General features: G+C 51.5%; 620 protein-coding genes, 9 tRNA genes, 2 other RNA genes, 3 pseudogenes and 3 riboswitches. Of the genes and pseudogenes, 277 read left to right on the top strand and 357 right to left on the bottom strand.

Annotated features, from left to right (window positions below; genetic code table 11):
• Positions 1–1,073: 1,073 nt before the first annotated feature.
• Positions 1,074–1,343 carry a hypothetical protein gene (locus DHN43_RS09525; protein ID WP_063289404.1) on the bottom strand — a complete coding sequence of 90 codons (270 nt, stop codon included), beginning with the start codon at positions 1,341–1,343 and terminating at the stop codon, positions 1,074–1,076.
• Between the two features lie 305 nt (positions 1,344–1,648).
• The gene (locus tag DHN43_RS27395; protein ID WP_244306687.1) at positions 1,649–1,816 is read right to left on the bottom strand and encodes a hypothetical protein; all 168 of its coding nucleotides are present in this window, start codon (positions 1,814–1,816) and stop codon (positions 1,649–1,651) included.
• On the opposite strand from DHN43_RS27395, the gene DHN43_RS09520 reads away from it, so the two are divergent.
• The 3 genes from DHN43_RS09520 (at position 1,752) to DHN43_RS09510 (ending at position 3,546) form a co-directional block, all read left to right on the top strand.
• A complete protein-coding gene (locus DHN43_RS09520) occupies positions 1,752–2,111 on the top strand; it encodes a DUF2147 domain-containing protein (protein WP_244306685.1) in 360 nt (119 codons plus the stop codon). The two genes, DHN43_RS27395 and DHN43_RS09520, sit on opposite strands and share 65 nt — an antisense overlap.
• 100 nt (positions 2,112–2,211) lie before the next feature.
• Entirely contained in the window at positions 2,212–2,652 is a 441-nt protein-coding gene (locus tag DHN43_RS09515; protein ID WP_108818407.1) for a DUF2147 domain-containing protein, read from the top strand.
• A 258-nt stretch (positions 2,653–2,910) separates the two neighbouring features.
• Positions 2,911–3,546 carry a TetR/AcrR family transcriptional regulator gene (locus DHN43_RS09510; protein ID WP_208995091.1) on the top strand — a complete coding sequence of 212 codons (636 nt, stop codon included), beginning with the start codon at positions 2,911–2,913 and terminating at the stop codon, positions 3,544–3,546.
• An 86-nt stretch (positions 3,547–3,632) separates the two neighbouring features.
• On the opposite strand, the gene DHN43_RS09505 is transcribed toward DHN43_RS09510, so the two are convergent.
• From DHN43_RS09505 to DHN43_RS09475, 7 genes are all read right to left on the bottom strand, one after another.
• Entirely contained in the window at positions 3,633–4,175 is a 543-nt protein-coding gene (locus DHN43_RS09505) for a TlpA family protein disulfide reductase (protein WP_208980809.1), read from the bottom strand.
• A gap of 206 nt (positions 4,176–4,381) precedes the next feature.
• The gene (locus DHN43_RS09500; RefSeq protein WP_108818406.1) at positions 4,382–5,095 is read right to left on the bottom strand and encodes a glutathione S-transferase N-terminal domain-containing protein; all 714 of its coding nucleotides are present in this window, start codon (positions 5,093–5,095) and stop codon (positions 4,382–4,384) included.
• A gap of 125 nt (positions 5,096–5,220) precedes the next feature.
• Positions 5,221–5,673, bottom strand: coding sequence for a GNAT family N-acetyltransferase (locus DHN43_RS09495; protein ID WP_108818405.1), 453 nt, complete (start codon positions 5,671–5,673; stop codon positions 5,221–5,223).
• Positions 5,674–5,691: 18 nt separating this feature from the next.
• On the bottom strand, positions 5,692–7,251 hold the full coding sequence (locus tag DHN43_RS09490; RefSeq protein ID WP_108818465.1) for an ArnT family glycosyltransferase: 1,560 nt from the start codon (positions 7,249–7,251) through the stop codon (positions 5,692–5,694).
• Positions 7,252–7,375: 124 nt separating this feature from the next.
• Complete coding sequence (gene mdoH / locus DHN43_RS09485) at positions 7,376–9,127, bottom strand: glucans biosynthesis glucosyltransferase MdoH (protein WP_108818404.1); 1,752 nt, start codon at positions 9,125–9,127, stop codon at positions 7,376–7,378.
• A gap of 3 nt (positions 9,128–9,130) precedes the next feature.
• The gene (locus DHN43_RS09480; RefSeq protein WP_057463442.1) at positions 9,131–9,334 is read right to left on the bottom strand and encodes a hypothetical protein; all 204 of its coding nucleotides are present in this window, start codon (positions 9,332–9,334) and stop codon (positions 9,131–9,133) included.
• 5 nt (positions 9,335–9,339) lie between these two features.
• Positions 9,340–10,947: a glucan biosynthesis protein gene (locus DHN43_RS09475; RefSeq protein WP_108818403.1), complete on the bottom strand. Its 1,608-nt coding sequence runs from the start codon at positions 10,945–10,947 to the stop codon at positions 9,340–9,342.
• A 533-nt stretch (positions 10,948–11,480) separates the two neighbouring features.
• On the opposite strand from DHN43_RS09475, the gene DHN43_RS09470 reads away from it, so the two are divergent.
• Positions 11,481–12,596, top strand: a complete 1,116-nt coding sequence (locus DHN43_RS09470) for a Gfo/Idh/MocA family protein (RefSeq protein ID WP_108818402.1) — start codon at positions 11,481–11,483, stop codon at positions 12,594–12,596.
• 167 nt (positions 12,597–12,763) lie between these two features.
• On the opposite strand, the gene gatB is transcribed toward DHN43_RS09470, so the two are convergent.
• Positions 12,764–14,251: an Asp-tRNA(Asn)/Glu-tRNA(Gln) amidotransferase subunit GatB gene (gene gatB / locus DHN43_RS09465; protein ID WP_063300673.1), complete on the bottom strand. Its 1,488-nt coding sequence runs from the start codon at positions 14,249–14,251 to the stop codon at positions 12,764–12,766.
• 233 nt (positions 14,252–14,484) lie between these two features.
• Positions 14,485–14,781: a hypothetical protein gene (locus tag DHN43_RS09460; RefSeq protein ID WP_057463341.1), complete on the bottom strand. Its 297-nt coding sequence runs from the start codon at positions 14,779–14,781 to the stop codon at positions 14,485–14,487.
• Between the two features lie 385 nt (positions 14,782–15,166).
• On the opposite strand from DHN43_RS09460, the gene DHN43_RS09455 reads away from it, so the two are divergent.
• Positions 15,167–15,424 (top strand): YjhX family toxin, encoded by a 258-nt coding sequence (locus DHN43_RS09455; protein ID WP_054667435.1) that lies wholly within the window; start codon positions 15,167–15,169, stop codon positions 15,422–15,424.
• 60 nt (positions 15,425–15,484) lie between these two features.
• Here the strand turns inward: DHN43_RS09455 and DHN43_RS09450 are convergent, their stop codons facing one another.
• The gene (locus DHN43_RS09450; protein WP_108818401.1) at positions 15,485–16,303 is read right to left on the bottom strand and encodes an alpha/beta fold hydrolase; all 819 of its coding nucleotides are present in this window, start codon (positions 16,301–16,303) and stop codon (positions 15,485–15,487) included.
• Between the two features lie 177 nt (positions 16,304–16,480).
• Here DHN43_RS09450 and DHN43_RS27625 point away from each other — a divergent pair, with 177 nt between their 5' ends.
• Positions 16,481–16,663 (top strand): ArsR/SmtB family transcription factor, encoded by a 183-nt coding sequence (locus DHN43_RS27625; RefSeq protein WP_342585919.1) that lies wholly within the window; start codon positions 16,481–16,483, stop codon positions 16,661–16,663.
• Between the two features lie 102 nt (positions 16,664–16,765).
• Here the strand turns inward: DHN43_RS27625 and DHN43_RS27040 are convergent, their stop codons facing one another.
• The 4 genes from DHN43_RS27040 to DHN43_RS09430 all read right to left on the bottom strand — a co-directional run bounded on the left by DHN43_RS27040 (position 16,766) and on the right by DHN43_RS09430 (position 21,115).
• Positions 16,766–17,161 (bottom strand): hypothetical protein, encoded by a 396-nt coding sequence (locus tag DHN43_RS27040; protein ID WP_159096810.1) that lies wholly within the window; start codon positions 17,159–17,161, stop codon positions 16,766–16,768.
• 122 nt (positions 17,162–17,283) lie between these two features.
• The gene (locus DHN43_RS09440) at positions 17,284–18,804 is read right to left on the bottom strand and encodes a multicopper oxidase family protein (RefSeq protein WP_108818400.1); all 1,521 of its coding nucleotides are present in this window, start codon (positions 18,802–18,804) and stop codon (positions 17,284–17,286) included.
• Between the two features lie 91 nt (positions 18,805–18,895).
• Positions 18,896–20,110, bottom strand: coding sequence for an NAD(P)/FAD-dependent oxidoreductase (locus tag DHN43_RS09435; RefSeq protein ID WP_057463346.1), 1,215 nt, complete (start codon positions 20,108–20,110; stop codon positions 18,896–18,898).
• A gap of 327 nt (positions 20,111–20,437) precedes the next feature.
• Positions 20,438–21,115 (bottom strand): cysteine hydrolase family protein, encoded by a 678-nt coding sequence (locus DHN43_RS09430; protein ID WP_108818399.1) that lies wholly within the window; start codon positions 21,113–21,115, stop codon positions 20,438–20,440.
• Positions 21,116–21,453: 338 nt separating this feature from the next.
• Here DHN43_RS09430 and DHN43_RS09425 point away from each other — a divergent pair, with 338 nt between their 5' ends.
• The 3 genes from DHN43_RS09425 to DHN43_RS09415 are packed head-to-tail and all read left to right on the top strand — an operon-like array spanning position 21,454 to position 24,076.
• Positions 21,454–22,758, top strand: a complete 1,305-nt coding sequence (locus tag DHN43_RS09425) for an SDR family oxidoreductase (protein WP_108818464.1) — start codon at positions 21,454–21,456, stop codon at positions 22,756–22,758.
• Entirely contained in the window at positions 22,755–23,243 is a 489-nt protein-coding gene (locus tag DHN43_RS09420) for a DUF2269 family protein (RefSeq protein ID WP_108818398.1), read from the top strand. Before DHN43_RS09425 ends, DHN43_RS09420 begins: the two co-directional genes overlap by 4 nt.
• 35 nt (positions 23,244–23,278) lie before the next feature.
• Positions 23,279–24,076, top strand: coding sequence for a hypothetical protein (locus tag DHN43_RS09415; protein ID WP_199914792.1), 798 nt, complete (start codon positions 23,279–23,281; stop codon positions 24,074–24,076).
• 90 nt (positions 24,077–24,166) lie between these two features.
• On the opposite strand, the gene gatA is transcribed toward DHN43_RS09415, so the two are convergent.
• From gatA to DHN43_RS09400, 3 genes are all read right to left on the bottom strand, one after another.
• Positions 24,167–25,648 carry an Asp-tRNA(Asn)/Glu-tRNA(Gln) amidotransferase subunit GatA gene (gene gatA, locus DHN43_RS09410; protein WP_108818462.1) on the bottom strand — a complete coding sequence of 494 codons (1,482 nt, stop codon included), beginning with the start codon at positions 25,646–25,648 and terminating at the stop codon, positions 24,167–24,169.
• 27 nt (positions 25,649–25,675) lie between these two features.
• Positions 25,676–25,963, bottom strand: a complete 288-nt coding sequence (gatC, locus tag DHN43_RS09405) for an Asp-tRNA(Asn)/Glu-tRNA(Gln) amidotransferase subunit GatC (protein WP_057463353.1) — start codon at positions 25,961–25,963, stop codon at positions 25,676–25,678.
• 147 nt (positions 25,964–26,110) lie between these two features.
• The gene (locus DHN43_RS09400) at positions 26,111–27,328 is read right to left on the bottom strand and encodes an MFS transporter (protein ID WP_108818397.1); all 1,218 of its coding nucleotides are present in this window, start codon (positions 27,326–27,328) and stop codon (positions 26,111–26,113) included.
• An 81-nt stretch (positions 27,329–27,409) separates the two neighbouring features.
• Here DHN43_RS09400 and DHN43_RS09395 point away from each other — a divergent pair, with 81 nt between their 5' ends.
• The 4 genes from DHN43_RS09395 to DHN43_RS09380 all read left to right on the top strand — a co-directional run bounded on the left by DHN43_RS09395 (position 27,410) and on the right by DHN43_RS09380 (position 30,455).
• The gene (locus tag DHN43_RS09395) at positions 27,410–28,375 is read left to right on the top strand and encodes a GlxA family transcriptional regulator (RefSeq protein WP_108818396.1); all 966 of its coding nucleotides are present in this window, start codon (positions 27,410–27,412) and stop codon (positions 28,373–28,375) included.
• Positions 28,375–28,926, top strand: a complete 552-nt coding sequence (locus DHN43_RS09390; RefSeq protein ID WP_063291708.1) for a TetR/AcrR family transcriptional regulator — start codon at positions 28,375–28,377, stop codon at positions 28,924–28,926. The genes DHN43_RS09395 and DHN43_RS09390 overlap by 1 nt, the downstream gene beginning before the upstream one ends.
• Before the next feature lie 189 nt (positions 28,927–29,115).
• Positions 29,116–29,589 carry a YHS domain-containing (seleno)protein gene (locus tag DHN43_RS09385; RefSeq protein ID WP_057463357.1) on the top strand — a complete coding sequence of 158 codons (474 nt, stop codon included), beginning with the start codon at positions 29,116–29,118 and terminating at the stop codon, positions 29,587–29,589.
• Positions 29,590–29,981: 392 nt separating this feature from the next.
• On the top strand, positions 29,982–30,455 hold the full coding sequence (locus tag DHN43_RS09380) for a YHS domain-containing (seleno)protein (protein WP_057463358.1): 474 nt from the start codon (positions 29,982–29,984) through the stop codon (positions 30,453–30,455).
• A 168-nt stretch (positions 30,456–30,623) separates the two neighbouring features.
• Here the strand turns inward: DHN43_RS09380 and DHN43_RS09375 are convergent, their stop codons facing one another.
• Both DHN43_RS09375 and ung read right to left on the bottom strand, forming a co-directional pair.
• Entirely contained in the window at positions 30,624–31,361 is a 738-nt protein-coding gene (locus DHN43_RS09375; RefSeq protein ID WP_108818395.1) for a metal-dependent hydrolase, read from the bottom strand.
• Positions 31,362–31,493: 132 nt separating this feature from the next.
• The gene (ung, locus tag DHN43_RS09370; RefSeq protein ID WP_208995155.1) at positions 31,494–32,177 is read right to left on the bottom strand and encodes a uracil-DNA glycosylase; all 684 of its coding nucleotides are present in this window, start codon (positions 32,175–32,177) and stop codon (positions 31,494–31,496) included.
• Between the two features lie 137 nt (positions 32,178–32,314).
• Between ung and ruvX the strand changes: the two genes are divergently transcribed.
• On the top strand, positions 32,315–32,812 hold the full coding sequence (gene ruvX / locus DHN43_RS09365; protein ID WP_063289427.1) for a Holliday junction resolvase RuvX: 498 nt from the start codon (positions 32,315–32,317) through the stop codon (positions 32,810–32,812).
• A 168-nt stretch (positions 32,813–32,980) separates the two neighbouring features.
• Positions 32,981–33,919: an AEC family transporter gene (locus DHN43_RS09360; RefSeq protein ID WP_108818393.1), complete on the top strand. Its 939-nt coding sequence runs from the start codon at positions 32,981–32,983 to the stop codon at positions 33,917–33,919.
• On the opposite strand, the gene DHN43_RS09355 is transcribed toward DHN43_RS09360, so the two are convergent.
• The gene (locus tag DHN43_RS09355) at positions 33,904–35,559 is read right to left on the bottom strand and encodes an acyl-CoA dehydrogenase family protein (RefSeq protein WP_082596874.1); all 1,656 of its coding nucleotides are present in this window, start codon (positions 35,557–35,559) and stop codon (positions 33,904–33,906) included. The two genes, DHN43_RS09360 and DHN43_RS09355, sit on opposite strands and share 16 nt — an antisense overlap.
• Before the next feature lie 134 nt (positions 35,560–35,693).
• Between DHN43_RS09355 and DHN43_RS09350 the strand changes: the two genes are divergently transcribed.
• From DHN43_RS09350 to dprA, 4 genes are all read left to right on the top strand, one after another.
• On the top strand, positions 35,694–36,653 hold the full coding sequence (locus DHN43_RS09350) for an aspartate carbamoyltransferase catalytic subunit (RefSeq protein WP_082596876.1): 960 nt from the start codon (positions 35,694–35,696) through the stop codon (positions 36,651–36,653).
• A gap of 11 nt (positions 36,654–36,664) precedes the next feature.
• Positions 36,665–37,969, top strand: coding sequence for a dihydroorotase (locus DHN43_RS09345; RefSeq protein WP_108818392.1), 1,305 nt, complete (start codon positions 36,665–36,667; stop codon positions 37,967–37,969).
• Between the two features lie 126 nt (positions 37,970–38,095).
• Positions 38,096–38,713, top strand: coding sequence for a glycerol-3-phosphate 1-O-acyltransferase PlsY (gene plsY, locus DHN43_RS09340; RefSeq protein WP_108818391.1), 618 nt, complete (start codon positions 38,096–38,098; stop codon positions 38,711–38,713).
• Between the two features lie 5 nt (positions 38,714–38,718).
• Entirely contained in the window at positions 38,719–39,912 is a 1,194-nt protein-coding gene (gene dprA / locus DHN43_RS09335; RefSeq protein ID WP_108818390.1) for a DNA-processing protein DprA, read from the top strand.
• A 12-nt stretch (positions 39,913–39,924) separates the two neighbouring features.
• On the opposite strand, the gene DHN43_RS27035 is transcribed toward dprA, so the two are convergent.
• On the bottom strand, positions 39,925–40,062 hold the full coding sequence (locus DHN43_RS27035) for a hypothetical protein (protein WP_159096808.1): 138 nt from the start codon (positions 40,060–40,062) through the stop codon (positions 39,925–39,927).
• 385 nt (positions 40,063–40,447) lie between these two features.
• On the opposite strand from DHN43_RS27035, the gene topA reads away from it, so the two are divergent.
• From topA to rpmG, 6 genes are all read left to right on the top strand, one after another.
• Positions 40,448–43,243, top strand: coding sequence for a type I DNA topoisomerase (gene topA, locus DHN43_RS09330; RefSeq protein WP_108818389.1), 2,796 nt, complete (start codon positions 40,448–40,450; stop codon positions 43,241–43,243).
• Positions 43,244–43,384: 141 nt separating this feature from the next.
• Positions 43,385–45,652, top strand: coding sequence for a ribonuclease R (rnr, locus tag DHN43_RS09325; RefSeq protein WP_063307812.1), 2,268 nt, complete (start codon positions 43,385–43,387; stop codon positions 45,650–45,652).
• A gap of 49 nt (positions 45,653–45,701) precedes the next feature.
• Positions 45,702–46,118, top strand: coding sequence for a DUF983 domain-containing protein (locus tag DHN43_RS09320; RefSeq protein WP_057463365.1), 417 nt, complete (start codon positions 45,702–45,704; stop codon positions 46,116–46,118).
• Positions 46,119–46,121: 3 nt separating this feature from the next.
• A complete protein-coding gene (locus DHN43_RS09315; RefSeq protein WP_063291716.1) occupies positions 46,122–46,883 on the top strand; it encodes an NUDIX hydrolase in 762 nt (253 codons plus the stop codon).
• Positions 46,884–47,107: 224 nt separating this feature from the next.
• Positions 47,108–48,289, top strand: a complete 1,182-nt coding sequence (locus tag DHN43_RS09310; protein ID WP_108818388.1) for an MFS transporter — start codon at positions 47,108–47,110, stop codon at positions 48,287–48,289.
• A gap of 163 nt (positions 48,290–48,452) precedes the next feature.
• Positions 48,453–48,620: a 50S ribosomal protein L33 gene (rpmG, locus tag DHN43_RS09305; protein WP_008552972.1), complete on the top strand. Its 168-nt coding sequence runs from the start codon at positions 48,453–48,455 to the stop codon at positions 48,618–48,620.
• A 994-nt stretch (positions 48,621–49,614) separates the two neighbouring features.
• Here the strand turns inward: rpmG and DHN43_RS09300 are convergent.
• Positions 49,615–49,986: a response regulator gene (locus tag DHN43_RS09300; RefSeq protein WP_057463368.1), complete on the bottom strand. Its 372-nt coding sequence runs from the start codon at positions 49,984–49,986 to the stop codon at positions 49,615–49,617.
• A 153-nt stretch (positions 49,987–50,139) separates the two neighbouring features.
• On the opposite strand from DHN43_RS09300, the gene DHN43_RS09295 reads away from it, so the two are divergent.
• The 4 genes from DHN43_RS09295 to DHN43_RS09280 are packed head-to-tail and all read left to right on the top strand — an operon-like array spanning position 50,140 to position 52,932.
• The gene (locus DHN43_RS09295; RefSeq protein ID WP_057463369.1) at positions 50,140–50,445 is read left to right on the top strand and encodes a DUF3572 domain-containing protein; all 306 of its coding nucleotides are present in this window, start codon (positions 50,140–50,142) and stop codon (positions 50,443–50,445) included.
• Positions 50,432–51,112: a hypothetical protein gene (locus tag DHN43_RS09290; protein ID WP_108818387.1), complete on the top strand. Its 681-nt coding sequence runs from the start codon at positions 50,432–50,434 to the stop codon at positions 51,110–51,112. Before DHN43_RS09295 ends, DHN43_RS09290 begins: the two co-directional genes overlap by 14 nt.
• 46 nt (positions 51,113–51,158) lie before the next feature.
• Positions 51,159–51,578: a hypothetical protein gene (locus DHN43_RS09285; RefSeq protein ID WP_108818386.1), complete on the top strand. Its 420-nt coding sequence runs from the start codon at positions 51,159–51,161 to the stop codon at positions 51,576–51,578.
• Between the two features lie 55 nt (positions 51,579–51,633).
• Positions 51,634–52,932: a DNA polymerase IV gene (locus DHN43_RS09280; RefSeq protein WP_108818385.1), complete on the top strand. Its 1,299-nt coding sequence runs from the start codon at positions 51,634–51,636 to the stop codon at positions 52,930–52,932.
• 1 nt (position 52,933) lies between these two features.
• On the opposite strand, the gene DHN43_RS09275 is transcribed toward DHN43_RS09280, so the two are convergent.
• Positions 52,934–53,863 (bottom strand): EipB family protein, encoded by a 930-nt coding sequence (locus tag DHN43_RS09275; protein ID WP_159096806.1) that lies wholly within the window; start codon positions 53,861–53,863, stop codon positions 52,934–52,936.
• A gap of 306 nt (positions 53,864–54,169) precedes the next feature.
• On the opposite strand from DHN43_RS09275, the gene DHN43_RS09270 reads away from it, so the two are divergent.
• The 4 genes from DHN43_RS09270 to DHN43_RS09255 all read left to right on the top strand — a co-directional run bounded on the left by DHN43_RS09270 (position 54,170) and on the right by DHN43_RS09255 (position 57,367).
• Entirely contained in the window at positions 54,170–54,637 is a 468-nt protein-coding gene (locus DHN43_RS09270) for a RidA family protein (protein WP_063291721.1), read from the top strand.
• Positions 54,638–54,696: 59 nt separating this feature from the next.
• Positions 54,697–55,464 (top strand): glycerophosphodiester phosphodiesterase family protein, encoded by a 768-nt coding sequence (locus DHN43_RS09265; RefSeq protein WP_108818384.1) that lies wholly within the window; start codon positions 54,697–54,699, stop codon positions 55,462–55,464.
• An 11-nt stretch (positions 55,465–55,475) separates the two neighbouring features.
• Positions 55,476–56,738: a GNAT family N-acetyltransferase gene (locus DHN43_RS09260; RefSeq protein ID WP_208995071.1), complete on the top strand. Its 1,263-nt coding sequence runs from the start codon at positions 55,476–55,478 to the stop codon at positions 56,736–56,738.
• Positions 56,739–56,929: 191 nt separating this feature from the next.
• A complete protein-coding gene (locus DHN43_RS09255; RefSeq protein WP_057463375.1) occupies positions 56,930–57,367 on the top strand; it encodes an HIT family protein in 438 nt (145 codons plus the stop codon).
• 171 nt (positions 57,368–57,538) lie between these two features.
• On the opposite strand, the gene DHN43_RS09250 is transcribed toward DHN43_RS09255, so the two are convergent.
• From DHN43_RS09250 to DHN43_RS09225, 6 genes are all read right to left on the bottom strand, one after another.
• Positions 57,539–58,333, bottom strand: coding sequence for an N-acetyltransferase (locus DHN43_RS09250; protein WP_108818383.1), 795 nt, complete (start codon positions 58,331–58,333; stop codon positions 57,539–57,541).
• A gap of 81 nt (positions 58,334–58,414) precedes the next feature.
• Positions 58,415–58,762, bottom strand: coding sequence for an AzlD domain-containing protein (locus tag DHN43_RS09245; protein WP_063300649.1), 348 nt, complete (start codon positions 58,760–58,762; stop codon positions 58,415–58,417).
• Positions 58,759–59,523, bottom strand: a complete 765-nt coding sequence (locus tag DHN43_RS09240; protein ID WP_108818382.1) for an AzlC family ABC transporter permease — start codon at positions 59,521–59,523, stop codon at positions 58,759–58,761. Before DHN43_RS09240 ends, DHN43_RS09245 begins: the two co-directional genes overlap by 4 nt.
• A 155-nt stretch (positions 59,524–59,678) precedes the next feature.
• Positions 59,679–62,129, bottom strand: coding sequence for an ATP-dependent Clp protease ATP-binding subunit ClpA (clpA, locus tag DHN43_RS09235; RefSeq protein ID WP_108818381.1), 2,451 nt, complete (start codon positions 62,127–62,129; stop codon positions 59,679–59,681).
• 12 nt (positions 62,130–62,141) lie between these two features.
• A complete protein-coding gene (clpS, locus tag DHN43_RS09230; RefSeq protein ID WP_057463448.1) occupies positions 62,142–62,471 on the bottom strand; it encodes an ATP-dependent Clp protease adapter ClpS in 330 nt (109 codons plus the stop codon).
• A 674-nt stretch (positions 62,472–63,145) separates the two neighbouring features.
• A complete protein-coding gene (locus tag DHN43_RS09225) occupies positions 63,146–63,478 on the bottom strand; it encodes a phasin family protein (RefSeq protein ID WP_057463379.1) in 333 nt (110 codons plus the stop codon).
• Positions 63,479–63,872: 394 nt separating this feature from the next.
• Between DHN43_RS09225 and DHN43_RS09220 the strand changes: the two genes are divergently transcribed.
• Complete coding sequence (locus DHN43_RS09220) at positions 63,873–65,330, top strand: D-alanyl-D-alanine carboxypeptidase (RefSeq protein ID WP_108818380.1); 1,458 nt, start codon at positions 63,873–63,875, stop codon at positions 65,328–65,330.
• 21 nt (positions 65,331–65,351) lie between these two features.
• Here DHN43_RS09220 and DHN43_RS09215 read toward each other — a convergent pair whose 3' ends face one another.
• Together DHN43_RS09215 and DHN43_RS09210 are read right to left on the bottom strand one after the other, a co-directional pair.
• Positions 65,352–66,083, bottom strand: a complete 732-nt coding sequence (locus tag DHN43_RS09215) for a J domain-containing protein (protein WP_063311837.1) — start codon at positions 66,081–66,083, stop codon at positions 65,352–65,354.
• A 109-nt stretch (positions 66,084–66,192) separates the two neighbouring features.
• On the bottom strand, positions 66,193–66,915 hold the full coding sequence (locus DHN43_RS09210) for a hypothetical protein (RefSeq protein WP_108818379.1): 723 nt from the start codon (positions 66,913–66,915) through the stop codon (positions 66,193–66,195).
• Positions 66,916–67,186: 271 nt separating this feature from the next.
• On the opposite strand from DHN43_RS09210, the gene panC reads away from it, so the two are divergent.
• Positions 67,187–68,029 carry a pantoate--beta-alanine ligase gene (gene panC, locus DHN43_RS09205; RefSeq protein ID WP_108818460.1) on the top strand — a complete coding sequence of 281 codons (843 nt, stop codon included), beginning with the start codon at positions 67,187–67,189 and terminating at the stop codon, positions 68,027–68,029.
• Between the two features lie 80 nt (positions 68,030–68,109).
• On the opposite strand, the gene DHN43_RS09200 is transcribed toward panC, so the two are convergent.
• Entirely contained in the window at positions 68,110–68,481 is a 372-nt protein-coding gene (locus DHN43_RS09200; protein ID WP_159096804.1) for a hypothetical protein, read from the bottom strand.
• An 84-nt stretch (positions 68,482–68,565) separates the two neighbouring features.
• Positions 68,566–69,012, bottom strand: a complete 447-nt coding sequence (locus DHN43_RS09195) for a DUF1489 family protein (RefSeq protein ID WP_057463384.1) — start codon at positions 69,010–69,012, stop codon at positions 68,566–68,568.
• 146 nt (positions 69,013–69,158) lie between these two features.
• On the opposite strand from DHN43_RS09195, the gene DHN43_RS09190 reads away from it, so the two are divergent.
• The 3 genes from DHN43_RS09190 (at position 69,159) to DHN43_RS09175 (ending at position 72,224) form a co-directional block, all read left to right on the top strand.
• Positions 69,159–69,683 (top strand): TetR/AcrR family transcriptional regulator, encoded by a 525-nt coding sequence (locus DHN43_RS09190; RefSeq protein WP_108818377.1) that lies wholly within the window; start codon positions 69,159–69,161, stop codon positions 69,681–69,683.
• Positions 69,683–70,771, top strand: coding sequence for an alcohol dehydrogenase family protein (locus tag DHN43_RS09185; protein WP_108818459.1), 1,089 nt, complete (start codon positions 69,683–69,685; stop codon positions 70,769–70,771). Before DHN43_RS09190 ends, DHN43_RS09185 begins: the two co-directional genes overlap by 1 nt.
• A gap of 736 nt (positions 70,772–71,507) precedes the next feature.
• Positions 71,508–72,224 carry a DUF599 domain-containing protein gene (locus tag DHN43_RS09175; protein WP_057463387.1) on the top strand — a complete coding sequence of 239 codons (717 nt, stop codon included), beginning with the start codon at positions 71,508–71,510 and terminating at the stop codon, positions 72,222–72,224.
• Here DHN43_RS09175 and DHN43_RS09170 read toward each other — a convergent pair.
• A complete protein-coding gene (locus tag DHN43_RS09170; RefSeq protein WP_159096802.1) occupies positions 72,149–73,327 on the bottom strand; it encodes an adenylate/guanylate cyclase domain-containing protein in 1,179 nt (392 codons plus the stop codon). The two genes, DHN43_RS09175 and DHN43_RS09170, sit on opposite strands and share 76 nt — an antisense overlap.
• A gap of 379 nt (positions 73,328–73,706) precedes the next feature.
• Here DHN43_RS09170 and DHN43_RS09165 point away from each other — a divergent pair, with 379 nt between their 5' ends.
• Positions 73,707–74,309, top strand: coding sequence for a thiamine phosphate synthase (locus DHN43_RS09165; RefSeq protein ID WP_108818374.1), 603 nt, complete (start codon positions 73,707–73,709; stop codon positions 74,307–74,309).
• A 59-nt stretch (positions 74,310–74,368) separates the two neighbouring features.
• Here DHN43_RS09165 and DHN43_RS09160 read toward each other — a convergent pair whose 3' ends face one another.
• Positions 74,369–75,373: a hypothetical protein gene (locus DHN43_RS09160; RefSeq protein ID WP_108818373.1), complete on the bottom strand. Its 1,005-nt coding sequence runs from the start codon at positions 75,371–75,373 to the stop codon at positions 74,369–74,371.
• Between the two features lie 199 nt (positions 75,374–75,572).
• Complete coding sequence (locus tag DHN43_RS09155) at positions 75,573–76,187, bottom strand: ATP-dependent Clp protease proteolytic subunit (protein ID WP_057463390.1); 615 nt, start codon at positions 76,185–76,187, stop codon at positions 75,573–75,575.
• Positions 76,188–76,553: 366 nt separating this feature from the next.
• On the opposite strand from DHN43_RS09155, the gene DHN43_RS09150 reads away from it, so the two are divergent.
• A complete protein-coding gene (locus DHN43_RS09150; RefSeq protein WP_208995069.1) occupies positions 76,554–78,635 on the top strand; it encodes a putative bifunctional diguanylate cyclase/phosphodiesterase in 2,082 nt (693 codons plus the stop codon).
• Here DHN43_RS09150 and DHN43_RS09145 read toward each other — a convergent pair.
• The 6 genes from DHN43_RS09145 to DHN43_RS09120 all read right to left on the bottom strand — a co-directional run bounded on the left by DHN43_RS09145 (position 78,627) and on the right by DHN43_RS09120 (position 82,871).
• Entirely contained in the window at positions 78,627–79,052 is a 426-nt protein-coding gene (locus tag DHN43_RS09145; RefSeq protein WP_108818370.1) for an ACT domain-containing protein, read from the bottom strand. The genes DHN43_RS09150 and DHN43_RS09145 overlap by 9 nt on opposite strands.
• Positions 79,053–79,182: 130 nt before the next feature.
• Entirely contained in the window at positions 79,183–79,902 is a 720-nt protein-coding gene (locus tag DHN43_RS09140; protein WP_108818369.1) for a hypothetical protein, read from the bottom strand.
• A gap of 87 nt (positions 79,903–79,989) precedes the next feature.
• The gene (locus DHN43_RS09135; RefSeq protein WP_108818368.1) at positions 79,990–80,415 is read right to left on the bottom strand and encodes a VOC family protein; all 426 of its coding nucleotides are present in this window, start codon (positions 80,413–80,415) and stop codon (positions 79,990–79,992) included.
• Positions 80,416–80,433: 18 nt separating this feature from the next.
• Positions 80,434–81,849: a magnesium transporter gene (gene mgtE, locus DHN43_RS09130; protein ID WP_108818458.1), complete on the bottom strand. Its 1,416-nt coding sequence runs from the start codon at positions 81,847–81,849 to the stop codon at positions 80,434–80,436.
• A 488-nt stretch (positions 81,850–82,337) separates the two neighbouring features.
• Positions 82,338–82,424 (bottom strand) — tRNA-Leu (locus DHN43_RS09125).
• 180 nt (positions 82,425–82,604) lie between these two features.
• On the bottom strand, positions 82,605–82,871 hold the full coding sequence (locus tag DHN43_RS09120; protein WP_063289457.1) for a FliM/FliN family flagellar motor switch protein: 267 nt from the start codon (positions 82,869–82,871) through the stop codon (positions 82,605–82,607).
• A gap of 143 nt (positions 82,872–83,014) precedes the next feature.
• Between DHN43_RS09120 and lipB the strand changes: the two genes are divergently transcribed.
• Complete coding sequence (gene lipB / locus DHN43_RS09115) at positions 83,015–83,752, top strand: lipoyl(octanoyl) transferase LipB (protein ID WP_108818367.1); 738 nt, start codon at positions 83,015–83,017, stop codon at positions 83,750–83,752.
• Here the strand turns inward: lipB and DHN43_RS09110 are convergent, their stop codons facing one another.
• Entirely contained in the window at positions 83,753–84,022 is a 270-nt protein-coding gene (locus DHN43_RS09110) for an acylphosphatase (protein ID WP_057463397.1), read from the bottom strand.
• A 161-nt stretch (positions 84,023–84,183) separates the two neighbouring features.
• Between DHN43_RS09110 and DHN43_RS09105 the strand changes: the two genes are divergently transcribed.
• The gene (locus tag DHN43_RS09105; RefSeq protein WP_108818366.1) at positions 84,184–85,449 is read left to right on the top strand and encodes a hypothetical protein; all 1,266 of its coding nucleotides are present in this window, start codon (positions 84,184–84,186) and stop codon (positions 85,447–85,449) included.
• A 45-nt stretch (positions 85,450–85,494) separates the two neighbouring features.
• On the opposite strand, the gene DHN43_RS09100 is transcribed toward DHN43_RS09105, so the two are convergent.
• From DHN43_RS09100 to DHN43_RS09085, 4 genes are all read right to left on the bottom strand, one after another.
• Positions 85,495–86,394, bottom strand: a complete 900-nt coding sequence (locus DHN43_RS09100) for a DMT family transporter (protein WP_108818365.1) — start codon at positions 86,392–86,394, stop codon at positions 85,495–85,497.
• A 133-nt stretch (positions 86,395–86,527) separates the two neighbouring features.
• A riboswitch (FMN riboswitch) is annotated at positions 86,528–86,677 on the bottom strand.
• Between the two features lie 133 nt (positions 86,678–86,810).
• Complete coding sequence (locus tag DHN43_RS09095; RefSeq protein ID WP_108818364.1) at positions 86,811–87,233, bottom strand: gamma-glutamylcyclotransferase family protein; 423 nt, start codon at positions 87,231–87,233, stop codon at positions 86,811–86,813.
• 24 nt (positions 87,234–87,257) lie between these two features.
• Entirely contained in the window at positions 87,258–87,914 is a 657-nt protein-coding gene (locus DHN43_RS09090) for an HAD hydrolase-like protein (protein ID WP_057463401.1), read from the bottom strand.
• 41 nt (positions 87,915–87,955) lie between these two features.
• The gene (locus tag DHN43_RS09085; protein WP_108818457.1) at positions 87,956–89,968 is read right to left on the bottom strand and encodes an acetyl-CoA carboxylase biotin carboxylase subunit; all 2,013 of its coding nucleotides are present in this window, start codon (positions 89,966–89,968) and stop codon (positions 87,956–87,958) included.
• Between the two features lie 248 nt (positions 89,969–90,216).
• On the opposite strand from DHN43_RS09085, the gene folB reads away from it, so the two are divergent.
• The 6 genes from folB (at position 90,217) to DHN43_RS09055 (ending at position 93,042) form a co-directional block, all read left to right on the top strand.
• Positions 90,217–90,597 carry a dihydroneopterin aldolase gene (gene folB, locus DHN43_RS09080; RefSeq protein WP_063289462.1) on the top strand — a complete coding sequence of 127 codons (381 nt, stop codon included), beginning with the start codon at positions 90,217–90,219 and terminating at the stop codon, positions 90,595–90,597.
• A gap of 137 nt (positions 90,598–90,734) precedes the next feature.
• Positions 90,735–91,037, top strand: a complete 303-nt coding sequence (locus tag DHN43_RS09075) for a hypothetical protein (protein WP_108818456.1) — start codon at positions 90,735–90,737, stop codon at positions 91,035–91,037.
• A gap of 14 nt (positions 91,038–91,051) precedes the next feature.
• On the top strand, positions 91,052–91,372 hold the full coding sequence (locus DHN43_RS09070; RefSeq protein WP_063289463.1) for a hypothetical protein: 321 nt from the start codon (positions 91,052–91,054) through the stop codon (positions 91,370–91,372).
• A gap of 551 nt (positions 91,373–91,923) precedes the next feature.
• Positions 91,924–92,214, top strand: a complete 291-nt coding sequence (locus tag DHN43_RS09065) for a hypothetical protein (protein WP_057463404.1) — start codon at positions 91,924–91,926, stop codon at positions 92,212–92,214.
• Positions 92,215–92,330: 116 nt separating this feature from the next.
• Positions 92,331–92,621: a hypothetical protein gene (locus DHN43_RS09060; protein ID WP_057463405.1), complete on the top strand. Its 291-nt coding sequence runs from the start codon at positions 92,331–92,333 to the stop codon at positions 92,619–92,621.
• 121 nt (positions 92,622–92,742) lie between these two features.
• Positions 92,743–93,042, top strand: coding sequence for a hypothetical protein (locus DHN43_RS09055; protein WP_057463406.1), 300 nt, complete (start codon positions 92,743–92,745; stop codon positions 93,040–93,042).
• 99 nt (positions 93,043–93,141) lie between these two features.
• Here DHN43_RS09055 and DHN43_RS09050 read toward each other — a convergent pair whose 3' ends face one another.
• The 41 genes from DHN43_RS09050 to DHN43_RS08850 form a co-directional block, all read right to left on the bottom strand.
• Entirely contained in the window at positions 93,142–94,674 is a 1,533-nt protein-coding gene (locus tag DHN43_RS09050) for an acyl-CoA carboxylase subunit beta (protein WP_057463407.1), read from the bottom strand.
• 174 nt (positions 94,675–94,848) lie between these two features.
• Positions 94,849–95,334, bottom strand: coding sequence for a bacterioferritin (gene bfr / locus DHN43_RS09045; RefSeq protein ID WP_063297922.1), 486 nt, complete (start codon positions 95,332–95,334; stop codon positions 94,849–94,851).
• A gap of 235 nt (positions 95,335–95,569) precedes the next feature.
• Positions 95,570–96,055, bottom strand: coding sequence for a bacterioferritin (gene bfr / locus DHN43_RS09040; protein WP_057463409.1), 486 nt, complete (start codon positions 96,053–96,055; stop codon positions 95,570–95,572).
• Between the two features lie 252 nt (positions 96,056–96,307).
• Positions 96,308–97,102 (bottom strand): ATP12 family chaperone protein, encoded by a 795-nt coding sequence (locus tag DHN43_RS09035; protein WP_063292668.1) that lies wholly within the window; start codon positions 97,100–97,102, stop codon positions 96,308–96,310.
• Complete coding sequence (locus DHN43_RS09030) at positions 97,102–97,782, bottom strand: HAD-IA family hydrolase (protein ID WP_057463411.1); 681 nt, start codon at positions 97,780–97,782, stop codon at positions 97,102–97,104. Before DHN43_RS09030 ends, DHN43_RS09035 begins: the two co-directional genes overlap by 1 nt.
• A 28-nt stretch (positions 97,783–97,810) precedes the next feature.
• Complete coding sequence (locus DHN43_RS09025; RefSeq protein WP_108818363.1) at positions 97,811–98,860, bottom strand: RluA family pseudouridine synthase; 1,050 nt, start codon at positions 98,858–98,860, stop codon at positions 97,811–97,813.
• A gap of 180 nt (positions 98,861–99,040) precedes the next feature.
• Positions 99,041–99,421 carry a fluoride efflux transporter CrcB gene (gene crcB, locus DHN43_RS09020; RefSeq protein WP_063289470.1) on the bottom strand — a complete coding sequence of 127 codons (381 nt, stop codon included), beginning with the start codon at positions 99,419–99,421 and terminating at the stop codon, positions 99,041–99,043.
• A gap of 53 nt (positions 99,422–99,474) precedes the next feature.
• Positions 99,475–101,871, bottom strand: coding sequence for a patatin-like protein (locus DHN43_RS09015; protein WP_108818362.1), 2,397 nt, complete (start codon positions 101,869–101,871; stop codon positions 99,475–99,477).
• A gap of 233 nt (positions 101,872–102,104) precedes the next feature.
• Positions 102,105–103,415, bottom strand: a complete 1,311-nt coding sequence (locus DHN43_RS09010) for a replication-associated recombination protein A (RefSeq protein ID WP_057463415.1) — start codon at positions 103,413–103,415, stop codon at positions 102,105–102,107.
• A gap of 55 nt (positions 103,416–103,470) precedes the next feature.
• Entirely contained in the window at positions 103,471–104,916 is a 1,446-nt protein-coding gene (locus DHN43_RS09005) for a DegQ family serine endoprotease (RefSeq protein ID WP_108818361.1), read from the bottom strand.
• A 265-nt stretch (positions 104,917–105,181) separates the two neighbouring features.
• A complete protein-coding gene (locus DHN43_RS09000; RefSeq protein WP_063292672.1) occupies positions 105,182–107,380 on the bottom strand; it encodes a methyl-accepting chemotaxis protein in 2,199 nt (732 codons plus the stop codon).
• A 336-nt stretch (positions 107,381–107,716) separates the two neighbouring features.
• Positions 107,717–108,151: a 50S ribosomal protein L17 gene (gene rplQ, locus DHN43_RS08995; RefSeq protein ID WP_057463418.1), complete on the bottom strand. Its 435-nt coding sequence runs from the start codon at positions 108,149–108,151 to the stop codon at positions 107,717–107,719.
• Positions 108,152–108,233: 82 nt separating this feature from the next.
• Complete coding sequence (locus DHN43_RS08990; protein ID WP_057463419.1) at positions 108,234–109,262, bottom strand: DNA-directed RNA polymerase subunit alpha; 1,029 nt, start codon at positions 109,260–109,262, stop codon at positions 108,234–108,236.
• A gap of 74 nt (positions 109,263–109,336) precedes the next feature.
• The gene (gene rpsK, locus DHN43_RS08985) at positions 109,337–109,726 is read right to left on the bottom strand and encodes a 30S ribosomal protein S11 (RefSeq protein ID WP_054664941.1); all 390 of its coding nucleotides are present in this window, start codon (positions 109,724–109,726) and stop codon (positions 109,337–109,339) included.
• A 65-nt stretch (positions 109,727–109,791) separates the two neighbouring features.
• Positions 109,792–110,160, bottom strand: a complete 369-nt coding sequence (gene rpsM / locus DHN43_RS08980; protein WP_063289475.1) for a 30S ribosomal protein S13 — start codon at positions 110,158–110,160, stop codon at positions 109,792–109,794.
• A gap of 221 nt (positions 110,161–110,381) precedes the next feature.
• The gene (locus DHN43_RS08975; protein WP_057463420.1) at positions 110,382–110,954 is read right to left on the bottom strand and encodes an adenylate kinase; all 573 of its coding nucleotides are present in this window, start codon (positions 110,952–110,954) and stop codon (positions 110,382–110,384) included.
• Complete coding sequence (gene secY / locus DHN43_RS08970) at positions 110,951–112,291, bottom strand: preprotein translocase subunit SecY (RefSeq protein ID WP_063292673.1); 1,341 nt, start codon at positions 112,289–112,291, stop codon at positions 110,951–110,953. Before secY ends, DHN43_RS08975 begins: the two co-directional genes overlap by 4 nt.
• Before the next feature lie 48 nt (positions 112,292–112,339).
• The gene (rplO, locus tag DHN43_RS08965; RefSeq protein ID WP_057463422.1) at positions 112,340–112,807 is read right to left on the bottom strand and encodes a 50S ribosomal protein L15; all 468 of its coding nucleotides are present in this window, start codon (positions 112,805–112,807) and stop codon (positions 112,340–112,342) included.
• A gap of 19 nt (positions 112,808–112,826) precedes the next feature.
• On the bottom strand, positions 112,827–113,021 hold the full coding sequence (rpmD, locus tag DHN43_RS08960; protein WP_057463423.1) for a 50S ribosomal protein L30: 195 nt from the start codon (positions 113,019–113,021) through the stop codon (positions 112,827–112,829).
• 37 nt (positions 113,022–113,058) lie between these two features.
• Positions 113,059–113,622 (bottom strand): 30S ribosomal protein S5, encoded by a 564-nt coding sequence (gene rpsE, locus DHN43_RS08955; protein WP_063292674.1) that lies wholly within the window; start codon positions 113,620–113,622, stop codon positions 113,059–113,061.
• Between the two features lie 41 nt (positions 113,623–113,663).
• Positions 113,664–114,017 (bottom strand): 50S ribosomal protein L18, encoded by a 354-nt coding sequence (gene rplR / locus DHN43_RS08950; protein WP_057463424.1) that lies wholly within the window; start codon positions 114,015–114,017, stop codon positions 113,664–113,666.
• Positions 114,018–114,028: 11 nt separating this feature from the next.
• Positions 114,029–114,562 carry a 50S ribosomal protein L6 gene (gene rplF, locus DHN43_RS08945; protein ID WP_063289478.1) on the bottom strand — a complete coding sequence of 178 codons (534 nt, stop codon included), beginning with the start codon at positions 114,560–114,562 and terminating at the stop codon, positions 114,029–114,031.
• Between the two features lie 44 nt (positions 114,563–114,606).
• Positions 114,607–115,005, bottom strand: coding sequence for a 30S ribosomal protein S8 (gene rpsH / locus DHN43_RS08940; protein WP_057463426.1), 399 nt, complete (start codon positions 115,003–115,005; stop codon positions 114,607–114,609).
• Positions 115,006–115,017: 12 nt separating this feature from the next.
• Positions 115,018–115,323, bottom strand: a complete 306-nt coding sequence (gene rpsN, locus DHN43_RS08935; protein ID WP_057463427.1) for a 30S ribosomal protein S14 — start codon at positions 115,321–115,323, stop codon at positions 115,018–115,020.
• Between the two features lie 33 nt (positions 115,324–115,356).
• A complete protein-coding gene (gene rplE / locus DHN43_RS08930) occupies positions 115,357–115,914 on the bottom strand; it encodes a 50S ribosomal protein L5 (RefSeq protein WP_057463428.1) in 558 nt (185 codons plus the stop codon).
• The gene (gene rplX, locus DHN43_RS08925; protein WP_057463429.1) at positions 115,907–116,224 is read right to left on the bottom strand and encodes a 50S ribosomal protein L24; all 318 of its coding nucleotides are present in this window, start codon (positions 116,222–116,224) and stop codon (positions 115,907–115,909) included. The genes rplE and rplX overlap by 8 nt, the downstream gene beginning before the upstream one ends.
• Entirely contained in the window at positions 116,224–116,592 is a 369-nt protein-coding gene (rplN, locus tag DHN43_RS08920) for a 50S ribosomal protein L14 (protein WP_057463430.1), read from the bottom strand. Before rplN ends, rplX begins: the two co-directional genes overlap by 1 nt.
• A 58-nt stretch (positions 116,593–116,650) precedes the next feature.
• Positions 116,651–116,893, bottom strand: coding sequence for a 30S ribosomal protein S17 (rpsQ, locus tag DHN43_RS08915; RefSeq protein ID WP_057463454.1), 243 nt, complete (start codon positions 116,891–116,893; stop codon positions 116,651–116,653).
• 10 nt (positions 116,894–116,903) lie between these two features.
• Positions 116,904–117,104 (bottom strand): 50S ribosomal protein L29, encoded by a 201-nt coding sequence (gene rpmC, locus DHN43_RS08910; protein WP_063289479.1) that lies wholly within the window; start codon positions 117,102–117,104, stop codon positions 116,904–116,906.
• Positions 117,105–117,127: 23 nt separating this feature from the next.
• On the bottom strand, positions 117,128–117,541 hold the full coding sequence (gene rplP / locus DHN43_RS08905; RefSeq protein ID WP_057463432.1) for a 50S ribosomal protein L16: 414 nt from the start codon (positions 117,539–117,541) through the stop codon (positions 117,128–117,130).
• 43 nt (positions 117,542–117,584) lie between these two features.
• Positions 117,585–118,301, bottom strand: a complete 717-nt coding sequence (rpsC, locus tag DHN43_RS08900) for a 30S ribosomal protein S3 (RefSeq protein ID WP_057463433.1) — start codon at positions 118,299–118,301, stop codon at positions 117,585–117,587.
• Positions 118,301–118,681, bottom strand: a complete 381-nt coding sequence (rplV, locus tag DHN43_RS08895) for a 50S ribosomal protein L22 (protein WP_057463434.1) — start codon at positions 118,679–118,681, stop codon at positions 118,301–118,303. Before rplV ends, rpsC begins: the two co-directional genes overlap by 1 nt.
• A 2-nt stretch (positions 118,682–118,683) precedes the next feature.
• Positions 118,684–118,962, bottom strand: coding sequence for a 30S ribosomal protein S19 (rpsS, locus tag DHN43_RS08890; RefSeq protein WP_057463435.1), 279 nt, complete (start codon positions 118,960–118,962; stop codon positions 118,684–118,686).
• Between the two features lie 12 nt (positions 118,963–118,974).
• Positions 118,975–119,808 carry a 50S ribosomal protein L2 gene (gene rplB, locus DHN43_RS08885; RefSeq protein WP_057463436.1) on the bottom strand — a complete coding sequence of 278 codons (834 nt, stop codon included), beginning with the start codon at positions 119,806–119,808 and terminating at the stop codon, positions 118,975–118,977.
• A gap of 13 nt (positions 119,809–119,821) precedes the next feature.
• Positions 119,822–120,115 (bottom strand): 50S ribosomal protein L23, encoded by a 294-nt coding sequence (locus DHN43_RS08880; RefSeq protein WP_057463437.1) that lies wholly within the window; start codon positions 120,113–120,115, stop codon positions 119,822–119,824.
• Positions 120,115–120,732, bottom strand: a complete 618-nt coding sequence (gene rplD, locus DHN43_RS08875; RefSeq protein ID WP_057463438.1) for a 50S ribosomal protein L4 — start codon at positions 120,730–120,732, stop codon at positions 120,115–120,117. The genes DHN43_RS08880 and rplD overlap by 1 nt, the downstream gene beginning before the upstream one ends.
• Positions 120,732–121,448 (bottom strand): 50S ribosomal protein L3, encoded by a 717-nt coding sequence (rplC, locus tag DHN43_RS08870; protein WP_057463439.1) that lies wholly within the window; start codon positions 121,446–121,448, stop codon positions 120,732–120,734. The genes rplD and rplC overlap by 1 nt, the downstream gene beginning before the upstream one ends.
• A gap of 21 nt (positions 121,449–121,469) precedes the next feature.
• Positions 121,470–121,778 carry a 30S ribosomal protein S10 gene (rpsJ, locus tag DHN43_RS08865; protein ID WP_008547405.1) on the bottom strand — a complete coding sequence of 103 codons (309 nt, stop codon included), beginning with the start codon at positions 121,776–121,778 and terminating at the stop codon, positions 121,470–121,472.
• A gap of 69 nt (positions 121,779–121,847) precedes the next feature.
• Positions 121,848–123,023, bottom strand: a complete 1,176-nt coding sequence (tuf, locus tag DHN43_RS08860) for an elongation factor Tu (RefSeq protein WP_108818360.1) — start codon at positions 123,021–123,023, stop codon at positions 121,848–121,850.
• A 106-nt stretch (positions 123,024–123,129) separates the two neighbouring features.
• Positions 123,130–123,203 (bottom strand) — tRNA-Gly (locus tag DHN43_RS08855).
• Between the two features lie 19 nt (positions 123,204–123,222).
• Positions 123,223–123,307, bottom strand: a tRNA-Tyr gene (locus DHN43_RS08850).
• A gap of 422 nt (positions 123,308–123,729) precedes the next feature.
• Between DHN43_RS08850 and DHN43_RS08845 the strand changes: the two genes are divergently transcribed.
• Positions 123,730–124,608: a TrmH family RNA methyltransferase gene (locus DHN43_RS08845; RefSeq protein WP_063304104.1), complete on the top strand. Its 879-nt coding sequence runs from the start codon at positions 123,730–123,732 to the stop codon at positions 124,606–124,608.
• A gap of 218 nt (positions 124,609–124,826) precedes the next feature.
• Here the strand turns inward: DHN43_RS08845 and DHN43_RS08840 are convergent, their stop codons facing one another.
• From DHN43_RS08840 to DHN43_RS27570, 3 genes are all read right to left on the bottom strand, one after another.
• A complete protein-coding gene (locus DHN43_RS08840) occupies positions 124,827–125,408 on the bottom strand; it encodes a hypothetical protein (protein ID WP_108818359.1) in 582 nt (193 codons plus the stop codon).
• A gap of 277 nt (positions 125,409–125,685) precedes the next feature.
• Positions 125,686–125,817: a hypothetical protein gene (locus DHN43_RS27620; RefSeq protein WP_159096800.1), complete on the bottom strand. Its 132-nt coding sequence runs from the start codon at positions 125,815–125,817 to the stop codon at positions 125,686–125,688.
• Positions 125,818–125,837: 20 nt separating this feature from the next.
• Positions 125,838–126,248, bottom strand: coding sequence for a response regulator transcription factor (locus DHN43_RS27570; protein ID WP_108818357.1), 411 nt, complete (start codon positions 126,246–126,248; stop codon positions 125,838–125,840).
• 1,119 nt (positions 126,249–127,367) lie between these two features.
• Between DHN43_RS27570 and DHN43_RS08820 the strand changes: the two genes are divergently transcribed.
• Positions 127,368–127,443: transfer RNA gene (locus tag DHN43_RS08820), tRNA-Thr, on the top strand.
• A 688-nt stretch (positions 127,444–128,131) separates the two neighbouring features.
• On the opposite strand, the gene DHN43_RS08815 is transcribed toward DHN43_RS08820, so the two are convergent.
• The 13 genes from DHN43_RS08815 to DHN43_RS08755 all read right to left on the bottom strand — a co-directional run bounded on the left by DHN43_RS08815 (position 128,132) and on the right by DHN43_RS08755 (position 141,506).
• Positions 128,132–129,487 (bottom strand): hypothetical protein, encoded by a 1,356-nt coding sequence (locus DHN43_RS08815; protein ID WP_159096799.1) that lies wholly within the window; start codon positions 129,485–129,487, stop codon positions 128,132–128,134.
• 212 nt (positions 129,488–129,699) lie between these two features.
• The gene (locus DHN43_RS08810; RefSeq protein WP_014286557.1) at positions 129,700–129,963 is read right to left on the bottom strand and encodes a hypothetical protein; all 264 of its coding nucleotides are present in this window, start codon (positions 129,961–129,963) and stop codon (positions 129,700–129,702) included.
• A 463-nt stretch (positions 129,964–130,426) separates the two neighbouring features.
• Positions 130,427–132,559, bottom strand: coding sequence for a DUF6371 domain-containing protein (locus DHN43_RS08805; protein WP_108818354.1), 2,133 nt, complete (start codon positions 132,557–132,559; stop codon positions 130,427–130,429).
• A complete protein-coding gene (locus tag DHN43_RS08800; protein ID WP_108818353.1) occupies positions 132,552–132,875 on the bottom strand; it encodes a hypothetical protein in 324 nt (107 codons plus the stop codon). The genes DHN43_RS08805 and DHN43_RS08800 overlap by 8 nt, the downstream gene beginning before the upstream one ends.
• On the bottom strand, positions 132,872–133,096 hold the full coding sequence (locus DHN43_RS08795) for a helix-turn-helix transcriptional regulator (protein ID WP_199914789.1): 225 nt from the start codon (positions 133,094–133,096) through the stop codon (positions 132,872–132,874). Before DHN43_RS08795 ends, DHN43_RS08800 begins: the two co-directional genes overlap by 4 nt.
• A gap of 94 nt (positions 133,097–133,190) precedes the next feature.
• Entirely contained in the window at positions 133,191–133,496 is a 306-nt protein-coding gene (locus DHN43_RS08790) for a hypothetical protein (RefSeq protein ID WP_159096797.1), read from the bottom strand.
• Between the two features lie 144 nt (positions 133,497–133,640).
• Positions 133,641–133,985, bottom strand: coding sequence for a hypothetical protein (locus tag DHN43_RS08785; protein ID WP_108818351.1), 345 nt, complete (start codon positions 133,983–133,985; stop codon positions 133,641–133,643).
• A gap of 586 nt (positions 133,986–134,571) precedes the next feature.
• A complete protein-coding gene (locus tag DHN43_RS08780) occupies positions 134,572–134,928 on the bottom strand; it encodes a RidA family protein (protein ID WP_057462235.1) in 357 nt (118 codons plus the stop codon).
• Between the two features lie 94 nt (positions 134,929–135,022).
• Positions 135,023–135,670, bottom strand: a complete 648-nt coding sequence (locus DHN43_RS08775; protein ID WP_108818350.1) for a DUF3726 domain-containing protein — start codon at positions 135,668–135,670, stop codon at positions 135,023–135,025.
• A complete protein-coding gene (locus tag DHN43_RS08770) occupies positions 135,671–137,365 on the bottom strand; it encodes a hypothetical protein (RefSeq protein WP_244306671.1) in 1,695 nt (564 codons plus the stop codon).
• A gap of 76 nt (positions 137,366–137,441) precedes the next feature.
• Complete coding sequence (locus DHN43_RS08765) at positions 137,442–138,986, bottom strand: BCCT family transporter (RefSeq protein ID WP_108818348.1); 1,545 nt, start codon at positions 138,984–138,986, stop codon at positions 137,442–137,444.
• 37 nt (positions 138,987–139,023) lie between these two features.
• Positions 139,024–140,055, bottom strand: coding sequence for a membrane dipeptidase (locus tag DHN43_RS08760; protein WP_108818347.1), 1,032 nt, complete (start codon positions 140,053–140,055; stop codon positions 139,024–139,026).
• Positions 140,055–141,506 (bottom strand): aldehyde dehydrogenase family protein, encoded by a 1,452-nt coding sequence (locus tag DHN43_RS08755; RefSeq protein ID WP_108818346.1) that lies wholly within the window; start codon positions 141,504–141,506, stop codon positions 140,055–140,057. The genes DHN43_RS08760 and DHN43_RS08755 overlap by 1 nt, the downstream gene beginning before the upstream one ends.
• A 105-nt stretch (positions 141,507–141,611) precedes the next feature.
• Here DHN43_RS08755 and DHN43_RS08750 point away from each other — a divergent pair, with 105 nt between their 5' ends.
• Entirely contained in the window at positions 141,612–142,493 is an 882-nt protein-coding gene (locus tag DHN43_RS08750) for a LysR family transcriptional regulator (RefSeq protein ID WP_108818345.1), read from the top strand.
• A gap of 298 nt (positions 142,494–142,791) precedes the next feature.
• Here DHN43_RS08750 and DHN43_RS08745 read toward each other — a convergent pair.
• Positions 142,792–142,986 (bottom strand): annotated as a pseudogene (locus tag DHN43_RS08745) (IS110 family transposase); the annotation flags it as partial.
• Positions 142,987–143,140: 154 nt separating this feature from the next.
• On the opposite strand from DHN43_RS08745, the gene DHN43_RS08740 reads away from it, so the two are divergent.
• Together DHN43_RS08740 and DHN43_RS08735 are read left to right on the top strand one after the other, a co-directional pair.
• Complete coding sequence (locus DHN43_RS08740) at positions 143,141–143,746, top strand: glutathione S-transferase family protein (RefSeq protein WP_108818344.1); 606 nt, start codon at positions 143,141–143,143, stop codon at positions 143,744–143,746.
• A gap of 264 nt (positions 143,747–144,010) precedes the next feature.
• Positions 144,011–144,433, top strand: a complete 423-nt coding sequence (locus tag DHN43_RS08735) for a hypothetical protein (protein ID WP_108818343.1) — start codon at positions 144,011–144,013, stop codon at positions 144,431–144,433.
• A gap of 397 nt (positions 144,434–144,830) precedes the next feature.
• Here DHN43_RS08735 and DHN43_RS27030 read toward each other — a convergent pair whose 3' ends face one another.
• Positions 144,831–145,094, bottom strand: a complete 264-nt coding sequence (locus DHN43_RS27030) for a hypothetical protein (protein ID WP_159096790.1) — start codon at positions 145,092–145,094, stop codon at positions 144,831–144,833.
• A gap of 12 nt (positions 145,095–145,106) precedes the next feature.
• Positions 145,107–145,358 (bottom strand): hypothetical protein, encoded by a 252-nt coding sequence (locus DHN43_RS08725; RefSeq protein WP_108818341.1) that lies wholly within the window; start codon positions 145,356–145,358, stop codon positions 145,107–145,109.
• Between the two features lie 363 nt (positions 145,359–145,721).
• On the opposite strand from DHN43_RS08725, the gene DHN43_RS08720 reads away from it, so the two are divergent.
• Positions 145,722–146,333 carry a tyrosine-type recombinase/integrase gene (locus tag DHN43_RS08720; RefSeq protein WP_208995151.1) on the top strand — a complete coding sequence of 204 codons (612 nt, stop codon included), beginning with the start codon at positions 145,722–145,724 and terminating at the stop codon, positions 146,331–146,333.
• 209 nt (positions 146,334–146,542) lie between these two features.
• Here the strand turns inward: DHN43_RS08720 and DHN43_RS08715 are convergent, their stop codons facing one another.
• From DHN43_RS08715 to DHN43_RS08680, 8 genes are all read right to left on the bottom strand, one after another.
• Positions 146,543–147,571 (bottom strand): hypothetical protein, encoded by a 1,029-nt coding sequence (locus DHN43_RS08715; RefSeq protein ID WP_108818339.1) that lies wholly within the window; start codon positions 147,569–147,571, stop codon positions 146,543–146,545.
• A gap of 14 nt (positions 147,572–147,585) precedes the next feature.
• Positions 147,586–149,160: a PAAR-like domain-containing protein gene (locus DHN43_RS08710; protein WP_108818338.1), complete on the bottom strand. Its 1,575-nt coding sequence runs from the start codon at positions 149,158–149,160 to the stop codon at positions 147,586–147,588.
• Positions 149,157–150,227 carry a DUF2169 family type VI secretion system accessory protein gene (locus tag DHN43_RS08705; RefSeq protein ID WP_108818337.1) on the bottom strand — a complete coding sequence of 357 codons (1,071 nt, stop codon included), beginning with the start codon at positions 150,225–150,227 and terminating at the stop codon, positions 149,157–149,159. Before DHN43_RS08705 ends, DHN43_RS08710 begins: the two co-directional genes overlap by 4 nt.
• Before the next feature lie 8 nt (positions 150,228–150,235).
• Entirely contained in the window at positions 150,236–152,446 is a 2,211-nt protein-coding gene (locus DHN43_RS08700; protein WP_108818336.1) for a type VI secretion system Vgr family protein, read from the bottom strand.
• A 66-nt stretch (positions 152,447–152,512) separates the two neighbouring features.
• Positions 152,513–153,022 carry a hypothetical protein gene (locus DHN43_RS08695; RefSeq protein WP_159096789.1) on the bottom strand — a complete coding sequence of 170 codons (510 nt, stop codon included), beginning with the start codon at positions 153,020–153,022 and terminating at the stop codon, positions 152,513–152,515.
• Positions 153,023–153,024: 2 nt separating this feature from the next.
• Positions 153,025–153,921, bottom strand: coding sequence for a hypothetical protein (locus DHN43_RS08690; protein WP_108818334.1), 897 nt, complete (start codon positions 153,919–153,921; stop codon positions 153,025–153,027).
• Positions 153,921–154,217 carry a hypothetical protein gene (locus tag DHN43_RS08685; RefSeq protein ID WP_108818333.1) on the bottom strand — a complete coding sequence of 99 codons (297 nt, stop codon included), beginning with the start codon at positions 154,215–154,217 and terminating at the stop codon, positions 153,921–153,923. Before DHN43_RS08685 ends, DHN43_RS08690 begins: the two co-directional genes overlap by 1 nt.
• A 118-nt stretch (positions 154,218–154,335) precedes the next feature.
• A complete protein-coding gene (locus DHN43_RS08680) occupies positions 154,336–154,851 on the bottom strand; it encodes an Hcp family type VI secretion system effector (RefSeq protein WP_057465969.1) in 516 nt (171 codons plus the stop codon).
• Between the two features lie 642 nt (positions 154,852–155,493).
• Here DHN43_RS08680 and DHN43_RS08675 point away from each other — a divergent pair.
• Positions 155,494–157,545 (top strand): DUF4132 domain-containing protein, encoded by a 2,052-nt coding sequence (locus tag DHN43_RS08675; RefSeq protein WP_108818332.1) that lies wholly within the window; start codon positions 155,494–155,496, stop codon positions 157,543–157,545.
• Between the two features lie 378 nt (positions 157,546–157,923).
• Here DHN43_RS08675 and DHN43_RS08670 read toward each other — a convergent pair whose 3' ends face one another.
• Entirely contained in the window at positions 157,924–158,925 is a 1,002-nt protein-coding gene (locus tag DHN43_RS08670; RefSeq protein ID WP_057462699.1) for a hypothetical protein, read from the bottom strand.
• A 55-nt stretch (positions 158,926–158,980) separates the two neighbouring features.
• Complete coding sequence (locus DHN43_RS08665) at positions 158,981–160,339, bottom strand: class I SAM-dependent methyltransferase (RefSeq protein WP_208995067.1); 1,359 nt, start codon at positions 160,337–160,339, stop codon at positions 158,981–158,983.
• Between the two features lie 175 nt (positions 160,340–160,514).
• Here DHN43_RS08665 and DHN43_RS08660 point away from each other — a divergent pair, with 175 nt between their 5' ends.
• From DHN43_RS08660 to DHN43_RS08640, 5 genes are read left to right on the top strand one after another with little or no spacing between them, the layout of a single operon-like run.
• Positions 160,515–161,708, top strand: a complete 1,194-nt coding sequence (locus DHN43_RS08660; protein WP_063300824.1) for an NAD-dependent epimerase/dehydratase family protein — start codon at positions 160,515–160,517, stop codon at positions 161,706–161,708.
• Positions 161,709–161,729: 21 nt separating this feature from the next.
• Positions 161,730–162,707: an SDR family NAD(P)-dependent oxidoreductase gene (locus DHN43_RS08655; protein ID WP_108818331.1), complete on the top strand. Its 978-nt coding sequence runs from the start codon at positions 161,730–161,732 to the stop codon at positions 162,705–162,707.
• A complete protein-coding gene (locus DHN43_RS08650; RefSeq protein ID WP_108818330.1) occupies positions 162,697–165,759 on the top strand; it encodes a glycosyltransferase family 4 protein in 3,063 nt (1,020 codons plus the stop codon). The genes DHN43_RS08655 and DHN43_RS08650 overlap by 11 nt, the downstream gene beginning before the upstream one ends.
• Positions 165,760–165,772: 13 nt before the next feature.
• Positions 165,773–167,881, top strand: a complete 2,109-nt coding sequence (locus DHN43_RS08645) for a glycosyltransferase (protein WP_063286990.1) — start codon at positions 165,773–165,775, stop codon at positions 167,879–167,881.
• A complete protein-coding gene (locus DHN43_RS08640; protein WP_208981893.1) occupies positions 167,878–169,107 on the top strand; it encodes a glycosyltransferase family 2 protein in 1,230 nt (409 codons plus the stop codon). The genes DHN43_RS08645 and DHN43_RS08640 overlap by 4 nt, the downstream gene beginning before the upstream one ends.
• A 383-nt stretch (positions 169,108–169,490) precedes the next feature.
• Here DHN43_RS08640 and DHN43_RS08635 read toward each other — a convergent pair whose 3' ends face one another.
• On the bottom strand, positions 169,491–170,741 hold the full coding sequence (locus DHN43_RS08635; RefSeq protein WP_108818329.1) for a tyrosine-type recombinase/integrase: 1,251 nt from the start codon (positions 170,739–170,741) through the stop codon (positions 169,491–169,493).
• A gap of 453 nt (positions 170,742–171,194) precedes the next feature.
• Positions 171,195–171,836: a hypothetical protein gene (locus tag DHN43_RS08630; protein WP_108818328.1), complete on the bottom strand. Its 642-nt coding sequence runs from the start codon at positions 171,834–171,836 to the stop codon at positions 171,195–171,197.
• 296 nt (positions 171,837–172,132) lie between these two features.
• On the opposite strand from DHN43_RS08630, the gene DHN43_RS08625 reads away from it, so the two are divergent.
• Both DHN43_RS08625 and DHN43_RS08620 read left to right on the top strand, forming a co-directional pair.
• A complete protein-coding gene (locus DHN43_RS08625) occupies positions 172,133–172,471 on the top strand; it encodes a hypothetical protein (RefSeq protein WP_108818327.1) in 339 nt (112 codons plus the stop codon).
• Positions 172,472–172,601: 130 nt separating this feature from the next.
• Complete coding sequence (locus DHN43_RS08620; RefSeq protein ID WP_108818326.1) at positions 172,602–174,992, top strand: ATP-binding protein; 2,391 nt, start codon at positions 172,602–172,604, stop codon at positions 174,990–174,992.
• A gap of 6 nt (positions 174,993–174,998) precedes the next feature.
• On the opposite strand, the gene DHN43_RS08615 is transcribed toward DHN43_RS08620, so the two are convergent.
• Positions 174,999–175,706 carry a response regulator gene (locus tag DHN43_RS08615; protein WP_108818325.1) on the bottom strand — a complete coding sequence of 236 codons (708 nt, stop codon included), beginning with the start codon at positions 175,704–175,706 and terminating at the stop codon, positions 174,999–175,001.
• A 147-nt stretch (positions 175,707–175,853) separates the two neighbouring features.
• Here DHN43_RS08615 and DHN43_RS08610 point away from each other — a divergent pair, with 147 nt between their 5' ends.
• From DHN43_RS08610 to torA, 3 genes are all read left to right on the top strand, one after another.
• Positions 175,854–177,026, top strand: a complete 1,173-nt coding sequence (locus DHN43_RS08610; protein WP_108818324.1) for a NapC/NirT family cytochrome c — start codon at positions 175,854–175,856, stop codon at positions 177,024–177,026.
• A complete protein-coding gene (gene torD, locus DHN43_RS08605; protein ID WP_108818323.1) occupies positions 177,019–177,702 on the top strand; it encodes a molecular chaperone TorD in 684 nt (227 codons plus the stop codon). Before DHN43_RS08610 ends, torD begins: the two co-directional genes overlap by 8 nt.
• Before the next feature lie 167 nt (positions 177,703–177,869).
• Positions 177,870–180,305 (top strand): trimethylamine-N-oxide reductase TorA, encoded by a 2,436-nt coding sequence (gene torA, locus DHN43_RS08600; protein ID WP_108818322.1) that lies wholly within the window; start codon positions 177,870–177,872, stop codon positions 180,303–180,305.
• A 208-nt stretch (positions 180,306–180,513) separates the two neighbouring features.
• Here torA and DHN43_RS27210 read toward each other — a convergent pair whose 3' ends face one another.
• From DHN43_RS27210 to DHN43_RS08570, 6 genes are all read right to left on the bottom strand, one after another.
• On the bottom strand, positions 180,514–180,765 hold the full coding sequence (locus tag DHN43_RS27210) for a hypothetical protein (protein WP_199914788.1): 252 nt from the start codon (positions 180,763–180,765) through the stop codon (positions 180,514–180,516).
• Positions 180,766–180,849: 84 nt separating this feature from the next.
• A complete protein-coding gene (locus tag DHN43_RS08590) occupies positions 180,850–182,184 on the bottom strand; it encodes a sodium-dependent transporter (protein WP_057462493.1) in 1,335 nt (444 codons plus the stop codon).
• A 728-nt stretch (positions 182,185–182,912) separates the two neighbouring features.
• The gene (locus DHN43_RS08585) at positions 182,913–184,247 is read right to left on the bottom strand and encodes a sodium-dependent transporter (protein WP_108818321.1); all 1,335 of its coding nucleotides are present in this window, start codon (positions 184,245–184,247) and stop codon (positions 182,913–182,915) included.
• 266 nt (positions 184,248–184,513) lie between these two features.
• Positions 184,514–184,891 (bottom strand): hypothetical protein, encoded by a 378-nt coding sequence (locus tag DHN43_RS08580; protein WP_063307898.1) that lies wholly within the window; start codon positions 184,889–184,891, stop codon positions 184,514–184,516.
• A 178-nt stretch (positions 184,892–185,069) separates the two neighbouring features.
• Positions 185,070–186,059: an NAD(P)H-dependent flavin oxidoreductase gene (locus DHN43_RS08575; RefSeq protein WP_199914787.1), complete on the bottom strand. Its 990-nt coding sequence runs from the start codon at positions 186,057–186,059 to the stop codon at positions 185,070–185,072.
• A gap of 50 nt (positions 186,060–186,109) precedes the next feature.
• Complete coding sequence (locus DHN43_RS08570) at positions 186,110–186,622, bottom strand: winged helix-turn-helix transcriptional regulator (RefSeq protein WP_057462497.1); 513 nt, start codon at positions 186,620–186,622, stop codon at positions 186,110–186,112.
• A 337-nt stretch (positions 186,623–186,959) separates the two neighbouring features.
• Here DHN43_RS08570 and DHN43_RS08560 point away from each other — a divergent pair, with 337 nt between their 5' ends.
• The 6 genes from DHN43_RS08560 (at position 186,960) to DHN43_RS08535 (ending at position 194,553) form a co-directional block, all read left to right on the top strand.
• Positions 186,960–188,117: a substrate-binding domain-containing protein gene (locus DHN43_RS08560; protein ID WP_208989062.1), complete on the top strand. Its 1,158-nt coding sequence runs from the start codon at positions 186,960–186,962 to the stop codon at positions 188,115–188,117.
• 11 nt (positions 188,118–188,128) lie between these two features.
• Positions 188,129–189,478, top strand: a complete 1,350-nt coding sequence (locus DHN43_RS08555; RefSeq protein WP_108818453.1) for an ABC transporter substrate-binding protein — start codon at positions 188,129–188,131, stop codon at positions 189,476–189,478.
• A gap of 88 nt (positions 189,479–189,566) precedes the next feature.
• Entirely contained in the window at positions 189,567–190,898 is a 1,332-nt protein-coding gene (locus tag DHN43_RS08550) for a carbohydrate ABC transporter permease (RefSeq protein ID WP_108818318.1), read from the top strand.
• Entirely contained in the window at positions 190,895–192,124 is a 1,230-nt protein-coding gene (locus DHN43_RS08545; protein ID WP_108818317.1) for a carbohydrate ABC transporter permease, read from the top strand. The genes DHN43_RS08550 and DHN43_RS08545 overlap by 4 nt, the downstream gene beginning before the upstream one ends.
• Positions 192,125–192,163: 39 nt before the next feature.
• Entirely contained in the window at positions 192,164–193,450 is a 1,287-nt protein-coding gene (locus tag DHN43_RS08540) for an MGH1-like glycoside hydrolase domain-containing protein (protein ID WP_108818316.1), read from the top strand.
• A gap of 14 nt (positions 193,451–193,464) precedes the next feature.
• Positions 193,465–194,553: an ABC transporter ATP-binding protein gene (locus tag DHN43_RS08535; protein ID WP_108818315.1), complete on the top strand. Its 1,089-nt coding sequence runs from the start codon at positions 193,465–193,467 to the stop codon at positions 194,551–194,553.
• A 76-nt stretch (positions 194,554–194,629) separates the two neighbouring features.
• On the opposite strand, the gene DHN43_RS08530 is transcribed toward DHN43_RS08535, so the two are convergent.
• A complete protein-coding gene (locus tag DHN43_RS08530; RefSeq protein ID WP_108818314.1) occupies positions 194,630–195,307 on the bottom strand; it encodes an OmpW/AlkL family protein in 678 nt (225 codons plus the stop codon).
• Between the two features lie 465 nt (positions 195,308–195,772).
• Here DHN43_RS08530 and DHN43_RS08525 point away from each other — a divergent pair, with 465 nt between their 5' ends.
• From DHN43_RS08525 to DHN43_RS08515, 3 genes are all read left to right on the top strand, one after another.
• Positions 195,773–196,915 carry an anhydro-N-acetylmuramic acid kinase gene (locus tag DHN43_RS08525; protein ID WP_108818313.1) on the top strand — a complete coding sequence of 381 codons (1,143 nt, stop codon included), beginning with the start codon at positions 195,773–195,775 and terminating at the stop codon, positions 196,913–196,915.
• Positions 196,916–197,368: 453 nt separating this feature from the next.
• Complete coding sequence (locus DHN43_RS08520) at positions 197,369–198,145, top strand: NAD kinase (protein WP_063289517.1); 777 nt, start codon at positions 197,369–197,371, stop codon at positions 198,143–198,145.
• Between the two features lie 149 nt (positions 198,146–198,294).
• The gene (locus DHN43_RS08515; RefSeq protein WP_208995066.1) at positions 198,295–198,810 is read left to right on the top strand and encodes an Hpt domain-containing protein; all 516 of its coding nucleotides are present in this window, start codon (positions 198,295–198,297) and stop codon (positions 198,808–198,810) included.
• A 21-nt stretch (positions 198,811–198,831) separates the two neighbouring features.
• On the opposite strand, the gene DHN43_RS08510 is transcribed toward DHN43_RS08515, so the two are convergent.
• Both DHN43_RS08510 and DHN43_RS08505 read right to left on the bottom strand, forming a co-directional pair.
• Positions 198,832–199,971: a DUF2336 domain-containing protein gene (locus DHN43_RS08510; protein ID WP_108818311.1), complete on the bottom strand. Its 1,140-nt coding sequence runs from the start codon at positions 199,969–199,971 to the stop codon at positions 198,832–198,834.
• 145 nt (positions 199,972–200,116) lie between these two features.
• On the bottom strand, positions 200,117–201,079 hold the full coding sequence (locus DHN43_RS08505; protein ID WP_108818310.1) for a transglycosylase SLT domain-containing protein: 963 nt from the start codon (positions 201,077–201,079) through the stop codon (positions 200,117–200,119).
• Positions 201,080–201,263: 184 nt separating this feature from the next.
• On the opposite strand from DHN43_RS08505, the gene DHN43_RS08500 reads away from it, so the two are divergent.
• Positions 201,264–201,950 (top strand): citrate lyase subunit beta, encoded by a 687-nt coding sequence (locus DHN43_RS08500; RefSeq protein WP_108818309.1) that lies wholly within the window; start codon positions 201,264–201,266, stop codon positions 201,948–201,950.
• Positions 201,951–201,976: 26 nt separating this feature from the next.
• Here DHN43_RS08500 and DHN43_RS08495 read toward each other — a convergent pair whose 3' ends face one another.
• Both DHN43_RS08495 and DHN43_RS08490 read right to left on the bottom strand, forming a co-directional pair.
• Positions 201,977–202,588 (bottom strand): flavin reductase family protein, encoded by a 612-nt coding sequence (locus tag DHN43_RS08495; protein WP_108818308.1) that lies wholly within the window; start codon positions 202,586–202,588, stop codon positions 201,977–201,979.
• A gap of 16 nt (positions 202,589–202,604) precedes the next feature.
• On the bottom strand, positions 202,605–203,210 hold the full coding sequence (locus DHN43_RS08490; protein ID WP_108818307.1) for a nitroreductase family protein: 606 nt from the start codon (positions 203,208–203,210) through the stop codon (positions 202,605–202,607).
• A gap of 259 nt (positions 203,211–203,469) precedes the next feature.
• On the opposite strand from DHN43_RS08490, the gene DHN43_RS08485 reads away from it, so the two are divergent.
• The gene (locus DHN43_RS08485; protein WP_057462510.1) at positions 203,470–204,555 is read left to right on the top strand and encodes a hypothetical protein; all 1,086 of its coding nucleotides are present in this window, start codon (positions 203,470–203,472) and stop codon (positions 204,553–204,555) included.
• 79 nt (positions 204,556–204,634) lie between these two features.
• Here the strand turns inward: DHN43_RS08485 and DHN43_RS08480 are convergent, their stop codons facing one another.
• Entirely contained in the window at positions 204,635–205,486 is an 852-nt protein-coding gene (locus DHN43_RS08480) for a 1-acyl-sn-glycerol-3-phosphate acyltransferase (RefSeq protein WP_108818306.1), read from the bottom strand.
• A 154-nt stretch (positions 205,487–205,640) separates the two neighbouring features.
• A complete protein-coding gene (thrS, locus tag DHN43_RS08475) occupies positions 205,641–207,587 on the bottom strand; it encodes a threonine--tRNA ligase (protein WP_108818305.1) in 1,947 nt (648 codons plus the stop codon).
• 299 nt (positions 207,588–207,886) lie between these two features.
• On the opposite strand from thrS, the gene DHN43_RS08470 reads away from it, so the two are divergent.
• On the top strand, positions 207,887–209,227 hold the full coding sequence (locus DHN43_RS08470) for a glycosyltransferase family 4 protein (protein WP_208995051.1): 1,341 nt from the start codon (positions 207,887–207,889) through the stop codon (positions 209,225–209,227).
• On the opposite strand, the gene DHN43_RS08465 is transcribed toward DHN43_RS08470, so the two are convergent.
• Entirely contained in the window at positions 209,224–209,646 is a 423-nt protein-coding gene (locus DHN43_RS08465; protein ID WP_057462515.1) for an ASCH domain-containing protein, read from the bottom strand. The two genes, DHN43_RS08470 and DHN43_RS08465, sit on opposite strands and share 4 nt — an antisense overlap.
• 39 nt (positions 209,647–209,685) lie before the next feature.
• A tRNA-Tyr gene (locus DHN43_RS08460) sits at positions 209,686–209,770 on the bottom strand.
• A 350-nt stretch (positions 209,771–210,120) separates the two neighbouring features.
• Here DHN43_RS08460 and DHN43_RS08455 point away from each other — a divergent pair.
• Positions 210,121–210,420 (top strand): hypothetical protein, encoded by a 300-nt coding sequence (locus tag DHN43_RS08455; RefSeq protein WP_108818303.1) that lies wholly within the window; start codon positions 210,121–210,123, stop codon positions 210,418–210,420.
• A 48-nt stretch (positions 210,421–210,468) separates the two neighbouring features.
• On the top strand, positions 210,469–211,023 hold the full coding sequence (locus DHN43_RS08450) for a hypothetical protein (protein WP_108818302.1): 555 nt from the start codon (positions 210,469–210,471) through the stop codon (positions 211,021–211,023).
• Positions 211,024–211,038: 15 nt separating this feature from the next.
• Here DHN43_RS08450 and yidD read toward each other — a convergent pair whose 3' ends face one another.
• A complete protein-coding gene (yidD, locus tag DHN43_RS08445) occupies positions 211,039–211,392 on the bottom strand; it encodes a membrane protein insertion efficiency factor YidD (RefSeq protein WP_108818301.1) in 354 nt (117 codons plus the stop codon).
• Positions 211,393–211,403: 11 nt separating this feature from the next.
• Positions 211,404–211,838: an iron-sulfur cluster assembly scaffold protein gene (locus DHN43_RS08440; RefSeq protein ID WP_108818300.1), complete on the bottom strand. Its 435-nt coding sequence runs from the start codon at positions 211,836–211,838 to the stop codon at positions 211,404–211,406.
• 415 nt (positions 211,839–212,253) lie between these two features.
• On the opposite strand from DHN43_RS08440, the gene folE reads away from it, so the two are divergent.
• The 3 genes from folE (at position 212,254) to DHN43_RS08425 (ending at position 214,503) form a co-directional block, all read left to right on the top strand.
• On the top strand, positions 212,254–212,886 hold the full coding sequence (folE, locus tag DHN43_RS08435; RefSeq protein WP_057462520.1) for a GTP cyclohydrolase I FolE: 633 nt from the start codon (positions 212,254–212,256) through the stop codon (positions 212,884–212,886).
• 34 nt (positions 212,887–212,920) lie between these two features.
• Complete coding sequence (hisI, locus tag DHN43_RS08430; protein WP_063289530.1) at positions 212,921–213,391, top strand: phosphoribosyl-AMP cyclohydrolase; 471 nt, start codon at positions 212,921–212,923, stop codon at positions 213,389–213,391.
• A gap of 98 nt (positions 213,392–213,489) precedes the next feature.
• A complete protein-coding gene (locus DHN43_RS08425) occupies positions 213,490–214,503 on the top strand; it encodes a patatin-like phospholipase family protein (RefSeq protein WP_108818299.1) in 1,014 nt (337 codons plus the stop codon).
• 86 nt (positions 214,504–214,589) lie between these two features.
• Here DHN43_RS08425 and DHN43_RS08420 read toward each other — a convergent pair whose 3' ends face one another.
• Positions 214,590–215,021 carry a CBS domain-containing protein gene (locus tag DHN43_RS08420; protein ID WP_057462523.1) on the bottom strand — a complete coding sequence of 144 codons (432 nt, stop codon included), beginning with the start codon at positions 215,019–215,021 and terminating at the stop codon, positions 214,590–214,592.
• Positions 215,022–215,185: 164 nt separating this feature from the next.
• The gene (locus DHN43_RS08415; protein WP_057462524.1) at positions 215,186–215,956 is read right to left on the bottom strand and encodes a rhomboid family intramembrane serine protease; all 771 of its coding nucleotides are present in this window, start codon (positions 215,954–215,956) and stop codon (positions 215,186–215,188) included.
• A 466-nt stretch (positions 215,957–216,422) separates the two neighbouring features.
• Between DHN43_RS08415 and DHN43_RS08410 the strand changes: the two genes are divergently transcribed.
• From DHN43_RS08410 to DHN43_RS08400, 3 genes are all read left to right on the top strand, one after another.
• Positions 216,423–217,112 carry a PAS domain-containing protein gene (locus DHN43_RS08410; RefSeq protein WP_057462525.1) on the top strand — a complete coding sequence of 230 codons (690 nt, stop codon included), beginning with the start codon at positions 216,423–216,425 and terminating at the stop codon, positions 217,110–217,112.
• Positions 217,113–217,216: 104 nt separating this feature from the next.
• Entirely contained in the window at positions 217,217–217,852 is a 636-nt protein-coding gene (locus DHN43_RS08405) for a PilZ domain-containing protein (RefSeq protein WP_057462526.1), read from the top strand.
• Between the two features lie 367 nt (positions 217,853–218,219).
• Positions 218,220–218,840, top strand: a complete 621-nt coding sequence (locus tag DHN43_RS08400) for a transglutaminase-like cysteine peptidase (protein ID WP_108818298.1) — start codon at positions 218,220–218,222, stop codon at positions 218,838–218,840.
• 77 nt (positions 218,841–218,917) lie between these two features.
• Here DHN43_RS08400 and DHN43_RS08395 read toward each other — a convergent pair whose 3' ends face one another.
• From DHN43_RS08395 to DHN43_RS08370, 6 genes are all read right to left on the bottom strand, one after another.
• Positions 218,918–219,445 carry a gamma carbonic anhydrase family protein gene (locus tag DHN43_RS08395; RefSeq protein ID WP_063289533.1) on the bottom strand — a complete coding sequence of 176 codons (528 nt, stop codon included), beginning with the start codon at positions 219,443–219,445 and terminating at the stop codon, positions 218,918–218,920.
• A gap of 55 nt (positions 219,446–219,500) precedes the next feature.
• A complete protein-coding gene (locus tag DHN43_RS08390) occupies positions 219,501–219,815 on the bottom strand; it encodes a DUF6949 family protein (protein ID WP_063289534.1) in 315 nt (104 codons plus the stop codon).
• Between the two features lie 260 nt (positions 219,816–220,075).
• Positions 220,076–220,291 carry a DUF3126 family protein gene (locus tag DHN43_RS08385; protein ID WP_108818297.1) on the bottom strand — a complete coding sequence of 72 codons (216 nt, stop codon included), beginning with the start codon at positions 220,289–220,291 and terminating at the stop codon, positions 220,076–220,078.
• An 82-nt stretch (positions 220,292–220,373) separates the two neighbouring features.
• Complete coding sequence (cysE, locus tag DHN43_RS08380; protein WP_063289536.1) at positions 220,374–221,222, bottom strand: serine O-acetyltransferase; 849 nt, start codon at positions 221,220–221,222, stop codon at positions 220,374–220,376.
• 205 nt (positions 221,223–221,427) lie between these two features.
• Positions 221,428–222,300: an alpha/beta fold hydrolase gene (locus DHN43_RS08375; RefSeq protein WP_108818296.1), complete on the bottom strand. Its 873-nt coding sequence runs from the start codon at positions 222,298–222,300 to the stop codon at positions 221,428–221,430.
• Positions 222,297–223,049 (bottom strand): alpha/beta fold hydrolase, encoded by a 753-nt coding sequence (locus tag DHN43_RS08370; RefSeq protein WP_108818295.1) that lies wholly within the window; start codon positions 223,047–223,049, stop codon positions 222,297–222,299. Before DHN43_RS08370 ends, DHN43_RS08375 begins: the two co-directional genes overlap by 4 nt.
• A gap of 290 nt (positions 223,050–223,339) precedes the next feature.
• On the opposite strand from DHN43_RS08370, the gene DHN43_RS08365 reads away from it, so the two are divergent.
• The 4 genes from DHN43_RS08365 to gpt all read left to right on the top strand — a co-directional run bounded on the left by DHN43_RS08365 (position 223,340) and on the right by gpt (position 226,286).
• Positions 223,340–223,585: a zinc-finger domain-containing protein gene (locus tag DHN43_RS08365; protein WP_108818452.1), complete on the top strand. Its 246-nt coding sequence runs from the start codon at positions 223,340–223,342 to the stop codon at positions 223,583–223,585.
• 98 nt (positions 223,586–223,683) lie between these two features.
• Positions 223,684–224,883, top strand: coding sequence for an FAD-dependent oxidoreductase (locus DHN43_RS08360; RefSeq protein ID WP_108818294.1), 1,200 nt, complete (start codon positions 223,684–223,686; stop codon positions 224,881–224,883).
• A 148-nt stretch (positions 224,884–225,031) separates the two neighbouring features.
• The gene (locus DHN43_RS08355; protein WP_108818293.1) at positions 225,032–225,772 is read left to right on the top strand and encodes a competence/damage-inducible protein A; all 741 of its coding nucleotides are present in this window, start codon (positions 225,032–225,034) and stop codon (positions 225,770–225,772) included.
• Positions 225,773–225,782: 10 nt separating this feature from the next.
• Positions 225,783–226,286: a xanthine phosphoribosyltransferase gene (gpt, locus tag DHN43_RS08350; RefSeq protein ID WP_057462537.1), complete on the top strand. Its 504-nt coding sequence runs from the start codon at positions 225,783–225,785 to the stop codon at positions 226,284–226,286.
• Positions 226,287–226,959: 673 nt separating this feature from the next.
• Here gpt and DHN43_RS27025 read toward each other — a convergent pair.
• The 4 genes from DHN43_RS27025 to DHN43_RS08330 all read right to left on the bottom strand — a co-directional run bounded on the left by DHN43_RS27025 (position 226,960) and on the right by DHN43_RS08330 (position 231,361).
• Positions 226,960–227,430, bottom strand: a complete 471-nt coding sequence (locus DHN43_RS27025; RefSeq protein WP_159096788.1) for a hypothetical protein — start codon at positions 227,428–227,430, stop codon at positions 226,960–226,962.
• A gap of 39 nt (positions 227,431–227,469) precedes the next feature.
• Positions 227,470–228,174, bottom strand: coding sequence for a DNA/RNA nuclease SfsA (gene sfsA, locus DHN43_RS08340; RefSeq protein WP_108818292.1), 705 nt, complete (start codon positions 228,172–228,174; stop codon positions 227,470–227,472).
• Positions 228,175–228,259: 85 nt separating this feature from the next.
• Positions 228,260–229,711, bottom strand: a complete 1,452-nt coding sequence (locus tag DHN43_RS08335) for a TrkH family potassium uptake protein (RefSeq protein ID WP_063307918.1) — start codon at positions 229,709–229,711, stop codon at positions 228,260–228,262.
• A 234-nt stretch (positions 229,712–229,945) separates the two neighbouring features.
• Positions 229,946–231,361, bottom strand: coding sequence for a TrkH family potassium uptake protein (locus DHN43_RS08330; RefSeq protein ID WP_082830723.1), 1,416 nt, complete (start codon positions 231,359–231,361; stop codon positions 229,946–229,948).
• A 1,027-nt stretch (positions 231,362–232,388) separates the two neighbouring features.
• Between DHN43_RS08330 and DHN43_RS08325 the strand changes: the two genes are divergently transcribed.
• Both DHN43_RS08325 and DHN43_RS08320 read left to right on the top strand, forming a co-directional pair.
• Complete coding sequence (locus DHN43_RS08325; RefSeq protein WP_208980702.1) at positions 232,389–233,906, top strand: DUF3360 family protein; 1,518 nt, start codon at positions 232,389–232,391, stop codon at positions 233,904–233,906.
• 492 nt (positions 233,907–234,398) lie between these two features.
• Entirely contained in the window at positions 234,399–236,177 is a 1,779-nt protein-coding gene (locus tag DHN43_RS08320) for an OFA family MFS transporter (RefSeq protein WP_108818291.1), read from the top strand.
• Between the two features lie 122 nt (positions 236,178–236,299).
• On the opposite strand, the gene DHN43_RS08315 is transcribed toward DHN43_RS08320, so the two are convergent.
• Positions 236,300–237,202 carry a LysR family transcriptional regulator gene (locus tag DHN43_RS08315; RefSeq protein ID WP_108818290.1) on the bottom strand — a complete coding sequence of 301 codons (903 nt, stop codon included), beginning with the start codon at positions 237,200–237,202 and terminating at the stop codon, positions 236,300–236,302.
• 248 nt (positions 237,203–237,450) lie between these two features.
• Between DHN43_RS08315 and DHN43_RS08310 the strand changes: the two genes are divergently transcribed.
• Positions 237,451–238,194 carry a L,D-transpeptidase family protein gene (locus DHN43_RS08310; protein WP_108818289.1) on the top strand — a complete coding sequence of 248 codons (744 nt, stop codon included), beginning with the start codon at positions 237,451–237,453 and terminating at the stop codon, positions 238,192–238,194.
• A 65-nt stretch (positions 238,195–238,259) separates the two neighbouring features.
• Here DHN43_RS08310 and DHN43_RS08305 read toward each other — a convergent pair whose 3' ends face one another.
• Together DHN43_RS08305 and DHN43_RS08300 are read right to left on the bottom strand one after the other, a co-directional pair.
• Positions 238,260–238,367: a YHYH domain-containing protein gene (locus DHN43_RS08305; protein WP_244306683.1), complete on the bottom strand. Its 108-nt coding sequence runs from the start codon at positions 238,365–238,367 to the stop codon at positions 238,260–238,262.
• A gap of 287 nt (positions 238,368–238,654) precedes the next feature.
• Positions 238,655–238,739: transfer RNA gene (locus DHN43_RS08300), tRNA-Leu, on the bottom strand.
• A 378-nt stretch (positions 238,740–239,117) separates the two neighbouring features.
• Here DHN43_RS08300 and map point away from each other — a divergent pair.
• The 3 genes from map (at position 239,118) to DHN43_RS08285 (ending at position 243,295) form a co-directional block, all read left to right on the top strand.
• Positions 239,118–239,963, top strand: a complete 846-nt coding sequence (map, locus tag DHN43_RS08295) for a type I methionyl aminopeptidase (protein ID WP_108818288.1) — start codon at positions 239,118–239,120, stop codon at positions 239,961–239,963.
• A gap of 22 nt (positions 239,964–239,985) precedes the next feature.
• Complete coding sequence (radC, locus tag DHN43_RS08290; protein ID WP_063292732.1) at positions 239,986–240,813, top strand: RadC family protein; 828 nt, start codon at positions 239,986–239,988, stop codon at positions 240,811–240,813.
• A gap of 193 nt (positions 240,814–241,006) precedes the next feature.
• Positions 241,007–243,295: a bifunctional diguanylate cyclase/phosphodiesterase gene (locus tag DHN43_RS08285; protein WP_208981975.1), complete on the top strand. Its 2,289-nt coding sequence runs from the start codon at positions 241,007–241,009 to the stop codon at positions 243,293–243,295.
• Positions 243,296–243,328: 33 nt separating this feature from the next.
• On the opposite strand, the gene DHN43_RS08280 is transcribed toward DHN43_RS08285, so the two are convergent.
• A complete protein-coding gene (locus DHN43_RS08280) occupies positions 243,329–244,258 on the bottom strand; it encodes an ArgK/MeaB family GTPase (RefSeq protein WP_108818450.1) in 930 nt (309 codons plus the stop codon).
• Positions 244,259–244,317: 59 nt separating this feature from the next.
• Positions 244,318–246,990, bottom strand: coding sequence for a pyruvate, phosphate dikinase (ppdK, locus tag DHN43_RS08275; RefSeq protein WP_108818287.1), 2,673 nt, complete (start codon positions 246,988–246,990; stop codon positions 244,318–244,320).
• A gap of 326 nt (positions 246,991–247,316) precedes the next feature.
• Here ppdK and DHN43_RS08270 point away from each other — a divergent pair, with 326 nt between their 5' ends.
• The 4 genes from DHN43_RS08270 to DHN43_RS08255 all read left to right on the top strand — a co-directional run bounded on the left by DHN43_RS08270 (position 247,317) and on the right by DHN43_RS08255 (position 252,329).
• The gene (locus DHN43_RS08270; RefSeq protein ID WP_108818286.1) at positions 247,317–249,134 is read left to right on the top strand and encodes a tetratricopeptide repeat protein; all 1,818 of its coding nucleotides are present in this window, start codon (positions 247,317–247,319) and stop codon (positions 249,132–249,134) included.
• A 22-nt stretch (positions 249,135–249,156) separates the two neighbouring features.
• The gene (locus tag DHN43_RS08265; protein WP_108818449.1) at positions 249,157–250,038 is read left to right on the top strand and encodes a 4-(cytidine 5'-diphospho)-2-C-methyl-D-erythritol kinase; all 882 of its coding nucleotides are present in this window, start codon (positions 249,157–249,159) and stop codon (positions 250,036–250,038) included.
• 405 nt (positions 250,039–250,443) lie between these two features.
• Positions 250,444–251,904 (top strand): catalase, encoded by a 1,461-nt coding sequence (locus tag DHN43_RS08260; RefSeq protein ID WP_108818285.1) that lies wholly within the window; start codon positions 250,444–250,446, stop codon positions 251,902–251,904.
• 104 nt (positions 251,905–252,008) lie between these two features.
• A complete protein-coding gene (locus DHN43_RS08255; RefSeq protein WP_208995045.1) occupies positions 252,009–252,329 on the top strand; it encodes a hypothetical protein in 321 nt (106 codons plus the stop codon).
• Positions 252,330–252,427: 98 nt separating this feature from the next.
• On the opposite strand, the gene DHN43_RS08250 is transcribed toward DHN43_RS08255, so the two are convergent.
• Positions 252,428–252,625: a hypothetical protein gene (locus tag DHN43_RS08250; protein WP_063289552.1), complete on the bottom strand. Its 198-nt coding sequence runs from the start codon at positions 252,623–252,625 to the stop codon at positions 252,428–252,430.
• A 123-nt stretch (positions 252,626–252,748) separates the two neighbouring features.
• On the bottom strand, positions 252,749–253,762 hold the full coding sequence (locus tag DHN43_RS08245; protein ID WP_108818284.1) for a polyprenyl synthetase family protein: 1,014 nt from the start codon (positions 253,760–253,762) through the stop codon (positions 252,749–252,751).
• 195 nt (positions 253,763–253,957) lie between these two features.
• Between DHN43_RS08245 and DHN43_RS08240 the strand changes: the two genes are divergently transcribed.
• The 5 genes from DHN43_RS08240 to DHN43_RS08220 all read left to right on the top strand — a co-directional run bounded on the left by DHN43_RS08240 (position 253,958) and on the right by DHN43_RS08220 (position 257,806).
• Positions 253,958–254,182, top strand: a complete 225-nt coding sequence (locus tag DHN43_RS08240) for a putative signal transducing protein (RefSeq protein WP_057462549.1) — start codon at positions 253,958–253,960, stop codon at positions 254,180–254,182.
• Positions 254,183–254,273: 91 nt separating this feature from the next.
• Positions 254,274–255,077 carry a tRNA1(Val) (adenine(37)-N6)-methyltransferase gene (locus tag DHN43_RS08235; RefSeq protein WP_108818283.1) on the top strand — a complete coding sequence of 268 codons (804 nt, stop codon included), beginning with the start codon at positions 254,274–254,276 and terminating at the stop codon, positions 255,075–255,077.
• 115 nt (positions 255,078–255,192) lie between these two features.
• On the top strand, positions 255,193–256,152 hold the full coding sequence (locus DHN43_RS08230) for an AAA family ATPase (RefSeq protein ID WP_108818282.1): 960 nt from the start codon (positions 255,193–255,195) through the stop codon (positions 256,150–256,152).
• A 9-nt stretch (positions 256,153–256,161) separates the two neighbouring features.
• A complete protein-coding gene (locus tag DHN43_RS08225) occupies positions 256,162–257,403 on the top strand; it encodes a vWA domain-containing protein (RefSeq protein ID WP_108818281.1) in 1,242 nt (413 codons plus the stop codon).
• A 73-nt stretch (positions 257,404–257,476) separates the two neighbouring features.
• Positions 257,477–257,806, top strand: coding sequence for a hypothetical protein (locus tag DHN43_RS08220; protein WP_057462552.1), 330 nt, complete (start codon positions 257,477–257,479; stop codon positions 257,804–257,806).
• 78 nt (positions 257,807–257,884) lie between these two features.
• Here the strand turns inward: DHN43_RS08220 and DHN43_RS08215 are convergent, their stop codons facing one another.
• Positions 257,885–258,265 carry a tautomerase family protein gene (locus DHN43_RS08215; protein ID WP_063292741.1) on the bottom strand — a complete coding sequence of 127 codons (381 nt, stop codon included), beginning with the start codon at positions 258,263–258,265 and terminating at the stop codon, positions 257,885–257,887.
• A gap of 95 nt (positions 258,266–258,360) precedes the next feature.
• Here DHN43_RS08215 and DHN43_RS08210 point away from each other — a divergent pair, with 95 nt between their 5' ends.
• Entirely contained in the window at positions 258,361–259,218 is an 858-nt protein-coding gene (locus DHN43_RS08210) for a LysR family transcriptional regulator (protein ID WP_208995043.1), read from the top strand.
• Between the two features lie 11 nt (positions 259,219–259,229).
• Here DHN43_RS08210 and DHN43_RS08205 read toward each other — a convergent pair whose 3' ends face one another.
• The 11 genes from DHN43_RS08205 to DHN43_RS08155 form a co-directional block, all read right to left on the bottom strand.
• Positions 259,230–259,835 carry an AprI/Inh family metalloprotease inhibitor gene (locus DHN43_RS08205; protein ID WP_108818280.1) on the bottom strand — a complete coding sequence of 202 codons (606 nt, stop codon included), beginning with the start codon at positions 259,833–259,835 and terminating at the stop codon, positions 259,230–259,232.
• A 50-nt stretch (positions 259,836–259,885) separates the two neighbouring features.
• Entirely contained in the window at positions 259,886–260,329 is a 444-nt protein-coding gene (locus tag DHN43_RS08200; RefSeq protein WP_108818279.1) for an AprI/Inh family metalloprotease inhibitor, read from the bottom strand.
• Positions 260,330–260,641: 312 nt separating this feature from the next.
• Entirely contained in the window at positions 260,642–261,112 is a 471-nt protein-coding gene (locus DHN43_RS08195; RefSeq protein ID WP_208986844.1) for an SRPBCC family protein, read from the bottom strand.
• Between the two features lie 156 nt (positions 261,113–261,268).
• Positions 261,269–261,823 carry a hypothetical protein gene (locus DHN43_RS08190; RefSeq protein WP_108818278.1) on the bottom strand — a complete coding sequence of 185 codons (555 nt, stop codon included), beginning with the start codon at positions 261,821–261,823 and terminating at the stop codon, positions 261,269–261,271.
• Between the two features lie 6 nt (positions 261,824–261,829).
• A complete protein-coding gene (locus DHN43_RS08185) occupies positions 261,830–262,315 on the bottom strand; it encodes a lysozyme inhibitor LprI family protein (protein ID WP_108818277.1) in 486 nt (161 codons plus the stop codon).
• A gap of 185 nt (positions 262,316–262,500) precedes the next feature.
• The gene (locus DHN43_RS08180) at positions 262,501–263,601 is read right to left on the bottom strand and encodes a branched-chain amino acid ABC transporter substrate-binding protein (protein ID WP_057462558.1); all 1,101 of its coding nucleotides are present in this window, start codon (positions 263,599–263,601) and stop codon (positions 262,501–262,503) included.
• A gap of 205 nt (positions 263,602–263,806) precedes the next feature.
• Complete coding sequence (locus DHN43_RS08175; protein WP_057462559.1) at positions 263,807–264,166, bottom strand: DUF6867 family protein; 360 nt, start codon at positions 264,164–264,166, stop codon at positions 263,807–263,809.
• 12 nt (positions 264,167–264,178) lie between these two features.
• The gene (locus DHN43_RS08170; RefSeq protein WP_057462560.1) at positions 264,179–264,910 is read right to left on the bottom strand and encodes an ABC transporter ATP-binding protein; all 732 of its coding nucleotides are present in this window, start codon (positions 264,908–264,910) and stop codon (positions 264,179–264,181) included.
• Positions 264,907–265,755: an ABC transporter ATP-binding protein gene (locus DHN43_RS08165; protein WP_057462561.1), complete on the bottom strand. Its 849-nt coding sequence runs from the start codon at positions 265,753–265,755 to the stop codon at positions 264,907–264,909. Before DHN43_RS08165 ends, DHN43_RS08170 begins: the two co-directional genes overlap by 4 nt.
• Positions 265,752–267,086 (bottom strand): high-affinity branched-chain amino acid ABC transporter permease LivM, encoded by a 1,335-nt coding sequence (gene livM, locus DHN43_RS08160; protein WP_108818276.1) that lies wholly within the window; start codon positions 267,084–267,086, stop codon positions 265,752–265,754. Before livM ends, DHN43_RS08165 begins: the two co-directional genes overlap by 4 nt.
• Complete coding sequence (locus DHN43_RS08155) at positions 267,086–268,021, bottom strand: ABC transporter permease subunit (RefSeq protein WP_057462563.1); 936 nt, start codon at positions 268,019–268,021, stop codon at positions 267,086–267,088. The genes livM and DHN43_RS08155 overlap by 1 nt, the downstream gene beginning before the upstream one ends.
• A gap of 715 nt (positions 268,022–268,736) precedes the next feature.
• On the opposite strand from DHN43_RS08155, the gene DHN43_RS08150 reads away from it, so the two are divergent.
• Both DHN43_RS08150 and DHN43_RS08145 read left to right on the top strand, forming a co-directional pair.
• A complete protein-coding gene (locus DHN43_RS08150; protein WP_244271768.1) occupies positions 268,737–269,186 on the top strand; it encodes a flavin reductase in 450 nt (149 codons plus the stop codon).
• A 189-nt stretch (positions 269,187–269,375) separates the two neighbouring features.
• Positions 269,376–270,398: a P1 family peptidase gene (locus DHN43_RS08145; RefSeq protein WP_108818275.1), complete on the top strand. Its 1,023-nt coding sequence runs from the start codon at positions 269,376–269,378 to the stop codon at positions 270,396–270,398.
• Between the two features lie 284 nt (positions 270,399–270,682).
• On the opposite strand, the gene DHN43_RS08140 is transcribed toward DHN43_RS08145, so the two are convergent.
• The 4 genes from DHN43_RS08140 to DHN43_RS08125 all read right to left on the bottom strand — a co-directional run bounded on the left by DHN43_RS08140 (position 270,683) and on the right by DHN43_RS08125 (position 279,251).
• The gene (locus DHN43_RS08140; protein ID WP_108818274.1) at positions 270,683–273,820 is read right to left on the bottom strand and encodes an efflux RND transporter permease subunit; all 3,138 of its coding nucleotides are present in this window, start codon (positions 273,818–273,820) and stop codon (positions 270,683–270,685) included.
• A gap of 24 nt (positions 273,821–273,844) precedes the next feature.
• On the bottom strand, positions 273,845–274,900 hold the full coding sequence (locus DHN43_RS08135; protein ID WP_208995041.1) for an efflux RND transporter periplasmic adaptor subunit: 1,056 nt from the start codon (positions 274,898–274,900) through the stop codon (positions 273,845–273,847).
• A 42-nt stretch (positions 274,901–274,942) separates the two neighbouring features.
• Entirely contained in the window at positions 274,943–275,512 is a 570-nt protein-coding gene (locus tag DHN43_RS08130) for a TetR/AcrR family transcriptional regulator (protein WP_057462566.1), read from the bottom strand.
• A 253-nt stretch (positions 275,513–275,765) separates the two neighbouring features.
• Positions 275,766–279,251 carry an indolepyruvate ferredoxin oxidoreductase family protein gene (locus DHN43_RS08125; protein WP_108818272.1) on the bottom strand — a complete coding sequence of 1,162 codons (3,486 nt, stop codon included), beginning with the start codon at positions 279,249–279,251 and terminating at the stop codon, positions 275,766–275,768.
• Between the two features lie 155 nt (positions 279,252–279,406).
• Between DHN43_RS08125 and DHN43_RS08120 the strand changes: the two genes are divergently transcribed.
• From DHN43_RS08120 to rpe, 3 genes are all read left to right on the top strand, one after another.
• Positions 279,407–279,892, top strand: coding sequence for an Lrp/AsnC family transcriptional regulator (locus DHN43_RS08120; RefSeq protein WP_063289568.1), 486 nt, complete (start codon positions 279,407–279,409; stop codon positions 279,890–279,892).
• A 130-nt stretch (positions 279,893–280,022) separates the two neighbouring features.
• Positions 280,023–281,012, top strand: a complete 990-nt coding sequence (locus DHN43_RS08115; protein WP_108818271.1) for a symporter — start codon at positions 280,023–280,025, stop codon at positions 281,010–281,012.
• A gap of 98 nt (positions 281,013–281,110) precedes the next feature.
• Positions 281,111–281,779: a ribulose-phosphate 3-epimerase gene (gene rpe / locus DHN43_RS08110; RefSeq protein ID WP_108818270.1), complete on the top strand. Its 669-nt coding sequence runs from the start codon at positions 281,111–281,113 to the stop codon at positions 281,777–281,779.
• Between the two features lie 61 nt (positions 281,780–281,840).
• On the opposite strand, the gene DHN43_RS08105 is transcribed toward rpe, so the two are convergent.
• On the bottom strand, positions 281,841–282,608 hold the full coding sequence (locus tag DHN43_RS08105; protein ID WP_108818269.1) for an HpcH/HpaI aldolase family protein: 768 nt from the start codon (positions 282,606–282,608) through the stop codon (positions 281,841–281,843).
• Between the two features lie 167 nt (positions 282,609–282,775).
• On the bottom strand, positions 282,776–283,099 hold the full coding sequence (locus tag DHN43_RS08100) for a DUF1476 domain-containing protein (protein WP_063292757.1): 324 nt from the start codon (positions 283,097–283,099) through the stop codon (positions 282,776–282,778).
• Positions 283,100–283,455: 356 nt separating this feature from the next.
• Here DHN43_RS08100 and purC point away from each other — a divergent pair, with 356 nt between their 5' ends.
• The 4 genes from purC (at position 283,456) to purQ (ending at position 285,586) form a co-directional block, all read left to right on the top strand.
• On the top strand, positions 283,456–284,220 hold the full coding sequence (gene purC / locus DHN43_RS08095) for a phosphoribosylaminoimidazolesuccinocarboxamide synthase (RefSeq protein ID WP_008548091.1): 765 nt from the start codon (positions 283,456–283,458) through the stop codon (positions 284,218–284,220).
• 210 nt (positions 284,221–284,430) lie between these two features.
• A complete protein-coding gene (purS, locus tag DHN43_RS08090; RefSeq protein ID WP_057462573.1) occupies positions 284,431–284,670 on the top strand; it encodes a phosphoribosylformylglycinamidine synthase subunit PurS in 240 nt (79 codons plus the stop codon).
• Between the two features lie 91 nt (positions 284,671–284,761).
• Positions 284,762–284,869: a phosphoribosylformylglycinamidine synthase-associated small membrane protein gene (locus DHN43_RS27390; RefSeq protein ID WP_193757775.1), complete on the top strand. Its 108-nt coding sequence runs from the start codon at positions 284,762–284,764 to the stop codon at positions 284,867–284,869.
• Between the two features lie 45 nt (positions 284,870–284,914).
• Complete coding sequence (gene purQ / locus DHN43_RS08085) at positions 284,915–285,586, top strand: phosphoribosylformylglycinamidine synthase subunit PurQ (RefSeq protein ID WP_108818268.1); 672 nt, start codon at positions 284,915–284,917, stop codon at positions 285,584–285,586.
• Between the two features lie 67 nt (positions 285,587–285,653).
• On the opposite strand, the gene chrA is transcribed toward purQ, so the two are convergent.
• On the bottom strand, positions 285,654–286,880 hold the full coding sequence (gene chrA / locus DHN43_RS08080) for a chromate efflux transporter (protein ID WP_063292759.1): 1,227 nt from the start codon (positions 286,878–286,880) through the stop codon (positions 285,654–285,656).
• 89 nt (positions 286,881–286,969) lie between these two features.
• Positions 286,970–287,782 carry an AraC family transcriptional regulator gene (locus DHN43_RS08075; protein WP_108818267.1) on the bottom strand — a complete coding sequence of 271 codons (813 nt, stop codon included), beginning with the start codon at positions 287,780–287,782 and terminating at the stop codon, positions 286,970–286,972.
• Between the two features lie 147 nt (positions 287,783–287,929).
• On the opposite strand from DHN43_RS08075, the gene DHN43_RS08070 reads away from it, so the two are divergent.
• Entirely contained in the window at positions 287,930–288,466 is a 537-nt protein-coding gene (locus DHN43_RS08070; protein ID WP_063289574.1) for a peroxiredoxin-like family protein, read from the top strand.
• Between the two features lie 63 nt (positions 288,467–288,529).
• Here DHN43_RS08070 and DHN43_RS08065 read toward each other — a convergent pair whose 3' ends face one another.
• A complete protein-coding gene (locus tag DHN43_RS08065) occupies positions 288,530–289,594 on the bottom strand; it encodes an FUSC family protein (protein ID WP_063303485.1) in 1,065 nt (354 codons plus the stop codon).
• A gap of 23 nt (positions 289,595–289,617) precedes the next feature.
• Positions 289,618–290,601, bottom strand: a complete 984-nt coding sequence (locus tag DHN43_RS08060; protein WP_199914786.1) for an HlyD family secretion protein — start codon at positions 290,599–290,601, stop codon at positions 289,618–289,620.
• 359 nt (positions 290,602–290,960) lie between these two features.
• On the opposite strand from DHN43_RS08060, the gene DHN43_RS08055 reads away from it, so the two are divergent.
• The 7 genes from DHN43_RS08055 (at position 290,961) to DHN43_RS08025 (ending at position 296,842) form a co-directional block, all read left to right on the top strand.
• On the top strand, positions 290,961–291,473 hold the full coding sequence (locus DHN43_RS08055; protein WP_063289576.1) for a hypothetical protein: 513 nt from the start codon (positions 290,961–290,963) through the stop codon (positions 291,471–291,473).
• Between the two features lie 224 nt (positions 291,474–291,697).
• Positions 291,698–293,902 (top strand): phosphoribosylformylglycinamidine synthase subunit PurL, encoded by a 2,205-nt coding sequence (gene purL / locus DHN43_RS08050; protein WP_108818445.1) that lies wholly within the window; start codon positions 291,698–291,700, stop codon positions 293,900–293,902.
• 113 nt (positions 293,903–294,015) lie between these two features.
• Positions 294,016–294,249: a BolA family protein gene (locus DHN43_RS08045; protein WP_057462580.1), complete on the top strand. Its 234-nt coding sequence runs from the start codon at positions 294,016–294,018 to the stop codon at positions 294,247–294,249.
• A gap of 130 nt (positions 294,250–294,379) precedes the next feature.
• The gene (gene grxD / locus DHN43_RS08040; RefSeq protein WP_063289577.1) at positions 294,380–294,715 is read left to right on the top strand and encodes a Grx4 family monothiol glutaredoxin; all 336 of its coding nucleotides are present in this window, start codon (positions 294,380–294,382) and stop codon (positions 294,713–294,715) included.
• Positions 294,716–294,868: 153 nt separating this feature from the next.
• On the top strand, positions 294,869–295,747 hold the full coding sequence (locus DHN43_RS08035; protein WP_108818266.1) for a hypothetical protein: 879 nt from the start codon (positions 294,869–294,871) through the stop codon (positions 295,745–295,747).
• A gap of 147 nt (positions 295,748–295,894) precedes the next feature.
• Positions 295,895–296,557 carry an HAD family hydrolase gene (locus DHN43_RS08030; RefSeq protein WP_108818265.1) on the top strand — a complete coding sequence of 221 codons (663 nt, stop codon included), beginning with the start codon at positions 295,895–295,897 and terminating at the stop codon, positions 296,555–296,557.
• A 93-nt stretch (positions 296,558–296,650) separates the two neighbouring features.
• Positions 296,651–296,842: a hypothetical protein gene (locus DHN43_RS08025; RefSeq protein WP_063300883.1), complete on the top strand. Its 192-nt coding sequence runs from the start codon at positions 296,651–296,653 to the stop codon at positions 296,840–296,842.
• Between the two features lie 553 nt (positions 296,843–297,395).
• On the opposite strand, the gene DHN43_RS08020 is transcribed toward DHN43_RS08025, so the two are convergent.
• From DHN43_RS08020 to DHN43_RS07995, 6 genes are all read right to left on the bottom strand, one after another.
• A complete protein-coding gene (locus DHN43_RS08020) occupies positions 297,396–297,893 on the bottom strand; it encodes a hypothetical protein (RefSeq protein WP_108818264.1) in 498 nt (165 codons plus the stop codon).
• 99 nt (positions 297,894–297,992) lie between these two features.
• Positions 297,993–298,958 carry a tRNA 2-thiocytidine(32) synthetase TtcA gene (ttcA, locus tag DHN43_RS08015; protein ID WP_108818263.1) on the bottom strand — a complete coding sequence of 322 codons (966 nt, stop codon included), beginning with the start codon at positions 298,956–298,958 and terminating at the stop codon, positions 297,993–297,995.
• 132 nt (positions 298,959–299,090) lie between these two features.
• Positions 299,091–299,708 carry a 30S ribosomal protein S4 gene (gene rpsD / locus DHN43_RS08010; protein ID WP_057462588.1) on the bottom strand — a complete coding sequence of 206 codons (618 nt, stop codon included), beginning with the start codon at positions 299,706–299,708 and terminating at the stop codon, positions 299,091–299,093.
• 238 nt (positions 299,709–299,946) lie between these two features.
• The gene (locus tag DHN43_RS08005) at positions 299,947–301,392 is read right to left on the bottom strand and encodes an alanine/glycine:cation symporter family protein (protein ID WP_193757778.1); all 1,446 of its coding nucleotides are present in this window, start codon (positions 301,390–301,392) and stop codon (positions 299,947–299,949) included.
• Positions 301,393–301,544: 152 nt separating this feature from the next.
• On the bottom strand, positions 301,545–302,282 hold the full coding sequence (murI, locus tag DHN43_RS08000) for a glutamate racemase (RefSeq protein ID WP_373456186.1): 738 nt from the start codon (positions 302,280–302,282) through the stop codon (positions 301,545–301,547).
• Positions 302,283–302,317: 35 nt separating this feature from the next.
• A complete protein-coding gene (locus DHN43_RS07995; protein ID WP_063292767.1) occupies positions 302,318–303,088 on the bottom strand; it encodes an RNA methyltransferase in 771 nt (256 codons plus the stop codon).
• A 294-nt stretch (positions 303,089–303,382) separates the two neighbouring features.
• On the opposite strand from DHN43_RS07995, the gene DHN43_RS07990 reads away from it, so the two are divergent.
• Positions 303,383–303,967: an HdeD family acid-resistance protein gene (locus DHN43_RS07990; RefSeq protein WP_057462592.1), complete on the top strand. Its 585-nt coding sequence runs from the start codon at positions 303,383–303,385 to the stop codon at positions 303,965–303,967.
• Positions 303,968–304,057: 90 nt separating this feature from the next.
• Here the strand turns inward: DHN43_RS07990 and DHN43_RS07985 are convergent, their stop codons facing one another.
• The gene (locus DHN43_RS07985) at positions 304,058–304,648 is read right to left on the bottom strand and encodes a DUF2585 domain-containing protein (protein WP_063292768.1); all 591 of its coding nucleotides are present in this window, start codon (positions 304,646–304,648) and stop codon (positions 304,058–304,060) included.
• A 226-nt stretch (positions 304,649–304,874) separates the two neighbouring features.
• A complete protein-coding gene (gene fabF, locus DHN43_RS07980; protein ID WP_063303478.1) occupies positions 304,875–306,137 on the bottom strand; it encodes a beta-ketoacyl-ACP synthase II in 1,263 nt (420 codons plus the stop codon).
• A 459-nt stretch (positions 306,138–306,596) separates the two neighbouring features.
• On the opposite strand from fabF, the gene DHN43_RS07975 reads away from it, so the two are divergent.
• The 3 genes from DHN43_RS07975 (at position 306,597) to DHN43_RS07965 (ending at position 310,315) form a co-directional block, all read left to right on the top strand.
• Positions 306,597–307,814, top strand: coding sequence for an NADP-dependent isocitrate dehydrogenase (locus DHN43_RS07975; protein WP_063303477.1), 1,218 nt, complete (start codon positions 306,597–306,599; stop codon positions 307,812–307,814).
• 185 nt (positions 307,815–307,999) lie between these two features.
• A complete protein-coding gene (locus DHN43_RS07970; RefSeq protein ID WP_108818261.1) occupies positions 308,000–309,121 on the top strand; it encodes a hypothetical protein in 1,122 nt (373 codons plus the stop codon).
• 213 nt (positions 309,122–309,334) lie between these two features.
• Positions 309,335–310,315 (top strand): glycerophosphodiester phosphodiesterase family protein, encoded by a 981-nt coding sequence (locus DHN43_RS07965; RefSeq protein ID WP_108818260.1) that lies wholly within the window; start codon positions 309,335–309,337, stop codon positions 310,313–310,315.
• Here the strand turns inward: DHN43_RS07965 and DHN43_RS07960 are convergent.
• The 3 genes from DHN43_RS07960 to recA all read right to left on the bottom strand — a co-directional run bounded on the left by DHN43_RS07960 (position 310,305) and on the right by recA (position 315,585).
• Positions 310,305–311,480, bottom strand: coding sequence for a cyclic nucleotide-gated ion channel (locus DHN43_RS07960; protein ID WP_108818259.1), 1,176 nt, complete (start codon positions 311,478–311,480; stop codon positions 310,305–310,307). The genes DHN43_RS07965 and DHN43_RS07960 overlap by 11 nt on opposite strands.
• Before the next feature lie 189 nt (positions 311,481–311,669).
• Positions 311,670–314,330 (bottom strand): alanine--tRNA ligase, encoded by a 2,661-nt coding sequence (alaS, locus tag DHN43_RS07955; protein ID WP_108818258.1) that lies wholly within the window; start codon positions 314,328–314,330, stop codon positions 311,670–311,672.
• 190 nt (positions 314,331–314,520) lie between these two features.
• Positions 314,521–315,585, bottom strand: coding sequence for a recombinase RecA (recA, locus tag DHN43_RS07950; protein ID WP_057462600.1), 1,065 nt, complete (start codon positions 315,583–315,585; stop codon positions 314,521–314,523).
• Between the two features lie 301 nt (positions 315,586–315,886).
• On the opposite strand from recA, the gene DHN43_RS07945 reads away from it, so the two are divergent.
• The 3 genes from DHN43_RS07945 (at position 315,887) to DHN43_RS07935 (ending at position 318,618) form a co-directional block, all read left to right on the top strand.
• Positions 315,887–316,810, top strand: coding sequence for a carbohydrate kinase family protein (locus DHN43_RS07945; protein WP_108818257.1), 924 nt, complete (start codon positions 315,887–315,889; stop codon positions 316,808–316,810).
• Between the two features lie 32 nt (positions 316,811–316,842).
• A complete protein-coding gene (locus DHN43_RS07940) occupies positions 316,843–317,757 on the top strand; it encodes a pseudouridine-5'-phosphate glycosidase (RefSeq protein WP_063319378.1) in 915 nt (304 codons plus the stop codon).
• 393 nt (positions 317,758–318,150) lie between these two features.
• Positions 318,151–318,618, top strand: a complete 468-nt coding sequence (locus DHN43_RS07935; RefSeq protein ID WP_063292832.1) for a hypothetical protein — start codon at positions 318,151–318,153, stop codon at positions 318,616–318,618.
• 171 nt (positions 318,619–318,789) lie between these two features.
• On the opposite strand, the gene cckA is transcribed toward DHN43_RS07935, so the two are convergent.
• From cckA to flgB, 7 genes are all read right to left on the bottom strand, one after another.
• Positions 318,790–321,354, bottom strand: coding sequence for a cell cycle histidine kinase CckA (gene cckA / locus DHN43_RS07930; RefSeq protein WP_063303470.1), 2,565 nt, complete (start codon positions 321,352–321,354; stop codon positions 318,790–318,792).
• Between the two features lie 95 nt (positions 321,355–321,449).
• On the bottom strand, positions 321,450–322,526 hold the full coding sequence (gene flhB / locus DHN43_RS07925; RefSeq protein ID WP_057462611.1) for a flagellar biosynthesis protein FlhB: 1,077 nt from the start codon (positions 322,524–322,526) through the stop codon (positions 321,450–321,452).
• Between the two features lie 11 nt (positions 322,527–322,537).
• A complete protein-coding gene (gene fliR, locus DHN43_RS07920) occupies positions 322,538–323,311 on the bottom strand; it encodes a flagellar biosynthetic protein FliR (protein ID WP_063289596.1) in 774 nt (257 codons plus the stop codon).
• 43 nt (positions 323,312–323,354) lie between these two features.
• Positions 323,355–323,621: a flagellar biosynthesis protein FliQ gene (gene fliQ, locus DHN43_RS07915; RefSeq protein ID WP_057462613.1), complete on the bottom strand. Its 267-nt coding sequence runs from the start codon at positions 323,619–323,621 to the stop codon at positions 323,355–323,357.
• 57 nt (positions 323,622–323,678) lie between these two features.
• Positions 323,679–323,987: a flagellar hook-basal body complex protein FliE gene (locus tag DHN43_RS07910; protein WP_208995039.1), complete on the bottom strand. Its 309-nt coding sequence runs from the start codon at positions 323,985–323,987 to the stop codon at positions 323,679–323,681.
• 35 nt (positions 323,988–324,022) lie between these two features.
• A complete protein-coding gene (gene flgC / locus DHN43_RS07905) occupies positions 324,023–324,448 on the bottom strand; it encodes a flagellar basal body rod protein FlgC (RefSeq protein ID WP_057462615.1) in 426 nt (141 codons plus the stop codon).
• Positions 324,449–324,487: 39 nt separating this feature from the next.
• Entirely contained in the window at positions 324,488–324,895 is a 408-nt protein-coding gene (gene flgB, locus DHN43_RS07900) for a flagellar basal body rod protein FlgB (protein WP_108818254.1), read from the bottom strand.
• Between the two features lie 445 nt (positions 324,896–325,340).
• Here flgB and DHN43_RS07895 point away from each other — a divergent pair, with 445 nt between their 5' ends.
• Positions 325,341–326,795 carry a flagellar biosynthetic protein FliO gene (locus tag DHN43_RS07895; RefSeq protein ID WP_108818253.1) on the top strand — a complete coding sequence of 485 codons (1,455 nt, stop codon included), beginning with the start codon at positions 325,341–325,343 and terminating at the stop codon, positions 326,793–326,795.
• 46 nt (positions 326,796–326,841) lie between these two features.
• Positions 326,842–327,567: a flagellar type III secretion system pore protein FliP gene (gene fliP / locus DHN43_RS07890; RefSeq protein ID WP_063289700.1), complete on the top strand. Its 726-nt coding sequence runs from the start codon at positions 326,842–326,844 to the stop codon at positions 327,565–327,567.
• An 84-nt stretch (positions 327,568–327,651) separates the two neighbouring features.
• Here fliP and DHN43_RS07885 read toward each other — a convergent pair whose 3' ends face one another.
• The 5 genes from DHN43_RS07885 to DHN43_RS07865 form a co-directional block, all read right to left on the bottom strand.
• Positions 327,652–331,656, bottom strand: coding sequence for a hypothetical protein (locus DHN43_RS07885; RefSeq protein ID WP_208995037.1), 4,005 nt, complete (start codon positions 331,654–331,656; stop codon positions 327,652–327,654).
• 105 nt (positions 331,657–331,761) lie between these two features.
• Positions 331,762–332,460, bottom strand: a complete 699-nt coding sequence (locus tag DHN43_RS07880) for a MotE family protein (protein WP_063307941.1) — start codon at positions 332,458–332,460, stop codon at positions 331,762–331,764.
• Positions 332,457–333,023, bottom strand: coding sequence for a DUF6468 domain-containing protein (locus DHN43_RS07875; protein ID WP_108818252.1), 567 nt, complete (start codon positions 333,021–333,023; stop codon positions 332,457–332,459). The genes DHN43_RS07880 and DHN43_RS07875 overlap by 4 nt, the downstream gene beginning before the upstream one ends.
• Positions 333,024–334,247 carry a flagellar motor switch protein FliM gene (gene fliM, locus DHN43_RS07870; protein ID WP_063289603.1) on the bottom strand — a complete coding sequence of 408 codons (1,224 nt, stop codon included), beginning with the start codon at positions 334,245–334,247 and terminating at the stop codon, positions 333,024–333,026.
• Between the two features lie 11 nt (positions 334,248–334,258).
• On the bottom strand, positions 334,259–334,756 hold the full coding sequence (locus DHN43_RS07865; protein ID WP_057462619.1) for a flagellar basal body-associated FliL family protein: 498 nt from the start codon (positions 334,754–334,756) through the stop codon (positions 334,259–334,261).
• Between the two features lie 279 nt (positions 334,757–335,035).
• On the opposite strand from DHN43_RS07865, the gene flgF reads away from it, so the two are divergent.
• From flgF to flgH, 4 genes are read left to right on the top strand one after another with little or no spacing between them, the layout of a single operon-like run.
• The gene (flgF, locus tag DHN43_RS07860; RefSeq protein WP_063292781.1) at positions 335,036–335,776 is read left to right on the top strand and encodes a flagellar basal-body rod protein FlgF; all 741 of its coding nucleotides are present in this window, start codon (positions 335,036–335,038) and stop codon (positions 335,774–335,776) included.
• An 11-nt stretch (positions 335,777–335,787) separates the two neighbouring features.
• Positions 335,788–336,570, top strand: coding sequence for a flagellar basal-body rod protein FlgG (gene flgG / locus DHN43_RS07855; RefSeq protein ID WP_057462621.1), 783 nt, complete (start codon positions 335,788–335,790; stop codon positions 336,568–336,570).
• Positions 336,571–336,582: 12 nt separating this feature from the next.
• A complete protein-coding gene (flgA, locus tag DHN43_RS07850) occupies positions 336,583–337,551 on the top strand; it encodes a flagellar basal body P-ring formation chaperone FlgA (RefSeq protein ID WP_108818251.1) in 969 nt (322 codons plus the stop codon).
• Positions 337,551–338,312, top strand: coding sequence for a flagellar basal body L-ring protein FlgH (gene flgH / locus DHN43_RS07845; protein ID WP_108818250.1), 762 nt, complete (start codon positions 337,551–337,553; stop codon positions 338,310–338,312). Before flgA ends, flgH begins: the two co-directional genes overlap by 1 nt.
• 359 nt (positions 338,313–338,671) lie before the next feature.
• Here the strand turns inward: flgH and dksA are convergent, their stop codons facing one another.
• Together dksA and DHN43_RS07835 are read right to left on the bottom strand one after the other, a co-directional pair.
• Positions 338,672–339,088: an RNA polymerase-binding protein DksA gene (gene dksA, locus DHN43_RS07840; protein WP_057462624.1), complete on the bottom strand. Its 417-nt coding sequence runs from the start codon at positions 339,086–339,088 to the stop codon at positions 338,672–338,674.
• Between the two features lie 158 nt (positions 339,089–339,246).
• A complete protein-coding gene (locus DHN43_RS07835; protein ID WP_057462625.1) occupies positions 339,247–339,684 on the bottom strand; it encodes a flagellar assembly protein FliX in 438 nt (145 codons plus the stop codon).
• A 249-nt stretch (positions 339,685–339,933) separates the two neighbouring features.
• On the opposite strand from DHN43_RS07835, the gene DHN43_RS07830 reads away from it, so the two are divergent.
• The 4 genes from DHN43_RS07830 to DHN43_RS07815 all read left to right on the top strand — a co-directional run bounded on the left by DHN43_RS07830 (position 339,934) and on the right by DHN43_RS07815 (position 342,535).
• A complete protein-coding gene (locus tag DHN43_RS07830) occupies positions 339,934–341,052 on the top strand; it encodes a flagellar basal body P-ring protein FlgI (RefSeq protein ID WP_057462689.1) in 1,119 nt (372 codons plus the stop codon).
• Positions 341,052–341,381: a rod-binding protein gene (locus DHN43_RS07825; protein ID WP_057462626.1), complete on the top strand. Its 330-nt coding sequence runs from the start codon at positions 341,052–341,054 to the stop codon at positions 341,379–341,381. Before DHN43_RS07830 ends, DHN43_RS07825 begins: the two co-directional genes overlap by 1 nt.
• Positions 341,378–341,878 carry a hypothetical protein gene (locus DHN43_RS07820; RefSeq protein WP_063289606.1) on the top strand — a complete coding sequence of 167 codons (501 nt, stop codon included), beginning with the start codon at positions 341,378–341,380 and terminating at the stop codon, positions 341,876–341,878. Before DHN43_RS07825 ends, DHN43_RS07820 begins: the two co-directional genes overlap by 4 nt.
• 192 nt (positions 341,879–342,070) lie before the next feature.
• Complete coding sequence (locus DHN43_RS07815) at positions 342,071–342,535, top strand: hypothetical protein (RefSeq protein ID WP_108818249.1); 465 nt, start codon at positions 342,071–342,073, stop codon at positions 342,533–342,535.
• 231 nt (positions 342,536–342,766) lie between these two features.
• Here the strand turns inward: DHN43_RS07815 and DHN43_RS07810 are convergent, their stop codons facing one another.
• Entirely contained in the window at positions 342,767–343,948 is a 1,182-nt protein-coding gene (locus tag DHN43_RS07810) for a flagellin N-terminal helical domain-containing protein (protein WP_108818248.1), read from the bottom strand.
• Between the two features lie 447 nt (positions 343,949–344,395).
• On the opposite strand from DHN43_RS07810, the gene DHN43_RS07805 reads away from it, so the two are divergent.
• Both DHN43_RS07805 and DHN43_RS07800 read left to right on the top strand, forming a co-directional pair.
• A complete protein-coding gene (locus tag DHN43_RS07805) occupies positions 344,396–344,851 on the top strand; it encodes a flagellar biosynthesis repressor FlbT (RefSeq protein ID WP_063289608.1) in 456 nt (151 codons plus the stop codon).
• Positions 344,772–345,158, top strand: coding sequence for a flagellar biosynthesis regulator FlaF (locus DHN43_RS07800; RefSeq protein ID WP_082827035.1), 387 nt, complete (start codon positions 344,772–344,774; stop codon positions 345,156–345,158). The genes DHN43_RS07805 and DHN43_RS07800 overlap by 80 nt, the downstream gene beginning before the upstream one ends.
• A gap of 34 nt (positions 345,159–345,192) precedes the next feature.
• Here DHN43_RS07800 and DHN43_RS07795 read toward each other — a convergent pair whose 3' ends face one another.
• The 3 genes from DHN43_RS07795 to DHN43_RS07785 all read right to left on the bottom strand — a co-directional run bounded on the left by DHN43_RS07795 (position 345,193) and on the right by DHN43_RS07785 (position 350,369).
• Entirely contained in the window at positions 345,193–346,701 is a 1,509-nt protein-coding gene (locus DHN43_RS07795) for a hypothetical protein (RefSeq protein ID WP_208995035.1), read from the bottom strand.
• 78 nt (positions 346,702–346,779) lie between these two features.
• Complete coding sequence (gene flgK / locus DHN43_RS07790; RefSeq protein WP_108818246.1) at positions 346,780–348,624, bottom strand: flagellar hook-associated protein FlgK; 1,845 nt, start codon at positions 348,622–348,624, stop codon at positions 346,780–346,782.
• A gap of 53 nt (positions 348,625–348,677) precedes the next feature.
• A complete protein-coding gene (locus DHN43_RS07785) occupies positions 348,678–350,369 on the bottom strand; it encodes a flagellar hook protein FlgE (RefSeq protein ID WP_108818245.1) in 1,692 nt (563 codons plus the stop codon).
• Positions 350,370–350,694: 325 nt separating this feature from the next.
• On the opposite strand from DHN43_RS07785, the gene DHN43_RS07780 reads away from it, so the two are divergent.
• The 8 genes from DHN43_RS07780 to DHN43_RS07745 all read left to right on the top strand — a co-directional run bounded on the left by DHN43_RS07780 (position 350,695) and on the right by DHN43_RS07745 (position 359,544).
• Entirely contained in the window at positions 350,695–351,531 is an 837-nt protein-coding gene (locus DHN43_RS07780; RefSeq protein ID WP_108818244.1) for an AAA family ATPase, read from the top strand.
• 23 nt (positions 351,532–351,554) lie between these two features.
• Positions 351,555–352,172, top strand: a complete 618-nt coding sequence (locus DHN43_RS07775) for a hypothetical protein (protein ID WP_208995033.1) — start codon at positions 351,555–351,557, stop codon at positions 352,170–352,172.
• Between the two features lie 401 nt (positions 352,173–352,573).
• On the top strand, positions 352,574–353,104 hold the full coding sequence (locus DHN43_RS07770) for a SixA phosphatase family protein (protein WP_057462636.1): 531 nt from the start codon (positions 352,574–352,576) through the stop codon (positions 353,102–353,104).
• Between the two features lie 93 nt (positions 353,105–353,197).
• A complete protein-coding gene (locus tag DHN43_RS07765) occupies positions 353,198–354,694 on the top strand; it encodes a YcjX family protein (RefSeq protein WP_108818243.1) in 1,497 nt (498 codons plus the stop codon).
• Complete coding sequence (locus DHN43_RS07760; RefSeq protein WP_108818242.1) at positions 354,691–355,752, top strand: YcjF family protein; 1,062 nt, start codon at positions 354,691–354,693, stop codon at positions 355,750–355,752. Before DHN43_RS07765 ends, DHN43_RS07760 begins: the two co-directional genes overlap by 4 nt.
• Positions 355,753–355,836: 84 nt before the next feature.
• Positions 355,837–356,361, top strand: coding sequence for a GrpB family protein (locus tag DHN43_RS07755; RefSeq protein ID WP_108818241.1), 525 nt, complete (start codon positions 355,837–355,839; stop codon positions 356,359–356,361).
• A gap of 71 nt (positions 356,362–356,432) precedes the next feature.
• The gene (locus tag DHN43_RS07750) at positions 356,433–357,608 is read left to right on the top strand and encodes a vWA domain-containing protein (protein ID WP_108818240.1); all 1,176 of its coding nucleotides are present in this window, start codon (positions 356,433–356,435) and stop codon (positions 357,606–357,608) included.
• Positions 357,609–357,840: 232 nt separating this feature from the next.
• A complete protein-coding gene (locus DHN43_RS07745; RefSeq protein ID WP_208995031.1) occupies positions 357,841–359,544 on the top strand; it encodes a DUF3011 domain-containing protein in 1,704 nt (567 codons plus the stop codon).
• A gap of 6 nt (positions 359,545–359,550) precedes the next feature.
• On the opposite strand, the gene DHN43_RS07740 is transcribed toward DHN43_RS07745, so the two are convergent.
• Positions 359,551–360,336, bottom strand: coding sequence for an AraC family transcriptional regulator (locus tag DHN43_RS07740; protein WP_108818239.1), 786 nt, complete (start codon positions 360,334–360,336; stop codon positions 359,551–359,553).
• A 108-nt stretch (positions 360,337–360,444) separates the two neighbouring features.
• Here DHN43_RS07740 and DHN43_RS07735 point away from each other — a divergent pair, with 108 nt between their 5' ends.
• Positions 360,445–361,662, top strand: coding sequence for an MFS transporter (locus DHN43_RS07735; RefSeq protein ID WP_108818238.1), 1,218 nt, complete (start codon positions 360,445–360,447; stop codon positions 361,660–361,662).
• Between the two features lie 71 nt (positions 361,663–361,733).
• Here DHN43_RS07735 and DHN43_RS07730 read toward each other — a convergent pair whose 3' ends face one another.
• From DHN43_RS07730 to DHN43_RS27280, 3 genes are all read right to left on the bottom strand, one after another.
• The gene (locus DHN43_RS07730) at positions 361,734–362,054 is read right to left on the bottom strand and encodes a 2Fe-2S iron-sulfur cluster-binding protein (protein WP_008547474.1); all 321 of its coding nucleotides are present in this window, start codon (positions 362,052–362,054) and stop codon (positions 361,734–361,736) included.
• Positions 362,055–362,175: 121 nt separating this feature from the next.
• On the bottom strand, positions 362,176–362,460 hold the full coding sequence (locus DHN43_RS07725) for an Hpt domain-containing protein (protein WP_063289620.1): 285 nt from the start codon (positions 362,458–362,460) through the stop codon (positions 362,176–362,178).
• A gap of 333 nt (positions 362,461–362,793) precedes the next feature.
• Positions 362,794–363,090 (bottom strand): hypothetical protein, encoded by a 297-nt coding sequence (locus DHN43_RS27280; protein ID WP_063289621.1) that lies wholly within the window; start codon positions 363,088–363,090, stop codon positions 362,794–362,796.
• Between the two features lie 386 nt (positions 363,091–363,476).
• Between DHN43_RS27280 and DHN43_RS07715 the strand changes: the two genes are divergently transcribed.
• Entirely contained in the window at positions 363,477–370,745 is a 7,269-nt protein-coding gene (locus tag DHN43_RS07715; RefSeq protein ID WP_108818237.1) for a hypothetical protein, read from the top strand.
• Between the two features lie 240 nt (positions 370,746–370,985).
• Positions 370,986–372,290: an SAM-dependent methyltransferase gene (locus DHN43_RS07710; RefSeq protein WP_108818236.1), complete on the top strand. Its 1,305-nt coding sequence runs from the start codon at positions 370,986–370,988 to the stop codon at positions 372,288–372,290.
• 42 nt (positions 372,291–372,332) lie between these two features.
• On the opposite strand, the gene DHN43_RS07705 is transcribed toward DHN43_RS07710, so the two are convergent.
• A complete protein-coding gene (locus DHN43_RS07705) occupies positions 372,333–372,938 on the bottom strand; it encodes a LysE/ArgO family amino acid transporter (protein WP_108818235.1) in 606 nt (201 codons plus the stop codon).
• 102 nt (positions 372,939–373,040) lie between these two features.
• Between DHN43_RS07705 and DHN43_RS07700 the strand changes: the two genes are divergently transcribed.
• From DHN43_RS07700 to DHN43_RS07690, 3 genes are all read left to right on the top strand, one after another.
• A complete protein-coding gene (locus DHN43_RS07700) occupies positions 373,041–373,925 on the top strand; it encodes a LysR family transcriptional regulator ArgP (protein WP_108818234.1) in 885 nt (294 codons plus the stop codon).
• A gap of 191 nt (positions 373,926–374,116) precedes the next feature.
• Positions 374,117–375,058, top strand: a complete 942-nt coding sequence (locus DHN43_RS07695; RefSeq protein WP_108818233.1) for a 3-hydroxyacyl-CoA dehydrogenase family protein — start codon at positions 374,117–374,119, stop codon at positions 375,056–375,058.
• A gap of 92 nt (positions 375,059–375,150) precedes the next feature.
• Positions 375,151–375,459 carry a cupin domain-containing protein gene (locus DHN43_RS07690; RefSeq protein WP_063319403.1) on the top strand — a complete coding sequence of 103 codons (309 nt, stop codon included), beginning with the start codon at positions 375,151–375,153 and terminating at the stop codon, positions 375,457–375,459.
• A gap of 20 nt (positions 375,460–375,479) precedes the next feature.
• On the opposite strand, the gene DHN43_RS07685 is transcribed toward DHN43_RS07690, so the two are convergent.
• The 4 genes from DHN43_RS07685 to DHN43_RS07670 are packed head-to-tail and all read right to left on the bottom strand — an operon-like array spanning position 375,480 to position 380,198.
• Positions 375,480–376,271 (bottom strand): ABC-type transport auxiliary lipoprotein family protein, encoded by a 792-nt coding sequence (locus tag DHN43_RS07685; protein WP_208995029.1) that lies wholly within the window; start codon positions 376,269–376,271, stop codon positions 375,480–375,482.
• A gap of 10 nt (positions 376,272–376,281) precedes the next feature.
• Entirely contained in the window at positions 376,282–378,219 is a 1,938-nt protein-coding gene (locus tag DHN43_RS07680) for an MlaD family protein (protein WP_108818231.1), read from the bottom strand.
• Between the two features lie 9 nt (positions 378,220–378,228).
• Positions 378,229–379,044, bottom strand: coding sequence for an ABC transporter ATP-binding protein (locus DHN43_RS07675; RefSeq protein WP_063303447.1), 816 nt, complete (start codon positions 379,042–379,044; stop codon positions 378,229–378,231).
• Positions 379,045–379,049: 5 nt separating this feature from the next.
• Positions 379,050–380,198: an MlaE family ABC transporter permease gene (locus DHN43_RS07670; protein WP_108818230.1), complete on the bottom strand. Its 1,149-nt coding sequence runs from the start codon at positions 380,196–380,198 to the stop codon at positions 379,050–379,052.
• 108 nt (positions 380,199–380,306) lie between these two features.
• Here DHN43_RS07670 and dgcN point away from each other — a divergent pair, with 108 nt between their 5' ends.
• A complete protein-coding gene (dgcN, locus tag DHN43_RS07665; protein WP_108818229.1) occupies positions 380,307–381,320 on the top strand; it encodes an N-acetyltransferase DgcN in 1,014 nt (337 codons plus the stop codon).
• On the top strand, positions 381,317–382,300 hold the full coding sequence (dgcA, locus tag DHN43_RS07660) for an N-acetyl-D-Glu racemase DgcA (protein WP_108818228.1): 984 nt from the start codon (positions 381,317–381,319) through the stop codon (positions 382,298–382,300). Before dgcN ends, dgcA begins: the two co-directional genes overlap by 4 nt.
• A 47-nt stretch (positions 382,301–382,347) precedes the next feature.
• On the opposite strand, the gene DHN43_RS07655 is transcribed toward dgcA, so the two are convergent.
• Positions 382,348–383,520: an MFS transporter gene (locus DHN43_RS07655; protein WP_244306681.1), complete on the bottom strand. Its 1,173-nt coding sequence runs from the start codon at positions 383,518–383,520 to the stop codon at positions 382,348–382,350.
• Between the two features lie 178 nt (positions 383,521–383,698).
• Between DHN43_RS07655 and DHN43_RS07650 the strand changes: the two genes are divergently transcribed.
• Positions 383,699–384,808, top strand: coding sequence for a protein phosphatase CheZ (locus DHN43_RS07650; RefSeq protein WP_208995025.1), 1,110 nt, complete (start codon positions 383,699–383,701; stop codon positions 384,806–384,808).
• 64 nt (positions 384,809–384,872) lie between these two features.
• On the opposite strand, the gene DHN43_RS07645 is transcribed toward DHN43_RS07650, so the two are convergent.
• The 3 genes from DHN43_RS07645 to DHN43_RS07635 form a co-directional block, all read right to left on the bottom strand.
• Positions 384,873–385,892 carry a threonine ammonia-lyase gene (locus DHN43_RS07645; protein WP_108818226.1) on the bottom strand — a complete coding sequence of 340 codons (1,020 nt, stop codon included), beginning with the start codon at positions 385,890–385,892 and terminating at the stop codon, positions 384,873–384,875.
• Between the two features lie 91 nt (positions 385,893–385,983).
• Positions 385,984–387,063 (bottom strand): glycosyltransferase family 4 protein, encoded by a 1,080-nt coding sequence (locus DHN43_RS07640; protein WP_108818225.1) that lies wholly within the window; start codon positions 387,061–387,063, stop codon positions 385,984–385,986.
• Positions 387,060–387,830, bottom strand: a complete 771-nt coding sequence (locus DHN43_RS07635; RefSeq protein ID WP_208995125.1) for a UDP-2,3-diacylglucosamine diphosphatase — start codon at positions 387,828–387,830, stop codon at positions 387,060–387,062. The genes DHN43_RS07640 and DHN43_RS07635 overlap by 4 nt, the downstream gene beginning before the upstream one ends.
• A 302-nt stretch (positions 387,831–388,132) precedes the next feature.
• On the opposite strand from DHN43_RS07635, the gene DHN43_RS07630 reads away from it, so the two are divergent.
• Positions 388,133–388,912: an SDR family oxidoreductase gene (locus DHN43_RS07630; protein WP_108818223.1), complete on the top strand. Its 780-nt coding sequence runs from the start codon at positions 388,133–388,135 to the stop codon at positions 388,910–388,912.
• A 163-nt stretch (positions 388,913–389,075) separates the two neighbouring features.
• On the opposite strand, the gene DHN43_RS07625 is transcribed toward DHN43_RS07630, so the two are convergent.
• From DHN43_RS07625 to DHN43_RS07610, 4 genes are all read right to left on the bottom strand, one after another.
• Complete coding sequence (locus tag DHN43_RS07625) at positions 389,076–390,344, bottom strand: OmpP1/FadL family transporter (RefSeq protein ID WP_057462662.1); 1,269 nt, start codon at positions 390,342–390,344, stop codon at positions 389,076–389,078.
• 293 nt (positions 390,345–390,637) lie between these two features.
• Complete coding sequence (locus DHN43_RS07620) at positions 390,638–391,741, bottom strand: TRAP transporter substrate-binding protein (protein WP_063289640.1); 1,104 nt, start codon at positions 391,739–391,741, stop codon at positions 390,638–390,640.
• Between the two features lie 12 nt (positions 391,742–391,753).
• The gene (thiD, locus tag DHN43_RS07615; RefSeq protein ID WP_108818222.1) at positions 391,754–392,557 is read right to left on the bottom strand and encodes a bifunctional hydroxymethylpyrimidine kinase/phosphomethylpyrimidine kinase; all 804 of its coding nucleotides are present in this window, start codon (positions 392,555–392,557) and stop codon (positions 391,754–391,756) included.
• Positions 392,557–393,312, bottom strand: a complete 756-nt coding sequence (locus DHN43_RS07610) for a hydroxyethylthiazole kinase (RefSeq protein WP_063319411.1) — start codon at positions 393,310–393,312, stop codon at positions 392,557–392,559. Before DHN43_RS07610 ends, thiD begins: the two co-directional genes overlap by 1 nt.
• A 41-nt stretch (positions 393,313–393,353) precedes the next feature.
• Positions 393,354–393,462: riboswitch (TPP riboswitch) on the bottom strand.
• Between the two features lie 210 nt (positions 393,463–393,672).
• Between DHN43_RS07610 and DHN43_RS07605 the strand changes: the two genes are divergently transcribed.
• A complete protein-coding gene (locus tag DHN43_RS07605) occupies positions 393,673–393,909 on the top strand; it encodes an Lrp/AsnC ligand binding domain-containing protein (protein ID WP_057462693.1) in 237 nt (78 codons plus the stop codon).
• Between the two features lie 70 nt (positions 393,910–393,979).
• On the opposite strand, the gene DHN43_RS07600 is transcribed toward DHN43_RS07605, so the two are convergent.
• Positions 393,980–396,283, bottom strand: coding sequence for a xanthine dehydrogenase family protein molybdopterin-binding subunit (locus tag DHN43_RS07600; RefSeq protein ID WP_108818440.1), 2,304 nt, complete (start codon positions 396,281–396,283; stop codon positions 393,980–393,982).
• A gap of 402 nt (positions 396,284–396,685) precedes the next feature.
• Between DHN43_RS07600 and DHN43_RS07595 the strand changes: the two genes are divergently transcribed.
• Positions 396,686–397,660, top strand: coding sequence for a DMT family transporter (locus DHN43_RS07595; RefSeq protein WP_108818221.1), 975 nt, complete (start codon positions 396,686–396,688; stop codon positions 397,658–397,660).
• Between the two features lie 68 nt (positions 397,661–397,728).
• Here the strand turns inward: DHN43_RS07595 and DHN43_RS07590 are convergent, their stop codons facing one another.
• Both DHN43_RS07590 and ade read right to left on the bottom strand, forming a co-directional pair.
• Positions 397,729–399,396: a long-chain-fatty-acid--CoA ligase gene (locus DHN43_RS07590; RefSeq protein ID WP_063300935.1), complete on the bottom strand. Its 1,668-nt coding sequence runs from the start codon at positions 399,394–399,396 to the stop codon at positions 397,729–397,731.
• Positions 399,397–399,637: 241 nt separating this feature from the next.
• Complete coding sequence (gene ade, locus DHN43_RS07585) at positions 399,638–401,353, bottom strand: adenine deaminase (protein WP_108818439.1); 1,716 nt, start codon at positions 401,351–401,353, stop codon at positions 399,638–399,640.
• A 481-nt stretch (positions 401,354–401,834) separates the two neighbouring features.
• Between ade and zwf the strand changes: the two genes are divergently transcribed.
• From zwf to DHN43_RS07555, 6 genes are all read left to right on the top strand, one after another.
• Positions 401,835–403,307, top strand: a complete 1,473-nt coding sequence (gene zwf, locus DHN43_RS07580) for a glucose-6-phosphate dehydrogenase (RefSeq protein WP_108818220.1) — start codon at positions 401,835–401,837, stop codon at positions 403,305–403,307.
• Positions 403,308–403,545: 238 nt separating this feature from the next.
• Positions 403,546–405,420, top strand: coding sequence for a phosphogluconate dehydratase (gene edd / locus DHN43_RS07575; protein ID WP_108818219.1), 1,875 nt, complete (start codon positions 403,546–403,548; stop codon positions 405,418–405,420).
• Positions 405,420–406,061, top strand: coding sequence for a bifunctional 4-hydroxy-2-oxoglutarate aldolase/2-dehydro-3-deoxy-phosphogluconate aldolase (gene eda / locus DHN43_RS07570; protein ID WP_108818218.1), 642 nt, complete (start codon positions 405,420–405,422; stop codon positions 406,059–406,061). Before edd ends, eda begins: the two co-directional genes overlap by 1 nt.
• A 232-nt stretch (positions 406,062–406,293) precedes the next feature.
• Positions 406,294–407,937: a glucose-6-phosphate isomerase gene (gene pgi / locus DHN43_RS07565; RefSeq protein ID WP_108818438.1), complete on the top strand. Its 1,644-nt coding sequence runs from the start codon at positions 406,294–406,296 to the stop codon at positions 407,935–407,937.
• Between the two features lie 117 nt (positions 407,938–408,054).
• Positions 408,055–408,330 (top strand): glycine zipper domain-containing protein, encoded by a 276-nt coding sequence (locus DHN43_RS07560; protein WP_108818217.1) that lies wholly within the window; start codon positions 408,055–408,057, stop codon positions 408,328–408,330.
• 195 nt (positions 408,331–408,525) lie between these two features.
• Positions 408,526–408,789: a glycine zipper domain-containing protein gene (locus tag DHN43_RS07555; protein WP_108818437.1), complete on the top strand. Its 264-nt coding sequence runs from the start codon at positions 408,526–408,528 to the stop codon at positions 408,787–408,789.
• 12 nt (positions 408,790–408,801) lie between these two features.
• On the opposite strand, the gene DHN43_RS07550 is transcribed toward DHN43_RS07555, so the two are convergent.
• Both DHN43_RS07550 and ald read right to left on the bottom strand, forming a co-directional pair.
• Positions 408,802–409,749 carry a transcriptional regulator gene (locus DHN43_RS07550; protein ID WP_108818216.1) on the bottom strand — a complete coding sequence of 316 codons (948 nt, stop codon included), beginning with the start codon at positions 409,747–409,749 and terminating at the stop codon, positions 408,802–408,804.
• A gap of 169 nt (positions 409,750–409,918) precedes the next feature.
• Positions 409,919–411,052 (bottom strand): alanine dehydrogenase, encoded by a 1,134-nt coding sequence (ald, locus tag DHN43_RS07545; RefSeq protein ID WP_057460912.1) that lies wholly within the window; start codon positions 411,050–411,052, stop codon positions 409,919–409,921.
• A 156-nt stretch (positions 411,053–411,208) separates the two neighbouring features.
• On the opposite strand from ald, the gene DHN43_RS07540 reads away from it, so the two are divergent.
• Both DHN43_RS07540 and DHN43_RS07535 read left to right on the top strand, forming a co-directional pair.
• Complete coding sequence (locus tag DHN43_RS07540; RefSeq protein WP_057460911.1) at positions 411,209–411,676, top strand: Lrp/AsnC family transcriptional regulator; 468 nt, start codon at positions 411,209–411,211, stop codon at positions 411,674–411,676.
• Positions 411,677–411,801: 125 nt separating this feature from the next.
• Positions 411,802–412,677, top strand: coding sequence for an SMP-30/gluconolactonase/LRE family protein (locus DHN43_RS07535; RefSeq protein ID WP_108818215.1), 876 nt, complete (start codon positions 411,802–411,804; stop codon positions 412,675–412,677).
• 543 nt (positions 412,678–413,220) lie between these two features.
• On the opposite strand, the gene trhO is transcribed toward DHN43_RS07535, so the two are convergent.
• The 13 genes from trhO to DHN43_RS07470 form a co-directional block, all read right to left on the bottom strand.
• Entirely contained in the window at positions 413,221–414,039 is an 819-nt protein-coding gene (gene trhO / locus DHN43_RS07530; RefSeq protein WP_063292811.1) for an oxygen-dependent tRNA uridine(34) hydroxylase TrhO, read from the bottom strand.
• 151 nt (positions 414,040–414,190) lie between these two features.
• Complete coding sequence (locus DHN43_RS07525; RefSeq protein ID WP_057460908.1) at positions 414,191–414,514, bottom strand: RebB family R body protein; 324 nt, start codon at positions 414,512–414,514, stop codon at positions 414,191–414,193.
• A 237-nt stretch (positions 414,515–414,751) separates the two neighbouring features.
• Positions 414,752–415,072 (bottom strand): RebB family R body protein, encoded by a 321-nt coding sequence (locus DHN43_RS07520; protein ID WP_057460907.1) that lies wholly within the window; start codon positions 415,070–415,072, stop codon positions 414,752–414,754.
• Positions 415,073–415,231: 159 nt separating this feature from the next.
• Entirely contained in the window at positions 415,232–415,528 is a 297-nt protein-coding gene (locus DHN43_RS07515; RefSeq protein WP_063298110.1) for a RebB family R body protein, read from the bottom strand.
• Between the two features lie 203 nt (positions 415,529–415,731).
• Positions 415,732–416,073, bottom strand: coding sequence for a RebB family R body protein (locus DHN43_RS07510; RefSeq protein ID WP_063292812.1), 342 nt, complete (start codon positions 416,071–416,073; stop codon positions 415,732–415,734).
• 118 nt (positions 416,074–416,191) lie between these two features.
• Positions 416,192–416,851: a hypothetical protein gene (locus tag DHN43_RS07505; protein WP_108818214.1), complete on the bottom strand. Its 660-nt coding sequence runs from the start codon at positions 416,849–416,851 to the stop codon at positions 416,192–416,194.
• Positions 416,852–416,874: 23 nt separating this feature from the next.
• Positions 416,875–417,291 carry a hypothetical protein gene (locus DHN43_RS07500; protein ID WP_057460905.1) on the bottom strand — a complete coding sequence of 139 codons (417 nt, stop codon included), beginning with the start codon at positions 417,289–417,291 and terminating at the stop codon, positions 416,875–416,877.
• 137 nt (positions 417,292–417,428) lie between these two features.
• Positions 417,429–418,148 carry a hypothetical protein gene (locus tag DHN43_RS07495; RefSeq protein WP_108818213.1) on the bottom strand — a complete coding sequence of 240 codons (720 nt, stop codon included), beginning with the start codon at positions 418,146–418,148 and terminating at the stop codon, positions 417,429–417,431.
• 14 nt (positions 418,149–418,162) lie between these two features.
• Complete coding sequence (locus DHN43_RS07490; RefSeq protein WP_054663306.1) at positions 418,163–418,423, bottom strand: RebB family R body protein; 261 nt, start codon at positions 418,421–418,423, stop codon at positions 418,163–418,165.
• 78 nt (positions 418,424–418,501) lie between these two features.
• On the bottom strand, positions 418,502–419,083 hold the full coding sequence (locus DHN43_RS07485; RefSeq protein ID WP_108818212.1) for an RNA polymerase sigma factor: 582 nt from the start codon (positions 419,081–419,083) through the stop codon (positions 418,502–418,504).
• 456 nt (positions 419,084–419,539) lie between these two features.
• The gene (locus tag DHN43_RS07480; protein WP_208995021.1) at positions 419,540–420,085 is read right to left on the bottom strand and encodes an AAA family ATPase; all 546 of its coding nucleotides are present in this window, start codon (positions 420,083–420,085) and stop codon (positions 419,540–419,542) included.
• Between the two features lie 181 nt (positions 420,086–420,266).
• Positions 420,267–420,342: transfer RNA gene (locus DHN43_RS07475), tRNA-Lys, on the bottom strand.
• Positions 420,343–420,362: 20 nt separating this feature from the next.
• Positions 420,363–420,438 (bottom strand) — tRNA-Lys (locus DHN43_RS07470).
• Positions 420,439–421,299: 861 nt separating this feature from the next.
• On the opposite strand from DHN43_RS07470, the gene DHN43_RS07465 reads away from it, so the two are divergent.
• The 3 genes from DHN43_RS07465 (at position 421,300) to DHN43_RS07455 (ending at position 424,644) form a co-directional block, all read left to right on the top strand.
• The gene (locus DHN43_RS07465) at positions 421,300–423,072 is read left to right on the top strand and encodes an acetolactate synthase 3 large subunit (RefSeq protein WP_063290139.1); all 1,773 of its coding nucleotides are present in this window, start codon (positions 421,300–421,302) and stop codon (positions 423,070–423,072) included.
• A 19-nt stretch (positions 423,073–423,091) separates the two neighbouring features.
• Positions 423,092–423,685, top strand: coding sequence for an acetolactate synthase small subunit (gene ilvN / locus DHN43_RS07460; RefSeq protein ID WP_057465780.1), 594 nt, complete (start codon positions 423,092–423,094; stop codon positions 423,683–423,685).
• 200 nt (positions 423,686–423,885) lie between these two features.
• Positions 423,886–424,644, top strand: coding sequence for a pyridoxine 5'-phosphate synthase (locus DHN43_RS07455; RefSeq protein WP_063303428.1), 759 nt, complete (start codon positions 423,886–423,888; stop codon positions 424,642–424,644).
• Between the two features lie 72 nt (positions 424,645–424,716).
• Here the strand turns inward: DHN43_RS07455 and DHN43_RS07450 are convergent, their stop codons facing one another.
• The gene (locus tag DHN43_RS07450) at positions 424,717–426,123 is read right to left on the bottom strand and encodes a glutamine synthetase family protein (protein ID WP_108818211.1); all 1,407 of its coding nucleotides are present in this window, start codon (positions 426,121–426,123) and stop codon (positions 424,717–424,719) included.
• A gap of 376 nt (positions 426,124–426,499) precedes the next feature.
• Between DHN43_RS07450 and DHN43_RS07445 the strand changes: the two genes are divergently transcribed.
• The 3 genes from DHN43_RS07445 to DHN43_RS07435 all read left to right on the top strand — a co-directional run bounded on the left by DHN43_RS07445 (position 426,500) and on the right by DHN43_RS07435 (position 428,464).
• Complete coding sequence (locus tag DHN43_RS07445) at positions 426,500–427,375, top strand: hypothetical protein (protein ID WP_208981999.1); 876 nt, start codon at positions 426,500–426,502, stop codon at positions 427,373–427,375.
• A 98-nt stretch (positions 427,376–427,473) separates the two neighbouring features.
• Positions 427,474–428,055, top strand: a complete 582-nt coding sequence (locus tag DHN43_RS07440; RefSeq protein WP_108818210.1) for a DJ-1/PfpI family protein — start codon at positions 427,474–427,476, stop codon at positions 428,053–428,055.
• A 31-nt stretch (positions 428,056–428,086) separates the two neighbouring features.
• Positions 428,087–428,464 carry a ribbon-helix-helix domain-containing protein gene (locus DHN43_RS07435; RefSeq protein ID WP_108818209.1) on the top strand — a complete coding sequence of 126 codons (378 nt, stop codon included), beginning with the start codon at positions 428,087–428,089 and terminating at the stop codon, positions 428,462–428,464.
• Positions 428,465–428,504: 40 nt separating this feature from the next.
• On the opposite strand, the gene DHN43_RS07430 is transcribed toward DHN43_RS07435, so the two are convergent.
• Positions 428,505–430,037 (bottom strand): hypothetical protein, encoded by a 1,533-nt coding sequence (locus DHN43_RS07430; RefSeq protein WP_208995014.1) that lies wholly within the window; start codon positions 430,035–430,037, stop codon positions 428,505–428,507.
• A gap of 302 nt (positions 430,038–430,339) precedes the next feature.
• On the opposite strand from DHN43_RS07430, the gene DHN43_RS07425 reads away from it, so the two are divergent.
• The 4 genes from DHN43_RS07425 (at position 430,340) to ilvC (ending at position 433,483) form a co-directional block, all read left to right on the top strand.
• On the top strand, positions 430,340–430,861 hold the full coding sequence (locus DHN43_RS07425; RefSeq protein ID WP_108818207.1) for a YeeE/YedE thiosulfate transporter family protein: 522 nt from the start codon (positions 430,340–430,342) through the stop codon (positions 430,859–430,861).
• A gap of 11 nt (positions 430,862–430,872) precedes the next feature.
• Positions 430,873–431,475, top strand: coding sequence for a YeeE/YedE thiosulfate transporter family protein (locus tag DHN43_RS07420; RefSeq protein ID WP_108818206.1), 603 nt, complete (start codon positions 430,873–430,875; stop codon positions 431,473–431,475).
• 255 nt (positions 431,476–431,730) lie between these two features.
• Positions 431,731–432,360, top strand: a complete 630-nt coding sequence (locus tag DHN43_RS07415; RefSeq protein ID WP_057465771.1) for a TetR/AcrR family transcriptional regulator — start codon at positions 431,731–431,733, stop codon at positions 432,358–432,360.
• A 103-nt stretch (positions 432,361–432,463) separates the two neighbouring features.
• The gene (ilvC, locus tag DHN43_RS07410; RefSeq protein WP_057465770.1) at positions 432,464–433,483 is read left to right on the top strand and encodes a ketol-acid reductoisomerase; all 1,020 of its coding nucleotides are present in this window, start codon (positions 432,464–432,466) and stop codon (positions 433,481–433,483) included.
• Between the two features lie 120 nt (positions 433,484–433,603).
• On the opposite strand, the gene DHN43_RS07405 is transcribed toward ilvC, so the two are convergent.
• Positions 433,604–434,083, bottom strand: a complete 480-nt coding sequence (locus DHN43_RS07405; protein ID WP_108818205.1) for a carboxypeptidase-like regulatory domain-containing protein — start codon at positions 434,081–434,083, stop codon at positions 433,604–433,606.
• A gap of 12 nt (positions 434,084–434,095) precedes the next feature.
• Positions 434,096–434,593 (bottom strand): hypothetical protein, encoded by a 498-nt coding sequence (locus DHN43_RS07400; protein ID WP_108818204.1) that lies wholly within the window; start codon positions 434,591–434,593, stop codon positions 434,096–434,098.
• 307 nt (positions 434,594–434,900) lie between these two features.
• Between DHN43_RS07400 and DHN43_RS07395 the strand changes: the two genes are divergently transcribed.
• The 5 genes from DHN43_RS07395 (at position 434,901) to DHN43_RS07375 (ending at position 440,685) form a co-directional block, all read left to right on the top strand.
• Positions 434,901–436,106, top strand: coding sequence for an MFS transporter (locus DHN43_RS07395; RefSeq protein ID WP_208995010.1), 1,206 nt, complete (start codon positions 434,901–434,903; stop codon positions 436,104–436,106).
• Positions 436,107–436,241: 135 nt separating this feature from the next.
• Complete coding sequence (locus DHN43_RS07390) at positions 436,242–437,444, top strand: MFS transporter (protein ID WP_063303420.1); 1,203 nt, start codon at positions 436,242–436,244, stop codon at positions 437,442–437,444.
• 23 nt (positions 437,445–437,467) lie between these two features.
• Positions 437,468–437,908 (top strand): GNAT family N-acetyltransferase, encoded by a 441-nt coding sequence (locus DHN43_RS07385; protein ID WP_108818202.1) that lies wholly within the window; start codon positions 437,468–437,470, stop codon positions 437,906–437,908.
• A gap of 182 nt (positions 437,909–438,090) precedes the next feature.
• The gene (locus DHN43_RS07380; protein WP_108818201.1) at positions 438,091–438,516 is read left to right on the top strand and encodes a GNAT family N-acetyltransferase; all 426 of its coding nucleotides are present in this window, start codon (positions 438,091–438,093) and stop codon (positions 438,514–438,516) included.
• A 123-nt stretch (positions 438,517–438,639) separates the two neighbouring features.
• On the top strand, positions 438,640–440,685 hold the full coding sequence (locus DHN43_RS07375; protein ID WP_108818200.1) for an alkyl/aryl-sulfatase: 2,046 nt from the start codon (positions 438,640–438,642) through the stop codon (positions 440,683–440,685).
• A gap of 156 nt (positions 440,686–440,841) precedes the next feature.
• Here the strand turns inward: DHN43_RS07375 and DHN43_RS07370 are convergent, their stop codons facing one another.
• Positions 440,842–442,320, bottom strand: coding sequence for a tetratricopeptide repeat protein (locus DHN43_RS07370; protein ID WP_108818199.1), 1,479 nt, complete (start codon positions 442,318–442,320; stop codon positions 440,842–440,844).
• 301 nt (positions 442,321–442,621) lie between these two features.
• On the opposite strand from DHN43_RS07370, the gene DHN43_RS07365 reads away from it, so the two are divergent.
• The 3 genes from DHN43_RS07365 to DHN43_RS07355 all read left to right on the top strand — a co-directional run bounded on the left by DHN43_RS07365 (position 442,622) and on the right by DHN43_RS07355 (position 446,917).
• Complete coding sequence (locus tag DHN43_RS07365) at positions 442,622–443,776, top strand: GNAT family N-acetyltransferase (protein WP_208995000.1); 1,155 nt, start codon at positions 442,622–442,624, stop codon at positions 443,774–443,776.
• Between the two features lie 138 nt (positions 443,777–443,914).
• Positions 443,915–444,829, top strand: coding sequence for a PhzF family phenazine biosynthesis protein (locus DHN43_RS07360; RefSeq protein ID WP_108818198.1), 915 nt, complete (start codon positions 443,915–443,917; stop codon positions 444,827–444,829).
• Positions 444,830–445,360: 531 nt separating this feature from the next.
• On the top strand, positions 445,361–446,917 hold the full coding sequence (locus DHN43_RS07355; protein ID WP_108818197.1) for a 2-isopropylmalate synthase: 1,557 nt from the start codon (positions 445,361–445,363) through the stop codon (positions 446,915–446,917).
• A gap of 61 nt (positions 446,918–446,978) precedes the next feature.
• Here the strand turns inward: DHN43_RS07355 and DHN43_RS07350 are convergent, their stop codons facing one another.
• The gene (locus DHN43_RS07350; RefSeq protein WP_208980682.1) at positions 446,979–447,515 is read right to left on the bottom strand and encodes a GNAT family N-acetyltransferase; all 537 of its coding nucleotides are present in this window, start codon (positions 447,513–447,515) and stop codon (positions 446,979–446,981) included.
• 609 nt (positions 447,516–448,124) lie between these two features.
• Positions 448,125–449,117, bottom strand: a complete 993-nt coding sequence (gene miaA, locus DHN43_RS07345) for a tRNA (adenosine(37)-N6)-dimethylallyltransferase MiaA (RefSeq protein ID WP_306418669.1) — start codon at positions 449,115–449,117, stop codon at positions 448,125–448,127.
• On the opposite strand from miaA, the gene serB reads away from it, so the two are divergent.
• The gene (serB, locus tag DHN43_RS07340; protein ID WP_108818433.1) at positions 449,101–449,994 is read left to right on the top strand and encodes a phosphoserine phosphatase SerB; all 894 of its coding nucleotides are present in this window, start codon (positions 449,101–449,103) and stop codon (positions 449,992–449,994) included. The genes miaA and serB overlap by 17 nt on opposite strands.
• Before the next feature lie 72 nt (positions 449,995–450,066).
• Here serB and DHN43_RS07335 read toward each other — a convergent pair whose 3' ends face one another.
• From DHN43_RS07335 to DHN43_RS07315, 5 genes are all read right to left on the bottom strand, one after another.
• Entirely contained in the window at positions 450,067–451,551 is a 1,485-nt protein-coding gene (locus tag DHN43_RS07335) for a Do family serine endopeptidase (protein ID WP_063293875.1), read from the bottom strand.
• Between the two features lie 164 nt (positions 451,552–451,715).
• Positions 451,716–451,910, bottom strand: a complete 195-nt coding sequence (locus DHN43_RS07330; RefSeq protein WP_108818196.1) for a DUF2065 domain-containing protein — start codon at positions 451,908–451,910, stop codon at positions 451,716–451,718.
• Positions 451,910–452,797 (bottom strand): protease modulator HflC, encoded by an 888-nt coding sequence (gene hflC / locus DHN43_RS07325; RefSeq protein ID WP_108818195.1) that lies wholly within the window; start codon positions 452,795–452,797, stop codon positions 451,910–451,912. Before hflC ends, DHN43_RS07330 begins: the two co-directional genes overlap by 1 nt.
• Positions 452,797–453,966, bottom strand: coding sequence for an FtsH protease activity modulator HflK (gene hflK, locus DHN43_RS07320; protein ID WP_057465755.1), 1,170 nt, complete (start codon positions 453,964–453,966; stop codon positions 452,797–452,799). The genes hflC and hflK overlap by 1 nt, the downstream gene beginning before the upstream one ends.
• Positions 453,967–454,315: 349 nt before the next feature.
• Positions 454,316–454,780, bottom strand: coding sequence for a GNAT family N-acetyltransferase (locus DHN43_RS07315; protein ID WP_108818194.1), 465 nt, complete (start codon positions 454,778–454,780; stop codon positions 454,316–454,318).
• A 199-nt stretch (positions 454,781–454,979) separates the two neighbouring features.
• Between DHN43_RS07315 and DHN43_RS07310 the strand changes: the two genes are divergently transcribed.
• Positions 454,980–455,900, top strand: a complete 921-nt coding sequence (locus DHN43_RS07310) for a phytanoyl-CoA dioxygenase family protein (RefSeq protein WP_208982003.1) — start codon at positions 454,980–454,982, stop codon at positions 455,898–455,900.
• A 10-nt stretch (positions 455,901–455,910) separates the two neighbouring features.
• Here DHN43_RS07310 and DHN43_RS07305 read toward each other — a convergent pair whose 3' ends face one another.
• The 4 genes from DHN43_RS07305 to DHN43_RS07290 all read right to left on the bottom strand — a co-directional run bounded on the left by DHN43_RS07305 (position 455,911) and on the right by DHN43_RS07290 (position 458,778).
• Entirely contained in the window at positions 455,911–456,432 is a 522-nt protein-coding gene (locus tag DHN43_RS07305; protein WP_057465752.1) for a dihydrofolate reductase, read from the bottom strand.
• Between the two features lie 89 nt (positions 456,433–456,521).
• The gene (locus DHN43_RS07300) at positions 456,522–457,133 is read right to left on the bottom strand and encodes a histidine phosphatase family protein (protein WP_063307988.1); all 612 of its coding nucleotides are present in this window, start codon (positions 457,131–457,133) and stop codon (positions 456,522–456,524) included.
• The gene (locus DHN43_RS07295) at positions 457,130–457,954 is read right to left on the bottom strand and encodes a 3-deoxy-manno-octulosonate cytidylyltransferase (RefSeq protein WP_108818193.1); all 825 of its coding nucleotides are present in this window, start codon (positions 457,952–457,954) and stop codon (positions 457,130–457,132) included. The genes DHN43_RS07300 and DHN43_RS07295 overlap by 4 nt, the downstream gene beginning before the upstream one ends.
• Before the next feature lie 29 nt (positions 457,955–457,983).
• Positions 457,984–458,778, bottom strand: coding sequence for a thymidylate synthase (locus tag DHN43_RS07290; RefSeq protein ID WP_108818192.1), 795 nt, complete (start codon positions 458,776–458,778; stop codon positions 457,984–457,986).
• A gap of 272 nt (positions 458,779–459,050) precedes the next feature.
• On the opposite strand from DHN43_RS07290, the gene ssrA reads away from it, so the two are divergent.
• From ssrA to DHN43_RS07270, 4 genes are all read left to right on the top strand, one after another.
• Positions 459,051–459,406: a transfer-messenger RNA gene (gene ssrA / locus DHN43_RS07285) on the top strand.
• 127 nt (positions 459,407–459,533) lie between these two features.
• Positions 459,534–460,145, top strand: coding sequence for an SspB family protein (locus DHN43_RS07280; RefSeq protein WP_063307991.1), 612 nt, complete (start codon positions 459,534–459,536; stop codon positions 460,143–460,145).
• A 57-nt stretch (positions 460,146–460,202) separates the two neighbouring features.
• Entirely contained in the window at positions 460,203–460,412 is a 210-nt protein-coding gene (locus DHN43_RS07275) for a DUF4169 family protein (protein ID WP_063290143.1), read from the top strand.
• Between the two features lie 9 nt (positions 460,413–460,421).
• Positions 460,422–460,643, top strand: coding sequence for a ribbon-helix-helix domain-containing protein (locus DHN43_RS07270; protein ID WP_063289922.1), 222 nt, complete (start codon positions 460,422–460,424; stop codon positions 460,641–460,643).
• Here the strand turns inward: DHN43_RS07270 and DHN43_RS07265 are convergent.
• The gene (locus DHN43_RS07265; RefSeq protein WP_108818191.1) at positions 460,636–464,700 is read right to left on the bottom strand and encodes an AsmA family protein; all 4,065 of its coding nucleotides are present in this window, start codon (positions 464,698–464,700) and stop codon (positions 460,636–460,638) included. The genes DHN43_RS07270 and DHN43_RS07265 overlap by 8 nt on opposite strands.
• A 172-nt stretch (positions 464,701–464,872) precedes the next feature.
• Positions 464,873–466,294 carry an FAD-binding oxidoreductase gene (locus DHN43_RS07260; protein ID WP_108818190.1) on the bottom strand — a complete coding sequence of 474 codons (1,422 nt, stop codon included), beginning with the start codon at positions 466,292–466,294 and terminating at the stop codon, positions 464,873–464,875.
• 309 nt (positions 466,295–466,603) lie between these two features.
• On the opposite strand from DHN43_RS07260, the gene DHN43_RS07250 reads away from it, so the two are divergent.
• The 4 genes from DHN43_RS07250 (at position 466,604) to DHN43_RS07235 (ending at position 470,463) form a co-directional block, all read left to right on the top strand.
• Complete coding sequence (locus DHN43_RS07250) at positions 466,604–468,244, top strand: chloride channel protein (RefSeq protein ID WP_057465743.1); 1,641 nt, start codon at positions 466,604–466,606, stop codon at positions 468,242–468,244.
• Between the two features lie 89 nt (positions 468,245–468,333).
• Positions 468,334–469,203, top strand: a complete 870-nt coding sequence (locus DHN43_RS07245) for an AraC family transcriptional regulator (RefSeq protein WP_057465742.1) — start codon at positions 468,334–468,336, stop codon at positions 469,201–469,203.
• Positions 469,204–469,393: 190 nt separating this feature from the next.
• Positions 469,394–470,143: an AzlC family ABC transporter permease gene (locus tag DHN43_RS07240; RefSeq protein WP_063293887.1), complete on the top strand. Its 750-nt coding sequence runs from the start codon at positions 469,394–469,396 to the stop codon at positions 470,141–470,143.
• Positions 470,140–470,463: an AzlD family protein gene (locus DHN43_RS07235; RefSeq protein WP_057465740.1), complete on the top strand. Its 324-nt coding sequence runs from the start codon at positions 470,140–470,142 to the stop codon at positions 470,461–470,463. Before DHN43_RS07240 ends, DHN43_RS07235 begins: the two co-directional genes overlap by 4 nt.
• A 59-nt stretch (positions 470,464–470,522) precedes the next feature.
• Here the strand turns inward: DHN43_RS07235 and DHN43_RS07230 are convergent, their stop codons facing one another.
• The 4 genes from DHN43_RS07230 to DHN43_RS07215 form a co-directional block, all read right to left on the bottom strand.
• Complete coding sequence (locus DHN43_RS07230; RefSeq protein ID WP_108818189.1) at positions 470,523–472,343, bottom strand: aminopeptidase P family protein; 1,821 nt, start codon at positions 472,341–472,343, stop codon at positions 470,523–470,525.
• A 676-nt stretch (positions 472,344–473,019) separates the two neighbouring features.
• Entirely contained in the window at positions 473,020–473,922 is a 903-nt protein-coding gene (locus DHN43_RS07225) for a 50S ribosomal protein L11 methyltransferase (RefSeq protein WP_063293890.1), read from the bottom strand.
• Positions 473,923–474,011: 89 nt separating this feature from the next.
• Positions 474,012–475,829 carry a cation:proton antiporter gene (locus DHN43_RS07220; RefSeq protein WP_108818188.1) on the bottom strand — a complete coding sequence of 606 codons (1,818 nt, stop codon included), beginning with the start codon at positions 475,827–475,829 and terminating at the stop codon, positions 474,012–474,014.
• Positions 475,830–475,903: 74 nt separating this feature from the next.
• Positions 475,904–478,342, bottom strand: a complete 2,439-nt coding sequence (locus DHN43_RS07215) for an ATP-dependent helicase (protein WP_108818187.1) — start codon at positions 478,340–478,342, stop codon at positions 475,904–475,906.
• A 371-nt stretch (positions 478,343–478,713) separates the two neighbouring features.
• On the opposite strand from DHN43_RS07215, the gene DHN43_RS07210 reads away from it, so the two are divergent.
• The gene (locus DHN43_RS07210; protein ID WP_208994998.1) at positions 478,714–479,211 is read left to right on the top strand and encodes a DUF4142 domain-containing protein; all 498 of its coding nucleotides are present in this window, start codon (positions 478,714–478,716) and stop codon (positions 479,209–479,211) included.
• Between the two features lie 216 nt (positions 479,212–479,427).
• Entirely contained in the window at positions 479,428–480,039 is a 612-nt protein-coding gene (locus tag DHN43_RS07205; protein WP_057465734.1) for a hypothetical protein, read from the top strand.
• Positions 480,040–480,097: 58 nt separating this feature from the next.
• Here DHN43_RS07205 and ligA read toward each other — a convergent pair whose 3' ends face one another.
• Together ligA and DHN43_RS07195 are read right to left on the bottom strand one after the other, a co-directional pair.
• The gene (ligA, locus tag DHN43_RS07200; RefSeq protein ID WP_208994997.1) at positions 480,098–482,290 is read right to left on the bottom strand and encodes an NAD-dependent DNA ligase LigA; all 2,193 of its coding nucleotides are present in this window, start codon (positions 482,288–482,290) and stop codon (positions 480,098–480,100) included.
• A 193-nt stretch (positions 482,291–482,483) separates the two neighbouring features.
• Positions 482,484–483,743, bottom strand: a complete 1,260-nt coding sequence (locus DHN43_RS07195; RefSeq protein ID WP_063293893.1) for a glycosyltransferase family 87 protein — start codon at positions 483,741–483,743, stop codon at positions 482,484–482,486.
• A gap of 335 nt (positions 483,744–484,078) precedes the next feature.
• Between DHN43_RS07195 and DHN43_RS07190 the strand changes: the two genes are divergently transcribed.
• The 3 genes from DHN43_RS07190 to DHN43_RS07180 all read left to right on the top strand — a co-directional run bounded on the left by DHN43_RS07190 (position 484,079) and on the right by DHN43_RS07180 (position 486,157).
• The gene (locus DHN43_RS07190; protein WP_108818185.1) at positions 484,079–484,528 is read left to right on the top strand and encodes a translation initiation factor 2; all 450 of its coding nucleotides are present in this window, start codon (positions 484,079–484,081) and stop codon (positions 484,526–484,528) included.
• Positions 484,529–484,718: 190 nt separating this feature from the next.
• On the top strand, positions 484,719–485,402 hold the full coding sequence (locus DHN43_RS07185) for an ATP-binding cassette domain-containing protein (protein ID WP_108818184.1): 684 nt from the start codon (positions 484,719–484,721) through the stop codon (positions 485,400–485,402).
• Positions 485,399–486,157, top strand: coding sequence for an ABC transporter permease (locus tag DHN43_RS07180; RefSeq protein ID WP_108818183.1), 759 nt, complete (start codon positions 485,399–485,401; stop codon positions 486,155–486,157). Before DHN43_RS07185 ends, DHN43_RS07180 begins: the two co-directional genes overlap by 4 nt.
• A gap of 242 nt (positions 486,158–486,399) precedes the next feature.
• On the opposite strand, the gene recN is transcribed toward DHN43_RS07180, so the two are convergent.
• From recN to DHN43_RS07080, 21 genes and pseudogenes are all read right to left on the bottom strand, one after another.
• A complete protein-coding gene (recN, locus tag DHN43_RS07175) occupies positions 486,400–488,073 on the bottom strand; it encodes a DNA repair protein RecN (protein WP_108818182.1) in 1,674 nt (557 codons plus the stop codon).
• A gap of 33 nt (positions 488,074–488,106) precedes the next feature.
• Positions 488,107–488,973: an outer membrane protein assembly factor BamD gene (locus tag DHN43_RS07170; RefSeq protein ID WP_057465730.1), complete on the bottom strand. Its 867-nt coding sequence runs from the start codon at positions 488,971–488,973 to the stop codon at positions 488,107–488,109.
• Positions 488,974–489,126: 153 nt separating this feature from the next.
• A complete protein-coding gene (gene lpxC, locus DHN43_RS07165) occupies positions 489,127–490,089 on the bottom strand; it encodes a UDP-3-O-acyl-N-acetylglucosamine deacetylase (RefSeq protein ID WP_057465827.1) in 963 nt (320 codons plus the stop codon).
• A gap of 247 nt (positions 490,090–490,336) precedes the next feature.
• Entirely contained in the window at positions 490,337–492,100 is a 1,764-nt protein-coding gene (gene ftsZ / locus DHN43_RS07160) for a cell division protein FtsZ (protein ID WP_063303397.1), read from the bottom strand.
• A 110-nt stretch (positions 492,101–492,210) separates the two neighbouring features.
• Complete coding sequence (ftsA, locus tag DHN43_RS07155; protein ID WP_063289938.1) at positions 492,211–493,533, bottom strand: cell division protein FtsA; 1,323 nt, start codon at positions 493,531–493,533, stop codon at positions 492,211–492,213.
• On the bottom strand, positions 493,530–494,444 hold the full coding sequence (locus tag DHN43_RS07150) for a cell division protein FtsQ/DivIB (RefSeq protein ID WP_208986869.1): 915 nt from the start codon (positions 494,442–494,444) through the stop codon (positions 493,530–493,532). Before DHN43_RS07150 ends, ftsA begins: the two co-directional genes overlap by 4 nt.
• Entirely contained in the window at positions 494,432–495,358 is a 927-nt protein-coding gene (locus tag DHN43_RS07145) for a D-alanine--D-alanine ligase (protein WP_208980677.1), read from the bottom strand. Before DHN43_RS07145 ends, DHN43_RS07150 begins: the two co-directional genes overlap by 13 nt.
• A gap of 46 nt (positions 495,359–495,404) precedes the next feature.
• Positions 495,405–496,379: a UDP-N-acetylmuramate dehydrogenase gene (gene murB, locus DHN43_RS07140; RefSeq protein ID WP_108818181.1), complete on the bottom strand. Its 975-nt coding sequence runs from the start codon at positions 496,377–496,379 to the stop codon at positions 495,405–495,407.
• Positions 496,376–497,797 carry a UDP-N-acetylmuramate--L-alanine ligase gene (gene murC / locus DHN43_RS07135; RefSeq protein ID WP_108818180.1) on the bottom strand — a complete coding sequence of 474 codons (1,422 nt, stop codon included), beginning with the start codon at positions 497,795–497,797 and terminating at the stop codon, positions 496,376–496,378. Before murC ends, murB begins: the two co-directional genes overlap by 4 nt.
• Complete coding sequence (gene murG / locus DHN43_RS07130; RefSeq protein WP_063303394.1) at positions 497,794–498,918, bottom strand: undecaprenyldiphospho-muramoylpentapeptide beta-N-acetylglucosaminyltransferase; 1,125 nt, start codon at positions 498,916–498,918, stop codon at positions 497,794–497,796. Before murG ends, murC begins: the two co-directional genes overlap by 4 nt.
• A 28-nt stretch (positions 498,919–498,946) precedes the next feature.
• Positions 498,947–500,104: an FtsW/RodA/SpoVE family cell cycle protein gene (locus DHN43_RS07125; RefSeq protein ID WP_108818179.1), complete on the bottom strand. Its 1,158-nt coding sequence runs from the start codon at positions 500,102–500,104 to the stop codon at positions 498,947–498,949.
• Positions 500,104–501,504 (bottom strand): UDP-N-acetylmuramoyl-L-alanine--D-glutamate ligase, encoded by a 1,401-nt coding sequence (murD, locus tag DHN43_RS07120; protein ID WP_108818178.1) that lies wholly within the window; start codon positions 501,502–501,504, stop codon positions 500,104–500,106. The genes DHN43_RS07125 and murD overlap by 1 nt, the downstream gene beginning before the upstream one ends.
• A gap of 12 nt (positions 501,505–501,516) precedes the next feature.
• The gene (gene mraY / locus DHN43_RS07115; RefSeq protein ID WP_063289943.1) at positions 501,517–502,611 is read right to left on the bottom strand and encodes a phospho-N-acetylmuramoyl-pentapeptide-transferase; all 1,095 of its coding nucleotides are present in this window, start codon (positions 502,609–502,611) and stop codon (positions 501,517–501,519) included.
• Between the two features lie 10 nt (positions 502,612–502,621).
• Positions 502,622–504,034, bottom strand: a pseudogene (locus tag DHN43_RS27615) (UDP-N-acetylmuramoylalanyl-D-glutamyl-2,6-diaminopimelate--D-alanyl-D-alanine ligase); the annotation flags it as partial.
• Positions 504,035–504,859: 825 nt separating this feature from the next.
• Positions 504,860–506,341: pseudogene (locus DHN43_RS27610) on the bottom strand (UDP-N-acetylmuramoyl-L-alanyl-D-glutamate--2,6-diaminopimelate ligase); the annotation flags it as partial.
• A 112-nt stretch (positions 506,342–506,453) separates the two neighbouring features.
• Positions 506,454–508,178 carry a peptidoglycan D,D-transpeptidase FtsI family protein gene (locus DHN43_RS07105; RefSeq protein WP_063319479.1) on the bottom strand — a complete coding sequence of 575 codons (1,725 nt, stop codon included), beginning with the start codon at positions 508,176–508,178 and terminating at the stop codon, positions 506,454–506,456.
• An 11-nt stretch (positions 508,179–508,189) separates the two neighbouring features.
• The gene (ftsL, locus tag DHN43_RS07100; RefSeq protein ID WP_057465722.1) at positions 508,190–508,543 is read right to left on the bottom strand and encodes a cell division protein FtsL; all 354 of its coding nucleotides are present in this window, start codon (positions 508,541–508,543) and stop codon (positions 508,190–508,192) included.
• A 3-nt stretch (positions 508,544–508,546) separates the two neighbouring features.
• A complete protein-coding gene (gene rsmH, locus DHN43_RS07095) occupies positions 508,547–509,584 on the bottom strand; it encodes a 16S rRNA (cytosine(1402)-N(4))-methyltransferase RsmH (protein ID WP_208995123.1) in 1,038 nt (345 codons plus the stop codon).
• The gene (locus DHN43_RS07090) at positions 509,584–510,054 is read right to left on the bottom strand and encodes a division/cell wall cluster transcriptional repressor MraZ (protein ID WP_108818175.1); all 471 of its coding nucleotides are present in this window, start codon (positions 510,052–510,054) and stop codon (positions 509,584–509,586) included. The genes rsmH and DHN43_RS07090 overlap by 1 nt, the downstream gene beginning before the upstream one ends.
• A gap of 618 nt (positions 510,055–510,672) precedes the next feature.
• A complete protein-coding gene (locus DHN43_RS07085; RefSeq protein WP_108818174.1) occupies positions 510,673–511,491 on the bottom strand; it encodes a sugar phosphate isomerase/epimerase family protein in 819 nt (272 codons plus the stop codon).
• Between the two features lie 286 nt (positions 511,492–511,777).
• Positions 511,778–513,010, bottom strand: coding sequence for an MFS transporter (locus DHN43_RS07080; protein ID WP_108818173.1), 1,233 nt, complete (start codon positions 513,008–513,010; stop codon positions 511,778–511,780).
• 69 nt (positions 513,011–513,079) lie between these two features.
• On the opposite strand from DHN43_RS07080, the gene DHN43_RS07075 reads away from it, so the two are divergent.
• Positions 513,080–513,502, top strand: a complete 423-nt coding sequence (locus tag DHN43_RS07075) for a helix-turn-helix domain-containing protein (RefSeq protein WP_108818172.1) — start codon at positions 513,080–513,082, stop codon at positions 513,500–513,502.
• Between the two features lie 42 nt (positions 513,503–513,544).
• Here DHN43_RS07075 and pepT read toward each other — a convergent pair whose 3' ends face one another.
• From pepT to DHN43_RS07060, 3 genes are all read right to left on the bottom strand, one after another.
• Positions 513,545–514,786, bottom strand: a complete 1,242-nt coding sequence (gene pepT / locus DHN43_RS07070) for a peptidase T (protein ID WP_108818171.1) — start codon at positions 514,784–514,786, stop codon at positions 513,545–513,547.
• Positions 514,787–514,877: 91 nt separating this feature from the next.
• Positions 514,878–515,498: a LysE family translocator gene (locus DHN43_RS07065; RefSeq protein WP_208994995.1), complete on the bottom strand. Its 621-nt coding sequence runs from the start codon at positions 515,496–515,498 to the stop codon at positions 514,878–514,880.
• Positions 515,499–515,617: 119 nt separating this feature from the next.
• On the bottom strand, positions 515,618–516,301 hold the full coding sequence (locus DHN43_RS07060) for a formylglycine-generating enzyme family protein (RefSeq protein ID WP_199914784.1): 684 nt from the start codon (positions 516,299–516,301) through the stop codon (positions 515,618–515,620).
• Between the two features lie 160 nt (positions 516,302–516,461).
• Between DHN43_RS07060 and DHN43_RS07055 the strand changes: the two genes are divergently transcribed.
• Both DHN43_RS07055 and DHN43_RS07050 read left to right on the top strand, forming a co-directional pair.
• Positions 516,462–517,184 (top strand): SDR family oxidoreductase, encoded by a 723-nt coding sequence (locus tag DHN43_RS07055; RefSeq protein WP_108818168.1) that lies wholly within the window; start codon positions 516,462–516,464, stop codon positions 517,182–517,184.
• Between the two features lie 173 nt (positions 517,185–517,357).
• Positions 517,358–517,990: a LysE family translocator gene (locus tag DHN43_RS07050; RefSeq protein ID WP_108818167.1), complete on the top strand. Its 633-nt coding sequence runs from the start codon at positions 517,358–517,360 to the stop codon at positions 517,988–517,990.
• A gap of 5 nt (positions 517,991–517,995) precedes the next feature.
• Here the strand turns inward: DHN43_RS07050 and rnpB are convergent.
• Positions 517,996–518,391, bottom strand: an RNA gene (gene rnpB, locus DHN43_RS07045) — RNase P RNA component class A.
• Positions 518,392–518,435: 44 nt separating this feature from the next.
• The gene (pdxR, locus tag DHN43_RS07040; RefSeq protein WP_208994993.1) at positions 518,436–519,869 is read right to left on the bottom strand and encodes a MocR-like pyridoxine biosynthesis transcription factor PdxR; all 1,434 of its coding nucleotides are present in this window, start codon (positions 519,867–519,869) and stop codon (positions 518,436–518,438) included.
• Between the two features lie 222 nt (positions 519,870–520,091).
• Between pdxR and DHN43_RS07035 the strand changes: the two genes are divergently transcribed.
• Positions 520,092–520,790, top strand: coding sequence for a pyridoxamine 5'-phosphate oxidase family protein (locus DHN43_RS07035; RefSeq protein ID WP_108818166.1), 699 nt, complete (start codon positions 520,092–520,094; stop codon positions 520,788–520,790).
• A gap of 169 nt (positions 520,791–520,959) precedes the next feature.
• On the opposite strand, the gene DHN43_RS07030 is transcribed toward DHN43_RS07035, so the two are convergent.
• The 3 genes from DHN43_RS07030 to DHN43_RS07020 all read right to left on the bottom strand — a co-directional run bounded on the left by DHN43_RS07030 (position 520,960) and on the right by DHN43_RS07020 (position 523,174).
• The gene (locus DHN43_RS07030; RefSeq protein ID WP_057465711.1) at positions 520,960–521,457 is read right to left on the bottom strand and encodes a lytic transglycosylase domain-containing protein; all 498 of its coding nucleotides are present in this window, start codon (positions 521,455–521,457) and stop codon (positions 520,960–520,962) included.
• Between the two features lie 269 nt (positions 521,458–521,726).
• Complete coding sequence (locus DHN43_RS07025) at positions 521,727–522,485, bottom strand: peptidoglycan recognition protein family protein (protein WP_108818165.1); 759 nt, start codon at positions 522,483–522,485, stop codon at positions 521,727–521,729.
• The gene (locus DHN43_RS07020) at positions 522,482–523,174 is read right to left on the bottom strand and encodes a J domain-containing protein (RefSeq protein ID WP_063303388.1); all 693 of its coding nucleotides are present in this window, start codon (positions 523,172–523,174) and stop codon (positions 522,482–522,484) included. The genes DHN43_RS07025 and DHN43_RS07020 overlap by 4 nt, the downstream gene beginning before the upstream one ends.
• Positions 523,175–523,525: 351 nt before the next feature.
• Here DHN43_RS07020 and DHN43_RS07015 point away from each other — a divergent pair, with 351 nt between their 5' ends.
• Both DHN43_RS07015 and DHN43_RS07010 read left to right on the top strand, forming a co-directional pair.
• Positions 523,526–525,604 carry a putative bifunctional diguanylate cyclase/phosphodiesterase gene (locus DHN43_RS07015; RefSeq protein ID WP_208994991.1) on the top strand — a complete coding sequence of 693 codons (2,079 nt, stop codon included), beginning with the start codon at positions 523,526–523,528 and terminating at the stop codon, positions 525,602–525,604.
• A gap of 103 nt (positions 525,605–525,707) precedes the next feature.
• On the top strand, positions 525,708–526,613 hold the full coding sequence (locus DHN43_RS07010; protein WP_108818164.1) for a DoxX family protein: 906 nt from the start codon (positions 525,708–525,710) through the stop codon (positions 526,611–526,613).
• A 32-nt stretch (positions 526,614–526,645) separates the two neighbouring features.
• Here the strand turns inward: DHN43_RS07010 and DHN43_RS07005 are convergent, their stop codons facing one another.
• Positions 526,646–527,188: a winged helix DNA-binding protein gene (locus tag DHN43_RS07005; RefSeq protein WP_057465707.1), complete on the bottom strand. Its 543-nt coding sequence runs from the start codon at positions 527,186–527,188 to the stop codon at positions 526,646–526,648.
• 235 nt (positions 527,189–527,423) lie between these two features.
• Here DHN43_RS07005 and DHN43_RS07000 point away from each other — a divergent pair, with 235 nt between their 5' ends.
• On the top strand, positions 527,424–531,020 hold the full coding sequence (locus DHN43_RS07000) for a hydantoinase B/oxoprolinase family protein (protein ID WP_108818163.1): 3,597 nt from the start codon (positions 527,424–527,426) through the stop codon (positions 531,018–531,020).
• A gap of 337 nt (positions 531,021–531,357) precedes the next feature.
• On the opposite strand, the gene DHN43_RS06995 is transcribed toward DHN43_RS07000, so the two are convergent.
• From DHN43_RS06995 to DHN43_RS06975, 5 genes are all read right to left on the bottom strand, one after another.
• On the bottom strand, positions 531,358–531,990 hold the full coding sequence (locus tag DHN43_RS06995) for a hypothetical protein (RefSeq protein ID WP_152986558.1): 633 nt from the start codon (positions 531,988–531,990) through the stop codon (positions 531,358–531,360).
• A gap of 223 nt (positions 531,991–532,213) precedes the next feature.
• On the bottom strand, positions 532,214–532,423 hold the full coding sequence (locus DHN43_RS06990) for a type II toxin-antitoxin system Phd/YefM family antitoxin (RefSeq protein WP_108818162.1): 210 nt from the start codon (positions 532,421–532,423) through the stop codon (positions 532,214–532,216).
• 605 nt (positions 532,424–533,028) lie between these two features.
• Complete coding sequence (locus DHN43_RS06985) at positions 533,029–534,006, bottom strand: calcium/sodium antiporter (protein WP_108818161.1); 978 nt, start codon at positions 534,004–534,006, stop codon at positions 533,029–533,031.
• Positions 534,007–534,100: 94 nt separating this feature from the next.
• Positions 534,101–534,901 (bottom strand): sulfite exporter TauE/SafE family protein, encoded by an 801-nt coding sequence (locus tag DHN43_RS06980; RefSeq protein ID WP_057465702.1) that lies wholly within the window; start codon positions 534,899–534,901, stop codon positions 534,101–534,103.
• Between the two features lie 97 nt (positions 534,902–534,998).
• The gene (locus DHN43_RS06975) at positions 534,999–535,781 is read right to left on the bottom strand and encodes a sulfite exporter TauE/SafE family protein (RefSeq protein WP_108818160.1); all 783 of its coding nucleotides are present in this window, start codon (positions 535,779–535,781) and stop codon (positions 534,999–535,001) included.
• Between the two features lie 97 nt (positions 535,782–535,878).
• Here DHN43_RS06975 and DHN43_RS06970 point away from each other — a divergent pair, with 97 nt between their 5' ends.
• A complete protein-coding gene (locus tag DHN43_RS06970) occupies positions 535,879–536,517 on the top strand; it encodes a thioesterase family protein (protein ID WP_208989672.1) in 639 nt (212 codons plus the stop codon).
• Complete coding sequence (locus DHN43_RS06965; RefSeq protein WP_108818159.1) at positions 536,510–537,193, top strand: glutathione S-transferase; 684 nt, start codon at positions 536,510–536,512, stop codon at positions 537,191–537,193. Before DHN43_RS06970 ends, DHN43_RS06965 begins: the two co-directional genes overlap by 8 nt.
• Here the strand turns inward: DHN43_RS06965 and DHN43_RS06960 are convergent.
• Together DHN43_RS06960 and DHN43_RS06955 are read right to left on the bottom strand one after the other, a co-directional pair.
• Entirely contained in the window at positions 537,177–537,833 is a 657-nt protein-coding gene (locus DHN43_RS06960) for a class I SAM-dependent methyltransferase (RefSeq protein WP_108818158.1), read from the bottom strand. The genes DHN43_RS06965 and DHN43_RS06960 overlap by 17 nt on opposite strands.
• A gap of 83 nt (positions 537,834–537,916) precedes the next feature.
• On the bottom strand, positions 537,917–538,663 hold the full coding sequence (locus DHN43_RS06955; protein ID WP_108818427.1) for a HugZ family pyridoxamine 5'-phosphate oxidase: 747 nt from the start codon (positions 538,661–538,663) through the stop codon (positions 537,917–537,919).
• A 326-nt stretch (positions 538,664–538,989) separates the two neighbouring features.
• Here DHN43_RS06955 and DHN43_RS06950 point away from each other — a divergent pair, with 326 nt between their 5' ends.
• Positions 538,990–539,478 carry a BA14K family protein gene (locus DHN43_RS06950; RefSeq protein ID WP_057465821.1) on the top strand — a complete coding sequence of 163 codons (489 nt, stop codon included), beginning with the start codon at positions 538,990–538,992 and terminating at the stop codon, positions 539,476–539,478.
• 106 nt (positions 539,479–539,584) lie between these two features.
• Here DHN43_RS06950 and DHN43_RS06945 read toward each other — a convergent pair whose 3' ends face one another.
• From DHN43_RS06945 to DHN43_RS06915, 7 genes are all read right to left on the bottom strand, one after another.
• Positions 539,585–540,394 carry an extensin-like domain-containing protein gene (locus tag DHN43_RS06945; protein ID WP_108818157.1) on the bottom strand — a complete coding sequence of 270 codons (810 nt, stop codon included), beginning with the start codon at positions 540,392–540,394 and terminating at the stop codon, positions 539,585–539,587.
• Positions 540,395–541,000: 606 nt separating this feature from the next.
• Positions 541,001–541,597 carry an FMN-dependent NADH-azoreductase gene (locus DHN43_RS06940; RefSeq protein ID WP_108818156.1) on the bottom strand — a complete coding sequence of 199 codons (597 nt, stop codon included), beginning with the start codon at positions 541,595–541,597 and terminating at the stop codon, positions 541,001–541,003.
• A 181-nt stretch (positions 541,598–541,778) separates the two neighbouring features.
• Entirely contained in the window at positions 541,779–545,525 is a 3,747-nt protein-coding gene (metH, locus tag DHN43_RS06935) for a methionine synthase (protein WP_108818155.1), read from the bottom strand.
• Positions 545,526–545,614: 89 nt separating this feature from the next.
• Positions 545,615–546,535: a methylenetetrahydrofolate reductase [NAD(P)H] gene (metF, locus tag DHN43_RS06930; protein ID WP_063289971.1), complete on the bottom strand. Its 921-nt coding sequence runs from the start codon at positions 546,533–546,535 to the stop codon at positions 545,615–545,617.
• A gap of 2 nt (positions 546,536–546,537) precedes the next feature.
• Positions 546,538–547,554, bottom strand: a complete 1,017-nt coding sequence (locus DHN43_RS06925; RefSeq protein ID WP_208994987.1) for an ArsR/SmtB family transcription factor — start codon at positions 547,552–547,554, stop codon at positions 546,538–546,540.
• A gap of 217 nt (positions 547,555–547,771) precedes the next feature.
• Entirely contained in the window at positions 547,772–550,114 is a 2,343-nt protein-coding gene (locus DHN43_RS06920; protein WP_108818154.1) for a mechanosensitive ion channel family protein, read from the bottom strand.
• Between the two features lie 155 nt (positions 550,115–550,269).
• The gene (locus DHN43_RS06915) at positions 550,270–551,355 is read right to left on the bottom strand and encodes a DUF2336 domain-containing protein (RefSeq protein ID WP_063293928.1); all 1,086 of its coding nucleotides are present in this window, start codon (positions 551,353–551,355) and stop codon (positions 550,270–550,272) included.
• Positions 551,356–551,880: 525 nt separating this feature from the next.
• On the opposite strand from DHN43_RS06915, the gene DHN43_RS06910 reads away from it, so the two are divergent.
• Both DHN43_RS06910 and DHN43_RS06905 read left to right on the top strand, forming a co-directional pair.
• Positions 551,881–552,768: a LysR substrate-binding domain-containing protein gene (locus DHN43_RS06910; RefSeq protein ID WP_063289973.1), complete on the top strand. Its 888-nt coding sequence runs from the start codon at positions 551,881–551,883 to the stop codon at positions 552,766–552,768.
• A gap of 204 nt (positions 552,769–552,972) precedes the next feature.
• Positions 552,973–553,575, top strand: a complete 603-nt coding sequence (locus DHN43_RS06905; RefSeq protein WP_063293929.1) for a helix-turn-helix transcriptional regulator — start codon at positions 552,973–552,975, stop codon at positions 553,573–553,575.
• Positions 553,576–553,599: 24 nt separating this feature from the next.
• Here the strand turns inward: DHN43_RS06905 and DHN43_RS06900 are convergent, their stop codons facing one another.
• The gene (locus tag DHN43_RS06900) at positions 553,600–554,226 is read right to left on the bottom strand and encodes a helix-turn-helix transcriptional regulator (protein ID WP_057465690.1); all 627 of its coding nucleotides are present in this window, start codon (positions 554,224–554,226) and stop codon (positions 553,600–553,602) included.
• 392 nt (positions 554,227–554,618) lie between these two features.
• Here DHN43_RS06900 and DHN43_RS06895 point away from each other — a divergent pair, with 392 nt between their 5' ends.
• Both DHN43_RS06895 and DHN43_RS06890 read left to right on the top strand, forming a co-directional pair.
• Complete coding sequence (locus DHN43_RS06895; RefSeq protein WP_208994985.1) at positions 554,619–556,643, top strand: diguanylate cyclase domain-containing protein; 2,025 nt, start codon at positions 554,619–554,621, stop codon at positions 556,641–556,643.
• 29 nt (positions 556,644–556,672) lie between these two features.
• Positions 556,673–557,008 carry a DUF2293 domain-containing protein gene (locus DHN43_RS06890; protein ID WP_108818152.1) on the top strand — a complete coding sequence of 112 codons (336 nt, stop codon included), beginning with the start codon at positions 556,673–556,675 and terminating at the stop codon, positions 557,006–557,008.
• 7 nt (positions 557,009–557,015) lie between these two features.
• On the opposite strand, the gene DHN43_RS06885 is transcribed toward DHN43_RS06890, so the two are convergent.
• A complete protein-coding gene (locus tag DHN43_RS06885) occupies positions 557,016–557,279 on the bottom strand; it encodes a hypothetical protein (RefSeq protein WP_063293931.1) in 264 nt (87 codons plus the stop codon).
• A gap of 260 nt (positions 557,280–557,539) precedes the next feature.
• Here DHN43_RS06885 and DHN43_RS06880 point away from each other — a divergent pair, with 260 nt between their 5' ends.
• Positions 557,540–558,439, top strand: coding sequence for a glycosyl hydrolase family 18 protein (locus DHN43_RS06880; RefSeq protein WP_108818151.1), 900 nt, complete (start codon positions 557,540–557,542; stop codon positions 558,437–558,439).
• A 243-nt stretch (positions 558,440–558,682) separates the two neighbouring features.
• Complete coding sequence (locus tag DHN43_RS06875) at positions 558,683–559,420, top strand: type III effector phosphothreonine lyase (RefSeq protein ID WP_108818150.1); 738 nt, start codon at positions 558,683–558,685, stop codon at positions 559,418–559,420.
• Positions 559,421–559,478: 58 nt separating this feature from the next.
• On the opposite strand, the gene ettA is transcribed toward DHN43_RS06875, so the two are convergent.
• The 3 genes from ettA to DHN43_RS06860 all read right to left on the bottom strand — a co-directional run bounded on the left by ettA (position 559,479) and on the right by DHN43_RS06860 (position 563,277).
• Complete coding sequence (ettA, locus tag DHN43_RS06870; protein WP_063289978.1) at positions 559,479–561,128, bottom strand: energy-dependent translational throttle protein EttA; 1,650 nt, start codon at positions 561,126–561,128, stop codon at positions 559,479–559,481.
• Positions 561,129–561,351: 223 nt separating this feature from the next.
• On the bottom strand, positions 561,352–562,017 hold the full coding sequence (locus DHN43_RS06865; protein WP_108818149.1) for an energy-coupling factor ABC transporter permease: 666 nt from the start codon (positions 562,015–562,017) through the stop codon (positions 561,352–561,354).
• Positions 562,018–562,053: 36 nt separating this feature from the next.
• Positions 562,054–562,264: riboswitch (cobalamin riboswitch) on the bottom strand.
• Positions 562,265–562,620: 356 nt separating this feature from the next.
• Positions 562,621–563,277, bottom strand: coding sequence for a hypothetical protein (locus DHN43_RS06860; protein WP_208994975.1), 657 nt, complete (start codon positions 563,275–563,277; stop codon positions 562,621–562,623).
• 585 nt (positions 563,278–563,862) lie between these two features.
• On the opposite strand from DHN43_RS06860, the gene DHN43_RS06855 reads away from it, so the two are divergent.
• Positions 563,863–567,072, top strand: a complete 3,210-nt coding sequence (locus DHN43_RS06855) for an EAL domain-containing protein (RefSeq protein WP_108818148.1) — start codon at positions 563,863–563,865, stop codon at positions 567,070–567,072.
• Positions 567,073–567,116: 44 nt separating this feature from the next.
• On the opposite strand, the gene DHN43_RS06850 is transcribed toward DHN43_RS06855, so the two are convergent.
• Both DHN43_RS06850 and sbcD read right to left on the bottom strand, forming a co-directional pair.
• Positions 567,117–570,866, bottom strand: a complete 3,750-nt coding sequence (locus tag DHN43_RS06850) for an AAA family ATPase (RefSeq protein WP_108818147.1) — start codon at positions 570,864–570,866, stop codon at positions 567,117–567,119.
• Positions 570,866–572,113: an exonuclease subunit SbcD gene (gene sbcD, locus DHN43_RS06845; RefSeq protein WP_108818146.1), complete on the bottom strand. Its 1,248-nt coding sequence runs from the start codon at positions 572,111–572,113 to the stop codon at positions 570,866–570,868. Before sbcD ends, DHN43_RS06850 begins: the two co-directional genes overlap by 1 nt.
• A gap of 379 nt (positions 572,114–572,492) precedes the next feature.
• Between sbcD and DHN43_RS06840 the strand changes: the two genes are divergently transcribed.
• The 5 genes from DHN43_RS06840 (at position 572,493) to DHN43_RS06820 (ending at position 576,040) form a co-directional block, all read left to right on the top strand.
• Positions 572,493–573,224 carry a pirin family protein gene (locus DHN43_RS06840; RefSeq protein WP_108818145.1) on the top strand — a complete coding sequence of 244 codons (732 nt, stop codon included), beginning with the start codon at positions 572,493–572,495 and terminating at the stop codon, positions 573,222–573,224.
• Between the two features lie 157 nt (positions 573,225–573,381).
• Complete coding sequence (locus DHN43_RS06835) at positions 573,382–573,744, top strand: ArsR/SmtB family transcription factor (RefSeq protein WP_108818144.1); 363 nt, start codon at positions 573,382–573,384, stop codon at positions 573,742–573,744.
• A 22-nt stretch (positions 573,745–573,766) separates the two neighbouring features.
• Positions 573,767–574,177, top strand: a complete 411-nt coding sequence (gene arsC / locus DHN43_RS06830) for an arsenate reductase (glutaredoxin) (protein ID WP_108818143.1) — start codon at positions 573,767–573,769, stop codon at positions 574,175–574,177.
• A gap of 12 nt (positions 574,178–574,189) precedes the next feature.
• Positions 574,190–574,897, top strand: a complete 708-nt coding sequence (arsH, locus tag DHN43_RS06825) for an arsenical resistance protein ArsH (RefSeq protein WP_063293941.1) — start codon at positions 574,190–574,192, stop codon at positions 574,895–574,897.
• Positions 574,898–575,170: 273 nt separating this feature from the next.
• A complete protein-coding gene (locus DHN43_RS06820; protein WP_063289987.1) occupies positions 575,171–576,040 on the top strand; it encodes a BadF/BadG/BcrA/BcrD ATPase family protein in 870 nt (289 codons plus the stop codon).
• Between the two features lie 29 nt (positions 576,041–576,069).
• Here DHN43_RS06820 and DHN43_RS06815 read toward each other — a convergent pair whose 3' ends face one another.
• The 6 genes from DHN43_RS06815 to DHN43_RS06790 all read right to left on the bottom strand — a co-directional run bounded on the left by DHN43_RS06815 (position 576,070) and on the right by DHN43_RS06790 (position 581,020).
• Positions 576,070–576,672, bottom strand: a complete 603-nt coding sequence (locus DHN43_RS06815; protein ID WP_108818142.1) for a curlin — start codon at positions 576,670–576,672, stop codon at positions 576,070–576,072.
• Between the two features lie 41 nt (positions 576,673–576,713).
• The gene (locus DHN43_RS06810) at positions 576,714–577,238 is read right to left on the bottom strand and encodes a curlin repeat-containing protein (RefSeq protein WP_108818141.1); all 525 of its coding nucleotides are present in this window, start codon (positions 577,236–577,238) and stop codon (positions 576,714–576,716) included.
• Between the two features lie 117 nt (positions 577,239–577,355).
• A complete protein-coding gene (locus tag DHN43_RS06805; RefSeq protein ID WP_108818140.1) occupies positions 577,356–578,915 on the bottom strand; it encodes a curlin in 1,560 nt (519 codons plus the stop codon).
• Between the two features lie 250 nt (positions 578,916–579,165).
• Positions 579,166–580,116, bottom strand: coding sequence for a CsgG/HfaB family protein (locus tag DHN43_RS06800; protein WP_063302580.1), 951 nt, complete (start codon positions 580,114–580,116; stop codon positions 579,166–579,168).
• A 15-nt stretch (positions 580,117–580,131) separates the two neighbouring features.
• On the bottom strand, positions 580,132–580,599 hold the full coding sequence (locus DHN43_RS06795; RefSeq protein WP_208860170.1) for a curli assembly protein CsgF: 468 nt from the start codon (positions 580,597–580,599) through the stop codon (positions 580,132–580,134).
• Between the two features lie 344 nt (positions 580,600–580,943).
• Positions 580,944–581,020, bottom strand: a tRNA-Ile gene (locus DHN43_RS06790).
• Between the two features lie 206 nt (positions 581,021–581,226).
• On the opposite strand from DHN43_RS06790, the gene DHN43_RS06785 reads away from it, so the two are divergent.
• The 3 genes from DHN43_RS06785 to DHN43_RS06775 all read left to right on the top strand — a co-directional run bounded on the left by DHN43_RS06785 (position 581,227) and on the right by DHN43_RS06775 (position 585,129).
• The gene (locus DHN43_RS06785; RefSeq protein ID WP_057461156.1) at positions 581,227–582,309 is read left to right on the top strand and encodes an AI-2E family transporter; all 1,083 of its coding nucleotides are present in this window, start codon (positions 581,227–581,229) and stop codon (positions 582,307–582,309) included.
• Between the two features lie 125 nt (positions 582,310–582,434).
• Entirely contained in the window at positions 582,435–583,190 is a 756-nt protein-coding gene (locus DHN43_RS06780) for an SIMPL domain-containing protein (protein ID WP_063289991.1), read from the top strand.
• A gap of 499 nt (positions 583,191–583,689) precedes the next feature.
• Positions 583,690–585,129 (top strand): MFS transporter, encoded by a 1,440-nt coding sequence (locus DHN43_RS06775; protein ID WP_208994973.1) that lies wholly within the window; start codon positions 583,690–583,692, stop codon positions 585,127–585,129.
• Positions 585,130–585,277: 148 nt separating this feature from the next.
• Here the strand turns inward: DHN43_RS06775 and DHN43_RS06770 are convergent, their stop codons facing one another.
• Entirely contained in the window at positions 585,278–585,535 is a 258-nt protein-coding gene (locus DHN43_RS06770) for a hypothetical protein (RefSeq protein ID WP_063290151.1), read from the bottom strand.
• Between the two features lie 602 nt (positions 585,536–586,137).
• Between DHN43_RS06770 and DHN43_RS27565 the strand changes: the two genes are divergently transcribed.
• Positions 586,138–589,077 (top strand): M10 family metallopeptidase C-terminal domain-containing protein, encoded by a 2,940-nt coding sequence (locus tag DHN43_RS27565; protein ID WP_108818138.1) that lies wholly within the window; start codon positions 586,138–586,140, stop codon positions 589,075–589,077.
• A gap of 76 nt (positions 589,078–589,153) precedes the next feature.
• On the opposite strand, the gene DHN43_RS06760 is transcribed toward DHN43_RS27565, so the two are convergent.
• Positions 589,154–589,501, bottom strand: a complete 348-nt coding sequence (locus tag DHN43_RS06760; protein ID WP_093518121.1) for a winged helix-turn-helix transcriptional regulator — start codon at positions 589,499–589,501, stop codon at positions 589,154–589,156.
• Between the two features lie 91 nt (positions 589,502–589,592).
• On the opposite strand from DHN43_RS06760, the gene DHN43_RS06755 reads away from it, so the two are divergent.
• On the top strand, positions 589,593–590,333 hold the full coding sequence (locus DHN43_RS06755; RefSeq protein WP_108818137.1) for a hypothetical protein: 741 nt from the start codon (positions 589,593–589,595) through the stop codon (positions 590,331–590,333).
• A 115-nt stretch (positions 590,334–590,448) separates the two neighbouring features.
• Here DHN43_RS06755 and rpoD read toward each other — a convergent pair whose 3' ends face one another.
• The 3 genes from rpoD to DHN43_RS06740 all read right to left on the bottom strand — a co-directional run bounded on the left by rpoD (position 590,449) and on the right by DHN43_RS06740 (position 595,911).
• On the bottom strand, positions 590,449–592,569 hold the full coding sequence (rpoD, locus tag DHN43_RS06750; protein WP_108818136.1) for an RNA polymerase sigma factor RpoD: 2,121 nt from the start codon (positions 592,567–592,569) through the stop codon (positions 590,449–590,451).
• Between the two features lie 538 nt (positions 592,570–593,107).
• The gene (gene dnaG / locus DHN43_RS06745; RefSeq protein ID WP_108818135.1) at positions 593,108–595,084 is read right to left on the bottom strand and encodes a DNA primase; all 1,977 of its coding nucleotides are present in this window, start codon (positions 595,082–595,084) and stop codon (positions 593,108–593,110) included.
• Between the two features lie 182 nt (positions 595,085–595,266).
• Entirely contained in the window at positions 595,267–595,911 is a 645-nt protein-coding gene (locus DHN43_RS06740) for a GatB/YqeY domain-containing protein (RefSeq protein WP_306418668.1), read from the bottom strand.
• A 67-nt stretch (positions 595,912–595,978) separates the two neighbouring features.
• On the opposite strand from DHN43_RS06740, the gene carA reads away from it, so the two are divergent.
• Positions 595,979–597,169, top strand: coding sequence for a glutamine-hydrolyzing carbamoyl-phosphate synthase small subunit (gene carA, locus DHN43_RS06735; RefSeq protein ID WP_108818134.1), 1,191 nt, complete (start codon positions 595,979–595,981; stop codon positions 597,167–597,169).
• Positions 597,170–597,346: 177 nt separating this feature from the next.
• On the opposite strand, the gene DHN43_RS06730 is transcribed toward carA, so the two are convergent.
• Positions 597,347–597,796, bottom strand: coding sequence for a MerR family transcriptional regulator (locus DHN43_RS06730; RefSeq protein WP_208860172.1), 450 nt, complete (start codon positions 597,794–597,796; stop codon positions 597,347–597,349).
• A gap of 1,284 nt (positions 597,797–599,080) precedes the next feature.
• On the opposite strand from DHN43_RS06730, the gene DHN43_RS06725 reads away from it, so the two are divergent.
• The 5 genes from DHN43_RS06725 to DHN43_RS06705 all read left to right on the top strand — a co-directional run bounded on the left by DHN43_RS06725 (position 599,081) and on the right by DHN43_RS06705 (position 606,634).
• A complete protein-coding gene (locus tag DHN43_RS06725) occupies positions 599,081–599,314 on the top strand; it encodes a helix-turn-helix domain-containing protein (protein ID WP_057461122.1) in 234 nt (77 codons plus the stop codon).
• Between the two features lie 179 nt (positions 599,315–599,493).
• Positions 599,494–602,856, top strand: a complete 3,363-nt coding sequence (gene carB, locus DHN43_RS06720; protein ID WP_108818133.1) for a carbamoyl-phosphate synthase large subunit — start codon at positions 599,494–599,496, stop codon at positions 602,854–602,856.
• Positions 602,857–602,951: 95 nt separating this feature from the next.
• Entirely contained in the window at positions 602,952–603,425 is a 474-nt protein-coding gene (greA, locus tag DHN43_RS06715; RefSeq protein ID WP_057461124.1) for a transcription elongation factor GreA, read from the top strand.
• A gap of 389 nt (positions 603,426–603,814) precedes the next feature.
• A complete protein-coding gene (locus tag DHN43_RS06710; RefSeq protein WP_063302587.1) occupies positions 603,815–605,155 on the top strand; it encodes a globin-coupled sensor protein in 1,341 nt (446 codons plus the stop codon).
• A 144-nt stretch (positions 605,156–605,299) separates the two neighbouring features.
• Complete coding sequence (locus tag DHN43_RS06705) at positions 605,300–606,634, top strand: hypothetical protein (protein WP_108818132.1); 1,335 nt, start codon at positions 605,300–605,302, stop codon at positions 606,632–606,634.
• A gap of 66 nt (positions 606,635–606,700) precedes the next feature.
• On the opposite strand, the gene DHN43_RS06700 is transcribed toward DHN43_RS06705, so the two are convergent.
• Positions 606,701–607,183, bottom strand: coding sequence for an Lrp/AsnC family transcriptional regulator (locus DHN43_RS06700; protein WP_057461126.1), 483 nt, complete (start codon positions 607,181–607,183; stop codon positions 606,701–606,703).
• 161 nt (positions 607,184–607,344) lie between these two features.
• Between DHN43_RS06700 and DHN43_RS06695 the strand changes: the two genes are divergently transcribed.
• The 3 genes from DHN43_RS06695 (at position 607,345) to DHN43_RS06685 (ending at position 610,269) form a co-directional block, all read left to right on the top strand.
• Positions 607,345–608,304 carry a mitochondrial fission ELM1 family protein gene (locus tag DHN43_RS06695; protein ID WP_063302589.1) on the top strand — a complete coding sequence of 320 codons (960 nt, stop codon included), beginning with the start codon at positions 607,345–607,347 and terminating at the stop codon, positions 608,302–608,304.
• A gap of 63 nt (positions 608,305–608,367) precedes the next feature.
• Entirely contained in the window at positions 608,368–609,330 is a 963-nt protein-coding gene (gene trxB, locus DHN43_RS06690; RefSeq protein WP_108818131.1) for a thioredoxin-disulfide reductase, read from the top strand.
• Positions 609,331–609,357: 27 nt separating this feature from the next.
• Positions 609,358–610,269, top strand: a complete 912-nt coding sequence (locus DHN43_RS06685; RefSeq protein WP_057461129.1) for a LysR family transcriptional regulator — start codon at positions 609,358–609,360, stop codon at positions 610,267–610,269.
• Positions 610,270–611,593: 1,324 nt separating this feature from the next.
• Here DHN43_RS06685 and msrP read toward each other — a convergent pair.
• On the bottom strand, positions 611,594–612,568 hold the full coding sequence (gene msrP / locus DHN43_RS06680) for a protein-methionine-sulfoxide reductase catalytic subunit MsrP (RefSeq protein WP_108818130.1): 975 nt from the start codon (positions 612,566–612,568) through the stop codon (positions 611,594–611,596).
• A gap of 286 nt (positions 612,569–612,854) precedes the next feature.
• Here msrP and DHN43_RS06675 point away from each other — a divergent pair, with 286 nt between their 5' ends.
• Positions 612,855–613,742: an NAD(P)-dependent oxidoreductase gene (locus DHN43_RS06675; RefSeq protein ID WP_108818129.1), complete on the top strand. Its 888-nt coding sequence runs from the start codon at positions 612,855–612,857 to the stop codon at positions 613,740–613,742.
• A gap of 130 nt (positions 613,743–613,872) precedes the next feature.
• Here DHN43_RS06675 and DHN43_RS06670 read toward each other — a convergent pair whose 3' ends face one another.
• Both DHN43_RS06670 and DHN43_RS06665 read right to left on the bottom strand, forming a co-directional pair.
• Positions 613,873–615,933, bottom strand: coding sequence for an elongation factor G (locus tag DHN43_RS06670; RefSeq protein WP_063293954.1), 2,061 nt, complete (start codon positions 615,931–615,933; stop codon positions 613,873–613,875).
• Between the two features lie 246 nt (positions 615,934–616,179).
• Positions 616,180–616,689: a DUF992 domain-containing protein gene (locus DHN43_RS06665; RefSeq protein ID WP_057461132.1), complete on the bottom strand. Its 510-nt coding sequence runs from the start codon at positions 616,687–616,689 to the stop codon at positions 616,180–616,182.
• A gap of 447 nt (positions 616,690–617,136) precedes the next feature.
• Between DHN43_RS06665 and DHN43_RS06660 the strand changes: the two genes are divergently transcribed.
• Positions 617,137–617,850, top strand: coding sequence for a hypothetical protein (locus tag DHN43_RS06660; protein ID WP_057461134.1), 714 nt, complete (start codon positions 617,137–617,139; stop codon positions 617,848–617,850).
• 189 nt (positions 617,851–618,039) lie between these two features.
• Here DHN43_RS06660 and DHN43_RS06655 read toward each other — a convergent pair whose 3' ends face one another.
• Positions 618,040–619,239: a pyridoxal phosphate-dependent aminotransferase gene (locus tag DHN43_RS06655; protein ID WP_108818128.1), complete on the bottom strand. Its 1,200-nt coding sequence runs from the start codon at positions 619,237–619,239 to the stop codon at positions 618,040–618,042.
• A 274-nt stretch (positions 619,240–619,513) separates the two neighbouring features.
• On the opposite strand from DHN43_RS06655, the gene DHN43_RS06650 reads away from it, so the two are divergent.
• The 4 genes from DHN43_RS06650 to DHN43_RS06635 all read left to right on the top strand — a co-directional run bounded on the left by DHN43_RS06650 (position 619,514) and on the right by DHN43_RS06635 (position 622,124).
• Positions 619,514–619,912 (top strand): GtrA family protein, encoded by a 399-nt coding sequence (locus tag DHN43_RS06650; RefSeq protein WP_108818127.1) that lies wholly within the window; start codon positions 619,514–619,516, stop codon positions 619,910–619,912.
• A gap of 443 nt (positions 619,913–620,355) precedes the next feature.
• Positions 620,356–620,766 (top strand): DUF3775 domain-containing protein, encoded by a 411-nt coding sequence (locus tag DHN43_RS06645; protein ID WP_063293957.1) that lies wholly within the window; start codon positions 620,356–620,358, stop codon positions 620,764–620,766.
• A 168-nt stretch (positions 620,767–620,934) separates the two neighbouring features.
• On the top strand, positions 620,935–621,063 hold the full coding sequence (locus tag DHN43_RS27525; protein WP_256387170.1) for a hypothetical protein: 129 nt from the start codon (positions 620,935–620,937) through the stop codon (positions 621,061–621,063).
• Positions 621,064–621,224: 161 nt separating this feature from the next.
• Positions 621,225–622,124, top strand: a complete 900-nt coding sequence (locus DHN43_RS06635; RefSeq protein WP_082596468.1) for a DMT family transporter — start codon at positions 621,225–621,227, stop codon at positions 622,122–622,124.
• Between the two features lie 86 nt (positions 622,125–622,210).
• On the opposite strand, the gene DHN43_RS06630 is transcribed toward DHN43_RS06635, so the two are convergent.
• Positions 622,211–622,675 (bottom strand): plastocyanin/azurin family copper-binding protein, encoded by a 465-nt coding sequence (locus tag DHN43_RS06630; RefSeq protein WP_208860173.1) that lies wholly within the window; start codon positions 622,673–622,675, stop codon positions 622,211–622,213.
• A gap of 290 nt (positions 622,676–622,965) precedes the next feature.
• Here DHN43_RS06630 and DHN43_RS06625 point away from each other — a divergent pair, with 290 nt between their 5' ends.
• The gene (locus tag DHN43_RS06625; RefSeq protein WP_108818126.1) at positions 622,966–624,882 is read left to right on the top strand and encodes a S9 family peptidase; all 1,917 of its coding nucleotides are present in this window, start codon (positions 622,966–622,968) and stop codon (positions 624,880–624,882) included.
• Positions 624,883–624,899: 17 nt separating this feature from the next.
• Here DHN43_RS06625 and DHN43_RS06620 read toward each other — a convergent pair whose 3' ends face one another.
• Together DHN43_RS06620 and uvrB are read right to left on the bottom strand one after the other, a co-directional pair.
• On the bottom strand, positions 624,900–625,541 hold the full coding sequence (locus tag DHN43_RS06620) for an HAD family hydrolase (RefSeq protein WP_063308043.1): 642 nt from the start codon (positions 625,539–625,541) through the stop codon (positions 624,900–624,902).
• Positions 625,542–625,742: 201 nt separating this feature from the next.
• The gene (gene uvrB / locus DHN43_RS06615; protein ID WP_108818424.1) at positions 625,743–628,583 is read right to left on the bottom strand and encodes an excinuclease ABC subunit UvrB; all 2,841 of its coding nucleotides are present in this window, start codon (positions 628,581–628,583) and stop codon (positions 625,743–625,745) included.
• Positions 628,584–628,917: 334 nt separating this feature from the next.
• On the opposite strand from uvrB, the gene DHN43_RS06610 reads away from it, so the two are divergent.
• Positions 628,918–629,403: a hypothetical protein gene (locus DHN43_RS06610; RefSeq protein WP_057461141.1), complete on the top strand. Its 486-nt coding sequence runs from the start codon at positions 628,918–628,920 to the stop codon at positions 629,401–629,403.
• Between the two features lie 5 nt (positions 629,404–629,408).
• Positions 629,409–629,909 carry a hypothetical protein gene (locus DHN43_RS06605; protein WP_108818125.1) on the top strand — a complete coding sequence of 167 codons (501 nt, stop codon included), beginning with the start codon at positions 629,409–629,411 and terminating at the stop codon, positions 629,907–629,909.
• A gap of 54 nt (positions 629,910–629,963) precedes the next feature.
• On the opposite strand, the gene DHN43_RS06600 is transcribed toward DHN43_RS06605, so the two are convergent.
• The 3 genes from DHN43_RS06600 to DHN43_RS06590 all read right to left on the bottom strand — a co-directional run bounded on the left by DHN43_RS06600 (position 629,964) and on the right by DHN43_RS06590 (position 634,538).
• Positions 629,964–631,166: an OmpP1/FadL family transporter gene (locus tag DHN43_RS06600; RefSeq protein ID WP_108818124.1), complete on the bottom strand. Its 1,203-nt coding sequence runs from the start codon at positions 631,164–631,166 to the stop codon at positions 629,964–629,966.
• Between the two features lie 613 nt (positions 631,167–631,779).
• A complete protein-coding gene (locus DHN43_RS06595) occupies positions 631,780–632,946 on the bottom strand; it encodes an OmpP1/FadL family transporter (protein WP_108818123.1) in 1,167 nt (388 codons plus the stop codon).
• A gap of 638 nt (positions 632,947–633,584) precedes the next feature.
• Positions 633,585–634,538 (bottom strand): heparan-alpha-glucosaminide N-acetyltransferase, encoded by a 954-nt coding sequence (locus tag DHN43_RS06590; protein WP_063302598.1) that lies wholly within the window; start codon positions 634,536–634,538, stop codon positions 633,585–633,587.
• A 244-nt stretch (positions 634,539–634,782) separates the two neighbouring features.
• Here DHN43_RS06590 and DHN43_RS06585 point away from each other — a divergent pair, with 244 nt between their 5' ends.
• Both DHN43_RS06585 and DHN43_RS06580 read left to right on the top strand, forming a co-directional pair.
• Complete coding sequence (locus DHN43_RS06585; protein ID WP_244272115.1) at positions 634,783–635,154, top strand: septal ring lytic transglycosylase RlpA family protein; 372 nt, start codon at positions 634,783–634,785, stop codon at positions 635,152–635,154.
• Positions 635,155–635,269: 115 nt separating this feature from the next.
• Complete coding sequence (locus DHN43_RS06580) at positions 635,270–636,247, top strand: DUF1402 family protein (RefSeq protein ID WP_108818121.1); 978 nt, start codon at positions 635,270–635,272, stop codon at positions 636,245–636,247.
• A gap of 46 nt (positions 636,248–636,293) precedes the next feature.
• On the opposite strand, the gene DHN43_RS06575 is transcribed toward DHN43_RS06580, so the two are convergent.
• Positions 636,294–636,959, bottom strand: a complete 666-nt coding sequence (locus DHN43_RS06575; protein WP_057461148.1) for an MBL fold metallo-hydrolase — start codon at positions 636,957–636,959, stop codon at positions 636,294–636,296.
• 547 nt (positions 636,960–637,506) lie between these two features.
• Between DHN43_RS06575 and DHN43_RS27560 the strand changes: the two genes are divergently transcribed.
• The 6 genes from DHN43_RS27560 (at position 637,507) to DHN43_RS06545 (ending at position 641,950) form a co-directional block, all read left to right on the top strand.
• Positions 637,507–638,157, top strand: coding sequence for a cold-shock protein (locus DHN43_RS27560; RefSeq protein WP_057461149.1), 651 nt, complete (start codon positions 637,507–637,509; stop codon positions 638,155–638,157).
• Between the two features lie 197 nt (positions 638,158–638,354).
• Positions 638,355–639,209, top strand: coding sequence for a 23S rRNA (adenine(2030)-N(6))-methyltransferase RlmJ (locus DHN43_RS06565; protein WP_108818120.1), 855 nt, complete (start codon positions 638,355–638,357; stop codon positions 639,207–639,209).
• A 178-nt stretch (positions 639,210–639,387) separates the two neighbouring features.
• The gene (locus DHN43_RS27275; protein WP_208980535.1) at positions 639,388–639,912 is read left to right on the top strand and encodes a hypothetical protein; all 525 of its coding nucleotides are present in this window, start codon (positions 639,388–639,390) and stop codon (positions 639,910–639,912) included.
• Positions 639,913–640,001: 89 nt separating this feature from the next.
• A complete protein-coding gene (gene hemG / locus DHN43_RS06555; RefSeq protein WP_108818119.1) occupies positions 640,002–640,529 on the top strand; it encodes a menaquinone-dependent protoporphyrinogen IX dehydrogenase in 528 nt (175 codons plus the stop codon).
• Between the two features lie 165 nt (positions 640,530–640,694).
• A complete protein-coding gene (locus DHN43_RS06550) occupies positions 640,695–641,312 on the top strand; it encodes a glutathione S-transferase family protein (RefSeq protein ID WP_108818423.1) in 618 nt (205 codons plus the stop codon).
• Between the two features lie 5 nt (positions 641,313–641,317).
• A complete protein-coding gene (locus DHN43_RS06545) occupies positions 641,318–641,950 on the top strand; it encodes a glutathione S-transferase family protein (protein WP_108818118.1) in 633 nt (210 codons plus the stop codon).
• A 56-nt stretch (positions 641,951–642,006) separates the two neighbouring features.
• Here DHN43_RS06545 and DHN43_RS06540 read toward each other — a convergent pair whose 3' ends face one another.
• A complete protein-coding gene (locus DHN43_RS06540) occupies positions 642,007–642,672 on the bottom strand; it encodes an outer membrane protein (protein WP_057461154.1) in 666 nt (221 codons plus the stop codon).
• A 394-nt stretch (positions 642,673–643,066) separates the two neighbouring features.
• Between DHN43_RS06540 and DHN43_RS06535 the strand changes: the two genes are divergently transcribed.
• The 10 genes from DHN43_RS06535 to DHN43_RS06490 all read left to right on the top strand — a co-directional run bounded on the left by DHN43_RS06535 (position 643,067) and on the right by DHN43_RS06490 (position 652,049).
• On the top strand, positions 643,067–644,053 hold the full coding sequence (locus DHN43_RS06535) for a calcium/sodium antiporter (RefSeq protein ID WP_108818117.1): 987 nt from the start codon (positions 643,067–643,069) through the stop codon (positions 644,051–644,053).
• Positions 644,054–644,154: 101 nt separating this feature from the next.
• The gene (gene uvrC / locus DHN43_RS06530) at positions 644,155–646,188 is read left to right on the top strand and encodes an excinuclease ABC subunit UvrC (RefSeq protein WP_108818116.1); all 2,034 of its coding nucleotides are present in this window, start codon (positions 644,155–644,157) and stop codon (positions 646,186–646,188) included.
• A gap of 209 nt (positions 646,189–646,397) precedes the next feature.
• A complete protein-coding gene (locus DHN43_RS06525) occupies positions 646,398–647,303 on the top strand; it encodes an endonuclease/exonuclease/phosphatase family protein (RefSeq protein ID WP_208994969.1) in 906 nt (301 codons plus the stop codon).
• 49 nt (positions 647,304–647,352) lie between these two features.
• Positions 647,353–648,042 carry an HAD family hydrolase gene (locus DHN43_RS06520; protein WP_108818114.1) on the top strand — a complete coding sequence of 230 codons (690 nt, stop codon included), beginning with the start codon at positions 647,353–647,355 and terminating at the stop codon, positions 648,040–648,042.
• A 117-nt stretch (positions 648,043–648,159) separates the two neighbouring features.
• Positions 648,160–648,798: a thymidine kinase gene (locus DHN43_RS06515; protein ID WP_063293973.1), complete on the top strand. Its 639-nt coding sequence runs from the start codon at positions 648,160–648,162 to the stop codon at positions 648,796–648,798.
• Positions 648,799–648,825: 27 nt separating this feature from the next.
• The gene (locus DHN43_RS06510) at positions 648,826–649,107 is read left to right on the top strand and encodes an HlyU family transcriptional regulator (protein ID WP_108818113.1); all 282 of its coding nucleotides are present in this window, start codon (positions 648,826–648,828) and stop codon (positions 649,105–649,107) included.
• A 117-nt stretch (positions 649,108–649,224) separates the two neighbouring features.
• Entirely contained in the window at positions 649,225–649,797 is a 573-nt protein-coding gene (gene pgsA, locus DHN43_RS06505) for a CDP-diacylglycerol--glycerol-3-phosphate 3-phosphatidyltransferase (protein ID WP_057463579.1), read from the top strand.
• A 60-nt stretch (positions 649,798–649,857) separates the two neighbouring features.
• Positions 649,858–650,109 (top strand): molybdopterin converting factor subunit 1, encoded by a 252-nt coding sequence (gene moaD, locus DHN43_RS06500; protein WP_063290026.1) that lies wholly within the window; start codon positions 649,858–649,860, stop codon positions 650,107–650,109.
• Between the two features lie 42 nt (positions 650,110–650,151).
• Positions 650,152–650,640 (top strand): molybdenum cofactor biosynthesis protein MoaE, encoded by a 489-nt coding sequence (locus tag DHN43_RS06495; protein ID WP_108818112.1) that lies wholly within the window; start codon positions 650,152–650,154, stop codon positions 650,638–650,640.
• A 152-nt stretch (positions 650,641–650,792) separates the two neighbouring features.
• Entirely contained in the window at positions 650,793–652,049 is a 1,257-nt protein-coding gene (locus DHN43_RS06490) for a multidrug effflux MFS transporter (RefSeq protein ID WP_108818111.1), read from the top strand.
• Between the two features lie 61 nt (positions 652,050–652,110).
• On the opposite strand, the gene DHN43_RS06485 is transcribed toward DHN43_RS06490, so the two are convergent.
• Positions 652,111–653,010: a branched-chain amino acid aminotransferase gene (locus DHN43_RS06485; RefSeq protein ID WP_108818110.1), complete on the bottom strand. Its 900-nt coding sequence runs from the start codon at positions 653,008–653,010 to the stop codon at positions 652,111–652,113.
• 319 nt (positions 653,011–653,329) lie between these two features.
• On the opposite strand from DHN43_RS06485, the gene DHN43_RS06480 reads away from it, so the two are divergent.
• Genes DHN43_RS06480 through DHN43_RS06470 form a run of 3 tightly spaced genes read left to right on the top strand, consistent with a single transcriptional unit; the run spans position 653,330 to position 655,944 of the window.
• Positions 653,330–653,806 carry a MarR family winged helix-turn-helix transcriptional regulator gene (locus tag DHN43_RS06480; protein ID WP_057463584.1) on the top strand — a complete coding sequence of 159 codons (477 nt, stop codon included), beginning with the start codon at positions 653,330–653,332 and terminating at the stop codon, positions 653,804–653,806.
• A 9-nt stretch (positions 653,807–653,815) separates the two neighbouring features.
• On the top strand, positions 653,816–654,517 hold the full coding sequence (locus DHN43_RS06475; protein ID WP_063293978.1) for a response regulator: 702 nt from the start codon (positions 653,816–653,818) through the stop codon (positions 654,515–654,517).
• Positions 654,518–654,561: 44 nt separating this feature from the next.
• Positions 654,562–655,944 (top strand): ATP-binding protein, encoded by a 1,383-nt coding sequence (locus DHN43_RS06470; RefSeq protein ID WP_057463586.1) that lies wholly within the window; start codon positions 654,562–654,564, stop codon positions 655,942–655,944.
• A gap of 569 nt (positions 655,945–656,513) precedes the next feature.
• On the opposite strand, the gene DHN43_RS06465 is transcribed toward DHN43_RS06470, so the two are convergent.
• From DHN43_RS06465 to DHN43_RS06445, 5 genes are all read right to left on the bottom strand, one after another.
• On the bottom strand, positions 656,514–656,870 hold the full coding sequence (locus tag DHN43_RS06465) for a tRNA-binding protein (protein ID WP_108818109.1): 357 nt from the start codon (positions 656,868–656,870) through the stop codon (positions 656,514–656,516).
• Positions 656,871–656,991: 121 nt separating this feature from the next.
• Positions 656,992–657,684: a TetR family transcriptional regulator gene (locus tag DHN43_RS06460; RefSeq protein ID WP_108818422.1), complete on the bottom strand. Its 693-nt coding sequence runs from the start codon at positions 657,682–657,684 to the stop codon at positions 656,992–656,994.
• 341 nt (positions 657,685–658,025) lie between these two features.
• Positions 658,026–658,847 carry a pyrroline-5-carboxylate reductase gene (proC, locus tag DHN43_RS06455; protein WP_063290032.1) on the bottom strand — a complete coding sequence of 274 codons (822 nt, stop codon included), beginning with the start codon at positions 658,845–658,847 and terminating at the stop codon, positions 658,026–658,028.
• Positions 658,844–659,344: a YbjN domain-containing protein gene (locus tag DHN43_RS06450; protein WP_014286739.1), complete on the bottom strand. Its 501-nt coding sequence runs from the start codon at positions 659,342–659,344 to the stop codon at positions 658,844–658,846. The genes proC and DHN43_RS06450 overlap by 4 nt, the downstream gene beginning before the upstream one ends.
• Positions 659,345–659,625: 281 nt before the next feature.
• The gene (locus tag DHN43_RS06445) at positions 659,626–659,910 is read right to left on the bottom strand and encodes an accessory factor UbiK family protein (RefSeq protein WP_108818421.1); all 285 of its coding nucleotides are present in this window, start codon (positions 659,908–659,910) and stop codon (positions 659,626–659,628) included.
• 307 nt (positions 659,911–660,217) lie between these two features.
• Here DHN43_RS06445 and lgt point away from each other — a divergent pair, with 307 nt between their 5' ends.
• From lgt to ychF, 9 genes are all read left to right on the top strand, one after another.
• Entirely contained in the window at positions 660,218–661,051 is an 834-nt protein-coding gene (gene lgt / locus DHN43_RS06440; protein ID WP_108818108.1) for a prolipoprotein diacylglyceryl transferase, read from the top strand.
• Entirely contained in the window at positions 661,048–662,139 is a 1,092-nt protein-coding gene (locus DHN43_RS06435; RefSeq protein ID WP_108818107.1) for a class I SAM-dependent methyltransferase, read from the top strand. Before lgt ends, DHN43_RS06435 begins: the two co-directional genes overlap by 4 nt.
• A gap of 24 nt (positions 662,140–662,163) precedes the next feature.
• Complete coding sequence (gene pgeF / locus DHN43_RS06430; protein ID WP_108818106.1) at positions 662,164–662,931, top strand: peptidoglycan editing factor PgeF; 768 nt, start codon at positions 662,164–662,166, stop codon at positions 662,929–662,931.
• Between the two features lie 71 nt (positions 662,932–663,002).
• A complete protein-coding gene (locus tag DHN43_RS06425; protein ID WP_193757761.1) occupies positions 663,003–664,163 on the top strand; it encodes a M24 family metallopeptidase in 1,161 nt (386 codons plus the stop codon).
• A gap of 76 nt (positions 664,164–664,239) precedes the next feature.
• Positions 664,240–664,743 carry a hypothetical protein gene (locus DHN43_RS06420; protein WP_057463593.1) on the top strand — a complete coding sequence of 168 codons (504 nt, stop codon included), beginning with the start codon at positions 664,240–664,242 and terminating at the stop codon, positions 664,741–664,743.
• A 234-nt stretch (positions 664,744–664,977) separates the two neighbouring features.
• On the top strand, positions 664,978–665,913 hold the full coding sequence (locus tag DHN43_RS06415; protein ID WP_057463594.1) for a ribose-phosphate pyrophosphokinase: 936 nt from the start codon (positions 664,978–664,980) through the stop codon (positions 665,911–665,913).
• 214 nt (positions 665,914–666,127) lie between these two features.
• On the top strand, positions 666,128–666,739 hold the full coding sequence (locus DHN43_RS06410) for a 50S ribosomal protein L25/general stress protein Ctc (protein ID WP_057463595.1): 612 nt from the start codon (positions 666,128–666,130) through the stop codon (positions 666,737–666,739).
• Between the two features lie 29 nt (positions 666,740–666,768).
• Positions 666,769–667,533 (top strand): aminoacyl-tRNA hydrolase, encoded by a 765-nt coding sequence (gene pth / locus DHN43_RS06405; protein ID WP_108818105.1) that lies wholly within the window; start codon positions 666,769–666,771, stop codon positions 667,531–667,533.
• On the top strand, positions 667,534–668,634 hold the full coding sequence (ychF, locus tag DHN43_RS06400; RefSeq protein WP_108818104.1) for a redox-regulated ATPase YchF: 1,101 nt from the start codon (positions 667,534–667,536) through the stop codon (positions 668,632–668,634).
• A 77-nt stretch (positions 668,635–668,711) separates the two neighbouring features.
• On the opposite strand, the gene DHN43_RS06395 is transcribed toward ychF, so the two are convergent.
• The 7 genes from DHN43_RS06395 to DHN43_RS06365 form a co-directional block, all read right to left on the bottom strand.
• Positions 668,712–669,521, bottom strand: coding sequence for a DeoR/GlpR family DNA-binding transcription regulator (locus DHN43_RS06395; RefSeq protein WP_208980629.1), 810 nt, complete (start codon positions 669,519–669,521; stop codon positions 668,712–668,714).
• A 75-nt stretch (positions 669,522–669,596) separates the two neighbouring features.
• Complete coding sequence (locus DHN43_RS06390; protein ID WP_057463598.1) at positions 669,597–670,391, bottom strand: DeoR/GlpR family DNA-binding transcription regulator; 795 nt, start codon at positions 670,389–670,391, stop codon at positions 669,597–669,599.
• A gap of 69 nt (positions 670,392–670,460) precedes the next feature.
• Complete coding sequence (locus DHN43_RS06385) at positions 670,461–670,955, bottom strand: GNAT family N-acetyltransferase (protein WP_063290040.1); 495 nt, start codon at positions 670,953–670,955, stop codon at positions 670,461–670,463.
• The gene (gene bluB, locus DHN43_RS06380; RefSeq protein WP_108818103.1) at positions 670,940–671,650 is read right to left on the bottom strand and encodes a 5,6-dimethylbenzimidazole synthase; all 711 of its coding nucleotides are present in this window, start codon (positions 671,648–671,650) and stop codon (positions 670,940–670,942) included. Before bluB ends, DHN43_RS06385 begins: the two co-directional genes overlap by 16 nt.
• Positions 671,647–672,201, bottom strand: a complete 555-nt coding sequence (locus DHN43_RS06375) for an adenine phosphoribosyltransferase (RefSeq protein WP_108818420.1) — start codon at positions 672,199–672,201, stop codon at positions 671,647–671,649. The genes bluB and DHN43_RS06375 overlap by 4 nt, the downstream gene beginning before the upstream one ends.
• Positions 672,202–672,278: 77 nt before the next feature.
• Positions 672,279–673,151, bottom strand: coding sequence for an S-methyl-5'-thioadenosine phosphorylase (locus DHN43_RS06370; protein WP_063303210.1), 873 nt, complete (start codon positions 673,149–673,151; stop codon positions 672,279–672,281).
• A gap of 144 nt (positions 673,152–673,295) precedes the next feature.
• Positions 673,296–674,138, bottom strand: a complete 843-nt coding sequence (locus DHN43_RS06365) for a cytochrome c1 (protein WP_057463602.1) — start codon at positions 674,136–674,138, stop codon at positions 673,296–673,298.
• Positions 674,139–674,141: the final 3 nt, after the last annotated feature.

The raw sequence follows: 674,141 nt of genomic DNA, 5'->3' as shown, positions 1-674,141 counted from the left end.
GTGTTACAACCGTGAGCCGTGAGCCGTGAGCCGTGAGCCGTGAGCCGTGAGCCGTGAGCCGTGAGCCGTGAGCCGTGAGCCGTGAGCCGTGAGCCGTGAGCCCAAAAGCCAAACCAACACACAAAGCGCAACAACAAAAAACCACAACACCAGATTTGAGACGTTTTGCGTTTTTTTGCGTTCAAACCCGCAATGTTACGTTGCTATGTAAAACCAGCAGGTCAAACGGCGAAGCAAGGCTACAAAAGACCTCGCACCTAGTCAGTCCAAAGAAGCAACTAAGAGCAAGGTTCAGCAGCAAACTTATTCCCCATCTGCTAACATCTATTCCCGCTCCAGAAAAACATATCCCCGTACTCAGTACGACAACATCGGCATCGGCATCGGCATCGGCATCGGCATCGGCATCGGCATCGGACAAACCGTAAAGCCGTCACCTTAAATCAAGTCAGCAAACATTTAACTCAGCACACCCAGACCCAAGAGAACGCTCAATTCAACCCGGCACCGCACCCATCACAACAAGAAGGTTCCGTTTTAGCCCGATACTGTACGCACCACGACAAAAGCGCGTTCGCATCAGCCCTGCACTTCACCGCAAATACTCCTGTCCAACATGCGACAAGCACAAACGACATTAGCACCCGAAGCAAACGGCCAAACTCAAACCACCTCAAGCCTTCAAATCAAACCAACTCCAAATATCAACCCAATCTCGGCAACCAAATCACCGCCAACAAAGACTCAAGGGGAACATTACAGGAATGGACCAAGATCAAAACAAGCCTCACTATCAAAACCAACACAGACAACCCGACTATCGGTAAAATCCGAGTTCTTTGATAATCGAATAATGAATTTGTTAAGCGCCTTGTGCACCGCTGCGAACATCGCAAAACCAACGCGGAAAGCGGGTTCTTGACTTTAGATGTGGGAGACGCTCAAACGTTGTCTTTTCAAAAAAACAGCTCTCGCTCAAACGAGTCTCCCCGGCTCTATCTTGGGAGAAGGTTCCCAAAGCCTCGGATCATAAGCTTGCCGCATACCAATCGCGACAAGCTGTAGAATTCATATCAGTGTACAGAAAGCCAGTCTCTAGCCGCGCGTTGTGCCTCAGCAATCTCCATATTCGACATTTCCTGAGATACCTCACGACGATATCTTACTGCCTGCGTACTACCTCGCATCGCTGCAAGGTTAAACCACTTATGGGCTTCGATCAGATCGCAAGCACCGGCTTTTCCAGATGCCGCATCCAGACCACGCCGTAACAGAGACTCTACTTCGCATAGGTTTTGCTTCACATGCCGATGAATTACGCCATCAAACTGCAACACAGTCATTAAATCTCTCTCCTAAAACACAGTGAACTCGTGTGGATTTGCTCGTAATTTTTCATGAGATAAGAGGAAGCCAACGCCTCCCCGAAATCTAATTGACGTCGCGTACTATTAGATTTTGACACTCTAAAAAGGCGGTTAAAAACCATGATTGAAACGAAAAAAGCTGCTCTAAAATCAAAAATTACGCAGTTCTGACACGCTGTAAACCAAGGGATATCGCACTGATTGAATTGATAGGTTGTGCGAATCGAATTCAAAGAGAGCTTGTCCAGTCCTCTGATTGATTGCCTTGCACATTCCCAGCTTTACGATAAGGTAAAGCCATTATTAGCAAGCTTCAGTGTTTTGGGAGGAACCATGAAAGCACCCTTATTGAAATCATCCTTGGCAGCGATACTTTCAATTGGCTTGGCCACATCAGCCCTTGCCTCTGATGCAACCGGCACCTGGCTGAGGGCAAACGGAACCGCCAAGATTAAGATCTCCCAGTGCGGGGGGAATCTTTGCGGCAACATTGTTTGGTTAAAAAAACCACGTAAGGATACTGAGAACCCGGATCCCAAGCTCCGCGATCGGTCCTTAATTGGCTCAAGAACCATTCTGGGTATGAAACCCAGCGGAAAAAACAGCTGGAAGGGCAAGGTTTACAATGCGGAAGATGGCAAAACATACTCCGGCAAAATGGAACTGGTTTCCAGCGACAAGTTGAAACTTGAGGGTTGCGTACTGATCTTCTGTAAAGGCGACACCTGGACCCGTACAAAGTAAATTTACCTTAAGCCCAGAGGCAACAAGCCGAAACTGGCCTGTTATGATAGCTAATCACCTGCTCCTGAGATTGAGCAGGTGATCAAGCAAGCAGGTTGGAATGATCCGTTCTGGTTTCATCTTTGGCTTTATTTTTCTCTCAACTTCATTGGGGACAGCAGCCAAAGGTTCTGATCTGCACGGTTTGTGGCAGACAACCAAGGGTGCAATTATCAGTATCTCACAATGTGGTTCGACCATGTGTGGGCAGCTTCAGTCCTTCAAACCACCCGACGGTAAACGTCAGCAAGATATTCTGGACCTCCGAAATCACTATACGACCAAACGAAAGCGCAAAGTCTTTGGATTAAAGGTGCTCTGGAATATAAAGGCAGCTGGAGAAAATAAATGGCACGCAGAAGGTTATGATCCTCGGCGTGGATACGAAATTGCTATCAATATTCACTTGTTGCCCAGTGGCCTTCTAAAAATGACAGGCTGCAAAAAGATCTTCCTGAGTTTTTGTGAAAATGTGATCTGGCAACGCCCTAAACTCAAATAATAAAATCAATCCTGCTGCTTGCCGCCCCTTGCGATGAAACATCTTAAAGAGCTGCCTATTAGGACACCCCCAACAAATTGAAACATATCTCGCTGCATTCTTTTCCGGATCATTTTCGGCTTTATGCTAAGGACAACAGCTCAGGCACTCTGAATACTCGCTTCGAAGGCCAAATTGAACTCGAAGACACTCAGGAAGACGCACAACAATTACCGCAGTTTGCTAAGGTTGAAATGCTAAGGATGAGTCTGTGGTTTTATGATCAGCAACAAAAATCCCGACGACTTAATTCCGCCTCTCAGGTTGGAACAGGTGTTCAAAGTAGCTTTCCAGCTTCTTTTGGAAAAAGGTCGACAAGCTGCAAGCATCGACGCAGTTGCTGAAGCAGCACAGATTGCCCCTGACTTATTGCGCCAAAGATTTGAGGGGGAACGGGATCTCATCGCCCCGGCTATGCGCTGGTACTTCATGCGATTTAGCCAGCAAGTTAGCTCAAGCTCCGCGATGTACGCTGATATTTATTCCTGCATGTACCTGATGCTGACTGATTTTGCAGAGCTATGCGAGGAGCAAAACCGTACCGAAGGTAGCCTTTACTGGTCCACCATTGGAGAGATTGGTCGGCTTGATCCGGAGCTGGGTCAAGAGTACCTCGCATTGCGTTTCCAATGGGCAGCCGAGATCCGGCGGCGCCTGGTAAAGTTTGAAAGCGATCTGCAAGCACCAGAGGACATAGACCATCTGGTGCATTATTTTATGATGGCTTTTGAAGGGATCATCCAGATGGTCAAGTTCGAAACTCCACTGGATCAAATTTTCCCCGCAATCGACATCATCATGGAAGCTCTTTCAACTCGTATGAAAAAGAGCCCAAACTTGCCCGGGCTTAAGTAGTCCGGCAAGAGGGCTCTTATGTATCAAAGGATAATCAATTTTCCCTGGGTTCCAAGTTCTAAACTGCAGAAACCCGGAAAATAGACTTAGTTACCAGAGGCGATCGTACCTTTGCCTTGAAGGTGACCAATAAAGGTCTCTTTGATCTGTGGGGCATCCCACTCAAGAGATCCCGGAATTCCGCCAAGCACATCCCCGTTTTCATCGATAAAGAGCGTGTAAGGCATCGCCGCAACCTGAAATGCGGTTCCAACTGCTTGCATGTCAACGGCTTGATAGCTGGTAAAGCGCTCCAGTTCCAAACGATCTTGAAGGAAACTTTGGATGCGGCCATACGGAACATCTTCCAATGCTACAACAACAAATTGACCATCCAGACCTTGCGCCTTCAACTCATCTTCAAACCGTTCCATTGCTGGAAGTTCAACACGGCAGTTCGGGCACCATGTTGCCCAGAAGTGCAAAATAGCAGGTCCTTTGGTGAAAGCATCGCGCAGTGTTTTAGTACCTGCCTCGTCTTTCACTTCAAGACTATACTTAGGGTCTTCAAAAGAAGCGGCTGAGACAGGCGAGGCAAACGCCCAAACAGCCAGAATAAGAGAGGTCAGGAAGAATTTATGAGCCCGCATAGTTCCAAGGTCCATTCGCAAGTGATTTCAATTTATCATTCTGCGTGAGCCTAGGTTTGAGAGACCTCCGGTTCAAATCAACTTAAAGTGCCGGTGACGTGATGAATAAATGGCCTAAAAAGGGATCGAAGGCGGAAATCTCCTCTGCAGATACCCCTAAGGCATATACGTCGAACAGCTCTGGAAGAGACTGCTATGTCGTCAGGCTATGATCCACGTTGATTAAACAGCACTGATTGTGCCTGCTTGTCCTCTGCAATATTTGAGGGTTTAGCTTCTGTGTCACCCACATTTAACCCTCTGACAACTGCAGAGCGAGCCAACAAACGTTCGCGCCAAGCCTTTACATGCGGAAACTCTTCCAAATCCATTCCCTGCCGTTCCCAGCGATGAGACCAGCCGAATATTGCCATATCTGCGATCGTATATTCCCCGGCAGCAACATAAGCCCGATCAGCAAGCCGTTTATTAAGCACACCATACAGCCGATGTGTCTCGTTAAAATAACGGGTCATGGCATACTCAATTTTTTCGGGTGCATAGACGCGGAAATGATGGTTCTGCCCAAGCATGGGGCCAAACCCGCCCATTTGCCACATCAACCATTCTTCCGTTTCAACACGAGCACGTTCTTCTGATGGATAAAACTGCTCAAACTTCCGCCCTAGATACTGCATGATAGCACCTGACTCAAAAATCGAAATCGGCTCACCACCCGGTCCTTCAGGATCAACAATCGCAGGCATCCGATTGTTTGGCGCTATTTTGAGAAAGTCTGGCTCAAACTGCTCACCACGCCCAATGTTCACCAGCTTCAAGTCGTAGGGAACATCAAGTTCCTCAAGCATGATGGAAATCTTCCAACCATTCGGTGTTGGCCAATAATAAAGCTCAATGGGTTTGGTCTGCGATACGGCCATTTGATCACCTGTAAGAAAACACTTGAAATGGGCGGATAAAGGAAAGTTTCATCCCCCCGGTTCGGGGATGCAGATATTTCGAGAAGCTTGCGGCGAAAACATCCGGCTTTCATGCCAGTTAACGCTTAGAAAATAAGCTTGAAGCCTTCATGCGTCGGCACAAATCCGTTGCTGGTATAAAAGCGATGGGCGCCACTGCGTTCTTTATTTGAGGTCAACTGCACCATACAGCAGCCTTTATCACGTGCCAACTTGACCGCGTGGGCAAGCATCTCCTGCCCGATCCCCTGGCCACGCATGTCAGCGCGAGTATGCATACTCTCAATTTGACCACGCGGTTTGCCGTTGAAGGCAAGACCCTTCACGTAAGTCAGCTGAAAAGTCGCAACCGCCTCACCCGTATCTGTCTCACCCACATAGATATCGGTATTAAGGCATTGCTGGATCGCGTGAAACGCTGGCTTATATGTGTCGGTCTCCCCGTTTTCCAGATGAACACGCTGGGAGGAAGCTCCTCCATTCATCATCTGCACTACAGCCTCAATGTCTTCGTCTTTGGCAACACGTATCTTCAGCATCAAAACACCCAATATGAGTTAGCGGCAAATTTCAGAATCGCGATCAATCTTCGCGACGCCGAATGTGGTTTTACGGAAGTTATCCTTCTTCCACAAATGAGGCCAACTCACATCTATCTGATTTGAATGTAAAGTATTTCGGTTTGCGGGTGCTTTGCCAGGTGCGAAACCACTGCTGGTCAAGGCTGCCTGCATGCCGCGTTGTGCGCCGTTGTCTCCCATATCCCAGACAACGAAGCAGTCTTGTCGTTGCTGGGTGCTCGGTTGGAAACTTTGGATGATGTGCCGGGCATCTGGCAGGGTAACGCGCAGGTTTCCCCCGGTGTATTCATCCAGTGAGACAATCGTCGCTTGCGCAGCTTCCGGGAATTGCGCCTTGAGCTGCTCCCCTAGCTCCTCGTAGGGCTTCATATGCCGGCAGTAGCCACCGCACATCTTCTTGTCTGGAGCGAGGAAGCCGGAGATGCGGATGCCAAGCACCACAAGAACAAGCAGGGCCAGCACGCTGCTGTAGATCTTCACCGACCTTGGCGAGTAGCGCCTCTGGGAAATGAGGGTAAACATCACGATGGGCAGCAAGAGCAGCACTGGATGCATGTGCCGTTCCTTGATGTATTGCGCCCCACTGGCCAACACGCCCACAAACGCCAGAGCCAGAGAAACAAGCAATGCCCGTTGAAGCAACCTGCCAACCTGCTGCACATCTGGATCAGTCCCCCCTGCTTTTGCGCCGCGAAACAGCGCCGGGAAAAACAGCAGCAGCACCAGTGGTAAAAACGGGACGGAGAACCCGAGCACACTCACCAGCAGTCGCAGCTCACCTGTCACAACGCGGGCAAAACCCGCCCCCTGCTCTCCCTCACGCATTACAGTCAACGCGGAACCAACAAGGGCCTGTTCGCCAGTCATGACCCAGTACAGATAGGGCGAATACACCGCAGCCGCGATCACACCAGCAACGACCAACATCGGAAGCCGCACCTGCTTGCGCCAATGCCCATCACTGAGCGCTGCCAGAAAAACAGCAGCCGGCACCAGCACGTAAGAGTGCTTGGAAAGCATTCCAAACCCAACTGCGAGCCCCAAACACACAGCCGCAGTCACCGTCTTCTCCCTCAAAAGCCAGAGGAAGCAGTAAACCGTTGCCGCAGAAGCCGCCATCAGCACAGCAGTATGCGTCACCCCCTCATGCAGGTTGAAGCCAATCTGATAGAGCGCCACATAGGAAAACACGGCAAGCGCCGCCAGCTTTGCATTGGGAATGGCCTGCCGCGCAACGCCATAAAGAAACAGCGCAAAACACAGCACCAGCGCATACTTGAGAACCAGAAAGCTCCAGATCGTCGGCCCAAAGACCTTCTGAACCCCATAAAGCATCCACTCATAAAGCGGAGGCTGACGCACTTGGTAGCCAAGCTTCAACTCCTGCACAAACACGTTCTCAAACATGTCATCCGTGCTGAGTGTGGGGGAGAAATAGCCACGTAGAACCAGATGCAGCAGCAAATACCCTGCAACCAGAACAAAGACGCCTGCGGGACGCCACCAAAATCGGGTTGAAACTGTCTCTTCCGGCATCACTGCATCCCCATCAGAGGCTTGGACCGAAAGCTTAAGTCGGAGAGACACCAGCAGATATAAGAAGGGCCACATCCCAGCGGTTCAGCTGGTGGATGTGGCCCTCAAAGCACAAATTAGCCGTCTATACCCTGAGATCTGCGGAGTATTTTTCCACATGAGCGAGCAATTGCGCAGCCCCCTCCTGGTCAGAGGAAAGCACAAAACCCAAACGTTCAGCAGCCCGGCTGCCCACATTGTAAGAGCTTGCCCAGATGATGAACGGCGCCAGCAACATCGGCAGAGCAACCGGCATCACCCAAAGCCAGAGAGAGGCTTCGCCAATCCAGCTCAGCCCTATGGCCATCGCACCAATCACACTCACCCACCAGACAGATTTGAGGCAGTCCAGCAAAGGCAAGCGGCCCGCATCGCGGTGCGCATTGGTCCAGCCGCTGTCCCGGCCCATCAGAACCTCAAAGACAGAGCGGCACTGAAACACCATCAAAACCGGTGCGAACACCGCAGAGCTGATGAGCTCCACAAAACCGCCCAGTATGCCTTTGCGAGAGGTGTTCTCTACGCCCAAAAACACTTCTTTCAAAACAACGAGTGTTTTCGGCAACACCAGCAAGGCAACCACACCAAAGAGCAAAGCTGCCCCTTCATAAGCCGCACTCATCGGAATGTGGCCAAGAACCGGAAGGTGGTTCTGGAAGGTGTAGGCCTGCAGCACAGGAAGATCCAAAGGCGCAAACAAACTTGCCAGAAGAAACGCAGCCCAGACCGGCGAACTCAGGTAAGACATAATGCCAAGTATCAGAGAGAACCGGCCCCAGGGCTTCAGAGCACGAGCCCCAACCACGCGGGAATGCTGCAAGTTGCCCTGACACCAACGCCGATCACGCGCGGCATAGCCCAGAATATTCTCAGGTGCGGCTTCATAGGAGCCAGTAATCCGTGGATCACACTCCACCTGCCAGCCCGCACGCGCCAACAGCACAGATTCAACACTGTCGTGGCTCAATATGTGCCCGCCAAATGCCGCGGTGTCATCCAACTCCGGCAAACCACAACTAGAAGCAAACGCACGTGTGCGAATAATCGCGTTGTGCCCCCAAAATGGTCCGCATTCGCCCTGCATCGCTGCAAGGCCAAAAGCAAAGGACCGGCCAAACATGCCAGAGGCAAACATGATGCTGCGGCCAAAATAACTTTTCAGGCCAACAAGCATTGGTACGGTTTGCAACAGCCCAAGATTGGGCTCGGCTTCCATGCGTCCAACCATGTGCACCAACGTGTCGGCACGCATCAAGCTGTCAGCATCCAGCACCACCATATAACGATAGGCACCACCACACCGCTGCACAAACTCAGCAACATTGCCCGCTTTGCGGCCATGGTTGTCAGCCCGGCGACGATAAAAGATCTTCTGTTCAGGATAGCGGGCAACCAGCTGACGCACCACTTGCTCTTCCACTGCCGCAATCTCTTCATCACGGCTGTCAGAAAGCACATGCCAGTGAAACAAGTGTGTTGCATTGTTAGCGCGCAGATCATCCATCATCGCAGCAAGACGAGCGGCAACTTCCGGTGCATCTTCATGGTAGATTGGCATGAGGATCGCGGTGCCAGCAGCAGGCAAAGATCGCGGATCTGTTTCAAGAGGTTGAACAGAGCGACTATAAAGCAAACCCAGCAGAACGGTTGCTCCGCCCCAGGAAAGCCAGAGGGTGCTGACAAACAGCAGCACAATCCGAACAACCTCATAGATATTAAGATAGTCAGCACTCAAAGCTGCATAAAACAGCCCTGTAAAGCTGAGGGACAACGCCAGGCAGAAGACGAAAGCCGCAGCCCGGCGGTGTCCTACCCCGTCGCGAAACGGCTTATCCATGGATTACCGCTCCGAAAAGGTAGAGATGGCTTTTTGCAAGCGCGTCCGTTTGGAAGGAAGCGCAGAATAGCTGCGCCCAAACCGCATGCGACGCCAGATCAGAACAAGCCAGCTATCATCTGCAGAAAGGTCCTGCACTGGCATGGCAAGCGGTGCAACTGGACCACTGCTCAAGTCAACTTGTGTCGAAAATAGATTAGATGTCATAGGCCTCATGAGCTCCACCCCCACTGGTAAAGCCATTCTTCGGAAACTGCTTTTTCGCCATCAGTCAGCTGAAGGCGCAACTCAACCGGGACTTCAAGGTCATCGCGGGAAACATCCAGAAACACACGATAAACACCCAGCTCTTCAATGTAGCGAACATCAGCAAAGTTTACTGTGCCGTTTAAAGCAGCGTTTTCAATAAATGGTTTTGCGCGTACAAGCTGCTCCCCATCCAATCCGCTCTCAGCAAACAACTCAGCATCAAAGTCCACCACAAACTTACGGGTCAGCGAGCTTTCTTCAGAAGCCGAATGTCCGGCTTTGCCAGAACGGGTCTGGACCACAGGCATCAGCATCTGCTCACTACGGCCAACCTCATCACCCCAATACATCTTGTAGTGGAATGAGAGTTCGTCACCCGCTTTCACCGCTTCATTCGGAGACCAGAAGGCAACAACATTGTCGTTGATTTCCTGATCTGTTGGAATTTCTGCCAGCATAACAGCACCAGAACCCCAATCACCAAGAGGCTCAATCCAAAGGCTTGGACGCTTGTCGTAGCGAGCTTCAAGGTCCTGATAATTCTCAAAATCTTTGTCACGCTGCATCAGGCCAAACCCAACTGGACTTCTGGCACCAATAAAGGAAAGCTGCAGATTATCCGGGTTGGAAAGTGGCCGCCACGCGGTCTTGCCATTGGCAAAGCGCAGCTTCAGCCCATCACTGTCATGCACTTCTGGTCTGAAATCATCAAACCCGACACGGTCATTCTCACCGTAAAGATACATGGAAGTCAGTGGTGCAATACCAAGCCGCTCCACATCACTGCGGAAGAACAGATGTGCAGTCACATCAACTTCTGTTTGCTGGCCTGGCTTAAAAACAAACTGATAGGCTCCGGTCACACTTGGGCTATCAAGCTCAGCCCAAACCGTCACCTTGTCAGAGCCATCTACTGGCTTGCCAAGATAAAACGCAGTGAAGTTCGGAAACTCCTCCGGCTTACCGCTGGCTGTATCAATGGCAAGCGCACGTGCGGACAAGCCATAAACATTGCCCGCGCCCAAAGCACGGAAATAGCTGGCGCCCAGAAACGCCACCAATTCATCCATCCGCCCTTCCACATTGAGTGGATTTAGCAAGCGGAATCCGGCAACACCGGGAAAAGAAACATCGCTCAGCGATGCGGTCAGCTCCGCATCCTGATAGTCAAAGTCAGCAGCCTCAAACACGAATGGTTGAGCAGCGCCCTCGCTTACCTCATGAATTTTCAGAGGATTTTTAAACAACCAGCCCGGATGAAAGGCATGAACCCGAAAGTTCTCGGTGTCCTTCCACTTGCTACGGTCACGTTTATAGCCAATTTTCCGATAGCCATCGTACTTCAAGGCCGCCAGTGCTTCCGGCAGTTCGCTGGTTGGTTCAACATAGGCGTCTTGCGCCTGTGCCTTCATCTTTGCCACGAGTGCACCAAAGGTGAATGGCACCTGAGATTGAGAGCTTTCGCTTGCAGCAGCCACTGAAGAAGAAGCAAAAGCCCCAAGTCCAACACTGGAGCAAATGACGCCTAATACAGCGATATTGGAAAGAAAACTACTTCGTTGATTAAGCAACGAGACGCCCCCAAGGTTTCAAATACAACAAAGTGCAGTGTTCGCATACACTGCGCAACTATAAGTTCTAGCAGAGCTTAGACCCCAGACCAGACAAGTCTCCATAACGCCCGATCACCTGAAGTTTATCGTAGCGTAATAAGGCGGAGATATGGTCGTGGCTAGGCAGAGCGATGATGATTCACAGCGAAAATTAACCCTGTGAAACATCTATAAGCCATTAGAATTACTGAGATATTAGGGGTCACTCATTCAAGAGACACGTTTTCACCACGCTCTAACCCCAAACCCACCAAAAGCAATCGCCTCTGTTCGTCAACTTCTTTACACGCACCCGCAGAACCAATCTGAACCCAGCTGGGGACGCGCACTCAAAATGAGATGATATCCAGTCAACTTTTCTTGGGGTCGATGCCTCTCCCTAGTCCCTTTGAAGGGATCAAGCAACCGAACATTTCCAATTCTTATCGGTTTCCCTGATTAGTTTTTAAGCCCCCCCGACATACCCTCCCTTATCTATAAAAGGACGCCCTATGGAAATTGGCATTAGCCTGATCGGTGCAGGGTATATGGGAAAACTGCACGCCGTCGCACTCAACGCAGCCCCCGCAGTGTTCAACACCAAACTCCGTGCCCGACTTGAGATGATCTGCACCACCACAGAAAACGGCGCTCAGGAGAAGGCCGAACAATTCGGCTTTGCCAGATCCACCAGTGACTGGAGCACATTGGTCAACGATCCGCGGGTTGAAGCCATAGTCATTGCCAGCCCACAAGCCACTCATAGAGAAATCGCTCTGGAAGCTTTCAAACTGGGAAAGCCCGTGCTCTGCGAAAAGCCATTGGGCGCAAGCCTTGCAGACGCAACCGAAATGGCACAGGCAGCGCAAGCCTCAGAGCAAGTCAATCTGGTGGGCTTCAACTACATCCGCACCCCCGCAACACAACTTGCCCATCAGCTCATCAAAGAAGGTGTAATCGGAGACATCACTTTCTTTCGCGGAGAACATACCGAGGATTTTTTCGCAAACCCCAATGCCCCTGCCACATGGCGCTCCAGCGGAGACTCCAACGGCACCATGGGAGACCTCGCCCCTCACATGATCAACTGCGCCCATGTTCTGGTTGGCCCAATCAGGAAAGTCAGTGCACAGATTGAGACCGTTTTCAAAACACGCCCGTCAGAATGCGCGCCAAACATCGTCGAGCAAGTCACCAATGATGATGTGGCTCAGTTTATGTGCACTTTTGAAAACGGAGCGACGGGTCACCTCCTCTTCAGCCGTGTCGCACTGGGCAAGAAGATGGGCATTATCTATGAGATCACCGGCACCAAAGGCGCCCTGCGGTTTGATCAGGAAGACCAGAACGCCCTCTGGCTTTACAAAATAGAGGATGAACCAGAGCAATCCGGCTTCAGAAAGATCCTCACCAATCCTCACCATCCGGATTATGCAGCCTTCTGCCTCGGTCCCGGTCACGGAACCGGCTATCAGGATCAGCTAATCATCGAGGCTCGTGACTTTCTGGAGGCCATTGCGACAGGAACCACGGATTGGCCAGTATTCAAAGACGGCCTCGAAGTTGCAAAAGTTGTCGATGCCGCCCGCCGCTCTCACAAATCAGGAGAGTGGATTGAGGTGACCTAAAGCAGTTCGCATTTAAGTTGAAACACCTGAACTGCTTTAGTCTTTGTTTTTGCGTATCTTTATCCGAAAACCAGTTTCCACTTTTCGGAGATACGCTGTAGCCTCACCAAGAAAAAAGGCCCACCAAACTGGCGGGCCTTCGAATTCTATAAAGCTGCTAGAGCGTCTTATTCCAGACCGATCTTCGCTTTCAGCATGTCAGAGACTGCCTGTGGGTTTGCTTTACCCTTGGAGGCTTTCATCACCTGACCAACGAACCAGCCAAGCATGCCCGGCTTTTCTTTCGCCTGCTCTGCTTTGTCGGTGTTGTTTGCGAGGATCTCGTCCACGATGCCTTCAATCGCACCAAGGTCAGTCACCTGCTTCATGCCACGATCTTCTACGATCTGAGCTGGATCACCACCCTCAGTCCAGACAATCTCGAAGAGGTCTTTCGCGATCTTACCAGAAATGGTGCCTGCTTTGATCAGGTCGATGATCTTGCCCAGCTGCTCAGAAGAGATCGGGCTGGAGGTCACATCCAGACCTTCTTTATTCAAGCGGCCAAAGGTGTCGTTAATCACCCAGTTCGCAGCCAGCTTTGCATCACGGCCCTTGGCAACTTCCTCAAAGAAGTCACAGGAGACACGCTCAGCGACAAGAATGTCAGCGTCATACGGGGTCAGACCGAAGTCTTTAATATAACGCGCCTTCTTCTCATCCGGCAGTTCCGGAAGATCCGCAGCCATCTCATCAACCAGCGCCTGAGTGAACTCAAGCGGCAGCAGATCTGGATCCGGGAAGTAACGGTAATCATGCGCTTCTTCTTTAGAACGCATGGAACGGGTCTCACCCTTCACGCTGTCAAACAGGCGTGTTTCCTGATCGATCTCGCCGCCATCTTCCAAGATGCCGATCTGACGACGCGCTTCATATTCAATCGCCTGACCAACAAAACGGATGGAGTTGACGTTCTTGATCTCACAGCGCGTACCAAACTCACCACCCGGCTTGCGAACAGAAACGTTCACGTCCGCACGCATGGAACCCTGGTCCATGTTGCCGTCACAGGTGCCCAGGTAGCGCAAAATGGTGCGCAGCTTGGTCAGGTAAGCTTTGGCTTCATCAGCACAGCGAATGTCTGGCTTGGAAACGATTTCCATCAGCGCCACGCCGGAACGGTTCAGGTCAACAAATGACATGGTCGGGTGCTGGTCATGCAGGGATTTACCCGCATCCTGCTCAAGATGCAGACGCTCAACGCCCACTTCAACCTGCTCGCCGCTCTTCATATCAAGGTGAATGATACCTTCACCAACGATCGGCTGTTTAAACTGGGAGATCTGATAGCCCTGCGGCAGATCAGGGTAGAAGTAGTTTTTGCGGTCAAAAACGGACTTCAGGTTGATCTCGGCCTTCAGACCCAAACCGGTCTTAATAGCCTGACGAACACATTCTTCGTTGATCACTGGCAGCATGCCCGGCATCGCCGCATCAACCAAGCTCACATTATTATTCGGATCGCTGCCAAAGCTGGTAGAAGCGCCCGAGAATAGCTTGGCTTCAGAGGTCACCTGAGCGTGAACCTCCATGCCGATTACGATTTCCCAGTCGCCAGTTGCGCCCTTGATGAATTTCTTCGGATCCGGAGTGCGCGTATCGACAAGCAGCGTCATGCGATCAATATCCTGTGTTCGTATAAGTCTTCACGGAAGTCCGGCCACGCGATGCACAGCCACGAAGACCACCTAATTTCTCAATGGTGTTGGGTAGGCCATCAACCCCGCAATGGCAAGTGAATCTTCGGGGGTTTTTGAACCAGAGTGCCTAAATTTCGGGGAGAAGCTTGTAGAAAGTCGCGCAGAAGCATCTGGAGCTTGACCCACGCTGAACAACAATCCCTCAGCACTCACTTTGCGCGGCGACGACTTGCCCCGATTTTCATAGCAATAGCACTTACAATCAGCCCCGTCGCAAAGCGGAACGGGAACAACGCCAGCGGCCCCACTTCAGGGTTCCACGGCAAAGGTATCCCGACAAGCTTGATAAGCCCCTCAAGAAACAGGCTGAGCGCAGCGGCAGCAAATCCTGCAATGAAGATCTTCCCCCGCTGATTGGCGTAGTAGCCCATATAGGCGGCGATCAATATGGCAAACGGATTCAAAAGCCCCGGCCACAGCAGGATTACAGAGATATCGTCGGTCATTAAAGTCTCATTCAGATCAATTAGGAAAGCACCTGCACAGCGCTACGTAGTTCCCCTAGCACATTATTGGAGTGACTGCGAAACAGACTTGGAGCACATCCCCGAAAAGTACGTTGCAGAGAATAATAGGGAGAGACGTCCAACACTTCCAGCAAATCTGCAACACCTGCTTGTTTTCGCAGTCCAGCAAGAAATGACACGCTTGCGACACTCAGATGGGTTGCCTATAAGGCAGCCATCAATCAATGGAGTTTTGATGCGAGCTCGACAAGAGTCCCGGTAAAGCCCTGTCGAAGATAGACAGGGCATGCACAATCCAAACAATCTCACTGACCGCATGAGCGGGCAGACGAGACAAGTGCATCTTTAAAACTCAAAGACATCCATGGATATTTCGAAAGCTGAACAGCGCATTTTGCATGTGCTGGCACAAGGCGGCTGCATTGAATTGCGCCGTGACGATGATGGCACTCTGGAAGAAATGAACTGCGTCACCCGAGACGGCTGGTATTATGCCGGTCTTTCCGAGCACATCTTCAGAAAACTGAAGTACAGACGCCTGATCTCCTCAAAAGGGGGTCGCCCCTATCGCATCACCAAACTGGGCCTGACCCGCGTCCGCAGCCAGCTCGACAATCGCTGACCAACACCACCCTGCAGCACCATGCTGCAGGGTGGTTTTCAATCAAGCAAAGCTTGGGTGTCATCTACCCAAAATCTGCTTCAAAACCGCAGCTACAATAGCCTCGGGGCAATCTTCCTGAACCAAATGACCTGCTTGAGGAACTGGAATACAATCTTCCCCGGAAATCAGACCAGCCAAAACCTCTCCTTTCTCATAGGGGATCCACTCATCACACGCCCCCCAAAGTACCGAGACCGGGCAATCCAGCGCCCCATAAAGCCGCTGAACCTCATCAGTATATTTCTGGTCCATCTGCGCAATCTGACGATAAAATGCTGGTTGCCCAACGGGTCCAATCCACGGAGCGGCATAAATCTCCAAAGCCTCCTCCAACAGCTCGTTATGAGCAGCCGTCTGCAAATAAGCCCGTAACATCGCTTTATGCATATACTCCGGCATCCCAGCAAAGGCCTCAGCATGTTCGTGCACATGCTGCACCAACGGCGATCCCCATGGAGCCAAAGCAACCGCATCAAATATCGTCAAAGAACCGTAACGCAGACCATTCAGATAATAAGCCCGCAGAGCTGTCGCGCCTCCAAAATCATGAGCCAAAACATCAGGTCGATCTAACTCCCATTCCTGAAACAACGCAGCCAGCACCTCATTTTGAACCCCAAGGGAAACATCCTGCCCTTCGCGTTTTTCAGAGTAACCGTAACCCACCAGATCAAAGTAATAGACCCTCCTGTGATCGAAGAAATGCGGCACAATCCTGCGCCAGACCTGCGAAGAAAAAGGTGTGCCGTGGATGGCAACCAGTGGCGGTCCATCCCCCATTGCCCCCCAGCGAACAGCGTTTCCGTTAATGACCGAGGTGTTTGGAAGTTCCAGCATAGCACGACTCACATTGACATTTAGCTAAATGACTATATGAATATTTACATGGATAGAGCAATACAAATTAAAGCCATCTCCAGTGAGCCTCGTTTAATGGTCCTGCGCCTTCTGAGAGACCCACAAAAACACTTCAGCCATCAGCAATCAGCTGATCCTTCTGAGTTTGGAGTTTGCATGACTTTGATTGCAGAGGCGCTTGGCGTTGCCCAACCCACTGCCAGCAGGCATCTGGATATTTTAAAACAAGCTGGCTTTATAACTGCACAGAAGCATTTGAAATGGTCCTACTGCAAACGCAACGAACCTGAAATCAAAGAGTTTTTGCATTGGCTCAACATGGAAATCTCGCCAAACTAAATCATCTGATGCTCAAATCTCACATTTACTCAATACTGGGAAAAAACGCACAGCATCACGAGACCTCGCAGCAGCGTTCTGCGAGGTCAATTAGCACGAGCATTAGTTACAGGTCGTGTAAAAGAACCTTCGATCCCGGTCCTCGCTATATGAATAGACATGACAGGTCGTTTGATATCGCCCTCGATCCCATAATTCGACAGTCACATGGGTAGCCGGAGGGCGTCCGCCACGATGCCAAACACCACTCTCATCACGCAGGAGCAAGTACAGACCATCAGTCCCTGCCGGATTCTGGTAAGCACGCTGGATATCGCGATCAGATGATTCACTCAGCACCTGCCGAACAGTTGGCCCTGTAAAACTTGAGCGTGAGTCCAAAGTTCTATTACCTACAAGGGTATCAGGCTCATCTGCCCAATAAACGTCAGCCTGAGCACTCGGCAGACCAACACTCAACGCCAGCGCACAGACAACTATAAACTTTCCAATTTTCATTTATTCTTCCTTTCCCCGAAACTTCGGGCAAAAGGAAGACGCAGCAGCCCCCTTTCTACGCAGCTAAATCCGGCAACAGCGTAAACACATCAAGAGCAGCCCCCCCAACAGAAATTACGGAGCTACCGCAGCATCTCACGCTCACCAACAACGTAGCGCACGGGCTGCATCATCCCGACAGCCAAGTGCCAGATATTGTGACAGTGATAGGCCCACATGCCGGGGTTGTTGGCCAGAAATTCGATGGTCACCGTCTGCTTCTTAGGCACCCAAACCGTATCCATCACTGGCGCATAGTCGTCATCAGGGCCACCAAGTACGCGGAATGTATGGCCGTGAAGGTGCATGGGATGAGACATGGGAGACCGATTGATCATCCGCAACTGAACCACCTCACCCTGTTTCACATCCAGATACGTCTTTTGCGGATCAGGCCCCGCATAGGGCTCAGGCCAGTAGTGATTGTTCATCATCCACTCATAGGCCTTCATATCTCCGGAAAGCAGCACATCATAAACACGATCCACTTTTCGGCCAAACCCTGATGCCTCAAGCGACTTCAGGCTTCTGAAGTCAACCGTCACCCCGTCAAAGGAAGGCCGCTTGTCATTCACACTGGCCTTCACATCATCAGTATGAATAACCCCAAGACATTGCTTACTATCACCAAGCGCGGCAGCATGGATTGTGTAACTACCACTGTCCGGCACATCCACCAGCACATCATAGCGGGCTGATGTCGGGACAATCACGTTCTGCCCTTCAACAGGCTGCATACGGTTGCCATCAACTTCAATGACTGAGAACTTCAGTCCATCAATGGAAATTCTGAAGAAAGTGCTGCCGGACGAGTTGATCAACCGCAGCCGCAAACGCGCTCCTTTTTTGACCGTCAACGTCCACGGTTTGGAGTTGGGCTGCCCATTCAAGGTGTAACCAGCATTCACAACATCAATATCAAAGTCTTTGGAATTGGGAGGCTCATAAGCATCTTTGATCTCGGGCCGATGCCTGCCACTTCGTAAGCCTTTGATGATCTCTCCACCTTCGGCTGGTGGAATGTCGCTAAACATCAGCACTTCATCATGATCATAGGAGTATGGATTGTCTTTAGGATCAATAATGAGAGCTCCCAGAAGACCATACTGCTCCTGCAATCCAAGATGGGAGTGGTAATAATAGCTCCCCTGTTGAACCAGCGGAAACTCGTAATACTGAGAGGTTCCCGCTTCAATGGGCAACTGCGCAATTTCGGGGACACCGTCCTGTAAAGACGGCAAAAGGATTCCATGCCAGTGAATGCAGGTGGGCTGTTTCATCCGGTTATTGATGAGCACCCGGAACATTTCCCCTTCCGTATATCGGATAGGAGTACCTGGCCATGTGCCACCAACAAGCATGCCTTTGAGATCGACACCATACTGAGAGTAAGGTTTCTCATCCACATCCAGCGTAAAATCCGGCTTAGCAACACCTGCACCAAGGAGTGATTGTGCGCAAGCAGTTTCCTGTGGGACAGAAGCAGGAGGCAAAACAGGTTGAGATTGCTGTGCGCCAGCACTGCCGGAAATGAATGTAGCTGCACCTGCGGCAAGCCCGCCGCTTGCGCTGGTTTTCACAAAGTCTCGACGGTTCAGCTTCATAAGCGCACCTGCTCTTCCAGACGAAAAGAGCAGCTTAGGCAGGGAAACCCTACATTTCCCTAGCATTATCGAGAGGATTATAAGGAATAGGTTACGCGCCGATCAAACGATCAGCGCCCATGGAGCCCAGCGCAAGAGAGCTGGTCAGGCCCGGGCTTTCAATACCCATATAAGTCAACAGCCCCGGAATGCCGTGCGTTTCCTCACCCCAAATTGCAAAATCGGCCGCTTCAGCACCCGCGGGAACCAGCTTAGGACGAATACCAGAATAGTCCGCTTGCAAGCTGCCATCGGCCAGATCGGGATAATATTTACGGATCTGCGAATAAAACCGTTCGCCGTGCGCTTCATTCACTTCGTAGTCGATCTCGTCGATCCACTCCACATCAGGACCAAAGCGTGCCTGATTGCCCATATCCAGCGTGAGGTGAACACCAAGCCCACCCGGCTCTGGCACAGGATAAATCAAATGCGAGAACGGGGCATCTCCGGCAAGGCTGAAATAGTTGCCTTTCGCATAGTAAAGCTTCGGCACTTTACATGACATGTGCCCGGCCAGCTTGGAGAGCATCTTATTGGAATGAAGACCCGCAGCAATCACAAGCTCATGACAAGTGATCGCGTAGCCATCCTTCATGACAACGGTAAAGCCGTCGCCTTTGAAGTTCTTGGCAGCAAACTCTTCATGCTCGTCATCATCAAAGTGATGATCAGCCGCTTCCAGATCCTCTTCCACCAGAATGTCAGCGCCCATCAACTCACTTGGGCGCATGCCGGTTTCAATCTCGGTGACTTCTGTCCCAACAACAACAAGCCCGCCATGCGCCTCTAATCCACCTTGCAGCGCCATCATATACGCATGACTATCCACAATGCCTGTGGAAGGAGAAAACAGAGCGCCCTTACACGCCAGATGCGGTTCAAAGCCCCGCGCCTGTGCTTCATTGAGCATCAAAAGATCATCAACACCATTGGCAGCAGCACGTGCGCGGATGCCATCCAGCATGGCAACCTGGCTTTCATCAGTCGCTACAATCAGCTTACCAACGCGCTTGTACGGCACGCTAAATTCCTCACAAAAGGAATACAGCATCTCCTTACCTTGCACGCAAGCTTTTGATTTCAATGAATCTTTTGCGTAGTAAATTCCGGCATGGACAACTTCGGAATTACGAGCACTGATTTCGGAGCCGATGATTTCGTGCTGTTCAAGCACAATAACTTCACGTCCCCTGCGCGCCAGTTCATAAGCCGCGCTCAAGCCCACAACTCCTGCACCGATTACGATGCACTCAACGTCTGCCATGCTATTCCTGTTTGCTCTTTTATTGTTGGGAGACAGACCCATAGCACATTACGCAGCAATCTAAACAATATACCCACAGCCTTTCCCGCATTAATCCCCAAGGCAAATGTGTAGATTTTGAGGCAGTATGTCTTGAAACGGCAAAACACCCAACATCTAGTAGGCAGCTTAATATACCAGGGTTCAGCTCATTCAATTTGATCCACAGCCAGATGTATCGCGCAGATACACAAGCAAAAAGCCTGCGTCAGACGCAGACTTTTCCCATGCCCATGTAGGGTGCATGTTGATAATGTGCAACCGGCACAATGCAGGTGAGATCAGAACCTACTGAGCCACAGCCAGCTCTGCCGATTTCACCAGCTGCACGCCCCTGCTCACCAACTCTGCCCGACAGTCCGTCCAGCCTTTCGGATCAATGGAAAGCACAGCATCCTCTGCCAGCTCCACCGCATATCCACGCCCAAGCGCACCAAGCGCCGTACTCTTCACACAGTAACATCCATCAAGCCCGGCAATCCTAAGCCGCCCAACACCGTGTGTCTTCAGGAAAGCCTCCAGCTCGTCGCTGGCAAATGCATCCCCCACACTCTTCACAAGATCCATGTCCGGCTGAAACCCGAGCCGCTTATCCAACTCAAGCCCGTCAGAGCCCTTTGTCCCAAGCCCTTCGCCAAGCAATCCAATCAGGAAGTTCGTATAGCCTCCGTCATAGATCAACCGTGTAGTAATCACGGGCTCCCCGCGCGCCTGCGCCTCTGCAGCCAACGCGTTAATCCGCGCAATCCGCTCTTCCACAAAGGCAGCAGGCCACTGTCGTGCCTTGGTATCCTTTGTAAAGTCCTCCTGCACATCCAGCACCAGCAACGCAGACTGACCGCGGCTTGCCTTATCAATCACGTCTCCCTGCGTTGGCCCCTGCAACCGCATCAAACGCTGCGCGGTGTATCCAGCACCAATCAGAAGCACCAGAACCACAAGACCAACAACACTCCACATACTCATCAATGCCTCCAAGTTACGACTGTGTCAGTGAGGAAAAACAACCAAGCACCGCCCGCGGCACTTTCAGGTGCACCTGCACCTCATCAGCACTCAGGCACTGCAAAAGCCCTTCAGGAATAGACCGTACTGCGCCAAAGGCTGTGCGATCTGTATCCCCTCAAAAAGCGGATCCGCCAGTTTAGAATCTCTCTGCACGTCCCGCTCTTCCATTCCCGCACAAAACCACTGCACGACTTACTTGTCAACTAAGTTGACAAATAAGATACATTCAACTGAACGCCCTCGTGTTAGATTGAGGCATTAAAGTGAGTCTGGTCTTTGTTTTTAAAGTTCAATTTATGAGTAACCGCAAATCAGCAATTGTCCTCGGCGCTTATGGCTTCATCGGCGCAGCCTGCGTCAAACATCTCCAACACTCAGGATTTCATGTCACGGGGGTTGGGCGTTCCCAATCAGCTGCCCGGCAATGCTTTCCTGAATTACAGTGGCGCTTTCTGGATATCGCCACAGCAACCACTGAGGATTGGAGCAAAATCTTTGAAGCAGCAGATGTTGTCATAAACGCATCCGGCGCCCTGAAAGACTCTGCCAAAGACAATCTGGAAGCAATCCATGTGCAAGCCGTCGAACATATGTGCGAGGCATTGACCAACACAGATAAGCTGTTCATCCAAATCTCAGCTGCAGGCGTCGCGCTTGATGCAACCACCAACTTCTTCCGCACCAAAGCAAAAGGCGATGCAATCATTAAGCAACAGCTTGAGCACGCAATTATTCTGCGCCCTGCCCTTGTTATTGGGCCACAAGCCTATGGCGGAACAGCACTTCTACGAGCAGCCAGCGCGATGCCACTCATCGGCTTTAAGGTTTTCCCCAAAAGCCAAATTCAAACCATTGCATTAGACGACCTGGCACAAGCAGTCACACACTGCGCGCTTGGCAAAATACCGATAGGGACAACGGCAGACCTCGCAGAAGAAACACCTCAATCCCTCTGGCAACTCACAAAAGCAATAAGAGCATGGCAAGGCTTCCCGCAATGGCGCTATGCCGTCACAACACCAAGCTGGCTTCTAACAGCAACAAGCAAACTGGCGGATGCTCTTGGTGCGTTTGGATGGCGCTCTCCCCTGCGCTCCACATCCATCGAAACCCTGCAAAACGGCATCACCGCGGATACGTCCACATGGCAAAAGGCAGGTGGGTTACCTTGCAAATCACTGGATGAAACACTGAGGTATCTGCCAAGCTCAACGCAGGAGCGTTGGTTTGCCAGACTTTATCTTCTGTTGCCCCTCACCATCGCCTGCCTTTCTCTCTTCTGGCTTGCCTCTGGCATCATCGGAGCAATCCAGTTTAGCGATGCACTGAGAGTTCTGACCGAGCGCGGCATGGATCAAACACTCAGCTTACTCTTTGTGTTTGCAGGCAGCATCGCCGACGTCACACTTGGCAGCCTCATCCTCTTTAGAAGACACACCCGCCTCGCTTGCCTTGGCATAATCGCGGTGACACTTGGCTACTTAGGTGCCGGCACGTTGTGGGCGACGGATCTCTGGGCAGATCCGCTTGGCCCATATGTCAAAACAATCCCCGCCATGATCCTTGCCCTCTTTCCCTTTCTGCTGCTGGAGGAAAGATGACCTACGAGTCCCTCAAGTTCCTGCACATCATCGGCGCCTGCGTCCTCATCGGAACAGGCGCAGGCATAGCTTTTTTCATGGTGATCGCTTCCAGAACCTTAGATGCAGCTGCAATCGCTCACACTGCCGGAACAGTTGTCATTGCAGACACCCTTTTCACAGCCACTGCGGTGATCATTCAGCCAATCACCGGATATCTGCTGGCAAGAGAAGTCGGTTGGTCTCTGACCGAAGGATGGATCGTGCTCTCACTCGCACTTTACATGCTTATTGGCGCATTCTGGCTCCCAGTGGTCTGGATACAAATCCAACTCAGAAACCTCGCCGCATCAGCCGCCCAAACATGCACGCCATTACCACCCCGCTACCACACCCTCTACCGCATCTGGTTCGCCTTCGGCTTCCCCGCTTTCATTGCAATACTTGGGATTGTTTGGCTGATGATTGTGAGGCCGGAAATTGCAATTAACTCAATACACCTATAGGTTGCAATGCAAGCAAACTCTTGCAAGGCACCAGAATGAACAAGCAGCCCGCAATCACAAAACTAAATGAAAAAATAGACACCGCTCGTAAACTAACCAAGTCATATCAAGATGATAAATTTGAAGCATGGCAACATACGACCAAGGTGCTCATTAAGAACGTGTTTCCTAGTTCCGATAGTCATATAAGGCGGTTCGAGAGCATTAGTTACTCTCCAATGGTGATAACAACTAGCTCCCCCTCATCTATTTGGGCGGAGGCGAGGAATGATGGGTTGAGCCAAGCCATTAACACCTTGGCGGCATTCGTTGATGAAATTGTGGAGTTTTGGGAAGATATCGAACCTCAAAGCTCAACTGCAATACCTATCCAAGCTTCACAAGATCCAATTGAGATGCTGATCGACGGCTTCCACAAATTCGCTCGTCAATTAAGGCGTCGGCACAACAATCGCGCAACAATCAAAATCAATGACGAATATGATGTGCAAGATGCGTTACACGCGCTCCTAAAGCTTTTTTACAAAGACATTAGAAATGAAGAATGGACTCCCAGTTATGCAGGTGGCTCCGCAAGAATGGATTTTCTTCTCAAGGACGAAAAGATCGTCATTGAAGTTAAAAAGACAAGAGACACATTGAAAGATAAAAAAATCGGAGAGGAGCTACTGATTGACATCGCTAGATACAAAGCTCACCACGATTGCAATCACCTCATTTGCTTTGTTTATGACCCTGAAGAATTGATTACAAATCCAACAGGGTTAGAGAGCGACCTATCAGGTGTAAAAGACGGATTAAAAGTGAGTGTCTTTATCAGACCGCGTCACTAAATTAGCATCGAAAACTATCGCTCTAACAATATTAAAAAGGCCCCGGATCTCTCCGAGGCCTTCGTCATTTTTAGCAGCAAGCGCTGAGGCTTACTTGCTCCACCAGTTGGCGGAAGGCTCAAAGCGGCCAGCGGCCTGTTCGATAACTTCACCAACCTGGAACAGAGTGCCTTCATCGAATGGCTTGCCGATCAGCTGCAGGCCCAGTGGCAGGCCGTCTTTGTTGAGTCCAGCTGGGATGGACATGCCCGGAACGCCAGCCATGTTGGCTGTCACAGTAAACACGTCATTCATGTACATGGTCACTGGATCAGTGATCTCGCCCGGCGCAAAGGCAGCATCAGGAGTGGTCGGTGTCAGGATTGCATCCACACCGTCAGCCCATGCATTGTCAAAGTCCTGCTTGATCAGGGTACGAACCTTCTGCGCTTTCAGGTAGTACGCATCGTAATAACCTGCAGACAGAACGTAGGTGCCGATCATCACGCGGCGCTTCACTTCGTCACCGAAGCCAGCTGCGCGAGTGTTCTCATACATCTCTACAATGTCGTTGCCCGGCACACGCAGACCGTAACGAACACCATCATAACGCGCCAGGTTGGAAGATGCTTCCGCTGGTGCCACAATGTAATAAGCAGGCAAAGCGTATTTGGTGTGCGGCAGAGAAATCTCGACAATCTCAGCGCCAGCTTCCTTCAGCCATGCAATACCTTGCTGCCAGAGTGCTTCAATCTCCTCTGGAATACCGTCCATGTGGTACTCTTTAGGAATACCGATCTTCATGCCCTTGATGGACTTGCCGATGAAATCTTCATAGTTCGGCACAGGCGCATCAACAGAAGTGGTGTCTTTCGCATCAACAGAAGCCATGGACTTCAGCAGGATCGCGTTGTCACGCACTGTACGGCCAATCGGGCCAGCCTGATCCAATGAAGACGCAAACGCAACCATACCCCAACGAGAACAACGGCCATATGTTGGTTTGATGCCAACAGTACCGGTCAGCGCTGCAGGCTGGCGGATGGAACCACCGGTATCAGACGCTGTCGCCGCAGCACAAAGATGAGCAGCAACGGCAGAAGCGGAACCACCGGAAGACCCACCAGGAACCAGTGCAGTCTCAGTGCCATTGCGGCGCCAAGGGTTCACAACGTCACCATAAAAGGAAGTCTCGTTGGAAGAGCCCATCGCGAACTCATCCATGTTCAACTTACCCAGCATCACAGCACCATCATCAAACAGGTTCTGTGTGACAGTGGATTCATACTCTGGCTTAAAGCCATCGAGGATGTGAGAACACGCCTGAGTGTGAACACCCTTCGTCGCGTAAAGGTCTTTGATGCCGAGAGGAATACCTTCCAGCGGGCGCGCTTCGCCAGCAGCGATTTTTGCGTCAGACGCTTTGGCCTGCTCACGTGCAATATCGCCCGTCACAGCAATATAAGCGTTCAGCGCCTCATTACCGGACTCGATGGCACCGAGGTAGCTCTCAGTCAGTTCAGTTGCAGTAAAATCGCGGGCAGCAAGCTTGTCGCGCGCCTCTGCGATCGTCAGTTTGGTAAGATCAGTCACAGTCATTATCCTTGTGAAATCGGACGCTTATTCAACAACTTTAGGCACGGTGAAGAAGTTGTCTTCATGCACTGGCGCGTTGGAAACAATCTTGTCCGCATAACCGCCATCGCTCTGGCCGTCAGCGCGCTTCTTCATGGTGGTTTCAACCACAGAGGTCATTGGCTCAACGCCGTCAACATTCACCTCATCCAGCTGCTCAACAAAACCAAGGATCGTGTTCAGCTCACCAGTCATTTTCTCCGCCTGCGCGTCATCAACCTTGATGCGCGCCAGACCGGCAACACGTTTTACGGTGTTTAGATCAACCGACATGTTTCACTCCGAAATTACGGGGGCAAAAGACTGCCCGCCTCGAATTCATGGCAAAGAGCTATAAACACAAAAAAACAGCAGAACAATCACTGCCCTGCTGTTCATCCCTCATATTCTCAACATTACGGAACCACTCAGTACCGATTACTAAGAAGCATATTCCAGAGATCTGCTACGAACACCCGACACCACCAACCACAACGCCAGACCCAGCAATAGGGGAAGTGCCGAGAGTGAAAGCCCTGCCCAACCAACAGTGCTAAACAAAATGCCCGTTGAAAGCGCACAGATTGCCGAAACCAACGCCACGACTGAATCATTGGCTCCTTGGGCAAGCGGCGCATCTTCAGGTGCAACAACCTCAACCAAGCGAGACGTCGCGCCGATAAAACCAAAGTTCCAGCCAACACCCAGCAGGATCAAAGCCACATAGAAGGCCCAAATCTCAACACTCAGCGCACCAATCACACCAGCCCCAGCAAGCATCAACAAACCCAGCACCATAACCGAGGTCGTGCCAATCCGGCGGATGATAAAGCCAGTAACAAAGCTCGGACCAAACATGGCAACCAAATGCCAGCGGATTACATCGCTGGATTGACCGACAGAGAACCCACAATAGTCCATCGCAAGCGGTGTCGGAGACATCTGCATAGTCATGAAGCCAAAGGAAAGCCCGGCACAAGCCGTTGCGCTCCAGACCGTAGGTCGGCGCAGCACCTTCAAGGACGCAACAAACCCTTTGGTAGTCTGATCTTTCTTCAAAGCAGGTGGCAGGCTCAAACCAAGCACAGGCAATGCGCCCACAACAGCAACACCTGCCAACGCCAGATAACTGCCCACAAACGGAATGACTCCGCCGAAATCTTTCACCACACCAACAAGGCTTGGGCCAAGCAGCGCAGAGAGCAACCCCATAGACATGCTTAGCGAGATCGCCATGGACTTCCACTTTTCGCTGGCGCTATCAGACGCAGCAAACCGCATAAAGGTGTAGGCCGCCGTAGCAATGCCTAAAAGAACATGTCCAACAAGCAACACGACAAACTGATTGGAATAAAGCGCATAAACGCAGAGCAACGAACCGATAATGCTCAGGACTACACCCAGCAAGATCCCGTTCCGACGCCCATACCGCCCCATAAACAGCGAGATTGGTGTAGCAAACAGAAAGTTACCAAACATCTGCAAGGCAAGCGGCACAGTTGCCATGGTGGGATGGGGCGCCAGATAAGACCCTGCCAGAGCACTGATCGCAATCAGAATAGGCATCTTCATAGAGAGGATTGCTGTTGCAATCAAAATGAGCGGAAAATTGCGCGCCCTATAGGCAGTCCCCGGCTCCGCTACCTTTGAAAATTCCATTATAATTCCTCGAAGAAACTTTGACCTCCTTGAGATTACCCCCTACAACAACTGGCAGTTAGGACATTCAAGCTTCAAATCATGCCAAACACACAACTCGAGCATTACCGTCATATAGATGCATTCGTGTATCACGGGATCAACCTTCTGGATCTGGCAGGCCCGATGCAGGCTTTCTGGACGGCAGACAGTTATCATCCCAAGTATAAGCTCAGAATTCTCTCTGTTGATGGTCAGCCGGTAGAAACCCAGCCAGGGATCAAAATCGCCGTTGATGGCAAGATATCCGACTGGAACCCAGCCGCTGATCTTCTAATCCCTGGAGGGCGTGTCGATAAAGAGCTGGGCAGCAGTACCCTTCGCTCGCTTCTTCAAAAAGCTGCAGCAAGGGCAAACGGAGAGCGCATCATCTCCATCTGCTCCGGCGCACTTATTCTGGCCGACGCTGGCATTTTAGATGGCAAGCAAGCCAGCACCCATTGGAGCCGCGCTTCCACCGCTCAAACAGATTTTCCCGATGTGAACTGGCAGCTCAACCAGCTCTTCGTCAATTCAGGCAATATCTACACGTCCGCAGGTGTCACAGCAGGCATCGATCTGACCTTGCACCTCATCGAGCAAGATTTGGGGGCAGCAATCTCACTGAAGACCGCGCAGGAGCTGGTCGTCTACCTGCGCCGCAATGGGGGACAAGCCCAGTTCTCCTCCGCCCTTTCCCTGCAAGCCGCCGGTCAATCCAACATCGCCAAACTCTCGGAGATCATTTTGTCAGAGCCGGAAGCAGACTGGACCATCGAGAACATGGCAAAATCAGCTGGTGTCTCCACGCGCACCCTGCACCGCCGCCTGAAAGAAGATATTGGCGCAACCCCAGCTCAGTTCGTAGAGCGTCTTCGGTTGGATCTTGCCAGAACAGCCCTTCTCAAACGCAGCTCCATCAAACAGGCAGCTCACTTGTCCGGTTTCGGGCATATCCAAAATCTACGCCGTGCCTTCCAGCGAAACTTTGGCATCACACCCTCTGAGTATGCGGAGAGGTTTTCCTGATGCCTGAGCCGACCACACCAAGAGGCCGCCCACAAAACAACGAACTCACCCGTCTGATCCTGACCACAACGCTCAAAGCGCTGGCAACGGATGGCTATCACGGCACCTCAACCCAGCAAATAGCGCAGACAGCAGGCACGTCCAAACAAGCGCTGTATCGCCGCTGGCCAAACAAAGCAGGTCTGGCTCTCGAAGCCCTGCGCTACGGGTTCCGCCAGGTTCCCCCCATCTACCCCGGCATGTCTTCTTTTCATAATGACTTGCAGGACGCCACCTCAGGCATCCTCAACGCCCTGCACGACACTCCGTTAGGCACTGCTTGGCTCGCCCTGCTCTCAGAGCCTTCGTTAGTGGAGGAACTTTCCCTCATTGAAGGCGAACAGCGCACGCACTTCAGACAGGTTTTCGTTTACTGGAATACCACTGCAACCATGGAGACAAGCATCGACCAACTTCTCGGTTTTGTGTTTTTCACCAGCCTCGTTCGTAGGAGAAAACCGGCACTACGGGAAATTACCGAGTTAATTCAGAGCATTACAAGCCGATCATAAAAAATCAAAGCCGCTCTCCTCTTGGTGAAGACACTTGATTGGCACTTGTACACCCTCTTGGGGCAAGAAGATTGGGCCTCGCAAGAACGGGCAATTTCCGCGGGCCGAGGTTGTCGAACAAACAAAGCATTCTTCCTGACCTGGCTTTGTTTGTCTGGCGAAGTTCATTGTTTCATTGAGGGTAATATAATGAAAATCAAATCTATCGCTGTTGCAGCAGCCATTGCAGGTGCTGCCCTGTCCGCAAGCACATTCGGCGCTTTCGCTGATGAAATCTCGACCTACACCTCTGGTGGTTATGCGATTGGTGGTACCGATCCTGTTGCATACTTCACACAAAACAAGCCTGTTCAGGGTAAAGCTGAATTTACCGCTCAGTACGACGGCGTAACTTGGAAATTCTCCAGCGCTGAAAACCGTGACAAGTTCGTTGCAGAACCAGCAAAGTTCGCTCCGCAGTACGGTGGCTGGTGTGCAGTTGGTGCATCCTTCGGCAGCAAGCTGGAAACCAAGCCTGAGCTTTGGGACATCGTCGACGGCAAGCTCTACCTCAATGCCCACGATGGTGCAGTAAAGCGCATGCAGTCCCGCACAATCGAAACGATCACCAACGCAGACACAAACTGGGTTGAGATCCGCGACGTACCAGCAGACAAACTCTAAGTTTCCTTCAGTGCATATGCTGCAATAGGCGATGCCTAGCGCCTATTCCGACATCTCCCCAAATCTCATGGTGGCATATGCATTGAGCCCTAGAGAAAGCCGCAGATCTCTGCGGCTTTCTTTCGTTTATGGCCCCATTAGCTCAAAGCACACATAAACGAAACTAACGCTGCATCTACAACGAGTTGCACATCTTCAAATGCACTTTGCAGCGAGTAAACCGTCCCCTCACAACCAGTTCTCAAAACGGTGATGAAGCGTTATTGGCCTTCAGATAGGTATTCACGCATAGTGTTTTCAGAACATAGATAAAAACCAGTGGTTCCCCATAATCAACTGGTAAACGAAACAAGCCAGACTTGGCTTCAAAGATCAGTCCGAAGGAGTTGCCCATGCCGATCAAATCTTCAGTTCTTGCAGTTGGACTAGCACTGTCAGCACTTGTAACTGTTCCGATGACGGCAATGGCCGATGACGTAACCAACTTCGTTGAAGAAGGCTACGCAATCAAAGGAACTGATCCAGTCGCTTACTTCACACAAGGCAAGCCAGTTCCAGGCAAAAAAGAGTATTCCACGCAGTATCAGGATGTGACGTGGCTGTTCTCTTCCGCTGAAAATCTCGACAAGTTCAAAAAGGATCCAACCAAGTACGCGCCTCAGTATGGCGGTTGGTGTGCAACTGGTGTGAGCTTCGGAGTAAAAATTCCGATCCAGCCAGAACAATGGAAGATCGTTGACGGCAAACTTTACCTGAATGCCCATGCAGGAGCCCAGCGTCACTTCCTGAAAGACCCGAACGCTTCCATCGCCCGGGCAAATGAAAACTGGCCAACAATCATACACACGCCAGAAGCAGACCTTTAAGCGAACCCCACCCAAGCTCCCTTGAAGACCACTCAAGCTACGCGTGCCCCAACTAAGCGTAGCTCCCGCGGTGAAAGCAAAAAAACGCGGAATGTGTCCCTTTCAAACTTAAAAGGCCTCAGTTCATGCTGAGGCCTTTTCTTGTTTCAGTTACAAAAATCGATCCGGCTATGAAGTTGCAACACTATTATTGACTGTCACCGTCTCCCCTGGCTTCAGCTTTGCCACCCGAAATGCATCATCCTCCATGCATTCGGTAAACTGATCAGCGCTTTGGTCCAAAATCGGGAAGGTACCGTAGTGACACGGAATGATGGTCTGGAACTCAAAGAACCTTTGACACGCCATTGATGCGGTGCGAGCGCCCATGGTGAACCGATCCCCGATCGGCACAATCCCAATCTGAGGCCGATAAATCTCATTGATCAGCTCCATATCAGAGAAGATATCCGTATCACCCATATGTAACAGTGTTGGCTCATCCTCAGCCATCACCACAACGCCAGCTGGGTTACCCAGATACACGTCCGCAACGCTGCCTTCACTATCAAACGAACAGGCTGAACTGTGCACCGCATTGGTCAGCGCCACACCAAACGCCCCCATGTTCACGCAGCCGCCATGGTTCATAGGATTGATCTTCTCAATACCTTTGTCCTGCGCCCACATACAGATTTCCCAGTTCGCCGTAAGCGTTGCACCAGTCGCTTTCAAAATATCGATGGTATCGCCCACATGATCGTCGTGGCCGTGGGTCAGCAGAACATGATCAACACCTTCACTCACCTGCTCCACACTCATCTCTGCCGGAAAGCTCGGATTGCCAGACAAGAACGGGTCAATCAGAAGCGTTGCCCCGGGAATGTAAACCTTAAAAGCAGAATGGCCCAGAAACTGTAAATCCATACTACCAATCCCCCAATGCGGAGCGCCGAAACACGGCACATCCGTGATATCTAAAATATTATCTAAACTAGTAGGAATTTGGTTACACAACCCTTAAATGTAACCGGACACTGGCAAAACTCCGGTAATGCCCTAAGAGATCTTCCAGTCAATCTCTGCAATACCATGTTCTTTCAGATAGGTATTGGTTTTGGAAAATGGAGCCGACCCGATAAAACCGCGCCGTGCCGACAACGGCGATGGATGGGCACTCATCAAAACCAGATGCTTACTCTCATCAATCAGATCCAGCTTCTTCTGTGCATGCGCGCCCCACAGGATAAACACCAGATGCTCTCGTGCTTCGGACAAGCCCTTGATCGCAGCATCTGTAAACGGCGCCCACCCCTTCTTGGCATGAGACCCGGCCTTGGCTTCCTCCACACTCAAAGACGTATTGAGCAACAAAACACCCTGCTCCGCCCAATGCGTTAAACACCCATGAGCTGCTGGTGCTAAACCAAGGTCGCTCTCCAACTCCTTGTAGATATTGCGAAGCGACGGCGGCAGTTTCACGCCTTTGCGAACTGAGAAGGAAAGTCCATGTGCCTGCCCTTCCCCGTGGTAGGGATCTTGCCCAAGAATGACGACACGCACATCACTCAGAGCAGCTGCATTAAAGGCAGCGTAGCAGTCAGCTGTGGGAGGATAAATGGTCTTTCCTTCCGCTTCCTCAGCATCCAGAAAGGCCTGGAGTTTCTGAAAGTAGGGTTTATCCATTTCAGGAGCCAGAATGCCCTGCCATCCCTCTTCAAACTGCACTTGCGTCACGCCTATATCCACCTGCTCAATCGACTTGCACCCTTACCTTTACCAGAACAGCCATCACACAGTTCAGCAGGAAACAGCATGTCCCCGAGAAAAATTTAGATTACCTGCTTGGCGTTGCTCTCAAGCCGTGCTAACCCGCCGCCATGGCAAATGATCCCTCACTTTCTCTCGAAGATTTCTGCGACGCGCTTTATGATGATGACCGCTTGATTGGTATCGATCTTGGCAGCAAGACCATTGGTTTGGCACTGACTGATTCAGGTCGGCAGATTGCATCTCCGCTGGAGACCATCAAGCGCAAGAAGTTTACGCAGGATGTCGAACGTCTGCTGGATCTTTGTAAGGAACACAGCGTCTTTGGCCTCGTGATTGGCCTGCCGCTCAACATGGATGGCACCGAGGGCCCGCGCTGTCAGGCGACCCGCGCGTTTGTGCGCAACCTTGCCCAGAAAACGGAAATCCCGATCACCTACTGGGACGAGCGTCTCTCCACCGCTGCCGTCACACGCACACTTATCGAAGCAGACCGCTCCCGCGCCCGCCGAGCCGAGCTGGTCGACAAGATGGCTGCCTCCTACATCCTGCAGGGCTTCCTGGACCGCATCAACTATGGCGGCACCTCTCTCTTTGAGGACGAGTAGGTCCAGCTCTCAAGCAACAACACTTGAGAAAATTTAAGCCGCCCTGCGCTTTACCACTCTGCTTTTTTCAGGCTACGTGAATAGACGGATACGTGCCTCAATGCGCTATTTGTCCATCCACTTGCAAAGACACTTTCCTGTCTATGCAACAGCCTGAAAAGCACAAGCATGTTCTCTGCCCTGTCAGCCATCATCTCTGTCTTGCTCCTCACAGCCACAGGATGGTTCCTCCGTCACCGCAATCTCATCCCAAGAGAGCGCTGGAGCGGTATGGAAGATCTGGCCTATTGGGTATTGTTCCCTGCGATCATCCTGATCAACGTGGGCACCTCAGATTTCTCGGCAATGCCAGTCATGGAAATCACCATATCCGTACTGGGAACCTTCTCGCTTCTGGCCATTCTCTGCCTCGTCCTGCAACCCTTTCTAAAACAGAAATTCGCAATCGAAGGTCCGCGCTTCACTTCCATTTTTCAAGGTGTTGTGCGCTGGAATGGTTTTGTCGCCATGGCAATCGCAGCCAATAGTTTTGGAGAGGAAGGTGTGGCGCTGGTGGCGGTCATCATGGCAATCATGATCCCGGCAGCAAACCTGCTCTGCGTGATTGTTCTGTCGATCTATGCAGGAGGGTCTGTCCCCTCGCCAAAGACGCTTGCAAAAGAGCTGATCAAGAACCCTTTCATCATCAGCGTTGTAGCAGGAGGCCTCATCAACACCTCCGGTGGCTATATCCCAGAAGTTATTGCAAACTATCTGACATTTTTGGGGAGTGCAGCCCTACCAATTGCAGTTCTGTGCGTCGGTGCAGCTTTGGATTTGGGAGCACTGCGTCGCCCGGGCCCAGCGCTTACATCAGCTCTGCTTTTGCGCAACGTACTTGCACCGGGCATTGCCTTGAGTTTCGCGCTCGCACTTGGGCTTGACGAAATCTCGGCAACCATCGTCACACTGGTGTTCTCTGTTCCGGCAGCAGGGGCAAGTTTTGTTCTGGCGAGGAAAATGGGCGGCGACGCCAAGTTGATGGCCGAAATTCTGACCCTTCAGACAGTCGCCGCCGCAATCACTATTCCGACGTGGTTATTGGTCGTGGCCTACTTGATAGGGTAAAGCCACTCAAGGATCCCCTTGGCGTCATAGCGTGCATCCAGCATGCCATAGCTTGAACGCCACTGACCTGCCATACGGGTCTCAATAAACGCATTGGCAATCGCTGGAGGAGCAACTTCCTTCAGCGCTGCAGCTGCAGCTGTGATCGCCAGCTGTTCAGTCAGCAACCGGGCACCACCCTCATCTTCCAGACACGTCCGTGCTGCAGCTTGCAACACTTCAACAGACACCTTGCCGGCAGGGCCAAGATCAGCTTCCAGCATGCCAAGCACATTCATGAAGCTGTCTGGAGTGCGGTGCATAGCCCGCAGCAAGTCCAGCGCCATGATGTTGCCTGAGCCTTCCCAGATGCTGTTGACTGGGGCTTCACGGTAGATACGAGCCATGTCGTGATCTTCCACATACCCGTTACCACCCAGACACTCCATCGCCTCAGCTGCAACGTTCTCTGCACTCTTACAAATCCAGTATTTTGCAGCAGGTGTGATGATCCGCAGGAAGTCAGCGGCCTGGCTGTCTTCACCTTCCAGATCCATGCAATGCGAAAGTTTCAGCGCCAGTGCCTCACTTGCAGCCATATCCAGAGACATATCCGCAAGAACCCGTTGCATCAGTGGCTTCTCAATAAGACGAGCGCCAAATGCACTGCGGTTGGAGGTGTGATGAACCGCTCTGGAAATCGCAGCCCGCATCAGGGCAGAAGACCCAATACAACAGTCCACACGGGTAGGTGTCACCATTTTCAAAATGGTCTTGATGCCCTTACCCACTTCCCCGACAAGAAAGCCAACAGCGTTGTTAAACTCAACCTCGGAAGAGGCATTGGACTTGTTACCCAGCTTATTTTTCAGGCGCTGGAAGTCCAGTCCATTCACTTCGCCAGATTCCAAAATACGCGGCACAAGGAAACAGGTTGGCCCCTCTTCCAGCTTCGCCAGCACAAGGAACGCATCACACATCGGCGCAGAGAAGAACCACTTATGTCCATTGATCACATAAGTGTCGTCAGAAACCTTTTCGGCGCGAGTGATGATCTGACGCAAGTCGGACCCACCCTGCTTCTCCGTCATGCCCATGCCAAGGCTCGCACCCATCTTCTGGCTGGCAGGGCGGAAACGCTGATCATACTTGCGGCTCAGGATGCGCTCATTCCACACCTTGGCAAGTTCAGGGGCCTGAGTAAGAGCCATGGCAGACGCGTTGGTCATGGTCACCGGGCAAAGGTGCCCACCTTCCACCTGACTCATCACGAAATACTTGCGCGCACGATTATAAAACGCACGCTCACCACCCGGCTCCATGGACTCAACAGACGCACTGTGCAGGCCAGCTTCAAACGAGCGGCGCATCAGCGCATGATAGGACGGGTGAAATTCGACAACATCCAGACGGCGACCATACGGATCGTGTGTTTTCAGCACCGGCTCATTAACATTTGCCAGTCTCCCCAGATCCAGTGCATCTGCGGCTCCACACTGCTCACCAAACTTGATAAGCTCCTCCCGTGCAGAATCGTTGGAGCCCGTGCCACCCAGATCAGCAAGGAGAATTGGATCACTCTCGGCAAGGTTATACCCACAATATGGCGGGGCCTGATTAATTACCCCTGTCGTCATAGTGGCTTGTGAAACTTTATCCATTTTTCCTCCCGCGAGTTGCCCCAGCGATTTTGATAGGTTAGCGCGCACGTTGCAACTGCGATTTGCACAATAAAAACTATACATCTGTTGAGCTCTTTACGAACTCGGTGTTTCTGCCTATAGAAGGGTCTTCGATGAGCAAGAAAACCACACATCGATCCTCAGCGTTCCCGCATCGCCATCTCCTCGGTATCGAGGGATTGCAGCCTCCCCACATTAATTACCTTTTGGACCTTGCCGACGAAGCCGTCGAAGTCTCCAGACAGGTAGAAAAGCAGAAAGCTGTTCTGCGTGGGCGAACGCAAATCAACCTCTTCTTTGAGGCTTCCACCCGCACCCAATCTTCCTTTGAGCTTGCAGGCAAGCGACTGGGCGCGGATGTTATGAACATGTCGGTCTCCACCTCTTCGGTGAAAAAGGGTGAAACCCTGATCGACACCGCAGCAACCCTGAACGCCATGCGCCCTGATTTGCTGGTTGTTCGCCACCACGCCGCTGGAGCAGTCCACCTGCTGGCCCGCAAAGTCGGCTGCGCGGTCGTCAACGCCGGCGACGGCCCTCACGAGCACCCAACTCAGGCTCTGCTGGATGCCTTGACCATCCGCCGCCACAAAGGAACCCTCGGCGGCCTGACAGTAGCCATCTGCGGCGACATCCGCCACTCCCGCGTCGCCCGATCCAACATCATCCTTCTCTCCAATATGGGAGCCCGCGTGCGTGTCATAGCTCCCTCTACACTACTGCCCTCTGGTATTCATAGTATGGGCGTCGAAGTATTCACAGACATGCGCGAAGGACTAAAAGGCTGCGACATCGTCATGATGCTGCGTTTGCAACGCGAACGTATGAGCGGTGCCTTTGTACCATCTGTTCGTGAGTATTTCCGTTATCACGGTCTAGACTCCGAAAAACTCTCCTACGCCAAACCTGATGCTCTGGTCATGCACCCCGGCCCTATGAACCGTGGTGTCGAGATCTCGGCAGAAGTTGCAGATGGTCCACAAAGTCTTATCCGCGAGCAAGTGGAGATGGGCGTCGCCATACGCATGGCAGTGCTTGAAGCTCTTGCTCAAAACCTTCCTGACAACAACTAGAGGACACGCGCATGTACAAGAATGTAAACCCGCTGGTCCTGACAAACGCCCGCATCATCGACCCAGCAAACAATGTTGATGAAGCAGGTGCAGTGATTGTGCAGGACGGCACCATCCTCGCCGCCGGCGCAGAAGCTCTCAATCAGGGCGCTCCCGATGGCGCGAAAACCGTTGATTGCCACGGTGCCGTCGTTGCGCCCGGTCTCATCGACATGGGCGTCAGCGTAGGCGAACCCGGCGCAGAACACCGCGAAACGCTGGAGAGCGCCAGCCGTGCAGCAGCCGTAGGCGGTGTAACCACCATCCTCACCAGCCCCAACACGGACCCGGTGATTGATGATCCTGCACTGGTGGACTTCATGCTCCGTCGCGCCCGCGACACAGCGATCGTCAACGTCCATCCAATGGCTGCTCTCACAAAGGGGCTGGCCGGCAAGGACATGAGCGAGATCGGTTTGCTCAAGGAAGCAGGCGCCGTCGCCTTTTCCAATGACAGACTTCCAATCACCAACTCCTCCGTTCTGGTCCGTCTACTGACTTACGCTCGTGACTTCGATGCGCTGGTGGTTCATCAGGCACAGGATAAGGATCTGGCAGGCTCCGGCGTCATGAACGCAGGTCTACGCGCTTCATGGCTGGGTCTGGGCGGCATCCCACGTGAGGCTGAGTTCGTCGCAATCGAACGCGATATGCGCCTCGTTGCCATGGCGAAAGGCAAATATCACGCACGCCTGATCTCCTGCCCGCAAAGCGCTGAAGCCATCCAGAAAGCGAAGAACGACGGCCTCAATGTCACCGCAGGCATCTCCATCAATCATCTCACGCTCAACGAAAACGACATCGGCCCCTACCGGACCTTCCATAAGATGTCGCCACCGCTGCGCACGGAAGATGATCGTCAGGCCATGGTGAAAGCACTGGCAGATGGCACAATCGACATCATTATGTCCGATCACAACCCACAAGATGTGGAAACTAAGCGTCACCCCTTTGCAGAAGCCGAATATGGTGCTTTAGGGCTTGAAACAATGCTTGGAGCTGGAATGCGCCTCGTTCTGAATGAGGACATCTCACTTTCCAAACTGCTTGCAACAATGACCTGCAATCCAGCGGACCGTCTTGGTCTTCCTGCTGGCCGCCTCTCAAAAGGCGCTCCAGCAGACCTGATCGTGTTCGACCCGCAAAAACCATGGATCGTAGAAAAAGACAAAATCCGCTCCCGCTCAAAGAACACCCCTTTTGAGGACGAAACTTTGACAGGCCGGGTTTTGACAACCATCGTTGCAGGCGGCATCCTTGATCACGACGCAATTTAACGTGTAGCTCTGAACCGGCCCACAAGGCTTTGGCACAATGCACGCGATACGATAAAGTTTTAAAGCAGTATGCTCATCCGCGAGGACAGGCATACTGCTTTAATATTCAACTACTGGAGAACACCCGTGCCTGATCCAATCAGCTGGTCCCTTGATTTACCCTACTATCTGGCTGCATTGGCCTTTGGCTACCTATTAGGCTCCATTCCGTTTGGCCTGCTCTTTACAAAAATGGCAGGTCACGGCGATATCCGAAACATCGGATCCGGCAACATTGGCACCACCAACGTCCTGCGCACTGGCAGCAAGAAACTCGCAGCCCTCACTCTGCTGTGTGACGCGCTCAAAGGCACTGCTGCTGTCGTACTTGTGTCTCTTTACATGGGCGGTGAAGCAGCATTGATCGCAGGTCTCGGCGCGTTCCTTGGCCACCTTTTCCCGGTCTGGCTCAAGTTCAAAGGCGGCAAAGGTGTTGCTACTTACATCGGCATCCTGCTCGGCATCTTCTGGCCAGTAGGCGTCATCTTCATCGCCATCTGGATTGCAACGGCCTACATCACCAAGTTCTCATCCCTGTCAGCACTGGTCGCAAGTCTTGTCACTCCCTTTATTCTGCTGGCTTTCGATCAGTGGCAAATTGCGCAAATGATGGGATTACTCAGCATATTGCTATGGGCAAAACATCACGAGAACATTGCCCGCCTGCTGAAAGGCAAGGAAAGCAAGATCGGTTCCAAGGGATGATGTAAATGAAGACAGCCACCAAAAGCCGGGCGCCACACCTAAGTGACACCCAGCGGCTTGCGTGGCTTCGCCTTATCCGCTCTGAGAATGTCGGGCCAAGAACATTCCGGGAGCTTTTCAACCATTTTGGCTCAGCACAAGCGGCACTTGATGCCCTACCAGAGTTATCCCGAAGAGGCGGTAAGAAAACTTATCGCCTTTTTTCTATGGACAAAGCCGAAGCCGAACTGGCTTCCCTCTATAAAATGGGCGCACGCCTCGTCGCCATGGGCGAGCCCGCCTATCCTCCCCTTCTCAGACACATTGATGCACCGCCACCCCTGCTCGCAGTTCGAGCCAGAGAGCCGTTGCAACAAGAGCTCACCGGCGCGCAAAAGACGCTTGCGATCATCGGCGCCCGCAATTGCTCAGTCGCCGGAGCAAAGTTTGCAACAAAACTGGCTGGAGACCTTTCAGCAGAAGGCTTCACCATCATCTCAGGTCTGGCACGGGGCATCGACAGCGCAGCACATCAGGCCGCTCTCACATCTGGCACCATCGCCGCTTTTGCCGGAGGCATAGACACCATCTACCCCAAAGAGAATACGGAACTTTTTGCAAAGATGATCGCAGCCAACGGAGCAGCCATCAGCGAAATGCCCATGGGCTGGAACCCGAGAGCTCGGGATTTCCCCCGCCGCAACCGCCTAATCTCGGGAATGTCATTGGGTGTTATTTTAATTGAAGCCGCAGAAAAATCAGGATCTCTGCACACCGCCCGATACGCACTGGAACAGAACCGAGAGATATTGGCAGTCCCTGGGTCTCCATTGGATCCTCGGTCAGTCGGCGCCAACAAACTTATCCAGCAAGGCGCTGCGCTCATTCAATCGACTGACGATATTCTGGAGATCATGGAACCCAAAATCTCTATGTCCCTGCCACTTCATCAGGGGATTGATGATCCTGCTATGAGCTGGCCAGCATTGGAGCAGGCAGATGCAGACGAGACCTCAAACCCACTCAATGCCAAAGAACAGGACAGACAGGCCGTCATCGATGCACTGAGTGAGACACCCATAGATCAGGATGAGCTCCTGCGATTTACCGGTGTCACCTTACAGACACTTCAACTCATCCTGCTGGAGATCGAACTGGCCGGACGCTTGGAGCGGCACAAACCCAACAAGCTTTCTTTGATACATTCTGACAGAGCGTGACAATTTTGCGTCTTAGTCGATTTCGTTGTTTTCCAGATCCAAGTCCTCAACCTCAACAGGGTCTGGTAATCCACCGGATTGAGCTTCCGCTTCTTTTTGAGCCAGAAGCAATAAGTACCTCAGCAGGTCGAGCCTCTGCGATCTCGCCATGTCACTCAATTCACGACACATTTTGGCGCAATACTCTGCTACGTCACGTGTTTCGATTGTTCTGTCATTTTTCGGCAACGGGTAATTACGCAAGCTTTTTAACCTTCTTATGCAACCATGACACAAGCCTCAGATGGTAAAAAGCGCTTTGCAATCTGAGGGTTACAGCAAGTAAAGCCATTACCTTAGGTTGCGTAAATTAGCAAGCGCAACCAAAATATGACCCAAGGAAAATTAAGGGAGTGGCTTTTCCGCTCTTGACCAATTGATCTGAAAAGGCCATTTGACAGCCGCGAAGTCATCCGAGATTGTGTCGGTTCGACTCATAAAACGGTTTTTGATTTATCAATTCCAAGACGAGATTTACGCGAAAGCCAGGAAATCAATGAACGTAGTCATTGTGGAATCACCGGCGAAAGCCAAGACCATCAATAAATATCTGGGCAAGGACTATATAGTTCTGGCGTCCTACGGCCATGTGCGCGATCTGCCTCCAAAGGACGGCTCCGTGCTGCCGGACGACGACTTTGCCATGTCTTGGTCTGTCGATTCCAAATCTCAAAAGCGCCTGTCGGATATCGCCAACGCGGTGAAGGAGGCTGACCGCCTTATTCTCGCAACTGACCCCGACCGCGAAGGAGAGGCCATTTCTTGGCACGTCTTGGAAGTTTTGAAAAAGAAACGCGTCCTGAAGGATAAGAAGGTCGAGCGCGTGGTATTCAACGCGATCACCAAGAATTCCATTCTGGAAGCAATGAAAAATCCGCGCGAACTGGATGTGCCGCTTGTCGACGCCTATCTAGCTCGTCGCGCACTCGACTACCTCGTGGGCTTTACGCTCTCTCCGGTTCTGTGGCGCAAATTGCCAGGTGCCCGCTCTGCAGGCCGCGTGCAATCCGTTGCCCTGCGCCTTGTGTGTCAGCGCGAGAACGAGATCGAGACGTTCCTCTCTCAGGAATACTGGTCCATTCTAGCAAACCTGAACACACCGGAAAACGCGCCGGTTCAGGCACGCATCACCAATTTTGACGGTCAGAAGATTACGCGCCTCGACATTAAGAACGAGCAGGAAGCCACAGCAATCAAGCAGATGCTTGAAGGTGCGAGCTTCTCTGTCAGCAATGTTGAGAGCAAGCCACAACGGCGCAATCCATATGCGCCCTTCACCACCTCTACCCTTCAGCAGGAAGCTTCCCGTAAGCTCGGCTTTGCAGCAGCACGCACCATGCAGGTTGCGCAAAAGCTTTATGAAGGCGCTAACATCGGCGGTGAAACCACTGGTTTGATCACCTATATGCGTACCGATGGTGTGCAGATCGCTCCGGAAGCAATTCAAAGCGCGCGCGCCGTCATCGGCTCCCGTTATGGGGACGAGTACGTTCCTGAAAAGCCACGGGTATATACATCCAAAGCCAAAAACGCTCAGGAAGCGCACGAAGCGATCCGCCCGACTGACTTGTCCCGTCACCCACGGGACATGGCAAAGTTCCTCGACGAGGACGGCGCACGCCTTTACGAGCTGGTCTGGAAGCGTACCATCGCCTCGCAGATGGAATCTGCTGTCCTGGAGCGCACAACTGTTGACATCGAAGCTGTAAACGGTGCCAAGAAAGCTGCCCTGCGCGCATCTGGCTCTGTTGTCCGTTTCGATGGCTTCCTCACTCTTTATCAGGAAGGTAAAGATGATGAGGAAGACGAGGAAAGCAAACGCCTGCCGCCAATGACGAAGGGCGACAGCCTCGGTCGTAAAGGCATTGAAGCCAACCAACACTTCACAGAACCTCCACCACGCTTCACCGAAGCAACACTGGTGAAGAAGATGGAAGAGCTGGGGATTGGTCGCCCGTCCACCTACGCCGCAACGCTGCAAACTCTGCGCGATCGCGAATACGTAGATCTGGACAAGAAACGCCTGATCCCACAGGACAAAGGTCGTCTAGTAATTGCATTCCTTGAAGACTTCTTCAATCGCTACGTGGAGTATGACTTCACTGCAAGCCTTGAAGACCAGCTCGACAAGATCTCAGCTGGAGATCTGGAATGGAAGGCCGTCTTGCGTGACTTCTGGAACCCGTTCCACGAAATTTGTGATGAGGTGATTAAGCGCTCCAACACGGAAGTGTTGGATGCCCTGAACGAAACCCTCAAAGCACACGTTTTCCCAGACAAGGAAGATGGCTCTGATCCACGCAAGTGCCCGAAATGTGAAACCGGTCGCTTGTCACTGAAAGTCTCCAAATTCGGCGCGTTTGTTGGTTGTTCCAACTACAACAAAAACAAGAAAGACGGCAAAGAACCAAACGAAAATCCGCCACATTGTGATTATACACGTCAGCTCACCTCTGGTGGCACATCTGATGCGGGTGCAGCAGCAGACGGACCTCAGGTTTTGGGCATTGATCCGGAAACCGGTTTGGAAGTCTCCTTGCGCACAGGCCGTTTCGGCCCATATGTACAGTTGGGTGAAGAAGCTAAACCAAAGCGCTCATCCCTGCCACGTGGCTGGAGCACTGCCGATCTGGATCTGGAGAAAGCCCTTCAGTTGCTTTCCTTGCCACGCGAAGTTGGCACCCATCCAGAAGATGGCAAGACCATTTCCGCAGGCCTGGGCCGTTTTGGACCGTTCGTGCTACATGATGGCACCTATGCCAATCTGGACAGCCCGGACGAAGTCTTCTCCGTCGGCATCAACCGCGCCGTAACCCTTTTGGCAGAAAAGCGTGCCAAGGGCGGAGGCCGCGGAGCTGCCGCAAAACCACTCAAAGAACTTGGTGACCACCCCGATGGCGGCGCCATCAACGTATACAGCGGTCGTTATGGCCCCTACGTGAAGTGGGAAAAGATCAACGCAACCCTTCCAAAGGACGTTGCACCAGAAGCTGTCACGCTGGAACAGGCAACAGAGCTTGTAAACGCCAAGGCAGCAACAAAAGGTAAGAAGAAAGCGCCTGCCAAAAAGGCAGCTGCAAAGAAAACAACGGCCAAGAAAGCAGCCCCCAAAGGGGCACTGAAAGAACTTGGCGATCATCCGGATGGTGGAGCGATGGAGCTGCGCGACAGTGGCCGCCTCGGCGTTCGGATCAAATGGGGCAAGGAGTTCACCTCCCTGCCAAAAGGAACAGACCCGGAGACGGTAACCCGCGAACAGGCAATCGAGCTGATCAACGCGAAGAAGGATTAAGATCCCCGTTACTCTCCGGACAACGAAACATAAGGGCTTCCGTTTATCGGGAGCCCCTTTTCGCGGCATAAAAGCCGCACTGGATGAGATACATTGAGCCGAAAAAAGGCCACTGAAAAAAGACACAAGGGACCGGCAGAAATGCCATCCCGCGAAGACATTCTGAAGTTTATTGCCGACAATCCCGGCAAAGCTGGTAAACGCGAAATCGCCCGCCATTTTGGTATCGTCGGCGCCGCGCGCATCCCCCTCAAACGAATGCTGAGAGATTTGACCGAGGCCGGTCATCTCGAAAAACGCCGGAAACGCATGTTGCGTCCAGGCGATCTTCCTCCTGTCTTTGTTGTAAAAATCACAAGCAGAACTGCTGACGGTGAGCTCCTCGGCATCCCGATGAACTGGGATGAAGAGCATGGAGAGCCACCGAACGTCCTCGTTTTGTCGCAAAAGAACAAAAACAAATTCAACCCCGTCCCAGGCATCGGCGACCGCGCCCTTGTGAAACTGCTAGACGATCAGGATGGATCGCCCGAAGCCAAACACGTCGTGCGCGTGATGAAGCGTCTGGAGAACCAGGACACCGACGTCCTTGGCATCCTGCGCATCAACAAGGCAACCAAAGCGGCAACTCTGGAACCAGTTGACCGCAAGCAGCGCGCTGTCGATCTGGATCCGCGCGAGCTGATGGAATCTGAAGACGGTGACCTCGTAAAGATCGAAGTCCACAAAGTCGGACGATACGGCACACCGCGTGGCCGCATCGTCAAACGCTTTGGATCCACAACCTCAGAAATGGCTGTCTCCGAAATCGCATTGCACACACAGGGTATTCGTAATGAGTTCCCAGGAGCTGTCATTGCTGAATCGGAAAACATCAAGCCTGTTGGCCACAAGGGCCGTGAAGATTGGCGTGACATCCCGCTCCTCACCATCGACCCTGCGACAGCAAAAGACCACGATGACGCGGTCTATGCTCAGCTGGACAACAGCCCGGAGAACGAAGGCGGCTGCATCGTTTACGTCGCAATTGCAGACGTCGCAGCCTATGTCACACCGGGCTCCCCGATGGATAAGGAAGCACTGCTGCGCGGCAACTCGGTCTATTTCCCTGACCGCGTGATCCCAATGCTGCCTGAGCGCATCTCTAACAATCTATGCTCCTTGCGCGAGAACGAAGACCGCCCATCCATCGCAACTCGGATGGTCTTTGACAAGAACGGCAAGAAAACATCCCACTCGTTCCATCGCGTCATCATGCGCAGCGCGGCTAAGCTCTCCTATCAACAGGCCCAAAAAGCCATTGAAGGCGTGACAGACGACAAAACCGGCCCACTGCTGGAACCGGTTCTTGAGCCATTGTGGGCTGCCTATGAGATCCTGAAGCGTGGCCGAGACAAACGCCAGCCGTTGGAACTCGACATCCCGGAGCGTCGTATTCTGCTCAAAGAAGACGGCACCGTTGATCAGATCGTCGTCCCTGACCGTCTGGATGCGCACAAACTCATCGAAGAGTGCATGATCCAGGCGAACGTCGCAGCCGCAGAAGAGCTTGAGAAACGCAACTCTGCCCTGCTCTATCGTGTGCACGATGCGTCGACACCGGAAAAGCTGGAGAATCTGAGAGATTTCCTCTCCACGCTGGACGTCAAACTGCCTCACATTGGCGGCCTGCGTCCTTCTGTGTTCAACAACATTCTCGACAAGTTCAAAGACACCGCAAGCGCAACCATGGTGTCAGAGGTCGTGCTGCGTTCGCAGGCACAAGCGGAGTACAACGCCGAGAACATCGGACACTTCGGCTTGAACCTCCGACGTTATGCACACTTCACATCCCCTATTCGCCGCTATGCAGATTTGATAGTGCACCGCGCACTCATTCGTGCACTCGGCCTCGGGGATGATGGCTTGCCATACGGCATCGAAGAGAAGCTACCTGCCATCGCAGCAGAGATTTCTGCGGCAGAACGACGGGCGATGCTGGCTGAACGCGAAACCATTGACCGACTGATTGCCCTGTACCTCTGCGAAAGAATTGGGGCTGAATTTTCGGGACGAATTGCCGGAGTGACCAAATCTGGCCTGTTCGTCAAACTGCTACAAAATGGCGCAGACGGCTTCATTCCTGCATCTACCATTGGTATGGATTACTACGAATATGTAGAATCGGCTCATGCCCTTCTGGGCAGAGCAACTGGTGAAACCTACCAACTTGGTGACGCAGTGCAGGTCAAACTGGTGGAAGCCGCCCCATTTGCGGGCTCTTTACGGTTTGAAATGCTCACAAAAGGCAAATCCAAGGGCGAAGCAGCGGGACGGGTTGCTAAGCACAAGGGTTGGCAAGCAAGAAACAACAGCAAGCCAAAAGGTTTACGCCGGTCAAAAAACGGAAATAAGCGGAAGCGCACATAAAAAGAACGTGTGCTCCCCTGCATTTACGGGACGGAAAAGGCAGGTATAAATGAATACCCATCAAGATCGGAATACCGGAGAAGCGGTGCTGCGTGGCATGCGCTGCAAATGCCCTTCCTGTGGCATTGGCTCTGTCTTCGACGGTTACTTGAGCGTGAAACAGTCCTGCGACAACTGTGGTGAAGAACTTCACCACCACCGCGCAGATGATGCTCCGCCCTATTTCACAATCTTTATCGTTGGTCACGTCGTCGTTGCGCTGGCCATGTGGGTAGAGATGGCCTACGTGCCGCCTATGTGGCTCCACATGGCCGTCTGGCTGCCTTTAACCATCATCATGTCTCTGTCTCTCCTGCGCCCAATCAAGGGCGCCTTGGTTGGTTTGCAATGGGCACTACGTATGGATGGCTTTGCAACTGCCGGCAAAGCACCTAGTTTTGGCCCAACACGCGCCAATCAGAGGTAAGGAATGTCCACGGAAGACCTGACGAAAGAAGTCAAAGTTGAGCGAGCGGAAGAAAACAACAACCCGGCCGCTCAGCCTTTGAGGCCAAAAGACGCCTCCACACTGCTTATTCTGGATCGTAAGGACGATGGCTCCCTGCATCTGCTGATGGGCAAGCGCCACATGGCGCACAAATTCATGCCTGGCAAATTCGTGTTCCCGGGTGGCCGTGTCGATTCTGAAGACAGCCGCGTCAGATATGTACGCGACTATCATCCGGATGTTCTCGCCAAGCTCAACTACGACAAAAAGCAGATCAAGACAGAAAGCCGCCTGCGTGCATTGGCAATTGCTGCCATTCGCGAAACCTACGAGGAAGCAGGCCTGTTTGTTGGCCGCAAAACCGAAGGCCCAAGCGAACCAGCAGGTCCAGGCTTTGAAGCTTTTGACGAACTGGGCATCCTGCCGGATCTTGAGCCACTTCGCTACGTTGCCCGTGCAATCACCCCGCCAGGCAGGACCCGTCGCTTTGATGCGCGTTTCTTCGCTGTATGGGCGGACCAGATTGCGCACAAGCTGGAAACCGGCATTGGACCAACAGAAGAGCTGGAAGAGCTCCAGTGGCTGCCAATTGAGCAGTGCAAAGAGCTGGACCTGCCACGCATCACTCTGGCTGTCCTGACAGATCTTGAAAATCGCCTTGCCAAAGACCCGGATCTTTCTCCAGATGGCCCTGTGCCATACTACTACTGGAAGAATGACGGCTTCGCGCGCGAAGAAATTTAATTCTGATTATCCAAGGCGCAACAAACATATATCGCCACGATACTATGTGTTGCGCCTTGCACTTTTCCTGATAGAAGCATTTAGAGCGTATCCCCGAAAGCAGATCTGTTTTTCGGACAAGAACACGCATGAAACACGGCTTTAGAACATGACGCGTGAATGTATATAAGCGTAATATGGACGAAAGCACCTGCTCGTAACGAGCTTGAAACGCAGTTGTGTAAATGCTTCAGACATCGGGCACTTTAGCCAATTCCCTCTCACAGAAACAGATTCGCGGCATCATTGCAGCCATCGCAGCGATCACAGCTGTTGGCCTTTCTCTGTCCGCAAGCCTGCCTCTGCTTGCGCTCACGCTTGAGTATCGCGGTGTCAGCGACACATGGATCGGCATCAACACCGCATTCTCCGGCGTTGCCTCCATTGTTGCGACACCGGTCGGCCCCTACCTTGCACGCAAACTGGGCACACCTCAGGCGCTCCTGATCAGCCTGTTGGTCGCAGGCTTCTCCCTGCCCTTCTTTTTTGTGTTTGAAAACTTCTGGGCATGGTTTCCACTCCGTCTGCTGTTCCACGGCGCAACAACCTCTGCCTTCATCCTCTCCGAGTTCTGGATCAACGCACTGGCACCTTCAAAGCACAGAGGCTTCCTCATGGGCGTTTACGCCACTGTGCTGGCCCTTGGCTTTGCCTCAGGGCCTCTGGTACTTGCATTTGCGGGCACAACAGGCGCACTCCCATTCTTGCTGGCAAGCGCAGGCATCATTATTGCAGCCTTACCTGTGTTGATCGGCTTCAACGCTGCGCCGAGAATCGAAAGTGAAGCAACCTCAAAGCTCTATGCATTTTTGTGGATAGCTCCAGCTGCCACATTCGCCGGATTTGTCTTCGGAGCTGTGGAACAATCAGGCATATCACTGCTTCCTTTGTTCGGCCTCAAGATTGGCCTGACAGCGCAAACTGCGACCCTGCTTGTCTCTGCAATGGCTGCCGGCAATATGGTACTCCAGATCCCGCTGGGAATGCTCTCTGATCGCATGAACCGCCGTCATCTGCTGGTCTATTGCGGAGCTTTTGGTGTGATCGGCGCACTGCTTATGATCCCGCTCTCCGGCAGTTTTTATGGCATTTGCGCTCTTCTCTTTGTCTGGGGCGGCGTCGTGGCCGGGCTCTACACAGTTGGCCTCACACACCTTGGTGCACGCTTTGATGGGGCTAACCTGGCCTCCGCCAACGCAGCCTTCGTTCTCATGTATTCTATTGGCCAGTTGGTAGGCCCTGCCAGCACCGGACTTGCTCTTTCCGCGTGGGGTGCAGACGGACTACCACTGGTATTTGCAGGATTCTTGGGCGCATATGTAATTATATGCCTGATAAGGGGGACAAGACTCGGCTCAGCGCCCTAATGCATCTTGACTTTAGCCCTGTGATTAGTAATGTGCGCGCTGAATTCCCAAAGTTTCCCCGGAAGCGCACCCTACCCGAAGCGAAGGTGTGAGGGTGCCACCGGGACAAACAAAACAACCGGCCACTTCTTAAAAAGGCCGAAAACAGACAGGATCCTTAGCGATGGCCAAGGCGACCACCATTAAGATCAAGCTGCAGTCCACAGCGGACACCGGCTACTTCTACGTGACCAAAAAGAACTCCCGCACCATGACCGAAAAAATGGTGAAGCGTAAATACGACCCAGTCGTAAAGAAGCACGTTGAGTTCAAGGAAACCAAGATCAAGTAAGTCTTGGATTCATCTGAATTTTCAAAAAAGGCGTTTGCAGTCTGCAAGCGCCTTTTTTGTATGCGCTCTCAAGAGCGCGTTCTCACGACAGCCCCTCCAGCACTCAAGCGCAAGCAAGAATCGCTAACTGAGCACTCCTCAACCAACACGCTTGCACGCTCGAACCACTCAATTGTCAGGGGTGGACAACATTTCCTCACACAAGAGGAATTGGACTGAGTATAGTCCGGTCAATACGGTCAATTCCGCTTCAAATTCAATGAGAATTGGCCACCACGATCACTTTGACACATAAGAAAATCGCCCTGACTGAATGACCGATCACACCAGCCTCACGCCTCCTGCAAGCCCTCCACGCACCAACTCTGGCATAGACGCGCAGAATCCAGCGCAAACAGCACCAGATGCACAGGCCCATGCCTGTGAGCGTCAATCCTCTACTATTGGAAAGAAGTGGTGGCCGGCGAGAACCGGATGACACGAGGAGGCCACTCAGAACCCGCTTACTCGCCGGCCAACCCCACGGACCCAGGAGATGCGGCGGACCTGAGCGCTCCGTAGGGAAACTATGAAGCAGTATTGCCGGGACTTATTCAATCAACCAAAGGCCAATACTGCAATTTTGCAGTCAATAAATTCATGAAGCTGATGATTTCGTATATCACCATCGCAACATTTACGACTTTAGTAAAGCTTTAAGGTAATTGCGCTCCTGAAAATGGAGGGGATTCTTCACCTATACACAACAAAAGGAAAGAAACCGCCGATTATCAAGAGGCATACGCACAGAAACCCAATAGTCCCCGCAAGACTCACTCGGTGATTTCATCTAGTTTCAAAGACCTACGACTTTTGATGAGAGTCTTTCACTCAATGAAAACTGGTAAGATCAAACAGGTTACTAAAGCTTTGCTTTCTGAGGATCGGTAAACCCACAACTTCTAGCTGAGCACAATTTACCAATTAACCACAATCACAACTAATCACGGTTGTATTAGGTGTCCTTCAGGAACCCTGAGACTGTCTCCAGGAAGTTGCCAACAGAGATTGGCTTGGAAATGTAGGCCTCACATCCGCCCTGGCGAATGCGCTCCTCATCCCCCTTCATGGCAAAAGCAGTCACCGCAATCACAGGAATGATCTTTAAGTCATCATCCTCTTTGATCCATTTGGTCACTTCAAGCCCTGAAACTTCAGGCAGCTGGATATCCATCAGGATCAGATCCGGCTTATGTGCACGAGCAAGCTCAAGCGCTTCCATGCCATTGCGAGACTGCAAGGTCGCGTATCCATGAGCTTCAAGCAGATCGTTAAACAGCTTCATGTTGAGTTCGTTGTCTTCAACAATCAGCACGGTCTTTTGCATCAGTTCAGTCCTGCACAGAATGCCGCCCCAAAAATGGTTTAGCCATAAATAAAGGTGTGATGCAGCCGCGTTGCGACTGGCATTGGGACAAGTCCCACACTAAATTTCCTGCTACATAGTTAATTCGGATTCGTTTCAGAAAGGCAAACACCAATGAATTTAGGCAAAACCGGCAGTTTGACCGAAGATACTGCACAGGAAATTGCAATTGGTGCCCTTACATTTCTTGGCAGCGAGCCCGAACAGCTCGGTCGCTTCCTGTCTTTAGCCGGGATTGGGCCTCAAGAGATTCGCGATGCGGCAGCCGAGCCGGGCTTCCTGGCAGGCGTCCTTGAATTCCTGATGCAGGACGAGCAACTACTGCTCGCCTACACAGAAAGTGTCGGCGTTCGCCCGACCATGATTGCCGCAGCTCATCTTAAACTTGCTGGAGGCGTAGATTTCCTTGCCCAACATTGAGACCGCAAACGCCAGCGCATTGCAGCAAATCAAAGAGATCGAAAAACGCGCCCATCCGCTCCTCATCTGCGACGTGGACGAAGTTTTGCTGCAATTCATCCCGCACCTTGAGCGTTTCATGAAAGGTCAAGGCGTCGCCTTCAAGGAAACCGCCTACCGCCTCAAGGCAAACATGGTCTACACGCAGACTGGCGAGAACCTGACAGACGATGCCTGCATGGCAGTCATTCATGATTTCTTCGAAAGCGAAGTCGGCAAGCAGGAAGCTGTTCCACATGCAGCTGAACAGCTTGAGCGCCTGTCAAAGCTCTGCGACATCGTCATCCTGACCAACTTGCCCGGGAGCCACAACAAATCCGCCCGTGAAAACCTGCTCGCGCGTCTTGGCATGGACTACCCGCTCGTCACCAACGAAGGCCCGAAAGGCGGAGCCGTTGCGGCTTTATGCGCTAAACGGGGCCATCACCCGGTTATTTTCATTGACGACAGCCCAACCAACATTATCTCCGTCGGCAAAAGTACCCCTCACGTACAGCTCGTACATTTCATTGCTGACTCACGCTTCTTCGCAACCGCTGGAGATCTGCCAAACGTTGCTCTGAAGAGCAATTGCTGGAAAGAAACAGGCGATTTTATTGAAAATCTGCTGGTCGCTGCGGTAAGGTAAGCTCACAGCTGTAAGTGAACCTTTCACAAAACCAGAGAATCCAAGCGTGGAACAACTTTCAAGCACGACCCTTCAGTATTTTCTGGAGCGTTTTGGACATTTAAACGGGGCGATATTGCAAAGCGCCCTGTTCACCTCCGGTGTATCCGGCGGCCCCGGCTCCATACTTCTGGAGTTTGCCGCACATGACTGCCAGCGCCCCGCAACATCGCCACAAGGGGCCATCAGTACGCTGAAGATCAGGGTCGAAGAGAGTCTTGAGTTCAAACTCCACGAACCGGGCGGTGGCGCTTACACCACGATCAAACACCCTATTGTCGGCATGTTTTTGCAAGACAAGTTTTTCCTGAACTTTGATTCCGTCAACTCAAAAGACTGGACGATTGAGGAATGGGACAAAGACCAGATGCGCAATTCCGTGTTTTATGTGGGCGGCGCACGAATTTCCTGGGAGATTGAGGACTAGGTCATGCTACAGACCCTGCACCTGAACTCCAAAAGCAATCTAAGGTCTGGCTTCCATGGCACCTGAGGCCACCACTCCCCTCAAAGCACTCTGCAGGGACTGTACACGCAGGTTTCGGGCAGACCTGACGCGCTGCCCCAAATGCGGCAGCCCACGCATCCTTGCCCATGCAGAACTGGATACACTCGAGATCGCTCACATCGACTGCGACGCCTTTTATGCCTCCGTCGAAAAGCGCGAGAACCCAGAGCTGGCAGACCGCCCCGTCATTGTTGGTGGAGGCCAGCGGGGCGTTGTCTCCGCAGCGTGTTACATCGCCCGCATTTACGGCGTGCGCTCTGCCATGCCCATGTTCAAGGCACTCGATGCCTGCCCGGACGCCGTCGTGATCAAACCGCGCATGGAACTGTACTCTCAGGTTGGCCGCCAAATTCGCGAAGAGATGGAAAAACTTACCCCGCTTGTCGAACCCCTATCCATTGACGAAGCCTTCCTCGACCTTTCCGGCACGCAGAAACTTCATGGCGCGACACCAGCAGAACTGCTCGTCCAGTTCGTGAACAAGATCCAAACAGAACTCGGGCTCTCAGTCTCCGTCGGCCTCGCGCCCAACAAATTTCTCGCCAAAATCGCCTCAGACCTGGACAAACCCCGCGGTTTTTCGGTCATTGGCGATGCAGAGAAGAAAGAGTTCCTCGCCAAACAGCCAACCAGCGTCATCTGGGGCGTTGGCAAGGTGTTTCAGGCCAAGCTGGAACGGGACGGCATCAAAACCATCGGCCAGCTGCAGCTCAAGGACCCGACAGACCTCGCACGCAAGTACGGCGCCATGGGCTTGCGCCTTGCAAAGTTGTGTCAGGGGGAAGATGACCGGCACGTCTCCTCAAACAGAGGCGCAAAAAGCATCAGCGGCGAAACCACATTCAACACGGATGTCTCTGACGTCACTCAGCTTTCAAAAAGCCTTTGGGCGCTGACTGAAAAAGTCTCCTACCGTACCAAGAAGGCAGAAAAGTCTGGCAGGTCCGTCACGCTGAAACTCAAGACAGCCGACTTCAAAACCATCACCCGTTCGCGCATGCTGCATGATCCCACCCAACTGGCCGACAAGATTTTCCGCACAGCAGACGATCTGCTGCACAATGTGGCCGACGGCAAAATGCGATTTCGCCTCATTGGTGTAGGGATTGGAGATTTAGGCCCGGCAGATCAGGCCGATCCGGAAGACTTACTGGACGAACAAGCAGAAAAACGCGCCAAAGCAGAACGGGCAATGGATGCCTTGCGCGGGAAATTCAAAGACAGCTCAGTCGTCTCTCTTGGCCGCTCCATAAAATCACCGAGCAAACGCTGAGCTACCGCAGCTGCTCTTTCTTGATCGCCCCAGCAAACGGTGCGCTCACTTCTTCTTCCAGCGCCACTGAGCTTCCACATGTACTGACATGCACAATAGGCTTCAGATCCAACTCAACCAAAGCACCTTCCAGCTCAAATACACCGTAATTCAGGTTCATGCTTCTTGTGACACCGTTTTCATGAAGCACTGTCCGTAACTGGTAGTCCGGTGTCCGCTCACCGCGCGCACCATCGCTTAAGTTGAAATAAGCGATAGAAACCGGCCAGGCATCTGCATGTCCCAGAGCATTCGGCAGGGAAAGCTGATCAGAACGCTGCGCCAAAGGATCAGCCAGCTTGCGGCCAACAACAGTGGTGGCCTCAAACAACTGCTCACCAGTAACACTGCCATCATACAGCTTGGAAACCATAAAGTGCTGCCCACCAGCGGCTCCATCAATCACGCTGTGCAGATGCTGCAGCGGAAACATGATGGAACCATCAAAGCTCAGCGTCTTCTCATCTGGTCCGCTCAAATCCACGTCCACCTTAGAGCTTTGATGCTCCGCTGTACCTTGTGCCTGCTCGGCTAAAAAATCATCGATGAAGGTTTTGTAGGCAAACGAAAGCTGAGAATTGTCCGGAGCTTCAAAGTAAGTGCTGCGCAGATCAGTGATAGTCTCCTGCCCCTCGTCATCAACACTCATCACCACAAACCGCAGGTCCACAGTAAATCCATCACAGGCAGAACCGGAAAGCTCATAGACCATGCGCCCGTTCACATCAGAAATGTCCGCGCCATTTTGGGCGCTCGACAATCGCATGTCATAAACGGCTTTGTGAGGCTGAAGATCGGCAGCACTGCCTAACGAGGGAAACAGCAGAAAACTCATAGAGAGGGAAGAACCTGCAATCCCGCGAAGACCATGTCTCAAGCGTAGTTTCAGCATAAAACCTCCGATCATGTCGGAACAAAAGACACGTGGGCATGCCTCTCTTCCAGCCTCAAAGAGTGCATAAACGCCACCGCCAACGCAAACATTCCACCAAGGAAATCAGTGCTAGGGTAAATCTTTCAAATTAGATACACGTTTCCCACGTAGACAACGCCCCCTGCACTCTTGCAACCATAGTGATTCTAATGTGAGTCTGCGCCTCACCTTGCAGACCACGGCTTCGTGAAGAGATAAACTCTTGAGTTTTCGTGGATTTGCATCACTTATTGCAAAACAACATTCCGACCGGAGGGAAAACGAATGTCTGATACAATCCAGCAAAACCTCGCAAAGCTTGGTGTCACACTGCCGGAAGCTGCTGCTCCTGCTGCCAATTACGTGCCTTTCGTAAAAACCGGAAACCAGCTTTTCATCTCCGGCCAGCTGCCAATGCAGGACGGCAAGATCGCAAAAACCGGCAAGGTTGGCGCTGACTTGAGCATCGAAGATGGTGTGGAAGCAGCACGTCTTTGCGCAATCAATCTGCTGGCACAGGCAAAAGCTGCCACCGGTGACCTCTCCAAAATCGTACGCCTCGTCAAGATCGTTGGCTTCGTCAACTCCAATGGCGACTTCGGCGACCAGCCAAAAGTCATCAACGGCGCATCTGACTTCATGGTTGCCGCTATGGGTGATGCAGGCCGTCACGCACGCTCTGCTGTAAGCGCTGGCTCACTCCCGTTCAACGCAGCAGTTGAGATCGAAGCAATTTTCGAAGTTGCTGATTAATTGTGTTCTGATCACACAAAACACCTCCCATTTATTGAAGAAGCAAGTTCGAATATTCCATGCAAGATCTCTCCTGGCTCACCGCCCGCCCGATCGCTCACCGCGGCTTCCATAATAAAGAAGCAGGCATTCTTGAAAACACCCCGTCTGCTGTCAAAGCCGCTATTGAGAGCAACTTCGCCATTGAAGTCGACCTTCAGGAAACCAAAGACGGTCAGGTCATCGTATTTCACGACCCGAACCTTGAGCGCCTGACACACGGCGAAGGCAAGGTCATCGACTTCGATTTGGCTGACCTGCGCAAGCTCTCCATGCACGGCTCCACTGATCCAATGTGGACCCTGCAAGAACTGCTCGACCTGGTCGATGGCAAGGTGCCGCTGGTTATTGAAATCAAAACCCTAAACCTTTCAGAAGGTCAGGATGAGTTCATTAAAACCATCGCCAAAATCCTCAGCGATTATAAAGGTCCGGCAGCAATAAAATCCTTTGACCCGAAGATGCTTCGGACCATGAAGGATGTCGCACCGCAAATTCCACGTGGCTGCATCTCCATGACCACGCTGAGCGAGAACGATCATCTGCACCTCACAGAACACGAGATCGAGAAAATCTCCTGGATGGTGCACATGGCAGGCACAGACCCACACTTCGTCTCATTCTTCGTGAAAGATCTGCCAGCAGATGGTCCAAGTTTCCTGCGTGAGTTCTACGGCCTGCCAACCATGACATGGACTGTCAGAACCAAAGAAGATCGTCTCAACGCGGCAAAACACGCTGACCAGATTGTCTTCGAAGGTTTCAATCCAGACGAAGATCCACTTTAGGACCAATTGATTTGCCAGTACCACCATCACCCGTTCTGAAAGTTCTCTCATCATTAGATGAGATACCCAGCACCGACTGGGACGCACTGGCAAATCCCGGTACACCGCCGATCCTTTACGATCAACAGGATTGGATCGATTCACCTGAAACGATCCAATCCGCACAAAACTCGCAAACTGAATCAACTTCTCAAGTTTGCGAGTTTAACCCAATGCTTTCACACGCTTTTTTACAGGCGCTAGAAGAAAGCGGATGCGTCGGATGGGACGCGGGCTGGATCCCGCAACACATCTGGTGGGAAGAAAATGGCAAACCACTCGCTGCTATCCCAACCTATGCCAAAAGCCACAGTCAGGGCGAGTACGTTTTCGATTATCCATGGGCTGAAGCATTTCAGCGCGCAGGCGGAAACTATTACCCCAAACTGCAATGCTCCATTCCCTTCACACCAGTACCGGGACGCCGCCTGCTGATCTCACCGCAGGCCAACCGACCAGAAACGATCAAGATCCTCACCACAGGCCTAAAAGAGCTGGCAACACGCATCGAAGGCTCATCAGCTCATCTCACCTTCCTCACTGAGCAAGAGTGGAAGGAACTGGGCGACGAAGGCTTCCTGTTACGCACAGACCAGCAGTTCCATTGGGAGAACAACGGCTACAGCGACTTCTCCGAGTTTCTGGAGGTCCTGTCCTCCCGCAAGCGCAAAAGCATCCGTAAGGAGCGTAAGACCGCGCTGGACCACGATATTGAGGTGGAATGGATCACCGGCCCGGATTTACAGGAAAGCCACTGGGATGCGTTCTATGAGTTTTATGTAGACACTGGCAATCGCAAATGGGGTTCGCCTTACCTCAACCGGGAATTCTTCTCACTCCTCAGCGAAAGACTGGCTGACCACACCTTGCTCATCATGGCAAAGCGCAATGGCCGCTACATCGCCGGAGCCCTCAACATGATCGGCGGCAACACCCTGTATGGTCGCAACTGGGGCTGTATCGAGAACCACCCCTGCCTGCATTTCGAGATCTGCTATTACCAAGCCATTGAGTTTGCATTGTCGCGTGGTCTGCAACGTGTTGAGGCTGGCGCGCAGGGAAGCCACAAACTCGCCCGTGGCTACATGCCCAACCTCACCTACTCCGCTCACTGGATTGCACACCCTTCGTTAAGGAATGCAGTCGCACACTATCTGGATCAGGAGCGCCAAGCCGTTCTGCATGAACAGAAAATCCTGTCGGAACATGGACCGTTTCGCCAACAGGATACCTAGAACCTACATTAAGACACCCCCACAAGATTCTGAAGAGACTCACAAATCTCGCCAAACTTGAATCAGTTTCTTAAGTCCACTCAGGTTCTCAACACCTACCAGATCACAACACATATTTCTTATTGGGATTTCCGCAGTGAATCGCGATATGAATGGGGCCAAACATTATTGAGACCATTGAGGACCCCACAATGACCAGCTCCGCATATGATGAACAAAACATCTTCGCCAAAATTTTACGCGGCGAACTGCCTTCCGAGAAGGTCTTTGAGGACGAAAATACCATTGTAATCATGGACATCATGCCACGCGCAGATGGTCATGTGCTGGTTCTGCCTAAAAACGGCTCCCGAAACATCCTCGACATTGAAGAAGCTGACCTTGCCGCTGTCGCAAAGACAGCCCAGAAGATGGCTCGTATCCTCAAGCAGGCATTTGCTGCGGACGGTATCACCATCCACCAGTTCAACGAAGGCGCTGGCGGACAGATGGTGTTCCATACCCATTTTCACGTCATTCCGCGCACTGAAGGCGTTTCCCTGCGCCCACACACAGGCGAGATGGAAGACGGCGACAAGCTCAAAGCAAACGCAGAGAAGATCCGCGCAGCTGTTGCAGCTCACTCCTGATCATTTCAAATGAAACAACCTCGCGCACTCACGCCAGATTGCGCGGGGAAATTCGATTCACTTGAAACGACCACCACACCGACCTGCAATTTTGATTCTGAAATCAACGCACTAACCCACACACTTGAATCAGATCCTCAAGGGTTCAAAATTTCGATTCACCTGAAATGATCAAACCAGCTCGATAGACACTTTCTCATTCAATGCCTTTTGCATGATCTTATCGAAGCGTGAATCCATGCAAACACTCAGGTCTGTCGTCACAAACTTCCCGCTCCAGTACAGCGAGAAAATCGTAGCGGCCGTCGGCGCTGACTGTGCTTTTTCCAGCGTATCAAGATGAACGATTTTGAGCGGCAACCCACGCTTTTGAGCAGTCTCTTTCAGGTTCTGCATCACATGATGATCCGTGAACGGACAGCGATTGGAGTAGTACGCAACCAGCCCCTCCCCCTTTGGCTCAGCTCCTTTTTGAACCGCCTCAGAGAAGCTCGCGGAACCAGCCTGTCCATCAACGCCAAGCCGCAACAGCTCAAGACCATCCGGCGAGGTATCGCAGACCTCAAAGCCTTGCCGCTTGAACCATTTACCATCTGAGAGAAAAGGCATTTTCTTAGCGCCAGCAATCGTCACAAGACCCGTTGAACCAGTCTGACGCGCCGCTTCCACAACCCTGGCCAACAACGCCTTGCCATGGCCCTGCCCTTTGTACTTGCCTGAAACCCAGAAGCAGTTGATGAGCAGATGTCCGGGAGCAACCACAGGCGCCCAGCCAGCTTCCGCTGGACCAAACTCAATGAACACCTTCGCACGCTCATCCAACCGTATGAACTGATAGTCCGAGGAGAATTGCTGGCTCAGCCAGTCCTTCTTCAACTGGTAGCCCTGCGCACATTTTTTGTCCGAGATTGCACAGCAGATATGCTCGTCACAAATCGTCTGCTCACTCAATGCAATATAAGTCATCGTCAGCTCCCCAGTCGCTAACTTACGTTAGAGCGAGAAACAATGATCAGCAATGCGTGCGATCAAGCTTAGCAAGATCCGTTAAATCAAAAAGGCCCAGCCACCAATCAGCACAAACTCAGCTGAGATAATCCCGGCCATCAGCCGGTCGTTAAGAAGCTTGTATCCAACAACGCCACTAGCCACCGCAGCAAGACGCAACCATACAGGTACGTCGCCCAGCACGCCTTCGGGAAACAAAACCAATCGCGCGATGATGCCAGCAATCAACGCCGTCGCAACAGCCCGCACCCATGCGAACAAAAGACTGTCCTCGCGCAGCTTGCCGGAGGCAAACACACCAATCCAGCGCCAGCACTCTGTCGCCAGAAAGCCAGCAACAAGGATCATCACATAAGGCCACCACCAGCTGCCATAAACTTCACTCACAGCTCGGCCCTCCGTGTTGCAAACAACCAGCCCACAAAGGCAACTGTGCCACCCACAAATCCGGTCAGCAGCAAATCAGCACCCGGAAAAAAGTGATAGAAGACAGGCCCGAGAATGAGCCCCAAAATGAGCGCGGCCTTATCACCGCTCGTACGAGAAGCCTGATACATGGAAAACATGAAGTAGATCGGTGTCAGCAAAACCAGACCAGCCGCAATCGGACCTTCTACCGCTGGAAGCATCATGTAAGACAACGCGGTCGAACACAGCACCACAAAATGCACTGTGGACCCAAACCCGGCAAAGAAGGGCAAACGTGCCGCCCTTGGCATGCTTGGCAGGTTGCGCATGGCAAACACCCACGCCGTCACAGCCACAAAGTGGGACACAATCAGCATGTGCCACGTTTTAGTTCGCTTCCCATCGCGCAGAACAGGCATCAACGCCACGGTCATTGGCATCAAGCGCACAGCGGAAAGAGCAACCGCAATCGCAGCGGAGATCAATCCAGCCCCGGCACTCATAGCACCCGTCAAAACAACAATGCTTGGCAACGCCCACATAAACAGGCTCATCAAGAGCACTTCAGTAAGCGTGAGCCCAACTTCGCGGGCCAGCGAAGTAAACCCCACAAAAGCCATCATCAAAATAAGTGTCGGGAGGCAAAACGCGCCCTTAGCTCCTTGGCGGAACCAATAGGCACCTCCCTCAAATTCCGAAGGATCCTCTCCTTCGTCAATATCCATGTCTGAACTGGTCATTTAAGAACTCGGAGGCTCACGAGAAAGAAGAGCCTTTGGGGAAGAAGAAACGCAATCTATTGAAGCTGCATAAACAAACCTACACAAGACTACGTAGCTCCACCATACAAAAAAGCCGGAGCAGATGCTCCGGCTTTTTCTCAACTATCAGTGCTTTAATCCGCAATCGGAATACCTGGAACATCACCACGCTTGGTGGCATCAGCGCCCCGGCCCGTTTTCGGAACAACAGACTTACCCTTGCCTTTGGCAACCGGCTTTTTCTTGGCAGCCTTCGCCTTAGGTGTCGGACGTTCCTCAACGCTTTCAAGAAGCAGACCTTCAAGATCCTCAGAAACGGAGACCTTAACAGTACCACCCTTCTGAAGCTTGCCAAACAGAACCTCATCAGCCAGCGGCTTCTTGATGTGCTCCTGAATGACACGGCCCAGCGGACGGGCCCCCATCAGACGGTCGTAGCCTTTCTCAGAAAGCCAGGCCACAGCTTCAGGTGTCAGTTCAAAGGTCACGTTACGCTCAGCAAGCTGAGCTTCCAGCTGCATAACGAACTTCTCAACCACACGATGAATAACGTCACTATCCAGATTTGCGAACGGAATGATCGCATCAAGACGGTTCCGGAACTCCGGAGTGAACATCTTGTTGATCGCATCCATATCATCGCCATCACGGTCAATGCGATTGAAGCCCATAGGAGCTTTCGCCAGATCAGCCGCACCAGCGTTGGTGGTCATGATCAGGATAACATTGCGGAAATCGACAGACTTACCATTGTGGTCCGTCAGCTTACCGTGATCCATAACTTGCAACAAAATGTTGAACAGATCAGGATGAGCCTTCTCGATTTCATCCAGAAGCAGCACACAATGCGGATGCTGATCAACAGCGTCCGTCAGCAAGCCACCCTGATCAAAGCCCACGTAACCTGGAGGTGCACCAATCAGGCGGGAAACCGTATGGCGCTCCATGTACTCGGACATATCAAATCGGGTCAGTTCAACACCTAGTGTTGATGCCAGTTGGCGCGCAACTTCCGTCTTACCAACACCAGTCGGACCGGAGAACAGATAAGAACCAATTGGCTTATCCGGTTCACGCAGACCAGCACGGGCCAGTTTGATGGACGCAGACAACGCTTCAATCGCTGGGTCCTGACCATAAACAACGCGCTTCAGGCTATCCTTAAGGTTGGACAGAACCGCTGCATCATCTTTGGAAACAGACTTCGGCGGTATCCGCGCCATGGTCGCAATGGTTGCTTCAATTTCCTTCAGGCCGATTGTCTTGCGACGTTTGCCCTCTGGCAGCAACATTTGCGACGCACCAGACTCATCAATCACATCAATCGCTTTATCCGGAAGCTTCCGGTCAGCAAGGTAGCGAGAGGACAACTCAACTGCTGCCTTGATCGCATCATTGGTGTACTTGATGTTATGGAAGTCCTCAAAGTAAGGCTTCAGCCCTTTCAGGATTTCGATCGCATCTGGAATGGTTGGCTCGTTCACATCCACTTTCTGGAAGCGACGCACCAGCGCACGGTCCTTTTCAAAGAACTGGCGATACTCTTTATATGTGGTGGAACCGATACAACGGATCGTACCGGATGCCAGCGCAGGCTTCAGCAGATTAGATGCATCCATAGCACCACCTGACGTCGCACCCGCACCAATCACGGTGTGGATCTCGTCAATAAACATGATCGCACCCGGATAATCTTCGATTTCCTTGACGACCTGCTTCAGACGTTCCTCAAAATCACCGCGATAACGAGTACCTGCAAGCAGAGACCCCATATCCAGCGCAAAAATCGTCGCGTTCTTCAGCACCTCAGGCACATCACCAACAACGATGCGGCGCGCAAGCCCTTCAGCGATCGCTGTTTTACCAACACCCGGATCACCCACATAAAGCGGATTGTTCTTGGCACGGCGACACAGGATCTGAATGGTGCGCGAAATTTCTTTCTCACGCCCGATAAGCGGATCAATTTTACCGGAAAACGCTTTGTCATTGAGATTCTGACAATAAGCCTCAAGAGCTTCTGTTTTCCGCTTTGTTTGGTCAGAAGAACCACCAGATGGAGGTTGCGGCATGCTCACATTAGGGTCAGCGCCACTATCGGATTCTTCTTCAGCACCACGTACCCGACGTGGTTCAGACAAGCCAGCCCGTTTTGCAATACCATGGGAGATATAATTGACAGCGTCATACCGTGTCATTTCCTGCTCTTGCAGGAAGTAAGCAGCATGGCTTTCACGCTCGGCAAAAATGGCGACAAGAACGTTGGCACCAGTCACTTCTTCACGCCCGGATGATTGAACATGAATGACAGCGCGTTGAATGACACGCTGGAAACCGGCGGTTGGTTTTGAATCATCATCCCCGTCAACAACGAGGTTCTCTAGTTCAGTATCAATATATTCGACAATGCTTTTTCGCAGTTGATCGAGGTCCACATTGCATGCACGCATCACCGCAGCAGCATCCTGATCATCAATCAATGAAAGCAGCAGATGCTCCAGGGTCGCATATTCCTGATGGCGTTCATTAGCAAACGCCAAAGCTTGATGGAGAGCTTTCTCCAGACTGCGAGAAAATGACGGCACAGGCGCCCCCTATTACTTTTTCTCCATTACACATTGCAATGGATGTTGGTGTTTTCGGGCGAAATCCATAACTTGTGTGACCTTTGTCTCGGCCACTTCATAGGTGAAGACTCCACACTCCCCTACGCCATGATGATGGACATGGAGCATAATCTGCGTCGCATCTTCACGATCCTTATGAAAGAACCGCTCCACAACGTGGATCACGAACTCCATCGGCGTAAAATCATCATTGAGCAACAACACGCGATACAAACTGGGCCTTTTTGTTTTTGGCTTAGGTTTGGTAACGGTTATCGTCCCGCCATCATCGTCATTATCCAGGTCGAAATCGCTGCTCATTTGTTCTCTTTGTCCCTCCATGTATAACGCAGAGGACTTTATAGTATTTAAACGTACCCCCTGCGAATTCAAGGGATATGCATTTTCATAGGGCACACCAACAACTCCAGAAAAATCAAACAGCGTTTCATTTTCTGTTTCATTATACACCGTAAGCATAAGATTATCTCCCCTGAGAACACTCATTGCCTGTCGCTGGTCTCTCATTCACACTCTCGCTACAGCATCTGCGCTGTCTTTTCGCTCTGGTTTACAGACTTGCTGGCGCCAACGCCCCGCACCCGGCGGCATCAGCAGCCTCCTAAATGTACCTGCCAGATCAATCAATTGCAGACATTCAGGACACGCGAAGCCTTCTCTTTCATTGTTAGTACTGATTATTCCCCAAGCAAACTGGAAAATGCAAACCAATAAGAAGAGAAAACACTCAGACTATCCGAAGGGTTAAACCCTGCTCCCAACGTAAGATGAGCATATTCGGGCCATTCTGCGGACCCAAACACGCCCGCCAGAATTCAGGATACTGAATCACAATGTTTTGAGAGGGCCTTGAAGAAGAGAGATAGGTTGTCTGAAAATGGAAACAACCAGGGCAATCTATTTAAAACACGCAAAACCAAAAAGCCCGAAGCGCTAACGCACCTCGGGCTTTCAATCTCAATTATGCCAGTAGATTACTTGGCAGCTTTAGACAGCATACCCTCATAGGGCTTATAAGCGTCCTTAGCGATCTCAGCGTACATTTCGCCGATTTTAGTTGCCTGACCGACCATGCTTTCGTAGCTCACTTTGGCAAAATCTGCCTGAGCTTCCATAGCCTTATCAAGAGACTTCGCGCCAACAACTTTCTCCATTGCTGCGCTGCTCTCTTCCATTGACTTCTTAGAGTAGTCCGCAACCTCAGCAGAGATCGCCTGCATGCCCTTGGAAAACGCGCCGAAGCTTTGCATAGCTACGTCCATGTTATCTTTTCCAAGCTTCTGCATATTCTCAAATCCTGTGACCATGAAAATTACCTCATCAATTGGGCGGCGCCGGTATTTCGATGATTAGGTTTTTGTCTCTTGGGGAGCAAACGCCACATTTCTAAACTTACGCAGCGATATTATGCGCTGCACAAATTTTGTCAACTTTTATTTTGCGCTGCAATATCATGAAAAGACAGGGGCGTAGCCACAAACAAAAAACGGATAAAAACAATATTTTTGCAATCTGCCTTATCGTATTTACAGAATTGTAACCGTAATCGCATCATTCTGGGTATGACGCGAACGGGGGGGAGTCACCTGCGCCGCATTTTTAGCGGCTGAGGCTTTCTGAACACACCTCCGCTAGCAATGAGAGAATTTATTTAGTACAGAGCGCGTAAACCGCCATTATTGCTCACGGGGCGAAAAGAACATGGGTCTGCGTAATTTTGGGCCATTTGGGCGCCTAAAAAAGGCATTGGGACAAGCTGTCGGCATTCTTGCTGTATCCTTAGCAATCGCTACAGCTCCGACTGTTGCCCAGGCAAATTCCAAATATGCTGGTATTGTCGTTGATGCAAAAACCGGGAAGGTTTTGTACGCCAACAACGCCAATGCACGACGCTACCCTGCGTCCACCACAAAGATCATGACACTTTATGTGCTCTTTGAGGAACTGGAAGCTGGCCGCGCGACACTAAACACTAAAATGAAGGTCTCCCGCTACGCAGCAGGTCGCCCACCGACAAAGCTTGGCTTGAAGGTTGGCAGCTCTTTGCGCGTTAAGGATGCCATCTATGCGCTCGTCACCAAGTCCGCAAACGATGCGTCGACTGTGATTGCAGAGCATATCTCCGGTTCTGAAACAGCCTTTGCGCGCCGCATGACGCAGACTGCCCGTGCAATTGGTATGCGCAACACCACATTCAGAAACCCGCATGGCTTGCCAAATTCTAAGCAAGTGACCACCGCAGCAGACCTCGCTCTGCTGGGCCGTGCGATTCAGGATCGGTTCCCGAACTATTATAAGTACTTCAACACCCGCTCTTACACATATGCTGGCCGCCGCATGGGCAACCACAACAAGTTGCTCGGTCGTGTCCGTGGTGTTGATGGAATCAAAACCGGTTACACCAACGCCTCCGGTTTCAACCTTGTGACCAACGTTAAACGTGACAATCGCCAGATTGTTGCTGTGGTTCTGGGTGGCCGCACCGGCAAAAGCCGTGATGCGCAGATGGTCAAGCTGATCAGCCAGTACCTGCCAAAAGCATCCCGTGGTCGTCGCACCACGCCAATGCTCTACGCAGGAACAACAAAACGCTATCAGTTCCCAAAAGTTGCTCCGGCTATTCCAGTTGCCAAAGCAGGCACACCAGCTGCAAAGCAGTCGACACTGCTGGCTTATGCCAACGCGACCGGCACAAAACCGAATTCAAAACCATCTGATCCAATCGCAAAAATGCTGGAACATCAGGCCACAGCCCCTGCTCCGGCACCGCGTAAGGACCTTGTTGCCAATTCACTGGCTGCCCCTGCTGTTTCTGCCTCGGCAAAACTGCAGCAGCCAGCGAAAACAGCTGCACCATCTTCCGCTCCAATTCAGCAGAAGATTGCAAGCTTGAAGCCAGAGGACATCGACACCTCCGGCTGGCACATTCAGATTTCTGCGACCGACAGCCAGGATAAAGCAATCAAGATCCTGGAAAATGCGCGCGCTGCGACAGGGGCCACCCTGCGTAACAAACGCATTTACACAGAGCCGGTCAAATCTAAGAGACAAACCCTGTACCGCGCGCGGTTCATCGGGTTTGAAACCAAAACAGCAGCCTGGGATGCTTGTGCCAAACTCAAGAAGGCCAAGTACTCCTGCTATGCCGTCTATCAGTAACTCGTATCAGTCACGGTGAGTCTAATGTCTGTTGAGAAGCCGATCCTTCGCCTCGTTGAGTTTGGAAGCCAGGAAAGCAGAACCCCCACTATCGGGGTGCAATCGTTTAATCAGTCTGCGGTGAGCAGCACGGATGTCTTCCACGGAGGCTCCCGGCGCAAGTCCAAGAACCTCGTAGGCCTCCTTCTCAGTCAGAGCGCTCGAGCTAGACGTGTCTCTCTGCCCCGCTGTGGAATCCGCGTGGAAGTCTACACGCCAGTTGGAGAGCCTGCTATCGAGGTAAGCTTCGAGTAGGGCAACGCTGTCGCCGTCCGGCTGCACGTCGCGCCAAAGCTGTTTGAGCTCTGCAACCTGCAAAGAACTCAGCGCGCGGCCAGCAAAGGAACCGGCAAGCACTTTGCCCTCCAGCTTCTTGCTATCATGATCCAGCTCCATATGGAGAAATCTGGAGGAGATATTGGAAGTCTGACCGGCACTCTTGGAGGCACCACCCAGTCCTCCGAAAGGGAATCCACCGGGAAACTTGAAACTCTGCGCAGACCCCCAACCCAAAAGGGACAGCGCAAAGGCCGCAAGTGGCAGCGCAATAACGTATCTGCCGGTGACGGCAAGAAAAGCGCAGAATGCCAGCAGCAGTCCGCCAATCAGCATTTTCAAAACTTCTTTAAGTTTTGCCGGATTTGACTGCGTCAGCCACTTTGCGAAGAAATAGAGGATGGCAAGCGCCAATCCTCCCATGACCAAATAGCCCATTTAGTACCTGACATGTATTAGGCGCATTCCCCAAAAGTGGTTCCGGTTTCCGGATCAGAATACGCACAAAATTAGAGAGCGCGAGCTTGATACGTGAATGCAGCGTGCTCTAACTTAGGTGTTCAATCAAGAATTGAGCACCTTTATGCCCCGATTGCTCAAGGCGCTCAAGGGCCTGTCTGCCACCTGCAGAAAATGTTGCAATCGCAGCCAGCAATCCGCGCAGACTCGCAGCAGATCCATCATCAAAGTTCAGATAGACCCCGTTGCTCAACCGGGCGATCTCGCGATACGCTCGCTCTGCCAGGATGTCCTTGCCTTCCTGAAACACAAAAACCGGCACGCCCAACAATCCGAGCTCCCCTGCCTTATCACAGACCAGATCAGGGTTCTCCTCCATACAGTCACCAATATAGACAACCGCCTGCACCCGCTTTTTCCGCGTCTCGGCCAAGGCGTGATCCAGCACCTTGCGAATCTGTGTGCGACCGGCCTGCACGCGAATCTTGCGCATCATTCCGCCCAGCTCTTTGGAATTGCTGACCCAGCGCGAGGATTTACACTCGCCATACCCGCGAAAGAACACCAGCTGCACATCAAGCGACCCGACCCGGCCCGCTTCGATGAACATCTCTTCCTGTAGGTGACAAGCCTGATCCCACGTGGGCTGTCGACTCATTGTGGCATCCAGCGCAAAGATCAAACGGCCCCGCTCATCCCCGGCAGGCGCTGCAACCGCGTCTTTGGCAGCCTCCAGAAAGTTGGAAAGATCACTCTTGCTGTCTGCAGGACTGTTTAAAGATCCGGATCTTTTGGAGAGCTTGTCTGACATGGGCGTACCTGTATTCACGTCACAAAGGATTACGAAGGCATTTTATTCCAACAACTTAACAATTATTGGGACAGATTGGTTATTTCGCTCGCTAAAGACCAATACCCACTATTGGTGCAATGAGAATAATCACAAAATCTGCTAAAATCAGTTATATCAGTTTCTGCTTGCAATTGGGTTCAACAGTTTCTGGGCAAACCCATTACCAACAACAGATAAAAACGCTGCAAAGCAAAGAAATTAAGGGATGAGGTCCCACATGGAGACGCCTATGAGAAATCTCCCAGACGTATACCGTGGTGTAGACGACCTGCGGGCTGCACTATTACCTCTGAGACGAGAAGGCAAAACAATCGCTCTGGTTCCAACCATGGGGGCACTGCACGCAGGCCACCTGTCTCTGGTCGAAAAGGCCCGGGAACATGCGGACATCGTGATTGTTTCAATCTTTGTGAATCCAAAGCAGTTCGCACCGGGCGAAGATTTCGAGAGCTACCCAAGAACGGAAGAGACCGACCTGCAAAAGCTGGCGGGCTACGACATGTTTGGCGTCTTTGCTCCAAATGCACGGGAAATGTACCCGAACGGCTTTGCCACATCTATTCAGATCGAAGGCCCGGCCCTTGGTCTGGAAACAGATCACAGACCGCACTTCTTCAACGGCGTGGCCACAGTGGTGGCGAAACTGTTGCTGGCCGTTTTGCCAGATGTCGCTGTGTTCGGTGAAAAAGATTACCAGCAGCTGCGCGTCATCAAGCAACTGGCCAGAGACCTGCACCTGCCAACCAAAGTCATCGGCGCTCCAACCGTGCGTGAAGAGGATGGCCTCGCCATGTCTTCCCGCAATGAGTATCTGGATGATAAGGAACGCACGACAGCCAGAACAATTTCTGAAACGCTACAGACTGCGCGCAATGCACTCCATAACGGTGAAAACTGGATTGAAGTGCGCAAGAAAGCCCTTGTTGTCCTCAAGCTCTCAGGATTTGCGACAGACTACTTCGAACTGCGCCACGGCAAGCATCTGGGCACACCCATCGACGCCAAAGGCGCCCGTATTCTGGTCGCCGCCAAAGTCGGCGAAACCCGTCTGATCGACAATATCGAAGTATAAAACGAATCTCCGGGCAGATGAACGCATTTGCCCGGAACCCTGCTGTGCCTCAGGATTTCACACTGCTCGGCATATGTCCTCTAAAAATACCCGACATAGCTCAGATAAGCACCTACTGCGGTAAAAGCGGTGCCTGTGGCCAAAATTCCCCTCTTCCCCATTTGCTGTGACTTTGTCATGTAATCCGGAATGACAATAAGACTTGCCCCCTTCAACACAACAGCTGCCCCAACCAGTGTTACGAGAGCGCCGGCCATGCTGGACACTTTGAAATGGTTGGCAAGCACAACCATACCAACCACAAAATGCACAGCACCAGACAGATTGAGCAAGATCGGATTCGCATCTGATTGGGCAGCAATCATCCGCTGGTAAAAACTGCTGGAAATAAAGAATCCAAGGCCTGTCACGAAAAGATACGGCCCGGCAATCGATGCGATAAGCTCGGTCACAGCATGGTTCTCCCGAACAGACAGCCACATGCCACGTTTATCTCATCCAGCTTACACAGATGCAATCCGCAAAAGAGAGACCGCTTAAATCAGGCAAAGCTCCTGCAACTCACGGCGCATACCCTCTGGCATTTCGGCAAGTTGATCCCCATCCAGCATTGGCCCGCTCACATCCGGCGGTGCATCTGACACTTTCAGATACCGCCAGCCTTGAAAGGCACGGCGCGGCTGCAGTTGCGTCTGGTGGAGGAAAGGCTCCATCACAAGGTCACAGCGCTTCTTGCCGGAATCATCCTTGTGCACGCGGATATCAATCAGTTTCTGGCGAACCTGAACATTGCCTTTGATCACCCAGTACAGCGAACCACCATCCAGCAGCTCGTCAATGCGAGTCGGCACCATACGAGTGGTATGGATCTGCTCGTCACTCAAACCGTGTGACAGCGCCAGAATCTGTCGCTGTTCAATGTAATTCCGCAGCTGGTCAACGCTTTCCACGCCAACACAGAGTTTCACCAAATGTAACGTCATAGCGCTCAAATAGCAGGAAGCTTTGGCTTTTGCCAGTCATAGCAGCCTCCATAGCTAACGCATTGCACAAACATATCGGTGATCGCACAACCGCGCTCTCCATTTTTCAATTTGACTCGGTAGAATGATCACTCTACCAATTAATCATGACTGATCTTGAACACTCCATCTGTACAGGCCTGGAAGGCGTCTTCGCAGCACGCGGCTTCACCGCCCCGGGCGTTGCAGAGCTCAAGCGCGGCGCCAATGTAAGCCTGCGCACGCTCTACAAGTACTTCCCCTCCAAAGAACATATGATCATCGGCGCGCTGGAGGTCCGCAATCAGCGCTACCTGTCCTTCCTGAGTGAGGCAGCAACCCAGTCCCCTGATGATCCTCTGGAGGGCATTCTCCACACCATCGAACATTGGATGGCAAACAACGCACCACACGGCTGCATGGATCAGGCGGCCCTTGCGGCCTATCCCGACAGCGCACTCGTCAGAGAATGCGTCACACGCCACAAGCAGCAAACCAAAGACCAGCTGGCAGCCCTTCTCAGCCTTGAGAACAATGCTGGAGAGCTCTTCATGATCCACGAAGGCGTTGTCTCAACCTACCCCCTTCACGGATCCACGGTCTTCACTTGGGCCAAGTCCGCAATTCAATCACTCACTCAGAAAGCAACATGATGAGCAACCTCCCCACCACAATGACTGCAGTAACGCTCACCGGGCACGGTGGACCGGACATGTTGGAGCTGCACACCGACCTGCCCTTGCCTGCCATCGGCCCTGAGGATGTGCTGATTGAAGTTCTGGCGGCAGGCGTCAACAACACAGACATCAACACACGAAAAGCATGGTACTCACGCCACGACAATCAGGCAGAGGATGCCACATGGTCCGGCCAGCCGCTCCAGTTCCCCCGCATTCAGGGCATAGACGTGTGCGGACGGGTCGTCGCGGCAGGCGCTAAGGTCGATCAGGCCCTTCTGGGCAAGCGCGTACTGGTAGAGCCATGCCTGCAATATGCCAATGGCAAAAAACTGGCGTCACCGTGGTTCATGGGCTCAGAATGCGATGGCGGCTTTGCTGAATTTGCTTCAATCGATCACCGCCACGTCTACCCGATCCAAAGCCAACTGAGTGATCTGGAGCTGGCATCCTTCCCCTGCTCCTACTCAACCGCTGAGAACATGCTGACCCGCGCCAACCTGAAAGCCGGAGAAACAGTTCTGGTGACAGGGGCCTCAGGAGGTGTTGGCTCAGCGGCCCTCCAGCTGGCACGCGCACGCGGCGCAAACGTCATCGCCATCTCCTCCACCTCAAAGGCTCAGATGCTTCAGGAGCTCGGAGCAAGCCGTGTGCTGGATCGCAGTGATGATCTGGTTGAGAGCCTTGGCCCCAACAGCATTGATGTGGTGGTTGATCTGGTCGCCGGTCCGCAATGGCCAGACCTTCTCGCCATTCTCAAGCCTGGGGGACGCTATGCAGTCGCAGGAGCGATGGCTGGCCCTATCGTGGAACTTGATGTGCGTACACTCTACTTGAAAGACCTGAGCTTCTTTGGCTGTACCGTGTTGGAACCCGAAGTCTTCGGGAACCTTGTTGCTCACATTGAATCAGGCAGCATACAGCCACTGGTCGCGCGAACCTTCCCGCTTGCTGAAATTGGCAAAGCGCAAGAAGTTTTTGAGCAAAAGAAGCATCTGGGAAAGATTGTGCTGGCAGTCGCAGACAATTGCTCTGGCGAGAAAACCGCACGCAATCTGCCCTAGCGTCCATCGCGTGACAAAAAGCACATTATCGATTTTGAAGATACGCTAGAACCAGCTCAAAGAAAAAGGGATGCAGACGTCACATCTGCATCCCTACCAAAATCCGCGTTTAAGCAGTTATCTTGGGATTAACTGCCGGCACCTGCAAATACATAAAGCAGCGCCATAACGCCGCCGAGGGTTGCGACAGTCCACACAGTGAACCCCCAGCAGGACTTCTGAATTTCGTGATCCATAAAACACCGTTTAATGGTTGATACACGTGCGCCGAGGAAACCCCGTCAGCACAGGGCGCACGGAATATCCCTTCCGTGATCAAAGCGCAACAGCAAAACGGCAAAATTTGGCTTGGCAGACTGCCGCACCTCACTACGTACAAATCACTACTCATTCATCAGTCAGATATACCTACCCCATAAAAACTCATGGCTCCAAAGAGTTAGGGTTCTTTAGAATTGATAAAATTATCGATAACCATAAAAAAATTCACTGAAAATATTTATGCAAAAATTCGTTCAAAACTCGACTTAATTGAGAATTGGCTACCCTATAGGACAACTCAAACTCCATTTTTTGACCATTCTGAGTCTGTTTTCTCGCAATTTTGCCGGGCTCACACAGCCGCATATCATGCGCGCCCTCTAGCCCCTCTCCGCAAATCATGCCAAACATATGACTGCCCGTTTCCATCAAGACGGGCTCATGTCCGGACTCAGGCTTAAAAACAGAAAGACCAATGCTTCAGATCCCGTTTTCCAACTTCATTGCCATCCTCGTCTTCGTCTCCTCATGGGGCTTGTACAGCTGGTTGGCCTATCGAAGCCCCTGGTCCAAAAACACGCTCTCTCACGCCATGGATGCGCACCGTTACCGCTGGATGCGCGCGATGCTCAAAAGAGAAGTCCGCATTGCTGACACCAACATCGCGTCCGGCCTGCAGCAAGGTACCGCATTTTTCGCCTCAGCCTCCCTTCTGGCCATCGGCGGCACAGTCACTCTGCTCAGCGCTATGGATGAGGTCACCGCCCTCGCCCGCACGCTCGATCTGCCATTTTTGGATGATCCAATACAAAATGAAGCCAAGACCTTCGGTTTGATGATCATTCTGGCGTACGCGTTTTTTAAATTCGGCTGGGCTTACCGCTTGTTCAACTACACAACCATCGTCATGGGCTCTATCCCGGATGATTGCCATGAAGACAATGAAGAGGCTGTTGAAGCATCCCTGCGCGCAGCACGGCTGGCAACCCTTGCGGGCCGCCATTTCAGCAGCGGCCAGCAAGCGCTCTTCTTCGCAGTAGGTTATCTGGGATGGTATGCAGGGCCGTTCGTGTTCATCGGAACGACCCTGATGGTGACATTGGTGCTGCTGCGCCGTCAGTTCTTCTCAAAAGCGAGAAAAGCCGTATTGCCGGGTCCAAACACACAAGACCTCGTCAATTCCGGCGCTTGATAAACCTTCACCGGTGTGGGGAAACCCTTGAGTGGGTATGTCCCCACATAGGTATCCTCACAACAGCTGAGAACTTCTGCAACTGACTGCGAAATCAGCATTTCCTGATTGAGGCGTTTTGAAAGGTCAGCAATCCGTGCGGCCTCATTCACCACAGGTCCAACAACCGTAAAGTCCAGTCGCCGCTGCCCACCAACATTGCCAAAAAACACACGCCCTGAATGCACGCCCATACCAACATGAATGGCAGGCAAATCAGGAAACCCGCGCGCATTCGCAATCGTCAGGTCCGCCATGCTTTCGCGCAGTGCCGACATGGCTTCAAACGCCGCTATTCTGGCACTTTGATCATCCGTATAGGGAAACACCGCCAGAACTTCATCACCGATAAACTTCAGGATCTCGCCGCCATGTTGCTCAACCCGCGACGTAACAATGCCAAAATACTCGTTAAGCAGCTGCAACAAGGCTTTATCTGGCAGGTAATTTGAAAACCCGGTGAAGTTGCGAATATCGCAAAACGCCACAATCGCGTTGATATGCTCTCCATCTCCCCGACGGATCTCACCATTCATCACCCGCCGTCCGGCACGTGTTCCAAGATAGGTATTGAGAATGTTCTCAGAGGCCTGCCGGGAATTAAACAGCTCACAAATCAGCGCGAGGGGAGCAGTGATCTGCTCAAACACACTGATATACTCATCCTTGAAACCATCAGCCGCCCGCGAAGCAAAAGCCAGCCCATGGACCTCACCATCCGAGAACACCATGGGGAGGGCAACGTAATCCGTGTACCCTTGCTCTTTAAGCTCCTGAATGACCTTGAGCCGGTCATACTCATCATGATGTCCAAACTTATGCCGGATCATATGCCCGGCTTCAGTGGACCGTTTCCAGAGGCTTTGATTGTAGGACTCACTCATCTCAGGTGTGTGCTGGAAATATCGCACACGCGGCCCAACGCCTCGCTCCCAGATAAGCCCCTCACCATGATAGTTCGGATCCAGAATAGAGATACCCGTAGAGATCCGGTCCACCTCCACGCCAATATTCTGCAAGTGTTCGCCCAATGCCGCGAAGATGCGACAGGGACGCCCCAACATTTTTGCGTCCTTGGACAGCCATTCCATTAAATCGCAGAGGGAAAAAGACTCACTACTAGACATTTACACCCCAGAGACGAGCGGAGAAGAAGACCACGTAAAATCACCACACTCGCAAGCAAACACGGCAAAAGTTCCAATATTTCTTATCATTTACTTTTCAACTCAGACATTTACAGGAATCCCTTCAAGAAACTCTCGCCTTTTTTGCTAGACTTTCTCCACAATTCAACACACGCACAACGTGTAAATGCTTCAAATTTTAGAAATTTGTAGCCAACAACCTGATCAACTCCTATTTTTGCCCAAAAATATGAACACAGCACGCATCTGGTGATTGTCCGTCCAATCACAGCGCCCTTAACCGAGAAACCCAGCAATGTTAGATCGCTTTTATCTGATCATCGATGGCACCCAGTGGCTGCCACGTATCCTTCCTCTTGGCGTCAAATGTCTCCAGCTCCGCATCAAAAATAAATCAGAGGATGAAATCCGATCGCAGGTCCGGGAAGCAAAACAGCTTTGCGACAAAGCCGGCGCAGTGCTTATCGTCAACGATCACTGGCAAGCCGCCTACGACGCAAACGTGGGCTATGTGCATTTAGGACAGGAAGACCTGAAAACCGCCGATTTCCGCGCACTCCGTTCCGCAGGAACCTACTACGGTGTTTCCACCCATGATGAAGCCGAGCTGGACACAGCTCTGGCACTAGATCCTGAATATGTGGCCCTTGGTCCAATTTACAATAGCGCAACAAAAGAAATGCACTGGCAACCTAAGGGTCTCGAAACACTCAAAAGATGGCGGACACGCACAAGTAAACATCTGGTCGCCATCGGCGGCATCACACTGGACCGCGCTGCCGAAGTCTTCGAAAGCGGCGCCGATTCCATCGCCACCATCTCCGACGTCATCAACGCCCCCGACCCGGAACACCGCACCACCCAATGGCTCCAGGCCTCCCAAAACTGGCGGCAGTAGAAGCAAAAAAGCCGCCTCGACAATCTCTGTGGGCGGCTTTCTCATTTCAGGTATGAGCTCTAAAATCGGATCGAGGCACCTGCGCTAAATCCATAAAACAGCAAGGTGTCATCCCCCTCCAGCACATCATAGTCTGGCAAGCCAACGCGGTGATACTCTTCTGTCCCATCGGAAACACCATTCAACAACATCGCATAGCCTCCCAGATTGAAGGCCAGACGCTCTGAGTACTGATAGGTCAGCTTTGGCGCAATTTCCGCATATGCAGCAAAGTGGTTCAGGTTTTCTTTCTTGCGAATATCTACAGTGTTGTCGTTGTCACTCGTCAGACGGCTGCTGAAGTCAATCCGGTTCAAACCAGCCCCTACCGTTGCACGGCCACCCAGATAAACCTTCTCAAAAATCTCATAGGCACCTTCAACACCGAATTGCGCGCCAAAGATGTGATTGTTGGTCGTTAGTTTGACACGATCAGTTTGATCATCTGTACCTTGATACTCTTCAATCTCGTCAAAAGTCGCAGCATTAAGCTTATTGCGCTGGCCGATATAACGAAGTCCACCAAGAACTGTCAGACCATAAAAATTCGTTTGGCGTTGCACATTGACTTCGCCACCCCACAGCTCGCGCTGATAGTCAAAAGACGAGGCATAAGCAGCATCGGAGTTGCGAAAATCTGGGTTTCTTGGACCAGAGACATGATCGTAATCACTATCATAAGCGGCTGACAACTCTTCATCTGCATCGATGACATCACGTTCCGCTTTAATTCGACCAGAATACAAGCCGGAGAATTGCAGGCTATAATCTGTCCATTCGCCTTGACCTGGTACAACAACACTCAGCCGACCGCCCGGTGCCAACCGAAATCGATCCAGAATGTCAGCGTGGAACACTTCCTCAGTGTCATAATTCAATACAAGTGCGCCTTTGCCAGTTCCTGAGCTTGAAAGAAACAGGCCTTCCAGATCAACTTGAACACCAGAATTTTCAGCAAAGGAAGCGCTTGCAGTACAAAGCATAAGTGATGAAAGTAGTGTCAGAGCACCGAGTTTCTTGTTCATTTTTAACCACCCCTTTTGGCTTTATCGATAAAACCGTATTACCTAGGGGAACACTCGAACACAAAAAAGAATACGGCATTTTACATAATATGTATTCTCCCTGCGTCATTTAAGAAACAGTGACGCAAACGGCAACTTCAACTCACAAAAAAAGCGCTCCGAAGAGCGCCTTTTCTATTACGTGCTAAAGAGCAAGGTATTAACCAAGCTCGGAGACGTTGTTGATGACTTTGCCAACAAGACCGTACTCGATGCCCTCTTCCGGGCTCATCCAGTAATCACGGTCAGTGTCTTTTTCAATGCGCTCAATCGGCTGACCAGTTGCATCTGCAAAGATCTGGTTTAAACGATCACGCATCTTCAAAATTTCTTTGGCCTGAATTTCGATGTCAGTTGCCATACCGCCGGCACCACCAGATGGTTGGTGAAGCAGGAAGCGTGTGTTCTGAGTGCAGGAACGACGTTCTTTAGGCACTGACACATAAATCAGAGCGCCAGCGCTCGCGACCCAACCCATACCAAGAATACGAACTTCCGGCTGAATGAACCTGATCATGTCATGGATCATATCACCGGACTCAACGTGTCCACCCGGAGAAGAAACAATAACGGTAATCGGGTCACTGCTAACCTGGGAAAGCGCAAGCAGACGGGAACAGACTTCCTGAGCCATCTCTTGAGTCACAGGTCCTGTAATCAGCACTGTACGCGCATCAAAAAGATGCTTGTCCACCGGGATGGACTTGTCAGGATTCTTTGGCGCGTCTTCATCACCTTCGAGGCGAACTGACGTCGAAGCACAAATGTCCGTCATGCGAATGACATGCTCCCTTATATTAGCTACCGCCCCACGCGGCAGACTGTGATCAAACATAACTAAAAGATACTGCGGCAGACCGCAAACACGCAAAGTCATAGCCTAACAGAAATTCCCTAGGAAAAAGAGGGCGTTCTCCCCTCACTTTTGATAGGCTTTTCGGAAAGCCGCCGTTTCTCCACTTAAAATCAATGCATTATGCACATTTTCAGTTCCTTTGTTCCAACTTAAAGGCAAAGGAATAACGTTTTAATAACCTTGCAACTCACATAATCGGTAAAAATAACGATCTACCTATAGCTGATATAGACATGCAGGGGATGGTGTCTAGTCCTTGGACACAGCACAAAGGGATTTTCGGGTTTGACTGGTTATACTGAAACGCTGGATTCCAACGTCCAATATCATTCGCCTGTCCCGGCGGAAGACCAACGGGCTTTTGCGCGCGTGGACGTTCCCATGTACATTGTTGATGTCAGCCAGACCAAGCTTGTCTGGGCAAATTCTGCGGGCCTGTCCTTCCTGGGCCTCAGCCTGCGCGATTGTATAGACGCCTCCGGAACCTTCCGAATGGACCTGCCTGCGCCGTTCGATGACCTCTCCTATCAGCGCCAGCTTCATTCCTATCTGAGCCGGGTTACAGAAGAAGGCCGCATTACCGAGTGCATCACCGTAATTCCCAACTCCCAGCCGGTCTCTGTGTATTGCTCCATCTCCCCACAGCCATTAATCACAGGAAACCCCGCGCTTTTGGTGCAGGTCATTTCAGAGGTTGGCAACGAGCCTGAGCAAGTCCGCAGCGCACAGGTGCTGCTTTACACCACGTCCATGATCAGCATGTTTGATGAGAACGGCAAACTCATCTTTGAAAACCCCGCAAGCCGCCTCAACCGCCCAGATGGCTGTGAAGACCTGATCAACCGCATGTGCAACCGCCGCGATTTTGATGCGCTGCTGGATGAACTGCGCAAAACAGGTCGCGCGAATCTCGTCGCTCTCATGCACTCCTCTCAGGGAGAACGCTGGTTCGACCTCAACGCCCGCAGTGGATACGATCCTTATTCCGGCTCCCGGGCCATCCTGCTCAGTGCAACAGATGTCACCAAACGCCTGAAAGCAGAACATGAAGTCCGCTATCTGGCCCACCACGACACCCTGACAGGATTGGCCAACAGATCCTTTCTTGAGATCGAAGCAGAACGCTATCTGGATGAAACCCGCATCACCGGCAATCCGGGTGCACTCATCTTCATTGATCTTGACCGCTTTAAAACAATCAACGACACCCTCGGCCATCTGGTCGGCGACGACCTGCTCGTCGTCATCGCCAAGCGCCTCAAAGAGGTTGTCGAAGGCATAGGCTTTGTGGCGCGTCTCGGAGGGGATGAGTTCGTGGTCCTCATTGCCAACTTCGCAGATTACGACCTGCTCGACGACATCAGCCGCGAAATCAGAACCGCCCTGTCCAAGCCCTGCAAAGTGCGCGGACATATGCTACAGGTGACCCCATCCATTGGCGTGTGCACCTATCCCGAACACGGCGTCGATCTGGACACCCTCATGCGTAAAGCCGACCTTGCCATGTATAAGGCAAAGGATCTGGGCCGCGACCGCATCTGCTTCTTTGATGTATCCATGTCCCGCGAAGCCGAAGAGCGGGTCAGTCTGGAAACTGCCCTGCGTCAGGCTCTGCGCAATCACGAGCTCGCCGTCCATTATCAGCCGCGCGTTTGCATTTCGACCAACCGCATTGTTGGAGCAGAAGGCCTGCTGCGCTGGCATCATCCAACACGCGGCCTCGTCTCTGCTGCAAGTTTCATTGAGATCGCTGAAGAAGCAGGCATGATTGATGAGATCGGAGACTGGGTCGCCCGCGAAGCCATGCTCCAGCAAAAACAATGGGCGCTGGCTGGTCACAACATCGCCATCTCAATCAATCTGTCTCCGGCTCAGTTCCGGCGCGGACGCATATCCCAGCGCCTGCACCGCATACTTCTTGAGACGGGCGCCTCAGCCAGTTCAATTCGCCTTGAGATCACCGAAAGCGCTCTTCTCAGTGATGCCAATGAAACGCTGAAAGAACTCAACGCACTCCGTGATCTGGGCTTTACGCTGGAAATTGATGATTTTGGAACCGGTTACTCAAACCTGGGCTATCTCCAGCGGTATCCAGTCACAGCGCTCAAGATCGACCGATCCTTCATCGCCGACACCAAACGCTGGCCAATTGTGCAAATGATTGTGCAGATGGGTCGCCTGTTGAACCTGACACTGGTGGCAGAAGGCATTGAGACACGAGAGCAGCTTCGCCAAATCCAGAAACTGCAGTGCCATGAGTATCAGGGATACCTGTATTCTCCTGCCGTCTCCCCTCACACCTTTGAGTGTCTGCTCAAAGGACAGCACACCGTCACCTCCCCGCCAACAGTTGGCGCCTTAGCGTAGCGCAGCTTTTGCAGAGCGACTTAGCTCCATCAAAGCGGCCAGTGCCTCCTCGGCCTTTTCTTCCGGTACAAAGATGTGATCGTGATAATACGCGGCCACAACATTGGCAGAAATGCCCACATCTGCCAGCGCGTTGGAAAGAGCTGCCGTAAGTCCCACAGCCTCCAGCGAACTGTGAACCGCAAGCGAAATCCGCCGGAAGCACGGCTCAGTATCAACACCAGCCTTGCCTGCATTTTCAATAGATAGAATGGCTGTCAGGCCCTCGTTCTCCCAGAACAACCCGAGCGGTGAGTGCTCAGCCAAACCCTCAACACTGCCATTGGGAAAGCAGCAAAACACAAAGCTCTCTTCAGAGAGAGAAGCTTCCATGGAAGCGAGAAGTTCTTGCAAATCCAGTCCGCCGCGCGATGTCATACCCAATGGCTCCCTCTCTCAACACTCAAAATATCTCTCAATAAGGCCTAGCATATCCCAGTGAACATATAGGGGATTAAGAAAGCACATTCCCTAAAAAGCGGCTCCAGTTCCCGGACAACAATACGCCCTATTCTCCCGGAGAGAACGTGTCATCAGCATTGTAGTCAACAACAACGATTTGCGGCCCGTCAATAGCAAACTCAATCAGCACAGGCGCAGAACCAGCGAGATTGTAAGGCACAATCTCACCCTCATCGTAGGATCCGGTACTCAGCCAAAAAGCAAACAGCGGCGCGCAATCAATCTGAGTGTCAGCAACAGGCTGTACAAAGCTGGAAAGCACCACCCGCCCATCCGAATGCTGAATGGCATTCCCGCAGCAAACCCCAAGCAAATCATCATCAGACACAGATGGGATCGTTATCCTGAAACTGCGGATGGTCACGCCAGCCTCATTGGCAGAGGGGGATAAACCCAGCGACTTTGCGGTTAAATGAGTGCAGTTGAGGGAAACACGATCAGCGGAACTTTGTGTCCCCACCACACGCTGCGAGACGAACTCCAAGGCATCTGTCTCATCTTGCGCTGTCACAGATACATATCGGCAACTGCCAGAAGCTGGCCTTTTCTCACGCACAGCACCAGCCAAAACATGTTCACGAAACGCGAACTCAAGCTGAGGTCCCGAAGCGTTGTAAGGCGCGATATTTCCAGAACAAACACAGCAGGACTGCACAACGGGAGGCACACCACCTTGAACCACATAGGAGGGCTGCAACTGAAAGAGATAGAAACCACAGGCCTGATCTGACCGGTTTCTGATTATGATCTTGCACTCCTGAACCATAACTCCCGCCTTTCGACAAAAAGTCATCTGCCAATCCTAAGACTGGAACTGCAAAAGGAGATTACACCGCAAAACGCGAGACGCGTTCTAATCCTGATAGTTGGGCCACAGTCCCGGTGTTGCCAGTTCCACCACATTGCCAAACGGGTCATGGAAAAACAGACTCACACCGCCTTGAGGCCAACGCACCTCACTGCTGAGCGCAACTTTTTTCTCTTCAAGATATTCACGCCACTCGATCAGCGCACTTCTGGAGATCGCAAATGCAAAATGAGACGGTCCGTCAGTGCTGTGCCCCGGTACCATGCCATAGGGGCTTTCAACATCCTCACGGCACACACCGCGCCTGAAGACCAGAAGCATCTGATTGGGGCCAACGTCATACCCGTGCATGCGCTCGCCTTCAACAACCCGCCTCAACCCCAAAAGTTCACCATAAAAATCATGCGCAGCGGCAAAATCATCAACGTAAACGGCAGTTTCGACAATTCCATTAATACCTGGGGCGTCCATTCCTAACCTCCTGATTGGCTAGTATGGCAGACCGAACCACCACGCAGCCAGGAACAAAAATGTAAAGAAGCCAACAACGTCCGTTATGGTGGTCACAAAAACTGAAGAAGCAATGGCAGGATCCACTCCAATTTTCTCTAAGCCCATAGGAACCAGCAATCCAAACAGACCAGCGCAGATTGAGTTAATCAGAATTGCGCTACCAATAACCACCCCAAGTTCTGGGTTGAGGAACCATCCCCCCGCGATAACACCAATCAGGAATCCGAGGCCGACACCGTTGATGAGGCCCACCAGCAACTCACGTCGCAAAACGCGCAGAATGTTACGCCGGTTCAATTCCTGGGTCGCAATTGCGCGCACCGTCACCGCCATGGTCTGCGTACCGGAGTTTCCGCCCATAGACGCCACAATCGGCATCAACACAGCCAGAGCCACCATGCGCTCAATCGTGGCAGAGAACAGCGAAATAACAAAAGCGGCAAAGATTGCGGTAAACACATTCACCGACAACCAGGAGAAACGGGACTTGGCAATCTCAAGCACACTGTCTGAGATCTCCTCATCCCCCACACCAGCCATCGCCAGCATGTCTTCCTCGGCCTCTTCCTGAATGACATCAACAATGTCATCAACAGTCACAATACCGACCAGGCGCTCGGAGACGTCAGTCACCGCGACAGAAACAAGGTTATAGCGCTCAAACAAACGCGCCACATCTTCCTGATCATCCGTGACCAGAACAGAATGACGGGTCTCCTCCATGATTTTGGAGATCTTTTTAGATCGCTTCGTGCGCAACAACCGGTCCAGCGCCACAGCACCCAAAAGATGGAAGCCGGGGTCAACCACATAAAGCTCATAGAAGCTGTCCGGCAGATCTTGGGAGCTGCGCAGATGGTCAATCACCTGCCCTACAGTCCAGAACGGCGGCACGGCAATAAAATCAGTCTGAACAATACGTCCAGCAGTATCTTCAGGAAACTCCAGCGCACGTTTAATCTGAACCTGATCCACATTGGGCAACTGAGCAAGGATCTTCTCCTGCTCTTCCTGCTCCATGTCCTCAAGCAGATAAACCGCGTCATCGGATTCAAGCTCGCCAATCCCCTCAGCAACATCCCCATCTGGCAATGCATCCAGAACCTGCGCACGCACAGACTCTTCAGTTTCGGTCAAAGCGGCAAAGTCGAATTCTTCACCCAGCAGCTGAATCAGGAGAACGCGATCATCCTCGCGCAGCATCTCCAGCAGGTCACCCATATCCGCATCATGCAGATTACCCGCCAGCTCACGCACAACAGCCGCATCCCGCGTATCAAGGGCTGCTTCAACGTGTGCAACAAAGTCGGTATCAAGGTGTCCGCTTGCATCTCTGACATGTGGTGGAGGGGGCGCGGCATGAAGCGCACCGGGATTTTCCGATTGGGTCATGTGACCTCCACACGTTAGAGCGCGTTCCGTTTGATTGGATTTAATCAAACGACAAGAATTTGCTCCACCAAAGATGCTAGAATGCGGTGCGTGAATGTAAATGACCGCGACGCGTTCCAGAGTCAAATGCTTGGCGTGAGCATCGTCCTTCGAGATTGCTGAAAATTGAAATGCACGTGGAACCATCATCCCTATGCACAGTTTTGTGTTTATAGCGACCTGCGCAGACCGTGCAATCCTTTTACGAAGAATTCACGATTTACATCAAAACGCATTCTGTTTGAGCAACCGCACTCAAGATGAGAACGCACGCTCAACCAACGAACGCATCAAAAACGTGAATAACGCAAATTCGCGCAAAAAATCACAAAGCAACGCAAAACAGCGACACTCCCCTTTTCAGGGAATGGCGTATGCAAATTTTATGCTGAGAAAAAACAGAGGCTTAGATAGCAAAAAACCCCGGCTCATAAAGAGCTCGGGGCTTTTGGTGCGGCCGAGAAGACTCGAACTTCCACGGGTGTTACCCCACAGCGACCTCAACGCTGCGCGTCTACCAATTCCGCCACGGCCGCAAAACCTTGGCTTGCCTCCGGTTTGTTTGGCTCGCTGGCCTCGCCCCGTCGGCTGGTGAGCGGTGATATAGCCAACCCCTCGAACCTGCGCAAGTACCCTTTTTCAAAAATTCACAGCGCAGAGGAAAAAAATCGAAAAAACCTCTTTTAGACGGGCACTTATCCACTGCACGAGATATTTCAGATGCGATCTTCCATGTTTACAGGTCGCATATCCACAGCACGCTGCAATACCTTTGTGATGACAATGCCAACTTTATCGCCAACCACAGTCACCTGCCCTTCAGCAACTGGTGTACTGTTTGCCAAAATCGTAACATCATCAGCTTCATGGGTGTCCAGCTCAATCACCGCACCTCGTCCCATGCGCAACAACTGGTGCACTGGCATTTCAGATTTGCCCAGCACCACTGATATGTCGACGGAGATATCATCAAACCTGTTCATCTCTGTCTGCCTCCATCTGAGGGAATAAAATGCACCTGTCTCGTCTCTGTGAGTTGGTGCCCTGTTATTTTTAGTGTAGACGCTTACATCTCATTAGGGCAAACCAACTAACCGAAATCCGCAGATCATTTTGGGATAACAACATGGCCGATCGTCAAACCCTTAAAACAGACTTCTTCCCCTTAGAGGGATCTCCCCCTGTTGAGTGGGTGATCGACGATGATCTTGTACCTTACGAAGTTGCCCAGAAGGAAATGGAAGACCGCGTTGCCGCAATCGCAGCTTGCGAAGCGAATGAACGCGTCTGGCTTTTGGAACACCCGCCCCTCTACACAGCAGGCACAAGCGCTGATCCAGTCGACCTGATCGCCAAAGACCGCTTCCCGGTTTATGAAACAGGCCGCGGAGGGCAGTATACTTATCACGGTCCGGGACAACGTGTTGCTTATGTTATGCTCGATTTGAAGCGCCGCCAGCAAGACGTCCGCGCCTTCGTCGCAGCGCTGGAAAAATGGCTCATCGACACCCTGTGGCAACATCACGTCCGCGGAGAACGACGGGAAGATCGTGTTGGCGTCTGGGTTCAGCGTCCCGAAAAAGGCAAAGACGTCGAGGATAAGATCGCCGCTATCGGCATTCGCCTGCGCAAGTGGGTAACCTTCCACGGCATCTCTCTTAATGTAGACCCGGACCTGGAGCACTTCACCGGCATTGTCCCCTGCGGCGTGCAAAAACATGGTGTCACCAGCTTTGTGGATCTTGGCCTTCCACTCACCATGCCAGAGGTGGATATCATCCTGCGCGAGCAATTCGAAGAGATCTTCGGAGCCACAGAAACCTTTGGCCCGTCCGGCCTCGTTCAAAAGCCTGAGAGTGAATAACTAGTATTCAATGCGGAAAGACCCCTTCTCGTCAGGGGCATCCGCCAGCAGTGTCACCGCTTCAACTTGTGCCCCGACTGGCCCCTGCTGAACAGCCATCAACAGGGCATCCACTTTTTCCGGATCACCGGTGACAACTGCCTCTACCGATCCATCAGCATTGTTCTTGCACCAGCCGGAAACACCGAGCATTCCGGCTTTTTTATAAAGCCACGCACGATATCCAACACCCTGCACCAATCCCGTAATGGAAAAGTGTTTGGTTTTCATTGGTATCTCCCGGTGCGCTTAAAAGCTTCACAGATAAAGCTTTTCTCGATTCAATGGACGAAATTGGCAACACAGCTCAGCCTCGCCACAGCCTTAGATTGCAAGCCATAAAAAAAACATCAACTCCTATATCTAATAGGTAGCCCTTTAGGAGAGACTTTATGAATTTTCTCAAATCCCGCCTGACTGCTCTCTCATTCTCTGCAGTCATGATTTTTCTACCAGCTCAAGCCTTTGCTCAGACTGATTTCACCAGTCAGTTCAACGAGGTCATAGAAACGGCTGATTATGAAACCGGCATCGCATCTTTTGTAAGCAACACTAAGCAGAACCCGGAAAACAATCAGGCAAAGCTCGCATTGGGCGCCCTGCAGTTTCTCAATGCCCTCCAAGGCATTCAACAGGACCTATACAAATATGGCGCCGGAAACACATCCCCAAACAGAAGCCTGAGGTCGATCCTCCCCGCCTTCAGAATCCCGGTTGCCCCAAACCCAACGCCAGAACCCGTTACCTACAACAAGACAAGGGAAATGCTGGAGAACTTCGTGTCTCAGCTGGAACAGGCAAATGAAACTTTGAACGGGATATCAGAGCAACCAGTAAAGCTCACGGTAGACCTTTTGAAGATCAACTTAGATGCAGACAACAGCGGAACCGTGGAACCCTACGAAAACCTCGCCACAATTCTCTCAGGCCTTTCCAGAAGAAGCCCGTTTCAGCTTAAGGATGATACAACAACGTTTCCTATAACTTTCGATCGGGCGGACGCAAAGTGGCTACAGGGGTACTCCAACCTACTCCTGTCGACGGGCAATTTCCTACTCGCCTTTGACTATGAGAACACCTACGGCCTCACCTTCCATAGTGTCTTCGGTGCATCAGCAACCACCTACGGTCAGCAGTTAGAGGACATGGGAAAAGCAGACAACGGGCGCGGTTTTGGTTCCTTCGCCACTCCAATCAACTTCCTACATTCCATCAACTGGACTGTGCAGAACCCTGATCGCCTAAAAGCAACGCGCCAGAACCTTTTGAAGGTGATGCAGCTGAACTACGAGACATGGGATCTCGTTCAAAAAGAAACGGATAATGACAACGAATGGTTGCCAAATCCCAATCAGACCAGCCCCTTTCAAGCCCTCCCTGTCACGCAAGAGACCATCGACAGCTGGCTGGAAGCCGTCAAAGCCTCCGAACAGGTGTTGAATGGCAAGCTTCTGATTCCATCCATGGTGTTTGAAGGCGGGATCAACATGAAGACCTTCTTCGAGACCGCAAAGACCTTCGACCTTGTGCTCTTCATCACCGGACCAAACTCCGTTGACTATGTGGAACAAGGCCCTGTTTGGGAAGGAGATTTCATGCGCACCATAACGCGCCCAATGGGCCGAAACTTCGGTTCATTTGCGGTCTGGTTCAACTAACTATTCCCTAAAGAAAAAGCCCGGCAATTAGACCGGGCTTTTCAATTAGTTCTGTTTGCGCTCCACATGCACAGTATAGAGCGATGCACCAATGATCAGCGCAGCCCCAAGCCACAAGTTGCCCGGTGGTACCCAGCCGAAAATAAGAAATCCACAAAGCACATTGAGAGGCAGCTTGAGATGATCAAACGGCTGCAGATAAGCTGCATCAACCTTCTCATAGGCCATAGCCAGTGAGCCTTGCGCAATCGCGCCCAAAAGCCCTGCCAGAATAATCAGCCACCACATGTTCATGCCAACCGGCATTGCCAAACCACCTGGAGCCAGGAAAGCCAGGACGAAATTAACTGGTGTCAGCAGCAGAAGAAGATAGAGCGTAACAGATTGCGGGCTCTCACGCTCTTCCAGCTTCTTCATACAAAGAATAGAAGAACCCCACAGCAGAGCGGCAATAATCGGTAGAAAAGCAACCAGTTGAAAGGCATCATCCCAAGGACTCAGGATAATCATGCCGCCCACAAAGCCAACCGCTGTCGCTGCCCAGCGCTGCCTGCTTGCAGTCTCACGCAAGAACAACGCCGCTCCAATGGTCACGAAGAATGGAGACGTCATCAAAAGCGCAATCGCCTGCCAGATTGGCACACCATTCGCCAAACCAGCCACCCAGAACTGAACGCCCAGCGCTGCCAGAAAGACGCGGAAGATATGCAGCGCCAATTGTTCTGTGTGCAATCCGTCAACACCAATGCGCCAGATCACTGGCAGCATCGCAACAAGCGAGATCAGGTATTGCCAGAAGGTTGCACTGGTAGAACTCACCCCCTGCACCATCGTCAGATACTGCATGGCAGAGTTGGTGATAGCAAAAGCCGCACCAGCAAAAACCATCCAGCTTGCGCCCACAACAGCTGCGGACGAGCGAGTAGAACTGCGTGATGAACTCATACACGCACCTCAAATTCACGAGATAAAAACGGAATAAACATAAGAAATCTTTCTGATCCAAAGGGCCAACAACAGCCACGTTTCATTGAATCAGGACGCGCAAGCAAACAGTGCGGTTCAAAACACCCCTCACCCACATTCTCTTTCATCCGGACTATAACCGTCGGTTCCGGGTTCTCACCGGATCTGCTGACCCTTCCTGAATATGGAAGGCGCTCGCGGACTTATGGCTCGAAGGCCCATCACCACCGGTAGGGAATTACACCCCGCCCTGAGAATTATCTCCCATCATAGGGAGACCTGATTTCTAACAGATTCTCAGGAAATTGCGAGTTGTCTTTCAGTCTAACTGAAAACGCGTTTGTGAACGGACTGTCACCCCAATACTGCCTCACAACTTGATGCCAGGAGAGCTGCTATCGCAGATCCCACTGGCGCAGTTCCTCACGGTATGGCTCGGGGAAATCCCAGTGTTCTGCAGCTTCTAAAACACCTTCCCACGCTTTTACGTGAGGCTTCCCCGTCCGCACAGTGCGGCTCATATACATAATGGCAGACTTATTCTGCCCACCGCTTCGAACCGGAAGAAAGACCTTGTCCAGCCCCTTGCGGAAAAGCGCCTCTGCGCCATCCACAATTGTAACTTCCCCGATGCGGCAATCCCACAGAACACCGTGAACACGCTTCCCCGGCGCTTTCACCATGGAAGGAACGCCTTCGGACGTCACGATAAAGCGATAGCCATCCATGGAAGCTGGCCCCAGCGCTTTGGCTTGCGGGCAACGGCTTGCCATGGTCTTCGGGTTCATCAAGCGGCCATAAGCGAAATAAATCGGCATCAATTCAACTCATTACAAAGAAGGTCAGACGACAAGACTGTCAGCAAGGTGAGCGGCAAGCTCTTCACGCGAAGCAACCACGGTATCAGCTCCGCAATCTGCAAGCTCACTTTCAGAGCCGTAGCCCCAGAGCACACCAACGGATCGGACACCATTTTCTTTCGCTGCAATAATATCGTGTTTGCGATCGCCAATCATGAGACACTGAGACGCTTCCAGACCTTCCTGCTCCAACAGATAAGCCAGAAGATCCACCTTATTACCGCGGGTCATGTCCAACTCGCAGCCATAGGTTTTCTCAAAAAAACCATCCATCTCAAAATGCGCGACAATCTTTTCCGCATAAACCCAAGGCTTGGACGTACACACGAACAACCGGTCCCCACGCTCCTTAGCAGCCTGCAGCAGCTCAATGATCCCATCGTAACGCACGTTTTCATAAAGCCCAACAGTGGTGAAGCGCTCGCGATAAAGGCGAATCCCCTCAAGGATCAGCTCTTCATCTTCCGTATTGAGAAGCTGGCGATAGGTTTCTGTGAGAGGCGGCCCGATGACAAAGGCAAGATCTTCAGCAGGAGGAACGTCGCGGCCAAGCTTTTCAAGCGCGTATTGAACGCTCGTTACAATGCCGACAAAAGGGTCTGTCAGCGTTCCATCCAGATCAAAAAGCAGAGTGCGCAAAGCCAAATCCTCAACATAGGAATTGGCTTCGCACCAACTCCTTATTCAAATTCCATGATAACAGCATCAACTGCCAGACTGTCACCCGGTGCAGCCTTGATAGCGCTTACCACACAATCACGTTCGGCCCGAAGCACATTTTCCATTTTCATGGCTTCAACAATGGCCAGCTGCTCTCCAGCTTTCACTTCCTGCCCCTCTTCTACATGAAGAGAAACAACAAGGCCTGGCATTGGGCAAAGCAACAGGTTGGATGTATCCGGCGCAACCTTCTCAGGCATCAGTGCTGCAAGCTCAGCATTGCGAGGCGTCATCACCTTGGCAACAACAGAATAGCCTTGCCAGTCCAGCTGGTAGCCATTCTCAACAGACCGCACTTGGGCACTTACAGCACGATCACCAACGTGACCTTTCCAAAGCATATCGCCCGGAACCCAGGAGGAGGCAACGCGTTCGCGAGCACCACCTTCAACACACACATCAATATCAAGTGGTGTTGCCGCCATGCCTTCAATCAACTCAGCATCCAACTTCTCACCATTGATGAGAACGCCCCACTCACGGCGCACACCGCCATGATGCGGACGCAGGCGACCCGGCAAGTGATCCAGACGCTCACGCTCAATCAGGTGCATGGAAAGTGCAACAGATGCCAGCACATTACGAGCCCCAGCATCAGGTGTAGCTGGTTCAAACCCATCTGGATACTCATCGGCAATAAAGCCAGTTGCCAACTGACCAGACCGCCAGCGCGGATGCTTCATGAGAGATGCAAGAAACGGCACATTGTGCTGGATGCCATCCACCTGAAACTCATCAAGTGCAGTGCTCATGCCTTCAATCGCTTCAGCTCGTGTCGGCGCATAGGTCACCAATTTTGCGATCATCGGATCGTAGAACATGGAGATTTCAGAGCCTTCCACCACGCCAGTATCATTACGCACCACATAAGTACCGTGATCACCTTCTGCAGGTGGACGATAGCGCGTCAGGCGGCCAATGGACGGCAGGAAGTTGCGGTACGGATCCTCAGCATAGATACGACTTTCAACAGACCAGCCATTCAGCTTGACCTCTTCCTGCTTCAAAGAAAGCTCTTCACCAGCTGCAACACGGATCATCTGCTCAACCAGATCCACACCAGTGATCAGTTCAGTCACCGGATGTTCCACCTGAAGGCGGGTGTTCATCTCAAGAAAGAAGAAGCTCTTGTCCTGTCCAGCAACAAACTCAACAGTACCCGCGCTGTCATAGTCAACAGCCTTGGCAAGCGCGACTGCCTGCTCACCCATCTTGCGGCGAGTTTCTTCGTCCAGCAAAGGAGACGGCGCTTCTTCAATCACCTTCTGGTTACGACGCTGAATGGAACACTCGCGCTCACCCAGATAAACCGCATTGCCGTGTTTATCGCCCAGCACCTGAATTTCAATATGGCGCGGGTTCTCAATAAACTTCTCGATGAAGATACGATCATCGCCAAAGGAGCTGATAGCTTCAGACTTTGCGCGCTCGAAGCCATCCATGGCCTCTTCATCATTCCAGGCAATACGCATGCCTTTACCGCCGCCACCGGCGGAGGCTTTAATCATCACCGGGTAACCAACCTCAGAGGCAATCCGCTTGGCATCTTCAGGGCTTTCAATCAGCCCCATATATCCAGGTACAGTGGAAACATCAGCTTCAGCCGCAAATCGCTTGGAGGTGATCTTATCTCCCATCACCTCAATCGCTTTTGGATTGGGGCCGATAAAGACAATGCCTTCCTGCTTCAAACGCTCACAGAATTCTGCGCGTTCAGAAAGAAAGCCATAACCTGGATGAACAGCCTCAGCACCGGTCTGCTTACATGCTTCAATAATCTTGTCGATCACAAGGTATGATTTCGCTGCAGCCGGTTCACCAATGTGAACGGCCTCATCAGCCATCTCCACATGAAGCGCATCTCGGTCCGCATCGGAGTAAACAGCAACCGTTTTGATCCCCATCGTTTTTGCCGTTTTGATAACACGGCAGGCGATTTCCCCACGGTTTGCGATCAGAATCTTTGAAAACATGCCCATCCCACATACACACCTTCTTTATTTACAGTGCAGGGTTGTAGGCATCTCTACGCACTTCCGCAACCTCACAATTGGGCGAAGAACCATCGCACTTTCGTAGGGGCAATGGATGCGCAAAGCATCAAAGTTTTGACGGGGTTTCACCCAAATACAGAGCATTATCTCTTAAAATGCGTTGAGTTTCTCTCTCACCTCTGGCAACACAGTTTTCCAACAGTCGGAAAGTCCTCAGGAGCCAAACAATGAATGAAAACAAGATTTTTCTGGAAGGCCTGTCTTTCTATGCATTCCATGGTCTCCATGATGAAGAAGCTAAATTGGGCCAACGCTTTATCATTGATCTGACCTGTTGGGCCGATTTTGAAAAGGCAACTGTTTCAGATGACTACGAAGACACCATCTGCTACGGCACCCTTGCAAAAACTGTCGAGGATGTTGTGACCAACTCCCGCTTCAATCTGCTGGAACGTCTTGCCGGAGCAATTTGTGAGGCCGTTTTCGCGATGGATCAGCGAATCTCCAAGATCACTGTGAAAGTGAATAAACCCTCTGCCCCGGTGCCGGTTCATACAGGCGGGTTTGGCGTAGAAGTCACACGTGCACGCCCTGCTGCAAAAAGTTAAATCACCGGCATCTTCTTTAGAACCGGCTAACCACCGCTCACCTTGATACTCGCACTTTTGGGCTATTGCCTTCAAAACATATGGAACTGCGGCGTTCACGCCAGCACCAACATCTGCTTTGTAAGGCAACTGATCCCATGCGTAATGCCTCCTCCACCATTATTGCCGGTAGTCTCATAACTCTATTGTGGGTAGCCTCAGCCAATGCTCAGGCACGGCCGGATGCAAGGGCCCTGACATGCGAGCAGGCAAAGCAACTGGTCAACAGCCGTGGAGGCGTTGTCCTGACCACAGGCCCGCGAACCTATGAGCGCTTTGTGAGCAACATCAGGTATTGCCTGCACAATGAAGTGCTTCGCAGAGAGTGGACCCAGACCAAAGACAACAACTCCTGCCAGATCGGTTATCGCTGCTCACCACGCACACGGCAGAACCAGTAATAAGGGAGGAGACTATGCGGATATCAACACTGCTCGTTCTTTCGAGCACTCTGGCTCTCATGGTTTCCACCACAGCGCACGCACGCCCTGATACACGGCAAATGTCCTGTCTTGAAGCCCGCTCTGTCGTACAGCGTGCTGGCGGCATTGTATTAAGCACTGGCGTTCGTACCTACGACCGTTTCGTCGCAGGTCTCCAGTTCTGTCAGCCTTACGAACGCTTGATGAGCCGCTGGGTCCCCACAAAAGACCAGAAGCGCTGCTTCATCGGCTATTCATGTGAGCCGGGTTACAACAGCGGCGAAGGACCATTCGGCTCCGATATCTTCGACTGAGCCCTTTGAAGATCCACATTTCACGCAAATACACTGCAGTTGCACCATAAAACGCAGCTACAGTTACCCACATTCGAATCCTTCATCCACATCCTGCGAAACTCACCTTGCCCGTTCGGCATGACCAACAGGCGGTTGAGAACTCCTTTCTGCACCACCATCAAGCAAAAGTGTGAGCTTGATCACAGACAGGCAAGTAATCCCCAAGAACACGAAGACACGAGTTCGTTACCGGCTTAAATTCAAAGTTGCGAAAAGAAAATTTTGTGTTCCAAAACACATCTTACTCAAAAATTTCCAGTAAACATACAATCATCAACGAACAACAACAAACCACAAACATCAAAAAACAAAGCATACAACAAAAATAAGCTTGAAGAAAAACAAGATAACTACAAAACACAAGATATAAGGCGGCACGGAGTTGCCTTGTATCAGTCTAAATTGAAAAGACACGCCGAAGTAACAACCAACATCGGCAAAACCCCATCAGAAAGACTGCTCCTCCCGGTCTTTCGCTCTGAAAATGACTAGAACTGAAAGTAAAACAAATGAAAAAGATCGCTCTGACCCTATCCGTACTTGGCCTCGTATCTGCTGCTTCCATCGCTCAGGCTGCTCTGGTGAACACCGGTGACCTGACTGCCTCCCAGGCAAAATCACTCGTACAGGACAAAGGCGCAATCGTCCTCGCAACCGGCCCAGGTCTTTACGACCGCTACGTTGCAAACGCTTCTTACTGTGCTTCACACGAAGAAACTCAGCGCGCTTACGTCGTAACCAAAGACTCCAACAGCTCCCTCATCGGTTACACCTGCGTCGTCGAAAACAGAGATAACTAAGCCTCTAACTCGCCTCAAGTTAGAGAGCCTCTCCCATCAGCCCCTTAGGGAAAGACTGTTCCTCCCCAGTCTTTCCCTCCCCAAATGACACAAATTAAAAATTGAAAGTAAGACCAATGAAAAAGATCGCTCTGACCCTATCCGTACTCGGCCTCGTATCTGCTGCTTCCATCGCTCAGGCTGCTCTGGTGAACACCGGTGACCTGACTGCCTCCCAGGCAAAATCACTCGTACAGGACAAAGGTGCAATCGTTCTCGCAACCGGCCCGGGCCTTTACGACCGCTACGTTGCAAACGCCTCCTACTGCGCAACACATGAAGAAACAGAGCGCGCCTATGTCGTAACCAAAGACTCCAACCATTCCCTCATTGGTTACACCTGCGTGGTTGACAACAAAAATAACTAAAATCTAACTCGCCCCAAGTTAGACGCACGTCCCCCATCATCACGTCCCAGGGAAAGGCTCTGCCTCCTAGTCTTTCCCTCCCCCATTTCCCAAAAGAATTAAGAAACCGAAAGCTAAACAAATGAAAAAGATCGCTCTAACCCTTTCCGTCCTCAGCCTTGTCTCTGTTGCTTCTGTTGCTCAGGCTATGAACGCTCCACGCACCAATACAACTGACCTCACAGGATCTCAGGTAAAGTCTCTGGTGCAAGAAAAAGGTGCGATCGTTCTCTCCACAGGTCCTGACCTTTATGACCGTTACGTAGCAAATGGCTCTTACTGTAGCCCAAGCGAAGAAACACAGCGCGCCTACGTTGTGACAAAAGACTCCAACCACTCCCTCATTGGTTACACCTGCGTGGTCGAAAACGACGAAAGATAAGACCTAACTCGCCTCAAGTTAGTCCCCCTTCCCATCAAAAAACCCGGCCTTCGTGTGAAGGCCGGGTTTTTTGATGTTTCGTTCGATTAGACACCAATTTTAGAGCGGAATGTTGTCGTGTTTGCGCCAAGGCATCTGCTGGTTCTTGGTCCGCAACATCGCAAGTGCTCTCGAAATGCGCATCCGTGTAGACTGCGGCATGATCACCTCATCAATGTAGCCACGCTCCGCAGCAACAAACGGGTTCGCAAATCGGTCTTCATAATCCTTGGTGCGCTCAGCAATCTTCTCGGAATCACCCAGCTCATTGCGATAGAGGATTTCAACGGCACCCTTTGCACCCATCACAGCAATCTCAGCAGATGGCCACGCATAATTCATATCACCACGAATGTGTTTGGAGCTCATCACATCATACGCGCCGCCATAAGCTTTACGCGTAATCACTGTGATTTTCGGAACAGTCGCTTCACCATAAGCAAACAGCAGCTTTGCGCCATGCTTGATCAACCCGCCATATTCCTGCGCAGTCCCTGGCAAGAAGCCCGGAACATCCACGAAGGTTACCAGCGGAATGTTGAAGCAGTCACAGAAACGAACAAAACGCGCAGCCTTCCGGCTCGCATCACTGTCCAGAACACCCGCAAGAACCATTGGCTGGTTGGCGACAATACCAACTGTGCGTCCTTCGACGCGGCCAAAGCCAGTGATAATGTTTCCGGCAAAGCTTTCCTGAATCTCAAAGAAGTCCTGCTCATCGACAGTCTTCAGGATCAGTTCTCGCATATCATACGGCTTGTTCGGATTATCTGGAACCAGCGTATTAAGGCTCTCATCCAAACGAGATGGATCATCATAAACGGAAAGTTCAGGCAGCGGAGCCTGATTGTTCATCGGCAGGTAATCCACCAAACGACGAATCTGCAGCAACGCTTCCACATCATTGTCAAACGCACCATCGGCGATGGAAGATTTAGTCGTGTGAATGCTCGCGCCGCCCAGTTCCTCAGCCGTCACAGTCTCATTGGTCACTGTTTTCACAACATCAGGACCAGTTACGAACATGTAGGAGGTATCGCGCACCATAAAAATGAAATCGGTCATGGCAGGTGAATACACATCACCACCAGCACATGGACCCATAATCACAGAAATCTGCGGAATAACACCAGATGCCTGAATGTTACGCCAGAACACTTCACCGTATCCACCGAGCGCAGCAACACCTTCCTGAATACGAGCACCACCTGCATCAAAGATCCCGATGATCGGTGCACGATTCTGCAGCGCCATATCCTGGATCTTCATGATCTTCTCGGCGTGTGTCTCTGACAGAGATCCGCCAAACACAGTAAAGTCTTTCGAGAAGAGGTAAACGGTACGGCCGTTGATGGTTCCCCAACCAGCAACAACACCATCCCCCGGAAAGTGCGTTTCCTCCATACCAAACTCGGTACAGCGGTGCTGCTTGAACATATCGAATTCTTCGAAGGAACCTTCATCTAGCAGAATTTCAATGCGCTCTCGTGCGGTGAGTTTTCCGCGTTTGTGCTGCGCATCAATTCGGCGCTGTCCCCCACCAAGCCGCGCTTCATCACGTCTTTTTTCTAATTCAGCTAGAACTTCCTTCATCAGATATCTCAGCTCCCAATCTAACTGAGTTATCTCCTAGCACGCCCCTACGCACAAAAACTAGTAAGCCGTTGGATTGAGAAGCCTCATGCAATGCAACTGATTACTGCCTCAACCCAACAACCAATAACCCTTGGGAAACCTAGCATTTTTTGATGCTTTGACAGCTAAAACTCACTCTGCCTCATCAGCACTGCCAGCATTGAGCAATCCATATTTTTCTTCGCCTATTTTCTCAAGAAGCTCCAATTGAGTCTCAAGGAAATCACAGTGGCCTTCTTCATCTGCCAGTAAACTGTCAAAGAGAGCCATTGTCACGAAGTCACCTTGCTGCTCACAAAACACACGAGATTCGCTGTAGTACACAATCGCTTCACGCTCCCCTGCCAGATCAGCTTCCAGCACTTCCTTCACTGAGGAACCGATGCGTAAGGGCGCGATATGCTGCAGGTTTGGGTGCCCTTCCAAAAAGACAACTCTTTCCACCAACCGATCCGCATGATGCATTTCTTCAATCGATTCAGCCCGCTCTTTCTTTGCGAGTTTGGTGTAACCCCAATCTTCAAGAAGTCTGAAATGCACCCAGTATTGATTGACAGCTCCAAGTTCCATGGAAATGGCTTTGTTCAAACGTTCAATGACACCGTCTTTTGCTCTCATGAGTTCTCAGTGCAAGCACTGCTCCTTAGGGAATGCAGGTGAAACACAACTCGTTTTGAACCGACCCTAAAACGAGCTTTGATCCAGTAAACATAGATCAGCCTAACCCGCCGCCAACCCAAATCCCCTATCGTTCCTAATGAAGCGCTAGTCTGAAACAAACAACTTTAACCCAACAAAAAAGAGCCGCCCAACAGGACAGCTCTTTCTAATCAAAACAAACGGTTAGGCGAACTTATTCGCCAGTATCAGCCGAGTTTGCATTCAACGCGCCGTAGTGCTGTTCACCAATCTTCTCAAGGAGATCCAGCTGAGTTTCAAGGAAGTCAATGTGACCTTCTTCATCAGCCAGTAGATCATCAAACAGCTTCATGGTGACGTAATCACCCTCAGCATCACAAATCTCACGGCTCTTCTTATAAGAGGTGCGAGCTTCGTGTTCACCAGCAAGATCCGCTTCCAAAACTTCCTTAAGATTGGTGCCGATCTTCAAAGCGCCAACAGTCTGCAAGTTTGGATGACCACCAAGGAAGAGAATGCGCTCAATCAGCTTGTCAGCATGTTGCATCTCTTCAACGGATTCTTCGCGCTCTTTCTGCGCCAACTTTCCAAAACCCCAATCATCCAGCAGGCGGTAATGCAGCCAGTACTGGTTGACGGCACCAAGCTCCAGTTTCAGAGCTTCGTTAAGCCGCTCAATAACTTTCTCATTATGTTTCATCGGCGGAATTCCTCAATATTCTTGATTAGGGCAGTATTTGGCGATGTTTTCGTTATTACGAAAGCCCTGAACTCATATGTGCAGCAAGAGTGCATAGTTCAACAGATTCGATGGTAACACGGCAAATGAAATTCACTTGCCCACATACTACAAACTATTGATTTCTTTCTACGATATCAGGAGAAGCCACAACACCAACAAAAAAGCGCAGCCAAAAGCCGCGCCTTAAGACAACTTCGCAAAGAATAAGCCTTAGCTTTCTTCTGGTGCTCCAACGAGAATAAGCACTGCTGCGTTGAACTCGTCGTTTTTGAAACGACGAATACGAGCAGCCTCTTCATCCTGCCCCCACTGCTCAATGTTCCAATCTTCATCAACATGAGCTGCAGACCAGACAACATCCGCCTCAAAAGCTTTTTCAGCCAGCGCTAGCGCCAGCAAAGCAGAACCGCTAATGGACGTCACTGTATGGATCGCAGTTAACTGAAGCGCATCATATTTGCCCAGTTGCGCACGATAGGCTGTTGTCACCGCCTCATCTTGCGCGACATGCATAATCCCTTCAACGAGCTTGAAGCGACCAGCAAACAACTTCTCCGCCCAATCCAAGACTGGGTCCCACTGATTTTTCTGGCGAGTGACCAATTCTGCAGGGGAAGCTGCGCGGTAACACAAATGATCATTTCCGGCATACCGTGTGATCTCGTCTGCAACTTCCGCAAACTTGTCTTCAACGGCATCAATCGCAGAATGGGCAATGCGCGTCAGCGGCATCGTCGCAGGATCAATCTCTTCTTCCTGCAGCTCCCATTCGGCAGCCACGCCTTCAGCAATCACTTCATCCTTAAACACCAGTGCATTGCGACCGGGTGTTTTAATGGAGCGTCCATCCAACAGAACAGCGAAGACGTCATCTTTCAGCTCAACGCTCACACGCTCATAAAAGCGTTTCGGCAAGTTCCGTTTGGTGTGTTCACGCGCAGCCTGAACAGCATCAACAGGTCCTTTTGCAATGTCATCTGCAATCTGCTCAAAAATGTCACGCATTATGCAACTTCCTTATTCCATTTGAAGTGCTCACTAAGCACCGGAATGAGTTCCTTAAACTGATTGATAACATAGGTGGCTCCAGCGCTCTTCACATCTTCAGCGCTGTGATAACCCCATGTAACTCCGACAGATTTCACACCCGCATTACGCGCCATGTGCATATCAAAAGTCGTATCACCAATCATGATCGTGTTTTCCAGATCAACACCAGTTTCGCTCATAGCCTGAAAAATCATGCCTGGATTCGGCTTGGAGGGCGCAACATCTGCTGTCTGCATGGTGGTAAAAAGCCCTTCCAGCTCATGCAAGCTGATCAGGTGTTTCATACCGCGGGAATGCTTGCCTGTTGCGATACCAAGAAGCACATCCTCCCGGCTATCCAACTCTCGCAAAGCATCAATCGCCCCCTCATAAAGAGGATCATAATCACGCCCCTTGGAACGCATTTCCCAGACGATCTGCTGGTATCCCTTGACCATCTGCTCAATCAAGTCCGGGTCATTTCGCCCCAGCAATTGCTCAAACGCCACATCCAGTGTCAGACCAACCGTTGCAAGAATTTCATCTCGCGATGGCATAGGCAGATCGACAAACCGATACGCTGCAGTAAAACCAATCATGATATTGTCTTGGCTATCCGCAAGCGTGCCGTCGCAATCAAACACAATGAGATACATGAAGATCAGCCCGTAACTTTGCTATTACTTATTCTGGTTCATTGATGTCCGGATCATAGTCCTTCACATCCATACCAAGCAAGTTCCAGGTTTGCTGCATATGTGATGGCAGCGGAGCAGAAACATCAATCACACCATTACCTGACGGATGCGGGATCATAATCCGGCGCGCCAGCAGGTGCAGCTTGTTCTGGATGCCACCGGGCAGCTCCCAGTTTTTGATATTGAAGTATTTTGGATCACCGACGATAGGGCAACCAATATGCGCAGCATGGGCACGCAGCTGGTGCGTACGGCCAGTTACAGGCTTCAGTGATACCCAGGAAAGCTTCTGACCGGACTGTTCAACCACATTGTAAAGGCTGACTGCGTGCTGTGCTTCATCATCACCATGACGGGCAACACGCATGCGCTCTTCACCCTCATCACGCGCCAGATAGGTCGAGATACGACCCTGACGCGGCTTCGGCACGCCAGCAACCATCGCCCAGTAGATTTTACGCGTGTTGCGATGACGAAATGCCTTTGTCAGCTCCTGAGCTGCACGGCGGGTCTTCGCAACCAGCAAAATACCGGAGGTCTCACGGTCAAGACGGTGCACCAGACGCGGCTTATCGCCCTTCTGGTTGGTGAAGGCGTCAAGCATACCATCCACGTGACGCGTCAAACCTGAGCCACCCTGCACAGCAAGGCCAACAGGCTTATTCAGTACCATCACATGCGCATCTTCAAAGAGCATCATCTGCTCAATGGCTTCACGGTCACTGTCAACCAACTTGCGCGGACGAGGTCTGGCATTCTTGCGGTCATCAGCAGCCAGCTCAACACCGAGCGGTGGAATGCGGACTTCTTGCCCCTTTTCCAATCGGGTGGAGCTTTCGGCACGTTTACCATCTACGCGAACCTGCTTGGTGCGCAGCAGTTTCTGCAAACGGCCAAAGCCAAGTTCCGGGAAGTTTTCTTTAAACCAGCGATCAAGACGCATGCCTGCTTCGTCGGCATCAACGCGGCGCATCTCAATTTTAACTGGGCTGCCACCGTTGTTTTGCGGCGCTGCTTTGTTCTGGGAGCCACTCATGGGTGAAGGTCCTGACTTCTAACGCGGCGGCAGCACGAAGGGTGCGCCAGCCGTTCCTAATAAATCCGTTGGCGCTCATTTGGCAGCTGAAGGCAAAACATGCAAGTCTTTCACGCAGATTCAGCCCCTAAAAACGAAAAACCATCAAGTTTCTATGAGTTTTTGCGGGCAACTTGCAAATTAGGCGAGAACCTGCCGTGTTAGATAAAGACCTGCAAACAAGGCTGAAACGGAAAGAACAAGCGAGACCAACACATAAGCAGCGGTCGCAATAGGTTCTCCGCGTTCCCACAACACAGCGACATCCAGCGAGAAGGTTGAGAAGGTAGTGAAACCGCCAAGGAAACCCGTCGCGATCAGATAACGCAGCTCGGAAGAAGCGTTCAGTCGCTGAGCAAGAACCTCAACAAAGATCCCCATCAGCAATGAACCAAGAATGTTTACGGTGACAGTGCCCCACGGAAATGAAGGGCCTAGAAGACGAAGTCCGGCCATTGAAACCAGATGCCGACAAACCGCTCCTGCCCCGCCACCAAGTGCTATCAGGATGAGATTTTTCATGCATTCTCCCTATCGGATTTTGAATGGCATGTCTTGCACAAATTGCACAGTAACTAACATCCCTTAGAGAAGACCTCATCAACCTTCTCACGGCAAGCTTCCACCAGCTCTTCATGATCTTCCAGATGCTCTTCTTCCTCATCCAGAATATCAAGGAATATCGCGCGCAGGTTCATATCATCACCAGGAGCAATCCGCTGAGCTGACCCGTGGCACTGATGATAAACATCCCGCAGTAACCGCACCAGCCGCTCTGCAGCGTTGAGCCGTCCCCACAGATAATCATGCTCGCGCCATCCGCGGTTGAAGAAGGCACCAAACATCTGCAATTGCGCGCCTTTTAGATCAACGCCCCCAGGGCAAAGCAATTGCGCATCCTTTGGACTGATGCGCCCCACCTCAATCTTACGAAGTTCAAAAGCATCGAGCGCCTGCTGAACCGGAAACATACTGGTGTCGAAGAACGGAAAACCGATATAGCCTTCAAGAATACCTTGCGCCGCCTTCAGATCACCCAGTTTCCCAACTCCCTCAAACACAATGGAATCTGTCAGTTTATCAAGATCGGCAAGGCCCATGCGAAGGCTGAGAACCCCGAGCACTTTGCGCACTGTCTCCAATTGCGGCGATACTTCCTTCAGCAGCGTCGCAAGGTAGATGGTCTCTGTGCCATAAAACTCCTCGGACCAACGGCTCCGCAAGTTGGCAATCTGCCCATAAAGTTCACGCTTAAACACATCCAGATGGCGCGCAAACTCAACAGACCCAGCAATCTCTTCATGGTGATAGAACTTGTTGATCTGCTCGATCAAAAACCGCAGCTGACGAATGCGATAGTCAACATCAAGGCTCTTCAGTTCACGAAGAATCTTAGCCTGATCCCGCTGCGCTTCCCCCTCCTCTTCTTTGGAGAAGGTCAACGCATTCACGACCACTTCTTCCACGCTTTCCCAGGACCAGAGAGCCACCTCCTCGCCTTTTTCAACGCACCCCTCTTGCTGTGTGCCGGAAAGCTCTGAAATCAACGAGACAACCCGGTGGGCGAGATGCCCCAAACGAAGCTGAAGATAACCGGCATTGGCAAAACCAGATTGCTCCATCGCCGCCAGCTCAGCCCCTTGCCGCACAACTGAGAAGTCACCCTCGGTCTCCGGCAGACTGCCATGCTTTTCAAGCAACAGCTGCACTTCATGGCGGACCATCGGTAATGCAGCTTCAGCCACTTCCTGAATCCGCCGCACCTTCATGTTGATTTGCTCAATCTCCTGCAGTTCATCACCAATCGGTTCATTACGCGGAATATGAGCTAACGATGCAAAGATGCTCTTGAAGAAACCGGGAGGCTCTGGCTCAGCTGGCACATCACGGTGCGAGAAGGGCAACGGATCCAGATAAAGCAGACGACGCACCACTTCGCGAGCAGCAGGTCGTTGGGCAATGGAACCAATAAGCGGTTCGAAGGGCTTGTTCATCACCAACGACCCATCAATGAAGATACGCTCCCCTTCTGCATCACAATTGGCATGAAGCACGTTGGTTAGGAACGCTTCACGCCCGCTCCACTCAAGACCCTGACGCTCAAGAACGCCATCCATCTCCTCAGCACTCATAGGTGGAAAGGCTCCAGGGAAACTTGAGGTCGCTCTGGCAGCAAAGACCAGATCAGGAATACACTCCGCACTCATCTGGCTATGCAAACCGCTGGAAACACGATGAATGGCATTGAACTTTACAATACGTCGATGATCCAACTCCTCAATAAACTCAGGATCATGCAACGCAATACGCCGCAACACACCGTGAAAATCGGTGAGTGTCACGAACAGCTCCAACCGCTGTCCGTAAGGGATCAGCGTCTCCCCGCGATCCTCTTCATCCATCGCGCGGCAAGCATCCACCAGCCATCCTGAGTAGCGCTCACCTGAGAATGGCGGCGTAAACCATCGTGAACTGATAAAGTCTCGCAGCTTGGTGCGCGTTTCCTTGTTTTGGGGAACGTCAGTCCCAAGGAAAACCAGCAGCTTATCCAGAATGGGCGCCAGCACCCGCTTGGCATGTTTGCTGACCCCGGATGTTTCATTGGCCAGCTTGTCAACATCAGCAAGCGACAGCCATAAATCGCTATGGTGCTTGAGCGGCAGATCATGCGCCAGTGCCCGCGCAAGCATGATCGCATTCACACCTCCGGCAGATGCGCCAGAGATTGCATCAATCACAACCCGCAGGTCCAGCTGTGGCCCAAAACTTTCAAGAAGATCAAAGTAAGATTTTGCGGAGCCTTCAAGAGCAACATCGCTCTCAACACCCCGTTCACGGTCCCGCCGCAACTGATGCAACGCATGGGAGGCACGCTGAAGATTTAGGAGTTCACGGGTGACACCGTGCATGTAGATGGCGAGTGAAACCCCGCCATACAGCACCAGTCCCAATCTCAGCTCAAGTTGCCTCATACATGCACCAGAATTCGCTTAAATAAAGAAGTCAGAGTATGATGCGCAGATATAAATGAACGCAACAAGCTCATATGTCAGTGTGCGAATTAGGATGCCCGAATGCAATCGGGAAACCCAAACAAAGTTACGTGTAGTTTATGTGTAGTCTTGAAAAGTGACCGCCAGTTTTCAGAAAAGGCGATACAACGAACTCTGTCGCAACGTTCCAACGAGAACCCAGACAGACAGCCCTAAGCAGTGCCACGCTCTTTTCTCAAGCGATCCCAATAGCTCAGACGTTTTTGAACATCGCGCTCAAAGCCACGGGCATTCGGTTCATAATATTTTTGCCGGCCCATCTTCTCAGGGAAGTAATCCTGACCAGAAAACGCATCTGGCTCATCATGATCGTAACGATAACTCTCACCATACCCCATCTTCTTCATAAGCGTGGTCGGTGCATTCAGGATGTGCTTTGGCGGTACAAGTGATCCATGTTCCCGCGCATCCATACGAGCAGCCTTGTAAGCCAGATAGGACGCATTGGACTTGGGAGCTGTGGCCAGATAGACCGCAGCCTGAGCCAGTGCATACTCCCCTTCTGGTGAACCAACCAGCTGAAACGCATGACGTGCAGCATTCACCTGCACCAGCGCATTGGGATCAGCCATGCCAATATCTTCAGAGGCCATCACCGTCAGACGGCGAATGATGTAAAGCGGGTCTTCTCCGCCCTCCAGCATCCGGCACATCCAGTAGAGCGCTGCATCAGGGTCCGACCCACGAATGGACTTATGAAGCGCAGAGATGAGATTGTAATGCCCGTCCTTGGTCTTGTCGTAGATCGGCGCACGTCGCTGCACCACTTCCGCCAGGCGTTCCGTGTCGAAAATCTCGTCATCGCCAGCCGTACGCCAAACGTCTTCCGCCAAAGTCAATGCTGACCGGCCATCACCATCTGCCATACGCACGAGAGATAGACGCGCATCCTCATCCAGCGGCAAGTCACGCCCCATCACCTCTTCCGCGCGTTTGAGCAAATCAATCAGCGCATCTTCATCGAGTGAATGGAACGTCAACACATGCGAACGGGACAGCAGCGCCGCATTCAGCTCAAAGCTCGGGTTCTCAGTCGTCGCACCTACCAGAGTGATGGTGCCATCTTCCATCACAGGCAAAAAACTATCCAGCTGAGCACGGTTGAAGCGATGGATCTCGTCAACAAACAGCAAAGTCCGTTTGCCGGAAATCTGACGTCCTCTAGCACGCTCAAAACACTTTTTGAGATCAGCAACACCGGAGAAAATCGCAGAGATCTGCTCAAATTCCAGTTCCGTAGCATCTGCAAGCAAACGGGCAACCGTGGTCTTACCGGTACCCGGAGGCCCCCAGAAGATGAGAGACCCCAGAGAGCCGGACCGCAGCATGCGGCTTAAAATACCAGCATCACCCAAAAGGTGGCCTTGTCCGACAACATCCTCCAGAACACGAGGCCGCATGCGGTCTGCAAGCGGCCTGTCTTCCAGCTGATCCATCCCATTGGCGGAAAATAGATCACTCATGGTCTCTCAACATTCCTCTAGACTGTTCTGGAGAGTAAAACTCTCAAAAACAGCATTATCGCAAACTTACCTGCCGTAGCTGACCATCACGTTTAAAAGTGATGTTCCAGGTGCGCTGCTTCTTGCCGGTCAGCTTGGAAAGGTCTTTGGTGCTTTGAACTTCAGCGCCATTAATCTCAACCACGATATCACCGGGTTTAAAGCCGACATAGGCAGCAGTACTACGAGCTTTAATATCAGCAATTACAACGCCTGAAAACTCGTTGTACATGCGCAACTCTTCAGCCACAGCAGGAGAAAGATTCATAACCCGTACACCAGTAAATGGCGAGTTCCCTTTGATCTCTCTTTCATCTCTAGCCACAGTTTCCGGTGCACGCTCAAGACTGATCTCAACAGCAAAAGCTTCGCCACCACGCAACATCTCAAAACGCGTGACACCGCCAACTTTCTTCGTAGCCAAACGGTAACCATAAGCATCTGGATCATCCACCTGAGTGCCACCAACAGACATGATCAGGTCGCCGACACGAATACCAGCACGGTCAGCTGGGCTTCCTTCCTGAATACGTGTCACCAGAACCCCACTAGGACGCTCCAATCCAAGGCTGGCAGCAATATCAGAGCTGACTGGCTGCACACTGGTACCAACCCACGGGCGGCGCACGATACCGCCGTCATCGGCAGCTGAAGCAACCACTTCCACCATATTGGCAGGGATTGCAAAACCAATACCGTTGGAACCACCCGAACGCGAGAAGATCGCAGTGTTCACACCAACAAGATGCCCGTTTAGATCAACCAGCGCCCCACCCGAGTTACCTGGATTAATGGCGGCATCTGTCTGAATGAAGAACTGATAGTCCGAGACACCGACCTGATTTCGCGCAACAGCGGAGACAATACCCTGCGTCACGGTCTGTCCAACACCAAACGGGTTCCCAATCGCCAGCACCAGATCACCCACCTCAAGTTCATCAGAGTTGGCAAACGGCACAACAGGGAACGCCCCTTCTGCGTTGCGCACCTTCAAAACGGCAAGATCTGTGCGCTCATCCATCAAGATGATATCGGCATCAAACTCACGTCGATCAGAAAGTGCCACACGCACCTCATCAGCGCCCGCGATAACGTGATGGTTGGTAATAATCGTGCCATCAGCAGAAACGATCACACCAGAGCCCAGGGAGCTTTGAACACGGCTGCGCGAACGAGGTGCAAACCGATCAGATTGCTCACCAAAGAAACGACGGAAGAACGGATCATCAAAGAATGGAGAAACTCTGCGGCGCTCTTGCACGGTACGACTTGCGTACACATTCACCACCGCTGGTGCGACCTTCTTCACAATAGGAGCGAAGGAAAGTGAAATCTCGGCTTGAGATGTTGGAACAGTCTTTTCACTGGCCAGTGCACCAGTGCTTTGCGTTGCAACAACGCCAGTAGTCCCAAGAACTGCACAAAAAAGCAGGTGAGCAGCTGACTTCCTGATTTGACCCATTCTTAAATCCCTTCGGCAAGAGCCCCCAGTTCACAATGATTTTCTTTCAAAAAATTTGGGAGCAGCAGGTTACAGATAAGTCTGCAATATGGAAATGAAAAGGCCAATCTGTCGGTTTTAAGCAGCGAGCTCGTATCCCCGAAAACTGCATGTGGATTTCAAACTAGTAACAGTTTGAGTGCACTAAAAAAGATCTCACCTGCTCAAAACGTAAAACGCCGGGTCTCCCCGGCGCCTCACTCGTCTCGATAAAACCTGACAGAATTTAGGCTGCCCGGATGTTCTCAAGGTATTGTTCAACCATGTTCTTCAGCTCTTCTGACTGGTGTGTCAGCTGGTTTGCAGCGCCAAGAACATTCTCTGCTTCATGACCAGCGTCACTTGCGATCATGCTCACACGGGTAATGGCCTGAGCAACCTCAGAGCTACCAGAAGTCACCTGCTGAATATTACTGGAGATATCTGTTGCGGTTACGGCCTGTTCCTGAACAGCACCTGCAATCGCAGTCGCCGCTTCATTCACGTCACCAATAACCGTGCTGATTTCCTTGATAGCCGCAACAGCCTTCTCGGTCTCAGCCTGAACAGACTGAATCTGAACACTGATCTCGCCAGTTGCCTGACCAGTCTGGTTCGCAAGGCCTTTAACTTCGGATGCAACAACCGCAAAGCCTTTACCAGCTTCGCCAGCACGAGCAGCCTCAATCGTCGCATTCAGCGCCAACAAGTTGGTCTGATCAGCAATATCATTGATGAGAGATACAACTTCACCAATGCGCTGTGCAGCTTCCATAAGACCGTTTACAGACACCTCAGCCGCAGCAGCCTTCTCAGCCGCTTGCTTCGAAACATCAGCAGAACGACGAACCTCACGGTCAATCTCACCAACAGTCGCAGAAAGTTCTTCAGCAGCACCCGCAACAGCCTGAAGGTTCATCAAGGACTGTTCAGAAGCAGAAGACACCGTCTGCGCTTCAGTGTTGGTCTGCTCAGAGATGCTTGCCATACTCTTCGCGGTGGTTTCCAGATTACCGCCAGCATCAGTCACAGTGGTCAGGATGTCTCGAACGCCAACATCAAAGTTCTCGTTCAAAGCATCCACGCGCTTCACACGCTCTTCCTGCTCATGTTGCTCACGTACCTGTTTCTCATCCAGCTCTCTTGCACGGACAAGACCAACCTGGAAAGACTGAACAGCTCGGCCAATATCGCCAATCTCATCCTTACGCTGAGCAGAGATAATCTCCACATCCAGATTGCCGTTCGCAATCTTATTAAGATTGGCTGACAGTCGATTAAGCGGAGTAGACAGACTACGTGCCATGAAGATGCCAATTGCAGCAACAACTGCCAACACGATTAATCCGCTAATGATGATCTCTTTAGCGAGGGCATGAACCACAGCCAGCGCTTCGCTTACATCAGTCTTTGCAACGATAACGGTTGGGAGTTTTTCAAAACCAAGTGGCAGGGCCAGAACAAACTGTTCCTTCACTTCAGCAAAACCAACATTGCTTTCCAGGTTCGCCTGCAGGTCTTCGACAACTTTGGCAACAACCTCTGGGTCATCTTTCTTCACCAGAGCTGTCGGCACATCAGACAGAACCTGATTTGAAAGGATGGTGCCATCAATGCGTGCCAGATAGGTCTGACCAGTCTCACCCATATTCTCACGATTTTGCAAAACACTATCGAAGAACTCAGAGCCGAGACGAATGGAGATAACACCCTTAAACGTGACCTGGTTGAAGTCTTCAACAAACACAGGAGCCGAAATCAAAAGGGATGCAGAATTTCCATCAGGCGCATATTGAGCGATCTCAGAATAGACAACGTCGCCTTCAGTGGCTTTCGCCGCCTTATTGAATTCCTGACTAAGCAATGTACCGGATAGCTTGCCATCCTTCACGCTCTCAAGAAATTCAGAGGACTTGGTCGCAGAGTAAATCACCAGACCGTTTGCATCCATGATCAGGATGTCCGCATAACCTCCACCGGTTACACTCGCCACAAAGTCTGGATGAACAACAGCATGACGCCAGGAATAAAGCGTCTTGTTACCATTCCCAGTCAGCTGCAGACGATCAGCAACAGAAGAGCCACTCTTTTGGAAGTAGCTAAGGATGTCATCCTTATCTGCACTCAGAGAATCCATGGAGGCCAGCAAGTCGGTCATGGTAACGCGCATAGCGCTACTCTTGACCAGACGCTTGATATCGCTATCAACGCGCTCCAGCTTTTCATCGAGAGTATCCCGACGAGCCTGTGCCACGAGTACGAGCTGTGTCTTGCTCGCTTCAGTCAGCGCGCTCTCAGCACGCGTATACCCAAGGAATGCCACAACGGCACTCGCAATAATTGCAAGCCCAACCATAATGAATGGAAGACGAACAGCAATACGATTAAAATAATTTTTGACTCTAGGTGAGGATACAGAGCCGCTCTCATCAGATTTAGAACGCATATTTGCCCCCGAGTAATACGTTGGGAGCATAGTCGGGCTATAGTGTTAATCTCCGCTTAAAACAAATATTTAAAATGCTTTTCAAATCGAAGAAAAATTGAAATACCGATATGATTTAGCTGTGTTTTCTCACAAAACTGGAAGCACGCTGTACTATCATAAGTTGCAGTACCAACCTGACCCGAACAATCCAGTTCCACCTGTTAAAACTCACGTTACGCAAACTATTTCATCAGATTCGTTCTGAAATAATTGAGAGCCCTTGAGTGAATTTCATTCAGGCAACAAAAAAGGGCACCCGAAGGCACCCTTTTTCAAATCGCTTATGCGAAAAGCTTATGCAGCAGCTTCAGCTGTCTCAGCAGCTTCTTCAGCAGCAGCGCGTGCACGATCTGCAGCGCCTTTAGCTTCTACGTCGCGCTCAACCAGCTCGATAACAGCCATTGGTGCATTATCACCATGACGGAAACCAGCTTTCAGCACGCGAGAATAACCACCCTGACGGTCCGCATAACGCTCTGCGAGGGTATCAAACAGTTTTGCTACCATTGCAGTGTCGCGGATCTGGGAAATTGCTTGACGACGTGCATGCAGGTCGCCGCGCTTGCCCAGAGTGATGAGCTTCTCGATGATTGGACGCATCTCTTTTGCTTTCGGAAGCGTCGTAACAATCTGCTCATGCTGGATGAGCGAAGCTGCCATGTTAGCGAACATCGCTTTACGGTGGCTTGACGTCCGATTGAGCTTGCGGCCGGAATTACCGTGGCGCATGGCCCTCTCCTTTGTTAAGTCAATTACGATCTAGTACATCAGATCGCCGGAACCTCACGCAGCGCGCTCAGTTCCTGTTCCTTTAATATTGGTGGTCTTCGTAGCGCTTAGCGAGCTCATCGATATTTTCAGGCGGCCAGTTTGCCACTTCCATACCGAGATGCAGGCCCATTTGCGCCAGAACTTCTTTGATCTCGTTGAGAGACTTACGACCGAAGTTCGGTGTACGAAGCATTTCTGCTTCTGTCTTCTGAATGAGATCGCCAATATATACGATATTGTCGTTCTTCAGGCAGTTTGCCGAACGTACAGACAACTCAAGCTCATCAACCTTCTTCAGCAGTGCTGGGTTGAACGCAAGTTCCGCGACTGTGTCTTCCTGAACTTCACGCTGTGGCTCTTCGAAGTTCACGAAGATAGACAGCTGATCCTGCAGGATACGAGCAGCAAATGCTACTGCATCTTCAGGGATCACAGATCCGTCAGTTTCAACAGTCAAAGTCAACTTATCATAATCAAGAACCTGACCTTCACGGGTGTTCTCAACCTTATAAGAAACCTTCTTAACCGGAGAATACAGGCTGTCAACCGGAATCAGACCAATTGGAGCGTCTTCTGGGCGGTTAGCGGCAGCTGGAACATAACCCTTGCCGGTGTTTACAGTGAATTCAATGCGAACTTCCGCACCTTCATCAAGGTTACACAGCAGCAGACCTGGGTTAAGAACCTCAACGTCACCTACAGTTTCAATATCGCCAGCGTAGACCGCACCAGGACCCTGCTTACGCAGAACCATACGCTTTGGTCCCTCGCCTTCCATGCGAAGCGCGATTTCCTTGATGTTCAGGATGATGTCAGTCACATCTTCACGAACGCCAGGAATAGACGAGAACTCATGGAGAACGCCATCAATCTGAACCGCAGTCACTGCAGCACCCTGAAGGGAGCTAAGCAGAACGCGGCGCAGTGCGTTACCAAGAGTCAGGCCGTAGCCACGCTCAAGAGGTTCTGCAATCACAGAAGCCTTAAAGCGTGCATCATCGCCAGCACGAATGTCGAGTTTAGTTGGCTTGATAAGCTCTTGCCAATTTTTTTGAATAGTCACGTTCATAAACCCTCTGGCTTTCCCGTTGACCTAAAAGTCAACTAATCCTTGCCTGGGTGGAAAACTAGCCTAACGAACTGTTAGACGCGGCGACGCTTGCGTGGGCGGCAACCATTGTGCGGGATCGGAGTTACATCACGGATAGATGTAATAACGAAACCTGCAGCCTGAAGCGCACGCAGAGCGGATTCACGTCCAGAACCTGGACCACGTACTTCTACTTCGAGAGTACGCATGCCGTGTTCAGCAGCCTTACGACCAGCGTCTTCGGCAGCGACCTGTGCAGCATAAGGGGTAGACTTACGAGAACCCTTAAAGCCAAGCGCGCCGGCAGACGACCAAGAGATCGCATTGCCCTGAGCATCGGTGATGGTGATCATGGTGTTGTTGAACGTAGAGTTCACATGCGCGACACCTGAAGAAATGTTCTTCCGTTCGCGACGACGCACGCGCGTCGATTCTTTAGCCATTATATTTCCTAACTTCGATATCTACACCGCCGTATAGCCGGCGGCTCCACCGGATAACCGGCTAGTTATTTCTTCTTACCAGCGATCGCTTTAGCAGGGCCCTTACGGGTGCGAGCGTTGGTATGAGTGCGCTGACCACGGACAGGCAGACCACGACGGTGGCGCAGGCCACGGTAACAGCCAAGGTCCATGAGACGCTTAATGTTCATTGCAGTTTCACGACGAAGATCACCTTCAACGGTGTATTCAGCGTCGATTGCTTCACGGACTTTCAGAACTTCTGCATCAGAAAGTTCGTTGACGCGACGCTCTGCAGCAATACCGACTTTCTCGGTGATTTCCTGCGCGAACTTCGCACCAATGCCATGAATGTACTGCAGCGCGATAACTACGCGCTTATTCGTCGGAAGGTTGACGCCAGCAATACGTGCCACGTTTGTTTTCTCCAATTACGAGGGTACGTTTGTTCCCTCTCCCATTTTTTTGCCGATAACACACCTACAACCAGGCAGGTTGAGGGCGCACCATCACACAGCAAAAAGATCAGCCTCGGTTTCCCAAGGAAAACCGGCGCCAATCGATTATGGTGTCGATGTGCGCCGGCTATACTTTATTATAAAGGCAAGCGCAAGCGCCTGCCTTCAAAAAGCACGGATTAAACCGTGCTCAAAATCGTATCGATCTCTGAAGCAACCTCGTCAACGGACTTCATGCCATCAACGCTCATCAGCATGTTCCGCTCACCATAGTACTTGATAAGCGGGGCTGTCTGCTCGTTGTAAACTGCAAGACGCTTCTTCAAAGACTCTGCATTGTCATCGGATCGAGCTTCCGCGCTTTCACGAGCACGTGTTTCGATACGCTCAAGAAGGATACCTTCATCAACCTTCAGCTGCACAACAGCATCAAGTCTCTGGTCCTTCTTCTCAAGCAGTTCGCCAAGAGCGTCTGCCTGAGCAATGGTGCGTGGGAAACCGTCCAGAATGAACCCTTTTGCACAATCAGCCTGATCAATACGATCAGAAATGATGGAACAAATCAGGTCATCAGAAACCAGGTCACCACGTGTCAGAACATCTTTAACCTTCAAGCCGACTTCGGTTTCAGCTGCAACAGCTGCACGAAGCATGTCACCAGTAGAAAGCTGGACAATACCATGCACCGCAACAAGTCGACCTGCCTGAGTGCCTTTACCAGCACCAGGAGGGCCAAGAAGAATCAATCTCATCTACGTTTCCCCCTCAACTTCGTTTTCTTCACCAAGCCCTCGTACTGATGAGCAAGAAGGTGTCCCTGGATCTGAGAAACGGTATCCATGGTGACGCTAACAACAATGAGCAGAGACGTACCACCGAAGTAGAACGGCACACCCGTTGCTGAGATCAGGAACTCTGGCAACAAACAAATGAGAGTAATGTATATTGCACCAACAACCGTAATGCGAGTTAGCACATGGTCAATGTACTGCGCAGTACGTTCGCCTGGACGAATTCCTGGAATGAAGCCACCATGCTTCTTGAGGTTGTCTGCTGTCTCCGACGGATTGAAAACAATCGCGGTGTAGAAGAAGCAGAAAAAGATGATTAATGCTGCATAAAGAGCCATGTAGGCTGGTTGACCGTGTCCCAGCAGCGCAGTGATTGTTGTCAACCACGCCATCGAACCAGTGGAATCACCGGTTTGGAAACTGGCTACAGTCGCTGGTACCAGCAACAAGGAGCTCGCAAAAATCGGTGGAATAACACCAGCCGTATTGAGTTTGAGTGGCAGGAACGATGTGTTCCCCTCAAACATCTTATTGCCCTGTTGACGACGTGGATACTGAATCAGCAACCGTCGCTGTGCACGTTCCATGAAGACGATAACGCCGATAACCACCACAGACAGTATGATGACTGCCAGAATGATTGGAGTTGCTAGCGCGCCCTGACGACCAAGTTCCAAAGTGGAAGCAATCGCAGAAGGAAGCCCGGCAACAATACCGGAGAAAATGATCAAAGAAATGCCGTTACCAATGCCGCGAGAGGTGATTTGCTCACCCAGCCACATCAGGAACATAGTACCACCAACAAGGGTAAGAACTGTTGCAATACGGAAGAACCAGCCCGGATCGATAACAATGTTCGCGCCAGCCTCAAGACCAACGGAAATACCGTAGGCCTGGAAGGTTGCCAGAATCACTGTACCAAAACGTGTGTACTGGTTAATTTTTTTCCGGCCTTGCTCACCCTCTTTCTTCAGCTGTTCCAAAGCAGGAACAACAGAAGTCATAAGCTGGATGATAATCGACGCAGAAATGTAAGGCATGATGCCGAGGGCAAAAATAGCCATACGCTCGACAGCACCACCGGAGAACATGTTAAACAGGCCAACAATGCCAGTTTGTACGTTTCCGAAGGCCTGTGCGAGCGCGTCAGGATTAATTCCAGGCAGAGGGATATAGGTTCCGAATCGATAAACCAAAAGCGCGCCTAGCGTGAACCAGATCCGCTTCTTCAGTTCCTCGGCTTTAGCAAAGGCAGAAAAGTTAAGGTTTGAAGCAAGTTGCTCGGCAGCAGAAGCCATTCCGCGCTCCGGTCAGTTTGGATACACCCCGAAAAAAAGACAAGGCTGTTAAGCCTTGCCTTCCTTGATTACGACCTTGCCGCCTGCTTTTTCAACTGCTGCAACAGCAGTTTTGGAAGCACCAGCAATTTCGAAAGTTACAGCTGTTTTCAGCTCACCGTCGGACAGAAGGCGTACGCCATCTAGAACGCGGCGAACAACGCCTGCTGCAACAAGTGCTTCAACAGTCACCGTCGCGGAAGCGTCAAGCTTACCAGCGTCGATTGCTGTCTGAACACGACCCAAGGACACAATGTTCAGGTCCTTAGCAAAGATATTGGTGAAGCCGCGCTTTGGAAGACGACGATGCAATGGCATCTGCCCGCCTTCAAAGCCCTTGATAGCAACACCCGAACGGGACTTCTGACCTTTGACACCACGGCCGCCAGTCTTGCCCTTACCGGAACCGATACCGCGTCCTACGCGGGTTCGGTCCGAAACAGCACCCGGGTTATCCCGGAGTTCGTTGAGCTTCATGATAGTTCTCCCGGTCCGCTTATGCTTCGTCTAAAACGCGAACCAGATGCTGAACCTTACGGATCATGCCGCGTACTTCTGGAGTATCCTTCAGAGTACGACGACGGTGCATCTTGTTCAAGCCCAGACCAATCAACGTAGCACGTTGACTAGCAGGACGGCGAAGCGGGCTACCGATCTGTTCGACTGTTACAGTCTTTTCAGTATTAGCCATGACACTAACCCTTGTTCTCAGTCAGCAAAAGCGAGGCTTATGCCTCAGCCTTTACTGGCGCCGCATCATCGTTGTCACGACGACGAGCCTGCAAGGAAGATACCTTGAGACCACGACGTGCTGCAACAGAACGCGGGCTGTCTTCTTTTTTCAGTGCATCGAAAGTCGCACGAACCATGTTGTACGGGTTGGAAGTACCAAGGGACTTCGCAACAACGTCCTGGACACCAAGTGTCTCAAACACAGCACGCATTGGACCACCAGCGATGATACCGGTACCGGCAGGTGCTGCACGAAGTACAACTTTACCTGCGCCGTGACGGCCTTCAACATCGTGGTGAAGAGTACGACCTTCACGAAGTGGCACACGAACCATAGTACGCTTAGCAGCTTCTGTTGCTTTGCGGATGGCCTCTGGCACTTCACGAGCCTTACCGTGACCAAAGCCAACGCGGCCTTTCTGATCACCAACTACTACAAGAGCGGCGAAGCCGAAACGACGACCACCCTTTACAACTTTAGCGACGCGGTTGATGTGAACGAGCTTATCGACAAATTCGCTGTCGCGCTCGTCACGATCCCGGTTATCCTGTCTCGCCATAATAATGTTTCCCGTTCTCTAGGAGCACCAAAAGGCGCTGATCAGAAGCTCAGACCGCTATCACGTGCTGCATCTGCCAAGGCCTGAACACGGCCATGATAGATATAACCACCACGATCAAACACGACTTCTTTGATACCAGCAGCAATAGCGCGTTCAGCAATAAGCTTGCCTACAGCAGCAGCAGCATCTTTATTGCCGCCGTTTTCTACTTTTACGTCTTTCTCAATGGTAGACGCGGACGCAAGGGTTACACCCTTGGTATCGTCGATGATCTGAGCGTAAATCTGCTTGGATGAGCGGAAAACGGACAGCCGAGGACGACCATTCGCTACCTTTTTGATCGAACGGCGCACACGGGCGCGACGACGTTCGAAAGAATTTCCATTCGCCATGGTCCGTACCGTTACTTCTTCTTGCCTTCTTTACGAACGATGAACTCGTCCGCATAACGAATACCCTTGCCTTTGTATGGCTCAGGTGGGCGATATTCACGAATGTTCGCGGCAACCTGCCCTATCTGCTGCTTGTCAATGCCGTTGATGACAATTTCTGTCGGCTTCGGACATTTGATTTCTACACCCTCAGGAATGTCGAACTTGACATCATGAGAGAAACCAAGAGCAAGATTAAGGGTCTTACCTTGAACCTGTGCACGGTAACCAACACCGGTAATCGCCAGCTGCTTTTCGAAGCCGGAAGTCACACCTGTGATAAGGTTAGCGACCATGGTGCGGGACATACCCCACATAGAACGCGCAGTCTTTGACTGGTTGCGCGGATCAAGACGGATACCATCATCCGCCATATCGACCGAAACGAGATCGTTGACCACGAAGGAGAGTTCCCCCTTCGGGCCTTTAACGATAACATTCTGGCCGTTGATCGTTGCCGTTACCCCGCTTGGCACGGGGACTGGCTTCTTGCCAATTCGAGACATAAGATCAACCTGTCTGTTATTTTAGTTAATCGTGCAATGCCGCGTCAGAAGACGCGACAAAGTACTTCACCACCCACATTTTTCTCACGTGCATCGTGGTCTGCCATTACGCCCTGAGGAGTAGACAGAATAGATACACCCAAGCCGTTTGCAACGTGTGGGATGTTCTTGACCGAAGAATATACGCGACGACCAGGCTTAGATACGCGCTCAATCGTGCGAATCACTGGTTCACCGTCGAAATACTTCAACTCAATTTCAAGCTCAGACTTGCCTGCACCGAAGTCAACAGCGGTATAACCGCGGATGTAACCTTCAGAAATCAGAACGTCCAAGATGTGTGCGCGCAACTTAGAAGCAGGTGTGCTTACTTTAGATTTGCGACGCATCTGCGCATTACGGATGCGCGTGATCATATCCCCGACTGGATCGGAAATCGACATAGCAGTAACTCCTTACCAGCTCGACTTCACGAGACCCGGGATCTTGCCCAGGGAACCCAACTCACGAAGCGCAATACGCGACATCTTAAGTTTGCGGTAGTAACCGCGTGGGCGACCTGTGACTTCACACCGGTTGCGTACCCGTGTAGGCGCGGAATTGCGCGGCAGCTTTGAAAGCTTCAGCCGTGCATTGAAACGCTCCTCCAGGGACAAGCTCTCGTCCTTGGCCATGGCCTTCAGGGCAGCACGCTTGTCAGCATATTTACTAACAAGAGCTACGCGCCGCTTGTTTTTCTCGACCGCGCTTTTCTTCGCCATCGTCTGTCCTCGTTCCTTTCCCGTATACCGCTTTTATTTGCGGAACGGGAAGTTGAACGCGCGCAGCAGTTCACGCGCTTCGTCATCGGTTTTAGCATTGGTACAAACAACAATGTCCATACCCCACATTTGATCTACTTTATCGTAGTCAATTTCAGGGAAAACAATGTGTTCTTTAAGTCCCATAGCGTAGTTGCCACGTCCGTCGAAGCTTTTCGGATTCAAGCCACGAAAGTCACGTACACGCGGAAGCGCGATTGTGATCAAACGATCCATGAATTCGAACATCTGGTTACGACGAAGTGTAACTTTAGTACCCAGCGGCATATCTTCACGAACCTTGAAGGTCGCGATAGATTTTCTAGCACGGGTAATAACCGCCTTTTGACCAGCAATCAAGCTAAGATCTTCAGCAGCGATACGAGCCTTCTTGCTGTCACCAACAGCTTCACCAACACCCATGTTCAAAACGATCTTTTCGACCGAAGGGATCATCATTGGGTTGGTGTAGTTAAACTTCTCCTGAAGCTCACCACGCACTACATCATTGTAGTGCGCCTTGAGCCGTGGAGTGTAAGTAGCGTCAGCCATCAATCACGTCTCCTGAACGCTTAGCGACACGAACAGTGGCGCCTGCATCATTAGTCGTGAAACCGACGCGGGTCGGCTTGCCATCCTTAGGATCAGCAATGGCAATATTGGAAAGCTGAATAGGAGCTTCCTTTGTGATGATACCACCTTCGCTCTGTTGGGTCTGGCGCTGGTGACGTTTCACCAAGTTAACGCCACGCACGACAGCGCGGTTGTCAGATGGAATCATCTGGAGAACTTCCCCAGTCTTTCCTTTGTCACGACCGGCAATTACGACGACTTTGTCGCCCTTTTTGATCTTCGCGGGCATCAGAGCACCTCCGGCGCAAGCGAAATGATCTTCATGTGATTCTTGCCACGCAGTTCACGAGGAACTGGGCCAAAAATACGTGTTCCGATCGGTTCTTTGTTGTTGTTGATCAGGACGGCAGCATTGCTGTCGAACCGGATCACACTGCCGTCAGCACGACGGATGTCTTTAGCCGTGCGTACGACGACCGCTTTCATCACGTCGCCCTTCTTTACACGACCCCGAGGAATTGCTTCTTTGACGGAGACAACAATGATGTCGCCAACGCCAGCATACTTCCGTTTGGAGCCGCCGAGCACTTTGATGCACATGACACGACGTGCGCCGGAATTATCGGCTACGTCGAGGTTAGTTTGCATCTGAATCATGACTCGTCGCCTTGTTCTTTCTCAGCACTCTAAAAGTTAGAAATGCTGGATGCGTTCACTAGCTCGCTGCTTCCGTAGAAACAACGGTCCATTTCTTATTCTTAGAGATTGGAGCACACTCTTCAATTTGAACGGTGTCGCCAACCTTGTAAGAATTATTTTCGTCATGTGCACGATACTTCTTCGTACGGCGCACAACTTTTTTCAGCAAAGGGTGGGTAAAGCGACGCTCTACCTTCACCGTTACTGTCTTTTCGTTCGCATCGCTAACAACGACACCCTGCAAAATACGCTTTGGCATCATTAGCTCCTTATGCGTTGTCAGACACGCGCTTGTCGCGCAAGACTGTCTGGATCCGCGCAATGTCCCGGCGAACCTGACGGACACGAGCGGTGTTTTCGAGCTGACCAGTTGCTCTCTGGAAACGCAGGTTGAACTGTTCTTTTTTCAGTTCTTCCAGGTTTGCCTTGAGCTCATCTGAGGTCTTAGCTCTTACGTCGCTAGCCTTCATGGCCTTTTCCTTTCGATGTCCGATTACTCACCAATGCGCTGGACGAACCGGCACTTGATTGGGAGTTTAGCAGCGGCCAGACGCATTGCTTCACGAGCAATATCTTCAGACACACCGTCCATTTCGAACATGATGCGACCAGGTTTCACCCGGCACGCCCAGTACTCAGGAGAACCTTTACCCTTACCCATGCGGACTTCAGCCGGCTTAGAGGACACAGGAACGTCCGGGAAGATTCTGATCCACACGCGACCCGCACGCTTCATGTAACGGGTCATTGCACGACGGGCAGCCTCAATCTGACGAGCGGTGATCCGCTCTGGTTCCATGGCTTTCAGGCCAAAGGCACCAAAATTGAGGTCCGTACCACCCTTGGCATTACCATGGATGCGGCCCTTGTGCTGCTTGCGGAACTTAGTACGCTTTGGTTGCAGCATCGTTTTCTCTCGCTTTAATAGTTAAGCCGTGTGAAGGCGCTGCTTACGCAGCGCGCTCACGCCGACCGCCACCTTGGCGTTCGCTCTTGCCACCACCTTCAGTCGCACGACGCTCAGAAGCCATTGGGTCATGCTCAAGGATTTCGCCCTTGAAGATCCAGACTTTAACGCCACACGCGCCGTAAGCGGTGTGTGCTGTAGCAGTGCCGTAGTCGATGTCTGCACGAAGAGTGTGCAGAGGCACGCGACCTTCACGGTACCATTCGATACGTGCGATTTCCGCACCACCAAGACGACCACCGCAGTTAATACGGATGCCCTGGGCGCCAAGACGCATTGCAGACTGAACTGCACGCTTCATGGCACGGCGGAAAGCAACACGACGCTCGAGCTGCTGAGCGATAGATGCTGCAACAAGCGCTGCATCGGTCTCCGGCTTGCGCACTTCAACGATGTTGAGGTGCACTTCCGAATTTGTCATCTCGGACAGCTTCTTGCGAAGGCGCTCGATGTCTGCACCTTTTTTACCGATAACAACACCTGGACGACCAGAGTGAATAGTTACACGGCACTTTTTGTGCGGACGTTCAATGACGACCTTGGATACAGCAGCCTGCTTAAGTTCTTTAAGCAGATATTCGCGGATGCGAAAATCTTCATGAAGAAGATCGCCGTATTCGTTCTTGCTAGCAAACCAGCGAGAGTCCCAGGTACGGTTGATGCCAAGACGAAAACCGATTGGATTAATCTTCTGACCCATCAGGCAGTCTCCTCAACTTCCCGAACCACGATAGTCAGGTTGGAAAACGGCTTTAGGATCCGTCCAACACGACCACGAGCTCGCGGCTGGAAACGCTTCATGACAAGCGCTTTGCCAACATAAGCCTCGGCGACGACAAGATTGTCGACGTCGAGATCATGGTTGTTTTCCGCATTAGCAATAGCAGACATCAAGGTCTTCTTGACGTCGCCTGAAATGCGCTTACGGGAGAAAGTCAGATCAGCAAGTGCTGTACCAACCTTCTTACCGCGAATGGATGCAGCAACGAGGTTCAACTTCTGCGGGGAAACCCGCAGCATGCGGCAAACCGCCTTTGCCTCGTTGTCTGGGAGCATCCGCTCATGCTTCTGCTTGCCCATCGCTACTTCCTCTTTGACTTTTTGTCAGCGCCATGGCCGTAGTAGGTACGAGAAGGAGCGAATTCGCCCAACTTGTGCCCAACCATGTCTTCACTGATCAAAACAGGAATGTGCTTTTGACCGTTATAGACGCCAAAAGTCAACCCCACAAAGTGCGGCAGAACGGTAGAACGTCGGCTCCAGGTCTTAATGACCTCATTCCGGCCGGATTCACGAACCTTATCCGCTTTCTTCAGGAGGTAACCGTCAATAAACGGCCCTTTCCAGATCGAACGTGCCACGATCCGTTCCTCTTACTTCTTACGCGCGTGACGAGACCGAACGATAAACTTATCGCTGGACTTGTTACTGCGTGTGCGCTTGCCTTTGGTCGGCTTGCCCCAAGGGGTAACCGGATGACGTCCACCGGAGGTGCGACCTTCACCACCACCATGTGGGTGATCGACAGGGTTCATCGCAACACCACGAACGTGTGGGCGACGACCCAGCCAACGGGAACGACCAGCCTTACCAAGGTTGATGTTCGCGTGGTCCTGGTTGGATACCGCACCAACGGTAGCCATACAGGTGCCAAGAACGCGACGCTGTTCACCGGAAAGCAGACGGATGACTGTGTAACCAGCATCACGACCAACGATCTGAGCGTAAGCACCAGCTGAGCGAGCAATCTGCGCGCCTTTGCCTGGCTTCATCTCGATGTTGTGGATGATGGTACCCACTGGAATAGAAGCCAGAGGCATAGCGTTGCCTGGCTTAATATCCACAGCTTCACCAGCTACAACCTTATCGCCAGCAGCAAGACGCTGTGGTGCAAGGATGTATGCCTGCTCGCCATCATCATAAGTGATGAGAGCGATGAAAGCGGTGCGGTTTGGATCGTATTCCAGACGCTCAACAGTACCGACAACGTCGAATTTACGACGCTTGAAGTCGATCAGGCGGTAGGTACGTTTGTGACCACCACCAATGTTGTTCGCAGTCTTACGACCGTGGTTGTTACGACCACCGGACTTGGACAGACCTTCAGTCAATTTCTTGACTGGCTTGCCTTTCCAAAGATCAGAACGGTCTACCTGGACCAGCTGACGACGGCCAGGAGATGTCGGATTAAATGTCTTAAGTGCCATTTTGTCCTACCCCTTACAGACCGGTCGTCACGTCGATGGACTGACCATCTTCCAGAGTGACCACAGCTTTTTTGAAGTCGTTCTGTTTGCCGACAACACCTTTGAAGCGCTTGGTTTTACCCTTGCGAACCAAAGTGTTGACTGCTTTGACTTTTACGCCAAACAGAGCTTCAACAGCTGCTTTGATTTCCGGTTTTGTTGCAGTGAGAGCAACCTTGAAAACAACCTTATTCTCTTCAGAGGCAAAAGTAGCTTTCTCGGTGATCACCGGAGATACGATTTTGTCGTAGTGAACGAGCTTGCTCATTAGAAGCGCTCCTCCAAAGCTGCAACTGCCGCTTTGGTCAGGACCAGCGTATCACGACGAAGAATGTCGTAAACGTTGATACCTTGTACCGGCAGTACATCTACGAGTGGAATGTTACGAGTAGCCAAACCGAAGTTTGCATCTACTTCAGAACCGTCCACGAACAACGCACTGTTCAATCCGAGAGAACCGAGCTGGTCCTTCAGAGCCTTGGTTTTGGCTTCTGCTGATTTCGCATCTTCAACAACAACAAGGTTGCCAGAAGCTGCTTTTGCAGACAGAGCATGCTTCAGACCCAGAACACGAACTTTTTTAGGAAGCTCATGAGCGTGCTCACGCACAACTGGACCAAATGCCCTACCACCACCACGGAACTGAGGTGCTTTACGGTTACCGTGACGTGCGCCGCCAGAACCTTTCTGGCGTACGAATTTTTTGGTGGTACCATTAACTTCGGAACGACCCAAAGTTTTATGAGTACCAGCCTGGCGCTTTGCAAGCTGCCAGCGAACAACACGCTGGATTAGGTCGATACGTGGCTCGAGACCAAAGATCTCGTCAGACACTGTGATCGAACCCGCTGCGTTACCGCCGAGGGTTTTAACCTCGAGTTCCATCACTCACCTTCCTTCCCGGCTTCAGCCGCTGCAATAGCAGAGTTCTGACGGAATGCACCTGGTACAGGAACGTTCTCTGGCAGAGCCTTCTTAATTGCATCACGAACCAGGATCCAACCGCCTTTAGAGCCAGGTACAGAACCTTCAACCATGATCAGACCACGTTCTACGTCAGTACGTACAACTTTCAGGTTCTGAGTGGTTACGCGTTCAGCACCGAGGTGTCCGGCCATTTTCTTGCCTTTAAACACCTTACCTGGATCCTGACACTGACCGGTAGAACCGTGCGCACGGTGTGAAACAGACACACCATGAGAAGCGCGACCACCACCGAAGTTGTGACGCTTCATCGCACCAGCAAAGCCCTTACCGATAGAGGTGCCGGTTACATCCACGAACTGACCGTTAAGGAAGTGGTCAGCTGTAAGCTCAGCACCAACTTCGATCAAGTTCTCTTCAGAAACACGGAACTCAGCGAGTTTGCGCTTAGGCTCAACTTTTGCAACTGCAAAGTGGCCACGCATCGCGCGGTTCGTGTTCTTAACTTTTGCCGCACCTACGCCCAACTGAAGCGCAGTGTAGCCGTTCTTGTCTGCCGTCCGGTGAGCAACAACTTGACAGTTGTCTAGACGCAGTACTGTAACGGGCACGTGTTCGCCTGCCGCGTTATAGATACGGGTCATACCCACCTTCTGTGCGATCACTCCAGAACGCATTACTGTGTCCCCTTGCCGCACTTAGAGCTTGATCTCGACATCAACGCCAGCAGCCAGGTCGAGCTTCATCAAAGCATCTACTGTCTGTGGTGTTGGGTCGACGATGTCCAAAAGACGCTTATGAGTGCGCATTTCGAACTGATCACGGCTCTTTTTATCAACATGCGGTCCGCGAAGTACTGTGTACTTCTCAATCCGCGTCGGCAACGGAACTGGTCCACGCACTTGTGCGCCGGTCCGTTTCGCCGTGTTCACGATTTCCTTAGTGGAAGCGTCAAGAACACGGTGATCAAACGCCTTCAGGCGGATCCGTATATTCTGACCGTTCATGACTAATCCTTAACTGAGCAAGGCAACTGCGGTTTAACACAAGATCAAACCGCAGTTCGAACTCAATTCTTATTCGATGATTTCAGCTACAACACCAGCGCCGACGGTACGACCGCCTTCACGGATAGCGAAGCGCAGACCATCTTCCATAGCGATTGGTACGATAAGTTCAACTGAAACAGCAACGTTATCACCAGGCATCACCATTTCTGTGCCTTCTGGCAGAGAAACAACACCAGTCACGTCAGTCGTACGGAAGTAGAACTGCGGACGGTAGTTGGTGAAGAATGGAGTGTGACGTCCACCCTCTTCCTTGGTGAGGATGTATGCCTCAGCYTTRAACTTRGTGTGAGGAGTAACGGAACCTGGTTTACAAAGAACCTGGCCACGCTCAACATCTTCACGACCAACACAACGGATCAATGCACCGATGTTGTCGCCAGCTTCGCCCTGGTCGAGCAGACTGCGGAAAATTTCAACACCAGTAACAGTGGTCTTAGATGTGTCTTTAACGCCAACGATCTCAACTTCGTCACCAACGTGAACGATGCCACGCTCTACACGACCGGTTACAACAGTACCACGGCCAGAGATAGAGAACACGTCTTCGATCGGCATCAGGAATGGCAGATCGCGTGGACGGTCAGGAGTTGGGATATAGTCGTCAACTGCAGCCATCAGCTCTACAATTTTGTCTTTACCGATCGCGTCATCGCGGTCTTCAAGAGCAGCAAGTGCAGAACCAGCAATGATTGGAATATCATCGCCTGGGAATTCGTAGGAAGAAAGAAGTTCACGAACTTCCATTTCTACGAGTTCAAGCAGCTCTTCGTCGTCAACCTGGTCAACTTTGTTCATGAAGACAACCAGAGCAGGCACACCAACCTGACGAGCGAGCAGGATGTGCTCACGGGTCTGAGGCATTGGGCCGTCTGCAGCGTTAACAACGAGGATCGCGCCGTCCATCTGCGCAGCACCAGTAATCATGTTTTTCACATAATCAGCGTGGCCTGGGCAGTCAACGTGTGCGTAGTGACGATTTTCGGTCTCATACTCAACGTGCGCAGTGGAGATAGTGATACCACGTGCGCGCTCTTCAGGAGCACCGTCAATTTCGTCGTATGCTTTAAAATCACCAAAAGATTTAGTAATCGCAGCAGTCAGCGTAGTTTTGCCGTGATCAACGTGGCCGATTGTGCCGATGTTGACGTGCGGCTTATTACGTTCAAATTTTTCCTTCGCCATGGGCGTAGCTCTCTATTTAATCGTAGTTCCGTCGATCAAGGCTTGAAGCCAATAAAAGACCCCAAGGATTCTGTTAGGACACCTCCAGCAAAGAGCGAGAAGAGATTGGAGCGGGTGAAGGGAATCGAACCCTCGTATTCAGCTTGGAAGGCTGCTGCTCTACCATTGAGCTACACCCGCATTACCAATTTCAAGTCGATGGTGGAGGAGGTTGGATTCGAACCAACGTAGGCATAGCCAGCGGATTTACAGTCCGCCCCCTTTAGCCACTCGGGCACTCCTCCGAGATCGACCAAAATCCTCTAAAAGAGAACTTTTTGAAACTCGTTTTGCCAAACACGCCGCTTAACCGCTAAGCAGTTGCGCCGCGTCCTGTGGCGCGGTTTATGCCGCTGAGAACGCCATCTGTCAACGCCTCTTTTGCATGTGCCTGTGCAAAATCAACAAGGCAGTTAGTTTTCCCCCTTTTTTGTCGGAGAACTAACCGACGGAATCTACGTATGACCTTGCTAAATCACAGCTCTTCACACCAAACCCGGCAATTTTGGTGCAAATTCTTTTTTTGGGAAAGTGAAAAGATTCCACACATGAACACCCTCTCAAATTCACTGGACCTGCTCTTTTTATATAAGCAGCAAAAAAGGAATGTTTAGTCTCCCCTCTTTATTCCCTTGAAGCGAAAACATCACCGGAGTATCGAGAGGCTATGAGCAACTTTAAAAAACAAAAGAGCGCAGGCGGCAACCGCTGGAGCCCTGAGCAAAGCCCAGAGCGAGGCAATGATCGCCCCCATAAGAAAAGCCGGCCCGATGGAAAACCGTCTGGTGGATTTTCAAAGGGCAAGCCCTGGCTGAAGAAATCAGCTGCTGAAGACGGTCCTTTCTATATATATGGACTTCACACCATTGAAGCCGCCTTTAGAAACCCGGAACGCACTCGCCACAAACTCCTCATAACGCAAAACGCATTACGGCGGCTGGAAGAGCGTAATCTGAAGATTGATGTTCCGGTTGAAGAAGCCAGCCCCCGCGACATCGACAAGCTGGTTGGCAAAGATGCCGTCCATCAGGGCGCTGCACTGCTGGTAGATGCCCTTCCTGAATATGGACCGGAAGAACTCCAGGACGGTCAACTCGTTCTGGCACTCGATCAGGTCACCGATCCGCACAATGTCGGCGCAATCCTCCGCTCCGCTGTCGCTTTGAGTGCTGACGCTGTTGTCACCACCCGCCGTCACGCACCTGAAGAAGGCCCGGTCCTTGCCAAAACAGCAAGTGGCGCGCTGGATATGATCAAACACGTCCGCGTCCCGAACATGTCTCGTTTTGTCGATGAAATGAGAGATAAAGGCTATCAGGCAATCGCATTGGACAGCGAAGGCCCGAACTCCGTCGAAAATACAACATTCACGGATAAGACCCTGCTGGTCCTCGGCTCGGAAGGAAAAGGTGTCCGCGAAGGCGTCCGCAAAAACTGCGACGCCCTCGCCCGCTTGGACATGCCGGGAGAGATCAAATCCCTCAACGTCTCCAACGCAGCGATCCTGTCCCTCTACGTCGCCCGCATGAAAATGGGGCTGTCCTAACCGACAGCCTCCGGGTCTGCACCTACAGCGTATCCCTAAAAGGGGAAACTGGTTTCAGATAAAGTCACGCAAAAACAAAAACTAAGCAGTTCATGCGTTTCAGCTAAAAGCGAACAGCTTTAAACTCAAACAAGTGTCGCGTCTCAAGTAGCAACCACAAACCGCATGAAGCAAAAATTCTATAGCGGGTTATGTACCCATCTTTGTTGGGATCCACCTTATATAGACAGCTTGGACGCAGGCGTAAATTTGAAGCTATAGCCCCCATCCAGCCAGCGTTGAAAACGATTCTGAGTATAGTGATCACTCACTTCGTAATGCGTAACGCAGCCAACCTTAGGAACGTCTGGGGCATCACCGAGCAAAGCCATATCTAGTGTCATGCAATTAGCATGGTAGATATGAACACTGCCGCCATCCTCTTTTTGCAGATAGGCAGTGTGTACGACCGCACCGACCTGATCATCGATGAAGTTGATGATGCCTGACCCGGTTATCTTTGTATGGTCAAAATATTTCTGCGTGTTTGAAGCAGTGATGCCCATTTTATCAGAGAAGCCAAGCGGGTAACCACCTACTTTTGCTCCGCTCATGATTTCCTGCTTCAAATGGTTTGGGATTTTTCCTTCAAGCACGCCCACTTTCAGAGCAAAATTATAGCAAATCTGAGGATGCCAGCCTTCTGGCTTCTTAGCAAAGTCAGAGGCAATCTTTTTTTGAAGCTGCGCACTCGTGACAGGATTACTTACTCCCTGGTGAGTTTCGTGCGGTTTGAACAACCTACCAAAACTAATACGCATATTTCACTAACCTTATAAACAAAGCCTATGGCACGAAGCCGATGCGGAGATAGCTTTCCAATACGCTACTGTTCTCGCATCGGGCTGACCATGAGGCTGAAATTTTGCCAGTTAGTTGAGTTTATCTGAGTAGCGCCACCTCCATGATGCGCGGTGTGATAGTCAGATCTTCAAGTATGCGTCTTACACAAATAACACCAATGCAGAGCCTTCTTACTCCGCTTCATCTTCCCAATCATTGCCGAAAAACAGCCAGCAGTATCGACGAGCGAACACATCAAAGGCAGGTCTGGCTCATTGAGCGCTCACGTTTGAACTTGCGCCGAAGATTGTGAACATGGGCCGGTATAGTGTTGGACACAGAAATCTCCAGCCCATAGATTTTGCTCAAGAGATCGTCTTTGGTCACAACGTGCCCACGGTTGCTGATCAGCCCTCAAGAACCAGCAATTCATGCCTTGGCAAGGGCAAGGCCACCGCGTTGACCGTGGTTGTTCGAGATTTAAAGTTATAGGAAAGACTGCCGACCGTTTCAGTTTTACCAAACACGGAGCCTGGCCGGCGCAACAAAGCTCGCATTCTTGCAACAAGCCCAGACATCGCAAAGCGCTTGATCAGATAATCATCCGCTCCAGCCTCCAACCCATCAATACGATCTTCAATCGCATCTCCATCCGGCAACATTCGATCAGCAATTAACACGTCAAACATCTCAGAGTTCATGAGCATTCGCGCATCTTCAACACATCCACGCTGATCTACCGAAAACGCAGCAGCCACTAAGGCCTTTTCAATTTGCTGAGCGATACCTCTTTCATCTTCCAGCACCACAATCCGCATTCAACTCTCTTGTTGAACAAGAACCTTACAAACATATGCGCATGGCACATCTCAAGCTGAAGCCAAAGTTAAGTCTCAAAACCTTGCATCCTGTGCAAAGCCTTGCTCACCCCTCAACGATAGCCAAACCAGTATTCTTAGCCCGCAGATAGGAATTGTAATGTGTAGGCAGCAACCGTTGCTCCCCTTTCATGCTGCAGGCACAGCTCACTTGTCCTGCTAGCTAAGCAGCAACCGGATCAGCTCACAAAAGACAGCATTTTATATTGCGGCTGTTTCTTGATGCTCCAGTTCAACATAGGACAGGATCCACCTAGAGGGCATCACTGATAGCTCGCATCACGACACTCAGCTTGTCACGCCAACAAACAGCAAGACTATTCCAGCCAGCATGAGCCACAGGTAACCCAGAAAGCAGTTATGGTCGGTACCTATCCTGTTGCATCTGCAAAGTCCTGAACTTCACTGGAACACCCTTCGGCTCCCCAACAGGACACCTTTCGCGCCAAGCGAAGTCTCCTCACCCAACAACCAAAGCTTCCACATTCTGGCAGACGCCCCGACTACCGAACAAAGAACGCTGCTCAAAAGACCTGTAACCCAAAACGCCCACTCATACGAACAACCTCATCACAAGCCCGCAAGCAGCACCAAAAGCAACAGCTGCCAGGACCCCAACAAAAGCAAAACTGACACTCAGTGAATATGTATGCTTCTCACTTTCGAAATTCACCGAAGCGGAAACTCATCGGCTCCACTCCCCTTCCATCATCCAGCTGTCGCCAAGGGGAATAAAGAAGCACAACTCACACCCAAACCGACAAAGCCAACGCTCCTTTAATCCGCCAGTGTTTTCCGGCCACCACCCCATAGGAACGCAGAAATTCCCAATACCTTTCAAACGAACGCACAAAACAACGCAGACGCGCAAACCAAGAAATTTTCTATCAATATCAATAGGCTGCATCCTCCGCATGTGGAAAAGAAACCCCAAAACAACCAGATCAACCCCGAATTCACCCAAAAAATTCGTTCCCCTGTGAATTCTTCCAAATTTTTGCATTTTCGGTATTTACAAACCCCGCCAGCGCCCGTAAATACCCCTCCAACGAAGACGACGCCGGTATAGCTCAGATGGTAGAGCACCTGACTTGTAATCAGGGGGTCGCGGGTTCGATCCCTGCTGCCGGCACCACTCTTCTCCTTGATTTATCAAGGAAATTCCAAAGCCTCCCTCGGGAGGCTTTTTGCTTTTCCGGCTTTTGTCAGCAAATGGTAAGCAAATGGGCGTTTTGGTAAGCAGGATTTCGCCCCTCCTACCCCCTCCAAATACTCTTTCAACTTAATACTGGAAAAGCTGTGAATGCCGTCACTAGCCGTCAGACGCTAGGCATTCTGCGAGGTTTTAACTCTCAAGAGTTGTCAGCAAATCGTCATTAGTTGTTTCAAACTTCCCCCCTCACATACTCAGCCATTCTCCAAACCTGATTGATTTTTGCTATTGGATAATTCGGGGAGCCTCACTTGGAGTTCCTTTGCAGCTTTCAATGAGGTTGCAGACATTCGCGAGCGCTGCATGTCGCGAGGTGACCATACCTGCCGATCAACCTGAAAAGGGAGCAAGCACGACTTGTAGAAATTAGAATCTTTAGGTTATAGCTTCTGACATACTTCTGCTCACAGAAAGCTACAATCCACTGAGATGGAACTGATTGGGGTTATTGCAACGACTTACTTTTGTAAGCTCATTCCGCCCACCACGAAAACCGATCTTGAATGGGCTTGATAATAGCAAACTACCGCGATTATGATGATTTGCGTTGTGGCTCAGATCTTGTGTTTCATTATCAAAGATCTACATCGCGGATTGCAATTCATAAAACTTACCAGATCAGCGCCCCAATCAACGATCCGATAAACGCCGCGACGAGAAACCAGATTGCATCATGACCACGTCGCATCTCAAACGCTTTGACCAAATCAGAGATCGACTGTTCTAGTTGATCAATACGATTCTGCCCCTCTTCCTCTTTCTCTTCTTCATACTCAAATAAATCCTGCTCTTCTTCGTTCTTGAACCACTCTGGGTTCGTCTTGCGGTACTCCTCCATACGGTGGGAGAGGGAGAAGTAAATAAGCCAGTCGGGATCCCGACCAGACTCAGCATTATCCCTTAAAGCATCCTGCAACTTATCGCGCCCTCTTGGAGATCGCCAAATCTTGATATTGCTCAGGAGAGCGACATTACAAAAATCGTCACGTTCCAGCCATTCCAACCAGTCAACATCAACCCAGGCGGCATTACCGTAATAGCTGATCTCAGGATCGAAAGTGCAATAGAAGGCGTCGCGTATCGCTGGATCATCACTGTTCAGAGTAACAATAGACGGCTCTACGAATTTCGCGGCGATTTCTTTTCGAATGCTTTCGTACCAATATCTCCCAATTTTACTGTCACCGCTTGGACGCCATCGTCTCAAGACAGACTCTACATCGTCATAAGTATGCCCCGCACGAGGCAGGCGAGTGTAAAGTTTCGATAAGGCATGTGCCCAATTGACATCAGTCGGAATGAGCTCCGCGAGGTCCCAACACTTATAGAATACGCTTTCGTAAGCATATTCGACACCCGGAACATCACTGGCGAAATTCTCGTTATCCTCGCACGGTGTCGTGATGCGCCGGTTTGCACTCAGAAACAACAGGACATGTTGGAAACGGTCATCCGGTAAGCGATACTCAGGAGCAACCTCTGGGTTTCCTTTACCACCCCACAAACTGACGAGTCGACAGTAGAAAGCATCCTCTAAGTGAGGGTTCTCACAAATAGCCCGCAGTTCGCCAAGCGAACCATTCCTGATGATCTTCCAAATCAGAGTGTCGTCGTCGTATATATCTGACCAGCATTCACTCACCGACTCGCCCTCAAACAGTGAAGGGTTTCCGCAGGCGACTATCCGAGTGGATGCATCTGCTCGTTGGTAGACGCGGACAAGCACTGTTCTTGATCTTCCAAATTGGGCAAGGGCGAGGTCGATCAGAGGCAAGTTGCGTCGGAAAAGGATAGTTTCGAGAGCTAAGCTCTCAGGTGGTGTCAATGGGTTTCCGAAGGGTGACGGATCGTTGATGGTACGGCTTTTGAGCCAATCAAGCGCGTCTTCCTCACGACACTTAGACAGAAAGGCAGCATCACGATAGACGCTAAAATGACTTGGTCGTTTCCGTGAAAAGGAAGTCAATTTGTTTACCCTTTGCAATTTGGTGTCTGATGAGATTATATCGCGGATCGTACTATGAGACAGGAGTGTTGCAGAGATTGTCCTTCATCCGGATCTATCTGAAAGAGCATTTATATATTTATGAACAGGCAAACAAAAAAGGCCTGAGAAGCTTCACGCTTCCCAAGCCAGAATATTCCATGAGAGGCAAAGCCTCTCTTCATTCCGTATTTTTAGTCTTTGGAGACTTCCAGCGCGCAAGGTTCGAGCAGCTCGGAAATCTTCTCGCTACTTCCCTGCACATCTTCAATGTGATTGCGCACAGTATCAAACAGCGTCAGCAACGCTTCATATTCCTGCGTGTGCTCCATGCGTTCACTCAGAACCACACTCATGGAATAAACTAGATTTTTGAGGTGGTTGGCTGTGAGGTGAAGCTGATCCACTTCATTGCGAAGGGACGTATGGGCACATTTCTCTTTTCCAGTATCAGTCATCTAAAAACCCTCTAAGCAAGTAGTTGAAGAACCACTCAGCAGAAGGCTTCTGATGGCCCACTGGCGAGCGGGAGGTTCAGAACCTGGCTTAGACAGGCGGGTTTATTCCCCCGCAAAGGGTATTGTATTCACCGCCCTCCCGCCCATAAGCGAGAGTTTGCGCTTGAAGACATACCCCCAAACACAAATAGACCGCGAAGTAACGACTGCGGTGACCGCTAAGCAAACAAGGTTCTGACGCCTCAAGCTGACCATGCGATGAACAACGCAAGGTGTCAATGCAAGGAAACTGAATTCCTCCACAAATCCATGGGATTAGCGGGGCTAAAAAGGGAGAACAACAACAAGAACCTCAACACCAAGCCCTCGCGAAAACCACATAGGCGCTTGTGCCGTGGTCTCGAACTACCCGTAGGCAGGCAAAAGCCTGAGAAGGACCCGCGATGCTTGAAAGAGGAAGGCGCTATATCACATCTAGATAGATCAACCGCTTTGACCCAGTTGCCTTCTTAGTCACTTGTATCCGCTTCGACCTCAGCAGAGGCGCAGCCCGATCTACCGCATTGCCAAACGCATTCACCTTTTGTGGCCAGAAGCGCGACGACCTGATTTGATCACTCACGAGATTAATGAGCTCACCATAAAGCTCAGTAGCTGTCCCCATCCAGTTTTCACCACCATGTTGCCCCATCACAAACTCATGAATCGCGACGGCTACAGGATCACCTTCAAACACGGCTTCTATCGTTCCACGCCGGTTGTTTTCATAAGCCTCCAGAAACTCCATATCTTCCCAGCCAAGTCCAGAAGATGCAGCCACCATGAGCCGTGCAAAGTCCGCCATACGTGGATGGCGCTCCAAATGCACCTGATCAATGTTGCGGATTGCAGTACTCAAGCCATCCAACAAGGCTCCCAACATTCCCGGCTTAAGATGCTCCCACTCTTGCCAGAACAGATCCTCCGGCTGACGACCTGCCTCATCAATCCTCTTGAGGCGAACAGAAAGGGCGCGCTCAGCTAAGTCAGCTCGTTCTGTAAGCGTGGGAATGCCATTCAAGAGAACAGGCCGTGAGCCATGGAACCAGTAGGCATCCCCATCCGTGTGCAGCTTGCGAGAGATAAACCCGCTTCCCGTCGCCATCCGGCAGATCGCATCCGAAAGCCAGTTTTCCATTTTGGAGACATTATCGAAGTTCAGCACATGTCCGTTCTGCGCCATCACCATCAGGTCCCGCTCATCCTTAGGCAAGGACGATGCTGCCACCGCACAAGGATCACTCAGAGAACGCAGCAACCGCGCCATAGTGCTCTTACCACTGCCCTGTTCTCCTCCAAGTGCCAGAACCGGATAGCTGTTGCTCCGCCCCCACAGCGAAGCAATCAACCAGGCAATGATAAGCTTGTAATCTTCATCCTCTGAATTGATGAGATGCCGCATCTCTTCAATCATCTGCCCTTTGCACGGTTCCGGAAGAGCGGTCATGGTTGGTTTGCGAATGAACTTCACTGGCGGATTATCAACCACCTCCCAACCATCTCGCGTGATACGAACTGCCCGCCAGCTTTCATCGCCTAAATCCAGCCAGCTCACATCTTGCGTCCAACCGGTCCGCAAGAAGGGCTCATAACAAGCCCCCTGCTCTATAGCGCGGACTTCAAACACCCGCAGCGCATCACTGAGCACTTGAGAAGAAACAGCAGCACCGGTTTCCTCATAGTATCGCCCAACAAGCCAATGCTTGAAGCGCGTACTACCAACAGCCCAATGCTCTTGGTGGCCGTTGATATTCAGCGTGGCAAAAGCTTCCTTCTGCGGTGAATGCCAAAGCTCAATCCTGTCCGCAACAGCAAGCAAGCTTGAACGAGATGCAGGCCGTTTTGGTTCTGCCTCCTCTTGATCTTCACCATCTGAAGGTTTGGCCCCACTCACGGAGCAAACAAAGGTATCAGCTTGCTCACAGGTCCAGCCATCACTCAAAGCATCAGCAGCATCCCAACCTTTGGGAACACCCTCCGGCACATCCAGCACCACAACAGATCCAACGCCCACATCTTCAAGGCAGGCCTTCACTTCTCCAGCAAACCTTCCACCTGCTTCATCAGCATCCGGCCAGATGACTACATCTCGCCCATAAAGGGCTGACCAATCCACCTTTTTAGCTGCATTGGAACCACCAGATGAGCTGATACAAACATGTTGCAGTAGCAATTGCCGCGCAGCATCTGCAGCCTTCTCCCCTTCTACAATGACGACAGGTGCATCTGGAGCGTTCGCCAGGAGGTCCAAACCATAAAGTGGCCTCGGTTGCGGCCAGGTCTCCCACCGCCACCGAAGCTTCTTCTCAACTCGAAACAGACACAAAGGCCGAAAGTTTTTGCCCTCACCTTCAATATCAAACCGGCAGATATAACCAAGCACTGCACCGCTCACGTCTCGGTAAGTCCATCGATATGACGGCACTCCAAGCTTAGGATGAAAGGCAGGCGGCTCCGGTGCCTCATCTGGCACCGGATTAACAATCACCTTGCCCGGTTGCGTTCGGTTGGATTTGGTTGCTTGATCTGTTTTGATTGGAGCAAACGGATCACTCATAAGCATCCACTCCAATCATATCCGCCAGATTACAGGCTACTTGCTTTTGAGAGAGTGAGAACAGATAGGCCCCAAGGCTGATAAAGTCTCGACCACCCTCGCCGGTGGCGAAGTCACACCACAGTCCGGTATCAATGTTGATCTTGAAAGAACCAGCCCGCCGATCCATGCGACGCGGATTCTTGACCGTATACTCAGAGCCTGAGAGCTTACCACCTGGCAACCACCGCCGACAGATCGTATCCCCATGCAGCAAAGCAGATCTGGCAACACGCTGAAAGGCAATCCGAGGTTTTGGCTTAAAGCGTCGTCTCATAACCGTACCTCCGCTTCACTCGTGGAGCTGGTCAAATGAGCTTCAATCCAGACCTGAATATCGGAAGGCCGATACCTCACCGCCTTGCCAAGCTTGACGTAGTTTGGCCCACCGCCACGTACCCGCCAAGCCTGAATGGTTCGAATAGAAATCCCGAGATAGTCCGCTGCAGCCGCTTCCGTAATCAAAGCGTTCTCAGCGCTGTTTAGTTCCGTCCTCATAACCATCATCTCCTCTCATTTGCGACGAGGAAATGCTGGTTGGATTCCACCGACAAAAATAGGCGACACGATTATTCAGTGCGGGTGATCTGATTTAGCGATTTGAAGAGCGCGCGGATCTTGGCCCCGGTTTCGTGCGGTCTTTAGGAGCGTGTAAAGCCCAAAGTCTCTCAAAATGTCGACCACTTAATCCTGGAAAAAGCTGTAATGCTTCCTTCTCGATGCTGTCTCTTCTTTGCCAAGGTCGATCTGCAAGAGATTGCAGAAAACGTATGACTTCACCCTCAACAAAACGGCCTTTGCTATCAGGTCTAGACTTGCGCTTTCTCTTGGTGTTTTGAGCCACAAATATCGTCAGATCTTCGGCCAGCACCTGTCTCTCATCACCGTCAATACGCAAGAGTTCATTTCGCCGCAGCGAGACATAGGAGAACTCAGAAGACCAGAGAGAGGCAGGCACATCAACCGCTTCAGCTAGGCACTCTCACGTCCTTTCGCTATGAGTTCACCACTCTGCAGTGCTGATATCAGAGTTAGATACGTTTCAAAAATTAGCTGAATTGCTAGCTTTTTCCTCAGCTCTCCGGGGAGCCTTGCCGCTCTCAAGGATTTCCATCAACCCATGATCATCCAGCCACTCTGGAAGAACTGTTTTCTTATGGTGCTGAGTTAAAGTTCGAAGGTCAGTTGTTACAGGCCAACAACTAGGCGAGAGATTGGAAAAATAAGAACAGATGCCCTCGAGTGTCCAATCATAAACTGATGCAACCACGCTTGCGTCATAGATTGCTTCACTCACTTCATCTCGATCAAACAGTAATCCTCCGAAAGCATCTTTGAAGAAATGCCCTTCGACAAGCGTCAGATCATACGCTGCAATCTCCCCCATTGGATCTCCTAACCTAACAATCACGGACACCACTGTAGACTAGCGCAAACTGAGGAATGACTTTGCTGAAACAAGTTCACTTAGTAACGACTAGAACGAAAGGAATCCTGCTCTCAAAAAGCAGCCCAAAAGCCGACTTTTAGCTAGCTCGATCACAGGTTAAGACACGCTTACGCGATGCCTTCAGCGGTAGTTTTTGCGACGATATGCGATTACTGACCATTAGCCGCCATTCGCATTATCTCAGGGTAACCAAGGACATAGCGAAATTTCAACTCTAAGTCGCTTTGAACAAATGCTCCGTTCATGTCTCACAAAAACGGACCGTTGCTTACTAAAAGGGTGAGGTGCTTACCTTCAATGGTAACTGAGATCTGATAGCAGTGGCAGCATTACGTCGGGCTCATATCCATTAAACCAAATTTCACCATCAACATTTTGCTATTTTGAATATGTGATACCCACTTACGCAATGTAGAACTCATCTTTTAGTTGATGATGGCAAATCTACAAGGTGCACGTAATAAGCCTATTGATATAATTGATCAGTAGGCCTGACTGTCTACTGATCAACCTTGCAAGTCAGTTAAAGCGCTGCGAGCACCAGAACCTCGATTTTGTAGTGAGGTTTTGCCATGCGGGCCTCGACACAAACTCGTGTTGGGGCTGCGTTGAGATCAGCGACCCACTCATCCCAGACGTTATTCATCCCATCATATTCACGCATGTCTGCCAGCCAGATCTGGACGGAAAATACGTTTTCACGAGTTGTCCCTGCCTCAGCAAGCAAGCTGTCAACTTTTGCAAAAACATCTTTTGACTGTTCGGTGATGTCACCCTCAACCAGCTGAGACACCTGACCTGCCAAGTGAACAACATCATTGTGAATTGCTATGGCAGAAAAGCGCTTTGAACCGCCTAGTTTTTTGAGTTCTGAGCTCATTTTTACTCCAGTTTTCATCAGTCAGCGTGTTCATGCAAACACCTGACCTCTTCCATCGGTTTTCTTAATCTTGAGATTGAAGAGCGGCTGCTGATCAGTCGTTGTCTGTCAGGCCAGCACCAGCGCCACGCAGGCGGGATGCTTCTGTCGCCGGGGCGAAAGTTCGCTGTGCAAATACCCCAAGCCGGGCCCAACATGCATCCCCAACAACCGCTCTATGGATAGGTTTGCTTTGCGAGAGCATTTGTGCCGGAGCAGAACATTCAACCCGTTTGGCATGGGAGGATAAAATCGCCTCCGAGTTGCCCTGAACACAGAGTTCCTTGCCATTGGTGACCATGCGCGTGCCTTCCCATTCCACAGCAACTGGCTGGCCAAGACGCAAGGCTGCACCAGATGCAAAAGGGACGACCAGCAATGGGTAATCAACTTCCAGCATTGTTATGATGTTGCCCAGCTCCATTTTGATCGCACAATCGCTCATCGCGGCGCCCGCAATGAGCGGGCTTAGCCTGCCTGCCGGAGCGCGCCAAATACCCTGAAGTGCCACCGGTGACAGGTCAACTGCTGGTAATCTGTCGTTCAGCTCTAAGAGTGAGACAAGCAAGTCTGGCCCAGGAAATCCAAAAGAGGCAAGCCAGCGCGTTCCTTTGGCAGCCTCCTCACATAAGCCCCATGGCAACCCTGCACCACGAGAAGCACACTTGCACATCGCTTCGATTTCATTGAGAGAATAACTCATCTAGTTGCCTTTACGCAGTGCTGGATAGACCCAGAAATCATCAGATTGTAACGCCAACTCCTCCGGATAAGGCGCGTTTGCATACATGTTGATGCGTACCCAACGATCAGAGCGCGGATCGAATTGCACTGCGCCGAAAAAGGCGAGTTTACATCTCAGCATATCGATCGGCAGAACATCGCTTGCAATCGTATTGTCGCGGATTTCAGCATAGGGTGCCTGATTGACAATCTGAGCGCGGCGAACGATGTGACGGTATTCAGGATGCCTCAACAGAAACTGAGCGATGTTTTTGTCTTCTGGCCAGTGGCCCAGAGCATGATAAAGCGCAGCTGCATCTCGTCCGGGCGCTAAAGGTTGCTCGTATTCTTCAATCGGCTCTTCAAAGCGTTCACCCAGACGTGGCTCCAGCTTCTCCTCTGAGACATACCAGGCCTTTGCTTTGTTCTGCTGATCACTCCAATCAATTTCCAATGCCCAACCATAGACCCGTTCAAGGACTTCCCGTAGATCCTGAAGTGTCATCGCTCCAGCAATGCGGAATGTTGGCGTGTTGTCGGCGGCCATGGTGTTTGCGAGATCATCAACAAGTGCGCCATAAGGCTCCAGCATCAAGGAAGTCAGGCACTCCTGCCCTTCCAGAGACAGTTCCTTTTCTGCCCAGGTATTTAGCTGGTTCCAAGGGTGATCACTTGCATCAGAGATGTTTTCGGCCTGCTGCTGCAACGATACAAGGTCACGCTTGAGCCCATCAGTCTTTTCAGATTGGATCTGATGGTCCGTTGTCCAGGACGCAGTCAATAAAATGCTGCGCGCCAACAACTCACGAAAGAGTTCAATCTCTTGTTCACTTGCCTGAGGGAGTGCACGTACGCGTGCAGCCGCTTGTTCCCGCGCGGCAATCCAGTTGTTAAACAGTACAGGGTGATTGAGCAGAAATGGCGCCATTCCGAGGCCAGTTGAATTTCCGATGCCCATAGAACGGGCGATAGCAGGATCCAACTTTACAGCTTTTTCTCCCCCCTTCATTCGCGCCATATACTCGACAAGGTCGCGCACAAAAGCACGTGTCAGAAAGACGGAAAGCATCTCCACCTGGAACGGACTTTGAAACTCAAGACGGTCCGCGATCATTTCGCGATCCGCCGCCCCAAACTTGCCTGACCCATAAACGGCTGTGGTACGCATGAGATAGCCGACGGCTTCGATCTTTTGGAGATCCGGCTGCTCTCCCTTTGCCAGAGCCGTTACAATGTGCTCCCACAATCGCGCCGAACGGTTGGCGCGTGACAGTGATAGTTCTGTCTCACAAATGCGCCCAGCCTCTTGCAAAGGTACGTTGCGAGAAAGACGTTCAATATCCTCAGAGGTTGGAATACCGTCAAAAAGAGTGAACGTTGCGTCCCAGGCATCCGCGATCACGCGATCTGATCGTTTCTCAGCTGGAAGATCATGCGAAAAGGCAACAAGAGAGTAGGTTCGGTCCGGACCATGAGCGCAATAGACAGCGTGTCCAACACCGCATTCATCCATTTCAAAGACAGGTCGGTCAAATCGCCAATTTTCATTCTGCATGCGTCTTAGAAGAATACGCATGAAGGATAGGCGCGATTGATGGATTGAACCGAGACGGCTCAACTTCATCACCTTATCAGGTGAACGCAGTTGGATTGCATCGGTTTCGCAAACACTCATAATCATCTCATCCTCTGGACAATCCGAAGCTTAAATTGCCCAAGCTATATTGGAAATATGTGCTCGGGCAATTTGCTTAGCTGTCTCTTCCTTTCGCTATTGTGATGCGCAATGCATCCCAAAGTGACGGAATGAGTAGCAAGGATACTGGTACTGCGGTGATGACGATAAAGCTTTGCAACTTTGAGACGCCGCCAGACCCTACTGAAATCAGGATTATTGCCATCATACCCATTGCAATGCCCCAGAACACACGAACTGCCATAGATGGTGTTCCGCTCTTGGACATGGTGACAGAGATGACGTAGGTCATGGAGTCACCTGTTGTCGCTACGAAAATCGTTGTCAAAACCAAGAAGAGGATTGAGACAAAGAAGCCAAGCGGCAACTGCTGTGTGATCGCCAAGAGTGCAGCTGGAAGGTTGAAACCTTCAAAAGCAGTCGCGATTGACCCAGCCTGCTGAAGTTCAAATGCAATCCCAGAACCGCCAACAATAGTGAACCAGAAGTTTGTGACAATTGGCGCGACAATGGACAGCATGATCACGATAGAGCGAATGGATCTGCCACGAGAGACACGCGCGATGAACATTGCCATCAACGGGCCGTATCCCATGAACCAGCCCCAGAAGAACACAGTCCACCAGCCAAGCCAACCCGGCTCACCAAAGACACCAGCTTCGCCGCGGTAAAGCGCCATGCCGAAGAAGTTGCCAAGATATGTTGCAAAGCCTGAGAAGAAGCTGTTGAAGATGAAGGCTGTTGGGCCAGCGAGCAAGACGAAAAGCAGCAGACCGGCAGCCAGAATGACATTCAGGCGGCTCAGAAGCTGGATACCTCTGGAAAGACCGGAGATGGCTGAAATCGTATAGAGCGCGACCAGGCCAGCGATCACAACAGCTTGTGTTGTAAACCCATCTGGAATGCCAAACAGATCACTCAGACCGTAACTGACTTGCAACCCGAGGAAGCCAATCGGACCCACGGTTCCAGCAACCACAGCAATGATACTTGACGCATCCGCTATGAGACCAATTGGACCGTTGATCGCTTTGTCGCCAAACACTGGGTAAAGCAAGGTCCGCGGTGCGAGTGGCAATCCTTTTTCATAGTGATAATGCATCAGCATCACGGTACTCAAAGAGCCAAGAATCGCCCAGGCCAAAAAGCCCCAATGCATAAAGCTTTGGGCCATGGCTGCATCCACGGCAGCATCCGTGCCGGCTTCTGCGCCAAACAGTGGAGGCGATGACAGGAAGTGCGCCATTGGCTCACCCGCAGCCCAGAAGACACCGCCACCTGCTAGCAGGGTGCACATGATCATTGCGCCCCACTGGAAGACCGTAAACTCTGGCTTTGCCAGGTTGCCCATAATTGCCTTGCCGCCCGGCAATACACAAAGGATCAAGCCCAATAGAAACGTTGACAGAAGCAGCATCTGCCAAAACAAGCCAAAGTATGTTGCTGAAATATTGAAGCCCCAATCAACAAATGCCGATAATACATCGAGATTGATGAGTGCGACTAAGCAGAAGAGCACGATAAAGCCACCTGTAATCGCAAGCAGCGGCAAATTGGTATCGTTCGTTTCCTCTACAGATTGCTTGGTAATGTCCGTCATGTTTCCCTCCCTGGTGACGGCAATGCAGCATGTTCAGTTAGGCTGAACAGTTCTTCTTCAACTCCAATGGGGGTGAGTTAAGCAGCCTCTTTTCGGCTGGTGCTGCGTGAAAACTGCTTTCATAAAAGCAGTACCAATTTCGGCCCATGATCCCCGCAGTTTCCTCCTCATTGAAACCGACAGTTCGCAAACCACTTTCAAGGTTGCCAAAATCTTTGTTGCTCTCGAACCATGTAGGCATTGGCGGAAAACCCGGTGCACTCGCCGAGCCCTCACCGTAATCCGTCTCTTTTGTCCAACGCCCCATGCGCATCCATTCCACGATGCTATCTGGCTGGTCCTGGCAAAGGTCAGAGCCTATGCCTAAATGCTGTGCACCAAACTTCTCTGCAGTCCGCGCAATCATCGTGCAGAAGCTTTCAAGCGTGCACGCCGATTTGTCTTTGAGGTGATGCGGGTAAAGCGAGAAGCCCAGCATTCCGCCATTTTGCACAACGGCCTGAATAACATCATCTTTCTTGTTACGCAGCGCAGGTGCCCAATCAAACGGATTGGCATGCGTGATTGCGATTGGCCTTTCAGAGTAATCCGCAGCCTCAATCGTCGACCGATCAGCAGAATGGCTCATATCCACGACAAGCCCGACCCGGTTCATCTCCCTCACAACCTGTTTGCCCATCCGGGTAAGGCCGGTATCTTCAGCTTCATAGCAACCTGTGGCAAGCAACGACTGGTTGTTGTATGTCAGCTGCATAAATCGTGCACCAAGGCGGTGCACAATCTCAACGAGGCCGATATCATCTTCAATCGGGCTTGGGTTTTGGAAACCAAAGAGGATTGCTGTGCGGTTGGTTTCGCGTGCAACATCAATATCAGCGGCCACATAAGCGGGCATAATGAGGTCAGAGTATTGCTCAAACCAGCGGTTCCACTGCTCAAAATTGAGAACTGTCTCGCGAAAATTCTCATGATACGCGATCGTTACATGAACAGCGTCTAATCCCCCTGCCCGCATTTGCCGAAAGATTTTCTCAGACCAGTTGGCATATTGAAGATTGTCGATCCACATCACACAGGAACTCCGGATGAGATGTAGGAGGTTTTGACGATGGTGTAGAAATCCTTCGCGTGGGAGCCCTGCTCTCGTGGGCCATACGAGCTGTCTCCACGACCACCAAATGGAACGTGATAGTCAGTACCAGCTGTCGGCAGATTAACCATCACACACCCAGTACGCGCGTTTCTGCGGAAATGGGTTGCCCTTGCAAGGTTTTGCGTCACGATGCCTGATGTCAGTCCGAAATTGGTGTCATTGACGGTCGCGAGCGCTTCATCATAACTGCCAACCTTGATGACTGCCGCCAATGGTGCAAACATCTCTTCACGGTTGATTTTCATGGAATTATTCGAGTTCAGGAAGACACCGGGAGACATATAGAAACCCTGTGTCGGCATCTCCAGACGCTGCCCACCACATGCGAGCTCAGCACCTTCGGACTTACCAAGCTCAACATAAGCCAGATTTTCGTTGAGTTGTTGTTCAGAAACGACCGGACCAATCTGAGTTCCCCTCTGCAATGCATGGCCAACCTTCATGGCTTTTGTGCCAGCAATGAGCTTCTCAACAAACGCATCATGAATGGCTTCGTGGACAACCAGACGGGAAGAAGCGGTGCACTTCTGCCCGGTTCCGCCAAACGCCCCTCCGATTGCTAAAGATACAGCCAGATCAAGGTCGGCATCATCCATGACTGCAAGAGCATTTTTGGAGCCCATTTCCATCTGAACACGTGTGAAATTCTGAACAGCTGCTGATGCAATGCCGCGGCCAACCGGAACAGAACCCGTGAAGGAAATCGCATCGACCTTTGGGCTTTCAACCAAACGTTGACCAATGTCGCGACCAGAGCCCATGACCAGTGAGAAGAGGCCTTTGGGTATGTCTTGCCGCTCAATAATCTCTGCCAGAGCGACAGCAGAAGCAGGCGTCAAATTTGCCGGTTTCCAGACAACAGCATTTCCAAATGCAAGAGCTGGAGCAATCTTCCAGGAAGCCGTTGCTGTTGGGAAGTTCCACGGAGAGATGATCGCAACAACGCCAACAGCTTCCCGACGGACATCAACCTCGATACCATCCCGCACTGAATCTGCGTTTTCACCGATCTGACGCAGTGTTTCAGCGGCATAGTAGGTAAAGAACTGGCCCGCACGGTAGACTTCGCCCTTACCTTCTGCGAGAGGTTTACCTTCTTCACGAGAAAGCAGAGTGCCAAGTTCCTCGGCACGCGCCATCATCTCAGTTCCAATCGCATTCAGCACGTTGTATTTACGCTCAATGCCATAAGCAGCCCATTCCGCCTGAGCAATGCGTGCCTGGTCCAAGGTCGCTTCCAGCTGATCAGCAGATGCCTGCGCAAATAGACCAACAAGATCACTCAGATCCGATGGGTTCCGGTTCTCAACTTCGCTTGTGCCAGCGGTCCAGTTTCCTGCAATGAGATTCAGTTTTGTGTCGACCATGTGATCTGCTGCCTATTCGCCCGTAGAATTACTGAGCAGACTATGGACACATGATGCAATTTCAGTCAAAATCAAATTTCTGTAACTTGTTTCAGGAAAATTGAAATGCAGATCAAGATTGAGATGCTTCGTTGCTTCGTCGCTGTTGCACGAACCGGCAACCTTAGTGATGCAGCCGAGGTTCTTGGGCGCACACCTTCAGCACTCTCCATGATGCTAAAACAACTGGAAGAAAATCTGGGACAATCATTGTTTGAGACTGATCGTAAGAACCGGCTCTCAGCGCTTGGATCTTTCGTTCTGGAGCAGGCAGAGCGGGAACTTTATCAATTTGACGGCATGGTTCAGGACATTGTGAACTTCGCAAAAGCAAAAAGCGGAAAAGTGCGGTTGGCCGCCGTTCCATCTGTTGCAAACACAATCATGCCGGAAGTCATTGCACGGTTCCTTTCTATGCGCCCTGATGTTCACATCGAACTCCGCGACATGGATTCTGCTTCCATCCTACGCGAGCTAGCAAAAGACCGTATTGATCTGGGCATTGCCTCCACACAGGGCCACGCCACTTCATTTCACACTCAAACTCTCTTCTCTGACCGCTTTGGTATTCTGTGTCACAAATCCAGCAGTTTGCTTCTAAAAGATCAAGACTTGAGTTGGGAAGACTTGAAAGGGGAACGCTTGATTGCAAACAATCTGTCTCAGTCGATTCAGGTTTCAGCTTGTCAGAGGCTACACGCTGAATCTGGTCTAAAAGTCCATAACATAACATCATTGATAGCAATGATCCGTAATAAGGTCGGCATTACTATTCTACCTGAGACAAGTGCTCAGATACTCAACACAGACGAGATCAGTTTTGTTCCGCTTCCAGGAGCAGGCCTCCAACGAGAAATTGAACTTATCAGAAAATCAGAAACACCCGCTTCCCCAGCAGCAGGAGAGCTGGAGCGGACAATTCTGACATTCATTCAAGATAGAAAGTAAGTTCTTTCAAAATACGAAAGAAACAACAGTGCCTTCTATGCAGGCAGCCTCAACTCTTGATGGAAACACTTGAATGGCAGGTAATGGCCCTGATTACAGGCATGTTGCTGAGTGACCATACCTGACGTTCGACCTGAGACCGGACAGCCCCAGCCAGAGCGAGATCTAAACCTAGGATGGCCTTGTTGCACGGGTCGTGAATAGCTTAAAGCACGCCCAAACCCGTAAATTCAGGTCATGGGATTGCTTCGAACGCGGGCCTGCCGAGTTTGGTTATTGTGTTGAGAATGCTGACGCCAATCTCACGGCCCCAATAATGGGAACTCGCACAAGCCTCCATTGCAACAATACAGGGAGGCTGCTTGCCCAAAAACGGTAGCAACTGCTTGCGTGATAATTTCTTACGGAACGCAACTGACCCGTCACCTCGGGCCCCATGGAGTTGAAAAACACGCTTTGCAAGATCAATCCCAATGATGCTAACTTCTTCCATGGATGCTGCTCCCTTTGTTAGTAAGACCAAGTCTAACTATAATGGCACATTGCGATGCCGTCGGGGTGGGGCATCCAACCCATCAAGGTCGCTCACATGGAGAAGGCTCTGTCGCGGAATCTCCTATGACAAACTAAAAAGGACCTAGATTGACATGAAACTCTACAACTCTATGTCTGGAAACACCAAGCGTGTCCGCATTTTCATATCCGAAAAAGACATCAGTATTCCACGTGTCGAGCTTGAGCTTGGCAGCGGCACACGCACTCCTGAATATCGCAAGATAAATTCCCTGGGAGAGGTTCCTGCTCTTGAGCTGGATGATGGCCGTGTCATCACGGAAAGCCGGGCGATATGTCGGTTTCTTGATATTAAATTCCCCAAGATTCCGCTGATGGGTGTCAGCGCATTTGATCAAGGCAATATCGCGATGTGGAGCGAGCGCATCCACAGCCATATCTTCATGGCCTACGGCCTGATGGTTCGGCATGCGATGGCTCTCTTCGCCGAGGTAGTAGATCAAGTGCCTGAATTTGCTGAGACCCAGCGTCAATCTATTCCCGCAAAGTGGATCTGGTTGAACGACGAGATGTCTGACCGACGGCCTTTTATTGCCGGCGATACCTTTAGCTTCGCCGATGTCGAAGGTATGACTGCGCTGATGCTCGCAGACGCTTTTAACATACCTATTCCCGGCGATTGCTCTCATGTATTGAGATGGGCTGACACCATGCGCAACAGACCGAGTTGGGAGGCTTGATAGATGGGGACCACCAAAAAGTGGCCTGGTTTGAGAAAAATGGAGGGACTTCGGGTTAGCGTGTCTCAACCCATGATAGAACTGCCCGAGTGTCCGCTTCTGGCCCGACTGATCTCGAAGTAGCCATGCCCATAAGATAGCTCACCCAACGAGCAAACTTCGAAAATAATGCGTCAAATATCACCATCAATTCCATGAAGTTTTCAAGATTGCACTAATCAGACACTTTGAAGGCGATGGATACCAACACTTAAGGAACTGGTGATGATTTGGAAATGGGCTGAGCGGAAGCGCCAGAAACTACTCGATAACGCAGTCAAAGAGCAACAGATTCAGGTTGCTGGTTGGGTTGAGTGTACTCAGGAGATGACTGATGAAACTATTGATACACTCTATCGGATGATGGAAAAGAGCGACAAGAGCCTTGAGCAGGTTGCCGCCAGCGAAGAGGGGCGCAAACTCCTCTTTCAATTTCTATTGCACCGCCAGTGGGTCGCTTACAACGTTGAACTCTTGCGCCAGGTTTCTGCAAAAGCAAAGAAAGCGCGCTTTTCCCATTACACAGAGCAGATCGAAAACCGTGTTGCAGTATCTGAAATGCAGATCCTCTACCGTCAGCTGATCGACGAGTTTTTGCCCTTTGCTGGCCGAGAAATTAAAAAGATCCAAGACTACTACAACCAATAGATTTGCGCAGAGTGTCCGTCCTTAAAGCAAGCTGGACATACAGAAGCATCTAAATCCTGTTCGCGCTGATCTATGAACCACCTTGCATTTCGATGAAATAGATCTGCGCCGGATGCAAAGCACTCATATACATAGCTTAAACTCTCGTTGAGTACCTGTTCTGGAGTACTCTTTGCGTTATAGCGCTCTTGCGCATGCGGGTGTCCAGGTTCAGAGAGCACCATTACCAGCTCCACATCTTCAGGTGTGCCTGTTGCACCTAGGAAACCTCTTGGGACATGGCCGAAATTCGGGCCAAACTGAGCTTCTCGACAAATGCCAAAGTGCGCGCAGGGAGCATAGGCGGGTAACACCAATTCTTGAAGCTTTTTACAGGGAAGCGGCATAGAGCGACTCCTTAGTTGGATGATCCCTTAAATCTACCTTCTTCGCACCAGAATGTTGTTTTGATGCCGTCTTGATCGTTAAACAGTCGTGCCGTTAACCAGCAATTTCCCGAATTATATTCAATTCCGTCAGATGCATCAAAAGTGGCAATGTGGATTCTCATGCTGGGATCCAAAACAGAATTTCGGTATAAAGTATAGATGTGAGTTTGGCTGAAAACAGAAGACGGCAAGGCAATTGATAAAACAATGATTATAAGAAGCAAGCCGCGCATATCTTCTCCTTTTTAGGATTTGTCATTGATTTGTTTTATGTGGGAGCAGATCTCGAAAAGGACGCCAAAGATAATGGCAATACCAATATAATATGTGCCTTTGTCGATGGCTTCTCCAGTATCTGCAGAACCCAAAACGTGTCGTGCGAAGGCGATACGATCTTCAGGTGGAAATGATGCCCCAAATAAACCCATAACGACTTTGAATGCACCAAGAACCAGAGCCAAGTAGGCAGCAATACGGCATAATTTTGCAAAAAACATAGTCAAACCCCCAGATGGACTGATATTTATAAAATCTAGAATAGTACACTGAGACGCTGATTAAATTTACTGACTTTCTTGGGGCCACTACTCAGACCGCTACAATTGTTGATTGAAAAGTGCGGATGTCAGCTGTTGAGCCCACCGCCCGATATCATTACGATTTCAGTCATCAATCAACTTTGCCAAAAATTATGCTGCACATATTCTGGTCTTCTGAGCAACGCTTGGCAAATAAGCCAGTAGTTCCTTGTTTCTTACCAACTTAGACCTCAATACCGTCTTCTGTACGCTGTAAGATTAACTAGATGTAGTGGTTGAGGGCGGTACGGAGGAGCTGTTATGATCATATCAAACCTTCCTATGATCCGACCAGTAAAACCAGACTGGAATCGCTGCAGGATTGTCGGGCAAAAGCGCCCTTTACTACCAAAACACGTTTGGGCCGTTCGTGTTCTCCTTGAACTCGCAGACAAAATACGTGAGCTAGCTTTGTTCAATACAGCGATCAACAGCAAACTCAGAGGGTGTAACCTTGTACGTCTTAAGGTTGTCGTTGTTTTTACTTCAGGGCGAGTGAAAGAGCGCACTTCAATAATACAGAGTAAGACCGGTAAGCCTGTGCAGTGTGAACTCATGGAGGGAAACAGATCAGCCTTGTCAAAATGGATAGACAGTCCAGAAATGATCGGGTCAGAGTACTTGTGGCCAGGCCGGTTTCATGACAGGCCGCATATTTCGACACGACAATATGGCCGAATGCTGAAAGAGTGGGTTCTATCAATCGGGCTAGAACCAAGCTCTTACGGTACACACTCAATGCGCAGAACTAAGGTCGCGCAAATCAACAAGAAGACAGGTAATCTTCGAGCCGTGCAGCTTCTTCTTGGCCACACAAAGATGGACAGCCCTGTCAGATACCTAGGTATCGATCTTGAAGATGCACTTTCGTTGTCAGAGAAAATCGACATTTAGCAACCAAGGAGCTGGTAGGGAGCAGCTCCGCACTCTTGAGTTTTCCGCCTGACCAATTGCGGGCATTCGGTCGAAATTTAGCCGCCTACAGCCAATACGTGACTCCAACCATAGGTCGACTTTGACTAGCTCGTTGCTGAGTGACTACACAAGACCTTCGTACAGGCATGGTTCGTCTCTGGTTAAAGCGCTTCTGCTACATATCGTTGTTAAAGACCAATGTTGTCCGGATGTTCGTGGACATGAAAATCTATCCCATCGAAGCGGTAAGCGTGACGAGCACAAGCAAGCCAGAGGATGTTGTCGCTCACGCTATCCAGAATACGCACTTGTTTTCCTGGATATTCGTCAACCTTAACTATGCGATCTCCTTGCAACTGGAACAATCCGTCATCGTTGCCGACATAAACCTTGTCTTGGAACTTGCGAATGAACAGGAAGTTTAAATAAGAAGACAGCGGGTCAACGATGGAGCGAAACCCCTCCTTTGCGTTTCCTTTTAAAAGAGTGCCTTCAAAACCTGTGATGTAGATTTCATCTTTTGAAATTGGATGAATATCAGATAGAGAGGCTTCAGTATCGCTGAGGACCCGTTCCCATTCTGTGCCATCGAAATGATAAATTGTATTGCGAGAGCCTGTAACATAGATATCATCCTCCGCAATACCGTTAATGAAAATGAAGTATGGAATCTGATCCATTATATCAGATATCTCATCACTGCGTGTTGAATACTCCCCTGCCTTAATTATTGCAGACCTTCGCTCTAGTAGGGTCGTTACTTTTTCTCCCATTTTGCCGCCAATACTATGCCACCTCCCTTCATCGCGCTTGTAAACTTGCGCATTAATTCCACAAGCAAATAGTTTCTTGCCTATACGCCGCATGCAAGTTAGTTCGCCACGGCCATCATCTGCAATTAGTCCGGCTCCTGGTATTTGCTCTATTTCAGTTCCGTAAGAATTATGAATCTTTACCAAACCATGATTTGAAAGTTCGCAACCTGCCGGCATTCCGGCGGGACCATTTTTAATGTCACATGTCGACACTACCGACGCATCAAGCCAGTCTTGATGTGCCCATTCTTTAGGGGCCGCTGGATTTAAGTTCAGATAGAAAACCCTAGTAAAGTCATATTCCTCAACATTTAGCTTATCGGGAACAGCATGCAACATCAAAGCCGTATCCGAAATAGCATGACCGCCGGAAATCAAAGCGGGTTCAAGCTGTATAGTCATATTTGAGAAAACTCCTAGAAAACATTGTCTGATGGTAGACCTGTTCCACCCCCGGTGCCAACACTATTGGGATCAACAGCTAACCGCCCGGTGGGATCAGCTCTCCATCTTGTATTTGGTCCCAAGCCGCGGGCCTGATGGTAGGTGCGAAGCTGCGCTTTCATTACAGTCTCATCACACCCCGTTTCTTGAGCAGCTGCTTTTGCGCCATTGCCTTCCAAATCTACAAGAGTAGCTGTGCCAACTGGCTCTCCCTGTTGTCCCAACGCTTTCTCACCCTCGTTCTGCCGAAGATGAACTCGCCCGTGCATGTTGCTTCCAGGTTCATGCATCTTCGGCGTCGCGCCTTCAACACAGATACACAAGCCTTCTGCATGGGGTACGCCGCCATCATATACAGCTCCTCCCTTGCCTGGAGCTCTGAATGACCGGTCTGCGACCACATGGTGCGGAGTCGATCTGCCCGGCACATCGCCACATCCTGCCTTGTAAGGTCTTAGCCGGCACCGATCATCGTCATCATCGTCATTGTCCCGACCTGAGACGCGCGTAGTTTCAGTTGAAAGGCCCGTACCTGGTGGCGTGTCAATACTTTCGTTTGGTTCAACTTGGCTTTGAATTTGGCGTTGCTGTTCTGTTGCAGGCGAAGAAGGGTCCACCCAAGATGGGTCAACTTGCGGATTTGGTTGCAAATCTGGAGCTGGTGATAGCTGATCCCCAATAGGTTGCCTTAAAAACGGTGTGCCAGGAGCGATTTCTCCAGTCAGTGGATTGTATCCGTCAGAAAGATTCTTCGCACGTTCAACACCAACTGCTCCAATCCCTGCTGCCGCTGCTCCAAGCGGTAATGTAGCCGCAGCTTGAGGATTACGTGCTAGCTGAAGCAGTACTCGAGACCACCAGCGGTTTTTCTTTGATTTGAGCTTGTTGTCGTTGTTTGCTGTCGGCGGAACTTTTTTTGAATTTGGGTTGTAAGGTGGTGCTTCTGGAGGTGTTGCCTGCTGTGCTGGCGGTGGCGATAACACCGTACTGGTAGCCGTGGTTGCAGAAGCATATTGAGCGCCAGCAATAATAGGATCAGGTGAAGCATCGCTCATCACTTGAGGTGGCTGGTCGGAAGATCCTGATGCTGAGGTATCTGCACCATCATCTGCTTGCTGATCAGCAAAGTAAATCGGCGGTGTCAGCTGATCAATATCAGTCCGCTTCACATAATTAAGTTTCCCTTGTGTATTCTTGTTATTCATGTACCAGACATCATTCTGTCTGATCACGAAATGACCGCAGGCCCGAACACGGGAAGAGTGTTCCTTAGGGTGGCAAACGCTTTCAATCGTGCCAGATTTAACACCTTTGCCTGTGCCGGCTGCATCACCAGAACACTTGGTGATGATTGAGCCCATTGTATGGACCCGCTTTTTAGTTGCGCGGACTGTCGGGCAGGTATTGGCATCATCAGACTGCTTTGCAACGATTGTATAGGGAATGGGCACATAGCTGGACCCAACAGGAGTGAGGCAGACATCTGGGTAAATTGAAATCAGATAACCTTCACTTGTATCTCGGCTAAACTCGCGAGGTATACTCATGCCGTTTCCTCCTCGCTGAACCCAAATAAACCGGATGAAGGAACCGCTCTTGCTTCCTCATCATCAAACCCGCTTAGGCTCAGGTCTATTTTAAAGAATGCAGGACAGATGGGCAGCCAACCTCGCCAGGTCAGATCAACGGTGCCTGGGGATGTACTGGTGTTGATGTGAACACCGTCCAGGTTCAGGCGCAACATTGCTTCGCGACCATCAATCCAATGATACTGAGCAATAAAGAGAAGCATCGGCAAGTTGAATGCCAAATTACTGCCATCTGGCTGAACTCCGGCAAGCTCTATTCGTTCATTGCCTTGCAAATATCCATTTTGAATAAGCTTAGGATTGGCACATTGGTAAAACCGGTAATCAAAATCCTCTGGAAGTTGCGGGTGTCGGTTTTCTTTCCATGCCTTATCATAGGTGCCAGCATACTGCTGGCGACACCGCCAAAATGAGGGAATAGGCCCAAACCCGTTAAGAGAGAAATGGTCATCAAGCTTGGTCTGGCTATTTAACGATCTGATTAAGGGGATGGGATATTCTTTGTCTTTATGGAGGTACTCCTCCTTCAAAGCAGGCATACCCAAAGGGTTCTGCGGCACATCCTCGTTAACAGGCCCCTCAGCAATCTGATCACTTACCGCAAGCCTGTAATCTAGATGGGCAAAGCCTATGGGCCGAGGCTGTGAATACTTCCAGCTCTCTTTTTGAAAACTCCAATTAGATGGTCCCTGCACCTCTAATATGTATTCATGGGCACCAGTCTTTACGCCACAATGCCATCTGTCTGCCTTACCATCACCCGGCGGGTAAGTGTTTACTAAGGCAGTAACATCACTGTTGGGCTTAAAGGGCACCAGATCTGAGCAAGCGAGCATAGGTGTTTTATGCGGATCCGCTTCGTAAACATCTTCCAGTACAAGCTCTTGCGTACTGCTAACTGCTAGGCGCCCACCTTCTTCAATCTCGAAACGCCCCCGAACTGCAACAACACCCATGGGGGTTCCGTCACGATGGATCTGTTCAAATCCCAGAGCTGCAAAACCTGTTGTGTTTTTATCCAGCATAGCAGCCTCTAATTGATATCAACGACTTTGCCGTTGATCTGAACGTGACCAGAGGCTGTGAAATTGAACTTAGCACCAGAGATTGTCACGTTGCCGTCTTTGTCCATAATCAATTTAGACTTACCGACTTTGATGATTAACTCTTCGCCCACATTAATTGTCTGAGTGTGGCCTACCGACGTGTTTTTGTAAGCACCAACCTGTTCAGTTTTACCTATTCCAACCGTATTGCTTTCAAACTTTTCGACGATCGTGTTGTGAACTCCACTGATCGGCATGATCTGAGAGAGCATGCCCCCGATTGCAGCTGCTGTTCCTTGTTGGTCCCTGCCTGCCTCGAGGAAATGATTTTTTGATGAATTGAAGCCAGCATTTCCTCCCAACGACGCCCCTTCTGCTAATGCCCCCGCAGCTGCAACACCGGACATGAAGGTGCCTACTGCAGAGTTACCAGTAGCTTCAGCTCCAATTGCACTATCTTTGCCCCCAGCAGCAAGTACTGCACCAAGTGTTCCCATGAGTGCCCCCCCAGATCCTCCACCAATGGAGACATTCATCGACCCACCAATTTTCTCCTGATGGTTGCCGCCAATCTCAATGCTCTTGTTGGAGCCGACGCTTTCAATCTGGTTATTCTCAATGCGCTTGGCCCGGTTATTGAGAACTTTGATCGTCTGATCTTTCTGGGCATGGGTGAAGATATTCTGTTTGCCAGCTTCATCCTCAAATGAGATCTCGTTGTAGCCATCTTCTTTATGGCTGTCGGATCGGATAACCATCTTGGTTTTGTGGTCCGGCAGTTGGTAAGGTGACTTGTTATTGTTGTGGTACGTCCGCCCCGTGATGATTGGCTGGTCTGGGTCGCCTTCGAGGAAGTCTACGATGACTTCGTGGCCGATGCGGGGGATGGCGATGTGGCCCCAGCTGGCGCCGGCCCAGTTGGAGGACACGCGGATCCAGCAGGAGGAAGTGTCGTTCTTCTTGCCGTGACGGTCCCACGGGAACCAGACTTTCACCCGGCCATGTTCATCGCAGTAAATCTCTTCACCTTCCGGTCCGGTGACATGGGCGATCTGTGGGCCGTCCACCAAGGGCTTTTTGAGCAGTTTGGGCCGGTATGGCAGACGGGCGGGCATGACCTCAAACCCGGCACTGTAAGTGGTGGTGCCGCTGCCAGCTTCCTCAGCCACGGCTTGCGGCTGGCTGCCCTGATGCGAGACGGTGAGCAAATGATACTTGATGTTGTAATCGCTGTTCGGGTGGTCCGTGAGGGCAAACTGATGACCTGCCATCAGGTGAATAGCATTGGTCGCCCCGTGGCCTGTGGTGGCCTCAACGCGTGCTGCCTCCAGCCGGTGTTTTGTGAACGGCTTGCCGACACCATCGGCCTTGTAGCGCCCTGGATACTCATAGAGTGCATAGTCTCCCGCAGAGCCGTTGTCTTCACCGCGCTGATGAGCGTGTTGTTGGTTGTAAGGCGGGTTCTTGAACGAGTAATCGCGCTGCATGAAGCTGGTGGCGCGCAGCTGCTCGCGCAGGACAAAGCTGTTGCAATAGACGCCTTTGACAGCCCCGCCAACCATGGCGTTGTATTCCAGCCTTGGCTGGTCCGGCAGCTGCGAGACGATCTGCGGGTTATCAATGAACTGCAGCGTATGCTGGCCATTGGCACCATAGGTGAAGTAGTACCAGATGCCTTCTTCTGCCGTGATGCGATCTAAAAAGCTTAAGTGACTTTCCCGGTACTGCACGCAGTATTCGCGGGCCTCATGAGGTTCGGTCAGATCCCACTTCACATCCTCGACGCCGTGTTCCTTGAGCAGGATCTTGACGATCTCGGGCACGCTTTTCTTTTGAAAGATCCGGCAGTCAGAGCCATGGGCGAGCCGGTGCAGGTTGGGCAGCAGCGTGAGTGAGTAACTGGTGCGGTGATGGCCTTCATTGCCCCGGGCAATCTCGGCGATCACTCCGGAGAGATGGCGCAGGCCCTCGTATTTATGATGAATGGTCAGCGTGGCGGGCGTGTCGAGCAGGCTATGCAAGTCGAGAGCGTTGTCGGGGCTGGCAAGCTCAATCTGGATCTGCGTGAGCCCATTGAGACGCTCTGTTGCCGAGAACCCGGTGACCAACAACTCCGCGTTGGGCTGCGCAGGAGCTGCAAAGGTGAAGGCCAGATCTTGTTCCTGGAAGAGCTGCGGGATTTGGACAATAGCATTCATAACAAACTCACTGGCAAAAGAAAAAACAAAGGACGTACAAGTATTGAGAGTGGTCTGGAGGGCTCGTTAGGGCCTCACCGCTGGCGGTGGATAGGGTTTGGAATGCCATTCATCAGCGGGACATAAAGTGCCCGGGCGCACATAGGTATGGAAGGCCTTTGCCGGTGCGAAGAACTCGTTCTGGCAGAGTAAGTACCCTTCGTCCTGCGCTCTTTGCCCAATTGATTGCGACCATAGATTGCCAGAAATAGCAAAGACCAGGAGCGATCCGAAAATGAGAATGAGGTATGTCTTTACGGACCATTGCAGCCGTTGATGCCCCCAGGGCGTGAAGACAAAATGGGTGATGGGGATCGCAACAGATCCAAGAGCTAAAGCCTGGATGCCATGAGCAATTTCAAAGTTGTCTTGTCCAAGCTCAATGACCTGCTGCGCATACAGAAAGTCAGAGATCGTACTCCACACCAAGAACACCATCAAAAGATCAAGCACAGCAGCGAACCCGTGTGCTCTGCGCGGATCCCGGCCAATCCACTGCCCAAATTGAACGGTCTTATTGATGTACCAGTTGATCATCATCACCGCCTGTAGATCTGGTTGTAAAGATCAGGCCCACCCAAATGCCAGATGGTCTCGCGTTCCAGATCATAGAAAAACCGATTGCTGCGGCGTTCAAGCTCTTCCACCTTCTGGCGCATGGAAACTTGTGCTTCACGAATAACTTGACCGGTTTTCTGAAGGCCGCGCGCAACCGCCTCACCAGTCCAGCGCAAGGCTGCAGACAGTTTTTCTCGCAAGCCAAACATCTTGTCCAGTTGTCCAAGCGCCATACCAACAGCCATACCAACAACAATGGCACCAGCCGTAATGGCAAGGGCAGGAATAGCAACTGTCGTGATAGCACCGGCCAGAAGCGCGCCAGCAGCTGCAGCGGCCATGCCAGCCCCAATGGCAACAGCCCCGATCGCCACATCGACAATGATGTTGGCAAACAGTTCGCTGTAAAGCTGCGTATCGCTCATGATGAACTGCATGATATCCAGGGCCACATAGCAGGTGATCATGATCACCGCATTCGCCCGGCCACCTGCCCGAATGGCTTCAGGTCCAATTCCAAAAGCAACAACCTTTGGAGAGGACGACAGATACCGTGTCCCCTTAAGAACCTCGCGCACTGCAGGATAGCCCTTGAAGATGACGTAGGTCTTCCCATTGGCTATCTTGGTGTAATAACGCCCCTTAATACCGATCTCTTTCAAAAGCTGATGTCCTGACCGGCTGTCCAGCAACGTGCCGGGCAAGGTGGCTAAATCTAAAGCTCCACCAGTCATAAGCGCCATGCTCTGATGGGCATCTACGATCGCCTGAGCAAACGCCTCAAGAGAAACCGCGATTGCCTCATCCTGAACCGGATTTACATCATGAGCTGCACTATGTTGCTGCGCCAGTCTCTGTTCCGCCAGCGGATAGACCATCAGAATATCTCCTTGTGCGGCTGATCCCCGGGCTTGACCATCAAGCGGTGGCCGGGAAACTGATCCAGAAAGCCCCGGATCTCCAGCTCTTCCGACAGATCTTCGTGCAGCGCATCTGACGAGCGCTCAGGCCGGTCACGACCTTGCAGAACCACATGAGCGGTACCTGCCGGATCGCACTCTTTGGGTGCAGCTTCAGCTACCGCCTCCACCTTGCGCCGTCGCCACAGCAAGCTGCGAAAGAAGCTGCGCAAATAGCCGCGCTTTGCTGAGGCTTTGCCAGAGACAAACTGCATATTCCAACTCCGCAGATCAGGCCTAAATCAAAGACGGCACATGATGAACTCACCCAGAGACAGTGTCCGGGCCAAAGCTGGCCCGGATCTGACTTCCATCCTCAATGAGGATAGAGACTTAAGCTGCAGGCGCGCGCCAGTCATCAGCACCGGACGTGCCGGAGACTGTATGCTCCCACATGATTTTGCGGTAAGACAGTTCAATGGTGATCAACTGAGTGAAGTCAGCGTTCTTCGGATCCTGACAATGTGGCAGGCCACACTCGATGTTGGTGATCAGCGCATCTTCAAAGGAGGTGGTGAAGAAATGCTCCTGCTTGCCGGAAGAATTGGTGCGGTACCATTTGACTTCACACTTCGGCAGCATCTCACCGGAAACCAGCGCATTATACAGCAGCGGGATGGACTTGTTCATGGAGCAGGTGAACTTGAACGGAGTGTGCACGCGCTGACCAGCTGGCTGGCCGGACTGGATATCACGAGGAATGATGACAGTGTGATCAATGGCCTGCACCATGATCTCGTCTTCATGGCCTTCCTGCCACACGTTACCGACGGAATCTTCAGTAAACGCGCCTTGAGTGATTGGACCCTGAGTTGACCCTTCAATGGTGATATAAGCGGGTGTTGGCATAGTATGCTCCTGGTGAGCGCCCTCCGTGTGCGGACAGACGCAGCAAAACAAATAAATGAACCCCATTTGATGAGAATGGGCCACAGCCCCAGACCCCAGTCTGCAGCTGCGTACCAACACAACAGCAACTTGCATGCCAGAGTGAGAGAAATAGAAGAAGAGAGCACACCAGAACTCGCTTACTTGTTGAAATAACTAGAGAATAAAATCTAATAAGATTCAGATCTGACCTAAATCCAGATCGTAGAGGGGAGTAATAATGGGCCAGAATTGGCCCGGAGACCTGCATCAAGCCCACGAATTTGGCGCAACACCTTGAAAATACTAGGAAAAGAAGCAGGCCAAAAATGGCCTGACCTAAGCCAAAAATGGCTTCCCCTTGTAATATAAGGGAAAATTCAAACAGAACCTCAGAGCCGAGATGCTTTCAAAGTCCCGAACTTCCCCCAGAACAACCTATTTTCATGAAGTACGGTAAACATTACAAACAGCAACCTGCTCACCGAAAGGATTGAGAGTGCCCAATAAGAACCAAGTAGAAGGTATATATCGCTACTAAGGGAGCTATTGGAAGCTCAACATGCAGACGGCATAATCAAGTGAGTCTAGCGATATATGTTGACCTTCTAACTCGGTTACCCAATGACAACGAATTCAGCGAGAGCATTTGTCCTTTCACAACTGCGACAACCAGAGGCTCAACGGGACTTTGGTGTGTTGAACTCATATGTTCAAGCCTTAAGCCCATTCGACCGTGGCGCTATCCTTGCTACAATGTGGGAAAAGGGAGACTTTCAACAAACTGCTGGCACTTCAATATCTGGGATACTCCGAGATATTGAAGAAGGAGGGCTGCACGAAACTGTCTACCTATTCTTCACACCCGAAGAAGCAGCTATCGCATTAAGTGGTTTAGCTCGAACAGAAATTATATCAGGTGGCTCTCACGAGAAAGACGTATGTTATCGTTATGTCGCCAGAATTCTATTGGGAACGATTGGAACTCTCCCAGAAGAGGCCCTGAAAACGCTCCGGAAATTACATCCACGCATTAGCAAGGGCTCTGCTGATGTTGCCTTAATTGCGGCACATGCAATTGGAGATGACTTACTCCTGGATGCTGCACTCGTAAACATTGCCGCGAGAAACGATGGCCCGATCTCATTTGAAGAGTTCGAGGCTGTTGCAGGAGTGTCTGATCTGCGCACCTTGGCAAATGCAATATGCGAAATCAGCCCAGAGTTGTCGCATAGTATCCCRGCACACGATTCTGTTCTTGCTGATATTTCGGAATGGCGATTGTTTGCTGAACATGCTGTTGAAGAAGTGTTGAGAAGATCCCGCAGGATAGTTGCAGGTACTGTCAAATATCAATCAGATAAGCTGACCAGTGTTGCAGAAGCTTCAGCCGTTGCGAGAGCAGTAAAACTTGCTTTGACAGAACGTCTGGATTGGGGACTGAAAACACTCGATGAACTTTGGGTTGGAGCTGCCCTTGCTCCTGATCACAAAGCCAAATCGATGCCTTCTCAATCGTTAAGTATTCAGCTTGGAAAGGTTGTCCGAGATGAACCTCAGCCCGAAGCTGTGTTGATTGCACAAAAAGTCACTCGAGAAGTACGCCATGCTGGCGTTAAGAAGAAGCTACAACGAACCACCAAAGAAGCTATACGAAACCTTTCTCTTCACCCAGAGCGCGTTCTTGATCTGCTTACAACAAGTCACATTCCAGATGAGTTTACTAAGCTTATAAAACCTGCATTGGAAGGTATGTTGCTGCGCTTGTGGTGGTTGGATGTTTCCGTGTGGGCCAGACAAATGACAGACAAGTCCTTATGGCCGATGACCAGCAAGCTAATCTGGGAAGTTGAAGACGAAGGGGATAGGTTTGCTGCAGTCCTCAAAGGAGGATCGAATGAAGGATTATGGCTCCTTGTGGATGGTTCTACCCGCTTGAGAGCGGAATGGCAGCGGGTTCGGCTCTGGCATCCCGTAGAGAGTTCAGAAGAAGAGCGTCAAGAATGGCAATTTTTCGTTRCCAAAGAGGGTATCAAACAACCCTTCCCGCAGGCTTTTCGGGAAATCTATCCAGTGATGGAAAATGAACTCGGCACAAACACATCCAGAATGTTTGCCGGTCACACAGTCAGTCAGGTCCCTCTATTCGGATTGTCACAACAAATGGGATGGAGACCAAGCGATTATGAGACTCTAGCAATCACTCTTGCTGGTAGAAGGTTTAATTTTGAAACCGGCATACGTACCTTTCCAGGGTGCACGGGAGAAGGAACAACAGGCAACTTCTCTTTAAAAGGGCCAGAAAAGAAGTTTGGTGATGTACCTCAGCGTGTCTTGTCAGAGGCCTTTCGGCAAACTGATCTGCTTGTAGCAACAGGTGCTGCAGGCGTAGAAGATATCTTGCTAGAAGATGCATGGGATAAGACCAAAAGCTATCCAGGCCAGCAAAGCGTAAAGATGCGCAAGATTATGCTCCAGCTCACTCACCCCACTGCCCACGTAGAGGGGCGATGGCTCATGCTTGCTGACGGATATCGAGTAAACTTAAGTACTGGACGTATTGTCTATAACGGCGCACCAATTGAGTTAATCAAAACAGATAAGCGGCAGCGAGGAACTGATCGAGTGATGGATAAACTCTGGTCCGCGATCTCAGTCTTCGGGCTTGCAGGTTGAACTTATCGAACTAATCATACGAATCTGTACTCATAGCCCATTGTTTTGAGATTGAATTATGTACTTCAAGGGCCAACACCGGACATTAGAGCGTTTCTATCAAGAGTTGATGCTATCTACATGGAAGGCATTCTCAGTAGCTTAGCGGGAAGCCCTTCATAGCTCTATGCGATTACCTGAGTAAGACGGTCAGATCGGTTTGCGAGCCCTTTGCTGACGCTCGACACTGCGTCTAACAGAGGGAGAGTTCGCAGGTGCAACATGTAGCTTTGCCATTACGAACATTCGCTTGGTTAGGGAATAGCCCTATACAACGCTAACATCCAACTTGCCATTTAATGCAGACAATGCTCATTCATTTGAAATAATATCAAGCAACTAAACAACTTCTCTCTCAATCTGCCTAAATGCTCTTTTAAACCTAAAATTGTTGCCTCGGTCATTTGTAGCCTCATCATCCAGAATATGGCTGAACTCTTCTTCGACATATTTTAAGTAATCAAGTGCATGTGCAGTTTTACCTTTCATCGCAATCAAATATGACCTCGAAAGCCCCATTCTAAATTTATCAGCATCTTTTAGGTGGGCGCTCGCATGTATATCGTGGAATCTAAGACACTCATCCAAGCTTGCTTCCGTGAAGGGATCAAACTCTGCAACTTCTTTTGGTATCTTTTTCTTGCTTCGGTAAATCGAGCTGGTGAACACTTGTCCATACCATTCAAAATAGTCGTGAAGGTAACCCATTGTAACTTTGATCCAAGGAAGTCGGTCAAAGAAAAAATCCTGGTTCACAAAGAAGGAGGCATCTTCGATAAGATTTGGTAAGAATTGGCTAGATACGTGTCTGTTTAGATTAGGCGTTTTACAAAGATCAACGAAGCAGAGTTCGATAGGTGTGCCGCTCCATTCAAAATCACAAAAGTCGCCTGCGTATAGTTCGATAAGCTCTTCATAGGGTGCAATACTTTCTTTGAGAATTCCAAGGAATGAATCCCCAAAACGATATTCGACATCTCCAAACTTTCTCACAATGTCGGAGCCATTTCGCGGTTTTGGTAGATAACCGAGTTCGTAGCTGCTAATTGGTTTTGTGTTAAAGCCCAAGGGCGACAAAAACTGCTGAGATTTAGGATTATCGCGAAGGCCTTGAGCAAGAGAAACCACGGATGATCCCATAAAGCTCCCGGCGTCAATGACCGCCCCATGCGCTGAGTAGCTTTTTAATGCTAAATTATAGAGCATTTTCCGCTCAGCAACAGAGAGCATGCCAGATGCTGTGAGCACATTCTCAGGCAAACCTAATCCAAGAAATGAGATACTTGGATGGAGATAACACCCATGAGAAACTACAGCATTTTTGATCGCAAAGTCGATCATGATGTTAACCCCTGACATTAATATGGCGGAGTTTTTGCACTTCCGCTTGGATCAACTAACGCGCTCCAGCAACACAAAAAACCGCATTGGTTTCCAGTTCATTCGTCGTAATATCGGGTAAAATACCCTCTACTTTCTTAGTAATTTCAGGAGTCATGCGCTGCAACACACTATCTGGAGAGGGGCGATGGTCCCAAATTTTTATATCGAAAAACTCCTGAGTTAATTCTCGCAGTTCTGAAATGCGAATGCGGTTAAGGTTGGTATATAGATAATGATCTTCTGGTAACTCCTTGAGGATGCTGATGTGATTCCAGTCAAAGAATTTTTTATGCTCGGGGTTACTGGTATCTAATACAGAGGGGTTATGAGGTGCCATGTGATGTCCACTCCATCCATAAAAATTATGATGAAGAAAGATGAGCTTACCATTCTTATTTACTAATTTGGATATATCAGCAAATACGCTTCTTATATCTGTCAGGTGCTCCGTGACATTATGCAGGCAGACAATATCGTAGGTGTTTTGGCCAACTAAATCACTTGTTGATGTTTGAAGTAATTCAATGTCTTCAATAGCATTCGCGATTTCTTTTGCGGTTTTTGGAACTTCTACCCATTGCCGTATGCGCTTGTTGCGCATTCGTTTTTCCTCAAGCAACATTGCAGGATCGATCCCAGTATAGCTCCGAGCGCCAGCACACAGATAACCAAACGCATACCCGCCAAAACCACAACCGACATCTAAGATGTTCTTGCCTTTAACATAGTTCTGGATTTTCTTAGGCCAAGTGCAATACCCAAGTTCAACAGCCTTCTCGATTAACTCTGGGTCGAAATTCCTGAGGGCTCGCCGCATGTCACCACTATTATGAAAAAAAGCTATTTTAGCCTGTAGTTCGTGATTATCCCAATCATCGGCTGGCGTGATTTTTTTTAATTGCCGACCTGCTTTGAGCCACGAAAGTTTGGAGAGGTGTTTCGAATCGAGAACTTCAAGAGCATCACGAGCTTCTCCTTGCTTTCGCAACCATCCCACCTGTTGGCGCACTTTCAGAGCCCGATTATGCTTGGGGTTGGTGTTCAACGCAATTTTTAATTCATTTTCTGCTTGATTGAGGTCTCCTTTTGCAATCTGAAGCAACGCTGAAATCGTCCGCATGCCTGCATGCTGAGGATGCTTAGCTAGAAAAGTCAGACAATATTTCTCACAGTTATTGAGTATGCCTTTTTTCGACTCGATCTGGCATAGAAAGAAAGCAGCCGGGTGATATGGAGCGGCTTCAGCTAAAGGATGCAGATACTCTCTGGCTTTATCTAGGTCGCCATCAAGAGCAGCTTGTTTCCCTAACTCAAATTTATCTAAGCGGGTGGGCACTTTGACTGACATTAATGTCCTCGTGATATCAAGCATATCACCAACCTAATATTTCTTTTATTAAAGCACTAGGTAAATGAGATATTGCGATTAGTTAGACACGTCTTTTAGAACGTGAATATCATGTGTATTGTATAATGAATGCAACCATTATAATTAAGTACATGAAATGCTAAGTCGTTTTAAAGATCACCCATTGGAGACTTGAATAGTGAAGATACTTTTGTTGGGAGGAGATGGCTTTTGCGGTTGGCCTACAGCCCTTCATCTAAGTAACCTTGGGCATAATGTTATAATCATAGACAATTTATCTCGCAGGCGTATCGATATTGAATTAAACGTTGGATCCCTTACCCCAATTCGTACCATCAATGAACGAGTCCATGCCTGGTTTGAGCTTACCGGACACATCATTCAGTTCATAGAAATTGATATTGCTCATGAATTTGACAAGCTAATAAGCTTGTTAAGAAATGAAAAGCCCGACAGTATTGTGCATTTCGCTGAGCAACGCGCAGCGCCTTACTCAATGAAAAACTGCTACTCAAAAAACTACACAATCACCAACAATATATGTGGCACTCACAATATTTTGAATGCAATTGTAGAGGTCCAGCAGGATATCCACTTGGTGCACTTAGGTACCATGGGGGTCTATGGATATGGCCACGACGAACCAATTCCAATTCCCGAGGGATATCTTGATGTTCAGATCAATACATCTGACAACCGCCAAATAACGGACTCTATTGTCTATCCACCAAATCCCGGCTCTGTGTACCATATGACTAAAACTATGGATGCTCAGATGTTTCAGTATTATGCAAAAAATGACAAGCTGCGCATCACCGACCTTCATCAGGGAATTGTTTGGGGTACTCAAACTCAACATACCAGTTTAGATGAACGGCTGATTAATAGGTTCGATTATGACGGCGACTATGGAACGGTTCTAAATCGTTTTCTAATGCAAGCGGCAGTTGGTCTACCGCTCACTATTCATGGAACTGGGGGGCAAACAAGAGCGTTTATTCACATCTCAGATACATGTAAGTGCATTGAATATGCGCTTTTGGCACCTCCGCCTCTTGGCAGCCGTCCGGCTATCCTGAATCAAATGTCTGAAACCTGTAGCCTTTCAGAGCTAGCAAAGTGCATCCAGTCAATCACGGGATGTGAAATCAGTTATGTGCAAAATCCTCGAAATGAGGCGGAAAAGAATGATCTAGTGGTTAAGAACGACCATCTGCAATCATTAGGTTGGCAACCGACTCTCATGGAGGATAGCCTGTTTCGAGAGGTCACAGAAATCACTGAACGCTACCGAGAGAGAGCCGATCATTCAAAAATTCGCTGTGTCTCCTATTGGAGCAAGAAAACTAAGCAACCCATAACCACCTCCTAGTTTTAACGAGTTTTTAGAGACATGTTTAATCGTATCCTCATCACTGGCGGTTGTGGCTTTATCGGCTCGAACCTGGTCAGAACACTCGCATCTGAGGTGGCAGCTCACGAAATCTTGGTTTTGGACAGTGAAGTCACAGGAAACGCAAGCTCGTTAGGTGGCGTACCTCATTATTTTATCCATGGGGACATTAGGGATCAATCAGTTCTTGAGGATGCGATAAAAGGCGTCGACGCGGTCATACATTTAGCTGCTGATACGCGTGTAATAGATTCCATTGAAGATCCTACCTATAACTTTGACGTCAATGTAAAAGGTACATTGAACCTTTTGGAAGCTATGCGAAAACAAGGTGTTAGAAGCCTTGTTAATGCGTCAACTGGTGGCGCAATTATTGGAGATGGCCCCCAACCAGTCCACGAAAGCATGCCAGCATACCCAGCTTCAGCCTATGGTGCATCAAAAGCTGCTGCTGAGGCTTATTGTGCAGCTTATTCACAGAGTTACGGAATGGATATCACGTCGCTACGCTTTTCAAATGTCTATGGGCCTCGTTCTATCCATAAGGGCAGCGCAATCGCGATGTTTGTTAGATCAATTCTTATGGGTGAGCCATGTCAAGTGTATGGTGATGGTAGCCAAACCAGAGATTTCGTGTTCGTTGAAGATCTTTGTCAGGGCATCCTTCAGTCACTGAAATCTAAACATAATGGGGTTTTTCAGCTTGGCAGCGGAAAGCCAACTTCGATCAACGAAATTATTGGCATTTTAAAAATAGTTTCGGGCCAAAATGATGCGCTAAGAATTGCCTATCATGGTTTTAGGGCAGGCGAAATTCTCCATAACTTCGCTGATATTAGAAAAGCTCGGAGAGACTTGGGCTTTATGCCTCAGACTGACTTAATTACTGGTATCCAGAGAACATGGGACTATTTTCAGAATAAGTTGAGCGCTTTGCCAACCAGTGATGAGCGTGGAGTGCCCCAGCATGCAGATTGACACATTTGCGATCGAAGCTTTCCCCAATCTAGATAGCTACGCGAGCCATACATCAGGCAACAAACTTCGCGTATGCATTGCTACAGAAGAGATCCTTGGGCCAGTCAGAAATGGTGGCATTGCTTCCACTTACTACCATCTAGCCAAAGGGCTAGCTGCTCGTGATCATGAAGTTCATATTCTCTACCTTAAAGGGGAAAGTGTTGAGAACGAAACACCTCAGCATTGGGTTAAGCATTTTGCTGAATTTGGCGTCGCTCTACACTACTTACAACATACAACCGAGACTATCGTAGGTCCGTCTCAAAATTGGCAAGGGCGATACAACGCGGCTTATCGCTGGCTAAAAGAACAACAAAAATTTGATGTAGTTCACTCTTCAGAATGGCGAGGAGGCCTAATTTACGCTTTGATGGCTAAAAAGCTCGGCCTTGCGTTTCAAGAGACCCTTTTTATCATTAAAACTTCTTCTCCACATCTATGGAACCGCCATTACCAGATGCAACCCATTGCTAAACGCGACCTTTTGCCAGCGAGTTTTGCTGAACAGAAGTGCGTTGAACTTGGTGATATTGTCATTGGCGGTAGTGCACATTTGCTGTGTTTTATGAAGCATGTTGGTTATCAGCTGCCTGCAGCTACTTATGTGCAACCAAATATTCTAGATTTTTCAGAAATTGATGTTATCGATCAGAGGCCTCCTCGAAAAACTGGGGATAGGATTCATGCTCAAGAACTAACGTTTTTCGGCCGTTTGGAGATGCGCAAAGGGATTGAGTTATTCTGTACAGCTCTGGATCTTTTAGAACGGGAAGGTACCCCCCCTAAGACAGTGAATTTTCTCGGTAAATACGGCGAAGCACTTTCAAACCAGAATAATGAAAAAGTAGTTGATTTTATTAACAGAAAAGCCGAAAGCTGGAGCTTTGAGGTCAACTGTGTAACTCACCTGAACCAACCAGAAGCTCTTTCATTTCTGTGCTCGAGAGACATGATTGCAGTTATGCCTTCGCTTATCGAAAATTCTACAATGGCTGTTTATGAAGCGCTTGAACATAACATTCCATTTATAGCAACAGATGTTGGTGGGACACCTGAACTGATCGCAAAAGAAGATCATTCTGCTTGCCTGATACCACCGAACGCATACGAGCTGGCCGGCCGTTTGAAATCCGCACTCATGGAAGGCCATCCCATCGCGGGTGCCAGTTTCAGTAATCAAGACAACTTAAAAACCTGGTACGGCTTTCACGCCTACCTAGGAGATTTATACGCTAGGAACTCAGGTAAGGAAGCAACAGTAACGCTTAACAAGCTAGCAGTATTGAATGCGAAAGAGAGGCAAGAAACAGTCGCTGGAACCTTAGAGATAGTTGTTTTGCTGCGTGAAAGCGGTACTGCAATGGCATTTGCAAAAGCTTTGCTGAGCGAGCTCCCAGATAAAGTAAGCATTCTGGTTACGTTACCGGAGCTTGAAGAGACAGCTCGGGGCATTGTCGAATATTTGCAACGTAATGGCATAAGCTCTAGATTATGCCCGTTTATTGGTTTCCCGGCAGGACAAGCGTTCAATCGAATAATGGATGAATGTTCTGCTGATGCCTGCATTTTATGCGATGGTACGGCCGTTCATTTTGCTTCAGGTTTTTGTAACGATATTCGCGTTGCGATTCAGCACCAAAAGAATGCCATCATTTCAAGCTTTGTTAAGCTGCCAGACAACAAAATTGTTATGCCGATGGGAAGCGATATTGTCTCAGAAGTCGTATTCGGAAATTCGGTTGGAGCAAGTGTAGTCTGTATTCCTAAGAAACTCATAGCCCAATTGAGTGGACTGCAACCGTATGACCTTCGCTTTGGGCTTTTACAAGAGTATGTGCTCCGAGCGAAAAACGAACACAATACTGACCTTATGGTGATCCCTGAATGCCGCTTGGCCTGCGCATTTGAGCTAGGAGAACTAACAGAGCAACAAAACAACTCAAACGCGTCATATTTGCGCTCAATGCCATTGATCGAAAATGATAACATCGCATATCGTAAATTAGCTCTTTTGCCCCACACAGGTCACGGAAGTCTCAAACTCCAACCAAAGCTATATCGGGATAAAAAACGACAAGATGATGAACCGGTTTGGCTTGTGCACGCAGACAGATCTCGCAAACTAAGAAATAGATGGTCCAAAGTTGCGATTGGACTGGATGAGAGTGCATCGCGAATACTTTGTGTTGCGATTGGTTCAGGAGAACGTTCTTTATTTGCTAATGGAACAAAGCAACAAATCTCACTCATAAATCAAACGGGCGAAACAACGCTGCATGCCTTTGACATTCCAAAGGATTGGCCGGAAGGTGACCGATACAATATTAAGTTTCATTTAGCGAACAAAGACAGGACGCGCTCGCAGTTCATCCGAGTTATCAAGCTCTCCAGAAATGTTTTTGTAGCTGTATCGGGCAGTGTGATCTTAAACCGAGATGCAGCCGAAAGGATGTTTAGCCAGCATGATACTCTTTTCAAAATTCCAAGCATTGCCGCAAAAAAAAAGCAACCAGAATCAATTTCGGAGTTGAAGGAAGCAACTAAGCGAACGCTGAAACAGGATAAGCTAACAGCGTACTCTGGAGAAAAGAGGAAGCTATTTCTTACAGCTGATAGCCTTATTTCTTTGCATAGGCCTAAGAGAAAACTCCTTCGCTTGTTCCGTGGTTACTCAGGTTCTCCGATTAAAGCATCTATACCGCCAAAGGAGCTTTTTGCCTTAAACCCCACTCACATTGAAGGATGGGCATGGGATAGAAGAGATACTTCAAAAAAGTTGACAGTTATTCTGGAAGTTAATGGTGTTGCCATGACTGAAGCCAAAGCTGATCGATACATTGCTAGATTTGGCAGCAGAAACCAGAAGCTTGCTCAGCATGGCTTTATACTGTTGGTCCCCAAGGAAGCAAGAGATGTGAATGCCGAAGTCACGGTAAAGGTTAAAGAGGACGGCAGCATAGTTCGTAACGGCAAGCTAAGATACCTTGCCGAGATGTTGGTTGCGCAGTGAGGAAATCGTTTGAATGATCGAACTACAGCAGGACATAAATGCGATTGCCCCGATGCTTAGCAAACGCATATGCATTATTACTGCTGATATCTTCGGGCCTATAAAAAATGGTGGTATTGGTACTGCTTATTTTCATTTGGCAGTGTTTTTAAAACGTACCGGGCATCATGTAACCATTTGCTTTGTAAATGGGCATGCCAAAAACCAACAAAAAATGCGGATCACTCGCGATTTTTATTCTGAACATGGTATTGAATTTTCTGCTGTTGCTCCTCAGGTACTTGCAAAAACTGAGATGGCTCAGACAATGGCACCTCCATATGCAGCCTATGAATGGTTGCGAGAGCACGAAAGTCATTTTGATATGGTGCACGTGTCAGAGTGGCGTGGTTTGGGGTATGTTGCTTTATTAGCCAAGAAACTGGGTATTGCATTTCTAAATTTACAATTTGTTGTCAAAGGTTCCTCTCCAACACTCTGGGCTGCGGAGGGAAATTCGCAGTTCCTGGAAGAATACCGTCAACTTGGTTGGGTTTTTATGGAGCGACAGAGCGTGGAAATGGCTGATACGCTCATCTGCGGCAGTCAGCATCTTTTGAACTGGATGCTTCGTAATTGCTATAAACTTCCTGCAAAAAGTTTTTACTGGCCCAACGTGTTCCTAGAAGACCTTAGCAGCGTTACTCCAAAACGATGCTCTCTCGTGGGGGAATGGGTGTTTTTTGGCCGATTGGAACCTCGGAAAGGTATCTTGTTATTTGTTAATGCTCTCAATGCGCTAGCTGCAAAAGGCATTTCAATTCCCCCAATCACTTTTCTCGGAGGTTATTCTCATCGGTTTGATGCTCAGAAGTTCATTATGCAAAACAGCAAGAAGTGGCAAACCAAAGTCACATTTAAAGTCAATTGCAATGCTTTTCAAGCAATCGAATACCTTAGTGTCGAAGGCCGGTTAGCAGTGATCCCATCCTTACTGGAAAACTCTCCATTGGCTGTTTATGAATGCTTAGCTGCACAGGTTCCGTTTATTGCTGCAAATACCGGTGGGACGTATGAACTGATTGATGAAGACGGACGAGAAGGAGTCTTATTTGAACCTCATCATCTGGCACTAGCAGGCCGGCTTGAGCATTATACCAAACGACTCCCAGCCCCTGCAGTGAGACATGATAGATTGAAGAGATCACTGACAGTCTGGGAGAACTGGCACCGCCAAAACCAATCAATGTCAAAGGCAGCCAGACCAAAGAAAGACAATCATCCGCTAGTCAGTATCTGTCTTACTCATTTTGAACGCCCCCATCTTCTAACCCAAGCTTTAAAGAGCATTGAACGCCAGACCTATCGAAATTTTGAGGTGATAGTCGTTGATGATGGTAGTCGTTCGCCGCTTGCACGTGCAACGCTTAAGGCCCTTGCTCAAAGGTACAAAGATAAGTCATGGCGCATCCTCTATCAGGAAAATAGATATGTAGGGGCAGCAAGAAACAAGGCCGCTCAAGTTGCCAAAGGTGAGTTTCTGCTTTTCTTTGATGACGACAATTTCATGATGCCTGAAATGGTCGACAAGCTTGTGAGCGCAGCAACTTTTGCAGGGCTTGATTGTTTAACTTGCAGTTCATTACGTTTCAGTGGTGAAGGAGAACCTTATTCGTCCAATAGTGTACTCGGAACGCAGATACGCTTTGTAGGCCCTGCAAAAGCATGGGCGACAAAGGTAAATGTGGTTGGCGATGCAACCTGCCTTGTAAAAAAGACAGCCTTTTCAGCTTCTGGGGGGTATTCTGAAGGATATCGAGTTGGAAAAGATGATATTGAATTTTACAATCGCCTAATATTAGATAATCGAAAAATATCTTACTATCCTGATCCATTATATTACTATCGACAAAGTACAGATAGTATGAAGCTGAAAAATCAGATTAAAGAAGAGGCTGATTTCAAGCAGGTATTACCGTTTCTGGACAATATGGATGCTGAAGATAAAAGCCTTTTCTTACTACGCCCTGATGCGTCTCAGCTTATCAGTAACCAACGCGATGCTGAAAAAGCAAGTTTCCGACCAGGGAAAGTGAGTTCGGCTATACGAAAAGCGCAGAATTTTATTAGGGTAAAAATTTGAGACCTAGTAAACACTCCAATAAGTCCAGACAAACAGATTATCCATTAATCTGCATATTACGGGACGAAGCTGACATTTTACCAGCGTTCCTGCATCATTATCGCTCAATTGGAGTTACTTGTTTTTACATTGTTGATACCGGTAGTTCAGATGGCTCTCGTGAGTTTTTGCTTCAGCAAAATGATGTTCAGCTCTTTGAAAAAAATGGGGGTTACCCGCAAGCAAATGCCGGAATTGATTGGGTCAATGAAATTGGCAGTAAGTATTGCAAAGACAAATGGACAACAGTTGTTGATGCGGACGAGTTTCTACAGCCTCCCCAACTATCAATACACGGGACGGCAGATGCCTTACAAAGCGAGCTAGCCTTTGCACTTTATACTCCTCTAATAGATTTTTTCTGTGATGATCTTACCAGCGCGCCCAAATGTGCGGTGGATCTAGATGAGCTCATTACCAACACACCCAACTATGTCCCCTTTTCTAAATTTCATACAGAACGTACCCAAGCTTTTCCTTTTTTTGAACTTCGCTCTTCTGCTCGAGCGGATATGTCTGGCAGGAGGAATTATCTTGTAAGATCTTACAAAATACCGCTTGTGTACTGGCAAGCAGACTTCCAGTACCTTCGCTCAACACACTTGTGTACTCCTGTTCCGTTGGGAGATACATGCGGTCATCTGCTTCACTTTAAGTATCGTTCAGGGTTCGAGAAACGTCTATTGAAGGAGTTGGAAAACCCAGATCGCATGAATGCAGATGTTTATCGTATCTCAAAAGCAATCATACGTAATCAGAAATTGCTTCACCAGAACACGGTGGCTTTACGTAACAAAGACGCATTCAAGGAGAGTGATTGGCTGTCAAACGCGGGTTTCTCGGAGAGATGGAAGGAAGTAAATCGCTCTAAAGCTTATTACTTCAAAATTCTTACAGGTAAGAAAACAACAACAGACAGTACACTAGAGGAAAACCTGACACGCATAACTACCTCTTTAAGTTGGAGAGTGACCAAGTCCTTACGGGCATTTCTCTTCAACCGAGGATTGTTGCGACATGAACATTTTCCAGAGCGTATTAATAGCAATCAAGCAGCTGCTGAGCAAATCATTGCCATATATGAGTCATTCTGGTGGATGCTAACCAGTATTATCAGACTACCGGTTGCATTTTACCGTGCAGTACTCTGGTACAAACTCAAACAGCGCAGCAGAAAGACAAGATGACTTAATTTAGCTTCCTCTCATAAATGAGTATTCAAAACTAGAGGTAGCCAATTTCGCTTTCTCTCCGTTTGTGAACAGTAGTAATCTGTGATTGAAATGGCTAAATTTTACAGTTGGCCCTCGACGCTAGCTGCGACTTTTCATTTACCTAAGTTCTCGCAGTGCAGCGAATGGCAGCTTAATCCGCACTGGGTCCATCGCTCAAACTTAAGTACGCTGCCATTCCCACCTCTGGATTGTTCAAAACGCACACAATCAGAAATAGCAAGAACGTAAAACAGGGATATCTCTGCATTAAGGCGAATGTCCACAAATGGTCACACTACGACATACGGTGTTCGCGAATATTCAAACAAATACCTCCATATTCATGCCGTCAGTWCTTACCCCCCTCCTTTCAACCCCGCCTCAATCCTCTCCCCGACCGTTTCTGAGAGCACCCGTATCGGATGAGCATCATGGTTCACATAGCGGTTGGTGATGGTCACGTTGCGGTGGCGCAGAAGATGACTGATGAGGAAAGCGTTGCTACCTGATTGCGCAGCAAATGTACCAACCGTATGGCGTAGATCATGAATGCGCACATCTGGGATGTCAGCATGATGGCGCACCCGCTGCCATGCGTTTTCCACTAGCTCCTTGGTAATATGCCGTGTGGGATCGTTGATGCGGGCAAGTACATAGGGAGAGCCATCCAAGCGCGGTATATCGGAGAGGATATCCAGCACATTCCCACTCACCGGATGAGGTTTGCGGCCATCCCCTTTCTTTGAAGGCAAGGCAATTGCCCCTTCATCAAAGTCTACATGCTTCCATTCAAGAGAAGCGATCTCCATCAGCCGCGCACCTGTATAGAGGAGTAGCTTAAGGCAGTAGAGCGCCATCGGGTTCACGGGTGTCCGCCGTTTCTCAATATCGTTGCGCAGATGCTTTGTGTGTTCCGGCTTGGCCTTGATGATCCACGGGAGTCCCTCCTTCTCTGCAAGTTCAAGCGCCTTCCCCAAACGCTGTAGTTCCTCACCAGATAAGAATCGGTCGCGCTCGTTCTCCTTGTAACGCTTCACCAACCGCACCGGATTGCTGTGCTCAGGCCTCAAGCCCCACACCTCCGCCAGATTGAACGCTTTAGAGATGATCGCCAACACATGGTTTGCTTGTCGCGGTGTCCGCCTCATGGAGCGATGCAGCTTGGAGATATCCTGCCGTGTAACAGAGGCAAGTTTCGCCTTGCCCAAAGGCTTCCTCACACACCGTTCTAGAATACGCCGTATCTCGATAAGAGACTTTGGCTTGTTGTGCACCTCAACATGTTCGCTTAGATACATATCCAGCAAATCATCAACTGTTGGTGCATTGCGAATGATCTTGCGATTGACGGTCGGGTCTTCCCCATTACGTACCTTGGCCAGAACATCGACCGCATGTCCCCTCGCCTGATCCGGTGTCAGCTCCCCGTATTTGCCGAGGGTCATCCGGCGAGAGCGTCCTTCTAGTGTGCGATACTGGACAATGAAGGTTTTGCGCCCGGTTGGCGCCACCTGCAGCCCAAATCCCGAGAGCTTACCATCCCATACGAAGTACTTCTTCGCTGTTGGCTTGGCTGCATCGACCGTCCGTTTCGTAACATTGGGCATCAGACAAAACTCTCCCGCTGACGGCCCGTGACAAGAACCGCCCCACATGCGAAAATAGAAGTTAAATTTAGTCCCGAATTGCTGCTGTTTCTGACGGCCTGACAGCTTGTGACGACCTTTTGGGCTTCTCTAATAGCCCTGTACAAAACACGGCCTCATCCCCTTATAGATCGCTTGCGCTATGCCTGCCGATTTTGGTCAGCATATTGTAAGCAAATGTACGAGTTTCACAGCGAAATGCAAGGTAGGCAGAAGCAAATAATTTTCTACAACTCATTGATTCATAGTACTGAATCGCAGTAGAGTGTAAGTGGGCGTGAGTTGCAAATTGCAACTTGTAATCAGGGGGTCGCAGGTTCAATTCCTGCTGCTAGCACCTTCGTTTCTCTCTTGATTTATCAAGAGAATTCCAAAGCCTCCCGGAGGAGGTTTTTTTGCTTTTCTGAAATGAGCTCACCCATCTAAATCAATCGGATCACTGTCAAACGACAGGCTAGGTACAAGAACGACAGAACCATCCTTGTCTTTCTTTGCTGCCAGTGACAGATACAAGGTTCCCATGGATCCCACATTCATAATGGCGAAAAGGTAGGGGATGTCGGGAGTTCCCATTCCGGTTGGATGGTCCAGGCGACCTGTTGCGAGGCCAACGAGTGCGGCTCCCCATGCTTTTAGAGTTTTGCGATCGCTGGCAACTTTTTGGACCCATTTCTCGATGGTCTCCGGCACATCACCACCATTCGTAATCAGCGAGAGCCAGTCTATTGCTGGCACTTCGCCCAAATCACCAACATGGCCACCAAATCCGATAGCTGGAAAAAGAAGCGGATTCCATTTACTGAATTCCTCGGCAGCATTTTCAGCCTTATCACTGCTGCCTTTCTTCAAGGCCTGTAATGCATCTTTTAGGCAACCGTTGAGATCTTTGCTGACGGTTTTTAGCTGCTTACGCAATTGAGCCACTGGGTCTTTCAACCAATCTTTGTTGAGCTTGTATTCTACAGGATCTTCCCCCTTGGGAAGAAGCAGTCCCACCAGAAGTCCAAACTCCAGAGTTGCAGCATCCAGCTCATCGGCTCCTATTGTTTTTTTCATACCAAACTCCTCACGGTATCTGCGTTAAAACACTCGTGAGGAATGACGAGAGCCTGGCGACTGCGTGAATATCTGGACTTGTAGAACTCAGCAGATGGTTAAGGATTGAGAAACCCATCAGCAAGTTGGCCCCTGATGCAGCCGTTAAAATTCTCATAGAACTTTCGGGCACGGTTTAGGCATCGGCTTACCTCAACTCCAACGGACAACGCTCAATACCTCATTTTATGGCTAGATAATAATTACATATCGCCATAGGCACGACCGCATGCTCCCCCAGAACGAGGAGACCTGTAATGAGCTTAGAAAACCCAAACACTGGTGAAGATGTAAATGCGCTTGAAGGGATTATGAGCACCTATCACTCAGAAATCGCAGACAACACAATCTTGCTGGCAGAACTGGCCAGGCTGAAAGATTTTCTGGAACACAGTGGCCAACATTCTCTCAAAGAACGCGTACAGGTCTTTGACCATATTCTGGAAGAACTTCAGGAAAACTCCGGCGATCACCTTCGTATGACGGAAGAGAGCCCTCAACTGGATCACCACGAAATAGAAGCCAACCGGCATCTGGATGAACAGGAAACCTTAAGAGACGCGCTGAACAGGTTCGGTTCTCGCTACCTGAACTGACTTCAGCGCAAAGCACTTAAAAGCATCACCGACTATGGAGTGCTGCGTACACCCCAACACGTAGCACGGCAGTTTTAATTTGACCGTCCCTTCCCTTCGTATCATGCCTGAAAGCAAGACGGAGGCAATCATGCATGTGTTGCGAAATCTGATTTTACAAAATGAAAACACCCTCATAGATCGCATATTCTTTTATGCCAAAAGTCAGGGTTACACGCAGTACACAGCCACACTGCGGGAGGCATGGCGCATATCAGTTGAAGGCCTCTCAAAATCCATTATCAAAGCGATGGAGTCTTATGACACACCGCCTGAAATTGATGTCAGCTCCGATTTCTCCAGCCACCCCTTCGCTGCATTTGGCGTAGAGCAAGCCAAGAGCCATCGATCCAGAGGTGTAACACTGGGCTACTTCTTGGGTCTGACAAAGTACTACCGCAGCGCCTATCTGGACCTGCTGGAAACACAAGGGTTTTCAGAGGTAGATTGTGCCAGATATCGCGCCTACTTACTGCGCTATTTCGATTTCATGGAACTTGGGTTTTCGACGGAATGGAGTGGCGTTGCAGAAGATAAAAAACTGCACGAGGCTTATGAAGAAAACCGCCGTATCACCAATGAGAAGAACAAGTATCTTACCATCCTGGAAAGCCTGAGCGACCCAATCGTATTGATGGACGAAAGTGGTCAGGTCAATGACCTCAACTATGCTGCTCAGGCTGTTTTTTGCGGGTTGCAAAACACCAAGATCAAGTACGTCAATGCAGCCACACGTGAGCTGCTGACAAACCAACTACTGCCTTATCTGCCGCAGAAGCTGGAAAGCTGCTATACAGACATCACGCTGGACACCGCGATAGGACCACGCGTTTTTGATATCCGCGCCCAACATATCGTCGACTTCAGCCGCAAGTTTCCCGGGATGATCCTCATCCTCAATGATGTCACCGACCATAAAAAAGCCAAGGAAGAAGCTGAAGCCGCGAATAGCGCCAAGTCCACCTTTCTTGCTTCCATGAGCCACGAAATCAGAACACCTCTGAACGGAGTGCTGGGACTAGCCGACCTCCTCAAGGACACGAGCCTCAAGCCAGAACAGCACCGCTATCTGGATGGCATCATCTCCTCCGGCGAAATGCTGCGATCAATCCTCAATGATGTACTGGATTACTCCAAGGTGGAAGCAGGCTCGCTGGAGCTGGAGGCTGTTGATTTCAAGATCAGGCAAGTCATCAAACAAGTTGTTGACCTCACCCAACAAGACGCTGAAACCAAAGGACTACAGCTTCACATAGAGGTACATCCGCAGGTCCCAGAGATACTGCGGGCTGATCCCACCAAGATCAGGCAGATCCTGTTGAATTTCGTCAGCAATGCCATCAAGTTTACCAGTAAAGGTTCCATCACCATCGGCGTGCATATTCCTGAAAGCAAGATCCGACAGGCAAGATGTCTTCAGATCATGGTGACGGATACTGGAGTGGGTCTGCCCACCGGAGATCACAGCTACCTGTTTGAACCATTTGTACAGCAAAACGCCGCAATCAATCGCTTGTTTGGAGGAACTGGTCTCGGTCTTGCAATCTCAAAACGCCTGGTCAACGCGATGGGTGGTGAAATCGGTTGTCGATCTAATCAAACTCAGGGCGCTAGCTTCCACTTCACCATTCCGTTTTACGAAGCGGACCAAACTGTCAGCGTCATTGAAGATAAGCAGGAAACCTGGAAGCCAAAGAAGTTGAAAATCTTGCTTGTTGAAGACAACAAGGTCAATCAGTTGGTCACTGAAGGCTTCCTAGAAAAGGCAGGGCATGAATGTAGCACAGTCGGCAGCGGTGAAGACGCATTGACCCAGTTGCACGAACACCGTTTCGATTTGGTGTTCATGGATAACCGTATGCCTGGTTTGAGCGGCACAGATACAATCGCCCGCATCCGAGCCTCTCATTACCACCACATTTCCAACATTCCCGTTATCGTACAAAGCGCCTGCATCTTCCTGGCTGATATCGAGAAGAGCTTCACTGCTGGTGCCGATGGGTTCCTTGGCAAGCCGTATTCCCAAGAGGACCTTGAGGATGCCATCGCCTCCTGCCTCTCCGACAGAGCCATGTTTGCACGTAAATCCAGACAGACATTGCAGGAACAACCCACAGAACTCATTGATATAACAGTGTTACGTGGTCATTTCGAGATGTTGGGAGAAGTCCGCGCTAAACGCATTGTCGATGCATATATGCAAACATCGCGCTTCATCATTCCAGAGCTACGAAACCACATCGCAACCCAAAACTTCTCCAAGATCAGAGACAAAGCGCACAGTATGAAAGGCGCCTCACATAATGTGGGTCTCATTCACACCGCCGATCTCGCAGAGCAGTTGGAACACGCAGCTCAAAACGAGGAGAAACACAAAACTATGGAGATCTTCAGCGCTCTGGAGGTGACCTATACAGCCTCAAAGCACAAGTTGAACGAAACCTGGCTCAGTTGCCTGACGAAAACGTCGGCAAGCCCATAAGCGCCTTCAGTACGCGCCAGTAAACACGTAGCCCACACCATGCACGGTCATGATCAAAGTCGGGTCTTTGGGGTTCGTTTCAATTTTACGGCGCAACCGGCCAATCAGCACGTCAACAGTACGGTCACTTGGATCCCATTCCCGGTGGTTCAGGTGATCCAGCAGATTATCACGGGTGAGTACACGGCCTTTGTTCTCAACCAGCGCAGAGAGCAACTCAAACTCGCCGCGCGTCAAACGAACATCCTCCCCCTCGGGAGACTGAAGCCCGCGCTTATCCAAGTCCAGAACCCAGCCTGAGAAACTCAACACGCGCTCATCAACAGCGACAGGCACCCGCCCTGCCCTCACCCGGCGCAGCAAATTTTTGGAACGTGCCAACAGTTCACGCGGGTTGAACGGCTTGATCACATAGTCGTCTGCTTCCATTTCAAGCGCAACAATCCGGTCCACATCGTCCGTCCGGCCTGTCACCATGATGATCCCGACGTCAGACTTCTTTCGCACGTCCTTCAAAAGCGTTAGGCCATCATCATCTGGCAGACGAATATCAAGCATAATCAGGTCCACATCACCACCAGCAAAAACCGAGCGCATTTGCGCGCCGTCTTCTGCCTCAGAAACACGGTATCCTTCGGTCTCAAAATATCCGGAAAGTGCCACGCGGCTGGTCAGGTCATCATCAACGACCAGTATATGTGCCTTATTTGTCATATGCTTGTTGTCGGCTTGTGTGTTTACATCATGTTTACACCATTCTACACCCCGTTCATATTTCCTCCAAACGCTATTTACAACCTTAGTCTAATTCTCTGAGCATTGAACGGACCGACTTGTCCGAGAGTGCAAAAGAGATAGAAGATGAATATCTGGCGACTCCTGCGGACGAAAACCGCAATATTTCCAATAAGCTTATTACTGTTCGGCACATTTGCAGGTGGCGTCGTGTTCTGGGGCGGCTTCCATACCGCAATGGACTACACCAACACTCTGGAGTTTTGCGTCTCGTGTCATGAAATGCGCAGCACGGTCTACGAGGAGTACAAGAAATCTCCGCACTTCTCGAATGCATCCGGTGTTCAGGCAGTCTGTTCAGATTGCCACGTACCCAAAGAAACTTACCCAAAGATCATTCGCAAGATCGAAGCTGCCAAAGAGGTCTACTCCAAGCTCACTGGTAAGATCGATACCAAGGAGAAATTTGAAGCCCATCGCCTGACCATGGCCAAGAGTGTCTGGGCAGAGATGGAAGCCAACGACTCCCAGCAGTGCCGCAACTGCCACAAGCAAGCTTCCATGGACTTCGCCAAGCAGCATCCCAAAGCCTCTGAAACCATGCAGAAGGGTTTCAAGGACGGCGAGACCTGCATCTCCTGTCACAAAGGCATTGCCCACAAACTGCCAGACATGTCTCAGGGCTACAAAGTTTTGTATGACGAGCTCAAAGCCCTGTCAGTAAGCGAAGGTGCAAGCGCAGATCATCTGTACGCCATCACCAGCAAACCTTTCTTCGTTGAACAGTCAAAAGCGGAAAGCAACGGCAAAAGTGATGGCCGTGTTCTGGGCGGAACTGACGTCACTGTTCTGGAACGTAGCGGTGATCTTCTCAAAGTGCGCATCGCCGGTTGGCAGCAAGATCAGGTGGACCGCGTGATCTATGCCCTCCGAGGCCAGCGCATCTTCTCTGCCACTGTCGGTAAAAAGGTCATCGATAAAATCAAACGCCTAAAAACCGAGGTGGATCCAGACACTGAACTCACCTGGCATCAGGTACAGATCGACACTTGGGTCTCAAAGGAAAATCTAATTTCAAACGGAGATCAGCTCTGGACCTACACCAGGGAAATGTACAGTGCCGCCTGCTCAACATGCCATGGCCTGCGCGATCCAGAACATTTCCTTGCCAACCAGTGGATCGGTTCTCTCAAAGCCATGAAGCGCTTCATATCACTGGACAAAGAACAATACCGCATTCTGCAGAAGTACCTGCAACTCAACGCAAAAGACACGGGTGGGAGTGAAACTCATGGGTAAGCACGAAACCATCACTCTTTCCAACAGCGACAGATCTCTGGTCTACCGCTGGCTGGCAAGTTTCTTCACCAGTGAAGTGAAAATCGAAACTCTGGAGAGCTACAGCTCTCCAGAAGGACGGGCGCTTCTGGATGTCTTCTCACAAGCACCGGCACTCACATCATTTACGGGTGAGCTTACCAAGCTGACAGAGCTTCCCGTTGAGAGTTATCAAAGCAAGGTGCTCGATCTGGCAACTGCATATTCTCGTCTGTTTCTGGGTGTTGGCGGTCAACACTCTGCCCCTCCTTACGAGTCCGCCTATTACAACGAAAAAGGCACGCTCTTCCAAAAACCAACAGCAGACATGAACAAGATCCTTCAGGATCTGGGTATCTCCATTGAGAATTCAATGAAAGAACCCGCCGATCACCTCGGCGTTCAACTCAACGTACTGGCAGAGTACATCGACCGCGAAGCTCTGGCAGAAGCCAATGGCGATCATGAGACCGCATACACCTCACATCATAACCAGATCCGGTTCCTCTCGAACCATCTTCTGAACTGGGTGCCCTCTTTTTGCGAGAGCTGTAAGCGCTTTGACAAGTCAGATTTTTACAAAGAACTGGCCAATACCCTCAGCGCCTGGCTTGCCATGGATCTTGCTCGCTTGAATGAGGCAAAGACCACCACCTGACCAACTCCATTTACAACCTGTTTACTCGATTTTACATCCCGTTCAATCAACGCGCGAACCACGTTTACACGCAGTGACTACGGTGAATCTCAAGAGAAAACAGGCTGTTTTCATCGAGCAACTCGCTCAACTCATCGATTGTCTGCCAAAATAAAAGGACAGCAGAGATGTCGAAAATCATTGCAAACTATACGTCTCGCCGTAGTTTCCTGAAAGGCGCATCCGCACTGGGCGCTCTGGGTGTATTGGCTCCATCCATCTTCTCACCACGCTTTGCACAAGCAGCCGTCAACGGAGAAGTTCTCTCCGGTTGTCACTGGGGTGCATTCCGTGCAGTGGTCAAAGATGGACGCTGGACCGAAGTTAAGCCTTGGGAGCAGGATCCGCATCCTAGTCATCAGCTGGCTGGTGTCATGGACTCCGTCTACTCACCATCCCGCATCAAATATCCAATGGTCCGCCGTGCCTACCTTGAAAAAGGCCGTGGTGCAGACGTTGAAGACCGTGGCAGCAACGATTTTGTGCGCGTCAGCTGGGACAAAGCGCTCGACCTTGTTGCACAAGAACTCAAATACGCCAAAGCAACTCACGGCCCACGTAGCGTCTTCACCGGCACTTATGGCTGGAAGAGCGCTGGCAAAATCCATAACAGCCGCAGCCTGTTGCGCCGTCTGATCAACCGCGGCCTGCAAATGCCAAACGTGACTCACACAGGCGACTACTCAACCGGCGCCTCTCAGGTGATCATGCCGCATGTTATGGGCACGCTGGAAGTCTACGAACAGCAGACAGTCTGGCCTGTTGTTGTCGACAACACAGAAGTACTGGTCGTTTGGGGTGCAGACCCAATCAAGACCAACCAGATCGACTGGCTGATCGCAGACCATGACAGCTACACCTACCTTGAAGAGTTCAAAAAGACCGGCAAGAAAGTCATTTGTATCGACCCACTGAAATCCAAAACCGCAGAGTTCATGGATGCAGAATGGGTGCAGGTCAAACCACAAACCGATGTGGCTTTGATGCTCGGCATGGCACACACACTCTTTGTTGAAGAGCTGTACGATGTCGACTTCATGGACGAGTACACCGCAGGTTTCGAAAAGTTCCTGCCATATCTGACTGGTGAGACAGATCAGACACCAAAATCTGCTGAATGGGCCTCAGAAATCTGCGGTGTCCCGACAGATAAGATCAAGGAACTGGCACGCCTGTTCATGGGCAACCGCACTATGCTCACCAGCGGCTGGTCCCTGCAACGTCAGCACCACGGCGAACAACCACATTGGATGCTGGTCACACTGGCTTCCATGCTGGGTCAGATCGGCCTGCCAGGCGGCGGCTTCGGTCTCTCCTATCACTACTCCAACGGCGGCACACCAACCTCCGACGGCCCTGCCCTGTCTGGCATGAACGATGGCGGCGCAATGGAAGGCTCTGTCTCCATTCCTGTGGCACGCGTTGTTGAAATGCTGGAGCGTCCGGGCGAGGAATACGACTTCAACGGCACCCGCTATACCTTCCCGGATATCAAGATTGCTTACTGGGCTGGTGGCAACCCATTCCATCACCATCAAGACCGTAACCGCATGATCAAGGCCTGGCAGAAACTGGAAACAGTGATCGTTCAGGACTACCAGTGGACAGCAACAGCACGCTTCGCAGACATCGTTCTTCCGGCAGCTTCTGCCTATGAGCGCAATGACATCGAAGCAATGGGCTCTTATTCCAACAAAGCAACTGTAGCGATGAAGAAGATCGTTGATCCGGTCTTTGAAGCACGCAGTGAATACGACATCTTTGTTGATCTGGCAGACCGCCTTGGCAACAAAGATGCCTACACAGATGGTCGTGACGAAATGGACTGGGTCCGTCACTACTACGAACAGGCTCAAAAACAGGCAGCAAGCAAGAACCTTGAAATGCCTGAGTTCGAGAAGTTCTGGGAAGACGGCATCGTCGTTCATCCCGTCTCACAGGCAGCGAAGGAATATGTCCGCTACGCCGACTTCCGCGAAGATCCTCTTCTGGAACCGCTGGGCACTCCAACTGGCAAGATCGAGATTTACTCCAAAAACATCGAGAAAATGGGTTACGACGACTGTCCTCCACACCCAATGTGGATGGAACCGCTCGAACGCCTCGATGGACCGGATGCTAAGTTCCCGGTTCACGTCAACACAGGCCATCCAAACGATCGCTTGCACTCTCAGCTCTGCGGAACAGTCCTTCGTGAAGGCTATGCAGTTGCAGACCGCGAGCCATGCATGATCAACCCAAAAGACGCAGAAGCTCGTGGCATCAAGTCCGGTGACGTCATCCGCATCTTCAATGATCGTGGCCAGACACTGGCTGGCGCAATCGTCAGCGAAGACATCATGCCAAGCGTCATTCGCCTTTACGAAGGTGCTTGGTACGATCCTGTCGAAGGCGGCAAAGTCGGCAGTCTCTGCGCCTATGGTGACGTTAACACCCTTACACCAGACCTTGGCACCTCCAAGCTGGCACAGGGCAACTGCGGTCACACCGTCATCGCGGACTTTGAGAAATTTGAGGGTGAACTGCCAGAAGTCAAAGTCTTCACCGCTCCAAAAAACGGATAGATCAGGAACCAACTAAACACCGAAAGGGCTGCCACACGCAGCCCTTTTTTTTTGGCACAACCCCTGCATTTTAGTCGATGTTTAGAGCCGTCTATCAGCCTTCAATAACTGCCATCACATAGCATTCAGGCTAGAAAACACCAGTATGCTAGAACCATCTATGAATTAGTCTTGCGGGGAAATGATGACAGAAAAACAACAGAATACATCAGCCCACACCAAGGAAAAAATGGCGCGGCGCTATGACGACGATCATGAGCACAAGCATGATAAAGATCGGCAAGAATATGAGCGCGGCCAGAAAAGCCATCCGGAAACCCAGCATGGTGGTGATCCGGAGGGCCACAAACACCCACACAAGCACCGCCCAGGCAAAAGTCATTCGGACGATGGCCACCACCACGCAAAAATGCATGATCACAAAGAGCACACCAGAGAGCACCACAAAAAAGACGAGCATTGATCTCTAACTGGAAGCTCCTACGCAAACACCCCGACCATTTCTGATCGGGGTGTTTTTTTGTTTTCAAAAATGTCAGCTGTATCAGCTGCCCAGCAAACCGCTCAGCATCACCCAGACAACAGCCAGTGGAGCCACAATCCGCATGATCCATGTGAAGGCGCCCATCCACTTGAAGGTCAAAGATCCGTCGTTGCTCAACTCTTTGCCCATCTTCTCAAGCACAACCCAACCAGCAAACAGCGAGGTCAGAATACCACCGATTGGCAGGGTGTAGTTGTCAACCGCATAGACCATCAGGTCAAAAAAGTTCATGCCAAACAGCTTGTACTCACCCCAGACACCCAGAGCCAGTGAACATGGCACGCCGATCAGGAAGATCACAATGCCCACCACAATAGCAGACCATTTGCGCTCAATGCCGTATTCCTCTGCAAAGTAAGCCACCGGAATAGCCAACAAAGAGATGGAAGAGGTCAGAGCAGCAATCAGCAACATGGCGAAGAAGATGATCTGGAACAGATAGCCACCAATCATCTCACCAAACACAGCTGGCAGAGTGATGAAGGTGAGGCCCGGACCAGCACCTGGATCCATGCCGAAGGCAAACACAGCTGGCAGAACCAGCAGGCCGCCCAGCACACCAACCAGCGCTGCTAAGAATACCACCCAGCAAGACGCATTCGGAATGTCTGCATCCTTATCCAGATAAGAACCGTAGGTGATCATCGCGCCCATACCCAGCGACAGGCTGAAGAACGCCTGACCAAGAGCTGCACGCAACATCTCGCCATTCACCTGCGACCAGTCAGGAACGAGGAAGAACTCAATACCTTCCCAGGCACCCGGCAGGGTCACACTGCGCACCACAAGAACCATCAGGAGGATGAACAGCAATGGCATCAGGACTTTAACGGAACGCTCGATACCTTGAGCAACACCTGCAATCACGATCCCCATGGTCAACACCATGAACACACCGTGATAGAAGATTGGCTCCCATACAGCAGAGACCAACCCGCCAAACTGGGCTTCCAGAAGCTCAGGCTGTGCAGATTCAATGGTCCCAGCGATACTCTTCACCAGATACGCGATCGTCCAGCCGCCAACAACGGAGTAGAAGGATAGGATCAGGAACCCCGTGATCACTCCAATCACACCCGTAACTGACCACAAGCGGCCACCCAGCGCGCGGAACGCACCAACAGGGTTCATCTTCGCTGAACGACCAATGGCAATCTCTGCCATGATCAGCGCTGCGCCGATGGTCGCCATGATGACAAGATAGACCACCAGAAAGGCGCCACCGCCCTGTGTGCCTGCCAGGTATGGGAATTTCCAGATGTTACCAAGACCGACCGCAGACCCTGCAGCAGCCATAATGAAGCCGAAGCGGCTTCCCCATTGCTCACGTTTCATTTTTTGTTATTGCCAATCAACATGTGATGGTTTGTTTCAATCAAGCGCAAAAGCTTGAAATGAATTCGTTGTTCCAGCTCTTTTGATGAAATCTTTAGCCTTGTTGACCTGACAGATTGTCGCAGGTAATTTCCCTTACCTCAAAAAATATGCGTTTTTGACAGTTGCACTTAATGGGCGAATTCAAAATATAGTCACATACGCCCATATCTCGCCACCAAACAGAAAAAATCACCATAAAATACACAAATATTGGCTGATCATACCATTTATTACGTTAACCACGCGACAGTAACGCAACTTCCTGCCACCACATGCAGCCCACAAGTTTTTTCGTCGCAGGCTCTGCTCACGCACCGCACCAACACAGTTCAGACACAAAAAAGCACCGCTCAAACGGTGCTTCTTTCTCTCGTTGGGACGGTGATAAGGCCTTATTCCTGAGGCCAACGTCCCCTTACACTGCGATACCTGGCCTGCTTTTCCTCGTCCAGACATACCATCTCACGCGGCAATCTGGCATTCATGGAATGCACCCAATAGCGCTTCAGCTGCCTCAACATAACCCTGTTCCTTATCAAGACCATCTCGGGTGAAGGGACTATGCCCAACAGGCACATTCTCCTCCCTCTTCCGGCCCAGATTAAGTCAAACTACGGATGACCATAAAACAGCATTAAAAAAGGCCACCAAAACTGGCGGCCTTTTCATTATCTTTGAGTGAAGCTTTATGCTCCGAAGATGGAATGGACCATCACCCAGATGATCGCAAGCGGTGCAACCACACGGCACATCCACTTCCATGCTGTCAGATAGGCAAACGGACGTTCACCGTTATTGGTCACTTCGGCAGCAAACTTGTCATAGCTCACCCAACCAGCAACCAGACAGGTCGCAATCGCGCCAAGTGGCAAGAAGTAGTTGTCAGTGAGGTAGCCAAGGAAGTCAAAGATGTTCAGTTCGAAGAACGTGATATCGCCCCACACGCCCAGCGCCAGAGAACTTGGAACACCAAACAGGAAGATCACAATGCCAACCCAGATGGTGGCCGCCTTACGACCAACATTGAACTCTTCGCAGATGAACGCAACCACGACCTGCAGCAAGGAAATCGCTGAGGTGATCGCAGCCACAAACAGCAATACGAAGAAGCAAAGCTGAATGAACATACCGAACGGCAGCTCAGCAAAGATCGCTGGCAATGTGATGAAGGTCAGTCCTGGGCCTGCAGCCGGATCCATGTTGAACGCAAACACCGCTGGAAGAATAAGGAAGCCAGCCAGAACAGCGACCAGAAGATCAAGACCAACAACCCAAAGGGCTGCGTTTGGAATGCTCTCTTTATTACCCAGATAAGAACCATAGGTGATCAAAGCACCCATACCCAGAGACAGCGTGAAGAACGCCTGCCCCAGAGCTGCGGCAACCATGTCCGCATTCAGGTGAGACCAGTCAGGAACGAGGAAGTACTCAACACCTGCCATTGCCCCATCAAGGGTCAGAGACCGGATAACCAGCAAAGCCAGCAGAACAAACAAAAGAGGCATCATGATCTTCGATGCCTTTTCAATGCCGCCGGTAATACCGTTGATCACGATCAGCACGCCAATCGCCATAAAGGCAGCGTGATAAATGATCGGCTCAACTGCATCTGTCACCAGCGCACCAAAGTGTCCCTCAAATTCCGCACCGGAATAGCCAGAGAAGCCGCCAGTGATTGTCTTAACCACGTAGGCGATGGTCCAGCCACCAACAACGGAATAAAACGAGAGAATAAGAAACGCGGTCAAAACCGCCATGAGACCAAAAATTGACCAGCCTGCGCCACCAACACGTCTGAACGCGCTGAACGGATTGGCCTGAGCCTGACGGCCCAGCGCAATCTCCGCGATCATCACGCATACGCCGATCGCGATCAAAAACGCAACATAGACAACGAGGAACGCCCCGCCGCCTTCCGCGCCAACCAAATATGGAAATTTCCAGATATTACCTAGTCCAACCGCTGAACCTGCAGCAGCCAGAATGAAGCCGATACGACTTCCCCAATGCTCTCGTTGCATGTGACCTGAGCCATTCTTGTTGATTTTGCTTAAGTGTATTTTTGAAATCAACTTTCACAAGTTGCCCGATTCTAGCAATATAACGCTAGAGATACACCCCTTTTATGCAACAGAGTTTCTCATATATGACCATCAGGTGTCACGATACCTATAAAAGTGTAATACTGATTACTACGCGGCATTTGGTGAGATTAACTCAACAAGATAAGTAGTATTGATTACTTTAGGCATGCAGCAACCAATACTACTAGTGATATATCTTATACTCAATTACACTTAGCACAAGAGTTCGGCCACAGTGTCGTATTGCAAAGAGACTGGATGTTGCTGACAATTGCATCCGCACCAACAGCTTTTGCACTCTGACAAGCACCGTTTGCATTGCCCACGGACAACTTGCCATTAGAGACCACAGACAGCGGAAAACTCATGTTGGTGCGTTGATAAACCAGCGAGTTCTGACCGCACTTGATCATCGGCATTGGGCCATCTGCACTGCTTCCATCCGCATACAGCACATCACCGCGATTACAGTACTGTGTCATGGGCGGAGTAACCTGGTTGGAACTCCCCTGAGCATAGCCTTCAGAGGCAACCATGAAAGGAACGGCCAATAGAAGGCCGAGACACAAAAAGTTACGCATTTTTCTTCCTTCTTGTTTGGTCCCACCCCAACAAAATCATGGCAGGACACTGATAAGGACGAAACATCCGCACAGATGTGAAAGAAAAGGCTGCTGAGCCAAACCCAGCAGCCTTGTAATATGTATCAATATCGAACTGGCTTGTGAGCTAACACGCAACCTAATACGCAAGACCAGCTTACTCAGCAGGCTCCAGTGTAGAAGCTTGCGCCGTCACCGCTTTGCGAGCCGCATCATACTCTGACGACAACCGAGCAACCAGATCACCAGTGCTGCCAATGGTTTTCACCGCGCCAATGCCCTGGCCGCAGCCCCAGATCTCTTTCCAGCTCTTCGGCTTACCCTTGTCAGCACTGTGAAAGTCCATGGTCTTCAGATCGCCTTCTGGCAGATTACTAGGATCCATGCCTGCTTGCTTGATGGATGGCTTCAGATAGTTGCCATGCACACCGGTAAACAGATTGGAATACACGATATCCTCTGCACCGCTATCAACGATCATCTGCTTATAGGCCTGCTGAGCATTCGCTTCCTCAGTCGCAATAAAGGCGGACCCGATGTAAGCCAGATCAGCACCCATCACCTGTGATGCAAGAATAGACTTGCCAGTACTGATACTGCCTGAAAGCAGAAGTGGGCCATCATACCACTCACGGATTTCCTGAATAAGCGCAAACGGCGATGTTGTACCTGCATGGCCACCAGCACCAGCGGCAACAGCAATCAGACCATCAGCACCCTTCTCAACCGCCTTATGCGCATGGGTGTTGGTAATGATGTCATGCAGCACGATACCGCCGTAAGAATGAACCGCATCAAACACCTCTGGGCGCGCACCAAGAGAGGTAATCACGATTGGCACCTTGTACTTCACGCAAAGCTCAACATCATGCTGCAGACGATCATTGGAGCGATGCACAATCTGGTTCACAGCAAACGGAGCTGACGGTTTGTCAGGATTAGCCGCATCATAAGCTGCCAGCTCTTCCGTAATCTGGATCAGCCACTCTTCCAGCTTTTCCTGCGGGCGAGCATTAAGCGCCGGGAAGGAACCAACAATCCCTGCCTTACACTGTGCAATCACAAGGTCTGGATTGCTGATGATAAACAAAGGACTGCCAACAACTGGCAGGCGCAACTTATTCTTCAAAATATCCGGCAAAGCCATTTCAAACACACTCCCTTACAATTCAATCTGCTGCCTGTTTGATCTCAAAATCAGGCAGCATCACCTCTCCGGCGCTTCAATCTCTCCTGAATGTCCTGCATCATCTCGCCACTCTGGTCATCAACCAGTGCCAGAACATCCCGGGCACTCAATTCTCTGTAGTCTTGCGAAAGCACACGGACATCACGCACGGGCTCTCCGCTTTGCTTGTCCAGCAGTTCCAGCCTCGGCCCACCTTCACGGGCTTCCCAGCGCTCACTCCATTGGTGCAGCGCAATCATCACCGGGTAAAAGTCCATGCCCTTCTCGGTGAGCAGATAGACCGTTCCGCGCTTGTCCTGCTGGTCTTGCTCCTTGCGCAGCAAACCCGCTTGCACCAGACGCCGCAAACGATCTGTCAGTACACTGGTGGAGATCTGCAAATGCCCCTGAAAGTCATCAAAGCGCTTGATGCCCTGAAACTGACACCTCAGGATAAGCAGGATCCAGGGATCCCCCATCTGCTCGATCGCTTGAGCAACCGCACAGTCAACACCTGCAAAGCTTCGTCGCGCTCCACTCATTCCCGGCTCCGGCACTTTCAATTTAACTTCGTTTAAAGAAGCTATTTCCAGTTTACCTATTGGGCAACCTAGCTCTTTGGCCTAGTCTTCAACCGAACCACTGAGTCCTTTTCAAAACCTCTGCACAACACCAAAATCACTCTGGCTTGCCGCATCCAGCCGGTCCGCATCAAGTTGTCCCCAGCCCTGCCAAACTTTTTTCTGGCTAAGTTTCGCTCACCGAAACCACCCGAAACCCTCTTTCCAAAAAACCTTGTGTTTCGGTTTCCAAAACCGATTTCGGACTTAACAAAACCGATTTTGTTGACTTCCAAAATCGGTTTTGTAAGCATCATAGATGAAATCAGATCATGAATGGGAGCGATCTGATGACAACCTATTGGGTGGGAATTCTGTGAGCATCACTGACCAGAATGTGCAACAGAGAAAATCTGTGACCATTGGAGACGTGGCACGCCATGTAGGCGTTGCAAAGGGCACCGTGTCCCGCGTCCTGAACAACTACACGGACATTTCCAAAGCAACTCGCGAGCGCGTCCTCAAAGCAGTCGAAGAGCTGGGCTATCGCCCCTCCTCCACAGCACGCAATCTTAAGCGTGGCCGTGTCGACACCTTCGGCATCGTACTGCCGCTCATGCCTGGCAAAGGGGCAGACCCGTTCCTAGCCGAGTTTCTGGACGGCATGACCCGCGCACTCAATGCAGTCGATAAAGACCTGCTGGTGACGACGGCGAGCTCCATGGATGATGCTGTGCTGGCAATCCGCCGCCTCATCTCCTCGCAAAAGGTCGATGGCTTCGTTCTTACCAGAACAGCCACCAACGACCCACGCGTGGACTATCTATTGGATCGGGGTTTTCCGTTTGTCAGCCATGGCCGTACAGCCCGCGAAGGCGAACACCCATGGTTCGACATCGACAACCACGCCGCGTTCTATTCCGCAGCCAGAAAGGTCATTGCGCAAGGCCACACCCGCATCGCGCTGGTGATGTCCAATCCGCAAATGAACTTCAGCCGCCTGCGTATTGAAGGGTTCCAACAAGGCCTGGAAGAAGCCGGCCTGTCTTTTGAAGAGCAGTTGATCGTCGAAACATCCTTGGATGAACCGGGCGGGGAGCAGGCAGCGCTTCAACTGCTGCATCAGGACCGTCCGCCAACAGCTATCATCTGCATGACCGATGCCATCGCCATCGGCGTCACCAAGATCATTCGTCGCCATGGTTTGACGATTGGTGAGGACGTCACAGTCATTGGTTACGACGGCCTGCCTGTGTGCGAGCATTTCGACCCGCCTCTTACCAGCTTCGCTCAGGAACCAGTCCTTGCAGGCAGCACACTGGCAGAACTTCTCACAAAAGCAATCAGCGGCCAGCCAGCACGGGAGCTACAGGTACTGGCCGAAGCAAGACTTATTCAGCGTGGCTCTGATGGTCCGCCACGCAAAACACCTGAGGAGCTGAAAGCTCACCTCAGCGCATACTTCGCAACCGCATAATGGAGGAAATTATGTTCGGGAGGAACATTCTAAGAACGACAGCCCTTGTTGGCACGCTTGCATTTGCAATGAGTGCTGCACAGGCTGAAGCGCTGCGCTTCTGGACCACAGAAGAACAGCCTGCACGTCTTGCCAAGCAGGAAGCAATGGCAAAGGCGTTTACCGAGAAGACCGGCATTGAAGTCAATGTCATTCCGGTAACCGAAAAAGACATGGGCACCCGCGCAACAGCAGCTTATGCAGCCGGCGATCTGCCTGACGTCATCTATCATCCGCTGATCCACGTTCTGCCGTGGGCAGAAGCTGGCATCATCGACACCGATGCAGCAACCGAAGTCATCGAAGATCTGGAAGAAAGCACCTTCGCATCCGGCGCTCTGAACATGGCAGCCCTGCCTGACGGCTACGCAGCTGTTCCGGTGGATGGCTGGACTCAGATGATCGTCTACCGCAAGGACCTGTTTGATGCTGCCGGTCTGGAAGCACCAAACACCTACGCTTCCATCCTCACAGCCCTTGAAAAACTGCACAATCCACCAGAGCAGTTCGGCTTTGTGGCTGCGACAAAGATCGACGAAAGCTTCATGAGCCAGCTGCTGGAACATGTGCTTCTGGCAAACGGTGCAACTCCGGTTGACAAGAACGGCTTCAAAGGCTTTGACGAGAAGAAACTTGCAGAAGCTCTGACTTTCTACAAAGCACTGGCAAAAGCCTCCCCTCCAGGCGATCTGTACTGGAAACAGTCCCGCGAGTTGTACTTCTCTGGCAAGGCAGCCATGATCATCTGGTCTCCGTTCATTCTGGACGAGCTGGCAGGCCTGCGTGACAGTGCTCCGCCAACCATCAACGGTGACCCAACCTCCAAGGAACTGGCAGGTAAGACCGGCGTTGTAACCACTCTGTCAGGCCCATCCAACAAGGCTGGCGCAGCATGGGGTGACATCCGTTACTTCTCCATCACCAACGATGCTGACACCGAAGCTGCACAGCAGTTCGTGGAATACTCCATGAACGATGGCTATCTGGCGACCCTGTCCATCGCGCCAGAAGGCAAATTCCCTGTTCGCCGCGGCAATGCTGAGGACAAAGAAGCCTTCATCAAAGGCTGGGCAACCCTGCCAGTGGGTGTGGACCGCAAAGCACCGCTTACAGAGCTCTATCCGGCTGAGACAATCACCCAGATTGTGGAAGGTCTGGATACGGCCAGCCGTTGGGGAGTGAAGGAAGGCCAGCTCAGCCTTGCCTCCAAGATCCTGAACTCCATGGCCATCAACCGCTACACCCGCGAGTTCATTGATGACGAACTCTCTGCAGAAGAAGCGGTCACCAAGATCAATCAGGAACTTGCCAAGATCAAGTAAGGCCTGATGCCACGATCTCAGCCCGCAGGCCTCGTGTCTGCGGGCTCTCAATCCACCAAAACCACCGTGATATCAGGAGCACAGCGCAATGAGCGCCATAGCCGATCAGGCCGGAAAATCTGTTAGCACAGCAGGTGAAAGCGTGAGCCAGCCGCCCAAAGGCGCAGGCCCTATGCAAAAGCGGGAAGCACGCCTTGCCTACACCATGCTGGCACCCACGTTTCTGATCATCCTCGCAATTGTTCTCGGACCTCTGGTCGCCAACTTCTGGATCAGCTTCAAGCCCGTGGAGCTGGGCGATCTGCGCGCTCCGAAAGTCCTCATCAACGAACGCGTCAAAGGCAAACCAAAGCAGGCAGGCGATCCGGCAACGCTGGAGTACCGCGTCAGAAACTCCTCCCAGAAAAACTCCATCGCAGACGCAGGCTTTACCGACATCCTCCCACCCGGTTTCACCGCGCTAAAGCTGCCGAATGCCTGCTCTCTCAATGGGATCAACATACAGTGCGACCTTGGCACGCTTGAGGGCAAAGCCCGCGAAAAACTGGTCATTTCAGGCACAGTCTCTAACGAATACCTTGCTTTGAGAAAGCCGGAGAAAGCCAGCAAGCCTGTTTCCTACGGCGATGCTGACAGTGTGCTCACCAACGGCACCTTCACGCTCGATAACTTCCGCCGTGTGTTTGACAGTGACGAGTTCTGGAGCGTTCTGCGTGTCACGTTCTACTACACCATCTTCGGCACAGTTGGCGCACTGGTCCTCGGCCTGTTTGCAGCACAGCTCCTCAACACCTCCTTCAAGGGCAGAGGCATTCTGCGTGGGCTGTTCCTGTTCCCCTACGTATCTCCAGTGATTGCCGTTGCTTTCACCTGGGTCGTCTTGCTGGATCCATTCTCCGGAACCCTGAATGCCCTGCTCACCAAGATGGGTGTTCTCGCTGAACCGGTAAACTTCTTCGGTCAGCGCGCGGTAGATCTGCACCTGTTCGGAACCTCCTTCGAGTTTCCACTGGCGCTCTCAACTGTCATCGCGTTTGAGGCATGGCGTTACTTCCCGCTGTCTTTCCTGTTCATTCTGGCTCGCATGCAATCCGTTTCAACGGACATCTATGAGGCAGCAGAAATGGATGGCGCAACCCCAATGCAGCAATTCTGGTACATTTCCCTGCCACAGCTCATGGGCATCCTGTCCGTACTCTTCCTGCTGCGCTTCATCTGGACCTTCAACAAGTTCGACGACATCTTCCTGCTCACTGGTGGTAACGCCGGAACCCGCACACTGACTGTGGATGTGTACGAGCAAGGCTTTGCCCTTTCCAATCTGGGTGCAGGCGCTGCCGTTGCCGTGGTCGTCTTTGTTGTTCTCGTCACCTTCGCCACCTTGTTCATCCGCTTTTCCACCAAGGAGGAAGGGCTATGAGATTGCTCAGTAGCTACGTTCTTGCCGGCCTAAGCGGCGGCGTCTGGGGCTTCCTCTCCATGATCGTGATTGGTGTCACCCTGACACTCATCACCGGAGAGCTCGCCATCCCACAAGTGGGCGCCGCCGTCCTCGCCTCCGCGCTGGGCGCTCTCTTCACCCATCTGTGGGAGAGTAAAACCGCCAGCACCGGTCAAAAATACGCCCCTGCCGCCATCATCCTGCTGGCGCTGCTCGCAGCAACTCTCGGCGCTCCGTTTGCCTTGCCACTTTCCGTAGAACCGCTCTGGCAGCTCATCGCACTGGTCTCTTTTGTAGCCATAACGTATTGGGCCAATCGACAGACACTGGCAGGCACGCCAAAGGGCAACCTCACACGATATGAGAAGGAAGTCGTCTTCCTGCGTGTTGCAAAAGGCTTTGGCTTCGTCATCTTCACGGTGATGGTTGCCCTGCCATTCTACGTCATGGTCATGACCAGCCTGAAAAGCCAACAACAACTGCTCGGCAACCCGCTGGATCTGTCCATTGATCTGTCAGGCGGCATCTCCGGCATGTTCCGCTCGTACGTAGAGCTGTTCACCCAGTTCAACTTCGGCACCTACCTGACGGTCTCTGCCATTGTTTCAGTAGCAACTGTCATCCTAACCCTGCTGTTCTCAGTCCCGGGCGCTTACGCGGTCTCCCGCCTGAACTTCCCGGGTCGCTCCTGGATGTCCCGCTCCGTGCTGCTCATCTACATGGTACCAGCGATTGTTCTGGTCATACCGCTTTACGCCGTCTTCTCTCAGCTGGGTCTGCGAAACTCTTTGACTGGCCTGCTCATCGTCTATCCGGCAACCACCATTCCGGTCGCCCTGTACATGCTGCAAGGTTACTTCAAAGGCCTGCCTGCAGAGCTGGAAGAAGCAGGCCTCATGGATGGTCTCAGCCGTCTGGGTGTGATCCTCAAAATCACCCTGCCGCTGTCCTTGCCTGCGCTGGCATCCGTATCCCTTTACGTCTTCATGATCGCGTGGAACGAATTCCTCTTCGCCTTCATGTTCCTGGATGATCCGGACATCTTCACCCTTTCGCGCGGTGTCGTGTCCCTCAATTCTTCAGAAGTCCCCCGTCAACACCTGATGGCCGGTGCGGTCATCGCAACAGTCCCTGTTCTTGGCATCTTCCTGTGGTTCGAACGCTTTCTCGTTCAGGGCCTGACAGCAGGCAGCGTCAAAGGCTAAGCGGCACTGTCAAAAAGAAAAAACATCGGAGTATCTACTATGTCCGCACAACTCGACAATCAGGCCATTTCCATCCTCAAGGAAAATGATCTGGGCGGCTACACCATTCCAACCAAAGGCCTCTACCCATACCAGTGGAACTGGGACAGCGCTTTCGTCGCCCTCGGCTTTGCTACGTTCAACATGGACCGCGCATGGGAAGAGATTGAACTGCTCTTTGAAGGCCAGTGGGATGACGGCATGGTCCCACACATCATCTTCCGCAAGGATGACCCGAGCTACTTCCCTGGCCCATCCGTCTGGGGCACCACAAACCCGAAGATCCCAACCTCCGGCCACTCCCAGCCACCAGTGGCAGCAACCGTTGTTCGCCGCTTGTTTGAGCAGGACACCTCAGAAGCTGGCATCGAGAAAATCAAAACCCTCTTCCCGAAGCTGCTGGCATGGCATCGCTGGTATCACACCTACCGTGACCCGGAAGGTTACGGCGTCATCGCTATCATGCATCCATGGGAATCTGGCCGCGACAACCTTCCGGACTGGGACAACGCCGCAAGCCACGTCGATATCTCAGAGATTGGCGAGTACACCCGCAAGGACACATCTCACGTAAACCCTGAGATGCGCCCGAAGAAGATCGACTACGACCGCTATCTGGCAATCGTGAAGTTTGGCCGCGACAACAACTGGGATCCAAAGATCGTTGCAGATCAGTGCCCGTTCTTTGTAGCTGACCCGGGCAACACCTTCATCCTGTTGCGCGCAGACCGTGACCTGCTGGCCATGGCCGAAGCTCTGGGCGAAACAGACGCAGCAGAAGAACTGAAGGGCTGGATTGCGTTGACGGAAAAAGGCGTGGCCAAGCTCTGGAATGAAGAAAAGCAAGCCTTCTGCACTTACGATCTGCGCAATGACGTTCTGGGCGATGGCATCTCCAGCGCCTCCTTCCTCGCACCATATGCAGGCATTCGCGAAGAAAAGTACATCAACCCAACACGCAAGCATTTCGATCGTATCGCAGCAAAGGTCAACTACACCATGCCAAGCTACGATCCAGATCATCCACTGTTTGAAAGCATGCGCTACTGGCGTGGTCCGGTCTGGGGCATCATCAACTACCTCATAGCAACAGGGTTTGCAGATATGGGCGATACAGCCCGTGCTGAGCGCCTGCGCACAGACACCGTTGCACTGATCGAAAAGAGTGATTTTGCGGAATACTTTGATCCAATCACGGGTGAAGGTGCTGGCGGCAACTCCTTCTCATGGACATCCGCTATCTGGCTCACATGGGCCACACCAAGCCTGACCGCTAAAGCAGCCTGAGGAGGAACGGAAGAATGGGAGCTATTCGCCTTGAGGGTGTCGAAAAATGGTTTGGTGATCTTCAGGTCATCAAAGGGATTGATCTTGAGATCAATCCCGGTGAGTTCGTCATCTTTGTTGGTCCCTCTGGCTGCGGCAAGTCCACCCTCTTGCGGGTGATCTCCGGTCTGGAAGAAGCCAGCCGCGGCAGTGTACACATTGACGGCAAGGACGTCACTGCTCTGCCACCGTCAGGGCGCGGGCTCTCCATGGTGTTCCAAAGCTATGCACTCTACCCACACATGAGCGTGCGGGAAAACATGGGCTTTGCACTGAAAACTGCTGGCGCGCCAAAGTCCGAGATAGAAGCCAAGGTCAACAAGGCAGCCGCGGTCCTTCAGCTAGAGGAGTATCTCGATCGCCGCCCAAAAGCCTTGTCTGGTGGTCAGCGACAACGCGTTGCCATTGGCCGGTCCATCGTCCGTGATCCAGCTGCCTTCTTGTTTGACGAGCCGCTCTCCAACCTCGATGCAGCCCTGCGTGTTGAAATGCGTTTCGAGATTGCAAAACTACACCGCAATCTGGATGCCACCATGATCTATGTGACCCATGATCAGGTGGAAGCCATGACACTGGCTGATAAAATTGTGGTTCTGCAGTCTGGTCGTATCGAACAGGTCGGCTCTCCGCGAGAACTCTATGAGCACCCGGACAACCTGTTCGTGGCTCAGTTCATCGGCTCACCAAAGATGAACATCCTGCCCGTTGAGTTTGGCAAGGACACGTTCTCGTTGGCCGGACACTCTGAACAACCGTCCCCCTTCACACAAAACGAAGGCACTCCTATAAAGTTGGGCATCCGCCCAGAACATATCAGCGTGGTGTCTTCTGCTGACGCCGCAATGACCGGAACGGTGGAACACGTCGAATACCTTGGCGCGGACCTATTCATCTACGTTGCCGCTGAGAACTTGGGAACCGTCCTTGTGAGACTGTCAGGTCTGGAACACTACAAAGCGGGCGACACAGTCGGCCTCGCCTTTGACCCTGCCCTCACCCACTTCTTCGATGCAGAAGGTCAGGCGGTGCGGGTGAACACCGAAAAGGCGCTGGAAACCGCCTAAGAGCTTGGCATCACGCAAAACAAAAGGCTTGGGTGCTCACACATCCAAGCCTTACTTTTTAAGCAGCTATGAAGCCTTAGAAACGGTAAGTAATACCAGCGCCAACCAGCCAAGGATTCAGCTCAGCAGTGCCTTTCAGCTTGTCACTGCCGACTTTCACGTCAAAGTCAGGCTCAAGGAACAGCTTCTTAACGTCCAAGTTTACACCCCAATTGTCATCGATCATGTAATCGAAACCAACTTGAAGCGCTGCCCCAAATGTATTTTCAATATCAAGATCATCAACGTCATTGGCATCTTGATTATAGAAAATCGTATAGTTCACACCTGCACCAATATAAGGCTTGAAAGCGCCAAAGTTGGTGAAGTGATACTGCAAAGTCAGAGTTGGCGGCAGGATCCATGTATCCCCCACATCGGTACCCGCAAGAGCGCCATCACCATCTACATTCGCCCATGTCGTTCCCAAAACCAGCTCGGCAGCAATATTTTCGGTAAAGTAGTAGGTGATATCCAGCTCAGGCACCACGGTATTCGAATAGGACAGGTCTGAGCCAGGAACGCCACTCACTGAACCGCTATCTTCAGTAATCACACCAAGAGCGCGCACACGGATCTGCCAAGGGCTCTTTTCAGATGCAGCCGCAGCCATGATATCTTCCTGTGGCACAGGCATATCCGCTGCCAAAACCTGCCCGGCAGGCACCACCATCGCAGCAGTGACCATCAGGCCCATCACCCTTTTCAAACTCATCTCCACCTCCAGTTGAATAAGAGAATTTTACACTTATTCCAATTATTGAGAGTGGGGCACGTGAGCATTGAGGTGCATCAAACCAGCATTGATAATATAAGTACTATTTATAATAGTAATTTTGCCGGATAAAGAACCTGAAATGTTGATTTCAAATAGACATTTTATGCATAAAAACTAACATATTCGTTGGAGCGCAACAAGCCAAGTACGTTTTCATCGCCTCAATTCATCACTCAGCTTGATGTGTAGAACGCTTGGCGATATCTCCGATGACCACAATCTCCAGCTAAAAACACACAATCCTCCATCGTTCCAGCGTTTGTCACCACGACCAGAAGCAGCTATGAAGTTATGACTTCGCGCAGGCCGATCCACAAGGCACACACCCTTCCTTGCAACATCAGGTTCCAACCGAAGTCTCTTCAGGTTTAAGTCTACCGGGTTTTGTGAGTGGGGGAATAAATGGCGGCTCAATGGTGCATCGGTCTGATGACCGGAACGGTAATGGACGGCAACGTCGACATCGCCATGCTGAAAACCGATGGACAAACCATCGAAGAGTTCGGCCCTTATACACTGGCAAGTTATCCCCCTGAGACCAACCAGCTGATCGCGGAAGCAATGGCTGCCGCTCAGGAGTGGAACTTTGCCTCCGAAGAACCAGAAATCTTCGCCCGGGCAGAAAAGGCATTGAGCGAAGGTCAGGCCCGTGCGATTTCACATTTCCTTTCAAAAAACTCCATTTCAACGCAAAATATTGCGTTGATCGGTTTTCACGGCCAAACCGTCTTGCACCGAGCACCGAAAGCTGGCCAGAAAGGTGCAACCCGTCAGCTCGGTGACGGTCAGATCATCGCTGATATGCTCGACATTCCAGTGATTTACGACTTCAGGACGCAGGACATAAAAGCAGGTGGACAAGGCGCACCCCTCGCAGCCATCTACCATCAGGCCCTCTTGAGAAGCGCTGGTCTGTCCGACAATCCAACGGACACAGCAATTCTGAACCTTGGCGGCGTCGGCAACATCTCGTGGTGGGACGGGCATAACACTCTGATCGCGTTCGACACAGGCCCAGCCAACGCGCCTATAAACGACTGGATCAGCTCCCATAATCGCGGCGACATGGACCGCGACGGCCTCATCGCAGCCAGCGGACAAGTGGACGAAGACCGCCTCAAAACGCTTCTCGAACATCCGTATCTCACCGAAGCCTTCCCCAAATCCCTCGACCGCAACAGCTTCACAAAAAACATGGCAACCGATCTTTCTCTGCAAGACGGCGCAGCAACGCTCACTGCATTTTCAGCAAGCGCAGTCGGCAAAGGGCTGGACATGCTACCAAAGCACCCGGCTCGCTTGGTAGCCTGCGGTGGCGGACGAAAAAACCCGCAGCTTCTGAAAGAGATCGAAGCGCGGGCAAACGTAAAAATCATTCAGGCAGAAGAACTTGGCTGGCGTGGGGATGCCGTGGAGGCCGAATGCTTCGCCTTCCTCGCAGCCAGATGCGATCGCAATTTGCCGATCAGCTTTCCGGGAACCACAGGCGTTCCAACAGCTATGTCAGGTGGTACCAAGGCGCTTCCACACCAACACACCAGCTAAACAGCCGTACCAGAAGTAAAAAGGTGGGAGCCCTTGCCGCCGCGCAAGAGCTCCCACCGACCTCTTGTTTAAAGCTCAAAAGGTCTCAACTTCAAATATCTATAAGAAAAGGTAGGCAGTATATTCAGGTCGCAACATTGTAGATAATTGATATCTTGAAAGAATTTCAACTATCTGCAACACAATCAACATACTCGAAAGTTATTTCAACAAAAACCCCTCCAAACAACCAAAACAACAACTGTTGCAATTCAGTACCTTGATGTTTATTCGAACACAAACAAGTAGCATTGCACAAATACACAACACAATACTTATAGGATCTATGTATTTTTTACAGTAAAAACTGGCAAGGCATGTGCTAATCCATTGGCAATCCCACGAGAAGCGACATAAAGGCAGTTTGAATTTTCCCAAAGTCATGCTACCTCCTTTTTAAGGGAGGAGCCGTCTTTGAAGAGAAGAACTATCAACCGCATTGCCTTTGTTTCCAGCGATACGCCAGAAGCACTTGCTGCACGCCAAGCTCTTGAAAAGATGTACGGATCTGCCTCGCAAGACGATGCGGACGTCATTGTCGCTCTTGGCGGCGACGGAGTTATGCTCTCTTATCTACATAAGTTTATGAACAAAGGCATGCCGATCTACGGCATGAATCGCGGTTCAGTCGGCTTTCTCATGAATGAGTACAAGACTGAAGGCCTGATCGAACGCCTTGAAAAAGCAGAGATAACACCTCTCCATCCACTCAACATTGAAGCTGTCGACAAAGACGGAAACGAGTTCACCGCTCGTGCAATCAATGAAGTCTCTTTCCTGCGCAAATCCCATCAAGCTGCGAAACTGCGCATCTCCGTAGATGGCCGCGTCCGCATGGAAGAGCTGGCATGCGATGGTATCATTATCTCTACTCCCCAGGGCAGCACAGCTTATAACCTGTCAGCCCATGGTCCGATCCTGCCGATTGACTCTCCCCTGATGGCACTTACACCCATCAGTGCCTTCCGTCCAAGACGCTGGCGCGGTGCTCTGCTCTCAACACAGAACACCGTTAAGATTGAAGTACTTGAAGCAGACAAACGACCAGTCAACGCAGCCGCTGATCACCGTGAGTTCCGCAATGTCATCAGCACGACCATCTATCAGGACGCGACTGCTCAAAGCTGCATCATGTTCGATAATGAACACAGCTGGGACGAACGTATCCTCTCTGAGATGTTTAAGTACTAAGACACAACCAGTTGATGCTATGATCACAACCAAATATGCTAGAAGAAACAACTTCGGGTTGGAATTGCTCGTAAAATAGTTAGATATTATTTCGAATTCGAAATATAATCACGCCTACAGCAATGCAGGCTCAGGAATTACGCAGGACAATGGCTTCTTTAACTGGTTCAGATAAATCTTCTCAGGAACACATCCGCGTTCCAAACGACCTTTCCAAAAAAGTCCGGAAGATGTCGACCATTGAAGCTGCCAAGTTCGACCCGGTCAAAGCAGCTGAAGAAGCCATAGAAAAGCTCTCTGACAAGTTTGAAAGCTGGATGGGGTCGGAAGTCGATTGCCTGAAAGAGACCAATCAGGCAGCACAGAATGCTGATTTTACAGGGGAAACCTACGACGCACTGTTCCGTTGCGCCCACGATATCAAAGGCCAGGCGGAAACTCTGGGCTTCCCACTGGTTGGCCGCGTTGCAAACAATCTGACACTCTTGCTGGTCGCCGCCAAGACACAAGAGAGCTTCCCGAAAGAGCTCATCGCTCAACACGTAAGCGCAATCAATGCAATGATTTCTGAAGATGCCCGCGATGAAACCAATCGGCTTGGTGTCGCGCTTGTGACAAGACTGGAAGAAGCGAGCGCTCCGCTCACAGAACTCGTCGACAGCTAATCAGGCAATAAGCTGAATACCTTAAGCCACGTCGCTCAGCATTTCAGCAACACGAGTACGTGCACTTTCGCGCGCCGCCTCATTGGAGAGGCGATGCAACAAGTCTTGCAGATCTCCCAGATCCTCAATACCAAGCTCATCTTCCAGCGCAATCAGATCACCAGCCACAATACGTGACTTGGACCAATGGTCGATCTGCATGTTTTCGACCCGCTGCCAGCTGGCAATGCACTCCTGGAAAAGCGCATGCGTGCGATCAGGCAAGCCAGCAGCTGACAAGACACGGCGCAGCGAAGCACCAAATGGCGTCGCCAATGCGTCAAACACCTGATCCTCCTCATAATCAGACAAACGAGCCAACGAGCTTGTAAGCAAGTTAAAGCAACCGGTTACTGCTGAACGAAGCAAAAGAACGCTTGTCATCTGAGCGGAAACAACCAGATGTTCAACAAGCCCGTGCAGCTCTTTGTCAGAAGCACTCCAGGCCAGTGAAATCGTGGAGCGATCCTGTGCATCAGCGACCAGTTGCTCAGGAGCACGCATATTTCTTGCACCAAGCACCTGCGGATGATCCCCAAGACCTTCAGTGTAACGCCGCAGCATCATATGTCTGATTTGCAAGGGAACATCATCACGAGACATCAGAGCATCTTTCACGTCCCGGCTTTCGCCAAACCGCGCAACAACACGTTCCATGCTGTTGGGTGTAATCTCTGCCTTTTCATTTGCAAGCAAAGCAACACAGGCCTCTTCACAAGCAACTTCGCAGATAGCAGCAGACAAACCCACCGTAATTTCAGGCCGGCTGGCAACTGCAACACAACGCTGAGTGGAGCCTGTCGCAACAAGATCCACCAGTTCACCTTCTGGAATAGTCGTCGCACCAGAAAGCAAAGGCAGCGCAACTTCATCTTCGTCCACGAGCAAAGCAGAAATGATATGAGAAGGAACAATCTTTGCAGCGCCAAAAGCTTCTGCAAGGGCGATCCGAACTGCAACATCACGATCATCAAGCAGGAAGGTCAATGCTGCCTCTGCTTCGCTGTACTCAGAGCTTTCAAGTTCAGAGTACAGCGAAGCACGCACCAAAGCACCAGCCGCCTGTGCGCGACTTCCACTTGGCGCATACTGCACCCAATTCAGAAAACTCTTGATAATCATGGCACTCAGAAACCTGTATCCACCAACTATGGGTAGAAATAATTAATCATAATTATTAAGGCTTCGTTCACCGCACCCGCAGTTTCTCGTAAAACTTGTTTTTTGAAAGATTAGAGCAGCAAGAAACGCCTGTAAGTCACAGGTTCTAGACCTTCTTACTTAAGGACTTTCCATTTGCTTGGGACGGTGCAAGAAATTTGGTCAGGTCCAAAGGTGCACCAGATGGTCTCGCGATTGGCTTTGGCGCAACAAACTGTTGGCTGATTGATTCCTGAACCTCAACACCGGATCGCTTCGTCTCACTCACAGCTTTGGACGCAGTTAATGCTGCCGCTTCATCAGTCCGAAACAGGGACTGAAAAGGAGCCTCATCTTTATCAACCGTCGTCGCACGCCATGCTGTCAGAATGCGACTTTCAACGCGGTGGCTGTCAATCGGCTTAGTGATAGGCCCCCTACGCACACCAACTGCCGGACGATCTGAACCAGCAATCGTATCATTAAAGCGACCAACCAGGCGGTCATGCACATCGCTGACGGTCCGCGCCTGCCCATCCTTGTTGTAAAATACAGCCTTATTGGACCGCGCTTGTAGCGGAAACAGGTCCGCAGCCGGGTGCTCTGGTCGGTCCTGAGCAGCATTCAAAAGCCGTAGACTACCATTCACCCCAAGAAAATGCGCAAGATACAGCTCACCAGCGGACGGGTCCCGCCCCAGATTTGAAGAAAGTCCAGAGGCGTTGTCTTTTGCCAAAGCACCGGCAACAAGCGAAGAGATATCAGGGTCATAACGCAGATCCAGAAGCTGTTGCTTCAGGTGCTTGTTGTCGACGCGGTACTTACCATTTGCATCAACACGAATGTGCTGCGCATAGTCTTGCAAGCCCAATTCCTCGCCATTTTTCTTGAGCGTCTCAAGCCAGGTGGACTCGATGAATTGAAAAAGCCCCGAGGCAGAGGAGGTTTTAGCTTTGGCGTTTGGGTCAAAGGAAGATTCACGGGCAGCCGCTTGCAGCAGAAAGTCAAAAGACGTACCTGTTTTGGAACTGGCCTTTTGAAAAGCCGATTCAATACGCCCTGCAATGGAAGGATCGCCTGCAACCTTCACGAGAATCTGCCCCCTATAATACCACTAGTTAATATCTCTTAATATTAGTTAATAAATAGTTAAATTTTAATTTTACCCTACTGAAATCACTGAGTTATTTGAGTTAAAACAGATTTTTCGCCTATCCTGTTCTCTACGAATTATGCATTACAATTCAATTTCTGATTGGATTCGGAGAAAAGCAATGAACTGCCTGCTGAGCGTGATGGCCTCAACATTCGAAAACACAGAAGAGCTGAAAGCTCTGAGGAATGTATCACTCGCCATCTTGCCAGAAAAGCCCGTCAGCGAGTTCGAGCCTTATGGCTCGCCAAACACTCTGGCAGAGCTGGGCAAACACCACGGCCTTTATCTCACACTGAACGAACCATCAGAGAACACGATCCTCTCAACGCTCAAGCCCTATGCTCATGTGAAGCCAAGAGGCGTCGTTCCAACCTTCATCAAATCGCGCGCTGATATTGAACGTTTGCACGCGATACTTTCTGTCCTTGAAGCCAAACACGCATTGCAAGACTGCACAGTGAAGATCATTCCTGAACTTGGCAGATATCCCGCAGCGTTTCACAACCTCATGAACCTCTCCAACACCAGCCCACGCCTAACCACACTGGCATGGAATGAAGAGGCGTTGAAAGAGGCACTGGATGCAAAACAGTCCAGAGATGAAAACGGTGATTTGTTGCCGCCGTTTCAATATGCACAAACACAATGCCTGTTTGCTGCAAAATCGGCTCACCTGATTGCTCTGGATACAGCACCAACGGCAGCACCTGAGGATCTGGAAAAATCAGTAGCACTCGGCTTTACCGGCATGAACGCAAACACGCCTGAAGACGCGCATCAGATACAACAGGTATTTTCGAGATAAGAAAAGGGGCGCCTGAGCGCCCGCCATCATGCTTTTTCTGGAAGAGCTGGCCGGTCCATCTGAAATACAGAATCAACCACCGAGTAATCCATGTAACCCAACCGGGCCAAAGGCTTCATTTTCGCCACATTGAGCAAGCCGTTATCAAGCACACTCTCGTCGATATGCACACCAACAACCTGACCCAGTATAAGCCAGCTGTTGGTCTCATTTCCGTCAATATCGATCAGACGCTGCACATTAACCAGCTTACATTCCAACGCAGTTTTTGCCTCTAAAACGCGCGGAGCCTTGATCAATTTGGATGGCTCCGCCGTTAATCCGGAAAGCTCGAACTCATCAACATCAGTACCAACCATTGCAGAGGACAGGTTCATCGCATCTGCAAGGTCCAATGTGGCCTGGTTGCAGACAAACTCGCCAGTTTCTTCGATGTTGCGGACAGAGTCTTTGTAACCGCTGGAACCAATCACAACCATCGGCGGTGTATCACACACTGCATTGAAAAAACTGTAAGGAGCCAAATTGCGCACACCGTCTTTAGAGACGGTAGAAACCCAACCAATCGGACGAGGTGCAACAACAGCCTTGAATGGATTGTGAGGTAATCCATGCGGCTTATTCGCTTCATAAAACATATACTTGCCTCAACTCCTACGCATCAACACCGGAAAGAGAACTTTCAAAATATTCAGTCAATCGGGCAACATCAGGCCGAGGACGCTCACTCGGAACAATGCTAGCGCTTCCGATATGAATGAAGCCTGCAAACCGCTCCCCATCACGAGCACCAAGATAGGCAGCTGCCTCATCATCAAAAGCATACCACTCAGAGAGCCACTGGCCTGCAAAACCCATTGAAAAGCAGGCATTAAGGAGCGAGACACAAACCGCCCCAACAGCAAGCTCCTGCTCCCAGACCGGAACTTTATGTTCCCGGTTTGGAGAAGACAGAACGCCAATAACCAACGGCGCACGCTTGAAACGCTCCAGCTCCATTGCCTTGGTGTTCTCACCAAGCGAGCCCTGACGTTTTTCTGCAATTTCAGCAAGCTTTAGACCGATAGGGTCAGCCTGTGAATTGTCATAGATAATAAACCGCCAAGGAGAAATTTTTCCGTGATCTGGAACACGGCAGGCTATCTCAAGAAGCTCTGAAATTTGTGCTTGATTGGGACCAGGGTGCACGAGTGTTGCAGCGAGATGGGAGCGACGAGTTTTGAGAAAACTCTTCAGTTCTGGAAGGTCTTTAGTTTCCACGGTCTCGATTCTTTTCAGGATTTCAACGATTAAAGCTACGCAATAGTCCTATACAGAATATCAACTGTGTCAATTAAAGGATGGTCTTGCCCCATTCTTGCCACATTGACTACCAATCCCCAACCCACTTAGTAAAAATTTATAAAACACTTCCAAATCACAGTTTGTCACTGTAATCTGATTTCACTCGATCGGGTGTCGGTTTTGTATTTACTGTCGCACACGGGTAACACTTTCTGAAGTAGTAGCGAGAGCACACGTGAAGTTAGAGCGGATATCGACGTTCAGCAAAGCGCTACAACGCGCAGCAACCGCCACAGCATTTTGTGCTGGATTGGCCTTGCTTGGAAACGCCGCTCAGGCTGCAGGTCCTATTCCTGTTTCCAAACCTGCTTTGCCATTCTCTAAAGAAGTGCTGGACTTGGGCGCAAAGCCAGACAAGACCATCGCACCTCCTATCAGCTATGACCCGCTCAGCGGTTATCAGGGACAATCCCTTGCACCAACAATGGGTACGAGCTTCTTACCGTACGCTCCCCCATCTGTAGGCGCAGAGCAGGCACCTGTCGGCGCACAGCCTGTCCTTTATCTGGTAGCAAAGCTGGCTGAGGGAACACCAAACCTCACACGCGGCCTGAAATGGCGCGTCTACTCTTCAAAAGAAAATGATGATGGATCTTTGACCATGGTCGCGTCCTCTCAAGATCAGGACGCAGAATTCCGCCTCGATCCGGGTACTTACCTCGTTCACACCTCTTTTGGCAAAGTCACTGCAACCACGCGCTATGAACTTAAAAGCGGTGTGAAGACAGGAACAATCATCCTGAACGCAGGTGGTATTCGTCTGGACGCTGCTCTGGGCAACGATCAGCAGATGCCACGCAAAGATGTGCGCTTTAACATCTACGATATGACTTACGACACCACAGGTAACCGCGGTCTCATTGCATCTGGCATCAAGCCGGGCGAGCTGGTTCCAGTGAGCGCAGGCACCTACCATGTTGAAAGCCGCTACGGCGATGTCAACGCTGTCGTACGCGCAGATATTCACGTCCAGGCAGGCAAGCTGACCGAAGCAACCCTTTACCATCAGGCGGGCAACATCACGCTGAAGCTGGTAAGCGCTAAAAACAAGACATCTTTGGCCAACACGTCTTGGACGATCCTCTCTCCAGGCGGCGACACAGTTGCAAGCGGCAATGGTGCGTTCCTTGATCTCACCCTAGCAGCCGGAACCTATACGGTTATGGCGCGCAACAACGGTGAGATGTATCGCGAAGAGTTCACGGTCAATCCAAGCGTAAACAACGTGGAAGTGGAAGTACTCGCAGAAAACCCTCTGTAAGGCTTGCACAAGATCAAGAATGACCAAGGCGCCTCACTCGGCGCCTTTTTTGGCTCACGCCGGCTCTAAGGAGGAGGCCCTACGGGAGAAAAAAGGTTTCCCCCTTTGGCGCCTCAACGCCATCCCGCAAGTTCATAACAGTTGCCTGAAGCTCATCCATCATTTCTCTCTGGCTCTCGCATCCCTCTAAAACCTCAAAGGCAATAGGAGAGCCAATCCGCGCGAGAATGGTTTGCCCCAGAATGCTCTTGAACTCGCTTATCAGAAGCGACAATCGTAAACTCAGGGAAATGCGACTGACCATGTGGAACAACGCCGAGTTCTGGCCCTCAAAATAAACCGGCAACACCGTTGCTCGCGCACTTCGAATGAGCTTGGCACTGAACGTCTTCCAAGGCAGCTCTTCTGCCCTGCCAAATGGCTTAGCAGCTGTCGCAACACCACCACCGGGAAAGATCACGATCGTCACCCCTTCCCGCAGCAATCTCAGCGCTTCCTGCCGTGTTTTCAAATTGGTGCGCAAAGCCTCTTCGGTTTCTTCAAAGTCTACTGGCAAAGCGAAAGGCCTGATTTCAGGCACCTTCAACAGCTCATTATTGATCAGCACGCGGTAAGGACGATTGAGCTGCTCAGCAAGCGAAAGAATCGCGATTCCATCTGCAATGCCATAGGGATGGTTCGCAATCAGCACCAGCGGCTTCCCATCCAGATCAGCGGGCGGCCAGTCGTTTCCGGTACATTCCACACGTAGGTCAATCTGATCCAGCAGATCACGCCAGAGCGCCTGATCAGAAACGCAAAAACCAGCCCGCCACTCCTCATAGAGGCCCAACAGCGCTCGCTTACCAGAGAGCCCTTCGATGCTGCGAATAAGCCATCGCTTCAATATGGGATGAGTACTATTGGCGTAGCTTAAATCCGCGTGGTTCACGACATCCTCACTTCACATAACTCATTTCATCTGAGCCGGTTTTGTAAGCTTTCGCAAACTTACGTGAAGTTTAGGCGACAGTGAGGCCAAAAAGAAAAAGGCTGGCAACAGAAACCTGCGGCCAGCCTTCAAAATTTCACTCAGTCTATAAAGATCAGGAAGCCTGCTCTTTCAGATCTGGTGCTGTTGCTTCATCAGTAAGGCTTGCCACCGCCTCATCCAATGTCATTGATGTTTGGTTGCGCGAACCAAGACGACGGATACTCACTGTCTTCTCTTCTGCTTCACGCTTACCAACCGCAATAATCACAGGGATCTTGGCATGAGAATGCTCGCGAACCTTGTAGTTGATCTTCTCGTTACGAAGATCCAGCTCACCGCGCAAACCAGCTTTTTTCAGCGCTGCATGCACTTCTTTCGCATAATCATCTGCATCAGAAGTGATTGCTGCCACAACGAAGTGCTGAGGTGTCAGCCACAATGGGAAGTGACCAGCAAAGTTCTCGATGAGGATGCCGAGGAAACGTTCCAGAGAACCACAGATCGCGCGGTGGATCATCACCGGCTGCTTCTTCTCGCCATCGCTGTCGACATAGAACGCACCAAAGCGCTCTGGCAAGGTAAAGTCTACCTGAGTGGTACCGCACTGCCATTCACGACCAATCGCATCGCGCAGAGTGTACTCAAACTTAGGACCGTAGAACGCACCCTCGCCCTCAAGAATACCTGTCTTGATCTTGCCGCCAGAGTTCGCTTCGATCTCCTTCAGCACTTCCCCCATCACTGCTTCAGCGTGATCCCAGACTTCATCAGAACCAACACGCTTTTCAGGACGGGTTGAAAGCTTCACAACAATCTCTTCAAACCCGAAGTCCTTGTAGACGGACATAATCAGGTCGTTGATCTTGTGGCATTCCGCAGCCATCTGTTCTTCAGTACAGAACACATGCGCATCATCCTGCGTAAACGCGCGAACGCGCATCAGGCCATGCAACGCACCAGATGGCTCATAGCGGGAAACAGCACCGAACTCAGCCATACGCAGAGGCAGATCACGATAGGATTTCAGGCCGTGCTTGAAGATCTGGACGTGACCAGGACAGTTCATCGGCTTAATCGCAAAGACACGGTGGTCTTCGGTCTCAGTCGCAAACATGTTCTCGCGGTACCATTCCCAGTGACCGGAGGTTTCCCAGAGCGACTTATCCAGAATCTGAGGTGCATTCACTTCCTGATAGTCATCAGCAAGACGACGACGCATGTAGTTGGTCAGGTTCTGGAACAACTGCCAGCCCTTGTGATGCCAGAAGACAACACCCGGACCTTCCTCCTGGAAGTGGTACAGATCCATTTCACGGCCAAGCTTACGGTGGTCGCGCTTCTCAGCTTCCTCAAGCATATGGAGGTAAGCTTTCAGATCTTTCTCATTGGACCATGCAGTACCGTAGATACGGGTCAGCATTTCATTGTTAGAATCGCCGCGCCAGTAAGCACCAGCAACAGTCATCAACTTGAATGCCTGACCAACCTGGCCAGTGGATGCCATATGCGGACCACGGCAGAGATCCAGCCAATCACCCTGCTTATAGATCTTAACGGTTTGATCTTCAGGAATCGCATCAACAAGCTCAACCTTGTAATCTTCGCCCTTGGAAGCAAAGTGTTCCTTCGCTTCATCGCGGCTCCAGGTTTCCTTGGTGAACTTCGCGTTGCGCTGAATGATCTGCTGCATCTTCTTTTCGATTTTTGGCAGATCTTCAGGTGTGAACGGCGTTTCACGCTTAAAGTCGTAATAAAAACCGTTCTCGATAACAGGGCCAATTGTAACCTGTGTATCAGGCCACAGCTCCTGCACAGCTTCTGCCATCACGTGCGCCGCATCGTGGCGGATCAATTCCAGCGCACGAGGGTCATCGCGAGTAACAAATTCAATCGCAGCACTTGCTGGAATAGGATCAGAAAGATCGCGCAGCTCACCGTCAATCGCGACGGCAACAGCTTTCTTCAAGAGAGATTTAGAAATGCTCCCCGCAACGTCAGCTCCGGTGGAACCAACGTCATATTCGCGAACGGAATTGTCAGGGAAAGTCAATTGCAGCATATCAAGTCTCCGGCTCACTCCTGCAAACAAGGCAGGTAAGCGGTTTGGTGTTAATCATGGATTGCCTGAATAAACAATTCTTGAAGACGCGTCCAGATGATTTTAAGCACGCCCAACTCTGTTTTCCTCGGGAGAGATCACCTAATCGACAGGTTACACACCTTGAATTACCACTGGTTAGCAAGGGTTTAGCTAGCCTTCCCCCTCCCCACTCCGCATACTGTTTGCAACAACAGGATTCGCAAACTCCATTACAAGGAATGCATGACGCACACTCTACCAGCAACCAGGAGCTGAGCATGACGACGCCAAAGCCAAAGCTCTACTTTGATTTGACCACCTTGAGGCAGAACCGCTCTACCTCATTACAGGCGAATGGCGTCACCAGAACACTCTATGAAACAGCCAGACGCTTTTATAAGGATGACCTTGAAGTCACCTTCATCTGTCATGACGCCCGAACAAACGAATATGTGAGTGTGCAAGCCGATCCTCTATTTAAGGATGATGACCTTAACCCTGCATATCTGCCCGACTTGCTGGGCGCTCCTGTAAAAACATTCCATCTTGAAAAATACAGGAACCGCAAGATCAAAGGACTATTTCACAAGTTGCGGCATACATTACGCTCACACGCGGATGAAACCATCGGAGCTTATGATGGAGAAGCGCTTGGAGATCCACTCTCCGACATTGACGCTCCCTTTCTTTCATTGGGAAATCTGGAAGAAGCCCGGCGTCTAACTGAGTATGTGAAGAGCCGCGCGCCATATGTACCAGTTTACGTCATGATCCATGACATCTCTCCTTTGCGTCTCAACGACCCTGAAGAAGACCTCGGCGCAAAACTTTGGCTGGAACATTTAAGGCGAACTGTCACCACAAGACCGCACGTTTTGGCAAACTCTGAGTATACGAGAAGCGATCTGCTGAAATTCCTAGCAGAGCAGAAACTCCCATCCCCTCAGAGCACAAGCGTTATACATTTGGCTCATGAATTTCAGGAAACAGAGCCGATCTACCCCCTCAGACAACGCCCGGAGAATGGGTTCTTTTTGCTGTTAGGTGACATTAGATACCGCAAAAATGCAAAACTGGTTTTTGACGCTTACTTGCACATTTTGAAGCACAATGAGGATACACCTCTGCCACAGCTCATATGCGCAGGCGCAATTCCAAATGGCGCCTTCGCAAGCCTCAACAAAGATCAGCAGTATACGGCTATTGGCAAGTACGTGACGATTGTCCAATCGCCTTCGCAAGCCGAGCTCACCGCCCTTTACAAAGAAGCAATTGCCCTGGTGTATCCGAGCTTGTTTGAAGGATACGGCTTGCCCGTCGGCGAAGCTCTTTGGATGGGGACACCTGTGCTTGCCTCAAAGGCGACTTCTATTCCAGAAGTTGGCGGTGATCATTGCCGATATTTCGACCCGCACAACGCTGAGGAACTGGCCGCCCTGATCCAATCAACATTAAAAACCAAGGACGCCTTACGCGCAGAACTACCTTTGAGGGCTGAGCTCCGGCAATGGCAGAATGTTAAAGAGGATATCTGGCAGGCTATTCAAAGCCACAGCACATCACCGGACAAGCGATCATCCGGCTCAGAGAGCATTTCACAAAAACTGGAAGAGACTTAATTCGGCTTAGCTTGATCGCGTTCGAAGATCTTTACCAGCTGGAAATACTCACAAACCAACTTCATATCTTGAGCAAAGACACCGTTCCGCTCAAAATATTCACGATGCGCGTCCTGCCAAAATTCAAGGCTAAGATCGCCTTCACCTTCCAGAACAGCCCAAATTTCATCAATCTCGTCGAACTGGCGCACATCAACCGTAACCATCTCAATGACGCAAGCGGCTTGCCCCTTACCATCAAGAATAACGAACTGATCACCCGGCTGAGGAAGCGGCTCCCCTTCTTTCTCATAGGAAAGCAGATCGCCACAGGTAGCCGTCTTTGTTCCATTCAGAACAAGATCAAGCAAGCTGTCAGCAAGGTCAGGGCTGTCGCCAAAAGCATAACTTGGGAGGTCTTCAAAACCTTCAATAGACATGCATCTCTACCGTAACAAACTGATTTTATGAAAGGAAAATGGTGGAGGAGGTTGGATTCGAACCAACGTAGGCATAGCCAGCGGATTTACAGTCCGCCCCCTTTAGCCACTCGGGCACTCCTCCGTCGCATTGGCCAAGTTGGCCGCGCCGTGTGAGGACGGGTTATCTTCATTTGAGCCCCTCTTGTCAACGCTCCTTTGAAATTTGGGTTGGGAAAACATAGGAAAAAACGTTTTTGGCCCTCAATCTGTGAACAACACGCCTCTAGGCAGCTCCCACATAGGCAAAATCACGTATTTCGCGCACAAAAATTTCATGAATTTCAACACCGGCAGATAGCTTTTCATTAAGCCAAGAACCCGGAACCACTGCAAGTTGCTGGACGCAACTCTACATTAAGCCATTATCTTCAAACGAAATTATGAGTTTCTGTATTGGAGTGCACACCACACTGATCATCCAAAGGTATTCAAATGAGCAGGCACTGGCTTTTCACATATCTTGTCGTCATAGGGTTTGCGCTCACCACTGGAGCGCGTCCTGCTCACGCTCAGATATCTATTGAACCCTCTCTTGGAACCTCTGGAATTGTCGAACCAGAACCAGATAATGCAGAAGAAGACCCATCCATGATGAGCGGTATGCCGGAATACCAAATGAGCAATCCGCACGACATGCCGGTACCATCCGAACCGACGACTGATCCAACCGCTACTGACAATGAGCAAAGCGAGAATGACAAAGGAAGTTTTTGGTCGCAGTTCTTTCAGTAGTCTTTGAACTCAATCAAACAGCGGCAAGAATGAAAACAGGATAACCCAATGAAACCCTTAGCAATCCTGAGCGCAAGCGCAGTCTTGTTCATTCATTCATCTGGTCTGGTCGCAGTTGCACAGGTTACGGGAGATGGCCCGCCCGTCCCAACCAGCAAAAGCCTCCAAAGCGACATCCATACACTCGCAGAAACTGGAAGTGGCGCATCCGCTGTAAAGGCCGCCGAGCAATGGTTAGGGAAATCATTGAATTTCGCCTGGACTATTACAAAGGAAGACGCAGAGGCAATTGAAGAGAAGTTCACGACCTTCATTTGCAACAGTGAAGCACTCGCCTGGAACACCACCTCCAAACTTGGCAAGAGCAAAGGATCTGCAACCTACACCGTACAGCAGATTACGCCGGAAATTACTCAAATCTCCTGGAAGGATAATCCGCAGGAATCCAATCTCGGATGGGTTTGGACATTAGATGCTGCCAGCGGAAAAGCATACGGCGTTGTTATCAACTCACAGCCCTATGAAAACCTCTCCATTGAAGGAGAGTTCGCGGTTTTGCCAGTCCTCACTGAAGAAGAGAAAAACGAGTTCACCTGTCCTTAGCAACAGGAACGGTTTCTAGTCCGGCAGATCAAAGCGCGTCTTGGGGTCAATATGGTGTCCAGTCCAGTGCCCGTAGCGCCAGGGCAGATACCATCTGGAATGCTCGGGCAGACTTGCAGGCACAGGATCATACCCGCTGGCTCCATATGGGTTACAACGGATGATCCGTGATAGCCCAATCCAACCGCCACGCCAAAAGCCGAAACGCACCATCGCTTCAGCTGTATAATGTGAGCAGGAAGGCTGATAACGGCACGCACGCCCGAGTATCAACGACAAACTGTGTTGGTAAATCCAAATAAGCCCGATCCCAACCCACGCCATCAGGCTGGCAGGCCTCACTTTGGGCAGCGGTTCGGGCTTACACATTTCAGTTGGCCTTAAGCAACGGTAGCTTCAACATCATCAAGCGCTTTCACCAGGGCTTCAAACGCAAGCATGGTGGACGCATGACGCGCTTTATAATCGCGCACCGGTTCAAGGAAGGACAGATCAGTGAAACGACCATTCGGCGGTGGTCCACTTTCCTTCAACATCGCATGGAGCTGCGCATAAGCCTCCCGAATTTCAGAGGGTGAAGCCCCAATAACATCTTGGCCTAAAATAGAGGCTGAGGCTTGCCCAAGCGCGCACGCTTTCACGTCCTGCGCAAATGAGGTTATTAGACCATCGGCTACACAAACCTCAACGCTCACCGTCGAACCACAAAGCCGCGAGTGTGCTTTTGCCTGAGCTTGCGGGGCATCGAGATGTCCCAGTAAAGGGATATTCCCTGCAAACTCAAGGATCTTAGTATTGTAAATGTCGTCCAACATGCAAAACTCTGGCTACTATTCTGACACTCGCTTTATAACTTAAAGCGACCTTGGATCACTCAGTAGTAAGGGAAGACCCTTTCCTAACCAAGACATCTATCTTATATAGGTGGTGCTGCCGAGACCTTGCTAGAGGTCAAAAGCGGAATATCGCAATCTAGCACACATTACCTAGAAGAAACCATAGGTGCCAATTTATTGGCTGTCTAAACGGGTTGTCGTAGTTTATACCCTGCGCCATACTCGCATCTCCTTAGGTAAGCTATAGATTTGCGTATGACAATGGGAAGAGCCTGACTGAAAACAGGCCGACAAAAATAGTTGTTGCGCAGGAACCTATGGCGGGTTCAGTGTTTTTTTAAGAGAAGTATGTCTTAAATTACACTCATCGACTGCGTATTGTTGGAGACATAATATGGACGCTGTTTTGAGACCGGTTACAGAGACCGATCCCACGGCTACAGAAGACAACAAGCTCCCCAACCGCCCTAGCCGGGCTGAAGCTGAGGCTGCTGCACGCGTACTTCTTCAATGGATCGGAGATGACACCGAACGTGAAGGACTGCTGGACACACCAAAACGCGTGGTAAAAGCCTACGAAGATCTCTTCTCTGGATACAAAGAAGATCCTCGCGAGCACTTGGAACGAACCTTCGAAGAAGTCGGCGGCTACAATGATATTGTGCTGCTGAAGGATATCTCTTTCACTTCTTTCTGTGAGCATCATGTGCTGCCGTTTACCGGAAAAGCACATATCGCTTATTATCCGGATCATGCTGTGGTCGGCCTGTCCAAGATTGCACGTGTTGTAGAAATTTACGCACGTCGCCTTCAGACACAGGAACATCTGACCGTTCAGATCGCAACGGCATTGGAAGAGTATCTGGCTCCACGTGGCGTCGCCGTCATGATTGAGGCAGAACACCAGTGCATGTCTATGCGTGGCATTCAAAAGCAGGGTGTATCAACACTCACCAACCGGTTCTCTGGTGTTTTTGAAGACAACGCATCTGAACAGGTACGCTTTATGACAATGGTCCGTTCGTAAGCTCGGACCATTCATCACAAAATTCGAGCATTTCATGTCGACGAATATTAAAGCCGACGGCTTCGCGCCGCGTGCTGACAAAAAAGCAATTGAGCTGGGTGATGAACTCTGCCCAAAATTTGACGATAACGGTCTGATCGCAGCTGCAGTTACGGATTTCGAAAGCGGTGAGCTACTCATGGTGGGCTATATGAACACCGAGAGCCTGCGTCGTACAATTGAAACCGGCGAAGCTTGGTACTGGAGCCGCTCCAGACAGGAATACTGGAAAAAGGGCGGTACTTCCGGCCAGGTGCAGGAAGTCATTGAAATCCGGACCGATTGCGATCAGGACGCCATATGGCTGCGCGTCAAAGTGCACGGCAACGGCGCAACCTGTCACGTCGGTTACCGCTCCTGCTTCTTCCGAAAAGTGGACAGCAACGACACAGGCGACGTTTGGCTGGAGAAGACGGAAGTCGCTCCGGTATATGACCCCCAAGAAGTTTACGGGAAAAAACAGTAGGTTTCGCTGTGCCCCGATTCAGTCTTTTTATAGGTTTAAATAGCATAGTTACCCCAAGGTAATTTTGATTATTCAACCGTTGAAAGACAGTCGGGGAGATAGCAGTGCTGCAAAATCTACCTCTGTGGCCAAACAGCAAACAGCCTGTAGAAGAAGAGTCTGAGACACCACCCACCACACCTGAGCCAGAGATCACACCAGGTATCGGATTGGCTCTAGGCGGTGGTGCGGCTCGTGGTTGGGCGCATATTGGCGTACTTAAAGCCCTTTCAGAAGCAGGCATTCAGCCGGACTTTATAGCTGGCACGTCTATTGGCGCTGTTGTCGGTGGTTGTTATCTCTGCGGCAAGCTTGATCAACTCGAAGAGTGGGTTGTGTCACTTTCTCGCCGCCGGGTCTTCAGCATGGTCGACCTTTCCTTCGGTGGCTCTGGCCTCATCTCAGGCAAAAAAGTCCTCGCATTGTTCGAAGACCACTTCGGCGGGATCATGATCGAGGATCTTGATCGACCTTTTGCAGCAGTTGCAACAGAGCTTGGAACGGGACACGAAATCTGGTTGAAGAAGGGTCCACTCACGCAGGCGATGCGGTGTTCCACCTCCCTCCCCGGCGTGTTCGAGCCGGTCGCATATGGTGGTCGCTGGCTGGTGGACGGTGCGTTGGTCAATCCAATCCCAGTCTCAGTATGCCGCGCGATGGGTGCACGAGCTGTGATCGCAGTCAACCTCAACTCCGACACATTCGGCCGAGGCTCTACAGTTGTCCATGAACTGCCCCCAATCCCGAAAGACATGATCCCAGAGATCGATAGCAAGCTGCAAAAAGATCCGGGCGGCGCAATCAAGCGCGTCCTGCGACGTCAAATATTCGGTGGGAAGCCAAAAGGATTGCCGGGCATCTCCGGTGTAATGATGGACAGCTACAATATCATTCAGGACAGGATTGGACGCTCGCGACTTGCAGGAGATCCACCAGACAACATTTTGACACTGCGCCTCTCACATCTGGGTCTGTTCGACTTCCATCGTGGTGAAGAAGCAATTCGCGTTGGATATGAAACCACATGCCGTGCGCTTCCAGAACTCCATCAACTGGCAGAGATGCAGCCTTGATGCAGTGCATTGACCAACAATGTATTGATAAGAAATAGACTGGATGGAACTGCTGTGCCTTAGAAGCACAGCAGTTTAGGCACAGATCATACGGCCTGAATGTAACTCCGCAGATCCTCTGCTTCACGCTCAACTTGAGCAATGCGGAACTTTACGATATCACCGATCGAGACCAGCCCGATGAGCTTTCCGTCTTCCACAACTGGCATATGACGGAACCGCCCATCAGTCATACGCGCCATAACACCGTTCACGGAATCGGTTTCGTTACAGACGGCAACTTCTTTAGTCATGTAGTCACTGACGGGTTGTGCAAGTGCATCAGTTCCTTCCATGGAAATTGCCTTAACCACATCACGCTCCGACACGATCCCAACAATCACACCCGGCTGATCACACAACACAATCGCACCTATGCGGCGGCCTCCAAGGCTTGCGCATATCTCGCTTAAACTACGTGTGCTCGGTTCCGTAAAAACGTCCCGCCCTTTGCCGTTCAATATGGCAGCAACTGTCATGGCGACCTCCTCGTTTGTTTATGTCATCCTTCTTTCTCAGAGAAAAAAGAGGAAGAGAACAAATCTAACCCTACGGCATCATGACACAAAAAAACAATGCTTGCCTAGCCACCAACTTAGGTGCTGTTAACATATGTAGTTAGCTAACTATTAAACGCTCCACTTCAACGCGGTTTAATCGGATCCAATAATGGGAATAGGATCAAGCCAGCGATAAATCCACCTACGTGAGCTTGCCAGGCAATACTAACGCCCTCACCCGCAATTGGCGCGGACCACATGCCAAATAGGAAGTTCAAGCCAAACCATACCAGAATAAAGGTAAGGACACGACGATCGCTCAACGCCTCCATCAAAGGGCGGGCAGGAATAGAATAGGCTGCATTATCATAGCGCCGAAACGAACTCATCGGACCACCAGCTTCAAAGATGAAGCGTAAGGAAGCTGCCATCTGCCCTGAGACTGCCGCCGATGCACCAATCACCGGGATACTCTGCCCCCAGTTTGTAGCAAGATGAGCCCCCGCGCCAGCAACAGCGCAAACAGCCGAGAGCAGCAGAAAACGGGTCGCACCAAAACGTCGTGCAACAGCACTCCCGAACACTGCCATCCAAAGCACATTGAAACCTACATGCTGCACGCTACCATGCAAAAATCCGTAGGTCAGAAAACTCCAGATCGCCGAAACGGTTTCTCCTGGCCAGGAATATTCAGCCATAAATCCACTAAGATATCGGACAGGCCAGAACGCAAATAAAAGCAGCGTCTGCAAATCCGCGTTGGGCGTCAACACATAGGCACGAACCAGATGTATCCCAATAAAGATCAGAGACAGTCCAACAACCACGGTTGGCAGATTGAACATCGGCTCCCGCGCTGGTCTCTGAAGGTTGGGGCCGTGAGGTGCCAGATGGTCTTCATTGGATTGGTTCATTTTATTACAGATCCAAAATTATTGTCCCATTTTGAACTAAGACAACTTGGCACGCTTCGCAAGGCTTGCCGCAAAATGTAAGGATCAAATGAAAACAATAAACCGCCAGCACTCCCCCAAGCGCTGACGGTTTATCGGAGCTTCTCCCCGTTAGGCGTTTGATTTCCCGACTTTTTATCAGTACACGAAATGCTGAAAACCTAGGTTTACCGCCAACAATAGCTCAATTCTTAGGGCCTCAAGGGTTCAGGTGAGGCAACTGCAACCAAGATTATACAAGCCACCCAACAGCACAACTTAAACCCTTTGTTAAGGTTAATATTTTATTAAATTTTTATGATATTTCTAACTTGGCACGCTCCATGCTTATTCCCCACCATAGACCAGCGGATAGTTAAAGTTGTCCATAAAAAGGACACTGACCCCAATGGGAAAACCCAATAAGCGGACTGGGGAAGGCGGGAATATGAAACACGGTGCATCACGGATACTCTTCGAATACTGGGACGAAATTCGGGCTGAACGACCAGCTCCCGAACGTGGCGATATTCAACCTTCCGCAATCAAAAGTGTTTTGGGCGATACGTTTATTCTGGAACTGGCACAGCAGAACAATTTCAGGTTCCGTCTCGCAGGGACACGATTGTGTTCCCTGTTCTGTCGTGAACTGAAAGGCCGCAGTTTCCTTGATGGCTGGGATGAGAAAGACCAGCAAGCCGTCACAGCCATGCTTTCTGCCATAACACAGGATGGCGCTGCAGCTGTGATCAGCTTCACGGGCACAACTGAAATGGGTCAGTCAGTAGATCTGGAGCTCCTGCTCCTGCCAATCCGCGTTCAGGGGGAAGGTTGTACGCGTATTCTTGGCTGTATGGCCCCGCTCAAGCGTCCATTCTGGCTCGGTGTTCAGGCGATTTCCAAGCAAAAAGTCAACAGCCTGAGGTTGATCTGGCCAGATGAAGACGCACCTCTCTTCAGTGACGAAAATGACTGCGTCCCACATTTTGGAACTCCAACGCATCGCGCTGTTAGTTCAATGGAACCAAGAGTTAGCCGCGGAAGTCACTTGCAACGGTCAGCAGTACCAAAGGCCGTCGAAATCCCAAACAGCCGACAGGTAGGACACCTTAGAGTTGTTGATGGGGGCAAAATATAAACCTGTACTCCGCACCACAGTTACCATTCTGTTAACCTTGTTTTCCTAGGGTGTGACCCAAGTTTCTACTAGTCAATAATCGCGTAGTCGGGATTCCTAGGAAAATGGCAGGGCGCACAGCGACCAACAGAATTGCTGCACTAGCAGCAAAAGCACCTGACAGACGCCGTTTTTCTCGCGTTGAAATCAACGTGCTGGGCCGTTTCATGCTGGAAAACCGACGTGAGTACCCTTGCCAGGTCGTCAACATGTCACCTGGTGGCGCCGCCTTTATCTCTCCGGTAATGGGCGAAGTTGGCGAGCGCGTTGTCGCTTATCTTGATCACATTGGTCGTGTTGAAGGAAAGATCGTCCGCGAGATCGATGGCGGCTTTGCAATGACGCTCAATGCCAGCGCACGCAAGCGCGACAAGCTGGCTTCCGTCCTGACTTGGCTGGCCAACAAAGACGAGCTTAATCTGCCAGAAGATCGCAGATTTGACCGCTTCACTCCAAAGAATCCGATTACGAAGATCATTTTGCCAGACGGCAGAGAATACGCCTGCCGCATTGTGGATGTCTCCCTCTCTGGCGCCGCACTCAAGACGGATGTACGTCCGGCACTTGGAACACCAATCACGCTTGGTAAGATGCGTGCGCGGATCGTTCGCCACTTTGAAGAAGGCGTCGCAGTCGAATTCGCCACCGTCCAGAATAAGGAACTGCTGGAGCACCATATCTCCAACGCTGAAAAGCGCTAAGCCAGCCAGACCGATTCCTGTCTTATCAACGGTTAAGCCTCAGCTTTTCGATAAATTTATAAAAAAATATTTGCAGTGAGAATTACATGCAACTGACACAGCTTCACATGCCAACTCTCTAATTAACTGTAACTAAACCATAAAACTCTCGTTAGGTCTCATCAGAAACTCCAGTTTCCTGCGGAGTCTTAGTATAATTACAATTTGAATTAATATTGACTCTTATTTTCAGAAATATTGATTTAACTGATATTCAATCTTGATTTAAATACTGCTCAATTTTGATTAAATACTGACTTTAAAGATTATAACCAAATAAAAATGCGCGAAGGAAAGTAGAGCCTGCCATGATTGGAGGGCGCTACTTGTGTTTGAGTGTAAGCTGTTCGCGAAAAGTGTTTTGGGGGTCGCATTGGGTGGGCTAATCAGCCTGTCTTACGCTCATGCTGAGCAAGTTCCAGGACGCTTTATGCCAATTATCGGACAAGCCACTGCTCCCGTTGGCCATATTGAATTCTGTCAAAACTACCCACAACAGTGCCGCTATGGTACCAATACGCCGTTGGTTGTCCGCTTGACCAAAGAGCGCTGGCAGGAATTGCTGGATGTAAACGCCTCAATCAACACACAAGTTCGCCCACTAACAGACGAGCAACTGTTCGGAGTGCCTGAATACTGGACATACCCGCAAGGTGCTGGTGATTGCGAAGAGTACGTTCTGGAAAAACAGCGGCAACTCATTGCCTTGGGCTGGCCGCCAAGCTCCCTGCTCATAACGGTCGTGAAAGACCTGAGTAACGGCGGACACGCTGTCTTAAGCGTGCGCACTGATCAGGGAGATCTTATTCTCGACAATCAGATCTCTTCAATCTTGCCTTGGTATTCAACCCCATACCGCTACGTGAAACGCCAGTCCGCTCGCCATGCTTCTGCTTGGTCCGCTATTTCGGATAAACGCGTCACCACCGTTGCAAGTATTCCAGAATAAAGCTGCTAAGGTCTTGGCAAACAACAAAGCCGCGGAAAATGCCGCGGCTTGTTTTGTTTTCAAAAATCGTGATGGCTTCAGAGTTCAACCAGCTGCTCTTTAAAGCGCTGTGCATTCATCACGTAGCCATCTGCTGAGCGGATAAGCATCGCCTGTGCTTCATCATCCAACTCACGAACTACCTTCCCCGGCATTCCCACAACCAGAGAACCATCTGGAATAACCTTGCCTTCAGGAACCAGTGCATTTGCGCCGATGATACAGCCCTTACCAATCTTTGCGCCGTTCAGGATTGTCGCGCCCATTCCAATAAGCGAGCCTTCCCCCACAGTGCATCCATGCAAAATCGCCTTGTGACCAACCGTACAGTTTGCGCCAACAACCAGCGGATACCCCAAATCTGTATGAAGAACCGATCCGTCCTGAATGTTGGACCGCGCACCAATATGGATAAGCTCATTGTCACCGCGCAAAACAGCGCCAAACCAAATATTCGCTTCCTCATCCAACTGCACATGCCCAATCAGACTCGCACATGGCGCGACCCAGTAGTTTCCATTTTCAGGAACATTAGGGCTTCTGTCTCCAAGCTTATAAAAAGGCACAAGGTTCTCCTAGATTGCACAAATCAAATCCCGCGCAATCTAGCATATGGCTTGTTCAAAGTGCCAAGAGAAAACTCAAAACAAACGTACCGGAAAGAATGCTCCACATAGCGGTGAGCCCTCCCGCGGCGGCCAGCATCTTGGGGCTAAATGACTCTCGGTAATAACCCTGGATCGCATTGCGCATAAATATAAAAGGACCAGCAACAAGCCATAACCCAACGACAATAAGCCAGGACAGAGGCCCTTTCATCTCAGCAAAAAATCGCGGTGGCTCCCCAGTCACCAAGTGATAGAAGCTACCCAGAATTCCCGCAGTCACAAAACCAGAAGCCGCTATAAACGCGGCCAACAACAAATCGCCCAGCATGCACTTCCCCCATTCTCAGCTGGCTCAATCCAGCTCAAACGCGTTACTGTGCAGTTGAAAGCAATTCCTATGCCGCGTGCTATCCTCGAGTTAACCTCCTGTTAATATTTACATATGAAATCCGCATAGGAAATTCAGGCAGGCGAACAAACTCCATCCCGTTTCAATTCAGGACGCCCACAGCCTTCAAGAGTCTCATTTTGATGCAAAAAGGGCCCCAAAACGGAGCCCTTCAAATCAATCAGATTTTGCATGAAGCCTTAGAGGCCTTCCACGTCAATATCAAGGATAGCCATCTGGAAGTTCCAGCTCAGTTCGCCATCTTCCTCGTCGCGGAAGATAACGCCAAGAAACTCATTATTGATATAAACTTCCGCGGAATCATCTTTACGAGGACGCGCACGCACTTCAAGTTCTGGCGACTTGAAAGTATTGCGCATGTAGGTTTGCACCTTACGAATTTCATCAGGCTTCACAGCCGTCTCCTTACCAATTTCACTTCAAACTTGGGGCACAAACTATACAAGTTTATCGTCCTGCCAACCCTAGGAAACTAGCTTATCCTTGTTTGTTTTGCGAGGAAAGTCCTTGACCTTGACCGATCATTTGATCCATGGCACGAGCCGGCTGGTCGCAACCAGCTTCACCCACAACCTTGGCAGGAACACCCGCCACAGTCGTGCACGGATCAACGTCTTTAAGAACCACAGATCCTGCTGCAACACGTGAGCAATGGCCAATTTCCAGATTGCCTAGAACTTTGGCACCCGCACCAATCAGCACGCCCTGACGGATCTTCGGATGACGGTCGCCAGAGACCTTGCCCGTACCACCAAGTGTCACACCTTGCAAAATAGAGACATCGTCTTCAATAACAGCAGTGCCGCCAACCACAATGCCGGTACCATGGTCAAAGAAAACGCCCCGCCCGATAGGAACCTGAGGATGAATATCCATCTGGAACACTTCAGAGCAACGGCTTTGCAGGTAAAGCGCGAAATCCTCTCGCCCCTGCTTCCACAACCAGTTCGCTAACCGGTGTGTCTGCAGCGCATGGAACCCTTTGAAATAAAGCAGAGGCTCCAGGAATCGGTCACAGGCAGGATCACGATCAAAAACAGCACCCAGATCAACACGGAAGGCCTGAACAATATCAGGAGCCTGATCCAGAACATCCAGATAAGTCTGGCGGATAAGAGAAGAAGAGACAACCACATGGCCTAACCGGTCAGCCACACGATGCACAATCGCTTCCTCTAGAGAAGAGTGGTTCAGCACCGTCTCGTAAACAAAAGACGCAAGTGCTGGCTCAGAGCTGGCCATCGCCTGGGCTTCGGCTTTCACGCGATCCCAAACAGGATCATGCGATGCGAACTCCTTGGGGCTACTTGAAGAAAATTGCACCATGAAAGAGCGTTCCTTTATGGATAGGACCTATTCAACCTTACATAGGTGCAGACTGTCTCGATCCAAGCCCCACCCACTCACTATGAATTATCCGCCTATAGTACATCACGCAGTATTGCCATTAGAGAAAGCGCGTACCAAACCTGCATAGGCAATTAGAAAGTGAACCTACATTTCCTTCAAAAACCAGAAACTGGTTCTAATTTTAAGCTGCCGCTTGGTACTCTTTTAAAAATGGCATGATCGCAGCAGTGAAAATATCATTCACATCGCCTGCCACCATATGACCAGCTTCTTTCACATCTGTGAATTGTGCATGGGGAACCAATGCGAGAAATTCATCTACATGGCTCTGCTTCACAAGTTCTGATGCCGCTCCACGAACAAGCATACTCGGCACTTTGAGATTAGCCGCTGCCGCCAACAGCTCACTCTGCACCTTGTCTTTCATATCAGCACGATCAGCGTGATGCGTGATAAAGCGAGGGTCCCAGTGCCAGCGATAGCGCCCATCTTCCCGTAAACGCAGGTTTTTCGAAAGGCCATCTAATGTCTTAGGGCGCTTTCGATGCGGAAGATAAGAGGCAATCATATCCGCCGCTTCTTCAACGCTGCCAAACCCGTCCTCGACCTTTTCAGCCATAAACGACAGGATCTTACTCACTCCGCCTTCATCTAGGCGCGGGGTCACGTCAACCAGAATAACGCCAGCCAGCACACCTGGGCGCAAAGCACCCTCAGCCAGAATAGACGCAAGACCACCTAATGAGGCACCGATCGCAATTGGCTTGAAACCGGTTTCCTCATAGATTTGCGTGGCAGCTGCAGCAACATCTGCACCGAAGTCAGAAAAGAAGTACTTCTCCCCTTCAACCCACGCACTGTCCCCGTGCCCACGCATATCAAGACAGAACGCCTGCATACCTGCATTGGCAATCATCTCAGCAGTCTTGCCCCACGAATGTCTCGTCTGCCCGCCACCATGCATCATCATCACCGGCTGACCTTTTGAGCCAAACCGGTCTGCAACAATGCGGTTGCCATCGGCTCCGATAAATTCGTGGGTGCCTCTATTCATGAAAATTGCTCCAAAAACTCTAATGTGCCTTTTTTGAAAATCTTGTCGCCAACAGCGGTCATATGGTCCCGGTTGGTAATCTCCAGATAACTGGCATTCGGCATAAGATCAGCAAGCGCCTTTGGATCACCGGCCACGTCATCATTTGTACCAACAGCAACAAGTGTCGGCGCCGTAACCTTAGAGACCATATCTTCAGAAATAGGCTTCCGGGCTGACTGCATACACGCAGCAAGCGCCCGCCGGTCTGATTTGGTCTGCTCGGCAAAGGCTCTGAAGGCACGACCCGTCCGGTCTTTCACATCAGAGATCTTGTCAGCCAACAACCCTTCAATGATTGGCTCTGGATTACCAACACCAGAAATCAAACCATACCCCATCCCGCCAAGGGACAGCGAGCGCACCCGGTCCGGTGCTTGCAGCGCACAAAACGCAGAAATGCGGGTGCCCATGGAATAGCCAAGCAAATCCGCTTTATCGATATAGAGATGATCCAGCAGTTTCAGCGCATCTTCAGCCATAACCGGAGCGCCATAATCCTCTGCATTGTAGTACTTGTAGCTTTCACCATGACCACGATTATCAATCGCAATCACACGGCGGCCATCCTTCACCAACAAATCAACCCAGCCGGGATACACCCAGTTGACGAACTTGTTGGATGCGAATCCGTGGATCAGCAGGATCGGATCGCCCTCCCCTTCATCAAGATAAGCGATAGGGTGATCATTATTATTGAATATTGGCATATTACCTAACGTTTACGTAAAGGAAAACTATGGGGTCATGGGAGGGTAAATGTAAGGGTGGAGAAAGAAAAGGCCAAAGAACTATCAATTTGGACTAGTCCATCAACTATTCACAGAGGCTGAGACAACACCAGTTCCGCGGTAAAACCTCGGTCCTAGGTGAAAAAACGCAGTACAGTTGTGGACCGCATCGATCTCGAGGCAATCAATCAGCGAGAAAAACTGTCTTTTTAACCAGAACCAATTTAATGTCGGCGGCAAATTTTTGTTCCATGGAGCTTGGCGAAAAAATGGCCGGTAAAGTCGTACCCCACTTTCACAACACCAATGGCGTTGACGCCATTAAAATCGGCGCCAAAGAATTTATGTGCATTGGCGCACGCCCCCCACAGGACCACCCACACGTATTCCTCGACATGGGTGCTGATGACAACATAATCTGCCCATACTGCTCAACGCTTTACCACTACGATGCTGCACTCGCTTCCGCAGAATCTAATCCAGCTGACTGCGCCTGGGCACCTGATGTGGCCTAACAACCTCATCATCTGATCGATAAAACGAATAAACCGTAATCACATTGCTTTGCCTGATCCCGATAACCTCAGGCAAAGCACGGCAGGCAAGCTGCGTAATGATACCAAAAAATATTGCTATCGCAGGAGCCGGGATCGCCGGACTTACAGCTGCGTTATACCTTGCCCGTAAGGGCCACAGTGTTTTCCTGTTCGACGCTGCCCCAGAGCTTTCCGAAGTCGGCGCTGGAATTCAGCTATCTCCCAATGCAATGAGATGCTTGCAGGCTCTTGGCTTAGGCCCTGCACTCATGTCCAGAGCCGTCTCTCCGGCCAGCGTCAATATACGCTCCGGTCAGGATGGCTCTCAACTTGCCACCGTTCCGCTTGGCCGCATTGCTGAAGACCGCTATGGCGCGCCATATTATGTGATCCACCGAGCAGATCTGCAACAGCTGTTATTGGAAGCTGTCCAGAACACACCGGAAGTCACTCTGCGGCTGGATACCAAGGTAGCATCCGCCGAAATCAACGGTGACACTATCACGCTCAAGGGAGCGGCTTTCTCAGAAGCTCTTGCAGGTATACCGGATCAGTTTGACTTGCTCATCGGCGCCGACGGTGTCCGTTCGAGCATTCGCCAGACCACATTGGGTGGCGCACCTGCCAAACACACCGGTTTCGTAGCCTACAGAGCAACAGCAGAACCACCCTTCAATCTGGAACCTCTCCTGAGCACCTCAGGCCTGTGGCTCGCTCGCGACGCTCATCTGGTCCAGTATCCAGTAAAGAATGGCAAGCTGCTCAACATCGTCGCCATCACGAAGGAAGACTGGGAAGAAGACAGCTGGTCCCATCCGGTTGGCAGTGATCATGTCCGCAAGCACTTTCGCAACTGGGCTCCAGAGGCCTTGCGTCTGGTCTACCTGCCGGAAACATGGACCCGTTGGTCATTGTGCGAGGTCGACACCCGCCCTGCATGGACCCAGGGCCCTGTGACACTTATTGGTGACGCCGCTCACGCGATCCTACCGTTTTCAGCTCAAGGCGCTGCAATGGCAATCGAAGATGCAGCAGTCCTGTCCAAAATGGTCGATAAACACGGCGCAACACCGCAGGCCCTGCAAGCCTATGAGACTGCTCGCCGTCCACGCATTGAGAAAATGAGCAAGCTCGTTAAGTGGAATGACTGGGTCTACCATATGGGCTTCCCTCTTCGTATTGCACGAGATCTCGTCATGCGGTCCAACACCCCAAGTCAGCTTCTTGATCGGTTTAACTGGATCTATGAATGGACGCCGGAAGACCATACCGACTAAAAACTGATACATGTTCCCGAAAAGTGGGTCCGGTTTTCGGGTAAGAATGCGCATAAGAATAAGCAGCTATAGCTTGGCGCGTGAATGCAGATGAACGCGACACGCTCTGGCCGTTAAAGCCACCCATATTTCAGGAATACAGAAAGCCATGACCAATAAGATCATCACAGCGGGATATGTCGTTATTGGCGATGAAATCCTGTCTGGCCGCACCAAAGATAAAAACATCGGCTTTCTGGCAAGCTATCTCACGGATATCGGCATCGACCTGTCTGAAGTGCGTGTCGTGCCTGACGTAGAAGAAAAGATCGTCGAAGCCGTCAACGCTCTACGCGCAGAATACACCTACGTGTTCACATCCGGCGGAATCGGCCCGACACATGATGACATCACAGCAGATGCCATCGCGAAAGCTTTCGGTGTCTCAATTGATCTGGACCCACGCGCTTACAAGCTTCTGGAAGATCACTACGGCGCTGAGAACTTTACCCCTGCCCGCAAGCGCATGGCCCGCCTGCCTGATGGCGCCGACCTGATTGAAAACAAGGTGTCCATCGCACCCGGCTTCAGAATGGAAAACGTGCACGTCATGGCAGGTGTACCGGCCATCATGCAATCCATGGTCGATGCCATCGCACCAACACTGGAAACCAGTCAAAAGATGCTGTCAGTGACTATTGAGGCCACTCTTCCTGAGAGTCGCATTGCCGCAGACCTAGGGGAAATCCAGAAAAACTTCCCCGAAACCTCAATTGGCTCCTATCCGCAGTCAAAAGATGGAGTATTTTCCACACAGGTTGTTGTGCGATCTAGGTCAAATGATGTACTGGAACAGGCCAGTGAAGCCGTCCGAGCAGCCGTAGAAGCTGCAAAGACAAAATTTCTTTGAAAGAAGACACATGGATAATCAGCAGCAATCCAAAGCATTCCCGGTCTCTTGGGACCAATTCCACCGCGATTGCCGTGCCCTCTCTTGGCGCCTCGCCGACAAAGGCGAATTTACAGCGATTGTAGCCATCACACGTGGTGGTCTTGTTCCAGCTGGCATTATTGCGCGCGAATTGGGTGTTCGCACCATCGAAACAGTTTGCATTGCATCTTACCACGACTATGACGATCAGGGCGAGTTGAAGGTCATCAAGCCAATCGACCCGAAAGTGGTCGGCTCTGAAGGCGGTGAAGGCATTCTCATCATCGACGATCTGGTCGACACCGGTAAGACTGCAAAAGTTGTTCGCGAAATGCTGCCAAAAGCACACTTTGCAACCGTCTACGCCAAGCCAATGGGTCGCGATCTGGCTGATACCATTGTGACTGAAGTTTCTCAGGATACCTGGGTGTACTTCCCATGGGATCTGGGCATGCAGTTCCAGCCGCCAATCTCTAAAGATACCGCAGGCTAATCAGCCCACCGGAATTCTGCATAAGAGTTTCAAAAGCCTCGGCCTCACCGCCGGGGCTTTTTCCGTTCATAAGCCGGTAATGATCCAACCTTCACGAATGCATTTTGGCAGCACGAGACGAAGCGATGAATAACATCGAACTAGCGGCTATCTTAGACAAACTTATCCCCCTTGCTCAAATGTGCCTCCATACTAACTTCATGCCCACGTGACGGGCAGCTGGCGGACCGTCCGTCAGCGTGTCGTGGGCTGGGTGGGGCTTTTGAGAGAGGTAACGCATCTTTCAAAGGTCCGGTGGAACCGATTTTCAGACGTGACTGCATGGTCTGAGAGGAAGGGCCCAAGCTTGAGGGGCATCACGCAGTGACATTTACTGGCCAGAGCAATAAATGTCAGGGACAGAGGACCTGTTTAGGCCGGGAAACTTGCCAAAGCAAAGCCGTTGTCTTTCCAGGAAACTGGCTATCGTGTCTTTCAGGATAAGAGGCGATGTTGTCCATATCAAAATGCCCGGGCAAGGTGCGTAGCCAATGCCAAAGACTCATTTCTAACAAGTAGCGCAGGCGTTGCCTGCCGCCTTGCTCATCCCGACTTCCGGGAACTTCAGTTCAACGCTGCATGGGGTGCCATGCGGTGCTTTCAGTGCTTGCACGCACTAATCTCGAGCGATTGCTTAGATCCAAGGAAAGCTTTTGATTGCTTTGAAGCTTGCTGCCCATGAAGGCCATCGATTACCGACAAATATTGAAACCTTCTGAGTGACCCAGAACACAAACATAAAAGCTGGAGAAAAAACAAGAACACCGAAAACACTGAACACGAACATGCCGACAAGAGACCTGACATGACTTGCAAAGTGCAAAGATAGGCCCTCCTGCCTAATTGCAGGATCATTTACTATGGTGAGCGCCCAAAACAACAACACAGCTAAAACAAAAGATCCGATCGAGCCTCTAAAGGCTCGCCACCAACCAACCGTCCCGCTACTGCCCCAAAATGAAAGGAATGGTATCGAGGCTAGAATAAATATAAAACCATACGCCCAAAGCCAGCTATCTTGGAGACCACTCATCCAAACGCAAAAGATAATGACCCATACGAAAATTGATACCAAAGCTGCGAAGCTTCTTGGATAAAATGACATATTCTCACCAGAAGTAATCGAACTCTATGAGCTACTCCCTCAACACCGCACCTCGATGACCCGATCAGCTATGATCTCATCAGTATCCAGCCGGCACCCAATCGCGTAGACTTCAACACCTGCCTTTACAGCTGCATCAAAAGCCTCACCATATTTCGGGTCAATATCACGTGCCAGAACAAGCGCATCGCAATCATCACGCTGGATCAGAAACACCATAGCAGAACGATGGCCTTCCCGGACCATATCAGCAAGCTCATCCAGATGCTTTGCCCCACGCACGGTAACAGCATCAGGAAACTCTGCGACACCATTTTCGCGGGCCAGCGTAACGTTCTTCACCTCAACATAGGTGCGCTTGTCGCCCTCACCTTCCAGCAGAATATCGATACGAGAGTTCTTGCCGTACTTCACTTCACGGCGCAGCTTCTCATAACCGACAAGCTCAGGAATACGCCCTGCTTCAATCGCCTCTTCGACCAGGCCATTCGGACGGCTGGTATTGATGCCCACCATCGCACCGTCAATCTCGAGCATTTCCCAGGAGTATTTCAACTTGCGCTTTGGATCATCATTAGGCGTCAGCCAGACCTTAATGCCCGGATCTTTCAAACCCATCATGGAGCCCGAGTTGGCGCAGTGCGCTGTGATTTCAGCACCGCCATCATCGAGGGCCACATCAGCCAGAAACCGTTTGTAACGCTTAATCAGCCGGCCAGTGACCAGCGGCACATCAAATCGCATAGCGACCTTCCAAATTATTCAGCGTATTCCCGAAAAGTGGCTCCGGTTTTCGGACAAGAATACGCGCCAAAATGAAGACTGAAGATTATTTGGACCAGAAATCAGGATCCAGAAGAATAAGAACCGTGAACAGTTCCAGACGCCCCAGCAACATCGCGGCGCACAAGATCCATTTCACCGGATCAGGCAGCGCCGCAAAGTTGCCAGATGGCCCGATCATGGTGCCAAGGCCCGGGCCAACGTTACCAACGGATGTCGCAGCCGCAGACACAGCAGTCACCAGATCCAGATGGAACAGAGAAAGGATCAGCGTCAGAATGCCAACAGTACCGATGTAGACCACAAGGAACGCAAGAACGGAGAACGTCAGTTCTGGTGTCAGGTGCGTGTTACCATAGCTCACAGAGATCACGCGGTTAGGCCGCACCATCCGCCGCATATGCGCAATCACGGTTCCGAAGAACACAAGAAACCGGAAGACCTTGATGCCGCCCGTTGTCGAGCCTGTACAGCCACCAACAAACTTGAGCAGAAACGCAAGTCCAATCACCGGAGCGCCCCAGGAGGTGTAATCCCCCATGGCGTAGCCAGTGCCCGTCACCACAGAAATCACGTTAAACGCAGACTGCAGGATCGCACTGCCAAAACTATCAGCATTGCCAGAAGTACCGAGATAAATCGTCAGAGCAAGAGAGATCAGACCAACCAGCCACAAAAATGCCCGTACCTGCGGATCACGCCAAAGCAACAACGGCTGCCCGCGCAACGCCTGAATGATAAGCACAAATGGCAGCGCTCCCACAATCATGAAGACGACCGCAATCCAGCCCGTCACCGGATTGGTAAAATACCCGAAGGAATTATCATGCGTGGAATAACCACCTGTCGCAATTGTCGTGAGACCATGGTTGAACGCATCAAACATCGTCATGCCAGAGAACCAGTAAAGCACGATGCAAAGGCTGGTCAGAAACAGGTACGTCAAACTGATCAGGCGGATCAACTCGATGGAACGGCTAACAATCTTCTCGCTCTGGTCGGAGCTTTCTGTCTGAAACAGCTGCATTCCACCAATGCGCAGGAACGGCAAAAGCACGATCGCCATAACGACGATCCCAACACCGCCCATCCATTGCATCAGCGAACGCCAAACAAGCAGCCCCGGCGGAAGTGAATCAAGACCCGTCAGCACAGTAGAGCCGGTGGTGGTGAATCCCGACACGGCCTCAAACGCAGCATCAACATACGCAATACCCAGCCACAAAAACGGCAGAGCCCCAAATGCAGGCAACGAGACCCAGCATAGAGTTGTCAGGATAAAGGTCTGGCGTGTGTCCAGCCCATCACGCAGCGCACCACCCATGGCCACGATTAGCAACATGCCAACCAGACCGGTAATTAACGATGAAATAATAAAGGCTTGCCAGTCAGCATTACGCGACACAACATCCACAAATGCAGGGACAAGCATGGCAGCAGCGAGGCCGACATAAAGGTACCCAAGCACACTTAAAACCGGTCGTATGGAAACCAACATCAATCCGCCGATATAAAATCCAATTTAACCCGCCCGCTAGTCACATGTTGTCCCTTAACGGACGAGATTGGAACGGTATGCTCTCAAACATTTATGAAGCATTGGTTTTAGGCCACTTAGTGATATCTGGCAATTGAATTAATCGGGCAACTACCTATTCACACAACAAGAATGAAACCGGATAGCCCAAACATGCTCAATGCACGGAATCCCTAGTCTTTCAGGGACGTAGCGTCAACGCCAGAATTGAGGATTAAACAGCACCAGCACCGTAAAGAGTTCCAATCTCCCCAGCAACATTGCCGCAGAAAGTACAATTTTCGCACTGTTGGGGATGTCAGCAAAGTTTCCAACGGGGCCAACCACATCACCAAGTCCCGGACCGACATTAGAAACCGCAGTCGTAGCTGCACTCATAGCCGTCACCAGATCCAGTCCCAGTCCACCAAGAATGACGGTAATCAACCCCACAGTGGCCATATAGACCACTAAAAACGCAAGAACCGAGAACGCCAGTTCAGGCGTGATCTTTGTATCGCCATACCGGACAGGAACCACCTGATCAGGCCGGATCATCTTATTCATGTACGCACGAACAGTGCCAAAGAACACGATAAACCGGAAAATCTTGATGCCACCACTGGTCGAACCTGTACAGCCACCAATAAACGTCAGCATCAGGAAGAAGCCCATCATCGGCGGGCCCCACGCCGTGTAATCACCAAGTCCATAGCCCGTTGTGGTGATGATTGAAATCACCACAAACAGCGCTTCAACCACGGCACGGCCAAACGTGAACTTATTTTCAATGCCAAGATACAGAGCAGTCAAACTGGAGAGGACAATGATAACAAAAATAAAGACTCGTGCCTGAGGATCCTGCAGAAGTGCTTTCGGATTCTTGGTCAAGGATTTGATTAACACAACAAACGGCAGTCCTGAGGCCAGCATAAAGACCACAGCCACCCATTCCGCAGCAGTGCTCTCAAAATATGCAAAGGACGCATCGTGAGTAGAAAAACCGCCAGAGGATAACGTCGTCATTGCATGGTTCACCGCATCAAACAACGTCATGCCAGAAAACACATAAAGGATTGTGCAGGTCAGCGTCAGCATGATGTAGACGCCACCAATCAGGCGCGTCAGATCAGTCGCACGGGCAACAATCTTCTCTCCGCGGTCAGAACTTTCTGTCCGAAACAGCTGCATCCCGCCAATACGCAGCAAAGGCATGAGCAAGATCGCCATAACGATGATGCCAACACCGCCGATCCACTGGGTCAAGGAACGCCAGAACAACAAACCAGGAGGCATACCATCCAGACCAATCAGGACCGTGGATCCAGTTGTCGTAAACCCCGAGACGCTCTCAAAAAAAGCGTTCTCAAAGCCGATCCCAAGGCTGAGAAAGGGCAGAGCGCCGCAGACTGGCATCACAATCCACGATGCTGTGGTCAGCAAAAACGCCTGTCGAATGGTGAGATGCTCAAGTTTGTAATTGGCCGTAGAAACAGCAAGCAGCAGGCCAAGTAAGCCAACAAACAGAGAAGAGAGTGCAAATGCAATCCAGTCTGGATTGCTGAAGTAAATGTCCAGCAATGCAGGTGCCAGCATCAAAATAGCCAGCCCAACCAGAAAATATCCAAGCACCCGTAATACGGGACCCACCAGTGCCATAATATCTCTCATTTCAAGATGGGCTTCGCCTCGGGCGAGCGCACCAACACGCTTTAATCTCAAATCCTACAGAAACTCGGTTAAACTTCTCAGCAAACAGACACAACAAATCGGTTCGATGATTTTTGAGGTTACTGGGAAGTGAAAATTTGAAGGCTCATAACGAGCCCGTAGATAAGTCCGACAGGATGGATCGCCTATCTACGCCAAAAGTAGGGGGCAGCCAAGTTTTTTCTTATCCGGAATGCTCTCACCCCGGCAAAGTGCATAGCCATCGAGGTACAATTTTACCGGGCGTGGAGCCAACTTGGTGTCAGCAAAGTCCAATTTAAACTCGGAAAAACACTTGTATTACAAGTTCCCACAGCGCTGCGACAATACTACCTATAAGTCATTCTACCGCGACAGGATGTAATCTTCAGATCACGTTTTTCATTAGCCTTAACACCCGCTCAAAGTGAATTAATTTCACTATACTGTTGTTTTAAATAAGATATTGCAGCCTGAAATTTCACAGCACCTAAAAACAAGGCAATTCAACAAAATCAATTAGATAGCTCATATTGTCGCAGTTTTTCGTCTTATAGATTTCATCAATGACGCGATAGACTCATACGATTTTATTTAAGCTGCATCCTTCTGCAAGTTCTCGCTGAACACCGTAAGCTTCCCTACGTCATTTCAGGTAGGGGCCTTTCGGAACTGAAGAACAGGGGAAGGGTATTCATGGTCTGAATTTGTGGTTTGCACGGTCTCTTGAAAAGACCCTGGAACCCGGAAGGAAAGGTACAGCGAGTTTGAAGCCGCTGACGCAGTTGCACTTTAACACCTCCCATTAAGCTGCAACTCAAAACCCGAAAATCCTGACGGTTCCAACTCCTCCCAGCAAACCAGAAATCAAGGCCATGACGTGAGATGCCTTCATCAGCTTCGCTCACAAAGCAAGCACCGTGAAGCCACACTCTCCTTTCCTCCGTCAGTTTTATGGAGAATGGCTGTTATGCTTCAGCAGACAGACAAACACGAAGAATCCTATAGCGAGGCACACAAGCCTGCGAGCGAGTTCGAACAACGGTCTGATTATCTGGACCACGAACTCCAGATCATGAAACCACGCCGTTGGGGTCTCAACCTGCCGGGCCGCGACTTCCGTTTTGAAATGGAAGATTTTGTTCCCGCAATTGCAGGCACAATCGGCATCTCCGTGATGTACTCTGCGGTTATGACAGCATGGGCAACCGGCCTCACAGCAAAATGGCCACACGTCAATCTTGGTGCTGAGTGGATCATTGAGGTAGTCCGCGTTGAGATGCTCATCCCGGCCCTGCTCTTCTGCATCATCGGCTCTGGTTTCCTCAACCCACGTGCAAACCTTGCAGGCAACCACGGTCCAATGATCCCACTCATTGGCTCCATCGCTCTTGCAGGCGCGCACCCTCTGGCACTGGCAGCACTCGTCTGTGCCTTCGGCCTCCTCCTCAGTTACTTTAAAGGCGGCTCTCGTTTGGTGAACCTAACCAGTCAGGGTGTTGCTGGCGGTTTGCTCGTGTTCCTTGGCTTCATGGGGGCAAAGGGGCAAATCACATCCCTCTTCAGCTGGGCTGGCGGCCTGCAGGCGAAGCATGACCTTGCTTACAGCCTCTCTTACGTCGCTCTGGCGATCTTTGCCGTCAACATCGTGCTCTACGCCTTCCTCGCAAAGGTCGGTAAGCGTTGGCTCGCAATTCCAGCTTGCTCCGTCATCGCGGTTGTTCTGGCGCTCGCACTCGGCGCAGGTGTTGACCTTCAGTTCACCACAGCTCCTGGCCTGCCAAACATGAACCCATGGTACTGGTGGGGATCTACCGAGACCGGCTGGCAGCTTGGCATCCCTAGCTTCAACCACTTCGTTGCATCTCTGCCTTGGGCAATTCTGGCAGTCGCAATGTGGTCACCGGACTTCCTCGGTCACCGGATCTTCCAGGAACTCAACTACCCTAAGAACACAGATAAAGTTCTGATGGACGTTGATGACACCATGACCTGCTGCTCCCTGCGTCAGTTCACCGGCACATTCTTCGGCGGTGGTAACATCACCTCCTCCTGGGGCACCTACATGATCCCGGCAGCAATCGCGAAGCGTCCTATCCCTGCAGGCGCAATCCTGCTCGGCGCACTATGCATCGTTATCGCAACCATCGGCTACCCAATGGACGTAGCAGTATGGCAGCCAGTGATGTCCTGTGCTCTTCTGGTTGGTGTGTTCCTTCCACTTCTGGAAGCAGGCCTGCAGATGGTGAAATCCAGCAACGACACCAACTCCGCTGGTATCTGTATCTTCGCAGCAATCGTAACCAACCCAGTTCTGGCATGGGCAATCACCATGTTCCTCGACAACAATGGTCTCATTGGCGACAAGGAACGCGCAGAACGTCTGAGCTTTGCAGACCGCATCATCATCCCAGCAGGTGCAGTGATCATCTGTACTCTGGCAATGGCTGCAGTTGGCATGCTCCCAGGTATTCCAGCTCTCCTGTAAGCTGAACCAAACCAAATCTTAAAAGCGCATCGCCCAGCGGTGCGCTTTTTTCGTTTCCTTAGGCACTGCGACAATACGCACCTGCGTAAAACCTGGCGTCAGTAACGCACAGTACGGATGACAACCTCACCTTCATCTGGCATATTCATAGGCACCAAGCAGCCCTACTCCTCTGATATTTCAAAATAAATCAGAGCGTGCAAAATTTTTCACCGCACCACTTTCTGCTTTCGGCTTTGCTCTATCCTCCACAAACTCACACTGTAATAGATTACATCTATAACGTGATAGACTCTGGCGATTTCAACTAACCATGTGTTAGATGCAGACTCAACGTATGGATGCAGGCTTCCTCCCTCTCGCCTGCCTCCTAGGCGCATTCCCGAAATGGGGCTCGATTTTCGGAAAACAGGATGTAGTCGCAACAAAAGATCAAGGCGGTTTGCCGGGCGAGACAATGCAAACTGCTTTGATTGCTCTAGGGGTTTGCTGATGTTTAAAATACCAAGCTTTATGCTGAAAGACGCGATCGTAGCCAAGCCGGGCTTCAATCGTTGGCTCGTTCCACCGGCTTCCATTGCAATTCACCTGTGCATCGGTTCTGCCTATGCATGGAGTATCTACAATCCAGCACTTGTCAGAGAAATCGGCGGCATAGCACCAGCAGCTGAAGATTGGTCTCTCAGCTCTGTGGTCTGGATCTTCTCAGTCGCAATTCTATTTCTTGGCCTGTCTGCCGCTGTTGCAGGCAAATGGCTTGAGAAAGTTGGCCCACGCTGCGTTGGCACTACAGCCGCCTTCTGCTGGGGTGGTGGTTATATCATCGGCTCAATTGGCATCATGACCCACCAGCTCTGGCTACTGTATCTGGGGTATGGCGTCATCGGCGGCTGTGGCTTGGGCCTTGGGTATGTTTCACCCGTCTCCACCCTGATCCGCTGGTATCCTGACCGCCGCGGTCTGGCAACCGGCATGGCCATCATGGGCTTTGGCGGCGGCGCAATCATCGCAGTTCCGCTGAAAAGCTGGCTTCTGGGCCTCTATGCCAAAGCACCTGACTATCTCGGCCCTCTCGCAGACGTACAAACAACCGTAGAAAACGGTGTACGCTACGTGCAGGTTGCAGGCCAGAAGCTGGAAGCCATTGTCGTCAGTGCATCACAAGCAGAAGCAGCCTTTGACGGTGCCCAAGCAGGCGTATATCTCGCTGGCACAGGCAACACTGGCGCAGCATCTACCTTCCTCACATTGGGTATTGTCTACTTCTTCGTGATGATCCTCGCTTCCTTCGCCTACCGCATTCCTGCACCAGGCTGGAAACCGGAAGGTTGGGAGCCACCACAGGAAGACCCTGCAAAACAAGGTCTTATCACTCGCAACCATGTGCATATTGATACAGCACTGCGGACACCACAGTTTTACCAGCTTTGGATCGTGCTCTGCTTTAACGTGACAGCTGGGATTGGCGTGATCTCCGTTTCCAAAACCATGATCTATGAGATCTTCGGCAACGGCATGCCAACCATCGTAGACGGAGCCTTCACCGCAACCTACGTTTTGATGATCTCCGTCTTCAACGCTATGGGTCGCCTCGGTTGGTCTACTCTTTCTGACTATATTGGCCGCAAGAACACCTACACCGTCTTCTTCGTGCTGGGCTCTTTCCTATACCTCTCCATTCCGCTCATCGCAGCTGAAGCAGGTGCTAGCCCCTCCGTGATGTGGCTGGTGATGTTCTACGCAGCCACCATGACCATCTTCACCATGTATGGCGGTGGCTTCGCTACAATCCCCGCCTATCTGGCAGATATCTTCGGCACAAAGTTCGTCGGCGGTATCCATGGTCGCCTGCTCACCGCATGGTCTGCAGCAGGTGTAGCTGGTCCGTTCCTCATCACATTCCTGCGCGAACGGTCTGTAAACACCAAAATCCATGAGCTTGCAGAAAAGGTTGATCCAGCCGTATTCCTCCAGACTTTCGGTGAAGGCAAAGAGAAACTGGCCGAGCTCATCGCAGCAAAGTCCATCTCTGTCTCAAGACTGATGGAAGTGGCTCCGGAAGGTACAGTTGATCCAACTCCGAGCCTCTACAACACCACAATGTATGTGATGGCTGGTTTGCTCGTCGCGGCACTCGTCTCCAACCTTCTCATGAAGCCAGTCCACCCCAAGTATCACATGGCTGAGGACGCACTGGGCGAAGGGGAAGCAGTAACAACAAAACCGGAGGCATCTGGCAAACAAACATCTGCACCAATGCCAGCTGAATAAAACGCAAACCCAAACAACTAAGCCCGCGATCATCGCGGGCTTTTTTTATGAGCAGCTCTAGAGCGAATTCTTGTCGTGTGAATGTAAATGAACACAACGGGCTCTAAAGCAATGCTACTTTGCTAATCAGCCTGCTCTGGTATCAGCGGCTTCTTATACTGAGCGGCGCAATCTGCCAGGGATGTGATAATCGCAGGCTCCAACTCACGCTTTGTCATCACCATACCAATGCTGTGCGAAACAACTGGCTTAATCAGGGGTACGGAAACAATCCCTGCCCCAAGCGACAAAGCAGAAAACTCCGGCAAGATCGCGCAATACCCCGCACGGATAAACCCGCCAAGCGATGGGATCGTTTCAGCCTCTATCTCAGGGTCCAACTCAACACCTAAAAACCGTAGCGTGCTGTCTACCATCAACCGATTTTGCAGGTTCGGCGAAAGCGCCACCATCGCCCCGGCATTCACAGCTGTCTCCCATTCCACTGCGTCGACCCCTTGCAGGCGATGCCCTGCTGGCATGAATAGACGATAGTCTTCCTCATACAGCGTGAAACTGCTGTGTTTCTTTGCATCGCTGAATTGAGTGTATGTAATGCCCGCATCGATCTGATAATCCTCAAGAGCCTTATGGATTTCATCATGGCTCATCAGTTGGATCGTCGCATGTGCATGCGGATGGCTCTTCTTCAAATCCAGAACAAGGGAGGCTGTCGCAACATCGGCAGACGGAATAACGCCAATATTGACCTTGCCGAACACCTCAGCACTTTTACCCGCAACCTCGTTTCGCAAACTGTTGCAGTCCGCAAGCACCTTCTTCGCCCAAACGAGAATGCGCTCACCTTCTGCCGTCAGTCCATGAAACTTCTTGCCGCGCTCAATAATGGGAACGCCCAGCTCAATCTCCAACTGACGAATTCGGCCTGACAACGTTGGCTGCGTCACATTACAAGCCGCAGCGGCACGCGTAAAATGCCGCTCTTGAGCCAGAGTAACGAGGTATTGTAACTGCCGAATATCCAAGGAAGATCACCCTTCACACAACGCTTGATAGAAACGCTCTATAGCACAATAGAGCAATCAGATCAGGATGGGCCCGGACACTAGCATCTGTTTTCTCAAAGAAAAGCAAAACAAATGCGCTGCGTACTTACGCCACAGGAATATCAGAGTGACCTTTTCACAGAGTTTCCAGTGCGAACCATGACTTGGCCACATTGCCTCTCTTATCTGCCACTCTCAGTTTCCAGTGATTTGCAATCGGACCTTCCATGGCAAAAATCATTTCACGTCCACTCCTTTGGGCAGTCGGCACAGCCTTTTTCGTAATGCTGGCAGTCTTCGCCACTTACTTACTCTTGCCCTATGATCTGCCCGGCTCCGCAAACCTCACAAAAGTTAAAGATGAGCGCCTGCCAGCCCTGCGCGCGGACCTGACCTTCAAAGGAATGACCTTGGGAAACCCCGTTTTCTTGCGTGTCTTTAAAGAAGAAAGCCGGCTGGAAGCATGGATCCGGTCTGGCAAAACCTATCAGCCCTACAAGTCATGGGAGATTTGCAAATACTCTGGTGATCTGGGGCCAAAGCTGAATGAAGGCGACGGTCAGTCTCCTGAGGGCTTTTACAATGTGTCAGCTAGACAATTGAACCCGAACAGCAGATATCACCTCTCCTTCAATCTCGGTTTCCCGAACGCCTTTGATCAGTCACTGGACCGCACAGGCTCTTACTTGATGGTCCACGGTAACTGCCTCTCCATCGGCTGCTACGCCATGACCAACCAGCATATCGAGGAAATCTATCTGCTCGTGGAAGCTGCCCTTCAGAACGGACAAGGCGCAGTCCCAGTTCATATCTTCCCCTTTGAGATGACAGAGGAAAACCTCAGCAAGCACGCCAACTCAAGCTGGCTGAACTTCTGGCGCAACCTCAAACAGGGCTACGACCTCTTCGAAGAAAACCGCATACCACCAGCAGTCTCGGCAGAAGGAAAACGTTACAGATTTGATGTTTAACCTACACCCTGAAAGCAGGTAGCTAGAGCAATGCTCCAACTACCCTCATTGATTACTCATCAAGCCTAGTGGCAGTGATAGGTCCCACGTTTGCGATCATTATGGCATCCATCACTATTCGTCCCACCGCTATGCGCCGCAGCTACCCCAACTCCTAAAGATACTGCAAACATTGCTAGGAATACACCAGCAAGAACTTTCCGCATTTTCCGCTCCATTAGTTCTCTTACGACAATGCGGAAATTACATTTTTCTTAAAATCAGCATATTCGGTAAAACAACAACATGCAGAGAACAGGTGAAAATATATAACTCATTGCATTGCCGAATCTTCTTTTGAGGACAACACAAGCAAATTGCTTCGAACCGCACTGAAAAACCATCACGCATTCTTGGCGAAAAAACTGTGCAACAGTCTCACTATTGCAAGTTTACAATATAATTTTTTGGGAGAGTAATTTGGTGCGGACGGCGGGACTCGAACCCGCAAGCCCAGGGGCGGCAGATTTTAAGTCTGCTGTGTATACCAATTCCACCACGACCGCTTGCAGGCACTTGAGTACACGAGCAAACCACTTTCGTGCAAGTGCCTCTTTTCCGTTATCCAAGAAGTTCCTATGGCTTATCCCGGATTAAGCCCCTCAAAAAATCGATAGAATCCCAACAGGAACCACGGAATATAACGGGCTTCATAAAATGCGTGCGCAGTTAAGGATCTGACCTTCTTTTTTCGCTACACCTTTCAAAAATACCCGATATAAGTGGGGAAACACCAGATTACTCCCTAGAATGCCCCTAAAAAAATAGGAGAAGCTTCTACGGAGAAGCAGGGCTTGCGAGCAAGCATAACGGCATTTTACAGTTCCTCATGATGTAATCTGCGTTCGTCCCTGCGCGAAACGGAACAAGGAAAAAACGGGAAAATGATTGACTACGTAGACGCTGCCAACGCGCCCCTGAAAAATACCGGCCAGATCAAGATCTACAGCCAGGAAGATTTTGAAGGTATGCGCAAAGCAAGCCAGATGACTGCACAGTGCCTCGACGCACTTGTGCCGCTGGTGCAACCAGGCGTCACAACGCAGGAAATTGATGACTTCGTTTTCAAGTTTGGCAAGGAGCGCGGCGGCGTTCCGGCAACACTGAATTATCGTGGCTTCAGCAAATCCTGCTGTACCTCCATCAACCGCGTCATCTGCCACGGCATCCCTGACTCGAAGAAGAAGCTGAAAGAAGGCGACATCGTCAACATCGACGTCACCTACATCGTTGATGGCTGGCACGGCGACAGCTCCCGCATGTATCCCGTTGGCAAACTCAAGCCAGCAGCCAAGCGCCTGATTGAAGTCACCCACGAATCTCTGATGCGTGCTTTGGAAGCTGCTAAGCCGGGCAACACCACAGGTGATATTGGCCATGCGATCCAGGAATACGTAGAATCAGAGCGCTGTTCCGTTGTCCGCGATTTCTGCGGTCACGGCGTAGGCAAACTGTTCCACGACATGCCGAACATTTTGCACTACGGCCAGAAAGGTTCTGGCATCGAGCTCAAGCCGGGCATGATTTTCACAATTGAACCAATGGTAAATCTGGGACGACCAGATGTGAAAGTGCTGAAGGACGGCTGGACGGCTGAAACCAAAGACAAATCCCTGTCTGCTCAGTTTGAGCATTCCATCGGCATCACCTCAACAGGGTGCGATATCTTCACAACATCACCAGCAGGCCTGTTCAACCCAATGGAACCGGAAGCCGGAGCCGCTGCTTAGCCGCACCAAGTAAGGAGGGGGAATGAAACAAACCAGTTTCGGGTTTCATGAGGTAACTCCCTCTCCTCAGGAGCAGGCACCCACCGTGCCTGCACTCCAGAGCCATATCCCTCTGGACGAACCGGCAACTCTCCCGGTTCCGCCCTCTGCTAAACAGAGTAAATCCCCTAAGCCAGCCGCCAAACACTATCACGGTCATCGTGCACGCTTGCGCGAACGGTTTGAGGAAACAGGCCTGGACGGCCTCCAATCCTACGAGTTGCTGGAGATGCTCCTCTTCTCCTCCATCAAACAGGGCGACACCAAACCACTGGCAAAAGCGCTGCTGGCTCAGTTCGGCTCCTTCGCGCAAGTTCTTGCAGCTCCAAAACAACGGCTGGAAGAGGTTCCCGGTTGTGGGCCACGCACAGCAAGTTTTATCAAAGAAATGCAGGCCGCATCCATTCTCTACGCTAAAGCACAGGTTGTAGAGCGCGACCCCCTCTCCTCCTGGAGCAAAGTTCTGGAATACGTTCGCGCAGCTATGGCGCACAACGACAAAGAAGAATTCCGCATCCTGTTTCTGGACAAAAAGAACCGCCTCATCGCAGATGAAGTCCAGCAAACCGGAACAGTTGACCACACGCCCGTTTATCCGCGCGAAGTTACAAAACGAGCATTGGAGTTATCAGCCTGCGCGGTCATTCTGGTCCACAACCACCCTTCAGGCGACCCAACACCATCCCGACAAGACATTGAAATGACGACGAAAATCTCAAACACACTGGAACCACTAGGGATAGTGCTGCACGATCACATCATCATAGCCGGCTCAGGTCACGTCAGTTTCAGAGGCCTTCAACTCATCTAAGCTATCCCCAGCAGCAGAACTCCATTCACATAAATTTCCCAAGTGATCGATAAAACACGTCGGTTGTACAGGCTCACTCAAGCAAAATCTCCGAACATAAGCATGGGCAAGTGCGTTTTCGCATACAATCAAGAGTTTTAAAGGCAGCATGAGTAAATTGCCGATGGCGGGACAACCGAGTTCGAAAACTCCCATGACTTCAGCAGTGTTGGGCAGTACTTTCGGCAATACGATTACACGAGGCAAAAAAATCGGAGCCCGCATGATGGCTCTGTTGATCCTGTGTGTTGTAGCTGCAGCTTTGGCTGTTGGGTATCTGGCGTTCTACTGGTCAACCCAGCGTGCGCTCGACTTCGAGGTCGATAAAGAAGTTCGCCTCGTACAGAGCAACCTCAAAGTGTTCCGTAACGGGCTCGCAAATGAAGCAGAGCGCATCGCCATCTCAAACAAGGCATACGCTTCAGTCCTTTCAGAAGAAACCAACATCTTGCTGGATGAGGATCTGACACCAACCCCAAGCACTCGTGGTGATCGGGATATCTTCGTCATCCTCAACAAGGATATGAAGCCGCTATACACCTACCGTCGCGATCTGCCATGGCACAGTGAAGTCTTTGAAGATCAGCTCCGCGGCCAGCTTGATGCCACACTGTCTGAGCTGGAAACACGGGCTAACACGAAGCAAACGCAGTTCCGTGTACCTGAACCACTGCGCAGCCACGCCCCTCTGGCATTGAGCTTGCGCGATGTTGTTCTGGTTGATGGCGCAATCGGCCTCGCCACAGTTGCAGCAATCACTCCGTCAACAGCACCGCCAAAAGGTATGCCGACAGTTGCTGGTTATCTGCTTTGGGTACGATCACTGGACATCCGGTCCATCAGATCCTTTGAGGAATCAACGGGCTTGTCGGAAATGTTCATCACCACGAACAAGCCAAAAGCCGATTTCCAGCGTGTATCCCTGCCTTTGCTCCGCCGCAACGGCGAGATCATCGCCAACCTGAGCTGGAAAACCACCGCAGCCTCTGGCGCGATCTACACCAACTCATCACCGTATTTTCTGGGAACCATCATCGCTATCTTGCTGATGACGATTCTCATTCTGCTCCGCTACATCAAGATGACAGACCGCATCTTGCAAAATGAAGCAGATGCGACCCATGCAGCACTCCATGACGCCTTGTGTGGACTGCCCAACAGAACATGGTTCGAGATTTTTGCAGCAGACGTGCTGCGACGCGACCGACAAAAACAGCGTATTACTGGCATTGTATTTCTGGATCTGGACCATTTCAAACAGATCAACGACAGTTTGGGCCACTCCATCGGCGATGAAGTCATCAAACTCGTCGCCGAGCGCCTGAAAGTGTCGATCAACATGGAAGACCGGGTCGCGCGTGTCAGTGGAGATGAGTTCCTCATCGTACTGGCGCACCGCACCAACATGGACGAGATCATCGAAACCTGTATGTACATCGAGAAAATGCTCTCTGATGCCTTTAAGGTTGAGAAACACAAAATCCTGACCACGGCCAGCATGGGCGTTTCACTCTCCCCGTCGCATGGTCATGACCTGACTGAACTTTTGCGCAGAGCAGACATTGCGCTCTATCAGGCAAAGAAACTTGGCCGTGGCCGTTATGTGCTCTTTGAAAAGGAGATGGAGGACACCCTTCAGATCTCCCGCGAAATCGAAGAGGATATCAAACGCGCGCTCAATGCCAACGAATTCCAGAACTACTACCAGCCGATCATGGACAACACCGGCAAGAACATTCTGGCAGCCGAGGCCCTCATTCGCTGGAACCATCCGAAAAAAGGTCTTTTGCCACCAGCTGCATTTTTGCCGGTAGCTGAAGAATCCATGCTCATCAATCGCATCGGTGAATGGGTACTGGAGAACGCGATCAAGGATGGCTCCACCCTGAATGATGTCACCATGTGCGTGAACGTCTCTCCAACCCAGTTACGTCATCCGGAATTCCCTGAGCTGGTCAACACATTGCTGGAAAAATACCAGCTGGAACCTAACCGCCTGGAACTGGAAGTTACTGAAGACGTTCTCATCAACTACTCAGAAACAGTGGTTGAAGTCATCGAGCGCCTTCGTAATCTCGGCGTAAAAATTGCGCTGGATGATTTTGGAACTGGCTTCTCATCTCTCAGCTACCTGCGCCGCGATCTGTTCGACAAAATCAAGATCGATCGTTCCTTCATCAATGGTGCGGTGACTGATGCCAAAGCCAGAGAAATTCTGGCAAGCTCAATCACGCTGGGGCTTCGTCTTGGCATGGATGTGTGTGTTGAAGGCGTGGAAGAAGAAGAGCAAAAAGAACTGCTGCTCACCATGGATTGCCCAATGATGCAGGGTTATCTGTTCTCCCGCCCAATCCCACTTGGCAAGTTCCGTCTATGGCGTGATGACAGGGATGAAGAAGTGGAACAGAAGCCACGCAAAATCAGAGTGGGCGCAGCAGAATAATCTGCGCCCTTCGCGATCGGCTATCATCTCAAACTAGTTTTCAGAAAAACTCTTCCAGAACGCAGCAAATGTCTCGCTGGTTTCCTGCTTGAAAGCAAAAGGCCGCTTGGCCGCTTCCTCCCAGCGCACACCGGAATTTTTCAGCACAGCAACACCCTGTTGCCCAAACTGCATCTTAAGCTGGTCAACAAGCCAGGCCTTCACCTGATCACGGCGTTGAACCGCAAGACCACCATTATCGTGCAGCACAGAGTGATGTCTGTCGCTGGCCTCAATCAGCTCACTAAGGCCTCTGTTGTCCATTGCACTCAGCATCAACACAGGAACCTTCCAGTCCCCTCGCTTCGCACTCAAGCTCATAGCCCCTTCCACATCCGCACGGGCACGGCTGGCAACGTCCCCCATATCAGCCTTGGTCACGCAGATAATGTCCGGCAACTCCATGATGCCCGCCTTCATGAATTGAAGACTGTCACCAGATCCCGGCTGAATACAAAGCACGCAGGTATCAGCCACAAGAGCCACATCTGCCTCAGATTGGCCAATACCAACACTCTCCACGATCACACGGTCCATCACAGCCCGCATCAGGATCACCGCAGCAATTGCATGCTCGGAGAGCCCGCCAAGCCGGTCTCGCGCCGCCATGGAACGCACAAAAATCTTCTGATCTTCCGGATCTGTTGAAAGTCGTGTCCGGTCACCCAGCAACGATCCACCAGTCACCTGAGAAGAGGGATCAACCGCAATCACACCAACGCTTTTATCCACGCTGCGGTATTCCGAAATCATTGCATTTGTCAGGGTGGATTTCCCAACGCCGGGAGGTCCGGTCAGCGCGATCACATGCGCGATTGGGTTTTGCAACGCCTCATCCAGCAAAGAGATCAACTGAGGATGCCCCTCATAACTCTCAATAGCGCTGAGCAAACGTGCAAGAGCTGGCTTGCCGCCAGCTCTCAGGTCTTCCAGATTGGCAGGAGCCGACCGAGGCCAGCTCCTCCCCTTTTTCACAAAGCCACTCACCCCTTGTTCCGCTGTGCCAGCACTGCCTGAGCAGCAGCAAGACGCGCAACAGGAACACGGAATGGAGAACAGGACACGTAATTCAAACCAACAGTTTCGCAGAAGGCGATAGAGGCTGGATCACCCCCATGTTCCCCGCAAATACCAAGTTTGATATCAGCTTTCGTCTTACGGCCATTCGTGGCTGCAAGCTTCACCAACTGGCCAACGCCGTCCACATCCAATGAGACGAACGGATCTTTCTCCATCACCTTCCGTTCCTGGTACTTGCCCAGGAAGGACGCGGCATCATCACGAGAGATACCAAAGGTGGTTTGCGTCAGATCGTTGGTGCCAAAAGAGAAGAACTCGGCAGACGCGGCAATCTCTTCAGAAAGCAGCGCGGCCCGTGGCAACTCAATCATGGTGCCAACAGAGTACTCAGGCTTTTCGCCCAGCTCCTTGGCCACAACTGCAGCTGTACCGTCAATGCTCTCGCGAACAATATCCAGCTCGCTCTTCAAGCCAACCAGCGGCACCATAATTTCAGGTGCCACCTTGCGACCATGACGCTTGGAAACGTCAAGAGCGGCTTCAAAGATAGCCCGCGCCTGCATCTCTGCAATTTCCGGATAGGAAATCAGCAAACGGCAACCACGATTGCCGAGCATCGGATTAAACTCTTCCAGCTCTTCCGCACGCTCACGCAGCTCTTCCGGATCAATGTCCATCTGCTTGGCAACTTCAGCAATGTCCTCTTCCGTCTTAGGAAGGAATTCATGCAGTGGCGGATCAAGCAAACGAATGGTGACCGGACGATCAACCATCAGCTCAAAAATATCGATAAAGTCCTGACGCTGGATCGGAAGCAGCTTCGCAAGCGCAGCTTTGCGTTCTTTCACCGTGTCAGACAAGATCATTTCACGCACCGCAAGGATACGTTCGCCTTCAAAGAACATGTGCTCGGTACGGCACAGGCCAATACCTTCAGCTCCAAAAGAAAGCGCAACCTTCACATCAGCAGGTGTTTCTGCATTGGTGCGAATGTTCATGCGGCGAATGTTATCAGCCCATTCCATCAGCTTTTTGAAGTCACCGGAAAGCTCAGGTTCCTGCATTTGGACCTTGCCAGCAAGCACCTGGCCATTGCCGCCATCAATGGTGATTGTATCACCCTTGCCAAAGCTGCGACCGTCAACCGTCATGGTCTCATTACGGGCATCAACACGAATGGTTCCAGCGCCAGCAACACAAGGCTTACCCATACCGCGCGCAACAACAGCCGCGTGACTGGTCATTCCGCCACGTGTTGTCAAAATGCCTTCCGCAGCATGCATGCCGTGAATGTCTTCAGGGCTGGTCTCTGTACGAACCAGAATAACAGAGCGGCCATTGGCCTTTTCTGTTTCAGCATCGTCAGAGTTGAACACGATCGCACCGCAGGCAGCACCCGGTGAAGCTGGCAGACCAACAGTCAGCTCATCCCGTTCGCTGGCAGGGTCAATGGTCGGGTGCAGCAGCTGGTCCAGAGAAGACGGCGCAATACTCGCAACGGCTTCTTCTTTGGTGATCAGGCCGCTCTCAGCCATATCAACCGCAATCTTCAACGCAGCTTTCAGCGTCCGCTTGCCGTTACGGGTCTGAAGCATCCAAAGCTTGCCGTGCTCAACGGTAAACTCCAGATCCTGCATATCGCGGTAATGGGTCTCCAACCTGTCACAAACAGCCTGGAACTCCGCAAACACCTCAGGCATGGTCGCTTCAAGAGATGGTTTTTCAGAATGCGCCTCAATGCGGGCTTTCTCGGTGATGTCCTGCGGCGTACGAATACCCGCAACAACATCTTCACCCTGCGCGTTGATGAGGAACTCACCATAAAGCGCGTTTTCACCAGTGGACGGGTTACGGGTAAAGGCAACACCAGTCGCAGAGTTTTCGCCTGTGTTACCAAACACCATCGCCTGCACGTTCACTGCAGTGCCCCAGTCCTCTGGGATTTCATGCAGGGCGCGGTAAGTCTTGGCCCGTGGGATCATCCAGCTCTTGAACACGGCACCAACGGCACCCCAAAGCTGCTCTTCAGGATCCTCAGGGAAAGGACGACCAAGCTCTTCTTCAACCTTGTCCTTATAAGCCGCGACGATCTGTTTCCAGTCGTCACCGGTCAGGTCAGTATCAAGGGAGTAGTCGTGCTCGTCCTTAAAATCCTCCAGAATTTCTTCGAAGTGATCGTGGTCTACGTCCAACACCACATCAGAGTACATCTGGATGAAACGACGATAGCTGTCATAAGCAAACCGGTCATCGTTTGCATCTTTGGCCAGCGCTTCAACAGTCCGGTCATTGAGACCCAGATTCAGAACCGTATCCATCATACCCGGCATGGAAACACGGGCACCGGAACGCACAGACAACAGCAGCGGTTTGGTCGTGCTGTTGAACTTACGCTCTGTCAGCTCTTCAACAGCTGCAATAGCAGCATGAACCTGCTCTTTGAGCTCGGAAGGATACTGCTGACCTTCATCATAATAGTGCGTGCAAACTTGCGTTGTAATGGTAAAGCCGGGAGGGACAGGCAATCCTAGTCTGCTCATCTCGGCAAGGTTTGCACCCTTACCGCCCAGCAGCTCCTTCATAGAAGCATCGCCCTCGGTTTTGTTTTCTCCAAAGATGTAGACCCACTTGGTCATAACACCCCCCTTTATTGAGTGAGACGACAACCAATCTCACTTGGAATTGCACCACTGCCCACTATCTGCAATGAACAGGGTCATTATAGCAAGAGACTCAGACCTCGACCTTAGTGTTATTGCGTAAATACTTCTGAATTCTTGAGAAATATCAATATACTTACTTATCCGCAGATACTTGAAAAAATGTAGGTTCAATTGAAAGAATGTTCGGATACACTTAACAACATGCGGTGAGTTATCCGGCTGCTATAAAAACGCCATTCTTCGCTACTAACAGATTGATGTAATATTGAGTCGCAATCGGCTCTCAATGAGAGACATATATGACCCTGACAAGCTATTTTGCGCTGTTCCGCTCCAATTCTGCTTCTGCTCAGAACAATGGCCGTATGACCTATCATTCTGTTAATAAAAACAGATTCTCAAAAAGGGCCTTAATGGCCTCAGCGCTGGCGCTTGTTATGGTGAGCTCACCACTTGTTCCCGCTCAAAGCGCGAAGGCAAATTCCCAGTCCTTGCCGGCTGCAAGCTCCCTGTCAGGAAGTTACCTGTCAGGCAGAAGCGCCCTTCTCGCTCAGGATCTGGCCGCCGCGTCCAACTATTTCACCTCAGCTCTGCAAGGTGACCCGGATAATTTTTATATTCTCGACCGCGCATTTGTCACATCACTGGCAAACGGCAATGTCGAAAAAGCGCTCCCTCTGGCAAACCGCATTCTGGAAGAAGACAACGAGCACTTCCTTGCACAGCTGGCCGTTGCCGCGCAGCGCATTCATGAAGGTGACTTCACCACCGAACTGCCAGATGCCGTCACGCAAAACGTCAACCCGCTGTCCCGTCTGAGCTTTGCTCTTGTTTCAGCCTGGGTCAAAGCAGGTCAGGGTAAGACAGATGAAGCCATCGCAGATCTGACAAGCACCACCGGTGCCAAGTGGTTTGACCTCTTCATCAATTTCAACGCGGGCCTGCTGGCTGAATACAACAACAACCCGCATCAGGCCGCCGAGTTTTATAAGGCAGCCTACGAGATTGACCGCGGTGCCCTGCGCAACGCCATTTCCTACACCCGTATGCTCGCCGCCTCCGGCAGACAGCAAGAAGCGCTGGACATCGTTGCCGAATATGAGCAACTCATTCCAGAACATCCGCTTCTTGTCACTCTGAGAGAGAAGATTGAGAGCGGCGAGGTTATTGAATCCGTCGCTAAATCACCAGCTGAAGGACTGGCGGAAGCCTTGCACGGTCTCGGCATCGCAGTCAGCAAAGAAGGCGAAGAGCTCTCCGCAAATTACCTGCAACTCGCCGCCTACCTCAATCCGAAGAATGATTCAGCCCTGATTGGTCTGGCCTCATTGTTTGAGCAGCTTGGCGACAACGAGCGCGCCATTGAGTACCTGTCAGCGGTATCAGACGGCTCCCCAATGAAACGCGAAGCTGAAATCCAGATTGCGCTTCATTACAACATTCTGGATAATCTGGAAGAAGCCCGCGCCCATCTTGAAAAGCTGGTGGAATCCGATCCGACTGACATAGAGGCCATCACCTCTTTGGGCAACGTGCTGCGCGGCCATTCTCTCTTTGAGGAAGCAGAAACCTCCTACAATCAGGGCTTGGATACCCTCAGCGAAATTCAGGCAAATCACTGGACGATCCTGTATTTCCGCGGCATCACCCGCGAGCGTCAGGACAAATGGGACGCTGCTGAAGAAGACTTCCGCGAAGCTTTGACCCTCAAGCCTGAACAGCCAATGATCCTCAACTACCTCGGCTACTCCCTGGTAGATCGCGGTCTGAAGCTGGATGAAGCGCAGAAGATGATTGAGCGCGCTGTTCGCCTGCGTCCAACTGATGGATACATCGTCGACAGCCTCGGCTGGGTTTACTATCGCCTGGGTCGTTATGAAGAAGCCGCTGAAAAGCTGGAACGCGCTGTCGCTCTGCGTCCGCATGATCCAATCATCAACGATCACTTGGGCGATGCATACTGGCAAGTTGGTCGCAAACTAGAAGCCCGCTACAAGTGGAACCACGCCCGCGACCTTGAGCCGGAACCAGAAGACCTGAAGCGCATTCTCGATAAGATCGAAAATGGCATGGAAGACGCCGTTCCGGTCGTCGCAAGCTCTGCAGACAACAAATAGCTCATAACACGATCATATTATGATGACTTTGGAAGATACAAAGGCAGCACGGGTTGAGGAATTAGCCCGTGCCAAGGTGAACCTTGCCCTCCACATCACCGGTCAACGGGAAGATGGCTACCACATGCTCGACAGCCTTGTGGTGTTCCCTGAAATCGGTGACCAGATCTCGGTTGAACCAGCCCCCGACCTTTCACTCCAGATCACTGGAGAGTTCTCTGCGAAGATACAGGACGATCCTGCTGACAATCTGGTCATCAAAGCCGCAAACATGCTTGCAGAACACCTGCCCTCTGCATCAGGAGTTCAGATAGAGCTCGAGAAATCGCTCCCCGTTGCAGCAGGCATCGGCGGCGGGTCCGCGGATGCAGCCGCAACTCTGCGCGCGCTCACTAGAAGCTGGGGCGTGTCTCCGTCTCCAACAGACCTTGCCAAACTTGCCCTAAGTCTCGGCGCTGATGTGCCTATGTGTCTGGAAGAAAAGCCTGCCCGCATTCGTGGCATTGGGGAGATCATCGAACCGCTGACAGATCTCCCATCCGGAGCGATCGTTCTGGTCAATCCATTGATTGAGGTCTCCACTCCAGCCATTTTCCACACGCTGGAAAAGAAAAGTAACGCCCCGCTGCCGGAAATGCCAGAAGAGTTCGAGAGCATGAAAGCCCTCGCCAACTGGCTCAAATCCTGCCGCAACGACCTGCAAAAACCTGCTATCTCACAAGCGCCAGAAATCTCTGAGGTCCTCGACCTGCTGGCCTCCCAGCCAGATACCCTCCTCGCCCGCATGTCCGGCTCCGGCGCCACCTGCTTTGCCCTTGTTGAAACCTTAGAAGCCGCCCAAGCCATAGCCTCCCACTTGCAGGAAGCTAAAGGAAACTGGTGGATCAAGGCGGCACGGGTTTAGGCTGAGCGTGGAAACCAAACTTATGTGCATCCAGGCTTTGCCATAAGTCTCTTTTTAAAAGCCGTCTATGCTGCCAAGCGGTTTCGTGATGGGGGCTAACCTCCCCATCTTTTCACCCGGAGCAGACACGCCTTTACCCTTCACAGATTACCCCGATCATTCAGAAGCCGAGGAAAGTCTGCTGTGATCCGGTTTGCCTCGCAATTTTACCTTCAATCCAAAGTTGTCCTCACATACACGCCACAACAACTAGCTAAATTCCCAAAGGTAAACTCCTGATCTACCGTATCTTTTCAGCCGATGTTACAACATCATCAAGACAAGTTATGACTCAATAAGTTTATTTGATTTTGATTTTCTCCGCTCTGAAATCATCCTTCAGGCATAATAATATGCGGAGAGAATATGACTAATCAGCCCAAGTTGACCACTGCTTTTGGTTCCCCCGTCCCCGACAATCAGAACATTCAAACTGCAGGCCCCCGCGGTCCAGCTCTGCTGCAGGATGTTTGGTTCCTCGAAAAAATGGCCCACTTTGATCGTGAGGTTATTCCTGAGCGCAGAATGCATGCCAAAGGTTCTGGCGCTTATGGAACGTTCACTACAACCAATGACATCACCAAGTTCACTCGCGCTAAGATATTCTCTGAAGTTGGCAAAAAATCTGACTTGTTCATGCGTTTCTCGACAGTGGCAGGAGAACGTGGCGCTGCTGATGCAGAACGGGACATTCGCGGCTTCGCCATAAAGTTCTACACTGAGGAAGGCAATTGGGATCTGGTGGGCAACAACACACCAGTCTTCTTTCTCCGCGATCCGCTAAAATTTCCAGATCTGAACCATGCAGTGAAACGTGACCCGCGCACCAACATGCGCAGTGCCGATAACAACTGGGATTTCTGGACGAACCTGCCTGAAGCTCTGCATCAGGTCACAATCGTCATGTCAGACCGCGGCATTCCGGCGACTTATCGCCATATGCATGGATTTGGCAGCCATACCTATAGTTTCATCAACGCGGACAACGAGCGTTATTGGGTTAAGTTTCACTTTGAAACCCAACAAGGTATCAAAAACCTGACAGATGAAGAAGCCGCTCAAATCGTTGCAAATGATCGCGAAAGTCACCAGCGAGATCTATATGACAGCATCGAGAATGGCGAATTTCCGAAATGGACACTGTCAGTCCAGATTATGCCAGAAAAAGAGGCTGGTAATTATCACATTAATCCGTTTGATCTAACCAAAGTCTGGCCCAAGTCCGACTATCCGCTGATCGAAGTTGGCGTGCTTGAACTGAACCGAAATCCTGAGAACTACTACGCTGAAGTTGAGCAGGCTTCATTTGCGCCGTCCACAATTGTGCCCGGCGTCAGTTTCTCTCCCGACAAAATGCTTCAGGGCCGCCTGTTCTCTTATGGTGATGCTGCGCGGTATCGTCTTGGAGTTAATCACTCGCAAATCCCGGTCAATGCACCGCGCTGCCCATTCCATTCCTATCACCGCGACGGAGCCATGAGAGTTGATGGCAACAACGGTTCACGCATCGGATATGAGCCGAACATGTTTGGCGAATGGCAACAGCAACCAGATTTCTCCGAGCCACCACTTTCAATAGAAGGAGCTGCGGGTCATTGGGACCATCGGGAGGATGAAGATTACTACTCTCAGCCTGGCGCTCTTTTCCGCTCAATGAATGCAGATCAGAAAGAAGCTCTGTTTGCAAACACAGCCCGCTCGCTTAGCCCCGCACGTATCGAAATCCAACACCGTCATGTCCGCAACTGTTACCGCGCGGACCCTGCTTACGGCACAGGTGTTGCAGCTGCGCTCAACATCAGTATCGCAGATGTAAAAGACATCTAAATTACATTGATAACCAAAGATCAGGGGCTTTGCCCAAGCCGACCAACCAACCAATAAAGGCCCCTGATCCACAATTGCCGAAGTACATTCTAAGGGGAAATTCAATGGATTTCAAAGGTAACGATACCCGTATCAATCGACGCACGCTTATAACACGCGGTTCCACGATGGCTGTCGCCACAGGAGCATCTGTCGTTGCGAGCAATGCCTGGAGCGCGAGTCAAAATGAGGAAGACTTAAGCGCCAAAATCCTTCAGGTCATATCGGAGCTTGAAGCAGAAACAAATTCTGAGCTCGCAGCTATTACCTGGTCCAGACAACATATCGCGAACAGATTGCGAGCATCACTTAATTTGCCTATTGAACAGGAAGAGTACAACAAGAATTATCGGGATTATTACGACCACAAGCTGCAAAAGGTATGATTTAAAGTAGCTTTTTCAATGCACTGCTGCACTTTAACTTAAAACAGGCAGCAGTGCCAACCGCTATATAATTTAGATTTTTTGCTCAAAACACTTTTTCAACATCCGCCATCAAAACCAGTATGTGCTTTGCTGCGTATCATTTCTTTGGGATCATTACCTGTACCCGGAGTATGCGGGCCATGAACCTTAGGCTGCACAGTCTTCTTTGCACTCCTTACTTTCAAAAAGATGGCAAGTGCGAGCACAAAAATCACCACAGGAACTATAGTCAGCACAATCTGATTTGCAGTCATGTCGTCTCTCCATGCTCTATCAGTTGATCCTTGGTACACAAGTCACACTCCCAGTACAGCCAACAAAAAAGCGCCGGGCATTTCTGCTGCGGCGCTTTTCAATTTCTTCGAACTGCTCTCTGATCAGCTCACACGGGCAATACAGAAGTCGACGGCTTCTTTCAGCGCCTGCTTGGCAGGACCGTCTGGCAGGCTGGCCAGAGCGTCAATTGCAGATGCACCATAATCACGCGCTTTTTGAACCGTATCAGCCAGAGCACCAGTATCGTTCAGCAGCTTGATGGCATGATCCAGATCGCCGTCTTTGATGTCTCCATCTTCCAGACAACGTTTCCAGAACGCCTTGTCCTCATCGCTGCCACGCTCCATCGCGTAGATGACAGGCAGTGTGATCTTGCCTTCGTGGAAGTCGTCACCAACGTCCTTGCCAAGATCAACAGTCGCCCCGCCATAATCCAGCGCATCATCAACAAGCTGGAAGGCATAACCAAGCTCAAGGCCGAACTTGCGCGCCGCAGCACGCATCTCGTCACCTTTATCGGCAATCTCTGGGCTCACTTCGCACGCAGCTGCAAACAGAGCAGCTGTTTTAGCCTCAATCACCCGCAGGTACATCTCAAAGGTCGTGGTGGTATCCTGAGCGGCGCCCAGCTGAAGCACTTCACCTTCAGCAATGATCGCGGAGGCCTCAGACAGAATGCGCAGCGCTTCCAGAGAGTGCACATCAACCATCATCTTGAAAGCCTGACCAAGCAGATAGTCACCCACCAACACGCTGGCCTGGTTGCCCCAAAGCTTGCGAGCAGCCAGCTTACCGCGGCGCATATCGCTTTCATCGACAACATCATCATGCAGCAGAGTTGCCGTATGCATAAACTCTACAGATGCTGCAAGGATGACATGTCCCTCGCCTTCGTAGCCAAACATCTGTGCAAACGCCAGTGTCAGCATCGGGCGCAAACGCTTCCCACCTGAATCGATCAGATGGCGCGCAATTTCCGGGATCAGCTCAACATTAGAACCGGCTTTGGAGAGGATCAGCTCGTTCACCTTCTCCATGTCACCTGAAACGAGCTCTACGAGCCCCTGAATTCCAGCTGGTTTGGCTGTCTGAGATTGAAGACCAACAACGCCCACGGGATACCTCTATTTTGATTCCAACGGGACAATAGGTTGGTAGATAGTCTCGGGCAAGCTTTAGTAAGAATTTGCTGCCAATAAAGTAGTGTCGAAGGGATAATTTACCAATCACAATTAGTTTTTTTCACAATACCAACCCTAACCTGCATACTTTCTGGCAAAATAGGCAACTCTCTTCAAGAGGACATCATCGTGGAAGAACTCATCAGAACAACAGATCCCGTCCTCATCTCGCATCTTGAAGCCCTGCTGGGAGATGCCGAGATCATCTACTTTGTCGCCGACACCAACATGAGCATACTGGACGGCTCCCTTGGCTTTTTGCCGCGCAGGATCATGGTGGAAGCAGACCGTATGGATGAAGCTTGTCAACTTATGCGTGATGCTGACCTGGGACACTACCTAAAAGACGCGTGAAAACTTCTCTTTAGATAAACAATAGGGATTGCATGAAAACCGGCAGCCTGTATCAGTGCGTTATTGCGACTTTTCTTGATCCGGCGCCGCCATGACCAACCCTGAAACACCTCATTCTCAGCAGCAAACCACCAGGGACAAGTTCCTCGGCGGCAAAGTCATGGTTGAGCAACCTGCAAAAGGCCGTCATAGAGCCGGGCTTGATGCCGTCTATCTGGCCGCATCCCTGCCGCAAAGCACCACAGGCACGCTTTATGATCTGGGCACTGGCGTCGGCACTGCAGCTTTTTGCGCCGCCCACCGCCTGCCAAACATAACAGCCGTCGGTGTGGAGGTTGATCCCGTCACCGCAGCGCTGGCCCGCAAAGGCCTGTCCCTGCCGGAAAACGAAAGTTTTGCGGATCGCGTCTCCATTCTGGAATCCAACCTCACCGCAAAGGGAAGCATTCGCCACCAAAGCGGCCTTGGCTCTTCCATCGCGGATCATGTGATCATGAACCCGCCTTACTACGACAGCGCCCGCTTTCGCGTCACACCAAAGTCAGACCGTGCCCCAGCCCATGCGCTGGACGAACGTGGCATTGAGCCGTGGATCAAAACCGCGAAAGATCTGCTGAAGGACGGTGGAACGCTCTCCATCATCTTCAGAGCAGATGGCTTGCAAGATCTCCTCGACCCCATGCAACGCCGTTTCGGTGCCATCGATATCATCCCGATCCGCCCGACTGCAGACGCACCAGCCACCCGCATCATTGTCCGCGCGGTGGCAGCCAGCAAAGCTCCGCTCCAGATTCTGCCGGGCTTCACCCTGCATGAAGAAGCAGGCGGCACCTTCACACAGCAAGCCACCACCGTCATGCGCGATGGCATGGGCCTTGGCCTCACAAACCGTTGAGCAACACGGCTAACCTGCCGATAACAATCCGCTTTCAATATACGTTTTTCTCCCTATTATGATCGCAAGGCGCAAATCAAAGCGCAGCAGATGACAGGGCGGGAGCGGACTATTTATGAGCAGCAAGGTTGATCTACCAAACTCCATTGAGGAAACCCTCACGCTCTTAAGTTCTGGCGGGTATCTGGCAGATCGCGCACTCGCAACCGTGCTGCATCTGTCCCTGCGCATGAAACGTCCCCTCTTCCTTGAAGGCGAGGCAGGCGTCGGTAAAACCGAGATCGCCAAAGTCCTCTCAGCCACGCTCAACCGCCCGCTGGTCCGCTTACAGTGTTATGAAGGGCTGGACGTGTCCTCCGCCGTCTACGAATGGAACTATGCCGCCCAGATGGTCGAAATCCGCATGGCGGAAGCCTCCGGCAGCGTGAACCGTGAGAACCTCAATACAGCGCTCTACAGCCCTCGCTTCCTGATCAAACGCCCTGTCCTACAGGCGCTGGAAACTACAGAACGCGGCGCGCCTATCTTCCTGATCGACGAACTGGACCGCACCGACGAAGCCTTTGAGGCCTTCCTGCTGGAAGTGCTGGCAGACAGTCAGGTGACAATCCCGGAGTTGGGCACCATCACTTCTGATGAACCACCGATCACCATCATCACCACCAACCGCACCCGCGAGATTCATGACGCTCTGAAGCGCCGCTGTCTCTACCACTGGGTGGATTACCCGACAGCAGAGCGCGAGCTGCAGATCGTACAGACCAAACTGCCAACAGCCGCCGCAGCCCTTTCCGCTCAGGTCGTCGCCTTCGTGCAAAAGCTGCGGGAGGATGACGCCCTCTTCAAAAAGCCAGGCGTCGCCGAAACGCTGGATTGGGCCACGGCCCTCACCGAGCTGCAAGAGGTCGCGCTCGATCCGGAAATGGTGTCAGACACACTCGGCGTCCTGCTTAAGTATCAGGAGGACATCGACCGCATCAAAGGCTCCAGAACCCGTGCGATCCTCGATGAAATCCGCATGGAAGCCAATTCACAGGCCACCATTGCTGGCAGCATGCCTGCCCCAACAGCATAGCCTTGCCTGATGCAGGACACGCTCACCCCCGCTCCATCTCCGCGCCCACCCCACGGGCGCATCACCGAAAACATCGTCCACTTTGCCAGAACCCTGCGCAAAGCGGGCCTACCTGCTGGCCCGTCTTCTGTGGTGGATGCGGTGAGCGCGGTCACCATCAACGGGATTGAAAACAAGCAGGACCTCTATTGGACCCTGCATTCCGTCTTCGTCCACAAACGCGACCAGCAACCCGTCTTCGATGAAGCCTTCCGCCTTTACTGGCAAAGCAAAGGCCTCGTTGAAAAGATGCTGGCGCTACTGTCTCCGGTCGCCCCTGCCGGACAACGCGAGCCTGAAAAGCCACGCACCGCACAATCCCGCGTCGCCAATGCCTTTGAGGCCAACAAGCAGCGCGAGGCCAAAGAAACCAAACCACTGGTGGAAGTCGACGCCCGCTTCACGGTCTCGGAGAAGGAAGTCCTGCAAAAGAAGGACTTCGCCCAGATGACAGCTGAGGAGATCGCGGAAGCACGCAGATCCCTCGCCCGCCTCACCATGCCAGCAGATCAGGTCCGTTCCCGTCGCTTCAAACCCGTCCATTCGCACACTCTGGGCAAACAGGTGGATGCCAGAAGAACCATGCGCGCCACACTCAAGGCTGGTGGCTCCATCATCGATCTCAAGCACAAAGCGCCCGCGCAGGTTCATCCACCCGTGGTCGCCCTCTGCGATATATCGGGCAGTATGAGCCAGTATTCACGCATCATGCTGCACTTCCTGCATGCTCTGTCAGAAAAGCGCAAAACCCACACCTTCCTGTTTGGCACACGGCTCACCAACATCACCCGCGCCCTGCGTATGAAAGACCCTGATGAGGCCCTCGCTGCCTGTACGGATGAAGTGGAGGACTGGTCCGGCGGCACCCGCATTGCCAGCTCGCTGCAAACCTTCAACCGCACCTGGCTCAGACGTGTCTGCCACGGCGGACCAATCGTCCTGCTCATCACTGATGGGCTGGAACGGGAAGCTTATGATGAATTGTCCGTTGAGATGGACCGTCTCCACAGATCATGCAGGCGACTCATCTGGCTCAATCCGCTGCTGCGCTACGACAAGTTTGAGGCCAAAGCACGCGGAATTCAGGCAATACTGCCACATACCGATGAGTTTCGGGCAATCCATTCATTGGATGCGGTCAAAGATCTTTGTCTGGCGCTGAATGACAAGCGCATAAATAGTTCATATGATGCCACCAAGAGATTCCTCTAGCGCACATTCCCGGCAAACCTTCGGCTCGCCTGCGTGAGACCACGCAGAAAGCCCAACCTTTCTGTCAGATCCGATGACATTCAAAGTACTTCTGCACATTGTAAAAACAGTATCAGCAATCTACGCCAAACGGTTCAACATCAACCGTGATGAGATCTGGTATCTTGCGAAACTTCAGGAAGAGCTCGGAGAGCTGACGGCAGCCCATTTGAAGGCCACCCGCCGCGGACGTTCCGGTTCAGCAACTCCAAAAGAGCTGCATATGCAAAAGGAAGATGAAGCAGCAGACCTGCTAGCCCACCTTCTGCTTTATGCAGACCGCAATGATCTCGATCTGGAAAAGGCAATCCGCCGCAAATGGATGGCCCACCTTCCAGCCGAAATCATGGACAAGCAGGTCTGATACACCCACGTATCAAACCCCTCTCAGCGTTGTCACCTCCTTCATTGGCTTTCAAATGCGCCATGAAAGGCAATGGTGTCACGCGTATTGAGCAATGCCGTTGCCAAGCGACCAGTTCTCCTTTTCCACCTCAATCAAATTTATAAAGACATCCTCTGACCGGATTTGAGGTTTCTCTCCAAGCAGCTCGACAATGCGTTGAAACAGAGCCTTCTTCTGCGCGGAGCTGCGGGTGTTGTTGAGCGTAATCTGGATAAAAACCAGATCCTCACTACGGGCAATATCAAGATATGAGCCGCCAAACCGAAAATTGGCACTGGTATGCTCTGTAATCGCCATAAACTGGTTGTCCTCTGGCGTCTCAAGCGCATCACGCATGGCATGATAAACACCATCAAAAATCGCCTGCCGGTAAACATCAGATTTTCCTGACCGCAATGAGATATGAACAAGTGGCATCAGCGTTTCCTCCTCTGGTTCGCTGAGGCAACTCTAGACGCGACTTTAATATTTGAATATACAATCACTAACTATATCAGAAATTGAAATTCTAAATGATTGATCGCCCGCTTGACCTCGACGCAGTGCGCACATTTGTTAAAATTGCAGAACTTGGCAGCTTCACTCAGGCTGCTGAGGCCATGCAGACGACCCAATCAACTGCAAGCCTGAAGCTAAAACGGCTGGAGAAACGGTTAGGCAGTCAGCTCATAGATCGAACCCCTCGGTACGTGCAGCTGTCTGCACAAGGCGTGACGTTTCTGGAACATGCGCGGGAACTATTAAAACAACACGACCATGCACTGGCCTCCCTCACCAATGCCCGTCAGCGATTGACCATCGGCATCAGTGATCATGTTGCAGGGCCAGAACTTCCAATGCTGATCGCCCGCATGAACGCGCAGGATCCAGAACTCCTGATTGAAATACGGATTGGCTCCTCAGGCGACCTGCTGAAAAGCTTTGACCGGCAGGAACTCAACACAGTGATTGTGCGCCAGCACGAAAGCAGAGAAGATGGCAAGCTGATCGCAAATGAGAAGTTCGGCTGGTTTGCCTCGCAAGACTGGCAGCCTCGGGCCAACGAGCCCCTACCCGTTGCCACCATGCCGGAACCCTGCGGCGTGCGCATCATGGCTGGACACCTGCTCGATCAGGCCGATATTCCATGGAGGGAGGTCTTCGTTGGCGGCGGCGTCACTGCTGTATCAGCCGCCGTGATGGCTGGGTTGGGCGTAGCAGCTCTCGCTCGCCGTATGCTGCCAATTGGCGCAATTGATGTGGGAGAAAAGCTCGGCCTGCCTGATCTGCCCACCTTGCCAATCATGCTGCATACAAGAGTTCGCAGCGGAAAACCCAGTGAAGCGGTCACCGCACTCACCACTGCCCTCAAAAGCGCAATGCCAGACTAAGCCTCGCTCATCTATCGCGCGATGGTGATTGGTTTGCTGTTGCTTGCCAGTTGACCCTCCCAGCGGTTCCATTCTGTCATGCGCATGCTGCCTTTGGCGCGGGAGAAGTTGTCAAACAAAACAAGCTCTTGCCCTTTCATGCGCCAGTTGGACACAAAGAACAGATCCCCATCCATGCAGTGATTGAACTTGGCAGAGTAGCCATTATCCTTAGGTTCTGTACCGAGTGTCAGTTCACAGACACGCTCATCAGAGGTCAGATAAACGGTCCAGCCGCCAACCATATCCTTCACCTGCACAATAGGCTGCGAACTGCGTTCCTCTTTCTTTCCAAGAGCTGCAGCTGCAACCACACCAGCCAGAAACGCCGTCGCAGTACCTGGATCAACAGTCGCCTGAGCTGAACTGCTTGTCGTCTTTGTGACAACAGTGCCATCTGCCTTAGTTTCCATATTACTTTGTGTGGTCTGCTCCTGTGCGACAACACTCTGGTTGGAAGCAGCATTGGCAGGCGGTTGCGCAGCAGGTGTAGGCGCAGCATAGGGTCCAGCACCTCCCCCGGCACTTTCGCAACCTGCAAGCGCCAACAAGCTCCCGACAACAATAAACCTCTTCATTTCATTCCCCCCAAAGAATTCACCCCAAATCTCTGTAATCTATCGTCTTGTCAGTTTCCCAGGCGAACAAGACCAAGCGCAGGGGCCCCACCCTCTTGCGCTTCCTCCCAGCGGCCATTCCCGCTTTCATGAAAGGACCCGATCACTTCATTTCTGTGATCGAACAGAACCAGAGCGTCCTGCCTCACATTCCACGCCCATACATTTGGCGTACCGGAACACACAGAACTTGCTGCATAATTTCCACCAAACTGTGCTGTTTTCAGTTGGAGTGCGCACGGGTTTTGCCCCTCACCGCGCATCACAGACCATTTGCCTGCAAGCACAACAACAGTTGCCAGCTCTTCAGCCGTTTTCTGAGCACTCACAACGGTTGGTTTTGCGTTAGAATTTTTAGCCGCCGCCTCGGTGAGATCAGGAGTTTCGCCGACATAGTTCGGCACACAGCCTGCCACTGCAAAACCTATTGAAATAATGAAGGTTTTGAACCGCATGAATACCCCTGATCATGCACAGACAAGCACTCAAACACCCCACACTTGCTGCCTGCACCCACTCCACCAATTTTCCCAATATAGAAAAATTGAATTAAATTGATAATTTAACCTAGTAAATCTGAAAGTGATTTGAACAGGGCAAACTCTGAAGTATTCACTATTAAAGTGAGTTCCTCATACGCATCACAGCAGTCAACACTATGAATACATACTGCATTTCAGACAATTACAAAGAGGGTGCACCATAATACTGCGAACGGGATATCACCCTTCTTTGACAGGGCCACAGAAAGCATCTTCCTGAGGCAATCACGCCTCCGAGTTCTCGCGCTTTGAGCTCTCCAGATACCCTGCCAGCTGAGCCAGAGAAGCCTGCCAGCCTCCGCGCGTTGCTTCAATCATGTCCGCGCCGACCATCGACGTCACCTGTATGGTCACGCGAAGCTCGGTAGCACCTCCTTGTTCTTCCATGACAACAGCGATCAAAGAGACGCTCAACAGCATATCACTGGTTGAAACCAGCTCTGTAAACAGTAAGCAATCCGGAGCTCTGATATCATGATAGCGTGTCTCAACGCGAAACCGTAAATCGCCCTTTTGACCGCACTGATGAATATCTAGGCCACCAACGCGAAAATCATTTTCAAGAAACTCAATGGCTTCGTCATCGGAAGGCACTCCCCACACCATTCGGGCCTTCGGCTCTTCCCATGCTGAGAACACATCCGCAGCAGATGCCTCCAGCACAGCACTGATCTCTATCGTGTCATGGGTAATCATCTGGCTCACAGTCCCTTTATGCCCTCGCGTAAGAGATAACCAATCCTACTCGCTTTTCTCAAAAGGGAAACCCGGTTCACGAGTAAAAATAGGCGAAAATGGGCTTCGATAAACGCAAGTACGCTTTAGGGAAGTTGCACAGGACTGAAAGGCGGATCACCCTTCCTGGACAGGGCGACAAAAGGATCCGGATTCCTGGATTGCCTCAAGAGGGACCAGATTCAGCATGTACTGGTCGGCTTCCACACCTGAGTGACCAAGCGCAACAAATTGATAGACACCATCCAGCCAGCATCCATCCTGCACAAACTCAGGCAGCTCGTAAAAGTCCAGAGAGCGCACTGCATCCTGCGGGCCATTGTCATCAACCAGCCATTCGATAACCAGTGGTGTAGACTGCCCGGTACTGGTCTTGATCTGGGTAAGTTCCTCGCGCAAAGCAGAACAATACTGTTCATCCAGATTGCCCAGCTTCACCCTTAAATGCCCCATCAGACCATGATAGGCAGGAGGTGGAGCGGTGACACTGTAAGCAAACGGCCTCGCCTCTTCGCCGGCAGGCACGTCAACAGGTATTGCAGTCACCTCCCAACGCGGGACAGGCGTCTTGCCATCCCCTGCTTTACAAAGTGGCAGGTCAACCTGCTGGGCCGCCTCTACGGAGCCAACCCCAAAAACTGAAAAGACAATCACACATACCCATAATCTCATATGGTCCTAGTTCCCTAATGGTGTCGCAAATTCAGAAAGCTGTAGCGCCCAAAGCGCCGTTAAACGGTTGTAGCATTCCATGCCCAGAACGGGAGCAAGCGTTCCCTTTGGGTTCATGGCATACGGAATATTGCAGGTGTTGTTGCGAAAAGCCTTCCAGTTCCGACCAGCTTCAACAAGCGCGGTCTTGGTGGGCTTGTTCTCATTCCGCCTCAACTCCTTCTCAGAACTCAAAATCATCTTTTCCCAAAGTGCTGTTTCGCGCGAATAGCATTCCCGCATACCCATGCTGGTCTGGTCCTGCAACTTCATGGCGCAATGTTCAAAGACCTTTCCAATGCACTGAACTCTGTCGTTGAACACAAGCCCCCCTTTTCGCAGGCACTCATGAAACTCCTTGATTTCTTCAGGTCGCGGCGTGTTAGGCCCTTGCGCGGCAGCAACGCCGGAAGAACAAAGAAATGCAATCAACACCAAATATCGAATGATCATTGGGCACCTTCAATAAACAAGGCGTCAGTGTACGCGCGGAACCTTAAGCCAGAAGTAGCCAATAAGAACAGAGCGCATTCAACCTTAACGACGCTCTTCCAACCTCCCTAAACTCCAACAAAAAAGGGTCCCGGAGCATCGCCCCGGAACCCTCACAAAACCTGAATGAACTCAGGCTTTAAATCTTAGCGGTAACCGTAGGAACCGTCTTTCCACTCGTACCAAACGTAACCTGGCAGAGACACATCGCCCTTCTCGTTGAAGGACAGCTCACCAAGAACGGTGTCGAACTTGCCAGCATTCAGCTTCTCTACAACTGCATCATAGTCGGTAGAACCAGCTTCAGCCGCAGCTTTCGCCCATGTCTGGATCGCAGCATAGGTGTAAAGAGCGTAACCTTCAGTGGTTTTGCCAGCAGCTTCAAGAGCAGCTACAACAGCAGCAGCTTCAGCGTTGTTACGTGGGTCCGGCGGGAAGGTCATCAGTGTGCCTTCACCAGCTGGGCCAGTGATGGACCAATACTCGTCAGTCACAAGAGCATCACCGGAAACCAGAATGGTGTCCATGCCCTGATCAACCATCTGACGCTTCATCAGACCAGCTTCAGTGTGGTAACCACCAACGTAAAGAACGTCGACTTTTTCAGACTTCAGCTTGGAAACCAGCGCGGTGTAATCTTTTTCACCAGCGGTATAAGCTTCATAAAGCGCTTCCTGCTTACCAGCAGCGTTCATCACAGCCTTAGTCGCGTCAGCAAGACCTTTACCGTAAGCAGTCTTGTCGTGGATCACAGCAATGTTCTGACCGCCGAACTCAGTCGCAAGCGTCGTACCGGCAACTCTGCCCTGCTGGTCATCACGACCACACACACGGTAAGTACCAGGTCCTGGACGCTCGTCAGTGTACTTCGGGTTGGTGGATGCTGGAGTGATCTGGATGATACCCTCTTCAGCATATACCTGAGAAGCTGGGATGGAAGAACCGGAGCAGAAGTGACCAGCCATGAAGGCTACGTTCTTACCAACCATCTGGTTGGCAACAGCAACAGCCTGCTTAGGATCACATGCATCATCGCCAACTTCCAAAACAAGCATCTCGCCGTTCACACCGCCAGCAGCATTGATGTCAGCAACAGCCTGTTCAGCACCAGCTTTCATCTGCGCACCAAACGATGCGTACTGACCAGTCATTGGGCCTGCAGTAGCAATAGTGATTTCAGCCATAGCTGCGCCAGAGATTGCCATAGCAGCAACACCGGCAACGCTTGCCAAAAGATACTTTTTCATAAAAAACTCCCCGAGTCAGGTGCATTTCTCAATTGAAATTGAGCGGGAAACGCAATCGTCTCCCACCAGAGCAGGCAAACCCCTCGCCTGCTCAATGCTTCCGACAATGAGACCTCTCCGTACTCATCATCTGGATGCCTAGCCAGTCACCAGTGTGACCCAGAACTGACCGAATGCGCAACAATTATCTAAGTAATTTTGCGAATTAGTAATTATCTTGCTGGCCCGGCTTCAGCTTCCAGCCAAAGGGACCTGTTTTGTCATAAAGCCAGCTGTACTGCGTCACCATCTGCTTAGTCCGTGTCATGCGATAACTCGCCAACGCAATGCCGATGAGAATGGCGTAATCCACCACCAGGTACTGAATGGAAAGCAGAGGCTCTTCAAACAGCGCAAACGACAAGAATCGCATGGCCAATGACAACAGGAAGATGAACCAGAACAGGATCGGTAACGGCCGCCACGTGGTCGCAATAGAGCGCCCCGTCGCAGCAGCAGCCAGACCGCCTAACACAACAACCAGCATGATAAAGGCAGGCATCGAGCTGCCGTAAAGAATACCCATCTCTTCGCCTCCTTAGTGCGCGCCGCCTTCAAGATAAGCTGCCTTCACCTCTTCACGAGACAAAAGCTCCTTACCAGTGCCGGTCATGGTGATTGTGCCGTTGACCATCACGTAGCCCCGATGAGCCAGCTTGAGTGCGTGATACGCATTCTGCTCAACAAGGAACACGGTCAGACCATCGGCCCGGTTCAGCTCACGGATCGCATCAAAAATCTGCGACACGATGATCGGAGCCAACCCCAGAGACGGTTCATCCAGCAACAAAAGACGCGGACGGCTCATCAAGGCACGGGCAATCGCCAGCATCTGCTGTTCACCGCCCGACAAAGTCCCACCGCGCTGCTGCTGACGTTCTTTCAAACGCGGAAACAGCTCAAACGCACGGCGCAGGTCTTCCTCAAAATGCTCATTCCCGGCAACCATACCGCCCATCATCAGGTTCTCTAAAACCGTCATGCGTGGGAAGATACGGCGACCTTCTGGTGACTGAGCAATACCAGTGCGCATAATCTCGTAGGTTGGCTTGTAGGTGATGTCCTCACCGCAATACGTCACAGACCCGTTACGAGCCTGCGGCGTGCCGCAAACGGTCATCATCAGGGTAGATTTCCCTGCACCGTTCGCACCAATCAGCGTCACGATCTCACCTTCATACACATCAAGATCAACACCATGCAGTGCCTGAATCTTGCCGTAGAAGGTTTTAACTCCGCGAATGCTCAGGAGTGGTTGTTGAGCGTTCATGCTATGCCCACCTCCTCTTCAACCTGATCGACTTCATCATCCTCAACCCCCAGATACGCCGCGATCACATGCGGATCGTTTTTGACGAACTCAGGAGAGCCATCAGAAATCTTCACGCCGTAATCCAGCACCACAACATGGTCGGAGATTTCCATAACAACAGACATGTCGTGCTCAATGAGAACAACCGAAGTGTCATGCTCTTTGCGGATGTATTGAAGCAGATTGTTCAGCTCCAGACTTTCTTTCGGGTTCAAACCAGCAGCTGGTTCGTCCAGACAAAGAAGTTCAGGGCCGGTACACATGGCACGGGCAATCTCCAACCGGCGCTGATCGCCGTAGGAAAGATCAGCCGCAGGCGCATCTGCACGATCAATCAGATCAATGCGCTCCAGCCAGTACTTGGCAGTTTCAATCGCGTCCACATTGGACTTTTTGTAACCACCAAGCCCAAGCAGACCACCAATGGTCCAGTTGGAAGCAACCATCAGCGGATTGTGCTGTGCCACCATCAGGTTTTCCAGAATAGTCATACCGCCAAACAGACGGATGTTCTGGAACGTGCGGGCAACTTTCGCGTCCGCCGTAATTTTGAAGTCTGCCATCCGTTCCAAAAGGTGCTTTTCACCATTGGAGCGGTTCATGACAAGACGGCCTTCAGTCGGCTTATAAAAACCGGTGATGCAGTTAAACACTGTGGTTTTACCCGCACCGTTCGGCCCGATCAGCGCAGTGATGTCACCACGCCCAATGTTGAAGCTCAGGTCGTTGATCGCCGTCAATCCGCCGAAGCGCATGGTCAGGTGCTCAACCTTCAGAACAGGGTTGTTGTCCCAGGTGCTCATCCGTGGCCCTCCTGAACGAGATCGGCAGAGATGCCCTTAGCGTTTCTGGAAAGCGCCACACTTGGCGTTCTGCTTGAGATCAATCCACGCGGTTTCCAAACCATGATAACCACCATGATCATACCGAAGACAAGCATGCGGTATTCTTCAAACTCGCGGAAGAATTCAAAGCCACCAATCATCACAATCGCTGCAATCACCACGCCAATCTGTGAGCCAAGACCACCCAAAACCACAATCGCAAGAATGATCGCAGATTCAAGGAAGGTGAAACTCTCAGGAGAGATGAAGCCCTGACGCGTTGCAAAGAAGGACCCTGCAAAGCCAGCGAACATCGCACCAAGAGCAAAGGCTGTCAGTTTGGTATTCGTTGTGTTGATACCAAGAGCCCGGCAGGCAATCTCATCTTCACGCAAAGCTTCCCATGCACGACCAATCGGCATCCGGCGCAAGCGCATGGTCACGAAGTTCGTGAACAAGGCCATCGCAAAGATGAGGTAGTACAGGAAGATGATACGGTGAATACTGCTGTAATCCAGACCAAAGAAGCTCGCAAAGCCGCCTTCACCACGGGTGAATTCCAACCCGAAGAAGCTTGGGCGTGGAATGCCGGAAAGACCATCTGGTCCGCCTGTAAACTGATACCAGTTCAGCAGCACAACACGAATGATCTCACCAAACGCAAGCGTCACAATGGCAAGATAATCTCCTCGAAGCCTCAAAACCGGGAAACCGAGAATGATACCCCAGAACGCTGCCAGAATACCGGCGAGCGGCAGACAGAGCCAGAAGGAGAAACCGAAGTAATGCGCGAGCAATGCATAGGAGTAAGCTCCAACCGCATAAAACGCCACATAGCCCAGATCCAGCAATCCAGCCAGACCAACCACAATGTTCAGGCCCCAGCCCAACATCACATAGGTCAGCACCAAAATAGCAAGGTCGATATATTGACGGGACCCACGGGCACCAAGCCAGAACATCAACACAAACGGAAGCACAACAGCCAAACCGAGCAGGCCGTATTTGATTATATTAGAGGAGCCAGCTCCCAATCCACCCTTTGGCATGAGACCAGAGAGGTTAAGAGATGGCGGGTCTTCCCGTTTCCAGAAGAAGATGTTCATGGCGAGACGGCCAGCGAACACAACGAGTACTGCCACTGCAACCGCTAACCAGCGATGTTCCAGAAACAGCTCCGCACCGCGGCCTGACGCCACATCAACGCGCAGACCAATCATGACACAGGCAAGCGCGAACGTAATAACCGCAGCACCCAAACTGTCTTTTACACTTGCAACAAGCAAGCTGTCTTTTTGTCTTGCTTGCATCAAACCTTCTCCACCTCAGGTTGGCCGAGAAGTCCTTCCGGCATAAAGATCAGAACAATCGCCAGGATCGAAAACGCAGCAACATCTTTGTACTCAACGGAGAAGTAGCCAGACCAGAACGTCTCGATAAGCCCGATCAGCAATCCACCCAGCATTGCACCCGGCAGCGATCCGATTCCTCCCAGAACCGCAGCGGTAAAGGCTTTCACACCAGCCAGGAAGCCGATGTAAAAATCTACCACACCGTAATACAGCAGGAACATCAGACCTGCGACCGAAGCCAGAGACGCACCCATCACAAAGGTAAGAGAGATTGTGCGGTCAACATTCACACCCAGCAAGGACGCCATCTTCCGGTCCTGCTCACAAGCACGCTGAGAGCGGCCCAGATTGGTGTTGTTGATGAGATAAGTGAAGCCACCCATCAAAATGACCGTCGTCACAACAATCAAGATCTGGATGTAAGACAGGTTTACGATAAAGCCAGAACCATCTGCACCACCATCAGTCAGCTGAAAGCTGCCGGAAAAGAGAGGTTGCAATGGCTTATTCTTGGCGCCTTGAGAAACCTGCACGAAGTTCTGAAGAGCAATTGATGCACCAATTGCAGTAATCAGCGGTGCAAGACGGAATGATCCGCGCAAAGGCCGATAGGCAATGCGCTCTACTGTCCACCCCCAAACAGCAGTCAAAGCCATGGCCACAACAAGAACGAGGGCCAGAGCCAAAATCAAAAGAAGCACCGGTGTAGCGGCTGTAATGCCAAGTGCAACAATTAGAATGAGTGCAACGAAAGATCCGACCATGAAGATATCGCCATGGGCGAAGTTAATCATGCCGATAATGCCATAGACCATTGTATAGCCAATGGCGATGAGACCATAAATGGACCCCAGCGTCACACCATTGATAAGTTGTTGGAGAAAGTAATCCATGTTTTATTTTGTTCCCCGCATGAGATCAGCTTTTAGTTGCTGTCCAGTCTGAATGCCTCCGAATTCAGACCCCAAATATTTTATGGTAAGCCGACCTGTAAGTATATTACCCATACTTATAAGTCCGTATTTTGGAATTTTCCTATTCTTTATACGCGTCAGGCGCATTTTTATTTCATACAATCCAAAATCTGGACTTATTCCTACTCCCGACAATCCACTAGGACAGTCTCTGAGACCAGAGCACCACAACCCATACGTGAATTTTCCTCATCCGTAGAAAGCCTCTTCCCTATTCTGTAATATATCACAGCTGTTGTATACTGACCATATCCGGACAAAAACTGCAAGATGGTACCCAGGATTTTTTGAAGATTTCCAATTTGCCCGTGCGTGAAGACCTTGTTGGGCCTTCAATTTTCAATGAAAATTCCGGAACAGCAAAATGTGCGCCTAAAACTAGAATATAGCCTCTGGTATATTAATCAGTTTTTCGCAGTAGAACTAGCTTTTCTCAGCAAATGGCTATAACTACTCTATTTCGAATACCTGTCGTTTTTGGGCGACTGAAAAGTACTAATGAATATTGTACAGTGTGAAACACAGATCATACCTGTGGGAATATCTTGGAACGAACTGGATGACGACAGCTTTAACCATGGCGCCAACTGAAAATACGAATAAAAGTCTCGCCTCGCATGAATTTAGAGAGGCAATGAGTCGGTTAGGCGCTTCTGTTCATTTGCTGGCCAGTGCTGGCCCTGCAGGGCGCATTGGCGCAACCGTTTCATCTGTGTGTTCTGTCTCTGACGATCCCGCCACCTTGCTTGTCTGCCTCAACCGCAGCGCAAAGGTGAATCAGATCGTCAAGGACAACGGCGTGTTCTGTATCAACACACTCATTCATGATCATACAGACTTGTCGAACGTCTTCGCTGGCCAGGGCGACCTGCCAATGGAAGAGCGCTTCGCAAAAGGAAGCTGGGGCACTCTGGCAACAGGAAGTCCTGTTCTGGAAAGTGCACGTGTCAGTTTCGATTGTCATATCAAAGAAGTAACAGAAGTCGGCACCCATTCAGTTCTATTTGGTGAAGTGGTCGCTGCACGTCTGGGTGAATTTGCACCCGCTCTGATCTACCTCGACCGAAATTACCATTCAGTCTAAGGGTGTTCCCTATTCCAGTTTTCGGAATAGATTTATCTTGAAACAGGGACTTCGGACATATCTTTGCCCGAAAGGGCCTACAGATTTTCAAACCAAGATATGCATAAAGACAATTAGTTAGAGTGCCCTGCGTTTTTTTCATCGCTAAGGCGCTTCCTGTACGTTTTAATAATAAATTAGGGAAACACCATGTCCCCAACACCGCGCAACCTGATCACCGATGTTCCGGGATTGAAGGTCGGCAACGCTCATTGCGAAAAGACCAAATCAGGTGTCACCGTTCTCATTCCCGACGAGCAAGCCGTTGCCTCAGTCGCCATCATGGGCGGAGCCCCCGGCACACGTGACGTTGCCTTGCTGGAGCCGGAGCAAACCGTCAATGCCATTGACGCGCTCGTCTTGTCAGGCGGCTCTGCATTCGGACTGGATGCAGGCAGCGGCGCACAGGTTCGGCTGGCAGAGCTCGGCAAAGGTTTCAGTGTTGGCAGTGCTGTCATTCCAATAACCCCCACAGCCATTCTATTCGACCTTCTCAACGGAGGGGATAAATCGTGGGGCAGAAATCCAATCTATCGTGAATTGGGCATCGAGGCCGTCGACAATGCAGCCGACGAATTCGAACTCGGCACTGCGGGCGCAGGCTTCGGAGCAACCACCGCTGATCTGAAAGGCGGATTGGGCTCAGCCTCCCTCGCACTCCCCCGCGGCGGCACCGTCGGCGCGCTAATCGCCGTCAACGCACTGGGCCGCACCACCATTGGCGACACGCCCTACTTCTGGGCAGCCCCAAGCGAACAGAACGAAGAATTCGGCGGATTGGGCTGGCCAACCGAAATGCCTGGCATGGACCGCACCGTGCAAACCAAGTTCACCCTCGGCACAATCGACCTATCCCCGAACACAAACACCACCATCGGTGTTGTCGCAACTGACCTGATCTTGACCAAGTCAGAAGCCAAACGCATTGCCACAGCCGCCCACGACGGCTACGCCCGCGCCCTCTGGCCAGCACACACACCAATGGACGGCGACCTGCTCTTCGTGATTTCTACCGGCAAACGAAAAATGCAGGAACCAATGGTCGAACTGCTGGAACTGGGTGCATACGCAGCTCAGACAGTCTCCCGTGCCATCGCCCGCGGAGTCTACTCAGCCTCAAAGTACCCGGGTGACACTGTACCAACTTGGAAGTGTCAACACGGATCACGGTAGATTTGAATTCCGTATTCCGCTATTTCCGTTAAGGTAAAGATCCACATAGCAACGCGAACCAACGCACAAAAACGCTAAATTGCGCAAAACAACGCAAATTCGCGCAAAGTGCCTGATCAAGTTGTTGTGGGGAGTGCCGAGAAGGCAAAAAAGATGCGCCGCCTCTGGTGTTGGGGGCAGAGGCGACGCGGGGGAGCAAAGGACGGAGTGTGCGGTAAATATACGCCGCCCCTTGCTTATCTCATGGGCCTTCCCGGTTTTAGGTAACCGGGAAGGCCTTTTTCTTAAGCCGGTTCCGGCTCAGCCTTCTGATCAATGGAAGGTTTTTCTTCCAGCTCTTTCAAAGACTTCTCTGCCTTACCTTTCCCTGCACCCTCACCTGGATGGATGCGGTAGAAGATGATGAACAGCAGCGGAACAGCCAGTAATGTCAGCAGCGTCGCAAACGTCAGACCACCCATAATGGTCACAGACATACTCGCGAACATCGGATCAACAATCAGCGGAGCCATACCAAGGATCGTCGTGATCGCTGCCATAGACACCGGACGCAGACGAGAAACACTGGCATTAACAACAGCTTCAAACCGGTCCCCACCAAGCTCCAGCTGCAAGTCGATCTCTTCCAGAAGCACGATCGCATTCTTGATCAACATACCTGACAGCGACAACACACCAAGGATAGCCATGAAGTCGAGCGGCATACCTGTCCCAAGCAAACCAATCACAACACCGTTGATAGACATCGGTACGATCAGCCAGATGATGAGTGGTTCCCGCACCTTAGAGAACAACAGGATGGAGATAACAATCATCACGAGGAAGGTAACAGGCACCTTACTACCCAGCGACGCATTCGCATCCTGAGAGTTCTCGTACTCACCACCCCACTCCATGGAATACCCATCAGGAAGCGGAACACTCTCAATCGCACCCCGAATTCGAGCATGAGCAACCGACGCCAACTCATCCGGAGCACTCGCCCCAAGCACACTCAACGTCTTCACACGATCCCGACGACGGATCAAAGTATCCTCAGCTTCAGTAGAGATGCCGGAAGTCACCTGATCAATCGGCACATACTTGCGCTGCTGAGAGCTCCAAACCAGTGTGTTTATAAGGGCTTCTGATGCAGTCTCACCTTCAGCACGCTTACGTTTCACGATGATCGGAATGTCTTCATCCAGATCACGATAGTCGCCTGCACGGATACCATCAGAGGTAAACTGAACCGCAGTAGAAAGGTCCTGTCTCGTGATGCCAGCAATACGAGCCCGCTGCTCATCAAACTTCGGATGCATCACCAGCTCACGTTCACGCCAATCGGTACGAACATCACTCAAGCGATACTGAGGATCCTTGAAGATTTGGATCATCTCTTCAGAGATAGCACGCAAAACATCAGCATCTGGACCAGTGATACGAGCCTGAACATCAGCACCAGATGGCGGACCGAACACCAGACGCTCGGTATACACCTGTCCCTGAGGCAACTCAGCAACACCGAAGGCACGGATCTTCAGTGCAAGATCATTAATGATATCAGTGTTTTCAGTCCGAACAATCACCTGACCATAGTTGGAGCTACCGTCTTGAGCTGAGTAAGTCAGCATAAAGCGGGTCGCACCCTGCCCAATGAAGGAGTTGGTCGAAACGACACCTGGCAAAGACAGGATCTCGTTTTCCAGCTTCTCCATATCACGAGCAGTCGCGTGAATGTCGGTACCATGCGGCAACCAGTAGTTCACGTAGAACAGCGGAGTTGAAGAGTTCGGGAAGAAAGAGTTTGCAACAAACTGGAAAGACCAGAAGCAAACCACAGTCACACCGATCAGAGCTGCCAAAGACAACCAACGCAGTTTCAGCGTCAGCACCAGGATCTTACGGAACATGGTGTACATGAAGCCGCGGTAAGGATCATGCTCATCACCGGAGATGGCAGCCATCTTGAAGAAGTACTTACCAAACAACGGCGTAACAAGGATCGCAAACAACCAGGACATCAAGAGGGAGATGCCAACCACAGCGAACAGCGAGAACATGAACTCACCAGTACTGTCACTGGAAAGACCAATACCAGAGAACGCCATAATGCCGATAACGGTTGCACCCAAAAGCGGCCATTTGGTCTGCTCAACAACGGTCGACGCAGCTTTGATCGGCCGCATACCGCGTTGCATGTTGATCATCATCCCTTCGGCAACAACAATCGCATTGTCCACCAACATACCCATGGCGATAACAAGCGCACCAAGCGAAATACGCTCAAGCTCAATACTGCCCAGCTTCATCAGCAAGATCGTAGAAAGAACGGTCAGCAACAGAACCGAGCCAACCACCACAGCAGCACGCCAGCCCATGAAGATGCCGAGCACCACAATCACGATGGAAACAGACATCACAAGGTTCCAAACAAAGGAACCAACGGCCTGATCAACCACTTTGTGCTGTTCGTAGATAGGGATGACTTCCATGCCAATAGGCAGGTTCGCACGCAGGTCATTCAGATGCGCTTCAACGTCTTGCCCAACGGCCACAACGTTTGTGTCTTCAACAGCAGCAACACCAAGGGTAACCGCGCGCTGGCCATTATGACGAACCAGAACCTTCGGATTTTCAGGCTCTTGCACAGAAAGCGTTGCCACATCAGACAAACGAACCATCGCTGTAGAACCCGGATTACCGATCACGAGATCCTGAATGCTACGATAGCTGTCAAAGGCAGAAACTGTCGAGATACGAATGCGCAGATCACCGGAAACAGTCGTACCGTTCGCCTGAATAGCGTTTTCTGCATTCAGCACATTCTGTACGTCCGCAATGGTAATTCCCAGCTGTGCCAGACGGTCCTGATCCATCGCAATGATGATCTCGTCCTCAGGCTCACCAAGAATAGAAACCTTAGCAACATTGTCGACAGTCAGCAGCTCACGACGCAACTCTTTCACGGTCTTACGGATATCCCGGTTGGAGTATCCATCAGCCGTCAGAGCATAGTACATGCCGAACACATCACCGAAGCTGTCATAAACAACCGGAGTGCGGACACCATTTGGCAGGTTTGGCACTTCGTCGATCACTTTACGACGCAGCTCATCCCACACCTGAGGCAGCTCAGTGCCATCATAGGTGTCTTTCATTTCCACCTGAATACGGGAGAGACCCGGTTCAGAGGTACTACGAACCTCTTTCAGCTGAGGCATTTGCTGAATGGCACTTTCCAGCCGTTCAGTAACTTCTTCCTCAACTTCCGCAGCGCTGGCACCCGGATAGGAGGTGATCACCTGCGCTTCTTTAATGGTAAATGCCGGATCTTCCAGTCGTCCAATGCCGCCCAGAGCCCAAATGCCCCCAAGCAAAGCAATCAGAACAACCATCCAGACATTGACCGGCTTCTCGATCGAGTAGCGTGCAATATCCATATCAATAACTCCTAGACGCTACTCTTACAGCTTAGGCACGATCAGCTGATTTTCGCTCAGGTGGCTCACACCAGCCGTTACGATCATCTCGCCGTCTTTCAAGCCGGAAAGCACCGGAATGAAGCTGCCAAGCACAGTTCCAAGCAAAACTTTACGACGACCAACACGCTTTTCGCTTTCATCAACAACCCACACATATGAGCTCTTGTCAGGAGAAGAGCCAACTGCAGATGTCGGCACGAAGAAGGCGGTGGTCTGAGACTTATCAAGACCATTGAGCTTAACTTTTACGCTCGCAGTCATGCCAGGAATGATGTTGTAACCATCATCGTTATTCATAGCCAAGGTCACACGATAGGTCTGAGCAACCTTGTCTGCTTCCGTGCTGTGCTCACGATATTCCAATGGGAATACCTTACCCGGATGGGAAGGGAACTCAGCAGTCATCTTTAAAACAGAAGATTCAGTCGCCTGAGCAAACAGCGTTTCAGGCACGTTGATATCGATGCGAACTTCACTCACATCCTGCAACCGGGCAATGCTGGTACCAGCACTGATGATCGCATAATTATCAAGCGAACGAGAGGTCACGATTGCATCGTAAGGCGCAACGATCTTTGTATAACCAAGGTTTTGCTTAGCTTTATCAAGGGTTACTTCAGCAAGATCAAATGCAGTCTTTGCATTGTCGTACTGACCTTCAGAGATAACCTGCTTGTCTTTCAGCGTTTCAAAGCGCTTCAGGTCTTTCTTCTTTTGTTCAAAGTTGACCTGAGCTTCACGAACAGTGTTTTCGTAGTCAGTTGGGTCAAGCGCCGCAATCAAATCGCCTTTTGCAATACGCTGCCCTTCAATGATTGGCATTTCAACAAGCTGACCAGACACACGAAACGCCAGATCGACGGTCTGAACCGCATCGACACGACCTGTGAAGTTACGCGTAAAGAGATCATCAATCTCAGAAACGACCATGACACGAGCAGGACGAGGAGCAACCGTTTTCGGCGCTTCAACAACTTCCTGCTCCTGACAACTTGCAAGCAGCAGAGCAAGTGCCCCAACAAAAACAGGAGCACTCAAGCGTCCTATTCTACTTTTTCCGCTTATTTTCTGCATTTTACCTTAGTTTCCAGCTTCAGCGTTCAGTTCGGCGTACCGGTTATTCTGGGAGGTGATTTCCAACACGCGATCAATAAGTTCATCAATTTCACCAGTGCTGTTTTGTTCAATACCCAGCGCTTGGCGATAATAAAGCCCGTCTATTATGAGCAAACACATATGCCCCGTAACCGGGTCACTAACCTCACAGTTGATTGCTCTTCCAAATTCAGCACTCATCTCCTGAAATTCAGCAATCAACTCAGGTTCTTGAGCAGCAAGAGCAAACAATGCTTTCGGAGCGGTCTTCTCTCTGTACTCTTTGTAGATCTGGAAGCTGGCCCGCAAAATGGGACAGGCCACTCCCTGCTCTGTCAACTTGTCGCTCAGCGTGTAAGTCCGTTCACGAACCTCAGAAACAACTCTGCGGATCACACCCAGCAACAGCTCATGCTTGCTTCGGAAATTGTAAAGCACCCCGCCTTTGGACATGCCGGCCTCAGCCGCCACGGCATCAATGGTCAGCTTACGAGTTCCTTCAATGCAAACCAGACGCTCGACTGCATCCAGAATATGTTCAGCTGTTGTTTCCACGCTGGTATCCCTCTCCTCTAACCGGAGCCTGTACCGTCTGGTCGGTTTCTGTACCGTCCAGTCGGTTTTTGTACCGTCCGGTCGGTTTTAGAGGAAGACCTAAAAAAAGACAAGTTCGAATTTTGAGAAAATTGAGATAGCTGCCCGTAGGAGAACGCATATCAAGAATGAAATCACGTAACTGTGATTTGAAACACAAAATGCCGACCCTAATCAGGGCCGGCATCCTTTGTTTTCCGCCAATAACGAAGGCTTATTCAGCAGCTTCTTTAAAGGTGACCGTTGTCGGGTCTTCCTCAAGTCTGCCAAGCAGCTCCTCACGCCTAAGCTGTGCAAGCTTCAGGTTCTCGTCCTTGATCGGACCATACCCACGAATAGAATCAGGCAAGTTGAGAAACTCACGAAGCAATCCATAGTTCGCTGTACCGAGTTTTCCGCCAACCAATGAAAGATCATCCCGGTACTGCTTCACCAAAGCCCGCTCCTCTTTACGCTCCCGCGCATATCCAAACGGATCGAGAGCAGTGCCACGCAAACCGCGAAGAGACACAAGCATCTCAAAAGCCTTAAAGATCCAGGGACCAAACGCCCGTTTTTGCGGACGACCCGTCTTTGGATCCGGCTTGCCGGGCAGGAATGGAGGAGCCAGCATCAACTGCAACTCACCTGGGTCTGCAAACTGAGCCTCAAGATTCTTGCGGAACTCTGGCTCACTATAAAGGCGCGCAACTTCGTACTCGTCTTTATAAGCCATCACCTTGTAAAGCATCTCAACCGCAGTGTGCGTCACCTCAAGAGAGCCCGGACCAAACTCTTCATCCCGCGCTCTGATCTCGGAGATCTTGTCGAGATACTTATTGGCGTAGGACTTATTCTGGTAAGTGGTAAGCTCTTTTGCGAAGAAAGCGATCTTCTCATCCAGCGTCATCACCTTCACAGCTTCCTGACGTGGAAGAGCTGCAAAAATAGCATCAGGATTGGAGTAAAGAACACGCCCAGCATGGAATGCATTGATGTTCTTCTCAACCGCTGCGCCATTCAATGAGATCGCATTCTCAATGGCTTGTGCTGAGATCGGCAGAGTACCAGCCTGATAAGACAATCCGATGAGCATCATGTTGGTGTAAATCGCATCACCCAACAGCTTCTCAGCAATGTTCGCCAGATCATGAGCTCTCAGATCAAGCGTCCCCTGCTCCAGCGTCCGCTTCATCTTATGTTCATCAAAGGAAAGCTGCTGCTTCATCACAAACTCAGAAGTCGGCGTGACGTTTGTATTCACAAAGCCATGCGTTCTGCTCTTATGATAGAGAGAAAGCTGCTCAGCCTTACTTGCAACCAGCATATCACTTGCAATCAGCACATCCAGCTGTGCAGGCGGCACACGTGGTCCTTCAATTGTGTCACTCGCCGCAGCAAAGCGCACGTGAGAAGTCACAGGTCCACCCTTCTGAGCAAGGCCAGTCATGTCGAGCGTCGATGCTTTGATCCCGTCAATATGAGCCGCCATCGCGATAATCGCAGAAATGGTCGTAACGCCCATACCGCCAATACCAGCCACCAGCAGGTTGCGAGTGTTCTTAAGAGAGGGCAACTGAACGTCTGGCAGCTGTTTTACAAACTCATCAAGAGCAAAATCAGCAGGTTTCGCCTGACGCAGTTTCGAACCCTTCACATAAACAAAGGATGGGCAGAACCCCTTTACGCAAGAGAAGTCCTTGTTACAGGAAGACTGGTTGATCCGACGCTTTTCACCAAACACCGTCTCAACAGGCTCAACAGAAAGGCAGTTGGACTGCACAGAACAATCACCGCACCCTTCACAGACACGGTCATTGATGAACAAACGCAGATCCGGATCAGGATACAAACCTCTCTTCCGGCGACGGCGTTTTTCAGCAGCACATGTCTGATCAAACACGATTGCAGAAACACCTTTGAACTCTTTGAGCTCGTTCTGAACGCTCATCAGATCATCACGGTGATGAACCGGCTCGGTAACGGCAAGATCCTGACGGCCAGAGTAGTCCTCCGGGGTCTCGCTGAGCAGAACAACCTTCTCAACCCCCTCAGCATGAAGCTGGTTGAGGAGCTGTGGCACAGTCAAAGATCCATCAATCTCCTGACCACCCGTCATCGCAACAGCGTCATTGTAAAGGATCTTGAAGGTGATCGGCACACGAGCAGCAACAGCTTGGCGGATCGACAGAATACCGGAGTGGAAATAAGTTCCATCTCCCATATTGGCAAACACATGCTCATCACGCGCAAAGTTCGCCTGACCTACCCATAAAGAACCTTCACCACCCATGGCAATCTGACCATCAGTGGTCCGGCCATTAATCTCGGTCATGGCATGACAGCCAATACCCGGCATCGAGCGAGACCCTTCAGGCACCACGGTCGACGTATTGTGCGGACAACCAGAGCAGAAGTAAGGGGAACGCGCTGCAAGTTCACCATTTCCCTGAGCCCACATCTGCTGACGCATCATGGAATCAGCAACAAAACGCATCTCGTCATTGACGTATTCCTGAGGCAGGAAATTCATGATCACACGGATCATCTCATCAATGGAAAGCTCCAGAACATCAGAGAGCAGAGGCTCTCCCTGCGCATCTTTCTTACCCAGAATCTTCGGCTGCTGATCACTCGGCCAGTTATAGGCAATTTCTTTGATTTGTGGCTCGATAAACGCACGCTTGTGCTCCACAACCAGAATCTTTTCAACACCACGCGCAAAGCTTGAAAATGCTGTTGGCTCAAGCGGATAAGGCATACCAACCTTATACACCGCCAGCCCGATCTCCTTGGCCCGTTGATCTGTGATTCCCATCAGACGAAGAGCCTGACACAAATCACGGAATGCTTTGCCTGTCGCAATCATACCGATACGCGGCTTTTGCGCACCATAGGCAACATGGTCGAGACGATTCGCCTTTGCATACGCCAGAACCGCCGGCATGCGGATGTCACGCAATAGACGCTCTGTCTCCAACCGATTACCGAGCAAGAGCACACGATTCAGCTCAGCATTCTTGCGCGGATCAAACGCAGCAGGGCGTGAGAATGACATACGCCTTGGATCAACAGAAACAACACCAGATGCATCCATCGTATCTGCAAGGCAAATCAATGCGCTCCACAGACCGGTGTAACGGGACATCTCAAACCCATGTAAGCCGAAATCCAGAACTTCCTGAATATCAGCCGGGTTGAGAACCGGAATTTCTGCATGCTGGAAAAAAAACTCGCTTTGAGCGGGCAAAATGGAAGATTTTGCCAGATGGTCATCGCCCGCAAGTGCCACAACTCCGCCATTTGGGTCGGTTCCAGAAGCACTTGCCTGATGCAGCACATCACCTGCTCTATCAACACCTGGCGCCTTCCCGTACCAGATACCGTAGACGCCATCAAAGGCTGAGCCCTTGCCGTGCTGTCTGACTTTTTGCGATCCCCACACTGCTGTGGCGCCCAGTTCTTCATTCACTCCCGGCTGAAACTGAATATCCAGCGGATCGAGATATTGACGTGATCTTTGAAGCTCCGTGTCGTAACCAGCGATTGGAGACCCACGGTATCCTGAGATAAAACCGCCTGTTTTCAATCCCTTAGCACGATCTAATCGACCGCGATCCAACGCCAGTCGTACCAGTGCCTGAATACCATTTAGGTAAACATTGCCTGTTTCAGCTGTGTATTTGTCGTGTAAGCTGATCGGTGGCACACTTACGTTCATTCAATGAGCTCCTCTCCCATCATGGCTGTGGACGGTCCCCCCCGCCAAAACCAATTCTTTCGTCCTAGCCCATAGTGATCCTTTTTTTGCGTGCTTTCTGTGCTATCCTACCGACAAATACGTACTCAGTCGAAAAATTATTCCTAAGAGGGCACATGAGCGAAAATTCCTTATTGGACCCATCCGACATCCGAGTTCTGCGGATTCTGCAAAAAGATGCATCCCAATCCATCGCAGATATCGCCAAAGAAGCCGGTATGAGCCAAACTCCATGTTGGAGGCGAATTAAGAAACTCAAGGAGTCTGGTGTCATCAAACAGACAGCTGCGCTGGTTGATCGCGAAGCCGTCGGTCTTGGCTTTCTCGCATATGCCTTTGTTAAGCTCACTGTACCCAGCCGCGAGAACATGGAAACATTCGACAGGCTAATTGGAGTATGGCCCGAAGTTGTTACATGCGAACGCATCACCGGCGCAGTGGACTATCTCATCAAAGTAGTTGCCACAGATATAAAGTCTTATGACGATTTCCTTCGTTTGAAACTTCTGGACAACGCTCTTGTCTCAGATGTTCAGTCACGCATTGTAGTTTCGACAATTAAGGAAACAGTTGCGTTACCTCTTAAAGAGTTTGCCAGCTAACGTTTCCAGACCAGCCTAATCGCAGTTAGTTTACGCTTAGTCGCTGAAACACTGAAATGTTTGCTCAAACTCGACTGATATGGTTTAGTCGCGCGATCTCTTGCACTTAAGTTTTCGCGTGGACTAAACATTGCTCTCCCCCAAATTCGTTTTAAGCGGCCTGAAGCCGATCAATACACTCCTGCGTTTTTTGGGGCGAAATGGCACCAATGCAGTCGCGATCTCTGTCTTTCTAGGCCTTTTGCTGCCTGGCATTGCTGAAGCGCTGCGCATTCTCTTAACACCCGCAATCTTTATTCTGCTGACATTGAGCTTCATTCGCGTAGACAACGCAGCCATTGCCAATCAGCTCAGACGTCCATTGCCGGCATTTGCGGCGATGCTCTGGCAAATGCTCATTCTCCCTCTACTCGCAACAGTGACCTGCCTGATCATCGGGTTGGATCAGATCGACTTGGGAGTACTGACAGCCTTGTTCATGGTGTCTGCCGCACCGCCCGTTATGTCCACGCCAATCTTTATCTGGATGTTTGGTCTCAACGGAGCCCTTGCGCTCACCATTTCAACCCTGTCATTGATCATCGCGCCTCTCAGCACGGCTTTGTTCGCCTACCTTTTGCTACCAGAAACCCTTCAGGTCTCCCCTTTGTCTCTGGCAACCAATCTGGCCATGTTCCTGATAGGCTCCGCGGGATTGGGACGACTGCTTTATTATTTACTTGGCGCAAAACGGATCAACGAGGCAACAGACCACATCAACGGCCTAAACTGTATTGTGCTGTTTATCTTTGCCGTCGCAGCGATGGATGGTGTGACTGGGTTTGCAATAACCGCACCTCTCAAAGCGACCGCCTTGTTTGTAGGGGTCTTTGCAATTGCAGCACTTCAATTACTCGTAACCTTCCTGATCTTTTACCCTGCAGGACGGCAAACTGCCTTCATCGCCGCCTACGGCACCGGAAGCCGCAATCTGGGCCTGATGGTTGCTGCATTGGGAGGTACAATTCCAGAGCTCGCATGGCTGTTCTTTGCCTTTGCCCAGTTCCCGATCTACCTGCTTCCATGGATCCTTAAGCCCGCTGCGATACACATCCGTGAAGCAGAAGCAACAATCCCCTAAGCGCCGCATGGGAAGCTGCGCTGTTCGCACCACTTGCTTCTCATGTGTGTCCATGTTAGCCGCACAGCAAATTGGGCACATCTAGGAGAATCCCTGTTATGGCACAGCCGCTCGTTATCGCCCCTTCCGTCCTTGCATCCGACTTTTCTAAGCTGGGGCAAGAAGTTCGTGATGTTGTTGAAGCTGGAGCCGACTGGATCCATCTGGATGTCATGGATGGCCACTTCGTTCCAAACATCACCTTTGGCCCGGACGTCATTGCAAAACTCCGCCCTCACACCGATAAAGTCTTCGACGCTCACTTGATGATCGAGCCATGTGATCCGTACCTTGAAGCCTTCGCAAAAGCTGGCTCGGACTACATCACAGTTCACGCAGAAGCGACCACTCACCTGCACCGCTCTTTGCAGGCAATCCGCAATCTGGGTAAAAAGGCAGGCGTTTCTCTAAACCCTGGCACACACGAAAGCTGCCTTGAGTACGTTTTGGACAGCGTTGACCTGATCCTGGTCATGACCGTGAACCCTGGCTTCGGTGGGCAGAAATTTATCCACTCTCAAATCGAGAAGGTCGCCCGCATCAAAAGCATGATCGGTGATCGCCCGATCCGCATCCAGATTGATGGCGGTGTCACTCCTGAAACCGCTCCATTAGTCACCAAGGCTGGCGCTGACACACTGGTCGCAGGCTCAGCAGTCTTCAAGGGCGGCACAGTAGAGAGCTACCGCAAAAACATCGCAGCAATCCGCGCAGCTACTCAGGCCTAAAATCTGATCCTGAAATGCAAAAGGCCGCCCCTGTGGCGGCCTTTTTTGTAGATGTGGTGGCTTAATCAAGTGAACTTGCAGCTTCCGCAGCTGCATTGATAAACAAAGTCAAATCCGTCCCAAACGTCATAAACTGATAACCAGCAGCCTTTGAGTGCTGAAGATGCCCTTTGGAAACACAATAGATCCCTGCAATCTTCCCAGCCGTACGGGTTTTCTCCGCAATGTCTTTCTGCATCTCCAGAGAAGCGTCAGAAACAGGTTCCACGCGTTTCCCGCCAGAAACAGTCAATGACAGGTCAGCAGGCCCGACAAAAATGCCATCCAAACCATCAACAGCCAAAATGTCTTCAAGCGCTTCATAGGCCTCTGGCGTCTCAATCATGGCAATTGCGAGCGTCTTTTCATCAGCCGAAGCGAAGTAATCATCCATGGAAACACCAGTTGCCATGGTTGCGCCAACAGCACCATAGCTACGTGCACCCAACGGCGGGTACTTGCAGAACTCCACCAGCTTCTTTGCATCGTCCACTGAGTTGATCATCGGCGCGATTATCACTTCAGCGCCCACATCCAACAACCAGCTGGCATTTTTAAAGTCATCGACACAGATTCGTGCAACAGCATGCCCGCCACCATTAATGATCTCTTTGATAGAATCACGCGCTTCAGCGGTGGTCAGCAAACCATGTTGCAAATCCAGCGTGATTGCTTTGTAGCCGCCTCTTAAAAACAGATCAGAAAATATTGGAGAAGGCAGGCTTGCCCACGCGCTCACAATGGTTTGCCCTGCTCTCAACTTTTCTGCCAGACACTTATTCTCAGTCATTCAATGCCTCATCTGATCAAGCACAGGCACCATCAACCACGCAGCACCAGCTCTAAAACAAAACTATCATTCAAACAAAAAAGCCGTCTCCCTGAAAATAATCAAGGGAAGACGGCAAATTCTCTAGTTTAAGGGCTCTCTTGGTGAGCCTGCTTAAGGAGTGCAGCTTATGCTTCCTCAGCAACTTCCTTTTTCGCAACAGCCATCAGCTCTTCCATAGTGCGGCGAATCTGATGTTCAGACTGCTCAACACTTGCATCTGCAAAATCTTTGGAAATACGAGCAAAAATGTCTTCGTCGCCTGGTTCTTTAAGATCCGTTTGGACGATCTTTTTGGCGTAATCTTCTGCGATGTCTCCGGCCAAACCAAGCTTCTCAGCAGCCCACTGGCCCAGCAGCTTATCGCGCCGTGCAGTAGCCTTGAAAGCAAGCTCAGAACCCATTGCGAAACTGCCTTCAAACGCATCAGCTCGTTTGTCAAACGTGCTCATCTATTCCCTCCTAGCTCAGACAATGTAAAAAGGTCCCTCCCCTCTTACAAGCCACGCTATAACTTACGTAAATCATTGTACGCAACTTCTATTTGCAGGTCAAAAGCCATTAGTTGTAGTCAGCAGCATTTCAGAGAGCGTTGACGCCATTCGAATTACCCATTTGTGCTTTATCAAAAAGTCGGTTAAGTTCCGCGCCGCATAGCGGGATCGCGATTTTCGCAATGACGAAAGATGCGAAAACCAGTGCTGGAGGGTCATTCGCAGCATTTTTGCTCGAATGTTTTGCAAGGCAAGTGGTTTAAGCCTCGACGTCACCCGTACGACTTGTTCTACAAACGCAATGGTAAGTGCCTATGAACCGCCGTCGGCGAATTTACGAAGGCAAGGCCAAGATTCTCTATGAGGGTCCTGAGCCGGGAACGCTGATTCAGCACTTCAAAGATGATGCTACAGCCTTCAACAACGAAAAGCATGAAGTCGTTGATGGAAAGGGTGTCCTGAACAACCGGATTTCTGAGTACATTTTCAACAATCTGAATAACATGGGCATTCCAACCCATTTTATTCGCCGGTTGAACATGCGCGAGCAGCTGATCCGTCAGGTCGAAATCATTCCGATCGAAGTCGTTATCCGCAACGTTGCTGCAGGTTCTCTGTGCAAACGCCTGGGATTGGAAGAAGGCACTCAGCTTCCACGCTCCATTATCGAGTTCTACTACAAGAACGACGAACTTGGAGATCCGCTGGTTTCTGAAGAACACATCACCGCTTTTGGTTGGGCCGCTCCTCAGGAGCTTGATGACATCATGGCACTCGCCATCCGCATCAACGACTTCCTGTCCGGTCTGTTCATGAGCGTCGGTATTCGCCTCGTTGACTTCAAGATCGAACTTGGACGTCAGATCGAAGGCGACATGATGCGTATCGTCCTCGCGGACGAGATCTCTCCAGACAGCTGTCGCCTGTGGGACACTTCCACAAACGACAAGATGGATAAGGACCGGTTCCGCCAGAACATGGGCGGTATGGTTGAAGCCTATCAGGAAGTAGCCCGCAGGCTTGGTATCCTGATCGACAACGACCGCCCGGGACATTCTGGACCAGTGCTAGTCAAGTAATCAATGAACGGGCCCCTGCGGCCCGTTTTGCATTTTTGGGGCAAGCAAACTACCGCACGGGTATTGAACTATCTCACTACCTGCGCTCATTTTCACTTCCCCAGTATAGATTCCCGCGTTATGAACGCGCGCAAAGAACGGATTTTCGCGGCAGGCGCAATGCAAACCGCTTGAATCTCTCATTTTGGTAAGGAAGGACCAGTTAGAACCATGAAGGCACGTGTGACCGTCACTCTTAAGAACGGTGTTCTCGATCCCCAGGGCAAAGCAATCGAAGGCTCCCTTGGTTCTCTTGGTTTTGAAGGCGTTGAAGGCATCCGCCAGGGTAAAGTGTTTGACCTTGAATTGGCAGATCGCACCGATGCTCAGGCAAAAGCTGACATTGAAGCCATGTGCGAACAGCTACTGGCAAACACCGTCATCGAAAATTACTCGATCGAGCTTCTCTAGAGCGCGTTCCATGTGATTGAACTCAATCACATGACAAGAATTCGCTCAAAAGTAAGTTGTAACCGATAGCAGAATCTGCGAGGGCATAAACGTGCAAGACGATACAGGCCGGATCATCCGGTTCATGGTTATCAAAGCAATCATCTTTATTGGCTTGCCCGCTGCCCTCTCTGTTCTTGCGGTGTTTTTACTTCTGTAAAATCTCGTCTGTAACAAGCGGCCCTCCATCCAAGAGGAAACATTCATGAAATCCGCAGTGATCCTATTCCCCGGTTCCAACCGGGATCGCGATATGATCAAAGCGCTGGAGCAGATCTCCGGCCAGTCTGTTGCCACAGTATGGCATACTGAAACTGAACTGCCAGAAGCAGACCTTTATGTCCTGCCAGGCGGCTTCTCTTACGGCGATTACCTGCGCTCAGGTGCGATTGCAGCACGCTCCCACATCATGCCAGCTCTCAAAACTGCAGCAGATCAGGGACGTCACGTTCTCGGCGTATGTAACGGTTTCCAGATGCTGACTGAGGCAGGCCTGTTGCCAGGTGCGCTGATGCGCAATGCATCCCTCCACTTCGTGTGTAAGGAAGTTATGCTGGAAACCACCAGCACCAACAGCGCCTTCACATCGCACATGGAAAAAGGCAAAGTTTGGCGCTGTCCGGTGGCACACCATGACGGCAACTACTTTACTGATGCTGAAACCCTGAAAGAACTTGAAGGCGAAGGCCGCGTCGCATTCCGCTATGCTGACGGTACCAATCCAAATGGTTCTCTCAACGACATTGCAGGCATCACCAGTGCCAAAGGCAACGTTCTCGGCATGATGCCTCACCCGGAAAATCTTATCGAAGATCTTCATGGTGGCCTCGAAGGCCGTGCTCTGTTTGAAAGCGTAATGCAAAACCTCGCTGCTTAATCAGTAAAGCAAACAAGTTTTAGAACCCGGAATGCTCAGCACTCCGGGTTTTTATTGTCTGAAGTCCTTAAATGAACGCAAAGCCAATCCCGGTCAGGCCAAGCAGCACCACAACCACCCATGGCGGCGATTTGAAAGAAACCAGCAGAACAAATCCGCAAAGCGCAGCTGCAAAGTCTTTCGCCTCTAAGATCGCACTAGTCCAGACAGGCGCATATAAGGCCGCACCAAGAACACCAACAACAGCCGCATTTGCACCAGCCATGATGCCACGTGCAGAAGGTGTCTGACGCAGAACAGCCCAGTAAGGCAGACCGGCAATCAAAAGCAACGCTCCTGGCAGGAAGATGCCCAGCAACGCTATGCTTGCTCCAATCCACGCTGCATAGCCCGTCTGCATTTCAGCGCCCAGATATCCAGCAAATGTAAACAAAGGCCCCGGCACGGCTTGCGTCGCGCCGTACCCGGCAAGGAAAGAGCTCTCACTCACCAGCCCTTTGCCAACCACCTCGGCTTCCAGCAGTGGCAACACCACATGCCCTCCACCAAACACAAGCGAACCGGAATGGTAGAAGCTGGCAAACACACCCAGCAACGGATCAACAATAACATCACTCAGAACGGGCAGACCAAAAAGCAGCACAGCAAATAAAATGACAGAAAGCAGCCCAACCCGACGTCTAGGAGCAAATAGAACCTCATGCACCACGGCTTTGGGCTCCGAGCGGCAAAACAAAAAACCTCCCAGACCACCAGCCACAATCGCTGCAATTTGCCCACCGGCACCACCGAAGGCAACAACAAGAACCACGGCCAGAACAGCAAGTCCGGCTCTGAGCTGATCCGCACAAAAGTTTCGTGCCATCCCCCAGACAGCCTGAGCAACAACAGCAACCGCCACCAGCTTGAGGCCATGGATCAGCCCCATGCCAACAGGCCCTTCAAAAGCGCTCGCCCAATAGGCAAATCCGAAGAGCAGCAAGGCTGAAGGAGCAGTAAAGGCGAAGAAGGCAGCCAAAGCTCCCAGCGGCCCTGCCCGCATAAGTCCAAGCCCAAACCCAACCTGACTGCTGGCCGGTCCCGGTAGGAACTGACACAACGCAACCAAATCACCATAGGCTTCTTCGGAAAGCCACTTCCGGCGCTTCACGATCTCTTCGCGAAAATAACCCAGATGAGCAATCGGTCCACCAAACGACGTCAAACCCAGCTTTAGAAAGGTAACAAAAACCTCCAGCGCATGACCTTTGGCATGCACTTCAGGAAGGTTGGTCGGGCGTTCTGTAAAACTCATGCACAGCTCAATTGTATTCTGAAACGAAAGCGGAGCAGCATATAAAGCAGAGATGTGACATTAGGACAAACACGCAGAACGCATCTGTTTTAAGCAGCCACACCTGTTTTCAATGCAACATTACGAGGAAGCTCATTGTAACGCCGTTGATAGGCCCGCGACAATGCCGTTGGTGAAGCAAATCCAACCCGTGCAGCAACGCTTTTCAAAGGGCGCCCAGCTTCCAGATCCAATTTAGCCAAAGCCAGCCGCCAGTTGCTCAAATACGACCCCGGCGTCTCCCCCATGACTTCCTTGAAGTGCACAGCAAACTGTGTGCGCGACATACCAGCAACTTCTGCAAGACTTTCCAGACGCCACTGCTTGGAAGGGGCTTCATGAATGGCAACAAGCGCTTGCGCTAGATTAGGATGAGCCAATCCGGCAATCAGACCGCTGCAGGCAACACCAGACCGCACCGCATGACGCAGCAACCGGATCACCACCACTTCACACAAGCGATTGATCACAGCAGCACTTCCGCACCGAGGCGAAAGCACTTCTTCCACCACCAATGCAGCAAGGCTCTCCAGCTCTGGTGCATCCTTGAGATAGATCTCCACGTAATCTGGCAAAGCAGTGCTCAGCTGAGATCCCGGCCCGCCAAACTCAACTCGAGCTCCGGCAAGAACAACAGTATCCTGGCATATACGCTTAACTTCAGTGGGGTTATTGGGACTGGCAGGAAGAAACACAAGCTTCCGGAAACCTTGCATACACCGAAGAATAAAAAAGTTGCCCTGAAGCACCTCATCCTCAGTGTTTTTAAGAATATGTGCCTCCACTTTAAAGCGTTCAATAAGCGAAGAAAGGCGATCGTATCGCAGCTCTCTCGGTTTCACCTCAGCAAGTGCAGTGGCCATATCCGAACTCTCAGTCAGTTATTTCGAACAAAAAGCAATTAAACGTTCAATATCATATCAAATAGAAATCGACCACTGCTAATTGCCCTTTCAAAAAATCGAATTGAGCAAAGCTACAAAAAGAAAATTTAGCTCAGGAGAATAATAATGCTTATCCCTCGCAAGCCAGTCCCAAGCTTATCTGTGAACCTTCTTGGTGGTGGTACATTCGATCTGTCAGCCGATGCTTCTGACTTTGCCACTCTGGTCGTTTTTTACCGTGGTCTGCACTGTCCCATTTGTGCGACCTACCTGAAAGAACTGGAACGCCTGACACCAGAGTTTGAGGAACGTGGTGTGAAAACCATCGCCCTCTCAACCGATACAGAGGACCGTGCCCAAACATTTTCCAATGCGATTAAAGCAGACAAACTGCGCGTTGGTTATGGCGTTACTCTGACAAAAGCACGTGAATGGGGTCTGTTCATTTCAGCAGGCCGCGGAAAAACGTCTATCGGTATCGAAGAACCAGGCCTCTTTGCTGAACCAGGCCTGTTCTTTGTAAAGCCTGACGGCACTCTCTACTTCGGGAATGTGCAGACTATGCCATTTGCACGCCCTGACTTTAAACCAATGCTCGGTGCTCTCGACTTCTGCATCAAGAATGATTATCCCGCTCGCGGTGAATACACCGGGGCTCTTTAATCAATTGTACCACAAACACTTTTCTTGATGCACGGAGAGGCTGTGATTTCACAGCCTCTCTTTTTATTGGTCTCCATCTGGTTCTTGCTTGGTCTTTTCTTTTGCAAGGTGATCAATATGGCTCAGGTCTGCACCCTGCCAGACACGCACCACAAATAGCGCAGCCCCACCAATAATTGCCCCAAGAACAACTCCTACAAGTCGATCCAACACCAATTGGATGTCACTAATTGGTCCTGATGACGCTAATGCTGCAATAACAAATGCATAACCAGCCTGAGTGCCAGCATATGCCCAATAACTGTTACCATGATGGACCGAGGTCAGAATCCATAGGCCTGCCCACATCGCGATAAGCCACCAGAAAAATTCCTGAAAAGCTATGGCTGCAAGCGCAAGCCCCATTACGCCGCCGACAAAACATCCAACGGCTCGATTAAGTGCAACTTTCTTAACTGACTCGACTGGCCCACAAAGAACAACCATAGATGTGATCGCAATTTGCACCGTTCCAGTAAGGTCGTGGCGGTCATAAATAATGGGTGCGGTAACAGCCACAACTGCACCGCTGACGCACAATGCAACGACCCAATCCTTATCTAGATTCTCAATGGTGGGTTTCCCGAATGGTGCAATTCCAAGAGAAAATCCATCATTTTTAATGAAAACATGAGTGACAGCAGCAGCAACGGCCACACCGAGCGCCAGGTTCAATGCCCGATCAAAAAGTAAAGGAAACAACTGCCCAAGTTCTGCGATAGATATATAGATCGCCAACAAAGCTGTCACGGCTCCCAACAACCACGCATAACCAAAATTCGGACTGGCCAACCGCTTATAGATAGCCAATATCGCTAAACCCGCCACAGCAATCATCTGCAAAGGTTGTTCTTCTACGAATAAAATCACAAATATATAGCCTACAACTGCACCAATGATCGTTCCCAGAACTCGTTGGGCTCCCTTGCGCCAAACATTGGTCCAGTCAGAATTCGCAACTGTCAGAGCTGATAAACCAGCCAACCAGGGAGCATCAGCATCAACAATAAGTGCAGCAACAGCAGCAAGTGTCACAATCAAGCTGGTCCGGAAACCATATTTGAAATCAAAAAAGACTTGCTGTTCCACGTAACTCTACTCCAATATGCGACTTAGTGAATGAGGAGTATGCGGGCATCGCCGCCATGCATTGGTTGATAACCTTCTAGAAACTCTCCCATATCAATTTCGACAGGAAACCTTTGGGACAATCGGATCCAAGCTGTCGTCAGAGGTATAAACGGTAGAACACGAGGATCAGTTATCGCACGCGAAACACCTCGCCCTATCGAACGGACTGTACCTTTGTGAACACGATAGGGGTCACTGGAGACCTGAAACCAAACTGTTTGTCCCGGCTTTAATCGCGATGCATGCCGTTCCACCAAATTGGCTATAATTCTCCAGTTTGTATTCGTGATCAAAGCCAGTTGAGGAATCCCTTCCAGCACATAATTACCCGGGTTAACCGTGTATTCGCTGACCACACCATCGACAGGCGATAAAAGAGACGATTTACGAAGATTGTATTGCGCAAGAGCCGTAGCTGATTGAGCCGCCTCATAAGTGGAGCGCATCACCTCAACCGAATGCGTGGCCGCTCTCAAGGTATCACGTGCAGAATCCGTTTCTGCGTTAGCCTCTTCCAACGAGAGCGTAATGTTATCGAGGCGCTGCTGTGTCACAAACCCATTATCGGTCAATTCTTCAAAGCGTTGCTGCTGCGCAGACAGATTAGCAACCTTGGCAACGGCAGCAGTCACAGAAGCTTCGGCAACCTGAACTTCCGCCTCAGACCGGCGGAGACTGGCCAGTGCCTTTGCTTCTTCTGCTCGTGCTTCCTGAACAGCTAATGCAAAGGGTTCAGGATCAATTTGCAGGAGGAGTTCTCCAGCCCCAATTTTCGTGTTTCGGGCAACTGGTACTTCGGTAACAAACCCGGAAATTTCTGGAGCAACGCGCACAACATCAGCGGAAACATAAGCATCAGCAGTGTAAGTGATGTAATAATCCTGTACCACATAAGCGCCGATCAAGGCGCATGCGCCTAAGATCACCTTGATCGGACCACTTATATGATAAATGCCTCCAGGCACCCTTTATCTCCGCTCACCTGACACTACGCAAAACATAAGTATCGGCGAATTCTTGTTAGACAAACCAGCGTCAAAAACTGGCAAAAGGCGCCTATTTGGAGGCACGAGAAAGCATCGCAAATGAGGGTTTTAAAATCGTGAAAACCATCCCTCTAAATTCAAAGTAGGTAGTAAATACAGTAAGTTAACGAAGATTTCTGAAATGTGAAGTTTTTACACGTGCTCGTTGCAGAACGCGAAACAAAAACCTAACCAGTTCAAAAGGTCGTCGTTGAAACGAGATCAGCAGGTGTGGTTGCATCGCGAAAACGCATAGGCTTGGCCCAGTTGTCAGGCAAACCTGCAAAGGACTATCTGTGATGCCCCCCCTCGCGAAAAGAATTGCCGTCCTCGGAACCGTTTTCGCCACCACGTTTGCAGCGACAACGCTCAACGTCAATGCAGCACAGGTTAATGCTCGAGCCGCAAGCTTCTCCCACACAGGCCAGTTGGCCACCTTTGGCCTCTACAACAACGCAATCGTGACGGATCAGCTCAATCTTAAGCGCATCAACGCTGATTATATCTTCTTAAGCGATAACCCAGAGGACCCTTTTGACTTTGTATCAGGCAGTTGCTTCGGAGGTGCTGTCGTCAAAAACATGCAGGTCCAAGGCGGTGGCGTCTGCAGTTTGAAAGATAAGAATGGGACACCCTTTGCTCTCAGTTATGAAATCACGACAGTTAAGAGTGGAACCTACTCCGGCAACTGGGCAATCCTTGGTGGTGATCAAAAATGGGACACAGCCAAAGGCAGCGGCACATGGAGCAGAATGGCTCTTCCCAATAAGTCCATGTCCGTCACCACAATTCAGGGCGAAATAACCTTCTGACAACCCCCAAATCGCCAATCAGAGGTGAAAATTTTTTCAGTCAATTCAAGAAATTACAGCCTACTTACTTTCCAACAAAGCGACTTGACGTTAAGCTGCAAAAAACCATGCCTTGGCAGCAAAAAAACCAAAAAAACGGTGTCGACAGTTTCCATTTTCCTATGAATCCTGTTAAGCAGCCCGTGACATTTGGCCCCGGCGCACTGCGCCCAAATTTTCTGAGTGTGATGATCCAAAATAGCGTCAAGATCACCCCCGAACTCATTGAGGCCCACGGTCTTAAGGAAGATGAATATGCTCGCATCCTGGAGCTGATTGGCAGAGAGCCAACCTTCACCGAGCTCGGAATTTTCTCCGCAATGTGGAACGAGCATTGCTCTTACAAATCCTCCAAGAAATGGTTGAAGACACTCCCAACCACCGGACCTCGTGTTATTCAGGGACCGGGCGAGAATGCAGGCGTTGTCGACATCGATGACGGGCAGGCAGTCGTCTTTAAGATGGAAAGCCACAACCATCCGTCTTACATCGAACCATATCAGGGCGCAGCAACTGGCGTTGGTGGTATTCTGCGCGACGTGTTCACCATGGGGGCACGTCCGGTCGCAGCCATGAACGCTCTGCGCTTCGGTGAGCCAGATCATCCGCGCACCCGCCACCTCGTATCCGGCGTTGTTTCTGGTGTGGGTGGATACGGCAACTCCTTCGGTGTCCCGACAGTGGGCGGCGAAGTTGAGTTCCACAAATCCTACAACGGAAACTGCCTGGTCAACGCATTTGCAGCGGGCCTTGCCGATTCCGACAAGATCTTCCTGTCCGAAGCAAAAGGGGTTGGCCTACCGGTCGTATACCTTGGTGCCAAAACAGGCCGCGACGGCGTGGGCGGCGCCACAATGGCATCCGCTGAGTTTGATGATTCCATTGAAGAGAAACGTCCAACTGTTCAGGTTGGTGATCCATTCACTGAAAAGTGCCTGATGGAAGCCTGCCTTGAACTGATGAAGACCGGCGCAGTCATCGCCATTCAGGACATGGGCGCAGCTGGCCTCACCTGTTCAGCCGTTGAAATGGGCGCAAAGGGTAACCTCGGCATCGATCTGGATCTCGACAAAGTCCCAGCCCGCGAAGAGAACATGAGTGCCTATGAGATGATGCTCTCTGAAAGCCAGGAGCGTATGCTCATGGTTCTAGAGCCATCCAAGGAAAAAGAAGCCGAAGCCATCTTCACCAAGTGGGGACTGGACTTCGCAATCTGCGGTGTAACCACAGATACCCTGCGCTTTGTTGTGAAGCAGCACGGCGAAATCATGGCCGATCTGCCAATCAAGGAACTCGGCGACGAAGCTCCTGAGTATGATCGTCCTTGGACACAATGGGCTGAGCCGGAAGAAATTGCAGCAGCCAATGTTGAAGAGCCAGCAGACTACAAAGAAGCTCTGCTGAAGCTTATAGGTGGCGCTAACGGATCCTCCCGTCGCTGGGTCTATGAGCAATACGACACCCTCATTCAGGGCAACTCCGCAGCAACTCCGGGCGGTGATGCTGGCGTCATCCGCGTGGACGGAACAGACAAGGGTCTGGCATTCTCCGTAGACGTCAACCCGCGCTATTGCTACGCAAACCCATATGAAGGCGGCAAGCAGGCAGTTGCAGAAACCTACCGCAACCTGTCCGCAGTTGGGTCCCTTCCGCTGGCGATCACCGACAACCTGAACTTCGGCAATCCCGAAAAGCCTGAGATCATGGGCCAGTTCGTTGGCTGCTTGAAAGGCATCGGTGAAGCATGCGAAGTGCTGGAAACTCCGATCGTCTCCGGTAACGTGTCTTTGTACAACGAAACCTACGGCGAGGGCATTCTGCCAACACCTGCAATCGGCGGCGTTGGCCTGCTCAAAGACGTGACCAAGCGCGTTGGCAGTGCATTCGTTAGCACTGGTGAAACCATCATTGTGCTGGGCGGCAAAGGCAAGCACCTCGGTTCATCTCAGTACCTGCAGGAAGTTCTGGGCAGCGATGAAGGTGCCCCTCCTTCAGTGGACTTGGAAGCTGAAAAGCTCACCGGAACGTTCGTACGTGAAGCTATCACCGCGGGCCGTATCACAGCAGCTCATGACATCTCGTCTGGCGGTCTGGCTGTTGCTCTTGCGGAAATGGCCATCAAAGGCAAGCTCGGTGCTACGGTAAAAATCACCGGCGAACATCCTCATGCCATTCTGTTTGGCGAAGATCAAAGTCGCTATGTTGTGACTGTGGCAGAGGAAAAGCTCGCTGCCTTCTTGGAAGATGCGATCGACGCTGGTATCAGCACGGAAGAAATCGGTAAGACTGGAGGTGATACTCTCGTTCTTGGTGATAAAATCAGTGCATCAGTTGAAGAGCTGAACAATGCTTTCGAGGGATGGTTCCCGCATTTTATGCAGGCGAGCTGATACTCGTCCACCGAACTGCTAAACTGAGTTCTAAATAAGATTCGCTTCCCTCCTCATTTGGGTGAGGGAAGCAGCCAAACAGAAGTAACCCAGTCGGGCAAGGAGGCATACCCATGGCCATGGACGCAGGCGAACTACAAAACCTTATCAAAGAGGCTTTGCCAGACGCACACGTGGAAATCAGAGATCTGGCAGGTGACGGCGACCATTATGCCGCTGTCGTTATCTCAGAGAGTTTCCGCGGCAAATCCCGCGTACAGCAGCACCAGTTGGTGTATCAGGCTCTTAAGGGTAAAATGGGCGACGATTTGCACGCATTGGCGTTGCAGACCTCTGCTCCGGAATAACAAAACTAAGGCAGTGCGACCTTTCTCTTGCATTATCCCTGCAAGTTCCCATATGAGTGCCGCACTACGAACAATATACAATCACGGTCACCGGGCTTTGACCCCGGTCGAGCGAAAGGAACTCGATGACATGAGCGATATCCAAAGCTGGATCAAACACGAAGTAGAAAACAACGATGTAGTGCTCTTCATGAAAGGCACTCCAAACTTCCCACAGTGTGGCTTCTCCGGCCAGTCTGTGCAGATTTTGGACTACATTGGCGTAAAATACGTCGGTCATAACGTTCTGGAAGACGATAGCCTCCGTCAGGGCATCAAAGACTACAGCCAGTGGCCAACAATTCCACAGCTCTACGTCAAAGGCGAGTTCGTTGGTGGCTGTGATATTATCCGTGAGATGTTCCAGTCTCAGGAACTCCAGGCACTTCTGTCAGAAAAAGGCATCGAGATCGCACCAGCTGCATAAATCTCTGCTGACCATAAAGTTTATAAAACGGGCCTTCACACGGAGGTCCGTTTTTTCGTTTTCGCTCACGAACCCTTACTCCATCCCATTTGTGAGGTTTAGGTGCCCATCTCACTGTGCTAGCTCTAGTTATTATTCTTTTCGGAGCGCACTATGACCGAGCCAACCATTAAATTTCTTCCCGAAGACTTACGCAACACACATTCAACTTGGTTGCAAAAATACAAAAAAAATATCGTCACCAAATATGGCGAAGATGGCATCATCGATAAGATTTTTGATGTTATTGGAGTGGAAAACAAAGTTTTATGCGACGTGGGTGCAGCCGATGGAAAACATCACAGCAACACATATAACCTGTTAAAGAATAAAGGTTGGAGAGGCGTCTTATTTGAGCCAACAAAACAACGTTATAAATTGCTCAAAGAATTATACAAAGAAAACGAACAAGTACTCCCCCTATTTGAGTACATAGGCCTAGATAAACACACTGATCTGGATTTTCATCTCGACCAACTTCGCGAGAAGATCCCAAGAAATTTTGATTTTTTGTCAATCGATATTGACGGCTGTGACGTCCACATCTGGGCAGATGTAAAGCGATATCGTCCGCGTGTTGTCTGCATTGAGTTTAATCCCTGCATATCTTTGGACATTTATTTCCTGCAAGCGCGAGATCTTTCAGTGAATCAAGGAAATTCCTTACTCGCTATCTGCGAAGAAGCAAAAGATATGGGCTATGAACTAGTTGCAACAACTCAACTAAATGCATTCTTTGTTGATCGCAATGATTTTGATAAATTTGAGATTTTAGACAATTCTCCGAAAGCAATGCATTTCTTGGAGGATAAAACCACTCATATTCTTATGACTTATGATGGTCATCTTTTCTTAGCTGGAAGAACCCATCATCCGTGGAAGCATTACGAAATAAAAGACGACAATATACAAGTATTGCCACCGGAATATCGAAAATGGAAGGCGGATGGGCGCTTTGCATTCGCAACACAGGATAAAGAAAAAGCGCCTTAAAATCCTCTCATCTGAGTATCGGCTTGATAAAGTATTTTCCTACAAAGCCCTTTAAAACGGGCCTTCACACGGAGGCCCGTTTTTTGTTGTCAGGCACTCGAAAACCATTAGGTTATTCTGCAAGCATTCCTCCAAAGCAGGCAGCATATGTTTAAGACTATTGTTTTCGATTTGGATGGCACTATTTGCCACCACAAAGCATCCTACTCCAAAATGTTCTTTGAAATTTTTGGTGAGCAGTTCAACAAGCACAGCGACACTTGGCTACGCCACATACTGCACAATGGCGAGCACACCGGGTTGGAGGCTGTGCAGTCCTGTTTCCCAGACATGCGGGCTGACGAACAGGAGCATGCACTGGCAACGTTCACCCAGAGGTGGGCGGAGGCACAAACTCCTTTCTCTGGCATTTTTGAAGCAATCGCACTTTTGAAGGCAAACTTTGACTGCCAGATTGGTGTCATGACAAATGGCCCTTCAAATTTCCAATGGGCTGTCATGAACAAACTTGGAATTCTGGATCACGTCGACTTTGCGTACGCCAGTGGTGATACATTCCCAGCAGAGTGCAAACCAAGCGTGTCCCTTCTTCGCAAGCTTGAGAACAAACACGACTTTATCGCGGAAACAGCTCTGTTTATTGGCGATAATCTGGAAAAAGACATCAAGCCCGCCCGCGAAGCAGGTTGGAGTGCACTCCATGTTGCTCCCCACGATCAAAAAGCAGATGCCCTACCCCTCAAAAACTTCACAGAAGCAATAGCGCAGGCAGAGAGCTTAGAGGTTAACTGGAGTAGCCTGACCGCTTAACCTTCCTGAACGCTGAATGAACACACCTCTCAGAGCTCTCTCACATTCCCCTTGCTAAAACAGTCTCATCAACAGTTCATCGGGGGATGAGAGATGCAAGTTTATCTGAGAGTTTTGCTCCTTGGCATAATCACAGGCACCACGATGGGTGCAGTCGCCGCAGCTATTACGCCAACCACGAAGGAAGGGTTGGCTCGCTACGAGTGCAACCACATAACCGTTTTCCAAAAGCCGTCTCTACTGAACGGCCCTGACGCCTGTAAGTACTATGGGGGGATGAAGTGAGAACTCAACTGCACTCATACTGCTGCTTCACCACGGTGATAACACCGTCTCGTAAGTTGAAGCGTTCAGTCAGCTTGCTACAGCTATCACACAGCGGAACGATCTGAGCCCGACTTCCGCTCAGCCATCTCAGGTGTGATCCTTGGGTGGGTTTTTTATGACAATCTGCATTGCTGCAGGTAGATGGCCAGTCACGTTTTGAATGCCTGATCCAGTGCAACTTCCAGGAACCGCACCGACAGGATTGATCAGCAGTATCTCTCTGCTTCTTCCATCCAATACCGTTCAAGCCATCAATGACCATATTCATAGTTACCTCCAATGCCTTTCGTGGAAAATTCACATCGAGAAACTAAAAAAAAATCACCACGTTAAACCGTGGCTTGATCGCTGAAATTCTGTCTTAATTCGACTTTAGTTACAGGATCTGGATACAATCTTTATTGAATAGGTAAAATCGCGTAGTTTCTGCAATTAATTCTCGCCGTTTACGTATTTTTATTACCTAACAAGAATTTAAAATACAGCAGGGAATCTCCGGCAACACTGAAAATCAAACACCATTGAGACGGCGAAACTGGTTGATTTGCTCAGACATTTCTTCTGGAGATTGCTTGTAGGTGCCTGGCAACACCCCATCAACGCCCAATCCACGCACGGCTTGAGCATAGGGAAATTTTCGTTTCCCCTTCAAATCCAGCACAACGCGTTTGGCCAGCTTAAACCCCATAAAGCTGAGTTGCTTTACATCCACACTCTCAATCTCATTCCAGGCCAATCTGCGCTTAATGAGAGCACGGTGATAAACAATTCCGTCTTTTCCAATCTCGGTATAATTGAGCGAAGGAAGATGAAAGATGCAGGCAGTGCCAAGTGCAATGGTAATGCCAATCAGAAAGAACGTGGTGATGCTTATGCCAAACACCTCTTCAAGCAACGGAGAGAGATCTGCAAATCCTCGCAACTGTGAGAACACCACAAACATCAGTGCGGTAAAGACGTTCTGCAGAACCAAAGCCGTGTTGCGTGCCCGAAATCGAAGTGGTGTCATGTCTCTATCCAATCCAACCGATCAATCTATCGGAAAAAAGCAAAAACCGCTCCATCAAAGGATGCAGCGGTTTAGAATTACAGCAGTTAAGCCAAATGACTAAAACTCATTGCCAAACAGTTTCTCAGTCATCGCAGCAGCAGCGGAGCAAGGTTCCTGATCACTCTCTCCCTGCTCACCTGTATTAGGACGCAGGCCAACAAAATCAAACGCCTGTGCATCATGTAAATGAGATGGACGCACATGCGCCAAAGCCCGAGCCATAATGCCCAGCCGACCCGGCGTCTCCTTCTCCCACTGCTGTAACATCTTCTTCACCTGAACACGCTGCAAGCCATCCTGTGAGCCACACAGGTTACAAGGAATGATTGGGAAATCCATTGCCTTGGAAAACTTCTCGATATCCACTTCAGAGGAGTTCATCAGCGGACGCAGCACCATCAGGTCCCCTTCATCATTCACCAGCTTTGGCGGCATCGACGCCATGCGGCCACCAAAGAACATGTTCATCATAAAGGTTTCCAAAGCATCGTCCCGGTGATGACCCAGCACAATTGCCTCACAACCCAGCTCACGCGCAGTACGATATAAAATACCGCGGCGCAGGCGAGAGCACAGGGAGCAATAAGTAGACGTTTCAGGCAGCTTGTCGGTCACAATACCGTAGGTGTTCTCGCGCACAATCTTGTTCGGGATCTGGTAGCGCTCAAAGAACTCGGGCAGGATGTGTTGCGGGAAATCCGGCTGGGACTGGTCAAGATTGCAGGCGATCAGATCAACAGGAAGAAGACCGCGCCACTTCAAATCCATCAGAACAGCAAGCAGAGTGTAGCTGTCTTTACCGCCAGAAAGGCAGATCAGCCATTTGGTTTTCTCCGGGCTCGCCCCATCCGGAACCATCTTATAGTCAGAAATTGCCTGACGAGTTTCACGCAGCAACCGTTTACGCAGTTTTTTGAACTCAACCGAACTTGGCACCTCACGGAAAAGTGGATGACACTGTGAATCGAAACTCTTGTCCTCAGCGGCTGTATCAGTGGCGTGTTCTGCGCTTAACTGGCTCATGGCGTTATCTTATCTTCACTCGTTCTCAATCAAACAAAGGCGAATGCAATATGCTGCGGGAGGAATAGCACCACCAAAAGAAAAGGGCCACCCAAAGGGCAGCCCAAATCAAATCCTTCAGGATCAAACCTATTAGCGGGAATAGAATTCCACAACCAGGTTTGGTTCCATCTGAACTGGGTAAGGCACGTCGCCAAAAGCAGGAACACGAGCAAATGTCGCGGTCAGCTTGTTGGTGTCAACGTCAAGGTAGTCAGGAACGTCGCGCTCAGCGGACTGTACTGCTTCCAGTACGATTGCCAGCTGCTTGGACTTTTCACGAACTTCAATAACGTCACCAGGCTTACACATGTAAGAACCGATGTTTACGCGGCGACCGTTTACGTTCACATGACCGTGGTTGATGAACTGACGAGCAGCAAACACAGTGAGAACGAATTTTGCGCGGTAAACAACTGCGTCAAGACGGCACTCGAGAAGACCGATAAGGTTTTCAGAAGTATCACCGCGCTGACGGGAAGCTTCATCATAAGTCTTACGGAACTGTTTCTCAGAGATGTTGCCGTAGTAGCCTTTCAGCTTCTGCTTAGCGCGCAGCTGCACACCAAAGTCAGAAAGCTTACCCTTACGACGCTGACCGTGCTGGCCTGGGCCATATTCACGACGGTTCGCAGGGCTTTTAGGACGACCCCAGATGTTTTCACCCATCCGACGGTCTAGTTTATACTTGGCGCTCTGGCGCTTAGACATCGCAGTTTCCTTAGCGTTTATCTGTAATTTTAAAGGAAACGCGCCCTCCTTTTCCTTCACAAACCCAAAGGCTCATAAAGATTGACAGCGGTCCTGGCAAATAGCGCATGCCGAACCACACGGGTGCGTAAAATCAAAGCGGCTCCATAGGAACCGCCATGAACAGCGCATTCCTATTGAAATTACACGCAAGAGTCAACGGAATATGACAGCAAGCACCTGAGAAATAAGAGCACTATCAATAGCGCCTTTGCGCTTCTTCACCGCGCTCTTTGCTCCAGATCGTAGCATCAACACCATCTGCAAGTTCAGGATGTTCGGCAATATCAAACATAGGCTCCTTCCCTTCCTTAAGCTGCTTAATGTAATCCTTGGTAATCAAGGACACCTTTGGCGCCAGAAGCACAATCGCAATCAGGTTGATTGTCGCCATCACAGCCATAGCGGCATCCGCTGCGTTGAATACAGTATCGACTGTCTGCAAAGTACCCCAAAACACCATTGCCAGCGAAAGAACACGAAGGATTGTGAGCCCCGGCTTCCAGCCATGCTCCAGATAAATCATGGCATTTTCCGCATACGAGTAATTCGCCACAATCGAGGTGAATGCAAAGAATAGGATCGCAACAGCGATGAAGTAGACACCAAAGTCGCCCACATGCGCCTCTGCCGCAGATTGTGTCAGCGATATACCCGTCACACCAGTTGTTGGATCATAGATACCGGAGAGCAGGATAATCAATGCGGTCGCAGTACAGATCACGATCGTATCAATGAAAACGCCCAGCGCCTGCACAAAGCCCTGAGAAGCTGGATGATGCGGATCAGGAACAGCTGACGCAGCAATGTTTGGCGCAGACCCCATGCCAGCTTCGTTGGAGTAAAGACCACGGCGGACACCGTTCAGCAGCGCTGCCATCACACCACCAGATATCCCGCCAACCGCTTCTTCAAGGCCAAAGGCATGCGCGACAATACTCCACAGAACGCCTGGCACTTCTTCATAATTCGCAGCCAGAATACCAAACGCGATCACCACATAAGCAATCGCCATAAACGGAACGACGACCTCAGCAAAGTGCGCGATCTTGCGCAGGCCACCAAAGATGACCAGCCCAGCGGCTAAAACGAGCACAACACCAGTGACGATTTCCGGCATATCAAATGCACTGTTCATAGCATCTGCAATGGAGTTGGACTGCACGGCGGAAAACACGATGCCAAAAGCAAAAATCAAAGCGATTGCAAAGATATGACCAAGCAATTTGCTTTTAAGACCAGCTGCCATGTAAACCGCCGGACCACCGCGAAACTGGCCGTCGTCATCTTCAACCTTATAAAGCTGGGCCAACGCGCTTTCTGCATAAGCTGTCGCCATACCAACCAAAGCAACCATCCACATCCAGAAGATCGCCCCCGGCCCGCCCAGCGTCAGCGCAACTGCAACCCCTGCGATGTTGCCGGTGCCAACACGGGACGCCAGACTGGTACATAAAGCCTGAAACGGGCTGATCCCGTTGCGATCTTCATGCCTCGATTTGAGAAGAACGCTGAAACACTGCCCAAAATAACGAAACTGGATAAAGCCTAATCGGAACGTGAAAAACACACCAACGGCAAGCAAGCCATAAAGCAGAACATAATTCCAGAGGATGGTATTGGTGTAATCGACAACAGTATTGATGATATCCAAGGCTTCGACTCCAGCAAATCCGCAGGTGCCGACTGGGTATCAAAACAAATTCAAGATCCGCCTAGAACAACCAATTAAATAAGAGAGGATTTGAGCCAAGGCAGGCAACACTCCAGCAACCTATACGCTTACAAGAGAGAACCTCAGTTGGTCAGGAAAAACAGATCGTCGCACCCCGTCGCCACAGATTTCGGCTCTACGACCTGAACCAGCCGTCTGGCGATCGCAGGTGCAGGGTCAATCCACGTTACCGGCCAAGGAGCCACTTGCTCCATTTCTTCCTGCAAAAAAGGATAGTGCGTGCATCCAAGCACAACGCAGTCGGTGCGTTGGCCGTCTTTCTCGACAAAGCAAGGAGCAATTTCCTGCCGCAAGCGATCAAGGTCAACTGCGCGGCCTGCCAGCTTGTCTTCTGCAAGTGCAGCAAGACCAGTTGCCCCAACAAGTGCAATATGGTGCTCAGCCGCAAACTCGATGATCAGATCCTGCGTGTAGTCGCGCTTCACAGTCCCCGGCGTTGCAAGCACTGCAAAAACGCCGCTTCGTGTTTGCTCAGCAGCCGGCTTTATAGCAGGAACAGTCCCAACCACAGGAACGCTCAGAATCTCTCGTAAGCTCTTGAGCACAAGCGTCGAGGCCGTATTGCAAGCCACCACAACCGCGCTCGGTTGCCACGCCTCACTGACAGTCTGCACCAATGCGCAGATGTGCTCACGCAGTGCCGCCGCATCCCAGTCGCCATAAGGGAAAGCAGCACGATCCGCCAGATACAGCAGTGCAGCATCAGGAAGCATTCGCTTGATCTCACGCTGCACCGACAGCCCCCCGACACCACTATCCAACACCAACACACGACCAGACATATCCGCCTGCATATGCATTTGCTGAAATGGAACTACTGGGGAGCCGGTCAGCATCAATCTTTGTCCTTCACACCATACTTCTCAAAGCAGGAAATCACACCACGCATGATACGCACTTCATTTTCGGTGAGATCTGCTTTCTGAAAGATGTTGCGCAGCCTACGAATTGTTACTGGCTTCTTTTCAATAGGACGGAAGAACCCACGAGAATCCAACCCTGCTTCCAGATGTTCAAACATCCGTTGAATAGACTCTTGTGTTGCCAGTTCACCATCATAATCATCCAAGGAGAAAGGCAGTGCACCAGCTGTCGCTACGCGGCGCCATTCATAGGCACATACCAAAACAGCCTGGGCAATATTCAAGGATGCATAAGTCGGATCAACCGGAAGGGTCACAATCTTATTTGCAAGCGCCACTTCGTCATTGTTCAGGCCCCAGCGTTCACGGCCAAACATGTAACCGGACGGGATCCCCCGCACGCCCTGAGCAACACTCTCAGTCGCGGCCTCATCAGGTCCTACAACAGGTTTTGGAATATCACGGCTACGTGCGGTCGTTGCAAAAACGAGTTTCAGATCGGCAACAGCTTCTTCAACACTGTCGAAAACCCGTGCTGCATCAATAACATGATGTGCCCGGCTGGAAGCTGAGCGTGCTTTTTCACTCGGCCAACCGTCGCGTGGGTTGATCAGGCGCAGGTCGTGCAGACCAAAATTGGCCATAGCACGAGCAACCATACCGATGTTTTCGCCAAGTTGAGGTTCACAAAGAACGACAACAGGAGGAATGGCATTGTTTGTTTCAGGAGTGCTTTCAGACATGCGGATCCTCTAGCCGATCACACCGGAAATTACCAGAGCCGTTTTGCCTCCCAGCAGTCTCAGCAAACGCATATTCCTATCAGAATAAGCCTGCTGTTTTCCCTCGGCGACAACTCACCACCTGCACCTCAGTCACATGATATGGCGTAGGAACTCTGACCAATCACGTAAAGAGGGTAAAATTCGGCGAATTCAATCAAGAGTAAAGCTGTGTTTTGCTGTTACCTAGAGTGTTAGCCATTTCAATGCAGCCTCTGAATGGCATGACCCTCTACGAAGGAGACCCCGACGACAATGTCTGGACAAGAACCCAACGCAGGTGGCACCCCGCCTCCAAATGTCCCGGACCTCACGCAGTTAGTGCGTGACAACTGGTTGAAGTTTCTGGTGCTCGGAGTACTGATGGTGATTGGTGGTACGATTGTGTTGGTCATACCATACGCGTCCTCCATCGCAGTAGCACTGGTAATTGGATTGGTTCTGATAGTCGTCGGGGTTCTTCAACTTTGGCACGCCATGCAGGTAAAAGAATGGGGAGGCTTCCTCGGGCAATCACTGGTCGGCATCATCGCGCTGGTTGGTGGGGTAGCAATCTATTATAACCCTGTCGCCGGCACAGAAGCGCTGACACTCGTGCTCTCCGCTGTTTTCATAGCGCAAGGCATTGCACAGGCGCTGTTCTCATTCCGTTTGCGACCTCACACCAGTTGGGGCTGGATTCTGGCCTCTGGTGTCATAGCAATCGCAGCTGGCTTGATGATCCTGCTCGACTTCCCTGCTTCAACCGGTTGGGCTCTGGGCCTTGTGGCCGGCATTTCCATCATGTTCAACGGTTGGAGTTATGTGGCCATAGCACTCGCCGCGCATAAGAAAGCATAATGCGCTTCAAATGAAAGCTTGACCGGAAGAGTGAATTCGGAAAGACAGCGTGCCGCGCAATCTAAAAGTGAGCGCGGCACAATTTTGTAATCAATAGGCCTGCATCTGCCATTCTTTGATGGCATCCAACGGATAAACCAGCATGATCACATTGAGTGTGAGGTTATCCCTGATAATCGCCCCAACAATCAGTTCCATGGCAAGAATGAGCACAACAGTCAGCCAGACCGGCAACCGTGCAGCAAGCCAGAACCCGAACATCATCCAGATAATATCAAAAACGGAATTCAGAACACTGTCGCCAAAGTAATCGAGGGCGATGGTCGCTTCGCGGTAACGATTGATAATGTAGCTGGAGTTCTCGACAAGCTCCCATGTCGCCTCAACAATAACCGACAGAACCAGCCGAAAGCCCATTGGCCAGCCTGCCCCACCCGTAAAGAGACGGCCCATCCACCAGAACAAAGCATAAAACAGCATGCCGTGGATGATGTGTGACGGCGTGTACCAATCAGATATATGCTGGCTGCTATCAGCACTGTTGGCATTGCCCGCCCAAAGTTTGATCACCCCACATTTGCAGATTGGTTCCCGCCCCATAGCAAGAAGGATAGCGGCAGTCGCGATCAGCAACAAAACGGTGATCAAAGCATAGTGCTTGTTGTTCAAACGGTTGAGCATCAATCAAACTTTCAAAATGAGCAGGAACTAAAATCTTATCCGCGAAGGATGAACAGGACCTTCAAACAAGCCTGCGTATATAAGCAACGCCTAAATCAATCAACGAAAACTACAAGAAACGTGAGTTGAATTAAGTCAGTAAGGTGCAGCTAAAAGAACAATGTGGCAAAAAGAAAAGGCTCAGAGAACCCCTGAGCCTTTTCCAGAACTATGTTGTCGCCAGCTGTCAGCTCGGCTTTCCAAAGATCACAGAGGCATTCACCCCGCCAAAACCAAAGCCATTGGACATGACATATTTCAGGTCTTTCTCTTTGGACGCATTCGCAACCAGATCAAACTGGGAAGCCTCATCATCAGGCTCTTCCAGATTCAGTGTCGGAGGAAGCACACCTTCCCGCAGTGCCATAATAGAAGCGATTGCCTCAAGAGCACCGGCAGCCCCCAAAAGGTGCCCCGTCGCCGACTTGGTTGATGAAACAGCCAGATCCTTCCCACGATCTCCAAAGACAGCCTGAATGCCTGCAATCTCTGCAGCGTCCCCAACTGGTGTGGATGTACTGTGGGCATTGATATAATCAATGTCGTCAGGATTAATCCCTGCCTGCTTCAAGGCTTTACGCATCGCAGCTTGCCCACCTGCACCATCCGGAGGAGAAGCCGTCACATGGTGGGCATCAGCTGACGTGCCATACCCCAGGATCTCAGCAAGCGGCGTCGCACCGCGAGCCAGGGCATGTTCAAGCGTCTCAATCACCAACATCGCAGCCCCCTCACCCATGACAAATCCATCACGGTTTTTATCAAAGGGACGAGAGGCTTTGCTAGGCTCATCATTAAACCCGCTCGACAGCGCACGGGCAGCAGAAAAGCCGGCAAACGAGACAGCGTCAATGCAAGCCTCAGCACCGCCAGCAAGGGCGACGTTTGCTTCACCGCTCTTGATCATGCGTACCGCATCACCAATGGCCTGCACACTTGCAGCACATGCGGTCACAGGCGTTCCCAACGGGCCCTTAAACCCATTGGCAATCGAAACCTGACCCGCTGCAAGGTTTGCCAGAAAGCTTGGCACAATAAACGGTGACAAACGCCGCGGACCTTTGGTCTCCACGGTGCGTGTAGCTCCGGTCATCGCTGGAAAGCCACCAACTCCGGATGCAATGATCGTCGCGGTGCTCTCCTTCTCTTCGTCCGTTTCAGGACGCCAGCCAGCCTGTTCAACGGCTTCTTTGGCTGCAACCAGAGCATAATGGATAAACAAATCCATCTTCTTCTGATCTTTAAAAGGAATAGCAACACTGGCATCAAAGCCAAATTCATCTTCGTCGATGGTTGGAACCTGTCCTGCCACCTGACAAGCATGCTCGCTTCCATCAAATCTGGTAAGAGCGCGAATACCACTTTCAGAAGCTACCAGTCTCTTCCAAAACGGGTTGATCCCAACACCTAGGGGCGAAACAACCCCCATACCGGTTACAACAATCCGCATCTTCCCTTACTCCTAAGTCAAAGAACGCAGCAACCGACTCCTGCGCGCTCTACAAAATGCTCGCGTCCCAATTATGACGCCATCAGGTCGCCAGAGTAATTGGATATGTTTTGAGAGTTAAGAACAAACTGCACAATTGCAACTCATAGTGGATAACATCTTGGGATTGCGGAGTAATCAGTTTTTGCGCCCTAAGCAGAATGATCGACAATCCACTCGGAAAGGAGAAAGGTACAGCAAGATTATAGACAGCATCTCACACCATGCATGAGAGCAAATACAGTTGAAATTGCAGTTTGTTAGCAAACACCACTTCTGTGCAGCATACGAATTTGGTATTACAAGCCAACCGAGCTAGCATTTCCACTGGCATTAAATTGCGCACATGTGTATACACATGGCAATTCGAGCCGCTTCAGGCTCCATTTTCATGTACCTAAAAACACGAGGTCTACTAATATGGCGAAGATCAAGGTAGCAAATCCAGTCGTCGAGCTCGACGGCGATGAGATGACTCGCATCATTTGGCAGTTCATCAAGGACAAGCTGATCCATCCTTACCTGGACATCGATCTGAAGTACTACGACCTCGGCATTGAGTCCCGCGACGCAACAGACGATCAGATCACGGTTGATGCTGCAAACGCAATCAAAGAACACGGCGTTGGCGTTAAGTGTGCAACCATCACTCCAGATGAAGCACGCGTTGAAGAATTCGACCTGAAGCGCATGTACCGCTCTCCAAACGGCACCATCCGTAACATCCTGGGTGGCGTTATCTTCCGCGAACCAATCATCATGTCCAACGTTCCACGTCTGGTTCCAGGTTGGACTCAGCCAATCATCGTTGGCCGTCACGCATTTGGTGATCAGTACCGCGCGACTGACTTCAAATTCCCTGGCAAAGGCAAGCTGTCCATCAAATTCGTTGGTGACGACGGCGCTGAGATTGAACACGAAGTATTCGATGCTCCTTCAGCGGGTATCGCAATGGCGATGTACAACCTGGATGATTCCATCCGTGACTTCGCCCGTGCTTCCATGAACTACGCTCTTGGTCGTAAGGTACCTTGTTACCTGTCCACCAAGAACACCATCCTCAAAGTATACGATGGTCGCTTCAAAGATATCTTCCAGGAAATCTATGACGCTGAGTTCAAAGAGAAGTACGAAGCAGAAAAAATCTGGTACGAGCACCGTCTCATCGATGACATGGTTGCTGCATCCATGAAGTGGTCCGGTGGTTACGTTTGGGCTTGTAAGAACTACGACGGCGACGTTCAGTCCGACACCGTTGCACAGGGCTTCGGTTCCCTTGGCCTGATGACTTCCGTTCTCATGTCACCAGACGGCAAAACCGTTGAAGCAGAAGCTGCACACGGCACAGTGACCCGTCACTTCCGTCAGCATGAAAAAGGTGAAGACACTTCCACAAACTCCATCGCATCTATCTTTGCATGGACCCGTGGCCTGGCGCACCGCGCGAAACTCGACGACAACGCTGAGCTGAAGAAGTTTGCTGAAACTCTTGAGCAGGTATGTATCGATACAGTTGAAAGCGGTCACATGACCAAAGATCTGGCTCTTCTCGTAGGTCCAGAACAGAAGTGGCTCACCACAACTGGCTTCCTCGACAAAGTCGACGAAAACCTTCAGAAAGCTATGGCTGCTGCATAAGTACTGTCAAAGCGCTGATTTATGAAAAGGGTGCCTCCGGGCACCCTTTTTTTGTGGGCGAAACAATTGCGTAGGCCAGTCAGCCAACCCGATTGAAATTCCAGTGATCCCTTTAAATCAAGGGAGTACCGAACAATGCATCCTTCACGAATACGGCCCTACCGTAATCAAAAAGGATCCAGTCGATGAAACCACAACTCTTACTGCTACTGCTCGGCACGGGATTGGCAGACTTTTCTCAAGCTCAGGATAATGACGCCATAACCGCCAAGAAAATTGGGTCGTACTTCCAGCTGGAAATACAAACCACAACCCTGTCTGGTGAAGAAAAGAACTCGATCTTTGTCATGGATACAGGGTCAACTGGCATCGTTGGCTCCGCTGGCTTTTTTATTCCCACAGCTGAAGAACAAGCCAGCTCCACCTGCTCAACCCTGTCCTACTCCAGCTCAGGGAACACTTATGCTGGATACATAATCAATCGCGATCTCTCGTTTGGAACGCCCGGCAAGCCCCCTACAAAACACCTCAAAAACTTTCCGGTCTTTGCCGCCGTACAGCATTGCCCAAACAGTAAGAACAAGCCCACCTGCTCAAAGACACCCGCTCCCGCCTGTAACCACGATCCTAAGGTTTTCATGATGGGTGTTGGTTTTGACAGTCCCCATGGCATTTCCCAGGTGGATGCAGATCAAGCCAATCCCACAAACCCATTCCTAAATCTGGTAGACGACAATGGCGTCCCTTTCGAGAACCAGAATTACGCCCTCACAAGCACGCACTCAAACAGCAGCAGTATTGATGTCTATCTGGCATCCACTGAAAACCCGCTCCCCAATCTGGGCAACACGCTTACGCTTCCATTATCGGCCTCACCAACAAATCCAACGGCTTTGGTGGCACCTGTCCTCCCCTTTGCAATCACAAGCAAGTCCAACGGCGAGGTTGTTTATCCGCCAACCGGTCCCCAACCAGCCCGCGTTCTCCCCGATACTGGTATTTCATATGGAATAGTCTCAGTAGCTGAGACCACGCCTCCGTGTTGCACTACCAGCCCTACCAGCAGACAGATTGAAACGTCAGACTATGAGATGCAGCTTTACGTAAATAAGCAAAACAAAGAACCGCTGGTGACACTAAGCTATGGGAACGATCAGGCTCTTGGCCAATCCGCCAGATGGTCCTTAGGGCATAAGGAAGTTAGTCCGATGCTATTTAACAGCGGTCAACTGTTTTTCGAACACTGCAACTACTTCTACTCCCCCGCGGATAAGCAAGTGACCCTAAGCTGCGCTTCAGACCAATAAGGCTCACAGGGAGCGGAACAGTTACTCTGGCGTTCCCTGACGAACAGACCCGCCAGATCTCAACATGCATCTGCCTGATTGCCGCAAAGCTCTCCATGACTTCACCGGCCCCTCGATGCCGAAATCTTGAGTACGCCAAAACAACGCCTAAGTGAGAACACATTACGCTTTCAACCTAGGCGGACGGTCACTGTTTCCAATCCGGCGCCTCTTATGTTTAAAAAGATTGTTCTGCTGCTCCTCCTCGCATTTGCTGGGGTCTATCTCTACAACGCTTCATGGCTTTCAGGCCAAACTCCATCCGGCAAACCCAGATTCATTGCTCATCGTGGGGTCCATCAGACCTATCATCGCAACGAGTTGACCAACCAGACGTGCACAGCAGAGCGCATTAACACGCCTACCCATTCCTTTCTGGAAAATACGATTGCCTCCATGCGGGCTGCATTCGAAGCTGGCGCAGATATTGTCGAGCTGGATGTACATCCAACCGCAGATAACAAACTTACCGTCTTTCATGACTGGACACTGGATTGCCGCACCAATGGACTGGGCATCACCAGATCTCATTCACTTGCAAAACTCAAAGCACTGGACATCGCCTATGGCTACACCGCAGATGGCGGAGAAACCTACCCTCTAAGAGGAACCGGCATAGGTGCAATGCCAGAACTTGAAGAGGTTTTCCGTGCTCTTCCCGGCAAGAAATTCCTGATCAACTTCAAAGAGAAAGAACTGCTCTCGGCAGAACTCCTGCAGGAGAAGCTTGACAAGCACCCTGAGTGGAAAGCGCAAGTCTGGGGCGTCTATGGGGCATCCGTACCCACCTGGAGTATTGCAGACAGCGCGGAGGAAATCGTAGGCTTCGACAAACGCCAAACCAAAGCCTGCTTAAAAGCATACATTGCTCTCGGCTGGAGTGGTTACGTCCCGCAAGAGTGTAGAGGCACCGTCATCGGCGTTCCCTCAAATTACACATGGGCTATTTGGGGCTGGCCGCATAAGTTCCAGCAAAGGCTCAAGGAATATGGCAGCGAGGTCATCGCATCCGGCCCATTCACATTACAGGGTGTCGGTGGCGGCATAGACACACCGGAACAACTTGCTGCGGTGCCAGATAACTTCGACGGATACATCTGGACGGACAAAATCGAAGTGCTCGCACCGTACATCCAAGGCCAGATTACGAAGTGAACTCCACATCCGTATGACGGCTCTTCCGCTCATCAATGGCTTCATCAATGATCTTCTTTGCTATAGCCGGTTTACGGTCCATGAAGCGGCGCAGGTCTTCCATCTTGAGGACCATGAGCTGAACGGGTGTTCGCGCAACAGCGCTGGCCGTTCGCTTACGGTGAGCAAACAACGATGCCTCGCCAAAATGCTCACCCTCACCATGTAAAATACGGTGGTCAGAAAACACTTCTTCCACTTCACCAGATGCAATCAGGTAAAGGCTGTCTCCATCCTCGCCCTTCTCACAAATGGTTTGTCCAGCAGGTACACTGTGCGAATGTAAAAGCTCCGTCACTGCAGCGATCTCAATCGCAGACAGGCGCTCAAACAGCGGTATGGTGGCCACCATACCCCAGGTGATCACAAAATCTCTGCTATGGATCTCACGCGCAAACGCAGTGCCAACAATTCCAACTGGCAGCGCAAACAGGCAGTACCCCATCAACATCACCAGACTGGCAATGGTTTTACCCATCGCTGTGACAGGCACAACATCACCATAACCAACCGTAGTGAGAGTTGAAAACGCCCACCACAACGCACTCGGAATAGTACCAAAATGCTCCGGCTGCGCGGCATGTTCAACGCTGTAAAGCAGCGTTGCAGACACGAGAGCAACGCCGAAAATCAGCACAAGACTGCCAACAATCGCCCTCTGCTCAGCAACAACTGCAGAAATAAGAGAGCGTACAGCAGGTGAGTATCGCGCGATCTTCAAGAATCGCAACAGACGCAAAATAACAAGCGATTTCCAACTGATACTGGTGAAGAACAACGAAAGCCAGAAGGGCAGAACAGCCACAAAATCAACCAGCGAGAGCGGCTGCATCGCATAAACAGCACGTGCTTTGAGCGGACCATATTTCCTTAAAGGAGGATGCAGGTCTGAAACCCAAAGCCGCAACAGGTATTCAACGGCAAAGATTGAGCCTGCAATAAAGTCCAGCAGAAAGATCTGCCAGACATACACCTCTCCGATGCTTGGCTCCGTCTCAAGGACTGCAAGTCCCACATTCACAACAATAAAAATGATGAGAATCGCATCAATCTGCTTGGCAAGCCGGTTACCGGCACTGCTGCGCTCCAGCAGATTATAAACTTTCAACTTGATGGAGTGTGCCACCAACGCCCCCAATAAAATTCCCGGGCACTTGAAGAAACAGATAAAGCAATCCCAACAGCAACAAACCTCCCTTCACCATTTTGCAGGCCCACGCAAACCGCAAAAAGAGGCACCCTGCGAAAGTAACTGGCAAAAAATAAAGGGGAGATTAAATCCCCCCTTTGCAACTCTTAGATCTTTGGTTCGGTATTAAAGCGTTTCAAGGTGAGCCTTGATCGCAGCAATCGCCTCATCAGCCTTGCTTGCATCCGGGCCACCAGCCTGCGCCATGTCCGGACGACCACCGCCGCCACGCCCGCCAAGAGCAGCAGAACCAATGCGAACAAGCTCAACCGCACTGGCTGTCTCACTCACATCCTTGGTCGAGCCAACAACGATCGCAGCTTTTCCATCTTCCGCTTTGCTGATCAGCACAACAACACCGGAACCAATCGCAGTCTTGCCTTCATCGGCAACAGACTTGAGATCCTTCGGATTGATGCCTTCAAGAACACGAGCCATAAGCTTGAACTTACCCGCTTCAGTAACACCGGCATCCCCATCGGAGCTGCCACCGCCCATCGCAAGTTTCTTCTTCGCATCCGTCAGTTCACGCTCAAGCTTCTTGCGCTCATCCAGCAAGCTTGCAATGCGAGCAGGAACGTCAGCTGCAGCAACCTTAAGCAAACCAGCACTCTCACGCATCAGCGCATCCTGCTCTGCCAGATACTTACGTGCTTCATCACCAGTAAGCGCTTCGATACGGCGAACACCAGCAGCAACAGCACCTTCAGAAACAACGGTCACAAGACCAATGTCGCCAGTGCGTTTCACATGCGTACCACCGCAAAGTTCCACGGAGTAAGACTTTCCAGCTTTCTCGCCAGTGGTTGCCGTACCCATGGAAACCACACGAACTTCATCGCCATACTTCTCACCGAAGAGAGCCATCGCACCAGCTTCGATCGCCTCATCAACTTCCATCAAAGAAGTCTCAACGACACCGTTTTGCAGCACGATCTCGTTGGCTAGAGCCTCAACCCGTACCGTTTCTTCAGCGCTGACAGGCTTTGGATGCGAAAAGTCAAAACGCAGACGTTCTGGCGTAACCAGAGAGCCCTTCTGAGCAACGTGAGTACCAAGCACTTCACGCAAAGCTTCGTGAACCAGGTGCGTTGCGGAGTGGTTGGAACGAATAGCACTGCGGCGAGAATGGTCAACAACCAACTCAAGCGCATCGTCCACCTTAACTTCACCGCTCTCAACACGAACAAAATGGACGAACAGGCCGTCAGCTTTCTTCTGCGTGTTGGTGACAGCAAGGGAAACACCATCTGCAACCATGGTACCACAGTCGCCAACCTGACCACCGGATTCGCCGTAGAACGGTGTCTGGTTAAGGATCAAAGACCCCTCTTCACCTTGCTTCAGAGAAGTAACTTCTTCGCCATCCTTCACAAGGTTCAAAACAACGCCTTCTGCCTTCTCAGTCTCATAACCGAGGAACTCAGTCGCGCCTGCTTTCTCCTTGATGGAGAACCAGATGGCATCAGTTGCAGCATCGCCAGAACCTGACCACGCCGCACGCGCTTCAGCACGCTGGCGTTCCATGGCGGTGTTAAATCCATCGGTATCAACCGCAATCTCACGGCTGCGCAATGCATCCTGTGTCAGATCGAGCGGGAAGCCGAAGGTGTCATACAGCTTAAACGCTGTTTCACCATCAAGCTGATCACCGGAGCCCAAAGAACTGGTTGCATCTTCCAGCAAGCCAAGGCCGCGCTCAAGAGTTTTGATGAAACGCTTTTCTTCCAGCTGAACTGTCTCTTCAATGAGCTTTTCAGCACGTGGAAGTTCAGGGAACGCCTGACCCATTTCACGAACCAGAGTAGGCAGCATCTTGAAGATGACCGGCTCTTGTGCACCCAAAAGGTTTGCATGGCGCATCGCGCGGCGCATGATGCGGCGCAATACGTAACCACGGCCTTCATTGGACGGCAGAACACCATCAGCAATCAGGAAGGCCATGGACCGCAAGTGATCTGCAATCACCCGGTGGCTCGCCTGCGCTTTGCCAACAGCTTCAACACCAGTGAGATGCTCAGAGCTCGCAATCAACGCCTTGAAGAGGTCGATCTCATAGTTGTTATGCACGCCCTGCATAATCGCAGCAAAACGCTCAAGTCCCATGCCCGTATCGATGGACGGACGAGGCAGATCAATGCGCTTTTCTGGCAGCTGCTCGTACTGCATGAACACGAGATTCCAAATCTCGATAAAGCGGTCACCATCTTCTTCAGGAGATCCTGGAGGGCCACCCCAGATATGTTCGCCGTGATCGTAGAAGATCTCGGAGCATGGGCCACAAGGACCTGTATCACCCATAGCCCAGAAGTTATCTGAGGTTGGAATGCGGATGATCTTCTCATCAGCAAATCCGGTCAGCTTCTTCCAGATCCTGAAGGCTTCATCATCCTCGGAATAAACGGTGATCAGCAGCTTGTCAGCCGGCAGCCCGTATTCTTTGGTGATCAGATTCCATGCCAGCTCAATAGCGTTTTCCTTGAAGTAATCTCCAAAGGAAAAGTTGCCCAGCATTTCAAAGAAGGTGTGATGGCGCGCAGTGTAGCCAACATTGTCCAGATCGTTGTGCTTACCGCCAGCGCGGACACATTTTTGCGAAGATGTTGCACGCACGTAATCCCGTTTTTCCAAACCGGTGAATACGTTCTTGAATGGCACCATACCCGCATTTGTAAACATCAATGTCGGATCATTGCGTGGCACCAGTGGACTGGAAGGAACAACTTCGTGTCCGTTCTTTGCAAAGTAGTCGAGAAAAGCCGACCGAATTTCGTTGACGCCACTCATAGGTATTGATGTCCGTCTCGTTTTCTAGTGGGCAGCTACTTCAACAATCACAGCCGCCAAATTGCAGGGTATGCGCATCAAAAACGATGCAACAAAAAATTAGTATCTGCCGCGTTTTAGCCATATGCAGCAAATCTGTCCATAAAACCCTACAAAAAAAGAGGCTGGATAAATCCAGCCCCTCTAAACTCTATTGGTTTTCCGCAGCTTTTTCCGGATCATCAATCGCTTCAGCGATCAAACCTGCATTCTGTCGGATAGCAAGTTCAATCTCATCCGCCAGTTCAGGATTCTCTTTCAGGAAGGTTTTCGAGTTCTCTCGCCCCTGCCCCAGCCGCTGGCTGTTGTAGGAGAACCACGCACCTGACTTCTCAACAATGCCGCCTTTCACACCAAGATCCAGCAATTCTCCCATTTTGGAGATGCCTTCACCGTAGATGATGTCAAACTCAACCTGCTTGAATGGAGGCGCCAGCTTATTTTTCACCACTTTCACGCGGGTCTGGTTACCAACAATTTCGTCACGATCTTTAATCGCACCGATACGGCGGATATCCAAACGCACAGAAGCATAGAACTTGAGCGCGTTACCACCAGTTGTCGTCTCAGGCGAACCAAACATCACACCGATCTTCATGCGGATCTGGTTGATGAAGATCACCATGGTGTTGGATTTGGAAATGGAAGCGGTCAGCTTGCGCAGTGCCTGACTCATCAAACGAGCCTGCAGGCCAGGGAGCGAATCGCCCATCTCACCTTCAAGTTCAGCTTTTGGCGTCAGCGCAGCAACGGAATCGATCACCAGCACATCAATCGCACCAGAGCGAACCAGCGTATCAGCGATCTCAAGCGCTTGTTCACCAGCATCCGGTTGAGAGATGAGCAGGTCATCAATATTCACACCGAGCTTGCGTGCATAAATCGGGTCCAGCGCATGTTCAGCATCAATAAAGGCGCAAATTCCGCCTCCTTGCTGCGCACAGGCAACTGTGTGCAAAGCCAGCGTGGTTTTACCGGAGCTTTCAGGTCCATAGATCTCAACGATACGCCCTTTTGGCAGTCCGCCGATTCCAAGACCGATATCAAGACTGAGAGAACCAGTCGAGACGCTCTGGATTTCTACGGCCTGCCCCTGGCCCATGCGCATAATGGAGCCTTTACCAAAGGCTCGTTCAATTTGGGAAAGCGCTGCATCCAGTGCTTTATTCTTGTCCATCTGATTGCCCTCAACAAGGCGAAGTGAAGTTTGTGCCATACGTTCTCATCCCTTATTCCACGATGGACGCGTAGTTTCAAAGTCAGTTATTTGTACTCATTTTGTTCCAACTTCGCAATACCTGATAACTAACTAATAAAAATAGATTAATTTCAATGCGTTCTCCTATTGTTCAACATGTAGATAACTTTTCCCGACACCTGATTGGAGGACCGCTTCTGGAATCAAACAGCAAAATGCACTTTTGATACATCACCCACAGTCTGTATTTGCTCGTAGCTTGCTTTGGCCAACCACATTGCATATCAACTGTCTTTCGATGTCGGGAGGAGAATTGGTTATGTCCACTAAAAAGGTCGGAGTAATCGGAGCAATCCATCTGGACAGGATTGCCCATGCAGATCGACCATTCAAGCCGGACACCTCAACACCCGGGAAAATTATGTCCCGTGCTGGAGGTGTTGGAGCAAACATTGCACGCGCAATGGCCCGGCTGGGCATGCAACCAACAATGCATGGATGTCTGGGGGACGATGCAGACGGAGCATTCCTCGCAAAAAGCCTGACAGACTGCGGGATTGATACTTCCAGTATCACCACTGTCGCAGACGGTCGAACAGGATCCTATCTGGCGCTTCACAATCCGGATGGCACATTGTTCTCCGCTATTTCGGACAGTGAGATCACAGCAAAGGTAAGTTTCTCACAAGCAAATCCAATCCCGCAGGCTCTGCTGGACTGCGATATCTGGCTCTGTGAAACCAATCTGGAAGAAGCAACGCTTTTCTCACTTGCCAATGCCAAGGAGCATCGCCTTCTCGCAGCAGACACTGTCTCGATTGCGAAAGCGCCAAAACTGCGTCCCCTCCTCTCAAAAATCGACATTCTTTTTACCAACACAGATGAAGCCACAGCTCTTTTGGAGTGCAAACCAGGAGAATTCTCAGCAGAAGAACTAGCTCAAAAGCTGGCAACTGCGGGCATTCCAATTGTTCTGGTCAGCAATTCCAACAAGCCACTGGCTCTTCACTGTGCAGGCAGCACAAGCTCGCACACTCCATTTTCTGTTGTTCCCGTAGATGTCACCGGTGCCGGTGATGCCTTCATTGCAGGCTTTCTTTATGCAAGTTGCCTCAATGAAGCCCCGGTTTCAGCAGTACAAAGCGGTCTTGCCTCTGCATCAATTACAGTGGAAGCGACCGGCGCTGCGCCAGAAACGCTTTCACCCCAATCGCTTAAAGCTCGTTTATTAGAACATGCCTAAGCACCAACAACATACGAAAGACTGGGAAAACCATGGGAAGTTCAATTAAAATCCATCATTCAAAAGAAGTTGCAGATGCTCTGAGCAATGGCGCCCCTATTGTTGCGCTGGAGTCCACCATCATTACCCATGGCATGCCGTACCCACAAAACGTTGAAACTGCCCGCGAAGTAGAACAGATCATCCGTGACGGTGGCGCAGTCCCTGCGACAATCGCTGTGTTGAACGGCGAGCTTCACGTGGGTCTGGAAGACAGCACTCTGGAAGAACTGGCAAACGCCAAAGACGTCATGAAGTGCTCCCGCGCAGACCTTTCCTTCGCTATGGCACTGGGTAAAAACGGCTCCACAACCGTAGCTGCAACCATGATGGCAGCACACGCAGCTGGCATCCGCGTGTTCGCAACCGGCGGCATCGGCGGTGTCCATAAAGGCGCAGAAACCAGCTTCGATATCTCAGCTGATCTGGATGAACTGTCCCGCACTCCAGTTTGTGTTGTTTCCGCAGGTGCAAAAGCCCTGCTCGACATTCCAAAGACACTGGAAGTTCTGGAAACACGCGGCGTGCCGGTCATTGGTTTCAATTGTGAAAACGTGCCTGCTTTCTGGTCCCGCGATTCAAAGATCAAAGCGCCTTACAGCCTGGACGATGCTTCAGACATCTCCAAGCTCATCAAGTTCCGCGAAACATTTGGCGACCACGGCGGCATGCTCGTCACCAACCCGGTACCTGTTGAAGATGAAATCCCGTCTGACGAAATGCAGGTGTTCATTGATGCCTCCATTCAGGCAGCAGAAGAGCAGAACATCACCGGCAAGGAAGTCACCCCATTCGTGCTGCAAGACATTTTCGAGCGCACCAAGGGCCGCAGCCTCGCAACCAACATTGCGCTTGTTAAAAACAACGCAAAGCTTGCTACGAAAATCGCTTGCGGTTTGACTGCGTAAGCAGCTTTCAAATTAAGTAATGATGCAAATCCGGGCTGGTCCTTCCAGCCCGGATTTTTTATGTACGATCAGCACCATTTTTCAAAAGCACCCCGACACGTTTAGTCAACTCAAATCATGCAGAGACTTTCACATCTCTTTGATCGAAAGATTCCGTTGTTTTTCGGTCCCGATTATTTTAGGTGTTCTAAAGCTATAGAATTTTACATCTCTGTGTTTCTATTGGCGCATCTGCATCTTGTGGTCATATAGTGCTCATCAAAACGCCATCAGGCGGGCATATGCGAGAAAGGCCGATCCCATTTAATGGGTGGCTCCATTGAAATCACGCCAAACAGAATTGCGCGGTTGGCGGCAGCTGCTTCTGTTTTTGTCACCCGCAGGATTTACGCTATGAAGAAACTCATTTTTATCGGATTAACTGCAGCTCTCGCGGCTTGCCAAAGCGGCCCATCCAATCGCAGTGGTCAGCCAACTATTCGCGCAGACGCAGATTCTCAAACCATTCAGATCAACGCGTCTCCTGAAACTGTTCGCAAAACACTGGTCGATAGCGCAAGCGCACGCGGCACCATCGTGCAGCAGAACGAACCAAACATGGTGGTGATGGAAAGCTATGTGCGCGGCGAAAACGCTGTTTTAGATAACGAGTTCGGCGCCTCTGACTCCGGTGAGCGCGCCTACCGCATTCGTGTGCGTTTCTCTGGCGCACAGTGCCGTACAAATGTTGTTCAGGACCTTGCACTGGTCAACAACATCTACACCCCGCAAGAACAGTCTTTCCAACTTCCAGGAAATCCAGGATCCATGCAGAGTCTTCAACGCTTGAAGTCCAATGCGGAATCATCTGCGGGCTGCTAAGCATCCAAAATTCAAAAAAAGGCCGGAAAGCTTCACAGCTCTCCGGCCTTTTGCATTAAAGAGTAAGAAACTACAGCGTATCTCCGAAAAGTGGAAACCGGCTTTCGGATAAAGATACGCAAAAACAAAGGCTAAAGCAGTTCAGGTGTTTCAACTTAAATGCGAACTGCTTTAGGCGCGTTCTTGCGTCTTAGCTTCCAGAGTTTCTTTCACGGTTGTTGCAAGCTGCTTGAGTGTGAACGGCTTCGGCAAGAAGGTGAAACTCTCCTCAGCAGGTAAGTTCTTCTCAAACGCATCCTCAGCATAGCCAGAGATAAAGATGATCTTCAGGTCTGGACGCGTCTTGCGCAGCTCAATAAGCAGGCTTGGCCCATCCATTTCCGGCATCACCACGTCAGAAACCACAAGGTCAATCGCCCCGCCTGTTTCTTCCATCACTTCCAATGCCTCAGTGCCGGAACCTGCTTCATAAACCTCATAACCGCGGCCACCTAATGCACGCGCAGCAAAGGCTCGCACAGCCTCCTCATCCTCAACAAGAAGAATGGTTGCAGAACCAGTCAGGTCAGCCTCTGTTACTTCCTGTTCCGGCTTAACCTCAACCACCTCTTCCTTCTCAGTGGAGATGTGACGCGGCAGGAAGATGCGGAACGTGGTACCCACACCAACTTCACTGGTGCAGAACACATAGCCACCAGTCTGCTTCACAATGCCATAAACAGTGGAAAGCCCAAGACCCGTTCCTTTACCAACATCTTTGGTCGAGAAGAACGGCTCAAAGATCTTGTCCATCACGTCCTGCGACATGCCATGGCCATTATCGGCAACTTCAATGAGCACATACTCACCCGGTGGCATACCGCGCGTATTCTCATAGGTTTTGGAAACAGCCTCTTCCACGTTGAGCGTACGAATGGAGACTTCGCCTCCACCTTCCATCGCATCACGGGCGTTCACAGCAAGGTTGACAATCACCTGCTCAAGCTGGTTCACATCCGCCATCACAGGCCATAGCTCCCGGCCATGTACCAACTTCAGCTCAATCTTCTCGCCAAGCAGACGGTCCAGAAGAATAGAAACATCAGCAAGCACATCAGCAAGTGCGAGCTCCTGCGGGCGCAAGGTCTGACGGCGGGAGAACGCGAGCAACTGACGCACAAGACCGGCGGCCCTGTTCGCGTTCTGCTTGATGTTCATGATGTCCTGGAACGCCGGATCTGTTGGACGGTGACTTGCCAGCAACAGATCAGAGAACCCGATAATCGCGGTCAGAACGTTGTTGAAGTCATGCGCAACACCGCCAGCCAGCTGACCAATCGCCTGCATCTTCTGGCTCTGGGCAAACTGCGCTTCAAGAGCACGCTGCTGCGTGGTTTCCAGAACATAAATCACCGCAGCATCTTCACCGGCCTGACTGTCCTGCACTGCAGAAACGTAGAAGGTCGCGGAGCGCGGATCACCATTGCCTTTAAGCGAGACATCAAGCGGCGCAATCTCACTCTTGCCCAGCGCCGCTTCTTCCAGCGCACTTTGCAAAGCAACGCGATCAGTTTCAACGACAAACTCGGTGAGCTTCACATCTTTGCCAAGGCCCTCACCTTGCTCGAACAAACGCATGAACGGGCCGTTGGTACGTTCAACAAGACCGTTCTTGTCAATGGAGGCAATCGCGACAGGTGTGTTGTTGAAGAAGCGTGAGAAGCGCACTTCTGCAGCCCGCAGCGCTTCTTCATCATCATTGCCTGCAGAGCGATTGATCACAAGCGTACGGCTGTCGCCAGCAAGCCCATCAGCTCCAAACGGCACACGGTGTACAAGGCGCACAGGCAGACCGGTGCCATTGCGGGTCACCAGATCAATATCAAAGCTCTCGGTCTTAACTTCACCCTCAGAGCCCAGCAGCGCCTCAACAAGAGCCGCCCCTTCTCCGCGCACGATGTCTTTCAAAGACAGTTCGCCGGAGATGAATTGGGTCAGATCATAGCCAAGCCAGTCAGCAAGTGTCGCATTCAGGTAGACCAGCTTGCCAGTGCTGTCAGAGGAAAAGAACCCGCAGGGCGCATGGTCAAGGAAGTTGATAACTCTCTGCAGCTCCTGGAAGGAGTTTTCCTGTTCGGTTCGGTCACGGGTGATATCGGATACCTGCCAGATGGTAATGCCGCTTTCAACGCCAACCGCTGCATCCTGATCCAGTGGCCGAACACTGATGCGATACCAACGCGCTCCGCTGGCAACCTCACCAACCGCATTCGGCAGACGCACTTCTTCTGTTGCATATCGTCCACTCCGCACCGCTTGCGACAGCCGGAATATGGCATCAGCAGCATCCGGGTCTGACGAAAACACCCGCTCCACCGTGCGCACATCCGCAGGTCCACGCGCACCCGTCAACTCAGCATAGGACTGGTTGGCATAGATGATACGGCCATTATGATCAGCCAGCAGAACACCATCATCCAGCGAATTCATGAAGGATTCAGCAAGTGGATTGCGATGGGTTTTGGAGATGAACCGTAAAAGGCCAATGGCCATGGCGAATAAAGAGAACACCCCGACAACGGCCAGAACACCCAGGAGCCCCAAAATATAGGGCTCTGCCTGTTCCTTGCGCATCAACGCAAAGGCGGCTGTCGCTGCGACAAGGCCTAATGCAAGCAGCATCAAGGCCCCAAGGCTGCCGCCCTTGTCTGTCCTGTCTATCACCGGCTCAGGTCGCCGCGCTTCGGTCTTCGTCATCTTACCCTCTCTACGGCTGCCCCGCAGACGATTTGACTCCATCGCGCCATGAGAATAGTCCGCTCCAAAGCCGACACTCCGACACGTAAATGCCGTTAAGACCGCCAGCTCTTCTTTTTACGCAGTTGCATGACATAACCAATCACCTTAGCAACCGCGGCGTAGTGCTCCTCAGGCACATAATCATTCAATTCTATCGTTGCATACAACGCACGTGCCAATGGTGGGTTCTCCACGATCGGCACATCAGATTCCTTAGCAACCTCTCGTATGCGGAGCGCCAGTTCATCCACCCCAAGCGCAACACATTGCGGTGCTCCCATGCCCTCTTCATAACTCAGGGCAACCGCGTAGTGGGTCGGGTTTGTAATAACAACCGTCGCATCCGGCACACTTGCCATCATTCTGTTGCGTGAACGCTGAAGGCGCAACTCTCGAATTTTGGCTTTAATCTTGGGATCACCCTCAGATTGCTTGTATTCCTCTTTCACTTCCTGCTGGGTCATCTTTTGCTTTTCGAACCATTTTTTCCGTTGCCACACCAAATCGGCTCCGGCAACAACAGTCATAAGCGCAAGAATTGCTCCAATCACCATAATAGCAAGTTCGCGGACCTCCTCCAGCACAAGGCCCGTTTCTCTGAACACCACTGTATCCAGACGGTCTCTTTCCGGCCACAGCACCAGAAAGACAACCACAGCAACCGCAATGATCTTTACGAGCCCTTTCAGAAAGTTCGCAAGGCTGTCTTTAGAGAACAACCTCTTCATTCCTGAAAGCGGCGAGATCTTGTTCAACTTCGGCTTCAACCGTTCAGCTGTCCAAAGTGGTTTGTGTTGAACCACATTGCCAACAACGGCGAGCACCAGAAGTGTGAGCAACGGCAGTGCCACCACACCAAGTATTTCAGGCCCAGTTATTTCTAAAAGGAAAACAAGAGCACCCGGATCAACAGCAATCGTGTCTGCGTGGGCAAAAAAGCCCTTTAAAATGGTAGAAATGCCCCCAACCATCGCAGGCGCGAGGAAAGAAATCACCAAAGCGGTCCCCAACAACGAGAACCAGGCACTCACTTCCTGCGATTTCGGTATGTCCCCTTTCTCGAATGCATCATCGAGCCGTTTTTGGGTGGGGTCCTCGGTTTTCTCCGAATCGTCGGTATCTTCAGCCATCACATCCCTCGTTAATTCAGCAGGAACGGCTGAAGCGCATTTCGGAACTCCGTCAGGTAAAAACCCATCAGCGTTGAAAGCAGCAATAGGAAGATACCAAACCCGATCAGAATATTGACCGGCATGGCGATGAAGAAGATTTGCATCTGTGGCATCAGCTTATTCAGCAGGCCCAGACTGAAGTAAAACACGATCCCGACAACAATGAACGGCGCCCCCATACGAAGGGCGACAGAGAACATGTGCGACACCGTCGCGATTGCCTGCGCTGAGAGGTCCCCAACCGGCAACGGATTACCGGGAGGAAACAGCGTGAAACTGTCCTGCATGGCCGCAATCATCACGTAATGCAGGTTGGTCACAAACACCATGCAGATGCCAAGCACGTTCAGGAAGTTGCCCATCAACGCGCCCTGTTGACCAGAGTTCGTCGCATCGCCGCCCATCGCAAAGGCAAGGCCGGATTGGTTGGCCATGATCGTACCAGCAGTAGAAAGGGCGTAGGAAATCAGCTTCATCGACAGACCGATGAAGAACCCCACCAAAAGCTCCCCGCCCAGCAACCCCAGCAGGCGCGGCAGACTGCTCATGGCATCTGGTGGATAAAGATCAGCATTGATGGGCGCCAGCACGTAGGTCATCAAAAGCGCGATGGTCAAACGGACTCGGACTGGAATGAAGGATTCGCCAAAGGCAGGCACGAGCATAAACATTGTGCCGATGCGCGCAAACATCAGCAGGAAACCCATAACGATCACCGGTAGAAAATCCAGATTGACCGTCACAAATTTGCCCCCAGAATGCGCGCCACCCTGCGCTGTATCTCGCTCAATATCCGGAGATAATCAACCCGGCAATGCGGTTTGTAAAAGAATTCATCAACTCCCCCATGAAAGGAAGTGTCACGAGCAACGCAATAAAGATACTCAGGATCTTAGGAACAAACACCAGCGTCTGTTCCTGAATTTGTGTCAGCGCCTGAAACAGCGCCACAATCACACCAACCAGAAGCCCGATAAGCATCACAGGAGACGACACCAGAATAAGCGTCCATATGCCCTCGCTGGCAATATCCAGCACTTCTGCTCCGCTCATCCTGCTTTAACCACCCTCTCGCTCATCACCTTGGCACTGACACATATAGCCAAGCTGTTAGATTGGCATCCGCATAATTTCTTCATACGCAGAAATAACGCGGTCACGAACCGAAACAACGGTCTCCAGAGCAAGCTCAGTCTCGGCAACCGCTGTCACCACATCCACCACATTGGCTTTGCCCTGCAACAGGTTAAGGGACTGCACGTCAGCAACCTGACCGCCCTCGTTGATCTCGCTGATCGCAGACTGCACCATATTGCCAAAAGCACCGCTTTTGTCACCGGCCTCACTGGCAGCTTCAAGTGGATTACTCAGTTTTGCTGTGTTTGCATAAGCACTTGCAGCAATAGAAGCATTAGACATGATTGTATCTCCTTCCGGTGTCAGCCAACCGGTCATCAACCTCTAAGAATATCGAGTGTTTTCTGCATCATGGAACGTGAAGACTTCACCACATTCAGGTTCGCTTCATAAGAGCGGGTCGCTTCCTGCATATCCGCCATCTCAACCAGCGTACTCACATTCGGCATCTTCACGTAGCCTTTGTCATTCGCAGCCGGGTGGTCCGGTTCATACCGAAGCTTGAACTCGCTCTGGTCTTCACGCACCTTGCCAAGCTTCACCAGCTCAGCTTCCACCTTGCTGTCAAAACTGTTTGTGAATGTGGGAACCTTACGGCGATACGGATCCTCACCCGGTGTCTGGCCGGTGGAATCAGCGTTGGCAATGTTCTCCGCGATCACCCGCATGCGACCTGTCTGAGCCTTCAGCCCGGACGCCGCGATAAACATCGACTTAATAAAATCCATGGGTTCCTCCCACATTAACCTCAGTGCTCATCACACCAAGGCAACTGCTCTCACTCATCGTCTCAGCGCGGTCTTGAACATGCCAAGGCTGCGCGTATAAAGGCTTGTTGCTGTCTGATAGTCGATCTGGTTCTCGGCAACCTTCATCATCTGCTCTTCAAGAACCACACTGTTGCCGTCTGGAGTTCTTTCAAAGCTGGAAGCCTTGCTTACTTTCGTCCCGACACCAGCGCTGATCCCGCCAGTTGTAATGTGCCCGGCATTTGTCGCTACAGGACGCAACGCACCGGATCCAGCCTCGGCCTGGACCATGTCACCAAAGCTCAGATCCTTCAGGTCCTTGCTGCGGTAACCAGGCGTATCTGCATTGGCAACATTTTCAGCCAGTACACCCTGACGTTGTTGGTGCCATTGCATCTTTTGGCGCAACGCCTGAAACATCGGAAGATCAGTTAAGGCCATCTGACAGCACAACCTATGAGAACAGATTTGGTAAATTAAACTAGGTAGAAAGTGCCTAGGCAATGGTTAACAAAAAGTTAACATTAAGGTTCTATTAATATTTACGCACCGAAGAATCCTTAAAAAGCAGAGCACTACCGAAATTCCGAGCACATCAGAGCACTGAAAAGAATCATGGGCTTTAGCACCTATTAAGAATTGTGGCCTGAGAAGTGGAAAATTTTGCCGAGCCAGCAAAATTCACCCGTCCAAAAGTGCAATTTCGTGATTTTCGCGTAAAAACACGGGTAACGCCACCAACTTCATCCCTGTGAACTGTTCATTCTACATAAACTATAGGTTACAAATGCGCGCATGAGTTAATGCGGGGATTCGTACCCCAATTCCGGGCTGTTTTATCAAAAGAGCAGTCCGCTGAATGCTGAATACGAGTTGAGGAACATTCATGCCTGACTGGCTGGCCCAAACCACTGGTATGTCGCAGGGAAGCGCACAGCTTCTTGCTGTCGTACTGGCGATGTTGATTATCGCGGTTCTCATCGCGGTCTGCATTCCGCTTTTGAAGCGCTTAGCAAGAACCAGTTACAAGGGGTCGCGAAGTCGCCAACCTCGTCTTGCAATCATGGATGCGACCGATATCGATGCGCGGCGCAGATTACTGCTTGTCCGCCGAGACAATGTTGAGCACCTCATCATGATTGGGGGCGCTAATGACGTTGTTGTTGAGCAAGGCATCATTCGTGGCATGCCGGTCTCGGCCCCGCCTCGCGGACAGATGTTTACAGGCAATGGGCAAGTCGGCACCACACCGGCAACACCAGAACAAACGCCCTCTTCAGAAGAACCAACAGCACGCCTGAACTGGGGTGAAGACACCGCACCAGTAACGGCAGAGGTCAAACCTGCACCTGCAAGTCGCCCTGCTCCAAAGCAGCAGCCTGAAGTAAAGGCACCTGTACAATCTCTCGCGACAGCACCTGCCCCGGCGCCAGCAGCAATCAAAGAAAAAATTGCTACTGTGCCTCAGGCAGCGCCAATCCCACAAGCTGCAGCAGCAGGGCACATGGCATCTGCGCGCCCAGTAAGACCAGCTGCCCCAGCAGCAGCACCAGCATCAGCAGCGACGCCAGCAGGTAGACCAGCTGCTTTGCAGACGCCAACCATTGGCGGCGCACGTGGTGTTCAAAAAGTAGCGGCACGCCCAATAACAGCACGGCCGTCTCCAGCGCGTCCGGCCTCGCCACGCTCACTCAGCCCGTCACAGCCAAGCCCAGCTGTGAAGCAGGCAGAGCCGATCGCGCCAGTACCAGAGAAAACTGCAGAAAAGCCTGCACCTAAACCGGAAACGCCACAGCCAGAAGCACCGGCAGCATCCAAGCCTATTCCAAAAGCGGCAATGAAACCGCCTTTGAACGGTCCGGCAGCAAATGCAGCAAGTGCTTTCATGCGCCCTCGGGTAACTGAGACGCCAGCCAAAGTGCAGGACGAAAAGAAAGACGCGCCAAAACCTGAGGCTGCTGCCGAAAAACCTGAAGCTGCCGCTGAAAAGCCCGCGCTGAAGCAAGAAGAGACAAAAGCTGACGCAGCACCAGCAGCTATTCCAGCTGAAAAAGCAGAGGCCGCGCCAACTCCTGCTGCAGAGAAGAAGCCTGAGCCAGCCAAGGCAAAGGAAAAAGCCGCCAGCAAAGCAAAAGCCAAGAAGCCAGCTAAGCCGGAAAAGGCACCTGAAGCTGAGAAACCAGCAAAGCAGGAAGAGAAGGCAGAAAAGCCGGTAGCTTCCGAAACTGCTCCTAAAAAAGCAGAGAAAACATCACCTAAAGATGATCCCAGCGAAGCTGTAGATGGCATCGCAAAGGAAATGGCAGACCTGCTAGATGACATTGAGGCCAACACAAAATAATTTAGCAGGAATGGTGAAAGCAAAGCTGAGCGAAAACAAAGGCCGATTGGGGCTTTTGGGTTTCGCTCTCTTGCTTTTCTGGTTCGGTCCTGCTGCTGCTCAAAGCATTTCAATTGATTTTGGAGGCGGAGAAGGCAACTCGGTAACAGAGCGTGCTGTTCAGTTGGTCATGCTGCTCACGGTGCTCTCACTGGCGCCGAGCATCCTGATTATGGTGACAAGCTTCACACGTATCGTTGTGGTTCTTTCACTGCTCCGCTCTGCAATCGGGCTTCAGACTGCACCACCAAACGCGGTCATGCTATCCCTTGCCATGTTCCTGACAGCCTTCGTCATGGCCCCAGCCTTTGAAACGGCGTGGGATCTGGGCGCAAAGCCCATGATTGAAGGCACCATCGACCCGCAAGAAGCATTCAATCGGGCATCCGAACCCTTTCACGAGTTCATGCGTCAACAAGTACGCGAAACTGATCTCCTGCTCTTTCAGGAACTCGCAAAGGCCCCTGCCCCGGAAACTCCTGAAGAGCTGAGCCTGCGCGTTCTCGTGCCAGCCTTCATGATCAGCGAGTTGCGCCGCGCCTTTGAAATCGGCTTCCTGCTCTACCTGCCGTTCCTCATCATCGATCTCGTGATTGCATCAGTCCTGATGTCCATGGGTATGATGATGCTGCCACCAATCGTGATCTCGCTGCCATTCAAGCTCATCTTCTTTGTGCTCGTAGACGGCTGGCAACTGATCGCAGGCAGCCTGGTCCGAAGTTTCGGCGGTTAGCCACTTCCCCGATCAGTCAGACACCAAACAAAAACACCGCATGAAAGATCATGCGGTGTTAAAACTGCTTCACGACGAGGCTGCTTAAGCAGCTCCCTCTTTGGCATCTTCGGGATAGAGGAAAGCTTCCTCAGTCGGAATAATCGGCGTTGCTGAGAGATATTGACGTCTGTACTCCTCAAGGAAGGACACCAGACTATCCCCGCCACCAATCGATTTGGCGACATTCAGGAACTCAACGCCGCGGTCATCAATAGGCCGCGTCACAATCTCAAATGTTTCAGCCTGAGGAGACTCGCTCATTTTCTGCGAGTATTTCTGCCGCAGCCGCTCAAGACCTAAGCTATCTTCAGCCAGCGTATAGGCAATCGCCGCGCGGATGACATCAACACGCTCATGGTCAGCAAGCGGCACTTCATCAGACCAGCGACTGCCGTTCATCTGTTCCAGCTGCTCACCAGCCTTCCGCCAGGATCGTGCCGACCAAAGCGTATCAGCCCGCAAACGATCCACGTCAGAGCCAGACATGTTACGCACCAGCTCCAGAGCAAGATCAGGACGCCCGCTCTCACTCAAAGCACGCGCCTCAACAATATTTCGCTGACGCTGCAAAGCAGCCGGCAACTGCCCCTGACGCGTTTGCGAAAGCACCCGCAGCGCTTCTTCAGGCTTCCGGTTCAGCAGATAAACAACAGCCAGATCAGCAGCGATCTGCGCCCGCGCAGCACCTTTCAGACGCTTGTCGATCTGATGTCGCAAAACAGAAGCAGCCTGATCCAGCAGGTCCATATCAATCAGACGACTGGCCAGCATCCGCGCCATCTCATCACCTTGACGACCAGCAGGCACCAACTCACGGAAATCATAAAACAGCGCAAGCGCCTTCACAGGCTCCAGAGCTTGCGCCCTGCCTTCAAGGAACAGGGTTGCAAAGACAGATCCCATTTCCTGCTGAATGTTCGAAGTGATTTCCGCGCCTGCATCAGATTGCACAGCCTGAGACATCGCCTCAAAGGCCCGGCGGTAATTGCCTTCCTGCGCATGCAGCTGAGCCATCAGCCGCAGTGTCTTCAGCTCAGTTTCATCACCGCGCCACGACGCAGCAAGTCCCTCCAGTTCGGAGAGAGCTTCATCCGCATCAATCAAACCATCCCGGTACCGCAGCTTCACACTCAGGAACTTGGCTTCTGCAGCCTCCGGCCCATCACTGGAGCGTACCACCAGATCATACACATCCAGCGCTTCCTGTGAGCGGCCAGAAGCATCGGCAATCCGTCCGCGCAGCAAGTCATACTGAATGGCCTGCTCTTCATTCACATCAGAAGGCTCAATCTGCGACAAAGCCCCCAGCGCCCGACCATAGTTGCCAAGAGCCAAATGCGTCTTGGCAGCCGCAAGGTTGAAATACACCTGCAACATCACCGGATAATTGGCCATAACAGCCAGCCCGCGCCCAAGATTTGCATGAGCGCCCTGCCAGTCCCCTAAAGAGGAATGCGCAAAGGTCCGCCACACCGCAGCATCAGGGCTGCTGGCAAGTTCGGGAGCAGCAAGATACTCAAGCGCTTCACCCGGTCGCGACGCTAACATCTGCGCAGCACCCATCATTACGTTGAAGGTGGCATCTTTCTCGATGAGAGGATCATCTTCTTCCATGATGCGCAAGGTGCCAATAGCTTCCTGCGCAAACCCACTGGAGAGAAAAAACCGCGCCATATCCAGACGTGGACCACTCAACTGCTCCGGATCAGCCTTCGCAATCGCATCCTCATGCGCCCGAAGGCCTTGCATGTAATCCTCAGGCTTTTGCTGGTCCAGCTGCGCAAATTCAATCAGGCCCGGCTGTGTCGGGTCCTTAACATGAGCGCCAATCGTCGTACCTTTGGAAAGACCACGATTCGAAATCTTCAATCCGTCAGGTCTGGAGATCACAAGATCTTCGCCCGATAACTCAACATCAATACCATCTGCACTCGGAACCACCGCAAGTCCCTGAGAGCTGCGCAGAATCTGAACCTGAGGGAACCGGTGCGATTTCAAAATGCCACGAACAGGCGCAGGACCACTGACCACATAAATCCGGTCGCCAACGCTTTTGTCAGTTAGCACATGCAATCGTCCACTTGCACCAAACGGCAAACGCAGAACATTCGAGCCATCACCCTGCACATTCCGCTCAACATCAACCGGATCAGTCTTTGTCGAGATCGACGGCCCCAAAGTAATCGCCCAGGCGTCATCCTGATACTCGATGGAGATCAACGTGGTCCGCTTCAGGTCAAACCGCAGCACCTGCGCACCGTCAACTTCATCAAGCTCCACCTTGCGCGCAAGATCACTCAAAACGGCCGGAATACCGCGCCCGTCCAGATGCTCCTCACTGTCGAACACCGCCCAGACTTTTTCATCACGGCGGAAAACAGCAGCACCAACCTCGTTCTCAAACGGAAACACCAGACGAACGGTATCACCAATGCGATACGTCTCAACGCCAACAACACGCGCTGCAGCGTCGTTCTCTTCCTGAATAATTGTTTCAGCAGAAGCACGACGCGCAATCGGCAACTCCTCGTCTGCATCAGCAACAACCGCTGCAGCAGCCGGAACACCATCAGCGCCCGCGCCTTGTTCAGATGCAAGCGTCACTGGTATCGAGGTCTGCCCACCTGCATTCACAACCTCGGCAATGAGATCGGTTTCCGGAATGATCTCAGCAACAGGTGCCACATCAGTTTCAGGCGCAGGCTCAGGTTTCACACGGCGAACAGGTTGCGCCTTTACAACAACAGCTTCAACGGGCTCTGGCTCTTTGCCAACCTCAGCCTGCAAGTCTTCTTCCGAAGGCTTGGATTGAGGAATGTCAGCTGGAGCAGGCCGGTCAACCGGATCACCAATGCGTTCCAACTCCGGCTTCGCAACTGGCAACGGCATCTGCGGAAAATCAAGGCCATCATTCACACTGGTTTGAGCGGTCTGAACAGGTTGAGGCGTCGGAAACAGACTGCCCGGAGCAGCAACCCGAGCCTGATCAACAGCAGCAGACACGGCAGGTGCAATTGCAGCGGGTGCCGCATCTTTATTACCAAGCGTGTTTATGACATTCGAAGCGCCTTGTGGCACATCTCCATCGCCAAAAAGCTCATCGCGAACTTCAGAAACCCGAGGATCCAACTGGCCGATGTCTTCAGGCGTGACATCAACAATAAGCTGCTTCCCCTCCTGAAAAGATCGCACATCAACACTCGGATCAACAATCATGTTGAAGATCAGATCATTGTCACGGGTTTGCGAGCCAACATCCAGCACAGTACCCGGTAGACTTGCTTTAAACTGAGACAAATCCAGATCAGCAGCCTGATCAAACTTGACGCGAATATTGTTTCCGTTGCGCTCAAACGCACTGCCAACCTTCACATTCCAATCGAAGATCAGGCGCGTAAATGTTGGATGCGTACCAATCCGCAGCTTGACCTTGATCTCCTGATCTTCAAGCGCATTCGCTTCTTCCAACACACGAATACGCTCAAGCGCCTCCGCAGCCCGTCGGGCGAGCTCATCAACCACATCCTGAGGCAAGGACGGAGGCCGGCCCTCGTAATTGGCAGGAAGCAGGTCGATAAAGAGCTTCTCGCCAGCTTCCATACTGTTGATGTTAACCGGCTGCCGCAATGCAAAACGCAGCGCAGCACCATCAGGATCAGCACGGGCAATGGAGATGTAGTCCATCAAAGCTTCCGGCACATCATCAACATCCGCTGCAATGCCATCAGGAAAGGAGATGCGCAGGACACTGGTGGAAATGGAAGCTTCATAGGGTGGCAACAACGAGCGATCCGGGAACGTGATTACCATGCGGGCAAAGTTGCCGGTGTCTTCAACCTCAAGAACAGCAGAAGCTGGCTCGGCCCAGGCACTTAAAACACTGCCCCCTAAGGCAGTTGTGGCGAGCATGAAGGAGACAAGCCAAGCCTTACCCTTTACCCTCACAATGCGTGCTCCATGCAATGCACGGCGCGGCACAAAAGGTAAAGTGGCGCGCAGAACGGAACGCTTCTGCTTATCTTTAAGGTCGCCCCCAAAATCGCCCATGCCCGATTCTTACTCCTAAAATTAATTAGGTATCTGTAACAATTGGCTATTAACGCAAGCTTACAGACTCCTGAGCCAAGAGCGAAAAACCGCCAATTTGCTCAGTTAATTCCCCTGAATCTTCGGAAGAATTGTGGAAGTCGTCTTCACATTGCGGCTCTCACCTGCTGCCAGTGCAATTGTCAGCTGCTCTGCCATTTCCGGATCCATCTCAGAAAGCACATCCGCCATCTTCCGCGGCTGCATCTCCTTCACCACCTTCAACATGATATCCAGGTCCAGACGGTTGAAGATCCGTGCTGCATTCTTGGCCTTCATGCTTTCATAGATCTTCACCAGATCCAGGATCTCTTCTGCAGCCTGTTTTTCTTTGCGCTCAACTTCAGAATTGATCTTCGCTTCAAGCGCCTTAAGTTCCTGAAAACGCTTATTAAAACGCGCCTCAGCAGCTGCAAGAACCTGCTCGCGGAGCTCCAGATCACTTTCACGCTGGTTCAGCACATCGCGGCGATTGCCAAGACTATTGAGAACGGCAAGTTCAGAAACGGAGTTCGTTGGAACACCACTTTCTTTCACACCACTTGTATTTTGAGCGACCTGGATCTTCCGTGCGCCAGATGGATTGGGAAGAACGTTTGGAGTAGCAGGTGCCTCTTCCTCAGCCTTCGCCACTTCCGACTGCTGCGCATCAGCAACCCGAACAGCACCAATTGGATAAGTATCACCCAGAAACAAACCAAGCAGCTTCAAAACCAGAAGGGCGCTACCAGCAAATACGACAATCGGAAGGAGCCTTAGTTTCATGCTACGCGGTCCTGCGCTTGTCTACGGAAGCGCTCAAGGCGCGCAGCTGATTCATTTGCAGCTTCACGAATGTCACGGGTCACGGAGCGGGTCGCAGCTTTAGGGGCTGGAGCGCTACGTGTTTCAGCCGGATGCATCGTTTCCTGTTCCGCAATGATCCCGGCAGCAAGTCCCTCCGCTGCGGTTTCATAAGTGCGGGATACCGGAGCTGCTGGCGCGGCCACACGGGTGTCACGATCAGCAAGTGCACGATCTGCAACACCGCCAATGCGGTCCAGCACATCTTCACCGGCACCCAACTGATTGGTCAGTTTGCGGGAAACCGCCTCAGCTTCGCCCAGACGCACACCAAGAGTACGGTCTGCATTTCCGCAGGTCGACTTGAGACCCATGATCGCACGCTCTGCAATTTCAGTCGCTGTAATCAGCTCAGAAATAGTTGCACGCAAGGACTCTTCGTCAGAGCGGAGACGACTTAAGCGACGGTTAAGTGTCCAGCAATACCCAATGGTAATCACAAGAAGAACCGCAACGATGCATTCAATAATAAGACCTAGGGACATCTAGTTTGTCTCCAGTTCGCTTTGCAGGGACTTTTCAAAAGCGGCGAGCGTCATTTTCGGTTGCTTCAGCTTCTTTGAAATTTCGATGGAAATTCGGTCATCAACATGGCCCATAAGGCCCTCTGTCAAAGCCACTCCCCCGCATTTCACCTGAACAGGATCACGCGGGCCGGTATCAAACAGCAAGGTTTGACCAACTTCCAGATTCAACACCCGCTGGAGCGGGATGGTGTTTTCATAAAGGACAGCATCAACCTGCACTTCTGAGGAATAAACCTCAGTGGCAAGGTGCTCTTCCCAAATAGGATCACGCCCGAACTTCTCACCCATGAACATCTGCAGAAGCAGTTCACGGATTGGTTCAAGGGTCGCGTAAGGCAGCACAATCTCAACTTTACCGCCGCGATCTTCCATATCGATGCGCAGCTCAACCATGATGGCAGCATTCGCAGGACGAGAAATCGCGGCAAAGCGTGGATTCGTCTCAAGGCGCTCAAGCGGGAAGCTCACCGGAGACAGCGGGCCAAAAGCCTGCTCAGCATCCAGCAGAATAATCTCGATCATCCGGCGCACCAGATTGCTCTCAATCGTGGTATATGGCCGCCCTTCAACGCGTGTAGGCGAAGACCCACGGCCACCACCAAGCAACACATCAATGATGGAATAGATCAGAGAGCTCTCAACGGTAACAAGTCCAAAGCCATCCCATTCCTTAGCCTTGAACACACCAAGGATCGCTGGAAGTGGAATTGAGTTCAGGTAGTCACCAAAACGCACATTGGTCATGGAGTCCAAGGAGACTTCAACATTGTCCGATGTGAAATTACGCAGAGATGTCGTTGTGAGACGTACGAGACGGTCAAACACGATCTCCAGCATCGGCAGGCGCTCATAAGACACCATTGCCGAATTGATCAGCGCACGAATACCGCCTTCATCACCAGCCAGAGACCCATCCAGCGTAAAGCCCAGAAGGTTGTCGATCTCTTCCTGATTCAGAATACGGTCAGCACCACGAGACGCGCTCTCTACATCCGGCTCGCTGTCGTCGATCATCGCAGCCCATTGAGCTGCGGCCTCTTCACCGCCTTCTACGCCTTGCTCCTGAAGCGCAGCGCCCCACGCCGCGGCAAGATCCTCATCGCTGTCACCACCCTCAGCTTCAGAAAGAGCGGTGTCCCAGGCATCATCCATATTTTCAGGGAGAGTATCGGTATCTGACATATGCCGCTCCCCTACTGGATCAGGATCTCTTTAAAGAGAACCCCTTCAACCTTGGCTGGATAGATTGCAGAGTTGATGCGGCGCAGAAGTTGCTCCTTCAAGCGGAACAGTCCAGCAGATCCTTCCAGATCAGCAGGGCGCAACTCACGCAGATAAATCTGGAAAGCATCAAGAATGCGCGGAAGATAAGGCTCCACCTGAGAAACCATGCTGTCGCTCTCAACTTCAAGAGCGATGCGGACTTTCAGGTAGGTCGTGCGGCCTTGGGTAGAAAGGTTCACCGTCATTTCTGGCAGATCGTAAAAAACGACAGGCTTGGTTTGGATCTGCTCAACAGTGCCATCCGCCCGCTTGACGGTGGCTGTGTCGCCCAGATTGATCCAGTCCATTACATATGCACCGCCCACACCAAGGGTTAACAGCAAGACGCCAGCAATCGCTCCGATAACGATCTTGCGTTTGCCGGACTTACCGTCATCCTCAGTATTTTGCAGTTCCGCATCTGCCATTTTTGCGCCCCGGTGAATCGCAATTAAAAGTTTAGTAACTATTAATGCAACCTAGTTGGTTAACACTGATTACCGAATGGTTAATACCGTCATTACTAAGCAATTTTTGCCCACCAGGAAATTAAAGTAGGCATATTTTATCAAATACTTAACAGATAATTTGCGCTTCCCTCCGTCAAAACAGCAGAATTCAGCCAAAGTTTCAAACTGGCACAACTCCTGCAAGAACCTTGGCGCTGCGGGTCTGGGGAGACCTGTTGCAATGCTGGGGAGCATAAAATGGAAAACGCACAGCTGATCGGCTTATCACGCCAAAGTGCCCTTCGTCGGAACTTGGATGTGGTGGCCAACAATCTGGCTAACATCAATACGACTGGCTACAAGGCTCAAAGGCTTATCTTTGAAGAGTTCTTGATGCCAACCGCGCAGGCGACTGAATTTCAGCGCCCGGACCGCCCTTTGTCCTTTACGCAGGATGTAGGGACAGCAACAGTTCTGACACAGGGCTCGATCCAACTGACAGGCAATCCGCTCGACGTCGCAATCGAAGGTGACGGCTATCTGGCTGTGACTGGCGCAGGCGGTGAGCAGCTTTACACTCGCTCAGGCAGCCTTGCCATTGATCCTGAGGGCACGCTCGTAACAGACGCAGGCCTGCCAGTTCTCGCTGACGGCGCTCCAATCCAAATTAATCCAGAAGATGGTGAAATCACCATCACCAAAGAAGGCGTGATCTCCACCCCACAGGCTCAACTTGGCCGATTGGATGTTTACACCTTCGACAACCGCCAAGAGCTTTTGCACGTTGGCACAAACCTGTTTTCCGGCTTGAACCCAATCCCAGCAAATAACCCGACTGTCGTCCAGGGCGCCCTTGAAGGCTCCAACGTGGAAGGCATTCAGGAAATCTCCCGCATGATTGAAATCACCCGTCAATACAAAAGCGTGTCCAAGATGATGTCGCAGCGCAACGAACTTCGTCAGCGCTCCATCCGCGAACTTGGATCGGTTGAAGCTTAAGGAACAGCCCAATGAAAGCCCTTCACATCGCCGCAACCGGCATGAAAGCTCAGGAACTGAACGTCGAAGTTATTTCGAACAACGTGGCCAACATGCGCACCACTGGCTACAAGCGCCAGCGCGCAGACTTTCAGGATCTGCTCTACGAAAACCAGCGCCGCATGGGCACCGAAACATCCGATGCAGGCACAATCGTTCCAAACGGCGTGCAAATCGGCTCCGGTGTACGCACAGCAGCAACCACGCGCATCATGTCACCGGGCTCCGTGACCCAAACGGGCAACGAGTACGACATAACAATTCGCGGTGAAGGTTTCTTCCAGATCCAGCGTCCGGACGGCACAACCGGCTTCACCCGTGACGGCTCTTTCGCCCGCTCCCAGACCGGCCAACTCGTCACCAAAGACGGCTATACAGTTCAGCCTGGAATCACAATTCCGGACAACGCCCGCGATCTGACAATCAACGTACAAGGCCTCGTGCAGGCCATGGACGACAACGATCAGGTTCTGAACCTCGGGCAGCTCGAAATCGCCCGTTTCACAAACAAAGCTGGCCTTGAGGCAATCGGCGACAACCTCTTCCTGGAAACTCCGGCAAGCGGCCCGCCACAGACCGACAACCCGGGTAACGCAGGCTTCGGCAACATCCTTCAGCGCCATCTTGAATCATCCAACGTCGATGCCGTGACAGAGCTTTCCAATCTGATTTCAGCTCAGCGTGCTTATGAGATGAACTCCAAGATCATCAAAGCAGCCGATGAGATGTACTCCACCACAACGAATCTTCGCTAAGGAGTTGAGTTGATGAGAAAGTTGGCAACCACACTCATTGCAGGACTACTGGCCCTGACAGCCAGCAGCGCATTTGCGGCCTCAATCCTGCGCCCAACGGTCAATGTAACCGGACCAGTTGTCACCATTGGGGACTTCTACACCGAAGCGGGAGAACTGGCTCAAACACCAATCTTTCGCAGCCCGGACCTTGGCACCACTGGCAACGTTTCTGCATTGATCATCGCACAGCAGGCACAAGCCGCTGGCTTTATTCAGGCCGACACCAACGGCCTGACAACTGTGAGTGTGCACCGCCTTTCCATCCCGGTAGATGAAACACTCATCTCTGACATCCTGCGCAATGCATTTGCAGAGCGCGCAAGCGTGCAGCCGGACGAGATTGAAATCTCCTACCATTCACCACTTCCGGTGAACATGCAGGCAGACGCCAACTCCATTTCTCCGCTAACCATCGGGCACATCAACTGGTCACCGCGCACCGCACGCTTCAAAGCCATCCTCAATGTGGTGCAGGAAGGCCAAAGCAAGCCAATCTCTGTCATTGGCAACGCCTCTCAGATGGTGTCCATCACCACTCTGGCACGCAATCTGGAACGCGGCACCGTCATCACAGCCAAGGACATTCGCGAGGAGCGCAAGCCAGCCTCCCGCTATGCCGGACGTGAGTTTCTTGCAGCTGCTGATCTTGTTGGAATGGAAGTGCGCCGTAACATGCGCTCTGGCTCAACCATCACCCCAAGGGATGTAAGCGCACCGATCCTCGTCAAGCGCGGCGCTAAAGTGACTGTGATCTACAAGATCCCCGGCATGAACATCACAACTCAGGGCAAAGCCAAGTCTGAAGGCGGCAAAAATGACCTGATTGAGATTGTGAACCCAATTTCAAAGAAAACGATCCTCGCTGAAGTCATCGGCAGAGACATCGCCATCGTGACCACCGCAAAAACGCAGGTCGCAGCCATATTGGAGAACCGCTGATGCCGAGAATATCTTCAGCAACCAAAATCAAGCAATATGCTGCGCTCACGATTGGCCTGCTTGCACTCGTTGGCTGCGAGACAGCCGACAAACTTTCCAAGGTTGGCCAAGAACCTGTTCTGACCGCGATTCAGGACCCACGCACGCAGCCAGGCTATCGCCCGGTACAAATGCCAATGCCAATTAAGGAAGTGGAGCGCTACAACGCGAACTCTCTTTGGCGCACCGGCAACAGAGCCTTCTTTCAGGACCAGCGCGCAAAACGTGTTGGCGACATCGTAACGGTAAACGTCACTATTTCCGACAAAGCAGCTTTTGAGAACACCTCGAAGAGCTCGCGCAGTGATGCTAAGAATTCCGGAGCTGGTGGCGCTCTCGGCGGCGCGATCAACACACTGGCACTTCCTGCCAGCGCTTCAGCTGACGCTCTGGCATCAATCAACAGCTCCGACAACTTTCAGGGCACCGGCTCTATTGACCGCACAGAAAGCCTGAAGACCACCGTTGCAGCTGTCGTGACACAGGTACTGCCCAACTCCAACCTCGTCATCGAGGGCCGTCAGGAAGTGCGTGTGAACCACGAAGTTCGCGAGCTGATCGTAGCGGGCGTCGTACGTCCGCAGGACATTGCATCCGACAACACAGTTGAGAGCACCAAGATCGCAGAGGCGCGCATCGGCTATGGCGGACGCGGCCAGATCTCCGTTGCCCAACAACCTAAATACGGCAGTCAGGTACTGGACATCGTGCTTCCGTTTTAGAGCGTGTTCCGTTTGATTGGTTTCAATCAAACGACAAGAATTCGCTCCAACAAAGATGTTAGAGCGCGATGCGTGACTGTAAATGAACGCGGCGTGCTCAAAAAGAAATCAAAGAACCCAAAACCGCTTAATAAGCTCCCCAGCTTGAGCGGTACATAAAGCGAGCTCGGCAACATGCTCCCCAGCATGCCGGGCTCGTTTTCTTTCGTGCACCAGAACATCACCCACCGACGTCCGGCCAAAACAAAACAAGGGAAGCACAGCTAAGCCGTGCTTCCCTCGTAAAGTCATACTTCAAGTACTAGAGCCTAAAAACTTAGGACCACAGCTTGAAAGGCGATATCCTGTCTCCCTGAGGATCAGTCATCCCGATAGATTTTCTCGCGCCGCTCATGAGCCTCTTGGGCTTCAATAGAAAGCGTTGCGATAGGTCGTGCATCCAAACGACGAACAGAGATTGGCTCGCCAGTCTCTTCGCAGTAGCCGTAGGATTTGTCTTCAATGCGAGCAAGAGCAGCGTCGATTTTGGAAATCAACTTTCTCTGCCGGTCACGCGCACGTAATTCAATCGACCGATCGGTTTCAGAAGAAGCACGGTCAGCCAGATCTGGGTGATTAGTGCTTTCTTCTTGAAGCGCAGCAAGGGTCTCCTTGCTCTCTTTCAGAATATCTTCCTTCCACGCAAGAAGCTTTCTACGAAAGTACTCGCGCTGTTGGTCGTTCATGAATGGTTCATCCTGTGTTGGACGATAATCAATTGCGACATCAACTGCCATCTGAAACTCCGCCTATTTATATGGGCGGCTGGAATATAGCGAGAGGAACCTGAAACAACAATCTACTAAAAAGATGAAATTGTCTAAGAACACAATTATTCAGTGTATTCAGCAACTTATACGGTTGGAAACCTTTGATACTATCGTAAATGGATAGGCTATTCTACGTAATGACCCAGCTTTGCGAGCTCGATTCTTGCACGCAATTCAATATCTTCGACCACTCTGTCGAGACCGGGGTTACCACTTTTGACCTGCATGGACAGGTTACCAACAAGCCGCTCAAGGCGCTCTGGCTGCACTTTGCCTTGCAGCAAATCGATCCGCAGCGCATCTAGTTGATCCAGAAGTTTATTTCCATGCTGCACAGCGCGCTGCTTGTCATCGACCTGAACTTCCATCTGCTGAAGGGCCAGCAAAGAATCCACACCCTGCAGCGACGGTGTTGGAACACCAGCCTGCGACTGCGCAACGCTGGTGGTCTCCTCCTCAACAGCAAACGCACCCGCCTGCTCGCCTTCGGAACCTTTGCGACGTTTCGTACCCACTTTACTCGTGGAGTTCAAACCAGAAACTGGAGTGCTGCGTACAAGCAAGACCTTACCCTCAGAGCTATGGAACTGGACAAAAGCTTAAACCCGAATGCATTTGCCGAGCTGATCACGTAAAACTTTACCAAGCAGGCAACAATTGCCGCATTAAAATTTGCAGTGCTTTAACTTTTATCCACCCTCTACTAAAAATACCCAGTAAATTCAGCAGGTTAAAAATTAGCAAACGCAACACTGAAACTGGCACAAAATTCGCATATTTCCGGCATGTGTGAACTGAACAGCCGGGTACCAATGCGCTCTTTCGCAAACTTACGTAGAATCGCCGCAGCGGCACTGATCGTCCTTATGGGCGCGACCCTTCAGGGAAACGCAGCCTCAAGGATCAAAGACATCACTGACTTTGAAGGCATCCGGGACAACCAGCTCATTGGTTACGGTCTCGTCGTCGGCCTTCAGGGCACTGGTGACTCTCTCAATGCCTCACCATTCACCCGGCAATCTTTGCAGGCAATGTTGGAACGCCTTGGCGTCAACACCAACGAAGCAGACCTGAACACAAAAAACACCGCCGCCGTGATGGTGACTGCCAACCTGCCAGCGTTCTCAACACAAGGCACCCGCATCGACGTAACCGTGAGTGCACTTGGCGATGCAAAGAACCTTCAGGGCGGCACACTGCTGGTGACCCCACTGATGGGCGCAGACGGAGAAGCCTACGCCATTGCGCAAGGCCCGGTGGCAATCGCAGGCTTTGCAGCACAGGGCGACGCAGCTTCCGTTGTACGCGGCGTCCCAACATCTGGCCGCATTCCAAACGGTGCTCTTGTGGAGCGGGAGGTTGAGTTCAAACTCTCTTCTCTCAGCACCATTCGTCTGGCCCTGCGCAATCCGGACCTGACCACATCCCGTCGTATTGCTGTGGCAATTAACGAGCTGATTGGCCTGCCAACTGCAGAACCACTCGACCCATCCACCGTTCGCCTCACACTTCCAAAACAGTTCGATGGCAACATTGTCGATCTGATCACTGACATCGAGCAGCTGATCGTAGAGCCTGACTTACCGGCCAAGATCGTGATTGACGAAAGCTCCGGCATCATCGTCATGGGTCAGCAGGTAAAAGTCTCCACCGTCGCAGTCGCCCAGGGCAATCTCACAGTCACCATCGCAGAATCACCAGAGGTGGTTCAGCCGCTGCCATTCGCACAGGGCCAAACCGCTGCTGTGCCTCGCACAGACGTGCAGGTGACTGAAGACAATAGCCAGCTGGCACTCGTCAACGAAACAATCACACTGCAGCAGCTTGTTGACGGATTAAACGCTCTGGGCATTGGCCCAAGAGACCTGATCTCCATCTTACAGGCTATCAAAGCCGCTGGCGCCCTTCAGGCAGAAATTGAGGTCCTCTAATGCTCCAACAAGCACAACTGCCCTCACCTGCCCTGACAAGCTCAGCAGACCTGATCGCGGGCGCCAATCAGGCAGGCAAACCACCAGCCGCCAAAGATCCGCTGATGGAAAAGGCCAAGGAATTTGAAACCGTATTCCTCAATGAAATGTTGCAAAACATGTTCACCGGCCTTGATGAAGGCGGGACCTATGGCAACGGCGAAGGCTCAGAAGCGTGGAAATCCATGCTGATCAACGAGTACGCCAACACAATGTCTCAATCTGGCGGCATTGGTATTGCAGCTTCAGTTCACTCGCAATTATTACAACTTCAAGAGAACGCAGTATGACCAACCAGTACGACGCTGAAACTGTTCCAAGTACAGTATCGTTTGAAGAAGAACCTATCCAGACACGGATGCAAGCCGAGGTCTTCTGCGAAAATTTTGAGACGGCAATGGACAACCTCGTAGATATCATCGAGGCCGAAACAGAGCTGCTACGCGAGGGGCAAATTTCTGAGCTGCCAACCGTTGCCCCCAAAAAACATGCAGCCATCGAGTCATATCTCTCTGGCATCCGTGTGGCGAGTGCAAACGCCATCGCGCTTGGAAACCTCGCTCCGCTGTCCATTCAACGTATGCGCGAACGTCACGGTAATCTGCGGCCAATTCTTCAAACCAACCTGCAAGTGGTCTCTACGGCACGTTCAGTAACAGACAACGTCATCGAGACCGTTGCCAAGGCCGTTGGTTCTCAAATGAAGACAAGAGGTTACGGCGCAAACGGCATGATGAGTTCGCCCCAGAGATCCGCTCAGGGCATCGCCGTTAACCAAACCCTCTGAACAGCGCGATATTAAGCGTGCATATTAACGAAATAGCCTGAAGACCGCCCGGAGCCTCCCTGAGAAATAGGGGTATTTGGCGGTTTTCAGTCGCATTTCTCTAAATATTTAATAAATTCCGAGCGTTAAGATTAATTTTATTTAAGAACATTCCCCATAAAGTTGTCCGAGATTGAACACGTGGGGGACATTATGGAAATAGTCACACAAAGACCAACGCTCTTACATCAGGCACTGACAACACAGGCAGCACCGGTAAAATCGGAGACCGAACAGGTCAAAACCGAACTCTCCGGCGCCCGGGCCGTAACTGCATCCTCTGAGTCAGAGGATAACTCAACCGCCACCGAAAAGTCATACCTCTCAGACTCCCGTCTCGGCGTCATTCCTAGCAAACCTAAGGACGACCAGAGCCGCATTGAGCGCGGTTACATTTATGATGAAGAGTCAGATGAGCTCATCTATTCGATGACGCAAGAGCCAGAAGGCGACGTCATCTACGAACTGCCCTCCAAGACAGCTCGCCGCATTCGTGCATTCCTGGATGAAGTCCTTCAGGCACAAGAAAAGCGCAGCCTGGGCGGTGAGGCAAAAGAGATTGATCCTGCGATCTACGAAGCAAAGCAGGTCGAGCCAACGCAAGCAAAGCAGGCCTAAGCCACACAGGCTTTATCCTCCCTGCAAACCAGACTTATCCCCCTTGAGCTATGCCGCCCCCGCAGCATGGCTCTTTTTTTGTCTGTCCAGTGACCACCACATAACAACGCGCCCACCACCACAAAAACGCAAAGCAACGCACATATCAACGCAAACGGTGCCCCAACCCAGACAAAAGAAAAACGCGCCCCAAAAGAGCGCGTTCTCCAAAATCTAAATCTGAAACAAAGCTTATCGGATAAGCTGCAGCACAGACTGGCTAGCCTGCGTTGCCAGGCTAAGAGTTGTCGTCGCGATAGAGTTCTGAGTGTTCAGAGCCGCCAAGTTCGCACCCTCAAGGTTGGTGTCTGCCAAAGTCAACTTACCAGCACCAGTCTCAAGCGTATTGACCAGGTCAGCGGTGAAGTCTTGGCGATTGGTCACAACAGAGAGGTTTGTACCAAAAGTAGATGCCTGCGCACGCAGGTTAAGCTGCGCATCGCGGATTTCATCAAGCGAGTCTTCAATCGCTGAATCACTTGCCCAAGTCCCAACATCACTTTTAGCAACTGTCACACCCTCTACTGGAGCACCAGTTTCACTGGCAGCGGTCGCTGTGTAGGTTAATGTAGTTTCATGAGCAGCATATGATTTAAGTTCTCCATCTTCAAATGTTGAACCACCACCACTTGCAGTATCTAAAGCAGCACGCAAATCATCAACTGTTGTGTCAGCAGTAATAGCGAAGGTAGTATCATCTGTCGCAGTAGTGGAATCATCATCGCCATCTACTGCAATCTCAAGACTACCACCATCGGCAAATCCTGCTAGGCTTGCTAACTTAGTACTACCTTTAACATCAGAACCAAAATCTAACTCGGTAAAGCTGTACGATCCCTCTTCCAACTTAGCAATCGTCAGATCGTTGTCTGTATTCCCAAGATCAGTGTAATCTACTGATTTAACATCAAGGTTAGAGGAACCATCTTCGTTGAACTTCACGTTTAGATCGTTACCGTCACCGCCAAGAAGGTTCTTGCCTTTATAGCCAGAATCCTTAGCCAGATCTTCGATCTGTGTCCGAAGTTCGTTATATTGCTGCTCGTAAGTAGCGCGTTCTTTAACATCTTCAGTTTGAAGAGCCTGGTTTGCTTTACCTTTTGCAGCATCTACAAGCTTCGAAATCGCTGAGATACCCTTATCAGCGGCTTCAATGGTAGATACAGACTGACCAATATCATCCTGAAGGTTGCTAAGATCAGATGCGCGTGAGTTTAGAGACTCAGATGTGAAGAAAGAATTTGGGTTATCGAGAGCAGAGTTAACTTTCTTACCGGTAGAAAGACGCTCTTGAGTCTGAGAAATCAGATTAGCTGTATTCTGCAGAGTACCAAGGTTTGAGCGAACCGCAGCGGTGAGTGTAATATCAGCCATTTTATATGTCCCTTCTAGGATAATGAATGACCCTTCCTGGGTCACAAACGCAGCAAATAATTACTGAGTTTTAATTGGGTACAATTACCCGTCCTGCGAGTAAAGGGGGAACGTGTTAACAAGCGCTTAATAAATCAGGGATTGCGGCAGCCACACTCATCAGCTCACGAATAAATTCAATTTTATATAATTAAGTCAAAAACTTACTCAACAACGGTAGCTAGACAGCTACGCAATATTGTCTGTGCATATTTCCACCGACCTGTAATTTCAAAGCCCAACCAATGGCTTAAGCTGCCAAGCATTAACTGGCGACTCTACGTACTCAATTCAGAAGCACTCTAAACTTAAGAAAAATTAGAAATAAATCGCTGAATAACTTGTAAGAATTAACTAGATTAACCTTTTGGTTGCCATCATAGTTAAGAGTGCTTTGAAGGAGGCTGCATGGCACTGAAGGTCGAATTAAAACCCGGAGAAAAATTGATTGTTGGTGAGACACTTATCACTAACGATAAGCAACGTGCACGATTTTTCATTCAGGGAGATGCACCTATTCTCCGAGAGAAGGATATCCTTCTGCCGGAAGACGCCAGCACCATGGCACAGCAGGTCTACCTTGCAGTGCAGGTCATGTATTTAAAGCAGGATATCACGGTCACTCAGAAAGAGTATTTCGATGTGATCGGAAAGATCCTGCAGGCCGCACCAAGCACACGCGACCTTATCAGCGAGATTAGCACCGCAATTTTGCGAGAAGAGCTCTATCGCGCCCTGAAGCTCGCCAAGAAATTGATTGAATATGAAAGGACTTTGATAAGTCATGTATCAACAAGCAACTCAGGCATATCAGCAGTCCGCAAACACCTCGGCCTCAGCGGATCCGAGGGCTCTGGAAGCTGAAGCTCTGATGAAAGCTGCAGCGCGCCTTTCTGTGCTGCAACGTGAGTGGGATACAGTTTCACGCGAAGAACGGAATGAAACACTCATATTCAATCGCACGCTCTGGACAATTTTTGTAACTGAGGCCACCGCAGAATACAGCGAGCTGCCTCTGGAGCTTCAAAATAACATCGCAAATCTGGCCCTGTTTATGTTCAACAGAACCATGGAAATGATGGGCGGTGCGGAACCAGAAGCACTAGAGACAATGATCAACATCAACAAGTCTCTAGCATCTGGATTAAGAGGCCAAAAGGCAAACGTATAATAACAAAAAGCCTCCGATTTACGGAGGCTTTTTGTTATCTTAAGAAGTCAGTAATTGTTAGATTTAACAGTATAGACGTTGCCTGAAACGACGCGTCTAAATCCGTCTTTAGCACGGCTATCTCAGTTCCAACTTCAGTCTTGTCAACGTTCTCGAGCCCGGTCAACGTATTATGATAGGTCAGAGACGCTTGCTTTTGCCTCTCAGCAGTACGTTTCACAGTTGTGTTCACCACAGACATCTCTGAGGCTACGCTTTGGATGCCAGAATTCCGGTCTCCCGCGAAAGAGAGTGCGTCATCGCTCTTATCTGCCAACGAAGCATAGTAGGATTTTGCGACCCCCTCACTCTCAGCATCATCTGGAGTTTCTGCTGTAAAGTCTGCCGCCACAAACACAGCAAGGTTTTGCAACTGCTCGGAAAACGCTGACTCATTCGCGCGCGCGCCATACTCCACGCGCACATTGTCATCAATCTGAACAACCTTGTCTGAGCGCGGATCATCAGAGTTCTCGGTACCGGTATACCAGTCAACCAGAAGATCTGATGCGGTCTCATAACCAGAACCATCCGCTTTTGGTACCTTCGGCGCCGGATCGGTCCGCCCGTGATTACCAAAAAACTCCTCACCAGCCTGCACATCAGCAACCGCTCGAAGCTCAGTTTTTGCAATATCGCCTATTGCCTTATCAAAAGCTGCCTGAGCATTCTGAGCGCTCTCCAGAGCAGGATTAGCACCCGTCCCAATCAGGAAGGTTCCCTCTCCTGCATCAGGGTCATCGGTTGCTGAGAGCTTAACAACTGATTTGCTCCCGTCAGGAAGTTCCAGCTCAACCTCAATCGTATCACCAACACTCGGAGTGTCATTGAACGCGAAGGTCCCCTTTTTGCCTTCAGGATTAAGCGGATCAGTCAGGTCTTCAGGAGTAACCGCTGTTGCAACATCAGCAGAGGACGCAGAAACGGAAGTGATCTCAAAGCCAAATCCCTCAACATTGTCCTGTTGAAGTGTCAGAGTAGGAACACCAAGCGGATTTGTCACACTGGATTCGATGCGACCATTTTCAGAGGCACCAACATGAGCATTCTCATAACGCTTCATGAGCTCCTTGAGCCCAAGCTTTCCGCCTTGCCCATCCATTATGGCATCAAGCGAGGCAACCGGTGGCTCAATCGCATCCTTACCACCGAACAGATAATACCCGTTCACTTCAGAGTTCAGCTGCGAGATCGTCTCATTCAGCATAATCTCAGTCGCTTGCTGACTGGTCGTCTGGCCATCTGTGGTCAGCGTATAGTTGTTCTCATCAATCGCACTCACACTCTCAGAGCGCATTTTCTCCATATGCTCAAGAGACTTGCCCATAAGGTCAAGCTGAATGCTGGCAATCGCGTTAGAGTCTTCATAAACCTCAATATTTGAGATCTCGCGGCGCAACTCCAGTGCCATGCGAGAATCTGAACTGATGCCACCATAGGTTTGAGACTTCAGCCCGGAAGTCAGCTGAATAGACTTGTTCTCCAGCTGCGTCTTTTGCTGCATAAGGAGATCAAGCATATAGCTATGAGATTTAGAATAACCGATTGTATTCATTTGAATAACTCAATTCCTAAAGCAGCATCATGCGATTCTAAAAAGTGTATCATACATTTCGTCGATAGCCGATAAGACACGAGCATTCGCAGCATAAGCATTCTGCAATTCAGTCAGCTTCACCAGCTCTTCGTCTACATCAACCTTATAGCTGTTTTCATAAGCATTCTTAGCAATACTGGTAACAGCCTTTGAGTTGCTCGCAGCTGATGTCGCCGCGCTGGCAATCTGACTTTGCTTGACCACAGTCTCAATGCCAAAATCAGAAATCGTCCCGACATATGGAGCATTCTTTGCTCCGATCCCCGAGCTTGGCGCATACGTATATTCGGTCTCAGTCAGGCGGCTTTTCAGGAGGTTTGCACGCTCGGAGCTCTGCTTATCTGGCTCACCTGCTAAAAGACTTGGATCATCAACAATAGCTTTATTGACAGTCATCCGTTGCGCAAAGCCGGTCTTCTGGCCACCATCTTCTAGCGCCCCAGTATAAGGTCCGCCGTCCCCTTTTGTGTCTACAAAGAGCGGGATCTCGGCACCATCAGCAGCGGTAACAGTCCGCGTATTTTTCGCTGTAAGACCAGTAATCTCAATAGTACCCGGGCTGATCGGAGATAAAACTTTCAACTCACCAGCAGCATCAACGGAAACATCAAACCCAGAACCCAGAGCACTGGAAATCTGACTTTCCAGCGAAGTCGAAGTCGCTGGAATTACAATACCATGCACGATATCATTGGAGTCAGCAGTTACATCCGAAGAAAGCGGCAGCAAACTTGGGTCGGTCACTGCAACAAATGTAACCTTACGACTTTCTCCGTTAACATCAAACTCAAGCTCAATTGTATCGCCAGAAGATTGCAGTTTGGACGTATCAACACTGAAGCCCGTTGCCGCAGATGGCGCTCCACCATCATCAGCCGCAACACCTTCAGACGTTTGCTGAGACAAAGACAGTGCCATCTGACTTGCAAGCTCATCCAGGCGCGCCTGCGACTCTGGAAGGGTATTATCCCGCAACTCCACGAGCGCACCCATGCTACCGCTCTTCAGGTCAAATGATGAAAGCTCCATAACAGCGCCAGACTGCGACTTTACTTCAATCGGATTACCTTCAACACCGACACCAAGCGTAGGGCGCGGAGTAAACTGTAACTCTGATGCGCGATCATTGTATAACGTGGTTCCAGATTTAGTTGATATCCGTAGCAAGCCATCGTTGTCTTGCTTGATTTCAACATCCATCTTCTCAGTCAAAGCTTCCAGTTGCCGGTCCATCTGGTCATGCAAGTGAGCCGTTTCCCGGCCTGCAGAACGCTCAACAACAATGGTGTCTTCCAGACTCTCAATTTCTTTGAGAATGGAATTGACCTGCGTTACTTCATCAGCAATTCCAGCATCAGCATCGCGGCGCATTTCCTGCACTTGCTTGGCTGAATTATTGATGCTTCTGGAAAGCTCTTCAGCAGCATTTACAGCCACTTCCTGCGCACTTTGAGAACTGGGATCTGTCGCTAAAGACGTCAGCGCATTGGTGAAGTTATTCATCAAACTCGGAATAGAGCTTGGGTCTCCAACCTTCCCAAACATCTGATCAAGCTGCGCGATGTATTCGTTGTATTGAGTAGCATAAGCCGTATCACTCAGACTTTCCCAATAAGCAGACTGGAGTTGGGTATTAACTTGCCGTTGAACTTGATTAGTCAGAACGGAGGATGAAGACGTCGACGTATTGTGAACTTCCGTGCCCACGATTGTCTTAAGCGTATAACCGTCAACGTTCGCATTGGCGACATTCCTCGATGTAACCGCAAGCTGCGCCTTCGTAAGCGACAATCCCGACATAGCCGCATTCAAAGCTGCTCCGAGACCCATACCCTATACTCCCTAAGGCAACGAGGCAGGCAATAGCCTACCCCAACACCACTTTATCGAACGATATTAAGAACTGAATCCAGCATTTGGTTTGCTGTCGACAAGACTTTCGAGTTCGCCGAGTAGGCCTGTTGAGTGATGATCAACTTCGAGAACTCCTTGGCGATATCAGCATTAGAGCTCTCTAGCGCTTTCGCACGGATCGTACCTCCATTCCTGAAATCTGGCTCACCAGAAGTGGAGGTCTCGGAAAAAGCAGCGCCGTCAACACGCTGAAGCTCTTGCTCCGCAGCAAAAGTCGCAACTGGAATCTTAAAGAGCTTCTGGGACTTATCGTTGGAGTACTTCCCAATCACATTACCTTCAGCATCAATGGAAACATCCTGAAGTTTTCCGGAAGGGAAACCGTCCTGTGAAGTGCCAATATTGGATGCACCACCAATTACATCTTCATATTGGGTTAAGTCGTCAAGACCAAACTTGAAGGTAATGTCGCCCATACCGACGCCATTCACCTCAAGATCAGGAATATCAACTAAGCCTGAAGCAGGTGACGTTAAACGACCAGCTGCGTCGAATGACATGTCACTGACTTTTTTCCACGCAACTTCATCACCAGACGCATTAGTGTTCGTATTGTAGAAAAGTGACCACTTATTCTCTGCATTCAGCGCCCAGCGTAGTTCAACGTTAACTGGTGTCCCATTCTCGTCGTAAACAGTTTCCTGCCCACCAGCGACAGAGGACTTAATGAAATCATCAGCTTTATCACCCGTGACAACGTCAGGATTATAGGTACCAGTTGAGGGTAAAGGCTGAGGAGCAAAGTCCATATCGAGTACGCTACCTGAAGAAGGTACACTTCCCGCCTGATCGATTGTTAATGTCTCGAAGGATGAGATCTCAATCTCGCCAAGTGCATTGATCTGAGCTGTTACTCCATGCATCCCATTCAGCTTATCAAGCAGATCCTGAACAGTAGTATTGGCATCAATATCCAACACTTCAGGGTCATGCTGCCCCACCTTCAATGTCAACACACTATCAGCTTCAAACTGGTTTGACGGCAACAACTTGCTCTCTGCTGTAAGCAATGTTGCAGGTGCACCGTCATCATTCAAAGCGAGTGTTGATTGTTCGTCTGGATCGGAAAACACGCTCAAATCAACATACTGCGAGTTCGCCGCACCATCTGCTTTTTGATAGTTCGCAGTCGTTGGCTTGGATGGCAAATTCGCCTGATAATTGATTTGCGTCGATGGTTGCGCTGGCATCGGGGCATCAGACACCTGAATTGGCACTGCACGATCACTCACAGCACCCGTTGCAGGGTTAATCGGGTACCCCTGCAGAAAATAGCCCGCGGAGTTGACCAGGTTTCTCTCAGTATCCAGTTCAAAGTCACCAGCACGCGTATAGTAACTCTCAGGCGTCTCCTGATTTAAACCATCCCTATTGGTGACCAGAAAATACCCAGGACCATTGATCGCCATATAGGTGTTGCGATCAGCGGATGTGACATCGCCAGACAAGTAGTTAGTGGCACGAGAAGTCGCAATTACAGTACCGGACACCTGTTCAGCCTGCCGACTACCTGTACTGGAAACAAGGTCGGAGAAGCTTGTATCAAGGCGTTTATAGCCAGTGGTCGAAGAGTTCGCCACGTTACCGGAAATATTCTCCAACGCCTTGGACTGTGCGTCCAAACCGGTCGTTGCAGCGTTGATAGCACCATAAATACTCATCGAGCCCACCTAGAATTCAAATTCGCTCATGCTTACGCAGATCTTTGAACACTGAATGCAACTTACGTGCCAAACTAAAAAATTCAATTTATTCAGCCATTTCAATAATTTACAATTTTAACCTATTGTTAAACATAAGAATTCCTGCCTAAACCCGGCAAATAGCTCGCCCTACCCGGCACATAATTCCCAGAGCAGCAAAAGAAACCGAGCAAAGATCGAAACCACTAGATAAGCCCAATGGCGCAACCCTGCAGGGATTGCCCATTGTCTAACGAGAGATTACTGTTTTCGCCAAATCACGATACTCAAGCAGGATTTAGCGATGAAATTTCAAGGGACCTCCCAATACGTTGCCACAGAAGATCTCCGGATCGCAGTCAACGCAGCTATTACCCTTGAGCGTCCCCTGCTTGTAAAAGGCGAACCTGGAACCGGCAAAACTGTCCTAGCTCAGGAAATCGCCCAAAGCTTAGGCGTCCCCTTCCTTGAGTGGAACGTCAAATCGACCACAAAGGCTCAGCAAGGCCTTTACGAATATGACGCGGTTTCCCGTCTCCGCGACAGCCAGCTTGGCGATGAGCGCGTAAAAGACATTCGCAATTACATTCGCAAAGGCAAACTTTGGACTGCTTTTGAAATGAATGAACGCCCGGTTCTTCTGATTGATGAGATTGATAAGGCTGACATTGAGTTCCCAAACGATCTGCTTCAGGAGCTGGATCGTATGGAGTTCTTTGTTTACGAGACTGGCGACACGATCAAAGCAAAACAGCGTCCAATCGTGATCATCACCTCAAACAATGAGAAAGATCTTCCAGACGCATTCTTGCGCCGCTGCTTCTTCCATTTCATCAAGTTCCCAGATGCAGAAACAATGACAGAGATCGTCGATGTGCATTTCGGCGAAATCAAAGACCGCTTACTTAAGGAAGCACTCAACGCATTCTATAACCTCAGAGATCTGCCGGGCTTGAAGAAAAAGCCATCAACCTCTGAGCTTCTGGATTGGATTAAACTGCTTCTGAACGAAGACATCGACCCGGAAACACTCCGCGAAACCGAAAGCCGGAAAGTTATCCCGCCATTGCACGGCGCACTCCTCAAGAACGAACAGGACGTTCATCTGTTCGAGCGCCTCGCCTTTATGAATCGTCGCTAGTATCTGCATTGCCTGGCTTGAAAATGAAGCAAAACAATAAAACCAGTTTTTTGAGCCAGCACATACTTTCCAGTGCATCAAAAGCAATTCTCGCAAGCTGCCTGCTTCTTACAGGCAGCTTACTCGCACAAGCAAACAGCACCATCTCGGAAAGCCTCCTCTACCAGCCGCATACACTGCACAACGGCTGGCGCAAAGATGTGGACGCACTAACGCACTTCACCGGCATGTTTTGCCCGGACTATATCAGCAAACTTTCCCGATCAGCTCTCGTTCCCGATCTGAAGGAACTCGGTATCGGATGCATTTACGAAACCGAGAACGGCGAGATCAAAGTCATCTTCCGCCGGCACAAAAAAGACACGGCGACAACTCTCATAAACAACTTCAAAAGCGGATACCGTCAAAGCCACTTCAAACCACTGGATCTGAAGACACCGCAAAATGAGGTTGCGTTCCGAACCGAAACAACAATGCAGATGGGCCGCGTCGAGAGTTTCACCGCCTACACAGCTCCAAGCGCTGACTACACGGTCTGGGCATCCATTTCAGATGATCTCCCTGTCAGCGAGCTTGAGAAGATCCGCACGCTTTTCAAAAAGCTCACCCTTCGCGTCGAGCAGGAGCAGCGCCGTAACTAACGCAGCGCGGCTAAATTGGCGGATCGCCCAGCACACCTACATCAGTGCAGCCCTCATATTACAACACACCGCATCGTAAGCGACCAGTACAGTTGCCTAAACCATTCTGCCAACTAAATATCTAATAAGCACGACTGAAAAGAACTCAGTACGAATGCATGCATCACTTATAAATATTTCAGTAATTATGAGACAAAAACCCCATACTATTAGGGGAATACTATCACCTTCCAAATTCAATCGAAAACATGTAGGTTTCAAACAGAGACAAAGCAAGTAATAAACAAACAAGTCCATCCAATTATGCTGCATCGCAATATCGCATAGCAGCACAAATACAACTTAGAATGTTTCTACCTCTTAGGAACATAAAGTAATAAAATATATCTGGAGGATAACATATGCTTCGCCTGATGCTGTTACGTCATGCAAAATCCGACTGGAGTGATGAGGGTGCTCACGATCATGATCGCTCCCTTAACACCAGCGGTTGGAAAGCCGCAGCAAGGGTTGGAGCCCACATCCACCAACATCATATGCATCCAAAGCTGATTTTATGCTCTACAGCTCTGCGGACACGGCAAACACTCATGGAAGTAATGCCATACTTGCGCAGTGATACGCGCATTCAACTGCTCAGGGATCTCTACAATTCGAGCGAAGGTGACTACATAGATGCAATCCGCGCCTATGGCGGCGGCTTCGACACTATCCTCATTGTCGGCCACAACACAGCTATTCAGGACACAGCTCTTGAACTCACTGGCAAAGGCAACCCTGAGTACATACACCAGATGCAATCTAAGTACCCAACCGGAGCTCTCGCTGTAATAGACTTTGAAGAGCACCGCTGGTCAGAAATTGACTGCAAGAAAGGAAGGATCGTCTCATTCTTCCAGCCTCGGCACCTGCAAGCTGTTTCAGGCTCCTGACTAGGAAAATTTTGCGCAATTCAACATTTATTGGCGCATTTGCGATTGCATTCCTCCAAAGAACGCACCACATCGTTCCTTGGAGGATGATCTGTGAGCCCACTGAATTCATTATTTAAAAACGCCAAGCTGGCCCTGACCGATGCACAAACAGCATTGGACAATCTAACGGGATCAGCGATTGACCTAACGGTCCCCACTGTCCGTCTGGGTGTCACTGGATTGGCACGTTCCGGTAAGACCGTCTTTATCTCAGCTCTCGTTCACAATCTCATTGCCGGAGGCCGCCTGCCTCTGCTGGATGCCGCGGGCACAGGACGGCTCGCGCGTGCATATCTTCAGCCTCAGCCCGATGACAATGTTCCACGGTTCAACTATGAGCAGCATGTCGAAACGCTGACAAAGGATCGCCTTTGGCCGGAGTCCACACATCAAATCTCCGAATTTCGCCTGACCATTGAATACGAGTCAGCCACATTCCTGAACCGCCAGTTAGGCGGCGGCAAGCTGCACCTCGACATCGTGGATTACCCTGGTGAATGGCTCCTAGACCTTGTTTTGCTACGACAGGATTTCCGGCAATTTTCAGAGGAAGCCCTGAAACGCGCTAAAGCAAGGCCAGATTTGTCTGAGGAGTTTCTGTCAACACTCGCGCGCTATCAAGATAAGCTGCACGATGAGTTTTCAGAGGACATCGCAAAAGATCTGGCAAGCACCTTCACCACGTATTTGAGCCGCTGCCGGGATGATGAGAACGCACTATCCATGTTGCCTCCTGGTCGCTTCCTCATGCCCGGCGATATGAAGGGCACACCAGCCCTCACCTTCGCCCCGCTCAATCTGGGCGATACGCAGGTCAAACCCAAAGCAGGCACGCTCCTCGCCATTATGGAGCGCCGCTACGAAGCCTATCGCAAGCATGTGGTGAGACCGTTCTTTAAAAACCACTTTGCCAAACTGGATAGACAGATTGTGCTCGTGGACGCACTCACAGCAATCAACGCCGGACCCGAGGCTCTGGATGATTTGAGCGGTGCCCTCACTGAGATTATGGGTGCATTCAGACCGGGCAAAGCAAGCTGGCTATTCTCAATAGTCTCTCGCAAGATTGACCGGATTCTGTTTGCGGCCACAAAGGCAGACCATCTGCGACGCGAGGATCATGATCATTTGGAGTTGCTCCTCAAACAGCTGGTTGAACGCGCAATCAATCGCGCAGAATTCTCTGGAGCTTCAGTTGAAACACTCGCCCTTGCATCCGTAAGAGCCACTCGTCAGGCAACCGTCCACCACGATGGCGCAGAAACCCCTGCGCTCCTCGGCACGCCAATGCCAGAAGAAACCATCGGTGAGATGAGGTTTGACGGTGAAGAAGAAGCCGCTATTTTTCCCGGAGACCTTCCTGACGATCTGGGTGATCTGTTCTCCACCGAGCAAAACCATGACGCACCGGAAGACCAGACCGCATTGAAGTATGTGCGCTTCCGCCCTCCAAAGCTGGAACGGACAGCAGAGGGATTAACCTTATCCCTCCCTCACATCCGCCTGGACAGTGCAATGGAGTTCTTGCTGGGAGACAAACTCGCATGACCATCAAGAAGACACAGCAACATAAGCCTCAGGCACGTCGTGCACCGAAAGCATTCAAACTGGATGACAGTTCCGTCCGGTTGGAGGGAGAGTGTGCGCAGGAACCACTTTCTTCTGAAGCCGTTGTATCAGAAGAAGACGAAAACGCGTTGGCCCTGCCACAAAACAATGTGGCGCCAGAGCCGAAGCCTGTAAAGAGTCGCTGGAGCAAGATCATTGCCATTGGCGGTGGTGGCCTCGTCTCGCTTGCCGTTGGTCTGGCAGTAGATAGCCTGATCAGAGATCTCTTTACCCGCTATGACTGGTTGGGCTGGACAGCTGTTGGCCTCACCGCTCTCGGCTTTCTCGGACTGATCGGTTTGTTCTTCAAAGAATGGCGAGCACTTTCGAGACTGGAGCAAATCGACCATATACGCGATGACCTCCAAACCGCAGCAGACAACGATAGCGATAAGGAAGCCCGTGCAGCTCTACAAAAGCTAATGGCGCTCTACGCAGACCGTCCGGAAACAGCTCATGGCCGCGCTCAACTCAAAGGTCATATGCAGGAAATCATTGATGGGAGAGACCTCGTCAAGCTGGCAGAACGTGAGCTGATGGCCCCGATGGATGCCCGCGCGCGCTTAATCGTCATGGAAAGCGCAAAGCGTGTTTCTGTAGTTACCGCACTATCACCCCGTGCACTCGTTGATATCCTGATTGTTCTTTACGAGAACCTGCGCATTGTCCGCCGCATCTCTCGTCTCTACGGTGCTCGTCCCGGCGCGCTCGGTTTCTGGCGCTTGTCACGAGATGTAGCAGCTCATCTGGCCGTCACAGGTGGCATGGCAGCAGGAGATAGCCTGCTGGAACAGTTCATTGGTCAGGGATTAGCGGCAAAACTTTCCGCCCGCCTTGGCGAAGGATTGGTCAACGGTTTCCTCACGGCACGCATTGGCGTTGCAGCAATTCAGACCTGCCGCCCCGCACCATTCATCGCCACAAAAGGCCCGTCGCTAACAGAACTCATGAGCGAGATCACGAAATCTGCCCCAGATGAGATTGCGGACCAGGATTAACGAATATCTCACGCCAGCCCTGTGCTTCCCCCAATCTCTTGGTATGTTCAAAGGACTAGTGAAACAAAGGCGGCAGACACAGCTATGATCACACGCAAAGTCAAAGTGGTAGATGCACAAGACAACTGGGCCGAAGAGTTCCGGCTGGAGCAAGAAATTTTACGTGAGCTGCTCGAAGATATTGTCGAAGACATTCACCACATTGGCAGCACTTCCGTACCAGCCCTTGCTGCCAAACCAATTATCGACATCCTGCTGGAAGTCTCCAGCATCCCAGCACTCGATGCTCAATCTGCAAAGCTGATCAATCTCGGCTATGTTGCCAAAGGCGAGAACGGTATTGAAGTCCGCCGCTACTTCGAAAAAGGCGGAGATGACCGCACCCACCACCTCCATGCGTTCAAATCAGGAGATCCACACGTCTACCGGCATCTGGCCTTTCGTGATTACCTGAAAGCACATCCTGACATTCGCGAGAAATACGCCCACTTGAAGAAGAAAACGGCACAGGAGGTCAACGGAGATGTCGAAGCCTATCGTGAAGGCAAGAATGATTTCGTTGAACTACATCTAGACAAAGCAATTGACTGGGCAAGAGGCTCCTATTGATCCCTATGCTTTTGCCTAAGGTGTCAATTGCACTCTCGACACTACACCGCTCAATCGCATAATGTGACCCCATGTTTATTCAGTTTTTCGAAGAGCTAAAATCCGCAGGCCTGCCCGTATCCGTACGCGAGTATCTTACGCTTATGGAAGCACTGGACGTTGATCTGGCCGGCAAGCGCGTAGAGGATTTTTACTTCCTCGCCCGCGCAACATTGGTCAAAGATGAATCCAACCTGGATAAGTTTGATCGCGTCTTTGGCCACACGTTCAACGGATTGGACCTGATGAGCGAAGTGGCAACCACAGACATTCCAGAGGAGTGGCTGCGCAAGCTCACAGAAAAACACCTTTCTGAAGAAGAGAAGAAGCTTATCGAATTCATGGGCGGCTTTGAAAAGCTCATGGAAACACTTCAAAAGCGGTTGGAAGAACAGAAAGAGCGCCATCAGGGCGGCAACAAATGGATCGGGACAGGCGGTACATCCCCATTCGGCGCGTATGGCTACAACCCTGAAGGCATTCGGATTGGACAGGACGGTAGTCGCCATCGCCGTGCCGTCAAGGTTTGGGACAAGCGTGAGTTCAAGGATCTGGATGACACGGTTGAACTGGGCACCCGCAACATCAAGGTTGCCCTAAAGCGCCTGCGTAAATTCGCCAGAACCGGAGCAGCTGATGAGTTGGATCTGGACAACACCATCAAATCCACCGCCCACAAAGGCCTGCTCGACATCCAAATGCGCCCGGAACGGCGCAACTCGGTCAAAGTGCTTCTATTCTTCGACATCGGCGGCTCAATGGATGATCACATCCGCGTCTGCGAAGAACTGTTCTCTGCTGCCAAAACCGAATTCAAGGTGATGGAATACTTCTACTTCCACAACTGCCTCTATGAGTTCGTCTGGAAAAACAATCACCGCCGCCACACAGAGCGCATCAACACGATGGACGTACTCCATAAATATCCAAGCGATTACAAAGTGATCTTCATTGGCGACGCTTCAATGAGCCCCTATGAGATCACTTATCCCGGCGGTTCAGTCGAACATTGGAACGAAGAAGCAGGCAACGTCTGGGTAAAACGCGTGACAGACCTTTATCAAAAAGCAGTCTGGCTCAATCCGGTACGGGAAAAGCATTGGGATTACACCCATTCCATCGGCATGATGAAAGAGTTGTTTGACCAGCGCATGTACCCTCTCACTCTGGAAGGTATGGATTCCGCCATGAAGGAACTTGTGCGCTAGAGCGTGTTCCGCTTGATTGGATTCAATCAAACGACACAGCGCATTTAACCTCCCCTTTTTGTAATTTTACAACTAGACTGCAAGTAGCATTGAGATCTAGACAGCAACCGCGCTTGGCAAAAAGCATGCTTCACACCTGTTTTGGAGTAGAAGCTGCAACACGCTTTCAGCTGGGCGCAAGCTGATTGCGTTAGGCAACAAGTGCACCAGAAGGGCTAAGAGAGGCTATGCTGTGAGCAAATCTATTTTGTGGCAACTGTTTACAAGGACATCGGCAGGCACCATCGCCTTCATTGCACCGTTCCTTGCTGCCAATGCCAACGCGACAACAATTCCGCCCATTAACTCGCTTATTCCAGCGCTCATAATTGAAAGCTGTCTCGACAAAACCGATGCAGCTTTGGACAGCCCGGAATTCATCGATTGCCTGACCAACACCCTCACCAGAAAACCTGAGGGCGATAACATACATAGCAGCGACCCGACGCACAGGCCTTCAACAGCAAACCATATCGCCAACACGCCAGATCGTCTTGATGGCACCAACGTGGTTGTTTGTGCTTCTGAGAATGCTGGCTACACCAAATGCAAGATCTCGAACGCCAACCGCAATTACGTCCAGTTGCTGCGCCAGACCTCCTCAGCGCTCTGCAAACTCAATGAAAGCTGGGGCGTCGTCCCATCACATCTTTGGACGGATAAGGGGTGCTCTGGCATCTTCTATGTTGGCAACAAACCGTACGCTCGCAAAACCGTAAATACGGTAAGTGCCAGTTCGTCTTCGCTAAAGAAACAGATCAAGTCCGCCAGCTCAGGTGGTGTGATCACCCCCATTCCGCAACTTCCTGAATTTACGAAGGACGGATGGCGTAAATGTGCCCTTGAATTTCAAGTCTGTGAGTTGCCTTACGCGACAACAGTTCGCTTCGGCAGGCCCGGCGCGTTTTATGAAAAGACCGCGAAAGGTGATGTTCATTGCCGGACTGACTTCTTCGGAGACCCAGATCCCGCTGCAAGAAAAGCATGTTATTACAAGCTGAAGCGGGATAGCACATCTCCACAGGCAGCACCTCCAACGCAGGTTGTGACACAAGACTTACCGCCATTGAAAAACAGCCAGATCGCACCGGAAGATGATCTGGTAATCAATGTAGCCGAACCACTCTGGAAGGCCCGCCGCGCTTGCTCCACACTGGGCAGTAAGATCATTGCGACCAAGAACTCCCTATCAGAACTGCCGCCTGTCTATCTGGGCCTCGGCACCTTCACCAATCAGCAGATGAACCAGAAACCGGTATTGGTACGAACAGGAGACAAACTCGCGGGCCGCGGTGTCTACCAAAGTCAGGGCATGTATGTGCCCTTCAACTTTTCCTGCGCCCTCAACAGCAACGGAAGAGCGGCTCAACACTTTGTTTTCCACGAGCAAAACACAGACCTCATAACACAAGACCTTCTGCCAAATCCCGACAAGTTCCTTCAGGAGAAAGCTCCCTTGAATGGCTATGACGGTCCTTATGTCTGGGTGTCAGGCCTTCCAACAGGTGCAGGCAACAAGAGTGCTGTTCTGGTCCATGGCGTACCAGAAACAGACGACACAGACTTTTATGCCCGCTGCCTAGCTGGAAGCGGTGATATCGAGATCATGTTTCAGTCAACCGTCCCTGCTCTTAAGGAAGGCGACAGTATCCTGATCTCTTTGAGCACGAGACGGTTCAAGGAAAGTTATGTTGGCGTCGGCAGTTCGTTGAATCAGGAGGCCGGTGTTTCCCTGCCACTCCTCACTTTGAGTAATGGCTCCTCACTCTGGAACCGAATGGCACGAGACAACGAGCTGAAGATCAATCTCGGCGGCTATGCAATCTACAATGTGAGCCTCAAAGGCAGCGCCAAGCACGTTCGCGACTTCATCCGCGCATGCGGCGCCAGCAAGTAAACAGCGCTACGCAGTCTTGAAGTATTTACCAGGCGTCGTGCCAAATGCTTTGCGGAACTGAGAGATGAATGGGCTTGGCCCTTCATAGCCAAGTTTGAAAGCCACATCACCCACACTCCGGCCTGCAGAGAGCAACTCCAAAGCCCGAAACAGTTTGGCCTGCCCACACCACTTGCGATAGCTCCAACCCGTCTCATCAAAGAACCGCCGCTCAAACGTGCGTTGAGACATAAGCGTTCGCTCCGCAGCATCTGCAAGGCTTGGCAAGTGCGCAGGACATGACAGGATAGACTGACAAAGCTCTTTCAAAAGCGCATGATTGACTGGCATAGGCAATTGCAGCGGCGCATCTGGCAAGCTCTTCAACTGGTCAACAATCACCTGCGCAATCCGCGCAGTAGACCCATCAAGCGCATAGTCCCGGGGCGCTGCCATAATCTCCTGTATCAACTCACGCAAGAGCGGCGTCACCTGCACCACAACAGGTCTATCAGAAAGCCGCGCAGACCAATCCTCTCGCAGATACAGGCTCCGAAACTGCGTTTTGATCGGATAGACAGTGCGATGCATCATCCCACCTGGAACCCAGACCGCACGCTCTGGTGGCACAACAAATGTTCCCTCCTCGGTAAACACCGTTGTGGAGCCCTGCATGATATGAACCAGCTGTCCGCGTGAGTGTGCGTGCGGCTCCCCTTGTCCGCCAATGGGCATATCTACCGCATAAGCAACAATGGGTTGCGGACGATCCACCTCATGTGGGTCTGCAAAAACATCAGCATGAATAGGCATCAAACACCTCTTGGCGACTTCAAGATATTTTTTGGCAAACTAGTGCTATCACGTAAACAAACTTTTCGCTTACTTAATTGCAAAACTCATTTCTAAGAACGAAGCACCATGTTGAATATCATTAAAGACATCAGAGCCGACTGGCGCTCACCCTTTGTATTTTTGTTGGTCCTCACCGTCGCCTCACAGCTTTCGTTTTCTGTGTGGTGGAACCTCATCAATAACTTTGCAGTCAACACGCTCGATTTCACGGGGCAGGAAATTGGCATTCAGCAGTCCATCCGCGAGATCCCCGGTCTGCTGGCATTCACTGTCATTTTCATGCTGTTGATCTTCAAAGAACAAACGTTCACGTTGATCTCTTTGGGTCTGATGGGCTTCGGCATTGCAATCACCGGATACTTCCCATCCGCGATCGGCTTTTACGCCACCACCCTCATCATGTCTTTCGGCTTCCACTACTACGAGACACTCAAGCAGTCTCTATCCCTGCAGTGGTTACCCAAGAAAGACGCCCCGGCACTGCTCGGACAAATTATTGCGGTCTCGTCACTGGTTTCACTGTGTATCTACGGCTCGATCATGATCGGCTGGAAGACGTTTGATCTATCCTATGAGCAAGTGTTCCTGTGGGCAGGCATTGCAGGCATGGCCCTGACCATCTTTGCAGCCTTTGCCTTCCCAAAGTACAAAGCACACGTAGAACAGCACAAAAAGCTGATCCTGCGCAAACGCTATTGGCTCTACTATGCGCTCACCTTCATGAGTGGCGCCCGCCGTCAGATCTTTACAGTCTTCGCTGGATTCCTGATGGTCGAACGCTTTGGTTACGAAGTGCACGAAGTTGCAGCGCTGTTTCTGCTGAATGGCGCAATTAACATGTTCCTCGCTCCAAAGATCGGTGCGTTCATCGGTCGGGTTGGTGAGCGGACCGCATTGACTTGCGAGTATGTCGGTTTGATCATCGTCTTCCTGTCCTATGCCTTCGTCACCAACGTGTACGTGGCTGGCACTCTTTACGTGATCGATCATGCTTTCTTCGCCATGGCCATTGCAATGAAGACCTACTTCCAGAAGATTGCAGACCCGGCAGACATTGCACCAACCTCCGCTGTTGACTTCACCATCAACCACATCGCAGCTGTGGTGATTCCGGTGGTCTTCGGCACGATCTGGCTTTTCTCCCCTGCACTGGTGTTCATCGCAGGCGCATCCATGGCTGCCATCAGCCTAATCCTGAGCCGCATGATTCCGCGCAATCCGGAGCCTGGTATGGAAACTGTGTGGGTCCCGGCCCGTCAGCCACAAGCCGTCGGCGCTGAGTAAGCATCCCATTACCCAACAAAAAAGGCTGGCCCAATCGGACCAGCCTTTTTTCATTCAAGCTCTGCAGCTGCTTAGCTCTGGCTCTCTGGAATGTGAACCACAAGACCATCCATTTCGTCAGTCACACGGATCTGACAGGAAAGGCGAGACGTGTCACGAACGTCCTGAGCAAAGTCGAGCATATCTTCTTCCATAGGCTCTGGTTCACCAGTTTTGTCATTCCACGCTGGGTCCACGTACACGTGACAGGTCGCGCAAGCGCAGGCGCCACCACATTCTGCTTCAATTCCAGGAACCATGTTCTTAATCGCGTTCTCCATAACGGTAGAACCGGCAGCAGCATCCACCTCATGGCTTTCACCTGATGAGGTGATGAAAGTAATCTTTGGCATATTTAAAGTCGTCCCGACCCTGATTGGCTTATTCTGTTGTCTTCAGATACATGCAGGCGCCCAGCTATTCAAGAACTTCTGGGCCAGACCTTATGGTCAAACCCGCGCAGCCAATCTCGCATTACAAATTCCGCAGCTTTGAAAGATCCGCAGACACCTCCGTAAGGCAAGTCTCAACAGTCACCAGCAATGGCACAACTCCGCTCGCAGCTTCCTGCTCAGCTTGCTCCAGCGCCTCCCCAAGCGCAAACGCACCAACACCGCGCGCAGAACCTTTAAAGCGATGCAGCAAGGCACGAAGGGCTTCTGTTCCCATTGTCTCGCACAATCCCCGACGGAACTCTTCTATCTGGTGAGCAAACATCTCCAGGATCTGACCTTGCAAATCCGGGTCATCAAACGTCACAGAAGAGAAGTGATCCCTACATATAGCACTTGTAGTTTTATGTAGTTCCATAGCCAAGTTTACGTTAGGCCTCCAAACACAGCCAAGTGACTCAAAGTTATCGCGATATTCGGAAAGTTGATTCGCTTGAGTGACTCAAACCCTGCCACCACCAAGACTCTGCAGTGACTCTACCCCTCATTTCCCATAGGCAACGGAATCTAGTCCCCAAAAGAAAACACAGGTTTTTATTTCATGGTTAACAAGATCCTACCGCCCAGATTCAAATCTAGACTCGTGACCCCGTCACCGGCTCTCACTGCCATTACACGTTAAAATTGACAAGACGCTCTGTTAAAGATGGTTAACAAGATTTTTCGAATTACCATCACGCTCCAGCATCGCACGTCCCGTATCGGTCAGCTTACAAACGAGCCAATCCGGCTTCAACGGGTTGGAAAACCAAGGCTCCGCCCACCCTGCTGCAATACACGCCCGCACAGTTGCAGCTGGCACTTGTCGACCGCTCTCATCGAACAGCGGTAACTTTCCACCTGCTTCGTTAAGACCTCGCCTTAACCATTTGAGTTGTGTGGGACTCGGACGATTGGAACCTTTAGAACTGACTGGAGAATTTTCGCGATTAGCCATAGTGAGTTCCCCCCAAAATTGCTGCCTGTGACTTATCGTAGGGCACCTAAAAATCCCGGCAACTTCTGTTGTACAGTCCACCGGATTGTGCCATTAGGTTAAGGGTAGCTGCAAGGTGGGGAAATCTAAATCTTAAGGTACCGTTAACATTAACGGTCCGCTTTGATTCTGAAAACTCCCTGTTTTTGGCCCTAGAAGTTCGACGGTGCTCTCAATTCAGAGCTGTTGGATTGCATGGGGCCAAACCTATTGTTGTCTGAAATGCGTTCTTGTTTGGGAGGAATGTATTTCGCGTAGGACGGACACCTTGTGGTGACGGCGCCGGCACAAAAGGCGAAAAATGTGCTGACGACCGGCAAGTAGAGAGTACGGACGCGAGGCGAGAAATGGCGAACACCCCGAAGGCGAAAGCTCCATCGGAAGTGGCTCTGTCAGCGGTAGAAGAAGCCCTTCAGGCTGATTTTGGCGCTCCACAAGAGTCTATTTTATCCAGTGAACAGGAGAGCACCACTGCGGAACCCCCGCAAATGTCTGCTAGTCCTGCAACGGAGTCTGTAACAACAGCTCCTTCCTCTGATAAAAAACTGGCTCAGCTTGTAGAAGAAAATCAAGCTCCGAGACAGGTTCGCAAACGTGGCCGTGGTGGCCGCCCGCCCACAGCAAGCAATGATGACCGCCAGTCCATTGGCTCACTGATGTTTGCTCTGCAGCGCAAGCCGTCTGCAGCTCCGTTCTGGTTCGCATTTGCAGTCTCCGTTGTCTGGGCCAGCCTTGGCTTGGCAATGTCCTGGGGCTCATTCGCTGCTCAGCTTGAAAAATCATCCTCCTTCTCAGGCGTATTTGAAAACCCGACGCTGGTTCTCATTTCCGTCTTTATTGTTGTTCCAATTGCATTTGTCTGGGTTATGGCTCTCCTGTTCTGGCGAGCACAGGAAATGCGCAACGTCGCACGCGGCATGACGGAAGTTGCTCTTCGTCTTGCTGAGCCTGAAGATGTTGCAAAAGAAAGCATCCTGAACGTTGGTCAGGCAATCCGCCGCGAAGCTGCCGCCATGGGCGACGGCATTGAACGCGCGATTGCACGTGCCAGCGAGCTGGAAGTTCTCATTCATAAGGAAGTCTCTTCCCTTGAGAACTCTTATAATGACAACGAACTGAAAATTCGCCGTCTGGTGGAAGAACTTGTCAGCCAGCGTGAAGCCATTCAGGCAAACGCAGAGCTGGTTCGTGAAACCATCTCCGGCTCCCATGAAAATCTTGCATCACAGCTCGCGAACACATCAGAGGAATTCGCCTCCTCTGTTGATCGTGCCCGGGAACGCCTAACCGGTTCGATCGACGCTACGCTTGAGCAGATGACAAGCAAGATCGAAAATCGCGTTACAGAAGCAACCGACAGCTTCACTGAAGCTGGTAGCGAAATGGTCTCCTCGCTGACCGTTCGCTCCGATGATTATGTCGAGCGCCTCACTTCTACCGGCTCTGAGCTGGTTGAAACACTCTCCGACACCGGCTCCAAGCTCTCCGAAACACTTCACGAGCGCGGATCTTCTATCAATGAAGAGTTCTCCTCTACTGCAAACTCCTTCATCGATAACCTGACCGAGCGCGGCACAGACCTCAACACCCGTCTTTCTGAAACCTCAGAGGCGCTCGTTGACAACCTGGCAAGCCGCAGTGATGAAATCACTGCATCCCTGTCCTCCACCGGAACTGAAATTGTTGAGGGTCTTTCCACTCGCGGCAATGAAATCAGCGACCTGTTGGCAGAACGCGGCGACGCTTTGAACGCAACACTCGGCGCTGCTGGCGCAGAACTGTCTGCAACCATCACAGACCAGACAGAAGCCATGAAAGGCGTTCTGCAGGCGCAGGGTACTGAGCTGACTGCCTCTATCGAAGAGACCGTCTCTTCTGTAACGGCACAGTTTGTTGGAGCAAGCTCTGACCTGACACAAACTCTGGTAACCACATCCGGTGAAGTTGTTGGCCAGATCAGTGCAGCAAACACAGAACTCAACTCCACACTGACCAACGGTCTGTCCGAGTTTACATCCAGCGTTTCGCAAACCAGCGGCGAGCTGGCACAGACACTGGTGATCACCACATCCACCGTTACCGAGCAGCTAACCGAAGCAAATGCGTCCCTCACCGATACGCTCAATGTTTCCGTTCAGTCCATCAGCTCTGCTGCTGAGGGTGCAAGCTCGCAGATTGGTGCTGTTCTTTCAAACGGCGTTACAGAGTTGAGCACAAGCGTCACAAGCGCGAGCTCCGAACTCTCACAAGCTCTGGCAACAACAACCTCCACTGTTACCGATCAGATCAACAGTGCGAACGACACCCTGACAGAAACAATGAACCTTGGCGTTGTTTCCATTAATCAGAGCGTCGAAACAGCAGGTTCTGAGCTGACAACGACACTTCTCACCGCTTCCAGCGAAGTCACTGAGAAGATCACCACAGCAAACGACAACCTGACCGAGACCCTGAAGGGTGGCATCGATACCATCACCCGCACAGTTGATGGCGTCAGCGGCGAACTCTCCCAGTCTCTGGACAGCGGTGTTGAGCTTCTGTCTCAAACGGTTAGCAACACAACCTCTGTTATGGCAGAGACAATGGAAAGCGGCGTAGCTAATCTCAACGAGAGTGTTTACGGCGTATCCGCACAGCTGACAGAAACACTGGACACCAGCGCATCCAACTTCACAGCATCTGTATCCGGCGCGACCGCCAACATCACAGAAGCTCTGGAAGATGGCGTCTCCAGTCTCAGCACCACTGTTTCTGGTGCAAAAGAGCATATCTCCGAGGCTTTGGAAGGCGGCGTTGTCACACTCAGCGAAACCGTCAATGCTGCAGGTTCCCAGATCTCAACGATCATGGACAGCGGTGTGGGCAGCCTGACCGACTCGGTCAAAACTGCAAACACAATCATTTCCGAAACGCTGGACACAGGCGTCGGCAGCCTCAGCGAAACCGTCAATGCAGCAAGCTCCCAGATCTCAACGATCATGGACAGCGGTGTGGGCAGCCTGACCGACTCGGTCAAAACTGCAAACATGATCATTTCCGAAACGCTGGATACAGGCGTCGGCAGCCTCAACGAAACCGTCAATTCCGCAAGCACACAAATCTCAACGCTTATGGAAACCGGTGTTGGCAGCTTGAACGAGACCGTAAATACGGCCAATACTCAGCTGACAGATACGCTGAACCTGACAGTCACAACAGTTTCCGATCAGTTCGGCAGTGCAAACGCGCAGCTGCATGAAACGCTCGAAACCTCTATCTCTGGCATCACCAATCACTTCACCTCCGCAAGCACACGTCTTTCCGACGAGATCCTTACCCGTGGTGAAGAAATCAACGCCAACCTGTCTCTTACAAGTGGCCGCCTGATCGATACGATCACAGGCCGCACCGAAGAGATGATGGGTGTTGTTGATGAGCGTGTGACCAATCTGGACACTGCCCTTCGCTCAACTGGCGAACAGGCAGCAGAAGGCATTGCAAACCGTGGTCGCGAGATCAACGAAGCAATCGCCGTTCAGTGCACCGACTTCATCGACACACTGTCCCACCGCTCCACTGAGGTTTCCGAAGTGTTGCGCGGCGCTGGTGAAAGCATCATTGCGGATCTGTCTCTGCGTGGCGGCGACATTGCGACCCGTCTGGATGACACGGCAAACACACTCGGCACAACCATCACAGTTAGCGGCGGCGAGCTGGCTGACCGTCTTGGCAACGTCAGCACTCAGATCTATGAGAGCATCACCATCAACGGTGCTGAGCTGGATCAGCGTCTGGCAGAGCGCGGTGCAGAAGTTGCTGACACCATCAGCAAACAGACATCCGCCTTCAAGACCGCTCTTGAAAGCACAACAACTGACATCACCGGCGCACTTGGCCTGCGCACTGAGGAACTGGCTGACAAACTGGCTGACACCGGTACACAGCTGGCATACCTCATCGGCTCTCGTGGTGAGCGCGTAACAGCTGATCTGACCGAAATCGGCGATCGCATTACCGAAACCCTCGACATCCGTGGCCGTGCTTTGAACGATGGCCTGGCCAGCAAACTGGCAGAACTGGAACAGGTTGTTACCGAAAGCGGTTCCGATCTTGTTCAGTCCCTCGATTTGCGCAGTCAGAACATCGGCGAATCCTTCGACAACCGCATCGAGACACTCGACGCGAAACTCGAAGAACGCACCAGCACCTTCGAGCAGAGCTTCGATACACGCGCAGCAGCCCTCACCGAGACCATCGAAAGCCGCACCACCAAGCTGGCAGACGCGGTCGAACAGGGCACTGGCATCATCGCAAGCACTCTGGAAGAGAAAACCCAATCCATCTCCAGGATCCTCGAAGATCGTACCGACATCATTGCGGTCAATCTCTCCGAGCGTGTGGAACAGGTTGGCGTCTCACTCTCCAATCGTGCAGAGAAGATTGGCGAAATCCTCGCTCAGCGTTCCGAAGCTATCGAAGAGACAATCTCTACAAGCCTGTCCACCTTCGATCAGGCAGTCGGCGACAAAGTCGAAGCAGCTGCAACTGTTATCTCTGACCGTGCAGAACACCTTGCAGACTCTCTGTCCACCGGCACAGAGCGCATCGATCAGGCTCTGGACGCACGCGCCAAGCAGATCTCTGAAACTCTGGTCAGCCGCACCCGCGAGATTGCCAAGGCATTCCACGACGGTCAGACCGAGATCAACGAAGCGCTCGACAGTCGTCTGGAAGAAGCTGGCAGCATCATCGTTCAGCAGTCCAAGAACCTCACCGACGCTCTGTCCGAGCAGGTCGCAGAGATCAACGTTTCTCTTGGCTCCAAAGTGTTCGAAGTTGCAGAAACACTCGACACCCGCTCCAAAGCTCTCGAAACGATCCTCAACGATCGCCTCGAAGCAATCTCCTCCACCATGGGAGACGAGAGCGAGAAGGCAGCAACCACGCTTACAAGCGCAATGGCAGAGGCAACCTCTTCCCTTGGCTCCGAAAGCACCCGTGTTCGCGACCTTATCCTCGAAGTCGTTGGTCAGGCATCCGATCGTCTTGCTCAGGAACGTGACCTCACAACCGAGAAGGTTGTCAGCAGCGTAGAGCAGCTTTCCGGCACACTGAGCAAAGAAGGCGAGCGTCTGCAGGAAATCGTTTCCAACTCCATCGGCGAAGCCCGTAACTCTCTGGAAGGCGAAGGCGAGAAAGCAGCAGCAGCTGTTTCCGATGCCATGGCAACCGTCCGCGGTACGCTCACCAAGGAAGGTGACGAAGTCGCACAGCGCGTCCTCAGCACTGTGGCTCAGGCAGCTAACGCTCTGGCCGTGGAAAGCGAAAACGCCCGCGCCATGTACACCGCAACTCTGGCAGAAATGTCTGGCGCCCTCACCGGCGAAAGCGACAAGGTTCGTGGTGATCTGTCCCAGACCATCGAGCTGGTAACTGGCCGCCTCTCCGCAGAAAGCGAGCGCTCCAAGACGATCCTCGCAGAATCTGCAGAAGACGTCCGCAAGCTTCTGGCTGGCGAAACCGACGAAGTTCGTGCTCGCGTCTTCACCACCATCGAAGAAGCAGCAGGCACTCTGTCCACCCGCGTCAAGTCCGTGGCAGACGAGCTGCTGGTTAAAGCCGAGAACCTCAACGATGCCTTCGGCAGCCGCTCTGCTGAGCTTTCAGAGATCATCGGCAAGGACGGCAGCGAGTTGATCACTGCCATCGAAAACCGCGCTCATGACCTCACCACACGCGTCAACGAAGTCCAGAACGCAATTCTGGATGCAGTGGCCGTGAAGGGCCGTGAAGTCTCTGACCGCTTTGCACAGAACGGTCTGCAGGCAACACGCGATTTGGTTGAAGCAGGCGACAAGATCGTGACTGCAATCGATGAGCGCAGCAACATCGCAACAACCCGTCTGGACGACAGCCGCGAGCGTATGCAGGCCGACATGAACGTCCTGCTCAACGCAGTCTCCACAAAGGGTCAGGAAGTTGCAGAGACCGTCACCCGTCAGGGTGCAGTCGCAACCGATGCTCTGACACAGACGATCGACGGCATCGGCAACACCATCGAAGATCGCACCCGGATGGCTGTGAACGTGATGACAGGCACCAAAGAGCGTCTGGAAACAGATGTCTCTGAAATCCTGACACGCCTCAACGCATCCAACGGAAGCCTTCGTCAGATCCTTGCATCCGCAAGTGAGAACCTGTCTGAAGTTGAAACCAACCTCGCAAACCGTGCAGGTGAGTTCAGAACCGCGATCGACCGTGCTGTTACCGAGACTGAAGCAGCAAACGCAACCATCGAGAACCAGGTCGGCCAGCTCCGCAACACAACACATACTGTGCTTGCAGACGCTGCGAAGATCGCGGGCCGCATGGAAGACCAGAACCAGCTTCTCGGTCAGGCCATCGCGGATCTGGAAGCAACCAACACCCATGTTGACAGTCGCTTCACAGACCGCCGCATGGCAATCGAAATGGTTGCAGACACGCTGATCAAGAAAACCTCTGATGTTGAAGTGCTCATGGCGAACTACACCAACACCCTTGGTGACACGCTAGAAGTTGCTGACGACAAGGCCCGCGAAGTTTCCGGCATGCTCCGTGCTGCTGCAGAAGCTGCGACCAAGTCTGTGACTGAGCAGTTCGAAAGCATGCGCATGACCGCTGGTATGGAAGGTCAGAAGGCACGTGACGCAGTTAAAGCTGCCCACGATGATATCCTTCATGACATGAAGTCCACCGTCACTGAGGCATCCGAGCGCTTTACTGATGCAACATCCCGCATGCGTGAAGTTGCCCGTTCAGTACACCATGAGCTGGAAGCAACCCGCTCTGAATTGAATGCAGGTATTCTGGCTCTGCCAGATGAAGCAGAAGCATCTACCTCTGCACTGCGTCGCATCGTGAGCGAACAGGTGAAGGCACTGGAAGAACTCTCCACAATCGTGTCCCGCCAGTCCTCTCAGTTCGATGTGTCTACGCCAGCAGAACCAGCCCGCGCAGTCAATGCAGCTCCGGCAGCCGTGGCAGCGACCAGCCAGTACGCAGCAGCTGAAGCACCAACACTGCAGCAAGTTGCAGCCACCGGCGCAAAGCCTGCCCGTATGGCCCCGTCCCCTCGCCGCATGGAAGCACCAGCTCCACGCGCAAAGCGTCCTCAGCCAACACCAGCGGCTGCACCGCAGGGAAACGGCACATCCAAAGGCTGGATCAGCGACCTGCTCCGCCGCGCTTCAGACGATGAAGACACAATGGGCGGACATCCGCGTGACACAGCAAACGCACGCACCCCGCAGCACATGGTTGAATCCCTCAACTCCCTGAGTATGGACATTGCTCGTGCAGTTGATCATGAAACCTTTGTGGATCTGTGGGAGCGCTACAAGCGCGGCGAACGTGATGTCTTCACCCGTCGCCTGTACACCCTGCAAGGTCAGCAGACCTTCGACGAGATCCGCCAGAAGTACGGTCGCGATCCTGAATTCCGCAGCGCAGTTGAGCGTTACATTCAGGACTTCGAACAACTCCTGTCTCAGGTCTCCAGAAGCGACAGCGACAATCAGCTCGGTCAGACCTACCTGACCTCTGATACCGGCAAGGTCTACACCATGCTTGCTCACGCAAGTGGCCGCTTCGACTAAGCGCGACAAACAATCAAACCCAAAAAAGGCTCCTGAGATTTTCAGGAGCCTTTTTTGTTGGGCCGACACAATAACACCGGTCTCCGTACTCGCTGCCCTTGTCTCCCGCCCCTCAAACCTCTCAGATCCTATGGTCTCCGACCCTAAAACTCTCTCAATCGCATCCTACAACTCGGGGATGTTTGATCCTCAGAGGAAGCGATAGGGTGTGCTTCACAAGAGCAAAGGCGGATAAGAGCGATGCAGGCAACGTGGCGGCGAAATTCCTTAAAAAGCGCATTGGAACACATCCACTCAACAATGCAGCTGAAGTTCGGGTTCCGGTTGTGGGATGGCACGCATGTTCCTGCCAATCCGCCTCAAGCAATTATTGCAATCAATGATCCCGGCGTGATCTCAGCCCTTTTGCGACGCCCCAGGATTGAGACACTCGTTGATGCATGGGTACAAAAGCGGGTCGATATCGAAGGGGTAAACCTCTTTGAGATGGCAGAATTGCGCCCACCCGGAAAAGCAAGCAAGCTCGCCAAAAACCTGAACCGCCTCCTACTCGCAAAAGCAGTCCTGCCCTTTCTGTTCGCTCCCTCAAAGCGGCGTGCTAGCTCAGATGTAAAAGGAGAAGGTGCCCGCGACGGCAGCGAGACCTCAAACAAACGCAACATCGCCCACCACTATGATGTCTCGAATGAGTTCTACGCGTTATTCCTTGATGAGCAAATGCTCTACACCTGCGCCTATTTCACGAAGGCCGAAAACACACTGGATCAGGCACAGCGCGACAAGCTGGATATGATCTGCCGGAAATTGCAGTTGGAACCGGGAGACCGCCTGTTGGACATCGGGTGTGGTTGGGGCGCTCTCATTTGCCATGCAGCAGAACACTACGGCGTCACCGCCAAAGGCGTGACACTCTCTGAGCAACAAGTCCTGCTGGGCCGCAAAACCATTGCGGAACGAGGCTTGGAAGACCGTGTCTCAATCGAACTGCAGGACTTCTCCAAGCTCTCTGGCACTTTCACGAAAATCTCGTCCATCGGTATGTTTGAGCATGTCGGCCTTGCCAATCACGAAGGATACTTCCAAGCTGTAAAGCGTCTGCTGGAGCCACGCGGGATCTACCTGCACCATGCCATAACAAGGCCGGGCAAGCGCACAGAGAAGAAGTTCAGGAAGAAGCCCGCCGAATACAAAGCACTGATCCGCTACATATTTCCCGGTGGAGAGCTCGACCACATCGGCATGAGCCTCCGCAACCTCGAAGCCACAGGCTTTGAAGTGCACGATGTGGAAGGCTGGCGGGAACATTACGCTTACACCACGTCCCACTGGGCAACACGGCTTATGTCACGCAAGGAGGAGGCGATCGCTCTGGTGGGAGAAGAAACCTTCAGAATGTGGGCGCTGTATCTGGCAGGCGTCTCACTGGCATTTGAACGCGGTTCCGCACAAATATTCCAGACCGTCGCAACCCGAAAAACAAAAAGCTTCTCCGGGATGCCTCTGACACGAGCCTCCCTGTACAAACGAGAGAATGAGACCTGTTAGCGATCAGATGCCCTATGAACTCGTCAGAAGCGGTTGCGGCAATCAGCTCACCAGAGCAAACGCAATGGCCCACATGACAACAGCGATGACGCCATCAAGAACTCGCCAGGAGGTGGGATTTGCAAATATTGGCCGAAGCAAACGGGCGCCATATCCCAGGGAGAAGAAGAACACGAAGGACGCCACGACAGCACCTATGCCAAAAATGTACTCAGCTCCTTCATGGCGACTGGCAACAGACCCGACAAGCAGCACCGTATCCAGATAGACATGTGGGTTCAAAAACGTAAGCGACAACACCACAATAAGTGTACCGACAATCCCTGCCGTTTTGCCCTCATCCGGACTGAGAGCCGCCCCTCCTCTGATTGCGGACAAAGCACTGCGAGCACCGTAGAGAGCCAGAAAACCAGCCCCGCCATACCGTAAAAATGGCTCCAACTCGGGGATTGTTGCGGATATTGCCGCGAGACTGGATATTCCAACCGTAATCAGAAAGGCATCACTAACAGCACATGTGATGCAGGTCAGGAAAACATGCTCTCCTCGCAAGCCCTGCCTCAGCACAAAAGCGTTTTGCGAGCCAATTGCGAAGATCAAACTAAGGCCAAGAGAAAAGCCGGAAAAGGCAACTGATAAGACTGACATTGGGTTTCCTAAGAGGGGAACTGAGAACTCATTGCCAACTTGACTACCTCGCCCTTCACCATTAGTGAAATTCAAATACCTTCTTCTACATTAGAGATTCTAATGGATTTTGACCGAGCACAACTGGCCGCATTCGCATCAATCCTCACCACTGGTACATTTGAGAGAGCCGCACAACACCTCGGCATCACGCAATCCGCAGTATCTCAGCGCCTGAAGGCCCTTGAAGAGAAGCTTGGTTGCGTCCTCATAATACGAGGTACACCATGTGTCGCCACCACTCAGGGAGAAGTGCTGCTTCGACACGCTAACGAAGTTGCTTTGCTGGAGAAACAGGTCAAAGAGGAAATTGGCTTTTCGAGCGAGGCCAGCAACCTGACCAGCCTCCAGATAGCAGTCAACGCAGACAGCCTTGCCACGTGGTTCATAGATGCACTCGCACAGGTGGATGGTTTTCTGTTCGACCTGAAGATTGACGATCAAGACCACAGCGCAAACTGGTTGCGACGCGGGGAAGTTCAGGCCGCTGTCAGCGCGGAACCTACCCCCATACGCGGATGTGATTGCTTTCCTTTGGGCGCTCTGCGTTACCGGGCAACAGCAAGCCCAGCATTCGTCAAACGATGGTTTCCGAAAGGCGTCACCCTTGATGCACTGAAGCTCGCACCTGCGCTCACCTACAACATCAAAGATACGCTACAGACAGAATGGTTGCGCGCAGTCTTTGGAGAGAGCATTTTCCCAAACACCCATTGGCTCCCAAGCCCTCAGGCGTTTATCGACGCCACAGTCAATCACATCGGTTGGGGCATGAACCCGAGCATTCTGGTCGATCCACTCATTCAGCAAGGGAAACTGGTTGAGCTGATCCCGGACACGCCATTCGAAACAAAACTCTTCTGGCATACAAGCCGGGCAACAGCCCACACAATAGCTCCCCTCACAACAGCCATACGCCAAGCGGCAAGATCAGCACTGGCAGACTAAGGCCAGATGTGAGTAGCCTGAACAAGCATCTCTGTTTTCCAGAGCACGATACATACGCCTTGGTACAAATTGCTAAATTGACCTAGAAATCAACATCATAGTAGTTCTCCTTACCTGCACCAGTATATCGGGCACACCTCCGCATCGAACTGAGCAGCTCCTTCTCATCGGGCAACCCAAGGAATGTTGACATGAACTACCCAAACATCGCAATTCTCGGGGCCGGAACAATCGGCATGAGTTGGACAGCGCTGTTTGCAGCTACAGGTCGGCAGGTCACTGTTTATGATCCCTCACCGGAGACAGAAGATCGGGTGACCGCTCTGGTAAAAAAAACCGCAGAAACGCTTGCTGCACTTGGATGGCAACATGCCGGTGACACTTCAAAATTACGGTTTACAAACGACCCTGTGGCAGCAGTTTCAGATGCCGACTTCATTCAGGAGAGCGTGCCTGAGCGGCTAGAGATCAAACACGGGCTCTACCAGCAGATCGAACCACACCTGAAACCAGAAGTCATCATTGGCAGCTCAACCTCCGGCTTGAAACTCTCGGAGATGCAGGCAGGATTTAACAATCCAAGTCGCTTCATTCTGGCTCACCCGTTCAATCCACCACACCTCATCCCATTGGTAGAGTTGATGGACAATGAGAAAACGGATGCAGGCGTACTCCAATCAGCAAAAGACTTCTATGAGAGCATCGGTAAAGTCTGCGTACGCCTCAACAAAGAAGTTCCCGGGCACATTGCAAACCGGCTGCAGGCTGCAATCTGGCGCGAGACCATTCACCTGGCGATGGAAGGTGTCGCCAGCGTCGAGGATATAGACAAAGCCGTTACTTACGGCCCCGGCCTCCGTTGGGCCGCTATGGGTCCAAACACACTCTTGCATCTGGGCGGCGGTGAAGGCGGCATCCGTTCGTTCTGTGATCACCTCGGTGGTCCTTTCCAAAGCTGGTGGGACGATCTTGGCACCCCAAGGATCACACCAGAGGTGGTGGATACACTCGAAGACGGTGTGAAGACCTCATTGGAAAACACATCCATGCAGGAACTGGCAAAGCGCCGAGATGACCTTGTTCTGCAATATGTATTGTCAGGGCGAACCAAGAAAGAGAAAAGCCCGGCCTAAACTGAGCTGACACCCAGCTCACCAAGCGCTGGTCCTATGTTCTTTTCCAACCCATCCCTACCATGAGCACATGCACAACAAAGGAGAGTGTCATGTGCTCATCAACGGGCTCCGCAAAACCGACAGTTCTGATCGAGAATGACCGCGTAAAAGTCACCGAATGGCGGTTCAAACAACGTGGAGATAACACGGGCTGGCATCGCCACGCCTACGACTACATCGTTGTCCCGCTCTTTGATGGCGCTCTGGAAATCAATTTAGGCAATGGGGAAACAATGGAAGCCGCTATGCAAAACGGTGTTCCATACTTCAAAGAGATTGGCGTAGAGCACGATGTCATCAACGCCAACAACTTCGAATGCGCATTCGTCGAAATTGAACTGCTTGAAGCGCGTCGATAAACACCGGATTTGAACCCGCCTTACTTCACCGTCCCTGCAACCTCAATCGCAGCTGGTGCAACAGCAGCGACCTGTCGTTTGCCTGCATCCTGCTGGCTGTTCAGTGCGGCGCGTTTGGCAGCGGCCTTTGCGCGAGGAATGCGACCGACAGTATTGATAGACCAGCTGGTGATCTGGGCGAGCACATTGTCTGAGGCAGCATTAAGTGCCGGAATTGCATCAGTGACCGTATCACCAGTTGTTGGCACACTCGCCGCGAACACGCGCATGCCGATGGAGCGGCCATCCCGGTCATCCACGATACGTGCAGCCACTTCCACATAGGCTTTGTCACCACCGTCCACCTGCAGCTCAAAAGCCCGCAAAGTGGTTTGCAACTGGTAGTCGATCAACAACCCCTGCCCCGGTTGCGAAACACCACGCAGCTTGCCGGTGTTCTCCAGTGTCTCAACAAGCTTCGCCTGAAACACTCGTGGCAGCGTGTCTGTCCATGCCACCTTCGGAAAGTAGGAGTAAATTGGGCCGCCGCCCTGTGTCACTGCGATATTGCTCGTATCCAACGCCTGAAGAGCAACAGGTGTCGCCACAAGCATTTGATAATCAGAAGCACGGACTTTGACGGGAACATCGCGCGGTGCGGTCAAGCCATACAAAGCTTCAGGGCCACTTGCCCCACACCCTGCAAGACCACCCAGCAGAACGGCACCAACAACGATTTTTTTAAGTGTCGAACCGAACACGCCGAGCTCCAGCCTACTGCCATTAGCCACTCGCACGTTTTCGAGTCGCTTATCTACATTTTTGTCAAACATTTCAAAAAACTCAACGCCGCTGCGCACCATTAAAGACAGGTGTGTCCGATCCGCCGAAAATCACACGATTTGGGTTACGGTCAAAATTGCTCACAGCACGCCGAATTTCAATAAGTGTCTGGTTTAACTGTTGCATTGCTGCAGTAAAGTCCTGTCCGCCTTGCTGACTCAGTTTCAACAGGGCAGCAGAGATTGGCTCCGCCCGCAAGGCAAACGCATCTGCAACCTTGCGGATGGAGGCCGCAGCCTCAGTCGCTTCCTTGATAAAGCCCTGCCCATCAGCTGAAACCATACCGTCTACTTTTTCCAAAATCGTGTTCACACGAACGGAGGCGGCATTCAGATTGGTTGCAATGCTCTTCGCCTGATCAATCACTTTGTCGACGTCCGGCACCTTCTTCTTCAGTTCCATGGTCATGTCATTGACGGACTTTGCAGCATTCTGGATTTCATCAATTGCTTTAGCAAGATCAGGCGTCTTCTCAGCAAGAGTAGTCGCCACCTTGTCAGCCGAAGCAACAATATTGGAGACTTTCGCAGGGTCGATGGCTTCCACAATACCGTTGGTGTTGGAGATCAGAGAGTTCGCATTGTCCATGGTTTCGCTCAGCTGATCGGAGGCAGCGCTCAGGTTCGTTCCAACTTCACGGGCAGAAACGATCACACTGTCGATCTCCTTATTGCGACCAGCAATGGTATTGCTTACTTCACGAATATTCGCTGTGGCAGCACCTGCATCATCAATAACTTTTGCAATCACCTGATTTTTGTCAGAAAGCGTTTTGGTCACCGTCTCAACCGAGGTCACGATATTACCGACCTGTTCGGACTTCACCATACTCAGGATACGGTTTGCATTCTTCGTGGTCAGCACAATCTCGTTGGAGGCCGTCTCAGCATTCTTCACAATACGGTCGATGGCGTCTTTATTCTTGGTCAGTTCAACAGTCAGCTGCCGCGCGTTTTCAGCAACAACAGAAGCAGAGGAAAGCATGGTGTTGATATCGCCGCGACGCTCAGTCAGCACACCACCAAGATCAGACGCACCCTTCAAAATGCGCTCAACTTCCTCAGGCTTGACGGCTCCAATCACAGCTTCAATCTGATCAAGTTCATCGGAAAGCTCTGTCGTAAAGTTCACCAGCTGATCAGAGGCCAGCTTACCGTTGGCAATGATATCACCAACACCGTCTGCTGAGGCAGACAGTTTCTTGGTCATGACCTCAACATTGGTGACGATCTCACCCAGTTTGTCCGGGGGGACATTCGCCAGCAGGTCTTCACCACGATCAACCAGTTTGCCAATCCGGCCCGAGAGCCCCGTCAGCGCTTTACTTGTCTCAGTTACACCAGCAAGAAAATCATCAACGCCCTTGGCATTGTTTGCCAGCGCTTGGGTAAAGACCTCTACGTTCTTTATGGTCTTTTCCACTTCAGGCCGCGCAGTCATCACCAGCTCATCAATATGCGCCAGCGTGGAATCCGCCTTACGCATGATGTCTTTGGCACCTTCCAGCAAATCCTCAAACTGAGACCTGCGCGCATACATAACCGGAACAGTATCAGCTGCTTTGGAGAACAACGCCGGACTGTCAGAGGACCCCCCAGACAGATCCACATAAGCCACGCCCGTCAGCCCGGTAAACCCAAGAGATGCAACGGTGTCACGGCGCAACGGAGCATTGGCATCAACGCGCACAATCGCAACAACAAGCTTAGGGTTTTCAGGATCGTACGTCAGTGCACTCACATCACCGATCTTGATGCCGTTAAACAGCACCTGACCGCCAATCGGCAGACCCGTCACAGCACCGGGGAAAATGATTTTGATATCACGCCGGCTTGAGCGGTCACCCGCACTCAGCAGCCAGAACGTAAACAGGAAGGCGATGCCAACAACAGTTAGAACGAATGCACCAATAGCGATATTATTTGCGCGGGTTTCCATGCATCCTCCTCACACCCGTTTGAGGGCACGTGCCCCACGGAAATAGGACTTAACCCAAGGGTGCTCCACCTGCATCATTTCCTCAATGGTTCCTTCAACCAGAACCCTGCGTTCGCCCAAAACGGCAATACGATCACAAATACTATGCAGACTATCCAGATCATGGGTCACCATGTAAACCGTAAGCCCCAGAGTTTCTTTCAGTTTTACAATAAGATCATCAAAATCAGCCGCTCCGATCGGATCAAGACCGGAAGTGGGCTCATCCAGGAACAATAAGTCAGGGTCCAGCGACAAGGACCGGGCCAGAGCAGCCCTTTTTATCATGCCGCCAGAAAGCTCGGAGGGCAGCTTATCAGCCGCATCCAATGGCAGGCCGACCATCTCAATCTTCAGCAAAGCCAGCTCATCCCGCAATCGCGGCGACAGCTTCAGGTGCTCACGCATCGGCACCTGAATATTCTGCTTCACAGTGAGAGAGGAGAACAACGCTCCCTGCTGAAACAGCACCCCCCAGCGCTGCTCAATCTCACGGCGCATGGCATCTGTTGCTTCGTCAAAATCCTGCCCGAACACCTCAATGGAACCGGACCGTCGCGGCGTCAACCCCAGCACAGCACGCATGAGCACGGATTTGCCCATACCAGACGCACCAACAAAGCCAAGCACTTCACCGCGGTAAACGTCCATGTTCAGGTTCTCAAGAACCAGTTTGCTTCCAAAGCCGACCGTAACATCGCGCACCCGAAGCAAAATCTCCCGATCATCAGCCGCGCGATGACCTGAGCCCAATCCGTTCACCGGTCCCGATTGTCCTTGTCCCATACTGGTTAAAACCCGATAGACGCGAAGAACACAGCAAAAACTCCATCCACCACGATGACCATAAATATAGCTTTCACAACAGAAACAGTCGTATGACGTCCAAGGGACTCTGAAGAGCCCTCAACTTTCATACCTTCCATACACGCGATAAGCCCGATGATCAGGGCCATAAACGGCGCTTTGACAATACCAACCATCAATGTGTCAACAGTAACAGCCGCCTGCAGTTGTGCAATGAAGGAATGAGGCACAATGCCAAGATACCACCAACAGGTCAGCCCCGCCCCGAACAACGCCGCGATGTTCGCCAGAAACACGAGGATCGGAAGCGCAATCATCAGCGCTACCAAACGCGGCAAGATCAGCACTTCGGTCACCCGCAGACCGGTCACCTGAAGCGCATCAATCTCTTCCTGCATCTTCATGGACCCAAGCTCTGCCGTGTAAGCAGAACCGGATCGTCCAGCCACCATAATGGCTGTCAGAATAACGCCAATCTCGCGCAGAACCAGAATGCCGGAGAGATCCACCACAAAGATCTCAGCGCCAAACTGCTTCAGATAAAACCCGCCCTGCTGCGCGATAATTCCGCCAATCAGAAAGCTCATCAGGCACACAATCGGAACCGCCCCCATGCAGGAGCGCTGAAACTGAACGCCGATGGAAATAGGCCTCAACCGGCTTGGATGCGTCGCAGCGGCGGTGATTGTCGCGGTCAGGCCACCCAGCATGGCCAGAATATCGCGCGTATCACGGCCCAGCTGGCGTGTCGCCTCGCCCACGGCTTCCAAATAATTGACGAAAGAGTTACCAGAGTGTTCTTCGGTGGGATTGTCGACGTCTTGCCGGTCAACTTCCTTCAGCAGGATGTCAAAACGTTCATCCTCATAGATGAACTTAACCTCTCGCCCCTGTTCGGCTTGCTCCATTTGGAACCGTTGCAGCAACCAGGCACCAGCCGTATCGAGAAAACTAACCGCCTTTAAATCCACGCGAATTACGGAATGGCGCAGTCTGGACGCGGCTTGATTGATGAGTTTTTCGCAAGTAGATCCCTGCCGGATACCCCAGGCACCGGAAGCCGTAAGCAAAAGTAACGCCCCGTCTTCAGCAGTTACCAGGTCTGGCGCATCCATTTTATCAGTCAGCTTCATCACGGGACCCTGCGCCCTATAATCCAAAAATCCTATTGATCCTATACAGGTTTCTGTAGTGTGTCGTCTAGTAATCCTCATTCAGCCACAAGTACAACGGAAAAAATTATGTCTATTTCTAAGCCATATCTATTATTTCTTGGGGACGTAAAAGACGAGCTGGCAGCAAAAACTGCCCATGGCGTACTTGATTGGCGACCAGAGTGGTGCCTTGGCCAAATTACACTCCCGGGCTGCAAAGCCCACACGACCCTGTCAGAAATGAGTCTTGCTGATGCCACCGAGGCAGGTGCAAAGACTATGGTCATCGGCTGCGTAAATGCCGGTGGCGTCCTGCCAGATCACTGGATTGCAACCATTGTCGACGCTCTCAACCATGGCCTCGACATCGCAGCAGGCCTGCATATCGAGCTGGCAAGCATCCCAGCCATTGCCAAGGCTGCAGCTAAGAACAAGCGCAAGCTTCACGACCTGCGCTTTACGGACCTCACGTTCCCAACTGGCAAAGGCGAAAAGCGCTCCGGCAAGCGTTTGCTGACCGTTGGCACCGACTGCTCCGTTGGCAAGAAATACAGCGCACTCGCTCTGCAAAAAGGACTGGCTGACCGCAACATCAGCTCTGACTTTTGTGCAACCGGCCAGACAGGCATCCTCATTGCCGAACGCGGAGTTGCCATCGACTCTGTCGTCTCGGACTTCATCTCAGGTGCGGCAGAACACATCAGCCCGGCCACCAAAGACAACCACTGGGATGTGATTGAAGGTCAGGGAGCCCTGCATCACCCGTCTTTCGCCGGGGTTTCGCTCGGCCTGCTCCATGGCTCACAACCAGACGCTTTTGTAGTCTGCCATGAGCCAACCCGCTCCACCATGCGCGGTGTGTCAGCACCCATTCCATCCATTCAAGACGTCATTGACCTGACAATACAACTGGGCAGCCTTACCAATCTGGACATCCGCTGTGTCGGCTTAGCCATCAACACCATGATGCTTTCTGAAAATCATGCAAAAAGCTTGATTGAAGAGCTGGGGGAAGCGCATAAACTGCCCGCAACTGATCCTGTCCGCTTTGGGACCGATCCAATCATTGATCATATTTGCGCGGAGTTTAAACTGGTTTGACCTGTCGCCTGTCTATTGAAGCTGAAACATTCCCAATTGCGGGAAGCTTTACCATTGCCCGCGGTTCACGCACGGAAGTAAACGTCCTCACCGCCACACTCACACAGGACGGTCACACAGGCCGCGGTGAGTGTGTTCCTTACCCGCGTTACGGCGAAAGCGTCGAGAGCGTCACCGCTCAAATCGAAGCGGTGCGTGGAGCTATTGAAGCCGGTATTTCCATCGAAGAGCTGCAAAGCCTTATGCCCGCAGGTGCAGCCCGCAACGCGGTGGACTGCGCCCTTTGGGACCTGACGGCCAAACGCCAGAGCTCCACTGTAGCTGAACTGGTGGGCATCAAGTCCCAGCGCATTCTGGAAACCGCCTACACCATCTCCGTCGGTACACCGGAGAAGATGGCGACAGACGCTGCAAAAGCGGCCAGCCGCCCTCTCCTCAAAGTCAAACTGGCAGGCGATGGCGATGTTGAACGCATCGCTGCCGTCAGACAGGCAGCCCCAAACAGCAAGCTCATTGTAGATGCCAACGAAGGCTGGTCAGAAGATAATCTGGAAGCCAACATCAAAGCTTGTCAGCAGGCAGGTGTTGGGCTGGTGGAACAACCTTTGCCAGCGGGCAAAGATGGTATTCTGGCGGAAGTAGAGCACCTCATCCCGATTTGTGCAGATGAAAGCCTCCACACCTCTGCAGATCTGGAAAGCCTGCGCAATCGCTACTCAGCCATCAACATCAAGATCGATAAAACCGGCGGTCTCACTGAAGGGCTGAAGCTGCTGCGCAAAGCAGAAGAGATGGACTATGTCATTATGGTTGGCTGCATGCTCGCCACATCTCTCGCCATGGCCCCTGCCATGCTGCTGGCGCAAAACGCAGAGTTTGTTGATCTGGACGGACCACTGCTGCTTGCTAAGGATCGCGAGCACGCAATCCAGTTTGAAGGCAGCCTGATGCACCCGCCGTCCCCGCAACTTTGGGGCTAATCACAAGCATAAAAAAGGCGGCTCTCAAATCGAGGCCGCCTTGTTTTTTAAACGCGTTTGGTCACCAGCATAAGCGTCAGCACACCGACACAGCAGATCCCCGCCATCAGATAGAAGGCATAGGCTTGTTCAATCGCATAGAGCCAGCCGCTGGCAATACCGCTCACGCCCATCACCACACCAAAAGCTGTTTGTGTCAGCCCCTGAGCCGTGCCAAGGCGTTTGCTTGATACCAGTTTGGACGTGTAGGCAACCATGCCCAGAAACACCATGCCAAAGCTACCGGCATGCAACAGCTGCAGCAAAACAGCGGACCACGTTTCTGTTGCATAGGGGAACAGCATCCAGCGGATGATACTCGCAACACCGCCGGTGACCATCAACCCCCAGGCTCCCAGGTGACGCATGAAGAAGGAGCCCCAAACAAAAATCCCAATTTCTGCCAGAGTACCGATCGCCCACAATCCGCCAACCATCGCATCGCTAATACCCACAGACAGCCAGAAGATGCTGGCGAACGCATAAAGCGCAGAGAAGCTACCCAGCAGCAAACCACCAGACAAAACCACAAGCAGGAACTGCGGATCGCGCAATTCTTCGGCGGCCCAAACACTTTCTTTGCTTGAGCTTCGACTTTCTGAAGGCATGCCCGGCAGCAGCACAGCAAGCAGCGCCAGCAAACCCAGACTACCCACAGTCAGGAAAAGCAGTTCAGCAGGCTCACCAAATGTCAGATACCAACCACCAATCAGCGTCGCGACCACAAACGCAATCGATCCCCATGATCGCATCGGCCCGTAATTCAGGCCAAGAGTGCTCACAGTTTCATAGGCATATGCATCCTGCAGCGGCTGAATAGGCGTGTAAAAAATGGAGAGGAAAACAACCAGTCCAATGACAGTCCAATAGTCACTGGAGTAGATCAGAACCCAAAAGGAGATCAGCGCAATAACACTGAACAGCGCCATGGAATGACGCCTGCGCCCTGCACGATCCGAAATGCTCGTCATCAACGGAGTTGCAAAGATGCGGACGATATTTGGCAAGGCAATCACCAATGCGATCTGCACAGGTGTAAAGCTAATATCCTCCAAAAAAAGCGGAAAGTACGCAAGAAAGAAAGCGTTTGCGAAATTAAACGCTGCAAACAAACCACTCACGCCTGTTGCAATCCAGAATAGGTTACTGGCTTTCCCTAATGAGGAAGTTCTTCTGGGCATAGTCATTGGAAAACACTACAAATGGGGGTGGAGAGTACCCGAGGAAGTGGATGGGAAGGGATACTCCTATCACTTGTGCTAATAGGGACTATCCAAATCAATGTAAACCAATTATTAGCCGTAGAATCTGTTATATAAACTTGTAGTATTATCTTAGTTAGTTATGAAGGAGCCACTTATGGCTGGCAACAACCGAAAGGTCCTTTTGAGCCCCGAGGAATTTGATGCCATCAAAAGCGCACTCTCTGAGACTGATAGAGGCCGTGCTTTCCTTCATGATCACCTCACACTAAACAGATCCGCCGAAACAGCAGACCTTCTGGAAGCTGTTCGACGACTTGAAAAAACATTGGTTGAGCGCGAACTGCCATCTGAGATGGAAACATATCGCCTGCACACCTATGAAATGTATGAGGCAATTGAGCGAACGAAGGACGAAATCTCAAAGATCAAGCTGGAAAATGCCGACAATAATCGCTTTTCAGCCGCTTCTGACGAGCTAGATGCAATCGTCACATCCACAGAAAGCGCAACACAGGTCATTTTGGAGTCCTCCGAAGCTATTCAGGATTTGGTGGACAAGCTCCGTGCGTCCGGCGCAGAAGATGCCCCATGTGATGCCATTGAAGAAATGGCCATGGAAATTCTGATGGCGTGTTCCTTCCAGGATCTGACAGGGCAGCGCATCAACAAAGTGGTAAAGGCCCTTCATTACCTTGAAGGCCGCATCTCCAAGATGATCCGCATCTGGGGTGTAAACTTGGCTGATGAAGATCGCCCGGAAATCAATTTAGATGAGCCACGTGATGAAGATGATCGTCACATCGACAAGCGCCCGGACGCCCACTTGCTCAACGGCCCGCAAATGGATGGTGCAGGCGTTGATCAGGCAGACATCGATGCAATGTTTGACACAACACCTGCCTCGACCGAAGAAGCACTGAACGAAAACGTCGTTCAGTTTGCTGCTGAAACACGAGCAGAAGCAGCCCCTCAGGAAGAGGACAAAGCAGAAGAGCCTGCCGAGGAACCTGCTGAAATCTTTGAGCTTGATGATGTGGAAGACGAGCTGAACGCTGTTGAAACGCCTCAGGTCGCGTTGATCGAGGACGACGACCTCATCGTCACAAACGACGATACGCCAGTCGAGACGGACACCGCGACAGAGCAGGACGATGCACCAATCGAAATCGAGGGGCAGTCTCCTCCGCTCACCTCCCCAAGAGGCAGCAATTCCGACCCGCTCCATCACCTCTCAACAGGTGAGCGCCTCGCACTCTTCTCGTGATTGAGACAGAAAACCAGAATTTCGAAAGCCGTTTGCCTCCTTTTCAGCGCAAACGGCTTTTTTCTTATGCAGGTGTTTTCTCTGCAGAGTACTGCTTCAATGCCTTCTCGAAGACAGCAGGATCCACATTGCCACCGGAGATCGTGATCACTGCCGTCTTCCCGGAAATGTCAATCTTGCCAGACAACACAGAAGCCAAAGCAACAGCTGCACCCGGTTCAACAACCAGCTTCAGTTCAAAATAAGCAAAGGCAACCGCTTTCATCGCCTCGTCATCTGTGACACGCAGACCTTTTGCCTGACGCCTGCTCAATACTGAAAAGCCTTTGTCCCCCGGCATCTCAGTCAGCACCGCATCGCACACAGAACCACCCAGAGCAGCATTGCGAACACGTGTCCCAGCTTCAAGTGAGCGCGCATAATCATCAAAACCAGCAGGCTCTGCCGTGTAAATCTGACACTCAGGCAGACTCGTTTCCAGCGCCAGTGCAATACCGCTGGTCAGACCACCGCCACCTGTACAGCTGATCAACACATCAGGCGTGACACCCAGAACCTCACATTGCTCTGCAATTTCAAGCCCGGTCGTACCCTGTCCCACAATCACACCACTGTCATTGTAAGGATGAATGAACGTCGCACCGCGCTCCTCACAAAGACCACGGGCAATCGCCTCACGGTCCTCGCTCTCACGATCGTAAAGCACAACCTCCGCCCCCAGCGCTTTCGTCCGCTGGATCTTCAGCTGAGGCGCATCCTCAGGCATCACAATCACCGCCGGAAAACCAAGGATCTTCGCAGCAGCTGCAACGCCCTGCGCATGGTTGCCGGAAGAACACGCAACCACACCAGCGGGTCGCTGTTCCTGCGAGATCAGAGAAAGGCGATTGAACGCGCCTCGAAACTTGAAAGACCCGGTGCGCTGCAGATTTTCGGCTTTAATAAAGACACGGCCATTCACCTGCTCATCCAACACCGGAAAGTTCAGAAGCGGTGTCAGGCTGGCATAGCCTTGTAGCCTTGTTCTTGCTTTTTCAATTTCGGAAAAAGTGAGTTCGACTGGACTGGAAACATCTAAAACCATAAGAACCTCGGCAACAGCAATATGCCGCCCTGTATAGCACGCAAATCTACGAGGGTTTCAGATATTCTGATCACAGCTCAAGGAGATCCACTCAACCATTCAGGTGATTTCCAACAGAGCCTTTGCCCGCATACAGGTCCTGCCGGAATCCTGCAGTAAATGCAGGATCATAGGCATATTCAGCATTAGCCAGAAACTGCTCGGCACTTGCCCGCCACGTAAATCGCAGGGCAACATCCCGGCAATGATCCCGCGAAACCTCCAGCGCTTCCAGTGCTGCCGCCTGAAGATCATTCTTCAGTACACCTGCCCCACTGTTGCCAATCACATCAATCGGCCCCATCACAGGAAAGGCCGCCACCGGCGTCCCGCAAGCAAGGGCTTCCAGCAGCACATTGCCAAATGTGTCGGTCTGGCTCGGAAACACAAATACATCCGAGTTTGCATAATACTCAATCAGCTCATCACCGACGACAGGCCCGGTAAACAACACCTCCGGATAAGCAACCTTGAGCTCTTCCAACTGCGGACCACCACCAACAACCACCTTGGTTCCCGGCAAGTTAAGCTGCAAAAATGCCTCGATGTTCTTCTCAACCGCCACACGTCCCACATATAAAAACCGCGGCCCCGGCAGATGATCCAGCAGGCTGGTCCGCATTGGCCGGAACCGCTGATGATCCACCCCGCGCGACCATCGCAGCAGATTGTCAAACCCACGCACACGCAAGTCAGCTTCCAATGTACTCGTCGCAACCATGCACCCCTGCCCGCTGTTATGAAAACGGCGCAGCCAGGAATAGCTGAAGGACAGCGGAACCGGATAACGTGCTTGCAAATACTCAGGAAAGCGCGTGTGATAGCTGGTGGTGAAGACATGCCCGTCTCGCTTTGCCACCTGCCTTGCCATAAGGCCCAACGGTCCTTCGGTCGCGATATGCAGATGATCGCAGTCGTACTTCTCAATAAACCCACGCACGATATGTGGAAGTGTCAGGCTCAGCCGGATCTCGCCATAAGACGGCATCGGAATGCTATGGAACGATTGCGGTGTCAGAAACTCAACCCGAATACCCATAGAGCGCAGTTCAACTGAAAGTCGCTCCAGCGTCCGCACAACGCCGTTGATCTGAGGCTTCCACGCATCGGTGACAATCAGGATCGAGCTCATGCCGCCACCCGTCCGTCAGAACTCTCGCTGGTAGGCTCACTCTCGCCTCGTTTGCCATCGCCCCAATGAATAACCTCAAACGTTCCATCAAAGTTCTCGGCAACGGCAGTGCAACTCTCCACCCAATCACCAGTATTGATGTAATGGATGCCGTTGGTCTCATGATCAGCCGCATGATGGATATGACCGCAGATCACCCCATCCACCTTCTGACGCTGCGCTTCTGAGACCAGTGTTTCCTCAAACTTGCCAATGAAGTTGACGGCGTTCTTTACCTTCAGCTTCGCCCACGCAGAAAGGCTCCAGTAGGTCAGCCCCAGCTTACGGCGGCAATAATTCAGCACTGTATTGAGATTGAGCGCACTCACATAAGCCCAGTCACCAAAGAAGGCCAACCACTTTGCATGGCGCACCACCACATCAAACTGGTCACCGTGAATGACAAGATACCTCTTGCCATTGGCCCCTTCATGAATGACTTGATCAACAACCTCGACACCCCCAAAGTGGATGCCGAAGAAATCCCGCAGGAACTCATCATGATTGCCGGGAATGTAAACGATCCGTGCCCCTTTGCGGCCTTTGCGCAAGAGCTTCTGCACCACATCATTATGCAGTTGAGGCCAATACCAGGACCGTTTCAGCCGCCAGCCATCAATAATGTCGCCGACAAGATAAACCGTGTCAGCGTCGTTTTGCTTCAAAAAGTCCAGTAAGAGATCAGCCTGACATCCGCGTGTGCCCAGATGCACATCAGACAAAAACAAGCTTCTGTATTTTTTACTAGTAGAATCCCCGGTCACCACAAAGCCTCCGGAATAAGAAAACCTTCTTTCCTTTAAATTGATTCACAAGAAACAAATATGACAGGATGCATATACTCAAACCTGTCAGCTTCTTGCTTGAACCTCAAGTAACATTACTCCCCGTTTATTAGGGGAGAGAAAATCAAGTGCCTGCAATTCAAGTGAATATTCTATTTGCTTGCTAAGCTTGATCCTGACTGGCTCAAACCTTTCTGAGAATGTAGGCTGCCCTTCACAATTCACCGATTCATTAGGATGTTGAAATGCACTTGGGTATTGAGGGGCGCAAAGCCATTGTCTGCGCATCCAGCCGCGGGCTGGGTTTGGGAACAGCAAAAGCACTGGCAGAGGCTGGATGTGATCTCGTAATCAACGGACGCAACGAGCAACGACTAGACCAAATCGCGAGCGAACTGGCAGCACAACACAACATCTCAGTCATTCCCGTGGCAGCAGATATCTCCTCACCAGAAGGCCAGCAAGCCGTTCTCAAAGCGTGCCCAAACCCGGACATTCTCGTCAACAACAACGGCGGCCCGCCACGCAAAGACTTCAAAGAGCTGGATCGTCAGGCGATTCAGGACGGTGTCATCCAGAACATGATCACCCCGATCGAACTGATCAAAGCAGTCATTGATGGCATGGCAGAGCGCCGTTTTGGCCGCATCGTCAACATAACCTCCATGTCTGTGAAGATGCCAATTGAAGGGCTGGACCTGTCCAGTGGTGCCCGTGCAGGTCTTACTGCATTCCTGGCAGGCGTCTGCCGCCAATACGCCCAGCACAATGTCACCATCAACAATGTACTGCCCGGCAAGTTCGACACCGACCGCCTGAAAGGTGGCTTCGAGCGTCAGGCAGAGCAGACCGGCATCACCATTGAAGAAGCCAAACGCCTGTCTTCAGAAGAGATCCCTGCAAGGCGCCTCGGCAATCCGGAAGAATTCGGCAAAGCCTGCGCCTTCATGTGCTCAGCCCATGCTGGATACATCACAGGCCAGAACCTCTTGCTCGACGGCGGCCTCTACCCAAGCGCTTTTTAAAAACGACAAGCCTCCCCGCAGTCGCTCTGCAGGGAGGCAAATCAATTTAGCTTTTGCAGTGTCCTACAGCGTATCTCCGAAAAGTGGAAACCGGTTTTCGGATAAAGATACGCAAAACAAAGGCTAAAGCAGTTCAGGTAATTCAGCTTAAATGCGAACTGCTTTAGAACTTCAAACGTGCACCAAAGCTGATGATGTCAACATTGGTGTCATTGACCGGCCCTTGAATGGTAATGCCCTCATAGAACGGGTGGTCCGGATTGATGTTGATGTTTGAGCTTTCTGGAAAAATATGCGAGTAGCCAAAATCAACTTCCAGCCAGTCCTCGTAGAAGTAACTCACCCCGGCACTCAGCCAGAACCGGTTTGAATCAGGCAGTCGCGGTGTCCGGTTCGCTTCGTCAATTGGAGACCACTCATAAGCCAGCCCAAATCGACCAGTGATGTTCTGAGTGAAATCATACTCCGTACCAAGCGAGATGAAGTAGCCGTCGTTGTATTGGAACGGTAACTCGGAAACCACCTGATCCTGCAGATTGAACACCGGGAAGGTGCTAAACCGTGACCAATGCGTCCATTCAAACGTACCCATCCCGCGCCAGCGCTCATTCAATACCTGCTGGAAGGAAACTGTCACAGTCTCTGGCATAATGATGTTGGAACGAATTGGAGTTGGCGTGCCACCACCGACCACAAGCCGCCCCTTAAGGTTGTGCTCAATGGGCGAGCGATACCCAATACCAAGCTGAGTGCCTTCCCACGGCTTAAAAAGAGCTCCAAGGGTTGCCCCAAATCCGAGATTGTAGTCTTCGCCGCGCAGTTCCGCAGTTGGTGAATTCGCAGCAATTGGCGGAACACCCGTCGCAGACTTCAGCCTCACTTGCAAATATTGAAGCTGCCACCCAACCCCAACAGAGAATTTTTCGGTGACTTCATAAGCCGCCATCGGCGTAACATTGACAGAAAGCACACGGGAAGACCGCGCATAGACCTGCCCCGCCCATTCAATTTGAGGTTTGGTTTCAAAGCCATAAGGTGCATTGGAACTGACGCCAAGAGTAAGGCGGTCATTAATCTTCCAAGTGCCATATCCTGCTGGCACCCAGGCATCCACGCCAATGTCACCTGAGGAATATGGCACGCCGGTTACAGGAATGCTCAGCGCATCAATCGTCGCCGTATCCAGATCAATCGTTGCACGTGGGAACACAAATGTCTGCGAAGTTTCCACCTGCACCCCATCATGACCAGTCATGGTCGCCGGGTTCCAGTACATACTGGAGAGGCTTTTAGAGACAGTTGCATTTCCCGCAAAGGAGAGCCCCTGATACCACGCAGATTGCTCACGAACAGCAAAAGCACCGGCAAATGCATCAGACGCAATCAGCAAGGAAGAAAGGCTAGCGATCGTAATGGGTAAATATCTGGACATGCACGGTACTTTCTGTTCTCAAGAAAACATTCAAGCAGTGCCATGATCAACCTACGAGTTACTTATTGATTCGGCTCTCTTCCTCATGATTGAAAATATTAAAGAGTAATTGCACTGGCATATTTAAAGGTATGAGGCGTCGACTTCATAAAACAACAATGCCCAGCTCACTTACAATCACTTGGTTATTCGCATTTCAGGCAGGTACACTGAAACATTTTCTGTGACAAAACGTCCGCATAACAAAAGGCCCTCCAAATGGAGGGCCCTTCAAACGCGATTTGATCTGCCAGTTAACTTCTTGCAGAGATGTTTTTGCCCAGTGAAAGAGCGCTCCACCCCGCCAGAAGCTCCTGCGCTTCTATGTAACTCTCATAAATCTTACGAGCTGTTTTGTCTTTCTGGGTATAGATATCCAGCACCTCAACACTGGTTTCCTTCAATGCTGCAAGAACCTCTTCCGGGAATTCGCGAATCTCTACCCCATGCTCTTCCTGCAGCACCTTAAGGCTCGCTGCATTCTGCGCATTGGCCTCAGAAAGCGCCAAGTCAGCTTCTACACGGCAGGCCTCTTCAACCACCGCCTGAAGCTCAGCTGGCAAACCTTCCAAAGCAACCGCATTCACAATTGCCTCGCCGGTGCCGTTTGGCTTATTAAAGCCCGGACCGTAGTAGTATTTGACCAGTTTATGGAAGCCCAGCGCACTGTCCGTCCATGGACCGAGAAACTCTACACCATCCACCACACGCGTTTGCAGACTGGTGAAAATCTCGGAGGCTGGAATGTTGACCGGAGTAACACCAAGCTTGCGCATGATTTCACCACCAAGACCTACCATGCGCAGTTTGCGCCCTTTCAGGTCATCCAGCGTCTCAACAGGCTCACGATACCAGCCCGCCATGGTTGGGCCAGCATTACCAGCCATAAACGGCTTCACACCAAACGGCGCATAAAGCTCATCCCAAAGTTCCTGTCCACCCATCTGGTCCACCCAGGCAGTGTGCTCCTGAGGCAGCAGACCGAAAGGAACAGTCGTAAAAAACACCGAACCCGGCATCTTGCCAGCCCAGTACAAAGCAACTGAATGGCCCATCTGTGCAGTGCCGCTTGAAACAGCGTCAAACACCTCAAAAGCCGGAACCAGCTCACCTGCAGCAAACAGGCGCACACGCATCCGACCATTACTCATAATGTTGATGCGATCACAAATGCGTTGCGCAGACATGCCTGGGCCCGGCAGGTTCTTGGGCCAGCTGGTCACCATGCGCCATTCGATCACCGGATCAGCATCCTGAGCCAGTGCAGGTGCAGCAAGTGCAGCGCTACCGGCAACCGCCCCAGCAGTTAGCCCCAGCGCCTGACGGCGGGTCAGATTGTTTTCTTTGTTCTTGGTCATTATCTCCGCCTTTTATTCAGACCAGAATTCATGGAAATGGTGCACAGGCCCATGTCCCTCGCCTACGTCAAGCGTATCCGCAGCTTTGATCGCCTGACTAATATATTCTTTCGCTTCGCCAATGGCATCTTGCAGCGCCAACCCCTTGGCCAGTTCCGCCGCAATCGCAGAGGACAGGGTACAGCCAGTCCCATGTGTGTTCTGCGTTTTATGTCTTGGCGCCGTATACCACCTCTCCACATCGCGGGAGAGGAAGAGATCATCACAGGTATCATCAGATCCGTGTCCGCCTTTCAGCAGGACCCCGTTAGCACCCATGTCCAGCAGCAGTAACGCTTGTCTGTGCATGTCTTCACGGGTTTCGGCTACCGGCTGGTCCAGCAAAAAGGCCGCTTCCTGCATATTCGGCGTAATCAACGCCGCCATGGGAAACAGCTTCTGCTTCAGGACCGAAACGGCGGAGTTTTGCAACAAAACATCACCAGAAGTTGCAACCATCACCGGATCAAGGATGACGCGCTTAACATTATATTCCGCCAGCTTTGTGGCAATAACAGCGATAATCTCTGGCTGTGAAAGCATGCCGATTTTCACGGCATCCACCTTCAGGTCAGAAAAAACAGCATCCATCTGCTCCGCCACAAATGCTGGCGGCACATCATGAATACCTGTCACACCTTTGGTATTTTGGGCCGTCAGTGCAGTGATGACACTAGCCCCATAGACCCCACGAGCCGAAAAGGCCTTCAGGTCTGCTTGAATTCCGGCACCACCACCGGAATCCGACCCTGCAATTGTGACTGCAATCGCACTCATTAGGCCAATACCCCACCTTTATTATTCATTGTTTCGAGCTTGAGACGCTCGTTGAACTGGTCAGCCTTCAAGCCATAAAGGGTATCGATGAAAGCTGGAGTGAAGCTTCCCGGTCCGTTCGCCTGCTCTGCGGCAATCTCGCCGCATACACCATAGACAGCAAGCGCAGCAAGCACGGCAAGTTCCTTATCTGGCTCGGTAGCGGCGAAACCAGCCAGCACACCGCCCAGCGCACAGCCAATGCCAGTCACCTTGTCCATATAAGCATGTCCATTGCCCACGGTGTAGGTTGTCTCCCGGCCAAACACAGCGTCTTCAATACCAGTGCGCACAATCAGTGTGTTCTCGGTGACAGCTCCACTCAGCCCAGCGCTCTCAGTCATGTTTGCTTTAAGGATCGAAACATTCTCTTTCAGAATATCTTTCGCAAACTCCATGCGAATGTCTGAGCGATCTACTTTAACCGGGTCCAGCACCACGGGCATAGATTTTTTGGCAGCCCCTTCAAGCCCAAGCCGAATACCATGCCGCCGTTTTCCATCCAGCGTACCAAGATTGAGGAGCAACCCGTCAACACTCTCGATGAATGCAGGAATTTCATCATGGGCTGCTGTCATAGACGGCACGATGTTACAAGCCAACATGATGTTCGCGGTAAGGCTCTGCGCAACAGAGTTCGTCAGGCAATGAACCCGAACCCCACGCTCACGCACGCTCTCAAAGACTTCCCAGAGATTTTCACTTGTGTAGGACATTTGTTTTCGCTCCCCTATAGATTACGGCGGGAACGATTACCTTGGTACTCATCCCAATTCCCTCCGCCGGCACAATCCGGATCAGGTTCTAGGAGTTGGCTTTGCGCCTCTCAGCCCGTCAGTCACTTCCGAGCACCCCCATTGGTTAGAATTTTTTGCTAGCAAACAAGAGAGCGAACTGCAAGCGGAAACGAGAGGCAGCGACAAAAGGCAACTGGGGGTAGATTTCGCTTAAAAAACGCAAAAGCTTGCAAAAAAACGCAGCTTCAACGCAAAATGCTCACAAAACAACGCAAACTCAAATTTGAGCGCATCCCTGAAAGACAAATCAGCCTTTCGGGACAGAAGGATAGCAGATTTATGATTCCGTTCTTTGTACAGATCAAATGCCAGCTCGGAAAAACCTATCAGGTTGCCAACGCCATCGCAGACGCAGAAGTCGCCTCCGAGATCTACTCCACCTCCGGGGATTTCGACCTGCTGGCCAAGTTCTACATCGATGATAACGAAGACATCGGACACTTCGTTGCAAACAAGGTTCAGGTCTTCGAAGGCATCCAGGACACCAGAACCATCATCACCTTCAAAGCGTTCTGATACCTACGAAAACAGGCGGGACACCAGCCCGCCTGCACGATCTCTTTTCAAGCTTTACGATCTTGATAGCTTAATTCTGAGCGTCCTGAATAGCGCTCCAGACAGCAACCGGCGTCGCGGGCATATCTATATGCTCAACACCTGCATTCTTACGCAGCGCATACTGCACAGCATTCATCACCGCCGGCGCCGCTCCAATAGAACCAGCCTCACCAGCCCCTTTGATGCCCATCGCATTTGTCGTGGAAGGAACGTTGCTCGTCGAGAAGTCGAAATTTGGCAAATCATCAGCACGTGCAACATGATAGTCCATGAAGGATGCTGACAGCAGCTGCCCGGTTTCATCATAAACCGTGTTCTCACAAAGCGCCTGCGAGATCGCCTGCCCCGCACCACCATGCACCTGACCAGCCAAAAGCATCGGATTCACCGTCACGCCAAAATCATCCACGATCACATAACTGACCACGTCTGTCTTGCCCGTTTCCGGATCAATCTCCACCTCACACACATGCGTGCCATTGGGATAAGTACATTCATCCTGCATGACTTTTTCCGCTGCACTCAAGGTCTCCGGTTGCGAACCAGCCACATCAACAAGGCTGACTTGTTGGTCGGTACCAACCACGCGCACCTGCCCGTCTTCCAACGTCAGATCCCTAACACCAACCTCAAGCTTCTCACTGGCAATCTCTTTGATCTTCTTAACCAGCGTTTCAGAAGCCGCTTTCACAGATGGCATTCCAATCGGAATGGACCGCGATCCACCGGTACCACCACCAGTCGCAACACGGTCCGTATCTCCCTGCACAATCTCAACCTGATCAAGCTGCAAACCAAGATGCTCTGCAATGACTTGGCCATATGCAGTGGCGTGACCCTGACCGTTGCTCTGCGTTCCAATCAGCAAAGTAACGCTGCCGTTTGTGTTAAGCTCAAGCTTGGCTTCCTCACCGCCGGCAAAGGCACACGCCTCCACATAGGTCGATAGCCCAACACCCCGATACAAACCTTTTGCCTTGCTCTCCGCTTCACGCTCCGCAAACGTCGAATAATGAATCTCGTCCAGCGCCTTGGTCAGGTGAGCCCCAAAGGAACCCGTATCATACATGCGGCCAAGCGCTGTCGTATAAGGCAAAGCAGCGTCGGGGATAAAGCTCTGACGGCGGAACTCAGCCGGATCCATACCCATCTCATGCGCAGCTTTGTCTGCCAGCCGTTCCATCAGATAAAGCGCTTCCGGACGCCCTGCCCCTCGGAACGCATCCACCGGCACTGTATTGGTATAAACGCCTGTCGCTTCCACCCATGTTGCGGGGATATCGTAAAGACCGGGGGTCATGGTGATGCCGATCTGAGGAATACCTGGGCCAAATTCGTGCAGGTAAGCCCCCATATTTGCAAGCACATGCACCTTGAGGCCGATCATCTTGCCGTTTTCATCAAGCGCAAGCTCAGCCGTGGATACATTATCCCGGCCATGCGCATCAGACATGAAGTGCTCAGTACGCTCCTGAAGCCATTTCACGGGATGGCCAAGACGTTTTGCGGCAATCAGGCAAAGCGGGTATTCAAGATAGGTGAACATCTTGGTTCCAAAACCACCACCCACATCAGGTGTCACAACGCGGATATCTTTAGGGTCGACGTTGAGTATGTTCTTGGCAATCAGATCACGCATCCCATGACCGCCCTGCGTTCCAGTGGTCAGCGTATACCTGCCGCTCTCACCATCAAACTCGCCAATACAAGCCCGAGGCTCAATCGCGTTGGACACCAGACGGTTGTTGATCACCTTGATCTTGGTAACATGATGCGCCTTCTGGAAGGCCTCTTCCATCGCCTCCTTGTTACCCATACCAATGTGAAAGGCCTCATTAGACCCATGCTCAGGCCACACAAGCGGAGCGCCGTCTTCTAAAGCTGCTTCAGTTCCGATTGCCGGATCAACATCCTCGTAGTCAACCTCAATCGCCTCCATCGCAGCCCGCGCTTGCTCCACCGTATCGGCAACAACAAACGCAAGAGCATCACCAACAAACCGGGCTGTATCAGAGCAAAGAACTTCACGATGAGGCACCCAGTGCTTCGTCCCATCCAGCTGCCGAAGCACGGCTTTACATGGGATAGAGTTCGTTCCTTCAATATCTGCAGCAGTCAAAATAAGCTGCACACCATCCATAGCCCGTGCTTCATCCACTCCTTCTAAAGTGAACTTCGCGAACGCGAGAGGAGACCGCAAAACAACGGCATGTGCTGCACCAGCCACCTTCAGGTCATCCGTGTAACGACCCTTGCCAGAAATAAAGGCAGCATCTTCTTTTCGGCGAACGGGAGCACCAATTCCAAACTTCGGTGTAGCAACCTGATTCATGAAAACCTCAAAAATCTGGAGAGCGACCCAACACCGCACCTCCCAATACAGCTTTTTACGTATCAGCAGAGAACGTACAGTGCTTTTCTCAGGCTGCAAGTGTTTTCTGGTTCACCACAGAGGTGTATTTTCCAGAGTGACTTAAGGTCATTATCGCATTATTTAGAGCAAATTACGGAAGGGTACTTGGAGCTCTAAGTTGTCGGCAGCTTCGTGCTTACTGTCGAAACTCTCAAGCTAAAATTTGTTTTAGAATTTGACCAAACCGCAAACATTAGGTTATCTAAGCCATACACCCATCTGATCTTTGTTACGTTGTCCGCCCCCTGGCGCACACCATTTTGCACCAGACATCGGGTCTGGTCGTTTTGATCGTATCAAGGCAGCTTCGAAAGCAGTTACATGCCTGTTCCTTCAGCAGAGCCTGAAGGCAGCTCATCATCTGCTGCGTTAAAAACAAGGTTTTCCGCAAAATGGCAAAGCCTGTCCAATAACACACGCGGCATCTGCTGGGCCCTTCTGGCAACATTCCTTATGGCCGTCATGAGCACCATCATCAAGCTGCTCGGCGACCGCTTACACGTTACTCAAATCCTTATGCTGCGCCAGTTTTTCATGCTGGTGATCTCAGCTCCAATCATTATCAAAGGATTTCCGGGTTCGCTCAAAACACAGGCTCCACTGCTTCACCTGGGCCGCATCCTGCTTGCGTCCTCTGCAATGTATTTCGGCTTCACCGCAGTCATTCACCTGCCGCTTGCTGAAAGCACAGTGATTGGTTTTGCGCGCACGTTTTTCATCACGATCTTTGCAGTTTTCTTCCTGAAAGAAGTTATCGGTATTCACCGAATTTCGGCAACTATCCTTGGCTTCATCGGTGTGATGGTCATCGTCCAGCCTGGCACCGGCGCGGAAATGAGCATCTACAGCTTCATGGCGATCCTGGCCTCAGCCTGTGCCGCACTCGTAGGCATCATCCTGCGCAAGGTCACTCAGGTTGATCAGCCCATCACGATCTTGACCTTTCAAGCAACATTTGTGGGTCTGATCATGGCCCCCTTCGGCATCTATTATTGGGTATCAATCAACCTAAATGATGCGATCCTGCTGCTCTTGCTGGCAGGTGTGAGCTGGAGTGCTCAGATGAGCAACATTCAGGCCCTCAAGTTTGGTGAGGCCTCTGTGATTGCACCGTTTGATTATATCCGCCTTGTCTACGCGGCAGTCATTTCTGTCGTAATCTTCGGCATCTGGCCGCTCTGGACCACTTATCTCGGCGGCGCAATTATCGTCGCAGCTTCCCTTTACACTCTGCACCGCGAGACTGTGCTGGGCAAGAAAGTGGCAACTGGAACAGCGCCCACGAAAACGCACTAGAGAAAACGCTAAGCTCAAGCAAAAAGCCCTCGCAAATGCGAGGGCTTTTCTTTGTCACAAAGTAGCTATCAGCTGGCGTTTTCAGTGCTACGTGTCTTGGCAGCCTCTTCCTCAACCAGCTCTTTCTTGGAGAGTTTACCAACCATAGTTTTTGGCAGCTCCTCCCGGAACTCAATCGCCTTCGGCATCTCAATCTTGGAGATGTGCCCCTTCAGGAAGTCTTTCAACTCTTCTGCAGTCGCGCTCTGACCATCCTTCAGCTTCACAAACGCCTTCGGTGCCTGCCCGCGATACCCGTCTGGAATAGCAATCACGATAACCTCAGCAACGGACGGATGCTGATAAAGCGCCTCCTCGATCACACGCGGATACACGTTGTAACCAGAGCAGATGATGAGGTCCTTGATGCGATCAACAAGGAAAATGAAACCCTCATCATCCATGTAACCCACATCACCAGTGTGCAAGACACGGCCACCTTCCAAAGTCTTGGCGGTCTCATCAGGACGGTTCCAGTAACCCTTCATGACCTGCGGGCCGATGATGCAAAGCTCACCTTTTTCGCCTTGTGCAACGATCTTCTCAGGCTCATCCAGATCACGAAACTCAACAGTCGTTCCCGGCATCACAACACCGATAGAACCGTCTTTGCCAGTTCCGTCCATCGGGTTAGCAGAGGCAACCGGAGAGCTCTCTGTCAGACCGTAGCCTTCCACCAGAACGCAGCCTGTCAGGGCTTCAAACTTTTGCTTCACTTCAACAGGCAGCGGCGCTCCACCAGACATACAATAGCGGATTGATGTCAGGTCATAGTTCTTCGTCAACTCACTGTTGTTGATCGCGGTGTAAAGCGTTGGCACAGCAGCAAACAAGGTTGGCTTCTTCTTCGCAGCCAGATCAAGCAGTTCTTTCAGATCAAACCGCGGCATAAGCAGCATCTCAGCAGCGCCTAGAATGGAAAGGTTCTGCAGAACAGTCATCGCAAACACATGGAAGAATGGCAGCACACAAAGTGTCTTCTCGTAGCCGCGCTTCAAGCCACCGTAATGGCTTTCCAGCATCTCCATGTTTGACGTGATGTTGTAATGCGTCAGCATCGCACCCTTAGGCACACCAGTCGTACCACCGGTATACTGCAGGATCGCCACATCTTCCTTCGGCTCAATCTCAACCGGAGTAATGCCTTTAGACTTTGCAAGAAAATCTTTGAAGCGGATGTGAGCTTTATCAGCTGGAATGTTGGAAACATCCTTCCGCTTAAACAGCTGGAACAACAGCTTCTTAGGCTGAGGCAGAATGTCAGCCATCGGACATACAATGATGTTGTCCAGAGCACCTTCCTGACGAACAGCTTCCACACGATCATAGATCACAGAAAGATCCATGGTCACCATGATGCGTGCGCCAGAATCCCGCGCCTGGAACGCGATTTCGCGCTCAACATAAAGCGGGTTGAAGTTGACGACGACACCGCCAATTTTCATGATCGCAAAATAGAAAATGGTGTAGTACGGCGTGTTAGGTAGACAAAGGCCGATCTTGTCGCCCTTCTTCACACCCATCGCCTGCAGGGCACCTGCAGCACGCTCAACGAAATCTCCCAATTCGCCGTAGCTTGTTGATTTGCCCATGAAGTAGATAGCCGGACGGTGCGCATAATTTTTGACCGTATCATCCAGATAGCTATCGATAGTACGAATTGGAAATTCCACTTGTCCCTCACGACCTGTCGCCATGCGCAGATCTCCTCCCCGAATTATTATAGTTCTTCAGACGAAGTTGACAGGAAACCGAAGCTGAGCGCCAAGGTTCATGTGCGCAACATATCAGAAAAACCTTATATCATCATGCTTTGCGTGGAATTTGCGGCAGGTTTACCATTGCGTCAACCCAGACATACGGTTGACCTTCAATGCGACACATTACTCAATTCCACTGATTTTTTCTCGAGAACCCAAGAGATATCAAAGCTCTGCTCTATTGAATGAGCTGAAAACTCGACACGTCAAAAAGCCCAAAATCAGTAATTTTAAGGTGGGGAATAACCGGAAGAGGCAAGAATGCGACCTGCAAAAACGGCTCTGGTAAAACACAATTGAGAGATTTTGCAGCTTTGCGCAGCACTTCCAAACGCTCTTTGACCACCTCAAATCGCTCCAAACTCATCAATCCGGCAAGTGGCAGTTCCATCTCAGCCAGCACTTCTTCACCTTCAGCAACCACAAATCCACCGCGCAACGCAATGCATCGGTTCACAGCAATTGCCATGGCCTCTTCATCAGCGCCAACCACACAGATGTTGTGACTGTCATGTCCAACAGAGGAGGCAATCGCACCCGATGTCATTCCAAACCCGTTTACGAACCCTGTCGCAATATTCCCTGTCTTTCCATGACGCTCCACAACAGCCACCTTGATAGCATCCTGCCCCAAATCGATCTGGGAATAATTATGCTCAACGGGCAAATCCCTCTTCAGATGCTCGGTGATAATCAGCCCCGGTTTCACACCAATCACTGATGTTTCGCGCTGCGCAGGCACACGGAAGCTCTCTGCATGCACTGGTTCGGCATGGCAACTGTCCAGCAATCCTTCCGGCTCAATCAACTTGCGGCTGGCAAACAACTCATCCGAAACCACACGCCCAGCACTGATCACCTGATCCACATCACAGCTTTCTAAGTCATTGAGCAGCACAATATCTGCACGCCAACCCGGCGCAATCAATCCGCGATCTCGCAGACCAAACGCAGTGGCTGCTGACCAGCTTGCCGCACGGTAGACATCACGAGGTGCACATCCATGAGCAATCAGGCGCTTGATGAGACAATCAAGATGTCCCTCCTCCGCAATATCAAGAGGGTTCCGATCATCCGTACAAAGCGCAACAAAACTGGCCCGTTCAGGCGTCAGGACAGGCGCTAAAGCATCCAGATCTTTAGAGACAGATCCTTCACGGATCAGGATCGTCATGCCCTTAGAGATCTTCTCCAATGCTTCTTCTGCGGTGGTTGCTTCATGATCAGTCCGAATGCCCGCAGCAAGGTAACCATTCAAGGCTTTGCCACGCACCAAAGGCGCATGACCATCAATATGCTCCCCTTCAAACTCGGCAATCTTAGCCAAAGCATCCGGGTCACCAGCCAACACACCAGGGAAGTTCATAAACTCCGCCAAACCAATAACGCTTGGATGATCCTTGAATGGCAAAAGGTCATCAATCTCCAATTGAGCACCAGCTGTCTCAAATTTGGTGGCAGGCACACAGGAAGACAGGTTCACCCGTAAATCCAGAATGGTCTCAACAGAGCTGTCGAGGAAGTACTTGATGCCAGCAGCGCCAGTCACATTGGCAATCTCATGCGGATCACAAATCGCAGTCGTCACACCATGAGGCAACACACAACGATCGAACTCAAACGGTGTCACCAACGATGATTCCACGTGAAGATGGGTATCGATAAAGCCCGGCACGGCAGTCTTGCCGCTGCAGTCGATCTCGTTCACACCGCTGTAGTTGTCATAAGTCCCAACAATCTTCTCGCCGGAGATCGCAATGTCGGTCTTCGTCAGACTGCCGTCGATCACATTGAACAGCTCAACATTCTTCAACACCAGATCGGCAGGCACATTGCCCTGCCCCTGATCGATGAGTGTTTTTAAACCGGCAACCTTTTGCTGACGAGATCCCATGCCATTTCCTCCCAGAGGAAGCATAGGGCATGCCTCCTCATTTATATTTCCCTTGGGGCAAGCCTAGCAAAAGATCGCAAGCTCCCCAATGCCGCCATTACAAATGCTTGTTGGAATTGTACAAATCATGACAGTCAGAAAACAAAACCCACAGAAACTGCATTTTTTGGATGGCGACTTCCCCTTTCAGCACGCCGAACTGCCTAGTTTCTAGGCACATTCGTATTTTTGCTTGCATTTTGATGAAACCCGCATCAAACAGAGGTGCAATTTCATAAATGCAACCTTTGTATGAGTTTTGATGCAGATAAGAGCAGTCTAACTGCCAAGCTTGCGGCTCACGTCCGCGCCTCTCACAACTCTACAATCAAATTTAATTCAGTTGGCCTGTTGGCTTGCTCCTGCAAATTCTCCAACTGATACCGCATGCCAAGCAATTGAAGCCGGATATCCGATACCGGCTCACGACTAAGGGAACTCCATGGCGAACCGTCCAGCTCAATCTGACCCATTTGATCTCGTTGTATTTGGAGGCACCGGCGATCTTGCACACCGCAAGCTGCTCCCAGCTCTCTATCATCGCGAACCAGTCGGTCATCTGGGCGAAGACGCGCGCATTATCGCAGTTTCCCGCCGCGAGCTCAGCGATACAGAGTACCGCGACTGGGCCCGTACTGCCATTTGTGAGCACGTCGCTGAAGTCAATCAGGAAGCTCTCGAACGCTTCCTCGCTCGTATCCAATATGTGTCCGTTGACGTTGCTCAGAACACCGGTTGGGAAGCTCTGGAGCAAAAACTGGCAGGCCGCGAAGACGTTGTCCGCGCTTTCTATCTCTCTGTTTCTCCGGACTTCTTCGGCCCAATCTGTTCCGCCCTTGGCGAACACAACCTGGTAACAGAAACGTCCCGCGTGACCATCGAAAAGCCGATCGGCAAGAACGGCAGATCGGCTCACGAAGTTAACGAAACCATCGGTTCCGTGTTCAAAGAACACCAGATTTTCCGTATCGATCACTACCTCGGCAAAGAAACCGTTCAGAACCTTATGGCTCTGCGCTTTGCCAACGTACTGTTTGAACCACTCTGGAACGCGGCTCACATCGACCACGTACAGATCACCGTGGCAGAAACACTCGGCGTTGAAAGCCGCGCTGGCTACTACGACACCGCAGGCGCTCTGCGCGACATGGTCCAAAACCACCTGCTTCAGCTGCTTTGCCTCGTTGCTATGGAACCACCTGAATCCATGGCACCAGACAGTGTGCGCGACGAGAAACTGAAGGTGCTCAAAGCCCTCCGTCCAATGAGCACCGAAATGGTCGAGCGCAACACAGTTCGCGGTCAGTACCGTGCTGGCGCATCTGCTGGCGGTGCTGTGAAGGGTTATCTGGAAGAGCTGGGTCGCAACGATTCCAACACTGAAACCTTCGTAGCTGCCAAAGTAGACATCGAGAACTGGCGTTGGGCCAACGTTCCGTTCTACCTGCGCACTGGCAAACGCCTTGCCGCTCGTGTATCTGAAATCACCATCCAATTCAAAGACTTGCCTCACTCCATCTTCCTGCCAGATGCTGGACGGATTGCTGCAAACAAGCTGGTCATCCGCCTGCAGCCAGATGAAGGCGTGAAAATGCAGGTGATGATTAAGGACCCGGGCCCAGGCTCCATGCGGCTGCGTGAAGTTCCGCTGGACATGACCTTTGCTGAAGCCTTCAGCTCCCGTCATCCGGATGCTTATGAGCGCCTCATCATGGATATGATCCGTGGCAACCAGACCCTGTTCATGCGCCGTGACGAAGTCGAAGCGGCATGGACATGGATCGATCCGATCCTTGAACAATGGTCCCAAATTAAAGAAGCTCCAAAGCCTTATACCTCAGGCACGTGGGGTCCATCTGCTTCCATCGCACTTATCGAGCGTGATGGCCGTACATGGCATGATGAAACATATTGATTAAACACCAGGTGCCGGTCCGCTGGCACCTGGTCTCCCTTGCAAGTATTTCTCCCACTTGCGCCCATCCCCGAAAAAATCAAAATTGCCTACGGGCAGAGTTGTCAGAATAAAAATTAGGCTCAGAATTTAAATCGATTAAAACGACCAAAAACAGGGATTTCCTCCTCCCAATCCCGCATCTGGTCATTCGGTTTGACTGATGAAAAGTCAAAGAACAAAAGGCAGAGCACAAGACATGGTTCACCCTCGCCTCAAAGAGATTACAGATCGCATAATCGAGCGCAGCGCCACGAGCAGACAAGACTATCTTCGTCGCATGAAAGCGCAGCACACAAACGCACCACAACGCACAAACCTCGGCTGCACTAACCTGGCACATGGCTTCGCAGCCTGTCCGGTAGCTGATAAACAGCACCTCGCCACAGACAAGCAGCCAAACCTCGGCATCGTCACTGCCTACAACGACATGCTCTCCGCACACCAGCCATACGAGAGCTACCCGGAAATCATCCGCGAAACAGTCCGCAAAATTCAGGCGACAGCCCAGGTTGCTGGCGGCGTACCAGCTATGTGTGATGGCGTCACACAAGGTCTGCCAGCGATGGACCTGTCACTGTTCTCCCGTGACCTGATCGCCATGTCCGTTGCCGTTGGTCTGTCACATGGCATGTTTGACGCGGCAGTGTTCCTCGGTGTTTGCGATAAGATTGTCCCGGGCCTGCTCATCGGTGCCTTGTCCTTCGGTCATCTACCGGCAATTTTCCTACCTGCTGGCCCAATGACCTCCGGCATTGCCAACGACGAGAAAGCCCGCATTCGCCAGCTGTTTGCAGAAGGCAAAGCAACCCGCGAAGAACTGCTTGCTTCTGAAAGCGCATCCTATCACTCACCTGGCACCTGTACTTTCTACGGCACCGCAAACTCCAATCAGATGCTGATGGAGATCATGGGCCTGCACATGCCGGGCAGCTCCTTCATCAACCCGCTCACACCACTGCGCAAAGCATTGGTTGAAGAGGCAGTCACACAAGTTGTCGAACTCACCGCGCAGCGCAGCACACCTACGCCGCTCTTTGAGATCATCGACGAACGCGCAATCGTAAACGGTGTCGTCGGCCTGCACGCAACAGGCGGCTCCACCAACCACACCATGCACCTCGTCGCAATAGCCGCCGCCGCTGGCATTCAGCTCACATGGCAGGACATTTCTGACCTGTCCGAGCTCGTCCCGCTGCTCGCTCGCGTTTATCCAAACGGTAAAAGCGATGTAAACCATTTTGAAGCAGCAGGCGGAATGGGTTTCCTCATTCGCGAACTGCTGGATGCAGGCTTGCTGCACAAAGACGTAAAAACAGTCAACGGTACTGGCTTGGAGGGTTACACCGTCAACGTTTTCCTTGATGACAAGGGCGGCGTCCTCCGCAAGCCGGCCCCAACTAAGGCATTGGATGAAACCAACCTTGCGCCGATGTCCGTTCCGTTCAACAAAGACGGTGGCCTAAAAGTCCTCACAGGCAACCTCGGCTCCGCGATCATCAAAACCTCTGCTGTCGCACCTGATCGCCATGTCATCGAAGCGCCAGCTCAGGTTTTCCATACGCAAGAAGATGTTGAAGCAGCCTTCAAAGCTGGCGAACTCAACAAAGATGTGATTGTTGTGCTCCGTTACGTCGGCCCGCAAGCCTGCGGCATGCCAGAAGCCCATAAACTGACGCCACCTCTTAGCGTTGTGCAGAACCGGGGGTATAAAGTCGCACTTGTAACAGATGGCCGGATGTCCGGCGCCAGTGGCAAGATCCCAGCTGCAATTCATGTTACTCCCGAGGCGATGGATGGTGGACCAATTGCAAAGGTAAGGGACGGTGACTTGCTGCGTCTTGATGCAGTAAGCGGTACGCTGGAGCTGCTTGTTCCTGCAGATGAGTTTGCGCAAAGAACTGCCGCACCTGCAGACCTGCAAGCTTACCAGAGTGGAACCGGAAGAGAATTATTCGCAAGTTTCAGAGCAAACGTGAGCTCAGCCGATACCGGCGCTCGCCTCTTCAATCTGGAACAGACAAACAAAACCCAACGGAATGCTGACACAATCAGCGCAATGGAGACAGTGTAATGGCTCAAAATATCGAGCGAGTAGAAGCAATCATGACCGCCGCCCCGGTCCTCGCAGTTCTCATTGTCGATGACCCCAAAAAAGCAGTTCCAATGGCACAGGCCCTCGTGGATGGCGGCATCCCGGGCATCGAGATCACACTGCGCACTCCAAACGCTCTGGACTGCATTAAGGCAGTCGCTGACAACGTCGAAGGCGCTCTGGTTGGTGCCGGTACCGTTCTCACCCATCAGCAGTACGAAGCCTCCGTCAAAGCAGGGTCAACATTCGTCGTTTCTCCGGGCGCAACAGACAATCTGATCGCAGCTGCTGAAGATTTCCAGCAAACTCCTTTACTTCCGGGCACGTGCACTCCGTCTGAAGTGATGAAGCTGCTGGAAGCAGGCTATGAGCGTCTCAAGTTCTTCCCAGCTGTTCCAGCCGGCGGCACTCCGATGTTGAAAGGTTTGTCTTCTCCTCTGGCTGCGGCTAAATTCTGCCCAACTGGTGGTATCAACCTTGGCAACGCACGTGATTTCCTTGCTCTGCCTAACGTCCTTTGCGTTGGTGGGTCCTGGATCGCAGACGCAAAAGCAATTGAATCTGAAGACTGGGCAGGCATTGAAAAGCGGGCTCGCGAAGCAGCTGCATTGACTGTTTAATCGCAAACCATCACGATTGATTGCATTGAATTTCTTACCCGGGGCCTTACATCAAGGACCTGTCATGCTCCTAAAAAGCATGAACATGTTTCCGGGTAAGAAGACGCATAAAAACAAAACTTTAGAGCAGTTTGCACGTCCCGAAAAACGAGCAAGCTGCTTTACGGTAAATTGGCAAGGCGCGACACTCGCTGCCAGCCAGAAGCTATTACAAGAATAAATGGAGGCCTTGATGCCGACAGCTAATCCAAAAGATATCTTTAAACACCTTGATGAACACGCTCAGGCCATTCATTCCACTAAGATTACCGATCTCTTCGCTGCAGATCCTTCTCGTTTTGATAAGTTTTCCCGCTCTTCTGACGACCTGCTCTACGATTTCTCCAAGAACAAGCTGACTGAAGAAACCCTGGAGCTCCTGCTCGAACTCGCACGCGCTGCCAATGTTGAAGCAAAACGCGATGCCATGTTCGCAGGTGAGCACATCAACACCACTGAAGACCGCGCTGTGCTGCACACCGCCCTGCGCAACCAGTCCGAGAACCCGGTATTGGTGGACGGCAAAGACGTCATGCCTGACATCAACGAAGTTCTCGTCAACATGGGCGACTTCGCAGAAGGCATCCGCTCTGGCGAAATCACAGGCCATTCCGGCGAGAAGATCACAGACGTGGTCAACATCGGCATTGGTGGCTCTGATCTTGGTCCGGTGATGACAACTCTGGCTCTGGCCCCATATCATGATGGTCCGAACCTGCATTACGTCTCCAACGTAGACGGCGCACACATTGCCGACACTTTGGAAAACCTGAATCCGGCGAAGACCCTCTTCATCATCGCCAGCAAGACCTTCACCACTATTGAGACCATGACCAACGCGGCGACAGCCCGCCGTTGGATTGCCAAACACAACGGCGAAGAAGCTGTCGGAGCACACTTTGCAGCTGTCTCCACCGCACTGGAAAAGGTCGCGGCCTTTGGCATCTCGCAAGAGCGTGTCTTTGGCTTCTGGGACTGGGTCGGCGGACGTTACTCCATCTGGTCTGCAATCGGCCTCCCGCTCATGATCGCTATTGGTCCGGATGCATTCTCCGATTTCCTCGGCGGCGCCCATGCAATGGACAATCACTTCCGCGCCACCCCGATTGAAGACAACATCCCGTTCCTGATGGGCCTCGTCGGTGTCTGGCATCGCAACGTGTTGGGTTACGACACCCGCGCAGTTCTGCCATATGATCAGCGCCTCGCCCGCTTCCCTGCCTATCTGCAGCAGCTGGATATGGAATCCAACGGCAAGAGCGTCACCAAAGATGGCACAGCGGTTGAAACCCAGACCGGCCCAATCGTCTGGGGTGAGCCTGGCACCAATGGCCAGCATGCGTTCTACCAGCTCATCCATCAGGGCACGAGCATCATTCCTTGTGAGTTTCTGGTTGCTGCCAACAGCCACGAAGAAGACCTGCAAACCCATCACAATCTCCTTCTGGCAAACTGCCTTGCCCAGAGTGAAGCCCTGCTCCGTGGCCGTTCTCTGGAAGAGGTTGAAGACAAGTTTCGTAAAGATGGAAAATCTGAAGAAGAGATTGCCAAACTAGCTCCACAAAAGGTCTTCCCGGGTAACCGGCCTTCAACCACCCTCCTCTATGATCGTCTCGATCCATTCACGCTGGGTAGGCTGATCGCGTCTTATGAACATCGCGTCTTTGTTGAAGGAGCGATTTGGAACATCAACTCCTACGACCAGTGGGGTGTTGAACTTGGAAAAGAACTCGCGACACAGCTGTTGCCAATGGTTGAAGGCAGCCAATCCGCAGCAAACAAAGACAGTTCGACCCAAGGCTTGTTAAAATATCTAAAGAAGGCGAGGAGCCTCTAATTTTTAACAAACTTTAACCATGTTCTTTTTGTTAGCTCGACCTCACAAAGTTAGAGCTGCCAGGAGGTATCGGGGTCCGGTCAAATTGGGATTGGCAGCAAAAGGAGACTGGAAAAAATGAAAAAAATTGCTCTTGCTGGTGTAAGTGTTGCATTGCTTGCCCTCGCTGGCTGTAACACATCCTCAAGCACAGACCGTACCCTCGTCGGCGGTGGCCTTGGTGCTGCAACTGGTGCAGCCATCGGTGCTGCGACAGGCGGCGGCGTCGGAGATGCTCTGGCAGGCGCAGCTATCGGTGGTGTCGCTGGCGGTATCATCGGTAATGTGACAACTCCGAAGAACTGCACAGCCTACGATCAGTATGGCCGCCCATACCGCGTGAAGTGCCCATAAGCTTCGCAAAAAGATTTGGTTACACCATTCCAAAGGCCCTGCAACCGCGGGGCCTTTTTGCGTTACATACCTACAACTCTCAAAAGGCAAACAGCTTCAATTTAACCACCTTGCCATCTCGTAAGCTGCATTCACTCATCTGCAACAGATCAGGTACTACCGTGGGTTTCAAACAATCAGACGATGGGTAGGATCGTGAGAAAAGCATTAATCATAACAGCCACCCTGCTCACACTCGGTGCTTGCAGTGAGTATAACCGAACAGACCGCGTCCTCGTTGGCGGTGGTCTTGGTGCAGCCACCGGCGCTGCGATTGGAGCAGCAACCGGAGATGTTGGCGCCGCCTTTGCCGGTGCTGGTATCGGTGCCGTTGCAGGCGGGTTGATTGGTGCAGCCACCACTCCGCGCCGCTGTGTCGGCTACGACACCTATGGCCGCCCATACTACTACCGCTGCTGACAACAATCGTCTCTACAGATCAGCCATAAACTCCGGCGCTGCCATGTCCAGCTTAAAGCTGCGCGGGCTTTTGGCACCCGAACTTTGCTGCACTATCTTCTTGTAGATGATCTTATGTGCAGCCGCCAAAGCCATCTTGGCGTATTTCATCGTACCAACGCTATGCCGGTTGCCAGAGATACCTGCTCTACGTAGCAAACCATTGGCATAGATGATCGCATAAAAATCCCTGATCTCAGTGGTGAAGTGCTCAGTGGTCACCGAGATGTTCACCTCATCATGGTTCTCAACCCGATGTGGGTTGTTGAGCGGCCAGTGCGCCATCTCACCCGGGCTCAGCGTCACCTTTGTAGCGAACTCATCATACCAGGGCTCAAAGCGGATCTCTTCTTCGGTCGTCCCAAGGAAGATACCTTCCAACTGCTCATCAGAAAGAAACGGCGCGGTATTCTCATAAATATAAACGTCCTTATGGCCCTTCACCTGCCATAAGGATTGTCCGGGTACATCTACATGATAGTACACTTGGGCACCGGGGGAAGAAATCAACATCCCGGTCTTGTGCTTGAAGGTCTCAAAGCCTGGAACCTTCACCTCTAGCTCATCAAATATCTTCGCAGTAACCTGCTTGAAACCTTCATCCCAGTCCTGAAGTGCACGAAGAGAAAGCCAGAAACGCCCTTCTTCTACAGCACGAAGCACATCCTCGCCTTTGGCACCTTCAATGCTGCCCTGTAGCCACTGGGACTTCTTGGTGCCAATCGCACCGGGACGAACAAAATCATAGTGCTCAGAGGGAGTGGTCTCAATCAACCGCGCTAGGTTTTCTGGCAGAAACACAGGCAGCTCATGCAGGCGGTTATTCAGCAGGAGCGTGTGCTTGCCGAACACCTCTTTGTAGTGCTCTTTCCATTCAACAATCAAATCATGCTGAAGAACCAATTCCAAATCATGATACATGACGCCGCCTAACCCGAAAAATACTAGTAAATTTTGACCAGTATATCGAAACCGCACCTGCAAACTCATTAACGCCGCAGCAAACCGGTGACAGGGTAAACAGAACCTTTACCAACGCAAAACGGGAGCCAGTGGCTCCCGCTTCTAATCTCTAAGTCCGCTTAGACTTTCAGGCTGCTTCAGTTTCCTGAACCAGAGCAGCTTCTGGAGCTACGTAAGTATAGCCCAGGTTTTCAGCAACTTCAGCAACAGTGACCTGACCTTTATAAACGTTCAGACCCGGCAAGAAGCCTGGGATGTCGCGAAGAGCAGCTGCATATCCTTTGTCAGCCAGCGCCAGAACGTAAGGCAAGGTCGCGTTGTTCAGCGCATAAGTGGAGGTGCGAGCCACAGCGCCCGGCATGTTTGCCACGCAGTAGTGAACCACTTCATCCACGATATAGGTTGGATCCTGGTGAGTTGTTGCACGGGAGGTTTCAAAACAACCACCCTGGTCGATAGCAACGTCAACCACAACAGAACCCGGCTTCATCGCCTTGATGTGCTCTTTGGTCACCAGTTTCGGTGCAGCTGCACCAGCCACCAGAACAGCACCAACAACCAGATCAGCAGCCAGAACTTCTTTCTCAAGCGCGGCACGGTTGGAGAACACTGTCTTCAAACGGGAACCGAAGCGAGCAGAAAGGGCGTCGAGAACATCAACGTTTCTGTCCAGAACGGTAACATCGGAGCCAAGGCCGATTGCCATTTCAATTGCGTGAGCGCCAACAACACCGCCGCCAATCACAACGGTTTTCGCAGGAGCAACACCCGGTACGCCGCCGAGCAGAACGCCAGCGCCGCCATTGGCTTTCTGCAGTGCAGTTGCACCAGCCTGAATGGAAAGACGACCAGCAACCTGAGACATTGGCGCCAGCAGAGGAAGGCGACCTTTCTCATCCGTTACGGTTTCATAAGCGATGCAAACCGCGCCGGAGGCGACAAGGTCAGCAGTCTGCTCTGGGTCCGGAGCCAGGTGCAGGTAGGTGAACAGCAGGTGGTCAGGACGGAGCATCTTGCGCTCAACAGCCTGAGGTTCTTTCACCTTCACAATCATTTCTGCTTTCGCGAAGACGTCTGCAGCAGTCGGCAGGATGGATGCGCCAGCTGCAATATAGTCAGCATCGCTCGCGCCAATGCCAACACCGGCATTGGTTTCAACAACCACGTCGTGGCCATGAGCAACAACTTCACGCACGCTGTCTGGTGTCAGACCAACGCGATATTCGTGATTTTTTATTTCCTTAGGAACACCAACAAGCATCACAATCTCCCAATCAGCTTCGGCTTTGTGTTTCTACATAGCTTATGGAAATCTCAGCTGCAGATGCTTGCAATGTGCGCACGACACGATACATTTTAGCAAACATCTACGAATAAACATCGTTCAGACACAATAATCTGCGAAAACGGCAAAGCTATGAAACTCGACAAGCTTGATAAAAAGATCCTCCGTGCGCTGCAGGACAATGGCCGTATCTCCAATTCTGATCTTGCAGATCATGTGGGTCTGTCCGCCTCTGCCTGCTTGCGTCGTGTCCGGACGCTGGAGGGTGAAGGCGTCATCGAGAAGTACGTCGCACTGCTCAATCCGAAAAAGCTAGGCAAGCGTATGAGTGTCTTTGTCGAGATCTCGCTCGGGTCTCAGTCAGAGGAAGCCCTTTCAACATTCGAGAAAGCCGTTGATCGCTCCACCGAAATTATGGAGTGCCACCTCATGGGCGGCGATGCGGATTACATCCTGCGAGTGATGGCAGATGATCCGGTTGATTTTGAGCGCATCCACCGTGACCACCTCACCCGCCTTCCCGGCGTTGTGCGCATGCGTTCCTCCTTCGCGATCCGCTCCACCAAACAAGGCAGCGCTCTGCCAATTTCAGAGAGCTAATTCACCTCGAAAACCTTGCGGTTTTCTCACAGGCATACTCGACGCTTCTGCCAAACCTCTCTATAACAACGCTCAATTGTATATTGCTGCAGCTCTCCCGGGCTGCATGAGTATGGAGCACGACTTTGACCCCAATTATCACTTGCTTGCTGGATGGTCGCTACGAGCTGGCCGAAGGTCTCCTCTGGGATGAGCTGACAAAACACCTGTTCTTCTGTGACATCCTCGGAAAACAGATCCACGCAATGCATTGGGATAGCAAAGAAGTCACCACATGGGGCTTCCCGAAAGTCGTTGGCTCCTTCGGCCTTTGTAAAGACGGTCGCCTCATCGTGGCGATGAAAGACGAAATCATCCTGTTCGATACAGGAACCAAAATGTACGAGGTCATCGCAAAGATTGAGCCGGATAATCCACGCACCCGTCTGAACGACGGTAAGGTCGGACCTGACGGCGCATTCTGGGTGGGTACCATGGATGACATCAGTCCAAGAACACCTATCGCCAGCCTCTATCGCGTCACGCCAGACGGCAACGTCACGCAGATCGCCACGGAAATCAGAACCTCCAACGGCTTGGCATGGTCTCCGGACAACAAGACCATGTACCACTCTGACACCGGCTCCGGTGAAGTCTTCGCCTATGATTTCGACCGCGACTTCGGCGCAGTCACCAACCAGCGCAAATTCCTGCAGCTGGACAACACAGTGGGCAGACCCGACGGCGCAACAACAGACACCGATGGCAACTACTGGTCCGCAGGCGTCTCTGCGGGCAACGTCAACTGCTTTGATCCGGATGGACAGCTGCTGCAATCCATCGCCATGCCGGTCCCACGCCCGACAATCCCGTGCTTTGCAGGTCCAAACCTGGGCACACTGGTCGTGGCAAGCCTGCGCCCACATGGAGATGAGGAGCTTCTCAAAGAGTTCCCGAAATCAGGCGGTCTCTTCGCAATGGATGTGGAGCACAAAGGTCTGCCAGCCTGCCGCTTTGGCTAAGCTCTGCCCTGCATCCTGAAAAACAAACAGATTTAGCACCGCTGGCTCATGTCCGGCGGTGTTGTCGTTTGGGCCCCAGGTACGGGGTGAGCAAGGCGAGCAGGCGATGCCTGCGCATGATGAGTAAGTTAGTTTCTTCGGCATTGGCTGCTCGCCTCGCCCGGGCGTTTTTGTATGAAACAAGGTCTCCACCGAAAGGCATTGGGAGCAGGCACCATCAGCAACAAGCACATCAGCCAGAGGCAAATGTGAGTGTCGGTGATAGCTAAACGCCTGCCAGTGTAGACGCCCATCGGGTGACCAGCTTCCGCTTGGTCCCTGCACTAAAGACTTTCAAGGGGTGTTTCAACGGACCCGCCGGAGGATGCGTTATGTCTCCCGGTAGCCCCGCCCAGCTCACGCTGCACTGACGGTCGCTCCGCCAGCTGCCCGTTTACGTGAACATGAGATCAACAATAAGCTAGCCTGAGCAAACGGGGATAAGATTTTCCGGATCCAAGCAAAAATAAGGGGCAGTCAAACCGCCCCTCAATCAACTCTGCTTCAGCTTTCACCAGCCTCAGAAGGCTTGTCGTCAATCTGGTAGGGCGCGAGAACCTTCTTGGTTTTCTCCGGCAGGTTCTTCCCCCAGCCAGCATCAAGCTTGTGGTCAACAGACACGCGGTCATCAAACACAAAGCACTCGCCTTTCCAGAGGCTCTCGTCCTCTGGCACATTTTCCAGATAATTCAGAATACCGCCCTCAAGGTGGTAAACCTCATCATAACCCTGCTCCAGCATCAAGCCGGTAGCCCGCTCACAGCGGATACCGCCGGTGCAGAACATGGCAACCTTCTTCTTGGCACGCAGAGCATTGTCATTGCGTTTGACCCACTCAGGAAACTCATTAAAGGTCTCCGTGTCAGGGTCCAACGCACCTTCAAACGTGCCAAGAGCAAACTCATAGTCATTGCGCGTATCAATCACGACCGTATCCGGGTCAGAGATCAGCGCATTCCAGTCCTCTGGCTTCACATAGGTGCCGACAAGATCATTCGGATCGATATGGTTCACGCCCATATTCACGATCGCTTGCTTCAAACGCACCTTCATGCGCTTGAATGGAACTTGCTTCGCCCAGCTTTCCTTGACGGTGATATCATGAAAACGCGGGTCTTTGCGCAAGTAGGCAATCACGTCCCGCATCTGCGGTTCTTCACCAGCAATAGTGCCGTTAATGCCCTCACGAGCAATAAGAAGACTGCCGCGAATACCACGGCTTTTGCAGTAGTCAAGCAGAGGTTCGCGCATGTCTTCAAAGTCCGCAAACTCAACAAACTTGTAGAGCGCACAGACCAAAATGGGGGTTAGCGTATGTGTCATTCTTTGCCTTTGTGGGCTTATTCGTAGCAGTACCTATACCCATTTCCATCGGGTCTGTCAGCAAAAGAGACCATACCAAAACTGCAAACCTCCCCTGCCGAAGCAGGGAAGGTTGAAATGTAACTCGCACGAGAGGTCGTCACAGGTTCATTTACCGGCCCGGACGGAAGGTTTCCATAATGGTAAGAAGCGTCTGAAGCTGATCCGGCGTTCCAGACTGAGCAACCTTTTCCGTAGCACCAGCAGCTGCCATAGTATCCATGGAGTAGATCTGCATAACGCCCTGGTTGGTTGCAGCCTGAGCCAGAATGTTCTGCTGCTGAGAAGCAGCAACGTTATTCTCAAAGAGAATACCGGTTGAGTGCGCCATCGTCTGGAAAAGCGAACCCATAGCCATGGCGGGTGCTTCACCAACAACCTTCACATTGGTTTGTGTGACGGCATCAGTAATCATTGGATTTACCGTATCCGGCATAGTCGTCATCCTTAAAAATGCAGCATATCTTTCGAAGAGACGAAACCGCCTTTCGAATACCGATACGCGGGAGACAGAAACAAAAGCAGCTCAGCAGAATATGAACTGCCATGAATTAGAAAAGTCGTGTCCGGTGATTTCACAGAGAACCACCAGGGGCATGCCCACCTGAAAACCAACCGGACACCATTAACTGCAAGTTGAACCAACGCCGCCGGAGGGCGACGCCTAAACCCGTTAGGTTGGGTTGAAAACGCGCATGATTGTCAGCAGCGTGTTCAACTGGTCTGGTGTGCCGCTCTGAGCAACTTTTTCGGTAGCACCAGCACCAGCCATCGTATCCATGGAGTAAATCTGCATAACTCCCTGGTTAGCTGCTGCCTGAGAAAGAATGTTCTGCTGCTGAGCGGCAGAAACATAGTTCTCAAAGAGAATTCCGGTGGAATGAGCCATTGTCTGAAAGACACTGCCCATTGCCATCGCAGGGGCTTCACCCACGACCTTTACGTTGGACTGGGTAACCGCGTCAGTGATCATAGGGCTAACAGTTGTTGGCATTCTAATAGTCCTCTTTCATACAGTTCTGGTCAAAATCCGGTTCTGCATTTCCTTGAACTGGCTCCAAAGGAGTACGCGCTACTACAACTTAAAGGATGCATCAGAACCATTCTCATCGCTCTGGCCTTTGCACCAGAAAGCGAAGCTCGAAAGTTCCGGTTATGGGTTGAAACTACGCAAGGTAGTCAGCAGCGTGCTGAGTTGGTCAGCTGTCCCAGCCTGAGCAACTTTTTCTGTGGCCGATGCCCCGGCCGTTGTATTCGCGGAATAGATTTGCATGACGCCCATGTTGGTCGTCGCCTGTGCAAGAGTGGTAGATTGAGACGCGGATGCGACTGAGTTCTGCAACAAAATGCCCGTTGAATGTGCAAGAGATGCATAGAGGTTTCCCATCGCAATTGCAGGCGCTTGCCCAAGCACCGTTACATTGGATTGCGTGACAGCATCCGTCACCATGCCGCCCTCTGGTATTACGGGGCCAATCCCCGGTAGATCCGCCATAAATCACTCCCACCTGATCAACCGAACTCATGAGCAGTTCGGTAAAAACGCAGCCCTGCTTCACCTCTGATCAAGCGCAAGCACTGCACTGACCAGAGGCAAACTCTCAATTATTTAGAAAACTCAATGGCCGTTGCAGACCGACCAAACACCGCGACTTAACGCGAAAAGTACCGACACAATGTTCCGAGCAAACTCTCGTTCACCTGCTCGGCTTCCTTCGGGTCCATATGTGAAATGCTGTTTGCAGCAGCCATGGAACCAACAGAATAAGTATGCAAAATTCCCTGATTCAAAGCGGTCTGCGCAATGATGTTCTGGCGCTGTGCATTCGAGACGGAATTCTCAAAAAGCACCCCTGTCGATTGCGCCGCTGTCAGGAAGGTCAGCGCCAGCGCGAACGCAGGAGCCACCCCAAGAATTGCAATCACGTCAGCATCAACAGTTCCGCCATCGGAGGGTTTTGTTGCGCCACATTGTTCCTCAATAGTCTTTGGCATTTTTTCTCCAATATGCTTGTTATTATTGCCATTTACAGACTATTGACGCCGCTCCTCTCTATTTGTGAACTCTTTCCTAAGAGCCAGTGCCCTTCGTAAGAATTGGTTCACACATCACTCATCTATCGCGAGTTCTCTGTTGCAGATAACTAATCAAAAGCTCGGAGAGCTTCTCATTGAGCGGTGCAATCTGCCTTGAAAGCTCCGACTTAATTTCCTTCTTCAGAAAATCCCGCATGGCTTCAGCAGCCTGTACCGCCATAGCTTCCTGATTGGGCACCCCGCCCTGACCGGGCAGGCCAGAGCCCGGAAACTGCGCCATGCCGGGACCAGCTTGCGGCCCACTTTGCCCAGGCACCATTTGCGGCTGCGGCTGCGCGGGCGGCGGTGCTGGTGGTGATTGCGGCTCCTCCTCCTCATCCCCCGTACCAATCACGCTCTTAATCGTCGTAATCTCTTCATCAATGGAGGTGCACAGCTTGGCAGCCGCCTGCTCCACCTCAGACACGATCGTCTGCGCAGAGGATGTCGCATCATCACAAGCCCGATTGATCTGCGCCTGCTGCTGACGGATTTCAGCAACCACCTCATTGTAGTTTGGAATGCCCTGCCTCAGCTGTGCAAATTCACTGGCGGCCTGATCCACATTCTGCTTCACCTTGGTCAGCTGCACGACAGCATCATCCAGCGCAGAATTGAATTCCGGGCCCGGTGTCACCGTGACCTTTTGAGGACCAGCATCTGCGGCCCCTGACGTTCCGTTCGCGGCTGTACTCATCGCCTCACTCCTCAAGTCCAGTCTTACCAGTTGTGATCTGAATTCCGCTCGGAACTGCGGTCCTCTCCCCGCGCGTCAAACTCAATGTCACCAGTGGAGGTAAACCGCGCAAGAAGCTCCTCTTCCACCCCATCTTGGATCAACCGATCCTCATCCTCGCGGTCCTCATATCGGTCGGCCTCTTCCTGCAATCGCTCATCGCGAAACCCGAGAACCACATCCGCTGCAGTAATGCCATCTTCACACACCAGCATCCCTTCCGCCTTCACCAGCGCATCCCGCGCCAGACTCAGGTGACACAAAAGCCCTGGCAGCGTTTCAACACCAGACCGCGACAGCGTAAGCGTCTCTTCCTGCTCGATAACCCCTTCCCAGCGCCGCAACTGATTGAGGATCACCTCCTCCAATTCCTCTCGAATGTATGTAACGTCCCGTTCCATATCTCACCTTTAGAGCTGACCGGGGATCTGCCTATCGCGTCAGAGCCCGAAGAAAAGTCGCAAGCAAAATGTAATCCTATTGAAACAACAGCGTAATTTCCTGAAACAGATCCATCAGCTGACCCGCTTCCGGCAGATCACTCACTCACATCCTGAAACGCTGAGATGGCATTGGTCACCATGACATTCAGCTCCGTCAGCGCAGGTGTCGCTGCCAGCGCCGGATCCTGTGCGATCTTCGCGGCCACAATCGCCTGTGCAGCCATAGAGATTTGCATGACACCGTTCATGTAGGTCTCTGCATTCTGCGACGCATGCCCGCTGGACTGCTTGGTCATCACATCATCAGGAATGGAGATCATCGACTCCAATCCTTGGTAATTTTGAAAATTGGTAAACTGCACGGCCTGAGTAATCTGTTCGTTTAAAGCAGAAGTTGAAGGCGCAGAGGTTGGCAATGGTGGATAGGATGGCCCGGAGGACTGCTCCTTCCCGGTATCCGTGGATGTGCCCTGCGACTGCCCACCCGTCCCGTCAGAACCGGTAGTATCCTCAAAGTCTGCACCGCCAGCAGATCCCTTTTCACTATCCATCACCATGGTTTGTTGCGCTCCGGATTGACTGTTGCTCTCACTTGCTGTGTTGACGGTTTCCGTTGCCGCCTGTGAGGACATTTTGACCGCTGGAGAAGATCGCTGAGCACCCTGTGTTCTGGATGCCTCAGCACCGGACTGAGTTGAGGAACGCGAACTATTATCGCTCAAAGGTCCGTGGAGTAGAGAGATCAGGCGCCGCCGACGCGTAATCGCATTCTCATACTCTTGAGAAGCTGAACTCTCACCTCTCTCCCTCACCATCAAATTCCCTCAAATTAGCCACCTGAAGGTTTAGACTCCGCTCCAGAGGTCGGGCCTATTTCCATAATCAGCTGAACGCCCTTGGACACCACAGCCGTCGATATCTGGTTCATGGATTGCTGCGCATGGGTCGCATTTTGAACCGACAGTCCCGTCGCATTGCTTACCACCTGATACAGATTGGCAATTGCCTGAGAAGGCGCTTCACCCACCACCTTCACATTTGTCTGAGTAACGGCATCCGTCACCTGAGCATTTACAGTATCTTCCGCCATGCTTTCGCCCTCGCAGTCTAAATTCGTTAACTATTCGGAGAGACGCACTCCCAACCCTCCTGTGAACATTCAATCTGCTCAATTGAGCCGCTTACGCTTCTTGGAGCGGGCATCTCTCAGCTTCTCACGCAAAAACTGCACCCGCTTGCGGGCCAAAGCCTGAGAAATATTCAGCTCCTCCGAAATCTCGCTGTAACTGCGATCCTCGGCAAACTTCATGGAAAAAATCTGCTGATAGATAAGAGGAAGCCGGTCAAGCGTCTTGCTGATCAGCATCAGCTCTTCCTTCTGTGCCAGCAACACTTCCTGCGGTGCGCTTTCAATCTCTGTATTGGCCAGATGTTCGTCATAAACATCCTTATCGCCATCACGAAACTGATATTCATAACGCTTCTTCCGGTACTGGCTGATGAACTCGTTTTTGAGCGCATACATAAAAAAGGCGATTGGCTCCCTCATATTCAAGGGACGCTGTTCAAAGTGCGATGCAACCTTAATGATCGTTGCTGACATCAACTCTTCAGCCGCATCCATGTCACCACCCGTAAGATGAAACGCTCTTCCGAATATCTTTTTTCTATGCTCGTTCCAGTATTCCCAAACAGGCGTCAAATCCTGACGCCCATCAAGATGTTCTAGTCGTGTATTCTTGTAATACATCCGCCACACCTCAATGTATTACAGACTAAATCCCTGAACACCACAAAGAGACATCACGAAACACACACCAACACTGGCATGGAGAACAGATATCAACTTTATTTCTAGAGAATTCGTCCGCTTCGATAGAGATGAAGCTACGGATATTCTTGTTTACGGAAAACCAACGCAATTTTATGGGTTGTATAAATTCACGCCTACAACCCTTGGTAATACAACGTGAACCAGATTAGAAATTTTAAGAGGTTCCAGTCACTTAACGACCTTCGAGTAATCAACCTTGCAGAATTACAACACAACCAGAAACACGACGACGACCTGTTAACAACCTATAAGATGTATAATTGAGATTGATACAACCCGAAAAATACATAAGCCCAATCTCATAGAGCACCATCCACCCTGCCCTTAATAGACAGCCCGCCCGACGTTTTGTGACATAAGCGATTCTACAAATTAAAGGAGAGATTGTTTTTCCAGGTGCTCAATCACAAACCGCGCACGCTCTTCAACGCACACTTGCGGCACGTCAACCAACTCATATCCATAAGCACGATAGACCGAAACATTCGCGGCATAATCCTGGCGTGCAAAGTCAAAGCCATGCGTTCGCTCCGCATCATGTTCAAAGATCTCTCTCCACGGCGCACACACAAACACAGGCGACGCCAACCGTCTCAGTTGCGCAGCACGCACCATGCTCTCAGGAACAGAAGCCCCAATAATTGCACTATACGCAATCGCTTCCAGAAAACTGCGATCATGGAACACAGTCTCACCTGACCGCCCCCCTCCCCGATCAAACGCCGCAATAGAACGCTCAAACAACAAATCCCGAAAAGCAACGCAGTCCTTGTCAGGCAGAGCACAACCACCAACCGCACGCTGCTCCCGCACCAACTGCCGCCCAACCTCCTCCCGGCACGCATACCCAAAAGACTTGAGATAAGCCAGCAAAGTAGATTTCCCAGCACCAGACGCGCCAGTAATGACAAAGTCCATCACGAAACCTTTCAAAGAAAGAGCGGAACAAACGATATATTTGGGAGAGAGTTCGAAAACCAGAATGCAAGGAATGCAAGGAATGCAAAAAGGGGTGCGATCACTTTGAAGCAAAGCACACACAAACACCACCAAGGCATAAATGCCTTTGTAAAACAGTCACCGATTTTCTGAAAGAAAATGGTGAGCCCGCACGGGTTCGAACCGTGGACCTACTGATTAAAAGTCAGTTGCTCTACCAGCTGAGCTACGGGCTCACTAAATACGAGACGTTTGTTGGTGGGTGCATAGGGATTCGAACCCTAGACCGGCTGATTAAGAGTCAGCTGCTCTACCAACTGAGCTATACACCCAAAACGTTTCCCGCCGAAGCGATGGCGGGTGTATATAAAGCCTTTAGCAAGAGCGCAAGGCCCAAGGTGCAACTTTTCAAAAATGTCTTGTGTAAAGTAAACTTATCCCAGACTAACCTATGCAAATCTACGAATTTTCGCAGCACAAACACAATTCAGAAGTGCGAAACGCGAAAAAACACCGCAAATTTCACAAGACTGCCCTCTTATCAATTAGTCCAACGCAAAGTTTTTCAGCAAACAACCAACTACGGGCCACCCCAGCTCTCCTTAGCAGTCAGAGGCGTGCACTGCAGCTAAAGTAGCCCCGCCAGCATCGCACTGCAAAATCCCGTATTTCTGCGGGTTCGCTCAAGTGCAACAATTGCGCCTGGAAAAGCCAATACAAACAGAGCGAGCAGGACTTTCCGCCACGCAACTTCTGCAAAGCACGCTGACTATTGCAGATAACTCAAGGAAACGAGAGGTCTTTGCGGCGCAACATTAAGAAGAAGCCACTTGACGCTTTTACGTATCTAAGCCTAATCTCACCCCGAATTTCAGAGTTTACCTGAGCGATTCAATGGTGAAGCGCGGTAATCTCTTACACGGTTGGAATTATGTTAAGGGAGAGTGGAGCCCTGAGGCTCCCAATACCAGAATGCAAACTTCAATTCTTCTTATCGTGGTGGGACGCGCGTCGCCGGAGTGAGCTAGCTCACTCGGAACGGTTAGACGCGCACAAGGAGCCAAACGGCTCCTTTTTTTATGGCTAATTCGCAGTGATGTTTAAAAGAGCACCCCTGCAAAACAAACAGTCGGATTGATTGCACATCCTTCAATCAGGCAAAACGAGCAGATACAGGCAACAAGGACTTGATGATGCAACGGGAGATGACAGGCGCTGAAATGGTTCTCCAGGCGCTGAAGGACAACGGGGTGGAACATGTATTTGGATACCCTGGTGGTGCAGTTCTACCCATTTATGATGAGCTGATCCAGCAGGATGCGATCCAGCACATCCTTGTCCGTCACGAGCAAGGCGCAGGCCATGCTGCTGAAGGCTATGCACGCTCTACCGGAAAAGCCGGCATTGCTCTGGTGACCTCTGGTCCGGGCGCAACCAACATGGTGACTGCCCTGACAGACGCCATGCTCGACTCTATCCCTATGGTCTGCATCACCGGTCAGGTCCCAACCAACCTTGTTGGGTCTGATGCGTTCCAGGAATGTGACACCGTTGGCATCACCCGCCCGTGCACCAAGCACAACTGGCTGGTGAAGGACGTTGATGATCTGCCTCGTATTCTCCATGAAGCATTTTATGTTGCACAATCTGGTCGTCCAGGCCCTGTTGTTGTCGATATTCCAAAGGATGTGCAGTTTGCCACCGGCACCTATGAAGGCCCGCAGGCAAACCCGAGCAACCACAAAAGCTATCGCCCGCAGCTGAAAGGCGACATGACTGCCATTCGCGCAGCTGTTGAGCTGATGTCGAAAGCCAAACGCCCTGTGTTCTATACAGGCGGCGGCGTCATCAACTCCGGCGCAGCTGCAAGCCAGCTGCTGCGTGAACTGGTGGACCAGACAGGCTTCCCGATTACATCCACCCTGATGGGTCTGGGCGCGTATCCGGCTTCTGGCGAACAGTGGCTCGGTATGCTGGGCATGCACGGCACCTATGAAGCCAACATGGCTATGCACGATTGTGATCTGATGATCTGTATCGGTGCACGCTTTGATGACCGCATCACGGGCCGTCTGGACGCCTTCTCACCGAACTCTACCAAGATCCACGTGGACATCGATCCATCCTCCATCAACAAGATCGTTCATGTTGACCTGCCGATTGTTGGCGATGTGGCTCACGTTCTGGAAGACATGGTTCGCATCTGGCGCGCCTCCAGCTTCCGCTCTCAGCCAGAGCTGAAGGAATGGCAGACACAGATCGCCAAGTGGCGCGCACGCGATTGCTTGTCTTACCGCCACAGCGATGATGTCATCATGCCTCAGTACGCATTGCAGCGTCTGAACGCAGCCATCAAAGGCCGCAAGGATGTTTACATCTCCACCGAGGTTGGACAGCACCAGATGTGGGCGGCGCAGTACCTTGGCTTTGAATCTCCAAACCACTGGCTGACTTCAGGTGGCTTCGGCACAATGGGGTATGGCCTGCCAGCAGCTATTGGCGCACAGGTTGCTCATCCAGACGGGCTGTGCATCAACGTTGCAGGCGATGCTTCCATCCTGATGAACATTCAGGAAATGTCGACAGCCGTTCAGCATGGTCTGGCGCCTAAAACGTTCATCCTGAACAACTCCTACATGGGTATGGTTCGCCAGTGGCAGCAGCTGCTGCATGGCAACCGTCTCTCCCACTCCTACACGGACAGCCTGCCTGACTTCGTAAAACTGGCAGAAGCTTACGGCGGCAAAGGCATTCGTGTCACCAAACCAGGTGAACTGGATGACGCCATTCAGGAAATGATTGAAACACCTGGCCCGGTTCTGTTTGATTGCTGCGTCGCTCAGCTGACCAACTGCTTCCCAATGATCCCATCAGGCAAAGCCCACAACGAAATGTTGTTGCCAGATGAAGCAACTGATGAAGCCGTTGCAAACGCCATCGACACCGCTGGCAAGTCATTGGTATAGGTAAGCTGGGAGAACCATTATGAACGCACAGAAAACAGACGCTCTATCGGCCTATTTCCTAGCCGAAACCAGCGATGTCCTCGAAACACATACCCTATCTATCATTGTAGACAATGAACCGGGTGTTCTTGCCCGCGTGATTGGCCTGTACTCTGGCCGTGGCTACAACATTGACAGTCTCAGTGTTTCTGAAACGGAGCACGAGAAGCACGTTTCCCGTATCACGATTGTGACCACAGGTACTCCTCAGATCATCGAGCAGATCCGTCACCAGCTGGATCGTCTCGTACCGGTGCATATCGTCCGGGATCTGACCGTTGCAGCACGCAACTCCAATCAGGAAAAGCCGCTTGAGCGAGAGCTGGCACTGATCAAGGTGCGTGGTGAAGGAGAAAAACGTCTGGAGGCCTTGCGGCTGTCAGAAGCTTTCAGGGCAACTGTCATTGATGCAACCATTGATCACTTCGTTTTCGAGATCACAGGCCGCACCAATAAAATCGATCAGTTCATCGAAATCCTGACACCACTGGGTCTTGTTGAGGTTTCACGTACGGGCGTTGCCGCACTTTCACGTGGGTCCCAAGGTCTTAAAGACTTGCAGGATGAAATTTAACAGTTAGGGGACAATTTTGTCCTATTGATATTGAGCGGCGTCTTTTGCAAGTCTGCGAAGACGCCGTTTTATTTTGGTGATCTAGAGCGTGTCCCCCAGAATGTGGGAATCGGTTATCGGATAAGGATACGCGAAGAACAAGAAAATTAGAGCACGGCGCGTAATTGCGACATGCTTTAACTCAATAAAGGGTATGCCCCATGAAGACGCCTAGCCGCTTATCTGTCAACGTAAACGCTGTAGCAGTTCTGCGAAATCGCCGCGACGTTCCGTGGCCAAGCGTGACGCATCTGGCAGCACTTGCCCTCAATGCAGGCGCCAAAGGCATCACCGTGCACCCACGCCCGGATGAGCGCCATATTCGCCGCACAGATGTTGAAGACATCTCCAAAATGCTGCGCGAAGAGCTGCATGGCAAAGAGCTGTGCCTCGAAGGTTATCCAGATGAGCGCTTCATGGAGTTGGTGGAACAAACCCGTCCGACGCAGGTTCTGTTTGTACCGGACGACCCATCCCAGCAGACCTCTGACCATGGCTGGGACTTTTCAGAGAACATGGATCTCCTGAAAGAAGCCATCAGTACTGCGAAGTCCTGGGGTGTGCGCACATCACTCTTCGTGGATCCAGAACCAAGCCAGCCAGCTCTTGCAGCTGAAGCAGGCGCTGAGCGTATCGAGATCTACACCGGCCCTTATGGGGCCTGTCATTCTGACAAGGAAGCCGAGAAGGTCGAGCTGGAGAAAGTCGTTGCCACCGCTGAAGCGGCAAGAGCAGCAGGCCTTCTGGTCAATGCAGGCCACGATCTCACCGTTGAGAACCTGCCAGCTCTGATTGAGCGCGTGCCATATATCTCAGAGGTCTCCATCGGCCACGGCTTCACTGCCGACGCTCTGGAACATGGTTTCACCCAAAGCGTTCGCCGTTTCCGCCACGCCCTTGGTGAGCCGACAGAACTCTAAGAATTATCCCGTTTCAAAGAAGAGCCTGCTGTGATCCGTTACAGCAGGCTCTTTTGTGTTTCCCGGCTGAGTTCAAACCCCTTCAAAATACCGCAGAAACTCAAAGCTGGTGATGTCTTTCTCAATCCATGCTTTGAACGCCTTCAGCTCATTCTCTCGGCTACGCGCATACTGATCTGCCAGCGACGACCCCAATGCCTCCTTCGCAAATTCACTCTCCTGGAAGAGCTCCAATGACGCTTCCAAGGATCGCGGCAACTTCTCCAAAGTTTCGTCCTTGCCCGGATCACCAATCAGCATTGCCGGTGGCTCCTCCCCCTTGCGAAGACCTTGCAGCCCAGCGGCAGCAATCAAAGGCACGATGATATACGGATGGGTGTCAGCCCCCGGACACCGATGCTCCAAGCGGACCGCTTGCGGGTCAGGACTGGAAATCACGCGCACCGCACTCACGCGGTGCTCATCTCCCCAACACACTTCTTCAGGACAACCAGTAAATCGGGAAAGCCGGCGGTAAGAATTGATCGTTGGCCGAAACGCCAGATGAGACGACTGCATCTGCGCCAGAAGTCCGGCCACAAAGAACCTCCCCCGCTCACTCAGCACCGCCTCCCGATCATAAAATACATTGTGCCCCATCTCGTCATAGAGGCTGATGTGCACGTGGGTTCCGCACGCAGAATCCTGCCCCATTGGCTGATAACGCGCCATGAAGGTCGCAATCAGATCATGCTCCCGGCACAGCTCTTTCAGGTGATGACGTGCTCGTACTGCATTGTCAGCAGCCTGCAGTGGTGAAGTCGGCGACAAGGCAATCTCATACATGCCCCAACCAATCTCACTCTCCATTGAGGAAACCCCAATGCCAAGCGAGTCCATACGCGCACGAAACGCTTCCATCAGGTCCATGTAGTCCGGATCACGGTTGACTGAGTCATATTGCAAGGAATGACCAAACGGCTTGAGCTTGTGGTGGTGCCCCGCTTCAACCAATGCCCGGTCAAAATGAAAGATCCCTAGCTCAAACTCCATTCCAATCTTCATGGTGAGTTTCAGCTCGGCAAGCTTTTCTTCCAGCATCTCCAATGGACGCCGCAAGTCCAATGAAAAGCGCGCACCATCCCGCTCATAACAATTCAGCATAACCTCCGAGACCTCAGATCGCCACCCCAGCTGAAACAGCGTGTTGCCATCCGCCAGACTGTGCAAATTGCCAAAGCCGGTGTGATACCAGACGTGCGGAGACTCGTAGATCTGCTCACCAGCAGGCTGCCCGTCTCCGTGAGGAATAAGATAGAGCGAGGAGTTGGTGGAACACCCCTTCTCCAACCCATCCAGAGGCTGAAGCCGGCACCGCAAAAGCCCGTTCATATCTGGCACCTGCGTGATAACCGAATGTACGCCCCGCTGCCTCAACTGCGCGATTTGCTTGGCCAACCCTTCCTTTGAGGCGGCTTGCTGTTCCCAAAATGTCGTCATGCCTGATCCACTCCAAGATGTACAAAGCACCTTAAAGTCAACGCTGATTGCAAAACATGGAAGAATTTGGCGACCTTTAAACTAAATCTCGCATCCGCATAAGTTGCAAGTAAATCCTCAAGACTACCTAAGCAGTGTAATTGGTACACAGCCGCCTCGACACGAATTATCGACAAAAACCACATCAAGCCTATGAAATAATGAAAATAAGTGCCCCCATACCCACCGTGCAGATCAGCAACACTCGTAGAGATAACTAATAGTTTATTGCCAGAAAATTGTAAGTATACGGATTTCTGCTAGGTTGGACATTCCCTAAGGACACCCCATCAAGAATAATAGAAACATGCGCTCTTTATACCTCCTGGCTATCCCCATGGCTCTTGCTGCACATCCCCTAAGTGCACAAGAAGCCAACCACCAAACAGAAGCTCCACGAGAGCTTAACGCAGGCGGTTTTGTCGGCGTCAACGTTGGTCGCTCTTTCTTTGAGGCTGATCAGATCGACACGAAAGATCAGGAACCAAACACCCTTGGCTTCTATGGATCTTACGCTCTGCCACTCTTCCAGCAGTTCAGCCTGCAGGTAGATGGAGATCTCGAATACTACCAGTTCGACACCAAGGACGGTGACAACACCCTCCGCGACGGTCTGGGAGCAGTCCACTTCGCTTACAAAGACCCACAGCAAGGCCTGTTCGGTGTCTTTGGCGGCGGGGGTGTAACCGTTGACGGCGGAGACGACACCTCCACCAAAACCTTCCAGTTCATCGGCGTTGAAGGCCAGTATTACCTTCAGGACATCACCCTGTTCAGTCAGGCTGGCTTCCTTGATGGTGATGACGACCAGAACGAGACCATCGACAACGGCCTGTTTGCCCGTGGTGGCGCAAGCTACTACTTCACACCAAACACCAAGTTGACCGGCTCTCTGTCTTACGTCAGTGGTGATCGCTACAATCGTCCAAACCCGGGTGATGCGCGCGATGGTGAAGTGAACATCTTCAGCTGGGGTGCGGAGTTCAAACAAAGCTTCACCGCTCTGCCAGTTGGTCTCAGTGCTTCCTACAGCGGCCATGACTTCCAGATCAAAGGTGATGAATCCGACGAACCGGTCATTCATGAGTTCCGTTTTGGCGCATTCTTCCAGTTCGGCACCACAACATTGCAGGAAAACGACCGCACAGCAGCAGGCTCTGATCTGCCACAGCTGAAACGTTGGATTTCCCTCTCAACCAACGAAGTCGACTAAGCATTCGAGATAAGGCTGGGCTATGTAGTAATACGCTATTACCCGCTCAGCCTCTTCTCTTGCTAGGTTTCCCTCGCAGTCACATCTGGGAGGGAAACATGTCTGCCAAAAAAGTGCTTATGATCACCGGTGACTTCACCGAGGATTACGAAACCATGGTGCCGTTTCAAACCTTAGGCGCCGTTGGTCATGATGTTCACGCCGTTTGTCCGGATAAAAAGGCAGGCGATACCGTCGCAACATCCATCCATGACTTTGAAGGTGACCAGACCTACACCGAAAAACGCGGTCACAATTTCACACTCAACGCCAGCTTTGACGCCATCAACCCAGCAGATTATGACGCACTCGTCATTCCCGGTGGCCGTGCACCAGAATATCTGCGCCTGAACCCAGCCGTTCTGGACATGGTGCGTCACTTCTTCAAAGAGAACAAACCGGTCGCAGCCATCTGCCACGGTGCTCAGCTTCTCTCTGCTACTGGCGTGTTAGAGGGCAGAACCTGCTCTGCCTATCCGGCCTGCGCACCAGAGGTCACCATGTCCGGCGGCAAATTCGCTGACATCGACGTGGCTGAGGCAGTCACTGATGGCAACCTTGTGACAGCACCAGCATGGCCTGCTCATCCAGCATGGCTCAAGCAGTTCCTTGCTCTGCTGAACCAGCCTGCTTATGCTTAAGAAGCAGCACTAGACAATTGCGGAGGGGACCATGTGTGAGCTTTTCATCAAAGCAGATACTGACCTGTGGGAGAGTACAACACGCTCCCTTCGCATTGACCGTATGGTCACCAGCGTGCGGTTGGAAACTTACTTCTGGACCATCCTTGAAGAGATCGCTAAGCGTGACGACATGTCCGTTGGCCAGCTTCTGACACGTCTGCACAATGAATCCATCGAAGCAGGACATGACCTGGGCAACTTCACCAGCTTCCTGCGTGTATGTTGCCTCCGCTATCTCTCGTTACAGGTGACAGAGGATATCCCAAAGGACAAATCCGTCCCGATCAGCACTCTCAATGCCCCTCAGTTGCTGAAGAACGAACGCGCCTATCGGGCACAAACACGCGCCATAGAAAACGTAAGTTAGGCTCCCCTCACCTTCTTCAGCGAGAGAAGCCAATCAACTGCTACGCAAAGACAAAGTCTTCAGCGCTCAGGCTATGAGTGAACAACCACCCCGTATCCACCTCCAGCACATCATTGCCGTAGGATATGGTGATCCATCCTCCCAGCACAGTCTCATCGATATCCAGCTCTGAAAAAGAGCTCACACCAGCTGCGGAAAGATCAATGGTGTCCTCGCCAACGTCGAAGTCATCAATCACATCCTTCACACCATCATCCGCAAAGCAAAACGTGTCGGCACCATCTCCCCCAACAAGGAAGTCACGGCCCGCACCATCCCGCAGAACATCGTTACCATCTCCACCTTCCAGAATGTCATCACCGGAACCACCAAGCAGCCGGTCATTGCCATCTTCCCCGCGCAGATGATCATCACCCGCAAACCCTTCCAACGCATCATCACCATCATTCCCGCGCAGCAGGTCATTGGAGGTTGATCCGAGGATGTAGGCATCCTGTCCATGGTGACCAGTTGGGTCCAGCAGAATTGGAATATCCTCAACCCACGTATCATCACGCTTCTGATCAGAAAGCCCGGAGATAATCACCACACTGTCCCGGTTCATCTCGCTATAGAACGCGGAGGCGTTGATGGCATTGAATGCCGTGCTGTAGTTGAAAGGCAGATGCGCCGACCAGCTCGGCAGGTTGAGCAAACCGCCCCCATCCCAAAACAGCGGCGTATCATACCAATCATTGAAAATGACGATATTGCTGGTGTCGTAGCCGTAGTCCGTATCGTTACCAGTCAAATCCAGACCATCAGAGGAGATCGTCGAGGGCACCGGATCGTTTTCCAGATCAAAGCTGAAAAGCTCAGCTCCGCTGTCCAGAACAGCAGCGCCATCCTCCGGCGTATAATGGCTGGCAAACGCCATGTAGTTGGCATCCACAAAGAAGCCATCCAACCAGTCATTGCTGCGCTCTGCCATGTTGGCAACAGCACCGCCACCCAGCGAATGGCCTGTCACAACCAGATCACTACCATTCAGACTATGCCCAACCATAAAATCCTTCAGCGCAGCAAGCAGCCCGCCGAACGCCTCTTCCACGTAATGCGGTTCATCCTTGAAGAACTCAAGATAGTCGATCACATCCCCAATCGTGTCGGTAACAATGTTGTCCAATGTCCCCGTCGTTCCACGAAACGCCAGCGCAACCTGCGTGATGTTGCCTTGATCATCATACTTGGCCAGCACGTCTGCCTGAGCATCTTTGAACTTGAACGTCTCTCCCTGAAACGTCCCGTTGTGATCAACGATTGCACCATCATAGCCAAGATCAGCAGCAGAAAGGACCGTCCATCCCTTCTCCTCAATCCTGTCACGTGCCGCTTGTTCACTCTCCCCGCTCAACAATCCGGCCTGATCTTCAGTTCCCCAAAGCGTTCCGACCAGTGTTCCCAGTGAAAATCCATTGGCTTGATACGCACTCCCAAGCGCATCATCCAGCCCGTGATAACTATAAAGCATCAAGTCCAAAGCATCAGACATGAGCTGTTGCGCGTCATTCCCTTTATACTCAAATAAAGACATCATCCCTCCCGAATGCAAAGCAACTACATCCTGAAGGAAAACGCTGGTCTCACAATAACCAATAGTGGGACTATGAATTCCATATTTCATATATTTGAAATGCAGATAGATGTTCATCCAGCAAACAACAGATAACCTAACCAACGCTGATGAAACTATTGCGTTATATCTGGATGATCTTGCTGGAAGAACAAATTCATTCAGCTCATCTAAATCACGCTTCCCTTACAAATCCCTCTTGTATATTAGTTTATTAGCATATATTAATTTACTAAATTAAGGAGAGATCGGAGGGCAATCAATTGGATCTTCTCAGGCAAAACGTTTGGTCCCCCTACCTGGCGGGCATGATTATTGGGCTCCTGCAAATCCCGGCATTTCTGCTGGTTGATACTGCGCTGGGGGCATCATCCTCTTTCGTCACCGGCACCGGCTTCATCTTCTCGCTGTTTGATTCCAGCATCACGGAGATCAAGTACTTCGCCAAGTACATGTCCAAGGACAAATACTTCTGGCAAAGCGCATTGGTGATCGGAATCGCCCTGGGCGCTCTGATCTCCTACAAAGCAAGTGGCCGTAAAGCCAGCTTCTCCTCTGCCAGCTGGAAGACCATCGGTGCAAGTTCAGCCCCGGTTGTTCGTCTCCTGCAAGGCTTCATCGGTGGCTTCGTTCTGCTGGTTGGCGCCCGCATCGCAGGCGGCTGCACATCAGGCCACGGCATCTCCGGCCTTGCACAGCTCAGCGTCGGCTCCAGCGTCGCTGTTGCGGCCATGTTCGCAGGTGGCATCGTCACTGCCAATCTTCTTTACAAACGCGCATCCTAAGGAGAGGTCATATGGAAATTTTCTGGCTTGTTATCCTCGGCCTCACCATGGGCATCATCTTCGGTGTCGCGCTGGAGAAGTCTCGCGTCATGGAACCCGGCGTTCTCATCGGTCAGTTCCTCTTCAAAGACTACACCATGCTTAAAATGTTCCTTGCAGCAACAGCAACTGGTCTGGTCGTTCTCTCTGGCCTAACCGCACTCGGCCTTGCTGAGCTGCACCCGAAAAGCTTTGTTGTTGGCAACATCATCGTCGGCGGCACCATCCTCGGCGCTGGCATCGCCATTGCTGGCGCGTGCCCGGGCACAGTCTTCGCCCAGATTGGCCGCGGCTACAAAGACGCATGGCTCACTGTCATCGGCGGCATCATGGGCGCAGCGTTTTACGGCTACAACAAATCCCTCATCGACGGCGTGCTGGACATGGGCAGCCTTGGCAAGATCACCTACGCGGATCTTTTCCCATCCCTGCCCTTCTGGATGCTCGGAATCATCACCGCAGCTGCCCTCGTCGTCGTCATGATCGCACTGGAAATGTATCGCCCATGGAAAGTGGATCGTGGCATGGATCAGAACAACGATGCATCTGCCAGCTCAAATACGGCACATGCATAATTTAAGAGCCCCCAACTGAACTGACTTTGGTTCAGATCAGTAATGCCCCGGAGGAGCACAGACCTTCGGGGCATTTTTTTGCGTGAATGAGAAAGGATCAAATCAAACTCACCTTAAGACACCTAATTTTATTGCGCCCACGCTGTATTTTCCCTCACTTTCCTGTTGCATCCATTTCGATTCTACGGCATAACCGAACCGTACCGTACGGTACAGAAAAACAAACAAGCCAAACCGCTGGAATTAGAACCGCATATGTCCACTGAGCCAGAACAACCAGACTTTACAGACCGCCAGCGTGCGGTACTGGACAAAGCGCTGGAGCTGCTGGTGGAAGGCGGCGAAAAAGCGCTGACAACAGCCGCCATCGCTCGCGCTGCGGGGTGCTCAAAAGAGAGCCTCTACAAGTGGTTTGGAGATCGCGATGGATTGCTGGCTGCAATCGTGACCCGTCAGGCCTCCAAGGTTATTCCGGGTGCTGATCCAGCCGCAAACATGAGCGAAGACGGCCTGCGCGCCGCATTAGAAGAATTTGCCAGAAACCTGCTGGAAACCATCTCCGGCGACGTTTCTCTGGCCCTGAACAGACTTGCCATCGGGCAAGCCAGCAAATCTGAAACCGGCCTTGGCGCCATCCTCGAAAAGAGTGGCCGCGCCCGCATTGGCAGACAGACCACAGCATTGCTGGAAAAAGGATGCACACTTGGCTACCTGCACTGCGAAGACCCGCAGGAAGCCTACAGCACACTTTACGGGCTGGTCGTTCGCGATCAGCACATCCGCATGCTTTTGGGCGGCACCGCACAGGCATCGGCAAAAGACTTGGAACTGGCTGCCCAAACAGCAGTCAAACAGTTCATACAGCTCTACGGAGCACAGAATTAAAGCGCCTCTCTGGAAAGTGGAAACAGATTTTCAGGGAAACGCAAACCAAAAACTAGACCATACGTGCTTTGGGAAAGGCACGGGCGAAACAAAGGGTAGTACCATGCGCGTATATTATGACCGCGATTGCGATTTGAACCTGCTCAAGGGCAAGAACATCACCATCATTGGCTACGGTTCTCAGGGCCGTGCACATGCAATGAACCTCAAAGACAGCGGCGTTGCAGGCATCACCATCGCTCTGCGCGAAGGTTCCACAACACGCCTGAAAGCTGAAGCAGACGGCTTCACTTGTAAGACTGTTGCAGAAGCTGCAAAAGACGCAGACCTGATGATGATGGCAACTCCTGATGAGCTGCAGGCAGACATCTGGAAAGAAGATATCGCAGGCAACATCCGTGACGGCGCAGCAATCGCTTTCGCACACGGCCTGAACGTTCACTTCGGCCTGATCGAGCCTAAGTCCACCATCGACGTTCTCATGGTTGCACCAAAAGGCCCAGGCCACACCGTTCGCGGCGAATACCAGAAAGGCGGCGGTGTACCTTGCCTGATCGCTGTTCACCAGGACGCAACAGGCAACGCAAAAGACCTCGGTCTGGCATACGCATCTGGTGTTGGTGGCGGCCGTTCCGGCATCATCGAAACCTCCTTCCGCGAAGAGTGTGAGACCGATCTGTTCGGTGAGCAGGCAGTTCTCTGCGGTGGTCTGGTTGAACTGATCCGCGCTGGCTTTGAAACCCTGACCGAAGCTGGTTACGCACCAGAAATGGCATACTTCGAGTGTCTGCATGAAGTGAAGCTCATCGTAGACCTGATCTACGAAGGTGGCATCGCGAACATGAACTACTCCATCTCCAACACTGCTGAGTGGGGTGAGTACCAGACTGGTCCGCGCATCGTGACCTCCGAGACCAAAGCAGAAATGAAGCGCGTACTGGAAGAAATCCAGAACGGCACCTTCACCTCTGAGTGGATCCAGGAATACAAGGCTGGTGGCGCTAAGTTCAAAGCAACACGCCGCCTGAACGACGAGCACCCAATTGAAGAAGTTGGCGCAAAGCTGCGCGAAATGATGCCTTGGATCTCCGCTGGCCAGCTGGTCGACAAAGCGAAGAACTAATCTGATCCTCATCGCAGGATACGCATAAAACAAAATCAGAGCGGCAGTTGAATTTAACCTCAACTGCTGCTCTGATTGTTTTTATAAAGATCAATGCACTGAAGACCTAATCATCCAGTTTTATCTCTGCAGGCTCGGTTCAACCTCAAGCTGAATTTTTCCGGCATCAACGGCCTCAGGCTGCAAACTGAGCATGTTCTGAAAGAAGCTCTTTTCTTTAATCTCTATGGTTTTCTTGTCTCGTCTGCTTGCAACACTGCTGGCAGGCAAAGCTTCATCAGAGGGAGCGACAGAAAACTCTTTTGCTAAACCCTCTGGCAGCTCAATTGAATATTCTCCGCTATCAAGATTATAGGCTCTGAAAAAACCCTGATCATCCGTGAACACAGTAATGGCCTTATCGCTATCCTTGCTTTTCAGCAGCAATGGTACATTTGCAATGGGCTCATTTTGATCATCAACCGCCTGCCCGCACACGGAGGCTGCTGGTGCACCCGTTCCGGCATCACTCCCCTCGCATCCCCCCATTGAGAACGCTGACACACTGGCCAAAACCAAGGCGCAAAACATCACAAAACGAGCGAAATGCCGGATCATCATCTACGCTCCTCCTTAGCGGTTTTTTCTCAAAACAACGGTCGGTGTAAACTTCTCGCCTGCATTAAAAAATCGGGGAGCAACATCCGGATCACCCAGCGGGACCAGATACCCATTGTAAGACTTCCAGTTGCTGGGAACGGTCAACTTGATCTCAAGCTCCTCCTCGCTCCCCCAGCTCTCCACGGAATCCCATTCATCGCTAACAACGGCCAGCGCAACCATGTTGACGGAATGCGGTTGTTCAATTCTGACCGTAGCAACCAGCTCAGTCAGGTTGGGAGAATTGCCAAATTGCTGCAGGCAAAAGGCAATCAATCCTCCACCAATGAACGTCACAGCAATCGGCGCCGCGTTTGTTTTCAGCTTGCCAAAAAATGGAAGTTCAAGCTCAACAACACGCCCTTCATTGTCAACAAATCGCTTTTCTTTAATCAGCGCATAGACTGACAAGATGGCGATAAGGCCACCGAATAAAATGCCCGTAAGAGCAAGAATAAAGGCAAAGAGCATGCAGACCTCCCACCAACCACTCCAAAAATATCCCAGCCAATTCAAAAAAACCAACCGTCAATATTCGAGAAGCAAAGCAGCGCTGCTCAAACAGAATAAATCCAGCTCACCTTTATCCGATCAACAATAATCAATAATCTCCCAAAGGCTTAGAGATGCATGACATCCAGAAAAACCCGGGCCTTCACTGTGTTTTTCTGTGCTTAAAATTGCTCACTTTACACGACACCCTCATCAGGTAATTTACGTAGTATTAGAGCGATTGGCCCGAAACCATCTTTTGCAAGGTTAGGGCGTGGAGTTTTTCTTGAATCCTATTAGCAGTCCATTACAAAGACTTGATAAGTTCCCAATTTTATTCTTCGCAGTGATGTTTTTCGGCGCATTTTCGATTGCCTTCGTAATCCCATTATTGAGCACCTACATCATCGAGGAATTGCAGGAACCAGCGTTTAATCTTGCGCTCGTCATCGGCGGTTTTTCAGTCGTATCTCTTGCCACCAACCGTATTTTTGGTGGTCTCATTGATGGTGGCAACCGCGTCAAGCCATTGCTTCTCATCAACATTTGCGCTTTCACTGTTCATGCTCTCATCCAATTGACGGCTCCCTCCTACCTGTCTCTCATCATTTTCGGCATTCCGTTGATCGGCATCAGTGCTGGTGCTCTGTCCACCATGTATTCCACGGGCCGGTTGATTGCAGAGCAGACCGGACGCGATCCGGGCACCTTCAACCTTCACATGCGCATTTGCCTGTCGCTTGGGTGGGTCTTTGGTCCACCTGCCGCCTTCCTGCTTTATGGCACCTATGGGTTTCAGGAAATCCATCTTGCAGCAGCCATTTCAGCCTTCATTTGGCTCACCCTTTGCCTGCTGTTCATCCCCGCAACGCTGAAAACTCACATCAAGAAGCACGCTCAGGAAAGCAGCACTGCAGATACAGTTCCCGTGATGTTGCTGATCGCATGCGTTCCCGTGTTCGCCTTGTCTGCTGCAAACAGCGTGTTCTTCTCAGCAGGCCCCGTTTACTTCATCAAGGAGATGGGCCTCTCGGTCTCCGTCCCCGGCTGGGCTTTTGCAACCAAAAGCCTCTTTGAAGTCATCATCATCTATTTTGCAATCAAGCCGACACAGCGGATTGGCGAACGGAATATGATGTTGCTCTCCGGTCTGGGTGCCATGCTCTTCTTTGCAACAATCACAAGCGCGAATTCCGTTGAGCAAGTGCTCATGCTCTGCATCATTGAGGGCATGTACTATGGCATCTGTGCCAGTGTGGGCATCACGTTCATTCAGAACTATGCCCGCCACAAGCCCGGCATCGCGACCTCTTACTTCGTCAATGCCATCTTCGTTGGCGGTCTGGCAGGCAATGTCCTCACTGGGCTTGTCGCATCCTACACCACTTTCCAAAACACAATCCTGAGCAGCGTCGTCCTTGCAGCTCTGGCCACCTTGATCCTGTTGGTCATCAAGCCCCCCCAACACCAGCAGCTCGCACAAACATCCTGAGCATTTGCGCTGGCTGGATCAGCGCGCATAAAAGCGCGACAACATCTCCTGCTTGCATTTCATTCAAGGAGATGTATCAATACGTACATTCCCGCGAGACTCCATAAGTCTTTCCCCACCACCTTTGGATTCCCCATGCGCTCTATTCCTGCGGCTCTGGCAATGCTGGATCGTTTCCCAATACTGATTCACGTCTACATGCTCATTGGCTCTCTGGCGATTGCCTGCCTCATCCCGCTCTACAGCTCTTATGTTGTCACAGAGCTTGGCGAGCCAGCATGGAAACTCGCGGTCTACATCGTCGGCTCAACCGCCATCACTTTGTTTTCAAACCGCTATTTCGGTGCGCGCATTGATGCTGGCGCACGGCTGAAGCCTATCTTGATATTCTGCTCCACGCTTTACATGCTCAACATGGGCCTTCAATCAACAGTACCGGCCTACTGGATGCTTCTGATGGGCGTGCCGCTCATGGGTGTCTCAGGTGGCGTGCTCTCCACCATGTTCTCTTTTGGACGCCTGTTCGCAGAGCAAACCAATAGGGAACCTGCCAAGTTCAACTCACACCTGCGCATTGCCATGTCGTTAGGCTGGATGGTCGGCACACCGCTGGCCTTCACGCTCTACGGCATGTTCGGCGTTAGCTCCATTTTCCCGACAGCCGGCGTCATCAGCATCTGCTGGCTGGCGATGGGCATTTGGATCGTTCCCAAAAGCTTCACCACCCATCATCCAATAAAGACCAGCGAGAATGGCAGGATTGAGCCCGTTCCGTTCGCCCTCATCCTCGCCTGCCTGCCCATATTTGCGCTCACCTCGGCCAACGTCATCTTTGTATCCGCAGGTCCCGTCTTCTTCATTGAGGAGATGGGCTTCCCGACAGCAACACCGGGCCTTGCCTTCTCAGTCAAATGCTTCGTCGAAGTCTTAGTCATCTTTGTTGTCGTTAAACCTGCTCAAAAGCTGGGCCAGAAGAACGCGATGCTGTTCTCCGCTCTGCTTGGAACACTCTTCTTCCTTCTGATCGTACGGGTAACAGAGCCCTCACAAATCTACCTGCTCTGCGCACTGGAAGGTCTGTACTACGGTATCAACGTCGGACTTGGCCTCACATTTATCCAGGCATACGCACCGCATCGACCGGGGATCGCCACCGCATCCTACACAAACGCCATTTTTGCTGGCGCCTTGGTTGGCAACATGATGACCGGCACAGTGGCAAGCATCACCACATTCGGAAACACCATCCAGTTTTCCGCTCTGCTCACTCTGCTCTCCGCCGCAATTTTGCTGGTCGTCCGGGCTCCAAAGCCTGAAACCAGCCTCCAAACCTCCTAAACGACAGACCTAAGCAGCTCAAAATGACCCAAACTCTGGAAATCGAAATCTCAACCGACAAAGACAAACTTCAGCGCGACAAGATCTATCAGTTCCTCTCAGAAGTTTCTTATTGGAGCAAAGGTTTGCCACGGGATGTCTTTGACAGATCAATAGAAAACTCCCTGTGCTTCGGGCTGTATCTGCCAAATGGAGAGCAAGTTGCGTTCGCCCGCGTCATCACAGACAAAGCCACCTTTGCTTATCTGGGCGATGTCTTTGTAACGCCCGCTCATCGGGGCAAAGGCCTCTCCAAACAGCTCATGAAAGCAATCGACGCCCATCCCGAACTGCAAGGCCTCCGACGCGTCCTATTGGCAACAGCAGATGCGCACGACCTCTACAAACAATTCGGCTTCACCCCACTTGGAGCCCCCGACCGCATGATGGAACGGCACAACAAGACGGCCTATCAGAAAGCTTAGGAGGGCGGACCACAACACACTCCTCCTACAATTTGTTCATATGATATTCGCAAGGCGCTAACCAACAAACCCAGCGCCTTGCATGTTTAAGAGATCACTTAACCGCCAAGAAATAAACTGCGCAAGAAAGCACCTTCCCTCAATCAAGCGAGGTGTGTTCACACTGAAGCAGAGGCGAACCAATGATCACGTTCAGCACCGATATCTCGAAAATTGAAAAGGAACGTGTCTACCAGTTCCTTTCTGAGGTGTCCGGTCGTTTGGAAGGATTACCACCACAAGCACTCGATACCGTTCTGAGCAATTCCATCTGTTTTGGCGCTTACTTACCCAGTGGAGAACAGGTCGCCTTTGCTCGCGTGATCACGGATAAACTCACGTTTGCCTATCTGTGTGACTTATTCGTTTTTGAAGAACATCGTGGCAAAGGACTATCCAAACACCTGCTAGAGGAAGTTCTTTCACATCCAGACGTCAAAGAGGTTCAAAGTATCGGCCTTGCAACCCCCGATGCTCACGACCTGTACAGCCAATACGGCTTTGTCCGAGTGGATCCTTCAGAACGCCTCATGGTGCGCTTCAACAAACACATATCCTCAACGCATTAACCCGTGGTTGCAGCGCTTCATTAGGCCTTCAGCAACCAAAAACCTCATTTCAAACAGCGGTTGAGCTGAGGCCTTAACCGCACGCCTATAAGGAGAAGGGCAACTCTACTCTGGAGGTCGGGAATGACGCTCAAAAAAAACAAGAAATCCCTTGCCCGCCAAATCTTGTGCGCAACTGCCACCATAAGCATCGCATGGTCTCTCTCGCTCACCGCGACCACCGCAGAGACCATCACTAAACCGGCGACACGCTTCACCGGAGATCTTTATGAAAACATCCTGAAGCAACTGCATTTCTCCGATGAGCAAGACTTCAAGGATGCGCAGGCAGGTTATCTCGCTCCACTGCCAGACGGCGGCGTGGTCAAAAACGCCAAGGGCGATATCGTCTACGATCTCTCCAAGTTTGACTTCATCATGCAGGGCTCCATTGCCCCGGAGACCGTCAACCCAAGCCTCTGGCGTCAGTCCCAGCTCATTTTGCTGAGCGGCTTCTTCCAGGTGTCAGAACGCATTTTCCAGGTGCGCGCGGCAGACCTCTCCAACATCACCTTCATTGAGGGCGACGAAGGCATCATCATCGTAGATCCGCTGATCTCCGAGGAAACCGCTCGCTACGCTCTGGAGCTTTACTACGCCCAGCGCGGCAAGAAGCCGGTCAAAGCCATCATCTACACCCACAGCCATGTAGACCACTTCGGAGGTGTCCGCGGCGTGGTGGATGAAGCCGATGTCGCCAGCGGCAAAGTCAAAATCTATGCCCCCGAAGGCTTCATGGAACATGCCGTCTCAGAAAACGTAATGGCCGGCAACGCCATGAGCAGACGTGCCTCTTACATGTATGGCAACCTGCTACCGCACTCTCCGGAAGGACAGGTCGGCGCAGGCCTCGGCCCAACCACATCAAGCGGCACGGTCACGCTCATTCCGCCAACCGATATCATCAGGGACAACGGCGAAACCCATAAGATCGATGGCCTCACCTTCGATTTCTGGATGGCTCAGGACTCAGAGGCTCCCTCAGAGTTCTTCTTCTACATTCAGGAGTTCAAAGCTCTCTGCACTGCAGAAGATGCCACCCACACAATGCACAACACATACTCATTGCGTGGCGCGAAACTCAGAGATCCACTGGGTTGGTCCAAGTACATCAACGAGGCCATCTACAAGTACGGTAAGGACGTTGAAGTCCTCTTCGCTCCGCACCACTGGCATCTGTCTGGCAATGACACCATCGTGAAACACCTGCGCAACCAGCGCGATCTGTACCGCTACATCAACGATCAGCCATTGCGACTGGCCAACCATGGCTTCCGCATGACTGAGATTGCCGAGATGTTGGAAGTGCCGGAAACATTGCAAAACGACTGGAGCACCCGCGGATACTACGGCTCATTCAACCACAACGTAAAATCCACTTACGTGCGGTATCTGGGCTGGTTCAACGGCAACCCTGCCACACTGCATGAGTATCCAGAACGCCTGTCTGGCCCCAAATACGTCGAGTTCATGGGCGGCTCGGTGATATTGCTCCAAAAAGCGCAGGAGTCCTTTGACAAGGGTGATTACCGCTGGGTAGCAGAAGTGCTCAACCATTTGGTCTTTGCAGAGCCAGACAATGAAGATGCCGCACAATTACAGGCAGACGCGTTAGAACAGCTCGGCTATCAGGCAGAATCCGGTCCATGGCGCAACTTCTACCTCTCCGGCGCTAAAGAACTTCGGTCCGGCATTCAGGAACTGCCTGCCGTTGATACGGCCAGCCCGGATATCATCCGCTCTATGGATGTGGATCTGCTCTTTGATTACGCGGCCATGCGTTTGAACAACACAAAGGCGGGCGATCAGCAAATCAAGCTGAACTGGATTTTCCCGGATACAGACCAGAAATATGCAATGGAACTGCAGAACGCAGCGCTCAGCCATATTGAAGGATACCAGCTGGAGAATGCAGACGTCACGGTGACACTGGACAGAAGCACACTCGACAACATCATGCTGGGCATAGAAACCTTTGATGAGGCCATCAAATCCGGCATGATCACAGTGGATGGAGAAGCCTCCAAGCTCACCGATCTGCTGGCAATGCTGGACAGCTTTGATTTCTGGTTCAACATCGTGCGCCCCGTGCCGCTGGACAAGGCCAACCAGAGTACACCAAGCAAATAGCAGGCTTGCACAAATGCCTGAAAGAGCCGGCTCAACACCGGCTCTTATTGCATCTAGAGCGTGTTCCCGAAAAGTGGTTCCGGTTTTCGGATAAGAATACGCGCAAAATTAAAGAGTTAGAGCTTGGTGCGTGAATGCATATGAGCGCAACATGCTCTAATTGTTGCTCTGGGTTCTCAAGCGCCATTCAAGCTGGCGCAGTGCCCTCTCGGCTTCACGATATCCTTGATCAGCAGCCATCTTGTAAAAGTCCCGAGCCTTCACAAGATTGCGGCCCAGACACCGCCCGCTTTCATGACAGTATCCAAGCAGATAAAACGCTTCCGGCACGCCTTTGGACGCGGCAAGCAGAAACATCCGCGCCGCCTCACCTGGGTTCGGCTCTTCATTGAAGCCCTGCAAATAGACTTTGCCTAGCAACACGTCTCCCACAGGCTCTCCTCTTTCGGAGGCCTGCTGAAACAGCTTTTTCGCCAGGTCCACATCCTGCCGCACACCGCGTCCGTTCAGGTAAAGCAGTCCGGCATTGGTCAAAGCAAACGGAAAGCGGGCTGAGGACGCCGTATAAAACTCCAGCGCCAACTCATAGGACTGTGGGACACCGCGCCCGTTCTCATAAAGCACACCCAGATCATTCAAAGCCTGTGCATTGCCCTGTTTGGCCGCCGCTTTGTAAAGCCGGATCGCCTTTTCCAGGTTTGGTTCCGTTCCCTGCCCAAGCAGATAAAACCGCCCCAGTGCAAACTGCGATCGCGCCAACCCGCGCCGCGCGGCCCGCTCATAATGAAAGAAAGCCAGTTCAAGATCTCGTTTGACCCCGACCCCATCTTCATAAAGCGTGCCAAGATAATGGTTGCCCAGCAAATGTCCCTCCCCAGCCGCAACACGGTAATGCCGAATTGCAGCAGCAAGGTCCGCCTCGCCGCCATCCCCATTCTCCAGCAGCTCACCAAGAGGCACATGCGCGTCTATGGAGCCCAGGGAAATAGCTTTGCGATAAAGCACACGAGAACGCGAGGTATCCCGCTCAACACCAACACCATCACGATACAGGCCAGCAAGGTTTTCAATGCCCTGCATCAACCCCGCCATGGCAGCACCTTTCACCCAATAAAAGGCCAGTTTCGGATTCCGCCCCACACCAATGCCATGCAAATAGAGAAGGCCAAGATTATTCTGCGCCCAGGCATCCCCCCAGTCTGCAGCAATTTGGTAAAGCTCACGCGCTTTCTCCGCATCAGGCGCACCATGCTTGCCCTGCCGGTAGATCTCTCCCAGATTGTTGTAGGCAGCCGCAAGCCCCATCTCGCCAGCTTTTTCATAAAGCTCCATGGCAACGGGCAGATCCCGCGGCACGCCGTGCCCCATCTCATGCGCCACGGCCAGCCCGAAGACGGCCTCCGCATTACCAGCAAGCGCTTCTGCATTCAGGGAAGTTATCACCGCACTCTTGGATATCTCCGCCCGTGTGGAACGGTGGATCTTCCCTGCCCGGTTATGAAGAAGCGTCAGCCCGCCAACACCCTTGGACAGCAGAAGTTCCTTTTCACTCCCACTTGCTTGCCAACTCACGGCATGAGCGGGCAGGCCATTGGCAACCGCAAGCAAGCAAAGGAGTGGCAAAAAAATGCGCATGAGTACCTTCTCAACTGTGATTGTCACGGGTCAGAAAGAGCGCCATGCGAGAGGACAAACACGTCATGCTTGCCCGGAAAGCTCTTGTCAGCCTACGAACCTCATGCAAATAGTTAATCGTTAATCTTTTCGGGTTGGATATCCTTCAAATCACATTGGTCACTTGAAACCATTTCCTCTTTTGGGCCACTATTGGCTGGTTGTTTCAACTAGACCGAAAAGAAGACTGGCAAATCTTTGGCCTCAACTTCCTCGGGCTTAAGCACAAACGGTGCTGGTTGAATTTGGAGAATTAAGAAGAATGCATTGCCAGATGCGGCTCGCCGCAAAAAGCCAAGCCATTGCCCTTACAGATATTATGCACGCTGCCAAAGGTCACTGGGGATACGATCCGCAGGACATGCAGGAGTTTCGGGACCATTGGAAAATCACCGCGGAAATGATCGAGGCAGATCCAATCCTTGTCATCACCGATCACGAACGACCACTTGGTTTTGCGCGCATCACCAGGGAAAATGCAGAGACCGCCCTGCTGGATTGTCTGTTTGTGTTGCCCGAAGCACACGGCAAAGGCCATGGAGCCTGGTTGCTGGAAGGGGCTGAAGAAGCAGCCAAACGCATGCAATGCACCCGCATGCGCCTTGAATCAGATGCAAACGCAGCTCCCTTTTATCAGCACCACGGTTATCACAGCACAAGCAACAGACCGAGTGCCTTCAAAGGGGCTGGCCCGATCGAGCACATGCAAAAAGATCTCACCCCGCAAATCCATGAGATCGCAGATGTCAGTTTGAACCTTAACACCTCCGACTGCTGGGATTTCGCCACCAATAACAGTGAGGCTATCAAGGAAAACTGGCAGACATTGATTTCCGATAACCCGGATCTTTGGGATGGTAAGGTTCTTTCATTGTATCAATACTCCTTGGACCAGAAGCAATTTTCCGGTGATCTGGTAGAAATCAACTACTCCGAATTCCTCGCATGGCGCGACTGGGGCTTTCCTGACAGAAGCGCCAAAAACCTGTTTGGCTGCGCAGTCCTCCGTTCCAGCCAGGGCCATCTCGTATTTGGCAAAATGGCGGGAAACACCGCAACAGCAGGTCAGGTTTACCCACCCGGCGGCAATCTTGATCTCAACGATATCACGCCCTCCGGGAAGGTGGATATCTTCGGCTCCATCGCCCGCGAGCTGGAAGAAGAAACAGGCCTCACATTGGATCAGGGAGAGTTGGGGGACGTCTTCGCAATCGAAGATGGGCCACGCCTCGCAATCGCGCGTATTTTAACATTGCAACTCACCTCAGACGAAATCCTTTCAAAAATTGCACATTTCAACGCAAACCAGAAAAAACCTGAATTGGAAGAAGCAGTTATCGTAAAATCCCGTGAGGATCTTAAGGACTACAGCGTCCCCCCATATGCCTTGGCGCTCACCGCACATCTGTTAAATTAACGAGCTATCTTCATTTGCAGACTTGTAATTGGCGCCAAAACAATCTTGAGTGGCGCTCAAGCAAATCTTTTTCGTAAGTTGAGCCCGTGATGCAAGACCACGAGCTCAACACCAAACTGAGATAATTGGACTTTTAAAATGGCCAGACCTTATGCCCTGCTAGACGTTTTCACTGATAAAGCGCTGGCAGGTAATCCGCTTGCAGTTGTGCTGGATGCAAAGGGATTGTCAGACGCTCAGATGCAGCAGATCGCCTGCGAATTTAACCTCTCCGAGACCGTCTTCGTTCTGCCACCAGACAATATCGCTCATAATGCTTCCATCCGCATCTTCACCCCGTCCATGGAACTGCCATTTGCAGGTCATCCAACCGTGGGCACCGCTGTTTTGATGGCCGAAAACCGTTTCGGCGCGCCGGATAACGATATGGATGCATTGGTGCTGTTGGAAGAAAAAGTCGGGTTGGTGCGCTGCGCAGTTGCCCTGCAAAAAGACAAGGCCACCTCCGCCGAGTTTGATGTACCAAGACTGCCGAAGCCAGCTCAAGAGCTTGGCGAAAAAGATGTGATTGCTGCAGCTCTGTCTCTGGAACCAAATGAAATCACATTCGAAAACCACAAGCCCAAAGCTTGGGAAGCCGGCCTGCCATTTGCGTTTGTTCCAGTCGCAGATATGGACGCCATCAACCGCATCCAACCAGTTCATAAATACTGGGAAGAAGCGTTCGGCACCATCACGCACAACAATGCCTTTGCATACTGCCGCCAGACCATCCATGTAGACAGCGCTTTCCACGCTCGCATGGTCTATCTGGAAAACGGCCTGCCACGCGAAGATGCAGCAACAGGGTCAGCAGTCGCCGCCTTTGCAGGGTCCATTGCAGAGTTCGACCAGCCATTGGACGGCACACACAAATATCTCATTGAGCAAGGCTTCAAGATGGGACGCCCCTCCTCCATCTCACTGGAAATGGAGATGCGGTCTGGCGCCATTCACGCTCACCGCATTGGCGGACAGGCAGTTATCCTCGCTCGCGGCGAACTACTCCTCTGATCGATAATACCGGAGGAGAGCACTCCGCCTCCTCCACTTCTCCCGCATATTGGGACTGCTCTGTGAGCCAATTGAGATTATCTCAGCGTGAGCTGCATATACTTTTGAGTAATCAGAGCCCTGTTTTGAGTAAAATTCTTGCGTTTAATCCGCATATCCGCTAGGAAAATTACAGATTAGGCAAAAACGAGACTTACTCGGTAACGCTACAAGAAGATTTGGCTTGTAACTTCAAACAAGTATCCGACACGTAAGTAGTTGGAAAACTTTGATTCCAAGCCATAGCGACGAAAAGGCAGCTGACAGATAATGATCGCGAACCGCGACAATCTGAATGAAAACAGCACCATGCGCCAGCATGGCGGCCTCTTCCTACGCGCGCTCCTTCTACTTAGATGCCCCTAGGCGTCGGCGGCCCCGTATCTGGGCGGGCACTTAGGGGATCACTCTTAAATATCTGAGAATGAAGAAAAATCCCCAGGCGCTATTCAGGACACACAAGGTGTCGGGGCAAAGTTGAAGGCATCACCAATGACCGCATCCGCTAAAGACCAAGTAGTTATTTTCGACACCACTCTGCGCGACGGAGAACAATCTCCCGGCGCGTCCATGACCTTGGAAGAAAAGCTGCAAGTCGCTGAATTACTTGACACAATGGGCGTCAACATCATTGAAGCAGGCTTTCCAATTGCCTCTCAGGGTGACTTTGAAGCGGTCAGCGAAATCGCCAAACGCTCAAAAAACTCCGTAATCGCAGGCCTGGCCCGTGCAATCCCGGCGGATATTGACCGCGCTGGCGAAGCAATTAAGCAGGCAAATCAAGGCCGTATCCATACATTCGTCTCCACCTCTCCAATTCATCTGCAATTCCAGATGAACAAAACAGAAGAGCAGGTTCTGGAGATCATCACTAAAACGGTGAAACAAGCACGCAACCTGATCGATGACATCGAGTGGTCCGCAATGGACGCCACCCGAACATCCATCGAGTACCTGAGCCGCTGTGTTGAAGCCGCCATCAACGCTGGTGCAACAACCATCAACCTGCCGGATACTGTTGGCTACGCAACGCCTGCTGAATATCAAGCCATGTTCGAGCAGGTCATCGCGAATGTGCCGAACTCTGATAAGGCAGTATTCTCAGCACATTGTCACAACGACTTGGGCTTGGCAGCAGCAAACTCTCTGGCTGGTGTCGCAGGCGGAGCACGTCAAATTGAGTGTACCATCAACGGTCTGGGCGAGCGCGCTGGCAACGCCGCACTGGAAGAAATCGTCATGGCCCTGCGTACACGCGGCGACGTACTGCCATATGAATGCACCATCGATCCAGCCTATCTGACCCGCGCATCTAAGCTGGTCTCTGCAGTGTCCTCCTTCCCCGTCCAGTACAACAAAGCAATCGTCGGCAAAAACGCATTTGCCCACGAAAGCGGCATTCACCAGGACGGTATGTTAAAGCACGCAGAAACCTACGAAATCATGCGTCCGGAAGATGTTGGAGTTCGTGCAACCTCTTTGGTTATGGGCAAACACTCTGGCCGTCATGCCTTCAAAGACAAGCTGTCTGAGCTGGGTTATGAGTTGGGCGACAACGCGTTGCAGGAAGCCTTCCGTCGCTTTAAAGACTTGGCAGACCGCAAGAAAAACGTTTACGACGAAGACATTGAAGCGCTGGTGGAAGACCAGATCACAATCGAAAGCGAGAACGTCAAGGTTATCGCTCTGACAGTGATTGCTGGTACTGGTGGACCTCAGAAAGCCATCCTGACCATGGACGTCAACGGCAAGCACGAAACTCGTGAAGCTACAGGCGACGGCCCGGTTGATGCCACCTTCAACGCGATCAAGGCAATTTGGCCGCATGACGCAAACATGTCCCTCTATCAGGTACATGCAGTGACAGAAGGCACGGATGCGCAAGCTGAAGTTTCCGTTCGTCTGGAAGACAACGGCAAAATCGCAACTGGTAAGGGTGCAGACACAGATACTCTGGTCGCCTCTGCCCGCGCCTACGTCTCTGCACTGAACAAACTGACAATCCGACGTCAGCGTCAGGTCAACGTGGAAGACGCGATCACCGTTTAAGTCATTCAATTTTCATGGAAAGAGCGCGGGTCGAAAGCCCCGCGCTTTTTTTTGTGCCAGTTCAGGCTGGAACAGCAAGCTTTTGACAGCTTGGGCTAAGCACCTGATAAAATTCGCAGGGCAACCCATCAACCAGTCGCGTCTCACGAAACTCAAAGCCTGCACGCTTCATGACTTTCTTGGAAGCATGATTTTCTGGATGAGCGAAGGCCAAAAGGTGAGAGTAATAGGTGTTCTCGAAGAACCACTCCACCAGCGCCTGTGCAATCTCACTGCCAAAACGTTTGTTCCAGAAGTGCTCTAATAAAGTGTAGTCCATCTCGACTTCGGCGGTTTTCTCGTAAAGAGAGAAACCAGCACGGCCAACGAACTCACCCTCATGCGTCGACAGATGCCATTGGCTGAAACCCATCAGTTCCTGAGTCTCAATAAAGCTTGCCAACCGTTTTTTCACGATCGAAACATCCCAGGCCACATTAGTGGGCTGTAAGTAACGATTGACCTCTGGATTGCTATGAAGGCTTACAAGATCTGCCAGATCATCAGAGGTAAAAGGTCGTGCCCGCAGCCGTTTCGTTTCCAGGATTGGGAGTGTCACGCTTGCTTCCTCCATTATAATCACACGCCAGCCAGCCAGAAAAACCAGCCACGTAAGACCAACAGCCTCAGGTCACATCTGGAGAGTTCTCCCTCAGATTACAACCGCCTTAATGCATGCAATATGCTTTTAAATACCATCAAAATTCAAAGCCGAATGCTTGATGGCACTTCATTATGTCTAAAAAGCGTCAGAAGTCCTGCTACATGCAATCCTTTGAAATTCAGTAGGATTTTCTCGAAGAAAGTATGCAGATAACATTTAATAAGGCAAAATTACGATCTTTAGATACCACAGATTTGCCGGATAACGCCAATTATGCGAGCCGCACAATGACTTAAGGTAAACCTAGTCTTATACAACTCATCACAATCACTTAAAATTAGTACTGGTCGGCGGAGTATACTCACACCGACCAGAGCTCTAAGGAGCCTCAGCTCCGCCGCAAATTAAATTTCTCGGAATATAGTATGGCTTGTTTGGCGGCCTCTGCCAAACGTGCGCTTCTCTTTAAAGAAACCGTAGAAAGATGTCACTCAGAAATTCATCAGTAAAACTATCTATCTGCCAATTTTAACAGGGATTTTTGCCAATCAATAAAAGCCAGCATTAAGATCCATGGGAGAACGCAGTCTTCACAGTTTCAACAAAAGCTTCAGTTTCGCTGGTCTTGAGCGGGTCAATATTCTGCCAGGTCGAAAGTTGTCCCCTGAAGAACGTGGATTGTCGCTTTGCATAGCGGCGCGTTTCAGTCTTAGCTTTCTCAACTGCCCAGTCCATGCTGGTGAGCCCCTGAGCGGCTTCAGCAAGCTGCTTCACGCCAATCGCCTTCATCACTTGCAGGTTTGGATCAAGGCCCTTGGCCCAAAGCGCGCACGCTTCCTCAACCGCTCCCTGCTCCACCATCAAATCAAACCGGCGATGAATCCGATCATGCAGGGCTTTGCGATCTGGCGACAACACCACTCTCACAGATTCATCGGTACTCAGCAAAGGAGTGCTACGCTCATTCTGCCAGACTGATAGAGACTTACCCGTCCCCTCAATAACCTCCAGAGCGCGTACAATGCGCTGCGTGTCTGATGGATGCAAACGGTCAGCCATAATCTGATCCCGCTCTCCCAGAGCGTTATGAAGCGCCCCTGCAACTGCATCCTGTGAGAACACCCGCCAATGCTGTCGCACATCCTCTGGGATGTCGGGCATCAGGGATAGTCCCTCCAGCGCGGACCTGAAGTAAAGACCAGTTCCACCAACAACAACCATCGGGCGACCCGCCAGCCGCGCGTCAGACAACAGTTCTTCAAACTCCGTCAGCCAGTTCATCACGCTGTAAGGTTGGTCACTGGGCACATGGCCGAACAAGTAGTGCGGTGCCTGCGATTCTTCTTCCACGCTTGGACGCGCGCTCAAAATGTGCAGATCAGAATAGATTTGCATGGAATCTGCATTAACAACCCACGCATTCAGCTCTTTTGCCAGTTGAATGGAAAGAGCTGTCTTGCCGCTGGCCGTCGGTCCGGCTATCAACACCGCAACAGGCCTTTTACCAGCGCCATTCACTTGCCCAGTCCGAGAGCTGCTTATGTCGTTTGTTGTCACGCTCATTTCCAATCCAGCCAAACCCGCTGTCACTGAGGATATCGTTGAGAAGGTCAGTGCCCTTCTTCCCGCGGCACCTCAGGTTAAGGTACTCAACCCTCACATCGCTGTAGACCTGACGATTGAGGGTCACGCAGAACCTGAAGAACTCGAAAGCTCTATTCGCACAAACCTTGCAAATGCACCAGTTGATGTTTTCATTCAACCCCAGAATGGCCGCAGAAAGAAACTCCTGATCGCAGATATGGATTCCACCATGATCCAGCAGGAGTGCATTGATGAGCTTGCAGCGGAACTGGGTTTGAAAGAGAGAATCTCCGAGATCACCGAGAGCGCCATGCGCGGCGAAATTGAGTTTGAACCAGCTCTGCGACAGCGTGTTGCCCTGCTTAAAGGCCTGGGCACAGAAGTCATCGGCAAGACCATCAAAAACCGCATTACGTTGACACCTGGCGGACGAGAACTCGTGCAGACCATGAAAGCCAATGGCGGATATGCCGCACTGGTATCCGGTGGTTTCACCTCGTTCACGCAGAAGATTGCCGAGGTCATCGGCTTCGATGAAAACAAGGCCAATATCCTTCTGGAAGCGGAATCTAAGCTCTCAGGTGAAGTTGCTGAACCGATCCTTGGCAAACAGGCGAAACTAGACCGCCTCAACGAGCTTACTGAGGAGAAGAACATCGCACTGGAAGACGTCATCGCAGTGGGTGATGGCGCCAATGATCTGGCCATGATCTGCGCTGCTGGTCTGGGCGTTGCCTTCCACGCAAAGCCGAAAGTGGCTGCGGAAGCTCGCGCTAAGATCAACTACGGCGACCTGACAGCCCTGCTCTACATTCAAGGTTACAGCCACGACGAATTTGCAAAGACCTAAGTTTCCTTGCCTTCAAATAAAAAAGCCGCCTCCAATCTGGAAGCGGCTTTTTTCATGTCTGATAAAAACGAGCTAGTCTTCGATACGAACTGCAACAAACCGCAGTTCGCCAGAACCGTTGGAAAGCAACAGCAACGCAGAGCGACGTTTATCAGCCTTAAGAGCTTCGATCATAGCAACCACATCTTTTGGTGCTGCAACAGGCTCCTGAGCCACTTCAACGATCACATCACCAGCGCGAACCCGTTTGTCTTCAGCAGAACTGCCTTCAGCAACGCGGGTAATCACAACGCCTTCGATTTCGTCTGACAGGGCAAAACGTTCACGCAAAGGTTCATCGATTTTGGCCAGAGACAATCCAAGCACAACGGTTTCATCTGCTTTGCTCTTTGGACTTTCCTGCTCTTCCTCAACCTTCTCAATTTCAGCCACCTCATCAAGACGTCCGAGGGTGACCTCAAGCTCGACTTCTTCACCACGGCGCAAAACCATGAGCGGAACAGTACTACCAATCGTTGTCGTAGCAACCATGCGCGGCAGATCGCGCATTTCAGGGACACTCCGACCATCAAAGCTCAGCACAACATCACCTGGCATGATGTCAGCTTCCTGTGCAGGTCCACCCTCAGTTACACCAGCAATCAAAGCACCACGCGCACTGTCCATACCCAGGCTTTCAGCAATCTCTTCAGTGACATGCTGAATACGCACACCAAGCCAGCCGCGACGGGTTTCACCAAACTCACGCAGCTGCGCAATCACACGGGTTGCAGTCTCTGCCGGAATGGCAAAACCAATGCCTATAGATCCACCTGAAGGTGAGAAAATAACAGTGTTAATCCCGACAACTTCACCATCCATGTTGAACAGTGGACCACCCGAGTTGCCTCGGTTGATGGCAGCATCAGTCTGAATAAAATTATCATAAGGACCGGAGTTGATATCGCGGTTTCGTGCAGAAACGATACCTGCTGTAACTGTACCGCCAAGACCGAACGGGTTACCGATCGCCATCACCCAGTCACCAACACGCAGCACTTCAGAACTGCCGAACTTCACTGAATCCAAGGTTGACTGAGGCTCAACCTTCAAAACAGCAAGGTCCGTCTTCTCATCAGATCCAAGCAGCTGTGCTGACAGTTTGGTACCATCATTGAAGTTAACGGTAATCTCGTCCGCACCTTCAATCACATGGTTGTTGGTAACAATGATGCCCTTTTCACCGTCAATAACAAAGCCAGAACCGAGCGATTGAACACGCTGCGGGCTTTCACCTTCAGGTTCTTGCCCGTTGAAGAATTCTTCGAAAAATTCCTGAAAAGGAGATCCCTCAGGGACATCTGGCAGTTGAAGAGACCGTTTGGCTTTCACTCTTTGCGCAGTCGAAATGTTGACCACGGCATCACCAAGCTCTTCAGCAAGGTCTGCCAGAGATTCTGGGCCGCTTGCGCGAGCACTGTCGAAGCTGCCGGTCACCGCCGCAACTCCAAGTACACTCGCAAAAACAATTGCCTTGATCGATCGTCCAAGCTCAAGGCGAGGGAAAACACCGGCCATAAGCCATCTCCTCAGATTATCAGGTGAACACAAACACTTCACCAGAACGCATACTGAAAACAAATATGCCCGCGCTTGGTTAATAAAGCGCGGGCAAAACTAACATTTATTTCTTAACTGCGTCAGGCTGAATTCTCGCAGTTGTATCATTGGCAAATCTGCGTCTATCCACTGAGGGAACGCACCAACCATACAATCAACACACCCAGCCCCATCGCAGCAACACCACCAAGACGGAGAGACTGATCAGGAATCTCCTGAGCTTTCCGCATGAATTCCTTCAAATGGCTTGGGGCTAGAGCATAAACAACTCCCTCAACAACGAGGACAAGTCCCAGAGCCACAATAAAATCATTCATTACTGTGGTGCACCAACCGCCGGAGCACTCCGCGTTCCTGCCGGATCGTTGAAGTAGCGGAAGAAGTCAGAGTCAGGAGACAGCACCAGAGACGTATCGCCACCTTCCAAAGCATTGGAATATGCCTGCATGGAACGATAGAACTCGAAGAAGCTTGGGTCTTTGCCATAAGCTTCTGCAAAAATCTGGTTGGCAGCCGCATCACCATCACCACGGATGATATCAGCATCACGCTGTGCTTCTGCAACAAGAACGGTTGCATCACGATCAGCACGAGACTTAATACGGCGAGACTGCTCTTCACCCTGTGCGCGGATTTCGGTCGCTTCACGCTGACGCTCTGTCTGCATACGACGGAAAATCGCCTGAGAGTTAGCTTCCGGCAGATCCGCACGACGGATCTTCACGTCAATCACATCAATGCCGATCGCAGCAGCGCTCTTATCAACGTCCTGACGGATCTTTTCCATCAGATCGGAACGATCATCACGCACCACTTGTACGAAGGTCGCTTTTGCCAGTTCAGAACGCAGTGAAGACTGCAGGAACGTCGCAAGACGGCGTGCACCTTCATTTACGTTGTTCACAGACTGGTAGAAGCGCACTGGGTTGGTGATACGGTAACGAGCAAACGCATCAACAGTCAGACGTTTTTTGTCAGCAACAATTGCTTCCAGAGGAGGCATATTGAGATCAAGGATACGCTTATCCAGAACGATAACGTTCTGCCAAGGCAACTTGAATTTCAAACCCGGCTCAGTTTCCTGTGCTTTCACCTCACCAAACTGCAGAACAAGCGCCTGCTCAGTTGGGGTAATGATGTAAGCCGACCAGTAAAGAACCAGAGCGATAGCAGCTATAACAATGCCAAGAAGACCGCTTTTCATTAGTTGTTTCCTCCAGCACGTTTGTTCAGCTGGTCAAGCGGCAGATAAGGCACAACACCATTTTGCTGACCATTTCCGTCGATGATAATTTTCGGATTTTTGCTCAAGACATTTTCCATGGTCTCAAGATAGAGGCGCTGGCGAATAATATTAGGAGACTTCGCGTATTCCTCATAAATCTTGCTGAAGCGCTGTGCCTGACCGTTTGCATTCGCAATAGTCTTGTCACGATACGCTTGTGCAGCTTCAGAAACGCGAGCCGCATTACCACGAGCTTCAGGGACGATCTTGTTAGCGTAAGCTTGTGCTTCGTTCTGGATACGCTCTTGGTCAGCACGAGCTGCCTGAACATCACGGAACGCTTCAATAACCTGCGCAGGAGGATCAACCTTCTGCATCTGAACCTGAGTAACCTCGATACCAGCTTTGTAGTTATCGAGAGTTTCCTGCATCAGTTTTTGCACTGCAATCTGAATTGGGGCACGGTTTTCAGTCAGAATTGAATCAATGCGGGAGCTGCCAACAACTTCACGCATCGCGCTTTCAGCCACTGCTTTCACAGTGCCTTCTGGGTTCTGAATGTTAAACAGGTATTCCTGAACACCAGTAGGAGTATTCTGAATGCGCCACTGAACTTTGAAGTCTACGTCAACGATGTTTTCATCGCCGGTCAACATCAGGCTCTCTTCAGGCACATCACGCTGGTTGATAGAGCTGCCACGAACGAACTCTTCCATACCAACAGTCAATTCGCGAACACGCAGCACTTCTGGAGTGCGCACTTCGCCAACCGGATATGGCCAGTTGTAGTTCAGACCTGGATCGGTTTGTCCAACGACCTTACCGAATACCAGTTCCACACCAACTTCACTTGGTTCAACGCGGTAGATACCGGTAGCAAGCCAGATAACAACGGCAACGAGAATAGCGAACAAAATGCCTTTAAAACCAAGGCCGCCGCCATCACCAGGAAGAACGGATTTCAGCTGATCCTGACCCCGTTTGAGGATTTCCTCAAAATCAGGTGGATTACCGCCGCCACCGTTTCCGCCGCCACGCTGTGGGCCACCGCCGCCACCCCAAGGGCCACCACCGCCCTTGTTGCCGCCGGAGTTCCCCCAAGGGCCGCCGTTATTGCCGCCACCTCCGCTTTGATTGCTCCAAGGCATAGAGAGATCCCTTTACTAGGTATGCTGCCGGACAAACCGACAAATAGATGAGAGTTAGACTAAGCCAACTATTACTTGATTAGGGTTATAGGCAAGTTACCAGCGCCTTTCAACGAATGCAGATACGCCAAAAGGCTGCACTTTATGGAAAAACACCAAAACCCCACAGAAACCGGACATTATTGAAGAAGATAAGCCTTCTTTCGCACGTTTCAACCGACGTACAAGAGCCTACCTGTAAATTTCAGCTGTAAGAATTAGAGGCACAATCAGGCAAATTCTTGCTGTTTTGCTCAACAAAACGTAAACCAAGCCAACACACAGCGGAAACGTGCAGAGTTTTAAGCCCTCAGCTTTCAGGCGGCACCCTTAAACGCATATCAATATGCGGAATACCATCGTCCAGATAGGTCTCCGAAGTGGCGTAGAAGCCAAGCCCGCCATAGAAGTCCTTCAGATAGTCCTGTGCCTGCAGCTCCACGCGCGCATCATCATTGGTCGCTGCACAATAAGAAAGCGCAGCATTCATCAACTTACCGGCAATACCCTGCCCACGCGCATCCTTTGAGACCAACACACGGCTAATCTTGAACACATCGCCATCGTCGTATTTTTGAAAGATTCGCAGCGCCCCAAGAATATGCCCGGCATCATTCATCACGAGAATGTGTTTACTGACAGGATCGAGCCCATCGATATCTGGATATGCGCACTGCTGTTCAACAATAAACACATCGCAACGTAACTTTAGCAAAGCATAGAGCTGTTCAACGCTGAACTCGTTGAAGTCTTTAAGCTCAAGAAACTGGGACATTCCACCTCAAAAATTCCGCGGCTCACTCCCGAAAAGCAAGCCTTAAACCCTTATTTATCTTGGTGGTCAGCGTTCAAATTGCAAGTCAATTACTGCCAGAAACTAATCTTTAGGCAGATTTCACAAGCAGAAACAGAAGGAAAGACCCAAAGCACCGATCCCCTTAACCTCTCGTTAATGAAGAGCGGCGGGGATGCAAATGCGGGCAATAAAGCCAAAACACCTCATGAACAGCTTGCAGCGCAGGTTCCTGCCTTCGTCCTCCTATCAATCGGAGTGGGACGAAGAAACGATACCCAATTGGTTTCATAGCGAGCTGACCGATCTTCATAGCCAGAAGATTGAAAAGCAGGCAAAATTGTATTCAACCCTGCCTCTCTCTTGCGCTCAGGCTTTGCAAACCCACGGCATCTGGATCAAACATGATGTGTTGCCGCGGGAGTTTTTTCGGAGGCTCAAATTTGAAGCCTTTGACTATTTTGTCGGCCAGAGAGATCGGAATAAGCGGCTTCTCTCCAACTGGCATAACGCACAAAGCTTCACACTGCCGTTGAACTATACGCACCTTCTCAGGCAGCCCTTTTTGCAATCTGCCATCACAGACGAGCTTATTCCGCCACCGCTACAGTTCGCAGCAGGCAGAAAAGCCAAGCCTGCGTACCATATCGAGGCAATGGCACAATGCACGCCGTCCTTCCGCTTTGAAACGGAAGGCAGCAACACACCACCTTTTGAAATTGAGCACGATGCATTCTCGCCCGGCGCAATTGCATTGCTTTTTCTGGAAAAAATCACACCAGAAGACGGCGCAATGTTTTACATCCCCGGCTCACATCGTATGACAGAACAACGTATTTTCTGGGAGTACCAGCGCCATCTTGACTATACAGAGATGGAAGAAGAGGCCGATGAGCCCATCACAGGGCTGAGTGATCTGCAAGAACTGGATCTGCCACCTCTCCTACCTTTAAAGGTAGAGGCAAACACACTGCTGATTATGGACCGCTCAGGTTTCCATGGCCGTTTGCCAAGCACCAACAACGCGCACAATGCCCATACAGCTCACCGCCTTGCTTTGCGCGCAGACCTCACAACAAAGTCATCAACGCGCAACAACTAATCAGCCTGCATCAAAGCTTGCGGCGATAAATTTCCAGAGAGGAATCAGCTGAGTCTTTTTCTCCACGATCAAACGGCGTGCGTTCAGCAAGCTCCCATTCTCCCTCATAGATATCCGGGAATTTCGTGTCACCGTCTGGCTGCGCATGAATACGGGTAATATAGAGAGTAGAAGCCTTAGGCATCGCTTCTTTATAGATCTGCCCCCCACCCACAATCATGATCTCATCGACGCCATCATTCTCAGCAATGTCATTTGCGAGCGTGAGTGCATCACCAAGACTGCTGACCACTTCAACACCTTCATAAGCGTAGTTCGGATCACGTGTGATAACGACATTTTTGCGGTTTGGAAGAGGCTTGCCAAGCGTCGTGCAAATACTCTCAAAGGTCCGACGCCCCATGATCACGGGCTTACCTGTTGTCGTCTTGCGAAAGAACTTCAGATCGGTAGAAACAGACCATGGCATGTCATTGTTTGCGCCAATCACACCATTTTCAGCCACAGCTGAGATCATCGAAATTTGCTTCATCCTATCCTCAATCGGCAAGAGACAAGTCGTACTCAGTTGATGAGAGCATCAAGCTCCCATCTAAACCAGTTCAGGCAGCAGGAAAGAACCTACGGCCTCACATTCCAACTAAGCATTAACGGCAGGCCTTCGTCTGTAACATCGAACACACCATAGGCCGCTGTCTTCAGTTTCAAATCAGCACCAGCACCTTGATCAGCCAGTGCTTTCAATGCAAAGCGTGCAATCCCGTTACTGGTCACTACAAGAAGGGTCTTACCTGGGAACTTCTTGGGAGCAGATGCAAAGAACTCCTGCCAGCGTCCAATCACAGCGTGCGGGTCAATGTGCCAGCCATTCGGCGGCACACCTTCTTCTTCCCATGCACGAAGAGCCTCGTCACCAATCCGGGCCAGAACCTCTTCCTCGGGTTTATTTTCATCCGGGCCGTAATCGATCTCCACCAAAAACGGCAGAACCTTCAAATCAACCTCTTCAGCCTGCGTTTTCAGTGCAATCTGCGCTGTTTGCTTCGTTCTCTGCAGCGGAGAGCAAAACGCCATATCAAAGCTCACACCCTGATCAGCAAAGTGCTCAGAGAGCTTCTCAGCCTGACCCAGACCAGAAACACTGAGAGGCAAGTCTGTACGGCCACCAACACGAGTGACAACATCGCCCTTATCAAAAGTGTTGCCGTGTCTAAGAATGTAAACGCGCGTCAAAGGCCAGTCTCCAAATGATCAAACGGGTCGCCAAATTTAGCAATCAATTGTGCAGCAAGCTCCGCATCGCTTGGCGTATCCACACCAGACATGGAAAGTTTAGGCGGCTGCACTTCTTCCGCATGAACAACCATACCGTTTTCCAGAAAACGAAGCTGTTCAAGCCCTTCCATCTGCTCGTAGTACCCAAGCCCAAGCTCGTTGAAGCGCTCAAGAGCGTCAACGCGGTAGCCATAAAGCCCGATATGGCGGAAGACAGGAGAAAGCTTGTCGCTCTCCCGCAGTTTCTCTTCTTTACGAATGGCCGGAAGAATATTCTTGGAGAACCACAGAGCCGTTCCCTCATCCCTGCGCACACAAGTTGTGCCGGAAAACGGATGAGCCTTCTTGTGCTCACGGAGCTCGTCCAACCCGTTCCAGTCCAGCCGAATAACAGGCGTGAACACATCCGCATCAGGACGCATTGCAGCAGCCTGAATCAACGCAGAAACATGCTCAGGCGGTGTAAACGGCGCATCACCCTGCAGGTTTAAAACGAACTCAGGATGCGTGCCATGCACTCTGGAAGCAGCAAGCGCCCGGTCCGTACCCGATGGATGCTCCGGATCAGTCATCACAAAGGGCGCACCGATATGGCGGCAATGCTCGGCAACCTCTTCATGGTCCACCGCGACCACATAGTCAGAACCAGTTTGCTTCGCCGCAACACGAGCAACCTGCACAACACGCTCCAGCAAGCTGCGGCCACTGATTGGGTGCAGCGGCTTGCGCGGAAAACGAGTTGATCCAATACGCGCCGGAACGCAAATAAGGGTTCGCATGGGAACTCCTTTTAAAAAACCAAAGACAACTAGACCGCAACAACACCTTTGATGTGTGGATGCGGGTCATAACCTTCCAAAGCAAAGTCCTCGTAGCAGAACCCGAAGATATCCTTCACTTCTGGATTGATATGCATAACAGGCAAGGCGCGCAGCTCTCTGGAAAGCTGAAGCTCAGCCTGCTCCATATGATTTGAATAAAGATGCGCATCACCAAGCGTATGAACAAAATCACCAGGTTCCAGATCGCAAACCTGTGCAATCATCATGGTCAGCAATGCATAAGAAGCGATGTTGAACGGAACACCCAGGAACACATCTGCAGAACGTTGGTAAAGCTGACAGGAAAGCTTGCCGTTTGCCACGTAAAACTGGAACAGCGAATGACAAGGCGGCAACGCCATATCGTCAACAAGTGCAGGATTCCAGGCAGAAACAATCAACCGGCGGCTATCCGGGTTCGTTTTGATCTGCTGCACCACATTGGCAATCTGGTCGATAGAGCCACCGTCAGGCTTGGGCCAGGAGCGCCACTGATAACCATAGACTGGCCCCAGGTCACCATTCTCATCTGCCCACTCATCCCAAATGCGCACCTTATTGTCTTTAAGGTACTTGATGTTGGTATCACCCGCCAAAAACCAGAGCAGCTCATAAATGATAGATCTCAGGTGCAATTTCTTGGTCGTAACAACCGGAAAGCCCTTGGACAGATCAAACCGCATCTGATGACCAAAGACAGACTTGGTGCCTGTCCCAGTGCGATCTTCCTTGACCACACCTTCATCCATGATACGGCGCATCAGCTCTAGATATTGCTGCACGAAGGATCATCTCCTGTTTTACGATTCGAGTCGCGCACAGTATAGCCAATCTACCGAAAATCGCCTCTGTGCCATCTTGCATACGGGGTCTTACCCCAAGCTTCCGTCGATAAAAAGACCGGGAAAATAGCTTGAGTGCTTCCGCCTTAGGCAAATCCCCGCAAAAGCGTCATTTACAAATCTTCAACACCACCACTTGTTCAAATTGGCCTGTGAATATGCCGCTTTGTCAACAGGTTCTCTTAGCCTTGCAACAGTAACCGATAGCTTTTGCCCTTCCATTTGCCAGTGCGTGCACCTATATTCCCCCTGCCAGTTCGCTGGCTACGGCAATAAATTGCGAGCGCAATAAACCATTCGGACCCGGGGGCGGTACCCGGCGCCTCCACCAAAGCCCGTTGTACTCCAGCGGTCTTCGGGGGGGCGAAACAGGATCGACGAGGGCGTAAAGGCTTTGTTTTTGCTCGGCATGGTACCACCGTTATCGGACCAAAATGATAGTTGCAAATGACAACTACGCTATGGACAACGCTGTAGCTGCGTAATGCAGTTCCGGTAGTCCACTAAGTCCCGTTGGTTAGCACCTTCAGGCGGGGTTCGGAGGCACCTGGCAACAGAAGCCTCCACTTTAGTGTTAAAAGGCTCTTTCCTTATTCTATGCCTATTCAAGGTATAGAAATAAAAGACAGGCCTTTTTGTCGCCTCTACGCTATAGTTAGGCCGAATAAGAACGCAAAGGATGAGCGGTGCCGGACATGGCTGAAGATTTAATCCGCTATGACATCATCATTCAGGACGCGTTGAGAAACGCAGTCCGAAAGATATTGGTTGAGGTCAACCGGGCAGGACTTCCCGGAGAGCACCATTTTTACATTGCCTTTGAAACCACGGCCCCTGGCGTCAAGATTTCAAACCGCTTAAGGGAACGTTACCCGAAAGAAATGACGATCGTGCTGCAGCACCAGTTCTGGGACCTGCAGATCACTGAGCACGCTTTCGAGGTTGGTTTGTCCTTTGGTGGTGTTCCGGAGCATTTGTATGTTCCGTTCTCTGCAATCAAGGGTTTCTTCGACCCGTCTGTCCAGTTTGCTCTTGAGTTTGAGCCTGGCAAGACCGGTGAAGAACTGCCTGCAGAATTCCGCATTGCGGAACGTGATCTGGACTCTGTAGAAGAGTTCCATGCACGTCTGGAATCGGCTGTCGAACAGGACGAAAAAGAAGAAGCTAACGCAGCTGCTTCCGAAACAGAAGAGACAGCTTCAGACTCTGAGGACGAGAAAGAGAAAACTGACTCTGACGAGACTTCCAAAGATGATAACGGAAGTGCGCAGGTTGTTTCTCTGGATGCTTTCCGTAAGAAGAGCTGATCCGTCCGATCAAGATAAGAGCGGTCGGCTCATCAACGTCATGTAATGGGTGATTGTATGAGCGCGACCGTTGTTAACCTGCGTCAGGCCCGCAAACAAAAGGCCAGAGACAGCAAAGCCCAGTCCGCAGCGGAAAACCGCCGGAAGTTCGGGCGTTCAAAAGCCGAAAAATCTCAGGAAAATGCAGAAGCAGACCTGCAGACAAAGCGCTTTGAAGGTCATAAGTTGGCCTCCGTCTCTTCTTCATCACCAGCAGATAAAGAGTGAGGCATCCTTATGAGCCTCAAGAAACGCTCGATCACCCTACACGGACATAGAACCAGCATCACGCTGGAGCCGGAGTTCTGGTCTGGGCTGGAAGACTTTGCGCGAAGTCAGGGTAAAAATATTACCGCGACCATCGCCTCAATTGATGATGAGCGAAACCCGGAAAACAATCTCTCAAGCTGCATCCGCGTCGCCGTGCTCAAACACTTTCAGACCCAACTGGTCAGTTAACCTGCAGCAGGCGACCACCTGGCAGCTCAATGAATTTAGGCGCTCCCCGCTCATCAGTCTGCAAATCAGGCAGAGGTCCACGCAAAACCTGATTGTCATTGCCGGCCTCAAGCACGCCAAGATTTTTCGGAGCACCTGACTGGATGATAGGCCCAAGCAGGTCAACCTCTCCCGCTGGCACCGTCGCCTCGTTCACGCCACCAATGGTCACCGGAGCTTCCAATGCAGGTAGGCTGGATTTCGCGCGCGGTTTCGGCGGGTCAACGATTGCAACAGAGGGGCTAACGGGCTTTTTTGCAGTGGCGTCTCCGTCAAGAACAGACCGAATACGCGCACTAAAGTCCTGTACAGTGCTCTTGTTGCTCTCAACATCGGCCTTAGCTTGCGCTTCAGCCGCAGCTTTGGCTTTCGCATCTATCGCTTTCTGAGCTTCCTCAGCCCGCTTCACAGCCTCAACAGCTTTCGCCTTGCGCGCTTCTTCCTCAGCTGCCAGGCGGGCGGCACGGGCTTTCGCCTTTTTGTCTGCCTGCGCCTGTTGCCTACGTTCAGCGGCGGTGGCAGCTTCAGCTTGCCGAGCCTTTTCCGCGTCCTCAGCAGCCTTCGCTTTTTGGGCGGCTTCCTCTTCCCGCTTTTTCTTCAGCTCATCAAGCATGCGCTCTTGCTCAGCAATCTTGCGCTGCTCTTCCTCAATGCGTTTCACATTCAGTTCAATCGCACGAAGATTGAGATAGGAGAGCAAAGGCCCCGTATCCAGCTTGCGCACTGGGTTTTCCAGCGGACCAGAATACAAGATAGCGACCTGAGGCTCAGCACCCGCAACCTTTTGCGCTTCATCACGGGTCTTCATGGAAACATCGCCCGTCAGCGCCCACTTCTCCAGATCAACAAGCGCAGAGCCAAACAGCGTGGTCCCGGCAGTATCAACGGAGATGTTACGCGCCCGGATCCGCCCACTGGCAATGCCCAGGGACCCGTCAACCCGGTTGAACGATATAGAGCCCGCATCCAGATGGTCCGCAAAGGTGTTTTGAATAGCAGCCTCATCCAGCTCAAGACCTGCATCCGCAGCCTTGATCACGAGGTCAAAGGCCGCTGGGTTGATCCGGCGAATTACACCATCAGTAACGCTGAAAGTACCACCACCTGAAAGACCAGCCACAAGACCGGAAATTGTGCGTCCGCTTCCTTCAAACTCAGCAATCGCCTGCAGCTTACCTGTTGCTAAAGCGCGACCTTCATCAGTCCAGGCTAACTCTGCAAAATCAACATCATCCAGCCGGAACCTGCCAGAAAGGCTCGCCTGTCCCTGATCCCGCCGCAAATCAAAGGCACCAGAGAACTCGCCTCCTGCAAACCGGCCAGTCCCTTCATTGATAGACAGCTGATCCGAACGTAACCGAAGCTGACCACTTGCGGCGTCCAGTCGGAACTCATCACTGAACAAAGCGCGGTCGCTCTTCACATCAAGTGTCAGATCCACACCATCAGCAAGGCCTTGCCCCAGCGCCTGCGAGGACCACACAGAATCTTCCTGAAGCACACCGGCCCAAACATTGGCTCCCAGCAGCAGTTCACTCAAACTGCGCATATCAAGCTCGGACAATTTCAGCTTGCCGGATGCTTCTAAAGGTCCACCCTTCTTCAAAGTACCTTCAAGATCACCAGACAGATCCATATTAGCCAGCTGGCCTTTCAGATCTGAGAGTTTGAAGTCCCGCCCGCGGCCTTCAAACTGACCACTCAGGTTCGCTTTGAGAGGACCGGAGTAAATTGGATAAATCTTGCCAAATGCCAGTCCATAATCCGCCAGATCATCAGACTGCAACGCAACCTTGGCAGACCAGACAGCAGCAGATCGGTTCGGAACCCGTACGGTCCCATCGGAGAGGATCTTCAACCCAACAAGGTCACTTGAAAAACCAAAGGCCAGTTGATCGCGCGGACTGCCAGACAAGGAAAGACGAACCTCTCCCGGTTGCAGTTGCGTGATTGGGATAGCCTCAAACCCAAGCTGTCGAAGCACTTTGACGCCATCTTTGCCACCAAGCGTCATTTCCGCATAAAGGTCACCTTCTGCAAAGTCATCAATGCGGCCTTCAAAGGTGCCATTCAAATCCAGATCACTGACGCCAACCTCACCAAAAAGGTTCAAAGACATATCCGTCCGCCCCTTCTCAGCATAGGCAGAAAGCTCAGCTTTAAGGCTGGCAGGTGCAAGATCCGGAGCAGCTGTTTTCAGGCGCTCAATCAACGGATGGTCAGGTGCATATTCTTCCAAAACAGCAACCGCTCCAGTCAGAGACGATGCTGTCAGCGTGCCTTTGATATTCCCCTGCGGCGTCGTGCTTAGGTCATCAATGCGGCCCTTCATATCAATGTAAGCACCAGCAAAATCACGAATTTTCAGCTGCTCGATTGAAAGCGCATCCCGGCTCAGGCTCGCACTCACCGCCATGCTTTTTGCTTTCACGCCACTGGCAACAAGCTCATCGGCGTAAAGCCGTATGGACATATCAACCGCACTGGGCTTGATCTTCTTACCCGTAAACGCTTCCACATAACGCTGGATTTCATCCAGATTGACCCGGTCACTATCCATATCAACAGTGATCAACGGGCTGCGATCAAGCGGATGCTCAAATGAAATCAAGCCAACACTGCGCACATCTCCAGCATCTATCCGCAAATCAGGCAGTCGCAGAGCACCGGAACCAGCTTCAACACGGCCTCTCAACGCAACAGGAGACAGACGTTTGGAAGCATCCTTCCGCTCTCCCAACCACCAATGCGCCAGCTGATGTGGCTGACGAGAAGAAATCTCCCAGTCACCCTGATAGCCAGCAGAGCCACGCAGCTCCAGGTAACCACTGGTCTTGAAGAGGCTACGACCCGGCAACTCACCAGAGAGCTCATCAATCTTCCAGCCAGTGCCTGTCGATTCAAGTAAGGCACTCAGATTGGAAACAACAGAACCGCCGGCCACCACAACAGGCACGGTCAGATCCATATTGCCTTTCACATCCAGCAAGGGCAGAGACTGCAAGCCGCCAGCCAGTCGCGTAAGAACGGCATCAGTTGGAACCAGCGGACGCTGTGGCCCACCACCAATCATCCGGTCCAGATCAACCTGTTTAAACTGAGCAACAGCCTGAAATTCTGGCTCTGGACCAAAACGATAAATACCGCCACCTTCAGCGGTAATCGGGCGATCTTCTGAGCCAAGACGCAAAGTACTCTCAGTCAGTTCCAGCCGCTCACCGTCCAGATTAAACTTACTCTTCCCGGCCCATTCCAGCGCATCAGAGCCTTCACTAACAACAGATTGAACCTCGGCATCTCCGTAATAGGAGACCACACCGTTCTGGTGTGTCAGGAAACCATCCGTTGAGAATTGAGCTGCAACATTTGCAGGAGACACCTGCGTCTTAACCCTGATCTGACCATTGCGCTCAACACGGCCACTACCAATTTTCAGCGTGTAAGGCACACCTTCATAAAGCATCGCACCTTCCGCTTTGAAAGGCCCCTGCAAACCGCCAGCATAAAGCTCAAGGTTCGCATTGCCTGCGCGGCGTACTTCTCCCGTCCGTGCATCAGTCAGCACGACAGATCCATTTTGAACGCTCACGCCTTCCAGAATAAGCGAGGTCGGGTCAATTTCAGAAATAACGGAACGGCGGGAGTTGGTTTGCAAAACATCAAGACGGCCATCCTCATCAAGAGAAAGGTTAAGCTCCGGCTCGTTGAGTTTCATCTCAGTAACGTGCACTTCTCCGCGCAAAAGCGAAGGCAATTCAATACGGCCTTCAAATCCTTTGATCGTCATCAACGGATCTTCGACAGCACCAACACGAACGTCAGAGAGCTTCACGTAGGGAGCAGGCAGCAGCTGGACATCGGTCTCACCGAGGATCGTCACCTGATGCCCCAGAACTTTCTCACCATAGCTTTCAAACAGGGAACGATAAGCTGACCAATCGATGACCAAAGGGCCAACAAGCGCGATGACCAGCGCCAAGATCAAAGTCCCACCGACGGTGATGTAAACCGAATTCAACGTTAAGCTCCTTTACCCACTTCGAACCTCACGCCTTGCCGCGCTGTCCGCCTATGAGCTGCATGCAAACACTTGTTTGTCTATGTGAATTACAGCAGGAACAAGACGACAGCAACGACTTAAGGCAATGTTTCCGAACGGATCGAAGCAAGTGCGTATTTATGGCACTTCTTTACTCGGTATCTAAGGCAACAATCTTACCGGGGTTCATAATATTCAGCGGGTCAAGACTACGTTTGATGGCGGCCATCACAGCCACCCCTGCACCATGTTCCTTAGGCAGATATTTCATCTTGCCCTGCCCCACACCATGCTCACCAGTACAGGTTCCGCCCAGCTCAATCGCACGATAGTTCAGCCGTTCAACAAACGCCTCAGACTTGGCAATGTCCTCAGGGTCAGTCAGGTCCGTCAAAACAAGAACATGAAAGTTGCCGTCACCAACATGGCCAACTATCGGACCAATCAGACCATTTTCTTCGATGTCATCGTGTGTAGCCGTCACACAGTCGGCCAGACGAGAGATCGGCACACAGACATCTGTCGACAGTCCGGTTCGCTCAGGTGCCAGACCAAGGCCAGCCCAATAAGCGTCATGCCGCGCGGCCCAAAGCTTGTTGCGCTCTTCGGGATCGGTCGCCCATTCAAATTTTTTCAAAGAGTTTTCAGCCGCAATCTCACCAAACCGCTCAGCCTGTTCTCTCACACCAGCCTCAGAGCCGTGGAATTCCACAAGCAGCAACGGTGATTCTGGCAAATCCAGCTTTGAATAGGCGTTAACGGATTGGACGGTCAGTGTGTCTAACAGCTCCATACGGGCAACGGGTATGCCATACTGCACCGCCTCAATAACCGTGTTGCAGCAATCCGCAATGCTATCGAACGAGGCAATTCCACCTGAAATTGCTTCAGGTATACCCTTCAGCTTCAACGTAATCTCAGTGATCACCCCAAGCGTACCTTCCGAGCCAACCATCAAGCGCGTCAGGTCATATCCCGCAGACGATTTCTTGGCACGGCTTCCAGTCTTCACAATGGTCCCGTCAGGCATGACAACCGTCAGCGCCAGAACCATATCCTTCATCGTCCCATAAAGCACCGCATTGGTGCCAGAAGCCCGCGTCGCCGTCATGCCACCAATAGTGGCATCAGCGCCCGGATCAATCGGGAAAAACAAGCCAGTATCACGCAAGTAAGCATTGAGCTGCTTGCGCGTCACACCCGGCTGAACCACACAGTCCAAATCCTCGGCATGCACTGAGACAACTTCATTCATCTGAGAGAGGTCCAGCGAGATACCGCCCCCCGGTGCATTCAGATGCCCTTCCAAAGAAGAACCACTGCCAAACGGAATGATCGGCACACGCAGGTCAGCACAAAGCTTTACGATTTCAGAGACTTCCTCGGTCGACTGTACAAAGACAACAGCATCCGGCGGCTGGTTTGGTAGCCATGATGTCGTATGCCCATGCTGCTCCCGCAAGCTCATGGATGTCTGGCAACGGTCGCCAAACTTCTCATTCAAGAGCGCAATCGCTTTGTCGATCCCCTCGGCATTGCGTGTAACATTCAGCTGCATCCCCGTCAGAGACATGACAGACCTCCCTTATATTCCAGATACTTCCCCCCGGAAGCACACCTCCAAGCATATAGTCGAAACTTCGAGACACGACTCGGCATTTATTGGAATTATAGTATTCTGCGTGGTCAGCATTATTGAGCTTTTAGCAAGACGATTGCCACACAAGCCAACTGACCTGAAGAAGCTCCTTAAGTGTTTCTCAGTGCTTATCGAAAATAATGATCCAAAATCAGATGATCAGAGCATATCCTGATTGGCGTTTGCCGGGGAATCTCGTTAAAGACAATGCCAATCATTCATTGTCGTATCGCTTAATCTATTATGCCTAACCAAGCTAACCCGCTGAAAATCGCAATGCGCATAGCCTATAAATGGGTCGAACCTAACTTACGTTTGTTCATGTCATCGCGGCTCCCGCTTGTCTGGCTCCTTGCGTTGATCATTGGGGCAGCGGTGGGCGGATCTGCGATCCTGTTTCGCATTGGCATTGGGCTGGTTCAATGGTTATCGCTCGGTACCGTCTCCGAACGCATGATCAGCGCGGCAAACGCTCAACCATGGTATGTCATTGTTCTAGCACCTGTGATAGGCGGCGCAATTGTCGGCCTCCTGCTGCAAACGATCCAGAAGAAGCAACGTGCCGGTGGCGTAGCAGACGTGATTGAAGCACGGGCTCATGGTGGAACCGGCCTGCCCTTTTGGCCCGGCCTCAGCTCCGCACTCATCACAGTCATTTCACTTGGCAGTGGCGCCAGTGCTGGTCGTGAAGGCCCTATGGTTCATCTGGGCGCCACACTCGGCACATCCGTCTTCTCCAAACTGAAACTCCCGGATTCAACAATGCGTATCCTGCTCGCCGCAGGTGTCGCAAGTGCAGTCTCCGCAAGCTTTAACGCACCAATCGCAGGCGTACTGTTCGCACATGAGGTCATCCTCGGCCACTACGCAATGTCCGCCTTCGTTCCAATCGTGCTCTCATCAGCTATGGGAACGCTCGTGTCTCGCCTCTATTTTGGCGAAGCCGTGGCCTTCATCCTGCCCCACTACCAGATCAACACATACTGGGAATTCCCGGCTTTTGTGCTGCTCGGCATCATCTGCGCGATTGTTGCCATCTCGTTCCAGTTTGCATTGATCGGCTCAGACTGGCTTGCCAGAAACATCAAAATGCCAATCTGGCTCCGCCCGATCATCGGCGGCGCATTGGTTGGCTCAATCGCTGTCTTCTATCCGGAAATCATTGGCGTTGGCTACGAGGCAACAGATGGAGCGCTCAACTCAGAACTACCGCTCACATTGATGCTCTCGCTGCTCGTCGTGAAAACAGTAGCAACAGCCATCACGCTCGCCTCTCGCTTCGGCGGCGGCATCTTCTCACCCTCGCTGTATCTGGGGGCGATGACTGGTGGCGCCTTTGGTCTGATCGCGGCAAATCACCTGCCCGAAATGGCTTCCAGCCACGGCCTCTACGCTATTTTAGGCATGGGAGCGGTCGCCTCAGCCGTCCTTGGCGCACCAATTTCAACCACCATGATCGTGTTCGAGCTGACAGGTGGTTACGAGTTGTCCATTGCACTGCTGATCGCTGTCTCCGTTTCAACAGGCCTCAATCAGGCAATCCATGGCCGTTCCTACTTCCATTGGCAGCTGGAAATGCGCGGTGTCATGTTGCAAGATGGTGCCCACAAATGGCTCGTCCGCATCGTTCATGTTGAAGATTTCGCAGATCCGCCAAGGCCGGACTCCGATACCACCTTCGACCCAGAGTCAGAAGAACCGTTCCTTGCACCGCTCGACACGCTCGAAAAAGCGCTCAGGACCTTCGATGATGCAGGCAAATCTACCCTGCCCGTCATAGACCCCAAGAACCCAGCGGAAGTTATTGGTTACGCAAGTCACGTGAAGGCTCTGCGTTACTTCAATTCAGCTCTCATTCAGGCGAATGTTGAGGAGCACCGCTAGCCAAACCCCAGATAATCTCCATTGACCCATCCGTAAAAAACAGCAATCTCATTCAAGACATCCTTGTCTTCGCTGGATAAATTGGGTCTATGAAGCCGGTTACTCAAAAAATTGCCTTAGAAGCAACTCCGCTCAATTCGGGAGAGAACGCACAATTCTGGTGTGCGCCTCGCTTTGATGGGTTGGAATGTCTTGCGGCAAGTTTCAGAACCCATGTTTACGAACCTCACACCCACGACACGTTCGTTGTTGGTGGCATTCTCTCTGGCTGTCAGTGCTACTGGCAACGCGGACAGCAGATATTCGCAGGTCCCGGAGATCTGGTCTTCGTCAATCCATTCGAGCTTCACGACGGTATACCGGAGGGCTACGGCTACACCTACCGGATGACCTACCCCAGCATCTCTCTGTTGCAGAAGATCGCTGAGGATCTGACGGACAAACCACAAAGCGGAACACCGTTTTTCCCGGAGGCCTGTGTCCATGACCCGGAGCTCTGTCAGGAATTCGTTGAAGCGCACAAGTCCATACAGAACCGTTCCATTGATCTGGAAGCCGAAGAACCGCTCTATATGATCTTCGCCAAGATGCTCGCAAAGCACGGCAGCTTCACTGACAACATCACAGGATCAAAAGATCCCGTAGCAATCAAACGAGCGCGAGAGTATCTGGAAGAAAGTTTCATGGGCAGCGTTCACCTGGATGATCTGGTGAACATCTCGGGCCGGTCAAAGTACCACCTCATCCGCTCCTTTAAAAAAGCGACAGGACAAACACCGCACGCCTACCTGACCGATGTGCGGGTACGAAATGCCAGACGCCTGCTCGTGCGTGGAACCTCTCCAAGCGAGACGGCATCACTCTGCGGCTTTGCGGATCAGGCCCACCTCACGCGGCAGTTCAAATCCCGCGTAGGCACCACGCCAGCAGCTTTCCAGCGATCTGTGATTTCCATTTAATCACAGCGGCATACAAGAAGCGCAATTTCATTCAAGACGACATCGGCCTCTCTGACTTAAAAGCACTCCATGCTCTGGAGCGCGTTCCGTTTAATTGAATTCAATCAAACGACAAGAATTCGCTGAAAGTAAAGAAATTAGAGCGTGAGGCGTGAATGCAAATGAGCGCAACAGGCTCTAGGAGGGTTTTGTGAAAAGCAATCAGAACAAATCAGCGATCAACGCTGGTCCCAATGAATTTTTCCTCGGTGTAACAACATTCTTCCCGTTGATTTTCGCCGCGACACCCATCGGCCTGTTGTTTGGCGCGCTCGCAGCACAAAAGGGCATGTCTCCTTTAGAAGTCCTGCTGATGGGCTCCTTCGTATTTGCAGGCGGCTCTCAGTTCCTCGCCCTGGATTTATGGGCCGATCCGCTCCCGTGGCTCACCATTGCCTTCTCCACTTTCCTAATCAACCTGCGTCATGTGCTTATGAGCGCATCTCTTGCCCCCAAACTCGGCCATTGGACACCCCTGCAAAAGTACCTTGGCTTCTTCATATTGGCCGACGAGGTCTGGGCTCTGTCTGAACAGCGCGCTATCAAGCATCACACCACTTTCAGCTTCTATCTAGGTGTTGGCCTGACCCTGTTCATCACCTGGCAAGTCGCAACAGTGGTCGGAAGCCTGATAGGCGCAGTCATGGGCGACCCATCCCGCTACGGTCTGGACTTTGCGTTCACCGCCCTCTTCATCTGTCTGGTCATGGGCTTCTGGCAAGGCCGCAAAACTGGCGTAGTCCTCGCAGCGAGCGGTTTAGCAGCAGTTCTCACTCACAAGTTCGTTCCAGGTGCCTGGTACATAATCGCTGGCGCAATCGCAGGCGTCATCGCCGCAGCAGTCCAGTATGACGAAAAAACCAACGGGCTCCAGAAACCTGCGGAGGCACTTCAGTCATGATGTCAGAAGTCTTCGCAGTTGATCCGCTTGTCCTCTTCACCATTGTGGCAATGGCTGCAGGAACTTACCTGACCCGCATCGCAGGGTTGGTGCTGACAAAATTCGTCACTTTCTCAGGCAGAACTGAGGCAGCCTTGCAAGCCGTTCCGCCAGCAATCCTTATGTCGGTCGTCGCCCCAACAGCCTTCGCAACCGGCATCGCCGAGACCGCAGCAACAGCCATCACCGCGATTGCAGCCCTGCGCTTGCCAATGCTCGCAGCCATGACACTGGGTGTTGTCAGTGTTGTCGTGCTCAGAATGGCGCTCACTGTCATCTAAACAAAAACCCCGCTCCATGAAGCGGGGTTTTCTTTAACCTAATGAGAAGCAGGAGCGGCTCAGGAAACCGGACGGGTCGCCTCTTCCAGCCAAGCTTTGGTCTCACCATCAAGCAGTGGCCCAACCAATTCCCTCACACGAGCATGGTAAGCATTCAGCCAGTTCAGCTCAAACGCGGAGAGAAGCTTGGTATCCACCATACGCAGGTCAATCGGTGCCAGTGTAAGCGGCTCAAAACCGAGCATTTTCTGATCACCACCCTCAATGGCAGCAGCAGGCGTCACCAGCTCAAGGTTCTCAATCCGGATGCCGTACTCATCAGCCCGGTAATAACCCGGCTCATTGGAAAGGATCATACCCGGCTTCAGCGCGATGCTGTTTGGAGCTTTGGAGATCCGCTGCGGACCTTCATGCACACCCAGATAAGAGCCGACACCGTGGCCAGTGCCATGGTCAAAGTCGAGACCCTGCTTCCAAAGATCGATACGAGCCAGAGTATCCAGTTGTGACCCGGTCGTCCCAACAGGAAAACGCGCGGTCGCAATCGCAATATGGCCCTTCAGAACAAGCGTAAAGTGCTTGCACTGCTCAGCAGTCACAGCTCCAACAGCAAGCGTACGTGTGATGTCTGTTGTGCCATCCTCGTACTGCGCACCGGAATCGATCAGATACACACTGTTCAGCTCAATCGGCAGATTGCTATCGTTGCTCACACGGTAGTGACAGATCGCACCGTGAGGACCTGCCGCTGAAATAGTGTCAAAAGAAATGTCCTTCAAAGCACCCGTCTCACGGCGGAACTCCTCAAGCTTTTCAGCAACAACAACTTCAGTCAGGCCACCAAGAGGCGCCGTCTTCTCAAACCATGCAAGGAAGCCAGCATAGGCAACACCGTCACGTAGATGCGCAGCTTTTGTGCCCTCAATCTCAGCCTGATTTTTAACAGCCTTAGGCAGCAGAGTTGGCTCCTGCCCTTCCACAACATGGCCGCCATTGTCAGCAACCGCATCATAAAGAGCCTGACCCGCAAGACCGGTATCAATGAGCACCCGTTTGCCTTCAGCACCCAATGCTTTCAATGTAGGTGCAAGTTCTGTCGGTCCTGCAATATCAGCAAGAGCGCTCAACTCATCACGCACTTCATTGGAAAGCTTGCGCCCATCAATAAACAGCGATGGCTTGCCGTTGGTCGGTACCAAAGCAAAAGACAGTGGCAGCGGCGTATGCATCACATCGCTACCGCGAATGTTCAACAGCCACGCAATGGAGTCTGGCTGTGTCAGAAGCGCTGTATCCGCCTCTTTTCCAGCAATCAACTCACCAATACGCTTGATCTTGTCTGCAGCACTTTCACCAGCAAACTGCATCCCGTGCATTTTCACGGCACCAAGCGGCGCTTCCGGGCGATCACTCCAAACGGCATCAACAGGATTGCTTTCAATAGCAACCAGCTGTGCACCAGCCTTTTCACAGGCAGCTTTCAGGGAGCGCACCTGACGAACAGGATGCAACATCGGATCGTACCCGATCTTCTGGCCTTCTGCCGCATTCTCACGAAGCCAGCCCGTCAGCGGCTCATCAATCAGATGACGATAGGCAAACGCCTCTTCGTCTACCTGATCCCGCACCTGAATGGTGTAGCGGCCATCAATAAAAACAGCTGCCTTGTCACTGAGAACACCAGCAATACCAGCAGAGCCGGTGAAACCTGTCAGCCACTCAAGGCGGCAGTCACTATCAGGAACGTACTCACCTTGGTGAGCATCTGCCCGCGGCACCAAAAAGCCATCAAGCCCACGCGAGGCCAGCTCGTCTCGCAGAGCGGCCAACCGAACCGGCCCACGAGATTTATCATTTACTGTGTCAAAGCTTTGAAACATGCCGGAAGGCTAATGCCGATCGTCACGCAACTCAACCACACAAACACGGCTCCTAAGAGGAATTTATGCTCTCAATTCAGACGATGGGGATACAGAAGTACACAATCCATGCGTTATACGCAGATCTGCTATGTTCTCCATGCAATTTCAGATCATGACAATACAGAGACATGCAAAAAACGCATAAGTGTCATGCGAAACTATCTCTTTTTTTACAAACTAAAATAATAGATAACTCCTCTTGTCGACGGGGCGCTTCCCTCCCAAAGCAAACCGGTGGATCACACCTCCTCCCAAAGTGATCTGCACGACAAAAATGGCCGGCATCCATCAGCTGCTGATAAAGCGCTAGAAATGCCACTCATACAGCTGGATACCTCCTCCCAGTATCTGGCAAGCTAAGCAAATTCCTCCCAGTTGCTTGGCACACAAAAAAACCTTTGCTTCCCCGGCAATTTCCTCCCAATTTGCCGGATCAGGAAGCAAAGGTTTTTTGTTTTTTTGCATTTCAATCAGACATCAAAAAACCCTCACTGCATCAGCAATGAGGGTTCAGAATTATTGCAGCGTATCTCCAAAAAGTGGAAACCGGTTTTCGGAGATACGCAAAAACAAAGGCTAAAGCAGTTCATGCGTTTCCATTTAAATGCGAACTGCTTTAGCAAGCTGCCAGACCTTACGAGTCCCAATTGCCTTTGGCAAAGGTCAGCGTCAGCCATCCTTCAATCTCGCGGCGATGCACAAGCTTCAATCCCTGCTGTCCATACGCCGAGATGATCCGTGGACCATGCTCAATCCGCAAGCCGGACAGAACCAGCGTAGACTTATGCGCAAGGTGAGCGCACAGTTTAGCGGACATCTGCATCAACGGTCTTGCAAGAATATTGGCAACAACCAGATCAAACGGGCCAAACTCATTAAAGCGGCGGTCATCTACACCAGCACCGGTGAAGGCTTTGAAGTGAGGCCCCACATTGTTCTTGCGCGCATTATCAATCGCAGCTTCCACTGCAATAGGATCGATGTCGGTCGCCAGAACTTCAGAGCTGGTCAGCTTAGCAAGTGCAATGCCCAGAACACCCGTTCCGGTGCCTAAATCAAGCATACGGTGGTATTTGTGCCGCTTCAACAAGCGCTGAAGCTCCAAAAGGCAACCTTCAGTCGTACCATGGTGACCGGTACCAAAAGCCTGCGCTGCTTCAATCTCGATACCAATGTCAGACTGGCCGACAGCATCACGATCATGCGCACCATGAACGATAACCCGATCCGCACGAACCGGCTTCAAACCTTCAAGGGATTTGGCAACCCAGTTGATGTCAGGCAGCGCCTCAACTTCAGCAAAGCTTGGAATAACGCCGCCTTCAAACTGATCAAACAAACGCATTTCAACCAGATTGATTGCGTCATCAACCGTAGATTCCAGAACCAGCACTTCTGCGGTCCAAGTTTTTCCGTCCTTGGAGCTTTCAAAGACGGCAACTGGGAACCCGTCATCTTCAAAGCGCGCCTCCATAATATCGGAGAGTGCTTTTGCTTCAGCCTCAGGTGCCGGAATGCGAACCCGGATCGTGTCCATGCAAAATCCCTTAGTTACGATGAGCCATCAAAACTCAGTGAAAACCTTTGCCTAGGCGTATAGAAGGTGCAGCACCGAAAAGCCAGTACTCACGAGGTTTTCTCGCGCTCTGCTGCATATTCGCAGGGAACAAGGCTAAGTATTGTTGAACCAGCAATCGGCATCGCAGCCTTGGTGCCATTCAGCGGGCGAAGCTTCTTGGTCGGGTCTATCAACATCAGCACAATAGCCGTCTCCGGCAAAGCCTCCTGAAACTCGGTCCAGCCATAAGTATCTGTCAACTCACTGGCTTTGATGAACCAGCCTTCACGGATCTTCGTTTCAAGGTCATTATAACTGTGCTCTGGTGTCAGAAAGGGACGACCGCCAAGCGTCACAACACGGCGAAACTTTTCCTTCTCGCTTTGCTCTTCTGAGGGTGCAAACTGATACACCTCCCCTCGCCCCATAAGCGGTCCAAAGTTTGTGGTCACCAGCGCGTTGTAATCGTCATTGTCAGTCACAGCGAGCAAAACGCTGTAATTCTCAAGCGGAAGCTCATTCTCAACTTCCTCAGAAAGAACCTCGCCATAATGGTTCGTAAGCCCGGCATTGCGCGAAAGCCGCAGCTTACCCCAGTTACGGTCAACGGTAAGGCTCGGAACATCCAGCGTTTTCAGCTTGGTCGCAAGTGCTACGCTAAACCGGCTCGCTCCCACAATCAGCAATCCCGGCCCCGTATGGCTGGAAAGCCCCAGCCATCGTGCAAACGGCCCAAGCGAAAACCCGTGCGCAAACACTGTGGCAACCACAACGGCAAACGACAAAACCGCCAACCGCTCTCCATCAGGAGCCCCATGCTCAACAAGCGACCTTGCAAACAAGCCGGAAACCGCAACGGCCACAATACCGCGTGGCGCAATCCACCCAACCAGCAAACGTTCTTTCCAGCTCAAGTGAGCACCAATGGTTCCAACCCAAACCGAAATAGGCCGGATCACGAACAACAGCACCAGAATAAATGCCAAATCCTCCAACCCAAACTCCGCAAGACTGCCAAGCTGAACCGAAGCCGTCAAAACAATGAATACTGAAGACACCAGAATGATCGTGACGGCTTCCTTAAACCGTTTCAGCTCTTCAAGACTGGCAAGACGAGAGTTACCAAGCACCAGCCCAAGAACCGTCACTGTCAGCAGACCGGATTCTTCCAATACCAAATCAGAAAGCGCATAAGCGCCCATCACGCTCACAAAAATCAGCGGAACTTTGAGAAATTCAGGAACGCGACCACCAACAAACAGCCAGATCAATCCACGCCCCAGCACCCAGCCACCAACACCGCCAATCAGCAGCCCAGCCACAGCCCGAATCGCCAGCACCCAAAAACCATGGTCGCCGTGATAAACCAGATACCCTTCAAACATAAACACCGCGAGCAGCGCACCAAGCGGATCAGCAAGGATTGCTTCCCAGCGCAGCAGCGAACTCACCCGTCGTTCCAACCGCGCCTGACGCAGAAGGGGAATAATAACAGTAGGACCGGTAACAATCAGAATTGCAGCAAACACCAGCGCCGAAGGCCAGCTCAGCTCTGCGATATAGTGGGCATTCAATGCGCCCAACAAAAACGCGATAAAAGCGCCCAAAAGAACGAGCCGCCAAACCGCCTTCTCAACACCGCCAATACGTTGAAAGTTAAGAGAAAGACCGCCTTCAAACAGAATAACGGCAACACCAAGCGCAACAGTTGGACGCAATAAATCACCGAACAACGCAGTTGGGCTGAGAACACCCGTGGCAGGACCAATGAGAAAGCCAGCAACAAGCAGAAGAACGATCGCAGGCAAAGACCATCGCCAGGCAAGCCATTGTGCACCAACGCCCGCCACACCAATCATCGCAAGCGCGAGAACCACCTCATTCATTGCCATCTCCCAACACAACTTAGAAGAGAGATAGCACAATCTACCCTAAAGGTAATTAACGCTTGCGTTGCAGCTTATGCCCGCTCAACAAAGCTATCGAGCACTTTCTTTTGGCCAGCTTTTTCAAAATCGACGGTAAGCTTGTTCCCCTCGATATCGCCGATCAATCCATAACCGAACTTCATATGGAAGATCCGCTCACCAATCGCAAAATCGCTTCCTGCCTCAGTAACGCTCTTGGCAACCAGCTCGCCTTCAATGGTCATCGGACCAGCCTTCTTGGCACGGCGGCTCTGGTTCCCACCATGCATTTTGCCATACTGCTGACCAGACGCCTGCGCCTTACGCGCCCGCTGCCAACCCGGCGTAGAGTACTTGCTTTGGAAGGGATCACTGTTGTCAAACCGGCTGGCGCCATAACCACCACCAGCACTATTCAGACCATACCCACCGTAAGAGCTGGAGGCCTCAACAACCTCAACACTGTCTGCAGGCAGCTCATCCAGAAACCGCGAAGGAATGCAGGACTGCCAGGACCCATGAATGCGGCGGTTAGAGGTAAACCACACTTTCACACGCTTGCGGCCACGGGTAAGACCCACATAGGCAAGGCGCCGTTCCTCTTCCAGACCAGCTTGTCCGGTTTCATCCAATGCCCGCTGGTTCGGGAACACGCCCTCTTCCCAACCGGGAAGGAAAACACTATCAAACTCAAGGCCTTTTGCAGAATGGAGCGTCATAATCGAGACCGCATCCTCTTCCGCATCGCTGTCCTTATCCATCACAAGCGAGATGTGCTCAAGGAACCCAGCCATGCTCTCAAACTCTTCCATGGAGCGGATAAGTTCTTTCAGGTTGTCCAAACGTCCCGGCGCTTCAGCCGACCGATCCTGACGCCACATCTGGGTGTAACCACTCTCATCAAGAATGATCTCCGCCAGCTCCGTATGGCCCATGGTCTCAACCTGATTACGCCAGTTCTCTAACATGCCAAGAACATCCGCCAGCGCAGCACGAGCTTTCGGACGCAGCTCATTGGTCTGAACCAGCTCTTCCGCAGCGATCATCAGCGGAATAGCGCGTTCTCGCGCATAAGCATGCACAATCTTCAGCGTCGCTTCACCAAGCCCACGCTTCGGCGTATTCACGATACGCTCAAAAGCCAGATCGTCTGACGTCTGCATCACACAACGGAAATAAGCCAATGCATCGCGGATCTCCATACGCTCATAAAAGCGCGGACCACCGATCACGCGGTAGTTCAATCCAAGCGTGACAAACCGGTCTTCAAACTCGCGCATCTGGAAGGACGCACGCACCAGAATGGCCATTTCATTAAGGGAATGCCCATGGTTTTGAAGAGCTTCAATCTCATCACCAATGGAGCGGGCTTCCTCTTGAGAATCCCAGGCCGAGGTAACCTGCACTTTCTCTTCTTCCTCAGATCCCATCTGATCAGTGAAAAGGGTTTTACCAAGACGGCCCTGATTGTGCGCAATCAGATGAGAAGCTGCGGACAGGATGTGGCTGGTCGAGCGATAGTTCCGCTCAAGACGAACCACAACAGCACCCGGGAAATCCTGCTCAAATCTCAGGATGTTATCGACCTCAGCACCACGCCAGCCATAAATGGACTGGTCATCATCGCCAACACAGGCCACGTTCGGATTACCCTGCGCCAACAAGCGCAACCACATGTACTGCGCGATGTTGGTATCTTGATACTCATCCACCAGCATGTAACGGAAGCGATGCTGGAAGCTCTTCAAAACATCATCATGCTCTTTGAAGATCGTAATACAATGCAGCAGCAAATCACCAAAATCACAGGCATTCAGGATCTTAAGCCGTTCCTGATAGGTCTCATAAAGCTTGCGCCCCAAGCCATTAGCAAAAGCCTGTGCGTCACCAGCTGAAATCTGTGAGGGTGTAAGCCCCCGGTTCTTCCAGCTGTCCAGTAGTCCGGCAAAAGTCTTTGCCGTCCAACGCTTTTCATCCAGACCTTCCGCCTGAATGATCTGCTTGATCAAACGAACCTGATCGTCCGTATCCAGAATGGAGAACGAGGACTTCAACTCAACAAGCTCAGCATGGCGGCGCAAAATCTTCACGCAGATGGCGTGGAACGTGCCGAGCCACGCCATGCCTTCAACACCATCACCAATGTAAGCGCCAATGCGCGTCTTCATCTCGCGGGCAGCTTTGTTGGTGAAGGTCACAGAAAGGATCTGACCCGGAGTGGCATGACCCGTTGCCAGAATATGTGCAATACGCGTTGTCAGAACACGTGTCTTACCAGTGCCAGCACCTGCAAGAACGAGCACCGGTCCGTTGATCGTTTCAACAGCAAGTCGTTGTTCTGCATTCAATCCTTCCATGTAGGCTGGGGCGTTGGTTTGCCGTGCAGCCATGGCCCTCGCTGCGATACCACCTGCCTTGGGCTGTGGTGCAGCCAGAGGATCAGCAGGGTGAGCAGGTATTCCGCGATGAAGTGGGCCAGAAGAGTTTGCCATTGAGCTCGTTAGATCCTTTGAACGCATACCCCTCTCAAATCAGAGGGAGAATCTCCAATACTTAACGAGGAACAATATAGCAACAACATTGAAGAAGCGAGGCATCAGCAAAGAGATACACATCGTTTTGTAAGGCAAGGCATCTTCACTCAGTAACTCTTGCCTCATGCCAGCTTTGCTCTGTGATGTTTTATCAAGCTTGTTCTGAGTTACTTGAAATCCGGGAGGCCCTTTAGTGTTTTAAAGAGGAAGTATGCGTATACCTGCCAACGAGAATAACTCAGCTTAGCAACGGGAATACCTTCACTTCCGAAAGACAAACAACACTGTAACAACCTGAAAGAAAAACTATGAATACTGGTAAGTTACACATGACACGCCGAAACGCCCTCATTGGCATCTCCGGTTCTTTACTGGCAGCACCTGCTTTGGTTTCCTCCGCCCTTGCCGATAACCACGACTCAACGGTGTACACCGACGGGACGCTCATAATCAGCCAGCTCTCTCTCGCCATCAGCAAGATGGCGATCACGAAGACCAAAAACCCGCTAGTGCGCCAGTTTGCTGTGCTCGAGAGTGAAGAGCAAACCGCCGTCTCTTATGTTATTGAATCAACTGGCGTAAAACCTCCTCCACGTCCAGATGACCTGGAAAAAGACTATCAGGCACTGCTTGCTGCCGAAGGTGAAGAGTTCGACAGGCAGTATATTCAAGCCGAAATCCATGGACATGAAAAGCTTTTGACATATCAGGAGCCAGAATCCGGTAAAAAGCCCGTGAACGTGGATGTGGCGACCGCACAAATTCTGGTCGCTTTCATTCATACCCATCTGACCATGCTGGCAGAGATCCGCAAGCAAATCGGCTAGGCAACTCCTTCAAACATCTCAGAAAACACCAGTGGTGCGCTCCGGCCCCACTGGTGTTTTCCTGTCAAATTCAGCCAACCCAACGATCACATCTTCAAATTTGGCTCAAGTATCGCTGTCTCCCGAGAGATCTTGCTAAGATTTCCTGCCCACTCTCTTAGCCAAGGATGTTGCTTCTGGAGAACATCTAACCGCAACTGGAATGGAGCTTGAGATATGCCGAAGGTCATTTGCAGATATAAAAACTACGATGATTTCTATAAAAATCGCACAAGCATCTGGGCTGAAATCAGACGTCGGATGAACATCCATGCGACGGACACTGCAAGCTTCGACAAACTCATTTTCCAGGGCAAGGCAGCCATCCGACTGACCTACGACAATCATGTTGAAGACGCGCCGGATATGAAGAAAGCCAGAACGAACATTGCCGCACTTGAAAAAGAGAAAGCAAGAACCTTCCGCTTTGTTCAGGCCTCAAAGTCACTGGAAGAGGATATCTCAACAAAACACAAAATGCTCAAAGTGCTCGAAAGCCAGCTGAAGCAGCAGGAAAAAGACCCCAAAACTGATCCCAACTATCGCGATACGGCGAAAGAGCTCAAAAAGCTGCTCAAGCTCCAACCTGCAGTCAAAAAGAAGATCCAGGAATACGACAGTGCTCTGAAAGCACTTGAAAAAGCTGAAGCAGACTACGACCCGCTGAAAAAGCAGATCGAGAAAACCATCCCCATGAGCGTGCAGACAGATGGCAAAAACATGATGCTCTATATCGGCGGACGCGCCGAAGCATCTGTCCGCCTAAGAGCAACACTGGCGCAGAAGTAGGCTCGCCGCAAGTCTACCAATGCAGCGAGAGGAGCCTAGCAGCTCCCTCGCTCTCTTCTTATTGATCGCCGACCAGCTCGAACCAGTCATCCTCTGAAATGACCTGAACACCAAGGCTTTGCGCTTTGGTGAGTTTGGACCCGGCTTTAGGGCCCGCGATCACCAGATCAGTTTTCTTGGAAACAGAACCAGACACTTTCGCACCCAGACTTTCCGCACGTGCCTTCGCCTCATCCCGGCTCATGCGCTCCAAACTACCTGTAAACACAAGTGTTTTTCCAGCAACGGGACTGTCAGAGCTATCAGCAACAACCACATCAAGCGGGGTGATCTGGTCAATCAGCGCAGTAAGCGCGTCACGGTTATGTTCCTCTGCAAAGAATTCGACCAGAGCATTGGCAACCGTACCGCCAATTCCGTCAATGTCATTGAGTTCACGGTAAGCTTCTGAAGTTGCATCAGTTGCTGCAATCATGGCATCAGAAAAAGCACTCCAGGAAGAGTACGCCCGAGCCAGCAGCTTGGCATTTCCCTCTCCAACATGACGAATACCAAGCCCGAAAATCAAACGGTTCAGTTCAATTTGCCGTTTGCTATCAATAGCTTCAAACAGCTTGCGCGCAGAAACAGCACCAAACCCCTCACGAGACCGCAGTTTGTTGAGCGAGCTCTTGTCCCGTTCCGCTAACGTGAAGATGTCCGCTGGTGTGCGGATCCCACCTTTATCCATGTCATATTCGTAAAACGCTTCCACCTGCTTCTCGCCCAACCCTTCAATATCGAAGGCATTACGGGAAACGAAATGCTTAAGCTTCTCAATCGCTTGCGCTGGACAAATCAAACCACCTGTACAACGGCGAATAGCATCAACCTTGCCAGAATTCGGATTGACTTCGCGAACAGCATGAGAACCACAGGCCGGACAGTTCACGGGATACTCGAACGGAGCCGAATCCTCAGCCCGCTTACCCAAGTCCACATCCACGATTTGTGGGATAACGTCACCAGCACGCTGGATAATCACCGTATCACCAACACGGATGTCCTTGCCATCTCGGATGGGTTCACCATCCTGACCAATGCCTTTGATGTAGTCTTCATTGTGAAGAGAGGCATTAGAGACCACAACACCGCCAACCGTGACAGGTTCCAGCTTCGCAACCGGAGCCAGAGCACCCGTTCGTCCCACCTGAATTTCAATGGCATTGAGCGTTGTAAACGCGCGTTCTGCCGGAAATTTATGTGCAATCGCCCAACGCGGTGAGCGCGATACAAAGCCAAGGCGCCCCTGCAGATCCAGCCGATCCACCTTGTAAACCACGCCGTCAATATCATAACCAAGACCGGAGCGATCCTCCTCGATCCCATGATAGACTTTCAGGAGTTCCTCAGCGCTCTCACAGCGCTTCATCAGCGGGTTGATCTGGAAACCCCACAGTCCGAACAGTTCCACCATGCCCATCTGTGTCTCAGCAGGAACCTCACTCATATCCCCCCAGGCATAGGCGAAGAACTTAAGCGGACGTGTCTTGGTGATCTCGGAATTCAGCTGACGCAAAGACCCTGCCGCCGCATTACGCGGGTTTGCAAACACCTTGCCGCCATTGGCTTCCATACGCGCATTCAGTGCCGCAAAGTCCGCATGGCTCATGTAAACTTCGCCGCGCACTTCAACCACATCCGGCACACCCGCAGGCAACACCTGCGGAATATCCTTAATGGTCAGCGCATTAGCTGTCACATTCTCACCAGTGGTGCCATCACCACGGGTTGCGGCATAAACCAGTTTGCCGCTCTCATAGCGCAAGGAAAGGGAAAGGCCATCAATCTTCGGCTCAGCTGTCACCGCAAGTGCGCCCATCAACGGATCATACTTTAAGAAGCGCCGCACTTTGCCAATGAAGTCCTGCACATCCTCGTCAGAAAACGCATTGTCCAACGAGAGCATCGGTACGGCGTGAGTGACCTTGCCAAAGCCTTCCGCAACAGCACCACCAACCCGGTTGCTTGGGCTGTCTGCACGCACCAGTTCCGGATGAGCAGCTTCCAAAGCCTCGTTCCGGCGGCGCAGCGCATCATAGGTCGCATCATCAACAATCGGCGCATCTTTGGTGTGATAGGCTGCATCATACTCAGCTATCAGCCCCGCCAGCCGCTCCAGCTCCAGCGCAGCTTCATCCGCGTTCAGGGCTTCAATTTCTTTTTGAGAGGTATCAGCAAGGCTCACCGGTTTACTCACCTGTTTAATCATCAACTGGGCATTAGTCTTATCGCCACCGGGAATAACACACCAGCCAGAACAGTTAGGATTTAGACAGGAATTACTCTGGACCCAAGAAAAGTTGGCCCATGACTTTGCGCAGTTTGCGTTGCTTTGTGTGATTTTGCGTTGATCTGCGTTTTTTAAGTGAAACCTGCGTTCCTATGTAACGGACGGCCAAGGCTCAGGTTGTCCCGAGCCCTTCATCCTTTTCACGCTCATCAGAAAGGGAGTTATCCCCCTCCTCTGGTTCATCCCCTACACTAACTTGCATCTGATCAATACCAACCATCCGGGTCAACACAGCAGCCAACGCCAGCGCAGTGAAGATTGGCCCCACCGGGAAGCCATGAGCCGCCAGCGCAATATTGACGATTGGCAGAAGATAAACCGCAAACAAAAGGAGCGGCGCCACAAACGGGGAATTCGCGTCATCATCAAACAAACCAGTGCGTGTTGCATAAAGGTAGAGCGCCGGAGAAAGCACTGCATAGTCCCAGAGGAACAGGAAAGGCGTTGCCAGCAAAACACACAGCGTCACCGCAAGATTACGGGCAATCGGTTCACGCTCACGCATAAACAGCCAGAACACCACCACGAACGCCAAAACAGTGAAAGGCAATTGCACCAGATATCCAGCCGTCGCAGAAAACCCGAGCGCCCTCATCGCCCCAAACGCAGATGGGATCAGATAAAGGAAGCTGCCCTCACCCTGGTCCATGACTGTTGCCAGTAAGGACGGAACCGTATCCAGATAGATCCACCAAAGACCGGACCCAAAGAACACAGCCGAGGCATCAACAAGAAACGCCACTGTCGCAACACACGCACACAGCGCGATGATACTGCGATGGGCAATCAATATGATCGGGATCAGCATGAACAACTCAGGCTTGATGGAAACACAGCCAAGCAACACACCCGCCCATGCCGGATGCCGGTCCAGCAAACGCAGCCCGCCATAAAGAAACCCGCCCGCCAGCATACCAAACTGACCGTAAAACAGGTTCACCAGTGTTGCAGGAGCAAAAATGAAAAAGGTGAACGCACGAATAGGCGCTTTACGGCTAAAGGCGACAGACAACGAGAGCAAAGCTCCCATCCCCATCCAAAGGCTATAAGCCTGCAGGTAGGTCAACCCAGACAGCGGGACCAGAAAGACCAGCAGACTTGGCGGATGCACCCACGCGTAAAAGCCGGAGCCACCAGCCACATTGCGCTGTACTTCATCATAAAACCAGCCAAAGTCATAAAGCTGCGCAGCTTGCCCCGCCACAGCCATGCGAGAGGCAAGCAGGAACTGGTAGAAGTCGCCCCCCACCCTGCGCAGATCGAATCCGTCAAGGCCCATCACCGATCCAAACAGATACAGCGGATAGACCACCACAATCAGCAGCAGCGCGATGACAAAATAGATCTGTAAGCGGGCGAACGAGATAAACATCTACCGGCCTCCATCTATGCATATCCCCGTAAGTGGTTCCGGTTTTCGGATGAGAATATGCGCAAGTATAAAGTCTTGGTTGCCGGAGAGTTTAGAAGATACCAAGTTAATTATTTGAATACGCTACGTAATTTAAGATTCTTTTAGGGAAATGAAACAGTGTTCACGAGAAAAGGATGAGAAATTCTACTCATTTCAGAGTCTCCTAAAAATTTAACAGAGTATAAACATGCAACCTATCGGTAAAGATATCACCAGAAAAATTCATTAAGGAATTTGACTGAATTGTGACATCTGCCTAATTAGCCTCAACGTAAATTTGGGGTAGTTGGGAAATGAAATCCTATTTTGTAGCTGGCGTCGTAGCATCCAGCATTCTCTTGGCCGGTTGCGGCACAGTTGTTCGCGGCACATCTGAAGACATCAAAATCGATGTAAAGCCAGCGAACGCGAAAATCACATCAACAACAGCGCATACTTGCGTTGGACCTTGCGTGATCAACGTACCACGTAAAAAAGAATTCACTCTGACTGCATCTGCACCGGGCTACCAGTCTCAGGTTATCGATGTTCAGACCCGCGTCAGCGGCAAGGGTGCAGCAGGCATGGCTGGCAACATTATCCTTGGTGGTGTTATTGGTGTTGGTGTTGATGCAGCGACTGGCGCAACTCTGGATCACTATCCAAACCCGGTTACTTTCAATCTCAAGCGCGGCAAAGGCTCTCGTAAGCTGACCCCTGCTGAGATCAAACTGATGAACAAGGCGAAAACCCCGACTTCTTAATCGGGCAACGTCAGTGAGGGGCATTGGATCAGACCATGCCCCTTACATTCAACAGCTCGCTGAGAGCACAAGCAGCACATGACCTTGGCTCACCCAAATAAGGTCCTCTCCCAAAATGCCCTGCCCACCACTCCCTCCTTGATTTTCAGCAGCAACTAGAGGACTCTCCCTCCTGCAATCAGGAGTTCCAATGGCCGCCCCTCAGGACGCAGAGCGTGTGCCTCTTATCGAGGCCCGAAATATCTCAGTCACCAAGCAAGGGCGCCAGCTCTTTCACGCCTATTGTTTCAAGCTGTATGAAGGCGATAAACTGTGCCTCCGTGCCCCTTCCGGTCGTGGCAAAACGGTTCTCCTGCGCATTCTCGCAGGACTGGATAAACCAGAGGCAGGCGAGCTGCTCTTCAACGGCGTCTCATACACAGCAGGCGGACGAACGCAGCTCCACAAACAGCTCAACTGGCTCCCTCAACGCGTGAGCCCTCTGGCAGACCATATCCACGAGGCATTGCTGGCACCGTTTGAGCTGCAAGCCAATCACAAACGCAAGCCATCAGATGCTCAGATGCTTCAGGCTCTCACAGCAGCGGGCCTGCCCAACACGGCACTTGATCAGGCGACCAGCAGCCTTTCCGGCGGCGAACGTCAACGCCTCGCGCTTGCCCGCGCGTTGCTTCTGCAACGCCCTTTATGGATTGCAGACGAACCCACAGCAGCCCTCGACAAAGCCCATGCCCTCGCCTGTGGTGACCTGCTGATGGAAAGTACCGGGACACTGCTGGCTGTCACCCACGACTCCCACCTTCAAAGCAAGATTGATCAGGTAATTGAACTGCCCGAACCAGCACAGCCAGGTTCACAGGAGCGCGCGCAATGACCTCAAATGTCGCGTGGAGTGATCTGGCTCTCTTTTATCTCATAGCAATCATCCCACTGTCCCTGCTCTGGACCATGGGCCTCAAAGACCTCTCCCGGGATCTGGCAATATCCATTGCCCGTATGAGCATTCAGCTGCTGGTCATCGGGTTCTATCTGCAAACCGTCTTCGATCTGGACAATCTGGCCCTCAACCTGCTCTGGCTGGTCGCCATGGCAACAATCGCCGCAATCACCTCCGCTGGCCGCGCACAAATGCCCCGCCTCAAATCAACAGCCCCGCTCACGGCAGCTATCCTGATTGCCATGCTGCCAGTGCTGCTGATGTTCATCGTAATCTTCAGCCGTCCTGTGCCGTGGTACTCTGCGCAGGTCACCATCCCAATCGCCGGCATGCTGCTCGGCAACGCTCTGGGGTCACTGGTCATCGCCCTGCGCCGGTTCAACTTGAGAACACCGGAAGATAAGGAACACATCGAGCTGCTCACCACCATGGGAGCGACCAAACTGGAAGCCCGGCGAACACTCGTCAAAGCCTCCCTACGCGCAGCAGCCTCCCCCGTTATCGCCAGCATGGCAACACTGGGGCTGGTCTCGCTGCCCGGAATGATGACAGGTCAGATTCTCGGTGGCTTCAACCCAATCGAGGCCGTCCAGTACCAGATCGCCATCATGCTCGGTATCTCCGCCACCCAAACCCTCGCCATCATCCTCGCCCTCCGCTTCACCATCTATATGGAGCCAGAGTACGAGTGATCAGAGACAAAGAGTCTTTCACCAGCAATTCTTGGGTATCAGCAATTTTGCGGGAGGGCGTAAGCTTTTTCGGTTTCATGGAATGAGCCAACATACAGGCAATTTCTTTGTGACAATCTACCTGTGTATCGTCGGAGGCGCGATTCCGGGTACCTGAGGCTATAAGTAAGTCAATAACTTACCACAGGAGGGGATCAAGTTTACCCTTATGTGTTGCAGGAACTCCGATCAAAATAGGAGGCTTAAATCAGCTCTTCTTGGCCCATAAGACGCTTGGCTGCGGCACGGGCCTCTTCGGTGATAGTGGAACCAGCGAGCATCCGGGCAATCTCTTCATGACGGTCGCTCTCAGCGATCTCAGTGACACGGGTCGCAACACGGTCTTTCTCCACCTCATCCTTGCGGATCAGGAAGTGACCATTGGCACGCGCTGCCACTTGCGGTGCGTGCGTTACCGTCAGCACCTGAACACTGTTCGCAAGGCGGGCAAGACGCACGCCAATCGCCTCAGCCACTGCACCACCCACACCGGTATCAATCTCATCAAACACCAGTGTCGGAGAAGACCCTTTGTCTGCCAGCGACACCTTCAACGCTAATAGGAAGCGGGAGAGTTCACCACCAGAAGCAACTTTAAACATCGGCCCCGGACGGGTCCCTGGGTTGGTCTGCGCCCAAAACTCGACAGTATCGATACCAGACGGTCCGCGCTGCTCAACATCACTCTCAATATTGATGATAAACCGCGCCCGTTCCAGCTTCAGGGCTGGAAGCTCAGCATGAACAGCAGTCTCAAGTCCCTTAGCAGCCTTCTGGCGCTTCTTTGAGAGCGCAGCCGCCAACTTGTCATAGGTTTGCTTAGCGGCCTCCACAGCGCTTTCCAGCGCTTGCAGTTTCTCTTCACCAGCATCCAGATCGGAAAGATCACCTTCCATCTGCGCCCGCAGTTTAGCAAGGTCATCCGGCTGCACAGAATATTTACGAGCCGCAGCCCGCAATGCGAACAAACGCTCTTCCGTCTGCTCCAGCTCTTGCGGGTCAAAATCGGTATCACGCAGCGCCTGTTCCAAACCACCGCGCGCTTCCTCCAGCTGATCCAGAGAACCGCCGATAGCTTCAACCACACTTGTCAGATAGTTCGGCGCCAGATCAACCTTACGCTCAAGACGGCGCAATAAACTGGAAAGCTCAGGGATTGGAGAGGCTGGTCCGTCAAGTGCCTCATAGCCCTCGCGCAGATCGCCTGCAATCTTCTCCACCTGCATCATATCCTGACGCCGCAGAGCAAGCTCGTTCTCTTCTTCGTCACGAGGATCAAGCGCGCTCAATTCATCAGCACTGGAGCGCAGATAATCCGCCTCACGGCGGGCTTCTTCAATGCGCGCAACATGATCTTTCAGGGCCTTCTCGGCAGTGCGAACCGCTTTCGCGCTCTGCCCCACCTTCGCAGCATCACCTTCCAGCCCGCCAAAGCTGTCCAGCAGCTGACGATGGCTCTCAGGATCAATCAGGGCGCGGTCGTCATGCTGCCCATGAACCTCAACCAGCAACTCTCCAATCTGCCGCAGCAGACCAGCACTCACTGGCGAGTCATTCACAAACGCACGGGTACGACCATCCGATGCCTGAACACGGCGCAAGATGATGTCGCTGTCGTGCTCTAATTCATTTTCCTGAAGAAGGGTGCGCAGAGGATGCGCCATGGGAACGTCGAAAACCGCGCTCACCTGACCGCGGTCCTGACCATGCCGAACCAGTCCGGCGTCTCCCCGCCCACCAAGGGCGAGGCTTAAACTGTCGAGAAGAATAGACTTACCTGCACCGGTTTCACCCGTCAGAACACTCATGCCGTCGCTGAAATGCAAATCCAGCTTATCAATGAGAACGATATCCCGAATAGAAAGCGATGCCAGCATGGTAGTCTAGGAAACTCCGATTCCTTGAAAGGCTTAAAGGAGTTTCATATCCCCAAATGCCCTGCTAAGCCAGCTGCCTTTGTTCTCATGTGGCTCCAGACCGCCCTTTTTCAAAAGAGAAAACGCATCTTTGTACCACTGGCTCTGCGGGAAGTTGTGTCCCAGCACCGCTGCAGCTGTCTGTGCTTCGTTCGTCACACCAAGTGCGTAATAGCTCTCGGTCAGACGATAGAGCGCTTCTTCAACGTGACGGGTGGTCTGATAATTGCTCACCACAGTCTTGAAGCGGTTGATAGAGGCAAGGTAGTTACGGCGTGCCAGATAGTAGCGGCCAACTTCCATTTCCTTACCAGCCAGCTGATCTTCTGTCGCGCGGATACGCTGACGAGCCTGCTTGGTGTATTCAGAATCTGGGTAACGCTGAACAACTTCACGCATTGCATCCAATGCTTTGGCGGTCACAGCCTGGTCACGACCCACATCTGGGATCTGACGGAAGTAGGACTCACCAATAATGAAGAGCGCGTAGGCGGAATCATCGTTACCAGGATAAAGCGAGGTAAAGCGCTCAGCAGCAGAAATCGCTTCAGGATACTTACCCATTTTGAAGTTCAGGTAAGCAATGTTGATCAGCGATTTACGTGCGAATTCGGAGTAAGGATAGATGCGGTCAAGCTCGTAGAACTTTTTCGCAGACGCTTGCACGTCGCCAGATGCACGAAGAGCCAAAGCCTCATTGAACATCACTTCCGCAGGAGTTTCATCCAGCGCAAGATCATCAACATCATCCTTGGTTGCACAGCCCGCAATAACGAGTGCCATCGCCAAAGAGGTATATCTAATCGCTCTTTTGAGGCGATTAGCCCCCAAAGCAGTCCCGGCAGCATCTGAACGCAGCAATGTTTCCGACTCCTATCGTGTTGGGATTCGGGTAAAATCCCTCCCAGTTCACGCTTCTATCTCAATGTTTGGATAACGTCACGTAGTACCACAGCATTTGCCTCGAATTTATGTCGGAATAGAGGCAAAAACCGTTGAATAACTATTTTAGCCTCAGGAGACGTTAGGGCCAAATGCTGCAGCCTGCAGTCCGCCAATCAACTCGGCATGACCTTTTTCGCGTGCATGACGATCTACCAGAGCAACATCAGCTTCGACAATTTCAAAAGCATCTGGGTTCTTGAAAAGCTCCACAAGGATGCAGTGATTCATACGGTGACCGCCTTTGTAAGAGCGGTACTCGCCCAAAATAGGCAGACCAGCAAGAGCAAGATCACCGATCGCATCAAGGCTTTTGTGACGTACGAATTCGTTTGCCCAACGTGTTCCTTCAGGGTTCAGAACGCGATCACCGTCAAGAGCAACGGAGTTCTCTAGGGAAGAGCCCATGGCAAAGCCAAGCTTCCAGAGCTTCTCAACATCCTGCACGCTGCCAAAGGTACGGGCACGGGAAATCTCATCACGGAAGTAATCAGGTGTCAGGTCAAACTTGAGCTGCTGACAACCAATTTTCTCGTGATCGAAATCGATGGTGATGTCAAAACGGGTGCCGTCAAACGGGTTGAGTTCACACCACTGATCACCGGAAACGTAACGAACTTTTTCTTTGATACGGATAAAGCGACGCTTTGTGCCGAGCGTTTTCAGGCCAACGCGGTCGATAGCTTCAACGAAAGCTTCGGAGCTACCATCCATGATTGGCATCTCAGGTCCGTCAATGTAAGCGGTCACATTGTCAACGCCCATACCGCGCAGAGCAGCCATCAGGTGCTCAACGGTAGAGATGCCGCTGTCATGAGGATCACCAAGTACGGTGCACAAAGATGTTGCAGTGACTTCCTTCCAGTTTGCTTCCGTCTGCACGTAGCCACCCTTGGTGCTACGATGGAAAACAATGCCGGAGTTCGCGTCTGCTGGGTGAAGTGTAATGGAAGCTGGACCGCCAGAGTGAACCCCAATACCATTCAAGGTTACACTGTCCGCAAGCGTTGTCTGTTTTTCGACACGCATTCCCATATTGTTCCAGCCTTTATCATTCCGCTCCAGGTACATACTGAACCTCACGAGCCACTACTTTCGAATACCCTCTGCGGGTTGGCTGGAACATAGCTCTTGGAGCTTACCAAATAAAATAAAGCTTTATTACGGTTTGTAACGTCCTGAAAATTTTAGGTACATTTACCGACAATTCCATTTAAAAACGCAAAGCAGCAACCCGGAAAAATCCGGATTGCTGCTCGAGAGGCGCGAGTTCTGTTGATAATCAGGTGGCTTGGCGGCGCAGGAACGCCGGGATTTCCAACTGATCATCTTCGATCATTTGTGAGCGTGCAGGCGCAGGGCGTCCACCAGCGTCCAGAGTCCCGGCTGCACCGTGATTCTGAGGCTCGGTTGGACGAGGCGCTGCTGGCTGGCGTGGAGCCTCAGCAAACGCATCTGCCTGTACTGGCTCATGGTGCTCCATGTGCTCGTCTTCACGGCGGCCAAGACCACCAGTCAAACGGCGCAGAAGACCCATTGGGCGACGCTCTTCTTCCAAATGATGCTCATCATGCTCTTCAACCTGCTGGGCCATAGTGGCTGGTGCTGGCTGAGGAGTTGCAGATGCCGGCTGTGGTGCAGGCGCTGCAGCAGGAGCATCCGTGCGCGCACGAATTTCACGCTGTGCAATTGGCGGAAAGTCTTCAACACGTGGCATACGTGTCTGAGGCTCTACCTTTTGTGCAACAGGTGGAATAAATGGCTCAGGAATATTGGTAGGCTCATCAAAAGCCTGTGTTGGTTCCTCAAGTGCATCATATTCCTGCACAGGCTCATAACGACGAGACTGATAAGGAGAAATTTCCACTTCCGGGTCAGTTGCAACAGCAACCGGCTCAGAGTGCATAAGTGTTTCGGCTGCTGCGGAGCCCATCGCGCGCATCGCACGAACTGGGGTGGGTGCAGGAGCTACTTCTACCGGCGCAGCTACCGCTGGACTGGGCGTAGGCGTAGTAGCGCTCTGCAGACGCTCTGTGAGTTCAGCCATACGAACCTCTGCAGGAGAGATATCTTCACGCAGCTCTTTGTCGATGCCGGTGGCAACAACAGAAACGCGGATAATACCGTCCAGAGATTCATCGAAGGTTGCACCAAGAATGATGTTCGCTTCTGGGTCTACTTCCTCGCGGATACGAGTTGCAGCTTCATCAACTTCAAACAGCGTCAGGTCGTTACCACCAGTGATGGAGATAAGCAGACCGCGCGCGCCCTTCATGGAAGTCTCGTCAAGCAGCGGGTTCGCAATCGCAGCTTCAGCCGCCTGGATGGCACGCTGTTCGCCGGATGCTTCACCGGTACCCATCATCGCTTTACCCATGCCACGCATTATGGAGCGTACATCAGCAAAGTCGAGGTTGATGAGACCTTCTTTGACCATCAAGTCAGTGACGTTCGCTACACCAGAATACAGCACCTGGTCAGCCATGGAGAAGGCATCGGCAAAGGTGGTCTGTGCATTCGCAATGCGGAACAGATTCTGGTTTGGAATAACAATAAGAGTATCAACATTACGCTGTAACTCTTCGATGCCGGCTTCGGCAACACGCATACGTCTGGACCCTTCAAACTGGAAGGGTTTGGTAACCACACCGACGGTCAGTATACCTTGTTCACGCGCAGCTCGAGCAACAACTGGCGCAGCACCGGTACCGGTGCCACCACCCATACCCGCGGTGATAAACACCATATGCGAGCCGGACAGGTGATCGTTGATCTCGTCAATAACTTCTTCTGCAGCAGCTGCACCAACTTCAGGCTGGGAACCAGCGCCCAAGCCTTCCGTAACAGCAACGCCCATCTGGATAACACGCTCAGCCTGGCAAAGTGCCAATGCTTGCGCATCCGTGTTTGCAACAACAAAGTCACAGCCCTGAAGACCGCTCGTTACCATGTTATTTACGGCGTTTCCGCCACCGCCACCAACACCGAATACGGTGATCCTGGGCTTCAATTCCTGAATATCAGGCATTTTCAGGTTGATTGTCATATTAACCTCGCGACCCTAATAACATGCCCGAAGTCGGGCACGTCGTTCTTCCTCTCGTGCGTCCGCCGCATCTGGCGAAACTCGTGATAGTGGGGGTTATGCGATCCCCACTAGAAACTTTCTCTAATCCACTGACCAACCCGAGCCAGATAGCTCCCGCGCCCTTTAAGGCCACGGCGTTGGTGCCGGGGTTCGAATTGCTCAATCTGTGCCACCTGCGGATAAATCAGCAGGCCCACAGCTGCCGAGAACGCCGGACCCTTGGCTTCCTCTGGCAAACCGGAGATACCCAACGGACGCCCCAGACGCACACTGCGTCCAAGAATGCGTCGTGCCGTTTCAGAAAGGCCAGTCAACTGACTGCCCCCACCTGTCAGCACAACACGTTTGCCCACTCGGCCTGCAAAACCAGAAGCGACAATCCGGTCTCGCACCATCTCCAATATTTCTTCAACGCGCGGGCGAATAACCCGCGTCAGCATCGCCCGGGGGATCTGCGTTGGCAGATCGCCATCCGTATCCACGGGCGGCACCTGAATAAAATCACGGTCGTCCACCACACTTGGCAGCGCAGACCCATGTAAAACTTTCAAACGTTCAGCAGCTTCCATCCGTGTGGAGAGCGCGCGCGCCACGTCCATGGTGACGTGATTACCGCCAACAGCCAGCGCATCCAGATGCACCATCTGCCCATCAACAAAAATCGAAAGCGTGGTTGTGCCACCACCCATATCAATACAGGCAACACCCAGCTCAATCTCGTCTTCTACCAGCGTGGAAAGGCCTGCTGCGTAAGGCGTCGCAACCAGAGACTCCACTTGCAGGTGTCCACGTTCGATACAAAGCTCCAGATTACGCACTGGCGGCACTTCTGCAGAAACCACCTGCATGTCCACGCCCAGCTTGCGGCCCATCATGCCACGCGGATCACGAATGCCGCGGTTGCCATCCAGCCCGTAGGAGATCGGCAGCGCATGCATCACCGCCCGTCCCTCGGTCGCCGTATGGGTAGAACCCGCCGCCAGCACACGCTGAATATCGGCCTCAGTCACACCTTCAGTTCCAAGCGGCACAGTGGCGGAGAAGATCTCGCTCTGCAGACGGCCACAGCTGACAGTCACCAGCAGCGTTTCCACCATCACACCGGCCATACGCTCGGCCTGATCAACCGCGCGGCGGATCGCCTGCTCAGCCTGATCCATGTCCACAACAACGCCGGACTTCATGCCAGCAGACGCCTGATACCCGTATCCCAGCACCTCAATGCCATGCGAACGGCCCGGCATCAGGTCTTCCTCGTCGCCAGGCACCAATTTCGCGATAATACAGCACACTTTCGTGGAGCCGACGTCCAGCACAGAAACCACAACAGATCTGCGGCTCGGCAAAGGCCGCATCCGCGGCAGAAAAATCACGTTCTTATTCGAGCTCATGTGTCCCTCCCGGAGTTGGAGGGCGTACCTCGTTGCTCGATGGTGGTTTTGCGGCGAATGGCGGCGTCATCCGAAAGACGCACCACAACGCGATCCTGCAAACGCAGGTCCACCGCGACGATATCGCGGGAGAGCAAACCACCTTGATCATCCAGCTTCTTAAGTTCCGCCAGTGCATCGCCAACATCAAATTCTGGCAGACGCACTGTAATTCCGTTTTCCAGGGCAAGATCCCAGCGTCGTTCGGAGCGCAGCTTTGCAGCGCGCACCCGGGCACGGATACCTGGGAAATTGTCCAGCTCGCTCATAATCTCACCAGCACGCAGCTGCGCACCGTGATTGACCACGCGAAGCAAGTTCGCATAACGGCCATCCACCTCATCGGTGATGACCTCGCCTTTTTTGGTGATGACAGACGTAATGTCCCCACGCTGCCAGAGCGCATAAGGCTCTTGCTCTTTGATCATCACACGCAGCGTACCGGGGTAGAACTTCTGGATTGCCGCATTCCGGATCCAGGCAATACCTTCCAGACGCTCTTTCGCGTCAGCCGCATCAAACAACATCAAAGAAGGACGTTCGTGAAGTTCAAGCGCTTCCAGCACCTGAAACTCGGTAACACGCTGCAAACCTTCCATTTTGATCTCATTCACCGCGAAACCGACGGAGGATGTAACTGATTCGCTTACATTACGGGCGTGTCCACCCAGCGTAATGCCATAAGCAGCGGACAATGCAAGGAAGCCAAAAGCGCCCGCAGTTGGTGCCCAGGATGGGATAAGTGCAAAAAATCCAGTGACCCCCCAAGCGGGTCTCTGGTGCAAACGCGATACGCCACGACTTCTGAAGCGATAGCTCCAGATGCCTGTGCGTTCCCGCAATGCATCAAATTTTGCCTTTATCTTCCGCAACTTGCGTCCTCCACGATCCAACTCACCAATTCTTGAAAATCATGTCCGGCGTGTGCCGCGATTTCCGGGAGCAGTGATGTTGGCGTCATGCCGGGTTGAGTGTTCACCTCAAGACAAATCAGTTCTCCTAGGCCACCGGGTCCTTCGTTAAAACGGAAGTCGGCGCGTGTAACGCCGCGACACCCCAGAGCCTGATGTGCCTTGAGACTTGATTTTTGTATTTCTTGGTAAACAGATGGTAAAATTTCCGCAGGAAGTATGTGTTGTGAACCGCCTGGGACGTATTTTGCATCATAATCGTAATAAGTGTGACCCAGCGGTACAATTTCTAGTACCCCTAACGCCACATCACCCATCACCGCGCACGTCAATTCACGGCCTGGGATGTAACGCTCGACCATGAGCAAATCACCATACTGCCAATCTTCGCGTGTCAATTCCTGCGGAGGATGCTCTTGCCCCTCCTTCACAATCAGCACACCAAAGGACGATCCTTCGTTGATTGGTTTGATCACATAAGGCGGTTCCATCACATGACGGCGCGCAGCATCAGCGCGGCTGGCCACAATGGCATTGGCAACCGGAACACCGGCAGCCTTCATCACGGCCTTCGCCTTTTCCTTATGCATGGCAAGCGCAGACGACATCACTCCGGAATGGGTGTAGGGAATATCGAGCACTTCCAGAATACCCTGAATAGCTCCGTCTTCACCAAACGGCCCATGCAGCGCATTGAATGCCACGTCCGGTTTCAGCTCCTGAAGCACAGCAGAAATGTTGCGGTCAACATCCACACGCGTGATCTGATAACCAGCCGCTTCCAGAGCGTCCGCACAGTCTTTGCCTGAAGACAGAGAAACAGGTCGCTCAGCAACCCATCCACCCATCAAAACTGCAACATGCTTGGTCATCACAAAACCCAATCCTGATTTAAACGCCTAAAACAACACGTGAACGGAATTAGCCCGCTTTACCCAAAAACGGCTCAATCGCCGCTCCGTCCACAAACGCCCCAAGACGCTTGATTTCCCATTCCAGACGCGTCCCTGTCTTTGCCAGAGCATCCCGGCGAACAGTCTCGCCAAGCATTTCCAAATCGTGAGCGGTAGCGTCTGCAACGTTCAACATAAAGTTGCAGTGTAATTCCGACATTTTTGCGCCGCCGATCTGCAATCCACGACATCCAGCCGCATCAACCACCTTCCAGGCACTGTTGCCGTCAGGATTTTTGAAAGTGGAACCACCGGTTTTCTCACGAATGGGCTGTGCTTTCTCACGATGAGCAACAACTTCAGCCATTTCTGCGCGAATCTCGTCTTCACTCTGCGCAAAACCTTCAAACACCGCACTGGTAAAAATCAGGTCCTTTGACGCAGAGGAATGGCGATACGCATAGCCCATTTCCTCATTGGAAAGAGTGAGGATTTCGCCGGATCGTGTCACCGCGTTAACGTTAACAACACGGTCCTTTGTCTCTGTCCCATGAGCCCCTGCATTCATGCGCAAGGCGCCACCAACAGCCCCCGGAATGCCAGTGTAGAATGCAAATCCACCCGTGCCCGTCTTGGCCGCTTCTTCCGCCAGCTTCTTGTCAGGAACGCACGCCCCTGCCCGCAACTTATGGCCGCCAAGGTATTCAACCTGACCAAACCCGCGGATTGGCAGACGAATAACAACGCCTTCAATGCCACCATCACGCACCAGCAAGTTGGAACCAAGCCCAACCACAGTCACCGGCACATCCTCAGGCAGTGCTTTCATGAACACAGCCAGATCTGCCTCATCAGCAGGCTGGAACATCAACTGCGCAGGACCTCCCACACGGAACCATGTCACAGCAGAAAGCAACTGGTTCGGAATAAGACGACCGCGAATATCTTCGACAGCATCACCAAGAAGCGGCAGGAGATCAGGGTAGCTTACAGTTTGGCTCATACAGTCTCTCCTTTGGGAGAGAGCGCTTCCAGCTCTACAGGCAACTTGTAAGCCCACTGGGTAATGTTCCCTGCACCAAGGCAAATCACCAGATCACCCGGCTCCGCCAGCTCTGCAATCTTACCAGCCAGCTCATCAGGACCGGCAATGCTGTGAACCGAACGGTGACCACCAGCACGCAGACCGGAAATCAGATCAGCCTGACCAGCCCCTTCAATCGGCTGCTCACCAGCTGCAAACACAGGTGTAATCACAACCTTGTCTGCATCATTGAAGCAGGCACAGAAATCTTCAAACAGGCTCTCCAAGCGCGTAAAGCGATGGGGCTGCATCACAGCAACCACCTTCCCTTCAGCTGCTTCACGCGCCGCATGCAAGACGGACTTAATCTCAACTGGATGGTGCGCGTAGTCGTCAAAAAACTCTACGTCATTCCAGGAGCCAGTGTGCGTAAAACGACGCTTCACTCCGCCAAAACTTGCCAACCCCTTGCGGATGTTCGCATCAGAAATACCGAGAGAATGCGCCAGAGCAATTGCAGCCGTCGCATTGGACACGTTGTGCAGACCCGGCATTGGCAGCACCAGATCTTTCAGCTCAGTTACCTTGTCCCCGCGACGATCATGAATGATCACGGTGAAGATGGATTTGCCACCCTTGGTGGAGACATCAGTAAAGCGAACATCTGACTGCGGGTTGGTGCCGTAAGTGATGATCCGGCGGTCTTCAATCTGACCCACAAGGCTCTGCACCTCCGGGTGATCCAGACACATAACCGCAAATCCGTAGAACGGAACATTCTCAACAAACTGGGCAAACGCAGCACGGACACCATCAAAATCGCCGTAGTGATCAAGATGCTCAGGATCGATGTTGGTCACCACAGCAATATCAGCAGGAAGCTTGACGAATGTCCCGTCGGACTCGTCCGCCTCAACCACCATCCAGTCACCCTCACCCATGCGGGCATTGGTGCCGTAAGCGTTGATGATACCGCCATTGATAACAGTCGGGTCCATATGGCCAGCATCCAGCAGCGCCGCAACCATAGAGGTCGTCGTCGTCTTGCCGTGCGTGCCGCCAATGGCAATCGCCTGTTTAAAGCGCATCAGCTCCGCCAGCATTTCAGCGCGGCGCACAACAGGCATGTTGTTTTCGCGTGCTGCCTTCAGCTCAACATTGCTGCCTTTGATTGCGGAAGAGATGACACAAACATCAGCGCCCTCAAGGTTCTCAGCAGCATGACCCACCATGACCTTGATGCCCTTATCACGCAAACGCTGCACGTTTGCATTCTCGGACATGTCAGAGCCCTGAACACGGTAACCAAGATTATGCAGCACCTCGGCAATACCGCTCATGCCAATGCCGCCGATACCGACGAAGTGTACTCCCCCAATGTCTACTGGCATTTTCATGAGGCAATCTCTTTCTGTTCAGTTGCCGGTGCAGCACCAACAAGTGTTTCGGTCAGATCCGCAAGGCGCTGTACAGCTTCCGGCGCGCCCTGCGCCTGTGCTGCGTGTGCTGCCTGTGCAAGACGGCCCGGATTATCCATGAGTTCTTTCAGCTCACGGGCCAGTCGTTGCGGATCAAGTTCTTTTTGTGGGATCGGCCATGCGCCACCTGCTTCAGCAAGCACATTCGCATTCATGCCCTGATCGTTATCAAGAGCACCCGGTAAAGGCACTAAAATAGAAGGACGCCCAATCGCTGCCAGCTCGCATACAGTACCAGCACCGGAACGGCTGATAACCAGATGAGCCGCCGCAATGCGCTCAGGCAAATCCGTAAAGAAAGACGCCACCTGCGCGGCAACACCCATCTCGCGATAGGAGCTTTCAAGCCCCTCCAGATCTTCAGGGCGAGCCTGCTGCACAACGACCAGCTGCTCGCGATCTTCCGGCGCCATCAGCTTCAACGCAGCCGGCAAAATCTGAGAGAATACACGCGCTCCTTGCGAGCCACCAAACACCAGCAGATGAAAGGCGCCACCTTTTTCTGGTGCGTTATAAGTCTGACCACACACCGCAATCACATTGTCACGCAGTGGATTGCCAGTCATGGTCGCTTTAGCAGCCAGATCAGCAGGCAGTGTTTTCAGCGGAAAACTGGTCGCAACCGCACTTGCACCCTTGGCCAGCATCCGGTTCGCCCGGCCCATCACAGCGTTGGCTTCATGCAAAATGGATGGAACGCTTAAGAGACGGCCAGCGAACATTGGCGGAAAGGTCGGATAACCGCCAAAACCAACAATCGCAGCAGGCTTCGCCGCGCGGATTGCTTTCATGGCCTGCAACGTACCCAAGCCAAGTTTGATTGCTGTCTTGGCAAGAGAAATCGGGTTCTTACCGCGAATGGTATCGCTTTTGACCAGATGCACGTTGTCTGCCGGAAACGCGCTGCCATACTTGTCTGCGCGACTGTCCGTGATCAGCTCAACACCATACCCACGGCGCTTCAGCTCACAGGCCAGCGCTTGTGCAGGAAACAGGTGACCACCCGTTCCTCCAGCAGTGAGCATAATCTTTGGCTTCATTTCACTCTCCGACACAGGCAAAACTCTTTTAGGCAGGCTGCACAGGGGCAGCACGGGTAACGGTAATAATCGGGTTCTTCCGAGGTTGCGGACGTTTGCGCGTCAGCGCCAGCACAAAACCCATCGTCAGGGAAATCGCCATCAACGACGACACACCTGATGAGATCAATGGAAGGGTCATTCCCTTCGCAGGCATTAGATTGAGGTTCACCGCCATGTTGATGGTGCTTTGCAGGCCAAACATGACAATAAGACCGGAAGACGCCAGACGGCCAAACGGATCCTGATCCTGTGTTGCCATGTAAAGACCACGCAGCACAACGAATGCAAAAACGGTCACCAGCACCACACAAACGATGATGCCGTATTCTTCAGCAGCCACCGCAAAAATGAAGTCCGTATGGCTATCGGGCAAAATTCGTTTCACCGTACCTTCTCCCACACCGCGGCCTAGCCACCCCCCGGCAATGAAGGAGTCGATCGCTTTATCGATCTGGTAGGTATCACCGGAAGACGGATCCAGAAAACGCATGATACGCCCACGAACGTGCGGCAGATACGTAAAGCCCGCAGCAACGCCAAGAATGCCCATGAGCCCGAGCGGCACAATCGCCAGCCAGGACAACCCGTTCAGGAAGAACAGCGCAAACAGCACAATGGTCAGCAGCATGGTCTGTCCAAAGTCAGGCTGCGCCACAAGCATGGCGGCCACAATGCCAAACAGAAGAATGGAGATCAGCTGCCCCGGAATGTCCTGGGCTTTACGCCCTTCAGACAATAGAAACGCAATGATCACCACCAGCACTGGCTTGATAAACTCTGACGGCTGAATGGAAATACCAAACAAGCTCACCCAGCGCCGCGCGCCTTTAATGTCAGACCCGAAAAACAGCGTACCCAACAACAGCACCAGCATCACGCAGAACACCACCAATGCCACCCGGCGTATATAGCGTGGTGAAAGCGCAGAAACGCCCAGCATCACGGCAGCGCTTGGAATAAGGAAAAGCGCCTGCTTCTTCACAAAGTAGAAGCTCTCAAGCCCAAGGCGTTCAGCAACAGGAGGGCTCGCGGCAAGAGACAACACCAGACCGGACACCATCAGCGTGAAGATGCCGATCAGCATGTAACGGTCAATCGTCCAGAGCCATTCTGCAAATGCACTGCGATCCGTACGTGATACCATCAGCGTGCTCCCTCACCCTTCAGCATTTTGGCAGCAGCAACAGCCGCGCTCACAAATGCATCCCCGCGAACTTCAAAGCTCTTGAACTGGTCAAACGAGGCACAGGCCGGAGACAGCAAAACCACCGCCTCACTGCTCTGATCCCGCGCAGCATCTTGTGCCGCCGCTTCAACAGCCAGTTCCAGAGAGCCAAACTTATGCGCCTCAACACCCCCGGCAAGCTCTTGCTCAAACTCTTCCGCCGCTTCCCCAATCAGATAAGCCTTCACGACTTTCGGGAAGTAGGCTTTAAGCGAAGAGATCCCGCCCGCTTTGGGACGACCACCAGCAATCCAGTAAATCCGGTCAAACGCCGCCAACCCATGGGCAGCAGCTTCCGCATTGGTTGCCTTACTGTCATTCACAAACAAAACCTTGCCTGCTTCAGCAACCAGCATCAAACGATGCGCAAGACCCGGGAAGGTCGCAAGCGCCCCCGCAATCTCGTCAAGCTCCAGCCCAAGCGCTGCACAAACCGCAACAGCAGCAGAGGCATTCTGCCCGTTGTGAGAACCACGCAAAGTGTTGGAGGAGGACAGGTCAGCCACAACCACCTGCTCTTCATCAAAAACCTCAAAGACCTTACCGTCTTCAGCATAAACGCCAAACTCGACAGGCCCCAGACAGGAGATCAGCTCAACCGGCTCACCGCTTTCCGCCCGGCGCTGTGCAATGGCAGCGCTGTACTCATCGTCCACGCCGACAACAGCCAAACGCGCCGCTTTAACAATCCGCTCTTTGATGGAAGCGTAATTCTCCATGCTCCCATGCCGGTCCAGATGGTCCGGCGACAGATTCATCATCACGCCGATATCCGGCACAAGACTTGGGGCAAGATCGATCTGGTAGGAGGAGACCTCAACCACATAGACGCGATCCTCGGAAAACTCTTCAAGGTCCAGAACCGGACGGCCAATATTGCCCCCCATCTGAACATCCATGCCGCATTCTTTAAGCACATGCGAAATCAGAGCAGTCGTGGTGGATTTGCCGTTGGTGCCAGTGATGGCAACAAACGGTGCCTCCGGACAAACCGCTTCCCGCTCATTCACGAAAAGCTCCACATCCCCAATCACCGGAATACCAGCTTGTCTCGCCCGCTCCACACTCCAGTGCGGCGTCGGATGCGTCAGCGGAACACCCGGAGCAACAACCAGCGCTGCGTAGCGGGACATATCCGCCTCACGCAGATCAATCGCAGCAAGCTCGTATTCTTCAGCCGTCGCGACGCTGGCCTCATTATCGTCCCACACATCAACGCGAGCCCCACCAGCCTCAAGCGCACGCGCAGTCACGAGCCCGGACCCTCCGAGCCCGAACAACGCGACTTCTTTGCCTGCAAGATGACGGATAGGGATCATGTGTCGAACCTCCTAACGCAGTTTCAGTGTGGCAAGACCAACAAGGGCCAGCACAACAGCAATGATCCAGAAACGAATAACCACCTGACTCTCAGTCCAGCCCAGATGCTCAAAGTGGTGGTGAATTGGCGCCATGCGGAACACACGCTTGCCAGTCAGCTTGAACGACGCCACCTGCACAATCACTGAAACCGCTTCCAGCACAAACAGACCGCCGATGATCGCCAGAACAATCTCGTGCTTGGTCGCAACAGCAATCGCGCCCAGCATACCGCCCAGAGCCAGAGAACCTGTATCACCCATAAAGATCGCAGCAGGTGGAGCGTTGAACCATAAGAACCCAAGACCAGCCCCAATCACCGCACCACACACAACAGCAAGCTCACCAGTGCCCGCCACATGGTGGATCTGTAGATAGCTGGAGAACACAGCATTACCAGTCAGGTATGCGACCAGACCAAACGCGGCAGCAGCAATCATCACCGGCACAATCGCAAGACCGTCCAGACCATCAGTCAGGTTCACCGCATTGCCCGCGCCAACAACAACAAAGGCAGCGAATGGGATGAAGAACAGACCTAGGTTCAGCGTCAGCTCTTTAAAGAACGGAAAACCGATACTGGTGGAAAATGGCTCGGCATCCAGAAGCGTCACCGCAAAAGCCGCAAGACCCGCAATCAGGAACTCAAGACCCAAGCGTGCTTTACCGCCAAAGCCTTTGTGCGAAGACTTGGTGACTTTCAGATAGTCATCATAAAAACCAATGAGGCCAAAACCGACAGTCACACCCAGAACGATCCAGGTATAGGGATTGCGAAGGTCAGCCCACAACAGCGTCGCAACAATCATCCCGGAAAGGATCATCAGGCCGCCCATGGTAGGCGTACCCTTTTTTGTCAGCAGATGGCTCGCAGGCCCGTCTTCACGAATTGGCTGTCCGTGACCCTGACGCGAACGCAATGCATCAATGATGCGCGGGCCAAACAGGAACACAAACAACAAAGCAGTCATAATCGCGCCGCCGGTACGGAACGTAATGTATTTAAAAACATTCAGCGCAGACAGGGAAGGATAAACCTCTGAAAGCTCCGCCAGCAAATATAGCATTTAGTCAACCTCAGGACTTACCGGTTGCAGCCGGTTCAGGAAAACGTTTCTTCAAGGCATCCACAAGTGGACCCATACGGGTTCCAAGGGAGCCCTTTACCATCACGATGTCGTTGGGACGCACTTCCGACAACAGGTCTTTTTCCAGTTTGTCGGAGGTCTCTGAATAGGCGCCTCTGGTCTGTGCAGGCAACAGGTCCCAGAGCACCTTCATGTGAGTACCCACACAATAAACCACGTCGATCTTTGCGCGCTCCAGTTCACGCGCAAGGTCTGCGTGCAACTTGTCGGAATCTGCACCTAATTCGAGCATATCTCCCAATACGGCGATGCGACGGCCATTCTTCGCAACGGGCAAACCAGCCACCAGATTGATCGCAGCCCGCATACTCGCCGGATTGGCATTATAGCTCTCGTCAACAAGCAACGCCGTGCCACCATTCACATCAAGAACGGTCTGCGCACCACGCCCTTTCGGCGCAGACATTTCTGCAAGGGCCAGACCAGCAAACGCAAGATTGGCCCCCAGCTCCATAACCCCGGTCAGCACGCCCAGTGAGTTGATCACATGGTGTGCGCCTGGAGCGCCGATCTTGTAGGAGATTTCCTGCCCAAGAATATTGGCATTCAGGCAAGAACAATCTGGGTTTGCAGCCACTTTTTTGGCAATGGACTGAGCACCCGGCTGCATACCAAAGCTGACAATGTTCCGTACTCCGGCCACAGCTGCCAGATAGCGAAGCAAATCATACTGTCGGTTATCCCGGTTCAGGATCGCCACACCACCCTTTTCGATGCCAGTGAAGATCTCAGCCTTCGCACGCGCGATATCTTCAACGGAGTTAAAGGCTTCCAGATGCACAGGCTCCACAGTGGTCACGATTGCCACATGCGGACGAACCATTTTCACCAGTGGCGTGATCTCACCGCGATGGTTCATACCAATCTCAAAGATGCCAAACTCAGTATCAGCATGCATACGCGCCAATGTCAGCGGCACACCCCAATGGTTGTTGAAGCTCGCCACAGGTGCATGGGTGATACCGGACTTTGACAGGCAGAGACGCAAAGCTTCTTTCGTGCCTGTTTTTCCAACAGAACCAGTAACCGCGATGATCCGAGCTTTCGAGCGCGCGCGAGCAACCACACCAAGGCGCTCCAACGCTTGAAGCACATCATCAACAGCCACATAGCGGCCACCTTCCGGCAGCTCAGCAAGCTTGTCACGCGCAACAACAGCCACAGCAGCACCAGCCTCAACAGCTGTTCCCGCGAACGCATGACCGTCAAAGTTCTCGCCCTTAATCGCGAAGAAGGCTTCACCGGGCTGGATCACCCGGCTATCAATGGAGATTCCGGTTATGTCATCACTCAGATCACCGTGAACATCCCCATCTACTGCCTCCAGAAAATCGTTAAGCAGCCACAGCGGCCCACGGTCTATTTCAGGCAGTTCAATCATTTGCCGCTCATATTCCGACTTAATGTCCGGGTCCAATAGGTTGATATGGGGGACGATAGTCCACTCAGGCTTGTCTATCGCTGACTTGAGCTTTGGTTTTTCTTCGGTTTTACGCTCAAAAGCAGCAGTCTCAGCCGTCTCAGTAGGTTCCTCAGAAGCAGGTAACCCACCTATTGCTTCTGTGCCGTCCTGCTCATCGGGTTGAGTGGACTGCGATACATCTTCCGTGACCTCCGGAGCAACCTCTTCAAGACCTTCATCCGCAAGAAATGCATCCGCATCCGCGTTTGGCGCCTCTTCCGGCTCAACAGCACTCTCTGCCGCGACTTCAGGCTTCTCTTCGGCTTCGGCTTCGGCTTCGGCTTCGGCTTCGGCTTCGGCTTCGGCTTCGGCTTCGGCTTCGATAGCCGCTAGATCACCCAGCAGCTCGTCTTCAAGTGCATCCGGTGTATCTTCCGCAACATTGGGGAAGCCATCCTTGCCAAAATCAGGATCATGGCTTTCAACATCAGCCAGTTCCGCATCTGCAAGATCATCAGCGCCCAGAACATCTTCTTCCAGCGCCAGCCAGTCTTCTTCCTCTTGATCACGCGCATCATCAGGATTTTCCGGCAGAGTAGCTTCCAGCTCCTCAACACCAGCCTGCACCGCAGCCAATAGGTCATCATCATCCAGCGCGTCTGCAGCTGCCAGCTCATCACCTTCATCAGCCAGCAGATCCATCTCATCCAGATCAAGAGAGATCTCAGGCAGATCACTCTCAGCAACAGGAGACCCACCATTTTCAGCAGAAGCTTCTGCAAGCGCTTTCTGGATTTCTTCATGGTCAGAGAAAGGCAGAACTTCTGTTCCAACAATCTGCCCTGTTTCATGCCCCTTACCGGCCACACAAAGCACATCGCCTTCCTGCAGCATCTTCACCGCCTGGCGAATAGCAAGTGCACGATCTCCAATCTCAAGCGCGGCAGGACAGGCAGCAACAATCTCCTCACGAATTTTGTCAGGATCTTCCGTGCGCGGATTATCATCAGTCACAATGGAAACATCAGCAAGACGAGCAGAAATCTCGCCCATTAACGGACGTTTACCCGCATCACGATCACCGCCACACCCCAACACACTGATCAGGCGACCAGCCGCAAAGGGACGTAATGCTGCAAGCACATTCTCCAGCGCTTCCGGCTTATGAGCATAATCCACGAATACCAGAGCGCCGTTTTCACGTGTGCCTACATGCTCAATCCGGCCCGGCGCACCACGCAGCACAGTCAGCGCTTCAAGAACAGTTTGAAGCTCCACACCAGCAGAAATAGCCAGCCCCGCAGCAATCAGGGCATTGCTCACCTGAAAATCACCTGCCAGCGGCAAGGCGACAGAAAACACGCCCTCAACCGTTTCCAGCTCAAGAACCTGACTGAACCCTTCCGGCTGAACGCTAAGCACTTTCAGATCATCGCCAAAAACACCAGTCGTAAACGTCTTGAGGCCGCGCTCTTCCGCAATCGCCAGAACGCGGTCAGCAAATTGCGTTTCCGGATCAACAACAACCACACCATCATCCGGCAAAAGATCGCGGAACAAACGCAATTTTGCCTGAAGGTAGTCTTCCACCGTTGGGTGGTAGTCCATGTGGTCTCGGCCAAGGTTGGTAAAGCCAGCTGCAACAATGCGCACACCATCAAGACGATGCTGGTCCAACCCGTGACTGGACGCCTCCAGGGCCGCATGGGTAATCCCATCCTCTGCCAGACGCTTAAGGTCTTCATGCAAAGACACAGGGTCAGGTGTGGTCAAGCCGCCATAGCTCTGCCCTGTCGATGTGACAGTACCAATGGTTCCAAGACTGGCAGAAACCAGCCCGGCATATTCAAAGATCTGACGCACGAAAACAGCAACAGACGTTTTGCCCGCAGTGCCTGTAACAGCGACCATCTTCTCAGGCTGTTTGCCAGAGAAAGCAGCCGCCATCAAAGCAAGCTCCCGGCGCGCATCTTGTGCAGCGACCAGCGGAACCTGTTTGGCTTGCTTGCGGATATCATCAGAAATTCTATCCGCATCAATCAAAATGGCAGCAGCACCAGCGTCTACGGCCTGCTCGATAAATTTCGCACCATCAATTTTCGCACCCTTGAGAGCAGCAAAAACAAAACCGGGCTCCACTGCTCGACTATCAGCAGTAAGCCCCGAAATATTAAGAGTATCAACCCCGTCTGGTCCATCGCCCTCGGCGGAGATTATCTCTTGTTTTGTAAGGTCTTTAAGCAACATAGCGTCGATATGTCCGGCCTATGAGACATGAATGTGGCAAACCAGATTTGGAGAACAATTGTCTTCATATTTCCCCAAAATCTCCGTGTATTGCCTCATTCAATTCTCCTGTTTAGTTCCGGTTCTGATATGAAACCGGAATTGTTTCTGCGTCATCTGCGAAATCAGGCACTACGCCGAGCATTGGTGCAATTCTGCGGATAACAGATGCAGTGGTTGGCACAGCATTCCACCCTGCGGTGGAATAACGTTGCCCCTCCACTTTTTGCGGCTCATCCAAAACAATCAAAACGAGATACTCAGGATTGGACATCGGGAACGCCGACATAAAGGAGTTCAGATAAACACCTTCAGCATAACGGCCATTCACAACCTTCTGCGCTGTTCCAGTCTTACCGCCAACATCATAACCCGGCACAGCAGCACGCCGCCCGGATCCACGCAGGACATTTTCACGGTTGAGATACCGAAGGATCTCGCTGGTTTCTGGTTTCAGAACCTGTTGAGCAAGCTTGTCAGCGTCTTCCTCACTGCGAGGTAGGAACGTTGGTTCAAGATACTTGCCGCCATTGACCAGAGTTGCACCCGCAACAGCCATCTGCAGCGGCGTTACACCCAAACCATGACCAAAAGAGATCGTCATTGCAGCAAGATCATTCCACTTCGGTGGAAGCAGAGGCCGCGCAACGCCAGGAATCTCGGTCGTCATTTTCTGGGTCAGGCCAACCTTCTTCAGGAACGCCTTTTGCTCCTCAATGCCCGCTTTCTGCATGACTTTGATGGTGCCGATATTGGAGGAGTAAATGAAAACTTCAGGCACGGACAAAACACGGCGTTTCCCGTGGAAGTCATCGATCTTCTGACCTGCAACACGGATAGGCTTGGTAGCGTCAAAGCCGTCTTCCAGCTTCACCTTGCCGCTATCCAGCGCCATCGCAATGGTAATGCCTTTAAAGATGGAGCCCATCTCAAACACACCACCAGTCACCCGGTTCATGCGTGCTTTTTCAAGCGCCTGCTGACGGTTGTTTGGATCAAAGTCCGGCAGCGACGTCATGGCGATCACTTCACCAGTGTCCGCTTTCAGCACCACACCCATGGCCGCTTTGGCCTTGTAGTATTCCATGGAACGGCGCAGCTCATCACGCACCGCATGCTGAACCCGCAGATCAACCGAAAGCTTGACAGGCTCCATGGTCCGATCCTGCGTAAAGCCAAGATCCTGCAGATCCTTCAGCCACGCCTGATCGACATACTTCTCCATACCAGAGAGGCCCTGGTTGTCGACATTCACAGTCCCCAGAATGTGACTGACCGTCTGACCACCTGGATAAAACCGCTTATTGCTCTCACGGAAGCCGACACCCGGCAAACCCAGCGCGTGAATGGCCTGTCGCTGCTCAACCGAGATCTCACGCTTGAGCCACGTAAACAGCGCATTGCTCTCAAGACGCTTCTTGATAGATGGCGTATCCAGCTCCGGCAAAACAGAGATCAGCCCGTCAAAGACTTCATCTGTATCAGGGATCTTGCGCGGCTCAGCATAAAGCGCAGCACTCTTGATATCGGTCGCGAGGATTTCACCATTGCGGTCAACAATATCAGGGCGCGCCTGAGCAACAGAACTCTGTGCAGCAAGGAACCGCTCAGCAGGGTCCCCATCCTGCAAACCAAGCAGGATCAGACGACCGGCAATAGCTCCGTACACAAACACAAAAATAGTCATCGCAAAGAAAATGCGCGAGCGTCCCGGACCACGAAGCCGGATCGCACTTGTGCCATGCTTTTGGTTCACATTAGACCGCCGCAAAAAGGAGCTGTCAGCTTTCCTGGCCACGAGCCCCTCCCTCACTGTACGGATGTAACGCGACTGGCGTAACCGCTCATCGCATCAGCAGAGACTGGCTCCATCAGAACAGGTCTAACCGGCAACGCCTTCAGTGTCGTGATCTGTTCCGCACGCAGTGGCTCAAGCTTCAAAATATCGTTGTAACGATCAACGATACCCTGCAAACGCCCCGGCTGATTAAGCACACTCCACTGGGCTTTGTAGTAACGGATATCGTCTTTTTCCTTAGCAATCTCAGCAGAAAGCTGACGCACCTGATCGGCAAGGTTTTCGTTAGACATCTTGATGTCGTAAACGAGCGCAGCACCAATAACCACCGCAACAATAAAGAACAGATTTACGAAGCGCAGCATAGCTTAGCCTCCTAGACCGTGGAATGAAGCAAGGCGCGGAACGCCTGCCGCATGAATATCTAACTCCCGCGAAGGCGTATCCAACCGCCGTCCAGCTCTCAAACGAGCAGAACGTGCGCGAGGATTATCAGTAATCTCCTCAACGCTGGCATCCTGATTGCCCTTCACGATAAATTCGAAAGTCGGAGGAGGAATATCCATCTCCGGCATATGGCGGGATCCGCCACCGCGGGTCTTGCAGCGATCCGCAAGGAACCGCTTTACAATACGATCTTCCAGACTATGGAACGTCACAACAACCAGACGCCCACCCGGACGCAAAACCCGTTCCGCTGCAGCAAGAGCACCAGCCGCCTGATGCAACTCGCCATTCACATAGATACGTAGCGCCTGAAAGGTCCGCGTTGCCGGATGAATGCTGGCCTTCTTCGGATTACGCTTCACCACCTTCTCGATAACGCGAGCAAGCTCAAGCGTCGTCTCAAAAGGCTTCTCTTCACGCGCCTGACAAATGGCATGGGAAACACTGGAAGCACGCTTTTCTTCGCCAAGCATCCCAATGATGCGCGTCAAGTGCTGGCGCTCCATGGTATTCACCACGTCCGCCGCACTTGGACCATCCTGCTCCATGCGCATATCCAACGGTCCATCGAACCGGAACGAGAAACCACGCTCCGCCTGATCCAACTGCATGGAAGACACGCCAAGATCCATCACCACGCCGTCAACAGCATCATAGCCAAGCGTGCGTGCATGGTCTTCAAGATCAACAAACTGCCCATGAACCAGTTGCAAGCGTCCATCGGACTCTTGCTCCAAAACGCGACCGTCACGGATCGCATCTGGATCCCGATCAACGCCAATCACACTGGCTCCAGCCTCAAGAAAAGCCCTGGAGTAACCACCGGCACCGAACGTGCCGTCAATAATCACATCACCCGGCGCGGGGGCCATTGCCTCCCGCACCCGTTCCAGAAGGACTGGAATGTGACGCGCTGGTCCGCCAGCGATACCGGATTTGTCTCCGTCGCCGCCCGTCATCATAGTGCCCCTCCGGCTGTCGTCCCCGGCGCACCGCCGGAAGACAATACTGCAAGCGCCCGCTTCATAGCCTCGTCGCGGTGCTTGGAGAACCTTGTCGGTTCCCAAATCTGAAACTTAAACCCCTGCCCAACAAACGTGACTTCGCCATCAATGCCGGTGTGGTTGCGGATCATCTCAGAAAGAACAATCCGGCCATCCCGATCAATTTTCAGGGTTTCACTTGCGCCGTAAAGCGCCGTGGACAGAGCGTCGTACTCCATTGAGAGCGTTGAAAACGCATCAAGTCGTTTCTGGATTTCCGCTGTAAGTCCGTTACCGCCTGCATCAACCGCCTCCTGAAAAGGAGATGGGAAACAGTAGAGTCCCTCAAAGCCGTCTTTCGCCAACGCCGCACGAAAGGGTGCAGGGATCGATACACGACCCTTTGCATCCACCCGATTGGTGAAGTGCGAAACAAAACCAGCCATTGGTCCCCTCTTTAATGAGCCAGATCTTCTTGATCTGTCAGCGGCACATCAAACAACTCTCCACTCCTTGGAGAGCCAGCGCTCAAATCAGGCAAAAACAACAAGATTACTGAAGTACAAACCGGAATATCCCGGGAGCCTATGGGATACCATGGGATAGCATGGGACGTCAATGAACCCACCAGCCCAAACCGAAAAGAATGCCCCTTAACATCTGCTAGTTATCACCAATTATGGTAAACGAAGTATTGATAGGAGTTTACGCAGGGATTTCTGCGAGTTACACGCATCCAAAATACGATTACAACCAGAAGTACTCACAGTTTTTACAGAGGTCGAAGAAAGAATTTCGCCGATTGGCTCTAGTGATTTTAACCTATTAGCCTTGGCTAAGCCCCGGTTTTCCCATGCCGGACCATGAAATTCCATGCCCATTCTGAGGACGGTGGGGCAGTTTCCCATACCTACCCAAGATTGTCCTGAGTCGATAAATCCCACTGGGAAGGCACGTCACACACTGCGATCACAATTGGTTTTACTGGTTACTTTGATCGCTCAAACAAAGGAGGCCGGCAGCACTGCCGACCCCATATCTCATCACAGGGAGAAAGCCTCCCGTTATCTGGCGAGACCCAACCCAACCAGATAGTCTGCGCCTTTACGCAAAGTGGTCTCATCCATGATCTCAAGGATCAGGCGTGGATTGCTCTTCAGTTTTGCCAGTTCTGCAAACAAAGGCTCCCACGGAATAGAACCCTCACCCGGATTCCAGTGGCGGTCAGCATGGCCATCAATGTCCTGAATGTGCACATGCTGCAAAGCATCACCAGCTGACTTGATGAAGTAATCAACCGGCGGCGCGCCATAACAGGAGTGCATGTAGTGAGCGTGCCCGGTATCAATCGAAAGCGCCAGAGCTCCACTCTCAAAACTCTTCAGGATCTCCAACCGGTAGGACGGGTCCAGATCTTCGATGTTCTCCAACACGATGACACAACCCATGTCCTCCGCCTTGGCAACAACGTCCTTCAGGTTCGCATGGATCATTTCCAGCTTCATCTGACGACCATTGTCATAAAGGTCGAGGTTGTTGTGATCCCAGATCGTGTAAGGACTGTGCAGCACCATCTGGTCTGCACCCATTTTATCGCACAACTCAATACCTTGATCCAGACGCTTGCGAACAGCCTGCTGAAACAGCGGATCAGCGGCAGAAAGGTCCAGATTCCAGAACGGGCCATGCAGACCGAGGCGCCCCTCATGTCCATCCAGAAGCTTCTTTGCTTCTGCGACCAAGTCATCACACCCATTGTCCAGCAAGTTCCAATTATAGAAATCCTGCAGCTCAAGATCCCGAGGCAGCTCCAGCAACCATTCACGATGTTGGGGAAGATGTTTGACGCACATTGCTGCGCCTAAAACCGGCAAATCACTCATGCGGCTATTCCAAGATAAGGCCTCAAAAGGCACTGCTTTCAGTTATGCCTTTGCTCTTACATGTCTTGCATGTCAAAGGCATTACATCGCCTAAAGCTGCTTACCTTGTTCCGGCTCGCTCTCACTGCTTTAAGCGCTCATCCCGCCGCATATAATTTGCGGCAATCAGAGCACCATGACAGTTTCGTTTTGCACGGTCTACGTACTATTCCAGAGCGATCGAGAGCATCAACAAAAAATGCGCTTAACACGTTCAAAAGCTGACGCTCTCGTAAGCTCATCACACTCAGTTTTCCATCCGCACAAACGCCGTTGCCGCCTTACGAACCGAGCGCCAGATAAAGACGAGTAAGCCGATAAGCGCCATGCAGGTCAGCGCAGTAGCCACAATCCGAAACGTCCCGGCAAATCCAACCGCAGCAATCAAAGGAATGCTGACAAAAACAGAGAGGAACTGACCAAGGAAAACAGAGGAAGTCAGAACCCCACCTGCCATACCACGCCGCGAACTCGGAGCCACCTGAAGTGCGATAGCTGGAAAGTTCGGCATCGCAAGCGCATACCCGGCACCCATCGCAGCGGTCCCCAGGAACACGCTCCAGGTTTGTTGAAGGGTCAGCAACATCAGCCCAATCGCCATAAATCCGTAGGCCAGCGTAAATGCCCCACTGTAGCCAACACGCGCTTTAATCCGCCCGTAAAGCAGAGCTGCCGTGCCACCAGTCAGCATCAACGCACCCAGCGCAGCACCTGTCATAGTCGCACTGTCATACCCTTGAGCATCCAGAAAGAACGGCAGCTGTGTCGGCATAAGGAAGAAGATCATATTAGTCAGCATTTGTAGTAAAGCCAATGCCGCCAACAGCCAGACCCAGGCCGGAGACCCGTCGTCTTCTGCACTTGCAGCCTTCTTTGCAGCTGCAGAGTGCTTCACCGGTTCGCTGAGATAACGCCACAAAAACGGCACCATGAGCAACGCAAGCCCATAAATCGCAAACGGCAAACGCGGAGAAGTAACAGCCAACAAGCCAGCCATTGAGATAAAGAGAAAACCGCCAAAGTTACGAGCCGACGTCTGTAGCCCCATCAGCGAGCTGCGCTGGTTGCCGACAAAGTAGTCACCGATCAAAGCTGTTTGCGCCGTCATCACCATGGCAACTGCAATGCCAAGACCCAACCGGCTCATCAATATACTCGTCAGGTCCGGCAGGATCATGCCGGCACTTCCCATCACAGCAAACAGCAAGACACCCGTAAGCAACAGTGCCCGCCGACCATAGCGATCTGCGATCACTCCAGCCAGCGGGGCACAGATAACAACAGTCAGCGAAGGCGTTGAGACCAGAAGCCGAGACAACCAAAGAACATTTGGATCATCCCGGAACATCTCCTCCAATCCAGCAAGAGCAGGACTGATCGTCGCGTTCGCCATGACTGTTAAAGTAGCCGCCATTAAAAGAGCAATCGCTCTGGGGTCTTTCCAGACCTGTTGTTCGGGCTCCACGTGCACTTGTTTCATTTGCTTATCCTCTTGCAAAATTACCCTGTTGAGATCAGGATACGACTTCAAGCCAACTTGAGGTCAAGTATGAAACTGCTAGATATTGGAGAGATCACCGAACGCTCAGGCGTAAAGCCCTCCACACTGCGATATTATGAGGAAGTCGGGCTCATTCAGTCCATAACGCGGCATGGTCTCCGACGTCAGTACGAGCCGCAAATTCTGACGAAACTCTCTCTGATTACACTCGCCAAGGCTGGTGGATTTTCACTGACAGAGATTGCAGGCATGTTTTCTGAAAAGGGTCAGCTCCAGATCCCGCGAGAGCAGATCCGTGAACGTGCCGATCTGATTGATGAGCAAATCAAGGAACTCACAGCCCTGCGCAATGTCCTGCACCACGTGGCCGACTGCCCTGCCCCAAGCCATATGGAGTGCCCTTCCTTCCAACGCATGCTCAAGGCATCGGACAGGCGGAAACCAGCAAAGAAAAAACCGCCGACCAAGTAGCCGACGGTTTCATATTCTCATAAAGCGGTTTGTAGGAGCCTCTTACTTCGCAGCGCGCTCAACAAGCTTAAGGCACACCTGCATCGCACATGCCATGTCCTGCACGCTGATCCATTCCAGCGGCCCATGGATTTCCTGCATGCCGGTGAAGATGTTCGGACAGGATGTCCCCTTCGCGGTCAGCACAGACCCATCGGTTCCACCACGGATCGGCTTGGAAGAAACGCTCAAGCCCATGTCCTCATAAGCTGCTTTAGCAAGCTCAACTGGGGTCATATCATCACGCAGCCAATGGTGCATGTTGCGATACTGTTCTTTGACCTCACAAGAGATGGAAGCACGCGGCTCAGTAGCCTGAACTGCAGCACATACCTGCTCCAGCAGATCAGCTTTCGCTTCAAGGCCTTCCAGCTCAAAATCACGCAGCACAAAATGCAGCTCCGCTTCAGCTGCATTCCCCACCATGTCGGCAATAAAGATAAAGCCATCACGACCATCAGTGGTCTCAGGTGTCATCGTCGCATGCGGCAGCATGGTGATGATCTTGCCCGCCAGATGCAACGCATTGACCAGCTTATCCTTCGCATAACCAGGATGCACAGAAACACCAGTGATCTTTACCGTCGCACCATCAGCACAGAAGTTCTCATAGTTCAGCTCGCCCACTTTGCCGCCATCCAGCGTGTAAGCAAAATCCGCACCCAGAGCGCCTGGCAACTTGTCATGCACACCGCGCCCGATTTCTTCATCCGGCGTAAACGCAATACGAAGCTTGCCATGAGGGATCTGAAGGTTTGCAAGCAAATGACGTGCAAGACACATGATGATAGCAACACCGGCCTTGTCATCCGCACCCAGCAACGTACTTCCACTGGCGGTGATAATGTCATCACCGATTTTCTCACCAAGATAACGGGAGTTCTCAGGAGACAGGGACAGCTCAGAGGCATCCGGGAAGGAAATTGCAGAACCATCATAAGCACGATGAACGCGCGGCTTCACACCCTCAGCATGGTAGGCAGGAGCAGTATCCACGTGCGCCAGCAGGCCAATCACAGGCGCATCAGTCTGGATAGTCGCAGGAATAGTGGCAAGAACAACGCCGTACTCAGTCAGCTCAACGTCACTGGCACCAATCTCCATCAGCTCAGCACGCAGCACCTTTTGTACATCAAGCTGGATCTGAGAGCTTGGGGACTCCGGGCACGTCTCATCGCTCTGGCTATCAATAGCCGCATAGCGAACGAGGCGCTCTTCCAGTTCCTGATCAAATTCTGTTCTCATAGAAGATCTCCTTGCAGTTACCTTCTATCTGCGCGAAGCCCCCTCAACTTTCAAGTTGGAACACTGCCATAAGAGCAAAAGCAAACCACTTTTACCGCACCTCACTCGCAATTTTTCCCGCAAACCCAAAAAGAACGAAGCCCGATAAAACACGGAACCGGCGATACCGCGCCTGAGTGATAAAGCGCGCCCGCAACAACGAGGCCAACGCAGAATAGCCACTCAAAGACAGAACAGAGATGCTGCAAAATGTTGCAACCAGAATGCTCGCTTGTGGCAGCAACGCCAGCTCAGAGCTCATGACTTGCGGGAACAACGCAACAAAAAACAGGATCGCTTTGGGATTGGTCACCGCCAGCAAAAACGCTTCCCAGAACAGTGTCAGTCCAGAAACAGAAACGCTGACATCTCCTGTCAAATCAATCTCCTCGCGCTTGAAGACAAACTTCAGCCCAAGCCAGACCAGATACCCAACGCCCAACCATCGGAACACGCTCCACAAAATCTCAGAGGTGAGCACAAAACTCACCACACCACCCGCGCAAAATGCACCCGCAATCGCAAGCCCAAGTGTATTGCCGAGAATAGTCGGCAGAACCCGCCCCATCCCCAACTGCGCAGCCCGTCGCACGGTATTAAGGATCGCTGGCCCCGGCGTCACAATATTCGCCGCAGAAATCAGCACAAAAGAAACCCAAACCCAGAAATCCATTTTGTATTCCACTGTATACATAAATCAGATCTTGGGTAATTGATTGCGTTGGAGCAGTCAAGCTTGCAAGACAATACCGGTGTTTTTCTTGGACAGAGGCTTCCTTGCCAGCAAGCAACTTACTTTATTGACCGCGCAACACGAAAACCCAGGTCCTCAACACGAAAGGTTGGGTGACTGCGCCGTCTGTTGGTGACAAGGCAACCCCGTTCATCATCTGCCCAACCACCACCTTTAAACACGCGGTACTCTCCATAAACAGCTGGATCATAAAGATCCCAACACCACTCCCAAACATTGCCCAGCATATCGTAGAGCCCAAACTCATTCGGGTCTTTGCACCCTACTGCCTGCGGAGTTCCAGCTGAGTTTTCGGCAAACCACCCGATATCTTCAAGCGCACCATAGCGCGGTCCTTGAGAACCAGCACGACACGCATACTCCCACTCAGCATCTGTCAGCAGACGATACCCATCGCTTATGGCGCACCGATCAACCAGCCCGTCCCCATGCTCAAGGTAGTAAGGCTTCAGGCCATACCGCTCAGAAAGGCCATTACAAAACCTGACCGCATCAAACCAGCTGACAGAGTCAACGGGCAAATCATCACCAGTAAACTGAGAGGGCCGCTCATCCAGAACAGACGCATACAGCGCCTGTGTAACCAGATATTTCGAAGTATCAAACGACTGAACCTGAGCTGTCCATCGCTCCCTTTTACGATCATCTTTCTGAAGAAGGACACCGGCAGGGATCGTCACCATTTCCGGTATCAAAGTGGAACTCGACTCCCCCAACAGCATTCCAGCATCTCCAACAAACCAATAAGCCCCAACGCGCCGAGTGTGGCACACCAACGAATAGAAGCAAACTTTACGCGCTCCCAACAAGCTTCAGAAAACTATTTTGGCTAATGAATTGAAAGATCATCCCGCTCACAATGATCGGAACATAAACAGACCCATGACGAAGCCTCTTGTTGTGATCACAGGTGCCAGCTCAGGTATCGGCGCAGCCCTTGCAAAAACCTTCAGCGAAGACGGGCACCCTCTGTTGCTCTTGGCAAGACGCACGGAACCCATGATGGCGATGGACCTTCCCAACACGATCTGCAGCAAAGTCGACGTCACAAATCGCGAGCACATGATCAAGGCCATCCGCCATGCCGAGCAAGCTTTAGGCCCGGCAGATGCCATCATCAACAACGCAGGCTGCATGTTCCTGAGCGAGCTAAAAGATCAAAATCCAGAAGATTGGGAGACAATGATCGACGTGAACCTGCGCGGTGTCTTCAACGGCATCCACGCAGTGCTGCCAGCAATGTACCAACGCGGCTCTGGCACCATCATCAACATAGGGTCCATGACTGCTAAGAAGCCCTTCCCCATGCGTGCGGCTTATGGCGCCACCAAAGTCGCTGTCCACGGCCTCAGCGAAGCATTACGACAAGAGGTGGCAGGCCACAACGTCCGTGTCATCACCATCGTACCAGGTCTGGTTGAAACACCACTCCCTTCCAGCACACGCGATGCAAAAATCCGCGAAGACTACGAAGAACAGAAGCGGCAAATCGGTGGTGCACTTGACCCACAAAACGTGGCCGACGCGGCCCTATTTGCCTACAACCAGCCCCAAACCGTAAACATTCGCGAACTGGTCATCACAGCTACACGGCAATCTGGCTGATCATACGACAGCACCGCTAACGGGCTACAATCCGCTCTAAATTTGCCACGCCTTCAAAAGCACTGCCAACAACAGCGGTGTTTTCTTTTTGCCTCAAGCTTTCGATACAGCGTCACTGCATTGTCTCAAGAACTCAAATCACCTAACTTGCTGTGTTGAGGGGGAGTATAGAAATGCAAGAGACCTATGTAAGCGGTATTCTATTGGCCTATGCAGCGTTTGCCATCGGCTTATTTAGTCCCGGCCCCAACATTATGTCGATCATTGGCACATCAATGGCTAACAGCAGGCCCGCCGGCAAATCGCTTGCACTTGGGATTGCCACGGGTTCATTTTTATGGGGCACCCTGACACTACTCGGTCTTACAAGTCTTCTCACAGTCTACGCCTCATTGATGACGATTATTAAGATTGCAGGAGCTTGCTACTTGTTCTGGCTGGCGTTCAAGGCCTTTAGGTCTGCAGGCAGAAGTAAACGACAAGAGCTGAGTTCCATATCATTAGGAAACAATCACTGGGCTTACTACCGGCGAGGTCTAGTAATTCAGATGACAAATCCCAAAGCAGCATTCACTTGGATTGCAGTTATTTCTCTAGCATTGGATCACGCTGCACCATGGTGGGTAGGTCTTTCCGTCATCGCAGGAACATCAATCCTGTCGACTATCGGGCATCTCACATACGCCTATGCATTCTCAACCCAAACCATGATCACCGCCTACCGAAAGGCTCGGAGATGGATCGAAGGACTGCTCGGCAGCTTCTTCACCTTTGCAGGCTACAAGCTACTGACAAGCGATGTATAAAAAAAAATACCAGTCGGCCTGTAAGCCGGGTTTTGTAAGGCACAAGGTGTTACCCTTGTACGCGACGGCAATTCATCTGGGATGCCCATTACTGAACACCTCTAGCGACCCACCCGGGCGGTCAGGTCTGGAAACATGACTGGAAGTAAACTTCCGCGCCGCCCCTATTCGGTCTTGCTCCCGGTGGGGTTTACCATGCCGTTTTTGTTGCCAAAAACGCGGTGGGCTCTTACCCCACCCTTTCACCCTTACCAATGCATGCACTGGCGGTTTGCTTTCTGCGGCACTTTCCCTAAGGTCACCCTCGCCGGACGTTATCCGGCACCGTGTCTCCATGGAGCCCGGACTTTCCTCCACTGCGGCCTTTCGGCACTTGCAGCAGCAACCGTCCGGCCGACTGGTGCATCTGAACTACGGAGCCTAAGGAAAAAGGTCAAGTAAAGAATTACGCTTGCACACGATCTCCGCTCAGTTCCATTGCTTGCTCAAGAGCTTGAACAAAGCCACTCCGCAGCTTCTCATTCGCCTCAGCAAACCCAACAACAAGCCCCTTCTGCGGTGCGCCAAGATAAAATACGGAAAGCGGATTAACCCCAAAACCTTTCTGGTTCATCAGGTCCGCAACAGCCACATCATCGCAGGTCTCCGGCAGATAGAGGCAAGTCTGTAAGCCTCCGGTTGGCATGGAAACACCAACCTGATTGCCAAAACGCTCCCCGATCAACTGGCACAGCGCAACACCGTTTTCATGGTAAGCACTGCGGATCTTGTTCAGATGCGCCCGAAAGTGCCCGCTCTCGATGAAATCAGCAAAGGCCATCTGTACATGCACATTAGCCAGTGCACCCGATGCCCGCTGCGCCAACTCCAATCCCACCACATGCTCTTTAGGAACAACCGCATAAGCAAGCCGAATACCCGGCATGAGCGACTTTGCAGAGGTACCGATATAGATCACAGAGTGTCGATCACTCAGCCCCTGAAGCGCTGCAATCGGCCGCCCTTCAAACAAGAACTCACTGTCGTAATCATCTTCTAAAATCACCGCACCTTTGTCGTGAGCCTGTTTAAGCAACATAAGTCGCTCACTCATCTCCATGCGCCGGCCAGTTGGGTATTGGTGCGAAGGCGTCACATAGATCAAAGAGGCACGTGAAACCTGATCAATCTCAGTTAAAGCCTGCACCTTCAACCCAGCAGCAAAAAAGGCTGATCGCGCACCCAGATATCCCGGTTCCTCAAGCAGTGCCACGTCCCCTTCCTCAGAAAAACACTGGGACATGAGCGAGAGCGCTGATTGTGTCGTCGGAAAGGCGAGAACCTGCTCAGGAGAGCAGACCACACCGCGCTCCTGTGCCAGATACTGCGCCAGTACCCGCTGAAACTCAGGCAAGCCAGAAGTATGCTCGTATCCCAGCGCATTGCCATTGAGCAGCCGCGCTGCGCGCCGCAAACTCCGTGCCCATTGTTCTTTGGGAAACAGCTCTCGCGAAGGTTCACCCGGCTGCATGGAAACGCCCCTTCCCGACGGGCTCGTGTAACGGTGATTACAAGAAAATCGCTTGCCACGCGATGAAAGCGGAGGTGTCGTTTCACGAACAGGACCTGCAACAACAGCCCTTTCAACCTCAGGCAAGGCCACCACTTCAGGCCGTGCACCAGATCGCACGTCCACCAGCCCTTCGGAGCGCAGCAAATCATAGGCCGTGTTCACTGTGTTGCGGGAAACGGAAAGGCTGGTCGCCAACTGACGTGAGCTAGGCAGCCGCTCTCCTTCAGGAACACGCCGCTTCAGAATTGCATCCCGGTACTGCTGATAAATCTGGCTCGACAGCGGAGTGCTGACCTCGCGATTGATCATCACAACATATTCAAACAACTGGCACCCCACAATTAGATTAAGCGGATCTATATGAGGAACCAGTTTTGCAGAGAATACAGATCAGCACAATACTTCTTCGCCCCGCAGCGGGGGTAACGTGCACAATTGAAACAGAAAACCCGGCAAGCAGTCAGAGCACAAACTCAAACCACTTGCCGGGCCAACTGGTCCCATATTGCCGACTTCGCTCAAAACCGGGGACCAGAAACGGTTAAGACAATGACAGCAGAAATGACACTTGAAGCAGCGCCAAGCACCAACACTCGTGAAACCAAGCCACCTAAATTTGCTCGTGTCAGAACAAGTCTGCGCGCGGATTATGATTGGAACACAATCCTCCCAATTCTGGAGAGCTCCCTCGTCGTCCATGTTGGCTTCATGGACGAAGATCGCCCAATGGTCATTCCCATGGCTTTTGCAGTTATGGACCGCACTATCTACATTCACGGCGCGAAAGCAGCGCGGATCGTGAAGAAAATGAGCAAAGACTCCCAAGTCTGTCTCACATTCACACTCATTGACGGCATTGTTGCTGCGCGGTCAGCTTTCCACCATTCCGTCAACTACCGAACCGCCGTCATTCACGGCACAGCCCGCCTTGTCACCGACCATCAGGAAGCATGGGACTCCCTCAAGGCAATCACCGAACACCTTCTGCCTGGCAGATGGGATGAGGTCCGCCCGATGACGGAGAAGGAACAGATCTCAACTGGGGTCATCGCAATCGAGATCGAACACGCCTCAGCAAAAATCCGTCAGGGCGCTCCAGTCGACGATGCGGAGGATTACGCGCTACCCTATTGGGCTGGCGTTGTTCCGGTCACAACGTCACTCGGTCAACCGATTGATGATGGGAAACTACTGGATGGCGTGAAGGTGCCCGCTTCGCCAACAAATGCAGCTCGAAAGTTCGCTTAATTTTCGGGGAATTCACCTAAAATTTTAAGAGTTAGGGTGGTTGACTTTGCCCGGTCAACCACCCTGATATGTCCTTGCAGACAGACTGACCGTCGGTCAGACATTCGTAAAATTCTAAGAAACTTTGAATGGGAACTTACAGTCCCCAGCCCGAATATGCAAGATGCATTTAGCTGCGTGCCATAATATCCTTAACGCGCTTGCAGTATTTGGCACTAATCCGGTTCATACGCTTGGCATAGTGGCCAGCGTTGTATCGCAAAATGGTTCCGCATAGATCTCCGCCAGCACGCTTATAAGCACCAGCCAGATATCGCATGCCCCATTCGATGTTGTTCTCTGGTTTATAAAGAGCTTTGGTCGATCCGCGATAACCCATACCACGTGCGGTAGATGGCTTAATCTGCATGAGACCAACTTCACCGGCACGGCCACGCGCTCTTGCGTTAAAGTTACTTTCCACTTCAACAACAGCCTTCGCAATGTGGTGCGGAACGCCGTGCTTCTTGGCTTTCTGTTCGATCAGCTTAACGTAGCTACCTTTTTTAGTAGCCGCTGCAGCTTCATCGGAGAAGACATTGGTATTCACAACACCGCCGAGCATAACACTTGCAGCAAGAACGGGGATTACTACGTTATTTTTTATTTTTGTAAGGTTCATCTTCATTTCCTGGCAATCATGTTTTGAGCAGGAGTGTTTATCTTCAGAAGATGAGACGAAAATCAGACAAGTCTGATCACGAAAAGTTACAATTTTAATGTTTAAAAACTGGCATAAACCTTAGTTTATGGCACAAAAAGGGCTGATGCAGGGCACATCAGCCTTACTTAAGGAAACTTTTCAGCAAAACAGAGTCATTCCCCTACGTAATCAAATCGTATTCCTATTACGTATTAGACCCTATTTTACTGATATTTCAATGACATCTATCACAATCAGAAGGATTTTAGCTTTTTCAGCAGGCTATGCAGTGTCGCAATGGTCTGCGCATCAGCAATTCCATCGACTTTTGCAGGACGGAAGTGGCGCTGAAACGCCTCAACAGCATATTTGGTCTTCTCATCAAACACGCCACTGACCAACACATCATACCCATAGAGCCCCAGAAGCGACTGTAGAGCTTCAATCGGCTGCCCTTCGTCCCCCTCCTGAAAGAAGCTCGAAGCCTCAAGCACCACCGGCTCAATAAAATGCCCAACACCAGCCTCGGCCAACCGCGCCCATGGAAAATGGCGACCCGGATCCTGTTTACGGGACGGAGCAACATCAGAATGCCCGAGCACCCGCTCTGGTGAAATACTGTTGCGCTCGCAGATATCCTTGGCGAGAGCGATCACAGCTTCAATCTGCACATCAGGATAGCCTTGCGTGCCCTCTTCCTGATCCCCCAGATTGGAAATCTCGATTCCAATGCTGCGGGAGTTAAGGTCATCCTCACCTTTCCAGCTGGAAACACCGGCATGCCAGGCCCGGCGACTTTCCGGCACCATCTGTGTAATCATGCCCAGTTCGTCAACCAGATAGTGGCAGGAAACTTCTGAGCGCGGATCGCACAGCCAGGAAACAGCCTTCTCAGCACTTTCCATCGCCGTGTAATGCAAGATCAGCATATCAACGGCAGGAACGCGACGCTCGTTGTGATTGGGAGATGGACGAAGACGCGCAGGCACTGCGCACTCAGTTTTAACGCTCATATTCCTCGTTCCGCGCAGATCTGCTCATACGCTTTATTCAATGCAACCAGCTTATCGCTGGCGATCTTGACGAACTCTTCAGGGACACCTCGACCAATCAACCGATCAGGATGTGTCTCCCGGACTTGCTTGCGATAGCAGGAGCGCACGTCTTCATCACTCGCCGCCATATCAATGCCGAGAACCAGATAGGGATCTCCATCCCCTCTTATATGACGGGCTTTAATCTGCGAAAAGCCAACGGCATCAATTCCAAAGATTTCGGCAATCCGGCTGAGATAGGCAACTTCTCTCTCATGAATAACGCCATCTGCCTTGGCTATATAAAAGAGGCCATCCAGCACATCCGTACGCGTCGTCTCATCTTCAGCAAACAACACAGAGAGTTTGGAAGCGTAGGTCTCAAAGCCCGCTACGTCCTGCTGAGCCAGTTGGAAGAGGCGTGAAACGTTGCGCTCCTCACCCTCTGGCATCTCAAACAGATCGTAAAATGCGATCACTTCGTCATGGGTCACAACACCATCAGCTTTTGCCATTTTCGCAGACAAGGCAATCATAGCGACTGTAAAGGCAACATTCCGGCGCGCTTCACCAACTGACTGAACAAGCTGCTGCAGCCGGTCAACCAACTGGGCACCACCGGTTTGCAGTGCGCCCACAATCTTGTCAAAGCTGCCCCAAAAATTCATTGGCATCCTGCTCTCTGTTCAATCTGCCTGACAATTTCGCCGGAAAAGACAGCAAAATAATTAGTCACCGCAAATCAGGTTTATACCTAACAAATTATTTATCAATCTGAATAGTTTGTTTCCCTTGGGTTTTATTTGCCCACTGCTATCTATAAGTGCCCATTGCATGATTTCAGTTCAAGCCTCAGTCAAGCTTGACCTCAAAATATCTCCCCGCGAAACATATGGGTAATGTTTTACAGATATATTCGCTATTAATTAAGTACACATACAGGCGACAGCGCCAACTAACTTCTCAGTTGCCTGCTGCCAGCGCACATTATTTCGTGCGTTTCGGGATGGGGATTTCAAGTGGAAACGATACCTCCACATCGTAAATTACTTTACGCCGGCATAGTGTTTGCTGTGATTGGCGCCATTGCCGCAAGCTTTTATGCCATTGATCAAGCGACTTTATATTATTTATTCAAGAGTGAAGCTCAAAAAGAATTCCATACTGCGAACAACATCATCAATTCACACCACCCTTTCGAGGCACCTTCCAATGAAGACACGGGACAAAAGGATTCCTCTTCCCCGTTAAACTTCGGCCTGCGCGGATCCCGCTCTGCCCCAACCACAGAAATCATCTCTTCAAGCTGGAAACTGCCTGCAACCAAAGCCACCGCAGTCAAGCAGGCACTGGTAGAACAGTTTGAAGAGTTCGAACTTCTGGTCGTCAACGCTCCCGGTCGTCCATTGGCTGTCCATCCGCGGAATATGACCAATGACCGCGTCAACGAAATTCTGTCCGATCCCTCTGCTTATGACGCCTGGCATTCTGCACTCAACTCAGGACAGTTGGTGATTTACTCCAACTTCAGCTGGCTTGAATGGCGGATACCAAAATTTGGCGTCGTCATTCCTTATGTAAATGACGAAAACAAAGCGCGTGGCGGCTTTATCTTCACCACCAAACCAACGCTCAACACCGTCGTGTTTATGGACGCAATCGCCTTTGGATCGGCCTTTGCATTCCTTCTGGTGCTCGTTGTGGCAATTGCCTCTATTATGTTCGCCTGGAAAGGACTGCATGATCGCTGGAAAACCTCCAAAACGATCCGCTTCCTCGCACACAACGATCCACTGACTCACTTGCCAAACCGCGCTGTTTTCTCTGACGAGTTAAACAAGGCACTCCGCAAAGCATCCATTACAGCCTCCAATGTCTACGTCATTGCCATCGACGTTGATAAGTTCAAGGAAGTGAACGACAACCACGGCCATGCAGCTGGCGATACATTCCTCCAAATCATCTCGGATCGTTTACGGCTCGTCTTCACTGATCATCTGGTTTCGCGTCTCTCTGGCGATGAGTTTGCAGTGATGATCGAAGGGGAATACACCAGCCACGACATCACCGTGCTCGCCCAGCGCGCCATGGCAACCACCAATTCCAGCTGCGTCATCGACAGCAAAGAAATCCAGATCTCCTTATCTATGGGCATCGCTCAGGCGACTGATGCTGCATGGCGGTCTTCCCGCCTTCTCCATTGCGCTGATCTGGCGCTCTACCGCTCCAAGAACGGTGGCCGCTCCACTTACACCTGGTACGAATCCAGCATGGATGAAGAGCTGGAACGTCGCCGCGAGCTGGAAACAGAGATGATCCGTGCGCTCAAGCTCGACGGCTTCTCAGTCGTGTATCAGGCACAGGTTGGTCTGGCAGACAACAAACTCAAAGCTTTTGAAGCCCTGCTTCGTTGGGTCCATCCGGAAAAAGGCCGTATCTCACCAGAAGTCTTCATCCCAATTGCCGAAGACACAGGCCTTATTGAAGCGCTCGGCGAATATGTGCTCAAAAAGGCTTGCACTGACGCGGCAAGCTGGGCTGACCCAAGCCTGAAAGTCGCCGTCAACTTCTCACCTGCACAGTTCAAGACCGGATTAATCGAGCAAAAGATTTCAGAAGCTCTCGAGGAATCTGGTCTGGCACCAGAGCGCCTTGAGATCGAGATCACCGAAAGCCTCCTGATTGCAGACACAACCAGCGTGGTGAAATCGCTCAAGAAGATCGGCAACATGGGCGTTTCCATCGCCATGGATGACTTCGGCACGGGCTATTCTTCTCTGAGCTACCTTTCTCGCTTCCCGTTCAACAAAATTAAGATCGACCGCAGCTTCATCATGAACATCGGCAAGGATGCCCACACCGACGCAATCGTTGCTGCGATTATTGGTCTTGGCCGTTCACTTGACGTATTAATCACAGCAGAAGGCGTTGAAGAAGAAATGCAGGCCCAAATCCTGCGAGCCGGCGGCTGCGATATCGTTCAAGGTTATTACTTCGGCAAACCATCAAACGTTGATCCGGCCAATCCGCACGCAAATGTCCGCTGCACGCTTGGAACCCAAGAGGCCAAGCAGATTGAAGCTGCCTACGTCGGATAACCTCTCAAATAAGCCTAGCGAGAATAGCAGGATATCTCTCGCTAGGTGCAGCACGCTACCTTGACACAAATGACCCGCGCTTGGGATTCGCTGTGAGGTAGCTATGGCAGACAAGAGCAATGCAAATACTGAGGACATGAGAGAAGAGGAGGATCTTGCGGAGATTGCACGGCCCTTCCACTACTTGTCGTTCTTCCAGCTGCTTCAATCCCTCATTACAGCTCTCTTGCTGGGCGTCGTAGCACTCATCTCTCTGGAAGTGCTTATGTCACCCATTCCAGAATCTGCATTACGACCCATGCTGATCTGGCTTGCACTGGCATTCTTCTTCGTCGTGATCGTCGTACCGAAAAATTTCACACTCGGCTTTTTGTGCATGTTGCTCTGCCAACTTGTCGCCTGGCGGATTGCCTCACTCTATTATGCCTATCTGCTCAGTTGGCCTCTTGCCTTTGCCTTCTTCGTCAATCTCATCTGGTTCCTCAGCACTATCCAGCGCAACTCATTTGAGACAGCAGGCCGTGGCCTCACGCTTTGGCAATGGCAACTCACCTTCTTCCGTATTCTGGTTGGCTTTGTGATGGTGCCACACTTCACCGACAAGCTGTTTGCCGGGTCTCTCCCTTACATGGAGCACGTGGAATTCTTCTCCCTACTCGGTTATCCCGACCCTGCCATGATCATTGATGCAGCAGGTCTTGCAGAACTGGCCATTGCAATTGGCATCGGCCTCGGGCTGCTCACCCGTCTCTCCTGCTTCTTCGCAGCCGCCTATATCTTGTTTGCAGCCACGCTGAGCGGAGCATTGGAGCACGGCTTCGTCTCCTTCGCCACAGCCGTCTCATGGGAGCTGCCGCTAATCCTGTTCGCGTCTTATCTTAGCTTCACCACCACAGGAGGGGGAGAATTCTCCATAGATGGCGCATTGCGCAGAACAGGTAAGATGCCCGGATGGATCAAACTGCTCATGGGAGACACAGGCCTCGCCCACAATGAGCATGTCGATTGAGTAAGCGATAACAGGTTCCCGCTGCGATCACATTACATCGCAGCGGCAGAACGAGCGGCTTGATCGTAATGACCTGACACACTGCGCAAAACAGATGCAAGCCGGGACAGCTCGGCTTCATCAAGCCCAAGTTCTTTCACAGGCTTCACCAGCAAGGCATCACGCAGCTGCTTGTAAGCATCACAAAGCGCACGACCCTCCTCAGTAATCTCGGCAATTTTCTCTTTGCCCCGCTTACCGGATTGCACAAGGCCCGCCTTCTCCAGCTTTTTCAGAGCGTAAGACACCGTGTGAGTATCTTCGATATTCAGAACAAGGCATAAATCAGCCAGTGTTTTTGAACGCTCACGGTGATTGACGGAGTGGAGCACCAGCGTTTCCAGAGGAGATAAGCCCTCCTGCCCCGCAGCAGCCATGCAGCGCACCATCCAACGATGATAGGCATTCACCATCATCGTCACCGCAAATTCCACCTCAGACAGTGCAGGCAATTCACCCGATGCAAGGTGCGATGAGGACACGACCGGTCCAACGCCCAGCCCACCAGTATTTTTCTGCTCTAAAGCATCACTCATTTTTGACCTCACAACCACCAAGTTAGAATTGCGCAGATTCGCACCATCTCGCGCAACATAATGTCGAGAGTTTACGTAGATCACACAACCTCTCTTAAAAGACCGATCCACGTAATTTTCAATACCAATCGCTGCGTTTCTCCTGAGTCTCACATATTCACATTGACAATATATCTACATTTTGTAGATGTATCACAGAATAAGATTTCAATTCGAGGTGGGACAAAACATGACAATGGGCAAGTGGGACTTCTGGATCGACCGCGGCGGCACCTTCACGGATATCGTTGCACGCACCCCTCAAGGAGCAATTCGCGCCCATAAAGTCCTCTCCGAAAACCCTGAGGCCTACAAAGACGCCGCCATTCAGGGCATACGCGACCTCATGGGCGTTGCCAAAGACACCCGCATCCCGTCCGACCAGATCCGGGCGGTAAAAATGGGCACCACAGTCGCCACCAACGCACTGCTGGAACGTAAGGGGGACCGCACCCTTCTGCTCATCACCAAAGGCTTCCGCGACGCTCTGGAAATCGGCTATCAGGCCCGCCCGGACATCTTCGCCAAAGAAATCATCAAACCAGAGCTCCTCTACGATCAGGTTCTGGAAGCTGATGAGCGTGTCCGCGCTGATGGCACCGTTGAAGCAGCTCCAGACCTTGACCGGATCAAAGCCCAGCTCGAAGCAGCCTACGCTAACGGCACACGTTCCATCGCTATCGTCTTGATGCATGCCTACGCGTTCCCTGAGCACGAGAAGCAGCTGGCGGACATCGCCAAGCAAGTCGGCTTCCCGCAGATTTCCGTCAGCCATGAAGTCTCCCCGCTCATGAAGCTGGTTGGCCGCGGTGACACGACTGTTGTTGACGCTTACCTCTCCCCAATCCTGCGCCGCTATGTGGATCAGGTTGCTGGTGAACTCGACATCCAGAACACCGACTGCCGTCTCATGTTCATGCAGTCCTCCGGCGGTCTGACCGACGCCTCCCTCTTCCAGGGCAAAGACGCCATTCTCTCCGGCCCCGCTGGCGGTGTTGTGGGCGCCGTTGAGACCTCCAAAATGGCCGGCTTTGAAAAACTCATCGGCTTCGACATGGGCGGCACCTCTACTGACGTCTCCCACTTCGACGGCGAGTTCGAACGTGCCTTTGAAACCGAAGTGGCTGGCGTTCGCATGCGTGCGCCAATGATGATGATTCACACCGTTGCAGCTGGCGGTGGTTCAATCCTCCATTACAAAGACGGTCGCTTCCAGGTTGGTCCAGATTCCGCTGGTGCAAACCCGGGACCGAAGTGTTACCGCCGCGGTGGTCCGCTCACCGTCACCGACGCCAATGTCATGACGTCCAAGCTCAACGCCTCCTACTTCCCGAAAATCTTCGGTCCAAATCAGGACGAGCCGCTGGCAATCGAAGAAGTCAAAGCAGCCTTCAACGCACTGGCAGCTGAGATCGGTGATGGCCGCACCGGCGAGGAAGTCGCAGAAGGCTTCCAGAAGATCGCCGTTGAGAACATGGCCAACGCCATCAAGAAGATCTCCGTTCAGCGCGGCTATGACGTCACCGAATACGCCCTCACCTGCTTTGGCGGTGCTGGCGGCCAAAGCGCTTGCATGGTTGCCGACAGCCTCGGCATGAAAACCGTCATCGTGCACCCGCTCTCCGGCATCCTCTCTGCTTACGGCATGGGCCTTGCGGATATCCGCGCCACCCGTCAGCAAGCGGTCGTTAAAGAGCTGAACACCGACAATCTGGCAGCTCTTGCAGACCTCGCTCAGCGCCTTGCAACAGACGCGAAAACCGAAGTCGAAAATCAGGGTGTTGCAGAAGACGAGCTCTCCATCCTTCCGCGTGCGCACCTGCGTTATGACGGCACCGACACCCCAATCGCGGTGGAGCTGAACACCGGTGATCTGGACGCCATGGTCACCGCCTTCACCCAAAACCACATCAAACAGTTCGGCTTTGCCTACGAGAACAAGACCATCGTGGTCGAAGCACTCGAGGTGGAAGCAATCGGCGGCGGCGCTGGCCTGCAGGAACCAGACGAAGCACTGGCAGCAAATGCTCCGGCAATTGCAGAACAGACCCAGTTCTACGCAAACGGCAAATGGCAGGATGCGTCCATCCTCAAGCGCGACGCGTTCCAGCCGGGTATGAAGCTGCAAGGCCCTGCCCTCATCATGGAGCCTCACGCCACCATCGTTGTGGAACCGGGCTGGCATGCGCAAGTCAACGCCAAGAACCACATCATTCTAACCCGAACCATCCCGCTGGAGAGAAAAGTCGCTCTCGGCACCACCGCAGATCCGGTGATGCTGGAAGTGTTCAACAACCTCTTCATGTCCATCGCCGAGCAGATGGGCGTCACCCTTCAAAACACCGCCTACTCCGTGAACATCAAAGAACGTTTGGACTTCTCCTGCGCGGTCTTTGACCAAAACGGCGCGCTGGTAGCAAACGCACCGCACATGCCGGTGCATCTCGGGTCCATGGACCGTTCCGTTGAGGCAATCATCTCCCTCAACAAAGGCAGGATCAAACCGGGCGATGTATTCGCACTCAACGCTCCTTACAACGGCGGCACCCACCTGCCGGATATCACCGTTGTCTCTCCGGTGTTTGATGACGACGGCAAGGAAATCCTGTTCTGGGCAGCCTCCCGTGGTCACCACGCTGATGTCGGCGGCTCCGCTCCGGGCTCCATGACCCCACTCGCCACCAAGGTGGATGAAGAAGGCGTCTTGATCGACAACTTCAAGCTGGTGGACCAAGGCGACTTCCGCGAAGAAGCTCTGGTCGAACTGCTCACCAACCACAAATACCCGGTTCGCAACGTTCATCAGAACGTGGCCGACCTGAAAGCTCAGATCGCCGCTAATGAGAAGGGCGTTCAGGAACTGCGCAAGATGACAGACCACTTTGGTCTGGAAACCGTGCAGGCCTACATGGGCCACGTGCAGGACAATGCTGAAGAAAGCGTTCGCCGTGTGATCGAAGCACTCTCCGACAGTTCCTACGAATACCCAACGGATCAGGGCTCAACCATCAAGGTCAAGATCACCGTTGATAAGGACAAGCGCGAAGCAACCGTTGATTTCACCGGCACCAGCCCGATGAAAGAGAACAACTTCAACGCACCGGAACCTGTCACCCGCGCAGCCGTGCTCTACTGCTTCCGCGTCATGGTGGAAGGCCACATTCCGATGAATGCAGGCTGCCTGCGTCCAATCAACATTGTGGTGCCGGAAGGCTCCATGCTGCGTCCGCATTATCCGGCAGCAGTTGTGGCAGGCAACGTGGAAACCTCACAGCACATCACCAACGCTCTGTTCGCAGCTCTCGGTGCCATGGCGAATTCACAAGGGTCCATGAACAACCTGACCTTCGGCAACGATACCTACCAGTACTACGAGACCCTGTGCTCCGGCTCTCCGGCAGGTCCGGGCTTCAACGGTACTGATGGCGTCCACGTCCACATGACCAACTCTCGCCTCACCGACCCGGAAGTGCTTGAGTTCCGCTATCCTGTGTTGCTGGAAGACTTCCACATCCGCAAGGAAACAGGCGGCAAAGGCAAGTGGCATGCAGGTGACGGCACCAAACGCACCATCCGCTTCCTGGAAAAGATGGACTGCGCAATCCTGGCCTCTCACAGAACCATCGCTCCAAAAGGCATGCAGGGCGGCGAAGATGGCCAGAAGGGCCGCACCTACGTGCGCCGCAATTCCGGTAGAACCGAAGAGCTGAAAGGCTGCGACCAGACAATTCTGGAAGCCGGCGAAGCCATCACAGTCGTCCCCCCAACCAGCGGCGGCTGGGGCAAGGTGTAAATGTCGATAGGAATAAAATAAGGAAAACGCCCGGCCATTGCGGCTGGGCGTTTTTTTTGACGAGAGCTAGTCAATTGTCGGAGAGTAATAAAGTATCACACCGACAACTGCTCCAAACAGCAGAAATCTGACGATTCGAAATACGTACCCCAAATTGGAAATGCATAATGGTAGCAACCTATATGCCCCTATCAGCAATATTTCGAATAGCAAAAACTCGTAGCAACGAGCCCATTGCTGACGTTAGCGTGCATTATGGCGAATGAGAGTTTCGAGCCTTTTCTTGGAAGTGAAAAGGCTTATGTCGGCAGCTCAAGGTAGTGAAAGAGGATCAATTTTAGACGACAGGATAAAGCTTGGCTTTTTCTCCAAGCTTCCTTATTAGATTGAGCCGCGACCCGCGATAGATACTCATAATCCGTATAGGCGAGTTTTGAGAGAGCTCAAACAAAACTTCAAACCTCGCGTCTACCGTCCAGCTTCCAAGGCCCAATTCCTCTAGAAGTGCGCAGCCAGTTAAAAATGCGTACTCACAAAACGCTTCACGCTCTATTGTCGTGAATGGCCTCGTTGCCGATAAGTCAAACTTGGGCGCTGCTTGAGTTGGGTCGAAATCACGAACTCTTCCAATATCCCCAAAACGAGCAACATCCCAATCAATCAAAAAGCAAAGCGCTAATACTAAATCGAAAACAGTTGGTTCGCCTTGATGGCGTGTCAGGTTTAATGGTTTATCCGGGACCCAGCCAAAACTAAAGGTATGGCGGTGCCTTCTCCCATCCTTATCGGTCATAATGCCCAACCGGGAGAGGATATCCGGTGGTTCTTGTAAATCGTTTTCTGCAAAATGTTCGAACTCAGGAATACCATTACCGTGGTCGACGCAGCGGCCATAAATAATAAGCGCGATCGACCTAACCAAGGCCTCGTATTGCGCAATATTCTCGGTGCTCAAATCAATACCTTTCACAATTGAACCGTGCAAAAGACAAAAACTCAATGTCTACTTGTAAGCAAGCTTTCTAACAAGAAAAGGGTTAACGCCCTTTATAAAGCGTTGTTTAAGGCGCATCCTACATATTGTCGACGTTCGCCAAATGACTGCTTTGTCCGCTAAGCCCTCGTCAGTATGATACTATATTCCTCAGTATGTGTCTTTATTACGAAGTATGAGACTTTGTTACTCTCCTACATCAATCCCAATTGAAGTCTTCGTTGAAATCACCACCAAGCTCTATCTGTCCCTTGAAACGCCCCGGCTTGCGAGGCGTCAGCCGAGCCTTGTGCGACACGAGTTCAAGATAAGGCTCCCCTGTTTTGGTGATTACAACTCGCTCGCCCTGCCACACCCGTCTACCCAGCTCACAGAGGCTGTGTTGTGCTTCATTCATGGTTACTTTCATGACACCTCACAAGAGCTAAATCTGGCAAATCATACCCGATAGGTAGTCATTAACAATCCAGCAGAAAACACAAACACCAACAGCACCACATGGCATCCCATGCAGTGGTGAAGACAGATTTCCCGATAGTCGGGAGGAGCAAGGCGGCAGGCAATGCCTGCGCTATTTGTTAGTAACGAGTCTTCGGCATCAGCTACACGCCTTGCCCGGGCTTTCTTTAAATGAACAACGTCGCCTCTTTTGCCTATAAGGCACGATAGTCAGTTTCCTGAAAAGAAGGTGGCTTATCCAGACACGTTTCCATGTCCAAACAGTTCCTCCGTCTCTGATAGACACTTTCGCAAAAGCAGGTTTTACTGCCGGTGCTCTTGGATCTATCGCCGCGTGATACCCTATAGTCCTGGGCCCTTCCCCTCAAACCATGCGGTCACGTTTGAAGTTCGGTTCACCGGACCACTGAAAGGTGCGTTACGTCTTCCAATAGCCCCGCCCAACCTACGACACACTGACGGTCGCTCCGCCAGCAGCCCACTACGTAGGCATAGGTTCACAGTATGGGAGAAATACACGAGGGGAATAAGTTTTTCCAAAAACGCTTTGCAGCATCACGCAATACCAACTGCAGCACGCAGGCCGGGCATAAGCTGAAAAGCCATATAAGCTGCGTAACAGCACAGGAAGAACAGGCCTTCCCTGCGGCTCACTCGCCAACCGGTAATGCAGGCAATAGCCATCAGCACAACCGTGCCCACCATCACCCAGATATCCACCTGCGCGATCTCAGAGGGCACCGGAATTGGCACAACAAGGGCTGTTACACCGCCAATGCCGAAAATATTGAAGATGTTGCTGCCAACAATATTGCCAAATGCAACCTCAGCATGGCCTCGCACCGCAGCTATGGCCGAGGTGACAAGCTCTGGCAGAGATGTGCCAATCGCAACCAGCGTCAAGCCAATCACCGCATCAGAAACCCCAAATTGATGCGCAATTTCAACGCTGGATGACACCAGCAAACTCGCCCCAATAACGATGCCAACCACACCGACAGCAAAAATCGCAAGCCCCGCCCAGATGGAAAGGTTCGGATAGCTCGCCTGATCAGCTTCAGCCTCATGAATCTGAGCCGCTGCCTTTCCCGCTTTGCGTTCCGACCAATAGCTGAAGAGTGTATAGGCCAGCAGCAGGCCAATCAGAACGAAACCAGCCCATCGGGACAGATATCCCGTCAGGATGACACCCAGCAAAATCAGGCTTGAAAGCACAAGCACGGCACCATCACGCTGAAAAGCTTCCCGGTTCACCGCAATGGGTAAGATCACTGCCGTAATGCCTAAAATGAGCAGCACATTAGCTATGTTGCTGCCCACAATGTTGCCAATGGCAACACCGGGGTAACCAGCAAGCGCGCCCTGCAAACTGGCCACAAGCTCAGGCATGGATGTGCCAAAGCCAACAAGGGTCAGCCCGATAAACAGTTTGGAAACACCCAGACGCGTCGCAACAGCCACACTGCCGCGCACCAATGCTTCACCGCCAACAAGCAGCAGCACAAGCCCCCCAACCAATTGAAGGATCACCATTTTCTGAAAACTTTCCTTAAGCGCAGTTCGCGCTTGCGGTTTAGACTGATGTGCAATTGGGTATCCTTCACTCCGATTGCAAGAAGGTTGGTCATCACATTACATTCAGCCAAACCTCTTTGATAATGAGGCCGAGACCAGAAAAAAGCATCATCACCAGCACGCAATAGCGGAACAGGATCGGGCTGAAGCGCCGGCCAAGATAGTTACCACTCTTGGTGCCGATATAGACAAAAACCAGCCCGGTGATCGAAATCGCAAAAGCACCAAGATGCAACAGGCCCATGTATGTCAGACCAAGGATCATCATGACTGTCACGACTGTGAAGAAGCTATTGATCGTTTGAATGAAATGGCTGCGTGGCAGATCGAGAGACACCAAAAACGGTGTGATCGGCATCAACTGTGAGCCTGTCATCCCTGTCAGCAATCCGGTTGAGAATCCAGAAAGCGAACTCCCAGCTTTCTCCCAATGCGTTTTCAGCTTCAGGTTCTTGGAGAGCAGCGCATATCCCACAAACGCCATGATGATAAACCCCAGCAGGATCGTCAGCCAATGCGTGGACGCCCACCCCAAAAACCAAAGGCCAATGACAACGCCCGGCACCGAATAAAGATAAATCCGCCAGAAGCGAGAAAAAGATTCCCGAAAATGCCCGGCCTCATAAACCAGTATGAGATCACTGATGAGCCCCGGTATCACAATAAGCGGAATGCCCTTCTTCAAACCCACCGTGTAAGCGAGAACAGCAAGGCAGATTGTTGTAAACCCAAGCCCTGCAAGGCCTTTCACAAAAGCTGCAAAGAAGAACGTGAACATGATGATGGCAATCTCAAAGGCCGTATAGCCGAGATACTCCGCCGCCATTGCCATGTCTGCTTCCATATCCATCATGCAGCAGAGCCTAGGCGTGAACCTGCAACAATCTCTAACATCTCCATCTGCAAACTGAAGGGATCCATCAACCACCAGTTAGCTTAGAGCGGAGCCGCTAAAATCCTTTGACCAACAAACTCAACCCAAGCCCGAACAAAAGCAGAAGAATAGACGCCCTGAAAACCGACGGCGACATCAGCTGGCGCACCACCGAGCCCAGCTTGGTGCCCAGATAGACAAAAGCCAGCCCAAGTGCAGAAACACCAAGCGCACTCAGATCAAGAAGTCCGAGATAGTAAAAACCGCCCGCCATCACAAAGGAGGACAAAGTAAAGGAGCAATTGATCGCCTGCACAAAACGCTCACTGTTGAGATTGAGCGACAACAGATAGGGCATCACAGGCATAATCTGCGAACCGGTAATGCCATTCACCACGCCCGTAATAAAGCCGCTGACAGGCCCAAGGAAGCGCTCCATCTCATAGGAGAGTTTCAGGTGCGGCGTGAAATAAGCAAACAAGGCATAGCTGATAAGCACAAAACCCAGCACCACAACAGCTTCCTGAGCAGGCGCCACATCCAAAAACCAGAGGCCCAGCAGAATCCCCGGCACCGTTGCAAGCAGCATCCAGCGAAAGCGAACCACCATCTCCCTGAAAGACCCGGCGTCGATCATCACCAGAATATTGCTGGTAATACTAGGCAGTAAGATGAGCGGAATTCCTCTTTTCAACCCCACCGCGTAAACCAGAAACGGCAGACAAGTCGTTGAAAACCCGAGGCCTGTCGCGCCTTTAACGAAAGCTGCAAAGAAAAAAGCGCCCGCAACAGCAGCAAGTTCCGTTGAGCTATACGCAATCTCCCACACAAAGAGATAACTAGAAATATCTTCAAACATCTGGCACAACACACCTGACCTAATAGGAAACCTAGTTCCCTATTGGAAAATCCATTAGATTTTTGTGAAAGCCCGTGAGCTATCACGTGGAGAAGAAATGCAACTCTGGTTTAGACTTATACTTTATTTCATTAAGTTCCCTTTTCAGGAAAAACTAGCAGACATGTTCAGCAAGTCTGTTGTCCGATTGCGCGTTCTCCCCTCTGACATTGACATGAACATCCACCTCACCAACAGCCGCTATCTGGCCATGATGGATTTTGGTCGTGTGGATCACATGAGCCGCACCAAGCTCGGCAAAGCGATCTTCCGCAACAAATGGACACCACTGGCCAACCACGCCACCGTCCGCTTTCGGCGCGAGCTCCCGTTTGGCGAGCCGTTCAAGCTGGAAAGCGAGATTGTGTACTGGACGGATGAGGCCTGTGTGATGGAACAACGCTTCATCTTCACCAAAGGCCCGAAGAAAGGCATTGTTGCTGCGACCGGTCTGGTGCGCGTCAGCATGTATGACCGTGCGCAGAAGGCTTTTGTCCCAACCTCAGCGGTGCTGGAAGAGACCGAAACGCAAGCCACAAAGCTCCCATTACAGCCGCATATCGAAGCTTTTTTGAAAGAAGAGAAGGCAATTCAGGCCTATGAGCGCAAATCCGCTGGCATTGCTCCGGTAGATTCATTAGAAATACCAGCTGCTGAAAACGATCAATCAAAGGCAGACAACAGAAAGCATGGCTGAGCAGACTTCCTTCCCGATCCTGTATTCATTTCGTCGGTGTCCCTACGCAATGCGCGCAAGACTGGGATTGGTCGCAAGCCAGACAACCGTTGCCCTCCGCGAAATCGTGCTGCGCAACAAGCCAGCCCACATGCTGGAAATCTCTCCAAAAGGAACGGTTCCGGTCCTGCAACTGACGGATGGAACCGTCATCGAGGAAAGCCTTGAGATCATGCTCTGGGCTTTACAGCAAAATGACCCTCAAAGCTGGCTCTCACCAGAGACAGGTACGCTGGAAGAAATGCTGCAGCTGATTGAAGAGATGGACGGCGATTTCAAACGCAATCTGGACAGGTACAAATACTCAACACGCTACGAAGGCGCGGATCCGGACGAACACTACGCTCTCGCCATCCAGGAACTCTCCAAGCTCTCTAAGCGCCTTGAAAGCTCAACGTATCTGTTCGGAAAACGCCCAGCTCTCGCAGATCAGGCACTCTTCCCATTCGTGCGCCAGTTCGCCAATGCAGATAAAGACCGCTTTGAGAGAGAAGCCCCTGCAAGCGTAAAAAAATGGCTGCTCGAACGGATCGACCAGCCGGATTTTAAAACCGTGTTCGGTATGAAATGGAAGCCATGGTCACCCGAGGATGATCTTGTGCTCTTTCCGCAAGAAGTGACTACACACGCCCTTTAAACAGCGCAACTTCGCCAACCACTTCAATCGTCACATCCCTGAAATACGTCTCCAGATTGGAGCGTAAATCATCAAGGTTGTCTTCAGAATTCGAGAAGATGCCCTTGCTGTTGTAAAAGCCCATCAGCTTGCGCGCTGCCCAGTTTGGCTTCTGCCCTTCACCCAAAATGGTTGAGCCAAACAAAATCCCACCGTCATTCAGCAGCGGTCTGAGGTTCTCAAACACCATATATTTCTGCTTCATGGTTCCCGGCAGGCAGTGCAGCAGGTAGCCCAGATTGATGCTGTCAAACTTGGCGTCGGTCCACTCAATCGGCTCCAGCACATCAGTCTGTGTCACACTGACATTCGCCACCACAGAGCGCGCCCTGGCATAGTCCAGACAGGTTTGGTTGAGGTCCATCAGCACCAGACGGGTCTTATCCGGAAAGCGCCCGTGCTCCAGAAAGTAGCCACTGCCAACCCCTACATCAAGGTGATTGGCACTGACATTGCGATTGAAGAAGCTCAGCGCTTTTGAAGCGGAACAGCGCCACAGAAACGTGTTGGAGAACCGCAGAACCAGCAGGTCATAAATACGCAGAGTTTTATCGGAGTAGACCTCTGCCCCTGCCGCGCTATCCAAATTCTCTTTGTTCATTTCCGCACCAATCCTGTTTTGCTTCACGCATGCATAGTTGCCATACTAGAACAACAACATGAGCAAAACCCTACGTCATGGTTTTACACAGAACAACCAAGAGTTTGCATCAGCAGCTTTTCTAGCTCCGTAACCGACACTTCCTGATCCCAGGAATGACGGTAAACTGCCTCTCCATCAAAGAAATCAGCCCCCTCACCATCAACGCTCACCAGCCCCCATTTTGAGGCGCCAACCTTAAAGGTTTTCGAGGCAAACGCCCCAATATCATCAGCACGGCGCTCATTCATGCGGATAACAAGGTCATGAGCGGTAGCCGCGAGTTGCTCGCGTCCCTCATCAGAAGACAGAACATCCTCGGTATCCAGAAGGAACGCCTTACCAAAGCCGCCGTTCATGTTCACCCGCTCAACATGCAGGCGATACCAGTCGAAATCAGCAAAATCGACATAGAGCTTGGCCTTGGGATGCCGCATCAAATAGCGGTTGCGCAGCTCAGTGCACAACGGATCGCCTTTGCTCAATCGCTCAAAGCGCCCGATAACGGTCAGTCGCGGATGAGCCAGTGGGTCCCCTTTACCCGGCTCACCAATCAACAAAGACACCCGCTGATCCTGCACAAGGCATTGAGAATGGTTGGAAAGGCTGGAAGCAAGCATAAACGGCGCACCAACAGCATCCGAGCTGACACCAACACGGCTAACAATAGGGTAGCCGGTCTCTGGCTCCAGAACAGCAAGAGAAGCAAATCTGACAGACCTGATCAGCTTCTTGGCAAGAGCGCGTGCTTCATCGGTGGTTTCACGAATTGGATCTATCTTCTTTTCCATACCAACCTCACTTTTCCCGATCTGACCCTGCTCAGATTCTTGGCTCTTGTCTATCTCCACTTATGCGTATTCCCGAAAAGTGGTCTCCATAATCTGGAGAGGACAACATACTGATTTAAGTAAGATGGATAACGTACTCAACTTAAAATTCGGTAAGAAACCAGCGTCTTAAACATTTTTTCAAACACATAATCAATTGATATATATAGATTTTCTGGCCCATTCATCTACATGAACAGAAGATGAATGGCGCTCTCAAAGAAGGTTCAGGCCACTTCTGGTTAATTAGTCTCAACAAACACGAAATACCGTTTACGGAGACGAAAATGGCTAAAGCATCAGCAGTAATTTCAGTAGCGCTTGCAGGGGCAATGATGTTGCCAGTCGTTTCTGCAGCTCAGGCAGGCCCTAGAAACAATACTTATATTGAAAACAACACTTACGTTGAGAACAACTATTACCATAAGCGTAAGAAGAGAAAGCATAAGAAGCACGGCATCAATGCAGGTGAAGCAGCTGCAATCGGCGTTATCGGTCTGGCGGCAGGTCTCATCATCGGCAATGCAGTGACACCGCAACCTCAGTACGTTGCACCACCACGCCCGGCCTACCGTCCACCAGCGCCAGCGTATCGCCCACCAGCCTACCGTCCGCCAGTGGTGCATCAGCCAGCACCGGTTTATCACGCTCAGGCTGTAGCCCCAGCCCCGTGGTCCCCGGCTTGGTTTGCCTACTGCACCAACAAATACAGAAGCTTTAACCCGAACACCGGCACCTATCGCACGTACTCTGGCAAAAACCGTTTCTGCCAGTAAGCCCTGCCATCACAGAACACGCCCGCTTGAAAGAGATAAAGCCCCGTCTCAATCAGGTGGGCGTTCCCACATCATGCTTCTGAAAAAGGACCGCGAGCCCGCGCCTTTATTTGCAAACGCGATATTTGCAGCCCTTGCCGTGACAGCCCTGATCGAAGTGTAAGTGGTCTCGGTGATACTTGTCGGCCTCTGGGCCAAGTACGGTCGTGAACCGCTCACAGGCTCCTTTATGTAAGCTGCTCAGGAAACGCACTTCAGCTGAAGATCCGTCCCAGCCCTCTTCAACAGTCACTTCCCGTCCATCAGACAAATAGAAACCTGCAATATCGATGGCGTTGCCCTTGCCATGCTCTGAGAGCTTCGCGCCGCGTTTGTTATTCCGGCCACGACAAGCATACCCTGCAGCCGTGCGAATGCGCGTGATGGATACACCAAGTTCCCGCCGTGCAGCAGGCACTGCTACATCCTGCAACCAGCCATCCAGCTTTTGTGCCAGCTCGCACTCAATCTGCACTGGCATCGTCAGGCCAATCTCTTGGCCACCACCAACCACAGACCGCAAAGAAACAGGCTGATCAATCCCACATCCACCCGGCCCGTCAACAGCGTTTGTTATCTCAACACTCCAACCACGAAGCACACACATCCTCGCATCGCTTGCAGGAGGAAAAACGCGTTGGTTTTCAAGTGGCACAGGAACGAGAGAAAGCGGCTTGCCCGCTGGAACACGCGAAGGCTGAACACTCACCTTGCTCTGAGGAAGAGGCATCGGAGGCAATAAGGTTACATTGCCAACATAAGGACGAGCTTTTGGCATCGGGGTAGCACTAACCTGTGCAGCGCCGATGCACATACCGATAACCAAAACGGCAGACAAAAGTCTTCCGGCAGCGTTCCCACCTGTCTTGTAACCCACCTCGAAATCCCCGATTTGAACAGACGTTTGCCCGGCGCTGTTCCTGATTCAATGCTGAATATTTCCGTTTTCCCGCCTGAATTGTCATGAATGTTTTAAACTATCCACGCCCAATTCACCCCAGGAAAAGCATGAGTATAGCCCGACGAGTATTCGCGAAGCTGCAGAAAACCTGCATATTGATTTGACAGAGGAAACGCAAGAATTCCCTTGGTCTTTCACAAAACAACCAGAAAGTATCCTCCGGCTTTACACATATTATTCGCTACAGAAATTTTCAGTGATCCTAGGTGCTTTTCTAGCAGTGCCATGAAAAATGGCATTTTTTTGCTTCCTAACGTGGCTTCCGTCACATAAGCTTTAAACAGCTAGTGAGTAACGGGAGATAAATCCATGACTGTCACACGAAGCTTTAACGCCGTCGCAATCACACTTGCATTTGCATTTGTTGGTGCAGTCGTTATCGGCTTGCTATAGTCCCCCTCCCCCACACTGACAAAGTCCTTCACAAAACAAAAATCGAAGGCAAGACTTCACCAGACGCACAAAGAAACCCACCTTGTTACCAAGGTGGGCTCCAGTTGATTAATTGCTTTTGCGTGTCAGTTACGCTGCCACAGATGTCAGGCCAACCATTGTGTTCTGTGCTTGTGCAATTGCTGCATCACGGTCAACAGCAACACCTTCCGCTGCAACAATTTCCACATCGCTCACACCAATAAAGCCAAGCACCTGCTTGAGGTAAGGCACAGCAAAGTCTGCTGGAGAGCCAACAGGCACACCGCCAGCTGCCGCAACAATGTATGCCTTCTTGCCTGTCAGCAAGCCCTGTGGGCCGTATTCGGTGTAATTGAAGGTCACACCCACACGTGCAATCTGGTCAACCCATGCCTTCAGAACAGCTGGCACAGAGAAATTGTAGATCGGCGCACCAATAACCAGCACATCCGCCGCTTTCAGCTCCGCGATGAGTGTATCAGAAAGCGCAAGGCCTTCTTTCTGTTCTTCACTACGCTGCTCGTCAGGGGTGTAAGCAGCACCAATCCATGCTTCGTTGATAAACGAAATCGGGGAGTTCAGATCACGCTCAATAACGGTGTCACCGTCATTGAAGATCTTGGAAGCAAGTTCATCAGAAAGCTGGCGGGTTACGGATGTTGCAGTTGCCGCTGAGCTATGGATCTTCAAAATTGTCTTTTTCATCGGTCGTCTCCTATGCCCCAAACAGGAGCTATTGTCTTCTCCTGAACATACATAATGGAACCACAGCGAATGATTAGATCACTATTTGGAAACAGTCTTTGCACGTCTCAGCGACAATCCGACAAAGAAAAAGGGCTGCGAAAACATCCGCAGCCCTTTTAAATTTCAGTGTTTCAGAGAATTACTCCGCAGCTTCGCGAGCCATCGGGTTGTAGTTCAGGATCGGAGCCAGCCAGCGCTCCGCCTTTGCCAGTTCCCACCCCTTACGCTTTGCATAATCTTCCACTTGATCCCGCTCAATCTTGCCAATGCCGAAGTAGTGGCTGTCAGGATGAGAGAAGTAGAGACCAGACACAGCAGATCCCGGCCACATCGCGTAGCTCTCAGTCAATGAGATGCCTGTCTGCGCTTCCGCATCAAGCAGCTCCCAAAGAGTACCCTTCTCAGTATGATCTGGCTGCGCTGGATAACCCGGTGCCGGACGAATACCATCGTAGTCCTCTGCAATCAGATCAACATTAGACAGACCTTCATTCGGCGCATAGGCCCAAAGCTCAGTACGAACCAGTTCGTGCATCCGCTCTGCAAGCGCTTCTGCCAAACGGTCAGCAATCGCCTGACTGAGGATCTTGTTGTAGTCATCACCAGCTTCGCCATAGCGCTTGGCAATTTCATCCTCACCGATACCCGCAGTCACAGCAAACCCGCCAACATAGTCCGGGATGCCGCTGTCAATCGGTGCAACAAAGTCCGCAAGAGCCACGTTCCCACGATCAGAGGAACTCCGGTCCATCTGCTGACGAAGGGTATAAAGACGGTTCAGCTCAGTTGTACGGCTCTCGTCGGTGTATAGCACAAGATCATCACCATCCTGCGCACAAGGCCAGAAACCAACCACAGCATTCGCTTGCAACAGATTGCCGTCCACGATCTCCTTCAGCATCTCTTGCGCATCATTATAAAGCGCCTGAGCTGCTGGACCATAACGGTCATCTGTCAGCACTGCAGGATAGGCTCCCTTAATCTCCCAGGTGGAGAAGAAAGGTGTCCAGTCAATGTACCTCACCAATTCCTTCAAAGAGACATTGGTAAATGTTTTAGTGCCGATGAACTTGGGCTTGGTTGGAGCATATCCATCAAAGTTCGGCTTGAAGCGGTTTGCACGAGCCTTCTCGATAGATGCCCGAACCTTCTTGTTCCGCGACCGCGCATGTTTTTCAGCAACATCCACATACTCCGCGCGGGTTGCATCATAGAGTGCCTCACGCCCACCTTCACTCACCAGACGGGACGCAACACCCACCGCACGCCCAGCATCAGTGACGTAAATCGCCTGACCCTTGGAGTAGTTCGGATGGATCTTCACCGCTGTATGAACACGAGAAGTCGTCGCACCGCCAATCAGCAGCGGAATATCCAGACCTTCACGCTCCATCTCAGAAGCCACATGGCACATCTCATCAAGCGACGGTGTGATCAGGCCGGACAAACCAATAATATCAACATCGTGCTTGCGCGCTTCATCAATGATCTTGGCTGTTGGCACCATCACCCCAAGGTCAATAACCTCAAAGTTGTTACACTGCAGAACAACGCCAACGATGTTCTTGCCAATGTCGTGCACATCCCCTTTAACAGTCGCCATCAGGATCTTGCCGTTGGATGAGCTCTCATCCAAGCCACTGCGACGCTTTTCCTCTTCAAGGAATGGCATCAGGTAGGAAACAGCTGCCTTCATCACACGAGCAGATTTCACCACCTGCGGCAGGAACATTTTACCAGCGCCAAACAGATCACCAACCACGTTCATGCCGTCCATCAATGGACCTTCAATCACATGCAGCGGACGATCAAAGTTCTGGCGAGCTTCTTCCGTGTCTTCCACGATAAAGTCAGTGATACCGTGAACCAATGAGTGCTCAAGACGCTTTGCAACAGTTGCCTCACGCCAGCGCAGATCAACCTCACGCTTCTTTCCACCCGGACCTTTAAACTTCTCAGCAGCTTCAAGCAGACGATCCGTGGAATCTGAACGGCGGTTCATGACCACATCTTCACACAGCTCACGCAACTCAGCAGGAAGGTCATCATAAACAGCCAGCTGACCAGCATTCACAATGCCCATATCCATACCAACCTGAATGGCGTGGTACAGAAACACAGAGTGCATCGCTTCACGAACCGGCTCATTCCCGCGGAAGGAGAACGACAGGTTGGAAACACCACCAGAAATATGAGCGTGTGGCAGGTTCTCAGAGATCCACTTGGTCGCTTCAATGAAGTCCAGACCATAGTTGTCATGCTCTTCAATACCAGTAGCTACCGCAAAGATATTCGGATCAAAAATGATATCCTGAGGCGGGAAACCAACCTTATCTACCAGCACATCATAGGAGCGTTTGCAGATGTTGATCTTGCGTTCAAACGTGTCAGCCTGACCCGTTTCATCAAACGCCATCACAACAACAGCAGCACCATAACGGCGGATCAACTTAGCCTGGGCGATGAAGTTCTCTTCCCCTTCTTTCAAGGAGATAGAGTTCACCACAGCCTTACCCTGCACACACTTCAGGCCAGCTTCAATGACAGTCCACTTGGAGCTGTCGATCATCACTGGAACTTTTGCAATGTCCGGTTCCGCCGCAATCAAGTTAAGGAAAGTAACCATGGCTTCTTCACTATCAAGAAGCCCCTCATCCATGTTGATGTCAATGATCTGCGCACCATTCTCAACCTGAGAGCGGGCAACATCAAGCGCTGCATTGTAGTCATCGTTCTTGATCAGTTTGCGGAACCGCGCAGAGCCCGTCACGTTGGTACGCTCACCCACGTTGACGAAGTTCACTTCCTTGGTGAAGGTGAACGGCTCCAGACCAGACAGACGCATCAGGCGCGGCACTTCTGGCAAAGCACGCGGCTTCAAGCCTTCCATCGCATCCGCAAGGGCCTTAATGTGATCCGGCGTCGTACCACAACACCCGCCAACCACGTTGACCAGCCCAGACTCGGCAAACTCTTTCATGAGGCCAGCCATGTACTCTGGGCTCTCATCGTATTCACCAAACTCATTCGGCAAACCCGCATTCGGATAAGCACAAACAAGAGTATCCGCAACACGGGAAATCTCATCCACGTGCGCACGCATTTCCTTGGCACCCAGCGCACAGTTCAGGCCAACCGTAAACGGATCCGCATGACTGACAGAGTTCCAGAACGCTTCCGGTGTTTGACCTGAAAGAGTACGACCAGACAAATCTGTAATCGTACCGGAGATCATGACCGGCAGCTTGATGCCTTTTTCCTCAAACACCTGATCAATCGCGAACAAAGCCGCTTTTGCGTTCAGGGTATCAAAGATGGTCTCAACAAGAATGAGATCACAGCCACCATCAACCAGACCACGGGTCGCTTCAGCATAAGAATCCTTCAGATCATCAAAGGAAACTGCGCGGAAGCCCGGATTGTTCACGTCCGGAGAGATCGAGGCCGTCCGGTTTGTTGGCCCAAGCCCACCAGCGACAAATCGGCGCCGGGATGGATCAATCTCCTTCATCTGCTCAACAGCTTCACAGCAAAGGCGGGCACCTTCCTTGTTCAGCTCATAAACAATGCTCTCCATCGCGTAGTCAGCCTGCGCGATAGAAGTGGAGGAGAACGTGTTGGTCTCGATGATATCTGCACCCGCTTTCAGATACTGCAGGTGGATATCACGAATGGCATCTGGCTGGGTCAGGATCAGAAGATCATTGTTCCCTTTCAGATCCTGGTTCCAGCTCTTGAAACGCTCACCTCGGAACTGCGCTTCACTGAACTGCAGATTCTGGATCATAGTTCCCATGGCGCCATCCAGAACAAGGATACGCTCCTTGGCGGCTGCTTCTAGGGCTGCAAAAATGTCCGAACCGGTCTTTTTCACCTGCAAACTCATGGGATCCGATCTTTTCTAGTACTTTACTTTTGCGGGTCACGAATGGGGCCGTAATCCGACAAATATCTTTATATGTGCGTGGATTGGGTTCAGGCAGCGACAGATGCTTTCACATCCTGTTTTGCGCGAAGACCAAGCATGTGGCAGATCGCGTAAACGAGGTCTGCTTTGTTCATTGTATAAAAATGGAAGTCCTCGACACCATCATCTGCAAGGCTCATCACCTGCTCAGCAGCAACAGCCGCCGCAACCAGCTCACGGGTGCGTGGGTCGTCATCAAGACCATCAAACCGGTGCGCCAGCCAACCGGGAACAGATGCTCCGGTTTTCTTCGCAAAACCTGAAATGCCCTTGAAGCTGGTTACTGGCACGATACCCGGAATAATCGGGATAGTGATGCCAGCGGCCCGAACACGGTCCACATAGCGGAAGTAATGATCATTATCGAAGAAGAACTGCGTGATCGCACGGGTCGCGCCCGCATCCACTTTCGCCTTCAAGACATCCAGTTCTGTTTCCCAGCTTGGAGATTCCGGGTGTTTCTCAGGATAGGCTGAAACAGAAACCTCAAAATCACCGATGGAACGAATGGAAGCTACCAGATCAGCGGTAGACTGATATCCACCTTCATGCGGATGATACTGCTCACCAAGTCCAGCAGCCGGGTCACCACGCAGCGCCACAATGTGGCGAACACCCGCATCCCAGTAAGCGCGAATGACTTCATTCACTTCTTCCTTGGTGGCATCCACACAGGTCAGGTGTGCAGCAGGCTTCAAAGCAGTCTCATTCACAATACGCGAAACCGTAGAGTGAGTACGCTCACGGGTCGACCCGCCAGCGCCATAAGTGACAGAGACAAAGTTCGGGGCCAATGGCTCAAGCCGTTTGATTGATGACCAAAGCTGTTGCTCCATCTTCTCGCTCTTAGGAGGAAAAAACTCGAAAGAAACGGAGATGTCAGAGGCTCCATTGAGCCTAAAACGGCGATCGATACTATGTTCGCTCATAACTAAGCAAGCTCCTTGGTCTGATCCGCTACAGGCAGGTCGGTCACAACCCGACGATCCTGAGCGAGCCAAAGGGTAACGGTTAATTTGTCTTTCTCCCCCGCGCCCGGGGTAAGATCATTCGTTGAAACAAGCTCCAGATCAGCCTCGGAAAGCCAATTGCCCACTTGTCCCTGAGAAAAGCCAAGACGACGATGCGCATGCTTCTCCCGCAAAAACTCCAATTCGTGAGGAGCAAAATCTACAAGCAACAGACGCCCACCCGGCCGCAAAGCACGGGCAGCTTCCAAAATCGCTCGCCCAGGCTCTTCCAGATAATGAAGAACCTGATGAACCACAGTCAGATCAGCTGTGTCTGGTGCAACCGGCAACGCGTAAATGTCGCCCTGACGCACCTGCGCTTTCTGCAAACCAGCACGGTCCAGATTGGCCCGTGCAACAGAAAGCATGTTCTGGCTGGCATCAATGCCAATGCCACGCTCGTACTGTTTACTGAACAACTCCAGCAAACGGCCAGTTCCAGTCCCCAGGTCCAGGAGGGTATCAAAGGACTTGGACCCCACGAGTGCACGCATCGCAGCTTCAACGGCAACTTCCGGCACATGAAGACTACGCTCCTTGTCCCAGTTGTTGGCACGTGCTGCAAAGAAAGCCGCTGCTTCCTCTGCCTTTGCACGGCGCAACGAAACCAATCGCTCATGGTCGGCAGCTAGTACCGGATCATCCTGCTCGCTCTGCGCAACAATGCGCCGCGCCAGCTCAGCCGGACCACCTTCACCAAGACGATAATAAACCCAGGCTCCTTCCGGATACCGCTTGATCACCCCTGCCTCACAAAGAAGCTTGAGATGCCGCGAAATCCGAGGCTGGCTCTGCCCAAGAATGACTGTAAGATCCTTCACGGTCAGCTCACCAAGCACAAGCAAAGCAAGCAGACGAATACGCGTCGTCTCTCCACAGGCACGCAAGCAGCCCACCAGGTCCTCTACAGGGAGTTTGCCTTCCGGTTCATTGTTCACTGTCGTTATCAAGCCTACTACCGCCACCAACTGATCGAATAATCTGATATAAAGATATCTTTATACGTATAATAACTCGATGACAAGGAGGAACATTCCCTTCTCGCACCAAAAGAGGAATAGTTTTTCTGAGTTTTCCTTGAAAATTGGCTGATCAAAAATCAACTCTGACATTCCGGAGGGGCAAACAGAGCAGAAAATCGTGTAATTACAACAGTTAGGCTTTTGAAGAGCCGTTCTGGTCATCCTCTTCAACCACAGGCAAAACAGCACCACCCACTGCCTTTTTCTGTGAGTCAGAGAAAGTTTGCCCACCAGCAGCCCCTTCATCAATCCTCACCTTCACCTCACGATGGGCAAAAGTGATGCCCTCGCGGTTGAAAATCTCCCGAATGCCTGCAAACACTGCCTTCCGCAAAACATACTGATCCCCAGGTCGCGTCGTAAATTTGACCCGCACAATCATCGCGGAATCTTCCAGAGCCGTGATGCCTTGAGATTGAAGTGGCTCCAGAAACTTCGGGCCAAGCTCAGGATCCTCGAGCAACTTGTCTCCCAGCAATGAGATCAACTCCCGCATCCGGTCGACATCCGTGTCATATGTGACCCGAAACGCCAACTTCATCATGGTCCAGTCACGCGACGAGTTTTTCACAAACGACAAATTGCCAAACGGAACCGTATTCAGGAGACCATCCGACTGCCGCAGCTGCATGGACCTAATGGAGATCCGTTCAACCGTCCCTTCAACATTATTGGTGACATAAATGTACTCACCTGTTCGAAAGGCATCATCGAGCAAGAAAAACGCACCGGAGAAGATATCTTTGATGAGCGTTTGCGCGCCAAACCCGACAGCAAGCCCAACTACGCCAGCACCAGCAAACAGAGGACCAATGTTCACCCCGATCTCAGAAAGAGCAACCATGCCGGAGAGCACAACAATAGAGACCAGTAGAAAATTCCGCAGGATCGGCAACAGCGTCGCCAACCGCCCCATCTTGGCCTGTCCACTTTTATCGCTTTCAGAGATTTCAATCTGACGCTGGATGGTAATGTGAACGGCCTGATAAGCCATGTAGCCAAAGAACACGATCAACGCGACTTCCACCAGATTGCCAAACAATCCATCCTGTTTGAAAAGATTGATCCCCCACGCTTCAACGATCACCGCAAGACCAAACATCAGCATCACAAGGCGGGCACCATGATCAAGCAATTGCCGGTAGGGCCGCCGGGCAGCCTCTTTTTCTGCCGCCAACGCACGGGCTTCTGCATTGACCTCCTCAGGATTATAGGAATGGCCGGCCTGCTCTTCGACCTGCACAATCTCCTCAACAAAGGCATCCTGCAGTTTGTCGATGTTAATCGGCGGCAAAAGCCACTTATCAATGACAAGAAGTAAGATACCGTAGAGCAAGATACTGGCAAAAATAGCCATAATCGGCGCCAGTAACAGGAGACTGTCATAGCTCAGTCCTAAGAGCAGGCGGTGGGCAAACACCAGCCACGCCACCAGAAAGTACGCCAAAGCACCCAAATGCCAGTTTTGGCTAAACAACCTCCGCCAAACCCGCCGCCTCTCAGTGCTCGCATACTCTCCGGAAAACCAACCTCCAATGGGCCTACGAAAAATATAGCAAATCAACGCAGCAGAAACCGCCAGAAACAACCCGCTTTGAAGGTCAAGAATACGTTGAGCATTGGCATTGAGAGACAAATGGCTCATCCACCTGCCAAATGCCAGCAGGAAGAAGGCAACCCCGCCGCACAGAATAATGGCATTCAGAAATGACCGGGCAACGTCATCATCCAATGGCACAACACGGTGATGTTCATTCCCAACGGCCAGAAAGTTCCGCGAGAAAACCATCAGAAGCCGAAAGAAGAAGTAAAAGCTCGCAAAGATCAGCGCAGCATGTCGAACACTCTCTGTATTACCGGAAATAACAAGAATGAGCCCGAACGTTACAATCACATGCAGAAAGATCGCGGCAACCTGCACCAGTGATCTTGAGAACAGAAATCCAATCTTCTCAGCCCTGCTCTCCGGCATCCCGCGATAAAATCGTAAAAGCCTTTTGGCAAACAGCTTGTCTGCAAACAGCTCAACCACAAAACCAAGCGTGACTGCAAACAGCGTCAGCGCAAATATTTGCCACACCCACGAAACACTCGTATCGGGCCGCGCCCGCTCCAGTGCATTATGGACGTGCCTGGGAAAGTTCCCAAGATCCTTCAAAACAGCATTCAGAGACTGGCTGGAGCGATCAATGTTCTCCAGCGAGAACAGCTCCAGTCCATTAGATAGCCCAAAAACAAGCGGTGCCCCTTCCATAGGAATTGGCTCGCTTTGCACCACCATTTCCTGAGCATCAACTATAGGGTCTGCAACAGCTGAGTTCTGGGTTTCTGGCGTTTGCGCAACAACAAAACTGATGTGCAGCAAAAGCCCCATACCAACCAAAACAGCGAGTGTCAGAAAGGAGATAAGGAAATTAAGAAAGCGATCCGCCTTAGAACTGTCAGAAGAAACTTTTTTGCTTTTTCTTATTTGCATCAATCCTGCTTTGGCTACACAACCCAATCAGCAGGAGTAAACACGAACAGCACCTAAAGTTGCTTTGGCAGAAACATTCGACTTTTGGACTAAATTGACCAAAGAAAAGGGCCGCACACGCGACCCTCACAAAACCACTTAAATTTTTGAATGGATCAGGCCATCCATTGCTCTTTCCAGGTAATAAATTGCTTATAGGCTTCTTGTTGGTCAAGCGCCTGATAACTCTTTAACGCAGTCTGACGCTGAGAGTTTGAAAGGCGGTAACGCCATGGCCCAATCTTCAGGAGAGCCTGAACGGTCATCATCCCAAAACCAGAGGCACGACACACCACGAGGAAAGGCTCAGTGTCATTTCGCACAGTCCAATGCTGCGCTTCTGCATGACCAATGCCAGCCAACATCGCAAACGCAGCAACCGCTTCAGCAAACCGGTCTTCCTCAGCATAAGCACGCAGAGCATTCTCAGTCAGCTTGCCTTCACGGACCAGCTCCATCACGCGGCCACGACCAGTCTCAAAATCATACCGGCCTAGCCAGAATTCGTTAGAAAGTTTGCCAGCTGCAATCCGAGCAGCTTTCGGCAGTTTCCCGGCAGCTTCAGTCGCGCCTTCTTTGATCAGAAGCTTGCGAACCTGCTCACTCGCGAAATTGATAAGCGCTTCAATATGAGCATCTGCCAAATCCGCGCGTTGCCCAAGGGCCAGCTGAAGGACTTCGTCCCCCTTCGCGTCAGTCATCAGCGAGTTCACACTGCGCTGACCAAGCACTGCACCATCATTCGCAGCAACAGTCTGTTTCACCTCGGTATTTCCAAGGTTCACCAGCACATCACTGATACTCTCAGAAATTACATCCCGCTTCGCAATCGCCAGACGATGATCATCGCTCTTGCTGCGCGCAATGCTCACCAGATCACTTTCACGCAGCACGTTAGAGTTCCGAAGAAGCGGCTCTGCAATTTCAATTTCATCGAAAGCAAGCTTGCGAACAGTCTGCTCAGGCGCACGGCGCACTTCAGAAAGCTGTTCCGCCATATAACTCAGTGCATGCCGCTCAACCATTTCTGAGAGCCGCAGCATCACACCATCGTAAATATCGATCTGATCGTCAGAACACCGTTCCCATGTTCGCGCAAACAAAAGCGCAACATGACGCGCAAGCTCCGAACGTCGCTCAATATTGTTCTCAAGCGCGAGAGATTTGAAATCAACGATATGAGAAGCCAAGTCAGATGACATTTAAAACACCGATGGGATACGCAAACTGATAAAAACCTATGGAACAGGATTAAACAAAACCTAACTCAATCTATTCTATTTTTAGTTAATTTAGAAAAAATAACATGCGATTTGCATGCTTCAAAAAGCGGAAAAACCAATAAGTTTTCTCCCGTTAGAACAGATTTCAGAAATTTAATTAAAAAGGTAAGTGACAACAACGAGTTACAAAAATATCACGGAGACTTAACAAGCTTCATCTATGTTGCGAGCAGACCCGCACTCGTTAATGACTTGTTTGCGACATGCGTTCTTTTTATCAAAGCGTCCCCAAATTATGAGTAACAGCATCAACGTTTTAAGGCCTGTCACTCACCCAATTCCTTACCAAAAGGTCAATTTCGTAAAACCAGCCGTTTTGAGTCGCACCATGCCAGCAACCATGGAGTGCAACACCCCTTCATGATTTCAAGTCAGTAATCCAGTAATAATTAGATCAGAACATGTGAATTCAATTTCTTATATTGATAAGATATCCTGATCCTTATGCTTACGTTCAAACAACTCCGCTATTTCCTCGCCGTGCAACAGCATCACCACTTTGGCAATGCCGCAGAAGAAGTCTGTGTTTCCCAACCTGCACTCTCCATGCAGATCCGGGATCTCGAGAAAGAGCTAGGTCTTTGCCTTGTCGAGAGAAACGCACGTTCGATCCGGATCACGCCGGAAGGTGAAGAAATTGCCAGAAGAGCCAACCAGATCCTGCGAGAAATGCAGGACCTTAAGGATTATGCAAAACACGCAGCATCCCCGCTGAGCGGCATCATCCGCCTCGGTGTCATCCCTTCACTTGCACCATACATTCTGCCCAAGCTGCTACCCGCTCTTATCAAGCAATATCCTGATCTTCAGCTCAATCTCCGCGAGACTTTGACAGCATCTCTGGTAAGCGAGCTAAAGCACGGCACCCTGGATGTTGTTCTCGCAGCCCTTCCCATCGAAGAGCCAGAGCTTGAAGAAGTACCTATCTTTGAAGATCATTTCCTTTTAGCTGTGTCCAGCTCACGCAAAATAGATGAGCGTAAGAGGATGGGACCAGATGACCTGCATGGTGAGAACCTGCTGCTGCTTGAAGAAGGACACTGCCTCAGAGATCAAACACTGAGCTTTTGTGGAGCAATTGGTCAAAATCAATCAGCTAACGTAGGCGCAACAAGTATAGCAACTGTCCTGCACATGGTCGCTGCCGGATATGGCGTCACTGTCCTGCCTGAAATTTGCGCAGATACAGAAATCGCAGACGATCGCATAACACTTTTGCGGTTTGCAGAGCCTCAACCTTCCCGTAGGATAGGTTTAATTTGGCGAAAAACTTCACCTAAAAGCGAGGATTACATGGCACTTGCAAGGTGTTTGCGTAACGTCACCAACTAATGAAACGAGTTAATTTAACCCGTTGCTGTGAATAACCGAAAAATATACCGTGCAACTGCATACGTATTATCGATTTCTCACTAAGCTATAGAATATGGATTAGAAGAACGACTCTTTTTAAGATGAACTTCCTTCCACTCAAATGCACACTATTACGCCATCAGCCGGTTTTAGTTGCTCGGTGTAAAACAGGAATCCACTAGCTTGAACCAAGAGACCGCCCATATTGTAGACCAAGCATTCTGCAAGTTTCTTGCAGACAGCCTTGACCGGCTACAAAAGGGCGTGGCCATTATTCAAGGTAATGGAACCATCCTGCAATGTAACGAGTTTGCAAAGCGCTTGTTTGAGCAAACACCTCAGATCAAGGTCAGCACCGGACGGCTAGAGTTCACCGACCCGAGCCACCAGCGCGAGTTCCAGAACGCACAAAGTCTGGCCACAGCAACAATTGATCTGGATGTACAGCAAGAGCTCGTCCTCAGAAGAGATGAAGCATTTCTGCGCCCGATCCATATAGACATACGCCTGGTCGATACTGAATTCGACGATCTCTTCTTTCTGTTCGTCACGGATCTGGAAATCCAGCAGCAAATCAACATCCAAAAGGCAACCGCCCTCTTCCGCCTGACGGATAAGGAAGCGATTGTCCTGGAGCAGCTGTCTGGCACACAAACAGAGCCTCAGATTGCCGCTGATCTGGATATTACGAAGAACACACTGCGTACGCACCGCAAGAACATCTACGCAAAGCTTAACGTAAGCAGTCGCGTGGAACTGGCAATGCTTCTGTCAATTCTGGTTTAAAAAGAACGTGAGGTCGCGAGCAGCTTAGTTGGGTGAGACCTTATAGAGACAACGCCGGTCACCTTTCAGGATATGCTCAACACGCTCGATGCGTACATCATCTCCCAAAACCTCCTGAAACAAATCAAGCTCTGATCGACAAAAGTGTTGGCAAGACCGGGCTGCAGCACAAATAGAGCAATGGTTCTCTGCAAACAGATAGCCATTCTCGCCATCCTTCAGAACCTCAGCCATGTACCCTTCTTCACTGCGCTGTTCAGCAAGGCATTGTAGCTTGTCAGACAGGGTCTTTGCAGACTTCATCGCAGTTAGATAGGACTTCCGGGATTGATCAGCCCGCGCATCTATGAGGCGCTGGAGTCCTTCTTCCCCATAAAGGTCTTTGATGTTTCCAAGCAGATCAACCAGCACACCACTATGGTTATCAGGAAACTTCCTGTTGCCTGTCTCAGAAAGACGCCAGGTTCTGCGAGGACGCCCCACAGTCCCTTTCAGGTCTTCAAACTCAACAAGATCCGCTTCCAGCAACGCATCAAGATGTTGACGCACGGCCACAGCCGTCACGCCCAAATGTTTGGCCATGGTTGCAGCTGTGTTCGGTCCGCGCGATTTCAGCGCGTACATCAAACGATCTTTCGTACGGTCACTCATAGGCATCTCATAGCACAATCGAAATTATATGAAAAGTTTTAGCTTTCCTAATAAAGTAAAAGCTGTAGTGCACCAACATCAGAAAACAACACGAAGGAATCACTGATAACTTACCCATAAAATAGTATTGTCTTTGAACCATAAGAGATTATGCATCATAATTACTCTTCTACATATGTAATGCACAAATAAGAAATTTCACTTTTCATATAAATCAGAAAAATAGAAGGTGCTTATCCCCATTTTCCTAAAATTTACCTAGTATTTTTATAGTATTCACATAAAGCTTGCCCCTTAATTCTCACAGAGCCCCCCGCTTTCCTTTTGCGTAAAAGCACATAATCCCTATCAATAAGGGCGTGGTAAATAATTGGTTGATAGTGGTGGGAATGATGTCTGAAGCAGGCAACACAAAATACAATATCGAGTACCCGGCATATAAAACGAACCTGCATCCAGTAGAGATGCCCCCGCAGCCATTCGCTCAGTCTGTCCTGCGCGTTTACGAGAAACTGTTCGAGCTCCCGACCTTCATCATGGTCAATCAATCAGAAACAGGGAGTGGCTCAGAGCTTTTCGTTTCCGATAGCATTCAGCCCTATAAGAACCAGCTCAACAATCTGCTTTCCAAGATTACGGAACTCCCAATCTGCGGAGATGATGTGCAGATTTTCCCACATAGGTTTAATGGCGAAGACGCACCCTCAACAGCCAGGTCACCGCATCTCGCAACGCAGTTCATCGCACTCATGCCTCTCTCCCTCCACGAGCGAGTGATCGCCGTCGTGGGTATTCTCTGCAAGTCCGACGCAAACAACACTGCCCACTTTCCCAGAACACATTTCCAGCCAACCACACCTTCAGATCAACTCATAAATGCAGACCTGACCAAAAAGCTCAAAAGCTTCAGAAACCTGGCACGAATTCTCGTTCCCGGTCTGCTCCGCATCCTCTCAACAAACGATTTGTGCAGCACACTCTCAGTCAATGCCAAGGTGGCAACAAAATACTTACTGCCACCAGAGCAAGCCAATCCGCGAGAAATCTTCACAGTCTGCAATATTGACCCGTTGACTGGCCTGCGAACCAGAGAGAGCTTTGAGCAGCTTATCTCCGACGCCATAGAAAGCGTGACAAACCCAGATCAACGCGTGGCCTTGTTCTATGTCGATCTGGATCATTTGAAAGTCATCAACGACGCTCACGGGCACGCTGCAGGCGATGCGGCTTTGGTGGCTATTTCTGACCGTTTGAAGCAGATGGAATGTGAAAACGTCACAGCTCTCAGATTGGGCGGCGATGAATTTGCATTGCTCCTGGAAGACACCACATGTCATCAGATCAGAGTATTGCTTGAAGAATTGCCAGTATCTCTCAGTCATCCGATCTATCATGAGCACAGCGAAATACGACCCAAGGTCAGCATTGGCGCTGCGGTATTCCCACGCCACGCAAACACTGTGAAGGAACTGCAGGATAGTGCCGACACAGCTCTGTATCATGCAAAAAAGAGGGGCCGAAATCGGGCCAGCCTGTTCAATCAGGTCATGCGTACCCGGTTGGAACGGCAGGTCACCCTTCAGCAAACCGCAAAACAGGCACTTTTGCAAAACCAGGTCGGAACAATCTTCCAGCCCATAAGGTTCGGCCAAACAAGCCAAATACGAATGTTGGAGGCCCGACCAGAATGGCCATCTCAGATTTTAGAAATTGCTCGTGGATGTGACCTTTCAAACATCTTCGACAGCGCCAGCTTCAGTAATGTTCTTGGCGAGACAACAATTGCAGCCATCATTCACACCATGCGCGCCTGTCAGAACACTCCAATGCAACATTGGGAGTTCCTGTTCCGCGTCCCCGTTCCCTCTGTGTTGAAGGAAGGGTTCTGCGATGATCTCAGCTACCTTCTGCAGGAAAACAATGTGTCGCCAGACAAGTTCACATTGGAGATCCCCTCGCGTGTTCTCTTAAGAGCCAACGCTCATATCCTCATTGGTCAGCTGAATGAGCTAACAAACACAGGCGTCAAATTGTGCATCAACCACTTTGACTCCGGCGGGCTGAAGATTGAGCATTTCCAGAAACTGAAGATCTCCTACATCAAACTACACGCGGGCTCTGTAGAACGGCTGTTTGAAGATGATAAAACAGCACGATTACTCTCCGCTGCAACTGAGTTCGCACATGCCTTGAACATCGAGATCATCCTTTCGGAAATCAAAAATGCAAACACCGAAGAGAAACTGAGAAAATTAGGAGCAGAATACGTTCAAGGTGCATTCTATGGTCCAGAACAACGCTTTTCTGAAATTTACAAGAAGCACGTGCTCGGCATCTCGCCAGATCCCATCCAGAGAGTAAAAACAAACATGGCACGTAGAAGAATATCGCGCCTGCCATCATCCATGATAAATTAGCGCGCAACACCAGCGCAAAGAGATCATGTGTGAGCAAAACCAAAAGACAACGAGCGATCAGCGACGCCCTAAGCACGCTTATTCCGCATGTTCCATTTCTGGATGCTTCGGAAATACGCAGCAAAGCCAACCAACAGCACCTGCGCTACCTCCCAGCCCACATTGCGGTTCTGCTGGCAACAACCAGCTATGTGCGCCATCAATATACTGACTACGATGATTTACTGGAAGAAGGTCTGGACCGGGACGCTGCTCGTTACTGCGTCGCAGATGAGATGGAAGCCACCATCACATCATGGGGCGGAAGCATCACCGCCGGGGAACTGCTTGCCGCTCCCAATGAAAGCGGCGAGCAAGATCAGTAGCTACAAATTATCGGCAAACACCAATAATCCAAGTAAACGCAAGCGCCACAAGGCACAGTGCAGGGATGATGATCGCAGCATACCCGAAGAATGCAATTGCCAAACCCCAGCCAACAAAGAAGTTTGCGCAGAAATAGTATTTTGCTTCACTGTTGCCATGCACAGCATCTTTGAACAACCAGCCGATGATTGGAACAAGGAAAAGAAGTTTGAAGAAGAGTGGATCATTATCCTGCTGATCTTCAGCAGAAGACAGAGTTGTATCGCTCATTACAGTGCCCGTTATTGATTGATGGGGGGAAGAACACAGAGTTGACTTACATCAATTTAACATTCACGCGCATGCGTCACATCAGCACATCTACGTATGAAGCATGAATATAGATGATGGTTCATCTCCCATCATGAGGCCCACGTCGAGCGCATAACTCTAAAAGCATTAACTAAAACACACTTATCAGATCACGACCTCTCCTGATTTTCGTCAGCTAAACGCGAGCTCATTGAGCACAAGAGAAAAAAGGAAATCAGATGCCAAATAAAGAAATTGTCGGCTACGCTCTCAGCACGAATACGCAGCTCATCGCTGAGATGGCGCAAAGCGATTATACAACAGTCATTCTTTGCTTTGTTGTGAGCGATGAAGCGGGAAACCTCTCCCCAAGCACAGAACTTCAAGCCATGTTCAATGCACCGGATTTGATCAGTAATCTAAAAAAAGCTGGCAAGCGTGTCTTGATTTCAATCGGCGGCGAAGTCTTTACAACCGCGGCTTGGGCCGCTCTTGCAAACAACCTCGACAACACAGTGCAACAGCTGACTAAGATGGTAACTGACCACAGCCTTGATGGTGTTGATATCGACTGGGAGGATACCAACTACTCTGGATATGACGCCCCAACTTTTCTGGTTGATCTATCGAAGGCGTTAAAATCAAAACTTCCTGAAGACCAGAACTTCGTAACACATGCACCGCAAGCACCATACTTTTATGGCGGAGCCGGGTACTTACAAGTGTACGTTGATGTAGCCAAGAATGCTGGAGACACAGTCGATCTTTACAACATCCAGTACTACAACGATCAGTGGTATGTCGGTGAAACAGCTGAAGAGGAGACAGGAAAAGTCGCGGGTACTGAGCCAGTTGGCGGAAGTACGTTTCCTTCCAGCATTATCGGAATCGCATCAACCGGTGTTCCAATCTCCAAGCTTATTCTCGGCAAACCGACCACGCTGCAAAATGTCGTCGGCTCAGCCGCAGTAAACGGCTACCTGCCCGCTGATGAGATCGTAGACAACCTCATCACACCTCTACTCGCAAAAGAACCTGACTTTGCCGGCGTGATGGGTTGGCAATATCCTACTCAATACGGTTCAGATACAGGCACTGATGAATGGGCCGCAACCATGGCAAAGGCGCTTGGTAACTGATCCTAAGCTATCAGCGAACGGCGGAGCAGGCCCTGCTCCGCCACTCAGAAGCAAAACCCCACCTAAAACCAAATAGTGGTTTCCCAAACGCCGATCCAAAACAATTTCGTGATCAGTGCCGAGCAGCACGTAATGCACGCTACACATTCCCTATCTTCTCCCTCAAAGGTTGTAGCAATACAGGGACCAGACAGCCCTGTCTGATGACGCGGCCTTCAAGTTTTCAAGCGAGGAGAGGATCTCATGCCAAAGTTCGGACTGTCTCTTAAACTGCAAGTCCCACCATTGCAGCTCAACCAACCTCAGCAACAGGCTGCTACCAACCACCAAGCCAACAAACCAGGAGGCTTGGCAGGTAAGCAGGACGCTGTTGCGCAGCAAGTGAAAGACTTGCCTGCACCAGTATTCCGCCCAGCAGCAAACCCACCAAACTTCGAAGCAGCGAAGAACAGTGGCTGGGGGTCAGAGAACAATGGTTGGCGAACGCTCAATATTGAGAGCCAGGACAGCTTCATCCACACCAAGCGCATTGATCCGAACGCAAAAGGTGAGTTTGCGGGTGACAAAATCCATTTAAGCATTGAGCCTAGTCAGGTACCACAAGCCTTTGATGCCATTAACACACTTCTCTTTTCGGAGGACTCTCCGGTCGATAAATGGAAAGTAACCGACATGACACGCGTGACAGAAGGCTCACGCGTACAAGTCGGTGCTCAATTTACTCTTTACCTGCGCCCAAGTGCTGAAGATTCCCAGTACACGGCGCAAGATTTGAAGAATGATAAATCCTTTGTCGAAACCATCGAGCAGAAACTCTCTCATGCAGGTATCCAACCTGGTGAACGACCAGCGTCAGACGTTGCTCCACACCATTGGGACTTTGCCAGCTATCGCAACGAAATTCGAAGCGACCGCGATGGAGGTGCTGCGCAGACAGAAGCTTTGCAGCGTGAACCTGTCTTCGAGCTGCTAACCATCTAGTAAAACAACAAAAAAGGCCCGCAAAATGCGGGCCTTAATTCTTTCAAGCAAGCTAGACTTAGCGTGTAAGTGGCTTGTACTTGATGCGGCTTGGGTCTGCAGCGTGGGCACCCAGGCGGCGAACCTTGTCTTTTTCGTAGTCTTCAAAGTTACCTTCAAACCACTCAACGTGGCTATCACCTTCAAAGGCCAGCATGTGCGTTGCAAGACGGTCAAGGAACATACGATCGTGCGAGATAACCACGGCACAACCAGCATAGTTCTCAAGCGCATCTTCCAGAGCTGCAAGTGTTTCGGTGTCAAGATCGTTGGTCGGCTCATCGAGCAGAAGAACGTTTGCGCCTGACTTCAAAACCTTAGCAAGATGCACGCGGTTACGCTGACCACCGGAAAGGTCACCAACTTTCGCCTGCTGTCCAGCACCCTTGAAGTTGAAGGAGGAGCAGTAAGCGCGTGAGTTGATCTCTTTCTTATCAAGATAGATCACTTCAGCACCTTCGGAAATTTCTTCCCAAACGGTCTTGCTGTCATCCAGTTTATCACGGGACTGATCCACATAACCAAGGTGCACACGGTCACTCACAACCACTTCACCGCTGTCTGGTTTTTCCTGACCGGACAACATCTTGAAGAGTGTCGACTTACCAGCACCGTTTGGACCGATGATACCAACAATACCACCACGTGGCAGTTTGAAGGTCAGATCATCAATCAACAAACGATCGCCAAAGCCTTTGGAAACACCTTGAACGTCGATAACATTGTTACCCAGACGCTCACCAACAGGGATCAGGATCTGCTCAATAGAAGGCATACGCTCTTCTTGAGCAGTCAACAGCGCATCATAAGCATTGATACGGGCTTTTGACTTGGTCTGACGGCCCTTCGGCGTCATGCCCATCCATTCCTGCTCACGCTTGATAGCGCGGGAACGAGCCATGTTCTCACGGCCTTCCTGCTCCATACGCTTGGTTTTCTGACCAAGGTAAGTGGAGTAGTTGCCTTCATAAGGAATGCCCTGACCGCGGTCGAGTTCCAGAATCCAGCCAGTCACGTTGTCAAGGAAGTAGCGATCGTGGGTAATGATCAGAACGGAACCCTTGAACTCACGCAGATGGCGTTCCAGCCAGTGCACGGTCTCAGCGTCAAGGTGGTTGGTTGGTTCGTCAAGCAGCATCAGGTCAGGCTCGGACAAGAGCAGCTGACACAACGCGATACGGCGACGCTCACCACCAGAAAGGTTATTTACAGGCGAGTCGGATGGAGGGCAGCGAAGCGCTTCCATTGCCATCTCAACCTGGCTTTCCAGATTCCACAGATCCTGCGCATCAATGATGTCCTGCAGCTGAGCGCCTTCATCGGCTGTCTCATCTGAGTAGTTCATCATCAGTTCGTTATAACGATCCAGAAGAGCCTGCTTGTGCGCAACACCTTCCATCACGTTTTCAAGAACGGTCTTGTCCTCATTCAGCTTTGGTTCCTGCGGCAGGTAGCCAACTTTGGCACCTTCTGCAGCCCATGCTTCACCGGTGTACTCTTTATCAAGACCAGCCATGATCTTCAAAAGAGTAGACTTACCTGCACCGTTTGGACCAAGGATACCGATTTTCGCATCCGGGTAGAAAGACAGGTGAATATTGTCGAGTACTTTTTTTGCACCGTAGGCCTTGGAGACCCCGTGCATGTGATAGATGAACTGGCGCGCCATGGACTGCCTGCATCTCCTGATCTGTGTAAACAATGAAATCTCTGGAGAGCACTCATAGTGGAAGCAGCGCCAAGGGGCAATCGATAACACTTCAGCGATGATCAAATCCGTCGCTTTTTCTCCTCAAACGGAGAATTTCACGACAACACCTGGTCACTTCCACGCAAGAAAAAGGGCAGCAGGTTTACTCTGCCGCCCCAATAACAAACAAGCTCGTAAAAATTTACGCCAGCTTCAGCTGCGGAACCACTGTCAGGTTCTGAACAATCGCATTGTCTTCAACGGCCTTGAGCCCCTTCACTGCAATGAAGGTGACCAATGGTTCACACGCAACAATTGCCAGATAAGACAGGGCAAACTGCGCCCATGCCGTAAACGGCGTAGCAACGTCCCCAATCATCAACCAGAAGCCAACCATGCCGGTCACGCCAGCATAATACATCGCATCCAACTTCAGAATCTGCGCAAAACTCACACGCTTGGTCAGTTCTTTGGAAAACAGCTCACGGCCACTCAGGTAATGGACGGCAATCAGCGGCAACATCAAAGACAAGCTGTTGACGCCAAGGTGGTACATGTCCTGCGGATCAAAAGCGAGCGCCTGAAACAGCAAGCCAATGGCAAACCCAAGCAGAACAGGGGTAAACCCGAGCGTCAGGTACATCGCCATCGCACCAACGAAGTGAAGTTCCGATGCTCCAACAGACATATGGAAGCTCTGCATGAAAATGGAGAAGAAAACCGCAGCCAATAGCGTTTTCAGAGGTGTGAATGGCTCTTTCAGGAATTCGGAGATCTGCTCTTTGCAGCCCCAGACAATAACGCCAACGGCACCTGCATTGGCAGCAATAACCTTGGCGGCGGAAACGTAACCCGGTTCAATATGCATTTAATATGCTCCTCTTCGCACCCTCCGTGCGGTCATGAGTTTATGTCGTGTCGGGCAGGTTTCCTGGCTTATGGCTTTTGCGTCCTCCGCCTTCCCAGAGATCATCTCCAGTGGCTTTTATGAAGAACGCACCACGTAACAGTTGCGGGGGCAGCTGCGGTTCGGGCCCATCTTTGGTCATCCCTACCGCATTCCCTTTTCATCCAAGAAGCTTGGCTTCTACAGAACCCAACAGCGGGAATATCCTAAATTACAAGAGAAGACACAACTAGAAATAAGAGGCAGTTGGAATAAGCAACAATCAGAGGGATGCAACGGCCTTCGTAACCCGCCAGAGCTGCAGGCAAAAAAAGAGGCGTGTACCCGTTGGTACACGCCTTTAAGAAAGTTGACACTCCCCCATCCGAGTGCCAGCCGAAGCTGTATTTAGAAATATCAGAGTGCCCCATCTCTTCATTGATCTTCATCAAAATAAATAAAATTACCTCAGAAACATCGGATATTATTCAACATTACAAAAGCACTCAGATTTTCAATCGATTAAAACTAGAATAGATCAAATATATCTCGTGCATCTTGCAACGAAAGTCTCAGTATTTTCTATTAGTTCTTGCTATAAGTTCTCTCCGAAGGTGCCTGCCACGAATATTTCCTTAGCCAATGCTCCTCAGGAGAAACCACAAAGCTCCAGGAGTTCTGCTGCTCTCCAGAATCATCAGGAGTTGAATCCGGTGTCTGAGTGGAAGCATTTTGGCTGGCAGAAATTTGGATTTTAAGCACCCCCTCACCTTTTCCAGCAAGCTTCAGCAAGCCAAGATCACTGTGAGATCGTCCAAGAAAAATCTGGGGTGCTGTTCCTATCCTCTCCCAGATAGTTCGGGCAAGGTCTGTAGAAGACATCGGCGCTGCGTGGGGAGTAACCTCGATAACCCGAAACCTCGGAAGCCCGTAGTTCAATTCTGCCATAGTGCGGTCTACTTCATGGTCTCCAAAGCTTAAAACCCAAATCTGAAAGTGATGCTCTTTTAAAAAGCCCACCAGCTCTTTTAGAGGCTGAAAAGCAAACTCTCTATACGTTGCACCAACAGCCTTCGGCCCGTGTAATGACAGATGAGCACGTACACTCTCAGAATAAACAGCAAAGCTTCCAAAACTGTCGCCAGCTTCAGGTGGCGTCACTTCATTGTCCGCGCCAGCCAGAGCGTCACTCCATAAAGCCCCATCGCCCACCAAAACAGCAACACGGTCATCGAGTTTCACATATTCAGGGCTCCCAGCCCGAGCCATACGCTCAATACTTTCTACGATACCATGGCGCGCTGTGGTTGAGCTCCAACTCGGCAAGATGTTATCTCGCTCACCACCAGTTGGCTGCAAAACCGAAACCGCTGAGTATAAAAACAAGCTGGACCACTGCATCGTTCAAGACCACCTGAAAGTTGTTTCAGCAAGATGGTGAACTACAATGCACATCAATTGCCCATAAAAAATGAACCAAATGCTGTCGTGAAAAGAGAAGAGAATCATAATTGACAGCCCGTCCCTCTTTCCTCTCAACTTGAAGATAAATACGAGTATTCACGTATATAAAGAATTTCACTCAACGAAACATTTACTTACAATTTTCATAAATTTGCTTTGTAAGTGTCAGATAAACGTCATAAGCACCCCACTTTTCGATACTTTTTAGAATTAAACCCAGTTCATCCCTAGAATTCTTAATAAATGCGCAATAATTTCAAACAATTATGCCGAGGAATTTCCTGGGGTACCCAAATGCATTTTCGAGCCCTCTTACTTCCTGTATTGCTCCTTTTCGTTTTAATTGGTTTATCGATACACTTCATGTCAGCGTCATCGTATGCGTCGATTTTCGATCCTGCGACAGGTGGCCTTCACAATCAGCTCAATCAAGCTGAACTGCTCACTCAGCAGCAGAACCTATGGACCATATTGTCTGTTGGATTGTTCGCGCTTGGTGTTCTTGGAATACTAATTGTCTATTCCAGCCTGTTTATTCAGGAGCGTATGCGGGCAACCCGTTTTTTCAACCGTGCCCTTCTCCTCATCGCCATCAGTTCAGCAGCATGCCTGCTCATCGACACAACGCTGAACTTGCCTGATGTAACGGCACAATTGATCCTCTGGCAGTCTCAAGTGGAATTCAGACCACAGGGAGACATCCACGCCGCTGCAATCCACGCAGCAATGGCAGCGATGATCGCAGTTCTGGCTTATCTGCCTCTATCGCATCAGCTGACACTGCGTGCAACGATCATTCTCGCACTCTCAATCGGCGGGGTCATCTACCCTGCCTACCTGAAGGGTGTCCAAGGGTTATTGCTTCATCCGATTAGCCAAAACACCGTGCTGTCAGTTGGTTTCGAGCAGATTGGCGGTGGTACCGTAGTCACATTGCTTGCAACCTTCGTAGCCTTTTCCGGCATGTTAGTGACCGGACTAAGAAACTCACCAGCGTTACCTGAGTACATTCTGCGCAACACACAGAACTACAATGTGCTGCAGATCAAAGCAGGCGCGGCGCTGATGGCCGTTGGCGGCATTGGCTTTTCTGTCGGTAACACAAGCATTTACTCAGGAGAGCTGGGCAGCGCAATCTTCAACGTCCTTGTCGCAACTGGCGTCTCGGTACTATTGGGAGTCGCCCTCGGCTTCTTCGCACCGCGCAAGGTCATGTACCCAACCATTTTGCTGAGCATGATCGGCGGCTTGTCCTCCGTTCTCGGAAACGCCCAGCATCTGACGGTTGCAGGCGTCGCTCTTATTGCTCTGACGGCCTCAGCTGCTTCTATAGCAGTCGCGCGCATTATCTACGCAAGGTCAAAGACCCATAAGGTCATCATTTACTACACCAGCCTTGGCATTGGCTCTCTGATTGGCCTTTTCGGCTTCACAACCGCACTACCAGCAGACCATGCGCTGGCTGGATTCAGTCTGGATAACCTTATACTTCAGGCAGTTGGAGCTTTACTGACCATCCTTTGGGCCTTCTTGTCAGGTCTATTCCTGTTTACGGCCTTCAAATTTGCGAAGCAGTTCCGCCAAGCCGACGAAATCGATCTGAATGATACGCCGATTGTCAGCACCATCAGCCAGATGGAGAACTTGATCGGCAAGTTGGTTTGGCATGACGCCAAGCTGGATGAGCGTTTGCCGGTGCGGGACAGCGACCCGCAAGAACGTCTCGCTTCGCTCTTCAACACGTTCCTCGACAAGCTTCAGAGCGACGAGAAACGGCGGAAAATCAGCGAAACATCAAACAGTAAGCAGCAGGAAGAACTCAGCAAACTCGCCACATTTGCAGAAGGTGCATTCGAAGGCCTGGCCATCTCGACAGACGGTATTATCGTGGAATGCAACCACGTGCTCTACGAGCTACTGGACTATCAGGCAGGTGAGATGCGTGGGACCAGTTTGCTGTCTCACGTCGCGCCAGACTTTCGCGAAAAAGCGCGTGAGAGTATTCTGGCCAATGAGCCAACTCCGAACGAAGTCATGCTTTTAAGCAAGTCTGGCGAGCGAATTCCGATTGAAGTTCGTGGTCGCTTGATGGAAGTGGCAGACGAGAACCTTCGTGTCTCAGCTGTACGTGATATGCGTAAGCAAAAAGAAGACGAAGCACGCATTCTCCATCTCGCTCAGCATGACATGTTGACCGGCCTGCCGAACCGAACTTACTTCCGCGAGCGCTTCCAAAAAGCAATCGAAAACCAGGCAAACGCAGAACAAACGATCTCCGCAGTCATGCTGCTGGATCTGGATCGCTTCAAAGATATCAATGATTTATATGGCCACCCAATCGGTGACAAGCTCATTCAGACAGTGGCCCGCCGCCTCAATGCATGCGTCACCCATCACGACACAGTCGCTCGTCTCGGCGGGGATGAGTTTGCAATCATTCAGGTCAATCTGAAGACAACGGCTGAAGTCGGTCTGCTGACCAACAAAATATTAGAGGTCCTGTCAAAGCCGATTCATGTTGGCAACAACATCACGGTCAGAACGAGCGCCAGCATCGGTATCGCGTTGATTCCGGACCATGGGACGGACCCGGATGAGCTGATGTCTAAGGCGGATATCGCGCTCTATGAGGCTAAAGAAGCTGGCCGCAACACTTTTGCATTCTTCGAAGACAAGATGGAAGAGGCCATCCTGCTGAGAAGAACAATGGAAGGCGACCTGCGTAACGCATTGGAAAATGAGGAACTTCAGCTCCACTTCCAACCGCAGGCACGTTCAGATACCCGTTCCATTGTCGGCTTCGAGGCTCTTCTGCGTTGGAACCATCCGGAGAAAGGCCAAATTGGACCGAACAACTTCATCCCGGTTGCGGAGGAGAGTGGTCTGATCATTCCGATTGGCCGCTGGGTTCTGAATGAAGCCTGTGCGCAAGCTTCTCAATGGCCGGAGCGCTATCGTGTGGGGGTGAACCTCAGTCCGGTGCAGTTCTGCGATGAGTACCTCATACAGGAAGTTGAAGGTGCATTGGCGCGAAGTGGGCTGTCTCCGGAGCGTCTGGAGCTGGAAATCACCGAGAGTGTGCTGATCCACGACGACCGCCGCGCACTCAATACCTTGAGACAACTCAAAGAGTTAGGCATCACCATCGCGCTTGATGACTTCGGTACCGGCTACTCTTCCCTCAGCTATCTGCGCCGCTTCCCGTTTGATCGTCTGAAGATCGACCGCAGCTTTGTCAGCGGTGTAACTCAGACGCCGGAACTGGCGGCAATCATCCGTGCTGTCATCGATCTTGGGCAAGCTCTGGGAATGGAAGTCATCGCTGAAGGTGTTGAAACTGAACCAGAATTAGAGCTGCTGCGCAATGAATCCTGCGATGAAGTGCAAGGCTTTTTGATTGGCCGTCCGCAAGTGATGGATGGCGAGATGGCAAAACATGTCAGCAATGCAAACCTGGAAATTCAGGCTTTAGACCAATACATCGCAGCACTGCAGGAAACTTCTCTGAAGCTAAAAGAGATGGAAAATCAAGCAGCTAAGCAAGATCATGAGATGATTGACGCAGGCGACTAAACCCGCATTCTAGTGATGAAACAACAAGCACCCAGCAGGACTTATCACCATCCTGCAGGTGCATTCACCGCCACACGGCTGCGTCCGGCACCCTGCCTAACCACCTGAACCTGAACCGGAATTCGATCCTTCAGCGCTTCCACATGGCTAATGACGCCAACTTTTCTCCCCTGCCCCTGCAGCATCTCCAGCGCATCAATGGCAAGGTCGAGGCTTTCAGCATCCAGAGAACCGAAACCTTCGTCGATAAAAAGCGTATCAACGAACGATTGGCGGCCTTCCAAACCGGACAGGGCAAGTGCGAGGCTGAGCGAAATAAGGAAGCGTTCTCCGCCACTTAGCGAGCGTGTAGAGCGTGGTGTGTCGCCCATATCGCGGTCGATGACGAACAGGCCAAGACCGAAGTCAGCCCGTTTCAGCTGGTACCGCGGTTTAAGCTGATGCAGCTGTTTGTTGGCCAGCTCCACCAGCAAATCGAGAGTAACACCCTGCGCCACCTTCTGAAACTTGGAACCATCCGCAGAGCCAATCGCTTCCGAAATCGCCCCCCACGTCTTGGCAGTCTCTTTCGCTTCTAACAACAAACCCATGATTTGCTGGGCTTTTTCCCGCGCGTCCGCATCAACCCGCAGCTTTTCAGAAAGAACGCCCTTGTTTACCTGCAACTCAGCAAGCGTTTGCTTTGACGCCTCCAACAACGAGGATAACTCCTCCTGCGGCTTCTCCGGCAAAGGCAGAGCCTCAACAGCAGCAAGCTCCTTCTCCCAGGTGGAAACAGCCGTTTGCGTTGCTAAGTAAGCGTCATCCAGCATCTTCAGCTCTGAGGCCAGTGCGTCCAGCTCCTGAGAGCTCCGCTCCTGCAATCCGTCATAGGCTTCTTTCGTCAGCCCCAAGCTCGCAAGTTCTGCATTTAACCTGTCAGAACAGTCGCTTAGCGCAGAAGCCGCTTTTACCTCTGCAGCTTTTGCCGCTGCCAATCCAGCCTCAATGCGCCCAAATTCTTCTCTTGCGTTGTTTTGTGCGTTGCTAGCGTTATTTTTGCGTTCTTTTGCGTTGCTGTGTTTTTCAGAAAATGCCGCCCGATGCGCCCCGGTCGCCATCCCACCCAACAACAGTTTCCGCTCTGCAGAGCGCTCCTGATGCAGCACGCGCAGCTGCTCCAACTGCCTCAGCAACTCGCCGGAGGATTTGGCCAGTCCATCCCGCCGTTCACTCAAACCACTCGTTTTCTGTTCAAGAGATTGCAGCGCGGCAGAAGTTGTTCCCTCCTGCTGCTCCAGTTGTTCCCAGGTGGAGATGCGCTCCTGCAAATTCGCCTTCAGCGCTGGTAACTCGGCACCAAGGGACCCGAACACCATGCCACCAGCCAGCAGCGTTTCACCAAGCCGCTGTTCCAATCGTGACTGTGTCTCAAAGTTCTCGGTATGACGACCTTCCACGCCAGAAAGCTCTACCTTGATAGATGAAACCTCTTCAGCCTTGCGAGCCTGATCACCAACGGCTTTCTGGTGCGCATCCCGCAAACCACGCAGCCTGACATCCAGCTGCTCCAGCTCTTGACGCAGCACGTCTTCCTGAACAAGAACGGCACGTAGAGCGTCAACATGTGTCGCCACCTGCGCAAGCACAGCGTCCAGCAGGTCCGGCGCATCGAGCAAGCCATCAAGAGCAAACGCCACCTCAACCGGCGGCGCCAAAGCAGCCCACTGTTTTTCCGCCTCAACCCGAAGCGCATCGGCCTCACTGGCATAGCGTTCCATCAGCGCAGAAGCATTTTTCTGCGATGCCTCACAGGCTGCAAGCTGTCCGTTGATCTCGTCTAGGTTTCGCTGCGCAGCTGCGCGAGCTTCTTCCGCTTCCTTGCGCTGTAGAAACACGTCGCCGAACAGCGTGTCCAACGCAGCCCGGCCCTCCTGTGTATCTACGGGGTGATGGTCAGAACCACAGACCGGACATGGTGCATCATCTACCAGCTCGGCGCGCAACAGCTTCACCTGATCGCCTTGCGCCGCTTCAGCAAGAGTGGAAAGGCCGCGCGCTTTCTCAAGGGCTTCTCCCCGAAAAGTCAGTTCACTGGACGCTTTGCCTTTCGCCTGCTGCAACCCGGTCATCTGGTCCACCAGCTTCTTCCAGGTCTCACTCTCAGCCTGCTTGTTGCGCTTGGCTTTCAAAAAGTGGCGAGACGTCTCCTGCAGTTTTTCAGCCCGCTGACGGAACGTAGAAAGCTGCTCCATGCTTTTACGGGCACTCTCAGGACCAAGAGCGGAAATCTCGCCTTTCTTGGCAGCAAACGCGCCTTCACACCCTTCCAGATCAGAGACAAACTGCTCCAGCTGGGCAGAAAGAGTGCTCTGGATATCGCTCAACTCACTCTCGCGCTTGCGCATCTGGGCAAGGTGCGTCGCATCTTTCGTCAGCGCAACCTGAACCCGTTCAAACTCATCCAGATCCGCAATCAGGCTATCCTGACGGTCTTTCAAAATCTTGGTCGCGCTCAATCGCGCCATCTGCTCTTTCACAGTGGCTTGCAAGGCTTTCTGCTCATCCAGAGATTTGGTGTGCTCTGCCAGCGCTGCGTCCGCCTGCTTGGCCTCCGCCACAGCAGTGTCAGAGCGGTCCCGCAATTGTTTGCCTTCAACCTCAAGCTCACCCAGCTTGGTGTCCAGTTGCTCAGCTGCACTCCATTCCGGTGTCAACTTGGCAAGTTCAGCTTCCAGCTCATTGAAAACCGCATCAGCTTGTTTGGCCTGCTCTTCCTTGCCAGCAAGGTCTTTGCGAGCACCTTCCAGCATCACCCGGCTTTTTTCAGCAGCAGCACGGGTGCCAGCAACATCCTTCTCGGCCTCAACCACACGGTGGCTCACAGGCTCAAGAGACTTGATGCGCTCAAATTGCGCTTTCAGATCCCGCTTGGCCTTCGCATTTTCATGGCGGGCCTTCAACGCCACAAACTCATCCTGCGCAGACGCCAGCTTTGTCTTCGCTTCATCAAGTTTTTGCAAATGCCCCAGAGACTTGGCAATCGCATCCATATCCGACTGAACAGACCTGGATTGCTTTTCCAATTCTTCTGACTGCCCAACAAGAGCAGTGCGTTCTTCCTCTTCTAAAAGACCAGCCACATCAGACTTTTCTTCCAGTTTTGAGGTTGCATCCTTCGCATCAGTAAAGCGCTGGAAAATCTGTTTGGAAATATCTCTGTAGCGCTGCGTACCCGTCACTTTTTCAAGCAAGGCAGCGCGCTCGTTGTCATTGGCTTTCAGGAAGGCATCAAAATCCCCCTGCGCCAACAAAACCGTGCGCTTGAACTGGTCATAGGTCAGGCCCAACCGCTCTTCAACAGCCGCATCTACCTGTTTGATGCCGCTCTCAACCGCAGCATTGTCTTCAATGCGAACCAGCGAACGCTCTACATTCTGCAAACGTCCAGATGCTTTGTTACGGGCCCGGCGCACAGTCCAGCGCGCACGATATCCCGTTCCATCCGCGCCAACAAAGTCCGCCTCGGCAAAGCCTGAGGCAGCCCCACGTGTAAGCACGGTGCGCGGGTTTGTTTCTCGCAGCTCAGCACCAGCAACATCCGGCACGCTGTCGCTGCTGCCCGCAGCGCTCAAACGTGGGCATTGCCCAAACAAGGCAAGACACAAGGCGTCCAGCAATGTGGATTTGCCCGCGCCCGTTTCTCCGGTAATCGCGAACAAACCAGCCCCGTTCAATGGCTCCTGTTCAAGGTCAATCTCAAACGGAGCCGCAAGACTTGCAAGATTTTCGCCACGCACCGCTAGAATACGCATTACTCAACCTCCGCTTCTGCGATTGCGCGATAAAAATAGTCCAGATGTTTGGCTTCCGGCTCAATGCCGTGCACCCGCTCAAAAGCGGATTTGAAAAGCTCATCCGGCTGAATTTCAGAAAGGCGAATGAGGCTTGTCGCCTCCGCACTTATTGGCTCGTGCTGTTTTGGCCGCAGCACAGAAACACCGGCACTGCGCACCGGATATTGCGCAAGGATCTGATCCACCTCAGCTTTGAGCCCACCGGCAGAAACCTGCGGTCGCAAATCCACATGCACAAACGGCTGCTGCTCCACTGGCAAATCCCCATCCAGTGCAAGCGCATCAAGGGCTGGCACCAGCTCTTCCAGCAGCAAACCACCATCCCCTTTCACGCGATGGAATGGCACAGGTCGGCTAAGAGGCAAGCGCTCAATAGAAAGCACACCGGCATCAGAATAACTCAGCAAGTTTACGCTATGCTTGTAATGCTGTTCAGCAACAGAAAGTGGAAACGGTGAACCGGAATAGCGAATGGTTTCTTTGCCGACAATCTGTGGTTTGTGAAGGTGTCCAAGCGCTAGATAACTCAGATCATCTGGAAACTGTTCCCACGGCATAGCATGCTCGCCACCTATCAGAATACGCCGTTCAGCCCCTTCAGATTCATAACCACCAACTACATTCAAATGGCCAGTCGCAATCAACGGCATCTCGCCAATTTGTTCTCGCGCCTGAGACACAGCCGCCTCATAAAGCTCTGCCACAGCCCGCACCACAGGAGACCCTTCCTCAGAAGAGGAGAAGCTCAGTCCCGGCAGATCTGTCGCCCGAGGAAACGGCAGTGCCAGCACATAGGCTTTCACGGCACCATCGCTATCGTTCAGCGGCACAAGATGATGGGAAAGGTCCAGCAAGCCGTCCTTTCGGCGCACCATGCCAACCGCCTGCACGCCGATCTTTTGAAAAAGCACACCCGGCGCTTCCACACGTCCGGCGGGGTCATGATTGCCAGCAGTCAGCACCGTCACCAGATGCGGGCGCTTCTCGCGGAACCGCGCCAAAGCTTCATACAACATCTGCGTGGCGTCTGCAGATGGGTTCTGGTTGTCAAACACGTCTCCTGCCACAACCAGCGCGTCCACCTCATGGCGTTCAATCAACTCTTCAAGCTCCATGAAGAATTGTTGATGCTCATAGGTGCGCGACCAGCCATTCAGACTCTGGCCAATATGCCAGTCTGCTGTGTGCAGGATTTTCAACGCCATACTACCTGTTCCACGCTCCAAGCCTTGAGGGCAGCCGTTTAGAAGGACAGCTGCATCATGACTCAGAAATCTTTCATTAACCAATCCGCAAATTAGGCATAGGGTTTACACAGAAGTCTTTAAAGCGCGGCGCTAACCCACAGATTTAGGGGCTTTGGCACAAGTAGCGCACAGGAATCTGTGCCAGCACCTCCCCCTGCGAAATTTTTGAGAAATTCAGAGCCGGATTTTGCATTTTCCGAAAACACGCCCCGAATCTGTTCGTTCACTAATGACGAACAATCAGATCACCAAAGCTTACCTTGTTCATTCCAAGCACTGGAATATCTTTAAGGGCATGACGACACCACTGTAAATATTAAGAAATCAGGAGAGCCCCATGTCTGTTACAGCATCTGATTTGAAACTGAGAGTTCGCCCTTCCCACCAGCGCGGCCATGCCGATGCAGGTTGGTTGAAATCTGCCCACTCCTTCAGCTTCGCCAGCTATTTTGACCGCAATAACATGAACTTCCACAATCTGCGGGTCATCAACGATGACTGGGTCGGCCCCGATGGCGGCTTCCCCATGCACCCTCATGAGAACTTCGAAATCTTCTCCTACATGCTGGAAGGCGCACTGGAACACAAAGACACCATGGGCAACGGCAGCACCGTGCACAAAGGTGGCATCCAGTTCATGAGCACCGGCACCGGCGTGCAGCACTCCGAGTTCAACCCCTCCAGCACGGACGAAACGCACCTGCTCCAGATCTGGCTGATCCCGGACCGCAAGAACACCACACCGCGCTATGAGATGCTGGAGCTGAGCAAGGAAGCCCGCAACGGCAAGCTACAACTGTTCCTCTCTCAAGATGGCCGTGACGGATCCATCCGCACAGAAGCTGCCGCCGATATCTACTCCGGCAAGCTGGATGGCGCTGACACCATCAACTTTGAGCTGGCAGACGAGCGTGCAGTTTACGTGCACGTGGCCCGCGGCGAAGTGCAGGTCGGCGGCCAAACGCTGAGTGATGGCGATGCCATTGAAGCAGAAGGCCGCGGCACGCTGGAACTGAGCAACGGCAATGGGGCTGAGGTCATTCTCTTCCACCTTGCACCGCGCGGCTAAACACAACACACACCCCATCTGGACCGCCCAATGCCTGACAGGTTGGCATTGGCACATTGGAGGGAGGCACTCCTCAATAACAACAAAAGCCTCCCTCTCTTTTTTCCTTCAGAAGACTCACCTTGCAATACTACAAGGATATTTGTAGTATTATTACATGACAGAGAATTCTGAGTGCAACACCTTCGCAAATCTAAAGGAAGACGAAGCCGTCGCAGCGCTGAGCGCTCTGGCTCACAAAGACAGGCTCGCGGCCTTCCGTCTCATCCTGACTGCAATGCCCAAGGGCCTGCCCTCTGGACAGATCGCCAAAGATCTCTCCATCGCCCCCACACGCATGTCCTTTCACCTTGCAACGCTTGAACGCGCCGGGCTTCTCACCGCCCAGCGCGAAGGGCGTGTGGTGCGTTATGCCATTGCCCCGCACACCATGCGCGGCCTGCTTCGTTTCCTGACGCAGGATTGCTGCAGCGGCGACCCTACCCTGTGTCTGGATTTCAACCCGTTTCCTTGTCCTTGACCGACCCCATCGGAGAGACCAAATGAACCCGACCATCTACCACAACCCAAAATGCGGCACCTCCCGCAACACCCTCGCCATGCTCAAGCAGGCAGGAATGGAGCCAGAGGTCATCGAATACCTTAAAACACCGCCCTCCCGCGCAACGCTGGAAAAGCTCATCAAAGACAGCGGCCTCACCGTGCGCGAAATCCTGCGCAAAAAAGGCACGCCCTACGAGGAACTCGGCCTCGACGATGAGAAGTGGACCGATACCCAGCTGATCGACTTCATCGAGCAACACCCGATCCTCATGAACCGCCCATTCGTCACCACCACCAAAGGCACCCGCCTCTGCCGCCCCTCCGAAGTCCTGCTGGAAATTCTGGATGAGGAACAGATAGGCGCATTCACCAAGGAAGACGGCGAAGTCGTCATTACGGCAAAGGGTTAAGCTGTGTCTGAGATGTCTTCTGATCTGCCAAAGGTGGAGGCCGACAGCTTCCACCCCATCAACACCAGTGCTCTACGCAAAGACGACGCACCAGACCATGCCCCGCGCATCCTGCTGCTCTACGGCTCCCTGCGCAAACGCTCCTTCTCCCGCCTCGCAGTGCTGGAAGCCCAGCGCATTCTGGAGCAGCTCGGCGCGCAAACCCGCATCTTCAACCCAAGCGGCCTGCCTCTGGCTGATGATGCAGAGCCGGACCACCCCAAGGTGCAGGAACTGCGTGAGCTGATGATGTGGTCCGAAGGTCAGGTCTGGTGCTCACCAGAGCGCCACGGCTCCATGACCGGCATCATGAAAACCATGATTGACTGGGTGCCTCTCTCCGTCGGCGCAGTCCGCCCAACTCAAGGCAAGACACTGGCTCTGATGCAGGTCAGCGGCGGCTCCCAAAGCTTCAACGCCGTCAACCAGATGCGCGTGCTGGGCCGCTGGATGCGCATGGTCACCATTCCAAACCAGTCCTCCATCCCCAAAGCGTTTCTGGAGTTCGACGAGACCGACCGCATGAAGCCGTCCTCTCTCTACGATCGCGTGGTGGATGTGATGGAAGAACTCATGAAATTCACCCACCTCACCCGCGGCCACTCAGACTACCTGACCGACCGCTACTCCGAACGCAAAGAAACCGCAGCAGAACTCTCTGCAAGGGTGAACACGAAGTAAGACTGGCACACCTCACGGCTAAGGGCTCAGCTCTCAGCCAGTAAGCCATCACATCATAAGCGCGCTGCAGCCCCAAAAACCTCAGCGCGCTTATGGTCTTCGAGGAACAACACCGGGTAAACCGCTTGCTCATCAACCAACACATCCTATTCCAGCCACCGTCAACCACTCCCCCTCAAACCACCGCCCGCTAAAACTGACAAGTCTCAACCATGCATTAAACACCTGCTGCCATACACAGCAGTGGGATTGGAACAAACAGAGGCAAGCTTCATGGATTACATTCTGGGTGTTGATGGCGGTGGCTCCAGTTGTCGTGCTGCAATCGCAACGGCAGATGGACGTCTGCTGGGACGCGGCAAAGCCGGATCAGCCAACATCTACAGCGACCCGACCCAGAGCCTCAGCTCCATTCTCCATGCCGCCAAAGAAGCCTGCAAGGACGCAGGGCTGACAGAAGAGGCCTTGCAACAAACATTCGCAGTGCTGGGGCTGGCAGGCGCCAACGCCCACAACGACCCCATTGGCCTTGCCGAAAACCTGCCGTTCGCCGCCGTTCAGGTCGTCTCCGACAGCTTAATCGCATTGGAAGGCGCTCATGATTCTGACGACGGTGTCATCGGCATCCTCGGCACGGGGTCCAACTTTATGGCCCGCAAAGGCGAAAAGCACTATTACCTTGGCGGCTGGGGCTTCCATTGCGGGGATCAGGGCAGCGGTGCGAAAATGGGCGAACGCGCACTGGAAGAAGCCTTGCTCGCCCACGACGGCCTGCGCAGCCTGTGTCCGTTAACGGAACACATTTTGCGCCAGTTTAACGACGATCCGCGTAAGCTTTCCGAGTTTGCCCGCACCGCAAAGCCAAAAGACTTTGGCGAGTTCATGCCCATCATCCTCGTCTATGCCAAACAGCAAAGCCGCCTTGCCCTCGACATTGTCGAAGAAGGCACCACCTACGTGGCCTCCGCCCTGCGGCTTTTAAGCGACGATGGCAAACTCCCCATCGCTTTGCTCGGCGGCCTGAGCCACGCCTACGACTCGTTTCTGCCTCCAGACCTGAAGCAGTTCATCGTGCCCGCCAAGAACGACGCCCTGCGCGGTGCCCTGGCAATGGCAGAGCGTGAGAACGCCCTGAACACCTGAAGCTCGCCTCTGCTAAAGCATGGCCCAGCCTACTGCTGATGCACCATCACAGTATTACCTGGCGCATAGACGGTAAGCGTGTTGCCAGCAGCAACATCTGAAGTTTTAAGCCCGTTCCCACGCTGCGTGTAAAGCACATTGGTCCCGTTGCTCGTCACAGCAAGCCCGGCTTCGTTGTTATTGCCATGTTGCCATAACGTGCCTTTGGAACTGCTGCCGGACACTTCTACCGAGCCCTGATTACCGTCACCTGTCTGGAACAGATTGCCCGTTGAATTATCGCCTGAAATCACAACTGTTGCTTCATTCCCAATACCAGCGGCAGAAGGGGCGAGAAAGCTGTTACGCACGGCAAGCGCAGCAACATTATCTGCTGTATCCAGTGTATCTTTCGAGGCACCCAACAGCTTGCCGACAAACCATGTCCCGCGCAAAGCTTGTTGACCCAAGCCTGCCGTGAGAGTGTCTCCCCCCTGCAAGACAGTCACATCACTGCCACTCGCACTTTGAGAAACCTGAACTTCGTGATTGTCCCCCACCTGCCGGATGAGAGCCGTATTCCCATCACCTGCAAAAGCCGCAGATGGCATCAAAACAGATGCCAGAATTAAACCCGCTAATTTCCTACACATATCCATCACCCGAAAATTCGGAGCGAGGAGCCCACTGAAGGCTATTGCCCCTGCATGATATTCAGAGAATTTCCATCTCCAAATTGATTGAAGAGCGCCCGGTTATTGTTCCCGAACTGCCCCACCAGCGCATTGTTGTCGTGCCCATAAGCTCTGCCTGAGAGCGCATTGCCATATCCATACTGGATAAATCCAAAGCCATTCCCTGTTCCCTCAGCCTCATAAAGCACCGTATTCCCGGTCCCGATAATGAGCCCTTGCCCGGCAACCGGAGAGTTCGGCACGCCGCTGACTGTTTCTGGCATCACAGGAACGATCAAAGTGGCGTAACTCTCTTCCAGCCCCCGAAGGCTGATGGTGTTCCCACCAAATTCCGTCACTTGAGGAATATTGCCCGTAAACACCTTAGCGCTCTTATTTTCCAGTAATTGAGCGGTTGAAGCATCCTGCTGATACCTAGAGACATCAACTTGCGGAATAACAGCTATTTCCTGGGCAGAAACACCAGAAAGCGCACCACAAACAACACTGCCAAAAACGAAAAAACCGACACGCCTAAACAACATTGCAATGCTCCGGAAGTGGAATACTCCACTCCCATCACATCACAGCATTTTCTTTTTTTTCTGCATTCAGTCACTAAAACTGAAAAGACCCCGGCCCGTAGGCCGGGGAAAGAAGACTTACCAGTTCGAGCCCATCAAAGTATTGAACGGAACAGAACTGTCAGTCACGATAGCTGGAACTCCCACACTGGCAGCACCCTGGTTAATAGTTGCAGAGTTACTGTCACCGGTCTGGCTGACACTAGCAATGTTGAAGTCACCCTTCTGGCCAACCATTGCTCTGTTGTGACTTCCCATCACAGAGACGCCGGCTTGGTTGTAATCACCGATCTGCCCGACCTGAATGTGGTTATCATTGCTGGTAGAAGCGTCAGTCCGATTACCAACATTACCGGTGATAGAGTTGCCTGTACCGTTCTGGGTGAGGAAGATCTTGTTCTGATCACCATTAACGTCTTCAAAGTCGATGTTGTTGCCATCACCACCTTTTTGAATGAACTGCAGGCGGTTATAGCTACCATCAACAACACCAACAGTTACGCCGTTGTCGCTTGACGTCTGCAACACATAGAACTTGTTGAGGTTAGGACCATTCAAGCCATCAATGTAAACGCCGTTGTTGTCACCAGACTGCTTCACAGCAATATATTGCCGATCGCCCCATGAATAACCGGAGAAGGCATTGCCAGCACCAGACTGCTGAATGGAAACTTTGCCGTTAGTACCAGCACCCACGTAGTCAACTGTGTTGGAGTCTCCAGCCTGACGCGCACGGATCATAAAGTTACTGCCGTTTAGACTGACATCAATATCCTGCATGTCACCAGTCTGGCGGTATCCAGCATCATTCATGTCACCTTCAATGACAGATTTGGTGTAGGACTGATTTGAACCAGCATCCTGAACCAGATCAACCATATTGCCGACACCTCTGGACTCAAGCCAGAAGTTGTTGCGCGAGCCATTCTGAAGAGCTGATGTGTCGTTGGCAGAACCAACCTGAATCAGCTTTGCACCATGGGATGGACCTTCAACAACAGGAGTACCCGTTCCCGTTGGATCTGGTGGAACATCATCGATATTGGCACCATTAAGTTCCCCACGCTGACGGATTGAAGCGGTGTTAACTCCACCAACAGCATTGGTGTTTTCTTGAGTAACCCGAGCCACAACGTTGGTATCACCGCGCTGGTCAATTGTCAGGCTGTTCTGCAAGGCAACAGCACCGGCCTGACCGGTCTGGCTTACACCCCAGACACGATGATCAGGAGTACGATCAGAAGGAGAACCATTTGCACGCTGCAAGATGCTTGCAGTGTTCTGGTCACCAGACTGAGTGACATTTTTTACCATCTGATTGTTATCTTGGTTGACGGAAAGAGTATTGCTGGCGCCATTCTGCACCATTTGACCATGATGGTTGGTGTTAGCAGTGCGGTTGTTACCCGCAATGTTGTTGCTGCCAGTCTGCAGTACAGTCGCAGTGTTTCCGCCACCTGCAGTATTGGTCTGCACTACAATCGCGTCGTTGCTGTCGCCAATCTGGGTGATTGTACCCGTGTTGCCTGCACCAGCAAGATTTACCTGGCTCAGGGAAGATGCATTACCATCTCCCGCATGTGCAGCAGCAACTGAAAATGCCAAAGCTGAACATGACAAAATAAGAATTTGCTTCATAATTACGAACCTTCACCTATAATAGTTCGGGTGAGCAAAGGAGATTGTAACCAATCACATTTGCTCCGTTGCGACATGAGGGTGTGTGAGTTTTTGCGAGGTCGCACACCCTCTATTACCGTTTTTACGGTAACTGAGATCTCTTGCCACCATTTCTCATAGTCACTTATTTTCAATGGCTTAGAGAAATTTTGAATCAAGAGGAAAAAGATGGATGTTGTTCTAGAACTGCTGAACATTTTGCAACATCCTAAGATTTCTTATTCGCCCACAGGTTTGACCATGCCAGTGGAACACTGCTCCGATACGGACCCATATTCGATGGGGGGCGAGCCTTTTTAACCTTTACACGCTGGGTGACCTGTGCCTTCTCAGATGTGTATTCCTGATACAAAGCATTGGCTTGAGCCGGGTTCTCAAAACTCCAGGCTCCAACACGCGCCCCTTCCATAACAATGGAGTAAACCGCCTTCTCAATGGCCTGCTGCACAGCAAGGGTGACAGGCTCATTCTTGGTGATGCCAGCTTCAGCTTCCAAAATTTCATCTAAAGCGATGTAGCGGAACGCGCCGCCTTTCAGCCCGACAGAGACAACGGATTTCTGAACCATCACGTTGGCCATGACTTCACCGGTCCGTGTGCTGACAGCACGCAGCGAAACAGTCACGTCATCCTGTCGGTAATCCGCATTACCGCCAATGCCCAGATAACGAGCCCCTAATCCGCCTGTTCGGGTGTTGCTGTCATATCCGACAACGCCGCCCTCAAAAAGAACCCCCGCATAAAGCAGTGGTGGCAGAACCTTCGGATCAACTTTGTCTTCACCCAGATAGATTTTGCGGATCTGCGTAACGATCTGGCGTTCTTTCAGCAAAGCATCAAGATTGCCCCTTTCAACCACGCGGAACCATTTGCGATCCCCGGCATCCTGAAGCGCACGAACCAGCATGGTGTCAGCGCCCTGCGTCACAGATCGTGACAGTGTCTGAACCTTGTCAGACGGCTTATACTGGCCTGTTAGATCTTGATAACTGTAGACAGCAGCGTAAATCGGTTCCTTCGGAGCGGGCAGCTTTTTCAGCTTGCTGGCTTGCACCGAGATCGTTGCAAGTTGAGGTCCGGGACTAAATGCCATGCGTGTTACCGGCCCGCAGGCAGACAACGACAACGCCATGGCAACAACAATGGATTTCTTCATCATATCAATAACCTGGCATTAATTTATGGGAGTACCGTCCTGCAGGACAGGAACCGTGATATCGGTAATGGCACCCGTGCTTTCATCAATAATCTGCAGCTGAATGGAATCTGTGCCGCGAACAAACGAAACCTTCTGGTCGCCAAAGCTCACGGTGCCGCTGTCTTTCGGATCATCACCAAAAATCGCTTGGGATACCTGATCCGCCAGAGCATAAATCAATCGGTTCTGCAGCTGGCGTACAAACAAATCAGCCAGGCTACTGCCAGAACCATCAGCACCGCTACCAGACCCGGAACCATACTTGTTGCTTCCTCCGACAGTTGCAGTTTTCTGGGCATTCGCCGTTGCAAAAAGGTGGGTAGTATTAGCCGCATATCCGCCAAAGCTCGGATTAGTCGGCTGATAAACAAGTTGTTGTGCGTGAGAGGAGCCAACACTGAGGACACACCCCAGCATAAGCCCGAGAGCAGAATTTAGTCTCATAGCAACCCCTAATCTAACGAGGACTTCACGATAAATTTCTGAGAAAGAAAGTGTCAGTTGTATCGATGTAGCTTTGGTATATTAGGGGAACACTATTGTGTCATCTCTCGACATATCGAGGTATTAGTTTTTTTTAACAAGGTAAGAACCAAGTGATTACTTTAAACTAATTTCACCTAGTAGATGCCTGATAGAATATATCACCTACAAATTCATAGTGGTATAAATATCAATTCTAATAGAGCCCACACGATTACATCATGCAGATAGCATGAATGCATAACGTGAATGCAAGTTACATCAAGGCAGCTATTCTAAAAGGGAAATGAACAAGATAGGAAAGGTGGTAGGCCCGGAGGGACTTGAACCCCCAACCAGTCCGTTATGAGCGGACGGCTCTAACCAGTTGAGCTACAGGCCCTTACCGAAGACAGGTTCTACACCAACAACCACGGGTGAGTAAATTGTTTATAGCAGTGAACAAGGTAGATCCTGTTGAAACTTGGGGATGCGTCTTTTCCCCGGCAGATCAACAGAGCATTCATCACAAAGCTTTATAAATACCTGATTTTAAGAGACTATGTGAAAACTAACAGCTTCCGGCAGCCTGACCCCTTGGAGTGCATGATGCGCCAGCCTCTCATTAAGTTCACCGCCTCTTTGTTCCTTCTTGTCATTATTGGCTGGCTACTCTTCATAGGGCGCTCCCTCATTATACCCCTGATTATCGCACTGGTGCTTTGGTACATTATCAACTCCATGTCCTCTGCCCTGCGACATTTGCCTGTGGTTGGACCGTATCTGCCGCGCCCGCTCACCATTTTGCTGGCCCTGTTCGCGATCTTTTATGTCGTTGGCATCCTGTTCAACATTGTCTCAGTCAACCTGCAGCAGCTGGCGTTCGATGCGCCGACCTATCAGGGACGGCTCGATGAGCTGCTGCTCAAGCTTGCCAACCAACTGAATATGGAAAAGCCGCTCCAGCTTTCAGACATCCTGCCCAACTTCTCGCTAAGCGCAGCTCTCAGCACAGGGGCATCCGTTCTCACCAGTCTGGCCGGATCCAGCTCACTGGTCTTCATCTACGTGCTCTTTATGATTTTCGAGGCGGCAACCTTTGACAAAAAGCTCGCCGCCCTCTTTGAAGATTCTGACCGCGTACAGCTTGCGTTCGCCATCCGTGGAGAGATTGGTCGTCGCATGCGTCACTACATGGGCATCAAAACCGGTGTCAGCATCATCACCGGTTTCCTCACCTACGGCATCACGTCATGGGCAGGCCTGCCTTACGCGGCCCTTTTCGGGTTCATCGCCTTCCTGCTCAACTACATCCCGACCATCGGCTCTCTGATTGCCGTCATCTTCCCAAGCCTGTTGTCACTGGTCTATTTCGACACCCTCACACCATTTATCGCGATTACTCTTGGACTGGGAGCAGTTCAGTTCATTCTCGGCAATCTGGTGGAACCACGTCTGATGGGCACACAACTTAACATTTCGCCCCTCGTCATTATGATCTCATTGAGCTTTTGGGGGGCATTATGGGGTGTCATAGGAATGGTGCTGTGCGTGCCGCTTGTCGTGCTTGCCATCATCATTTGCGCCCAATTCCCATCTTCGCGCCCCATTGCAATCCTATTGTCGGGGGATGGCAATGTCGGCGATCCGATAAACCTGGATCATCAAAATCAAACCCGTGAATTGACATGATCACGCCTGAGAGCCGCCGCAATTGTAACTTCTAATTGCATTTCTCGATATTCGGCTGATCAAGAATGACAGTCCGCAGCACGGATCAGGCATCAGCCTCAACAAATTTGAAACTGGAGAATTTAATGCAGAGCGAACAGAAGAAATTGCGTCTTCCAAGTATAAGCGCGCTGGCAGTTGCTGGTCTTGTTGCCGCCGCCCTTGTTGTATCCAGCGGTGTCAATGCCAAGGCTGCTGAACAAACAGGCAAGATCACAATCTCCGGCCAGGGATCGGTCAACGTGGCGCCTGATATGGCGACGCTGGTCTCCCGCGTAATCACACAGGGTGATGATGCAAAGTCCGCCCTTCAGCAAAACTCCGTCACCATGCGCGCCATCCTGCAGGATGTTGAAGACGCAGGCATCGAAAAAAAGAACATCCAGACCACCGGTTTTGACATTTCACCGATCTATGACAACCGCCGCCTCAAAAACAATGAGCCCAAAGCTCCTGAGATTGTTGGCTACCGTGTGCAGAACGGCATCCGCATCAGTCTGCAGGACATCACCAAACTGGGCACCACGCTGGACATGCTGGTGCAAAACGGCTCCAACGATGTTGGCCAGATCCAGTTCGGCGTATCCAATCCTGAAAAATATATTGATGAAGCCCGCGAAAGCGCCGTGAAAGACGCCCGCACCAAGGCGGAAACCTACGCGAAAGCTGCCGGTGTTAGCCTCGGCAAAATTCTCAGCATTTCCGAAGCCGGGTACAACCCACGCCCTTACCCGGAAATGATGGGCATGAGAGCTGCAAAAATGGACAGTGCCCCGCCAATTGCAGCAGGTCAGGAAACCCTCTCGTCATCAGTTACAATAACCTACGAACTTGTGCAGTAACACAAGCCTCCAATGCAACCTCTCAAAACCCCGCCCCAAGCGGGGTTTTCTTTTTTAATGCCGACAACCATCATAGTCCGGCAACATGTACGCTCCCACTAGCACTCCTGTATTGGGGTCTGATAGTCTCCCCCAGACATTCATTATTTATGCATATTCTGAAGTCGCCTCGATTCAGAACACCTCACAAAGCACGCAGCATTTTTCATCGTTTCAACAACTCAAAACCGCGCCAGGCTTCAAATAGGCGACCGCCAAGTGCCCGCATAAAACTAAGCTATTCAAGTTGCCTTCACATCTGCCGAAAAAAGGACCTCCTCGTGCTGTAAGAAAGCTAAGCCTGCGAAACAAAAGGAACAATCCGCCAATTTATGTTGGGCCAATTTTTGCAAAATCGATTTATTGAGATAGCAGGTGCGCCACGATTCAATAAGAAAAGACTTTACTTATTAAACACCTCAAATTAAATAAGTGATATATTTTTAAATAGGCGATACTCATGACCATATCCAGCCCGGCACAAACAATCCCATTATCGCCCTTCAAAAAGCTGACCATGGATGGTCGCTGGCTTGCGTCTCTCATCATGATTTTGGGTGTTGGGTCGGCAAGCATGAACAACTTCCTCTCCTCCGCCATCATGCCAGATATCATCCGCGATCTTGGCGGCCAGCAACGCGCCTTCTGGGTGCTCAGCTTGTTTCAGATCGGCTCCATTCTGGCAGGCACGGTCACAGGCTCGTTGAAAGCACGCATTGGCGCACGCCCTCTCTTTATCGCGGCGGCCCTGTCGTTTCTGGCAGGCTCATTCGTTGGCGGCGCTGCAAATTCCCTGGAACACCTGCTGCTTGGCAGAATGCTGCAGGGCCTGGGCGAAGGCATGATTGTCTCTCTCTGCTATACGTTGATTTCAGACCTTTATCCGGAAAACGCCGTCTCCTCAGTCTTCGCTCTGCTCTCAGGAGTTTGGGCTGTCTCCGCAGGCATCGGGCCCCTCACCGCAGGTATCCTGACAGAAAGCTGGTCCTGGCGTGCAGTGTTTTACGCCAACCTGCCTCTGTCTTTGATGCTGCTCTTGCTGGCAATCACCGTCATCCCGTCCACCACCAGAGACAAAGCCACAACGACGCAATCCTCAGATAAGATGAGCATGTTCCCCCGCCTCGGGCTTCTGGCTGTGGCGGTCTTGCTCATTGCGTATGTGGGCGAACTGCGCAGCCTTCCCCACATCACTGGAGCTCTAGGCATTGGCTTGATCCTGCTGTTCCTCGCCGTAAAATGGGATAAGAAAAGCGCCGGTCCGTTCATTCCGCGCAGTGCGTTCAAGTTCACCGGCATTCTGGGCCTTGGCATGTGGGTCACGCTGCTACTGTCCATTGCCAGCGCCGCCCGTGTTGTTTATGGCGCTGCCATGGGGCAGGTTCTATGGGGACTTTCCGTCACCCAGGCATCTTATGCCATGGCCATCACAGCCTTCACATGGACAGCCGCCGCATGGATCGTCGCCCGTGTGCAAACCCCACACGCACAAACCTCTCTGATCCGTCTAGGAACCTTAAACATCATCGCTGGCACACTGCTCACCGTTGTTTCGCTCTACACCATGTCCCTATGGATATTCCTGCTTTCCTCCGTCTTTAACGGAGCTGGCTTTGGCATGAGCAGTCAGTTCTTGAAAAAAGCAATCATTTACGCCGAAACCGATGACGAGCGCGACAGAGCCTCCGGTTTCATCGGGCCTCTGCAATCCGCAGGCATGGCCATTGGCGCAGCGCTGGCAGGCCTTCTGGCTGGCCTCTCCGGCTTCTCCGTTCCAGGTGCTGAAGACTTGATTACACTGGAAAATGCCGCACAGTCCGGCCCGGTCCTGTTCCTCATCATGGCAGGCATCGCAAGCATTGCCGCTCTATTGGCGTTCAAAATGCCAAGAATGGCCTAGTCACATTGAAGGGATGACAAACATGTGCCGCAAATGTGGAGACAACCCCGGACGTGATCCACCAAAGCTTCAGGCACCGGCCGGTGCTTAAAGCGCACCTTACCAAAGTGAGTACCGATTTTCGGATCAGGACACGCAGGAAAGTGAGTCAGCGTGGAAGCGGTTGACCCGGTGGCGGCGGAGGCGCTCGTCGCAACGGCTGATCAAAATACCTGTCAGGCCCATGCCCACGCCAACCAACACCATGCATGCGGTTCATCATCGCAAACATCATAATCGCGGCAATCACCACAAGAACCAGCAGTGTCGTGATAATCGAAGTCGCAATCACCCATCCCCTGCTCGGCTTCCGCCCAATCGAAGCCCTCAACCCATCCAGCTCACGCCGCATATCTTCCGGTTCCATATCCTGCTCCATGACAGAATGATCATCAGGGAAAGACTATGACACGCTAGAGTAAACACTTATCTATACAAAACAAAATCTAGGTCCTGACGTTAACCCTTCACCCGAGCAGAGAATTACAAACCACAATGGATTCAGATCGATTTGATAAAAATATCAACTAAAAAATTTAGAAGTTAGAACAATAAGAAATAAAATCAAACTCAAAAACAAATGAACCAACGTAAGCAATTAAGCTGAAATCACCCATTACTTTCACCCAGCAAGGCCAAAAGCTTAATTTATTTCACTTAAAAATTAACGCTGCATTTTTGGGTAGTAGCTTAAGACCAAACTAGAAAATTACCACAATTTTCCTTTTGTAAAAACTCGTACATGCCCCTCACCTAATATATAATATCGCCGCAGCAGATTCAGCATCAGATTTAGGTAAGCAAAATGTACTCAGCACATATCTCAGGTGATTTTATCTCGCCTGATTTATCGATCTCAATGCGACAATCACATCGTTAAGTTTGCAGTATCTTTGTGACCAAAAACCTTGTTCACATCAAATTTCGTTCAAGCAAAAATTATGTACCGAAAGTAATTAAGGATTATCAATGAACTCGACAACTTTAAATCGTCACTCAGGTTTCCTACCCGATTATATCTCGAACGAAATTCCCGCTGGTATGTTTGGAACTCTCAAGGCCTCAAATTCGAGAGGCTTTTACTTCACTGGAGTGACAGGTGACAACAACATTGATGGATTAATATCCGGAGGGATATGGTATGATCCAGATTCACTTACTCCTTGGTACACAGAAGTTACATATAGTTTCCCACAGAACTCATCTGATTTTCAAAGCCACATGTCCTCTGACGATGTAGCTGCAAGAAATAGCTTAGTTGCATTTGGCAATATACAACAAAATGCAATGCGAAAGGTCTTTGATGGATTTGAGGAAGTTTCCCAAATTACTTTCACTAAAGTGGACTCAAACGAACCTGCCAACATCGTTATCGCAGGAACAACAAACAGCGACGTAACACCTACTGCATCTAGCGAAATACCCGGAGGCTCTGATGTAAATCAGTGGTACAATGCTAATTACTACGACTTAACACCAGAAGCCGGCAGTTATACATGGCATACACTTATCCACGAAACTGGCCATAGCCTTGGACTAGCACATGGACACGAAGTTGATCGAGACTCACCAGTAGACGAACCAATTCCTGGCAAAGCCATGAATCCTAACCGCGATTCTATGGAATTCTCAGTGATGACTTACCGTTCATATATCAACGATCCTCTAAATGATGGATATTCAAACGAAGACTACGGATATGCTCAAAGTTTGATGATGTACGACATAGCTGCCATTCAGCAGATGTATGGCGCTAATTACGACACGAACAACGATGACACAACTTACACATTCTCTAGTACAACCGGTGAGATGTTTATAAATGGTGTCAGCGAAGGCGCCCCTGGTGACAGCCGCATTTTCAGAACGATCTGGGATGGTAATGGTAACGACACCTATGATTTCTCAAATTATAACAACGGCATAACCGTAGATCTGGCACCTGGCAGTTGGTCGCTATTTTCAGAAGGACAAAAAGCTTACCTTGGTGATGGAAACTACGCGCGTGCGAATGTATTTAATGCACTTCTTTATGAAGGAGATACTGACTCACTTATTGAGAATGCTATCGGCGGCGACGGGAACGACAGCCTTTCCGGAAACATAGGAAGCAACAAGCTAACAGGTGGAAACGGCAATGATACGTTAACTGGCGAAGCTGGCGATGATACATTGATCGCTGGCAACGGCAACGACACCTTACTTGGTGGAAACGATGAAGACACCTTAATCGGAGGCAATGGCGACGATATCCTGCGCGGAGGCGATGACAATGACTTCCTCAGAGGCGGAAATGGTGCAGATACGCTAGACGGTGGGCAAGGGATTGATTGGGTCAGCTACTCCGAATATAAAAAAGCCGACATCGACACTGTCATCGACCTACGCCTCGGGCAAGGACTTGAGGGGGTCGCCTTCGGTGATACATACCTTTCCATTGAAAATGTAAACGGCAGCGACGGGAACGATACGATTATCGGTACTGACAGCATAAACACGTTAAATGGTCGAAAAGGGAATGATACGCTCAAAGGATATGCAGGCGACGACACATTACTGGGTGGAAACGATGAAGACACCTTAATCGGAGGCAATGGCGACGATATCCTGCGCGGAGGCGACGACAATGACTTCCTCAGAGGCGGAAATGGTGCAGATACGCTAGACGGTGGGCAAGGGATTGATTGGGTCAGCTACACTGAATATAAAAAAGCCGACACCGACACTGTCATTGACTTACGCCTCGGGCAAGGACTTGAGGGGGTCGCCTTCGGTGATACGTACCTTTCCATTGAAAATGTAAACGGCAGCGACGGGAACGATACGATTATCGGTACTGACGGCATAAACACGTTAAATGGTCGAAAAGGGAATGATACGCTCAAAGGATATGCCGGCAACGACACCTTACTGGGTGGAAGTGGAGACGATACGTTAGTCGGCGGAGTAGGCAACGATATCCTGCGCGGAGGCGACGACAATGACTTCCTCAGAGGCGGAAATGGTGCAGATACGCTAGACGGTGGGCAAGGGATTGATTGGGTCAGCTACACTGAATATAAAAAAGCCGACATCGACACTGTCATTGACTTGCGCCTCGGGCAAGGACTCGAGGGGGTCGCCCTCGGTGATACATACCTTTCCATTGAAAATGTAAACGGCAGCGACGGGAACGATACGATTATCGGTACTGACGGCATGAACACGTTAAATGGACGAAAAGGGAATGATACGCTCAAAGGATATGCCGGCAACGACACCTTACTGGGTGGCAACGATGAAGACACCTTAATTGGAGGCAATGGCGACGATATCCTGCGCGGAGGCGACGACAATGACTTCCTCAGAGGCGGAAATGGTGCAGATACGCTAGACGGTGGGCAAGGGATTGATTGGGTCAGCTACACTGAATATAAAAAAGCCGACATCGACACTGTCATTGACCTGCGCCTCGGGCAAGGACTTGAGGGGGTCGCCCTCGGTGATTCATACCTTTCCATTGAAAATGTAAACGGCAGCGACGGGAACGACACAGTCATCGGAACCGATGGTGCAAACACATTAAATGGTCGAAAAGGGAGCGATACGCTCAAAGGATATGCCGGCAACGACACCTTGCTGGGTGGAAGTGGGGACGATACCTTAGTAGGTGGAGCAGGCGACGATATCCTAACAGGCGGCTCTGGAGCTGATACTTTCGAGTTCTTTGGGCCTACAGGTCACGACACAATCACCGATTTCGAGTATGGTGTGGACACACTATTAATTGAAGGTCCAGCTGTTGCTTTAGCTGATTTGACAATCACTGACCTCGGTGTTGATGCAAGAATTGCCTACGAAGAGTTCTCCATCACACTTATGAATATAGATGCAGCTGCTATCACAGATGATTACTTTAACTGGGCTTAAAACAAGTTTTTAAAAATCAGGTGCCACGAGCAATTTCAAATATTGTTCGTGGCACTTTCTAATTCAGCCCGTCATCTCACCCAAATGCCTCGCCCCATTTCAGCAATTCCAGCAGGATGGGGCCGACGGCTTGGCCCTTTTCGGTCAGCACATAGTCGGCGCGCGGGGGATGGGAAGAGTAGAAGCGCTTTTTGAGGACTCCGTGCTCCTCCAGCTTTTTCAGGCGAGTTGAGAGCGTGTTGGGGCTGACCTTCAGACCAACCTCAAGGTCTTTGAACTTGCGCGGCCCATCCAGAAAGAACTCCCGCAATATCAAAAGGCTCCACGGATCACCCAGCACACCAAGTGAGCGCATGATCGGGCAGTTATCGCGGTCAATTCCAGCAAGTTCTGGCGGCAAAAGAGAAGGATCAAACTCAGTCATATAAGCAGAGGTAGCATAGTAAATTCAAAAATGGAATTGACTCCTGTATTTGAAGTCACTACCAATATTGAAGTTATTCAGGAGAACTCCCATGACTTCAATCATTCTGGAATTCATTGTTTTAGCCTTCGCTGTTATATTCCCGACTACACTGGTTGCTATCGTCGCTAACCGAGCCAGCCACGCGCAGTTATCACCCCCTGCTCAAAGTTGGGCCATCGGCGTCTTCATCACATTGCTTGGGGTGTGGTTTGCAGCTGCCGTCTTGCTTGCCAGGGCAGATCTGTTCACGCTGCCCACCGAAGCCCCACAGGTTCCACGATTGATCCTTCTGCTTCTGGGCGGCTCCCTTACCGTATGGGCCCTGGCAAACTTCACGGCAGCAGGACGCAAGATTCTGGAAGCCACAGACCAAAGCATCTTCATGGGAGTTCAAATCCTGCGTGTGATCGGCTTTGTGTTTCTAGTGGGATGGGCAATGGGGCCAGTGCCATGGGAATTTGCCATGCCAGCGGGCCTTGGAGATATAGCAACAGGCATTCTGGCCGTGTTTGCTTACAAAGCGGTCCGCAGCAACGCCGCCAACGCCCGCGCTCTCATGATCCGCGTCCACATTCTCGGCCTGTTGGATTTCGTGGCCGCAATCGGCACCGGTGTCCTCACCTCAAACGGCTACTTCCACCTGCTCTCAACAGATGCTCCCAACACCATAGACAACTACCCCCTCGTCCTCGTCCCGGCCTTCTTCGTCCCCCTCTTCCTGACAGCGCATATTCTGTCGATACAAAAGATGGTGGCAGAAAATAGGAAAGAGAAAACGGTAGCGGCATAACCCTCAATTAATGCAGAAAAGCCCGTCCGCTCTCCACACAGAAAGTCTCAACCCAACAAAAAAGCCGGCCTCCTCGCAGAGACCGGCTTCTTAATTCTCACATATCCAAAGCAGCTTAGCTGTCCAGGAAGCTCCGCAGTTTGCGGGAGCGGCTTGGGTGCTTCAGCTTACGCAGCGCTTTCGCTTCAATCTGACGAATACGCTCACGAGTAACGGAGAACTGCTGACCAACCTCTTCCAGAGTGTGGTCGGTGTTCATGCCGATACCGAAGCGCATACGCAGGACACGCTCTTCACGAGGTGTCAGCGATGCCAGAACGCGGGTCGTGGTCTCACGAAGGTTCGCCTGAATAGCCGCATCAATCGGCAGGATGGCGTTTTTATCCTCAATGAAGTCACCAAGATGGCTGTCTTCCTCGTCACCAATCGGTGTTTCAAGGGAGATAGGCTCCTTAGCGATTTTCAGCACCTTGCGAACCTTCTCAAGCGGCATCTGCAGCTTTTCAGAAAGCTCTTCCGGGGTTGGCTCACGGCCAATCTCGTGAAGCATCTGACGAGAGGTACGAACAATCTTGTTGATCGTCTCGATCATGTGCACCGGAATACGGATGGTGCGTGCCTGATCCGCGATGGATCGGGTGATCGCCTGACGAATCCACCAGGTCGCATAGGTGGAGAACTTGTAACCGCGGCGGTATTCGAACTTGTCGACCGCCTTCATGAGGCCAATGTTACCTTCCTGAATAAGATCCAGGAACTGCAGGCCACGGTTGGTGTATTTCTTGGCAATGGAGATAACGAGACGAAGGTTCGCTTCCACCATTTCCTTCTTCGCGATACGCGCTTCGCGCTCACCCTTCTGCACCATGGAAACCAGAGTACGGAATTCGGTGATCTCAAGGCCAGTCTCAGTCGCAAGCGTCTGAATCTCGCCGCGCAATTCGCGGATCATGTCGCCATCATTAGTCACAAACTTCTTCCAGCCACGGCCAGAAAGGTTTGCAACTTTGCGGATCCAGTTCGGATCCAGCTCAGAACCCTGATAGTGCTTGATGAAGTCAGCGCGGTTCACGCCGTTGCTGTCTGCAAGACGCAGCAAGCGACCTTCATAACCCATCAGCATTTTGTTGATGGAGTAAAGCTGCTGAACCAGTGTTTCAATACGGTTGTTATTGAGGTGCAGGCTCTTCACTTCAACAATAATGTCTTCTTTGAGCTTCTTGTAACGACGCTCCTGAGACGGAGACAGAGTTTTGTTGGCCAGCTTGTTTTCAACCAGCTGATCCTGAAGCTTGCGCAGCTTCTTGTAATCCTCTGTGATCTTGTCAAAGATCTCAACGACCATAGGCTTCAGTTCTGCTTCCATTACAGAAAGAGAAACGTTTGCCTCGTACTCGTCGTCATCGTCTTCAGTGGCTTCACCACCTTCTGCAGGTGCTTCACCCGGCGCGCCCGAAGCAGCATCAGCAGGCGCAGCAGCGGCAGGAGCAGCAGCACCGTTAGGTTTACGGGCTTCTTCTTCCTTGCGCTTGCGGGCTTCTTCTTTTTCCTTAAGGCGCACAGCCTCAGGAACTTCACCCTCACCAGCTTGTTCCTGCTCAGAAAGGTCATCATCAGATGGACCGTTCTTGTCATCAGGTCCGGAATATGTTGCATCCAGATCAATAATGTCACGCAGCAGAACCTTGCCTTCAGCCAGCTCCTCACCCCAGATGATAATCGCCTGGAAGGTCAGTGGGCTTTCGCAAAGACCTGAGATCATAGCCTCACGGCCAGCCTCAATACGCTTTGCAATGGCAATTTCGCCTTCGCGGGACAACAGCTCAACAGAGCCCATCTCGCGCAGGTACATACGCACCGGATCATCGGTACGGTCTGTAGGTTCTTTGGCAGTCGTGGTTTTGGTAACAGCAGTAGAAGAAGCAACAACCAACTCACCGCCGTCTACAGCGGGTGGAGCTTCCTCTTCCTCTTTACCTTCTTCTGCATCTTCCGCCTCAACAACGTTGATGCCCATTTCAGAAAGAAGCGACATGGTGTCTTCAATCTGCTCAGAGCTCACCTGATCAGGTGGAAGAACTTCATTCAGTTCGTCATAAGTGATGTATCCGCGTTTTTTCGCGGACTTGATCATTTTCTTGACGGCGGCGACCGACAAATCCAAGAGCGGACCATCTTGTCCCTCTGCGCCTGCCGGTTCCTGCGTATCTTCAGCTTGTGTCGCCTTCGTCGCCATATTCTGCTCCAAAGTCGCTGGTCGTGCTCCAGCGAACTATCGCGTTACGCAATCAATCACCCCCGTGTTTGGACCACACAGGCGGCATTTGAATCACATTTGACTTTGGGGTTTAACGCAAAGTCCCTTAAACCTGACTTAACCCTGGTATCAAAATGTTTTCACGGAATTGAAAACCCAAAACTCATTCGGGCAGGACTGCTCACCGGCATCCCTACCGTTTTAGGCCGTATCCGGCACATTCCAGGCATCGACAGCGCTGATTATCCGATTATGATATCGCCGCTTTAAAGACATCTAAGGTCTACGGGCGCTCGTATCGGCTGTCTGACTTAGTGTATGTAGCCCGCCTTTTGTGATTCGCAAGGGCGATTCGGCATGGTCAATCTGATTCTGGGGGATTTTGGACAGTTCATTGCCTGTTTTTCTGGATAACTTTGAAAAACAAGAGTTCTTCCATCACAATTCTACCTCAAGTTGCGATCACCAGATCCTCTGGGGGAAGCAGATAAACAGACCCGCAATCCCTCTTCTCAGATCAAGCCAGAACAGACCCTTTTGAGGAGCGCATTTTGGCTGCTCGCTCTGCCAACTCTTGCTCATCGTGTAGGCAATCCTCACGGCGACGAGCCAAATCCTGCGTAAGCGCCTGAAACCGGCCCCAGCTTTCTTCGGTCAGATCCTGCTCCATGGCCCGCGTTTCATGCTCAAGCTCCTGCTCCAACATGCGCAACTCAAGCATATCAGCATAATTCAGGAACAGCATCTCCACGAAATCTTCGGGCGGGTCTTCCTTCAAAACCTGCAGACGATTGGTCAGCGCGTCCCAACGGCGCAAGGTACTTGCCTTGCTGCTATCGCTTTCAGAACTTGCGCTCACAATAGCTTCCTGCAGGATTTGATAGAACCGTTCATCCAGCTTGTTATAGATCTGCGTCACAGCACCTTCAGCAAGGTCCGTCGCAATCCGAACCAACGCTGTCATGAACATGGAATGCAGTTCGTTGGAATACGTTAGCTGGGAAATCCGTTCAAAGTGGCGGTCAAACAACTCCGGATACATCAGGCACATGGTGCAGAAACTGCGCTCTACCCCATAAGAAGGTGTATCGGGCGCTTCAACGCGGGCACGGGACGCCCACTCATCATCTGCACCTTGTTTCTTGTTGCCGCCGCGCCACCCCTCATCACGCCCACCGCCACCGCCTTTGCCACGGTTCCGGCGGCTCTCCTCGTAAAACAAGTTGGAGAGTTTGAGGCGCAAGTCCATCCGGTAACGCTTCTGAACGCGCTCATCCTTGATGGTCCCAACCAGATCTTCAACGGCCTTTTCCAGCGCAGCCTTGCGCTCAGGTGTATCAATCCGTGCTTGCTCGCTCTCACGGCGCCAAACCACTTCTGAAAGTGGCAGAGCTTTCTCAATCTCTCCATACATGGCAGCAGTGCCACCAGCATTAATCACATCATCCGGATCCTGCCCGTCAGGCAAAAACGCAAACTGGAAAGACTTACCGCTGGTCAGAACTGGAAGAATACGATCAACCGCTCGGTGGGCCGCAGAGATACCGGCGACGTCACCGTCAAAGCAAACCACGGGCTCATCAGCAAACTTCCAAAGCCGCATAATCTGGTCTTCGGTAAACGCAGTACCCAAACTCGCGACCGTCGCTTTGATGCCAACCTGCCAGAGGGCAATGGCGTCCATATACCCTTCCACCACAATCGCCTGCCCACTCTCATAAGCAGGCTGCCGCGCGCGATGTGCATTAAACAGCATCGTTCCTTTGTGAAAAACGGGCGTTTCCGGTGAGTTCAGATATTTCGGCTGACCGTCCGGGTCCATGGTTCGGCCACCAAAAGCAACTGCCCTGCCCCGATCATCATGGATCGGGATCATCAGACGATTGCGAAACCGGTCATAGGACGGACGCCCATCCTCGGGTTTAATGAGCAAACCCACTTCAATCAGCTCAGTTTCAGTGACGTCTTTCGCCATCAAAGCCTTCTTCAGATTGTCACGTCCAGAAGGCGCAAAACCAAACTGAAACTCCTTCAGCGTCTCAGCACTCAAACCGCGCCGCTGCACATACTCTTGCGCAGCGCGCCCGTCAGCAGACTGGAACACATGCCGGAAATAGCGGGCCGCCATCTCACAGACATCGGTCAGAGAATTGCGCTTTGCAGCTCGTTTTGCCGCCTGAGGATCGGGCGCAGGCATGGCGATTCCGGCTACACCAGCCAGTTCTTCCACAGCTTCGGGGAAACTGAGGCCCTCAGTCTCCATCAGAAACTTGAAATGATCTCCACTTTCACCACAGCCAAAGCACTTGTAGCGGTTGCGTCGCTCATCAACATGAAAGCTGGGAGACTTCTCAGAATGGAAGGGACAACAGGCCCAATAATCACCCTTTCCGGGCTGCGATTTACGCCGATCCCAGGTTACACGTCGCCCCACCACATCTGTAAGCGAGACGCGGTTGCGAATGTCATCAAGAAAGAGCTGATCGAAACGCATAATGGTCCAATTTGTCGTAGTAGCCTGAAAGCAGCTGAGCTGGGTATTATATAGCCGCGAAGGCCCCAAGAAGCCAGCAAAACCCCCATTTGCGCTGGCTTAACTCAATTTATCGCTTCAGGAAAAAAGAAAAGCCGCATCATGATGACGCGGCGGCCTGTAAGTGCTCCAAAAACGTTGGCTTACTGCGGAGCTCGCAGCATCTGCTTCACCATGCAACTGGCTTTCGCAAAGTCCATCTGGCCCGGATAACGCTCTTTCAGCTCGGCCATGCAGCGGCCCATATCACGCAGTCCGCGCGCTTCAACGCACTCGACAACTGTTTGACAAACAAGCTTCATTTCGTACTCGCTGAGCTGCGAAGGCAAGAATTCACGGATCATTTCCGCTTCTTCACGCTCTTGCACAGCAAGTTCTACCTTACCGCTCGCTTCACAATGCGCCGCTTCCTGCTCACGCTGGACTAGCATGGTGTGCAGGAGGTCCATCAGCTCTTCGTCGCTTAAGCCATCACGGCCTTGCTCACGAGCAGCCATATCCCGGTCCATAATGGCAGCGGTGATGAGGCGCAACGTGGCGGCACGTCTTTTGTTAGTGTCTTCTTGCGCGGCTTTCAGCGCATTCGCTATTTTGTCTCGCAACATACTAAAGGAACCCTGACGCGGAAACTTTAAAAGAGGCTCTCCAAATCCCGGATAATACGTCTCATCCATCTGATTTGGGCTGATTTCCTGTAACTCGAGCGCTATTATTTCTACACGAGTGATATTGACCAGAGGAACCCCTTCTCCTATGGTCCCGGCCTTGATGCGACTGTGACGCGCCAAAGTCAAGTCCCTTCGGTGCGTTTCAGATGGACGCATACTGTCATCAACCGTATCAAGAAAGCAAGTGATGAAAGCTCAAGACGCGTGGTCAGCACCTAAACCTACCGCCCTCCTCGTTCTCGCAGACGGTACAGTCATTGAAGGCCGAGGCGTTGGAGCTCTTGGAACAGCGTCCGGCGAAGTCTGCTTCAATACGGCAATGACCGGGTATGAAGAGATTCTCACAGATCCTTCCTATGCAGGACAGATCATCACCTTCACGTTCCCCCATGTTGGCAATGTGGGCGCGAACGAAGACGATGTTGAAACTGTAGATATGGAAGGCACGTCTGGCGTAAGAGGCGCGATTCTGCGCACCGACATCACCACCCCTTCCAACTATCGCTCTGGCAACCACTTCGACGCATGGCTCAAGGCACGAGGCATTGTTGGACTGACCGGCGTAGACACCCGCGCATTAACAGCACTCATCCGCGAAAAAGGCATGCAGAACGCTGTAATCGCTCATAACGCTGATGGCGAGTTTGATGTGGAAGCGCTGAAAGCAGAAGCAGCCGGCCTCCCGGATCTGGAAGGCATGGACCTTGCAAAAACCGTGAGCACTCAGAAAACCTACGACTGGAACGAAACCACCTGGGATTGGGAGGACGGGTTTGGCGCCCAGAACAAACCAAGCCATCACGTGGTTGCTCTGGATTTTGGTGTAAAGCGTAACATCCTCCGCCTTCTGGCAGATGCCGGATGCCGCGTAACTGTGGTGCCTGCAACCACTTCTGCTGAAGACGTCCTCGCTCTTAAGCCGGATGGAGTATTCCTGTCCAACGGCCCTGGCGATCCAGCTGCAACAGGTGAATATGCGGTTCCAACCATCCGTAGTCTCGTGAAGTCTGGCCTGCCGGTCTTCGGTATCTGTCTGGGTCACCAGATGCTCGCGCTTGCACTTGGTGGCATCACCACAAAGATGCATCAGGGCCATCACGGCGCAAACCATCCGGTTCACGATTACACCACCAACAAGGTTGAAATCACCAGCATGAACCATGGCTTTGCTGTGAGTGCTGGCAGCCTACCCGACAACGTGGAAGAAACACACGTTTCCCTGTTTGACGGCACCAACTGTGGTCTGCGTGTAAAAGATGCACCTGTCTTCTCAGTACAGCACCATCCGGAAGCGTCTCCTGGCCCACAAGACAGCCACTACCTGTTCTCTCGCTTCATTGAGCTGATTGAGAACCACAAGACACCTGCAGCCGCTTAGAGCGCGTTCGTTCATCAAAACGGCACAGCAGAATGAATAAAAGCGGGGTCCAGTGCCCCGCTTTTCTTTTGCCCAACCCTAAGCAGATCGTGACAGGAAACACCGCCTCAGCAACATCAAGGCAACAAAAAACCCGGCACCAAGGGAGCCGGGTTCCGTAACTCTTATCAGAAGCGATTAAGCTGCTTCTGTTTCCAGCATGCTGCTCAGTGCATGAGACACACCGCGAACTTCTGCAATCTGTTCTTGAAGCGCTTGCTCCTGCTCATGAAGCAGCTGCTCCTGCGCACCACAAATTTCCTGAAGTTCTTTAAGTTGCTCAGGACGAGGGCTGGAACCCTCAACGAGCTTGATAATACGACGAACTTCTGCCAGCGTCAGACCGATCTTCTTGGCCTGCAAAATGACCCGCATGCGGCTCACATCACGACCTCTGTAGAAGCGGCGTGCTCCACGACGTACTGGGTTAAGAAGCCCCTTCTCCTCATAGAATCGTAGTGTACGCAGAGTGACGCTAAACAATTCTGACATTTCAGAGATTGCGAGCAGTTGACCGTCCCCATCGTCCTCACGAATAGGTCCAGCGATATCCGCAGCGACATCTAGCTTACTAGGAATACTGTTCATTTCCATTTGCCCGGTGGTTTGTATGTTAAACCTTAGAAGAGTTACAAAAGCTCATCATTTCAGCTCCCCACCCGGTGCCTCCATGAATTCCCCTAATAACTTTTGTACTCCCCCACTTCTGTACTAGCTTATGCAGTAGCATTTGATACCCACTCACACTGCGGAAGCTTTTCGATGTTCATTTGAACAATCTTCAATGCATCCCCAGTGAGGAATGAGTACCCCCACTTTCAAAGTCCTCAATGAAATCTATGATAATTCATATTGGACAATTGATAATCTACACAAGGAAACTGATAAAATATAGCCCGATATCGCATTTTTTACTTCGTAAATTCAACGTATACACTAGGACATCCGAGAATTAACATCATAAGTAGTTATACTAGATAAGTATTATAAAAAAATAGCGGCACCTACTTTTGCAAGTCCGCTGATTTATTCTACATTTTCCGGCAAATACCCAAAGATGTTCCTGCGTTATCCGAGTTAATATACTATAGAAGCGTCAATTACATATTGTCTATAATATGTGAACATGACGAAGAGATAGCCAGAGTGAGCAATATAACTTCTAACTACTCTCCTTCTTTAGATCTGCTCTGACTTTATTCTTTCTCAGTAAAACGAAAATTGGCTGACCAAATGATCACTCTGCACACTTTTTAAACAGGATGTTCATTTTTCGCGCTGCAAAACTTTGAACTGCCGTCGCGTACAGAGGGGATAATGTGGAATCTGACACATTAAAAGGCAAGACTACCCAAAGATTCACTAGGTCAAAAGTATCAGATTGTGCGCATTGCACAATTTTGGCCACCCAATTTCATTAATTGAATCATCTTCAGCATGTGCAAGCCAGAAGAAAGACACCCTCTTCAGCAGGTAAACTCAATTTACCATCAAACACGTACTTGCGCTTAGCCCTTCAACAGGCCATTGACGATCCGTCTGATTTGAAATCTGAAAGTCGCATGACGATGCACATCCATCTTTTTGCCCTTCAGATTAGCACGATACAGGATGAGTTCGTTTAACATGATTATCTCCTTGATGAGCCGCGTGAATGGAAAGCCACCTCAGTTCTATGCAAAGAAATCACACAGGCTTACGGGAGTTTCCCTGAAACGCCACAATTATAAGCGCACTAATTGCGCCTCATCAAGGTAAATGGCGCAATTTTTGCGCTTTTTACATTCTGTTATATGCAATAGTACGAATGCAGATTATTATGCATCAGTCTGTACAATGAATTTTCAGTCTGGGAATCATTAGGTTAGTATCATGAAACCATCTCAGTTTCGGGCTTGGCGCAAGTCGATGGGCTATAAGCAAAAAGAGGCAGCGGAACGCCTCGGCTTAAAAAAACGAATGATTCAGTATTATGAAAACGGCAATCGTGACGGTAAACCGGTAGAAATTCCGAAGTCTGTTCGGCTGGCCTGCTATGCCTTAAGCACTGGTATTGCTGACTTTGATGGTGAGAAAACCACAGAGAACACGACTTTAGCTGAATAAACTCCCCTTAAGTCTTGAGAAAAAAAACCGGATTATTTCGGAAATAGGCGTTCGTCGGGGTTTATCATTACTCGAATATTTCTTATAACGCGCGCTCAGCCGACATACTCCTAAAGAGGGCACCACCAGAGCACCGATCGGGTGCACTGGTGCTTAAACGCGAGCATATGTGAGTCACCATGCCTAAACGCAATGACATCCAATCTATCATGATCATCGGGGCTGGCCCCATCGTGATTGGTCAAGCCTGTGAGTTCGATTATTCTGGAACTCAGGCTTGTAAGGCACTGCGAGATGAGGGCTACCGAATTATCTTGGTGAACTCAAATCCGGCGACCATCATGACAGATCCGGATCTGGCTGATGCAACCTACATCGAGCCAATCACCACGGACGCCGTTGAAAAGATCATCGCCAAGGAAAAGCCGGACGCGCTCCTGCCAACCATGGGCGGACAGACCGCACTCAACTGTGCGCTGGAACTGGACCGCAAAGGCGTGCTGAAGAAATACGGTGTTGAGATGATCGGTGCAAAAGCCGACGTCATCGACAAGGCTGAAGACCGTGAAAAATTCCGCGCTGCCATGGACAAGATCGAGCTGGAGAATCCACGCGCCGCAATCGCATCCTCTCCGCCAATCCTTGATGATGAAGGCACCATCACCGGATATGACCGCGGAGCAGGCTATGCTGAAGCCATGCGCCAGATCGACACCATCGGCCTGCCAGCTATCATTCGCCCTGCGTTTACGCTCGGCGGCACAGGCGGCGGCGTAGCGTATAACCGTGAAGAGTACGAACAGATTGTTCGCTCCGGTATCGATGCGTCTCCAAACGGTCAAGTGCTCATCGACGAAAGCTTGCTCGGCTGGAAAGAATACGAGATGGAAGTGGTTCGCGACACAGCGGACAACTGCATCATCATCTGCTCCATTGAAAACATCGACCCGATGGGCGTCCACACAGGCGATTCCATCACGGTTGCCCCTGCCCTGACCCTCACCGACAAAGAATACCAAATCATGCGGAACGCCTCGATTGCGGTTCTGCGTGAGATTGGCGTTGAAACAGGCGGGTCGAACGTTCAGTTCGCAGTCAACCCGGCGGATGGCCGTCTCGTTGTGATCGAGATGAACCCACGCGTTTCCCGCTCTTCCGCGCTGGCATCTAAAGCAACGGGCTTCCCGATTGCCAAGATCGCGGCAAAGCTCGCTGTTGGTTACACCCTTGATGAGTTGGAAAACGACATCACCGGTGGTGCAACACCAGCCTCTTTTGAGCCGACAATTGACTACGTCGTCACCAAGATCCCGCGTTTCGCGTTTGAAAAGTTCCCAGGCTCCGAACCAACCCTGACAACAGCAATGAAGTCAGTTGGCGAAGTGATGGCCATTGGCCGTACCTTCAAGGAAAGCCTCCAGAAAGCTCTGCGTGGTCTGGAAACAGGTCTGACAGGCCTCGACCCAATCGAAGTCGAAGGCCTTGGCCACGGCGAAGACTACACCGCGATCCGCAAAGCTCTGGCTGTCCCAACACCAGATCGCCTGCTCAATGTGGCTCAGGCCATGCGTCTGGGCACCTCTGCAAAAGAAATCCACGACATCTGTAAAATTGATCCATGGTTCCTGGAGCAGATGCAGGAAATCGTGGACATGGAAGCAAAGATCATCGAGCACGGCCTGCCAGACAACGCAGCCGCCATGCGCATGGTCAAAGCCATGGGCTTCTCAGACAGCCGTCTTGCGGTTCTCACCCAGACGACTGCTGACAAAGTTGCAGCTCTGCGGGCTGAGCTCGACGTGAAGCCAGTTTATAAGCGCATTGATACCTGCGCCGCAGAATTCGCGTCTCCAACGCCTTACATGTACTCCACCTACGAGACACCAACACCGGGTCTGCCTTCCTGCGAAGCAAACCCAAGTGAGAAGCAAAAGGTTGTCATTCTGGGTGGTGGTCCAAACCGGATTGGTCAGGGCATCGAGTTCGATTACTGCTGCTGTCATGCTGCGTTTGCGTTGAAAGATGCTGGCTTCGAGGCCATCATGATCAACTGTAACCCGGAAACAGTCTCAACAGACTACGACACCTCCGATCGCCTCTACTTCGAATCTCTCACCTCTGAAGACGTGCTGGAAATCCTCCGCCTTGAAAACTCCAAGGGCACACTCAAGGGTGTTATCGTTCAGTTCGGCGGCCAGACACCTTTGAAACTGGCACAAGCGCTCGTAGAAGCTGGCATTCCAATCCTCGGCACGTCACCAGACATGATTGACCTTGCAGAAGATCGTGACCGGTTCCAGCGTCTGCTGCACAGAATTGATCTGAAACAGCCAGAAAACGGCATCGCCTATTCTGTTGAACAGGGCCGCCTCATTGCCAACCAGCTTGGCCTGCCGCTTGTTGTTCGCCCATCCTACGTGCTGGGTGGCCGCGCAATGCAGATCATTCGCGACGAGGAAGCGCTCAACAACTACCTGCTTGGCACACTGCCAGAGCTGGTTCCACATGATGTGCGCGCCAAGTACCCGAACGATAAAACCGGCCAGATCAACACCCTGCTCGGCACCAACCCGCTTCTGTTTGACCGTTATCTCGACGGCGCAATCGAAGTGGATGTGGACGCTCTGTGTGATGGCGAAGACGTCTTCATCTGTGGCATCATGGAACACATCGAAGAAGCCGGCATCCATTCCGGCGACAGCGCATGTTCCTTGCCAGCCTACACGCTGGATGATGAAACACTTGCCAGACTGGAAGAGCAAGGCCGCAAACTCGCTCTGGAACTCAACGTTGTTGGCCTCATGAACGTTCAGTTCGCAATCAAGGACGGAGAGATCTACGTTCTGGAAGTGAACCCGCGTGCATCAAGAACAGTACCGTTCGTAGCAAAAACCATTGGCGTGCCGATTGCGAAAATCGCAGCCCGCGTCATGGCAGGCGAGAAACTGTCAAACTTCGACCTCAAGCCGAAAAAGCTGGATCATGTCGCAGTGAAGGAAGCGGTCTTCCCGTTTGCTCGCTTCCCGGGCGTTGATACGGTTCTCGGTCCTGAGATGCGCTCTACCGGTGAAGTCATGGGTCTGGACACAGACTTCTCCTTCGCATTCGCCAAGTCACAGCTCGGCGGAGGCACCGTTATTCCGGCAGGTGGAACAGTCTTCATCTCATTGAAGGATGCAGATAAGCCGAAAATTCTTGAAGCAGCTAAAAAACTTGTAGCATCAGGGTTTTCCATTATATCCACCGAAGGCACGCAAAGATACTTGGAAAACCAAGGCATCCCGTGCGCAAAGGTCAATAAGGTGCTTGAAGGGCGTCCTCATATCGTTGATGCTATCAAGAACGGAGAAGTTCAGCTCGTCTTCAATACAACCGAAGGCGCACAAGCACTTTCCGACAGTCGGTCACTTCGTCAAGCTGCGCTGATGAACAAGGTTCCTTACTACACAACTGTGGCAGGAGCCGTAGCAGCAGCTCAAGGCATCGAAGCTTTCCGAGCGAAAACGCTTGAAGTAAGGTCCCTACAATCTTACTTCTGCTAGTATAGTTTAACAGGTCCGGGTTGAGGCTTCTCAGCCCGGTCAGTTTTTTAGTGTGATGGGCCACACCACCACAACGTAAGAAAGGTGTACGAGCCATGGAAAAGGTACCTATGACGCCGGAAGGTTATGTGATGCTCACAGAAGAGCTTAAGCATCGCACGACCGGAGAACGCCCGCGCATTATCGCAGCCATTTCCGAAGCACGTGCTCACGGTGATCTTTCAGAGAATGCGGAATACCACGCAGCGAAGGAACAGCAGAGCCTGAACGAAGGCCGGATCAACGAACTGGAAGCCCTTCTGGGACTTGCAGAAATCATCGATCTGACCAAACTCAGCGGCGATACTGTCAAATTCGGTGCAACCGTATCTCTCATTGACGAAGATACCGAGGAAGAAAAGAAATACATGATCGTTGGCGATGTTGAAGCTGACGTAAAACGTGGACGTATTTCTATCTCCTCTCCTATTGCACGCGCACTCATCGGCAAGTCTGTTGGTGACAGCGTCGAAGTGACTGCTCCAGGTGGCGCACGCGGTTACGAGATTACTGAAGTCCAATTCGGTTAAGTAAATTGTAGAGCTGAATTCAGCATTTCAGGACCTCTCATGAACTGAGATAATCCTTGCTGAATTTTCAGAATCTTATGATTTCAAGAAATGAAAGTGCCGCTCTGAGCGGCATTTTTTATGCAATCCACACGAGTTATCCACTAATTACAGAGCAAATAATCGGTTCTTCGATAAGTTAACGGATTTACTTCAAAAATCTGAAAAAGCAACAATACCCTGCGACAATCTGGCACGTATCCCTGCCTAAAAAGCTCATATCCAATCACAATCTGCGCTTGCCAACACAATTATAGGTATATATTCGACATTTTGCATGGATAAATCTACCTACTGTTAACCCTTGTAAATGCAAATGATCTCGACAAATTGACGGGAAATTTGCTGCCATGACCACCAATTCATTTTCAGGTCTGAAAAGCCAGCTCGGTTTTTTCAAAATCGATAGTCAGACCATACAAACACTTTCAGATCTCTGGCCCAGTGTTGAGGGCCACTTAACACAGATTTTGAGCGATTTTTACAACCACGTTCAGCGTGATCCGGAACTGAAGAAAAAAGTATCCGGCAAGGTTGATGGCTTGAAATCAGCTCAAGCAAGCCATTGGAAGATCTTGTTCACTGGCGGTTTTGATTCCACCTATATGGAGCGCGTTGACAAGATTGGCCGCGCCCACGTGTACACCGACCTTGAGCCGGATTGGTATATTGGTGGTTATACGTTTATTCTCGAAGAGCTGACCAAAGTGCTCTCCAGCAAGATGCGCTTTTCACCAGGGCGCTTGTCGCGCAGCCTGATCGCTCTTCAAAAAGCAGTGATGTTCGACATGGGACAAGCGGTCTCCGCCTACCATCGTCACTACACAGAGGAGCGCGATGAGCGCACCCACCAGCTTGAAGATGCTATCAATGCGTTTGAGCGGACAATCACCAAGCGGATAGAGCAGACAGCAGAAGCAGGCAATCGCGTCGAAAACTCTGCACTCACTCTTCGCGAAACATCCGAGCAAAGCAAAATGGCTGCAGAAGCTGCGAGCCAGTCTGCAGACTACACAGCCTCTGATGTTCACTCCGGTGCGGCAGCTGTTGAAGAGATGTCCGCAAACGTTGCCGAAATCGGTTCGCAAGTGACCCGCTCTGCAGAAACAGCACAGACTGTTTCCAAAGATGCAGAACGCACCAACGATACTGTCCTCGGTTTGCAGACAGCAACCAACGAGATCGGCGCTGTGACTGAGCTCATCAGTGCAATCGCAGAGCAGACCAACCTTCTGGCGCTCAACGCAACCATTGAAGCAGCCCGTGCAGGTGATGCAGGTCGCGGCTTTGCAGTGGTGGCAAGCGAAGTGAAAGACCTTGCAAGCCAGACAGGTCAGGCAACCGACGAGATTGCCTCCAAGATCAGCGCGATCCAAAGCGAGACACGCCGCTGCGTAGAAGAAATCTCTGCAATCTCCCAGAAGATTGAAGAGGTGAGTTCGACAGCGACAGCAATTGCTGATGCAGTGGACCAACAGGCCATCGCAACCAACGAAATCTCTTCAAGCATTCAGTCCGCTTCTCAAAATGCGAAGGGCGTGACAAGCGAGTTGAGCAATATCCTTGCAACTGCAGACGAATCCAAACGCGCTGTTGCCACAGCAACATCCGCTGCGACAGAGCTCAGCCAGCAGAGCGAAGCAATTTCAGAAGAAATCTCTCATTTCTTCTCAAGCATCCGCTGCCTTTAATCGTCACGGCGACAATTCAAGAACACCAGAACGGCCTTCCACGTGAGGGCCGTTTTTGTATTTGCAGTCCAGAGCAGCAGCTCACAAAGTCAACCAAGACACGTCCCTCTAACACCAAGAAGAAAAACAAAAAAAGGGAACGTCATGTCCATCAAATTCAAACTGGTTGATGAAAGCGGCCTGCCCGACACCACAGCACATGTCTGGGTCGCAGGCTGGATCAACGGAGGGTCACAGAAACACTTCAAGGTCTTGGAAGGAAACAATTTCACAAGACCGAGCACGACAAACGCACCAACCAGCGTTTCATTTCAAAAGCTCTCCGATATCGGTGATGTAGTGTTAGAGGACAAAACCAACGGTGATGACCGCTTCCTGTTTGTTGTCTCCAAAGACAAGCCGCAGGACCTCACAGTCACAAACAACAATCCGATTCAATACACTCAGTACCCTTATGCCAACACACCGGGCGTAGAGGCTCCCGGCCCGTTTGACGTTTTCGAGTTTGGTCTGGATGCTCAGCTGAACCTGTCCGCGGTGAGCGGTTTTGGTCTCAACCTACGTTTTGATGTTGAAGGCTCGGACGGCCCGCAATATGGCATGCGCAAAGATGTGACACGGGCTCAGATTGCCGAGGCCTTCACAAAGTTCATGAGGAACGAAGCAAAGGCTGATCCAGCCGCCGCTCACTTCCTCCCCCTGCTCTACTCCACACCGCTCACAAAAGGCGGGTTCCAACCGCCCCTCGTGGACAATCAGTTCTTCGCCATATGTGATCCCAACGACTGGCTCGCCTCAAAATCCGGCAACTACCAGAAAACAACAGATGATCCCCTGGCGACCTATTGGGATGACACCCTCAGCCGCTTCTTTTCGCCGGGAAACGTCTTGAGCATCAATCTCGGTTCAAAAGCGGTTCCTCGTTTGTATGAAGGAGGCTGCACCACACAGACACAATCTGGTTCAACCGAGCAAACCCAAGTCTATACGCTGACAGGCCCAGCTGGCACTTTCCACTTCTACAAGCCGGAAAGCGGTCTGACGAGCAGCCAATATGTCTTCCAGCAATCCTTTGGCGTTGGTTTAACTCCGGCGGGAGCTGCAGGAGATGCAGGCCTGCTCCAGGACAGCATCTGGGAAGCGCTGTGCCGCGGTGTAGCACTAGACGGCGTATTGACCACCGAAACGACAGAAAGCGCGCAGGCAGCCTTTAGCACCTCAAAATGGAACGATTGGAGCAAGTGGTACGAGGCAGGCAAGACATGCCACTATTACTCAAAGTTCTTGCACTACAGCGACAGTGATGGAAACGACTCACGCCTTTCCGGCAAACCATCCCTCATGCTCAATCAGGCAGCCTATGGCTTCAGCATGGATGAAAATCCGGTCGGCCCCTATGACGGCCCTGAAGTTCCCTCGAAAACGAACGAAAACATAAAGTCAGGCACAGTTACAATCACAGTCGGTAAGTGGATGTAACCACGCATAAAAAAACGGCCTTCCTACGCGAAGGCCGTTTAAAAAGTTTCTCCCGGATAAGCCCCGTTAGAAATACTCAGGCTTATCAATCGGCACGTTCGGCTCATCCTTGATACGGCGGATGGTCAGTGCAGTGCGAACGTGATCCACATTCTTTGTGGAAGTCACATCGCGAATAATGAAGTTCTGGAAGGTTTCCAGATCTTTAGCCGTACAGCGCATGATGAAATCAACTTCACCTGACACCATGTAGCTCTCCCGAACCAACGGCCATTCCTTGACTTGCGCTTCAAATGAGACGAGGTCATTCTCTGTTTGGTTATGCAATCCAACCATGACAAAGGCGGTGACTTCATATCCCAGTTGTTTCTCATCAAGTAGCGTACGGTAGCCGCGAATGAGTCCTGCTTCTTCCAGGGCTCGAACCCTGCGCAAACATGGGGGCGCAGAAATTCCTACACGACGAGCCAGCTCCACATTGGTAATGCGGCCGTCTCCCTGCAGCTCCTTCAAAATTTGCCAGTCGATCGAATCCAGACGCGCTTTCAAGCTCGTCTCCTTTGCTTGTCCTATTGGATTAACAGTTAACCTGTTTTACAACACTGCCTAAAACACGAAGTTAGGCGAAATGCTAGTTTATTGCTTATTTGCGACAGACTATATCAACAAATAGCATTTTGCAGACACTTCCCGAAAGCTGGGGGAACAAAATGTCGCAAAACCTGTGGGTTTTAACAGATGGCAAGATCGGAGACGTAGCGCAATGCATCGGTGTAGCCGACGCTTTGGGACTGCCCTACGAAATTCGATTAGTTGCCCCCCGCAAGCTTTTTACCTACGCAATGCCTTGGGGACCAATCGATCCCAAAGACGCACCACACAAACCAGAAAGCCCGCTTGCACCCCCATATCCCGCGGTCGCGATTGCATCCGGGCGCAGAGCGGTGCCCTACTTACGCGCACTAAAGCGGCTTTCCAAGGGCCAGACCTTTACTGTTTTCCTCAAGGACCCAAAGATCAACAGCAAATTTGCTGATTTTGTCTGGGCGCCGGAACATGACGGAATTTCTGGGAAAAACATAGTAACAACACTTACGTCACCTCACCGTTTCTCAGCGCAAAAGCTGCAGGACGCGCGCGACAACCCACTTGAGGCAATCGCAGCGCTGCCAAAGCCCAAAGCAGCTGTCCTGATTGGCGGCAATTCCCAGCATCACACCTTTACGCCCGACAATATCAACACGCTTCTCGCCGCACTTAAAAACCTGTCGCACACCCATTCGCTCATGATCACCTGCTCCCGCCGCACCCCAAGAGAGCTGGCAATGCAGTTGCATGATCTGGGCAGATCAGAGGGTCATCTCTTCTGGAATGGGGAAGGTGAAAACCCCATCGCCCAGTACCTGGCCAACGCAGAAATCACAGTGGTTACAACAGATTCCACCAATATGGTGGGCGAAGCTGCAGCCACTGGAAAGCCTATCTACGGCTTCCGCCCAACAGGCACTCACAAAAAGTTTGATAGGTTTTTATCAAGAATGGAGGATTTGGGAGTACTTCATCCCTTCCCCGGAGACATATTAGCACCTACTTATGAACCGATAGACGCAACACCGGATATTGCGGATGCCATATCCAAAGCGATTGAACAAAAGCAAACGAGCGGATAGAACCCCTCCCTAACACGGCACTGGTACTATCCAAGCGCGCACGAAATTTGAGGTTCTGAGGAAATGACTGTTAAGCACACCAAACTCCTGATCGTAGGCTCCGGCCCTGCTGGCTACACCGCCGCAATCTACGGCGCACGCGCTATGCTGGAACCGCTTCTGGTCACAGGTGTGCAGACTGGCGGTCAGCTGACCATCACCACCGACGTTGAAAACTACCCGGGCTTTGCCGATCCAATTCAGGGTCCTTGGCTGGTTGAAGAAATGCGCAAGCAGGCAGAAAACGTCGGCACCAAGATCGATTACGACACCATTTTGGAAGCAGACCTCTCCAAGCGCCCGTTTGAGCTGAAAGGCGACAGCGGCACCCTTTACACCGCAGATGCCCTCGTCATCGCAACCGGTGCACAGGCAAAATGGCTCGGTCTGCCTTCAGAGGAAAAGTATCAGGCTGGCGGCGTCTCCGCATGTGCAACTTGTGACGGTTTCTTCTACCGTGGCAAGGAAGTTGTTGTGGTTGGTGGCGGCAACACCGCCGTTGAAGAAGCGCTCTACCTCGCGAACCTGGCAGAAAAAGTCACGCTGGTTCACCGTCGTGATGCCCTGCGCTCCGAAAAGATCCTTCAGGAACGCCTCTTCAAAAACGAAAAGATCAACGTGGTCTGGGACAGTGAAGTGGATGAAATCCTCGGCACTGAAAACCCAGCTGTTGTGACTGGCATCCGCCTGAAAAACCGTAAGACCGGTGAAACCACAGAAATGTCCACACACGGCGTATTCATCGCTATTGGACACGCTCCAGCGGTTGACCTTGTCAAAGATCAGGTAAAGATGAAGGAAGCCGGTTACATTTGGACCGAAGCTGATTCAACTCAGACATCCATTCCGGGTGTGTACGCAGCTGGCGACGTGACTGATGAGCAGTACCGTCAGGCTGTGACCGCTGCAGGAATGGGCTGCATGGCTGCACTGGAAGCAGAACGCTACCTGGCAGCTTTGGAATCTGAAACCGAAGCAGCAGAATAAGAAACCGGGAAGATGGGGGGAAAGCAAATGCCAGGCCGTTCTTTGGATTGGGACAAGCTGCGAATTTTCCACGCAGCAGCACAGGCAGGAAGCTTTACCCACGCAGGCGAAGCTCTCAACATGAGTCAGTCGGCTGTCAGCCGTCAGGTCAGTGCACTTGAGGCAGAGCTGGGTGTCCCCCTCTTCCACCGTCATGCACGCGGGCTGATTCCAACAGAACAAGGCGAGCTTCTTTACAGAACCGCCCGTGAAGTTCTGCTGAAACTGGAAACCGTTCAGTCCCGCCTGACCGACACCAAGGAAAAGCCAAGCGGCACGCTCCGTGTCACCACCACAGTGGGGCTCGGCTCCACTTGGCTCACCGCCCGTGTCAACGAGTTCGTGGATCTTTACCCGGATATGCGTTTGGAACTCATCTGCATGGATGATGAGCTGGATCTGGGCATGCGTGAGGCAGATGTCGCCATCCGCCTGCGCCAGCCAACACAGCCAGACCTCATCCAGCGCAAGCTGTTTACGGTGCACTTCCACGTCTACGCCTCACCGACCTATATTGAGCGCTTTGGCAGCCCAAGCACCATCGATGATCTGGACCACCACCGCCTGATCACCATCGGTGACAATATGGCCTCCTACCTGCGCGCGATGAACTGGCTTGCAACAGCCGGATTGCCAAACGGCGAGCGCCGCGATGTTTCCCTGCGCGTGAACAACCTGTCTGGCATCAAAAAAGCCGTACAGACCGGCGTCGGTATCGCTATTCTGCCGGACTACATGGTTGAGCCGGGCGCAGGCATCAAACGCGTTATGTCCGTCACACAGGAAGAGCTGCCAAGCTTTGATACCTACTTCGTGTATCCATCCGAGCTGAAAAACACCGCTCGTGTTACCGCATTCAGAGACTTCCTCGTCTCCTATGCAGAACGTTGGACACACTAGGCTGGAACTCTGCAAAAGAACTGATTTGGCTTGATGAGCCAGCTCAGGAGTTTCAACCCTAAGTTTTGCACTGCAAAATAAATAATATTCCAGATCTCTTTTGAGGCCTCTCAGACCGTCTGTGAGGCCTTTTTCACGCCATCTCATCCCGAAATGACAATATCTTACGCAGAGTTATCTTTCTGATAGTTGTCAAATCCTGCAATGAAGTTCCGAGGGTTTTGAGCCCCCTTAAAAATGCATAGCTGCAATGCAAAAATTAAGGATTGCTGTTTCGGCGCTGCACTGCATATATACACCTGCTGTTGATCAGTTGTTGTCACACCTCTCCTCCCAGTGACATCAACATCCGATCAACTGTTCCCCTCTGGAAGGTGATTGCACCCATTAGGTGCTTTATCATTCATCACTTCGAAACCGGACCGCATGGTCCGGTTTTTTTTTGCCAAATGCCAAAGATGACCAAGGGTCTCCCTAAGTCTTTTAGTCAGCAAACCTCTCCAAGCACCTCGCAGCACACAAGGCCAGCAGCTCATCTGACGCGCTATAAAGCTGTTTTGAAAGGTCTTTTGCTGAGCAGTTACAGCCGCTGACAAACACGCATGACATGCTCAAAATCGCCCTGCCTAAAAACAGACCTAGGGTCGCTTACTTCTTGAGCACACTAAAAAATCAACTATCCCAGATACACGCAGAGACATGCGGATTCATCAGGCTATTGCGCAGCACCACCTTGGGAAAACCCATCAGATTCAAGGTATTCCCAACTCACATAAACTAGTAATTTCTGCAACTCTTACTCAAATTAACTATATTTTTCCTAGGTAAATCTTCAAACAGTCAAATTTCACCACCCCTAATCAGCGAAATTACAAATCAGCTTGCATCCTTTACTTATCGAATCATACCTATTGGCAAATATCCGAGGTAATGGATGTGAATGACCTGAGAAAAGCATTTTACACTCTGGTTGCCTGCGCACTTTTCGCAATCTATGGCGAAATCTCCCACGCCATAAGCGAAGCTGACAGAGCGGAACGGCTCGGCAGTCAAATCACTTTGCACATTCCGGCAGAATAACAGCGGCACACTTCGATTCCTCTTTTAACGAGGACAAGCCGCTTTTTAGTTATCCACAACAACCGGCAGGTTATCCTTCCAGTTCAATCCTGCCTAATCCTACAGCTCTAAAAACTCATTGAGTGAATAAGCTAATTCGCCAAACCCAACGCCACATCACAACGCGCACAAAAAAGCCCGAGTGGCTTTGTCGCTCATTCGCAACCAAACCACTCAGGCCTTTTAAAAGCTTATCAGCAAACGTTTACCGATAAAGGTTCTGCCCTTCCAGATCCTTATAAAGGTGCGCCACCTGCTCCGCATAGCCATTGTAAAGCTGTGTTGGCACGCGCTCATCCGTACCCAGCAAACGCTCAGAAGCCTGCGACCAGCGAGCATGCGGCACTTCAGGGTTCACATTCGCCCAGAAACCGTACTCGCTCGGGCCAATCTTCTCCCAGAAGCTGACCGGACGTTGATCAGTAAAGGTGATCTTCACGATGGATTTGATGGACTTGAAGCCGTACTTCCATGGCATCACCAAGCGGATCGGCGCGCCATACTGCTTCTGCAACGGCTTGCCATAGATGCCCGTCGCAACAAACGCCAGTTCGTTCATAGCCTCATCCATGGTCAAGCCTTCAACGTAAGGCCACGGATACCAGAACTGACGCTGGCCGCTGGCCACGTCGGAATCTTCAAAGGTCTCAAAACGGATATACTTGGCACCATTCTGCGGACCAGCGTACTTCACCAGCTCGGATAGCTGGAAACCAGTCCACGGCACAGCCATCGCCCACGCTTCAACACAGCGGTGGCGATAAAGGCGCTCCTGCAAAGGCATCTTGCGCACCAGATCATCAAAATCGATGGTCTGCGGATTATCAACCATACCATCAATGGTGATCGCCCACGGACGTGTCTTCAACGCCTGCGCAGCACCGGAAATCCGTTTATGTGAGCCAAACTCATAGAAGTTATTGTAAACGGATGTCACGCTCTCAGGCGTAATTGCCCGTTTCAGGGTGAAATCAGGGTTCCGCTCAGCTGGGTAGAGATCAAGGGTTGGGTCCTTGCCATCCTGTGCAAACACACTGCTCACCAGACCAGTACCACCAGCTGCCAGACCAAGGCCAACAGCGCCCAAGCCCTTCATAAACCTGCGCCGGTTGAAGAACACATCCTCAGGTGTCGCTTCTCTTTCCGGAATAATCCATTCAGGCCTATGAATAATGTTCATGCTGCCATCTCCAAGCAGGTAAGGGTTACGGTAATGTCTACCAATATTGGCCTATGACTTAGCGGCGAAACCCCTTAAACTTCAAGTAAACCCCCCGTGATCCTTTTCGTGATCACGCGAGGCGGGCACAGGAAGAACTGTCAGACCACTCGGTTCAAAGCCGCCATCAACATCCAATCAGATTAGATTTCTTTAAATTCAGCGGGTTCAAGACACCCTTTCAAACACGCCTCCAGCTTATTCTGAAACGCGCAGCGTATGTCAGACAGGGCAAAGGAACGGCACCATGACAATCGGATTTATCGGCCTGGGCACCATGGGCCTTGGAATGGCCCAGCGCATCAACAAAGAACACGCTCTGAAGGTCTACAACCGTTCTCCGGAAAAAGCCGCCAGCCTTGTCGCAGAGGGAGCGCAACAAGCCACATCCCTGCAAGACTTTGCAAACTGCGATATCGTTTGCTCAATGCTGTCAAATGATGCAGCTGTTGAGGCCGTCTATCTCGCCGGAGACACTCTGGCACTGCCACTGAGAGAAAACAGCATCTCCATCTCCCACAGCACCATCAGCCCACCAATGGTAGACCGCCTCACAGCCGCCCATGAGCGCGCTAATGTCAGATTTCTGTGTGTGCCAGTCCTCGGTCGGCCAGACAAAGCCGCGGAAGGGCAACTGGTCGCCGTCGCAGCAGGCGAACGCAGCACAATGGATGAAGCCCGCTCTGTTCTGGAAGCCATATCCATGCGGCAATTCTGGATGGGCCCAACACCGCGCCAAGCTGCAGTCACCAAACTGGGCATGAACTTCATGATAGCGGCGGCGGTGGAAGCATTGGCCGAAAGCTTCACCCTGACAAGAAAGGCGGGCATAGATCCGGAAACCTTCCTCACACTCATAACAGAAACACTGTTCAGCGCTCCCGTCTATCAAGCGTACGCTCCACTCATCGCCCGCGAGCAAAACCCCTCTCCCGGCTTCAAAACCTCGTTGGGCCTGAAGGACGTCAACCTGGCGCAACAAACAGCTCAGGATCTCAAAGTACCGCTTCCCACAGCAGATGTCGTCGCCAACCAACTCCGCACCGCAATCGCAGCTGGATATGCAGACGAAGACTGGTCCATCCTCGCCCGCCTCATGGCCCAAACAGCATCCCTGCCACCTATTAAGCCTTGATGACAATATCGCAGGAGCACAGAAAAACCCGGAGCATTGCCCCGGGTTCTTTTTCTGTCTCACTTTAGAGCGTATTCCCTAGAAGTGGTTCCGGTTTTTGGACAAGAATACGCGCGCAAGCTTTGGAGTATCAGGCTGGTGCTGTTGCACCCTCAATCACTTTGTCCGCAGCCTTGCCGGAAAGTTCGGCAAGGTGGTCAAAGTTACGAGAGAACGTCGCCACACCAGCTGTTGCAGAGCGCAGCTCTACAATAAGGTCGCTGAGTTCGCTCTCAGGGATCATGGCTTCCACTTCATCCCAGCCATCCCAGTTATCGCGGGCATCAAACCCAAGGATTTGTCCACGGCGACCGGAAACAATCGCATTGATACGAGCTGTGGTATCTGACGGACAGGCCACAACAACCTTATCAACGGGCTCAAGAAGAACCGGCTTACATTCCTTCAAGCCATCTTTCATGGCCAGAATACCTGCCATGCGGAAAGCCTGATCGGAGCTGTCAACGGAGTGATAGGAGCCATCCTTCAGCGTCACAGCCACATCCACGACCGGGAAGCCCAAAGGCCCTTTCTCAAGAGCTTCTTTCACACCATCCCCGACAGATGGAATGTACTGCTTAGGCACCACGCCACCAGTAATCGTGTCGTTGAAGCTGTGCCCTTCACCGCGTGGCATAGGCTGGATAGCCAGCACCACATCGCCAAACTGACCGTGGCCACCACTTTGCTTCTTATGGCGTCCGCGCAGCTCAGTCGTGCCGCGAATGGTTTCCTTATATGGAATACGAGGTTCAAAGCTCTTCACAGACAACCCATAGCGTCCGGTCAGTTTTTCAAGAGCAACACGCAGATGCATTTCGCCCTGCCCCTCCAGTACGGTCTCACCCGTGCTCTGGACCTGGGTAATGCTCAGGGATGGATCTTCATCCACCAACTTGGAAAGCGCAGTAGAGAGTCTGACTTCATCCTTCCGTTCTGTCGCCGTAATCCCCTTGGAAAGAACTGCATCCGGAGTATCAACGACAAACAGACTTTGCGAAGGCTTGGCACCAACACCAAGGGTCATGCCGGTTTCAATGTTATCCAGCTTGCCAAGAGCCACCAGATCACCAGCAACAGCCTCTGTAATCTTCTTCGGCTGCAAACCCTGCATCTGGAACAGACCAGATGGGCGATACTCTTCCCCATGTCTGTCGTAAAGAAGCGCACCTTCCTTCACAGACCCACCAAACAGGCGAGCAACAGAGAGCTTGCCGCCATGTGAAGTGTGGTAGGTTTTCAGCACCTGAAGAATGGCATCATCTTCCTTGAGCCCCAGACGCTTGCGGGTTTCAACAATACCTGGAGCATCATGGCGCAAAGCCTTCAGCAAACGGCGGATGCCATTGCCTTTGATCGCGCTGCCAATAAACACAGGGCAGATTTCGCCGCGCTGCATTTCCTGCACAAGATCATCAAAAATGACCTCACTCTCAGGCGCTTCGTCTTCTAAAAGCTGCTCCATGAGAACGTCATCGTGATCTGCCAACATTTCCATCATGGCATAGCGCGCTTCCACCTCACGGGCACGCTCATCATCTGGAATCTCGATGGTCTTGCTTGGCTTGCCTTCCTGGTAGACAAAGGCCCGCTCCAGCGCCAGATCAATAAAGCCTGTCGCAGTGCCGTCCTCCCAGATCGGGATCTGGCGCAACACCATTGGAAGGCTCGAAGCTGGCTGCAATGCCTGAAGCATCGCGCGCACACTACCTGTTGCCTTGTCTATTTTGTTCAGGAAGAGAACATGCGGGATGTTCCGCTGTTCAAGTGATTTGAGAATGAGTTGAAGAGCTGCTGTCTTCTTTTCATCTGGCTCAGCAACCACAACGGCAATATCTACGCCGTTTAAGACACTGTTGCCTTCGTGAAGAAATTCTACGGATCCGGGGCAGTCGATAAATGTGAAGTGATCGCCCTTATAGGTGCAGGTGGCAATGTTCGCCTCAACGCTCATGCTGTGATCACGCGCTTCGTCACTGCTGTCACCCAGTGAGCTTTTCGCGTCAACACTTCCCTGTCGCCCAATAGCCCCCGTTCGTGCGAGAAGAGCTTCCAGCAGTGTGGTCTTGCCACTTGCGAAAGGTCCAATTATGGCAACCGAACGAGGGCTGCGAACCCTGCCTCCGGCAACTCCGACATGCTTGTCTCCCATGATCCATACTCCCTGTTTGGGTTTGGGAAGCAGACACGGGCGTTTGCGCCATGGCGGCGCAAAATCACACGCGCCTTCCAGAGTATTATAAGACTCTGGATAAGTATCGTCACTCGGAAACACAGTGATATGCAAGCGCCAAAACAACAGCGGACTGAAGCGTGACAGTCCGCCGCACAATATGAACCGGCGCTATTTATAAAGATCAAAGGGTTAGGATTCACATTCCCCCTAAGAATTAAAGGATCACTGCTTGGTCAGCCGCAGCCCTGTGACACCAGCTGTGATGTTCGCTCCGGTCTGTCCTTGCAAGCTTAAAGGCTGCAAAGCGATAGAGCGATTCAGACCACCCAGCAGGACATTCGCCTGCACGCCAGCACCCAGCGTGACACCGGCAGACACACCGCCGTAATTCCCGGCAAGAGAACCCGGCTTCAAGTTAGCCTTCGGCGCAACAACACCCCAAACCAACGTTCCGGATGTGACGGGTCCGATGTCGATACCATAGCTGTTGATGGTGCCGGTATATCCTTCGATACGCTTTCCGCTCGGCGATTTGAAAACACAGGACAGTTCATGAGAGGAGCCAACAATGAAGTTGGTCCCGGCAACCAGATCACAGGTCAAAGATCCAACTTCAACACCAGGGCGATCCTTTTGGGGTTCTGCAGGAGGAGGTGCAGGCGTGTCTGCAGAATAGGCGGAAGTGCTGAGACCAAGAGCGGCAACAGCAGCAAAAGCAAGGCATTTCTTCATTATTGTTCTCCAGTGCTCAGGCTCTACGACCTTTTCACAATGGGAAACCAAAGCGTACGGACTGTCAAAGCCTTGCTACGATCACAGTGAATGCTCCGCTTAGTTCCAGCGTTATTTTTACCTAGTGATATGCGTTAGAAATTGTGATTAGGATTTTCACCATAAACGCATCACAGACCGACCTGCCCTGTCCGTCACCTCACCGGGTTAACCCTAAGCATCCCTTAAGCCGCTCAAAGTCATCTAAGAGAAGCCCTGCATGCAGAAGGACTTACGGAAAAATTATCGATAAGCCCTACATTCTCAGAAGGTTTCATAAAGCTGTATACCAATTATTAACCATAGATATTAAGCCTAACGATTTGACCCATTTTGGGACACTTTAGAACAATGTTTTAAATAAAACACGAGAGTCTCCACTCAGAAATTGAGTACGGAGAATCAGCAATGCGCTCAAATTTGAAGACACTTTTGTTTGGCGTAACCGGTGCAATAGCCATTGCAACTCTTCCAGCGATCGCGCAGGCAAATCCCATCAATGCCCGCATTACAACTGCTTTCGGGGCTCTCGAAGGCAAGATGCTGGGCCTGTTGTCAGGAACAGCTGCTTTCGGGCAGGGTCCAGGCTTTGCATCACAATTTGATGCGACCGCAGGCGGGACCAAGGATTATGGCTTTTATGCTGGCACAGGCCGCATGGGCTTCCGCACGCAGGACTACAACTACTTCGGTGTTGTTGGCTCTGCAGCGCAAATCAACGGTGGAGCCGGTTCCTTCGGCTACGTAGGTGCAGAAGCACAGGTTCACTTTGAAAACCTGTCTGTTGACGGCCTCATCGGCGTTCAGATGATCGACGATACAGGCTCTGTCATGGGTGGCGCAACCGCATCTTACTATGCCAGCGAAAACGCACGCTTTTACGCGGGTTACCGCTATCTGCGCGACAGCCATATCTACGCAATGGGTATGGAGTTCAAGCCAGGGACTGAAACCGCAAACGGCATGACAATGTTTGCAGACCTGCGCTCTGAGAAGCTCGAAAACGCTTCTATCATGGCAGGCGTCCGCTTCTCCTTCGCCGATGCACAGACATTGGTTGAGGAAAGCCGCGGCACATTCGTCAACAACAGCTACATTCTGGATGCTCTCCTCCCGGACTAAGCATCCAAAAGCGTATCCCCGAAAAGTGGATTCCGGTTTTCGGATAAGGATACGCACAAACAAAGCACCAAAGTTTTCTTTGGTGCCGCGAAACACCTAAAACAAAAAAGGCGCTGCATGATGCGGCGCCTTTTTTGTATTGAAAGCTGAACGCCAAAGAGGTCTCCGGCGTTCTCTTTCCAAATAAGCTTACTTCAGGTTTCCGCAGAAGCGCTGAATACGAGTACAAGCCTCAGTCAAAGCTTCAGTGGAAGTCGCGTAGGAAACGCGGAAGTTTGGACCCAGACCGAACGCGGAACCCGGTACAACAGCAACCCCTTCAGTTTCCAGAAGCTCACTTGCAAAATCCAGATCAGTCTCGATCACCTTGCCAGATGGCGCAGTCTTGCCAATGGTGCCGGCACAGGATGGAAATACGTAAAACGCACCCTCTGGAACCGGACACTCAAGACCAGAAGACTGGTTCAACATAGACACAACCAGATCACGACGATCCTGGAAAACCTTGTTGTTGACTGGAATGAAGTCCTGCGTCCCATTCAGCGCTTCAACCGCTGCTGCCTGAGAAATGGAGCATGGGTTGGAAGTGGACTGAGACTGAACCTTCGCCATCGCCTTGATCAGATCAGCAGGGCCACCCGCATAACCAATACGCCAACCGGTCATGGAATACGCTTTGGAAACGCCATTCACGGTCAAAGTGCGATCATAAAGCTGAGGCTCGATCTGCGCAGGTGTGGTGAACTCAAAGTCATCATAGACAAGGTGCTCATACATGTCGTCAGACATGACCCAGACATGCGGATGCTTCAGCAGAACGTCGGTCAGAGCTTTCAGCTCATCGCGGGTGTAGCCAGCACCAGACGGATTGGATGGTGAGTTGAAGATCAACCATTTGGTTTTAGGCGTAATCGCCGCTTCCAGCGCTTCAGGCGTGATCTTGAAGGTCTTCTGATCCGCCTCAACAACCACAGGCTCACCACCAGCCAGCAGCACCATGTCAGGGTAAGACACCCAGTACGGTGTTGGGATGAGAACTTCATCGCCTGGATTGATAGTTGCGATCAGTGCATTGTAGAGCACCTGCTTGCCGCCGGTTCCGACAGTAATCTGGTTTGGCTCATACTTCAGGCCATTGTCACGCAGGAACTTAGCGCTGATTGCCTGTTTCAGCTCAGGAGTGCCATCAACCGCTGTGTATTTTGTTTTGCCTTCATTAATAGCTGCAACTGCAGCAGCTTTAATGTTGTCTGGCGTATCAAAATCTGGTTCACCAGCACCAAGGCCGATAACGTCGCGGCCTGCGGCTTTCAGTTCGCGTGCCTTCGTGGTCACTGCAATCGTTGCAGATGGTTTCACACGAGACAGCGAGTCAGCGATAAAGCCCATAATGCCCTCCAATAGAAGCGGGTACGTTCTTCGCAAAATAAGTGCGGGCAGACCCTAAGGTGCAGACCAAAGCTTGGCAAGCGCAAACACGCCAGTTTTTCCGCTCAAATTTCGCCAAAGACTGCAGATTTTTTCAAATATTACTCCCCAGATATAATCAGAGGTTCTGTGACGCTGCGTCTCTTGTATTTCCAAAGGAACAAAGCTAAGCAGCCTCTGAAGCTAAAGACTTGGAGATTTAGCTGGTCCCATCAGAAATGAGAGCCCGAATTCCGTGAAAAGCCTGCTGCGAAAACTACTCGAAAATCAGTTCATTCGCTTCGGAATTGTCGGCGGCTCCGGTCTTGTGGTCGATCTGGTCGCCCTCGCCTTTTTCTGGCAAGTGGTCGGCCTTGATCCCCTCATTGCGCGAATCCTTTCCATCTGGATTGCAATGACCAACAACTGGTTCTGGAATCGCATCTTCACCTTCCGCTCTGAAGGCAGCCCTTTTGGGGAGTATGTGAGATTCGTTTTGGTCAACAGCGTGGGGGCCGTCATCAACTACAGCACCTATGGCGCACTGATCACCCTGATCGACGGCTTCTCCACCTATCTGGCTGTTATCCTCGCCACACTGGTGTCCATGACCTTCAACTTCGTGCTTTCAAAAATCTACGCATTCAAAAACTAAGCGCAGGTATTTCAGGAAAAATCGGCTCTTTTTGGATGTGCCGACAGGGTAAGAAACACCCCTGCCAGCACAAAGCACTCAGGTCCGCCAGCACCTAGAAATTCTGGGAGATTTGATTGTATTTTCGCCCCTACATCAAATGCTACTCGTAGGTGCAGCGCACAAACAACCCCTACCCCTGCGGTATGTACTGTTTTTTTTAACCATAACGATATCAAGTATTCCGCTCAGTAGAATTACATAGGATAAGTTGCGGGCGCGCACTAACCTCCATTTAACCAATTCCCTTTTCTTTTCTACCGCTTAAATCGCCTATTACTCTCAGCGGCGCCATACTGTCACTCAGCGCGATTGGACTGCAGGCAGCTGTTCCATAAGTTCCACTTGCAGAATAATTCCGAACAGGAGTAACGTTCTGTTACAGCAATAAGCGGGGACGAACGATGGCCGTAGAACTAGCACTATCTGCAGAAACTGTTCGCTTGATCGTACAAAAAGCGCGCGCTGTTTCCGAAAGTCTGCCAGACACTTACGAGGACGGGCACGAAGGTGACCTCTCCTTCGATACGGAAAAGTTGGAAAACGTTCACCATCACGACGGACTTGCAGAAGAAGAGCATGACGACTTTTCTGAGTCTGAACTGAGAGAAATTATCGACGACCTCAACATCGACGAAGCGACAGAACTGGTCGCCATCGCATGGATTGGTCGCGGTGATTATGACCAGAACGACCTGGACATTGCCTTCTCTGAAGCACGCGAACGATCCACGTCTCCGGTCTCAACATACCTTTTGGGCCTCCCCCTCTTGCCTGATTATCTCGAGGCTGGTCTCGAAGCTCTGAATCTATAAGAAAATATGGGCAATAGCAGTTTTGCAATTGAGCGATCTGCTTAAGCTCAACCTGTGGTATCTCGAACACACCAAAATCCAGTAATATATACTTTCTGTATTCGATGTAATCCGCGTCTATTGGCCCCTACTCAGGAAAACAACTGACCAGGGCCGCAGGGGAGCACAATGAGAACCTCGCCAGTTGACTACCATCGTAAAGAGCACGTCAGCCACGCCCAATCACCATGGCCTGTTGCGGCAACAGTCATCGCCGCTTTCGTTGGCATAATGATCATGGTCTTGTTTGTCTTTTAGAGCGTAAACCTAAAAGACAAATGCCAGCACACGCAGCACGAGTGAAAACAAACGCTACGTTTCTGACACCGTCAAGAAGCTCAAAATCGCCTTGAGAGAAATTCAACGGAAGCGCTGACAGACCGCTTGCAGCACCTATTCGCTTGCAGTACAGCTGCGGGATGACTAGGGCATCTGCAAACATACTTCTTCTCATGGCCGGCCTCATCTGGGGCATGGCCTTTGTCGCGCAATCAACTGCAATGGAAAGTCTTGGACCCCTGCAGTTTTCTGGCCTGCGATTTCTCCTCGCCACCTTGGTGATTTTGCCGTTCGCGCTACGCGAACGCCGCATTCACAGCACCAAAAAACTTGGCAAGGCCCACCTTCCTGCGATGTTGATGGTTTGTGTTGCCTTCACTCTGGGCACTGTCCTGCAACAGTATGGCATCGTGATAACATCCGTCACCAACGCCGGTTTTCTAACCGCGATCTATGTTGTGCTGACGCCAATCCTTGTCACACTGTTCTTTAAAGGAAGGCCAAACTTCCTCGTGTGGCCTGCAAGCCTGTTCACCCTGCTCGGCATTTACCTGCTCGGCGGTGGTTTGACAGCTTTGAACGGCGGCGACTTGCTCATGCTCTTGTGCGCAGTTTTCTGGGCCTTGCAAGTGATCTTCGTTGGACGCCTTGCAACTTCCTCTGGCCGCCCGATCACGGTTGCCGTCATCCAGTTCGCCTTCCTCGGTGTGGTGTGTGTGGTAGCCTCACTCTTCTTCGAGACCTACTCCGTGCAAGCCCTTCAGGATGCGTGGTTCGAGATCTTCTTCGCAGGCGCATTGTCCGGAGGCGTGGCCTTCACCTTCCAGGCATTTGGTCAGCAGTGGACCACACCGTCCGATGCAGCCATCATGCTGTCATCAGAAGCCCTCTTCGCCGCTCTGGCTGCAGCCGTCATTCTAGGCGAACGCATCGCACCAATCGGACTGGTCGGCTGCGCCCTCATCTTCAGCGGTATCCTGCTTGTTGAAGTCGGACCTCACTACCTCAAATCCCGACGAAGCATGGCGCAGGCCGAATAGAGCTTAAAAAAGCATCAGCACAAAACACAAAAGGCAGCCAACCGGCTGCCTTTATTTTATCTAACTTCCACGCAAGCTCTACACGCTCACTTGCCTTCAAGTCGATCCAAAATCTGGGAGATCTTGGTGCCCATCCGGCCACCCGGCACCACAGAACGAGCCCCCTCCAAGTCCTCGGCACTGTCTTCACCAACTTTGATGATCATCGCCATTCCAAAACGGCCATGAATACCGCAGGTCACACCATAAATTCCCGGTGTATCAAAGGTAACATTCCGATCAGGAGACATCTTGCTGAACTTGAATTTCGGCCCGCCATCCGGCGTCATCTTCTTGATCGAAATAACCGTGTGGTTTCCATCAAAATTATCAAACTTCACAGTAGCGCCCAACGGCACCTCAAGCAGATCAGGCTCAAAGCGGAACATATGAGAAGGTGTGTTCGCACTGGCATCAGTCACCTGATTAACGGAATACGTCTTGCCCTCCCCAGCAAGAGCACCACCCGCCATCAATACACTCACAAGAAGGGTTGAGAGAATTCTTTTCATCGAGAAACGTCCACCTGCAATTCGGAATTATTATCAACAATGCGTCCGTAAATGGCAGTCTGCATTGATCTAACGCAGCCTCCTAAGCAAAAACTATCTATGGCTTATGCTCTTTCCTTAAGCAGCCTTCAGCAATCGACATCCGGTTGTGGTTTGTGCACCATTCAGAGATTGGACAGGGTCAGAAGCACCTGCAATACTTTCGCTTAGCTCTCTTCTACCGTTTTTCGAGGCCACCTATTCCAAGGCCTGATCTGCTTTTTTCTGTAATAAATTTAAGGCTTCTGACCATGCAGCTTAAGGAACGAACTCGCCTCATCCCCCGCAAGACATTCTTCGATCCTGTTGAACGAGCGCTGGTCGCAATCAGTCCCTGTGGTCATTGGATCGCCTTCCTGGCACCAGTCAACGGCGTATACAACCTGTGGCTCGCCAGTACTGAAGACCCACAATCTGCCCGCCCCCTCACAAACTTTGAAGACCGCCATATCGGTTTCACAATCCGCTGGACTTACGACAGCCGTCACATCCTGATTTCGCGAGACAAAGTTGGTGACGAAACCTTCTGTATCCTGAGCGTCCCCATTGATGGCACAGATCTCAAATATCTAACACCAACACACGGTGTAAGAGCCTACCTGCAAGAGGTATCGAGAAAACACCCGGACGAAATCCTGATTGCTCACAATGAAAGGTCAGCAAAGTACTTCGACCTGTACAAAGTTTCCCTCACTACCGGGCACAGCCAGCTCATTGAGCAAAATGACCAGTTCTCAGGTTTCGTGACCGACAGCGATTTTAACGTCCGCCTTGTCCGCCGCTACACCGACGACGGCGAGGTTGAATTTCTCTATCGACCTGACGGCAAAGAATGGCAGCGTTACACCCTCATCCCCTTTGAAGACAGTTTGACCACCAAACCCATTGAATTCAGTGAGGATGGACAAACTTTGTTCTGGATCGATAGTCGTGAACGAGACAAGGCCGCCGCCGTAGCAGAAGATTTCCAGACACGAACCTCCACGGTTCTCGCAGAGGACCCACAGGCAGACATCAGCGACCTGTTACTCCACCCGCACACCCATCATCCCATAGCAGCCACAGCAACATTTGCTCGCAGCAATTGGACTGCCATAGATCCACAATTTGAGTCAGTTCTCGCATCATTCAAGAAGCAGTTCTCGGGGGATATAGAGGTCAACAGCCTCTCAGAAGATGCTGAGAAGCTCATTCTTACGCATGTGCAGGACAGCGTGCCTTTAGAGTTCTACTGCTACGACAGATCAGCTGAAAAAAGCACCTTCCTGTTTTCCTGCCAACCGGAGCTCGCAAAACGACCATTGACCAGCATGTCTCCCATAGAGATAAAAGCAAGGGATGGCCTCAATCTGGTCTGCTATCTGTCACAGCCACCTAATGCAGAAAAGCCCTGCCCTATGGTGCTACTCGTGCATGGTGGGCCATGGTGGAGAGATTTTTGGGGGTTGAGCCCGACACACCAATGGTTGGCAAACCGAGGCTATGCAGTTCTATCCGTCAACTTCAGAGGCTCTACCGGCTTTGGCAAGGCATTCGTAAACGCCTCAAACAAAGAATGGGGCGGCAAAATGCAAACCGACCTTCTGGACGCAGTGGATTGGGCCATTGAAGAAGGCATCGCCGACCCGGACCGCATCGCTATCATGGGCGGCAGCTATGGCGGCTTCGCAGCGCTCACTGGCGTGACCCAAACCCCGAAGAAGTTCGCATGTGGGATTGATCTGGTCGGGATTTCCAACCTGATCAGCTTTCTCGATGCAGTCCCTGAGTATTGGAAGCCTTGGAGATCCGTCCACAAAGTAAGGCTTGGCGACTACACAACTGAAGAAGGCCGCGCTTTCCTGAAAGAACGCTCACCTCTGACCCATGTCGGGAATATCGAAAAACCGTTGCTGATCGTTCAGGGTGGCAAAGACGTACGCGTCAAGCCACCAGAGTCAGAGCAAATTGTCTCCGCCATGCAAGACCACGGCATCCCAGTCACCTACGGCCTTTTCCCGGACGAAGGCCACGGCATTCAGAAAATGCACAACCGTCGGGCCTATCATGCCATGGTAGAACTGTTTCTCGCCAAACATCTGGGCGGCCAGCAGGAGGCAGTCGGGACCGACCTGGAAGGCTCATCCCTCCAGATCCTCGCAGGTCGTGATCTCATCAACGGCCTGTAACCGTCGCTCATAATCCGCTACTTCAGCGCCTCAGCGACAGCACCGGTAAGGCTGGTGGCGACTGGGGCGCCTGTGGTGACGAGGCGGTCGTGGGAGTACATGCCGGTTGAAACCAGAACAGCAGAAGCTCCAAGACCGTTGGCCGCATCAAAATCATCAATGCTGTCACCAATCACGCAGACGCTGGCAGGTTCCACTCCCAGCTCATCAAAATGCGCTTTGAGTGCGTCGATTTTGAAATGCTTCTTCAAATCCCGCGCGCCATCAACGCGGGTAAAATGCTCGTAGATACCATTGTGCCGAACAAGTGAGACCAACTCCTCATGGGGAGCCATGGACAAGATTGACTGGCTCTTACCAGCCCCGCTTATGGTCTCCAGAGCATGAAACGCATCAGGTGCCAGTGGCAAATCATACATCGCAGGCTCGTAGACTTTGCTGAAATCACTGTAGAAGCTGGCAAGCTCGCTTTCAGTAGCAGCACGTCCCATCAGCGACTTGATATAATCCGCAAAAGGACGGGTATGATGCTGGCGAACATCCTCAAACGTCACACCGCTCAATCCAGCCTTTGCAAAATAGTCGATGCCATATTGCGCAGTGATTTCGAAATCATCCAGTAGGGTACCGTTCCAGTCCCAAACAATGTGCTTTGTCATTAAGCCCAACCAGTTAGCCAACATGCAGAGAGAACATTCATCACACATGTGGTGCAAACACACGCCTCTGTCAACGCTGCCTCATATAGCAAAGCCTGTCCTACAGCGTATCTCTGAAAAGTGGAAACCGGGTTTCGGATAAAGATACGCAAAAACAAAGACTAAAGCAGTTCAGGTGTTTCAACTTAAATGCGAACTGTTTTAGTTCTTCTTTCGATGGGTCCGCGTGCCTGGTCGCCCGCCTGAACTGCGCCCTGAAGACGTCCGGCGTGGTTTCTTCTCGCCGGTTGCACCAGCTGGTGTCGGCAGGTCTGTTCCCGGCCCCATCTCACCCAGCCGTGGCTTATGCACTTTGCTACCAGCATCGGCCTTATCCGCCTCTGCCTTGGGCAGGTTGCCAGCGGCACCATATTTCTTCTTCCCGCCAAACCCACCGGTTTGCTGCGCGACAGAAGTTTGTCGTGCCATGGGGTCATCGGCAATTGCAAGCTCGGTCTCTTGCAGGCGTTTGATCTCATCACGCAACCGCGCCGCGATCTCAAAATCAAGATCAGCTGCAGCTTCGCGCATTTTCTTCTCAAGGTCCTCAATATGGCCTTTGAGGTTGTGACCAATGGTGGCCCCTTCCTCGGCAAAGCCAGCATCGACAGAAACATGATCCTGCTCGTAAACGCTCTCCATGATATCGCCGATAGAGCGCTTCACACTCTCAGGCGTAATGCCATGCTCTTCGTTGTATTCTTCCTGCTTCGCCCGGCGGCGGTTGGTCTCTGCAATAGCCCGCTCCATAGAGCCAGTCATTCTGTCAGCGTAAAGAATGACCTTACCATCTACGTTACGCGCAGCACGACCGATGGTCTGGATCAGCGAGGTTTCAGAACGCAGGAACCCTTCTTTATCAGCATCCAGAATAGCCACCAAAGCACATTCAGGAATGTCCAGCCCCTCACGCAACAGGTTGATCCCGATCAGGACATCAAACGCTCCAAGGCGCAAATCACGCAGGATTTCAATCCGCTCCAGCGTATCAATATCAGAGTGCATGTATCGCACCCGCACACCATTTTCGTGCAGATACTCGGTCAGATCCTCCGCCATGCGCTTGGTCAGCGTTGTCACCAGCGTACGGAAGCCCTTGGCCGCCTTCTCGCGCACTTCGCCCAGCAGATCATCCACCTGCGTCTTGGCAGGCCGGATTTCAATATCAGGATCGGTCAGACCGGTCGGGCGGATAACCTGCTCCGCAAACACACCGCCGCTTTCATCCATCTCCCAGTTGCCAGGCGTGGCTGAAACCGCAACCGTCTGTGGCCGCATCGCGTCCCACTCTTCAAACCGAAGTGGCCGGTTGTCCATACAGGACGGCAAGCGGAAGCCATACTCCGCCAGCGTCGCCTTACGCCTAAAGTCACCTCGGTACATCGCGCCAATCTGCGGCACAGTCACATGGCTCTCATCAATAAACACAAGCGCATTGTCAGGCAGGTATTCAAACAGCGTTGGCGGCGGCTCACCTGGTGCACGGCCAGTCAGATATCGGGAGTAGTTCTCAATGCCCGCACAGGCACCTGTTGCTTCCATCATCTCCAGATCAAACGTACAGCGCTGATCCAGCCGCTGCGCTTCCAGCAAACGGCCATGGTCATTCAGCTCCTGAAGGCGTTGCTTGAGTTCTGCCTTGATAGACTTGGTGGCTTGGTTCAGCGTCGGCTTCGGCGTCACATAGTGTGAATTCGCGTAGATCTTCACCAGTTGAAGCTCACCGGACTTCTTACCCGTCAGCGGATCAAACTCGGTGATGCTTTCAATCTCATCGCCCCAAAGGGAAATACGCCATGCCCGGTCTTCATAGTGCGCCGGGAACACTTCAATCGTATCCCCCCGCACGCGGAACGTCCCACGCTGGAAAGCTGCATCATTGCGCTTATATTGCAGCGCCACCAGATCGGCGAGCAGCTGGCGTTGCTCAACCTTCTCACCAACCTCCAGCTGAAAGGTCATGGCTGTATAAGTCTCAACCGATCCAATACCGTAGATACAGGAGACCGACGCCACGATGATCACATCATCACGTTCCAGCAGAGAGCGGGTTGCGGAGTGGCGCATCCGGTCAATCTGCTCGTTGACGGAGCTTTCTTTCTCAATGAACGTATCCGTCCGCGCCACATAGGCTTCGGGCTGATAGTAATCATAGTAGGAAACAAAATACTCGACCGCATTGTTCGGGAAGAAGCTTTTGAACTCCCCATACAGCTGCGCCGCCAGCGTTTTGTTGGGTGCAAGGATCAGCGCCGGGCGCTGTGTCTGCGCGATCAGCTGCGCCATGGTGAAGGTCTTACCGGAACCCGTAACACCCAGCAGAACCTGCGTATTATCGCCATCCTCAAGACCGGCTTTCAAATCCGCAATCGCTGTCGGTTGGTCCCCTTTGGGCTCAAATTCGGATTCCAGAACAATCGGAACCCCACCCTCGGACTTTGACGGACGCTCCGGTCGGTGCGGAACCCAGGCATCCTCTCCAGATTCATCCGAACGCCCCTGCTCAATCAGCCGTGCCAGCGCCTGAACAGTCGCTGTCGCTCCGGTAATCGTGTCTTCCTTGGCCTTCTTCTTCTTTTTCTTCGTCTCTTTGACATGACTATCAAGAAGCTTCTCAGCATCTTCCAGCGAAATATCTAACCCCGCGACCGGGTTCAAACCACCCTTGGCCCGCTCACGCGGATCACTCGTGGCCCCCATGGAAGTGCCCCGCGCAGACTTGGCAGGTGCCTTCTTCGCCTTGGCAGCAGGCTTTTTCGCAGCTGGCTTCGCTGCAGCTTTCTTCTTCGGGGCAACCTTTTCTTCACTCGGCTGCTCTGCTTCCTTGCGTGCCTTCAGACCGGAAAGATCTTCATCAGCAATCTGGTCCGCCCAGTCAGAAACGGAACCTGACAATGGACTGCCGGAAAGTACAGGCTGCGGAGCTTCCCCAAAGCCAGAGGAGGACCCCTCAGCTTCAGGCAATGAAGAAGAACTGAAAGATTTTGTAGGGCGCTTAGTCATGGGTGCACTATGCCGTGAGTCATTTGGAAAAGAAAGTATGTTCTTAGTTCGTTCCATCACTCTCGCCTATTCATCCTCTTAATTTCTCAGCAAAGCGTTCCATCGAAAAGCAGGAACCCGCTCCCTACGACACGTGATAAACAAACAGCTTTAGTTTTAAAAGAACCCGTTGCCTTCTCTTAACCAGACTGACCGCATTGAATTGAGTGATGCCTGAGGTTGCCGCAGACTGCGCCATAACAGCCAGAGCGTGTTCCACTCAATAAAACTAGTGAGGAAATCACTCTGACATCAGCTTGACGCTCATCTCTCATACCGAGCAGGAATAACAAGAATGAAAAACGTACATTTCGGACTTGGTACAGTCACCTTCATTGCCACAGCTCTTTTCCTGACCACAGCTTCCCAGGCCGCTCCCCCAAAAAACGTAAAGGGCGAAGTGCTCGTTCCGCTCAACTACATCATTGGCTTAAAGGAAGACGGTTCATCAGACCCGGCTGTGACAGAGGCCTGCGAGAAAAAGTACGAATTCGGCATGGGCAAGGAGATCTTCGTTGAATACCAGATCAGCCCAACCCAAAACCGCGCAATCGCTCTGGTGGAAGACACCGAAGTCCGCCTCACTCCTCTGGGTATACCCGAGACTTACTCCTTCACTTCAGACAAGATGCCCGATGTTCTCAAAAGCAAAGGCTTTCTGAGGGTCATCTATACGATGGAAGACGACTTCGACGATGAAGTGGTGCACATCATCGCGGCAGGAGACCAACCAACAGACAAATGCTTTTTAAGCACTGAAGCTTTCAAGCTGAGACAGTAAGGCAAATGCCTTTCCCAGCAATCGCCCGTCAGAACAGACCATTTCGCGAAAAAGCGGCAGTGCTGTGCATTGCTGCTGCAGTCCATTTGGGCTCAGCTGGCATGGCAAATGCGCGACTGGTCACAGAAGAACTCATGCTACCCATCGCTCACTTTGGAACAGCAGTGAGTGCCGGTTCGGCTTCCTCAGACATGACCGACCATTGTCAGGAAATTTATGACGAGTTTCGTGGAACGGCAGTGTTCGTCGATTATGAAATCGACACCAGCTCAACCTACGCCTTTGCTGAAATAGCGGTTGCAGGGGAAGTCATCAAAATGACAGCCCACCCGATCAAAGCGCACTACAAATTCTTCAGCAACAAACTACCCGACCATCTCTCAAGCCTCGGCGCTCAAGCCGTGATCTTTCGGATCAACAACAAGTTCAAACAGCCATCCGTCGAAATCCGCTTCAGCAACAACAACCGCTACGAATGCCACCTCATCGCCTCAGCCCCAAAATAAAAAAGGGCCAGAGATCACCATCCCCGGCCCCATAATTCCCAAAGACACAAAAGCTTAGAACGCAACGCGGAGTTTAGAAGAAACCGCGAAGTTCCAGGAGGAGTCGTATTCGTAGTCGGTGTTGACTTCAGTAGTCGTAGCTCCAACCGTCCTCTGAATATTGTAAGCACCTTCGCCCGCAGTTTTATAGATGGCGCGGCCACCCAACGAAAACTTCACATTTTCGGTTAAGTCATAAGAGCCGCCAAGACCAAGTGCATAGTAGTCAGAGTAAGGCCCACCAATACCTTTATCCCAGGTAAGAGTACTTCCGACGCTGAGTTTCTCGGTTAACTGATGTCCAACACCAGCTTCAACAATCCAACCATCGCTATAACTTAGATCACGTACAACAGTAGCACTTGCAGCTGGAAGATCGACACTTAGCTCGTTCAGGACACTCCAATCAGTCCACTTAACACCCAAAGAAACAAGCCAACCTGGAGCAACCCCGGTCTGAATCTTAGCTTCAAGAGACTGTGGAAGTGTCGCATTTGCAGATGCGGCGAGCGGAACAGCGACCAAACCTGCCAAGTCACCCTCAAGATCAAGGTCAATCTCGGATTCATATGCAACAAGAGCCCGCAAAGCAATTTCAGGCACCTCAAATGCAGCACCCAAACGGAAACCATACTCTCGATCAGTCTCTACATTGATAGCAACATCCGATTCTTCGAAGGTGTTCGTATCCAGTGATCTTGAAAGTTGCTCATAGTCTACGGTTACAGACCGAACACCACCAAATACCCGTATGAACTTGCCATCAGAAACTTCGTGCTTATAGCTTAACATCGCATCAATGCCGAGTGCATCAGCGTTGGTTTCTGCAATCGCAAAGCGTCCATTCCAGTCAAAACCAGGCTGCTCGCTAATCGCATATGGCTGACTAACTCTTGCGAAAAGATCCAAGTTATCAGTTAGACCAAGCTTTACAGAACCAGAGTTCAGCCACAAATTTGGTGCAATATCATCAGCTTTTGCAGAACCCAATGCGCTGAGATCAATCACGCTATTTACTGTGGTTTTTGCATTTTTAAAGTCAACATTGCGAAGCGCTACTGTTGACTGAGCCTCAAACGCGAACCGCTCTTTTGCAAACAGAAGATCGTAGTCTGCGATACCTTCGGTCGACCAGCCGCCTGCAAATGCAGCAGCCGGAATCATGGATACCGCGCAGCCCAGAACGGTTGTCTGAGCCAATGTCTTGAGAACACGCATGCCCTCTCCCCCTTATGTTTCCCCATACACAGTGTTTAAAACACTGATTTTAGGTTCATTCAGTTAGGAGCACTTGCTTAAGATACGGAAATTGCAACGCGTTTCACCCCAATGCGACACACATGCTATCCGCACTTAACGAGCATCAACGTGCCTCGCGCCAGTGCAATCCCACCAATTTGCAGAGCAAACTGATATAGTTCTGACTGCATGCATAACGCATCGGGAGAAATAATCACCCCTCCCATAGTATAAATACTACGCCATTTCGCTTGGGTAAGCTTTTCTAGACTTTAATATAACCTAAGGTAAATTAGGATGTTATATTTACTAGTCTCAAACACAGGCCAGTTAATCGTAAAGAGAGACCAAGCATTAGACGATAGTCAAACTTACCTATACGTAAATTACTTAAGAGTTTTGGGATAGGTTTTCCAACAATCCAACATGCTCATTTCTCCACAAAACTGTTGCACAAACAGCACAAATTGAGCTGCATCTTGCACAAATCACGCACAATGAGGGATTCCCCTCAAATCGCAGTATGAGCACCTAAAACAAAAAAGCCGGAGACAATGCCCCCGGCTTCGTATTTGTGTTCTTCGCAAGTACGTCAGAACGACAAACGTACCTTAGTATTTACAGCGAAGGCCCAAGAACTGTCATAATCGTATTCACTAACAGTACCAGAAGCTATGTTGTTCGCATCTCCAGATCCACTCGTCTTATAGATTGCTGCCGTACCCAAAGTAAACTTCACATTCTTGTTGGCCGCATACGACCCGCCCAGACCAAGCGTATAGGTATCAGAATAACTACCTCCGACACCACGGTCCCATTGCAAGGAACTACCAACACTCAGCTGCTCGGTCAAAGCATGTCCAATGCCAGCTTTCACAGTCCAACCATCTTTAAAATTGAGTTTACGATGCACTGTTTCTCCGGCAGACGTACCTGTAGCAGGATCAGCACTGTCTACAGAAAGTACATCAATCACAGACCAATCAACCCACTTTACTCCGGCGCTAACCAACCACCCTGGAGCTATACCTGACTGCACATTTAGCTCGACAGATTGTGGCAGTGTCAGAGATGCGACACTATCATAGACCTTGCTCCCACCAACAGAAGTATCCCCATCAAGCTTCGATTCAATCTGTGAATCGTAGATCAAGCTGGCCCGCATCGCATAAGCAGGAACCTCGTAGGCAACACCAACACGCCAGCCATAATCCAACCCATCAGCACGCAGATCCACTTCAGCCGCCGCACCGGATGAATGAGCACCCTTAGAATAGTAGCTCAGATGCTGAGCTTTTGCCCCTGCGATTGCGCGAATGAAACGCCCCTCGCCGACTTGGAACTTGTAGGAACATGTGGCATCAATGGCGAACGCCTTTGCCTGCGTTTCATAACCAGAAAAACGCCCCCTCCAATTAGGGTCCATATCCTCCTCAATCGAAAGTGGGTTATTAAAGCGCGCTAAACAGTCAGCACTATCGGTGATGGCAAACTTCATTGCACCTTGATAATTCCAGATATTCGGCGTCGCACGTGTTTTGAGCGGACCATCCGTAGCAGTCGCGTTCGTACTCACGTAATCAACATTACGGTCAACATAGGTCACAGAACCTTCAACCACAAACTCCTCTGGAGCAAAAAGCAGCTCAGACGAGCCTATACCAAGCGTATCCCACGCACCTGCAAAGGCGGCACTTGATCCGGCCAGCACAAAGCAGCCTGCTGCAAGGCCTCGGCCTGCATTCTTCAAAACCCGCATTCTCTTCCCCCATACTCGTGAGCTTCCGGTAATTCCCCAAAACCGGGCCCACTCCTGAAGGGATGCGAAGATATGTCGTGAAAGAAGAGCTCACCTCATGGAGGTGACGCTATGTTTAAAACATTATTTGAGCATAGATTACGACTATACTTCCCCCACAAGCACGAAAATCCCAACATCACTTCATAATAACTGCGTATATTTACCAAGTGATATATTATCCGTACATTTAGCGTGGTCAATACCATCTATCTGTAGTTTTGAGTATTTTTCTTCTGAAACTAACTTTATGTCATCTGCACAATTGAGCAAACTATGACTTACTCATGGAGACAACATCTCGGGTCAGATTGTAAAAATCTCATTCAATTCCGAAGCTTACGTATAGGTAACAGCGCAAAAGCGCGACCTTTTGGGAAAGGAAGAGCTCATGAATGCCCCCTTGAGATTTCAGCGACCAGAAAATGTATATTTTTTCAGAGGAATAGCTGCGCACCAGAATAGTTGATCCCCAACTCTCCGAAATTTCAGAGAGCTCTGCCTGACTGATTCACAGGCAGATCGACTAAATCAGCTTAACGCGGGCATATCTTCCTTGAATCAGGGAGATAAAATCATATCGAAAAGGGATGCCGAACTTACCGGCGCAGACACACCTGAAAGACCTGTTGCGCGATTTCACGCACATCCGCATCATTCGGTCTGGTCAGCAAGTCCTCCCACATGCCTCGATCTTTTATTTCAGAGGAGGTACACCGACACGCCTGCTCACACTGCCTGGCATCCACGGTCTGACTGCACGCCATCACGCAAGATTGCTGAAAGCTTCTGACCTGAACATCGCCACTGGTACCAATCACCCCAGCAGTCACGCCAGCCCAAACGATCCCGAACAGGACTGGCTGGTGCAGAAGGTAGGTCGCAAGGGAATGTCGACCGAACCACGCAAAACAACGCGAAATAACGCTCGGAAACGCAGAACCGCGCAAAAACCGTAAAAGATTATAGCGATGCAGGATATCCCCGCACCCGACACCTAAAAGCACTGGCCCAAACCAAGGAATAAGTGGCACATAATCAACGGAAACTTCAGGCAAGGAGTTGAGCCCAAGCCAGAAAAACTGCCGGTATGGCAGCACATAATCCCCCAGCCAATGGTAGAGAAGGATCACCCCTGCCCCACATAGCAACGCAAACACGTAATGAACACGCAAAAACGGCAGGGCAAGTAGGCTCGACACCACGATGGAATGTAAAATTCCAAACCGAACCCATTGATCCTGAAAGATAAAATAAGTCGCAACAGAAACCGCAATTGCAGCAATTGCGACCTTGACCTCCCTGCGCCAGAAACTCTCCCAGCGGATACCGCTTTTATGCGCCAGCACCAAACTGAACCCAACCAGAAACAGAAAACTGCCCGCTATCAATTGCGCAAACAACCGCCACCCCGCAGAGCCGGACACATCCCAGTCAACAACTCCAAACCATGAAAGATCCCAGGAGAAGTGATAGATTGCCATTGTCAGGAGTGCGAGGCCGCGGGCGACATCCGCGAGGATAAGTCTTCCAGTCAATGGGTTTTGCTGCACTTTATTCCCCTATCCGGAACATGTTCGCACGGTTCACACCGCTACAAACGCGATCAATTTTTTCAATCTACATAAACCAACTCACCAACACAGAAAATCTCTCTGGTCCCTAAAACGAGGGAAACCCTGTATAATTAGCGGAGTAAAATAGCCAATAGGCTCCAGAATGTCTTGTAACAACAAAAGCTTGGCTCATCGCGATGGTCGCATTTACGATCTCCTCTTGTTCATCATCGCCATTTTGATTGTGTCTGTCGCCTTCATCCTGCGCCCTCATCAGGTGGAAATTAAAAGAACATCTCAATGCGGAGAAGCCTCCTGGTATGCCCTCACGTCCCAAACGGCGAGCGGGGAAATGATGGATCCGGCCAAGCTCACGGCAGCTCACCTAACGCTGCCAATGGGCACAAGAGTTCTTGTAACCAACTTATCAAACGGCAAATCTCTGACAGTACGGATAAATGATCGCGGCCCATATGCTCAAAACCGCTTGATTGATCTTTCCAAAGCAGCAGCCTCGGAACTGGGCTTTATTCAAAGCGGCGTCACACATGTACGCATTTCAGTTGCCAATGAATTTAAGAAATACCTGAATGGGCATAATTGTAAAAAATAGCACCATACTTATTGTAGAAAGCAAAAATCAATATCTGAATAGATTTTTAGGATAATTCATCTAGACATAAAGCAATCAAAACCAACAGCAATTAATAGTGCAGAGTTCGATTGCTATGACATTACATCAAAAAGCAAGTGCATTAATTCTAGCAACAGCCCTAATATTATCTTCTCCTGACTTATTGCTAAGTTCAGCACAGGCGAATGTTCCGCTTAAGGTTCCCGCTGGCAATCGCCTTCAAAGCCAGCCAACCATCCCCAGCGCATCCGCAACACGCACCAAAGCCTTTAATCGAACCTATGAAAAAAAGTTCCAGCGCATTCTCAAAGTGCTTAAACGAGAAGGCCGCCTGATCAAGAACATCAAGAAGGTCGCCAGCCTGTACAACATAGACCCGGTCCACATCCTGGGTGCGATCGTTGGAGAGCATACCTACAATTATGATAGCCTCGACAGCGCTCAGGGCTATTACATGAAGGCTCTGCAATACGCGCGAATTCCTATTTCTTTCCAACATGATGGCGAGAAAGTCTGGAGTTTTGTAAAGCGCCCGCAATTCAACACATGCCGCCGCCAGGAAACCAGCAACAGCCGCTGGCGGTGCTACGAACTCATTTGGAACACAAGGTTTATGGGCAAAACAATCGGCGCGGTCCGCTACCCGCGAGAGCCCTTTCACAGAGCCTTTTTCAGGCCAATGTTCGCAGGCCAAAGCTTCGGTTTAGGCCAGATAACACCGCTCACAGCCCTAAAGATGAATGACATGGTCAGCAGCATCAGCGGCCTGCCAAAACTCAGCTCAAAAGATGCCTCTGGCCTTTATAAAACGGTGATGGACCCAAACAAATCAATTCACTACACCGCAGCAGTGCTAAGAGACGCCATCAACGCCTACAAGAAGGTCGCTAACGTCGATATTTCCGAAAACCCTGGTATCACGTCGACCCTGTATAATCTCGGAAATCCTTGGGAACGCGCCATTTCCTATCGGAACAAGCGCAGAATAACACCAGCACATTTGCCGCGAGAAAATTACTACGGCTGGCTCATCAACGAGCGCATCGACGAACTCCAGGCAATCCTTCGATAAAAAAGGGGAGCTCAAACTCCCCTTCACGCTCTCAGATAGCCATCGGTTATTTCAGATACGGATTGTTCAGCCTTTCGTGGCCAAGCGAAGAAGCCGGTCCATGCCCCGGCAGGAACGTAATGTCATCTCCCAGCGGCAAAAGCTTTTCCTTGATTGAGGCGATAAGCGTATCATGATCACCACCCGGAAGATCAGTTCGCCCAATCGACCCTGCAAACAACACATCACCCGAAATCGCCAGTTTCAGGTCTTTGTTGTAAAACACAACATGCCCCGGCGCATGGCCCGGGCAGTGTAGAACCTGAAATTCAGCACCCGCAGCAGTGACCACATCACCTTCAACAAGCCATTGATCTGGCTCTACTTTTCTGACCGTGTCCAAACCAAATTGCTTGGCCTGATCTTCAACACGATCAATCAGTGGGCGATCATCTTCATGAGGGCCAATCACTTTAACATCCAACGTCTCTGCCAGTTCAGCAGCACCGCCGATATGGTCGATATGCCCATGAGTGATGAGGATATGCTCTACAGTCACATCCAGCTCTTTAAGCGCAGCAAGAATGTGATCCACATCCCCGCCCGGATCAACAACAACAGCTTTGCGCGTATTCTTGTTCCACACGATGCTACAGTTCTGCTGGAAGGCAGTGACCGGAACAACAGTTATCTGAATTCCCGTCAGATCTGCTTTATTGCTGGCATCACTCATAAGTGCTTCATCTCCAAATTCCGAATTCTTCGCACCATACAGTAATCAGATATGCCGGGCTACTCTCAGCCTCTTTTGAAACCAGCTAATATTACGGTTTTCAAATACAACCTCAAAACCAAGCCCAAACGAATACCATTTAAAATTGCAGTCACAGTCAAACATGCAAATATCATTTGTCTTCGCAAAAATATTCGATCTTTTAGATGTAAACAATAGGGTTTTATCCTCCCATTTCTGGATACACCCCCAATTTCATAGGGTTTTACCTCCGCCTTCCCTAGGAAAAGCTTGCCCTATTACCAAACTGAACCCTATTATATGCCGCGCATACGTAAAGACTGCCTATGTTGAACTGGCCACTATTATTACCCGGCCAAGCAATTAGGAAGTGTTTGCGATGCAAGGCAGGTAGGAGCTCTTAACCAAAGCCCCACTAAGACATTTGATTATTACTTTGTGTGTTTTCGGACGGGCAATTGGCTTTGAGAAAGCGAGTACATGCGGATACTGGCAGGTTTAAATCCGCAGGAAAGGCGATATTGTAATGCATAATGGGAATTCGGGTCGTCGTCCACGCAGCAAGCGAGGCGGCAAGCGCGAATTTGGGGATTCGCAGAATTTCGGCCCGGAGTTTGGGGCACCAGCATATTTTCCAGGAGATTCCGAGCGCGGCGCCTACGCGCCTCCTGTGGTGGAAAATGAACGCAGAGGTCCCTACGGTAACCGCAGTCCGGGAGGATACGGCGGAGACCGGAACAACGACTATCGCGCGAGCGGGCATGGCGACAATGACCGTGGCGGCGGGTACGGCAACCGTGGTGGCGGCGCCGGAGGCGGTGGCTTCCGGGACGGACCAAACGGTGGTGGAGGCGGAAGACGCAGCTACCCACCAGTTGAACGGGGACCTCGCCAGTCTGGCACTGTCAAGTTCTTCAAGCTGGATAAGGGCTTCGGCTTCATCACACCAGATGATGGCGAAAGCGATGTATTCGTCCATATCTCAGCTGTTGAGCGCTCCGGTCTGACGACGCTTGATAGCGGGCAGCGGATTTCCTTTGAGACTGAACCTGATCGCCGGGGCAAAGGTCCAAAGGCAGTTGAACTGCGACTGGAAGACGGGACTGCAGCTTCATCTGAACCAGCTGAAGCTCAGCCAGAGATGCGCGACGACTTTGACAGCATGGGCCAGGACTAACCATTCTGGACTTGCACTGTTGATTTACTAAAGGCAGCACTTTGCTGCCTTTAGTTTTGCGCTCACGAGAATGCTTTGCGCCTTGTGTCCCTGCCCACCATCAGACTATAAGGCCGACAACAAACCTATTAACAAGAGCGCCTCTAGAGAACTCCACCCTGGCAGCAGCGCGCGATAAAGGCCAACAGGCGCCCACCATGAACTATCGGCACATTTACCACGCAGGCAACATTGGCGATGTACTCAAACATATCGTCCTCGCCAACATCTTGAAGTACCTCCAGAAAAAAGATGGAGCCTACAGAGTACTGGACACGCATGCCGGAGTTGGCCTGTATGATCTGACCTCTGAAGAGGCCCAGAAAACCGGAGAGTGGCAGCAAGGCGTCGGCAAAGTGCTGGAAAATCTTGGCGATGCGCCAGGTCCTGTGAAGGAAGTTCTCGCTCCCTGGTTGGAGACAGTCGAGACTCTCAACCCGGGTGGCGGCGTAAAATTTTACCCCGGCTCCCCTGAAATTGCCTGTATGCTCGCCAGAAAACAGGACCGTCTGACACTCACAGAACTTCATCCAGAAGATTTTGAAGAGCTGAAGAACAATTACGGCGGGGACAAAAAGGTCAAGGTGATTGCACTGGATGCCTGGCTCGCATTGGGTAGCTTCCTCCCCCCAAAAGAAAGACGCGGTGTCGTCCTGATCGATCCGGCGTTCGAAGTGGAAGATGAATTCGCACGCGTTGCAGATGGTGTTATCCGCGGTTGGAAGAGATGGCCAACCGGAACATTTGCCATTTGGTATCCGGTCAAAAACTTCAGTGCAGTTCGACAACTCATTGCTACGCTTGACGAAGCTGGCATCCGCAACACTGTGAAGATCGAATTGTCGGCAGGTAAAGTCAGCAAGGACGCGCCAATGAAGGCCAGCGGGATGATGGTCATCAATCCTCCTTGGACACTCACAAAAGACATGAACACCGCTCTGCCATGGCTCTGCAAAACGCTGACGCAAGGCATCAACCCGTCATGGAACGTGGAACAGGTTATTCCTGAGTAACCCCTCAGAACCTTTGATTGACCCAAAACAGCAAATCACTGATTGCTAGAAGCGCAGGGCCAAAGCTCATGCGCTTCTAGTATCTCGTCGCGCCTCACAAAGAGGCTGGTGCATAAACGCTTCCTGCAGGCAGCTGTCCGCTGCTTCAGACCAGCCAGCCTTTCCGTGGAGAGTGTTAATGCGCGCGAGATCAATCCTAACCCTATTGACTGCAACTGTACTGAGTGTTGCCACTGGAACGACATTTGCTGCTGATCTGGTTCCTCCGGGGAGCTATGACACAACCATCCCCCAGATAGACGAAGAGGATTTCATAGATCCAAATGAGAAAGTCTATTTCGGTTGGTCCGGCGACTATCTGCCAGCCTGTGACTCCGGCAAGGCGCAAAGAGCCGTCGCACGGCAAATCGCACGTGCTGTTCCAAGTTATTATGACGGATTAGAGATCAAGCTGATCGAAGAAATTCGCGAGTCTGATTTCACAATCAGGCGCCCAAGCCCAGTGGGTCGCCGCTATTGTAATGGCGTCGCAACGCTGACCGACGACACCCGCCACCGCATCTATTATGCACTGGTGCAGTATGATGGCTTCCTCGGCCTTTCATGGGGTGTTAGAGCTTGCCTTGATGGTCTTGACAAATTCAGGGTCTATGACGGTGAATGCCGGACGGTTCGACCAGAGCAGGAAATCATCCCTCGCTAACGCAGCACCTTGCTACATCATGCCTCGTAGGACTGATAGCGCTTGAGACTTATATTAGATCTCAGCACAGTCCTACGGGTTCACAACTGATGAAATACTATCTCGCCTACGCCAGTCATGATGGCCAGACTAAAAAAATAATTGGCAAGATCTCAGAGTTTCTTGAAAAGAATGGAGAAAAGATCGTCTTCCTCCCTCTTGTAACAGGGATGGAACAGCTCCCAACTGATCTGAAGAACAATCGAATTCTCATTGGAGCCCCTATCCGCTATGGCTTCCACTTACGCCCGGTTCGCCAGTTTATCAGCCGCAATTTGGCCGAGTTGAATCAGGCACATACAGCTTTCTTTTCAGTCAACCTTACGGCCAGAAAGCCAGAGAAGAGCACCCCGCAAACCAACGCATACCTCCGGAAATACTTAGAGAAATCGAAGTTTGAGCCAAAGAAGGCCGCCGTCTTCGCAGGTGCTCTCAACTACCCTGACTACAAGCCGTGGGATCGTGTGATGATCCAGCTCATCATGAAGATGACCAATGGCCCGACAGACCCTAAACTCACTGTCGAATTTACAGATTGGATTGCTGTCGAGCATTTTGCGAAGGAGCTCAGCCAGTAACCGTAAGCTCTGACACAATCAAATCGAAGTCCCTTGCATTATTGGAAGAAACACGGATATCGTGCAGACCACTCAATTCTCCTAGAGCGTATCACCGAATGCACCTCCGGGTTTCGGATAAGGATGCGCGTTGCAACAAGATTTAGTGTTTTACAGGTGGCTGCCATGCAAACTCTCCGTTCCTCCAGCGCTTCTCCATTTGGTCGCAAAATCAAGCTCGCACTGTACGTGCTAGGCTTCGCAGACAGAGTAAATGTTGAAGCCGCACAGACACTCGATCCCAGTGACACTCTCCGCCAGCAAAACCCACTCGGCAAAATCCCGTGTCTTGTCCTTGAAGACGGCAACGTACTCTACGACAGCCGCGTCATCACTGAATATCTGGACTATACAGCTGGCGGCGAAAAGCTGTTTCCAGCAGGGGCTGAACGTTTTGAAATTCTGACCAAACAAGCCCTTGCAGATGGTATCTGCGATGCGGCAATCCAGATCGTTTATGAAAGCCGTATGCGTCCGGAAGAAAAGAAACATCAGGACTGGGTGGACTACCAGCAGGCCAAGGTTGATCGCGCGCTGACAGCCTTCGAAAACAACCCACTGCCAAAGGTCCAGCATAATTCTCCGGATGCAGCTCAGATAGCCCTGGCCTGTGCTCTTGGATACCTTGATCTTCGTTTCGCAGGTGAATGGCGTAAATCCTATCCAACACTCGTTGCATGGCTGGATGACTTCGCTTCTAGCGTACCTTCATTCGACAAAACCAAAGCTGAGCCGGGAGCTTAGGCAGAATGGTCATACTCCGCACGTCGCCAACCTCCCCTTATGGACGCAAAGCGCGTATCGCTGCTGCCGTTCTGGGACTTCAGGAACAGGTGAAAGTCGACTGGGCTGACACAAGAGCATCCGAAGGCTCTTTGTACGAGCAAAACCCACTTGCAAAAGTCCCAACACTTCTGCTGGAAAACGGCGATATCGTCTATGACAGCCGCGTCGCATTGGAGCTGCTCGACACTCTGGCTGGCGGGGGTAAAATCATCCCGGCAGACGACACCCGCATCTCAGTCCTGACAAAACAAGCAATGGCAGATGGCATCACTGATGCCGCCATTCAAGCTCAGATTGAAACAAGGAACCACCCGGAAGAGCACTGGAACCGGACCTGGATCGACCGTCAGCAAGGAAAAGTTGATCGCACATTGAAAGCCTTCAATGACCATCCTTTGCCAACTCCAACGGAAACCAATGGCATTCCGGACTGTGCCCAGATCGCACTTGCTTGCTCATTAGGTTATCTCGACTTACGCGCAAATGGGAAGTGGCGACAGAACAACCCGAAACTGGTTCACTGGCATGATGCTTTTGTTGCGCAGGTTCCCGCCTACAACGAAACGCAGGCACCAGAAATGCTTGAGAGAAGCTAAAAACGAAAAAGGCGCATGCCGGAAGCATGCGCCTTTAAAGCAGAAAATTAGTTCAATTAGAACTTCATGGAAACGCCTGCGCGTACCAGATTTTCATCAATCTTAGTTTTCTCAGTGTTGCCACCGAAGTCAAACTTCTGATCGCCGAAATCCTGATAAAGGTATTCAAGACGAGCAGTCAGAGTGTCGGTTACTGCGTGTTCAACACCAGCACCTACAACGTAACCAATAGCGGTTTTCTCATCTTTGCCAGAAGCGGATTTTGCAGTCAGGTCTTTGAATGCAGCACCACCTGTACCGTATACAAGCGTACGGTCGAGAGCGTAACCTGCACGAGCGCGAACGGTTGCATTCCAGTCGGACTGCAGCTCTACGCCAGCGCTTTTCTCTTCAAGGTCGTTGTACTGAATGTCAGCTTCAGCACCCAGGACAACACTTGGAGCAACCATGAAGTTGTAACCGGCATGAACGCCCGCAGTTACACCATTCTGGTCGTCATCCAATGCACCGGATGCACCGCTTTTGCCATCAGCGCCGAGGAATCCCCAACCAGCGTTGGCACCAATGTAAGCACCGGACCAGTCATACGCAGAAAAGGTCGCTGGTGTTTCATAAGAAATTTCTGGCTGACTTGGCTGTACTGGCTGAGGGAGGTCAGCAGCAAGGGAAGTGCCGGCCATCAGACCGAAAGCAATAGCGGTACAAGACGCAATACGCAGCATGTATCATTCTCCAACAAATTATAAACGGAGCGCATGAAACGCATCCGCTGGGGGAAGGCGACCAAATGAGACCGCCCCGGGATGGAGAAAGGTATGATTTGACTTTGTGGCTGGATCTGACACGAATTCTGGTTAATTCAAGGCAAACTACAGAAAGAATATGGCACCTTTGACAACCTATTGTTTACGCTAGGTAATGCATACTATTTGAGTGGCCTTTTTACTATACACAAGCTGTGATCAATTCTACCGACTGAAATTTTTGCAGAGATCTGGTGTCAAAAGTGATCTGAGACACTTCAAGAACGCGGCAAACCTGTCTATATACCCGGTCAGACTCCTGTATGCCCCCTTTGGTGTAGCAAATAACCTTACATAATTGGAATTTCAGCCTATGCTTTTCTCATATGCTGCCCTCCTCGGAGGTCTCGCACTATTGATTTTTGCCGGTGACCTGCTTGTACGCGGCGCGGTGTCAATTGCTCAGGCTCTGGGAATTCCAACTCTCATCATCGGTTTGACCATCGTCGCCTTTGGTACCTCAGCACCAGAACTCTTTATCTCTCTGAAAGCTGCTCTCGACGGTGTGAGCGGCGTTGCAATTGGTAACGTTGTCGGCTCCAACATCGCAAACGTGCTGCTGGTTCTTGGCGTACCTGCCCTGATCGCAACAACACCATGCGATGAGAATGGAGCTCACAGAAACGCTCTATTCATGCTGGTGGTCTCCGTCATCTTCGCAGCCCTCTGCTTCATGGGCACGCTAACCCATTATGCAGGTATCGGGCTTCTTGTTCTGCTCGCAATCTTTCTTGGAGATTCAGTACGCGCAACCAAGAAGCATAAGAAAGAGAACGGCTCCTGCTGTGTAACGGCTCCTGATGGAGACGAAGAAGACGATCTTGACGTCGATTCCGTTCCAGAAAACAAAGCAATTGCTGCAGTCTTTCTCGTTCTCGGCCTGATCGGCCTGCCACTTGGGGCACAACTGACCATCTCTGGCGCAACTGATGTGGCATCATCCTGGGGCGTGTCCGATGCTGTCATCGGCCTGACTGTCGTTGCACTTGGCACATCACTGCCAGAGCTTGCAACAACCGTTATGGCAGCCATCCGTCAGCACTCTGCAGTCGCGCTCGGCAATGTCATTGGCTCCAATGTCTTTAACCTGCTGGCGATCATGGGCATCACGGTTACAATCATCCCAATCCCGATCCCAGAACAGATCCTCGTCTTCGACATCTGGGTCATGCTAGCCTGTGCTGTACTGCTGTATATCTTTGCCGCCAAGCGTCTGTGCCTGGGCAAAGCATGGGGCATATTCCTTAGCGTTGCCTATGTCGCTTACATCTACGGCGTATTTGCTCTGGATTTCATCTAGGACACACAACTAAAACACTTCTGAGAGACCGCACCTGCCGTTGAATCGGATAAGGTGCGTTTCCATATTTTATTTCAGCATACACCGAGAGTAATTGGATCATGGCTAAAGACACATCCGACATGCCTGCTCAAGCAGAAGACAATGTCGATGTGCCCCAAAGCAATCCAGACATCCAGTTTGAAAGCAATGCAGCGCCGCGCAAACCTGGCGTAAAGGGTGTTGAAGTCATTGCAGATTTCGTAAAACGCTTGCCCCTTGGCCCCGGCGTCTACCGCATGTTTGATGAGGACGGCGAAGTCCTCTATGTGGGCAAAGCTCGGTCACTGAAGAAGCGCGTCACAAGTTACACTCGGCTTCAGGGCCAGTCCAACCGCATTATGCGGATGATCATGGCAACTGCTGCCATGGAGTTCGTTGAAACCCGCACAGAACCAGAAGCCTTGCTGCTGGAAGCAAACCTCATCAAGCGTTTACGCCCTCGCTTCAATGTTCTCCTGCGTGACGACAAGTCCTTTCCATACATCCTGATCAGTGCCGACCATGAAGCCCCTGCCCTGATCAAACACCGCGGCGCTCGGGCCCGCAAAGGCGATTACTTCGGACCATTTGCATCCGCTGGCGCTGTCAATGACACCATCAATGCCATGCAAAAAGCGTTTCTCATCCGCAACTGCTCCGACAGCTACTATTCCAATCGCTCGCGTCCTTGCCTGCTTTACCAAATCAAGCGTTGTGCAGCGCCCTGCACCGGCGAGGTCTCCATTGAGGACTACAAAGGACTTGTCGCTGAAGCAAAATCCTTCCTCTCAGGCAAAAGCCAGCTCATCAAGCAAGACCTGGCGGTCGCTATGGAAAAAGCCTCAGAGAACCTCGACTTTGAACAGGCAGCTGTCTATCGCGACCGCATTTCTGCATTGTCACATGTCCAGAGCCATCAGGGCATCAATCCGCAGAGCATTGAAGAAGCAGATGTTTTCGCCACCTATCAGGAAGGCGGCCAGACATGCGTACAAGTCTTCTTCTTTCGCACAGGACAAAACTGGGGCAACCGCGCATACTTTCCTAAAGCGGATAAAAGCTACGAACCCTCAGAAATTCTGGAGAGCTTCCTCTCCCAGTTCTACGAGGATAAACCGCCACCACGTATGGTCTTGCTCTCACATGAACTGGAAGAGCAAGAACTACTGGCAGAAGCCCTCTCTGCAAGGGCCAATCGCAAGGTCGAAGTCGCAATACCAAAGCGCGGCGAAAAACGCGAATTGGTGGAACATGCGCTCACCAATGCCAAGGGCGCTCTTGGCCGTAGACTTGCTGAGACATCCAGCCAGCTGAAGCTCCTGAAGGGCGTTGCAGAAGCCTTTGACCTGGACCGTACACCACGTCGTATCGATGTTTTCGACAACTCCCACATCTCAGGCACCAATGCTGTTGGTGGAATGATCGTTGCAGGCTCAGATGGCTTTGCGAAAGGTCAGTACAGAAAGTTCAACATCAAGTCGGAAGACCTGATCCCGGGCGACGACTACGGAATGATGCGAGAAGTGCTCTCACGCCGTTTTGCTCGCCTTATCAAAGAAAACCCGGAAGGTTACGAGCAAGCTGCCCGTTTCACCGCACAATCAAAAACTGAGCAAAAAGCCGGTGAAGAAGAGCAGGATGTCGCGCCATCCAATGCTGACATCCCTCCATGGCCTGATTTGGTGCTGATCGATGGCGGTAAAGGCCAGCTCAGCGCCGTCCGCGAAACACTCGAAGAGATGGGCATCACGGACATCCCATTGGTCGGCATTGCAAAAGGCCCAGACCGCGATGCAGGACGCGAGAAGTTCTTCGTCACGGGCAAACAAAGTTTCATGTTACCTGAACGTGATCCGGTCCTGTACTTTGTGCAACGCATGCGAGATGAGGCACACCGGTTCGCGATCGGCTCTCACAGAGCCCGCCGCAAGAAGGCAATCGTCGCAAATCCGCTGGATGAAATTGCAGGTATTGGTCCGACAAGAAAGCGCGTTCTGCTTCGTCACTTCGGCACTGCAAAAGCAGTTTCAAAAGCTGGCATCGAAGACTTGCGAGCTGTTTCAGGAATCTCCGAAAGCATTGCAAAACTGATCTACAACCACTTCCACGAATAATCACGGGATAACGCATTGTTTTCACAAATAGAAAACGACTATACGCTATTCTCATCAAAACTTAACAACCAAAGGTGAGAGCAGTGCGTTCAGACAGGGTATTATCAAAGAAAAAACCAAATACCCCGATCTTGCTTCATCTGGTGCGCGCAGGAACACTTGCGGTCACTTTCTTGCTCCTCGCCTCTTTATTCGCTCCCGGAAACCTGTTGAGCGAGGCGGTAGCTTTCTTCATCCCTCAGCTTATCGCAGTAGGTTTTGTCGGTCTCCTTCTCTGGCTCGTACTGGCCAGAAAGCTGCACTGGCTCCATTTACTCTGCCTCTTAGGATTGATCATCTCCAGCTTCTGGATGGTCACCAGCATCCGTCTCGTCACTCAACCTGTCGCAATTCTGGATAACCACCCCAAGAGCAAGACGTTCAACGTCATGAGCCTCAATCTCCTGCATATGCAGTTCGAGAAGGAGGCCTTGCAAGAGCTGATTGAAAAACGTCAACCAGACCTGATTGTGTTTCAGGAAACCGCAAGCGCAACTCCCCGTCTGAAAACGTTCCTTACAAAGAATTATCAATACGCTATCCTGCCACCAGCAAAGCGCGACACTGATCTCACAGTCTTCAGCAAATTTCCGCTAGAGAACTCAAAACGAGTTCATATACCTGGCCTTGGGCAAAACGGGTACATCCCGCGCGAGTTCCTGAGCGCAAATGTCGACATCAACGGCACCCTGATCCAGCTCTATGCAATCCATCCGGCAAGTCCACGCAGTCAACGTCGCCTGGACGGACGGACGACCTACATGAATTACGTGTCAAATTACATCCGGGAACAGCGGACAGATTCACCCATTATGGTTTTAGGGGACTGGAACACCCCTGTCTGGTCAGATACCTTTCAGAAACTGCTTTCAGATTTGAAGCTGAAAACAACGTTCACCAGCCTCATTCCGCAGACAACTCGATATTTTATCAATCCGTTTCTTGGAAAAGTGTTGGGATCAAAAGTCGATCACATCACCTCTTCTGAAGAAATAATAATCAAAGACCTCATAATTGACGAAGATGTCGGCTCAGACCATTTTCCAATCTTCGCGACACTTCACATATTACCCTAAAGTAAGCATATAGTAACTTTCTAGGGATCGGTCCGGAGGGAAATTTGGAATGCCACGAGAATTGCTTATATCCTTCGATGCAGACCAAACCCTCTTTGATTTTCAACGAATTCTGGACGAAGCCCTCATCACCACCGCAAGTTTTTTAAGCCATTACTCCGACAAACCCATCACGCCCAAACGCCTCAAAAAAATACATAAATCCCTCGTTGAAGACGCAGACCCCAACAACATTCGCTATCTGGAAATTCGAAGAGCTTCATTTGAACAAGCACTTAATCCACTGAGTAATGCTAAGGAGTTGTCTGAGCAGGCGCTGGCGATTTTCAAAAAAGTCCGCTTCGGAGATCCTTACTTTTACCCTCATGTCAAAGAAACGCTCGCGACGCTGAAGCGAAACTACAAGACAGCGCTCATCACCAACGGCAACTCCTGCCCCAAAAGCGCTGGTATCGCCCACCTCTTCGATTTCGTGGTGATGGCAGAAGAGTACCCATACAAAAAACCGGATCCCCGTCTCTTTGATGCCATGCTTTCAATGGCTGGTATGAGCCCCGACAAACTCATCCATGTCGGCGACTCTTTGGAGCACGACATTGCAGGCGCGAACAATATCGGTGCCACTTCTGTCTGGTTTAACCCTCTGCAGCATGCCAATCGATCCCCTGTTCTGCCGGATCATTCCATAGCCTGCATGCGTGAATTACCAAGTTTGGTCGCTGGATACGCCTCACGCTAAAAGTTTGCCGTGGAACCTTGTGAGTAACCTCCCAGGGTTCTGGCCTCTCTCACGAATCCATGTATGAAGACCTAATCAGATTGAACGCGATGAGGCGCGCCGCGCCGCGAAGGGCCAATGGCAAAACTATATTTCAATTTCTCCGCAATGAATGCTGGTAAATCCACTCTGCTGCTGCAGGCCTCCTATAACTATCAGGAGCGCGGCATGCGCAGTTTGCTGTTCACAGCAGCTCTCGACAATCGCACTAAGATCGGAGAAATTTCATCGCGTATAGGTTTGAAATCAGACGCCCTCATCTACGACACAAAGCTTGATCTGTTCGCTTGTATTGAGGAACAACTCAAAGAGCACCAGTTCAACGCGGTCTTCATCGATGAAGCACAATTCCTGACAGAAGAACAGGTCTGGCAGCTGGCCCATGTTGCGGACCATCTTCGTATTCCTGTAATGGCTTACGGTTTGAGAACTGACTTTCAGGGCAAGATGTTTCCAGGCAGTGCCGCACTCCTCGCCATTGCAGATATCCTCCGCGAAGTGAGAACCATCTGCTGGTGCGGATCCAAAGCAACAATGGTGGCCCGCGTGGACGAAAGCGGAAACATTGTCGAAGAAGGCGATCAGGTTGTCATTGGCGGTGAGGAATCCTACATCTCACTTTGCAGAAAACACTGGTCCATGCGCAAACTTGGAGAACCTAACGGTGAAAACAAGGATGCACTCGCCGACATGATGTGCGAACCTGTAGACCAATAAAACTACGTTTAGTCTGGGAGAATAAACATGGGCTTTTTCTCAAATCTGTTTGGCGGCAACAAAGATGAAAAATCAACGCCAGCTGCAAAGGCAGAAGAATTTGAAGGCTACCTGATTTACTCTGAACCTTCTCGCCGTGGAGGACAGTGGCAAACTGCGGGTCGCATCACCAAGCAATTTGGTGAAGAGACCAAAGAGCATACCTTTATCCGCGCAGACACACATGGCTCTGAGGATGAAGCAAAAGATTTCTCTTCACGCAAGGCAAAGCAGATCATTAAGGAAATGGGTGACGGGATGTTTACATAATCCCGTATACTCCCCCGAAGTCCTGCACAAATAAGCGTGCTACAATTGACAGGACGCACTTGGATGTGCACACCCTGCGTATGAGCGCTTGTTAGCCGCGTAAACTTGAAGGTTCATATGTCCCGTAAGCTTATATTTTCGCTTCCAAATATTCTTACTTACGGCCGTATTGCTGCTGTGCCAGCTCTGGCTGTGTGTTTCTATTTCCCAACCCACACCGCCCGTTGGATTGCATTGAGTATCTTCTTCATAGCTGCAATCACAGATTTCTTTGACGGCTACCTCGCCAGAATTTGGCAGCAACAGTCTGCTCTCGGTCGCATGCTGGACCCAATTGCCGACAAACTTCTTGTTTCTGTTTGTCTCCTAATATTGGCATGGGATCAGACAATCGGAAACTGGTCCATCTTTGCTGCCATCATCATTCTTTGCCGGGAAATCCTTGTTTCCGGCTTGCGTGAGTTCCTTGCTGAGCTTCGTGTATCAGTCCCTGTTACCAAACTGGCTAAATGGAAAACCACTGTCCAACTCGTTGCCTTGGGCTTTTTGCTCGCAGGTGATGCTGGCGATGTTGTTTTCCCCTACACCACATCAACTGGTATAGTGCTACTTTGGGTCGCAGCGATTTTGACCCTATATACGGGGTATGACTACTTCCGCGCCGGAATTGGCCATCTGATTGAAGACTAATTCCTGTAAAAGACAAGGCTTCCACGAAAAGGAAGCCATACAATACCGGGGCTCAATCTCATGAAAATTCGTTACTTCGCTTGGCTGCGTGAGCGCACTGGAACCTCTGAGGAAACCATTGAGCTTCCTGAAACTGTTAAAACCGCAGGCGAATTGATGATTTGGCTCGCAGCTCGTGATGAAGGTTATGCCTTTGCCTTCGAACAACCAGAAACCATTCGCATCGCAGTCAATCAGGAACACGTAGAAGAAGATCACGTTTTGTCTGGAACTGAAGAAGTTGCATTCTTCCCGCCAATGACAGGCGGTTGAGGAACACCTTCCCTCCAGCATATCTCAAAGTCTGCGAGTACCATGTCAAACAGCACCACCACAGAATTTACAGTCCGCGTTCAAGCTGAAGATTTTGACGTTTTAGCAGAAACCGAAATCCTCGCCAAAGGCCGCAAAGATGTCGGAGCTATCGTTACCTTCACTGGCCTATGCCGGGATGAAGGCGGTACGCTTGAGGCGCTAGAACTGGAACATTATCCAGGCATGGCCGAAGCTCAGATCTCAAAGTTTGCGCAGCAAGCCGTTGAACGTTGGCCTCTGACAGGCCTCACGATCATTCATCGTTTTGGCAAAATTCCTCCAGGCGACAACATTGTTTTGGTCATAGCAACCAGCTCTCATCGTCGAGCCGCCTTCGAAGCTTCTGACTTTCTAATGGACTTCCTGAAAACGCAGGCGCCATTTTGGAAGAAAGAGCATCTCAAAGAAGCATCCGAGGGAACTTGGGTCGAGGCCAAGGCAGTTGATGATGCCGATGCAGCGCGCTGGGACGAGCAGAAAACCAAATAGTTCCAGCATTCCATAAACATGCAGCACGCAACAATGAACTGGCACTTGCCTTGACATAGCCATGTTTGCCAGTTCAAATAGAAGCTAATTTGAGTTTATTAGGTCGCAATCGCGACCTCTTACCTTTTTTGCACCCAACAAACAGGTCTCTGATGTCTGCAGTTTCTGATCTGCAGCATGAGCGAGCACCTCATCCTGGGCTTTCCTTATGGGAAATTGTCAGCCTTGTTGCAGCGCTTATGGCGCTGAATGCGGTTGCGACATCAATGATGCTCCCGGCTCTTCCGGCTATGAGCGCTGCATTGTCTGTCGCCGACAATGATCGCCAATTGGTGATCACAGCCTACATGCTTGGTCTCGCTTTTGCTTCTCTCTTTTTCGGTCCGCTTTCGGATACGATTGGTCGTCGAACCACGTTGCTGATCGGCCTCAGTCTGTACATCATTGGCGGAGTGTATTCGACATTCGCTGTAAGCTATGAGCACATGCTCGCAGCTCGAGCCCTTCAGGGTATCGGAGCTGCAGCACCGCGCGTCGCATCCATTTCAATGATCCGGGATTGGTACAGCGGTCGTCAAATGGGCAAGGTGATGTCCCTGGTCATGGTAGCTTTCCAGATTGCCCCCGTGATTGCTCCATTTCTCGGACAGATCGTCCTGTGGGTCGCTCCATGGCAAGGCGTATTCGCTGCCCTAACTCTGTTTGGAGTGCTCTTATTTGTCTGGTGTTCGATGCGCCTTCCTGAAAGCCTCGACCCTATAAACCAGCGCCCACTGGAATTACGTTCTGTCCTCAGTGCATATCGGTTAGCCCTCACCACTCGTGTGACTGTAGGCTACATGATGGCCATGACATTCATCTTTGCCTGCCTGTTCGCATTCATCAATTCTGCACAGCAAGTCTTCATGGAACGCTTTGCGCTCGCTGACCTGTTCCCAATCGTGTTTGCAGCAATCTCAATCGCAATGGCCCTTTCCTCCTACCTGAATTCACAAATGGTGGAGAAGTATGGCCTCAGAAGAATGTCGCATATGGCATTGCTCGGCTTTACCACAACTTCTGTTTTGACAGCAGCAATTGCCTATAGTGGTAATCTGACCATCGTGACATTCATAGCAATTCAATCACTGGCAATGTTCTTCTTCGGCTTCATCGGCCCGAACTTCAACACCATGGCAATGGAACCATTGGGGCGCGTTGCAGGCGCTGGCTCGGCAATGATAGGCTTCATCACCACATTGATCGGAGCCCTGCTTGGTGCTGGCATTGGCAAGTTGTACAATGGGACCGAACTTCCCCTCGTCTATGGTGTCGCTTTGTTCTCGATCCTTGGCTTGATCTGCGTGCTGATCACAGAAAACGGCAAACTCTTCAAACCGCAGCACGAACAACAGCTCGCAACCGAATAAAACGAGAAAGCCCGCCACTCAGTCAGAGCGGCGGGCTTTGAATTTTCATGCAGCGAAGAAATCAGCTTGCAACAAGCAACTCTTCTTTCGCAGGCTGTACAGCAGCCATGTAATCCTCGATCATCAGCTTCGTAATATCGCCCGGAACAAAACTGTGCGGCCCGATTTCAGAAACCGGTGTCACTTCAGCAGCAGACCCAGTCAGGAAGCACTGTTCAAAGCCTTCCATCTCTTCAGGCATGATACGACGCTCAATCACCTCGATACCGCGAGCACGCGCCAGATCAATCACAGTGCGACGCGTAATGCCATCAAGGAAGCAATCTGCAATCGGCGTATGAATTGCCCCATCTTTGATGAAGAAAACATTCGCGCCAGTCGCTTCAGCAACACGGCCCTGCCAGTCCAGCATCAAAGCATCAGAATAACCTTTTGCTTCTGCTGCATGCTTGGAGATTGTGCAGATCATGTACAGGCCAGCTGCCTTCGACTTGAACGGCGCAGTCTTTGGATCAGGGCGACGATATTCTGCCAGATCCAGACGAATACCCTTCAAGCGCTCTTCTGGAGAGAAGTAGCTTGGCCACTCCCAGGCAGCAATCGCCAGATGGATGGTGTTGGACTGAGCTGAAATGCCCATCATCTCACTGCCGCGCCAGGCAACCGGACGCAGGTAAGCGTCTGTCAGGTTGTTCTCGGCTAGCATCTGTTTACACGCACCGTTAATCTGCTCTTCGCTCCACGGAATAGTGAAGCCCAGAACCTCTGCAGAGGCATGCAAGCGCTTGGTGTGTTCTTCCAGCTTGAAGATCTCGCCGCCATAGGCGCGTTGACCTTCGAACACACTGCTTCCGTAGTGCAAACCGTGCGTGAGCACGTGCACCTTGGCCTCTGACCACGGAACAATTTTTCCATCCAACCAGATTGAGCCTTCTAGTTGATCAAAGGGTATACCCGCCATTTCTCTTCTCCATATGGCGAACAATTCACGGTGCAGGCAAGGCAAGGACTTGCCAGTCAAGGTGTGTTCTAGCTAAATCAATGAGTTTATAAAGGATAGGTATACAGAGCAGCCGTATTACAACTACAGATGATCAATACCTACCCACGACGTAAAACCGATGAAGAAATTAATTTTTCAACTATTGCGCACATGCGACGTGTTGAGTTCTTTCCTTTCTTCAGCGATGAGTAACTTGTAACTATCATTCTGAAATAAGTCAACATGACTGACGTATTTTTTATGAGATTAAAAAATAGGCAGTTATCCGGGACAGGAAATGAATAAAAAAGACAGCGATTCACCACGGTTTGACCTTATTGAACTGTTTTTCTTCGCTTATCGCGATTTTACGGGTGATCCGGATGTGCTTCTCGATGAGCTGGGTTTTGGTCGTGCCCATCACCGTGTTCTTCATTTTGTGCACAGAAACCCCGGAATCAGAGTCTCTGACCTGCTCGACATTTTAAAAATCACGAAGCAAAGTTTAGGACGTGTTTTGAAACAGTTGGTGGATGATGACTTCATTTGTCAGGAACCAGGAGCGTTGGACCGCCGTCAGCGCCTGCTATATACCACTGAAAAAGGTACAGAATTTTGTGCCCGACTATCCAAACTCCAGTCCCAACGTATTAATAAGGCGATCTCCATGATGCCAGATGGCAGTGATGAGATTGTCCGCCAGTTTTTATATCTTATGATTGATGAGAATGATCGCAGCGAAGTTGCCCGTCTCATCACCAAACAAACAGATTGAGGAATTACCGTGGCCCGCTCTGCTCTTCTGGAAGATGATGCACCTCACATTCTCCTGATTGATGATGACAGCCGTATCCGCGACCTGCTCCAAAGGTTTCTCGGAGAAAGCGGCTTTCGGGTAACCGTCGCAAGAGACGCAGTAGAAGCCCGCCGCAGATTATCCGGCCTGGAGTTCGACCTACTCATTTTGGACGTCATGATGCCAGGCGAAAGCGGAATTGAGCTCGCAAAAGACCTGCGCCGTTCCAAAGCTGTCCCCATCCTCATGCTCACAGCCCGCTCCGATATTGAAGATCGGATTGAAGGACTGGAAGCTGGCGTCGACGATTATGTTTCAAAGCCGTTTGAACCACGCGAATTACTCCTCAGAATTTCCGCCATCCTCCGCAGAGGTGGCCCAAAGCCAAAAATGAAACTCGAAGTATTGGCGTTCGGCCCGTTTCAATACAATGCAGAACGCGGTGAACTAAAACGCAATGACGAACATGTACGTCTGACTGATCGGGAAAAACAAATCCTCAACACCTTCGCGGAAAAGCCTGGTCAAACTGTAGCACGAACTGACCTTGTGGGAGCAGATGCTGCACTTGGTGAGCGCACAATCGACGTTCAGGTGAACCGCTTGAGAAGAAAGATTGAGGAAGACCCCGGCAATCCCCTGTACCTGCAGACCGTGCGTGGGATAGGTTATCGGCTTATTACCAACTAGCTGCCATTATAGCAGCCAGCGCACAGGCGAGCAGCGAGAGGACAATGGGCTTATCAGACCGGTTCACACTTCCACAATGGATCAGAACGCTTTTAAAGCCCTACTTCGCGGTGACCAGCTGGCTGCATTATCGGCTTCCAAAGGGCCTTTATGTCCGTGCTCTGCTGATCATCGTTATCCCCTTCCTGATCCTGCAATCAGTCCTCGCTTTCGTTTTCATGGAGCGCCACTACGATCTGGTAACGCGCCGCCTGTCTGAGGCAGTGGTGCGGGAAATCGCAGCTGTCGTCGATATGACCGAGACCTATGCTCATGACGATAACTACGCCACACTTAAAAGGATTAGTGCAGGTGCATTAGGTCTATCCGTGTCAGTCCTTCCCAAAGAACCACTTCCAGCAGCAAAGCCTAAACCGCTCTTCGATTTGGTCGACCGATACATGACCCGTGAGATCGCGGCTCGTATTGGAAAGCCATTCTGGATTGATACAGTGGGCGCAGCCCGGTTCGTTGAAATCCGTATCCAGCTTGAGGACAAGACGCTTCGTATCATTGCCCGCCGCAGCCAGACGTATGCGTCGAACTCCCATATCTTCATCGTCTGGATGGTCGCCACCTCGTTGGTTCTGATCATTATCGCAGTCTTGTTCCTCAGAAATCAGATCCGGCCAATCGAGCAACTGGCAGATGCTGCTGAGGAATTCGGCAAGGGCCGACAAGTCTCCAACTTCCGTCCACATGGCGCTCGTGAAGTCCGCCGTGCCGCTCTTGCCTTCGTTGACATGCGCCGCAGAATTGAGCGCCATGTTGATCAGCGCACGACCATGCTTGCAGGCGTCAGCCATGACTTGCGAACCATCCTCACGCGGTTCCGGCTTGAGCTTGCCCTGCTTCCTCAATCTCCCGAGGCGGATGCTCTGCGTAAAGACGTCGACGAAATGAACCGCATGCTGGAGGACTACCTTTCCTTCTCCAAAGGCTATGGTGACGAGCCGCCTGCTCCGGTTGATATCTCGCTCATGCTGGAGGATCTGGAGGTCGAGGCAGAGGTTGTTGGCGCTGACGTTGCATCTTCCTTCGACGGAGATCCACTTGTCATCGTCAAAGGCCGAGCCTTCCGGCGCTGTCTGCTGAACGTGATTTCCAATGCGGCGCGCTATGGCAAGACGCTACGCATCAAGGGCAATCGAACACCCGACTGGCTAATCATCACAGTTGATGATGACGGTCCGGGTATCCCTCGTGAAGAGCGGGAGAACGTCTTCCGTCCCTTCCACAGGCTGGATACGGCCCGCAATCAGGACAGCGGTGGCTCAGGCCTTGGCCTGGCGATTGCAAGGGATATTGTGAGAAGTCATGGGGGGGAAATCTTCTTGCGCCAGTCTCCACTGGGCGGCCTGCGCGTTCGCATTCGCATTCCGATCTAGCTCACAGTGTGCACAAACACCAATAGCACCACATGACCTCTCATGCAGTGTTGAACCAGAATTCCCGGAAGTCGGGATGAGCAAGGCGGCAGGCAATGCCTGCGCTATTTGTTAGTAATGAGTCTTCGGCATCAGCTACACGCCTTGCCCGGGCTTTCTTGGAATGAACAACGTCGCCTCTTTTGCCTATAAGGCACGATAGCCGGTTTCCCGGAAAGAAAGTGGCTTATCCAGACACGTTTCCATGCCCAGACAGTTCCTCCGTCTTTGACTGATACCTTCGCAAAAGCAAGTTTCCCTGCCGGTGCTCTTGTATCCGTCGCCACGTGATACCCTATAGTCCTGGGCCCTTCCCCTCAAACCATGCGGTCACGTTTGAAGTTCGGTTCACCGGACCACTGAAAGGTGCGTTACGTCTTCCAACAGCCCAACCCAGCCCACGACAAACTGACGGTCGCTCCGCCAGCTGCCCGTTACGTAGGCATAGACACAGAGTATGGGAGGAATTCAGGAGGGGAATAAGTTTTTTGCCCTCACGTCATAAAGGTCCGGCAAACCTGGAGCGAACTCTAATGCATCCGTCCACCGTTAGGCACCTTGTTGTCGGGATGGAGCAAAACGATATCTCCATTCTCATCCGCTAGCCCAAGTGTCAAAACCTCAGACATAAATGGCCCGATCTGTCGCGGCGGAAAGTTCACGACAGCAATCACCTGACGGCCAACAAGTGCCTCAGGCGTATAGTGAGCAGTGATCTGAGCAGACGTTCTCTTCACACCAATATCATCACCAAAATCAATCTTCAGTTTGTAGGCAGGTTTACGCGCCTCGGGAAAATCAACAGCTTCAACAACAGTGCCAACACGCACATCCACATTCAAAAAATCATCAATACCAATGGTTTTCGTATCTTCTTTTTGGTCCATATTCTTCTCAATAACTCAAATTACAGCGTATCTCCGAAAAGTGGAAACCGGTTCTCGGAGAAAGATACGCAAAAACAAAGGCTAAAGCAGTTCATGTGTTTCCACTTGAATGCAAACTGGTTTAAGGGCTGGCTTCAGCCCCACCATTCGCAGCTTCAGGTGGAGGTGTGCTTTTACCTGTTGGGCGTGAAGATCTCTGGCACAAACGTCCCAGCCCTTCAATAAAGGGAGCTGCCACTTTCTCAACGCGGCAAGCGCGGCCCATCCATTTTTCACCGTTCGCCAGCATGTCGTCAACGGCAACCATAACCTTCGGGTGTCCCGGCGCGTCATCCTCAAGCCAAACCCGAACCAACCGCTCAAAACCCAAAGCCAAAGCATTGGACATACCGACACTGCGCAACCCAAATTCCTCAATGCCTGCTGCCACCAGCATCCACTTCATCGAGCGTGTCACCAGCTTGTGCATGTGCATGGCCAAAGCCGGGTCTTTCACCACTGTTTTGCGTAGGTTCCGGACCGCCTCTCTATGCGGTTCCATGATATCAAGCCGGCACATGAGGACGTCAAACAGCCGATCACGCCGTGTCTCATCCATCAGGTCAGGATCACGCTCTTTCAGAACTTTCTGGTCAATGTCCTGCATAAACGCTGCCAGCAGATCCAGCTTTCCATTGCAACACGCCCGCACCACCTCAATCTTCACACCAGCATTATCCGCGATCGCTGTATAAGTGATCTCTTCAATCCGGTGTGTTTCCAGCAACTCAATAAAACTTGCGATGACTTTCTGATGGGTCTTTTCGGTGGGCATGGCACGCTCCTGTATGGCCAACACTCCAGAGCGCATTCCGTTTGATTGGCTTCAATCAAACACTAAGAATTCGCTCCACTAAAGAAGTTAGAGTGCGGAGCGTGAATGTAAATGAACGCGACCTGCTCTAACTACGCATCAACACCTAATCATACACATAGGAGCAACACAGATACAAAGAAAAAGCCTCAGTCTAGTAACCGAGGCTTTACTTCAATATCGAGCAATTTTGGAACCTGCTGAAAACGTATCTCCAAGAAGTGGAAACCGGTTTTAGGCTAAAGAGACGCGACAACAAAATCTAAAGCAGCGCGGCAGAACCTGCACAAACAGGTGCAGCTTTAGTCAGCAAGTTCTGTGGCGCGATGAGCTGCCTTTGCAACAGCCTCACTCATCAGGTTTGTCAAAGCGTCGTCTCCCATCAACACGGAAAGCGCAGCAGCCGTCGTCCCACCGGGAGAGGTCACATTCCTGCGCAATACATCTGCATTCTCGGGAGATTGATGGAGCAGCTCACCAGAACCTGCGACTGTTCCACGGGCTAAAGCCTCTGCAAGCTCGGCATTCAGCCCTAATCGTTGACCAGCCTCACTCATGGCTTCAACCAGATGGAACACGTAGGCAGGACCGGAACCGCTGACAGCTGTTGCCAGATCAATCTGCTCTTCAGCATCCACCCAGTAAAACGCGCCAATTGTTTCAAGCAGGGAGCTCATCAAAGCCTTTTGCTCATCCAGAACTTCAACCGAAGCATAACCTGCAGTCACACCTCGCCCTACCTGAGAAGGCGTATTCGGTATCACGCGCACAACAGGCTGGGCTGCTCCGAACGTATCTTTAAAGCGCTTGATTGTTGTGCCCGCTGCAACAGAAAGGATGATGCTGCCCTCATCGGCAACATCAGTAAGCGTTGGCAGCACCTCTTCCATCATTTGCGGCTTGATAGCCATCAACAGCACACCCGCCACAACACCTTCTGGCACGCTCTTGTGCCAGGGGATGCTGTGTGCAGTGATGGTTTCAAGTGTGTCTGAAGGTGGGTTGGGGTCAACAACCACAACATGTTCAGGTGCCATACCCTGCTTCATCCAGCCAGCAAGCATGGCACCACCCATTTTGCCTGCTCCAATCAGAACAAGCGGGCGTTCATTCGTTAGTTTCATGCATCACCGGCAGTTTCAAACATCACAGTTTCCATCGCTTCCTGTGCTGTTTTGCCAGCCCACACGACAAACTGGAACGATTGATAATACCGCTCACATGAATCAAGAGAATTAGAGAAAAGGACTTCTATCTGAGATGAATTGGCTTCTGCACCACCAGCCAGCAAAAGCGACTGACGGAAGATAACAACACCTTCACGACCCCAGATATCAAAATGCCCCATCCACTGCTGCTCGTTAATGAGCGCAAGCAGACGAACAATCTCATCTTTTCTGGGAGCAGGAACCTTGAGGTCGAACGCACTTGCCATATGCAGTGCTTCCAACTCTTCCATCCATGAAAAGGTTACGTGGTAATCACACCAAGTCCCTGTAACCGATATGGAAATCTCGTCATCACCAAGGCGTTCAAAGGACCAGTCATTACCGGTTGCCAGGTTTTCAATGGTATCAACCGGATTCAGGGGGCGTTCCGTGCCGAACTCAATAAGGCTCATTTCCGGTCCTCTTTCCGTTTGAGGAATGGTTTGTCTACCCGCTCCGGACGGACGCGGGTCGAGTGATCATGGACCAGACACTTACGTGCTCTTGGATAGAAGCATGTACTACAAAGGAAGTTCCAGACCGGAACTGTTGATGCAGGACATCGAATCCCTTTTTTGCCAATATACCGATAGATTTGGCCTTTCCCCTATAGGGGGAATAGACAGATCATTGCGAAAATTGTGGACGACTCAAAGCCGCCCACAGCATATTCACATGTAATTTTCAGCCAAACCTACGCTTTGTCTTCTGGCGTAGCTTTTTCATCTAGATCGGCAAGGCGCTTTTCTACTGCTGCAAGGCGCTCTTCAAGCTTTTCAACTTCATCAAGCGCTTTGATCGCCATGTCTTTGACTGTGTCAAACTCATCACGCGAAACCAGATCCATATCCGACATGAAACGCTCGGCCTGCGCTCGGAATGCGGTTTCTACTTCCCGCTTGGCACCTTGCGCAACACCAGCGGCATCGGTCATCAGCTTTGCAAACTCGTCAAACATACGATTTGGAGACTGGCTCATGGCGTCCTCTTTAAATTTCTCTCTCACAAACAAGTATTGGTCCGGCCCGTCAGTTTCAAGCGCTGAGAGCTGATTTGCACCCAGAACCCTAAAGAACCTGTCAGTAAGATGTCGAAAGCTTGTGTTGAACACCTGCCACAAACCACTTGACCAAATCCTTCACTTGTCGGAATGCTCGCTGAACTGAAGCGCATGAGGTTCGATAACCTCCGATCAAACACTTGCAATGCGCTCAAACAAACCGAATTAGAGTAAAGTGCGTGAAGGTCTCTGAGCGCAGGGCACTTTAATAACAGAAGGGTTTCATATGCCGCTCTTAGCAATACCTTTCCCGATGATTGATCCGGTTCTGATTGAATTCGGACCACTGGCCATCCGTTGGTATGCACTGGCATATATCGCCGGAATTCTTCTTGCATGGCGCTACATGATCGTAACCGTCCGCAACTCGCCACTCTGGAACAAGACAGCTCATCCAACAGCAACAGACATCGACGACTTCGTCATGTGGGCAACGCTCGGCATTGTTCTGGGTGGGCGCCTCGGCTACGTCCTGTTTTACAATCTGCCCTACTACCTCGCCAATCCAGCAGACATTCTGGCTGTATGGGAGGGAGGCATGGCCTTCCACGGTGGTCTGCTGGGCATGATTGTCGTGTTGATCATCTATTCCAGAGCACGTGGCCTGTCTGGTTGGACCATGTTTGATCTGGCCGCCATCGCCGCTCCAATCGGTCTCTTTTTCGGGCGTATCGCCAACTTCATCAACTCAGAGCTATGGGGCCGCCCGACAGATGTGGCATGGGCCGTTGTCTTCCCAACCGGCGGGCCAGAACCAAGACACCCAAGCCAGCTTTATGAAGCTGCGCTGGAAGGAGCACTTCTGTTCCTCGTGCTGCGCCTGTTGTCCCACCGCTTCAAACTGCTGCAAAAACCCGGCGTTCTCGCAGGCAGCTTCGCCATCGGTTATGGTCTGGCACGCACCTTCGTAGAATTCTACCGCGTACCGGATGCCCACATCGGCTACCTCGCAGGCTTCTTCACCATGGGAATGCTGCTGAGCCTGCCAATGGTTTTGATCGGCATCGCAGTCGTAATTTGGGCTCTCAAAAGAAACACGGAAATCAAAGAAGCAAAATGACCAGCTCTGCGTCTACGCCACTTCAGGAAAAAATCAAAAAACGCATCGCGGACCATGGTCCAATCACCCTCGCTGAATATATGGGCATATGCCTTTCTGATCCCGAGCATGGCTACTACATGCGCCAGCAGCCATTCGGGACGAAAGGTGATTTCACCACGGCACCAGAAATCTCACAGCTGTTTGGCGAGCTGATCGGCGCCTGGCTTATGCATCAATGGCTGTCGCAGGATTTGAAAGGCCCAGTGCATCTGGTCGAAATGGGTCCGGGCCGCGGCACTTTAATGAAAGACATCCTGCGCGTTATCTCGTTACGCCCGCAGATGCTCGCTAACATTCAGATTCACCTGGTCGAAACCAGCCCATCCTTACGCAAAGCACAGCGCAAACTGCTCAAAGCCTACACAATCAAGTGGCACGACACGCTGGAGACCATCCCGGATGGACCAACCCTGCTCGTTGCCAATGAACTTTTCGATGCACTCCCGATCCACCAGTACCAGCTCACCGAGCAAGGCTGGCGTGAGCGCTGTGTTGGGCTGGATGACGACGGCAATCTGACATTTGGCATCGGCTCAGGCACTCTGTCTCCGGCTGACGTCGCCAAAGCCGGTTTACAGGCAAAACTGGGCGATACGCTGGAGCTGTCTCCAGCCTCCACCGCAATTGCCTCACAAATCGGTCAGCGCCTCAAGGCAGACGGCGGTGCTGCTCTGCTCATAGATTACGGCTATGCAAAGACGGCCACAGGCGACACGTTTCAGGCCCTCAAGAAGCACGAGTATGTCTCCACGCTGGAACATTGCGGCGAAGCGGACTTAACCGCTCACGTCAACTTCCAGGCACTCGCCAGCGCTGCCACTGCAGAAGGGGCAAACGTGCACGGCCCAATCGGTCAGGGCGAGTTTCTGCTCGGCCTTGGGCTGCTGGAGCGCGCAGGACAACTTGGGACTGGCAAATCCACACTGGATCAGGACCAGATCCGCAAAGACGTGGAGCGCCTCGCAGCCGATGACCAGATGGGCACGCTCTTCAAAGTCCTTAGCATCACCAATACCTCAGATAAACCAATTCCTTTCCAGAATTGAACGCATCGAAGCAGGGAGAAGCCAATGATTAAAGTGCCAGAGCTTGAAGCAATGCAATGCCTTTCACATGGCTTCTTCACCCGCGAAGGAGGTGTTTCCTCCGGCATCTACAAAGGCCTCAACGTCGGCTTGGGTTCCAGCGATGTCCGTGAAGATGTTCTGGAAAACCGCCGCCGCGTTGCCGATCAACTCGGCACAACACCTGAGCAAATGATTACGCCCTACCAGATCCACTCGGCTAAGGTGCTGAGCGTATCGGCCCCCTTTGCTGAGGAAGATGACAAGCGCGCAGACGCTCTCGTCACCAACACCCCCGGCCTCGCCATTGGCATCCTGACGGCAGACTGCGGCCCGATCCTGTTCGCGGATCCGGACAACGGAGTTATCGGCGCAGCCCACTCAGGCTGGAAAGGCGCCGTCGATGGCATCCTGCCCAACACCGTTCAAGCTATGCAGCAGCTGGGTGCAAACCCGTCGAACATCACAGCGGTGATGGGCCCGATGATCTCACAGCAGGCTTATGAGGTTGGCCCGGAGTTTGTGGTGCGCTTCCTCGAACAGTCTCAGGACAACAAGCGCTTCTTCGTTCCCTCACAAAAACCACTGCACAGTATGTTTGATCTACCGGCTTTCATCAAAGCCCAACTGGACAAACTTGGCCTCAAAGACGTCATCGACCTCAAACTATGCACCTATGCGGATGCGGACAGGTTCTTCTCCTACCGAAGAACCACCCATAACAAAGAACCAGATTACGGACGCCAGATATCAACTATCATGTTGACCGCCTGATTGTGCTGACGGACGAGCAAGAGTAAGTTCTGTTTCACATTGCTTTGCAAACTATGGATTGGGAGAAGACCATGGCCCTGCACTTTGCACCGGAAGAATTTGCTGAGCGCCGTGTTGCTCTGGACGCCAAACTCAAAGAGCGTCATCTCGATTGCCTGCTGATCTTCGCACAGGAGAGCATGTACTGGCTGACAGGTTTTGACACCTTCGGCTATTGCTTCTTCCAGTGCTTGATCTACCGCCCCGGTGAAGAACCTATCCTTCTCACCCGCTCCGCTGATCTGCGACAAGCCCGCAACACCTCCAACCTCAAAGACATTCGCCTCTGGATGGACGTCGCAGGCAAATCTCCGGTTGGTCAGGTAAAAGAGCTTCTGTTTGATCTCGACCTGCTCGGCACCCGCATCGGCGTGGAATATGACACCCACGGCCTCACCGCTGCCAATGGCCGGTTGCTGGACGAATCTCTGCACTCCTTTGCAGACGTCGATGACGCTTCCGACATTATAAAGGAGCTTCGTCTGGTCAAATCGTCAACTGAGCTGGAATATGTCAGAACCGCAGGCAAACTCGCCGATGCCGCCTTCCTTGCCGGTATGGAGGAAATCAAACCCGGAGCCGACGAAGGCCGCATTCTGGCTAAGATGCAAAGCGCAGTGTTTGAAGGCGGCGGCGACTATCCGGCAAACGAATTCGTCATTGGCTCAGGCCCTGACGCCCTGCTCTGCCGCTACAAATCTGGCCGCAGAACGCTCTCAGAAAACGATCAGCTCACCATCGAATGGGCGGGGGTTTACCGCCATTATCACGCTGCCTCCATCCGCACAGTTATTCTGGGAGAGCCAACGCCGCGCCATCTGGAACTCCACCGCGCCGCAAAAGATGCCCTTCTGGCCGTTGAACAAGCCATGCAGGTGGGCAACACGTTTGGCGATCTGTTTGCTGCACACGCCAACATTCTGGATGATCGCGGGCTGATGCCACACCGCCTGAATGCCTGCGGATATTCACTTGGTGCCCGCTTCACACCAAGCTGGATGGAGCCGCCCTACATGGCTTTCAAAGAAAATGCACATGAAATTCATGAAAACATGGTGTTGTTCATGCACATGATCATCATGGATTCAGACAGCGAAACCGCTATGACTTTGGGCCAAACTTACATCACACACGCAGATGGGCCTGAAAGCTTATCACAGCTTTCTCTCGACCTCCCTGTGAAGGCAGGGTAAAGACTGCCATAATTAACCTTTACGAATCTATTGGGGCACCCCACGCTGATTCTCTGAGTGGACTTTAAGGACTGACATGCTGAAGCTCGTACTTTTACCTCGGGTATTAATCATTGCCGCTATGGCAATTCTTGCAGGCTGTGCGGCAAACCCTCTTCCCCCTTCCAGCATCGGGGACATGATTGAAACCAAGTCAGCTCCTCCGACTGTCTCTCCGGCAAAAGCAACTTTTGCATTTGAGCAGCTGACCGGACTGCCTGGCAATATTGCCGACGATCTCTCTGAGCAACTTGGGAATCGCGCAGCAGCAGCGAATCTCAACCTTGTCAGACGCGTTGGTGCACCAGCAACGTACCGAGTCAAAGGATTCTTGACCGCGGCTGGCGATCAGTACACCACCACTGTCTTCTATGTATTTGATATTATTGACGCAAATGGCAACCGTGTTCACCGGATTGATGGCCAGGAGCAAACTGGCGGCAACTCTGGCGATCCATGGGCTGATGTTTCAAGCGATGCACTGCGAAGAATTGCGACCAGAACAATTGCTTCTTTAGAAGCATGGTTACACAGCAAGTGACCTAATAAAATCAAATAGATACACAATTACGCAGCTCAGCTTTTGCAAAAAAGCTGAGCTGCTGTGCGTTCTGGCTATTGTCGGCTTAAGACGAGGTTGCTAAAAGGCGCGCAAGGCGACCTGTCAGGACGCCTTACCAGAAGAAATCGGGTTCCACCAAGGGACGCAAATTTCCACCTCACCACCGACGAATGTCACAGGGTGAGATCAAAGCCCAAGAAGGACTTGCGGGTTATGAAAATCGTCGCGGGTAACTCCAATCGCGCGCTGGCCGAGCAAATTTCAAAGTATCTTGATGTACCATTGTCGAAGTGCCAGGTTCGCCGCTTTGCAGACCAAGAAATCTACGTTGAAATCCAGGAGAACGTGCGCGGTGAGGACGTCTTTGTCATTCAGCCTACAAGCTATCCGGCAAATGACCACCTCATGGAACTGCTGATCATCATTGATGCGCTCCGCCGTTCTTCAGCACGTCGCATTACCGCAGTGGTTCCATACTTTGGCTACGCCCGTCAGGACCGTAAGTCAGCGCCTCGTACGCCAATCTCTGCGAAACTTGTTTCCAACCTGATCACCAATGCTGGTGCAGACAGAGTGCTTACACTCGATCTGCATGCTGCGCAGATTCAGGGCTTCTTCGACATCCCAACCGACAACCTTTACGGTGCGCCGGTGATGACCCGTGACATCAAAGAGCACTATGACACAACCAACGTCATGGTTGTTTCTCCGGATGTTGGCGGTGTGGTTCGTGCGCGTGCACTAGCAAAGCGCATTGAAGCTCCTCTGTCCATCGTTGATAAGCGCCGCGACAAGCCTGGTGAATCCGAAGTCATGAACATCATCGGTGATGTGAGCGGCTACGATTGTATCCTCGTGGATGACATCGTCGATTCTGGCGGAACCCTTTGTAACGCAGCAGATGCACTTCTTGCTGCTGGTGCCAAGTCCGTCACGGCCTACATCACTCATGGTGTCCTCTCAGGTGGCGCAGTGGCGCGCGTTTCAGCATCCAAGCTCAAAGAACTGGTAATCACTGATTCCATCGAGCCAACGGCTGCTGTTCAGGCTGCTCCAAACATCCGCACTATTTCTATCGCCCCACTCATGGGCGAAGCGATCAATCGCACATCGCAGGAACGCTCTGTTTCCAGCTTGTTCGATTCATAACGAGCTCTAATCACAAGCTTTGAGAAACCGGGGTACGCCTCGGTTTTTCTTATTGTAGGCTCAGCAGTTGCCCTTGCTCTTTCTGGGAGTATCGGTTATACGAGCCGCGTACGTCGACACCCTTGGAGGAGGCGTGCGAAGTTGGCCGTAGTTGAGCGCAGAAATCTGTCGCTCCCGCGGCCTTACTTTTATAATCAAACTAGGAGATTCCACCATGGCAAACAGCTATGAGCTGAAAGCACAGGTGCGTGAACGGGCCGGCAAGGGGGCCGCTCGTGCAGCTCGTCGTGAAGGTCTTGTACCAGCAGTAATCTACGGCGACAAAAAAGAAGCAGTGTCTATCAGCCTGCCAATTAAAGAAGCAACCATGACCCTGCATAAGGGCGGTTTCCTGTCTCACGTCGGTACAATCGACCTGAACGGCGAAAAGACTTCTGTAATTGCAAAAGACTTCCAGCTGCATCCAGTAAAAGACACTCTGATGCACGTTGACTTCCTGCGTGTTTCTGCAAACGCTACTCTGACCGTTGAAATCCCAGTGAAGTTCCTCAACGAAGAAACTTCCCCAGGTCTTAAGCGCGGTGGTGTTATCAACGTTGTACGTCACACCGTTGAAATGACTGTTCCAGCGAACGCTATCCCAGAAGCTCTCGAAATCGATCTTGGTGAAGCTGACCTCGGTTCTTCTCAGCATATCTCTGCTGTTAAGCTCCCAGCTGGTTGTGCTCCGACCATTACAGACCGCGACTTCACAATCTCCACGATTGTTGCACCTGCAGGTCTGAAAGAAGACGACGCTTCTGAAGAAGGTGAAGGCGAAGAGTAATTCTCTAACCAGGGCTTGGGACAATACCTATGAAGCTGTTAGTCGGCCTCGGTAATCCAGGCCCTAAATACGAGAGTAATCGTCACAATATCGGGTTCATGGCGGCAGATGAAATTCATCGCCGCCATAGCTCATTCAGCCCGTGGCGGGCTCGCTTTCAGGCTCAGGTTTCTGAAGGCACTTTGGCAGGTGAAAAAGTCTTGCTGATGAAGCCAATGACCTACATGAACGAATCCGGTCGTTCCGTAGGTGAAGCACTCCGTTTCTACAAGCTCACCCCACAAGATGTTGTCGTGCTCTATGACGAGCTGGACCTGCCTCCTGCGAAATTTCGCATGAAGAATGGTGGCGGTCACGGTGGTCACAATGGCCTGCGCTCCATCACAGCACACATCACAGATGCCTATCGCCGTGTACGCCTTGGCATTGGCCATCCCGGCCATAAAGACCGCGTACATCAATGGGTCTTGGGTGACTTTGCAAAAGCGGATCAGGAGTGGCTGGAGTCTCTTTTGGAGGCCGTTGCAGATAACGCTCCATTGCTTGCACAACATAATGACAACCAGTTCGCCAATAAGGTGACACTGGCAACACGCCCGGAAGGCTCTGGCAAACCTTACAAAAAGGATGGTTCTCGCGAAGCTTCTGCTAAAAAGAAGCAGGACACCGCCAAGCCTGAACCAGAAAAAAAGCCAGCTCCAAAGGCAACGGGCTACCAAGACAAAGAAGCTAACAAAAAAGGGCCGCTCGCGTCAGCGCTTGAGCAGCTGTTTGGATCGAAAGGACAAGAGTAAATGGGTTTTCAGTGCGGTATCGTCGGCTTGCCTAACGTTGGTAAGTCTACCCTCTTCAACGCTCTGACGAAGACAGCAGCGGCGCAGGCAGCGAACTATCCGTTCTGCACCATTGAGCCAAACACTGGTGATGTTGCTGTGCCAGATCCACGCCAGTCCAAGATCGCGTCAATCGCGGGCTCCAAAGAGATCATCCCGACCCGCCTGACTTTTGTAGACATTGCAGGCCTCGTGCGCGGCGCCTCCAAAGGGGAAGGCCTGGGCAACCAGTTCCTCGCTAACATCCGCGAAGTAGACGCAATCGCACACGTTCTGCGCTGCTTTGAAGATGACGACATCACGCACGTTGATGGCAAGATCGATCCAATCGCTGATGCAGAAACCGTAGAAACCGAGCTCATGGTTTCTGATATGGAAAGCCTCGAAAAGCGTATTGCGCCGCTTGCCAAAAAAGCGAAGTCTGGCGACAAAGACGCGAAGATGACTCTTCCGATCATGGAACAGGCCTTGGCAATTCTTCAGGATGGTAAGCCAGTGCGCGCACTTGGCCTCACCGATCCAGAAGACGTCAAACAGCTCGAAATGCTGAACCTGCTGACATCCAAGCCAGTTCTCTACGTGTGTAACGTGGAAGAAGAATCTGCAGACAAAGGCAACAGCCTGTCCGCTAAGGTTCAGGCTATGGCAGAAGAGCAAGGCGCAGCCTCTGTTGTCATCTCAGCTGCGATTGAAGCTGAAATTGCACAGCTGGAAGACGAAGAACAGCGTGAATACATGGCTGACATGGGTCTGGAAGAGCCAGGCCTCGACCGCTTGATCCGCGCAGGCTACAACCTGCTGCACCTGATCACCTACTTCACAGCTGGCCCGAAAGAAACACGCGCTTGGACCGTATCAAGAGGCACCAAAGCCCCTCAGGCTGCTGGCGTCATCCATACGGACTTTGAACGCGGCTTCATTCGCGCACAAACCATTGCTTACAACGACTACGTTGAGCTTGGCGGCGAAAACCCAGCTAAAGAAGCAGGCAAAGCACGCGACGAAGGCAAGGAATACATCGTTCAGGATGGCGATGTGCTGCTCTTCAAGTTCAACACATAAGTCTATGGCACAACCGCTATAAACCAAAAGGCGCTCAATCGAGCGCCTTTTTTATTGAAAAATCAATGAGATAAGAATCAAATATCCAACAAAACAATCTCACTGGAAGCTTCTGCCTCCACATCAGCCACGTGGACTTCTTTCACGCCCTGCGCAATCAGCTTGTCAAGAATACTTGGCTCGACGCCGCTATCCACGATCAGCATATCGGCCTGAGCGCATGAATTGGCAACGAACCGGCTCGGAACGCCAATCTTGCTGGAGTTACACAGCACCATAGTCCGCTTGCAAGACGCCATGACGGCCCGCGCAAACTTGGCTTCCTCTTCCACGTAGTACATGAGATCCCCCTCGGTGGACAAACCGACAGGACAAATGATCCCCCAGTCCGCCTCAAGGCTCTCAACCGTACCCAGAGCAATCGGCCCCAAAGCCCCCTGCCCGTCCGTGTAGAGATTGCCGCCAATCACATGGATGTCTGCAGCTGTCTCAGCCCCAATCATCATTGAGGCGACCGCATACGAGTTGGTCGAAACCTTTATCTGCGGCACCTGAGCAAGATGCTGCGCCAGGATTGTCATTGTGCTTCCCGACTCAACAACCACATGGTCACCAGTCTTGAAGAACGAAGTCGCCAGCCGACCAATTGCATACTTCTCGATGTAATGGCTGCGAAGCCTTACCCGATAGGCATCCTGATCTCGTGGCATGAGGAAGCAAATAGAATTATCGAAGAGTTCAAATTCCTCACGATCCGACAACACCTTCGCCAGACTGGTGAGTTCTTCAAAATCCATTCCTAAAATATCTGCCGCAGCAGTCAATGAAATACGTCTGTGGCGCTTAACCAGATTGGCAAGAACGTCCACCATTAAGTCATTAATCATCTAAATTGGCCTAGATCCAAGATACTATTCCGGTAGTAAACAATGTTCATTTTTATCGAAAAAGATTAAAATTTATCAACTATTCAGAAGAATGAAATCTTCGCTGTCAGCATCCTCGGAAATTGCATGAAAAACGCGCGCTTTTCTAAGATGATGGTCGACTTCAGCAAAGCCTAATTCCCCATTATTATCAGTAATAAAGACATCAACACCCTGCATTGTTTGCGCGGTGTAGCGACTGGGGACGCCCAACTTAGAACTGTCACTCAACATCATAGTTTTCTGCGCACTGCGCTGCATAAGCAAGCTGGTTTCAGCATCAACCTTGTGGAAGTAGCAGGCCCCTTTTTGAATACACATGCTCGTCGGGCTCAGGATGGTCCAGTCCACCTTCAGATCACGAATACGCGCCTGTGTCTCTTCCCCATGAAGCGCAGTGGTATGCGCTTCCAGTCTGCCGCCAATCAACTCAACACTACACGTACGACTATGCCGGACAAGACTCTCCGCAATCAGCGGGCTTGTCGTTGCGATAGAGAGATTTTTCTTCTCTTTCAGATGATTGGCAAAAAGGGAAAGCGTACTGCCCGCCTCAATCAGCAAACTTTCACCATCCTTAATCAGGCTGGCAGCAAGTTTGCCAATGGCATTCTTCTCGGCAAACCGAGAGTGCATGCGCACGCTGATATCACTCTCTGCAATGGCCTCATTCGAAACCAGGGAACTGCCTCGCACGCGCATGATACTGTTGTTTTCCAGGCCATCAACGGCATACAGGATCTCATCGACAGAGCAATCCAGTACAGTGGCCAGTAAGGAGAGCCGTATCGTTCTATAGCGTCGCACCAGTTCGATTATGCGGACGATCACAACACAACCCTCGTGTACAATTTTATTTAATCTTTCATAAAATTAGTCAAATACCGTTTGAAAGTAAAGCTAAGATCGATTGCTGGTGATGTCGCGACCAAAAATCACCTCGTCACGCAGCGGGATGCCGTGCAAGCCTGTGACTGGTATTTCGGGCTTTAACTTACGTTCCTCGTCAATGACGCCTTGCACCACTTTTTCTAAACGAAAGCCGCGTCTTTGATAAAACCGAAATGCATCCAGATTGTCGTTTGAGGTCCGCACCATAATCCGGCCAAGACCTTCTTGCCGTGCAGCATCAACGGAAGCATCCAGCAGAAGCGTACCAATGCCGCCCCAACGCTGCAGCGAATCGAGCGTGAGAATCTCCCATTCCTGATCACGTTTGATCAGGGTAATCATCCCCACAAGACGCCCTTCATCCAGAGCGAGATATCCAGGCAGACGTGAGGCGTCCACCATTTCACCATCAAGCAGTTGCTCAGGACTGGTCCACCGGTTAACGAGCAGTTCAACAACCTGCTCTCGATCTTCTGGTTCAATTGCTCTTACTTGGATTGACACGAAGAAGACTCCTGTTTGGCTTCTGGCCTGACTAAATCAATATCTTTTAACATTCGCAATTCAGTGGCAGTACGTGCCTGCCAGCCAGTGCGCTGCAGTTCGGGGACTTCGTTGTTCTCACAGGGGTAACCTATGCAGAGATAGGCAACAAATTTCCAGTTTTCAGGAACACCAAACAACTGCCCGATACTGTCAGGATTGAGAATAGACACCCAACCGACGCCAATGCCTTTTGCTCTAGCAGCAAGCCAGAGGCAATTAATTGCGCTAACACAAGAATAAGCCAGCGTCTCTGGCATAGTCTGCCGCCCAAGCCCACTTCCCTGTGTCGGATTAAGATCACAAAACACGGCAAATTGCAGCGGAGCATCGGTCAAACCTTGCAGCTTGAGCTTGGCATAACTCTCCGCACGCTCACCCTTATAGCCTTTCAAAGCCTCTGAATTTGCCTGTTGGAAATTGAGATAAACAGCCTCTCTGTTCGCAGGCTGGCTCATCTCTATAAAGCGCCAGGGCTGACTGTTGCCGACACTCGGGGAAAGATCAGTTAATCGCAAAAGCTCGTCAACGGTTTCGCGATCAATAATGTCTTGCTTAAAATGGCGCACATCCCGGCGCCATTTCAAAAGCAATTCAAAATCGTGGTTGAAGGCCTCAGAAAATTGCGGGCCATTCTCTACAAAGGCGTCATTCAATGACCGGGAAACTCCACCAATGTCCTGACAGGAATATCGAGTGCTTCCAGTTTTGCACGTCCTTGCAGTTCTGGCAAATCGACAATAAAGCACGCAGCCACAATATCAGCGCCAGCGCTTCTGAGCAGCTTCACAGCAGCCTCTGCAGTTCCGCCAGTCGCAATCAAGTCATCAACCAGAATGACTTTGTCACCCGGCTTCACAGCATCACAGTGGATTTCGATGGTATCGGTACCATACTCCAGCTCATATTCCTGCTCTATGGTTTTGAACGGAAGTTTACCCTTCTTGCGCACTGGCAAGAAACCGGCGGAGAGCTGGTGCGCAACGGCACCACCAAGAATGAAACCACGCGCCTCGATACCAGCAACCTGTTCAATCTTGGAGCCAGCCCAAGGCTGCACCAGTGCATCAACCGCACGGCGGAAGGCGCGAGGATCACTCAGCAGTGTTGTGATATCGCGAAACAGAATACCTTCCTTTGGATAGTCTGGAATGGTCCGAATGGACGCAATCAGCTCCTCTGAGATACTGTTAGTTATGTCAGTCATGGTCATTTCCGCGTTTGAATTGCATAGTTTTTGTAAGAAGCCCTTCAACGAGAGCCCCATAAGCGATCTGTGCTCGATTATTTGCGCAGCACACGTCCAGCAACAGCATCAAGCTTTGCAAGCAGTGCCGGGTCTCTTTTGTCCTCAGCAGTCATAATCGCAAAATCAAGTGCCGTGTTGGAACCAACCGGGCACTGCTGGTGCTCTCTCGGCAGTTTCCGGGCAACAGCTAGAACAAGCTTCTGAGCACTTTCCACGTTCTCGTGTAGAACCTTGATGATCGCGTTGATATCTACGTTTCCGTGGTCGGCATGCCAACTGTCGTAATCCGTTACCATCGCCACAGTTGAATAACTGATTTCCGCTTCACGGGCCAGCTTGGCTTCCGGCATGTTTGTCATACCAATAACGTCACAGCCCCAGGAGCGGTAGAGGAGGCTTTCTGCCTTGGAAGAAAACTGAGGCCCTTCCATAGCCAGATAGGTACCGCCGCGGCTATACGTAAGGCCCTCTTCTTGACAGGCACTTTCAACAACATCCACCAGCAGTGGCGAAATTGGGTCAGCAACGGAGACATGCGCCACGCAGCCTGTTCCAAAGAAGCTCTTTTCACGCGCAAACGTACGATCGATGAACTGGTCAACAAGAACGAAAGTTCCCGGTGCATATTCCTCTTTCAAGGACCCGCAGGCGCTGACGGAAATCAGGTCTGTGACACCAGCCCGCTTAAGCACGTCAATATTTGCACGATAATTGATCTCGGTTGGAGAGTGCACATGTCCGCGACCATGACGAGGCAAGAAAACAACCTTCAGGCCACCAATCTCGCCGATACAAACATCATCACTTGGCTCACCCCACGGGCTTTCGATCCGTTCCCATCGGGCATTTTCAAAACCAGGGATATTGTAGAGGCCAGAACCTCCGATAATGCCCAGAACCGCCTGCATATCGCTCTCTCCGCTTTGCCTGTGTCGGCGCAACCTTACCTGATTCACTGATAGGAAGTTGGCGGTACATCAAATCCAGCCAGCAACCCCAAAAAAAAGGGCTACCCGATTAGGATAGCCCTTTTTGAATTTATAAATGTGACCTTAGTGGTCGACATCTCTCCAGATCTTACGCTTTGTAAAGTACAGCAGCGATGCGAACAGGATCAGGAATGCCATCACACCAAAGCCGATACGCTTGCGCGATTCCAGATGAGGCTCAGCAGTCCACATCAGGAATGCAGAAACGTCACGAGCATACTGATCAACAGTCATTGGAGAACCGTCGGAGTACTCAACCAGCTCATCAGAAAGCGGAGGCGCCATTGCGAGCGTGGACCCTGAAATGAAGCCAGGGTTGTAGTACTGACCTTCTGGAACCTCAACACCCTCAGGTGCCTCATGGTAGCCAGTTAGCAGGCCGTACAGGTAATCCGGACCGTTTTCCTGATACTGCGTAGCAACATCAAGAACAAACCAAGGGAAACCACGAAGGGCAGCGCGTGCTTTTGCCATCAAAGAAAGGTCTGGTGGGTAAGCACCATTGTTAGAAGCACGTGCAGCTTGCTCGTTCGGGAATGGTGATGGGAATTTGTCGAACGGCTTGCCGTCACGCTCAAACATTTCACCTTCACTGTCCGGGCCATCTTCGATGGAGTATTCAGCTGCAAGAGCCTTCACTTCATCAACAGAGAAACCTGGTCCGCCTTCCTCAGCAAGGTTACGGAATGCGACGTAGCTCAGTCCATGACAGGCAGAACAAACTTCCTGGTACACCTGGAAGCCGCGCTGCAGCTGCGCTTTGTCAAACTGACCGAATGGGCCAGCAAAAGACCAAGGCTGCTTTTCGACGTGAGGTCCTTCGCCAGCTGCAAGAGCCGGACCAGCTACAGCAAGACCTGCAACAACAGCCAGAGCACGAGCGCTTTTGAACATTAGATTTTTCATCTT

Origin of the sequence: Pseudovibrio sp. Alg231-02, assembly GCF_900143565.1 — a bacterium.
Classification (GTDB): Bacteria; Pseudomonadota; Alphaproteobacteria; order Rhizobiales; family Stappiaceae; genus Pseudovibrio.
Note: the sequence above shows the minus strand (reverse complement) of the source record. Positions and strands in the feature narration are given on the sequence as shown.

Excerpts from the sequence above, each read along its gene's own strand:
- DHN43_RS09525 (WP_063289404.1), bottom strand. The coding sequence starts at position 1,343 with ATGACTGTGTTGCAGTTTGATGGCGTAATTCATCGGCATGTGAAGCAA.
- DHN43_RS09515 (WP_108818407.1), top strand. The coding sequence starts at position 2,212 with ATGATCCGTTCTGGTTTCATCTTTGGCTTTATTTTTCTCTCAACTTCA.
- DHN43_RS09510 (WP_208995091.1), top strand. The coding sequence starts at position 2,911 with ATGATCAGCAACAAAAATCCCGACGACTTAATTCCGCCTCTCAGGTTG.
- DHN43_RS09505 (WP_208980809.1), bottom strand. The coding sequence starts at position 4,175 with ATGCGGGCTCATAAATTCTTCCTGACCTCTCTTATTCTGGCTGTTTGG.
- DHN43_RS09500 (WP_108818406.1), bottom strand. The coding sequence starts at position 5,095 with ATGGCCGTATCGCAGACCAAACCCATTGAGCTTTATTATTGGCCAACA.
- DHN43_RS09495 (WP_108818405.1), bottom strand. The coding sequence starts at position 5,673 with ATGCTGAAGATACGTGTTGCCAAAGACGAAGACATTGAGGCTGTAGTG.
- DHN43_RS09490 (WP_108818465.1), bottom strand. The coding sequence starts at position 7,251 with ATGCCGGAAGAGACAGTTTCAACCCGATTTTGGTGGCGTCCCGCAGGC.
- mdoH (WP_108818404.1), bottom strand. The coding sequence starts at position 9,127 with ATGGATAAGCCGTTTCGCGACGGGGTAGGACACCGCCGGGCTGCGGCT.
- DHN43_RS09480 (WP_057463442.1), bottom strand. The coding sequence starts at position 9,334 with ATGACATCTAATCTATTTTCGACACAAGTTGACTTGAGCAGTGGTCCA.
- DHN43_RS09470 (WP_108818402.1), top strand. The coding sequence starts at position 11,481 with ATGGAAATTGGCATTAGCCTGATCGGTGCAGGGTATATGGGAAAACTG.
- gatB (WP_063300673.1), bottom strand. The coding sequence starts at position 14,251 with ATGACGCTGCTTGTCGATACGCGCACTCCGGATCCGAAGAAATTCATC.
- DHN43_RS09460 (WP_057463341.1), bottom strand. The coding sequence starts at position 14,781 with ATGACCGACGATATCTCTGTAATCCTGCTGTGGCCGGGGCTTTTGAAT.
- DHN43_RS09455 (WP_054667435.1), top strand. The coding sequence starts at position 15,167 with ATGGATATTTCGAAAGCTGAACAGCGCATTTTGCATGTGCTGGCACAA.
- DHN43_RS09450 (WP_108818401.1), bottom strand. The coding sequence starts at position 16,303 with ATGCTGGAACTTCCAAACACCTCGGTCATTAACGGAAACGCTGTTCGC.
- DHN43_RS27625 (WP_342585919.1), top strand. The coding sequence starts at position 16,481 with ATGACTTTGATTGCAGAGGCGCTTGGCGTTGCCCAACCCACTGCCAGC.
- DHN43_RS27040 (WP_159096810.1), bottom strand. The coding sequence starts at position 17,161 with ATGAAAATTGGAAAGTTTATAGTTGTCTGTGCGCTGGCGTTGAGTGTT.
- DHN43_RS09440 (WP_108818400.1), bottom strand. The coding sequence starts at position 18,804 with ATGAAGCTGAACCGTCGAGACTTTGTGAAAACCAGCGCAAGCGGCGGG.
- DHN43_RS09435 (WP_057463346.1), bottom strand. The coding sequence starts at position 20,110 with ATGGCAGACGTTGAGTGCATCGTAATCGGTGCAGGAGTTGTGGGCTTG.
- DHN43_RS09430 (WP_108818399.1), bottom strand. The coding sequence starts at position 21,115 with ATGAGTATGTGGAGTGTTGTTGGTCTTGTGGTTCTGGTGCTTCTGATT.
- DHN43_RS09425 (WP_108818464.1), top strand. The coding sequence starts at position 21,454 with ATGAGTAACCGCAAATCAGCAATTGTCCTCGGCGCTTATGGCTTCATC.
- DHN43_RS09420 (WP_108818398.1), top strand. The coding sequence starts at position 22,755 with ATGACCTACGAGTCCCTCAAGTTCCTGCACATCATCGGCGCCTGCGTC.
- DHN43_RS09415 (WP_199914792.1), top strand. The coding sequence starts at position 23,279 with ATGAACAAGCAGCCCGCAATCACAAAACTAAATGAAAAAATAGACACC.
- gatC (WP_057463353.1), bottom strand. The coding sequence starts at position 25,963 with ATGTCGGTTGATCTAAACACCGTAAAACGTGTTGCCGGTCTGGCGCGC.
- DHN43_RS09400 (WP_108818397.1), bottom strand. The coding sequence starts at position 27,328 with ATGGAATTTTCAAAGGTAGCGGAGCCGGGGACTGCCTATAGGGCGCGC.
- DHN43_RS09395 (WP_108818396.1), top strand. The coding sequence starts at position 27,410 with ATGCCAAACACACAACTCGAGCATTACCGTCATATAGATGCATTCGTG.
- DHN43_RS09390 (WP_063291708.1), top strand. The coding sequence starts at position 28,375 with ATGCCTGAGCCGACCACACCAAGAGGCCGCCCACAAAACAACGAACTC.
- DHN43_RS09385 (WP_057463357.1), top strand. The coding sequence starts at position 29,116 with ATGAAAATCAAATCTATCGCTGTTGCAGCAGCCATTGCAGGTGCTGCC.
- DHN43_RS09380 (WP_057463358.1), top strand. The coding sequence starts at position 29,982 with ATGCCGATCAAATCTTCAGTTCTTGCAGTTGGACTAGCACTGTCAGCA.
- DHN43_RS09375 (WP_108818395.1), bottom strand. The coding sequence starts at position 31,361 with ATGGATTTACAGTTTCTGGGCCATTCTGCTTTTAAGGTTTACATTCCC.
- ruvX (WP_063289427.1), top strand. The coding sequence starts at position 32,315 with ATGGCAAATGATCCCTCACTTTCTCTCGAAGATTTCTGCGACGCGCTT.
- DHN43_RS09360 (WP_108818393.1), top strand. The coding sequence starts at position 32,981 with ATGTTCTCTGCCCTGTCAGCCATCATCTCTGTCTTGCTCCTCACAGCC.
- DHN43_RS09355 (WP_082596874.1), bottom strand. The coding sequence starts at position 35,559 with ATGGATAAAGTTTCACAAGCCACTATGACGACAGGGGTAATTAATCAG.
- DHN43_RS09350 (WP_082596876.1), top strand. The coding sequence starts at position 35,694 with ATGAGCAAGAAAACCACACATCGATCCTCAGCGTTCCCGCATCGCCAT.
- DHN43_RS09345 (WP_108818392.1), top strand. The coding sequence starts at position 36,665 with ATGTACAAGAATGTAAACCCGCTGGTCCTGACAAACGCCCGCATCATC.
- dprA (WP_108818390.1), top strand. The coding sequence starts at position 38,719 with ATGAAGACAGCCACCAAAAGCCGGGCGCCACACCTAAGTGACACCCAG.
- DHN43_RS27035 (WP_159096808.1), bottom strand. The coding sequence starts at position 40,062 with ATGGCGAGATCGCAGAGGCTCGACCTGCTGAGGTACTTATTGCTTCTG.
- topA (WP_108818389.1), top strand. The coding sequence starts at position 40,448 with ATGAACGTAGTCATTGTGGAATCACCGGCGAAAGCCAAGACCATCAAT.
- rnr (WP_063307812.1), top strand. The coding sequence starts at position 43,385 with ATGCCATCCCGCGAAGACATTCTGAAGTTTATTGCCGACAATCCCGGC.
- DHN43_RS09320 (WP_057463365.1), top strand. The coding sequence starts at position 45,702 with ATGAATACCCATCAAGATCGGAATACCGGAGAAGCGGTGCTGCGTGGC.
- DHN43_RS09315 (WP_063291716.1), top strand. The coding sequence starts at position 46,122 with ATGTCCACGGAAGACCTGACGAAAGAAGTCAAAGTTGAGCGAGCGGAA.
- DHN43_RS09310 (WP_108818388.1), top strand. The coding sequence starts at position 47,108 with ATGCTTCAGACATCGGGCACTTTAGCCAATTCCCTCTCACAGAAACAG.
- rpmG (WP_008552972.1), top strand. The coding sequence starts at position 48,453 with ATGGCCAAGGCGACCACCATTAAGATCAAGCTGCAGTCCACAGCGGAC.
- DHN43_RS09300 (WP_057463368.1), bottom strand. The coding sequence starts at position 49,986 with ATGCAAAAGACCGTGCTGATTGTTGAAGACAACGAACTCAACATGAAG.
- DHN43_RS09295 (WP_057463369.1), top strand. The coding sequence starts at position 50,140 with ATGAATTTAGGCAAAACCGGCAGTTTGACCGAAGATACTGCACAGGAA.
- DHN43_RS09280 (WP_108818385.1), top strand. The coding sequence starts at position 51,634 with ATGGCACCTGAGGCCACCACTCCCCTCAAAGCACTCTGCAGGGACTGT.
- DHN43_RS09275 (WP_159096806.1), bottom strand. The coding sequence starts at position 53,863 with ATGCTGAAACTACGCTTGAGACATGGTCTTCGCGGGATTGCAGGTTCT.
- DHN43_RS09270 (WP_063291721.1), top strand. The coding sequence starts at position 54,170 with ATGTCTGATACAATCCAGCAAAACCTCGCAAAGCTTGGTGTCACACTG.
- DHN43_RS09265 (WP_108818384.1), top strand. The coding sequence starts at position 54,697 with ATGCAAGATCTCTCCTGGCTCACCGCCCGCCCGATCGCTCACCGCGGC.
- DHN43_RS09255 (WP_057463375.1), top strand. The coding sequence starts at position 56,930 with ATGACCAGCTCCGCATATGATGAACAAAACATCTTCGCCAAAATTTTA.
- DHN43_RS09250 (WP_108818383.1), bottom strand. The coding sequence starts at position 58,333 with ATGACTTATATTGCATTGAGTGAGCAGACGATTTGTGACGAGCATATC.
- DHN43_RS09240 (WP_108818382.1), bottom strand. The coding sequence starts at position 59,523 with ATGACCAGTTCAGACATGGATATTGACGAAGGAGAGGATCCTTCGGAA.
- clpS (WP_057463448.1), bottom strand. The coding sequence starts at position 62,471 with ATGAGCAGCGATTTCGACCTGGATAATGACGATGATGGCGGGACGATA.
- DHN43_RS09225 (WP_057463379.1), bottom strand. The coding sequence starts at position 63,478 with ATGGTCACAGGATTTGAGAATATGCAGAAGCTTGGAAAAGATAACATG.
- DHN43_RS09220 (WP_108818380.1), top strand. The coding sequence starts at position 63,873 with ATGGGTCTGCGTAATTTTGGGCCATTTGGGCGCCTAAAAAAGGCATTG.
- DHN43_RS09215 (WP_063311837.1), bottom strand. The coding sequence starts at position 66,083 with ATGGGCTATTTGGTCATGGGAGGATTGGCGCTTGCCATCCTCTATTTC.
- DHN43_RS09210 (WP_108818379.1), bottom strand. The coding sequence starts at position 66,915 with ATGTCAGACAAGCTCTCCAAAAGATCCGGATCTTTAAACAGTCCTGCA.
- panC (WP_108818460.1), top strand. The coding sequence starts at position 67,187 with ATGAGAAATCTCCCAGACGTATACCGTGGTGTAGACGACCTGCGGGCT.
- DHN43_RS09195 (WP_057463384.1), bottom strand. The coding sequence starts at position 69,012 with ATGACGTTACATTTGGTGAAACTCTGTGTTGGCGTGGAAAGCGTTGAC.
- DHN43_RS09190 (WP_108818377.1), top strand. The coding sequence starts at position 69,159 with ATGACTGATCTTGAACACTCCATCTGTACAGGCCTGGAAGGCGTCTTC.
- DHN43_RS09185 (WP_108818459.1), top strand. The coding sequence starts at position 69,683 with ATGAGCAACCTCCCCACCACAATGACTGCAGTAACGCTCACCGGGCAC.
- DHN43_RS09175 (WP_057463387.1), top strand. The coding sequence starts at position 71,508 with ATGCTTCAGATCCCGTTTTCCAACTTCATTGCCATCCTCGTCTTCGTC.
- DHN43_RS09170 (WP_159096802.1), bottom strand. The coding sequence starts at position 73,327 with ATGTTGGGGCGTCCCTGTCGCATCTTCGCGGCATTGGGCGAACACTTG.
- DHN43_RS09165 (WP_108818374.1), top strand. The coding sequence starts at position 73,707 with ATGTTAGATCGCTTTTATCTGATCATCGATGGCACCCAGTGGCTGCCA.
- DHN43_RS09160 (WP_108818373.1), bottom strand. The coding sequence starts at position 75,373 with ATGAACAAGAAACTCGGTGCTCTGACACTACTTTCATCACTTATGCTT.
- DHN43_RS09155 (WP_057463390.1), bottom strand. The coding sequence starts at position 76,187 with ATGACGGACATTTGTGCTTCGACGTCAGTTCGCCTCGAAGGTGATGAA.
- DHN43_RS09145 (WP_108818370.1), bottom strand. The coding sequence starts at position 79,052 with ATGACATCGCGCGGCGGACTGGATTTGCAAGAACTTCTCGCTTCCATG.
- DHN43_RS09140 (WP_108818369.1), bottom strand. The coding sequence starts at position 79,902 with ATGGTTCAGGAGTGCAAGATCATAATCAGAAACCGGTCAGATCAGGCC.
- DHN43_RS09135 (WP_108818368.1), bottom strand. The coding sequence starts at position 80,415 with ATGGACGCCCCAGGTATTAATGGAATTGTCGAAACTGCCGTTTACGTT.
- mgtE (WP_108818458.1), bottom strand. The coding sequence starts at position 81,849 with ATGACCCAATCGGAAAATCCCGGTGCGCTTCATGCCGCGCCCCCTCCA.
- DHN43_RS09120 (WP_063289457.1), bottom strand. The coding sequence starts at position 82,871 with ATGAACAGGTTTGATGATATCTCCGTCGACATATCAGTGGTGCTGGGC.
- lipB (WP_108818367.1), top strand. The coding sequence starts at position 83,015 with ATGGCCGATCGTCAAACCCTTAAAACAGACTTCTTCCCCTTAGAGGGA.
- DHN43_RS09110 (WP_057463397.1), bottom strand. The coding sequence starts at position 84,022 with ATGAAAACCAAACACTTTTCCATTACGGGATTGGTGCAGGGTGTTGGA.
- DHN43_RS09105 (WP_108818366.1), top strand. The coding sequence starts at position 84,184 with ATGAATTTTCTCAAATCCCGCCTGACTGCTCTCTCATTCTCTGCAGTC.
- DHN43_RS09100 (WP_108818365.1), bottom strand. The coding sequence starts at position 86,394 with ATGAGTTCATCACGCAGTTCTACTCGCTCGTCCGCAGCTGTTGTGGGC.
- DHN43_RS09095 (WP_108818364.1), bottom strand. The coding sequence starts at position 87,233 with ATGCCGATTTATTTCGCTTATGGCCGCTTGATGAACCCGAAGACCATG.
- DHN43_RS09085 (WP_108818457.1), bottom strand. The coding sequence starts at position 89,968 with ATGTTTTCAAAGATTCTGATCGCAAACCGTGGGGAAATCGCCTGCCGT.
- folB (WP_063289462.1), top strand. The coding sequence starts at position 90,217 with ATGAATGAAAACAAGATTTTTCTGGAAGGCCTGTCTTTCTATGCATTC.
- DHN43_RS09075 (WP_108818456.1), top strand. The coding sequence starts at position 90,735 with ATGCGTAATGCCTCCTCCACCATTATTGCCGGTAGTCTCATAACTCTA.
- DHN43_RS09070 (WP_063289463.1), top strand. The coding sequence starts at position 91,052 with ATGCGGATATCAACACTGCTCGTTCTTTCGAGCACTCTGGCTCTCATG.
- DHN43_RS09065 (WP_057463404.1), top strand. The coding sequence starts at position 91,924 with ATGAAAAAGATCGCTCTGACCCTATCCGTACTTGGCCTCGTATCTGCT.
- DHN43_RS09060 (WP_057463405.1), top strand. The coding sequence starts at position 92,331 with ATGAAAAAGATCGCTCTGACCCTATCCGTACTCGGCCTCGTATCTGCT.
- DHN43_RS09055 (WP_057463406.1), top strand. The coding sequence starts at position 92,743 with ATGAAAAAGATCGCTCTAACCCTTTCCGTCCTCAGCCTTGTCTCTGTT.
- DHN43_RS09050 (WP_057463407.1), bottom strand. The coding sequence starts at position 94,674 with ATGAAGGAAGTTCTAGCTGAATTAGAAAAAAGACGTGATGAAGCGCGG.
- bfr (WP_063297922.1), bottom strand. The coding sequence starts at position 95,334 with ATGAGAGCAAAAGACGGTGTCATTGAACGTTTGAACAAAGCCATTTCC.
- bfr (WP_057463409.1), bottom strand. The coding sequence starts at position 96,055 with ATGAAACATAATGAGAAAGTTATTGAGCGGCTTAACGAAGCTCTGAAA.
- DHN43_RS09035 (WP_063292668.1), bottom strand. The coding sequence starts at position 97,102 with ATGCGTGACATTTTTGAGCAGATTGCAGATGACATTGCAAAAGGACCT.
- DHN43_RS09030 (WP_057463411.1), bottom strand. The coding sequence starts at position 97,782 with ATGTATCTCATTGTGTTTGATTGCGACGGCACGCTTGCGGATAGCCAA.
- DHN43_RS09025 (WP_108818363.1), bottom strand. The coding sequence starts at position 98,860 with ATGAGTGGCTCCCAGAACAAAGCAGCGCCGCAAAACAACGGTGGCAGC.
- crcB (WP_063289470.1), bottom strand. The coding sequence starts at position 99,421 with ATGAAAAATCTCATCCTGATAGCACTTGGTGGCGGGGCAGGAGCGGTT.
- DHN43_RS09015 (WP_108818362.1), bottom strand. The coding sequence starts at position 101,871 with ATGAGGCAACTTGAGCTGAGATTGGGACTGGTGCTGTATGGCGGGGTT.
- DHN43_RS09010 (WP_057463415.1), bottom strand. The coding sequence starts at position 103,415 with ATGAGTGATCTATTTTCCGCCAATGGGATGGATCAGCTGGAAGACAGG.
- DHN43_RS09005 (WP_108818361.1), bottom strand. The coding sequence starts at position 104,916 with ATGGGTCAAATCAGGAAGTCAGCTGCTCACCTGCTTTTTTGTGCAGTT.
- DHN43_RS09000 (WP_063292672.1), bottom strand. The coding sequence starts at position 107,380 with ATGCGTTCTAAATCTGATGAGAGCGGCTCTGTATCCTCACCTAGAGTC.
- rplQ (WP_057463418.1), bottom strand. The coding sequence starts at position 108,151 with ATGCGCCACGGTAATTCCGGCCGCAAGCTCAATCGGACGTCAAGCCAC.
- DHN43_RS08990 (WP_057463419.1), bottom strand. The coding sequence starts at position 109,262 with ATGAACGTGACTATTCAAAAAAATTGGCAAGAGCTTATCAAGCCAACT.
- rpsK (WP_054664941.1), bottom strand. The coding sequence starts at position 109,726 with ATGGCTAAAGAATCGACGCGCGTGCGTCGTCGCGAACGGAAGAACATT.
- DHN43_RS08975 (WP_057463420.1), bottom strand. The coding sequence starts at position 110,954 with ATGAGATTGATTCTTCTTGGCCCTCCTGGTGCTGGTAAAGGCACTCAG.
- secY (WP_063292673.1), bottom strand. The coding sequence starts at position 112,291 with ATGGCTTCTGCTGCCGAGCAACTTGCTTCAAACCTTAACTTTTCTGCC.
- rplO (WP_057463422.1), bottom strand. The coding sequence starts at position 112,807 with ATGAAGCTCAACGAACTCCGGGATAACCCGGGTGCTGTTTCGGACCGA.
- rpmD (WP_057463423.1), bottom strand. The coding sequence starts at position 113,021 with ATGGCTAATACTGAAAAGACTGTAACAGTCGAACAGATCGGTAGCCCG.
- rpsE (WP_063292674.1), bottom strand. The coding sequence starts at position 113,622 with ATGGCGAGACAGGATAACCGGGATCGTGACGAGCGCGACAGCGAATTT.
- rplR (WP_057463424.1), bottom strand. The coding sequence starts at position 114,017 with ATGGCGAATGGAAATTCTTTCGAACGTCGTCGCGCCCGTGTGCGCCGT.
- rplF (WP_063289478.1), bottom strand. The coding sequence starts at position 114,562 with ATGTCTCGAATTGGCAAGAAGCCAGTCCCCGTGCCAAGCGGGGTAACG.
- rpsH (WP_057463426.1), bottom strand. The coding sequence starts at position 115,005 with ATGTCGATTTCCGATCCAGTCGGGGATATGATCACGCGCATCCGTAAT.
- rpsN (WP_057463427.1), bottom strand. The coding sequence starts at position 115,323 with ATGGCGAAGAAAAGCGCGGTCGAGAAAAACAAGCGGCGCGTAGCTCTT.
- rplE (WP_057463428.1), bottom strand. The coding sequence starts at position 115,914 with ATGGCTGACGCTACTTACACTCCACGGCTCAAGGCGCACTACAATGAT.
- rplX (WP_057463429.1), bottom strand. The coding sequence starts at position 116,224 with ATGCCCGCGAAGATCAAAAAGGGCGACAAAGTCGTCGTAATTGCCGGT.
- rplN (WP_057463430.1), bottom strand. The coding sequence starts at position 116,592 with ATGATTCAGATGCAAACTAACCTCGACGTAGCCGATAATTCCGGCGCA.
- rpsQ (WP_057463454.1), bottom strand. The coding sequence starts at position 116,893 with ATGCCAAAGCGTATTTTGCAGGGTGTCGTTGTTAGCGATGCGAACGAA.
- rpmC (WP_063289479.1), bottom strand. The coding sequence starts at position 117,104 with ATGAAGGCTAGCGACGTAAGAGCTAAGACCTCAGATGAGCTCAAGGCA.
- rplP (WP_057463432.1), bottom strand. The coding sequence starts at position 117,541 with ATGCTGCAACCAAAGCGTACTAAGTTCCGCAAGCAGCACAAGGGCCGC.
- rpsC (WP_057463433.1), bottom strand. The coding sequence starts at position 118,301 with ATGGGTCAGAAGATTAATCCAATCGGTTTTCGTCTTGGCATCAACCGT.
- rplV (WP_057463434.1), bottom strand. The coding sequence starts at position 118,681 with ATGGGCAAGCAGAAGCATGAGCGGATGCTCCCAGACAACGAGGCAAAG.
- rplB (WP_057463436.1), bottom strand. The coding sequence starts at position 119,808 with ATGGCACTTAAGACATTTAATCCGACATCTCCTGGCCGTCGTCAGCTG.
- DHN43_RS08880 (WP_057463437.1), bottom strand. The coding sequence starts at position 120,115 with ATGAGCAAGCTCGTTCACTACGACAAAATCGTATCTCCGGTGATCACC.
- rplD (WP_057463438.1), bottom strand. The coding sequence starts at position 120,732 with ATGGAACTCGAGGTTAAAACCCTCGGCGGTAACGCAGCGGGTTCGATC.
- rplC (WP_057463439.1), bottom strand. The coding sequence starts at position 121,448 with ATGCGTTCTGGAGTGATCGCACAGAAGGTGGGTATGACCCGTATCTAT.
- rpsJ (WP_008547405.1), bottom strand. The coding sequence starts at position 121,778 with ATGAACGGTCAGAATATACGGATCCGCCTGAAGGCGTTTGATCACCGT.
- DHN43_RS08845 (WP_063304104.1), top strand. The coding sequence starts at position 123,730 with ATGAGCAACTTTAAAAAACAAAAGAGCGCAGGCGGCAACCGCTGGAGC.
- DHN43_RS08840 (WP_108818359.1), bottom strand. The coding sequence starts at position 125,408 with ATGCGTATTAGTTTTGGTAGGTTGTTCAAACCGCACGAAACTCACCAG.
- DHN43_RS27570 (WP_108818357.1), bottom strand. The coding sequence starts at position 126,248 with ATGCGGATTGTGGTGCTGGAAGATGAAAGAGGTATCGCTCAGCAAATT.
- DHN43_RS08810 (WP_014286557.1), bottom strand. The coding sequence starts at position 129,963 with ATGACTGATACTGGAAAAGAGAAATGTGCCCATACGTCCCTTCGCAAT.
- DHN43_RS08805 (WP_108818354.1), bottom strand. The coding sequence starts at position 132,559 with ATGAGTGATCCGTTTGCTCCAATCAAAACAGATCAAGCAACCAAATCC.
- DHN43_RS08800 (WP_108818353.1), bottom strand. The coding sequence starts at position 132,875 with ATGAGACGACGCTTTAAGCCAAAACCTCGGATTGCCTTTCAGCGTGTT.
- DHN43_RS08795 (WP_199914789.1), bottom strand. The coding sequence starts at position 133,096 with ATGAGGACGGAACTAAACAGCGCTGAGAACGCTTTGATTACGGAAGCG.
- DHN43_RS08785 (WP_108818351.1), bottom strand. The coding sequence starts at position 133,985 with ATGGGGGAGATTGCAGCGTATGATCTGACGCTTGTCGAAGGGCATTTC.
- DHN43_RS08780 (WP_057462235.1), bottom strand. The coding sequence starts at position 134,928 with ATGAGCTCAGAACTCAAAAAACTAGGCGGTTCAAAGCGCTTTTCTGCC.
- DHN43_RS08775 (WP_108818350.1), bottom strand. The coding sequence starts at position 135,670 with ATGAGTTATTCTCTCAATGAAATCGAAGCGATGTGCAAGTGTGCTTCT.
- DHN43_RS08770 (WP_244306671.1), bottom strand. The coding sequence starts at position 137,365 with ATGAGTGTTTGCGAAACCGATGCAATCCAACTGCGTTCACCTGATAAG.
- DHN43_RS08765 (WP_108818348.1), bottom strand. The coding sequence starts at position 138,986 with ATGACGGACATTACCAAGCAATCTGTAGAGGAAACGAACGATACCAAT.
- DHN43_RS08760 (WP_108818347.1), bottom strand. The coding sequence starts at position 140,055 with ATGTGGATCGACAATCTTCAATATGCCAACTGGTCTGAGAAAATCTTT.
- DHN43_RS08755 (WP_108818346.1), bottom strand. The coding sequence starts at position 141,506 with ATGGTCGACACAAAACTGAATCTCATTGCAGGAAACTGGACCGCTGGC.
- DHN43_RS08750 (WP_108818345.1), top strand. The coding sequence starts at position 141,612 with ATGCAGATCAAGATTGAGATGCTTCGTTGCTTCGTCGCTGTTGCACGA.
- DHN43_RS08740 (WP_108818344.1), top strand. The coding sequence starts at position 143,141 with ATGAAACTCTACAACTCTATGTCTGGAAACACCAAGCGTGTCCGCATT.
- DHN43_RS08735 (WP_108818343.1), top strand. The coding sequence starts at position 144,011 with ATGATTTGGAAATGGGCTGAGCGGAAGCGCCAGAAACTACTCGATAAC.
- DHN43_RS27030 (WP_159096790.1), bottom strand. The coding sequence starts at position 145,094 with ATGCGCGGCTTGCTTCTTATAATCATTGTTTTATCAATTGCCTTGCCG.
- DHN43_RS08725 (WP_108818341.1), bottom strand. The coding sequence starts at position 145,358 with ATGTTTTTTGCAAAATTATGCCGTATTGCTGCCTACTTGGCTCTGGTT.
- DHN43_RS08720 (WP_208995151.1), top strand. The coding sequence starts at position 145,722 with ATGATCCGACCAGTAAAACCAGACTGGAATCGCTGCAGGATTGTCGGG.
- DHN43_RS08715 (WP_108818339.1), bottom strand. The coding sequence starts at position 147,571 with ATGACTATACAGCTTGAACCCGCTTTGATTTCCGGCGGTCATGCTATT.
- DHN43_RS08710 (WP_108818338.1), bottom strand. The coding sequence starts at position 149,160 with ATGAGTATACCTCGCGAGTTTAGCCGAGATACAAGTGAAGGTTATCTG.
- DHN43_RS08705 (WP_108818337.1), bottom strand. The coding sequence starts at position 150,227 with ATGCTGGATAAAAACACAACAGGTTTTGCAGCTCTGGGATTTGAACAG.
- DHN43_RS08700 (WP_108818336.1), bottom strand. The coding sequence starts at position 152,446 with ATGAATGCTATTGTCCAAATCCCGCAGCTCTTCCAGGAACAAGATCTG.
- DHN43_RS08695 (WP_159096789.1), bottom strand. The coding sequence starts at position 153,022 with ATGATCAACTGGTACATCAATAAGACCGTTCAATTTGGGCAGTGGATT.
- DHN43_RS08690 (WP_108818334.1), bottom strand. The coding sequence starts at position 153,921 with ATGGTCTATCCGCTGGCGGAACAGAGACTGGCGCAGCAACATAGTGCA.
- DHN43_RS08685 (WP_108818333.1), bottom strand. The coding sequence starts at position 154,217 with ATGCAGTTTGTCTCTGGCAAAGCCTCAGCAAAGCGCGGCTATTTGCGC.
- DHN43_RS08680 (WP_057465969.1), bottom strand. The coding sequence starts at position 154,851 with ATGCCAACACCCGCTTATATCACCATTGAAGGGTCAACTCAGGGTCCA.
- DHN43_RS08670 (WP_057462699.1), bottom strand. The coding sequence starts at position 158,925 with ATGATCGACTTTGCGATCAAAAATGCTGTAGTTTCTCATGGGTGTTAT.
- DHN43_RS08665 (WP_208995067.1), bottom strand. The coding sequence starts at position 160,339 with ATGCTTGATATCACGAGGACATTAATGTCAGTCAAAGTGCCCACCCGC.
- DHN43_RS08655 (WP_108818331.1), top strand. The coding sequence starts at position 161,730 with ATGTTTAATCGTATCCTCATCACTGGCGGTTGTGGCTTTATCGGCTCG.
- DHN43_RS08650 (WP_108818330.1), top strand. The coding sequence starts at position 162,697 with ATGCAGATTGACACATTTGCGATCGAAGCTTTCCCCAATCTAGATAGC.
- DHN43_RS08645 (WP_063286990.1), top strand. The coding sequence starts at position 165,773 with ATGATCGAACTACAGCAGGACATAAATGCGATTGCCCCGATGCTTAGC.
- DHN43_RS08635 (WP_108818329.1), bottom strand. The coding sequence starts at position 170,741 with ATGCCCAATGTTACGAAACGGACGGTCGATGCAGCCAAGCCAACAGCG.
- DHN43_RS08630 (WP_108818328.1), bottom strand. The coding sequence starts at position 171,836 with ATGAAAAAAACAATAGGAGCCGATGAGCTGGATGCTGCAACTCTGGAG.
- DHN43_RS08625 (WP_108818327.1), top strand. The coding sequence starts at position 172,133 with ATGAGCTTAGAAAACCCAAACACTGGTGAAGATGTAAATGCGCTTGAA.
- DHN43_RS08620 (WP_108818326.1), top strand. The coding sequence starts at position 172,602 with ATGCATGTGTTGCGAAATCTGATTTTACAAAATGAAAACACCCTCATA.
- DHN43_RS08615 (WP_108818325.1), bottom strand. The coding sequence starts at position 175,706 with ATGACAAATAAGGCACATATACTGGTCGTTGATGATGACCTGACCAGC.
- DHN43_RS08610 (WP_108818324.1), top strand. The coding sequence starts at position 175,854 with ATGAATATCTGGCGACTCCTGCGGACGAAAACCGCAATATTTCCAATA.
- torD (WP_108818323.1), top strand. The coding sequence starts at position 177,019 with ATGGGTAAGCACGAAACCATCACTCTTTCCAACAGCGACAGATCTCTG.
- torA (WP_108818322.1), top strand. The coding sequence starts at position 177,870 with ATGTCGAAAATCATTGCAAACTATACGTCTCGCCGTAGTTTCCTGAAA.
- DHN43_RS27210 (WP_199914788.1), bottom strand. The coding sequence starts at position 180,765 with ATGCTCGTCTTTTTTGTGGTGCTCTCTGGTGTGCTCTTTGTGATCATG.
- DHN43_RS08590 (WP_057462493.1), bottom strand. The coding sequence starts at position 182,184 with ATGAAACGTGAGCAATGGGGAAGCCGCTTCGGCTTCATTATGGCTGCT.
- DHN43_RS08585 (WP_108818321.1), bottom strand. The coding sequence starts at position 184,247 with ATGCAACGAGAGCATTGGGGAAGTCGTATCGGCTTCATTCTGGCTGCT.
- DHN43_RS08580 (WP_063307898.1), bottom strand. The coding sequence starts at position 184,891 with ATGCGTAACTTTTTGTGTCTCGGCCTTCTATTGGCCGTTCCTTTCATG.
- DHN43_RS08575 (WP_199914787.1), bottom strand. The coding sequence starts at position 186,059 with ATGGCTTTGCCGGATATTTTGAAGAATAAGTTGCGCCTGCCAGTTGTT.
- DHN43_RS08570 (WP_057462497.1), bottom strand. The coding sequence starts at position 186,622 with ATGAGTGGAGCGCGACGAAGCTTTGCAGGTGTTGACTGTGCGGTTGCT.
- DHN43_RS08560 (WP_208989062.1), top strand. The coding sequence starts at position 186,960 with ATGAAATCAGATCATGAATGGGAGCGATCTGATGACAACCTATTGGGT.
- DHN43_RS08555 (WP_108818453.1), top strand. The coding sequence starts at position 188,129 with ATGTTCGGGAGGAACATTCTAAGAACGACAGCCCTTGTTGGCACGCTT.
- DHN43_RS08550 (WP_108818318.1), top strand. The coding sequence starts at position 189,567 with ATGAGCGCCATAGCCGATCAGGCCGGAAAATCTGTTAGCACAGCAGGT.
- DHN43_RS08545 (WP_108818317.1), top strand. The coding sequence starts at position 190,895 with ATGAGATTGCTCAGTAGCTACGTTCTTGCCGGCCTAAGCGGCGGCGTC.
- DHN43_RS08540 (WP_108818316.1), top strand. The coding sequence starts at position 192,164 with ATGTCCGCACAACTCGACAATCAGGCCATTTCCATCCTCAAGGAAAAT.
- DHN43_RS08535 (WP_108818315.1), top strand. The coding sequence starts at position 193,465 with ATGGGAGCTATTCGCCTTGAGGGTGTCGAAAAATGGTTTGGTGATCTT.
- DHN43_RS08530 (WP_108818314.1), bottom strand. The coding sequence starts at position 195,307 with ATGAGTTTGAAAAGGGTGATGGGCCTGATGGTCACTGCTGCGATGGTG.
- DHN43_RS08525 (WP_108818313.1), top strand. The coding sequence starts at position 195,773 with ATGGCGGCTCAATGGTGCATCGGTCTGATGACCGGAACGGTAATGGAC.
- DHN43_RS08515 (WP_208995066.1), top strand. The coding sequence starts at position 198,295 with ATGGCTTCTTTAACTGGTTCAGATAAATCTTCTCAGGAACACATCCGC.
- DHN43_RS08510 (WP_108818311.1), bottom strand. The coding sequence starts at position 199,971 with ATGATTATCAAGAGTTTTCTGAATTGGGTGCAGTATGCGCCAAGTGGA.
- DHN43_RS08500 (WP_108818309.1), top strand. The coding sequence starts at position 201,264 with ATGAACTGCCTGCTGAGCGTGATGGCCTCAACATTCGAAAACACAGAA.
- DHN43_RS08495 (WP_108818308.1), bottom strand. The coding sequence starts at position 202,588 with ATGTTTTATGAAGCGAATAAGCCGCATGGATTACCTCACAATCCATTC.
- thrS (WP_108818305.1), bottom strand. The coding sequence starts at position 207,587 with ATGCTGCAATTGACTTTCCCTGACAATTCCGTTCGCGAATATGACGTT.
- DHN43_RS08470 (WP_208995051.1), top strand. The coding sequence starts at position 207,887 with ATGACGACGCCAAAGCCAAAGCTCTACTTTGATTTGACCACCTTGAGG.
- DHN43_RS08465 (WP_057462515.1), bottom strand. The coding sequence starts at position 209,646 with ATGTCTATTGAAGGTTTTGAAGACCTCCCAAGTTATGCTTTTGGCGAC.
- DHN43_RS08455 (WP_108818303.1), top strand. The coding sequence starts at position 210,121 with ATGAGCAGGCACTGGCTTTTCACATATCTTGTCGTCATAGGGTTTGCG.
- DHN43_RS08450 (WP_108818302.1), top strand. The coding sequence starts at position 210,469 with ATGAAACCCTTAGCAATCCTGAGCGCAAGCGCAGTCTTGTTCATTCAT.
- yidD (WP_108818301.1), bottom strand. The coding sequence starts at position 211,392 with ATGTGTAAGCCCGAACCGCTGCCCAAAGTGAGGCCTGCCAGCCTGATG.
- DHN43_RS08440 (WP_108818300.1), bottom strand. The coding sequence starts at position 211,838 with ATGTTGGACGACATTTACAATACTAAGATCCTTGAGTTTGCAGGGAAT.
- folE (WP_057462520.1), top strand. The coding sequence starts at position 212,254 with ATGGACGCTGTTTTGAGACCGGTTACAGAGACCGATCCCACGGCTACA.
- hisI (WP_063289530.1), top strand. The coding sequence starts at position 212,921 with ATGTCGACGAATATTAAAGCCGACGGCTTCGCGCCGCGTGCTGACAAA.
- DHN43_RS08420 (WP_057462523.1), bottom strand. The coding sequence starts at position 215,021 with ATGACAGTTGCTGCCATATTGAACGGCAAAGGGCGGGACGTTTTTACG.
- DHN43_RS08415 (WP_057462524.1), bottom strand. The coding sequence starts at position 215,956 with ATGAACCAATCCAATGAAGACCATCTGGCACCTCACGGCCCCAACCTT.
- DHN43_RS08410 (WP_057462525.1), top strand. The coding sequence starts at position 216,423 with ATGAAACACGGTGCATCACGGATACTCTTCGAATACTGGGACGAAATT.
- DHN43_RS08405 (WP_057462526.1), top strand. The coding sequence starts at position 217,217 with ATGGCAGGGCGCACAGCGACCAACAGAATTGCTGCACTAGCAGCAAAA.
- DHN43_RS08390 (WP_063289534.1), bottom strand. The coding sequence starts at position 219,815 with ATGCTGGGCGATTTGTTGTTGGCCGCGTTTATAGCGGCTTCTGGTTTT.
- cysE (WP_063289536.1), bottom strand. The coding sequence starts at position 221,222 with ATGGTGCAATTTTCTTCAAGTAGCCCCAAGGAGTTCGCATCGCATGAT.
- DHN43_RS08375 (WP_108818296.1), bottom strand. The coding sequence starts at position 222,300 with ATGAATAGAGGCACCCACGAATTTATCGGAGCCGATGGCAACCGCATT.
- DHN43_RS08370 (WP_108818295.1), bottom strand. The coding sequence starts at position 223,049 with ATGCCAATATTCAATAATAATGATCACCCTATCGCTTATCTTGATGAA.
- DHN43_RS08365 (WP_108818452.1), top strand. The coding sequence starts at position 223,340 with ATGGCCGGTAAAGTCGTACCCCACTTTCACAACACCAATGGCGTTGAC.
- DHN43_RS08360 (WP_108818294.1), top strand. The coding sequence starts at position 223,684 with ATGATACCAAAAAATATTGCTATCGCAGGAGCCGGGATCGCCGGACTT.
- DHN43_RS08355 (WP_108818293.1), top strand. The coding sequence starts at position 225,032 with ATGACCAATAAGATCATCACAGCGGGATATGTCGTTATTGGCGATGAA.
- gpt (WP_057462537.1), top strand. The coding sequence starts at position 225,783 with ATGGATAATCAGCAGCAATCCAAAGCATTCCCGGTCTCTTGGGACCAA.
- DHN43_RS27025 (WP_159096788.1), bottom strand. The coding sequence starts at position 227,430 with ATGTCATTTTATCCAAGAAGCTTCGCAGCTTTGGTATCAATTTTCGTA.
- sfsA (WP_108818292.1), bottom strand. The coding sequence starts at position 228,174 with ATGCGATTTGATGTGCCGCTGGTCACTGGCCGGCTGATTAAGCGTTAC.
- DHN43_RS08335 (WP_063307918.1), bottom strand. The coding sequence starts at position 229,711 with ATGTTGGTTTCCATACGACCGGTTTTAAGTGTGCTTGGGTACCTTTAT.
- DHN43_RS08325 (WP_208980702.1), top strand. The coding sequence starts at position 232,389 with ATGCTTCAGCAGACAGACAAACACGAAGAATCCTATAGCGAGGCACAC.
- DHN43_RS08320 (WP_108818291.1), top strand. The coding sequence starts at position 234,399 with ATGTTTAAAATACCAAGCTTTATGCTGAAAGACGCGATCGTAGCCAAG.
- DHN43_RS08310 (WP_108818289.1), top strand. The coding sequence starts at position 237,451 with ATGGCAAAAATCATTTCACGTCCACTCCTTTGGGCAGTCGGCACAGCC.
- DHN43_RS08305 (WP_244306683.1), bottom strand. The coding sequence starts at position 238,367 with ATGTTTGCAGTATCTTTAGGAGTTGGGGTAGCTGCGGCGCATAGCGGT.
- map (WP_108818288.1), top strand. The coding sequence starts at position 239,118 with ATGATTGACTACGTAGACGCTGCCAACGCGCCCCTGAAAAATACCGGC.
- radC (WP_063292732.1), top strand. The coding sequence starts at position 239,986 with ATGAAACAAACCAGTTTCGGGTTTCATGAGGTAACTCCCTCTCCTCAG.
- DHN43_RS08285 (WP_208981975.1), top strand. The coding sequence starts at position 241,007 with ATGACTTCAGCAGTGTTGGGCAGTACTTTCGGCAATACGATTACACGA.
- ppdK (WP_108818287.1), bottom strand. The coding sequence starts at position 246,990 with ATGACCAAGTGGGTCTACATCTTTGGAGAAAACAAAACCGAGGGCGAT.
- DHN43_RS08270 (WP_108818286.1), top strand. The coding sequence starts at position 247,317 with ATGACCCTGACAAGCTATTTTGCGCTGTTCCGCTCCAATTCTGCTTCT.
- DHN43_RS08265 (WP_108818449.1), top strand. The coding sequence starts at position 249,157 with ATGACTTTGGAAGATACAAAGGCAGCACGGGTTGAGGAATTAGCCCGT.
- DHN43_RS08260 (WP_108818285.1), top strand. The coding sequence starts at position 250,444 with ATGACTAATCAGCCCAAGTTGACCACTGCTTTTGGTTCCCCCGTCCCC.
- DHN43_RS08255 (WP_208995045.1), top strand. The coding sequence starts at position 252,009 with ATGGATTTCAAAGGTAACGATACCCGTATCAATCGACGCACGCTTATA.
- DHN43_RS08250 (WP_063289552.1), bottom strand. The coding sequence starts at position 252,625 with ATGACTGCAAATCAGATTGTGCTGACTATAGTTCCTGTGGTGATTTTT.
- DHN43_RS08235 (WP_108818283.1), top strand. The coding sequence starts at position 254,274 with ATGACCAACCCTGAAACACCTCATTCTCAGCAGCAAACCACCAGGGAC.
- DHN43_RS08230 (WP_108818282.1), top strand. The coding sequence starts at position 255,193 with ATGAGCAGCAAGGTTGATCTACCAAACTCCATTGAGGAAACCCTCACG.
- DHN43_RS08225 (WP_108818281.1), top strand. The coding sequence starts at position 256,162 with ATGCAGGACACGCTCACCCCCGCTCCATCTCCGCGCCCACCCCACGGG.
- DHN43_RS08220 (WP_057462552.1), top strand. The coding sequence starts at position 257,477 with ATGACATTCAAAGTACTTCTGCACATTGTAAAAACAGTATCAGCAATC.
- DHN43_RS08215 (WP_063292741.1), bottom strand. The coding sequence starts at position 258,265 with ATGCCACTTGTTCATATCTCATTGCGGTCAGGAAAATCTGATGTTTAC.
- DHN43_RS08210 (WP_208995043.1), top strand. The coding sequence starts at position 258,361 with ATGATTGATCGCCCGCTTGACCTCGACGCAGTGCGCACATTTGTTAAA.
- DHN43_RS08205 (WP_108818280.1), bottom strand. The coding sequence starts at position 259,835 with ATGAAGAGGTTTATTGTTGTCGGGAGCTTGTTGGCGCTTGCAGGTTGC.
- DHN43_RS08200 (WP_108818279.1), bottom strand. The coding sequence starts at position 260,329 with ATGCGGTTCAAAACCTTCATTATTTCAATAGGTTTTGCAGTGGCAGGC.
- DHN43_RS08195 (WP_208986844.1), bottom strand. The coding sequence starts at position 261,112 with ATGATTACCCATGACACGATAGAGATCAGTGCTGTGCTGGAGGCATCT.
- DHN43_RS08190 (WP_108818278.1), bottom strand. The coding sequence starts at position 261,823 with ATGAGATTATGGGTATGTGTGATTGTCTTTTCAGTTTTTGGGGTTGGC.
- DHN43_RS08185 (WP_108818277.1), bottom strand. The coding sequence starts at position 262,315 with ATGATCATTCGATATTTGGTGTTGATTGCATTTCTTTGTTCTTCCGGC.
- DHN43_RS08180 (WP_057462558.1), bottom strand. The coding sequence starts at position 263,601 with ATGAAAAAGTATCTTTTGGCAAGCGTTGCCGGTGTTGCTGCTATGGCA.
- DHN43_RS08175 (WP_057462559.1), bottom strand. The coding sequence starts at position 264,166 with ATGGGTATTCTTTACGGCAGCTCGATGCCTGCCTTTATCATGCTGGTT.
- DHN43_RS08170 (WP_057462560.1), bottom strand. The coding sequence starts at position 264,910 with ATGAACGCTCAACAACCACTCCTGAGCATTCGCGGAGTTAAAACCTTC.
- DHN43_RS08165 (WP_057462561.1), bottom strand. The coding sequence starts at position 265,755 with ATGAGCACCTGGGACAACAACCCTGTTCTGAAGGTTGAGCACCTGACC.
- livM (WP_108818276.1), bottom strand. The coding sequence starts at position 267,086 with ATGCAAGCAAGACAAAAAGACAGCTTGCTTGTTGCAAGTGTAAAAGAC.
- DHN43_RS08155 (WP_057462563.1), bottom strand. The coding sequence starts at position 268,021 with ATGGATTACTTTCTCCAACAACTTATCAATGGTGTGACGCTGGGGTCC.
- DHN43_RS08150 (WP_244271768.1), top strand. The coding sequence starts at position 268,737 with ATGAGTCGGTTAGGCGCTTCTGTTCATTTGCTGGCCAGTGCTGGCCCT.
- DHN43_RS08145 (WP_108818275.1), top strand. The coding sequence starts at position 269,376 with ATGTCCCCAACACCGCGCAACCTGATCACCGATGTTCCGGGATTGAAG.
- DHN43_RS08140 (WP_108818274.1), bottom strand. The coding sequence starts at position 273,820 with ATGGATATTGCACGCTACTCGATCGAGAAGCCGGTCAATGTCTGGATG.
- DHN43_RS08125 (WP_108818272.1), bottom strand. The coding sequence starts at position 279,251 with ATGAACGTAAGTGTGCCACCGATCAGCTTACACGACAAATACACAGCT.
- DHN43_RS08120 (WP_063289568.1), top strand. The coding sequence starts at position 279,407 with ATGAGCGAAAATTCCTTATTGGACCCATCCGACATCCGAGTTCTGCGG.
- rpe (WP_108818270.1), top strand. The coding sequence starts at position 281,111 with ATGGCACAGCCGCTCGTTATCGCCCCTTCCGTCCTTGCATCCGACTTT.
- DHN43_RS08105 (WP_108818269.1), bottom strand. The coding sequence starts at position 282,608 with ATGACTGAGAATAAGTGTCTGGCAGAAAAGTTGAGAGCAGGGCAAACC.
- DHN43_RS08100 (WP_063292757.1), bottom strand. The coding sequence starts at position 283,099 with ATGAGCACGTTTGACAAACGAGCTGATGCGTTTGAAGGCAGTTTCGCA.
- purC (WP_008548091.1), top strand. The coding sequence starts at position 283,456 with ATGAACCGCCGTCGGCGAATTTACGAAGGCAAGGCCAAGATTCTCTAT.
- purS (WP_057462573.1), top strand. The coding sequence starts at position 284,431 with ATGAAGGCACGTGTGACCGTCACTCTTAAGAACGGTGTTCTCGATCCC.
- purQ (WP_108818268.1), top strand. The coding sequence starts at position 284,915 with ATGAAATCCGCAGTGATCCTATTCCCCGGTTCCAACCGGGATCGCGAT.
- chrA (WP_063292759.1), bottom strand. The coding sequence starts at position 286,880 with ATGAGTTTTACAGAACGCCCGACCAACCTTCCTGAAGTGCATGCCAAA.
- DHN43_RS08075 (WP_108818267.1), bottom strand. The coding sequence starts at position 287,782 with ATGGCCACTGCACTTGCTGAGGTGAAACCGAGAGAGCTGCGATACGAT.
- DHN43_RS08070 (WP_063289574.1), top strand. The coding sequence starts at position 287,930 with ATGCTTATCCCTCGCAAGCCAGTCCCAAGCTTATCTGTGAACCTTCTT.
- DHN43_RS08055 (WP_063289576.1), top strand. The coding sequence starts at position 290,961 with ATGCCCCCCCTCGCGAAAAGAATTGCCGTCCTCGGAACCGTTTTCGCC.
- DHN43_RS08045 (WP_057462580.1), top strand. The coding sequence starts at position 294,016 with ATGGCCATGGACGCAGGCGAACTACAAAACCTTATCAAAGAGGCTTTG.
- grxD (WP_063289577.1), top strand. The coding sequence starts at position 294,380 with ATGAGCGATATCCAAAGCTGGATCAAACACGAAGTAGAAAACAACGAT.
- DHN43_RS08035 (WP_108818266.1), top strand. The coding sequence starts at position 294,869 with ATGACCGAGCCAACCATTAAATTTCTTCCCGAAGACTTACGCAACACA.
- DHN43_RS08030 (WP_108818265.1), top strand. The coding sequence starts at position 295,895 with ATGTTTAAGACTATTGTTTTCGATTTGGATGGCACTATTTGCCACCAC.
- DHN43_RS08025 (WP_063300883.1), top strand. The coding sequence starts at position 296,651 with ATGCAAGTTTATCTGAGAGTTTTGCTCCTTGGCATAATCACAGGCACC.
- DHN43_RS08020 (WP_108818264.1), bottom strand. The coding sequence starts at position 297,893 with ATGACACCACTTCGATTTCGGGCACGCAACACGGCTTTGGTTCTGCAG.
- ttcA (WP_108818263.1), bottom strand. The coding sequence starts at position 298,958 with ATGAGCCAGTTAAGCGCAGAACACGCCACTGATACAGCCGCTGAGGAC.
- rpsD (WP_057462588.1), bottom strand. The coding sequence starts at position 299,708 with ATGTCTAAGCGCCAGAGCGCCAAGTATAAACTAGACCGTCGGATGGGT.
- murI (WP_373456186.1), bottom strand. The coding sequence starts at position 302,282 with ATGCATATGCAGGCGGATATGTCTGGTCGTGTGTTGGTGTTGGATAGT.
- DHN43_RS07995 (WP_063292767.1), bottom strand. The coding sequence starts at position 303,088 with ATGTCTGAAAGCACTCCTGAAACAAACAATGCCATTCCTCCTGTTGTC.
- DHN43_RS07990 (WP_057462592.1), top strand. The coding sequence starts at position 303,383 with ATGTCTGGACAAGAACCCAACGCAGGTGGCACCCCGCCTCCAAATGTC.
- DHN43_RS07985 (WP_063292768.1), bottom strand. The coding sequence starts at position 304,648 with ATGCTCAACCGTTTGAACAACAAGCACTATGCTTTGATCACCGTTTTG.
- fabF (WP_063303478.1), bottom strand. The coding sequence starts at position 306,137 with ATGCGGATTGTTGTAACCGGTATGGGGGTTGTTTCGCCCCTAGGTGTT.
- DHN43_RS07975 (WP_063303477.1), top strand. The coding sequence starts at position 306,597 with ATGGCGAAGATCAAGGTAGCAAATCCAGTCGTCGAGCTCGACGGCGAT.
- DHN43_RS07970 (WP_108818261.1), top strand. The coding sequence starts at position 308,000 with ATGAAACCACAACTCTTACTGCTACTGCTCGGCACGGGATTGGCAGAC.
- DHN43_RS07965 (WP_108818260.1), top strand. The coding sequence starts at position 309,335 with ATGTTTAAAAAGATTGTTCTGCTGCTCCTCCTCGCATTTGCTGGGGTC.
- alaS (WP_108818258.1), bottom strand. The coding sequence starts at position 314,330 with ATGAGTGGCGTCAACGAAATTCGGTCGGCTTTTCTCGACTACTTTGCA.
- recA (WP_057462600.1), bottom strand. The coding sequence starts at position 315,585 with ATGGCACAAACTTCACTTCGCCTTGTTGAGGGCAATCAGATGGACAAG.
- DHN43_RS07945 (WP_108818257.1), top strand. The coding sequence starts at position 315,887 with ATGTCCACTAAAAAGGTCGGAGTAATCGGAGCAATCCATCTGGACAGG.
- DHN43_RS07940 (WP_063319378.1), top strand. The coding sequence starts at position 316,843 with ATGGGAAGTTCAATTAAAATCCATCATTCAAAAGAAGTTGCAGATGCT.
- DHN43_RS07935 (WP_063292832.1), top strand. The coding sequence starts at position 318,151 with ATGAAGAAACTCATTTTTATCGGATTAACTGCAGCTCTCGCGGCTTGC.
- cckA (WP_063303470.1), bottom strand. The coding sequence starts at position 321,354 with ATGACGAAGACCGAAGCGCGGCGACCTGAGCCGGTGATAGACAGGACA.
- flhB (WP_057462611.1), bottom strand. The coding sequence starts at position 322,526 with ATGGCTGAAGATACCGACGATTCGGAGAAAACCGAGGACCCCACCCAA.
- fliQ (WP_057462613.1), bottom strand. The coding sequence starts at position 323,621 with ATGAGCGGAGCAGAAGTGCTGGATATTGCCAGCGAGGGCATATGGACG.
- DHN43_RS07910 (WP_208995039.1), bottom strand. The coding sequence starts at position 323,987 with ATGTCTAATGCTTCTATTGCTGCAAGTGCTTATGCAAACACAGCAAAA.
- flgC (WP_057462615.1), bottom strand. The coding sequence starts at position 324,448 with ATGTGGGAGGAACCCATGGATTTTATTAAGTCGATGTTTATCGCGGCG.
- flgB (WP_108818254.1), bottom strand. The coding sequence starts at position 324,895 with ATGGCCTTAACTGATCTTCCGATGTTTCAGGCGTTGCGCCAAAAGATG.
- DHN43_RS07895 (WP_108818253.1), top strand. The coding sequence starts at position 325,341 with ATGCCTGACTGGCTGGCCCAAACCACTGGTATGTCGCAGGGAAGCGCA.
- DHN43_RS07885 (WP_208995037.1), bottom strand. The coding sequence starts at position 331,656 with ATGGGCGATTTTGGGGGCGACCTTAAAGATAAGCAGAAGCGTTCCGTT.
- DHN43_RS07880 (WP_063307941.1), bottom strand. The coding sequence starts at position 332,460 with ATGAAACTAAGGCTCCTTCCGATTGTCGTATTTGCTGGTAGCGCCCTT.
- DHN43_RS07875 (WP_108818252.1), bottom strand. The coding sequence starts at position 333,023 with ATGTCCCTAGGTCTTATTATTGAATGCATCGTTGCGGTTCTTCTTGTG.
- fliM (WP_063289603.1), bottom strand. The coding sequence starts at position 334,247 with ATGTCAGATACCGATACTCTCCCTGAAAATATGGATGATGCCTGGGAC.
- DHN43_RS07865 (WP_057462619.1), bottom strand. The coding sequence starts at position 334,756 with ATGGCAGATGCGGAACTGCAAAATACTGAGGATGACGGTAAGTCCGGC.
- flgF (WP_063292781.1), top strand. The coding sequence starts at position 335,036 with ATGGAAAACGCACAGCTGATCGGCTTATCACGCCAAAGTGCCCTTCGT.
- flgG (WP_057462621.1), top strand. The coding sequence starts at position 335,788 with ATGAAAGCCCTTCACATCGCCGCAACCGGCATGAAAGCTCAGGAACTG.
- flgA (WP_108818251.1), top strand. The coding sequence starts at position 336,583 with ATGAGAAAGTTGGCAACCACACTCATTGCAGGACTACTGGCCCTGACA.
- flgH (WP_108818250.1), top strand. The coding sequence starts at position 337,551 with ATGCCGAGAATATCTTCAGCAACCAAAATCAAGCAATATGCTGCGCTC.
- dksA (WP_057462624.1), bottom strand. The coding sequence starts at position 339,088 with ATGGCAGTTGATGTCGCAATTGATTATCGTCCAACACAGGATGAACCA.
- DHN43_RS07830 (WP_057462689.1), top strand. The coding sequence starts at position 339,934 with ATGCGCTCTTTCGCAAACTTACGTAGAATCGCCGCAGCGGCACTGATC.
- DHN43_RS07825 (WP_057462626.1), top strand. The coding sequence starts at position 341,052 with ATGCTCCAACAAGCACAACTGCCCTCACCTGCCCTGACAAGCTCAGCA.
- DHN43_RS07820 (WP_063289606.1), top strand. The coding sequence starts at position 341,378 with ATGACCAACCAGTACGACGCTGAAACTGTTCCAAGTACAGTATCGTTT.
- DHN43_RS07815 (WP_108818249.1), top strand. The coding sequence starts at position 342,071 with ATGGAAATAGTCACACAAAGACCAACGCTCTTACATCAGGCACTGACA.
- DHN43_RS07810 (WP_108818248.1), bottom strand. The coding sequence starts at position 343,948 with ATGGCTGATATTACACTCACCGCTGCGGTTCGCTCAAACCTTGGTACT.
- DHN43_RS07805 (WP_063289608.1), top strand. The coding sequence starts at position 344,396 with ATGGCACTGAAGGTCGAATTAAAACCCGGAGAAAAATTGATTGTTGGT.
- DHN43_RS07800 (WP_082827035.1), top strand. The coding sequence starts at position 344,772 with ATGTATCAACAAGCAACTCAGGCATATCAGCAGTCCGCAAACACCTCG.
- DHN43_RS07795 (WP_208995035.1), bottom strand. The coding sequence starts at position 346,701 with ATGCAGCAAAAGACGCAGCTGGAGAACAAGTCTATTCAGCTGACTTCC.
- flgK (WP_108818246.1), bottom strand. The coding sequence starts at position 348,624 with ATGGGTCTCGGAGCAGCTTTGAATGCGGCTATGTCGGGATTGTCGCTT.
- DHN43_RS07785 (WP_108818245.1), bottom strand. The coding sequence starts at position 350,369 with ATGAGTATTTATGGTGCTATCAACGCTGCAACGACCGGTTTGGACGCA.
- DHN43_RS07780 (WP_108818244.1), top strand. The coding sequence starts at position 350,695 with ATGAAATTTCAAGGGACCTCCCAATACGTTGCCACAGAAGATCTCCGG.
- DHN43_RS07775 (WP_208995033.1), top strand. The coding sequence starts at position 351,555 with ATGAAGCAAAACAATAAAACCAGTTTTTTGAGCCAGCACATACTTTCC.
- DHN43_RS07770 (WP_057462636.1), top strand. The coding sequence starts at position 352,574 with ATGCTTCGCCTGATGCTGTTACGTCATGCAAAATCCGACTGGAGTGAT.
- DHN43_RS07760 (WP_108818242.1), top strand. The coding sequence starts at position 354,691 with ATGACCATCAAGAAGACACAGCAACATAAGCCTCAGGCACGTCGTGCA.
- DHN43_RS07755 (WP_108818241.1), top strand. The coding sequence starts at position 355,837 with ATGATCACACGCAAAGTCAAAGTGGTAGATGCACAAGACAACTGGGCC.
- DHN43_RS07750 (WP_108818240.1), top strand. The coding sequence starts at position 356,433 with ATGTTTATTCAGTTTTTCGAAGAGCTAAAATCCGCAGGCCTGCCCGTA.
- DHN43_RS07740 (WP_108818239.1), bottom strand. The coding sequence starts at position 360,336 with ATGCCTATTCATGCTGATGTTTTTGCAGACCCACATGAGGTGGATCGT.
- DHN43_RS07735 (WP_108818238.1), top strand. The coding sequence starts at position 360,445 with ATGTTGAATATCATTAAAGACATCAGAGCCGACTGGCGCTCACCCTTT.
- DHN43_RS07730 (WP_008547474.1), bottom strand. The coding sequence starts at position 362,054 with ATGCCAAAGATTACTTTCATCACCTCATCAGGTGAAAGCCATGAGGTG.
- DHN43_RS27280 (WP_063289621.1), bottom strand. The coding sequence starts at position 363,090 with ATGGCTAATCGCGAAAATTCTCCAGTCAGTTCTAAAGGTTCCAATCGT.
- DHN43_RS07715 (WP_108818237.1), top strand. The coding sequence starts at position 363,477 with ATGGCGAACACCCCGAAGGCGAAAGCTCCATCGGAAGTGGCTCTGTCA.
- DHN43_RS07710 (WP_108818236.1), top strand. The coding sequence starts at position 370,986 with ATGCAGGCAACGTGGCGGCGAAATTCCTTAAAAAGCGCATTGGAACAC.
- DHN43_RS07705 (WP_108818235.1), bottom strand. The coding sequence starts at position 372,938 with ATGTCAGTCTTATCAGTTGCCTTTTCCGGCTTTTCTCTTGGCCTTAGT.
- DHN43_RS07700 (WP_108818234.1), top strand. The coding sequence starts at position 373,041 with ATGGATTTTGACCGAGCACAACTGGCCGCATTCGCATCAATCCTCACC.
- DHN43_RS07695 (WP_108818233.1), top strand. The coding sequence starts at position 374,117 with ATGAACTACCCAAACATCGCAATTCTCGGGGCCGGAACAATCGGCATG.
- DHN43_RS07690 (WP_063319403.1), top strand. The coding sequence starts at position 375,151 with ATGTGCTCATCAACGGGCTCCGCAAAACCGACAGTTCTGATCGAGAAT.
- DHN43_RS07685 (WP_208995029.1), bottom strand. The coding sequence starts at position 376,271 with ATGTTTGACAAAAATGTAGATAAGCGACTCGAAAACGTGCGAGTGGCT.
- DHN43_RS07680 (WP_108818231.1), bottom strand. The coding sequence starts at position 378,219 with ATGGAAACCCGCGCAAATAATATCGCTATTGGTGCATTCGTTCTAACT.
- DHN43_RS07675 (WP_063303447.1), bottom strand. The coding sequence starts at position 379,044 with ATGGGACAAGGACAATCGGGACCGGTGAACGGATTGGGCTCAGGTCAT.
- DHN43_RS07670 (WP_108818230.1), bottom strand. The coding sequence starts at position 380,198 with ATGAAGCTGACTGATAAAATGGATGCGCCAGACCTGGTAACTGCTGAA.
- dgcN (WP_108818229.1), top strand. The coding sequence starts at position 380,307 with ATGTCTATTTCTAAGCCATATCTATTATTTCTTGGGGACGTAAAAGAC.
- DHN43_RS07655 (WP_244306681.1), bottom strand. The coding sequence starts at position 383,520 with ATGCCCAGAAGAACTTCCTCATTAGGGAAAGCCAGTAACCTATTCTGG.
- DHN43_RS07650 (WP_208995025.1), top strand. The coding sequence starts at position 383,699 with ATGGCTGGCAACAACCGAAAGGTCCTTTTGAGCCCCGAGGAATTTGAT.
- DHN43_RS07645 (WP_108818226.1), bottom strand. The coding sequence starts at position 385,892 with ATGGTTTTAGATGTTTCCAGTCCAGTCGAACTCACTTTTTCCGAAATT.
- DHN43_RS07640 (WP_108818225.1), bottom strand. The coding sequence starts at position 387,063 with ATGAGCTCGATCCTGATTGTCACCGATGCGTGGAAGCCTCAGATCAAC.
- DHN43_RS07630 (WP_108818223.1), top strand. The coding sequence starts at position 388,133 with ATGCACTTGGGTATTGAGGGGCGCAAAGCCATTGTCTGCGCATCCAGC.
- DHN43_RS07625 (WP_057462662.1), bottom strand. The coding sequence starts at position 390,344 with ATGTCCAGATATTTACCCATTACGATCGCTAGCCTTTCTTCCTTGCTG.
- DHN43_RS07620 (WP_063289640.1), bottom strand. The coding sequence starts at position 391,741 with ATGACCAAGAACAAAGAAAACAATCTGACCCGCCGTCAGGCGCTGGGG.
- thiD (WP_108818222.1), bottom strand. The coding sequence starts at position 392,557 with ATGAGTGCGATTGCAGTCACAATTGCAGGGTCGGATTCCGGTGGTGGT.
- DHN43_RS07610 (WP_063319411.1), bottom strand. The coding sequence starts at position 393,312 with ATGTCCTACACAAGTGAAAATCTCTGGGAAGTCTTTGAGAGCGTGCGT.
- DHN43_RS07605 (WP_057462693.1), top strand. The coding sequence starts at position 393,673 with ATGATTCCGTTCTTTGTACAGATCAAATGCCAGCTCGGAAAAACCTAT.
- DHN43_RS07600 (WP_108818440.1), bottom strand. The coding sequence starts at position 396,283 with ATGAATCAGGTTGCTACACCGAAGTTTGGAATTGGTGCTCCCGTTCGC.
- DHN43_RS07595 (WP_108818221.1), top strand. The coding sequence starts at position 396,686 with ATGCCTGTTCCTTCAGCAGAGCCTGAAGGCAGCTCATCATCTGCTGCG.
- DHN43_RS07590 (WP_063300935.1), bottom strand. The coding sequence starts at position 399,396 with ATGGCGACAGGTCGTGAGGGACAAGTGGAATTTCCAATTCGTACTATC.
- ade (WP_108818439.1), bottom strand. The coding sequence starts at position 401,353 with ATGGGATCTCGTCAGCAAAAGGTTGCCGGTTTAAAAACACTCATCGAT.
- zwf (WP_108818220.1), top strand. The coding sequence starts at position 401,835 with ATGGCGAACCGTCCAGCTCAATCTGACCCATTTGATCTCGTTGTATTT.
- edd (WP_108818219.1), top strand. The coding sequence starts at position 403,546 with ATGGTTCACCCTCGCCTCAAAGAGATTACAGATCGCATAATCGAGCGC.
- eda (WP_108818218.1), top strand. The coding sequence starts at position 405,420 with ATGGCTCAAAATATCGAGCGAGTAGAAGCAATCATGACCGCCGCCCCG.
- pgi (WP_108818438.1), top strand. The coding sequence starts at position 406,294 with ATGCCGACAGCTAATCCAAAAGATATCTTTAAACACCTTGATGAACAC.
- DHN43_RS07560 (WP_108818217.1), top strand. The coding sequence starts at position 408,055 with ATGAAAAAAATTGCTCTTGCTGGTGTAAGTGTTGCATTGCTTGCCCTC.
- DHN43_RS07550 (WP_108818216.1), bottom strand. The coding sequence starts at position 409,749 with ATGTATCATGATTTGGAATTGGTTCTTCAGCATGATTTGATTGTTGAA.
- ald (WP_057460912.1), bottom strand. The coding sequence starts at position 411,052 with ATGCTTGTTGGTGTTCCTAAGGAAATAAAAAATCACGAATATCGCGTT.
- DHN43_RS07540 (WP_057460911.1), top strand. The coding sequence starts at position 411,209 with ATGAAACTCGACAAGCTTGATAAAAAGATCCTCCGTGCGCTGCAGGAC.
- trhO (WP_063292811.1), bottom strand. The coding sequence starts at position 414,039 with ATGACACATACGCTAACCCCCATTTTGGTCTGTGCGCTCTACAAGTTT.
- DHN43_RS07525 (WP_057460908.1), bottom strand. The coding sequence starts at position 414,514 with ATGCCGGATACGGTAAATCCAATGATTACTGATGCCGTCACACAAACC.
- DHN43_RS07520 (WP_057460907.1), bottom strand. The coding sequence starts at position 415,072 with ATGCCAACAACTGTTAGCCCTATGATCACTGACGCGGTTACCCAGTCC.
- DHN43_RS07515 (WP_063298110.1), bottom strand. The coding sequence starts at position 415,528 with ATGGTGACGGATGCTGTCACGCAATCCAATGTAACGGTGCTTGGGCAA.
- DHN43_RS07510 (WP_063292812.1), bottom strand. The coding sequence starts at position 416,073 with ATGCCAAAGACTATTGAGGAACAATGTGGCGCAACAAAACCCTCCGAT.
- DHN43_RS07505 (WP_108818214.1), bottom strand. The coding sequence starts at position 416,851 with ATGAGTACAGCCGCGAACGGAACGTCAGGGGCCGCAGATGCTGGTCCT.
- DHN43_RS07500 (WP_057460905.1), bottom strand. The coding sequence starts at position 417,291 with ATGGAACGGGACGTTACATACATTCGAGAGGAATTGGAGGAGGTGATC.
- DHN43_RS07495 (WP_108818213.1), bottom strand. The coding sequence starts at position 418,148 with ATGGTGAGGGAGAGAGGTGAGAGTTCAGCTTCTCAAGAGTATGAGAAT.
- DHN43_RS07490 (WP_054663306.1), bottom strand. The coding sequence starts at position 418,423 with ATGGCGGAAGATACTGTAAATGCTCAGGTGACGGATGCCGTTACTCAG.
- DHN43_RS07485 (WP_108818212.1), bottom strand. The coding sequence starts at position 419,083 with ATGTATTACAAGAATACACGACTAGAACATCTTGATGGGCGTCAGGAT.
- DHN43_RS07480 (WP_208995021.1), bottom strand. The coding sequence starts at position 420,085 with ATGGACTTTGTCATTACTGGCGCGTCTGGTGCTGGGAAATCTACTTTG.
- DHN43_RS07465 (WP_063290139.1), top strand. The coding sequence starts at position 421,300 with ATGCAACGGGAGATGACAGGCGCTGAAATGGTTCTCCAGGCGCTGAAG.
- ilvN (WP_057465780.1), top strand. The coding sequence starts at position 423,092 with ATGAACGCACAGAAAACAGACGCTCTATCGGCCTATTTCCTAGCCGAA.
- DHN43_RS07455 (WP_063303428.1), top strand. The coding sequence starts at position 423,886 with ATGAAGACGCCTAGCCGCTTATCTGTCAACGTAAACGCTGTAGCAGTT.
- DHN43_RS07450 (WP_108818211.1), bottom strand. The coding sequence starts at position 426,123 with ATGACGACATTTTGGGAACAGCAAGCCGCCTCAAAGGAAGGGTTGGCC.
- DHN43_RS07445 (WP_208981999.1), top strand. The coding sequence starts at position 426,500 with ATGGCTCTTGCTGCACATCCCCTAAGTGCACAAGAAGCCAACCACCAA.
- DHN43_RS07440 (WP_108818210.1), top strand. The coding sequence starts at position 427,474 with ATGTCTGCCAAAAAAGTGCTTATGATCACCGGTGACTTCACCGAGGAT.
- DHN43_RS07435 (WP_108818209.1), top strand. The coding sequence starts at position 428,087 with ATGTGTGAGCTTTTCATCAAAGCAGATACTGACCTGTGGGAGAGTACA.
- DHN43_RS07430 (WP_208995014.1), bottom strand. The coding sequence starts at position 430,037 with ATGTCTTTATTTGAGTATAAAGGGAATGACGCGCAACAGCTCATGTCT.
- DHN43_RS07420 (WP_108818206.1), top strand. The coding sequence starts at position 430,873 with ATGGAAATTTTCTGGCTTGTTATCCTCGGCCTCACCATGGGCATCATC.
- DHN43_RS07415 (WP_057465771.1), top strand. The coding sequence starts at position 431,731 with ATGTCCACTGAGCCAGAACAACCAGACTTTACAGACCGCCAGCGTGCG.
- ilvC (WP_057465770.1), top strand. The coding sequence starts at position 432,464 with ATGCGCGTATATTATGACCGCGATTGCGATTTGAACCTGCTCAAGGGC.
- DHN43_RS07405 (WP_108818205.1), bottom strand. The coding sequence starts at position 434,083 with ATGATGATCCGGCATTTCGCTCGTTTTGTGATGTTTTGCGCCTTGGTT.
- DHN43_RS07400 (WP_108818204.1), bottom strand. The coding sequence starts at position 434,593 with ATGCTCTTTGCCTTTATTCTTGCTCTTACGGGCATTTTATTCGGTGGC.
- DHN43_RS07390 (WP_063303420.1), top strand. The coding sequence starts at position 436,242 with ATGCGCTCTATTCCTGCGGCTCTGGCAATGCTGGATCGTTTCCCAATA.
- DHN43_RS07385 (WP_108818202.1), top strand. The coding sequence starts at position 437,468 with ATGACCCAAACTCTGGAAATCGAAATCTCAACCGACAAAGACAAACTT.
- DHN43_RS07380 (WP_108818201.1), top strand. The coding sequence starts at position 438,091 with ATGATCACGTTCAGCACCGATATCTCGAAAATTGAAAAGGAACGTGTC.
- DHN43_RS07375 (WP_108818200.1), top strand. The coding sequence starts at position 438,640 with ATGACGCTCAAAAAAAACAAGAAATCCCTTGCCCGCCAAATCTTGTGC.
- DHN43_RS07370 (WP_108818199.1), bottom strand. The coding sequence starts at position 442,320 with ATGCGCATTTTTTTGCCACTCCTTTGCTTGCTTGCGGTTGCCAATGGC.
- DHN43_RS07365 (WP_208995000.1), top strand. The coding sequence starts at position 442,622 with ATGCATTGCCAGATGCGGCTCGCCGCAAAAAGCCAAGCCATTGCCCTT.
- DHN43_RS07360 (WP_108818198.1), top strand. The coding sequence starts at position 443,915 with ATGGCCAGACCTTATGCCCTGCTAGACGTTTTCACTGATAAAGCGCTG.
- DHN43_RS07355 (WP_108818197.1), top strand. The coding sequence starts at position 445,361 with ATGACCGCATCCGCTAAAGACCAAGTAGTTATTTTCGACACCACTCTG.
- serB (WP_108818433.1), top strand. The coding sequence starts at position 449,101 with ATGTCGTTTGTTGTCACGCTCATTTCCAATCCAGCCAAACCCGCTGTC.
- DHN43_RS07335 (WP_063293875.1), bottom strand. The coding sequence starts at position 451,551 with ATGGCCGGTGTTTTCCCTCGCCTTGAGCTTGGACGATCGATCAAGGCA.
- DHN43_RS07330 (WP_108818196.1), bottom strand. The coding sequence starts at position 451,910 with ATGAATGATTTTATTGTGGCTCTGGGACTTGTCCTCGTTGTTGAGGGA.
- hflC (WP_108818195.1), bottom strand. The coding sequence starts at position 452,797 with ATGAAAAGCGGTCTTCTTGGCATTGTTATAGCTGCTATCGCTCTGGTT.
- hflK (WP_057465755.1), bottom strand. The coding sequence starts at position 453,966 with ATGCCTTGGAGCAATCAAAGCGGAGGTGGCGGCAATAACGGCGGCCCT.
- DHN43_RS07315 (WP_108818194.1), bottom strand. The coding sequence starts at position 454,780 with ATGTCCCAGTTTCTTGAGCTTAAAGACTTCAACGAGTTCAGCGTTGAA.
- DHN43_RS07310 (WP_208982003.1), top strand. The coding sequence starts at position 454,980 with ATGCGGGCAATAAAGCCAAAACACCTCATGAACAGCTTGCAGCGCAGG.
- DHN43_RS07305 (WP_057465752.1), bottom strand. The coding sequence starts at position 456,432 with ATGAAGCAAATTTCGATGATCTCAGCTGTGGCTGAAAATGGTGTGATT.
- DHN43_RS07295 (WP_108818193.1), bottom strand. The coding sequence starts at position 457,954 with ATGCGAACCCTTATTTGCGTTCCGGCGCGTATTGGATCAACTCGTTTT.
- DHN43_RS07280 (WP_063307991.1), top strand. The coding sequence starts at position 459,534 with ATGGCTGAAGATTTAATCCGCTATGACATCATCATTCAGGACGCGTTG.
- DHN43_RS07275 (WP_063290143.1), top strand. The coding sequence starts at position 460,203 with ATGAGCGCGACCGTTGTTAACCTGCGTCAGGCCCGCAAACAAAAGGCC.
- DHN43_RS07270 (WP_063289922.1), top strand. The coding sequence starts at position 460,422 with ATGAGCCTCAAGAAACGCTCGATCACCCTACACGGACATAGAACCAGC.
- DHN43_RS07260 (WP_108818190.1), bottom strand. The coding sequence starts at position 466,294 with ATGTCTCTGACGGGGATGCAGCTGAATGTTACACGCAATGCCGAGGGG.
- DHN43_RS07250 (WP_057465743.1), top strand. The coding sequence starts at position 466,604 with ATGCCTAACCAAGCTAACCCGCTGAAAATCGCAATGCGCATAGCCTAT.
- DHN43_RS07245 (WP_057465742.1), top strand. The coding sequence starts at position 468,334 with ATGAAGCCGGTTACTCAAAAAATTGCCTTAGAAGCAACTCCGCTCAAT.
- DHN43_RS07235 (WP_057465740.1), top strand. The coding sequence starts at position 470,140 with ATGATGTCAGAAGTCTTCGCAGTTGATCCGCTTGTCCTCTTCACCATT.
- DHN43_RS07230 (WP_108818189.1), bottom strand. The coding sequence starts at position 472,343 with ATGTTTCAAAGCTTTGACACAGTAAATGATAAATCTCGTGGGCCGGTT.
- DHN43_RS07225 (WP_063293890.1), bottom strand. The coding sequence starts at position 473,922 with ATGGACACGATCCGGGTTCGCATTCCGGCACCTGAGGCTGAAGCAAAA.
- DHN43_RS07220 (WP_108818188.1), bottom strand. The coding sequence starts at position 475,829 with ATGAATGAGGTGGTTCTCGCGCTTGCGATGATTGGTGTGGCGGGCGTT.
- DHN43_RS07215 (WP_108818187.1), bottom strand. The coding sequence starts at position 478,342 with ATGGCAAACTCTTCTGGCCCACTTCATCGCGGAATACCTGCTCACCCT.
- DHN43_RS07210 (WP_208994998.1), top strand. The coding sequence starts at position 478,714 with ATGACACGCCGAAACGCCCTCATTGGCATCTCCGGTTCTTTACTGGCA.
- DHN43_RS07205 (WP_057465734.1), top strand. The coding sequence starts at position 479,428 with ATGCCGAAGGTCATTTGCAGATATAAAAACTACGATGATTTCTATAAA.
- ligA (WP_208994997.1), bottom strand. The coding sequence starts at position 482,290 with ATGATTAAACAGGTGAGTAAACCGGTGAGCCTTGCTGATACCTCTCAA.
- DHN43_RS07195 (WP_063293893.1), bottom strand. The coding sequence starts at position 483,743 with ATGTTTATCTCGTTCGCCCGCTTACAGATCTATTTTGTCATCGCGCTG.
- DHN43_RS07190 (WP_108818185.1), top strand. The coding sequence starts at position 484,079 with ATGAAATCCTATTTTGTAGCTGGCGTCGTAGCATCCAGCATTCTCTTG.
- DHN43_RS07185 (WP_108818184.1), top strand. The coding sequence starts at position 484,719 with ATGGCCGCCCCTCAGGACGCAGAGCGTGTGCCTCTTATCGAGGCCCGA.
- DHN43_RS07180 (WP_108818183.1), top strand. The coding sequence starts at position 485,399 with ATGACCTCAAATGTCGCGTGGAGTGATCTGGCTCTCTTTTATCTCATA.
- recN (WP_108818182.1), bottom strand. The coding sequence starts at position 488,073 with ATGCTGGCATCGCTTTCTATTCGGGATATCGTTCTCATTGATAAGCTG.
- lpxC (WP_057465827.1), bottom strand. The coding sequence starts at position 490,089 with ATGGGAATGCGTGTCGAAAAACAGACAACGCTTGCGGACAGTGTAACC.
- ftsZ (WP_063303397.1), bottom strand. The coding sequence starts at position 492,100 with ATGACAATCAACCTGAAAATGCCTGATATTCAGGAATTGAAGCCCAGG.
- ftsA (WP_063289938.1), bottom strand. The coding sequence starts at position 493,533 with ATGAGCTCGAATAAGAACGTGATTTTTCTGCCGCGGATGCGGCCTTTG.
- murB (WP_108818181.1), bottom strand. The coding sequence starts at position 496,379 with ATGAGCCAAACTGTAAGCTACCCTGATCTCCTGCCGCTTCTTGGTGAT.
- murC (WP_108818180.1), bottom strand. The coding sequence starts at position 497,797 with ATGAAAATGCCAGTAGACATTGGGGGAGTACACTTCGTCGGTATCGGC.
- murG (WP_063303394.1), bottom strand. The coding sequence starts at position 498,918 with ATGAAGCCAAAGATTATGCTCACTGCTGGAGGAACGGGTGGTCACCTG.
- DHN43_RS07125 (WP_108818179.1), bottom strand. The coding sequence starts at position 500,104 with ATGGTATCACGTACGGATCGCAGTGCATTTGCAGAATGGCTCTGGACG.
- murD (WP_108818178.1), bottom strand. The coding sequence starts at position 501,504 with ATGATCCCTATCCGTCATCTTGCAGGCAAAGAAGTCGCGTTGTTCGGG.
- mraY (WP_063289943.1), bottom strand. The coding sequence starts at position 502,611 with ATGCTATATTTGCTGGCGGAGCTTTCAGAGGTTTATCCTTCCCTGTCT.
- ftsL (WP_057465722.1), bottom strand. The coding sequence starts at position 508,543 with ATGCTGCGCTTCGTAAATCTGTTCTTTATTGTTGCGGTGGTTATTGGT.
- rsmH (WP_208995123.1), bottom strand. The coding sequence starts at position 509,584 with ATGACGGGCGGCGACGGAGACAAATCCGGTATCGCTGGCGGACCAGCG.
- DHN43_RS07090 (WP_108818175.1), bottom strand. The coding sequence starts at position 510,054 with ATGGCTGGTTTTGTTTCGCACTTCACCAATCGGGTGGATGCAAAGGGT.
- DHN43_RS07085 (WP_108818174.1), bottom strand. The coding sequence starts at position 511,491 with ATGAGTGATTTGCCGGTTTTAGGCGCAGCAATGTGCGTCAAACATCTT.
- DHN43_RS07080 (WP_108818173.1), bottom strand. The coding sequence starts at position 513,010 with ATGAAACAAGTGCACGTGGAGCCCGAACAACAGGTCTGGAAAGACCCC.
- DHN43_RS07075 (WP_108818172.1), top strand. The coding sequence starts at position 513,080 with ATGAAACTGCTAGATATTGGAGAGATCACCGAACGCTCAGGCGTAAAG.
- pepT (WP_108818171.1), bottom strand. The coding sequence starts at position 514,786 with ATGAGAACAGAATTTGATCAGGAACTGGAAGAGCGCCTCGTTCGCTAT.
- DHN43_RS07065 (WP_208994995.1), bottom strand. The coding sequence starts at position 515,498 with ATGGATTTCTGGGTTTGGGTTTCTTTTGTGCTGATTTCTGCGGCGAAT.
- DHN43_RS07060 (WP_199914784.1), bottom strand. The coding sequence starts at position 516,301 with ATGCTGTTGGGGGAGTCGAGTTCCACTTTGATACCGGAAATGGTGACG.
- DHN43_RS07055 (WP_108818168.1), top strand. The coding sequence starts at position 516,462 with ATGACGAAGCCTCTTGTTGTGATCACAGGTGCCAGCTCAGGTATCGGC.
- DHN43_RS07050 (WP_108818167.1), top strand. The coding sequence starts at position 517,358 with ATGCAAGAGACCTATGTAAGCGGTATTCTATTGGCCTATGCAGCGTTT.
- DHN43_RS07035 (WP_108818166.1), top strand. The coding sequence starts at position 520,092 with ATGACAGCAGAAATGACACTTGAAGCAGCGCCAAGCACCAACACTCGT.
- DHN43_RS07030 (WP_057465711.1), bottom strand. The coding sequence starts at position 521,457 with ATGAAGATGAACCTTACAAAAATAAAAAATAACGTAGTAATCCCCGTT.
- DHN43_RS07025 (WP_108818165.1), bottom strand. The coding sequence starts at position 522,485 with ATGAGCGTTAAAACTGAGTGCGCAGTGCCTGCGCGTCTTCGTCCATCT.
- DHN43_RS07020 (WP_063303388.1), bottom strand. The coding sequence starts at position 523,174 with ATGAATTTTTGGGGCAGCTTTGACAAGATTGTGGGCGCACTGCAAACC.
- DHN43_RS07010 (WP_108818164.1), top strand. The coding sequence starts at position 525,708 with ATGGCAGACAAGAGCAATGCAAATACTGAGGACATGAGAGAAGAGGAG.
- DHN43_RS07005 (WP_057465707.1), bottom strand. The coding sequence starts at position 527,188 with ATGAGTGATGCTTTAGAGCAGAAAAATACTGGTGGGCTGGGCGTTGGA.
- DHN43_RS07000 (WP_108818163.1), top strand. The coding sequence starts at position 527,424 with ATGGGCAAGTGGGACTTCTGGATCGACCGCGGCGGCACCTTCACGGAT.
- DHN43_RS06990 (WP_108818162.1), bottom strand. The coding sequence starts at position 532,423 with ATGAAAGTAACCATGAATGAAGCACAACACAGCCTCTGTGAGCTGGGT.
- DHN43_RS06985 (WP_108818161.1), bottom strand. The coding sequence starts at position 534,006 with ATGGTGATCCTTCAATTGGTTGGGGGGCTTGTGCTGCTGCTTGTTGGC.
- DHN43_RS06980 (WP_057465702.1), bottom strand. The coding sequence starts at position 534,901 with ATGATGGATATGGAAGCAGACATGGCAATGGCGGCGGAGTATCTCGGC.
- DHN43_RS06975 (WP_108818160.1), bottom strand. The coding sequence starts at position 535,781 with ATGTTTGAAGATATTTCTAGTTATCTCTTTGTGTGGGAGATTGCGTAT.
- DHN43_RS06970 (WP_208989672.1), top strand. The coding sequence starts at position 535,879 with ATGCAACTCTGGTTTAGACTTATACTTTATTTCATTAAGTTCCCTTTT.
- DHN43_RS06965 (WP_108818159.1), top strand. The coding sequence starts at position 536,510 with ATGGCTGAGCAGACTTCCTTCCCGATCCTGTATTCATTTCGTCGGTGT.
- DHN43_RS06960 (WP_108818158.1), bottom strand. The coding sequence starts at position 537,833 with ATGAACAAAGAGAATTTGGATAGCGCGGCAGGGGCAGAGGTCTACTCC.
- DHN43_RS06955 (WP_108818427.1), bottom strand. The coding sequence starts at position 538,663 with ATGGAAAAGAAGATAGATCCAATTCGTGAAACCACCGATGAAGCACGC.
- DHN43_RS06950 (WP_057465821.1), top strand. The coding sequence starts at position 538,990 with ATGGCTAAAGCATCAGCAGTAATTTCAGTAGCGCTTGCAGGGGCAATG.
- DHN43_RS06940 (WP_108818156.1), bottom strand. The coding sequence starts at position 541,597 with ATGAAAAAGACAATTTTGAAGATCCATAGCTCAGCGGCAACTGCAACA.
- metH (WP_108818155.1), bottom strand. The coding sequence starts at position 545,525 with ATGAGTTTGCAGGTGAAAAAGACCGGTTCGGACATTTTTGCAGCCCTA.
- metF (WP_063289971.1), bottom strand. The coding sequence starts at position 546,535 with ATGAGCGAACATAGTATCGATCGCCGTTTTAGGCTCAATGGAGCCTCT.
- DHN43_RS06920 (WP_108818154.1), bottom strand. The coding sequence starts at position 550,114 with ATGCAAATAAGAAAAAGCAAAAAAGTTTCTTCTGACAGTTCTAAGGCG.
- DHN43_RS06915 (WP_063293928.1), bottom strand. The coding sequence starts at position 551,355 with ATGTCATCTGACTTGGCTTCTCATATCGTTGATTTCAAATCTCTCGCG.
- DHN43_RS06910 (WP_063289973.1), top strand. The coding sequence starts at position 551,881 with ATGCTTACGTTCAAACAACTCCGCTATTTCCTCGCCGTGCAACAGCAT.
- DHN43_RS06900 (WP_057465690.1), bottom strand. The coding sequence starts at position 554,226 with ATGAGTGACCGTACGAAAGATCGTTTGATGTACGCGCTGAAATCGCGC.
- DHN43_RS06895 (WP_208994985.1), top strand. The coding sequence starts at position 554,619 with ATGTCTGAAGCAGGCAACACAAAATACAATATCGAGTACCCGGCATAT.
- DHN43_RS06885 (WP_063293931.1), bottom strand. The coding sequence starts at position 557,279 with ATGAGCGATACAACTCTGTCTTCTGCTGAAGATCAGCAGGATAATGAT.
- DHN43_RS06880 (WP_108818151.1), top strand. The coding sequence starts at position 557,540 with ATGCCAAATAAAGAAATTGTCGGCTACGCTCTCAGCACGAATACGCAG.
- DHN43_RS06875 (WP_108818150.1), top strand. The coding sequence starts at position 558,683 with ATGCCAAAGTTCGGACTGTCTCTTAAACTGCAAGTCCCACCATTGCAG.
- ettA (WP_063289978.1), bottom strand. The coding sequence starts at position 561,128 with ATGGCGCGCCAGTTCATCTATCACATGCACGGGGTCTCCAAGGCCTAC.
- DHN43_RS06865 (WP_108818149.1), bottom strand. The coding sequence starts at position 562,017 with ATGCATATTGAACCGGGTTACGTTTCCGCCGCCAAGGTTATTGCTGCC.
- DHN43_RS06855 (WP_108818148.1), top strand. The coding sequence starts at position 563,863 with ATGTCAGCGTCATCGTATGCGTCGATTTTCGATCCTGCGACAGGTGGC.
- DHN43_RS06850 (WP_108818147.1), bottom strand. The coding sequence starts at position 570,866 with ATGCGTATTCTAGCGGTGCGTGGCGAAAATCTTGCAAGTCTTGCGGCT.
- sbcD (WP_108818146.1), bottom strand. The coding sequence starts at position 572,113 with ATGGCGTTGAAAATCCTGCACACAGCAGACTGGCATATTGGCCAGAGT.
- DHN43_RS06840 (WP_108818145.1), top strand. The coding sequence starts at position 572,493 with ATGTCTGTTACAGCATCTGATTTGAAACTGAGAGTTCGCCCTTCCCAC.
- DHN43_RS06835 (WP_108818144.1), top strand. The coding sequence starts at position 573,382 with ATGACAGAGAATTCTGAGTGCAACACCTTCGCAAATCTAAAGGAAGAC.
- arsC (WP_108818143.1), top strand. The coding sequence starts at position 573,767 with ATGAACCCGACCATCTACCACAACCCAAAATGCGGCACCTCCCGCAAC.
- arsH (WP_063293941.1), top strand. The coding sequence starts at position 574,190 with ATGTCTTCTGATCTGCCAAAGGTGGAGGCCGACAGCTTCCACCCCATC.
- DHN43_RS06820 (WP_063289987.1), top strand. The coding sequence starts at position 575,171 with ATGGATTACATTCTGGGTGTTGATGGCGGTGGCTCCAGTTGTCGTGCT.
- DHN43_RS06815 (WP_108818142.1), bottom strand. The coding sequence starts at position 576,672 with ATGTGTAGGAAATTAGCGGGTTTAATTCTGGCATCTGTTTTGATGCCA.
- DHN43_RS06810 (WP_108818141.1), bottom strand. The coding sequence starts at position 577,238 with ATGTTGTTTAGGCGTGTCGGTTTTTTCGTTTTTGGCAGTGTTGTTTGT.
- DHN43_RS06805 (WP_108818140.1), bottom strand. The coding sequence starts at position 578,915 with ATGAAGCAAATTCTTATTTTGTCATGTTCAGCTTTGGCATTTTCAGTT.
- DHN43_RS06800 (WP_063302580.1), bottom strand. The coding sequence starts at position 580,116 with ATGATGAAGAAATCCATTGTTGTTGCCATGGCGTTGTCGTTGTCTGCC.
- DHN43_RS06795 (WP_208860170.1), bottom strand. The coding sequence starts at position 580,599 with ATGAGACTAAATTCTGCTCTCGGGCTTATGCTGGGGTGTGTCCTCAGT.
- DHN43_RS06785 (WP_057461156.1), top strand. The coding sequence starts at position 581,227 with ATGCGCCAGCCTCTCATTAAGTTCACCGCCTCTTTGTTCCTTCTTGTC.
- DHN43_RS06780 (WP_063289991.1), top strand. The coding sequence starts at position 582,435 with ATGCAGAGCGAACAGAAGAAATTGCGTCTTCCAAGTATAAGCGCGCTG.
- DHN43_RS06775 (WP_208994973.1), top strand. The coding sequence starts at position 583,690 with ATGACCATATCCAGCCCGGCACAAACAATCCCATTATCGCCCTTCAAA.
- DHN43_RS06770 (WP_063290151.1), bottom strand. The coding sequence starts at position 585,535 with ATGGAACCGGAAGATATGCGGCGTGAGCTGGATGGGTTGAGGGCTTCG.
- DHN43_RS27565 (WP_108818138.1), top strand. The coding sequence starts at position 586,138 with ATGAACTCGACAACTTTAAATCGTCACTCAGGTTTCCTACCCGATTAT.
- DHN43_RS06760 (WP_093518121.1), bottom strand. The coding sequence starts at position 589,501 with ATGACTGAGTTTGATCCTTCTCTTTTGCCGCCAGAACTTGCTGGAATT.
- DHN43_RS06755 (WP_108818137.1), top strand. The coding sequence starts at position 589,593 with ATGACTTCAATCATTCTGGAATTCATTGTTTTAGCCTTCGCTGTTATA.
- rpoD (WP_108818136.1), bottom strand. The coding sequence starts at position 592,569 with ATGGCGACGAAGGCGACACAAGCTGAAGATACGCAGGAACCGGCAGGC.
- dnaG (WP_108818135.1), bottom strand. The coding sequence starts at position 595,084 with ATGCGTTTCGATCAGCTCTTTCTTGATGACATTCGCAACCGCGTCTCG.
- carA (WP_108818134.1), top strand. The coding sequence starts at position 595,979 with ATGAAAGCTCAAGACGCGTGGTCAGCACCTAAACCTACCGCCCTCCTC.
- DHN43_RS06730 (WP_208860172.1), bottom strand. The coding sequence starts at position 597,796 with ATGAACAGTATTCCTAGTAAGCTAGATGTCGCTGCGGATATCGCTGGA.
- DHN43_RS06725 (WP_057461122.1), top strand. The coding sequence starts at position 599,081 with ATGAAACCATCTCAGTTTCGGGCTTGGCGCAAGTCGATGGGCTATAAG.
- carB (WP_108818133.1), top strand. The coding sequence starts at position 599,494 with ATGCCTAAACGCAATGACATCCAATCTATCATGATCATCGGGGCTGGC.
- greA (WP_057461124.1), top strand. The coding sequence starts at position 602,952 with ATGGAAAAGGTACCTATGACGCCGGAAGGTTATGTGATGCTCACAGAA.
- DHN43_RS06710 (WP_063302587.1), top strand. The coding sequence starts at position 603,815 with ATGACCACCAATTCATTTTCAGGTCTGAAAAGCCAGCTCGGTTTTTTC.
- DHN43_RS06705 (WP_108818132.1), top strand. The coding sequence starts at position 605,300 with ATGTCCATCAAATTCAAACTGGTTGATGAAAGCGGCCTGCCCGACACC.
- DHN43_RS06695 (WP_063302589.1), top strand. The coding sequence starts at position 607,345 with ATGTCGCAAAACCTGTGGGTTTTAACAGATGGCAAGATCGGAGACGTA.
- trxB (WP_108818131.1), top strand. The coding sequence starts at position 608,368 with ATGACTGTTAAGCACACCAAACTCCTGATCGTAGGCTCCGGCCCTGCT.
- DHN43_RS06685 (WP_057461129.1), top strand. The coding sequence starts at position 609,358 with ATGCCAGGCCGTTCTTTGGATTGGGACAAGCTGCGAATTTTCCACGCA.
- msrP (WP_108818130.1), bottom strand. The coding sequence starts at position 612,568 with ATGAACATTATTCATAGGCCTGAATGGATTATTCCGGAAAGAGAAGCG.
- DHN43_RS06675 (WP_108818129.1), top strand. The coding sequence starts at position 612,855 with ATGACAATCGGATTTATCGGCCTGGGCACCATGGGCCTTGGAATGGCC.
- DHN43_RS06670 (WP_063293954.1), bottom strand. The coding sequence starts at position 615,933 with ATGGGAGACAAGCATGTCGGAGTTGCCGGAGGCAGGGTTCGCAGCCCT.
- DHN43_RS06665 (WP_057461132.1), bottom strand. The coding sequence starts at position 616,689 with ATGAAGAAATGCCTTGCTTTTGCTGCTGTTGCCGCTCTTGGTCTCAGC.
- DHN43_RS06660 (WP_057461134.1), top strand. The coding sequence starts at position 617,137 with ATGCGCTCAAATTTGAAGACACTTTTGTTTGGCGTAACCGGTGCAATA.
- DHN43_RS06655 (WP_108818128.1), bottom strand. The coding sequence starts at position 619,239 with ATGGGCTTTATCGCTGACTCGCTGTCTCGTGTGAAACCATCTGCAACG.
- DHN43_RS06645 (WP_063293957.1), top strand. The coding sequence starts at position 620,356 with ATGGCCGTAGAACTAGCACTATCTGCAGAAACTGTTCGCTTGATCGTA.
- DHN43_RS27525 (WP_256387170.1), top strand. The coding sequence starts at position 620,935 with ATGAGAACCTCGCCAGTTGACTACCATCGTAAAGAGCACGTCAGCCAC.
- DHN43_RS06635 (WP_082596468.1), top strand. The coding sequence starts at position 621,225 with ATGACTAGGGCATCTGCAAACATACTTCTTCTCATGGCCGGCCTCATC.
- DHN43_RS06630 (WP_208860173.1), bottom strand. The coding sequence starts at position 622,675 with ATGAAAAGAATTCTCTCAACCCTTCTTGTGAGTGTATTGATGGCGGGT.
- DHN43_RS06625 (WP_108818126.1), top strand. The coding sequence starts at position 622,966 with ATGCAGCTTAAGGAACGAACTCGCCTCATCCCCCGCAAGACATTCTTC.
- DHN43_RS06620 (WP_063308043.1), bottom strand. The coding sequence starts at position 625,541 with ATGACAAAGCACATTGTTTGGGACTGGAACGGTACCCTACTGGATGAT.
- uvrB (WP_108818424.1), bottom strand. The coding sequence starts at position 628,583 with ATGACTAAGCGCCCTACAAAATCTTTCAGTTCTTCTTCATTGCCTGAA.
- DHN43_RS06610 (WP_057461141.1), top strand. The coding sequence starts at position 628,918 with ATGAAAAACGTACATTTCGGACTTGGTACAGTCACCTTCATTGCCACA.
- DHN43_RS06605 (WP_108818125.1), top strand. The coding sequence starts at position 629,409 with ATGCCTTTCCCAGCAATCGCCCGTCAGAACAGACCATTTCGCGAAAAA.
- DHN43_RS06600 (WP_108818124.1), bottom strand. The coding sequence starts at position 631,166 with ATGCGTGTTCTCAAGACATTGGCTCAGACAACCGTTCTGGGCTGCGCG.
- DHN43_RS06595 (WP_108818123.1), bottom strand. The coding sequence starts at position 632,946 with ATGCGGGTTTTGAAGAATGCAGGCCGAGGCCTTGCAGCAGGCTGCTTT.
- DHN43_RS06580 (WP_108818121.1), top strand. The coding sequence starts at position 635,270 with ATGACATTACATCAAAAAGCAAGTGCATTAATTCTAGCAACAGCCCTA.
- DHN43_RS06575 (WP_057461148.1), bottom strand. The coding sequence starts at position 636,959 with ATGAGTGATGCCAGCAATAAAGCAGATCTGACGGGAATTCAGATAACT.
- DHN43_RS27560 (WP_057461149.1), top strand. The coding sequence starts at position 637,507 with ATGCATAATGGGAATTCGGGTCGTCGTCCACGCAGCAAGCGAGGCGGC.
- DHN43_RS06565 (WP_108818120.1), top strand. The coding sequence starts at position 638,355 with ATGAACTATCGGCACATTTACCACGCAGGCAACATTGGCGATGTACTC.
- DHN43_RS27275 (WP_208980535.1), top strand. The coding sequence starts at position 639,388 with ATGCGCGCGAGATCAATCCTAACCCTATTGACTGCAACTGTACTGAGT.
- hemG (WP_108818119.1), top strand. The coding sequence starts at position 640,002 with ATGAAATACTATCTCGCCTACGCCAGTCATGATGGCCAGACTAAAAAA.
- DHN43_RS06550 (WP_108818423.1), top strand. The coding sequence starts at position 640,695 with ATGCAAACTCTCCGTTCCTCCAGCGCTTCTCCATTTGGTCGCAAAATC.
- DHN43_RS06545 (WP_108818118.1), top strand. The coding sequence starts at position 641,318 with ATGGTCATACTCCGCACGTCGCCAACCTCCCCTTATGGACGCAAAGCG.
- DHN43_RS06540 (WP_057461154.1), bottom strand. The coding sequence starts at position 642,672 with ATGCTGCGTATTGCGTCTTGTACCGCTATTGCTTTCGGTCTGATGGCC.
- DHN43_RS06535 (WP_108818117.1), top strand. The coding sequence starts at position 643,067 with ATGCTTTTCTCATATGCTGCCCTCCTCGGAGGTCTCGCACTATTGATT.
- uvrC (WP_108818116.1), top strand. The coding sequence starts at position 644,155 with ATGGCTAAAGACACATCCGACATGCCTGCTCAAGCAGAAGACAATGTC.
- DHN43_RS06520 (WP_108818114.1), top strand. The coding sequence starts at position 647,353 with ATGCCACGAGAATTGCTTATATCCTTCGATGCAGACCAAACCCTCTTT.
- DHN43_RS06515 (WP_063293973.1), top strand. The coding sequence starts at position 648,160 with ATGGCAAAACTATATTTCAATTTCTCCGCAATGAATGCTGGTAAATCC.
- DHN43_RS06510 (WP_108818113.1), top strand. The coding sequence starts at position 648,826 with ATGGGCTTTTTCTCAAATCTGTTTGGCGGCAACAAAGATGAAAAATCA.
- pgsA (WP_057463579.1), top strand. The coding sequence starts at position 649,225 with ATGTCCCGTAAGCTTATATTTTCGCTTCCAAATATTCTTACTTACGGC.
- moaD (WP_063290026.1), top strand. The coding sequence starts at position 649,858 with ATGAAAATTCGTTACTTCGCTTGGCTGCGTGAGCGCACTGGAACCTCT.
- DHN43_RS06495 (WP_108818112.1), top strand. The coding sequence starts at position 650,152 with ATGTCAAACAGCACCACCACAGAATTTACAGTCCGCGTTCAAGCTGAA.
- DHN43_RS06490 (WP_108818111.1), top strand. The coding sequence starts at position 650,793 with ATGTCTGCAGTTTCTGATCTGCAGCATGAGCGAGCACCTCATCCTGGG.
- DHN43_RS06485 (WP_108818110.1), bottom strand. The coding sequence starts at position 653,010 with ATGGCGGGTATACCCTTTGATCAACTAGAAGGCTCAATCTGGTTGGAT.
- DHN43_RS06480 (WP_057463584.1), top strand. The coding sequence starts at position 653,330 with ATGAATAAAAAAGACAGCGATTCACCACGGTTTGACCTTATTGAACTG.
- DHN43_RS06470 (WP_057463586.1), top strand. The coding sequence starts at position 654,562 with ATGGGCTTATCAGACCGGTTCACACTTCCACAATGGATCAGAACGCTT.
- DHN43_RS06465 (WP_108818109.1), bottom strand. The coding sequence starts at position 656,870 with ATGGACCAAAAAGAAGATACGAAAACCATTGGTATTGATGATTTTTTG.
- DHN43_RS06460 (WP_108818422.1), bottom strand. The coding sequence starts at position 657,684 with ATGCCCACCGAAAAGACCCATCAGAAAGTCATCGCAAGTTTTATTGAG.
- proC (WP_063290032.1), bottom strand. The coding sequence starts at position 658,847 with ATGAAACTAACGAATGAACGCCCGCTTGTTCTGATTGGAGCAGGCAAA.
- DHN43_RS06450 (WP_014286739.1), bottom strand. The coding sequence starts at position 659,344 with ATGAGCCTTATTGAGTTCGGCACGGAACGCCCCCTGAATCCGGTTGAT.
- DHN43_RS06445 (WP_108818421.1), bottom strand. The coding sequence starts at position 659,910 with ATGAGCCAGTCTCCAAATCGTATGTTTGACGAGTTTGCAAAGCTGATG.
- lgt (WP_108818108.1), top strand. The coding sequence starts at position 660,218 with ATGCCGCTCTTAGCAATACCTTTCCCGATGATTGATCCGGTTCTGATT.
- DHN43_RS06435 (WP_108818107.1), top strand. The coding sequence starts at position 661,048 with ATGACCAGCTCTGCGTCTACGCCACTTCAGGAAAAAATCAAAAAACGC.
- pgeF (WP_108818106.1), top strand. The coding sequence starts at position 662,164 with ATGATTAAAGTGCCAGAGCTTGAAGCAATGCAATGCCTTTCACATGGC.
- DHN43_RS06425 (WP_193757761.1), top strand. The coding sequence starts at position 663,003 with ATGGCCCTGCACTTTGCACCGGAAGAATTTGCTGAGCGCCGTGTTGCT.
- DHN43_RS06420 (WP_057463593.1), top strand. The coding sequence starts at position 664,240 with ATGCTGAAGCTCGTACTTTTACCTCGGGTATTAATCATTGCCGCTATG.
- DHN43_RS06415 (WP_057463594.1), top strand. The coding sequence starts at position 664,978 with ATGAAAATCGTCGCGGGTAACTCCAATCGCGCGCTGGCCGAGCAAATT.
- DHN43_RS06410 (WP_057463595.1), top strand. The coding sequence starts at position 666,128 with ATGGCAAACAGCTATGAGCTGAAAGCACAGGTGCGTGAACGGGCCGGC.
- pth (WP_108818105.1), top strand. The coding sequence starts at position 666,769 with ATGAAGCTGTTAGTCGGCCTCGGTAATCCAGGCCCTAAATACGAGAGT.
- ychF (WP_108818104.1), top strand. The coding sequence starts at position 667,534 with ATGGGTTTTCAGTGCGGTATCGTCGGCTTGCCTAACGTTGGTAAGTCT.
- DHN43_RS06395 (WP_208980629.1), bottom strand. The coding sequence starts at position 669,521 with ATGATTAATGACTTAATGGTGGACGTTCTTGCCAATCTGGTTAAGCGC.
- DHN43_RS06375 (WP_108818420.1), bottom strand. The coding sequence starts at position 672,201 with ATGACTGACATAACTAACAGTATCTCAGAGGAGCTGATTGCGTCCATT.
- DHN43_RS06370 (WP_063303210.1), bottom strand. The coding sequence starts at position 673,151 with ATGCAGGCGGTTCTGGGCATTATCGGAGGTTCTGGCCTCTACAATATC.
- DHN43_RS06365 (WP_057463602.1), bottom strand. The coding sequence starts at position 674,138 with ATGAAAAATCTAATGTTCAAAAGCGCTCGTGCTCTGGCTGTTGTTGCA.